The following is a 922,746-nucleotide window of genomic DNA, read 5'->3' as shown; positions in this document are numbered from 1 at the left end:
GGTGCGGCGGGGATCTGGCCTCGGGCGGACCGCCGCCCCGCGGCCCGCCTGCGCGCCGGCCCGGCCGAGGTGGACGGCGCGGGCCGGCGGAAGGAGCGCGAGCGGAGCGGGCGGCGGCGGACGGAGGCGTGGCGTACCGGCCCGCGGCCCGCCGGTGTACCGATCCGCGGGCCGCGGGCGCCTCCTCGACGGTGTGCGCTACCCGGCCGGCGGCGCGGGCAGCTCGCTGCCCCGGAAGCGGGGCGCGTCGGCCCCGGCGCGCATCGCGCTGAGCGAGGAGGTCTGCTGGACCTGGTAGATGCGCGTCTGGTTGTCGGCGGTGCGGAAGGTGTAGGCCCAGGTCGGACCGGTGGGGTTGGTGTAGGTGAAGGCGGTCGGCTCGGTGGCCGACGTCTCGAAGCTCACCTGCTGCCAGGCGCGCCAGGCGCCGCTGCCCTGGGTGGTCTCGCCGGTGTTGTGGACGTAGCCGTCGCTGCCGCGCACGACGACCTCGGTGAGCCCGGTCAGCGGGGAGATCGCGGTGCTGGGGGAGCCCTGCGCGGTGAGCCCGGCGACGGTCTGCCAGGCTCCGTAGGCGCCGCCCTCGGTGGACTGGGCGGTGGTCACCACGTTGCCGCTCGGGTCCGTCGCGAAGACGCGGATGCGGTAGCCCGGGTAGACGATGACCGACGGCGTGCCGGTGACGGCCTGGGTGCCGGCCGCGGCCCACGCCGACAGGGTGCCGTCCTCCTTGAACAGGGCGGTGGACAGGGTGCCGTCGGCCTTCCGGCCGAACAGCTGGACGCCGTCGCGCACGGTGACGGCGGTGAGGGGACCGGTGAAGCCGGTGCCGGCGAGCGGCATCCAGCCCATGAAGTCGACGTTGGCGCGCTGCTGGATGCGGTACCAGGGCTTGCCGCTCGCGTCGACGGCGAACTGGGTCATGAGCCCGCCGGAGGTCTTGCCGGTGACGGCGTGCTGCTGCGCGGCGCCGGCCAGGTCGATCCAGTTGCCCCAGTCGGCGCTGCCCACGGCGCTCTGGTTGCGCTGCCAGACGCTGCCGGAGGTGTTGTGGGCGGTGACGACGACGCGGCCGTCGCTGTGCGCGGAGAGCGAGGGCCGTCCGGTGAAGGCCTCCTGGCCGGACACGACCGTCCACTGGGCGCCGTTGATGTCGGCCGGGTCGGTGCGGCCGTGGACGAGGCGGCCGATGTTGTCGGTGTACGCGAGTTCCAGCTTGCCGTCGGAGGCCTGCATGACGGAGTTGGCCGTGTACGACTCCAGCGGCACCGGTGTGGCCGCGGGCGTGTGGTTCACGTTGAGCTTGCATATGTCGGGCGCCGCGGAGACCGAGACGTAGCCGGCCCAGCCGGACGACTCGACCTGCTTGTTGTAGACGGGCCAGTCGCGGATGTCCTCGTCGAAGCGGTAGTAGGCGACCGCGCCGTTGCCCTTGACGCGCAGCAGCGTGTCACCGCCGTACGAGGGCATGAACTTGGTGTCGCTCCAGTCGGCGGCGGACTCCAGCACATGCCGTTCGATCCAGCGCTGGCTGGTGTAGTCGTAGCGCGAGCGGTACAGCTTGCCGTCGGTCGCGTCGCGGCCGTAGATCACGCCCCGGTCGCCCGCGTAGACGGCGTCGTAGTTCCAGCCCTTGTCGACGATCTTGCCGCTGCCCTCGACGAACTCGTCGGCCGCCGCGTCGTAGCGGTACCAGCGCAGGTCGTTGGTGGCGCCCGACAGCGTCCACAGGTAGCCGCCGCGGTCGATGGTGATGTCGTCGAGCCGGTCGGCGGCCCTGAACTGGGCGAAGCTGGTGCTGATCTTCCGGTGGTGGACGTCCCAGGTGCTGCTGGAGCTGACCCGGTGGCTGTAGTACAGCCCGTCCGACTTGATGCCGTAGAAGGTCGCCCCGGGTCCGGCGAGCATGTGGCCGTAGCCGGTCCAGGTGGTGTCGATGGTGCTGCCGGCCGGCAGCGCGTTGCCGGCCGCGGGGTCCGGCATGTCGGCTCTGAGGAGTTTGCCGGCGGAATCCAGGGTGTACGCGGCTCCGTTGGCACCGCAGGTCAGCGACACGGCGGCCGCGGCGGGGGCGGCGGGCAGCGCGCCGGTGAGCGGGAGCGCGGTCGCCAGGGCCGCGGCCAGAGCGGTGGCGGAGATCAGTGCACGAGGTGAAATCCGTTTCATGACATGGACGTTAAGCGTCGGTCGGTTAACGCTGCCCTTTCCGCCGGATGAACAGAGATCTCCATTAACGGATCTTGAAGGTGAACGGTCGAATCAACTGGCTCTTATTCATGCCCGGTTGACGGAATATTGTCTTGACGGCCAGGCGCGGGCAGGGCAACTCGTCTCCAGGCGCGGGTGCCGGGGGGACGGAAGGCGGGCGCGTCCGGGGAGGTGGGATACCCCTCCCCGGACGCGGTGATCACCTACGGGGTTCGGGGTGGTGCCCGTCAGCCGTGGGGAGGCCGCGACCCGTGAAGTCCGGGGCCTCCTGAGTGGCTTTCATGGCGGAGAGGGACGCGGTTTGCTGGACCGCGTAGAACCGGGTCTGGTTGTCCGCGGTGCGGAAGGAGTACGCCCAGGTCGGGCCGTTGGCGTTGGTATAGGTGACGGCCGTGGGCTCGGTGGCGGAGGTCTCGAAGCTCGTCTGCTGCCAGGCGCGCCACACGCCGCTGCCCTGGATGGTCTCGCCGGTGTTGTGGATGTAGCCGTCGGTGCCGCGGACGACGACCTCGGTGAGGCCGGTCAGTGGGGAGATCACAGCGCTGGGGGAGCCCTGCACGGTGAGCCCGGCCACCTGCGTCCAGTCGCTGTACGCTCCGCCTTCGACGGACTGGGAGGCGGTGATGACTGCGCCGTTCCTGTCGGTCGCGAAGAGGCGGATGCGGTAACCAGGGTAGACCACGGCGGACGGGGTGCCGGAGATGGCCTGCGCGCCGATCGAAGCCCAGGCGGAAAGTGTGCCGTCCGCCTTGAACAGCGCGGTGCTCAGGACGCCGGAGGCATTCCTGCCGAGCAGCTGGAGGCCGTCCCGCACCGTCACGGCCGTGAACGGACCGGAGAAGCCTGTGCCGGACAGCGGCAGCCAGCCCAGGAAGTCGCCGTTGGCCGAGGCCTGCTGGCGGTACCAGGGTGCGCCGTTCGCGTCGGCCGCGAACTGCACCAGCTGCCCGGAGGGCAGCTTCGCGGTGGTGGCGTGCTGCTGCATCGCTCCGGCCTGGTCGTTCCAGGCCGCCCAGTCCGCACTGGACTTGGCGACCTGGTTGCGCTGCCAGACGCTGCCCGAGGTGTTGTGCGCGGTGACCGAGATCCTTCCGTCCGCCTGCTCGACGAGCGACGGCTGACCGGTGAACGCCTCGTTGCCGGAGACGGTGGTCCACTGCACGCCGTTGACGTCGGACGGGTCGGCCATGCGTCCGTGCACGAGCCGTCCGATGTTGTCGGTGTAGGCGAACTCGATGGATCCGGTGGAGGACTGCATCACCGAGCTCCGGCTGTACGACTCGAGTGGGAGGGCGGGAGACGCGGGCGTGTGGCTCGCGACGATGCCACAGTTGTCCGGAGCGCCCGAGACGCTGAGCAGGTTTTGCCAGCCGGCGGTGCCGATCTCGACCCGGTTCACCGGCCAGGTCCTGGTGTTCTCGTCGAAGCGGTAGTAGAAGAGCTGGCCGGTGGAGCTCTGGACACCCATCAGGGTGTCGCCGCCGTTGGACGTGATGCTCTTGAACGGGCGCCAGTCGCTGGAGCTGACCAGCACGTGGCGCTCGATCCAACGCTGGCTCGTGGCGTCGAAGCGGGAGCGGTAGAGCTTGCCGTCCGACGCGGCACGGCCGTAGATCACACCGTCGTCCGCGGCGGTGATCAGGTCGTAGCGGTTCCAGCCCGTGTCATGGAGGAAACTCGTGTCGGCTGGCGTCCAGGCGCCGCCCGAGCCGTCGTACTTGTACGAGTACAGGCTGCCGTTGTCGAGCAGCACCCACATGCGGCCGGAGCGGTCCACGGTCACCTGGTTGCGGTCCGCGGCATCGGCCAGCCAGCCGAAGGCGGTCGTGATCTTCCTGGGACTCACCGCCCAGGTGCCGGTGCTGACGTCACGTCGGCCGTACCAGGTGCCGTCCGACTTGAGCAGGTAGAACTTACCGTCCGGGCCGGAGACGACCAGCGGATAGGTGTCCCAGCTGGAGCCGATCGTGGTGGGGCTGATGAATCCGCCGGCGCCGTTGACGGGCGACTTGAGCTTGTACTCCAGCAGGGAGCCGGCGCTGTTCACGCCGTACGTCGGGCCGTTGGTCCTGCAGGTCGCGGCATCGGCTGCGTGCGCCGTACCCGGCACGGCGATGACCAGCGGCAGTGCGGCCACCGCCATGGCCGTGAGGCGAGCTGCTCCGGCGTGCGAGAAGAAGGTCATGGTCGGTCCTTTCGGAAGGGGTGTCAGCGGGCCGCGGACAGGCTGCACGCGGCGCGAGCCAGGGACCCGCCGTCGGCGCACAGGACGCGGGGCACGAGGTCGGCGCCGATGTGCCGGGGGGCCACGCCTCGGGTGCCGCACCCCGTGCGGCGCGCCCGGCAGGTGCCGTCCGGCATGAGCATGCACTGCCCGTCCGGGCCGGCGAGCACGATTCGGTACGGCCCTCGGACCGTGCCCACCCTCGGGTAGGGGGAGAAGACCGAACCGGTCAGCGAATCGACCCGCGTGCGTTGAAGAAGCTCACCGGCCGCAGCCACCGAGATCGGCAGGTCGGCTCTGCGGTATGGAGTTAATGCCATGTGGATTCGTCGCGTCCTTCCGTCGAACAAAGGGTTCCGGAGCAGCCCGTTTCGTGGCTTCCGGCGGAAGTCCCCCGTGAGCCCGATCCGTAACTGGCGGTCAGGAAGCCTACGTTCGGGGCCTAAGGGAGATGATCACGATGGGATAACGCTCAGATGAATGGACTGGGCAACGAGTCGACAAAGGCTCCGGTGAACCGTCAGGCTCACATCTGATCGTTTTTCGTCCTGGGGGGGCCGTGCCGACGTACCGGACACTCGCGCGCAAGTTCTTGGTCGCAAGACTCCTGCGCTCCGGTTGGGGCAAGGCCGTCGCACTCGCGGTGATCGCGGTCATCGCCGTCGGTTCGCTCGCCGTCGCGGGGATGGGCATCCCGCTCTTCCCCGGGGAGCCGGCCCCCGCCGAGGGGCCCGGCCAGCGCTGGGGCAGTGCCGAGGGCCTCAGCCACTTATCGGGTGGCAAGCGCAACGACGACGCGCCGCGCTCCCTGCGCGCCACGTACCCGCTGAAGAGCCCGCCCGCCGCCCGGCCCGCGGTCCGCAAGAACACGGTCGAGGTCGGCACGCCGGCCCCCGCGCGGGTCAAGGGCTTCGACCGCGCGACGAGCAAGGAGATCGTCTCCGAACGGGACGCCGACAGCCGTACGTACGCCAACGAGGACGGCACCCGCACCAGCGAGATCTCCACCGACCCGGTCAACTACCGTGACCGGAACGGCACCTGGCAGCCCATCGACAGCGGCCTGGTCGAGCGCGACGGCGGCTGGGCGAACACCGCCGACTCCGTGGACCTGCGCCTGGCCCGACGGGCCGACGCCGACCAGGTCGCCTCCGTCACCCTGCCGTCCGGCGAGTCCTTCGGCTACGGACTGAGCGGCGCCGCCCCGGTGGCGGGCGCCGCGGACGGCGCCCGGGTCGCCTACCCCCAGGTGTTCCCCGGGACCGACCTCTGGCTCGACTCGCAGGCCGGCGGGGTCAAGGAGACCCTCGTCCTGAAGTCCGCCACCGCCCCGAACAGCTTCGTCTTCCCGCTCCACCTGCGGGGCCTCACCGCCGAGGCCGACGGCGGATCGATTCTGCTGACCGACGCCCGGGGCCGTACCCGCGCCGTCGTCCCGGCCGGGTTCATGGAGGACACCGACCACGCCGTCTCGCACGCCGTGACCTACACGCTCGTGCCGCTGCCGGACGGCGGCCAGGCCCTGAAGGTGACCGCCGACCGGGACTGGCTCGCCGACCCGGCCCGGGTCTACCCCGTCCGCCTCGACCCCTCCGTCGACACCACCTCCGCCTCCACCTCCATGACGGTCCGCGGCGGCGGATCCGTCGTCGGCTCCGGCGAACTCCAAGTAGGCAAGGGCCCCGACGGCGCCTCCGCCGCCTACCTCGGCTTCCCCGGCCTCGACGAGGAGCTCAGGAACCACCAGATCTTCGGCGTGCAGCTCCAGGTCGTGAACTTCGACTCGGCCTCCTGCAAACCGCGTTCGGTCTCGGTGCATCCCGTGACCGGGGCGTGGACCGCCGGCACCGGAACCGCCTACCCCGGCCCGCCGGTCGGCGGCGCCCTCGCCTCGAAGTCCTTCGCCTACGGCTACATAGGCCTCGGCCAGGCGAACTCCGCCTGCCCCACCGCCGGTGAGCTCTTCGACCTCGGCAAGGGCGGCCGCGACCTGGTGCAGCGCTGGGTCGACGGCACCCAGGCCAACTACGGCCTGTCCCTGCGGGCTTCGGCCACCGACGCGCTCGCGTACAAGAAGTTCACCGGCCACGCCACGGCCAACCCGCCCAAGCTGTACGTCACCCACTCCCCGTACAACGCCTCCTACAGCTTCCCCAAGCCTGTCCCCGACCCGCCGGTGCTCCAGAACCAGGCCGGGAAGGTCAAGGTCGCCGTCACCAACAAGGGCGCCGAGACCTGGACGCCGTCCACCTACTACCTCGCCTACCGCGCCTACGACAAGAAGGGCAAGCTGGTCACACAGCAGCGGGCGGGCAGTCTCACCGGGAACGTGGCGCACGGCGCCAAGGCGACGGTCGACGCCACCATCAAGGCCCTCCCGCCGGGCGTCTACCTGCTCGACTTCACGATGGTGCGCCAGGGCGGCAAGGTCTTCACGGACGAGCAGGTGCCGCCGGGCCGCCTCACCATCCAGGTCTTCGACATCGCGCCGGTGGTCAAGGAGCAGTTCCCGCCCAACGGCTACCAGGCCCAGACGCTGACCCCGCAGCTGTGGGCGGCCGGCACCGACATCGACGCGCCCCCCGGCTCCACGCTCCAGTACAAGTTCGAGATCTGCGAGTCGGACAAGGACGGCAAGCCGGCCGCCTGCACCACCTCCGCCTACCAGACGGGCTCGGCCTACCCGGTGCCCTCCGGACGGCTGAAGTGGGGCAAGACCTATCTGTGGCGCGGCTTCGTCAAGGACGCGTCCAACGAGGTGCCCACCCAGCAGGTGGCGCTGGTCGCCGCCGTTCCGCAGCCCGAGATCACCTCGCGGCTCTCCGGCGCGCAGGGCAAGGAGTTCGACCCCAACGTCGGCAACTTCACCTCCAGCGCGACCGACGCGTCCCTCGCCGGGGTCGGCCCCGACCTGACGGTGATCCGCACCTACAACAGCCTCGACCCACGGCGTGACCTCGCCTTCGGCGCGGGCTGGACGACCCGTTTCGACATGCGGCTCACCCCGGACGACGACGGCAGCGGCAACGTCGTCATCCGCTACCCCGACGGCCAGGACGTGCGCTTCGGCAAGAACGCGGACGGCACGTACGCCCCGCCGCCCGGCCGCTTCGCCAAGCTGACCCCCGATTCCGCGACGGGCGGCTACTCGCTCCAGGACAAGTCCGGGACGACGTACGACTTCAGCACGACCGGCCTCCTGTCCAGGACCACCGACGCGTACTCCAATTCGGTCACCTACACCTACAGCGCCGGCCGGCTCACGACCGCGACCAACAACCGCACCTCCCGCTCGCTGACCTTCACCTGGACCGGCGCGCACGTCACCGGGGTCCGGACGACCGCCGTCGACGGCGCCCCGCTGGCCTGGGCGTACAGCTACACCGGCGATCTGCTGGACCGGGTCTGCGACCCGCTGAACGGCTGCACCCAGTACGGCTACGGCACCGGCAGCCACTACGCGACCACCGTGCTCGACTCCCGCCCCGAGTCCTACTGGCGCCTCGGCGAGGAGGAGGGCACCGCGGCCGGCAGCGCCAACGAGGCCAACCTCGGCAAGGACCGCGGGACCTACCAGAACGTCACCCTGAAGGCCGCGGGCGCGATCACCGGCGACCCCGGCACCGCCGCGTCCTTCGACGGCGCCGGCTCACGCGTCGACCTGCCCGCCGGCACGCTGAAGAAGAGCCGTGACGCGGCGGTGGAGGTGTGGTTCAAGACCATCGCCGGTGGCGTCGGCGGCCCGCTCGCCGGGTACCAGGACAAGGCCTGGGGCACCACGCCCGGCACCGGTGTCCCGCTGCTGTACGTCGGCACCGACGGCAAGCTCCGCGGCCAGTTCTGGACCGGCACCGCCGCGCCGATCACCGACACCACCAAGAACGTCAACGACGGCCAGTGGCACCACGCGGTGCTCTCGCTCTCCGGCTCCGGCCAGAGCCTCTACCTGGACGGCCGGCTCTCCGGGACCCTCACGGGCAAGCAGCCGTCGCAGACCACCCTCACCCACAACCAGATCGGCGCCGCCCACGCCAGCGCACCCGCCTCCTGGCCGGGCTGGGGAACGACCGCCGCCAGGTCCTTCGCGGGCACCATCGACGACGTCGCCGTCTACCATCACCCGCTGGGCACGGCGGCCGTCACCGCCCACTACCGGGAGGGCGGCCGCACCGCCGACGTCCTGACCCGGACGACCCTGCCCAGCGGCCGCACCGCCTCCGAGGTCCAGTACGACACCGCCCGCGACCGCGTCCGCGAGTACACCGACCGCAACGGCGGCACCTGGCGGATCGGCACACCCGCCGTCTTCGGCAACGACAGGGACCTGCGCCGCACCGTCGAGGTCCGCGACCCGATGGACGCCCCCTACTTCTACGAGTACGACGGGCTGTCGTCGCGGCTGCTGCGCTACGGCGAGCCCATGGCCCTCGGCGCCCGCGAGTCCGGCACCGGATCCCCGTCCCCGTCGACGACCGGCCCCGGCGAGGTCTGCACCCAGCCCGATCCCGGCGACCCGGCCTTCTGCACCAATCCGCCCGGACACGGCGGCGACGGGCCGGACTTCGTCCGGTACCCGGTCGACGGGGTCGCCATCCGCTCCTTCACCTACGACGACAACGGCTTCCAGACCGGGATCACCAGCGAGAACGGCGAGAAGGTCACCCTCGGCTACGACGCCCGCGGCAATGTGACCAGCCGGACGACCTGCCGCTCGGCCGGAGACTGCCAGACCTCGTACACCACCTACCCGACCCCGGCCGGCGACCTCGACCTGCGCGGCGACCAGCCCTCCGAGACCCGCGACGGCCGCTCGACCGGCCCCACCGACGACCGCTTCCTCACCAAGTACACCTACAACACCAACGGCGCGCTGCTCACCCAGACGGCGCCCGACGGCGGCACGGCCAGGAACACCTACACCACCGGCGCCGAACCGGCCGTCGGCGGCGGCAACACCCCGACCGGCCTGCCGCTCACCACCGCCGACCCCCGCGGCAAGATCACCCGCTACCAGTACTACAAGAACGGCGACCTGGCCTGGGTGACCGATCCGTCCGGCGCCGTCACCAAGTACACGTACGACACGCTGGGCCGCAAGCTGGCCGAGACCGTCGTCACCGACGCCCAGCCCGCCGGCACCACGTCCACCTTCACCTACGACAAGCTCTCCCGGGTCCGCACCCTCACCGACCCCGCGGCGACCAACGCCGTCACCTCCGGCCGGCACCAGCAGCGCACCACCACGGACTACGACGCCGACGGCAACGTGGTGCGCACCGAGATCGGCGACCTGCTGGGCGGCGACGCCGCGCGGGTGATGACCTTCGACCTCGACGACCACGGCCGCCCGGAGCGGGTCACCGACGCCGAGGGCAACGAGACCTCGTACGTCTACGACGTGTTCGGCAACAAGACGTCGATGGTGGACGCGGGCGGCAACCACTACGACTACGTCTACACCGCGCGCAACATGATGGCCGAGACCCGCCTGCGCGACGGGGACGACGACGGCGGGGACCCGGACTTCACCGTCCTCCAGTCGTACGCCTACGACATGGGCGGCCGGCTCGCCCGGCACACCGACTCCATGGGCCGCTCGCTGGTCTACCAGTACTACGGCGACGACCTGGTCAGGTCGATCACGCTCAAGGACTTCCACAACCCCGACGGCACCAAGCGCGACGTCGTCGTGGAGTCCAGCACCTACGACGGCGCCGGCAACGTCCTGACCGAGACGAGCGGCAACGGCAAGCTCGTCACCGCGTACACCTACGACTCCGTCGGCCGGGTGAAGTCCGAGGTCATGGACCCCGACGGACTCGCGCGGCGCACGACGTACACCTACGACCCCGCCGGCAACGTGCTGACGACGGCCTCCGGCGGCGCGCCCTCCAACGTCCCCTGGCCGGTGAGCGTCAGCGGCGACTCCGTGCGCTACGAGTACGACGACGCGGGCAACGTCCTGCACGAGACGGTCGAGAACGGCACCGACTCGCGGACCACCGACTACACCTACGACGACCGCGGGCTCACCACCTCCAGGACGGACCCGGCGGGCAACACCACCGAGTACGGGTACGACGAGCTGGGCCGGGCGGCCTCCGTGACCGCGCCCGCCGTGCGGACCGAGTCCGGCGGCGCCGCCCCCGTCACCTCACGGCCCACGACGTTCACCGGTCACGACACCTTCGGCGCGGTCACGGAGTCGGTCGACGCGCTCGGCAACGTCAACCGCACCGCCTACGACCGGCTGGGCCGCGCGGTCACCGCGACCGCGCCCTCCTACACCGCGCCCGGGTCCACCAAGACCGTCGCGCCGACCGTCACCAGCACGTACGACGCGCTCGGCAACGTCACCGAGAGCACCGACCCGCTCGGCCGTGTCACCAGGTTCCGGTACGACCGCCAGAACCGGGTCACGGTCAAGGACGTGCCCGTCGGCACGGACGACGAGCGCGGCCAGTGGAAGTACACCTACACCCGCACCGGCGAGGTGCTGTCCGTCACCGACCCGAACGGCGCCCGCGCCGAGACGACGTACGACGACCTGGACCGGCCGGTCACCACCACCCAGATCGAACGCAGGCCGCAGCCGGGCGCGTTCACCACCCGCAGCGAGTACGACGACTCCGGCAACGTGGTGCGCCAGACCGCACCGAGCGGCGCCACCAGCCAGTTCACGTACGACAACCTCAGCCAGCTGACCCGGCTCCAGGAGCCGAGCGGTGTCGTCACCCAGCTCGGCTACGACGCCTCGGGCCGCGAGGTGCGCCGCACGGACGGCATGGGCCGCGCCTCGGCGAAGATCTACGACCAGCTCGGCCAGCTCGTCCAGGACCAGGACCTGGACCCGTTCAACAGCCAGCTGCGCAAGGTCAGTTATTCCTACGACAAGGCCGGCAACCTGATCGGCTCCACCAACCCGCTGAACCGCACGACGACCTACGCCTACGACGCCCTCAACCGGCTGACCAGCCAGACCGAGCCGGTCTCGGACACCAAGTCCCTCACCACGTCCTTCGGGTACGACGCGCTGGGCAACCGCACCCGCTACACCGACGGCCGCGGCAATTCCACCGTCTACACCTTCAACACCCTCGGTCTCGCCGAGTCGGTGATCGAACCGGCGACCGACCGCGACCCGTCCTTGGCGGCCCGCACCTGGACGAACGCGTACGACGCCGACGGCCAGGCCGTGAGACTCACCGCGCCGGGCGACGTGGTCCGCGAGCGCGAGTACGACAAGGCCGGACAGCGCGTGCGCGAGACCGGCACGGGCGCCGGCGTCACGACACCCGAGAAGCGGTTCGGCTACGACCCGGCGGGCCGGCTCGTCCGGGCCTCCTCCCCGAAGGGCGACGACACCTACGAGTACGACGACCGGGGCGCGCTGCTGAAGGCGACCGGCCCGTCCGGCGACGCGACGTACACCTACGACAACGACGGCCTGCTCACCAGCCGCACCGACGCGGCCGGCACCGCGGGCTTCAGCTACGCGAAACAGCAGCTCACCTCGGCGACCGACCCGCTGACCGGAGTCCGGCAGAGCTACACCTACGACGGCGCCGGCGCGATCAAGCAGATCGACTACGGCGCGGGCCAGTCCCGCGGCTTCACCTACGACGAACTGGGCCGCCTCGACACCGACACGCTCAAGAACAGCGCCGGCCGGACGATGGCCTCCACCGACTACGGCTACGACACCAACGACCGGCTGGCGTCCAAGACCACGGTCGGCACCGCCAAGGCCGGTACCAGCACCTACGGTTACGACCAGGCCGGCCGCCTCACCTCCTGGACGGCCGACGGCACGACGACGGCGTACGGCTGGGACGACAGCGGCAACCGGGTGCGCAACGGCGCCAAGACCGCCACCTTCGACCAGCGCAACCGGCTGCTGTCCGACGGCGACTACACCTACGACTACACCTCGCGCGGCACGCTCGCCTCACGCACCAGCTCCGGTCTGAAGGAGGACTTCACCTTCGACGCCTTCGACCGGCTGGTGAAGGCGGGCGAGTCCGGGACCACGTACACCTACGACTCGCTGGACCGCACGGCGGACCGCAACGGCGTGGGCTTCTCCTACGCGGGCTTCGCCCCCGACCCCGTCAAGGACCAGAACTCCACCTACGGCCGGGGCGCGGCGGACGAACTCCTCTCGATCGCCGAGAACGGCGGTACGGCCCGGCTCACCCTGGACGACCGGCACGGCGACGTCGTCGGCGCCATGTCCGCGGCGAACGGCGCCGCGTCCGCCCTGGACGAGTCCACCGCCTTCGACCCGTTCGGCAAGGTGCTCGGCACGGACGGACTGCACGGCAACGCGGGGTACCAGGGCGACTGGACCGACCCGGACACCGGCCAGGTCGCCATGGGGGCCCGCTGGTACGACCCGGGGACCGGCACGTTCGACTCCCGGGACTCCTACGACTACGGCTCCGGCGCCTCGATCCTGGCCAACCGCTACACCTACGGCGCCGGCGCCCCGCTGGACTACTCCGACCCCGACGGCCACTGGCCGAGCTGCGGCTGGTGCAAGAAGGCCGTGAGCTGGACCGGCAAGAAGCTGCGCCAAGGCGTGGGGTACGTCTCCAAGACCGCCCAGTCGGTGTGGCACGGCGTGCAGTGGGCGTGGAACAACCCGGGGGCCGCCTTCAGGCTGGCGCTGAGCTACGTCGGCAAGGCCGCCAACTGGGTCTACCGCAAGTCGGGTCTGAAGACGGTCGTCGACGCCACCGTCGACGCCGTCAAGTGGGTCGGCCAGAAGACCGGCGTCACCGAATGGGCCCGCGAGAAGGCGAGACAGGCCGCCAGGGCCGCCTACCAGGCCAAGGTCTACCTCACGAAGAAGGCCAGACAGGCCGCCTCGTTCGCGGCGCGGCACAACCCGATCCCGGCGGTCCTCGCGGCCACCAAACCGCTGATCGCCATCGGCAAGGCCATCGTCACGGCCGACCCGAACCTCCCGGCGATCGTCGTCGGCGCGGCCGTCCAGGTGGTCGCCGACGCGGCCAGGGCCGCCGACGCCATCCGCGACGAGGTCGTCAAGCAGGTCGGCAGCGTCGTGGAGACCGTCTCGGACGCGGTCGACTGGGGCGAGGTCTGGGACGACGTCAAGGCGGTCGGCAACATCGTCGGCGACGTCACCGGCTTCAACGACATCAAGAACTGCGTCACCACGGGCGACATGGAGTCCTGCGCCTGGGCGGCGGCGACCGTGGGCGGCATCGTCCTCGGCGGCGCGGGCGCGGCGGCGGTCCGGGCGGCGAAGGCCGGGCGGATGGCGGCGAAGGCGGCGAAGTACGCCGACGAGATCGCGAAGGCGGCGGAGAAGGGCAAGAAGGTCCTCGAAGAGGCCGAGTCGGTGGCGGACTGCGTCTCCACCGCCCGGGACGTGGCCTCCCTCGCCACCGGCAACAGTTTCGTGCCCGGCACCGAGGTCGTGATGGCCGACGGCAGCCGCAAACCGATCGAGAAGGTAGAGGAGGGCGACGAGGTCCTCGCCACCGACCCGACGACCGGCGAGACCTCGAAGCAGAAGGTCACCGGCACGATCGAGGGCAAGGGGGAGAAGCACCTCGTCAGGCTCACGATCGACACGGACGGCGACGCGGGTCACGCCACCGGCACGATCACCGCGACCGAGGGCCACCCCTTCTGGGTCCCGGACCTGCGGAAGTGGCTGAAGGCCGGCGAGCTGAAGCCCGGCCAGTGGCTGCGCACCGGCTCCGGCTCCTGGGTCCGCGTGGACGCGGTCACCGCCTGGACCCAGCAGGCAGCCGTCCACAACCTCACGGTCGACACGGCCCACACGTACTTCGTCCGGGCCGGCGCCGCGACCGTGCTCGTCCACAACGAGAGCGCCCGCAAGAATCCGCTCTTCTGCCCACTGCGGGCCTACACGGACCTGCGACGGCTCGGACCCGGCAAGAACGAGGGGGCGGCCAGCGCGCTCTGGACGCCCGAGGGCAACACGTACTTCGACCTCAGCCGCAACCGGTCCGACCACGACAAGTCGAACCTGCCGCTGGTGCTGCGCAGGGTGGTGAACCAGACGGACCACCACGCCGGCTGCGCCGAGATCGGCTGCATCACCCAGGCACTCGAGGCCGGGGACACGATCCGCGGGAGCCGGAGCCTCGCCATGGTGCACAAGCCCTTCGGCAACGCCCGCAACAGGGAACTCCTGCCCGGGTGCGATTCTTGCCAGCAGGTCATGTCCCGGCTCGGCATCAGGGACACGTACTTCGACATCGGTTGACAGGAGTGTGGGTCATGGGAAGCCTGCTGAAGGGCGTTCCTGGAGTGCGCTGGGGGGACCTGCGCGGTGCGCAGGCCCCCGCCAGGGACATTCCCGCGTTGCTCTCCCGCATCGCGTACGGCGGAGAGGAGGTCGCCCGGCTCGCCGTCGACGACCTGGGCGACTGCGTCTGCGCCCTGGGGTTCGTCGTGGGCGAGGCCACGGCCCCGACCGTGCCCTTCCTCCTGGAACTGGCCGAGGCTCCTCAGGTGCCGTGCACGCCGGAACTGCTGGAACTGCTGGAGAAGATCTACCGCACGCGGACGTGGCACTCCTCGGCGGCCGCGGCCGGCGGGCCGAGGCGGAAGAACTTCCAGGAGCAGCCCGGGTGGGAGGTCGCCGCGCGGGCCGCGGTCCTCGCCGGGCGGCACAGGATCGAAGGGCTGGCCGGCTCCGTGCAGCCCGAGGTCGCCGAGGCGGCCCGCGGGCTGCTGCGGGCCATCGACGAGGACCCGGGGCTGCCCGAGGTCTGACCCGCCCGACCCCTCGCCGACTCCGCCCGCGGAGCCCTGAGGGCCGCCGCGGGCGGAGTCGGGGCTCCGGGCACGCGGAGGTGGTGACCGGAGCCCCGGATCAGGCGGTGCGGGAGGCGCCGGTGGCGGTCAGTTGCGGTAGCGGAACACGATCCGGCCGCGCGTGAGGTCGTACGGCGGCAGCTCCACGAGCACCCGGTCCTCCAGCATGATCTTGATGTAGTTCTTGCGGATCTTCCCGCTGATGTGCGCGAGCACCTGGTGGCCGTTCTCGAGCTCCACGGTGAACATGGCGCTGCGCAGGCACTCGACGACCCTGCCCTCGACCTCGACGACGTTCCTGTGCTTCGTCATCGCACCAGCTCCAGGTTGCTGCTCTGCTGCCGCGCGCCGATGCCCTCGAAGAGCGCGGCCGCCGCCCGGTTCGACTCCTGGATCTCGACCCAGGCCGTGCCGACCCCGCAGTCGTGCAGCCTCCCCAGCTCGTGGGCGAGCAGGGCCCGCGCGAGGCCCCGGCGCCGCTCGCCGGCCCGCACCGCGACGAGGCCGATGCGCGGCCGTTTCACCGGCGCCACCCGGATCAGGCCGAGGTAACGGTCCGGCGAGGCCGCCACCGTGTACTTCGAGGGGTCGACGAGGGTGTCGCCCCCGGGACGAGGAATCACCTCCGCGGGCATCGACCACCAGCCGACGCTCGCCTTGACCTCGTCACGGATCGCCCGGTCCACGGCCCGCAGCAGAGCCTCGTCGGTCCGCCCGGCCGGCACGATCGTCACACCCGGGGGCGGCAGGACCGCTCCGAGCCCCGTGACCTCCGGGTCGGTCGGGACGGCGTATTCCCCCTCGCGGCGCCGGACCGTGAAACCGGCCCGCAGCCAGCGGGCCGTCAATGCGGTGTCGGCTTCGTCGACCACCGTGTGCAGCGGTGCGGGCAGGTGCGCCACCAGGGCTGCGGCGAGCCGGTCGAAGGCGGTGTCGTGCCAGGCGTCGACGCTGACGAACAGACGTCCGTCGGGCCGGTGCTGGGCGTGCCCGCGGCCGACCACCAGGTCGTCCTCCAGCGCGTGCCACTGCCTGTCCGCGACGCGCGTGACCAGCACCGCGCTCTCGCCCGGGCCGGAGGTGAAGGGCTTGGTGTCCATCGGAAATCCCCTTCCGGGAGTGCCTGGATCTCAGGCGCTCCCGGCGACACCGGACGTCAGCCGCCGGACCGTGACGGGTTGGGGGAGCACCCACGGGTAACTGTGTTCACGGGGGCTCACCTCCAAGCGACGACTGCACGGTCCACCGAGAACGTAGCACCGCGTCGCGGCGCCCCCCAACCCTTTTTCCGCGGCCCCGCGGTGGCCTGCGCCCTCCGGAAGCGGCGAAAAATACCCCCCTGGGTATCCGTGGTACCGTCGAAAATATACCCCGGGGGGTAATTCTCGACTGGAAGGAGTACGGCGTGTTCTTCGTCGACACGATCGAGGTGTCCGGACTCGGCAACCGCAGCTACCTGGCGGGCGGCGCCCGCGCGGCGGTCGCGGTCGACCCGCCGCGCGACGCCGCCCGGGTCCTCGCGGCGGCCGCGCGGCGCGGGGTGCGGATCTCGCACGTCGTCGAGACGCACGTGCACAACGACTACGTGAGCGGCGGCCCGGAACTCGCCCGGCTCACCGGCGCCGCCCACCTGGTGCCCGCCGCGGCCCGCGTCCGCTTCGCGCACACCCCGGTGAGCGACGGCGACCGCGCCGGGATCGACCCCGCCGACGGCCTGACCCTGCGCGCGATCGCCACCCCCGGACACACGCCGCACCACACCTCCTACGCACTGGAGGAGGAGGGCACCGCCGTCGCGGTGTTCACCGGCGGCTCGCTGCTCATCGGCACCGTCGGCCGCCCCGACCTGGTGGAGCCGCGACTGACCGAGGAACTGGCCCGCGCCCAGCACGCCTCCGCCCACCGGCTGGCCGCCGAACTGCCCGACGAGACGGCCGTGCTGCCCACGCACGGCTTCGGCAGCTTCTGCTCCTCGGGCAGAGCCGGCGGCGGCGACACGACCATCGGCAAGGAGAAGGCGTCCAACGAGGCACTCACCCGCGACGCCGACGCCTTCGTCGCCGATCTGCTGGCCGGCCTCGACGACGTCCCCGCCTACTACACCCACATGGGCCCGGCCAACGCCGCCGGAGCCGCTCCCGTGGACCTCACCCCGCCCGCCACCGCGAACGCAGGCGAACTGGCGGAGCGGCTGGCGGCCGGGGAGTGGGTCGTGGACCTGCGCCACCGCGTCGCCTTCGCCGAGGGCCACCTGGCGGGCTCCTTCAACTTCGAGGCCGACGGACAGCTCGCCACCTACCTGGCCTGGCTCGTCCCGTGGGGCAAGCCCGTCACCCTGCTCGCCGACACACCCGAACAACTCGCTTCCGCACAGCGGGAGTTGGTCCAAGTGGGGATCGACCGCCCGGCCGCGGCGGCCACCGGGGGACCGGCCGACTGGCTGCGCCCGGGAGAGTCGCCCGCCTCCTTCCCCCGTGCGACGTTCGCCGGTCTCGCGGAGCGCCTCCGTGACGGCGTCGTCGTCCTGGACGTGCGCCGGGCCTCGGAACGGGCCGGCGGCTTCGTCGAGGGCTCGGTCCACATCCCGGTCCACACCCTGCACCGACGCCTCGGCGAGGTTCCCGAGGGCGAGGTCTGGGTGCACTGCGCCGGCGGCATGCGCGCCGCGATCGCCGCCTCCCTGCTGGACGCCGCCGGCCGGCGCGTCGTCGCCGTGGACGACTCCTTCGACGCGGCCGGCAGGGCGGGACTCGCCGTCCGGACCCCGTGACGGTACCGCCACCCCGGAGCGCCGGCCCTCCCCGGCGCCGCATCACGAACAGGAGCGACACACCGAGATGAGCATCTTCCGACGGGACCGGGTCGGCCCGGGGCGCGTGAGCGTGGGGGAGGCGGCCCGGCGCACCGGGCACGCCGACACCCGGGGCGGCGCCGACGCCGTACTGCTGGACGTACGCGAGCCCCACGAGTGGCAGGCGGGCCACGCACCTAGAGCGGTGCACCTTCCCCTGTCCGCCCTGGCCGCCGGGGCGGGGCTGCCCGCACCCGCCCAGGCACGGCCGCTGGTCGTGATCTGCCGCTCCGGCAACCGCTCGCGGCAGGCCGCCGAACTGCTCCTCGCCCGCGGCGCCGACGCCGTCGACGTGGTCGGCGGGATGCGGGACTGGTCCGCCGCCGGGCTGCCGGTGGTGGACGCGCGCGGACAGGACGGCACCGTCGCGTGAGCGCCGTCGTCCTCGCCCTGGCCGCCGGGGCCGCGATCGGCCTGGCGCTCGGCGCGCTGGGCGGCGGTGGCAGCGTCCTGGCCGTCCCCGCGCTGATCTACCTGCTCGGCTTCTCCCCCGTCGGCGCGACGACCGCGAGCCTGGTCATCGTCAGCATCACCTCGGTCACCGCCCTCGTCGCGCACGCCCGGGACGGACACGCGCGGTGGCGCACCGGCCTGCTCTTCGCGGCGGCCGGGACCGGCCCGGCGATGGCCGGCGCCCTGCTCGCCGGACGCCTCCCGGCGGGGGCGCTCACGGCCGCGTTCGGGGTGGTCGCGGGAGCGGCCGCCGTGCGTATGCTGCGCGCGGCCCCGGCGGCACAGGGCGTGGTGACCGTCCGGCCGGGGCGGGCGGCCGCGGCCGGTGCCGGCCTCGGCGCGGTCACCGGAGTCCTCGGCGTCGGCGGCGGCTTCCTCGCCGTACCGGCGCTGGTCGGGGTCCTCGGCATGCGGATGCGCCACGCGGTGGGCACCAGCCTGCTCGTCATCACCGTCAACTCCCTGGCCGCGCTGACCATGCGGGCCGGTACGGTCGAGGAGCTCGACTGGACGGTCGTCGGCCCCTTCGTCGGGGCCGCGATCCTCGGCGCGTGGGACGGCAAGCGGCTGGCCGCGAAGATCTCGGGGCAGACGCTGCAACGGATCTTCGCCGTGGTGCTGCTGGCCGTGGCGGCCTTCATGATGATCGACGCGCTGCGATGACGGCCCCTATGGCCCCCACGGCCCGGCGGCTCAGGCCAGGGACAGGAACAGCTTCTCCAGGCGGGCGCGCATCGCCTTCGGGTCCTCACCGTTCGCGCGCCCGGAGTCCATGTCCGCCACACACTGCTGCAAGCCCGTCGCGATGATCGCGAATCCGGCCCGGTCCAGCGCACGCGAGGCGGCGGCCAGCTGCGTGACCACGTCCTCGCAGTCGCGCCCCTCCTCGATCATCCGGATCACCCCGGAGATCTGACCCTGCGCCCGGCGCAGCCGGTTCAGCACGGACTTCAGGTCCGCGCCCTCGAGCTCCAGTTCCACGATCACTCCTAGAAAAATACCCCTAGGGGTACTGTACGTCCCGGTTCGGGACAGCGTCGACAACTGTTCAAGGATCACCTGCCATGCGCAATTCCCCCGCCCCCGCCGCCCTCGACACCCGCCAGGCCCGTGCCCGGCTGCACGAGCTGACCGTCATCGACGTGCGCACGCCCGCCGAGTACGCCTCCGGTCACCTGCCCGGCGCCCTCAACATCCCGCTGGACCACGTGCGTCATGCGCTGCCGGAGATACGGCACGCCGCCGAGCGCGGCGACGTCCTCGTCGTGTGCGCCTCCGGGGCCCGCTCCGGCACCGCCCGCGAGCTCCTGGCCGGGCACGGCATCGCCGCCGCGACCCTGACCGGGGGCACCGGCGCCTGGGCCGCCGAGGGCCAGGACCTGCACACGCCGGCGGCCGGCGCCGCGCGGGCCGGGTGGGGCATGGAACGTCAGGTCCGGTTCACGGCCGGTCTGCTGGTGCTCTTGGGCCTCGCCCTGGGCCTGCTCGTGCACCCGGCCCTCCTGCTGATCCCCGCGGGCATCGCGGGCGGACTGGTCTTCTCGGCCCTCACCGGCACCTGCGGCATGGCGGCCCTGCTCGGCAGGCTGCCGCACAACCGCCCGCGTCCGGCCGACCTCGACGCCGTGCTCACCGCCCTCCGGGGCCGCTGACCCCGCGCGGGCGGGAGACAGGCGCGGGGCCCCCGGACGGCTGGAAGCAGGTCCGCGGCATCAGCCGCTCCCCTGCCGATCCTCATTGCGTGCGGCGTCGGCAGGAGGGCCCTTCGGTACGGCGGCACGTGGGCCCTTACGGGTCCGCCGACCGATTCCCGGCAGGGTGTCGCTGTAGTGGAACGCCCCGATCCTGTCGTCGTGCTGTGCGTTGAGCCGGTGGATCAGGATCATTCCGGCGATGATCACGAGAATGATCCCGGCGACGGTGACGACGGTCTCCATGTCCTCACCGCCTCGGGGCGGAACGCGAGACTGCGATCGCGGCTCCGCCGGCCGAAGCGGCTCCGCCGTCGGTCTCCCATTCCTCTTCCCGGCTCTGCGTCTGTGCCGCGTTGTGGATGGCGGCCTCGTCGGCGATCAGAGCGCCGGCGGTGCGGACACCTCCCGGAGAGGTCGCCGCTGCCGCCAGCCGGGCGGCGGCGGCCGGGTCCGTCTCCGGAGGGATCACCAGCAGGTCCAGGCGGCCCACCGAGTAGGAGAGGAGGATCACCTTGTTCGGGTCCTGCTCGGCGGCGAACCAGCCGACATGCACCGTGTGGCCCGTGACGGGGACCTTGCGGGGGATGACGGGCCAGTGGGTCGGGTTCACGGTGACGTGCGTGATGCGGCCCCAGCACGCGTCCAGTGCGTCGGTCAGAGCGGGGATCTCGCGGAGGAGATCACGGGAGCGGGGCCACCATGCGCCGTCCAGGAGACCTGGAACCGAACCGGCCGGGGTCAGGGACAGCCGGGCCGACGCCGAAGGCAGGCGCTCTTTGGTGATCGTGGGTTCGATGGTCGCGGTCATGACGCGGACCTGTCCCCGGGCCTCCTCTCGGAGGCCGGTGTTGTCGCTCGCCGGGAACGGCACCGACTTGGCGGCCGGCGTGCGAAGTACTCCCGGTACTCTCACTGTACGCCGCTGCGCAGGTCCCGGGACCTCCGCGTGAGCAGGCGTGCTGCCGCGGGGCACGGCTTACGGTGAGAGAACGAGGTCCCGCGTTCGGCGGCGGTACCGTTCCCGCAGACGGGCGGACACACCATGACCGAATCCGACATCCCCCACGCTCCCCGTCTTCTGCCCGACGCGATCCACCGGGCCGCGAAACCCGGGACGGTCCTTCTGCGGCTGGAGACGACACGGTCCAGGAAGGGACATCTCGACGGTGCGTGGTGGCCGCGTTCCCGCGACATCGGTGCCGAGCTGCCCGACCTCGTCGAGGCGCTGACCGTGCACCTCGGCCCCGTCGCACGCGTCGGTCTGGACGCCACCGCCTGGGACGCTCTTCCCCCGCGCCTGGTGGTCGGCGACCAGGTCGTCCGGGTCGACTCCTTTCCGGTGGGTGACGACACCGTCCTGATCACTCGCGGCGACCAGGACCACTTCTCCCTTCTCGTGGTACCGCCGCACGCGACGGCCGAGGCCGCCCGCGCCGCGATGGCCAGGGCTGTCCGGGCCGGCAACGTCACCGATGCCGCACAGATCCTCATCGACACCGGCACGCGTCGGGCATACACGGTCCCCGAGGATGGCCCTGCGAGCGGTGAGGAACGCCACGAGCCCGAGGAATGACGTCGGGAGCTCCGGGCGCCCTCGGGGCCGTACGCGCCGGGCGGTGCCTTCGAGGCGGTCGAGGCGGTGCGCCCGTCGGAGTGGCTGCCCGGTCGTGGTGTCCGCGGAGGGTCCGCCGGTGCCGTTAGGGTGCGCGACGTGGCCCGTACCCGGCTGTACCGCGACGGCTCCCTGGCCGAGGAGGACTTCCCGGTCCGGGACATCTCCCGGCATCTGGAGGATCCGTCCACCACCGTGTGGTTGGACCTGTACCGCCCGGACCGCGCCGAGTTCACGGCCGTGGGCGAGGAACTCGGTCTGCACGAGCTGGCTCTCGAGGACGCTCTGCACGAGGGGCAGCGGGCGAAACTCGACACCTACCGCACCCATCACTTCCTCAGTGTCTACGCGGTCGCCGTCGACCCGGACAGCGCGGGGCTGACGATGAGCGAGCTCGCGGTCATCCTCACGCCGCAGGCGCTGATCACGGTCCGCAAGGACGCCGCGTTCGCCCTCGACGACCTGGTCGCCCGCTGGGACCGCACCCCGGCCCATGCCGCGCACGGTGTCGCTTTTCTGCTCCACGGCCTGCTGGACCATGTCGTCGACGGGCACTTCGCCGCGGTACGCCGGCTCGACGAACGTATCGAGGAACTGGACGCTCTGCTCTTCGCCGAAGGCGGCCGGCAGATGCAGACCGTACAGCGCCAGTCCTACGCCCTGCGGAAATCACTGGTCCGGCTCCGCCGTGTGGTCCTGCCCATGCGGGAGGTCGTCAACGCCCTCATGCGCCCCGACCTCGACGTCGTCGACGGGCCGTTGCTGCCGTACTACCGGGATGTGTACGACCACGTGCTGCGTGCCGGCGAGTGGACGGAGTCGCTGCGCGACCTCGTGGCCTCGGTGATGGAGACCAACCTGTCGGTGCAGGCGAACCGGATGAACCTGATCATGAAGAAGGTGACGAGCTGGGCCGCGATCATCGCCGTGCCCACGGCGATCACCGGCTTCTACGGGCAGAACCTTCCCTACCCCGGCTTCGCTCACCAGTCGGGTTTCATCGTTTCCAGCGCCGTCATCGTCGTCGCCTCCCTGACGCTGTACTTCGCCTTCAAGCACGGGGACTGGCTCTGATCGCACACCTCCTGCGCGCTCGTCGCCCGGGGCGGCCCAACGCGTCCGTCGGCGCGCGCGGTTCGCGCACGCGCGCAGGTCGCGCGAGCACGGTCACCACGCCCGCCCAGGAGCGGCAGCCCCGAGCAGGAGTAGGCTGACAACGTCGAGGGCACCTCGTAAGCCGGTGTCCGGTCCGGTCTCGTCCTCGTCGCACGACGACGTGGGCCGCTCAGGTCCGGGCCAGGTTCCGCCCTATGACATCCGAAGCTCCGCACCGCGCACGCCGTCCCGAGGCCGAGCACGAACCGAGCGGCCAGGACCGGGTGGAGGTCCGCCTGGTCTCCGCGGACCCCGAAGCCGCCCGACGTGTCGCGGACGCCCTCCGGCTGCTATTCGCCGCCGATGAACAGCGCAGCTATCCCAGCGCCTCGGGAACCGGGACGCGGCTGCACCTCACCGTGGACGCATCGCGTGCCGCCGGTCCACTCGCCTCCTGGCTCAAGTCGAGCAGACCGGCCGCCGATCGCACCCACCCGGGCGAGACCGCCTGACGGCCCCACCCCCGCTCCACGCCCCCACCGACCCGACCGGCTCCCGTAGCCACCGTCCGTGCGACGCGCATCCGCTCTCGGCGATGCCCCTGCACACCCACATCGAAGAAGCGCAGCCCTAGACCCCGGCCGCACTGCCGTCACCGAGGTCAGGACCGCGCATGTCTCGCCGGATACCCCGTCCCCCGTCAGCCGTCCCGCCGTCCACGGAGCACGACGGCAGGGCGGCCCTCGGTCCGGCCGCTCGGCTGCTGCGAGGGCGCCTGATCCGTCCCGGCGATGTTCCGTTCGCCGCGGTGCTCCCGCACCGTCACTGGCCTCGGCGTCCCGGTCCGTCGCGGGCGGGACCTGTCCGTATGGCCCTGCTCCCGCACGCCACGTGGAGCGCGGACTCCCCTTGCCGTCCGATCGGACACCGCCCGTTCCGCACCCGTCGTCACCACCGCGCCACCGGCCTCTGCCCGCAGCTCCCGCTTCCGTTCGACGAGAGCCGGCACATCCTGCACCCCGCCGCCCGGCCGTGTGTGAACCCGAACGACCGCATCCCCTTCAGGAGTTCCGATGACGCTCGCCCCACCACCCCTGCTCACCTCGTCGTCCGTCCTTCGCCTGCGCCTGGTGTCCCAGCCGGCACGGGGGCGCACGGCCCTGCGTATCGACGGCGCCTGGTGGCCCCACTCGCCCGATCTGGCGTCAGAACTGCCCCAGCTGCTGGCCGGTCTGCCGCACGCCTGGGGACAGATCACCAGTGCCCTCGTGGACGCCCGCATGGTCGCCGTTCCCGGGCCGACTTCTCATCGCCAACCAGGTCGTACGCCTGCGCCGGACGACCACCCAGCGCTTCCCGACCACCGTGTGCCTGCTGGCGCCCGGCCGCGGCTGGTGGGACCTGCTGGTGGTGCCGCCCGCCGCCACGGACGCGGAGGTCGGGCGGCTCATGCAGAACATGGTCACCGTTGTGCAGGACGGCGTGGGCCGGGGAGCCGCAGTCCGTTGACGCCGGCCGTCGCAGTGGAATCCCCCGGTCCGTGCCGGGCCCTTCCGCTCCGACGACGGCCAGGTGGGGATCGTGCGCGCTCCAGCGGCCGTCGGGGCCACGGTCGGCGGTGCCCGGACCGCCGTACCGCACAGTCCTCCCGGCCGTGCCGGGCCGCTCCACCAGAGCCGCGGCAGCAGCCCGAGACCCGGCCGCACCGCGGACGACAGGCCGGGGTCCTCCCGCGCCGTGTACTTCCCCGACCGCCCGGTCCGGGACCGTCGTCGACGTAAGGAATGTGAGAACCATGAGTGTTCTGATCACCGTGCTGGCGGTGTGCGCCGTGGCCGGGCTGGTCCTGCTCGCCCTGAGCGTGCGCAACGTCCAGCAGTACGAGAAGGGCGTGGTGTTCCGTTTCGGAAGGCTGCTGCCGGACATCCGCGGGCCGGGCCTGCGGGTCATCCGGCCGATCGGGGACCGGATGCGGAAGGTCTCCGTCCAGACCGAGGTCCTCGGCATCCCGCCACAGGGGTCCATCACCGCCGACAATGTGACGCTCACCGTCGACGCGGTCGTCTACTTCAAGGTCATCGACCCGGTCAAGGCCCTGGTGAACGTGCGCAACTATCCCGCCGCCGTGTCCCAGATCGCCCAGACGTCACTCCGCTCGGTCATCGGAAGGGCCGACCTGGACACCCTGCTCTCCGACCGCGACCACATCAACGCGGAACTCAAGAAGGTGATGGACGCCCCCACCGAGGAGCCCTGGGGGCTGCGCATCGAACGCGTCGAGATCAAGGACATCGCCCTTCCCGAGTCCATGATGCGCTCCATGTCCAAGCAGGCCGAAGCCGAGCGGGAACGTCGTGCGCGGGTCATCGCGGCCGACGGAGAGTTCCAGGCGTCCCAGCGGCTGACCGACGCCGCCGCGACGATGGCCGACACCCCCGGTGCACTCCAACTGCGGCTGCTGCAGACCGTGGTGGACGTCTCCGCCGAGAAGAACAGCACCCTCGTGATGCCGTTTCCCGTGGAGATGCTCCGCTTCTTCGAGCACCAGAGCAAAGAGAGCGGCGACGAGTCCGCCGGACGGCGGGTGCACCGGACCGCCGGGCGCCCCGCACTGTCCACCGGCGCTGCGATCCCCGAGCCGGCCACCCCGCCGCCGTCGGTCTCCCTGTCCGGGGAGCGGATCGTCAGCCGTGCCGAGGTGGCTCGGGAGCGGCGGGAGAACTGGCCGACGCGGCGGGACGCCGACGAGGCCTTGAGCGGTTGACCGTTCCGCCGCACGAGGCGACGTGCGCGTCCCGGTGCGGAGTGCCGTCGCCGCGGTCCCGGTGACACGCTGTCACCGGGCCGCGGCGGTCCGGGCCGGCCTGTCGCCGGACGCGGTGCCGGAGGTGCGACGGCGGACCGACGGCCATGTGAGAAGCCTGCTGTCACGGCGCACGATGTACCGCAGGGCCTTCGAGCGGAAGGTGTGCCCATGTACAGTGTGGACCGCCCTTGACCTGCACAGAGCAGGCAGGGAGCCGCCCTCTAGGAGTCCGACATGCTGCGCACCATGTTCAAGTCCAAGATCCACCGTGCCACCGTCACACAGGCCGACCTGCACTACGTGGGGTCGGTGACCATCGACGCCGATCTGCTGGACGCCGCCGATCTGCTGCCCGGCGAGCTCGTCCACATCGTCGACATCACCAACGGCGCGCGGCTGGAGACGTACGTCATCGAGGGCGAGCGCGGCTCGGGGGTGGTCGGGATCAACGGTGCCGCCGCCCACCTCGTGCACCCCGGTGATCTGGTGATCATCATCAGTTACGCTCAGGTGACCGACGCGGAGGCGAGGGCCCTGGAGCCGCGGGTCGTGCACGTGGACCGCGACAACCGGATCGTCGCCCTGGGGGCGGACCCCTCGGAGCCGGTGCCGGGCTCCGACCAGGAGCGCAGCCCGCAGGCCGTGTCGGTCTGACCGCAGCAGCCCTCGCAGCACCGGGAGTGCCCATGAGCGACATCGAGATCCGCGACGACCGGGCGGCGGGCCGCCTCGAAGCCCTCGGTGACGGCGGCGAGGTCGTGGGCCGCATCGAGTACTTCGTCCTGGAGTCGCCGGCGGCCGCCCTGGTCCCGGTGCACACGATCGTGGAGCCCGAGCACGAGGGCAAGGGCATCGCCGGCTCGCTGGCGCGGGAGCTGTACACGATCTCCGCGCGCGAGGGCGTCCCGGTGGCCCCGCTCTGCCCGTACGTCGTCAAGTGGGCCGAGCGGCACCCCGACGAGGCCCCGGCCGCGGACCCGGCGCTGCTCCGCGCCGCGAAGGACTGGCTGCGGGCCCACCCCGGCCGCTTCTGAGGCCCCGAGCGCACCCGGACCGCCCCGACCGCTCCGCAGGCGCAGGCGCAGGCGCAGGCGCATCGGAGGCGGAGGCCGGGCCGTCCGGGTGAGTGCGCGGGGCGGCCACGGGTACGCGGGGGATCAGTGCAGAGTCAAGCCCCCAAGCGGCCGGAGGACACGATGACCGACCCGTATCCCGACCCCGTCCCGCCCGGGCCCACGCCCGGCCCGGATCCGGTCCCGCCGGACCCGTTCCCCAGCCCGGTGCCCATGCCCGAGCCGCAGCCGCCCGGCCCTCCGCCGCCCGGTCCCGGCCCGACGCCCCCGCAGCCCGTACCGGCCCCGGATCCGTCACCGTCCCCGGTCCCGCCGGGACCGGAGCCGGTCCCCTCACCGGAGCCCGGCCCGCCTCTGAGCTGACCGGGCACCACACGGCCCGGACGCGCGGCGGCGGGCGGTGTCGACACCGCCCGCCGCCGCTCACGTGTGCCCGCCGCGGGCCTGCGCGCTCTACGCGTCCACTTCGGAGCGGTCCCCGCCCCACAGCGTGTGGAACGCGCCCTCCCGGTCCACCCTGCGGTAGGTGTGCGCGCCGAAGAAGTCCCGCTGGCCCTGGGTGAGGGCCGCCGGCAGGCGCTCCGCGCGCAGGGCGTCGTAGTACGCGAGGGCCGCCGCGAAACCGGGTGTCGGGACACCCTGGAGGGTCGCGGCCACCAGCACCTCGCGCCACGGGTCCTGCGCCGCTGCGATCTCCGAGGCGAAGGTGGCGTCGGACAGCAGGCTCGGCAGATCCGCCCGGTTGTCGTACGCGGCGCGGATCCGGTCCAGGAAGGCCGCCCGGATGATGCAGCCGCCGCGCCAGATCGCGGAGACCGCGCCGAGGTCGATGTCCCAGCCGTACTCCTCGCTGCCCGCGGCGATCTCGTGGAAGCCCTGCGTGTACGACACGATCTTCGAGGCGTACAGCGCCTGTTCCACCCGGTCCGCGAAGGCCTGCGCCTCCGCCTCGCCCAGGGCGGCCGCCTTCGGTCCCGCCAGGTCGCGCGAGGCCTCGCGCAGCGCCGCGTGGCCCGACAGCGACCGGGCGAACACGGCCTCCGCGATCCCCGACACCGGGACGCCCAGGTCGAGCGCGATCTGCACGGTCCAGCGACCGGTGCCCTTCTGCTCCGCCTGGTCGACGACCACGTCCACGAAGGGCCTGCCGGTGGCCGCGTCCACGTGGGACAGCACCTCGGCGGTGATCTCGATCAGGTAGGAGTCCAGCCGTCCGGTGTTCCAGGTGCGGAAGATCTCCGCGATCCGCGCGGGTCCGTACCCGGCGACGTAGCGCAGCAACTGGTATGCCTCGCCGATGAGTTGCATGTCGGCGTACTCGATGCCGTTGTGGACCATCTTCACGAAGTGGCCCGCGCCGTCCGGGCCGATGTGGGTGACGCAGGGGCTTCCGTCGGCCGCCTTCGCCGAGATCTTCTCCAGCATCGGGCCCAGCGACTCGTACGACTCCGGCGAGCCGCCCGGCATGATGCTGGGGCCGTGCAGCGCGCCCTCCTCGCCGCCGGAGATGCCCGTGCCGACGAAGTGCAGGCCCTGCTCGCGCAGCTCGCGCTCACGCCGGCGGGTGTCGGCGAAGTGCGCGTTGCCCCCGTCGATGATCATGTCGCCGGGTTCGAGCAGCGGAGCGAACTCGCGGATCACCGCGTCGGTCGGCTCACCGGCCTTCACCATGATCACCAGGCGGCGTGGCCGCTCCAGCGCCGCGACGAACTCCTTGGCGGTCTCGGTGGCGACGAACTCGCCCTCGTGGCCGAATTCCTCCACCAGCGCGTGCGTCCGCGCCGCCGTGCGGTTGTGCAACGCGACCGTGTAGCCGTTGCGTGCGAAGTTGCGGGCGAGATTGCGGCCCATGACCGCGAGTCCCGTGACGCCGATCTGAGCTGAGGTGCTCATACGGTTGGCTCCTTCAGGTGTGCCCGTGCATCCGGTCAGTATCGTCCTGCGGACCATCTTGACGGGTCGGTGCCCGGAATCCCGCGCGGGGCGTCCCGCGGCCACCGCGCGTCGGAGCGGCCGGTTGTCGTCTTGTCATGGCCTGTTCGGCGCCCTTACTTTTGCCCCTCCTGACGCACTGTCGAGGGGGACCTCCATGGCCGTACGCGGCCGGCACCGCCGGTACCAGCCGAACAGGATCAACCGCGCATCGCTCACCGTCACGGCGGGCGGCGCGGGCATGGCGCTGCCGCTCATGGCCACCGGCACCGCCCACGCGGCCGACGTGGACACCTGGAACAAGGTCGCGGCCTGCGAGTCGACCAACGACTGGGACATCAACAGCGGCAACGGGTTCTACGGCGGGCTCCAGTTCACGCAGTCCACCTGGGAGGCGTACGGCGGCACGCGCTACGCGCCCCGTGCGGATCTGGCCACCCGGGACCAGCAGATCGCCGTGGCCGAGAAGGTGCTGGACGGGCAGGGGCCGGGCGCCTGGCCGGTCTGCTCGGTGCGGGCGGGGCTGAGCCGGGGCGGGGAGAATCCCGACATCCGTCCGGACGGCGGATCGGCGAAGTCCGCCCGGACGTCGTCCGAGCGGTCCGCCGGGTCGACGTCCCGGTCCGCCCCGAAGCCGTCCGCCTCGAAGCCCGTGTCCTCGAAGACGGCCAAGACCTCCCTGGACGACGTGCGGCCGCAGAGCACGCCCCAGTCCCGGGCCGGCACCGCGCAGATGTACACGGTCGTCCGGGGCGACACCCTCTCGGGCATCGCGGACGACGAGGACGTCCGGGGCGGCTGGCGGGGCCTGTACGCCGCGAACCGGACGACCATCGGCGGCGACCCCGACCTGATCCTGCCGGGCCAGCGGCTCAGTCTCCGAGGCCGTGCGGGCGGCTCGCCCGTGACGTCGGGCAGCGGCGAGGCCCGTACGCAGAGCCGGACGCAGAAACCGAAGACGTCCCGCGGCGCCGAGCAGAGCAAGCCGTCCAGGAGCACCAAGGCCAAGGACGACGACCGGCCGACGAGCGGGCACTCCCTCGTGGCGCCCGTCGGCGCCTCCACCGGGACGCCGTACCACGCGAGCGGTTCGTCCTGGTCGAAGGGCTACCACACCGGAGTCGACTTCCCCGTAGCCACCGGCACGTCCGTGAAGGCCGTCGCGTCGGGTCATGTGGTCAGCGCAGGCTGGGCCGGTTCCTTCGGCTACCAGGTGGTCGTCCGGCACGCCGACGGCCGCTACTCGCAGTACGCCCACCTGTCGGCGATCTCCGTACGGGACGGGCAGTCGGTGGGCGCCGGGCAGCGCATCGGCCGGTCCGGTTCCACCGGCAACAGCACGGGCCCGCATCTGCACTTCGAGGTGCGGACGGGGCCCGGCTTCGGGACGGACATCGACCCGGTGGCCTACCTGCGCGCCGGCGGCGTCAGGATTTGACCCGCTCCCGGTGCCGGTCCACGACCGGCATCGGGACGAACAGACCTCCGTACAAGCGGGCGTAATAGGACGGGGGAACGTCCGCGCCGGGCGGACCCTCCTCGAAGCGATCCTCCGCACCGGCCGCGGCCGGTGCGCAGACGAGCCGTTCCTCGCGCACCCGGTCGGGCCGGACGTCGCCGAGGGCCGTCGCCCGGACGTCCTCGAGCGCCGCCGTGACCGACCGCAGGTCCTCCAGCGCCGCCTCGGTGAGCCGCAGGTCCCGCAGGACGATCCGCTCCGGCGGCCCGACCGCGGGCGCCGCGTCCGACCGCGCGCCCTGCCGTCGCGGCGCGGCCGGTTGCTCCGGGAAGCCGTTGCCGGAGGCCACCACCACCCTCTTCTCGGCATCGGCACCGGCATCGGCATTCTGGGCCTCGGCCGCGACGCCGAGCGCGCCCAAGACCTCGGCTTCGGTCTCCCGTGCCGGGGCCGTACCCGCGTCCTGCCGGGTCCGAGGCGCCGGGAGAGGGGCCGTCGCCGGCTCCGGCCGCTCCGTCTGGAGGCGCTCGGTCGTCAGCAGGATGAGTCCGCCCGCCGCCACCACGCCGCAGCCCAGGGCCAGCACGGTGCCCGTCGTGCCGTACCGGAACGTCTCGCCGAACATCGTGATGCCGACCGCGGCCGCCACCACCGGGTTGACCACCGTCAGGGTGGCCAGCGGGGCCGCGAGGCCCGCGCCCCGGTAGGAGGCCTGGGACAGGAGCATCCCGGCCGTGGCCAGGACGGCGATCACGGCCAGGGAGGGGAGGTCGGCCGCCGAGACGCCGTCGGTCCAGTCGACCGCGACGGTCTTGGTGAACACCGACGACATGCCGAACGCGATGCCGGACGCGGTCGCCAGCAGCATGCTGCGCACCGCCGGATGCCGGTGCGCGGCCCGCCCGGCCACCATCAGGGCGACGACCGCGCCCGCGGTGACCACGGCCACGGTGATCCGCTGCGGGGTGCTCAGCGACTGCGCGTCGGCCGCTCCGACCAGGGACAGCAGACCGGCGAGACCGACCGTCGCCATGACGGCCCCCCGCCAGGCCGCCGACCCGGCCCTGCGGCCGACGAAGAGCGCCGCCATGGGCAGCGCGAAGACGATGGTCAGCGCGCCCAGCGGCTGGACCAGGCTGAGAGGACCGTAGGCGAGCGCCACCACGTGCAGGAGTCCGCCGAGCCCGTTCATCGCCACCGCGGCCCACCACCCGGGGCGGCGCAGCGGCGCGTACTCCCCGGACGGCGAGGACAGCGCCACCTGCTCCTGCACGATCGCCCCGCCCGCGTAGGCGACAGCGGAGACCAGCGACAGGACCACGGACAACGCGAGGGCGCTCATGAGCTGCTCCTCTGCGTGAGGCGGGGGCGCGGGGCCCGGCGCGGCGAACGGTCGGCTCTCATGACAACCACGATGCCTTGTCGATCTGTTCCCGTCGTCGTACCTAAGCACGCAATAAGTCCTACTGCCGATGGAGTACGGCGGGCCCCGTGTCCTCCCTCAGGCGGGTGACGGACCAGGGATCCCCCCGATCCCGGCCCCCTACCGCCCTTGGTACTACTGCACCTCGTGGACCTCGCCCCCGATCTCGACGCGCTCCGCCCGCTCGGGCCCTTCTTCGCCCTGCGCCCGCTGCCGGCCGGCCCGGCCGACCCGGCGCGGGCCCTGCCGACCCTGGCCCTGGCCTACGCATGGCCCCCCGGACCTGCGGCGCCCGACGGGCGCCCGGACCCGCTGGCCCACCGTGTCCGCAAGGTCACCGAAGCCCTGCGCGCCCCCGAGGACCGGATCGGCGCCTCCGTGGCGCAGCAGGGGCTCGCCGCCCGGCTGTGGTCGGTGACGCTGGGCTGCGCCGCGCTCAACGGGTACGTTCCCGACCTCGCCCCGGAGCTGCTGCGCTGGGACCCGGAGGCGAGCGCCCCGGACGACCTGTGGCTGACCGTGGGCCGGGTGCTGCCGGGGGACGCCGCGGCCGTCGCCGCGACGGTCCTGGACGGGCACCTCGGGCCGCTCGCCGCGGCGCTGCGCGCCCGGCACCGGATCGCGCCCGGCCTGCTGCGGGGCAACGCGGCGTCGGCGCTGGCCGGAGCGGCTCGTCAGCTGGACGGATGGGCCCGGACGCACGGCCGCCCGGACGTCGCCGCACGCGCGCGTGCCCTCACCGCGGAGCTGTTCACCCACCCGCTCCTCGCCGACACCGGCACCGGTACCGCGTCCGGTACGGGGTTCCGCCGCCGGAGCTGCTGTCTGTACTACCGGGTGCCCGGCGGGGGCGTCTGCGGCGACTGTTGCTTCACACGATCCCCGCGCTCTTCCCCGCGCGCCCCGTCTGGGTGACCATGAAAGGGAACCGGTCGCCGAGATGGGGGTTGCGGGTGCGCGTGGGACTGCTGACCCGGGAATATCCCCCGGACGTGTACGGCGGGGCCGGGGTCCATGTGGAGTTCCTCGCCCGCGAGCTGCGGCGGCTCGTCGACCTCGACGTGCACTGCTGGGGCGAGGGCCGCGCCGACGGGGTGCAGCGGCACCGCCCGTGGTCCGCGCTCGACGGAGCCAACGACGCGCTGCGCACCTTCTCCGTGGACCTCGCCATGGCGGCCGCCCTCGAGGGCCGCGAACTCGTCCACTCGCACACCTGGTACGCCAATCTCGCCGGGCACCTCGCCAAGGAGCTGTACGGCGTGCCGCACGTGGTGACGGCGCACTCGCTGGAGCCGCTGCGGCCCTGGAAGGCCGAGCAGCTGGGCGGTGGCTACGCCCTGTCGAGCTGGGCGGAGCGGACCGCGGTGGAGGCGGCCGACGCGGTGGTCGCCGTCTCGGGCGCGATGCGCGAGGACATCCTCACCTGCTACCCGGCGCTCGCCCCGGAACGGGTCCACGTCGTCCACAACGGCATCGACACCGACCTGTACCGCCCGGACCACGGCACGGACGCGCTGACCCGGATCGGCCTGGACCCGGACCGGCCGTTCGTGCTGTTCGTCGGCCGCATCACCCGTCAGAAGGGCGTGCCCCACCTGCTGCGCGCCGTGCGCGGCATCGACCCCGCGGCGCAGGTCGTGCTCTGCGCGGGGGCGCCGGACACCCCCGAGATCGACCGGGAGTTCCGTGATCTGTTCGCGGAGCTGAGCCGTGCCCGGGACGGGGTGCACTGGATCCCGCGGATGCTGCCCCGCCCCGAGGTGATCCAGCTCCTCACGCACGCCGCCGTCTTCGTCTGCCCGTCGGTGTACGAGCCGCTGGGCATCGTGAACCTGGAGGCGATGGCCTGCGGCACCCCCGTCGTGGCCTCGCGTGTCGGCGGTATCCCGGAGGTCGTCGAGGACGGCGTCACCGGCACGCTCGTGACCGTGGACGACGAGGCGGACGTCTTCGAGGCGGAGCTCGGCCGTGCGCTGGACGCGGTTCTCGGCGACCCTGGGACGGGGCGCCGCATGGGCGCGGCCGGGCGGGCGCGGGCCGTCGAGGAGTTCGGCTGGGACGCGGTCGCCAGGCGTACGGTCCGGCTCTACGAGGAGATCGTCAAACAGGCTTAGTTCCCCCGGTCGGGGGCAACCATGGTTCAACCAGGGTGAGGGGAGCGGCCATGCGACGCGGTGGGCCTTCGGTGCTCGGGATCGTGCTGGCGGGCGGTGAGGGGAAACGGCTGATGCCGCTGACCGCCGACCGCGCCAAGCCGGCGGTCACCTTCGGTGGCACGTACCGGCTGGTGGACTTCGTGCTGTCCAACCTGGTGAACGCCGACATCCTGCGCATCTGTGTGCTGACGCAGTACAAGTCGCACTCGCTGGACCGGCACATCACCACCACCTGGCGGATGTCGAGCCTGCTCGGCAACTACATCACCCCGGTCCCGGCGCAGCAGCGGCTCGGCCCGCGCTGGTACCTCGGGAGCGCCGACGCGATCCTCCAGTCGCTGAACCTGATCTACGACGAACGGCCCGAGTACGTGGCCGTCTTCGGCGCCGACCACGTCTACCGCATGGATCCGCGCCAGATGCTGACCCAGCACATCGACAGCGGCGCGGGGGTGACCGTGGCGGGGATCCGGGTCCCGCGTGCCGAGTCGTCCTCCTTCGGGGTGATCACCCCGGGTTCGGACGGGCTGACGGTCGAGAGCTTCCTGGAGAAGCCCGCCGACCCGCCCGGTCTGGCCGACGACCCGGACCGGGTGTTCGCGTCGATGGGCAACTACATCTTCACCACCAAGGCGCTCATCGAGGCGCTCCAGCGGGACTCCGAGGAGGAGGACTCCGTCCACGACATGGGCGGCTCGATCCTGCCGCAGCTCACCCGGCGCGGCGAGGCCCAGCTCTACGACTTCCACGACAACCACGTGCCCGGTGAGACCTCGCGCGACCAGGGCTACTGGCGGGACGTGGGCACGCTCGACGCGTACTACGACGCCCACATGGACCTGATCGCGGAGCGTCCCGCGTTCAACCTGTACAACCGCAGCTGGCCCATCTACACCCACTCGGGCCAGCTCTCCCCGGCGCGTTTCAACGCGGGCGGCATCGCCGGAGAGTCGATCATCAGTTCGGGGTGCCTGATCCGCGGTCAGGTCACCCGCTCGGTGCTGTCGCCGGGTGTGGTGGTCGACCCGGGAGCGGTCGTGCAGGGGTCGATCCTGCACGACAACGTGCACATCGGACGGGGTGCGGTGGTGCGCGGGGCGGTCCTCGACAAGAACGTGGAGGTCCCGCCGGGTGCGACCATCGGCGTGAACCCGGAGCGCGACGCGGAGCTGTACACCGTGTCCCGGAACGGCGTCATCGCCCTGGGAAAGGGCCAGCTGGTGTCGTGAACTTAATGCGCTGTTAACTGTGTGTAGCCTGATCGTACTTGACCGTAATCGCCCGGACCGGCTTGACTGCTTGCCTCACCCTTCGTCGACGCGAGGCAAGCCCGTGACTGCTGATGATCTGCTGGCACCCCTCGACCTGGCGTTCTGGAACCTCGAGTCCGCCGAGCACCCCATGCACCTGGGCGCGCTCGGCGTGTTCACGGCGCAGTCGCCCGCGGCGGCCGCCCACGCGGCCGACCTGCTGGCGGCCCGGGCCGCCGCGGTCCCCGGACTGCGCATGCGGATCCGGGACGTGTGGCGGCCCTTCGACCCCGCCGAGCCCTTCGACCTGCGCCGCTCGCTCGCCTTCGGCGGCGCGACCCGCGAGAGCGACCCGGCCTTCGACCCGCTCCACCACGTCACGCTGCACGTGCCCACCGCCGACTTCCAGGCGGAGGCCGGCCGGCTCATGGAGCGGCCCCTGCGGCGCGGCCGCCCGCCGTGGGAGGCCCACGTCCTGCCCGGTGCGGACGGCGCGGGCTTCGCCGTGCTCTTCAAGTTCCACCACGCCCTCGCCGACGGGCTGCGCGCGCTGACCCTGGCCGCGGCCGTCCTCGACCCGATGGACCTGCCCGCCCCCCGGCCCCGCCCCGCCGAGCCGGCCCGCGGGCGCCTCCCGCAGGTGCGCCGGCTGCCCGACCTGCTGCGCGGGGCCGTCTCCGACGTGGGCCGCGCCCTCGACATCGGCGCCTCCGTCGCCGTGCACACCCTGGGCATGCGGCCCACCCCCGCCCTCACCGCGGCGCCCACCGGCACCCGCCGCACCGCCGGTGTCGTCATCGACCTCGACGACGTGCACCGCATCCGCAAGGTCGCCGGCGGCACCGTCAACGACGTGCTGATCGCGGTCGTCGCCGGGGCGCTGCGCCGCTGGCTCGACGAACGCGGCGACGGCAGCGAGGGCGTCGTGCCGCGCGCGCTCATCCCCGTCTCCAAGCGCCGCCCGCGCACCGCCCACCCCCAGGGCAACCGGCTCTCCGGGTACCTCATGCGGCTCCCGGTCGACGACCCGGACCCGCTGCGCCGCCTCGGCACGGTCCGTGCCGCCATGGACCGCAACAAGGACGCCGGGCCCGGCCGGGGCGCCGGCGCCGTCGCCCTGCTCGCCGACCACGTCCCGGCCCTCGGCCACCGGCTGGGCGGCCCGCTGGTCAGCCAGGCCGCCCGGCTCTGGTTCGACATCCTCGTCACCAGCGTGCCGCTGCCCAGCCTCGGCCTGAAGCTCGGCGGGAACCCGGTGACCGAGGTCTTCCCCTACGCTCCGCTCGCCCGCGGCCAGGCCCTGGCGGTGGCCGTCTCTACCTACCGCGGCGGGGTGCACTACGGGCTCGTCGCCGACGCCGAGGCGGTGCCCGACCTCGACCGGTTCGCGCGGGCCCTGACCGCCGAGGTGGAGACGCTCATCACGGCCTGCGGCTCTTGACGGGAACGGGTTTGGAGGACGGGCCCGGCGCTCCGTAAAATTCACCCTTCAGCAGCGGACTCGGTCGGAGCGCCGCACGGGTGATCAGGGAAGCGGCAGCGCGATGACGGTGACAGAGGACGGCTCGGCGGCGATCACGCAGGAGGTCGTGGACGAGGTCGTGCACGGCCCCGGTATCGACCCGGAGCGGCTCGCCGTCTGCCTCGCCGTGCTGGACGAGCTCGACCGGTTGGACGTCGACCACCCCGACGCGATCACCGTGCGCCGGGCCACCGCCGGGATCTACCGCACCGTCAAGCAGCGCCGCCGCCAGGACCGCCGGGCCGCCAAGACCGCCCACGACAAGGCGGTCACCGAGGCCACCGCGACCGGCTCCGCCCAGCGCATCGACGACGAGACCGAGGGCATCCTGCCGTCCTCGGCCACCGAGGAGGGCCGGATCGCGGGAATACTCCAGCGCCCGCGCTCCTGCTACACCTGCAAGAACCGGTACGTCGAGGTCGACTACTTCTACCACCAGCTCTGCCCGGACTGCGCCGCCGAGAACCGCTCCCGCCGTGACGCCCGCGCGGACCTCACCGGCAAGCGCGCGCTGCTCACCGGCGGCCGCGCCAAGATCGGCATGTACATCGCCCTGCGGCTGCTGCGCGACGGGGCCCACACGACCGTCACCACGCGCTTCCCCAAGGACGCCATCCGCCGCTTCAAGGCCATGGACGACTCGTCCGACTGGCTGCACCGGCTGGAGATCGTCGGCATCGACCTGCGCGACCCGGCGCAGGCCGTCTCGCTCGCCGAGCGCGTCGCCGACGCGGGCCCGCTCGACATCCTCGTGAACAACGCGACGCAGACCGTCCGCCGTCTGCCCTCCGCCTACGCCGCGCTCGTCGGCGGCGAGAACGCCCCGCTGCCCGCCGGTGAGCTGCCCGCCCACCACGTCATCGGCGCCTTCGGCTCCGGCGCGGTCGACGGACTCGCCGCGCTGCCCCTGGGCACCGGCGGCCCGGACGCCCAGCAGGTCGCCGACCTCGCCCTGGTCGCGGGCAACGCCAGCATCGCCCGGCACCTCGACGGCACCGCCATCGACGCCGGCGGTCTGGTCCCCGACGTCGTCGACAGCAACACCTGGGTGCAGACCATCGAGCAGATCTCCCCGGTGGAGCTCCTCGAGACCCAGCTGTGCAACTACACGGCGCCCTTCATCCTGATCAGCGCGCTGCGCCCGGCGATGGCCGAGGCCGCCAAGAAGGCGGCGAGCGGACGCGCGTACGTCGTGAACGTCTCGGCGATGGAGGGTGTCTTCGGCCGTGGCTACAAGGGCGCGGGCCACCCGAACACCAACGCCGCCAAGGCCGCGATGAACATGGTGACGCGCACCAGCGCCCAGGAGATGTTCCAGAGCGACGGCATCCTCATGACCTCGGTCGACACCGGCTGGATCACCGACGAGCGCCCGCACTTCGACAAGCTGCGCCTCGCCGAGGAGGGCTTCCACGCCCCGCTCGACCTGGTCGACGGCGCGGCCCGGGTCTACGACCCGATCGTGCGCGGCGAGCAGGGCGAGGACCTGTACGGGGTGTTCCTCAAGGACTACGCGCCCGGCAAGTGGTAGGCGCGGGCGGTCCGCCGCTCCGGTAGGGGCCGCCGTGGGTGCGGGCCGTCGTGCCCGCACCGGCGCGACCCCCGGCCCGTGCCCGCTCATGGCGCGCCGGACCCGTGCCCGCTCAGGTGGCGCGCCGGGCCCGGCGTACGGATGTGCCGCCGTCGACGAGCAGGTCCGCGCCCGTGATCCACTCCGCCGCGTCGGAGCACAGCCAGAGCACCGCCCCCGCCACGTCCCGCGGCTCCCCGATCCTGCCGAGCGGCAGCCCCCGCGCGATCTCCGCTTCCCCCGGCTCCCAGACGAACCGGGCCATCCGCGTCCGTACCAGGCCGGGGGAGACGGAGTTCACCCGCACCCGGGGGCCCAGCTCACCCGCCAGCTGCCGGGTGAGGTGCAGCAGGGCCGCCTTGCTGGTGCCGTAGGCGCCGACGTCCGGGCCGACGTGTCCTGCGCCCTCCGTGCACACGTTGACCACGGTGCCGCCGTGCTCGCGCATCCAGCCCCGCCAGGCGCACTGCACCAGTCGGAGCGGCGCCTCGACGTTCACCGCGAACGCCTCCCGCCAGACGAGCGGATCGGCGTCCATGAGCGGTCCGTAGGGCTGGTTCGTCGCCGCGTTGTTGACCAGGATGTCCATCCGCCCGAAGGAGTCCAGGCACAGCCGGGTCAGCTCCCCGGGATGCCCGGGGTCCCCGACGTCGCCCGCCAGCCCCACGCCGTCCAGCTCCCGGGCCGCGCGGCGCACCCCCTCCGCGTCCCGCGCGCTCACGCACACCCGTGCCCCGGCGTCGGCGAGCGCCCGCGCCACGGCCAGGCCGATCCCGCGCGTCGCCCCGGTGACGACGGCGGCCCTGCCCCGCAACCCGTACGACGGCGTCATCGGCGTACCGTCTCATGACGAGCCGTCAGTCAACAGCCCCGAGACGTGAGGTGCGGGCCGCGATCAGCTCCAGCACGGTGCGCCAGTCCTCGAGCACACCCGCGTCGGCGCCCGGCACCCGGCCGTCCTCGTCGGCCTGGCGCAGGCTGAGCAGGTCGTCGTCGGGGGTGGCGCCGTGCCAGGGGTGCAGGGACACCAGGCGGGAGACACGCGGGCCCAGCAGGGGCCGTACGGCGTCGGCGACCCGCTGCGGCCGGGGCGCGGCGTCGCCGGGACTCAGCAGTCGGCCGACCGGGTGGACCAGTCCGGTGAGCTGGAGTTCCTTGTCGGCGGGACGGCTCCGGCGCAGCAGCGCGGCCGTCTGGAGCGCGTGGTCGTGCAGGTCGACGCCCGGCCCGCCGTGGGCCGTCGGGTCCCGCACGCCCCGGCAGGCGTACAGCAGGTCCATCAGCTCCTCGACACTGCGCAGCCGCATGCGTCAGCCCTTCCGCGAGACCGCCGTTGCCGGACGCCAGCAGAGCACGGCCGGCTTGCGACCGGACGAACGGCACCTGAACTGCGCGGCGCAACCACCGGCGCAGGCACCGTCCCGGGAGTGCGCCACGCCGGGCTGCGTCCCCCGAACGGGTGAACTCAGAAGGTGCATGAGGGTGCAAAAGGGTTCAATTCACTTGCGAGGACATGTGGGTGACTTGCCATGGTTACCCCAAATTTTCAGCGCTATCGAGCGGCCACCCGCTCATTTGGTTACCCTGTACCGACGGACAGCAGTACGGAGTGCCACCCACACCCACCGTCCGTCATGGGACCAGCCGCCCACAACGGCTCGCCCTCCCAGGAGTTGCCGGCGCCACCGCGTCCTCGACCGACTTGAGCAAGACCCGAGGGAATGTCAGGCGCCGGACCGCAGACTGGCGGCACGCCCCGAGGGTGACCCGACACATAAGGAGTGCGCGGTGACACCGGAGAAGACGAATCGCGAGCAACGCCCCAAGGAACGCCTGGAACGGGCCGGCCGCCGGCCCGGCGAGATCGGCAGCCTCGACGTGTGGGCCCGCTCCGCCCCCATCCGTCTGGCGGGCTACGAGGAGGATCTCGCCGAGCCCCACATCCTGCCCAGCGTGGACTGAGCCGCCCGCGCCGGACCGCACGGGTGTGCGTCAGGTACGCCCGTGCCGGCCCGCCGCCGCGCTCAGTCGAGCGGAGCCGTCCGGCGCCACGGCCGCAGCTGCTCCAACTGCCCCGCCAGCCGCAGCAGTTCGGACTCCCTTCCGGGCCGGCTCACCAGCTGCACCGAGGCGGGCGCCCCGGACGGCAGCGTGCCGAAGGGCACGGCCATCGCCGGCCAGCCGGTCAGGTTCCACGGCGGGGTCAGCGGTGAGTAGTTGGTGTTCACCAGCACATTGCGCAGCCAGCCCCGCTCGTGCCACGCCACCGACCGGGGCGACCGGCGGGCCAGTGCCGGGGTGAGCAGCACGTCGTACTCCCCGAAGAACGGCTCGAGACGCCGGCGCAGCGCATCGCGTGCCGGGCTGCTGCGCACCCCGGACACGAAACGCCGGCCGATCGCCGCGTGCACCCGGGTGCGCCGGGTCAGCAGACGGGGATCCAGGTCCGCCGCGTCCACGGCCGTGCCCGCCGTCCAGTGCGCGAGCGAGGTGACGCCCAGCGACAGCGGATAGGGCGGCTCGGCCCGCTCCACATGGTGCCCGGCCCGGACCAGCACCCCGGCCGCGTCCCGCGCCGCGTCCCGGAACGGTGCGCTCACCGTGACCCCCGCCAGCGGGCTGCGCACGGAGACGGCGATCTTCAGCGCGCCCGGCTCCGCGGGCGCGGCGACCTCGGAGCCGGCGAGGACCGCCAGCATCAGCCGGGTGTCCTCGACGGTCGTCGCCAGCGGGCCGTTCTCCGACATCCCGAACCAGTCGCCCTCGCCGATCCCGGCCGGCACCACCCCGTGGCCCGGCTTGAGGGTGACCAGACCGCAGTTGGCCGCCGGGATGCGCAGCGACCCCATGCCGTCGTTGCCGAGCGCGATCGGCACCATGCCGGCGGCGACCGCGGCCGCGCTGCCGCCCGACGAACCACCCGCCGTGCGCGAGGTGTCCCACGGGTTGCGGGCGGTGCCGTGCACGCCCTCGGTGGTGCCGAAGACGCAGAGCTCCGGCACGTTGGTCAGACCGACCACCACCGCGCCGGCCGCCCGCAGCCGGGCCACCGTCACATGATCGTCCTCGGCCGGGGTCTCCGGCGTGGCGGCCGAACCGACCCGGGTCGACTCGCCGCGCACGGCGAGGTTGTCCTTCACCGCCACCGGCACCCCGGCCAGCGGGAGGGAGTCCAGGTCCTCGCGGGCGGCCAGTGCCTCCGCCTCCGCGAGGGCCGCCCGGGCCCGCACCGTGCGGAAGGCTCCGATCCGGCCGTCCAGCCGCTCGATCCGCGCGAGATGCTCCGCCACCACCTCGCGCGGCGTGACCTCCTTCGCGCGGACGGCGGCGGCGATCTCGGCGGCGGTCCGGCCGGCCCAGCTGGTCACAGGCAGCTCCCTCGGTGTGCGTGCACTACTGGTGAGTACAGGGAGAACTCTGCCCCGCCGGGGGGCCCGCGTCGAGAGGCGGCAGCGGCTCAGGAACCCACTTGCGCACGCAGCCACTCCTCGACCTCGCCGACGTGGGCGGCCGCCGCCGCCCTGGCCGCCTCCGGGTCGCGGGCGGCCAGGGCGCGGTGGATCGCGGTGTGCTCGCGGCGGGTACGGGCGAACGCGCCCACCTCCCGGTAACCGCGCCAGACCCGGGCCCGGAAGGTGCGCGAGGACAGTCCCTCCAGGATCGCCGCCATCGTCTCGTTGCCGGCGGCCGCCGCGATCACCCGGTGGAACTCCAGGTCGTGCGCGAGGATCTCCTCCGGGTCGTCCGTCGCGTTCATCGCCGCCAGGTGCCCCTCGACGGCGGCCAGTTCGGCGGGCGTGATGCGGGCCGCCGCCAGCGCGGTGGCCGTCGACTCCAGGATCCGCCGCACCTCCAGGAGTTCGACCAGCCGAGGGCCGCGCGACAGGTCGGCCACCACCCCGAAGGTCTCCAGCAGGTCGCCCGCCCGCAGCGCGGTCACGTAGATCCCGGAGCCGTGCCGGGCCTCCAGCACCCCGAGCACCGTGAGCGCCCGGATCGCCTCGCGCATCGAGCTGCGGGAGATGCCCAGCTGGGCCGCGAGATCACGCTCGGTCGGCAGCCGCTGGCCGGGCTCCAGCGTTCCGTCGGTGATCATCGCCTTGATCCGCTCGATGGCGCGCTGCGTCACCGTGCCCTTCGCTGCGGCGGCCCCGGTGCGCGGGGAGTCTTCCACGTGGCCCTCCTGTCGGCGGTGCGCCGCGGTCCGGCCACCCGGTGTGGTCGGACCACTTGAGCGGTGAACCTGCCGAAAAGCTACCCGGGGGGTGTCGCGGAGCGGAAGTGGTCTGATAAATATTCGGCGGCGGCCACGGACCCCGACAGATCGTCCTCGCGGTACCCGTACCCGGCGGCGACGTCCGGACCGCCGACCCGACATCCGGAAGGAGAAGGCGGCGTGAGCGACTTCGAAGGGCTGAGGGCCCTGGTGACGGGGGGCGCCTCCGGTATCGGCCGGGCGACCGCGGAGCTCCTGGCCGAGCGCGGCGCCCGGGTCGCCGTCCTCGACCTCGACCCGTCCGGCGTCGGCGAGCCGCTGCTCGGTCTTCGCGCCGACGTCACCGACGACGCGTCCGTACGGGCGGCGGTCGAGGCCGCGGTCGCCGCCCTCGGTGGGCTGGACGTCCTGGTCAACAACGCGGGCATCGGCGCCCAGGGGACGGTCGAGGACAACGACGACGCCGCATGGCACCGGGTCTTCGACGTCAACGTCTTCGGCATGGTCCGCACGGCCCGCGCCGCCCTGCCGCACCTGAGGCGTTCCCCGCACGCCTCCGTCGTCAACACCTGCTCGATCGCCGCTTCCGCCGGGCTTCCGCAGCGCGCGCTCTACAGCGCCACCAAGGGCGCGGTGTACTCCCTGACCCTCGCCATGGCCGCCGACCACGTCCGCGAGGGCATCCGCGTGAACTGCGTCAACCCTGGGACGGCGGACACCCCGTGGGTCGGCAGACTGCTCGACACCGCCGAGGACCCCGCCGCCGAACGCGCCGCCCTGGAGGCCCGTCAGCCCACCGGCCGGCTGGTCGGCGCCGCCGAGGTCGCCGGCGCGATCGCCTATCTGGCGAGCCCCCTGTCCGGCGCCACCACCGGTACCTCGCTCGCCGTCGACGGCGGGATGCAGGGCCTGCGGCTGCGACCGGTGCAGCGGTGAACGCGCTCGGGCGCAGCGCGGTCCCGGTCAGCCCCCTCGCCTTCGGCGCCGCCGTCATCGGCAACCTCTTCACCGAGGTCGGCGAGGAGCAGACCCACGAGGCGGTGACCGCCGCCTGGCAGCAGGGCATCCGCTACTTCGACACCGCGCCGCACTACGGCCTCGGCCTGTCCGAACGCCGTCTCGGCGCCGCCCTGCGCGAGCACCCCCGCGGGCGGTACACCGTCTCCACCAAGGTGGGCCGCCTCCTGGTGCCGGACGAGCGGGCCGGCGACGACCTGGCCGACGGCTTCGCGGTCCCCGCCACCCACCGCCGCGTCTGGGACTTCAGCGCCGACGGCGTACGGCGCTCCCTGGACGCGAGCCTGGAACGGCTCGGTCTCGACCGGGTGGACGTCGTCTACCTCCACGATCCCGACGACCATGCCGAGCAGGCCTTCCGGGAGGGCTACCCGGCGCTGGAGAAGCTGCGCGCGGAAGGCGTCGTCGGCGCGATCGGCGCCGGGATGAACCAGGCGGAGATGCTCACGCGCTTCGTACGGGACACCGACGTCGACGTCGTCCTGTGCGCGGGCCGGTACACCCTGCTCGACCAGCGCGCCGGGGCCGGCCTGCTGCCCGCCGCGGCGGAGCGGGGGGTGTCGGTGGTCGTCGGGGGCGCCTTCAACTCCGGCCTGCTCGCCGACCCCCGGCCGGACGCCACCTTCGACTACGCGCGGGCGCCCGCCGCACTGCTGGAACGCGCGCTGCGGCTGAAGGAGACCGCCGCGCGGCACGGCATCACCCTGCGGGCCGCGGCCCTGGCCTTCTGCGCTGCCCACCCGGCCGTCGCGAGCGTCCTGGTCGGCGCCCGCTCGGCGGCCGAAGTGCGGGACTGCGCGGCGCAGTTCGCCGTGCCCGTCCCCGCCGCCTTCTGGCAGGAACTGCGGGACACCGGTCTGCTTCCCGCGAGGGAGCCGTCACCTCGGGAGCCGTCATGAGGGTCGCCCTGCACACCAGGGTCCGTGCCGACCGCGTCGACGCGTACGAGGCCGCGCACCGCGAGGTCCCCGGGGAACTGACGGACGCCATCCGCGCCGCCGGGGCCACCTCGTGGACCATCTGGCGCAGCGGCGCGGACCTGTTCCACGTTCTCGAGTGCGAGGACTACGCCCGCCTCCTCGCCGAGCTGGAGAAGCTGCCGGTGAACACCGTGTGGCAGGCGCGGATGGCCGAGCTGCTGGAGGTGGCGCACGACTACTCCGCCGCGGGAGCGGGCGCCGGCCTGCCCGTCGTGTGGGAGCTGCCGTGACCGTCGACGCGCACCACCACGTGTGGGAGCTCGCGGTGCGCGACCAGGACTGGATCGCCGAAGGGAGCCCGCTGCGGCGGGACTTCACCGTCGCCGACCTCGCACCGCGGGCCCGCGCGAGCGGGGTCGACCGCACGGTCGTCGTCCAGACGGTCACCGTCGCCGAGGAGACCCCCGAACTCCTCGCCCTGGCCGACGCGCACGACCTGGTCGCGGGGGTCGTCGGCTGGACCGACCTCACCCGCCCGGACGTCGCCGACGAACTGGCCCGGCTGCGCGAGCTGCCCGGTGGCCGTCACCTCAAGGGCATCCGGCACCAGGTCCAGGGCGAGCCGGACCCGCGGTGGCTGCTACGGGCGGACGTGGGCCGTGGTCTGGCCGCCGTCGCCGCCGCCGGGCTCGTCTTCGACCTGGTGGTGCGGTCCCACCAGCTCCCCGCCTGCGTCGAGGCGGCCGCCTCGCTGCCCGGGCTCACCTTCGTCCTGGACCACGCGGGCAAACCGCCGATCGCGTCCGGCGCGCGGGAACCCTGGGCGTCCGGCGTACGGGCGCTCGCGGCGCTGCCCAACACGGTCTGCAAGCTCTCCGGGCTGGTCACCGAGGCGGACCCCGCGTACTGGACCGCCGGCGACCTCCGCCCGTACGCGGACACCGTCCTGGAGGCCTTCGGGCCGGCCCGGCTGATGTTCGGCTCCGACTGGCCGGTCTGCACGCCCCTCGTCTCCTACGGCGAGGTGCTGGACCTCGCGAGGGAGCTCACCGGCCCGCAGACGCACGCGGAGGTCTTCGAGGGCACCGCGGTGCGGGTCTACGGCCTCTGAGCGGTGCCCGCGAGCCGGGTCGGCGGCAGGTATTCCCGCACGTACGTCCGCTGCCAGTACGCGCCCGTCTCGCGCAGCTCCCGCCAGGTCGTGCAGCGGTAGCGGAAGAGCCGGGCGCGGATGTGGCGCGGGGGCTCGTCGGGCGGGAAGGGGGAGCGGCGCAGCAGCCGGAGGGTGTCGCGGTCGTTCTCCAGGAGCCGTTCGACCAGGGCGGCGAACCACGCCCCGGCGTAGGCGGGCGAGAGGGCGGCGAACCACATCACCCAGTCCAGGCGCAGATGGTAGGGGGCGAACTGGCGCGGCCAGTGCCGGGGATCGCCCGGCTTGCCCTTGAACTCGTACTCGCGCCAGTCGGAGTCCTCGCGCGGCACCTCGTCGAGCGTGCCCTCGACGATCACCTCGTAGCGGATCCGGCTCACGCTGCCGAACGCGCCGTAGGTGTTGACCAGGTGCAGCGGATCGAAGGAGCGGTTCATCACCTGGCGGCGGGAGAGCATGTTGACCACCGGGTGGTAGCTGAGGAACAGCAGCAGCGCGACGGCCGCGAGCACCACCACCTCGTACCAGAGCGGGGTGTCCGCAGCCGTGTGCCGGCCGCCGGGGAGGCCGAGCGCGGGTACCGCCAGGACGACCGTGATCCAGTTCAGCCAGGCGAAGTTGCCCGACAGGATCAGCCAGAGCTGGGTCAGGATCATCAGGGAGGCGGCGGCGGTGGCGATCGGCTGTGGGGTGAACAGCAGGAACGGCACCACGAGTTGGGTGAAGTGGTTGGCCGCCGCCTCGACGCGGTGCAGCGGCCGGGGCAGCCGGTGGAAGAACCAGCTGAGCGGGCCGGGCATCGGCTGGGTCTCGTGGTGGTGGTAGAGGCACGTCAGCTTCCGCCAGCAGGCGTCGCCCCGCATCTTGATCAGGCCGGCGCCGAACTCGACGCGGAACAGCAACCAGCGCAGCAGGAGCAGCACGAGGACGGGCGGGGCCACCTCGTCGTTGCCGAGGAACACCGCGAGGAAGCCCGTCTCCAACAGCAGGGACTCCCAGCCGAACCCGTACCAGGTCTGGCCCACGTTGACGATGGACAGGTACAGCGCCCACGGCACCAGCCACAGGGCCATCGCCGCCCCGAGGGGCAGCAGCCCGTCCAGGCCGGCGATCAGCGCCCCGGACACCGCGCAGCCGGTCCAGGCGCAGAGGGCGAACAGACGGTCGGAGTAGCGCAGCTGGAACAGGCTGGGCGCCCGCCGGAAGGGCACCCGCTCGACGAAACGCGGCACCGGCAGCATCCCCCGCTCGCCGAGCAACGGCCTGAACTGGAGGGCCGCGGTCAGGAACGCGACCAGGTAGACGCCGGCCAGGGCCCGCTGGAAGACCAGTCGGCTCGCCCAGTACTCGGGTGCGGTGAACCAGTCCACAGCGCGGTGCTCCTCTTCTTCTCCCCGGGTCCCGTCGGGTCGGGCGCCCGGGTCGCCGCTCACCGTGCGTGTCCACGTCCTCCGGTTGCGTGACGATGCCGGGTGAAGCAGACAATAGTGGCGAATCACCTCAGGGGGATGGTTCGGACGATGCGGAGAACGTGGTGCGACTACCCACTGCCACCCTCCTCACCGCATGCGCGCTCTCGGCGGCGTTCCTCGTCGCCGGACGCGGCGGTGCGGGAGAGGGGATCACGAGGCCGGACGCGGACACCGTCCTGCCGGCGGCCGAGGGCCGGGTCGTCTCCGGCGACCCCTTCGGCGCCCTTTTCGCGGACTCCGACCGGGCCGGCCCCGGCCCCGGCTCCCTCCCGGGCTCCGCCGCGGGCGGGGGCGGTCGCGGGGTCACCGGCAGCGCGATCGCCGCCCGCACGGCGGCGGAAGCCGGCCCGGTCGCGCTCCCTGAACCGGACGAAGCACCCGGCCCGCAGGACGGGCAGGACACCGACGAGGGCGCCGGCTCCGACCTCGACCGCGGCATCGACCCGAACGAGATCGGACCCGCCACCGTCCCCGAGGTGCCCGACCTGCCCGACGGGGGCGGACTCGTCCCCGACGGACCCGACGAGTCCGACACGCCGGCCCCGTCCGGCAGCGTCATCGGCGGCCCCGTCGACGTCCTGCCGGGCTGACCGCGCCCCCGCAACCCCCGCTCCCCGGTCGAAGAATCGGGCAAACCCTGGCAAGGTGGCCCCATGGTTGATCGGGGAGCGAGCGCCCTGTCGTTCCCGAGTGACTGGCCCGCCCACCCGGATCCGATCCTGGCTCTCAACCGCATGGGCAGCTTCGACTGGGACCTGGACTCGGGCCGGTTCCACATGGACGCGCGGGCCCACGAGATCTTCGACCTGCGGCCCGACGAATACGACGGCGACCCCGCCGCCCTCGCCGTCCGCGTCCCGCCGTCCGAGGCCATCCGCCTGGACGAGATGGTCTCCCAGGCGATCAAGGACGGCAGCGAGAACTACGGCGCCTACTTCCGGCTGCGGCTGCGCGACGGCACCCTGCGCTGGACCCACACCCAGGGCTACATCCGCCGGGACGGGACAGGCCGCCCCCGCCGCATCGTCGGCATCGTGCGCGACGCGACCGACGAACTCCACGACCTGGCCGCCCGCCGCGACGAGCCCGACCTCGACGACGCCCGCCGCGAGCAGACCAACGTCGTCCAGCTCACCACCGCGGCGCTCGCGCACGCCCGGACCGTGCACGACGTCATCGACGTCCTCAAGGACACCCAGGGCCTCACCCACCTGGGGGCGACCAGCCTGGTCATGGGACTCGTCGAGGCCGGCCGCATCCGGCTGATCGCCGAGGGACCCGAGGGCAGCTTCGTGCCCGGCACCCTGGTCACCCGCATCGACGAGCCGTACCCGATGAGCGAGGTCGTGCGGACCCTCACCCCGCGGTTCATCGAGTCGCCGGAGGAGTTCGCGGCCGACTACCCCGTCCTGTGGCCGCACCTCACCGATCTGAAGATCACCTCGGCCGCCTATCTGCCGCTCATCGTGCAGGCCCGCCCGATCGGCGCGATGGGCCTGCTCTACAGCGACCGCAGGGGCTTCTCCCCGGAGGACCGCAACATCCTCGTCGCCCTGGGCAGCAGCATCGCGCAGAGCCTCCAACGGGCGATGTTCTACGAGCAGGAGAAGGACATCGCGCAGGGCCTCCAACAGGCCATGCTGCCGCGCACCATCCCCAGCGTGGCCGGCGCCGACGTCGCCGTCCGCTACCGGGCGGCGACCATCGGCGGATCGCCGGGCCGGGACATCGGCGGCGACTGGTACGACCTGATCCCGCTCCCCGGCGGCGGGACCCCCTCGGGGGCGGGCCGGGTCGGCGCCGTCATCGGTGACGTCCAGGGCCACGACACGCACGCGGCGGCCGTCATGGGCCAGCTGCGCATCGTGCTGCGGGCCTACGCGGCCGAGGGCCACACCCCGGCCACCGTGATGGCCCGGGCCTCCGTCTTCCTGTACGAACTCGACACCGACCGCTTCGCCACGTGTCTGTACGCCGAGGCGGACCTGTCCACCGGCGTCGTCCAGGTGGTCCGCGCCGGGCACATCGACCCCCTGTTGCGCGGGCCCGACGGGACCTGCCGGCGCCTGCGGGTGCCCGGCGGGCTGCCGCTCGGCCTGTCCGCGGAGTTCGGCAGCCTCGACTACCCGGTCGGCACCGTCGAGCTGGACCCCGGGCACACGCTGCTGCTGTGCACCGACGGCCTGGTCGAGCAGCCCGGCGCGGACCTCGACGACGGGATGCGCGCCCTGGCCGCGATGATCGCCGCGGGCCCCGAGGACGTCCGCAGACTCGCCGACCAGCTCATCGAGGTCGCCGAGGAGCGCGGCGGGGACGACGACGTCGCCCTGCTGCTCCTGCGCCGGCGCGGCCCCGACGGCCCCCAGGCCGGCAGCCGCCTCCAGCAGCACGTGGCGCCCGGTGACCCGGAGGCCCTCAGCGAGGCCCGGCACATGATCCGCGCGGCCGTCCGCACCTGGGGCGCCCGGGACCGGTCCGACGAGATCGAGCTCGTCGCGGACGAACTCATCACCAACGCGCTGATGCACACCGAGGGGGCCGCGATCGTCACCCTGCGGGTGCTCACCGGCACCGAGCACCGGCTGCGCGTCGAGGTGGAGGACTCCTCCAGCGCCCTCCCGCGCCGCCGGGAGGCGGGTGAGTCGGGGGTCTCCGGACGCGGTCTGATGCTGGTGGACCTGCTCGCCGACGAGTGGGGCGTGGAGGCGCGGGGCGGCGGCAAGTGCGTGTGGTGCGAGTTCGTGATGCCGGAACAGAGCTGACCCGAGCGAGCGGCACCGGGCCGAGCCGAGCGGCACCGAGCCGAGCCGAGCGCTACCGAGCGGCACCGGGCCGGGCTGAGTACTCCGGTGCCGGATGGCACTCTGGACGTATGCCGGAGCTCCCCGAGGTCGAAGCGCTCAAGGACTTCCTGACCGGACACCTCGTCGGTCACGAGATCGTCCGGGTGCTGCCCGCGGCCGTCAGCGTGCTGAAGACGTACGACCCGCCCCTCACCGCGCTGGAGGGGCGGCGGGTCACCGCCGTGCACCGGCACGGCAAGTTCCTGGACCTCGCGACCGGCGACGGCCCGCACCTCGTCATCCACCTGGCCCGCGCGGGCTGGCTGCACTGGAAGGACCGGCTCCCGGACGGCCCGCCCCGCCCCGGCAAGGGACCCCTCGCCCTGCGCGTCGCGCTGGAGACGGGGGAGGGCTTCGACCTGACGGAGGCCGGCACCCAGAAGCGGCTCGCGGTCTACGTCGTCGACGACCCGGGGCAGGTGCCGGGAATCGCCCGGCTCGGACCCGATCCGCTCGCGGACGACTTCGACGAGGCCCGCTTCGCCGCGCTGCTCGCGGGGGAACGGCGCCGGCTGAAGGGCGCCCTGCGCGACCAGGGGCTGATCGCGGGCGTCGGCAACGCGTACAGCGACGAGATCCTGCACGCGGCGGGGATGTCGCCGTTCAAACTGGCGTCCTCGCTGACGCCCGAGGAGACCCACACCCTCTACGAGGCCCTGCGCACGACGCTCACGGAGGCGGTCGAGCGTTCACGGGGCCTGGCCGCGGGACGTCTCAAGGCCGAGAAGAAGAGCGGCCTGCGGGTGCACGGCCGCACCGGCGAGCCCTGCCCGGTGTGCGGCGACCTGGTCCGCGAGGTCTCCTTCAGCGACTCCTCGCTCCAGTACTGCCCGACCTGCCAGACGGGCGGGAAGCCGCTGGCGGACCGCAGGATGTCGCGGTTGCTGAAGTAGCCCGGCCGGTGATCCGGCCGGCCCGGGGCGCCCGGCACGCGCGCCCCTCGTCGGCGCCGGAGTGACCTGAACCCACTCCGGCGGTCCTAGGGGGTGTCTGACAAATGCCCGCGGCGTCGCGGCGTCTGGCACGCACGCTCGCCGCGTTGCCGAACCCCCCACGTGGCTCCGCCACGAGGGCGCTCCGGCGCCTTGCGATCGCACGCACCAGACGCCGCTCCTTCACCCGCGCTCATTTGGCAGACACCCCCTGGTGGGACTCGAGCGTCACCAGGTGCTCACCGGCCGAGGTGCGCAGCTCGTAGCGCAGGATCTCGTCGGGGTGCCAGGCCGCGGCCCCCTGCACGGTGTTGGGGCGTGCGTCGTGCTTGGGCACGGTCCAGCTGGTGACCGTCTGCTCGGAGCCGTCGCGGCCGACGGCGATCAGCCGGCAGGAGCGGGGGCCGGCCCCGTCCTTCACCTCGAGCTCCACATGGCTGCCCCAGGCCTCGTCCTCGGTGGTGACCTGCGCCCACACCCCGGACTTCTCGTCCGTGGCGGTCACCCGTACGGCGCGCTCGTCCGCGTCGGCGCCGCCCGCCATCAGGGCGATCACCGGACCGGCCAGCGCGACCACCACGGAGGCGGCCACGGCGTAGAGCACCCGCCGGCGCACGGCCCGGTGCCGGGTCGCCACCTCGGCGAGCAGCCGGTCGAGCAGCTGCGGGCCGGGGCCCGCGAAGGGGTGGACGGCGCGCGGGGTGGCGCGCCGGTAGAGCATCATCTGCCGGGCGGTGGGGCCGAACTCGGTTACCTGCGCCGCGCATTGAGGACACTCCATGAGGTGGTCCTCGAAGCGGAAGGCTTCCGTTTCGTCCAGCACGCCGAGCGCGTACGCGCCGACGTCGCGATGCCTTTCCAGGGACCTCATGCCGAAACCTCGTGCCGTTGAGTGCCAGTGGGGTTACTCGTTGCTCCCACCGGTACGCACCCGGCCGACGAATCACTCAAGCCACGTACCGAATCGTGACCCAGATGTTCGGAGCGGTCCGGCCCGCGGATTGGTGTGAATCTAAAAAAGATGAATCGCCAGATGGCCGAGAGGCAGTCCGAGCTGCCAGGCGGGCGTCCAGACCTCGGGTCCGTCGTCCTCTCCGGCCGCCGCGCCGCCGGGCACCGCGTTCAGATCGGGGGCGAGCAGCTCCGTCTCCTCCAGCCAGCGCCAGGCCGCGGCCGCCAGGTCGAGATCGGGAGCCGGTCCGTCCGACCGGGCGGCCTCGGCCCTCAGTTGAGACATACGTTCCGCGACCCAGTCCTGCCACGGCTGGTCGTACGCCGTGAGCGAAAGCCAGGTCTCCAGCTGAGTGACGACCCGGATGCCGGGCAGTTCGCCGTCCGTGTCGGACAGGAAGATGGTGAGCGCCAGGGCATCGCGCCCGGCGCGGAACTCGAAGGACGTCGGCGGCATCAGATCGCCGGTCCGCAGCAGTTCGTCGGCGATGTACTCGGCGTACAACCAGGCCATGGGGACGGTCAGTTCACCGCCGCCGGTGCCGTCCGTGCTCTGGTGACCTCTGTGCAGCATCCCTTCCTGCCTTCCTCCGGTGCTTGCGCGCTCGCCCGTTGCCGGGACGCGGGGGCCCCGGTCACCGGGCCCCGTCCGGAACACGGATAAGGACACCCGATTACCCCAAGGGGGTCCCAGGCAAGGCGCTTTACGGAGGCTTGACCCAGCTGTTGGTTTCAGTGCAGGTCGGCCGCGTATCCGGGAAGCACTCGGCGCAGGGCGCGCAGCGCGTAGTACGCGCGGGACTTCACGGTACCGGTCGGGATCCCGAGGGTTTCGGCGGCCTCCGCCACACTGGCCCCCTGGAAATACACCAGCACCAGGACATCACGGTGCTCCGGGGTGAGTGTCTTCACAGCCTCGCGCACATCGAGGGCGGCGGCCGCCCGCTCGGCGTGGTCGGCGCACACGGGCGCGTTCTCCAGGACGGCGTCGCCGACCTCCGCGGGCCGTGCCTGCCGGGCCCGCCGCGCGTCGATGGCGAGTCGCCGGCCGACCGTGAGCAGCCACGGCCGGACGGAGTCGAAGGTGTCGGCGCGCAGGGCCTCGGGATGCTGCCAGGCCCGTACGAGGGTCTCCTGGACGAGGTCCTCGGCGCGCTGGCGATCGCCGTCGCACAGCCTCAGCAGCAGCGCGAAGAGCGGTCGGCCGTGCTCGCGCTGGAGAGCGGCGAGTTCGTGTTCGGCGGTCGTCGTGCGGGCGTCGAGGGTGGTTCCGGCGGTCATGGGCGTATGGCACCGCAGTGCGCCGGTTCGGGACAGGTCGCGCACACGGGTCTGCGACGGACGGTCGATCGCGTCGACGAACGGTCCGACGAACGGTCCCGGCTACGCCGATCGCGGGCATCGGCCCTGGACGAAGGGAGTGCCGGGCCGGGCTGCCGTCTCTCATGGACTAGTACTCATACATGAGCAGATATGACAAAGCGCGGGAACGGGGGTGACCCGGTGATCGCTCGCAGACATCAGGTGGCCTGGGCCCTGACGGCCCTGCTCGCCTCGGCCGCCGCCTGCCAGGCCCACGACGACGGGCCGGCCGGGAGCCACGGCCGCCCGGCGCCGCCCGCCGCCCGCGGCTTCAGCCTCGTCGCCACCGGTGAGATCCGTCCGTACGCCGGTGTCGTCGAGCGTGCCCGCTTCGACGCCGGGGGCGCCGGCTACGACTTCCGCCCGATGCTCGCGGGCGCGGAACCCCTCGTCTCCGGCGCCGATCTGTCGCTGTGCCACCTGGACACCGTGTACGGCGCGAACGGCGACTACACCGGCTATCCCGACCTGAAGTCGCCGCCGGAGATCGCCGCGGCCCTCGCCGCCACCGGCTACGACGGCTGCGCCACCGCCTCCGACCACAGCCTGGACGACGGCCCCGCCGGGGTGCAGCGCACCCTCGACGTCCTCGACGGCGCCGGTCTGCGGCACGCGGGCACCGCCCGCACCGAGGCCGAGGGCAACTCGGTCACCCTCCTGCGGGCGGGCCCCGCGAAGGTCGCCCATCTCGCCTACACCGACGGCGTCGGCGGCCGGCCGGTCCCGCAGGGGCAGCCCTGGGCCGTCGGCCTGCTGGACGGAGCCAGGGTCCTCGCCGACGCCAAGGCCGCCCGCAAGGCGGGCGCCGACGTGGTGGTCGTCTCCCTGCACTGGGGCACCGCGGGGCAGGACGCGCCGGACGAGCGGCAGCTCGCCCTGGCCCGCACCCTCACCGCCTCCCGCACCGCGGGCCGCCCCGACGTCGACCTGATCCTCGGCACCGGCTCCCACGTCCCCCAGGCCTACGAGAAGGTCGACGGCACCTGGGTCGTCTACGGCCTGGGCGACCAGATCGCGGGGGAGACGCCGGACGGACAGGGCGTCCGGGACCCGCGCGTCAACCAGTCCACCGCCGCCCGCTTCACCTTCGCCCGGCCGAGCCGGCCCGGTGGCCGCTGGGAGGTCCGCGAGGCCCGGTTCGTCCCGCAGATGTTCGACATCGACGCGGGCCGGGTGGTCGACCTGGACCAGGCCCTCGCCCGCGGCGCGGGCGTCGCGGGGGCCCGGGACCGCATCAGGCAGGTGGTTCTCGGCCGGGGCGCCGCCAAGAGCGGCCTGACCACGGCCCCCTGACCCGGGGGCTCGGGGGCTCGGGGGTCCGGGAGTCCGGGTCAGGGGACCACCGTCACCGGCCAGCGGCCCGCCTTGACCAGGCGTACCGCGACCGAGCCCACGATGCGGTGGCCGGCCTGCTCGGAGGCGCCGACCACCACGGCGTCGGCCGTCAGCTGCTCCGCCGCCTTGACGAGGCCGCCGTAGGGGTCGCCGCGGAAGGTGTGGAACTCCCAGCGCACGTCGAATATCCCCCGCGTGCGCTCGGTGGCCTCGCGGATCTGCGCCACTAGGCCCTCGGCGATCTCGTCGGTCGTCTCCGCGACCGGCACCCCGAGGGCCGCGCCCGCCGCGAGCACCGGCTGGACGTACACCACGGCGAGCAGCGCGTGCTGGCGCCGGGCCAGGCCACCGGCGTAGGCCGCGGCCCGCAGCGAGGAGTCGGAGCCGTCCACGCCGACCAGAATGACCTTCGGTCCGTCCGTCCCGCGCTCGAACCGGTGTGCTGGCTGCTGCGAGTGCTGTTCCGTCACGGGCCAGAGGCTATCGGAAGCCGCAGGTCCGCCCGTTGAGCGGGCCGCTCGACGAGCGCGGCCGCCCCGGGCTTCCTACAGTCGGAACATGACCGCCACCGTGGACACCGCCGCGGCCCAGGCCGGTCGGAGCCCGGCCCGGCGGCCCGCGGACCGCTTCCTGGTCCGGGTCCCGGAGGGCTTCGCGGCCTTCTTCGGCGCCCTGGGCCTGCTCTGCGTCCTGCTGGCCCTGGTGCCGCCGCTGCGCAGGCTGCTGCGCCCGGTGGTCCGCTTCCTGGACCTGCTGATCGTGCCGGTGAGCGCCAACCTCGCCTACGCCGTCTTCCTCTTCCTGCTGGCCGCCGCCACCGCCGCCCGCAAGAAGGCCGCATGGTGGCTCGTCGTCGTCTACCTCGGCCTGCTCGTCCTGACCGACGTCCTCGGCGTGGCCGTCGGCCTGTACGCGCAGTCCGTCCCGTCCCTGGTGGTGTGCGCGCTCGCACTGGTCCTCCTGATCGTCGCCCGCGGCGAGTTCTACGCCGCCTCCCGTCGGGCGGCGGTCCGGCGGGCCCTCGCGGTGCTCCTCGCCGGTCTGGTCCTCGCCGTCCTCGCGGGCTGGGGCCTGGTGGAGCTGTTCCCGGGCACCCTGCCGGAGAGCCAGCGCTTCGGATGGGCCGTCAACCGGGTGCTGGGCGGGCTGGTCTCCGCCCGCTCCTTCGACGGCCGTCCGCCCCGCTCCCTGTTCTTCCTGCTCGGCCTCTTCGGCGCCCTGGCGCTGCTCAACGCCGCCGCCGCGCTCTTCCGCTCCCAGCGGATGGAGGCGGCTCTGCACGGGGACGAGGAACCCCGCATCCGCGCCCTGCTCAAGGCCTACGGCGACCAGGACTCGCTCGGCTACTTCGCCACCCGGCGCGACAAGGCCGTCGTCTTCTCGCCCAGCGGCAAGGCCGCCGTCACCTACCGGGTCGAGGCCGGGGTCTGCCTGGCCAGCGGCGACCCCGTCGGCGACCGCGAGGCCTGGCCGCACGCCATCGCGGCCTGGCTGGACGCGGCCCGCCGGCACGCCTGGGCGCCCGCGGTCATGGGCGCCTCCGAGGACGGCGCGAAGGCCTTCGCCCGCGCCGGGCTCGGCGCCCTGCAACTCGGCGACGAGGCGATCCTGCCGGTCGCCTCCTTCGACCTCGGCGGCCGTGAGATGCGGGTGACCCGGCAGGCCGTGAACAGGGTGCGCCGCACCGGCGCCTCCTGCCGGGTCCGCCGCCACCGCACCCTCGGCGACCAGGAGATGGAGGAGGTGATCGGCCGCGCGGACGCCTGGCGCGACACCGAGACCGAACGCGGCTTCTCCATGGCCCTGGACCGCCTCGGCGACCCCGCCGACGGCGACTGCCTCCTCGTGGAGGCACTGGACGGCGACGGCCGCCTCCTGGCCCTCCTGTCGTTCGTGCCCTGGGGCGCGGACGGCATCTCCCTGGACCTCATGCGCCGCGACCGCTCCGCCCCCAACGGCGTCATGGAGTTCATGGTCGCCGACCTGTGCGCCGCCGCCCCGAAACTCGGCGTGCGCCGGATCTCGCTCAACTTCGCCGTCTTCCGTTCCGCCTTCGAGGAGGGCGCGCGCATCGGCGCCGGACCCGTCCTGCGGCTGTGGCGCCGGCTGCTGCTGTTCTTCTCGAGGTGGTGGCAGCTGGAGGCCCTCTACCGCTCCAACGCCAAGTACCACCCCGAGTGGTACCCGCGCTTCCTCTGCTACGCCGACGCCGGCTCCCTGGCCAGGGTCGGCCTCGCCTCCGGCATCGCCGAGGGCTTCGTCTCGGTGCCCTCCCTGCGCAAGCTCTGGGGCAAGCGGAACGCGCGCGGCGGGCCCCGCCCCGCCACCACCGAGGGCCTGCCGCCGACGGAGGCGCTCGGCCTCGACGCAGGGGACGGGGCCGGGGACGCCGGTCCGGACGCGGGTCTGCCCGAGCAGGTCCGCGTCCGGCACCGCAAGCTGGACCGGTTGCGCGCCGAGGGCACCGACCCCTACCCGGTCGGCGTGCCGTCCCGCACCCACACCCTCGCCGGGATCCCGACGGGGGAGACGGTCACCGTCGCCGGGCGGATGATGCGGGTGCGCGACTTCGGCGGCGTCGTCTTCGTCACCCTGCGCGACTGGTCGGGCGACCACCAACTCGCCCTCACCCGGGACGCCCTCGGCTCGTTCAGGACCACCACCGACCTCGGCGACCACCTCGTCGTCACCGGCACGGCGGGGACGAGCGACAAGGGCGAGCCCACCGTCTTCGTCACCTCCTGGCAGCTCACCGCCAAGTGCCTGCGCCCCCTGCCCGACAAGCGCCGCGGCCTCACCGACCCCGAGGCCAAGGTCCGCATGCGCTACCTCGACCTGGTCGCGAGCCCCGCCGCCCGCGACGTGGTCCGGGCCCGCTCGCACGCCGTGCAGGCCCTGCGCCAGGGGCTCCTGGAGCGCGGCTACCTCGAGGTCGAGACCCCGATGCTCCAGCGGATCCACGGCGGCGCCAACGCCCGCCCCTTCACCACCCACATCAACGCCTACGACCTCGACCTCCATCTGCGCATCGCCCCCGAGCTGTACCTCAAGCGGCTCTGCGTCGGCGGTCTGGAGAAGGTGTTCGAGATGGGCCGCACCTTCCGCAACGAAGGGGTCTCCTACAAGCACAACCCCGAGTTCACGATGCTGGAGGCCTACCAGGCGTACGCCGACTACGACGTGATGCTCGACCTGGCCCGCGAACTCGTCCAGGGGGCCGCCACGGCCGCCTTCGGCGCGCCGGTCGCCCGCAAGGACGGACGGGAGTACGACATCTCGGGCCCGTGGCCGGTCCGTACGGTCCACGACGCGATCTCCGAGGCGCTGGGCGAGGAGATCGGACCCGACACCCCGCTCGCGGACCTGCTCCGGCTCTGCGACCGCGCCGGGGTGCCGTACACACCCGACGACGGGCGCGGTGACGTGGTCCTGGAGATGTACGAGCGGCTGGTCGAGGAGAGAACCCAACTGCCGACCTTCTACAAGGACTTCCCCACCGACGTCTCCCCGCTCACCCGGCAGCACCGCGTCGACCCGCGACTGGCCGAACGCTGGGACCTCGTCGCCTTCGGTACGGAACTGGGCACTGCCTACTCCGAGTTGACCGACCCGGTCGAGCAACGCCGCCGTCTCACCGAGCAGTCGCTGCTCGCCGCCGGCGGGGACCCCGAGGCGATGGAGCTGGACGAGGACTTCCTCGACGCCCTGGAGTACGCGATGCCCCCGACCGGGGGCCTCGGTATCGGCGTCGACCGCCTGGTGATGTTCCTGACCGGCCTCACCATCCGCGAGACCCTCCCGTTCCCGCTGGTGCGGCACCGCTGACACTCCCGCTTGGGCCACTCGGCCCGACGGGGCTGCCCCGGGCGGGTGGAATCATGCCGCCGGTCCGGTGCCGACGGGGTGGGTCGCGGCCCCGCCGGGCGACTGATGACTGCATGAAGAACGATCAGTTGTTCACGCGGCGAAGGGTGTTGACCGCCGGAGCAGGCGTCGCGGCCGCGGGCGCGGCCGGCGCGGCCGGAGTGTTCCTGTGGGGCGAGGACGACAAGCCCGTCAGGGCGGCCGCCCCCGCCGCCGGAGCCCCGGCACGCAGCCTGCCGCTGAAGCCCTCCGCCTACCGCCTCCAGCCGCTCACCGGCTACGGACCCCCGCGCGCCGCCCCCGGCCGTACCCCGGTGCGCCACGAACCGCTGCTGAGGATGACCGGCCGCGGCCGCACCATGGTGCTGACCTTCGACGACGGACCCGACCCCCGTTACACCCCCGGCATCCTCGACACCCTGGCCCACTACGACGTGCGCGCGATGTTCTTCGTGTGCGGCGAGATGGCCGCCGACAACCAGGAACTGCTGGGCCGGATGGCGGACGAGGGCCACATCGTCGGCAACCACACCTGGTCCCACCCCCTGCTGACCCGGCTCACCCGCCGCCGGATCCGCTCCGAGATGTCCCGCACCAGCGACGTCATCGAAGAGGGCTACGGGGAGCGGCCGCGCTGGTTCCGGGCCCCGTACGGCGCCTGGAACCGTGACGCCTTCCAGCTCGGCGCCGAACTGGGCATGGAACCGCTCGCGTGGACCGTCGACACCCTCGACTGGACCACCCCGGGCACCGGCAGCATCGTCGACCGGGTCGAGAAGGGCGCCGCCCCCGGTGTCGTCGTGCTCTCGCACGACGCCGGGGGCGACCGCTCGCAGAGCGTGCGGGCCCTGGGCGAGTACCTGCCCCGCCTGCTGGACTCCGGGTACCACATCACCCTCCCGCACCGGCGGTACACCTGATACGGGCCCTTCGCCCGCCCGGCCGGGAGCCGCTCAGCGGACCTCGGTCAGGCGGGCGAAGGCGACGACGTTCCCGTCGTACCCGTTGGCCTTCGAGAAGCCGCCGCCGCAGGTGATGACCCGCAGTTCGGGGGCTCCCTTGGAGGCGTAGACGCGGTCGCCGGGGAAGTTGTTCTTCTCGAAGACCTCGATGCCGTAGATCTCGAAGACCGCGGTCTTCCCGTCCGCCCGCGCCACCTCGACGCGGTTCCCCTTCTTCAGGGCCCCCAGACCGTAGAAGACGGCGGGGCCCAGCCGGTTGTCGACGTGTCCGACGACGACCGCCGTGCCCTTCTCGCCGGGCGAGACGCCACCGGTGAACCAGCCCGCCAGGTTCGGGTCCTCGGGGGGCGGCGCGCCCACCCAGCCGTCCGTGTCCAGGCCGACCGACATGACCGGCGCGTCGACCCGGATCGCCGGGATCCGCACCCGGTTCGGCACGGCGAACGCCAGGGGCGCCGGGGTGCGGCCGAGCGTCCCGTCGGCGCTGCGGGCGTCCGCGGCGGCCGCCGAGGCGGGCTGCGGCGGGCCGATGTCGAACTCTCCCGATCCGTTCCTGATGAGCGCGAGACCGGTCAGCAGAACAAGCGCTATCACGCCCCAGGGAGCGCGCTTGCGCCGCCGCTCCTCCTCTTCCGCCGCCTCGGACAGCTGGTACGCGGACATTCGCCATCCCCTTCCGACGCGGCCGTCACCACGTCCCTTCGCGCATAGCAGCACGCTAAGTCCCCGGGCCGGAACCGGCGACGGGGCAGCGGCGAACGGGTGGCCCGGGCCGCCCGCGGTGCGCCATCCGAGGTGCCGGCCGCAGGTTTTTTCTGACGGTCCGTGACCTGCGGCTATATCTGATTGTGCGTAGATCGCCCGGCGTGTCCCCTCACCAGGACGGACCATCGCCGAAATGCGGGCGCGGGCACGGCATCTGAGGGTCTCTTCCGGGAGGTGCTTTCTCGCCGACATGCCGGGGACGGGCCCCGGGGCGCCTTCCGCGGAGGATCACATGCGTACCACTCGTGTTCTGGCGGCCACGGCGGTCTCGGCCGCCGCGGCCGCCGCCCTCGGTCTCGCCGCCCCCGCCGCCGTCGCGCGCGACGGCATGGGCGCCAACCCGAGCAACATCGTCGCCCTGCCCGCGGTCATCGCCCGCGGCGGCCAGATGACGGTCACCGTCGACGGCTGCCCCGGCGGCGGCACCATGACCTCGGCGGCGTTCCCGCAGGCCAACCTGACGCCCATCAACGGCGCCAACCAGACGGCCAAGGGAACGGCCGTCGTCAACGAGAACGCCCGGCCCGGCGCGTACGACATCACCGTCAACTGCTCCGGCCGGACCCTGACCCGCCCGGCCGCCTTCACCGTCATCGGCGGTGTCCGCGGCGGTCTCGGCGGCAGCACCAGCACCGGCGCCACCCCGACCGACGTGGCCATCGGCGGCGGGCTCGTCGCCGCGGCCGTGGTCGGCGGCGGTCTGTTCTGGATGCGGCGCCGGGCCGAACGCCGTATCTGAGCCCGCCTCACGGCACCCCGTCCACCGGGAGGCGGTACGTCTCCTCGCGCGGCGCAGTCCTTCGCCCCGGTCCCGTTCGGAGTCCGGGGCGCAGGCCTGTGCGCGGGGCCGCCGCCGGCGGGCGTTGTCAGCCGGCGTCCTCGCGGGCACGCCGGCGCGAGATGACGTACGCGGTCCCGACCGAGCCCGCGACGAGCGCGGCGCCCAGTCCGATCTCCTTGGCGTCGAACCCGTCGGAGGTGCCGCCCGCACCGGCGTGCACGCCTCGCGGGACCGGGTAGGGCGCCGGTGTGGGGTCGACCGGCCGGCCGCCCGCGATCGTCAGTTCCTTGACGGCGCTGATCCCGCCGCAGGTGAACGTCACCCGGTACGAGGCGCCGGGTCTGGCGTCCCGGTCGACGACGGCGGCCGCCCACGAGGAGTTCCTCGGGATGACGACCGTGTCGAACACCCCGGAGTAGACGCTCACGGAGCTTCGGCAGCCGCTGACGGCGCGGTCCACGCGCAGGGTCACCTGTCCGCCCGCCGCGACCGTCGAGGGCTGCACGCTGTAGCCCTCGGACATGACGTAGTGGTCGTCGTCGCTCGCGACGGCGGCCGGTGCGGACAGGGCGAGGGCGGTGACGCCCAGCAGAGCGGCCGAAGCGACGCGTATCGCGCGCATGGTGGATCCTCCGGTCCCCGAGGAGCAGCCGCGGACCTGTTTCCGCTTGTGCCGTAAATGCACCTCGATGACCGAAACGCTAGGAACGGGTGTGCCCTCGCGCGATCTCAGTCGCGCGAACGGGGCAACGGTGTGGGCCGCCCGGGGGACGCCGTTCCCGCGACCGGGGGACGGCCACGGCGTGTCGGTGGCGTCCCCCGTCGCGGGCGGGCGAGCGGGTGAGCGGGTGGGACGAGGGGTCGGGCGCCGGCGGCGACGGGCTCCGGCGTCAGCCGGTGACGCCGGGGAACAGCCGCAGGAACGGCTCCGCCGACGCCGTGACACCCCGGCTGTAGGGCGCGTCGAAGTCCCAGATGAGGAAGAGCAGGAAGGCGATCAGGGCGGAGAACAGTCCGGCCAGCACCAGTTCGCGGGCCGTGCGCCGGATCTGGAGCGCGAAGACCATGCCGATGGTGATGGCGGCCCCGACCAGCAGCCCGAACCACACCACGCCGGGCATGGTCGCCCCGGTCGACTCCGCCCTGGCGTTGCGCGCCTGGTCCGCCGCGGCCAGCTGGTCGAGCAGCGGCTGGTAGGCCTGCGCCTCGAAGTCGGAGGCGGGCCGGTAGTCGGTGACGTCCACCCGGACGCGCCGCAGCAGTTCGTCGCCCCGCCCGGTCACGCCGTCGCCGTCGGCCATCGCCTTCCACTCGGTGGTGACGACGTGTCCGACATAGGCGTTGACATCCTCCCGAATGCGGTCACGGGTGCCGGCGGGATAGACCCGCACCCGCTCCGAGATCTCGTGCAGCGCCTGCGCCTCCGCCTGGACGTGGTCCTGGGCGACGCTGCGCGCCTCCCAGACCCCCGCGATGGCCAGGCCCAGGACGATCGCGTACACCACGCCGATCCACATGGTCATGTACTCGATGACGTCCGGGGTCTCGGAGGGGTCCTCGTCCTCGGGCGCCCTGCGGGCCCGCAGGAGGGTGATGGCGACCACCACCGCGCAGGCGGCGAGCATCGCGAGGGTGAGAACAAGCCATTCCGGCAAGGGTTGCCTCCAGGATGGGCGCTAGCGGGCCCGCAGTGCGGCGACGGCGATCAGCGCGGGCACGGTGATGAGCAGGACGTAGGTGACCGGCGACTGGCCCCCGTCGGCGGACCGCCGGGGCGGTGGGGCGTGGTAGGCGGGGTAGTGCACCGGGGTCGCCGACGGGCGGGGGACGGGAGCGGGGGGCCGTGGGGAGGGGGGAGCCGGGGCGGGCCGGGGCGGCGGCGCCACGGGGCGCGGCGGCGCGGGCTCCGGCGGCTTCGGACGGGGTCTCGGCGCCGCCGGCCTGGGCTCGGGGGCCGGCCTCGGCGGCGGGGGCGGCTCGGGGGGCGGGGTGGGCCGCGGAGGCGGAGGCGGAGGCGGAGCCGGGGTCGGCGTCGGGCTCGGCTCCGGTGCCGGCGGCGGCTTCGGCTTCGGCGGGGTGGGGGTCGGGGTGGGCGTCGGCGTCGGTTCCCCGCACACCGGCGGGGTCGGCCAGGGGTGGCTCCCCGCCACCGCGACCGCCTCGATGCCGTCCGGCCCCGTGGAGGCGTACGCGCACGCGTCGGCCGTGGCCGTCCCCGCCGGGGCGGCCGCGAGGAGCCAGGCCACGGTCACCAGGGCCAACGCCCTGGTGGCGCGGGTGGATCGGGTCGGTTGGGGTCCATGCACGACGCAGATCATGCGGCTTCCCGCGGCGGACCGTGCCGATGCCCGGTGGGGATTGCCCCGAACGGGGGAAACCGTCGTCCACGGGTTTGCCGGGCCGTGCGGGCGCGCGTCCGGTGGGCCGTTCGGGTGTGCGATCACCGGCCCTGGCCAGGACGCCGTCACAGGTCGTGAAAAGAAATCTGTGGCGGGTTTGAACACATCGACCGCCCCCGTGCGTACTCATGACCGTGCGGCGGCGCAGCAGGGCGCTGCAACACCCTTGTGACGATCGGGGAGTTGTTGACGATGAAGACCACCTGGCGGAGCGCCTCACTCGCGGCTGGTGCGGTGGCCGTTCTGGCGCTGACGACGGCGTGCGGTTCTGAGAGCGGCACGTCGGCGTCGAGCCAGAACGTCGGAGCCACGGCTCCGGCCGGTGGCATCGCGGGCGTCGGCAGCGGTTACGGCAGTGTCGGCGGCGGGGCCAGCGCCAGCGCCCCCGGCGGCGTCGGCACGGGTGCCGGGGCTCAGGGCGCGAGCGCCGGTGAACTGGCGATCTCCGCGAACAGCCAGCTCGGCAAGATCCTCACCGACAGCGCCGGCAAGACCCTCTACCGCTTCGACGCGGACACCGCGGAACCCCCGAAGTCGAACTGCGACGGCGACTGCGCGACCGCCTGGCCGCCCGTCTCCGCCGACGACATCTCCGCCGGCGACGGCATCGACAAGTCGCTGCTCGGCGAGGTCACCCGCACCGACGGCAGCAAGCAGCTCACCGTCGGCGGCTGGCCCGCCTACTACTACGCGAAGGACGCCAAGGCCGGGGACACCACCGGGCAGGGCGTCGGCAACAAGTGGTTCGCGCTGGCCCCCGACGGCAAGAAGGCCAAGTCGTCCGGCTCCGGTTCCTCGTCCGAGGCCTCCACGGCCGGGCTGTCCGTCCGCAAGGACCCCAACCTCGGCGAGATCGTCGTCGACAAGGACGGCATGACGGTCTACCGCTTCCTCAAGGACAAGGCCTGGCCCGAGCCGGTCTCGAACTGCAACGGAGCCTGCCTCGAGAAGTGGCCGGCGGTGGCCCCCGTCGACTTCGCCGAGACCAAGGGGATCCAGAAGAAGGGCTACATGAACTTCACCCGGTCCGACGGCACCAAGCAGCAGACCATCAACTGCTCGCCGATCTACACCTTCTCCGGTGACAAGGCGCCCGGTGACATCAACGGCCAGGGCGTCGGCGGTACGTGGTACGCCGTCGCGCCCGACGGAAAGCTGGTCGGAGCGCCGGCGCAGTAGGAGTCACCTCCCCAGGGCTGATCTCCCGCAGCTGCCCCTCGCGCACGGCCACCTGGTCCGCCCCCTCCGCGCCGCACGGAGGGGGCGGACCGTTTTCCGTGGCCGCCGCGCTTGTCCCGACGCCGCATCCTGTGCGTAGACTTTCGCCGCCCCGAAGGCCGCTGCGAAGACTCTCCGCAGCGGCCCGGGCACGTTGAGCAGCCCCGCGGGGGACGTCGATTCGGCACGTGCCGCAGGCAGTGACCGGGAACGGACGGTCAATTTCCGTTTCTGCTCGCCCCTTTGGCGGGCGATCAGTAGCCTCAGCTCGAACACCGGATCGCCTACGCCTTGGAGAGATAGATGGAGCGACCCGCCTGGGCCCCGCGGAGCATCGACATCTCGGTGCCGAGCGTCTCGCGGATCTACGACCACTACCTGGGCGGCTCGCACAACTTCGAGGTCGACCGGGAAGCGGCCCGCAAGGCGATGGAGTTCATGCCGGGACTTCCCAAGATCAGCCAGGCGAACCGGGCGTTCATGCGTCGCGCCGTGCGGTACGCGGTGGGCGAGGGCGTCACCCAGTTCCTCGACATCGGCTCCGGCATCCCCACCTTCGGCAACGTGCACGAGGTGGCCCAGGCCGCCCGTCCGGGAGCCAGGGTGGTCTACGTCGACCACGACCCGGTGGCCGTCGCGCACAGCGAGGCCGTCCTCGCGGACAACGCCGACGCCGACGTCGTCGCCGCCGACCTGCGCAAACCGCGGGAGATCCTGCACAGCGCGCAGGTGGGACAACTGCTCGACCTCGACCGGCCGGTGGCGCTGCTGCTGGTCGCCGTACTGCACTTCGTCGAGGACGCGGACGACCCGTACGCGGCGGTGGCCGAACTCGGCGCCGCGCTCGCGCCGGGCAGTCTGCTGGTGCTCACGCATGCCTCGTACGAGGGAATCCCGCTGCCGGCCGAGCAGGCCGAGCGCGCGGTGGACGTGTACAAGGACATCCGCAACCCGCTGGTCATGCGCTCGCGTGACCGGATCGGGCGGTTCTTCGAAGGGTACGACATGGTGGAGCCCGGACTGGTGCCGATGCCGCACTGGCGGCCGGACACGGCACCGGAGGACGAGGACCCCTGGGCCCTCTCCGGTTTCGCCGGCGTGGGGCGTACGGCGTGACCGCGGAGCCGGACGGGCCGGAGGACAGACTGCGGCGGTTCGCGACGATCTGGAGCCGGGCCGTGTACCCGGTCACCTCGACCTCGCTGACCAGGCCCGAACTCGAGGAGCAGCTCCTGCCGCTCGCCCGCCGCCTGCGCGGGGCACTGCTGGAGCGGGCCTTCGACTCCGACACCGCGAGGGCGGTCGGCGCCGCCCTCGTCGACGGCCACTGCACCGACCCCGAGGCGCTCGCCCGCACCCTCGACTGCGTCGACGCCTACCTGGTGCTCTACTGCGGTGAGGACGGCCCGCAGGAGGAGCTGCGCACCCGCTGCTCACGGCTCCAGCACGCCATGGCGGCCGGGTACGCCCAGGCGCTGCGCGAGCGCACGCTCGCCGAGCAGGAGGCCATCGCCCAGGCCGCACTGCGGGCCCAGGGTGTGGTCGCGCAGGCGCTGCACGCCAGCGAGGCCCGCTTCCGCGCGGTGTTCGAGGGCGCCGCGATAGGGATCGGCATCGCCGACCTCGACGGCAACGTCCTCCAGGTCAACGGGGCCCTGCTGCGCATGTTCGGCGGCTCCGAGCAGACCCTGCGCGGCCGCCGGGTGCAGGACCTGACCCACCCCGAGGACGCGCCCCAGACCTGGAAGCTCTACGACGAGCTCGTCCGCGGCGAGCGCGAGCACTACCACACGGAGAAGGCGTTCAGCCGGCCCGACGGAACGGTCCTGTGGACCAATCTGACGGTCTCCCTGCTGCGGGACGCCGACGGCAACCCCCAGTACTCGCTGGCCCTGATGGAGGACACCACCGAGCGCAGGCTGCTCAACCTCCGGCTGCGCTACGAGGCCACCCACGACGCGCTCACCGGCCTGCCCAACCGGACCCTGTTCTTCGAACGGCTGGAGAAGGCGCTCGGCGCCGCCGAGGGCCAGCGCTTCGGGCTGTGCTACCTCGACCTGGACGGCTTCAAGACCATCAACGACAGCCTCGGGCACGCGGCCGGCGACCGTCTGCTGGTCGAGGTCGCCGACCGGTTGCAGTCCTGCGCCACCGCGCCGGGCGAGATGGTCGCGCGCCTGGGCGGCGACGAGTTCGTGGCGCTGACCACCGGGCCCGACACCAGGCACGAGGTCGACGAACTGGCCGCGCGCATCATGAACGTCCTGGTCGCGCCCGTGCGCATCGACGGCCGCGAACTGACCGTGCGCGGCAGCATCGGCATCGTGGAGGGCCCGGCGGGGGAGCGCAGCGCGGCGGAGGTGCTGCGCAGCGCCGACATCACCATGTACCGCGCCAAGTCGGCGGGCGGCAACCGCTTCGAGCTGGCCGACGCGGAGGCCGACGCCCGCGCGATCACCCGCCACGGCCTGACCACCGCGCTGCCGGCCGCCCTGGACCGCGGCGAGTTCTTCATCGAGTACCAGCCGCTCGTCCACCTCGGCGACGGCAGTGTGCGAGGCGCGGAGGCGCTGGTGCGCTGGCTGCATCCACAGCACGGGGTGCTCGGCCCCGACCGGTTCATCCCGCTGGCCGAGCACACCGGGCTGATCGTGCCGCTCGGCCGCTGGGTCCTCGAGGAATCGGTCCGGCAGGCCGGCGAGTGGCGGGAGCACAACGGCGACACCGGCCCGCTGCGCATCAACGTCAACCTCTCCCCGTGCCAGCTCACCCATCCCGGTCTGGTGCAGGACACCGTCGACATCCTGGAACGCGCCGGGGTCGCCCCCGAGTCGCTGTGCCTCGAGGTCACCGAGTCGGCGTTGATCGGCGCCGACGACGACCTGCTCAAGCCGCTGCGCCGGCTCGCGGAGATGGGCGTCGACATCGCCCTGGACGACTTCGGCACCGGCTACTCCAACCTGGCCAACCTGCGCCGGCTCCCGGTGAGCGTGCTCAAACTGGACCGTTCCTTCACCCAGGGAATGCAGCAGTTCCCGGCGGACCCCGTCGATCTCAAGATCGTCGAGGGGATCGTCTCCCTCGCCCACAGCCTGGACCTCGCGGTCACCGTGGAGGGCGTGGAGACCGGCGCGCAGGCCGAGCAGCTGCGGATACTGGGCTGCGACACGGCCCAGGGCTGGTACTACGCCCGCCCCGGCCCGCCGGACCGGCTGCACGACCTGGCCCTGGTCGACGCCACGGGGTGACGGCGGGACCCGGTCGCTCGGGACCTCCGGCCGCCGCCACGGCTACGAGGACCTGACGGCCCGGCCCCGCGGGGCCCCGCCACGGGCCCTCGCCGATCGAGGGCGTCGTGCCGGGCCCCGGCCCGGTCCGAGGGGCGCGGGGAACCGCGCGCCCGGTCAGCCACGGACCCGCACCGCGAGCACCGCCCCCGCCCCGCTCGGCGCGACCGCGCGGGGGCGCGCCCTCACCGCTCGAGCAGCATCCGCTGCAACTCCCTGGCGGCCCGCGGCGGGGCCACGTCACTGCGGTGCGCCAGCCCGATCGTGCGATACAGCCCCGGCCGGGCCAGCGGAGTGACCCGCAGCCCGCGCGCGGATCGAGCCGCCACCATCCGGGGTACCACCGCGACACCCAGCCCCGCCCGCACGAAACCCAGCACGGCGTCCATCTCGCCGCCCTCCACCGCGAAGTCCGGCTCGAACCCCTCGGCCCGGCAGGCGGCCACGGTCAGTTCCCGCAGGTCGTAGCCGTGCCGGAACATCACGAGGCGCTCGCCCTCCAGATCGGCGATCCGTACGGTGCGCCGGCCGTGCCCCGGACGGGGGGCGTCCGGGCAGGACACCACGACCAGGTCCTCGCGCAGCAGCTCCACCGTCGTCAGCGCGGGGGACGCGGTCGGCAGCGGCAGCACGATCAGCGCGAGATCGAGGGCGCCGCGGGCCAGTTCCCGTACGAGGTCGTGCGAGCCGCCCTCCTCGATCAGCAGCCGGATGCCGGGGTAGCGGTCGTGAAAGGCGCGCAGCACGTCGGGCAGCAGGCCCGTGCACAGACTGGGCGTGGCCCCCAGCCGGACCCGTCCGCCGCGCAGTCCCACCAGTTCCTGCACCTCGTAGCGCGCGGTCTCGGTGTCCGCGAGGATGCGCCGGGCCAGCGGCAGCAGCGCCTCGCCCGCGTCGGTGAGGGTGATGTTGCCCCGCGCGCGCTGGAACAGATCGGCGCCCAACTCCCGCTCCAGCGCCTTGATCTGCTGGGACAGCGACGGCTGCGCGACATGCACGAGCTCGGCGGCCCGGGTGAAATGCCGGGTCTCGGCCACGGCCACGAAGTACTGGAGCTGCTGGAACTGCATGCCTCATGATAGGCGCAGGCTATGGAAACGAGCCGGACCATGTCTTGGACCGATGGGGACTTCCGGCCCTAGCGTCTTGAGACATGGCTCTGGCAACACGGACGGACCGACGGCCGTCGACGGCGCGCACGGTGTGGGACTCCACCGTCGGCAAGAAGACGGTGATGGCCGTCAGCGGCCTGATCATGCTGCTGTACCTGGTGGTCCACATGATCGGGAACCTGAAGATCTTCTTCGGGGCGGGCGAGTTCAACCACTACGCGCACTGGCTGCGCACCGTCGGTGAACCGTTCATGCACTACGAGTGGACGCTGTGGCTGATCCGCGTGGTGCTCGTGGCCGCCGTCGTCGCCCACGCCACCTGCGCGTACCAGCTCAGCCGGCGCGACATCCGGGCGCGCCCGAGCAAGTACGTGCACAGCAGGCCCCGGGCGAGTTACGCCACCCGCACCATGCGCTGGGGCGGGATCATCCTCGCCCTGTTCATCGTCTGGCACCTCCTGGACCTGACGACCGGCACGGTCCACAGCGGCGGCTTCCAGGAGGGCCACCCGTACCAGAACGTCGTGGACACCTTCTCCACCTGGTACGGCAACACCGTGTACATCGTGGCGATGCTCGCCCTCGGCCTGCACGTCCGGCACGGGTTCTGGGCCGCCGCCCAGACCCTCGGCGCCGGCAGCCGCACCCGCGACCGTGCCCTGAGGGCCACGGCCGACGTCCTCGCGCTGCTGCTCACGGCCGGTTTCATCGCCGTCCCCGTGGGCGTCATGACCGGAGTGGTGAACTGAACATGACCTACACCGACTACCGCACCGGCGAACCCCTCGCCGACACCAAGGCCCCCGCGGGCCCCGTGGCCGAGCGCTGGGACAGGCGCCGCTTCGAGGCCGGGCTGGTCAACCCCGCCAACCGGCGCAAGCACACGGTGATCGTCGTGGGCACCGGGCTCGCGGGCGGCTCGGCCGGCGCCACCCTCGCCGAACAGGGCTACCACGTCGTCCAGTTCTGCTATCAGGACTCCCCGCGGCGCGCGCACTCCATCGCCGCGCAGGGCGGCATCAACGCGGCGAAGAACTACCGCAACGACGGGGACTCCGTCCACCGCCTCTTCTACGACACCGTCAAGGGCGGCGACTTCCGGGCGCGGGAGTCGAACGTGCACCGGCTGGCGCAGATCTCGGTCGAGATCATCGACCAGTGCGTGGCGCAGGGCGTGCCCTTCGCCCGCGAGTACGGCGGTCTGCTCGACACCCGCTCCTTCGGCGGCGTCCAGGTCTCACGGACCTTCTACGCCCGCGGCCAGACGGGCCAGCAACTGCTGCTCGGCGCCTACCAGGCACTGTCCCGGCAGATCGCCGCCGGGAACGTGGAGATGCATCCGCGGACCGAGATGCTCGACCTGATCGTGATCGACGGCCGGGCCCGGGGGATCGTCGCCCGGGACCTGATCACCGGCAGGATCGACACGTACTTCGCGGACGCCGTCGTCCTCGCGAGCGGCGGCTACGGCAACGTCTTCTACCTGTCGACCAACGCCATGAACTCCAACGCCACCGCGATCTGGCGGGCGCACCGGCGCGGCGCCTGGTTCGCCAACCCCTGCTTCACACAGATCCACCCCACCTGCATCCCGCGCACCGGCGACCACCAGTCGAAGCTGACCCTGATGAGCGAGTCGCTGCGCAACGACGGCCGGATCTGGGTGCCCAAGTCCCCGGGCGACGACCGGCCGCCGAACCGGATCCCCGAGGACGAGCGCGACTACTACCTGGAGCGCATCTACCCCTCCTTCGGCAACCTGGTCCCGCGTGACATCGCCTCCCGCGCCGCGAAGAACGTCTGCGACGAGGGCAGGGGCGTCGGCCCCGGCGGACAGGGCGTGTACCTCGACTTCGCCGACGCCATCGGGCGCATGGGGCGCGGCGCCGTCGAGGCCAAGTACGGCAACCTCTTCGACATGTACCAGCGGATCACCGACGAGGATCCGTACGAGGTCCCGATGCGGATCTACCCGGCCGTGCACTACACGATGGGCGGGCTGTGGGTCGACTACGACCTCCAGACCACCGTCCCCGGCCTGTTCGCGATCGGCGAGGCCAACTTCTCCGACCACGGCGCCAACCGGCTCGGCGCGAGCGCCCTCATGCAGGGCCTGGCCGACGGCTACTTCGTCCTCCCGGCGACCATCAACGACTACCTGGCCCGCCATCGGGGCCAGGACGTGATCACCGACGAACACCCGGTCGTGCAGGAGGTGCTGGCCGAGACCCAGGACCGGCTCAACCTGCTCCTGTCCGTGGACGGCGACCGCACCCCCGACTCCTTCCACCGCGAACTAGGCGAGCTGATGTGGGAGTTCTGCGGCATGGCCCGCAGCGACTTTGGACTGCGCAAGGCCCTCGGCCGCATCCCGCAGATCCGCGAGGAGTTCTGGCGGCGCATCAAGGTCCCGGGAACGGGCGAGGAGTTCAACCAGTCCCTGGAGAAGGCGAACCGGATCGTCGACTACCTGGAGCTCGCCGAGCTGATGTGCCTCGACGCACTGCACCGTGCCGAGTCCTGCGGCGGTCACTTCCGCGAGGAGTCGCAGACCCCGGACGGCGAGGCGGCCCGCCGCGACGACGCGTTCGGGTACGCGGCCGCCTGGGAGTTCACCGGGACGGGCGAGGCGCCGTCCCTGCACCGGGAAGACCTGGTCTTCGAGTACGTCCACCCCACCCAGCGGAGCTACGCATGAGGCTCAACCTGCGCGTCTGGCGGCAGAAGAACGCGGACGCCGACGGCGCCATGTCCACGTACGAGGTGGACGGCATCTCTCCCGACATGTCCTTCCTCGAAATGCTGGACACCCTCAACGAGGAACTCATCCTGCGCGGCGACGACCCGGTCGCCTTCGACCACGACTGCCGTGAGGGCATCTGCGGCGCGTGCTCGCTCGTCATCGACGGCGAGGCACACGGACCGGAGCGGACCACCACCTGCCAGCTGCACATGCGGTCCTTCCGGGACGGCGACACCATCGACGTCGAGCCGTGGCGGGCCGCCGCCTTCCCGGTCGTCAAGGACCTGGTCGTCGACCGCAGCGCCTTCGACCGGATCATCCAGGCCGGCGGCTACGTCACCGCGCCCACCGGCGCCGCCCCCGAGGCGCACGCGACACCGGTGCCCAAGCCCGACGCCGACCTCGCCTTCGAGCACGCCGAGTGCATCGGCTGCGGGGCGTGCGTGGCGGCCTGTCCGAACGGGGCCGCCATGCTGTTCACCTCCGCGAAGGTCAACCACCTCAACGTGCTGCCGCAGGGCGCGCCCGAGCGGGAGACCCGGGTGCTGGACATGGTCGCGCAGATGGACGAGGAGGGGTTCGGCGGCTGCACGCTCGCCGGGGAGTGCGCGACGGCCTGCCCCAAGGGCATCCCGCTGACGTCCATCACCGGGATGAACAAGGAGTGGCTGCGGGCCACGAGGAAGGTCTCGAAGCGGTAGTTCCCGCCGGGCGGCGCCGCCGCCGGGACAAGACGTTCGCCGAGCGGTGCGGACGGGCGGGGCCGGGAGTGGTGCTCATCCCCGGCCCCGCCAGGCATCCGGGGCGTGGGCCGTACGGTGACGCCCGGCATTCAGCAGCCGCACATCCACGGTCCCCGCGCCGGTCACGCCGAGGCCAGCCGGGCGCGGAAGAAAGCAGGTGCGCACTCCCGCGCACCGTCCCCAGCTTCTTCCGCCCGGCGCAGGAGACCTCCATGACCGCCATGCCCCTCTCGCCCCCCGCCCTCGCCGTCCCGCCCGGCGGTTCCGGCTACGTCGTGTCGCTCGCCCGTGACGAGGACGACGTCCGGGCCGCGCAGCGGCTGCGCCACCAGGTGTTCGCCGGTGAACTCGGCGCCCGGCTCGACGGCCCGGAACCCGGCCTGGACACGGACGCCTTCGACGCCTGCTGCGACCACCTGCTCATCCGCGACAACGCCACCGGTGACGTGGTCGGCACCTACCGGCTGCTGCCGCCCGAGCGCGCCGCGATCGCCGGACGGCTCTACTCCGAGGGCGAGTTCGACCTCGGTCCGCTCGACGCGATCCGGTCGAGCCTGGTCGAGGTCGGCCGCTCGTGCGTGCACCCCGACCACCGCGACGGCGCCGTCATCGGACTGATCTGGGCCGGGATAGCCCGCTACATGGTGGACCGGGGCCACGAGTGGCTGGCCGGCTGCTGCTCCGTCCCGCTGGCCGACGGCGGCACCCTGGCGGCGGCCACCTGGGCCCGGGTGCGTGACCGGCACCTGGCGCCGCCGGAGTACCGGGTGCGGCCCCTGCGGCCGTGGATCCCGGACACCGCGGGACGGGCCGCCCGCACCGAACTCCCGGCTCTGCTGCGCGGCTACCTGCGGCTCGGCGCCTGGGTGTGCGGGGAGCCCGCCCACGACCCCGACTTCGGCGTCGCCGACCTGTACGTGCTGCTGCCGATGAGCCGGGTCGACCCCCGCTACCTGCGCCACTTCCTCTCCCTCGTCCCGGCCTGATGAGCGTCTGGCTGCCCAGCGCGCCCTGCACCCCGCGGGCGTGCGTGGAGACGACGGCGGCCCGCACGGGCGCGCCCCTGGCCGTACTGCGGCTCACGGCGGTGGTCGCGCTGGTCCTCGCCGGGGCGGTGCTGGCACCGGTCAGCGGCCGCGTCCCGGCCCGCGCCGTGCGCTGGTGGAGCCGGTCGGTCGTCCGGGCGGCGGGGGTCCGGCTCCGGATCACCGGCGCGACGGCGTCCACGGGCACCGGTCTGCTCCTGGTCGCCAACCACATCTCCTGGCTGGACATCCCGCTGCTGGCGGCCGTGCGCCCGGCCCGCATGCTCGCCAAGGCCGAGATCCGGCGCTGGCCGGTGGCGGGCGCGCTCGTCGCCCGCGCCGGTGTCCTGTTCATCGACCGCGACAGGCTGCGCGCGCTGCCGGCCACGGTCGCCCGGATCGCCGCCGCGCTGCGCGCCGGGCACGCGGTCGCGGTCTTCCCCGAGGGCAGCACCTGGTGCGGCCGGGCCCAGGGGCACTTCCGGCGGGCGGTGTTCCAGGCCGCGCTGGACGCCGGGGTGCCGGTGCAGCCCGTGCGCATCGGCTACCGGGACCGCGCCGGAGCGGCCGGGACCGTGGCGGCGTTCGTCGGCGAGGACCCGCTGCTCGCCTCTCTGTGGCGTGTGGTGACCGCGCGCGGCCTGGTGGCGGAGGTGGAGGTGCGGCCCCCGCTCGCCCCGGCCGCCCACCCCGACCGCACGTCCCTGGCCGCGGCGGCCGCGGCGCAGGTGAGCGCCGGGGAGGTGGCCGGACGCCCGCCGCACGTGCCGGGCCGCGGCTCCGGGCGGGGTGAGCGGGCCCCGGACGACGCGGGTGCGGGCCGCGGTCCGGTGCGGGAGCGGCGGGCCGCCGGTCAGGGGGAGCGGAGCCGGGGCCTCGCGGGCCCCGCGGGGCACCGGCACGGCGCGGCCGCGGTCGGCGGGCGGGAGGCCGGTCCCGAGGCAATTCCCGGCGCGCGAGGGGCCGTCGGGGCGTACTGATGGGATCATGACGCCCCGACCTCCGAGGGGAGCAGGCGTGAACGGAAGCCCGGCCGGCCGGACCGTACTCGTGACGGGAGGCAGCGGCTTCGTGGCCGCCCATCTCGTACGGCAGCTCCTCGAGCGCGGCCACCACGTGCACACCACGGTGCGTGCCACGGCCGACGCCGCCAAGCTCCGGCCGCTGCACGCCCTCGGGGAGTCCCACCCCGGCCGCCTGGAGCTCTTCGAGGCCGATCTGCTGACGGAGGGGTCCTTCGACGAGGCCATGAAGGGCTGCTCGGTGGTCTTCCACGTGGCCTCGCCCTTCCTGATGCCGGAGAAGATCAAGGACGGCCGGCGGGACATGGTGGAGCCGGCCCTGACGGGCACCCGCACCGTCCTGGCGGCGATCGCCCGCACGGAGACGGTCGAACGCCTCGTGTTCACCTCGACGGTGGGCGCGATCTTCGGCGACTACGCCGACGTCCGGGAGATGGACGACCGCACGCTGTCCGAGAAGTACTTCAACACCAGCAGCACCCTGGAGAACAACCCGTACCACTACGCCAAGACGCTGGCCGAGCGGGCCGCCTGGGAGGCGGAGGCCGCCCAGAGCCGCTGGCGGATGGTCTCCGTCAACCCCGGCCTGATCCTGGGCCCCTCCCTCACCCCCGCCTCGGACTCCGGCAGCCTGTTCCTCCTGGACGAACTGTTCAAGGGGTACTTCTTCTACGGCGCCCCGGACTTCAGTTTCACCACGGCCGACGTACGGGACGTGGCGGCCGCCCACATCGCGGCGGCCGAGCTCCCCGGGGCGCACGGCCGCTACATCGTCGCCGCGCCGGAGATGACCTCCTTCCACGAGATGTCGGTGATCCTGCGCAGGCACCACCCGCGCGACCGGCGGCTGCCGAGGACCGCGCTCCCGCACTGGCCGGTCCGCATCCTCGGCCCCGCCTTCGGCCTCTCCCAGGAGTACATCCGCCACCACCTCGGCATCCGCTTCCGCGTGGACAACCGCAGGAGCACCGAGGAACTGGGCCTCACCTACCGCCCGATCGAGGAGACCCTCGTCGACCACTACCGGGCCTGGCGGGAACAGCGGATCTAGAGACCCAGCGCCTTGCGCAGATAGGGGGCCGTCGCGCTCTCCCGGGCTTCCGCCACCTCCCGGGGCGTCCCCGTCGCCACGATCAGGCCGCCCCGCCCGCCGCCCCCGGGACCGAGGTCGATCACCCGGTCCGCGCCCGCCACCACGGACATGTCGTGCTCGACGACGACCACCGTGTGGCCCGCGTCGACCAGACCGTGCAACTGGCGCATGAGGACCTCCACATCGGCGGGGTGCAGACCCGTCGTCGGTTCGTCGAGGAGGTAGAGCGTGTGGCCGCGGCGGCCGCGCTGCAACTCGGAGGCCAGCTTGATGCGCTGGGCCTCACCGCCGGAGAGTTCCGTCGCGGGCTGCCCGAGCCGCAGATAGCCGAGCCCGACGTCGAGGAGGGTGACCAGAGCGCGCGAGACGGCCGGGACGTCGGCGAAGAAGTCCGCCGCCGACTCCACCGTCAGGTCCAGCACCTGCGCGATGTCAAGGCCCCGGTAGGTCACTTCGAGCGTCCCCGGGTTGTAGCGGGCGCCGCCGCACAGGGGACAGGGCGCGTACGTGCTGGGCAGGAAGAGCAGTTCGACGCTCACGAAGCCCTCGCCCTGGCAGGTCTCGCAGCGCCCGCCGGCCACGTTGAACGAGAAGCGGCCGGCGCCGTAGCCCCTCGCCCGGGCCGCGTCCGTCGCCGCGAAGACCTTGCGGACCGTGTCGAACAGGCCCGTGTAGGTGGCCAGGTTCGACCGCGGGGTGCGACCGATCGGCTTCTGGTCGACCGCGACCAGCCGCCCCACGCCCGGCAGGTCCTGCGTGATCTCCGCGATGAGCGTCGACTTCCCCGAGCCCGACACCCCGGTCACCGCCGTGAACACCCCGAGCCCGAACTCCGCCGTCACCCCGCGCAGGTTGTGGCGGTCCACCGGCCCCACCGTCAACCGGCCGCGGGCGGTGCGCACGTCGCGGGCGGGAGCCGGGGAGCGGTCGAACAGGAACCGGGCCGTCGCCGACTCCCGCACCGACGCAAGCTCCGCGACCGGGCCGCTGTGCAGCACCCGTCCGCCGTGCTCGCCGGCTCGTGGGCCCACGTCCACCAGCCAGTCGGCGGCACGCATCACGTCCAGCTGGTGCTCCACCACGAACACCGAGTTCCCCGCCGCTTTCAGCCGCTCCAGCACCGTGAGCAGCGCCCGGGTGTCCGCGGGGTGCAGACCCGCCGACGGCTCGTCGAGGACGTACACCACCCCGAACAGACCGGAGCGCAACTGCGTGGCGAGTCGCAGCCGTTGCAGCTCGCCCGCCGACACGGTGGGGGTGGCCCGGTCCAGGCTCAGATAGCCGAGGCCCAGTTCGACGACGGGAGCGATCCGGGACTTGAGGTCGTCGGTGAGGACACGGGACGCCTCGGACGTCGCGTCGAGGAGCCCGGCCAGCTCCACCAGCGGCAGCGCCGCCAGTTCCGCGATCGTACGGCCCGCGAAGGTCACGGCGAGCGCCTCGGGCCGCAGGCGGCCGCCCCCGCACGCCGGACAGGGGGCCGCCGTCAGGAAGCGTTCCGCCCGGGCCCGCAGCGCCGGGCTGCGGGAGTCCGAGAAGGTCTTCATCACATAGCGGTGGGCGCTCATGTACGTGCCCTGGTAGGGGCGTTGGATGCGGTCCGCGTCCCGCACCGGGTGGACCGTCACCACCGGCTGCTCGTCGGTGAACAGGATCCACCGCCGCTGCCCGGCGGGCAGGTCGCGCCACGGCACGTCCACGTCGTGCCCGAGCGCGTCGAGGATGTCCCGCAGGTTCTTGCCCTGCCAGGCGCCCGGCCAGGCGGCGATCGCGCCCTCCCGGACGGACAGCGACGGGTCCGGTACCAGCGACTCCTCGGTGGTGCGGTGCACCTCGCCCAGCCCGTGGCACTCGGGGCAGGCTCCTGCCGCCGTGTTCGGGGAGAAGGAGTCCGAGTCGAGGCGCTCCGCCCCCGGCGGGTAGTCGCCCGCGCGGGAGAAGAGCATCCGCAGCGAGTTCGACAGGTTGGTGACGGTGCCCACCGACGAACGCGAGGTGGGTCCCGAGCGGCGCTGCTGGAGCGAGACCGCCGGGGGCAGGCCGGTGATCTCGCCGACCTTCGGCGCGCCGACCTGGTGGATCAGCCGGCGCGCGTACGGGGCGACCGACTCGAAGTAGCGGCGCTGGGCCTCCGCGTACACCGTGCCGAACGCCAGCGACGACTTCCCCGAGCCGGACACACCGGTGAACACGGCCACCACGTCCCGCGGGATGTCGACGTCCACGCCCCGCAGGTTGTGCTCGCGGGCTCCGCGGACCCGGACGAAGCCGTCCCGCACGGGCGGCTCGGCGCCGTGCGGCTCGTGTGGGCTCGGCATGGGGGACTCCGTACGGGTCGCGGCCGCGCGGGTGGGGCCGACGGGACAAACCCCGCAATCCTATGCGCGCGGATCCGGCGCGGCGCGGCGACCGGCGGTCAGACGGCGCCCCGCCGCACCCGCACGATCCCCGCGAGCCGCCGGTAGGAGTCCAGCAGCGCCGCACGGTCGTAGGTGCTGGTGGTCACCAGGACCTCCTGCGCCCCCGTCTCCCTCAGCACCGTCTCCAGCTCCTGCGCCACCTGCTCCTCGGTGCCCGCGAGCTGTCCGGTGAGGCCGGCCTCGTAGAAGCCCCGTTCCTTCGCCGCCATCTCCCGTGCCTCGGCCTCCTGTGCCGGCGGCAGCGGGGGGAAGGTGCCGTGGGTGCGCGAGTGGGCCATCGACCAGGCCTCCGGGACCAGCAGCCGCCGCGCCGCCTCGGGCGTCGCGGCCACGGCGACCGTCCCGGAGACGACGACGTAGGGTTCCCGCGCCCAGGGGGAGGGGCGGAAGGCCTCCCGGTACCGGTCGATGCCGCGCCGCATCCTCGCCCGGTCGCGCAGGTCGCCGATGACCATCGGCAGGCCCGCGCGGGCCGCGATCCGCGCGCCCTCGCCCATGGCCAGCACGAAGGGCGGCACGCGCAGCCCCTCCGAGGGCTGTGCGCGCACGCCCGTCGGTGAGCCGCCGAGGAACCAGCCGAGCAGTTCCCGCAGCTGTTCCGCGAAGTCGTCCGCGTCGTCCTTGTCGCGGCCCAGCGCCCGGCGCACCCCGTCGGTGAACCCCACCGAGCGGCCCAGCCCCATGTCGACGCGCCCGGGGAAGAGGGACTCCAGGACGCCGAACTGCTCGGCCACCACCAGAGGCCGGTGGTTGGGCAGCATCACCCCGCCGGTGCCGACCCGGATCCGGTCGGTGGCGCCGGCCACGGCGGCGGCCAGCACGGTGGGCGCGGACCCGGCGACGCCCGGCACACCGTGGTGCTCCGAGACCCAGAACCGGTGATAGCCGAGCGCCTCGGCTTCGCGTGCCAGCCGCACGGTGTCCCGCAGCGCCTCGGCGCCGGTGTGCCCCTCGCGCGTGCGCGAGCGGTCGAGGACGGAGAAACGGGTCGAGGCGATCAGCGAGCTCATACGGAGGTCAACGCCGTGCGGCGCCCGGGATTCCGCGTACCGCCGCGCCGTGCCCGGGATCACCCGCCGGGCCGTGCCGCGGCCCCGGGCGCGCGGGTCCGTCCAGGGGGTGTCAGGCACCCCCTAGGGTGGGCGGCGTGACCGACAGCAGCAAGCGGCCCCTCGCCGTCTTCGACCTGGACAACACCCTCGCCGACACCGCCCACCGGCAGCGGTTCCTGGAGCGCAGGCCGCGCGACTGGAACGCGTTCTTCGCGGCCGCCCCGCAGGACCCGCCGCTCGCGGAGGGCGTGGCGCTGGTGCTGGCCGAGGCCGAGGAGTGCGACATCGTCTACCTCACCGGCCGGCCCGAGCGCTGCCGGCGGGACACGCTGGAATGGCTCGCCGCGCAGGGGCTCCCGCAGGGCGCGCTGCACATGCGGCGCAACGACGACCGCAGGCCGGCCCGGCACACCAAGCTGGAGACGCTCCGCCGGCTGGCCCGCAACCGCGCGGTGCGGGTCCTGGTGGACGACGACGAGCTGGTGTGTGGCGACGCCGAACGGGCCGGCTTCACCGTCGTCCTGGCGCGCTGGACCGCCCCCTCGGGAGAGCTCGAGCAGGCGCAGGAGGGGGAGGGGCGCACCTGAGGCGGGGAGCACCCTTCAGGGCGGCCCGGGGGTCCGTGCCCGGCGCCCGGCCGTCACTCCGACCCGTCGAGGCGGAAGCCGACCTTCAGACCCACCTGCCAGTGCGCGATGTCGCCGTTCTCGATCTGCCCGCGCACCTGGGTCACCTCGAACCAGTCCAGGTTGCGCAGCGTCTGCGAGGCGCGGGTGATGCCGTTGCGGATGGCGTGGTCGACGCCGTCCGGGGAGGTGCCGACGATCTCCGTGACCCGGTAGGTGTGGTTCGACATCAGGGTGCTCCTCTCGACCGTGACGGCCTCGTCACGTGTGTCACGCGTCACTCCACCGTGCCCCAAGCTGCGGCGGAGCGCGAGGCGTCGGAGCGGACCGGTTCGTTCCGCCCTGCCCCTCTTGACCCACGCATTGGTCCATACCAAAATCCGGGACACCCGCGCGAGCGCCGCGCTCGTCCCCCACGCCGGGCCCCTCGCCCCTGTCCGCCGGGCAGAACAGGACCTCCGTGAGACGTCGCCTCCTCGCCCTCCTCTGCGTGTCCGCCTCCCTCCTGACCGCCTGCGGTGTCGTGCCCGGGTCGGGGGAGCCCGACCGGCGCACGGTCACCGTGTGGCTGATGAAGGACAGTGCCTCGCAGGAGTTCCTGGACCGGTTCACCGAGGACTTCGAGCAGGGCCACCCGGACCTCCGCCTCGACATCCGCATCCAGGAATGGACGGGCATCGGCGGCAAGGTGCGGGCCGCGCTGAAGGCCGGGGACGCGGACGGCACGGGGGACGGGGCGGACGCGGGGAGCGGGCCGGACGTCATCGAGGTGGGCAACACCCAGGTCCCGCAGTACGTCGACGACCGCGGACTGCTCGACCTGACCCTGGAGTCCGTCGCGAAATGGGGCGGGGACGAGTGGCTGCCCGGCCTCGCCGAACCGGGACAGCAGCGCTTCCACCAGTACGGCATCCCCTGGTACGCGGCCAACCGCGTCGTCATCTACCGCAAGGACCTCTTCGAGCGGGCCGGGATCACCGCCCCGCCCCGCACCCGCGCCGCATGGCTCGCCGCCACGGAGAGACTGAACGCCGACGGCCGTCAGGGCATCTACCTGGCCGGGCAGGACTGGTACACCCTCGCCGGGTTCGTCTGGGACGAGGGCGGGGACCTCGCCACGGAGAGCGGCGGCCGCTGGAAGGGCGCCCTCGACACCCCGGCCGCGCTGCGCGGCATGGACTTCTACCGCCGCCTCCAGGCGCTCGGTGCCGGTCCCGTGGCCGCGGACGAGGAACACCCGCCCCAGGCCGGGGTGTTCGCCGGGGGCAAGGTGGCGCAGATCGTCGCCGTGCCCGGTCTCGCCAAGGCGGTCGTGCAGCAGAACCCGGCCCTGGAGGGCCAGTTGGGATTCTTCCCGGTGCCCGGCAAGAGCGCGGACGCGCCCGGCGCCGTCTTCACCGGCGGCTCCGACCTCGTCGTGCCCCGCACCACCGACGACAAGAAGGGCGCCGTCGCCGTGGTCGCCGCGCTGACCGGCGCGAAGTGGGCCACCGAACTGGCCCGCACCATGAACTACGTGCCCAACAAGGCGAAGCTGGCGAAGGCGGTGGCCGGCGGGGAAGGGGTCGCGGCCATGGCGGCGGGGGCCGCGCACGGCCGCGCGACCCCCAGCACACCCGAGTGGGCCGCCGTCGAGGCGGACAACCCGATCAAGGACTACATGACGAAGGTGCTCACCGGCGGCGACCCGGCGACCGAGGCCCGCCGCGCCACCCGCCGGATCACGCAGGCGCTCACGGTGAGCTTCTGACGGCCGCGCGGCGCCCGGCGGCGGGCACCCGCCACACCACCGGGCACCCGCCGCACCGTCGGGCGCGCGGCTCACCGCACCGCTCGGCACACCGCTCAGCGCACGGTGCTCAGCGACAGCGCGAAGCGGCCCGCGGCGTCCGTCCACCAGTGGGTCAACTCCATTCCCGCGGCGGCCAGTTCCATGCGCACTCCCGCCTCCCGGAACTTCGCCGACACCTCGGTGCGCAGCTCCTCGCCGGCCGCGAAGTCGACGGCGAGGTCGAGCGCGGGGATCTTCACGGTCTGCGCGGTACGCGAACGCAGCCGCATCTCGATCCACTCGTGCCCGGTGTCCCACGAGGCGACGTGCCGGAAGGCCTCCGGGTCGAAGTCGGCGCCCAGTTCGCGGTTGACCACGGCCAGCACGTTCTTGTTGAACGCGGCCGTCACCCCGGCCGAGTCGTCGTACGCGCGCACCAGCACCTGCTCGTCCTTGACGAGGTCGGTGCCCAGCAGCAGCGCGTCGCCCGGGGTGAGCAGGGCACGCACCGAGGCCAGGAACACCGCGCGCTCGGCGGGCAGCAGATTGCCGATGGTGCCGCCGAGGAACGCCACGAGCCGGGGGCCCGGGCTGTCGGGCAGCGCCAGACTCGCGGTGAAGTCGGCGATCAGCGCGTGGACCGTGAGCCCCGGCCGTTCGGCGATCAGCGCCTGTCCGGCCTGGGTCAGGGCGCTCTCGCTGACGTCGACCGGCACATAGGTGTCCAGTTCCGTCAGCGCGTCGATGAGGTGACGGGTCTTGCGCGAGGAGCCCGACCCGAGTTCGACGAGCGTGCGGGCGCGGGCCGCCGCGGCGATCTCGCCGGCCCGGTCCACGAGGATCTCGCGTTCGGCGCGGGTCGGGTAGTACTCGGGCAGCCGGGTGATCTCCTCGAACAGCTCGCTGCCGCGGGCGTCGTAGAACCACTTCGGCGGCAGCGTCTTGGGGGAGGCGGTGAGGCCGCCTCGGACGTCGGCGCGCAGCGCGGCGTCGGTGGCGTCCTCGGGGAGGGTGCGGGTGATGCGGAACGGGCTCACGTGCCGGTCTCCTTGGATGGTGCGGATGCCGTGTCCGTGCGGGGTTCCTTCAGCGGGGTGAGCAGGACGTCGGCGCGGCTCGCCGCGAGCAGGGTGCGGTCGGGGACCTCCTGCCAGCGCGGATCGTCGTCGTACGGTTCCGAGGCCACGACCGTGCCCCGGCCGGGCTCCGCCAGATAGAAGAGGGAGTCGCCCCAGGCGGTCGCGGTGATCGACTCCCCGTCGGTGAGAAGCAGGTTCAGGCGCGCGCCGGGGGCGGCCGCGGCGACCTCCAGCACCGTGTCCGCCATGGCCTGGCTCCCGGTGTCCCCGGCGCGCAGCCGGGCGAGGACCAGCGCCCAGACGAACGCGGAGTCGTTGCGCGCCTCCATGGACAGCAGGTCCGCGGCGGGCAGCGAACCGGTGAGCGACTCCAGTGAGCCCGGCCAGCCGGGGACGGCCCCGTTGTGGCTGAACAGCCAGGTCCCGGCCGCGTACGGCGCCGCCGCGGCCTCCGCGTCGGCGCCGGCCAGCGTCGCGTCGCGCACGGCGGCCAGCAGCGCCCGGCTGCGGACCACCCGGGCCAGGTCGGCGAAGGACAGGTCCGCCCAGATCGGCCCGGCACGGCGGTACCGGGCCGGCACCGGGTCGCCCTCCGCGTACCAGCCCACCCCGAAACCGTCGGCGTTGACCGTCCCGTACCGCTGCCGCCGGGGCGCCCACGACTGGCGGTACAGGCCGTGCTCGGGTTCCGTGAGAAGCCGGCCGAGCGGCTCCCCGGCGCCCACGTACGCCAGGTGACGGCACATCAGGCCGCTCCCGAGCGGGCCGTGCGGAACCCGGAGAAGATCTGCCGCCGGATCGGGTAGTCCCAGTTGCGGAACGTCCCCCGGCAGGCCACCGGGTCGACCGCGAACGAACCGCCGCGCAGCACCTTGTACTCGGGCCCGAAGAACACCTCCGAGTACTCCTTGTACGGGAACATCCGGAAACCGGGGTACGGGAGGAAGTCGCTGGACGTCCACTCCCACACGTCGCCGATCAGCTGGCGCACCCCGAGCGGGGACTCGCCCGCCGGGTAGCTGCCCGCCGGGGCCGGGCGCAGATGGCGCTGCCCCAGGTTGGCGTGCTCGGGGCCGGGTTCCGCGTCGCCCCACGGGTAGCGGGTGGAACCGCCGGTCGCGGGGTCGAAGCGGGCCGCCTTCTCCCACTCGGCCTCGGTCGGCAGCCGGCGTCCGGCCCAGCGGGCGTAGGCGTCGGCCTCGTACCAGCACACGTGCAGCACCGGTTCGTCGGGCGGGACGACCTCGGTGACCCCGAAGCGGCGGCGCAGCCACTGGCCGCCGTCCCGGTGCCAGAACAGCGGGGCGTGGATGCCGCTGCGCCGCACGTGCGCCCAGCCCTCCCCGGTCCACCAGCGTTCGTCCTCGTAGCCGCCGTCCTCGACGAACGCCCGGTACGCGCCGTTGGTGACCGGGGTCGTGTCGATGTGGAAGGCCGCCACCTCGCGCCGGTGCGCGGGCCGTTCGTTGTCCAGCGCCCAGGGCTCCGTGGAGGTGCCCATCGTGAACGGGCCGCCGGGCACGAGGACCTCGGCCGGGCCGGTGAACAGCCCCACCGGCTCGGGATCGGGCGCGGTGAGGGCCTGCGGGCCCGTGCGGAGCTGATGGGTGATCAGCATCGTCTCGTCGTGCTGCTGTTCGTGCTGGGCGATCATCCCGAAGGCGAAACCCGCCTCCGTCAGCCTGGTCCCGCCGAAGTCGGCCGACTCCAGCACGTCCATCACCCGGCCGCGCACCTCCGACGCGTATCTGCGGGCCTCCGCGGGCGGCAGCAGCGGCAGGGAGGGCCGTTCGGCGCGTGAGTGCTCGAAGGCGTCGTACAGGCCGTCGATCTCGGGGCGCATCGCCTCACGGCCGGCGACCGTGCGCAGCAGCCACAGTTCCTCCTGGTTGCCGATGTGCGCGAGGTCCCACACCAGGGGCGACATCAGCGGGGAGTGCTGCGCGGTGAGCTCGGGCTCCTCGACGCAGTCGGTCAGCAGCGTGGTGCGCTCGCGGGCCGTGGTGAGGGAGGCGAGCACACGGGCCCTGAGGGTGTCCGCGTCCAGGGCGGGTTCGGCGTCCGGGGCGTGCGCGCCCCGTGCGGGCCCGGTGTCCAGGGCGGGGTCGGTCATGTGCGGAGATCCTTCCCGTACGCGCGGGTGTCCGTGCCGCGCAGGCGGTCGAGCTGGTCGTCGGCCGGAGTGCGGCCCCTGCGGACGTAGCGCTCCAGGTGGTCCGTCACGGCGTCCGTCACCGCGGTGCTCGCGCCGAGCCGCGGCAGGGCCGCCAGGGCGGTCGTGAAGCAGGTGAGGGCCGCCTCGTGCAGCTCGGGGTCGGTCAGCCCGTACCGGGCCGCGTCGATCCACAGCGGGTTGTGCGGGGCCGGCAGGGGCCGGGCCCGCTCGGCGAGCGGCTTCACGGCGCGGTAGACGATCTCGGCCGCCTCCGGGTCGTCGAAGAGCGCCGTCGTGACGGCGAGCGGGACGATCCAGCCGTCGTCGCCGGGCTGTGCGTCGATCATGCGCAGTTCCAGGTGGCCGCGCGGTCTGACGGGCGGGAACAGTGTGGTGATGTGGTAGTCGAGATCCTCCCGGGTCGGGGCCCCCGTCCGGGTCCACTGCCGGAACGTGAGCCTGTCGGGCACCTCCCACGGCCCGTCCTCGCGCCGGACGCACATCACGGGCGCGTCCAGCACGTGCCGGGCCCAGGCGGTGCGCGGGTCGCCGTCCAGGGCGGGCCCGCCCGCGCGGCCGGCGCCGATCTCCGTCCACAGCAGCTGCCGCGTGGAGCGCCAGCCGGTGGGGGAACCGGCGAGCAGCGGGGAGTTGGCGAAGGCCGCCACCAGGACGGCGCCCAGCGTGTGCGCGAGCCACCAGCGCCGCCCGAGCCCCAGCGGGCCGGGCTCCTCGTGCCCGGCGTCCAGGCAGACCTGCACGGAGGCCGAGGTGCACATCATGGCGCGGCCGGCCGGGCCCGTGCGGTCGAGGCAGGCCTCCATGGCGTCGTAGCGCGGCTCGTGCAGGAACCGGCGGGGTGGGTGCCAGGGGTCTGTGCCATGGCCGCGGAGCGCGAGTCCGTGCTCCGCGAGGGCCGTGCGGACGGCGGCCAGATCGGCGGCCACGGTGCCCACGCACTCCATCAGGGAGGCGGCGGGCGGTGAACTCAGTTCCAGCTGGCCGCCTGGTTCGACGGTGAGCGGAGAGCTCAGGGGCAGGGTCCGCAGTGCGGCGTAGGCCGCTTCGAGTCGTTCGGGTGGGACGGGGAGCCGCGGCGCGCGCAGCTCGTGGACGAGCCATTCGACCTCGACCCCGACGGTGCGGGGCGGGCCGGTCTTGAAACAGATGCCCCTGACCAGGGCCTCCACCTCGGCTTCGGTGAGGGCGCTGCGGGGATCCGTCTCGTCGGTACAGTGACTGACCGAGTCGGACATGTCGGGATCCTCCTGAGATTCCACCATGCCACCGGTCCCGCCTCGGTGCGGCCGGACCGGCGTCGCTCGTCCCACCCAAAACCCTCGAACGGATTCGCACAAGGGTACACAACAGGACATTCGGGATCCGGTTCGAGCTGTTCTCCAGGCGTTGGCGACCGGTCCGCCGCGGAACCCCGGTGGGGGAAACCCTGTTGCACGCGATGTCCAGGATCGCTCACGATGCGTGCAAGAGCACGGCGGGGGAGACGGGCGGGGCACCGGTGGCCGCGCGGCGCGCGGTCATGGGGTCCACGGGGGTGGCGCCATCCCGCGCGGCTGCGCGGGATGGCGCGGCCTGTTCCCGACCCCGCGGCCGCGCCGGCCGGGCGCACGACGAGCGCGGGCGCCGGTCGTCCGTGCCGAGCGGGTCCCGGGGACGGCCGCCGCCCCCACGGCCACCGCCGTCCGGTGCCGGGCGCCCGGGGCTGCGTGGTGTTCCGCAACGGCCCCGGACGGGTGGCGGGGGCGTTTTGGCCGATGCCGGGCCCCGGTGGCCGGTTCGAGCGGACGTTCGCGCACGTGGTGTCCGGTGTGCCGGACAGGACACCCGGCGTCGTGGTGCTCGGCGCTTCCGGGCGGGCGTTAGGCCGCCAGGGCCCTCAGGTCCAGCCGTAGCGCTCGTGCAGCCGGTGCCGGACCAGGTTGAACCGCATCCGGTCCAGTGCGCACGCCTCGCGCCGCATGCCGTCCTCGTGCAGCCGCAGGACGCGGTCCACGTCCACCCAGGAGTCCCGCCCGGTCCGGTCCCAGGGGCCGCTGCCGATCGGCACCCACTCGCGGTCGCCGTCGTGGCGCTTGCTGGAGAGCTGTACGGCGAGGAAGGTCCCGCCCGCCTCCCGGGCGACGACGAGCACCGGGCGGTCCTTGCCCCGGCCGTCGTTCTCCTCGAAGGGCACCCAGGTCCAGACGATCTCGCCGGGGTCCGGGTCGCCGTCGTGCGCGGGGGAGTACTCGGTGCGCACCCGGCCGACCTCGCGGGGATCGGCCTCGGTGGTGGCGGTGGGGCCGGAGCGGCCCGGGACGTCTTCATCGGTAAACGCGGTCACGGGGGCACCCTAAGCGGTACCCCCGTGACCGCGTCGTCAGCGGGTCACCCCTCGTCGACCTTCACCTTCTTCGAAGGCGCGGCCGCGATCTTGTCGGCCGACGAACTCCCGTTCGTGACAGCCCCGTTGGCGGAGTGGCCGTCCTGGTTCATCGAGGCGAGCAGCTGACGGGCCAGACCGAGTCCCGTCCCGCCCACGGTGAGCGCCTTGGCGAACACGTCCGCCATGCCGTCGGCGCCGTTGAGCAGCACCATGTTGTCGACGTTGCCGAAGGCGGACGCGCCGGCCTGGACGATCTCCGGCCACTTCTCGGCGAGTTGCTGGGCGACGACCGCCTCCTGGTTCTCGGCGAGGGCGGCGGCCCGCGCCTTGATGGCGTCGGCCTCCGCGAGCCCCTGGGCCCGGTTGGCCTCGGCCCTCGCGAGGCCCTTGGCCTGGGTGGCGGCGGCCTCCGCCTCACCGGCGGAGCGGGTCTCCGTCGCCTTGGCCTCGGCAGCCGAGATCCGGGCGTCGCGCTCCGCCTCGGCCAGCGTCCGCTTCTCGTAAGCCTTGGCGTCGGCCGGCTTGCGGACATCGGCCTGGAGCTGCTGCTCCCGCCTGCGGGCCTCGAGTTCGGCGACCCGCGTCTCCTGCACCACCACCTCCTGGCGGGCCGCGGCGTCGGCCAGCGGACCGGCCTGCCGGGCCTTGGCGTTGGCCTTGTCCTGCTCGGCCTGGTACCCGGCCTTGAGGATCTCGCTGTCCCGGGTGGCCTCCGCCATCCGTCCGAAGGCCAGTTGCTCGGCCTCGGTGGCGAGCCGGTCGGCCTCGGCCTGCGCGATGCGCGCGTCCCGCCGCACGGCCGCGAGATGCGGCGCGGACAGGTTCTTGATGTACCCGGTCGGGTCCTCGATCTCGTGGATCTGGAGCGAGTCCACGATCAGGCCCAGCTTCTCCATCTCCGTACCGCACGCCGCACGGGCCTGGCCGGTCAGCTTCTCGCGGTCCCGGATCATGTCCTCGACCGTCAGGCCGCCCACGATGGCCCGCAGATGACCGGCGAACACCGTGTGCACCCGCTCCGCCATGAGCTTCTGCTGGTCGAGGAAGCGACGTGCCGCGTTGGCGATCGACACGAAGTCGTCGCCCACCTTGAAGATGACCACGCCCCGCACCTTCAGCGGAATGCCCTGGTGCGTCACGCAGTCCACGTGCAGTTCCGTCTGGTTGAGGTCGAGCGAGAGCTTGCGCACGGCCTGCATCCCGGGTGTCACGAGCGTGCCCCGCCCGGTGACGATGCGGAACCCCATGCCCTCCTCGAGGCCTTCCAGTTTGTGCTTCGAGCCGGAGATGATGAGCGCCTCGTTGGGCTCCGCGACGCGCCACATCAACTTGAACGCACCGATCAGGGCCAGGACGGCACCCGCCGCCGCGCCGACGATGAGACCGACTTCCATGGGTATGCACTCCCCCCAGTGCTGGGTGCCCCGCGGGGCACCGGACGTAACGGGAGTGTGGGCCCGCGCGCGGGCCGTGTACATACGCGGCCGAACCGCTGTTGCCCGCTTGGTACATACGGCACAGGACGGGCACCTGACGTCTCAACTGCCGTACATGGCCGAGACGTAGACCGTGCGGGGCGGGAGGTACTCCACCACCGTGACCATCGTCCCGCGCTCGATGCGCTCGGTGCCCGTCGCGGCGTAGGCGAGGAAGTGCTCGGCGCCGCCCCGCACCCGGACGATCACCTCGCCGACGAGCCCGGGCCCTACCGTTCCGGTGACCCGCCCCATGAGCCCGACCATCGCCGTATCGTCCATGGTCACAGGGTAGGGGCCGAACGCCCCCGCACCGCACGGCTTTCCACGGTGACCGGCTCCGGCGGCCACTTCTCGTGCCAGCGCAGTTGCGCCTCCAGCCGGGCGGCGAGCGAGATCAGAAGCGGCTCGCTGTTCGCCGGGCCGAGCAGTTGCGCGCCGACCGGCAGTCCGCCCGGCGTGAAGCCCGCGGGGACGTTGACGCCCGGCCAGCCCAGCACGTTCCACGTCCAGGCGTAGGGACAGGCGGCGATCATGGCCCGGTCGGTGGCGAAGCCGCCCAGGTCCAGCAGGGCGCCGATGCGGGGCGGGGGAGCGGCCGTCGTCGGCGTGAGGACCACGTCGTACTTCTGGAAGAACCCGCCGATCCTGCGGTGCAGGACGGCCTCCGCGCGCCGGGCGGCCCGCAGCGGGAACCCGCCGAGCAGCCGGCCCATCCGGGCGGCGCCGCGGGTGCGGCGGTCGAGGAGCGCGGGGAAGGGCGCCTCGGCGACCCGCTCGGCGATGCCCGCGGTCGCCCGGGGCACGAAGGCCAGACCGATCTGCCCGTACGGCGGGTCGGCCTCCTCGACGGTGTGTCCCGACGCGGCCAGTACCTCGGCGAGTTCGAGCACCCGGTCGCGGACCTCGGGGCGCAGCACGGCGGGTACGGCGGTGAAGGGCGGCCGCAGCGACAGCGCGATCCGCAGCCGGCCGGGGTCGCGGCCCACCGCCGCCGAGGCGTCCACGGCGGGCGGCCGGTGCGGGTCGTGCGCGTGGTTGCCGCTCGCCGCGTCGAGCAGCAGCGCCGCGTCCGCGACCGTGCGGGCCAGGGTGCCGTTGACGGTGATGCCGTGGAACGACTCACCGCGCGGCCAGGTCGACACGCGGCCGCGCTGCGGCTTGATGCCGACCAGGTGGGTCCAGGAGGCGGGGATGCGCACGGAGCCGGCGCCGTCGGAGCCGAGCGCGGCCGGCACCAGCCCGGCGGCGACCGCGGCCGCCGAGCCGCCGGAGGAGCCGCCCGGGGTGTGCCCGGTGCTCCACGGGTTGCGCGTCGCGCCGAAGGCCGGGCCCTCGGTGAAGGGCCACTGCCCCAGTTCGCAGGTGTTGGTCTTGCCGACGATCACGGCCCCGGCCGCGCGCAGCCGCCGTACCGCCTCGCCGTCCTCGGCGGCCACCGGGTGCTCCCCCTGGCAGCCGAAGGCCGTCGGCTCGCCCGCGACGTCCATGTCGTCCTTCACGGCGACCGGGACACCGAGCAGCGGGGCCCGCCCGCCGGCCGCCAACTCGCGGTCGGCGGCGTCGGCTTCGGCGAGCGCGGCCTCGGCCCGGACGATCCGGAAGGCGTTGATGGTGCCCTGGCTCGCCTCGATCCGCGCGAGGGTCCGCTCGACGAGCGCGCGGGAGGAGATCTCGCCGCCGGCGAGTGCGCGGGCGGTGGCCGTCAGGCCTGCGGCACGGTCGGGTGTCATACGGGGGGCACCTCCGGGACGACGTCGTCTACCGCACGGTAACCTCTGCCGGCCGGGCAGCGGAACGGCACGCGGACGAGCGACGTCGGCCGGCGCGTCAGGGGGTGGCGGACTCCTGCGGCACAGGGGTCCCACAGGCATCGCCCGTTCCTGCGCAAAGGATTGACGTGTCCCTGCCTCACCCCTACCTTCTGATCGACTTTCCGAACTTCGTTCGGGATTTCGAACCTTGAGCCGTAGGAGAGCCGCCCCATGACGACACGTCCCTCCACCCCGTCCCGCCGTGCCCTGCTGCGCGCGATGGCCGCGCTGCCCGCCGCGGCCCTTGTGCTCGGCGAGGCGCCCGGTCTGCTCGGCACGGCCCTCGCGGCCGCACCGGCCGCCGGCTCGGCGACCCGCTACACCATCGTGCCGTTCCTCGACAGCAACGACGGGACGGTGAACGTCTACCAGTCCGACGACGCGACCGACTTCCGGCTGGTGCAGTCCTCCGCCTACACCCCGCCGAGCAACCGCATCCGCGACGCGAGCGTCTTCAAGCACACCAACGGCTACTACTACCTCACCTACACCACCCACACCTGGCAGGACCCCAGCACCACCATCGGCTTCGCCCGCAGCTCCGACCGGGTCAACTGGACCTTCCTGTACGACTACACGGTCCCGATCACCGGCCTGTCCCGCGCCTGGGCCCCCGAGTGGTTCGTCGACAGCGACGGCAGCGTCAACGTCATCGTGTCCTGCTCGCTCACCAGCGACGAGTGGATCTTCACGCCGTATCTGCTGAAAGCCACCAACACGGCCCTCACGGCCTGGACCTCGCCGGTCGCGCTGTCCGGCATCGGACCGAACCACATCGACACCTACATCGTGAAGACCGGCTCGACGTACCACGCGTTCACCAAGAACGAGACGGCGAAGTACATCGAGTACGGCACGGCCTCGAACCTCGCGGGCCCCTACACGATCACCCGGACCGGCGACTGGGCGGGCTGGGGCAGCTACCGGGAGGGTCCGTCCGTCATCCAGCTCGACAACGGCGGCTGGCGCATCTTCTTCGACGGCTACGGTGACGGCACCTACTACTACAGCGACAGCTACGACTCCTTCGCCACCTGGAGCGCGCCCAGGTCGCTGCCCGGCATCTCGGGCACGGCACGGCACTTCACGGTCATCAAGGAGACGGTCACCGGCGGCCCGAGCCTGACGAAGAACGCCACCCGCTCCTTCCGGTCCGCCAACTACACCACCCGCTACTGGCAGGAGCAGTCCGCGCTGCTCAACCTGCCCGTGGTCACGAGCTCCAGCACGACGGCCGAGAAGCAGGCGTCCACCTTCACCGTCGTGGCGGGGCTGGCCGACGCGAACGCGTACTCCTTCCGCGACGCCTCCGGCAACTACCTGCGCCACTACTCCTTCCGGGGCCGCTTCGACCCGAACGACGGCACGTCGACGTTCGCGAGGGACGCCACCTTCGTCGCCCGCACCGGCTCGGCGAGCGGGTCGGTCCGCTTCGAGTCCTACAACTACCCCGGCTACTACCTGCGCCATTACAACTACCAGCTGCGGGTGGAACAGCCGGACGGCACCGACCTGTTCCGCCAGGACAGCTCGTTCGTCGCGGCCACCGCCTGGGCGTGAGACGGCCGCGGGAGTGCGCGCCGGACCGGCCGCCCGGTAGTCGTTGCCGTTGGGGGTGCGCACGAAGGAGTGGACGTGCTTCTGGGTGGCACCGCTGCCCTGCGTCGCGCCGTACGCGCCCGCCAGGGGACCCGGGGCCTGGCAGTCGACCTCGATCCAGATGACGGGGCTGTGCACGCGGACGTAGAAGGCGTCGTCGTCGCCGGTGCCGCCGGCCCAGGTGACGTAGGTGTCGGCGAGGTGCTCGCGGACCGCGGCCAGCGTCGCCTTCGCCACGTCGGCCCTGGCCCGGCCGGTGCAGGCCAGTTCGGGCTCGTCGTCGACTATCGGCACGCGGACCGTGCCGTCACGGGTACCGGGGACGCCAGACATGGTCCGACTCTCTCTGCGCCGGCCATGAGGAGCATGTGCGCCCGCCGAGCGCGGGCCGTGGGAGGGGTGCCCGTGCGCCGCCGCAGGCTCAGTGCCGGGGCGAGCGGCGCACGGTCAGCACGGCGACGTCGTCCTGCGGCCGGTCGTACCCGGCGAACGCGCGCGCGTCCTCGTGCAGCGCCCCCGGCAGCTCGGTGGGCGAGAGGCCGAGGTGCTTGGCGAGGCGCTCGTCGACCGGGTAGAACGCGCCGTCGCGGGACCGGGTCTCGGTGAGACCGTCGGTGGTCAGCACGAGCGTCGCACCGGCCGGGAAGGCGAACCAGCCGACCGTCGTGGGCTCGACGGCCAGTTCCGCGAGGCCGAGCGGGACGCCGGGGTCCACCGGCGGTGTGGTGACCGCGCCGTCGTCCAGCAACCGGGGAGGAACGTGCCCGCAGTTGACGATCTGCGCCTCCGTCCCCGCGTCGACCCCGATGATCAGCGCGGTGACGAACCGCTCGTCGTCGCCGGTCTGTTCGGCGTACGAGTTGTGCCGGACGACCGCCGCGTCCAGGGCGTCGACCAGCGCCGTGAGCGTGGCCTCGCGGTGCGCCGCCTCACGGAAGGCGCCGATGACGGCGAACGCCGCGCCCACGGCGGCCAGTCCCTTGCCCTGCACGTCGCCGATCAGCACCCGCGTGCCCCAGGGCGAGGCGACCACGTCGTAGATGTCACCGCCCACCAGCCGGTCCTCCTGCACGGGTTCGTAGACCCCGTTGACCAGCACGTCGTCGGTGAGCAGGGGCAGGGGATGCAGGATGTGGCGCTGCATGGCGGCGGCGGTGGAGCGCAGCCGGAGCATCTCCTGCTCGCGCGCGATGCGCCGGTGGCAGGCGTAGACGGAGGCGATCCCGAGGGCGAGGGTGAGCAGCACCAGCAGGGACCGGTCGAGCCACCGGGCGCTGTCACCGGCCCGCAGGAACAGGGTGAGCGAGACGAACACGGTGGTCCAGGCGGCGACGAACTTCGTCTGCTGGACCGTGCACAGCGCAGACGCGGTGCCCGGCAGGAAGACCAGGAGCCCGAGGAGCCAGACCTCGGACCCGGACAGGACGCCGAGCACCTCCACCAGGACCGTCACCGACAGCACCCCGACGACCGTCTCGGCGTTGCCCGGGGGCTCGATGGTGCCGAGGGCGTCGGTGGAGCGCTTTCGGCGGAGACCGGTCATGGGCACTCCCGGGCAGGCGGCGATCTCTCCACCTTAGACAGATCACCGGTCCCGTGGCCGCCCGGCCCCCGTGACGGCGGCCGCCCGGCCCCGGCGGCGGACGGGCCGCGGGTGCCGCGTCCGCTGAACGGAACCGGCCCGCCGCGCGTATTTTCCGGCGAACGCCCGTCCCGGGGTGCCCGCGCGGGCGCCCGCGGGAGGTGACGGGACAGCGCCGATCACGGAGTTGTACGTGCTTCAGCAGCCCACGGCCCGCCTCGTGCGCGGTGCCGCTCTGGCCGGCGGTCTGGCCGTGCTCTCGCTCACCAGCGCGTGCAGCGGCGCGGAGGGCGGGACCGGTGCCGACCGGGGCGGATCCTCGGTGCCCCCGGTCACCGCCGCGCCCGCGGCCGGTGTCGTGGCACCCGCCAAGGTCGAGGTGATCGCCGGGCTGACCGGTTGCACGGCCAAGATCCGCATCGACGCGGAGGAACTGCGCCAGGGGGTCTGCCACACCGAGGAGGCCGACTACCTCATCACCACCTTCCCCGAGGAGCGGTACAAGGAGACGTGGCTGGAGGCGGCGAGCATCTACGGCGGCCAGTACCTGGTGGGCGCCCGCTGGGTGGTCAGCGCGCAGCCGAAGTTGCTCACGGGGTTCCGGCCCAAGCTCGGCGGCACCATCCGGCAGCTGGGCGCCACGGGTCCGTCCGCCGCGCCGAGCGCCCCGTAGCCGCCTCTGGCGGTCGAGTGGCGCCGAAGGGCACGTGCCGGGTGCCGGTGCCGTGCCCCGGGCGAGTGCCGGGTGCGGGTACCGGCCGCGGACCGCTTCACCCGTGCCGCCGGGGGGTACCCGTCTCCCGTCCGGGGCCCGCCGGACACGAGGCACGGGTGGCAGGAGAGGCGAGCGCGATGAGCGACCACACCCCGTCCCGGGCCGAGGGCGACCGGGACGACGACGCCCGCGAGACGGCCGACCATCCGGCTCCGGGGCGTCCGACCCCGTCCCGGGCCGAGGGCGAGCGGTACGACGCGGACGATGCGGACGACCGACCGGCCCGGACGGGCCCTCACGACGGCCGTTCCGGCGGCGGAGCCTGAACGCCGCCGCCGGAACGGTCACCGGCCGGCCCCCCGCCGGCCCGGGCGAAGGCCGGCGGTCCGGCGGAAAGACAGCGGGCCTTGCCCGATCGGGGCCCCGCGGGCCTCAGGGCCGGGGCCAGGGGCGCCCGCCGATCGCCTCGATGCCGTGGTTGAAGCGCCGCAGGTACCCCGCGAAAGCGGCGATGTCCTCGTCCGGCCAGTCGGTCATCACCTGGTCCAGGATGTCCACGATCCCCTCGCGCTCCGAGTCCAGCAGGCGCGCGCCCTCGTCGGTGAGCCGGAACTTGCGGGCCATCCCGCCCTCCGGGTCGGGGATCCGCTCGATGAGCCCGGCCCGCATCGCCGCCGCGGTCTGCCGGTTCAGGGTGGAGGCGTCCAGGCCGAAGGCCTCGCTGAGTTCGCCGATGGACATGGGCCCCTGGATCCGGATCCGGCTGAGCAGGATGTAGGCGCTGCGCTCCATGAGGCTGTTCTTGCGGCGCCCGCCCCCCTGGTTCAGGAACGTGTGGCGGCTGAGCAGCATCTGCTCGTACTCGACCTCGTGCGTCGGCGTCTCCATGTGCCCGACCTCCTGCTTCCGTGCGCCCGCACCATCCTGGCACACGAGTGTGCACGGCCCACACAATGTGCTTGATACATACGGCATGTACGATGCACATCCTTCGGTCGGACATGCCGCGCGACCCCTCGCGCGGCTCGCTCTCCGTACACCCCAAGTCGAGGAGTCCCATGGGCGCCCCCGCTCTCCAGACCACGGCCCGCCCGGGTGCCGTGATCGCCACGCTGGCCTTCGCCGGCACCACCGCGGCGATCATGCAGACGCTGGTCACCCCCCTCATCGCCGAGCTGCCGCAGATCCTGGACACCTCGTCCTCGAACGCGGCCTGGGTGATCACGGTGACCCTGCTGGTGGCCGCCGTGTGCGTGCCGGTCGTCGGCCGCCTCGGCGACCTCGTGGGCAAGCGCCGGATGCTGCTGGCCTGTTCGGTCCCGCTGATCGTGGGCTCGGTGGTGTGCGCGTTCGCCTCCGACGTCGTGACGATGATCGTCGGGCGCGGTCTCCAGGGCATGGGCATGGGCATGGTGCCGCTCGGCATCGCCCTGCTGCGGGACGTCGTACCGGCCGAGAAGCTCAGCGGGTCCATCGCCCTGGTCAGCGCCTCCATGGGCATCGGCGGCGCCATCGGCCTGCCGCTGGCCGCCGCGGTCGCCCAGTACGCCGACTGGCGCGTGCTCTTCTGGGGTTCGGCCGGCCTGGCCGCCGTCGTCGCCGTCCTGATCTTCCTGCTCGTCCCGGACGTCCCCGCCGGGGCCAAGGGACAGCGCTTCGACCTGCCCGGTGCGATCGGTCTCGGCATCGGCCTGGTCGCCCTGCTGCTCGCCGTCTCCAAGGGTGCCGACTGGGGCTGGGCCTCGGCCACCACGCTGGGGCTGTTCGCCCTCGCCGTCGTGGCGCTGGCCGGCTGGGGCGTCTGGGAGGTGCGCACCACCGACCCGCTGGTCGATCTGCGCACCACCGCCCGCCCCCGGGTGCTCCTGACCAACGTCGCCTCGGTCTTCATCGGCTTCGGCATGTACGCGAGCATGCTGGTCATGCCGCAGCTGTTGCAGTTCCCCGAGGCCACCGGTTACGGCCTGGGCCAGTCGATGCTCGCGGCCGGCCTGTGGATCGCGCCCGGCGGTCTGATGATGATGCTGGTCTCGCCGCTCGGCGGAAAGCTCACCAACGCCCGCGGTCCGAAGTTCACGCTGATCTGCGGCGCCCTGGTCCTGGCCGCGGGCTACTTCGCCTCCATGGGACTGATCGGCTCCGCCTGGGGCGTCATGGTGGTCACGATCATCACCAGCAGCGGCGTCGGCCTCGCCTACGGCGCCATGCCCGCCCTGATCATGAGCTCCGTCCCGGTCACGGAGACGGCAGCCGCGAACGGCTTCAACACCCTGATGCGCTCCCTCGGCACCTCGATCGGGTCCGCCGTCATCGGCGTGATCCTCTCCCAGATGACCGTCACCCTGGGCGGCCACACCATCCCCTCCGAGGACGGCTTCCGTACCGCGCTCCTGGTCGGCGGCGGGCTCGCCCTGGTCTCGGCGGCGATCGCCGCCGTCATCCCCGCGGCCCGCGACGCGGCGCCCGGCGCGGACGGGACCGGCCTCGCTGCCGCGCCCGAGGAGGCCGCGGTCTGACCCGCCGGACGGGGCGCCCGCAGGCCGGGCGCCCCGTCCGTACCGCTCACGCCAGGTCCAGCAGCCCCCGGCGTACCGCCTCCGACACGGCGGCCGCCCGGTTGTCCGCGCCCAGCTTGCGGTAGACCCGCACGAGGTGGGTCTTCACGGTCGCCTCGCTCAGGAACAGGGCCCCGGCGATCGCCCGGTTGCTCAGCCCGTCGGCCAGCAGCCGCACCACCTCGACCTCCCGCCCGCTCAACGCGCTCCCGGTGAGCGGTGCCGGGGCGACGAGTGCACCCACCACGTCCGGCGCCAGCCCGAGCACACCGGCAGCCGCGTCGCGCACCGCCCGGAACAGTTCCGCCGGCGGACCCGCCTTCAGGACGTAGCCCCGCGCCCCCGCCTCGACGGCCCGCACGACGTCGGCCCGGCCCGAGTAGCTCGTCAGCATCACCGCCGCGACGCCGGGCGCCGCCGCGGCGAGCCGGCGCACCGCCTCGACACCGTCGATCCCGTCGCCGCCCGCGAACCGCAGGTCCATCAGCACCACGTTCGGGGCGAGTGCGGCCGCGAGCCGGACGGCCTCCTCCCCGGTGCCCGCCTCGCCGGCCACCACCAGGTCGGCCTCGCTCTCCAGCAGCGCGCACAGCCCGGCCCGTACGACGGCGTGGTCGTCCGCGAGCAGCAGACGCAACGGGGCACCGCTCACCGGGCGGCCACCGCCCCCGGCGCCACGGCCGCCCGGGGGAAGGCCGGCGCGGGCACCGTGGCCCGTACCGACGTGCCCCGGCCCGGCGCGCTGGCGACCTCCAGTCGGCCGCCGCACTCACGCAGCCGCGCTCGGCTGGCGGGAAGTCCGAGCCCGCGTCCCGGCACGGGGGCGCTCCGGCCGGAGCCCATCGCGAAACCCGCGCCGTCGTCGCGCACTTCGAGCTCCACCCGGTCGGTGTGCGTGTGCAGGGTGACCGACACGTTCCCCGCGCGGGCGTGTTCGCGCACGTTGGCCAGGGCGCTCTGGGCCACCCGGAACAGCGTCGCGGCCGTCGGTGCGTCCAGCAGAGGGCGGGGTGCGCCGAGCGAGCGGAACCGCACCCGGGCGGCCGCGCCCTCCGCCTCGGCCCGGGTGCACAGCAGACGCAGCGCGCCTTCGAGACCGGCCTCGTCCACGGCCGACGGGGTCAGGTCGCGGATGATCCTGCGCGTCTCCGCCAGATTGGCGTGCAGACCGTCGGTGACGGTGCGCACCCGGGTGCGGGCGGTCCGCGGCCGGGCGTCCCAGTCGCGTTCGGCGGCCTGCAACAGCATGACGCCGCCCGCGAGTTCCTGGGCCAGCGTGTCGTGCAGGTCCCGCGCGATCCGGGCCCGCTCGGCCAGCACCCCGGCCGCACGCTGCTGGCGGGCCAGGACGTCCCGGGTGCCCCGCAACTCCTCGACCAGCCGCAGCCGTTCGGCGGCGTCACGCTGCTGCGAGCGGTAGAGGGCGACCGTCCCCCACACGGCGGCCACCGGGATCAGCACGACCTCCGTGTCGAACTGCCCTGCTCCGCCCACGAGTTGGACGACGAGTACGACGGTGAGCGCGGCGACCGCCGCACCGGCGGCCCGGGGGCCCAGCACCCGCAGTGCCGCACAGGCCAGCGGCACCGCGCACCACACGTAGGCGGAGGTGAGCGGGGCGGGGGCGAGCAGCACGAGCGCGGTCCACAGCGCCAGCAGGGCCGCGATCCACGCCGGCCGGCCGAACCGTCCGAGCCGGTCCGCCCCGGCGAGCCCGGCCGCGTAGACGACGGCCAGCAGGGCGCTGACGGTCACGATGTCCCAGCACAGCCCGATCCTCAGCCGCTCCAGGCGCACCAGCGCGGCGCCGACCACGAGGAAGAAGACGAACCCGGAGAACCGGTCCAGCACCGGCCGGCTCCCGCGGACGGTCCCCGCCGGGGAAGGGACGGGAGCGCGGTCGGACACGGCGAACCCCTTGGACGGTGATCCGTTCGAACAGGGGGCCAGAGTCTATCGGCCGGCTGTAGGGACCGTGTGAGGGCGGCGGGGACGGATCCCGGCGCGTGCGGCGTGCGGCGTGTGGTGCCCGTCGCCCGGAGGCCGTGGACGCCGGGCGTGCGGTGGAGTTGCGTGGCCCGCCGCGAGGCGGCCGGGCGTGAGACTGCCGTGTGAGAGGGGCCCGTGTGTCAGGGCCGGGCGAGCCGACGCATCGTCAGCGCGAGGTGCAGCCGCAGCCGGCCCTGAGGCGTGCGCACCGGCCATCCCAGCAGATGCTCGGCGTGGGTCAGCCGGTCCTGGAGCGTGGAGTGGTGGACGTTCGCCTCGGTCGCCGCCGCCCGCAGACTCGCGGTGGTGGTGACGGCGTACAGCGTGGTGAGCAGCCAAGGGGCGTCCGCCGCGGCCGCGTCGAGCGCGTGGACGTCCGGCGGGGGGTCGGCCCCCGGTGCGACGAGGCCGGCCAGCAGCGCGATGTCCCCGAGTTCGTCGGCGTGCACGACCCGGGGGCCCGGGTCCTGCGCGGTGCCGTCCGCGGTGAAGCGGAGCGCGGTGAGCGCCGCGCTCCAGGAGCGGGGCAGCTCCGCCGTCGGCACGACGGGGCCCACGCCCACCCGCCCGGGCGGGACGGCGTCCCCGGCGTCCGCCGCCCGCACCACGGGACGGCCGGCGGGCGTGGCCAGGGCGCGGGCCGGGGCGGTGCCGAGGCCGAGGCGGCGCGCCGCGTGCAGCCGGGCCGCCTCGTCGGCCGTGGCGTCGAGAAGGGTCTCGACCAGGGCCGGGTCGTCCAGCGGCGCCCGTCCACGGGTGCGGTCGAGCACGACGCGTGCCGCGCGGGCCGCGCGCTCCAGGATCACGGCGTCCACGACGCTCGGCACCGCACCGGCGCGCTCCAGCCACAGTGCCGGAGGGCCGCCGGGGCTCAGCGCGGCGGACGGCCAGTCCGGTTCCGGCGGCTGTTCCGTGTCCCGGCGCGCGCCGTCGGGCTCCACCCGTACACGCACCCGCCGGTCGGCGTCGGCCAGCCGCGCGGGCACCCCGGAGAGCACCGCGGCGCCGCGCACCAGTGCCTCCACCCCGGCCCGCGACTCGGCCAGCCGGTCGAAGTAGGCGATGACCCGCACGGCGGCGCCCGCGTCCGGATCCAGTGCGGTCAGCCGCCCGGCCAGCTCTTTCATACGGCCATCATGCGCCACACCCCCGACGACGAGGAGCCCCCGCTCCGCCGGCCCAGGACCGACCGCAGGCCGCCGCGGGGCTCCCGCCCCCGGCATACCCGCCCTGCGCCCGCACCGGGGCCACACCGAGCCCGCCTGGCCCGCGTATCGGGCCGACCCCGCGCTCGGGGCCCCGCCCGGACTGCCCCCGCCTCCGGCCTGGACCCGTGGGCGGGGCGTCGGCGTCCGGTCCGCCCCCCGGCGTCCGGTCCAGCCCCGTGGTCGGGCCGTGCCCTGTCCGGGCTGCCCGCGCTTGCGGGCTGGACCCGTGGGTGCGGCGTCGGCGTCCGGACCGCACCTGTACGGGCCGGCCCGGCGGTCGTGCCGCGCCTCGTTCAGGCTGCCTGCGGCGTCCAGGCCGCACCCCTTCGGCTGCCCCTCGGCGGGGGCCGCCCGCTGGCCGGGCCGCGGCCGCGCGGGGCCGAACGGGTGGCGTCCTGAACCCTGCGGGCAGCCGCCGCCCGGTCCGCGGGCTACTCCGCGAGGAGTCTGCGGAGCCACGTCAGTTGGGCCGAGCGGGCCGAGCGGGAGAGCGTGGCCTGGGGTGCGAAGCCGTCGAAGCCGTGGAAGCCGCCCGGCCAGACGTGCAGTTCCGCGACCCCGCCCGACTGCCAGATGCGGGAGGCGTAGGCGACGACCTCGTCCCGGAACGTCTCCGCCGAGCCCACGTCGAGGAAGGCCGGCGGGAGTCCGGAAAGGTCCTCGGCGCGCGCGGGCGCCGCGTACGGCGGGACGTCCGGTCCACCGCGCCGCTCACCGAGCAGGGCCGTCCACCCGGTCTCGTTGGCCGTCCGGTCCCAGACGCCGAGGCCCGCCATCTGGTGACCGGAGGGGGTGTCGTTGCGGTCGTCCAGCATCGGGCACATCAGTATCTGGCCGAGCGGCCGGGGCCCCTCGCGGTCACGCAGCAGCAGGGCGAGCGCGGCGGTGAGGCCGCCGCCCGCGCTGGCCCCGGCGAGCACGATCCGCTCGGGATCCGCGCCCAGCTCCGCGGCGTGCTCCGCCGTCCACAGCAGACCGGCGTACACGTCGTCGACGGGCGCGGGATAAGGGTGTTCGGGCGCCAGCCGGTACTCCACGGACACCACGACCATGTCCAGTTCCCGCGCCCAGGCGAGGACCACGTCCACGCCGACCCGGTTGTTGCCGAGGACCATGCCGCCGCCGTGCACGTGATAGACGACCGGTCGGGGGCGGTCCGGGGCCGGTGCCGTGGGGCGGCAGATCAGCAGCGAGACCGCCGGGGCGCCCGGCGGCCCGGGCACGGTCCGGTCCTCCACCGCGAACGCCCCGTCGAGGGTCAGGTCGAGTTCGCCGAGCAGCGCGATCCCGGGTCCCTGGCGGACGGCTTCGATGTCCTCGGGGGCCAGTCCCGGCTGGATCATCTCCCCGATGAGCGCCAGGGCGGCGCCGAGTTCCGGGTCGAAGGGCGGCGGTACGGACGTCATGGGCTTCTCCTGCGTTTGCGGCGCGGAACGTGGACGCGCGGCGGACCGTGCGGCCCATGATCGGCGCACCGCACGCCCGCCGGGGCGCCGCCGGACGGCGGGAGCTGCCCGCCGTCCGGCGGGTGACGGCCGGTTCCGGCCCGGCGGCCTGCCCGGACAAGACGAGGAGAACAAGCTGCTCAAGGCCGTGGAGCGGCGGTTCGGTGCCGCCGACCGCTACCACGGCACGAAGCTGCGGATCGAGCAGAACGGCAAGCGGGTCATGACCCCGATGCCGGTGGTGATGCCGGCGATCGGCTCCACCGATCGCTACGGCACAGGCGCCGCGTCCGCCCGCATCATCACGCAGTCGAATTCGATGACCCGACCCGTCGTCGCCTCCCGCGTCACGGGGTAGACGCCCGTGATGCCGAACCCGGCGGCCTCGTACACCGCCACCGCCTCGCCCATCCCCGGGCTTCCCTCGTACAGCTTCAGCACGGCGACCTCGGACTGCATCCCCACGAACTCCGCGATCCGCTCCCCGCCCCCGGCGAACACCTCGAGGTCGTAACCCTGGGTGTCCATCTTCAGATAGGGGCGCGGAGCGGGGAGCCCGTCCAGCACCTCGGCCATGACCTCGTCGAGCCTGCGGACCCGGATCTCCTCGGTGTCGGCCTTGGCGAACCGGCCGTAGCGGCCCTTGCCGTAGTCGCTGGCGGGAAGCAGCGAGTTCATCGTGTTCCAGCCGGTGTGGATCTCGGCCGTGGTCTCCTCGCGGCCCAGCCCGCACCGGAACACCCGCCAGTCCGGGTCGTCCGCGGCGGCCTCCTCCAGCCGGGCGAACGTCTGCGAGGTGGGCTCGAAGGACGCGATGCGGCCGGTGTACCCGAGCCGCCGCAGCCGCCTGGCGTACTGGCCGGCGTTGGCGCCGACGTCGAACACGCAGTTCACGCCGTAGAGCTCCAGCATCGCGGTCACGTGCTGGGTGCAGAGGTACTCGGCGGCCGCCAGCTGGAGCCGGCGCTCGTCCGGCCCGTCCGCGTCCTCCGTCAGGAGCAGGGCGCCGGTGTCGCCCAGCCGCACGGCGCTGCCCCCGCCGGCCGCGGCCCCGGTACCCTCCCGGGCCCGCCGCAGCACCCAGGTGTCCTTGTCGGCGCGGATCCCGCGGTACGGACCGCCGCGCCGCGAGACCACCGCCGCGCCGGGCCCGAGGTCGGTCACCTGGACCCCGATACGGGGCATCAGGCCGAGAAGTCGTCGATAGAGGGTCTGCATCCCCCAGCCCTACCAGACGAGGCGAGGGCGGGTCCGCGGCTTGCACCGATTCCGCCGATCCGCTTACCCGCGCCTGCCCGCTCGGCCGCCGCCCGGGAGCCGGCGCGCGCCGCGCCGCGCACGGGGTGCGTGTCCTGACGCGTCCCGAGGTGTCCCTTGCGTGTCCCGGGGTGTCCCTTGACTTCGAGAGCGCTCCAGGGCCTAGCGTCCTCGGGGGCCGGTGCGGGAACGAAGACCGACGATCGGAGAGCGACATGCGGGTGGGCGTGCACATCAACCAGTTCGGCGGCACCGGGGGCGCGGCGGCGCTGGGTGCCGAACTCGCGGCGGCCGGTGCCGCGGCGGAGGCGGCCGGGGTCAGCCGGCTGTCGGTGATGGACCACTACTTCCAGATGGAGTTCAACGGCGGAGCCGAGGCCCCCATGCTGGAGGCATACACGACCCTGGGCTATCTCGCGGCCCACACCTCCACCGTCAGGCTCGGCGCGCTCGTGACGGGGGTGACCTACCGTCACCCGGGGCTGCTCGCCAAGATCGCCACCACGCTCGACGTGCTGTCCGGCGGACGGGCCTCGCTGGGCATCGGCGCCGCCTGGTACGACCGCGAGCACGAGGGGCTGGGGGTGGCGTTCCCGCCGACGGCCGAGCGGTTCGAGCGGCTCGAGGAGACGCTGCGGATCGTCCTGCGGATGTGGGACCCGAAGGACGACGGGCCGTTCGAGGGCGCGTACTACCGGCTTGCCGAGACCCTGTGCGTGCCGGCTCCGGTCAGCGCCCCGCACCCCGAGATCCTGATCGGCGGCGGGGGCGAGCGCAAGACGCTGCGGCTGGTCGCCCGGTACGCGGACGCCTGCAACCTCTTCGCCTCGACGCCCGAGGAGGTCCGGCACAAGCTGGACGTCCTGCGCGGGCACTGCGCGGCCGAGGAGCGCGACTACGACACCGTCCTGAAGACGATCACCTACTCCGGCGACGCCGCCACCGAGGGCGACCTCGACGGGCTGCTCCGCGATCTCTCCGGCTACACGGGGCTCGGTATCGACACGGTGATCCTCGCCCCGCGCCTGGGCGAGACGTCCGGCTGGATCGAGAGCTTCGTGGGGCCCGCCGTGCGGCGCCTGGCCGAACTCGACTGACCGCGGCGCCGTCCGGTGGCCCCCTCCCGCGAGCGGGGTCCGGATGCGTGCCGAAGGGGCCCGGACCGGTGTCCGGGCCCCTTCGGGCCGTCGTCGTGCCGTCGGGCCCCGTACCGCTGTCCGGGCGCCGCGCGGGTCAGGACGTCAGGCGGCCACGACCTCGCCCGCGTGACCGTGCAGACGGGCGACGACCTCGGTCAGCTGCGCGGCGACCTCGGCGTCGTCCACCGGGTGGGTCTCGGCGAAGCGGGTCAGCGAGCCCGGGATCGAGAGCTTGAGGTCCTCGATCACTCGGCCGCCGGCGATGCCCACGGCCTTGCGGGCCTCGTCCTGCGCCCACACGCCGCCGAACTGGCCGAACGCGGTGCCGACCACGGCTACGGGCTTGCCGCCGAAGGCGCCGGCGCCGTAGGGGCGGGACAGCCAGTCGATGGCGTTCTTCAGGACGGCCGGGATGGTGCCGTTGTACTCGGGGGAGAAGAGCAGGAAGGCGTCGGCGGCCTGGGCGGCCTCACGCAGCTTCGCGGCGGCGGCCGGGACGCTGCCCTCGACGTCGAGGTCCTCGTTGTAGAAGGGGATCTCGGCAAGGCCCTCGAAGAGGTCGACATCGGCGCCCTCGGGAGCGACCTTGACGGCCGCCTCGGCGAGCTGGCGGTTGGTCGAACCGGCGCGAAGGCTGCCGACGAGCGCAAGGATGCGGACAGACATGGGTACTCCCAGAGGCTGAAACATTGCTGTTACGAATCCGGACCGAGGTCCGTTTATTGTTCTAGCACCCTAACCGGACCGCGGTCCAGTTTCATTCCCGATGCTTTACGCTGAGTTCATGTCCGTTGTTCTGCCGCCCTGTCCCGAGCCCGAGGAGAGCACGACCGAGCCCGAACTGCTGCACCTGGGGCCGGCCGGTGACGAGCCCTGTCTGCGCGCCGACGCGGCCCGCAACCGGGCCAGGCTGCTGGACGCCGCCGCCCGCCTGATCGCCGAGCACGGCGCGGCAGGGGTCACCATGGAGGCCGTGGCGGCCGCGGCGAACGTGGGCAAGGGCACGGTCTTCCGTCGCTTCGGCGACCGCACCGGCCTGCTGACCGCGCTCCTCGACCATTCCGAACGCAACTTCCAGGCCGCGTTCCTGACCGGTCCCGCGCCCCTGGGGCCGGGCGCGGAGCCGGTGGAGCGGCTGAGGGCGTTCGGTGTCGCCATGCTCCGGCGTGCCGTCGACGAACTGGACCTGCAACTGGCGGCGGAGCCCGGCCCGGACCGCCGGTACTCCGTGCCGCCGCGCCGTGTGCACCACAGCCATGTGGCGCTGCTGCTGCGCGAGGCCCTGCCCGACGCGGACGCCGAGCTGCTCGCCCACACGCTGATGGGGTACCTCAGCCCGGTCCTCGTCCACCACCTCACCCGGCAGTGCGGACTGCCGCCGGCGCGCCTGGAGGCGGGCTGGAGCGAACTGGTCGACCGGGTCACGAGCGGGGTGACCGGCGGCCCGGCGAGCGGGCCGGTGCTCCGAGGCATGCCGTAAGGACACCGGCCACGGCCCGCGGAGCACTATGAGCGGACGGTGTCCCGAGCGGACGGCGTCCCGAGCGAAGGGCGCCCTGAGCCGACGGTGTCCCGGGCCGACGGCGTCGTTCCGCTGCGCGCGCGCCCGGACGCCGCCCGGACTCTGCGCTCCCGAGGGGCGTCGGGGGCGTCCGCCTCCCCGGAGGCCTCGCGCACCGCGTGCCGCAGGGCGTCCCGGTCCTCCCCGCAGGCCCCGTCCGTGTGCTCGGCGGCCGCCGCGGTGGCGTGCCGCACCAGCAGGTCCACACCCCGGGCGGCCTGCCCCGGCGGTACCCCGCCCTCGTCGAGCAGGGCCGGCAGGGTCTCGATCGGGCGCAGCTGGTGCGGGCCGCCGGGCCGGGAGACGAGCGCGGGGCGGGCGGGAACGGGGTACGGGAGGAGCGTCCCGGCGTAGGAAGTGAGCGCCGCCTCCGGCCGCTCGCGCCGGCTTCCCCCCCCGCCCCGGCGGGGGCCGCCGCGCCGAGCGGTTCGTCGAGCACGGCCGCGTGCAGCTCCGCCGTGTCGCGGACGTACACGTACAACGAGGCCGCGCCGGTGTCGAGTTCCGCGGCCAGGCGTCGCATCGTCAGCCCGCGCGGCCCTTCGGCGCGCAGCACGGCCGGGGCGGCGGTCACGATGCCCTCCCTGGTCGGCGCGGGCCTGGCCGGGCGCTCGCGGCGGCTGCGCGGGGTGTCGGGGTGTGCGGTCATGGCACCGCAATAGCGACCGTGTTCGTCCCGGACAAGTACGTCACGAACATGTTCGTTGACGGGTCATCGGATTTCGGTGTCCCCCGGGCGACGGCCCGTTCCCGGCTTCTGCCAAGATGCCGTACGTCATGGTGCAGATACCGAACACGCCCGCGCCGACGATGCCGCCGGCGCCGCGCTCCGTGCCCACCAGCGCCGACGTGGCCCGCCTGGCCGGCGTCTCCCGCGCGACCGTCTCCTACGTCCTGAACAACGCAGGCGCCGTACGTATCAGTGAGCCCACCCGCCGCCGGGTCCGCGCCGCGGCCGAGGAGCTCGGGTACGTGCCGCACGCGGCCGCCCGGGCCCTGCGGGCCGGACACAGCCGCATGGTCCTGATGCCCACGCTGCCCGTCCCGGCGGGCCCGCTCTACTCCCAGTTCGTGCACGACTTCCAGGGGGCGCTCAGCAGCCTCGACTACACCGTCGTCCAGTACGGCGCCACCGGGCAGGGCGACGACGACGCGGCCCGGGCCTGGGCCGAACTGCGGCCGGTCGCCGTGCTGGTGGCCGGTCCCGGCCTCGGCCCCGAGGGCGTCGCCGTCCTCAAGCGGTCCGGCGCCCGGGCCGTGGTGACGCTCAGCCCCGAGGCGGTCGAGGGGGCCCGCGCGGTGCCCCTGGACCACGCGGACGTCGGCCGCAGCGCCGCAGGGCACCTGTACGCCCGCGGCCGCCGCCGGATCGGCGTGGTCGTGCCCGCGGAGCGGGGCATGGAGATGTTCTCCGCGCCCCGCCTCGCCGGCGCGCGCGAGGCCCTGCACGGTTCGGACGCCACCGTCACCGAGCTGTCCCTGGCCTACACGGAGGAGTCCGCGGCCGCCCTCGCCGCCCGGTGGCCCGGGCTCGGTCTCGACGCCGTCTTCGCCTACAACGACGAGTACGCCATGCTGCTGATGCGCGCCCTGCTGGACGCGGGCTTACGTGTTCCCCAGGACGTGGCCGTGATCGGCGCCGACGACCTGATGCTCGGGCGGCTGCTGCGGCCGCGGCTCAGCACGGTCCGGATCGAGCTGCCCTCCGGCCGGGAACTCGCCTCGCTGGTCGACCGGGCGGTGCGCAGCCCCGCGGCCGCCCCCGAGTCGCACGAGCCGTACGGAGCCACCGTGGTGCAGCGCGACTCCAGCTGAACTACGGTCGCAGGGGAGGCGTGCCATGCGTGCGACGGTCTGCATCACCGGCAGCGGCCCCGCGGGCCCGCCGCCCGCCCGGCCGCCGGACGACGCGGACGCCCGCCGCGCGGTCCCGACGCCACCCGCCCGCCCGCCGAACCCCCACCCCACCCCCGCCCCCACGAGACCGAACGCGCCCTGCGCGCGGTGGGGCGTCGCCCGATCGGGACTCGGTGTGCCCGGTCAAGTGCGCTGTTGCAGAAGTCGGTTGAGCCTTGTCGCTGGTGATGTCCGGCCCATCTCGCGGGACTTGGTCCCGTCGGCCTTCGTTCGGCCGTGCTGGCGTGTGTTGTTCGGGGGGCAGGCGCAGGAACCGGCGGGCCACCGGACGTCCCGATGTGCCGGCGACATGACTAGGATGTTGCACGCTCAACCAGATGGAGATGTGTCCGACCATCGGTGCAGCACCCCCGGCTGCGCCGGATCACCGCATCCCGCCACGCCGCCGTCGCAGAACCGGCGGCCGACCACCCGGGACCTCCCCTCCCCCCGTGAGAGCCGTGAGTCCCGCGGGACCCCGATCGGAGAGCTTTCATGCCGTTGCTCGACCCCCAGAACTGGCAGTCCCGCACCCTGTCGGGCCCCCGGTACACCGTCACCGAGCCCGCCACCGGCGATGCGCTGGGCACGGTCTTCCTGGCCGGCGCGGAGGACGTCCGCCCGGCCGCCGAGGCCGCCCGCGCGGCACAGGCCGAGTGGGCCCGCCTGCCGCACTTCGTCCGCGCCGGCGTGCTGCGCAAGGCCGGCGACCTGTTCACGGAGCACGCGGACGAACTGCGCGAGTGGATCGTGCGCGAGTCCGGCTCCATAGCGGGCAAGGCCGACTTCGAGCTGCACGTCGCCGCCCAGGAGTGCTACGAGGCCGCGGCCCTCGCCTCCCGCCCGGCAGGCCAGGTGCTGCCCAGCGAGGCGCCCCGGCTTTCCTACACCCGCCGGGTGCCCGTCGGCGTCGTCGGCGTGATCTCCCCGTTCAACGCCCCGCTGATCCTGTCGATCCGCTCCGTCGCCCCGGCCCTCGCGCTCGGCAACGCCGTCGTCCTCAAGCCGGACCCGCGCACGGCGGTGTGCGGCGGTCTGGCGCTGGCCGCGGTCTTCGCGCAGGCGGGCCTGCCCGAGGGCCTGCTGCACGTCCTGCCGGGCGGCGCCGAGACCGGCGCGGCCCTGGTCGCCGACCCGCGGGTGCCGGTGATCTCCTTCACCGGGTCCACCGGCGCCGGACGGGCGGTCGGCGAGGCCGCCGGGCGCCACCTCAAGCGGGCCCACCTGGAACTGGGCGGCAACTCCGCCCTGATCGTGCTGGAGGACGCCGACCTGGACGCGGTGATCTCCACGGCTGCCTGGGGCTCGTTCTTCCACCAGGGCCAGATCTGCATGACCACCGGCCGCCACCTCGTGCACGCCTCCCTCTACGAGGAGTACGTCGAGCGGCTCGCCGCGAAGGCCGACGCCCTCGCCGTCGGCGACCCGCACCGCGCGCAGGTGCACCTCGGCCCGCTCATCGACGACGGCCAACTCGGCAAGGTGCACGGCCTGGTGGAGGCCAGCACGGCGGCCGGCGCGAAGCTCGCCGCGGGCGGCACGCACGACAGCCTCTTCTACCGGCCGACCGTCCTCGCGGGCGTCGACGACGACACCCCCGCCTACGCGGAGGAGGTGTTCGGCCCGGTGGCGCCCGTCCGCTCCTTCACCACGGCCGACGAGGCGGCGGCCCTGGCCGCGCGCAGCTCCTACGGCCTCTCGCTCGGCATCGTCACCCGCGACCCCGCCAGCGGCCTCGACCTCGCCGAACGCATCCCGACCGGCATCGTCCACATCAACGACCAGACGGTGAACGACGAGGCGGTCGCGCCCTTCGGCGGGGTGGCCGCCTCCGGCACCGGCGCGCGCTTCGGCGGCGAGGCCAATCTGGAGGCCTTCACCGACGTGCGCTGGACGACCGTGCGCGGGGACGTGGCGCCTTACCCCTTCTAGGCCCGGCGCCCTCCCGGCAGGTCCGGGGCGGTCAGGCGCCCTCGGCCTGCGGGGTGCCGTCCGCGCCGGCCTTCGCCTGCTGCTCCTCGACCGACTTGCGGACCTCGTCCATGTCGAGCTTGCGCGCCTGTCCGATGACGTCCGTGAGGGCGGCCTCGGGCAGGGCGCCCGGCTGGGCGAACACGGCGACGCGGTCCCGCACGATCATCAGCGTCGGGATGGACTGGATACCGAAGGCCGCGGCCAGTTCCGGCTGCGCCTCGGTGTCCACCTTGCCGAACACCAGGTCCGGGTTCTCCTGCGCCGCCTTGTCGTAGACCGGGGCGAACTGCCGGCACGGACCGCACCAGGCCGCCCAGAAGTCGATCAGGACGAAGTCGTTGTCGGTGACCGTCTGGTCGAAGTTCTCCTTGGTGAGCTCCACGGTGCTGCTCATGGCGTGATTCCCTCTTCCCGGTGCTTCCTGCCAGGGGTGCCTGACATGGGGTGAAGCCGTTGGCGACAACACGGCCGTCCGGACGCGTATTCCGCGCCCCTACCCGTGTGGCCACCCCGCACACCACCCACCAGACTGACCCCATGACGGAATCGGAAACCAACGTGTACGACGTCGTGGTGCTCGGGGCCGGGCCCGTGGGGGAGAACGTCGCCGACCGCACCCGTGCGGCCGGCCTCACCACCGCGGTCGTGGAGAGCGAACTGGTCGGCGGCGAGTGCTCGTACTGGGCGTGCATGCCCAGCAAGGCCCTGCTGCGCCCGGTCATCGCCCGCGCGGACGCCCGCAGGCTGCCCGGCCTGCGCGAGGCGGTGCAGGGCCCGCTGGACACGGCGGCGGTCCTCGCCCGCCGCAACTGGTTCACCGGCGACTGGACGGACGACGGCCAGGTCGAGTGGATCAAGAGCATCGGCGCGGATCTCCACCGCGGCCACGGCAGACTGACCGGCCCGCGCACGGTGACGGTCGGGGACAAGGTGCTCACGGCCCGCCACGCGGTCGTCGTCGCCACCGGCACCCGCGCCGCCCTGCCCGGCCTGCCCGGCCTCTCCGAGGTCGGGCCCTGGACCAGCCGGGAGGCCACCAGCGCCCGCTCGGCGCCCGGCCGGCTCGTCGTGGTCGGCGGGGGAGTCGTCGCCACCGAGATGGCCACCGCCTGGCAGGCGCTCGGCTCGCAGGTCACCCTGCTGGTGCGGGGCAAGGGCCTGCTCGACCGGATGGAGCCGTTCGCCGGAGAACTGGTCGCCGCGGCGCTCACCGAGGCCGGGGCGGACGTGCGCACCGGCACCTCGGTGGCGTCGGTGAGCCGCACCGACGGTGTCGTCGTGGTCGTCACCGACACCGGCGAACGCATCGAGGCCGACGAGATCCTCTTCGCGGTCGGCCGTGCCCCGCGCACCGACGACATCGGGCTGGAGACGGTCGGCCTGACCCCCGGCTCCTGGCTCGACGTCGACGACAGCCTGCGCGTCACCGGCACCGACTGGCTGTACGGGGTGGGCGACGTCAACCACCGCGCCCTCCTCACCCACCAGGGCAAGTACCAGGCGCGGATCGCGGGCGCCGCCATCGTCGCCCGCGCCGCCGGCACCGACCTGCCGCAGAGCGACCCGTGGAGCGCCCACGCCGCCACCGCGGACCACGAGTGCGTCCCGCAGGTCGTCTTCACCGACCCGGAGGCGGCCGCCGTCGGCCTCTCGCTCGCCGAGGCGGAAGCGGCCGGACACCGGGTGCGGGCCGTCGACGTCGACATGTCCTCGGTGGCCGGGGCGGGTCTGTACGCGGAGGGCTACAACGGACGCGCCCGGATGGTCGTCGACCTGGAACGGGAGATCCTGCTCGGGGTCACCTTCGTCGGCCCGGGGGTCGGCGAACTGATCCACTCCGCGACCGTCGCCGTCGTCGGCCAGGTGCCCGTCGCCCGGCTCTGGCACGCCGTCCCGTCCTACCCCACCCTCAGCGAGGTGTGGCTGAGGCTGCTGGAGGCGCTCAGGGACAGCTGACCGGGACGGCCGGCCGGGCCCCCGCTCAGGGCAGTTCGAAGCCCAGCGCCCGCGCCGCCTCCTCGGCCGTGGGCTGCGTCCAGCGCTCGAGCACGGCCTGGTTGGCGCAGAGCGAGCGCGGCTCGGCCCGGTCGAGGTAGAGCACGCCGTCGAGATGGTCCGTCTCGTGCTGGACGATCCGGGCGGGCCAGCCGCCGAACACCTCGTCCAGCGGCCGGCCGTGCTCGTCCGAGCCGGTCAGCCGCACCTCGGCGTGCCGGGCCACCACCGCCTGGTAGCCCGGCACGCTCAGACAGCCCTCGAAGAATGCGGCGCGGGCCGGACCGGCCGCCTCGTAGGACGGGTTGACGAGCACCCGGAACGGCTGGGGCACCCGGCCGCGGACCAGCCGCATCTCCTGCGGCACCGGCGCCGGGTCCTCGATGACGGCGATCCGCAGTTCCACCCCGACCTGCGGAGCGGCCAGACCGACACCCGGCGCCGCGTGCATGGTGGTGCGCAGGGCCTCCACGAACCGCGCCAGCAGGGCGGGTTCGAGCTGGCCGTCGTAGCGCTCCGTGCCGGTCCGCAGGACGGGGTCGCCGGCCGCGACGATGGGCAACGGGCCACCGGGGGCGAGGAGTTCCTCGATCCGCTCGGCAAGGGGCGCGCGGGGGATGGGAGATGACATCGGGCCAGCATCCCACGAGGTGAGCACGTGTGACCCAGGTCACCGAACGTGCCGGGAACTCGGCGCCGCCGCCTTCCGACTACTGGTGCGTCACGGCCGGACGCCCTCCCCGCGGCGCTGTTCCCGCTCCCGTCCCCTGCCCTCGGAGAAGCCCACCCATGTCCACCGCACCCCCGACCTCCCCCGCCCCCGGCCCCGCTCCGGCGGAAGGGCAGCCCTCGGACGAGGATCCGCGGACGGCGGCCCCCGCGCCGAAGTCCCGCGGCCCCTGGGCCCCGCTGCGCCCGCTCGTGCTGCGGCTGCACTTCTACGCCGGCGTGTTCGTCGCCCCGTTCCTGCTGGTCGCCGCCGTCACCGGATTCCTGTACGCGGGAGCCTTCCAGGCCGAGAAGCTCGTCTACGCGCACGAGATGACCGTGCCCGCCGGCGACACGAAGCTGCCCGTCTCCCAGCAGGTGGACGCCGCCCGCAAGGCCCACCCCGAGGGCACGGTCTCGGCCGTGCGCCCCTCGCCCGAGGACGACGCCAGCACCCGTGTGATGCTCTCCGGCGTCGAGGGCGTCGGCGCCGGCCACACCCTCGCCGTCTTCGTCGACCCCTACACCGCCGAAGTGCGCGGTTCCCTCGAACAGTACGGCTCGACCGGCGCGCTGCCCCTGCGTACCTGGATCGACGAGTTCCACCGTGACCTGCACCTCGGCGAGAACGGCCGGCTCTACAGCGAACTCGCCGCCAGCTGGCTGTGGGTGATCGCGGGCGGCGGTCTGGTGCTCTGGTTCTCCCGCCGCCGCGCCCTGCGCAAGGTCCGCGCCACCCAGGGAAGGCGCCGCACCCTGGGCCTGCACGGCACCGTCGGCGTCTGGGCGGCGGCCGGCTTCATCTTCCTGTCGGCGACCGGACTGACCTGGTCCACCTATGCCGGCGCCAACATCGACGTCCTGCGCACCTCCCTCGGCCAGGCCACCCCCTCGGTCTCGGCGGCCACCGGCGGCGGCGAGCACGCGGGTCACGACGCGGCCTCCGGCGCGGGCGGGGACGGCGAGCACGGTGTCGGCCTCGACGCGGTGCTCGCCGCCGCGCGCGCCGAGGGGCTGGGCGACCCGGTCGAGATCGTCCCGCCGGCCGACGCCTCCACCGCGTACGTGGTCAAGCAGGTCCAGCGCAGCTGGCCCGAGAAGCAGGACGCGGTGGCCGTCGACCCGGCCACCGGGAAGGTGACCGACGTCCTGCGCTTCGACGACCACCCGCTGCTCGCCAAGCTGACCCGCTGGGGCATCGACCTGCACACCGGCGTCCTGTTCGGCCTGGCCAACCAGCTCGCGCTGATGCTCCTCGCGGCGTCCCTGGTCCTGCTGATCGTGTGGGGCTACCGCATGTGGTGGCAGCGCGGACGTGGTTCCTCCTTCGGCCGTCCGATCCCGCGCGGCGCCTGGGCGCAGGTCCCGCCGTACGTCCTGGTCCCGCTGATGGCGACGGTCGCCGTGCTCGGCTGGTTCGTCCCGCTGCTCGGCATTCCGCTGGTTGGGTTCCTCGCCGTGGACGTCGTCCTCGGCGAGATCGCGCACCGGCGGGGGCGGCGGACGGCCGCCTGAGCGGTCGCCGGACACGGCGGCGGCCCGGCGGTGTGATCACCGCCGGGCCGCCGCGGGGAAGCCCGCTCCCCGGCTCAGACGTCGGCCGGAGCCGCGCCGAAGTCCCCGGACAGGGCCGAGGCGACCCGCAGATGGGGCCGGGCCTCCTCGTGCCGCCCCTGCCGCTCCAGGGTGCGGCCGAGCATCAGCCGGGCGTAGTGCTCCACCGGGTCCCGCTCGACGATCGTGCGCAACTCGGCCTCGGCGCGCAGCAGCTGGGCGGAGTGGTAGTAGGAGCGGGCCAGCAGCAGCCGGGGCCCGGTCTGCTCCGGCACCTCCTCGACCAGCCCCGTGAGCACCCGCGCGGCCGCCGTGTACTCCTTCGCCGCGAAGAAGAGCCGCGCCCGCTCCCACCGCTCGGCCGGCGTTCCGTGGGCGTAGTACTCGGTGTCGCCGCTCGTCCTGTATGTCGTGTCCACTCGTGCCTCCTTCGAGGCCGTCAACCGGACCTGGTAGTTCAATATTCCACTACACGATGTGGGTGAGTTCGAGGAGACCATGGCCCTGCCGGGCGCGCCGACCGGCGCCGGGTGCTGCCGGAGGTGGAGAAGAGGGCCACGGAACTCGGCTGGTCCTTCTTCGGCGCGGGCGGGCACGGCCGGCCTGACCGGTCGGCGCACCTGCCCGCGGGGCTTCAGCGCACCCGTCCGCGCGGCTTCAGCGGGGTCGCCGGGAGCGCCGGGGCGCGCAGGGGGTCGCCGTCGTAGCCCTTCACCTCGCCGAAGCGGGTGCCGTTCGTCCAGTCCGCGCGGGCCTGCTCGATCTCCTCCTGGGACCTGCCGACGAAGTTCCACCACATGACGAGCTCCTCCTCGAAGGGCTCGCCGCCGAGCAGCATCAGGCCCGCGTCCGACTCGGCCCGCAGTCGCAGTTCGGTGCGGCCGCAGCCGAGGTAGAGCATCGAGCCCGGCAGCACGGTCACCCCGTCCACCTCCGCCTCGCCGGACATCGACAGCACGCCGTACTCGAAGTCCGGCTCCAGCGGCAGCCGGACGTCGGCACCCCGGGCGAGGGACAGATCGGCGCCCACGAGGGGCGTGTACGCCGTTCCGGGGGAGACGGAGCCGTCGAGCCCGCCGAGGATCACGGTGGCCGTGAGACCGGGGGCCGTGACCGTGGGCAGGTCGGCGTGGTGCTCGAAGTGGGCGTCGGTGTGCCGGTGGGCGTCGGGCAGCGCGACCCACAGCTGGGCGCCGTGCAGATAGCGGGCGTGCGAGCGCGGGCTCTCCTCGGAGTGGCTGATCGCCCGCCCCGAGGTCATCAGCCCGAGTTCCCTGGGGCGGATGGTCTGGAGGCTGCCGGTCGAGTCCCGGTGCAGCACCTCGCCCTCGTGCAGCCAGCTGACGGTCTGGAGACCCATGTGCGGATGCGGCGCGACCTGCATCCCGGGCTCGTCGGCGATGTCGTCGGGGCCGTAGTGGTCGACGAAGGCCCAGGCGCCGATCATGCGGCGGCCGAGGTTGGGCAGCAGCCGGCGGACCTCGGTCGTCCCGCCGAGCTTCACCCGCCGGGGGCTCAGCAGTTCACGGACGGGTTCGGCGACGACGAATCCACGGCCGCCGCACACGCTCGGTACGGGAGCGCGGTCAAGGTTGCTCATGCGGTCAACCTAGCGCTCGGGTGCGACGGTGGGGACACGCGGCCCGCGGAGCGCCGTGAACGCCCGGCGACGGCATCAGTCGGCCAGGGTCGCGGCGAGTTCCGTGGTGGCCCGTACGATCTCGGCGTCCCGCTCGGCGAGCAGCTGGCTCAGGACGTCGCGCTGGGCGTGCACGGCGTGGTGGGCCGCGCGTTCCCAGGCCACGTAGTTGTCGGGGTGGTGCAGCAGCTTGGGGTACGCGGCGGCGGTGGTCTCCCACTGGCGGGTGTCGGCGATGCTCTTCAGCAGGCCCAGGATCTCCGCGCGACAGGTGACCTGGGGGAGCCGGACCAGTTCCCAGAGGAAGGGCACGGTCGCCGCCGTCGCCTGTTCGACGACGAAGCCGAACTGGCATATCCGGCGCCGAAGTTGGCCGAGGGCGGACCCGGCGCTGTCGGCGTCGCCCCGGGCGAGCGTGGTCAGCAGGAAGGGAATGCCGGCGGCGGAGCCCGTGGAGTCCTTGATCTCGGGCCAGGGCACGTGGTGCAGGTCCTGGAGCGGTGAGGTTCTCTTCGTGGCAGTCATGTCAGGTGTCAGGGGCGGGGTCGGGGTCAGGACGGCAGGCGGGTCGGCAGCATCGCCCAGACGGTCTTGCCCACGGGGGAGCGGCGGGTCCAGCCCCAGTGCTCGGAGAGGGCCTCGATGATGTGCAGTCCGCGCCCGTGTTCCAGGAGGGCGTCCGCGGTGTGCGGGTAGACGGGCAGGCTGTCGCCCGGGTCGGTCACCGCGCAGACCAGGTGCGAGCGGCGCAGGGTGAGCCGCAGCCGCACATGGAACGCGTCCGTCGAGGTGTGCGGGAGCGCGTGCAGGACGGCGTTGGCGGCCAGTTCGGTGACGACGGTGACCGCGTCGTCGGCGCGGTGCTCCAGCGACCAGGCGTCGAGGGTGCGCCGGGTGAACTCCCGTGCCTGGACGAATCCCGCCCGGCTGCCCGTGAGGTACTGGGCGGCGGTTCTGGCCGAGTCGCGGACGGGGGCGGACTCGCGGCTCCGGAACTGCGCAGGTGACGACACGGTGCATCTCCCTGAGGCGACGTCAGGACGTAGGACGGGAAGTGCGGTTGACGCATTGGCTATTATCCACGCTGACGAGGTCCTCGTGCAATTTCACGGGAAATTGCGCGTACGAGCGAGGGAGACTGCCGTGTCGTCAGTGTCGAACGGAGTGCGGGCGAGCTCGCTGGGCGTCCGCTGGATCAAGAGCAGTCACAGCAACGCCGAGGGCAACTGCGTGGAGGTCGCGGCGCTGGACGGTGGAGGCGTCGCGCTGCGCAACTCCCGCGATCCCGACGGGCCCGCGCTGGTGTACACGCCGGCCGAGGTCGCCGCGTTCGTGGCCGGGGCGAAGGACGGGGAGTTCGACCACCTGGTCTGAGCCCGTCCGAGCCGGTCCGGGTCGGTCCGGGGGACCCCGAGGGGCTGCGTGGGGGTCTCCATGCGGACTCGATTCCCTTGCCGCGTGCGGTCGGAGGGCCTCGGATGCGATACTGCGGTCTGTCGTCTGCCGGTCCACGGGGAGTCAGGATGTCTGCCGAGTCGCCTCGAGTGTCCCGTCTCGAACCGTATCTGAACCGGGCCGAGCCCGCCCCGACCTTGCTCAAAATGCTGGTCGGTGTCCAGCTCGCCGGTATCCGGGAGGACGCCGGACTCTCCCAGGAACAGGCCGCGCGCTCCCTCGGGTTCAGCCCGGCGAAGCTGTCGCGGATCGAGGCGGGCAAGGGCCGCAAGCCTCCCGTCGAGGCGGACGTGCGCGCGCTCCTGTCGCTCTACGGGACCGAGGAGCACGAGACCTCGGTACTGATCCGGCTGCTGCGGCAGGCGGGCGAACCCGGCTGGTGGCAGCGCTTCGACAAGCGGCTCATGCCCGAGTGGTTCGACCGGCTGGTCGGGCTCCAGGAGGCGGCCACGGCGATCCGCACCTTCGAGATCCAGTACGTGCCGGGCCTGTTGCAGACCCCCGCCTACGCGCGCGCCGTCGTGGAGCGCGGTCTGCCGTCGGCGACCTCGCGGGAGGTCGAGCGCCGGGTGGAACTGCGCACGCGGCGCACCGAACTGCTGAAGCGCCCCGACGCCCCGCGGCTGTGGGCGGTCCTCGACGAATCGGTGCTGCTGCGCGTGCTGGGCGGGCGCGAGGTGATGCGCGAGCAGCTCGATCACCTCGTGCAGATGGCCGGGCTGCCCCATGTCACCGTCCAGGTGGTGCCGTTGGACGTCACCCACGCCTCCGCGCCGGCCATACCGGTCACCTACCTGCGCTTCGCCGGCGCCGATCTGCCCGACGTCGTCTACCTGGAGCAGATCAGGAGCGCGACCTTCCTGGAGGACCGGGACGAGACGGAGGAGTACCGGGTCGCGCTGGACCGCCTCGCGGACGAGGCACTCGACCCGCGCGAGTCCCTGGCGCTGCTGAAGGAGACCGCCGACCGGCGCTACGCCGCCGCTCCCTGAGGCGCCCGCTCAGCCCAGGAGGCCCACTCCGCCGAACTCGATCCACTCCTGGGTGAGCTGGCGGGGCGCGACCTCGGTGTCGGGCCGCCAGGTGGAGACCTCCACCAGTCCCGGTTCGATGATCCGCGTGCCCTCGAAGAGCGCGGCGACGTCCTTCTCCTCGCGCACCCGGCCCCAGTGGCCCTGGGTGGCCTTGTCCATGAAGTCGGTGACGAACTCCCGGACCTGCGGGTCCTCGCTGACCAGTTGGCACATCACCAGGACGCTGCCGGGCGCCAGGCGTTCGGAGACCCGGCGCACCACGGCCCGGGGTCCGTCGGTGTCGCTGTCGGGGATGCAGTGGAAGACGGAGTTGAACAGCACCGCCACCGGCTCCGAGAAGTCGATCAGCCGCAGGGTGTCCTCGTGGGTGAAGATCGTCTCGGTGTCCCGCAGGTCGGCGTGTATGACGGTGGTGCGGCGGTCCTGCTCCAGCAGGGCGCGGCCGTGCACCAGCACCATCGGGTCGTTGTCGACGTACACGACGTGCGCGGTCGGGTCGACGCGCTGGGCGACCTGGTGCACGTTGTCCTGGGTGGGCAGGCCCGATCCGTGGTCCAGGAACTGCCGGATCCTGAACTCCTGGGTCAGGGTCCGCACCACCCGCTGGAGGAACCGGCGGTTGTTGAGCGCCAGCGCCCGGGTGCTCGGGACGACCTTGTCCAGTTCCTCGCATGCCGCGCGGTCGGCCGCGTAGTTGTCCTTGCCGCCGAGGTAGTGGTCGTACATGCGGGCGGCCGTGGGGACCGCCGCGTCGATCGCCGTCGACAACTGCTTGCCGGGCTGCATCTCTTCCCCCAGTTCGATGCCGGCCACGGTCGGGCACGGCGGACAACCCATCCTAGGGACAGCGCAATTGGCGGCACCACCCTTTGCGTGATGCGCGCCTCGACGGCTTCTGCGTCAAGCCCGTGAGAGCGTCTGCGCACGGACCGCGGCCGCGTCTGCGCGCTGCGCACCGATCCTTCTACGCCGTCGGCCGGGAGAGCGTCGACCCGCGTGCCGACGAAATGACGAGAGGACGCCAGGACGAGAGGTTTTGTGCGCATCCCTCCTGTCATCGAGTCTGCGCACCCTCCGTCGTTCTGGACTGTAGGTCCAGCCTCTGGACGCGTGGTCTAATGGAGGCATGGAATCCCGGGAGACCGAGCGGGACGCGGTCCTGCGTGCGCTCACCCCCGTCGTCGACGGGATCGCCGCGACCTTCGGGCCGGTGTGCGAGGTCGTGCTGCACGACTACCGGCGGCCGGAGACGTCCGTCGTGGCGGTCGCGGGGTCGGTGACCGGGCGCACCGTCGGCGGCGCGATGAGCGAGATCGGCATGCGCGTGCTCGCCCGCGGCGACGAGGCCGCCGACGAGCTGAACTACGTCACCCGCACCGGCGCCGGACGGCTGGTGAAGTCGTCCACGATGGTGCTGCGCGACTCCGCCGGCGCGGTCTTCGGCGCCCTGTGCGTCAACGTCGACGTCACCGAGGTGGACCGGGTGCAGGGCCTGCTGGCCGCGCTCGCCGGTACGGCGGCGACGCCCCGGGCCGAGGCCCCGGTGACCACCTTCGGCGACGACATCGACTCCGTCGTCGACGCCCTCCTCGACGACCGGCTGCGGCGCCAGGACCAGACCTGGGCCGGCCTCGACCGGGCCCGGCGCCTCGCGCTCTTCCGCGGCCTCGACGAACGCGGCGTGTTCGCCGTGCGGCGCGCCATCGAACAGGTCGCCGCCCGCCTCGGCATCTCCCGTGCCTCCGCCTACAGCTATCTCGCCCAGTCCAGAACCGCGCGAGCGCCCGGTGCCGACGGCATCCCCGGTGCCGGCGGCCATCCCGAGGGAGCCCACCCGTGACGACCACACCCCCGCCGATCACCCTCGACGACGTGCGCGACGCGGCCGCCCGGCTGAAGGGCGTCGCACACCGCACCCCCGTGCTGCGCTCCCGCACCCTGGACGAGCTGGTGGGCGCCGAGGTGCTGCTGAAGTGCGAGAACTTCCAGCGCGTCGGCGCGTTCAAGTTCCGGGGCGCCTACAACGCGGTCTCCCGGCTGGCCCCCGAACAGCTCGCCCGGGGCGTCGCCGCGTACTCCTCCGGCAACCACGCCCAGGCCGTCGCCCTGGCCGCCCGCGAGCTCGGCACCACCGCGGTGATCGTCATGCCGGAGGACGCGCCCCGCTCCAAGCGCGCGGCCACCGAGGGCTACGGCGCCGAGATCGTCACGTACGACCGCTACACCGGCGACCGGGCGGCCGTCGCCGGGGCGCTGGCCGCCGACCGGGGGCTGGCCCTCATCCCGCCCTACGAGCACCCGCACGTCATGGCCGGTCAGGGCACCGCCGCGCTCGAACTGCTGGAGGAGGCGGGAGAACTGGACGCCCTGCTGGTGCCGGTCGGGGGCGGCGGCCTCATCGCCGGCAGCGCGACGGCCGTCAAGGGGCTGCACCCGGCCACCCGCGTCCTAGGCGTCGAGCCGGAGGCCGGGGACGACACCAAGCGCTCGCTCGACGCGGGCCGGCGGGTCGAGATCCCGGTGCCGCGCACCATCGCCGACGGACAGGCCCTGCACACGCCCGGGGAGCTGACGTTCTCGGTCAACCGGCGGCTGGTCGACGACATCGCCCTGGTCGACGACGACGAGATCCGGGCCGCCATGCGCTTCGCCTTCGAACGTCTGAAGATCGTCGTGGAGCCCAGCGGAGCCACCCCGATCGCCGCCCTGCTCGCCGGGCGGGCCGGCCCGCTCCCGCGACGCGTCGGCGTGATCCTCTCCGGCGGCAACATCGACACCGCGCGCTTCGCCGAACTCTGCGGACCGACGGCGTAGCACACGCCCGTGACGGCCGCCCGCGTCGAATGGCGGCCCCCGGCGGGCGGACGGAGGATGGAAGGTGGGGCCCGGCCCCCGACCGGCGACGCCCACGGCCGCCGGGGAGACCGGCCCCGGCCGCGGTGAGGCGCGGCCGGAAGGAGGGAGCGTCATGATGGAAGTGAAGGCGCTCGAGAAGCCGGACGAGCGGCGCGATTTCCCCCGCGGCCACATCGAGGCCGTCCACATGACGGGGCTCGACTTCGCCGTGGCGACCTTCGAACCGGGATGGCGGTGGACGGAGTCGCTGGCCTCGGTGGCGGGAACCGACACCTGCCAGATCCACCACAACGGGTACGTGGTCCAGGGCCGCATGCACATCACCATGGACGAGGGCGGGGAGGGCGAACTCGGGCCCGGGGACGTCTTCGTGGTGACTCCCGGACACGACGCCTGGGTCGTGGGCGACGAACAGTGCGTGGTCTACGACTTCGCCGGTTCGATGGCCAAGGACTACGGCAAGGCACCGTAGGAACGGGAAGAACCGCGGGGTAACGGCAAGAACCGCGGGGTTGCGCCGGGCGGCACCGGTCGGCGTCGCTCAGACGGGAAGCAACCTGCCGATCAGTGCGCCGAGTTGGCCGGCGTTGCGGCACTCGTGCATCGCGACCAGCCCGGCGTACTCGGGCGCCGCCGAGTCACCCGTGCCCCACAGGGTGCGCGGCTCCGGGTTCAGCCAGTGGAGGTGGCGCGCCTGTCCGGCGATCCGCCGCAGGGCGGCCGGATTGGGGTCGCTCATGTTGGTCCGGGCGTCGCCGAGCACGAAGACCGTGCTGCGCGGGCCGACCGCGTCCCCGTACCGTGCGGTGAACTCTCCCAGCGCGGCCCCGTAGTCGCTGCTGCCGTGGTGGCCCGTCAGGCCGGCCTCCGCCCTGATGCGCGCGCCGAGGCCCGCCGGGTCCGCCGCCCCGTGTCCGAGCAGCCCGGTCACCTCGTCGATCCGGTTGACGAAGGCGAACACCCGCACCTTGGTGAACTGGTCGTGCAGGGCCTGCACCAGCAGCATCGTGAAGTCGGAGAAGCCCGACACCGACCCCGAGACATCGCACAGGAGCACCAGTTCGGGGCGGACCGGCCGCCGGCGGCGCAGCACCGGCCGCATCGGCACCCCGCCCGTCGAGAGGGAACCGCGCAGGGTGCGCCGCAGGTCGATGGTGCCGCGCGAGGCCCGCCGGCGGCGCGCGGCCATGCGGGTGGCCAGCTTGCGCGCCAACGGCTGTACGGTGCGCCGCAGTTCGGCCAGCCGGTCCTTCCCTGCGTACAGGAAGTCGACCCGGTCCACGGTCGGCGCGACCGCCCGCCGGGCGATCTCGTCCCGCCCCCGCCGCTCCGCCACCCGGCGCCGGGCCTCCCCGGCCACCAGGGTGCGGAAGACCTCGATGCGCCGCCGGATCTCGTCCTCCAGGAGCCGGTCGGTGAATCCGGGACCCCCACCCCGGGAACGGACGTCGTCACGGACCCGCGCCAGCAGTGTCTGCGGGCGCAGGCGTTCCAGCGCCTGGTACGACGACCAGCCGTCCGCGCCCGGTGAACTCCCGTACCCGCCGAACCCGTCGACGGCCTCCACGGCCAACCGGGCCAGCGCCGTCGCGTCGTCGTCGGCGAGCGCGGCGGCCAGCCGCTCCCGCAGGTCGTCCCGGTCGCCGGGCCCGCCCTGCGGCGCGCCGACGCCGTACGGGAAGTACAGGTCGAAGACGGTGTCGAAGACCCTTCGCTGGTCCGGAGAGTGCAGCAGGGCCGCGGCGAGCCCCTCGCGCAGCACCGCGCGGTCCGCGAAGCCGAGCACCGCCGCCGCCTCGGCGGCGTCCACCGTCTCACCCGTGCCGATCCGCAGTCCGTGCGCGCGCAGCGCCGCCACCAGGCCGACCACGCGGTCGGCGGCCTCGGCGCTCACACGGCGTCCAGGTCGAGCTTCGCGCCGGCCTTGAGGATGTCCTCCTGGTGCTTGAGGATCACGCCGAGGCTGTCGCGGACGACACCCTCGTCCAGGGCGGTCGCACCGAGCGCGAGCAGGGTGCGGGCCCAGTCGACGGTCTCGGCGACGGACGGCGCCTTGCGCAGGTCCATCGCGCGCAGCGCGCCGATCACCCGGACCACCGACTGCGCCAGCGCCTCCTCGATGCCGGGCACCTTCAGCCGGACGATCCGCCGCTCCAGCTCCTCCTCGGGGAAGCCGATGTGCAGGAAGAGACAGCGCCGGCGCAGCGCCTCCGACAGCTCACGGCTCGCGTTGGAGGTGAGGACGACGAACGGGCGGCGCGCCGCGGTGATCGTGCCGAGCTCCGGGACGGTGACCTGGAAGTCGCTCAGCACCTCCAGGAGCAGCCCCTCCACCTCGACGTCGGCCTTGTCGGTCTCGTCGATGAGCAGGACCGTCGGTTCGTCGCCGCGGATGGCGGTCAGCAGCGGCCGGGGGAGGAGGAACTCCTCGCTGAAGATGTCGGTGCGGGTCTCGTCCCAGCTCTCGTCCCGGCCCGCGCTGATGCGCAGCAGCTGCTTGGCGTGGTTCCACTCGTACAGGGCCCGGGACTCGTCGACGCCCTCGTAGCACTGGAGCCGTACCAGCCGGGCTCCCGCGACCCGCGCCACGGCCTTGGCGAGCTCCGTCTTGCCGACCCCGGCGGGGCCCTCCACCAGCAGCGGCTTGCCGAGCCGGTCGGCGAGGAAGACGGTCGTGGCGACGGCGGGGGAGGCCAGGTAGCCGCTCTCGGCGAGCCGCGCGCAGACATCGTCGACGGACGTGAACAACGGGGCCTCCGGAGGGTTCGGTCGCGGTCCTGCGGACGTTCGATCACCTATCTAAGCGCTTGTTCACCCTGGTTGTCACGGGGGACCGGGACGTTTGTCGGTGGCGGCCGGTACGTTGCGATCATGGGTGTCTATCTGGTGAGTGTCGCCGCGCGGGACTGGTCGCAGCCGGGGGAGGACGGGTACGGGGACGTCGCCGCCGCGCTGGACACCGAGCTGGCGCGGCGCGGCCTGCCCCCGTACGAGGCACGGGAGGCGCCGGGCTGGTTCGAGGAGAAGGTCGGCCCGTCCATGGACGGCTTCTTGGCGCTGTGCGGGACGCTGCTGACCGACGCGGAGCTGTCGGCGCTCCTCGACTGGAGCGTGCTGGTGCCGTTCGCGCTGGACGAGGAGATCGTGCTCCCCGTCGGCACCGCGTACTCCGGCGAGGACACGGCGGTCGCCGGGGCCCCGCGGGTGCTCGCCCTGGCCGAGCGGCTGGCCGCGGCGATCGCCCTGCCCGTGGACGCGATACCCGCGGGCGAGAACCTCGCACTGAGCCTGTGGTTCCTGGAGGGCGGGGCGGAGCGGACCGCCCGGGTGCGGCCCGGGACGTGGGCCGAGGACCCGGACGCGGCCTTCTACGTGGCGCTCTACCTGCGCGCCGCGCAGTACTCCCTGCGGTACGGCTGCCCGATGACCTACTCCTGAGCCGGGGCGGCGGCCGGCCGGAGCCGCCCCTCCACGGGCTCAGCCGACCAGGACCACCTCCAGGGTGCGCGGGCCGTGCACCCCTTCCACCCGGTCGAGTTCGATGTCGCTGGTCGCCGAGGGGCCGGAGATCCAGGTCGACGGGCGGAGCGGGTCGAGCCGTTCCAGGGCCTGGGGCACGGAGGACACGACCTGCTCCGGGACCCGCACCACGCAGATGTGGTGATCCGGGACCAGGGTGATCCGGCGCCGGCCCTGGTCGGGGCCGCCGTCCAGCACGATGGTCCCCGTCTCCGCGACGGCCACCGCGCACGCCGTGACCACGCTGTCCACGCGGTCCAGCTCGTGCGCGCCGCTCCCCGCCAGGTCCGCGACGCGCGCCACGTCCGAGCGCGCCAGCCAGGTCTCGTCGAGGCCCGGCGGCACGAGGACCGTGGCCGCCCTCCGCTCCGCGAGCAATCGGGCCAGCACGGCGGGCAGTTCCCCCTCGGCGCACCGGTGCACGAGGGCCCGGTACTCCGTCAGGTTCTCCGCCAGCAGCTCGACCGTCGCGGCGGTGTCGCGGGCGCCGTGCTCGCGCAGGTAGTCACGGGCGACCGCCTCCCCGTACGGGGTGTCGTCCCGGGGCACGTCCGCCAGCGCGCGCCGCACCCGGCCCAGGATCCGTTCCCTGCTGCTCACTTCGCCGCTCCTTCGCCGCTCGTGCCGTCGGCAGTGCCGCCGTTCGTCCGCTGCCACCAGTCGCGGAACGGCTCCGCGGGCACCGCCGGCAGATCCCGCGAGGCGCTCCACGCCCGGCCGGGGCCCGGCAGCGTACGGGGATGCAGCCCGCGGGTCCGGGAGGCCAGCCGCTGCCCGGCGCGCAGGGCCCCGGGCCTGCCGAACGCCCAGCGCGCCGCCCGCATCGCGGCCCGTTCCGCCGCGTGCCCCTTGGCGGGCTTGACCACCACCTTGTTGCCCTCGCGGGTGACCGGGCCGCCCTGCACGACCCGTTCGCGCAGGTGCACCAGCACCTCCGGGATGTCGATGGCCACCGGGCACACCTCGTAGCAGGCCCCGCACAGCGAGGAGGCGTAGGGCAGGGAGGCGTCGATCTCGCTCCCGGTACCCCGCAGTTGGGGGCTGAGGATCGCGCCGATCGGGCCGGGATAGACCGAGCCGTAGGCGTGGCCGCCGGCGCGCTCGTAGACCGGGCACACGTTCAGACAGGCGGAGCAGCGGATGCAGCGCAGGGCCTGCCGGCCGACCTCGTCGGCGAGGGTGTCGGTGCGTCCGTTGTCCAGCAGCACCAGGTGGAAGGTGCGCGGGCCGTCGCCGTCCGTCGTGCCCGTCCAGGTCGAGGTGTACGGGTTCATGCGCTCCGCCGTCGAGGAGCGGGGCAGCGTCTGGAGGAAGACCTCCAGGTCACGCCAGGTCGGCACGATCTTCTCGATGCCGACGACCGAGATCAGCGTCTCGGGCAGGGTCAGGCACATCCGTCCGTTGCCCTCGGACTCGACGACCACCAGGGTGCCGGTCTCGGCGACCATGAAGTTGGCGCCGGAGATCCCGACCTTGGCGCGCAGGAACTTCTCGCGCAGGTGGAGGCGGGCGGCCTCCGCGAGTTCGGCGGGCGTGTCGGTCAGCCCCTCGGGCGCGGGGCGGCCCCACGCGCTCATCTCCCGGGCGAAGATGTCCCGGATCTCGCCCCGGTTGCGGTGGATGGCCGGGACCAGGATGTGCGACGGCCGGTCCCGGCCCAACTGCACGATGAGTTCGGCGAGATCGGTCTCGTAGGCGCGGATGCCCTCCGCCTCCAGCGCCTCGTTGAGCCCGATCTCCTGGGTGGCCATCGACTTGACCTTGACGAGATCCGACTCGCCGGTCTCCTTGACCAGGGCGGCCACGATCCGGTTGGCCTCGTCGGCGTCGGCGGCCCAGTGGACGGTGCCGCCCGCCGCCGTCACGGCCTCCTCCAGTTGCACGAGGTAGTGGTCGAGCCGGCGCAGCGTGTGGTCCTTGATCCGCTTGCCCGCCTCCCGCAGCTGCGCCCAGTCGGACACCTCGGCCACCGCGGCCGCCCGCTTGGCCCGGATGGTGTGCGTGGCGTGCCGCAGATTGGCCCGCAGCGTCCGGTCGCCGACCGCCTCGCGCGCGGCCTCGGGGAAGGCCGGCATGCCCACGAACGTCCCGCTCATGACGCCGGTCCCTCCTTCGTGCTCGCCAGGATCTCCGCGATGTGCACGGGCCGCATGCCGCTCTCCAGCCGGGTCATGGTGCCGCCGATGTGCATCAGGCAGGAGTTGTCCGCCGCGCAGAGCACCTCGGCACCCGTCGACTCGGCGTTGCGCACCTTGTCGGCGCCCATCGCGGCCGAGACGTCGGAGTTCTTCAGCGCGAAGGTCCCGCCGAAGCCGCAGCACTCGTCGGCCCCCGGCAGCTCCACCAGCTCCAGCCCCGCCACGGCCCGGAGCAGACGCCGGGGACGGTCCCCGAGGCCCAGGCCGCGCAGCCCGTGACAGGTCGGGTGATAGGTCACCTTGTGCGGGTAGTACGCGCCGACGTCCGTGACACGGAGCACGTCCACCAGGAACTCGGTGAGTTCGTACGTCTTCGGCACCACCGGCGCCAGGGTGGCGGCGAGGGTGTCCCCGCGCCCCTCGGCCCGGGCCCGCTCGCCCATCCTCGGATACAGCTCCCGCACCATCGCCCCGCAGGACCCCGAAGGCGTCACGATCGCCTCGTACTCCGCGAAGACATCGGAGAAATGCCGGGCGAGCGGCTCGGCCTCATGACGGTAACCGGTGTTGTAGTGGGCCTGGCCGCAGCAGGTCTGGGCCATCGGGAAGTCCACCTCGACGCCCAGTCTGGTCAGCAGTTTCACCACGGCGCGGCCGGTGTCCGGATAGAGCGTGTCGTTGACACAGGTCAGGAACAGTGCGACACGCATCGCGGCTCCTCGCGGTAGGTCATCGGATGAGTGCAGAGTAGTCCGGGGCCGACGGCCCCGGGGAGACCCCCGCTCACCGCGCGGCGAGCCGGGCCGCCGCCTCGCGCCACGGCCCGCTGTCGCCCCGCGGCTCGTAGCGCGTCGGCGACTGGGTGCGGGCGAGCAGCCGGCGCATGTCGGCGCGGTCGCCGACCGAGCCGTGCGCGCGGGCCTGGACGAGCACGTTGCCGAGGGCGGCCGCCTCTGTCGGACCCGCCACCACCGGCAGCCCGCAGGCGTCCGCGGTGAGCTGGCACAGCAGCGTGTTGCGGGTGCCGCCGCCCACGACGTGCACGACGTCGACCGGGTGGTCGGCGAGCCGCCGGGCCTCCTCGACGGCCCGCCGGTGGGCCAGGGCGAGGGAGTCGAGGATGCAGCGCGTGATCTCGGCGGGGGTGACGGGCACCGGCTGTCCGGACACCCGGCACGCCTCGGCGATCCGCTCCGGCATCCGCCCGGGCGCCAGGAAGGCGGCGTCCCCGGCGTCCACGACCGAGCGCAGCGCGGGCACGCCCGCCGCCTCCCGCAGCAGCTCGCCCAGATCCGGTTCGCCCCAGGCCCGCAGGCACTCCTGGAGCAGCCACAGCCCCATGATGTTGCGCAGGTAGCGGACCGTGCCGTCCAGCCCCAGCTCGTTGGTGAAGTTGGCCGCCCGGCTCTCCTCGGTGAGGACGGGCGCCGCCAGCTCCAGGCCGGCCAGCGACCAGGTGCCGGTGCAGATGTAGGCGAACCGCTCGCCGGTCGCCGGGACGGCGGCCACGGCGGAGGCGGTGTCGTGCGAGCCGACCGTCGTCACCGGCACCGGGCCGGTGAGCCCCGTCTCCTCCAGCACGCCCGCCCGCAGCAGGCCCGCCGGGTCGCCGGGCCGCCGCAGCGGCGCGAACAGTCCCAGGTCGACGCCGAGCCGCTCGGCCACGTCGTACGCCCAGTCGCCCGTACGGGGGTCGATCAGCTGGGTGGTGGAGGCGTTGGTCAGCTCGGTTCCCTGCTCGCCCGTGAGCCAGTACGCCAGCAGGTCGGGAATGAGCAACAGGCGCGCGGCCTGGCGGAGTTCACGCGTGCCGCGGGCGGCCGTCAACTGGTAGAGGGTGTTGAAGGGCGCGTACTGGAGGCCGGTGGCCGCGTACAGCTCGGCCGCGGGCACGGTGGCCCACACCTTCTCGGCGACCCCTTCGGTGCGCGTGTCCCGGTAGTGCACCGGGTTGCCGAGCAGGGCGCCGTCCGCGTCGAGGAGGCCGTAGTCCACCGCCCAGCTGTCGATGCCGACCGAGTCCACCGGACCGGCCGCCCGCAGCCCGTCCAGGACCCCCGCGTACAGGGACAGCACGTCCCAGCGCAGCCCCTCCGGGACCCGGACCGGCCGGTTGCGGAAGCGGTGCGCCTCCGTCAGCTCCAGCGAGTCGGTCCCCACGCGGCCGACCATGACGCGCCCGCTGGACGCGCCGAGGTCGACCGCCGCGTACGACCGCACGGCGGTCACCGGAGGAACGCGGCCGCCACACCCGCGTCGACGGGGACGTGCAGTCCGGTGGTGTGGGTGAGCTCGCCGCCGGTGAGCGCGAACACCGCGTTCGCCACGTGCTCCGGCAGCACCTCGCGCTTGAGGATGGTCCGCTGGGCGTAGAACTCGCCGAGCTTCTCCTCCTCGATGCCGTAGGTCGCGGCGCGCTGCGCGCCCCAGCCGCCCGCGAAGATGCCCGACCCGCGCACCACGCCGTCCGGGTTGACGCCGTTGACGCGGATGCCGTGCTCGCCCAGCTCGGCGGCGAGCAGGCGCACCTGGTGGGCCTGGTCGGCCTTGGTGGCGGAGTAGGCGATGTTGTTCGGACCGGCGAAGACGGCGTTCTTCGACGCGATGTAGACGATGTCGCCGCCCAGCCCCTGGGCGATCATGACCCGCGCCGCCTCCCGCGAGACCAGGAACGACCCGCGGGCCATGATGTCGTGCTGGAGGTCCCAGTCGCGGGCGGACGTCTCGAGCAGCGGCTTGGAGATGGAGATCCCGGCGTTGTTGACGACCAGGTCCACCCCGCCGAAGGCGAGCGCGGCGGCCCGGAAGGCGCCGGCGATCTGCTCCTCGGAGGTCACGTCGACGGTCACGGCGACCGCCCGGTCGGGTCCGCCCAGTTCCTCGGCGACGGCCGCCGCGTTCTCCGCGTTCAGGTCGGCGACGACGACACACGCGCCCTCGGCCGCCAGCCGGTGCGCGATGGCCTTGCCGATCCCGCTGCCCGCGCCCGTGACGAGCGCGACGCGGGTCGCGAGCGGCTTCGGCTCCGGCATCCGCCGGAGCTTGGCCTCCTCCAGCGCCCAGTACTCGATGCGGAACTTCTCCGACTCCTCGATCGGCGAGTACGAGGACACCGCCTCCGCGCCGCGCATCACGTTGACGGCGTTGACGTAGAACTCGCCGGCCACCCGCGCCGTCTGCTTGTCCTTGCCGAAGGAGAACATGCCCACGCCCGGCACCAGCACGATCGCCGGGTCGGCGCCGCGCATGGCGGGCGAGTCGGCGTCGGCGTGCCGGTCGTAGTAGGCGGCGTACTCCTCGCGGTACGCGGCGTGCAGTTCCCCGAGCCGCGCGATCGCCTCCCCCAGCGGGGTTGCGGGCGGCAGGTCGAGGACCAGCGGCCGCACCTTGGTGCGCAGGAAGTGGTCCGGGCAGGAGGTGCCGAGCGCGGCGAGCCGGGGGTGCTCGGCCCGCGCCAGGAAGTCGAGGACGACGTCGGAGTCGGTGAAGTGGCCCACCTGGGGACGGTCCTGCGAGGCGATCGCCCGCACGTACGGGGCCAGCGCCGCCGCCCGCTCCCGCCGCTCGGCCTCGGGCAGCGCCTCGTGGCCTTCGAGGACCGGCCCGAACGGATCGGCCTTCCCCTTCTGCGCGAGGAAGGCCTCGGCGGTGCGGATGATGTGCAGCGAGTTGCGCTCGCACTCCTCGGAGGTGTCGCCCCACGCGGTGACGCCGTGGCCGCCCAGGACGCAGCCGATCGCCTGCGGGTTGGCCGCCTTGACGGCCGCGATGTCGAGTCCCAGCTGGAAGCCGGGCCGGCGCCAGGGCACCCACGCGACGGTGTCCCCGAAGCACTCGGCCGTCAGCTTCTCGCCGTCGGCCGCGCAGGCCAGCGCGATCCCGGAGTCGGGGTGCAGGTGGTCGACGTGGGCGGCGTCGACGAGGCCGTGCATGGCGGTGTCGATCGACGGAGCCGCCCCGCCCTTGCCGTGCAGGCAGTAGTCGAACGCGGCGACCATCTCGTCCTCGCGCTCGACGCCCGGGTAGACGTCGGCGAGCCCGCGCAGCCGGTCCAGTCGCAGCACGGCCAGTCCCGCCCCGGTGAGTGTCCCGAGGTCCCCGCCGGACCCCTTCACCCACATCAGCTCGACGTCCCCGCCGGTCACGGGGTCGGTGCCGGTGCCCTTGGCGGACGTGTTGCCGCCGGCGTAGTTGGTGTTGCGGGGATCGGCGCCCAGCCGGTGGGACCGACCGAGCAGAGCGGCGGCTTCGGGGTGCGGTGCCATGAACTTCCAGTCCTTACGTGAAGGGGATGAGGGGTGGTTCTTCGGGGGCGCGGGGTGTCATCGACACGCGGCTCGGCCGCGCGGGCACGACCGGCCACGCCCGGCCCGAGCCCCGCGACGGGAGGGACGGGAGGGGCGGGCGGGGCGGACGCTCACGCCCCCCATCCCGCCTGCTCCCCGCCGACCCGCGAGGCGACGATCTTCTCGGCGTACCCGGACGCCCGGTACGCGGCCATCGGCTCGGGGTCCAGCCCCATCTCCTCGCGCACCTCGCGCAGCAGCGGACGCACGTCCGTGTTGTACGCGTCCATCACCACGGCGTTCGCCTCCAGGACGTCCCCCGAGGCCTGCGCGGCGGCCAGCGCCGACCGGTCGACGAGCAGCGCCTTGGCGGTGGCCTCCTGCACGTTCATCACGGACCGGATGATCGCCGGGATCTTCGCCTCGATGTTGTGGCACTGGTCGAGCATGAACGCCACCTCGGACGTGAAGCCCCCGCCGCGCACGACCTCGTACATGATCCGGAACAGCTGGAAGGGGTCGGCGGCGCCCACCATCAGGTCGTCGTCCGCGTAGAACCGCGAGTTGAAGTCGAAGCCGCCGAGCTTGCCCTCCCGCAGGAGCGTGGCGACGATGAACTCGATGTTGGTGCCGGGCGCGTGGTGCCCGGTGTCCACCACGACCTGCGCCTTGGGGCCCAGCTTGAGGCAGTGCGCGTACGCGGTGCCCCAGTCCGGCACGTCCGTGGAGTAGAAGGCCGGCTCGAAGAACTTGTACTCCAGCAGCATCCGCTGCCCGTCGCCGAGCCGCTCGTGGACCGCGGCGAGACCCTCGGCGAGCCGGTCCTGCCGCGCGCGGAGGTCGTCCTGGCCCGGGTAGTTGGTGCCGTCGGCGAACCACAGCTTCAGATCGGTGGAGCCGGTCGCGTCCATGATGTCGACGCACTCCAGCAGGTGCGCGAGGGCCTTGCGCCGCACCGCCGCGTCCGGGTGGCAGACACTGCCCAGCTTGTACGCGTCGTCCTGGAAGGTGTTGGAGTTGATCGCCCCCAGCCGCACCCCGCGGTCCTCGGCGTGTTTCGCAAGTGCGGCGTAGTCCTCCACCTTGTCCCAGGGGATGTGCAGGGCCACGGTCGGAGCCACTCCGGTGAACGCGTGCACCTGGGCCGCGTCGTCCAGCTTCTCCTGCGGGGTGCGCGGCACGCCCTCCTGGGTGAACACCTTGAAACGGGTGCCTGAGTTCCCGTACGCCCACGACGGCGTCTCGACGGCCTGGGTCTTCAGCGCGGCCTTCACCGCGGCGAGGTCGGTCACTTCGGCTCCTGTGACATCGGTCCGGAACAACGCCCGGATGAAACGATTCAGAACGGGAAGCTATGAGGCCGCCGAGGCAGTGTCAACCCCTCCGGGCAGCTCCGTTGTTCGTGACCGCCGCGTGACCTTCGGCTATCGAAAACTTTTCGAGACGTACCCATTGACGTGACATGGCCGGGATGCCTAACGTCCCGGCAATCCAGTTGAAACCTTTCACGACGCCGTGAGGGCACGTCCCGGGCGTCGTCGAGGAGCCATCCATGACCTACCCGTCCGACGCGGGACCGGCCCCGGTGCTGGCGTTGAAGGACGTAGCCAAGTCCTTCGGCGCCGTTCGCGCCCTGCGGGGCGTCTCCCTGGAGCTGTTCCCCGGCGAGGTGCACGCCCTCGCCGGTGAGAACGGCGCGGGCAAGTCGACCCTCATCAAGACGCTCGCGGGAGTGCACCGACCCGACGCCGGTCGGGTACTGCTCGACGGCGAGCCCGTCGTCTTCCACGGTCCCGGCGACGCCCGCGACGCCGGCATCGCCGTGATCTACCAGGAGCCCACGCTCTTCCCCGACCTGTCGATCGCCGAGAACATCTTCATGGGCCGCCAGCCCCGGCGGGCCCTCGGCCGTATCGACCACAAGGCCACCCACGAGGCCACCGCCGCCCTGATGCGGCGCCTGGGCGTCGAGCTCGACCCCGACCGCCCCGCGCGCGGCCTGTCCATCGCGGACCAGCAGATCGTCGAGATCGCCAAGGCGCTCTCCTTCGACGCCCGCGTCCTGATCATGGACGAACCGACCGCCGCCCTCACCGGCAGCGAGGTCGCCCGCCTCTTCGGTGTCGTGCGCACCCTGCGCGAGCAGGGCGCGGCGGTGCTGTTCATCTCCCACCGGCTGGAGGAGATCTTCGAGATCTGCCAGCGGGTGACCACCCTGCGCGACGGCGCCTGGATCGCCAGCGAGCCGCTGGCGGACATGACCGAGGACGACCTGGTCCGCCGCATGGTCGGCCGCGACCTCGACGAGCTCTACCCCAAGCAGGACGTCACGCCGGGCGAGGTCGCCCTCAGCGTCCGCCGGCTGACCCGCGAGGGTGTCTTCACCGACGTCTCCTTCGAGGTCAGGCGCGGCGAGATCGTCGGCCTCGCCGGCCTGGTCGGCGCCGGCCGCACCGAGGTCGCCCGCGCCGTCTTCGGCATCGACCGCTGGGACGCCGGCGAGGTCGAGGTGCAGGGACGACGGCTCACCAACGGAGCCCCCTCCACCGCGATGGCCGCGGGCCTGGCGCTGGTCCCCGAGGACCGGCGCGCCCAGGGCCTGGTGATGGACATGTCCATCGAGCGCAACATCGGCCTGACCGGCCTGCGCACGACCGTGAAGGCCGGTCTGATGGACCGCGGCGCCGAGCGCAGCCGCTCCCTCGACTGGGCGGTCAAGCTCCAGGTGAAGTACGCCCGGATCGCCGACACCGTCAACACCCTGTCCGGCGGCAACCAGCAGAAAGTCGTCCTCGCCAAGTGGCTGGCCACCGGCCCCCGGGTGCTCATCGTCGACGAGCCCACCCGGGGCATCGACGTCGGCACCAAGGCCGAGGTGCACCGGCTGCTCAGCGAGCTGGCCGCCGACGGGGTCGCCGTTCTGATGATCTCCTCCGACCTGCCCGAGATCCTCGGCATGGCCGACCGCGTGCTCGTGATGCACGAGGGCCGGCTCGCCGCCGAGATCCCGCGCACCGAAGCCACCGAGGAAACCGTGATGGCCGCAGCCACCGGGAGGGCCGCCGCATGACGGTGACCACGTCCCACGAGGCACCCGTCGCCGAGACGCCGAGGTCCAGCGGCACCCGGCTGGTCGACCGCGTCTTCAAGATGCGCGAACTCGCCATCCTGGTCGTCTTCCTGGTGATGATCGCCGTCACCCAGGCGGGCAACAGCGAGTTCCTGTCCGAGCAGGGCATCAAGGACCTGCTGCTCAACGCGACCATCCTGGTGCTGGTCGCCACCGGCCAGTCCCTGGTCGTCATCACCCGCAACGTCGACCTGTCGGTCGGCTCCACCCTCGGCATCAGCGCCTTCGCCGCCGGCACCTATCTGCACGGCGGCGGCAACCCGGTGATCGCGATCGTGCTGGCGGTGCTGCTCGGCATCGGCTTCGGGCTGCTCAACGGCCTCCTGGTCAGCCTCGGCCAGGTGCCCGCCCTCGTCGTCACCCTCGGCACGCTGTACATCATCCGGGGCATCGACTCCATCTGGGTCGGCTCACGGCAGATCACCGCGGCCGACCTGCCCGGCTCCTTCGTCGACTTCGGCTCCGGCGGTCTCTCCGCGGTCCCGTGGCTCGCGCTGATCGCGCTCGCCGTCCTCGTCGCCACCGCGTACTACCTCAAGCACTTCGGCAGCGGCCGCGAGCTGTACGCGCTCGGCTCCAACCCGGAGGCCGCCCGCCTGGCCGGCATCCCGGTCCGCAGACGGATCCTCATTGCCTACACCTTCTGCGGCGCCCTCGCCGGCCTCGCCGGGGCGATGTACCTGGCCCGGTTCGGCAACGTCGACTCCGGCACCGGCAACGGCTACGAACTGACCGTCGTCAGCGCGGTCGTGGTCGGCGGCGTCGTCTTCACCGGCGGCTCCGGCAGCGTCTACGGCGCGGCCCTCGGCGCGCTGCTGCTCACCTCCATCAACAGCGTCCTGCCCGCCCTCGGCGTGAGCTCGGTCTGGGTGCTCGCCATCAACGGTGTGCTGCTCCTGCTCGCCATCGCCGTCGACCGGGTCGTCGCCGTACGGGTGGCGTCCGCGCTCAAGAAGAAGTCGGCCGCGGCGCGCACCGCCGGCGCCCCCGCGAAGACCACCGCCCAGAAGGGAGACGCCGGCCATGCCTGAGTCCCTCACCCGCGCCGTCCGCTGGGACACGGTCGTCGGCGCCCTCCTGATCGTCCTGCTGCTGTTCTCGTTCACCTTCGTGGACGGCTTCGGCAATGCCCTCAACCTGTCCTTCCTGATCGGCAACACCCTGCCCATCGCCCTGGTCGCGCTGCCGATGACCCTGCTGGTCGTCTCCGGCGAGATCGACCTGTCGGTCGCCTCCACCGCCGGACTGTCCGGCGCGGTGATGGGCGCGCTGTGGAACCAGGGCATGACGATCGAGACGATCATCCCGATCTGCCTGCTGCTCGGCGTGGTGTGCGGGCTGGTCAACGGACTGCTCGTGACCCGGCTCGGGCTGCCGTCCCTCGCCGTCACCATCGGTACCCTCGCCGCCTACCGGGGCATCGCGCAGATCGTCCTCGGCTCCGACGCGGTCACCGACTTCCCCACCCAGTACCTGGACTTCGCGGCCGGCCGGGTGGGCGACAGCTTCCTCCCGCAGGCCTTCCTGCCCTTCGTCGTGCTCCTCGCCATCGCCGTGGTCGTCCTGCACGCCACCCCCTTCGGCCGCTCGCTGTTCGCGATCGGCGCCAGCGAGGAGGCCGCCCGGTTCGCCGGCGTCCGGGTCAAGCGGCACAAGCTGATCCTGTTCACGGTGACCGGCCTGATGGCCTCCCTCACCGGCATCTTCTGGGCCCTGCACTACGCCAGCGCCCGCTACGACAACGCCACCGGCCTCGAACTCTCCGTCATCGCGGCCGTCCTGCTCGGCGGCATCGACTTCGACGGCGGCAGGGGCACGCTCGGCGGCGCGATCGCGGGAGTCTTCCTGCTCGGCGCCGCGCAGAACGTGATGAGCCTCCAGGACGTCTCCGCACAGTCGCAGATCGTCGTCACCGGCGTCCTGCTCGTCGTCTCCGTGCTCGGCCCCCGGGTCGCACGGCAGATCTCCGTCGCACGGGCCGGCCGCAGAGCCGCGGCCCCGACGGCTTAACTCCGCCTCGCACACTCGTAAAGGAACCCCGTGATGCGCAAGTCATCCCTCCGTCGTGCCTGCGCGGCCCTGGCCGCCGTCTCCTCCCTCGCGCTCGCCGCCACCGCCTGCGGCGGCACGACCAAGGAGGACGTGAAGAACGAGAGCACCGGCGCCGCCGCCTCCGCCGGCAAGGCCGACCCGAACGCGGCCACCAAGAAGGGCCTGACCGTCGGCTTCCTGCCCAAGCAGGTCAACAACCCCTACTTCACCTCCGCCGACAAGGGCGGCGAGGCGGCCCTGAAGGACCTGGGCTCCAGCTACAAGGAGGTCGGCCCCTCCAGCGCCACCGACACCTCCAGCCAGGTCAGCTACGTCAACACGCTCACCCAGCAGCAGGTCGACGCGATGGCCGTCTCCGCCCAGGACCCGGGCGCCCTGTGCACCGCGCTCAAGCAGGCCATGAGCAACAAGATCAAGGTCGTCACCTACGACTCGGACACCAACCCCGAGTGCCGCAACGCCTTCGTCTCGCAGGCCTCCGCCGAGGACCTCGGCCGCACCGAGGTCCAGCTGCTCGCCGAACAGATCGGCTACAAGGGCGAGATCGCGATCCTGTCGGCCGCGCAGACGGCGACGAACCAGAACACCTGGATCGACTTCATGAAGGACGAGCTGAAGGACGCCAAGTACAAGGACGTCAAGCTCGTCAAGGTGGCCTACGGCAACGACGACGCCCAGCAGTCCTTCCAGCAGACCCAGGGCCTGCTCCAGCAGTACCCGAACCTCAAGGGGATCATCTCCCCGACCACCGTCGGCATCAAGGCCGCCGCCCAGTACCTGTCGGGCTCCAAGTACAAGGGCAAGGTCAAGCTGACCGGCCTCGGCACCCCCAACGACATGCGCACCTACGTCAAGAACGGCACCGTCGACGCCTTCGAGCTGTGGGACCCCGCGAAGCTCGGCGCGCTGGCCGCCCAGACGGCCGTCGCCCTCGTCTCGGGCCAGATCACCGGCAAGGAGGGCGAGACCTTCAAGGCCGGCACCACCACCTACACCATCGGCAAGGACGGCGTGATCAGCCTCGGCAAGCCGACCGTGTTCGACGCCAAGAACATCGACCAGTTCAACTTCTAGCCGCCGGTCGCCCCGACGGTCGCTTCACCCCCCCCACGAAGGAGCGGTACTTCATGCAGCGCGTCTGTTTCCTGCTCAAGGTCCGCCAGGACCGGCTCGCCGAGTACCGCGAACGCCACGCCGCCGTGTGGCCGGAGATGCTCCAGGCTCTCTCGGCCACCGGCTGGCACAACTACTCGCTCTTCCTGAGAGACGACGGCCTGCTCGTCGGCTACCTGGAGACCGAGGACTTCGCCGCAGCCCAGGCCGGGATGGAGGCCACCGGCGTCAACGCCCGCTGGCAGGCGGAGATGGCCCCCTTCTTCGAATCCCTCGACGGGGCCCGTCCCGACGAGGCGATGAAGCCCCTCACCGAGGTGTTCCACCTCGCCTGACCCCCCGCACCGCCCCCGTCGTTCCCCGCTCCGACCGTGCCCCGCGCTCCCTTTCGTTCCCCGCTCCCGCAGACGATGGAGTCCTCCGAGATGAGACGACGCACCCTGCTGGCCGGCGCTCTGCTGAGCGCCGCGGCGTCCCCCGTCCTCGCCGCCGGCCCCGCCCGCGCCGCCGACCCCGGCCCCTCGGTCACAAGGAAGGCCACCACGCAACTCGACGCCACCGCCGTGTTCTTCGTGTCCTACGACGGCCTGGTCAACAACAACTCGTTCCAGAAGAACGGCCTGCTGACCTACAAGGGCTACCAGTACGCCGCCTGGTACACCTCCACCAGGAACGCGGTCGTCGCCCGGCGCGTCCTCGGCGGCACCACCTGGTCCACCGTCACCCTCACCCACCAGCTCAAGACCAGCGACTCGCACAACGTCATCTCCATGGGCGTGTCGAGGACCGACGGCCGCCTCCACCTCAACATGGACTCCCACAGCGACGGCTTCTTCTACGTCAAGTCGGCCGCCGGACTCCTCGACAACCCGGCGACCACCTCCTGGACCTCGTCCGTCTTCGGCGCCGTGCAGACCACCCTCGACGGTCTCGCCCTCACCACGCAGTTCACCTACCCGCAGTTCGTCGCCACCCCCGAGGGCCGACTCCAGCTCAGCTACCGGGCCGGCATCTCCGGCAACGGCCGCAACGCCCTGGCCGAGTACGACGGTTCGACGTGGACGAACCTGGGGGAGTGGTCCGCCTCCACCGGCACCTACACCAGCGAGCACGGCTCCTCGACCGCCCGCAACATGTACCTGCACGGCATCGACTACGGCGTCGACGGCCGACTGCACTCGTTCTTCACCTGGCGCGAGCAGAACAGCGCGGTGATGTGCTCCGGCGGCGGCATCACCAACCACGACACCGGCTACGTGTACTCCACCGACCGCGGCCGCACCTGGCGCAACAACGCGGGCACCGTCGTCGGCACCACCGGCAGCTCCGACACCGTCGCCGTCACCGACGCCGGACTCGTCGTGGACGCGCTCAACCCCGACCACTCCCTGATGAACCAGGAGAGCCAGGCCACCGACTCCGCCGGCCTGCCGCACGCGATCATCAGCTACGTCCCCGGCCGCTTCGGCCAGTGCACCACCGGCTACGTCGCCGACCGCACCGCCAACGGCCGCGCCTTCCACCTGCGCAAGAACTCCTCCGGGAGCTGGCAGAAGACGGAGATCCCCGTCGTCCTCGGCTCCAGCCAGCGCACCAAGCTGGTCCTGGACAAGTACGACAACGCCTACGCGATCTTCCCCTTCGGCCGGATCGCCGGTGCCTCGAAGGCCTCCGGGTACACCGACTGGACGGTGCTCTTCGACGGCAGCGGCCTCAACGCCTTCGGCGAGGTCGTGATCGACGAACTGCGCGTCAAGGCCGACAACACCCTGTCGTTCATGTACCAGGAGAAGTCGAGCGGGACGACCCCCTCGGCGCTCCGGGTCGTGGACTTCGCACTGCCCGCATGACCCGTACCCGTACCCGGACAGGGGTGCGGCGGGGTGACGGTAATGTGAAGGCCGTCCCGCCGTACCCCGTTCACCTGGAGGTCCCCGCCTGATGGCCCAGCCGGTGGGAATCAAGGACGTCGCCCGTGCCGCCGGAGTCTCCGTCGGTACGGTCTCCAACGTCATCAACCGCCCCGACACCGTCGCCACCGAGACCCGGGCGCGCGTGCTGTCGGCGATAGACCGGCTCGGCTACGTGCGCAGCGAGTCCGCCCGCCAGCTGCGCGCGGGGCGCAGCCGCATCATGGGGCTGCTCGTCCTGGACATGGGCAACCCCTTCTTCGTGGACGTCGCCCGAGGCGCCGAGCGGGCCGCCCGCGACGCCGGCCTCGGTGTGATGGTCTGCAACAGCGCCGAGAGCGCCGGCGAGGAAGCCGAGTACCTGTCGCTCTTCGCCGAGCAGCGGGTGCGGGGCGTCCTGCTCACCCCGGCCGACGCGACCGGCCGCAACATCGCCTCCTTCCGCCGGCACGGCATCCCCTTCGTCCTCGTCGACCGGGTCTCCGAGGGCACCACCGAGTGCTCGGTCTCCGTGGACGACGTGGCGGGCGGCGAGCTCGCCGTACGGCACCTGGTCGACGCCGGACACCGCTCGATCGCCTACGTGAGCGGCCCGCCCGGGTTCACCCAGGTCCGCGACCGCCGCACCGGAGCCCTCAACGCGCTCGCCGAGGCGGGCCTCGGCCCGCGGAACCTGCGCGAGCTGCCCACCGAGCGGCTCGACGTGGCCGCGGGGCGGGACGCGGGGGCCCGCCTGCTCGGCCTGGCGGAGCGTCCGACCGCCGTGTTCTGCGCCAACGACCTGCTCGCCCTCGGCGTGCTCCAGGCCATGTACGCGGCGGGCGTCAACGTCCCCGAGGACCTCGCCATCGTCGGGTACGACGACATCGAGTTCGCGGCCGCCGCGGCCGTCCCCCTCACCTCGGTGCGCCAGCCCGCGGTCACCATGGGCGCCCTGGCCGCCGGGATGCTGCTGGAGGAGACCGAGGAGGGCGGCGCGGGGGCCGCGCGGCACGAGCACCGGCGGGTGGTGCTCCAGCCGGAGCTGGTGGTGCGCCGCTCCAGCCTCTCGGCGCGCTGACCGGGGGTTCAGTACGAGCCGCTCGCGGGTCCGCCGCCCTGCTGAGCGCCCGTTCAGTAGCCGTTCATGATCCCCCGGCCTCCTGCGCCGCCCGGACATGTGCTGAACTGGGACGCGGTCCGTACACCGATCGTCCCGGGAGCCTTCGTTGTCCCTCAGCTACCGCCAGCCCGGCGTCGTCCTCACCGACCGCCGCTTCACCGTGCCGCTCGACCACGCCGACCCCGGCGGGGAGACGATCGGCGTCTACGCCCGCGAGGTCGTCGCGAGCGAGAAGGCCGACCAGGACCTGCCCTGGCTGCTCTACCTCCAGGGCGGCCCCGGCTTCGGCGCCAACCGGTTCATCGGCAGGCCGGCCTGGCTGGGGCGCGCGCTGGAGGAGTTCCGCGTCCTCCTCCTCGACCAGCGGGGCACCGGACACTCGACCCCGGCCAACCGCCAGACGCTCCCGCTGCGCGGCGGCCCCGCCGAACAGGCCCGCTACCTGGCGCACTTCCGCGCCGACTCCATCGTCCGCGACTGCGAGCTGATCCGCGGCGAGGTCACCGGCGGCGCCCCCTGGACCGTCCTCGGCCAGAGCTTCGGCGGGTTCTGCACGGTCGCGTACCTCTCCAGCGCCCCCGAGGGCCTCACCGCGGCCCTGATCACCGGTGGTCTGCCCGCCCTCGACGCGCACGCCGACGACGTCTACCGCGCCGCCTACCCGCGCATGGAGCGCAAGGTCGCCGCGCACTACGCGCGCTACCCGCAGGACGTCGAACGCGCCCGCCGCATCGCCGACCACCTCCTCCACCACGAGGTGACCCTGCCCAACGGCCACCGCCTCACCGTGGAGGCCTTCCAGACGCTCGGCATCCTCCTCGGCGGCGGCGAGGGCAGCCACCGGCTGCACCACCTCCTCGAGGAGGCCTTCGTCCCCACCCCGCAGGGCCCGGCCCTGTCGGACGCCTTCCAGGAGGAGATCCAGGGACTGCTGTCCTTCGCGGGACACCCCCTGTACGCCCTGGTCCACGAGGCGATCTACGGCCAGGACGGCCGCCCCACGGCCTGGGCGGCCGAGCGGGTGCGCGCCGAGTTCCCGCAGTTCGACGCCGCCAAGACGCTGACCGGCGACGGGCCGCTGCTCTTCACCGGCGAAACGATCCATCCCTGGATGTTCGACACCGACCCCGCGCTGCGCCCGCTGCGCGAGACCGCGGAACTCGTCGCCTCCCACACCGACTGGCCGCGGCTGTACGACCCCGCCCGCCTCGCCGCCAACGAGGTGCCCGTCGCCGCCGCGATCTACCACGACGACCTGTACGTCGACACCGCGCACTCCCTGCAAACGGCCCGCGCCGTACGCGGTCTGCGCACCTGGGTCACCGACGAGTTCGAACACGACGGCGTCCGGGCGGGCGGCCCCCGCGTCCTGGACCGGCTGCTCGCGCTCGCCCGTGACGAGGTGTGACGGCGCCGTCACCGCTCCCGGCTAGTCTGCTGACATGACCGAGCCGACGAACCCCCAGCTCCAGCCCATGCCCGAGGACTGGCAGCGCGCCCTGGCCGTGGTGGCGCACCCGGACGACCTCGAGTACGGATGCTCCGCGGCGGTGGCCGCCTGGACCGACGCGGGCCGCGAGGTCGCCTATGTGCTCGCGACCCGCGGCGAGGCGGGCATCGACACCGTCGCGCCCGACGAGTGCGGGCCGCTGCGCGAGCGGGAGCAGCGGGCCAGTGCCGCCGTGGTGGGTGTCCCGGTGGTCGAGTTCCTCGACCACCGGGACGGTGTCGTCGAGTACGGTCCCGCCCTGCGCCGCGACATCGCCGCCGCGATCCGCAGGCACCGCCCCGAACTCGTGATCACCCTGAACCACCGGGACACCTGGGGCGGGGTCGCCTGGAACACCCCCGACCACGTGGCGGTCGGCCGCGCCACCCTCGACGCGGCCGGGGACGCCGGCAACCGCTGGATCTTCCCGGAACTCTCGGCGCAGGGCCTCCAGCCCTGGAACGGCGTGCGCTGGGTCGCCGTGGCCGGCTCCGCGACGCCCACCCACGCCGTGGACGCCTCGGCGGGCCTGGAGCGGGCGGTGGGGTCGCTGCTCGAACACCGCGCCTACATCGAGGCGCTGACCGACGAGGAGCCGGAGGCGTACGTGCGCAACTTCCTGACCGGGGTGGCGAAGTCGGTCGGCGAGCGGTTCGGCGGCCGGCCTGCCGTGGCGTTCGAGCTGTTCAGCCGCTAGCCGTACGGGTCAGTAGGCTGGTGCCCATGCGAGACGAGACGGCCGAACACACCGGCCTGCGCGGCGACTGCGGGAACTGCTTCGGCCTGTGCTGCGTGGCCCTGCCCTTCGCCCGCTCGGCCGACTTCGCGATCGACAAGCCGGCGGGCCGGCCGTGCCCCAACCTCGGCGAGGACCACCGCTGCGGCATCCACGCGCGTCTGCGGCAGTCCGGCTTCACCGGCTGCACGGTCTACGACTGCTTCGGCGCCGGGCAGAAGGTCTCGCAGGTCACCTTCGGCGGCCGGGACCCGCGGCACGGGCCGCCCGAGGACGCCCGCCTGATGTCCGAGGTGTTCCCCGTCGTACGGCAGTTGCACGAACTCCTGTGGTACCTCCGCGAGGCGCTGGGCCTGCCCGCCGCCCGCCCGGTCCACGGGGACCTGCGCCGGGCGCTGGCCAGGACCGAGGAGCTCACCCTGCTGTCCCCGGCCGGACTGACCGCCCTCGACGTACCGGCCCACCGCGGGGACGTCAACGTGCTGCTGCTCAGGACCAGCGAACTGGTCCGCGCCGGTGCCGGCGGGCGGGGGAAGGAACGCCGGGGCGCCGATCTGATGGGCGCCCGACTGCGGCGCGCGGACCTGCGGGGCGCGAACCTGCGCGGCGCCTGTCTGATCGCCGCCGACCTCACCGGCGCGGACCTGCGCGGGGCGGACCTCATCGGCGCCGACCTGCGCGGCACCGCACTCGCCGACGCCGATCTGACCGGCGCGTTCTTCCTCACCCAGCCGCAGCTGAACGCGGCCAGGGGGAACGCGGGCACCCGGCTGCCGGGGTCAGTCTCCCGACCGGCGCACTGGGCAGCGCGGCTCTGAGGACGAGGCGGTGGGTTCCTCGCCGACCGCCTCGACCGGCCCCTCGCCGATCCGCCGCTCGCCGGTCCGTTCCTCGCCGAGCGGCGCGCCGCCGACGGGCGTCCGACGGCGTTCCAGGTGCAGGCGGAGCCCTTCCGGCATGAGCGTCAGCCGCTCCGTGACGCGCAGCCGGTACGCCGGGTCCGGCCGCAGCTCGTAGCGGCGCAGCAGCAGCCCGAGCACCAGCGTGGCCTCGTGCAGCGCGAACTGCCGTCCGATGCAGGCCCGCGCACCGGTGCCGAACGGCTTGTAGGTGTGCGGGGCACGCGCGCGGACGGCGGCCGCGTCGAAGCGGTCCGGGTCGAACCGCTCGGGGTCCGGCCCCCAGGTCCCCGGGTCCCGGTGCAGCATGGCCGTCAGGACCAGCGCCCAGCCGCCCCGCCGCATCGGGTGTTCGCCGCCCAGCACGGTGTCCGCCCGCGCCTCGCGCGCGAACGCGGGCGCCGTCGGCCACAGCCGCAGCGCCTCGTCGAGGACCCGGCGGACGTAGCGCAGCTTCGCGACCTGCTCGTACCCCGGCATCGCCGTGTCGCCCCAGACCCGGTCCACCTCGGCGCGGGCGCGGGCCGCGACCCGGGGGTCGCGCGCGAGGTAGTGCAGGGCGAAGGAGAGCGCGCCCGAGGTGGTCTCGTGCCCGGCGACCAGGAAGGTGACGACCTGGCGCCGCACGTTCTGCGCCGACAGCCGTTCGCCCGTGACCGGGTGGGCGGTGTCGAGCATCCGGTCGAGCAGGTCGCCGTCGCCCCCGCCGTTCGCGCGGCGCGCCCGGACCAGCTCGTCGACGGTGTGGTCGAGGTGGGCGATGTCGGCCTCGTTGCGGCGCGAGGCCCGTCGCAGCAGGGCGGGGGAGGGGACGGTGTTGAGGCGCTGCGCGTAGGTCAGGGTGCCGACCATGGCGGTCACGAAGGGGTGCGGCCGGGTCCGTTCGAAGGATCCGAAGTCGTGTCCGAAGCCGGTGCGCGCGATCGTCTCCAGGGTCAGCTTGGTCATGTCGCCGGGGACGTCGACGGCCCGCCCGGCGGCCAGCTCCCGGTCCCAGTGCCCGGTGAGCCGCCGCGCCACGTCCAGCATCATCGGGTGGTAGGCCGCCATGGCCTCCCGGCTGAACCCGGGGGCCAGGACGTCGTGCGCCAGCTGCCAGTTCGGCTCGTGGTTGTACGCCGTGAACAGGGCGTCCCCGACGACCGGCCGCAGGTTGGCGATGCCGAGCCCCACGTGCTTGGCGAACCGGGTCTCGTCCGCCAGGTCGGCGGCCAGTGCGGCGCCCCCGACGAAGACGAACTCCCGGCCGAACACCTTGCGCCGGAAGATCGGCCCCAGCTCGGCCGCGTAGCGCAGGGAGTCCTGGAGCGGCGTGCGGCGGCTCGCGCCCAGGAGGTCGCCGAGCAGCGGGATGCGGTACGGAGGGTGCGGGATGCGCTTCAGCTCGGGCCAGCCGAGCTCCGCGCTGCGGAAGCCCTTCGGCAGGGCGTCGGCCGGGGCCCGTCCCGCCGAAGGGGCCGGGCCGTCCGCCGCCGTCGGACCGCCCGCCGCGCCGGGCGCCGTGCCGCTGGTCACCGGGCCGCCTTCCGGTCCCGGCGGCCGTATCGCCCCCGCGGTCCCCGCGGTCCCCGTGGTCCCCGTCGGCTCCGTCGTCTCCGCCATGACGCGATCTCCCTCGATGCAGCGGCAGGTCGAGCATGTTGTACGTGGGTTCAATAGCGCGCCTCAGTCTGGTGCCGTTGTTGAACCGGCGTCAAGTAAGGTGCGGGCATGGCCGCGAAGCAGGGGGAGCGCACCCGGCGCCGACTCAGTACGCAGGAGCGCAGGGAGCAGCTCCTGTCGGTCGGCGCGCGGCTCTTCTCGGAGAGTCCGTACGACGACGTGTGGATCGAGCAGGTCGCCGAGATCGCCGGGGTCTCCCGCGGGCTGCTCTACCACTACTTCCCCACCAAGCGGGAGTTCTTCGCGGCGGTCGTCGAGCGCGAGAGCGAGCGGATGCTGCGGATGACGGCGGCCGTCCCCGGCGTCCCGGTCCGCGAACAGCTCGTGTCCGGTCTCGACACCTATCTGGAGTACGTGGAGACCCACGCCCACGGCTACCGCGCCTTCCACCGCGCGGACGCCGCCGGCGACCAGGCCGTCCGCAAGGTCTACCGGCGCGCTCTCGCGGCGCAGGAGCAGCAGATGCTGGCGGCCCTCGGTGCCGACCCCGAATTCGGCGCGGTCCTCGAAGGGCGCCCCGACATGCGGCTCGCCGTGCGCGGCTGGCTGGCGTTCACCACGGCGGTCTGCCTGGAGTGGCTGCGCGGCTCTGACCTCTCGCGCGACCAGGTGCGGGAGTTGTGCGCCAGGGCCCTGCTCGGGGTCATCGCCCCGGCGGGGTGAACCGCGCGCTCGCGCGACGCTCCTCGCGGACGCGGCCGGTGCCCGGACGCGACGGGTGCGCCCCGGTGGTTGGCGCGGTCCCCGATCTCCGATAGGTTAGGCAAGGCTTACCTAAGGAGGTTCCAGGATGGGTGACAGCCAGAGCTGGGCTGCCGTGCCCGCCGCCGCGGAGCGGGCCCGTTCGGTACTCGCGGCCTCGTGGTCCTGCGCGGTGACCGCGGACGGCGGGCGCGAGGAGTTCGTCGGGGCGCACACCGTCGACGAGGACGGCCGGGTGATCCTGCACGTGCCCGACGACAGTGCGCTGCTCACGGCGGCGATCTGCGCGCCGCGCGGTGAGCCGTCCGCCGTGCTGGAGTTCGCCGACGTCGCACCGGTCCCCGTGCGCACCCGGATCCGCGCCAGGCTCTGGCTCGCCGGCTGGTTCACCCCCGAGGACGGCCACCTCGCCTTCCACACCACCCGCGTGGTCCTCAGGGAACCCGCCGGAGCGGTCGTCGTCGCCCTCGACGAGTTCGCCGCGGCCGCGCCCGACCCGCTCGCCACGGCCGAGGCGCACCTGCTCACGCATCTCGCCGACGCCCACCCCGACGCGGTGGAGCGGCTGACCCGGCTGGTGCGACCGGACAGCCTCCACGGAGCCGTCCGCGTCCAGCCGCTCGCCGTCGACCGGCACGGACTGACGCTGCGCGTCGAGCGTGCCCGCGCCCACGGCGACGTACGCCTCGCCTTCCACGCCCCCGCCGACGACGTCGGGCAGCTCACCGAGCGCATGCACGTCCTGCTCACCCAGGCGGCGGCCGCGGCCTGCCCGCGCGCCCTACAGCGGCAGCGCACAGACGGCGACGGGTGACGCGTACGGCTCGCCCGCGCGACGCAGCGCACCGCTCGCGCCGTCGACCCGGAAGACGGTGACCGTCCCGGAGCGCTGATTGGCGGCGAACAGCAGGGCGCCGTCCGGGGACAGGGCGATCTGCCGCGGGAAGTCGCCCTCCACCGGCACCGTGCCGAGCAGCCGGAGCCGGGCCCCGTCCGCCTCCACCGCGTACCGCGCCAGTGTGTTGTCGCCGCGGTTGGCGAGGAAGACGTACGCACCGTCCGGCGTGACGACCGGCTGCGCCGGGTAGTTGGTGGCCGCCTTCGCCCCGGTGGACTGCGGCCGCCCGATCGTCAGCTCGCCGCTCGACGGCTCGTAGCCGCAGACCACGATCGTGTCGTCGGCCTCGTCGGCCAGGTAGGCGTACCGGCCGCCGGGGTGGAAGGCGAGATGCCGGGGTCCCGCGCCCGCCCGGGTGTGCGCCTGCGCGACCTCCGTGAGCGTCCCGGCCCTGTCGTCCAGCCGGTACGAGTACACGGTGTCCGTGCCGAAGTCGACGGCGAGGACATGACCGCCGTCCGCGGAGGTGACGATCTGGTGCGCGTGCGGCCCCTGCTGTCCCGCACGGGGTGCCGGACGGCGGTGCGTCACGCTGTCGGTGCGCTCGCCGAGCGCCCCCGACCCGTCGATCGGGTGCACGGCCACGCTGCCCGAGCCGTAGTCGGCGCTCAGCAGCCACTTGCCGCCCGGATGGACCGACACATGACAGGTGTGGGCGCCCCCCGTCGGCCGGCTGCCCAGCACCTTTCCGTCGGAGAGCCGGACGGCGGTCACGGAGCCCCGCTCGCGCTCGTTCGCCGCGTACAGCGTCGCGCCGTCCGGGTGCACCGCGAGATACGAGGGGTCCGGGACGCCGGTGATGGTGCCCCGCCCGGTGATCCGCCCCGAGGCGGGGTCGTACGAGGCGACGCCGATGCCCTTCCCGCCGCCCTCGGCCGAGGTGTAGGTGCCCAGGTAGAGAGGGCGCGGCCCGGTGGAACCGCCCGACGCCCCCGTGGAGGCCGACGGCGACGGCTTCCCGGACGGCGCGGCCGGGGGCGTCCGCCGGGTGTCCGCCCCGTCCGCCGTGCCGCCGTCGCCGCACCCGGCGAGCACCGACGCGGCGGCCGCACCGCCGAGCATCCCGACGAACCGGCGCCTGCTCCCGTTCCCGCCGGGCTCCCGGCCCCGCCCCGCCCGGGGAGAACCCCGGCGCGCCGCTCCCGCCTCACTGCCCATGCCCGCACCTCAGGTCGTCGTACGCCACCGCCGTGACAGCCACCTTGACCCGGACGGGCCGCCGAACGCAAAAGCCGCCCGGCGCGGTTCCGGGGCGGGCGGGCTCGCCCCCGGGGCCGGCGGACTCGCCCCCGAAGGGCCGGTCCCGCGTGGCCGGTCCCTCAGGAACGCCTGCCGCCGAACCCCGTGCGGTTGCGCCACAGCTGGTCCTGCACGCCCAGGCGTTCACGCAACCGGGTCAGCCGGGGCATGCGGTCGCGCTGCTCCGCCGAGACGCGGTCCAGGTCCTCCAGGAGGCGGCGGGTGCGGTGCTCGGTGTCCAGTTCGTCGATGATCCGGTTGACCTCGGTCAGCACGGCGCCGTGCAGCTGCCACTGACGGGCGTCGTGCTGGAGCTGCTCCAGCAGCAGCTGTGCCAGCTTGTCCCGGGTGGCCGCGGCCTGCCGCAGTTCGGCGCTGAGCCGCGCCTCGGCGGCGTCCGCGTTGAGGCTGACACTCGTGGTGACCAGCACCGCGAAGCTGACCACCGCGTCGGCGATCTCGGACAGCAGCCGCTCCACGGTCTCGCCGGTCTCGGGCGGGAACAGCGGCTGCGGGTCCCGCTCCTTGGCGAGGTCGGTGAAGGTGCGGGCGAGCACCCGCAGGACCACCGTGCAGATCTCCAGCGTGTCCAGACCGGTGCGCAGGACGACCCGGTGCAGCAGCCCCTCCCGCACGCGGGGATTGAGCCGCAGGCTGTCCTCCGCCTGGCGCAGCGCCGCGTCCACCTCGACGATGTCGTGGTCCAGCCGGCGCGCCTCGTGCAGCCGGGCGGCAGCCTGCTCCACCGGTGTGCGCCCGGCTGCCTCCTCGCCGATCCGCAGCATCAGCCGCCGCAGTCTGCGGGCCAGCCCCTCGATCGACTCGCCCGCCTCCTCCACCCACACCGGGGGCGGCAGCAGCAGATTGCAGCCGAGCCCCACGAAGGCGCCGATCAGCGTCTCCACCACCCGCGCCCACGCCGTGTCCCCGACCGTGGTCACCCCCAGCACCAGCATGGCGCTGATCGCCACCTCGGGGACGTACTCGTCGACCCGCACCAGATGGCCGACCCCCAGGGCCGCCAGGATCAGCAGCGCGAGGCTCCACCAGGTCAGACCCACCAGAAGGCTGAAGGCGATGGCCACGAGGACACCGGCCACGACCGCGTTCACCCGGCGCACGCCGTTGGTGAGCGTCGCGTACAGCGTGACCTGGACGACGAGCAGCGCGGTCAGCGGCGCGGTGAGGGGGAGGGCCTCGGGGCTCAGGCGCAGGGCGATGACATAGGCGACGGTCGCCGCCGCGGCGGACCGCAGGGCCTGGACGACGACGGGTTCGCGGTGGCGCCGGACGAGCCGCACCAGGGGCGCCGTACGTTCACGTACTTCTTCTTGCATCGTCAGTCCAGTTCCCCCTCCCGCGTGACCTCGAACGTTTCTCCGGCACCTCGCGGCGCACGACCCGCCGGTAACCGCGGGGACCGGTCTGATCGAGGACCGTAGCTGTCCGCAAGGCCGCCTAGATTGGGTCTCGCAGCCGGGGAGGACACCGGGTGCCCGACACGAAGGGGGCAGTTCCATGGCGGACGCGGTGAACGGGGCCGGCGGGACGGACGGGGCGGACGGGACGCGGGGCGCCGAGGTGCCGGAGGTGCTGCTCCGGGCGCACGCGTACCTGCGCGAGGTGGTGGCGGCGGTCGGCGAGGCGCAGTGGGGGGTCGCGACGCCGTGCGAGGGGTGGACGGCACGGCAGGTGCTCAACCACGCCCGCATCGACCAGCAGGCCTACGGCCTCGCCCTCACCGGAGGGCGGCCCGGCAGCGACCCGTTCCACCCGGCCGACGCCTTCGACGGCGACCCGGCGGCCGAGCTGTCGAAGGTGCTCGACGCGGTGGCCGAGGCGTACGCCGGGCTGCCCGCCGACGCGGACCGGGTGCCGACGCCGCTGGGCCCGCTGCCCCTGGACATCGCCGCGGGCGCCGCGGCGATGGACGCGGCCGTGCACGCCTGGGACATCGCCGTGGCCACCGGCCAGGACCGCCCTCTGCCCGCGGCGACGGCCGAGGGGATCCGTCCGGCGGCGGACCGGCTCGTGGACCACCTGCGCGACGCGTTCAAGGTCTTCGCCCCGGCCCGCGAGACGCCGGACGCGCACGACCCGGCGGCGTCCCTGCTGGCCTTCCTCGGCCGCGACCCCCGATGGACCCCACCCGCGAACTGAGCGCGGCGGGCGCCGTCCCGGCCCACGACGCGGGCGCGGGCACGGACGCTCACCCGTGGACGGGGTGCGCCGACTGCCAGGCGAGCCGCAGGGGTGCCTCCTCGCCGAGGTCCGTGAGGAAGGCGTCCAGGTCCAGGAACTCCTGCCAGACGGGCCGTCCGCCCGCGCGGGACAGCTCGGCCACCACCAGGTCCTCCAGATCGGCCACCCGCTTGTTCTTCCACACCTTGTCCGCCAGGCTCACCAGCAGATCCTCCACCGCCGTGTCCGGAGCGTCCCAGGAGGCGTGCGTCCCGGCGAACCGCGCCGACGCGGGACCCACCCCGCGGGCCAGCAACAGGGCGCGCCCCGCCTCCTCGTGCCGGGAGCCGGGGCCGGACAGTTCCTCCGGGTGGAGGGTCTTGCCGATGTCGTGCGTCGCCGCGCCGAACAGCACCGCCTCGCGGTCCACCGTCAGCGCCGGACAGTGCGGGCCGAGCCAGTCCATGAGGCGGGCCGCGACGTCGTGCACCGCCCGGAGATGAGCGACCAGCCGGAGCGGCGCCCCGACCTCGTCCAGCAGCGACGCCACCTGCGACGGCAGCGGACGCAGCGCGGGATCCGAGGTCGGGTCCAGGGCGGTGGACAGCACGGTCGGCGTGGTGGTCATCGGCCCAGCCTAGTGATCACCACGCGGTGTCCTCCGGGCTTTTCGGGGCCTTCCGCGCCGCGGGGAGATCTCCCGGACGCCCGGGGCCGCCGTCGGGCCGTTCCGTACCCTGTACCGGGACACGAGGGCACGGCCGGCTGACCGGGGAGGGGCGGGCGGGGTGACGGACTCCTGGAAGCGGGCGCGGACCGTGCTGGGGACGGCGGGCATCGCGCCCGGGCGGCTGGCCCGGGTGAGCCCGCTCGGCGGCGGTACCTACAACAGCGTCGAGGAGCTCCGCCTCAAGGACGGCGACGGCTACGTGCTCAAGGTCGCGCCGGGGACGCCGGGCCTCAGTCACGAGCGCGGACTGCTGCGCGCCGAGGCGGAGTTCTGCCGCGGCGCGGCAGAGGCCGGGGTGCCGGCGCCCCGCGTGGTGGCCCTGGGCGAGGAGTGGCTGCTGATGACGGTGGTCCCCGGCGCCCCCTGGGACGAAGCGGGAACGGCCGCCGGCCGGGCCGGACTGCGCCGGTCCCTCGGGGAGCAGGTCGCCCGGCTGCACCGGGTGACCGGGCCGGGCTTCGGCTACCCCGGCGGCGCCCTCGGACCCCTCGCGCCCGACTGGGGCACCGCCTTCACGGCGATGTTCGACGCGGTACTCGGCGACGCCCGCCGCTACGGCGCCGTACTGCCCCGCCCGGTCGGCGAGGTGGCCGCCGTCGCCCGGACCGCGTACGACGCGCTCGACGAGGTCACCGTCGCCGCCCTCGTCCACTTCGACCTGTGGCCGGGCAACATCCTGGTCGACGGCGCCGGTGAGCGGGCCCGGATCGCAGGGCTGATCGACGGCGAGCGCATGTTCTGGGGCGACCCCCTGGCGGACTTCGTCTCGACCGCCCTGCTGGGCGACATCCGCACCGACGAGGCGTTCCTGGCGGGCTACCGTGCGGCCGGGGGCGCAGCCGACTTCGACCGGCCCGCCCGGCTGCGGCTGGCGCTCTACCGCGCCTACCTCTACCTGATCATGCTCACCGAGACGGTCCCGAGGGCGTCCGGTGCCGGACACGACCGCTGGCTGGGCGAGACGGTCGCTCCGGAGCTCCTCGCGGCGCTGCGCGAGATCGAGGCGGAGGGCGTCTCTTAGCTCACATCGTGAACTAAGGGTTGGAGGAATGTCGCGGGCCGACCGCCCGCAGGGGTATGTTGCAGGTCGGGCAGGGTGCGAAAGGGAGCGACATGACGGGGCGGAACGGGCGCACGGTACGTGACCTCAGGCGGGCCAACCGTACGGCCGTACTGCAACGGCTCTACTTCGACGGACCCCTCAGCCGCTTCGAGCTCGGCCCGGCCACCGGCCTGAGCTCCGGTTCCGTCAGCAACGTCGTCGCCGATCTGATCGCCGACGGGCTGGTGGAGGAGGCCGGCAGCGTCGACTCCGACGGCGGCCGCCCCCGCATCCTGCTGGAAGTGGTCCCCGCCAGCGGCCACATGATCGGCGTGGACGTGGGGGAGACCCGGGTGAGGATCGAGCTGTTCGACCTCACCCTCACCGAACTGGCCCGGGTGGAAAAGCCGTTGGAGCAGTCGCGGTACGAGGTCGACGGGATCGTCGGGCACATCCGGGACGGCGTCGCCGAGGTGCTCCGGGCCACGGGCACCGCCCCCGAGGACCTGCTCGGGGTCGGGATCGGCGTCCCCGGCATCGTCGAGCACACCCCCGGGCAGGGCGCCGTGGTCCACGGCCAGACGATCGGCTGGGACGCGGTCCCGCTGGAGGCGCTCCTGCGCGAGGGGGTCACGCTCCCGCAGACCGTCCCGTACTTCATCGACAACGGTGCGAAGACCCTCGGCCAGGCGGAGATGTGGTTCGGCGGGGGACGCGGCGCGCACAACGCGGTCGTCGTCCTGTTCGGCTCCGGCGTCGGCGCCTGTCTGGTCACCCCCGAGGTGGAGCACGGCCGGGCCGTGGAGTGGGGGCACCTGACGGTCCGGGTGCGCGGCCGGCGCTGCCGCTGCGGCGCGCTCGGCTGCCTGGAGGCGTACGCGGGCGCCGAGGCGCTGCTCGAACGCTGGCGGGAGCAGGGCGGCCGGCCGCCGCGGGGCGCCGACGAGGAGACCGCGCTGACGGCGATGCTGGGCGCCGCCTACCCGTCCGGGGAACAGGACGCCGACCCCGTGGCGCTCGAGGTGCTGGAGGAGACCGCCGAGTACCTGGGCGCGGGCCTCTCCGACCTGATCAATCTCTTCCAGCCCGAGCGCATCCTCATCGGCGGCTGGGCCGGACTCCAGCTCGGTGCGCGTTTCCTGCCCGCCGTGCGCCGGCACGCCACCGCGTACGCGCTGCGCCATCCCGCGCAGAAGGTCACCGTCGAGCTGGGCCGGCTGGGCCCCGACGCGGTCACCGTCGGTGCGGCGATCCTCCCGCTCGCCGATTTCTTCGCCCGGGGCGGCCGACGTCCGGAGCCCGCGCCCGCGGGCCCGGCGCCCGCCTGGCGCACCGTCCTTCGGGACCGCGCCCCCCGCTGACCCCCGGACCGGCGTCACCCCTCCACCGCCGACTCCCGCACCGGTCCCGCGCCCACGTCCCCACCCTCCCGGTCCGGCCGAGAGCCGGCCTCCCCGCGACCGGCCCCGCACCGAGGCCCCCGTGACCCGGTCGGGCACCGACCCCACATCCACGGAACGGCGCTGCCCCGCGCCGCGCCCCGCCGCGGCACCCCACCGGACCCCCTCTCCGACGCGAATCCGTGTCGCCCCGGCCCCGGCGTCGCCCGCCTGCGCCCGGACCGGGCGGGCACGTTTCGCCGATCACCGTCGAGGTACTCGCCAGCGCACCCGGACGACCGGCGCCCGGGATGTCGCCCGCGTCCGGCGCGGCGCGGCGGTGTGATGGGAGGACCTCGTGGCCGCACAGCACTCCGAAGGCCCCGGTGGGAACGGCGCGCCGATCCCGCGCGACCTGCCGGACCAGCAGGCCGGCGAAGGCGAGGACCCCTGGGACGTCCAGGGCACCGGGCAGACCGGCCGGGCCCCCGAGGACACCCCGGACGTCCCCGACACCGACGTCCCCGACACCGACGAGTCGGGCACCGGCCCGCAGGGCGCCCCCCACGCCGGCATCGGCCAGTCCGACGACCCCGTGCCCGACGAGCCGTCCGCCTGAGGAGCCCGCCCTGGGCAGGGCCGACCGGATGCGTTCCCGGTCCGTCCACCGCCGGCCCAACCGGCGCCGACCCGACCGGGGCGGGCTCCGTCCCGAGGGCTCGGCCGTCCGTCGGCCGACCACCGGTCGGGCCCGCGGCCGTCAGGTCCTGTGTCCGTCGGCCCCGCGCGCGGCCGACGGCGGGCCGGTCAGCCGATGCGGCGGCCGCGGAGGGGCTTCGTCGCTTCGCCGGCTCCGGTGCGCAGGCCCAGCAGGAACTCCTCCAGGACCTCCGGAGCGGTGTGCCGCGGCTGCCGGCCCAGTAGTACGCGCCCACGGAGGACGCGTGCACCAGGACGGGGACCCGGGCGGCGGCCACCGCCTCGAAGACCCGCATGCTGCCCAGGACGTTGGTGCGCCAGGTCGTCGCCGGATCGTGCGTCGGCTGGAACGCCCACGCCAGATGCACCACCGCGTCCGCGCCGGCGAACACGGGCGCGAGATCGGTCCGCCCGGAGGCCAGGTCGACGGCGGTCCACTCGGTCTTCGGCGGCGACAGGTCCGGGATCCGCCGGGCCAGGCCGTGCACCGAGACCACGTCCGGATCCTCGGACAGCAGCCGGACCACGCTCGTGCCCGCATTGCCGGTGGCTCCCGTGACGACGACACGGCCGCCCGTTGCGCTGCTCACCCCCGGGCTCGGCGGTACCGGCGGGAGGGCCGAGTACCCGGCCGGCAGCGGCGCACGCGGTACGACCCCGGAGGTAATCGACGCCCCCCGGACCGGCCGCGAGCATGGACGACGTACCCGCCCGGCACGGCCGGGGACCGCACGTGCGAGGACTTCAGGAGGAACTCCATGCCGTACTTCACGAGCCCCGTCGACGGCGCCCGGCTGCACCTCGTCGACTACGGCCCGGCGGACGGGCCCGTGCTCGTCTTCGTGAACAGCCTGTACTTCGGTACGCAGATGTGGGAGTACCAGATGCTGCCGCTGGCGAACGAGGGCCACCGCTGCGTCGGGTTCGACCGGCGCGGCCACGGACGCTCCGACGACACGTGGGGTGGCTTCGACCTGGACAGTCTCGCCGACGACCTCCAGGGCCTCCTGGACCACCTCGACCTGCGGGACGTGACCCTCGTCGGGCACTCGGTCGGCACCGCGGAGATCGTCCGCTGTCTGACCCGGCACGGCAGCGAGCGGATCGCCCGCGTGGCGCTCGTCGCCGGCATGGCGCCCGGGCCCGCCCGCTCGGCGAACCATCCCGAGGGCGTCGACCCGGAGCTCATGCTGGCCGGGATCGACGCCTTCCGGCGGGACCGCTCGGCGTTCTTCGCCGACGGCGCACGCGCCTTCTTCGCCCTGGACCGGCCCGGCAACGAACTCTCCGAGGCGTACGTCGAGACCATGGTCCGGCGCTGTCACGGCGCGACGGCGCGGGCGGGCGTCGCGATCGGCGAGCTGATCGCCGCGCTCGACGTCGCTCCCGAACTGGCGGCCGTGGACCTGCCCGTGCTCGTCGTGCACGGCACCCACGACGCCTCCGGGCCGATCGAGCTGACCGGCCGCCGGGCCGCCGCGCTCGCCCCGAACGCCACCCTCGAGGTGTACGAGAACGCCGGTCACGGCCTCTTCGCGACCCATGCCGACCGGCTCACCGCCGACCTGCGCAGGTTCGCCGCTGGGGAGTGAGGGCGGGGCTACCCCGCGGCGGGCAACGCGTTCACGCCCGTCAGCGTGGCGGACAGCTCCCACAGCCGGGCCGCCTGCTCCGGGTCCGTCGCCCAGTCCCTGACGCCGGAGCGCACGTCGTCGCCGACGGCGGGTTCGGCGACCTCGCAGTCCTCCAGGTAGAGGCCGCCCAGCCCGGCCAGCTGCGGCGAGGTCGCCGCCCAGACCTGGGTGGCGGCACCCTGCTCGGGGGTCTTGAAGCCGGCCTGGCCGATCACGTTGCCGTCCTCGTCGATCCAGCCGCGCTCCACCATCTCCGCCCTGGGAAGGTGGCGCTGGAGGGGCGTCATGATGCCGCCGGGGTGCAGGGAGAAGGCCCGTACGCCCCGGTCGCGGGCCAGCCGGTCGAGGTGGACGGCGAACAGCGCGTTGGCCGTCTTGGCCTGGCCGTAGGCCTGCCACTTGTCGTAGCCCTGCCGCCAGTGGACGTCGTCCCAGCGCATCCCGGAGAAGTGGTGGCCGCGCGAGGACACCGAGACCACGCGGGCCCCGCCGGGCTCGATCGCGGGCCACAACCGGTTGACGAGCGCGAAGTGGCCGAGGTGGTTGGTCGCGAACTGGGCCTCCCAGCCGGGCCCGACACGGGTCTCGGGGCAGGCCATGACGCCGGCGTTGCCGAGGAAGAGGTCGACGGTGCGGCCGGTGGCGAGGAAGCGGTCGGCGAAGCCGCGCACGCTCTCCAGGTCGGCGAGGTCCAGTTCGTCGACCTCGACGCCGTCGAGTCCGGCCAGGGCGTCGGCGGCGGTGCGCGGGCGGCGGGCGGGGACGACGACACGGGCCCCGGCGCGGGTGAGCGAGCGTGTGGTCTCCAGACCGAGCCCGGAGTAGCCGCCGGTGACGATCGCGAGCCGTCCGCTCAGGTCGACGCCGGCGAGGACGTCGTCGGCCGTGCTGTGGGCGTCGAACCCCGAACCGATCTTGTGCTGTGCAGTGCTCATGTCCGGGACGCTACGAACTGGAGTGCGCTCGAAGTCAAGTCCCCGCGGCGGCCGGGTGAACGGGGCCGGGCCCGGGACAAGGGAAAGCCCCGACCGGACGGGGGAATCACGGTCGGGGCGGTACGGGTGTGGGCGCGCACGGCGGTCGCCTCTCGGCGAGACGCTCCACAGGGCTTCAGCCGGACGATCGTCCCTGTGGGCGGAAGGTGAGGTCCGGGGACTCTGTCCCGTCCGCACCCACGAATCGTTCAACGGAGAACTTCCTCGGGGTGTTCCCCGGCCTGCCGCCGCGCGCGGTGACGTGTGTCACGCGTCCTGGGCGGCCGGGACGAGCTCGGCCCACAGGTTCTCTGCCTGGAGCAGCAGCGTCCCCAGCACCGCCGTGTGCGGCGAGCCGTCGCCCGCGTGCTCGCGCAGGCTGTCGTACAGCACACCGCGCAGCTCCGCCATCTCCGCCTCGCGCCGGGGGTCCGGTCCCGGGGGCCGGTCCGACGCGGTGTCCTGGCAGGCGTCGCCGATCAGATCGAGCAGCCGGGCGTAGGCCCGCAGCGCCGCGGCGTGCGGCGGACCGGGCGTCCGGTCGCCGTCCGCCGCGACGGCGAGGGTGCGGGTGAGGGCCGTGACATGCGCGCTCACCCGGCTCCAGCGGTCGTCCTCGGTCTCCGGCGGCGCGTCGAGCGGTCCCCGGCGCAGTCCGCGCAGCGGGCCCGCGGTCAGGCGCAGGCTCTCGCGGCTCCAGTCGCGTGCCGAGCGCAGCCCGTCGCGCCGCCGTTCCAGCCGCGCGGCGGCGTGCGACCACTCGGCGGCCGTGGTGGCGTCCCACTCCCCGTCGCGCAGCCCCGCGGCGACGGCGTGCAGCAGGTCGCCGACCTCCCGGGCCAGCGCCGTCAGGTTCTCGCGGACGTCCCGCAGGTGGACCGGCGGCAGCACGAGCGCGTTCACCGCCACCCCGATCACCGCGCCCAGCAGGGTCTGCCCCAGCCGGTGTCCCACCGCCGATGAGGAGACGGTGCCCGAGGCGAGCGTGAAGACGGCGGTGGTGGCCGCGTAGACGCCCTGGTCGCCGAAGCGGGGCCAGTTCGCGAGCAGCATCAGCGGCGGCACGGACAGCGCGAGGGCGCCCAGCGGGTCGCCGGTCACCGCCTGTGCCCCCGAGGCGCACAGCGTGCCCGCGCAGATCGCCGTGCACTGCTGGCCGGCCTGCCGCAGCGAACCGAAGACGGTGGCCTGCACCAGCACCAGCGCCACCCAGGGCGCCATCAGCGCCATCGGATCGCCGAGCAGATTCCTTGCGACGACCCAGGCCAGCAGCGCGGCGCCGGCCGCCTTGAGCGACTGCACCACCAGATCGCGCTCGCGCCCCGGCCCCCGGCGGACCGCCCGGGCGGCCCGCGCGACACCCTCAGCCTCCCGCCGGACGGCCCATCCGCCCGCGACGGCCATCCGCCGGACGACCCGATCACGCGAATCCGGCCCGGTGTCCGGGTCCGTCCCGCGGCGCGTGTCCCCGGCCGGCGCCCGCCCCTTTCCTCGTACGGCCCTCACCCACGTCATCCGCTGCGGGTGCCCCTGCGGCCGCCCGGGATGCCCGGCCGGCACGATGCGGGCGGCGTGCCGTGCCTCACGCCAGCGGGCTGTCCGCCAGGGACGCCAGGAGCCCGGCCGGATCGGCGTAGACGGCCTCCGCGCCCGCCTCCACCAGGTCGGCGCGCGGAATGCCGCCGCACAGCACGCCCACGCAGCGCACCCCGGCCCGGCGGCCGGCCCGCATGTCCCACACGGTGTCGCCGACGAACACGGACCGTTCGGCAAGGGCACCGGCCAGCTCCAGCGCGTGCTCCACCGGCTCCGGAGCGGGCTTGCCCTCCTCCACGTCGTCCGAGCTCGCCGTCGCGGCGATGACGTCGTCGGCGTCGATGGCGCGCCGCAGGGCGGACAGCTCGGCCCCGCTCGCGGACGTGGCGAGGACGACCGTCCAGCCGTCGGAGTGCAGCCTGCGCAGCAGCGGGCCGGCGTCCTTCAGCGCGGGCAGGCGGTCGAAGTACTGCCCGTACAGAGCCTTGTGCGCGGCACCGAGCCGGTCGTCCTCGTCCTTGTCCCGCTCGTCACCGAGCAGATGCGCGACGAGGTCCTCGGAGCCCAGTCCGACGGCCCGGTGCACGGCGTGCATGGGGACCCGGTGGCCCGCCTGCCGCAGGGCCTCCCACCAGGTGGTGACATGCAGGTGGTTGGTGTCGACGAGGGTGCCGTCGACGTCGAAAACGGCGGCGCGTGTCATCGCGGGTTCCTTTCTGTCGAGCCCCCCGGGTGCGCTCAGGCACCCGCCACGGCCGCAGGTAGCCGTCCCTCCCGGGTCCAGGCCAGCAGGTCCGCCACGGGCCACGAGGTCACGACCCGCTCCCCGGGTACCCCGCACTCCTCGGCCCGCGCACAGCCCAGGATCTGCCAGTCCAGCTGGCCGGGCGCGTGCGCGTCGGTGTCGACGGAGAAGAGCGTGCCGGCCTCCACGGCCCGGCGCAGCAGCCGGCGCGGCGGGTCCAGCCGCTCGGACCTGCTGTTGATCTCGACGGCCGTCCCGGACTCGGCGCACGCGGCGAACACCTCGTCGGCGTCGAACTCCGACTCCGGCCGTCCCTTCCCGGTGACCAGCCGGCCGGTGCAGTGGCCGAGGACGTCGGCGTGCGGATCGCGGACCGCGTTCACCATGCGCCGGGTCATCGCCCGGGAGTCCATGCGCAGCTTGGAGTGCACGGACACGACCACCACGTCGAGCCGCTCCAGCAGCTCCGGCTCCTGGTCCAGCGACCCGTCGTCGAGGATGTCGCACTCGATGCCGGTCAGCAGCCGGAACGGCGCCCAGGTCGCGTTGAGCTCCTCGACCACCTCCAGCTGCCGCCGCAGCCGCTCCGGGGACAGCCCGCGGGCCACCGTCAGCCGGGGGGAGTGGTCGGTCAGCACGGCCCACTCGTGGCCGAGCGCGGCCGCGGCCCGGCCCATCTCCTCGATGGGACTGCCGCCGTCGGACCAGTCGGAGTGCAGATGGCAGTCGCCGCGCAGCAGCTCGCGCAGCCCGGCCCCGGCGCCGTCGGTGAGCGGCCGTCCCGTCTCCTCCTGGAGCTTCTCCAGGTAGGAGGGCACCTGTCCGGCGAGCGCTTCCCGCACCACCTGGGCGGTCTTGGGGCCCACGCCCTTCAGCGACTCCAGGGTGCCCTCGGCGGCCCGCCGCCCGACCTCCGCCGCGGACAGCGGGGCCAGCACCCGGGCCGCGGTGCGGAAGGCGCGCACCCGGTACGTCGGTGCGAGGGACCGCTCCAGCAGGAAGGCGATCCGGTCCAGGGCCTCGACGGGATCCATCGCCACCTCCTGGCTCCAGAGTTCCCCACCGACGCCCGGACCGCACCAGGACGGCACCACGGGTCGCGCGGCCCGGGCCTCTCCGTCCGGGGCGTATCGGACAATTCATGATGATTCATGACGAGAGGTTCCGCTCTACCCTCGATGTCATGACCGAAATCGCGGGTTTCCGAATCTCCCGGCCGAGAATCATGGTGCTCGGGGTGCAACCGAGCGAGGTCCCTTTCCGCATCGTGGAAATCGATGCCGAAGTGGTCGGAGAGGCGAGGGACGTCACCGACGTCCTCGAGATCGCCGCCGCGTTCGGCATCACGGTCCACGACCTGGACGACCCCGACGTCGTGCGCTGGGTGGGCGGGGACAGGTACACCTGGACCCCGCGCTGACGGTGGTCCGGGCGTAACTGTCCCGCGCCCTGTCACACGCGGCGTTCCCGTGCGTGCACCGCGCGGGAGACCCGGCGCCCGAGCAGCAGGTAGCCGATCAGCGCGCCCGTGGTGTTGAGGATGACGTCGTCGATGTCGAAGGCGCGTCCGGTCACCAGCGCGCCCTGCGCGAACTCCACCAGCAGCATCACGCCCGCGGTCAGCAGCATCACGCGCAGCACTCCGCGCGCGCCGGGTGCCACCAGCGGCACCAGGATGCCGAAGGGCACGCCGAGCACCACGTTGCCGCCGATCTGCTTCACCGCGTCGCGCAGTTCGGGCTGGTCCAGATAGGCGCGCAGGGAGTCGCCCGGGCGCAGGTTGGAGTGCACCAGCGCCGCGGACGCGGGGGACGGCTCCAGGGTGAGCCGGGCGAGTACGACGGCGAACGCCACCATGAACGCGAAGCCGAAGAGCATCGCCAGCGCCCGCAGGGGCCACGGCAACGGTCGGCGCTCGGTGCGTGCCGTCTTCTTCGGCGCGTCGGCCTTGCGGTCCGGCGCGGGTCCGGCTTTCCCGGCCCCCTTTCCGGGCGGGGCGGGCTCCTCGGTCCGGCCGGCCCGCGGACGGAACACGGCGAGCGGACGTAGGGCTGCACGGGACATCCGGTCCTCCAGTCTTCAACTTCCCTGCGTGATAGCGCTGTTACCCCCGAAAGGCGGAGAGATGCGGTGCGAAGTCCGCCGTCGGCACGCTCAGGTGCCGAAGGTCACCTTCACCTCCTCGAAGCCGAGCGAGCGCAGCAGCCCCTTGAGCATGTCGGTGGTGTTGGCCTCGGCGCGGGTGGTCAGTTCGCTCTCCTCGGCCGCGTCGGAGATGTGCTTGACGGCCAGCTTCTGCACGGCCTGCTCGCCTCCCGGGTTGTCCGAGAAGAGGTCGCCGAGCCGGTCGAAGAGGCCGCGCTGCTTGGAGACGGCGTAGGAGCGGTCGACGTCCAGCGCCGGGGTGCCGAGCAGGGCGTGCGGCAGCCGGATCGTGGCCGAGGTGCGGTCGGCGTCGACCGTCACGTCCTTCTCGCCGACCTTGCCGAGATCGACATAGGCGTCCACGGTGCCCGCCCCGACGTAGAGGGTGCGGGTGCCCCGGATGGCGTCGGGGAGGAACTTGGCGTCCTTCTCCAGGTCCACCACGACCTGGAAGTTCCCGGACGCGGCGTCGTAGCGGCTCATGTCCTGGATGGACTCCAGCAGGGCCGGGCCGGTGCGGTCGTGGGTCTCGGTGCCGAAGAAGTCGCGCAGTCCCGGCAGCAGGCTCAGCCGGATCCCGGCGAACATCACGACGAGGACGACCACGACGGCGGTGAGCACCTTGGCCCACAGGGGCATGCGCCGGGGGGCGCTCTTGGTGGGCGTGTCGTCGGGCTTGAGCGAAGTCGTCATGGGGACAGCCCTCCTTCCTCCTCAGCGGATGCCCGCCGATTCCCTTGGCAGACCGCACCGTTGACAAGCTGTGACAGTGCGCGTCCGCGCGGGACGGCGCATCCGGCGCACGGGCCGCCCGCTCCGGCGTGCGGGCCGTGCCGTCGACCGGCAGACTCGGAGCGGCGGCCGTGTCGTCCTGCGCCGCCGTCGGGCGGTCGCGCGCCACGCCCGCCCCGCCGCGGGGGAGGGCCGGTGGCCGGGAGTGACCCGGTGGGACGCCTGGCTGCTTCCGAGGGTGGGCAGAAGGGCCCCGGTCCGTAGCATGAGAACTCCCCGCCCCGGCCGGACATGATCAGCGAGGAGCCGATCGTGCGTGACATCTCCGTGTTCAGCGGCAGTGCCCACCCCGAGCTGGCCGCCGAGGTCTGCGCCCACCTCGGGGTCCCCCTGAGCCCCACCCGGCTCAGCAGGTTCGCCAACGACTGTCTGGAGGTCCAGCTCCAGGCCAACTGCCGGGAACGGGACGTCTTCCTCGTCCAGCCTCTGGTCCGACCCGTGCAGGAGCACCTCGTCGAACTGCTGCTGATGTGCGACGCGGCCCGCGGGGCGTCGGCGGGACGGATCACCGTCGTCATGCCGCACTATTCCTACGCCCGCTCGGACAAGAAGGACGCGCCCCGGATATCGCTGGGCGGCCGCCTGGTCGCGGACCTGATGGCGGCGGCCGGCGTGCACCGCGTTCTCGCCATGACGCTGCACTCGCCGCAGGTGCACGGCTTCTTCTCGATGCCCGTGGACCATCTGCACGCCCACCGGGAGCTGGCGGCCCATTTCCGCCGCTACGACCTGACCCGCACCACCGTGGTCTCGCCGGACCTCGGCAACGCCAAGGAGGCCGCGGCCTTCGCCCGGATGATCGGCGCCCAGGTGGCGGCGGGCGCCAAACAGCGCTACGCGGACGACCGGGTCAGCATCAGCACCGTGATCGGCGAGGTCGCCGGGCGGGACGTCATCGTCCTCGACGACGAGATCGCCAAGGGCAGTACCGTCCTGGAGCTGCTGGACCGGCTCAGGGAGTCGGAGCCGAGATCGATACGGGTGGCCTGTACGCACGGCCTGTTCGCGGCCGGTGCCCTCAAGCGGCTGAGCGAGCAGCCCGACGTGCTGGAGATCGTGTGCACCAACACGGTGCCGGTGCCCGCGGAGGAGCACACCGACAAACTGCGGATCCTGTCCATCGCGCCCGCTCTCGCGGAGGCGGTCCGCCGTATCCACAACGGCGAATCGGTCAGTGCCCTGTTCGACGCGGCGCGCGGGGAGTAGCCCGGGGCCGGGTGGACCGGGGCCGGGTCACGGACAGGGCGGGCGGTGAGCGCGTCGAGCGCCGTCATAACGTGCCGGAGGCCGCCTCCGGCTGCTCCAGGGCCGCCTCCAGGGTCGCGGCCGGGGGCAGCAGCCGGTACATCCCGGTCGCCCGCAGGATCCGCAGGGTGAGCCGGTGGGTGCAGACGAGGTGCAGATGCCCGCCGTGGTCGAGGACCCGGTGGCGGGCCCGGTAGAGCAGACGCAGGCCGGAGCAGTCGAAGAACTCGATCCGGCTCAGGTCGATGACGATCCGGGGCGCGGGGGAGCCGGTGGCGTCGTCGAGGTGGGGGACGATCTCGGTCGCCGCGACGATGTCGATCTCGCCGCGGAACTCCAGCACCGTGTACCCCCGGTCCCGGTGGACGCGAAGATGCGGGGTGTCCGCCGTGATTTCCTCCGGCACGACGACATCGCCTCCAACCCGCTCCACCGGTCGGGAGCTTCCAACGGCCGGGGAGCGCACAGCAGTTCCCCGTCCCGCCAAGTTACCCCCGAACGAGTGAATTCCAGCATGTTCGATTGACATATGTCTTCGAAATGCCGCTGCCGCTGCCGGAGTTTTTTCGCAGCGTGAGCGAAGGGGTGCGCCGGGCGCTCAGGAGAGCGCGTGCCAGGCCTTGGAGAGGGCCGTGCGCAGCTGCTCGGTCTGGTGCGCCGTGAGCTCGCGCACCATCCGCTCCTCCAGCTCCCGCACCGGACCCGCGTGCCGGTCGAGCAGCTCGCGCCCCTCCTCGGTGAGCAGGATGAGCAGCTCGCGCCGGTTGCGCGGGTTGCGTTCACGCCGGACGAGGCCGCGCCCCTCCAGTGAACGCACCAGGTCGGCGATGGACTGGGCGGTCACGAAGGAGTCCCGGGCCAGCTGGGCCGCCGACAGGCCGTCGTGCCGCTCCAGCACGGTGAGCGCCGTGTACTGGAGGGCCGTGATGCCGGACGGCCTGACCAGCTCGTCCAGGTGCGATCGCACGACCAGCTCCACCTGTTTCACCATGTAGAGCAGGGACGGGGGCGCCTGGCGGGGCGGTGCGGACGCTGCCTGGGTCGTCTGGGTGCCTGCCATGGGACCGAGCCTAGACCATTGACAGGAAACCTGTCCGTAATGAGACTGCGGACCAACAGGATTCCTGTTTGTTGAAATCTTGGCGACGAGGCTGAGGAGTGGCCATGACCACCTTCGAGACCGACCCGGGCCGGCTGTTCATCGGGGGACAGTGGCGCGAGGCCGCGGACGGGGCGCGGACCGAGGTGGTCGACCCGTCCCGGGGCGCGGTCGTCACCACCGTCGCGGAGGCGGGCGCCGCCGACGTGGACGCCGCCGTACGGGCCGCGCGCACCGCCTTCGACGCCGGGCAGTGGTCCGGGCTGAGCGGACGGGAACGCGGCCGCGTGCTGCTGCGGGTGGCGGAACTCATCCGTGCGGAGGCCGACGAGATCGCCCGGCTGGAGAGCCTGGACGTCGGCAAGCCCCTCACCCTGGCCCTCGCGGTCGACGTCACGAACGCGGCCCACGACTACGAGTACTTCGCCTCCCTCGCCTTCTCCCTGGACGGCGCGACCCGTGACACGCCCCTGAACGCCCTCGCGTACACCAGGCGGGGCCCGCTCGGTGTGGTCGCCGCGATCACCCCGTTCAACTTCCCGCTGATCCTCGCCGGTTCGAAGATCGCCCCGGCCCTCGCCGCGGGCAACACGGTCGTCCACAAGCCCGCCGACGAAACCCCGCTCAGCGCCCTGTACATGGCGGGACTGCTCCAGCGGGCCGGCGTCCCCGACGGCGTGGTGAACGTCGTCACCGGTACGGGGCCGGTGGCCGGCGAGGCGCTGCTGCGGCACCCCGGCGTCGACAAGATCGCCTTCACGGGCTCCACCACGGTCGGCCGTCATGCCGCGAGCGTCGCGGGCGGGAACCTCAAGCCGGTCACCATGGAACTCGGCGGCAACGCCGCGCACCTCGTGTTCGAGGACGCCGACCTGGAGAAGGCCGTCGGCGCGGTCATCAAGGGTTTCGTCTTCAACACCGGCCAGTTCTGCATGGGCGGCCCGCGACTGCTGGTGGCCCGCCAGGTCCACGCCACCCTGCTGAACATCCTGGCCGAGGCCGTCCCCGGGGTGCCGGTCGGCGACCCCCGGCGGCCGGAGACCGTCGTCGGCCCGATGGCGGGGGAGAAGCACCTGCGCAAGGTCGAGGAGTACGTCGACCTCGCCCGCAAGGAGGGCGCCCGGATCGTCTGCGGCGGCGAACGGCTCGACCTGGACGGCGGTTACTACTACCGGCCCACCGTGATCGACGGCCTCGCGAACGACTCCCGGGTCGTCCAGGAGGAGATCTTCGGCCCGGTCCTCACCGTGCAGCCCTTCGACGACGAGGACGAGGCCGTCGCCCTCGCCAACTCCACACCGTACGGTCTGGCCGCCGGCGTCCAGACCGGCAACCTGGCCCGCGCCCACCGGGTCGCCGACCGGCTCCAGGCCGGCATCGTCTGGATCAACGACTGGGCGCTGCTCGACCCGGCGGTCCCCTTCGGCGGCGTCAAGGACTCCGGTTTCGGCCGCGAGTACGGCCCCGAAGCGCTCGACGCGTACACCAAGGTCAAGTCCGTCGTCGTCTCGCTCGACTGAACGCGCCGCACCACCAAGGGAGTTCACCTGATGCCCAGCACCGTACGCGCCGCCGTCGTCGAGTCCGGCGGAGCCCCGTTCACCCTGTCCGACGTCGTCCTCGACGACCCCGCCCCGCACGAGGCGGTGGTCCGTCTGGTCGCGGCCGGACTGTGCCACACCGACCTCGGCGTGGCGGGCGGCGGACTGCCCTTCCCGCTGCCCGGGGTCCTCGGCCACGAGGGCGCCGGGATCGTCGAGGCGGTCGGCCCGGCCGTCCGCGGCGTCGTCCCCGGCGACCACGTCGTGCTCTCCTTCACCTCCTGCGGCGGTTGCCGCAACTGCCGCCAGGGCCACCCCGCCTACTGCGCCACCTGGCTCGAGCGGAACCTCCTCGGCGGCCGCCGGGCCGACGGCACGAGCACCCTCAGCCGGGACGGGGAGTCCCTCGGCGGCCACTTCTTCGGTCAGTCCTCCTTCGCCGAGCGGGCACTCGTCGACGAGCGCAGCCTCGTCAGGGTCGACCCGGACGTGCCGCTCGCGTCGATCGCCCCGCTGGGCTGCGGGGTCCAGACCGGCGTCGGCGCGGTCTGGAACGTGCTCGCGCCGGCGGCCGGCAGCACCGTCGTCGTCCTCGGTGCGGGAGCCGTCGGCCTGTCGGCGGTGATGGCGGCCGCGCTCTCCCCGGCCACCACGATCATCGCCGTCGACCGGGTCGCCGCACGGCTGGAACTGGCCGAGGAGCTGGGCGCCACGCACACCGTCGACGCCGGCCGGGCCGCGTTCGCCGAGGCCGTCGCGGAGATCACCGGCGGGCGGGGCGCCGACGGCGTCGTGGAGACCACGGGCAACACCGCCGTCCTGCGGCAGGGCGTCGACGCGCTCGCCGCCCGCGGCACCCTCGTCGTGGTGGGCGCGCCGCCCTTCGGCAGCGAGGTGGCCCTCGACGTCAACGGGCTGCTGGGCGGCAAGCGGGTCGTCGGGCTCACCCTCGGCGACAGCGAGACCCAGACCTTCGTGCCCGCCCTGGTCGAGCTGGTCAAGGACGGACGGCTCCCGCTGCACCGCCTGATCGGCACCTATCCGTTCACGCAGATCGACCGGGCGGTGCGGGACATGACCGAGGGCAGGGTCGTCAAGCCCGTCCTGCTGTTCTGACCCGTACCGCCGTTGCGACCTGCTGTCAGCCGGTCGTGAGGACCAGCTTGCCGGTGGTCCGGCCGGTGTCGCCGAGCCGGTGCGCCTCGGCGGCGTCGGCCAGCGGGAACGTCCCCGCGATCGTGGGGCGCAGCTTCCCCGCCTCGACCAGCTCGGCGATCGCCCGCATCCCCGCCCGGTCGGCGTCCACGAGCATCCGCACCGCCCGCACGCCGAGCCGCTCCGCCTCCCGGCCGAACTCGTCCGACCCCACCGGCAGGATCGACACGACGATCCCGCCCGGCCGCAGCACGCGCAGGGACCGCACCGAGGTCTCCCCGCCAAGCGTGTCCAGGACGACGTCGACGTCCTTCACGGCCTCGGTGACCTCGCTCTCCCGGTAGTCGATCACCTCGTCGGCCCCGAGCTCCCGCAGGAAGTCGTGCTTGCCCGCGCTCGCCGTGCCGATGACGTACGCGCCGCGCGCCTTGGCGATCTGCACGGCCACATGGCCCACGCCGCCCGCGGCCGCGTGGATCAGGACCCGCTGCCCGGCCTCCAGGCCGGCGGTCTCCACCAGCGCCTGCCAGGCGGTCAGCGAGACCAGCGGCAGCGCGCCCGCCTGCACGTGGTCGATCGCGGCCGGCTTGTGCCACAGGGCGCGGACCGGGGCGATGACGTACTCGGCGTGCGAGCCGTGGCCGAAGGGGTACGGCAGCATGCCGAAGACCTCGTCGCCCGGCGCGAAGGCGGCGACGCCGATCCCGACCGCCTCGACGGTCCCGGAGACGTCCCAGCCCAGGACGAAGGGCGGTTCGCCGAGGAATCCGCCGGTGGCGCGGTGCTTCCAGTCGGTGGGGTTGACGCCGGCGGCGCGGACGCGGACCAGCACCTCGTTCGGGCGCGGAGCGGGACGCTCCACCTCTGTCTCCTCGAGGACCTCGGGACCGCCGAGGACGTTCTGGGTGATGACGCGCATGGTGTTCACAGTGCTCATGGGAACCAGCCTGCCGGGCCGCACCCGGCCGGAAAATGGCAAGATTGCCAACCTTCGATAAGATCGTGCCATGCAGGCACAGCAGCGAACCCACCGCGTGGTCGTCCTCGCCCTCGACGGCGTCTACCCCTTCGAGCTCGGCATCCCGAGCCGCATCTTCGGCGCGGCCGACGGCCACTACGAGATCCTCACCTGCACGGTCGACGGCCGCCCCGTCCACACCAACGCCGACTTCACCATCGGCGCGCAGCACGGTCCGCAGGTGCTGGCCACGGCCGACACCGTGGTCGTCGCGCCGGTGGCGCCCGACCGGATCCCGGCGCAGCTGCCCGAGGCGGTCGCGGAGGCGCTCGCCCTGATCCGCCCCGGGACGCGCATCGTCTCCATCTGCACGGCCGCGTTCGTCCTGGCCGCCGCGGGACTCCTCGACGGCCGACGGGCCACCACCCACTGGCAGGTGGCCGACGCGTTCCGCCGCATGTACCCCCGGGTGGACCTCGACCCGGACGTCCTCTTCGTGGACGACGGCCGGGTGCTGACCTCGGCGGGCGCCGCCTCCGGCGTCGACGTCTGCCTGCACCTCGTCCGCAAGGACCACGGCAGCGAACTCGCCAACAAGGTGGCCCGGCGCTGTGTCGTCCCGCCGTTCCGCGACGGCGGCCAGGCCCAGTACATCGAGCAGCCGGTGCCGGAGAGCGGGGCGGCGAGCACGGCCGCCACCCGCGCCTGGGCCCTGGAGCGTCTCGACGAGCCGCTCGCCCTCGCCGACCTCGCCGCGCACGCCCGGATGAGTCCGCGCACCTTCGCCCGCCGCTTCCAGGGCGAGGTGGGCCTCAGCCCGGGCCGCTGGCTGATCCAGCAGCGCGTCGTGCACGCCCGGCACCTGCTGGAGGCCAGCGACCTCTCGGTCGACCAGATCGCCGGCCGGGTCGGCTTCGCCACCGGCGCCTCGCTGCGGCAGCACCTGCACGCGGCCATCGGGGTCTCCCCGCAGGCGTACCGCCGGACGTTCCAGACCGCCCGCTAGGCCGCCCCGGGCCCGGCGGGTCAGCGGCTGGCGTGCAGGGCGACCAGCAACTGCCACACCTGGTCGGCGATCTCGGCGGGAGTGCCCCCGAGGTCGCCGTGCAGCCAGTCCGCCAGCACCCCCGCGAAGGTCGCGGCGACGGCCGAGGCGACCAGGGGGGCGTCCGCCGCGCCGGCCCGCTCCCGCTCCCGCAGGCTGTAGGCCCGCAGATCGCGGTGCAGCACCCGGCCGAGCGGTCCGCCGCCGCCCGGCGCCAGCAGGGTGCGGTACAGCCCGGCGTGCGGTGCGAGCGAGCCGAAGAACTCCGCCAGCGCCGCCGGGGCCCGCACGGGGTCGGGCCGCCCCCGCCAGGCGTGCAGCGCCTCCACGGCCTCCCGTACGACGTCCGCGCAGGCGTCGACCGCCAGGTCCTCCAGGTCGGCGTAGTGCACGTAGAAGGTGGCCCGGCCGATCCCGGCCCGCCGCACCAGTGCGGCGACACCGACTTCCTCGAGGGGCCGCTGCGCGCACTCCTCGAGGAGCGCGGAACGCAGTCGTGCCCGGGTGCGGGCCGCGCGCGGGTCCCCGGCCTCGCCGCGGATCACCGCGCGACGAGGACGGCGGCCAGCGCGACGGCGCCGGGCAGGGCCTGGGCCACCAGGATGCGGCGGTTGGCGGTGGCCGCGCCGTACACACCCGCCACGATCACGCAGGACAGGAAGAACACCTGGGCCCGGAATCCGGTCGGGTCGGCCGCGATCAGTCCCCACACCAGGCCCGCCGCGAGGAAGCCGTTGTAGAGCCCCTGGTTGGCGGCCATCGCGGCGGTCCGCTTCGCCATCTCCGCGTCGAGGCCGTGGAACGACATCCCCGGCCTCTTCTGCCACAGGAACATCTCCATCACCAGGATGTAGAGATGCAACGCGGCCACCAGACCGACCAGCACGTTCGCCAGGATTTCCATGGTCTCCCTCGACTTCTTGGACAGGTGTCCATCTTAACAGGACACCTGTCCAAGAAGTCGAGCCCTCGTACCGGGAGCGCCCGCGCAGGCGTTCGACGACACGAGGGAGGCGGCTGCTGACGGAGGGAAACCGGGGTATCCGCAAGGTTCGGGGGCGGGACCGCCGCCCCGGTCTTGACCTCGCGGAGGAGACGACGACATGGCATTGGTGAAAGCGGGCGTCGTGGTGCTCGACTGTGCCGAGCCCGAGAAGCTCGCCGAGTTCTACAAAGAGCTGCTGGACGCCGAGGAGATCGTCGCGTCCGCCAACCTGGTGGAGATCAGGGGCGCCGACGGGACCCGCCTCGCCTTCCGGCGCGACGTGAACGCGACCCCGCCCAGCTGGCCCCGCCCCGAGAACTCCTTCCAGGCGCACCTGGACTTCCTGGTCGAGGACCTGGACGCGGTGGAGCGCAAGGTCGTGGGCCTGGGCGGCCGCCCCCTGGAGACGAAGGGCGCCCCCGGACCTCACGAGGAGCGCGGCTATTCCGACCCGTCCGGCCACTCCTTCACCATCCGCCTGGAGCCGTCCAGGGCGCCGAAGCAGGGGTGACCCCCGACCGCGCGCGCCCCGCCGCTCCGGGCGCCCGCCCCCCTTCACGAACGGCACCCCGACATCCCTGAGGCCTCCGCGGAACTCTCCGCGGAGGCCTCGGTCACCTCCGTGCCCGCACCCCGGGGAACCGCCCCCGGGCCGCGGGCGGGGCGCTCAGTCGCGGCCGCGCCTGTCCTCGGCCGGCCAGACGCCCGTGGACCGTTCGATGGCCTTGGCGCCGGTCCGGTCGGCGACGCTGCGGGCGGCCGCGAAGATCGCACCCTGGACCGCCGCCGCCAGCACGATCTCGCCCCAGCCGCGGTCGCGGTCCAGGGCGTCCGGGGCGTTGTCCTCGTGCCGGATCATCTTCCACGCCTTGCGGAACGCGAGTCCCGCCAGGGCGCCGCTCGACCAGCCCAGCAGAAAGCCGACGGGCTTGTAGACCAGGGGAAGCTTCCTCTTCTTCATGGCCACGTGTGTCTCACTCCTTCTCGATCCGTGAACAGGGGCAGGGGTCAGGGCCGTCCCCGCGCCGCGACCTCCTCGCCGGCGCGGACCGGACCGGGCGGTGTCCCGGTGCCGAAGGGACGGCCGCCGAGCTCCTCGCGACGGTGCGGGGTGCGCCAGCCGGACAGGTCCGGACCGAGGGGGACGATCCCGGTCGGGTTGATGCCGGTGTGCACCCGGTAGTAGTGCCGCTTGATGTGGTCGAAGTCGACCGTGTCGCCGAAGCCGGGCGTCTGGAAGAGGTCCCGGGCGTACGCCCACAGGACCCGGTCCTCCGTCAGCTTGTGGCGATTGCACTTGAAGTGACCGTGATAGACGGCGTCGAAACGCACCAGAGTGGTGAACAGCCGGATGTCCGCCTCGGTGATCGAGTCGCCCACCAGGTACCGCTGCCCGGCCAGCCGGGACGACAGCAGCTCCAGCCGCCCGAAGACACCCTCGAAGGCCTTCTCGTACGCGCCCTGCTCGCCGGCGAAACCCGCCCGGTACACCCCGTTGTTGACGTCCTCGTACACCTCGGCCATCACCGCGTCGATCTCGTCGCGCAGCCGGTCGGGGTAGAGGTCGGGGGCGCCGGGCCGGTGCAGGGCCGTCCACTCGGTCGCGAGGTCCAGGGTCAGCCGGCCGTAGTCGTTGGTCACCAGTGCGCCGCTGGGCACGTCCACGATCGCCGGCACGCTGACCCCGCCCGGATGGCCGGGCTCCCGGCGCTCGTACGCCTGCGCCAGGTAACGGATGCCGAGCACCGGATCGCGGCCGCCCGGGTCGAGGGTGAAGCGCCAGCTGCGGTCGTCCTGGACCGGGTCGGCGATCGCCATCGACAGGGCGTCCTCCAGGCCCAGCAGCCGCCGCGAGATCACCGCACGGCTCGCCCAGGGGCAGGCCCGGCTGACGACCAGGCGGTAGCGTCCGGCCGTCACCGGCCAGCCGTCCCGGCCGTCGGCGGTGATCCGGTCGGTGAAGTGGCTCCGGGACCGCTCGAACGGACGGTGCCCGTACGCGCTGTTCCCGTCACCTCCGCTGCTCATGGCCGGTTCCTTCCCGTAGGTCGTGACGATCTCCCGTGTCGTCTGCTGACCGCGTTCCCCGATTTCGGCCGACCGCACGGAATGAGCCGGACCGGCCGGGGCAGTCGGCGGAGGTGACCGGGACACCTTCAGGGCGTAACGCCGAGCAGACAGCCGAACGGACCACGGAACGCGACACCGGGCGGACCAGCACGGAACGCGACACCGGGCGGACCACCACCGACGCCACCGGGCGAGCCGCCGGAGCGGACGCCGGGCGCAAGGGCGACGACGGGGCGGAACCGAGCGCCGACCGCAAGACACGCATCACCGTGCTGGTGGCGCTCGTCGCCAACCTGATCATCGCCCTGGCGAAGGCGCTGGGGGGTCTCTTCGCCGGTTCGCCCGCGCTGCTGTCGGAGGCGGCGCACTCGGTGGCCGACAGCCTGAACGAGGTCTTCCTCCTCGCCGCGCTGCGCCGCAGCCGACGCCCGGCGGACGCGAGGCACCCCTTCGGCTACGGCAAGGAGCGGTTCTTCTGGTCGCTGCTCGCGGCAGTGGGCATCTTCGTCATGGGCGGCTGCTTCTCCTTCTTCCAGGGCGTCGAGGCACTGCGCAGCGGCGCCGACGAGGAGCTCAGCGGCTATGTGGCCGGTCTGATCGTGCTCGGCGTCTCCTTCGTCGCCGAGGGTGTGTCCCTGCTGCGGGCCCTGCACCAGGTGCGCCGGCAGGGCGGCGGTCTGGGGGCGCTGCGCGACCCGGCCCTGCGCACGGTCGTCGCCGAGGACGGCACCGCCGTACTGGGCGTCACCCTGGCGGCGATCGGCATGGCGCTGCACATGGTCACCGGGCAGGTCGTGTGGGAGGCGTCCGCCTCGCTGGCGATCGGCGCGCTGCTCGTCTTCGTCGCCTACCGGCTCGGCCGCGAGGCCCGTGACCAGCTCATCGGCGAGGCCGCCGATCCGCAGACCGGGGCGCGGATCCGCGCGCTGCTGGACGCCCAGCCCGAGATCGACAGCGTGGAGGCGGTCTTCACCATGAAGACGGGTCTCGACTCCGCCCTGGTGGCCGCCCGCGTCGACCTCATGCCGGGCCTGGACAGCGAGCGGGTGGAAGAGGTCGCCGTGCGCATCAAGCGCTCCATCGGCGGCATGATCCCGGAGGCGAAGCAGATCTTCCTCGACGTGACCGACCGCCACGCGGGGGAGGCAGCGGAAAGCCCCGCCGCGACGGGGGAGCGCGGCGGGGCCTGACTGACGAGTGCCCGGTGGGGGCGTCGTCATGCGCCCCGGCGGACAGATTTTTCTACCGACTTCTCCGGAGGCGTCCGTTCCGCCGCGTTCCGTCGCGCGGGGAACGGACCCCTCCGAGTGGCGGCCGCCGTCTCAGGCGGCGTCGGCGGGCTCCACGACGAACACCGGGATCACGCGGTCCGTCTTCTTCTGGTAGTCCGCGTACGCCGGGTACGCGGCGACGGCGCGCTCCCACCACTCGTCCTTCTCCGCGCCGGTGACCTCACGGGCCGTCATGTCCCGCTTGACCGGGCCGTCCTGGAGCTCCACCTGCGGGTCGGCCTTGACGTTGAAGTACCAGACCGGGTGTTTCGGCGCACCGCCCAGCGAGGCGACCAGGGCGTAGCGGCCGTCGTGCTCCACCCGCATCAGCGGCGTCTTGCGCAGCTTGCCGCTCTTCGCGCCCCGGGTGGTCAGCAGGATGACGGGCATTCCCGTGTCCATCAGCGTCGTGCCCTCGGTGCCGCCGGAGCGCTCGTACTGCTCCACCTGGTCACGCACCCACTGCGTCGGGCTGGGCTCGTACTCGCCTTCGAGAGGCATGGCATCCGTCCCTTTCGGTCATGTCGACATGTCGTCGCACCCGTCCGCGTCCCGTACGTCCGACCCGGACGCTCCTTCAACACCGGTGACGGCGGGATTCATCCGCCCCTCCCGTGACGCCCGTCCGTCTACGTCACCATCCGGACGGCCAGTGCCGTCATCACGGCGCTGGACACCAGTGCCGTCACCAGCCGCCCCCGGTGGCCGGTCAGCGCCCGCCCCAGCAGCGCGCCGCCCCCGGCGAGGAGCACCTGCCAGCTCGCGGACGCCAGGAAGGCGGCCAGGACGAACACCCCCTGCTCCAGCGGCCGTACGGAGTGGGCCGTGTCGCTGCCGAGGACCAGGGCGGCGAAGTAGATCACGGTCGTCGGGTTGAGGAGGGTGATGCCGAGGAGGGTGGCGAAGGCCCGGCCCGGACCCGGCGGGGTCGGTACGGAACGGGTGCTGAGCCGGTGGGCCCGGTACTGCCGCACGGCCGTGACGGCCCCCCGCACCGCCAGTGCCAGCAGGACCAGGGCCGAGACGACGCGCAGGGGCGTGAGCACCGGCCGCAGCACCGCGGCGACGGCCGAGCCCCCGACGGTGGCGATCAGGGCGTAGAGACCGTCGGCGACTGCCACGCCGAGGGCGGCGCACACGCCGGTGCGCAGGGAGGTGCGGGCGGTGAGCGAGACGAGGTAGGTCGCGACCGCGCCGACGGGTACGGCGATGCCGTAGCCCGCGACCAGGCCCGCGACGAGCGCGGCCGTCACGGTCGCGCGGGATCGGGCCTCCGCGGACGGCCGGGCTGCTGCTGACCCCGTGCGGTGAGGACGGGGGCACAGCAGCTCGGCGGCAGGTGGGAAGCGCAAGTGGACATGGCCGGATCCTGCGGGTCCGGGCGGCCCGGGGCAACCGTTTTTCCCGCGCACCCCCGGGCGGAGATCCTCGGAGCGATCGGTTCCGGCCGTATCGCCCCATTCGTCGATCTGGCCGAACTCCGTGTCGCCCTATAGGTGCCCAGGGCATCTAATGAAGATCGGTACGACGCACCCTTCGTCTGCGAGGTCACCCATGACGGACACGACGGACATGACGGAACCGATGGAAGCGATGGAACCGAGGGGCCGGCCTGCGGCGCCGGGCTCCGGCGAGGAGCGGGGCGAGGCGCACGTCGCCTTCCCGCAGGACCGCGACTGTCCCTACCGGCCGCCCGCCGCCTACGACCCGCTGCGCAACTCCCGTCCGCTCGCCCGCGTCAGCCTCTACGACGGCCGCACCGCCTGGCTGGTCACCGGGCACGAGGCGGCCCGTGACCTGCTCTCCGACCCGCGTCTGTCGAGCGACCGCACCCTGCCCGGGTACCCGGCGACCTCGCCCCGCTTCGAGGCGCTGCGCGACCGCCGGGCAGCCCTGCTCAACGTCGACGACCCCGAACACCACGCCCAGCGGCGGCTGCTGGTCTCCCACTTCACCCTCAAGCGGGCCAACGCCATGCGTCCGGCCGTCCGGCGGATCGTCCACGAGCGGATCGACGCGATGCTCGCCCAGGGTCCGCCCGTGGATCTGGTCGGCGCCTTCGCGCTGCCGGTGCCCTCCACGGTGATCTGCGAACTGCTCGGTGTCCCGTACGCCGACCACGAGTTCTTCGAGGAGCAGTCGCGGCGGCTGCTGCGCGGCCGGATCCCGCGGGAGGTGCGGGACGCGCGTGACCGGCTCGACGACTACCTGGGCGCGCTGATCGACCGCAAGCAGGGGGCCCCGCGGGGCGACGGCGTCCTCGACGCCCTGGTCCACGAGCGGATGCGCGAGGGCGTGGTGGACCGGGAGGAGGCCGTCGCACTGGCCACGATCCTGCTGGTCGCGGGCCACGAGACGACCGCCAACATGATCTCGCTCGGCGTCTACACCCTGCTCCGGCACCCCGAGCGGCTGGCCGAGCTGCGCGCCGACCCGGCGCGGCTGCCGGCGGCCGTCGAGGAGCTGATGCGGATGCTGTCCATCGCGGACGGGCTGCTGCGGCAGGCCACCGAGGACATCGACGTGGCCGGGACGACGATCCGGGCGGGGGAGGGCGTGGTCTTCGCGACCTCCGTCATCAACCGGGACGAGAGCGCCTACCCGGCGCCGGACGCCCTGGACTGGCACCGGCCGGCCCGCCACCACGTGGCCTTCGGCTTCGGCGTCCACCAGTGCCTCGGCCAGAACCTGGCCCGCGCGGAACTGGAGATCGCCCTCGGCGCCCTCCTCGAGCGGCTCCCCGGGCTGCGGCTGGCCGTGCCGGCCGAGGAGGTCCGCTGGAAGCCCGGCGACACGATCCAGGGGATGCTCGACCTCCCCGTGGCCTGGTAGGGGGTCGCCGGTATGCGTATCCACATCGACGCGGACGTCTGCATCGGCGCCGGCCAGTGCGCCCTGGCCGCCCCGGGGGTCTTCACCCAGGACGACGACGGCTTCAGCACAATCCTGCCCGGCCGGGAGGACGGCGGCGGTGACCCGATGGTCCGCGAAGCGGCCCGGGCCTGTCCGGTCGGCGCCGTCAGGCTGTCCGGGGAGGCCGGCGGCTGACGTCCGGGCCGGGGCGCTCCGCGTCCAGCAGCTGCCGCGCCGCCTCACGCGCCTGGACCGCGGGGGCGGCGCCGCCGCTGATCCCGGCCGTCACGATCGCGCCCTCGGCCAGCAGGGACAACGAGCCGGCGAGCGCCTCCGGGAGGTCCGCGTCGGCCACGAGAGCTCCCATGTAGTCGCGGAACGCCCGCTTGTGCGAGCGCACCCGGCTCGCGATGCGCTCCGAGGTCGCGCCCAGCTCGCCGTAGGCGTTGATCCAGGCGCAGCCGCGGAAGTCCGGCTCGCCGAACCACCGCTCCAGCCAGTCGAAGACGGCCAGGATCCGCTCCACGGGGTCCGCGTGCCGTGCGACCGACTCCGCCAGCGCCGCGCGCCAGCGCACGTCCCGGCGCTCCAGGTAGGCCTCCACCAACTGCTCCTTGGCCGGGAAGAGCTGGTACAGCCGCTTGAGCGACACCCCGGAGGCGCCACGGACGTCGTCCATGCCGACGGACTGCACCCCGCGGCCGTAGAACAGCTTCTCGGCGGCGTCGAGCGCCTGTTCACGGGCTGTCGCGCTGTCCATGGACGACCATCGCTCCTCGGGTTTCCTTGACGTGAGAACGGACGTTCTCTATGTTAGCAGTCATTCGGAGAACGCTCGTTCCCCTCATGTTCCGCACGTCAGGAGCCACCATGCCGGACGCCCGTCCACCCCTGCCCCCGTTCACCCGGGAGACCGCCGCCCGCAAGGTCCAGGCCGCCGAGGACGCCTGGAACACCCGGGATCCCCACCGGGTCGCCCTCGCCTACTCCGAGGACTCGGTCTGGCGCAACCGCGGCACCTTCCTCACCGGCCGCGCCGCGATCGTCGCGTTCCTCACCGCCAAGTGGGCCCGCGAGCACGAGTACGCGCTGCGCAAGGACCTCTGGGCGTTCGACGGCGACCGCATCGCCGTCCGCTTCCAGTACGAGTCGCGCGACGAGGCCGGGCAGTGGTGGCGCAGCTACGGCAACGAACTGTGGGAGTTCGACGGGCACGGGCTGATGACCCGCCGCGAGGCGAGCATCGACGACGTCCGCATCGACGCGTCCGAGCGCCGCCTCCACGGCCCGCGCCCCGAAGCCGAACGGGGTCTGTCCTTCCCCCTTGAGTAGGGTGCGCGGATGACCGAACAGCAGGACCAGCAGGGGCCGTTCCTCTACGTCGTGGTCTGCGCCGCCGGTGTCGCGGCCGACGTCGGCCGGCTGATCACCGCCGCGCAGGAGCGGCGGTGGCGCGTCGGTGTCATCGCGACACCGCACGCCATGAACGGCTTCTTCGACACCGCCGCCGTCGAGGAGCGCACCGGGCGTCCGATCCGTTCGGCCTGGCGGCGCCCGGACGATCCCCGGCCCTTCCCGGCACCCGACGCGGTCGTCGTCGCCCCGGCCACCTTCAACACGATCAACAAGTGGGCGGCGGGCATCGCCGACACGCTCGCCCTGGGCACCCTGTGCGAGGCCTGCGGACTCGGTGTCCCGGTCGGCGTCCTGCCCTGCGTGAACGAGACCCTCGCGGGCCACCCCGCCTACCGGGACAGCCTGATACGGCTGCGCGGCACGGGCGTCCGGTTCGCGGAACCCCGGGACCGGACCCGGGGGGAGGACTTCGGGTGGGAGCGGGCGCTGGACCTGATCGAGTGAGCGGGCACGGCCCGCCCGGCCGGGCCGACGTACGCTCCTTTGCCGTACCCCACATCGATCTCAGGAGCGGTGACGATGCAGTACGTGAAGCTCGGCTCGACGGGTCTGGACGTGTCACGGATCAGTCTGGGCTGCATGACCTACGGACTTCCCGACCGGGGCGCGCACGAGTGGACCCTCGACGAGGAGGCGTCGCGGCCGCTGATCCGGCAGGCCCTCGAAGCGGGCGTCACCTTCTTCGACACCGCGAACGTCTACTCCGACGGCACCAGCGAGGAGATCGTCGGCAGGGCGCTGCGCGACTTCGCCCGACGGGACGAGATCGTGCTCGCGACGAAGGTGCACGGCCGGATGCGTCCCGGACCCAACGGGGCCGGACTGTCCCGCAAGGCGATCCTCTCCGAGATCGACCACAGCCTGCGCCGCCTCGGCACCGACCACGTCGACCTGTACCAGATCCACCGCTTCGACCCCCACACCCCGGTCGAGGAGACCATGGAGGCGCTGCACGACCTGGTGAAGGCGGGCAAGGTCCGCTACATCGGGGCGAGTTCGATGTACGCCTGGCAGTTCTCCAAGATGCAGTACACGGCCGAGCGGCACGGCTGGACCAGGTTCGTGTCGATGCAGAACCACTACAACCTGCTCTATCGCGAGGAGGAGCGCGAGATGCTGCCCCTGTGCGCGGACCAGGGGGTCGGCGTGCTGCCGTGGAGTCCGCTGGCCCGCGGCCGTCTCACCCGCGACTGGGGCACCGAGACCGGCCGCAGCGCCACGGACGGTTTCGGCGACTCCCTCTACCAGGAGGGCGACCGCGCCACCGTCGAGGCGGTCACCCGGATCGCCGCCGACCGGGGAGTCCCGCGCGCCCAGGTCGCCCTGGCCTGGCTGCTGCACCAGCCCACGGTGACCGCCCCGATCGTCGGAGCCGCCAAGCCCCGGCACCTCGAGGACGCGGTGGCGGCCACCGAACTGATGCTGACCGAGAAGGAGTTGGCCGAACTGGAGGAGCCCTACGCGCCCCACCCGATCGCCGGCCACTGACGTGTCCTAGTGCGGGCCCCGGGGCGCGAACTCCGTACCGCAGGGGCCCGCGCCCTCGCTCGGCTCCAGCGGGACCCGCTCGCCGGCCATGGACAGCGTCCGGTAGTACTGCCCGATGCGCTGCGTCGACCGGCCGACGTAGTGCCCGATGAACGACCGGCGGAAGCGGTCGGCCGAGCGGTTGGGCTGCGACCCGTGCACCAGGCTGCCGTTGAAGAACAGCACGTCACCGGCGGTCATGTCGACCGGCACGGCCGCCAGACCCGGCGGCGGGGGCACGTACTCGCGGGCGAACGACACCCGCGGGTCCGCCTCCTCCGGGCAGAACAGGCCCGTCCGGTGCGTGCCGGGCACCACCTCCAGGCCGCCGTTGTCCCGGTCGATCGCGTCACAGGCCAGCCAGGCCGCCACACACGTACCCGGTTCGACCCGCAGATAGAAGTTGTCCTGATGCAGTGCCTGACCCCGGGCGCCCGGCGGCTTGAAATAGAACATGCTCTGCGCCGCCAGCGCCTCCTCGCCGAGCAGTTCCTCCAGCACGCCCCGCAGCCGCGCGTCCAGCAGCACCTGCCGGGCGAGGGGGCTGATCTCGTGCGGGTGCATCACCCGCGGGTACGCCCGCAGCGGATCCGCGTCACCGGGACGCGGTTCGAAGTGCCCGGGCACCGGCCGCCCGGCCTCCGACAGCCGCGTGAACTCGGCGCACAACCGGTCGACCTCGTCGGCCGCGAACAGCGCGCGCACGACCGCGAAGCCGTCCTCCCGGTACCGCCGCAGTTCCGACCTGGTCAGGACGGGCTTCCCCGCGGCGCCGACGCCTGTGACGGTCATACACGTCCTCCTCTGTCCACGGGCTCGCCGGCCCCCGGGTCCCGGCCTGTCACGCTAGGCCGCCGCGCCCTGCGGGAGGATGCCCGTGCCTGCTGACGGCCTGCCCGCCGCTGCCGGGCCCGGACACCCCTCCCCGCCGCCCGGACTTGTGGTCGTCGGGCACTTCGACGAGCGGCCCGGGTACGGCGTCGACCGGCCCCGCGGAGCCGACAGTTGGCTGTTCGTCTGGACGACGGGCGGCCGGGGGCGGCTGCGGCAGGGCGGGAGCGAGGTGACGGCGGGCGCCGGCCACCTCGTGGTGCTCGCCCCCGGGGTGCCGCACGCCTACGGCGTCGAACCCGGCTGCCCGCACTGGCGGTTCTGGTGGGCCCACTGCCAGGCCCGGCCCTCCTGGACGCCCTGGCTCCGCCCGTACGGCACCGGCGGGGACCCGGACGGTCTGTACGCCGTCGGTCCCGTCCCGGCCGCGCTGCACGACCGGGTGGAGGGTGCCTGGCGCCGGATGTACGCCGACGCCCGGTGGACGGACGCCGAAGTGCCGGCCGACGCCCTGGGGATCGCGGCCGAGGCGCCGGCCGGCGACCCGGGGATCGTGGTGGCCCACGGCTCCGCCGCCCGCGAACTCGCCCTGTCCGCACTGGAGGAGGCCGTCCTGCTCGCCGCCGCCTCGGCCCGCGCACCCGCGTCCCCGCCGGGCCCGGACGAACGGGTCCGCCGGGCGCAGGCGCTGATGGCGGCCGATCCCGGCGCCCCGCACAGCGTCCGCTCGCTCGCCGCGCAGGTCGCGCTGTCGCCGTCGCGTTTCGCGCATCTCTTCGCGGAGCAGACCGGCCACTCCCCGATGCGGGCACTGCGCGAGGTGCGGTTGCGGCACGCGGCCCGGCTGCTGGAGGGCACCGACCTGTCCGTGGAACGGGTGGCGTCGGCCTCGGGGTTCGCGAGCGCGTTCCACTTCAGCCGGGTCTTCCGGGCCCGCCACGGCACACCGCCCGGCGCGTACCGGGAGGGAATACGAGCGGCAATTACCACCCCGACCGCCCCGAAAGGCACATGAGAAAGAGGCGTCAAAAGGGACACCCATACAGTGACCACCCCACCGGGCGTTCCACCGTTGACGTTTCGTCAAAATCATTCGGGTCGCGGACAATGCTCGAAACCGCTGGATCCCTTGTTACGCCTGGTGCGGCTGTGCGAAGGTGTGCCGTGTCGGCGCGCGGACCACGCTTTCCGCGCCGCGCGCACGAGACACCTCCCGTTCACACCCCCCACGCTTCAAAAGAGCTGTCCCCGCGGACGCCAGAGGTGCCGAACCTGTGTGAGCCGATCCTGCCTCGTGGGCGGGTTCGCATACCCGATGGTATGGACTTTATGCCGCATGCCCCCGGAAGGAATGCAGACCGTGAATGACGCAGGCCTGTCGAATTCCCCTTCGGCGCGCCGCTTCGACGCGACGGACGAACAGCTGAGCTCGGAGCTGAAGAAGTGGACGGGGGCGTCACCCGCACTGCATCCCGTCGGTGAGCTGCTGGACCGCCACTGGGCCGCCGCCTTCGCCTACGCCCGGCTGTGCACCGACGGTGAGCGCGCGGCGGGCATGCTCACCACGGCGGCCTTCACGCGGCTGTTCGGCGAGAGCCTGCGGCAGAACGGGCCGACGGCCGCCTGGCGTCCCCATCTGCTGGTCACCGTCCGCCGCATCGCCGGCGAATGGGACGCCGACGGCCGCCGTGACCTGCTGCACCCGGCACTGCGCTCCGAGGGCGAGGACCGCGACCGCACGGCCGCCCGGCTGCTGCCGCCGCTGAACCGGCGGATCCTGTCGCGGGCCTTCCAGCGTCTGCCGCAGTCCGCCCGCTGTCTGCTCTGGCACACCGAGGTCGAGGCGGAACCGCTGTCGGTGCCGGCCGGGCTGCTGGGCCTCGAGGAGGAGGGCGCCCGCGTCGAACTGCGGCGGTCCCGCGAGCGGCTGCGCGAGGAGACCCTCCAGGTCCACCGTGAACTCGCCACCGACGACGAGTGCCACCGCTACGACCGGCTGCTGGACGTCACCTGCCGCCGCGGCGGCGCCGACCTCGACCCGGATCTGCGCGCCCACCTGGAACAGTGCCGGCACTGCCTGCACACCGCCGACCAGCTGCGGCAGTTCGAGGGCCTGCTCGGCGCGGCCCTCGCCCAGGGCGTGCTCGGCTGGGCGGCAGGCGCCTACGTGGAGCTCAGGATGTCCGGCGACGGCGGACCCGCCGAGCCCCCCGCCGAGGCGCCCCGCGGCTACACCGGCGAGGCCTTCACCGACGGGACCCCGGCGGCCGCGGACCCCGGCACGGCCGCTGCCGCGGCGGACCCGGCCTCCCGCGCCGGTGTCCGGGCGGGGGCGTTCGCGCGCATCGTCTCGCGGCCCGGGTCCGCCTCCCGCACCGAGCCAGGCGACGACTCCCGTCCCGCGTCCAGCCGCTCGGCCCAGAAGGCGGCCCGCCGCGCCCGCCGCCGCAACCTCGCCGCCGCCGTCCTCACCGTGAGCGGGCTGGTCGTCCTCCCGCTCGCCGTATGGGCGGCCGTCGGCTCGGGCGGCGGGGGCTCCCCGACCGCGGGCAGCGGGACGCCGGACACGAAGGCCCCCGGCACGGACAACGCCACCTCCGACCCCTCCCTCGTGGGGCTCGGCGAGGACGCCCAGGGCACGGTGCGCGGCCGGCTGCACAACGTCGCCTCCGGGCTGTGCATCGGCATCGTCGGCTCGAAGCCCGTCAGCGGCGCCGAGACCGAGCTCGCCGCCTGCTCCTCGGCGCCCGGCCAGCAGTGGTCGTACGAACCGGACGGGCTGGTGCGCAGCGCCGCCGACGGCGGTCTGTGCCTCGACTCCCACCTCGGCTACTCGGTGCGGCTGGCCCCCTGCGCGGGCGCCGCCCAGCCCGACCCGAAGAACGTCCGCTACGACTTCACCCTCCAGGGGACCCTGGTGCCGCGGTCGGGACAGAACCTGGCCCTGGCGCCCGCGGCCACCGACGGGTCGGGCGCCCTCGTCCTGAAGAACCGGGTGGACAGCGCCGCCCAGCGCTGGGTGATCGACACCTCGCAGCCCGATCCGCAGATGCAGTTCGTCAACTGGGGCGCCGACAGCACCCCCTCACGGACCCCGGCGCCGGCCGTCACTCCCAAGGCGGCGAAGCCCCCCAGGTCGACGCCCGCGCCGACACCGTCCGCCACCCCGGACTCCACCGGCCCGACGACCTCGGGTTCGGGCTCGACCTCGGGCAGCACGTCCTGCTCGCCCTCCTGCACGCCGGGCGGCTGGCCGGGCTCGTCCGGCGGCTACGGCGGACCCGGCTACGGATACGGCGGATACGGCGGCTACGGCTCCGGCGGGTACGGCTCCGGGTACGGCGGGCACTGACGCGGGCGGCCGGTCGGCCGGAGGTCAGACCCCGATCACCTGGAGCGAGGCCCACAGCGCGACCACGGCCCCGACCAGCGCCGTCGGCACGGTCAGCAGCCCCAGCCGGGTGAACTCCCCGAGCCCCACCCGGTCCTCGCGCGCCTGCACCACGCGCCGCCACAGCAGCGTCGCCAGCGAGCCGGCGTACGTCAGGTTGGGGCCGATGTTGACCCCGAGCAGGACGGCGAGCACCGCCCCGGTCCCGGCCGGCGCGGCGAGCGGCACCAGGACCAGCACCGCGGGCAGGTTGTTGATCAGGTTGGCCAGCACGGCGGCCAGCGCGGCGACGGCGAGCAGTGCGGGCAGATCCGAGCCGTCCGGCAGGACGTGCCCCAGGGCGTCGGCGAGACCGTTGTCCACGACCGCCCGCACGACGATGCCGAGCGCGAGCACGAACGCCAGGAATCCGGGCGCCGCGGCCTTCACCACCGCGACGGGGGTGACCCGCCGCCGCACCAGCGCGCGCCCGGCCATGACCAGCGCCCCGGCGAACGCGGCCCACGCCGGTTCGATCCCGACCGCCGACGCCACCACGAACCCGACGAGCGTGCAGGCCACGGTGACCAGCGCGAACAGCGGCAGCTCGGGCGCCGGGCCGTCGTCGGCGACGGGCTCGGCGGCGGGCAGGTCGGCGGCGAAGAAGCGGCGGAAGATCAGGTACTCGGCGCCGACCGCGACCACCCAGGGCAGCGCCATCAGCGCCGCGAACCGGGTGAAGCTCAGCCCGCTCGCCTCGAACGCCAGCAGGTTGGTGAGATTGGAGACCGGCAGCAGCAGCGAGGCCGTGTTCGACAGGTGCGCGCAGGCGTAGACGTGCGGCTTGGCACGCACCCCCATCCGGCCGGCGGTGGCGAACACCACCGGCGTCAGCAGGACCACGGTCGCGTCGAGACTGAGCACGGCAGTGATCACCGAGGCCAGCGCGAACACCGCGACCAGCAGCCGCCGCGGGCTGCCCGCCGACCGCCGGGCCATCCACGCCCCGCACGCGGTGAAGAGGCCCTCGACGTCGCACAGGTGCGCCAGCACCAGCACCGCCGCGAGGAAGCCGACGACCGGCCCGAGCCGTTCCGCCTCCGCCAGGGCGTGCTCCGGGGAGACGGCCCCGAGGGCGATCACCAGGGCGGCGGCCGGGACGGCCACCAGGGCCTCCGACCGCCCGGCAGGACGCAGCACCGCCCAGCCGAGCGCGGCGGCGAGCAGGACGACGGACAGGGTTTCGGCGAGGGGGGCGTTGATGTGCATCTCCGGGAGCGGTGTACGACGGCGGTTCCCGCCCATCGAGCTGGTCCGGGGTGTCCGTCCATGAAAACACGTACGGGTAAAACGTCTGCCAAGCGCAGGTGAGAGTGTCTACTCCGTGTCGAGCAGACTGAGCTCCGCCCAGATCGTCTTGCCCTCGGGGGTGTGCCTGCTGCCCCAGCGCTGCGTCAGCTGGGCGACCAGCAGCAGCCCGCGGCCGCCCTCGTCCCACGTCTTCGCCCGGCGCAGGTGCGGGGCGGTGTGACTGGTGTCCGACACCTCGCAGATCAGCGTCGTCGCGTCGTGGATCAGCCGGAGCCGGATGGGGTGGGATCCGTACCGGATGGCGTTGGTGACCAGTTCGCTCACCACCAGCTCCGTGGTGAACGACGCCTCGCTCAGCTCCCAGCGGCTGAGCTGCTCCACCACCTGCCGGCGGATCGGCGCGACCAGCGCGGGATCGGCCGGGATGTCCCAGGTGGCCACCTGTGCCGAGGGCAGGCCGCGGGTGCGCGCCAGCAGCAGGGCCACGTCGTCGGGGGCGCCGCCGGGCGGGAGCAGGGCGTGCAGGATCCGGTCGCAGGTCTCGTCCAGGGAGTCCGTGTGCGCGGCCAGCGTGACGCCCAGCAGCCGGTGGCCGCCCTCGGCGTCCCGCTCGCGCGACTCCAGCAGACCGTCGGTGTAGAAGGCGAGGACACTGCCCTCGGCGAGCTCCACCTCGGCCGCCTCGAACGGCAGCCCGCCCAGACCCAGCGCGGGCCCGGCGGGCAGCTCGATCCGCCGGGTCGTGCCGTCGGGCCGCAGCACCACGGGCCCCGGATGCCCGGCCCGTGCCATGGTGCACCGCCGTGACACGGGGTCGTAGACCGCGTACAGGCAGGAGGCGCCGACCTCGCCGGGACTGCCCTCGCCGCCGGCCTCCTCCGACAGCCGGACGACCAGATCGTCGAGGTGGGTCAGCAGTTCCTCGGGGGCGAGGTCGATGTCGGCGAGGGTGCGCACGGCGGTGCGCAGCCGGCCCATGGTGGCCGAGGCCTGGATGCCGTGTCCGACGATGTCCCCGACGACCATGGCGACCCGCATCCCGGACAGCGGGATCACGTCGAACCAGTCACCGCCGACCCCCGCGCGGGCGGCCGGCAGATAGCGGGAGGCCGCGTCCACGGCGGCGGTGCGGGGCAGGGTCCGCGGGAGCAGGCTGCGCTGGAGGGCGAGGGCGGTCTCCCGCTCGCGGGAGAACCTGCGGGCGTTGTCGATGCAGACGGCGGCCCGTGCCGTGACCTCCTCGGCCAGCAGCACGTCGTCCGGGGTGAAGGGGTCCGGCCGGCGGAAGCGGGTGAGGACGGCGACGCCGAGGGTCGTACCGCGTGCCTGGATCGGCACGGACATCGTGGAGTGGATGCCCAGCTCCCGCACGCGGGCGCCGCGCAGCGGGTCCCAGGCGAGCCAGGCGTCCAGCGCGCCGCCGCGTACCGTGCCGATGACGGTGTGCCCCGCGATCAGCGAGTCGGCCTGCGGCGAGCCCGTCGGGTACTCCTGGCTCTCGCCGGACTTGGTCACGGCCTCCGGGCTGCCCGGGTTGACCGAGTGGTGCGCGGCGCGCCGCAGGGTCAGCGGCGGGACGAACCGGCCCTGCGGTTCCCCGCCGTCCTGCGGGTCCAGCAGGTCCACGCTGACGAAGTCGGCGAGTGCCGGGACGCAGACCTCCGCCAGCTCCTGTGCCGTCCGCGTGACGTCGAGGGTGCTGCCGATGCGCACGCTCGCCTCGTTGACCAGCAGGAGCCGCTCACGGGCGAGGTAGTTCTCGGTGAAGTCGTGCGCGGCCAGGCACACCCCGCGCACCCGGCCGCCGACGTCGGAGACGGGCGCCATCCGGGCTAGCCAGGCGTGCGCCCGGGGCTCGCCGCCGGTGCGCGCGTAGGTCTGCACGTCCTGCGGGCGGCCGGTGGTCAGTACCCGCAGCATGTGCTGTTCGAGCTCCGTGCTGTGCGGCCCGCCGCCGATCTCGGCCAGCCGCAGCCCCCGGATGCGCTCCTCGGGCAGCCCGATGACCGCCCGCATCGCGTCGTTGATGCGGCGCAGCCGCAGGCGCTCGTCGTAGACGGCGACGGCACACGGCGACTGGGTCAGACCCGCCTCGGCGAACAGACCGTCCGAGGCGCCGGGAGCGCCCGCGGCCAGCGGGGTGACGAAGAGCCAGTGTCCGACACCGCCGTCCTCGGCGGGGGAGTGGTGGGCGAGCAGCCACACCTTTACCGGCCGGCCGTCGCGATGGCGCAAAGTCACCGTCCCGTCCCAGCGCGGTCCGGCGAGGACGGGCTCACCGTCGGCCAGGAGGTCCGCCGCCGGCCGGCCCACGACCTCGGCCGGGCTCCAGCCGAGCAGGGTCCGGGCGCCCTCGTTCCACCCGACGAGCGCGCCGGAGTCGTCGACGACCGCCCGGGCCGTCGCGGCCTCGTCGAACGGATACTCCGGGCTCATCTCGGCACTCCATCGCGGACACTCACAGTGAACAGGCACGCCACTTCCGTTCCAGCCTAGTGTGTCCCGCTCCGGTACGGACGGGAACCCCTGCGGCTCGCCAGGACATCGGGTTCCCGCCGAGGTCAAGAGCTAAAACCGGCCTGTCGCGCGCAGGGGCGGCCGACCGTCCGCGCGGGGCGGGAAGCGCCCCCGCGCCCTTGACGGGCACGAGTGGCCCGTCGTCAGATTCTGTTTGTTAACGATCAGTTGTGAGTACTTCTGGTTCCTGATGAGGGAGAGCCGACCATGACGGTCACTCGCAGATCGGTACTTCTGGCTTCCGCGGCCGCACCGGCCGGCGCAGCGCTCCTCGGCACCTCGACCGCCCCGGCCGACGCCGCGGCCATGACCGCCTCCGGCCGCCACACCGTCGCCCTGCGTGACGGCTGGCGCTTCGCGCTCGTCGACCCGGGCGGGATCACCGACCCGACCGGCCGGTACGCGGACGCGGCCGCCCCCGACCACGACGACTCGACCTGGCGGGCGGTCGCCGTCCCGCACGACTGGAGCATCGAGCAGACACCCACCACCCTCCACGGCACGACCGGCGGCACCGGCTTCTTCCCGGGCGGTCTGGGCTGGTACCGCCTCGCCTTCACCCTGCCGCCGGGGCACGCCGGCCGGCGGATCTCGATCGAGTTCGACGGCGTCTACATGGACTCCCACGTCTACTGCAACGGCACCGAGGTCGGCCGTCACCCCTACGGCTACACCGGCTTCGCCCTCGACCTCACCGACCTGCTGCACACCGACGGCAGGACGCGGAACGTGATCGCCGTCAAGGTGCAGAACCAGCTCCCGAGCAGCCGCTGGTACTCCGGCAGCGGCATCTACCGCGAGGCCCGGCTGGTGGTCACCGAGCCGGTGCACGTGGCCCGCTGGGGCACCCGCGTCACCACCCCCGAGATCACCGGCGACCGGGCCCTCGTCCGGGTCGCGACCACCGTGGAGAACGACTCCGGCGCCGGCGCGGACGTCCAGGTCGTCTCCCGGGTCGTCGACCCCGACGGGCGCACCGTCGCGCGGACGTCCTCCACGGTCACCGTCGCCGCACGGGCCACCGAGACGCACGAACTCACCGTGGCGGACCCGCGGCGCTGGGACTTCGAGACCCCGCACCGCTACACGCTGGAGACCGAACTGCGCGTGGCCGGCCGGGCCACCGACACCTACCGCACCCCCTTCGGCATCCGCACCTACCGCTTCGACCCCGACGAGGGGTTCCACCTCAACGGCCGGTACGCCAAGATCAAGGGCGTCGACCTGCACCACGACCTCGGCGCGCTCGGCGCCGCGATCAGCGCCGACGCCGTCCGCCGACAGATGACGATCATGAAGTCGATGGGCGTCAACGCCTTCCGCACCTCCCACAACCCGCCGTCGCCGGAGATGATCCGGATCTGCGAGGAACTGGGCATCGTGATGCTGGTGGAGGCCTTCGACTGCTGGCGGACCGGCAAGACGCGGTACGACTACGGGCGGTTCTTCGACGAGTGGTGCGAGCGGGACGCCACCGAGATGGTGCTCGCCGCCCGCAACTCACCGGCCGTCCTGATGTGGTCCGTCGGCAACGAGATCCCCGACTCCACCTCCATCGCAGGCCTGGCCATGGCGGACCGGATCATCGCCGCGATCAGGGCGGCCGACGACACCCGGCCGCTCGTCATCGGCTCCGACAAGTACCGCACCCCGCCCGCCAAGGGCTCCGCCGCCGACCTGATGCTGGCCAAGCTGGACGGCCTCGGCCTGAACTACAACACCGCCAGGTCCGTCGACGTCCTGCACGCGGCCTACCCGCACCTGTTCCTCTTCGAGTCGGAATCGTCCTCGCAGACCTCGACCCGCGGCACCTACCAGGAACCCGAGCACCTCAACACCGGCGAGAACCACACGCCCGGGCGGCGGGCCACCTCGTCCTACGACAACAACCTCGCCTCCTGGACGATGAGCGGCGAGTACGGACACAAGAAGGACCGCGACCGGAAGTGGTTCGCCGGGCAGTTCCTCTGGTCCGGCATCGACTACATCGGGGAGCCCACCCCGTACGACGTCTTCCCGGTCAAGGCGTCCTTCTTCGGCGCCGTCGACACGGCCGGCTTCCCGAAGGACATGTACCACCTCTTCCGCAGTCAGTGGACGGACGAGCCCATGGTCCATCTGCTCCCGGCGACCTGGAACCACGCGCCGGGCGACACGGTCGAGGTGTGGGCGTACACCAACGTCGACACCGTGGAGCTGTACCTCGACGGGAAGTCCCTGGGCGTGCGGCGGTTCGACCGCAAGACGACCACCGACGGCCGCGCCTACCTCGAGACCACCGAGGCCACCGGCGACGACAAGACCTTCACCACCGGCCCCTACCCCGGCAGTTACACCAGCCCCAACGGCAGCGCGGGCAAGCTGCACCTGACGTGGCGGGTGCCCTTCCGGCCGGGCGAGCTCACGGCGGTCGCCCGCCGGGACGGCAGGACGGTCGCCACCGACCGCCTGCGTACGGCAGGAGCCCCGCACGCCGTGCGTCTCACCCCGGACCGCACGTCCCTTCCGGCGGACGGGCGCTCCCTCGTCTTCGTGACCGCCGACGTCGTCGACGCGCGCGGGACGGTGGTGCCCGACGCCGGGCACCTCATCTCCTTCGAGGTGAGCGGCGGCTCCCTCGCCGGACTCGACAACGGGCGCCAGGAGAGCGCCGAGCGCTATCAGGCCTCCACCCGCACCGCCTTCCACGGCAAGGCCCTCGCCGTCGTGCGCGCCGGGAGCAGGCCGGGCGGGCTGCGGGTGAGCGCCCGGGTGGAGGGCCTGCGCAGGGGCACGGTCACCGTGCGCACCACCCCCGCCCGGTCGGCGGCGACCACACCGGCCGCCGTCCTCGCCCCCGACCTCCCGGCACCCGTCGGCCACCCGTTCGCCGACGCCGGCTACTCCGGACGCCCCGACACCCTGCCCGCCGCCATGCTCGACGGCGATCCGGCCACCGGCTGGTCCAACGCCTTCGTCAAGGCGGCCACCGCGCTGCTCCCGGCGTTCCGCGGGGCCCGGCCGCGCGACTGGGTCAGCGTGGACTACGGACGCGTCCGCGACTTCGACCGGGTCGAGGTGTCCTTCACCGTCGACACCACGCACAGCCTGCCCGCGGCGGTCGAGGCCGAGGTCTGGGACGGCGGACGCTGGCTGCCGGTCACCGGAGCGGCGCTCGACCCGGCCACCGTCTCGGACGCGCCGACGGTCCTCACCTTCGACCCGGTACGCGGCTCACGCCTGCGGCTGACCCTCACCAGCAGCGCCCCGGGCGACCCCCGAGGAGCACTCCGCATCACCAACTGGCAAACCTGACCCCCTCCCCACCCGTGGGCCCCGAGGGCCCACGCCCGCCCCGGCCAGCACTGCCTGACCCGCCCCGAGCCCCGACTTGCCCCCCTGCCCTTGGCCAGCACTGCCCGACCCGATCCGATCCGACCCGAGCCCGGTCCGAGGCTCGGTCGGGGCCGGGTGCCCGGCGTGGCTTCGGGCGCCCGGCGGCTACGCGGGACCCGCCCGACGTCCGGTCGGTGGCGCCGGGAGCGCTCCCGGCCAGGGCTGCGCGGGCCCTGCCGGGACCCTGGCTGGAACCCGGTCCGGGTTCGCGCTGCGGCTTCGGGAGCCCGGCGGTGAGGCGGGCGCCCCGCCGGTGTCCGGTCGGTGCGCGGTAGCGCGGTGGCCCCGCAAGTCCCCGCCCGGCAGGGACTGCCCGATCCGGTCCCGGCGGCTCGGCCTCCGGGGCCGAAGCCGCCCGATCCCGCCCGAGCCCTGTCCGGTGCGGCCCGCGGGCGTCCTGCGTGGCTCCGGGCATCCGACGGTGAGTCGGGCAGCCGCCCGACGACCGGTCGGTGGTGCCGGCGGCCCGCCCGGCCCTGTCCGGGCTTCGGCCGGAACCCGGCCGGGGCGCCCGGCGTGGCTCTCGGTGAGGGGGTGGTGCGCCAGGAGGGGGACCGTGGGTCTCAGTCCGCGTCGGCCGCCTCGAACGTGACTTTCGCCGTGTCCACCGTTCCCGCGCGGCGGCCGGGTGCGCTCTGGAAGGACCAGTAGAGGTTCGTGTGGGCCATCACCAGCTCGGGGCCCGGGGCGCCGTAGGCGGTGAGGTCCTCGGTCGTGTGCGCGTCGCCGACCAGGGTCACGTCGTACCCTCGCGCGAAGGCGCCGTGCAGCGTGGAGCGGATGCACACGTCGGTCTGCGCGCCGGTGACGACGACGCGACCCACACCGCGCTGCGCGAGCACCGACTCCAGCTCGGTGGCCTCGAAGGAGTCGGGGTAGTTCTTGTGGACGAGCGGCTCGGTGTCGAGGCGGACCAGCTCCTCGACGTACTCCCAGTCCGCGCTGCCCTGTTCGAGGTCGTCGTCGGAGTGCTGCACCCACACGACCGGCACGTCCTGCGCGCGGGCCGCGCCGATCAGGGTGTCGATGTTCGCGATCACCTCGTCGCGTCGAGGGGCGCCGGCCACCACGCCCTTCTGGACGTCGATCACGAGCAGGGCGGTGTTCGGCCGATCGGGCAGGGTGGTCATGGAGACCTCCGGTTCCTTGTCGTCCACGTCATGGGGCTTCCGTTCGACCACCCTAGGACGAGGCACCGACAACGCCCTCGAAGCCATCTCGTCCGGACCGTTGACGGAGTGTCATGACTCCAACAAACATAGCCTCCGACCCTGCTCTGGGAGCGCTCCCACGTGATGGCACCCGGATCCGTACGGAGCGTCCCGCACTTCCCGAGGAGCCTGGACGTGAAACGACGCAGAACCGCCCTGCTGTCCCTCGCGGCCCTGCTGGGCGCGGCGCTCACCGCGCTGCCCGCTCAGCAGGCCGGTGCCGACGAGGTCGAGCAGGTCAGGAACGGCGGTTTCGGCACGAGCGCCGACCCGTGGTGGACCAGCAACGTCACCGCGGGTCTCGACGACGGCCGGCTGTGCGCCGACGTGCCCGGCGGCACCGTCAACCGCTGGGACTCCGCCGTCGGACAGAACGAGATCACCCTGGCGAAAGGCTCCTCGTACCGGTTCTCCTTCCGTGCCTCGGGGGTGCCCGCGGGACACGTGGTGCGTGCCGTCGTCGGCCTCGCGGTGTCCCCGTACGACACCTGGTTCGAGGCGACGCCGGTGCTGAGCGAGTCGGGGGACTCGTACACGTACACCTTCACCTCGCCGGTGGACAGCACCCAGGGCCAGGTCGCCTTCCAGGTCGGCGGGAGCGCCGACCCCTGGCGGTTCTGCCTGGACGACGTGTCGCTGCTGGGCGGGGTGCCGCCCGAGGTCTACGAACCCGACACGGGGCCGCGCGTGCGCGTGAACCAGGTCGCGTACCTGCCGGCCGGGCCGAAGAACGCCACCCTCGTCACGGACGCCACCGCGAAGCTGCCCTGGCAGCTGAAGAACGGCGCCGGGGCGACCGTCGCGCACGGCTGGAGCGTCCCGCGCGGTGTCGACGCCTCCTCCGGACAGAACGTCCACACCATCGACTTCGGCGGCTGGCGCACCCGCGGCACGGGCTTCACGCTGGTGGCCGACGGCGAGACCAGCCGCCCCTTCGACATCGGCACCGACGCCTACGACCGGCTCCGCCGGGACGCGGTGAAGTACTACTACACGCAGCGCAGCGGCATCGCGATCCGGGACGACCTGCGGCCCGGCTACGGCAGGGCGGCCGGCCACGTGGGCGTGGCGCCCAACCAGGGCGACTCGGCGGTCCCCTGCCGGCCAGGGGAGTGCGACTACGCGCTCGACGTCACGGGCGGCTGGTACGACGCCGGTGACCACGGCAAGTACGTCGTGAACGGTGGCATCGCCACCTGGGAACTCCTGAGCACCTACGAGCGCTCCCTCCTCGCCCGCACCGGCGACCCGGCCGGACTCGCCGACGGCACGCTCGCCCTGCCCGAGAGCGGCAACCGGGTGCCGGACGTCCTCGACGAGGCGCGCTGGGAACTCGACTTCCTGCTGAAGATGCAGGTGCCCCAGGGACAGCCGCTCGCCGGCATGGCCCATCACAAGATCCACGACGAGCAGTGGACCGGCCTGCCGCTGCTGCCGGACGACGACCCGCAAAAGCGTGAACTCCACCCGCCGACCACGACGGCGACCCTGAACCTCGCCGCGACGGCGGCACAGGCGGCGCGGCTGTACCGCCCCTACGACAAGGCCTTCGCGGCGAAGGCGCTGGCGGCCGCCCGCCTGGCCTTCGCGGCGGCCCTGGCGCACCCGGACGTGTACGCCGACCCGAACGACGGCACCGGCGGGGGCGCCTACAACGACGACGACGCGACCGACGAGTTCTACTGGGCGGCCGCAGAGCTGTACCTCACCACGGGGGAGAAACAGTTCGCCGACCGGGTGCTGAACTCGCCGGTGCACACCGCCGATATCTTCGGCCCCACCGGCTTCGACTGGGGGCGCACGGCCGCCGCCGGCCGCCTCGACCTGGCGACCGTCCCGAACCGGCTGCCCGGCCGCGACAAGGTCCGCGCCTCGGTCGTGCGGGGCGCCGACACCTACCTCGCCACGCTGACCGCGCAGCCGTACGGCATGCCCTACGCCCCCGAGGGCAACCGCTACGACTGGGGCTCCAGCCACCAGGTCCTCAACAACGCCGTGGTCGTGGCCACCGCCTACGACCTCACCGGCGCCTCGAAGTACCGTTCCGGCGCGGTGCAGAGCATCGACTACGTCCTCGGGCGCAACGCGCTCAACCTCTCGTACGTCACCGGCTACGGCGAGGTGAACTCCCACCACCAGCACAGCCGCTGGTACGCGCACCAGCTCGACCCGGCGCTGCCGGACCCGCCGCCCGGGACCCTCGCGGGCGGGGCGAACTCGAGCATCCAGGACCCCTACGCGCAGGGCAAACTCCAGGGCTGCGTCGGCCAGTTCTGCTACATCGACGACATCCAGTCCTGGTCGACGAACGAGACCGCGATCAACTGGAACGCGGCGCTGGCCCGGCTGGCCTCCTTCGTGGCGGACCAGGGCTAGGAGGGACCGGGGGTGGGCACCTTGCGGTACCGCGTGGACACCGGTTTGACCTGGTGATATTTACGAGTAAGTACCCGCGCGGTACCGTGAGGACATGCCAGCCCTCAATGTGGAATTCAGCGATCGCGAGCTGGAGGACCTGCGGCAGATCGCCAAGGAACGCGGTACGTCGATGAAGGCACTCGTGCGGGAGGCGGCCGCCGCCGACATCGCGCGGCACCGGGCGCTCCAGGAGGGCGCGGAGGCCTTCCGCCGCTTCTTCGCGGCACACGCGGACGAGTTCGCCGCGGCCTTCCCCGACGACGAACTCTCCGCGCGGGGCGAGGGGCGGGTCGCCTGACCGATGACATCCGTCATCCACATCGACGTGCCCTGGCTGCTCCAGCGACACGAAGAGGTCCTGCCCGAACAGCCCACCGTGAACGACTTCTCGGCGCTGGTCGCCGCCGTCGCCCGGCACCGGGTCGATCCGCCCCGACTCGGCGTGGACTCCGACCCCGCCTGGCGGGCCGCCGCGCTGCTGCACACCCTCACCGTGCTCAAGCCCCTGCCCGCGGCGAACGCCCGCTTCGCGTGCGCGACGGCGGTGGCGTACATGTTCACCAGCGGGGCGGGCATCGATCCGCCCTACGGCGCGCTCGTCGACCTCGCCCGGGATCTGCTCGACGGCAAGACGGACGTCTACGGTGCCGCGGACCGGCTGCGGTCGTGGCAGATATAGCCATGTGACAGCCGTAGGCACCTGGCGGACATGGGCAGGTGCAAAGCGTTCAGGGCCGCCGGCCGAGGGCGGGAGGAACAAGGCCGGCGGCCGTTTCGCGCAGGAGAGCCGCCGTCCTGCGCGGGGCCTCCGAGGAAGTGGCCGGTTCCAGCCAACTGCGCGGACGGGTGCGCCGGGAGCGTGTACTGCACACCGCCGTGTGCGCGTGTTTCACACGGGGCGCGAGAGCGATATCCGGCCGGGGCGCGGTGGGTGCCGCACGGCGATGCGCAAGAGCGTGAGAGGCGGTGCCGACGCCTTCCGCTTATCGACTTTTCATCAACAAAGCGCGGGTGCGGCCCTCGCCTTGTTGTGCGCGACTCAGTTGTGCAAAGGTGAGCCACCCGTGCGGGGGGTCATGGCCGGGTCCCCGGCGTTCGTCGGCGGAGGCGAATTCCCGCTCCCTGCCGCACCGAACAGGTACGTACCAAAGGAACTCGCTCAGTGCCCACCCCCCAGCCTCCTCGTCCGCCCTATCCTCCGCCCGGCGGGGGTCCCGGAGAATCCGACGAGTCTCTCGCCTCGGGGATACGCGGTGGCGCGGACAGCGAGGTCGCCCAGTCCACCGCCCTGCTGATCGCCCGGCACTGGCGACCGGTGCACGAGTACGCGGTGATCTGTCTCGCCTCCTCCGGCAGCGTGGCGTCCATGGTCACCGCGGCCGCCTTCCACCAGGTCCTCGACCGGCTCAAGCTGGGCGAGCCGGGCACCGCGCTGCGGCCCCGGCTGCTGGTGACGGTGCGGGACACGGCACGGCTGTGGTCCGCCGACGAGGGCCTGTCCGGGGTCCTGCCGGTGCTGCGCAAGCCGGCCGGCGCCCGGGGGATGCGGGCCGCGAAGTCGCTGACGCCGGACAACCGGGTGCTGGCGGAACGCTCGTTCCAGGGGCTCCCCCCGGTCGCCCGCTGCGTGCTGTGGCACGTGGAGGTCGAGGCCGAGGACGTCACCGTCGCCGCGGGGCTGCTCGGGATGGACACCGAGACCGTGACCTCGGCGCTGGAGCAGGCCCGCGACAAGCTCCGCGAGGGCGTCGTCCGCGCCCACCGTGAACTCGCCCCGAGCAAGGACTGCCGCTTCTACAACCGGCTCCTGGACGTGCCCATCCGCCGGGGCGGCGATCTGCTGCCCGATGTGCGCAAGCACCTGGACGAGTGCCGCTACTGCCGTGCCGCCGCCGAACAGCTCGGCCACTTCGAGAGCGGGCTCGGCGTCCTGCTCGCCGAGGCGGTGCTCGGCTGGGGCGCCCGCCGCTACCACGACACCCGCCCGGGCCGGGCCCGGCAGCAGACCGTACGCCTCAAGGGCTCCGCCCGGCACCGCGGCAGGGGCACGCGCGGCCGGCGCGGCAGGGGCGCCGACCTGCTGGCGCGCATCCCCTCGCCCCGCAGACGGGCGTCGGGCGAACCCCGTTCGACGCGTGCGCTGTTCACCGGCGTCGGCCTGGCCTCGGCGGGGCTGCTGACCACGCTGCTCGCGGCCGGCCTGTGGTCCGACGACGGCGGCGCCGACCCGGCCGCGTCCACCAGCGGCAGCGTCCCCGGCATCGACTCGCAGGCCGCCTCCGCCTCGCCGACGGCGCCCGGCACCGCCCAGTTGCCCACCACCCCCCGGCGGACCAGCCTGCGCAACGCCGCCGCCGACCTCTGCCTGGACGTCCGGGGCGAGGTCAGGGCGGGCGCCGCCGTCGAGCTCGCCGACTGCTCCTCCGACGTGACCCAGCAGTGGACGTACGACGACGACGGACAGGTGCGCAGCGCGGCCCAGTCCGGTCTGTGCGTGGACTCCCACGCGGACGCCGGGGTGGTCATCCTCGGCGACTGCGCGGACGCCACCGACCCCCGCGGGGACGACGTCCGCTACGACCTCACCGTGCAGGGCGAGTTGCTGCCCCGCTGGGACGACGCGCTCGCCCTCACGTCGGCCGGCCAGGAGCCGGGCGCCGACGTGGTGGTGAAGGTCCGTGACCACACCACCGCCCAGCGCTGGGTGACCGACAGGGCCTCCGCGACCCCCGGCTCCCTCGCCGTCACCGGCACGGACGCACCCCCTTCGGCCCGGCCGGTCAACCTCCCCGCCGACACCGCCTGACGCCCCCGGCGGCCGGCACCGGAGCGGGTGCGGAGCGGCTGCCGGGCGGGGCGTACCGGCGGCGTCCGGGGTCAGCCGGAGTCCTCCGCGAGGTCCGAGGGGCCCACCGTGGCCGGGCCGGTGTGGCCGGTCAGCGCCAGGGTGAGGTCGAGCTCGGCCAGGAGACAGCGGATCACGTGCTCGACGCCCGGCTGTCCGTCGAGGGCGAGGCCGTACACGTAGGGGCGGCCCAGCAGTACGGCCCGCGCGCCGAGGGCGAGCGCCTTGAAGACGTCGTCGCCGGTGCGCACCCCGCTGTCGAAGAGGACCGTCAGCCGGTCCCCGACCGCGCGTGCCACGCGGGGCAGCGCGTCGGCCGCCGCGATCGACCCGGCGACCTGGCGGCCCCCGTGGTTGGAGACGACCACGCCGTCCATTCCGGCGTCGGCGGCCAGCCGGGCGTCGTCGGGGTGCAGGACGCCCTTCAGGACGATGGGGCCGTCCCAGTTCTCCCGCAGGAACGCCAGGTCCGGCCAGGTCTTGGCGGGGTCCGCGAACAGGCTCACGAAGTGCATGACGGCCGCGTTCGGGTCCTCGTGCACCGGCTTGGCCAGGCCCGCGAGGAAGGCCGGGTCGGTGAAGTAGTTCGCGGTGCCCACCCCGTGCAGGAACGGCAGATAGGCCTGGTCGAGGTCGCGGGGCCGCCAGGCGAGCAGCGGGGTGTCCAGGGTGACCACCAGCACCGTGAAACCGCTGGTCCGCGCCCGCCGCAGGAAGCTGCGGGTGACCTCACGGTCCTTGGACCAGTAGAGCTGGAACCAGCGCTCGGCGTCCCCCATGGCCTCGGCCACCTGCTCGATCGGCGTGCTGGACGCCGACGACAGCACGTACGGCACGCCCTGCGCGGCCGCCGCCCGGGCCGCCGCGGACTCGGCCTCCGGATGCATGATCGACAGCACGCCGACGGGCGCGAGCGCGAGCGGCGCGGGCAGGGCGCGGCCCAGCACCTCGACCGACAGGTCCCGCTCGTGCACGTCCCGCAGCATGCGCGGCACGATCCTGCGGCGCTCCAGGGCGGTCCGGTTCGCCCGCGCCGTGCTGCCGTCCCCCGCGCTGCCCGCCACATAGCCGACCGGTCCGGGCCCGAGACGCCGCTCGGTGAGCTCCTCGAGCCGGGTCAGATCGGTGGGCAGCCGGGGGACCGCGCCGGTCATCCCTTCGAGATAGATCTCGTACTGGAAGTCCCCCCAGTGCTTGGCCATCCCCGCGTCCCGCCTTCCGCCGTCGCGCGCCCGGCCCCGCGTGGCCGTCGCAGGGCGACCATACCGGCGGGTACGCCGCCGGGGCCCCGTCGGGCCGCGGGTACCGCGCGGGACGGCGGCCCCGGACGGCGGTTCATCCCTCGTCCGCGTCCGGGGCGGACGCGTCGGCCGTCCCGTGCGGCCCGAGGCCGGCGTCCGGGCCCTGGGCGCGGACCCGCCGGACGTGTTCGAGGGAGTCCCGCAGTTCGCCGAGCCAGTCCTCGGTGTGATGCTGGACCAGGCGGACGCACCAGGCGAGCGCGTCGCTGCGGCTGCGGGCCACGCCCGCCGCGATCAGGGTGTCGAGGACCTGGCGCTCGGGCTGCCGCAGCCGGGTCATGACCGGCGCCGCCACGTGGGTGAAGAGGGCCCGCTCCGTGCCGCACACCACGCCCCAGGACACCTTCCGCCGGAAGCGGTGCTCGGCGTCGCGGGCCACGGCCATGCGCGTCTCGCGGGTGCGTTCCCGGAACTCCTGGATCCGGGCGGTGACGGCCGCGTCCCGCTCGGCCGCCGGGGCGTCCTGGGCGAGCCGGGGAGCGCCGACGCGGCCGACGACGGTGATCTCCTCGCGGTCGACGGTCACCTCGGTGAGTTCCTCGAAGAGGTCGTCCGGCAACCGTCCCGCGAACCAGCCCCTCAGCTTCTCTGTCTGCTCGTTCGTAATCATGTAATGACCATTACTCCGCAGGTAAGTGAACGCAAGAGGTCCGGGAGAAGTCCGCCGAGAGCGGAAGGGGGCGGCGATCGGGCGATGAGCGGAATGTTTCAGGCCTATTAACGAAGCTATGGAATCCAGTCACGGCGTCGATCGAAGGGATCATGAAGCGCTTGCTTGTGGGCTTGGAACGTTCGAATTCCGTCACTTCTCGCCACTGATTCAACACGCAAGGTTACTGAAACCCATGGGGTCGATGTGAGATTCGGTCGCGGACTCGGCAGACTCGCGCTCGTCGCGTTCGGCACCGACCGAGCCGGACCGGCACACCCCCGAATCGAGCGGAAGGATGCACACAATGCGGAACACCGCGCGCTGGGCAGCGACCCTCGGCCTCACGGCCGCCACCGTCTGCGGATCCCTCACCGGATCCGCGCTCGCCGCCCCGGCCGCAGCGCCCACCTCCCTGTACGCCCCCTCGGCACTCGTGCTGACGGTGGGCCACGGAGAGAGCGCCGCCACCGCCGACGCGGCCCGGGCCGTCACCCTGAACTGCGCCCCGGCCCCCTCGGGCACCCACCCGGCGGCCGCCCTCGCCTGCGCCGAGCTGCGGGCCGCCGGCGGTGACCTCGACGTCCTGGCCGGACCCGGTGGCGCCATGTGCACCAAGCAGTACGACCCGGTGGTCGTCACCGTCGACGGCGTCTGGCGGGGCAAGCGCGTCTCCTTCGAGCGCGCCTTCGCCAACGAATGCGTGAAGAACGCTGCCGCGAGCAGCCTCTTCGCGTTCTGAGACCGGGATCACGGGGTCCTCGTGGACGCCGAGAGAGGCTCGTGAAGTGGGGAGTGCGAGCCCCTGGCACGGGAGCACCGTGATCCCGTAGACCGGAGGCCGTCGGGCGGTGTGGGGCTGCCCGCCGGCCTCCGGTATCACCACACGTGAAGGCGGTGCGACCTCGGGTCGCGCCGCCTTCACGTGTGCGGTGCGCAACTGTCCCCGGCAGGCAGGAGAGCGCCGCGGACGGCTCTCCCGGCCGCGGCCAGCCGCTAGGACCGGTCCCGGTGACTGGTATCGCACCAGGGGTAGCGACGGCTCCGCCGGCAGGTGCACAGGGCGACCCGGAAACGGTCGGAGACGACCGTGCTGCCGTCCTCCAGTTCCACCTCGACCGGCCCTTCGACCAGCAGCGGACCGCGGCGCCGGACGCTGATCCGGCAGGGCTTGTCAGCAGGGGAGTTCGGCACGGACGACCACCAGCTCCTCGTATCCGTCGTCGGCGGACAGCAGCCCGCGCTCGCGCAGCCACTGCCTGCGCTCGCGCAGGACGGGACCGAAGGGAACGCGGTGGCGTCGCGTCACGGACGCCTTCAGCCCGCACCCGCGCAGGATCGTGAGCGTGCTCCCGGGGCCACTGAGCGCGGAGTGCACCATCAGCAGCACGCCGCCCGGCCGCAGCAGCCGGGGCGCCTCGAGACAGATCCGGTCCACCAGCAGCCGTCCGTCGCCGCCCCCGTCCCAGGCCCGGGCCGGTCCGCGCGCCGGACCGCCGGCCGGCGCGGGCACGTAGGGCGGGTTGGTCAGGATCAGGTCGAAAGACCTGCCGCGCACCGGTGCGAAGAGATTGCCGCGGTGCACCCGCACCGGCAGCCGCTCCCGCCATGCGTTGAGGCGTGCGGAGTACACCGCCCGCCGGGACACGTCGATCGCGGTGACCCGCGTGCCGCGGCGGGCCGCGGCCAGCGCCAGCGCGCCGGTGCCGGTCCCCACGTCGAGGACGTCGGCACCCGGCGGCAACGGTTCCTCGGACAGCGCCCCGGCCAGCAGGGCGGTGTCCTCCTGTGGGGCGTAGACGCCCGGGAGCACCAGGGGATTCACGGGCGCCGAGTACCCGGGTCGGTCACGAAATATCCACTTTTTCCTGTTCGGTGATCGGTGAGCGCAGCGACGACCCGCCGGAGCGCCAGGCCTGGAGCAGACGGGCGCCGAGGCGGTCCTCCAGATGGCCGGTGGCGGCCAGCCCGAAGGCGATGTCGGCGGCCAGCCCGGGTTCCTCGGCGAGCAGGCCGGCGATGACCTCGTGGCGCACGACCTGCTCGTGCACCGCGTCGGCCTCGACGTGCTCGTCGTAGAAGTGCGCGGCGGCGGGTCCGGCGCCCACCCGGCGCATCGCCTGCGCCAGCCGCCGGGAACCGGGGGAGGAGGTGATCTCGACCGCCGCGAAGTGACCCACCAGGGCGCCCCGCAGGGACCGGTGCAGACCGAAGAGCGACATCATGTTGACCGTGGCCAGGGTCTCGGCGCACGCCGCGTCCAGATAGCGGCCGTAGGCGGTGTCGAGGTCCAGGTCCGTCATCAGGTCCGCGAACAGCCGCGCGTGGACGCGCTCGGCCCGGCCGCCGCCCCATTCGTCGAACTCCACCGCCGCCATCGCCGCCTTGGCGCGGCCCCACAGCCTCGGCAGCACCCACGCGTGCGGGTCCGCCTCCTTCAGGTGGTACAGGGACCGCTGGGCGGCGTACTCGCGCACCTGCCACAGCTCGCCCTCGGCGGCGAGGAAATGACTGACGCCGGTGCCCTCGGCGGGCTCGACGAGCAGCTCCGCCAGCGCGTCGTCGACGCTGTCGTGGACGGGGGTGTCCTCGCGCAGGGCGGTCAGGAAACGGTGTTCGAGCGCTGCACGGACCCGCAGCAGCGCGGGGTCCCACTCACGGTCGGGCGACACGCCCGCGAACCCGCGGTAGTGCAGTTCGTAGCAGAGGTACAGGGCGAGCTGGAGATCGTCCCCGTACGGGGACGCGGACGCCGAGGTCCCGGCCGCCGGGAGCGGGGCCGTGCCCGCGAGGTACCCGAGGACGGCCGCGGAGACCGGGCCACGGCTGTCCGGCAGCCGTGGCCCGTGGGAGTCGTGTGCCATGCGGGACGGGTACCCCGCGCGCACCGGGTCACCCACGCGCTCACCCCTGTGCGCGGGCGGCCGGCCTCAGTCGCCGCGGGAGTCCTCCTGGGCGTGCCGGTTCGTGCTGAGCGCGTCGCCGGCCTCTCCCTCGTGCCGCTCCCCCTCCGAGTCGTCGGGGTGGGTCTCGGCGTCCTCTATCTCCCGGATGACCTCCTCCAGCGAGGTGCGGGGACGGTGCTGCCCTGCGTCGGGACGCTTCTCGTCGTCGTGGTCGTGCACGGTGGCTTCCTTTCGCCTGGGTCTGTTCGGTCGGTCGTGGTCCGGTGGTCCGGTGGTCGGCGGGGCCGGGGTCAGGGGCCGTGTTGCGCGAGGCGCAGGGGGACCGGCTCCGGGGCCGCGGTCTCCTCGTCGTCGGCGAGCCGGGCGACCTCTGCCCACCAGGCCGGGCCGTCCTCCATGTGCCGCAGCATGACGCCCTCACGGATCGCCCACGGGCAGACCGTGACCGAGGTCAGCCCGGTCAGCTTCATCGCCGTGTGGCCGATGACGGCCCCGGCGAGACTCTGCGCGGCGCGCGGCGCGGAGATGCCGGGCAGCCGGGAGCGTTCGGCGGCGGGCAGGGCGGCCAGGGCGGTGACGGCCTCGCCAAGGTCGGCGCGGTGCAGGGTGCGGTCCATGAACGGGCCGTGCCGTCCCGGGGCGGCGCCGCACAGCCGGCCGAGCTGCTGGAAGGTGCGGGAGGTGGCCACCGCCGTGCGCGGACCCTCCCAGCGGATCCGGGCGGCCACGTCCCTGAGCTGGTGGCGGATCCTGCGCCGGGCCGCCCGCAGGGCCTCGGCGGACGGCGGGTCGTGGTCGGTGAAGAAGTCGTGGGTGATCCGGCCCGCTCCGAGGGGCAGCGAGGCCACGAAGTCGGGGAGCCGGCCGCGCCCGAAGGCCACCTCGAAGGAGCCGCCCCCGATGTCCAGCAGGGCGAGCGGTCCGCACCGCCAGCCCATCCAGCGGCGGGCCCCGAGGAAGGTCAGCTCGGCCTCCACCTCGCCCGGCAGCGTGCACAGCGCGACACCGGTCCGTGCGCGGACCGCGCGCAGCACCTCCCGGCGGTTGGGGGCCGAGCGCACCACGGCGGTCGCGAAGGCCAGCGGCCCCGTGGCGCCCCAGCGGTCCGCGGTCCTGGCAGCCGCGGCGACCGCCGCCACCAGCCGTTCCACGGCCTCGTCCGGGATCGGGTCCCCGGGTGCCACCTGCTCGGACAGCCGCAGCCGCCACTTGGCCGTGTGCACCGGCAGGGGAACACCCCCCGCCGCGTCCGCCACCACCAGCCGCACGGTGTTCGAACCCACATCCAGCACGCTGATTCTCATGGACCGCGAGTACCCAGGCCTAAACCTCCCGCGCCACGCGGCCGGGGAGACCTCGCACACAGGGGCCGCCGTCCCGTACGGACGGCGGCCCCTGTGCCCCGGTGCGGCTCCAGGCCGAAGGCCCGTCACATGTGGACCACCGGCGCCGCGTCGGCGTCCTGGTCCGGCACTCCCCGGCGGAACAGCGCGAACGCGATCACCGCGCCCGCCGCGAAGAAGCCGGCCGACCACCAGAAGGCGGTGGTGTAGCTCTCGATGGTGGCCTGCGCGCGGACCAGCTTGTCCGCGGGGTTCTTGCCCGCCAGGTAGTCGGTGGCGGCGCTCGCGGCCAGGGTGTTCAGCAGGGCCGTGCCGATCGAGCCGCCGACCTGCTGCATGGCGTTGACCGTGGCGGAGGCCACGCCCGCGTCCTCGGCGGCGACCCCGCCGGTGGCCAGCTGCATGGCGGGCGGCATGACCAGGCCGAGGCCGAGACCGGTGACGATCAGCTGGGGCAGTACCGCGCTCACGTAGTGCGAGCCGACGCCGATGCCGGTGAGCCAGGCCATGCCCACCGCGGCGATCGCGAAGCCCAGCGGGATGACCGCCTTCGGGCCCAGGCGCGGCACCAGGACCGTGGTGCCGACCTGCGCCGCCACCATGAGCGCGGCGACCATCGGCAGGAAGGCGACGCCCGTCTTGGTGGGGCTGAAGCCGAGGTTCAGCTGGAGGTAGTAGGTGAGGAAGAGGAACACGCCGAACATTCCGGCGCCGGAGACGAGCACGGCGAAGAAGGAGGCCGCGCGGTTGCGGTCGAGGAGGATCCGCAGCGGCAGCAGCGGGTGCGCCGCGCGGGTCTGCCACCAGGCGAAGGCCGTGAGCAGGACACCGCCCACGATGAGGAAGCCCCAGGTCAGCGGCGAGTCCCAGTCGTGGGTCTCGGCGTTCGAGAAGCCGTAGACGAGGGAGAACAGACCGGCGGCGACCAGGACCGTGCCGGGGACGTCGAGCTTGGAGTTGCCGGCGTCGCGGTGGTTGGTCAGCAGCAGCCAGCCGCCGGCGAAGGCGACCACGGCGATGACGACGTTGACGTACAGCGTCCAGCGCCAGTCGAGCGCGTCGGTCAGCAGACCGCCGAGCAGCAGGCCCACCGCGCCGCCCGCGCCCGCGATGGCGCCGTAGACGCTGAACGCCTTGGCGCGTTCCTTGGCGTCGGTGAACGTGGTGTTGAGCAGGGAGAGGGCGGCGGGGGCGAGGAGCGCGCCGAAGGCACCCTGGAGCGCGCGGGCGGTGACCAGCATCTCGAAGTTGGTCGCGGCGCCGCCGAGCGCGGAGACGGCGGCGAAGCCGACGACACCGATCAGGAAGGCCGTCTTGCGGCCGAAGAGGTCGGCTATCCGGCCGCCGAGGAGCAGCAGGGAGGCGAAGGCCAGGGCGTAGGCGGTGACGATCCACTGCCGGTTGCCGTCGGAGAAGCCGAGGTCGGCCTGGGCCGAGGGCAGGGCGATGTTCACGATGGTGGCGTCGAGCACCACCATCAGCTGGGCCAGGGCGACGACCGCGAGGATCCACCACTTCTTGGTGGAGGCCGCGGAAGGCCCCTGATCGGTGCCCGTGCGGGCGCCGTCCGTCAAGGTCTTCGAAGACATGGGTGAACCACTCCAGGGACGTGAAGGCAAAGAGCACGTAAACGAAACGGTTTCGTACACATCGAGGCTAGACCAGTTTCAGCGAAACGGCAAAGTTTCGTTAGCGAGGGGCGGGAGAAAGGCGTGGGGACAAGGGGAGGCGTGGGGCGGGGAGGGGCGGGCGGCGGTGCGGCGCTCAGGCCAACTGCCGCCGCACCAGCTCGTGCAGCCGGCCGCCGGTGTCCGCGAGGAGCACGCCGGGCGGGCCCTGCTGGGCGACCTTGCCGTTCTCCATCACGATCACCCGGTCGGCGTCCATCACCGTCGACAGCCGGTGCGCGATGACGATCCGCGTGGCGTCGATCTTGCGGGTGCTCTCCATCACCGTGCGCTGGGTCTCGTTGTCCAGGGCGCTGGTCGCCTCGTCGAAGAACACGATGCGCGGGCGGCGGATCAGCGCCTGGGCGATCATCAGGCGCTGACGCTGGCCGCCCGAGACCGATCCGCTGCCCGAGACGATCGTGTGCAGCCCCATCGGCATGCGCCGGATGTCCTCGGCGAGCCCCGCCATCTCGGCGGCCGCCATCGCCTCCTCCGGTGTGTAGGCCTCCGTGCCGCAGATGACGTCCAGCAGCGAACCGGTGAACGGCTGGGCGTGCTGGAGCACCACCCCGCACTGCCGCCGCACGGCCGACTGATCCAGCGCGGCCAGGTCCTGACCGTCGTACAGCACGCTGCCCGAGGCCGGACCGTCGAAGCCGATGAGCAGCCTGAGCAGCGTCGACTTACCGCAGCCGCTCGGGCCGACGATCGCCACGAACTCGCCCGGCCGCACCTCGAAGGAGACGTCGTCGAGGACGAGGGGCCCGTCGTCGGAGTACCGGAAGGACAGCCGGCGGGCCTCGAGCGCACCGGTCAGCGGGCCCGGCCGGGTGTTCGCCTCCCGGACCTCGGGCGTCGCCTCCAGCACCGGCCGGATCTCCTCGAACAGCGGCAGCGCGGCCACCGCGGACACGAAGGCACCGGTCAGCGAGGTCACCGAGGTCAGCAGCATCGTCATCGACGTGTTGAAGGTCAGGAAGTCCGCCGCCGACAGCGTGCCCCGCGCCGGACCGGCCAGGAGCATGAACATCAGCAGCGAACACAGCGGCAGGTACACCGAACCCAGCACCGTGCTCAGGTTCTTGATCCGGCCGAGGCGCTGCTGGAGCTCACGGCTGCGCGCGAACTGCGCGGCCCAGGCGGCGTACGCGTAGTTCTCGGCGGCCGCCACCCGCAGCTTCGGCAGCCCCCGCAGGGTCTGGAAGGCCTGGTTGTTCAGCTTGTTGGAGAGCACCACGAGCCGGCGCTGCCAGCGCACCTGCCACAGGCCGAGCCCCAGGAACACGGAGGCGACGACGACCAGCATGCCGATCGCGGCCAGCGCCATCGGCACGCTGTACCAGAGCAGCAGCCCCAGGTTCATCGCCCCGACGGTGACGGACTGCGCCACCGACGGCCCCAGTCCCGCCAGCAGCCGGCGGATCGCGCTGACACCCATCGCGGCACTGGCCAGTTCACCCGTGGAACGCCGGGCGAAGAACTCCGTCGGCAGCCGGAGCAGCCGGTCCCACACCGCGGGCTGGAGGGTCGCCTCGATCCGGCCCTCCATCCGCAGGATGGTCAGATTCTGGAGCAGCGTGAACGCCGCGGCCACCACGCCGCCGATCATCACCGCCAGACACACCTGCACGATCAGGTCCTGCTGCGCCCTCGGCACGTACTCGCCGAGCACCTTGCCGGTGGCGATCGGCACCAGTGCCCCGATCGCCACCGTCACCAGACCGCTGACCAGCAGGTTCGTCAGGTCGCTCGCCGTGCCGCGCATGCTGAAGCGCAGCAGGCCGAGAGGGCCGGGGCCGCGCTCCGGCAGCGGGCGGTAGAACATGACCGCCCTCGGCTCGAACTCGGACGCGTTGGCCTTCTCCACCGGGGTCTCCCGCCCGGTGGAGGGGTGCACCGCGACATAGCCGCCGCGCCGCCACAGCAGCGCCACCGGCGCCCCGGACAGGGCCCGGTGCCCGACCAGCGGCCCCACGTCGTCCCGCCACCAGCGGCCGTCCAGCCGTACGGCCCGGGCCCGGACCCGGGAGGCGAGCGCGACCCGCTCGACCGGGTCCAGCCGGTCGCTCCCGGCGCCCATCCGCGCCGGTTCCACCAGGGTGATCCCGGCCGCCCGGGCGACGAGCCGGCAGGCCGCGTAGGTGGCGTCGGCGTCGGCCGCCGTGGCCCGCCGGTCCGCGCCCGCACCGCCGTCACGGGCGCCCCGGCCCCGCGGGCCGATCGAGGCGAGCAGGGTCCGGTCGGCCTGCGCGCGGACCGCCTCACCCGCCTTGATCCCGGCGGCCGTCCGGGTCTCGTGGGTGTGTTCCAGCTCCTCGATCCAGCGGTCCAGCGCGGTCAGCAACCGGTACTGCTGGTCCACCATGCTCTGCCACACCGCGGGGTCCATCAGCAGGTCGGCGGCGGCCTCGGCGCCGTACAGCGCGCCGTACTGCACGCTGCCCGGCGGCACCTGCATCCAGAAGACGTCGTCGTCGCCCTGCGCCCCCGCCCCGGCCCGCACGGGTCCCGCCCCGTCCCCGGCCGCGGACTCGCCCGCCATCGGCGCCTGGAAGAGGACCGACAGACCGCGGCCGACCCCGAGGGCGAGCGCGTACTCCAGCGGGCTCGAAGCCGGCGGCACGTACTGGGGGTTGCCGTACGCGTCGTAGGACCAGGTCTCGGTGCTCGCGGGCTGGTACAGCTCACGCAGCCCGACGCGGTGCACGACGCAGTCGCGCAGCGGACGCGCCACGAGGGTGTGGCGGGGACCCTGGACCGGACCGAGCAGCAGGGCCCCTGCCTCCAGCCGGCCCAGGTGGTGCCAGTGCCCCTGCTGTGCGGCGTCCACCGCGAACAGGTCCAGCGCCCCCGACGCCACCACCCACAGCGCCTGCGGACCCTCCAGGTCCAGACGGCCGGAGCCCGCGCAGTCGATCCGCCGGCCCAGCTGCCCCAGCGCGGCGAGCACGTCGTCCGTCCCGGATACGGTCGTCATCTCATCGCTCCCTGACCAGCGCCGCGTACGCGCCGCCGCGTGCCACCAGTTCCTCGTGCCGCCCGCGCTCGACGACGCTCCCGTGCTCGAGGACGACGATCTCGTCGCTGTCGCGGACCGTGCTGAGCCGGTGCGCGATCACCACGCACGCGCAACCGCGCCGGCGCAGGTTGTCCATCACCACCTGCTCGGTCTCCGCGTCCAGCGCGCTGGTCACCTCGTCCAGCACCAGGATGCTCGGCCGGCGCACCAACGCCCTCGCGATCTCCAGGCGTTGACGCTGACCGCCGGAGAAGTTGCGGCCGTCCTGCTCGACCCTGCCGTGGATGCCGCCGGGCCGCCGCGCGACCGTGTCGTACAGCGCCGCGTCCCGCAGCGCTTCCACGACCGCGTCGTCCGGGATCGACGGGTCCCACAGCGCCACGTTGTCCCGCACCGAGCCCTCGAAGAGGAACACCTCCTGGTCGACGAAGGACACGGAGGAGGCGAGCGCCCCGCGCGAGATGTCCTCCAGCCGCTGTCCGTCGACCCGGATCACCCCCTCCCAGGGCGTGTACAGGCCCGAGATCAGCCGGGACACGGTCGACTTGCCGCTGCCCGAGCCGCCCACCAGCGCCACCTGCTGTCCCGGTCCGACCGTCAGATCGAAACCGCTCAGCAGCGGCTGGTCCAGGGGGCTGTAGCCGAAGGTGATGTTCTCCAGCTCGACGTGACCGTGCAGCCGCCGGGTGGAGTCGCCGCCGAAGCGGCGGTCGTAGAGCGGGTCGGCGCGGAAGTTCTCCACGTCCTTCAGCCGGGCCACGTCCGCCGCGAAGTCCTGGATCCGGCCCGCGACCCCGTTGAGACGGGTCAGCGGCGCGGTGAAACGGGCGACCAGGGCCTGGAAGGCGACCAGCAGGCCCACCGAGATGTGCCCCTCGATCGCCCGCATACCGCCGATCCACAGGATCAGCGCGCTGTTGAACGTCGCGAGCGTCGGCGCCACCACACCCAGCCAGGCGCTCGGCACGCCGAGCCGCTGTTGCTCCTCCAGCGTGGTGGCGTGCTGCCCGGCCCACTTGCGGAAGTACCCGTCCTCGCCGCCCGTCGCCTTCATCGTCTCGATCAGCTGGAGCCCGGTGTACGCCGTGTTCGTCAGCCGGGCGTTGTCGGCCCGCAGTTTCGCCGTCCGCGTCGCGCGCAGCCGGACGACGATCCGCATGGCGACGATGTTGAGCAGGGCCACGCCGATCCCCACGAACGTCAGCTGCGGGTCGTAGGTGTAGAGGAGGACCGCGTACAGGACGACGACGACGGCGTCCACGCCCGCCGACGCCAGATCACGGGCCAGGGTCTCGGCGACCGCGTCGTTCGACTGGAGACGCTGGACCAGGTCGGCCGGGCTGCGCTGGGAGAAGAACGTCACCGGCAGCCGCAGCAGATGGCGCAGGAATCGGGCGCTGGACAGGGTCGAGGAGATGATCCGGCCGTGGTGCAGATTGGCCTGCTGGAGCCAGGTCAGGACCACCGTGAGCGCCACGCACGTCGCCATAGAGGCGAACAGCACGCCCAGCAGGGAGGTCTGCCGGCCGATCAGGAACATGTCGATGTAGGTCCGGCTGAGCGCCGGTACGGCCGACCCCACCAGGACCAGCAGCAGGCTCGCCAGCACCGCCGCGGGCAGGGTGCCCGCGGTACCGCGCAGCCGCGCCGGCATCGCGCCCAGCACACCGGGTCGGCGCCCGCCCCGCTCGAAGTCCTCGCCCGGCTCCAGCACCAGCACCACGCCGGTGAAGCTGCCGTCGAAGTCCTCCATCGGCACGAACCGGCGCCCCTTGCCGGGGTCGTTGATGTACACGCCCCGGCGGCCGAAGCGGCGGCCCAGGCCCTCGTAGACGACGTAGTGGTTGAACTCCCAGAAGAGGATCGCGGGAGAGCGCACCCCGGCGAGGGCCGCCAGGTCCATCTGCATGCCCTTGGCCGTCAGGCCGTAACCGCGGGCCGCCTTGAGCAGGTTGCTGGCCCGCGAGCCGTCGCGCGAGACACCGCACGCGATGCGCAGCTCCTCCAGCGGGACGTGCCGTCCGTAGTGCCCGAGGACCATGGCGAGCGAGGCCGCCCCGCACTCCACCGCCTCCATCTGGAGCACGGTGGGCGTGCGGACGGTCTTCGTCCGGCTCTTGGGGACCGTCCGCCGGGGCGGCGCGGCGCGCCGCCTGCCGCGGGTCTCCCGCGTGGCGGTCACGGGAGCAGCCAGTCGACGGGACGCTGGTCGGCCAGCCGGATGGAACCCGTGCCCATCGTCATCGACGTGAGGGGGTACGGGGGGCCGTCGGCGGTGGACCACGCGTAGCCGCTCTTCGTCGTCGCCGACCGGTCCAGCCGGACGAGGACCGCGACGGGGCGGCCGTCCTCGGTGAACTGCTCGCCGAGCCTGCTGTCGCCGAGGAAGGCGGCGATCGCCTGCGCCGACTGGGCCGCGCGGTCCACCGACTTCACATGGCCGCGCAGCACGCCGTACTCCTGGGAGGGCACGGTCTGCACGGTCAGGTCGACGGCGGCGCCCTCGGGGACGGAGGCGCCGTTCTCGGCCGGGACGTACACCGTGGCGTACAACGGGTCGTCGGCGTGCGCGACCTTCTCCACGGCGGCGACGTTCGCGCCGGTGGAGACGATCTGCCCGATGGTGGCGGCGAGGGCGCTGATCCGGCCCGCGGCGACCGTGCGCACCACGGTGTCGCCCCGCTCCGTGCGCACCTTCAGCACGGGTGAGCCCGCGGGCAGCCGTTCGCCCTCCTTCGCGAGGACCGCGGTGACCTGGCCCGCCGCCGGGCTCTGGAGGATGTAGCTGCCCTCACCGTGGGTGAGGACGGCGGGCGCGCTCACCGTGGAGGAGACCGAACCGGTCACCGCCCACACGGAAGCGGCCGCCATGACGACGATCGTCACGGACAGCACCAGCCAGCCCTGCGGGCGCGCGAAACGCACCGGCAGGTCGAGCTCCTCCGGTGACTGGAGCTTGGCGAGAGCCTGTTGGCGGAACTGCACGGGGCTTACCTCGGGAGGTTCAGGGCACCGAAGAGTCCCGGAGCCGGGTGACGGCTCCGGGACTCGAAGGAGTCACAAGGACGCGATCAGAGACCGGCGACCAGGTTGGTGACCGGGGCCGTGTTCAGGCCGGTGACACCCTCGACGGTGCCGACGACCGTGTTGACCAGGCCGGAGACCGGGGCGACGCCGTCCACCAGGCCGGTGACGGTGCCGACCGCGTTCAGGGACAGACCGCCGGCGACGTTGTCCAGCTCGGCGTCGGAGATCTCAGCGGTCTGAACCTGGGGGGTGGAGTTCATGGTGGAACTTCCCTTCACATGGATATCTCATCAGGGGGGAGCGGCCCCCTCTGGGGACAGATGACGGCCGCGACCACGGGCACCGGCCCCCGTCGCCGGGGGACGCGGTGGCCCTGCGGTGCGATGGATCAAAGCAGGTCCGTGACCGGCGCAGCCAATCAATCACGGCCCTCACCTGCGGACTTGTGTCACGCAAGCGTCGAACGGTGCAGGAGTGCCCACCACTTGTCGCCAGCTTCTTCACACCACGGCGGGCATCCGCTCGGATGAGCGGTCGGCGCCCTGACGGCGAATGGGACACTCCGGCCCCAAAGCCGTGACCGGCGCCGCGCAGATGTGCAGAAGCTCCGCGCGCGGTGACCCGCTTGGGCATTCGCTGTGCAGATTCCCTGGAGCGGGGATTTGGCCCGCCGTTCTCGACGCACGGTCATGTGCCGTGCGCGGAGCGTGAGATGTCGATCCGGGGCGGAGCGGGGACGCACAGCCGGCGCACATGTCTGCGATCGCGACGCCGGGGCCCCGGACCGCCGGAACCGATCGGATCAGGCCATCCGGACCGGTCGCCTCCGGCCGGAACGGACTGGGCCGCCCCGCCGTCTTCCTCTCTTCGGACACCTGCCCGCGACCGGCGCGCGGATCCCGGTGCCCCGTGCCCCGCCCGTCGCCCGAACCCGCTCCCGGGACCCTCCCGCACTCCTGGGCGCAACTCTGTGAACAGGGAGAACCTGGGGATCGACCGCTCTCGCCGACGAGTCGGACGAGTCCGTCCCGCGGGGTCGCCCGCGGTGCCGATCCGGCCGGGGCGGTCCTGTCGGCTTCGGCGGCCGACGTCGACATATGGGCGATTGTTCCGCGCCCCGTGCGCCCCGACCCGGGTCATGGCCGATTCACGTGTTGGCAAAGGAAGTTGGCAAACGCGATTGAACGCAACCCGCGCACCCCGCGTACTCATGGCCAACCAGGCGCCGCTGTACGGAGCTGCCGGACCCCGGCAGCCAGACCCCGTCCCCCAGGAGGTCGAGTTTTTTGAGTCACAAGCGAGTTACGAAGCGTAAGGCCATCATCGCGGCAGGCGGTGTGGCGGCGCTCGGAGCGGCGGCCATCCTGCTTCCCCAGGCCAACGCCTCCCAGGACGGCACGTCCGACGGCGCCGCCTCGGTGAAGACCCTGAAGGCGGGCGACGCCTCGGACCTCGCGTCCCAGCTCGAGAAGCTGCTCGGTGACGCCTTCGCCGGTTCGTACTACGACGACGCCGGCAAGCAGCTCGTGGTCAACGTCGTGAACGTCTCCGGCGACAAGAACAACGTCGTCGTGCAGGCCGAGAAGGCGGGCGCCAAGGTCCGCGAGGTCGAGAACAGTAAGGCCGAACTCGAGGCCGCCGCCAAGACGCTGAAGGCCAAGGCCACCGTCCCCGGCACCTCCTGGGCCGTCGACCCCAAGACGAACAAGATCCTCGTCACCGCCGACTCCACGGTCACCGGCAACAAGTGGGACCAGGTCGACTCGACCGTGAAGACCCTCGGTTCCGGCATGGCCACCATCAGGAAGTCGGCCGGCACCCTCAAGCCCCTGGTCTCCGGCGGCGACGCGATATTCGGCGGCGGGGCGCGCTGCTCCCTCGGCTTCAACGTGACGGCGGGCGACGGCTCCCCGGCCTTCCTGACGGCCGGTCACTGCGGGGTCGCGGCCGAACAGTGGTCCGACAGCCAGAACGGCCAGCCCATCGCCACCGTCGACCAGGCCACCTTCCCCGGTGACGGCGACTTCGCGCTCGTGAAGTACGACGACCCCAACACGCAGGCGCCCAGCGAGGTCAACACCGGCCAGCAGACGGTCGCCATCAGCCAGGCCGCCGAGGCGACGGTCGGCACGCAGGTCTTCCGGATGGGCAGCACCACCGGCCTCAACGACGGTCAGGTGCTCGGCCTCGACGCCACCGTGAACTACCCCGAAGGCACGGTCACCGGCCTCATCCAGACGGACGTCTGCGCCGAGCCCGGCGACAGCGGCGGCTCGCTCTTCACCCAGGACGGCCAGGCGATCGGCCTGACGTCGGGCGGCAGCGGCGACTGCACGGTCGGCGGCGAGACCTTCTTCCAGCCGGTGACCACCGCCCTCGCGGCGGTCGGCGCGACGCTCGGCGACGGCGGTGCCGGCGCCGGTGACGCGGCCGGCGGCGCCGGTGCAGGTGCCGGTGCGGTGGACGAGAACGGTGACGGTATCGACGACAACACGGGCGAGGCCATCCAGGGCGGCGGCGATGCCGGTGCCGGTGCGGTGGACGAGAACGGTGACGGTATCGACGACAACACGGGCGAGGCCATCCAGGGCGGCGGCGATGCAGGTGCCGGTGCGGTGGACGAGAACGGTGACGGTATCGACGACAACACCGGTGAGGCCATCCAGGGCGGCGGCGACGCGGCGGCCGACGGCGGCGCCGACCAGAACGCGAACGGCGGCGCCGACGCGTCCGGCGACGGCCAGGACCAGTCCGGAAACGGCAAGAACCGCAAGGGCGGCCAGCAGGACGGCTCGGGCGTGAACGAGTCGCACTGACCCACCAGCAGCGCGAGCGGTCCGGTCCTCCGGCGGGGGCCGGACCGCTCGCGTGTGCGCGCGACCACGGCCGTCAGCCGTCCGCCACGGCCCGCAGCAGCAGCAACGCCACGTCGTCCAGCCGCTCCTCCGCCGTCGCGTGCCGACCCACCAGGTCGTCGGCCACCTCCTCCAGCGGACGGTTCCCGGCCTCGCCGAGCCGCCGCCCCAGCTCCGCGACCGCGTCCTCGATGTCCACCCCCGGTGTCTCGATGAGCCCGTCCGTGTAGAGGGCGAGGACACAGCCGGTGGTCAGCTCCACCTCCGTCGTCGGATAGGCCGCCGCGCCGTCGATCCCCAGCAGCGGACCACCCGCGAGGTCCAGCACCCGCACCCGGCCGTCCGCCCGGCGCAGCAGCGGCGGGGGATGCCCGGCCCGCGCCATGACCGCGCGCCCCGCGGCCGGATCCAGCCGCAGGTACAGACAGCTCGCGAACAGCTCGGAACCCAGGTCGATCAGCAGCCGGTTCGTGCTGCGCATGACCTCCCCGGGCTCCTGCCCCACCGTGGTGTACGCGCGCACGGCGGTGCGGATCTGACCCATCAGCCCGGCCGCCGTCACGTTGTGCCCCTGCACGTCACCGATCACGGCCGCCGCGAGCGGGGCCGAGGGCACCAGGTCGTAGAAGTCCCCGCCGATCTCCATCCCGCGGGTCGCGGGCAGATAGCGGGCGGTCGCCTCGATCCCGGCGAGCGAGGGCAGCGAGGGCGGCAGCAGCGCCGCCTGGAGCCCGTGCGCCAGCCGGTGCTTGACGTCGTACAGCAGCGCCCGGTCCAGGGCCTGCGCGATCAGCCCGGCGAGGCTGGTCAGCACGGCCCGCTCATGGGTGGAGAAGACGTGCGGTTCGGCGTAGGCCAGCACACAGGCCCCCACCGGGCGGCCGGAGGCGATCAGCGGCAGGAAGGCCCACGCGGCGAAGCCGTCGGGCGAGGACCGCCGGGCCGGGTACAGGCGTTCCAGGTGCTGCCGCGACTCGAAGAAGGCCGGCACGCCGTGGGTGACGGCGTGCGCGCCGGGCGTCGGGGAACTCAGGGGCGTCCGGTCGAACCGCTCGACGAGCCGCGGCTCGGGATACCCGTGGTGCCCGAGCACGTGCAGCCGGCCGGCCCGCGCGCCGAGCAGGGCCAGGGCCTGACTGCCCACCGCGGGCGCGATCTCGTCCGCCACCAGCCCGACCACGTCCTGGACGCTCACCGTCTCGGTGAGCGCCCCGGCCAGACTGAGCGCCTGCGACATCGACACCAGCCGGGTCGGCGCGTCCTCGGCGCGCGCGTCGGACGGCCGCGTCTCCGAGACCGCCCGGGCGCGGCTGATCCGCACGCTGATCCCGGTGGTGCTCGGATACAGCCGGAGCGACAGCCAGTGCGAGGGCGGCCGCAGCGCCACGAACGAGGTGGCCTCCTGGCTCAGCAGCGCGGCCCGGTAGCGCTCCTCGTACAACGGGTCGTTGAGCCAGGCCACGGCCGCCCACAGCTGCGACCCGAGCAGCTCGCCCACGGGGACCCCGAGCAGCTCGGCCGCCGCCTCGTTGGCGAAGGTGATCCGTCCGCTCACGTCCAGCGAGCACATCCCGTACGGCAGGCGCGCCACCATCCGGGCCGCCTCCAGCGGGCCCAGGGTGTCGGACACGCCGCTCACCGAAAGGTCCAGCAGGTCGGACTCGGCCCGCACCGAGCGGTTCTCCGACGCCGCGCGTTCCAGCCGCAGCGCGAGCCGCTCGCAGGCCGTCGTCAGTTCCCGGCGCTCGCGGTCGGACAGCTCCGGAGGGTGCGAACCCGGCCAGGTCACGTACACCGCGCCGTGGACCCGGGAGGGACCGAGCACCGGCAGCGCGGCGAGTGCGAAGGGATAGGGCAGGACGACGGCGATCCGGGGATAGCGGCGGGCCATCTCCTCCGCCCCTCCCACCCAGACCAGCCGCCGTTCGCGCACCGCTTCGGCGACCGGGATCGGCGCGCTGACCCCCACCCGCTCCCAGGGCGCAGCGAAGGACCGGGGCAGCCCCGCCATCACCGCCATCTCCAGGACCGGCCCGTCACCCGGACGCAGGTACACGGCTCCCGAGTGCGCTCCGACGGCGTCCATCATCGACGTCAGGGCGAGGGAGAGCAGCGGCCGGTCCACCGGCGTCCACACGGGCGCGGGCGCCTGACCGGACGACGTCTGACCGTCCGACACGGCGACCACCTCCTCGCCCGGCGCCGCGCGAGCCCCCAGGCTCCAAATCTGCCCCCTGGCGGCGCGGCGCGCACGGCGAGCGGCCCGCCCGCGAAGTCCGCGCGGTACCCCGTCGGCCCTTGTCCATGCCCCCTCGGCCGAAGCGCGGGACGGCGTACGGGCGCCCCGCGTGCGCCCCCGCGCAACCCGATGGCCGGATCTTCGCGCTGGGAAGCGATCCGGCGGCCGAAGAATGGGCACGCGTTCAGCACCACGGACAACAGCAGGCAACCGGCGCACGGTGAGCTGAAGGGGCGGCAGTGATCCAGGTACTTCTGGTGCACGACGCGTGTCTGGTCAGATCGGTTCTCGCACAGTGGCTGTCCAGGGAACCCGATCTGCGGGTGGACGACGTGCCGTGGCGCGGCGCGGCCGGCCGGGTCGGCGCGGTGCGCCCTGACGTGTGCGCGGCGGACCTCGACTGCTCCGAGGCGTCCGGCCTCCCGCCGCTGGGCGAGTTATGCCCGCGCGGCGGCGGGCTGGTCCCTCCGCGGCTTCTCGTGCTGGCCAGCGCGCACCGGCCGGGCCTGCTGAAACGGGCTCTGGAGGCGGGGGCGCTCGGCTACGTCGACAAGGAGGGCACGCCCGAACAGCTGGTGAGCGGCATCCGCAAGGTCGCCCGGGGGGAACGTTTCGTCAACAGCTCACTCGGCTTCGGGTTCCTGAAGGCCGCCGAGATGCCGCTGACCCGACGCGAGCTCAGCGTGCTGACCCTCGCCGCCGAGGGGGCCTCCGTCGCCGAGATCGCGGGGAACCTGCACCTGTCCCACGGGACCGTGCGCAACTACATGGCGGCGATCACCCGCAAGACCGGCGCCCGCAACCGCGTCGACGCCATCCGGATCTCCCAGGGGCAGGGCTGGCTGTGAGCCGTCCCCGGCGGCCCCTGCCCGCGAGGTCTCCCCGACCGCTTCCCAGCCGCCGACGAGATCGCGGTACAGACCGCAGTCCCGCAGCACCTTCTGGTGCGTGCCGAGGGTGGTGCGCGGCCCGTCCATGACCAGCACCCGGTCCGCCCGCCCGGCCGAGCTGATGCGGTGGGCGACGACGACCAGGGTGCCGCCCGTCCGGGCGGCGAACGCCCCCTCCGCGCGAGCCTCCGCCGCCGGGTCCAGATGGCTGGTCGCCTCGTCGAGCAGGGCCAGCGGCGCGGACGATAGGTACGCGCGGGTGAGGGCGATCAGCTGGCGCTCGCCCGCCGACAGCGCCGCCGGTTCCACCGGCGCGGCCGGTCCGCCCAGCCTGTCGAGCAACGGGAGCAGTCCGACCGCGTCGGCCGCCGCGAGGAGCTCGTCCTCGGGCACGGCGTCCTCGCGCAGGTGCGTGAGGTTCTCGCCGAGGGTGCCGGTGAACACGTACGCCTCCTGCGGGATCAGCACCCGCCGGGCGGCGGCGTCGGCACCCGGTACCGGTCGGCCGCAGATCCGTATCTCCCCGCGCACCGGTTCCAGCAGCCCCGCCACCAGCGCGGTCAGCGTGGACTTCCCGATCCCGCTCGGACCGACTACGGCCAGATGGGCCCCGGCGGGCAGGTCGAGCGTGAGGCCGTCGACCACGGGTGCGGCGGCGGCGCCGTAGGCGAAGGTGAGGGAGCTCAGGGTGAGCGCGGACGGCACGGAACCGGACGCCCCCGCGAGCGGCGGGACCCACGACACTGCGGCCCGCGCTGCTTCCGCCTTCGGCGCGTCTGCCTTCGACGCTCCTGCCCGAGGCGCCCCGCCCGCCCGGTGCGGGCTCGGCGGCCGTGGGCCGCACACCGCTCGCTCGTCGGCGCGGGACCGGGGGCCCGGTCCCGCGCCGGAGTCCGTCAGGCGGCGCAGGACGACCGTCAGTCGGGAGCCGCTGGTGCCCAGGCCGTGGACCAGGGCGGTGAGGGCCGGGACGAGGGACTGGGTGACGTAGGCCAGAGCGCCGACCAGGGCGCCGGGGGAGACACCGTGGTCCAGGAGCCATGGGCCCCCTGCCAGCAGCAGGACCAGCGGGAGCCGGCCGCCGAGCGCCAGACAGACCACCCGTGCCACGCCCCACCGTGCCAGGACCCGCGCCGCCTGCGACTCGGCCTCGACCAGGGCGCCGGTGTCCCGCGCGATCCGGTCCTCCGCGCCGGCCGCCGTGACGTCCCGAAGCCCCGGGCAGACGACACCCAGGTCCTGCGCCAGCGCCTCGTCGGCGGCGAGGAACCTCTCCTGCCGACGGGCCAGGGGCCGCAGCGTCACGAAGAACAGGCCCACGCCGGCGGCGAGCGGCGGCGCGACCACCAGGAGCAGGGGCGGGGCGAGCGAGGCCAGCCCGGCCAGGGCGCCGACGCAGGTGAACACGAACGAGCGCGAGACCATCACCAGGCCCGCGAAGCTGTCCCGGGCGATCTCCACCTGCTGGGTGAGGCGCGAGAGCGCCCCGCCGTCCGCCTCGCGCACCCCCGTGCGCACCACCCGGGTGACGAGCCGGTCCCGCAAGGGCTCCACCAGCGCGGCGACCGCCCCGTAGACCCGGCCGGTGCCGTACGCGCCGGCCAGTACGCCCAGTCCGGCCACGCCGAGCCACCACAGTCCGGTCCCGGCCCGGCCGGCCAGGAAACCGTCGTCCAGCGCACGGGCCAGGGCGTACCCGAGCAGGAAGGTCTGCCCGCTTTCCAGCACCGACCAGCCGACGAGCCCCGCGAGGGCCCGCCGGCGGTCCAGCAGGAAGCGGATCCCCTCGGCCCGCAGCCCGCCCCGGCCCACCGGCCCGCTCACCGCCGTGTCACCGGGCCGCACCCGTCCTCCGCCCGCGCGTTCGCCCGCGCCTCGGCCTGTGCATCCGCCTCGGCCTGTGCCTCTGCCTGCGTGTCCGCCGGCGGGGCGGATCCCGGCCCGGTGCCGTTCTCGGTGTCCGTCGCGAACACCTTCCGGTACGCGGCCGTCCGCCACAGCTGCGCATGGGTGCCGACGGCCCGCACCCGTCCGCCGTCCAGCCAGGCCACCGCGTCGGCGCGGGCGGCCGTGGAGGCGCGATGGGCCACCACGAGCCGGGTGGCGGTCGTGGTGCGGCCGAACACGGCCTGCGTGACCTGGCGTTCGGTGACGGTGTCGAGGCTGGAGAGGGCGTCGTCGAGGATCATCAGCCGGCCGCCGTGGGCGAACGCCCGGGCCAGGCCGAGGCGCTGGGCCTCGCCTCCGGAGTGCGGGGCGTCCGCGCAGCGCGTCGCGTAGCCGTCGGGCAGCCGGCGGACGAAGTCGTCGGCGCGCGCCGCGCGCGCGGCCTCCCGGACCCGGGCGGGGGAGGCGCTCCCGAGCGAGACGGTGTCCTCGATCGTGGCGCCCAGCAGGGCCGGGCGGTCGAAGGCCTGCGCGATCGCCGCCCGCAGCTCGGACCGGCGCAGGGCGGCCAGCGGGACGCCGTCCAGCAGCACCTCGCCGGCGTCCGGGTCGGTGAGCCGGCCCGCCAGCGCCGCCAGCAGCGACTTCCCCGCGCCGGAGCGGCCCACCACGGCGAGCGCCGTCCCGCCCGGGACGACCAGGTCGAGGCCGTCCAGCACCGCACGGTCACCGCGGCGCGCGCTCACGCCCCGCAGCTCCAGCCGGCCCGGACCGTCCGCGGGCAGTCCGCGGGTGCCGTAGGAAGGCGCGGGTGCGTTCAGGACCTCGCCGAGACGGGCGGCCGCGGCCCGGGAGCGGGCCAGCCCGGAGAGCTGCCCGACCAGGACGCCGACGCCCGTGGCGAGGACCGCGTAACGCGACGCGGCGAGGACGTCGCCGGGCGACACCCGGTGCCGGGCGAGCAGCAGGCCCGCGACGGCGACGACCCCGATGTGCAGCAGGGGCGCCACCGCGGTCGCCTGCGCGGCGGCCCGGCCCTGCACCTGCCACATGCGCCGTCCCGCCCGGGACAGCTCGGGCAGCGGCCGAAGGACGCGTGCGGTGTCCCGGGCTGCGGTGCCGGCCGCGCGGATCGTGCGCGCGCCGCCGACCGCCTCGGTGAGGGCGGCCGCGATCCGTCCCTGCGCGTCCAGGTACGCGGCCACGCACGACGAGGTGTCCCTGGCCAGCGAGCGCAGCAGGAGGGTGAGGACGGGCGCGCCGGTCAGCAGGACGGCCGCGAGCCACGGGTCGATGAGGGCGAGCGCCGCCACCGCGCCGACGGGTCCGGCGAGCGCGGCGGGGAGCGCGGCACGGGCGCCCGGCGCCGCGCCGGCCTGGGCGGCGCCGCCGACGACCCGCGCGACGAGGTCCCCGGCCTCGAAGCGGGCGGTGGCGCGGGGACCGAGGGCCAGGACGTGACCGAGGGCCCGGTGGCGCAGGAAGGCGGTGGTCTTGGCGTCGAGGGTGCCGGTGAGGACGGTCTCGCCCGCGTCGAGCAGGGTCAGCAGCAGGGCGAGGCCGGCGCAGCACAGCACCCAGGGGGTCGCGCCGCCGCCGGCGAGCAGCAGGTCGAGGGCCCGGCCCAGGGCGGCGGGCAGGAGCAGCGAGGCACCGGTCGCGGTCACGCCCAGCAGCGCCAGGGCGGCGGGGCGCGGCCCGCCGTGCCGGGTCGCCGAGCCGAGCAGCTCGCCGGTCGTCCGGTCCATCGGCATCCGCTCCCGTACGTTTCGGAGGTTCCGTTTCCTGCGGCGGGCCCGGGAGGACCGGGCTACGGGCGGCCCGCCCCCTGGGGGAGCGGACCGCCCGGAGCGGTCGGCACGGCGTGCGCGCCGAGCGCGTCAGACGTGCCGGAGGATCACAGACAGAGCAGCACGCTCGTCGCGCTGACGCAGGAGAGCAGGCTCACGGTGCTGTTGCCGCCGCCCCCGGTGTGCTCGTCGGATTCCATCGTCTGAAGGTCGAGCAGGGCCATGGTGTGTCCTTTCGTCGGGTTCATCGGTTGGATGTCACATCCCGTGGGGACGGGTTGCGTCACGACTCCGTCGGTTGCCGCGGAGCCGCGTCCGAGGGCCGCCGGTGCGGCGGCGGGAGGAACGGCAGGTGCGCGTCGGCGCCCGTGCCGTCCGGGTCGAGAGCGGCGGCCAGGGCGAGCAGACAGCCCGCGGTGCCGGTCCCGAGATCCATGGACAGCCGCATCATCTGGTGTCCGGGGAAGGCGAGCTGGCCCTGGTAGGGCATCGAGAACCAGCCCAGCGCGGCGATCTGCCCGTCCAGCCGTGCCCGGGGCGCGTCCGGGGCGGTGGTGCGCGCGAGATGCAGGATCATCCCGGCGCGGCCCTGGAAGAGGCCGGGCTGCGCGTAGAAGCGGGAGGTGGCGGCGGTGCGGATGCCGGCGCGAGACCGCTCGAACTCCGGCTCGCCGTAAGGGACATGGACGGCGTGGTCGTCGAGGACCAGTCCCACGCCCACGCTTCCGTCCCCGAGGTACGGCAGGGTGCGCCACCCCTCGTCGACCTCCACCGCACCCCCCTCGCGCTCCACGCAGGCCGCAAGGTCCCGGTGCAGGGCGACGCCCGCCGCCTCCAGCAGCCGTCGCTCGCCCGTCTCCTCGTACTGCCGGAGCAGGAAGAGGGCGGGGCCGCTCGCACCGCGCAGCAGTCCGGCCCGCTGCCGCCGGGCCGTCCCGGGCACCGGTTCGCCGAGCCGCCGTACGACGATGTCGGCGGCCTCGGCGGCCCGCTCGCGCAGCTCCGGCTCACCGGTACGGCGGGCGAGGTCGCCGAGGACGAGGCCCAGTCCGGCCAGTCCGCCGTGCAGGTCCGAGGAGAGGTTCTGCCACCGCTCGCGCAGGATGCCGTCGACCAGGTCGAGCGCCCGCCCGCGGTGACCGAGCAGCTCCAGGACGTGGGCGACGCCCGCGAGGCCGTCGTACAGGCCCAGGGGAGTGCCCGTCGGGGCCGGCGCGGTGCGGTCGAGGAGCCAGCGCTCGCCGTCGTCGAAGCGTTCGGCGCCGGTCGCCCGCAGCGCGTACAGCACGCCGGCCGCCCCGTGCGCCAGGCCGAGACCGCCGCCGTCGGAGAACTGCGCGACGTCCCCGGGGAAGAGCCGGTCGTCGCGTTCCGGGGTCGCCGACGCGAGGATCGCCTTGACCATGGAGTCGCGGCTGTGCGGCCAGTCGCCCGGCTCCACCCGGAAGGCCGGTGCCGCGGGCAGCCGGACGGCGGACCGCGGCGGCGCGGCCGGACCGCTCCCGCCCGTCGCCGGCGCACCGGAGGGAATGTCCCGGGTGATCTCGGCGACCGCCGCGTCCAGGAACTCCCGGGGCACGTCGGGGAACTGCTCGGCGATCACCTCGGCGAGATGCGCCGCCTTGCCCCGGTCGACCACGAACAACGTGGTGACCGGAAGGAACAGCGCGAGCCGCAGACACGCCAGCGCGTAGCGGTCGACATCGGCGCCGCGCCGGTCGGGCGGTGCGAAGAAGCCCGGGTGGGCCACGATCTGCCGGCCGTTCTCCCCGATCGGCGCCGCCGCCTCGAAGTCGATGAGGAACACCGACTCGTCGTCCGGCGCGACCATGATGTTGAAGACGTGCAGGTCGTTGAAGACGATCCCGCGCGCGTGCACCTTCTCCACCGCCCGCTCCACCGACCGGTGGACCCGTACCGCCCACCGTGTGTAGGCGGCGACGGCCCCGGGGTCGGGGTCCGGGCACAGCAGCGGATGCCGTTCGGCGAAGAACGCGTTGAGCGGCCGGCCCTCGACCAGGTCCATCACCAGGAAGCGGTGGTCGCCCAGGGTGAACCAGTCCCGCACCTCGGGCACCACCCCGGTGCCCGCCACCGCCTCCAGGGCGTGCTTCTCCCGCTCCAGCCGGGTGATCGCGTCCGCGCCGTCCGCGGCCAGGCCGGCGTGCGGGCGGCCCTCCTTCAGGACCACCTTGCGCCCGTCCCGGGTGTCGGTGCCCGCGTAGACCCCGCCGCCGTTGGAGAAGTGCAGCGCCTTCTCGATGCGGTAGGGCAGCTCGCCCACCGTCGTCGTGTTGCGGGCGGCCAGGTGCGGCTCCAGGAAGGGGGGCAGCGTCACCCACTCCGGCACCTGGAAGGAGGGCGCCCGCCGGTCCGGGACCAGGGTCCCTTCGCCGTCGAGCACCGCGAGCACGAGCGAGCCCCGGTCGTCGACGACGTACCTGCGTGCGAACGCGCCGTAGCGGACGTAGAGGGGACCCTCGCCCCAGCGCAGGTCGGTCAGGATGTAGGGGCCCTCGAAGCCCTCCAGCAGCGCGCCCAGCTCGCGCAGCACCGTGTGCAACCGCTCCTCGTCGCCCGGGTAGACCGTGACGAACTTGCCGCTGGTGTCGCGGCCCGCGTACTTGGTGTTGCGCAGATGCAGCAGGTGCGGGCCCGGCACGAACTTGAAGGGGATGCGCCGCGGGACGCAGTAGTCCCACACGATGCGTGCGACGTCGTCCGCGTTCGCCCGGGTGGCCGAGGCGTGGATCTTCCAGCCCTGGGCGGGGCCGGCCACCGGGGACCCGTCCGCGGCGAGCGGAGTCAGGGCCAGCCAGTCGCCCGTCCGCGCCGACGTCCAGCCGCTGGGGACCGGGCGCAGGGCCGTGTCGAACAGCGGAGCGGGCCCGTCGCCGGTCAGCCGGTCGGGTGTCTCGTAGAAGTGCGCGTCCGCCAGCGCGTACACCTCGTACCGCTTGTCCATGCGTCCCCTCCGTGTCACGGCTTGCGTGGCCCTGACAAGAGACTCGCAAGGGGAGGAGGGGCGCGGACAGTCACGCCTGTCACGACATCCCTGTGCGGAACGCATGAGTAAAGACATGTTCGATCCGTTTCGAGCACGAACCGCCCTCGCCGCCCCGCCCGGCGCTCGCCGAACGGCCACAGGGGCTGCGCCCCGGGACCCGAGGCGCTGTAATGGCGGACGTGGTCAGTGAGGGTGCCGCGGAGCGCAGAACGGGACCCCCGCGCGCCGAAATCGCACTCGAGGCGATCAGAGCCGATCCCGCCGCGCCCGACCGGGTGCGCCGCACCCTGGAACAGGCACTCGTCTTCGCGGGCGCGGCCCTCGCCGCGCTCTACACGCCGGCGCAGGGCCGGCTGCTCCGGCTGGTCGACTCGGCCGGCGCGCCGAGGACCCTGTACGGCCTGCGCGAGGACTACCCGCTCGACGGGGACTCGCCGGTCGCCGCCGCCCTGCGCGCCGACCGGCCGGTGTGGCTGGGCCCCGAGGACCTCGCCGGTGCGGCCGACCACCCCCCGGCACAGCGCACGCCCGCGGGCGCCGTCCACCTGGCCGTCCTGCCCGTGCGGGACGGCAGGGGCGGCTGCCTGCTCGCCGTGCGCGAGCACCCCGGCGGCTTCGGCCCCGACGACCGGGCCTGCCTGCGCCTGGTCGCCGACGCCGTCGCGCTCCTCGCCCCGGCCGTCACCGCCGAGGACGGCCGACCGCACCCGGACGCGTTCAGCCTGGCCATGGACACCGGCCGCGTCGAGGTCGGCGACGAGATCCTGGACCTGTTCGGGATGGGCCGGGCCGACTTCGACGGGCGGGTCGAGACCCTCCTCGGACTCACCGTCCCCGAGGACCTGCCCTCGCTGATGTCCGTCGTCGAGGCCGACCACATGTCGATCGGCGACCGTGAACTGGAGTTCCGGGTGCTCCAGCCCACCGGGCCGCCGAGGTGGCTCAGGCTCCGCGGACGGCTGCTGCCCGGCGGCGCCGACCGCGCGGCACGGCTCGTCGGCACCGTCACCGACGCCTCCTCCCTGCGCGACGAGGTCACCGACGTCTCCCGGGTCCAGCGGCTGGCCACCGCGCTCGCCACCGCCCGCACCGTCGGCGACGTCAGTCAGGCGGTCGTCGCCGCCCTGCGCAAGCCGCTGCGGGCCGACCGGATCGCGCTCGCCGAACTGGAGAACGACCGGCTCGTGGTCACCGTCCTCGACCCGCCCGAGCCCGACGCCTGGCCCGAGCTGTGGCAGCTGGAGTGGCGCGCCGAATGGCCCGACGCGCCCGTACGGGCCATGCCCACCCTCGCCGCGGCCCTGCGCGAGGGCCGGGCCCGTATCTGGCCCGCCGGCACCGCCCTCGAACCGGCCCTCGCCGAGGTCGGCCCCGGCGGGCTCGGTGTGCTGCCGCTCTCCGCCGGCGGCCGCACGGCCGGCGTCTGCCTCATCGGCTGGGACGAGCCGCACGAGTTCCGCCCCGACGAACGGGCCCTGCTCACCGCCTTCGCCGGACTCGCCGGACAGGCCCTGACGCGTGCCCGTGCCTTCGACGCGGAGCACGAACTCGTCGGCATGCTCCAGCGCCAGCTGCTCCCGCGCCGCCTGCCCGAACTCCCCGGCGGCGTGGCCGTCGCCCGCTATCTCCCGGCCACCGCGGGCCTGGAGGTGGGCGGCGACTGGTACGACGTCATCCCGCTCCCGGACCACCATGTCGCCCTCGTCATCGGCGACGTCCAGGGGCACAGCGCCGCCGCCGCGACCCTCATGGGCCAGATGCGCACGGCGCTGCGCGCCTACGCGGCCGAGGGCCACCCGCCGGACGTCGTGGTCTCCCATGCCAACCGGCTCCTGATGGAACTGGAGACCGACCTCTTCGTCACCTGCTGCTATGTCGACGTCGACATGGAGGAGGGCACCGCCTGGTGCGTCCGGGCCGGACACCCGCCCCCCGTCCTGCGCCACCCGGACGGCTCGACCGAGATCGCCGAGGCCGACGGGGGTCCGCCCCTCGGCGTCGTCACCCGGGCCGAGTTCCCGATGACCCCGCTGCGCCTGGTCCCCGGCGCCGTCGTCGTCCTGACCACGGACGGCCTCGTGGAGTCCGCCGGCCTGGACATCGACACCGGTCTCGACCGCCTCGCCCGCGCCGCGTCCGCCGCCGACCCCGCCCACCTCGGCCTCGTCGCCGACACCCTGCTCGGCGGCGCCCACCGCGGCGACGACGTGGCCCTCCTGCTGATGCGCTACGACGGCATGGCCGTCAAACCCCTGCGCGAGGGCTGGACCGTGTGGCGGGTGCCCGAGGCGGCCCGCCAGGCCCGGCGCTTCACCCGGCGCACGCTGCGCGCCTGGGGTGTGTCGGCGCACACCCTGGACGCCGCCCTGCTCGTCGTGTCCGAACTGGTCACCAACGCCCTGGTGCACACCGACGGCCGGGTCCGCCTCGACCTCACCCTCGTCAACCACCGGCTGCGGGTCGCCGTCACCGACACCTCGCCCCGCAGCCCGGTCAAGCCGGCCAGCCTCGGCTGGGAGGCCACCGGCGGCCGGGGCATCCTCCTGGTGGAGGCGGTGTCGCAGGCCTGGGGGACCGTGCCGGTCAGCGGCGGCAAGCAGGTGTGGAGCGAGCTGACGCCGACCGGCTGAGCCGTCGGAACCCCACGTGTCCCGCGGCACGGACGGGGTACCCGGCGCCCATGGACACCTTCGCCTCCGTCTTCGTCGCGGCATCCGGAAGGTCCGCGCTGGCCACCGTCGCCTTCATCGCCGTCGGGCTCGTCCTCGTCGGCGGTCTGATCTGGGCGTTCCGGCTCGGTTTCAAGGTCCGCAGCCGCGAGCCCGCGCCCCCGGCGCCGCACGAACAGCCCCGCAGGCCCGGGACCGCCCCGGCCCACGAGACCCACCGCACCCGCGAACCCAACGCGATGCCCGAGCCCACGGACGGCGAACGCCTCACCCCGCACCAACTGCGGCCCACCGGCAGCCGGGACAGCGCCGACCAGCGCCGCCCCCGCTGGGAGGAGGGCTCCGGCGGCTGATTCGGCAGCGCAGGCCCCGGTGCCGGCTGAACCAGGGGCACAAGCCCTGTGACCGAGAAGGATGATGAACCGTCGTGACCGCGCACACCGAGGAGCAACCGGTGATCCTCCGGGCCGAGACCGGCTGGGCCAGGGCCCGCCGGATCCGCCGCCAGTCGACCGCGCTGCGCACGTGCCTGCCCGCCGTCGCCGCCGCACCTTCCGCGACGGCCGGGATGCAGACCGGCGCGGAATGGAACATTGTCAGGGGTGAGGACTGACCGGCAGACAGTGCGCACGAGCGGATGAATCGGTCGCGGCCGGGCGACCGGGGCTGGAGTGACCCCGATGAAGGCTCTCGTGCTGTCCGGCGGCGCCGGGACCCGCCTGCGGCCGATCACCCACACCTCGGCCAAACAGCTCGTGCCGGTGGCCAACAAGGCCGTCCTCTTCTACGGCCTGGAGTCCATCGCCGCCGCCGGTGTCACCGAGGTCGGGGTCATCGTGGGCGACACGGCGGCGGAGATCCGCGAAGCCGTCGGCGACGGCTCCCGCTTCGGCCTCGACGTCACCTACATCCCGCAGGACAGGCCGCTCGGCCTGGCCCACGCGGTGATCGTCGCGCGGGACTTCCTCGGCGACGACGACTTCGTGATGTACCTGGGCGACAACTTCATCGTCGGCGGCATCACCGACCTCGTCGACGAGTTCCGCCGGACCCGCCCCGACGCCCAGATCCTCCTCACCCGCGTCCGTGACCCCCGCGCCTTCGGCGTGGCCGAGCTGGACCCCGCCGGACAGGTCGTCGGCCTGGAGGAGAAGCCCGCGCACCCCAGGAGCGACCTCGCGCTGGTCGGCGTCTACCTCTTCACCCCCGCGATCCACGACGCCGTCCGCGCCGTCCGGCCGTCCGGACGCGGTGAGCTGGAGATCACCGACGCCCTCCAGCAGCTGATCGACACCGGCGCCCGGGTGCGCTCCACGATCATCAAGGGCTACTGGAAGGACACCGGCAACGTCGTCGACATGCTGGAGGTCAACCGGACCGTGCTGGAGGGCGTCGAGCGGCGCATCGAGGGCGAGGTCGACGACTCCTCCGAGACCGTCGGCCGGGTCGTCGTGGAGGCGGGCGCCCGCGTGGTGAACTCGCGTCTGGTCGGACCGGTCCTGCTGGGCGCGGGCAGCGAGGTCCGCGACTCCTACATCGGCCCCTTCACCTCCGTCGGCGAGAACTGCCGGATCACCGACAGCGAGCTGGAGTTCTCCATCGTGCTGCGCGACTCCTCCATCGAAGGCGTGGGCCGCATCGAGAACTCGCTGATCGGCCGGCACGTCGAGGTCACCCCGGCGACCGGGGTGTCCAGCGCCCACCGGCTGGTGCTCGGCGACCACAGCAAGGTACAGATCCACCCATGAACCTCCTCGTCACCGGGGCCGCCGGATTCATCGGCTCGGCGTACGTGCGCGGCCTGCTGGCCCGCGACCCGGCCGTCCGCGTCACCGTCCTGGACAAGCTCACCTACGCCGGAAACCCCGCCAACCTGCCCACCGGCCACCCCCGCCTGGAGTTCACGCACGGCGACATCTGCGACGCCGACCTCGTGGACCGGGTGACGGCCGGCGCCGACCAGGTCGTCCACTTCGCGGCCGAGTCCCACGTCGACCGCTCCATCGACGGCGCGGGCGCCTTCGTGCGCACCAACGTCCTCGGCACCCAGACGCTCCTGGACGCGGCCCTGCGGCACGGCGTCGGTCCCTTCGTGCACGTCTCCACCGACGAGGTCTACGGCTCCATCGAGACCGGCGCCTGGACCGAGGAGCAGCCGCTGAGCCCCAACTCGCCGTACGCCGCCTCCAAGGCGTCCTCCGACCTGATCGCCCTCGCCCACCACCGCACCCACGGCCTGGACGTCCGCGTCACCCGCTGCTCCAACAACTACGGCCCGCGCCAGTACCCCGAGAAGGTGATCCCGCTCTTCGTCACGAACCTCCTGGACGGCGAGCAGGTCCCCCTGTACGGCGACGGACGCCACGTCCGCGACTGGCTGCACGTCGAGGACCACTGCCGGGGCGTCGACCTCGTGCGCACGAAGGGCCGCCCCGGCGAGGTGTACAACCTGGGCGGCGGCACCCAGCTGAGCAACCGCGAGCTGACCGGTCTGCTCCTCGACGCCTGCGGGGCGGGCTGGGACCGGGTCCGGCACGTCGAGGACCGCAAGGGCCACGACCTGCGCTACTGCGTCGACTGGACGAAGGCCCGCGACGAGCTCGGCTACCGGCCCCGGCACGACTTCACCGCCGGTCTCGCCGGGACGGTCGCCTGGTACCGCGACCACCGCGACTGGTGGGAACCCCTGCGCCCGCAAGCGCGCACGCCGTGAGGTGGCTGGTCGCGGGCGCCGGCGGGATGCTCGGCCGGGACACCGTGCAGGAGCTGCTGCGGCGCGGCGAGGACGTGACCGGCCTCGACCGCACCGCCCTCGACGTCACCCGGCCCACGTCGGTGGCCGCGGCGTTCGGCGCGCACCGGCCCGACGTGGTCGTCAACTGCGCCGCCCACACGGCCGTCGACGACGCCGAGACCGACGACGCACGCGCGCTGCTGGTCAACGGCGAGGGACCCCGCCTGCTCGCCGCCGCCTGCGCCGCGCACGGCGCCCGACTGGTCCACGTATCCACCGACTACGTCTTCGACGGCACGGCCCGCACCCCCTACGCGGAGGACCATCCGCCGTCCCCCCGGACCGCCTACGGCCGCACCAAACTGGCCGGCGAACGGGCCGTCCGCGCCGTGCTCCCCGACGCCTCGGTCATCGTGCGCACCGCCTGGCTCTACGGCGTCCACGGCCGCAGCTTCGTGCGCACGATGCTCGACCTGGAGGCCCGCCGCGACACCGTCGACGTCGTCGACGACCAGCGCGGTCAGCCCACCTGGAGCGCCGACGTCGCCGTGCGCGTCGCCGACCTCGGGCCGCTGGCCGGGCGCGGCGCGAGCGGCGTCTTCCACGCCACCGCGGCCGGCGAGGCCACCTGGTACGACCTGGCCCGCGAGGTGTTCCGGCTGACCGGCGCCGACCCGGACCGGGTGCGCCCCGTCACGGGCGACCACCACCCCCGTCCGGCGCCCCGCCCGGCCTACAGCGTGCTGTCGCACGGCCGGTGGCGCGAGGCCGGCCTGCCGCCGCCGCGGGACTGGCGCACGGCGCTGCGACAGGCGCTCCCGCTGATCCGCGGGGCGTCCCCCGAACCGGTGCCGTCCGAGGAGCCCGAGGAGTCCCTTCGTGAAACGCCATGAGTTCCTGCGGGAGCTGCACAAGGTCACCGCCAACCGCAACTACCTGGAGATCGGTGTCAACGACGGCCGCAGTCTGCGGCTGTCCCGCGTCCCGAGCATCGCGGTCGACCCCGCGTTCAAGGTGACCTCGGAGCTGCGCTGCGACGTGCACCTGGTGAGGGCCACCAGCGACGACTTCTTCGCCCGCCGCGACCCCCTCGCCCATCTCAGGGGCGGCCGCCACCCGCTGCGCAATCTGGCCCGGGGCCGCCATCCCCTCGGCCACTGGCGCCGCGCCACCCTCGACCTGGCCTTCATCGACGGCATGCACCTGTTCGAGTTCGCGCTGCGCGACTTCATCAACGTCGAGCGGCACTGCGACTGGTCGAGCGTGATCGTCCTGGACGACATGCTGCCCCGGGGCGTCGACGAGGCCGCCCGCGACCGGCACACCACCGCCTGGACCGGCGACGTCTACAAGCTCACCGAGATCCTGTCCCGCCACCGCCCCGACCTGGTGATCGTGCCGGTCGACACCGAGCCCACCGGACAGCTCGTGGTCTTCGGCGCCGACCCCCGCAACCCGGTGCTGCGCCGGCGGTACCACGAGATCGTCGCCGAGTACGAGGTCCCCGACCCGCAGAAGGTCCCCGAGGACGTCCTGGAACGGGTGCGCGCGGTACGGCCCGGGACGCTGCTGCGGGCGGGTTTCTGGAAGCCCCTGGTGCGGGCCCGCAACCGGGGCCTGGACCGCTCCCGGGGCTGGGAGCCGCTGCGCGGGGCGCTGGAGCGGGCGGCCGTCAGCCGCTGAGGCGCAGCGCGCGGTAGTGGTCCCGGCAGGAGGCGTACGAGGGCAGCAGCCCCGAGGCCCGCGCCTCGGCCAGCGACGGCGCCGCCGCGTCCCTCGGCGACAGCACCGGCTCCACCCCGCGCGGCCAGTCGATGCCCAGGCCGGGGTCGAGCGGGTGCACGCCGTGCTCCCGCTCGGGCGCGTATCCGGTCGAGCACAGGTAGACGACGGTGGCCTCGTCCCCGAGGGCCAGGAAGGCGTGTCCGAGGCCCTCGGCGAGGAACACCGCGTGCCGGGTGACGTCGTCCAGCCGGACCGCCTCCCACCGGCCGAACCCGGGCGAGCCCACCCGCAGATCGACGACCACGTCCAGCACCGCGCCCCGCACACAGGTCACGTACTTGGCCTGACCCGGCGGGACGTCCGAGAAGTGGACGCCGCGCAGGACGCCCCGGCGCGAGACGGAGCAGTTCGCCTGGGCGAGCCCCAGACCGTGGCCGGTGGCCGCGCGGAACTCCGGCTCGCGGAACCACTCGTGGAAGCTGCCCCGCCCGTCGGGCAGGACCCGCGGCTCCAGCACCCAGGCGCCCTCGATCCCCAGCGGCCGCATCGCGTCACTTCCTCCGTGCCGTGATCCGGCCGAGCGCCCGGTAGGCGGCGCGTCGCATCCTGCGGGCCAGTCTTCGCGCGCCGCCGGGCTGCGGCGCCGGAACGACGAGGACACCGTCCGCGTCCACGTGCAGCGCGAAGGGCAGCGGGTGGAAGCGCGCCCCGTCGGCGTCCGGGGTGAGGCACACCGTCGTCAGCCAGGTGCGGCCCGTCAGGTCGGCGACGGGCAGGGCCGCCGCCATCCGGCCGCCCGGGGAGAGCGTCCCGAAGACCTCGCGGGAGCCGCCGGACTTCGCCGCCGTCAGCCGCAGCAGCACGCCGGCGGCCTCGGGGACGTGCAGCGGCAGGACCACGTGCAGCCGTTCCCCGGTGACGGTGACGTCCCCGGCCGCCACCCGGCCGAGCCCCAGCCGGTTGCCCGCGTGGCCGACGTCCAGCGCGAGACTCGCGTACCGGTCGGTCCAGTACGGCAGCACCACGCGCCCCGCTACCACCGCGGCGGGCGGGGCGGGTCGGCCGTGCCGGTGCGCCGGGCCGAGCCGCAGCTCCTTGGTCCAGCCGCCCAGGCCGAGGCGCACGAACACGTCCCACAGGCCCTCGCCCGCCGGGCCGCCGCTCAGCGCCGAGGCCGGATCGACGGTGGCGGTCGCGCGCAGCACGAGCCGCACCAGGCTGCCGTCGCCGCCCGCCGGCACCGTCTCGCGGACCACGTCCACCGGCTGGAAGTACTGCGCCGCGCCGACCCGTTCCCGCAGCAGCAGGTCGGGCACCGCCCGGTCGAACCGGCCCACGATGTCCGTGCCCAGCCAGCGCACCGCCTCGGCGACGTCGTGCGGCGGCCATTGCGGGGAGCCCCCGGCGGACGGGAACGTCATCGGAGCGCCGTCGTGCGTCAGCTCGGCGGCGAACGTGATCCGCAGCGTGCCGCCCCGCCACTCGACGTCCTCGGGGTCGACGGCGAGCGCGACGCCCGCCTCCCACTGCGCGAAGGCGACGACGTCGTCGTAGCGCCCCTCGGCGGCCAGCGCGGCCACGACCCGCTGGGCGGGCTGGAGCGGCGCCGCCACCCCCGGCCCGAACCGTTCGACGACGACCGAGTGGATCTCGTCGAACAGGTGCCTGCGGTAGTCCTCGGGCAGGCCGAGGAAGCGCCGGCCGCGCAGCCGCTCGACCATCTCCACGCGCAGCCACCGCCGGAACAGCCGGTCGCGCAGCGGGCCCGGCTCGGTGTACCGCTCGACGACGTCGAGGGCCTCCCGCAGGTTCTTGAAGTACCCCACCGGGTCGAACCGCTGGAGGCCCGCGTTCGCGGCGTCGTCGCGCCGGACGTGGTAGTAGCAGACGTAGTCGCTGAGCACGGACACGTTGCCGGCCCGCAGATAGGCCTCGGTCACGAAGACGTGGTCCTCCAGCCGCCGCCGTCCCTCGGGGAAGCGCAGGCCGGTGCGGTCCAGGAACGCCCGGCGGACCATCTTGTGCGGGGTGAGGCTGTCGATCAGCGGCGCGTTCGCGACGGTGGCGTGCGGGCGGTTCAGGCGGAACAGCTCCACCGGCACCGAGCGCCCCTTGCCGGCCATCTTGCCCACGACGACGTCGGCGTCGTTCGCGACCCCGTAGGCGTACATCCGCTCCAGGGCCTCGTCGCCGAGGTGGTCGTCGTCGTCGACGAACATGACGTACTCGCCGCGGGAGAGGTCGATGCCGACGTTGCGGGGCTTGCCGGCCCAGCCGGAGTTCTCCTGGTGGACGACACGGATCCGGCCGTCGTCGGCGGCGGCCGCGTCCAGCCGGGCCGGGGTGGCGTCGGTGGAGCCGTCGTCGACGAAGATCACTTCGTACTCGTCCGGCGGGAGCGACTGCCGCAGCAGCGAGGCGAGGCACTCCTCGATGTAGGGACCGGGGTTGTGGACGGGGACGATGACGCTGACCTTGACCGGCATCGGGCTCCTGGCCCCCTAGCTGGATCACTTGCCGTGCGCGGGACGGCGGGTGCGCACGGCCCGATGCTAACCCCGCCACCGGCGCCCCACCTGTCCGGATTCGCCCGGGTCCGGGTTTTGTACTCTGGCGCGGTGCGTCTTCTGATGATGGCCGACACCCACCTCCCCAAGCGCGCCAAGGCACTGCCCGGGCCGCTGCTCGACGAGCTCCCGCTCGCGGACGTGGTGATCCACGCGGGGGACTGGGTCGACACGGAGACCCTCGACCTGCTGGAGAGCCGGAGCCGCCGGGTCCTCGGCGTGTACGGCAACAACGACGGACCCGCCCTGCGCGCCCGGCTGCCCGAGGTCGCCCGCGCGGAACTGGGCGGGCTGCGGTTCGGCGTCGTGCACGAGACGGGCTCCGCCCAGGGCCGGGAGGCCCGGTGCGCCGCACGCTTCCCCGACCTCGACGTCCTGGTCTTCGGGCACAGTCACATCCCGTGGGACACCACCGCCCCGGGCGGGCCGCGCCTGCTCAATCCCGGCTCCCCGACCGACCGCCGCCGCCAGCCCTACTGCACCTACCTGACCGCGACCGCGGCCGACGGCAGGCTCACGGACGTGGTCCTGCACCGGCTGCCCCCGCGCTGACCGCCGCGGCGCGGCACGAGGGAGCGGGTGACGGAACGGCACGGGGGCCCGGAGGAACCGCGACGCAGAACCGGGCCGCTCCCGGCCATGACGGTCGGAGGCGGCCCGGAACTTGCGAGTGTGCGTTCCTTCAACGGACCTCCTTCCTTCGCGAGGGGAAGGACAGAGGACGTACTTGCCTGTCCGTACACGTCGCGTACCCGGTTTGCACCCTTCTCACACCCTTCACGTATTTTCTGCGGAATCCGTTCGAGGGGTGCGGGCTCTCCGTCCGGACCCAGCCGTCCGGGCCCGGCCGTCCGGTCTCACCCCGGCGGGTGCACGGCGCCCGCCGTCGTGGTCAGCGGCGCCCCGCTGCCGCCCCAGCGCAGGGCGACGATCTCGGCGGCCACCGACACCGCGACCTCCTCGGGCGTGCGGGCGCCCAGGTCCAGCCCGACGGGGGAGCGCAGCCGGGCCAGCTCGCCGTCGGTGAGTCCGGCCGCGGCCAGTCGCGCCCGGCGCTCGTCGTGCGTACGGCGGCTGCCCATCGCCCCGATGTAAGCGGCGGGCCCGCGCAGCGCCACCTCCAGCAGCGGTACGTCGAACTTCGGGTCGTGGGTCAGCACGCAGATCACCGTGCGGTCGTCGGTGTGCGTGCCGCGCAGATACCGGTGCGGCCACTCCACGATCACCTCGGCGCCGGGCGGGAAGCGCCGCGCGGTGGCGAAGGCCGGCCGGGCGTCGCACACGGTGACCCGGTAGCCCAGGAACTCGCCGATCCGGGCCACGGCGGTCGCGTAGTCGATCGCGCCGAACACGAGCATGCGCGGCGGGGGCGCGAAGGAGTGCAGGAACACGGCGACGGAGTCCTCCCGCCGCCGGCCGCCCGGCCCGTAGCGCCGCACGCCGGTGACGCCGAGGGCGAGCCCGCCGCGCGCGTCGGCCGTGACGGCGGCGTCCAGACCGTCCGAGCCCAGCGAGCCCGAGGTCCGGTCCGGCCATACGGCGAGAGCGGCGCCGCGGGGCGCGGGGCCGTCGGTGACCAGGGCCACGGTCACCGGCTCGCCCGCCGCGACCGACTCGGCCACCGCCCCGAACGAAGGGTCCAGGCGGGGTGTCACGGGCCGGATCAGCAGGGTGATCTCGCCTCCGCAGGTCAGGCCGACGGCGAACGCGTCGTCGTCGCCGTGGCCGAAGGTCTCCAGCCGGGCCTCGCCCGCCGTCACCGCCTCCCGGGCCAGTTCGAACACCGCACCCTCGACGCAGCCGCCGGAGACGCTGCCCAGGATCTCGCCGTCCGGGCCCACCGCCATCGCGGCGCCCGGTCCGCGCGGCGCGCTGCCGTCCACGGCGACCACGGTGGCCAGCCCGAACGGCTCCCCGGCCGCGTACCACCCGTTCAGCACGGGGAGGATCTCACGCACGATCGGCCCCTTCCGGCCGTGACGGCCGGAGCGGCCGCCTCCTTGCACGGTAATCCGCCGCCGCCCCGGTCGCCGGTCCGCCCCGCGCGGGGAGCCTGGTCGGCCGGTCCGGTGGATTGCCAACTGGGTTGGCAGGGAATGAACTTACTCACGGGTCAGAAGGTATTGACGGTGTCCTGAAATCGCCGGATTGTAGTGGACATGCGGAATATCCGGGCTCGTCTGCTCGCTGTTCTGGTGGTCCTCTGCGGACTCTGCGGCTTCCTGACGGTGGCGGGCTCCCCGACCGCCGGCGCCGCCACGCTCCCCGACTCCCTCCCCTTCGACGGCACGGCGCTGACCGTGTCCGGCGGCCGCTTCGTCGACGCGTCCGGCCGCGAGGTCGTCCTGCGCGGTTACAACGTCTCCGGCGAGACCAAGCTCGCGGAGAACAAGGGCCTGCCCTTCGCCTCCGTCGCCGACGCCAGGAAGTCCGCGACGGCGCTGCGCGTCCTCGGCGGCGGCAACTCCGTCCGCTTCCTGCTCTCCTGGGCCTACGCCGAACCGGTGAAGGGCCAGGTCGACACCGCCTATCTGGCCTCCGTCACCGCGCAGATGCAGGCCTTCCTCGACGCGGGCATCAGGGTCTACCCCGACTTCCACCAGGACCTCTACTCCCGCTACCTGTTCAACTCGGGCAGCTGGTACACCGGCGACGGCGCGCCCGCGTGGGCGGTGGCGCTCGGCGGCTACCCGGCGGAGTCCTGCGGCATCTGCTTCGTGTGGGGGCAGAACATCACCCAGAACGGCGCGGTCAAGGCGGGCCAGTACGACTTCTGGCACAACAACCACGGCCTCCAGGACTCCTTCCTGGTCACCGCGCAGAAGACCATGGCGTACCTCAAGGCGAACCTCACCGCCGAGCAGTTCGCCGGCGTCCTGGGCTTCGACCCCTACAACGAGCCCTACGCCGGCAGCTACGACTCCGGCCAGAACAGCCGCACCTGGGAACGCGACCTGCTGTGGCCCTTCTACGTGAAGTTCCGGGCCCGGATGGACGCGGCCGGCTGGACCGACAAGCCCGCGCTGGTGGAGCCGAACCTCTTCTGGAACGGCAACGTCAGCAAGGAGGAGGGCGGGCTCCTCGACGCGGGCACGCTCGGCTCCCGCTACGTCTTCAACACCCACTTCTACGACCAGAAGGCCATCTCCGGCATCCTGATGTGGGGCAACGCGGCGGACGGCCAGTACGTGACCGACTTCGGCACGGTGCGCGACCGCGCCGCCGCGACCGGGACGACGGTGATCGTCAGCGAGTTCGGCCACCCGCTGAACGGCTCCACCGCGGGCAAGGCGCCCACCGTCCTGAAGGCGATGTACCAGGCCCTCGACTCCCGGGTGAAGGGCGCCGACTGGTGGACGGCCCCGGCGTCCTCCGGCCCGGTCCTGTCCGGCTCGCAGTGGCAGTGGGACATCTACAACGGCCGTCACCACGAGCTGATGAACGGTAACGCCGACAAGGTGCTCACCACCGGCGACGCCTGGAACGACGAGGACCTCTCCGCCGTGCGCCTCGACGACAGCGGCGCCGCGACGCTCCGCCAGGACGCCCGGCTGCTCGACCGGGTCTACCCGAGCGCCACCTCCGGCACGACCCTCGCCTTCACCTACGAGGACCGTTCCCGCGACGGCTCCACCACCCTCACCTGGAACCCCGTCCCCAGCTCCCTGCCCAGCACCCGGCAGCTCGTCGGCTCCGGCCAGTACGCACTGCTGGTGTGGCGCTCGAACGGCGGCACGGCGCCCACCGAACTCCACCTGCCGGCCTCCTTCCCCACCGCCACCACGACGGTCGTCTCCGACCTCGGCACGGTGTACGCCCCGCCCGCGTACACGTCGGCCACGAAGATCGCCGCGGCCCCCGAACCGGGCGGCACGGGCAGCCGGCGTCTGCTGCTCGCGGCTCCGGACACGGGCACCCTGCACTACGCCCTGGTGACCAACGGGGCCGCCGCGCCGTCCGCGACCCTGCTGGCCGCGGCCCGCGCGGAGCTGTCGACGTGGGTGACCCAGAAGCTCGGCTGACCGGACCGGGCACGGCCGAGGGGTGGGTGGCGGTCACCGCCACCCACCCCTCGCCGTACGCGGTGCGAACCCGCGACGCGCTGCCGTCAGCTACCGGCTCCCGTCCAGTTCGCCGCCACATGGCCGAGCCGCACGCGCTGCGGGTGGTCGCCCACGGGAACCGACACCACCTTCTGCCCCGTCGCGAAGTCGATCGCCGTGACCTGGTCGGCGCCGCTCTCGGAGATGACGCAGTCCTTGCCGTCGCCGCTGACCGTGGCCCAGTAGGGCTTGGAGGCGCTGACCAGCGGACCCTCCTGGAGGGTGGCGCGGTCGACGACCGTCGCGTAGTCGTCCATCGTGCCCGCGACACACAGCTTGCTGCCGTCGGGGGCCATCGAGATCCCGTGGTGGCGCGAGTCGTTGACGAACGTGGTCCGGTCGTCGCTGGTCGCCGGGTTCTTCGGCAGGGTCTTCGTCCGCGTGATGCGGTCCGAGGCGAGGTCGTACTCGAAGAAGCCGTTGAAGAACGACACCTGGAAGTACAGCTTGGACTCGTCGGGCGAGAAGACCGCCGGGCGCACGGCGTCCGAGTAGTCCGTGAGGCCGATCGCGTCCAGCCGCTGCCGCATGTCGATGATCTTGACCTGCTTGTACGTGGTCGCGTCGACGACGGTGATGCGCCGGTCGCCCTTGGTGAAGTCCTGCCAGGGGGCGTCCTGCGAGGTGTTCACGTCACCGATCGACATGTTGTAGATGTACTTGCCGTCCTTGGTGAAGATGTTCTCGTGCGGCTTGTCGCCGGTCTTGAACGAGCCCAGCTGCTTGCCGGTGAGGATGTCCAGGACGTGCACGGTGTTCGAGATCGAGGCGGAGACCGCGACCCGCTTGCCGTCGGGTGAGACGGCCATGTGGTCGGATCGGTAACCGGACACGGGGAAACGCCAGTTGATGTTCCCGGTGGCCAGGTCGATGGAGACGACGTCGGCGAAGCTCGGCCGGGAGACGACCACCGAGGCGCCGTCCGGCGTGGTGTACATGTCGTCGACGAACTGGTCGTGGCCCTCGCCCACCCCGTTGCGGATGGCCATGAAGTAGATCCACTTGATGGGGTCGGCGTTGATCTCCGCCATCCGGGCGGCCTTGTCGGGGATCACGTTGATCCGGCCCACCTTGGCGAAGTCACCGCTGGACTTGATGACGTCCGCGGTGCCCTCCCAGTTGTTGCCGACGAAGAGCACCTCGCGCAGTGCCGCGGCACCGGAGGCGTCGGTGGCGGCACCGGCCGCGGTGGCGGCGGTCGCGGGGGCGGTGACGGTCAGCACGAGGGCGGCGGCTACGGAGCAAAGGTGCCTGGTTCTGAAGGCAGGCATGGCTGCTCTCTCCTCTGGGCGGAAGGTGTGGGGGCAGGGCGGAACGACCCGCCCGAATCTGAACACGGGTGCATTCAGAGTTGACTTACTGGAAAGTAAGGAAGGGGTGCCCTTCGCCACAAGACCTCGTGCACGACAAACTTGGCGGCGGGGGAGCACGCAGCGACGAGGGAGGGCCAGTGGCGGGCAGGCTCAGGGCGCCGACCGGCCGCTACGGCGGCAAGACCGCCGAGCAGCGGCAGGCCGAGCGTCGGGGGAGATTCCTGGCGGCGGCGCTGCGGCTGTTCGGGGACGCCCCCGGCTACCGCGGCACCACGGTCGCCTCGCTCAGCGAGGCCGCCGGCCTGTCCACCCGCCAGTTCTACGAGGAGTTCCGCACCCTGGAGGACGTCCTGGCGGCGCTGCACCTCCAGGTGAACGACTGGGCCGAGGAGGCGGTCCTGGCGGCCTTCGCGGCCGCGGCCGGCACACCGCTCGTGGAGCGGGTCACCGCCATCTTCCGCGCCTACGCGGCCAACGTGACCTCCGACCCGCGCCGCATCCGCATCACCTTCGTGGAGATCGTCGGGGTGAGCCCCCGTCTGGAGGAGCAGCGCCTGGCCCGCCGCGCCCGCTGGGTCGACCTCATCTGCGCCGAGGCCACGGCGGCCGCCGCCCGCGGCGAGGCGGCCCCCCGCGACTACCGCCTCGCCGCGACGGCCTTCATCGGCAGCGTCAACGGCCTTCTGCACGACTGGAGTTCGGGCTGGGTGGACGCCACCTTGGACGAGGTGGTCGACGAACTGGTACGCCAGCTACTGGGCATCCTGCGGCCGCAGGGAGGGCCATGGCAGCCCTCCTGATCCGGTACCGGGCAGAACGACGGGGGAGCGCGCACGGTGCGGCACGACGGGGACGAGGACGAGGAGCTGCGGGCGGCGGGCCTGGCGGACGACGGCGAGCGGGCGGCCTACGCGCGCGCTCTCGACGCGTGCCTGAGCTCCGGCCCGGTCGCGAGCCGGCTGGACCGCCGCCCGGGCGCGTTCCGGAGCGACGCTGCCCGGGCGATGCGCCTGCCGGAGAACGTCGCCCGGGTACGCGGCGCGCCGCTGTACCAGGAGCCTTCGCGGCGGTACGAGAAGGCGTGCGAGGGGCGGGACGAGGCCGAGGAACGCGTCGTGCGCCTGCTGCCCCGGTCGGCCTGGGATCCGCCGCTCATCGTGACCGTGCTGTCCGGCACGTTGACGGTCCTCCTGCGGGCGGCCGTCGACGGCGGATGGCCCTTCGCGCTCGGCGCCACGCTGGCCGCCGCGGGCTGGACCCTCGGGCGGCCGCGGTCCCGCGGCCGGGTGCGGGCCCTGCTCGGCTGCGCCGTCGCGCTGACGGCCAGGGCCGCACGGCTGCGGGCGGTCCGGTCCACCGCCGCGGAGCTCACCCGCGTGATGGCGGAGGACGTCATGCCGTCGGTCGTGCACAACGTCGTCTCGGAACTCCTCGGTGAGGATCCCGACTGCCTCCTCGTCACCACGGAGTACGAGGGGCTCAGGGCCCACCGCGACCAGCGCCATCTCGTCGGCATCCAGGCCACCGCGGAGGTCCGCCGGAAGCTGGACGCCCTGGTCGACGGCACCATCGCCGTGTGCGGACCGCGCGGCTCGGGGAAGTCGACGCTGCTCGCCCGCTGCGGCGACGAGCACGATCTCAGGGTCGCGGTCCAGGCGCCCGCTTCCTACGCCCCGCTGGAGTTCCTCACCGCGCTCTTCGTCGAGCTGTGCCAGCGCCACCTCGTCGACCGGGGCAACTCGTTCCCGGAGTTCCGGCGCCTCAGTCCGCTGCGCACCGGGCTGCGCAGGCTCGGCGCGGCCTTCCGGGCCCGCGCCCGGCGTCTCCTCTTCGGCCTGTTGGCGCTCGCGCTGTGCGCGGTGGGCCTCTTCGCCGCCGTGCGCGGCTTCGCCGAACATCACGTCGGCGGGGTCACGGGGACCGCGGGCGAGGGGGCGGAGCGGCTGAGGGAGGTGGTGTCGGCGGTCCTGGACGGCAGACGGCCCCTGCTGGCACTGTCGGCCGTCGTCCTCGGCCTGCTGGTCTGGAAGTACGCCCGGCCGCTGCGGTCCACCGGCCTCGCCCTCGCCCTGCGCGTAGTGCTGCCGGCGGCGGCCGGCCGCTCGCTGGCGGTGCTGGTCCTCGTCACCGTCTGGTCCCCGGCGCCGGTGGTCGCCTGGTTCGAGGACTGGCGCCGCGACGAGCCCTCGGTCTTCTATCCGACGACGGCGGTCATGACCGTACTCCTGGTCATCGCGGTCCGGGAGGCGGTGACGCCCTTCTGGGAGGACGTGCGCGCGTCCGGGTCGCGCACCGCGGCCGCCGTCCTCCTCGTCACGGTCGCGGGGGCGCTCACCGACGACCGTCTGCGGCACGCGGCGTTCGGATGGGACCTGTCGCAGCGCGTGGCCCTGCTCGCCGCGGCGGTCGCCCTCGTCAAGGCGTCCCGCTGGAAGCGCGTGCCGCGTGAGTCGAGCCTGACCGCCCGCTGCCGCGACCACCTGTACCGCCTCCAGACCGTGCAGAGCGTGACGTACGGCGCGAGCGGCGCCCCGGCAGGAGGGCTGTTCGGTCTGGGTTCCACCTACGGCACCTCGTTCACCGCGTCGCCGCTGACCATGCCCGAACTCGTCCAGCAGCTCCGGAACACCCTGGCCGAGGTGGCGGAGGAACTGCGCTCACAGCAGCGGCGACTGGTGGTCACGATCGACGAGGTCGACCGTCTCGGGTCCACGGCCAAGGCGCTCGAGTTCCTCGGCGAGGTCAAGGCCGTCCTGGGCGTCACCGGCGTGCATGTCGTGATCTCGGTCTCGGAGGACGTCGGTGCGTCCTTCGTCCGGCGCGGACTGCCCGGACGGGACGTCGCGGACAGCACGTTCGACGACGTCGTTCACGTGTGGCCCTGCTCGTGGGAGGAGTCCAAGGCAGTGCTCGGCCGGCGTGCCCCGGGCGTCCCGGAGCCGTTCGTGGCGCTCGCCCACGCCCTGGCGGGCGGCCTGCCACGCGATCTGATCCGCTACGCGCGCGAGATGATGTCGCTGCGGGAGAGCAAGGGCGAGGTCGAACTGCGCAACATCGCGGCCTGGCTCGTCACGCGCGCCATGCGGGAGACGGTCGACGCCTTCAGGAACGGGATCAAGCAGGGCGCCCTGCCCTCCCGCAGCACGGACGTGGTGTTCGGGGCGACGAGGCGGCTGGCGGAGTTCCTGCACGCCGACTGCCTGTGCGAACTCGACCGCATGCGGTTGCACATCGGCCGGTTCGCACGCTGGGCGGACGGCCCCGGCGCCGCCGGACTGAGGGCGGACCTGCCCGCCGACGTCCTGGAGCGCCTCGAAGAGGCCGCGGCCTACGCGTACTTCTGCGTCACCCTGCTCGATGTCTTCGCGGTGCCGGGGTTCGAGCGCCGCCGTACGCAGGCCCAGGTGCACCGGCCGGAGGGGAGCCTCGACCGGTTGGCCGTCGTGCGCGGCGAACTCTCCCTCTCGCCGCACAGCGCGCGCCGCCTCCTGGACGACACCAGGACGGCGTGGGGCCTGCCCCCGGTGTCCCCGCCCGACCTCCCGGAGATCGTCGAGACGGCGCGACGGACCTGTCGGCACTACGCCGAGTGAGGCGCACCGCCCGGCTCCAGGTGCCCCACGGCGTCCACCACGCGTGCCGTCCCGTCCTCCTCGCGGATCCGGGCGCCCAGGGCGCGGGCGCGTTCACGGTGGCCGGGGTCGCGGGTGGCCCGCAGGAGTGCCTCGGTGAGGGTGTCCGCCGTCAGACGGCGCAGGGGGACCATCGCGGGGGCCACTCCGAGGCCGACCAGGCGGTCCGCCCAGAAGCCCTCGTCGAACTGGATCGGTACCGGTACGGCGGGGACACCGGCCCGTACGCCCGCCGCCGTCGTGCCCGCGCCGCAGTGATGGACGACTGCCGCGGTCCTCGGGAACAGCAGGGAGAGTGCGGGACGTCGTCGACGGTCAGCATGTCGTCGCCGTCGGCCGTGAGACCCGCCCAGCCGCGCTGGACGACCCCGCGCAGCCCCGCCCGCCGCAGCGCCCGTACGATGTCGGCGCTCAGCCTCCGCGGGTCCGGCACGGTCGCGCTGCCCAGGCCGACGAAGACCGGTGGCGGCCCCGCGCAGAGGAACTCGTCCAGGGCGGCGGGGAGGCGGGGCGCGCGGTCGTACGGCCACCAGTACCCGGTGACGTCCAGCCCGGGCGGCCAGTCCCGGGGCCGGGGAACCACCAGCGGGCTGAAGCCGTGCAGGACCCGCTGCCGTCCTCGCAGGGCCCGGGGACCGGTGGCGGGCCGGCGGACGGCGGGCAGCCCGAGCCGGGCCCGTACGGAGGGCACGACGGGCGCGAAGATCCGCTCGACCCCCCTGGCGACCCCGTGCCCGGCGAGCCGGTTGCCCACCGCTCCCCAGGAGCCGCCGCCCAGCAGCGGTGGAGCGAACTCCCTTGTGGGGTCGACGGGTTGCAGATAGAGGTCGAGGCTGGGCAGGGACAGCCCCTCGGCGATGGCGTGCCCCAGCGGGGCCACGGAGGCGGACAGCAGCAGGGCGTCGCTCTCCCGGGCGGCGGCCACCAGGTCGTCGGTCATCCGGCCCACCAGCGCCCGCGCCATCCGGCCCACCCGCAGCAGCTTGCCGGGGCCGGTGCTGCTGCGGTGCAGCCCGCGGCCCCGCTCGGACTCCAGCTCCGCCCGCGGGTCGACCGGCAGCGCGTGGAACCCCACGCCCGAGCCGGTCACCAGCGGTGCGAACCGCGCGTGGGTGACCAGGGTGACCTGGTGTCCCGCACGCGCGAGCGCGTGGCCCACACCCGTGAAGGGGGCCACGTCACCCCGGGATCCCGCCGTCATGATCGCCACTCGCACGACGGACAGTATGGCCGCGGGGCGGCGGCGCATGGGTGAAGGACCGCTCGAATGGCGCCAGTTCATTCTTGAGACCGGTCACATCACTTCTGTCGCAGCCGTTGACTTCACCTGTCGCCGGTTCTACTTTCGGCGCGCAACGTTCGGTTAGCCGACCCTCGTTCGATATGTCGAATCCCAGACGAGTGCCCCCGAAGCTGGAGCCGCCGTATGTTTCCCCCGCCCCCCACGTGTGCCGCCCGCCGGCGCGGATCCGTCGCCGCCCGGGCCCTCGCCCTGCTGCTGACGGTCACCGCCGCCCTGCTGTTCGCCCAGCCCGAAACCGCCCGGGCCGCGACCTCGCGGCAGATCGCCGTCCCCACCGCCCCGATGGGCTGGGCCTCCTGGAACAGCTTCGCCGCGAAGATCGACCACAGCGTCATCGAGAAGCAGGTCGACGCGTTCGTCGCCGCGGGTCTGCCGGCGGCCGGATACCAGTACGTCAACATCGACGAAGGCTGGTGGCAGGGCACCCGAGACAGCGCCGGCAACATCACCGTCGACGGGTCCGAGTGGCCGGGCGGCATGAGCGCCATCGCCGACTACATCCACGCCAAGGGCCTCAAGGCCGGGATCTACACCGACGCGGGCAAGGACGGCTGCGGCTACTACTACCCGACCGGCCGTCCCGCCGCCCCGGGCAGCGGCAGCGAGGGCCACTACGACCAGGACATGCTCCAGTTCTCCCGGTGGGGCTTCGACTTCGTGAAGGTCGACTGGTGCGGCGGCGACGCGGAGGGCCTCGACGCGGCGACGACGTACACCGCGATCAGCGCCGCCGTCGGCAGGGCCGCGGCCGCCACCGGCCGCCCGCTCACCCTCTCCCTGTGCAACTGGGGCTACCGGAACACCTGGAACTGGGCCCCCGGGCTCGCCCCCATGTTCCGGACCAGCACCGACATCATCTACTACGGCAACAAGCCGTCGATGACGAACCTGCTGTCCAACTTCGACCAGGGCCTGCACCCCACCGCCCAGCACACCGGGTACTACAACGACCCGGACATGCTGATGGTCGGCATGGACGGCTTCACCGCCGCGCAGAACCGCACGCACATGAACCTCTGGGCCGTCTCGGGCGCCCCGCTCCTCGCCGGCAACGACCTGACCACGATGACGGCGGAGACGGCGAACATCCTCAAGAACCCCGAGGTCATAGCCGTCGACCAGGACGCGCGCGGCCTCCAGGGCGTCAAGGTCGCCGAGGACACCGCCGGGGCGCAGGTCTACGGCAAGGTCCTCGCCGGCAGCGGCAAGCGCGCCGTCGTCCTGCTCAACCGCACCTCCGCCGCGCAGAACATCACCGTCCGCTGGTCCGACCTGGGGCTGACCGGCGCCTCCGCCACCGTCCGTGACCTGTGGGCCCGCGCCGACGTCGGGACGTACGCCACGGGTTACACCGCGAGCGTCCCCGCGGGCGGCTCGGTCATGCTCACCGTCACCGGCGGCACCGAGGCGTCGGGCAGCACCTACACCGGCACGTCGGCCTTCTCCGGCGTGGTCGCGGGCAGCACCGGCCTGAAGGTCGTCGACGTCGCCTACACCAACACCGCCGCCACCGCCCGTACCGCGACCCTCAAGGTCAACGGACAGACGGCCACGACGGTCTCGTTCCCGCCGACGGGCTCCGCGCAGGGCACGGTCACCCTCCAGGTGGCCCTGTCGAAGGGCTCGGCCAACACCCTCACCTTCACGGGAGCCCCGGCCCTCGCCGACATCACGGTGAGACCGCTGGCCGGCACCGACGGCGCCCTCGTCGTCGGCAAGCAGTCCGGCCGCTGCCTCGACATGTTCGACAGCACCCTCACCAACGGCACCCAGGCCGAGCTGTGGGACTGCAACGGCGGCTCCAACCAGGCCTGGACGTACACCTCCCGCAAGGAACTCGTGGTCTACGGGAACAAGTGCCTGGACGCCTACAACCTCGGCACCACCAACGGCACCAAGGTCGTGATCTGGGACTGCAACGGCCAGAACAACCAGAAATGGAACGTCAACGCCGACGGCACGGTCACCAACGTCAACGCGGGCCTCTGCCTCGACGCGAACGGCGCGGGCACGGCCAACCGCACCCCGATCGTGCTGTGGACCTGCGGCACCGCCGACAACCAGAGGTGGACCCTGACCTGACCCCCCCGGGCCGGAGCCCGACCCTGGTCGGGTTCCGGCCTCCCCGGCGGGGCTCACCGCCGCCGGCGGCGGTGTCCTCGGACGCTGCGTGCCGGTGCGGCGGACGGCGCCGGGAGGAGCGGGCGGGACCGTACCGCCCGCAGTGCCGTCCGCAGCAGGGCGAAGGAGACCCGCCGGCCCGCCGCGGTGACCGGCACCGGCAGCGGGGTGCGGGCCGGACGGGACCGGCCCCGGACGGCGTGCACCGAGAAGGTCCAGGTCAGCCGGGAGGTGACCTGGACCCCTGCGGTCTTCCTTCCTATTCGTCCCATGCCTGGATCATGGTCTGCTCGACGATCTTGCCGTCCCGGAGCGTGAGCATCGACTCCGAGAGGACGCGCATGCCGTCCGTGTACCGGCAGGACTCGCTGAAGGCGGCGCGGTCGCCCTGGACGATGCACTCCTCCAGCTTGTGGGTCATGTCCCGGCTGTAGACGTCGTCGAGCATCCTGCCGATCTCGTCCCGGCCGTGCAGCACCGTGGGCCTGCTGGGCTGGGAGTTGTGGTCGACGACGTGGATCTCCGCGTCGTCGGCATAGAGCGAAAGCAAGGTCGACGCGGTCTGTCCTTCTATGCCTCTGCGCAGGGTCTCGGTGTCGAAGGCGGAGCCTGCCGCGGTGCTCATGGTGACCTCCTCCGAGGGCCGCGGCCGAGGGGAGGTCGGGCCGCCCGACCCTCACCTTCGAGACTCCTCCGGCGGACCGGGCTCGGCAAGCGCAGGAGGTCTCCTCCGCCTGTCGGGTGAGCGCCGCCGCCCACCCGTGTCCGCGAGGCGCCCCGGGCCGTTGCTGAGGGCATGATCTCCACTCGACGCATCGCCGCTCTCGCCGCCCTCGCCGCCGGAATCACCGGCCTCGCGGCGCCCATGGCGAACGCGGCCGACGCCCCGGCCGCCGGCCAGCTCAACCCGATGACGGCGCTGGACTCGCTCGTCGCCGCCCAGATCCCCGCCGAACACCGGGCCGAACTGCCGCCGGTCTCCCGGCAGCTGGGCGAACTGAACAAGGTGAGCCAGCTCGACCGGCTGAACGAGCTGCACCAGGTCACCGACCTCGTCGCCCCCGTCACCGGGCTGCTGCCCGGCATCCAGGGCTGAGCGGCCCGCCTCTCCCGCCACGGGGGCCGTCCGGACGTCCGGACGGTCCCCACCCGTGTCCGGCCCCGTCAGTCCGTCGTCGCCAGGAACTGGGTGGCCGCCAGCTCGGCGTACAGCGGATCGCCCGCCACGAGCTCACGGTGCGTGCCCACCGCACGGACCCGCCCGGCGTCCATGACGACGATCCGGTCCGCCATCGTCACCGTCGACAACCGGTGCGCGACGACCAGGACCGTGGTGGTCCGCGCGACGTCGGCGACGGTGTCGCGCAGCGCCGCCTCGTTCACCGCGTCCAGCTGGGAGGTCGCCTCGTCGAGCAGCAGGAGCCTCGGGCGGCGCAGCAGCGCGCGGGCGATCGCCACCCGCTGCCGCTCTCCGCCGGACAGCTTCGTCCCGCGGTGCCCGACCAGCGTGTCCAGCCCCTGCGGCAGCCGTTCGACCAGGTCCTCCAGACGGGTCGTCTTCAGCACGTCCCGCACGGTGTCGTCGTCCGCCGACGGGTTCCCCAGCAGCAGATTGTCGCGCAGCGAGCCCGACAGCACGGGCGCGTCCTGCTCGACGTACCCGAGGCTCGAGCGCAGCCGGGACAGCTCCCAGTCCGTGAGGTCGCGGCCGTCGAGGGCGATGGTGCCCGACTCTGGGTCGTAGAACCGCTCGATCAGCGAGAACACGGTCGTCTTGCCCGCGCCCGAAGGGCCCACGAACGCCGTCATGCCCCGGGCCGGCACGCTGAACGTCACCCCGTGGTGGACGTACGGCAGGTCGTCGGCGTACCGGAACCGGACGTCGGTGAAGTCCAACGAGGCGGGTCCGGCGGCGGGCGCGGAGAGCTCCCCGGGCCGGGACACCGGCTCGGCGGGCAGCCGCAGCGCCTCCTGGATGCGGCTCAGGGCCGCCGAACCCGTCTGGTACTGGGTGATCGCGCCGACGACCTGCTGGATCGGCGACATCAGATAGAAGACGTACAGCAGGAACGCCACGAGCGTGCCTATCTCGATCGCGCCCGTCGCGACCCGTGCCCCGCCCACCGCGAGGACGGTGATGAACGCGGTCTGCATCGCCAGCCCGGCCGTGTTGCCCGCGGCGGCCGACCACTTGGCGGCGCGCACGCTCTGCCGCCAGGACTCCTCGGCCGCCGCGTGCAGCGTCGCCTCCTCGCGGTGCTCGGCGCCCGACGCCTTCACCGTGCGCAGCGCGCCGAGCACCCGCTCCAGCGAGGCCCCCATCACGCCGACCGCGTCCTGGGCCCGGCGGCTCGCGCGGTTGATCCGCGGCACGATCACACCCAGCACCGTGCCCGCGCACACGATCACGGCCAGGGTGACCCCGAGCAGCACCGGGTCCACCAGGCCCATCATCACGACCGTGGCGGCCAGGGTGAGCCCGCCGGTACCGAGGCCCACCAGCGAGTCGGTGGTCACCTCGCGCAGCAGCGTGGTGTCGGAGGTGATGCGGGCCATGAGGTCGCCGGGCTCGCTCCGGTCGACGGCGGTGATCCGCAGCCGCAGCAGATACGAGGACAGCGCCCGCCGTGCCCCCAGCACCACCGACTCGGCGGTGCGCCGCAGCACGTACGAACCCAGCGCTCCCACCGCCGAGTTGGCCACCACCAGCGCGGTCAGCGCGAACAACGCCCCGGATATGGAGCGGTCGTGGCCCAGATCGTCGATCAACTTCCTTGCCACCAGGGGCAGCAGGAGCCCGGTCGCGCCGGTGACGAGCGAGAGCACCGCACCCACCAGCAGGGACCTGCCGTGCGGCCGTACGTAGTCGAGCAGGAGCCGCCACGGGGGCCGGCCGCCGACGGTCTCTGCGATGGCCACGGTGCTCCTTCGGGGGTCGGGTCGCCGGCCCCAGGCTACGTCGGCCGCCCGTCCGTCCGACCGGCGAGGGTGTGTTCGGGGCCGCCGTCGGCCCTGCCGCCCGTGCTCCTACCGATCGGTCACGCGTAGGGTCGGCAGCGGGACGGACGACCGTCGAAGAAAGGGACAGCACGATGCCGCAGGAAGTGCGCGGAGTGATCGCGCCGGGCAAGAACGAGCCGGTACGGGTGGAGACGATCCTGATTCCGGATCCCGGTCCCGGCGAGGCCGTGGTCAAGGTGCAGGCCTGCGGGGTCTGCCACACCGATCTGCACTACCGGCAGGGCGGGATCAACGACGAGTTCCCGTTCCTGCTGGGGCATGAGGCGGCGGGTGTCGTGGAGTCGGTGGGGGAGGGTGTCACGGATGTGGCGCCGGGCGATTTCGTGATCTTGAACTGGCGGGCGGTGTGCGGTCGGTGCCGGGCGTGTCTGCGGGGGCGTCCTTGGTACTGCTTCGACACGCACAACGCGAAGCAGCGGATGACGCTGCTGGACGGCACGGAGCTGTCGCCGGCGCTGGGGATCGGGGCGTTCGCGGAGAAGACGCTGGTGGCGGCGGGGCAGTGCACGAAGGTCGATGCGTCGGTGTCGGCTGCGGTGGCGGGGCTGCTGGGGTGCGGGGTGATGGCCGGTATCGGTGCGGCGATCAACACGGGCGGTGTGGGGCGTGGTGACAGTGTGGCCGTCATCGGCTGTGGCGGGGTCGGTGACGCGGCGGTGGTGGGTGCGCGGCTCGCCGGTGCGGCGAAGATCATTGCCGTCGACATCGACGACCGCAAGCTGCGGACGGCTGCCGGGATGGGTGCGACGCACACGGTGAACTCGAAGGAGAGTGATCCGGTGGAGGCGATCCGGGAGCTGACCGGGGGTTTCGGTGCCGATGTGGTGATCGAGGCGGTGGGCCGGCCGGAGACGTACCGGCAGGCCTTCTATGCGCGTGATCTGGCGGGCACGGTGGTGCTGGTGGGTGTTCCGACGCCGGAGATGAAGCTGGAGCTGCCGTTGCTGGACGTCTTCGGGCGTGGGGGTGCGCTGAAGTCGTCCTGGTACGGCGACTGTCTGCCCTCGCGGGACTTCCCGATGCTGATCGATCTGCATCTGCAGGGCCGGCTGGATCTCGGGGCGTTCGTCACGGAGACGATCGCGCTGGACGAGGTGGAGAAGGCCTTCGAGCGGATGCACCACGGCGACGTGCTGCGCTCGGTGGTGGTCCTGTGACGGCCGCCCGTATCGAACGCCTGGTGACCTCGGGGCAGTTCAGTCTCGACGGGGGTACCTGGGACGTCGACAACAACGTGTGGATCGTCGGCGACGACCACGAGGCCATCGTCATCGACGCCGCCCACGACGTCGACGCCATCCTGGCCGCCGTGGGAGACCGCAGGCTCACGGCGATCGTGTGCACCCACGCCCACAACGACCACATCGACGCCGCGCCGGCACTCGCCGACGCGACGGGCGCCACGATCTGGCTGCACCCCGACGACCTGCCGCTGTGGAAGCTCACCCACCCGGACCGCGAGCCCGACGCCCATCTGGCCGACGGCCAGGTCATCGAGACCGCCGGCACCGACCTGACCGTGCTGCACACCCCCGGGCACGCGCCCGGCGCGGTCTGCCTCCACGACCCCGGGCTCGGCGTCCTGTTCACCGGCGACACCCTGTTCCAGGGCGGGCCCGGCGCCACCGGCCGCTCCTGGTCCCACTTCCCGACGATCATCACCTCCATCAGGGAGCGGCTGCTCGCCCTGCCGCCGGAGACGAAGGTGCTGACCGGCCACGGCGACACGACGACCATCGGCGCCGAGGCGCCGCACCTGGACGAGTGGATCGCCCGGGGGCACTGAGCCGGAACCGGGGCCCGCCGCCGGGCGGGTGACCCGGTGCGGAAAAGACGACAGGAGGTGTCCGGCTTCCACGCGATGCTCGTCGCTGCCATCGATCCTCGATGACGACACCGACGCAACACACGCAGGAGGTCGGACATGTCCGGTCCGCTGGAAGGCAGGGTCGCCCTGGTCGCCGGGGCGACACGGGGCGCGGGACGCGGCATCGCCGTGGAACTGGGGGCGGCGGGCGCCACCGTCTACGTGACGGGCCGCACCACCCGCACCCGGCGCTCCGAGTACGACCGGCCCGAGACGATCGAGGACACCGCCGACCTCGTCACCGAGGCGGGCGGCCACGGCGTCGCCGTGCCCACCGACCACCTCGACCCCGGCCAGGTCCGCTCCCTCGTCGACCGCATCGCCGCGGAGCAGGGCCGCCTCGACGTCCTCGTCAACGACATCTGGGGCGGCGAGCACCTCTTCGAGTGGGACGCGCCCGTCTGGGAGCACGACCTGGACAACGGTCTGCGACTGCTCCGGCTCGCCGTCGAGACCCATGCGATCACCAGCCACCACGCACTGCCCCTGCTGCTGCGCCGGCCCGGCGCACTGGTCGTCGAGATGACCGACGGCACCACCGACTACAACCGCGACACCTATCGCGTGAATTTCTTCTACGACCTGGCCAAGAACTCCGTCCTGCGCATGGCCTTCGCCCTCGGCCACGAACTCGGCCCGCGCGGCGCCACCGCCGTGGCGCTCACCCCGGGCTGGCTGCGGTCGGAGATGATGCTCGACCACTTCGGCGTACGCGAGGACAACTGGCGCGACGCCCTCGACAGTGTCCCCCACTTCGCCATCTCCGAGACACCCCGCTACGTCGGCCGGGCGGTCGCCGCCCTCGCCGCCGATCCCGACGTGGCGCGTCACAACGGGCGCTCCCTGTCCAGCGGGCAACTCGCCGGCGTGTACGGCTTCACCGACCTCGACGGCAGCCGGCCCGACGCCTGGCGCTACCTGGTCGAGGTGCAGGACCCGGGAAAGGCGGCGGACACCACGGGCTACCGCTGACCGCCCGCGTCGGGCGAGCCGGGCTGCGTCGACCAGCGCGCCGAGTGGCCCGGCGGCAGTTCGAGATCCTCGCGCACGGCCGTGTAGTAGCCCTCGCGGCCGGCGCGCTGCCGTTCCAGCAGTGCCTGCCAGGCCTGCGGGTCGTGCGTCCCGGCACGCAGGAAGCGCTCCATGTCCATCACCACGACGACCCACTCCCGGGCCCGCTCCACCGTGTCCCTGCCGCCGAGCATGATCAGCGCCTCCCCGGCCGGGTCCCGCCGGTCGGTGGCCTGGGCCAGCAGCGGCTCGGCCTCCTGCGGGGACAGCGGGTGCGGATGCGGGTCGTTGCCGAGGTGCGCGGCGACCCGGTAGGTCAGGTTCACCGACGCCTTCAGCGTCCGCGCGTACTCGGTGTACACCGCCAGCCGTCGTTCCTCCCACCGGGCCGCCCGCTCCCGCCGGAACCGGGCCCGGTCACTGCGCACGACCGCGACGTAGGAGCCGAGAGCGCCGACCACGACACCGAGGAGGGCGGGGAGTTGCTGGAGGAAGGCGGTCATGCCCGCACGTGCTCCGTCCTGTCGACGTGACGGCCGCGCCGCACGGCCCCGTGGATCCTTTCACCCGCGGGCCGCCCGGTTCACCCGTGGGTGCCCGGCGCCGAGGCCAGGGCCCGCAGCACCCGCTCCCCGTCCGCGCGGGTCGTGCGCCAGTTGCTGAAGGCGGCCCGCAGCGCGGGCACCCCGCCGTACACCGTCGGGGTCAGGAAAGCCTCTCCGGAGGCGGCCACCGCGTCCGCCAGGGCGGCGACCCGGGCGGCCGTGGGGTCGTCGGCGAGGGTGAAGCAGACGACGTTCAGGCGCACCGGCGCCAGCAGCCGCAGCCCGTCCAGCGCGGCGATCCCCTCGCCGAGCCGGACGGCGAGTTCCACGTTCCGCTCGACGATCTCGCGGTGCCCGGCCCGCCCGTAGGCCACCAGCGAGAACCACGCCGGCAGGGCGCGCAGCCGCCGTGAGTTCTCCGGCGTGAGATGGAGGAAGTCCGGCTCGCCCGTGGGCGCGCCCAGGTAGGGCGAGGCGTTGTGGAAGACCCGCACCTGGAGGTCGCGGCGGCGGGTGAACTGCACGGCCGCGTCGTAGGGCACGTTGAGCCACTTGTGCAGGTCCACGCAGACCGAGTCGGCCGCGTCGAGCCCGTCGACGAGGTGGGCGTGTGCGGGGGAGAGGGCGGCGAAACCGCCGAACGCCGCGTCCACGTGCAGCCAGAAGTCGTAGCGCTCCTTGAGGGCCGCGACGGCCCGCAGGTCGTCGAAGTCGACCGTGTCGACCGTCCCGGCGTTGGCCACGACGATCGCCGGGCGTCCGTCCAGCGCGGCCAGCGCCGACTCGAGGGCGTCGACGTCCACGGCCTCCCGCCCGCCGGGCAGCAGGGGGACCCGCCGCAGCCGGTCGCGGCCGACGCCCAGCACCGACAGCGCCTTGGAGACACTGGAGTGCGGGCTGCCGGAGAGCACTTCCACGGGCCCGAGGGCGGCCGCGCCCTCGCGCGACACGTCGACGCCCAGCCGCTCGCCCAGCCACTCACGGGCGACGGCGAGTCCGACGGTGGTGGAGACGGTCGCGCCGGTCACGAACGCCCCGCTGTGCGCGTCGCCCAGCCCGAACAGTTCGCGCAGCCAGGCGACGGTCTCGCGCTCCAGGGCCGCGGCCCATGAACCGGCCGACCCGGAGACGTTCTGGTCGTACGCCGCCGTCAGCCAGTCCCCGGTGACCGACGCGGGAGTCGCGCCGCCCGTGACGAAGCCGAGGTAGCGCGGACCGGCCGAGCCGGAGAAGCCCGGTGCCCAGGCCTCGGCGAAGCGCGCGAGGGCGCCCTCGGCGCCTGCCCCCTCGCCGGGCAGGCCGGCCGGGACGGGCGCCGGGTCCCGGTGGGAGACCGGCCGGTCGCCCAGCCCGCTCACCTCGCGGGCGGCGAAGTCACGGGCGCGCTGGAGGAGCTCGGGAAGGCGGGAGAGATCGCCGGCGAGGGTGGGATGCATACCGCGAACCTAGGACGGCGCGAGGGCCCGGCGCCCGATCCAATCGGAGGAAACTGGACCGGACACCGCGCACGAGCATCCCGCCATACCGCAACGAACAGGACATAAAGGGGTGTTCGGGTGGCCTGCACGGAGGAGAAGTTCACCGTTTCGTCACAGCCCGCGCCGGACTACAACCGCCGCCGGGGCACACGTGTCTAAGGGGGAGAGATCGCGACAACCGTGTCAGGGAGAGGGCAACCATGGGGGACATCCGCAGACGAGGGGCCGTCGTGCTCGGGCTCACCGGCCTGATCGCGCCGCTGACACTGGCGCTGGGCGCGGGTCCGGCGCAGGCCGCGAGCTGTACGACGCAGGCCGGGCCGTACCAGAAGCAGGTGGAGAAGTTCCTCGGCCGGCCCGTCGACGGCCGGCAGTCGACCACCGACTGCAAGGCCATCCGGGCCTTCCAGAACAAGCACGGCATCACCCCGAACATCGGCTACGCCGGGCCCGTCACCTGGGGCGTGATGGACCTCATGAACAAGCAGAAGGCGGTGGGCAACAAGCCCAACAAGGCCGGCCGGTGCCCGACCAACAAGGGCCGCATCGCCTGCGTCGACCTCACCCTCCAGATCAGCTGGATCCAGGACGGCAGCAGGCTGGTCTACGGACCCGTCCCGGTGCGCACCGGCCGCGACGGGTACGAGACCCGCACCGGCCTGAAGAAGATCTACTACCGGCACATCGACCACGTGTCGAGCATCTACAACGTGCCCATGCCCTACAGCCAGTTCTTCGACGGCGGTCAGGCCTTCCACTCGGTCGGCCTCAGCATGTGGAACCCGCCCGGCTCGCACGGCTGCGTCAACATGACCACCACGACCGCCAAGAAGTACTGGTCGCTGCTGAAGAACGGCGACGACGTCTTCGTCTACGGCCGCAAGCCGGGCACCTGAGCCGCTCGGGGACGCCGGTCGGGCAATCACGCCCCGGGCGCGTCCCCGAAGTCCGGGATCGCCAGCCTGGTCCCGCCCTGCCGCGCCGACTCGTGCGCGACGATGCCCGGCAGGGTGTAGCGGGCCGCGACCCATGCGTTCACCGACGGCAGGGTCCGGCTGCCGACCGCGGTCACGAAGTCGTCCACCAGGAAGTGGTGGCTGCCCTCGTGACCGTTGTGCAGTTCGTCGAACGCCCGCGGCAGCCGCGTACGGTCGTGCACCGGCGCCGAACCGGAGGTGAAGGCGGCCCTCAGTTCGGGCGCGACGTGCCGGAGCGAGGGGTCGTCCGGGGACAGGGTGGGCTTGGGTTCCAGCAGCTCGCTGATGTCCCGCACGCCCTCCTTGTCCTGCCAGAGCGCCACGGTCGCGAGCTGCTCCATGCTCGCCTCGGTGCCGAAGAAGCGGAAACGGGACTCGCGGATGTGCGACGGGTAGCCCACCCGCCGGAACTCGTTGGTCCGGAAGGAACCGCCCCCCGCCACCTCGAACAGCGCGGTGGCGTTGGAGAAGTCGTTGCCGAACCGGCTGACCTCCTTGTCGAAGACGCCGTCCCCGCGCTCGTCGACGACACCGATCGCCGACACGCTCACCGCGTGCGTCTGCCAGGCGCCGAGCACACCGCCCACGGAGTGCGTCGGGTACAGCAGCGGGGGATAGCTGGCGGTCGCCTTCCAGTCCTCGCCGCCGCTGTAGCGGTAGGCGTCGTAGAAGCCCAGGTCCATGTCGTGCACGTAGTCGCCCTCGGCGTAGAAGAGCCGTCCGAAGGCGCCCTTCGCGATCTGGTCGCGGGCGTGCACGGTCGCCGGGTTGTACTGGCTGGTCTCGCCCATCATGTACGTCAGCCCGGTCGCCTTGACGGCGTCGATGATCGCCGCGATCTCCTCGGTGGTGATCGCCATGGGGACGGCGGAGTACACGTGCTTGCCGGCCCCGAGCCCCTGGAGGACCAGCGGGCCGTGCGTCCAGCGCTGGGTGAAGACGGCGACGGCGTCGACCGCGGGCGACTCCAGCATGGCCTCGTACGAGGGGAACGTGCCCGTCAGCCCGACCTCGGCCGAGAGCCGCTCGGCGCGTTCGGGGAGCAGATCGGTGACGTACACGTCACCGACGCCGGGGTGGGCCTGGAACAGCTTGGCGAACTGGCCCGAGAACTGTCCGGCACCGACGATGCCGAGGGAGAACGTCATGGGGAACGCGCCTTTCACTGGTCGAGAATGAGGTTGATCTGGCTGTTGGTCCGGTCCAGGCCGCTCACGGGCTTGCCGTTGCCGAAGATGTCCTGCATGGCCGGGTGCATCAACGCGTACACGTCGGCCGCGTAGTCGGTGATGGGATAGGAGAAGGTCGCGAACCGCTCCTTGTCGGCGACCGGTTCGGTGAACGCGCCGACGTCGATGCCCTTCTTCCGGTAGGCCGCCACCGCGGCCTCGGTGCCGCCCGGCGTCGCCGGGAAGACGATCCCGTAACCGCCCACCGTCCTTTGGCACTCGTCCGACGCCAGATACGCGACCCACTTCCTGGCGCCCTGCTTGTTCCGGGCGTTCCTGGTGATCGAGTCGGCGAGCCCGTTCATCATCGTGGCGCGCCGGCCGGCCGGACCCGCGGGTGTGACCGCGGTGCCGATGTCCATGCCCTTGAACCCGTCGTACGACGAGATCATCCAGGCGCCGTCGAAGGATGCGGCCGCCTTGCCCGCGGCCACCTGGGTGTTGGCCTGGTTGGACTGGGAGTTGTAGTCGGTGAAGGGCACCATGTAGCCCTTCCCCGCCAGGCCGAAGTACCACTCGACGACCGACTGGAAGGTCTTGCTGTCGTACCGGTACCTCGTGCCCCAGCGCGCCCGGTCGGTGTACGTCCAGCCCGCGGAGGCCGTGAAGGTGCTCCACTGGGTCTGCCCGTCGCCGTCGCCGCCGCCGTTGGTGGCCAGGCCGTACACCGCGACGTGGTCCTTGTCGAAACCGGGCTCGTCGCCGCGCCTGCCCAAGCTGTCGACGGTCAGGTGGGCGACGGCCTTCTCGAAGGTGCCGCCGTCCTCGGGGTTCCAGGACAGGTCGTTCAGCCGGTCCGGGGTGAGGCCCGCCTCCCGCGCCATCGCGCGGTTGTAGAAGAGGGCGACGGTGTCCCAGTCCTTCGGGGCGCCGTAGCGCCGCCCGTCCTGGCCCCTCCAGTTGGCGCCGAGCCCCGGCTGGTAGTCGGCGTCGTCGATGCCCAGGTCGTCGAGCGGCTCGAGGACCTTCAGGTCGGCGAACTGGCCGAACTTCTGGATGTGGTCGGTGAACACGTCCGGTTCGGTGCCCGCGATGAAGCTCGCGGTGAGCTTGGTCCAGTAGTCGTCCCATCCCAACTGGGTGATCTTCACCTTCAGTCCGGGGTTCTGCTTCTCGAAGTCCTCGGCGCACGCCTCGTAGGCGGGCTGCTGGTTGGCGTCCCACAGCCAGTACGTCACCGTGCGGGCCGACGACCCGGCGCCGCCCCCGGCGCACCCGCTCACCAGACTGAGCGCGAGCGCCCCGGTCAGCGCGGTGACCGCACGCATCCGCATCCGCATCCGTATCCGCATGCCCGTCCCCCTACTTGATCCCGGTGAAGCCGATGGAGCTGACGATGCGGCGCGCGAAGAACCCGAAGAGAGCGAGCATGGGCAGGGCCGCGATGAGCGTGGCGGCCATCAGGCCCGACCAGTCGGTGCCGGTCTGCGGGGTCTGCGCCCGGAAGACTGCCAGCGCCACGGTGAGGACGCGCGAGCTGTCGCCGTAGGAGACCATCAGCGGCCAGAAGTAGTCGTTCCAGGAGGTGATGTACGTCAGCACGGCCAGGGTCAGCACCGGCGTGGCCGCCATCGGCAGCAGCACCCGGAAGAAGATCCGCACCTTCCCGGCGCCGTCCAGCAGCGCCGCCTCCTCGACCTCCCTCGGGATGTTCATGAAGAACTGGCGCAGGAAGAACACCGCGAAGGGCGTCATGAACATCGTGGGCAGGGCGATCCCCAGGAGGGTGTCCACCAGACCGAGTTCCTTGATGAGCACGAAGTTCGGCAGCAGGGTGAAGACGGCGGGCACCATCAGTCCGCCGAGGAAGAGCGCGAACACCTTGTCCCGGCCGCGCCAGCGCAGCCGGGCGAAGGCGTACGCGGCCATGGCGGAGAAGAAGATCTGGCAGACCGTCACGAGGGTCGAGACGACCACCGAGTTCAGCAGGTAGCGCCAGAACCTCAGTCCGCCGCCCGCGCCGCCCTGCGCGACCGCCTCCTCGGTGGACTGGAGTCCGAGGGCCCGCTCGAAGCCGCCCGCGGTCGGATCGACGGGCAGCGGATCGCCCGGGCTCGCGGCGAGTCCGGAGTTGGAGGACAGCGCGGTGCGCAGGATCCAGTAGAACGGCAGCAGGGTGACGAGGGTGATCACGGCGAGCAGCGCCCAGGCGGCGATCCGCCCGGGGGTGAAGCGGCGCCTGAGGGGCCGTGGGCGGCTCGTCCGCCGGGCCCGTGCCGTCCATGGGGTCACGGTGGTCATGTCGCGTTCCTTCCGCTCAGCCGAGGTCGGTGCGGTCGGCCCGGGTGAGCCGGTACTGGACGAAGGTGATCGCGCCGAGCACGACGAGCAGGGCCACCGACATCGCGGAGGCGTAGCCGAACTGGAAGCGGGCGAAGGCGGCGCCGTAGATGTAGTACTGGAGCACGTTCGTGGCGTCCGCCGGCCCGCCCCGGGTCGTCACGGCGACCGTGTCGAACACCTGGAACGAACCGATCACCGTCATGATCAGCACCACCGCCAGCACCGGACGCAGCAGCGGCATCGTGATCCGCCAGAACATCCGCCACTCGCTCGCGCCGTCCACCTTCGCGGCCTCGTACATGTCGCCGGGGATGGCCTGGAGTCCGGCGAAGAGGAGCAGCGCGGTGTAGCCGACGTGCCGCCACACGTTGATCAGGGCGATCGTGGGGATCGCCCAGGTCTCGTCGGCCAGGAAGGGGACACGGCCGACACCGAGCGCCACCAGGATCTCGTTGCCGATGCCGAGCTGGGTGTCGAGGATCCAGAGCCAGACGATGCCGGCGACCACGTTCGACATGAGGTAGGGCGTCAGCACGATCCCGCGCAGCACCGCCGACTGCGTCAGCCGTTGCAGCAGTACGGCGATGGCGAGCGCCGAGACCGTCTGCACCCCGATGTTGATCACCACGTACTCGACGGTGACCCGCAGGGAGTTCCAGAAGATCGGGTCGTGGACCATGCGGACGTAGTTGTCGATGCCCACCCACTGCGCCGGGGTGAGCAGGTTGAAGCGGGTGAAGCTCAAGTAGACGCCGCGCAGCGTGGGCCACAGCAGGAAGACCACGAACCCCAGCAGCGCCGGTGCGACGAACACCGCGGCGAGCCGCCCGTCGCCCCGGCTGCCGTCCGCGCGCGGCCGGTCCGTCCTCGACGTGGTCGCGATCCCCGCGGCGCCGACCGACGGCAGCGGCGACGGAGGACTGCTGGAGGCGATGGTCATCGGAAGACTCCCTCGTCTGCGGCGGCTCGCTCTCGGCCACTTACTTTTGAGCCGAAAGAATCCAGCGTCAAGAGCCGGGGGAAAATCTCTTGCGGAGGGCTTCCAGGCCGGTATGGTGACCTGGATACTTTTAGGGCAAAAATAAATCGTGTGGGAGTCTGACCCTCATGACGACAGGTACCGCCAGCTGGCTGCCGCTGAGCCCGGGGGAGCGCTCGGTCGCGATCGAGGTGCTCGTCCACGGCCCGCTCTCGCGCACCGACCTCGCGCGGCGGCTCGATCTCTCCGCGGGAAGCGTGACGCGCCTGACCAAACCGCTGATCGAGTCCGGCCTGCTGGTCGAGGTGGCCGACGGGGGCGTCGCGGGGGAGACCCGCCAGGGGCGCCCCTCACAGCCGCTCGACGTGGTCGCGCAGTCGCGCTCCTTCATCGGCTTCAAGATCACCGCGGACGCGGTGTACGGCGTCGTCACCACCCTGCGCAGCGACATCGTCGCCCGGCACGACCGCCCGCTCACGACCCGCGAGCCCGCGGAGGTCGTCGCCGTGCTGGGCGAGATGACCGACGAACTGGCCCGCGCCCATCCCTCTCTCGCGGGCATCGGCATCGGGGTGGGCGGCCGGGTCGAGGGCCGTACGACGGTCGGGGAGTCGCCCTTCCTGGGCTGGCGGAACGTCCCGCTGGCCGCGCTGGTGGAGGGGCGCACAGGGCTGCCCGTGGTCCTGGAGAACGACGTGGCCGCCCTGGTGGAGGCCGAGACCTGGTTCGGCGCGGGGCGCGGACTCGACCGCTACGTCGTCCTCACCATCGGCGCGGGCTTCGGCTACGGGCTGGTCCTGTCCGGCAGGCGGGTGCCGACCGTCGAGGAGGACGGCGGCTTCGGCCGGCACTGGATCATCGACCCCGGCGGCCCGCTCACCCCCGAGGGGGAGCGCGGCAGCGCCGTCTCGCTGCTGACCATCCCCAGCATCCGCTACCAGGTCCAGGCCGCCACCGGCCGGGAGCACACGTACGAGGAGATCCTCGCCCTTGCCGCCGCCGGGGAACCCATGCCCGCCCGGGTCGTCGACGAGGCGGCCCGCGCGCTGGGCACGCTGATCGCGCAGATCGCCAACGCCGTGATGCCGCAGAAGGTGGTGCTCGCCGGCGAGGGGGTGGGGCTGATGGACGTCGGCGGGGCGGCGGTCGAGGCGTCCGTCCGTGCGCACCGGCATCCGCTGGCCGCCCCCGTGACGCTGGAGACCAAGGTGTCGGACTTCCACGACTGGGCGCGCGGCGCTGCGGTGCTGGCCATCCAGGTGCTGGTCCTGGGATCGGCGGAGAGCTGAACTGCGCTACAGGGATTGACAGATGGACGTGATCAGTAACACGTCCGTTATGTCCGGTTTATTCGTGATGACTCACGTGGTCTTCACGTCCGACGCCGTAAGCTTCACGCCATGTCCACCACTGTTGAATCCCTCTCCGAGCGATCGGCTGCGGAGATCAACGAGGAGATCCGGGCCCTGTGGCGCCGGTCGGGCGGGACACTGAGCGTCGAGCAGCGCGAGGAGTACCAGCGGCTCGTCCTGGAGTGGGCCGCCGCGCCGCACTCCGTCGAAGCGGCCTGACCGCAGCCCGTCCGCGCAGCCGCCGCAGCGGCCGTCCGTCCGCGGGGCCCCACCGCCGAGGTGGGGTGCCCCGCATCCCGTGCCCCGGCCTGGCCGCTCCTCCTACGTCCGTCGACGCCCGGGCGAGCGGTGATCCGCTCGCCCGGGCCTTTCGGCGTCCCGCCGGGGTCACCCCCAGGTGGCGGAGTAGTACCGCTGGTAGGCCTTGCGGTCCTGTTCGGCACGGAAGTACCGGGTGGCGACGAGGGCGAAGATGCTGCCCGCGATGACCAGCAGACCGGGGCCGATGTTCCTGGGATCCGTGAGCCGCGAGGCGAGCGTCTCGCTCACCCCGGTACTCGTCACCGGAGTGGTCGTGCCCGGCGAGGCCGTGCCCGGCGACAGCGCCCCCTGTGACGACGAGGACGGGGCGGGGGCGGCGGACGCGGTGGACGCGCCGCCCTGCGCGTCGGCGGAGGGCGCGGCCACGATCAGCTGCACACCGAGCTGGGACAGCGCCCTGTTCACCGGCTGGAAGAACGTCGTACCGCCGGTCGTGCAGTCGCCGCTGCCGCCCGAGGTGACACCGAGGGCGATGCCGTCCGAGAACATCGGGCCTCCGCTGTCGCCGGGTTCGGCGCACACGGTCGTCTCGATCAGCCCGCCGACCGTGCCCTCCGGATAGTTCACCGTGGCGTCCAGGCCGGTGACCTCGCCGTCGTGCAGTCCGCTGGTGCTGCCGCTGCGGAACACCCGCTGGCCGACGGCCGCGTCGCCCGAGCCGGTGATCCGCACGCCGTTGCCGTTGCCGATGGCCACCACGTCCGCGCCCGCGCCGGCCTTCCCCGCGTACTGCACCAGGGAGAAGTCGCTGCCGGGGAAGTTGGAGTTCACCGTCTGCCCCACCTGCTGCTCGGCCTGGTTGTCGGCGAACCAGGTGGACCCGGTCGGCCCGCAGTGCCCCGCGGTGAGGATGAAGTCGTTCGAGCCGTTGGTCACGTTGAAACCGGCCGAACAGCGTCCGCCGGTCGACAGGATCGGCTGGGCGCCGTTGATCCGGGTCGTGAACTTCCCGGTGGTGCGCTCCATCCGCACGAAGCTGCCGATCCCCGAGGCCGTCCTGGTCAGCTGTGACCAGTCGCCGGCCGACACGGTGCTGTCGGCCTGCACGACGACCTGGTTCGACCGGTAGTCCATCACCCACGCGGTGCCCGGCACCCTGGGGGCCGAGCGCAGGGTGGCCGTGGCCGACTTGAGCTCGTTCATGCTGTGGGAGACGACCTTCGCCTCGGCGCCCGCCTGCCGGACGGCGGCGGCGGACCCCTCGTCGGTGACGGCGACGACCGGACGCCCGGCGGAGTTGAGCCAGGTGCCCGCCGTACGCGCGGTGCCGAGCTTCTTGACGAGGGCGGTCCCCGGGTTCGTGACGACGGCCTCCGCCGCACCCCGGGCCGCCGTGGACGTGCCGGGCGGTTCGCTCGCCATGGCGGCCTGCGTGACCATGGCCCCTCCGAGGAGAAGTCCGCCGACGGCCGCCAGCCGTGTCACTCGCCGGACGGCCCGTCGTCGTACATGCCTCATGTCATGGCTCCCGAAAACCCCGAACGCACGGCCTCAACACCGCGGGGCGCTCCGGTCGTTGAGTGCCCTCACCTCCATACGTGCGCGGACCCGGCAGCGTTCACCCCGGCGGCACCGGTGATCCGGACCGGCGCCCCGCCCGGTCCGGTCGTGGGCCCGAGCCGCGCCCAGCTCCGCTCGTCGCCCCAGACCGCCGCCGCGCCGACGTAGGGACGCAGCAGCCCGGTGAGGACGGGGTCACCGCGGCCGCCCAGCTCGTCGGAGGCGATCCGGCGGGCGATGCCGGCCAGGAAGTCGGCGAGCTGCACCCGGGCGTCGAGCCGTGAGACGACGAGCCGCAGTCCGGTGAGGCGGATGCCGCGCCGCCGGGCCGTGTCCTCGAGCCAGGCGACGCGCTCCGGGGTCAGCATGTTCTGGCGGTCGTGCGCCAATTGCACCGGGCGCCCGCCGTCGCCCCAGTGGGCCGCCGTGTGCAGGATCGAGGGCAGCAGCGGATTGAGGACCGGGTTCAGCACGAAGGGCCCGTCGCGGACCGCGGCCCGGTAGGAGACCGCGCGCGGCCGTTCCCGCGCCAGCCGGGACAGGGTCCGCGCCACCGCCGTGTCCGGGTACCCGCGCCGCAGTTCGGCGAGGGTGCGGAAGAACTCCTCGACGGGTGCGTCCGGTTCGCCGTCGTGCCGTACCCACAGCAGCTGGTTGGCGGCCTCCAGGAACCGCCGCCACTGCGGCGCGGTGAAGGTCCGCCGTCCCTGCCGGAAGAGCGCGAGGGCCGCCCCGGGGTCGGCGAGCAGCAGGTCGGCGACCCGGTCGACGACGAAGAAGTGCTTCTCGACGAGGTGCACATGGGCCCGCCCGTGGAGCGGGCCCGACGGCGAGAGGAGCCATTCCAGGACCGGCCGGTGCTTCTCGCGGAGCAGATGGTTCGCCTTGTACTCCTCGGCGGGCGAACGGATCCGGTCGCGGATCTCCCGCACGTACCCGGCGGCGCGGTCCGGCGACAGCAGCACACTCGCATGGGCGAACACGTCGGTGTTGCCGCCGGTGAGGTTCTCGCCGTCCGACCCCGACTCGTCGCAGGCGACCTCGGCAACCGCGCCGGCGTCCGCCGAGGCTGCCTTGTTCAGGTGATCCCCTGTCACACCGCGGCCCCCTATCTTGTGCCCCATGACCAGCATCCCGCACGAGACCCCCGGTGAAGCGAACCCTTTACAGGCCCTCACCCTCGACCGGCTGCGATGTCGTACCAGCATGAAGTGGCGTACCCATCCGGCCGACGTCCTCCCGCTGTGGGTCGCGGAGATGGACGTGCCCCTCGCGCAACCGGTCGTCCGCGCGGTGACGGAGGCCGTCGCACTCGGCGACACCGGCTATCCGGCGGGCTCCGCCTACGCCGAGGCGCTGTCCCTGTTCGCCGCTCAGCGGTGGGGCTGGGACGGGCTCGCGGTGGAGCGGACGGCGATCGTGCCGGACGTGATGCTGGGCGTCGTCGAGATGCTCAAGCTGGTGACGGGCCCCGGTGACGCGGTGGTCGTCAATCCGCCCGTCTACCCGCCGTTCTTCCTGTTCGTCGAGCACATGGACCGGCGGATCGCCGAGGCGCCGCTCGGCGCGGACGGCCGGCTCGACCTCGCCGTGCTGGAGGAGACGTACCGGCGGGCCGTCTCCGGCGGCGGACGCGCCGCGCATCTGCTGTGCAGCCCGCACAATCCGACCGGCACCGTGCACACGGCCGCCGAACTGGCCGCCGTCGCCGGTCTCGCCCGCCGGTACGGCGTCCGGGTGGTCGCCGACGAGATCCACGCGCCGCTCACCGGGCCCGGCGCCGAGTTCGTGCCCTACCTCGCCGTGCCGGGCGCGCAGGACGGGCTGTCGCTGATGTCGGCCTCCAAGGGGTGGAACCTGGCCGGGCTCAAGGCCGCCCTGGCCGTCGCGGGCCCCGCTGCGGCGGCCGATCTCGCCCTGCTGCCCGAGGAGGTGTCCCACGGTCCCAGCCATGTCGGCGTGCTCGCGCACACGGCCGCGCTGCGCGAGGGCACTGGATGGCTGGACGCCCTGCTGGCGGGTCTCGACGACAACCGGCGCCTGCTGCGCGCCCTGCTGGCCGAGCGGCTGCCCGAGGTCGTGTACCGGCCGGGGGAGGCCACCTACCTCGCCTGGCTCGACTGCCGGGCGCTCGGCCTCGGCGCCGATCCGGCCGCGGTCTTCCTGGAACGGGGGCGGGTCGCCCTCAGCCCCGGACCGGACTTCGGCACCGGCGGGGACGGGCACGTCCGGCTGAACCTGGCGACGTCGGCGGAGATCCTCACCGAAGGCGTACGGCGGATGGCGGCCGCGGTGGGCTGAACCGCGTCCGCCCCGTACGTCAGGCAACGGTGCACCGGCCGCCGAGGTGGGGACGGGCGCCGCTGCCTAGACTGCGGGCATGGACGAGAAGGCGATCGACCGGCTGGCGTCGGGCAAGTACCTGCTGATCACCAGCTACCGCAAGAACGGGACCGGCGTCGCCACCCCCGTGTGGGTGGTGCGCGACGGGGACACGCTCGGCGCCTGGTCGGCCGCCGACGCCTGGAAGGTGAAGCGGATCAGGGCCCGCGGCGACGTGCTCGTCGGGCCCTGCGACGTACGCGGCAACCCGACCGGCGAGCAGGTGCCGGCCACCGCCGAGATCTGCGACGCGGCGGCCACCGCCCGCTACCGCGCCCTGCTGGCCCGCAAGTACGGCGTCGTCGGCCGTCTCGTCCTGCTGGGCAGCAGGCTGCGCCGCGGCAAGGACGGGACCGTCGGGATCCGCGTCACGCTCTGAACGCGGAACGGGGGGCCGGGACCGCACGGTCCCGGCCCCCCTGCGGACGGTGCGCGCGTGCTACGGCCCGTCGAGCACGGTGCCCGTGAGCGCCGGCCGGTCGGGCAGCGGCTCGGCCTCGTCGTCGGTCAGCGCCAGGCGCATCGACTCGGCGGGCTCCGCCACCTGGTCCTTCACCGTGGGCACGGTGAAGTCGGTGTCGGTGGCCCCGGCCGGGATCCTCACGAAGACCCACAGGTTCGCCTGCGACAGCGGACGCTCGGGATCCGGCACGTCACCGGAGTTGTCCAGCAGCCACTGCGGGTCCACGTCCTTGGTGGACAGTTCGGCGCCCCCGGTGACCGGGAGCACCAGGACCGGCTGCCAGAAGTCGACGTCGGCCGTCTCCGACAGCGAGATCCGCCAGCTCAGCGATCCGCCCTCGGTCACCCGGTCGGTCACCGCCGTGAGGGACACCTTCGGCGCCGGGTCGTCGTTCTCCACCGTGACCCCGCCCCGGTAGGAACCCACGACGGCGCCGCGCACGGCCTTGACCAGCAGGTCGTGCGTCACGTCGTAGGCGAAGCGGGTGTCGCCCCGTACCTCGACCGGCACGTCGATCGGGCTGCTGCCGGGCCGTACCGCGACCACCTTCTCCGTCGGCTCGCCCGTCGCCGGATCGACGACGTAGAAGCGCACCGTGCCGCTGCCGTGGCCAAAGACCCGCACCGGGACGTGGTAGGTGCGGGTACCGGAGTCGCCCTCCTTGGCGGTGAGCCGGCCGATGTCGACGCGCGGCAGCGCCGCGGGCCGTACCGCCGGTGTGCCGGGAGCCCAGCCCCAGGCGTCCATGAACCACGCCTGGCCGGAACCCGAACGCGGGGTCAGGGAAACGGACCTGACGTGCCGGAGGTCGAGTCCGGCGCGGGTGGCCGCGGTGAGCGGGACGCGGACCTCGCGGGCCCAGTAGGAGGAGGTGCGGCCGGAGCCCGGCAGCCCGTCGACCGCGACGCGGCCGAGAGCGGCGCGACGTCCCGCGGTGTCGGTGACGGACACGTCCAGCCGGGTGCCGGTGCTGTTGGGCGGCACGAAGACCCGCAGCGCCAGGCTCCTGGCGCCGGAGAGGGAGACGGCGGCCCGTGAGGTGACCGTCGTCGGGGTGCCCGGCGCGGACCACTTCAGCGCGACCGCGGTCTTGCCCGAGTCCTTCTCCAGGTCCCACCAGCCGAAGTGCGGGGACATCCCGGTGGCGTTCTCGCCCAGACAGGACACGGCCGGGTCGGAGTCCGCGCGGCACACCCGGCCGCCGGTCACCTCGACCCCGTCGTCGGGCACGAACCCTCCGGTGCGGCGGGCGCCGACCGCGTGGGTCAGCACGCGGGCCGGGTCGGCGGAGGGCGCGCGCCTGCCGGTGCCGTCGAGCAGCGGACGCACCCGGTCGTCACCGCCGACGAACAGCCGGGCCGCGGCGGCGATGTAGGTGCTGCCGGCCCGGTGCTGCTGGTCGGCCGTCAGCCGGGTGGGGCGGCCGACGGAGCAGACGGGGTCGGGCGCCTCCGGGTCCTCCCGGAAGTCGTCGGACGACGGCGCGACCGACTTGCCCGGCGTCCACTCGGTGTTGAAGAAGTTGTGGTTGGCGCCGACCACGTAGACGGCGCTGTGCAGGGCGGTGCCCTTGCTGATGCCGCGCGTGCCGTCGAGGTAGGACTCGCCCTCCAGGTCGGCCACGTCGCCGTCACAGCCGGGCAGGACGGTGACCGACGGTACGTCGGCGACCGGATTCTGGCCGAAGATCGTCGGTCCGACGAGGACGGTTCCGCGGATCTTCCAGCGGACCGGACCCCGGTAGCCGTCCTGTGCGGCGGGCGGCGGGTACAGGCTGTCCAGGGCGGCGCGGTTGACGCCCTCGCCGCCGCGCGAGTGACCGACGAGCAGGACGCGCGAGAGGTCGGCCTTCGCCGCGTCCGGCACCGTGGCGGGGGCCCTGTCCGGGTGGGCGGCCCAGTCGGCCCACCGGGCGAGGTGCAGTCGCACCAGTGAGGAACGGGCCTGTGCACCGGCGTCCTCGACCTGGGCGTCCTGGCCGTTGACACCGTTCGCCGAGACGGACACGGTGACGTAGCCCTGCGAGGCGAGGAGTCGCTGGTCCTGGAGGTAACCCCGGTGGCTGGGGATGGACTTCATGCCGGCCGGGCACGGCCAGGAGATGTCGGGTTCGTCGCTGCCCGGCCGGTAGCAGGTGGTGTGCCGGCCGTGCAGGAACAGTGCGAGCGGCCGCTTGCCGACGGCTCCCTTCGGCGCCACCACGACCGCCCGCATCTCCACCGGCTGGGCGAAGCCCGGCAGTTTCACCGGCGCCAGGTCGTAACCGCCGCCGACCGTGCGGTAGGGGCCCGGCCGGCCCGGGTCGACGGAGCCGGCCGGCAGCGGGGCGGGCGCCTGGGCCGACGGCGGTACGGCGCGGGACGAACGCCGCCGGTCCGCGGCGGAGTTCTTGGTCCCGTCCAGACGGCGGCCGCCCGCCAGGACCCGCAGGTCGTCGAGGGGGAGGTCGTCGGCGCGGCCGGTCAGGGGGAGCCGGAAGGTGCGGCCGTCGCCGCTCGGCGCCGGTATACCGAGCAGCCGGTCGCCGGCGCGGAACTCCACGCGGGCGTCGCCGGGAGGAACGGGCGCGGGCGCTCGCCACACCAGTTCCCGTGCGCTGCCGTCGCCGTCCACCTGCCACCCCGGGGGCAGTCGACGGTCGGGGGCCGCTGTCGGGGTCGCCGGTCTCGGCTCGGCCGGTTGCCGGGCCTGTGCCAGTCCCGGTGTCCCCGCCAGGGCCGCGAGCGCGGCCACGACGGTGACACCTGTGCGCCGGGCACGGTTCAAGGTCCACTCCTCACCACTCGGAGCGCGGGCACCCCGTCCGTATGGGGAGCCCCTCGCGCACCGGAGGAAGCGAACGCGTGTCCGCAGGTTGCCCGTGACCCCGGATCAGGGCTCGCCGCCGCAAGGATCCGGACACCGTGCAACGGGCGGTGGGAGCGGGCGCCGTCCCCGGCCGGGGATCAGTGCCAGGCCCGGTACGGCTCGTCGAGGAGCTGGAAGACCGGTTCGCCCCTTACGGGGTCCTTGACCGTGGAGAGCCGGACGCGGTCTCCGCTGTGGATGCCGATGAGCGGGCCCATGACCCGGCCGCGGACCACGAACCCCTCGGTCATCTCCACGAGCGAGACGTTGCGCGCGGCGGGGGTGTTGCGGTTCACCACCGTGGCGTGCCGGACCGTGCCGGTGCCCTCGCTGCGCTCGGTGCACAGGTCGCTGCCCTGACACACCGGGCACAGCAGCCGGTGGTACATCGCGGTGCCGCACCAGGTGCAGCGCTGGAAGAGGATCGTGTCGCCGTCGGTCCTCGCGCGGTCGAGGACGCCCGCCGCGGAACCGACGGCCTGCTGAACGGCGTTTCCTGAGAAGTGGTACACGCGGGTCAACTCCCTGCACTCGGCCGGAATCCCGTGCTCGGCTCACCCGCGCACGTACGTGCCCGGTCGCCGTGCCACCGTGCACGCCCACAGGGTATGGCACTCAGTGCCACGCGTAAAGGCACTGCGTACCCGCAATATCGAGGGGGTTCGGCGAAGTTCGAGGGGGTCTCGAGGAGCTCAGTCCCCGTCCAGCGTCGTCTCGATCTCCCGCACCACCCGCCACAGGGGCGTGCCGCGCCGGGCGACCACCACGACCACGTCGTCCGGCCCCTCGTCGGAGGGGAGCGCCGGGAACACGGGGGAGAGCGCGGGCGCGGGGGCCGCCGGGGCGGGCGCGGGGGCCGGACCGGTCCCGGCCGTGCCGAACGCCGCGTGCACGTACCCCAGGGCGTGGTCGACGGTCGCGCTCGCGTCGCCCTGTCCGTCCGAACGCAGCCAGGAGCGCAGCGCGTTGTTGTGGGCAGCGACCACGGCGGCGGCGATCACGTCGGCCCGCAGGTTGCCGTCGGGCCGGCCGGCGAAGCGGCCGCGGAGGTAGTCGGCGAGGGCGCGCTCGTAGCGCCAGACGACCGACAGTTCGTACGCCCGCAGCCCCGGCACCTGCTTGGTGAGCCGGTAGCGCTGCACCGAGAAGGAGGGGTTCTCCGCGTACATCAGCAGCACGAGCCGGGCCGCGTCGCAGACGCGGCGCACCGGCTCGTGCTCGCGTCCGCTCGCCGCGAGGAACGCCGTCATGTCGGCCAGGCACCGCTCGTGGTCGGGGAAGACCACGTCCTCCTTGGAGGGGAAGTAGCGGAAGAAGGACCGCCGTCCGACGCCCGCGAGCGTGACGATGTCCTCGATCGTGGTCTGCTCGTAGCCCCGCTCCAGGAACAGCCGGAAGGCCGCGGCGATCAGGGCGTCCCGCATGGGCGGCCTGGCCTCGGCCTTGTCAGTGGCGCTCATGGACGCGAACGTAACACCTGCGGGACGTCGATGGCACTCGGTTCCCTGCCGACAGGGAACCGAGTGCCAGATGGCGGGTGTCAGGTGACGGGGCGCCGGGCACCCGGCGCCGGGGTCACATCCGCTCGGCGGCCTCGACCACGTTGGTCAGCAGCATCGCCCGCGTCATCGGACCGACCCCGCCGATCGGCGGGGCGAAGGAGCCGGCGACATCGCTCACGTCGGGGTGGACGTCACCGAGGATGCCCTCGACGGTGCGCGTCAGGCCGACGGACAGCACCGTCGCCCCCGGCTTGATCCAGTCGGGCCTGACCAGGTGGGCCACGCCCGCCGCGGCCACCACCACGTCGGCCTCCCGGGCGTGCGCCGCCGTGTCCTGGGTGGCCTCGTGGCACAGGGTCACCGTGGCGTGCTCGGTGCTGCGGGTCAGCATCATGCCCAGCGGCCTGCCCACGGTGACCCCGCAGCCGATGACGCAGAACTGCTGTCCCGTGATCGCCACGTGGTTGCGCCGCAGCAGGTCGATGATGCCGCGGGGGGTGCACGGCAGCGGGCCGGGGATGCCCAGCACCAGGCGGCCGAGGTTGGTCGGGTGCAGGCCGTCGGCGTCCTTGACGGGGTCGATCAGCTCCAGCACGGCGTGGGTGTCGATGTGAGCGGGCAGCGGGAGCTGCACGATGAAGCCGGTGCAGGCCGGATCGGCGTTGAGCCGCAGCACGGCGGCCTCCACGTCGGCCTGGGAAGCGTCCGCGGGCAGCTCCACCCGGAACGACGCGATGCCGACCTGGGCGCAGTCCCGGTGCTTGCCGCCCACGTAGGAGCGGCTCCCCGCGTCGTCGCCGACGAGGATGGTGCCCAGCCCGGGGCTGATCCCGCGCTCCTTCAACGCCTGGACACGCAGGGCGAGTTCACTCTTGATGTCGGCCGCGGCGGCCTTGCCGTCGAGCAGTGTTGCGGTGGTCACGGGAGTCGACGAGCCCTTCGGGAGACAAACGGCGGTCCTTTCATCGTACGGCCCGCCCGCCTCCCGCCCCTCAGGAGTGCCGTCGCCCCCCCGCCGATCCCGTACGGAGGCGGTCCCGGCCCGCTGCCGTAGCCTGTGCGCACCGCCGACCGCCCGTCATCAGGAGAGCGCATGCCCGCCGCCCGCCCCCGTCTCCTCTATGTGACCGACCTGGCCTATCAGGCACGCGGGCGGCGCTATTGCGACGAGGACGTCCTCCTCACCTCCCGGCTGCGCGCGGACTTCGACCTGGCCCTGTGCCATCCGCTGGACGCGGCGGCGCTGATGCACTCCTTCGACGGCGTCGTCGTCCGCAACAGCGGGCCGGTCCTGGACTACCGCAAGGAGTACGAGGCGTTCCGTGAACGCGCCCTCGCGGACGGCGTCCGTGTCTACAACCCGCTTACCGGCCGCGCCGACATGGCCGGCAAGCAGTACCTCGTCGACCTGAGCGCCGCGGGCCACCCCGTCATCCCGACCGTGGACCGCGCCGAGGACCTGCACCGGCTGCCCGCCGCCGAGCGCTACGTCGTCAAGCCCAAGCTGGGCGCCGACTCCATAGGGCTGCGGATCCTCCCGCCGCGGGAGCTGCCGGACCTGAGCGACGGCTCGCTCCTGGTGCAGCCGTGCGTCGACTTCTCCTACGAGGTCTCCTTCATCTACGTCGACCACGACTTCCAGTACGCGCTGTACGCGCCCCGCCCCGACCGTCGCTGGGAGCTGCGGCCCTACCGGCCCACCGTGCGCGACCTGGAGTTCGCCCGCCGGTTCATCGACTGGAACGGCCTGGCGCACGGCATCCAGCGCGTGGACGCCTGCCGGGCCCCGGACGGCGAACTGCTGCTGGTGGAGCTGGAGGACCTCAACCCCTATCTGTCCCTGGACGCCCTCGACGAGGCCGGACGGGACGCCTTCGTCGGCGCGACGACCCGTTCCCTGCACCGCTTCCTCGACGGCTGAACCCGGCCGCCCGCCCGCCCGTATCTCTCCTGGGGGAACCACGGGAGGGAGACGAGCGTGCCGACACCGGACGAGCCGGGCCAGCCGCACGAACGCCCGGTCCTGGAGCCCATCCGGGTCCTGCGACCGCGCAACACCGATGCCCTGGCGGAGCTGTTCCGCGAGATGACCGAGCTGACCCAGGATCCCGACGCCTACGAGTCGATCCCCCTGGCGGCCGTCGGCGAGGCCGAGACGGAGGAACTCCCGCCCCTGGACCCCCGCGGGACGGCCCCGGCGGTCCCGGCGGCTCCGAGGGCCTCGACGGCTCCGTTCGCCTCCGCTTCCCCGGTGGAGTCCCCGGCCCGGCCCTCCCCGCCGCTGCCGTACGGCGGCCGTGACTGGTCGAGCGAGCACCGCGACCCGCGCCCCGCTCCCGGCAGCGGCGCCGGGACCGGCACGGCGGGGGCCGGTCGCCGGGGCGCGGCGGCTGCCGCGGACGGCAAGGGCGGACGCGCTGCGCGCCGTCGTGGCGCAGGGAGCGGTACGCCGGTGGCGTCCGGCGCGGGGAGCCGTGTCCGGGGCGACTCCTCCGGGGCGGGGCTGCGGCGCGGTGCCATCGCGGTCGGGGTGTGCGCGGCGGCCCTGGCCGGCTTCGCCGGGGCCCTCCTGCTGCCGGGCCGCGGCGGTGAGGCGGCGGCCGCGCAGACGCCCCCGGCGACGGCCCCCGCCCCGGACCCCACGCCCTCCGCGTCCGCCGACCCCGACGGGGCCGGCACCCTGCGCGAGGGCGACAGCGGCGCCGAGGTGGCCGACCTGCAAAAACGCCTGCTGCGCATCCCGGACGTGTACGCCCACGGAGCCACCGACGGCCGGTACGACACCGTCCTCACCGAGGCGGTCGCGCGCTTCCAGCTCTGGTACGGCATCCGCGGTGACGAGTCCGGCGTCTACGGCGACGACACCCGCCGGGACCTGGAATCCCGCACCGCCACGGCCGGCTGACCCCGCGGGACACCCCCTAGGGGGCGTGGGGTGCCGGGACCTGGATGTCGAGCACGCAGACGTCGTCGCGTCCCCCGGGCTCGCGCAGCCCGCCCAGCAGCCGCTCCAGCGGGGCGGGTCCTGCCGCGCCCCTGTGGGCGGCGGCCGCGGCGAGCCGCTCCAGACCCCGGTCGATGCTCTCCTCGGGGCGTTCGACGAGGCCGTCGGTGAAGAACAGCAGCCGGTCGCCGGGTTCCAGCCGGCACCGCGCCGCCTCGTACCGGGGGGTGTCGCCCGCGCCGAGCAGCATCCCGAAGGGGCGCTCCAGGTACCGCGCCTCGCCGTCGCGCACCAGCAGCGGCGGCGGGTGGCCCGCCTGGGCCCACTCCAGCAGCCGTTCGCGCGGGCTGTAGCGGGCCAGCACCATGGTCGCCGAGCCGTGCGGGTCGTGGGAGTGCAGCAGGAGGGCGTTGAGGCGCGCCAGGGCGCCGGTCAGCGACGAGCCCGTGATGACCATGCCCTTGGCGGTGAACCGCAGCAGGGCCATCGAGGCCACCGCGCCCATGCCGTGCCCCGCCACGTCGCCCACCACGAACAGGGCGTCGCCGTCGGGCAGTTCGATGGCGCTGAACCAGTCCCCGCCGACGCTGAGGCCCGACTGCGCGGGAAGGTAGGCGATGTCCACCCGCAGTCCGGCCAGGCGTACGGGCTGCTTGGGCAGGGGCAGCAGCGCGTCCTGGAGCCGGGCCGCGACCAGCCGCTCGGCCTCCAGCACCCCGTGCTGGGTGAGCATGGCGCGCTCGCTGGCGACGAGGGCGAGTTCGGCGCTGCGCTGGGCGGTGAGGTCCTGTACGAAGCCGTGCACCTCGACGGGGGCGCCGGAGGAGTCGGTCACCGCCTCGCAGACCACCCGCAGATGCCGGATGCCGTCGCGGGTGACGACCCGGAACGGCACGTCGCACGACCGTCCGTGCCGCACGACGTCGCCGAGGGCCCGGGCCAGCGCCGGTACGTCCTCGGGCAGGGCGAGACGGGGGAGGGCGGGCAGCGGGGGGACGCCCCGCGCCGGATCGCGCTCCAGGATGCTGAAGACCTGGGAGGACCAGTTGCCCTCGCCGGTGTCCAGGTTCCAGGTGGCCCAGCCGAGCTTGCCCAGCCGCTGCACGTCCGCCAGCCGCTGTTCCTGCCGGTCGGAGGGGTCGTGGCGCACCCAGCTGACGACCAGCCCGTCCTCCAGGGCCGCCACCCGCGCCGAGTAGGTGGCCAGTTCGCTCACCCCCGACACGATCTGCTGCCGGGCGAACGGCTCGCTCTCGTACGTCGCTTCGCCGGCCAGCACCCGCAGGCAGCCGTCCCACAGGGGGTCGTGGGCGACCTCCGGCCAGCACTCCAGGAAGCGCAGGCCGACCAGTTCGCGCCCGCTGCGGCCCATGGCGTCCGAGGTCACGCTGGTCGCGGCGTCGACGCGGAAGTCCTCGACGTCCCTCGAGGCCGAGCGCAGCGGGGTGAGCAGGACCGCGGCGACGGGCAGCCGGTCGAGCACCTTCTGCACGGCTGCCTTGCCCGCGCCCTCGGCCGGGGCGGGCCGGGTGCCGAACGAGCGCAGCGGACCCGCGCAGAGCTGGGCGACGGCCAGCAGGTGTTCGCGCAGCCGGGGCGGGAAGGCGCCCTCGCGGCGGCGCAGGACGCCGAGCGCGACGTCGGCCGAGGCGCCGGTCACCACCGGCAGCCAGGCGCGCGAGGCCCACCGCTCGGGCGGGTCGCCGATCAGCTGGTACCGCTTGCCGTCCGCGCGGAGGTCCTCCAGCCAGCACGGCCGCCCGGTGGCGAGAGCGTCCAGGGCCGCGATGCCGCTCATGGGCGGCACACGGCTCCACTGGTCGGCCAGGGCCTCCCCGAGGCCGGCGTGCCCGGTCAGCTCCAGCCCGCCGCCGGGCAGCCGCGAGAAGATCATCACGGCGTCGGCGCCCACGTCGTCCGCGAGCCGCTCCAGCAGGCAGCGGGCGAGGTCGTGCGGGGTGCCGACCCGGACGAGGGCCCGGCTCAGGCGGCCGAGGGAGACGGCGTCGACCTCGTCGGGGGCGGACGCGGAGGCCGGTCGCGGCGCGGGTGCGTCGGCCGGGCCGGCCTCCGGGGGGCCGGAGGGCTGCGCGGTGAGGGTGCCGAGGGTGATCCAGCACTCCTCGAGCAGGGTGCGCTGCCCGGCTCCGGCCCGTCGCTGGAGTTCCTCCTGCGCGGCGTCCGGGGAGCAGCCGAGCCGCGCCATCACGACGCCCTTGGCGCGCTCCAGGACGGCCGAGGTGGCCGCCATGTTCTGCAACCGGTCCATCTCCGCGCGCTGGCGCGCCACGACCCGGGCCAGGGCCGCCAGGTCGGGCACGCCACCGGAGTCCGCGGGCAGGGCGGGTTCGCTCGTCACGCATCGAGCATGGCACACGGGGCGGGCTTCGTTCAGGGTCTTACAGCGAGGCTCCCGCCAGGGGCGATGCCTGTCCGGGGGCCCGTAAGGACCCTCCCGTCAGCGTCCGGGGTGGTGCTCCGCCAGGGCCTGGGTGACCGCGCGGACACTGCGGGCGATGTGCTGCAACTGCATGACCTCGGCCGCGTACATCTTGATCGTGTGTTCGATGACCGACTCGGGCAGTCCGAGCCTGGGCAGGTCGGCGCGGGCGGTCTGGAGGGCGGTGCGGGCCACCCGGACCTCGTTCTGGACCTGGATCTGCGCGTGGCGGGCGAGCAGCACGGGGTGACGCAGCAGCGCGGGGTAGCTCGCGTAGCGCGCCGGTACCAGCTCGCGCAGCCACTTGGCCGCCGAGCGCTCCCAGTCGTAGCTGCCGGGCGTCTTGACCTGGCACGGCCAGTCCGAGCTGATGCGCGTCGTCGTCAGGGTCATGATCATCGCTTCCGGTATGTGGCGTCGTGACGGTGGTCCGACGGTTCGGGGCGGCCCCGGTCCAGGGGAAGACCGGGGCCGCCACGGGCGCTCGCACTGGCGATGCCCCGAGCACCCTGGGCGCCGACGCGGGTAGGGGACGGCGGCTTCGGGTGCCCGCACTGGAGCCCTCGGAGGGCGGATGCGGCCGTGAGCAGTATTTATATATGCCGACTGCTTTGCAAGACGTATGAAAACATTCATGCGCGATTTGCCCGTAATGATCCCTGTGGATTTGTTCGGGGAAGGGGGGTGGCCTGGGAAGACCGGTCACTCGCGCAGGAAGAACTGGTGCTGCTCGGCGATCTGCTCGTACTCCTCGAGCCGCGCCTGGGTGCGCTCGGGCCCCGCGTCCGTCATGGCCTGGAGCAGCGCCGCGGCCATCACCCCGGGGGCCGCGTAGGAGTCGAAGACCAGACGGGAGCCGGTGCCGGTGGCGAAGGTGGCGTCGGCCTCGTCGGCCACCGGCCCGAGCGCCAGGTCGGTGATCAGGGCGACCTTGAGTCCGGCGCTGCGCGCGACCCGTACGGCGGTCAGCGTCTCGTGCGCGTGCCGGGGCATCGAGAACGCCAGCACCCAGGTGCCGCCCGCCTCCCGCGACTGGAGGAGCGCGTCGTAGGCGACGCTGCCGCCGCGGGTCACCAGCCGTACGTCCGGATGGACCCGGCGGGCCGCGTAGGCGAAGTACTCCGCCAGCGAGACGGAGATCCGCAGCCCCAGCACGGTCAGCGGCGTCGACTGGGACAGTTTGCGGCCCACGTCGATGACCCGGTCCGGGTCGGCGAAGTCGCGCCGCAGGTTCTCCAGGTTCTCGATCTCCGCCTCGACCGCCGCCTGGAGTTCGTTGCTCCGGTTCACCTCGGCCGCCGCCGGGCCGCCGGCCAGCGCGCCCAGCGCGATCGACTGGAGCCTCTCGCGCAGCGCGGGGTACCCGCTGAAGCCGACCGCCGCGGCGAACCGGGTCACCGAGGGCTGGCTGACCCCGACCCGCTCCGCGAGATCGGTGATCGACAGGAACGCCGCCTCGGTGATGTGCTCGATCAGATACTGGGCGATGCGCCGCTGCCCCGGGGACAGATGGGGGCCGTCGAAGAGCGCCCTGAGCCGGGAGGTGGGGGACGCCTCCGTCTCCGGACCCGTTCTGCCAGAGGTGATCGCGGACGCCTGTGCGCGTGCCTGTTGCGGCGATGGCACCGGTGCGCCTCCTTTGTCTTCCACGGGGCTCAACATACTTCAGGGACCGCGCCGTACAGGGTGGGCGAAGACGCCCCTCGCGCACCCGGTGATCGTGGATTACCGCCGGTACAGCGTGATCGAGTGGCCGACCTCGTCGACCGGCCGGCCGGTGCGCAGCAGCACGGCGAGCGGGCCCTTCGCCACCGCGACCGCGGAGTCCGACACGACCAGCAGCCCGTGCACCTCCGCCGGGGGGACCCGCCGCGGGTCGCGGGCCTCGATGCCGTAGGCGGCGGGCACCCCGCTGCCCTTGTACACGAGCCACACCCGCTCGCCCGCGTAGCGGTCGTGCAGCCGGTCCGCCAGCCGCCCCAGGTCCTGGCCCCAGTCCACGTTGGAGTCGTGCAGCCGCAGATGGGTCCTCGCCGGTCCGCCGAAGGCCTCGTTGGAGTACGGCAGGTAGTACGGGAACGTCCGCAGGGAGCTCACCGCGACGAAGGCCACCAGCGCCGCCACCGCCACCGGCGCCCACCGCAGGCGCACCGCCAGGACGCAGCCCGCGGCCACCGCGAGGGACATCGGCAGGAACACGGCGTACCGGGTCCCCAGGTCCCGGGACCCGGCCATGGCCGCGACCAGCAGCACGGCGGCCGGGACCAGCACGTAGGGCGCCGCGGGACGCAGCCGCCGCACCACCACGAGCACGAGTGCCCCGGCCGTCCACAGCACGAGCGCCCCCAGCGGGGTCTTCACGAGCAGGGCGGCCGGCAGGTAGTACCAGCGGGCACCGGTGTACCGGTGACCGAAGAGGAAGCCCGCCCACGAGCGGTTCTCCATGCCGAACTGGATCCGCATGCCGTCCCGGTACGCCTCGGGGAACGGCAGCAGCCGCACGAGGTGCCCGCGCAGACCGTGCACGACGGGCACATGGGTCGCCCCGGGATCCCAGCGCAGCCGCGGATCGACCGCGAGGTAGGCGGCCCAGACGACGGCCACGGCGACCGCGGTCACCACCCCCGCGGCGAGCAGCGCCCGCCGCACGTCCCGAGGGCGCCGGGCGCACACCGACAGCGCCGCGAGGGCCGCCGCCACGGGCACCACGGGCAGCGTGCTCATCTTCGTCGCCAGCGCCGCGCCCAGGGCGGCCCCGGCCAGCGGCAGGCAGCGGCGCGCCCGGTCGCGGGCCCGCCACAGCAGCCACACCGAGGTCAGCAGGAAACCCGCCGCGGGGACGTCCAGGGTCGCCAGCGAGCCGTGCGCGACGACGTCGGGGGAGAGGGCGTACAGGGCGAGCGCCGCGAGGGCGGGGACGGGCCCGGCGAGATCGCGGGTGAACGCGAACACCACCAGGCCGAACAGCAGCGTCAGCGCGATCACCGGCAGCCGGGCCCACAGCATCAGCCGCCACGGGTCGTTGCCCGACCGGTACAGCAGGTGCCGGCCCGCGGCCTCCTGGGTGCCGGTGAACGAGGGATCCACGTGCGCACCTGCCACCGCCACACCGGCGGCGACGACGAGCTTGCCGAGCGGCGGGTGCTCGGGATTGAGGCGCACCCGGTGCTCGTGGAGGTAGCCGGCCGCCGCCGCCACGTACACGGGTTCGTCGATGGTCGGCGTCTGCCGCACCGCGGTGGTGACCATGGCGACGGCCATCTGGGCCAGCAGGACGGCCACCAGGAGCGGCACGAGCAGGCGCCGGCGCCCCCGCGGCCGTGCCGGCGCCGTGCCGGCGTCGGGGGTGGGAGCCGGGACCGGGTGTGCTGCGCGTGCCATCGTCCGCCCTGCGGTGACACCGGCCGGGCGATTGCCGGAGCCGGGCGCGGCGGGGCTCGAAGGCCCGTGCGCCCGGCTCCCGCCGCGAGGGTGTTACCGCTTCACAAGTCGTACCGACAGACCGTCTGCCGTGTACACGGGTACGGCGCGCAGGTGGTCGGAGTTCAGCTCGACGCGGTCGAACTGTCCGCGCAGCGCCGATGCCTCGATCACCGGCACGGTGCTCCCCGCGACCGGCGGGCGGTCGGCGTCCAGCCGCAGCGACAGCACCGACCCCCGGTCGAGCCGGACCCGCCCGGACACCCGCAGCGCCGGGGCGTGGTAGCGGTGCAGCGTCAGGTCGAGCACCGCGCCGGCCCCCTGGGTCCACGCGCCGCGCACCCGCACCGGCTCGCCGGCGCGCAGGGTGCCGCCGTCCAGCCGCACGTCGCCCCGGCCGAGCGCCCGCTCGTGCCCTGCGACGAGCACGCCCGCCTCCAGCACCGTGCCGCCGCGGTAGCGGTTGTGGCCGCTCAGCGTGAGGGCGCCCGAGCCGCGCTTGGTCAGACCGCCGTCGCCCCCGATGTCGTTGCGCCAGGAGTCCGCCGCCTCGAAGCCGCCCCTGGACGCGTCCAGGGTGACCGTGACGTCGGAGTCGAAGGCCCCGTAGCCGTCCGCCGCGGTGAACAGGTCGAGCCGGCCCCACTGCTCGAAGCCGTCCAGCAGGACGTACCCCGAGGGCAGCGCGGTCGTGCGCAGCACCTCGCGGCGCTGGGCGGCGGTCAGGTACGGCAGCCGCGTCTCCAGCAGCACCTCGGCGCCCTTGGGGACCGTGAGGGGCGTCGAGCGGCCCTCGCGCTCGAGGACGTAGGTCAGCCGGGGCGCGTTGGCGCGCGCGTTGGCCTCGCGGTCGGCGTACGGGTCCGAGGCGTCGGAGTGGGCGTAGGCGAACAGGGTGTCGGCCGTCGTGCCCGTCTTCCCGGTGAAGTAGGCCAGGGCCTGGGCGCGCGCGGCCGCCTTGAGCTCGGCGTTGGCCGGGTCGGCGAGCGTGGCGGCGGCCAGGGCGGTGGCCATGATGCGGCCGCCCAGGACGTCGACCGTGGAGTGCATGCCGGAGACGATGCGGGTGTGGCTGAGCGCGAGGGCGCGGGTGACGAGTTCCTGGAACCGCTCGGGCACGGCGTAGGCGTACGCCAGGGACGCCAGGTGGAAGGCGTTGGTATGCCCGCTGGGGAACCCGCCGTCGTCGGCGGGGGACGTGCTGCGCTGGCGCAGCAGCTGCGGGACGACGACCACCTTCGAGTCGTACACGGGGAAGCCGAGGGCGTCGGTCCGGCCGGTGTCGACGACCTCGCTGTTCTCGTTCATGCGCCACGGCCGCGGGTACTGGAAGGCGTACTTGCCCGGGTTGCCCGAGGCGTACGGTCCGCGCACGGTGTCGACGAGCCTGGCGACCAGGCCGAGGTCGGAGGTGTACGACCCGGCGCCGAGCGCGGAGCCGGCGGGCGCGTCCGCGGGAACGGCGTCGTCGATCTTCGTCGGGGGAGTGGTGTCCGGCGCGCTCGTGATCGACGTGACGGCCTTGGCGCCGCTCTTGTACAGGTCGGACAGCGGGCCGAGTCCGCCGATCATCGCGTAGCTCTGGTGCTGGCGGTCGTGGACGAACGCCTCCCTGCCCTGTGCCTCCGTGCGGGCGCCGGTGACCGCTGTGCAGTACTGCATGTTGGCGCGCAGGACGTCCGCGCGCAGCGGGGTGCCGGTGTTCCAGGCGGCGCCGGTCTTCCAGACCCGGGCGAAGCCGCCGAGGATCCGGACCACGGCGTTGGTCTCGGGCGTGAGGTTCGCCGTGATGTTCGTCCGGTAGTCGTCGACGAACGGCAGCGGGGCCGTGGCGGCCTTGGCGTCGGCCGCGCCGAGCCAGGACACCAGGGTGGGGGCGGCCACCAGGGCGGCCGAGCCGCCGAAGGAGACCTTCAGGAAGCGCCTTCTGTTCACGGCCGAGGGGGTGGACTGCCCGGCGGGTGACGGCATGGGTGTGCCTCTCTGGACTTCGTCGGCCGTGCGGCCGGGGAGGAAGTGCGGGGAAACCTGCGGGACACGTCCGACCGGCCCCGGCGGGGCCGCCTTGGCGGCGGATCGGCCGGACGACGCGTACGAGCGAAGATCTACGGCCGGGGCGTGTCGGCTCCGCGACGGCCCGGCGACCGGCCGGTGTGCCGCGGGTGAACGCACGCCGGGCGCCTCACAGGAGGGAGCGTGCCAGCGCCACCGCGCCCTCGACCGGCGGCCGGGTGAGCGGCCGGGGCCGCGCCCCGGGTACCGCGTCGGCCAGCGCGGCGGCGAAGGCGTCGTAGAGCGCCGGCTGTCCGAGCACCGTGCCGCCCGCCACCACCACCTCGTCGACCGGGACCCCGCGGGCGGCGAGGCGGGCGACGAGCGCGGCGAGTGCGGTTGCGGCCTCGGCGATCACGGACCGCGCGAGTGCGGAGCCTTCGGCGGCGGCCGCGAAGACGACGGGCGCGTGCCGCCCCCACTCGGCGGAGATCTGCGTGGCGCCCTCCAGGGCACCGGCGAGCGCCGGGACCTCGGACACGTCGAAGGCGGTGAGCAGACCCAGGGCCAGGGCATCGGGTCGCGCACCGCGGTCGTGGTCCGCCCAGACGGCCCGGACCGCCTCACGGACCAGACCGGCCGCGCCGCCCTCGTCGCCGAGGACCGCGCCCCAGCCGCCGACCTGGACGGCGTCGCCCGAGGGCAGCCGGCCCACCGCCACGGAACCGGTGCCGGCCACCAGGCCCACACCCTTGTCCGCTCCGGCGGCGGGGACGATCAGTTCGGCGTCGCCCACGACCCGGGCGGGCACACCGAGGGAGAGTTGCAGGGCGTCCCGTATCAGCGCGCACTGCCGTGGTGTCTCGCAGGCGTGCGCGCCCACGGCGAGTGCCGAGGGGCGCGCGCCCGCGGGCAGCGCGTCGAGGACGAGGGCGGTCAGCCACCGCGCGGCGGCCGCCGTGTCGTGCGGTCGCCACCCGGTGCTGGCGCGGACGTGGTCGGCCACGACCGCGTCGCCCGCGAGGGCGCGCAGCTGCGTCTTGGTGCCGCCCACGTCGACGCCGACCACGAGGGGGCGCGAAGGGGGAGAGTCCTGCACGGATCCTCTTTCGTCGTTGCGTCCAGCTGCGACGGCGGGCGAACCGTGACCGATGGTCTGCGGATCAATGGTGAACTAGGGAGGCCCCGGGACGGGCCTCTGACGAAGCACGGCAGGCGAGTACCGTGAAGTTCGTTAGGAAGTTAACTAACGAAGTACAGTGCGTCAAGAGGAATCGCGCACTCGACCTCCAGGCCCTGTCCGGGCCGCCGCGGGGCGGGAACGCGCAACGTCGGTGCATCCCTTCGCCGTGGCCCGCCGAGACGATCGGCGGGTGAGCGCGGCCCTGTACCCGTGTGGGGGAAACTGTGGAAATCGACGTGGCGGAAGCCCCCCGCCTGACCGACAGCGCCAGCGCGGTCTTCGCCGTGCTGGCGCAGGCGGGCAGTGCGACCCGGCCGCAGCTCGCGAGTCTGGCGGGCCTGTCCAAGCCGACCGTGTCCTCCGCCGTGGCGGAGCTGGAGAACGCCCGGCTCGCCGCGCACTCCGGCACCGCCTCCAGCGGCACCGGCCGCTCGGCGGCCGTCTACCGCCTCGGGCGGGCCGCCGGCGCCGTGCTCGCCGTCGACCTCGGGCCGGCGCTCACCCGGGTCCGCGGCTGCGCCCTGGACGGCTCCCTGCTCGCCGAGGCCACGGCCTCGCGCACGGACGCCGCCGACGCCGTGCGCGAGGCGCTCGGGGCACTGCCCGACGGCATCCCGCTGCGCTCCATCGTCGTCGCCGTCGGTGACGTCGCGGCCAGGGACCTGCGGGGCAGCGGCATGCGCCCCGCGACCGCCAAGGCGGGCCCGGTCTTCGACGCCATGGCCGTCGCCCTGCCGCCCGGGGTGCCCGTCCACCTCGAGAACAACGTCAACTGCGCGGCGCTCGCGGAGCTGCACGAGGGCGCGGCCCGCGGCCGCCACACCTTCGGTTACCTGCGGATCGGCGTCGGCATCGGCCTCGGCATCGTGGTCGGCGGCTCGGTGCTGCGCGGTTCGAACGGCGCGGCCGGTGAGCTGGCCCGGCTGCCGTACCCGTGGGACGACGGCCGTGAACCGCGCCAGGAGGCCCTCGAGGAGTACATCGGCGCCCGCTCGCTGCTGCGCCGGGCCGAGGCGCTCTGGCGGGGCGCCGACGGCCCCTGCCCGCGGACCACCGAGCGGCTCTTCGCCCTGGCGGGGGAGGGGCTCGCCCCGGCCCGCGACATCGTGGCCCGGCATGCCGCGGACGTCGGCCGCCTGGCGGCCGCCGTGACCGCCGTGCTCGACCCGGGCCTGATCGTGCTGGGCGGCAGTACGGGCGCGGATCCGCAGCTCCTGCCCGGTGTGCGGGCCGAGCTGGCCCGGCTGAGCTGGCCCACCGAGGTGGTCAGCAGCAGGGTCGGGGACACCGGCACCGTCGCGGGTGCCGCGCGGCTCGCGGTCGCCCGGGGAGTCCAAACCGTGACCGAGGCCGCGCGGGCTGAGGATTGACGGCTTCCGACTCGGTCTGCCAATGTCCGGACAAGCGCTTTCTAAGTCGGCCGGGACGCCGGCTTGGGGTGAGCGTCCCGCCCGTACGCGAAGTACGGCAGCCGCACGAGGGCGTGCTTGTGCGACGACGGCCCTCATGGCCGGGGATCCCACCCGTGACGGCGACGCGGCCGGGCGAGGCCGCGCCCCCCGGAAAGCGAAATTTCCTGCAAAATGCACCCGTGCCGCATCGATCGGCGCCGTGCTCCGTCCCCTACGACGAAAAGGGATCGAAGATGACCAGTGTGGGTGTGCGGCGCTCCCGCCGACTCGGCCGCGGCGGCATACGCCGTCTTGTCCCCCTCGCTGCCGTGGCCACGGCAGGTGCCCTGCTGCTGTCCGCCTGCGGGTCGGACGGCAGCTCGGGCGGCAACTCCAAGTCCCTGACGTTCTGGATCTCCACCGTTCCGGGCCAGGACGCGGGCTGGAAGAAGCTGGTGGCGCAGTACAAGAAGGAAGCCGGCGTCGACGTCAAGCTCGTCAACATCCCCTACGACGGCTACCCGACGAAGCTCCACAACGCCGCGCAGGCGAACTCCCTGCCCGACGTGGCGGCCGTGCCGGCGCTGGACCCGATCTGGTCGAGCAAGCTGATCGACCTCAAGTCCATCGCCGAGAACAAGACCAACAAGATCAACGCCAACTTCATCGCCAAGGACTCGTCCGGCAAGGTGCTGGCCATCCCCTCGGACGTCACCGCGTCCGGCCTGTTCATCAACGAGACGCTGTTCAAGAAGGCCGGCGTCGCGTTCCCGACCTCGCCCGACAAGACCTGGACCTGGACCGACTTCATCAAGGCGGCGAACACCGTCCGTGAGAAGACCGGCGCCAAGTACTCCCTGACCTTCGACCAGTCGCCGTCCCGGCTGCGTGCCATGGTCTACGAGATGGGCGGCAAGTACGTCCACGCCGACGACTCCGGCAAGTTCTCGGTGGACGAGGCGACCAAGAAGGCCGTGAACACCTTCGTCGGCTGGAACGACGACAAGACCATGCCGAAGTCGGTGTGGACGAGCGGCGCCGACCCGTCGGCCATGTTCCAGAGCGGTGACGTGGTCGCCTACTGGTCCGGCGTGTGGCAGGTCGCCTCCTTCGCGGACAGCATCAAGAAGTTCGACTGGGCGAGCGTCCCGACCCCCGCCCAGCCGGTGCAGGCCAGTGACGTCAACAGCGGCGGCATGATGGTCGGCTTCAACAACAACGGCGCCGCGGCCACCGCCGCGACGAAGTTCATGTCCTGGCTGTACGAGCCGGACCACTACCGCGAGCTGTGCGAGACGTCCGGCTTCCTGCCGGTCGAGAGCGGCCTCGACCCGAAGTACCCCTTCACCTCCGAGGCGGCGCAGGCGGCGTTCAAGCTGTACAACGAGGAGATCCCGCTCTACGCCCCGATCTCCGGCTACTTCAACGGCGCGCAGACGAACTGGGTGCTGAAGGGCAAGAGCCTCACCGAGGACCCGACCAAGACGGAACTCGGCAAGGCCATCAACGGCCAGCAGTCGGCCGACAAGGCCCTGGAGAACATCGTGGCCGGCTACAACCAGCAGGTCGGCGGCGGATCGTAGGCCCCCGGGCCGGGCGGCGGTGTCCCGACACCGCCGCCCGGCCCCGCACGGCGTCCGCTGCCGGGCTCATGGCGTGAGCCCACCGCAATCCCATCCACCAGCACGGAGTCAGGAAGATGACAAAACGCGCCCCGGACGTGTCCGTGAGCCCGCCCAGGAGACGACGCAGCACCTACATCCTCGCGCCGCTCGTCCTCATCGCGGCCAATGTCGTGCTCTTCGCGCTGTTCTTCGTCTGGCCGGCGGTGATCGGGCTCGTCTACTCCTTCACGAACTACACGGGCGTAGGGGCGTTCCAGTTCGTCGGACTGGACAACTACCACAACCTGCTGGGCGATTCGACCTTCTACGACGCGCTGACCCGGACGCTGCTGTACGCGGTGCTCTTCGTCCCGCTGAACTTCGCGCTGTCGCTGCTCGCCGCCAACCTGGTGGTGAACAAGTACGCCAAGGGCGCGTCGGTGGCCCGCGTCATCTTCTTCATCCCGTGGCTCCTGTCGCCCATCGTCGTCGGTGTCCTGTGGCGGTGGCTGTTCGGTGAGAACTTCGGACTGGTCAACTACATCATCGAGCAGTTCGGCGGCGGCGCCGTTCCGTGGCAGTCGAACGCGGACCTGTCGCTGATCGTGGTGGTGATGGCGGCGTCCTGGGCCTGGACGGGCTTCTCGATGCTGCTGTTCATAGCGGCCATCAAGAACGTACCGGTGTCCTACTACGAGGCGGCCTCGCTCGACGGCGCCGGCCCGTGGCGCCAGTTCGTCAGCATCACCCTGCCGAGCATCGCGCCCACCTCGTTCATCGTCATCCTGCTCAACACGATCAACGCGATGAAGGAATACCCGGTGTTCGTCGCCCTCAACAACGGCGGACCCGGCACGTCGAACAACCTGCTCGTCCAGTACATCTACGAGACCGGCTTCAAACGGGGCCAGATCGGCTACGCGAGCGCCGCGTCGTTCGTGCTCATGCTCATCCTGATGGCCGTCGCGATCATCCAGCTGATCGTCAACCGACGGGTGGAGAACCGATGACAACCACCGACATGCCCCGACCGGTCGACGCCGATCCCGGACCGGGCGTCTCCAAGAAGCGGACCCGCGGGGCCACCAGCGGCGGGCTGCGGCGGGCGGTGTCCGCGACGACACTGCTGTGGATCCTGGCGTGCCTGTACGGACTGCCGGTGCTGTGGTTCGTCCTCAGCTCCCTCAAGCCGTCCAGCGAACTGTTCTCCTACCCGCTGACGCTCGTCCCGCACAACCCCACCCTCTCGGGGTTCAAGGCGGCGTGGGAAAGCGCCAACTTCTCCCAGTACTTCATCAACACGGCCCTCGTGTGCGTGATCACGACCGTCCTCACGGTCGGCGTCAGCTGCTGCACCGGGTACGCGCTCGCGAAGTACGACAACCGGTGGCTCAAGGCGTTCTTCATCTGCATCCTGGCCACCACGATGCTGCCCTCCGAGGTCATGCTCGCCCCCGAGTTCCTCGTGGTCCGCAACCTCGGCCTCTACAACTCGTTCGCCGGCATCATCCTCCCGGCCGTGCTCACCGCGACGGGCTGCTTCATGTTCCGTCAGTTCTTCCTGACGGTCCCCGACGAACTCGTCGAGGCCGCGCGCATCGACGGCGCCCGCGAGCTGTCGATCTTCCTGCGGATCATGGTGCCGCTCTCCCGGCCCATCATGCTGACCCTCGCCATCCTGTCCTTCCAGTGGCGGTGGAACGACTACATCTGGCCGCTGCTCATGCTCAACGACCCCAGCAAGTTCACCGTGCAGATCGGCATCCAGAGCATCGTCGGCGCGCAGAACATCAACTGGTCGGTGCTGCTCGGCGCCTCGGTCATCTCCATGATCCCGCTGATCGCCGTCTTCCTGGTCTTCCAGCGGTACGTCATGGGCGCCGACATCAACGCCGGACTGAAGGACTGACCGTGCCCACCGCGCCCGACCACGAGTTCGTCCGCGCGGTGGCGCGCGCCGCCGACCGGGCGGCCGTCCCGCTCGCGGACCGCCCCGGCGAGGAACCCGCCGGAGTGACCCACCGCGCCCTGGCCCGCCGGGTCAGGACCCTCGTGGCGGCGTACCGCTCCCCGCACTCGGCACTGCACGGCAGCGGGCGGGCCGTCGCCGCCGCGACGACCCACCTGCGCGCCCTGCGGGCCGCGCAGACACCCACCGGCCTCTTCGCCGGCGGCGACAACGTGCAGTCCCCGCCGGACTCCGCGTTCACCGTCAACGACGTGTGCGACGCGCACGTCCTCGCCGCCGGCGCGGGACCGGAACTGCGCGAGGTCACGGCCGCGCTCGCCGAGATCGCCGACGCCGCCACCGGCAGCCTCCTGACCGGTGGCGTGCACACCCCGAACCACCGCTGGGAGCTGTGCGCGGCGCTGGCCCGGCTGCACCGGTCGTTCCCCGACGAGCGCCTGCCCGACCGGATCGGGCAGTGGCTCGCCGAGGGCGTCGACATCGACGCCGAGGGCCTGTACTCGGAACGCAGCGCCCTCTACGCGGCCCATGTGTCCAACCCCTCGCTGCTGCTGCTGGCCGACGTCCTCGGCCGCGCCGACCTGCGGGACGCCGTCGAACGCAACCTCGCCGCGACCCTGGACCTCATCAGGCCGGACGGCACGGTGGAGACCGTCCACTCGCGACGCCAGGACCAGCACCTCTCCTTCCCGCTGGCGCCCTACCTGCCGCACTACCGGCTGCTCGCGGTCCGCACCGGCCGGGGCGACTTCAGCCGGGCGGCGCACCTCGCGGCCGCCGGCGGCATCGACGACGCCGGGCTGCTCGCGGAGACCCTCCTCACCCCCGACCTGTGCCGGGTCCTGCCCCCGCCGGCCGCGGAGGTCCTCCCGCGGGACGGGTACCTCGCCACCGCCGGCCTCGCCTCGCGTGCCTCCGCCACCGCGCACACGGTGGTGTACGGCGGCTCCGACGTGCCCAGCCACCGGCGCATCCGCTCGGGCCTCGCCTGCAACCCCACCTTCCTGCGGCTGTTCGCCGGGGAAGCCGTCCTGGACGCGGTCCGACTCTCCCGGGGCTTCTTCGACCTGGGTCCGTTCCGCGCCGCCGGCATGCGACGCCTCGCCGACGGCCGCCACCGGCTCACCGAGACCCTCACGGCCGCCTACTACCAGCCGCTGCCGCCGGACCGGCGACGGGACGACGGCGCCTACCGCACGGCCGACGAGGGACGCTTCTCGGCAGCGATGGCCTTCCAGGACCGCCCCCGGGACGAGGTCTCGCACACGACCCGGATCGACGTGGAGCTGAGGGACGACGGCGCCGACCTGCGCATCGACATCGGCGGACCGCGCGTGCCCTGGGCTCTCGAACTCACCTTCCGCCCGGGCGGCGCCGTCCGGGGCGCCGTACCGATCGGCGACGGCCGCTGGTGCCTGACGAGCGGACCGGCGGCCTACCGGGCCGGTGACGACGAGATACGGATCGAGGCCACCGTCGAAGCGGGCGAGCCCCTCGCCGGACCGGACCGCGCCGACGTACTGCGCTACGACCCCGGGCAGGACCACACCGTGGTGGGCGGTACCGACGCGACGGCCGGGAACCGCGTCCACATCGGCGGGCACGGCCCGCACACACTGACCGTCGCACTGCGCGCCCGCCGGCCCGCAGCCGTCGCGTGACGCCGACGACCCACGCCGTGACCGTCCCAGGCATGAAGGGCTGATCCCCGTTGCACCCCACGTCCCCCGCCGTGCACCTGTTCCACCAGCGCGGACCCCTGCACGACCTGCCCGACACCCCCGAGGCCTACGACGCCGTCCTCGCCGACGTCGTCGAGCAGGCCCTGGCCCGCCTGACACCGGAAGGCAGCCTCGAGCACCCCGACTGCACGGACGACATCGGCGACACCTCGCTCGGCATCACCTCGCTGCTGGCCCTGGCCTGGCAGCGCGGCAAGGACCCCCGCCTGCCGGAGGCCGTCGGCCGCAGCCTCGCCTTCCACCTGCGTGAACGCGTCTACCGGGACGACAACCCGGGCTACCCCAACCTCAGGGCCCGCGGCCGCGCACTGCCGTACGCCCGGTACGTGCTCGCGGCGGGCGCCCACCCCGTCGGGGACTGGCCGAGCACGGTGTGGGCGCTGCTCCAGGCCGTGAACCTCCTGGACGTGCTCGACACCCCGGACGGCCGTGACCTGGCCGGCGACGAGCAGCGCGCCGAACTGCTGGAGGTGGCGCGCGGCTACTGGACCTGGCTGACCGAGGCGACCTTCTTCAACCCGCAGGAGGCCGGCAACCAGGCCATCGGCTGCGTCGTCGGCGGCCTGATGCTGGCCCGCAGGCTCCCGCCCGAGGAGGGCGGCCGGGTCCGGGCCCGGGCCCTCGCGCTGTACTCCGAGGAGATCCGCGCCCACCGGGTCCGCGACCGGGGCGCCCTGCTGCCGCCCGAGCACGGCGGCGCCTACGACAACAACTACGGCCCGATCTCCCTGTCCTTCCTCGCCCAGGCCCACCGGGTCAGCGGTGAACAGGTCTTCGCCGAGGACGGCGAGGCGCTCGCCCGCTACATCGACGCCCGCCTGACGAACGGCGGCTTCGACAACGGCGGACCGCGCTACAGCGAACAGCACTCCGCCTTCGAATCGGTCCTCGGCCTGCGCTACTTCGGCACCCGGATCGGCGCCGACCTGGGCCGCTACCGGGGCGACAGCCGCTGGGCACGGTACGCGGCCAAGCCGGACGGCGGGGTCGACGGGCACTTCGCGTGGATGCTCGTCTGGCAGATCCAGGACGACTCCCGCTGGCACCGCGAACCGTCCACCGCGAGCGCGCGGCACCAACTGCGCGCCGGCACCGTCTCGGTGGCCTTCGACGACCGGATGACCCCGGCCGTCGTCGAGGCCGCGGGAACGTACTGCCTGGCCGCCGTCGTCGACCGCCAGCACGGCTTCGGTCCCGTCACCGACGGCTTCCTGTTGTGCCGCCCCATGGGCGCGGTCCGGGTCCGCGACGTCCGCGCCGACGGCCTGGCCGCCAAACTGGTCACCACACCGGTCGTCGGCCGCGACCACGTCCTGCGGTACGTGCGCTCCCTGTACGTCACCGACGGCACCGCCCTGTGGACGACGGTCGCCGTGGAGCGGCTCGACGGCACGCCGTACCTGCTGGCCGGCCTGCCGTACGCCGAGGACGACGGGGATCGGGTGCGCCGTACGGCGGACTGCGCCGTCGCGTCGGCGGGCACCCTGCGCCTCACCCACCCGGCCGGGACGGGCGCCGAGTACTTCGACGCGCGCGCCGCGCTCACGCAGGAGCAGGCCGCCTTCGCGCTCGCGGCCGACCCGCGCGGCTACGGCGACCCCGACGCGGGCTGGCGGCACCTGGTCGCCTCCACCGCGCTGGAGGCCGGCCCGGTCACGGACGCGCCCGACGACCTCCATGTGTTCGCGGTGCGCCACGGCTCGGCCGAGCCGCTCACCGTGTCCGTCCGGCGCGGCGAGGACGGCCTGACCGTGCGGACCGGGGTCTTCACGGCCGTGCTCGGCGCGGACGACGCACACGGGGAACCGACGCTGGCGGTGCGGGCCGGCAGCCGCTGAGGACCGTCCGCCGGGTGCCCCCGTCACAACGGCAGGGGCACCACCAGATCGGCCCGGTCCCTGGTCGACGCCACCAGCTCGGCGTTGCGCCGGTCGCTGCCGAGCACCCAGGCCACCGCGTCCTCGTGCCCCTTGCCGAACTCCTCGTGCCGGGCGACGAGCCGGCGTACGCGCTCGTCCTCGTCGCCCTCGCAGAACCACACCTCGTCCAGCGCGGCGCGCACCCGCACCCACGCGCCCGTGCCGAGGAGCAGGTAGTTCCCCTCCGTCACGACCAGACGGGCCGCCGGGGGGACCGGTATCGCCCCCGCGAGCGGCTGCTCCAGCACCCGCTCGAAACCGGGCGCGTACACGATGTCGTCGCCGCCTTCGCCGCTCGCGCCGTCCGCCTGTTCGCGCAGCCTCCGCAGCAGCGCCGCGTACCCGGCCGCGTCGAAGGTGTCCGGCGCGCCCTTGCGGCCGCGCCGGCCCAGCCGGTCGAGCTCGGCGTCGGCCAGGTGGAAGCCGTCCATCGGGACGTGCACGGCCCACGGCAGGCCCGAGCCGTTCAGCTCCCGCACCAGGCGCCGCGCGAGGGTCGTCTTTCCCGCGCCGGGACTGCCGGCGATGCCGAGCAGGGCGCGCCCGCCGTCCCCGCCGAGAGCACGGGCCCGGCGCAGCAGATCATCGAAAGTGAGCACACAGCGAAGTGTCGCAGTCTCCTGGACGGAGACCCACAGCGAGAGGAGGACGACCTTTGTCCGACGACGACACGCAGATCCGCACCCTGATCACCCGCTGGGCCGACGCCGTCCACCGCGGGGACCTCGGCACCGTCCTGGCCGGCCACGCCGACGACCTCGTGCTGTACCACGTGACCCCGCCGCACGAGGGCATCCGGGGCCTGGCGGCCTACGGCGCCCTGTGGCCCGCCTTCTTCGCCTGGCAGGCCGAGGGCGCGTGCTTCGACATCGACACCCTGCACGTCACCGCCGGCCACGATGTGGCCTACGCCCACGCGTTGGTGCGCTGCGGCACGCCCCGGGAGCTGGCCGAGGACCCCGCCCTGAGGCTGCGCCTGACCTTCGGGTTGCGCAAGGAGGAGGGCCGCTGGCTGATCGCGCACGAGCACCACTCGTTCCCGCACGAGTGACCCCGCGCCCGACCGTACGCCCGCCGATGCGCGGGCGCGCACGGCGATGTGGCGGGGCCCACACCGTTGAGGGAGTCGATACCGGGGAACGGGACCCTGTATGACGACGACGCTAGGTCTCCCCGGAACGATCCAGGCCTGTCTCTTCGACCTCGACGGTGTGGTCACCCGGACGGCCGTGGTGCACGCGGCGGCCTGGAAGGAGACCTTCGACGCCTTCCTGTACGCGCGCGGAGGCGACGACTTCCGGCCGTTCGACGAGGGCCACGACTACGACGAGTACGTCGACGGCCGCCCGCGCGCCGACGGCGTCCGCACCTTCCTCGCCTCCCGGGACATCGAACTGCCCGAGGGCGACCCCGGCGACCCGCCCGACGCGCAGACCGTGAACGGGCTCGGCAACCGCAAGAACCAGCTCCTCCTGGAGAAGATCCGCACCCAGGGGGTGGAGGCCTACGACGGCACCCTGCGCTACATCGAGGCGGCACGCGCGCACGGCCTGCGCACGGCGATCGTCTCCTCCAGCGCCAACACCCGTGACGTACTGCGCTCGATCGAGGCCGAGCACCTCTTCGAGGTACGGATCGACGGCGTCGTGGCGGCCGAACGCGGGCTGCCGGGCAAGCCGAGCCCCGACACCTTCCTGGCCGCCGCCCGCGACCTCGGCGTCGAGCCGTCGCGGGCGGCCGTCTTCGAGGACGCGCTGGCCGGCATGGACGCGGGCCGCAGCGGCAACTTCGGGTACGTCGTCGGCGTCGACCGGGTCGGGCAGAGCGACGCGCTGTACGCACACGGCGCGGACGTCGTCGTGAAGGACCTCGCGGACCTGGTCGGCGGCGAAGGGTGACGGCGCAGATGATCACGAACCGGTCGTACACGGTCGAGCCCTGGCACGTGCGCGAGACGGAACTCGACCTCGACGTCCTGGCGCAGAGCGAGTCCGTCTTCGCCCTCTCCAACGGGCACGTCGGCTGGCGCGGCAACCTGGACGAGGGCGAACCGCACGGCCTGCCCGGCGCCTACCTCAACGGCGTCCACGAACTGCACCCGCTGCCCTACGCCGAGGCGGGCTACGGCTATCCCGAGTCCGGTCAGACCGTCATCAACGTCACCAACGGCAAGATCCTGCGGCTGCTGGTCGACGACGAGCCCTTCGACCTGCGCTACGGACGGCTCGTCCGCCACGAGCGGGTGCTCGACCTGCGGCGCGGCGTCCTGGAGCGGACCTGCGAGTGGACCTCGCCGGCCGGGTCCACGGTCCGGGTGCGCTCGACCCGGCTGGTCTCCCTCACCCAGCGGGCGGTGGCCGCCGTGGCCTACGAGGTGGAGGCCGTCGGCAGCCGCTCCCGGGTGGTCATCCAGTCCGAACTGGTCACCAACGAGAGCCTGCCCGACCCGAACGGCGATCCGCGCGCGGCCCGTGCCCTGAAGTCGCCGCTGGAACCGGAGGAGGACGTGGCCGTCGGCAGGCGGCTCAGGCTCGTCCACCGCACGAAGCGCAGCGGTCTGCGGGTGGCCGTGGCCGCCGACCACGAGGTCACCGGCCCCGAGCGCACCGTCGTCAGCAGCGAGAGCAACGTGGACGTCGCCCGGCTCACCGTCACCTCCGTGCTGGAGCCCGGCGAGCGGCTGCGCGTGGAGAAGCTCGTCGCCCACGGCTGGTCCGGCGCCCGCTCGCGGCCCGCGATGAGCGACCAGGTGGAGGCGGCCCTCGCGGCGGCCGGGCACAGCGGCTGGACGGGCCTGCTCGAGGACCAGCGCGCCTACCTCGACGACTTCTGGTCCCGTGCGGACGTCGAGGTAGACGGCGACGAGGAGATCCAGCAGGCCGTCCGCTTCGCCCTGTTCCACGTCCTCCAGGCCGGTGCCCGCGCCGAGCAGCGCGCCATCCCCGCCAAGGGGCTGACCGGCTCCGGCTACGACGGCCACGCGTTCTGGGACACCGAGACCTTCGTGCTCCCCCTGCTCACCTACACCGCGCCCGAAGCCGTCTCCGAGGCCCTGCGGTGGCGGCAGAACACCCTGCCCGCCGCCCGTGAGAGGGCCGCCCAGCTCGGCCTCGGCGGCGCCGCGTTCCCCTGGCGCACCATCGAGGGGTCGGAGGGCTCGGCGTACTGGCCGGCCGGAACGGCCGCCTTCCACGTCAACGCCGACATCGCGGACGCGGTGGTCCGCTACGTCACGGCGACGGGGGACACCGAGTTCGAACGGAGCACCGGCGTCGAACTGCTCGTGGAGACCGCCCGGCTGTGGCGCTCCCTCGGCCACCACGACGCCCGCGGCGCCTTCCACATAGACGGCGTCACGGGCCCCGACGAGTACAGCGCGGTAGCCGACGACAACACGTACACCAACCTCATGGCCCGGGCGAACCTCCTGGCCGCCGCCGAAGCCGTCGGACGTCATCCGGACGAGGCCGCCCGCCTCGGTGTGGACGCGGAGGAGAGCGCGGCCTGGCGCGACGCCGCCCAGGCGGTGTACGTGCCCTACAACCACGACCTCGGCGTCCACGAACAGCACGCGGGCTTCACCCGCTACCAGCAGTGGGACTTCGCGGGCACCCGCCCCGACCAGTACCCGCTGCTGCTGAACTTCCCGTACTTCGACCTCTACCGCAAACAGGTCGTCAAGCAGGCCGACCTGGTCCTCGCGATGTACACGTGCGCGGACCACTTCGACGAGGAGCAGATCGCCCGCAACTTCGCCTACTACGAGCCGCTGACCGTCCGCGACTCGTCCCTGTCCGCCTGCTGCCAGGCGGTCATCGCGGCGCAGGCGGGTCACCTGGCACTGGCCTACGACTACACCGCCGAGGCCGCGCTGATGGACCTGGCCGACCTGGAGCACAACACCCGGGACGGCCTGCACATCGCGTCGCTGGCGGGCACCTGGATGGCCCTCGTCGCCGGGTTCGGCGGGCTGCGCGGGGACCGTGAGGGGCTGCGCTTCGCACCCCGGCTGCCCGACAGGTTCAGCCGCCTCGCCTTCAGCGTCCAACTCCTCGGCCGGCGCCTGCGCGTGGAGATAGGACCGGACAAGGCCACGTACACCCTGTTGTCCGGAGCGCCCCTGATGATCCGTCACCACGGGGACCCGGTGCGGGTGAACGGGGACGGCCCGGTGGTGCGCACGGTCCCGCCCGCCCCGGACCGGCCGACCCCGCGCCAGCCCCCGCACCGAAGTCCGAACACCCGCTGAGACTCCGCGGGACACGGGCGAGGGGCACCGGGCCGGCGCGGACGAACAGCGCCGGCCCGGTGTCAGTCGCGCACCCCCCACTCCTTGCGCCGCCGGGTGATCTGCTGGGCCGGGTCCCCGGTGTACGACCAGGGCGTACGGGTCGCCCGGCGGCCGAGGAGGGTCAGCAGCGGCGCCCCCACGTCGGCGGCGCCGCCCGCACACGCGGCGTGCGCCAGGTAGTTGACGTCACGCAGTTCGCCGGGGGCGACGGTGTCCTCCTTGCGTCCCGTGATCCAGCGCTCCCAGGTGCGGCGGACGTCGCTGACGGCGCCGTCGTTGTTCCAGTGCTGGCCGAGGGCGATGGCCGTGGAGCGGTCGTGTTCCGTGTCGAGGGAGTGGCGGAACTCCTCCACGCGCGCGTACTGCACCAGGACCGGCAGCGGGCAACCCGGCGGGGCCACCCCGGCCGCGTCCCTGGCGAAGTCGTACATCAGCCCGTGCGAGCCGTGCCAGCGGGCGGAATAGTAGTGCAGGACCTGGAGGTGGCCCTCCATGCTGTAGGGGTCCCGCCGGTGCAACTCGTCCCACCAGCGAGCCAGTTCCTGCCGGCGCACCCCGGCCGGATAGAGACGGGCGACCGAGATCAGCGACGTCCACGGCGTCGGGTCGTCGGGCCAGGCCTCGGCGGCGGCCAGACACGCCAGCACCGCGGCGTCGATCCGGGTCCGGTCGATCGGCACGCCCCGGCCCGCGGTGATCGCCAGGTCGAACGCCCGGGCCGTCTCCGTGGCCGCCCGCAGCACCAGTGCGTCGGCGCTGTGCGGTTCGGCCGCCAGCCAGGTCTCCACCGTCGAACTGCCCACGCAGGCCTGGGCGAGCAACCGGACCCGGTGCCCGCGGGCGAGCCAGTCCGGGCCGGTGGCACGCAGCAGGTCCCGCAGACCCTGCCAGCGGCCGATGACGATGTCGTGCCGGGTGGAGGAGAGCGGAGCATCCCCGCAGTCGGGGTCGAAATCGGGAGCGAAGCGGTCCCGCGCCATCGGGTCCCCTCTCAGAAGTCGGTGGAGAGACCCTCGTGGCCGGCGGAGTGCGCGGCCGGCCGGCCGTCGGGCACGTACCCGGCCTCGACGGTGCGCGAGGCGTCCAGCCGGGAGGGCCGGTAGTAGTCGCTGCCCCGCCGCCAGTACCAGAGCATCGGCACCAGGCCCACGGCGAGGCCGCCTACGCCGATGGCGATCGCCGCGGGGTCCAGCTCACCGAGCGACTCCACGAAGACCCAGAACATGAACAGGGCGCCGAACAGCGGCCACAGCCCGCCGAGCAGGAAGTCGGCCGGCGACCTCAGCAGGGTCTTGCGGTACGCCACGACCGCGGCGAGACCCGCCAGGCCGTAGTAGATCGCGATCTGGAGGCCGATCGCGGAGATGGCGTCGGCGAGGATGTCGCCGACCGAGCCCAGCGCGTTCGAGGCGACGAAGAGCACCAGCGCCACCGCGCCCACCACCGTGATCGCCACCCAGGGCGTGTTCCAGGTGCGGTGCACCCGGCCCAGCGCGGACGGCATCGTCCGGTCGCGGCCCATGGCGAACAGCGAGCGCGTGACCTGGATCAGGGTCGTCTCCAGGGTGGCGACGGTGGACAGCATCACGGCCACGATCAGCAGCTTGCCGCCCCAGCCCGGCCACACCTCCTCACCCAGCGCCGCCAGCACGTTGGCGCCGTTGTCCTGGACCTGCTGCGAGCTGAGGACGATGTTCACCGCGATGGTGAAGACCTCGAAGAGGAGGAAGACCACGCCCACGCCGATCAGCCCCGCGAGGCCGGTGGTGCGGCGGCTGTTGCGGGTCTCCTCGCTGAGGTTGCTGGTCACGTCCCAGCCCCAGTAGTAGAAGGCGGCGACCAGCGCGCCCGACGCGAAGCCGGACACCCCGTCGAAGTGGCCGAACCCGAGCCAGGACCAGTCGAACGGCAGCGAGTTGTCGGTGTGGAAGAGCGCGAGCACGGCGAACAGCGCGAGGATCGCCAGCTCCACGCCCGACATGATCAGCTGCGCGCGCACGGTGAGCCGGGCACCGCCCAGCACCACCGCCAGCATCACCAGGAACCAGGCGGCGCCGACCACGGTGGCCAGGACCGTGTCGTCGGCGAGGCCCTGGTCGAACAGCGCGAGGGTCATGGAACCGGCGGGCAGCGAGCCCGCCACCATGAAGATGGTCGCCGAGATCACCAGCGCCCAGCCGCTGACGAAGCCCAGGAAGGGGTGGAGCGTCCGCCCCACCCAGGAGTAGCTGGCGCCTGCGTTGACGTCGATCCGGCTGAGCCGGCTGAACGCCAGGGCGATACCCAGCATCGGTATCGCGCAGTACAGCAGTGCCGCGGGCCCCGCCAGGCCCACGGCCCCGGCCAGGACGGCGGTGGTGGCGGCGATGGAGTAGGCCGGAGCACTGCCGGCCACCGCCATCACCACCGTGTCGAAGGTGCCCAGCACGTTCGCCTGGAGCCCTCTTCCGGTGCTGTTGCTCATGGTTGCGCTGCTTTCCGTCGTGCACGCCGCCCGAGCGGGGAGGACCCGGCGGCGTATGGGGGGTGAGGGTGGAACGCCGCCGCGCGTCGAGAGGGATGACCTCGGCAGACGTCGGCGGAGCAAGGCGCGGCGGATACCGTTCCAGCACTGCGTCCGCGGACGGTCACTCCGAGTGTGCGAGTGACTATAGCCCCAACTCTTGAGCTTTCAAGATTGACGGATCGGTAACGTCCCGGGCCGCCCGTGCGGGTGGCATGTGCCGTGATTGGAGCGGGCCGCACGGGAAACGCGGACGGGGACACCACCACCGAAACCGCGAGGAGGCCCGCATGGGTACGCAGTCCGAGGCCATGGGCGACGACGTCTACCAGCCGTCCGGGACCGGCGAGGAACAGGCGGACGGCGCCCCTCTCGACCTCCAGGACGCCCTCGACGAACGCACCTACGACGACACCCTCGACGAGGGCTACTCTCCGCCGGAGAAGCCCCTCGGGGTCACCAAGTACGGCACGACCGCCGCCGAGCAGCACGAGGGCGAGAGCCTCGACCAGCGGCTGGCGCAGGAGGTGCCGGAGGCCCCGGAGCCGGTCGGGGACGCGGTCGGCGACCTTGCCGGCGGCGAGGGCGAACCCGTGGACCCCGAGGCCGGAGACCGGCGCGCGGGCCGGCTCGTCGCCCCGGACGAGGGCGCCCACCCCGACGCCGTGAAGGAGGAGGTCGCCCGGGACGTGGGCATCGACGGCGGGGCCGCGGGCGCGGAGGAGGCCGCCGTCCACATCGTCGAGGAGTGAGCGTCCCCGGCGCGGCCCCCGTTCACGACCCGCGCCGGCCGCCGTCCCGCGCCGCCGTGCCGTCCGCCCTCGCGCCCCTCAGTCCCCGATGCGGTCCAGCTGCCGCAGCCGGTTGGTGGCGTCGAGGGCGGCGACCTTGTACGACTCCGCCAGCGTCGGGTAGTTGAACACCGCGTTGACCAGGTAGTCGACCGTCCCGCCGCAGCCCATCACCGACTGTCCGATGTGGATCAGCTCGGTCGCTCCGGTGCCGAAGCAGTGCACCCCGAGCAGCGTCCGGTCCCGGGGCGAGACCAGCAGCTTCAGCATGCCGTGCGCGTCACCGATGATCTGCCCGCGGGCCAGTTCGCGGTAGCGGGCTATGCCCACCTCGAACGGCACGCTGTCCTCGGTGAGCTGGTCCTCCGTCCGCCCCACGAAACTGATCTCCGGGATGGTGTAGATCCCGATGGGCTGGAGGTGGTCCATCTGCCCGACCGGCTCACCGCAGGCGTGGTAGGCCGCCGCCCGGCCCTGCTCCATCGCCGTGGCCGCGAGCGCCGGGAAACCGATGACGTCGCCCACGGCGTAGATGTGCGGGACCGGGGTGCGGTAGTACTCGTCGACCTCGATGCGGCCGCGCCGGTCGGCCGCCAGACCCGCCTTGTCCAGGTCGAGCCCGTCGGTCAGACCCTGCCGTCCCGCCGAGTACATCACCACGTCGGCCGGGATCTTCTTGCCGCTCTCCAGCACGGTCAGCGCACCGCGCGCATGGCGTTCCACGGCGGCGACGGTCTCCCCGAAACGGAAGGTGACCGCCAGGTCCCGGAGGTGGTACTTGAGCGACTCGATCACCTCGACGTCGCACATGTCGAGCATCCCGGCGCGCTTCTCGACCACCGTGACCTTGCTGCCGAGCGCGGCGAACATGGACGCGTACTCCATGCCGATCACACCGGCGCCCACGATCACCATGGACTGCGGGACCCGCTCGACCGTCAGCACGTTGTCGGAGTCGAGGATGGTCCGCCCGTCGAACTCCACGCTGTCCGGCCGCGCGGGCCGCGTCCCGGTGGCGATCACGATGTGCTCGGCGCTGATCAGCCGCTCCTGCCCGCCGGTCTCACGCAGCGCGACGGTGCGGTCGTCGACGAACCGGCCGGTGCCGGCGAACAGGGCGACCTGGTTGCGGGTCAACTGCGCCCGGATGACGTCGGTCTCACGCCCCACCACATGCTGGGTACGGGCGGTCAGATCGGCGACGGTGATGTTCTCCTTGAGGCGGTAACTCTGACCGTACAGGTCACGCTGGGTGAGGCCGGTGAGGTAGAGCACCGCCTCGCGCAGGGTCTTGGAGGGAATGGTGCCGGTGTGCAGGGAGACCCCGCCGACCATGTCGGGGCGGTCGACTACGGCCACCCTGCGGCCCAGTTTGGCCGCGGCGATGGCGGCCTTCTGGCCGCCGGGACCTGATCCGAGGACGAGCATGTCGAAGTCGGGCATCCTCGGGAGTCTGGCAGCCGCAGGTGCCGCCGCGGAAGAGCGGATGCCCGGTCGACGGCCCGGATCAGGGGGCCGGGGCGCCTAGGGCAGCAGCTTCTCGATCGCGCCCGGGCCCTCCTCGGCGAGCTTGCGGCGGGCCCATTCGAGGTTGCGCGGGGTCAGGTCGCGTCCGGTGGCGAGGACCATGTCCTCCGGGGACACCTCGGTGCCGGTACGCGTGTGGAGCAGTTTGTCGGGGGTGGCGCGGTCCGGGGAGGGCCGGTCGGCGCCGGGTTCTGACGTCGGCATGATCTCTGCTCCTCGCGTCCGAAGGGAGGCTTCGGCCCGGTGCGGTCATCGGGTCCACTAACACCATTCATCCTGGGGCCGCACCCTGCAATTCCGATCAAGTCCCGGACGGCCGTACCGGGCCCCGCGCCGGGATGCCGTGATGATCGGTGCGACGTCTAATGGGCTGTGCCGGGGGCGTCCGAACCACCCGTGGAAGACACACGCGCGGCAGGAAGGCCCAGGTCATGCGATCCAGCTCCGCCGGGAAACCGCACCGTGGGGGACTGCGCAGGCTCGGTGCCTGGTGCGCCCGTCACTACCTGATCGTCATCGTCGCCTGGCTGGTCGCCCTGGTAGCCCTCCAGGCGATCGACCGCGCCGTCGGCGGCACCTACGAGGACAACTTCGCGCTCTCGGACACACAGTCCCAGAAGGGTCTCGACGTCCTCCAGGAGCACGATCCGCAGGCCGGCGGCTACAGCGCCCAGATCGTCATGCACGACGACAAGCAGGCGCTGAGCGCGCTGAGTTCGCAGATGTCCACCACGGTCGGCGACCTCCAGGAGCTGCCCCACGTCCTGTCGGCGCAGAACCCCCTGTCGCAGAGCCCGACCAAGGTCGGACCGGTGTCGAGCGACGGGAAGACGGGCTACATCACCGTCCGCTTCGACAAGCAGCCCAACACCCTCGGCGACGACTACCTGGACGGCGTCGACGACGCGGTCCAGCCGCTGCGGGCGGCCGGCGCCGATGTCGAGTACGGCGGCTCGCTCGGTGAGCTCGCCCGGCCCAAGGCCAACGACTACCTCAGCGAGGCGATCGGCTTCGCGGTCGCCGTCGTCGTCCTGCTGATCGGCTTCGGCAGCGTCATCGCGGCCGGACTGCCCCTGGTCACCGCGCTGATCGGCGTCGTCGGCGGCCTCGCGATCCTCGGCCTGCTGGCCGCCGCGTTCACCTTCGCCACCGTCTCCCCGACCCTCGCCACCATGATCGGCCTCGGTGTCGGCATCGACTACGCCCTGTTCCTGATCACCCGGCACCGGCAGAACCTGATGAACGGCGCCGACCCCGCCGAGGCGGCCGGACACGCCACCGCCACCAGCGGACGCGCCGTGCTGGTCTCCGGCACGACCGTCATCATCGCGCTGATGGGCCTGTACGCGTCCGGGGTGTCCTTCATCGGCAAACTCGGCCTCGCCGCCGCCATCACGGTGGTCTCCGCCGTCATCGGGGCCCTCACCTTCGTCCCCGCCCTGCTCGGCCTCATCGGCCGGAACATCGACCGCTGGCACGTGCGCAGACCCGTCGCCGAGACCGACGCCGAGCCGGGCGCCACCCCGCACGGCACCTGGCACCGGTACGCCAAGCGCGTCGAGCGCAGACCCTGGCAGTACCTCGCCGGAGGCGTCGCCGTCATCGCCGTCCTCGCGATCCCCGTCTTCTCCATCCAGCTCGGCCACATCGGCGACGGTGCCGACCCGACCTCCTTCACCGACCGGCGGGCCTACGACCTGATGACCGACGCCTTCGGGCCCGGCTCCAACGGGCCCCTGACCGTCGTCATCGACCAGACGTCCGTCCCCTCCGACAAACGCTCCGACCTCCAGTCGCAGGCGCAGAAGACGCTGAACGCCGTGCCCGACGCGGCCACGGTCACCCCGCTGACGGCCACCCAGGACGGCGACGTCCTGATCGGCACCGTCTACTCCACCCAGGCCCCGCAGGACGCCACCACCACCGGCCTGGTGAACCGGCTCAAGGACACGACCCTGCCCGACGCGGTCTCCGGCTACGACGCCAAGGGCTACGTCACCGGCACCACCGCCGCGCAGGTCGACTTCCGCGACATCGTCGCCAGCCGGCTCCCGCTGATCATCTGCGTGGTCGTCGGCCTCGCCTTCCTGATCATCCTCGCCGTCTTCCGCGGCCTCCTCGTCGCGGTCAAGGCGGCCGTCCTCAACGTGCTGTCCATCACGGCCTCGTACGGCGTGGTCGTGGCCGTCTTCCAGTGGGGCTGGGGCGGGCCCGCGCTCGGCGTCAACGGCGACGTGCCCATCGAGAGCTATGTGCCGATGATGATGTTCGCGATCATCTTCGGCCTCAGCATGGACTACGAGATCTTCCTGCTCTCCCGGGTCCACGAGGCCTGGCTGCGCACCGGGGACGCCAAGGACTCCGTCGCCCACGCGCTGGAGATCACCGCCCGGGTGATCACCTGCGCGGCGCTGATCATGGTGAGCGTGTTCGCCGCCTTCATCATCAGCGACAACATCGTCGTCAAGATGCTCGGCCTGGGCCTCGCCGTCAGTGTGCTGATCGACGCCACCGTGGTCCGCCTGCTCATGGTGCCGGCCGTGATGACCCTGCTCGGGGAGAAGGCCTGGTGGACGCCCCGCTGGCTGGACCGCATGCTGCCGCACATCGACGCCGAGGGCGACGCGGAGACGCTCAGCGGCCCGCCGGACGGTCCGGCGCGAGAACGAGCATCGTGACGTCGTCGCGGATCTCGGGGGAGTACGCCCGCACGTCCCGCCACACCCGGTCGGCCGTGGCGGCCGGGTCGGCGCCGTCGGCGAGCGCGGGCAGCCGCTCCAGCAGGGGGTAGAAGACTCCGGCGGCGTCCCTCGCCTCCGAGACGCCGTCGGAGGCCACGAAGAGGCGGTCGCCGGGGCGCAGCGGCAGGACGTGCGCCGTGAGCGGGGCGCCCTCGGGCAGGCCCAGGCCCAGCGGCGTCCACGGGACCAGGCCGACCTCCGTGGCCGTGCCGTCGCGCAGCAGCACCGGCGGGGGATGCCCGCAGACGACGATGCGCACGGCGTCCGCGCCCGGCGCGAACTCCAGCAGGACGGCCGTCGCGAACAACTCAGCGTGGGTGACGCGCGCCGAGTCCGTCACCAGCCGCCGGTCCAGGCGGGCGGCGACCCGCTCCAGGTCCGGCTGGTCGAGCACCGCCTCGCGGAACGCGCCCAGCAGCGAGGCCACCGTGGCCACCGCCGCCAGCCCGTGCCCCTGGACGTCGCCCAGCACCGCCCGCACCCCGTGGCCGCAGGTCCGCACGTCGAAGAAGTCGCCGCCGACCAGCGTCCCGCGCTGCGCCGCCCGGTACAGCCCCGCGCAGGCCACCGCCCCGACCCGCTCGGGCACCGGGGGTACTAGGGCGTTCTGGGCCGCTTCGGCGATGGTGCGCTCGGTGTCCAGCTGGACGTCCCGGCGGCGGCGCACGAAGGCCACGAACACGCTCAGCACGGCGACGAAGGACACCGTCAGCACGTCGGTCCGACCCGGCCGGTCCAGCTGGAAGGCGGGCACGTCGAGCATCACGACCACGGCGGCGCCGAGCAGCGCGGTCGACACGGGTCCGTACGACAGCACGGCCAGCGGGGGGATCGCGCCCAGCAGGAAGCCGATGTCCAGCGGGTCGGGACTGGTCAGCGTGGCCACGCAGACACCCGCCACCAGCAGCAGGGGCAGCGCCCGTACCCAGCGCGGCGGCGGCGCGCCCCGCAGCCAGCTGCGGCGGTCCCCGTCGAGTCGTCCCACACCCCCCACGCTCCCCCCGGGCGCCGGCCGGCGCACGCCGGGACCCTCCGGGCCGATCCGGTCGCGGGAGCGGGTGGCAGGCTGTCCCCGGGTATGACCGGCGGCGGACGACGCAGGCGTGGCGGTGTGCGAGGGCGGGGTCCGGCCGGTCCCCGAGTGGCTGCACATCGAGGGGGACCGGGCCTGGTTCCGGTGGAGCGACGAGCCCTTCGAGGGCGGCTGAGCCCGCGGGCCGCCGTCCGGGTCAGCGGGCCCCGGCCGCCAGCAGGGTCTCCGCCTCGGCCAGCACCTCCGTGACGCGCAGACCGAACGCGGCGTCACAGGCGTGGGGCCGCTCCCCGCGGGCCGCGCCGAGCAGCTCGTCCGCGGCCCGGGTGAGGGCGTCGGCCGCGTCGCCGCCGTGGGGAAGCACGCTCACGCCGGCCGTGCCGCGCAGTTCGAGCCCCGCACCCGTGGCGGCGGGCGGGGCCGTCAGGCTCAGCGTCACCGTGCTGGAGGCCCCTGACGCGTGCTCCAGGACCAGGTGGACGGTGTCGCGGGGGCCGCGGGCGGCGGCCGCCACCCGGCGGACGTCGCCGAGGACCGGCAGCAGCACGGAGAGCGCGTGCGGGCCGACGTCCCACAGGGCGCCCTTCTCACCGCGCCACGGAGTGGCGAAGGGGTGGTCGTCGGCGCCGTGGAACACGTCTCCCAGCCACTGCGCGTGCGCCGTGAACCATCCGCCGGTGTCCGCCTGCCGGGCGATCCAGTCGGCTGCCTCGGGCACGAACCGGGTGGTGAAGAAGACGACCGAGGAGACGCCCGCCTCCCGCGCGGCCCGGGCCACGTCCCTGGCTCCCGCCACCGTCGCGGCCACCGGCTTGTCGAGCAGGAGGTGGCAGCCGGCCCCGGCGGCCCGCACCGCGAGCCGCGCCTGGACGTCCGGCGGCAGGGCCACGGCCACCGCGTCGACGTCCGCCAGCAGCGCGTCGACGTCGTCGTAGGCCCGCGTCCCGTGCCGGTCGGCCACTTCCTTCGCGGCCTCGGGACGCCTGCCCCAGACACCGGCGAAGTCGAGCGCGCCGTGCGCCTCGAGGACGGGGGCGTGGACCATCCGGGCCCAGGGGCCGGTGCCGAGCAGACCGATGCGCATACCGCTGACCCTCCTTGATGCCGACCGGCACGGCGGACCGGGTCCGCGCCGGGTGCCGGTTCCGTCCCGGAGCCTCGCACACCGCCGTCGCCCGGGACAGCCCGGCGTCCCTCCTCGGGGCAGCCCGGCATCTCCCTCGGAACGGTCCTCATGCCGCCCGGGGCCGCGCCGGAGGGGCCTCGTCCACCGCCACGGGGGCCGGCCCGGTGTCGCGGACCAGCCGCAGATGCCGCCCGGTCGCGGCGTGGCGCCGCTTCGCCCGCCCGGGCGCGAGGAGGCGTTCCTCGACCCGGTCCATGACCACCAGCAGGACGGACAGCAGCGGCAGCAGCAGTACGGCGATCCAGAGCACGGCTCTCTCCTCGGCAGGGGACGGGGATCCGGGTGCTCCGAATCGGGCCGCTGATGCCTGCCGGGACGGTCCGGGAACGGGACCCGGCCGCGCGGCTCAGCTCCCGCACCGCCCGGCGAACCCCGTCAGCAGGGCGTCCGCCCTGGCCAGACCGCTCTCCTCGGAGATCTCCCGCACGGTCTGCGCGCTGCGGACCGTGGCGAACGCGACCCGCTCGCCGTCGAGCAGATAGCCGTAGACGGCGGGCCTCGGCAGGCTGTTGTACGACCAGTGCGCGGAGAAGTAGTAACCGCCCGTGTCGTGCAGCACCACCAGGTCGCCCTCGGCCAGCTCGGGCAGCGGCCGGTCGTGCGCCACGACGTCCCCGGCGAAGCACAGCGGCCCGGCGACGTCCTGCCGCACCACGGGGGTCCGCTTGGGCGTGCCGTCCGGTCCGAACGCGGACACCCGCAGCGGCCAGGCGTCCGGCATGAGGACGGTACGGGTGGCGACCTGTCCGCCGGCGTGAGTGACGGCGACCCGGCGGCCCCCGGCGTCCTTGACGTACTCGACGAGGGCCGCGGTGAAGCCGTTCTTCGCGACCAGCGAGCGCCCGAACTCGGTGACCACCTGGTAGCGGCCGTCCAGCAGCGCCGGTTCGGCCGCGGTGAGCGCGGCCACGTACTGCGCGTAGGTGGGGGTCACCGTGTCGTCGGCGAAGTTCACCGGCAGCCCGCCGCCGAGGTCCAGGCTCGTCACCCGGCGGTGGCCGACGTGCGCGTCGATCTCCTCGGCGAGCCGGTGGACGGCCGCCAGTCCCTCCGCGATCAGCGGCAGCGGACAGCCCTGTGAACCCACGTGCGCGTGCAGCCGGGTCAGCCACGGCCGTCGCGCGAAGGCCTCGACGAGCCGGGCGCGGGCCCCGGCGTCCCGCAGCGCCACCCCGAACTTGGAGGTCGCGGTCGCCGTGCTCATCGCGCCGATGGAACCGCCCCCGACCTGGGGGTTGACCCGGACCCCCAGCACCGACGCGCAGCCCTCGGGGCGCAGGGCGTCGATGCGGTCCAGCTCGTCGAGGCTGTCGGCGTTCAGGGCGACCCCCAGGGCGAGGGCCTCGCGGATCTCCCGTCGGGTCTTGGCCGGCGAGTCCAGCACGATGTGCGCCGGGTCGAACCCCGCGTCGAGGGCGAGCCGCAGCTCACCGGCGCTCGCCACCTCGCAGCCCGTCCCCGCGTCGGCGAGCAGCCGCAGCACCGGCACCAGGGCGCAGGCCTTGGCGGCGAAGGTGTGCAGCACGTCGGGGACCCGCGCGAACGCCTCCCGCAGCCCGGCGACGCTGTCGCGCACCCCCTGCACGTCGACGAATCCGGCCAGCGGGCGGTCCTCGCCGAGCAGTCCGTCCGTGACGGCCTGCCGGACGGTGAGGGCGACGGACGAGGCGCCGGACGCCTCGGACCGGTGACTGTCGGTGGGGAGCGCCACGAGTTCGTCTCCTTCGCGGGGCAGGGGTGTCGCACGGCCGGGTGCCACCTCCAGATTCCTCCTGCGGCGCCCGTACGTCTCGGGGACGTGTCCAGCACCCGCCCCGGACTCTGGCCCCGGCAGGCCGACGGGGGAGGGCGGCGGCCCCCGGCCGACCGGGGGACGCTGCCCCTGACCGGTCCGGCCGAGGGGGTTCCGCGGCGCACACCGGGCTCCCGACCGTGCGCTTCGGGGGCCGGCCGAGGGCGGAGCGACAGCGCCGACCGGACCGAAAACAATCGTGCACACCCCTAGGGACCGACCGGACGGTATGCCATCCTTCGGGGCAGGACGAGTCGGACGGCGGGGCGCTGCCCAGGGGGAGGACCGCGATGCATCAGGCCCTACGTTCACGGACCGCGTTCCGTCCCGCGTCCGGCGCGCCGGCGGCGCCCGGGCCCCGGCAGCACCCGCAGCATCCCCGGCAGGTGCGCTCGCTGATCGACGCCGACGCGCTGCGGGTGCTGCACCGGGCCGCCCGGGTGCTCCTGGCGGACCTGCCCGATCTCACCGACCGGCTGGTGGCCGCGCTCCAGGACCTGGAGCCCGCCTACCGCGCCGCCGTGACCAGCGATCCCGCCGCCACCTGGCAGGAGGTGCACCGCTCGCTGCGGCACAGCGTGTCCTCGCTGATCGACCCGCGCGGCAGCCGGGACGCGGCCCGCCGCTGCTCGTGGCGGATCGGCGCCACCCGCGCGGAGCAGGGCCTTCCGCTGGACGCCCTGCTGCACGCGTTCCGGCTCGGCGGGTCCCTGGTGTGGCAGGGCCTCATCGACGAGACCTGCCGCACCGCGCCCGAGGACGTCCGGCTGCTCGTGCACATCGCCACCGACGTCTGGAACTTCGTCGACGAGCACTGCTCCCTGGTCGCGGACGCCTACCGGCAGGTGGAGCGGCAGCTCGCCTGGCGACGCGAGAACCGCCTGCGGGTGCTGGCCGGCGCCCTGCTCGACGGCGCCAGCCGGATCGCGGACCTCCCGGAGACCGCCCGCGCGCTGGACCTTCCCGAGGAGGGCCGCTACGTCGTCGTCGCGGTGGCGGCCGGCCGCACCTGCGACCCGTCCGCCCCCGTCCGCGGCACGCGCGCGTACTGGCACACGGGCGCGGAGGTGGACTACGGCATCGTCCTGCTGGACGAGACCGGCGTACCGGGCGAGGGCGGGGCGGCCGGGGGATCCGCGAAGGGCCCGACGCCGCCGGGCGGCGCAGCTGCGGTCCCGGGTGGCGCGCGGACGGGCGTCAGCACGGCCGTCTCCGGACTGGCCGCGGTCGGGGACGCCCGCCGGCTCGCGGATCTCGCGCTGGGCCTGTGTCCTCGCGCCGGCGGCACGGTCCACCTGACCGAGCACCTTCCGGCCGCCCTGGTGGTCTCCGCGCCCGAGCTGGGCGCGGCGCTGGTCGACCGGGTCCTCGGGCCGCTGGGCGGTCTGGAACCCGCGGACGAGGCCGTCCTGCTCGACACCCTGGCCGCCTGGCTGGCCTGCGAGGGCTCGGCCCAGCGAGCGGGGGAGCGGCTGTACTGCCACCGCAACACCGTCCTCAACCGCCTGCGCCGCTATGAGCAGTTGACGGGCCGGTCCCTGTCCCGTCCGGCCGACCTGGTGGAGGTCAGCCTCGCCCTGGCGGCGCGGAGTCTGCGCACCCACTGACGCGCGAGGGCGCGCGGTGCGCGGCCCGGGGGCCGTCCACCCTGTGGGATCGGTCTGGGGTCACCTCGGCCTTGTGTGCAAGGATCCTTTTCGGTCACCTCGGAATCGGCGAAGCCTTCACACTTCTGACACAAACTTCACGGTTTAATCAGTTGAGTTATAGTCACCGTCCAAGCATCAACTAATCGGGGGGCGCTCGGACCAGGTGAAACCCTGGTCCGGCCGACCTGTGCCAGCCATCGGCGGTACATCCCCGCGGTGGTCTCGTGGGGGATGGGTAAGTGGAACATTGGCTGGATGGCACCCAACCGGACAGGCCTGATATCGCATCAGGGTCCGACGGCGACCTGTTCGCGGCGCGCCGGACCGGCACCCGGACGAGGGCGGCGCGCGCCGGCAGTTTCCGGGAGACCGCGGACGAGCCCGAGGCCCCACGGAGCGAGGCCGTGCCCGCCCTGTGCGGCGGCACCGCGCCGTACCCGGCCTTCTCGGACACCCTCGCTTCGCCCCCCGCCCCGGACACGGACGTCACCACCGACCTGTTCCACCGCCCGGACACGGACGCGGCGGATCCTTTCCCCGGCCTGGACAAGGACGCCGCGGATCCCTTCCCCCGCCCGGTCGCCGACGTGTTCGATCCCTTCGGTGCGGCGGATGCCGCCGCCGGCCCTCTGCGTCGCACGGACGCCGCCGGTGCGGACGTGTCCTCCGACGACACGGACGAGCTGACGGTTCAGCTCGGCAGCATCGGCGCGGCGTCCTCCGCGGGCACCCCCGGCGGCCGGTCCGGGTCCCCGGACGGCACCGGCTCGCCGGTCTTCGTCGACGAGTCCGGCCGCCGCAGCCGCCGGCTGCGGTGGCTCGGCGCGGCCGTCGGCGTCCTGTGCTCGGTGTACGCCCTCGTCATCGTCGCCACCCTCGTCTCCGGCAACTCCGGCGCCCCCTGGCTGCCCCTGCCCGGACTGGACAGCGACACCCCGGCCGGGAAGGTGGAGACCTCGGCCGTGCCGTCGGCCTCCGCGAGTCCCTCGGGCTCCGCCGACGCCGTTCCCGGCGCGGGCACGACGGGGGCCGCCGCGACGGCGTCCTCCGCGAGCGGCGCCGCCGCCGAACCGTCCGGTGCCGCCACCGGCTCGGCCCGGCCGCGGGCGTCCGCGCTGCCCGAGGTGCCCACCACCGGCACGACGACCGCGAAGCCCACCTCCCCGGCGACCGCGTCCGGCCCCGCGGCCCCGGAGTCTCCCGCCGCCTCGCCCGAGGCGAGCCAGCCCGAGGGCGGCGGCGAGGCCTCGCCGACCGCCGTCGAGGACACCGGCGGGACGGGTGAGACCACGGGCGACGCGAACTCCCTGTCGTCCGCCGGCTGACACCCCCTCCGCACCGCCCACGCCTTCGTCCCTTCCTGGAGCACACCTTCCGATGGCCTTCTCCGCCCGCCGTCGCAGGGTCGCCGCCGCGACCCGTGACAGCGCCGCCCGGCGCCGCCTGCCGATGCGCCTGATGCTGCCCGTCCTGGTGCTGGTCGCCCTGATGGCGATGCTGATGGTGCGCGGTTACGTGCACAGCGAGATCCTCGCCGACCACCGCATCCAGCCCGAGGCGGGCACCGGCAAGGTGCCCGACGAGATCCTGGACGGCGGCCCCGTCATCGACACCCGGGGCGGCCGCAACGCCAGCCGGGAGGTGCCCGACCACCGTCTGGTGCTGACCTTCGACGACGGCCCCGACCCGACGTGGACCCCCAAGGTCCTCGACGTCCTGAAGAAGCACCACGCGCACGCCGTCTTCTTCGTCACCGGGACGATGGCCTCCCGCTATCCGGACCTGGTCGAGCGGATGGTCGACGAGGGGCACGAGGTCGGGCTGCACACGTTCAACCACCCCGACCTCTCGTTCCAGTCGCAGAAACGTATCTCCTGGGAGCTGTCGCAGAACCAGCTCGCGCTGGAGGGCGCCGCGGGCATCCGCACCTCGCTGTTCCGCCCGCCCTACTCGTCCTTCGCCGACGCGATGGACGACAAGTCCTGGCCCGTCACCCGGTACATCGGATCGCTCGGCTACCTCACCGTCGTCAACAACACCGACAGCGAGGACTGGAAGAAGCCCGGCGTCGACGAGATCATCAGGCGCGCCACCCCCGAGGGCGGCAAGGGCGCGATCGTGCTGATGCACGACTCCGGCGGCGACCGCCACCAGACGGTGCAGGCGCTGGACCGGTTCCTGCCGGAGCTGGGCGCGCGCGGCTACGAGTTCGACAACCTCACCGAAGCCCTCGGAGCGCCCAGCGCGCACACCCCGGTCACCGGCCTCGACCTGTGGAAGGGCAAGGCGTGGATCTTCCTCGTCGGTGCCGCCGAGAACGTCACCGGTGTCCTGGTGGTCGGCCTCTCCGTGATCGGCGTCCTGGTCATCGGCCGGTTCGGGCTCATGCTGCTGCTCTCCGCCCTGCACGCCCGCAGGGTGCGCAGGCCCGGCTTCCGCTGGGGAGCGCCGGTCACCGAGCCGGTGACGGTGCTGGTCCCGGCGTACAACGAGGCCAAGTGCATCGAGAACACCGTCCGCTCACTGATGGCCGGTGAGCATCCCGTCGAGGTCCTCGTCGTCGACGACGGGTCCTCGGACGGCACCGCGTCGATCGTGGAGGCCATGGGCCTGCCGGGCGTCCGGGTCGTCCGCCAGGCCAACGCGGGCAAGCCCGCCGCCCTCAACCGGGGCATCGCGCACGCCCGGCACGACCTCATCGTGATGATGGACGGCGACACGGTCTTCGAGCCGTCCACCGTCCGCGAGCTCGTCCAGCCCTTCGGCGACCCCCGGGTCGGCGCCGTGGCCGGCAACGCCAAGGTCGGCAACCGCGATTCGCTGATCGGCGCCTGGCAGCACATCGAGTACGTGATGGGCTTCAACCTCGACCGCCGCATGTACGACGTCCTGGGCTGCATGCCGACCATCCCCGGCGCGGTCGGTGCCTTCCGCCGCACCGCGCTGGAACGGGTCGGCGGCATGAGCGACGACACCCTCGCCGAGGACACCGACATCACCATGGCCCTGCACCGCGACGGCTGGAAGGTGGTGTACGCCGAGAAGGCCCGCGCCTGGACCGAGGCGCCGGAGACCGTCCAGCAGCTCTGGTCGCAGCGTTACCGCTGGTCGTACGGCACCATGCAGGCGATCTGGAAGCACCGCAGGGCGCTGGTGGAGCGCGGCCCGTCCGGCCGGTTCGGCCGGGTGGGACTGCCGTTCGTCTCGCTCTTCATGGTCCTGGCCCCGCTCCTCGCCCCTCTCATCGACGTCTTCCTCCTCTACGGGGTGGTCTTCGGCCCCACCCAGAAGACGATCGTCGCCTGGCTGGGCGTCCTGGCCGTCCAGGCGGTCTGCGCGGCCTACGCCTTCCGGCTCGACCGGGAACGCATGACCCACCTGATCTCCCTGCCGCTCCAGCAGATCCTCTACCGCCAGCTGATGTACGTCGTGCTGCTCCAGTCGTGGATCACCGCCCTCACCGGCGGCCGCCTGCGCTGGCAGAAGCTGCGCCGCACCGGCGTCGTCGAGGCGCCGGTCGGCCCCGCGCCCGAGCGGCACATCGTCGGCGCGGGCAGCGCCACCACCACGGACAGCACCTACGACCGGAGGCCTGTCGCATGACGCAGGGTCACCCCACAGGCACCGACGCGGGTGCCGAGCGGACGCCGGCGTTCGGCGTCCCCCGGCAACGGACCGCGCAGGCCGTCCCGGACACCTCGGCCACGGCTGTGGCCCCGGGCACGACGGTCCTGGCCCCGACGGCCCCCGGCGCGACGGCCCCCGGCCCGACGGCCCCCCGGAAGCCGGGGCGCGACCGCTACCTCGATCTGCTGCGCACCGTCGCACTGGTCCGGGTGGTCGTCTACCACCTGTTCGGCTGGGCCTGGCTCACCGTGCTGTTCCCGTCCATGGGCGTCATGTTCGCGCTCGCGGGCTCGCTGATGGCCCGCTCGCTGAAGCGCCCCGCCCGGGAAGTGATCCGCGACCGCGTCCGACGGCTGCTGCCGCCGCTGTGGCTGTTCGGCGCGGCCGTCCTGACCCTGATGTTCGCGGGCGGCTGGAATCCGCTGCACGACCCCGACCACGGCGGCGCCCTCGGCGTCGTCGAACTCCTCAACTACGTCGTCCCGCTCGGCGCGCCCCCGTTCCCGTGGGACCTCGGTTCCAAGTCGGGCCTGCTGGAGAACACCTGGGCCGTCCAGGCCGCCGGTGTGCTGTGGTACCTGCGGGCCTACCTGTGGTTCGTGCTGGCCTCGCCGCTGCTGCTGTGGGCGTTCCGCCGGGCCCCCTGGGTCACCCTGTTCGCACCGCTGGCGCTGACGGCCGTGGTGGGCACGGGAGTGGTCTCCATACCCGGCGAGACCGGCAACGCGGTCAGCGACTTCGCCGTATACGGCAGCTGCTGGGTGCTGGGCTTCGCCCATCAGGAGGGGGTGCTCGCGCGCGTCCCACGCTACGCCGCGGTCTCCTGCTCCGCCCTGGTGATGGCCTTCGGCCTGTGGTGGGCCTCCGGGCACCTGGGACCCGACGGCTGGGACCTCAACGACATCCCGCTGGCCCAGGCGGCCTGGTCCTTCGGGTTCGTGGTGATCCTGCTCCAGTACTCGCCCTCCTGGCAGGAACTCCCGCGCGGGCTGGCCCGCTGGGACCGGCTGATCACCCTGTCCAACAACCGTGCCGTCACGATCTACCTGTGGCACAACCTCCTGATCATGGCCACCGTCCCGCTCATCGACCTGGCGTACGGGCTTCCCTTCATGGAGAGCGAGGGCGCGACGGGCTTCCTCGACTCCACGTACATGATCTGGATGTTCCTGCTGGTCTGGCCCCTCATCGCGGTGATGATCCTCGCGACCGGCTGGATCGAGGACATCGCGGCGAGGAGGAAGCCGCGGCTGTGGCCGGACGGACGCCGGAGCGGGGCCCGACGCGCCAAGTGACGCCTCGCGTGGCGCGGGGCGGGCCGCCCGTCGCGGGTGCCGTCGCCGGGCAGGCGGCACCCGGACGGACAGGGCGGCCGTCGAACCGCCACCGCGTGCGGCTCCGGCCCTCACCGCGGACGCGTTCCGCGGCCCGCCGCCCGAGCGACGCCGGGACAGGGTGCCCCGAACACGTCCGGCTCACCGCGCCGGGACAGAGTGCCCCGAACACGTCCGGCTCACCGCGCCGGAACAGGGTGCCCGAACACGCCGGCTCACCGCGCCGGGACAGGGTGAGCCGAACACGCCGGTTCCCGCCGCCTGCGGCCCGCACCCCGCCGCGGAGTCCCGCCCCACCTGAGACGAGCCCGGCCCCGGCCCACCCCGTCCGGTTCCGCTGCGACCTGTGACTCCGACCCGTCCGGACGTACCCCGGCCCGTGCGCCCGCGACGCCGACCCGTCCGGACGTACCTCGGGCCCGTGCGCCGCACGTGACGCCCGCCTGCCTGCCCCGAGCACCGGCCGGCCACCGCTCACCCCGAAACCCCTTGCCCTTCCGCCCGGCGCTCCGCCATGCCCCCCGCCCGCCCGGCCCGGTGGGGGCGGGCGGGCGGCGTGCCTGGGCAGCCGCACAAGGCTGCGGGTCTCCTGTTGGGGGCGCGCAGCGACCCCGCGTCCGTCCCTGTACCGCCGCTCCCACGCCGTGCTGTCGTGAGCTCTCCTTCCGCCGAGACGCCGTGCCCGCCGGCACGGACCCGAGGAGCCGCGATGCCCGGAGTACCCCCGCAGGAGCGCCCCGCGCTGCACGTCGAAGGGCTCGACGTGACGTACGGACGGGCCCTGTCGGCCCTGCGTTCCGTGTCCCTGACCGTCCCGCACGGCGCGGTCGTGGCGCTGCTGGGCGCCAACGGCGCCGGCAAGTCCACCCTGCTGCGGGCGGTGTCGGGCACCCTGCGCCTGCACCGCGGCACCGTCACGGCCGGCCTCGTCCGCTACGGGGACACGGTCCTCGACGGCCGTGACCCGGTCGCCGCGGTGCGGGCGGGTGTCGTCCAGGTCCCGGAGGGGCGCCGGGTCTTCGCGGGGCTGACCGTTGAGGAGAACCTGCGCTCGGGAGGCCTCGGCCTCGGGCGGCGCGCCCCCGGACAGGTGCGGGAGGCCCGCGACCGCGTGTACACGCTCTTCCCCGTGCTCGCCGAACGCGGCCGGCAGGCGGCCGGTCTGCTGTCCGGGGGAGAGCAGCAGATGCTGGCCATCGGCCGGGCCCTGATGGCCGCCCCCCGGCTGCTGCTGCTCGACGAGCCCTCGCTCGGTCTGGCCCCCCGCATGGTGTTCCGGATCGCCGAGGTGGTCCGCGAGATCAACACCCAGGGCACGGCCGTCCTCCTGGTCGAGCAGAACGCGGGCATGGCGCTGTCCCTCGCCGACCACGCCTACGTCCTGGAAGTGGGCGAGGTCCGGCTGTCCGGTGCGGCCGACGACCTCGCGCGCACGGACGCGGTGCGGCGCCTCTACCTCGGTGACGACGCCGGCGACCAGGGGGCCGCGTGAACCCCCGCCCCGCCACGGGCAGCGCCCCGGGACGTCTCCCGGCGGCCGCCCCCGAACTGTCCGTGCGGGACGTGACCGTGCGGTTCGCCGGCCTGACCGCCCTGGACGCGGTGTCGTTCACCGTCGCCCCGGGTTCCGTGCACGCCCTGATCGGTCCCAACGGCGCCGGGAAGTCGACCTGTTTCAACGTCCTGTCGGGCCTGTACCGGCCGGCGTCGGGGCAGGTCCGCCTCGGCGACGACGTGCTGACCGGCCTCGCGCCCCACCGCATCGCCGCGCTCGGCGTGGCCCGCACCTTCCAGAACATCGTCACCACCGAGGGGACCGTCGCCGACAACCTGATGCTGGGCCGGCACGTCCTGTCCCGCGCGGGGTTCGCCGCGACCGCGCTGCGTCTGCCCGGCGCCGTGCGCGAGCAGCGCGCCCACCTCGAGCGGGCCCGTGAGATCGCCGAACTCACCGGACTGGGCGCCCGTTTCGACTCCCCGGTCGCCCTGCTGTCGTACGGCGACCGCAAACGCGTGGAACTCGCCCGGGCCCTCTGCCTCGAACCGCGGGTCCTGCTGCTCGACGAGCCGGTGGCCGGCATGAACGGGGCCGAGCGCCTCCGGATGGCGGAGGTCGTCGACGCCGTCCGCGCACAACTCGGCCTGTCCGTGCTGCTGGTGGAGCACGACATGGGCCTCGTGATGCGCCTGGCCGACGAGGTGACGGTGCTCGACTTCGGCCGGCGTATCGCCCACGGCACCCCCGAGGAGGTCCGCCGCCACCCCGAGGTGCTGCGCGCCTACCTCGGCACCCCGGGCGAGGACACCCCCGCGGGCGAGGACGCCCTCCCCGACGGACCCGCCGCGCCGGAAGCGGAGAGGGCCCCTTCGGCGGACGCCCCCCGCGTACCGGACGCCTCCCCGGCACCGGACGCCGGCCCCCCGGCGGACGCCCCCCGAGCGGACACCGACCCCCGGGCGGACGCCCCCTGCGACAAGGACCCCGCATGACCGCCTTCCTGGACAGCGTCCTCACCGGCCTCGCCCTCGGCGCCGTCTACGCGCTGGTCGCCCTCGGCTTCGTCGTCATCTTCAAGGCCTCGGGCGTGCTCAACTTCGCCCACGGCTCGCTGCTGCTGTTCGGCGGCTACCTCATCGCCGTCCTGCACGACGACCTCGGTTTCGCGGGCGCCCTCGCGGTGTCCGTCCTGGCGACCGCCGCTCTCGCGGGCGCGCTGGACCGGCTGCTGCTGCAACGGGGCGACCCCGATCCCCAGGCCGCCCACGTGCAGACCATCGTCACCATCGGCGTGGATATCGTGCTGCTCACCGACCTGTCCCGGCGCATCGGCGGTGACCTGCTGACCCTCGGCGACCCCTGGGGCGACTCGGTGACCCGGCTGGGCCCGGTGACCGTGGCCGACAGCAGGCTCGCCGCGATCGCCGTCTCCGCGCTCGCCATCGCCGCCGTCTTCGCCCTGTTCCGCCGTACGTCCTGGGGGCTCGCGCTGCGGGCCGCCGCCGAGGACACCGAGGCCGCAGCCCTGATGGGCGTACGGCTGAGCCGGGTGCGGATGCTCGCCTGGTGCCTGGCCGGTGCGCTGGCCGCCCTGGCCGCCGTGTTCCTCGCCGCGTTCCCCGCCCCCGGGCTGGAGCGGGCCACCGGCCAGATCGCCCTCAAGGCCTTCCCGGCGGCCATCCTCGGCGGCCTGGCCTCCCCGCCCGGCGCCCTGGCGGGCAGCCTGCTGATCGGTCTGACCGAGGCGCTGGCGGCCGGCTACCAGTCCGAACTGCACGTCCTCGGAGAGGGGTTCGGCGACGTGGCCCCGTACGCGGTCATGGTGGCCGTCCTGCTGGTCCGGCCCACCGGCCTCTTCGGAGCGAAGGGAACGGCCCGTGTCTGAACGGATCCCCAAGGGCGCCCTCGTCCTCGCGGCCGCCCTGCTGCTGTGCGCGCTGCCCTTCTACCTGGACGCCTTCTGGCTGCGCATCGGCCTGTTCTCGATGGCCGCGGCGATCGGCGCCGTCGGCCTCGGCCTGCTCACCGGCACCGCGGGCCAGCTCTCGCTGGGCCACGCCTTCTTCCTCGCGGTGGGCGCCTACGGCTACACCTGGCTGGCGGGCGAACCGGGCCCCGGCCTGCCGACCCCGCTCGCCGCCCTCCTCGCCGTCCTGCTCGCCGGGGCGGCGGGCGGCCTGTTCAGTCCGGTCGCCGGACGGGTGCGCGGCATCTACCTGGGTGTCGCCACGCTGGCCCTGGTCTTCCTCGGCCACCATGTGCTGCTCACCGCCGACTCCGTCACCGGCGGCTTCAACGGCCGGTCCGTGCCCCCGCTGCACCTCGGCGGCTTCTCCTTCGGCGACGACGGTCCGCAACTGGTCGTGCTCGGCGTGCCCTTCGGGGCCGAGGAACGCCTGTGGTACCTCGGCCTCGTCCTGCTGGCCGGCACCTGGTGGACCGCGCGCGGCCTGCTGCGCGGACGCCCCGGGCGGGCCCTCGCGGCCCTGCGCGACAGCGAGACGGCCGCGGCGGTGATGGGCGTCGACGTCGCCCGCCACCGCTCGGCGGCCTTCGTGGTGTCGTCGATGTACGCCGGCCTGGCCGGGGTCCTGCTCGCGCTGGCCTTCCGCCGGGTCGTCCCCGACTACTTCGGCCTGGCCCTCTCGGTCGACTACCTCGCGATGATCGTCATCGGCGGCCTCGGCTCGGTCGCCGGAGCCGCGGCGGGCGCCGTCTTCGTCACCGCGCTGCCCCTGCTGATGACCCGGTACGCCGACCAGCTGCCGCTGGTCACGGCACCCGGCACCACCGAGGGCGGCGTGGGACCGACCGAGGCCGCCCGCTACCTCTACGGCGCGGCGATCGTCCTGGTCCTGCTGTACGCCCCCGACGGACTGCGCGGCCTCGTCCGCCGCGTCCGCGCCCGGCCGGGCCCCGCCTCCCCGGCCCCGCCGCCCACCGCCCGTCCGACCGCTTCCGCCGTCCGAACCAAGGAGCCCACCCCGTGAACCGCACGCACCACAGGCACCGCACCCCCGCCACCGTCCTCGCCGCCGCGCTCGCGGCCCTGCTCGTCACGGCCACCGGATGCAGCTCCAAGGCGGACGGCGGCAGCGGCTCCCAGGGCGCCGACGGCGTCCGGACGGGCCCGGGGGTCACCGCGAAGACCATCAGACTCGGCGCCCTCACCGACCTGACCGGCCCCTACGCCACCCTCGGCAAGTCCATCGTGCAGGCCCAGCAGATGTGGGCCGACGAGACCAACGCCGCCGGCGGCATCTGCGGCCGCAAGGTCGAGATCGTCGTCAAGGACCACGGCTACGACGTGCAGAAGGCCGTCACCGCCTACGCCGACCTCGCCCCGGATGTGGTCGCGCTGCCGCAGGTCATCGGGTCCCCGGTGGTCGCGGCCCTCCTCGACGACATCGAGAAGGACCACCTCCTCACCTTCCCGCAGGCCTGGGCGGCCTCGCTGCTCGGCAAGGACTCCGTCCAGGTCATCGGCACCACCTACGACGTCGACATGCTCGCGGCCGTGGACTTCCTCACCCGCACCCAGGGCCTGCGCAAGGGCGACTCCGTCGGGCACGTGTACTTCGAGGGCGACTACGGCGCCAACGCCCTCCAGGGGTCGACCTGGGCGGCCGGCAAGGCCGGGCTGAAGATCGTCCCGCAGAAGATCAAGGCGACGGACACGGATCTGTCCGCGCAGGTGTCGGCGCTGTCCAAGGCCGGTGTGAAGGCCGTCCTGATCAGCGCGGGCCCGGCCCAGACGGCCTCCCTGGTCGGCGTCGCGGCCTCCCGGGGACTCAAGGTGCCGGTCGTCAGCAGCGCGCCCGGATTCGCGCCGCAGCTGATGAAGACCCCCGCAGCCCCCGCCCTGGCGGCCATGCTGCACCTGGTCAGCGCCGCGCCCGCGGTCAGCTCCGACCTGCCCGGGGTCCGCAAGATGGTGGCCGCGTACGGCAAGAAGTACCCGGCCTCCCCGGTGGACTCCGGGGTGCTGTCCGGGTACAACGCCGCCCAACTGCTCGGAGCCGACCTGAAGAAGGCGTGCGCGGCCGGCGGTCTCACGCGCGAGGACGTGGTCGAGGCACACCGCGCGCAGAAGAACGCCGACACCGGACTCGGCTCGCCGCAGGACTTCTCCGACGTGTCACGGCCCGCGGCACTGGAGACCTACGTCCTCAAGCCGGACGCGAAGGCGGTCGGGGCGCTGGTGGACGTCGAGGCCGCGCACCGGGCGCCGGGCGTGACGGACTACCTGGCGAGCCGCTCCTGACCGGCCGTCCGGTGATTCAGCGGCCCCGCTGCTGAATACGTTCGCTTATCTCCATTGGACCCGCGGGTGACGGCGGGGTCACGCTGGGGGACGTCCGGTGCGCCGAGGTCTTCTTCGGCAGGCACCGGGCTTTCCCCTGCCCACCCGCATCCGGAAGAGGTCGCGAGCCCATGCAGAACCGCCGCATCGGTGACCTGGACGTCAGCGCGATCGGCCTCGGCGCCATGCCGATGTCGATCGAGGGACGACCCGACGAGGCCCGGTCCCTCGCCACCGTCCACGCCGCGCTCGACGCCGGCGTGACACTGATCGACACCGCGGACGCCTACCACATCGGCGCCGACGAGGTCGGCCACAACGAGACCCTCGTCGCCAAGGCCCTCGCCTCCCACGACCGCGGCGGTGACGTCCTGGTCGCCACCAAGGGCGGGCATCTGCGCCCCGGCGACGGCAGCTGGACCCTCGACGGCAGCCCCGCGCACCTCAGGGCGGCCTGCGAGGCGTCGCTGCGCCGGCTCGGCGTGGAGGCCATCGGCCTGTACCAGTTCCACCGCCCCGACCCGCGGATCCCCTACGCGGAGTCCGTCGGCGCCCTGCGGGACCTGCTCGACGAGGGCAAGATCCGCGCCGCCGGCATCTCCAACGCGAACCCCGAGCAGATCAGGGAGGCGAACGAGATCCTCGGCGGACGTCTGGCCGCCGTGCAGAACCAGTTCTCGCCGGCCTTCCGCTCCAGCGAGCCCGAACTGCGCCTGTGCGACGAGCTCGGCATCGCGTTCCTGCCGTGGAGCCCGCTCGGAGGCATCTCCCGGGCCCGCGAACTGGGCTCCTCCTACGCGCCGTTCGCCCATGTCGCCGAGGCGCACGGAGTCAGCCCGCAGCGGGTCTGCCTGGCCTGGATGCTCGCCCGGTCGCCGGTCGTGGTGCCGATCCCGGGCGCCAGCCGCCCCGAGACCGTCCTCGACTCCCTCGCCGCGACGGAACTCGTCCTCACGGCCGGCGAACTGGCGGCACTGGACGCCTCCGTCTGACACGACCACCGGGAGGACCGCCGTCCATGGCGTCGTCGCACGAAAGACCGCTCGACCACCGCTACCGGGGCGAGCACCCGGTCCGCACCCTCGCCTACCTCCTGCGGACCGACCGGCGCAGCCTCGCCGGGGCGGCCGTCGTGTTCACCGTCAAACACAGCCCGATCTGGCTGCTGCCGCTGATCACCGCGTCCATCATCGACACCGTCGTCCAGCACCAGCCGGTCGGCAGGCTCTGGACGAGCACCGGCGTCATCCTGTTCATCCTGCTGGTCAACTACCCGCTGCACCTGCTCTACGTGCGGCTGCTGTACGGCAGCGTCCGCCGCATGGGCACCGGCCTGCGCTCCGCGCTGTGCACCCGGATGCAGCAGCTGTCCATCGGCTACCACTCCCGGGTCAGCGCCGGTGTGCTCCAGGCCAAGGTCGTGCGGGACGTGGAGACCGTCGAGCAGATGGTGCAGCAGACCGCCGAGCAGGGCCTCGGCGCGCTCACCGTGCTCACCGGCGGCCTCGTCATCATCGCCGTGCGCACCCCCGAGTTCGTGCCCGTCTTCCTCGTCGTGGTCCCCGTCGCCGCCCTCCTCGTGGACCGGCTCAGGTCCCGGCTGCGCACCCACAACGAGGACTTCCGGCACGAGGTGGAGACCCTCTCCTCCCGGGTCACCGAGATGACCCGCCTGATCCCGGTCACCCGCGCGCACGGCCTGGAGGGCAAGGCGCTGCGCCGCATGGACGGCACGCTGAGCCGCCTGCTCACCTCCGGGATGCGCCTGGACCTGCTCAACGGCCGCTTCGGATCGCTGGCCTGGGTCCTGCTCAACGTGATCGGCGTCCTCGTCCTCACCGGCGCCGCGCTGATCTCGTACTACGGACTGTGGGGCGTCACCGCGGGCGACGTGGTGATGCTCAGCGCCTTCCTGACCACCCTCACCAACTCCACCACCACCCTGACCGGTCTCGCCCCGGTCATCACCAAGGGCCTGGAGTCGGTGCGTTCGGTGGGCGAGGTCCTCCAGGCGCCCGAACTGGAGGACAACGAGGGCAAGTCCGAACTCACGTCGCTGGACGGCTCCGTGACCTTCCAGGACGTCGGCTACGCGTACGACAGCGGCAGCCCGGCGGTGCGCGACTTCACCCTCTCCGTCGCCCCCGGGGAGACGGTCGCCCTGGTGGGCGCGTCCGGGGCCGGCAAGTCCACGGTGCTCGGCCTCGTCATCGGCTTCATCCGGCCGACCTCCGGCCGGGTCCTGCTCGACGGGGCCGACATGAGCACCCTCGATCTGCGCACCTACCGCCGGTTCCTGTCGGTGGTGCCGCAGGAGTCGATCCTCTTCGACGGCACGATCCGCGAGAACGTCGCCTACGGCATGGAGGACGAGGCCGACGAGGAGACGGTCCGCGCGGCCCTGCGCGACGCCAACGCGCTGGAGTTCGTCGACCGGCTTCCGGAGGGCCTGAACACCCTGGTCGGCGAGCGCGGGGCCCGGCTCTCGGGCGGCCAGAAGCAGCGGCTCGCCATCGCCCGCGCCCTGATCCGCGATCCGAAGGTGCTGGTGCTGGACGAGGCGACCTCCGCGCTGGACACCCGGTCCGAGGCGCTCGTCCAGCAGGCCCTGGTCCGGCTGCTGCGCGGCCGCACCACCTTCGTGGTGGCGCACCGGCTGTCCACGGTGCGCGGCGCGGACCGGATCGTGGTGATGGGGGAGGGGCGGATCCTGGAGACCGGCACGCACGACGAACTCCTTCGGCGCGGCGGCGCCTACACGGAGCTGCACGGCGGGCAGGTGGCGTGAGGACGTGTGGCCGGAACGTGACTCCTGGGGATGACTTTCGGTCCGGGCAGGCATGAATCGCCCAGGTCCGGGCACACGCTGCCCAACACTTGTAGAGAGGGGCGCTCGTGATCGTTCCGGACCAGAAGGTCGCCAGGACGTTGCTCACCCGGTACGCGGCGGCGAGGATCGCCCAGGCGGAGCAGGACTCGCCGCAGACGGCGCGTGAGCTTCAGGACGTGACGTACACCCTGTGTGTGCTGATGGGGACGTCCGACGTCCGGGAGGCGGTCGCCGCGGCCGACACCCTGCTGGGATCGCCGGCGACGGCCTCCGCGGCCGAGGCGGAGAGCGGACTGTCCCTGGCCGTCTGAGGGCGGCCCGGAACCCGACCCGGCGCGCGGCGCCGCCCGTACGGGCGCTCCGTGCGCCGGGTCCGTCACGAGGCCGCCGAGCCGCACCGGTCGGCGCGCCGGGCGTCGCGGCCCGGGGGCGGCCCGGCCAGCCACTCCGCGATGGTGCGGGCGATGGGCTGCCCGGTGTCGACCTCCACGAAGCCGAACTGGCCGGACTGGTTGCATTCCAGGAACCACCACGTCCCGTCGGAGTCCTCCGCGAAGTCGAAGGCGCCGTAGGCGAGTTCCGCCTCCCGGAGGTATCTCAGGACGACCTCCGCGAGGCGCGGGGGGACGTCGGCGGCGCGCCAGGGCGTGGTCGAGGGCGAGTAGCGCACGTCCACCACGTCGGGGTCGTCGCCGGGCGAGGTCTCCTTGCGCGCGGCCAGGATGCGGTCGCCGACCGCGGTCAGCCGTATGTCGGCCCGCTTGGCGACCCGGCGTTGCAGCAGGGTGGGGCCGTAGGCGACGGCGGCGAAGTCCGCGCCCGGCGGGACGCGGGTGGTGGGCACCGCCCGGGGCGGATCCTGCGGGTGGGCCCCGGACACCGGCTTGACGACCAGGTCCGGATAGCGGTCCGCGAACTCGCGGGCCGCCTGCGGGAACGTGGTGACGATCGTGGCCGGCACGGGCAGCCCGCTGAGCTGGGCGAGCCGGAGCTGCCAGGGCTTGTGCCGGGCGCGCCGGGACGCGTCCGGGTGGTTCATCCAGCGTGCCCCGGTGCCGCGGAGCATGCCGTACAGCGCCTGTGAGGCCTCCTCCGTGAGCCACGCGGACGGCTGCGCCGCCCGGGCCGCCGCGGTGCCGGGCCGCCGGACCCACACCGAGCGCAGCCCGTCGAGGCTCACCAGCCGTCCGGCGGACGACAGGTGGCCCCGGAAGGCACCGTGCACGTACTCGCCGGAGAGCGCGACGGAGTGGGTCAGATCGGCCGGATCGAGCCGGACGACGGGGACGCCCGCGGCGTTCAGGTGCACGACCACCATGTCCGCCGTGACGTCCTCTTCACAGGTAAGGATGAGCACGGTCATTTTCGTCGGCCCGTGTTCAGTCGTCGAAGTGGGTCTTGGAGCCCGCCGTCGAGGTCGTCGTACCCAGCTCTCTCAGGAGGGCGTGGTCACGAGCGGCGATCCGGCCGTCGAAGAGAACGTTCAACTGCATTCCGGGGTCATAGGCGTACGGAGTGCTGAACTCCAACTCGGCCGCAGGGCGTGCGTAGTTGAGCGTGAACGGTTGCATCGTCTCTCCCTCGTCGGTACTGCCTGGATCAAGCGGTGCCGCTGTGCGACGTCACTCGGGCCCGCTGCGTGGTGCTGGATAGGTGCGTCCTTCAGTCACTTATACGAATCGAACGGGGGGTTGGTTTCCTTACTCTGCGTGATCATCGCGGCGGCGGGCCCCGAACAGGGCGCGGAGCAGGGGAGATCGGCGCGGGGGGAAGTGAAAACCTGTACGCGGCCTGTCAGTCGGGCAGGCGCTCCGATACGTCGTCGGGGGCGCGGCGCATCGAGCGCAGGGCCAGCAGGAGGACGCCGATGTCGTCGAGGTAGACGGGATCCGGCAGCAGGTCGGTGGGAAGCACGAAGTACAGGACGGCCCCCCAGAAGACCCAGCGCGGCCCGGTGGGGAGTCCGGCCTTTCTCAGGCCCCGACGTGCTCTGACCAGGCGCGTCAGCACCACGGCGGCCACGGCGAACAGCGCGACCGCCGCCAGCGCGGCGACGACGACGAGCGTGGTTGGCGCATCCACGGGCCCTCCCATTGGTCCGTCGCGCGGTGTCTGTTCCTGGCGGATTGCGGTGGACCCGGTCCGCGGTCCTCGTCCGTCGATCGCCCGGCCTACGGTTTCCGGATTCCCGTTTCCGTCGGGATTACCGCATCGGGAGGCGGCGCACAGGCGCGCGGCACCCGGGTGGCCGAACGTTCCCGCCGCCCGGTGGAGTGGTAAAGATCACGTTTGATGCGGGCTTCCTCCGGTGCGGGCCCCGTCCCACCCGTCACTCAGAGTGTCCCGCGACCCTCCGATCGGTTACGGCTCGCCGGAACCGGAACGGTGGTCCTCCAGCAGGCCCGTGAGCACCCGGTCGGGGGTCAGGGGCAATTCGCGGAAGCGGATCCCGGTGGCGTGGTGCACGGCGTTGCCGACGGCGGCCGCCGTCCCCACGATGCCGATCTCGCCGATCCCCTTGCCGCCCAGCGGGTTGAGATGAGGGTCGTCCTCCTCGATCCAGTGCGCCTCGACGTCCGGCACGTCGGCGTGCGCGGGCACGTGGTACGACGCGAGATCGGACTCGGCGAAGTCGCCGAAGGCGGCGTCCAGGGTGCTGCCCTCGGTCAGTGCCATGCCCAGGCCCATGGTCATCCCGCCGACGAACTGCGAGCGCGCCGTACGGGGGTTGAGGATGCGTCCCGCCGCGTACACCCCGAGCAGCCGCCGCACCCGCACCTCTCCGGTCACCGTGTCCACGGACACCTCCGCGAAGTGCGCCCCGAACGCGTGCCGCGCGAACGGACTTTCGGCGTCGGCCACCCCCGCCGTGTCGGCCCGGGCCTGCAACCCCTCGGCCGGCAGCGGGCTCTGACGTCCCGCCAGCTGCCCGCGCAGCCGTGCGCAGGCCTCGTGCACCGCCCACCCCCAGGAGGCGGTCCCCGAGGAACCGCCGGCCAGCGGCGCCGCCGGCAGATCGCTGCTGCCGACCCGGATCACCACCCGCTCCAGCGGTACGCCCAGCGCATCCGCCCCGATCTGGGCGAGCACCGTACGGGCGCCGGTGCCGATGTCCGCGGCGTTCACCTCGACGAGGAAAGAGCCGTCCGGCAGCGCGCGGGCCGCCGCCGACGACGGATACACCTGCACCGGGTAGGTCGCGGCGGCCACCCCCGTCCCGAACAGCAACGGGCCCGCGGAGCGTGTGCGGGGACGGGGGTCACGGCCGGCCCAGCCGAACCTGCGGGCGCCCTCGCGCAGACACTCGACCAGGTGCCGGCTGCTGAACGGCTTGCCGCTGTCCGGCTCGGTCCGCGGCTCGTTGAGGATCCGTACCTCGATCGGGTCCATGCCGAGCGCCTCGGCCAGCTCGTCCATCGCCGACTCGAGCGCGTACATGCCGGGTGCCTCACCGGGCGCGCGCATCCAGGACGGCGTGGGCACGTCGAGCCGCACCACGCGGTGCACGCTGCTGCGGTGCGGCGCGGCGTACATGACGCGGGCCGGGATCCCCGCGTACTCGACGAACTCCTTGACGCGGGAGGAGTACGTGGTCACCTCGTGCGCGAGGGACGTCAGACGGCCACCGGCGTCCGCGCCGAGGCGCAGCCGGTTCAGGGTGGCCGCGCGGTGGCCGACCGTGGTCGGCATCATCCGGCGGGGCACCACCACGGTGACCGGCCGCCCGGTGTGCCAGGCGGCCATCGAGGCGAGCACCACGTCCGGCCGGGGCGTGCCCTTGGAGCCGAACCCGCCGCCGACGTGCTCGGCGACCACCGTGATCCGCTCCTTCGGGAGCCCGAACATCCGGCCGAGGGCGGCCCGTACGGCCGTGGTGCCCTGGCTGGACGTGTGCACGGTGAGCCGCTCGCCGTCCCAGTGCGCGGTGCTGGCGTGCGGTTCCATGGGGTGGTTGTGCAGCGGCGGCACCCGGTAGACGACGTCGACCCGTACCTCCGCCCCGGTGAACGCGCCGTCGGGATCGCCCTGCTCCCGCGCGCCCGGGAAGCTGCCGTTGATCGTCTCGGGGACGTAGGCCCGCGGGTGGTCGGCGGCGAGGGTGACGTCGTGCTCCTCCTCGGCGCAGGTGACCCGTACGGCGGCCGCCCCGGCCCGGGCCGTCTCCAGGCTGTCGGCCACCACCAGGGCGGTGAACCAGCCGCGGTGCGGCACCTCGGGGTCCTGGAGCACGGCCAGGGTCGGATCGTCCGGTGCGGCGAGCCGGGGCGCGTTCTCGTGGGTGAGCACCGCGACGACGCCGGGCAGCGCCAGGGCCGCCGACACGTCGACGTCCGTCACCCGGCCGCGCGCCGTGGCCGCCGGGACGGGCCGGGCGAACAGCCGTCCGGGGAGGTGCTCTTCGGCGGCGTAGCGGGCGGTCCCCGTGACCTTCTCCCGACCCTCCCGGCGTTCGGCGGGAGTGCCTACGGCGGTCATGCGTCCTCCTCGCGCGGCACGAGCCGCGTCAGCACGTCGACGGCCAGGTTGCGGGCCAGCGGCACCTTGTAGGCGTTGTCCCGCAGCGGCCGGGCGTCGGCCAGCTCCAGCTCGGCCGCCCGTTCGAACGCCGCCCGGGTGGGCGCCGCGCCCAGCAGCGCCCGCTCCGCTCGGCGGGCCCGCCACGGACGGTGCGCCAGCGCCCCGAAGGCGATCCCCGCGTGCGCTACGACCCCGTCGGCCACCTCCAGCACCACGGCCACCGACGCCAGCGCGAAGGCGTACGAGGCCCGGTCCCGCGCCTTGCGGTACGCGGACGGCAGCCCGGCCGGGCCGGCCGGCAGCAGAACGGCCGTGACGATCTCGCCGGGTTCGATCACGGTGTCCCGCTCGGGCTCGTCGCCCGGCAGCCGGTGGAACCCGGCCGCCGGCACCCGGCGTACCCCGCCCGTGCCGTACAGCTCGACCTCGGCGTCCAGCGCGGCCAGCGCCACGGCCATGTCCGACGGATGAGTCGCCATGCACCGCTCGGAGTGCCCGAGCACCGCATGGTCGCGGTGCACACCGTCCCGCGCGGAGCAGCCGCTGCCCGGCTCCCGCTTGTTGCAGGGCTTGGAGACGTCCTGGAAATAGGGGCAGCGGGTGCGCTGGAGCAGGTTCCCGCCGGTCGTGGCGGCGTTGCGCAGCTGGCCCGAGGCGCCCGCGAGGAGCGCCTGGGACAGGACGGGGTAGCGGCCCCTCACGTGCGGGTGGGCCGCCAGGTCGCTGTTGCGCACCAGGGCGCCGATCCGCAGCGACCCGTCCGGCAGCTCCGTCACCTCGCCCAACGGGAGCCGGGTGACGTCGACCAGGGCGGACGGCCGTTCCACCCCGAGCTTCATCAGGTCGACGAGGTTGGTGCCGCCCCCCAGGTAGCGTGCCCCCGGGTGCGCGGCGAAGGCCTCGGCGGCCTCCGCGAGGGTGCCGGCCCGTACATAGGCGAAGGTGTCCACCGGATCACGTCCTCTGGTCGCCCTGGTCGTGGACCCGGACCCCGGGCCCGGTCATGCGCCGCCCGCCCCGCTCACGTCCTCGACGGCGTCGACGATGCGCGGGTACGCGCCGCAGCGGCAGAGATTGCCGCTGAGCCGCTCCCGGATCTCGTCGCGGTCCAGTGCCACGGGCCGTCCCGGCGGCGCCGCCGGGTCCGTCACCTGCGAGGGATGACCCGCCTGCGCCTCGGCGAGCGCGCCGACCGCCGAGCACAGCTGTCCGGGCGTGCAGTACCCGCACTGGAAGGCGTCGCGTTCGAGGAACGCCCGCTGGAGCGGATGCGGCTCCTCACCGGCATCTGACAGGCCCTCCACGGTGGTCACGTCGCAGCCGTCGAGCGCGACGGCGAGCAGGAGGCAGCTGTTGACGCGCCGCCCGTCCACGAGGACCGTGCACGCGCCGCACTGCCCGTGGTCGCAGCCCTTCTTCGCCCCCGTGAGGTCCAGATCCTCCCGCAGGACGTCCAGCAGCACCCGCCGGTGGTCGACGGTGAGGGTGTGCGGCTTGCCGTTGACGCGCAGGGTCGTGCCGGAGCGGTGGGGCGCCGGCCGGGGGCCGTGCTCGCTGCCCATGTGCTGGTCCCTTCCGGGGCGGTCCGTGGTGCCGTGATGACCGCGTATCCAGAGCGGGACGGATGACACGTCCCGGAACCCGGCAATTCGGGCACCGGCGTCCGTCGGCCGCCTACCGGTCGCTCACCCCGGTCCTCCCGGCCGGCTCGGCCCGGTCGCCCGTGTCGGTCCCCTCGGGTGCCTCCGGTGGCACGGGTGCCTCGGCCTCTCCGGTCACGTCGTGCGGGCCGGAGGCGCCGTCCCGGTCCGGCGACCCGCCCGTGGCGGCGGAGACCGGCGGCCCGGACGGCAGCAGGCCCTTCGTCGTCTCCCGGAAGCGCTCCAGGGTCCGGCCCAGCTGCTGGAACGGCGAGCCCGCCTTGCGGGCCGGCGCCTGCCGCGGCTCGCCCGCCTCGGCCGCCGCCTCCCGGTACGCGGCCAGCGCCTCGTGGGCGTGCTCGGCGGCCTCCCGGTACAGGTCCCGGGACTCCGTCATCGCCTCCAGCGCCTCCTTGTACATCACCACCAGCTTGCGTTCGCGGGCGAGCTCCTCCTCCAGCGTCAGCAGCTGCCACTCCTCCCGCAGGGCGGTGAGCGCGGCGTCGGCCCCCTCCGGCAGCGGCCTCGGCAAGGCCGCGAAGCGCCGTACGGCCTCCAGCAGCTCGGTGGGGTGGGTGCCGTCGAGGAAGACGCTGCGCACCGAGAACGCGGCGGCGTCGTAGTCGGCCGGAGCGGGAGCGCCGGGCAGCACCAGCGCCCCGCCGCGCGGCACCTCCACCCCGCTGTCCTTGAGGGCCCAGTTCACGGTGCGCAGCTGGTGCGGGGCCGCGCGGTGCTCGACGACCCGGTGGTGCAGGCCGGGCGGCAGCAGCGGGACGAGGGACCGGCGGCCGCGCTCGTCCGGCGTCATGGCCTCATGGACGACGACATGGACGGTCCAGGTGTCCCGCAGTGCGGCCCGCAGCGCGCGCCGCAGCTCCTTGTCGTCGGCCGGCAGCGGATTGGCGGTGAGGAAACGCTCGCCGGTGACGGTCTCCTGGCCCCAGGGGGTGTCCGCCTCCCAGGGCCAGAACATGCCGGCGGGCGACGGCCAGCGCTGGTCCCACGGACGTTCCGCCTCCGCCGTCAGCGTCCACTCCTGGCCGGAGCCCGACCACTCGGCGAGCCGGAGCCGGGCACGGACGGTGATCTCCTCCGCGACCGGCCACCGGGCTTCGAAGGCCGATTCCCCCTCCGGGGTGTCGGCGTCGGGCAGCTCCTTGAAGTCCTGGAGGGTCCCGGCGTCCTTGAGCGCCCGGAGGTGCCTGCGCAGGACGTCCGGCGCGGTGGGGCCGGTGTGACGGCCACGGGTCTGCCACACCGTGGACGGTGTCGTGGGCGAAACGGTCGCGGAGATGTGCATGAGTCCATTCGTGAGGGCCGTGACGACGCGGCGACAGGTGCGAAGGCCAGTATCGCCCGCCGCGGGGCGTGCGCGGTCGGTCGGGGCGGCGGTCCGGGCACCCGGGGGCGCCCTGCCGCGGTGCACCTTCCCCGGCGCGGCACGCGTCACGCCCCCGGATCGGGCCGTCGTCCGCACGGGGTGGACGCCACTCGTACGGGGTGTGCGCGTCCCGCACGGTGCGCGCCCCGTTCACCACGGCCGTCGTCCGCGCACCCGTGGGCGTGCCCGCCGGGGGAGCCGAGAATCGGACCCGTGCGGACAGGACCCGCTCTCCATCCGCACAGGGGCGGGCCCTGTCCGCGGGCTGTCCGCGGCCCTTCGTGCGGCCCCGTCCGGTGGGCCGCACGTCCGTGCCCCGTCGCCGGTCCCGGCCGGCGGGGCACGGCCGACGGGACGCGGACGGTGTCTTGTGTGACCGGTCACATGCGTGGCAGGATCGTGAGCGTCATCGCACGGACCCCGCGGAGGGAGACCCGTTGGCCGCCACCGCGGGCGAGAGGCCACCGTCCCCTATCTGGTCGTGCCCGGAGCTCGGGCTGCACGCCCTCGTCGGCGCCACGGGCGCGGTGCGGCTCGGCGGACCCGACCGGGACTGGGACTGTCTCGTCCCCCTCGTCGAGGTCACCGCCACGGGCCACGGACGCCTGTGGTCGGGCGAACGCTCCATCGAGACGGCCCTGGGCGACCGCCTGGCGCTGCGCGGCCACGAGACCGTTCGGCACGGCGGCCTGGAGCGGACGACGATCCGCCTCGCCGACGCGGTGACGGGCCTCGCCGCCGAGGTCACGCTCGAACGGGGCGGGAGCGCGGGCGCGCACGAGGGCGCGGCGGGGCGGGGGCCGGGTGTCGGGGACGGGAGCGGTGGTTTTCTTCGGGCCCGGGTGCGGCTGGTCAACGAGGGCGGCGCTCCGGTCCGGTTGGAGGGCGTGACCACCCTGACCCTCGGCGGCATGACCGGCGCCGACGGCACCCTGGACGGCCTGACCCTGCACTGGGCGGACAACGACTGGCTCGCCGAATGCCGGTGGCGGCGGTCCCCGTACCGTGACGAGGTCGTGCCGTTGAACCGCTCCGCCCACGGGCACGAGGGCCGCGGCTGCTTCGAGCGGTACTCGCAGGGCAGCTGGTCGACCGGCAGGCACCTGCCGATGGGCGCCCTCACCGACCGGGACGGCGGTGCCTGGCTGTGGCAGATCGAGTCCGGCGCGGGCTGGCGCTTCGAGACCGGTGAACGCGAGGGGTGCGCCTACCTGGCCCTGTCCGGCCCCGACGACGCCCACCACCAGTGGCACCAGGTCCTCGCCCCCGGTGAGGAGTTCACCACCGTGCCCGCGGTGCTGGTGCGGACCCGGACCGGCGGGCTGGACGCGGCCTTCGGGATCCTCACCGACCACCGCCGAGGCATCCGCCACGACCATCCCGATCACCGCGAGCTCCCGGTGATCTACAACGACTACATGAACACCCTCATGGGCGACCCGACGACCGAGAAGCTGCTCCCCCTCGTCGAGGCGGCGGGCGCGGCCGGCGCCGAGGTCTTCGTGATCGACGCGGGCTGGTACGACGACGACGCCCAGGGCTGGTGGGACTCCGTGGGCGCCTGGGAGCCCGCCCCCGGCCGTTTTCCCGGCGGTGTGCACGAGGTCCTGGACGCGATCAGGCGGCAGGGCATGACCCCTGGTCTGTGGCTCGAACCCGAAGTCGTCGGCGTCCGCAGCCCGCTGGCCCGCACCCTGCCCGACGAGGCGTTCTTCCGGCGCGGCGGGCTGCGCGTCACGGAACACGGGCGGCACCACCTGGACCTGCGCCACCCGGCCGCCCGCGCCCATCTCGACCGGGTGGTGGACCGGCTGGCCGGCGAGTGGGGCGTCGGCTACCTCAAACTCGACTACAACATCAACGCCGGCCCCGGTACGGAGAACGGCTCCGAGAGCCCGGGCGCCGGACTGCTCGGCCACCACCGCGCCCACCTGGACTGGATGGCCTCGCTGCTCGTACGGCACCCCGGTCTCGTCCTGGAGAACTGCGGGTCGGGCGGGCTGCGCATGGACTACGCGCAACTGGCCGTGGCGCAGGTGCAGTCCACCAGCGATCAGCAGGATCCGCTGCGCTACCCGCCGATCGCCGCTTCGGCCGCCACCGCCGTGACCCCGGAACAGGCGGGCGTCTGGGCCTACCCCCAGCCCGACCAGAGCCTCGACGAGATCGCCTTCACCCTCGCGGGCGCACTCCTGGGCCGCGTCCATCTCTCCGGTTTCCTCGACCGGATGAGCGACGAACAGTTCGGCCTGGTGCGGCGCGCGGTGCGCGTCTACAAGGACGTCCGGCACGAGATCGCCTCCGCGCACCCGGTGTGGCCCCTGGGACTGCCGAAGTGGGACGACGCCTGGATCGCCCACGGACTGCGCGGCCGGACGGCCACGTTCCTGACGGTGTGGCGCAGGGCCGCCGGACCCGGCGCCCCGGGGAGCGGCAGCCGTACGCTTCCCCTGCCGCACCTGCGCGGCGTTCACCTGACGCCCGAGGTCCTCCACTGCGGCCCGTCGGGCGCCGCCGTGCGATGGGACGCCGCCGGGGGACTCCTCACCGTCTCCCTGCCCCGCACCGGCACGGCCGCGTTGCTCCGGCTCGATGTGCCCGCCTGAGAACGTGCCCGTGCGAGACCTTCCCGCCCGGTCCGCCGGCCCGCCGGTCCGCGTGTACGGCCCTCGCGCCCGGCCCTCGCGTCCGGTCCGCCTGCCCGGCCCTCGCGTCCGGTCCGCGTGGCGGGCCCGTCTTCCGGCGTCGGCACGGCTAGGACCTCGCCCAGGCGATCCAGAGGACCACCACCATCCCGATCGCGCCGAAGAGGGCCTCCACGATCGCGCGGGCCAGCAGGCCGGAGCGGTCGGTGACGGCCCAGTCCCGCCCCGCGAAGAGCGGTATGTCCAGCAGGCCCTCCTCGTCGGCCGCGAAGGTCAGGCCCTCGATCTCCCCGCTGCCCTGCTGTCGGCCGGGCAGCAGCCACGCGCCCCGGCACGGGCCGTCCCACGCGCAGTACACCGTCCCCTCCGTCTTCGTCCGGTGTCCGGAGGTGAACCGGTGGACGTTCTGCGCGGCGAACCAGAACGGCACCACGAGCGCGCACAGGCACCCGAACATCACGAGCCGCTGCCAGGGTCGGAGCCCCCTCACCAGCTCGGCGGCGCTCCACCGCCACGGCCTCACGTCCCCACCACCGGGCCCGTGCCCCGCGCGCGTACCGCCGTCGTCCGGCGACGGCGGCCGGAGCGCCCCGTGAACCTCGCGTCCATCCCCGGCACGGTACGCAGCCTCGTCCGGGGGCGCACGCGGATACGGAGATCGGCTCCGCCCCGGGGTCACGGGCCGGGGAAGTGCGCCCGGCGGTACTCGTCGAGCGTGTCCAGGACCAGCAGCAGGATGCCGTGCACCAGGTCGGGTTGCGTACCGGGAGCGGCGGGCTCGTTTCGCCGGCCGATCGCCCGGGCCCGGGCGATCGGCTCCGTGGGATCGGCGCCGGCCAGCGCGCCGACCAGCGCGTGCCGCACCGCGTCCGGGAACGGGTCGCGGTCGTCCGCGAGGCGCAGGTGCGCGGTGAGGCAGTGCAAGGGCGCCGCGGTGCGTTCTGCCAGGTGAATCCGGTGGCCGACCTCCTCCAGCGCCGGGGCCGAACGGCGCAGGAGGACGCTCCAGCGCAGGGCCTGCCGGGCCCGGCGCAGATCCCGTCCCAGATCGCGCGGCTGCTGCCACAGGTCCTCGGCCGTCCCCGCATCCCGGTCGGCCGCAGGCGGAGCGCCCTGGACGCCGTGCCGCCGCAGCAGCCGGTCGAGGCGCTCGCGGTAGGCGTCCAGCCTGCCGGAGAGGATGGCGCAGGGGTCGGGCGGCCACAGCAGGGGGCCGAGGAGCACGACCACCGCGATCCCCACCAGGTTCTCCAGCAGACGCTGCTCGGGATAGCCGGCGACGGGCACACCGAAGACGAGCACGGCGCTGACGACCACCTGCGGGCTGGGCGCGCCGTCGATCCGCAGCAGGAGACCGGCGAGGTACCCGACGCTCACCACGAGAGCGAGGGAGAGGACGGACACGGGGAGCCAGCGCAGCGCGAGCGCCCCGATGCCCACGCCCAGCAGGACACCGCCGAGGCGGTAGAAGCCGAGCCGGGGCGCCCACAGCGGGATCCCGGCCAGGGTGAACACCGCCGGCAGCACGGCGGCGACGGGGGCGCTGTCGATGTGCAGCTCGACCGCCAGGTACCACGACACCGAGGCGCACAGCACCATGCGTGCGCCCCCGCGCAGCTCCCGCACGCTCACCGGGCGAGAGTGCCTGCCGGGCCCCGGACGGCTCCGGCCGCCGGGGACGCTCAGGGCCGGCGGCACGGTGCGGCCCGGCCAAAAGCTCCTGCCTGGTACGGCGGCACGAGCGCACTCCCCTTCCACGGTGACGGGACGCGACCAGATTACGAGCCGTCCGCGCGCCCGCCGTTGCGCGCGGACGTGTGTCCCGCCCCGGCTCGTGCACGGCCGCCGGGCCGTCCCGCGCGCGAGCGCCGCGGCGAAGACCGCCGCGGCGGCATGTTCCAGGGGAAAATGCCGAAGCCGTCACTTCCGGCCGCCGCCTTCCGTAACCTCAGAAGCACCGGAACCACCGCGCGCCGCACCGCACTTGATCCGTCACAGTCGACAACGCGCCGAAGGGACAACGGTCATGGCCGTCGAGACCGAGGTTCTGCGGGAACTGCACAGCTTGCGCTCCCGACTGCCGCTGCTGACAGGGGCGTTGGCGGCCGGCGCCGACGGGCTGGTCCTCGCCCAGGACCTGCCGGACGGGCAGTCGGAAGGGCTGGCCGCGCTCACGGCGGCGGCGCTCGGGGTGGGGCGGCGGATGGTCGACCTCGCGGCCCGCGGCGAGTTCCGTGAGCTGCTGGTGCACGGCGCCGGAGGCTACCTGGCGACGTACGCGGCCGGACCGCGCGCCGTCCTGACGCTGCTCGCGGACGAGCGGACCGACATCGGCCGTCTGCACCTGGAGGGACGGTACAGCGGCAGGCGCATCGGCGAACTGGTGGCGGGGCGGCCGGCGGACGGCCTGCCCGTCTCCCGCCGCGGTGAACCGCCCGCGCGACCGCAGTCCCGCGGCCGGATCCTCGGCGCGCTGCCGCTGCGCATCCCGCCGCAGTCCCGCCACCGGCCCTGAACAGGCCCGGACGGCTCGACGGCCTTCGCGCGCCGCCTTCGTACATGCGGTCCTTGCGCGCGCTGCCTTCGCGCGTGCCGGCGTCCGGCTGCGGTCGGCCGGGCGCCCGGCCGTGGCGCGCCGTCCGGTCACGCGGTCCGTCCCGGGCGGCGGCGTAGAGGAGAAGCGGTCACGCCCCCGTGGTGCGGCCTCGCCGGCCGCCGGGTCCGCGCCGTCGGGCGCCGCTCCGTTCCGGGCCCGCGCCGACCCCCGTGGAGGGCGCGCTGAACCCTCCGGGCACCAGACGCGGCGGCCCGACCGTCGGCGCCGCCGGACCTGACGGAGCCGGTCGGCCCGGCCCCGGACCCGTGCCCGCGCCCTGCGCGGTCTCGGCACCCCTGCCCGTGACCGCGCCGGGGCCCGTTCCCGGGCCGCGGGGCGGCGGCGGGGCCGCCCGGCTCAGCACGCGCGCGTGCGGCAGCAGCGCGGCGCACGCGGCACAGACCTCGCTGAGCGTCCACACCTGACCCACCGCGGGGTCGTGCCGCAGGACGAGGACGACCGTCCCCGCGCAGGCGACCCGGGTGCCCTCGTGCAGCGCGCACCGCTCGCGGCGGCACCAGCAGGAGGCGTCGTGATGCACCGCCGCCGCTCGGGCGTGCGCGGCCGCGTGGGCCTCCGCGAAGCGGCGCAGGGCGGCGATGTCGCGGGAACGCGCCGGCATCACGCACGCCGAGGAGCAGGTGACCGACGCGGTGCGGTCCCGGTGCCCGACCACACGGATCGTCCAGCAGCGGCCCGGGCGGCGGGCCGAGGGGGCGTCAGGGTGCATGAGAGCCAAAGCACATGTCCTTCGTGGCGGAGGGCGACGGGAGAGTGAGGGAGCGGTCCGCAGCCGGGTCCGCAACGGCCCGGCGGAAGGTGACCTCGTTCACAGCATGCCCCTGGCCTTCGCGGACCATTCACGTTGTGCTCCCTCCGGCCGACAGAACACCTGTCGGCGCCTGCCCCTAAGCTCCTGCCATGAGCACAGCGGAACCCCACAGACGGGTCGTCGACGGCCGTTTCGAGCTGGTCGGACGCCTGGGCGGCGGCGGCATGGGCCTGGTGTGGCGCGCCCACGACCTGGCACTGCACCGGGACGTCGCCGTCAAGGAAGTCCGGCCCCCGGACCCGGACCTGGCCGAGTACGACCCCGAGGGCGCCCGCACGCTGCGTGAACGCGTTTTGCGCGAGGCCCGTGCGCTGGCGCGTGTCCACCACCCCAACGTCGTCACGATCCATCACATCGTCGACGGCGGCGAGAACACGTACCCGTGGATCGTGATGGAACTGGTCGAGGGAGGTTCCCTCCAGGACCGGCTCGACCGCGGCACGATGCCGCCGGCCGAGGCCGCCGCGCTCGGCCGCGAGGTGCTGTCCGCGCTGCGCGCCGCGCACGCGGTGGGCATCGAACACCGTGACGTGAAGCCCGCGAACGTCCTCCTGCGCCCCGACGGGCGCCCCGTGCTCACCGACTTCGGCATCGCCGCCGTACGCGAGTCCGCCAGTCTCACCGCCACCGGCGCGGTCATCGGCTCGCCCGACTTCATGGCGCCGGAACGGGTCAGCGGCAAGGACGGCGGCCCGGCCGCCGACCTCTGGTCGCTGGCGATGCTGCTGTACGTCGCGGTGGAGGGCCACCATCCGCTGCGCCGGGCCGGCACGCTCGCCACGCTCGCCGCCGTGCTCGGCGAGGACGTGCCCGAGCCGCGCCGGGCCGGGCCCCTGACCGGTGTGCTGCGGGCGCTGCTGGTCCGCGACCCGCAGGCCCGCCCCGACGCGGCGGAGGTCGACCGGATGCTCGCCGCGGCGGCCGCGGCCGGGGACGCGCCGTACCGGGCGGACGCCCCGTACGGGGCGGCCGCGCCGCACCCGGCGGCACCGGCGGCGCCCCCGCCCCCCGGGCTCCCGCAGGCCCCGCCGACCTCCTACCCGCTCGCTCCGCCCGGCCCCGCGGACGTCACCCCCGCCGTCCCCCACCCCGGCCTCGCGCCCCGCGGCTCCCGCCGCCGGGGCCCGGCCGTCGCCGGAGCGGTCGTCGGCACGGTGCTGGCGGGCGTCCTGGTGTGGACGCTGATCCCGAACACCAAGGACGGCGGCACCGGGGGCGCGGGCGCCGAGAGTCCGCCCGCCTCGTCCTCCGCCTCGCCGTCGGCGTCACGCGGCGCCGAATCGTCCTCGGGCGGCTCGTCGGGCGCCGCCGCCGGCGTGGAGAAGGTGGACCTGCTCACCGCCGACGGCATCGAGGCGACCGTGGCCAAGCTGACCGCCGCCATGGGCGGGTCGAAGGTCACCAGCCTGGTGATCTACGGGGAGTACGCCATCGCCGACGCCCCCGTCGCCGGTCACCCCAAGCTCTACGACCGCTACATGTACCGGGGCGGGGACGTGGCGGTGAAGGAGGGCCCGGGCGGCAGCGTCATGAACGGCGTCGTCCCCGTCGACCTGGACCTCTACGACTGGGACGCCGTGCCCGCCCTGCTGACCAGGGCCGCCAAGTCCCTGGGCGTGCCCGAGCCGACGAGCCGCTACCTGGTGATCAACCCGCCCTCCACGGTCTTCGACAGCGGGCCGACGATGAGCGTCTACCTCTCCGACGACTACGGCAGCGCCTACCTCCAGGCCGACGTCCACGCGAAGGTGATCCGCACCTACCCGCGCGACGACGGCTGACCCGCGTGGCCGGGGCCGCGGGCGGGCCGCGCAGGTGCCGGAGCGGCGGGCGGTAGGGTGACTGAACCGGTGACGAAGACGGGTGGTGGCCTTGGAGTGGCGTGACTTCGCGGAGTCGATGGCCGAGCTCGCGCGCAACCTTCTCGCGCAGGACTCGGTGCAGGGGACGCTGGACGAGATCGCCGCCTCGGCGGTGCGACTGGTCGACGGCTGTGACGCCGCCGGGATCCTCGCCGTCCGCAAGGGCAGGTCCGTCACCCTGTCCTCCTGCGGCGAGCTGGTCGAGGAGTCCGACCGCCTCCAGGGCGAACTGGCCGAGGGCCCGTGCTTCGACCTCGCGGACCGCGCGAAGGACGGCGAGCGCGTGTACCGCATCGCGGACATGTCCCGCCCCCAGCCCGCCTGGCCGCGGTTCGCCGCGGCGGCCCACGAACTGGGCATCGGCAGCATGACCGGGGTGCTGCTCTACACCCACGACGAGGACTTCGGCGCGCTCAACCTGTACGCCCGCCGCCCCGGGACCTTCGGCGAGGACGTCGAGACCGCCGGCTGGCTGCTTGCCTCCCACGCCGCCGTGGCCCTGGCCGACGCCCACGCCGTCGACCAGCTCGAGGACGCCATGAAGACCCGGCACGCCATCGGCGAGGCCATGGGCATCCTCAGGGAGCGCCACCACCTGAGCGAGGAGGAGGCCTTCGACGTGCTGCGCCGCATCTCCCAGCAGCACAACGTCAAGCTCCGCGACGTCGCCCAGCGGGTCCGGGGCGGACGCGCCGACGGGGCCTGACTCCCCGCGGCCCGCGGCCGCCCGCGACATCACGGGCGGCCGGGCCCGTCCCCGGACCTCGCGGGCGGGACTACGCGCCGCTCTCCCGCAGCATGTCCTCGCGCTCGACGATCTTCACGCGCTCACGGCCCTGCGGCTCGCCCAGCGCCTTCTCGGCGGCGTCCAGCTTGTACCAGCCCTCCCAGGTGGTGAAGCGGACCTCGCGCTCGGCCAGGAAGGCGTCCACGGCCTCCGGCTCGGGCGACCCGGGCGTGTGCAGCCGGCCGTTCGCGTGGTCGTCCAGCAGGTTGGACACCGTCTCGTTGGCGTCCCCCTTGGTGTGGCCGATCAGGCCGACCGGGCCGCGCCGGATCCAGCCGGTGACGTACGTCGACCGAAGGTGCTCGCCGGACTCCTCGATGACCCGGCCGCCCTCGTCCGGGACCGTGCCCGACTCGAGGTCCCACGGCAGCTTCGGGAGCTTGTCGGAGAGGTAGCCGACGGCGCGGTAGACCGCCGTGACGTCCCAGTCCTTGAACGCGCCGGTGCCCGTGACGTTGCCGGTGCCGTCGAGGGCCGTGCGCTCGGTGCGCAGCCCGACGACCTTGCCGTCCTCGCCGAGGATCTCCGTCGGCGACTCGAAGAAGTGCAGGAACAGCTTGTGCGGGCGGTCGCCGACATCGCGGATCGCCCAGTTCTCCAGCGTCTTGGCGACCATGTCGGCCTGCTTGTTGCCGCGCCGCGTCGCGATCGAGCCCTCGTCGTAGTCGATGTCCTCGGGGTCGACGATCACCTCGATGGTGGGGGAGTGGTCCAGCTCCCGCAGCTCCATCGGGGAGAACTTCGCCTGCGCCGGGCCACGGCGGCCGAAGACGTGGATCTCCAGCGCCTTGTTGGCCTTGAGGCCCTCGTAGACGTTGGCGGGGATCTCCGTGGGCAGCAGCTCGTCCGCCGTCTTCGCCAGCACCCGGGCCACGTCCAGGGCGACGTTGCCGACACCCAGGACCGCGACCTTCTCGGCCTCCAGCGGCCAGGTGCGCGGCACGTCCGGGTGACCGTCGTACCAGGAGACGAAGTCCGCGGCGCCGTAGGAACCGTCCAGGTCGATGCCGGGCACCGACATCTCGCGGTCGGCCGTCGCACCGGTCGAGAAGATCACCGCGTCGTAGAAGGCGCGCAGATCGTCCAGGCTGATGTCGGTCGGGTAGTCGACGTTGCCGAAGAGACGGATCTGCGGCTTGTCGAGGACCTGGTGCAGGGCGTTGACGATGCCCTTGATGCGGGGGTGGTCCGGGGCGACGCCGTAACGGATCAGGCCGAACGGGGCCGGCATGCGCTCGAAGAGGTCGATGGAGACACCCGGGTCGGCGGCCACATCGGACTTGAGCAGCGCGTCGGCGGCGTAGATCCCGGCGGGGCCGGCTCCGACTATGGCTACCCGCAGGGGGCGGGGCATGATCAGGTTCCCTTCGAGTGGCGACAGATCGACTCCGGGGAAGCCTAAACTGAGGCAAGCCTTACCCGGTACGCGGGTCCGGTCTATGGACTCATAAGTCTCATTTATGAGCAGACGCGCGGGCTGTCCAGCGGGCGGCGGGGCCGTCGCCGATGAGCGCCGCCGCCCGATCACGAGGGGCGCACCGAGGGCAGGACCGGCATGTGGCTGTGCCGAAATGTCGCCGAACCGCTCCCGAGCGGCGGAATCGTCCGAGAACATCGATCCGACGGCTGCGCTCGCGCGTTGCGGATCCCGGCGACGACGGGAGCCGGCGGTGAGTGCATTTCCGTTCCGCGTACGACAGGTGTCACCGACCCCGAGGCAGGACATGACGACGACCACCGGTCCCGAGCACCCCGCACTTCCCCTCTCCTCGCGCCAGGAAATGTGCTGGGAGTGGGAACGCTGTCATGCCAGGCCCTGGCCCTCGGTGGTCTCGATCGACTGCGCGACCGCCCTGCGGCTCCTCGGGCCGCTGGACACCGGCGCCCTGCGGGAGGCCTTCGCCGAGGTCACGCTCCACCACGACGCCCTGCGCCTGCGACTGGAAGGACCGCCGGAGCGGATAGCCGACGTCGTCCGGCCCCGCCAGACGCTGCGCGCGACCCCGCTGCCGCTGGAGGAGGCCGAACTGCCCGCGCAGCCCTACGGGTTCCTCGTGGAGCTCAGTGCCCGTCCCTTCGACGTCACCGAGGCCCTGGGCCGCGCCTACCTGCTGCGCGCGGCTCCCGACCACCACGTCCTGCTCACCAACTTCCACCATCTGGTGTTCGACGCGGCCTGCCACCGCCTCTTCCTCGGCGACCTCGCCCACGCGTACAACCGGCGGGTGGCCGGCGGACCACCGCTGCGGCCCGCCTTCTCCTACCTCGACCTCATCCACGCCGAGTCCGCCCGCCCCTTCCTGGAGGACCGCGCGGCCCGCCTCGCCGCCCGGGCCGCACTGTTACGGGCGTACGGCGCCGGGGACCCGCTGCCGGGCCGCACCGCCGGGCCCCGGGCGCTGCGCCACCACTACGACGAGGAACCCCTCGAGTTCTCCCCCCGGCAGACCCGACGGCTTCTGCACGCCGCACGCGCCGCCCGGGTCTCCCTGTACTCGCTCCTGATCGCGGGGTTCGCCGGCGCCCTCGGCCGTCAGTTCGGCCGGGAAAGGCTGATCTTCTCCACACCGTCGCACGGCCGGCTGCGGCCAGAACACCGCACCGCCGTCGGTGAATTCGCCAACATGGTGCAGATACCGGTGGACCTGTCACAGGACGGCGGACGCGGACTGCTGCGACGCACGCACGAGGCCGTCCGCGACGCCTCGGCCACCGTCGACCTGCCGTTCGGACGGGTCGCCGAGTCCGTGCTGGGCCGCAGCGGCGACGCAGGCTTCTTCCGGTACGCCCTCGGCCACGCCGCGCTGCGCCTGCACGGGGTGACCGGCTGGGCCATGGACCTCCAGCGCATCGACGCCGTCCCGATGCACGCCCTGCGCACCGACGTCCTGCCCATCAGCCAGGACTCCTCCCGGCTGACCTACGCCACCCGCCAGTCGTCCGAGGCGGCGGCGCCCGTGCTCGCGATCACCCTCAACATGACCGAGGACGCCCGCCTGTCGGGGTACCTGCGCCACGAGAGGGCCCATCACGGCCCCGACACCGCCCGCTCGGTCCTGCACCACCTCCGTGAACGCCTGGACGCACTGACCGGCCCGGCCGCGACATGAGACGTCGGCGACCCGGACCCGTCCGGCCGGCGCCACGCCTCAGGGCAGCGGCTGTTCGGCCCAGATCACCTTGCCCTTGGCGGTGTACCGGGTGCCCCAGCGCTCCGTGAGCTGCGCGACGAGGAACAGACCGCGGCCGCCCTCGTCCGTCATCGCCGCGTACCGCAGATGCGGCGAGGTGCTGCTGCCGTCGGAGACCTCGCAGATCAGGGTGCGGTCCCGCAGCAGCCGGACGGCCACCGGGCCGTTGCCGTAGCGGATCGCGTTGGTGACCAGCTCGCTCAGGATCAGCTCCGTCGTGAACGCCAGGTCGTCCAGGTTCCAGTGCGCCAGCCGGCGCACCACCGCGGACCTGACCTCGCCCACCGCCGCCGGGTCCACCGGCACGTCCCACTCGGCGACCCGGTCGGCGCCCAGCGCCCGGGTCCGCGCGACGATCAGCGCGATGTCGTCGTTCGGGCGGGGCGGCAGCAGCGCGTCGAGGACCGCCTGGCAGGCCCCCTCCGGCGGACTCCCGGACGTGCGGGCCAGCGCGGTGCGCAGCAGTTCGAGACCGGTGTCGATGTCCCGCTCCCGGTCCTCCACCAGCCCGTCGGTGTACAGCACCAGCGAGCTGCCCTCGGCCAGCTCCAGCTCGACCGTCTCGAACGGCAGCCCGCCCAGCCCGAGGGGAAGCCCGGCCGGCACCTCGGGGTACTCGACCCTGCCGTCCGGGTGCACCAGCGCCGGCGGCGGATGCCCGGCGCGGGCGATCGTGCAGCGCCGGGAGACCGGGTCGTAGATGGCGTACAGACACGTCGCGCCGGAGACCGGGGCGTCGGAGCCGTCGGCGGCCTCGTCCTGGTCGATACGGGCGACCAGCTCGTCCAGCAGGCCCAGGAGCTCCTCCGGGGCCAGGTCCAGGGCCGAGAAGTTGTGCACCGCCGTGCGCAGCCGCCCCATGGTGGCCGCCGCGTGCAGGCCGTGGCCCACCACGTCACCGACCACCAGAGCGACCCGGGCCCCCGACAGGGGAAGCACGTCGAACCAGTCCCCGCCCACGCCCGCCTGGGCGGGCAGATAGCGGTAGGCGATGTCCAGGGCGTTCTGTTCCGGCAGCCTGCGCGGCAGCAGACTGCGCTGGAGGGTGACCGCCATCCCGTGCTCACGGGTGAAGCGGCGCGCGTTGTCGATGGAGATCGCGGCCCGCGCCACCAGCTCCTCCGCGAGCACCACCTCGTCCGGGTCGAACGGGTCGGGCCGCTCCGAACGCCAGAAACTGACCACGCCCAGGGTCAGGGCGCCGGCCCGCACCGGCACGGTGATCAGCGAATGGATGCCGAATTCCACGACCTGTTCGGTCCGTTCGAGGTCCTGGGCCCGCCAGCCGGGCGCCTGGGCGAGCCGGGCCTCCAGCACCGCCCGCGTCCCGGCGAGGCTGCGGGCCTGGGGACTGGAGTCCACGAACCGGATCCGCTCACCGACCGAGTACAGCGGCGCCCCCTTGCGGACCGCGCTCACCGCCGTGCGCCGCAGCGCGCCGTGCGCCTCCGGCTCCGCCCCGTCCAGCACGGAGTCGAACAGGTCGACGGTCGCGAAGTCCGCGAACCGCGGCACCGCCAGCTCCGTCAGTTCCTCGGCGGTCCGGGCGACGTCCAGGCTCGTCCCGATGCCCACTCCGGCCGCGTACAGCATGTCGAGGCGCTCACGGGCCGCCTCGGCCCGGCCCGACAGGGCCCGCAGCTCCGTGGAGTCACGCAGGGTGGCGACGCTGCCGGCCGGTCCGCCCGCCAGGTCGGTGGGCCGCTGGTTGATCGCCAGCAGCCGTTCCCCGACCAGGTGCACCTCGTCGGTGACCATCCGCCCCGACGCCAGCAGCTCGGCGGTGTCCCGGTCGAGCCCCAGCTCGAGGACCTGGCGCCGCTCGGCGTCCGGTGGCAGGTCGAGCAGGCGCTGCGCCTCGTCGTTGGCGAGCAGCAGGTCGCCCTCCCCGCCGACGATGATCACCCCTTCCCGTACGGCGTGCAGCACCGCGTCGTGGTGCTCGTACATCCGGGTCATCTCGCGCGGTCCGAGGCCGTGGGTCTGGCGCAGCAGACGGCGGCTGACCAGCGCCGTGCTCGCCGTGGCCAGGACCAGGGCCACCGCCGCGCTGCCGAGGACGAGCGGGAGCTGACGGTCGGCGGTGCCGCCGACGTGCGCGGTGGTGATGCCGGACGACACCAGCCCGACCACCTTCCCGCCGGGCGCCTTCACCGGCACCACGGCCTGCACCAGCCGGCCGATGGTGCCGTTGATCTCCTCGACGACGACCCCGCCGTCCAGGGCCGGCTGGATGTTCCCGACGAACTTCTTGCCGATGCGGTCCGGCTTGGGGTGCGTGTAGCGGATGCCGTCCGTGTTCAGGACGACGATGAAGTCCATGTCGGACGCCTTGCGGGCGGCTTCAGCCCTGGGCTGGAGGACGGCCGTCGGATGCGGGCTCGCCAGCGCCTGGACGATGCCCGGCGAGTTGGCGAAGGTCTGCGCCACCGCCAGCGAGCGGTTGCGGGCCTCCTGGGTGGTGTCGTGCCGTACCTGGAGCAGCAGCGCCACCACGGCGGCCACCACCAGCAGCAGCACGATGACGACCTGGAGCACGAACACCTGCGCGGCGAGACTGCGCCCGCCCAGCGCGGACTCGGGTGAGCGCCGGACCCGCGGGCCCCGGGGACGACGGGCCGGCCGGGTATCCGAGCGCCCCAGGAGTCGGACCATGTGCCATGTCTACACTGCCCGGGCGTCCGAGGCGAGAGGCGTCACGCACGGTCACGTCACGCGTCGCCCGTGTTCGTCCCGGGGGGCGTCCGCGCCGCCCGCCGGGTGGCCAGCAGGAGGGCGATGTCGTCCGCCCGGTCCGCGGCCCGCCGGGCCGTCGAGGTGAGGCGGTCGGCGACGTCCGCCAGGGAGCGGACGGCGGGGCCGCCCCGTGGCTCCCGCGCGCCGGCCGCGCCGGGGTGCGGGCCGGGCAGGGCCCCGGCCAGGTCGCGGCGCAGTGCCGCGATGCCGTCGTCGATGTCCTGCCCGGGCCGCTCGACGAGCCCGTCCGTGTAGAGGGCGAGGATCGCGCCGGGCTCCAGCCGCAGTTCCGTCACCGGGTAGAGGGCGCGCGGGTCCACGCCGAGCACCACACCGCCCGACAGGTCCACGACCTCGGTTCGGCCGTCGGGGTGGCGCAGCAGCGGCGGCAGGTGCCCGGCGCGCACCGCCCTGGCCACCCCGGTGGCCGGATCGAGCCGCACGTAGCAGCAGCTGGCGAACTGCCCGGGGTCCAGGTCGATGAGGAGATGGTTGGTGCCTCCCATGACCTCCTCGGGCGGCCGGTCGCCCAGAGCGAACGCCCGCACTGCGCTGCGCAGTTGACCCATGGTGGCCGCCGCCTGCACACCGTGCCCCTGGACGTCCCCGATGACCAGCGCCAGCCCGTCCCCGGCCTCCACCACGTCGTACCAGTCGCCGCCGACGTCCATGCCCTCGGTGCCCGGCAGATACCGCCCGGCCGTCTCCACGCGCGCGTGCTGCGACAACCGGCGCGGCAGCAGCGCCTGCTGGAGCCCGCGGGCCAGAGCGGCCTCGGTGTCGTAGCGCTGGGCCTTCTCCATCGCGTGGGCGATCAGTCCCGCCAGGGCCGTGAGCACCGTGCGCTCCTCCGAGCCGAAGCTGCGCGAGCGGTCGAAGCCGAGGATGCAGGAGCCCACCGGGCGGCCCGAGGCGATCAGCGGCAGGAAGGCGCGGGCCCCCTCCGACGCGTCGAGCGCGATGCCCGGATAGGCGGCCGCCAGCTGCCGCATCGAGTCGAAGAAGAGCGGCCGGCCGGTCGTCAGGGTCTCCACCCCGGGCAGCCGGGCGTCGAGCGCCACCCCCTCGAACGGGCGCAGGAACCCCTTGGGGAACCCCGACTCCCACGCCAGGTACAGGTGCCGTTCCTGGAGCAGGTAGATGGCCAGCCGGCGGCCGCCGAACGCGGGCAGCAGCTCCCGCATCACCACCGCCGACACCTGGCGCGCGGTCACGGCCTCCGTGAGGGCGATGGCCAGCACGATGGGCCGGTACACCGGGGCGGTCGAGGCCGCCGTGTCGGGCGCGGGCGGCGCGCCGCCGACGGGTTCGGGATCCGTGCCCTGCGGCACGCGGTTGGCGGGCACGGCCGTGCAGGTGACGAGATCCGCGCCCGGGTACAGGGAGATCCGCAGCCAGTCGCCCTCGTACGGCCGGGGGACAGCGGAACGGTTCTGGGTGTGGGGATGCCGCACATGGAAGTGCGCGGGCTCCGGTGACAGCAGGGCGCCGCGCAGATGCTCCTCGCAGGTGGGCTGGTTCAGCCACGGCACCGCCTCCCACAGCGACCGGCCGACCAGCCGGTCACGCGGCACGCCCAGGAGGTGCCCGGCCCGCGGGTTGGCGTACACGACGAGCCCCAGCCGGTCGAGACAGAAGACCCCTTCGGGCAGCAGGTCGGCTGCTCCGTCGGCGAGGGCCCCCGGGCCCGGGTCGAGGAGGACACCGGCGATCGGACGGGGCGTCGCGGCCGCCCCGGGCGGGCGGGGCGCCCCGGTCGCCGCGCCCGTGGCCTCCCACAGCTCCAGGAGCCGCAGGCCCCCCTCGGTGGTGCGCACCTGGATCGGCAGCGGCGGGGGCCGGCCGCCGGCCGTCCGGTGCAGCAGGCCGGGCAGGCGGTGGGCGTCCGTCGGGTCGACGGCCCGGGCGAGGGCGTCCAGGGTGCCCGGGGACTGCCCGGGCGGCAGACCCAGCAGGGCGCGTGCCTGCTCGTCCAGGGTGACGACGTCCGTCGCCGGATCCCACGCGAACCGCCCCACCCGGCCCGGGGCCGGTCCCGCGGCGGGCGGCCGTACGCACAGCGGCTCCCCGTCCCAGGTGACCTCCCCGCCGTCCGCGTCCAGCCGCGACAGGGCCGCTCCCAGGGCGTCCGCCACCACCGCCAGCCGTTCGTGCTCCGCCTGCACCTCCGCCGCGTCGGCCGCCGCGGCCCGCAGGACCGCCAGCACCCCGAAGGACCGGCCGTCCGCCACCACGGGCACGTACAGCGAGCCGAACTGGAAGGGCAGGCCCGCCGCGAGCTGCGCGTAGTCGCGCATCGTCTCGGTCGCGTTGGCCAGCACCACCGGCACGCCCGTCCGGTGCACGTCGGCCACCGGGAACGGCCGGTCCACGGTCACCCGCCACCAGGGGCGGAACAGCGGGCCCGGCAGCCCCGCGAGGACCGCGAGGCGCAGCAGTCCGGGCGTGGGGGAGCGGAGGTACACGCCGGCGACGCGGCCGTCCGTCACCCGCAGCGCGTCCGCCACGGTGCCGGTCAGCAGCGCGGGCGGCGGCCCGGACGGCTTCCGCTCGTCTCCGGCGCTCCCAGTCATCTGGCCCTACCTCGTCCGTGCGCCGCCGCTTGAGCGACACAGCAAGAATGCGCCACATCGGGCCGGGCGCGCATCCGCGCGGCGGGGGAGACCCGCTCCCGGCGGGGTAACCGCACGCCATGGGCGAGATTCTGGTGGGTTCGTGCTCCTGGACGGACCGGGCGCTGGTCTCCAGCGGCTGGTACCCGAGCGGGCGGCGCGACGCGGAGGGACGGTTGCGCCACTACGCCGAACGCTTCCCGGTCGTCGAGGTGGACGCCACGTACTACGCGCTGCCCGGCGAGCGCACCAGCGCGTTGTGGGCCGGGCGCACCCCGGACGGCTTCGTCTTCGACGTGAAGGCCTTCTCCCTGCTGACCGGCCACCCCACGCGGGCCGCCGTACTGCCGCCGGGCCTGCCCGACGACATCCGCGGGCCCGAGGCCCTCGACGAGGTGTGGCGCAGGTTCTCGGACGGGATCCGGCCGTTACGGGACGCGGGACGGCTCGGCGCCGTCCTCTTCCAGTTCCCGCCGTGGTTCCGCCCCGGGCCGCGGGCGCGGGAGTTCCTCGACCGGTGCGCGGAACGCACCGCCGGATGGCCGGTCTGCGTCGAGTTCCGGCACCCGCACTGGTGGCGCGGGGAACAGGAGCACGCCACGGCCGGCCTGCTGCGCTCCCACGGCTTCGCCGCCGTGGCCGTCGACATGGCGCAGTCGCCGCCGTCCGCGGTGCCGCCCGTCACGCACGTGACCTGCGGACGGCTCGCGGTCGTCCGGCTGCATGGCCGCAGCCCGGCCTGGGGCACCGGCAGCAAGGAGGACCGCTTCCGGCACGAGTACACCGACGACGAGCTCTGCGAGTGGGTCCCGAGGGTGCGGGCGCTCGCCCGGCGGGCCGAGCAGGTGCACGTGCTGTTCAACACCTGCTGCGGCGACCGCGCCGTACGCGCGGCGGAACGCATGCGCGAACTGCTGCGCGCCTGACCCCGGCTCCGGTCAGCCGGTGGGGCGGAGGGTGGACCTGGCCAGTTCGTACGCCGGGAGCATCGCCTCGTGCTCGTCGGTGTCCATGCCGCCCAGGTGCAGGACGACGGGACCCGCGGACGTGGTGACGGCGAGCGCGCGCTCCTTCTTCGTCTCCTCGAGGAGCTTGCTGGTGGTGACGTACTCGACCTCGGCGCCGGTGAGGCCGCCCGCCTCGAACGTGCGGTACTTCGCCCCGCTCGCGCCCTGCTCGGCGGTGACGAACCCCTTCAGGACGGCCGTCGCGTCCGCGTCGCCGGGCTCGCCGGTCCACACCCGCAGGAAGCCGATCTTCCCGGCGGGCTTGGCGTCGATCTCGCACGCCATGGTGACCGGGCCCTGGCGCAGGAAGGCGTCCGCGAGGCCGGCCAGGTCCCCGCCGGCGGCGGACGCCTCGTCGGCGTCGACCGCCTTGGCCTTCCAGAACTCCGCGGTGTCGAAGGTGACGGGCAGCTCGCAGGCGGACCCGGAGGCCCCGACGGACCCGCCGCGCCGCGCGACCTTCGCGGCGGTCCCCGCGGACGCCCCTGACGCGGGATCCGGGTCGCCGTCCTCGGCCGCGCACCCGGTCATCAGCCCCGTCACCAGCCCCGTCGACAGGGCCGCAAGGGTCAGCGCCCGCCCCCTGTGTCCGCGCCGCCCCGCGTTCCCCACCCCAAAGCGCACCGCTGTGTCTCCTCTCGGTGCCGGCGCGATACCGGCGGAGCACTGTAACCGAGCCGGTCGTGGCCTCCGCCACCGATATTCGCCGACCGGCCGCCCGCGTCCCTTCCTCGCGCGGAAGAGTGATCTGCCGTCATATCCACGCCGCGCCGGGAACCCATAGCGGCATGGGCACGACCGCGCTGATCGTCATCGACATGATCAACACCTACGACCACCCGGACGCCGAGCTGCTTCTGCCGTCGGCCCGCGAGGTGGTACCGGTGGCCGCCGGTCTCGTCGAACGGGCCCGCGACGCCGGTGTGCCCGTCGTCTACGTCAACGACAACTTCGGCCAGTGGCGCTCGCACCACGGGGAGCTGCTCGACAAGGCCCTCTCCGGCTCGCACGCCGACCTGGTCGAGCCCCTCCTGCCCGACCAGCGGTCCCTGTTCGTCCTGAAGGCACGGCACTCGATCTTCTTCGAGACCCCGTTGTCCTACCTCCTGCACCAGGAGGGCATCGACCACGTCGTCCTGTGCGGCCAGGTCACCGAGCAGTGCGTCCTGTACTCGGCGCTGGACGCCCACATCCGCCACCTCCGGGTGACCGTGCCCCGCGACGCCGTCGCCCACATCCACGCCGAACTCGCCGACGCGGCGCTCGTGATGATGGAGCGCAACATGGGGGCGCGGGTGTGCGACAGCGAGGAGCTGTGGTCCTGAGCCGCCCGCCCGGCACGTCCCGCGCCTTCCACCACCCGGCCGTTCCCTCGGCATCCCGCGTTCGCGCCGCTTCGCCCGTTCCCGCCCTTCCCGCCGCCTCCCCCGTTCCCACCGTTCCCGCCCTTCCCGGCGATTCCCCCGTTTCCTCCGCTTCGTCCGTTCAGCAAGGGGCACAGCAGACATGGCCGAGTTGACCCGACGCAGACTCCTGGGCTCGACCGCGGGAGCGCTGGGGGCCGCCGCGGCCCTCTCCCTCCTCCCGCCCAGCGTGCAGAAGGCCGTCGCGGCCGGACCGGCGCGCCGTGGCTCGCTCGCCGACGTCGAACACGTCGTCCTGCTGATGCAGGAGAACCGCTCCTTCGACCACTACTTCGGCACCCTGTCCGGCGTGCGCGGGTTCGCCGACCCCGACGCGCTCACCCTCGAGACCGGACGGTCCGTCTTCTACCAGCCCGACACCGGCAACCCGGCCGGCTACCTCCTGCCCTTCCACCTGGACACCCGTACCTCCAGCGCGCAGGCCATCCCGTCCACGAGCCACGCCTGGTCGGTGCAGCACGAGGCGTGGAACGGCGGGCACATGGACCGCTGGGTGACGGCCCATCGCACGGCCGACGGCGCCAACGCCCCCTACGTCATGGGCTACTACACCCGTGAGGACATCCCGTTCCAGTTCGCCCTCGCCGAGACGTTCACCCTCTGCGACCACTACTTCAGCTCGGTCCTCGGCCCGACCTGGCCCAACCGCCTGATGTGGATGACCGGCACCGTCGACCCCGAGGGCGCGCACGGCGGACCGGTCGTCCGCAACTCCGCGCCCACACCGTTCAGCTGGACGACGTACGCCGAGCGGCTCCAGGCCGCCGGGGTCGACTGGAAGGTGTACCAGCAGGAGGACGACTACGGCTGCAACCTGCTCGAGCAGTTCGCCGCCTTCCGGGACGCGCTCCCCGGCTCCGAGCTGTACGAGCGGGGGGTACGGCCCCAGCCGGAGGGCACGTTCGAGGACGACGCCCGGGCCGACCGGCTGCCGACCGTGTCCTGGCTGGTGCCGCCGGGCCACCAGTCGGAGCACCCGGACTACCTGCCCGCGGCGGGCGCGGCGTTCGTCGCCTCGAAGATCGAGGCCATCGCGGCCAACCCGAAGGTCTGGAAGAAGACCGCGTTCATCCTCAACTACGACGAGAACGACGGCCTGTTCGACCATGTGCCGCCGCCCACCCCGCCGGTGGACACACCCGGGGAGTTCGTCGCCGGGCTTCCGGTCGGCGGTGGATTCCGGGTCCCCGCCATCGTCGTCTCGCCCTGGACCGTAGGCGGCTGGGTGGCATCCGAGCCCTTCGACCACACCTCCACCCTGCGGTTCCTGGAGCGGCTCACCGGGGTCACGGAGCCCAACATCAGCGCCTGGCGGCGCGCCACGTTCGGCGACCTGACCTCCGCCTTCCGCTTCTCCGGCACCGGCGCGGCCGCACCCGCGCTGCCCGACGACACGGAGGAACAGTGGCAGCGGGCGCAGGAGGACGTCGCCACCCTGCCCCGGCCCGTGCTGCCGGGCGCCGAGCAGACGTTCCCGGTGCAGGAGACGGGCCCCCGGCCGGCGCGCTGAGCCCGGCGGGCCCGCGCCGGGCTCAGCGCCGGGGTCAGCGTCGGCCGGCCGGGCCCGCCGGCGGTTCTGCGCGCGTAGACAGCGGGCTGCCCTGGGGAAGGAAGAAGAGGGCGCAGATGCGCAGGGGTTCCGGCTCCCGGTTCTCCGCCATGTGCACACCCCGCGGTCCCACGGGTTCGACGATGCACCCGCCGGCGGGGGTCACGCACTCGGAGCCGTCCGCCAGGGTCCGGGTCAGGACGCCCGCCGTCACGACGGCGACCACCCGGCCCTCGTGGTAGTGCCACGGCAGTGAGTGGCCCGGCTGGATCTCGTACTCGGCCACGACGGTCCTGGTGCCCTCGGGCACGGCGAGCGCCAGCCGCTCGGTGAGCAGGCCGTCGGCGAGGAGGGTCGGCAGGGGTTCCGCGGCGGTCCGGGGCCCGGTGACGGGTCCGGCCGCGGCGGGTGAGGATCGCCTCACGCGGTGGTCGCCCACGGCGCGAAGGGGCGGAAGCAGATAGGGGAGGAGGGGCGGAGGCCGAGGGCGCCGGGGCCGGTCGGGCCCGCCGTGCGCGATAACCCGGCCGGGGTCATGTTCCGCTGGTCGGTGCGTTCCACTTCCGTGACACTAGCCCACCGCCGTGACGGCGGGGTGACCGGGCGTCATCGGCCGCACCGGGGGCCCTCGGCGCCGCCCGCCCCGGGCCCCCGGCCGGGCTTCCTCGTCCCGGCCTGTGACCGGGCCTCGGTCGAAATGTGAGGTAGACGGCTTGAACGGGAGTAATCCTCGCGGCCCCGCCCTGCGTCTTCCGGGACGTGACTCGTAGGAAACATCGTGCGACGAGTGTTTGGGGGAGACCTTGAGCATCCTGCGTCCGGACCTGGAACGGCCCCGCGAACGCCGCCCCGCGGACGAGCCGCGCGCCGGCCGCACCCAGGGGGGAGGGGTCCGGGCGCGTGAGGGCCGTACCGGGGGCGAGCCGCGCGCCGAGCGGGCGGGCGGGTGGACGGGCGTCGTGCGTGACCGGGTCCGACCGGGTGTCGTGCGTGACCGGGTCCCACCGGGTGTCGCCACATCCGGTGCCGGTGCGGGAGCCGCTGCCGGTGCTGCCGGGGCCGGGGCCGACGCCGTGCCGCGGGGCGGGGCGTTCTCCCGGGCGCTCGCGTTCGTCGGCCGCACGCTGCGGGGCGAGTGGTACGGCATCGTCGTCGATCCCCTGCGGCAGTTGCGCCGGCGCGGACCGGCCGCGCTGCTGCTCGCCTTCGTCGCCTGCGCCGGCGTCATCTTCTTCCACGCCATCGCCCAGCACCGCACGGGCGCGACCGCCGTCCGCGTGCTCGGCGGGGTCCAGGGCGACCTGCCCCTGTGGCTGGCGCTGCTGCGCACGCCCGTCTCCCTCTACGTCCCGGCCCTCGACCTCCCCGTGTGGGCGGGCATCACCCAGCTCTTCCTCGCCTTCGCCCTGGCCGAACTGGCCCTCGGCCGCCGCCGTACCCTCCTGATCGCCTACGCCTCCACCCTGGCCGGCACGCTGTCCGCGCGGGTGATGATGGCGATGGGGCCGGGACGGTGGGGCCTCGGACTGCCTCCCGAGATCGGCCAGGTGCTCGACACCGGCCCGTCCGCGGCGGTCGTCGGACTGTTCACCTATCTCTCGGTCGTCCGCCGCGCCCCGGTCGTCTTCACGCTCACCGGCGGCTCGATGGTCCTCGAGTCGATCGCCAAGCCCAATCTCGCCGGCCGTGAACACCTCATCGCGGTGGCCGCCGCCCTCGTCCTGGGCCTGCTCCACGAGCGCGGACGCCGCAGGCGGCGGGCCGCCGCGGGGACCCGGGACACGGCCTCCGCCTGAGATCTTGCTATGAATTCGTGGTGCGGCTGAACACTCCTGTGCCCGGTTGCGTATAGGGCCGGGGGACTTCATGCCCATGGCCGCCGACGACGTGTAGGAGCACTCCTTGGTACAGAACAGGCGCAGACGCCAGACGGGCGGACGCCGCGCGACCTTCGCGGCGTTGGCGCTCATTCTCGGCGGCGGCGGGCTCATGGCGGTGAACGTCTACGCCTCCGCCACGGAGGACGGCTCCGACGTCAACTCGGTGAAGCGGGGCGGCAACAGCGCCGTCACCATCGACTGTCCCGACGTCGGCGCACGGCTGACCGACGTCCCGGAGGAGGCCTCGCCCCAGGTCGCCCGCGAACTCGCCCTGCTGGACGAGCAGATCGCCGCCGCCTACCGCCAACTCCAGGAGTCGGCGGACGCGGTCAAGCAGGACGCCGGCTTCGCGGACAACGCGGTCATGAACCCGCTGAAGGAGAAGCGCGCCGCGACGATCCAGCGCATCGCGGAGGCCATCGACCGGGTCGGGGACCGCCCCGAGGGCCTGGACGAGCTCGCCGGCTGCACCCTGCGCGCCAACAACGACCAGGCCGACGAAGGCGCCGACGGCAACGGCGACGAGAACCAGAACGGCGACCAGGCGGGCGACGGCCAGAACGGCGACGGTCAGAACGGCGGCGGGAACCAGCAGGGCGGTCAGCAGGGCGACGGAGGTCAGCAGGGCGGTCAGCAGGGCAACGGCGGCCAGGCCGGCAACGGACCCGTGGCCGTGGACTACGCCGACATCAACAGCGTCCAGCCCGCTCGGCAGACCCCCGATCCCAGCTCCGGTCCCTCCCGCGGCACGTTCGTCACCAGTTGCGGCGTGAACGCGAACGGCCTGTTCAACTCCGACAACGTCATCGTGGCCCCGGGCGTCAGCAACGGCGCGCACCACTTCCACGACTACGTCGGCAACCAGTCCAACACCGCCTTCGCCTCCGACGACGACCTGGCGAAGGCCGGGACGAGCTGCGCGGACCAGGGCGACAAGTCCACCTACTACTGGCCCGTGCTGCGTCTCCAGAACGGCAGTCAGGAGCAGGACGCGCAGAAGCCCGGCGGCGGCATCGAGGGCAACGCCGGAAAGATCGTCACGCCCAAGGAGGTCACCCTGACCTTCGTCGGCAACCCGCGCAGCCAGGTCACCGCGATGCCGAGGCTGCTGCGCGTCATCACGGGCGACGCCAAGGCCTTCGTCAACGGAACGGCCAACGCCAACGCCTCCTGGAGCTGCACCGGCTTCGAGGACCGGCAGCTGAAGGACAAGTACCCGCTCTGCCCGTCCGGCAGCGACGTGGTGCGCACCTTCCGGTTCCAGAGCTGCTGGGACGGCGCCAACATCGACAGCGCCAACCACCGCACGCACGTGGCCTTCGCCGCCGCGGACGGCACCTGCCCGAACGGTTTCAAGGCCGTCCCGCAGCTGGTGCAGCGGATCGTCTACGACGTCGACGCGCCCAGCCTCCAGGACGGCGGGAAGACCACTCCGCTGTTCGCGGTGGACTCCTTCCCCGAGCAGCTGCACAAGCCGGTGACCGACCACGGCGACTTCATCAACGTCTTCGACGAGGGCCTGATGGGTCAGATGGTCGACTGCATCAACCAGGGCCGCACCTGCGGCGCCGGAGCCGGCGGCGGCAACGGCGGCGACAACGGCGGCAACGGCGGCAACGGCGGCAACGGCGGCGGCAACGGCGGCAACGGCGGCGGCAACGGCGGCAACGGCGCGGGCGGGGGCGACAACGGCGGCGCCGGTGGCGACAACGGCGGTAACGACAACGGCGGCGCCGGTGGCGACAACGGCGGTAACGACAACGGCGGCGCCGGTGGCGACAACGGCGGTAACGGCGGCAACGGTTCCGGCGGTAACGACAACGGCGGTAACGGTGCCGGTGGGAACGGCGGCAACGGTTCCGGCGGGGGTGCGCAGGAGCCGTCCCAGGCCCCCGAGGCGCCGGTGACCACGGAGCCCGCCCAGGGCGGCAACGGCTCAGGCGGCGGTAACGCCACCACCGGGCCCCGCGTCTACACGAAGCCCTCGGCCAAGGCGGCCGGCACCACGCCCGCGGCCGGTTCTGGCGGCGAGATCGGCGCCCCGGCGACGTCTCCCGCCCCCGCTGCCGAGCAGTCGCAGAGCGCGGCGGGCGCGGGCTCCGACACCGGGATCCCCGGCGGCGGCATCGAACCCCAGGCGGTCCAGACCGGCGGCCTCGCCGAGACGGGCGCCAACCTGTGGCCCGCGGCCGCCGGAGGGTTGCTGGTGATCGCCGGCTTCACCGTCCTGTTCCGCAACGCACGGCGCAAGTACTAGAGCACGGCCACAGCACCGGGGGCCCGTCGGACTGCCGACGGGCCCCCGGTGCTGTGGCGTGCGCCGCGACACCGGCACGAACACGGCGGGCCACGGTCACATACCGGCGCCGTGCCGTGGACAATTGATCGGTAACGTCGGCGTTGTCGACGCGCTAAGGGGGCCTCGGAGCATGGCGGGCACACGGTGAACGAGACACGTAGGACCAAGTGGGCGCTGCCGCACGTCGGCTCGGCGCAGCGGGACGCGGTCTCCCGCGCGCGGGGCTGGGCACGGCTCGCGCTGGTACTCCTCGCCGGCTGCGTCGCGGTGGTGATGGCGGGTGCCGGCTCCGGCGGCTGGCTGATCCTGTTCATCGGATTCGTCCTCCTCGCGCTGGCCGGCGCCGGCGTGTGGTGGATGCTGGCGCACCGCGGCGGCGCCCGGCTGCTCGGCGGGACGCTGGCCGTCACCGCGCCCGTGGCGGTGCTGGTGCTGTACGCCACGTCGGGCCTGTGGCCGGTGGCGGTGGGCGCCCTCGGCCTGTGGGCGGGGGCACTGGCCTCGGCCAGGGCGGCGCTGCGCAGCGTGCGCCGCCCCAAGGGCACGCACGGCCGGAAGACCCCGCCGCCGCGCAGACCCGTCCTGATCATGAACGTGCGCTCGGGCGGCGGCAAGGTCGTCAAGCACGGCCTCGTGGAGCGTGCCGAGGCGCTCGGCGCCAAGGTGGTCCTGCTGGGCACCGACGGCGTCCACACGGACCCGGAGGCGGAGGCCCGCCGTGCCGTCGCGGAGGGCGCGGACCTGCTCGGTGTCGCGGGCGGCGACGGCACCCAGGCGCTGGTCGCGGCCGTGGCCGCCGAACACGGCCTGCCCTTCCTGGTGATCGCGGCCGGCACCCGCAACCACTTCGCGATGGACCTCGGCCTCGACCGCACGGACCCCACGCTCAGCCTCGACGCCCTCACCAACGGCGTCGAACTGCGGGTGGACCTCGGGGACGTCGCCGGGCGGGCGTTCGTCAACACCGTCTCCTTCGGTGCGTACGCGGAGATAGTGCAGAGCCCCGACTACCGCGACGCCAAGGCCGCCACCGCCCTGGACCACCTGCCCGACCTGCTCCAGGGCGAGGCCGGCCCGACCCTGGACGTCCGCACGGACGACCTCCATGTGCACGCCCCGCAGGCGCTTCTCGTCAGCAACAACGCCTACGCGCGCGCCGACCCCCTCGGCGGCGGACGCCGTCCCCGGCTCGACGCCGGTGTGCTCGGCGTGATCGGCGTGCGGGTGGAGGGCGCGGCGCAGGCCGCCGAACTGGCGCTGCTCGGTGAGCGCGCGGGCAGCATCACCTCGGTCACGTCACGCCGTGTCGTCGTCGAGGCCGACCGGCCGCGCATCGCGGTGGCCGTCGACGGCGAGGCGCTCGAGCTGGCCACCCCCGTCGTGTGCACGGTACGGCCCGCCGCGCTGCGGGTACGCGTGCCGAGGCACCGCCCGGGCGCGACCTACGCGCCCCCCACGGTCGACTGGCGGCGCATCTTCCGCCTGGCGCTCGGCCACCCCGATCACCGATCGATCAAGGAGTCCTACGATGTCTGACAGCCGGCCCAAGCCCGGCCTCGGTCTGGTCCGTGACCTGGTCACCATGGACCAGGCGCTGTACGAGACGGTCACCGTGACCAGAACGCCGACGCTGGACACCGCGCTGCGCCGGCTGTCGGCCGCCGCCGACCACTCCAAGCTCTCCTTCACCGTGGCCGCCGCCCTGGCGCTGCGCGGTGGGCGTCCGCGCCGGGCCGCCGCGCTCGGTGTCGCGGCCATCGGTGTCGCCTCGGCGAGCGCCAACCTGCTCGGCAAGAAGCTCGTACGCCGTCCGCGGCCGCACCGCGCCGAGGACTCGCCGTTCCCGGGGCGGCACGTGCCGATGCCGCACTCGGCGTCGTTCCCCTCCGGGCACACCGCCTCGGCCGTGGCCTTCGCGGCCGCCGTCGGTCCGAGTCTGCCGGTCTCCGCGGTCCCGCTGGGCCTGCTCGCCTGCGCGGTGGGCTACTCGCGGATCCACACCGGAGTGCACTACCCGGGCGACGTGGTGGCCGGGGCGCTGCTGGGCACGGGCTCGGCGGCGGTGGTCCTCGCGCTCACCTCGGGCAAGGTGGGCCCGCGCGGCCTGCGACAGCTCCTGGGGGCCTGAGCGGCTCTGGAGCCCCGGGGACACGGCCGGCTTCCGGACGGGCCCGCGGTCACCGAGCGTGCCGCGGGCCCGGCCCGATGACGGGCCCGGCGGGTGATGCCGACGTCTACGGCCTGCCGCAGTGGAGGAAGAGATGCGGCTCCGGTACGGCGTCGGGGTGGTCCGGGGTGAAGAACGTGTCCTCCCGGGCCAGCACGGTCAGACCCGCCCCGGTGACCACGTCGACGAGGGCGTCGGCGGCGAAGCTCGTCACCCGCACGGGCTGCCCCATGAAGACGGCGTCGACCTCCACCACGTCCAGCGGCACGGTGGCGAGCACCAGGCTGCCTCCGGTCCGCAGTGCGCGAGCCAGCCGCCCGACGGTCTCGCGCTGCTGCGTCCGGTCCAGTTGCAGCAGCGAGAAGTACACGCAGACCGCGTCGAACGAGCCGTCCTCCAGGGGGAGTTCGCGCACGTCGGTGCACCGGAACTCCGCCCCGGGCACCTGCCGGGAGGCCAGCTCCACCATGACCGGGGAGACGTCGACGCCGAGCACGTGATGGCCCGCCCCGGCGAGGGTCTCGGCCGTGGGCCGTCCCGTCCCGCTGCCGACGTCCAGCACCCGCGAGCCCGGGTCGAGCCGTCCGAGCAGCCATTCCAGGGATCTGCGGTGCGCCTCGGAGTGCGCGAACGCCTGTTCGTACACGGCGCCCAGCGCGTCGAAGACCCGCGCCGCCCGCCGCCCGTCGTCGTCGCTCATGAAGAGGGTTCCCTTCTGGCCGGAATCGCATTTTCCGCTACCGTAAGTAACATGATCCAATCCTCTTGACGCGGGCCCTACTGGTGAGTAGCCACGGCCCCGGGTAACCGTCGTTTCGTTCGGAGGACCCCCATGCCCTCGCCTGAGGACGCCCTGCAAGTCTCCCGTACCGCCTACGAGGAGCACGCGCGCACCTGCCGCCAGTGTCACTTCGACATGGCGCCGTGCGCCGTCTCCAAGCACCTCCTGCGCGCCTACAACAACGCCAGGAGGGCCCAGGCGCGGTCGAACACCGCCGTGCACTGAGAGCTACGTTCCCCCGGTCGGCCGGGGTGACGGCAACCCGCCCGGAGCCGGGCGGGCCGGACGGCGTCAGGCGGGCCGGACGGCGCCGCGCAGGGCGCCCTCCCCGAACGGCAGGATCGCCTCCTCGCGGATGGACGATCCCGGACCCGGGGCGTGGATCATCATGCCGTTGCCCGTGCACAGGCCCGTGTGGCGGAGGTCGTCGAAGAAGAAGACGAGGTCGCCGGGGCGCAGTTCGGCCAGGCTGATCCGGGTGAAGGCCTTCGCCTGGTCGATCGCGGAGCGCGGCAGTGTCACACCGGCGGTCCGCCACGCGGCCTGGGTGAGGCTGGAGCAGTCGTAGGACTCCGGCCCGGTCGCCCCCCAGACGCAGGGCCGGCCTATCTGCGCCCGCGCGAAGGCCAGGGCCTTGTCCGCCTTCCCCAGGTATCCGGTCCCGGTGGCACGGGCCGTGACATCGGTGGGCGGCACGGGCACGGGCATGGGCAGGGCCTCGGGCAGCGGAGCGGCGACGACCGCGACCGGGGAAACGGCGAGGTGGCCGGTGCCTCCGGTGAGCAGGTCGGCCATCGCCCCCTGCGGGCCGGGCGTGTTCACCGTGGGTGCCGACAGCACGGACGGCGCGGACAGCACGGATGCCGCGGGAGGCATCGACGGCGCGAAGCCGGCGGCCGGATAGGCGGGGTCGGGCAGGCCGAGCGGCAGTTCGGCGGGTGCGTAGCCGGACGGCGGTGCGCCGAGGCCGGGTTCGGACATCGCGTAGGCCGGGGCCGGCGGCGCGGCCGCCACGAGCGGGCCCGCACCGGGGACCACGAGGCCGGACTCCGTCGCCATCAGGCCCGGGTCGGCCATCGGATAGCCGTACGGCGGTGTGCCGCCGCCGAGTTCCGGCGCCGGATAGCCGGGCATGGGCGCGGCCGCGACCGGAACCGCGGCGGGCGCCGCGGGGAAGGCGGCACCGGGCGGCGGGAAGCCGGAGTCCGCTGCCGGGAAGCCGGACGCGGCCGTGCCGAAGCCGAGTTCACCCGTGGTGAGGATCGGGTCCGGACCCATCGCCCCGGTCGAACCCGTCGCCCCGGTCGAACCCGTCGCGGCGGCCGGTCGTCCGGCCCAGGCGGCCGTGATCTCGGCGCGGAACGCCTGCTGCTCCGCCGTGTCCCAGGGCTGCTGCACCGCCGGCGCTTCCACCGGCTGCGCCCCGACCGCGGGCAGGGCGGCGGTGGGAGCGGGTGCCATGAGCGGAGAGGTCAGGGGCGAGGCCGCGGAGGGCGGGGACTGCACCGGAAGGGCCTGCGCGGTCGGCAGCTGCACCGGCAGGGACTGCGTCTGCGCGGACGGTGCGGGCTGTGCGAGGGCGCGGGCCAGCAGGTCCCGGGCCGCGCCGAGCTTGCGCCCGATCTGTTCCTTGTTCTTCTTGAGCGATGCCTGCCGGTCGGCGGGCGCGGCGGCGGGGGAGTCGGCCTTGGAAGGGGCGCCCGCGGGAGCGGGAACGGCGGGCAGCAGGGCCCTGGGCTCCTCCTGGCGCGGCTCGGGTGCGGCGGGAAGAGCGGCGACGGGCCGCGCGGTCAGTTCGGGGACCCGCCGGGTCGCCGCTTCCAGCTCCTTGACGACGGAGCTTTCGGCCGGGGGCCGTTCGGGCGTGCTCGCCGGGCGCGCGGGACGGGACGGGCGGGCGGGCTGACGGTCGCTCGGCAGTACCGCGGGCACCGTCGGCCCGATGCGGTCGCGGGCCACGTCGAACCACTGCTTGGCCACCGCGTCGAGCGACGGATCGGCCGATCCCCGGCCGCCGTTGGCGACCGAGGCGCCCGTACCGCGTGAACGGCCCGACATGGCGCGGGTCATGTTGTAGGTGCCCGTGTCGGACTCGGCGCGGTCGTAGAGCGAGTTGACCCGTTGCTGGATCTCCGCCCGGCTCGGCTCGTCGATGTTGCTGCCTGGGGAGCGCGGGCTGCGATCCGTCGCCATGGAAGACGTACTCCTTCCGTGCTCCGCCTTTCGTACGGCGGAGGAATCCGGGCCACCCCGCTTGCGGGCGCCCCCAAGCCCCCTGCCCTGAAGGGCAGTCGAACGGCCTGGGCGTCAACTTAACCAACTTGTGTGGCTGGCGTGAAGATTGAAGTGGTAAATGTCCGATACGTATTCGTGACCTTCGTCTCTCGCCGCGCCGCCCCGTGCGCCGCGCCGCACGGACCGTCGCGCGCCGGTCACGAACGGCGGTCGCGGGCGCGGGTGTCCGGGTGTTCGGCGCGGCCCGCCTCGTCGCGGGCCAGCAGGGACAGTAGGGCCGCCACGCTCAGTCCCGCCTCGGCGGGATGGCGCAGCACCTTGCCGGCCTGTATCCGGTAGACGTTCCCGCGCCCCTCCTTCGTGTGGGACAGGTATCCGTCCTGCTCGAGGTCGGCGATGATCTTCTGCACCGCCCGCTCGGTGAGCCGGCAGTGGGCGGCGAGGTCCCTGATGCGGGCGCTGTGGTTGTCGGCGATGGCGGCCAGCACGCGGGCGTGGTTGGTGAGGAACGTCCATCCGTTGTGTGGCTCAGGCACTCCTTCCATGAGGCGATGATACGGCCGGACATTCATGTAAACAAAAGCATGAAGTTCATTTCATGTATCACTTGACGTGCGACCAGCGACGAGTGAATCTGGACGGGACAGGTGTGAAGTGACCGAGGGAGGCGGTCATGTCGGAACCGGCTTGTGACGTGAACGCGGGAGACGGGGTCGTGCGGGGTGGCGCGGAGGCCGGCGGTGCGCACTGCACCGCTGTCGCGCCGGCGCCCGAGATCGCCGTCCGACCGGACGGGGACCGTGTCGTCGTGGCGGTACGCGGTGAACTCGACCTGGACGCCTCCGAGCAGCTCGGGCACGCCCTGGGCGCGGCCCTCGGAGCCGCGGTGCGCGGTGTCGACCTCGAACTCGAAGGCGTCGGGTTCTGCGACTGCTCGACGCTGAACGTGCTCCTGGAGATGCGAAGGCAGGGGCTGGAGCAGGACAAGACGGTCGTCCTGCGCACCGTCGGTCCCGCGGTCGCGCGACTCCTCGCCCTCACCGGCACCGGGACGCTGTTCGACGCCCCGGACCCCGGTGTCCCGTACCCCGGTGTCCCGGGCGCCGACGTCCCGGGCCGCGGTTTCCCGGGCCCTGACGGGAACGGCAGCGGTGACGTGGGCGGCGCCACCCGCGCGGCCGACGTGGACGGCTCGGCCGATTCGGCTCCCGGTGCCGCCGCGGGGCGTGCCCGGGCCGCGGCGGACGGCGACGCCCAGGGTGCCCGCCGGGCGGGACGCGACGACGCGGGGCCCGTGTTCCCCGGGAACCTCGCCCTGGACGACCTGCGCGTCGAGGTCGCCCAGTTGAGGCGTGCCATGCGGACCCGCCCGGTCATCGACCTCGCCCGGGGCATCCTCATGGCGTCCTTCGGTCTGGGGGTGCACGAGGCCTGGCGGGTCCTGGTCCTGGCCTCGCAGAACACCAACACCAAGCTGCACCACCTCGCCCACGAGCTGGTCGCCGCCGTGCTGGGCGAGGCGCCCGGTGCCGGCGTGCGGGAGCAGGTGGCCTCGGCGGTCGCCCTGGTCAGGACGGAGGTCGCCACGGCAGGCCGTGGCGAGTGAATCGAGCGTCGCTGCGATCGATCCAGTTGCCAACCCTTGAGATGGCAGCCCTTTCGGTCGTAGATTGACGGTATTCACTCGTCCCTCGGATCCGGGGTGTGCCATGGACCGTGCCCGACTGCGTCAGCTGCTCGCCCGCGAGAGCGCGGACGCCGAGCGGCTCAACCCGCGCTCCCGGGCCGCCTACGGCCGGGCCGAGCACCTCTTCGGCCGGGTGCCGATGACCTGGATGAACAAGACGGCCGGCGCCTTCCCCCGGTACCTGGAGTCGGCCAGGGGCGCCCGGGTCCAGGACATCGACGGGCACGAGTACATCGACTTCTGCCTGGGCGACACCGGCGCCATGGCCGGTCACTCGCCCGCGCCCGTGGCCGAGGCCGTCCGGCACCGCTTCACCGTCCTCGGGGGCGCGACCGCGATGCTGCCCACCGAGGACGCCGAATGGGTGGGCGCCGAGCTGACCCGTCGCTTCGGGCTGACCCGGTGGAGCTTCTCGCTGACCGCGACCGACGCCAACCGGTGGGCGATCCGGCTGGCCCGCGCGGTCACGGACCGTCCGAAGATCCTGGTCAACAGCTACTGCTACCACGGCAGCGTCGACGAGTCCCTGATCGTCACGGGCCCCGGAGAACGCGGCAGCGCCCGCCCCGGAAACGTCGGCGCCCCCTGCGACGTCACCCTCACCAGCCGGGTCGCCGAGTTCAACGACCTGGATCAGCTGGAACGCGAACTCGCCCACGGTGACGTGGCCGCCGTCCTGATGGAGCCCGCCCTCACCAACATCGGCATCGTGCTGCCCGAACCCGGCTACCTGGCGGGGGTCCGCGAACTGACCCGCCGCCACGGCACCCTCCTGATCAACGACGAGACGCACACCTTCTCCGCGGGCCCCGGTGGCTGCACCGGCGCCTGGCAGCTGGAGCCCGACGTGCTCACCATCGGCAAGGCCATCGGCGGAGGCGTCCCGGCCGGCGCCTACGGTCTCTCCGCCGAACTGGCCGACCGGCTGCTCGGCCGCGACGACCTCGACCTGGTCGACATGGGCGGCGTCGGCGGCACCCTCGCGGGCAACGCCCTGTCCGTCGCCGCGACCCGCGCCACGCTCGAGCACGTCCTGACCGACGAGGCGTTCGACCGGATGCACGCCCTGTCCGCGCGCTTCGAGGCCGGAGTGCGGGCCGGCATCGAACGGCACGCCCTGCCCTGGTCCGTCAGCCGCCTCGGGGCCCGCACCGAGTACCGCCTCACCGACCCCGCGCCCCGCACCGGCACCGGGGCCGCCGCGGCCGGCGACACCGAACTGGAGGACTACCTCCACCTCTATCTGGCCAACCGGGGCATCCTCCTCACCCCGTTCCACAACATGGCCCTCATGTGCCCCGACACCACCGAGCGGGACGTCGACACGCACACCGGGCTCTTCGCCGCGGCCCTCGCCGAGCTGGCCGGCTGACCCCACCGACGAGAAGGGACACGGCGTGGACGAGATCGACCGGGCCATCCTGCGTGAACTCCAGAGCGACGGACGCATCGCGTACGCCGACCTCGGCCCGAAGGTCGGCCTGTCCGCCTCCGCGGCCCGGCAGCGACTGCAACGCCTGCTGGACTCACGGGCCGTCCAGGTCGTCGGCGTCACGGACCCGATGGCCATGGGCGGCCAGGCCATGGCCCTGCTCGGCATCACCGCGGCGGCCGACCCGCGGCCCGTCGCCGACGAACTGGCCGCCCATCCCGAGGTCGTCTACTCCGTGCTCACCTCGGGAGGCTTCGATCTCTTCGCCGAGGTGGTCAGCCCCACCGCCAAGGAGCTGCTCGACTTCGTCAACGACACCGTGCGGCAGATCGAGGGCGTGAGCGACGTACGGTCGTTCCCGTACTTCGCCATCCACACCCACCGCTTCCTCTGGGACGTGGGCTGACCGGAGGGCCGATTCCGCTTCGCCGGGACCGGTCGGGTAGAACTGGCCGACATGCGCGTTGACTACGATCCCGGCTCCCTGCCCGCGGGAGACTTCTACCGACTGCTCACGGCCGTCGTCGTGCCCCGGCCCATCGCCTGGGTGTCGACCCTGGCGGCCGACGGCACCGCCAACCTCGCCCCGCACTCCTTCTTCACCGTCGCCTGCACCGATCCGCCGATCGTCCAGTTCACCTCCGTCGGACGCAAGGACTCGCTGCGCAACGTCGAGGCCACCGGCGAGTTCGTGGTCAACTTCGCCGCCGAGCCGCAACTCGACCAGATCAACGCCACCGGCACCGACTTCCCCCCGCACGAGGGCGAGTTCGACGCCGTGGGCATCGAGCGGGAGCCCTCGCTGCGAGTGCGGCCGCCCCGGGTGGCCGCCTCGCCCGTGGCCCTGGAGTGCCGGCTCCACTCCACGCTGCGCATCGGCAACTCCACGCTGGTCCTCGGCCAGGTCGTGCACGCGGCGGTCCGCGAGGACGTCGTCGTCGACGGCCACCCCGACATCCGGCGTCTGCGGCCCCTGTCCCGGCTCGGCCGCAACGAGTGGGGCACCACCGGCGAGGTCCACGACCGGGCCCGTATCGCCTACCGCGACCGGCCCCCGTCCTGACCGCTCCGCTCCTATGATCGGAGCATGACGGAATCCAGCACGAGGTCGTCCGGAACGAACGCGGTGGCGCGGGCCGTGCCCGGGAACGCCGGCGGCGACGGTTCCTGGCGTTCCCTGTGGTCGAAGAACTCGGCGCTCTCGATCGGCTCGGTCGACTCGTTCCTGTCCATCGGTTCCGTGGGCAGTTCCCTGTCCGTCGCCTCCGTCGGCAGCTTCCTGTCCCTCGGGTCCGTCGGCTCCGCCGTCTCCTTCGTCTCCGCGGGTTCCTGGCTGAGCGCGGGCTCGGTGCTGTCCGCCCGCTCGACCGGCTCCGTGCTGTCGTGGCGCTCCCGCGGCGGGATCTGCGCCGTCGGCACGGCGGCGGTCACGGTCGCCGGGACCCTGCTCCTGTGCGCCCGTACGTCGGACCGACGGCGTTCCGCGGGCTGAGGCGAGCCGGTCCCGTACGGGCACAGGCCGGCCGCGGTGACCCGGCCGGCTCAGCCCGCCGGGACCAGTTCGTCCCGTGCCTCACGCCACTCGCGCGGGGAGAGCCCGTACGCGGCGCGGAAGACCCGGCTGAAGTGGGCCGGGTTGGCGAAACCCCACCGCTGCGCGACCGCCGACACCGGGGGAGCCGAGACGGCGGCCCGGCGCAGCTCGCGGGCGCACCGCTCCAGCCGGCGCTGCTGGATCAGCCGGGACACGGTGACGCCCTCGCCCTCGAAGAGCCGGTGCAGATAGCGCACCGAGATGTGGTGCGCCGCCGCCACGCTCCCCGGGGACAGCCCCGGGTCGGCCAGATGGCGGTCGATGTGGTCGCGCACGCGCAGGACGAGATGTTCCCCCTGGCTGGCCGCGGGCGTCACGTCACCCCGGATCCGCTCGTCGACCAGCGTCGCGACGAGGTCCACCACGCCCGCGGCCAGCCGGCCGGCGACGGCCGGGGCGCAGGGCGGCACCGAGGCGGTCAGCGGCGCCAGGAAGTTCGCCAGCAGCGCGCCGAACCCCTCCGTCCCGGTGATCGCGGTCCCGGTCACCCGGCGCAGGTCCTCCTCCGCCACGCCGAGCGCCCACCGCGGCATACGGACGGCCCGGTGGGCGAAGCGCTCCGGAAAGTCCAGGGAGTACGGCCGGCCCGTGTCGTAGACCATGAGGTCGCCCTCCTCCACGAGGGCCCGCCGGCCGTCCTGGAGCAGGGTCGCGGTGCCCGCCGTCTGGAGACCCACCACCACATGGTCCGCGGCCGGGGCGGGAGCCGCGGTCGCTCCCGCCAGATGGGCGGCGGTGCGGCTCACGCGCTGTGCGTCGGCCTCGATCGTGGTGATGCGCAGATGGCCCAGTCGCTCGGTGCAGACCCGGCCCTCGAACGGACCGCCGTGCCGCACGGTGACGGCCATCGGCGCCAGTGCCCTGCCCACCGCCTCCCGCCAGTACGCGGGCCGCTCCGACTCGGGAACCGAAGCGGTCGTCATCACCAGGGCCACCCGGCCCTCCTCTCCACCTGTACGAAAACCGGCGGAGAGGGGGCGGACGGCGGCCCGTCCTCCCCGCCGTCACCAGCCAAGCAGCGGTGGCCGACGGGCTCCAGGCAGGAAGCAGGCAGAAACACTCACGGCGCCTCCCCGCCGTCGATCCGGGCACGGCAGCGCTCCCCGTCAGCCCCACGGGACGCCGGATGTGCGCTGTGGGAACAGTGCCGTGCGCTCCGGGACAAGACGCGGCAGGCACGGGGGAGCAGGATGGAGGACACGACGAGGGGCACCGCCCGTCGGCGGCCCGCGCCGCCCCGCCCCCGTCCCCGTGTCGCGGCGGACCGGGGACGGGACGCGGGGTCAGGGCGCGCCGAGACCCGCGAGGAGGTCACGGGCCTCTCCGACGGGACGCGGATCGGCGTGGTCACCGAGCGAGACGCAGCGCGCGAGGGCCGCCCGTGCCTCCCGCGGTCGTCCGGCGGACAGCAGCGCCCTGCCGAGATGGACCAGTTGACGGCTCTCCAGGGCCGTGTTGCCGCTCGCCCGGCAGATCTCCACGGCGGTGGTCTGCTGCTCCACCACCTCCGGCCAGCGCTCCAGCGCCGCGAGACAGCTGCCCAGACCCGCGCGCAGCCCGATCCGCGTGACGTCGGCGATATGCGGTTCCAGCCGGTCGCTGACCTCCTCCAGGAAGGCGAGCGTCTCCTCGTAGAAGGCGTGCGCCTCCTCGGTCCGCCCCAGCTTCTCCAGGACGATGGCCCGCCCGTGCCGGGCCTGGAGCCCCCCGTGCAGATCGCCCACGCTCTCGAACAGGGCGGCCGCCCGGCGCAGATGGTCGGCCGCCGGCCCGAGGTCCTCGAGCTGCTGGAGCGCCCAGCCGCGGTACATGTGCGCCCAGGCCTGCTGTCCGGCGTCGCCCGCCCGCTCGGCGACGGTCAGCGCCTCGGCGGAGCGCAGCAGACTGTCCTGGTGACGGCGTTCGCACACGAGGAGCGCCCACGCGTGGTAGTTGAGCATGGTGGCCTCCACGGCCGGGTCGTCCAGCGTGCGCGCGCAGCGCGCGGCCGTCCCGAACACCTCCGGCCAGTGCCCCCAGAAGATCCACTGGTCGGAGAACCAGTGCAGTGCCTCGGCCACCTCGACCACGGCCGCGTGCTCACCGGCCGCCTCCGCCGCGCGCAGGGCCGCCAGCCAGTTGGCGCCCTCCGCCTGGAGCCAGGCACGGGCCAGGTCCGCCGTGGACAGGTCCACCGTGCCCCGCCAGGTGGGCGGGGGAGCGCCGTGCCCCGGCTCGAACCAGCGGCCGGCGACCACCGCCGTCTCCAGCAGCCAGCGGAACAGGGCGCCACGGGCGTCCTCCGCCTCCCGCGCGCCCTCCTCGTCCGCCAGCCGGGTGCGGGCGTACAGCCGCAGCAGGTCGTGCAGGCGGTAGCGGTCCCCGTCGGTCCCCAGCAGACCGGTCTCGACCAGCTCCTCCAGGGTGTCCTCGGCGTCGAACAGCGGCTGACCGGTGAGCCGCGCGGCCCCGGCCGCCGCCGTGTCCTGGCCGGGGACCAGGGCGAGACGCCGGAACAGCCGGGCGGCGGCGGGCGTCAGCTGACGGTAGGAGAGGTCGAAGGCCGCCGCCACCCGCACGTCCCCGGCGGCCAGCGCGTCCAGCCGCCGCTCCTCGACGGCGAGGCGGTCGGCGAGCCGGCGCACGCTCCAACCGGTACGGGTGGCCAGCCAGTTGCCCGCCACCCGCAGGGCGAGCGGCAGATGCCCGCAGCGCTCGGCGACATCACCCAGGGCGGCCGGATCGGCCGACGCCCGGTCGGCTCCGACGAGCGAGGCCAGGAACTCGGCGGCCTCCGCCGGGCTCAGTTCACCGAGCGGCAGCCGGTGCACGCTGTCCAGCCCGGTCAGCATGCGCCTGCTCGTCACGACCACCATCCCGGCGCCCGCGGCGGGCAGCAGCGGACGCACCTGCGCCTCGTCGCGCGCGTTGTCCAGCACGAGCAGACAGCGCCGTTCGGCCAGCAGCTGCCGGTACAGGGCCGGGTGGCCCTGCGGACCGGCCTGGGCGAGATCCCGGTCGGCGACCTGGAGGGCCTTCAGCACCCGCAGGACCAGCTCGGCGGGAGACGGCGGATCGTCGTCCGTGCCCCGCAGGTCGAGGAGCAGTTGCCCGTGCGGAAAACGGTCGGCCAGGCGACGGGCCGCGTGCAGCGCCAGCGTCGTCTTTCCGGTCCCGGGCGGCCCGGACACCGCCACCACCACCGGCTGGGCGCCCGCCTCCCGCTCCGCGAGCTCCGCCAGTCGCGCCAACTCCTGCGCCCGGCCCACGAAGTCGTCGACACCGCGCGGGAACGCCCGCACGCCCACCGGGCTGTACCCGGTGCCGCGTCCGGCCCGCGCGGCCGTCAGCAGCCGCTCCCGCGGCGCTTCCGCCAGGCCCAGACCGTCCGCGAGCGCGGCGACCGTCCGGCGCTGCGGCGCCGCCCGTCGCCCGCGCTCCAGGTCCCCGATGCCCCGCACGCTCACGCCCGACGCCTCGGCCAGCCCCTCGATGGTCTGCGACGCGGCCAGCCGGAACTCCCTCAGCAGCTCCCCGAATGCCGCCTGCTCCCCGCTCAACCCTGCCCTCCAAGTCGACATGCCCCTGCCGTCGCCCCCGAGCATGATCATCGGAAGTCTAGGAGAACCGGGCCACCCGGGCCCGAACCGACCGGTATGCGGACGACCCGCGTGACCGCCTCGCGCGATGTGCCGCCGACGGCCGGCCCAGGGCCCTCCGGCATCGCGGAAGCGGTTCCCCGCGGGCCGGACGGGCCGTCGGGCGTCGGGCGTCGGGCGTGCCGTCCCGTCGTCCCAGTCGTCCCGGACGCGTTGTCAGTGGTCGCCGGTAAGTTCGTCGTTGTCGCGCCGCTCCGGCGCGGCGACCCCCCTGTCCTGCGCCGATTCGGCGTGCGGAGCCCTGTGCCGCAGCAAAGGAGATGGTGCGTTGTCCGACTGGGAGAAGTCGAGTACGGCCCGGGTGGTGCCGCCCGCGCGGCCGCGCAAGCTCGCCAAGGTCCCCTTCGTCGAACTGGCCGACGGACGGCTCCAGGGCGTGGTCTCCAGCGGCTCGGACATCGAGCGGGTCTACGTCTCGTCGGTCGCCGCCGGCACCTACGCCTTCGCGTGCAGCACCAACAACAACCGTCCCTGCGGCGGCGCCCGGGGCTCATTCTGCAACCACATCCGCGCGCTGATCACCGAAGCCGTGCTCCAGTACGGCGCCGGCCGCGTCGCCCGCTACCTGCGCGTCGAGCCCGCGGGCGGCACGCAGGCGGACGCCGCCGCCCTCACCGCCGCGATGACCGGCACCCACCCGCCCCGGGGCGACGGCAAGGCCGCCGCCGCACCCGTCTTCAGCCGGTTCCTGCGCCACCTGGCCTACCTGGAACTGCCCGCGGTGACCGCCCCGCTGCCGGAACTCCACTGGTTCCCGCCGACCCGCGCGAGTGCCGGCCCGCAGTCCTCCCCGGCGGCCGGCGCGGACCGGCCCGCCGGTTCCGACGAGCCGCTGGACGAGGCACTGGCGGCGGTCGACGCCTTCGACCGCGCCCTGGAGGGCGGCCTGCTGCGCCCCGGGCCCGGGAGCGTGACCGGACTCGGCGCGCTCGCCACCGCCGTCGCCGGCAGTCCGCTGGCCGCCCCGGTCGCCGAGGCCGCGGGCAAGGCCTCGGCGGGAGCCGCGGGCGAGGACCACTTCGTCGCCCTCGCCGCCGCCCGCACCGCCCTGCTGGGCGCCGTCCACGACGCGCTCACGGCCGACGCCGACGAGATCACCGGCCGTACCCGGGAGGAGAGGGAGGCCGCCCCGCCCGCCGACTCCCCGTCGGTCAACCTGCTGGCCGCCGCCCGCACCTGGCTCTCGGAGGTCGCGCGCGCGGGCTGGCGGGGCATCGACCACGAGCTGGCGAGCGGGGCCGCGCCCGTCGTCTCCGCGATGCTGCCGGACCCCGCGCTGCGCCGTCTGGCCACCCTGCTGGACGGGTTCGCCGCCGAACTCGCCGCCTCCTGCCCCGGCGCCACCCTGGAACGGATCCCGGCCCGCCGCTGGGCCGACCTGTGGTCCCGGGCCCTGCTGCTGACCCGGCCCGGCGCCGCCGGCCGGCCCGCCGCCGCGACCGCCACCGGCCGTCTGCTGCCCCTCGGCATGGATCTGCACGAGCACGCCACCGCGGTGCAGGCCCAGGTCCACGCGGTGTTCGAACCCGCCGACGGCGGCCCGCCCCGCCTGGTCCGCGCGAGCGTGTCGGTGCCCAAGCCGGACACGGTCGTCGAGGCAGGCGTCTGGCAGCTGCTGCGCCCGCACCTGTCGCTGCTCACCGCCGTGGGCGAGGGACGGGCGATGCACCTCGACGCCATGCCCCTCACCGACGAGGGCGACCTCGTCTGGGACGACGCACGGGCCCGCGCGGGCGACCCGGCCGACGCCCTCGCCACCGCGCGGGTCGTCCTGCCCGCTGCCACCGCCCTGCCCACGCAACCCCTGGACCGGCACCCCGTGCGCATCGCCGAACCGGTGTTCCTGGAGGGCTACGACAGCGCACAGGACGGCGACACGCTCACGTTCACCGTCGCCGGTCGCACGTTCCCCGTCGACACCGACCGCATCCCCACCGCGGGCCCGCTCACCCCCGAGGCCGTCGCGAACTCCGGCGCCTGCGTCGCACTGCTGCGCTGGGACGGCGGCTTCCGCCTCCAGCCGCTCGCCGTCGAGACCACCGTGCGCCGCAAGGCCGTCGCCCTGCACGCGGGCGCGTGGGCCGGCGGCACCACCGACAAGGCCGGCGTCCGCGCCGAGAAGGCCGCCACCGACGCCATGACCGTCCTGCGCGAACGAGCGGGAAGGCTGCTGCGCAAATGAACGAGCCCGTGCCGCACGCCGTGCCCGACGACAACCGGCGCCAGGTCCTCTACTGGCGGCTGCTGGCCCGTCTCTTCGACCCCGAGGAGCAGCCCGGACTGGAATCGGTGAGCCTCGCCGTCGTGGAGGACATCGGGCTGCCGCCCGCGCTGCTGGACCCGCAGACCGCCGTCGACTCCATCGTCCAGCGCCACCCGGAACTGGAGGCCGAGTTCGACGGCCTGATGACCCCCGAGGCCGAGGCCGCCGACCGGGACGGCGGTACGGCCACCGAAGCCGAAGCCGAAGCCGACACCGGGTCCGGGGGCCGTGGGGCGCGGGACCGGGCGGCGGAGGTGCGGCGCGCCGCCCTCGTCTCCAAGGTGCTGCTCAACGTCTTCTCCACCGGCTCGGGCGCCGTCAGCGCCGGACAGCTCTCCCGCTGGCAGGGCGACGCCGGCTGGCTGGAGCGGGCGCTCGGCTGCCGTCCGGGGGAGCTGCGCAGCGGCCGCGGCCCGGCGTCCGACGGTGGGCTCCTCCCCGCGCTCGGTCCCGAACTCGGCGCCATCGAGGCGGACCTCGTCCGCCGCATGCACCTGCGCGAGGTCCTGGCCGACCCCGCGCTGGCGGCACGGCTCACCCCGAGCATGTCGCTGATCGAGCAACTGCTGCGGGACAAGAACAACCTCTCCGGGGTCGCCCTGGCCAACGCCAAGGCGCTGATACGCCGCTTCGTCGACGAGGTCGCCGAAGTACTGCGTACCCAGGTGGAGAAGGCCACGGTCGGTGAGCTGGACCGCTCGGTCCCGCCCAAGCGCGTGTTCCGCAACCTCGACCTCGACCGCACCATCTGGAAGAACCTCACCAACTACAGTCCGGAAGAGGAACGCCTCTTCGTCGACCGCCTCTACTACCGCCACACCGTCCGCCGCACGACACCGCAGCGGCTCGTCGTGGTCGTGGACCAGTCGGGCTCGATGGTCGACTCCATGGTCAACTGCACGATCCTGGCGTCGATCTTCGCGGGTCTGCCCAAGGTGGACGTGCACCTGATCGCGTACGACACCCGCGCCATCGATCTCACCCCCTGGGTGCACGAGCCGTTCGAAGTGCTGCTGCGGACCAAGCTGGGCGGCGGGAACGACGGTCCGGTCGCCATGGCCATGGCCCGGCCGAAGATCGCCGAGCCCAAGAACACGGCGCTGGTGTGGATCTCGGACTTCTACGAGTTCGACCGCTCCCAGCCGTTGTTCGAGGGCATCGAGGAGGTCCACCGCTCCGGCGTCCGGTTCATCCCCGTCGGCTCGGTGACCAGCTCCGGACGGCAGGAGGTCAACCCCTGGTTCCGGGAACGGTTCAAGGCTCTCGGCACACCGGTGATCTCCGGTCACATCGGCAAGCTCGTCCACGAACTCAAGACGTTCCTGACCTGACCTGACCTGACCTGACCTGATCTGGCGGGCGGGGCTCGGCTCCGCGCCCGCGCCCGTCCTCTCGGAACTCCCCCTTTTCTGCCGCCGCCCCTCTTCTCCTTGTCACGCTTCCCTGTTCACCGAAAGGCCCTCCGATGTCCGACCTGCTGCGTGCCCCCGCCGAAATCAAGTACGCCGAGGAACTCGACTGGCTGGAGTCGGTCGACGACGACCCCAAGCCGTTCTCGTGGCGGCTGTCCCCGAAGATGGTCCGTCTCTTCGTCCTCGGTTCCGAGCGCGCCGACGGCCTCGAGCGGGAGATCGCCCCGAAGTGGTTCGGCGACCGCAGCTTCGTCGAACGGTCCATCGTCACCCTCGCCTCCGACCGCGGTCTGCTCCTGATCGGCGACCCGGGTACCGGCAAGAGCTGGCTGGCGGAGCTGCTGGCGGCCGCGATCTCCCGCAACTCCACGCTGGTCGTGCAGGGCACGGCGGGCACCACCGAGGACCACATCAAGTACTCGTGGAACGTCTCGATGGTCATCGCCAGGGGGCAGTCCCGCGAGTCGATGATCCCGTCGCCGATCATGACGGCGATGGAGACCGGCGCGATCGGCCGTTTCGAGGAACTGACCCGCTCCACCAGCGACGTCCAGGACGCGCTGATCTCGATCCTGTCGGAGAAGTACATCTCGGTCCCGGAACTGGGCAGTGACCAGGACAGCGACAACATCGTGTTCGCCAAGCCGGGCTTCTCGGTCATCGCCACCGCCAACAGCCGTGACCGTGGCGTCAACGACCTCTCCTCCGCCCTCAAGCGCCGCTTCAACTTCGTGCGGATCCCGGTGGTGACGAACAAGAAGAGCGAGGCGGAGATCGTCCGGTTCCGCACCGAGGAACTGCTGCGCCGCCACCGGATCGAGCTGGACGTCCCGCCGACGCTGCTGGACGTGCTGCTGCGCAGCTTCGCCGACCTGCGGGCCTCCTCGGTCGCCGCCGGCAGCGACGACGAGAAGCTCGAGTCCGCCCTGTCCACGGCCGAGCAGATCGGCGTGCTGGAGGACGCCGTCCTGCACAGCAACTTCTTCGGCGAACGCGTCCTGACCGCCCGTACCCTCGCCTCCTCCCTCGTGGGTTCCCTGGCCCGGCGCGCACCCGAGGACCTCGCGATCCTCAACAAGTACCTGCACGGCGTCGTCGAGCCGCGCGGCAAGGAAGAGGGCGGTTCCTGGCCCGAGTTCCTCGAAGGCGGCCGCGACGCGATCGCGACCCTGTCGTGACCGGCGCCCCCGACGCCCCGTTCGCCGCCCTGCGCTCCCAACTCCAGGACGCGGCCGCCACGTTCGCCGACGGACCCGGCGCCCTGGAGGGCATCCTGCGGGGCATCGTCGACGACGTCGAACGCGCGGTGGGCGAACCCCTGGAGATCTTCCCGGTCTGCCATCACTCACCCGCCTCGGCCATCGCCATGGCGCGGCGGCTGCGCGAGAAGCAGCCGAGGACGGTCTACCTGGAGCTGTGCGAGGACATGGCGCCGCTCCTGACCGAGCTGCGCAACTGCCGTCTGCCGGTGGCCGTCCAGTCGTTCGCCAGCGAGATCGAGGGCTTCCCCGCCGACTGGGCGCCGCTCTCCGTGGTCGCGCCGGTCACCGAGGCCTCCGCCGAGTACCAGGCCATCGCCTACGCCCTCGACACCCCCGGCGTCGAACTCGTCCTCGTCGACCGTTCCTCGGACCACGTCTTCCAGTGGGAGACCGCACCCGACGGCGGAACCGGCGACGATGGAGACCCCGACGCGCCCGAGGAGGCCGAACAGACCGCCCTGCACGGGGACGCCGTGGGCGTGGAGATCGGCGACCTGCGCCCCCGCTTCGCCGAACTGGAGGAGCACCTGCTGCGCCACGGCCGGGTGCGGCACTGGTCGGAGTGGTGGCACCAGTACGTCGAACTGCCCCTCGGGGACAGCGATCACGACACCTACCGCCAGGTCATGCTGCTCATCGGCAGCCTCTTCCGCCGCCTCGCCCCCGGGGACCCCGGCAAGGTGCGCGTCGACGAGGACCGCGAGCGGTACATGTGGACCCGGATGCGCGAGCACCTCGCCGCCACCGGCACCGACCCCGCCGACTGCCTCTACGTCTGCGGCGCCTTCCACGCGGCCAGCCGGGTCGCGGAGTTCGGTGTCCACGGCAGCGACACGTTCACCATCAGCCCGCCGAGCGGCACCGAGTGGCGCCACGGCCTGATCCCCTCCAGCCACGGCGCGATCGAGGCGCAGTTCGGGCTGGCGGCCGGGTCCGTGTCCATCGCCGCGACGGAATGGGCGAAGAACGTCAAGCGCACCGGAGTCCGGCCGTTCCGGCTGGAGGGCCAGGCGGGCACCAGGAGCGCGCGGCCGAAGAAGGCCCTCGCGGCGACGGCACCCGCGCACCCCGTCCCCGTGCCGGCCGCCGACCGGCTCACCGGCTTCCTCCAGCGGCCGCCCGCCCTCGACGCCCTCGACGAGGCCGAACTGCTCGGCTGGTCCGTCGAGATCGTGCGCGCCGCCCGCCGCAACGGCTACCTCGCCTCCACCGCCGACGCCATCGCCGTCTTCGAGACGTCGATCCTGCTCGCCGGTATGCGCGACCGGGCCAAGCCGACGCCGTACGACTTCCAGGACGCGGCGGTCACCTGCATCGAGAAGGACTCCGTGCCGGGCCGGCGGGACGTGGGCCGGCTGGTCGAGATCATGATGGGAGGCGACCGCGTCGGCCAGGTCGGTTACGACGCGCTGCCGCCGCTCGCCCGTGACGTGCACGACCGGCTCGCCCCCCTGGAGCTGAGACTCCAGCAGCGCGGTGTGCAGCGCGCGCTGCTGGACATCGCCTCCCGCCCCGAACTCGCCCGCTGTTCCGACCTGCTGTGGATGCTGCGTCGCCTGCTGCCGCAGGGCGCGGCCCGGACCGTCATGGGAGAACGGCGGCTGGGCGAGCGCTCCATCCAGGAGTCCTGGGACCTGGCCCTCGGCACCCACCAGCGCGCCCTCATCGAGCTGGGCTACGAGGGCGTCAGCGTCGAGCAGGTGCTCGAGCAGCGCCTGCGGCGCGTCGCGTACGCCCCGCAGGCCACCGCGGCCCAGGTGCTGGAGGCCGTCGAGGACGCCACGCTCTATCTGCGCAGCCGTCGTCTCGCCGACGAGCTCGGCACCCGGGCCCTGGAGGTGCTGGCGGGCGAACGCAGCGTCGACGGCGCGCCGGAGGTGCTGCGCCGGGTGCGCCGGCTGCTGGCCCACTACCGGACCTCGGAACCGGTGCTCCCGCCGTGGATCGAGTCCTTCGTCAAGACCGGTTACGCGCACTACTGCACTCTGCTGCCGACGGCGTTCACCGACGACGACGCGACGGTCCGCCAGGTCGCGGCGATGCTCGGTTTCCTGTTCGGGATGGAGGGCCTGGCCCTGTCCCTGGGCTGCGACCGCACCCAGCTCGAACTCGCCCTCGCCCAGTCCCATCCGACGGACCCCGCCCGCACCGCACTGCTCTGGGCGGCGCAGACCCATCTGGGCACCCTGCCGAGGGAGGTCCTGCGGGAGCGCTGTGCCGAGTTGCTGGGCAATCCGCTGGTGGTGCCGGCCTATCCGCGCTACCTCAGCGGGTTCGTGCACGCGCTGGAACCGGTCCCGCACCTCGCGGACTTCGTCGTGGAGGCCGTGTCGAACGCGTTCGCCCTGCTTCCCGACGCGGTGCTGCTGCCGTGGCTGCCGACCCTCATCACCACCCTGCGGGCCGGCGGCGCCGAGCTGGCCCCGCTGCTGATCCGCGAGGCCGGCCGGGTCTTCCCGGCGCGCCTCGCCGAGCTGGACGCCTGGGTACCGCCGTGGCGGCTCCCGCAGGAACCGCCGGCGCCGCCGGCCGGGCAGGCCGCTGCCACGGGCGGTGTGTCCCTCCTGGCCGAGCATCCCGGTACCTGTGACGCGCTGGCGCGGCTGCTGGGCTGCGAGGGGACGTGGCGGACGGGCGGGGCCACCCCGTCCGGGGCGGTTCTGCTCGCCCGCCACCCGCAGACCGCCACGGCGCTGGAGGCGCTGCTGGCCGTCGGGCGGCACGGCTGACACACGCATCTGCCGCCCGGGCCCCGGGAAAACCCAGCGGGCCCCCCGCGTGAGCAGGGGGCCCGTGGTGCGGCCGGCCGTCCGGTGCCGGGGTCGTCCGGCGCCGGGACCGGACGGCGGTGCTAGCGGCGGCGCTCGACGCCGACCGTGACGACGCCGCTGACCTTCGCGGCGGCACCGCTGCTGTAGACCACCTCCCCGCCGGACTTCTTCCAGATCTTGACGAGGAAGGTGTCCGGGCCGTCCGTCGCCGTGACGCGGAAGGCGTAGCCGCTCTTGCCGCCGACCGTGCCCGAGCCCTGGAGGATGGCCGTGGAACCGGAGACGACGAGCCAGTCCAGCCCGGTGGAGCGCAGGGTCACCCGGGCCGGCCGGAAGTCGAAGGAGACCTCTCCCGCCGGGGCGGTGCCCCCGGGCAGATAGCCGGCCGCGACCGAGAAGGAGGCCTTGCCGGTCCGCTTCGGCCCGACCGCGGCGCTGAAGGTGCCCGCGCCCACCAGCGGCCCGGCGGCACGGTCGTACACGATCAGCTCGGGGAGCGTCGTGCTCGCCGGGGCGCCGTCGTCGTCGGTGACGGTGATCACCGGACGGCGGATGCCCGCGGTGGTGTAGGTGTGCTCGGCACGGCAGCCGCCCGAGGCGACCGTGCCGGAGGCCGGCCTGCCGCCGTCCTTCCAGTCGACCACGCAGGTGTGGCTGTCCCCGGCGCCGGGGTCGGTGAACCGGACGGTGACCGCGGTGCGCCGGCCTGCCGGTACCGGGCCGGTGGGACCGGTGGCGGAGGTGACGGCCGGCGCCGCGTTCGTCACCGTCACCACGGCCGTGTCGGTGCTGCGCCCGCCGGTCAGGGTGACCGTGTAGGTGCCGTTGTCGGTGCAGGTGACCGTGGTCCGGGTGGCCGCCGGGTCCGCGATCGAGCAGGGCGCGCCCTGCTCCAGGGTCCACCGGGCGCCGCCCGCGCCGGACAGCGTGCCGGTCAGGGCGATCGGGGCGCCTTCGACGCCCGTGGCGTCCGGACCGGCGTGGACGACGGTGACCGGGTCGATGCTCGTGAGGGTGGGCACGACCTTCTTGATCAGGCCGTCGGCGTCGAACTCCATACGGTCGACGGTGGTCTCGCGGTGGGTGCCGTCACCGCCGGGGATCGCGAAGCGGTGGTAGGCGATGTACCAGTCGTCCGTGCCCGGCACCTGGACGACCGAGTGGTGCCCCGGCCCCTTGATGCCGAGGGAGAGGTCCTTCTCCAGGACGACGCCCCGCTTGGTCCAGGGGCCGGTGGGGGAGGGACCGGTGGCGTAGGCGACGCGGTAGTTCTCGTCCCGGGTGTCGTTCTCCGACCACATGAAGTAGTAGGTGCCCCGGCGCTTCACGACGAAGCTGCCCTCGTTGTAGCCGCTCGGGGTGATGTCGGTGACCTCGGAGGCGTCGAAGGAGACCATGTCGTCGCCGAGCGGGACGACGTAGGCGTGCCCGTTGCCCCAGTAGAGGTACGACCGGCCGTCGTCGTCCGTGAAGACCGCCGGGTCGATCATCTGGCCGCTGTACTGGCCCGCCTTGAGCAGCGGCTTGTCCAGGGCGTCCTTGAACGGTCCGGTGGGCGAGTCGGAGACGGCGACACCGATGTTGGCGTCCGCGCAGTAGTAGAAGTAGTACTTCCCGTTCTTCTCGGCGATCGTCGGCGCCCATGCCCTGCTGTCCGCCCAGCTCACGTCGGGCCCCAGGTCGAGGATGACGCCGTGGTCCGTCCAGTGCACCAGGTCGGTCGACGAGTACGCCTTGAACTGCGTACCGCTCCACCCGTCGAAGCCGTCGGTCGTCGGGTACATGTAGAAGGTGTCGCCGAAGCGCACGATGTTCGGGTCGGCGTTGAGTCCCGGCAGCACCGGGCTCTTCATGATCAGGGCCGACACGGTCCAGGTGCGCTTGGTGCCGTCGGAGCCGGTCACCTCGTACGTCACCGGCCGGGTGAAGTCGTGCGTGCTGCCGGAGGCGGGGCTGATGGCGGCTCCGTGGGCGAGGGTGAACTCCGGTGCCAGCGAGGTGAGGTCGGTGCCCTCCTTCAGCGGCAGCGTGACCTTGCCGGCGGCGTTGTCCAGGAGGGCGTCGACCTTGAGCGCGGGGTGCGTCGCCCTGGCGATGCTTGCGGTGTTGCCGCTGAGCTCCATGACCTCGGCCGCCGACAGCGCCCTGCCGTAGACGCGGAAGTCGTCGACCTCGCCGCCGAAGTACGGGTCGGCCGCGTACAGCGACCTGCCGATGTAGCCGCTGTAGTCCTTCGCCGAGTCGTACAGCTCGGAGGGCTTGACGGTGACGCCGGCGGCCCGGGCGGCCTCGACGCCGTCGACGTAGAGGACCAGCGTGCCCGTGGCGCCGTCGAGGGTCACCGTGACGTGCCGCCACTGACCGGGCGTCAGCTGCGAGCCGGCCGTCAGCTTCGACTCCGCGGACCAGCTCGCCTTGGTGATGGCCGAGTAGAGGCTGGAGCCGCCGTTGGAGGGGGTGGCGAAGAGGTACTTGTTGCTGTCGGGACCGAGTCCGAACAGCCACTGGAAGGCGGCGCCGCCCTTCCACTTGGCGTAGGCCGACACGGTGACGCTGCCGGCGTCCTTGAGCAGTCCGCCCGGGATCTTGACGTACGGGGAGGTGGCGGAGTCGCCGGACATCTTGAACGAGCCGCCGTCCACGCCGGTCCCGAACTCGGGGGTGCGGACGTAGGTCCCGTGGTTGCCGTGGCCGCTGGAGTCGACGGCGATGTTGCCGGACGTCTCGTCGAAGCCGTAGTGCAGCAGCAGGTCGGCGGGCACGTCCGGGCCCTCCGCGGAGACCGTCACCTCGGCGCGGACCGGGAGCGCGGCGCCGTCGGGGAGGCTGCCCGTCACGGTGAAGGTGCCCGGCTGTGCGTAGGCCGACGCGGGGACGGCGTCCCAGTCGACCGCCACGGGACGGCGTGCGCCGTCGGCGTAGGCGGCGATCACGGTGGCGGGCAGGACCGGGGCGTCACCTGTGCGGGTCTTCACCGCGATGTCCTCGACGCTCTCCACCAGCTGGTCGGGCTGGTAGGCGCGCAGCAGGCGGTCGTACTCGGCCTGGGTGACGGGCAGGACGGTGCCGTGGCGGGGTCTGGCCGGCAGATCGTAGCCGGTGGACGGCGTCCACACGCCCGAGGCGAGGTCGGTCGTCTCGAAGGGGAGGTAGCCGCGGCCGCCGAACTCGTCGAGGAACGCGTACCACTTGTCCTCGGTGTTCGACTTGAACACCAGCGGTCCCTCGGCGGCGTTCATCGCGCCCTTGCCGATGCCCTCGGCGACGGCGTCCCAGGAGAGGTCCAGCAGCGAGTCGCTCTTCTCCTCGAAGATGAACTTGCTGTTGGGGGTGGAGGAGGTGTTGTTGCGCTCGTCCTTCGACAGCCGGAAGTAGGTGCCGTCGTGCTGGATGACCGTGGAGTCGATGACCGAGTAGCCGCGGTCGATCCAGACCTTGGGCTCGCTGAAGGTGTAGAAGTCACGCGTGGTGGCGTACATCATCCGGTTGTAGGTGTCACCGGAGTGCGAGGCGTTGTCGTAGAGCTTCGACGCCCAGAAGACCACGTACTCGCCGAGGTCGCTGTCGTAGTAGGCCTCCGGGGCCCAGGTGTTGCCGGCGCTGTCGGGGGAGACCTGCACCAGACGCTGGTCCGTCCAGTGCACGAGGTCGGTGGACTCCCAGACCATGATGGACTTGCTGCCGGTGCGCTGGGCGGCGTCCCAGTCGCCGTTGCCGTAGATCCTCAGGTCGGTGGCGATCTGGTAGAACTTGTCGCCCTCGGGGGAGCGGATGATGAACGGGTCGCGCAGCCCCTTCTCGCCCAGGGTGGAGGTCAGGACGGGCTTGGCGTCGTTCAGTTCCCGCCATTTCAGCGGGTCGTTGCCCTTGCTGAGCGCCGCGTAGAGCTGTTCGCCGTCGGAGGTGCCCTCACCGGTGAAGTAGCTGAACATGTAGCCCTTGAGGGCTTCCTTCACGGGCAGTTCGGGGACCTTCGCGGTGAACTCGCGGGTCGCCTTCGCCTCGCCCTTGGTGACGGTCGCGGTCAGGGCGACCGTGGTGGCTCCGCCGCCGTGCGCGGGGCGGTGGACGACACCGCCGGCCGAGACGACGTCGGCCCGGTCGGAGGCCCAGGTGACGGCGGTGCCGTAGGACCCGGTCGCCGGGAGCGAGAGGTTGCCGCGCACGTCGTCGAGGTTGTGGACCGTGAGGGCGTCGGCGGCCTCCCGGGCGGCGGTGGCGTCGTCGAAGGCGGCCGGGACCGTGACGTCGAAGGACCTGGTGGCCGTGACCGTCCCCTTCCTGAGGGTCGCCGTGAGCGTGGCGTGTCCGTCGGGTCGTCCCGCGGCGGGACGGGTCACCTTGCCGGCGTCGGACACCACGGTGGTGTCGTCGCTGGCCCAGCTGATCGCGGAACCCCCGGCCGTGCCGGTCCTGGGCAGGTTCAGGTCGGCGGTGACGGCCGAGGTGTCGCCGAGGTCCAGTGCGGCCTTGTCGTCGGCGACGCCCTGGGTGGCCACGGGGAGGGCGAGCTGTTCCACGTCGGAGGCGGTCAGCGCGTGGTCGTACACCCGGAAGTCGCGGAGGTCGCCCTTGAAGAGCCGGTCGCCGGAGTACACCGACTTGCCGAGGTAGTTGGCGGTGGTGATGCCCGAGCCGACGGCGCCGGGTGTGATGGTGACCGATGTGTTGCGGGCGACCTCGACCCCGTCCTCGTACAGCACGCCGGTGGTGCCGGACTGGGTGTAGGTGAGGTGCTTCCACACCGAACGGGTCAGGTTGTGGGCGTCGGCGGGTCTGGTGTTCTGCTCCGTCGACCAGTTGCCGGTGGCGATCGAGGTGCGCAGGGAGTTGCCCGTGGCGAACAGGTAGCCGTTGCCGTTGCTGCCGCTGGAGTTGCCGAAGCCGTAGAGGAAGTAGGGCGTGGACTGGGCGGCGTCGATGCGCACGTCCATGGCGACGCTGATCGCGTCCAGGCCCCGCATCACGTTGTCGGGCACCTTGACGTAGGTGTCGGTGCCGTTGAAGGCGAGGCCCTGCCCGGTGGGGGACCAGCCGGCGGTGCCGACGACCGTGCCGTCGCGGCCGTGACCGGAGGCGTCGGCCGCCGTGGTGCCGGACGTGGCGTCGAGCTTGTACCAGAGGGCCAGCCCGTCGGTGAGGTCGGCGGTCCCGTCCGCCCGGGCCGGGGCCGCCGCCCCGACGAGGCCGACGAGCAGGGACGCGGCGATCAGCGCGGCCAGTCGTCCCGCCCCCCGTCCCGCACGGCCGCGGAGTCGATGTCTGTGCGTCATGGGGCAACCGCCGTTTCAACCGTGTGACGTGATGTTGCGAGAGTGTCAAACGGTGTGCATGGCCGCGTCAATAGTTCTCGAACAATGTCCGACAGGTCGAACGTGCTCGGGGTGGCGTGCAAGGCCCGGTGTTCAGCGCCGGGTTGACGACTCCAGCCATCCGGTGAGGGCCCACCACCAGTGCAGGGTGACCAGTGGCCCGTCGCCGTCCGCGAGGGAGGAGGAGGTGATCTGCCGCAGCCGCCCGAGCCGGTACCGGACCGTGTTGGGGTGCGTGAACAACGCCGCCGCGGTCTGATCGAGCCGCCGCCCGTTGTCCAGGAACGCCAGCGCGGTGCGCGCGAGTTGGCGATGGAAGGCGTCCGCGGGATCCAGGGCGCCCAGCAGCTGACGACTCAACAGCGCACCCAGCGCGGGCTGTTCGGCCAGTGCGATCCGGGCGGCGAAGTCCGTGACGTCGTACAGCCCGGTCAGCCCCTGGCCTCGGCCCTGGTCCACGGCCTGTGCGCACAGCCGGTACAGCGCGGGGAGTTCGGCCAGGGGAGCGGCGGGCGCCACCACCACGAGTGCCTGCGGACCCACCTGCGCGGCCTGCGGCCGTCGCGGGAGCAGACCCACCGCGCGCCCGTCCAGCGCCACGGTCACCGCGTGCGGCGGCCCCGCCGCCGGGAAAGGCGCGGCGACCAGGCAGTGGTACCGCCCCGCGGCGTCGGCGCGGATCCCGGCGCGCGCCAACTCCTCATGGGGCGGCGGCACTTCGCCGAGCAGGGCCTGGTGCAGCAGCCGGGTGCGCACGGAGTCGAGGGCGCGGGGCGCCTCGTGCTCGGCGGCGCGGTAGCCGTGGATCACCTGCCGCTCCATCGCCGCGCCGTACTCCTGGAGGCGCAGGACGACGGAGAGCAGGGCGCGGTCCGACACGCCGGCCGACCGGCAGCGGTCCACGACGATCTCGGCCGCCCGTGCCAGCGCCGCCTGCACACCCCGCAGCACGACCGTCATCGGCACGCCCTGCACGGCGCGGTCGGCGCCCAGCAGCAGGGCCGCCGAGAAGTCCTGCTCGTCCACCGGGCCGGTCCGCTCCGGCGCGGTGAACCAGGAGTCGGCCGCGCGGAGCATCGCCGTCACGTGCGAGCGGGTCGCCTCCTCGGTCAGCCGGCCCAGTCCGGGCGAGCGGCTGCGGGCGGCCGCCGCGAGTTCGACACACACCTGCGCGTCGGCCGCCATGCCCCGCAGGACCCTGGTGACGGCTTCCGGTCCGTGGGCGACGGTCATGCTCCCCCCTCCGCCCGGGCGCTGTCACCGAGCCACAAGCGAGCGGTGTCCACGTTGACGTCCGCGCACTACCGGAGCCGTGTGACGACCTGGTTTCCTGTTGCGCTACCGACGGTAACAGCGCAGCCGTCACAGGAACACCCCCGCGTCACGCCACCCATGGACCGGCCAAGTCTTCCCCAAGAGACGGTCCCGGTACCGCCCCCGCGCAGCCTCCAGGAGGGCCGCTCATGGACACCCCCGAAGCCGACGGAATCACCCGCCGCCACGCCCTGACCGCGGCGGGCGGGGTTCTCGCGGGCGCGACCCTCGCGGCCCAGGCCCTCCCCGCGTACGGCGCCACGCAGGACGCCGACGCCATCGTCGTCGGCCACGGCCTCGCCGGACTCGTCGCCACCGCCGAACTCGCCGCGGCCGGACGCAAGGTGCTCCTCCTCGACCAGGAACCCGAGGCGAGCATCGGCGGCCAGGCGTTCTGGTCCTTCGGCGGGCTGTTCTTCGTCAACTCCGACGAACAGCGCCTGATGGGCGTCAAGGACACCTACGACCTGGCCTGGCAGGACTGGCAGGGGACGGCCGGCTTCGACCGGGGTGTCGACGACCCCAAGGGCCAGGACCACTGGGCCTACCGCTGGGCCAAGGCCTACGTCGAGTTCGCCTCCGGGGAGAAGCGGTCCTGGCTGTCCGGACTCGGCGTGCAGTGGTTCCCGATCGTCGGCTGGGCCGAGCGCGGCGGCGGCCTCGCGACCGGACACGGCAACTCCGTACCCCGCTTCCACGTCACCTGGGGCACCGGACCGGCCGTCGTCGAACCCTTCGAGAAGAAGGTGCGGGCCGCGGTCGCTGCCCACAAGGTCTCCTTCCGGTTCCGGCACCGAGTGGACGAGATCGTCACCACCGGGGGAGCCGTCACCGGCGTCCGCGGCGCGGTCCTGGAGCCCAGCGGCGCGGCCCGCGGCAAGCCCAGCTCCCGGACCGTCGTCGGCGAGTTCGAGCTGCGCGCCCCGGTCGTCGTCGTCACCTCCGGCGGCATCGGCGCCAACCACGACCTGGTCCGGCAGAACTGGCCCGCCCGGATGGGCACCCCGCCGAAGTTCATGGTCACGGGCGTTCCCGCGCACGTCGACGGGCGCATGCTGGGCATCACCGAGAAGGCCGGCGGCCGCATCGTCAACCCGGACCGCATGTGGCACTACACCGAAGGCCTGCGCAACTACGACCCCATCTGGCCCGGTCACGGCATCCGCATCCTCCCCGGGCCCTCCTCGATGTGGTTCGACGCGACGGGCCGGCGCTTCGACGCCCCCGACCTCCCGGGCTACGACACCCTCCACACCCTCAAGACCATCACCGGCTCGGGCTACGACTACTCCTGGTTCGTCACCACCCAGAAGATCATCGCCAAGGAGTTCGCGCTCTCCGGCTCCGAACAGAACCCCGACCTCACCGACAAGAACGTCTGGCAGCTGCTGACGCGCATCTGGCAGACCCCGGAGCCGATCGAGAGGTTCAAGAACAAGGGCGAGGACTTCGTCGTCGCCTCGACGCTCACCGACCTGGTCGCCGGCATGAACAAGCTGACCGGCACCTCGCTCATCGACCTCGCCGACATGAAGCGGCAGATCGAGGCCCGGGACCGGGAGATCGACAACCCGTACACCAAGGACGTCCAGGTCATGGGCATCCGCAACGCGCTGAACTACACCGGGGACTCCCTCAGCCGCACGGCCGCCGTCCACCGCATCCTCGATTCCGGTGCGGGCCCGCTGATCGCCGTCCGTCTCAACGTCCTCACCCGCAAGACGCTCGGCGGCCTCCAGACCGACCTCTCCGGCCGGGTCCTCGACGCGGCCGGGAGCCCCGTGCCCGGTCTGTACGCGGCCGGGGAGGTCGCCGGCTTCGGCGGCGGCGGAATGCACGGCTACCGCTCGCTGGAGGGCACGTTCCTCGGCGGCTGCCTGTTCTCCGGACGGCAGGCAGGACGGGCCGCGGCCGCCGCGACGGCGACCTGACCGGGCGTCGAATGTAGCCGCATCCGGTCCGATCGAGCGAGACATGGGCCGAGTGGCCCGACTCACATGGCCAACCCGGTCGGGCACCGACACGATGGTCCTCGTCACCGCCAGGCTGAAGGGGTCCCGGATGTTCCGCAAGGTGCTGGTCGCCAACCGTGGTGAGATCGCGATCCGTGCGTTCCGCGCCGGCTACGAGCTGGGCGCGCGCACGGTCGCGGTCTTCCCCCACGAGGACCGCAACTCACTCCACCGGCAGAAAGCCGACGAGGCCTACGAGATCGGCGAGCAGGGGCACCCGGTGCGCGCCTACCTCTCCGTCGAGGAGATCGTCGGCGCCGCACGCCGGGCGGGCGCCGACGCCGTCTACCCCGGTTACGGCTTCCTCTCCGAGAACCCCGAACTCGCCCGCGCCTGCGAGGAGGCGGGCATCACGTTCGTCGGCCCCGACGCACGCACCCTCGAACTGACCGGGAACAAGGCGAGCGCGGTGGCGGCGGCCCGCGCGGCGGGCGTACCCGTCCTCGGCTCGTCCGCGCCCTCGAACGACGTCGACGAACTGGTCGCCGCTGCCGAGGAGATCGGCTTCCCCGTCTTCGTCAAGGCCGTCGCGGGCGGCGGTGGACGGGGCATGCGCCGCGTCGAGGACCCGGCCGCGCTGCGCGAGTCCATCGAGGCGGCCTCCCGCGAGGCCGCGTCCGCGTTCGGCGACGCGACCGTCTTCCTGGAGAAGGCCGTCGTCGACCCCCGCCACATCGAGGTGCAGATCCTCGCCGACGGCGAGGGCAACGTCATCCACCTCTTCGAACGCGACTGCTCGGTCCAGCGCCGCCACCAGAAGGTCATCGAGCTGGCCCCCGCGCCCAACCTCGACCCGGCGCTGCGCGACCGGATCTGCGCCGACGCGGTCCGCTTCGCCCGGGAGATCGGCTACCGCAACGCCGGCACCGTCGAGTTCCTGCTCGACCCCGCGGGCAACCACGTCTTCATCGAGATGAACCCGCGCATCCAGGTCGAGCACACGGTGACCGAGGAGGTCACCGACGTCGACCTCGTCCAGGCCCAGCTGCGCATCGCCGCCGGCGAGACCCTGGCCGACCTCGGACTGTCCCAGGAGACCGTCACCCTGCGCGGCGCCGCACTCCAGTGCCGCATCACCACCGAGGACCCCGCCAACGGCTTCCGCCCCGACACCGGCCGCATCAGCGGCTACCGCTCGCCCGGCGGCTCCGGCATCCGCCTCGACGGCGGCACCACCCACGCGGGCACGGAGATCAGCGCCCACTTCGACTCCATGCTGGTCAAACTCACCTGCCGGGGACGCGACTTCCCGACCGCGATCCGGCGCGCCCGGCGGGCCGTCGCCGAGTTCCGCATCCGCGGCGTCGCCACCAACATCCCCTTCCTCCAGGCGGTCCTGGACGACCCGGACTTCCAGGGCGGACGCGTCACCACGTCGTTCATCGAACAGCGCCCGCACCTGCTCACCGCCCGTTCCTCGGCCGACCGCGGCACCAAACTCCTCACGTACCTCGCCGACGTCACGGTGAACAAGCCGCACGGCGAGCGGCCCGAACTCATCGACCCCGTCACCAAGCTGCCGCCGCTGCCCGACACCGAACCGCCCGCGGGCTCCCGCCAGCGCCTGGTCCACCTCGGCCCCGAGGGCTTCGCCCGCTGGCTGCGCGAGTCCCCGACCATCGGCGTCACCGACACCACCTTCCGCGACGCCCACCAGTCCCTGCTCGCGACCCGGGTCCGCACCAAGGACCTCCTCGCCCCGGCCCCGGTCGTCGCGCGGACCCTGCCCCAGCTGCTGTCCCTGGAGTGCTGGGGCGGCGCCACCTACGACGTGGCCCTGCGCTTCCTCGCCGAGGACCCCTGGGAGCGGCTGGCCGCCCTGCGCGAGGCCGTCCCCAACATCTGCCTCCAGATGCTGCTGCGCGGCCGCAACACCGTCGGCTACACGCCCTACCCGACCGAGGTGACCGACGCCTTCGTACAGGAGGCCGCCGCCACCGGCATCGACATCTTCCGCATCTTCGACGCGCTCAACGACGTCGGCCAGATGCGGCCCGCCATCGACGCCGTACGCGAGACGGGCACCGCGGTCGCCGAGGTGGCCCTGTGCTACACCTCCGACCTGTCCGACCCGAACGAGCGGCTGTACACCCTCGACTACTACCTCCGCCTCGCGGAGCAGATCGTCGAGGCCGGCGCCCACGTACTGGCCGTCAAGGACATGGCCGGCCTGCTGCGCGCCCCGGCCGCCGCGAAGCTCGTCTCGGCGCTGCGCCGCGAGTTCGACCTGCCGGTCCACCTGCACACCCACGACACCGCAGGCGGTCAGCTCGCCACCTACCTGGCCGCGATCCAGGCCGGCGCGGACGCCGTCGACGGCGCCGTCGCCTCCATGGCGGGGACGACCTCGCAGCCGTCGCTGTCGGCCATCGTCGCCGCCACCGACCACTCCGAGCGGCCCACCGGCCTCGACCTCCAGGCCGTCGGCGACCTGGAACCGTACTGGGAGGGCGTCCGCAGGATCTACGCCCCCTTCGAGGCGGGTCTCGCCTCCCCGACCGGCCGCGTCTACCACCACGAGATCCCCGGCGGACAGCTGTCCAACCTGCGCACCCAGGCCGTCGCGCTGGGCCTCGGCGACCGTTTCGAGGACATCGAGGCGATGTACGCCGCCGCCGACCGGATCCTCGGCCACCTGGTCAAGGTCACCCCGTCCTCCAAGGTGGTCGGCGACCTCGCCCTGCACCTGGTCGGCGCAGGGGTGGACCCGCGGGACTTCGAGACGTCGCCCGACCGGTACGACATCCCCGACTCCGTCATCGGCTTCCTGCGCGGCGAACTGGGCACCCCGCCCGGCGGCTGGCCCGAGCCGTTCCGCAGCAAGGCCCTGCGCGGCCGCGCCGACGCCAAGCCCGTCCAGGACCTCACCACCGAGGACCGCGAAGGCCTGGAGAAGAACCGGCGCACCACCCTCAACCGGCTGCTCTTCCCCGGCCCGACGCGGGACTTCGAGACCCACCGGCAGGCCTACGGCGATACCAGCGTGCTCGACAGCAAGGACTTCTTCTACGGTCTGCGCCCGAGCAAGGAGTACGCCGTCGACCTCGAACCGGGCGTCCGCCTGCTGATCGAGCTCCAAGCCGTGGGCGAGGCCGACGAGCGCGGCCTGCGCACCGTGATGTCCTCCCTGAACGGCCAGCTGCGCCCCATCCAGGTCCGGGACAAGGCGGCTTCCTCCGACGTCCCGGTGACGGAGAAGGCCGACCGCTCCGATCCCGGCCATGTCGCCGCGCCGTTCGCGGGCGTGGTCACGCTCGCGGTGGCCGAGGGCGACGAGGTGCAGGCCGGCGCGACGATCGCCACCATCGAGGCGATGAAGATGGAGGCGACGATCACCGCGCCGAGGGCCGGACGCGTCGCCCGGCTGGCCATCAACCGCATCCAGCAGGTCGAGGGCGGCGACCTGCTGGCCGAGGTCGGCTGACCCCATCCGCCGCCGGTCCCACGGGCCGGCGGCGGTGCAGCGGCACTTCTCCTGGTCGCCGGTGCCGCGGGGGCCGCCGCACCGGCGACCGGCCTCCCGCGACCGGCCGGCGGTGATTGCCCCCAGGGGCAGCAGGTCTGCCCTCGCGTCCGGTGACGTGCGGCGGGACACCGGCTACCGTCCGCCCGTGAGCAACTGCACTTTCACGGCACGGTCCATGACGAACCGTCAGGGCCACCGGGGGTCCGCAGCGTGAGCGACGAGCACGCCGTCCGGACCCCTTCGCACGAGACCGGCACCGGCCTGGACGACACGGCCCCGCCCCCGTGGGCCGACGGGGTCACGGAGACCGAAGCCCCCACGGCGCCGGACCCGGCGACCCCCGACGCTCCGGTGCCGCCGGCCCTCGCCGCGCCCGATCCGGTGACACCCGCCCCCCGCCCCCGTCGGCGCGGGCCGGGGGCCTTCACTCTTCTCGTCCTGCCAGGGTTGTTCATCCTCATCACGGTCGCCGGGTTCCTCGCCCTGACCGGTGGGTTCGACGACTTGGGGCCCGGGGAGGGCGCGCCGCAGGACGCCGCCGGCGGGGTCAACGCGACCTACGGACCCTGGCTGCGCAAGTCCGCCGACGCCTGCACGGTCGTCACCCCGTCCGTCCTCGCCGCCCAGATCGACCAGCTCACCGGCTGGAGCAACGTCAGCGCCTCCGGCCCCGGCGCGCAGGGCATCGCCGCCTTCACCGCCGCCGACTGGAAGACCTGGGGCAAGGACGACGACGGCAACGGGCTTTCCTCGCCCACCGATCCGGCCGACGCCATCATGGCGCTCGGCCGCCAGGACTGCTCCCTGGCCGCGAAGGTCACCGGCCTGCGGACCGACGGCACCGTCAACGGGGACCTCGTCGACCTCACCCTCGCCGCCTACGCGGTCGGCACGGACGCCGTGCGGAAGGCGGGAGCCGTCCCCGCGGGGGCGAAGACCTACCTCACCGAGGTCAAGGCCCTGTTCCCGAAGTACACCGCCTTCGACAAGGAGGACCCGCCGGCCGGCGGCGTGCGCGCCGACGCGATCCTGGCACCGCCCGTCACCACCCTCACCATCACCTCCCCCTACGGCTCCCGCCAGCACCCCCTCACCGGCGTCACCAAGCTGCACACCGGGGTGGACTTCGGCGCGCCCCAGGGCGCCCAGGTCTCCGCCGCCCGCGCGGGCACCGTCGTCTTCGCCGCCATGACCACGGCCTACGGCAACCGCGTCGTCGTCGACCACGGTGCCATCGAGGGCAAGCGGCTCCAGACGACGTACAGCCACCTGTCCGCCATCGAGGTCACCGTCGGACAGTCCGTGCAGACCGGGACGCCCCTCGGCCGGGTCGGCTCCACCGGCCTGTCCACCGGCCCCCATCTGCACTTCGAGGTGATCTACGACGGCTACTACGCCGATCCCCAGCCCTGGCTGGCACTCGGCTGACGGCAGGTCACGGCGGCGCTCGGGTCAGCGCAGGACCACCTCCCAGGTGTCCACGGCGTAGTGCAGTTCCATGCCGTGACGCGCGTACAGGCCGGGTGCGCCGGTCGGGTTGGCGGTGTCCACGCCGAGCCCGACGGTGTCCCGGCCCCGGGCGGCGAAGGCCGCGAAGGCGTGCCGCAGCAGCAGCCCGGCCAGCCCGCGTCCCCGGGCTTCGCGCCGCACGCCGATGCTGCGGATCCACCCCGTCGCCGCCCGGTCGTCGCGTGCGATCAGGAACCCGGCGTCGCCGTGGTCCGCCGTCGCGGCGATCCACACCAGGGACCAGTCGAGGCCCGCCGCGTCCACGTCGTGCAGCCACTGCTCGTAGCCGCGCGGCTGGAAGTCGAAGTGCTCGGCGAACGAGGCCTGGTAGAGCTCGTGGACGCGGATCCGGTCGGCGTCGTCGGCGCAGGGGCGCAGCCGCACCCCGGCCGGTGCGGCGGGCGGCAGGTCCCGCGCCCGGTCCAGGGGACGGCTCAGCACGTGATAGCGCCGTACCACCGACCAGCCCCGGTCCCGCAGCAGCGCGGTGTCGAGCGTAGGCGCCGTGTTGAGATGCAGATGGACCACCGCACGGCCGGCGCCGTTCTCCCGGGCCTTCTCCAGCGCCCGGGTCTCCATCGCGCCGAGCACGAGCAGCCCGGCCTCCTGCCGGTCGGGCAGGACGTAGTGGTCGATGTCGATGCGTTCGCCGCCCGACTCGTCCCACAGCAGGCCGTGCGCCACCAGCCGGTCCCCCTCGAAGGCGAGCCAGGTGTCGCGCTCCGGATCCCTGTCGGGGTGCTTCAGATCGGCCTCGACGGTGTGCAGGTCCGTCTCGGGCCGGCCGATCTCGAGGAGGTCGATCTCGTTGAGGAGATGGGTGACGGCGGGCGCGTCGGCGAGGGTGGCGGGGCGCAGCAGGCAGGGCATGGCGCCAGGGTCCGCGGGAGGGCGTCCGGCCGCAACGCAATTTCACGTTGCGCAAGGTGCAGCCATGAGCCCTGTATGCGCCCCCGCGCGCCTGGGCAGAATCCGTCTGCCATTGATCATGCGGGCGAGCGGCACGGGAACACCCGATGACGTCCTGTCGCTCGCCGCGGACTTCCAGGGAAGGCAGGTCGGTTGTCGTGCAGGTGCGTCTTCCCTCCTCCATAGCCGAAGCCCAGCGGTGTCTGGCCGAGGGAGCGGTACCGGTAGGAGGCGCCACGCTCGTGTGGGCGGGCTGGCAGCGGGACGGCTTCCCCGAGCAGGCCGTGTCGCTGCGCAACGTCCCGGAGGCCGGCACGGTCGGGCCCGAGGAGGTCGGTGGGGCCGTGCTGCTGAACCGGGTGGACGCGACCGTGCCCGAAGTACTGCACCGGGCGGCCTCCGGCGTGGGCACCGGCGCGGTGCGCAGGGCCGCCACGGTCGGCGGCAACATCGTCGGGAGCACCCTGCGCTGTCTGCTGCCCGCGGCCCTCGTCCTCGACGCCCGGGCCACCGTCCTGGAACCGGGCAGCGTCTACGACACCGACCTGACCGAGCTGCTGGCGAAGCGGCACGTCCTGCTCGCCCTGCACTGGCGCACCCCCCTGGTCAGCGGATACCGCAAGCTGGAGGGTGAGGCGGGCGGACCGCCGCCGCTCGTCGTGGCCGCCGCGGTGCACGCCGGTGACCAGGGCCCCGGCAGGCTCAGGGTCGCCGTGCGCGACGGCTACGAGGTGTTCTGCGAGAGCACGCCGTACGACCCGGACCCCGACCAGGTCCTGCACGCCCTGGCCTGCACGGATCTGGGCGCCCTGCCCGCCGCCGCCCGCGACGCGGTCCGCGGCCAGGTCACCGACGTACTGGACCGCGTCGCCCGAGGGTGAGACCGCGACCCCGCCGTGACCCCGCCGCGCCCGCCGTGCGCTCACGCCCCCGTGAGCGCACGCATCACGTCTCCCGCTCGGGCGCGTACCCCTGCGCCGTCAGCCCGAAGGTCCAGGCGACCCCCTCGCGCGCCGTACGGGTCGACGGCGGCACCCGCAGCCAGTAGGTGCGCCGCGTCCCGTCCGGCTCCGGTGTGGAGTTGAGGACCTCCACCATGACGACGGGCTCGTCCGACGGGAGGTCGATGCGCCACAGGGTGCCCGTCTCGTCCCGGTGGACGTGACGGGCCCCGGAGTCCGCCAGGTAGCGGTCGTACCCGTAGTGCTCCAGCATGACCCGGCGCAGTTCGGCGTTCTCCTCGGACCGGATCCGGTCCGGGGTGAGCCCCGGCAGTTCCGCGAGGAAGGCGGCCGGGACCGGCATGCCCCGCCACGCGTACAGCGCGAACCCGTCGGGATAGGCCAGCGCCGGTCCGTCACCGCGGTCCAGCCGCCCCGCCTCGTCGCGGTGCAGGGCGACGGGACGCTCGCACACCACCGCCACCCGGGCGTACGGCCACCACCAGCCGGCGCTGCGGCCGACCGCGGCCAGGCCTTCGAGCGGGCCCCGGTCCGTCGGGAACGCGGCGAGCCAGGGCGCGTCGTGCTGGCCGAGCACCGCGTCCAGGAGCACCAGCCGGATCTCGGCCGCCTCGCTCCCCGTGCCGCCGCCGGCCAGCTCCTCCAGCACCCCGGCACGGATCCGGTCGACCAGTGCCTGCGTCGGCTCCCACAGGGGCCCGCCGGTCGCCGCCCAGTGCGCGGCCCAGCCCGCCGGGCCCAACCGCGTGTGCAGCCGCCGCCGTTCTTGGGCCCAGGGGGCGCTGCGGACGGCCTCCCGCACGCTCGCGCCCTTGTCCGCGGTCGTCCGGACCAGCGTGACCGCCTCGCGCGGCGAGGCGGCCCACACCACCCGCTCCGGCTCGGGCAGCCCGGCCTGCCGGTAGGCCCGGCGCACACCCGCCTCGGCGGCCGCCCGGTCGGCGGGCACGGCCGCCGCCGCGCGGGCCCGCCAGGCACGGACGTCCTCGAAGGACGTGCCCGCCGCCTCCGTCCCCGCTCCCGCCACAGCCCCGGCCGGGTCCCCGCCCGTGCCCTCGGTCGTCGTGATCGTCATCCGTTCCTCCCTCACGCTCGGCACCCGCCGCTCAGTCCGCGACGATCCGCACGGATCCGGGCACGTACTCCCGCTGCCGGATCACCCGGTACCAGCCCTTCGGCAGCGTGATCGCCGCGTGCTCCTCGTGGACCACCCGGCCGCCCTGGGGAAGGTGCAGCAGCAGCGGACCGAACGGGCCCGGCTCCCGCACCAGATCGCCCGGGCCGACCACCGCGTGGGCGTGCCCGGTGACCTCGCCCAGCGCCAGCACGAGCCGGCCCCGCGCGTCCCGCCGCTCCTTCGGCGCCGCCGCCACGTGCGGCGGCACCGCATCGTTCGCGACGGGCACGATCAGCACGTCTCCCTGCCGGTACATGGCTCTCCCCTCCCCGCCGGACGCCGATCGCACCGGCCGCATGTCGAGAACCGTACGGACCCCCACTGACAACGCCCCCGGACCGCGGCCGGCCGCGGCTCCGGAACCGGGCCCCGCCGCACGGCGTTGTCGGTGCCTGTTGGTAGAACTGCGGACACATCACGGACCGCGCACCAATTCCTCCCGGGAGCAGCCGCATGACCATCGGTGATCACCTCGACGAGCTGTTCGGGCTGCCCGCGTACACGTTCCCGGGCCCGGAGCACTCGCCCCGCCCGGTCGAGCCGGACGCCGTCGCCTGGCGCGTCGGCAGTGACGTCTACGACGCCGACGAGGACTGGACGAAGGCGTTCGCCCGCTTCTGCTCCACCGTCGACACGGTCCGTGTACGGGCGCTGATCGTCGGCGCCTGGCAGGAGGCCTACGACACCGACCCGTCCGACGTGATCGAGGCGCTGGTGGCCGCCCGGGACCGGTTCCCGGCGCTGCGGGCGGTGTTCCTCGGCGACATGGTGGGCGAGGAGTGCGAGATCTCCTGGATCAACCAGACCGACGTCACCCCGCTCCTGGGCGCGTTCCCCGCACTGGAGGAGTTCGGTGTGCGCGGCGGCTCGGGGCTGCGGTTCCCGGCCGTACGGCACGGCTCGCTGCGCCGGCTCGTCATCGAGACGGGCGGCCTGCCGGCCGAGGTCGTGCGCGGGGTCGGTGGCAGCGACCTGCCCGAACTGGTCCATCTCGACCTGTGGCTCGGCACCCCCGAGTACGGCGGCGACTGCGAGGCCGCCGACCTGGAGCCGATCCTGTCGGGCGCCCGGCTGCCGAGCCTGCGCCATCTCGCGCTGCGCAACAGCGAGATCCAGGACGCCGTGGCCGCCGCCGTCGCCGCCGCGCCGGTGGTGGAGCGGCTGGAGGTGCTGGACCTCTCCATGGGCGTGCTGACCGACGAGGGCGCGGCCGCCCTGCTCGGCGGTCAGCCGCTCACCCACCTCAAGAAGCTCGACCTGCACTACAACTACCTGAGCGAACCGCTCCAGGAGCGGATCCGGCGGACCGTGGAGACCGCGGGCGTCGAGGTGGACCTCGACCGCGACGACGCCGAGGAGGACGCGGACGACGACGGCACGCCGTGGCGCTACGTGGCCGTGGGGGAGTGAGCACACCACCCATGGGGCACCGACCCTCCTGCCTCGACGGTCCCGGCGCGGGGCGCCCGTCCGGGCCGCGCCTCGCGGTGGTCGGCAACCCGGAGAACCGCCGGGTCGCCCTCTTCGAGGACGCGGTGCGCGGGGCCGGTCTGCCGGCCCCGCGGGTCGTGCCGTGGGCGGACGTGCTGCGGGCCGGCGGTGCCGACTTCGCCGCCGACGAGATCGTGCGTCTGGACTCGCCCGGCGAGAATCCCGAGGTCGACCGGCTGCTGCGGGGTGCCACGGACCCGACGCGGGTCGAGGGCTCGGGCCGCTGGTACGCCCGCTTCACCGCAGCCGTCCGCAGCCTGCGCGGCGGGGTCCGCCTCGACGACCCGGACGAACTCGCGGTGCTGTTCGACAAGCGGCTCTGTCACGCCGTCCTGGACGCGGCGGGTGTCCCGGTCCCCGCCTCGCCCACCTCGGGTCCCCGGGCCGCTCCGGTACGCGGCTGGGAGGACGTCCGGGCGGCGATGCGCGAGCACCGGATGCCGCGGCTCTTCGTGAAACCCGCGCACGGGTCGTCCGCGTCGGGCGTGCTCGCCGTCGAGGCGGGCGGCGGCGGCCGGATCAGGGCCACCACCTCCGTCGAACTCGCCGCCGACGGAGGCCTGTACAACTCCCTCAAGGTGCGCCGTTACGAACGCGAGCAGGACATCGCGGCGATCGTGGACGCGCTCGCCCCGGACGGGCTGCACCTCGAACGCTGGCTGCCCAAGGCCGCCCAGGAGGGCCGGGCCGCCGACCTCAGGGTCGTCGTCGTGGCGGGCCGCGCCACCCACGCGGTGGTCCGCACCAGCCGGTCGCCCCTGACCAACCTCCACCTCGGAGGCCGCCGGGGCGACCTGGACGCCGTCCGGGAGGCCGTGGAGGCGGCGGGCGCCCGCTGGAGCGACCTGCTGGACGTGTGCGAGCGGGCCGCGGCCTGCTTCCCGCGCACCCTGTGCGTCGGCGTCGACCTGCTGCCGGCCGTCGGCTGGCGCAGGGCCGCGGTCGGCGAGGTCAACGCCTTCGGCGACCTGCTGCCCCGCCTCACCGGTCTGCCCGGCAGCGGCGCGGAGGGTCTCGACACCTACGCGGCCCAGGTGGCCGCCGCCCTGGGCGACCTCGCCCGGTACAGAACAGGAACACCGCATGCCTGAGCCCGACATGAACGAGGTGGTGGGCAGTCACGACCTGCTGCTCGTCACCCTCGACACGCTCCGCCACGACGTCGCGGCCGAGCTGGCGGCGGCCGGCCGCATCCCCCACCTGGCCCGCTGTCTGCCCGGCGGCCGCTGGGAGGAGCGGCACGCCCCCGGCAGCTTCACCTACGCCTCCCACCAGGCGATCTTCGCGGGCTTCCTGCCGACGCCGGCCGCCCCCGGGCCGCACCCGCGGCTGTTCGCGGCGAGTTTCGCGGGCAGCGAGACCACCGCGGGCGGCACCTTCGTCTACGACACCCCCGACCTCGTCTCCGGGCTGGCACAGGAGGGGTATCACACCGTGTGCATCGGGGGCGTGGGCTTCTTCAACAAGCAGGGGGCGCTGGGCTCGGTGCTGCCCGGCCTGTTCCACGAGTCCCACTGGGCGCCGGAGTTCGGCGTCACCTCGCCCGAGTCCTTCGAGAACCAGGTCGCCCGCGCCGAGCTCGTCGTGCGCCGGATCCCGCGCGAGCGGCGGCTGTTCCTCTTCGTCAACGTGTCCGCCCTGCATCAGCCGAACTGGTTCCATCTGCCCGGCGCGACCCGCGAGGCGGGCGACAGCCGTGCCACGCACGCCGCCGCACTGGAGTACGTGGACCGGCACATCGGGCGGCTGTTCGCCGCCGCGAGCAGCAGGCGTCGCTGCTTCGCGATCGTCTGCTCCGACCACGGCACCGCCTACGGCGACGACGGCTACACCGGCCACCGCATCGGCCACGAGTCCGTGTGGACCGTCCCGTACGCCCACTTCTTCCTGGACCCCGCCCCCGACGCCCCGGCGCCGGGCGGCCCTGTCCCCGACGACCCGGCAGGCGGTGGCCCCGCGCCGAGCCGCCCCGCGGACCCGACCCGTCCGACGGAGGCCGGCCGATGACCACCGCCGAGGCGGCCACCCGGGTCGGTCCGTACCAGCACTACGTCTACGCCTACCCGCACAAGACGGCCTACCGCCGTCTGCCCGACCGCCCGTCCCTCGCGTCCCTGTGGGCGGCCGAGCCCAAGGACGCGCTCTCCCTCTATCTGCACATCCCGTTCTGCGAGGTCCGCTGCGGCTTCTGCAACCTCTTCACCCGCATCGGCGCCCCGGACGGTCTCACCGGCGCCTACCTCGACGCCCTGGAACGGCAGGCGACCGCCGTGCGCGGGGCCCTCGGGGAGAGCGACGACGTCCGGTTCGCGACGGCGGCCTTCGGCGGCGGCACCCCCACCTTCCTCACCGCCGCCGAGCTCGACCGGCTCTGCGACATCGCCGAGCACCGCATGGGCGCCGACCTGCGCGCGGTCCCGCTGTCGGTCGAGGCGTCACCCGCCACGGCCACCGCCGACCGCCTCGCGGTCCTGGCCGGCCGGGGCGCCACCCGGCTCAGCCTGGGAGTCCAGAGCTTCGTCGACACCGAGGCCCGGGCCGCCGTACGCCCGCAGCGCCGCGCCGACGTCGAGGCCGCCCTCGCGCGGATCCGCGACACCGTGATCCCGGTCCTCAACATCGACCTCATCTACGGCATCGACGGCCAGGACGAGCGGACCTGGCGGCAGTCCCTGGACGCGGCCCTGGCCTGGCGGCCCGAGGAGCTCTACCTGTACCCGCTCTACGTCCGCCCCCTCACCGGCCTCGACCGTCTCGACCGCCGCCGGCCAGGCCCGGGAGCGGACGCGGGCGGCGACCCGGCCTGGGACGAGCAACGCCTGCGGCTGTACCGCGCGGGCCGCGACCACCTCCTCGCGCACGGCTACACCCAGCAGTCCATGCGGATGTTCCGCCGGGCCGACGCCCCGCCGCAGGGCGCGGACGACTACGCCTGCCAGACCGACGGCATGATCGGCCTCGGCTGCGGCGCCCGCTCCTACACGTCCGGTCTGCACTACTCCTTCGACTACGCCGTCGACATGCACCAGATCCGCGGCATCATCGACGACTACGTCTCCACCGGCCCGGCCGGCTTCGCCCGCGCCGAGGTCGGCCACCCCATGGACGCCCACGAGGCGCGCCGCCGCCACCTCCTCCAGTCCCTCCTCCAGGCCGAGGGACTGCGCCTCGACGACTACCGGGCGCGCTTCGGCGGCACGCCCGCCGACGACTTCGGCCTTGAGCTGGAACGCTTCGCGGACCGCGGCTGGCTGACCGACGCGGACCCGGCGGTCCTGCGGCTCACCCCGGAGGGCCTCGCCCACTCCGACGCCGTCGGCCCCGAACTGTTCTCCCCGGCCGTACGGGCCGCCATGGCCGCCTACGAACGGAAGTGACGCGCCGCCATGGACCTGACCCTGCTCTACCGGGGCCCGCTCGCCTCCTGCGACTACGACTGCCCCTACTGCCCGTTCGCCAAGCGACGCGACAGCACGGAGCTGCTGCGCGCCGACCGCGCCGCCCTCGAACGGTTCACCCGGTGGGCCGCGGACCGGACCGACGACACGCTCTCCCTCCTCTTCACCCCCTGGGGCGAGGGCCTGGTCCGCTCCTGGTACCGGCGCGCCCTCACCGAGCTCTCCCGCCTGCCGCACGTGCGCCGGGTCGCGATCCAGACCAACCTCAGCTGCCGCACCGACTGGCTCGCCGCGGCCGACCTCGACACACTGGCCCTGTGGTGCACCTACCACCCGGATCAGACGCCGTACGACCGCTTCCTCACCAAGTGCCGTGACCTCGCCGACCGCGGCGTCCGGTTCAGCGTCGGTGTCGTGGGACTGCCCGAGCACCTCGAAGCGGCGCGCCGACTGCGCGCGGACCTGCCCGCACACGTCTACCTGTGGATCAACGCGGCCGAGGGCCACACCTACACGGACGCCGAGGCCGACCGGTGGACCGCCCTCGACCCGCTGTTCCCGTACAGCCGCCACCCGCACAGCAGCGCCGGCCTGCCCTGCCGCACCGGCGAGTCCGTGATCTCGGTCGACGGCGAAGGCACCGTCCGGCGCTGCCACTTCGTCCGCGCGGAGCTCGGCAACCTCTACGACGGCTCGTACCGCGACGCGCTGCGCCCGCGCCCGTGTCCGCTGGCCGTCTGCGACTGCCACATCGGCTACGTCCACCTCGAGACCCTGCCGCTCTACGACGTCTTCGCGGGCGGCGTGCTGGAACGGGTCCCGGCGGCCTTCCCCGGGTCCTTCCCCGCGGCCGTCCCCGCACAGCACTCCGCCCGCATCGCGACGATCACGATGCGGGCGGTAGCGGCGGACGGCGGGGAGGTTACGGAGTCACGTCCGTGATCCTCCAGCGCTGGTTGGAGCCGGAGTTGGCCTGCCAGGTCGTGACGGCGGCACCCTCGTTGGTGGCCTGGCCGCCGACCTCGAGGAGCCGTCCGGTGGCCACGTTGACCAGGGTCCAGGTGCCGTCCCCGGTGGTCGACAGGATCCACTCGGTGGCGGGGTCGCGCACGCCCGTGTCGGGCTCGACCACCGGGACGTTGTCGCGGACGGCGAGACGCTTGCCCTCGGCCGGGTTGGCGAACACATAGCGCTGGCGGTTGCCGGTCTCGCCGTAACGGGCGTCGAGGCGCCACTGCTGCGCGGCCGTGCCGTTGGCCGAGCCGATCGCCAGAGCGGTGCCGTCGGCCTTGACGGTGACGGCCTTGCCGCTCTGCACGCCGGTCAGCGTGTAGGAGTGGCCTTCGGCGAGCAGACCGGCGTCCGGGGCGACGCCCGAGACACCCTTGATCGCGAAGGAGGTCACCGACTGCGCGGGCACGGTGTAGGTCGCCTTGCCGTCGACGACCCTGATCGAGGGCTGCTGCCGGAGCTTGCCGTCGGCGCTGGTCACGGTCGGCGTGACCCGTGCGTTGTCCTTGACGGTGCCGAACTTCGACAGGTCGAGGGTGACCGTGCGGGAGGCGGTGGTCGAGTTCACGTGGACCACCGAGGCGCCCTTGCCGTTCTTCGTCACCGCGGCGGCGCTGGAGGTGTCGTCCACCTTGATCAGCTGGTCGCCGGGCTGGATGAAGTGGGTGAAGTTGCGTGCGGTGTCGAACTTGGTGTTCGTGAAGATCGGGCAGGACTGGAGCGTGTCCGCCGCGGTGCAGCTGAACGGCAGCTGGATGGAGCCCCAGTTGCCGCCCTTGGCGGACTCACCGCCGGGCTTCATGTTGTCGTAGTCCTCGACCGGCTGCCAGAACACCCAGGCCTTGGGCTCCAGTTCGCGCAGGTCGTTCACCATCTGCTGGGCGAGCCCGAGGCCCGGCCGCATATCGGTGAAGCTCTGCCCGTCGCCCCAGTCGCCCTCGACCTCGCTCATCCAGAGCGGCTTGTCGGCCGCCTTGGCGAGGTCGCGCACGGTGGTGCGCTGACCCGTTCCGTAGGTGTGGACGTTCATCTGCCCGACGGCGTCCTTGGAGGCCTGCGAGTAGGAGTTCCAGTTGGTCGCGAAGATACCGGGGTTGGTCTCGTCCATCGCCGATATGGCGGCCTTGACCTTGGCCTTCTTCAGCGCGGACGGCAGCGCGGCGAGCACCTTCTGCTGGAGCGCGGGCCCGATGTGGGCGCCCTCCTGGCGGCCGCCCGTGGGCTGTCCGTCCGCACCCAGACGTGTGCCCCAGTAGCCGGTGTTGGGCTCGTTGAACGGGTCGATCGTGTCGACCTTGATGTGCTCGGACTTCTCCAGCCGCTTGGTCGCGCCCGCGAGGTACGCGGCGAAGTCGTCGACGGAGTCGGCCTTCAGCTGGTCGGCGTTGGCGTCGAAGCCGCCCGAGACGTATCCGCTGACGGTCATGAACCACGGCGGCGAGTTGCTGAACGTCTCCCAGTGGTCGATGTCCTTCTTGATGCGCTCCACCCACCACCGCTGGTTGGCGTCGGCGTCCTCGTTCCAGTCCGCCTCGTTGTCCGCGCTCCACCAGTCGGTGTCCGCGCGGGTGGTGCCCGCGGGCGCCTTCCACCAGCCCTCGACCGCACCGCCCGCCCGCAGGTAGTCCTTGACGTCCGGGGCGTTGCCGCCGCCGATGTTGTAGCGGGCGATGTTCAGTGCGAGACCGTCGTCGCCGAAAAGCAGATCGGCGAGCTTCTCGCGCACCGCCGGCGGGTAGTCGCCGGTCGCGTTGGCGAACCAGACCAGACTGGTGCCCCAGCCCTCGAACTCGTCGTGCGCGTACGACGGGTCCGGCGTCACGGTGACGGCGGCCTCGGCGTGCGCCTGCACGGGGACGCTCAACAGCGCGGCCCCGGTGGCCAGCGCGGTCAGTGCGGCGGCCCCGAGGGTCCGTCTGCTGCGGGTACGGCGTGCCATGTGTGCTCCCAACTGCGGTGCGGTCGCTGTGGTGGGCCCCCTCCCGCCGCGCCGGGCAGGAGGGGATGGCCCTCGGTACGCACGCGTGCCGTACCGAGGAGTCGTGGGTGGGAACGGGGGACGTCAGCCCGCGCTCTGGCGCAGGACGGCGACCTCCCGCGGTCCGAGGACGAGGCCGTCCGGGGTGGCGGTGCCGAACAGCACCTCGCCGTCCACTCCGGGCACCGGCACCGTGTCGTCGGTCCGGTTGACGAGGAAGAGGAACCGTCCCTCGGCGCCGCGCCGGACGGTCAGCTCGACCGATCCCCGTGCCTGCGCCGGGAGTTCGCTGGTGACCTCGGCGGGCTCCAGCAGCCGGGGCAGCAGCGAGCGGAGCCCGTCGACACCGAGCCGGGTGGAGACGTAGGCGGCGGAGCCGCCGCCGTTCCGGCGCCGGGTGACGGCGGGGCGTCCGGCGTGCACCCCGCTGCGGTAGTGCGCGAGCACCTCGGTGTCGCCGTCGGCGAGGGTGATGCGGTCGGTCCACAGGCTGCCGGAGGTGGAGTCGTCCAGTTCCACGGACTCCCCGGCGAGCAGCGGACCGAACTCCTCGATGCGGATGCCGAGCAGGTCGCGCAGGGCGCCCGGGTATCCGCCCAGCCAGATGTGGTCGTTCTCGTCGACGACCCCGGAGAAGTACGTGGTGACGAGGTGGCCGCCCTGCTCGGTGTAGCGGGTGAGCTCCTTGGCGAGCCCGGCCGGCACCACGTGCAGCACGGGCGCGATGAGCACCCGGTACCGGGAGAGGTCGGAGCGGGTGGTGACGAGGTCGGCGCGGACGCCCAGCGCGAGCAGCGCCGAGTACCAGTCGAGCGCCTCCTGCCGGTAGTCGAGCAGCGAGGTGGGGTGCGAGTCCTGCTCGCTCGCCCACCACGAGTCCCAGTCGAAGAGGATGCCGACGGCCGCGGTCTCCCGCTCCGTGCCGGCCACGGGGGCCAGCGTCCGCAGGGTGGCGCCCAGTTCGGCCACCGCGCGGAAGACGTCGCTGTCGGCTCCGGCGTGCGGGACCATCGCCGAGTGGTACTTCTCGGCGCCGGCCGCGGACTGCCGCCACTGGAAGTAGCACACCGCGTCCGCGCCGTGCGCCACGTGCAGCAGCGCGTCACGGGACAGCTCGCCCGGCCGCTTCGCCACGTTCACCGGCTGCCAGTTGACGGCGCTGGTGGAGTGCTCCATCAGGAACCAGGGCCGGCCGGCGGCGATGCCGCTGGTGAGGTTGGCGGAGAAGGACAGCTCGTCGCGGTCCTGCGGGCCGGGGTGGACGTAGTGGTCGTTGGAGACGAAGTCGATCTCGTCGGCCCAGTCCGGGTAGTTCATGCCCTTGGTGTTGCCCATCACCATGAAGTTGGTGGTGACGGGGATGCCGGGCGTGATCTCCTTCAGGATCTCCCGCTCGGCCACGAGGTGGTCCTTCAGCGCGTCCGAGGAGAACCGCTTGAAGTCCAGCTGCTGGGTGGGGTTCGGGTGCGAGGCGGCCAGCCGGGGCGGCAGGATCTGCTCCCAGTCGCTGTAGCGCTGCGACCAGAACGCCGTGCCCCAGGCGTGGTTGAGGGCGTCGAGCGAGCCGTAGCGGGCGCGCAGCCAGACCCGGAAGGCGCGGGCCGCGTCGTCGGAGTGGTCGTAGACGTTGTGGCAGCCGAGCTCGTTGGAGACGTGCCAGGCGACCAGCGCCGGGTGGTCCTTGTAGCGGTCGGCGATCTTCCGCACCAGGCGCAGCGCGTGCTCGCGGAAGACGGGGGAGGTGGGCCGCCAGTGCTGGCGGGCGCCCGGCCAGAGGGTCTCGCCGTTGGCGGTGACCGGGAGGATCTCCGGGTGGGCGGTGGTGAGCCAGGGCGGCGGCGAGGCGGTGGCGGTGGCCAGGTCGACCCCGATCCCGCCCGCGTGGAGCAGGTCCATGACCTCGTCCAGCCAGCCGAAGTCCCAGGTGTCCGGGCCCGGCTGGATACGGGCCCAGGAGAAGATCCCCACGGAGACGACGGTGACACCGGCCTCCCGCATCAGCCGGACGTCCTCCTCCCACACGTCCCGGGGCCACTGCTCGGGGTTGTAGTCGGCGCCGTAGGCCAGACGCGGGGCGGGGTCACCGTCCGCCCCGCGCAGCATGCGGGACTGGAGGGTGGAGATCATGGCGGTCCTTCCGAAGGTGGTGCACGGGGGCGGCGCGGCCCGAGGGCCGCGCCGCCCGGCGTTTTACTGCGTACCGATGACTGCGTACCGATCACTGCGCCGCTGCCATCGCGGCGCTGTCACTGCGTTCCGGTCGGGGACCGGGTCACTTCTCGACGGTGAAGCCCTGCTCCTCGCCGTACTTGACCGAGGCGTCCTGCCAGGCCTTCAGACCGTCCGCCAGCTTGGTGCTGGAGACGTACGCCTTGCCGACGGTGTCGTTGAAGATCGAGTTGGCGTACGGCTGGAACGGGAGGTACGACCAGTCGCTGGCGACGTTCGCGGCCGACTCGGCGAAGATCTTGTTGGCTTCCTGGCCGTCGAAGTAGTCGAACTTCTTGCTCTGGAACGCGGGGGACTCCAGCTCCGCCTTGGTGGCGGGGAAGGCGCCCTCGGAGACGCGGGTGGCGACACCGGCGCCGGAGTTGGCGTACTCGGTGAAGGCGTAGGCGAGTTCCTTGTTCTTGGCCAGCGCCGGGACGGCCAGCGAGCTGCCGCCGTTCTCCGCGCTCGCCTTGTCGCCCTTGGTCCAGGCCGGCATCGCCGCGGCGCGCCACTGGCCCTTGGCGTTCGGGACGCCGGTGACGAAGTTGGCGGGCATCCAGGCGCCGGTGGCCAGGGTGGCGATGGTGCCGTCGCCCAGGCCCTTGTACCAGTCGTCGGTCCAGCCGCTGACCGGGGCGAGCAGCTTCTCGTCGATCAGCTGCTGCCAGATCGTCTCGAACTTCTTGGCGCCGGCGTCGTCGAAGTTGATGGCGACCTTGGTGCCGTCGACCTTGTAGGGGCGCGAACCGGCCTGCCACAGCAGGGAGGTGGTGAAGCCCGCGTCGCCGAGGTCGTTGGCGATGTACGCCTTGGGGTCGGCCTTGTGGAGCTTGCGGGCCGCGTCCAGGTACTCGTCCCAGGTGGTGGGGACGGCGATCTTGTACTTGTCGAAGACCGTCTTGTTGTAGAAGAGCGCCATCGGGCCCGAGTCCATCGGCAGGCCGTAGACCTTGTCGCCGTCGCTGACGGCGTTCCACGGGCCGGGCGTGTACTTCGAGGCGAGCTTGTCGGCGCCGTAGGGGGCCAGGTCGGTCAGACCCTTGGTCAGGGAGTACTGGCCGAGCGCGAAGTACTCGACCTGTGCGACGTCCGGGACACCCTTGCCGGCCGAGATCGCGTTGGACAGCGCGGTGTAGTGCTTGTCGCCGGAGCGCTCGCTGACCAGGTTGACCTTGACCTTGGGGTACTTCTTCTGGAAGTCGGCGGCCACGGTCTTCAGGGTGGGCTCCCAGGCCCAGACCGTGATGTCGCCGCCCTTGTCCAGGGCTGCCTGGAGGTCGCCGGCGGAGACGGCCTTGGTGTCGGAGTCGTCGTCCGAGCCGCCGCAGGCGGTGGCGCCCAGGGCGAGGGCGGAGACGAGGGCGAGGCCGCGCACGATGCGACCCGTTGTTCTGCGCATGGGGCTTCCACTTCTTCGTGGGTGGGACAGGTGAGGGTGGGGGTGGTGCCGGTATGGATTACTCGTGGGGCTCGGGTGGCGCGCTGCCCGTCACTCCTTGACGCTTCCGGCGGCGAGGCCGGACTGCCAGTACTTCTGGAGGAACAGGAACGCGGCGATCAGGGGGAGGATCGTGAGGAGGGACCCGGTGATCACCAGGTTGAAGATCACGTCACCGCCGATGGTCTGTGCCTGGGAGCTCCAGGCGCTCAGACCCAGCGTCAGCGGGTACCAGTCGGGGTCCTTCAGCATGATCAGCGGAAGGAAGTAGTTGTTCCAGGTGGCGACCGTGGTGAACAGCAGCACGGTCACGATCCCGGGGGCCAGCAGCGGCAGCGCGACCTGGAAGAAGGTCCGCACCTCGCTCGCCCCGTCCATCCGGGCCGCCTCGAGCAGCTCGGTCGGGATCGCCTCCGCGGCGAACACCCACATCAGATAGAGGCCGAACGGCGACACGAGGGAGGGGATGATCACCGCCCAGGGGGTGTCGGTCAGCCCCATCTTGCTGAACATCAGGAAGGTCGGCACGGCCAGCGCCGTCCCCGGGACGGCGACCGCGCCGATCACCAGGGCGAAGATCGCGCGCTTGCCGGGGAACTGGAACTTCGCCAGCGCGTAGCCGCCCAGGACGGCCAGCAGGGTCGCGCCGCCCGCACCGAGCACCACGTACAGCAGGGTGTTCAGCAGCCAGCGGCCGAAGATGCCGTCGTGATAGGTGAAGGTGTCCCGGATGTTGTCCCACAGGGCGAAGTCGTGGGCGAACCAGAGGCCGTTGGAGTCCGCCAGCCCCGACTGGGTCTTCGTGGCGTTGATGACCAGCCAGATCAGCGGCACCACGGTGTAGAGGACCATCAGGGCCATCAGCACCGTGAGCAGCACGTTGCGCCTCGGCTTGCCGGGGCTGTGCGCCTTGCGCGGGGTGCGCAGTCTGGCTGCGCCGTTCTTCGCGGGGGAGGCGGTGACAGAGGTGCTCATCGGGTCACGCTCCCTTGCGCATGCCGCGCAGCTGGACGGCGTACGCGACGATCATCGTGATGACGCCCATGATGATGGCCACGGTCGCGGAGTAGTTGTGCTGCTGGCCGTTGAAGGACAGCGAGTAGGTGTAGAAGTTCGGCGTGTAGTCCGTGGTGATGGAGTTCAGCGCCAGCGGACGCAGGATGCTCGGCTCGTTGAAGAGCTGGAAGCTGCCGATGATCGAGAAGATCGTCGCGATGACGATGGCGCCCCGGATCGCGGGGAGTTTGATCGAGCTGATCACCCGCCACTGGCCGGCGCCGTCGATCTCCGCCGCCTCGTACAGCGATGTCGGGATGACCCGCAGCGCCGAGTAGAAGATCAGCATGTTGTACCCGACGAACTCCCAGGTCACGATGTTGCCGATGGAGGCGAGCACCCAGTCCGGCGAGAGCAGGTCGGGCAGCTGGACCCCGAACGCGGAGTTGATGTCGCCGACCAGTCCGTACTTGGTGCCGTACATGAAGCCCCACATCAGGGTGGCGACCACGGCGGGCACGGCGTACGGCAGGAAGATCGTGATGCGGAAGAAGCTCTTGCCGTAGAGGCGTCCGCTGTCCAGCGCCAGCGCCACGAGCAGGGCGATGCCCAGCATGATCGGGACCTGGACCACGAGGAAGAGCGCCACCCGGCCCACGGCCGCCCAGAACGCGTCGTCCTGGAAGGCCCGCGTGTAGTTGTCCAGGCCGACGAACTGGTTTCCGCCGATGAGCTGGTCGCGGAAGAGGCTGAGGTAGATCGAATACAGGATCGGGGCCAGGAAGACCAGGGCGAAGACGGCCACGAAGGGACCGATGAAACCCCAGCCCGTCCAGGAGCGGCGGTCCCGTTTCGCCGGAGGCGGTGCCGGCCGCGGCTCGGCGGCCACCGGCGGTTGCAGCGTCGTCATGTCGTTCCTCGCTCGTCCAGTCCTGGAGCCCGGCGGTGTCGCGCGGAGATTTCCGAACGCCTCACCACCACCATGATGTTTACGTAAACATCAGCCACGCAAGAGGCTTGGCAAGCTGTTATGTTTACGTAAACATCTGATGGCGGCATGTCTACACTGCCCCGATAACGATGGTCAAGGGTCCTCCGGGGCGACCGTGGCACCTGCGCCGACAGAGAGGTGGGCAGACCCAGTGGACATGGCTGGAAGGACAACGGCCGACGTGCCGAGACGCACCCGGGCCACGGCCTCCATGGCGGACGTCGCACGGCTCGCCGGCGTGTCGTCGCAAACGGTGTCGCGGGTTTCCAACGGTTACGCCGGTGTGAACGAGGAGACGCGGCAGCAGGTCCTCCAGGCCATGGCGGAACTCGGCTACCGGCCCAACAGCGCCGCCCGCGCCCTCAAGCGTGGCGAGTTCCGCACCATCGGCGTCATCACCTTCACGCTGTCCACGACCGGCAATGTGCGCACCCTGGAGGCGATCGCCACCTCGGCGGCGGCCGAGGGCTACGCGGTGACCCTGCTGCCGGTGGCCGTCCCCACCTCCGACGAGGTGCGCGGCGCGTTCTCCCGGCTGGAGGAGCTCGCCGTCGACGCGGTGATCGTCATCATGGAGGTCCACCTGCTGGACGCGGCGACGGTGAAGCTGCCGCCGCACGTGCAGGTCGTCGTCGTGGACTCCGACGCCGGAGACCACTACACCGTCGTGGACACCGACCAGTCCGGCGGCACCATGACCGCCGTCCAGCACCTGCTCGACCTCGGACACCGCACCGTGTGGCATCTGGCGGGCCCCGAGGGCTCGTTCGCGGCCCAGCGGCGCGCGGACGCCTGGCGGGCGGCCCTGACCGGCGCGGGCCGCACCGCGCCGCCCGTCGTCCGGGGCGACTGGTCCGCGGAGTCCGGCTACCTGGCGGGCCTCGAGCTGGCCGCCCGCGAGGACTGCACCGCCGTCTTCGCCGCCAACGACCAGATGGCCCTGGGCCTGCTGCGCGCCCTGCACGAACGCGGGCGCCGGGTTCCCGAGGACGTCAGCATCATCGGTTTCGACGACATCCCCGAGGCCGGCTCCTTCCTGCCTCCGCTCACCACCCTGCACCAGGACTTCGCCGAGGTCGGCCGGCTCTGCGTGCAGGCCGTCCTGCGCAAGATGCGTCCGGACGGGTCCGAACGCGGGACGACGCTCGTCCCGACCCGGCTGGTCCTGCGCCAGAGCACGGCTCCGCCGCCGGCGGTGCGCTGAATCCGGCTCCGCCGCGTCCGCGGTCGCAAGGTCACCGTCGGCCGGGTGAGCGCCTGTCGGGCACTGGGCCCGGGGCGTGCGAGAGCGGCGGCGGGGGGTTGCTCGCCCGCGCTGACATGCGCGAGCGGCGGCTGTGGACCTCGCTCGCGCGGGTGTGTGGATGAGCGGCGACCGGGTCCGGAGGGTGGGGTGGGGTCAGCGTTGGAGTTCGCCGACCGCGCGGGCCGCTGTCCGCCAGGCCGTGGTGACGGCGAGGCGGGCGGCCGCGGTGCCGCGTTCGGTCTCCGCGGGGAGCCGCAGCGGCGCACCGAGGTGGACGTGGCAGTGCGGTCGCCGCACCGGCGCCGTCAACGCGCCCGCCAGCTGCTTCGCGGCCGACCCCGAGGCGATCCGCCGCGCACCCGCGTGCCCCACCGGTACCACCATCGCGCCGCTGGCCCGGGCCAGGCGCGCGAGTCCGGTGCGGAACGGCTCGGGGGCGGCGGGCGCCGCGTCCTTGCGGCGCGGCAGGCCGCCCTCGCCGTAGATCAGGACGTGACGGCCGCCGGCCAGCGCCTCGGCGGCCGCGTCCAGGGCCAGCGCCGCGTGCGCCGTCCTGCGGTGGACGGGGATGTGCCCGTCGCGGCTCAGCGCCTTGCCGAGCAGCGGTATCCGCCACAGTCCCGCGGTGGCCATCACCACCGGTTCGAGGTCCAGCTGCCGCAGCGCGGCCATGACGACGGCGGGGTCGGCCATGGAGTCGTGGTTGGCCACGAAGAGGGTCCCGGCGGGCAGCCGCAGCTTGATCTCGCTGGTGACGGTGAGGCGCCCGAAGAGCGGTGTCAGGGCGGAGACGGCACGGCTGAGCACGAGGAACCTCCGGTGGGACGGTCGGAGCCCCAGTCTCGTGGCACGGGGCGGGGACCCGCCTGAGTACGGATACTCAACAGGCGGGTCCCCTTGCCGCGGGCGGGCTCAGGCGTCGTCGGCGGCGTAGACGCGGGCGCCGTCCACGAAGGTCTGCACGACACGGGTCGCGGCGATCTCCGCGGGCGGACCGGCGAACGGGTCGCGGTCCAGGACGACCAGGTCGGCGGACTTGCCGGGCGTGACGCTGCCCGTCGTGTCGTCCAGATGGTTCACGTAGGCGCTGCCCGCCGTGTACGCCGCGAGGGCGGTGGCGAGGTCGAGCCGCTGGGCGGGCAGGAAGACCGGGGTGCCCTCGGGGGCGTCGGGGGCGATCCGGTTGACGGCGACATGGACGGCGGCCAGCGGGTCCGGGCTGCTGACCGGCCAGTCGCTGCCCGCCGCGAGGGTGGCCCCGGCGCGCAGCAGGTCGCCGAAGGGATACTGCCGGGCCCCGCGCCGTTCGCCGAGGAAGGGCAGCGTCAGCTCGTCCATCTGCGGTTCGTGGGCCGCCCACAGGGCCTGGAGGTTGGCGGTGGCGCCCAGCGGGCGGAAGCGGCGGACGTCCTCGGGGTGGACCACCTGGAGATGGGCGAGGTGGTGCCGGGTGTCGCGCCGGCCGTTGGCGGCGCGGGCGGCCTCGACGGCGTCCAGCGCCTCACGGACGGCCCGGTCGCCCAGCGCGTGGAAGTGCACCTGGAAGCCGAGCGCGTCGAGCGCCGTGACATGTGCGTTCAGCGCGCCGGGCTCGACGAAACTGATGCCGCTGTTGTCCGAGGGGCAGCCGCAGCCGGTGAGATACGGGTCCAGCATGGCGGCGGTGTGGTTCTCCGCGATGCCGTCCTGCATGATCTTGACGGTGCCGGCCCGGAACCGTCCCCGGCTCAACTCCTCTCGCCGGGCGACGAGTTCGGGTATCTGCTCGGCTCCGCGGTCCCGGTCCCACCACAGGGCGCCGACCACCCGCGCGGTGAGCAGTCCCGCGTCGACGGCCGCCCGGTACGCCGGGGCCGGGTCGGTCAGGTCGGCGTGGGCGCCGATGATGGCGTCCTGCCAGGCGGTGACGCCGTACGAGTGCAGCACGGCCTGGGCGTGCAGCAGCGCCGCGGTCTGCTGCTGAGGGGTGGGGTCGGGGACCAGGGCGCCTACCAGATGGACGGCGCCTTCCTGGAGCATGCCCGTCGGGTTGCCGTGGGCGTCGCGTTCGATGCGGCCGTCGGCCGGGTCCGGGGTGCGGGCGTCGATGCCGGCCCGCTCCAGGGCGCGGGTGTTGACCCAGGCGCCGTGGTGGTCGCGGTTGGGCAGGAAAACGGGCCGGTCGGGAACGACCGCGTCGAGCAGCGCCGCGGTGGGCGTGCCGCCGGGGAACGCCTCCATGGACCAGCCGCCGCCGGTGATCCACTCGGCGTGCGGGTGCGCCTCGGCGTACGCCGCGACGCGCCGCAGGTACTCCTGCGCGTCGGCGCTGTCGCCGAGGTGGCACAGGGCGAGTTCGAGCCCGGCGCCCTGCGGGTGGACGTGGGCGTCCTGGAAGCCCGGCAGCAGCAGGCGTCCCGCGAGGTCGACGACCTCGGTGCGGGCGCCGACGAGGTCGAGGACCTCGTCGTGGCCGACGGCGGTGATCCGCCCGTCGCGCACGGCCACGCTCGTGGCGGTGGAGCGGGCGGGGTCGACCGTGTGGACGGGACCGCCGGTGAAGACGAGATCGGCGGTCTGGGGACGGTGCATGGGGTGATCTCCGATGGGGGCCGGTGCGGGCGGGGGGACCGAGGCGCACGGAACGAGGGCAGGGCGTGCGGTGTGCCGGCTTCGGGAGGCGGCGCGGGCGGATCAGGCCGCCGTGCGGTCCATGGGCAGGGTCAGTGCGTCGGCGTCGGTGCCCTGCCCGGAGGTGAAGTAGGGCGAGCGGCGGCCGTACTTGGCGACCGCCGCCATCACGAGTCCGCCCAGGACGATGGCGGTGGGCAGCGACAGCATGAACCAGCCGTTGTCGGGCCGGAGCGCGAAGTGGTCGCTCATGGTGACGTAGGAGTAGGCGAGGTAGCCGCCGAGGCCGAGCAGGACCGCCCCGGAGGCGGCGGGCACGCCGATCGCGAGCAGCGCCTCGCGCGGCCCGTCGTGCCGGGCGCCGCGGAAGCGGACGGCACAGGCGATCGCGGTGAGGCCGTAGTACAGGGCGACGACCAGACCGATGGCGTTGACCGCGGCCAGCAGCATGTCGCTCAGCCGGGGCAGGGCCACTGCGAGCAGGGCGACGCCGGCGGCGATCGACATGACGATGACGGTTCCGGCGGCGGGCGTGCCGTAGCGGGGGTGGATCCGGGTCCAGACCCGGCCCATCGTGCGGTCGCGGCCCATGGCGAGCAGACCGCGCGCCGTGGGGATGACGGAGGACTGGACGGAGGCCACGGCCGAGAACATCAGGGCGAGCAGCGGCAGGCTCGCCCACGGTTCGGCCGCCAGCTTCGCCCCGAGGTAGGGCAGCGCCTGGGGCCCGTTCTCGATGAGTTCGGGCAGGCTCATCTCCCGCTGGAAGGCGACCGAGGCGAAGAGGAACAGGCCGAGCATGGCGAACAGGGCGATGAAGCCGCCGCGCGCGGAGTCCTCGGGGCTCTTGGTCTCCTCGGTGACGCTGAACGCCGCGTCCCAGCCCCAGTAGAAGAACACCGCCAGGACCAGGCCCTGCGCGAACGCCGTGCCGCTGGATATGCGGAAGGGATCGAACCAGGACAGCGAGAATCCCTGCCGTCCGGTGAGCAGGGCCCAGCCGCAGAACCCCAGCAGCACGGCGTACTCGAAGACCAGCAGAGCGAACTGGAGCCGGGTGGCGCTGCGCACCCCGGTCACGGCGAGGGCGGTGACCGCCGTGAGGACGACCAGGCCGACGGCGGTGCTCACGGCGGTGGACTGCGGATCGAGAGCGATCCCGGCGACGCGGTGCGCGCCGACCTTGTTGGCGAAGATCAGCACGACGGAGCCGGTGACCGCGCCGGTGAAGGCCAGGAAGATCACGGAGCCGACGAGGGTGACCCAGCCGGTCAGGAAGCCGGGCCAGGGGCCGAGGGACTTGCCGACCCAGACGTAGCCGTTGCCGCAGTTGGGCTCCGAGCGGTTGAGACGGGCGTAGGCCGAGGCGATGCCGAGCACGGGCAGGAAGGCCAGCAGCATGAGCACGGGCGCCTGACGGCCCACCGTCGCGGCGATGGTGCCCATGCCGATGGCGATGCTGGTCGTGGCCGCCGTGCTGGACGCGGCGATGGCGGCGCCGTCGATGACGCCGAGGGAGCGGCGCAGCGCCGTGGGAGGGGCGGCCGGCGGGATCCGGCCGTGCGAGGTGGACGACAAGGTGGGCTCCTCACGGGGAGGGAAGCGGGGCGGGAGGACGCGGGGGGAGGGACGCTCCGAGCGGGATACGCGATGGAACAACGGGCGTGCCTGTTGCGTCAATCCTGTTGACATAAGGCCGGGCGGGCCGTCGACTGGGCGTGCCCACCCCGTCGCAGCGAACGAGGAGTCCTGGTATGACCACCCGTGTCCCGCAGGAGCGCAGACGCCGCCGGCCCACCCGGTCGGGGGTCGTGCTCTCCGAGGCGCTGATCGTCGAGACCGCCCTGCGCCTGATCGGCGAACACGGTCAGGAGGCGCTGAGCGTGCGCCGGCTGGGCGCGGCCCTGGACTGCGACCCCAGCGCGCTCTACCGCTACTTCCGCAACACCGACGACCTGCTGCTGGCCATCGCCGACCGGATCATCGGCGACGCCATGGAGGGCTTCGCCCCCGGCCCGGACTGGGTCGCCGCGCTGCGCGAGATGGCGCTGCGGGTGCGCGCCGGGTACCTCGCCCATCCGCGCGCCGCCACCATGGCGTCCTACCGGGTCACCCGTCGTGCCAACGAGATCCGCGCCGTCGACACGGGCGTGGGGCTGCTGCTGTCGGCGGGTTTCGAGCCCGTGCGCGCGCTCCGCCTCTACCTGGCGTTCATCGACACCGTCCTCGGCCACGCGGCCATGGACGCGGCGGCGCTGGCGCTCCCGGCGCAGCAGCGCGAGAGCGACCGGGAGGCCTGGACGGAGGTCTACCGGTCGGTGAGCCCCGAGACGTATCCGGCGCTGACCGCCGTCCACGACGAACTGCACGCGATGGGTGACAGCTCCTTCGAGGACGCCGTGGAGCTGCTGCTCGCCGCCCTCGCGGCCCGCGCGCCCGCTCCGGGCCCCCGGACCGCCGGACCGTCCGGCCCCTGAACCCCGCACGGCCCGGCGGCGTGGCCGCGACGGGCCGGTCGGTGTGCGCACGTGTGGTCCGGGCCCTCACCCGGCCGGACGGACCCGGGCCAGCAGAAGGGCGACGTCGTCGTCCGGCTCCGGACGCAGTGCGCCGAGGAGGGCGTCACCGGTCCACTCCAGGGGGCGGCCGCTCGTGCCCCGCAGGAACGTGGTCAGGGTGGCCAGACCGCTGTCGATCGGTTCCTCGCGGTTCTCGACCAGTCCGTCGGTGTACAGGGTGAGCAGGGTGCCCGGGGTGAGCCCGACCTCGGCGGTGCCGAAGTCCGCCCCGCCCACCCCGAGCGGTACGCCGCCGGGGATGTCCACGAGTTCCGTGGTCGCGTCGTCCCGGGTCAGGACCGGCGGCAGATGGCCCGCGCTGGACAGGGTGCAGACACCGCGCTCCAGGTCGCAGACGGCGTAGACGCAGGTGGCGATCGTGTCGCCGAGCGAGCCGGCGATGTCGTCGAGGTGGCGCAGCAGCTCGGCCGGCGGCAGGTCGAGGCGGGCCAGCGCCCGGGTGGCACTCCTGAGCTGTCCCATGATCGCGGCCGCCTGGACGCCCTTGCCCATCACGTCCCCCACGACGAGCCCGGTGCGCCGCGGGCCGAGGGGCAGCACGTCGTACCAGTCGCCGCCGACCTCGCTGAGGGCCGGGCGGTAACGGGCGGCGATGTCCAGCCCTTCCCGGTGGGCGGGGGCGGAGGGGAGCAGGCTGCGCTGGAGGGTCAGTGCGGCGGCGCGCTCGCGTCCGTAGAGGCGGGCGTTATCGATGCAGAGCGCGGCGCGTGCGGCGAGCTCGGTGGCGAGCATCCGGTCCTGCTCGTCGAAGGGACGCGCGTTGACGGTGCGGTACAGGCCGAGCGTCCCGAGCACCTTGCCCCGGGCCGTCAGCGGCAGGGCCAGGTAGGAGTGGACGCCCGCTTCCCGCAGGGTCCGGGCGGCGTTCGCGTCCCGGGCGATGCGCCGCATCACGCGCGCGTCCACGTGCCCGATCAGGACCGGCCGGGCCGTGCGCACGCACCGGGTGATGATCCGCGAGGGTCCGTAGGTGGCCAGTTCGCCGACCGGGTCGGCCGCGTGGATCGCGTCGGTGGCGTAACCGGCCGCGACGGCCAGGGCCCGGAACTCGGCCGGGGCGTGCCCCGGTACGGGGGTGATGGTCCCGTGGGCCACGACGGACTCGAGGATGTCGACGGCCGCCAGATCGGCCACGTGCGGGACGGTCACGTCGGTCAGCTCCCGCGCGGTCTGCCGCAGGTCGAGCGTGGTGCCGATCCGCACCCCGGCGTCCGCGACCACCGCCAGACGCCGACGGGCCCGGGCCACCTCGGCGGCGGCCTGCTGGCGCTCGGTGACGTCCAGGACGGCCATCGCCAGACCGAGCACCCGCCCGTTGGTGTCCTCGATGCGGTGGTACGACTCGGAGTACGCGCGATCCTCGACGTCGGCCGCCGTGCGCCCGATCGTCTGCTGGTCCAGCAGCGGACGGCCGGTCGCCAGGACGTGCCGCATCCGCGACTCGATCGCCGCCACGTCCAGGCCGGGCAGCACCTCACCGACCCTGCGCCCCACCACGGCCGCCTCGGGCACGCCGTTCATCCGCTCCAGCGCCGGGTTGACGCCCACCCAGCGCAGCTCGTTGTCGAAGACGGCGATGCCGACCGGCGTCTGCTCGACCAGGCTGTGGGACAGGGCCAGGTCCCGTTCCACGCTCCGTACTGTGGAGGCGTCCGCGGCCAGTCCCAGCAGATGGGGCCGGCCCTCGTCGTCGAGCAGCCGCATCGTGCGGAACTCCACGGCCCGCTCCGTGCCGTCGCGGTGGCGCAGCGGGAACACGCCCGCCCACCGTTCACCCGCCGCGACCTGCGCGAACAGCTCCCGGCCGCGCGAGCGGTCACCGGGGGCGACCAGAAGTGTGTCGGCGCGCTGACGCAGGGCCTCCTGCGCCGAGTAGCCGAGCAGCTGCTCGATCTCCGGACTCCACAGCGCGATGTGCCCGTGCGCGTCCAGCACCACGGCCGCGACCTTCAGCAGGTCGAGCAGACCGCCCGGCGCCGCCGTGACCTCGTCGTTCTCCGTCGCATACCCATGCATGCCAGCCGCTCCTTCCGGCGCGGCAGGGGCACCGCCAAGATCCGTACCCGAGCTTCGATTACGTCACATTACGGGCGGAAGGGCAATGCAGCCGGGAGGATCCCCCCGGTTCCGGGCGCGGCGGCGGGCGCCCCGCAGGGCAGGCGGCACCCGCCGCACACCGCCTCGGGGAGCGCCCGCTCAGCTCCCGGCGTCGCGTCCCGGCGGCGTACCGAAGGCCTCCAGGATGCGTTCCGCGGCGAGTGTCGCCGTCAACCCGCCCTCCCTGACCTGCTGTTCGAGCACCGGCGCGAGGGCCCGCACCGCCGGCGCCGCGTGCAGGCGGCCCAGGAGCTCGTCGCGGACCATGGACCAGGTCCAGTCGACCTGCTGCTCCCGGCGCCTGGCGGCCAGGCCGCCGGTGGAGTCGAGCAGCGTCCGGTGCTGTTCGAGGCGGTCCCAGACCTCGTCCAGACCGGCCGACTCCCGGGCGCTGCAACTGAGGACCGGCGGGGTCCAGGCGGCGTCCCTGCCGTGCATGAGCCGCAGGGCACCCGCCAGTTCCCGCGCCGCCGCGCGGGCGTCGCGTTCGTGCGGACCGTCGGCCTTGTTCACGGCGATCACGTCGGCCAGTTCCAGGACGCCCTTCTTGATGCCCTGGAGCTGGTCACCGGTACGGGCCAGGGTGAGCAGCAGGAAGGAGTCGACCATGTTCGCGACCGCGGTCTCCGACTGGCCCACGCCGACCGTCTCCACCAGGACCACGTCGTAGCCCGCGGCCTCCATGACCACGATCGACTCGCGGGTCGCCTTGGCCACCCCGCCGAGGGTGCCCGAGGTGGGGGAGGGGCGCACGAACGCCGCGGGGTTCACCGCCAGGCGCTCCATCCGGGTCTTGTCGCCCAGGATCGAGCCGCCCGTACGGCTGGAGGAGGGGTCGACGGCGAGCACGGCGACCCGGTGTCCCAGCCCGGTGAGCAGCGTGCCGAACGCGTCGATGAACGTCGACTTGCCCACGCCCGGCACCCCGCTGACCCCGATCCGCCGCGCCCTCCCGCTGTGCGGCAGCAACTCGGTCAGCAGGGCCTGCGCGAGCACCCGGTGGTCGGGCCGGGTGGACTCGACCAGCGTGATCGCACGGGCCACCAGGGCCCGCCTGCCGTCGAGCACACCCTTCACATACGCGTCGAGGTCGATGGCCATGGGGCTTACAGTTCGTGCCCGAGGCCGGCCGACAGCCGTTCCACCAGGTCGTGCGCCGCGTCCGGGATCACAGTCCCGGGCGGGAAGACCGCGGCCGCGCCCATCTCCAGCAGCAGCGGCACGTCCTGCGGGGGGATCACCCCGCCGACGACGATCATGATGTCCTCGCGTCCCTCCTCGGCGAGCATCTCCCGCAGCGCCGGCACCAGAGTGAGGTGTCCGGCGGCCAGCGAGGAGACACCGACGATGTGCACGTCGGCCTCGACGGCCTGCCGGGCCACCTCGGCCGGGGTCTGGAAGAGCGGGCCGACGTCGACGTCGAAACCGAGGTCGGCGAAGGCGGTGGCGATCACCTTCTGTCCGCGGTCGTGCCCGTCCTGGCCCATCTTCGCGACGAGGATGCGCGGACGGCGGCCCTCGGCCTCCTCGAAGGCGTTCACCAGCGCACGGGTGCGGGCCACGGACGGGGACTCGCCGGCTTCGTTGCGGTACACGCCCGAGATGGTACGGATCTGGCTCGCGTGGCGCCCGTACACCTTCTCCAGGGCGTCCGAGATCTCCCCGACGGTGGCCTTCGCCCGGGCCGCGCGCACCGCCAGCTCCAGCAGGTTGCCCTCACCGCCGGCCGCCCGCGTCAGGTCGTCGAGCGCGTCCCGGCAGGCCCGCTCGTCACGCTCGGCGCGCAGCCGCCGCAGCTTCGCGATCTGCTGGGCCCGCACCGAGGAGTTGTCGACCTTGAGCACGTCGATCTGCTCGTCGGTCCCCACGCGGTACTTGTTGACGCCGATCACCGGCTGGCGTCCGGAGTCGATGCGGGCCTGGGTGCGGGCCGCCGCCTCCTCGATCCGCAGCTTGGGGATGCCGGCGTCGATCGCGCGGGCCATGCCGCCCGCCGCCTCGACCTCCTGGATGTGCTGCCACGCCCGCCGCGCCAGGTCGTACGTCAGCTTCTCCACGTACGCGCTGCCGCCCCACGGGTCGATCACCCGGTTGGTGCCGGACTCCTGCTGGATGAGCAGCTGGGTGTTGCGCGCGACGCGCGCCGAGAAGTCGGTGGGCAGCGCGAGCGCCTCGTCCAGGGCGTTGGTGTGCAGCGACTGGGTGTGGCCCTGCGTGGCCGCCATCGCCTCGACGCAGGTACGGGTCACGTTGTTGAACACGTCCTGCGCGGTCAGCGACCAGCCCGAGGTCTGCGAATGGGTGCGCAGGGAGAGCGACTTGGCGTTTCGCGGGTCGAACTGCCGCACCAGCTTGGCCCAGAGCAGGCGCGCGGCGCGCAACTTGGCGATCTCCATGAAGAAGTTCATGCCGATCGCCCAGAAGAACGACAGCCGGGGCGCGAACGCGTCCACGTCCAGCCCCGCCTCGCGCCCGGCCCTGATGTACTCCACGCCGTCCGCGAGCGTGTAGGCGAGCTCCAGGTCGGCCGTCGCGCCCGCCTCCTGGATGTGGTACCCGGAGATCGAGATGGAGTTGTAGCGGGGCATCCGCTGCGAGGTGAAGGCGAAGATGTCGGAGATGATCCGCATCGACGGCTTCGGCGGGTAGATGTAGGTGTTGCGGACCATGAACTCCTTGAGGATGTCGTTCTGGATGGTCCCGGCCAGCTTCTCCGCGGGTACACCCTGTTCCTCGGCCGCCACGATGTACAGCGCGAGTACCGGCAGCACGGCGCCGTTCATCGTCATCGACACCGTCATCCGGTCCAGCGGGATGCCGTCGAAGAGCTGCCGCATGTCGAGGATCGAGTCGATGGCCACGCCCGCCATGCCGACATCGCCCGTCACCCGCGGGTGGTCGCTGTCGTAGCCGCGGTGGGTCGGCAGGTCGAAGGCGACCGACAGGCCCTTCTGGCCGGCCGCGAGGTTGCGCCGGTAGAAGGCGTTGGACTCCTCGGCGGTGGAGAAGCCCGCGTACTGGCGGATCGTCCACGGCTGGTTGACGTACATCGTCGGGTAAGGGCCGCGCAGGTAGGGGGCGATGCCCGGGTAGGTGCCCAGGAAGTCCAGGCCCTCCAGGTCGCGGCCCGTGTACAGCGGCTTGACCGCGATGCCCTCCGGGGTCTCCCACAGCGGCCCGTCACCGCCGGTGGCCTGCTTGACGGCGGTACGCCACTCCTCGGCGCCGGCGTCGGCGGCCGGGGTCCCCAGTTCGATCCCGGCGAAGTCGGGGATTCCCATCAGGACACTCCCATGCGGTCGAGGGCGGCGGAGAGCACGGCGACGGCGTCGCAGCCCGCGAAGACGTACGTGTCGACCCCCGGGTGGTCACCCGGGCGGCCGGCGAGGAACACGTGCGAGGCGCCCGCGTCCCGGAGTTCACGGGCGACGGGCGCCGCCTGTTCCCCGTACACAACGTCGCTCGAACACAGACAGGCCTCGGTGGCACCGCTGTCCGCGAAGGCGCCCTGCGTGACGGGTTCGATGCCGCCGGCCTGGAAGAGGTTGGCGGCAAAGCCGAGACGGGCGGTGTGCGCGGCGGCCGGTCCGAGGGCGGCCAGATAGACCCGCGGACGTGCTCCGGTGGCCGCGAGATGGGCGTCGGACCGGGCGCGCAGCCGCTCGAAGGACTCGTCGCGCCGTACCCGGGGCAGGCCGCCGGACCGGGGCGCGGGGGCGGGCTCGCGCTCCACCGCGCGCTCGGCGAGGTCGGGGAACTCGCTGACCCCGGTGACGGGCTCGCGCCGCTCGGCGAGCCGGGCGCTGCGGGCCTCCCAGGTGTCCGCCAGGTGCCCTCCGATCCGGCCCGAGCGCAGACCGGCCGCCTGGCCGCCCGTCCGCTCGATCTCCTGGAAGAACTCCCAGCCCGCGTGGGCGAGTTCGTCCGTCAGCCGTTCCACGTACCAGGAGCCGCCCGCCGGGTCGATGACCCGGGACAGGTGCGACTCCTCGATGAGGATGGTGGAGGTGTTGCGGGCGATCCGCCGGGCGAAGGCGTCCGGCAGGCCGATCGAGTGGTCGAAGGGCAGCACGGTCACCGCGTCGGCGCCGCCCACCCCGGCCGCCAGTGTCGCGACCGTCGTGCGCAGCATGTTCACCCAGGGGTCGCGGCGGGCCATCATCACCGGCGAGGTCACCGCGTGCTGCACCTGTCCGGCCGGCGCCCCGCACACCTCGGTGACCCGCGCCCAGAGCCGTCGGGCCGCCCGCAGCTTGGCCGCGGTCAGGAACTGGTCGGCGGTGGCCGCGTAGCGGAACTCCAGCTGAGCGCAGGCGAGTTCGACCGGCAGGCCGGCCTCGGTCAGCTCCCGCAGATAGGCCACCGCGGTCGCCATCGAGCAGCCGAGTTCCTGCGCGGCCGAACCGCCGGCCTCGTGGTACGGCAGCGCGTCCACGGTCAGCGCCCGCAGCCCCGGATACTCCTCGGCGCACAGCCGCGCGAGTTCCGCCACGGGCGCGAAGTCGCCGGACAGACCGGTGCGGGCCGCGTGGCCGAGCGGGTCCGCGCCCAGGTTGCCGCGCGCCGCCTCGGGGGCGACACCCCGCTCCGCGTACAGCCGCAGCAACTCCCTTGCGGCGGAATCCACTTCGTGTCCGGCGTCCAGTACGACGGGCGCGAGGTCGAGATGGACGCCGTCCAGCACTTTGCCGAGCGAGGCGACCGGCATGCCGCCGTCGCCGAGGACGAGCCACAGCGAGGTGACCCCGTTCTCCAGGTCGGCGAGGACCGCGCCCGGCGCGGTGTGCTGCTGGCGGACGTCCCAGCCGCCGGTGGTGTTCCCCTCCGGCCGGCCGCCGCGCACGAACGGCGCGAAACCGGGCAGCCCGGCGTCGGGTGCGGGGTCGTCCGCGGTGTACAGGGGCCGGGTGCGGAGCCCGTCCTCCAGCGCGGTGGACAGAGCCTCCTCGGCTGCCGTGTCCGAGACCTCCCTGCCGGACTTGCGCAGCACACCCGCCACGAGGCGTTGCCACTGCTCAAGGTGGGCGTCGGGGAACTCGGCGGCCAGCGACAGCCCGTCGTCGGGCAGGACCTTCATGCCCCGGATGCTAGGCCAGACGGCCCGGTCGGCAGCAGGGGGCGAGGCTGTGACCTTGGCCGCTGTCCCCCTGTGACCTCGGCCTCTCGAGGCGTCACCGGTCTCCCGCGGCGGCGCGGACCGAACGGGAGCGCGGGCAGTGGTACTTCCAGCGCTACGTCGCACACCTGCCGACGGCCGGTGAGATCGTCCTGCTGGACCGCTCCTGGTACAACCGGGCCGGTGTGGAACGGGTGACGGGCTTCCGCACGGACGACGAGTACCGCCGTTTCATGCGCCAGGCGCCCCTGTTCGAGCAAACTCAGCCCCATGGACCTGGCCTCCCTCGACCTCTGGGACGACTGCACCGCCGCGAAGGTGGCCATGTTCCGTGAGACGGCCTCCACGGACAAGGACGAGGAGGTCGTCGGCCGCCCCGACCCGCGGATCGTCGGAGCGGCGGCCACCCTGCTGGAGGCGGGCGAGGACGACACCGCACCCCGGCCCCGAGCCCCGCCCCGGTGCGCGGACAGAGGGCGCACAGGGCGCTGTGACGTGTCCCACCCGCTCTTGCCCGCGCCGGGACGGCTTGCCTACGTTCGCCCGTATGGCCCCCGACGACCGATCCTCCACCGGCGAGCCGGACGAACCCGGCGCGGCGGGCGGGCCCGCCCCGGACGGGTCCGGCGCCCTCCCGCCGACCGCCTTCACCGTCGACCTCGGCGCGCACGAGATGCTGCGGCGCGCCCATGTCCTGGACGCCCTCGGCGCCGACTGGGACCCGCTCGCCGCGCTGCGCGGCGAGGAGGCGGCGTACGCGCTGCTGTACTCCGGACTCGACGCCGGGCAGCAGCGCGTGTACGACGAGCTGGTCGCGGCCGGTGTGCTCCCGCGGGCAGGCGGCGGCAGTGCTGCCGCTTGACCCGCAGGCCGACATCGGGCGCCGCGCCTGGGTGGCCTGCCCGAACTGCGACGACCGCCAAGGCTGCGCCACCTGCGAGGAGGGGCGGACCTGCGCCCGGCACTGGCGCTACCTGCTCTCCCACACCGGCAGCCTGCTGCACCTCCAGTGCCGCTCCTGCACCCACATCTGGGACCACGAGACCCATTTCGGCGCCACCCGTTCCCGGTGGGAACGCGTCACCAGCGGACTGCGGCGACGCTGAGCCCCCGCGCCCGGCGGCGGCCCCTCCCGTGCGAGGGAACCCCGGACGTGCGGGTGCCGCGGAGGGCGGCCCACGGGTGAGCCCGGACGGCGGATCGCCGCCCGCTTTCGGATGATCCGACCGCCTGTCGCCGGGCGCCGGGGGCAGCGCGGGCCGAGGATCTCCGCGGCGGACCCCTGCCTGCCGTTCGTCCGCCCGGAGGCAGCCGTGCACATCCTCGTCCTGGCCAGCGCGTTCAACAGCCTGACCCAGCGGGTCCACGCCGAGCTGCGCGACCACGGCCACCGGGTGGCGGTGGAGCTGGCCCTGCCGGGAGCCTCGCTGCCGGACGCCGTCGCGCGGCACGCGCCCGACCTCGTGGTGGCGCCGATGCTGAAGTCGGTGATTCCCGAGGAGGTCTGGTCGCGGTACACCTGCCTCGTCGTCCACCCGGGTCCCGTGGGCGACCGCGGCCCGTCCTCCTTGGACTGGGCGATCCACGAGGACGTAGACCGGTGGGGCGTCACCGTCCTCCAGGCCGACGCCGAGATGGACGCCGGGGACGTGTGGGCCACCGCCTCGTGCCGGCTTCCCCGAGTGTCCAAGAGCGAGCTGTACCGGGGCGAGATCGCCGACGCCGCGCTCGGGGCCGTCCTCCTGGCCGTGGAGCGCGTCGCCGGCGGGACGTACGTGCCGCGCCCCCAGGACACCGCGGGCGCCCCCGACGCGGCCCTGCGCACGCGCCCCCGCCTCGACCAGGGCGTCCGGCGGATCGACTGGGCCGGGGACACCACGCGGACCGTCCTGCGCAAGCTGCGGGCCGCGGATTCACAGCCCGGAGTGCTCGACACCCTGCTCGGCGGCGAGTGGTACCTGCACGGCGGTCACCCCGAGGGCGTCCTTCGCGGCCGTCCGGGAGAGCTGCTCGCCACCCGGGCCGGAGCGGTCTGCCGGGCCACCCGGGACGGCGCGGTGTGGATCCCCGAACTGCGGCCCCGGCGCACACCCGGCGGACCGGCCACCTTCCGGCTGCCCGCAGTCCAGGCTCTCGGCGACCGGCTGCCGCCCCTGCCGGAACGCCCCGCGCCGCCGGGCCCCGGGGCGCCGCACGACACCTGGACGGACATCCGCTACCGCGAGGAGGGCGACGTGGGCTTCCTGTCGTTCTCCTTTCCCGGCGGGGCCATGAGCACCGACCGGTGCCGGCGGCTGCTCGCCGCCTACCGGGAGGCGTGCGCACGCCCCACGTCGGTGCTGGTGCTCGGCGGCGAACGGGACTTCTTCTCCAACGGCATCCACCTCGGCGTCATCGAGGCGGCCGACGACCCGGCCGCCGAGTCCCGCGCGAACATCGAGGCCATCGACGATCTGGTCGAGGCGGTGCTGACGACGACGGACCGGCTGGTGGTCTCGGCGGTCGCGGGCAACGCGGCAGCGGGCGGGGTGATGCTGGCCCTGGCGGCCGACGAGGTGTGGTGCCGCTCGGGCGCCGTACTGAACCCGCACTACCGGCTGATGGGCCTGTACGGCTCGGAGTACTGGACGTACACCCTGCCCCGCAGGGTGGGCCCGGCGGCGGCCGAGCGCCTCATGCGGGAGGCCCTGCCGGTGAGCGCGGCGGCCGCGCTGCGTCTCGGGCTCGTCGACCGGGTGGTGGACAGCGCTCCGGGAGCCTTCGCGGCGGAGACCGGCCGCCTGGCGGCGCGGCTGTCCGCCCTGCCCGCGACGGCGGGCCGGATCGCCGCGAAGAAGACGGAGCTGGAGCGGCGGGAGAGCGAGACCCCCCTCGCCGCGTACCGCGAGCGGGAGCTCGCCCGGATGCGCCGGACCTTCGACGACCCGGACGCCCCGTACCACGCGCTGCGCCGGGCCTTCGTCCGCAAGGAGCGCCCCGCGGCCACCCCGGCGCACCTCGGCGCTTCCCAAACCCCTTCGGGTCCGTACGCCACCGGATTCACCCCAACGGCCCCCTCGGACATCCCGGCCCGGCCGATCAGCTGATACCAAGAACCGTGAATGTGGAAAGTCACGTAATACGGCTTTCCTCCCTCACCTCCCCAGGAGGCGGTCCCATGACTGAGGCGACGGCGAACACGGTCGGCGCTGCGCCCGCCGAAGAGACACCCACGATCCACATCCTCTGGATCAACGCGGGGCTGAGCTGCGACGGCGACTCGGTCTCGTTGACGGCGGCCATGCAGCCCAGCATCGAGGAGATCGTGCTCGGCGCGCTGCCGGGACTTCCGAAGATCGCCGTCCACTGGCCGCTCATCGACTTCGAGTGCGGGCCGATCGGCGGCTCGGACACGTTCATCGAGTGGTTCTTCAAGGGGGAGCGGGGCGAGATCGACCCCTTCGTGCTGGTCGTCGAGGGCTCCATCCCCAACGAGGCGATCAAGCCCGAGGGCTACTGGTGCGGCTTCGGCGACGACCCGCGGACCGGTCAGCCGATCACGACCAGCGAGTGGATCGACCGGCTGGCCCCCAAGGCCCTGGCCGTCGTCGCCATCGGCACCTGCGCCACCTACGGCGGCATCCACGCCATGGCGGGCAACCCGACCGGAGCGATGGGCCTGCCCGACTACCTCGGCTGGGACTGGAAGTCCCACGCCGGCATCCCCATCGTGTGCGTCCCCGGCTGTCCCATCCAGCCCGACAACTTCTCCGAGACGCTCACCTACCTGCTCTACCAGGCGTCCGGCGCCGCCCCGATGATCCCGCTGGACGACAAGCTGCGCCCCACCTGGCTGTTCGGGGCGACCGTCCACGAGGGCTGCGACCGCGCGGGCTACTACGAGCAGGGCCAGTTCGCCCTGTCGTACGACTCGCCCACCTGCCTGGTCAAGCTCGGCTGCTGGGGGCCGGTCGTCAAGTGCAACGTGCCCAAGCGCGGCTGGATGAACGGGATCGGCGGCTGCCCCAACGTGGGCGGCATCTGCATCGCCTGCACGATGCCCGGCTTCCCCGACAAGTTCATGCCGTTCATGGACGAGCCCCCCGGCGCCAAGGTGTCGAGCAACGCCAGCGGAGCCTACGGCGCCGTGGTCCGCAGACTGCGCTCCATCACGGCACGGACGGTGGACAAGGAGCCGAGGTGGCGCCGTACCGGCGAGAAGATCACCACCGGCTACCGGCCCCCCTGGTGACCCCCCGCCGCGAGTGACCCGCTTGTGCAGCGTGCACCCCCGCACCCCCCAACCCCCGCGCGACGAAGGGCTCGGCAAAGACGATGGCAAGGACGAAGGCGGCCGGCGACGGCAGCGGCCTGGTGGAGATGGCCTGGGACCCGATCACCCGGATCGTGGGCAGCCTGGGCATCCACACGAAGATCGACTTCAAGCAGAAGCGGGTCGCGGAGTGCTACAGCACCTCGTCGGTCTTCCGCGGCTACAGCGTCTTCATGCGCGGCAAGGACCCCCGCGACGCGCACTTCATCACCAGCCGCATCTGCGGCATCTGCGGCGACAACCACGCCACTTGCTCGGTGTACGCGCAGAACATGGCGTACGGCGTGAAGCCCCCGCACCTCGGTGAGTGGATCATCAACCTCGGCGAGTCCGCGGAGTACATGTTCGACCACAACATCTTCCAGGAGAACCTGGTCGGGGTCGACTACTGCGAGAAGATGGTCCGCGAGACCAACCCCGGCGTCCTCGAACTCGCCGAGCGCACCGAGTCCCCGCACGCGGCCGAGCACGGCTACCGCACCATCGCCGACATCATGCGCTCGCTCAACCCGCTGGAGGGCGAGTTCTACCGCGAGGCCCTCCAGGTCAGCCGCTACACCCGGGAGATGTTCTGCCTGATGGAGGGCCGCCATGTGCACCCCTCCACGCTCTACCCGGGCGGCGTCGGCACGATCGCCTCCGTCCAGCTCTTCACGGACTACCTCAGCCGCCTGATGCGCTACGTCGAGTTCATGAAGCGTGTCGTGCCCCTGCACGACGACCTGTTCGACTTCTTCTACGAGGCGATGCCCGGCTACGAGGAGGTCGGCCGCCGACGGGTCCTGCTCGGCTGCTGGGGCGCGCTCAACGACCCGGAGCACTGCGACTTCACCTACGCCAACATGACCGACTGGGGCCGGCGGATGTTCGTCACGCCCGGGGTCGTCGTCGACGGCAAACTCGTCACCAACGACCTCACCGAGATCAACCTCGGCATCCGCATCCTGCTGGGCAGCTCCTACTACGAGGACTGGCAGGGCCAGGAGCAGTTCGTCACGCGAGACCCGCTCGGCAACCCGGTCGACCCGCGCCACCCGTGGAACCAGCACACCATCCCGGCCCCGCAGAAGCGGGACTTCGACGACAAGTACAGCTGGGTCATGTCCCCGCGCTGGTTCGACGGCAAGGACCACCTCGCCCTGGACACCGGCGGCGGCCCCATCGCCCGCCTGTGGTCGACCGCGCTGTCCGGGCTGGTCGACATCGGATACGTCAAGGCCACCGGCCACAGCGTGGTCATCAACCTGCCCCGGACCATGACCAAGCCGGAGACCAGCTTCGAGTGGAAGATCCCGAAGTGGTCCAACGCGCTGGAGCGCAACCGCGCACGCACCTACTTCCAGGCCTACGCCGCCGCCGTCGCCCTGCACTTCGCGGAGAAGGGCCTGGCGGAGGTCCGCGCCGGACGCACCCAGACCTGGGAGAAGTTCGAGGTCCCCGACGAGGGTCTCGGCGTCGGCTTCACCGAGGCCGTCCGCGGTGTCCTCTCCCACCACATGGTGATCCGCGACGGGAAGATCGCCAACTACCACCCGTACCCGCCCACTCCGTGGAACGCCAGCACCAGGGACACCTTCGGCACACCGGGCCCCTACGAGGACGCCGTGCAGAACACCCCGATCTTCGAGGAGAACACCCCGGAGAACTTCAAGGGCATCGACATCATGCGCGCCGTGCGCAGCTTCGACCCCTGTCTGCCCTGCGGCGTCCACATGTACGTCGGCGGTGGCAAGACGGTGAAGTCGATGCACGTGCCCACCGGCCTGAGCGGACTGGGCGGATGAGCGCCCCCACGACGGCACCGCCCGTCGACGCGGAGCGCACCGGACGGCGCATCGAGGAGGTGCTCGACCGGCTGGCCACGAGCGGCGACCCGGCCGTCGCCGCCGCGGCCGAGGAACTCGTCCGCTCCCTCATGGACTTCTACGGCGCCGGACTGGCCCGCGCCCTGCACCTGCTCTCCGCGGCCAAGGGCGACCCGGTGGCGGGCCTGCTCGGCGACGAACTCGTCGCGAGCCTCCTCGTCCTGCACGACCTGCACCCCGAGGACCGCGACACCCGGGTCGCGCGTGCCGTCGACCGGGTACGCGAACCCGCCCTGGACATCGTCGACTTCGACGAGGAGAGCGGCACCCTGACCCTGCGCGCCCGGGAGTCCGCCGGCTGCGGCTCGGCCGACAGCGCGAAGGCGGCCGCGCGGGCGGCCCTCGCCTGCTTCGCACCCGAGGTCAGGAATGTCGAGGTGGAGACGGCGCCCGCCGGCCCCACACTCCTCCAGATCGGCACGGCGCCGACGGGGCCCCGATGACAACGTCCCCCGAGACCCGCCCACCGGGTCTGCGCAGGTTCCTCACCGAGCGCCCCGCGCGGCCCGAGCGCTGCGAACTGTGCGCGGTCACGGTGGCGGCGGGACACCGCCACCTCGTCGACACCGAGGCACGCGCCCTGGTCTGCGCGTGCGGCCCCTGCGCCCTGCTCATGGAACAGCCCGGCGCCGCCGCCGGCCGCTTCCGCACCGTGCCGGCGCGCTACCTCACCGACCCCGCACACCACCTCGACGAGAGCGCCTGGGACGCCTTGCAGATCCCGGTCGGCGTCGCCTTCCTCTTCCGCAACGCCGCCCTCGACCGGCTGGTCGCCCTCTACCCCAGCCCGGCCGGAGCCACCGAGAGCGAACTCGAACCCGCCGCGTGGGCGGCCGTCCTCGACGGCAGCCGGCTCGCCGCGCTGCTCGAACCCGACGTGGAGGCGCTCCTGCTGCGCCGCACCGGCGGCCGCTTCACGTGCCACCTCGTGCCGATCGACATCTGCTACGAACTCGTCGGCCGGATGCGGCTGTTGTGGCAGGGCTTCGACGGAGGCGCCGAGGCGCGCGCATCCCTGGACGCCTTCTTCACGGACGTCTCCCGGCGCGCCAGGCCCGTGGAAGAGGCGGCGCGCCCATGACCGAGTTCTCCTTCGCCTGCACCGGGGTGCGCGCCGACCGCTACGCCGCCGGACCGACGCTCGTCTTCCGGCTGCGCGTCACCGCGGCCGACGGCGCCCGGGTGCACGCCCTCGCGCTGCGCTGCCAGATCCGCATCGAACCCGCCCGCCGCGGCTACGCCCCGGAGGAGGCCGACGGGCTCACGGACCTCTTCGGCGAGCGGTCCCGGTGGGGCAGCACGCTCCAGCCGGTGCAGTTCGCCCAGGTCTCCCTCATGGTCCCCGGATTCACCGGCGAGACCGAGACCGACCTCGTCGTGCCCTGCACCTACGACATGGACATCGCGGCGCCCCGCTACCTCGACGCCCTCACCGACGGCGAGGTCCCCCTGCTGATGCTGTTCTCCGGCACGGCGTTCACCGGGGACGGCGGATTCCGGGTCGAGCCGGTGCCGTGGGACCGCGAGGCCGTCCACCGGATGCCGGTCGCGACCTGGCGGGAGATGATCGAGCAGCACTTCCCCGGGTGCGGCTGGATCCGGCTGCCGCGCGAGACGATGGACGCCCTCCTCGCCCACCGCTCCCGGCGCGCCCTGCCCTCCTGGGAGGCGACGCTCCAGGACCTGCTGGAGGCAGGCCGCGCCGCGGACCCGCCCCGGGGCGACCCGCTGCGCGCGCTCACCGGCACCACCGGAAGGACACAGCCGTGACCGTGACCGCCTTCGCCCCCGGGACGGAGCAGCGGTTCGCCCTCGCCCGGCAGGTGGCCGACGCCGTCCTCTTCGAGGGCTACGTGCTCTACCCCTACCGCGCCTCGGCGGCCAAGAACAAGCTGCGCTGGCAGTTCGGCGTGCTGGTCCCGCCCGGCTGGGGCGCCGACTGCGAGGAGCACGACTTCCAGCACACCGAGTGCCTCATGGAGCCGAGGGCGGGCGCCACGCTGTCGGTCGAGGTGCGCTTCCTGCGCGCCCGGCGGCGCACGGTGCAGCGGGTCCGCCCCGACGGCGGCTTCGAGACCGTGCCCGAACTGCGCCTCGACGACCGCGTACTGGTGCCCTGGGACGAGGGGAACGAGGAGCGCGTCGAGGTGGTCGCCACCATGGACGAGCTTCTCGGCGACGGCGTGACGCACCCCTTCCGGCGCCCCGCCCGGGAGGACACCGCACCGGTCCTGGACGCGGCGGGCCGCGCCGCGGGACGGCTCCTGCGGCGGTGCGAGGAGATCAGCGGCACGATCCGGCTCTCCGCCCGCGAACTCGACGGCCCCTACCGGACGCTGCGGCTGACCGCCGTCGTCGAGAACACCAGCGACTGGACACCCTCCGAGGACCGCGACGCGGGCCGGGACGCGGCACTGCCGCACTCCCTGGTCGCCACCCACACCCTCATGGCCCTCAGCGCCGGCTCGTTCCTGTCGATGACCGATCCCCCCGAGTGGGCCAGGGGCGCCGTCGCCGCCTGCCGCAACCTGCACACCTGGCCCGTCCTGGCGGGCGAGGCGGGCAGCGGCGACCTCGTGCTGTCCTCGCCGATCATCCTGGAGGACCACCCGGCCATCGCGCCCGAGAGCCCCGGCGCGCTCTACGACGCCACCGAGATCGACGAGATCCTCGCGCTGCGCACCGCCGCCCTCACCGACGAGGAGAAGCGCGAGGCGCGGGGGACCGACGAGCGGGCGGCCGCCGTGATCGAGCTGGCGGACTCGATGCCGGCCGAGGTGCTGGAGCGGCTGCACGGAGCCGTTCGCAGCCTGCGGGAGGTGACCGGCCCCGCCGCACCGCACCCCGCGTCGGCGGAGGCGGCCCTCCCCGACGACTACGACGAGTACGGGGTGCAGCGGCCGGACACCCCCTGGTGGGACCCCGCGAGCGAGGCGGGCTTCGACCCGGCGCGGGACCGGGTGCTCGTCGACGGCCGGCCGGTCGCCAAGGGCAGCCGCGTCGCCCTGCGGCCGGGCCTGCGCCGCACCGACGCGCAGGACATCTTCCTGCACGGCCGCACCGCCACGGTCGAGGCCGTGCTGCACGACGTCGACGGAGGCGTGCACCTGGCGGTCACGGTCGAGGGCGACCCGGGCGCCGACATCCGCCGGGAACAGGGACGCTTCCTCTACTTCCAGCCCGACGAGGTCACCCCGCTGGAGGACGACGCATGAGCCCCTCACCGCCGACGGGCCCGAGGACGCTCGTCGCCGGCATCGGCAACGTCTTCCTCGGGGACGACGGCTTCGGCGTCGAGACCGCCCGGCGCCTCGCCGGGCGCCGACTGCCCGGACACGTCGAGGTCGTGGACATCGGGGTGCGCGGCGTGCACCTCGCCTACCAGCTCCTGGACGGCTACGACACGCTCGTCCTGGTGGACGCCACGGCCCGCGGCGAAGCCCCCGGCACGCTGTACGTGATCGAGCACCAGGAAGGCGACGGCGACCGCGACGGTCCGGCCCCCGGCGCGCCCGTGCTGGACGGCCACCGCATGACCCCCGACACCGTCCTGGCGCTGCTCGGCACCCTGTGCGCCGGGACCGGCGGCGAGCCACCCCGGCGCGTGCTCGTCGTCGGGTGCGAACCGGCCTCGGTCGAGGAGCGCATGGGACTCAGCGCGCCGGTGGCCGACGCCGTACCGCGGGCCGTCCGGCTGATCGAGGAACTGCTGCTGGACGCAGAGCCCGCCGGGTCCGCGCCGCGGGCCGCGGCCGGGGGGATCCCGACATGAGGAGAGACACATGAAGAAGACGATCGTGATCGGCGCGGCGGCCCTGGCCGCCCTGGTCGCCCTGGGCGTCGAGGTACTGCCCGACCTGAGGCGCTACCTGCGCATCCGGCGCATGTGAACCCCGGCCGCCGCACGCGCGGCCGCGGTTGCGTCGAACGGCGTACCCGCCGCCCGCAGACGGCGTGCCTGGCGGTGCGACCCGCGGGGCGCGCCTCTAATGAAGGCCGATCACCGGCAGGCCGACCCAGGACGGAGAACCGTGCACGAGATGTCCGTCGCGCTGGCCGTCGTCGACCAGGTGGCAGCGGCCGCCGAACAGGCCGGCGACGTCACCGCCGTGCGGTCGGTACGCCTGGAGGTGGGTGAACTGGCCGGCGTCGTACCCGACTCGCTCGCCTTCTGCTTCGAAATGGTCTGCGCCGGGACCCTGCTGGAAGGCGCCGAACTGGTCACCGAGGAGGTGCCCGGGCGGGCCCGCTGCACGCCCTGTGCCCACGAATGGGCGGTCGGCATGCCGCCGCGGCTGACCTGTCCCGTCTGCGACGGCACCACCACCGATCTGCTCGCGGGCCGCGAGCTGCGGATCGCCGCCGTGCGGTGGGACACCGGCGGCCCCGCGCCCACCCGCGAACCGATCTCCGAGGAGTGCTGAACCATGTGTCGTGTCGTCGACCTGCGACAGGCCGTGCTGGCGAAGAACGACGCGAGCGCCCGGACGCTGCGCGCCCGCCTCGCGGCGCACGGCACCACGGTCGTCAACCTGCTGTCCAGCCCGGGCAGCGGCAAGACCGCCCTGCTGGAGAGCGAACTGCTGCGGGCCCGGGAGCGCGAGCTCAGCGTCGCGGCACTGACCGCCGATCTCGCCACCGAGAACGACGCCACCCGGCTGGCCCGCTCGGGAGCCCCCGTCAAACAGGTCCTCACCGACGGACTGTGCCATCTGGAGGCGGGCATGCTCGCCGGGCACCTCGACGGATGGCTGCCGGACGGCACCCGGCTGCTGTTCGTGGAGAACGTCGGCAACCTGGTCTGCCCCGCCTCCTACGACCTGGGGGAGACCCTGAGGGTCGTCCTCGCCTCGGTCACGGAAGGCGAGGACAAGCCCCTCAAGTACCCCACCGCGTTCGGGCTCGCCCACCTGGTCGTGGTCACCAAGACCGACATCGCGGAGGCCGTGGAGTTCGACGAGATCGCCTTCCGCGCCAACGTCCAGCAGGTCAACCCCGGCGTCGAGGTGGTCATGACCTCGGCCCGCCGGGGCAAGGGCGTGGGCCTGCTGCTCGACCGGGCGCTCGCCGCCGCCGACGGCGGCCCCCTCCACACCCCGGTCATGGCCGGCCGCCCGGACCACGGCCACGGCCATGGGCACGGCCACCACCCTCAGCAGCCCCGTCCCCGGGCCGGCGATCCCGGATCAGGCGACCTGGCCCCCGCCCGCCCGTGAGCGCACCGCCGTCCGCCCCCACCGCCGAGGACGCCCCGCTGCGCCGCCGGGTCACCGTGCGGGGAGTCGTGCAGGGCGTGGGCTTCCGGCCCCACGTGTACGGTCTCGCCACCGGACTGGCACTGGCCGGACACGTGACCAACACCCCGGACGGCGTGGTCGTCGAGGTGGAGGGCGCCGCCGCGGCCGTGGCCCGGTTCTGCGAGCGGATCGCCGCCCAGGCGCCGCCGCTCGCCCGCGTCGAGTCCGTCCACCACCGGGAGATGCCGGTCCGCGGCGACACCGCGTTCACCATCCTCGCCTCCCGCACCGACGGACCGGCCCGCACCCTCGTCTCCCCGGACACCGCCACCTGCGCCGACTGCCTCGCCGAACTGGCCGACCCGGCGGACCGGCGGCACCGCCACCCCTTCGTCAACTGCACGCACTGCGGCCCCCGTTTCACGATCGTCACCGGTGTGCCGTACGACCGCGCCCAGACCACCATGGCCGGCTTCCCGATGTGCCCCGACTGCGCCCGCGAGTACGCCGATCCCGCCGACCGCCGCTTCCACGCGCAGCCGGTCGCCTGTCCGGCCTGCGGACCGCGGCTGCGCCTCCTCCTCGCCGGCGCGCGGGGGCCCGAGGACGCCGGCGGAGCGGACCCGGTCGCCGGGGCCCGCGCCCTGCTGGGCCGGGGCGCGATCCTCGCCGTGAAGGGACTGGGCGGCTACCACCTGGCCTGCGACGCCACGGACGAGGAGGCGGTCGCCCTGCTGCGCCGGCGCAAGGCGCGCGGGGACAAGCCGTTCGCCGTGATGGCCGCGAGCGCGGACGACGTCGGACACCTCGTACGGATCGGGCCCGAGGAGCGGGCCCTGCTGGAGGACCGCGCCAGGCCCGTCGTCCTGCTGAGACGGCACCCGGACCCGACGCACCCGGTCGGGCGCCCGCGCCCCGCCGACGCCGTCGCGCCCGGCAGCCCCGACCTGGGCGTCCTGCTGCCGTACACGCCCCTGCACCGCCTGCTGCTGGGTCTGCCCGGCGACCCCGAGGGCCCCCGGCTGCTGTTGATGACCAGCGGGAACGTCTCCGGCGAGCCGATCGTCACCGACGACGGCGAGGCGCTGGAACGGCTCGCGCACCTGGCCGACGCCTGGCTCACCCACGACCGCCCCATCCACGTCCCGTGCGACGACTCCGTGGCCAGGATCTGTGACGGGGAGCCGCTCGTGATCCGCCGGTCCCGGGGCTACGCGCCGCTGCCGGTCCCGCTCCCGCTGCCGGTCCGTCCGGCCCTCGCCGTGGGCGGCGACCTGAAGAACGCCTTCTGCCTCGGCGCGGGCCGGCGGGCCTGGCTGTCGGCGCACATCGGGGACATGGACGACGTCGGCACCCAGCGGGTCTTCGCCCGCGCGGTGGCGCAGGCGGCATCCCTCACGGGGGTGCGGCCCGAGGTCCTGGTGACCGACGGCCACCCCGGCTACCGCTCCGCCCGCTGGGCCGACCGCAACGCGGCGCACCGGCCCGTCGTACGCGTCCAGCACCACCACGCGCATGTCGCAGCCGCGATGGCCGAACACGGGCTCGACGGCACCCGCGCGGTGATCGGTGTCGCATTCGACGGCACGGGCCACGGAGACGACGGGGCCGTGTGGGGCGGCGAGTTCCTGCTCGCGGACTACGACCGCAGCATCCGGTTCGCACACCTCGCGTACGTCCCGCTGCCCGGTGGCGACGCGGCGGTGCGCCGGCCGTACCGCATGGCGCTGGCGCACCTCGGGGCGGCCGGGATCGACCGGTCGCCGGACCTGCCCTGTACGGCAGCCTGCCCGCCCGACGAACTCCGTGTTCTGGAGCGGCAGTTGGAGCTCGGGCTGAACTGCGTGCCCACCTCCAGCATGGGCCGGCTCTTCGACGCGGTGTCCTCCCTCGCCGGTGTGTGCCACCGAGCGGGCTACGAGGCCCAGGCCGCCGTCGAACTGGAGGGCGCCGCCCTGCGCGCACCCGCCGCCGACACGGGGGCGTACGCCTTCGCCCTGCGCACCGGGCCGGACGGCGGCGGCGCCGTGCGGGCCGACCCGGCACCCGTGCTGGCGGCGATCGTCGAGGACCTGCGCGCGGGGGCCGGACCGGCCCTGATCGCGGCCCGCTTCCACCGGGCGGTCACCGGCCTGGTGCGGCGGATCTGCGCACGGGCCCGGGAGCGGCACGGGCTGGACACGGTCGCCCTGACCGGCGGTGTGTTCGCCAACACGCTGCTGTCCGGCGCCTGCGCCGCGGCCCTGCGCGAGGACGGCTTCACGGTCCTGCGGCACCGCCTGGTGCCGCCCAACGACGGCGGTCTGGCGCTGGGCCAGCTGATGGTGGCCGGCCGGGCCGCCCCCGCCGACTGAGCAACGCCCGACCGACAGCGAGGAGAGGCCCATGTGCCTGGCGGTACCCGGCAGAGTGCTGGACATCGAGGACCGGGACGGCACCCGGATGGCCACCGTCGACTTCGGCGGTGTCGTCAAGGAGGTGTGCCTGGAGTACCTGCCCGACCTGCGGGTCGGCGAGTACGCCATCGTCCACGTCGGCTTCGCCCTGCAACGGCTGGACGAGGAGTCGGCACGCCAGACGCTTGAACTCTTCGCCGAACTGGGCCTGCTCCAGGAGGAGTTCGGCGACCCCTGGGAGACGGCGGCGTCAGCGGCGGGCGCGGACCCCGCGGAAGAGGTGCACAACCGGTGAAGTACATCGACGAGTTCCAGGACCCGGAGCTGGCGCGCCGGCTCCTCGACGACATCCATGCCACGGTCACCAGGCCGTGGGCGCTGATGGAGGTGTGCGGAGGCCAGACGCACAGCATCATCCGCCACGGCATCGACCAGCTCCTGCCGCCCGAGGTCGAACTGATCCACGGGCCGGGCTGCCCGGTGTGCGTCACTCCGCTGGAGGTCATCGACAAGGCCCTGGAGATCGCCTCCCGGCCGGGAGTGATCTTCTGTTCCTTCGGCGACATGCTGCGCGTGCCGGGCACCGGACGCGACCTCTTCCAGGTCCGCGGCGAGGGCGGCGACGTACGCGTCGTCTACTCGCCGCTCGACGCCCTGCGCATCGCGCGGCAGAACCCGGACCGCGAGGTGGTGTTCTTCGGCATCGGCTTCGAGACGACCGCGCCCCCCAACGCCATGACGGTCCATCAGGCGCGCAAGCTCGGCATCCAGAACTTCAGCATGCTGGTGTCCCATGTGCGGGTCCCGCCCGCCATCGAGGCGATCATGTCCTCGCCGAGCTGCCGGGTGCAGGGCTTCCTGGCCGCCGGGCACGTGTGCAGTGTCATGGGGGTGGAGGAGTACCCCGAGCTGGCCGAGCGGTTCCGCGTCCCCATCGTGGTGACGGGGTTCGAGCCGCTGGACATCCTCGAAGGCGTGCGCCGGGCCGTGCGTCAGCTGGAACGCGGCGAGCACACCGTCGACAACGCCTACGCGCGGGCCGTCCGCCCGGAGGGCAACCCGGCCGCGCGGGCCATGCTGGAGGACGTCTTCGAGGTCACCGACCGCCCCTGGCGCGGGATCGGCGTGATCCCCGACAGCGGCTGGCGGCTGTCGCCGAAGTACCGCGACCACGACGCCGAGCACCGCTTCTCGGTCGGCGGGATCCGCACGGAGGAGCCCGCCGAGTGCCGCAGCGGTGAGGTTCTCCAGGGACTGCTCAAACCGCACGAGTGCGAGGCCTTCGGCACCCTGTGCACGCCCCGCACGCCCCTCGGCGCCACCATGGTCTCCAGCGAGGGCGCCTGCGCCGCCTACTACCTCTACCGGCGGCTGGACGTGCCCGCCGCCGCGGCCCGGGAGGCGAGCCCCGTTGTCTGACATCACCGATCTCCCCGCCCCCGCCCTGGACGTCGAAGGGTGGACGTGCCCGGCGCCCCTGCGCGACCGGCCCCGTGTCGTCATGGGGCACGGCGGCGGCGGAGTCCTCTCGGCCGAACTCGTGCAGCAGATCTTCGCGCCCTCCTTCGGGGGCGAGGTGCTGGCCCAGCTGGGCGACGCCGCCGTCGTCTCCCTGGGCGGCGCCCGGCTGGCGTTCTCCACCGACTCCTACGTGGTGCGCCCGCTGTTCTTCCCCGGCGGCAGCATCGGCGACCTCGCGGTCAACGGCACCGTCAACGACCTCGCCATGAGCGGCGCCCGCGCGGCCTGGCTGTCCTGCGGATTCATCCTCGAGGAGGGCGTCGAGCTCGACGTGGTCAGGCGGGTGTCCGAGGCGCTGGGAGCCGCGGCGCGCACCGCCGGGGTCGAGGTCGTCACCGGGGACACCAAGGTGGTGGAGTCCGGACACGGCGACGGCGTCTACATCAACACCGCGGGCATCGGCCTCGTCCCGGCGGGCGTCGATCTGCGGCCGCAGCGGGTCGTCCCCGGTGACGTCGTGATCGTCAGCGGGGAGGTCGGCGTCCACGGGGTCGCGGTGATGAGCGTGCGCGAGGGCCTGGAGTTCGGGGTGGAGATCCGCAGCGACTGCGCGGCGCTCGGCGGTCTGGTCGACGCCATGCTCGCCGTCACCCCGGACCTGCACGTGCTGCGCGATCCCACCCGGGGCGGTCTGGCGGCGGCGCTCAACGAGATCGCCCAGGCCTCCGGCACGGGCGTGGTGGTCCAGGAGCGCGACGTCCCCGTTCCGCCGGCCGTGGCCAACGCCTGCGCGATCCTCGGGCTGGACCCCTGGTACATCGCCAACGAGGGCAAGCTGGTGGCGTTCGTCCCGCGCGAGCACGCCGACGCCGTCCTCGAAGCGATGCGGGCCCACCCCCTGGGCAAGGACTCCGTGGTCATCGGAGAGGCCGTGCAGGCCCATGCCGGGATGGTCGTGGCCAGGACCGGCCTGGGCGGAACGCGCGTCGTGGACCTGCCGATCGGCGAACAGCTGCCGCGGATCTGCTGACGCGATCCCGGGTGCGCGAGGTGTGCGTGCGGGCGTGCGGCGTGCGTGCGCGAGGTGGGGGGCGTCAGGTGCGCGTGCCGTGGTTTCGAGGAGGCCGGTGGGTGATCGGCCGCCGGACCGCCGGTCCTGCGGTTCCCGGGGCGGTGTTGCCGAAGGGGCGCCGGAGGCCTGCGCGTCGGTGGAGACTGGTCCGTGCACCGGCCACCCGCCACCGGCCACGAAGCCCCGAACCGCGAGGTACGACCATGGACTTCACCGTCGACACCGCCACCCGCACGGTCGTCGAGAGCTTCCGCGACACCGGGGACCCGAGGCTGCGGGAGGTGCTGGAGAGCCTGACCCACCACCTCCACGCCTTCGTGCGGGACGTCCGGCCCACCCCGGACGAATGGGCGGCGGCCGTCGACTTCCTCACCGCCGTCGGCCACCGGTGCGACGACACCCGGCAGGAGTTCGTCCTGCTCTCCGACGTCCTCGGCGTCTCCATGCTCGTCGAGACCCTCGACGGGGTGGGGGAGGGGACCGAGAGCACCGTGCTGGGCCCCTTCCACCAGAGCGGGTCACCGCGCAGGGACCTCGGCGACAGCATCGACCTGCTCGGCACCGGCCGCCCCTGCGTGGTCTCGGGCCGGGTCCTCGCCACCGACGGGACCCCGCTGCCGGGCGCCGAACTCGACGTGTGGCAGTGCGACGAACAGGGCTTCTACGACGTCCAGCAGCCCGGCGTCCAGCCGCCGGGCAACGGACGAGGACTCTTCCGCGCCGACGGCGAGGGCCGTTTCTGGTTCCGCACCGTCGTCCCCTCGCCCTACCCGATCCCCACGGACGGCCCCGTCGGCGCCCTGCTGCGCGCCACCGGAAGACACCCCTACCGGCCCGCCCACATCCACTTCATCGTGAGCGCCGGGGGGCACCGGCCGGTCACCACGCACGCCTTCGTCGCCGGTAGCCCCTACCTCGACTCCGACGCCGTGTTCGCCGTCAAGCAAGACCTGATCGCCGACTTCGCGCCGTCGGACGACGAGCGCGCGGCGGAGCGCTTCGGTGTGCCGGTCCCGTTCACCCACGCGGCCCTCGACCTCGTCCTGGCTCCGCAGGCCGGTCCGCCTGCCGAACACCGCGGCTGAGCGCCGAGGGCGCGTGCGAAACTACTGCGCATGTTCGGAGTCATCGACCTTCCCACCTATCTGGCAGGGCTCGCCCTGATCGTCCTCCTTCCGGGGCCCAACTCCCTGTACGTCCTGTCCGTCGCCGCACGGCGCGGGGTGCGCGCGGGGTACACGGCCGCGGCCGGCGTGTGGTGCGGGGACGCCGTGCTGATGACCCTTTCCGCGGCCGGGGTGGCTTCTCTGCTCCAGGGCAACGCGGTGCTGTACGCCGTCGTGCGGTACGCGGGCGCCGGCTATCTGACCTGGCTGGCGTTCGGGATGCTGCGGGCCGCCTGGGGCATGTGGCGCACCCGGCGTGAGCAGGTGCCCGCCGAGGACGTCCCCGCCGGGGCCCAGGTCGAGCGGCCGTTCCGGCGGGCGCTGGTCGTCAGCCTGTTCAACCCCAAGGCGATCCTGTTCTTCGTCGCCTTCTTCGTTCAGTTCGTCGACCCGGGTTACGCCTATCCGGCGCTCTCCTTCGTCGTCCTGGGTGTGTTCGCCCAGCTCGCCAGCGTGCTCTACCTCAGCGTCCTGATCTTCGGCGGCACCCGGCTGGCCGGCGCCTTCCGCCGCCGCAGGCGCCTGACGGCGGGGGCCACCTCGGCGGCCGGCGCCCTGTTCCTCGGCTTCGCGGTAAAGCTCTCCCTCGCGAGCGCCTGACACCTCCCGCGGGCGGGGTCGCCCACGTCGCCGGGACCGCGGCCGACAGGCCCGCGGAGGTCGCCCGTCAGAACGGTTCGAAGCTGGGCCTGACGGTCCCGCTCCCGTAGGCGTCCAGGAAGGCCTTGAAGTCGCTCGGCAGGGCGGAGCCCACGTACTGCTCGACTTCGTCCCAGTCGCGCGAGTGGGCCTCCTGCCCGACAGGCTCGCCCAGCAGGGCCCGCAACTCGTCCAACGAGGACATCCACTGCTCCACGATCCACCGGCGACGATCTTCGCCGCCAATCCAACGGTGCCCGGCCGGTCGGGCGAGGGCCACTGGGAAGTCCTGGCCGGCCAGAGCTCGTCGAGTCCGCCCCGCGCTCTGTGGGCCGAGGCCGACTTTCCGGTCCTGCGTCCCTGAATCGCAGGTAAGGGTAGGCACACCTAAGGTGAGATAATGTTCAGCGTGCAACTGTCTGTCGTCGCACGCGCATGGGGGTCGGCCTTGCCGCACATGATCGATACCGCCGGGGCCGGAGCCGGGGTCGGGGAGGGGTGGGTGGAACTCGGGTCGCGGGACGAGTTGCGCGCGCTGCTCGGGGAGCCCTGGCCCGTGGTGATCGAGAAGGTCCACGACCGGCTCTCCGAGCGGGACCTGGACATCGTCGCCCGCTCGCCGTTCTGCCTCCTGGCCACCTCCGACGCGCGCGGCGACTGCGACGTCTCCCCGCGCGGGGACGCTCCCGGCTTCACGCACGTGATCGATGGCGGCACGATCGCCCTTCCCGAACGGCCGGGGAACCGGCGCGGCGACAGCTTCCACAACATCCTCGACAACCCGCACGCCGCCCTGCTGTACCTGATCCCCGGGGGCAAGGAGGTCCTGCGCGTCAACGGGCGGGCCCGCATCCTCACCGACGCCCCTTTCTTCGACGCCATGGCGCTCGACGGCCGGCGGCCGCAGCTCGCGCTCGTCCTGGAGATCGACGAGATCTACCTGCACTGCCCGGCGTCGCTGCGCCGGTCGGGCGTGTGGGACCCGGAGTCCTGGCGGACCGGCGCCCCGACCGCGGAACGGACCCCGTGATCGACTTTTGGTTAGGTTAGGCTAACCTTCATCAGGTGAGATCTGGTGAAGAAGCAGCCGGCATCCGGCGACTGCGTGGTCATGAACTGACGGCCACCGGTGTGACCGTGTCGTACGACGGCGTCGACGTCGTGCACGAGGCCTCGGTCGCACTCCGGCCCGGCGAGGTGACCGTCCTGGTCGGACCCAACGGCAGCGGCAAGTCGACGCTGCTGCGGACCATCGCGCGTCTCCAGCCCGCCCGGCACGCCACGCTCAGGATCGACGCCGACACCGACGGCCTCACCCTGACCACCCGTGAGTTCGCGCGGCACGTGGCCCTGTTGACCCAGAGCCGCCCCACGCCGAGCGGACTGACCGTACGGGACGTCGTCGAGTTCGGCCGCTACCCCTACCGGGGCCGCTTCGGCCGGCCCGACCCGCACGCGTCGGCCGCGATCGACCGGGCCCTCGCGCTGACCGGCGTCACGGAGCTCGCCGACCGCAGCGCCGACCGCCTCTCCGGCGGGCAGCTCCAACGGGTCTGGCTCGCCGGCTGCCTCGCCCAGGAGACCGGCGTACTCCTGCTGGACGAACCGACCACCTATCTCGACCTGCGCTACCAGGTCGAACTGCTCGACCTCGTCCGCGACCTGGCGGACGACCACCACATCGCCGTCGGCGTCGTCCTGCACGACCTCGACCAGGCGGCGGCCGTCGCGGACCGGATCACGCTCCTCGAAGCGGGCCGGATCGTCGCCGACGGCAGCCCCGAGGACGTCCTCACACCGGAACGCCTGACAGCCGTCTACGGCATCCGCATCGACGTCGACACAGACCCCCTCACCGGCCGGCTGCGCACCCGCCCGATCGGCCGCCACCACGCACGACACACACGACACACGCGAACCGAAAGGCTCGGCACCACCTCATGAGACGCCTTCTGCTCACCGCGGCCGCCACCACCGCCGCGGTTCTCACCCTCGCCGCCTGCGGCACCACCGAGCCCGTCGCCGACAGCTCCGCCAAGCCGTCCGAGGCCATCACCCTCACCGACGCCACCGGCGCGAAGATCAAGCTCGACGGCCCGGCCACCAAGGTCGTCGCCACCGAATGGAGCGTCGTCGAGAGCCTCGTCACGCTCGGAGTGGACCCCGTGGGCGTCGCCGACGTGAAGGGCTACAAGACCTGGGACACCGCCGCCCCGCTGAAGAACGAGCCGAAGGACATCGGCACGCGCGGTGAGCCGAGCATGGACACCATCGCCTCGCTCGCGCCCGACCTCATCGTGGCGACCACCGACCTCACCCCGGCCGCGGTCGGGCAACTGCGCAAGGTCGCCCCGGTGCTGGAGGTGACCTCGGCCGACGGCTCCGACCAGATCGGGCAGATGCTGGAGAACCTCGACCTCATCGCCAAGGCCACCGGCACCTCAGCCGAGGCCGCGACGGCCCGCAAGGACTTCGGGTCCAAGGTCGCCGAGGGCAAGAAGGCCCTCGCCGGCGCCGGTCTCGCCGGCGCCCCGTACGCCTTCTCGGACGGCTACGTCACCGGCAACCAGGTCTCCCTGCGCCCCTACACGAGCGGTTCCCTCATCGGCGCAGTGAACGAGGCGATCGGCCTGAAGAACGCCTGGACGGTCAAGGGCGACGCGGCCTACGGCCTCGGGACCACCGATGTCGAAGGCCTCACCGCGCTGCCGAAGGACGTACGGTTCGCCTACATAGCCAACAAGGACGACGCGAGCAGCACGCCCTTCACCGGCGCGCTGGCCAAGAACGCCGTGTGGACGTCGCTGCCGTTCGTGAAGGCCGGTGAGGTGCACCGACTGCCCGACGGCATCTGGATGTTCGGCGGCCCCGATTCGATGGCGGCGTACATCGACGCCGTCGTCGCCGCGCTCACGAAGTAGCGTCCGCCATGGCCGTCACCGCACCGACTCCTCCCGCGCTCCGTCCGCCGGCTGCCGTGTCCCGGACGGGCGCGGCCGCGGTGACGGCCGCGCTCGTCCTCCTGGTCGTGGCCCTCGCCGTCACCGACATCACGCAGGGCACCGCCGCCGTCGGGCCGGCCGAGGTCCTCAAGGCCCTGACGGGGCGGTCCGATCCGGCCGACGCCTCCGTCGTGGTCGCCTCCCGGCTGCCGCGTGCGAGCGCCGGCATCCTGGTCGGCGTCGTCCTCGGCGTGGCCGGCGCCGTGCTCCAGGCCGTCAGCCGCAACGTGCTCGCCTCGCCCGACACCTTGGCGGTGAACGCCGGTTCGTACCTGGCGCTCGGACTGGTCGGCGTCACCGGCGTCTCACTGCCGGTGATCGCCTCCTCCGGGGTCGCGTTCGCCGGCGGACTCCTCGCGGCGACCGCCGTCCTCGCCCTGTCCGGCCTCGGCGCGGGCACCGTACGGCTCGTCCTCGCGGGCACCGCCCTGGCCCTCGGGCTGACCTCCGTCACCGAGGGCCTGCTCCTGCTGTTCCCCCAGGAGACCGAGGGCCTCTACCAGTGGAACCAGGGCAGCATCGGCCAGAACGGCTTCGACGGCGTCGTGCAGATGCTGCCCGTCTGCCTCGTCGGCCTCGCGGGGCTGCTGCTGACGGCCCGTCGGGTCGACGCGCTGGCCCTCGGGGACGACGCGGCACGCGGCCTGGGCGTCCCGGTCCGCGCCACCCGCGTGACGGTGGTCGTCCTGGCGACCCTGCTGTCCGCGGCGGCCGTCACCCTCGCCGGGCCCATCGGCTTCGTCGGCCTGTGCGCTCCCGCGCTGGTGCGGCCGCTCGCCCGCCGCCACCGGGCCTTCGTCCGGGCCCGGACGTCCCTGCCCGTGGCAGGTCTGGCCGGCGCGGGCCTGGTCCTCGGGGCGGACGTGCTGCTGCGGGCCCTCGTGCCCGCCGACACGGCCGTCGCCGTGCCCACCGGTGTCGTCACCAGCCTGATCGGCGCCGTGTTCCTGGTGGTGATGGCCCTGCGGCTGCCGGACCCGGCCGGGGCCGACGCGCCCGAGCGGCTGCGCGTCCCCAGCCGGAGGGCGTTCCTGGCCACGGTGGCCGTACTCGTCGCCGTGGTGGCCGCCGTCACCGTCGCGGGCGTTCTGCTCGGCGACAGCAAACTGCTGCTCGGCGATGTCGCGAACTGGGCGCAGGGGCGGGCCGGCCGGGCGGTCTCCTTCGTCCTCGACACCCGGGTGCCGCGTGTCCTCGCGGCGCTGTGCGCGGGCGGGGCGCTCGCCCTGGCCGGCACGCTGGTGCAGGCCGTGACCCGCAACCCGCTCGCGGAGCCGGGCGTCCTCGGGGTGTCCGGCGGCGCCGCGCTCGGCGCCGTGCTCCTCGTCACCAGCGTGCCCGCCGCCGGGACCTGGGGCATCGCGGGCGCCGCGTTCGCGGGCGCGGCGGTGACCTCCGTCGTGGTCTTCGGGCTGGCCGCCCGGGGCGGATACCGGCAGAACCGGCTGGTGCTCGTCGGCATCGGCACGGCCGCGGCCACCACCGCGCTGATCAGCCTGATCATCGTGCTCACCGATCCGTTCAACGCGACCAAGGCGCTGACCTGGCTCTCCGGTTCGACGTACGGCCGGACGATGCCGGACGTGCTGCCCGTCGCGCTCGTGCTGGCGGTGGGCCTCGCCGTCGCGTCCGCCCGGCGCACGGAGCTGGACCTCGTCTCGCTGGACGCGGACACGCCCCGTCTGCTCGGGCTGCGGCTCTCCCGGGCCAGGCTCGGGTTCCTGCTGGTGAGCGTCCTGCTGAGCGCGACGGCCGTCGCCTCGGCGGGCACCATCGGGTTCGTCGGCCTGGTGGCCCCGCACGCGGCGCGCGCCCTCGTCGGCCGGCGTCACGTCCGCGTGCTGCCGACGGCGGTCCTGCTCGGCGCCGCGCTCGTCTGCACGGCCGATCTGCTGGGCCGCACGGTCATCGCCCCCGCCCAACTGGGCGCGGGCCTGATGACTGCGGTGATCGGTACGCCGTACTTCCTGTACCTGCTGGTGCGCGGCCGCCGCTGACACCGGCCGGGCGTTGACACCGGCCGGGCGCTCGGGCCGGTCGGCTCCTGACACCGGCCCCGCCGCAGGGGCGGGCGTGGGGCGGGGCGCAGCGCACCGGCGCGGATCGCGGGCGTGGACCGGACCCTCGCCGGGCTCCACAGTTCAGTCGGCGTCCGGATCACCAGGAGAGGGGCTCGCTGGGCCGTCGCCGTTCGTAGTCGCTTCGACCGCAGGGAGTTGAGCCCGCGCCCTGACCATGTCCGCCTCGGCGCGCATCAGTTCGGCCTTCGCGCGGATCAGATCGCTCTCGGCCTGCCCACGAGCCTGCACATACTTCGCATAGGCGGTGAGCGTGACACCGATCAGAGTGCCGGTTGCGGTACCGAGAGCAACGATCGTGGTGACCAGCGCGGGGGCATCGGAGGGACCCAGCCGCCCGTGCATCCGGAAGCTGTCGAGCACGTCGCGCAGACCGAGCCATGCGGATGCCGAGAGGAGGAGGATCCAGAGACCGACGGCCACCCGTGCGTGCCATTGCCGCCTGCCGGACCGCTCGCTCTGCCCAGCACTCTCACGCGACCCGAATGGCATCGACATCCCGCTCTTTCCTCTCGCTACGAGTGCCGCCTGCATGCGCGACCTGGCGCGCCGGCTGAGCCGGAACCGGACGGGGGCGGCTCGTGCACCCTCGAGGGCAGGACTGCGCAGTTCCATTTCCTGGAGTCCGACCAGAACCGGCGCCCCGCCGCTGTCCCTGAGGGCGCGACCGGCCTGGCGGAAGTCACACTCGGGAGGGTTGTCCAGCCGCTGGAGGAGGCCCTCGGTTGGCCGCCCCACAGCAACCACGAGCGGTCCCCCGATGATCGACGGTTCGGCCCGCTCGCGGAACGTGCTCGCCACCCGGTGCGCGGCGATGAGGAATCGCTCGGCTGCCCGCGCGCCCTCGGCCCCAGGAGGTGGCAGCTCCAGGAGCAGCACGGGGCGGGCGATACGTCGACGCAGCCGGGGCATCCGCAAGTCCTCGAACAGCGCGCGGAGTACGAGGCACTCCTGCTCCTGCAACGCTTCTTCGGCATCGCTTGCCGGGGATGCAGGGGATGCAGGGGATGCCGGGGAGTCGGCCTGTGCAGCGGCGATCCGATCCATCACCTCGAAGAAGCTGCCTCCGTCCGTGGCCACCGGCAGGTCGCCCAGCCACCGCATCACCTTGCGGGACGTCCGCCATGACCACCATGCCCGGTGTGCGAGGTGGACCAGCCTCAGCCCGATGACCCAGAGCCTGCCACTGGTCTCCAGGAGGCGGGTGAGTGTCCCGAAAGCACTTCCGCGCCGCAGCTGCTGCCGGTGGAAGACCTGGTCCCGCAAGTGCCGGACGCCGGTGCCCGGCGGCCCGCCGGGTTGCTCCCGGCCACAGGCGACGACATCGGCCATCAGCGTGGATCGGGGGTACCGATCTGGAGCCACGTGAGGACGCGAGGTGGCCTGCAAGATCTCCACGGCACGCAGGGAAAGCAGCCCGTCGTCGTCACTGCGGACGGAGAGATACGCGTGCGGTACGGTCTCGAACGCGGACAGGATCTCCTGCACTACGTCATGGGCGGCAGCGTTCTGCGAGGGGTCCGCATGCGGGACGCGCAGGATGAACAACGGGAGTGTCGCGGCAAGGGAGCGTCGGCCGACCGGCGCCACCGCCGCGGACAGCTCCCGGACGAACAACTCCGCGCCCGGGGCGTCGAGGAACGCGTGGGAAGCTCTGACCGGCATCATCATGACTTCTGATGCTCGGCATCCGCCTACTTCGCCACGAACTGCGTGAGGATCGCCTGGACTTCGTAGATGTCGACGCCCTTGGTGAACGTCTTCTGGATCGGCATGGACGAGCCGGACACCCAGATCTTCAGCTCGGCGTCCAGGTCGAAGGTGCCGGCGGTCTCCACCGCGAAGTGCGTGATGCTGCGGTACGGAATCGAGTGGTACTCGGTCTTCTTGCCGGTGATCCCCTGCTTGTCGACGAGGATCAGCCGGCGGTCCGTGAACAGTATGGTGTCGCGGATCAGCAGGTAGGCCGTCTGCACGTGCTCGCCCTGGCCCAGCAGCCGGGCGTAGTCCTGCTGTGCCTGTCCCGCGTCGATCGGGTGCGCGTTGCCGAAGAGTGCCATCGAGGATCCCCCAGTTGACGATGAAGCCGGGCCCGGTGCGGCGAGCCCCTCCCCGGAGGGAGAGGTCCCCGTCTCCGATGCGCACCCTACTGCGCCGGTACGACACCGTGCCGTCAAGGCAGTGCCTCCGTGCAGGGTCTCGCCGCCCGCGGACCGGCCGCACGCGTGTGGCCGCGTCCCGTCACGCCGTGACGGGGGTCAGGCCGTGAACAGGGTCAGGATGGTGGCGATCCTTCCGTCGCGGACGGTGATGACGTCGATGCCGCGGACGGCGGGTGCTCCGGGCGGGCCGAAGGCCCAGGCCAGGGCTCCGTGTTGCGGGCCGGCGTACCGGTGGCCGTCCTCGGTGAACCCGCCGTCGGCGGGGGCGTTGGCGAGGAGCGCGGCCGCCTTGTCCTCGATGGCGTCGCGGCCGGTGGTGACACCTTCCGGATCGGTGAAGACGACGTCCTCGGTGTAGATGCGGTCGATGGCCGCGCGCCGGGAGACGGGGTCGCGGTTGCCGAAGACCTCGTGCAGGTTGGCCGCGAGCAGGTCGGTGACGGAGTGCATGGTGATTCCTCCGGGCAAGGGGGGCGGGGTGGTCGGGGCGGCCGGCCGGCTCCGAGAGTCCGGCCGGCCGCCCCGTTGCGGGTTGTGTCAGGGGCGGGGGTTCAGGCTGTCGGCCGCGGTGGTCAGATCTGGCTGGCGCCGCCGTCGACGTATATCTCGGCGCCGGTCATGTAGCTGCCGGCCTCGCCGGCGAGGAAGAGGACGGTCTCGGCGATCTCCTCCGGGCGGCCGAGCCGCTTCATGGGGACTCCGGCGGCCAGGCCCTGAAGCAGTTGTTCGGCTGCTTCCGGGCCGCCCGCGAGGCCGCTGAGGCCGGGCGTCTCGATCGGCCCGGGCGCGATGCTGTTGACGCGGATGCCGCGGGTGACGAGCTCCGCCGCCCAGCTGCGGGTGAGGGAGCGCAGCGCCGCCTTGGTCGCGGCGTAGACGCTGAAGGACGCGGCGCCCTTGGTGTCGATGTTGGAACTGGTCAGGATGATCGACGCGCCCGGGTTGAGCAGCGGAAGTGCCTTCTGCACGGTGAACAGGGTGCCGCCGACGTTGGTGTTGAAGGTGTCGGCGTAGTGGTCCCAGGTGATGTCGGGCAGGGCCGCGAACTCACCGCCGCCCGCGTTGGCGAAGACGATGTCGAGGCTCCCGTGCCGCTCGATCTGCGCGAAGAGCCGGTCGAGGTCGTCGAGGCTCGCGACGTCGGCGCGTACTCCGGTGGCGCGGTCGCCGATGGAGGCCACCGCCTTGTCGAGGGCTTCCTGGCGACGGCCCGTGAGGAAGACGTGAGCACCTTCCTCGGCCAGCCGCCGGGCGGCGGCCAGGCCGATGCCGGAGGTGGCGCCGGTGACGAGGGCGGTCTTGCCGTCCAGCTGTCCCATGGTGGGTTCTCCTTTTCTGTACTGCTCGGTTCTTAAATCGTTCGGTAGTGGAGAACCACGGCACCCGGAGACCTATTCCGTACCGCTCGGTTAAAATTTGAGGGGCCGGCGCGGGAGAGCCGGCACGGGAGTGCGGACACCAGGAGGGCGGCATGGCCGTACGCGGCAGACCCCGGGGTTTCGACGCGGACGACGCGCTGGACCGCGCGGTGGAGATCTTCTGGCGCCAGGGGTACGAAGGCGCGTCGCTCACCGACCTCACCGAGGCCATGGGCATCAACCGCACGAGCATGTACGCGGCGTTCGGCAACAAGGAGGAGCTGTTCCACCGGGCCGTCGCCCGCTACGCCGAGGCCGACATGGCCTACGCCCGCGAGGCCCTCACGCAACCGACCGCGTACGAGGTCGTCGAGTCCTTCCTCCGTGCCAACGCCGACGCGCTCACCCGCGCCGACCGCCCCTCCGGATGCCTGTCCGTGCAGGGTGGCCTGGCCGAGGGCGGCGAGAGCGGCCGCATCGCCAGGTTCCTGGCCGACAGCCGCCTCGCCGGAGAGCACGCCCTGGCGCGACGGCTGACCCGCGCCGTCGAGGAGGGCGACCTGCCCGCGGGGACCGACCCTGACGCGCTCGCCCGGTACGTCATGGTGGTCAGCGAGGGCAACGCCGTGCACGCGGCGGCCGGAGCGACCCGTGCGGCCCTCCACGCCACCGTCGACATCGCCCTCCGGGCGATACCCCGGACTCACGCTGCCGCGGTCACCTGAGGGGCCGCACGAGCCGGACCGGGCGCACGGGTCCGGCGGGCCCGACGGGCCGCACCGGCCTGACAGGGCGCGCTACCGGCCCCCGCCGCAGGGGAGTTGTCACAGGCCGAGGCGTTGCAGTGCGAGTGCGACGTGGCCGCGCAGGGGGCGGTCCCATCCCGGTACGACACCGGTGATCTCGTCGTCGGCGCCGATCAGGACGGTCAGGGCCTCGTCCGGCAGGGCCGTCGGCCGGCGGCGGGCCAGCGCGACCGCGGCGCTCACCCGTACCGTCTCGTCCGTCGACGCCAAGGAGGCCGTAAGTGCCGCGAGTTCGCCGGATCCGGGCGGGTCGGGGAGGAACGCCAGGGCGAGATTCGCCGACGCGCGGACGGTACCCGTGTCGATCCCGACGCCGGCCAGTGCGGTCGCGAGTGCGGGGACCCGGGGGAACCAGGCCAGCAGCGCTGCCGCCCGGGCCGCCACGGCGGGTTCGGGATCCTGGAGCCAGGTCGTGAACGACGGCGTATGGCGCTCGGCCGCGTGGTAGGCGTCGGCGGCCCAGCGCACGGCGACGGCGTCGGCGACGTCGGCGACCGTATCGGGGTCGGGGTCGTCGTTCTCGAACAGCACGCGGAGCACGGCGGCCTCGTCCGACGGGCCGACGCGTTCGGCCGCGGCGAAGACGTGCCCCGGTTCGAAGGGGAGGACGTCGTCGCTCGGTTCGCCGAGGGCCACGGCGTGCAGCAGGTGCACCACTGTCGGCCGATCGGGCGTCGCGGGCGTGTCCACGAGCGCCACCAGGGGAGTCACCACATGGGCGCTCGCCGGCCACCGCGTGCCCTGGTGACAGACGCTCGAGCTCAGCGCCGACACGGCCGCACCGCGCGCCACGGGATCGGCGCCGGACAGCGCGGCCAGTCGGCCGGGGACGTCCTCCGCGCGGCCGTACGCATGGTGGAGGACGGCCCAGTCGGGCCGGGGCGAGCTGCTCACAGGCCCGGACCCTACGCCCCTCGGTGCCATCGGCGGCCGACCACGCCAGCAGCCGCGGAAGTCGACCGCACACGGCGGCGGCGCGCGACCCGGTGCCGCGGTCGCGCGCCGCTTCGTCCGTCACGGGAAGGACGGAAAGGACGCAAAGGGCGGGAGGGCGGGAAGGACTCCCTCGCGCCGTGGGGTCAGCAGGCGGGCACGCCGGCCAGCCAGGCGTCGCCCTGGAGGTAGATGTTGCTGATCCAGCCGCTGTACTGGGGCAGGTAGGACCAGGCGTCGTTGGTGTAGCCCTCGGCGGTCACGCTCTGGGCGTGCTTCTGGCAGCTGATGGCGACGGCGGTGGGGGTGCTCAGCCGGGTCACCAGGCCGCTGGAGGTGGAGGGATCGACGCGCAGGGCCACGTCGGTTCCCCAGGTCTGGCCCGGCCGGGTACCGGCAGGTGTCGGTGTGCCCTTGCCGTCGCAGGAGGGGATCCCGGCGATCCAGGCGTCGCCCTGGAGGTAGATGTTGCTGATCCAGCCGCCGTACTGGGGCAGGTAGGACCAGGCGTCGTTGGTGTAGCCCTCGGCGGTCACGGTCTGGGCGTGCTTCTGGCAGCTGAGCTGTACCGCCGTCGGCCCCGTGAGCCGCGTCAGCACGGTCGAGGTCGAGTCGGTGTACGGCGTGGAGCGGACGGCCACGTCGGTGCCCCAGGTGCGGTTCGGGCCGCCCGCCCCGTTGGGCGCGCTGGAGCCGCTGCCGACGCTGGAGTCCGTCTCCCCGGTGCCGCACTGCGGGACGTCACTGAACCAAGCCGGACCCTGGAGGTAGATGTTGCTGATCCAGCCGCCCAGATCGGGCAGGTACGACCAGGCGTCGTTGGTGTAGCCCTCGTCGGTGACGGACTCACCGTGCTGCTGACATCTGACGTACACCATCGTCGGGGACGGCAGGCTGGTCACGACGTTCGCCGAACGGTTCGGGTGCAGGCGGACGTTGACGTCGGTCGCCCACATGCGTTCGGGAATGCCGTTGCCGCCGCCCCCACCCCCGCCGGCGCCGGGCGCGAGGACGTACGCGAAGGGGTTGTTCGGGTCGATGGCGGGGTTCGCCGCCGAGTAGTTGCCGGGCTGCTCCAGCGCGCCCTGGTTGCGGACGCGGACCGCACCGACCAGACGGCCGTCGGTGGTACGGGAGGCGAGCGTGGTCACCCGGGCCACCTCACCCGACTGCCACTCCTCCACGACCTTGCCGTCGCCCAGGTAGAGCATCACGTGCGAGATGTCGGCGACGCTGCCGTTGCCGGAGGTGAACACCAGGTCACCGGCGAGCAGATAGCCCTCGATCCCCGAGCCGCCGTTGTGCGCCGGGTACACCTGGAACGCGTTGGAGCTGCGGTACTGGTCCAGCGCGGTACCGGGCAGGACGTCGCGGTTCATCGCCCGGTACCAGGCCCACCGCACGAAACCCGAGCAGTCCAGTCCCTTGATCCAGGGGTCCCGCCACGAGTGCTGGACGTCGCTCCAGTCGACGGAACCGTAGGTCGGCCCGACATAGCCCGGGTTGTGGCCCCCGCCCCAGGTGTACGGTGTCCGGGCCCGCCAGGCGGCGCACGCGAAGGCCACGGCGGTCTGTGCCTGCGGGCTGGCCGGCCCGGCGATCTGGCATTGGTTCAGCGGCTGGGCGTTGTCCGCCCGGGCCACGGCCGGTACCACGAGGACGGCCGTCATCGTTGCCAGGGCAACGGTCAGCGTCCGCCAAAGACGTCTCACCCACATTGAGCTGGTCCCCCACTTCGGTCTGTCCCTCACGACGTCCGGATGTCCGTCGGCGGGCCAGCCTTGCCGGGGCGGAGCGCCCATGTCGAGAAGCCGTCGGTTGCCCAACCGAAGAGGCAACCGGGAAACCGGCCGAAAAAGCCCCGCACCGGCCGGCCCACGCGCCTGCCGGGACGCCGAGTGCCCGGTAGAAGCCCGTCGGGCCGTCCGGTCCGGGATGCCAGGTGGTCGTCACACGGGTGCCTCCTCGGCGCCGGATCTCGTCGCCCACCGACCGCACGGCGAAGCGTCCGTAGCCCCGGCCCTGCTTTCCGTCCGCGATGTTGAGACGCCACAGTCCGGAGCGGAAGTCGGTGCGTCCGCCGGGGTATCGCCGTCCCGCGTGCGGCCGGTGGATCCGGTCCGGACGCTCCGGCCGCCCCGAGACGACCCGTACTCGCGGACAGGCGCCACCACAAGGGAGGATGGGAGGTGCAAGCCATGATCGACCGATGCGGAGGAGCGGGCACATGCAGCACGAGCGAGCGGGCAGGAAGGCCGGCCCCGAGGACCTCGTCGACGTCGCCCGGCTGGTCACGGCGTACTACGCGCTGCACCCCGACCCGGCGGACCCCGCGCAGCGGGTGGCGTTCGGCACCTCCGGGCACCGGGGTTCCTCGCTGAACACGGCGTTCAACGAGGACCACATCGCCGCGACCAGCCAGGCCATCTGCGAGTACCGGGCCACCCAGGGCACCGACGGCCCCCTCTTCCTCGGGGCCGACAGCCACGCCCTGTCCGAGCCCGCCCGGGTCACCGCCCTGGAGGTGTTCGCGGCCAACGGGGTGACGGTGCTCATCGACAGCGCCGACGGGTACACGCCCACCCCCGCCGTCTCGCACGCGATCCTCACCCACAACCGCGGCCGCACCGCGGCCCTCGCCGACGGGGTGGTCGTCACGCCGTCGCACAACCCGCCCGGCGACGGCGGCTTCAAGTACAACCCGCCGAGCGGCGGCCCCGCCGGATCCGACGCCACCTCCTGGATCCAGGACCGGGCCAACGAGATCATCGCCGCCGGCCTCGAGGACGTGCGGCGCATCCCCTGCGCGCGGGCCCTCGCCGCGCCCACGACCGGCCGCCACGACTTCCTCGGTGCGTACGTCGCCGACCTGCCGAGCGTCCTCGACCTGGACGCGATCCGCACCGCCGGGATCCGTATCGGCGCCGACCCGCTGGGCGGGGCGTCCGTCGCCTACTGGGGCCGGATCGCCGAACAGCACCGGCTCGACCTGACCGTAGTCAACCCGCTCACCGACCCGACCTGGCGTTTCATGACCCTGGACTGGGACGGCAAGATCCGGATGGACTGCTCGTCGCCGTACGCGATGGCCTCGCTGATCGAGCAGCGCGACCGGTTCAGCATCGCGACCGGCAACGACGCCGACGCCGACCGGCACGGCATCGTCACGCCGGACGCCGGGCTGATGAACCCCAACCACTACCTGGCCGCCGCCATCGCCTACCTCTACGCGCACCGCGAGCAGTGGCCCGCCGACGCGGGCATCGGCAAGACCCTGGTGTCGTCCTCGATGATCGACCGGGTGGCCGCCGATCTCGGACGCCGGCTGGTCGAGGTGCCCGTCGGCTTCAAGTGGTTCGTGGACGGGCTGGTCGACGGCTCGCTCGGTTTCGGCGGGGAGGAGTCGGCCGGCGCGTCCTTCCTGCGCAGGGACGGCTCGGTCTGGACGACCGACAAGGACGGCATCATCCTGGCGCTGCTGGCCTCCGAGATCACGGCGGTCACCGGGAAGACCCCGTCCGAGCACTACAGCGCCCTGACGGACCGCTTCGGCGCCCCCGCCTACGCGCGCATCGACGCCCCGGCCACCCGCGAGGAGAAGGCCCTCCTCGGCAAGCTCTCGCCCGCGCAGATCACCGCCGACACCCTGGCCGGCGAGCCGGTGACCGGCGTGCTCACCGAGGCGCCCGGCAACGGCGCGGCCATCGGCGGCATCAAGGTGACCACCGCCAGTGCCTGGTTCGCCGCCCGCCCCTCCGGCACCGAGGACGTCTACAAGATCTACGGAGAGTCGTTCCTCGGCCCCGACCACCTGCGGCAGGTCCAGGAGGAGGCCAAGGACGTGGTGGACGCGGCGCTCGCCGGCTGACCGTCGCGGCCCCGGCCCCGGGGTCGGCACCCGAGGGCACCTGAGGCCCGGGGCCGACACCTGGGACCCGGGGCCGGTGCGGGCGCACATGTGGGGTCGGATCCGGGGCCGTTATCATCCTCTGAAGGTAAAATGTGTGTTTTGCCCGATGAGTGGCCCCCGTCGGGCTGCCGTCCCGCCGGAGTGATCGATGTCGCGCAAGCGCCCCACGGACGACGGTGACGAGCTGCTGGCCAGACTCGGCTCGCTGACCGCGCAGGCGCGCGAGCGCGCCGAGCTGCAACGATCCCGCGTGGAGCTGGCCCTCGCCCTCCAGCGCGGCATGCTGCCCCGAGGCCTGCCCACCGCCCCCGGCTTCCGACTGGCGGTGCGGTACGCGCCCGCCTGCCACGGCCTCAACGTCGGAGGCGACTGGTACGACGCCTTCACCATGCCGGACGGGCGCATCGGCCTGTCCATCGGCGACGTCCAGGGCCACAACATAGAGGCGACCGCGTTCATGGGCCAGGTCCGGGTCGGACTGCGGGCCCTCGCCTCCGTCACGGGCGAGCCCGGCGCGCTGCTCGCGCGGACCAACGAACTGCTCCTCTCCCTGGGCAGCGAGCTCTTCGCCACCTGCATCTTCATGCGGCTCGATCCCGCCACCGGGGCCCTGGAGAGCGCCCGAGCGGGCCACATCCCGTGCGTGTGGGCCACAGCGGACGGCAAGTCCGGTGTCGCCGAGGACGAGTGCGGACCGCCCCTCGGTGTCCTGGAGGGCGCGGACTACCCGGTCACCCGCTACCGGCTCACCAAGGGCGGAATCTTCGTCCTGCTCACCGACGGTGTGGTGGAGGGGCCGACCCTGAGTGTCGAGGAGGGCCTCGACCAGGTCGTACGGCTCGCCGGGATCGCCGCGGTCGCCGGCATGCGGGCGGACGCGCTCGCCACCGCGGTGATCAAGGGGGCCGAGCGCGTCGGACACGAGGACGACGCGGCCGTCCTGGTCGTGGGGCACGACGGGCGGACGGCCCCCGACGTCCCCCTGGCGGGACCGTAGGGCCCGGCCCCGCGCGTCTCGCCTCGCCGACGGCGCCGCACCGGTGTCTGATGGCTCCTGTGGTGGCTTCCCCGGATCTGCGCCGACGGGCCGTCCTCGTCGTACAGACGCTGGCCGTCGCCCTCGGCTACTACGCGGCCGGGCGCCTCGGGCTGGTGCGGGAGCTCGTCGTCGAGGGCGCGGTCTTCACGCCCATCTGGCCGCCCACGGGAGTGGCGCTCGCCGCGCTGCTGATCCTCGGCATCCGCTGCTGGCCGGGCATCACCCTCGGCTCCCTCTTCGTCATCATGTCGCTGGGCCCGCTGCGGCCCGCGGCCGTCGGCAACCTGATCGGGAACACAGCCGCCCCGGTCTGCGCGTACCTCATGCTGCGCAAGGTGGGCTTCCGCAACGACCTGGCCCGGCTGCGCGACGGCCTGGCCCTCGTCTTCCTGGGCGCCCTCACGGCGATGCTGCTGAGCTCGACCGTCGGGGTCGGCCTGCTCGTCCTCGCCGACCGGCTCGCCGCCCACAGTTTCTGGCCGGTCTGGCTGGCCTGGTGGGTCGGGGACGCGATGGGCGTCCTCATCGTCACGCCGGTCCTGCTGGTGCTGCACACGGTCACCAGACCCTTCCGGCTGTCCCGCTGGAAGGAGGCCGTGGGCCTCGCCCTCGTCACCTGCGCCCTCGTCCCGCTGGCCACCTACAGCTCCGTCAGCCTGCTCTTCCTCGTCTACCCCCTGCTGATCTGGGCGGCGCTGCGCTTCGAGCTGGCGGGCAGCATGCTGTGCGCCCTGTTCACGTCCGTCCTGGCCACGGTCGCCGCGACGGACGGCGTCGGCCCCTTCGAGCGGCTGAGCCGCATCGAGGTGATGATCAAGCTCCAGGCCTTCAACGGGACGATGGCGCTGACCGCCCTGCTGCTCTCCGCGGTGATCGCCGAACAGCGCAACACCAGGCGCTCGGTGGAACGCGCCTGTCAGGAACTGGTCGAGGTCCTGGAACACCTGGCCGCCGGCGACGCACCGCCGGGACGCCCCACGAAGGACGCCGAGAACGGCACGCCGAGCACCGACCCGGGGCCCGTCGAGAAGGCCGGTCCCGCCGGGAAGGCCGGTCCTGTCGGGAACCCCGGGCCCGGCGATGCCACCCAGGGCGTCGATCGACCCGAGGGCCCGAAGGATCCGGACGACCCCGGGAGCCCGGGAAGCTGACGGCCGCGAACGCGATTGTCAGTGGCTGCCCCTACGGTTCAGGGAGTGGGACCTGCCGGAAAGGCCGCGGGTCCACCCTGGGGAGGGGTTTGTCATGGCTACCGGGTCGAGCACCGTGTCGACGACGTATCTGGAGCTCTCGCAGGACGGCGGCGGTGCCCACAAGTTCTACGAAGTGGCCGTGGACGGCGTGGTGGTGACGGTGCGGTACGGGCGGATCGGCGCCACCGGACAGCTCCAGACGACGACGTTCCCCACCGTGGAGAAGGCCCGTGCCGCCGCCGCGCGCAAGGTCGGCGAGAAGGTCCGCAAGGGATACGCCCCGGCCGTCGCCGGACAGCGCGCCCCGCGCGCGGTGACCCGCCGCGAGGTGACCTCGGCGCCGTCCACCGCGCGTGCCGTCGCCCCGGTGCTGTGGCGCTTCCGCACCGGCTCCTCGGCGTTCGGCATCCACGTGGACGACGACCGCTGCTGGGTCGGCAACCAGGCGGGCGACGTCTACACCCTCGACCACGACGGCGGCGTCCTGGCCCGCTTCAGCCTCCCGGACGGGGTGAAGTGCCTGGTCGCCGACGACTTCTGGATCTACGCGGGCTGTGACGACGGCAAGGTCTACGACCTGTCCTCGAAGCTCCCCTTCGCCGCGTACGACATCACGGCCGATGTCGACATCTTCTGGCTGGACATCCACGAGGGCCTGCTCAACGTGTCGGACCGCGACGGCCGGCTCACCGTCATCGACCACGAGGACGAACACCAGTGGGCCCGGCGCAGCCAGGGGGAGCACGCCTGGATGGTCCGCGCGGACGACCGGGCCGTCTACCACGGGCACCACCGCGGCGTCACCGCCTACGCGCCCGACGGCGGCGGCGAGCTGTGGCACACGCCCACCCGGGGCGGTGTCCTGTTCGGCTGGCAGGAGGAGGACGCCGTGTACGCGGGCACCGCGCACAAGGTGGTGCAGCGGCTGTCGAAGGCCACCGGGGCCGTCGAGGCCACCTACGGCTGCGACAGCGCGGTGTACTCGTGCGCCACCTCGCCGAGCGGGAGGTTCGTCTTCGCGGGTGACGCCTCCTCGTCCGTCTACTGCTTCGACCGGGACGGCACCCGTCTGTGGAAGCTCGGCACGGGCGGCGGCTCGGCGCTGTCGATGCAGTACCGCGACGACCGGCTCTACCTGGTGACCACGGACGGCTCGCTGGTGTGCGTGGACGCGAGCGAGGCGGCCGTCACCGCCGCCCAGCAGGGCACGGTACCGGTGGCACGGGACGTCAAGCTCGCCGCCGCCCTGCCCACCTACGTGCCCGCCACCGCCGCGGCCACGGTCGCCACCGTGACCCGGGCGCCCTCCGGCGCCGTCGTCGTCGAGTGTGTCCAGGAGGCCGGCCGGGTCCGGGTCCACGTGGTGTCCGACGGCTACGACTCGTCCATGAACGTCCAGTTCCCGCGCGACATACGCGAGCCCGGAGCGCGCTACGTCGTGGACTCCCTGCACACGGCGGCCGGCGGCTTCTACCGGGTCCGCGGTGACATCCGACGCCTGGTGTGACCGGGGCGCGCGGGGCCGGCGGCCGACCACGGCGCCGACCGGTCCCGCGCACTCCCGTTCACCGGCCCGTCCCGCGCACCCGCGCTCACCGGCCCGTCCCGCCCGCGCCCCCGGCGGCGACCGGCCGTGCGGCCCCGGTGTCCGCTCCGGCGGGGCGCCAGCCCAGCTCCGGCGCGATCAGGTGCCGCACATCGTGCAGGATCTGCTCGTAGTCGGCCCGGTGGAACTCGTACGGCAGCTCCAGCCGCAGTTCCGACACGGCCCCGACCACGGGATCCGCGGCCAGCCGCTCCAGGATCTGCTCCGCGGTCCCGACCAGGTCGGGGGCGAACAGGGTCCGGCCGGCGCCCTGCGGGCCCAGCGTGCGCGCGTGCCGGGCCGCCGCGTACTCCCGGTAGCGGGCGCGGGTGGCGGCGTCGGCGCTGTCGAAGGGCACGACGACCCGCCCGAGCCCGATCCGCGCCGGACGCCCGGCGGGGACCGTGCGCCGGTACTCCGAGACCAGGGCGAGCTGGGCGGTGGAGAAGTCGTCGGTGCCCTCACCGGTGACGATGTTGCCGGTGAGCAGGTTCAGCCCCTGCCCGGCGGCCCACCGGATCGAGCGCAGACTGCCGCCCCCGTACCAGGCCCGGTCCAGCAGCCCCGGGTCGTGCGGCTGCAACCGGGGGCGCTGGACGTTGCCCGGCGAGCGGATCACCGTGTCCGGACCCCCGAGGTAGTCCCCGCGCAGGTTGTCGATGACCCGGGCGATCCTGCCGTACGACAGGTCGAAGTCGCGCCAGTCACCGTCGTACACCAGGTCGCCGAGGAGTTCGGCGTGCGGCATGCCGGTGCTGAACCCGGCCTGGAGCCGCCCCCGGGACAGGACGTCGGCCAGCGCCAGGTCCTCGGCCAGCCGGAACGGGCTCTCGTACCCGATCGGGATGACCGCGGTGCCCAGCTCGACCCGCTCGGTGCGCTGACCCGCCGCGGCGAGGAACACCGCGGCCGAGCCCACGCCGTGCTCCAGATGGCGCTGGCGGATCCATGCACCGTCGAAGCCGGTCCGTTCGCCGTACTCGAACAGCTGGAGCGTCTCTTCGAGACCGGTGTACGGATCGTCGTCGGCGAAGTTGCCGGGCGTGAGAAAGGCCAGCGAGGTGATGGTGGGGATGCTCATGCGGTGCTCGTCCTCAGGGTCGGGGTCGGCTCATCGGCGCACGGTGGTCACGACCCGCCGCGCTCGCGGGGGATCCGCTCGCCCGCCTCGACCGGCACGGGCAGCCGGTTCTCCGCGGGCGGCAGCGGGCAGGTGGCCAGATCGGTGTACGCGCACGGCAGGTTGGTCGCCCGGTTGAAGTCGAGGACGACCGTGCCGTCGGCGGCGGGCGCGTCCAGCGCGAGGGCCCGGTTCGCCGCGTACGTGGTGACGCCCGAGGTCGCGTCGGTGAACAGCACCAGCAGACCGCCCGGCCCGTGACCGGGGAACGCGGTCAGCGCCAGGGGCTGTCCGGCCAGCTCGAACTCGACCCTGCCCGGAGCGTCGTACACGTGCTCCAGCCCCTCGACGGCCGCGCCCACCGTCGTCGGCCGGGGCTGGTCGAACGCCGTGTAACGGCCCGTCACCACCCATCGGGGATGCGGCTCGTAGGCCGGGGTGCCGTTGAAGGCGGTGCGCAGCGGCGCGTCCGGGTGCCGGGGCCGGACGATGTCCTGTCCGCCGCGCTTGGCCACCTCGACGACGGCATCGCCCCAGACGGCGTGATCCCGGAGCGCTCCGGGATCACGCCGAACCGGTGCTCGCCGCGGACGGCCACGCCGTCGATCACCAGTTCCTCGCCCTCGTCGAGGACCACGAGGACGCCGTCGGCGCCGGTCGACCACGCGCCCGGGGCGTCCGGGAAGCGCTCCGGACGCTCGCTCAGCCAGTGCAGGCCGGTGACCGCCAGGAACCCGTGCGGGTCCGCGAGCCGCTCCTCCTGCCCACGGTGCCATTCCCGCCAGTCGTCGGCGAAGGCGTCCAGATCGGTCGATGTGTCGTGCACGGTCATATGAGCTCCTCGGTTTCGGATGACGCGGCGGCCCCGGACGGCGCGTGGCGGCCGCCGGGGATCGCCGCGAGCAGTTCGCGGGTGTAGTCGTGGCGGGGACGGGTGAACAACTCCTCGGCGGTGCCCGTCTCGACGATGCGGCCGGACCGCATGACGGCGACCCGGTGGGCGATCTGGCGTACGACGGCCAGATCGTGCGAGATGAAGAGGTACGCCACCCCGGTGTCGGCCTGGAGTTCGGCGAGCAGGTCGAGGACCTGGGCCTGGACGGACACGTCGAGCGCCGACACGGGCTCGTCGCACACCACCAGGTCCGGCGAGAGCGCGAGGGCGCGCGCGATGGCGACCCGCTGCCGCTGCCCGCCGGAGAGTTCGGCCGGGCGACGGTCCAGGACGGAGGCGGGCAGCGCCACCTTGCCGAGCAGTTCCCGCGCCCGGGCGAGCCGCGAGGCTCGGTCGCCGACCCGGAACGCCCGCAGCGGCTCGGTGATCACCTCCCCGATGGAGAACCGGGGATCGAGCGAGGCGTACGGGTTCTGGTAGACGAGCTGGGCCCGCCGGCGCAGCTCCCGGGTCCGCGCCCCGCGGGCGGTCGTCACGTCGGCGCCGTCGAACAGGACGCTCCCGGCGCTCGGTTCGGCCAGCCGCAGGACCAGGCGCGCGGTGGTCGACTTCCCGGAGCCGGACTCCCCGACCAGGGCGAGCGTCCGGCCGCGGTGCAGGGTGAGGCTGACGTCGTCGACCGCGCGCAGGGTGCGGGCCCCGCCGCCGGCCGCGGGCAGCCGGAACTCCTTGACCAGGTTGCGGACCTCCACGAGCGGGGCCGTACCGGGAGCCGGCGTGTCCGCGGGGCCGGTGGGACCGGTGGGGCGCGGGCGGGCCGTGGCCAGGCTGGGCGCGGCGGCCAGCAGCCGCCGGGTGTACGCGTGCCGCGGGTTCTCCAGGACCTCCCGGGTGGGGCCTGCCTCCACGACCTGCCCCTCGGACATGACGACGATCCGCTGGGCGCGGTCGGCGGCCACCCCGAGATCGTGCGTCACCAGCAGGACGGCGGTGCCGGACTCCTCGGTGAGGTGCTGGAGGTGGTCGAGGATGACGCGCTGCACGGTGACGTCCAGGGCGCTCGTCGGCTCGTCGGCGATGATCAGCTCCGGACCGGCGGCGATCGCGACCGCGATCAGGGCCCGTTGGCGCATCCCGCCGGACAGCTCGTGCGGGTACTGCCGGGCGCGGACCGCGGCGTCGGGCAGTCCGGCCCGCTCCAGGACGGCGATCGCGGCCGCCGGTGCGGAGCGCCGGGTCGCCAGCCCGTGGATGCGCAGCACCTCGGCGACCTGCTCACCGACGCGTTTGACGGGGTTGAGCGACACCGTCGGGTCCTGGGGCACCAGCCCGATCCGCGCGCCGCGTACGGTACGCAGCTCGCGTTCGGACAGCGCGGTGAGATCGTGGCGGCCGAAGCTGACCGTACCGGCGTCGACGTGGGCATTGGCGGCCAGCAGCCGGGTGATCGCGTGCGCGGTCGTACTCTTCCCGGAACCCGACTCGCCCACCACCGCGGTGATCTGCCCCGGCCACACGTCGAGGTCGACGCCCCGCACCGCCCGCACGGTGCCGCCACGCGTGCGGTACGACACCGACAGATCCCGCACCTCCAGCAGCGGGTGCTCCTTCCCCACGGCCTCGCCGGGTGCGGGTGCCCCGGACGCGGGCCGGTCCGTGGCGTGCTCCCCGGACCCCGGCCGGGCTTCCCCGGGCGCATCGAGTACTGCCCGGTGGGGCGCGGGCGTGCCGGGCACCTGCCGGTCCTGCACGGTTTCGTCGGGCACCTGCTGCTCCGTCGTCTCGGGTCGGTCGGTCCCGGTCCGGTTCGCCGCGGGTCCGTTCGTCGCGGGGCCGGTCATCGCCGGCGCGACCATTCGCCGTCCAGCGCCCGGGCGACGCGGTTGGTGGCGAGGCCCGTCGCCGCGATCGCGAGGCCGGGCAGCACGGTGAGCCACCAGGCGTTGGCCAGGTAGTTGCGCCCGTCGGAGATCAGCGTGCCCCACTCCGGCGCGGGCGGCGGCGCCCCGTAGCCGAGGAAGCTCAGCGAGGACACGGCGAGGACGGCAGAGCCGAACTCGAGGGTCGCGAGCACGATCACCGGACCCGCCGCGTTGGGCAGCACGTGCCGGCCCAGTACCGAGTACCAGCGGGCGCCGCAGGACCGCGACGCCTCGACGAACACCGCCTGCCGCACCCGCAGCACCTCGGCGCGCGTCACCCGGGCGAAACCGGCGACGCTGGCGATGCCGACCGCGACCGCCACCTTCACCGTCCCGTAGCCCAGCGCGGTGACCAGGGCGAGGGACAGGAACAGCGACGGGATCGACAGCAGCACGTCGACGAAGCGCATCAGCACGTCCTCGACCCAGCGCCCCACGAACCCGGCGACCAGACCGATGATCCCGCCGACCACGAATGCGAAGCCCACCGCGATGAGGGTCGCCTTCAGCGAGAGCTGCGCACCGTGCACGACCCGTGAGAAGACGTCACGGCCCAGCTCGTCGGTGCCGAACCAGTGCCCGCCGCCCGGGCCGCGGAAGTTCTCCGAGGGCACCCCGTGCAGGGGGTCCAGCGAGGTGAACAGACCGGGCCGGAACGCGGCCAGCACCACGAGCGCCAGCACCAGGACCGAGAGCAGCAGTCCGGGCCGGGCCAGCAGGAAGCGCAGGACCTGCTGCGCTCCGGCGCCGCGTCCGGCGACCCCGCCGGGGCTCGGATCGGTGACGGGATCCACCGGCCGCAGCGGGCCGGCCGCGGCCTCGGCCCCGGCGGTCGTGGCGGCTCCGGCCGCCCGTGCCGCCTCGGTGTCCGTGGCTGCGGAACCGTCGGCGAGACTCCGGCTCATGCGAGACGCACCTTCCTGCCCGGGGCCACCACGATCCGCGGGTCGAGCAACGGGTAGACGAGATCGACGACCAGGTTGGCCGCCACGAAGATCAGCGCGCCGAACACCACGACCCCCTGGACGAGCGGGATGTCCTGCACCGTGACCGCGGCGGCGGTGACCCGGCCCAGGCCGTCGCGCGAGAACACCGTCTCGACGACGACCGAACCGGCGATCAGCTGGCCCGCCAGCAGTCCGACGACCGTCAGGGCGGGCAGGGAGGCGTTGCGCAGCGCGTGCCGCAGATGGATCCGCAGCCGCCCGGCGCCCTTGGCGCGGGCGGTCTCGACGTAGGCCTGGTCGAGCGCCGTGAACAGGCTCTTGGCCAGGACCTGTGCGACCAGGGCGCCGGTCGGGATCGCGAGGGTCACGGCCGGCAGCACCAGGCCGCGCGGTCCGTCGTTGCCGAACGCGGGGAACAGGCGCGTCCGGAAGGAGAAGAGCTCGACGAGCACCAGCCCGACCCAGAAGGTCGGTACGGACACGCCCAGCGGCGGCAACGACAGCAGCAGTTGCCGCAGCCACCGCCGGCCGGTGTACGTCGCCGCCACCGCCAGTCCGCCGCCGAGGAGCACCGCGAGCAGCAGCGCGGCGCCGGTCAGCTGGAGTGTCTGCGGCAGCGCGTCGGCCAGGGTCGACGTCACCGGCCGGCCGGTGGACACCGAGTCGCCGAAGTCGCCGCGCACCGCTCTGCCGAGGTGGTCGGCGTACTGCGCGAGCACCGGCTTGTCGAAGCCGTACGCGTGCCGCAGGGCCGCGAGCCGGGCGGGATCGACCTGGCCGGTGTCGGCGCCGGCCCCGGCCATCGCGGAGACGGGATCACCGGGCAGGAAGTCCAGCACGAGGAAGGAGACGGTGTAGGCCGCCCACAGCACCCCGAGTGCTTGTGCGAGTCGTTTGGCCACGTAGAGACGCATGCCGGCCGCTATCCGATCCAGGTGTCGTGCAGCTGGACCCGGCTGGAGGCGTCGAAGGCGAGGTCGTGCACCTTCTTCGCCATACCCAGCTGCGTCTGGAGCTCCACCACGGGTACGACGTAGGCGTTCTGCACGATCAACGTCTGCGCCTGGGCGACCAGTTGCTTGCGCCGGGCCGCGTCGGTCGTCGCGGCCTGCCGGGTCAGCACGGTGTCCAGCGGACCGGCGGGCAGGTGGTAGAAGTCGGCCAGCAGGGTCGAGTAGGAGCTGCGCAGGATGTCCGGGTCGGCGCGGGTCACGTTGCCCCACACCGCGTCGAAGTCGCCCGACTGCAAGGTCGGGGAGAACTGGGTGATCTGGAGCTGCTTGAGCACCACGTCGATGCCGACGGCCTTGAGCTGCTGCTGGACGAGCTCCAGCGCGGGCTGGTTGGTGGCGGCGTTGGCGAACCACTTGACGGTCAGGCTCAGCTTCTTGCCGTCCTTGACGCGGACGCCGTCGCCGTTCGTCCTCCAACCCGCCGAGTCCAGCAGGGACTTCGCCTTGGCCTCGTCGAACGCCAGATCCTTGCCGAGGTCGGTGTAGTCCGGTGTGGTGTGCGCCAGGATGCTGGTCGCCGGGCGGGTGCCGGTCGGGAAGACGGCGTCGACGATCTGCTGCCGGTCGACGGCGGCCAGGATCGCCTGACGCACCTTCGTGTCCTTCAGCAGCGGCCGGGAGTTGTTGAGGCCGAGGTTGAACACGACGCCCGGGTTGGCCCGTTGCTGCAATGCGACCGTACCGCCTTGCAGAGCGGCCTCGTTGGCCTTGCCGACGCTGCCGATCGCGTCCACCTGGCCGGACTGGAGGCTGCCGCTGCGCACGCCCGCCTCGGGCACCACCTTGAACACCAGCTTGTCCAGGTAGGCCTCGCCCTTCTTGGTCCACAGCGAGGAGCCCCAGGCGTACCCTGCGCGCTTGGCCAAGGTGATCGACCGGTTCTGCACATAGCCGTTCAGGACGAACGGCCCGGAACCGACGACGCCCTTGCTGCACTTGGTCTGCGGGCTCTGCTTGGCGCTCGCCGACGACTCGATGCCGAGCGAGTGGGTCGCCGTGGCCTGGAGGAACTGGGCGTTGGGCTGCTTGAATCGGACCCGGACCGTCAGCGGGTCCACGGCGGTGGTGCTCTCCACGCCGCTCAGGTAGCCCTGGGCCAGTGTGCCGAGCGCGCCGAGTTCCGGGACGGCGTCGAAGTTGTCCTTCACCACGTGTGCGGTCAGCGCGCTGCCGTCACTGAAGGTCACCCCGGATCTCAGGTGGAACGTGAACGTCGTGGCGTCCGCGCTGACCTCCCAGCTCTTGGCGAGCCACGGCACGATCCTGCCCGTCTTCGGGTCCTGGTCGGTCAGCGAGTCGACGACCTGGCGCAGGGAGTAGATGGTGTCGTTGCTGCCCACCTGCTGCGGGTCCGCGCAGCCGGCGTCGGAGCTCACCGCGAAGGTCAGGGTGCCGCCCGGCTTCGGGCGGCCGCCGTCGCCGGTGGAGGTGCCGCCGTCGGCGGACGAGCAGGCGCCGAGCAGCAGGCTGCCGCTCACCAGCGCGGCGAGCGCCGCCCAGCGGCGGGTACGGGAATCCGGATGCGCAATCACGGGATGGTTCTCCTACTCCAAGGTCACCGCGCACCTGCCGGGGCCGAGCCAGGGCATGGCGATGCGCGGACGGTGCCGGCCGGGCACGGGTGGCCACGGGCGGCACTGCTCAGAACTGTCCGGGGGAGGTGGTGTCGACGAATGCGCCGACGACGGCGTGACCGCGCGGTGGGCGGGGGTCAGCCGGTGGGGAAGGGCGTGATCAGCCCTGACACAGACAGCTGGCGGAACGCCGCAGATCGATGTGGCGACGGCGGGAGAAGCCGGAGAACGGTGCCGTGGTGGTGATCGGGGCAGTCAGGTCGCCGCAGTGCCGCACGCTGCTCCTCCACCTCTCAGGCCCTCGAACGGGGCCACGCGCTTGCGGAGTCGGTGACTCCGCCGGGCTTTCACCTGGAGCACCCCACCGCGTGGGAGGGTTGCCGGTCAGCGAGCCAGGGCTTGACGCTGACACTCAATGCCGTTGCCGACCTTACGTAGTACTCACATTGTCCGTCAATATCGGCCCGAGGGCCGGAACGGGTCCGCCGCACCGGTCGTGACGGACCGGTGCGGCGGGACGGACATCAGGGCCCTTCGGCCGGGGCGGCGGCAGGGGCGCCGGTCACGGCTTGCGGGCGAGACCGCCGTGTTCGCCGATGACGTCCGGGGCGGGGGAGGTGCCTTCGGGCCGCCAGAGCGGGACCGACACGACCCCGGGGTCCAGGAGTTCCAGGCCGTCGAAGTACGCCGTGATCTCCTCGACGGTACGGAGGTTGTAGGGCACGGCGCCGCTCTCGTTGTAGGCGTCCTGCGCCGCCTCGAAGACCGGGTCGACGCCCCGCGAACCGTCGTTGACGGAGAGGTAGCTCCCGGACGGCAGCGCCGCCATCAGCGTGGTGACGATGGAGCGGGCCCGGTCGTGGTCGGCGATGTGGCCCAGGATGTTGCTCAGGATGAGAGCGGTGGGACGGCCGAGGTCCAGCGTGCCGGCGGCGGCCTCCAGGATGCGCTCGGGGTCCAGTACGTCGGCGTCCACGTACGAGGTCGCGCCCTCGGCGGTGGAGTAGAGGAGCGCGCGGGCGTGCGCCAGGACCATCGGGTCGTTGTCGACGTAGACGATCCGCGACGCGGGGGCGATCCGCTGGGCGACCTCGTGCGTGTTCTCGGCTGTCGGCAGGCCGGTACCGACGTCCAGGAACTGCCGGATGCCCGCCTCGGAGACCAGGTAGGTGATGTTGCGGCGCAGGAACGCACGGCTGCTGCGGGCGATGGTGACGATGCCGGGGAACACGGCCGTGTAGGCGTCGCCCGCCTGCTCGTCGACGGGGTAGTTGTCCTTCCCGCCGAGCCAGTAGTTCCAGATACGGGCCGAGTGCGGCACCGATGTGTCGATCTTCTGATGAGCCGCTGGTCCGGGCGAAGTCACATGGTCGGTCATGAGGGGCGTCCGTCTTTCAGCCGAGGCGTGAGCAGTTCGATCCACAACCTATGTCCCAACGGGCCTGTTACGTACACCCGTTCGCCTTTTCGTGTCCGGACCGTACGGGCTCCCGGCGCCGGACCCGCCCGGCGGGAGGCCCCGCGTTCCGGCATCTGTGTCCATCTTCACTGACACCGGGACTCCTGTCGTCCGTACTCGTTGTCAGAACACGGGCCAGGCACGCCGGACGAGGTGAGTGCCTGGCGGATCACAGGAGAGCAGGCGCGCATGAATCCCAGTGCTCACATCGAGGCCGTCTACGCACAGGTCTGCCGGCGCGATCCCGGGGAGACCGAGTTCCACCAGGCGGTGGGAGAGGTGCTGCACACGCTGGCGCCGGCCTTGCAGGCGCACCCCGAGTACGTCGACGCGTTGATCCCCGAGCGGATGTGCGAGCCCGAGCGGCAGCTGATGTTCCGGGTGCCGTGGGTGGACGACGCCGGGCGCGTGCAGGTCAACCGCGGCTACCGGGTCGAGTTCAGCAGCGCGCTCGGCCCCTACAAGGGCGGCCTGCGCTTCCACCCCAGCGTGAACCTCGGCATCGTGAAGTTCCTGGGCTTCGAGCAGATCTTCAAGAACGCCCTGACCGGGCTGGCCATCGGCGGCGGCAAGGGCGGCTCGGACTTCGACCCCAAGGGCCGCAGCGACCACGAGGTCATGCGCTTCTGCCAGGCCTTCATGACCGAGCTGTATCGGCATCTGGGCGAACACACCGACGTCCCCGCGGGCGACATCGGGGTGGGCGGGCGCGAGATCGGCTACCTCTTCGGCCAGTACAAGCGGATCACCAACCGCTTCGAGGCGGGCGTCCTGACCGGCAAGGGCCTCTCCTGGGGCGGCTCGCAGGCCCGCACCGAGGCCACCGGCTACGGCGCGGTGTACTTCGCGCAGGAGATGCTGGCCACGCGCGGGCAGGACTTCGACGGCCGCAAGGTCGTGGTCTCCGGCTCCGGGAACGTGGCGGTCTACGCGATCGAGAAGGTGCACGCGCTGGGCGGGACCGTCGTGGCCTGCTCCGACTCCTCCGGATACCTCGTCGACCCGGACGGCATCGACCTGGAGCTGCTCAAGGCGGTCAAGGAAGTACGCAGGGCCCGGCTGTCGGCCTACGCCGAGGCCAGGCCCACCGCACGGTTCTCGGACCGGGGCTCGGTCTTCGAGGTGCCCTGCGACATCGCCCTGCCGTGCGCCACGCAGAACGAACTCGGCGGACAGGAGGCGGGCGTCCTGGTGAAGAACGGCGTCCTCGCGATCGCCGAGGGCGCCAACATGCCGTGCACCCCGGAGGCGATCGAGGTCTTCCGGGAGGCGGGCGTCCTGTTCGGCCCCGGCAAGGCTGCCAACGCGGGCGGTGTGGCCACCTCCGCGCTGGAGATGCAGCAGAACGCCTCTCGCGACGTGTGGACCTTCGAGCAGACCGAGACCCGGCTGGCCACCGTCATGCGGAGCGTGCACGCCCAGTGCCGCGCCACCGCCGAGACCTACGCGGGCACCCCGGACGACTACGTCCTGGGCGCCAACATCGCGGGCTTCCTGCGGGTGGCGGAGGCGATGACGGCGCAGGGGGTCGTCTGACACCACGGCCGCGCGGGCCGCGCCGCCCACAAGGGCACGCGGCCCGCACGCCGGGTCGAAAACCGGCCGCGTCTACGCGGTGCCGGTCGCGGTGGCGACGTCCTGCGGCGTCCCCACGGCCCCGTTCTGGTGCCAGACCTTGACCGTCACCTTGTGACCCTCGGGGATGTTGACCCCGGCCCCACCCTTCGCGCAGGAGCCGGCGCCGCCCGTGGCGTCCAGGTAGTCGGTCTCGGTGCTGCCGTTGTCGTTGACGAAGGTGATGGACATCTTGGCGCGGTCACCGTCGGCGTAACGGTCGCACACCTTCCAGTCGTCCCCGTCGGAGATGAAGAAGGCTTCAGCCGCTTCGTACGCACAGGCGACATGGGTACAGACATATGAACTGACGCGAACGTCCGTACCGGCGGACGAAGGCGCCGCCGAGAGGGCGACGGCCGCGGCGGCCGTAATGCCGACGGTGGCCAGATTCCGCATGATCGACGTGCGATTTACCATTTGTATCCTTATGTCCGAAGAGCTGAATAGATCAAGATCCTAAAGCTTGCTCGTGGGGAGGGAAAGGGATTAAAAAAAGAGCCGCTTTACGCGGTAAATATCCGGCTTTACCGGCGCCCGACCGCAACCGCGGTGGCCGGAAATGTGTCTCCCCCTGCGTGGTGCGAGGTCCCGGAGGGGCGGGAGACGGACCGCACGACCGCCTTGGGGGGTGGAATGGACACATGGGCAGTGCCCGGATACGCCGAGTCCCTGGAGCTCGGGGCCGGAGCCGGCGGGCGCGTCGTGCTGGCCGTGCACGAGGAGACGGGCGTGCCGGTCGCGGTCAAGTACCTCAGCGAGTCGCTGCGTACCAGACCGGGCTTCGTGCGCGGGTTCCGGGCGGAGGCACGACTCCTGGGCGGACTGGAGAGCCCGTACGTCGCCGGTCTGTACGAGTACGTGGAGAGTCCGGACGGCGCCGCCATCGTGATGGAGCTGGTGGACGGTGTCTCCTTGCGGACCCTGCTGACCAGGGCGGCCCCGTTCGAACCCGAGGCCGCGCTCGTGGTCCTCAAGGGATCGCTGCTCGGTCTGGCCGACGCGCACCGTGTCGGCGTCGTCCACCGCGACTACAAACCGGAGAACGTCCTGGTCGTGCCGGACGGTTCGTCCCGGCTCGTCGACTTCGGCATCGCGGTGGACGTCGGCGCCGGCGCCGGCGCCGCGGGGACACCCTCCTACATGGCGCCGGAGCAGTGGACCGGCGCACCCGCCTCTCCCGCCGCCGACGTGTACGCGGCCACGGCCACGTTCTTCGAATGCCTGACGAGCCACCGGCCCTACACGGGTGACAACCTCGCCGAACTCGCCCTTCAGCACATCGACGCGCCCGTCCCCGTCGGCGAGGTCCCCGAGGCCGTGCGGGAGCTGGTGCGGCGGGGCCTCGCCAAGGACCCGGCGGAACGTCCCGGACACGCCGAGGAGTTCGTCACGGAGCTGGAGGCGGCCGCCGGCGCCGCCTACGGCCCCGACTGGGAGGAACGCGGCCGCGGCCGGCTCGCCGCGGTGGTGGCCCTGCTCCCGCTGCTGCTGCCCTCGGCCCGCAGCGCCCCGCAGACCACCACCGACACCGCCCGCACCGTCCTGCGCCGGCCGCCGCGCCCCGGCCGGGTGCAGCGGTGGCTGCCCGGCCGGACGGGGATGCTCGTGTCCGGTGCGGCCCTCGTGCTGGGCGTCCTGCTGTCCTACGGCCTCCAGCCCGGCCCGGGAGCTGCCGCGCAACAGGCGGCGCAGGCCCTGGCCACCACCAGCGCCCGACCCGCCGCGGACCCCGTAGAGCCCACCGCTCCTGCCGCGTCGGCCTCGGCCTCCTCCTCCGCGTCCACGTCGGCCGGCCCTTCCCCCGCCCTTTCGGCCCCGGGCACGCCGACCGCGGGTACCGGCGCCCCCTCGGAGTCCACGAGCGCGACCGCGGCCGGGGAACCGACCACGCCCGGCGAGCCGACCGCGGAGGCGACGCCGACCACCGGGGCGACGCCGACGACGGCGTCCCCCACCGCGTCGGAGCCGTCCGCTCCCGCCGTCAAGGACGTCACCGTGACGGGCCTGCGGCAGACGGGTCCGACGACCGCCACGGCGACCGTCGACGTCACCACGGACGGAACCGGCCCGCTCACCATCACGGTCGCCTGGTTCACCGGTGACAGCGCACGAGGGCTCGGCACCGCGGACGGCGCGCCCCAGACCTTCCGGCGCAGCGGGGCCACCCGGTACACCCTCACGGCCGACCACACCTTCCAGAACCAGGGCTGCTACTGGACGGTGCGGGTCACGACCACCCCCGCCTCCAGCGACGGCGGCGCCTCGCAGCAGCTCGTGACCAGGCAGTGTGAGATCCGATGACCGCTCCGAACGACCGCGCCCCCGCGTCCGCCGAGAACGACGAGCCCACCCGGGCGCTCGCCCCGGTCGGCGATCGCGCCCCGGCCGACAAGCCCGCCCCGGCCGGCGAACACGGCTCCGCCGACGCCGAGTACAGCGCCACCGTGCTGGCCAGTCACTGGATCCAGCGGCCCGAGCCGCAAGCCACCCTCGTCGGGCCCCCCACCACAAGGAACCTGCCGGATCCGGCGCCGGATCGGGTCGAGGGCACCGTGCTGCGCTTCGGCCCGGGCGTGAGCGCCGCCGTCGCGCAGCGCACCCACCGGACACTGCCCGCCGTGCCGAGGCCCGCCGCACCCTCGCGGGTGCGCAGGCACGCCCTGCCGGTCCTGGTGATCGTCCTGGTTGTCGCATTCCTCGCCTGGCAGCGTCTCGGGCCGCCCGTGGCGGTGCGCTCGGTGGACGTCGCGGCCCGGCCCACGGCCGTGGGGTGCGACGGCACCGCGGACATCGTCGGCGTCGTCACCACGGACGGCCGTCCGGGCACCCTCTCCTACCGCTGGACCCGCAGCGACGGCACCGCCTCCGGCGTCCTGCGGGAAGTGGTGGTCCGGGGCCAGCGGCAGGCACGTCTGCACCTGCTGTGGACCTTCCAGGGCAAGGGCCACTACGCGGCCCGGGCCCAGCTCCACCTCGTCTCGCCCCTCGACCGCACCACCACCGGCCACCTCGCCTACGACTGCCCCTGACCGAACGTCACCGGAGCGGGCGGAAGCCCCCGCGGTCGGTCGGTCGGGCCGCCCCGGCCGACGGCTCAGCCGCCCGCCGGGGTCAGTTCGGCCAGGAGGAGGGTGCGGTCGTCGGAGGCGGGGGTGCCGGTCGGGGAGTGCAGGAGGCGGTGGCACAGGGACGGCAGGGCGTCGGGGCCGTCGCCGAGCACGGGCCCGACGGCCGCCGCCGCGTCCACGGTGCGCGCCAGGCGGGTGATCTCCTGGTCGATGTCGGCGTCGCGGGACTCGACCAGGCCGTCGCTGTAGAGCACCAGCAGGGCCGGATCGGGGACGCTCAGCACGGTCTCCTCGTAGCTGCCCGCGCCGAGCCCGAGGGGCAGGCCGGCCCCGGTCAGGGTGACCGGGGCCGTGCGGCCGTCGGGGCCGCGCAGCAGCGGGGGCGGGTGGCCCGCGCCGACCAGGGTGCAGGTGCGGCGCCGGGCGTCCCACTCGGCGTAGATGCAGGTCGCGAAGGACACGCCGGGGGAGTCCCCGGCGAGGGCGTCGAGCCGTCCTATGAGATCGGCCGCGGAGATGTCGAGCCCCGCCAGGGTGCGGACGGCGGTGCGCAGCTGGATCATCGCGACGGCCGACTCCGGCCCGTGCCCCATGGCGTCCCCGACGATCAGGCTGACCCGGTCGCCCGGCCGCTTCAGCACGTCCGACCAGTCGCCGCCGACGAGGTTGCCCTGCCCGGCGGGCAGACAGCCGTGGGCCGTCCGGCAGCCAGCGAACTCCTGGGCGGTGCCGGGCGGCAGGCTGTTGCGGATGGCCAGCGAGGTCCGCCGCTCGCGCTCGTACTGGCGTCCGTTGTCGAGGGCGACGGCGGCCCGCGCGGCCAGCGCCTCCACGGCGGCCACGTCCGAAGGCGCGAAGGGCGCGCGCCCCGGCCCCCGGGTGCAGGTGACGAAGCCGACCGGCACGTCCCGCAACCGCAGCGGCACGACGAGGAAGGACGCCACGCTCAGCAGGTCGCCGAGGCGCGCCTCGCCGTCGCCGGAGGCGATCAACCGGTCGGAGGTGTACGGGTCCACGGCGTCGAGCACCTGCGCCTGGCCGGCGGCGAGGGCGCGGGCGTACGGCGTCTCGCGCGGGAAGGCGATCACCTCGCCGACGGGCAGCACGCCCTCCCAGTCCTCCAGCGCCCCCGGTCCGACGCGCAGCGCCATCCGGCGCGCCTCGATCCCCGACACCCCGGCGGACGGATGGGCGCTCTCCTCGACGCGCCACCGCTCCAGCAGGTAGACGGCGGCGGCGTCGCAGAATCCGGGGGTCAGCGCGTGGACGATGTGGCTGCCGGTCATGCGCAGGTCGAGTTCGGAGCCGATGACGTCGGCCGCGGGGGAGAACGCCGACCGGCGGGGCGAGGGCAGGGCGGCGGAGGCGTCGTCGATGCGGCTGCGTGATTCGTTCCGCAGGGTCGTGCCTTTCCGGTGGGGTCGGGCCGCGCGGCGGGGGACAGGGGAGCACCGCGAGCCGTCCGCAACTATATGATGACGCGTCAAGTTGATGTTCCTGGAACGGTGTTGACACATTCGGTGCCCGGATCCGCAGCGAACGCGGGCGATCACGCGGCGGCAAACCTGTTGAGTCGGCGGGGCGACTCGGCGATGGTCTGTGACCATGGAGTTCTTCTGCTATCACCGTGACCGGTCAGGTTCCGGCGCGCTGCGCGACGAGCTGATCGAGGAGCACTGGTCCTACATGGACCGGTACGCGGCGGAGATGATCGCCCGGGGTCCGACGTTCGCCGCCGACGGTGTCACCGCCAGCGGCAGCGTGCACATCGTCGACCTCCCGGATCCCGCCGCCGCCCGCGCGTTCGCGTTCGACGAGCCGAACTACCAGGCCGGTGTGTACCGGGACGTGCTGGTGCGCAGATGGCGCAACCTGCTGGGGCGCACCATGTGGGAGTTCCCCGGCGGCCGCACCGGCGGGGACCGCTACCTGGTCCTCGGTCTGGGTCCGGAGCGGGACGCCCGTCCCGCCGTACCGTCCGACCGCGGCGAGCTGATCGCCTACGGCCCGCTGCTGTCCGACGACGGTGTCACCTCGGTGGGGACGGCGGTGCTGCTCAGAGCCCCGGACCCGGACGCGGCACGGGCCGTCCTGTCCCCGCACGCCTACGCGGACGTGGAGGTCCACGACTGGCAGTTCGGCGGACGGCCCACGTGAGCCCGCCGCGACCGGCTTCGGGGGCCGGCCTGCGGGAAAGCGGAGGTATGAACGCGGACGACAGGAACATGCTGGCCCGGGGGCGCGTGGCGACCCGGCTGCCCGCCCAGGACCTGGAGCGGGCGCGGCGTTTCTACGCCGAGCGGCTCGGTCTGGAGCCCGTCGACGAACGTCCCGGCGGGTTGCTGTACCGGTGCGGAGGAACGGAGTTCGCCCTGTTCGCGTCGGCGGGCTCCGCACCCGGCTCGTTCACCCAGATGGGATGGGAGGTCGGCGACGTCGAGGCCGTCGTGGCCGAGCTCAGGAGCCGGGGCGTGGTGTTCGAGGAGGTCGACGCTCCGGGGCTCGTCACGAAGGACGGGATCGCGGAGGTCGCCGGGAACTACCCGAGCAAGGGTGCGCGCGGGGAGCGCGCGGCCTGGTTCCGGGACAGCGAGGGGAACCTCCTCGGTATCGGCGAGCCGGTCGGGTGAGAGCCGCCGGCGGCGGGGACCCGCCTCCGGTCATCGGAGGGGGCGGGTCCACGCCGCCGGCGACGAGGGGCCGGCTGCACTCGCCGGGCAGGACCGGCCGGGTTCACTCGCCCCCGGGCGCCGTCTGCTGCACCACCTCGAAGGACCACAGGGTGGAGCCCGTGGCCGCGGGCTTGGGACGCTCACCCGCGGGGCCGCCCTCGCCGCCGCCCTGGTGCGCCGCCTTCATGGGGCCCTCCAGCCAGGCCCGGAACGACTCCTCGTCACGCCAGCGGGTGTAGACGAGGTAGGTGTCGGTGCCCTCGACCGGGCGGAGGAGTTCGAACCACTCGAAGCCGTCGGAGTTCTCCACGGCGTGCGCCCGTGCGGCGAACCGCTTCTCGAGGGTCTCCCGCTGCTCCGCCGGGACCGTCAGTACGTTGATCTTGACTACGCTCATGCGTCCATCCTGCCTCTTCGGAGCGGCGGCGGTCGGCACGCCCCGCAACTGGTCCATACCAGACTCTTGACAGGGTCATTACTCACTTCTTAAATCACGTAGTGAACTAAGGCCTCGTCAGGGCCGGTTCACACCCCCCACCCATGAGGCGCGGTCGGGCCGTCCGTCCTTCCGCGCCCACGGATGTCATGATCATGTCGTGACTGTCCGTCGTGCACCATGAAGGGAGAGCCATGACCTCTCCGAGCCTGCCCAGGCGCCTGCTCCTGCCGCTGGCCTCGCTCCTCGCCTTCGCGTCGCTGTCCACCGGAGCGGCGCAGGGCGCGTCCCCCACCCCGGCCGCACCCGCCGCACGCGTCGCCGCATCCGCCGCAGCGGCCGCCGTCACGTTCTCCGACGAGTTCGACGGCCCCGCCGGCGCCGCGGTGGACGGCGCCCGCTGGCAGACCGAGACCGGCGACAACGTCAACAACCACGAGCGGCAGTACTACACCGCGGGCAACCGCAACGCCGCCCTGGACGGCCAGGGCCACCTGGTGATCACCGCCCGCCGGGAGAACCCGGGCAACTACCAGTGCTGGTACGGACGGTGCGAGTACACCTCGGCCCGCCTGAACACCTCCGGCCGGTTCACCACGACGTACGGCCGGGTCGAGGCACGGATGAAGATCCCCCGCGGACAGGGCATGTGGCCCGCCTTCTGGATGCTGGGCAACGACATCGGCCAGGTCGGCTGGCCCGCCTCGGGTGAGATCGACGTCATGGAGAACGTGGGCTTCGAACCGTCCACGGTGCACGGCACCCTGCACGGCCCGGGCTACTCCGGCTCCGGGGGCATCGGCGCCGGGTACACCCTGCCCGGCGGACAGGCCTTCGCCGACGCCTTCCACACCTTCGCCGTCGACTGGAGCCCGAACGCGATCACCTGGTCCGTCGACGGCACCGTCTACCAGCGGCGCACGCCCGCCGACCTCGGCGGTCGGCAGTGGGTCTTCGACAAGCCCTTCTTCGTGATCCTCAACCTCGCCGTCGGCGGCTACTGGCCGGGCGACCCCGACGGCAGCACCGCGCTGCCCCAGCAACTCCTCGTCGACTACGTCCGCGTCAGCACCGACACGGCCCAGCCGGGCGGCAGCGGTCCCATCACGGGCATCGGCGGCAAGTGCGTGGACGTGGCCGGGGCCAACCCCGCCAACGGGACCGCCGTGCAGCTGTACGACTGCAACGGCACCGCGGCCCAGCAGTGGACGGTCGGCGCGGACGGCACGATCCGCGCCCTGGGCAAGTGCCTGGACGTCGCCTCGGGCGGCACCGCCGACGGCACCCCCGTCCAGCTGTACGACTGCAACGGCACCGCCGCCCAGCAGTGGGCCGTCCCCGCGGCCCGGGACATCGTCAACCCGCAGGCGAACAAGTGCCTGGACGCCGCGGGCGGCGGTTCGGCCAACGGAACCCGGTTGCAGATCTGGACCTGCACCGGCGCCACCCAGCAGAAGTGGACGGTGACCCGATGACCACGAGATCCACGCACCGACGCGCGGTCCGCGGCGCGCTGGGCACCGCGGCCGTCGCCGCGCTGCTCACCGGCCTGACCGGCACCCCGGCCAGCGGCGCCGCGGCGGCCACCGGACAGATCACCGGCGTCGGCGGCAAGTGCGTCGACATCGCGGGCGCCGCCACCGCCGACGGCACGGCCGTGCAGCTGTACGACTGCAACGGCACCGCGGCCCAGCAGTGGACCGTGGGCGCGGACGGCACGATCCGCGCCCTGGGCAAGTGTCTCGACGTCGCTTCCGGCGGCACCGCCGACGGGACGCGGACCCAGCTGTGGACGTGCAACGGCAGCGCGGCGCAGCAGTGGACGGTCAGCGCCGCTCGGGACATCGTCAACCCGCAGGCGGACAAGTGCCTGGACGCCACCGGCAACAGCTCGGCGAACGGCACCCCGTTGCAGATCTGGACCTGTACCGGCGCCGCCAACCAGAAGTGGACGGCACCCGCCGGCGGGGGAGAGCCGTCGCCAGGTCCCGGCGCCATGGCCGTCGCGCCCTACCTCTACAACGGCTGGGGCAGCCCGCCCAGCCCCACCACCGTGATGAACGCGACCGGCGTCAAGTGGTTCACGCTTGCCTTCGTCCTGAGCAACGGCTACTGCAACCCGCAGTGGGACGGCGGCCGTCCGCTCACCGGCGGAGTCGACCAGCAGACCATCGGCACGGTCCGGGCGGCGGGCGGCGACGTGATCCCGTCGTTCGGCGGCTGGAGCGGCAACAAGCTGGAGAGCTCCTGCGGCAGCGCGGGCGAACTGGCCGCCGCCTACCAGAAGGTCATCAACGCCTACGGGCTCAAGGCGATCGACATCGACATCGAGGCCGCGGCCTACGACAGCCCGACCGTGCAGCAGCGCACGGTCGACGCGCTGAAGACCGTCAAGGCCGACAACCCGGGTATCAAGGTGTACGTCACCTTCGGCACCGGCCAGACCGGCCCCGACAGCAGCCTGATCGGCAGGGCCGCCGCCTCCGGACTCACCGTGGACAGCTGGACGATCATGCCGTTCGACTTCGGCGGCGCGGGCCAGAACATGGGCCAGCTCACCGTCCGGGCGGCCGAGGGGCTCAAGACCGCGGTGAAGAACGCGTACGGCTACTCGGACGACCAGGCCTACCGGCGCACCGGCATCTCCTCGATGAACGGCATCACCGACAACAGCGAGACCGTGACCGTCGCCGACTTCCGCACCATCCTGGCCTACGCCCAGCAGCGTCACCTGGCCCGGCTGACCTTCTGGTCGGTCAACCGCGACCGGCCCTGCACCGGCGGCGGCGCCGACACCTGCTCGGGCGTGGCCCAGCAGCCCTGGGATTTCACCCGGGTCTTCGCGCAGTACGCCGGCTGAGCCGCCCCCGCGGCCCGGACGCCCGGTTCCTCCCCCCCACCCCCCTCACGCCGCTGTGTCGGCACAGGAGAAGACGTGCTCCGCATCCCCAGACCATCCCTCGCGGCCCCCTGGGCCGCGGCCTGCGTGGCCGCGGCCACGGCCCTCTCCCTGTTCACCGGGGGCCAGCCCGCCCGGGCCGCGGCCGGGGCCGCCGCCGCCCTGCCCACCGGCTGGTCCACCGTGGTGAGCTCCGGCAGCGGCAAATGCCTGGACGCCCGGGCGGCCGCCACCGTGAACGGCACCGTCGTGCAGCAGTACGCCTGCAACAACAGCGCCGCCCAGCAGTGGAACTTCACCTCCACCGGTGACGGATACGTGCGGATCGGCAGCCGCAACGACGCCCAGCAGGTCGTGGACGTCAGCGACGTCTCCACGGCCGACAACGCGGCCGTGCACCTGTGGACCTACGGCGGCGGCGCCAACCAGCAGTGGCAGCCCGTCGACGAGGGCGGCGGCGCGTACCGCTTCGTCAACCGCAACAGCGGCAAGTGCCTCGACGTCCCCTCCGCCTCGACGGCCGACAGCGTCCAGCTGGTGCAGTACACCTGCAACGGCACCGCCGCCCAGCGCTTCCAGGTCACGCCCGTGAGCACCGCGCCCGGGGACGTCGACCTCGGCCCCAACGTCGTCGTCTTCGACCCGTCGATGCCCTCGTCCACGATCCAGAGCCGGCTGAACTCGATCTTCCACCAGCAGGAGACGAACCAGTTCGGCTCCCAGCGCTACGCGGTGATGTTCAAGCCCGGCACGTACAACAACGACGTCAACGTCGGCTTCTACACCCAGGTCCTGGGCCTCGGCCAGTCACCCGACTCGGTCACCGTCAACGGCGCGGTCCATGTGGAGGCCGACTGGTTCCCGCCGCAGAACGCCACCCAGAACTTCTGGCGCGGAGCCGAGAACCTCTCCGTCAACCCGACCGGCGGAACCGACCGCTGGGCGGTGTCGCAGGCCTCCGGATACCGGCGCATGCATGTGCGCGGCAACCTGGAACTGAGCGACGGCGGCTGGTCCAGCGGCGGGTTCATGGCCGACAGCAAGATCGACGGCCAGGTGCGCTCGGGCACCCAGCAGCAGTGGCTGACCCGCAACTCGCGGCTCGGCAGCTGGACGGGCTCCAACTGGAACATGGTCTTCGTCGGCAGTCAGGGCGTGCCCGGCAACAGCTTCCCCAACCCGCCCTACACCACCGTCGCCCAGACCCCCACGGTGCGGGAGAAGCCCTTCCTGTACGTGGACGCGGCCGGTGCCTACAAGGTGTTCGTCCCGTCCGTGCGGACCAATTCCTCGGCCACCACCTGGGCCGACGGGACCGCCCCGGGCACCTCGCTCGGTATCGACCAGTTCTTCGTCGTCAAGCCGGGCGCGACCGCCGCACAGATCGACGCGGCTCTCGCCGAAGGCAAGAACCTGCTGGTCACACCCGGTGTGTACCACCTGGACCAGACGCTGCGGGTGACCCGCCCCGACACCGTGGTGCTCGGCCTGGGCCTCGCCACGTTCGTCCCCGACAACGGCGTCACCGCCATGACCGTCGCCGACGTGGACGGAGTGAAGATCGCGGGCGTCCTCTTCGACGCCGGCACCACCAACTCGCAGACCCTGGTGGAGATCGGCCCGAACGGGTCCGCCGCCGACCACAGCGGCAACCCGACCTCCCTGCACGACGTCTACTTCCGGGTCGGCGGGGCCGCCGTCGGCAAGGCGACCACCAGCCTCGTCGTCAACAGCGACGACGTCATCGGCGACCACATGTGGATCTGGCGCGCCGACCACGGCACCGGGGTCGGCTGGAACACCAACACGGCGGACACCGGGCTCGTCGTCAACGGTGACGACGTCACCATGTACGGCCTGTTCGTCGAGCACTACCGCAAGTACCAGACCGTGTGGAACGGCAACGGCGGGCGGACGTACTTCTACCAGAACGAGATGCCCTACGACCCGCCCACCCAGGCGGCCTGGATGAACGGGACCACCCAGGGCTACGCCGCCTACAAGGTCGCGAACACGGTCACCAGCCACCAGGCCTACGGACTCGGCAGCTACTGCTACTTCAACGTGGACCCGAGCGTCACCGCCGAGCGCGCCTTCGAGGTCCCGGCCAACCCGAACGTGCGCTTCCAGAACATGGTGACGGTCTCGCTCGGCGGCACCGGGACGATCCGGCACGTCATCAACGACCGCGGCGGGCCGTCCGGTTCCGCGACGAACGTGGCCAACCTGGTGAACTACCCATGAGGTGAAAAGAGGTGGGGTGAGCCGGGGTGTGGGGCGCCCGACGCGGTGGGCGGCCCGACCCGGCGGGCGGACCGGTACGTCGGTCCGCCCGCGCGGTCGGCGGCCCGGCGCACGGGCGCCGCCGGGGCCGCCACCCGCGGGCGCGCGCCCTCACTCCCCGGCGTCGAAGTCCGTCCCCCGGGACACCTTCTCCCACGCGGCGAGTTCGGCGCGTACCGAGTCCAGGTGCGCCGTCAGGAAGTCGACCGCGTCGCCGCCGAGGGCGAGACGGAGCGGGGTGTCGTCGGCGTCCAGGGCCAGCAGGATCGCCGCGGCGGCCTTCGCCGGATCGCCGGGCTGGCTGCCGTCACCGCCCTGGACCAGCCGCCGGGTCGCGCCGACCTTCTCGGCGTACGCCGGGTTCTCCGCGGAGAAGTACGCGGCCCCCTTGCCGAACAGGCCGGTCCGGAACGCGCCGGGCTCCACGATCAGCACCTTGATCCCGAAGGGTGCCACCTCGTCGGCCAGGCCCTCCGACAACTGCTCCAGCGCCGCCTTGGTCGCGCTGTAGGCGGAGAACCCGGCGAACGACAACTGCCCGCCGAAACTGCTGATGTTCACCACCGACCCGCTGCCCCGCTCCCGCATCTGCGGCAGCAGGGCCCGGGTCAGCCGCGCCGGTCCGAACACATGCAGCTCGAACAGGTCGCGCAGCTCCCGGTCGGTGGTCTCCTCGAACGCCCCGACCTGGGTGCGCCCGGCGTTGTTCACCAGCACGTCCACCCTGCCGTAGCGGGCCAGGACGTCGGCCGCCACCGCGTCGATCCGCTCGCCGTCGGTGACGTCGAGAGCGATCGCCTCCACCCGGTCGGGGTGCGCGGCGACCAGGTCGTCCAGCCCTCCGGTCCGCCGCGCCGTCCCGATCACCGTGTCACCGGCGGCGACCGCGGCCTCGGCGACGGCCCGTCCGAAGCCGCTGCTCGCGCCCGTGACCAGCCACACCCTGGCGTTCCCGCTCATCGTCGTCTCCCTCGTAGGCCGCCGTCGGGGGCTCCCCGCCGGCGGATCCCATCCTCCGCCGGGCGCCGGGTCCGCGTCCAAGACCCTTTGTGATAGCCATGCGTCATGGACATCCACGGGCGCGACCTCCGCTACTTCACCGCGGTCGCCGAGGAGTTGAGCTTCACCCGCGCCGCCGAGCGGCTGTTCGTCTCCCAGCCCGCGCTGAGCAAGCAGATCCGGATGCTGGAGAAGCATCTGGGCGTGGTCCTGTTCCGACGGGACCGGCGCACCGTGCGCCTGACCCCGGTGGGGGAGGCCCTGCTGCCGCACGCCCATGAGGTGCTGGCCGCCTGGCGGGCTGCGCAGGAGGCGGTCGACGAGGCGAGGGACACCGGTCTGCGGACCCTGGTGATCGGCATGTCCACCGGACCGGGCCGCGGACTGCTGCCCGCGCTGCGCACCCGTCTGGTCTCCCGGCATCCGGACGCGCGGACCGTGCTGCGCCAGGTCGGCTGGGCCGATCCCAGCGCCGGGCTGGCGGACGGATCCAGCGATGTCGCCTTCGTCTGGCTGCCGCTGCCGGACGAGGCCCGGTACCGGTACGTGGTGGTGGCCCGTGAGCCCCGGCTCGTCGCCCTGCCGCAGGGGCATCCCCTGGCGGAGCGGGCCGCGGCCGACCCGGAGGGAGCGGTGGAATTCGCCGACCTGCTGGAGGAGCCGTTCCTCGCCCTGCCGCCCGAGGCCGGGCCGCTGCGCGACCACTGGCTCGCCCTGGACGCCCGTGACGGCCGCCCGCCCCGGATCGGCGCGGTGGTGGCCGGCGCCGAGGAGACCCACGAGGCGGTCGCCGCGGGCCAGGGGGTGGCGCTGCTGGCCGCGGGCAACGCCCCGCTGGTGGTCCGCGACGGCGTGATCGCCCTGCCCGTCCGGGGTCTGTCCCCGTCGCGGCTGGCGGTGGCCGCCGCGCGGGACGACGAACGGCCGCTGGTACGCGCGTACCTCGCCGCCGCGGGCGAGGCCGGGGCGGCGGCCCGCGCGCCCCGCTGAGCCGCTCGCCGGAGGCGGACGGCGGCGGCCCGCCCCGGAGAGCCTTTCGGGGCGGGCCGCCGCGGTGGTCGGCGCTACTTGGTGAGCGGCGCCAGCTTGGGGTCGTTCGCGTAGGCCTCGGCCGCGTTCTCCTTGGTCACGATGACCGGCGGCAGGAGGTAGGACGGGACGACCTTGACGCCGTTGTCGTACGACTTGGTGTCGTTGATGGTCGGCTTGTCGCCCTTCTGGAGGGCCTTGACCATGTTGACGGTCTCCGCGACGAGCTTGCGGGTGTCCTTGTTGATGGTCGAGTACTGCTGGCCCGCCATGATCGACTTCACGGACTCGACCTCGGAGTCCTGGCCCGTGACGACCGGGACCGGCTTGCCGGCGCCCTTGACCGACGTGAGGATCGCGCGGGCGAGGGTGTCGTTGGGGGACAGGACGCCGTCGAGGGTCTTCTTGCCGCCGTAGGCGGAGGTCAGCAGCGAGTCCATCCGCTGCTGGGCGTTCTCGGCCTTCCAGCCCTGGGTCGCGGTCTGCTTGATGTCGCGCTGTCCCGAGCCGACAACGATGTCGCCCTTGTCGATCAAGGGCTTCAGCACGCTCATCGCCCCGTCGAAGAAGACCTTGGAGTTGTTGTCGTCCGGTGAACCGGAGAACAGCTCGATCGTCCACGGCCCCTTCGGCTTCTTCGCCTTCATGCCGTCGACCAGCGCCTGGCCCTGCAACTGGCCGACCTTGAAGTTGTCGAAGGCGATGTAGTAGTCGATGTCGGGGGTGTTGGTGATGAGCCGGTCGTAGGCGATGACGGTGGCGCCCTCGTCCTTGGCCTGCTTCACCTGGGTCGCGAGCTGCGAGGCGTCCGTGGCGCCGATGACGATGACCTTCGCGCCCTTGGTGACCATGGAGGAGATCTGCGCCTGCTGGTCGGCGACGGTGGTCGAGGCGCCCGCGTACTGGACGTCGGCCTTGAAGCCCGCGTCCTTGAGGCCGCCGGTGAACAGGTCGCCGGCGAGCACCCAGTTCTCCGAGGTCTTGGCGGGCAGGGCGACGCCGATCAGCGAGTCCTTCGCGAAGCCCTTGGCGTCGGCGCTGTCGCTGCCGGTGGAGCCCTCTCGTTCGTTGGAGCAGGCCGTGCCCAGGGTGAGCAGGGCGGCGGCGCCGACGGCGGCGATGCTTCTGATGACGATTGTGCGCATGGTGGAGTTGGCCCCTTCGTGCGGTGCTGGTTGCCGTGGTGCGGTGTGCCGTCGTGTGCGGCTGAGGGCGGTGCGGGCTGTGCCGTCAGCCCGCGATCGTGGCCTTGTCGGCGCCGGAGTCCGGGGCCGCCGCGGAAGGCGGCGCCGGCACGTCGTCCCGCCGGAACGGGCGCGTCAGTGTTCCGATGATCGAGAACCGTCCCTGGCTCTTGTTGTAGACGTCGAAGGCGACGGCGAGCAGGAGGACCAGACCCTTGATGATCTGGACCATGTCGGAGCCGACGCCCTCCAGTTGGAGGCCGTTGTTGAGCAGCGCCATGACCAGACCGCCGACGATCGAGCCGCTGACGGTGCCCAGGCCTCCGGAGACCGCCGCGCCGCCGATGAACACGGCCGCGATGGCGTCCAGTTCCCAGCTCAGGCCGTCCTGCGGTCCGGAGGCCGAGGAACGGGCGACGAAGATCATGCCGGCCAGTGCGGCCAGCACCGACATGTTCGTCATGACCAGGAAGTTGACCCGCTTGAGCTTCACACCGGACAGTTCGGCGGCGCGCGCGTTGCCGCCGACGGCGTAGATGTGGCGGCCGCCGATGGTGTTGCGGGTGTAGTGCGAGTACGCGAGGACCAGGACGATCAGGATGATGCCGGAGATCGGCAGGCTGGTGCCGACGCGGCCGCCGGCGAAGCGCAGCGTCGCGAAGACGATGACGCCGATCATGACGGCCAGGCGGATGCCGGTGACCCACAGCGGCGCCGCGTCGGCCTTCATCTCCTGGCGGGTCTGCCGTGCCTTCCACTCGCGCCAGACCACGCCCGCGCAGGCGGCCGCGCCGAGCAGCAGCGTCAGGTTGTTGTAGCCGGTGTCCGGTCCCACCTCGGGCAGGAAGCCGGCGCCGATCTTGCGGAAGCCCTCGGGCACCGGGACCGTGTCGGCGTTGCCGATGTACTGGTTGCCGCCCCGGAACAGCAGCATCCCGGCGAGCGTGACGATGAAGGCCGGTACGCCGATGTAGGCGACCCAGAATCCCTGCCAGGCGCCGATGGCCACGCCGACGAGCAGGCCGAGCAGGATGCCCAGGGGCCACGGCAGGTCGTACTCCTGCATCGCCTTGGCGACGACGATGCCGGTGAACGCGGCGACGGAGCCGACCGACAGGTCGATGTGCCCGGCGACGATCACCATCAGCATGCCGATGGCCAGGATGAGGATGTACGAGTACTGGCTGACGACCGCGATCAGGTTGCCGGACGTCAGCGTCAGGCCGTCGGTCCAGATCTGGAACAGCAGGACGATCGCCACCAGGGTGGAGATCATGCCGAACTGGCGGGCGTTGGAGGTCGTGCCCCCGAAGAGGTTCTTCTGAAGGTCAGTTATGCGGCTCATGGAGTGCGGCTCTTCTTGGTAGCGGTCATCTGCTTCATCAGGAGTTCCGGATCGGCGTCGCCACGCGCCACGTCGCCGGTGATGGTGCCCTCGAACACCGTGTAGATGCGGTCGCACAGGCCGATCAGCTCGGGCAGCTCGGAGGAGATGACGATGACCCCCTTGCCCTGCGCGACGAGCCGCTGGATGATCCCGTAGATCTCGAACTTGGCGCCCACGTCGATGCCGCGGGTCGGCTCGTCGAGGATCAGCAGGTCCGGGTCGGTGAACATCCACTTCGCCAGGACGACCTTCTGCTGGTTGCCGCCGGAGAGCTTGACGACGCCCTCGTCGACGCCCGGCGTCTTGATCCGCAGGCTCTGCCGGTACTCCTCGGCCACCCGGTGCTCGCGCACGGGGTCGATGACGCGGCGCCGGGCGATCTTCGACAGCTTGGCGGCCACCATCGAGGTCTTGATGTCGTCCAGCAGGTTGAGGCCGATGGACTTGCGGTCCTCGCTGACGTACGCCAGTCCGTGCCCGATGGCGTCCGACACGGACCGCAGCCTGATCTCCTCGCCGTCCTTGAAGATCTGCCCGGACACCCAGGTGCCGTAGGAGCGGCCGAAGAGACTCATCGCGAGTTCGGTGCGGCCGGCCCCCATGAGCCCGGCGAAACCGACGATCTCGCCGCGGCGCACGTGGAACGACGAGCCCTTGCACACCAGCCGTTCGTCCGAACTGGGGTGCCGCACCGTCCAGTCACGGACCTCGAAGAAGACCTCGCCGAGGTCGGGGGTGTGCTCGGGGAAGCGGCTGTCGAGTTCCCGGCCGACCATGCCCCGCACGATGCGGTCCTCGTTGACGCCGTCGGCCTTCACGTCGAGGCTCTCGATGGTGCGGCCGTCGCGCAGGATGGTGATGGTGTCGGCGACCGCCTCGATCTCGTTCAGCTTGTGCGAGATGATGATCGAGGTGATGCCCCGCTCGCGGAAGCCCCGCAGCAGGTCCAGCAGGTGCCGGGAGTCGTCCTCGTTGAGCGCCGCGGTCGGCTCGTCGAGGATCAGCAGCTTGACGTCCTTCGCGAACGCCTTGGCGATCTCGACCAGTTGCTGCTTGCCGACGCCGATGTCCTTGATCAGGGTGTCGGGGTCCTCACGGAGACCGACCCGCTCCATCAGCTCCAGGGCGCGGCGCTGGGCCGCTTTCCAGTCGATGCCGCCGCGGCGGCGCGGCTCGTTGCCCAGGAACAGGTTCTCGGTGATCGACATACCGGGCACCAGGGCCAGTTCCTGGTGGATGATCGCGATACCGGCCTTCTCGCTGGCCCGGATGTCGTGGAACCGGACCTGCTCGCCGCGGAAGACGATCTCGCCGGTGTAACTGCCGTACGGGTGGACCCCGCTGAGCACCTTCATGAGGGTCGACTTGCCGGCGCCGTTCTCGCCGCAGATCGCGTGGATCTCACCGTCCCGCACGACGAGACTGACGTCGGCGAGCGCGGTGACGCCGGGGAAGGTCTTGGTGATCGACCGCATCTCCAGCAGGTTCGGGGCGGTGGGCTTCATGAGCGGAGCTCCCCACCGCCGGGGGCGCGCCGAGACGCTCCCGACCCTTCGGGCCTGCGGCATTGCATGGACATCAACTTGCCTCCGATGGCACTGCCCTGTGCCGTCGTGTCCGAGATTTCGTCTGCGGGTCCGGACACTAAATCCATTTGTTTTACTAAGTCAATGGGCTGTGGGAGATAGGTTGGCGTGGGGTAACTAGAGAGGACCGTGCGTGCGGCAGGCAGGAACGAACCTTCCCAAGGTCGGGCGATACAACCGGGCCGTCGTCCTGGACCAGATCCAGCTCGCCGACGGCATCAGCCGCGTCGAGATCGCGCAGCACACGGGCCTCACCCCGCAGACGGTCTCGGGCATCGTGCGCCGCCTGCTCGACGAGGGCATCGTGCGCGAGGACGGCGCGAGCAGGGTGTCCAGCGGCGGCAAGCCGCGCACCACCCTGCGCATCAACGCCGAGGCGGGCAACGCCGTCGGCCTGCACTTCGATCCCGTGGAGCTCAGCTGCACCGTGGTCGACCTGCTCGGACGGCCGCTGACGGTCAAGAAGCGCCCCACGGACCCGGCGACCGACCCCGCCCAGGTCGTCAAGGACATGGCGGAACTGGTCGCCGACGTGCTGGCCGAGACGGGCGTGGCGCGCGACAAGGTGCTCGGCCTCGGTCTCGCCACGCCGGGGCCGATCGATCTCGAGGCGGGCGCGATCGTCGGCGCGCCCCAGCTCGCCCGCTGGACCAGGGTGCCGGTGCAGCACATGCTGAGCGAGGCGACCGGCCTGCCCGTCACCCTCGACAACGACGCCACCGCCGCCGCGGTCGGCGAGCGCTGGTCGGGCGCGGGCAGGGGGGTGGCGGACTTCGCCTACTTCTTCTTCGGTACCGGTGTCGGCGGCGGTCTCATCCTCAACCACCAGGTGTACAGGGGCGGTTCACTGAACGCGGGGGAGTTCGGGCACTCCTCGGTGCTGCCCGACGGGCCGGAGTGCTACTGCGGCAACCGGGGCTGCCTGGAAGGCCTCGTCAACCCCACGGCCATCGTCGCCGAGGTGCACCGCAGGCTCGCCGCCGGACCGCACCCGGACAGTGCGCTGGCCCGGACGTTCGCGGCGGATCCCGCGGCGGTCGACCATGCGGCGATCGGCGTGGCCGCGGCGGCCGGCGACCCGGTGGCCGCCGCGGTCATCGACGAGACCGCCGAGCACGTGGCCTCGGTGGCCGTCGACATCGCGAACTTCATCGACGTCGACCTGATCGTCCTCGGCGGCCACGGCATCCAGCACGTCGAGTCGCGCTACGTCGAGGTCGTCGCCGCCGCGCTCGCGAGCCGGCCGCTGTCCCGTCACGTCCGGGTCGTCGAGGTCGAGGCGTCGTGGCTCGGCACGGACGCGGCGGTGGTGGGCAGCGCGGCACTCGTCCTGCACGCCACGTACTCCCCCCAGCTGTCGGCCCTCCTCGGTACGGCGGGGACCCCGGGCGGGGTGTGAGACGCGAGCAGGCTTCCCGCTCCCGTCCCGGGCCCGCGGCGGCGCGCTGTCATGCCGGGGACCCGGGCCGGGCGCGTACCGCGACCGGGACGAGTCCGGCGTGCGAGCCCGCCGTGCGGGTCCGCCGGGGTCGCGGAAGAATCTCCGTTGCCCGCGGGGGCGGGCCGCCGGGATCCTGGCCGTATGAGGTCTTCCGTATGCAGCTGAGGCTGCTCCAGTTCAGGCCCCGCACCGGACCGCACGAGCACCGTGTCGTGCAGCCCCGGCAGCCGCTCCGCCACACCTCGCTGAGCGCCCCCGACCCCATCGGGATGCTGTTCGGCGACCACGACGGGCTGAACCGGCTCGCGGGGCTGTTCTCCTTCGCCGCCTACTCCCGGCACACCGTCGTCCACGTACCGCTGCGCGACGGCCTGCCGCCGGACGAGGGCACCGGCGAACCGGTGGACCTCGTCCTCGCCCATCGCACGCTCGGCCTGCGCGCCGGCAAGTGGCCCGGGCTGCGGCGCAGGCTGGTCCACGGCACCCCGCTGACCGTCGGGACCGACGAGGCGCGCACCGCCCGGGACGCCGCAGCCTGGCGCGAGCGCGCGCGGCGGGGCGACGCCCGGGACGAACTGCGGCACGCGACCCACGCCAGGACCTTCTTCCTCTTCGGCAGCCGGGACGTCTTCGCCGAGACGGCCACGGACCTCGCCGCGGCGGCCGGCTGGGGCCCACGCCAGAAGGGGGTCGTCGAAGGACGCTCGGTGCTGATGACGTCGCTGCCCGCCCTGACCCAGCCGCCCGGCGGCGGCCACCCCCTGGAGGTGCTGATCAGCTTCAAGCCGTATCCGCCCTACGCCCACTTCGAGCGGCCGGGACGCTGAGCCCGTCCCGTGCCTTGCCCGGGGCGGGTGTCCGGCGCACGCTTGTCCTATGGGTGCGCGGGACGGGCCCACGCTCATCACCTCCGTGCAGCGGGCTTTCCGGCTGCTGGAGGCGGCGAGCGCACACCAGAACGGCGCGCCGGCGAAACAGCTGGCGCGCGAGACGGGGCTGCCCCTGGCCACCACCTACCACCTGCTGCGCACCCTCGTGAACGACGGCTACCTGCACAAACTCCCCGACGGCGGGTTCGTCCTCGGGGACCGGCTCCAGACGCTGCACACCGCCGGGCGGGCGCAGGCGCTGCTCAGCCGGGTGCGTCCCGCGCTCGCCGCACTGCGGGACGAGCTCGCCACCGCCGCCTACCTGACCTTCTACGAGGAGGGCGAGATCCGGGTGGCCGAGATCGTCGACGGTCCCCGGGCGCCCCGGGTGGACCTGTGGGTCGGTTTCGAGGACGCCGGGCACGCCACCGCCCTGGGCAAGTCGGTGCTGCGCGAACTGGACGACGAAGCCCGCAAGGACTACCTCTCCCGCCACCACCTCGCCGACCTCACCCCCAGGACCATCACCAGCGCCCCGGAACTGCTGCGGCAGCTGGACGCCTCGCCCGTGGCCCCCGCCGTCACCGACCTCGAGGAGTACGCGCTCGGCACCGTGTGCGTCGCCGTGCCCGTGTACAGCGGCGACATACTGGGTTCGCTCGGCGTCTCGCTGCCGGCCGACCGGCTGCCCCGGCTGGAACAGGTACGGGAGCGGCTGCTCCCCACCGCCGGCCGCGTGACCAGGGGTCTTTCCCTCACCATGTGATCGTTCACTATCTGAAAATCTGATCCTTGTGAGCGTCCGGGCCGATCCCGTTCCCTAGGGGAAACGGACATTTCGAAGTGCCCCGGCGCACCCACAGGTGAGGACTGCGGACGAAGCATGAGCCATGCGCGCAACCGTGACGGCGACCACCACCATCCGACGCTGCTGTTCCGATCGTTCCGGCACCGGGTGGCAGGCCCCCTGCTGCCGGTTCTGATCCTGCTCGTCATCATGCTCGTCGGCCTCTTCGGCGACGCGGGCATGATCTGGCTGCCCCTCCTGGCGGCCGGACCCGCACTGGCGGCCACCACGAACGGCCCGCGCGGTGTCCTCTGTGTCGGTCTCCTCGCCGGGGCCGTCGGAGCCACGCTCGGCGCCCGGGCCGGCGCGCCCGGCCGTGAGGTGGCCGCCGTGCTGGCCTCCCTGGTGGCGGTCACGCTGGCGGGCGCCCTGGCCAGCGCCTTGCGGGGACGCCGGGAACGGGTGCTCGCGGACGTCCGGTCGGTGGCCGAGGCCGCCCAGCACGCCCTGCTCAGGCCGGTGCCGACCACCGTCGGTCCCTTCGAGGTGGCGGTCCGTTACAGCGCGGCGGCCGCGGAAGCGCGCATCGGCGGTGACCTCTACGCACTCGTGCCCACCCCGTACGGCGTGCGGATGATCGTCGGCGATGTGCGCGGCAAAGGGCTGCCCGCCGTCGGGACCGCGGCACTCGTGCTGGGTGTCTTCCGGGAGGCCGCCTACGACGAACCCGACCTCCTCGCCGTCGTCGACCGGATCGAACGGAGCCTCGCGCGCAACCTCGGCACCGACGACTTCGTCACCGCCGTGGTCGCCGGGTACCCGCGCCCCGGGCAGCTGGAGGTGGTGAACTGCGGGCACGCCCCGCCGCTGCTCGTGGGCGCCTCTCTCGCCGTCACCGCGGTGGAGCCCACGCAGCCGGCCCCGCCGCTGGGACTGCGCGCCCTCACCGACCAGACGCCGAGCCTCCAGGTGCTGCCCTTCGCCGACGGGGACCAGCTGCTGCTGTACACGGACGGCGTGATCGAGGCCCGCGACCGCGACCGCGAGTTCTATCCGCTCGTCGAGGGCCTGGCGCGTCATCTGTGCGACGAACCCGCGCGCACGGTCGGCGCGGTCCACGACGAACTGCTGGCCCATGTCGGCGGCCGGCTGCACGACGACGCGGCGCTGCTCCTGATCCGCAAGCCGACGACGGCACCCGTACCGGTCCCCCAACCGGTCGTTCCCGGTGAGCTGTTGGGGGACCAGGCCGTGTGATCGCCGCGCTGTGCCGTGCGGCTGCTCCCCGCTACTCCCCGGACGGAGCGGTCAGGGGGACGCCGAGGGCCACCGGGGTGCCGAAGTTCGGGGTGCCGTCGGCGTTCCAGATGAACTTCTGCGCCCTGGTCGTCCGGTTCATGTCGCAGCCGCCGCCCGGCGGACCTGCCGGACGGGCGGGACGTCGACGCCGTGCGCGTGGATCCGTCGGCCGAGCCGCAGGACGGCCCGGACGGCACGGTCGTCGTCGACGGCGCACTCCTCGCCGCACCGGACGGCGCGGCCCCCTGGCCTACCCTCCGCTCGGCCGGGCCGCCGCACCCGTGGCGGCGCCCACCGGGATCGTCCTGGTGCCGTACCACTCCTGGGCGCGGCGGGGCCCCTCGACGATGCGCGTGTGGCTGCCCACGGCCGGCGGGCCGCAGGACGCCTGAGCGACGGGTGCGTGGGCGGCGGGCGCCCGCGCATCGGGTGGCGCGGACGGGCGTTCCGCACGCCTTCACGGAACGTCCACACAGCTGCACACGACTCCACGAGAACTTAAAAGTTCAAGCGCTACGCTCTTCGCCAGTCGAGTGGCCGAGGAAGCCCCCACGGCGCGCCGCTCACTTCCCCCTGCACAGGAGACGCGCGTGCGCGACGGCGACATAGTGGTGATCGGCGGCGGCTACGCGGGCGTCCGGCTCGCGAAACGACTGGACGCGACGGCGCGCGTCACGCTGGTGGACCGCAAGGAGGTCTTCTTCCACCGCATCGCCTCCCTGCGGGCGGGCGTGCGCCCGGAGTGGTCGGTCACCCCGTTCATCCCGTACGACCGGCTGCTGCGCGAGGGCCGGATGGTCGTCGGCAAGGCGGTACGCGTCGACACCGGCGCACGGCAGGTCGTGCTGGCGACGGGCGAACGGCTCCCGTACGACGTCCTGGTGATCGCCACCGGCGCCGACTACCCCGAACCGGCCCGCTTCACCGGCACGACGCCCGAGGAGACGATCAAGTCCTTCGCGGGCCACCAGCGCAAGGTCGCCACCGCCGGACACGTCCTGGTCGTCGGGGGAGGGCCCTCCGGCGTGGAACTCGCCGCGGAGGTGCGGCTCGCCCGGCCCGACGCCCGGGTCACGCTCGCCCACGCCGGGACGGCGCTGCTGAACTCCGCGGGCAGCGAGCGGGCCGGGCGCAGGGCGCTGGCCTGGCTGGAGTCCCACGACGTGGAGGTGCGTCTCGACTCGTTCATGTCGCCCGGGAACGACTTCGGCACCTACCGGGACGCGCACGGCAACGACATGGAGGCGGACCTCTCCTTCTGGGCCACGGGCACGACGCCCAACACGCTCTGGCTGCGGCTCGCCGGACACGGTGACTGGCTCAACGCGTCGGGGCACATCAGGGTCGACCGCAGGCTCCGGGTCGAGGGGCACACGGACGTCTTCGCGGTCGGCGACGTGAACGACGCGACAGAACTCAAGATCACCCCCGCCGCGCTCGCCCAGGCCGACCTCGCCGCGCATAACATCCGCGCGCATCTGAGGAGTTCGGGCAGCTCTGCCCGGCATCGCAGGGAGCCGCGCTTCTACCGGCCGGCCCAGCGGACCCCGCTGATCGTCCCCTTCGGCGCCGCGGACGGACTGACGGTGGTGCCGGTGCCGGGCGGTGAGAGCGCAGTACTGGGCAGCCGCACCTCCGTCCTGGCCAAGGCCAAGACCCTCATGACCCCGTACATGCGGCGCCAGCTCGGCTACACGGCGACCTGAGCCCGCGCGCCGCGGCGGAGACACCCGCGTGGCCGAACCGCACGCCGGACGGCCGAAAGGGCATCAACTCCCGTGTGCGGTGCGGAAATGGCTCGTCGGCAGCGCGCCCGCATGGCGGGGGCCGGTCCTGGGCACACGCTGGATGATCTTCGTTGCCGGACCGGGAGGAAGCACCGCCATGACCGTACCCCCCAGTGCCCCGCAGGCCGTGCGTGCTCCGCGCCGCTTCGAACTCCGTTCCACGGCCGTGTACTTCGTGCTCCTCGCCATTCTCCTGACGCTCGCGGTCATGGTCGGCAGGACCGTCGCCGCCGCGGCGCAGGCCCGCCCCGGCTGGGCCGTCGCGCTCCTGCTGCTCGCCTCGGCGGGAGTCGTCGCGGGCCACCGGGGGCGGCGCCGCTTCTCGGCGGCGAGAGTCGCGCGCCGGGCCGCGAGGTCCCTGGAGGCGGCCACGGAGACGGTGGTGGAGGCGCTCGAGACGGCACCGCCGGCGCCCGCGCCCGACGCCCGGCACGACATCGCCCGGACGGTCCGGCTGACCGAGCCCGTGGTACCGCCGGTGGAGGAGGCGGTGGCCGTCACCGAGGCGATCGTCTACGAGGAGCTGGATCCCGACGAGTTCGAGCAGGCGATAGCCGAGCTCTGCCGGCGCGACGGCTGCACCGCGGTGGAAGTCGTCGGCGGGGCCGGAGACCTGGGCGCGGACGTCATCGGCAGGACACCGGACGGGCGGGCGCTCGTCGTCCAGTGCAAGCGCTACAGCGACACCAACCGTGTCGGTTCCCAGGACATGCAGCGCTTCGGCGGCACCTGTTACACCGTGCACGGGGCGGAGGTCGCCGCCGTCGTCACCACGGGCGACTTCACGGCGCCCGCCCTGGAGTATGCGGAGCAGTGCGGCATCGTGTGCGTGGACGGCGACGACCTCTGGCACTGGCAGACCGGTACCGGCCCGGCGCCCTGGGAGCTGGAACAGGGGCAGGAGCGGGAACCGGAGCCGATGTACGAGCCGCAGCCGTGACCGCCGGGCCTGGGGGCGGGACGGGGCAGCCGGTAAGCTCCGGTGAGGGGGGAACCATGACCGAGGGCGACTGGAACGACGACAGCGACTACCGCGACGCGGTCCGGCGGGCCGAGCGCGCGGAGCGGGCCGGGTGGACGCTGATCGCCGGCACGACAGGCCTGATCGGCCTCGCACTGGTGGTTCTGGCGGTCGTCTGCGTGGTCGCGGTCGTGGCGGGCCTCTACCTGGTGATGACCATCAATTAGCGGGCGCCGCCCCTTTCGCCCGGCCTTTCCCCCGCTTTCGCGTTTCCCTGCGCTCCTCCCTTTCCCCTGCCTTCTCGGGTCCTTCCCCTTTCTTTCGTCGTTCTCTTTTCTTTCATCCGTCTTTCGTCGCACGCCCCGCGTGGACATCGGCTCGGAAAAGGCTCGTTTTCCTTACGTCGTTTGACCGGTTTTGGCATGCCAAATGGCCATTGCGTAAAGCGACGACTTCTTGACGGTGGGTAAGGGGACGGTTTGAATGCGAGCACTTTTTCGGGATTCTCTGACTCTGGGGGGCGGAGTTCAGTGCTGTCGGCACGGGGTGGTTCAGGCGCGTTCGGACGTCGTGGACGCGGCAGACGCACGGCAACGGGAGCGACGACGGCCGCGGTGGCCGTCCTGCTGAGTCTGCTGGCGCTGCCCGCGCAGCAGGCCGCGGCCGCTTTCCCGGAGGCGGATTCCGCGCCTTCGACGGAGGGGCAGCGGGCGCTGGCGGAGGCGAAGGCCTCCGGCGAGCGGGTGGAGGTGACGGGGGAGCGGACGGACCGGACGACGGTCTTCGCCGACCCGGACGGCTTCACGTTCACCATGGAGCAGTCGGTGGTTCCGGTGCGGGTGGCCGATCCGGGTGGTGGCTGGCGGGCGCCGGACGCGACGTTGGAGAAGCGCTCCGACGGCACGGTCGGTCCTGAGGCGGCGGCCGTGTCGATCGCCTTCTCCGGGGGAGGGGAGAAGGCTCCCCTGGCCCGGATCGAGGAGCAGGGAAATTCCCTGGAACTCCGATGGCCGGGCGAGCTGCCCGCGCCCCGGCTGGACGGTGCGCGTGCCGTGTACGCCGAGGTTCTGCCGGGTGTGGACCTTCAGGTGACGGCGACGCCGGAGAGTTTCCAGCCGGTGTTCGTCGTGAAGACGCCTCAGGCCGCGGCGAACGAGGAGCTGAAGAAGCTCACCTTCGGGCTGAAGGCCCGGGGTCTGGACGTGCGTGAAGGGGCCGCGGGCAACCTCACCGCCGTGGACGGCAGTGGCCGTACGGTGTTCAAGGCGCCGCCGGCCCGGATGTGGGACTCGGCGGGGGAGGCGGCCGGCGCGTCCGGGGACGCCGGGGATTCGTCGGGGCCCGGGGCTCGGTCGCTGCGGACGCAGGCGGTGGGTGAGGGGCCGGTGGCTGCCTCCGGCGCGGCCGAGGGGGTGCCTTCGGGGTCGGGGGTGGAGCCGGGTGAGGGTGACAAGGTCGCCAGGATGGACGTGGCCGTCACCGAGGACTCGCTGTCGGTGGTGCCGGACACCACGATGCTCACCAGGACCGGAGCGGACGCCTTTCCGCTGTTCATCGATCCGACGGTGACCTGGGGCGAGTCGGAGCGCACCTTGCTGCGCAGTGACGGCTACGAGTCGTACGGGTGGGGCAACGGTGACGACGACCAGGGCAAGGGTGCCGGCAAGTGCGGTACCTGGAACGGCTATTACTGCGGTCCTGGGTATGTGCAGAAGCTGTACTTCGAGTTCTCCCCGGCGAGTCTGAAGGGCAAGAAGGTCCTGGACGCGACGTTCCGGGTGACGGAGCCGTGGGCGTTCCAGTGCGATCCGCGCTGGGTGGATCTGGTGCGGACGAACAACATCTCCTCCGCGACGACCTGGTCGTCGCGGCCGGCGGAGCTGGATCTGATGGTGGACCGGAACGTGTCGGCCGGTCGTGGGTCGTTGTGCGACCCGGACGCTCCGGACGCGCCGATCGAGTTCAACGACAATCCGGACGAGACGAACGAGAACCTCACCTCCACGCTGTCGAACTTCGCGGCGGGCAAGTTCTCCCGGCTGACGCTGGAGATCAAGGCGCACGACGAGTCCGACCCGTCGGCGTGGAAGCGGTTCAAGAACGACGCCGTGCTTGCCGTGAACTTCGTCGGGCTGCCCGACAAGCCGAGCGCCATCGGCCTCGTCACCGGCTCCGGCACGGTCTGCGAGACCAGCGAGAGCGACCCGGCGGTCGTCTCCGACCCCACCCCCGCGCTGGCCGCGACCGCGCAGACGAAGGCCGGCGGCGAGAAGGACGCCCAGCTGCGGATCGCCTACGACCTCGACAGCAAGAGCGGCAGCACCTGGGTGGACACCGCGCCGGGCAACGGTGACGTACGCCCCTCGACCGGCTACGTCGGCGACAACGCCAAGGTGACGCTCACCTGGTCCACCCTGACGGACGGCACCCTCTACCGGTACCGGGCCTGGGCGCGGTCGTACTACAACGGGGGCGCCAGCTATCTGGCCGGGGCGTCGAACGCCTCCACCACGGGCTGGTGCTACTTCAAGGTGGACTCCAGCGCGCCCAAGGCGCCCGCCGTCACCGTCGGGAGCCCCTACACGCCCTGCACGACCAACGACTGCACCGCTCACGGCGGACCCGCCGTGAAGGGCACCTTCAAGTTCGGGCCCGCCACCGGCGACACCAACGTCGCCTACCAGTACAAGCTCTCCTCCACGGCCGCCTGGTCGAAGGACCAGACCGGGGCTTCGGTGTCGGTCGGCGTCACGCCCACCAAGGCGGGCACGTACCGCCTGTACGTGCGGGCCAAGGACGGCATCGGACGCTACGGCGCCCAGTCGGTCGTCGACTTCCTGGTCGCCGACGGCGAGAAGCCCGTCGGCCAGTGGCAGTTCGGCGAGAACGACGGAGCGGCGCTGGACTCCGCCACCTGGGACGGCGCGGACAACGCGACCCTCGGCGGTGGCGCGGTCCGCGACGACCGCGGCCGTCGAGGGCTCATCACACGGGACGCCGCCGGAGTGCCGCTGGCGACACCGGTGACGGACAAGGGGCTGGCCCTCGACGGCGCCACCGGCTACGCGGCCACGGCCGGCACGGTGCTGGACACGACCGGGTCGTACACGGTCGCCGCCTGGGTACGGGTCGACCCGGCTTCCACGAAGACCGTGACGGTCCTCAGTCAGTCCACGGCCACGAGCCCGTTCACCGCGAAGTACAGCCCGTTCATCATCTCCTACGGCACCAAGTGGAGCATGCGCGTGCTGGGCACGGACGGCGCCTTCCACGAGGCGGCGGCGCCCACCACCGCGCCCAAGGGCGTGTGGACCTACGTGGCAGGTGTCCACGACGCCGTCGCCAAGAAGGTCCACCTCTATGTGAACGGCAAGCTCCAGGCCTCGGCCGACGCGGGGCCCGCCTGGCATGCCGACGGCGCGTTCCAGATCGGCCGCCTGCTGTACGCGGACACCTACGTGGACTACTTCAAGGGCGGCATCGACGAGCCCACGGCGTGGCAGCGGGCCCTGTCCCCCGAGGAGATCGAGGACGACGCGCGGGCACTGACGTCGCAGGGGAACGCCGGGGTGGAACTGGTCGCCGACTGGTCGGCCGACCGGGGCACCGGCAGCACCGTCGCCGACACCACCTCGGGCTACGGGCGGTCGCTGGCCCTCGGCGGCGGCGCCTCGCTGGACGGCGACGCGATCGTCCTGGACGGCGTGGACGACGCGGCCACCACGGCAGGCCCGGTGGTCGACGACACGGGGTCGTTCACGGTCACGGCGCTCGCGTCGCTGGACGCCACCGCGCTGGCCGGCAAGAGCGTCGGCTACACCGGCCAGGTGGTGGGGCAGCGCACGGCCGACGGCTCGTCCTGGGGCCTGTGGTACGAGCTGACGGACAAACAGACCGTGCTGGACGAGGAGACCTTGGAGGAGAAGACCGTCCCGGTGGGCTTCTGGCGCTTCGGCCGCCTCGATGCCGGCGGCACCTTCAGCGCCGTGTCCTCGGAAGAGGCCGCCGCGGTGGACGGCATGGTCAGGATGACCGGTGTCCTCAACGCCCAGGACGGCACGATCGGCCTCTATCTGGGAGCCGTCCAGAACGGCGACGACCAGGCGTTCACGGCCACGATCGGCTCGGGCGACTTCGCGGTCGGCAAGGACTTCGCCACCCGAGCGTGGGGGCACTACCTGCCCGGACGCGTCGCGGACGTGCGCCTGTGGGCGGGCGCGATGGCCGGATCCGACCAGATCGAAGAAACCGTGGGCGACTGACGGGAAAGGGCAGGGCGGTCCGCTCGGCGGACCGCCCCGCCCCGTCGTCCGCGCGCCTCTCTCCACACCACCGCACAGGACCGGGGGAAGACAACCATGATCTTTGGCAGGGGCACCTCAATCTGGCGAGGGAGTGCCGCCGGACGGCACCGAACCGGCCGGCTGCTGGTGCAGTCGCTGGCCCTGGCACTCGTCGCACCGCTCGGCGCGGCACAGCTGGCCCAGGCCGCGGAGCCTTCCGGCCTCGGGCGGCCCGCCGTGCCCAAGTCCCGCGTGAGCAGAGTCGAGACGGTCGACGGGCTCGGCGCGAAGGAGGCCCGCCAACGGGTCGCCCGGGAGAACAAGGCCAACAAGGCCCAGGCCGAACGGGCCCGTACGGAGCGGCAGGCCGCCTGGCCCGGGCACGGCGAGGCCACCCTCGCCCTCGCGGGCGGCAAGGCCCGCAAGGCCGAACCGGGCGGAGTCCCCGTCACGCTGGCGCCGTCACCCGGGGACAGGGCGGCGGCCGCCGGCGCCGCGCGCGTCACCGTGCTGGACCAGAAGGCCGCACGCGCGGCAGGCGTGACCGGGGTGCTCCTCACCGCCGAGGCGGACACCGCGGGCACGGCCGAGGTGAGCGTGGACTACAGCGGCTTCTCCTCGGCCCTGGGCGGCGGCTGGTCCCAGCGACTGCGCCTGGTGCAGCTCCCCGCGTGCGCCCTGACGACACCCGTCAAGAGCGAGTGCCGCACCCAGCGTCCGCTCGCGTCCGACAACGACACCGCGCGGCAGTCGGTCTCGGCGAAGGCCGACATCGCCGAGGCCGCGGACGGCGCTTCGCCCCGGCTCGGGAAGGCCGCGGGAGCCGCCCCGGCCGCCACGGTGCTGGCCGTCACCGCCGTCGCGGCCGGGTCCGGGCAGTCCCCCAAGGGCACCGGCGACTACTCGGCCACCCCGCTCTCGGCATCCTCGTCCTGGGAGGCGGGCGCCAGTTCCGGGGCGTTCACCTGGTCGTACGACTTCACGCTGCCGCCCGCGGCGGCCGGCCCGCTGCCGCCCCTGTCCCTCGCATACGACTCGGGCAGCGTCGACGGCCGCACGGCCACCTCCAACAACCAGGGCACCTCGGTCGGTGAGGGCTTCTCGCTCACCGAGTCCTACATCGAGCGCACCTACGGTTCCTGCGACGAGGACGGCCACGAGGACATCTCGGACCTCTGCTGGAAGTACGACAACGCCCGACTGGTCCTGAACGGCAGGTCGACCCGGCTGGTCAAGGACGACGACGACAACCATTGGCGGCTGGAGGGCGACGACGCGTCGAAGGTGACCAGGTCCACCGGCGCGGACAACGGCGACGACAACGGCGAGTACTGGACCGTCGTCACCGGTGACGGCACCAAGTACGTGTTCGGCCTGAACAAACCGGACGGCGCCGACACCCAGCGCACCAACTCCGTCGCGACGGTACCGGTGTTCGGCGACGACTCGGGCGAGCCTGGCTACTCCGCGGGCGACGCCTTCGCCGACCGCGCCCTCACCCAGGCCTGGCGGTGGAACCTCGACTACGTCGAGGACCTGCGGGACAACGCGGCCACCTACTGGTACACCAAGGAGTCCAACTACTACAAGAAGAACAAGGCCGACAAGGCCGACGCCGCCTACACGCGCGGGAGTTACCTGAACCGGATCGAGTACGGGCTGCGCAAGGGCGCCCTGTTCACGGACAAGGCGGACGCGAAGGTCACCTTCGACTACGCCGAGCGCTGCACCGCCACGGACTGCTCCTCGCTGACCAAGGACACCGCCGACAACTGGCCGGACGTCCCCTTCGACGCGGTCTGCGCCAAGGACGACGACGACTGCAAGGCCGTCGGCCCCGCCTTCTTCTCCCGCAAACGCCTCACCGGCATCGACACGTTCTCCTACGACGCCGCCTCCACCGGCTACGACGCGGTGGACTCCTGGGACCTGGTCGAGCAGTACCTCGACGGCGGCGACATCGGTGACAGCTCCGATCAGGTGCTCACCCTGAAGTCGCTCCGGCGCACCGCGAAGGCCGGCACCACGAGCATCGCGTCGGACCCGGTCTCCTTCACCTACCAGATGCGGCCGAACCGCGTCGACGGCACCGACGACATCCTGCCCCTGACCAGGCCGCGCATCTCCACCGTCGTCTCGGAGACCGGCGCGATCACCTCGGTGACGCTGTCGGCGGCGGAATGTGTGCGCAGCCAGGTGCTGGGCGCCGCCCCGGACACCAACACCCGTTCCTGCTATCCCCAGTTCTGGCACATCAACGGCGGCGAGGATGCCTCGATCGACTGGTTCCAGAAGTACCGCGTGCTGGCGGTCGGCATCGCCGACCCGACCGGCAACAACGAGGCCGTCGAACACGCCTACTCCTACAGCGGTGCCGCCTGGCGCCACAACGACGACCCGTTCGCCCCGAAGGACGAGCGGACCTGGTCGGACTGGCGCGGCTACGCCCAGGTGACCGCGTGGACCGGCGCGACGGGCGTGACCCGCTCCCGGACGGTCTCCCTCTACCTCCAGGGCATGGACGGCGACAAGAAGAGCGACGGCACCGCCAAGTCCGTCTCCGTCGCACCCCTGCCCGCGCCCGCGCTCGGGGCGGCCACCATCACCGACAGCGAACCGTACGCGGGACAGCTGCGCGAACAGGTCACCTACGACGGGTCCACGGCGGTATCGGCGACGGTCGACGACCCCTGGTCGCAGGAGACCGCCCGCCAGAGCGTGCCCGGAGCCGGCGACCACGTCGCCCGTTACGTCCGCCCGCAGAAGGCGCACAGCTACACCTATCTGACCGCCTCGCAGACCTGGCGCGAGCGCCTGACGACCACGTCCTACGACAGCTACGGCATGCCGGTCACCGTCGACGACTCGGGGCAGGTCGGCAAGGCCTCGGACGAGACCTGCACCCGCACCTGGTACGCCCGCAACGCCGACCTCGGCCTCACCGGCCTCACCTCCCGCACCCGCACGGTCGCCCGCGGCTGCGCGACCGCGGACGCCTCGCTCGTCCTGCCCGCCACGATGAAACCGGCCGCGCCCGAGCGGGGCAGCGTCCTGTCCGACGTCGGCACCGTCTACGACACCCCCGACGTCACCACCTGGTCCGGGGCGCAGAAGCCCACGAAGGGCCTGGCGACCTGGACCGGCCGCCCCACCGGCTACGCCGCCACCGCGGACGCGGCAGGCGACCGGCTCCCGTCCGGCTGGCAGACGGCGACCACCACGACGTACGACACCCTGGGCCGCACCCTCAAGGTCACCGACGCGGCGGGCAACCCCACCGGCACCGCCTACACACCCGTCGACGCGGGACCGCTGACCAAGACGGTCACCACGAACGCCAAGACCTACACCACGGTCACCTTCCTGGACCCGCGCCGCGCGGTGCCGCTGCGTACCTACGACGTCAACCTCAAGAAGACCGAGATGGCCTACGACGCCCTCGGCAGGCTCACCGACGTGTGGCTGCCGAACCGGGCGAGCGGCAGCCAGAGCCCCAACCAGAAGTACGCCTACCACTCGGACGACACCAAGCCGTCCTGGGTGTCGACCTCGACGCTGAAGAAGGACGGCGAGACCTACAAGACCACCTACACGATCTACGACGCGCTGCTGCGCCCCCTCCAGACCCAGTCGCCCACTCCCGAGGGCGGCCGGCTGCTGACCGACACCCGCTACGACACCCGGGGACTCGCTTACGAGGCGTCCGCCGACATCTTCGACACCGGCAGCGAGCCCAACGGCACCTACACCAGGGCCGAGTACGGCGAGGCCCCCCAGCAGACGGTGACGGTGTTCGACGGGGCGGCCCGTGCGACGACCAGCACCCTGTACACCTACGGGGTCAAGAAGTGGTCCACCAGCACCGGCTACACCGGCGACTCGGTCGCGACCACGGCCCTGGAGGGCGGTTCGGCGCAGCGGACGATCAGCGACGTCCGGGGCCAGGCGACGGAGACCCGCGAGTACGCGAGCACGAGTCCGGCCGACGCCTCCTACGGCGGCAGCGCCGGCGCCTCCTACACGTCCACCAGGACGGACTTCGCGCTGGACGGCAAGAAGCTGACGCTCACCGGACCCGACGGCGCCAAGTGGTCCTACGTGTACGACCTGTTCGGCCGTGAGGGCATCAGCACCGACCCGGACAAGGGCGTGACGCTCACCCAGTTCGACGCCCTCGACCGCCCGGTCAGCACCACGGACGCGCGCGGCACGGCCGTCCTGACCGCCTACGACGCCCTGGGCCGGACCACCGGCACCTGGAAGAACTCCAGGACGGACGCCAACCAGCTCACCGGATTCGCCTACGACAGCATCCTCAAGGGGCAGCTCACCTCCTCCACCCGCTATGTCGACGGCAAGGCGGGCGCGGCCTACACGCAGGCCGTCACCGCCTACGACAGCCTGGACCGCCCCACGGGGACCGAACTCCAGCTGCCGGCCGGCGACCCGTTCGTCAAGGCCGGCGCACCCGCCACCATCGCGTACGAGACCGGGTTCAACACCGACGGCACCAAGAAGTTCAGCCGCGAGCCCGCCGTGGGCGGCCTGCCGTCCGAGATCGTCGACTACGGGTACGACGCCGTGGGCGACGTGACCTCGGTCGGCGGCGCGACCGGCTATCTGCTCGGCGTGGACTACTCGGCGCAGGCCCAGCCCCGGCAGCTGACCCTGGGCACCGGCGGCACCGGCGCCAAGAGCTTCTACGTCAACAACACCTACGAGGAAGGCACCGGGCGGCTGACCCGCAGCAACGTCACGGACCAGACGCACGGGTACATGCTCCGCGACCTCACCTATACCTACGACCAGACCGGCAACGTCACCACGATCGGCGACCCGACCCTCCTGGGCGGCAACGGTTCCGCGGAGACCCAGTGCTTCGCCTACGACGGCCACCAGCGCCTGACCGAGGCCTGGACGCCCGCCTCGCAGAAGTGCGCCGACGCGAGGAGCGCGTCGAGTCTGTCGGGCCCGGCCCCCTACTGGTCGACCTACTCCTACAACGACGCCGGCCAGCGGACCGCCGAGACCGTGCACAAGAGCACCGGCGACACCAGGACGACGTACTGCTACCCCACCACCCTCACCGCCCAGCCCCACACCCTGACCGGCACCACGACCAAGGCCGACTGCTCCGCGCCGGAACGTGCCTACGACTACGACAAGTCCGGCAACACCTGGCACCGCCCCGGTACGAGCGGGACCCAGACCCTGGAGTGGTCGCCCGACGGCAAGCTGAGCCGGCTCACCGAAGGGGGAGTGGCGACCGACCACCTCTACACGACGGACGGCACCCTGCTGATCCGCAGCACGCAGAACGGTGAGCGCGTCCTGTACACCGGCTCCACCGAACTCCACCTGCGCGCCAATGGCACCACGTGGGCCCAGCGTTACTACGGGGCCGAGGATCTGACCGTCGCCCTGCGCTCCAACCAGTCGGGCGCCGTCAAGCTCACCTACCTCACGGCCGACCAGCACCGGACCTCGACGCTGGCGCTCGACCCGGACGCCGGACAGACCTTCACCAAGCGCTACACCACCCCGTTCGGCGCCGACCGCGGCACGACACTGAACGGGCCCTGGCCGGACGACAAGGGCTTCCTGGGCAAGACCCGGGACGCCGCCTCGGGCCTCACGCACATCGGCGCCCGTGAATACGACCCGTCCATCGGCCAGTTCATCAGCGCCGACCCGCTCCTGGAGGCCGACAAGCTCCAGACCCTCAACGGGTACTCGTACGCGGTGCAGAATCCGCTCACCCACAGCGACCCCACCGGCCTGGGCCTGGCCTGCGGCGGCAACGGCGACGACACGCCCTGCCCGACCCGCCCGGACGGCACCCGCGGCAACGGCCGTCCCAACGAGGCCGTCGACTACTCGAAGCCGCAGGCACCCCACCCCTGCAACAGCAACTGCGGTACGGCCGGAGGCGACACGTGGTCGCGCCAGGACGAGCTGGGCCGCCGGGCCGCGGCGGCCTACCGCGAACAGCTGGTCCTCAACCCGGAGGTCATCCTCAACCCCAACGCCACCCAGCTCACCGCCATGTGGTTCATGGGCGTCACCCCGTCCGCCTACTACTTCGACGAGAACGACAAGATGACCCAGGCCGTCCAGGACCACATCTGGATGCAGGTCGTGCGCACGTTCCTTTCGCACCGCAAGAACACGAAGATCGGCCAGACCATCAAGGGACTCGACTACAAGACCAAATACGGCGCCGCCATGAACGATCTGCCCCTCAAGGGAATGATGGTGGGCGAGGTCTCCGACGCCCTGATGCAGCTCGCCGGCGACAACGACCCGGAGACGGCGGCCGGCGCCACCCGCGCCGTGCTCGGCTCCTTCAACATGAAGGCGACCGTGACCGGCTACAACCGGCTGAACCAGCGCGGCACGGTGCAGTTCGAGATCACCCAGAAGATGACCGTCGAGTCGCTGACCCGGGGCGTGTCCAAGGAGGGCTACGAGAACGGGGCCAAGGACCCGATCGCGTCGGGCATCTCCAACGCCGCCCGCGCGGTCTTCCCCGGCGGTCAGAAGCCGCTGTCGATGACCTTCCGATGGACGGAGACGGTGCCGATGCCGAAGCCCGGCCGCTAGAACCCCCGCCCCCGTCACGGCGTTGCGCCGGCCCCTGCGGCCGGCGCTTCGTCGGCTACCCGAGCCGGAGCATCGCCTCGGCGACCTCGCCTACCGCCGTCTCCGGGAGCGCGGTTGCGGCCTCCTCGAGGACGAGCAGCCGGGCCCCGGGGATCTCGCGCGCGATCGCCTCGCCGTTGCCGACCGGGAAGAACCGGTCGCGGCGTCCGTGGACGACGAGCGTGGGGATCCCGATCCCGGGCAGGCGCTCGCGCCAGCGGGGCCGGCAGTCGAGCCTGGAGAACACCATGCCCAGCTGGTTGGCCGCCTGGACCGGGGGAGCGGTGCCGGGCGTGCGGTCCCAGACCCGCGCGGCCGTCGCCCGCGCGGCCACGGGGTCGTCGCCCAGGATCTCCGCGCCGGCGGCGGCGAACTCCGCGACCGCCTCGCGGTCGCCCCAGTCGGGCAGGGGACGCGCGAACAGCCTGCTCATCGTCGCCCGGTCATGGTCGGGGAGGTCGTCGTCGGGCGGGCCGGGCGCCACGGCGCGGGTGCCGACCAGGGTGAGCGCCGAGAACGCGTCCGGATGGTCCAGCACGGCCACCTGGGCGACCATCCCTGCGACGCCGATCCCTGCGAGGTGCGCGGGGCGGCCCCCCAGGGCGTCGACGAGGGCCGCCGCGTCGGCGGCGAGACCGCGCAGCGTGTACCCGGGAGCCTCCGGGTCCGCCGTCGTCGAGGTCCCGCTGTCGCGCAGGTCGTAGCGGACCGCACGGCGTCCGGCGGCTGCCAGGCGCTCGCACAGCGCGTCGGGCCAGGACAGCATCGTGGTCCCGCCCGCCAGCAGGACGAGCGGGGCGTCCTCGTCGCCGAACGACTCGATGCCGAGGGCGACTCCATCGACGTGGACAGTGGTCGTCGGATCACCGGGGGGCGGGACCGGGATTCCTGCGTTGATGCGCGTCATGCCGGGGCAGACCCGATCCGCCGCCCGGACTCATCGGTCACGCGGGAAGGACGTGCCTGATCGCGTCGATCCGCGGGCACTCCGGCGGAAAAAGCGGAATGGAGAGTTTCTCGAAACGCGCTCGAGATACGCGCCGGTCCCATTCGCCCGGCGCGGTCGTGCGCTCCGAACTGCCCTACTGTGACACCGCGTTCGATCGTCCGCTTTCCTTAATCATGCGGAGCGCAGCACGGAGAAGGAGCGATAAGGGAATGTCGAATTCACGTAGTGGCCTCACTAAATCCATGCTTGCGGCATCGGCGTGTGTCGTCGCCGTGCCTCTGGCCGCCGCCGGTCCGGCGACGGCCGCCGATTCCGGTGCCACCGTCAAGTCGACCGTCAAGGTCGTCGCCTCCGGACTGAAGAACCCCCGTGACGTCACCGCCCTGGCGGACGGCAGCCTGCTGGTGGCCGAGTCGGGCGAGGGGCTGCCCGGTTGCCCCGTCGGTCAGGTCTGCCTCGGCAAGACCGGTGCCGTCTACAAGGTCAAGGGCTCCTGGCAGGGCCGCGTCGTCACCGGACTGCCGTCCTTCGGCCCGGGCGCGGCTCCCGGGGCCGCGGTCCAGGCCCTCGGCCCGGCCGCCGTCCTGCCCGATCCCAACGGCGGCTACCTCGTGCTCAATTCGGGCGGCTTCGACAGCAACGGCCGCGCCGCGCTCGGCCCGGAGGCCAAGACGCTGGGCACGCTGACGCGGACCCGCGACGGCTCGGTCGTGGCGGACTACGTCGACCACGAGACGCAGCTCAACCCCGATGGCCGCGAGCCGTACTCCAACCCCTGGAAGGTGCTGCGCAGCGGCAGCGCCTACCTCGCCACCGACGCGGGCGCCAACACCGTGCTCCGCACGGCCGGCGGCACCACGACCACCGAATTCGTGCTGCCCACGAACGAGAACGACCGCGACGGGGTGCCCACCGGCATCGCCCGGGCGGCCGACGGCACGACCTACGTCGCCGGCCTCGGCGTCTACGCGGGCCAGTCGCGGATCTACAAGGTCGGCCCCCAGGGCCCCGAACTCTGGGTGACCGGCCTGACCAACGTGGTGGACCTCGCCGTCGCCCCGAACGGCGACCTGATCGCGCTGACGTACACCCCCGGCTACCTCGAGGACCCGCCGCAGCCGAGCAAGGTGCTGAAGATAGACCCCGTCACCAAGGCGGTCACCGAGATCCCGACCGGCGACAGGCTGATCATGGGCACGGGTCTCGACGTCAACCGGGACGGCAAGGTGTTCATCGTCAACAACGCCCGTGGCACCAGCGGCGAGCTGCTGAGCCTGACCTACTGACCAGGTCCACGACCCGCCCGTACGGCGCTCCGCCACACCCCGGCGCGAGAACGCCCGTGATGACGGCCCCGCCCGTGTGCGACCCACACCGGCGGGGCCGCTCGCGCGTTTGGGCCCGGAGACCGACAGGGTGGGTGGTCCGCGGGGCCGTCCGGACGGCCTTCCGCACCGGCCGGCTCCGCCGCCCGAGTGCCCCGGTGGTCACCCCCGCCCGGCCCATCGGGGACAATACGATGACGTCCCCGCGGGCGGTTGTGCTGTCGAACCGTCAGGGGACGTCATGAAAGCGCCGGTTCGTTCCGTCGGATCGTCGGCCGTGTCCGAAGCAAGTCCCCCGTCGGCCTGCCCGACCGTCCACGAAAGCAGAGCCACCTCGGTGATCCCCGTCTTCGAAGACACCCCGATCTACCAACGCCTCATCAGCGAACGCGGCGACATCCCCGCCCAGGTGCGCGGCGAGGCCGAACGCATCAAGCGGGACCTCGACCGCGTCATGAGCGCTCCCTCCTCCTTCACCCCCGGCCTGCCCGCCACCCCCGGCCTGCCCGCTCCCCGGGGCTTCTTCTCCTGACGCCGTCCGTCCGCGATGCGCGAGCGGCCTCTGTATCGTGAACCCGCCCGGCCCTGCCGGGCATCCGACCAGGGACGATCCACGATCCGAGGAGAGCCGTGAGCGAGGGCGAAGTCGTCACCGTGCCGCGACCGCCGACACTGCCCGACGGGCGGCCCGCGCTGGACGCCTGGACGCTCGACCCCCGGATGCGCCACCTCAACCACGGCTCGTTCGGCGCGGTCCCGCGCGTGGCGCAGGAGAGGCAGAACGCGCTGCGCGCGGAGATGGAGCGGGCCCCGGTCGCCTGGTTCCCGGCCCTGCCCGCACGGATCGCCGAGGTGCGGGCCGCCGTGGCCGGCCTGCTGCGGACCGACGCGAAGGACCTGGCGCTGGTGCCCAACGCCAGTGCCGGGGCCAGCGCGGTGTACGCAGCCCTGTCCGCCCGCACCGGCGGCGACATCGTCGTCACCGACCACGGCTACGGTGCGGTGACCATGGGCGCACAGCGGCTCGCCCGCCGCTGGGGAACCGCCGTCCGCACGGCCCGGGTCCCCCTGGCGGCGGACGCCGAGCAGGCGTACCGGGCGGTGATGGCACAGGTGGACGACGACGTCGCGCTGATCGTCCTGGACCAGATCACGTCCGCGACCGCCCGGCTGATGCCGGTCGACCGCGTCGGCGCCGAAGCCGCGCGCCGCGGGATCACCCTGCTCGTCGACGGCGCGCACGCCCCCGGGCTGCTCGCCGCGCCGCTGGAAGGCCTGGTCTGCGACGCCTGGACCGGCAACCTCCACAAATGGGGGTGTGCCCCGCGCGGCACGGCCGCCCTGGTCGCGCGCGGCCCGCTGCGGGAGGACCTCCATCCGCTGATCGACTCCTGGGGCGCGGCCGAGCCCTTCCCGGACCGTTTCGACCATCAGGGCACCCACGACGCCACCGCGTGGCTGGCCGCGCCCGCCGCGCTGGACTTCGTCGACGCCACCTGGGGCTGGGAGACGGCCCGCCGGTACATGGACGAACTCGCGGACCACGGGGCCCGGCACGTCGCGGCGGCCTTCGGCCTGCCCGGGACACCGGAAGGCCCGGTCGACGTGGGGATGCCCGTCCCCGGGATGCGCCTGGTCCGGCTGCCCGAGGGCCTGGGCACGACCCGGCTCGCGGCGGACGCCCTGCGGGACCGCGCGACCGCCGAACTGGGCGTGGAGGCAGCGTTCACCAGCTTCGACGGCGTCGGCTACCTCCGGCTGTCCGCACATGTCTACAACACCCCCGAGGACTACGAGCACTTCGCCGCGGTCTGCGTGCCCGTCGTCGAGAACTGGGCCCGCGAGGCAGCGGCACCGGCGGCCTGACCTGCCGGGAGATCGTTCAGCCGCCGCCCGGTGAAGTGTTCCGTCGCGCCGCTGCCGTCGCCGCGTCGTCGGCCCGGCCGCCGGCGCCCAGCAGGCCGGTCGGCCGCAGCCGGCCCGCGGCCTCCAGGCGGGGCAGGACCCGCCGGCTCCTGCGCACGACCACCGACGGGACCGCCGCGCGCGACGCCTGCACCAGTCGCAGCGAGGCGGGCACGTAGACGGCGGTGCGACGGCGTTCCACGGCGGTGGCCAGGCGGGCGGCCACGTGATCGGGCGACAGCACGTTCCGCAGCGGCGGCGGCATCCGGGCGCGCAGCTCGCGCAGCATCGGGTACCGGTCGACGTCCCGGATCATCTCGGTGTCGGTCCAGTTCAGGTAGGCGATGCCGACGGCCACGCCCTGGTGCGCCACCTCGGCCCGCAGTGCGTGCGCGAAGGCCTCCACGCCGGCCTTGGAGGCGCAGTAGGCGCTCATCAGGGGAGCCGCCGCGAGCGAGGCCAGCGAGGCGATCTGGAGGTAGTAGCCCGCCGTCTCCACGAGGTCCGGCAGGAAGGCGCGTGCCGTCAGGGCGCTGCCCGTGACGTTGACGTCGACCACCCGCCGCCAGGAGTCCATGTCGGCCAGGGCGAACGGGCCGCCCTGCGCGATCCCGGCGTTGGCGACGACGACCGACGGCGGCCCCAGCCGTGCGCGGACCGCCTCGGCCGCCGTCTCCAGTGCCGCACGGTCGGTGACGTCGGCCTCGACCACCAGCGCGGGAGTCGGCAGCGACGAGGCAACGGACGCCAGGGCCACCGGCTCGTGGCCGACCAGCGCCAGCCGCGCCCCGCGGCGCGCGAGCTCCCGCGCCTGTGCCGCCCCCACTCCGCGCGCGGCTCCCGTCACCACGACGGTGCGGTCCTCGAGAGGGCTGTCCTGCACGGCCTGCTCCGTTCCTCGGCGGTCCACGGACGCTCCACGGTTGCTCCGTGGCGGTCCGCGGCGGTCCTGGCGTTCCGTCGCCGTCCTGGCGTCTCAGCGGCCGTCGAAGGCGGGGCTCCGGCCCTCCGGGGAGGGGCCCCTCAGCCGGCGGACGGCTTCCTCGCGCCCGTGCGGTCCCGGCGGGCGAGGACGCGCTGCATGTAGGTCCCGCCGGTCGGACGGTGGCGCCGCAGGGCGGCGCGTGCGGCGTTCGCGCCCGGGGCGCCGTGGACGCCACCGCCGGGGTGCGCGCCGGCCGAGGCGAGGAACAGTCCGCGTACGGGGGTCTCCGGGCGCCCGCTGCCGGGCAGGGGCCGGAAGAAGAGCTGCTGGTGCAGCGCGGCCGTGCCGCCGTTGATCGCGCCGCCGTGCAGGTTGGCGTCGAGGGACTGGAGGGGTGGGCGGGGCGAGGATGCGGCGGGCGCGGATCAGGGACCGGAAGCCGGGGGCGAAGCGCTCGACCTGGCGCTCGACCCGGTCCGCCATCCGCTCCTGCTCGCTCGCGTCCCAGCGGCCGGTGAGTCCCTCGTCGCCGGCGTCGCCGTCGACCCGCTGGGGAACGTGGGTGTAGGCCCAGGCGGACTCGGTGCCCGCGGGGGAGCGGCCGGGGTCGGACGTCGTCATCTGGCCGAACAGCGCGAAGGGGCGGTCCGGGACCTGGTGCACGGCGATCTGGGACGCGAACCGGGTGAGCTCGTCCATGCCGTCGGCCAGATGCACGGTTCCGGCCCGGTGCGCCGCGGGTGCCTGCCAGGGCACCTTTCCGTCGAGGGCCCAGTCGACCTTGAAGGTCGCGAAGTCCCACTGGAAGCGTTCCAGGTCGGCCAGGACCTGCGGCGGCAGGTGTTCCGGCTCCAGCAGGGCCCCGTACAGGGCGGGGACGGACACGTCCGCCAGGACGGCCCGGTGCCCGGCGAGCAGTTCCCCGTCCGTGGTGCGCACCCCGACGGCCCGTCCGTCACGGACGACGATCCGGTCGACCCGCCTCCCGCAGCGCAGGGTGCCGCCGCGGGACCGCAGCCGCCGTACCAGTGCTTCGGTGAGCGCCCCGGAGCCGCCCGCGGGCACCGGGAAGCCGTAGGACTGGCCGAGCATGGACATCAGCCAGCCGAAGCCGCCGCTGCCCGCGGCCTCCGGCGCGAGATCGGCGTGCAGCGCGTTGCCGGCCAGGAGCAGCCGGCCGCCCTCGCCGCGGAACTCCTCCTCGCCGAGCCGCCGTACCGGCAGGACCAGGGTCCGGGCCATGCGCAGGCCCCCGGCGGTGCGCAGCCGGGCCGCCAGCCGGGCCGTGGCCCGTACCGGCGGGAAGGGGGTGAACAGCGCGTCGAGGATGCCCGGGCGGAGCTGGTCCCACACCTCGTGCAGCCGGCGCCATGCGGCCCCGTCCCCGGTGTGGAAGGCGTCGAGGGAGTCGGCGGTCACGTCGATCCTGCGGTCGAGGACCGCGCAGCCGCCGTCGGTGAGCGGGTGCGCCAGGACGCTCGGCGCGTGGCTCCAGCGCAGTCCGTGCTCGTGCAGACGCAGTCCGGACAGGACCGGGGAGGACACGGCCAGCGGGTAGAAGGAGCTGAAGAGGTCGTTGACGAACTCGGGGTCCACGGACCTGTCGTGCCGTACCGCGCCCCCGGGCTCGGGCTGCTCCTCCAGGACCTCCACGCTCCAGCCCGCGTCGGCCAGCAGGTTCGCCGCCACCAGCCCGTTGGGGCCGGCCCCGATCACCACCGCGTCAGGCATGGGCGCCGCCTCCGGCCGGCCGCGGCCCGGCCGCGGGCGCCTCGCGTGCGCCGCCGTCCCGCGCGGCGCCGTCCTCGGACTCGCAGACCTTCGCGAGCCGGGCGAGCAGGGCGCGGTGGCGGATCTGTGTGATCACCTCGACGCCCGCGTTGTGCAGCATCCCGCCGACGCCCCGGAGCGGATGCTCGTCCAGGATCACCAGACAGTCCCGGCGGCCCCACGGCCGCAGCTCGAACGCGATCCGTGCCGTGCCGAGCACCCCGGCCCGTGCCTCCAGCTCCAGGAGGTCCGGCTCCTGGCAGCGGCGGACGACGGTGTTGTTGGTGAGACTGAGCGGGCCGATCCGGATCTCGTACGCGATCGTGGAGTCGACCTCCGGCCAGTCTCCCTCCCGCTGCTGCGACGACGACGGGCCCACCACCCACTCCGCGTAACGGTCGCCGTCGGCCAGGACGGACCACACCGTCCGCGGGCTCGCCTTGATCAACCGATGCCGCACCGCCACCGTGTACCTCCCGCAGTCCCTGAGACGTGTCGCGCCGAGTTCCCCTGTGGCCGGTGGTCAACCGCGTCGCGCCCGATGCCCCGAGCGGTCCGGGTGCGCGGCGCAGCCACCCCGCCGCTCGCTCCTGCGCGTCAGGTGCCGAGGCGCCGGCGGTCCTCCTCGTCCCACGCGCGCGTGTCGCGCGGCTGGACGTACGGCTCCTCGTCGGCGGGGTGACCCCCCGCGACGGCGCGCTGGCGCACCAGCTCCGCGTCGAACTCCAGGCCCAGCAGGATGGCCAGGTTGGTGATCCACAGCCACACCAGGAAGACGATCACTCCCGCGAGCGCCCCGTAGGTCTTGTTGTACGAGCCGAAGTTGGCCACGTAGAGGGCGAACCCGGCGGAGGCGACCACCCAGATCAGCAGGGCCAGGAAGCTGCCCGGGGTGACCCAGCGGAAGCCGCGGACCCGGGCGTTCGGGGTGGCCCAGTACAGGAGCGCGATCATGACGGTCACCAGGATCACCAGCACCGGCCACTTGGCGATCGACCACGCCGTGAGTCCCGCGTCGCCGACCCCGAGCGCCGTGCCCGCCTGCCGTGCGAGTCCGCCGGTGAACACCACGATCAGCGCGCTGATCACGGCCATCACCATGAGGACCACCGTCACGCCGACCCGCACCGGCAGCACCTTCCACACCGGACGGCCTTCGGGGATGTCGTACACGGCGTTGGCGCTGCGGATGAACGCGGCGACGTAACCGGAGGCCGACCACACCGCGAGCACCAGACCCACGACGGCCATGAGCGAACCCAGTCCGCCGTTGCCCTGCATCTGCTTCACCGCGCTGGTCAGCACGTCCTGGGCGGGACCCGGCGCGAGCTTCTGGATGTTGTCCAGCACCTTCTGCGTGGCCGACTCGCCGACGATGCCCAGCAGCGACACGAGCGCGAGCATGGCGGGGAACAGCGCCAGGATCCCGTAGTACGTCAGGGCCGCGGCCCGGTCGGTCAGCTCGTCCCTCTTGAACTCCTTGAGGGTGCCTTTCAGCACCGCCTTCCAGGAGCGCTCGGGCAGGTCGGTCGGGCTGTCCGGGGCCCGCCGCTCGACCCGCTCGTCCGGTCCCGCGGCGGCCGGATCCCGGGCGGTGCCGTTGCCGCCGCGCATACCTTCGTCGTTCGGGGCGTCGCGGTCGTCTGCGGCGCGGCCACCGTGCCGTCCGTGCCCCTTCAGTGTCCTCACCATGGGGAACGAGTATCCGACCGAACTCGGCCTATACGTCTTTTACGGAATTACTGGTACTTGGCTCCCCAATCGGAACAATCGCCCTTTGTATTTCGATCGATACCGAAAGGGGCGGAGTGGCGTGTGACGGGTCACAGTCACTCGTGGATCACGCGCGCATACGCCCCCGACATGCGGGTAGCAGTTGCCTGCCGACCGGGGAAGGGCGGTGACGCCTGGGGAGGTCTAGCAGGCTCTTCCCCGGTCCGTCCGCGTCCATGCCCCGCTCGCGGGCGGGCGCACAGCGCCGCCCCGCCCGGCGTTGCGACCGAACGCCGCTCCCCGCAACAGCGCGGAGCCCGCCGGCCTGCCTGGATCACTTCTGTCCTGCCGCTCCGCCCACCCCGCGTCGAGCCGTGATCACCGGCCCGTGCGGGCCTCCGGAGCGGACGGCCGGACGCCCGTGACACACGGTGAGATGTCAGTGCCTTGATGAAGGATGCCTCACATGAGATCAACTTCGCCTCTGCCGGGTAGTCGGTCTCATGTCCGCGCCGAGGAAAGGTCACCGATGATGCCGTCCACCGCCGTCCAGCCGCAGGTCCTCGACGTACGTTCCGACGTCCATCGTCGGCAGCGCGTCTACGAGGCCCTGCTCGGCGCGGCGGGTACGGGCGCCCTGGCCGCCGGCGTGCCGAGCCCCCGCGGCCCGCTCGGGGAAGGGCGCGAGGAGAGCGTGCGTCAGGGGCGCCGCCGTCCGGGCTCTCCCGACGACGTCCCCGCGGCCGCCCCCGTGCGGCCGGCCCCGTCGCCGCGCCCGGCCCGTTCGTCCTCCCGGCCCGCCGTATCGCCCGACGGTCGTGCCGGGACCGACGTGCTGCGCATCGTCTCCGATCCGCGCACGCCGGTCTTCGTCACCGAGTACGCGAGCGGCCGCCGCGTCTACAGCTACTGGCGGCCGCTGGACGCGAGCAGCGGCCGGGGAGGCTGTTACGCCGCCCTGCCGACCGCCCGGTGCGACGAGCTGTACGCGGCGGGACGGATCACCCTGGGCGAGCCGGTCACGGACCCCACGAAGACGACGTACCGGGTGCGTTCGGCACGTCCGCAGGCGGCGGGCGCCCGTTCGGCGGCCGTCACGCCGGTGCGTCCGCAGGCGGCGAGGGGACGCGCGGCGTGAGCCTGGCCGCGCGGCGCTCGTGCGGGCCGTCGGCCCACCGGTCTGAACGGACTGTTCCGGGGTAGCCGGACGGTCGGCAGAGACAGCACGGACCAACGGCGGAGCCGGACGCCGACCGGTGGTGGGAGGAGAGCGATGAGCGTCATCCAGCGCATCAAGGAGTTCGCCAGGAGCCCGCAGGGGCAGCGCACGATGGAACAGGCACGGCGTGCGGCGGCCGATCCGCGCCGCCGCGCCCAGGCCCGGGGCCTGCTGGCCCGCCTGCGCACGCGCCGCTGAGCGCGGGCCCCGGCGGCCGGGCGCCGGGGGAGGGCACCAGGGGCGACGACACCCGACGCAGGACCGCGCATGCGTGAAGCCCGATTCGGCGCACCCGACACCCGGTGCCGATCGCGCGAGACGCCAACTGGTGCACCCTGCCTGGGGCACCGAAGGTGCGAGGCGCCACCTGGCGCGCCAGGCCTGGGGTGTCGAACGCGAGACTCGACCCGGGGCGACCGGCAGGTGGTTCCGGGCCCGGGCGCGCCGGGTGCGGGGCGGATCTTCCGCGCCGGTCTCGGAGCGTCGACATCCCGGACGCTCGCCGGGTGACCGGCGGCGCGCGGTCCGGCCGACGGGCCCTCCTCGACGCCGCGGGTAACGGATAGGCCCCAAATGCCGCCGTACCGCAGGTACTTCGCAGGGCTGACGCGGCTCACAGCAGACCTTCAGGCGATTCCTGCTTCTTTCATTGACAGCGGAAAATAAGAGCCCTAGGTTCCGGGCATGGCCTCGTCCTCCGCCCCGTCCTCCGCCGCGTCCACCGCCGAGACGTTCCCCGCCGGAACCCCCGCCGCCGCCCAGATCTTCACCACCGTCCTGTCCCAAGGGCCGCTCACCCGGCTCGAACTGGCCCGCCGGGCCGGCCTGTCGGCGGCGGCCGTCACCAAGGCGGTCCGGCCCCTCATCGAGGCGGGATACCTGGTCGAGGACGCCGACACGGAGGCCCGCCCGGCGCTCGGACGGCCCGCGAACCTGGTCCGGGTCGACGGCGGCCGCGCGCTGTTCCTCGGGCTCAAGCTCACCGGCGACCAGGTCTTCGGTGTCCTCACGGACCTCCGCTGCCGGACCCTGCTCGCGCGGCACGCACCGCTGTCCGACCGCGTTCCCAAGGCGGTCCTGGCCTCGACCGCCGAAATGGTGCGGGAGTTGCTCACCGAGGCGGACGGGTACGGCGTGCGCGTGGTGGGCCTGGGGATCGCCGTCTCCGGGGACGTGGACCGCGCCGAGGGCGTCGTGCGCTACTCACCGTTCCTGGAGTGGCGCGAGGTCCCGCTCGCCGAACTGGCCACCGCCGTCACGGGTCTGCCCGCCACCGTCGACAACGACGTACGCGCCCTCACCGTCGCCGAGCAGTGGTTCGGCGCCGGAGTGGGCCTGTCGGACTTCGCCGTCGTGACCGTCGGCGCCGGTGTGGGCTGCGGCCTCGTGGTGCACGGCGAGGTGGTCGCCGGAGCGCACGGCGTGGCCGGCGAGATCGGTCACGTCACCGTCGACCCGAACGGTCCGCCCTGTCACTGCGGCAACCGGGGCTGCGTCGAGGCGATCGCCGCCGACCCGGCGATCCTCGCCCGGATCCGGGAAGCCGGCGGCGCGGAGGCGGACAGCATCGACGAGGCCGTCGCACTCGCCCGCGCCGGCGACGCCCACGCCCGCGAGGCGTACTCCCGGGCGGGGGAGGCGATCGGCCGCGGCATCGCCACCGTGGCGAATCTGCTCGGCCCCGAACGCGTCGTCATCTCCGGTGAGGGCCTTGCCGCGTACGACCTGTTCGCCGACCAGATCCGCAGCGCCTTCGCCGCCGCCGCGTTCGGCTCCGCCGCGCGGTGCGAACTCGAGACCCGCCCTCTGCCCTTCGAGGAGTGGGCGCGCGGCGCGGCGGCCACCGCGATCCAGTCCTTCATCACCGAGCCGAACCGACCGTAGGCACCGCCTCCGGACGAACCACCCCTGAACGCCCCCCCCGTACCTCCAAAACCTCCCACCCCTCCTACCCCACCCCAGGAGGTCAGACCCATGCGGTCATCCTCGTACCCCGCCATGCCCGCGCGCGCCGGGCGTGCCGTCGTCGTCCTGGCACTCGCCCTGGGCGCCGCCGGCGTGACTCCGACCGTCACCCCCACCGCCCGGGCCGCGGCCGCCCGCCCGGAGGCCGCCGGAATCACCGCTGCGGCTCCCGCGTCCGCTCCGGCCGCCAAGCCGTTCATGGGCTGGTCGAGTTGGAGCATGCAGTCCTCCAAGTACCCCGGCCTCAACCCGGACGGCGACTACAGCTACCTCACCGAGGCCAACGTCCTGAAGCAGACCGACGCCCTGGCCGCGAAGCTGAAGAAGTACGGCTACGAATACATCAACATCGACGCCGGGTGGTGGCGGGACAAGGCCTGGACACCGCGGTTCGACCGGTACGCACGGCAGGCGGCCGACCCGCAGCGCTTCCCCCGGGGCATGAAGGCCGTCTCCGACCACATCCACGGGAAGGGGCTCAAGGCCGGGATCTACCTGCCGGTCGGCCTCGAGAAGGAGGCGTACGCCGACGGCAGAGCGCCGGTCTGGAACGCCGACGGCTGTACCACCGCCGACCTCGTGTACGGCGATCTGCGCACCACCAACGGCTGGGACAGCGCTTACAAGATCGACTTCTCTGATCCGTGCGCCCAGAAGTACATCGACTCCCAGGCCCGTATGTTCGCCGACTGGGGCTACGACTTCCTGAAGCTGGACGGCGTCGGACCTGGTTCCTCCAAGAGCGGCGACAACTACGACAACGTTGCCGACGTCGCCGCCTGGCGGAAGGCGATCGCCGCCACCGGACGTCCTATCCACCTGGAGGTGTCCTGGTCCCTCGACATCGGGCACGCCGCCGACTGGAAGAAGTACTCCGACGGCTGGCGCATCGACACCGACGTCGAGTGCTACTGCAACACCCTGGTCTCCTGGGAGAACTCCGTCGACGACCGCTTCGACGACACCCCGGCCTGGACCCGGCACGCCGGCCCCGGCGGCTGGAACGACCTGGACTCCCTCGACGTCGGCAACGGCGCGATGGACGGCCTCACCAAGGCCGAGCGGCAGACCTACGCCACCCTGTGGGCCATCGCCAAGTCGCCGCTCTACACCGGCGACGACCTGACCCGCCTGGACTCCTACGGGCTGTCGCTGCTGACCAACCGCGAGGTCATCGCCGTCAACCAGGGCGACGCGCCGCCCGCGCACCCCGTCACCGCCTCCGACCCGCAGCGGGTGTGGGCGGCGAAGAACCCCGACGGCACCTACACCGTCGCCCTGTTCAACCTGGCCGACGCCCCCGCCTCCGTGAGCGCCGACTGGGCGACCCTCGGCTTCACCGGCAAGGCGGCCGTCCGTGACCTGTGGAACCACGAGAACCTCGGCACCCATCGCAACAGGATCACCGAGGCGCTGCCCGCCCACGGCTCCCGCCTGTTCACCGTCACCCCGCACGGCCGCACCCTGGAGCGGACCGCCCACGAGGCCGAGGCCCAGGACAACGAGCTCGCCGGGAACGCGTCCGTCGCCGACTGCCCGGCCTGCTCCGGCGGCCGCAAGGTCGGCAACCTCTACCTCGGCGGCAGGCTGACCTTCACCGATGTCGTCGTCGAGCGGGCCGGCACCTACCAGATCGAGGTCGCCTACATCAGCGGCGACGCACGCTCCGCCGATGTCGTCGCCAACGGCGGCGGCGCCACCCGCCACACGTTCCCCGCCACCGGCGACTGGGGGACCGTCGGACGCGTCCACGTACCGGTGACGCTGAAGGCGGGCGTCAACACCGTGACCTTCGACAGCGGTTCGGGCTACGCGCCGGACATCGACCGGATCGACGTACCGAAGACCTCCTGACGACATTCGGGGGCCCGCGTCGCGACCGGCCCCCGGCACCTCGGACCTCCGGAGCCGCCATGCACCCCCACCCGGCCGATCCCGGCAGACGCACGCTCCTCGCCGGTCTCACCGCCGCCGCCCTCGCGGGCCTGCCCGCCTTCACCGCCTCCGCCGCACCGGCGCGACCGGCCGCCGTGCCGCGAACCGCCGACACCTCGCGCCACCTGCTGTGGTGGCGGGCCCCGGCCGACGACCACTCCATGATCGAACAGGGGCTGCCCGTCGGCAACGGCCGCCTCGGCGCCCTCGCGGGCAACGACCCGGGCCGCGAACTCCTGCTCATCACCGACGCCACCCTGTGGACCGGCGGGCTCAACGACACGCTCGACGCCGACGGCCAGTTCCCCTACGGACGCGACGACTTCGGTTCGTTCACCCTGCTGGCCCGGCTCACCGTGGACATCCCCGACCACGACCTGTCCGCCGTCCACGGATACCGGCGCACCCTCGACCTCTCCCAGGCCCTGGTCACGACCACCTACGTGCGGTCCGCAGTGACGTACCGGCGGCAGATCTTCGCGAGCCGGCCCGACGACGTGATCGTCATGCACTTCACCCAGAGCGGGGGCGGCGCGTACACCGGGTCGGTGACCCTGGAGGGCACCCACGGCGAGAAGGGCGGGACCGCGGAGTCCTTCGTCGGCTCCTTCCCCGGCGGTTTGCGCTACGCGGCTGCCGTCGGGGCGCACGGCAGCGGCGGCCGGGTCAGGGTCCGCGGCGCGCGGATCGACTTCTCCGGCTGCACCGACCTCACCGTGGTCGTCAGCGGCGGCACCGACTACGCGCCGGACCCCCGGACGCAATACCGCGACCCCTCCGTGGACCCCGGGAAACTCGCCCGCGCCAAGGTCCGCGCGGCCGCCGCCCACCCGGTCGCCACCCTGTTGCGCACCCATGTCGCCGACTACCGTGCCCTCTACGGTCGACTGGACCTCTCCCTCGGCACGTCGACCGCCGGGCAGCGCTCCCTGGACACCTGGGAGAGGCTCGCCGCCCGCGCCCGCGACCGGACACCCGATCCCGAACTCGAAGCCTCCTACCTCCAGTTCGGCCGCTACCTGATGATCTCGGGATCCCGCGGCAGCCTCCCCCTGAACCTCCAGGGTCTGTGGCTCGACGGCAACGACCCGGACTGGATGGGCGACTACCACACCGACATCAACCTCCAGATGAACTACTGGATGGCCGACCGCGCCGGTCTGTCCCCGTGCTTCGACGCCCTCACCGACTACTGCCTGGCGCAGCTGCCCTCCTGGACCGCCCTCACTCGCGCGCTGTTCGACGACCCGCGCAACCGCTACCGCAACTCGACCGGCAGGAACGCCGGCTGGACCGTCGCCGTCTCCACCAACCCGCACGGCGGCATGGGCTGGTGGTGGCATCCCGCGGGCAACGCCTGGCTGGCCAACACCCTCTTCGAACACTACGAGTTCACCGGGTCCCGCGCCCATCTGGCCAGGATCTACCCGCTGCTGAAGGGCGCCTGCGAGTTCTGGGAGGCAAGACTGCTGCCCATGACGCCTCCCGGGGAGACCCGCGAGGTCCTCGTCGCCGACAGCGACTGGTCCCCCGAGCACGGTCCGCTCGACGCCCGGGGCATCACCTACGCCCAGGAACTGGTGTGGGAGCTGTTCGGCCACTACCGCACGGCCGCGAAGGAACTGGGCAGGGACGCCGGGTACGCCGACACCGTGGCCGCCCTGCGCGACCGCCTGTACCTGCCGCGGGTGAGCCCGAAGACCGGCTGGCTCGAGGAGTGGATGTCGCCCGACAACCTGGGCGAGACCACCCACCGGCACCTCTCCCCGCTCGTCGGCCTGTTCCCCGGCGACCGTATCCGTCCGGACGGCTCCACCCCGAAGGAGACCGTCGACGGCGCCACCGCCCTGCTCACCGCGCGCGGCATGGACAGCTTCGGCTGGGCGAACGCCTGGCGCGCCCTGTGCTGGGCCCGGCTGAAGCACGCGGAGAAGGCGTACGAGCTGGTCACGGCCAACCTGCGCCCGTCGACCGGCGGCGGCAACGGTACCGCCTTCAACCTGTTCGACATCTACCAGGTCGAACCCGGGCGCGGCATCTTCCAGATCGACGCCAACTTCGGCACCCCGGCGGCGATGACGGAGATGCTCCTGTACTCCCGCCCCGGCCGGCTCGAACTCCTGCCCGCCCTTCCCGGCGCCTGGGCCGCCGCCGGACACGTCAGCGGTCTGCCCGCGCGCGGCGGGTTCACCGTCGACCTGCGCTGGCGCGACGGCACGCCCACCTCGGTACGGTTGCGCAGCACCGGCGGCGGCACCACGACGGTGGCCCACGGCGGCACGTCCCGGACGGTGACGGTGCCGCCGGGCGGGTCCGTCACGCTGAAGGAATTCGGCCGATGACGCCCCGCCGTCCGCCCGCCCGTGTGCTCGTCGCCGTCCCGCTCGCCGTCCTGCTCGCCTTCGTGGTGCCGCGGCCCTCACCGGCGGCCGCCCGTGCGGCGGACTCCCGGCACGACGTCGTCACCTGGGCGGCCTCCGCCGACCGCCTCGGTGACGGGGTCGCGGACCGCGCCTACCGGCTCGTCGTGCGCACCAGCGTCGGCGGCGACGACCTCAGGATCCGGCTCACGAACGCCTTCGGCGACCGGCCGGTCACCTTCGACAGCGTCCGGGCGGGCATCCGGCGGCAGGGCGCGGCCCTGGTGCCCGGCAGCAACCGACGGCTCCTTTTCGGCGGCTCGCCCGCCGTGACCGTACCCGCCGGCACCACCGTGACCAGCGACGCGCTGCCCGGCCGGCTGCCCGCCGCCACCGACCTCGTGGTCAGCCTGCACTCACCGGACGCGGCCGGCCCGGCGAGCGGACACGGCATGGCCATGCAGACCTCGTACCTCGCCCAGGGCGACCACACCGCCGAGGAGGGCGCCGACGCGTGGAGCGCGACGACCGGCTCCTGGTTCTACCTCGACTCCGTCTCCGTCCGCGCGGACGCGTCGACGGGGGCCGTGGCCGCGCTCGGCGACTCCATCACGGACGGCTGGCAGTCCACCTCCGGCCTCGACCGGCGCTGGCCCGACTATCTGGCGCGCCGGCTGCGCCGGGCGGACACCGCGGTCCAGGGCGTCGCCAACGAGGGGATCTCCGGCAACAAGGTCCTGGCGGACGGAGCGGGACAGAGCGCACTGAACCGCCTCGAGCGGGACGTGCTGACACAGCCCGGCGTGCGTACGGTGTTCCTCTTCGAGGGGGTGAACGACATCAAGGCCCACAGCCGGGTCACCGCGCAGGACATGATCGCCGGGTACCGGGAGATCCTGCGCCGCGCCCATGCGGCGGGCCGGTGCGTCGTCGGGGCCACCGTTGCCCCGTTCAAGGGCTGGTCCGAGTGGGATCCGGCCGCCGAGTCCGTGCGCCAGGACGTCAACGCGTTCATCAGGGACAGCGGGGAGTTCGACGCCGTCACCGACTTCGACCGTGTCCTGCGCAGCCCCTACGACCACGAGCGGATCCTGCCCTTCTTCGACGGCGGCGACCATCTGCACCCCGATGACAAGGGCATGCAGGCCATGGCCGACGCGGTGGACCTCGAGGCCCTCGACTGCGCCTGACCGGGCGGGGAGAGGAGTGGGGAGACGACGGCCCGGCGGGGTACCCGGGCGCTCACGGACACGGAAGGAGCGCCCATGACCCGACGACAGACGGCACGGCTGCGCGAGACGGCGGCCGAGGTGTTCGGCTGGGACACCCTGCTGCCCGAACAGCTCACGGCGATGGAGTCCGTGCTGCGGGGCCGGGACACCCTCGTGGTGATGCCGACCGGATCCGGCAAGTCCGCCGTCTACCAGGTCCCCGGCGTGCTGCTGTCCGGCCCCGTCCTCGTCGTCTCGCCCCTGCTCGCCCTGCAACGCGACCAGATCGCCGGGCTGCCGCAGGGGGAGCGGGCGCCCGACGGCGTCGCCCTGAACTCCGACCTGACGGCGGCGCAGACGGAGGCGGCGTGGGAGGCCGTGGGCCGCGGCGACGTCCGCTTCGTGTACCTCTCGCCGGAGCAGCTGGCCAAGGACGAGGTCGTGGAGCGCCTCGCACAGGCCGCTCCCGCGCTCTTCGTGGTGGACGAGGCCCAGTGCGTCGCGTCCTGGGGCCATGACTTCCGTCCCGACTACCTCCGTCTCGGACGGGCGGCGCGGCGCCTGGGACGGCCACCGGTCCTCGCCCTGACCGCGACCGCGGCCCCGCCGGTGCGTCGGGAGATCGTGGAACGGCTCGGCATGCGCGATCCCGACGTGACGGTGGCCGGCTTCGACCGCCCGAACATCCGCCTGGAGGCCCGGCGCTTCCAGGAGGACGACGACCGGCGCCGCGCCGTGGTCGAGCGGGCGGCCGCGGAACCCAAGCCGGGCATCGTCTACGCCGCCACCCGCAAGGACACCGAGTTCTACGCCGGGGAACTCGCCTCCCTGGGACTGGCCGCCGAGGCCTACCACGCCGGACTGCGCGCCTCGGAGCGCGCCAGGATCCACGACGCCTTCCTCTCGGGCGAGGCCGACGTCGTCGTGGCCACCTCGGCGTTCGGCATGGGCATCGACAAGGAGGACGTGCGTTTCGTGCTGCACGCCGCCCTGCCGGGCTCGCTGGACGCCTACTACCAGGAGATCGGCCGCGGCGGCAGGGACGGCAAGCCGGCTCTCGCCGTGCTGCACCACCGGCCGCAGGACACCGGCATACAGACGTGGTTCGCCGGCCGGACACCCGGTCACGACGTCCTGGCCGAGGTCGCCGGCGCCATCCACGCGCACCGCGACGACCCCGCCGACCTGGACGCCCTGCGTGAGCTGACCGGGCTGTCGCGCAACCGGGTCACCGCCGCCGTCAACCTCCTCGAAGAGGCCGGCGCCGTCGTCGCGGGGGAGCGGGGCGGGCTGCGGCCCGTTCCCGGCACCGGACCCGCCGTCGCGGCGGACCGCGCCGTCGAGGCCGCCGAGGCACACCGCCGAACCGACCGCTCCCGCGTGGACATGGTCCGCGCCTACGCCGAGACGACGGCCTGCCGCAGACGCTTCCTGCTCGGCTACTTCGGGGAGGAGTACCGGCCGCCGTGCGAGGGCTGCGACGTGTGCGAGTCGGCCGACGGGGACGCTCCCGAGGAGCGGCGCCCGGCCCACCCGGCGGCCTCCGACTACCCGGTCGGCACCCAGGTCCGGCACGGCGAGTGGCTCGACGGGACCGTGCTGAGCGTGGACGGGGACCGGATCACCGTGCTGTTCGACCAGGCGGGTTACCGCACGCTGTCCCTCGACGCGCTGGCCGGACAGGACGGTCTGCTCGAAGCGCTGGAACCGCCGCACGACCCCTCGACGCCGCCCTGACGGTCCGGCGCACGGACCGGGTCCCGCACGCCGGCCCGCGGAAAGGGTGTCCGGGACTCAGTCCGTGCGCCGGATGCTCCGGTCGGCCGCCGGTGTGTCCCGGTCGGAGGGGGGCCAGACGTACGGCAGGTCGTCCGGCACGCCGGGGAAGAGGGCCGTGTAGAAATCGGGGTCCTTGCGCAGCAGCGCCGACCGGTGGCTGCGGTGGAACGCGGGGTCGCCCAGCCAGGGCGGCAGTTCCCCCGCCTCGGCGAGCCGCTCCTGCGTGCGCACGCCGGCGGCCTGCCCGGTGAAGCCGGTCGTCAGCGAGGCGGCACAGGTGTCCGCCCGGCCGGTCGCCGTCCACACACCGCAGATCTCCAGGCCGTAGCGCACCAGCGCCTCCTCGTACCCGGTCCACATGCGCACCGCCGGATGGTGGCGCCATCCGTAGCCGGCGACCGTCAGGCCCCGCAGCACCTGGAGTGCCTCGACCCGTTGTTTGCCCAGTCGGCGAGGGTCCAGTGCGGCGGCCGACTCGGTGAAGTCCGGATACGGCAGGAAGGTCTGCATGGTCGGCCCCCGGAGGGCGGAAGGGGTGGTGCGGTGCGCGCCGGACACCGTTGGGCCGGTGTCCGGCGCGCACCGCCGGTCCGGGCGGTTCAGGCCGCGGTGAAGCGGTCCCACACCCGGTGCGTGCCCAGCAGGGGCACCAGTTGCTCCAGGGTGGCCGTGCCGCTGTCGCCGACGACGACACCGGCGGCCGCCGTGGGCACACCGGCCCCTTCGAGGACGGCCTCGCCGCCCGCCCAGGCGCCCACGGCCTTGCCGTGCCGGAACGCCTCGGACAGCAGCAGCGTGACACGGGGGTCGCCGGTGAGCTGGTGCCCGGCGGCGGGGAACGCCTTGGCGTCCCGGGCGCCGTACGCGTCGCCGCCCACCCCGGGCAGTCCGGCGAGCAGCAGCGCGTCGAACTCGACGGAACGCGCGGTGGCGTAGGTCCGCTGTACCGTCACCGCCCCGTCCCCGGAGCCGAGGACGCCACCTGAGGGGGCGACGACCAGCGGCACCATCCCGGCCTCCAGGACCGCCTCGCGCACGGCGCGGACGCCGTCCAGATCGCCGTCCGGGCCCACGACGATGCCGATGACGCGTCCGTCCGTCGGCCAGGTGCGGCCGATTTGCGACAGGGCGGGACTGGGCTCGACGTCGGCCAGGGGGACGGTCGGTGCGGGCGCGGGCAGTCCGAGGCCGGTCGCCACCTCGCCGCACAGTTCCGGGTCGATGTTCGCCAGCACCTGCAACGCCCGCTCCTTGACGGCCTGTTCGTAGCATTTGCCGAGTTCGAAGCTGTAGGCGCCGATGATGTGCTCGCGCTCCACCGGGGACATGCTGAGCCAGAACCGGCGGGCCTGGCCGAAGTGGTCGGCGAACGACTCGGGCGCCTCCCGCACCTTGCTGCTCTCCGGCACCCGCACCGGCGCCTCGACGAACGCGCCGTTGTCCGTGCCCGCGGTGAACGGGCAGCCGCCGTCCAGGGAGTTGGGCCGGTAGGGGGCGACGCCCCGGTGGACGGCCGTCTGGTGGAGGCCGTCCCGCAGCATGTCGTTGACCGGGGCGTGCGGGCGGTTGATGGGCAGCTGCGGGAAGTTGGGGCCGCCGAGCCGGGTGATCTGGGTGTCGAGGTAGGAGAACAGCCGCCCCGCGAGCAGCGGGTCGTCGGTGACGTCGACGCCCGGGACGAGGTGGCCCACGTGGAAGGCGACCTGCTCGGTCTCGGCGAAGAAGTTCGACGGGTTGCGGTTCAGGGTGAGCAGCCCGACGGGCTGCACGGGCGCCAGCTCCTCGGGCACGAGGTTGGTCGGGTCGAGCAGATCGATGCCCTCGAACATCTGGTCCGGGGTGTCGGGGAACGTCTGGATGCCCAGCTCCCACTGCGGGTACGCGCCCGCCTCGATGGCGTCCGCGAGGTCGCGGCGGTGGAAGTCGGGGTCCACGCCGTTGATGATCTGCGCCTCCTCCCAGACCAGCGAGTGCACGCCCAGCTTCGGCTTCCAGTGGAACTTCACCAGGGTGGTCCCGCCCGCGGCGTCGACCAGCCGGAACGTGTGGACGCCGAAGCCCTCCATGGTCCGGTACGAGCGCGGGATGCCCCGGTCGGACATGTTCCACAGGGTGTGGTGGGTCGCCTCGGTGTGCAGGGTGACGAAGTCCCAGAAGCTGTCGTGCGCGCTCTGCGCCTGCGGGATCTCCCGGTCGGGATGCGGCTTGCCCGCGTGGATGACGTCGGGGAACTTGATGGCGTCCTGGATGAAGAAGACGGGCATGTTGTTCCCCACCAGGTCGAAGACGCCCTCGCTGGTGTAGAACTTCGTCGCGAATCCGCGGGTGTCGCGCACGGTGTCGGAGGACCCCCGCGAGCCGAGCACCGTGGAGAAGCGCACGAACACCGGAGTCTCCTCGTCCTCGGACAGGAAGGCCGCCTTCGTCACCGTGGACGCCGTGCCGTAGCTCTGGAACACACCGTGCGCGGCCGCGCCCCGGGCGTGGACCACGCGCTCCGGGATGCGCTCGTGGTCGAAGTGCATGACCTTCTCGCGCAGATGGTGGTCCTGGAGCAGCACCGGCCCCCGGGGCCCCGCCTTGAGCGAGTGGTCGGTGTCCGGGAGCCGGGTGCCCTGGGCCGTCGTCAGCCAGGCGCCGGACTGGGCCGCACGCGCCTGGTCGGCGCCGGTCGGCTGCCCGGTCGGCGACACGGTGTCGGGGCCGCTCTGGTCCGGCTTCGGCGGCAGCGGCTCGCGCGGCTCGGTCGGTTCCGCGAGGGACGGGGACTCGGGGCCCGGCTTGCCCGGGATCCCTTCCTCCGGTGCCGCGTCGCCGCCCTGGAGGCTGTCGCTGATCTTCTGGGCCGCCCGCTTGAGGGGGTTGCTTTCGCTCATGGGATGACAGTCCTCCGATTTACACAGAAAATGGTCGAAAAGCCATTGGGTGCGCCACGCTCTCACGACCTGGAGGGCCGTGCGCCGGGCACGCGCCGACGGGGTGAACCCGTGGCGGCACTTCGCTCGACCACCGGGGTTTCCGTGACGGGCCGGGTCAAACGGCTTTCCGGCAGCTCCTCGGCCGGTGCGGCGGTGCCGCCCCGGTGCGGCCGGCCGATGCCGCGGACCGTCGGCGGGCCCGGGTGTCGGAGCCCTGGGGACGGGCACCGGGAGGGAACCCAGCAGTCGCGAGCGATGCATTCCTAGGAGGCGCGGAACCCATGGACCGTGACGAGGCCGAGACCCGGCTGCTCGACGGGCTGACGGTGGACGACCGCAGGCCCGAGCAGCCGGTACTGCTCGACGGCGCCCGGCGGCCGATCACGACGTGGCGGGAGAACTACCCCTACGACCGCAAGGTGAGCCGCAGGGAGTACGACCGCACCAAACGCGTCCTCCAGATCGAACTGCTCAAGCTCCAGCGCTGGGTCGCCGACACCGGCTCGCGCCTCGTGGTGATCTGCGAGGGCCGCGACGCGGCGGGCAAGGGCGGCACCATCCAGCGGTTCACCGAACGCCTGAACCCCCGGGGCGCCAAGATCGTGGCCCTCGGCAAGCCCACGGACCGGGAGAAGGGCCAGTGGTACTTCCAGCGGTACGTCGACCATCTCCCGGCGCCGGGGGAGATCGTCTTCTTCGACCGCTCCTGGTACAACCGGGCCGGAGTCGAGCGCGTGATGGGCTTCTGCACCCCGCGCCAGTACGAGCTGTTCCTCAAGCAGTGCCCGCTCTTCGAGGAGATGCTGGTCGAGGACGGCGTCATCCTGGTGAAGTTCTGGTTCTCGGTGTCCCGCGCCGAGCAGCGGACACGGTTCGCGATCCGTCAGGTGGACCCCGTGCGCCAGTGGAAGCTCTCACCCACCGACCTCGACTCCCTCGACCGCTGGGACGACTACACGACCGCCAAGGTCGAGATGTTCCGCTCCACCGACACCGCGCACGCCCCCTGGACGGTGGTCAAGACCAACGACAAGCGGCGGGGCCGGCTGGAGGCCATGCGCAGCCTGCTCCACCGCGTCGAATACGAGGCCAAGGACGCCGAAGCCGTCGGCAGTCCCGACCCCCTGGTCGTCGGCGCCGCCGCCACCCTGCTGGAGCCCGGCGAGGAGGACACGGTCCTGTCGCCCACCCCGCTGGCCCACCGGGCCGAGGGCCCCGGCAAGCATCCCGAACCGCCGCTCTGACACGGGGTGGCTCCGCCGGTCCGACACCGGGCGCGGGGCCGCCCCCTGGACCGCCCTCCCAGGGCCGCCCCCTGGCGCGACCTCCCTGGACCGCCCCCGGACCCCGACGCACCGCGCCGCCCGTGCCTTCGGCGGCAGGGGCGGTCCCGGGGCGGGCGGGTCAGACGCGGCGGCGGCGCCGTCGTACGCAACCGGCGGCGGCGAGCACACCGGCGCTCGTCAGGGCGGCGCCGATGGCGACGTCCCAGCGGGTGGGTCCCGCGGTCGACGCGCCGCCGACGCCTCCGCGCACCCCGAGGCTGGGCAGGGCGGTCGGGCTGCTCGGGACCGGCGCGGGAACGCTCGTGGCCGGGGTGGTCGGCACCGGCGCGGGAATGCTGGTGGCCGGCGCGAGCGTGGCGGCCGACCTGCGGGGCAGTGCTTCGCAGGCGATCCCGTCGTCACGGCCCTGGTCCTCGTCGAGCCGGTTGGGGTCGCTGCGGTCCTGGTCGAACACCGCCTGGGCGTCCTCCTGGTAGCGGAAGTCGCGGCAGTTGAGGTCCTGCGCGTGGGCCGCCGCGATCAGCGGAGCGCATATCAGCGGAGCGAAGGTCAGCGTGGTCACGGCTATGCCCGTGACGATGGCGCGGTGTGGCATGGGCGTCTCCTCCCGGCCGGGGGCCGTCACCTCGACGCTAGGCAACGACGCACGCCGTCGCGCGAGGCGAGGGGCCATCCGGGTGGACCGGCCCGCGGCAGCCCGTCCGGCGCCGACGCGGCAAGACGTCCCCGGAGCCGACAGCAGAGGGAAGTGGAGTGCACCGTGAAGGATCTGCTGGACGGGTCCCGCAGTTTCATACTGCTGATCGCGTGTGTCCTGTACCTCCTCGTCGTCCTGCCGATCAACAAGCTGCACGAGCGGTTCGCCCCGCACCAGGACGTCCAGGCGGACAAGCGGGACTGCCCCGAGTGCCTCAGCCCGGTGCCCGCCCGGGCGCGCCGCTGCGGGTTCTGCACCAGCGAGCTCACACCGCTGCCCGCCGCCGCGGACGCGGAGCGGACGAGGGCCCAGGCCCGACGGACCGGTCGTCTTCGCCGTCCTGTGCAAGCGGGAGGTGTCACCGCCGGTCACCGGGTACCCGGACCTGCACCGAGAGGAAGGGGTGAAGGCGATGGCTGAAGCAGGACGGTACGGCATGGACGGCCCGCCCGGCGCACGGACGACCGACGGCGACGACTCCGTCGGCACGCTCGTCACGCGCGCTTCGCAGCAGCTGACCGAGCTGGTGCGCGGCGAAATGCAGCTCGCTCGGGCGGAGATGGTCGAGAAGGGCAAACGCTACGGCAAGGGCGGCGGGCTGTTCGGCGGGGCCGGACTCTTCGGCTTCCTCACCCTTCAGGCGCTGGTCGCGACCGCGATCGCGGCGCTCGCGGTGCCGCTCCCGGTGTGGGCCGCCGCGCTGATCGTCACGGGCGTGCTCGCGGTGATCACCGCGGTGCTGGCCCTGACCGGGAAGAAGCAGGTCGGCGCGGCAGCCCCACCGGTCCCCGAGCGGACCGTCGACAGCGTGAAAGCCGATGTGTCGGAGATCAAGGAGAGTGCACGACGATGACCCAGCCACCCCAGGACGAGCCCACCGCCGCCGGACCCGAAGAGCTGCGCCGGCAGGTCGAGCAGACCCGTCACGAACTCGGCGAGACCGTCGAGGCGCTGGCGGCGAAGACGGACGTCAAGGCCCGCGCGCAGGAGAAGGCGACCGCACTGAAGGAACAGGCGGGCACCACGGCGGCGCACCTGTCCGAGCAGGCCAGGGCGAAGGCCACGGAGGCGGCCCACCTGATCGAGGAGAAGGTCCCCGCCCCGGTCAAGGAGACGGCGGCCGCGGCAGCCGTCCAGGTGAAGGCCAAGGCCGGGCAGGCCGAGCAGCTCTGGCAGGAGAAGGCACCCAGCCAGGTGCGCGACCGCCGAGGCGCCCTCATCGGCGCCGCCGCGGCGGTGGCCCTCGCCTACCTGCTGCTGCGCCGCGGCAAGAAGTAGACGCAGGCGGCACGAAGCAGACGCCGGCGGCACGGAGCAGGCGCGTCGGCGGAGGGCGCCGCCCACCCACGGGCGGCGCCCCTCGCCGACCTGCGGACCGCGTCCCCGGATGGGAGACTGCGCGGTGCCGCCCCCGGCGAGCGGCGCGGGACGCCCCCGTCGGAGTCCTCGGCGGCTTCCCCGCCCCGGGAGACCGGCCGGGTGAACGAAAGGTCACCGCTGCACCCCGTACGACGGCTGTCCGGCCGGGCGAGGTGGATTCATGATCGTGCTTGCCGTGCTCTTCGCCGTCCTCGGCGCCGTCAGCAACGCGGTGGGCACCGCGTTCCAGCGCAAGGCCGCCTCCACGGTGCCCCGGGGCGGCGGCGTACGTCTGCTGCGCGCACTCGTACGCCGGCCCGCCTGGTCGATCGGCATCGCCGGCGTGGTGGGCGCCGCGCTGTTCCAGGCCCTCGCCCTCGTCAACGGCCCCATGGCGCTGGTCCAGCCCCTGTTCATCCTCGAACTCCCCTTCGCGCTGCTCATCGCGGTGCCCCTGATGCACCGCCGGCTGTCTCGCGACGGCTGGTGGGCCGTCGGCGCGGTGGTGGCCGGGCTGGCCGTGCTCCTCGCCTCGGCGGCACCCTCCGGCTCCCGCGAACAGGCCTCCATGGCGCGCTGGATCCCGGTCCTGATCGTCACCCTGGGGGTGATGGCCGCCGCGTTCCTCCTCGCGCGCTCGTCCTCCTCGCCGCTGTTCCGGGCCGCCGCGCTCGCCTCGGCCGCGGCCGTCGGCAACGCACTGACCGCCGCCCTGCTGAAGTCGGCCACGGGACGCCTCGCCGACGCGGGACTGCCCGCCTTCCTGACCACCTGGCAGACCTACGGATTCGCCCTCACCGGCGTGCTGGCCCTGCTCCTGCTGGAGAACTCCCTCCAGGCCGGTCCCCTCGTCGCCTCGCAGCCCGCCCTGACCATCGGTGACGCGGCCGTGAGCCTCCTGCTGGGCGTCGTCCTGTTCGACGAGAGCGTCCGCACCGGCTGGTGGCTGCTCCCTGCGGCGATCGGGGCGCTGTTCATCCTGCGCGGCGTGCTGCGCCTGACCCGGGTGGTGCCCCACCTGGCCGACGTCGTGCGATGACCGGGGCCCGTCCGGATGCCACGGCGGGCCCGGGGCCCCGGGTTGTGCTGAGCTTTTGCGGACAGGAGGGGAGGGCCGGGGCGCCGCCCGCCCCGGGCCCGGTCACTGGGATCGCCCGATCACTGGGATCACTGTCGAAGGGAGTGGCGAACGATGACCGACCGCCAGGGTCCGGACGAGGAGCACCGCCGCCCCGAGGGCGTGGGCGACAAGACGGTCGAGGCGCTCGGCTCGCTGTCCAAGGCGCTGGAGACCGTCGAGCGGGCCCGCGGGCACCTCTACTCGTTCCACCAGCTCACCGGCACCGCCGACCTGGAGCTGGACCGCGCGGTGGAACTGCTGCGCGAGGCGGGTCACGCGGTCTGGGCCGAACGCGTCGAGACGGAGATCCTGGGACGCAACGTCATCCCGGGCCACTGGACCTTCCAGATCGTCGAGGCGTACGACGGCACGTACTACCGGGCCTTCCGGGAACTGGAGCAGGAGGCGGTCCGGGAGCTCGCCGACGGGCGCGGCCACCTGTACGAGGCGGAGATGAAGGAAGCCCGCCGCACCCGCGGCCACCGCGACCACACGGCACGGCCCGACAGCCCCGGCACCCGTGGGCCTGCCCGCCCCTTCGACTGACCCGTCCCGGCGCGGTCACAGCCGCAGGACGATCAGGGCGGTGTCGTCGGTGCTGCCCATGGTGGGCAGGAGGTCGCCCAGCAGCGCGTCGGCCAGCGCCTCGGGCGGCGCGTGCCGGTGGCGGGTGACGGACTCCGCCAGCCGGTCCAGGCCCGTGTAGATGTCCTCGCCGCGGCGCTCGATCAGACCGTCGGTGTACAGGACGAGGGTATCGCCCTCGGTGAACCGGGTGTGCGCCTGCGGGCGGGGGAGATGCTCGGGCCGGGCGGCCAGCGGCGGGTCGGTGGCGCGGTCCAGGAACGTGACCGTGCCGTCGGCGTGCGCCAGGACCGGCGGCGGATGCCCGGCCGAGCTGTAGGCGATGGTGCGACGGTCCCAGTCGATGAACGTCGTCACGACGGTGGTGGCCTCGGCCCCCTCCACGAAGCGGGCGTACAGGCCCAGGGCCTCCACGGCCTGCGCCGGACCGTCGGCCACCCGGCAGGCGGCGCTCAGGGCGCTGCGCAGCTGCCCCATCGCGCAGGCCGCCGCGAGTCCGTGCCCCACGACGTCGCCGACGGCGACCGCGAGGTTGTCGCCCGGCAGGTCGACGAGGTCGTACCAGTCGCCGCACACGTTCAGCGCGCCGAGGGCCGGCCGGTAGCGCACGGCCGCCGCGTGCGGTCCGGTCGGGCCGGGCGCGGGCAGCATCGCCGCCTGGAGGGCCAGCGCGACCTCGCGTTCGTGGGCGTGCGCCTGCCGGAGGCGCTCGTTGACCTCCTGGAGCTCGCGGGCCCGGGTGTACAGCTCGGCCTCCAGCACCCGGGCCCGGGCCCCGCCGTTCGTGCCGCCGCGGGCGTGGATGAGTTCGGTGACCTCCTCCACCCGGTGCACGACCAGCGCCACCTGGCCGTCGGGGTCCTGGACGGGCGCGTTCACCGGGCTCCAGTAGTGCTCGCGCCAGACGCCGGGCCGCTGGGGGTCCTCGATGTCGTAGCGCAGCAGCGCCATGGTGTCGCGCTCGCCGGTGGCCACCACCCGCAGCATCGACTCCCGCGTCTCGCGCATGCCGGCCGCGGCCGGATCGTTCGGGTTCTCGGGGAACACGTCGAAGATGTACCGGCCCAGCAACTGCTCCCGGGTCCGTCCGGCCAGCCGCAGGAAGTCGTCGTTGGCGTCGGCGTACACCAGATCGGGGGTCAGGAGTGCCACCATGCCGGGCAGGGCTCGGAAGACCGCCACATAGTCGATCCGCGGTTTTCTCATGTCCTGCCGCCTGTCCCGGTGCCGAGCGTCACTGTGCCGTTCCACGATAGAAGGGAGATCGCGGCGCGGCCCGGAAACCGGATGGCCGGAACCCACCCGTTCCCCGCCGCGCGGACGCGAGCGCGGCCGCCGCCGGTCCGCCCGGGAAACGGCCGGTACCCGGCCCCGTCCGGTGCCGGGCGGCCCCGGATGCGCGACGCCCGGGGGAGGCGGACAGTGGGACCACCGCCCCGCCCGGACGAGAGGGAGCTTCTGTGACGGGCCGTACGAACGCGACCGAGCGGCGTCCCGTGGGCCGGCCCGCCGGACGGGTGCCCGACGCCCGCCCCGCCGGAGGATCCTCGTGACCAGGCGCCGGCAGCCACCGCCCGTGCCGCCGCACGGGGTGCCGCCCGCCCTGTCGGAGGCGGACTTCCGGTCCTTCTACGACCGCCTGCGCGAGCAGGGTCCGCCCGGCCCCGGCGACCGGCCGGGGGCACTGCGCCACCTCACCCCCGAGCGGGTGGTCGCGGCCGCCGCCGGGGTCCGGGAGGGCCGCACCGTCTCGCTGGCAGCTCCCGTGCAGACGGAGAGCGCCCCCGACAACGCGCAACCCGCCTCGCACCGCATCACCGCACCCGGGCCCGGCGAGGCCGACGCCCCGGGGCTGCACTTCGCCCGCGACCGCTTCGCCATGAACGTCCACGGCGACGTCGACAGCCACCTCGACGCCCTGTGCCACGTCATGTTCGACGGGGAACTCTACGGCGGTGTCCCGGCTAACACCGTGACGCCGGACGGCGCGGGCGCCCTGACCCTGGACCTCGTCAAGGACGGCATCGTCGGACGCGGGGTCCTGCTGGACGTCCCCCGGCTGCGCGGTGTGCCGTGGCTCGAACCCGGCGACCAGGTGACCGCCGCCGACCTGGTGGCGGCCGAGACGGCCCAGCACGTCCGGGCCGGCCCCGGCGACCTGCTGTTCGTGCGGGTCGGCCACCGCCTGCGCCGCCGCAGCCTCGGCGCCTGGGACACGGCACGCGCACGGGCCGGCCTGCACCCGGCGGCGGTGGAGCTCCTCGCCGAGCGCCGGGTGGCCGTACTGGGCTCGGACGGCAACAACGACGCCGCGCCGTCCGCGGTCGCCGAAGTGCCCTTCCCCGTACACGTCCTGGCCGTGAACGCCCTGGGGATGCACCTCCTGGACTACCTGGACCTCGACCCGCTCGCGTCGGAGTGCGAGCGGCTCGGCCGCCGGCACTTCCTGTGCGTGGTCGCGCCGCTGCGCCTGCCGGCGGCCACCGGCTCCCCGGTGAATCCCATCGCCGTGCTGTGACCCGTCCCGCGGACGGTTCCAGGTGCCGCGCACGGACGGGGCGTATACGTTCGAAAAGGGGCGGAACGGATCCGGACGCGGGTCCCGGCACCAGCGGATACCGCACAGGCAAGGACGGTGGCCGCCATGAGCGACACCCCCCGGTACGACGTCGTCATCATCGGGACCGGCGCCGGAGGCGGCACGCTCGCCCACCGGCTGGCCCCCTCGGGCAAACGGATCCTCATCCTCGAACGCGGCGGCTACCTGCCACGCGAACGCGACAACTGGGACTCCACCGCCGTGTTCGTCAAGGGCAAGTACCGCGCACCGGAGTTCTGGCTCGACCGGCACGGCAAGGAGTTCCCGCCGGAGGTCAACTACTACGTCGGCGGCAACACCAAGTTCTACGGCGCCGCCCTCTTCCGGCTGCGGCCCGAGGACTTCGGGGAACTGCGCCACCACGACGGCGTCTCCCCGGCCTGGCCCATCGGCTACGACGAGTTGGAGCCCTACTACACCCAGGCCGAGCACCTCTACCGGGTGCACGGCCGGCACGGCGAGGACCCCGGCGAAGGCCCGTGCAGCGCCCAGTACGCCCATCCGCCCGTCGAACACGAGCCGCGTATCCAGCAGTTGAGCGACGATCTGGAGAAGCAGGGCCTGCACCCCTTCCACCTGCCCATCGGGGTCGACCTCACCCAGGACGCGAACGGACGGGCCACCCACGGCAGCGCCTGCATCCGCTGCGACCGCGTCGACGGCTTCCCCTGTCTGGTGCGCGCCAAGTCCGACGCGCAGGTCATCTGCGTGGAACCGGCCCTCGAGCACACCAACGTCGACATGATCACCCACGCCCGCGTGACCCGGCTGGAGACCGGCCCCACCGGACGTGACGTCACCGCGGTCGTCGTCCGGCTCCCCGACGACCAGGAGGCCCGCTTCGCCGCGGACGTCGTGGTCGTGGCCTGCGGTGCCGTCAACTCCGCGGCCCTGCTGCTCGCTTCGGCGAACGACCGGCACCCCGACGGCCTCGCCAACAGCTCCGGCTGCGTCGGCCGCCACTACATGCGGCACAACAACCTCGCGCTGATGGCCGTCTCGAAGGAGCCCAACGACACCCGGTTCCAGAAGACGCTCGCCCTGCACGACTGGTACCTGGGCGCGGACGACTGGGACTACCCCCTCGGCGGCATCCAGATGCTCGGCAAGTCGGACGCCGAGCAGATCCACGGCGAGGCACCGCGCTGGGCGGGAGCGGTGAGCCCGGACATGCCCTTCGAGGTCCTCGCCCACCACGCCGTCGACTTCTGGCTGTGCGGGGAGGACCTGCCGCGTCCCGACAACCGGGTCACCCTCGAAGGCGACGGGCGCATCCGGCTGACGCTCGACGAGGACAACAACGTCGCCGGACTCGAACGCCTGCGGTACAAGCTCCAGCACCTGCTCGGCCACCTCGGCATGCACGAGCACCGGCTGCTGTCCCACAGCATCTACCTGCACAAGGGCATGCCCATCGGCGCCACCGCGCACCAGGCCGGGACGGTCCGCTTCGGCACCGATCCGGCGAGCTCGGCCCTGGACGTCGACTGCAAGGCCCACGACCTGGACAACCTGTACGTCGTCGACACGAGCTTCTTCCCGAGCATCGGCGCGGTCAACCCGTCCCTGACGGCCATCGCGAACGCCCTCCGCGTGGGCGACCGCCTCCTGGAGCGGCTCGGCTGACCCGGCGGCCTCCCCGCCCTTCCCCCGGACGAAATCTCCAGCCGATCGGCGCAACGCGGCTCCCGCCGACGCGCCCCGGCCCGCCCCCGGTGGTTGTGTGACGCCTGAACCGGCAGGGTCAGGCAGTGGAGGAGAAGGTCGACGTGAGTGCCACCCAGGGCGTACCCCGCAATGTGATTCCCGCGCACCTGCTCAAGGGTCAGAAGGCCCTGGTCACCGGCGCGAACTCCGGGATCGGCCGGGCGACGGCCGTCGCCCTCGGAAGGGCCGGGGCCGACGTGGTCGTGAACTACGTGGCCGGGCGGGAGGAAGCCGACAAGGTGGTCGAGGAGATCACGGCGTTCGGTGTGCGGGCGGCGGCCTACGAGGCCGACGTCTCGAACGAGGACCAGGTCGTCGCCATGACGGAGCGGATGGTCGAGGAATTCGGCACCATCGACATCCTGGTCGCCAACGCCGGCATGCAGCGCGACGCCGCGTTCCCCGAGATGTCCCTCGCCCAGTGGCAGAAGGTGCTGGACGTCAACCTCACCGGGCAGTTCCTGTGCGCCCGTGAGGCGACGAAGGAGTTCCTGCGGCGGGGCGTCGTGCCGGAGGTCTCCAGCGCCGCCGGGAAGATCATCTGCATGAGCTCGGTGCACCAGATCATCCCGTGGGCCGGGCACGTCAACTACGCGGCCTCCAAAGGCGGCGTGCAGATGATGATGGAGACGCTGGCCCAGGAGCTCGCCCCGAAGAAGATCCGGGTCAACGCGATCGCGCCGGGCGCCATCAGGACGCCCATCAACCGCGACGCCTGGGACACCCCGGACGCGGAGAAGGACCTGCTGCGGCTCATCCCCTACGACCGCGTCGGCGACCCGCAGGACATCGCCCACGCGGCCGTGGGCCTGGCCTCCGACCTCATGGACTACGTCGTGGGCACGACCCTCTACGTGGACGGAGGGATGACGCTCTTCCCGGGCTTCGCCACCGGCGGCTGACGCACTCCCTCGCTCCGGCCTCCCTGGAGAGACCTATGCACACCGCTGCCCTCGTCCTGGCGGACGCCCCCGCACAGCTGCTTCCGGCCCGATCGATGATGGCCTTCACGCTCGCCTCCCACATCATCCTGGTTCCGCTGGGCGTGGCCCTGCCGCTGATCACCCTGATCATGCACGGCTACGGCCTGCGCCGCGGCGATCCGACCGCCCTGCTGCTGGCGCGCCGGTGGTCGGCCGTCATGGCGGTCCAGTTCGCCATCGGCGTCGTCACCGGCACCGTGCTCTCCTTCGAGTTCGGGTTGCTGTGGCCCGGCATGATGGGCCGGTGGGGCGACGTCTTCGGTATCGGGTTCGGTGTCGAGGCCTGGGCCTTCTTCCTGGAGGCCGTCCTCATCGCCATCTACCTGTACGGCTGGCGCAGACTGCCGGCCCGCACGCACTTCCTGCTCGGGCTGCCCCTGCCCGCCGCCGCCCTGCTCGGGGCCTTCGGCATCCTGGCCGCCAACTCCTGGATGAACACCCCCCGCGGATTCACCCTCGACCAGGCCGGCAACCCCGTCGACGTGGACATCTGGAAAGCCGTCTTCACTCCGATGTTCGGACCGCAGTACTGGCACTTCGTCGTGGCGATGCTGGTGACGGCCGGCTATGTCACGGCCGGTGTGTACGCCGTCGGCATGCTGCGCGGCCGCCGCGACCGCTACCACCGGCTCGGCTTCACCGTGCCCTTCACGCTCGCCGCGGTGTTCACGCCCGTGCAGTTCATGCTGGGCGACTCGATCGCCCGGCAGGTCTTCCAGAAGCAGCCGGTCAAGTTCGCCGCCATGGAGATCGTCTGGAAGACCGACACCCATGTCCCGGAATACCTCTTCGGGCGTCTGCATCCGGACGGCAGCATCTCCGGCGGCATCCGGATCCCGCAGCTCGACTCCGTGCTCGCGGGCTTCCACACGGACACCGAGGTGACCGGGCTGACCTCCGTCCCGGCCGGTGACCGGCCGACCCCGACCCAGGCCACCATCGCCCACTGGACCTTCGACATCATGGTCGGCATCGGATCCGGGCTCGCGCTGCTCGCCCTGTGGTACGCGCTGATCTGGCTGCGCCGCCGCAGACTGCCCCGCACCCCCTGGTTCTACCGGTGCGCCGCCGTGGCGGGCGTCGCCTCCGTCGCCGCCGTCGAATGCGGGTGGATCACCACCGAGGTCGGCCGTCAGCCGTGGATCGTGTACCAGAACATGCGGGTCGCCGAAGCGGTGACGTCGACGCGCGCCGGCAGCCTGTGGACCACGTTCGCGCTGGTCGTCGTGGTCTACGTCTTCGTGTTCGGCTCGTTCCTCGCGGTACTGCTGAGGATGCGGACCCGCTGGCGGCTCGACGACGCCGGGGGCGGCCCCCGGCCGCCGGCCCCCGAGACGGACACCCCCTACGGTCCGCGCTCCACGGTGCCCGCGGACGCGACGCCCGCCGGCGGCGGGTCCGCACCCCCGACGGGGAGCCGCCCGTGATCGCCGACGTCATGGCCGTCGTGCTGCTGCTCGCGATCGCCGCCTACGCCTGCGCGGGCGGCACCGACTACGGGGCCGGCTTCTGGGACCTGACCGCGGGCGGAGCCGAACGCGGCCGACGCCCCCGCCGGCTGATCGACCACGCGATGGCGCCGGTGTGGGAGGTCAACAACGTCTGGCTGATCTTCGTCCTGGTCATCATGTGGACGGGCTTCCCCGTCTTCTTCCAGCGGGTGTTCACGGCGATGTGGCTGCCCCTGGCGCTGGCCGCGGTCGGCACCGTCCTGCGCGGCGCCGGCTTCGCCCTGCGCAAACCGGCGCGCCGGCTGGCCGGCCGACGGCTGTACGGCGCCGTCTTCGCCGTCGCCTCCCTGCTCACGCCGTTCTTCCTCGGCGCCGCGGCCGGGGGAGTGGCCTCGGGCCGGGTCACGGCGGCCACCCGGGCCTCGACCGACGCCTGGGCCAACCCCACCTCGGTGCTGTTCGGCCTCCTCGCCGTCGCCGCCACCGCCTCCCTCGGCGCCGTCTTCCTCTCCGCGGACGCCCGCCGCTTCGCCGAGCCGCAGCTCGACGGCTACTTCCGGCGCCGCGCCCTCGGCGCCCTGGCGGCCGTAGCGGTACTCGCCGTGATCACCCTCTTCGTCACCCACGGCGACGCGCCGCACACCTGGCACGGGCTCACCCATGGCGCGGGCCTGGTCTTCGTCGTCGTCTCGGCTCTCGCCACGGCGGCCACCGTGTGGCTGCTGACCCGTCCGTCCGGCGCCTGGTCACGCGTGGCCGCGGTGGGCGTCGTCGCGTCGGCGGTGATCGCCTGGGGTCTGGCGCAGCGCCCGTATCTGGTGCCGACCTCGCTGACGGTCGCCGAGGGCGCCGGCGCGGACACCTCGCTGCGCTGGCTGGGGATCGTCACGCTCGTCGCCCTGGTCCTCGTCGTGCCCGCGGTCGCCTTCCTGTACTGGCTCGACACCCACGGCGAACTCGAGAGCCTGACCGACGCCGACCTGCGGCGCAGCGGCGCCGGTGACCAGGGCTGACCCCGTGACGTGCCCGCAGGGCCGGGCCCGCGCGAGGAGGTGAGCGCGCCGTGAGCGAGGACTCGATCCTGCTGGGCATCGGCCTGACCTTCGCCCTCGCCGTCGGTTCCCAGATCCTCGCCGGGCGGCTGCGGATCCCGGCCCTGATCGTGCTGCTCCCGGCCGGGTTCGCCGCCGGCGCCCTCACCGACAGCGTCGACCCGGACGAACTGCTGGGCCCGGCCTTCTCCCCCCTGGTGTCGGTCGCGGTGGCGATCATCCTCTACGACGCGGGACTGGGCCTGGACCTGCGCCACCTCAAGGGCGGGACGCGCAACGTCGTCGTGCGGCTCATGGTGCTCGGCGTGCTGCTCACCTGGGGAACCGTCCTGCTGGTGGCGCCCTCCCTGTTCGGGGTCCCGGCGGCCGTCGCCAGCATGATCGGCATGGTTCTCGTGGTGTCGGGACCGACCGTCGTCGGGCCGCTCCTGGAGCATGTCCGGCCGTCCGACCGGGTACGGCGGATCCTGATGTGGGAGGGCTCGCTGATCGACCCCGTCGGCGGCATCCTCGGCGCCGTCGTCTTCCACTCCCTCGTCTCCGGAGGCCTCCAGACCGGTCACTTCCGCTTCGGCTCGTTCTGCGCCGCCCTCGCCGTCGGACTGCTCGGCGGCGCGGTCGGAGCCGCCCTGCTGTGGTTCACCCTGCGGGTCCTGCGGCTCGGCGAGACCCTCGGCACGCTCGCCCAGCTGGCCACCGTGGTCGTGGTGGCCGCGGGCTGCGACATGGCCGTCGACGACACCGGGCTGATCGCCGCGATCGTCGCCGGACTGACGGTCGCGAACCTGCCCGGGTTCGACATGCCCGCCCGCCGGCCGTTCTTCGAGACCCTGGTGCAGCTGATCATCGGCCTGCTGTTCGTCTCCATCTCTGCCACCGTGACGCCGAAGTCGCTCGTACCGGTGCTGCTGCCGACGCTCGCCCTCGTCGCGCTGCTGATCCTGTTCGTCAGACCCCTGGTGGCCGCGCTCTCGGCGCTGCGCACCGACCTGCCCGCCCGCGAGCGTGCCTTCATCGGCTGGATGGCCCCGCGCGGCATCGTCGCCGCGTCCACCGCGACGTCCTTCTCCGCGTCGCTCACCACGGCCGGACTGCGCGGCGCGGACAAGATCCTGCCCGTCACCTTCCTGGTGATCGTCGGGACCGTCCTCGTCTACGCGCTGACCGCGAAACCGGTGGCCGGCCGGCTCGGGGTGGTGCGGCCGGCCCGCGCCCGTCCGCTCCTGGTGGGCGGCGATCCCTGGGTCGTCGACCTCGCCCGCACACTGCGTGCCGCCGGACTCGACGTCCTGATGTGGGCGGGAGGCGCACAGGAGCGGGAGCGGATCGGACAGGCGGGGTTCGAACTGGCCCCGGGCGAACTCATGGCGGTGGCCGGCGACCCGCGGGCCCGGCTCGAAGGGGTCACCTCGGTCCTCCTGCTCACGGGCGACGACGACTTCAACGCCCTCGCCTCGATCGTCCTGGAGGACAATGTCGACGGCCCGGTCCACCGCGTCGGTCCGCCGCCCGGCGGCAGCGGCGTCGTCGCCCCTTACACGGGCGGGGCCGTCCTGTTCGGTCCGCGGTACGCGCGCCACACCCTGACGGCCCGTCATGAGGCAGGCGCGCGCTTCCGGTTGCAGCCCGCGTCGGCCCCGCCCCCGCCGGGGTGCGACACCCTGTTCGTCGTGGGCGGCGACGGACGGCTCGAACCGGTCACCGAAGGACGGCCGTCCACCGCGGGCGAGGGCGACACCCTCGTGCTTCTCGGACCCGCGCCGGACCCCGTCAGCGGCGGTTCAGGGCCGCGTCGAGCGTGATGGCCGCGTCGATGAGCGCCAGGTGCGTGAAGGCCTGCGGGAAATTGCCCAGTTGGCGCCCCGTCAGGTCGATCTCCTCCGAGTACAGCCCCAGATGGTTGGCGTACCCCATCATCTTCTCGAAGACCAGCCGCGCCTTGTCGGTGCGGCCGGCCCGTGCCAGGGCGTCGACGTACATGAACGTGCACAGCGAGAACGTCCCCTCGGAGCCCCGCAGCCCGTCGGGGGACGCCTCGGGGTTGTACCGGTAGACCAGGCTGTCGCTGACCAGTTCACGTTCCATGGCGTCGAGGGTCGACGCCCACATCGGGTCCTCGGGGATCAGGAAGCCGACCGTCGCCATGCGCAGCAGCGACGAGTCCAGCACATCGCTCCCGTAGTGCTGCACGAAGGCCTGCTGTCCCTCGCTCCACCCCTTGGCCATCACCTGCTCGTAGATGGTGTCCCGTGCCGCGCTCCAGCGGTCCGCCGCGGCCGGCCGGCCGCTCGACCCGGCCAGACGCAGGGCGCGGTCGAAGGCCACCCACGACATCACGCGGCCGTACGTGAAGTGCCGGCGCCCGCCCCGTATCTCCCACAGGCCCTCACCGGCCTGGTCCCAGTGGTCGACCAGCCAGTCCAGGTTGGTCAGCAGGGACGTCCAGCCGTAGTGCCCCAGCTGGATGCCGTGCCGGTGCGCGAAGTAGATGCTGTCCAGCGCCTCGCCGTAGATGTCCAGCTGGAGCTGGGTGGCCGCGCCGTTGCCGATGCGCACCGGGGCGGAGCCCGCGTAGCCTGTCCAGTGGCCGAGGGTCTGCTCCTCCAGGTCGGAGGAGCCGTCGACCTTGTACATGATGTTGAGCGGCCCGGAGTCCCCGTCGCTGCCCGCCCGTTCCTTGACCCGGTCGCTCAGCCACCCGATGAATGCCCGGGCCTCCTCGGTGAAGCCCAGTCCCAGCAGGGCGTACACGGAGAAGGAGGCGTCGCGGATCCAGGTGAACCGGTAGTCCCAGTTGCGTTCGCCGCCGAGCTGCTCCGGGAGCGCCGCCGTCGGGGCGGCCACCAGGGCGCCGCTGGGCGCGTACGTCATGAGCTTCAGCGTGATCGCGGAGCGCTCCACGGTCTCGCGCCAGCGTCCCGTGTACTGCGACTGCGCGAGCCAGGTCCGCCAGAACGCGACCGTGCGGCCGAAGAGCTGCTGGTACTCGGCGAGACGCACGTCCCGTGGCGGACCGTCGGCGGCCCACTCCAGCACCAGCCCGCGTTCCTGGCCGGCCTCCAGGGTCAGTGTGAAGTGCAGGTCGTCCTGCCGGTCCGTCATGATCTGGAGGATGCGCCGGTCCTGCGGTTCCCGGACGGCGTGCACGGTGAGCTGCGAGCCGTCCTCGGCGGCGAACACCGCTCCGTGCTCGGTGAGGTGCAGCCGGTGGGGCGAGCGCCCGTAGTCGAAGCGCGGGGCGATCTCGACGTCGAACGTCATGCTGCCGCGCACGCAGCGCAGTATGCGCACCAGCCGGTGGCGGGCGGTGACCGCGGACCCCGTCACGGGCATGAAGTCCAGCACCTCTCCCGCGCCCGCCTCCGTCATGAAACGGGTGACCAGGACCGCGGTGTCGGGGAGGTACAGCTGCTTGGTCGTGTAGGTCCCGTGCCGGGGCCGTACCGTGCAGTGTCCGCCCTTGTCCTTGTCCAGCAGCGCGCCGAACACGCTGGGGGAGTCGAAGCGCGGGCAGCAGAACCAGTCGACCGTCCCGTCGGTGCTCACCAGCGCCGACGTCTGGAGGTCGCCGAGCAGACCGTGGTTCTCGATCAGCGGGTAGTCGTCCATCGGGAGGTCCTTCCGGCGTGAGATTCACCCGAACGCGCCCCCCGATCAGCGTAAGTCGGCGACCCTGCGGCGGCCCGCCGGAGGGAGCGCGGCCCGCCGCCCGCCGCAGGGAGTCCCGGCCCGCCGCCCCGCTAGCGCTGCGGCTGCGTCGCGGCGCGCAGGGCGTCGGCCTCGACCCGCGTCGGGTCGCCGGACGCGTCGACGGTGACGCCCGGCTCGTCGGGCTCCAGGGGGTCCAGATCGGCGTACTGGGTGCCGAGCAGCGCGGGCGGCATGAAGTGCCCGGTCCGGTGGGCGATCCGCGTCGCGGCCACCTCGGGGTCGAGGGCGAGATGGACGAACCACACGTCGGCCCCCGTGCCCCGCAACCGGTCCCGGTAGGCGCGCTTGAGCGCGGAACAGGTCAGGACGCCTCCGCGCCCGTCCGCCGCCGTCCGGATCCACCGGCCGAGAGCGTCCAGCCAGGGCCGGCGATCGGCGTCGTCGAGCGGGTGCCCGGACGCCATCTTGGCCCGGTTGGCCGCCGGATGCAGGTCGTCGCCCTCCTGGAACGGCACACCGAGTTCGCGCGCGAGCCACGCGCCGACGGTGGACTTCCCGGAAGCCGAGACGCCCGTCACGACCACCACGCGCGGACCGCCGACGTGCGCGGCCAACGAGCCTCCCCGGGACGACGGCGGGATACTGGTACGCGTCCACTATGCCCCGTCATCACCCGTGATCACCCGTCATCGCCCGCCTGCCGTGGCCGACCGGCCCGCAGGACGTCCCCTTCCCCCGCCCGCACGGCCGTCGTCCCCGCAATGCAGTACTCACCGGGCCCGACCGGTGATCGTGACGGACAGTGGTGACAGGAGGACGTTCTCCGCCAGCTGCACACCCAGTCCAGGAGGCCTCGATGGCCGCATCACGGTCGCTGACCGCCCTCGCAGGCATCATGCTGCTCGGCGCCGCTCTGACAGCCTGTGGCGACCAGGCGCTCGGCACGATCGAAACGCGCGACGGGGTCAAGCCTGTCGAGAAGATCTCGAACCCGTCGTCCGACGGCTGCCACCGCTTCGTCAAGGGTGTCACCCACGTCGCCAACTACACGCAGAGCGACATCGTGCTCTACCAGACGGCCGACTGCTCCGAGCCGCCCGGCGTGGACAGCACCTACCTGAGCACCCAGACCCAGGACGAGGCGGTCCGCTCCACCGGACCGTGGCGCAGCTTCACCGTCGTCCACTGACACAGGCCGACGGACCCCGGACGACACCATCGGGCACCGGCGGACACGGTCACGCGCCGTCGCCGCCGCCGCGCCGCAGCATCTCCAGGTGCCGGTGGACGGCGGCGGTGACCCGCTGTTCGTCGTCGGTGGCGAGCAGGTCGAGCAGTGCCCCGCGCAGGACCGCCAGCGCCAGGGTGCGGCGGACGGCGCCTTCCGGGCCGTCCCGCTCCGGCCGGGGCCGGCAGGCGGCGAGGACGTCGAGCCAGTCGTCCACGGTGGCCCGGGCGAACCCGGCCCAGGAGCCACCGGGCTCGACGAGGGGACGGGCGTAGGCCTCGGCCCACAGCCGCAGCAGGGGCCGGTGCTCGGCCGCCGCGAGCCACGCCCGCACCAGCTCGGCGGCCGCGACGCCGGCCTGACCCTGCGCGGGTTGTGCCAGGACATGCGCGACCACCCGCGGTCGGCCCGCCTCGTCGACCTGCTGGACACCGCGTTCCAGGACCTCCCCGAGCCGGTCGCCCCACCGCAGTCCTGCTACCAGCGGCTGGTGCGCGGCGGCACCCACCGGGTCCGGCCGGCCGACGCCCCGGGACAGGTGGCCGCCGCGATGGTCACCGTCACTCCGCCGGGCATCCCCGTCCTCATGCCCGGCGAGGCCGTCGGCGCCGCGGACGGGCCGCTGCTGCGGTACCTCGGCGCCCTGGAAGCCTTCGACCGCCGTTTCCCGGATTCCGCAGCGAGACCCATGGCGTCACCGTCGACCCCGGACCGGCGACTACCTCATCGAATGCCTGCGCCCGGCGGCCGACGGCACACCCGCACCGGGCAACGCGGGCGGCCGCGCCGCGGCGCCCGCCCAGCGCAGCGGCCCGGCGGACGGCCGCCCGGCGCGGAGCCGGCGGTGCGTCGTAGGGCGTGTCCCGCGCGGAAGCGGGCACTGGGTCGATAGCGAACAGGACCACGTCCGAGTCGTGCCACGCGCTCGGACCCGTTTCGACCCACCCAGGAGTACTTCCATGATCATCGTCGGTGTGATCGCCTTCTGCGTCGTTCTCGCGGTACTCGCCTTCGTCGTCCCGCGGCTGAGCAGGCACCCCCAGAACGGCGCGCAGCGCACCCTGGGGCTGGGTTCCCGGGCCGGTTCCAAGGCACCCGGCCCGCTGGGCCGCTGGCTGAGCAAGCCGTTCCGGTCCAGCTCGCGGGCCGTGGGCCGCAGCGGCTCCGCCGGCCGCCGGGCGCGTGGCCACCTCCCGTTCTGACCTGCCCGTACCGTCCGACGTCCTGGGAGCCCCTGGCCGGGGCGCGGCCCGCCGTCGCGGGCCGCGCCCCGGCCTCCCCTCGCTCAGCAGGTGACGGTGCCCCTGCGCAGGGCGTGGCCGCCGTCGGCGGTGTCGTCGGCCCAGTACACGGGCTTGGAGCCGGCGACGCATTCGTCGGCGCCGGCCGGCGAGAAGCCCTCGTTGTTGTAGTCGGGCATGCCGGCGGGCCGGTCGTGGACCGCGGTGACGGCGAAGCCGCCCGAGGCGTCGACCCGCAGCGTGCTGTGCCGGCCGCCGCAGGTGTCGTCGCAGACGGCCCACAGGCGGGCGGCCTGCGGCTCCCACTGCACCTCCATGACGCCGCTCATGCCGCCGGCGAAGGAGGCGACACGGGTGAAGGCCCCGGAGTCCGCCAGCACGTAGCCGTAGATCATGCCGGTGCCTTCGACACCCACGAAGAACACCCCGCCGGTGTGCGCGCCGTAGGAGCCCGGCGTGTAGGCCGCGCCGGTGGAGGCGTCCTTGAACCCGGCTGACGTCAGATAGGCGTCGGGTACCCAGGTGACGCCTTCGAGCCCGAGGTTGGATCCGGTCGACGGCAGGTCGGCCGTGAGGTTCCACTCCCGCGCGGCGGTCAGCGAGGTGCCGCTGCCCGAGACGTCGTAGCGCAACACGGACAGCCGGCTGGTACCGGAGGCGTCCCCGTTGCGTTCGGAGGCCACGTACACGCCCGCGGCGGAACCGGCGCCGGTGAGGGTGACGCCCTCGTCGTCGGGGGTGCCCGAGCCGTCGGTGTAGCGCACCTTCTTGCCGGATCCCCAGCCGTTCGCGGTGTCGGGCTTCCACCCGCCCGAGCCGTCACGGACCAGGCGCCACAGCTTGCCGCTGTTCTGCGCCCCCCACATCACGGCGCCTTCCTGATAGAGGCCGCTGAGGTCCTGGCCGAAGACACCGGACGCGTCGGCGGTCGACACCGTGGTGCCGCCCGGCCACGCCACGGGGGAGGTGCCCCCGCCACCGCCGGAGCCACAGGAGTTGGAAGCCCCGAGGGTCACCGCCGCCTGCCGGAAGGCGCCGGTGCCGTCGGGGCAGCGCGACCAGGAGGGGGCGGAGTGGGTGGTCCAGGAGAAGCTGTCGACGAGCGTCTTGCCGTCCGCGAGGTAGAGACGGGCGTCGTCGTCGGACCCCAGGCCGAACGCGGCGTGGACGTCGAACGCCCGGTAGGCCCCAGGACCCAGCGTGGTACCGGCGGCGACCTTGTAACTGTGGCCGTTGTCGTCGTCCTTGAGGATCCAGCCCGAGAGGTCGACCGTGGCGGTCCCCTTGTTGTACAGCTCGATGGAGTCGTCGACGTCCCCGGTGGTGACCACCTCGTTGACACGGATGTCGTCGGCGGGCGCCGCATGGGCCGCAACGGCGGTCAGCACGCCCGCGGTCAGCAGCGGTCCGGCGACGAGGAACCTCAGCAGGCTCCTGTGCTTGCGGCGAGGGGGCGAATCAGTCACGGAAACCGTCCTGGGGTTGTCATGATCAGGGCGGTATGACCGTTCCCCCGTGGCCTGAACGGAGTTCCTCCGGGGAGGCAGACCCCCCGTGAACGGCGGCGGAAGTCCCGGAGCCCGCCTCACCGGTGGGGACCACCACAGCCGGCCCGGGGGAGGGGTCCGTCCGACTGCCCGACGACCTGGACCCGCAGGCCGCGACCGACCTGCTCGCCGACCGGTACGGCGCCCCGAGCACCCTCGTCCTCGACGGTCGTACGGATCCGCCGGCCGACGGTTGCGGTGGTGCCGCCCTCCTGGCCGTTCTCGGGGACCGTGCCGTGACGATACGGGCGTGGGCGCACGGGGACCGGTGGATCGGCGCGGCTCGTACGGATCACCGGCTGGACGAAGCCCGCCCGACGGCCGGACGTGCACTGGGCGGAGACGGAATTCCGCCGACGTGAACCGCTGGTGGGGGTCGGTGAGGGCACGGCAGACGAACTCGGCGGTCCCGCAGTCGAAGGGCACGTCCTCGCCGGTACTTCGACACGCACCGGTTCATGTACTGCCGGGAACCCCGTACGCGTACGACGACGGCCCGCGGGCTACGACTCCTCGGTGATGCTGGTGGCGATGCCGTCGGTGATCTTCACCGTCGCGGACAGGGAGCCCGCCTTCGCGGCCTTCTCCAGCTGCGCCTCGGTGCACTCCACGGCCGCCTGACCGTCGGCGTCGCCGCACATACCGCCCACACCCCAGATCTCGGTGTCCTCGGCGAGCCAGAACTGCTGCTGCGTGTCCTTGATGTCCGACACCGTGTACTTGCCCGGCGCCAGGTAGGACACCGTTCCCAGCCAGGTCCCGCTCACCTTGCCGGACGAACCGCTCCCGCCGCTGCCCGAGCCGCCGCCCGTGGACGCCTTCCCACCGCCCGAGGAGGAACCGCCGGTGGACGAGGAACCGGCGGACGAACCGCCTCCGGACGACCCGCCGGTGGCCGAACCGCCCGAGGAGGAGCCCGTGCCGGACCCGCCGGCCGGCCGTTCGGTGACGGTCACGGCGTTGCCGTCCTTCAGCACCACGTCCGCCGGTACCGCGGAGCTCTTCGCGGCCTTCTCCAGCTGCGCCTCGGTGCACTCCTCGGCGGCCTGCCCGGCGGCGTCACCGCAGATCTTCCCCGCGCCCCAGATCTTTGTGTCCTCGGCCAGCCAGAACTGCTGTTCCTTGCCGCCGGTGGTGACGGTGTACTTGCCCGGCGCCAGGTAGGCGACCGTGCCCGCCGCGAAGGTACCGCTCACCCCGCCCTTGCCCGCGGCGGCCTGCGCCGTCGCCGAGCTGTCCGAGGTGGAGCCGGCGGCCGTGTCGTCGTTCTGGCATGCCGTCATCAGCAGCGTTCCCGCCACGGCGGCAGCGGCGATCAGAACGGAACGGGAACGCAGGGAAGTCATGACGAAGGAGCCCTTTCGGGAGCGGTGGAGTGGGAGACGGCGAGCGGTCTGTGAGCCGCTGTGGATCAACTATGCCTGCACTCCCGCGCCCTCGGGATCGCTGTCCACGACCCTCCACGGTGCCGTGACAGAACACGGACATGGCAACGCCACCAAGGCACGCACCGGTTGTCACCCGGCTGATCGTCTTCGCCCGCCACCGCGGCCGACCGGCATCAATGCCCGGACGAGCCGTCAACTCTGCCCCACTGCACGGGAGACGATGCCCCTGAGCCGTCCCCGTTGTCAGTCCCGTGTGCGAGCGTGGAGACGGAAGCAGGCGATCGGGCGGAGGGATTTCGGTGGCGGGGGAGAGCGGTGGCTGGGTCGGCATGGGCTGGGACTGGACGGACGTCGACGACGTGTGCCGGCGTCTCGCCGAAGGCGCCGACCCGGAGGAGTGGAGCGGCGGCCGGCCGCTGCACCGGGCGGCGGTGTCCGGGGCCCCGGAGGTCGTCGCGGAGCTGGCGGGCCGGGTCACCGACGTGGACGCCCTGGAGAACGGGGTGACGGCGCTGTGGGCGGCCGTCGTGTCGAGGAAGCCGGAGAACGCGCGCGTCCTCGCCGCGGCCGGGGCCGACCCCTGGCGGCCGTCCACCGGGGGCTGGTCACCGGGAAGGCTCAGCCTGGCGGGCCCGACTCCTGACCTGTTCCCCGTACCCCCGGGGGTGGGCCTGAGCGACACCGAGCGCACGGCGGCGCGGGAGGCCCAACGGCTCGTCACCGCACTGGACGGGCTCTACTACGACGGCACGGGGCTGGCCTGCGTGGCCGGGATCGACGCGGCCGAAGCGGTACGCCGTCTGGAGGCGACGCCGGTGGCGGACGAGATCGTCGACGAACTGGTGGAGGACCCGTACGCGTACGACATGGACGAGAGCCTCCGGATCGTCGGTGTGACGACCGTGCCGGGCGGCTGCGTCGTCACACAGCCCTGGGGGTACGCGCCGCAGACGCCGGGCGTCCTCACCCGGCTCTCGGCCGGCACGGTCTGCTACGGCCTCTACGCCAACCCCAAGAGCGGCGACCAGGGCAGCATCGCCCGTCACGCGGCGATCGAGGGCTGGGACCTGCACCCGGGTGGTGGCCCGGACGAGGGCGACACTCCCGAGGAGGTCCTGATGTCGTACCTCTACCACGTCGAACCCGTGGCCTACGCCTGTGCGTTCGCGGGACTGCGCCCGGCCGACAGCCGTGCCGTGGCCGGACCTCCCGATATGTGGGTGGAACTCCCGGACCGCGACTACTGGAGCCACTGACCCACCACGAGGGCCACGGCGACCGGCCCGCTGCCTCGCGACGGCCGCTGGAATCGGCGGGTCCGCCGGTCATGGACGGACGTTATCGATCATTCGTCGTCAACTCCCTCTGTCTTTCGGGCCGAGCGCCGAGCCGGTGATCGCCGGGTGGTACTCAGGTGCGGGCGCCCGAACCGGACGGCGCCCGGGGGGTTGAGATGGAAGTCGAGAAGCTGGGTGCGGACGACCCGACGGCACTGCACGGGTACAGCCTGCGCGGCAGGATCGGTCAGGGCGGGATGGGCGTCGTCTATCTCGCGCGGGACGAAGCGGGCCACGAGGTCGCGGTGAAGACGATCCTTCCCGCGCGAGCCGCCTCCGAGGAGTTCCAGAAACGCTTCGCGCGCGAGACGAGCATCCTCCAGTCGCTGCGCGACCCGCACATCGTCTCGGTCCTGGCGGCGTTTCCCGGACCTGGCAAGCCGTGCCTGGTCACCGAGTACGTTCCCGGTCCCTCCCTCGCGGACCGGCTGGCCGGGGGCACCCCGCTGCCGCCCGACGAGGTGCGCAGACTGGCCTTCGACCTGGCCTCGGCGCTGGAGGCCGCCCACGCGCGCGGTGTGGTGCACCGCGACCTCAAGCCCTCCAACGTGCTGCTCGGTCCGCAGGGCACCAAGGTCATCGACTTCGGTATCGCCCGCTTCGTGGACGGCGAGAAGCTCACGAAGACGGGTCTCGTCCTGGGCACGGTGCCGTACATGGCGCCCGAGCAGCTCAAGCCCGGCGGCCCGCCGGCGGGTCCGCCGGTCGACATCTGGGCCTGGGCGCTGACCGTCGGCTGTGTCGCCCGCGGACGGGGCTGCTTCCCGACGCCGGACGAGGCCCACGCCTACCCCGCCGCCGACGTGGCCCCCGACCTCGACGGCGTACCGCACGACCTCGTGCCGCTGATCCGCGCCGCGCTGGACACGGACCCGGCCAAGAGGCCCACGAGCAGGGATCTGGTGAACGCCCTGCGGCCGAGCGTCGAGCCGCCGGCCCGGGCCCGGACGCCGCGGCGCCGGCGCGTGATGGGCACTAGGGCGGCCGCGGCGGTGCTGATCCCGGCCGTGATCGGCCTCGGGTATTGGATCGCGCACGACAAAACGAATTCGGATGTTCCGGGCAAGCCCGCTGAATCCTGCACCGGGGGACTGGAGCGGACCGGTGCCGAATGTGTCGGCGTCGCCGATCCGGTCGTCCCCGCCGGCACGTTCGGCCCCGAACTGAGCGGCATCGTGGGGAAGATCGTCCAGGAGAACCGGCGGGTCGCGGAGGAAGCCGCAGGCGACAGCCGCAAGCCGTTCGTCCGGGTCGCCCTCGTCATGCCGTACTCGGCGAACGACAGCAGCCCCCTGTCCTGGGAGGCCATCCGCGAGAGCCTGGACGGCGCCTACACCGCCCAGTGCCGCGCGAACGCCTGCCCGGGCCTGAAGGGCGGCAGTGCGACGGGCCTGCCCGGGAAGACCCCGGCAGTGCAGCTGCTGTTCGCCAACGAGGGAAGCGGGCAGCAGCACTGGAAGACCGTCGCGGACCGGCTGAGCACGATGACGACCGGCAGCCATCCGGTGGTCGCCGCGGCCGGCCTCGGCGTGAGCCTTCCCGAGACGCAGCGGCTCGCGGACCGGCTGTCCGCGCTCGAGATCCCCGCGGTCGGCGGCCCGTTGACCGCGACGAGCCTGGAGTCCCCGTACCTCTTCAAGACCTCACCGTCGAACCTGGAGCACATCAGCGCGGTACGCAAGCACCTCGACGGCCCGGCGAAGCAGACCGGATTCCTCGTCTACGACACCAACGACGACCTGTACGTGCAGACGCTGCGCGACGCGTTCGACCAGGAGTTCAAGGCCGCCATCGGGACGCGGCGCACCGGTTACGTGGGTTCGACCAAGGACCACGTGGTCCCCAAGCTCTTCGGGCAGGCCGTGCAGAACATCTGCTACTCCGACCCGGACCTGGTCTTCTACGCGGGCAGGGACAACGACTTCCCCGACTTCATCAAGGCGCTCGCCGAGCGAGGGCTGTGCAGCCGGACGGGAGAGCTGCACCCGATCACCGTCGTGACGTGCTGGTCGGGACGGTCGGCCTTCAGCGGCAACCCGGGGCGGGTGAAGGCCCTCGTGCGGGACCAGATCACCGTGGTCGACGTGTCCGTCCTCAGCCCGGAGACCTGGAAGACGGGAACCGCGACCGGCAACCCGCCCGGTTTCGAGGGCTTCCGGACGAGCTTCAAGGCGCTGGGACACACCGACGCGGAGCTCGGCGACGGCTACGCCCTCATGAACCACGACGCCGTGCTGGCGGTGGCGTGGGCCGCCGAGTCCTTCGCCAACCAGAGCGGCGGCGCCGTACCCGGCCCGCAGGACGTGTACAACCAGATCATCAACCTGCACGGAGGCAACTGGGTGGCCGCTGCGAGCGGCAACCTCCAGTTCTTCGACCCGCGCTACGCGCCCCGCGGCTGGGCCCGGGGCGCGCAGCTGACCATCAGCGAATTCGGCCTGCCGAGACCACAGGCTTCCTGACGGCCGGGACGGTACGGGCGCGTCACCGCGTGACGTCGCCCGCACCGGAGCCGGACAGAAGATGCACAGGGCATCTTTGCTTTCTCTTGAACAATTCCGGGAACCTGCTGAGCCCGAACCGCATCGGGCGCGTATCTGTCTGTGTCGGTCCCCACGGGGAGATGAGCGACTCGGCAAGTCCCCCGACTGCGCAGGAGGAACAGTGCGGCTTTCGCGAAACATGTTGGGCACCGTGGTGGTCGGTGGTGCGCTGGCTCTGACGGTCAGCGCCCTCGCCTACCCGTCGATGCTCGGTCTGGACACCGTGTCCACCTCCGGCGACCGCCTCATCGCCAACACGCAGTGGGGGCCGTTCACCGAAGGCGACCGGGCCTTCGTGGTCGCGGTGCGGGCGGCCGGGCTGTGGGAGCACCCCGTCGGGCTCATCGGGTTGCAGAAGGGCCAGAGCAAGGAGGTCCAGACCGCCAGTCAGCACCTGGTCGACGGGCACGCGGCGCTCGACGAGACCTGCCGCAAGATCGCGCCGATGCTGAACGTCGTCCTGCCGAACATAGCCAGTCCGCAGCAGGAGGGGTTCGTGAACACCCTCAAGGCGGCCCAGGGCAAGCAGTTCGACGTCGACTTCGCCAACATCCTGCGCATGACGCACGGTTCGATCTTCAACACCGTTGCGAAGGTCCGCTCGACGACGAAGAACACCCTGGTGCGCGCCCTCGCGGACCAGGCGAACGACACCGTCCTGGACCACATCACGGTGATGGAGAAGACCGGTCTGGTCGACTTCGACACCACGCTGTTCACCCAGACCACCCCGCCGAAGCTGCCCAAGTCGGACCTGACCCCGCCGGTGCCGCCCGCCGGTCAGCCCCTGGTCGTCCTGCCTCCGCCGCCCAACGCCACCTCCACCCCCGTCGACCTGGGCCCGGCCATGAACGGCCAGGCCGGGAACGCCGGCTAGGGCGAGACACGCCTCGGCGGCCGACAGCCCGGCCGGGGCCCGCTCCGTCACATCCGCGGGTCGGGCCTCAGCAGGGCGAAGACCGCGCCGAAGGGGTCCGCGAGCCAGGCGATACGGCCGACGTCGGGGACGTCCGCCGCCGGCATCAGCACCGACCCGCCGTGCGCCGTGGCCGAGGTGACCACGGAGTCGACGTCCGTGGCGTGGAAGTACGGCACCCAGCGGGGCCGCTCGACCCCGCCGCCCGCGCCGTCGCCCAGCGGCGCGGCCCCGCCGAAGGAGGCGGCCTGCTGATCGCCGTCCCGGACGCTGAGCACCCGGTAGGTCATGCCGGGGGTCTCCATGTCCTGGCTGCGCCAGCCGAAGAGGCCCCGGTAGAAGGTGATGTCCGCGACCGGGTCCGGCACGTGCAGCTCGACCCAGAGCAGTGCGCCGGGCGCGGACGTCAGGTCCAGCCCGGCGGTCCTGCCGGGCTGCCAGAGCGCGAACTCGGCGCCCTGCGGGTCGGTGACCTGGGCCAACCGGCCCTCGCCCATGACGTCCAAGGGCTGCGCCCGGACGCTCCCGCCGCCGGCCGTGACGGCCGACACCGTCTCCTCGATGTCCTCGGTCTTGAAGTGCACCATCCAGGCGGACCGCGCGCCTTCCCCGGTGAGCGGTCCGAGGGCGGCGACGGTCTTCCCGTCGATGCGGAAGAACCCGTACCCGCCCGCCTGCGGACCGGCGGACTCGAACTGCCACCCCAGGACCGCGCCGTAGAAGGCGGCGGCCGCGTCGGTGTCGGGGCTGCCGAGGTCCAGCCAGTTGGGTGATCCGGTGACGAAGGCGGTGTCGAGCATGGGTTTCTCCTGGACGAGGGACGAGCCGGGCGGGGCCACGATGCCCACCCTCCTCCTCGCCGTCCACGTCCGGCCCCGGGCGCGACGCCGAATTCACCTGCATGGAGCGCACCGCCCGCGCACTCGGCGGCTTCACGGGGCCGGTGCGGGCCGGGGAAGTGCGGTCCGGGGCGGTGCGGGCGCGGTCCGCCCGGCTCTTCGGGGAAGGGGTAGGAGCATGAGACTGATCAGCGAGCGTGCATCTGCCGTACCCGCCGTATCTGCCGAGCGGGCTCCCTCGTGGCACCTCTACGCGGCGACCGGTGCCGCCGTCGTCGCCACGGCCGTGGCGGGCGGCAAAGCCGTCGACGCCGACGGCACCTGGTACAAGACGCTCGCCAAACCGCCGTGGCAGCCCCCGTCCTGGGCCTTCGGTGTCGTCTGGACACCGCTGTACGCCTCCGTGGCCTTCGCCACCGGCCGCGCCCTGGCGAAGTCGCGGGGTGAGGTGCGTCGTCATCTGGTGGCCGACCTCGCGTCGAATCTCGCGTTGAACGTGGGCTGGAACTGGGCCTTCTTCGGGCTGCGGAGTCCGTCGGCCGGTGTGGCGGCCACCCTGGCCCTCGACGCCAGCAATGTGCGGCTCCTGCGTCGGGTGACCCGAGTGGACAGAGCGGCCGGCCGGACGCTCGTTCCGTATGTCCTGTGGTGCGGTTTCGCCACCGCCCTGAACGCGTCCATCGCCCGCCGCAACGTCGGCGGTCGCCGTCCGCGGCCATGAGCTCAGCGCGGGCGGGGTGATACCGGCGATTCTCCAGGGCCGAAGCCACCGGGGGAGGCCGTGCGTCGGCCGACCCCCTTCCTGCTGACTCCCTTCCTGCTGACCCCCTTCCTGCTTCGTCCGCGCCTCGCCCACCGGCCGGCGCCCTCCGTGTCCGCCTCTGTCGATGACGAGCCGGGAAGTGCCGCAAGTGCGGGAATGATCGAGGCCCTTCCCGGCCGCCGCCACATGATCCGCACAAGGGCACCCGGCCCCGATAGGGTCCAACGGCCCACTCCGGGACCGCAGTCGGGGCCGAACGGCCCCTCTTCGCGCCGAGGGCCGGCCTGGCTCGGACAGGCGGCGACGCAGCCCCCTGCGCGCGCTCGATTTTGCGAACCCGTTGCGCATCCGATTGATCCCGCGGGGCCCCGTGTCCGTACTCCTGCGCGTGCGGGATCCGATTTCGGATCAGGAGACACAGTGCTCTTTTCACGGAAGTTCGCGGGCACCCTTTTCCTCGGCGGTGGGATCGCCTTCACTCTGGGCTCGCTCCTCTACCCCTCCATGCTCGGAGTCCAGAAGGTCAGCAGCGCGCCCGAACGGATCATCGGCCACCCGGCGACGGGGCCGTTGACGGAAGCGGACCGCGACTTCGTCGTCGAGGTGCGGGCGGCCGGTCTGTGGGAGTACCCCGTCGGCCAGATGGCGATGCAGAAGAGCACGACCAAGGCGGTCAAGACCGCCGGGGAGCACCTGATCGCGGGCCACGCCTCGCTGGATGCCGCGTGCCGTGGCGTCGCCGGGGAGCTGGACATCGCGCTGCCCAACCAGCCGTCGCCGCAACAGCAGGGCTTCGTGACCCAGCTGAACGCCGAGAGCGGCAAGCAGTTCGACACCGACATGGCCACCATCCTGCGCGCGACACAGGGCCAGATCCTCTCCAAGACCGCGAGCGTCCGCACCACCACCAAGAACTCGCTGATCCGTGCCCTGGCCGACCGCACCAACGACATCCTCATGGAGCACATCACCCTCGTGGAGAAGACCGGCCTGGTCGACTTCGACCGGGCCCTCTCCCAACCGACCGGCCTGCCCGCCCAGGACACCACCCCACCCCCTCCGGTGGCCGGCCAGCCGCAGGCCGTCCTCCCCTCGCCGGACGACGGCACGCTCTCGCCCGGGTCCACGGGCGCGGCGAGCGCGGAAGCCGGCCGAACCTCCTGACATGGCCTGCGGAACCGGTCAGGGGTGGAATGTCTTGCGTCGCCACTGCGTCCTGACCGCCCCGGCGAGTCGACCCCGCCGGGGCGCGGTCGGGTGAGGCGATCCGCGGCTATTCGGGGGACGACTCGTCGGCCAGCCGGTTGCTGCGGTCGATCTCCGGCATGTGCGTCTCGGCCCAGACCCGCAGGGCGGCGAGCGGTCCTTCGAGGGACAGGCCGAGCTCGGTGAGCCGGTAGTGGACGGCGGGCGGCACGGTCGGTTCCACGCGGCGCGCGACCAGACCGTCGCGGACCAGACCGCGCAGGGTGACGGACAGCATCTTCTGCGAGATGCCCGGGATCCGGCGCCGCAGTTCCGCGAAACGGAGCTCGTCCGGAGCCTCCTCGGCCAGCACCTTGACCGCCATCGACGTCCACTTGGTGCCGATGCGGTCGAGCAACCGGCGGGTCGGGCAGAGCGGATCCAGCAGGTCCCCGCGCTCACCCGGTCGCCGGTCACGTCCGCCGGGCCTCGACGTGGTCACCTGGAGCTCACCACCTGAAGGGAAAGTGCCGTCTTGGGCGGACCAGGTTAGTTCCCTAACGTGACCTGGTCACCATTCCTCACCGAACACCCGGAGTCCCTCCATGCCCGAGCTGCGACGCGTCCTCGCCAACGGAGTCGAACTGAACGTCGCCCTCTCCGGATCGGGCCCGGCCGTCCTGCTGCTGCACGGCTTCCCGCACACCTGGGAGCTGTGGACGGACGTCATGGCCGGTCTGTCCGGCCGCCACCGGGTCATCGCGCCGGACCTGCGCGGGTTCGGCGACAGCAGCCGGGCCGCCTCCGGGTACGACGCGGGCACGCTGGCCGAAGACGCCGCGGCGCTTCTCACCGCGCTCGGCGTGTCCTCGGCCGCCGTGGTGGCCATCGACGCGGGCACCGCCCCGGCCTTCCTCCTCGCCCTGCGCCGTCCAGGTCTCGTCCGGCGCCTGGTCGTCATGGAGTCCCTTCTGGGCCGGCTGCCCGGCGCCGAGGACTTCCTCGCCGACGGGCCGCCGTGGTGGTTCGGCTTCCACTCCGCCGCGCCCGGCCTCGCCGAGACCGTGCTGGAGGGCCACGAGGCCGCCTACATCGACTGGTTCCTGAACGCCGGCACACTGGGCGACGGGGTGCGCCCCGCCCTGCGGGACGCGTTCGTCCGCGCGTACACCGGCCGCCAGGCGCTGAGCCGCGCGTTCTCGTACTACCGGGCCCTGCCCGAGAGCGCGGCACAGATCGAGCGGGCGGTCGCCACCGCCCGCCTGACGGTGCCCACGATGGCGCTGGGCGCCCGACCCGTCGGTACCGCGCTGGAACGCCAACTCCGCCCGGTCACCGACGATCTCACCGGACACGTCATCGAAGACTGCGGCCACATCATCCCCCTGCACCGGCCGCACGCCCTGCTCACGCTTCTGCGTCCCTTCCTGGCCGGTACGGACGCGCCGGAGGCGTGACCGAGCCCGAGCCGAAATTCCGGCATTCCGGCATTCCGGCATTCCTGGCGATCAGGCGTCCACCGCTCGTCCGGGTCGTCGATCCGGACACGGGACGGCGTCGCATCCGCCGTCCGGCTGAGTACGGGTACTCAGGTGCCGTCCCGGCGGGCTCGTCCATGCTGGGGCGAACGCCGGAGCTGGGGATCGCGAGTGGATCCACGAACTGCGCCACCGCGTCTACGCGGAGGAGCTCGGCCGGCATCCGGTGGATCCGTCGGGAACACTGAGCGACGGACTCGACGGCGACAACGTGTACCTCGTGGCCGCGCGCGGCGAGACGCGGATCGGCTTCGTCAGCCTCACCCCGCCCTGGGGCGGCCGCTACTCCCTCGACAAGTACCTGACGCGCGAGGAGCTGCCGGTCCTGACCGACGAGGCGCCCTTCGAGATCCGCGTCCTCACCGTCGAGCCGTACTGGCGGTCCACCGCGGCGGCACCCCTGCTCATGTACGCGGCGCTCCGCTGGGTGGCGGCGCGGGGCGGCCGCAGCGTCGTGGCGATGGGGCGCACGGAGCTGCTCGACATGTATCTCGCCGCCGGAACTGCGGCCGGTGGGGCGCACGGTCCGCTCGGGCGCCGTGTCGTTCGAGGTCCTCAGCGGTTCCGTGCCCGAGCTGACGCGGACGGTCGCGGAGCGCCACGGACGGATCCTGGAGCGGCTGCGGACGCGCCTCGACTGGCGGCTCGACCCGCCCTTCGCGCCGCAGGCCGACGGCTGCGAGCACGGCGGGGCGTTCTTCTCGGCGATCGGCACCGACTTCCGGACCCTGACCCGCCGTCACGAGGTGGTGGCGGCCGATGTGCTGGACGCCTGGTTCCCGCCGTCCCCGGAGGCCCGTGCGATCCTCGCGGAGGATCCGGGGTGCGCGGCCCGGACCTCGCCGCCGACGGGCGCGGAGGGACTGCTCGCGGAGATCGCCGGGGTGCGCGGGCTACCGGTGGAGTCGCTCGTCGTCGGGGCGGGATCGTCCGATCTGATCTTCCGCGCATTCGGCAGGTGGCTGACGCCGCGCAGCCGGGTGCTCCTGCTCGATCCGGGCTACGGAGAGTACGCCCATGTCACCGAGCGGGTGATCGGCTGCCGGGTGGGCCGGCTCCGGCGGCATCCTCGACCGCATCGACTCACTCCTCGTCGCTCTGACGGTGCTGCTGGTGCTGGAGTGAGCCGCGGGCCGACGCCGTCATGCGCGATGGGCAGGACGACGGGCAGCACCTGCCCACGCCCCTGCGATCACCGTCGTCCGGGCTCTCGGTACCGTCACCGGGACACGGACCGAAGCCGACCCGGCCGCACGACCGGTGCCTTCCGGGTTCACGGCCGGCTGATCGTGAGGAGTGACTTGATCGCGCGGCGCTCGTCCATGGCGGCGTAGGCGTCGGCGATGTGGTCGAGGTCGGTGGAGTGGTCGAAGACGCGTCCGGGGTCGATCGTTGCGTCCAGGACGTGCCGCAGCAGTTCAGGGATGTAGTGGTGGGCGGGGGCGACGCCGCCCTTGATGCCGATGTTCTTCCAGAACAGGGTCTTGTACTCGAACTTCTCGTAGAGCGGGACACCGACCGCTCCGATCATGCCTCCGGCGCGGACGACGCCGGCTGCCGTCCCGATGGACTGGTCGGTACCGACGCATTCGAGCGCGGCGTCGACGCCGGCGCCGTCGGTGAGGCCGAGGACGGCCGTGACGGCCTCGTCACCGCGTTCGGCGACGATGTCGTCGGCGCCGAACTCCTTCGCCAGAGCCTGCCGGTCGGCGTGACGGCTGAGCGCGATGATCCGGCCGGCGCCGAGGAGCTTGGCGGCCAGCACGGCCGACAGGCCGACGGCGCCGTCACCGACGACGGCGACGGTGTCGCCCTCCTTCACGCCCGCGCTCACGGCGGCGTGGTAGCCGGTGCACATGACGTCGGAGAGCGCGGTGAAGGAGGCGAGCTGGGCGTCGGTGAACCCGTCGGCCGAAGCGGGGACCTTCACGAGGGTCGCGTCGGCGTAGGGCGCGCGGACCTTCTCACCCTGGCCGCCGTCGTTCTCGCCGTCGCCGAAGGCCCCTCCGTGCGCGCAGTTGGACTCGAACCCCGCCCGGCAGGCGGGGCAGGTGCCGTCGCTGTAGGTGAAGGGGGCGATGACGAAGTCGCCGACCGCCAGGTCCTTCACGCCCCGCCGCGGTATTACCAGAGGTCGGATCCGCACACGCAGCCCCGCACGACGCGGACGACGGCGTCGGTCGCCTCCTGGACGGTGGGGTCGGGTCGCTCTCCGAGCTCGATGTGCTTCTCGCCCCGGAAAATGGCTGCCTTCATGACTGTCTCCTCGGATGTGCGGTGTCAGGGGGTGGGCGGTCAGGGGGGTGGGCGGTCAGTGGAGTGCGGGCGTGACGTCGCAGGTCCGCGCGGACACGCTCGGGCTCCCAGGTCAGGCCTCGGGGATGGCGCGGCCGTAGTCGGCGAGGGTGACGTCCGCGGGCTCGGGACCGCCGCGCCGGCCGGTCTCCAGCGCGTCCAGGGCCGACAGCTCGTCCACCGCGAGGTCGAAGTCGAAGACGTCGATGTTCTCGGCGATGCGGTGCCGCTTGGTGGACTTGGGGATGACCGAGCGGCCCTGCTGGATGCCCCAGCGCAGGAGCACCTGCGCGGCGCTCTTGCCGTGGGCCTCGGCGATACGGGTGACGGCCGGGTCCTGGAGGACGCTTCGGCGGTCCTCGCCGTAGCCGGGGTAGAAGGTGATGCCGCCGATGGGGGACCACGCCTGGTTGACGATGCCGTGGGCGTCGTCGAAGTCGAGGACGGCGCGCTGCTGGAAGTAGGGGTGGATCTCCAGCTGGTTGACGGCCGGGACGACCTCGGTGGCATCGAGCAGGGCGCTCAGGTGGTCGGTCATGAAGTTGCTGACGCCGATCGCGCGGACCTTGCCGTCGGCCAGGAGCTTCTCCAGCGCCCGGTAGGCGGCGACGGTCCGGTCGAAGTCCGAGGGGAGCGCCTGGTGGAGGATGAGCAGGTCGATGTGGTCGAGGCCGAGCTTGGCGGCGCTCTTGTCGAAGCCGTGCAGCGTCTCGTCGTAGCCGTAGTCGCTGATCCAGATCTTGGTTTCGACGAAGACCTCGTCGCGCGGGACGCCGGAGTGGCGCAGGGCCTGGCCGACCTCGCGTTCGTTGCCGTAGGCGGCGGCGGTGTCGATGTGCCGGTAGCCGAGCTCCAGCGCGGCCGTGACCGCGGCGATCGTCTCGTCGGGCGGGGTCTGGAAGACGCCCAGTCCGAGGGCGGGCATCTCGACGCCGTTGTTGAGGGTGAGGGTCTGCATCACATGGTCCTTTGCTTGCGGGACGCCCTTGCGGGCACGATCAGGGTGAGGACGGCGGCGACGGCCAGGGCGAGCAGGACGGCGGAGCCCGTCAGCGCGGTGGCCGTGCGGGCCGCGACGTCGGCGGCCGAGTGACCGGTGGAGACGGTGGCTGCCGCCGCTGTCAGGATGCTCAGGGCCAGTGCGCTGCCGACCTGGTGCACGGTGTTGACCAGGCCCGAGCCCGCCCCCGCGTCCTCGGGTGCGACCCCGTCGACGCCGCTGGAGGTCATCGGGGCCGGAGCCAGGCCCTGACCGGCGCCGATGACCAGCATCGGCAGAGCCACACCGGTCGGGTAGGGCGTGTGCAGGTCCACGCGGCTCAGCCAGGCCATGCCCACGGCCGTCAGCCCGACCCCCGCGGCGAGTACCCTCGGCCGGCCGAACCACTCCAGCAGCCTCGCCACCCGGACCGCGAGGACGAAATCGACCAGGGTCATCGGCAGGAAGGCCAGTCCGGCCGAACGGGCCGGGCCCTCGGCGGAGGGCCGCGCCTGGCGCTGCGGGGCGGTGGTCCGGTCGCCGCTGGGCCCGCCCGGACGGCTCGTACCGGCGAGCGGCCCGGCGAGGGCGTCGCCGGTGTCGTGGGTGGCTGCTGTGCGCACGGTCTTCCTCGCGTCGATCGGGAGTGCGGCCCGGTCCCGGGCCGCCGTCTGTGGCGTCTCCCAGGCAACGCCACCTCGGGAAGACAGTGGGAGTCACTGCTCTTCCAGGTACTGGCAGTACCTCGCAGGCCGGTCCGGGCCGACCTACCGTGGATGAACCGGCACACCGGGCGGGCCGATCGAGAGGAGTCCCCGTGTGAGGGCCGGCGCCGGGGGCCGTCCGCCGAGGGCGCGACCGTCGAGGACACCAGGAAATGAGCATGACCGACCACACCAAGAAGGACGTGGCCGCCGAGGTGCGGGAGTTCCTCAGCACCCGGCGGGCCAGGATCACCCCCGAGCAGGCCGGGCTGCCGGTCTACGGCGGAAACCGCCGTGTCGCGGGGCTGCGGCGCGAAGAGGTCGCCCTGCTGTCAGGCATGAGCGTGGACTATTACGTGCGCCTGGAACGCGGCAACCTCGCCGGTGCCTCGGAATCGGTCCTCGAAGCCCTCGCGCACGCCCTCCAGCTCAACGAGGCCGAACGCACCCACCTCTACGATCTGGCCCGCGCCGCCGGCCCGTCCGGCCGGCGGTCGGCGGTGACCTCCTCGCGCGTCCGGCCGACGATCCTGCGGCTGCTCGACTCGATGACCGGCGTCCCGGCGTTCGTCCGCAACGCCCGCTTCGACGTCATGGCGGCCAACGCCCTGGGCCGGGCGCTGTACGCGCCGCTCTTCGACTCACCGCTGTTCGCGCAACGCGGACCGGTCAACAGCGCCCGCTTCCTGTTCCTCGACCCCGCCAGCCAGGACTTCTGGGTCGACTGGGACAAGGGCGCCGACGATGCCGTCGCCTTCCTGCGCACCGAGACGGGCCGCGCGCCGCACGACAGGGCCCTCACCGACCTGATCGGCGAACTGACCAGCCGCAGCGGCGACTTCGCCCGCAGGTGGGCACGGCACGACGTGAAGTTCCACCGCTCCGGCCTGAAGAAGCTCCACCATCCGCTCGTCGGCGATCTCGCACTGCCCTACGAGGCGCTGGAACTGCCCTCCGACCCCGGCCTGCGGCTCAACTTCTACACACCCGAGCCGGACTCTCCGGAACAGCAGGCCCTGAACCTGCTCGCGAGCTGGACGACCACCGGCGCGGTCGTGCCCTCCGGCAACGACTGACCCCCACCCGGAATACGACCGACCCCCACGGAAGAGGAGAACCCCTCCATGCAGTACCGACCGCTGGGCCGTACCGGCGTCCAGGTCAGCCCGCTGTGCCTCGGCGCGATGATGTTCGGCCCCTGGGGCAACGAGGACGAGACCGACTCCATCCGGATCATCCACCGCGCCCTCGACGCGGGCATCAACTTCGTCGACACGGCGGACGTCTACTCCGGCGGAGTCTCGGAGGAGATCGTCGGCAAGGCACTGAAGGGCCGCCGCGAGGACGTCTTCCTGGCCACCAAGTTCTTCATGCCCATGGACCCGAACGACCCCAACCGGCGTGGCGGTTCGCGCCGCTGGATCATCCGCGAGGTCGAGAACTCCCTGCGGCGGCTCGGCACCGACCACATCGACCTCTACCAGGTCCACCGGCCCGGCCACGACACGGACGTCTCCGAGACCCTCGGCGCCCTCACCGACCTCGTCCGCCAGGGCAAGGTCCGCTACATCGGCTCCTCCTCCTACTCCGGCTCGCAGATCGTCGAAGCCCAGTGGACCTCGCGCGAGCGGCACCTGGAACGCTTCGTCACCGAGCAGCCGCCGTACTCGATCCTGGTCCGCGGCATCGAGGAGGACGTGCTGCCCACGGTGCGCCGCCACGGCATGGGCACCCTCACCTACAGCCCGCTCTCCGGCGGCTGGCTCTCGGGCCGCTATCGCAAGAACGCCGTCGAAGGCCCCGCCTCGGCTGCCCGCCCCCAGGCCCGCTTCGACATGAGCACCCCCGCGAACCAGCGCAAGCTCGACGCGGTCGAACAGCTCGCCGTCCTCGCGGAGAAAGCCGGTCTTTCCCTCATCGACCTGGCCGTCGCCTTCGTGATCAACCACCCGGGCGTCACCTCGGCGATCATCGGGCCGCGCACCATGGAGCAGCTGGAGGCGTTCCTGCCCGCCGCCGACATCACTGTCTCCTCCGACGTGCTCGACGCCATCGACGAGATCGTCGCACCGGGCGTCACCGTCAACCCGGTCGACAACAGCTACGGCGACTTCGAACTCCGCACCGGCCAACGCCGCCGCTGACACGAGCCGCCCCCACCGGACACGAACGGCCGAGCTGGAGCGGCGGGGGTGGGGGAGTTCTGCGCTGCGGCGTACAAGCGGGCGTCAGGAAGGCGTCCTTGCCTCTTTCAGCAGCGCAATGCCTGTCCGATCGGTGTGGTCCGGCGGGGCGTTGAGCTGGTGGATCATCACCCAGTGGCCGTCGTCCGTCGCTCCGGTGAAGACCGAGGCGTGGCGTACGGCTCCGTTGTGCCAGTGCAGGGGTCCCGCCGTCTGCCAACTCGGGGCGGGATCCCCCAACCTGCGCTCCACCAGGAGGCGTACCACCAGGTCGGCCGCCGCGCGGGGAGTAGCCCACAGCCCTCCCGCCGGCAGGATCGCGCCGCTCATCGTCCACGGCCTGCGCGGTCGTCCCGCGCGTCCCGGGGCCAGCAGGCGCCGGTTCGGATCAGGGGTGGCGGTGATCTCCGTGAGATCCAGCGGCCGCAGGACGTACTCGGTCACCAGATCCTCGTACGCCGTCCCGGAGGCCGCGGCCAGCGCGGCGCCGAGCACGGCGTAGCCGAGGTTGGAGTACTCCTCTTCCCGGCCCGGGGGGCGCACGGCGAGCGCAGCGAGGCGAGGCAGCAGCCGGTCCAGGGCAGGCCGGTCGAACGCCGCGTAGGGGTCCCGGCGGGAAAGGCGGCCGGGAGGCAGCCGGGGAAGGCCGGAAGTGTGGCGGGCAAGATGCCGGAGCGTGATCCCGCTCCTGGGGACTGCCGGGAGCCAGCGTTCGACCGGGTCGTCGAGTGCGAGGACCCCGGCCGCGGCCATCTGCACCAGTGCCGTCCCGGTGACGACCTTGGTGAGTGAGCCGATCTGCACGAAGCGGTCGAGGGCATGACCGTCGCGGACGGCCGGTTCGGCCGTACTGCTGAACACACAAGTAGGGATACGCATGTCTTCCATCGTTGCGAGGCGTCACTTCGACCGGGTCAACTGCGCCTGGACGCCGTAGTGGTCGGACAGGTGGGTCTGGCGGCCGTCGGGCAGTGTCACCTCTTCCTGGAACACCAAGTCGGCGCTGCCGGTCAGTGTCTCTCCGGCTGCGGACCGGATCAGTATGTGGTCCAGGGCCGGCGGTGACGGCCATCCAGGTGTGGGCCGGTAGGTGGGACGCGTGTCGCCGGCGAGGACGTCGCTCAGCCCGGCGGCGGTGATGAAGTCGGTGAGCGCCGCCGACTCGCGCGGGAGGTTCAGGTCACCGACCACGGCGACGGGCAGGGACGGGTCGACGGCCGCGATCAGCGAGGCGAGCCGGGCCAGTTCGCCGGCCGCGATCCGCGTGTACCGGTTCGTGGGCGACCAGTCGTCGTCGCGGTTGGCCGACAAGTGGGTGTTCACGACGACCAGTTCGCCCGCCGGGGTGGCGACGGACGCCAGCTGGGCGCCCTTGCGCATGAGGAGTTCGCCGCGTACCGGACCCGTCGTCGGGTAGCGCACGAAGCGGTATCGGCTGATCGGCCACCGGGACAGCAGCACCAGGCCGCCCTTGAGCAGCGCCGTGCCCGAGCAGGCGACGTACCGGTACGCGGGAGCGGCGCGGCGGAGCAGCCGGGCGTGGCGGCGGTACATGACCTCCTGCAAGCAGACGATGTCGAGGTCGGACCGGTCGAGGGCCGCTCCGAGCGCACGCAGCCGGGCCGGGACATCGCCGGTGTAGAGGGCGTTCATGGTGAGCAGCCGCATGGCCTTCACAAGCGTGTCGCTTTCTGTCCGGTGTCCGCCGAGCGGGGCGGTGAGCCGTGTAGCAGCTCACGGCGTTGCGCGTATTCGGTACGTACTCACCGCGAACTCTCGCAGAGAGCAACCGGGTTCACGCCAGGGGGAATCCACGGGCGAACAGCTGGTCCGCCCGCCGACCTCGGCGATGCCCCTCTTCCGTGCCCTGCTCAGCCCGATACGGGCGAGTTCAGACGCTCGCGGAAAGCCCGGTTCGTGGCCATCAGGCCGTCGAGGGCGTCGCGGGTGCGGAGGAGCTCGGCGATGTGCTCGGAGAGCCGTTCGCGCTCCTCGGCCATCCGGAGCAGCGCGGCATCGGCGTTCTCCGCGCTGGGCGAGTCGACGCACGGCAGCAGTTCGGCGATCGTCCGGCTGGACAGCCCGGCGGTGTACATCCGCTGGAGGAACGTGACCCGCTCGATGTGGACCTCGGTGTAGTGCCGCTGTCCGCCGGTACTGCGCGCGCTGGTGAGCAGGCCCTGTTCCTCGTAGTAGCGAAGGGACCGGACGCTGACCCCGGCTCGCGCCGCGAGCTCCCCGATACGCATGCCGTCCCGCCTTCCCCGTTGTGATCCGGAACACAACCCTTGCACCTGACGTCAATGTCAGGTTCTAGCGTAGCCGAGGCGCCCGGCACCGGGCGACGGATCACGAAGGAGATATGACGTGGCAAGCCTCCTCAGCAGCTACCGGCTCGGCGATCTGGCGCTGCCCAACCGGGTGGTGATGGCCCCGATGAGCCGCGTGCGGGCCGCGGCGGGCGGTCTGGCGACCCCGTCCATGGCGCGTTACTACGCGCAGCGGGCCACCGCCGGTCTGATAGTCAGCGAGGGCGTACAGCCGAGCCTGCTCGGTCAGTCCAATCCCGGCACTCCGGGGCTGCACACCGACGACCAGGTGGCGTCCTGGCGCCCGGTGACCGACGCGGTGCACGCCAACGGCGGGCGGATCTTCGCCCAGATCATGCACGGCGGACGGGTCTCGCACCCCGACACCACCGGCATGCGGCCCGTCGGCCCCTCCGCCGTCGCGGCCGTCGGTGAGGTGTTCACGCCTACCGGGCCCCAGCCGGTACCGCTTCCCCGCGCCCTGGAGACGGCCGAGGTTCCCGAGCAGATCCGGTCGTACGCGCAGGCCGCGCGCCGTGCCGTCGACGCCGGGTTCGACGGTGTCGAACTGCACGGGGCCAACGGCTATCTGATCTCGCAGTTCCTCTCGGCCAACGCCAATCTGCGCACGGACCGTTACGGCGGTTCGGTGACCAACCGGATCCGGTTCGCCGTGGAGGCGGTCGCCGCGACCGTCGAGGCCGTCGGGGCGGCCCGGACCGGGATCCGGCTCTCTCCCGGTGGGCCCTTCTGGGGCATCGAGGAGACCGACGTCGCCGAGCACTACACCGCACTCCTCGGCGAGTTGTCCCGCCTCGACCTGGCCTATGTCCATCTCGAGGCCACGGCCGACGAGGAGACGCTGCTCGGGCTGCGCCGAGTCTGGCCGGGCACTCTGGTCATGAACCCGGTGCTGCCCCTGGGACCCAAGCAGACCGGCCGTGCCGAAGCGGACCACTGGCTGGGTCTCGGAGCCGATCTCATCAGTTTCGGACGGGCCTTCATCGCCAATCCCGACCTGGTGGAGCGGCTGCGCACCGGCCTGCCGATCGCTCCGGCGGACGAGAGCACGTACTTCCAGGGCGGCGACGACGGCTATCTCACCTACCCGGCCTACCAGCACGCGCAGTGACATCGCGGGGAGCGCCGACGACGTCGTGGAAGGGCGTCCAGGCCGCCGTCGATCTTCTCGGCGTCCGGCTCAGTCCTGGCCGCCGAACACGTTCTGGTCCCAGTCGATGACCGAGCCGGTCACCACCCCGCTGCGATCCGAGAGGAGGAAGACGACGAACTCGGCGATCTCGTCGACCTGTCCGAGCTTGCCCATGGGCTGGGCCGCGGCGGCTCTCGCCCGCCAGTCGGCGCCCGCGCCGTGGAAGGCACGCTGGGTCGCGTCCTCGCCCTCGGTGTCCGTCCAGCCGATGTCGAGGCCGTTGATGCGGATGCGGTCCCAGCGATGTGCGTGGGCGGCGTTGCGGGTCAGTCCGGCCAGACCTGCCTTGGCGGCGGAGTAGGGGGCCAGGTGCGGAGGCCCGCCACGGGCGCAGTTGGAGCCGATGTTGACGATCGTGCCCGGCGCCCGGCGGGCCTTCATGTCGGTCACCGCCGCCTGCATCGCGAAGAACGGCGCCCTCAGGTTGATCGCCATGTGCCGGTCGAACAGTTCCGGTGTGGTGTCCAGGAGCGAGCCACGCGATGTCAGCCCTGCCGCGTTGACCAGGCAGTCGATGCGTCCGTGAGCGCTCACGGTCCGTACGACGCTGTCGCGGGCCTGTGCCGGATCGGCGAGGTCCGCCCGCATGAAGTGCGCGCCGGTGTCCTCGGCGAGCTTCTCGCCCAACTCGACCCGGCGGCCGGTGAAGAGCACGGTCGCGCCCGCCCCGAGGGCCGCCCGCACGATACCCGCGCCGACGCCCTGGCTGCCGCCGTTGACCAGGACGATCCTGTCCTGAAGGAGTGCCATGAGTGTGGAGTCCCTTTCAGTGGCGTCGACGCCTGGAGCCGACCTGGAGTTCCTGGCTCAGCCGGTCGGGGGACCAGCCCTCGGCCACGGCTCGCCGGACGGTGTCCGCCTGGGAGGGCGGGGCGAGTCCGTCGACCGGGGGGTCGAGGTCCAGGTCGGTGGGGAAGGGGTAGCCCTCGGCGGTGGCGGCGACCACGCGGTGCAGCCAGTCCTGCGAAGCTCCCTCCGCCTTGCGGCGCAGAAGCACCGGGAAGAGGGCGTCGGCCATGGCCTCGCGGTCCACCGTCTCCATCGCGCGGCCGAAGGCGGAGGAGACCTGTAGCAGGTTGGCCATACGTCGGATCCCGCTCGAGCGGTTGTGGCCCGCGGCGTGGAAGAGGGCGGGGTTGAAGAAGGCGGCGTCGCCCTTCGCCAGGGGGAGCTGGACGTGATGGGCGTTGAAGTATTCGACGAACTGCGGCAGCCGCCAGGCCAGATAGCCCGGCTCGAACTTCTGCGAGTGAGGCAGATACAGCGTCGGGCCTGACTCGACGGGCATGTCGCAGTGGGCGACGGCGCCCTGCAAGGTCAGCGCGGGGGAGAGGCGGTGGACGTGCGCCGGGTAGGCCGCCGCGCGCTCCTGGGAGAGGAAGCCGAGGTGGTAGTCGCGGTGCACGCTCTGCGCGGCCCCGCCGGGATTGACGACGTTGACCTGCGAGGTCACCTGATAGGCGGGGCCGAGCCAGCTCTCGGCGATGAGGGCGAGCATGTCGTTGGCGTAGTAGTCGGCGAACACCTCGGGAGCCCGAAGAGCCATCTTGTCCAGGGCGCTCCAGACACGTTCGTTGGCGCCCGGCTTGGCGAAGTGGTCGCCGCGGGCGGTGCCGGCGGCGCGTTCTTCTTCGATCAGCGCCCAGAAGGTGTCGGACGCCCTGTCCACGACGTCCGTGTCGGAGAAGGCGCCCTCGAGGACCACGATGCCGGGTCCGTGGAGCAGCGCCCGCACCAGCTCGCCCTGTACGGTGCGACGCCCCTCGGGGGTGGTGGTCAGAATACGCAGCCGGTCACTGTCGTAGACCGGCACGTTCTGCTCGACCCGGTCGGCCAGGGGGTGGTGACCGGCATCGGTGGTCTGCTCGACGAGCGAGCGGAACGTGTCGAGATCACAGTCGGCCTCGGTGAGCCAGGTCAGTGATCGCACGGCCGTCGGAGACATCCCGGGTCCTTTCGCAGTGCCTGCTTTTCTGCCAGTCTTGAGAACCCGAACCCATCATTCAACCCTCAGCAATGCATCAAAAGTCCATCATCGTCACCGGGAATCCGTCATGCGCCATCCCTATCCGATCAGGGAAATCGCCCGCCAGGCCGGACTGAGCACGGCCACGGTCGATCGCGTCCTCAACCACCGGGGCAACGTGCGGGAGAGCACGATCCGTGAGGTGCACCAGGCCATTGAAGACCTGGACCGCCAGCGGACCCAGGTCCGCATCGGCGGCCGCACTTTCATGATCGACATCGTGATGCAGGCACCGGAGCGCTTCTCCACCGCTGTGCGGGAGGCGCTGGAGGCCGAACTGCCCTCCCTGCACCCCGCGGTCGTGCGCTCACGCTTCCACTTCCGCGAGACCTGCCCTCCCGCCGAACTGATCGGCATCCTCGACAAAATAGCCGAGCGCGGTTCGCAGGGAGTGATCCTCAAGGCCCCGGACCTGCCGGAGATCACAGCCGCCGTGGGGCGGCTCGTCGCCGTCGGCATTCCCGTCGTCACCCTGGTGACCGACCTGCCGTACAGCGCCCGCCTGGCATACGTCGGCATCGACAACCGTGCGGCGGGGGCCACTGCCGCGTACCTCCTTCAGCAGTGGCTCGGCGAGCGGCCCGGCAACGTGCTCACCACCGTCAGCCGGGGCTCCTTCCGCGGTGAGGAGGAGCGCGACACGGGCTTCCGCAGCGCGATGCGCCTGGCGCAGCCACAGCGCTCCCTCGTAGAGGTCACCGACAGCGACGGCCTGGACGCCACTCAGCGCGATCTGGTTCTCGAGGCACTCGAGCGCGACAAGGACATCGTCGCCGTCTACTCCATGGGCGGCGGCAACCTCGCGACCCTCGACGCCTTCGACACCCTCGGGCGTTCGTGTGCCGTGTTCGTCGCGCACGACCTCGACCAGGACAACACCCGACTGCTGCGCGAACGCCGCCTGTCCGCGGTGCTCCACCACGACCTGGGCCAGGACGTCCGCCGCGCCTGCCAGACCATCATGCGCGCCGACAAGGCACTTCCGGACGACGGCCCGACGCTCCCCTCGGCGATCCAGATCGTCACGCCGTTCAACCTGCCGCCCCACGTGAGCGCCGCACCGTTTCCGGGGTGACGCGGCGGCCCGGTCCGGCCGCCTGGTTTTCGAGACCGCCGACGCGCTCAGGCCCACCGACTGCCCCGGACGGTGAGGTCCGGGGCGATGCCGAGCCCCGGCCCTGGGCGGGCGCCGGCGAGAGGTGATGTCCCGCTGCTCAGGCGCCCACCGCGCGCAGTGTCGGGGTGGACCGTCCGGCGGTGCCGCGCGCCAGCCAGTCCTGGTACACCGGCGCCTGACGGGCCGCGTCCCAGTAGGCCTTCTCCAATTCGTCGAACGCGACGCCGAGTTCGTCCGCCGTCCGGGCCGCGAGCAGCAGACGGACTCCGATCGGATCACCGTGCAGAGGCCGCACCACCAGGTCGGAACGAGCCGGCAGGGCGGTCGGCTGACTGACCGTGACGACCTCGCCTATGGCCGCCAGGAAGTAGGCGGTGAGGTAGTCGCCGTGCAGCAGGTCGGGCTCGATCCCCTCGGCGCGCAGCGCCCGGCACACTCCGTCCCACTCGCCGTCGACCGTGGCGTCCACCATCCAGCGGTCGTGCGCGAGGTCCGCGAGACGCACCTCGCGCTGAGCCGCCGCGGGATGGCCGGCGGCCATGGTGACGAACTGGGGTTCGCGCTCCACCAGGACCCGCAGGCACAGCCCGTCCGGGATGCGCAGCGGGCTGCCCTCGACCTCGTGCACGAATGCCAGGTCCAGCCTGCCGTCGGTCACCTGCCGCAGCAGGGCGTTCGCGGACACGTCCATCCGCAGGGTGGGCTCGACGCCGGACGTGCAGGCGCGCAGTCGGCTCAGCCAGCCCGGGACCGCCCGGCTGGCCGTGGCGCCGATGCGCAGCCGGGAACCGTCCGCCGCGCGGGCGGCCGCGGTCCTGGTCTCGGTCACCAGCGCGGAGACCTCGGCGAGCACGGGCCGGGCGCGGCTCACCACGACCTGCCCCAGCGCCGTGGGGCGGCTGCCCATGCAGTCCCGGACGAAGAGCGGACCACCCAGCAACTGCTCGATGCGGCGCAGCTGAGTACTCAACGAGGGCTGAGCCATGCCCAGTTCACGAGCCGCCTTGTGCAGACTGCCGGCATCGGCGATGGCGCACAGCACACGTAAGTGCCTCACCTCGAGCTCCATGCGCGGAGCCTAGAGGCTGTGCTCGCTGAGGCGCCAGATGTTCAAAAGCCAACGTAACAACACGAGTTGCCCCGATAGCCCTGAGCTATCGGCAGTTGCCATCATCCCCTCCGCCGCCCAGCTGTCCCACACTCGGGTCGACCGATCGTTCACCACCCCACATGAACGAGTAGGAGCCCCCACATGAAGTTCACCCGTACGTCCCGTGCGTCCGCGAAGGCCTCCAGGAGACTGGCGGCGATCGGCCTGGGCGTGACGCTGGCAGCCGTCGGCAGCGCCCTCCCCGCGAGTGCCCAGACCACCGGGTCCACCACGCCCCTCCGCGCCGGCTACACCGGTTCGGCCGAGGAGGCGTCGAACAACAAGGCCTTCTTCGAGGCCGTGCTCGACTCGGTCGCCAGGAAGCAGGCTGCCAACCCGGGCCTCCAGTCGGTGACCGTCTACTACAACGCCTCCCAGGCGCCGAGCTTCCGCTCCCAGATATCGAGCTCCACCTCGATCTGGAACAGCTCCGTGAGCAACGTCAAGCTTCAGGCCACCTCCGGGAGCGCCGACTTCTCGTACTACGAGGGCAACGACTCCCGGGGCTCGTACGCCTCCACCAACGGCCACGGTAGCGGCTACATCTTCCTCGACTACGCGCAGAACCGGCAGTACGACTCGGTCCGCGTCACCGCGCACGAGACCGGTCACGTGCTGGGCCTGCCGGACCACTACAGCGGCCCGTGCAGCGAACTGATGTCGGGCGGCGGACCCGGTACGTCCTGCACCAACCGCTACCCCAACGCGACCGAACGGTCGCGCGTCAACCAGCTCTGGGCCAACGGTCTCGCCAAGGCCCTCGACAAGCTGAACAAGGTGCGCTGACAGCCCGAGGGCTTCCTCAGCCCCGCGCCCCCTCGCCCGAGCCGGAAACGGGCCGTGCCCCCAGGGCACGGCCCGCTTGCGTGCGCGCAGACGCGGGCAGACGCGTGCAGACGCGTGCAGACAGAGCCCGCCCGGAGGCCGCGGCCCGCCGCGCCGCACACCGACCGCGGCACGTACCCGGCGCCCCTTCTTCCCCTGGCCGCCGAAGCCGGGCGCCTACCGGGGGCGACGGCGACGGCCCTTCCGGGGGAAGATGCACGAGTTGCGACTCACGGTGAGAAGGAGACCCCGATCGTGCCGCAGGACGACACCGAGTCCCCTCCGAAGCCGGCGGTCGTGCTGCCCCGACGGCGTCCGCCACGGCCCCGGGCCGCCGTCCTCGTGCTGCACGGTGGGCAGGAGACGAGCGACAGCCCCACCAGTCCGCGGCAGCTGGCCGCCCTGCGGATGGACCCGATCCTGCGGGCGGTGACCGCCGCGCTGCCCCATGAGGACGTCCTGGTCGCACGGGTGCGTTACCGCCTGCGCGGCTGGAACGGCACCCGTGCCGACGCGGGGCGGGACACCCTGCGGGCCCTGGACGACCTCGACGCGTCCGTGGGTTTCGTCCCCACCGTGCTGCTCGGCCACTCCATGGGCGGCCGGGCAGCCCTGCACGCGGCCGGACACCCACAGGTCACAGGCATCCTCGCGCTCGCGCCGTGGTGGCCGTCGGACGAGCCCGTCGTCCAGACGGCGGGACGGCGCATCGTCGCCCTGCACGGTGCCCGGGACCGCGTCACCTCGCCCACCGACACAGCCGACTGCGTACACCGCGCCCAGGGCGCCGCGGCCCGGGCGGGCATGGCCGTCATCGGCGGCGGTGACCACGCCATGCTGCGCCGACACCGCCTCTGGCACCGGACCACCGCGGCTGTCGTCGCCCACCTCCTCGACCCCGACGCCGTACCGGATCCGCTGCCCGAGGAGTGCTACGGGACCGGATCCTTCCCCGTGCTCTGAGCGCGCTGCGTTCACGCAGACACACGGCCTCGCCGGAGGCGGCCGGGCCGGTGGCCGTGGCCCCGTGAAGCACACCGCCGGCGAAGTCCCGCCCCCGAGGGGCGGAGAAGCGGAAGCGTGCGTGAGTTCCGATCAGCATCCCCGGTCGTAGATCGTCCGCAGCCACGGTTCTCCGACGGCGGGCATCCGCGCCAGCGTGTACCGGAAGGCATTGCCGGACGGCTGGAACGGGTAGCACGGGTGCGGAGGCAGGGGATCGTCCCGCTCCACGCCTGCCGGCAGCCCGCCGACCACCGGCAGCCGGGTCCGGTGGGGCGGGAAGGCGAGCGCGGCCCAGAGCGCGGCATCCATGGGTACCGGCACCGCCCCGGCGCGCGGCTGCCACATCGCTCCGGTCTGCGGGTGGACCGGCACCAGCACCAGGTCAGCGGCCGGCTCACCGACCCCCGGACCCGCCAGGTCCAGCCGCTTCGCACCCGGCCCGGCGGGCAACAGCGCGCCGAGTGCCCGACCGAGGAGCTCCGCCACCGGTCCGGGTGCCACCTCGACCGGCGCGCCCCCGGAGGCCACCACCACCTGGGCGAGAGCCGCGCCCGCCGGGATGTCCCGGTACTCGCTCAGCCGGTGCCACAGCGCGCCCGTGGCCAGCAACTCCGCCCAGTCCATGAGCGGCCGCTCCGGCGGGCCGGGCAGACGCACCACGGCGTGCGGGACGAGCCGGACGACCTGCCAGCACCCGCAGTCGTCGATCCTCGTTCCGACCGGCAGATCACAGCCCGGGCAGGCGAGGTTCGGCCCGTCCCTCCCGTCGATCCCCATGCAGTAGCCCCCGGCCCGCTCGAGGATCAGCCTGGTGCCGCGCAGGTCGCCGGGCGCGAGGAGGATGCTGTCCGGCGGCCCGTCGGACAGCCGGTCGAACGGCGCGAAGCGCCCCCTCTCCGCCGCCTCGCGCGCCGTGACCTCGTCCCGATGCCGCCACGGTGGCCCGTACGGTGCGGGGTCGATCGCGTAGGACCCGGCCTCCAGCAGCGGCGGGTGCAGCGTCTCCCAGTGGGTGTCCGCCAGGTGGATCGGCATCGCCACCCGCGACACCGCCGTCGTCAGGACCGCACCACAGCCCGCACACCCGAACACCGCCAAGCCGGCCCCTCCCGCCGTCGAACCCTTGCATCCCACCAACCGGACGGACCGGCGGGCAAAGGGTTTTCCCGGCCCACTCCGGGGTCCAAATACGGGCGCCGCGCTCGGGTATGCCGGACTACTCCCGCGGGAGTAACGCGCACCCCCCGTCACCCCAGGCAGTACCCGCAGGCTCCCCCTCCCGTCCGACGAAAACCCCTTCCCGTGCCGGAAGGCTGACAGCTGGAAAAGGTCGTAGTCGTAGCGAGGGAGATCCGCTCATGACGGTCGGGAAGACAACCACGAAGGGCGTGGGACGCAGACGGGCCGTGCCCTGGGCGCTGCTCGGGCTATGGGTGGCCGTGCTCGTGCTGGTCGGCCCGTTCGCGGCGAAGCTCGCCGACGTGCAGCACGACCGGGCCACCGACTACCTGCCCTCCAGCGCCGATTCGACCCAAGTGGCCCGGATGGAGGAAGCGCTGCCTGGGGGCGAGAGCACCGAGATGGTGATCGTGTATCACCGGGCCGGCGGGCTGGGCGCCGACGACCGGCGGGTCGCGGCCGGGCAGGTCGAGCAGATCGCCGCGGCGCACGAGCTGGTCGGCGGAGCGCCCGAGGGGATCGCGTCCGACGACGGTACGACCCTCATGTACCCCGTCGTCAGCAACGAGCCCGGCAGCGACGAGAAGCTGCGGGACGCGCTCGTCGAGGACGTCCGGGGCATCGCCCGCGGCCAGGACGGGCTGAGCGTCGAGGTGGGCGGCACCGGAGCGCTCGGCACCGACGCCGGGAAGGTCTACGACTCACTCGGCGGGCCGCTGCTCTACACCACCGTCGCCGTCGTCGCCCTCCTGCTCATCCTGATCTACCGCAGCCCGGTGCTGTGGCTCGTGCCGCTCGTCGTCGCCGGCATCGCCGACTACATGTCCATGGCTGTCGCGTACGGGCTGAACCAGGCCTTCGGTACCACCGTCACGGGCCAGAGCTCCGGCGTGATGACGATCCTCGTGTTCGGCGCGGGCACCGACTACGCCCTGCTCCTCGTCTCCCGCTACCGGGAGGAACTGCGGCGCATCGAGCGCCCGTACGAGGCCATGGTCGCCACCCTGCGCGGCTGCGGGCCCGCCGTGCTCGCCTCCTCCGGCACCGTCGCCGCCGGCCTGCTGTGCCTGCTCGCCGCCGACCTCAACAGCAGCCGCGGCATGGGCCCGCTCGGCACGGTCGGTGTGCTGTGCGCGCTGATCGCGATGCTGACGCTGCTCCCCGCCGTTCTCGTCCTGCTCGGGCGGCGGGTCTTCTGGCCGCTCGTACCCGCCCACGGCAGCGAACCCACACAGCGGCGGAGTCTCTTCGCCGCGATGGGCGACTGTGCCGGACGCAGGCCGCTGACCGTGCTCGCGACCGGAGCCCTCCTGCTCGGCGCACTGGCCCTCGGCACGCTCAACCTGCCGGGACCGGTGAAACAGGAGGACTCCTTCGTCACCGAGCCGGAGGCCGTCACCGCCATGGAGACCCTCGCCCGGGCCTACCCCGAGCGCGGCACCCAGCCCATCGACGTGATCACCCCGGCGGACCGCGTCGACCGGACCCTCGCGACGATCCGGGACACCCGGGGAGTCGAGAGCGCCGAGAAGGGCCGTACCGGGAACGGCTGGGCCGAGATCTCCGTCATCGCGAAGGACACACCCCAGTCGGCGGGGGAGACCGCCACCATCAAGTCCCTGCGCAGCGAACTGAAGGGCTCGTACGTCGGCGGGGACAGCGCCGAGCAGATCGACCTGGAGGACACCAACAGCCGGGACACGAAGGTCGTCGTCCCCCTGGTGCTCGTCTCGGTGCTGCTCATCCTGTTCGTCCTGCTGCGCAGTCTCGTCGCGTCGCTCATCCTGGTGGCCGCCGTGGTCGCGGTCTGGGGCGCGGCCCTCGGGATCGGCGGGCTGGTCTTCGGGCCGGTCCTCGGCATCGAGGGAACCGATCCGGGGCTCGGGCTGCTGTCCTTCGTGTTCCTCGTCGCCCTCGGCGTCGACTACGGCATCTTCCTCATGCACCGCATGCGGGAGGAGTGCCTGGCGGGCGCGGAACCGGCCGACGCCGCGCTCACCGCGCTGCGGAGCACGGGCGCCGTCATCGCGTCGGCCGGCCTGGTCCTCGCCGCGACCTTCGCCGTGCTGATGAACATGGGGCTCGTGCAACTCGTCGAACTCGGCTTCGTGATCGCCGTCGGCGTCCTCCTCGACACCTTCCTCGTACGGACGTACCTGGTGACCAGTGCCAGCGTCGCCCTGCGCCGGAAGATGTGGTGGCCGGGCGGCCTCTCCCGCGAACCCGCGCCCGGCTCCGGGCCGACCGAACCGACCGAGCCGCCGCGGCAGCCGGAGCAGGTCGGCGCCCCCTGACCTGCCTGGCTCACCCCGGCCGACCGGGCGCCTCTCCCGCCATCTGCCGGAGAGGCGCCCCCATGACGGAAGATGGAGCCGTGCAAGATCGGGGAGCGACCTCAGCTTCAGGGGACCTGAGAACCACCGTCGTACGGGGTGACGCGCGGCCCCGCCGCACCGAACGCGTCATGGCGGTCGTCAACCGGGACCCGCTCACCGCGCCGCACCGCACCCGCAACGACGCGTTCCTCGCCGTCGGTGTAGCCGTGCTCGCCCTCGTGCTCGCGTCGCTCACCGGCGACGGACGACCGCTCGGCCCGCCCGGCTGGGCCCTGCTGGCCGGCGCCCATGTGCCGCTCGTGTGGCGGCGCAGCCGTCCGCTGCTCGTGCTGCTCGCGGTGGCGGCCTGCGTCACCCTGTACCACGCCCTCGACTACAACCACGCCGTACCGATCCCCGCGACCCTCGTGGCGCTCTACACGGTCGCGGCGACCGGCACGGTACGCCGCTCGCTGCTCACCGCCGTCGTCGTCCTCGGCCCGACGCTGATCATCAACACCTTCACCAACCCCGACGGGGCACTGGAGCTCCTGCGGATCTCCGGCTGGATCATCGCGGTCCTGTTCTTCGGCGTCGACGCCCGCTTCTACCGCCAGTACGTCGCCTCGATCGTCGAGCGGGCCGAGCGGGCCGAACGGACCCGCGAGGAGGAGGCGCGGCGCCGGGTCGTCGAGGAGCGGCTGAGGATCGCACGCGACCTGCACGACCTGCTCGCCCACAGCATCACCCTGATCGGTGTGCAGACGTCCGTGGCGGCCCACGTCCTCACCGCGGATCCGGACCGGCTCGACCGCACGGCGGTCGCCCAGGCGCTCGACGGCATCGCGGACACCTGCCGGACGGCCCGGGGCGAGTTGCGTACGACGCTGGAGGTGCTCCGGGAGAACGAGACGGGCGTGGGCTTCGCAAGGGAACGGGAGCGGGCGGCCGCACCCGGCTCCGGATCCAGTTCCGGTTCGGGGCTCGGCTCTTCGGACGGGCGCGGGCCGCTGCCCGGGCTCGACGGGCTGGGCGCGCTCGCGGAGGCGGCCAGGGTGGCCGGGGCCAAGGTCGAACTGTCCGTCCACGCGGACGGCGTACCGCCCTCGGTGGGCGCGGCCGCCTACCGGATCGTGCAGGAGGCGCTCACCAACGCCGTACGGCACGGGGGCCGCGACGACCTCACCGTCCGGGTCGGACTGAGGACGGCGGAGAGGACCCTGCGGGTGACCGTCACCGACGACGGGGCGGGGCAGGGAACGAGCCGGGGGGCGGGCCAGGGCCACGCGGTGAGCGGGGCGGTGCGCAACGGGGCGGGGCACGGGCAGGCCTCCGGCGGCGCGCCGGGGTTCGGGCTCGTCGGGATGCGTGAGCGGGCCCGTAGCGTGGGCGGCACACTGGACGCCGGACCGGGCCCCACCGAGGGCTTCCACGTGACCGCCGAACTGCCGCTGCCCCGGGAGGAGCCCTCGTGACGGCCCCGATGCCCATCCGGGTACTGCTCGCCGACGACCAGACCCTCGTCCGGGCCTCGTTCGCGATGCTCGTCGCGTCCGCCGGGGACATGGAGGTCGTCGCCGAGGCGGGCACCGGGCGGCAGGCCGTCGACCTCGCCCGTTCCGCGAAGGCCGACCTCGTCGTGATGGACATCCGCATGCCCGACCTGGACGGCATCGAGGCGACCCGGCTCATCGCCGCCGACGAGTACCTGGCGGGCGTGAAGGTGCTCGTCCTGACGACGTACGACACCGACGAGCACATCGTCGACGCGCTGCGGGCCGGGGCATCCGGCTTCCTGGTGAAGGACATCCGGCCGGCCGAACTCCTCGAAGCCATCCGGACGGTGGCCGCCGGTGACTCCTTGCTGTCGCCGGGACCCACCTCACGGCTCATCGCCCGTTTCCTGCGCGCACCCGACACGGCGATGTCGGCGGTGGGTGGCCCGCACGGGCTGTCCGAGCGGGAGCGGCAGGTGCTCACCCTGGTCGCGCGCGGGTTCAACAACACCGAGATCGCCGAGGAGTTGGGGCTCAGCCCACTCACCGCGAAGACCCATGTCAGCCGGATCATGGGCAAGCTGGGGGCACGTGACCGGGCCCAGCTGGTGATCGTGGCGTACGAGTCGGGCCTCGTGATACCCGGGGCGGTCTGAGCACCGCCGCCGAGTCCCTTCCCCTGGAAGCTGTCGGCTTCACACGCTGTTTTTCGACTAGGCTCCGAAGGCGCCCGCTTTTGTGAATCCGGGCAGTGGAACGAGAAATATCGCTTTCGCTGATCACGCATGGTTGGCCAGTCGAATTTTCGGATATCGGTCCTTGCCGGCCCGGGCAGCGCAATCAGCACGTCGGATTCCCGCAGGAATTCCGTGCGGCCGATTACGGCGCGCGGGCAGAGCACCGGGGAAGTCCACAGGCCTCACAGTGATGACGCGGTGGGCCCCAGGGCGGAGACGAACTTGCCCAGCCGGGCGAGGCCCTCTCGCAGTTCGCCGGCCGAGGCCGCGTACGACAGCCTGACGTGGCTCTCGGCCGTCCCCACGCCGAAGTCCCGGCCCGGGGTGAGCGCCACATGGGCCTCGCTCAGGGCGCGGGCGCAGAAATCCCATGAGCTCAGGCCGGTGGCGGCGACGTCGAAGTAGGCGTAGAAGGCGCCGTCCGGCGGCACCGGCACCGGCAGACCGATCCGCTCCAGACCGTCCAGGACGAGCGCGCGGCGCTCGGCGAACTCCACCCGGCGGGCCTCGGCCACGGCCAGGGACTCGGGGGTGAAGCAGGCCAGGGCGGCGTGCTGGGCGGGGGCGGAGGCGCACAGGAAGTAGTTCTGGGCGAGGCGTTCCAGTGCGGGCACGAGGGCCTCGGGCACGACGCACCAGCCGAGCCGCCAGCCGGTCATGCCGAAGTACTTGGAGAAGCTGTTGATGACCACCGCGTCGGGGTCGTGTGCGAGGGCGGTGCCCGGCGGGCGGCCGTGGTCGTCGGGGTCTCCGAGGTCGAGGTAGATCTCGTCGACCAGCCGCCATGCCGCGCGCTCCCGGGCGAGGGCGCACAGCGTCCGCAGTTCGTCCGCGGGGACCGAGGTGCCCGTCGGGTTGGAGGGGGAGGCGATCATGACGCCGCGGGTGTCGTCCGTCCAGTGCGCGCCTACCGACTCCGCGTCCAGTTGGAAGCGGGAGGCCGGGGTGGTCGGGACGAGGGTGACACGGGCGCCGAAACTCTCCATGATCTGCCGGTTGCACGGGTAGGACGGGTCCGCGATCAGCACCTCGTCGCCGGGGTCGACCAGGGCGGCGGTGGCCAGCACCAGCGCGGCGGAGGCACCCGCGGTCACCGCGACCCGGGCCGGATCGACCTCGACGCCGTGCCGGTCGGCGTAGAAGCGGGCGATCGCCTGCCGTAGCGCGGGCAGTCCGAGAGCCGCCGTGTACGCCATGGGCCGGCCGTCCATGGCGTTGCGCATGGCCTCCAGGACGGCGGGCGGAGCGCCGAAGTCCGGCTCACCCAGGCTGAGTTTGACGACGTGGTGGCCCGCCGCCTCCAGTTCGGCGGCCTGCTTTCCGAACTCCATGGCGTAGAAGGGAGCGATGGCCCGGGCGCGCTGCGAGATCTTCATACCGTCGATTTTCCGGCATGCGGGCGGTCGGGGCACAAGTCAGCCGAAGCGGTCCTGCCGCGTGGTCCGCCGTCCGCCGGTCGGGTCGTCGCGGGGCCTCGGGCGGCCAGGTCTTTCGAGCCATCCAGCGACGACAGGATCACAGCCGTACCGGAACCCCGGACGCGGCGATCCTTCAACTCACCGCCTGGACCCGCGCCGGGAAGGCAGGACAAGCGCAGGCCGATTCGGCGTACCGTCAGCCGGGCCCTGCCACGGCAGGGGCGCCGGTCGAGCGCGGCGTCACGCTACTGAGGGCATGGCGGATCTTGCGAAAATCCCGGAGCAATCCGAATCGAATGCAGTCAATCGCCGCGCCCCTCCTTACCCTGGAGCGGCAGGTCTGAAACGGCTCAGTAAATGCATACGGTCCTTGCCGCGAGCGATCACATCAAGCCATGACGGCCTCAACCTCCTTGCAGCGCTTGCGGAATTGAAAGTTTAAATGGAACCTGAAAGCCTGATCACCGACGCGGCAGTTGTATGTCCTGATCGATGAGGTGTCCGTGCAGGCCAGGAGGGCGGGTACGGGCACGGGAACGGCTGTCGTGATCATGAACGTGTCTGACGACGATCAAGGATCAGGTGGGTGGCCGTCGAGGCCACGACAGCCGAGCGGACCTGGACAGCGGTGTCCGGGTCGCCGATGGCGGCGACGGCCGTCTGCTTCCCGCAGCCGGGGACGCGTCGATGTCGGTGCCGGCCGCCCGGGACTCGCGGATGCTGGGCAGGACGATGACACGGGGGATACTGATGGGGTTGGAGCGGTGTGACTGCTGGGCACTCCCAGAGGCTCTGGGCCGTGACGGGCCGTACGGGCTGAAGCACTTGCTCTCGCGCGGTGCCCGCAGTCATGACCTGGCCCGCGATCATGCCGCCGCCCGGACGGCAGGCAACTCGCCGACGACGAGGCCGCGCCGGTCGTCCACGGGGCGGGCGATGAGGGGTTCTGCCAGCGGCAGCCGCATCCGGCCGCCGCGATGTTGCACCGTGACCGTGAACTGGGGCTTGCCAAAAGCTGGTTCACCGGCGACGAGGTCTGTGGCACTCTGGAGTTGCGCCGCACCGCCCACACCCTGGGCTTCGACTGCGCCCTGGCTGTCAAGGCCGACCACCGCGCCACCGCCGCCGTCGGCCGTCGCGCGGCCACACAGCCGGCCGCGAAGGTCTCGGCCAGGACCTGGATGTGCTTGCGCATAGGCCACGGCACCAAGAGCGATCGGTACTACGACCGGGCATTGATCGACGTCCTGCCTCGCGACACACCGCCGGGCAGGGGTGCGCGCACCACCGGCCGCCCTTCCTCCTTCTGGGCCTTCGGCGTGCGCCGGAACCGATCAGTCTGTTCGCTGCCGCTCTCCTCGGCGTCACCCACGCCCGCACCCGCACCACCGACGGAGCCGGGCGCGTCCTGGAACGCGCCCCGGCCACTGGCCTCGTGTTCCTGGCCGTCCTGAGAGCCTCTGGCCAACCTGAGGATCACCGCATTCCGCACCCCCGATGCGACCGGGGCCGCACTCTGCACCGGTCCGCCTGGCGCCGCCATCAACAGCACCAGGCCACCGAGGCTCTCCGCCGGTGGAACGACATCACCGCCGCGGCGGCCGCGTGGCCCGAGCCCGTGGATCAAGACGTACAGCTGCCGTGACCGAAGGGACGGGGAGGATTTCACATGCCGCAAACGTCATTTCTGGCGGATTCTGCGCGCACATTTTCCGACGCTGGGACATGCGTCAAATGTCAGCTCATCCGGCAGGCGATAGCTCTCTGGATGAATGGCTGGTCGGATCGCAGTCTGCATCTCGCCGAGGAATCAGCCGCCATGACGGCCGGCGACTCATCATGCGAATGTGACCTGCATGCTGTGATGTGGTTGGCCTTCGTGCTGACCACGAGAGGTGAATCCGATCGCGTAAGGAAACTTCTCCACCATGCGGAGAGCGGGGACAGCAGTCTCTTCGGCCCGGTGATGGTGCCGGCCGGACTCTCGCTGGCCCGGTCGCACCTGGCTTTCATGGCCGGAGATCTGGACGTGGCGGCGGCCCTGAGTGAGCAGGTGCTTGCGCAGGCCGAAGGCAGCCGGGAAATCCGTATCGCGAGTCATCTCATCCTGGCATTGATCGCTCTGCGGCGTGCGGAAGTGAATGCGGCTTCGTCGCACATGCAGATGATATCCGACGACGCATTCATGGGGCGTCTCACCGTGTTGGCGGGGCCGTGCGCATGGGTGAACGTGCGGATGCGCGAGGCCCAATGGGGAGCCGAGGGCGTCGCGCCGGTCATCGAGGAGCTCGTCGACTTCGGCCCGGTCAGCAGGAAGATATTCCTGTCGCAGTCGGCTGCCGCCCCCTGGATCGTGCGGCTGGCGCTGAAATTCGACCAGAAGGCGACGGCGCACAAAGCGGTCAAGCTGGCTCAGAAGCTGGCTGAAAGGAACCCGCAGCATCATGTGTTGGCCGCATCGGCCCTCCACGCCCAAAGTCTGTTCGAGCGAAATCTGGTCGGTCTGCGGCTCGCTGCGAAGATGCATGTCCACCCCTGGGCGCGAGCTTCGACTACGGAAGACATCGGAAAGTTCTTGGCCCATGAGCGGTCGCAACAGGACCAGGCCATAGGAATATTCGAGCAGAGCGCTGACGCCTATATCAAGGTGGGAGCCCCGCGCGATGCTTTGCGGATCAAGAAGAGGCTGTGGGATCTCGGTGTCAGGCACCATCAATCCCGCTGGCGCGCAACTCCACCGGCGGCGATCGGGAATCTCACCGAAACAGAAGCCAAGGTGGCGCAACTGGTGGCACAAGGAATGACCAACACGCAGACGGCCAAGAACCTTTTCATATCTCCTCACACGGTGGCCTACCATCTGAAGAAAATCTTCTGCAAGTTGCAGATCTCCTCACGTGTGGAACTGGCCAGGGACTGGACCACTATCGAGGGTCCCCAGGGTGGCCCCCGGACGGCTGACGGCGGGACCGCAGGCAACGGACGGGGCTCCCGTGCCGTCGAGAGAGGTCTCTGACCGCTGACGCGACCAGCGCCGAACGGCCTTCGGTCCGGAGCTACCAGACCAGGGGATGCCTCGCGAAGCCCGCACTGTCTAGTGTCGTGCGGGTCAGCTCTCGATCTTCGCGGACCGACTGCGGTCTTGACGAACTGCCCAGCAGATCCAGGGGTCTTTGTGTCTTCTCTTCTTCACATCGATGCGAGCATCCGCCATGAGGGATCCACGTCGCGTCAGCTGACCTCGTACTTCGTGACCCGGTGGCGGCAGAACCACCCTGACGGCGGCTACGTCTACCGCGACCTGGCTGCCGAGCCCATCCCGCACCTCACCCATCCCGTGCGCGAATACCTCCTGGACCCCAGCCGCGATCACGGTCAGACGGACGAGGAGAAGGCGCTCGTCCACACGGTGGCCTCCGAGGTGGCCGACGCCGACACGATCCTGCTCGGCGTGCCGATGTACAACTACACGATCCCGTCACACGTCAAAGCCTGGATCGACCTGCTGGTCAGCCCGGCCCACATGGTCCTCCCGGGGGCCGATTCCGGTCCGCTCAGCGGCAAGTCGGTCATCGTGGTGACCGCGCGCGGCGGCTCCTACGCACCGGGCACCCCCCGCGAGGGCCAGGACCACCAGGAGCCCTACCTGCGGGACGTCCTCAAGGCGATCGGTCTCGCGGACAACCTCACCTTCGTCAACGCCGAACTGACCCTGGCCGCGACCGTGCCGGCCCTGGCGGAACTCAAGCCGCTGGGGGAGAAGTCCCTGGCGACTGCCCAGGAGACGCTCAGGAAGCTCGCCGCCTGATGCCCGCACGCCCGCAGATCTCCTAGGAGTCCGTACCCGCTTGCCGCCGCCCGCTGGAGACCGCGGGCGGGCGGAAGCGCGTCACCGGGCCGGCCGAGGACACAGGCTCCCTGCGGGTGCAGCAGGTCGCGAGCAGGTCGCCACACCGCACAGCACAGACCTACCCGCTTGCCTGACAGCAGTTGGCCGTCACCGATAGCCGGTTAGGAGTTCGAGCCGAGGTGCTTCCCGACCTGATCACCCCGCTACCGGTCATCCTGAGTGAGAACGCGGGCCGGTTCCCGGACAAGATCGCCTTCGAGGACGACCGGTACGCGGTCACCTACCGGGAACTCGACGCACGGACGAGGAGACTGGCCGGTCACCTGGTCGGCCTCGGTGTCCGGCGCGGCGACCGGGTGGCCCTGTGTCTCGGCAACTCGGTCGCGATGGTGGAGAGTTACCTCGCCGTGGTACGGGCCGGCGGCATCGGCGTGCCGGTCAACCCGCAGGCCGCCCCGGCGGAGATCGCATATCTCTTGGCGGACAGCGAGGCGACGCTCGCCCTCACCGGCACGGCACACGCGGAGACTTTCGTTCAGTCGCTTCCCCGCGTCACCCGGCGGGTGTCCGTCGTCGTGGCAGGCGCCCCCGACGCCGGGCGCCTGCTGCCCCCGGGCACCGTACCGTTCGAGGAACTCGCCACCACCGAGCCCGCCGACGAACCCCCGGACGACCTCGCTCTCGACGAGGTGGCCTGGATGTTCTACACCTCGGGCACCACCGGCCGCCCCAAGGGCGTCCTCTCCACCCAGCGCAACTGCCTGTTCTCCGTCGCCTCTTGCTACATTCCCGTGCCCGGCCTGTCCGAGCACGACCGCGTACTGTGGCCATTGCCGCTCTTCCACAGCCTGTCCCACATTGCCTGCGTCCTGTCCGTCACCGTCTCCGGCGCCACCGCCCGGATCATGGACGGCAGTTCGGCCGACGACATTCTGACCGCCCTGCGCGAGGACCGGTCCACCTTCCTGGCCGGCGTCCCCACCACCTACCACCACCTGGTCGACAGGGCCCGCCGCACCGGCCTCTCCCTGCCCGATCTCAGGGTCGGTCTCGTCGGCGGCGCCGTCACCGGCCCTGGACTGCGCCGCTCCTTCGAGGAGACCTTCGGCATCCCCCTCGTCGACGCCTACGGCAGCACCGAGACCTGCGGGGCCATCACCGTCAACCCGCCCGACGGCCCCGTGGTCGAGGGCTCCTGCGGCCTTCCCGTGCCCGGTGTCGGAGTCCGGATCGTCGACCCCCGCACCGGGCAGGACGTGCCCGCCGGACACGAGGGCGAGGTGTGGGTCAGCGGGCCGAACGTCATGGTGGGCTACCACAACAACCCGCAGGGCACCGCCGAGGCCCTACAGGACGGCTGGTTCCGCACCGGCGACCTGGCCCGGCGCGACGAAGCCGGCTACTTCACCATCAGCGGCCGCCTCAAGGACGTCATCATCCGCGGCGGTGAGAACATCCACCCCGACGAGATCGAGGCCGCACTGCGTGTGGCCGAGGGCGTGGCCGACGTCGCGGTCACCGGCATGGCCCACGACACCCTCGGCGAGGTGCCCGTCGCCTGGGTGGTCCCCGGTCCGGCGGGCGTCGACCTCGCCCGGCTGCTCGACCGGTGCCGTGCCCAACTCTCCGCGTACAAGCTCCCCGAGCGCGTGTACGAGGCCCGGGCCATCCCCAGGACCGCCTCGGGGAAGGTCGTCCGGCGTCTCCTCCCCGACCTGCCGGCCCGGCTGCGGTACGCCGCCGACGGTCACCACGAGGGACTGATGCTGAGGGACTGGAGCAAGGTGGCGGTCTCCTCTGACGCGCCGGAAGGGCTGCGCTGGGCAGTGGTCGGCCGGACCGCAGCCACCGACGGCCTGGTCGCCGCCCTTCGGAAGGCCGGTGTCGCCGACGTACGGCACTACGCAGACCTTTCCGCGTCACGCACCACCCCTGACGCGGCCGCCGACGTGACGGTCCTCGCAGAGGCAGAGGCAGAGGCAGAGGCAGACGCGGACACATGGGCGCCGGCCCGCGAGGGGGTGGGTCGGGAGACCGGGTCCCGGCTCGTCGTCCTCACCCGGGGCGCGATGGGCGTCACCGACCGGGACGGGACGCCGGACGGCGCCGAAGTCGCCCTGTGGGCAGCCGCACGGGCCGCACAGGCCGATCCGGGTGACGGCGCGCCGCTGACGATCGTCGACGTCGAAGCCGGCACCCCGGGGTCCGAGTGCGCCGTGGCGCTGATCACCGCCGTCTCCTCCGGTCTGCCCCAACTCGCTGTACGCGACGGGGAGCTGATGCGGCCCAGGCTCGTGCGCCTCCCCGTCGCCGACCGGCCGGATCCTGCCATGCCGGGGATCGAAGGCGTCGTGGTCGTCACAGGCGCCGACACCAGGACCGGCTCGGTCCTCGCCCGCCACCTGGTCACCGGGCACGGAACACGACACCTCGTGCTCGTCCAGGCGACGCATACCAACGACCGGTGGAGCCAGGACGAGCCGCTGCCGCAGGGGGTGGACATCGTCCGCGTCGTGGCCGACGGCTCGGACACGCTGGAGTTGTACGAGGCCCTGACCCGGACCGGTCCGGTGACCGCGGTCGTCCACACCGCCGATGATCCCGAACTCGCCCGAGCACTGCACGACTTCACCGCGGACGACGATGTCGCCGCGTTCGTCGTGGTGACCGACGCCGCCGCACTGGTGGGCGCTTCGGAGTCCGACGGCCTCGCCTCGACGGTGGTCACCGCCGCCCTCACCGAGGCCGTGGTCCGCGACCGGCGACTGCACGGACTGCCCGGCTCGCTGCTGGCCCTCGGCCGGCCGGACGAGGGCCCCGCCGCTTTCGACGCACTGATCGAGACCGGATCCCCGGCCCTGCTGGCGCTTTCGCCGAGCACCATCAACCCCGGCGACCGGGTGCGGACGCTGCTCGGCACCCTGACGGATCAGGAGCCCCGCGCCACCGCTCGGGCCGACGAGACGATCACCGCCGCCCTGCGCGCGCGTCTGGCCGACCTGGACGAGCGGGGCCAGCTCGCCCTGCTCGGCGAGATGATCCGCAACGAGACCGCCGCCGTCCGAACCCACGCGAGCCCCGAACCGATTCCGGCGGGCCGGTCCTTCCGCGACCTCGGCCTCGGCTCCCTCGCGGTCGTCGAGCTGCGCAACCGGCTGACCGGACGGACCGGGCTGCGTCTGCCCACCACCGTGACCTTCGACCACCCGACTCCCGAGGCCCTCGCCGCGCACCTTCGGGCCAGGATCCTGGGTCTGCACGACCCGGCCGGGGAGGCGACGGCGGACAGGGACCGGACCGGGGCCGCCGGCCCTGCGGAGCCGATAGCGATCGTGGGTATGGCGTGCCGCCTTCCAGGCGGTGTGGCGAGCCCCCAGGACCTGTGGCGGCTGGTCAGCGAGGGCCGGGACGGTGTGTCCGGCTTCCCGGAGGACCGAGGCTGGGATCTGGACGGCCTGTTCGATGCCGACCCGGAGAAGACCGGCACGTCGTATGTCGATCAGGGCGGCTTCCTGCACGAGGCGGGCCTGTTCGACGCCGGGTTCTTCGGGATCTCACCGCGTGAGGCACTTGCCATGGATCCGCAGCAACGACTGCTGCTGGAGACCTCGTGGGAGGCGCTGGAGCGGGCCGGGTTCGACCCGGGGACGCTGAAAGGCCGTGACGTCGGCATCTTTTCCGGCCTGATGGGACAAGGGTACGGGCTCTCGGGTGCGGCTCCGGCTGAGCTCGAGGGCTTCGGCGAGACGGGCAAGGCGTCGAGCGTGGCATCCGGACGCGTGTCGTACGTGTTCGGTTTCGAGGGCCCCGCGATCACCGTGGACACGGCCTGCTCATCCTCTCTCGTGGCCATGCACCTGGCGGTCCAGTCGCTGCGCCAGGGCGAGTGCTCCATGGCGCTGGCAGGCGGCGCGACGGTGATGGCGGAGCCGTCCACGTTCGTGGGGTTCTCGCGGCAACGTGCCCTGTCCTCGGACGGCCGCTGCAAGTCCTACGCGGATGCCGCGGACGGTACGGGCTGGGCCGAGGGCGCCGGTGTCGTCGTCCTGGAGCGGCTCTCGGAGGCGCGGCGCAACGGGCACCGGATCCTTGCGGTGATCCGTGGCAGCGCGGTGAATCAGGACGGCGCGTCGAACGGTCTGACGGCGCCGAACGGTCTTGCGCAGCAGCGGGTGATCCGTCAGGCGTTGGCGGCGGCCGGTCTCTCGGCGGCTGAGGTCGACGTAGTGGAAGGGCACGGCACGGGCACGGTCCTCGGCGATCCCATCGAGGCGCAGGCCCTGCTGGCGACGTACGGCAGTGACCGGGAACCCGGGAGCCCGTTGTGGCTGGGGTCGTTGAAGTCGAACATCGGTCACACGCAGGCGGCGGCGGGTGTGGCCGGTGTGATCAAGATGGTGCAGGCGCTGCGGTACGGGGTCATGCCGCCCACGCTGCATGTCGATGCTCCCTCGTCGAAGGTGGACTGGTCGGCGGGTGCCGTCCAGGTGCTGACCGAGGCCCGCGCGTGGCCGGAGACCGGGCGGCTCCGCCGTGCCGGTGTGTCGTCCTTCGGCCTCAGCGGGACGAACGCGCACCTGATCCTGGAGCAGGCCCCGGAGACGGAGCCCGTCGACGCGCGGCCCGTCGAGTCCGAGCCGACGGCAGAAGTCGTCGACGGCGTGGTGCCATTGGTCCTGTCCGCCGCCTCCGCGGCATCCCTCGTGGGGCAGGCCGAGCGGTTGGCGTCCTTTGCGGAGTCGACTGAGGTGTCACTGCCGCATGTGGCGGGTGCGTTGGTCGCTCAGCGTGCGGTGTTGTCCGAGCGTGCGGTGGTGGTGGCCGAGCCCGGGGTGGAGGCGTTGGCGGGGCTTGGTGCGCTGGCGCGGGGTGAGTCGAAGCCCGGTGTGGTCACGGGCAGCGCGGTGGGTGCGGGTAGGACGGTTGTGGTGTTTCCGGGTCAGGGTTCGCAGTGGGTGGGGATGGGACGTGAACTCCTCGACTCTTCGACGGTGTTTGCGGAGCGGGTGGGGGAGTGTGCGGCGGCGTTGGAGCGGTGGGTGGACTGGTCGTTGGTTGATGTGTTGCGTGGGGATGCTCCAGTTGATTTGTTGGAGCGGGTGGATGTGGTGCAGCCGGCGAGTTTTGCGGTGATGGTGGGTTTGGCTGCGGTGTGGGCGTCGGTGGGTGTGGTGCCGGATGCGGTGGTGGGTCATTCGCAGGGTGAGATCGCGGCTGCGTGTGTGGCGGGTGCGTTGTCGTTGGAGGATGCGGCCCGGGTGGTGGCGGTTCGCAGTCAGGTGATCGCCGCAAGTCTGGCGGGCCGGGGTGGTATGGCGTCGGTGGCGCTGTCCGAGGCTGAAGTGGCCGGCCGTATCGAGCGGTGGGCCGGGCGAGTTGAGGTGGCGGCGGTCAACGGTCCCACGTCGGTGGTGATCGCGGGTGATGCCGAGGCGCTGGACGAGGCGCTGGAGGTTCTTGGGGCGGATGGTGTGCGGGTGCGTCGGGTGGCGGTGGATTACGCCTCGCACACCCGGCACGTGGAGGCGATCGAGGAGACCTTGGGCGAGGCGTTCGCCGACGTCCGGGCTCAGGTGCCGCTGATTCCCTTCTACTCGACGGTGACGGGTGGGTGGGTGCGGGAGGCGGATGTCCTCGACGGTGGTTACTGGTACCGGAACCTGCGGAGCCAGGTCCGTTTCGGTCCCGCCGTCGCAGACCTTCTGGCCGGTGGTCACACCGTCTTTGTGGAGGCCAGTGCCCATCCCGTCCTGGTCCAGCCGGTCAGCGAGATCGTCGACCAGGGCGGCACAGACGCCGTGGTCGCTGGTTCGCTGCGCCGTGGGGAGGGTGGCCCGCGCCGACTGCTGACGTCGATGGCGGAGCTGTTCGTGCGGGGCGTCCCTGTCGACTGGGCGGGTGTCCTTCCGGCCGGTGCCGCCGCCGCTCACGTGGAACTCCCCACGTATGCCTTCGATCACGAGCATTACTGGCTGCGTTCCGCGCCTGCTGTGGATGCTGTCGCGTTGGGTCAGGTGGGTGGTGATCATCCGTTGATCGGTGCGGTCGTGGGTCGGCCGGACTCGGGCGGTTTCCTGACGACTTCGCGGTGGTCGGTGGAGGCGTATCCGTGGCTGGGTGATCACGTCGTGGGTGGTGTCGTCGTGGTGCCGAGTGCGGTGTTGGTGGAGTTGGCGATCCGCTTGGGTGACGAGGTGGGCTGTGCGGTGGTCGAGGAGTTGAGCGTGGATCGGCCCGTGCTGTTGCCGTTGCGGGGTGGCAGGGCGGTGCAGATGACCGTGGGGGAGGCGGACGGGCAGGGTCGGCGGGCGGTCGAGGTGTTTTCCCGTGCGGACGATGCCGGCCTGGAGGGGGTGTGGACCCGTCACGCGCACGGCATGTTGGTGCCCGGCCCGGTGCCCGGGTCCCCGTCGGCTTCCGGCGCGGTGTGGCCTGCCGGCAGCCCCGCAGCCGAGGTGGCCCTGGACAGGGCGGTGAGCGACGCCGACGGCTACGGCCTGCATCCGGCGTTGCTGGACGCGGCGGTGTGCACGGTCCTTCCGCCGGGCATGATCGCGACCCGGTGGAGCGGGGTCGCCTTGCTCGCTTCCGGTGCGGCAGCGGTCCGGGTACGCGCGGCCCGTGACTCCGCAGGGGTGAGCGGTCTCGAGTTGGTGGATGCCACGGCAGCTCCGGTACTGACCGCTGATGCCGTGGTCGCCGAGCCGTTCCAGCCGCCCCCGCCCGAACACGCGGAGACCACGGACACATCGGCTCCTGCCGCGCTGTTCCAGATCGATTGGACCGAGCATCCCCTTTCCCCGGGTGACATGGCTGTCGACGCCGGGACGATGGCGACCGTCGTCGATGCGGAGGACGTCGCCGCCCTTGCTGCGGGCGGTCCAGCGGCAGCGGGCATGCTGGTGTACGAGGCCGGGCACGCGCCCGCCGACCCGCGCGAGGCCGTCGCCGCCGCGTTGGCCGTTCTCCAGGCGTGGCTGGCAGCGCCCGCTCTGGCGCACACCCGCCTCGTCGTGATCGTCCCCGACGCCGAGGCCGATCTCACCGTGGCCGCCGTCTCGGGACTGCTGCGTTCGGCGCAGTCGGAGCACCCGGACCGCATCGTCCTTGTCGAGAGCGGCCCCGGCGAGCAGTGCGGCGCTGCCGAGCAGTGCGGTGGTGCGGCGCCCTCGGAGCACTCGACGGCCGTGAACGCCGTGCGGCTCGCGGTGGCCACCGGCGAGCCCCGGGTCCGTGTGCGTGGTGGCGTGGCCTTCGCCCCCCGGCTGAAGCGGGCCCCGCTCGCCGAAGATCCCCGGCACACCCCGCTTGCCGACGATTCCCGGCGCGAGCTGGACCCCGACGGCACCGTCCTCGTCACCGGCGGCACCGGGACGCTCGGCAGTCTCGTCGCCCGGCACCTGGCGAGCGGACACGGCGTGCGGCACTTGCTGCTGGCCGGCCGGAGCGGACCGGACGCCGAAGGAGCGGCGGCACTGTACGAGGAACTGACCGGCCTCGGCGCGACCGTCACCATCGCCGCGTGCGACACCGCCGACCGGGACGCGGTCAAGGCGCTCCTGGCCGCCGTACCGGACGCACACCCGCTCACCGCCGTCGTCCACACCGCCGGAGTCCTCGACGACGGTGTGGTCACCGCCCTGACCCCGGACCGCTTCGACACCGTCCTGCGGCCCAAACTCGACGCCGCACTGCACCTGCACGAACTGACCCGGGACATCGATCTCGCGGCGTTCGTCCTCTTCTCCTCCGCCGCCGGGGTCCTCGGCAACCCCGGCCAGGGCAACTACGCGGCCGCCAACGCCTGCCTGGACGCCCTCGCCCTCCACCGCCGCCGCTCCGGCCTGCCCGGAGTCTCCCTCGCATGGGGCTACTGGAACGACGCCAGCGGCATGACCCGGCATCTCGGCGCCACGGACCTGCACCGCACCCGGCGCCTCGGCATGGCCGGGCTCTCCGCCGCCGAGGGCACGGCGCTCCTCGACACGGCGCTGCGGGCGGGCGACGAGACCCCTGCCGCGCTCGTGGCCACCCGGTTCGACCTGCCCGCCCTGAGGGCGTCCGCCCGAGCCGGAACTCCCGTGGCGCCGCTGCTGCGCGGCCTCGCGCCCGCTCCTCGGCCGGCGGCCGCGTCCCCGCACACGGGTGTTACCGACTCCTTGCGTGAGCGGCTCGACCGCCTGGGCGAGCGGGAGCGCACAGAGGCACTGGTGGACCTCGTCCGCCGGAACGCCGCCCAGGTGCTCGGCCACTCCGGCACCGACGCCATCCGCGCCGACCGTGCCTTCAAGGACGCCGGTTTCGACTCGCTGACCGCCGTCGAGCTGCGCAACCGGCTCGCGGCCGCGACCGCTCTCAGTCTGCCCTCCACCATCGTCTTCGACTATCCGAAGCCGACGCTGCTCGCCTACCACCTGCGTGCACGGCTCTTCGGCGACGACGAACAGCGGGGCGACGGCCAGGAGCGGAGCGGCGAGGAGCACACCACCGCCAACGGGGCCGTCCTCTCCGACGATCCCCTCGCCATCGTCGCGATGGCCTGCCGCTTCCCCGGCGGTGTGGAGAGCCCTGAAGACCTCTGGAGGCTGGTCGCCCAAGGCGTCGACGCCGTCGGGGAGTTCCCCGACGACCGCGGCTGGGACATCGACCGGCACTACGACGCCGACCCTGACAGCGTCGGCAAGACCTACGTACGGCACGGCGCGTTCCTCGACGACGCGACCGGCTTCGACGCCGCCTTCTTCGGGATCTCACCGAACGAGGCGCTCGCGATGGACCCCCAGCAGCGGCTGCTCCTGGAAACCTCCTGGGAGGCCTTCGAACGCGCCGCGATCGAACCGAGCGCGCTCGCCGGGCAGGACATCGGCGTCTTCGTCGGCGTCAACAGCCACGACTACACCGTACGGACGCACCACGCGTCCGGCATCGAAGGCTTCCGCCTGACCGGCAATTCCGGCAGCGTCATCTCAGGCCGGATCGCCTACCAGTTCGGCTTCGAGGGCCCGGCCATCACGATCGACACCGCCTGCTCGTCCTCGCTCGTCGCCCTCCACATGGCGGCCCGCGCACTTCGGCAGGGCGAATGCTCCATGGCCCTCGCCGCCGGCGTGATGGTCATGGGCAACCTGGAGACCTTCGTCGAGTTCTCCCGGCAGCGCGGCCTCTCCCCGGACGGCCGCTGCAAGGCCTTCGCCGACGCGGCGGACGGAACCGGCTGGTCCGAGGGGGTCGGCGTGCTCCTCGTGGAACGGCTCTCCGACGCACGCCGCCGCGGCCACCAGGTCCTCGCGGTGGTCCGGGGCACCGCGGTCAACCAGGACGGTGCGTCCAACGGACTGACGGCGCCGAACGGGCTAGCGCAACAGCGGGTGATCCGCAGGGCGCTCGCCGACGCCGGTCTGTCGACCTCGGACGTGGACGCGGTCGAGGGCCACGGCACGGGAACGGTCCTCGGTGACCCGATCGAGGCGCAGGCACTGCTCGCCACCTACGGGCAGGATCGACCCGCCGACCGCCCGCTGTGGCTCGGGTCGGTCAAGTCCAACATCGGGCACACACAAGCCGCGGCCGGTATGGCAGGCGTCATCAAAATGGTGATGGCGATGCGGCACGGCGTCCTGCCCCGCACGCTGCACGTGGACCGGCCCTCCACCCACGTGGACTGGTCCGCGGGCTCGGTGGAACTGCTCGCGGAGGCCCGCCGGTGGCCCGAGACCGGGCACCCGCGGCGCGCCGGTATCTCGTCCTTCGGCATCGGTGGCACCAACGCGCACATCGTGATCCAGCAGGCTCCGGTGGAGGACGCCGAGGCCTCCGACCGGGCGGCGACGAACGACCTGGCACCCGGCAACGGGTCGGCAACCGCGCCCGTCCCAGGACGGGTTGCCGATGCGTCAGCCGCCACAGAACCCATATCGCCAGGTTCCGCCCGCCTGCCCGCGCCCGCGCCCGTGCCCGAGCCCGCGGCCGTGCCTGTGTCCGTGTCGGCACGGACGGCGGCGGCGCTGTGCGCGCAGGCCGCGCGCCTCGCTCACTTCGTCGAGACACGCCCCGAGCCGGCCCTCACCGACATCGCACACGCGCTGGCCACCACTCGTGCCCGGCTCGACCACCGGGCGGTGCTGCTGGCCACCGACCGGCAGCAGCTCGCCGACGCGCTGCGCGCGCTCGGCGACGGCACGCCCGCCGACGGCACCGTCACCGGCAGCCCCTCCGAGGGCAAGCTGGCCTTCCTCTTCACCGGGCAGGGCAGCCAGTGGGCCGGCATGGGCCGCGAACTCGCCGAGCGGCACACGGTTTTCCGGAACGCCTTCACCGCCGCGTGCGAGGCGGTCGAACGGCACTTGGACGGTCATCTGGAACGTCCGCTGCGCGAGGTCGTGTTCGCCGGGCCCGGCACGGCGGAGGCCGCGCTGCTCGACCGCACCTTGTACACGCAGACGGGTCTCTTCGCCCTGGAGACCGCTCTGTTCCAGCTCCTCGCCTCCTGGGGTGTACGTCCGGACCTGGTCGCCGGACACTCGGTCGGCGAGATCTCCGCCGCCTGGGCCGCCGGAGTCCTCGACCTGGCGGACGCAGGCGAACTGGTCGCCATACGCGCCCGGTTGATGCAGGCCCTGCCCGAGGGAGGCGCCATGGTCGCCGTCCAGGCGACCGAGGCCGAGGTGACACCCCTGCTGGAGAGGGCCACGGGCGAGATCGCGATCGCCGCGGTCAACGGACCCGGCGCCCTCGTGCTCTCCGGTGCCGAGGACACCGTCCTCGACGTGGCCGCGCGACTGGCCGAACAGGGCCGCAAGACCAAACGCCTGAAGGTCAGTCATGCTTTCCACTCGCCCCTGATGGCCGTCATGCTCGACGAGTTCCGAGCCGTCACTGCCCGGCTGCGTCCCCGCCCGGCCGCCGTACCCGTCATCTCCACGCTCACCGGTGCCCTCGCGAAGGACGGCCACTTCGCCACCCCGGAGTACTGGGCCGACCAAGTGCGCCACGCGGTGCGGTTCGCCGACGCGGTCACCGCGCTCCGCGACCAGGGCGCCGGAACCTTCCTGGAGGTCGGACCCGGCGGCGGCCTGACCGCCCTCGCCCTCGACACGCTCGGCACGGACCACCGGGGCTGCTTCGCCACCCTGAGCGCGGACGGCTCGGAGGAGACCGCAGTCCTCACCGCACTCGCCGAACTGCACGTCCGCGGCACGGACATCGACTGGTCCGCCCTCCTCGGCACCCCGGCCACGGCGATCGGCACCGAGCTGCCCACGTACGCCTTCCAGCACCAGCGGTACTGGGTCGAGCCCGAGACCACCGCCACCGACGCCGAGGCGCTCGGCGCCCGCACCACCGGGCACCCCCTTCTGGGCACGGCGGTCGAGATCCCCGACGACGACCACGTCGGTCCGGTCGGCGACGGCGGCACCCGTGTGGTGCTCACCGGGCGGCTCGACCGGCGTGCCCTCGGCCGGCTCCTCGATTCCGGCACCGATACCGCTCCGGCCGCCGTACTCCTCGACCTGCTGGTCCACGCCGGAACCGAGGCGGGAAGCGGCGCCGTCGAGCAGATCGTCGTCGACACCCCGCTCACCGTGCCCGAACACGGCCACCTCCAGCTCCGTGTCCACGTCGATGTCCCCGGCCGCGACGGGCTGCGCCCGGTCGTCGTCCACAGCAGGCGGGCGGGCGACGAGGACAGCACCTGGACGCGCCACGCCCGCGCACTGCTCCGGCCAGGCCTGCCCACGCCGTCCTTCGACCTGCGCACCTGGCCGGCCACCACAGCCGATGCCCCGGCGGACCTCCTCGACATCCGCGGAGTACGAGGGATGCACAGCCTGACGGAACAGGACGGTCGGCTCTTCGCCGACGTCTCTCTGCCTCCGGAACTCGTCGACGAGGCCGCGGGGTTCACCCTCCATCCCGCACTCCTCGACACGGTCCTTCGCCTCCTGGCCGGCCGCACCGGTCAGAGCGGGCGCGAACTCACCGGCTGCGCCGACCTGGTCGTGTACGCCGAAGGCGCCACCGCCCTGCGACTGCGGGCCACGCCCGTGGAGGGCGGACGCCACCTCGTGGAGCTCGCCGACCACACGGGCGAACCGGTCGCCGCGCTCGGACCCCTGACCCTGGGCCGCACGGACAGCACCCTTCCCGCCGCCGAGGTCGGCACCCCCGCTCTTCGCGAGGCACGGGCGACGGAGGACGGCCCGCTCGTCCGACGGGTCGTGGGACGTCCGGACGCCGAGAGCGGCTCGCCGGCCCACCGGCTCGCCGCGCTCGGAGCCACCGAACAGCAGCGCGTCCTGCTGGACCTGGTGAAGGAGAGCGCGGCCGTCGTCCTCGGCCACACCAGCGCTGAGGCCCTCGACGAGGAGCAGCCCTTCAAGGATCTCGGCTTCGATTCCCTCAGCGCCGTCAGACTCCGCAACCGGCTGCACGACTTCACCGGCATGAGCCTCCCCAGCAGCCTCGTCTTCGACTACCCGACCCCGTCCGCGCTCGCCCGGCACCTGCGCACCGAACTGCTCGGTGAGGAAGCCGACGACCTGTCGGCTGGAGTCGTCCGATCCGGACCCGCCATGCCCGCGGACCCCGACGAGCCGATCGCCATCATCGCCATGAGCACCCGCCTGCCCGGCGGCGTCGACAGCCCCGAGGAACTGTGGCGACTGGTCACCGAGGAACGCGACGCGCTCTCCGGCTTCCCGCAGGACCGGAACTGGGACGTCGACAAGCTCTACCACCCCGACCCCACCCACCCCGGCACCACCTACACCCGCGTCGGTGGATTCCTGCACGACGCCGCCCACTTCGACGCCGGACTCTTCGGGATCTCGCCGCGCGAGGCCCTCGCGATGGACCCGCAGCAGCGGCTGCTCCTGGAGACCTCGTGGGAGGCCCTGGAACGGGCCGGGATCGACCCCCTCTCCGCCCGGGGCCATGACATCGGTGTTTTCACCGGCATCGTCCACCACGACTACGTCACCCGGCTGCGGCAGATCCCCGAGGACGTCCGGGGCTACGTGATGACCGGCACCTCGTCGAGTGTGGCGTCGGGACGCGTGTCGTACGTCTTCGGCTTCGAAGGACCGGCGGTGACCATCGACACGGCCTGCTCGTCCTCCCTCGTGGCGATGCACCTCGCAGCCCAGGCGCTGCGGCGCGGAGAGTGCTCGCTCGCCCTCGCGGGCGGTGCGACCGTCATGTCGAGCCCGGACGCCTTCGTGGAGTTCGCCCGCCAGCGCGGACTCTCCGCCGACGGCCGGTGCAAGGCGTACTCCTCGACCGCCGACGGCACCGGCTGGGCCGAGGGCGTGGGCGTCATCGTCCTGGAGCGCCTGGCGGAGGCCCGCCGCAACGGCCACCGGATCCTGGCGGTGCTGCGCGGCAGCGCCGTCAACCAGGACGGCGCCTCGAACGGCCTGACGGCTCCCAACGGACCCTCCCAGCAACGCGTCATCCGGCGCGCCCTGTCCGACGCGGGCCTGTCGGCGAAGGACGTCGACATGGTCGAGGGCCATGGCACCGGCACATCCCTGGGCGACCCGATCGAGGTCCAGGCACTGCTCGCCACCTACGGAAAGGACCGGCCCGCCGACCGTCCGCTGTGGCTCGGCTCGCTGAAGTCCAACATCGGCCACACCCAGGCAGCGGCGGGTGTCTCCGGCGTCATCAAGATGGTCGAGGCGCTGCGACACGGCGTCATGCCGCCGACGCTCCATGTGGAGGAGCCGACACCGCAGGTGGACTGGACGGCCGGCGCGGTCGAACTGCTCAGGGAGGCGCGCCAATGGCCCGACACGGGCCGGCCGCGCCGTGCCGCCGTCTCCTCCTTCGGCGCGAGCGGCACCAACGCCCACGTGATCCTGGAGGAGGCACCCGAAGAGCCCGTCGATCCGTCGGCGGCGGAGAGCGGCGCGGAACTGCCCGCCGCGCCCGTCGTGGTGCCGCTGGTGGTGTCGGCGCGGAGTCCTGGCTCGCTGGTGGGGCAGGCGGAGCGGCTGGTGTCGTTCCTCGGGCAGAACGCGGGCACCCTGCCGCATGTGGCGGGTGCGTTGGTCGCTCAGCGTGCGGTGTTGTCCGAGCGTGCGGTGGTGGTGGCCGAGTCCGGGGTGGAGGCGTTGGCGGGGCTTGGTGCGCTGGCGCGGGGTGAGTCGAAGCCCGGTGTGGTCACGGGCAGCGCGGTGGGTGCGGGTAGGACGGTTGTGGTGTTTCCGGGTCAGGGTTCGCAGTGGGTGGGGATGGGACGTGAACTCCTCGACTCTTCGACGGTGTTCGCGGAGCGGGTGGGGGAGTGTGCGGCGGCGTTGGGGCCGTGGGTGGACTGGTCGCTCATGGATGTGCTGCGGGGGGATGCTTCGGCTGCGTTGTTGGAGCGGGTGGATGTGGTGCAGCCGGCGAGTTTTGCGGTGATGGTGGGTTTGGCTGCGGTGTGGGCGTCGGTGGGTGTGGTGCCGGATGCGGTGGTGGGTCATTCGCAGGGTGAGATCGCGGCTGCGTGTGTGGCGGGTGCGTTGTCGTTGGAGGATGCGGCCCGGGTGGTGGCGGTTCGCAGTCAGGTGATCGCCGCAAGTCTGGCGGGCCGGGGTGGTATGGCGTCGGTGGCGCTGTCCGAGGCTGAAGTGGCCGGCCGTATCGAGCGGTGGGCTGATCGAGTCGAGGTGGCGGCGGTCAACGGTCCCACGTCGGTGGTGATCGCGGGTGATGCCGAGGCGCTTGATGAAGCGCTGGAGGTTCTTGGGGCGGATGGTGTGCGGGTGCGTCGGGTGGCGGTGGATTACGCCTCGCACACCCGGCATGTGAAGGCGATCGAAGACGTACTGTCAACGGCCTTCGCCGACATCCGTGCGCAGGCCCCGCTGATTCCCTTCTACTCGACCGTCATAGGTGAGTGGGTCAAGGAGGCGGATGTCCTCGACGGTGGTTACTGGTACCGGAACCTGCGGAGCCAGGTCCGTTTCGGTCCCGCCGTCGCAGACCTTCTGGCCGGTGGCCACACCGTCTTCGTGGAGGCCAGTGCCCATCCCGTCCTGGTCCAGCCGGTCAACGAGATCGTGGACGAGGCGGATGACACGGTCCGGCTGCGTGCTGTCGTGGGTGGTTCGCTGCGCCGTGGCGAGGGCGGTCTGCACCGGCTGTTCACCTCGATGGCCGAGCTGTTCGTCCGGGGTGTGCCGGTGGACTGGGCCGCAATGCTGCCTGCCGGTGCCTCGCCGGTCGAGCTTCCGACGTATGCCTTCGATCGACGTCACTACTGGTTGCAGGAGGCCGACGACGCCGACGGCAGCGGCTCCCCGGGCGAGGACATCGACGCGGACTTCTGGAGCGCCGTCGAGCGGAGCGACGCGGACTCGCTCGCCGGACTGCTCGCCCCGGATTCCGCCGGTCTGCGCGACGCCCTGCGCACTGTCGTCCCGGTGCTGGCGGACTGGCGCGGCAGGCGGCAGCAGCGGTCCAGCGCCGAGCGCCTCCGCTACGCCGTCACCTGGCGGCCCCTGGACCGGGAGGTGACGGGAGTACCCGCGGGCCGCTGGCTCGCCGTACTGCCGCCAGGATGCCCGACCGGAGACGCGACCGGTGTCCCGGCCGACTCCACGGCCGGCTCCCAGGTGCTCGAGCTCCTCGCGGCGCTCGCTGCCCAGGGACTCGACATCGTGCCCCTGGAGATCGCCACCTCTGCCTTCACCCGCACGGGGTTCACCGAGCAGCTGCGCGGCATCCGAGCCGCGTACGAACCGGCCGGGGTCCTCTCCCTGTTCGCCCTCGACGGCACGCAGGACGCCACGGTCACCGCCGCCAGGACCCTCGCGCTGATTCAGGCCCTCGGAGACGCGGGCGTCGACGGGCCCCTGTGGTGTCTGACGCGGGGCGTGGTGAACACCGGGGTCCAGGACACCGTCACCGATCCTGGCGAGGCCGCGCTCTGGGGCCTGGGCCGCGCGGTGGCCCTGGAGCACCCCGACCGGTGGGGCGGCCTGGTCGACCTCCCGGCGACCGTCAACTCCCGCACCATCCAGTACCTCTTGGGCGCGCTGAACGGCGCAGCGGGGGACGACCAGCTCGCCGTGCGCCGCTCCGGCGTCTACAGCAGGCGGCTGACCCGCAAGCCCGCACCCGAGGCGCCCGCCGACGGCGGCTGGCAGCCTCACGGCACGGTCCTCGTGACGGGCGGCGCCGAGGCCCTCGGCGCACATGCCTCGCTCTGGCTCGCCCGGTCCGGAGTGCGCCGTCTCATCATCACGACCACGGCTCAGGCGCCCGCCGACGCCGTCACCACGTTGCTGGACGAGCTCGCGGCCGCCGAGGTCGCGACGACCGTCGTCTCCTGCGCCGACGCCGACCGTGACACGCTCGCCCGGCTCATCGCCGAGACCCCGCGGGAGCAGCCGCTCACCGCCGTCGTGCACGCCGCCGACATCGCCTGGACCGGCAACATCGCCGACACCGGCCTCGCCGACCTCACCGAGGTCTTCGCGGCCAAGGTCGACACCGCCGTATGGCTCGACGCAATGTTCACCGAAACCGGCACCGGCGGGGCCCCGCTCGACGCCTTCGTGGTCTTCTCCTCGATAGCCGGAATCTGGGGCGGTGGTGGCCAGGGTGTCTCCGGCGCGGCCAACGCGGTCCTGGACGCCCTGGTCGAACGGCGCCGTGGCCGAGGACTCGCGGCCACCTCGATCGCCTGGGGAGCCCTCGACGAAATCGGCCCCGCCATGGACGAGGCGACCCTCGCGCAGCTGCGCCGCCGCGGTGTCCTGCCGATGACCCGGCAGATCGCGACGACCGCGTTCGAACAGGCCGTGCAAGCGCGGGAGAAGGCCGTGACGGTCGTCGACATGGACTGGGAGGCGTTCATCCCGGCGTTCACCTCCGGACGGGTCAGCCCGCTCTTCGCCGATCTGCCCGAAGCCGCCGCCGCCCTGCGCGCCTCCCAGCCCGATGCCGAGGACATCGGCACCACCTCTTCCCTGGTGGACTCCCTGCGCAACGTCCCCGAGGCGGAACAGAACCGTCTCCTGCTGCGGCTGGTGTGCGGACAGGCCTCGACCGTCCTCGGACACAGCAGCACGGACAGCATCGGCCCGCTCCAGTCCTTCCAGGAGGTCGGTTTCGACTCGCTCGCCGCGGTCAACCTCCGCAACAGCCTGCACGTGGCCACCGGCCTACGACTGCCCGCGACGCTCATCTTCGACTATCCGACCCCGGACGCCCTCGTCGGCTTCCTGCGCTCCGAACTGCTGACGGAAGCGGACGACGACCTGGACGCGCGGGAGGACGATCTGCGGCGCGTACTCGCGCAGGTGCCGCTCGCCCGGTTCCGGGAGGCCGGCCTTCTCGACACGCTGCTCGGTCTCGTCGGTCCCGAGGACGGCTCCGCGCCCGGGGTGACGACTCCCGTGCCGGACCCGGTGGTGCCCGTCGCCGCGGACGACGCCGACCTGATCGACGTCATGGACGTGGCCGACCTAGTGAAGCGTGCCCTGGGAGACGGCACCGACTTCCTCGGAGGCGACCGGGAGCTACCAGACCAGGGGATGCCCCGCGAAGGCGGCCCTGCCTAATCTCGTGGAGGCAGCCCTCGATATTCGCGGATCGTAGGGCCCCTGCGCTCTGATCAGGTCCCGCTCGTCCGGTTCCGGGAGGCCGGCCTTCTCGACATGCCGCTCGGCCCCGTCGGTCCCGAGGACGGCTCCGCGCCCGGGGTGACGACTCCCGTGCCGGACCCGGTGATGCCCGTCGCCGCGGACGACGCCGACCTGATCGACGTGATGGACGTCGCCGACCTCGTGCAGCGCGTCCCGGGAGACGACACCGACCGATCCACCGACTTGCCGACATTTGGTTGACCGACAGCGACTAAGACGGAGGACCTGCCGAGATGACGGCACCGGACGAGCAGATCGTCAACGCACTGCGTGCCTCGCTCAAGGAGAACACGCGGCTCCAGCAGGAGAACCAGCGTCTCTCCGAGTCCTCGGCCGAACCCATCGCGATCGTCTCGATGGCCTGTCGGTACGCGGGCGGCATACGCACCCCCGAGGACCTGTGGCGGGTGGTGACCGACGGCACCGACGTCTACACCACCTTCCCCGAGGACCGCGGCTGGGATCTGGAGGGCCTCTACCACCCCGACCCGGACAACCCCGGCACGACGTACGTCCGCGAGGGCGCGTTCCTGCACGACGCCGGTCAGTTCGACGCCGCGTTCTTCGGGATATCGCCGCGCGAGGCGCTCGCGATGGACCCTCAGCAGCGGCAGCTCCTCGAGGTCTCCTGGGAGGCCCTCGAACGAGCCGGCATCGACCCGCACTCCGTACGCGGCGCTGACATCGGCGTGTTCGCCGGCATGGTCCACCAGGACTATGCGCCCGACCTCAGCGGCCTCGAAGGCTTCCTCAGCCTGGAGCGCGCCCTGGGCACCGCGGGCGGTGTCGCCTCGGGACGGGTCGCCTACACACTCGGCCTCGAAGGGCCTGCCGTCACCGTCGACACCATGTGTTCCTCCTCGATGGTCGCCATCCACCTGGCCGCCCAGGCACTGCGGCGAGGCGAGTGCTCCATGGCCCTGGCCGGCGGCGCCACCGTGATGGCGACCCCCGGCGGGTTCGTCGGCTTCGCCCGGCAGCGCGGCCTGGCCTTCGACGGCCGCTGCAAGTCGTACGCGGCCTGCGCGGACGGTTCCAGCTGGGCCGAAGGCGCAGGCGTGATCCTGCTCGAGCGGCTGTCGGAGGCACGCCGCAACGGACACCGGGTCCTCGCGGTGATCCGCGGCTCCGCCCTCAACCAGGACGGCGCTTCCAACGGCCTGACGGCGCCCAACGGACCCGCGCAGCAGCGCGTCATCCGCAAGGCGCTGGAGAGCGCCGACCTCACCACGGCCGACATCGACATGGTCGAGGGCCACGGCACCGGCACCGTTCTCGGCGACCCGATCGAGGCACAGGCCCTGATCGCCACGTACGGCCAGGACCGGTCGGAGGACCGGCCGCTGTGGCTCGGCTCGGTCAAGTCGGTGATCGGCCACACCCAGGCCGCCTCCGGTGTGGCCGCAGTGATCAACATGGTGCAGGCGCTGCGGCACGGCGTCATGCCCGCCACCCGGCACGTCGACGCCCCCACCTCGCAGGTGGACTGGACGGCGGGCTCGGTGGAGCTGCTGACGGAGGCCCGCCCGTGGCCGGAGGTGGGGCGGCCGCGCCGGGCCGGTGCGTCGTCGTTCGGCGCCAGCGGTACGAACGCCCACCTGATCCTGGAGCAGGCGCCGGAAGAGCCCGCCGCGGAAACCGCCGCCGGCCCCTCTCCGGCTCCAGCGGTCGACGGCGTGGTGCCGCTGGTGCTGTCGGCGGCCACGGCCGCCTCGCTCACCGGCCAGGCAGAGCGTCTGCTGTCGTTCGTCGAGACCGCCGGCGTCGCCGGCACGGCCGCGCTCGCCGACGTGGCGACCGCGCTGGCCACCGGCCGGGCGACGCTCGCCGAGCGCGCGGTCGTCGTGGCCGACTCGCCCGAGGAGGCCCTGGCGGGCCTGGGCGCGCTGGCGCGGGGCGAGGCCGCACGCGCGGTGGCCGTCGGCAGCGCGTCGACGCCCGGCGGGGCCGGAAAGGTCGTGCTCGTCTTTCCCGGGCAGGGTTCGCAATGGACCGGCATGGGCCGCGAACTCCTCGACTCCTCACCGGTGTTCGCGGAGCGGATCGCCGAGTGCGCGGCGGCGCTCGAGCGGTGGGTCGACTGGTCGCTGGTGGACGTGCTGCGAGGGGATGCTCCGGCCGAACTCCTGAAGCGCGTGGACGTGCTACAGCCTGCGAGCTTCGCTGTGATGATCGGCCTGGCCGCCGTCTGGTCGTCGGTCGGTGTGGTGCCGGACGCCGTGGTCGGTCACTCGCAGGGTGAGATCGCCGCCGCGTGCGTGTCGGGCGCGCTGTCCCTGGAGAACGCTGCTCGCATCGTGGCCGTACGCAGTCAGGTCATCGCCGCGAGTCTGGCGGGCCGTGGCGGTATGGCGTCGGTGGCGCTGTCCGAGGAAGAGGCCGTCGAGCGGCTGGAGCGGTGGGCCGGCCGGATCGAGGTCGCGGCGGTCAACGGCCCGGTGTCCGTGGTGATCGCCGGCGACGCCGAAGCCCTCGACGAGGCCGTCGACGTGCTGGAGGACCAAGGCGTACGCGTGCGCCGCATCGCGGTCGACTACGCCTCGCACACCCGGCATGTCGAAGCCGTCCAGGAGACCCTGAGCGAGGCCTTCGCCGACATCCGCAGCCAGGCTCCCGCCGTGCCGTTCCTCTCCACCGTGACCGGCGAGTGGATCAGCGAGGCGGGTGTCCTCGACGGCGGCTACTGGTACCGCAACCTGCGCCGCCAGGTCCGCTTCGGTCCCGCGATCGCCGACCTCCTGGCCGGTGGCCACACCGTGTTCGTGGAGTCCAGCGCCCACCCCGTCCTGGTCCAGCCGATCAGCGAGATCGTGGTCCGCGCCGAGGCCGACGCCGTCGTGACCGGCTCCCTGCGCCGTGAGGACGGCGGCCCGCGCCGCCTGTTCACCTCGATGGCGGAGCTCTTCGTCCGAGGCGTCCACGTCGACTGGAACGGCGTCCTCGCGGCCGGAACCGACGCCCACCGCGTCGACCTCCCCACCTACGCCTTCGACCACCGGCACTACTGGATCCAGCTGACCGGCACCGCCGACGACGCGGCCTCGCTCGGCCTGACCGGCACCGACCACCCGCTGCTCGGCGCGGTGGTCCCGCTGCCGCAGTCCGACGGTCTGGTCCTCACCTCCCGGCTCTCGCTGCGCACCCACCCGTGGCTCGCGGACCACGCCATCGCAGGCGCGGTCGTCGTACCCGGGACCATCTACGTCGATCTGGCGGTCCGGGCCGGCGACGAGTTCGGCTGCGGCGTCCTGGACGAACTCGTCATCGAGTCACCGCTCGTGCTGCCCGAGCAGGGCGGCGTCCGGATCCAGGTCGCCGTCAGCGGCGCCGGCCCCAACGGCTCGCGCACCGTGGATGTCTACTCCCTCCGCGAGGAGACCTCCGACGGGGCGGGACAGGGAGAGTGGACCCGGCATGCCACCGGCCTGCTCTCCCAAGCCGCCCGGGCCGACGCCACGACGCCCGCCGGCGACTTCGCCGTCTGGCCCCCGGCCGGCGCGCAGCCCGTCGCCGTCGACGGCTTCTACTCGGATCTGGCCGCCCGCGGATACGCCTACGGTCCGGCGTTCCAGGGCCTGCGCGGTGTGTGGCGGCGCGGCGACGAACTGTTCGCCGAGGCCGTCCTGCCGCCCGAGCAGCGCGAGAACGCCGACCGGTTCGGCATCCACCCGGCCCTGCTCGACGCCGCTCTGCACACCAACGCCTTCGCGAACCCCGACGACGACCGCAGAGTGCTGCCCTTCGCCTGGAACGGTCTCGTCCTGCACGCCCAGGGCGCCTCCGCCCTGCGCGTACGAGTCGCCCCGAGCGGCCCGGACGCGCTCTCGTTCCAGGCCGCCGACGAGACCGGTGGCCTCGTCCTGACCATGGACTCACTGGTGTCCCTGCCGGTCGCCGCCGAGCAGCTCGGCTCCGGCGCGGCCGGCCGGGACAGCCGCGACTCGCTGTTCCGCGTGGAGTGGACCCTCCTGCCCGCCCCCGAGGGCGCCGCCGCCCCCGCCTCCTGGGCGTCTCTCGCCGGCGTCGACGACGTGACGGCGCTCGCCGCCCGCGAGACCCTGCCGCCGGTCGCCGTCCTCACGGCGACGACCGGCGACGGCGAGGATCCGCTCGGCCTCACCACCCGCGTCGTGGCCGTGGTCCAGGCATGGCTGGCCGCCGCACCCGCCCTGGACGCCGTACCTCTCGTCGTCGTGACCCGGGGCGCGGTGCCCGCGGGCGGTGACGCCGACGTCACGGACCCGGCCGGTGCCGCGGTCTGGGGCCTGATCCGCGCCGCCCAGGCCGAGAACCCCGATCGCATCGTGCTCGTCGACCTCGACCCCGCCGGGTCCGCCGGAGCGGGTCCGGTCCTCGGGCCCGTGCTGGCCACCGGGGAGCCGCTGGTCGCCGTCCGCGGCACGGCCCTGTCCGCCCCGCGTCTGGTACGCGCGGCCGCCGTCGAGACCGAGCGAGCTGCCGACGCCGACGCTGGCGCCGAGACCAGGACCAGGACCGAGAGTGCGTACGCCTTCGCCCCCGGGGGCACCGTCCTGGTCACGGGCGGGACGGGTTCCCTGGGTGCCATGGTCGCCCGGCACCTGGTGGCCGGGCACGGTGTGCGGCGTCTGCTGCTGGTCAGTCGGCGTGGTTCCGATGCGGAGGGCTCGGCTGAACTGGTTGCCGAGCTGGGTGAGTCGGGTGCGGTGGTGACGGTCTGCGCGTGTGATGTCGCCGATCGGGACGCGGTAGCGGCCGTTCTGGCGGCGGTGCCTGTCGAGCATCCGCTGACCGGTGTCGTCCATCTCGCCGGGGTCTTGGACGACGGGGTGATCGGCGCGCTGACGCCGGAACGGATCGAAGGCGTCTTCGCCCCGAAGGTCACCGCCGTCCGCCACCTGGACGAGCTGACCCGTGAGCTCGCCCCGCAGTTGGCCTCGTTCATCGTCTTCTCCTCCGCCGCAGCCTTGCTCGGCTCCGCCGGTCAGGGCAGTTACGCCGCTGCCAACTCCTACCTGGACGCGCTCATGGCCCATCGGCGGGCGGCGGGCCTGCCTGGTGTCTCGATGGCCTGGGGTCTGTGGGAGCAGAGCACCGGCCTGACCGCCCGCCTCAGCGAGATCGACCAGGCGCGCATGAGCCGCGGCGGTGTCCTGCCCCTCCCGCCCGCCGAGGCCCTCGCCCTGCTCGACACCGGCCTGCGAGGCGGACACACCCTGCTCGTACCGATCAAGCTCGACCTGCGGTCCTTGCGTGCCGCCGCGGCCTCCGGGGGCACCGTCCCGCACCTGCTGCGCGGCCTGGTGAGCGGTGGCCGCCGCCTCGCACGCGCCGCCGCAGGCGACGGCAGTGACCTGCTCCGGCGCCTCACCGGACTGCCCGAGGCCGAACAGGAAGCCGTCCTCCTCGGCATCGTGCAGGCCGAAGCCACCGCGGTCCTCGGCTTCAACGCCGCCGAACTCGCCCAGGGCACCCGAGGGTTCAGCGAGATCGGCTTCGACTCGCTCACCGCGGTCGAACTCCGCAACCGGCTCAGCGCCACCACCGGCGTCAAGCTCCCCGCCACCCTCATCTTCGACTACCCCACGCCGGTGGCACTCGCCCGCTACCTGCGCGAGGAACTCGACGACGACACAGCCGGTGCCACCGCCGCCGCCACCCCCACCGTCCCCGCCGCCGAGCCCGACGAGCCCATCGCCATCGTCGGCATGGCCTGCCGCCTCCCCGGCGGCGTCGAGGACCCCGACGGCCTCTGGCGTCTCGTGGCCGAGGGCCGCGACGGCATGGTGGCCCTTCCGGACGACCGCGGCTGGGACCTCGACGGCCTGTTCGACGCCGACCCCGACAAGCCCGGCACGGCCTACGTCCACAAGGGCGGATTCCTGCACAGCGCCGCCCAGTTCGACGCCGGCTTCTTCGGCATCTCGCCGCGCGAGGCGCTGGCGATGGACCCCCAGCAGCGGCTCCTTCTCGAAACCTCGTGGGAGGCCCTGGAGCGATCCGGCATCGACCCCCGCTCCGCACGCGGGGAAAACATCGGTGTCTTCTCGGGCGTGTCCATCCACGACTACGTCGAGTCCCTCAGCAGCATGCCCGACGAACTCGAAGGCTTCGTCACGACGGCCACCGCCGGCAGCGTGGCCTCCGGCAGGGTGTCCTACGTGTTCGGCTTCGAGGGCCCCGCGGTGACCGTCGACACGGCCTGCTCCTCGTCCCTCGTCGCCATCCACCTCGCTGCCCAGGCACTGCGGCAGGGAGAGTGCTCGCTCGCCCTGGCAGGCGGTGTCGCCGTCATGGGCTCACCGATCGGCCTGCGCGGCATGTCGCGCCAGCGCGGTCTCGCCGCCGACGGCCGGGTCAAGGCGTTCTCGGCCGGTGCCGACGGCACCATCCTGTCCGAGGGCGTCGGCATCGTCGTCCTGGAACGCCTCTCGGAGGCCCGCAGGCGCGGCCACCGGGTGCTCGCGGTCGTCCGAGGTTCGGCCGTGAACCAGGACGGCGCCTCGAACGGTCTGACGGCGCCGAACGGTCCGTCGCAGCAGCGGGTCATCCGCAAGGCGCTCGCCAACGGTGGCCTCGCCGCGGCCGACATCGACGTCGTGGAGGCGCACGGCACCGGTACCGAGCTCGGCGACCCCATCGAGGCACAGGCCCTGCTCGCCACGTACGGCCGGGACCGCGACCCGGAGCGCCCGCTCCGGCTGGGCTCGCTCAAGTCCAACGTAGGCCACACACAGGCCGCGGCCGGTGTCTCCGCCGTGATCAAGATGGTGCAGGCGCTCCGACACGGCATCATGCCGCCCACGCTCAATGTGACGGAGCCGACGCCCCAGGTCGACTGGACGGCGGGCGCGGTCGAACTGCTCACCGAAGCCCGCGCTTGGCCGGAGGAGGGCAGGCCCCGCCGCGCCGGTGTCTCCAGTTTCGGCATCAGCGGCACGAACGCCCACCTGATCCTGGAACAGGCCCCGCAGGAGCAGCCCGCCGCGCCGGCCGCATCGACCCCGGGAGTGGTTCCGCTCGTCGTGTCCGCGGCCTCCACGGCATCCCTGGCAGGACAGGCCGCACGCCTCACCTCGTTCCTCAAGACGGAGACGTCCGAGACGGCGGAGACTGCGCCGCTGGATGCTGTGGCTGCGGCGTTGGTCGCTCAGCGGGCGGTGTTGTCCGAGCGTGCGGTGGTGGTGGCTGGTTCGCGGGGTGAGGCGGTGGCGGGTCTGGAGGCGCTGGGGCGGGGTGACTCCCATCCTGGTGTGGTCGCAGGCGGGTTGTCGTCGTCTGTGGTCGCTGGTCGGACGGTTGTGGTGTTTCCTGGGCAGGGTTCGCAGTGGGTGGGGATGGGGCGTGAGCTGCTGGATTCGTCGGGGGTGTTTGCGGAGCGGGTGGGGGAGTGTGCGGCGGCGTTGGAGCGGTGGGTGGACTGGTCGCTCATGGATGTGCTGCGGGGGGATGCTCCGGTTGATGTGTTGGAGCGGGTGGATGTGGTGCAGCCGGCGAGTTTTGCGGTGATGGTGGGTTTGGCTGCGGTGTGGGCGTCGGTGGGTGTGGTGCCGGATGCGGTGGTGGGTCATTCGCAGGGTGAGATCGCGGCGGCGTGTGTGGCGGGTGCGTTGTCGTTGGAGGACGCTGCTCGGATTGTGGCGGTTCGCAGTCAGGTCATCGCGGGTGATTTGGCGGGCCGGGGTGGTATGGCGTCGGTGGCGCTGTCCGAGGCTGAAGTGGCCGGCCGTATCGAGCGGTGGGCCGGGCGAGTTGAGGTGGCGGCGGTCAACGGTCCCACGTCGGTGGTGATCGCGGGTGATGCCGAGGCGCTTGATGAAGCGCTGGAGGTTCTTGGGGCGGATGGTGTGCGGGTGCGTCGGGTGGCGGTGGATTACGCCTCGCACACCCGGCATGTGGAGGCGATCGAGGATGTACTGTCAACGGCCTTCGCCGACATCCGTGCGCAGGCCCCGCTGATTCCCTTCTACTCGACCGTGACGGGTGGGTGGGTGCGGGAGTCGAATGTCCTCGACGGTGGTTACTGGTACCGGAACCTGCGGAGCCAGGTCCGTTTCGGTCCCGCCGTCGCAGACCTTCTGGCCGGTGGTCACACCGTCTTTGTGGAGGCCAGTGCCCATCCCGTCCTGGTCCAGCCGGTCAACGAGATCGTGGACGAGGCGGATGACACGGTCCGGTCGCGTGTCGTGGTCGGTGGCACGCTGCGCCGCGACGAGGGCGGTCTGCACCGGCTGTTCACCTCGATGGCCGAGCTCTTTGTCCGGGGTGTGCCGGTGGACTGGGCCGCAATGCTGCCTGCCGATGCTGCACACGTCGAACTTCCGACGTACGCCTTCGATCACGAGCACTACTGGCTGCGTTCCGCTCCCGTTGTCGATGCTGTTGCGCTGGGGCAGGCGGGTGCTGATCATCCGTTGTTGGGTGCGGTGGTGGCGGTGCCGGAGACCGGTGGTGTCCTGTGCACGTCTCGGTTGTCTTTGCGGGCGCATCCTTGGTTGGCGGATCACGCGGTGAGTGGGGTGGTGCTGGTTCCGGGGACGGGGCTGGTGGAGTTGGTGGTTCGTGCGGGTGACGAGGTCGGTTGCGGTGTGGTGGAGGAGTTGGTGATCGAGGCGCCGCTGGTGGTGCCGGAGTCGGGTGGTGTGCGGGTTCAGGTGGCGGTCGGTGGTCTGGACGAGAGTGGTGCTCGGGCGGTCACGGTGTATTCGGCGTCCGAGGACACCGCCGGGGATCACGACAGTGGCGTTTGGACCCGGCATGCCGCCGGTCGGCTGAGGCCGGCCCTGGCTGGGGATGCGCGCTTGGTCGGCTTTGATGTTTCGGTGTGGCCGCCGGTGGGTGCGGAGCGGGTGCCGCTCGATGTCGGTGGGCTCTATGAGGAGATGCGTGGTCGGGGTTATGCGTTCGGTCCGGCGTTTCGGGGGCTGCGTGCGGTGTGGCGGCGGGGTGAGGAGGTTTTCGCGGAGGTCGTCCTGCCTGAGGAGCAGCGGGAGACCGCGGTGAGGTTCGGTATCCATCCCGCCCTGTTCGACGCAGCTATGCACGCCCGGCAGCTTGTCCGGCCGGATGAGGCTGTTGCCGGATCGGGTGGGTCGCGGACGGTGCTGCCGTTTTCGTGGAACGACGTGGCGTTGCATGCGGTGGGTGCTTCGGCGTTGCGGGTGCGGCTGGTGTCTCCCGGTCCGGACGTGCTGTCGTTGCAGGCAGCCGACGAGACCGGCGAGCCTGTCCTGACGATGGACTCGCTCGTGTTCCGGGAGGTCTCGGCAAACCGGTTGGGGGCGGCGGCCGGTGCGGGGGGCGGTGACGGTTCCCTGTTCCGGGTCGAATGGGCCGAACTGCCCGTGCCTGCCATGAGTTCGGATCGGGTGGCGTCGTGGGTGGCGCTCGCCGGTGCCGAGGAGGTGGCTGCTGCGGCCGTCGATGCTCCGGATGTGGTTGTTCTGGAGGCTTACGGGGACGGGACCGGCGGCGGTGACGAGGTGCTCGCTCTGACGGTCAGGGTGCTGGGAGTGGTCCAGGCCTGGCTGGTGGCCCCGGCCTTCGAGAACGGCAAGCTGGTGGTGATCACCCGGGGTGCGATGCCCGCGGGCGGCGACGCCGACGTCACCGACCCGGCCGGTGCCGCGGTCTGGGGCCTGATCCGCGCCGCCCAGAGCGAGAACCCCGACCGGATCATCCTGCTCGACACCGCTGCCGGCTCCGGTCTCGACGTCGGTGGCGTCGACATGGGATCGGTCCTGGCCGCTGCACTCGCGACCGGCGAGCCCCAGATCGCCATGCGGGGCGCGGCGCTGTCCACTCCGCGTCTGGTCCGCTACACGACCGGAGCTGCCGTCCCCGACGTCCCCGCGGTCTTCGATTCTGAGGGGACGGTTCTGGTCACGGGCGGGACGGGTTCCCTGGGTGCCATGGTCGCCCGGCACTTGGTGGCCGGGCACGGTGTGCGGCGTCTGCTGCTGGTCAGTCGGCGTGGTTCCGATGCGGAGGGCGCGGCTGAGCTGGTTGCCGAGCTGGGTGAGTCGGGTGCGGTGGTGACGGTCTGCGCGTGTGATGTCGCTGATCGGGACGCGGTGGCGGCCGTTCTGGCGGCGGTGCCTGTCGAGCATCCGCTGACCGGTGTCGTCCATCTCGCCGGGGTCTTGGACGACGGGGTGATCGGCGCGCTGACGCCGGAACGGATCGAAGGCGTCTTCGCCCCGAAGGTCACTGCCGTCCGCCACCTGGACGAGCTGACCCGTGAGCTCGCCCCGCAGTTGGCCTCGTTCATCGTCTTCTCCTCCGCCGCAGCCTTGCTCGGCTCCGCCGGTCAGGGCAGTTACGCCGCTGCCAACTCCTACCTGGACGCGCTCATGGCCCATCGGCGGGCGGCGGGCCTGCCTGGTGTCTCGATGGCCTGGGGTCTGTGGGAGCAGAGCACCGGCCTGACCGCCCGCCTCAGCGAGATCGACCAGGCCCGCATGAGCCGCGGCGGCATTCTGCCGCTCACCCCCGCCGAAGGAATGGCGCTGTTCGACGCGGCTTTGCGGGGTTCCGCAGCTCTGGTGGTGCCGATCAAGCTGGATCTGCGGAGGCTGCGTGCCGATGCCGCGGCCGGCCGCGGCCTGCCAGAACTTCTGGCTGGTCTGGTGCAGGGCGGGCGGCGGCAGGTTCGGGCGGGGGGCAGGCAGGTGGGGGTGGGGGAGAGCGGTGGCGGTCTTGCCGCCCGGCTCGCAGGGCTCTCAGCGCAGGAGCAGGAGGCGTTGCTGCTCGATTTCGTGCGTGGTCATGTGGCGGTGGTCCTCGGCCATGCCGGGATGGCGAAGGTGGGGGCGGAGACGGCGTTCAAGGATTCCGGGTTCGATTCGCTGACGTCGGTCGAGTTGCGTAATCGCCTTCGTGGGGCCACCGGCCTCAAGCTTGCCGCCACCGTCGTCTTCGACTACCCCAACCCGCTCTCCCTCGCCCGCCACCTCCACCGCGAACTCGGGACCACCACGCAACCCGTGGTCGCAACGCATCCGCTGCTGGCTGAACTGAGCAGGCTCGATGCCGCCTTGGCCACGACGCCCGCCGACGATTCGGTCCGCGCCCAAGTGACAGCCCGGCTTCAGGGTCTTCTGGCCTCCTGGTCGCTGGCGAACGGAACCCCGCCCGCCGAAGAGGAACTCGACTTCGATGCGGCCTCGGACGACGAACTCTTCGACCTGATCGACACCGAGTTCGGCAACTAGCAACCGCCGCCTGTCACAGCCTCTAGGAGCTGAGCCCGATGGCAGATGAAAGCAAGCTTCGCGACTACCTCAAGCGCACCCTCGCGGAGGCACGCCGTTCCCATCAGCGTGTGCTGGAGCTCGAGGCCGAGAAGTCGGAGCCGGTTGCGGTGGTGGGTATGGCGTGCCGTCTGCCCGGTGGTGTGGCGGGTCCTGACGATCTGTGGCGGCTGGTCAGCGAGGGCCGGGACGGCATGTCCGGTTTCCCGTCCGATCGTGGCTGGGATCTGGAGGGCGTGTTCGACTCCGCCCCGGGCCAGGCCGGCACCTCTTACGTGCCCCGGGGCGGGTTTCTCCACGACGCGGCGGAGTTCGACGCGGGCTTCTTCGGGATCTCGCCGCGTGAGGCGCTGGCGATGGACCCGCAGCAGCGGTTGCTGCTGGAGACGTCGTGGGAGGCGCTGGAACAGGCCGGGATCGACCCGGGGGCGCTGAAGGGCCAAGAGGTCGCGGTGTTCTCCGGCGTCTACGAACAGGGGTACGGCTTCAGCACCGCGGAACTGGAAGGGTTCATCGGCACGGGCGCGATGACGAGTGTCGCCTCGGGCCGGGTGTCGTACGTGCTCGGTCTTGAGGGTCCGGCGGTGACGGTGGACGCGGCGTGTTCGTCCTCGCTGGTCGCGATCCATCTGGCGGCGCAGGCGTTGCGGCAGGGGGAGTGCTCGCTGGCGCTGGCGGGCGGCGCCACGGTGATGGCGACACCGGGGGCGTTCGTGGCGTTCTCCCGCCACGGCGGCCTCGCCGTCGACGGACGGATCAAGGCGTTCTCGGACGCCGCGGACGGTACCGGCTGGGCCGAGGGCGTCGGGGTGGTGGTCCTGGAACGGTTGTCGGAGGCCCGGCGGCGCGGGCACAGGATCCTTGCGGTGATCCGTGGCAGCGCGGTGAATCAGGACGGTGCGTCGAACGGTCTGACGGCGCCGAACGGTCCGTCGCAGCAGCAGGTGATCCGTAAGGCGCTGGCCAACGCGGGTCTTTCGCCGGCGGATGTGGATGTGGTGGAGGGACACGGCACGGGCACGGTCCTCGGTGATCCGATCGAGGCGCAGGCGCTGATCGCCACCTATGGACAGGACCGGCCCGAGGACCGGCCGCTGTGGCTGGGGTCGTTGAAGTCGAACATCGGTCATACCCAGGCGGCGGCGGGGGTGGCCGGTGTGATCAAGATGGTGCAGGCGCTCCGGCACGGGATCATGCCGCCCACGCTGCATGTCGACGCCCCGTCGACGAAGGTGGACTGGACCGCGGGTGCGGTCGAGCTGCTGACCGAGGCTCGCGCCTGGCCTGACACCGGCCGGCCGCGCCGCGCGGGCGTGTCGTCCTTCGGCGTCAGCGGGACGAACGCGCACCTGATCCTGGAGCAGGCCCCGCAAGAGCAGTCCGTGACGCCGCTGGAGTCTGTGCCTGAGTCGATGGTCGACGTCGGCGATGGTGTGGTGCCGCTGGTGGTGTCGGCGAAGAGTGCCGGATCCCTGGCGGGCCAGGCCGAGCGGTTGGCGTCCTTCGTGGAGTCCGGCGAGACGGTGTCCCTGACGGACGTGGCCGGGGCGTTGGTCGCTCAGCGGGCGGTGTTGTCCGAGCGTGCGGTGGTGGTGGCTGGTTCGCGGGGTGAGGCGGTGGCGGGTCTGGAGGCGCTGGCGCGGGGCGACTCCCATCCTGGTGTGGTCGCAGGCGGGTTGTCGTCGTCTGTGGTCGCTGGTCGGACGGTTGTGGTGTTTCCTGGGCAGGGTTCGCAGTGGGTGGGGATGGGGCGTGAGCTGCTGGATTCGTCGGGGGTGTTTGCGGAGCGGGTGGGGGAGTGTGCGGCGGCGTTGGAGCGGTGGGTGGACTGGTCGCTCGTCGATGTGCTGCGGGGGGATGCTCCGGTTGATGTGTTGGAGCGGGTGGATGTGGTGCAGCCGGCGAGTTTTGCGGTGATGGTGGGTTTGGCTGCGGTGTGGGCGTCGGTGGGTGTGGTGCCGGATGCGGTGGTGGGTCATTCGCAGGGTGAGATCGCGGCGGCGTGTGTGGCGGGTGCGTTGTCGTTGGAGGACGCTGCTCGGATTGTGGCGGTTCGCAGTCAGGTCATCGCGGGTGATTTGGCGGGCCGGGGTGGTATGGCGTCGGTGGCGCTGTCCGAGGCGGAGGCGCTTGAGCGTCTTGCGCGGTGGGCTGATCGAGTCGAGGTTGCGGCGGTCAACGGTCCGTCCTCGGTGGTGATCGCGGGTGATGCCGAGGCGCTCGACGAGGCCGTCGACGTGCTGGAAGACCAAGGCGTACGCGTGCGCCGCATCGCCGTCGACTACGCCTCGCACACCCGGCATGTGGAGGCGATCGAGGATGTACTGGCAACCGCCTTCGCCGACATCCGTGCGCAGGCCCCGCTGATTCCCTTCTACTCGACCGTGACGGGTGGGTGGGTGCGGGAGTCGAATGTCCTCGACGGCGGTTACTGGTACCGGAACCTGCGGAGCCAGGTCCGTTTCGGTCCCGCCATTGCCGACCTCCTGGCTGGTGGTCACACCGTCTTCGTGGAGGCCAGTGCCCATCCCGTCCTGGTCCAGCCGGTCAACGAGATCGTCGACCAGGCCGGCACAGACGCCGTGGTCGGTGGTTCACTGCGCCGCGGGGAGGGCGGCCCGCGCCGACTGCTGACCTCGATGGCCGAGCTGTTCGTCCGGGGCGTCCCCGTCGACTGGGCGGGTGTCCTCCCGGCCGGTGCCGCCACCACCCACGTGGAACTCCCCACGTATGCCTTCGATCACGAGCACTACTGGCTGCGTTCCGCTCCGGTTGCCGATGCTGTTGCGCTGGGACAGGCGGGTGCTGATCATCCGCTGATCGGTGCGGTGGTGGCGGTGCCGGAGACCGGTGGTGTCCTGTGCACGTCTCGGTTGTCTTTGCGGGCGCATCCTTGGTTGGCGGATCACGCGGTGAGTGGGGTGGTGCTGGTTCCGGGGACGGGGCTGGTGGAGTTGGTGGTTCGTGCGGGTGACGAGGTCGGTTGCGGTGTGGTGGAGGAGTTGGTGATCGAGGCGCCGCTGGTGGTGCCGGAGTCGGGTGGTGTGCGGGTTCAGGTGGCGGTCGGTGGCCTGGACGAGAGTGGTGCTCGGGCGGTCACGGTGTATTCGGCGTCCGAAGACACCGCCGGGGATCACGACAGTGGCGTTTGGACCCGGCATGCGACCGGCAGGCTGAGGCCGGCTCCGGCCGGGAGTAAGGGCATCGCCGGGAGTACGGATATAGCTGGTTTTGATGTTTCGGTGTGGCCGCCGGTGGGTGCGGAGCGGGTGCCGCTCGATGTCGGTGGGCTCTATGAGGAGATGCGTGGTCGGGGTTATGCGTTCGGTCCGGCGTTTCGGGGGCTGCGTGCGGTGTGGCGGCGGGGTGAGGAGGTTTTCGCGGAGGTCGTCCTGCCTGAGGAGCAGCGGGAGACCGCGGTGAGGTTCGGTATCCATCCCGCCCTGTTCGACGCAGCTATGCACGCCCGGCAGCTTGTCCGGCCGGATGAGGCTGTTGCCGGATCGGGTGGGTCGCGGACGGTGCTGCCGTTTTCGTGGAACGACGTGGCGTTGCATGCGGTGGGTGCTTCGGCGTTGCGGGTGCGGCTGGTGTCTCCCGGTCCGGACGTGCTGTCGTTGCAGGCAGCCGACGAGACCGGCGAGCCTGTCCTGACGATGGACTCGCTCGTGTTCCGGGAGGTCTCGGCAAACCGGTTGGGGGCGGCGGCCGGTGCGGGGGGCGGTGACGGTTTCCTGTTCCGGGTCGAGTGGGCCGAACTGCCTATGCCCGCCGTGGGTTCGGATCGGGTGGCGTCGTGGGTGGCGCTCGCCGGTGCCGAGGAGGTGGCTGCTGCGGCCGTCGATGCTCCGGATGTGGTTGTTCTGGAGGCTTACGGGGACGGGACCGGCGGCGGTGACGAGGTGCTCGCTCTGACGGTCAGGGTGCTGGGAGTGGTCCAGGCCTGGCTGGTGGCCCCGGCCTTCGAGAACGGCAAGCTGGTGGTGATCACCCGGGGTGCGATGCCCGCGGGCGGCGACGCCGACGTCACCGACCCGGCCGGTGCCGCGGTCTGGGGCCTGATCCGCGCCGCCCAGAGCGAGAACCCCGACCGCATCGTGCTCGTCGACCTCGACCCCGCCGGGTCCGCCGGAGCGGGTCCGGTCCTCGGGCCCGTGCTGGCCACCGGGGAGCCGCTGGTCGCCGTTCGCGGCACGGCCCTGTCCGCCCCGCGTCTGGTACGCGCGGCCGCCGTCGAGACCGAGCGAGCTGCCGCTGCCGACGCCGACGCCGACGCCGACGCTGGCGCCGAGACCGGAACCAAGACTGAGAGCGCGTACGCCTTCGCCCCCGAGGGCACCGTCCTGGTCACCGGCGGCACCGGCTCCCTGGGCACTCTGGTCGCCCGGCACCTGGTGGCCGAGCACGGTGTCCGGCACCTGCTGCTGGTCAGCCGCCGTGGCATGGAGGCCGAAGGAGCGCGGGAGCTGGTCGCCGAGCTCGGCGAGTTGGGTGCCGAATCGGTGGTGGTGACGGCGTGTGATGTCGCTGACCGGGCCGCGGTGGCCGAGCTTGTGGGTTCTGTGTCGGCGCAGCATCCGCTGACCGGTGTCGTCCACACCGCCGGCGTCTTGGACGACGGTGTGATCGGCGCGCTGACGCCGGAACGGTTGGCGTATGTGTTCGGGCCGAAGGTGGCGGCCGTCGGTCATCTGGACGAGCTGACGCGGGACATGGATCTGTCGGTGTTCGCGGTGTTCTCTTCCGCGTCGGGTTTGATCGGTTCGGCGGGGCAGGGCAATTACGCGGCGGCCAATGCCTACCTCGACGCGGTGGCTCACCGGCGGCGCGCGGCGGGCCTGCCCGGTGTGTCGATGGCCTGGGGCCTGTGGGAGCAGTCCGCCGGACTGACCGCTCACCTGGGTGCGGTCGACCAGGCCCGTATGAGCCGCGGCGGCATTCTGCCCATCGCCCCCGCCGAAGGAATGGCGCTGTTCGACGCGGCTTTGCGGGGTTCGGCCGCTCTGGTGGTGCCGATCAAGCTGGATCTGCGGAGGCTGCGTGCCGATGCCGCGGCCGGCCGGGGTCTGCCCGGGCTTGTGGGCGGTCTGGTGCAGGGCGGGCGGCGGCAGGTTCGGGCGGGGGGCAGGCAGGTGGGGGTGGGGGAGAGCGGTGGCGGTCTTGCCGCCCGGCTCGCAGGGCTCTCAGCGCAGGAGCAGGAGGCGTTGCTGCTCGATTTCGTGCGTGGTCATGTGGCGGTGGTCCTCGGCCATGCCGGGATGGCGAAGGTGGGGGCGGAGACGGCGTTCAAGGATTCCGGGTTCGATTCGCTGACGTCGGTCGAGTTGCGTAATCGCCTTCGTGGGGCCACCGGCCTCAAGCTTGCCGCCACCGTCGTCTTCGACTACCCCAACCCGCTCTCCCTCGCCCGCCACCTCCACCGCGAAGTGATCCCCGACGGCGTCACGGCCGACCCGGACGTGGACGTGGACGAGGCGCGGCTGCGGCGCGGGCTCGCATCGCTCCCCCTCGCCCGGCTCCGGGCGGCCGGACTGTTGGACGCCCTGGTCAGGCTGGTGGAACTCGATGACCACGAACCGCCGATCGGCATGGTGGACGACGCCGATGACGAGACCGCGATCGCCGACCTGAACGTCGACGATCTCGTGCAGCTGGCGCTCGGCGACAAGTGACCCTGCGGCACCTGATAGTTGAGGATTTCAAGTGAGTGCTCCTTATGAAAAGGTCGTCGAGGCGCTCCGGGCATCGCTCGAAGAGGTCGGCTCGCTGAAGAAGCAGAACCGCCGGCTCCTGGAGGCCTCGGGGGAGCCGGTTGCGATAGTGGGTATGGCGTGCCGTCTGCCCGGTGGTGTGGCGGGTCCGGAGGATCTGTGGCGGCTGGTCAGCGAGGGCCGGGACGGCATGTCCGGTTTCCCGTCCGATCGTGGCTGGGATCTTGAGGGCTTGTTCGACTCCGAGACGGGCGAGGCGGGCACCCGCTATGTGCCCCGGGGCGGGTTCCTTTATGACGCGGGGGAGTTCGACGCGGGCTTCTTCGGGATCTCGCCGCGTGAGGCGCTGGCGATGGACCCACAGCAGCGGTTGCTGCTGGAGACCTCGTGGGAGGCGTTGGAACAGGCCGGGATCGACCCGGGGACGCTGAAGGGCCAAGAGGTCGCGGTGTTCTCCGGAGTCATGGGCACCGACTACTTCGCGGACGGCACCGTGCATGCCGAGCTGGGGGGTATCGGCACGGGGGCGGCGTCGAGTGTGGCCTCGGGCCGGGTGTCGTACGTGCTCGGTCTTGAGGGACCGGCGGTGACGGTCGACACGGCGTGTTCGTCCTCGCTGGTCGCGATCCATCTGGCGGCGCAGGCGTTGCGGCAGGGGGAGTGCTCGCTGGCGCTGGCGGGTGGGGCCAAGGTGATGGCGACGCCGGGGGCGTTCCTGACGTTCTCCCGCCACGGCGGACTCTCCGTGGACGGCCGGTGCAAGTCGTATGCGGACGCCGCGGACGGCACGGGCTGGGCCGAGGGCGTCGGGGTGGTGGTCCTGGAACGGTTGTCGGAGGCCCGGCGGCGCGGGCATCGGGTGCTCGCGGTGATCCGTGGCAGTGCGGTGAATCAGGACGGTGCGTCGAACGGTCTGACGGCGCCGAATGGTCCGTCGCAGCAGCGGGTGATCCGTAGGGCGCTTGCGAATGCGGGTCTTTCGCCGGCGGATGTGGATGTGGTGGAGGGGCATGGGACGGGGACGGTTCTGGGTGATCCGATCGAGGCGCAGGCGCTGATCGCGACCTATGGGCAGGACCGGCCCGAGGAGCGGCCGGTGTGGCTGGGGTCGTTGAAGTCGAACATCGGTCACACGCAGGCGGCGGCGGGGGTGGCCGGTGTGATCAAGATGGTGCAGGCGCTCCGGCACGGGATCATGCCGCCCACGCTGCATGTCGATGCTCCGTCGACGAAGGTGGACTGGTCGGCGGGTGCGGTCGAGTTGCTGACCGAGTCGCGTGCGTGGCCTGACACCGGCCGGCCGCGCCGCGCGGGCGTGTCGTCCTTCGGCGTCAGCGGGACGAACGCGCACCTGATCCTGGAGCAGGCCCCGCAAGAGCAGTCCGTGACGCCTCTGGAGTCTGTGCCTGAGTCGATGGTCGACGTCGGCGATGGTGTGGTGCCGCTGGTGGTGTCGGCGAAGAGCGTCGGGTCCCTGGCGGGCCAGGCCGAGCGGTTGGCGTCCTTCGTGGAGTCGCGTGAGGTGTCACTGCCGCACGTGGCGGGCGCGTTGGTCACTCAGCGGGCGGTGTTGTCCGAGCGCGCGGTGGTGGTCGGTTCGCGTACTGAGGCGTTGGCGGGGCTTGGTGCTCTGGCGCGGGGTGAGTCTCATCCCGGTGTGGTCACGGGCAGTGTGTCGGCACTGGGTGGGGCCGGAAAGGTCGTGTTCGTCTTTCCTGGGCAGGGTTCGCAGTGGGTGGGGATGGGGCGTGAGCTGCTGGATTCGTCGGGGGTGTTTGCGGAGCGGGTGGGGGAGTGTGCGGCGGCGTTGGAGCGGTGGGTGGACTGGTCGTTGGTTGATGTGTTGCGTGGGGATGCTCCAGTTGATTTGTTGGAGCGGGTGGATGTGGTGCAGCCGGCGAGTTTTGCGGTGATGGTGGGTTTGGCTGCGGTGTGGGCGTCGGTGGGTGTGGTGCCGGATGCGGTGGTGGGTCATTCGCAGGGTGAGATCGCGGCTGCGTGTGTGGCGGGTGCGTTGTCGTTGGAGGATGCGGCCCGGGTGGTGGCGGTTCGCAGTCAGGTGATCGCCGCAAGTCTGGCGGGCCGGGGTGGTATGGCGTCGGTGGCGCTGTCCGAGGCTGAAGTGGCCGGCCGTATCGAGCGGTGGGCTGATCGAGTTGAGGTGGCGGCGGTCAACGGTCCGTCCTCGGTGGTGATCGCGGGTGATGCCGAGGCGCTTGATGAAGCGCTGGAGGTTCTTGGGGCGGATGGTGTGCGGGTGCGTCGGGTGGCGGTGGATTACGCCTCGCACACCCGGCATGTGAAGGCGATCGAAGACGTACTGTCAACGGCCTTCGCCGACATCCGTGCGCAGGCCCCGCTGATTCCCTTCTACTCGACCGTCATAGGTGAGTGGGTCAAGGAGGCGGATGTCCTCGACGGTGGTTACTGGTATCGGAACCTGCGGAGCCAGGTCCGTTTCGGTCCCGCGATCGCCGACCTCCTGGGTGAGGGTTACTCGGTGTTCGTGGAGTCGAGCGCACACCCGGTTCTGGTGCACCCGGTCAGCGAGATCGTGGACGAGGCGGATGACACGGTCCGGCTGCGTGCTGTCGTCGCTGGTTCGCTGCGCCGCGGGGAGGGCGGCCCGCGCCGACTGCTGACGTCGATTGCGGAGCTGTTCGTGCGGGGCGTCCCTGTCGACTGGGCGGGTGTCCTTCCGGCCGGTGCCGCTGCCGCTCACGTGGAACTCCCCACGTATGCCTTCGATCACGAGCGTTACTGGCTGCGTTCTGCGCCTGCTGTGGATGCTGTCGCGTTGGGTCAGGTGGGTGGTGATCATCCGTTGATCGGTGCGGTCGTGGGTCGGCCGGACTCGGGTGGTTTCCTGACGACTTCGCGGTGGTCGGTGGAGGCGTATCCGTGGCTGGGTGATCACGTCGTCGGTGAGGTGGTCGTGGTGCCGAGTGCGGTGTTGGTGGAGTTGGCGATCCGCTTGGGTGACGAGGTGGGCTGTGCGGTGGTCGAGGAGTTGAGTGTGGACCGGCCCGTGCTGTTGCCGTTGCGGGGTGGCAGGGCGGTGCAGATGACCGTGGGGGAGGCGGACGGGCAGGGGCGGCGGGCGGTCGAGGTGTTCTCCCGTGCGGACGATGCCGGCCTGGAGGGGGTGTGGACCCGTCACGCGCACGGCATGTTGGTGCCCGGCCCGGTGACGGGGTCCCCGTCGGCTTCCGGCGCGGTGTGGCCTGACGGCAGCCCCGCAGCCGAGGTGGCCCTGGACAGGGCGGTGAGCGACGCCGACCGCTACGGCCTGCATCCGGCGTTGCTGGACGCGGCGGTGTGCACGGTCCTTCCGCCGGGCATGATCGTGACCCGGTGGAGCGGGGTCGCCTTGCTCGCTTCCGGTGCGGCAGCGGTCCGGGTACGTGCTGCCCGTGACGCGGCAGGGGTGAGCCGTCTTGAGCTGGTGGACGCCACGGCAGCTCCGGTACTGACCGCTGACGCCGTTGTCGCCGAGCCGTTCCAGCCGCCCTCGCCCGAACACGCCGAGACCACGGACACATCGGTCGTCCGTGCCGGCCGTCGGACCACTCGGCAGGTGGCAGCCTCCCGCCTGGGCGGCCTCGCCGAACAGCTGGCCGCCACGCCTCCGGTTCAGCGGGAGCAGCTGCTGCTGGATCTGATCCGGCGCGAGGTCGCCTCGGTCCTGGGCCATTCGGCACCCGGCAAGGTCGACCCCGACCGGGCATTCCAGGAGGTCGGCTTCGACTCGGTGCTGGCCGTCGAACTCCGCAACCGACTCACCGGACTCGTGGGGATCCGCCTTCCTGCCACGATCATCTTCGACCATCCCACCCCCCGGGGCCTGATGCGCCGGCTGCTCGCGGAACTGTGCCCCGACGCCGTCGGCGAGTTGGCGGGTCGGGAGGACGAGATCCGCAGGGTCCTGGTCAGCACGCCTCTGTCCCGGTTCCAGGAACTCGGGCTCATGGAGAAGCTCCTGCACCTGGTGGCGAGCCCCGGTGGTGAAGGTGCCACGGCGCCGGACACCGCCGGACCGGAGCAGGACGCCAGGCTGCTGATCGAGGAGATGGACGCTGACGATCTGGTGGAGCGGGCGATGAGGAAAGCCGGGAAGCAGTAGCGGACCCACGACCGGAACGAGGGGAGACAGGGAATGACCAGCTCAGAGGAAAAGCTTGTCGAGGCGCTGCGGGCTTCACTGATCGAGAACGAGCGGCTCGAATCCGAGATCAAGAAGATCCGCGACAGCTCCGATGAACCGATCGCCATCGTGGGCATGGCGTGCCGGTTCCCCGGTGGGGTGTCCTCCCCCGAGGAGTTGTGGGAGTTGATCGCCGATGGCCGTTCCGCGGTCGGCCCGTTCCCCACCGACCGGGGCTGGGATCTTGAGAACCTGTACGACCCGGACCTCGATCGCACCGGCACCACATATGTACGCGAAGGCGGGTTCCTGCACGACGTGGGCGAGTTCGACGCCGGTTTCTTCGGCATCTCACAAAGCGAGACGCTGGTCATGGACCCGCAGCAGCGTCTGATGCTGGAGACGTCGTGGGAGGCGATCGAACGGGCGGGCATCGACCCGGCTGCTCTGCGTGGCAGGAACGTCGGGGTGTTCGCCGGCGTGGGCGGACACGATTACGCCACCGGTTTCCACAGCGTCCCCGACGAGCTCGAGGGCTACCTGATGACCGGCGGTTTGGCGAGCGTCCTGTCGGGACGGGTTTCCTACACGCTCGGGTTCGAGGGGCCCGCAGTCACGATCGACACGGCCTGCTCGTCGTCCCTGGTAGCCCTGCACATGGCAGTACAGTCCCTGCGTTCGGAAGAGTCGTCGTTGGCGCTGGCCGGGGGCTCCAGCGTGATGTGCACTCCGGCTGGCTTGGTGTTGGCCTCGCGTATGCGCAGTCTTGCGACGGACGGCCAGTGCAAGGCGTTCGCGGCATCCGCAGATGGAACGAACTCTGCCGAGGGCGTGGGTGTTCTGCTGTTGGAGCGGGTTTCCGATGCCATCCGTGACGGACATGAGATTCTCGGCGTCGTACGGGCCACCGCGGTGAACCAGGACGGCGCGTCCAACGGACTTACCGCGCCGAACGGGCCGTCGCAGCAGCGGGTGATCCGCCAGGCACTCGCTTCGGCTGGTTTGTCGTCCGCCGATGTCGACATCGTCGAGGCGCACGGCACCGGGACCCCTCTGGGCGACCCGATCGAGGCACAGGCCCTGCTCGCCACTTATGGTCAGGGCCGTGACCCCGGACTGCCCCTGTGGCTCGGTTCGGTGAAGTCGAATCTTGGACACGCGGGCCATGCGGCAGGCGTCGCCGGTGTGATCAAGATGGTGATGGCCATGCGGCATGGTGTGCTGCCGCGGACTTTGAACGTGGACGAGCCCACGCCTCAGGTGGACTGGTCCACGGGAGCTGTTGAGCTGCTGGCCGAGGCGCACGAGTGGCCCGAGACCGGCCGTCCTCGTCGTGCGGGGGTCTCCGGCTTCGGCGTCAGCGGCACCAACGCGCACGTCATCCTGGAGCAGGCGCCCGAGCAGACATCCGTGACCCCGCCCGACGGGAAGGCGCGTGTGCTGGGCGACTCGGTCGTGCCGCTGGTCCTCTCGGCCCGTGGCGAGGCGGGCCTCGCCGGCCAGGCCGGGCGCCTCGCTTCGTTCCTGGGGCAACGTCAAGAGCTGGACCTGCTCGACGTGGGCCGGTCGCTGGTGCGGAGCCGGGGTCTTCTCCCCGACCGTGCGGTCGTGCTCGCCGAGGACCGGGAAGAGGCGCTGGCCGCATTGGACGCCGTGGCCGCCGGGGAGTCCGCGACCGGAGTCGTCAGGGGAACGGCCGAGAGCGTGGTGGGCCGGACCGTCTTCGTGTTCCCCGGCCAGGGCTCGCACTGGGCGGGCATGGGGAGGGAACTGCTCGAGGCGTCGCCCGTGTTCGCGACGCGCATGGCCGCGTGCGCCGAGGCGCTCGACCCGCTGACCGGCTGGTCGTTGCTCGACGTGGTGCGGCAGGCGGAGGGCGCCCGGTCCCTGGACGACCTCGACGTCGTGCTGCCGGTGTCGTGGGCACTGATGTTGTCGCTCGCCGCGCTGTGGGAAGCGTGCGGGGTCGTCCCGGACGCGGTCGTGGGCCATTCCCAGGGAGAGATCGCCGCTGCCTGTTTTGCCGGTGCGCTGTCCCTCCCGGACGCCGCCCGCCTCGTGGTCTACCGGGCCGAGGCCATCCGCGCCGAGTTGTCGGGACGCGGGGGGATGGCATCCCTCGTCGCCGGGGTCAAGGCCGTGTCCGTGCTGGTCGAGGAATGGCCGGGCCTGGAGATCGCCGCGGTCAACGGACCCTCCACGGTGGTCGTGTCCGGTGAACTGCCCGCCCTGGAGGAGCTGCTCGCCCGGTGCCGGACCGAGGGCATCCACGCCCGCAGGATTCTCGGGGCCAACGCCGCCGGGCACTCCTCACAGATGGAGGTGCTCCGCGAGTCCTTCCTCGAGGCGATTGCTGCGATCCCCTGCGGGCCTTCGCGTGTGCCGCTCTACTCCACGGTGACCGGGCGACTCCAGGACACCACGGAACTGGACGCCGAGTACTGGTACCGCAACCTGCGGCAGACCGTGCAGTTCGACCCGGCCGTTCGGACCCTGGCCGGTGAAGGACACGGGGTGTTCGTCGAGATCAGCTCGCACCCTGTGCTGGCGCAGAGCGTCCAGGACGTGCTGGAGGAGCTCCAGGCACCCGCTGTCGTCACCGGGACGCTGCACCGCGACGAGGGCGGGCCCCGCAGGTTCCTCGCCTCGCTGGCCCATCTGCACACCCACGGCGTCCGGATCACCTGGGAGACCGTCCTCGGCAGCGGTACGGAGCGGCCCGTGGATCTGCCCACGTACGCCTTTCAGCGTCGGCGCTACTGGCTGGACGCGGCGGACGCCGGCGGCGACGCACCGGGCCTCGGTCTCGACGCGGCGGACCATCCCCTGCTCGGCGCGGTCACCGAGATCCCCGGCTCGGACGGCGTGCTGTTCACGTCCCGGCTCTCGCTGCGCACGCACCCCTGGCTCGCCGACCACGCGGCCGCCGGAATCGTCCTCGTGCCCGGAGCGGCCTTCGTGGAACTCGCGGTCCGCGCCGGCGACGAGATCGGGTGCGGCCTGGTCGGCGAACTGGTCATCGAGCGCCCCCTGCTGCTGCCCGGGAGCGGCGGTGTCCAGGTACGCGTGTGGGTGGGCGAGCCCGACGGATCCAGCCACCGCACCGTCCAGATCCACTCCCGCCGGGAGGAAGCCGGTCCACGGGGGAGCTGGACCCGTCATGCCTGCGGACGGCTGGTGCCGGAGGAGGGCGGGGCCGATTTCGACCTGACCCGGTGGCCGCCGCCCGGCGCCACCGCCGTCGACCCGGACGCCCTCGCCGACGCCTACGACGGCATGGCGCAGGCGGGATACGGCTACGGTCCGGCCTTTCGGGGCCTGCGCCGGGCGTGGACGCGCGGGGAGGACGTGTTCGCCGAGGTCTCCCTGCCCGAGGCAGCGGGCAAGGGCGATCACTACGGCCTGCACCCGGCCCTCCTGGACTCCGCCATGCATGCCTGTGCCTTCCGCACCGACATGGCAGGTGAGAGCCCGAAGCTCGCTCTGCCGTTCGTCTGGCGCGATGTCAGACTGCACGCCGCCGGAACCTCCGCACTGCGGGTCCACCTCACACCGCTCGCCCTCGACACGATCCGCTTGCGCCTGGCCGACGCCTCCGGCGCACCCGTGGCCGCCGTCGACTCGATGGTCCTGCGGCCGGTGGTCCCGGAGTCGCTGCGTGTCGGCTCAGGAGCGTCCCAGGAGCAGATGTTCCGGGTGGCCTGGGAGCCCGTCTCCGTCAGGAGCGTGCGGGACGAGCCCGACGTCGCACGCGTGACGACTGCCGAGGACGTCCGTGCCGTGGCCGCAACGCCCCCCGGCATGCTCCTCCTCGATGTGTCCGGCAACGGACGAACGGACCTCGCCGCCGTCCGGGACCTCACCGGGCGCGTGCTGAAGGTCGTCCGGGCATGGCTCGCGGAACCCGCCTTCCAGGGCGTTCCTCTCGTCGCTCTCACCCGGGCCGGTGCCGTCGTCCGGGACGGGGACCCGGTTCCCGATCCGGCCGTCGCAGCGGCTGCCGGCCTGCTGCGTTCGGCGCAGTCCGAGAACCCGGGCCGCATCGTCCTGGTCGACACGGACGGCACGCAGGCGTCAGCCCGGCGCCTGCCCGACGTACTCGCGTCCGGGCAGCCTCAGGCGGCACTGCGCGGCGGCGCGGTGGCGGTGCCGAGGCTCGTCAAGGCAGCCCCCGCCGATGCCCCTGGCCGTCCGCTGGACCCCGAGGGCACGGTCCTGATCACCGGCGGTACGGGCCGGCTCGGTCGCCTGGCGGCCACGCACCTGGTTTCCAAGCACAAGATCAGAAACCTCGTCCTGGTCAGCCGGAGGGGCCCGGACGCACCGGGCGCGGCCGAGTTGGAAGCCGAAATCGAAGGGCTCGGCGCGTTCGTCCGGATCGTGGCGTGCGACGTGTCCGACCGGGACTCCATGGTCGCGCTTCTGGCCTCGGTTCCCGAGGACGCCCCCCTCACCGGCGTGATCCACACAGCCGGCGCGCTGGATGACGGCGTGGTGACGTCCCTGACGCCCGAACGGCTCGACGCGGTGCTCCGCCCGAAGGCCGATGCGGCACGCATCCTGGACGAACTCACGCGCGATCTCGACCTCGCGGCCTTCGTCCTGTACTCCTCCCTTTCGGGGATCTTCGGTTCAGCGGGGCAGGGCAACTACGCTGCCGCGAACTCCTACCTCGACGCGCTGGCCGTACGCCGTCGTGCCGCCGGACTGCCGGCGACCTCACTGGTGTGGGGTTGGTGGGGGCGGGGATCGGGCATGCTGGACGAACTCGACGAGGCCAACCTGAAGCGTTTCGACCGCTGGAACAACGCCGAACTCACGGCGCAGGAGGGCATGGAGCTGTTCGACCTCGCGCTGCTCCACCGTGACGCCGTTCAGGTCCTGGCGAAGATGGAACTCCACACGCCCGGGGACCGGACCGACTCCGCGTCCGTCCCCCCACTGCTGCGCGGCCTCGTCCGGGTCGGCCGGCGGCCCGCCCGTGAGGGGGCGACCGGGGCCGACACCCTGGCGGACCGGCTGGCCGGGGCGGCCCCGGACCAGCGAGGGAAGATCCTGGTCGACCTGGTCCAGCGCGAGGTCGTCGCGATCCTCGGCTACGTCTCTGCGGACGAGGTCGGACCGGACACCTCCTTCTTCGACATCGGTTTCGACTCGCTGACCGCCATCGAACTCAGGAACCGGCTGTCGGCGCTCACCGGCGTCCGCATCCCGGCCACCTTCGCCTTCGAGTACCCCACCGCGGAACTGGCCGCCGAGGAACTGGGGGAACGGCTCGAACTCCCCATGGGCTCGCCGGACACGTCCGGGACGTGATCGAACGCCGGACCGGCGCACCGGTCACCGACCCACCCCCTCCGCCCCTCGCCGACGAAGAACACCCAAGGAGACACAGCATGTTCGACAAGGACAAGTACCTGGAACACCTCGGCTTCTCGGGAACGCCCGACGCGAGCCTGGAGACCCTGCGGAAGATCCACCGCGAGCACCAGATGCGGATCCCCTACGACAGTGGTTACGCCCTGGCCCTGGACAGCAGCGGTGACGCCCTCGGCCTGGCCCAGGCGCATTTCGACCTCGACGCGGCCTTCGAGACGATCGTGCTCAGCGGCCGGGGCGGCATCTGCGTCGAGTTGAACTTCATGTTCCATCGCCTCCTCGTCGAGTTGGGCTTCGAGGTGCAGGTACTGGCCGCGAGCACCCTCCTGCCGGGAGGAGTGTGGGGCCCTGAGGTCGAGCACATGGTCATGCGCGTCACCCTCGACGGCGAGGACTGGCTCGCCGACGCCGGGCACGCGGGCATCTCCATCGTGGAGCCGCTGCCGTTCTCCGGAGAGACCGTCGTCCAGGACGGCATCGAGTTCCGGCTGACGCGACGGGAGGAGTACTACTTCCTCGAGTACAAGACCCGCGCCAAGGACTGGCGCGACTCCTACCGGTTCCTGCCGGAGACACGTACCACCGCGGACTGGGCCCGCTGGCGCGACGCCCTGCCGGTGGAAGAGCTGGTGGCGCACCCGCGGCGCCGCCGACGGGTCATCGACAACGGGCAGGTCACGCTCACCGCGAACCTCTTCGTGTCCGTCGAGGACGGCAAGGAGCGGCTCCGTCTCATCCGGGACGAGAACGAACTCGAGAAGATCGTCGGCACCTACTGGCGCTGAGCTGACGAGACAGCGGCGGGGTGGCCGCCCCGGCGCGGCACCGGCTTCCACAGGACGGAGTGAGGCGGAGTGAGAGAACAGATACCGGGCCACGTCCTGGAGCCGGCCGTCGGCTCTGCGCTCCGGCACGCCGGGACCGCCGGGGTTCCGGAGCGCATGCCACGGCGGCCATTCGGGCAACTCACCGGTCCGGCATGCCTCCATGGAACGGGAGCCCCGCCGGCATGACGCGCTCGTCAGAGGCCGCGCACGGCGAGGTCCGGGGCAGGAACACGCGGGACGCGAGGCTCGCGGACCGCCTCGCCGCGGCCCTGGACCGACCCGCGGCGCAGCAGCCCGAGTGGCCGGACCCGGCCCGGGCCCGGACCGTCGTGGAACTGCTGCGCACCGCACCCCCGATCGTCGCCGAGCCGGAGACGGCACAGCTCTCCGAGCGGCTCGCGGCGGTCGCCCGCGGCCAGGCGTTCCTGTTGCAGAGCGGGGACTGCGCGGAGACCTTCGCCGAGACCACCGCATCGCACCTGCGGGCCAACCTCGGTCTCCTGAAGCGCATGTCGCTGCTCCTGGCCCGCGCCGCCGGGCTGCCGGTGGTTCCCCTCGCCCGTATGGCCGGACAGTACGCGAAGCCACGCTCCCGGTCCGTCGACGCGGACGGCCTGCCGGTCTACCGGGGTGACATGGTCAACTCCGCCGAACCCACCCTTGCCGCACGCACGTGTGACCCGGACAGGATGCTCCACGCCCACGAGCACGCGGCCCGCGCGATGACGCTGGCCCGCCGGGCGTACGCGCGGGAGCAGTCGAACCCGCGCACCGGCCCCTCCTCGTACCCGCACGGCACGGCCGGCGGCCGCCTCGTCGGCACGGCCGAGGAGACCGGCCGGGACCAGGGCCCGAGGAGCGAACAGATCTATGTGGGCCACGAGATGCTCCTGCTCGACTACGAATGCGCTCCGCTCCGCGCCGCCGGGCTCACCACCGGCCCGGAGCCGCTGCTCGTCAGCCCGCTCGCGCACTTCCTCTGGATCGGCGAGCGCACGCGAGGCCTCGGCGACGCGCACCTCGCCGTCGCCGAACTGCTCGCCAACCCCATCGGGGTGAAGATCGGCCCCAGCACGACCCCGGAAGAAGCCGTCGAGTACGTCCGCAGGCTCGACCCCCATGCCACGCCCGGGCGGCTGACGCTGATCAGCAGGATGGGCCGCTCCCAGGTCCGCGAGGTGCTGCCGCCGATCGTGGAGAAGGTCACCTCCACCGGCCACCAGGTGGTGTGGCAGTGCGACGCGATGCACGGCAACTCCCGCACGACGCCGGACGGCCGCAAGACCCGCCACTTCGACGACATCGTCGCGGAGATCGAGGGATTCTTCGAGGTCCACCGCAGCCTCGGCACCCACCCGGGCGGCCTCCACCTGGAGGCGACCGGCGAGGACGTCACCGAGTGCCTGGGCGGGGCCCGCGGCCTCGGTGAGGCCGACCTGCCGGCCCGCTACCGTACCGCCTGCGACCCTCGCCTGAACGAGGAGCAGTCCATGGAACTGGCCTTCACCGTCGCCGATCTGCTCGCGGAGGCCATGCGGCCGGCTGGGACCGGATCGCCGTGACCGGCCCGGTCCTCGTGCGAGTTCCTCCGCCCGCGCGCACCCGGAACCGGTGACGCGCACCCCGGCGGACGGCTACCAGACCGGGGGATGCGGGGTGGTCAGCGCGGTGCCTACCGTGAAAGTCGCACTCTTGGGTCTGCTCCTCGATCTGGAACCTCCGTCGGCCACGTGCCCCGCCCGCCTCATGCCCTCCGGCGGCCATCGGCCGAGAAACGTCCGAAGTGGAGATGTGGAGATACATGAACGCGCGACCGGCACCAGAGTTTCCCTCCTGGCCGCAGTACGACGACGGCGAGCGCACCGGCCTGATCCGGGCCCTGGAGCAGGGTCAGTGGTGGCGCGTGGGCGGGTCGGAGGTGGACTCCTTCGAGAGTGAGTTCGCCGACTTCCACGGTGCCCCGCACGCTCTGGCCGTCACCAACGGCACCCACGCCCTGGAGCTGGCGTTGCAGTGCCTGGGTGTCGGTCCGGGCACCGAGGTCATCGTGCCGGCCTTCACCTTCATCTCCTCGTCCCAGGCCGCTCAGCGGCTCGGCGCGGTCGCCGTCCCCGTCGACGTCGATCCCGACACGTACAACATCGACGTGGCCGCCGCGGCGTCCGCCATCACCCCCCGCACCAGGGTGATCATGCCCGTGCACATGGCGGGGCTCATCGCTGACATGGACGCGCTCGACAGGCTTTCCGCGGACACCGGCGTGACCCTCTTGCAGGACGCCGCCCACGCGCACGGTGCCCGCTGGCAGGGCAAGCGGGTGGGCGAGTTGGGCACGGTCGCCGCGTTCAGCTTCCAGAACGGCAAGCTGATGACGGCCGGCGAGGGTGGTGCACTGCTCTTCCCCGACGAGGAGACGTACGAGGCCGCCTTCCTGCGGCACAGCTGCGGCCGCCCCGTCACCGACCGCCGCTACCTGCACCGGACCGCCGGCACCAACATGCGGCTCAACGAATTCTCCGCGTCCGTGCTCCGCGCCCAGCTGAGCCGCCTCGACGCCCAGCTCACGCTGCGCGAACAGCGCTGGACCCTGCTGTCCCGGCTGCTCGGCGAGATCGACGGCGTCGTGCCCCAGGGAGGCGATGCGCGCGCCGACCGGAACTCGCACTACATGGCCATGTTCCGGATCCCCGGCATCTCCGAGGAGGGCCGCAACGCCCTCGTCGACACGCTCGTCGAGGCCGGGCTGCCGGCCTTCGCCGCCTTCCGGGCGATCTACCGCACCGACGCGTTCTGGGAGACGGCCGCGCCCGACACCACCGTCGACAAGCTCGCCGGAAGCTGCCCGCACACGGAGGCGATCAGCACCGACTGCGTCTGGCTGCACCACCGGGTGCTGCTGGCCTCCGAGGAAGCCCTCCACATCACGGCCGAGATCGTCGCCGACGCGGTGGCCGCACGATGAAGCTCCGCGCCGCCGTCGTCGGGCTCGGCTGGGCAGGCCGCGAGCTGTGGCTCAGACTGCTGAGCGAGCACGAGGACTTCGAGGTGGTCGCCGCCGTCGACCCCGACCCGGCCTCCCGGGCAGCCGCCGTGGCGATGGGCCTGCCCGCCCACACCACCATGGACGCCCTCGACTCCCGCACGGTCGACCTCGCCGTCGTCGCGGTACCCAACCATCTGCACGCCGAGGTGGCGGCCGCCCTGCTCCGCCGCGGGATCTCCGTCTTCCTGGAGAAGCCGGTCTGCCTGACCACCGCCGAGGCCGACGCCCTCGCCGCCGCCGAACACAGCGGCGGGATGCTGCTCGCGGGCAGCGCCGCCGCCCACCGCGGCGACGTCCAGCGGCTCGCCGGGCTGCTGCCCCAGGTCGGCCGGATCCGCCATGTCACCCTGGCCTGGGTCAGGGCGCGCGGCGTGCCACAGCCCGGCGGCTGGTTCACCCAGCGCAGCAAGTCCGGTGGCGGTGTACTCGTCGACCTCGGCTGGCACCTGCTCGACGTCCTCACCCACCTCCTCGGCCCCGCCCCCGTCACCCAGGTGATCGGCTCGGTCTCCGACGACTTCGTCAGCAGCGGTGCCTGGTCCGCTGCCTGGCGCGAGGACCGGTCCACCGACGTCCCGGCCGGCAACGTCGAGGACACCGCCCGGGGCTTCCTGCTCCGCGAGGACGGCATCTCGGTCGCGCTGCAAGCCAGTTGGGCCTCCCACGAGGCGCTGGACGCGTCCGTCGTCACCGTCGAGGGCAGCAGGGGAACGGCACGGCTGCACTGCACCTTCGGCTTCAGTCCCAACCGGGCCCCCGAACGGGTGCTCACCCTCACCCGGGAAGGCACCACAGAGCGGATCCCGCTGCCCGCCGAGCCGATCGGCGCCGAGTACGGACGCCAGCTCGACGGCCTCGCCGGGCTCCTGGCCGACCCGGGCCGACGCGGCGTGGCCGTCGCCCAGGCCCGTGACACCGTCCAGCTCGTGGAGAGCTTCTACGCGTCGGCCCGCGGCGCTCGCCCCACGGACCACGCGCCCCGGTGCACCTCCCACCAGGAGGTGAGTACCGCATGACCACTGGGTCGCACCACCATGCGGGAACGACCTCCGAACAGCGCTCCCCGGTGTCCAGACACGCAGTCGTCTTCGATCTCGACGGAGTCGTCGTCGACAGCTTCGCGGTGATGGGCGAGGCCTTCTCCCTCGCCTACGCCGAGGTCGTCGGCCCGGGCGAGGCGCCCTTCGAGGAGTACCGGCGCCATCAGGGCCGCTACTTCCCCGACATCATGCGGATCATGGGCCTTCCGCCCGAGATGGAGGAGCCCTTCGTCCGCGAGAGCTACCGGCTCGCCCGGCACGTCCAGGTGTACGACGGTGTTGCCGATGTGCTGAGGACGCTGAACGAGCGCGGCCTCCGGCTGGCCGTCGCCACCGGCAAGGCGGGCGAGCGCGCCCGGTCCCTGCTCGACGTCCTCGGGCTGCTTCCGTACTTCGCCCACGTCATCGGCTCCGACGAGGTGCCCCGGCCCAAGCCCGCCCCCGACATCGTCCACCGCGCGCTCGAACTCCTCGGCGTTCCCGCGGAACGGGCCGTCATGATCGGCGACGCCCCCACCGACCTGGCCAGCGCCCAGGGCGCCGACGTCACCGCCGCGGCCGCGCTGTGGGGCTGCCACGACGTGACCGGACTGCTCGCCGCCGGCCCCGACATCGTCCTGCGCCGGCCCGCCGACCTGCTCGTCCTCTGCCCGGCCGTCCCCGGCCGCTGAGACGCCGCGGCCGTCCGCGGAGCCTGTCCGACCGAACTTCTCCCCCCATGGACCGCCGAGGCGCACGGGGGACCGAAACGACATGGGGAACCGTATATGTGTTCATTAAGCATTCAAGAGGTCTGTGCATAACGTGGAGGAGACGACGAAGGCACACTCATCCCCCGCACGGATCCGATGGCTCACCGACGAGCAGCAACGCGTCTGGCGCTCCTTCGTCCACGCGACCACGCTCCTCGAGGACCACATGTGCCGCCAACTGCAACGTACGGTGAACATGCCTCACAGCTACTACCTGCTCCTGGTCAACCTCGCGGAATCCCCTCACCAGCGGCTCCAGATGTCGGAGCTGGCGATGCATGCGAAGATCACCCGGCCCCGGCTCTCGCACGCCGTGGCACGTCTGGAGAAGGACGGCCTGGTGAGGCGCGAGGAAGCTCCCTCCGGCAAGCGCGGCACGTTCACGGTGCTCACGGAGGAGGGCCTGGAGGCCCTCGGGCGGGCCGCTGCGGGCTATGCCACGGTCGTGCAGCATGCCCTGTTCGACCGGCTCACCCCCCAGCAGCAGGAGTCCCTCGGCGCGATCATGCAGATCGTCACCGAGGGACTCCAGACGGACAGGGCGGGCGCCGACCTTCCCTGGCTGCGCTAGAAGCGAGACGGGGAGGCCGGTGGCGGTCGGTCAGGTCGTGCCCGGCCGGACCGTGCTCGGGCCGGCCGTCGGGTCAGGATCGGGAGGGCTCGTCGTACCGGTGGAAGCCGTGGCCCGTCTTGCGGCCCAGTCGGCCCTCCTGGACCATCCGCGTGAGCAGCGGGGGCAGGTCGAGGACCAGGCCGTCGGAGTTCTCCGCCATCGAGCGGGCCACGTCGGTGATCGTGTCGATCCCGATCAGGTCGAGCAGCGCGAGCGGACCCATGGGATGTCCGCAGCCCAGCACCATTCCCCGGTCGATGTCGTCTGCGTCGGCGATGCCCTGCTCGTACATCCTGACCGCCGCCATCAGATACGGCACGAGCAGGGCGTTGACCACGAACCCGCTTCGGTCCGCGGTGCGGATCACCTCCTTGCCGAGCGTGTCCCTGGCGAAGGACTCGGCCGACGCGGCGCACTGCTGCGAGGTGCGGTCCGTCACCACCACCTCGACCAGGGGCATCAGCGGCACGGGATTGAAGAAGTGCATTCCCACCACGGACCCGGCTCTGCCGGTGGCCTCCGCCAGATCGCCGACCAGCAGGCTGGAGGTCGTCGAGGCCAGGACGGCCGCAGGGTCGGTCAGCACCTCGTCCACCGCCTTGAGCACCCGTTGTTTCACATCGAGTCTCTCGGTCACGGCCTCCACGACGAACTGCCGGTCCGCGAGGCCCCCGACATCGGCGGTGACCCGCAACCGGCCCATGGCCGCCGCCTGTTCCGGCTCCGTCATCCGGCCCTTGGCCACCGCGCGGGCGAACGCGGCCGTCAGCCGTCCGACCGCGTCCTCGATCCGGTGCGGGGCGGAGACCAGGACCGTCACCTCCACCCCGGCGCGCAGGCTCACCTCGGCAAGGCCGGCGCCCATCGTCCCGCCGCCGACCACGCCCAGTCGTTCCACCGTCGTCCTCATCGGGCCCCGCCCTCGGTCCCGGTCCAGCGCAGCAGGGCGGCACCGGCCGCCATACCCGCGCCGAAGCCCGCCAGAAGCACCAGATCGCCGTCCCGCAGCACGCCGGAACGGTTGGCCGCGTCAAGGGCCACCGGCACCGACGCAGAGCCGATGTTGCCGCTGTGACACAACGGCAGATGGGTCCTTGCCCGCTCCAGACCACTGGCCTCGGCCAGTTCCGCCACCAGTCGGCCATTGGCCTGGTGCGGTACGAAGTGCCGCACGTCGGCCGGTTGGCAGCCGGAACGCTTGAGCAGCCCGGCGATGAGGCCGGGGACGTTGTCCAGGACGAAGTCGCGCACCCCCCGGCCCCGCATGCTCAGCAGATGGCCGCCGTCCGCGACCGTCTCGACGGAGGCGGGACGGCGGCTGCCCCCGGCCGGCATGCTGATCAGCTCGTGGGCGTCGGCCCGGCTCACCAACTCGACCTTGAGCAGGCCGCGTTCGGGGTCGCCGGGCGCATGCGGGACGGAGCCGACGACCGCGGCTCCGGCTCCGTCCCCGAACAGGACACTGGTCGCCCGGTCGCCGAAGTCGATGAACCGGGTCCACACGTCGCTGCCGATGACCAGGACCTTCGTCGCCGGGTCCAGGGCCACGTACGCCCGGGCGATGGACAGCGCGGTGACGAACCCGGTGCAGGCGATGTTGACATCGAAACAGGCGGCCCGTCGGGCACCGAGCGCCAGTTGCACCAGTGACGCGGTGGAGGGGATCGGGGCGTCACCGGTCGTCGTGGCGACGATGATGAAGTCGATGCCGTCCGCGTCCACTCCGGCCTGGTCCAAGGCGGCGCGCGCGGCGTGGACGGCGAGGTCGGACGCTGCCTCGTCCGGTGCCGCGTACCGCCGTTCGAGGATGGCGGTCCGGTCGGCGATCCACCCGGCGGACGCACCGGGCACCCGGGCCTCGATCTCCTCGTTGGTCACCACCCGTTCGGGCAGGTAGGAGCCGGTCCCCAGCACGGACGTGACGTACCCCTGATCCCTTTGCACGGTCACGCCGCCCGCACGCCGTCGTGCGCGTACGCGCGCATCAGCGTCAGTCGGTCCTCGCCGATCCGGGCGCGCCGCTCTGGGTCGGTCACACCCAGACCCGGACGGTCGGCCAGACAGAGCACGCCCACCTTGCCGATGTGCTGGTTGAGCTGCACCAGCCGCGTCGCCTCGCCGGTCTCCTCCAGCGGGAACAGCGAGGTCAGTGCGGGCACCAGCGACCCCTGGTCGAACAGTCGCGCGGTGTCGACCTGTTCCTGGAGGTTCGCCACATGGCTGCCGACGATGCGCTTGAGCCGCATCCACAGATAGCGGTTGTCGAACCGGTGCTGGTAGCCGGTGCTCGAACCGCAGGTCACCACGGTGCCTCCGCGCCGCGCGAGGAACACCGAGATACCGAAGGTGGATCTGCCCACGTTGTCGAAGACGATGTGCGGATCCTCGCCCACGCCGTCACGGATGAGCCGGCCCAGCCGCTTCCCCTGCGCCACCGCGACTTCGGGCTCGTCGTCGGTGTCACCGCCGAAGTCGTGCTCCTGACGGTTAATCACCAGGTCGCAGCCGAGGGCGCGCGCCGCTCGCGCCTTCTCCTCGGAGCCGACGACTCCGACGGCGATGCCGCCGCCGTTCTTCACCAACTGAACGGCATAGGACCCCAGTCCGCCGGACGCGCCCCAGATCAGGACCACGTCGCCCTGCTTCATCCGTGCGCCGCGGTCGCTGACCAGCATCCGGTAGGCGGTTCCGCCGCAGGCCGGGATCGAGGCGGCCTCCTCCCAGGCCAGGTGTGCCGGCTTGGGGATCAACTGGCTGGCCCGGGCGATGGTGTAGTGGGCGAGACCGCCGTAGTTGGTCTCGAAGCCCCAGGCGAGCTGGTTCTCGCTGAGCATCCCGTCGGCCTGGACGGACGCCTCCTGATCCTCGACACAGGCCGCGTTGACCAGCACGTGGTCACCGACCCGCCAGCGCCGCACACCGGAACCGGCGCGGACGATCACTCCGGCGGCGTCCGAGCCGAGGACGTGGAACGGCCGGTCGTGCCGCTTCGCCCAGCCGCCCTGGCGCCCGTAGGCCTGGAGGAAGCCGAAGGTCGACAGCGGTTCGAAGGTCGCGGACCAGACCGTGTTGTAGTTGATGGAGCTGGCCATGACGGCGATCAGCACCTCGTCGGGCGCGAGTTCCGGCATCGGCACCGCGCCCACGTGGAGGGTGTTGCGCACGTCGCGGTCGCCTTCGATCCCCTCGAAGGTCTTCTCGTCCTCGATCCGCAGGTGCGCGGCGAGGAACTCCGCAGGTACTTCCGCGGCGGCCAGTTCCCGCGGCCCGGCACCGGCACGTACTGCATCGGAGAGTGACATCATCGGGCTCCTCGTCAAGCCGTGTGAGGCTGGTGGAACGATCGGTTTGCGCAGGCCGGCGGTGGCTGGAGAAGGCCGGTGCGAGGACGGCGGGGACCCTGGTCCGCAGAGGTTCCGGCTGCGCCTGGTCCACCACGCCGCCGGGCCGGAGCAGGCCTGCGACGCCGGCTTCGTGCCGCGATGTCGCGGAGGTCCTTCAGAACGGCCCCAGCCGCCGGGCCACCAGGCCGACGACCTCGGCCATGTGGTCCACGAGGAAGAAGTGGCCGCCCCGGAAGACCTTCGTCTCACTCGTCCCGGTGGTGTGCTCGGCCCATGCCTCGGCCTCGTCGAGGGAGACCCGGGGGTCCCTGTCTCCGGTGAGCACGGTCACCGGGCAGTCGAGGCGTCGGCCGGGCTCGTGCCGGTACCGTTCGATGGCGGTGTAGTCGCTGCGGATGGCCGGCAGGATCATCGCCAGCACCTCCGGGTCGCCGAGCAGCATCTCGTTGGTTCCGCTCAACTCCCGCAGCTCGGATACGAGTTCGGCGTCGCTCCCGGTATGCACCCGCCCGCCGGCACCACGGGACGGCGCCCGCCGACCGGACGCGAACAGCCGTACCGGCGCAGGCAGCCCGGCGTCCTGCATGCGCAGCGCCACCTCGTACGCGAGGACGGCGCCCATGCTGTGGCCGAACAGGGCGAGTGGCTTGTCGTCCAGGTGCCGCAGCGCGGCGAAGATCTGGTCCGCGAACTCGGGGACGTTGTCGATCCTCGGTTCGTGGAGCCGGGTCTGCCGCCCCGGGTACTGGAGGGCCAGCACCTCCACCGATGGGTGCAGTGCTCTGGACACCGGGAAGAAGAAGCTGGCGGAGCCGCCCGCGTACGGAAGGCACGCGAGCCGCACGCTGCTCAGCGGCGCGGGGTGCGAGACACTCACCCATTTCTCGAACTGCGCCGTTGCTCGATGCATGGCGGACGAGCTCCTCGTGGTCGGTGAGGGAATACCGGAAGCCTAGGTTCGTGCAGGTGGCACCGCGTATCCCCAGATCTGATAGTCCGGGGCCCTCGAGCGGTCCCGACGCCGGTACGGATGGTTAGTCTTGCGCCGTTCCCATTCCGGCACACGTACCTGCGCCAGCCGCCCTGCGACGAGGGGTTTCCCGTGCCCGAGACATCACCGCACAAGCAGCCCGCCGGCGCGGGACCCGAGACGGACGCGGACGTGATCGTCGTCGGCAACGGCCCGGTCGGGGCCACTCTCGGGATCCTGCTGGCACAGCGCGGCCGCCGGACCGTCGTCCTGGAACGGCGCGGACGCCCCTACACCCTGCCCAGGGCGACGAGCTTCGACGGCGAGACGGCACGGCTGCTCGCCGGCTGCGGGACGGGCCCGGGCCTCGGCCGGATCACCGAGCCCGCCACCGGTTACCAGTGGCATTCCGCCGACGGTGAGGTCCTCCTCGACATCGCCTTTCGCGCAGAAGGCCCGTACGGGTGGCCCGACGCCAGCACCGTGCACCAGCCCGCCCTCGAGGAACTGCTGGCCTCGCGGGCGGCCGCGCTGCCCGGATCGACCGTGGTCCGGGGCCGCCGGGTGGTGGGAATCGAGGAGCAGGACGACCGGGTCGTGGTGACGGCCGAGGACGAGGACGGCGCGGCCCGGACGTACACCGCGAGGTGGGTGGTGGGCTGTGACGGTGCCAACAGCTTCGTCCGGGACCATCTGGAGGTGCCGGTCACCGATCTCGGCTTCTCCTACGAGTGGCTGCTGTGCGATGTGCGGCTGCACGAGCCGGGCGAGTTCGTCCCCACCAACGTCCAGATCTGCGACCCTGCCAGGCCTACCACCCTGGTCGGCAGCGGTCCGGGACATCGGCGCTGGGAGTTCATGCGGCTGCCCGGCGAGCGGGCCGCCGACCTGAACCGGGAGGAAACCGCCTGGCGGCTGCTCGCGCCCTACGGGGTGACCCCCGACACGGCGACGCTGCTGCGCAGCACCACGTACATCTTCCAGTCCCGCTGGGCCGAGCGGTGGCGGGCCGGCCGGGTACTGCTGGCCGGGGACGCGGCCCATCTGATGCCGCCGTTCGCCGGGCAGGGCATGTGCTCGGGCATCCGCGACGTCGTCAACCTGGTGTGGAAGCTGGACCTGGTGGCGGGCGGCCTCGCCCCGGAGTCGCTCCTCGACACCTACACGGAGGAACGCCGCGCGCAGGTGCACCGGTCGATCCTGTCCTCGGTCCAACTGGGTCGGGTGATCTGCGTGACGGACCCCTCGGCTGCGGCCGAGCGCGATTCCACCATCCTGGCGGGCCGCCGCGGCCGCGGTCCGGCGCTCCCGGACCTGGCGTCGCCCCTCACGGAGGGGCTCCTCCACCGCAGAGCGGACGGGTCGCCCCTGTCCCCGGCGGGCGAGGTGGTGCCGCAGGGCCGGGTACGCGGCCTCAGTGGCACCGGCCTCTTCGACGATGTGGTCGGCCGCGGCTTCGTCCTGATGCTGGCAGAGGGCGCGGACGCCGGCCTCGACGCGGAGCGGTCGGCGTTCCTCGCGGATCTGGGCACGCACGTGGTGACGCTGCTCCCCGAGGACGGGACGCCGCAGAGCATGTCGGTGGCCGACGTCGGCGGCGTCTACCGTGCCTTCCTGGCTCGCCACGGGGCCGACGCGGTACTGATCCGTCCGGACTACCACGTGTACGGGGCGGCCTCAGGCCTGGGGGCGGCGGCCGCACTGGTGGACGACCTGCGGGCCCGCCTCTCCAGCAGCAGTAAGGAGCCTACCAACTGCCCCACGTGACAACGGGGTTCGACCCACGTGAACCGGCCTGCGATCCGGCCCGCCGCGAACGCCGCTGCCGACCGGCGGGTAGACTGTGACCTGGGGGCACCGCATGATCGTTCGTCTTCACACACCGATGACGGACGGCGGCCGCACCCGTCTCCACCATGCGTCAGGGGCGCGCTGGCTCGCCTGCCGTCCCGTGTCAGGAGGACCTGTGCAACGTGGCGAAGTCTGGTGGGTGGGGTTCGACGAGCGGCGGCTGTTCGTCCTGCTGTCGGCCGAGGACGCGTCCGGGATCCAGGCGATGCAGGTCGTCGAGCCGGCGGGCGTCGACATCAGCGGTCTCGCCGTCGAAGTGCCCGTCGGCGCCACGGAAGGGCTGCCCTTCGAAGGCGTGCTGCGGTTCGCGTTCACGCGTCCGGGCTTCATCCCCTGCACCTGGCTGACCACCGTGGCCCGGGACGACCTCGTCGAGCGGGCAGGCGTGCTGTCGTCCGAGAAGCTCGGTGAGATCGAGGACGCCCTCCGCATCGCCGGACAGCCACAGGAGTGGACCGCGACGGCAGCCGCGAAACTCAGCGACATGAAGGACGCCCTCCGCCTCGGTCGCCCGGAGTAGGCGGACGAAGGACGGACGCCGCCGATGGTGGGGGCGACCCGGTCCAGATGATCGACACCGCCCGCCTCCAAGGCGTCCCACACCGGCAAGATCATGACCCACGCCCGGCACATCAGACCCTGTCTCCCTGATCACCTACAGGCCGGGGCGTCTGCGGGTGGTCCATGGTGGTGCCGTCGGGCTGCCGCCCGAAGGCGGCCTCCAGAACGTCGGGGAGGTCCTCCTCGGGGACCATGGCGCGCACGTCCGCCAGAACCTGGGGAAAGGCGTCGTCGTCGATGACGCCCATGTGCTCCTGACGGAGTCGGTGGATGATCTCGACGAGCTCCGGCCTCAGCCGCATCCAGGCGCGCGAGGTGCGGATCTCTTCATCGACCTGCTGCATGAACCAGCGCATGACCTCGTACGGGACGTCCACGTGCTCTGCACGCGGGTCGAAGCACACCGTGGGTTCCCGTGCCGGATCCTCGTCGGGGACGATCGCGGTCACGAGCGCCCGTTGCCCCGCCACGAGATCCAGTTCCAGATACCAGGCGTCATCGGGCACGGAGTACATCGCGGTGATCGCGAAGTCGCCGTCAGGGTGTCGGAAGGCCATGGCCGCATGCTGCCACGCTGGACCGGGAAGGCCGTCGCCGCGTCATGCGGCCCGACGGCCCTCTGTCGGGTCGTCGCCCGGGCATGGAGTGATCCGGGGTCAAGCGGTGCTGAGGGGATGGGCGGCCGTGGCCGAGCGTGGGGGCCAGACATGGGGCGCGAGTATGCCCAGGACGTAGGCGCGGGCGACGAGCGCCGGACGGGTCGCCGCGCCCAGCAGGTGGCGCAGCCGGCTGAGGTGGTAGTCGAGCGTCTGCCGCGAAAGGTGCAGCGAGGCCGCTATGTCGCCGTTGCTGCTGCCCTGCGCCAGCAGTGACAGGATGCGGATCTGCGCGGCGGTGAGCGGCGGGTGCGCCTCATGGGCGAGGCTCTGATGGGTGATCACGGCCCAGACGTGCCGGGCCCGGCCGGCGGAATGGCCGATAGTCGTCAGGTGCAGCTCCGCCCGTCGTTGCAGGCCATGGGTGTCGACGAGCACGGCGGTGGTCTCGACGCGCCGGGTGCGGCGGGCTATCAGGCTGTTCCACCGACGGTGCAGCCGTTCGAGGTCGGGTACCGGTTGCGGGGCGAGCAGCGTGTGGGCGCGGCGGCCCACGAGGTCGGTCAGTCCGAGGTGGAAGAGTTCCGCGGCCGCGACACTCGCCTCGATCACCCGCCCGTTCGCCGACAGCAGGGCGCACGGCAGGCCGCTGTGGTCACGCAGGGCACTGAGGTTCTCCTCGGCCTCCTGGCGCTGCTCCGTGGCCCGCAGGTGATCGGTGATGTCCACGTAGATACCGGCGACGCACGTGCGGGACTCCTCCCGTACGGGGAAGCGGTGGCCGACCGCTCGGCCCGTCGTGCCGTCTTGGCGCAGATAGCGCAGCGTGTGCCGCACCGGCGTGCCCCGGGTGAGTATCTGCTGGTCGAGGGCCCGGAACCGGTCGGCCTCGGCCGGGGCGTCGAAGTCCTCGATGTATCTGCCGACCAGCTGCTCCGGCACGGTGCCGTAGAGGTGCGCGTAGGCGTGGTTCGCCCACAGGTAGCGTCCGTCGCGGTCCCGGATGAAGGCGGCCGCGGGAGCGAGGCACACGAGGTCCGCGAAGGCCGCGTAGCCGCGGGACACCGCGGGCCCCCCTTCCACCGGCCCGTGGTCCGGGGCGTGCTGTGAGCCGTCCGGAGCGGCGGGGCCGCCGGTGCACTGCTCTCCTGCCCGGCGGGGTCCGCCGGGATTCGCATCCTCCGTCTGCCACGGCTCGTCGACTTCCGTCCAGAACACGGGAAGGTTCTTGAGCGGTGTCTTCAGGCTCGGGTCACCCACAGCGGTCTCCGTTCGTACACGACTGGCTGACGCACAGTCACATGACGGATATACCGGCCGGTACAGCACAAGCTCGATTCCCGGCCGAGTTGCCGGCACCGGCCGGTGGCGCCGGCGCCTTACCGGTCGGCGCGGGTGCGGGGACCGGAAACCGACGGATCGCCACCGCGACTCAGGCATTTGCCTGAGTCGTGAGCGTTCTCTGCGGCGATATGAGCGGTTACAGCCTGGTCCCCTGGAGTGTGCGAGGGGGACGGGCCGGACGGCGTCCCCGCGCACGATCCCCGGGCCCACCGCGCCGACGGCGCCGAGGCGGGCCTCTGCCGACCAGGTGAATGGAGACGGATTTCTGTGAGCACGGTGCTGTTGGTGCATGCCAAGGGTGGTCCGCCGCTCGGCCATGTCCTGTCGCGGACGGCTGCCAGGGCGGACGTGCACCTGCTGGCGCTGAGCGCTCTTCCCCCCGCCGTGGCCGGATCCGCCGGGAGACTGTGCGCCTCGGTCACGACGCCGGACGACAGGGGACGGCGCGACCTGGTCTCCCTGATCGTCTCGCATGCCCGGGAGGTGGGCGCGGACGCCGTGACCACCTTCTCCGAGTACGCGGTCGTGGCCGTCGCCGAGGCCTGCGAGACGCTCGGCCTGCCGGGCGCGGGCCCGGCCGCCGCACTCGCGCGCGACAAGCGGCTGATGCGCGGCACCTGGCAGCGCAGCGGCCTGCCGCAGCCCGCGTTCCGTCCCGTCGCCACGGAGGCGGATCTTCAGGACGCGGTGGACTCCTTGTCCTGTCCGCTGCTGCTCAAGGCGGCCTGGAGCGCCGGATCCACGGCCCACCAGATCATCGGCTCCGCGGCTGAGGCGTCCGCCGCCTGGGCCCGCTCGCGGCAGGTCATGGAGGACTCCGCCCGGCTCGGGTACGCGGAGCTGCACGTCGCCGAGGCGGACGCCGACTTCGTGGTCGAGGAGATCGTCAGCGGGACGGCCGCGGACTGGTTCGACGAGCCCGGCTGGGGCGACTACCTGAGCGTCGAAGGCGTGGTGGCGGACGGCGTCTTCCACCCCGTCTGCCTCAGCGGCCGGATGCCCACCGTCGAGCCTTTCACCGAGCGCGCCGGCATCACCCCCGCCCTGCTCTCCCCGGAGGCCCAGGACCGTGTCGTCGACCTGGCGCGCCGCGCCGTCGACGCTCTGGGCCTGCGCGACTGCGGGACGCACACGGAGATCAAGCTCGGCTCCGACGGCAGCATGTGGCTCATCGAGACCGCGGCCCGGTTCGGCGGCGCGATGACGGTGCCGCAGATCGAGGAGGTCTTCGGACTGGACCTGGTGGGCATGCTCGTCGATCAGCTCCTGGGACGCCCTGTCGCCTGGCCCGCGCAGGCCCTGACCCCGGCGCAGGCCCGGGGCGCGGCGGGCTCCCTCGTCGTCCTCGCGGTCGACGGCCGCGGCGAGGCCTGGCAGGACCGCCGGATCTGGGACTTCCCCGTGGTCGCCTCGCACGTGCCGCTGAGCCCGGACAGCGAACTGTCGGTCGTGGCGGAGAGTTCCCTGCCCGACGGCGGTGTCGTGCCGGTCTACGACCCCGCGGCGGGCGCCAACACCATGGCGGCCCTGTGCCTGCTCTCCGCCGCCGACCCGCGCACGGTACTGAAGGACTTCGAGACCCTGGTGGACGCCCTGCCCCGGGTGCTGCCCGCCGCGCAGGGCGAGGAGGTCCCCGCATGAGCACCCACCTGGCCACCGGCACCGCCGAGCCCGCCACGGACCGCACGGTCGTCGGCGAGAACCTGTCCCTTCCGCTCTTCCGGACCCTGTCGGGGGTCCTGGCCGGGCACCCCTACCTCAAGGTCGTCGTCGACCGCGAGGAGAACGTCTGGCACCTCCTCGACACCGCCGCGCACCCCTTCCACGTCGACTACGTCGCCACCCGGGTGCTGGGAATGGACCTGGCGGCCCTCGACGCGCGACTGGACGCGTTCAACGCCTCCGTCTACACCGACCCCGAGCGCCGGTTCCTGCTCGGCGTGCTCTCCCTGCACACCGAGCAGGAGGACGGCAGGGAACGGCCGTTCCTCGTCCTGGAGACGACCGAGGCCGACACCATGAACGGCGACATGCTCACGTACTTCTACGAGTTCGTGCGCGCACGCCTCGACAGCGGGCTGCCGCTGCTCCTCAAGCCCGCCAACCACGGCCAGGAGGAGCAGCTCTCGGCGATCGGCGAGCAGCGCGTGCCCCGCGTTCTCGGCCACGAGCTGTTCGGCTCCCGGGAGCGCACACCGCTGAACCCCGGCGACGCCACCGGGCGGCTGCGGTTCTTCCGCACGGCCGAGGAGTACCGGGCGGCGGAATTCGGCCTCGGCTGGGCGGACATCGTGGCGATGCCCTGTCTGCCCGACGACGTGCCCCGCGTCGCCGGCTTCGTCAACACGGCCCCGATCACCCCGCTCTCGCACACCAACGTCCTCGCCTCCGGATGGGGCATCCCCAACGCGATCGTCCGGGATCTGGAGCAACTCGTCGACCAGGAAGGTCTCGACGGTGCCTGGGTGCGTTACCGGGTCGACGAGGACGACATATCCCTGCAACGCCTCGACCACGAACCCGACCTGCGCGCACCGGCCTGGCACCAGCAGCGCATCCGGCTCGAACCGCCGCTGCTCGAGGACGCCCCCGTGCTGTCCCTGCACCGGCTGCGCGGCTCCGACCGCGACCGGTACGGCACGAAGGCGGCCAACCTCGGCGAGCTGCACCACGTCCTCGACAGCCGTACGGTGGACCTGACCGCCTACTACGGCCGTCCCCGCCCCCCTCGCGAGGACCTCTACGGCCACCTCGCCGCCCGCCTCGGACTCACCGACTTCACCGCTGAACAACTCCGCTTCCGGGCAGCCGAGTTCGTCGCCGAGGCCGTCGGCGCCCCGGACGGCGTCGCCCTCCCCTTCGCGCTCCAGCAACGGTTCCTCGCCTCCTCGCCCGCGCTCCAGCAGGGCATCGGCAAGCTGAAGATGGCGCTCGAACTCGACGCCGTCGACGTCCTCGACTCGCTCTGCCTGCACCTTCAGCACCTGATCCGGCACACCCCCGTCCCCGAGGCGGTCACCCGGCAGATCGAGCACGCCTTCCCCGCCTCGGCGGCCTCGCGCGGACGGCTGGTGGTGCGCTCCTCCTCCAACGCCGAGGACCTGCCCGGCTTCTCCGCCGCGGGCGTCTACGACTCCGTCACGACCGTCCACGGCACCGGCGAACTCCTCGACGCCGTACGCCAGGTGTGGGCCTCGCTCGTGTCGCCGCGCAGCGTCCGACTGCGCCACCAGGTCGGTATCTCCCTCGACGAGACCTACATGGGTGTGATCATCCAGGAGTACGTGCCCGCCTCCCTCGGCGGCGTCCTCGTGACCTGCAACCCGACCCGCCGCGAGGACTTCCGCAACGTCTACCTCAACTGCTCCCCGGGATCCCCCGAGCAGGTCGTCGACGGGACGGTGCTGCCGCAGCAGTACCTGTACAACACCGTGGAGGGCGGCGGCCGTACCGTCGCGCTGGGTTCGTGGGGCGAGGGACTGTCCGCCGCCGTCCGCGCCCGGCTCGGCGACCTGTCCCTGACCGGACGGCTCCTCCAGTCGCACTTCAGCGGGACCGACGTGGACAAGCCCCTCGACATCGAGTGGCTGATGACCGAGCAGGGCGATTTCCGGCTGGTCCAGATCCGCCCCTACGCGCTGTGAGGGCCCGCCTCGGACGGTCGCGCCCCGGCAGCGAGGCGGCCACCGGCCTGACCGACACCGCCCGCCGGATCATCCGGCTCAACTACGGCTTCCAGCTGCTGTTCAACCTGCTGTGGTGGATGCCGGTGTTCTACGCGTACCAGAAGGCGGCGGGCCTCTCGGACGCACAGATCTTCGGCATCCAGAGCATCTACTACGTGGCCTTCTGCCTGCTGGAGATCCCGACCGGGCTGATCGCCGACCGGATCGGCACCCGCAACTGCCTGCGGGCCGGCGCGGTGGTGATGACGGCCGCGAACCTGGCCCCGGTGGTCAGCGCCTCCTACACGGGGTTCCTCCTCCATTTCCTGGCCATCGCCGCCGGGCGCTCGCTCACCTCGGGCGCGGCGAGCGCCTACCTGTACGACGGACTGCGAGCGCAACGGTGCGACGAGCACTACCTGCGGGCGGAAGGCACCGCGCGGGCGCTGGGGCTGGCGGCGAAGGTCGTGTGCTGGCCGCTGGTCGGGCCGCTGATGACGCTCGCGCACCCGGCACCGTACGTGCTGAGCGCCGCGAGCGCCGCGGGCTCCCTCGTCTGCGCGGTCCTGCTGCCCCGGCTCGCCGGGACGGAAGCCGCCGCGGACCCGGGCCGGAGCAGCGGCGGACGCCGGGGAAGCGCCTTCCTGCGGGACGCGGGGACCGCGCTGCGCTGCGTCGCCTCGTCACCCTGGCTGGCCCTGGTGATGGTGCAGGGCGTGGCGGTCTTCACGCTGTCGCGCATCTGCCAGGTGAACCTCTTCCAGCCGATCCTGCTGGACCACGGCATCGGCGAGTCCTCGCACGGCGGGGTGCTGGCCGCGATGACCGTGGCGGAGGCGGTGGCGTCCGCGCGGCCGCAATGGCTCAGCCGCCGACTGCCACCGGTCGCCTGGGTGTCCGTCCTCAGCCTCGCCCTCGCGGGCACCCTGGCGGCGATGACCCTCGGCGGGCCCTGGGTCGTCGTCGTACTGCTCTGCCTGTTCGCCGCCGCCACCGGCTTCGCGTTCCCCGTCCAGCGCAAACTCGTCAACGACGCGGTTCCCGCACACGCGCCGCGCGCCACCCTGCTGTCGGTGGAGAGCATCGTGGACCGCGCGGTGTGCGCCCTCGCCGCGATCGCCGCGGGCGCCTACCTGTCGGCCGGGCACCTCGACGCCCTGCTGTGGCACAGCGCGCTGGCCACGGCGCTGCTGCTGGGGGTCTTCCAGCTGCTGCTGCGCAGCGGGGCGGTCGCCCGCGACGGCTGGGACGGGGAGGCGGCGCCACCGCGGCCCCGGCCGGACGCCGGCGCGGAGGCGGACGACACCTCGCCGGCGGCGGCCGGCGAGGGTGCTCCCGACCGGGCGGAGGCGGCGGACGCCGGCTTCACGGAGGTTCTCGAACCCGACCGGGCCCGGCGGGCACCACGAACGCCCTGACCCACGGCGACGGGCGGGCCGGCGGCCACGGCAACCGTCAGCCGGGGCGGCGGCCGAGGAGTTCGACCAGCCCCGCCGGCAGGAACGCAGGCCGGTGCGGCAGGCCGACCTGGTAGGAGACGAAGCCCACGGAGGAGGCCACGGACACCTCCTGGGCCGTCTCCGCCTCGTAGACGACCCGGCAGCCGCCCGAGCCCTCCTTGGCGCGCTGCCACAGGACCGGGGACGGTTTGCGTTCGGCCTCGGTGCGCGGCGTACGGATCCGGTCGCCGAAGTCCGCCCACGCGAACGCGGTCGGGCCCCGCCACGTCGCGTCGACCTCCGTTCGCAGCCGTGCCGCGCGTTCGGCGTCCGTCGTGCCCCAGGAGGGCGGGACATTGGTGATCAGGCCGACCCTGATGTGGCGTTCCCGCAGGGTCCGCAGATACGAGGCAGCCCCTGGCAGGTAGGCCGTGCTGCCGTCGTCGGCCGTGTGCACCAGGGTCTCGCCCAGGTCGAAGTACACGACGGGACACGACCGTTCGCCGGGTGCGGGTGCGGGTGCGGGTGCGGGTGCGGGTGCGAGTGCGGCCGCGCCCCGGACCGTGCCGCCCTCCTCCGGCGCGGCCGTGGTCGCCGGCGCGCACAGCAGCGTCGACGCCAGGGCCGCACCCAGTGCGAGACCCGCACGGGCCGAAGCGTTGGAAGCGAATCCGTTCACGTGCACCGTCCCGTCGCCGCCTGTCATAGCCATGACACGCTAACGCTCCTGTGGCGCGTCCGTGGGCCTGGCCCACTACTGGCTTGATTCCGCCCCCCTTCGGGGGCGCCCCTGACGGGCGGGCCGCCAGACGGGAGTGCGGTCCTTGTCGACCAGGGCCGCACGGACGCCCTCCAGGAAGTCCGGGGTCCGGATGAGCGTGCGGGTGAGGGCGAGTTCGGCATCGAGGCACTCGCGCAGCGTGCGCTGCCTGCCCCGGGCGAGCAGGTCATGGGTGACGTCCAGGCTGTGCGGTGAGGCCGACTCCAAGGCGGCCAGCGCGCTGCTCGCCCACGCGGTGCCGAGGTGTCCCAGCCGGTCCTCGATCTCCCCGAGGGTCGGCGCGCCGAACGCCCGGTCGACGTCACCTCGCACCGCGGCCAGCCTGCTCCGCGCCACCGGGGAACGGCCGGCGAGGCGGCTCAGGACCACGTCCACCGGCTCGTCGGGGTGGTCGGCCAAGGCGTCGCCGACCGCTTCGAGCTCGTGCGAGGGGACGAAATGCGTGCCGAGCCCTGTGTACAGGGCGTCGGCCGCGTCGAGCCGGTGCCCCGTGAGTCCCAGGTACATCCCGATGGCTCCGGGCAGCCTCGGGAGGAAATAGCTGGCCCCGACATCGGGGAAGAAACCGATCGCTGTCTCGGGCATCGCCAGTACCGCGCGTTCGGTGACGACGCGGAAGCCGCCGTGGACGGACAGACCCAGACCGCCACCCATGCACAGGCCGTCGATGAGCGACACGACCGGCACGCCGTACTCGGCGATCCGGGCGTTGAGCCGGTACTCGGAGGCGAAGAACCGCTCGCTGGCCCCGGCGTCCCCCGCGAGGCTGTGCTCGCGGATCGTACGGATGTCTCCACCGGCGCAGAACGCCTTCGGGCCGGTACTGGCGAGCACCACGCGGGACAGCCGTGCGTGCTCCCACTCGGCGAGCACACGGTCGATGGCGAGGACCATGTCCGTGGTCAGGGCATTGAGCGCCTCGGGGCGGTTCAGGAGGATGCGGCCGACGCCCCGGTGGACGTCGGCGAGGATCTCACCAGCAGCGTTGTCAGTCATCGGTCGCCAGTATCGGTCATCCGGTCCTACGGCTCGTACCAGCCGGACGGCGACACCACAACCCGGCACCTGACGGAGGGCGGCCGCCCGGGTGCGCCCGTACGCTCCCGAATTGTCAGCGTCCCTAAGGGAACAAGGAGACTTCACGTGCGAACTCGTATGCTGGGCCGCCTTCTCGGAGGTCTGCTCGCGGCCGGTCTGGTCATGGGCACGGCGGGTGCGGGGCATGCAGCACCGACGGCTTCCGGTACGACGGCGGCCGCCCCGGCCCGTACGTCCGCGACGGCGGCCAAGGCCGCGGCCTACCCCAAGGTGTACCTCAACACGGTGGTCAACCAGTGGACGCACTGGACCCCCGACTACTACGACTCCACTCACGCGGGGTGGCTGTACGCGGGGTCGAACTACTTCTACTGCCTCAAGGAAGGCGTCTACTACACCGACAACGGTCGCCGGAGCCGCTACTGGCTCCTCACGGACGACGACAGCGGCAACCGCAACGTCTACGTCAGCGAGGTGTACCTCGACCAGTGGGGCTGGGACAACGTCTACAGCCTCCTCGACTACTGCTGACGTGCTCCTGATGCCCGGCCGCATCAGCCGGCGAGCAGGGCACGCAGCCACTGCTCCTCGCGCTCCTCGATGTACTCGGCGTCGTTGCGCCAGGCGGTGCCGTGGCCCTCGGCCCACAGTGTCGCCCAGGGCTGGACGCCCCGGGCGGCCCGGTCGCGCAGGAAGTCGTGCATGGAGCGCGTTCGGCGCCCCAGCAGGGGGACCGTGTGACGGCGTTCGGCCTCGTCCAGGCCGTAGGCGTCGGCGAAGACCCGCAGCCGGGCCGCGGCGTCGGGGCGCTGCCAGTCGGGATGCGCGGACAGCGGAATGAACCCGTGCATGGCGTACGCGACGTCCCACAGGCGGGAGCCGGGGCCGGCGGTGTCCCAGTCGATGAAGGCCCACCGCCCCTCGTCACCGGCCACGAGGTTCCACGGCGCAAGATCCTGATGGGCGATGATGTCGCTGCCCTCGGCGGGGATCAGCACCTGCCAGTGCGCGTCGGGCGGTGGTGTGAAGCCCCGCACGGCCTCGTGGAAGTCCCGGATCAGTCGCGCCACGTCGGCCAGGTGCCCCTCGGCGTCCAGCAGGGAGAACCGGTCGGGCCAGACCACGTGTCCCGGCATGAAGGTCAGGACCTCCCGCCCCTGGTCGTCGATGCCCAGCGGGCGGGGCGCCGCCCGGTACCCCACCTCGTACAGGTGGGTCAGCAGGGCGTGCACAGCGGGGGTCCACGGTCCGCTCGGGCGGCGGACGGTGTCTCCGACCCGGACGACACCGGCGCTGACGTTCCCGCCCGGCAACGGCTGTTCCTCATCACGCCGTTCCTCATCACGCTGCACCGGGCCAGCATTCCCGATCGGCCCGCAGCGCTCACCCCATTTACGGTGGTCACCCCGGGCGACGGATCTCCGCTCGTGCCGAGCCCGCCCGGAAGCCGTCGGCCGCCCTCCCGGAGGAGCATGTGGCGCCGATGACGTGGTCGACGACATCGTGGAGGCTGGAGCGGTGACGGTAGGCGGCACGCTGCCGGTCGGCTCCGCTGCCCTGGGTGCGCAGGCGCCGCCACTGGCTGCGTACGAGGTCGAGGTCACCGCTGTGGCGCAGGGCAGGGGACAAGGCACGCAGCATGCGCTCGACCTGCGCCGCCGCAGGGACCAGCCGGCGGGTGATGGGGTCGAGGGCCTGTCCGGCAAGTCCGTCGCGTGCTGCCCGCCAGGAGGCCGCACGCAGGATCTCGGGGCCGGGGCGGGGAGCCGGCTCACCGGCGCGGATCGCCTCGAGGGCGGTGGCGACCAAGGCGCGCACGACGGCCGCGAGCAGGACCGTGTCCTCGGGAGTGAGTGCCGCGTCGGCGACGCGTACCTCGACGGTGGGCAGATGATGGGAGGGACGGACGTCCCAGTACAGGCCGCCCCGGTCCAGAACGGTCCGCGTGAGGATGAGTTCGTCGACGAGATCCTCGAAGTGGGCGGGGGAGTCGAAGTAGGGCGGCGGTCCGGCGACCGGCCATCGCCCCCAGGCGATGGTGCGCCAGCTCGCGTAGCCGGTGTCACGGCCTTCCCAGTACGGGGAGTTCGCCGCCAGCGCGGTCAACGTCGCCAGCCAGGGCCGCAGATGGTTGCTCACTTCGATCGCTTCGCGGGGGTCGGCGACGCCGATGTGCACGTGGCACGCGCAGGCGCTCTGCTCGTCGTCCAGCGCCCGGAAGAGGGACATGCTCTCCGCGTACCGCGGGCCCGGCGTGAGGGGGACGGGTGCGACAGGGCCGGTGATCGGTGATCCGCTGGAGGCGATGCGCAGACCCCGCTCGGCGGCGGCGCGCGCCAACCCCGCCCGTACGGTGCGGAGTTCCGCGACTGCCTCGTTCAGGCAGGTGTGGGGTTCGGTGCGGCCTTCGACCTGATAGCGGGTCAGTTCGGTACCGACGCGGTGCCCGAGTTCGTCGGCGGCCGAGTCGGCCACCTGCGGGCCTTCGGGCCTGAGCGTGCGGCTGACGGGGTCGACGAGGAGGAACTCCTCCTCGATCCCCACCGACAGCGCGGCGGGCACCTCCCGGAACGAGGAGGGGCAGCCGGCCGGGGCATCGTCCGGCGGTAACTGCTGCTGCGGCTGACTGGTCACAATGTTCGACTGTGGCAGAGAGTTCCGCCACGGAGGCCGCGAAACGGCATGCTCGTCCGATTCTGAACCCGGCAGCCGGTGCATGAGCCGTGAACTCGGCGGACCCCACCGGGGAAGAGAGAGTGTGACCACATCCGATCAGAGACGGAGACCCCGTGACCGGCCCACCGGACGTCGGGCACGACGACCACGAACACCACCACGACGACTCGTCCGCCATCGCCCAGTCTCTGCGGCGGCCCGAGGTCTTCGCGGTGTTGTACGACCGGTACGCGGCCGACGTCCACAGATACGTCATGCGGCGGCTCGGCGACGCGGCCGCCGACGACCTCACGGCCGACACTTTCCTCGTGGCGTTCCGAGCCCGTTCGCGCTACGACCTGACCCGCACGAACGCCCGGCCCTGGTTCTTCGGCATCGCCGCCATTCTGATCAGCAAGCAGCGCCGCACCGAGGAGCGCGCCCTGAGGGCGCTCGCCCGCACCGGCCACGACCCGGTCACCGAGTCGTGGGTCGATCACGCGGACGACCGGATCACCGCGCAGGCCGTCCACCGCCTCCTCGCCGGCGCGCTCGCCTCGCTGTCCGGCGGCGACCGGCACGTACTGCTCCTCGTCGCTTGGGCCGACCTCAGCTATCAGGAGGTCGCCGAGGCGCTCGCCATCCCGGTCGGCACCGTCCGTTCCCGACTCAACCGGGCGCGCAGGAAGGTGCGCTCCGCGCTGGGTGACGACCCCACTCTCGTGCAGGATTTCGCCCCGGAGGCCGGACATGGATGAGATGACGACGCTGAAGAACTTCCGGCCGGACGCGCCCGCCTGCGACCGGGCCCGGCTGGTGCCCGGGCGGCAGAGGCTCCTGGACGCCGCCGCCGCACAGAGGCGGCGCCGGCGCTTCTGGCCACGGGCCGGCTGGAAGCTCGCCGCTGCGGGCGCTGCCGCCGGGGTGGCCGTGGCGGCGGTGCTGGTGGCGCAGGTGATGCCGACGAACCACACCCACCGGGTGGAGGCCGAGTACGCAACGTCTCCCGAACCCGCCGACGGGCAGTGGCTCTACCAGAAGACCCTGACCCGGCAGTCGACGCTCAACTTCCGCGACGACCTCAATCCCGTTCCGGAGAAGGGCGCCCCGGCATACGCGGAGTTCACGCAGGAGACCTGGACGCAGTACGGCAGCGGCAAGACCCGCCGCATGCTGATGCAGGGTGGCCTGGATTCCGTAGTGGGCAAGGCGGTGGCCGGATCGCCGAAGGAGCTGCGCCGGAAAGTGCAGAAACTGCCGAGCGAGCCGCAACTGCTGCTGCGGTCTCTCTCCAAGATCATCCGCCACGGGGGCGATTACGAGCGGATCGCGTACACGTTCTCCAGCGCGGACACCATTCCCTTCGAAGTCCGCATCTCGCTGTTCCGTGCGCTCGAAACGATCCCCGGCGTGGTGGTCCGTCCGCAGCTCGTCAAGGACGCGCTGGGCAGGCCTGCGCTGGCCGTCCACCCCACGGACGACAACTCGTTCACCAGGCAGACCCACCGCCGGGAGGAGCTGCTCCTCGATCCGAAGACCTACGAGTACCGGGGTGAACGCACGATGATGCTCGCCGGCGGAGTGATCGACTCCAAGGTCACGACAGAGGAAACCCTGATCAGCGTCTCAGCCGTGCAGAGGTTCGCGGCTGCCGTGGACGAGCCGGGCGTGCGTCCCTGAGCTTTCGTCCTGGCGGTGCGCCTTGCCGGGTGCCGACGCGGCCGGGTGGGCGGAGTGGGATCAGTCGGTGTCGAGGCCGTCGATCAGGCGGTTGAGGAACCGGGTGAAGGTGGCTTCGGGCGTGAGGGGGCGTCCGGGGGCGGCGAGGGCTTCGGCGAGTTCCGGGTGACGGCCGTCCGCGGCGACAGCCGCGAGGTAGCGGGCTTCGGCTGCGGCTCGGTCGGGGGACTGCGAGGCCGCCGTCCGCGCGATCTCATGGGCGACGTGCCCGGCCACGAACGCGGTGAGCTGGGCGAAGACCTCCAGCTTCGCCGCACCGTCCAGCCCGGAGGGCCGCAGGGCGGCCAGCGCGCGTTCCAGGAAGGCCAGCGTGTTGGGGCCGGGGATGCGACGGGCGGCCAGAGCGGCGGGCAGCCAGGGGTGTCGCAGCATATGGGCGCGCTGGAGGCGGGCGATGGCCTTCAGGTCGGTGCGCCAGTCGCCGGTGGGGGTGCCGGTGGTCGGCAGTTCGCCGCTGACGTGGTCGACCATCAGCTCCAGCAGCGTCTCCTTGTCGGGGGCGTAGCTGTAGAGCGACATGGCGCCGGCTCCTACCTGTGCGGCGACCTTCCGCATGGTGACCGCTTCGAGCCCCTCCGCGTCCGCCAGCGCGACGGCTGCCGCCGTGATCGCCTCTCGGCTGTAGGCGGGCTTGCGGCCCCTGCGGGGCCGGGCCGGGCTCAGCCAGAGCTGCTCCGGGCTGATGCCTGGGGCGTCGGCCCCTTCGTCACGGGGCATGGTCCACGCTCCTCCCTTGATCGAGGTGGCCCTTGCGCGCCTCATCCAAGCATCCTCTATTCTCGTACACCGTACGGATATGGAGGAGAGGGACGATGGCATCACGCACGCACGGTCCTGTGCCGAGGCCGACCTGGGCACCGCCTTCCGGTAGGCCGCCACTGGCCTCACGGATCATGAGGGCGACGTGGCGCGGCCTGCCGGCCGGGCGACACGATGTCGGGTGGGAGCCGGGTCTGCCGGTGCCGGCCGCCGACGGCAGCCAACTGATCACGGACCACTACTTCCCGCGCGCCGAGGGCGACTTCCCCACCCTCCTGGTGCGCTCGCCGTACGGCAGGGGTCTGCCGTGGTCTCCCATGTACGGCGTCCTCTTCGCCGAACAGGGCTTTCACGTGGTGCTTCAGAGCTGTCGCGGCACCGGTGGCTCCGGAGGCGAGTTCGATCTGTGGCGCAACGAGGTCGCCGACGGCCGGGCCACCGTGTCCTGGCTGCGCGAGCAGAACTGGTTCGACGGAAGGCTGGGGACCGTCGGCCCCAGTTACCTGGGCTACGTGCAGTGGGCCCTCGCCGTGGACCCGCCGCCGGAGCTGAAGGCGATGGTGGTGCAGGTGGGGCTGCACGATCCTCACGCCCTGTTCCACGCACAGGGCGCGCTTCGTCTGGAGAACGCCCTCGCCGTCGGTGTCGGCATGACGTATCAGCACCAGGGGATGCGAGCGTTCCTTACGGCGACCCTTCGTCTGCACCGGCGCCTGCGTGATGTCGTCACCGCGCAGCCGCTGCGCGGGGCGTACGTGACCGCCCTCGGCGGCGATGTGCCCTGGCTGGACGACGTGATGTCCCACCCGGAGGCCGAGGACGCGTACTGGCAGGGTGCGTCGCTGGCGACGGTGGCGGAGCGGCTGGATGTGCCGACCGGCTTGATCACCGGATGGCACGACGCGCTGGGCGACCAGACGTTCGAGCAGTACCGGCGACTGCGTGAGGCCGGTTGCCGGACCGCCTTGCTCGTCGGCCCCTGGACCCACACGTCCGCGCTGCAACAGGGGTGGCCCGAGGTGTTCGCCGAGAGCCTCGCCTGGCTGCGCGCGCACCTGTACGGCGATCGCTCCGGCCTCCGTCCCACCAGGGTCCGCGTGCACGTCGGCGGCGAAGACGACTGGCGGGACAGCGACGACTGGCCGCCGGCCGCGGCCGTGAACCCGTGGTTTCCCACCGCGCAGGGGCACCTCACCCGGCAGGCTCCCACGGACTCCGCACCACTGACGTCGTTCCGCTACGACCCGGGTGACCCCACCCCCTCCCTCGGCGGCCCGCTGCTCTCCCGTACGGCCGGGCCTCGCGACAACCGAACTCTGGAGACGCGGGACGACGTACTGACGTTCACCGGCCCCCCGCTGACCGAGCCCGTGGACATCCTCGGCCCGGTCTCCGCGCGCTTGAGCATCTCCACCGACACCGGCCACGCCGACGTCTTCACCCGCCTGTGCGACGTGGACGCACAAGGCCGCTCCGTCAACATCTGCGACGGGCTGGGCCGGCTTCGGACCGCCGGACAGGCGCCCTCGCACATCACCGTGCCGATGAGTTCCACCGCCCACCGCTTCGCCGTCGGTCACCGCATACGCTGGCAGATCAGCGGCGGCGCCCATCCTCGCTACACCCGCAATCCCGGCACGGGTGAGTCGCCGATGGACGCCACCACCTTCACACCGGTGCGCATCACGCTCCATGCGGACTCGGCGCTGATGCTCGCGACACCACGGGCGGCGCGCTCTCCCCGCGATTGACGAGCACAACGGGCTCGGGCGCCGAGAATGCCGTGGTGCGACCCGGCGCCGTCACCGGGCCGGTGCGGGGCCCGGAGGTGGGGGTGGGGTTCGGGCGGGGCGGGTGGCTCCCGGGTCGCGGGCGGCCAGGAGTGCCACGCCGATTTCCGACAGGGCCCGGGGGTCGGAGAGGGAGCGGCCCGTGAGTTCCTCGATGCGGCGGAGGCGGTAGCGGACCGTGTTCGGGTGGACGAAGAGGGTCCGGGCGGCCTCGGTGGCCGAGCCGGCGGCGGCGAACCAGTGTTCCAGGGTGTCCAGCAGGCGGGCGCGTTCGGCGACCGGGAGGTCGATCAGGGGCTGGAGCACCACGCCCACCAGATGCGCGGCCTCGGCGGGGGCGGCGGCAACGACCATGGCCAGCGGGTCGTCGTCGAACCGGGCGACCCCGGCGCGCGCCTCGCGCAGGCCGGCGAGTGCCAGGCGGGCGAAGCGCAGGGCCTGCGGGGTGTCGCGCAGGGAGGGGAAGGACGGGCTGACACCCACCCGGGACTGTGTACCGCGCAGGACGCGCAGGAAGGTGCTCTCCGCCTCCGCCGTCGGCAGCGCGACCAGGCCGATGCGATGGTCGGGCAGCAGCCGCCAGGCCGAGGGCAGGCGGGCCCGGCGCAGTGCGGCCTCGACTCCCGCGAGCGGTTCCTGGCCCGGTACGGCGGCCGTGGCCGCGGCGACCGCGTAGGGACCGTGCTCGGGCAGACCCAGCTCCCGGGCCGCCTCCCACAGCGTGCTGCGGTCGGCCATGACGCCGGTGAACAACGCCTCCACCAGGGCGGAACGCCGGGCACGGCCCTGTGAGGTCAGCTCGGCGGAGGTCTCACGGTAGGCCGCCGCCACCGCTTCCGCGTACAGCCCGAACAGCGACCAGATCTCCGCCGACTGGGACACCAGCTGATCGTCCGTGACGCCGGGGTGGGTGCGTGACTCCAGCAGGATCTCCGTCCACAGCTGCTCGAAGCCGACCCGGTAGGCGTGCAGGGTGTCGGCGAGCGGCACCCCCTGTTCGGCGCGCACCCGCCCCGTCTCGCGGGCCGGGCTGGCGTCAGGGGCGTCCGCGCGCTCGAGGTGGCTCAGCACGAGGTCCGCGTTGGCCGTGCACGAGCTGCGCAGGGAGTCGAAGGGGATCAGTGATTCCTCGTCGTACGCCTCGACGTCCGAGCGGATGCGCCGCGCGATCCGCTCACCCAGTTCCGGCAGCCTGGCATGCAGCGCCGCGGCCACGCCTGAGATGTCCATCACCGCAGCTTAACGGCACCGTTTTGTTCCTGCGGACAATCCCGCGGGGGCGGCGCTGTCCTGGCGCCCATAGGCCACCGTCAGGAGCGGCAGCACCATGTCGTCGAGATGAACAGCGGATTTCGACGGTGATGTTCGTGGAGGCGGTCATGGCCAATCTTGCGCAGTACCTGGTGGAGACGGCACAGCGGCAGCCGGGACGTCCCGCGCTGCGCCTGGGCGAGCACGTCACCACGTACGCCGAGCTCGACGAGCGCAGTGCCCGCGCCGCCGCGCTGCTGCGGGCTCAGGGCGTGCGCCCCGGGGACCGTGTCGCCCTGATGCTGCCCAACGTTCCCGAGTTCGTCGTCCTGTACTACGGGGTGCTGCGCGCCGGCGGGATCGTCGTCCCGATGAACCCGCTGCTGAAGACGCGCGAGACCGCCTATCACCTGGAGGACTCCGGGGCGGTGCTGCTGTGCGAGTGGCATCTGGCGCCGGGCGAGGGCGCACAGGGCGCGGAAGCCGCCGGGGTGCGGCACCTGGCCGTCGAACCCGCCGCCTTCGCGGCGCTGCTCGCCGGGCACGAGCCCGTGCGCGAGGTGGCGGACGGCGTCGACGACGTGGCCGTGCTGCTGTACACCTCCGGCACCACCGGGCGTCCCAAGGGCGCCACCCTCACGCACTCGGGGCTGCGGCACAACACCGAGGTCAACGCGGTCCACGTGCAGCGCATCACGCCGGACGACGTGGTGGTGGGCTGTCTGCCGCTGTTCCACATCTTCGGCCAGATCTGCACCATGAGCGTGGCCGTCCGCGCCGGCGCCTCGCTCACCCTCGTGCCCCGCTTCGAACCGCAGGCCGTCCTGGAGGCCATCGCGCGCGACCGCGCCACGGTCTTCGAGGGGGTGCCCACGATGTACGCGGCCCTGCTCCAGCACCCCTCGCAGGCGGACGTCTCGACGCTGAGGATGTGCATCTCCGGCGGCGCCTCGCTGCCCGTCGAGGTGCTGCACGGCTTCGAGCGGCGCTTCGGGTGCGCGGTGCTGGAGGGCTTCGGCATGTCCGAGACCAGCCCGGTGGTCACGTTCAACCATCCGGACCGTCCGCGCAAGGCCGGTTCCGTCGGCACGCCGATCCGTGACGTGGAGGTGCGGCTCCTGGACGCCGAGGGCCGGGACGTGGCGCCCGGCGAGGTCGGCGAGCTCGCGGTGCGCGGTCCGAACGTGATGAGGGGGTACTGGAACCGCCCCGAGGAGACGGCGGCCACCGTCCAGGACGGCTGGCTGCGCAGCGGTGACCTCGCCCGCCGGGACGAGGACGGCTACCTGTACATCGTCGACCGCAAGAAGGACATGATCATCCGGGGTGGCTACAACGTCTACCCGCGCGAGCTGGAGGAGGTCCTGCACGAGCATCCGGCCGTGGCCCTGGCGGCCGTGGTGGGCCTGCCGCACACCCACCTGGGTGAGGAGATCGCGGCCGCGGTCGTCCTGCGCCCGGGTGCCCGTGCCACCCCCGACGAGCTGCGGGAGTTCGTCAAGAGCCGGGTGGCCGCGTACAAGTACCCGCGCGAGGTGTGGCTCGTGGACGCCCTGCCGACCGGCCCGAGCGGCAAGATCCTCAAGCGGGAGATCACTGCTCCGGCCGGCTGACCCCGGGGGCCCTGTCCCGGGCCCGGCCGGGGGCGTGCGGCGCCAGGCCGGGCGCCGGGCGAAAACCGGCGGTGACGGGGCCGCGCCGGATGGCAGGGTGGGCGGTCGTATCCGCCCGACGCGACAGGAGCCCCCGGCATGGCCGTCATCCACCGCACCGTCCTCGAGCCGACCAAACTGGAACTCCTGGCCGCCTGGCTGCCCACCCGGCCCTGGTACGTGCCGGGCGCGGGCGGGCCGGAACTGACCAAGGCCGGCGGCTTCCGGCTCGACGACCCGCAGGGCGAGGTCGGCATCGAGTTCATGGCGGTCACCGACACCGCCGGCGATGACGCGGTCACCTACCTCGTGCCGCTCACCTATCGCGGAGCGCCCCTGGCCGGGGCGGAGCACGCGCTCGTCGGCACCATGGAACACGGGGTGCTCGGGCGTCGCTGGGCCTACGACGGCTGCCACGACCCGGTGCTGCGCACCCAGCTGCTCGCCCTGCTCCGGGGACGGGTCCTGGCCCAGGACCAGAACACCAGCGACACCCCCGACCGGGAGGTCACCCGCTCGTACGACGGTGACGGCGGCGACCTGGCCGACCTCGCGGCCGGTGCGGTCGACGACCGCGAGGGGACCCGCCTGTCCGCCGGGCGGGGTTCCACCCTGTTCCTGCATCGCGTCCTGCGTCCGGCCCCGGACGGCCCGCCGTCCCTGCCGCCGGGGACGAACGGCCACGTCGCGGGCTCCTGGCGGACGCCGGACGGATCCCGCGCGCGAGGGCTGTTCGTCGTCCTGCGGAGCGGCCCGGGGGACCGGTACGGGCGGACCGGCCGCCCGGCCTGAAGGGTGCGGGGACCGGTGGGTCCGAGAACCTCCGCCCGGCACCGTTGGACGACGCGGATCGGGGTACCAGGTCCCGCATGGCACAGAAAAAAGATCACGTCGAATCGGTGCGTGCCGTGCGGCAGTTGCGGCGCGTCCGCCCTCTGTACGCGGGAGGCGCTCTCCTGTGGGCCGCGTCGGCGGCCTGGACCGGGTGGGACGAACCCGGAAGCCGGCAGATGTGGGTGTCGGTGCTGTTCCTCGTCGTCTTCACCGGACTGCTCTCCGTCACGTCGGTGTGGCTGTCGCGTCAGCGGGCCGCCGGCGCGGGCCGGTCCGTGCACCACGCCGCGCCGCGGCGCGCCTTCGCGAACCGCCATGCCAGTGCCTGACCCCTGAACTCCGCAGAGGACGCACCGCCCGCCCCGCCCACGAAGACCGGGCCCGCCGCGCACGCGGCGGGCCCGGTCGTTGCGTGCCACCCCGCGGCGGTCGTGCCGTTGCCCCACGGGGCGTTCGGTGGTCCCATGAGGTCGCGGTGCCGTCGTGTGTGCGGCGGGCCGAACGGGACATGACGTCCACACGTGTGCGACCGGACCGACGAGGAGTGCGCATGGCAGGGCAGTTCGAAGCGACGGTGGAGGTCGATCGGGCTGTCGAGGAGGTGTTCGCCTACCTCGCCGACGGACGCAACGACCCGCAGTTCAGCCCCCGGGTGCTGCGGATCGACCGGACCCCCGACACACCGACCGCCGTGGGCACCGTCTTCCGCAGCACGGTGAAGGACGCCGGGATGAAGACGGCCAGGGAGTTCCGCATCACCGCGTTCGAGGCACCGGTGAGGATCCGCTGGCAGGAGGCCTCCAAGAACTCCGTGACGGTACGCGAGGGCGGCTACGACCTGGAGCGGCTGACCGACGGCAGGACCAGGGTCCGCATCTTCAACTCCCTGGAGGGGCACGGCGTGGGCAAGCTGCTCGTCGGCCTGGCGCTGGCCGCGGCCCGCAAGGACGCCGACGCCTTCGGCGCCCGCATCAAGGCGGCGGCCGAAGCCGCGATCCCCGCCCGCTGACGTCCGCCGAGCGGGGCCGCGGCGGAGGCGGAGCGACGGCTCAGCGGGCGATGCGGTGCCTGCGGCCGCCGCGGCGGAAGCGGAGCCCCACGTAACAGAGGTCGGCGACGAGCACCACGGCGCCGATGATCAGCAGGTAGAACAGCCCGTGGACCGCGAATCCGATGATGCCCAGGACCAGCGCCAGCAGGATCAGGAACAGGAACAGACTCATGGGCCCTCCCGCGGCCTCGGGGGTCAGCGACGGGCGAGGCGCCGCTCGCCGCCGGCCCCCGGCGCGTAGTCCAGTGCGTAGTGGGCGAAGACCTTCGGCTCGTCGGGGGCGAGCAGCTCGCCGTCCGTGTCGATCGACGGCGCCTTCTTCACGGCGTTCTTGTCGTGCGCGACCTTGAGGTACCCCGGGCCGACGGTCGCCCCGAGGAGCGGCACGAACACCAGGCGGCGCCTGGTGGGCAGCCCCACGGTCACCGTGGCGAAGGACGGCAGGTCGGTCCCGGTGTCCACGTAGACCGACTCCAGGACACCGATCCTGTGCCCCTGCGCGTCGACCACGTCGTGACCGCGCCACTCCCGGATATCGCTTGCCTCGACCATCGTTCGACCTCCGCAGATCCGTGTACCCGGGTTCTTGTCACCGATGTCATGTACGTGAGTCACAGGGGCCGGGCCATGAGCACCGCCACGTCGTCCTGAGCCGGATGGGGCAGCATCTCGCCGAGCACGCCGTCGCAGAGCGCGGCCAGCGGCTGCCCGGGGAAGCGCAGCGCCCGGGCGAGCCGGTCGAGCCCCTGGTCGAGGTCTGCGGCCCGCGTCTCGATGAGCCCGTCGGTGTACAGGACGAGCACACTTCCCGGGGGGAGGGGGATCCGCTCGGTGCGGAACTGCCGGCCGCCCGTGCCCAGCGGGGTGCCCGGTGAGCCGTCGAGGAAGGCGGGGGGTCCGCCGGGCGGCACCACGGCCGGCGGCGGGTGACCGGCCCGCGCCACGAGACATCCGCCGGACGCCGGGTCGTGGACGGCGTAGACGCAGGTCGCCATCTGGTCCTCGCCCATGTCGGCCACCACGGTGTCCAGCGAGCGCAGCAGACGGGCCGGGTCGACGTCGTGCCGGGCCAGGGCGCGCACCGCCGTGCGGAGCTGGCCCATGAGCGCCGCCGCGTGCACACCGTGCCCCATCACGTCGCCGATGACGAGTCCGGTGCGGCCCTCGGGCAGCGCGATGACGTCGAACCAGTCACCGCCGACGTCGTGCTCACTGGCGGGCAGGTACCGTCCCGTGAGTTCGAGGCCCGGGACGGCGGGCAGCGCGCTGTTGGTCAGGCTGCGTTGCAGGGTCAGCGCCGCCGCGCGCTGCCGGGTGTACATGAGCGCGTTGTCGATGTTCAGGGCCGCGCGCGCCGCCAGTTCGTCGATGAGCACACTGTCCTGCTCGTCGAAGGGCTCCCGGCTGCGCAGCCGGGTCACCACGACCGCCCCGAGCACCTTGCCCCGCGCCACCAGCGGGATCAGCCGCGCGGAGCCCAGACCCATCAGGTAGGCGCGCAGTTCGTCGGCGCGGGGGTCGGTGACCAGCGCCGGGACGTCGGACCGGTAGAGGTCGGTGGGACGGCCGTCCGCGATGACCCGTTCATAGAGGGAGCCGCGCGCGATGCGGGACGTCATGCCCGGCAGCAGCCGCGCCGTCGGCGCCGACGGGTCGGGGAAGAGGGCGGCCATGCGCCGGACGACGCCGTGGGTGGCGGCGGTGGACTCGTCCGGTGCGAGCACCTCTTCGAGGAGCTGTACGTCGGCGGAGTCGGCGAGCTGGGGGACCAGCATCCGCACGATCTCCTCCGAGGTCTGCCGCAGGTCCAAGGTGGTGCCGATCCGGGTGCCGGCCTCCGCCAGCAGGGCGAAGCGGCGCCGGGCGCGGGCGGCCTCGTGCTCGGCCCGCTGGCTCTCCGTGATGTCGATGAGCGAGGCGATCAGCCCCAGGGTCCGTCCGGCGCCGTCGACCAGGGGGGCGTAGGAGCACGACCAGGTCCGCTCGCGGTCGGGGTCCGCCGGGGTGCGCCCGGTGCGGCGCACGTCGACGACGGCCTTGCCCCCGTCCAGCACCTCCCGCATCGTCGACTCGAGCGCGACGGCGTTGACGCCCGGCACGACCTCGGTCAGCCGTCTGCCCGTGTGCGCGGCCGCGGAGACGCCGTTCATCCGGGCGAGCGCGTCGTTGACCCGCAGGAACCGCAGGTCGGTGCCGAGGGTCGCCAGGCCGATGGGCGACTGGCTGAACAGGCTCTCCAGCGCCGCCAGGGAGTCACGCATGCGCAGCACCTGCGAGGTCTCCACGGCGATCAGCAGAGCGCCGGTGCGCCCCCGAGCGTCGGCGGCCGGCACGATCCACATCTCCATCGTGACCTCGTGCCCGTCCCGGTGCCGCACCGCGAGGGTGCCGACCACGGTCTCGCCGCCCTGGACACGGTAGGTGAGCTGGTCGGCGAGCTCATGCCGTCCCTCGGGCACCAGCAGGGCCGCCGCGGCACGGCCGAGGACGTCCTGCGGCCGGTGTCCGAGCAGGTCCTGGGCGGCCAGCGACCATTCCACGATGCGCCCGTCCGAGTCCTCCCGCCACAGGGCGATCGGCAGCAGCTCGCGCAGCACACCCGCGTACCCGACAGCACCCAAAGGCTGCTCCGGCGTCCCGCCCGCCGTCTGGGGGGCATCCACCGTACGACCTCCCCGTCAGGCGATATGGCGTATGAAAAGACCATATCCGGAAGTTCGCCAACCACCCCTTGTCGACGTCCGCCACCGGCCGCCCGGTGACGGTGTCCGGCGCGTCCGGGGTCAGGCCGTGGCCGCCTTCTCCTTGCCCGCGGCCTTCGCCCCGCCCGCGGCCTGCGGAGCGTCGGCGACGGTGTAGAAGACGGACGTCCCCTGCTTGGAACGGTGTGCCTGGGCCTTGGCGACGAGGCCCTCCAGCGTGGTCCGCACCACGGTCGCCTTGACGCTGCGCTCCGGGTGCGCCTGACCGAGGGCCGTGGTGATCTCGGCCGCCGAGCGGGGCTCCTTCTGCTCGGTGAGGTGGCGCCGGACCAGGTCGACCAGAGTGGGCTGTGCGGAGGACGCGGAATCGGCGGCGGGTCCGGCGGCGGCCGCCCGCTTCGGCGCGGCCGGCTTTTCAGCCTTGCGGGTGACACGCGACGCGCTCTTCTTCGGCTGCGCCCGCTTGCCCGAACCGGAAGCGGCGGCCTTGCGGCGGGGCGAGGGCACCGGGGCGGCCGCGGACGGCCGGTCCGCGCCGGCGGGCGCGGGCGCGGCGGCGATGGCCTCCCGGATGCTCACCAGCACGGAGTGATCGTGCCGGAGGGCCGTCAACTGCTCCTCCAGGGAGGCGATCTCCGCGCCGATCCGTTCCTGCTCCTTGGTGTTGCGGTCCAGGTCGGAGGTCACCTGCGCGGTGTAGTGGGAGGCGAGTTCGGTGGCGGACGCGTTCTCGGACATGGGGGCACGACCTTTCGTCGGTGCGGTGCGGCGATCGCTCGTCTGCCGTACGCGCCGCGGCGGTGGTGCTCGTCGGGCACGCAGCGACAGGTGTACGTACATGGGGCCCTGCTGGACAGATAGTACGGACAACCGGCCTGAATGGTTCCGTTCGTGTGTTCCGCCGCGACGCGCGGACGCGGCGGCGCGAGGTGCCCGCACCCGCGCCGGCACCCCCGCCGATGGGCCGGCGACGGTGCCGTCATGTCCCCGGCGCTCACCCGTTCGTCGTCGCGGACCCCAACACTTGGGCGAAACACGGCCGTCGCCGTCTGGTGGGGGCCGGTTTCGCCGTGTAGCGTCGCCCTCAGATGTCGTGGTTGGTTCGCAGTACCCGCCCGCGCTGCCGCGCGGGTGTTTTGCTGTCCAGTGCCGTACCAGGGCGATCACCTCCGGGTTCCGCGCGGTGCGGTTCCCGACAGCGACTGAGAGGCACCAGCATGGCCAGCGGAACCGTCAAGTGGTTCAACGCCGAAAAGGGCTTCGGCTTCATCGCCCAGGACGGCGGCGGACCGGACGTCTTCGCGCACTACTCCAACATCAACGCCACCGGCTTCCGTGAGCTCCAGGAAGGCCAGGCGGTCACCTTCGACATCACCCAGGGTCAGAAGGGCCCGCAGGCCGAGAACATCACGCCGGCCTGATCCCACGCACCCGGCAGGTCCCAGGGGGGTACGCCCCCTGGGGCCTGTTCGCGTTCACCCCCCGACGGTGACCGATCCCTCACGGATTCCTTGCCCGAAGGAATGGACCGCGGCCCCGGCCGCACCGATCGTTGGCCCTATGGACGATCACCGCGCAGCACCCGGCGGCCCCGGCGCCCCCACCGGACCCGCTCCGGCCCCCGCGCGAGCCGATGACGGGGCCCGTGACGAGGCCGCCGAGGTCAGGCGCTTCTGGACGGAACTCGGTCTGCCGGGTCTGGTCGACGTCCACACCCACTTCATGCCCGAGCGGGTCCTGCACAAGGTCTGGGACTACTTCGACGCCCTGGGCTCCCTCACCGGCGGGCTCCGGTGGCCGATCACCTACCGGCAGGAGGAGGCCGAACGGACCGCCGTGCTGCGCGGGTTCGGCGTCAGGGCGTTCACCGCGATGCTCTACCCGCACAAGCCCGGCATGGCCCGGTGGCTGAACGGCTGGGCGGCCGACTTCGCGCACCGCACCCCCGACTGCCTGCACACCGCCACCCTCTATCCGGAGCCGGGCGTGGAGACCTACGTCCGCGAGGCGGTCGAGGCGGGGGCACGGGTCTTCAAGGCGCACGTCCAGGTGGGGGCGTACGACCCGGCCGACGAACTCCTGCGGCCGGCCTGGGGGTTGCTGGCCGAGGCCGGGATCCCCGTCGTCATCCACTGCGGCTCCGGTCCCGCCCCCGGCAAGCACACCGGCCCCGAGCCGATCGCCCGGGTGCTGGCGCGCCATCCACGGCTGCGGCTGGTCGTCGCGCACCTCGGGATGCCCGAGTACGAGGAGTTCCTCGGACTCGCCGAGCGGTACGGGGAGGTGCGGCTCGACACGACGATGACGTTCACCGACTTCGCCGAAGAGCTCGCGCCGTTCCCGCACCGGGCCCTGCCCCGGCTCGCCGCGCTCGGGGACCGGGTGCTGCTCGGCTCCGACTTCCCCAACATCCCCTACCCGTACCTGCACCAGCTGCATGCCTTGGAGAGGCTGGGACTGGGGGAGGACTGGCTGCGGGCGGTGTGCCACGACAACGGGGCGCTGCTGTTCGGACTGTGAGAGCCGTGCCGCCGGTGTGCGGGCCGACGGCCCGGCCGTGTGGCCGGCGTGTGCCGGGGTATCCGCTCCGCACCTGACCGTCGGGCCGGTCCCGACCCCAGCTACCGGGAGAGAGGTTCCCCATGTCCGCGTCCCTCGTGGAGACCGTCGACGTCGAAGCGCCAGTGAGCGTCGCCTGGGCGCTCTGGAGCGATGTCACACGTTGGCCGTCCTTCCTGACCCACGTACGGCTCGTGGAGCGGCTGGACGCCCACCGGTTCGCCTGGCAGCTGCAACTGCCGGGCGCCGACAAGAACTTCGTCGCCGAACTCACCGAGGTCGTTCCCCAGGAACGCATCGCCTGGCACACCGTGGAGGGGGTCGACCACGCGGGCGTGGTCACCTTCCACCGGCTGAGCGACACGACGAGCCGCGTCACCGTGCAGATCGAGTACGACCCCAAGGGCTTCGTCGAGCGGCTCGGCGCCCTCACCAACCTGGACTCCACCCTCGCCAACTACGACCTCGGCGAGTTCCAGCGGCTGGCGGAGGAGACCGCGGCCGCCTGACCCCGCCGGGCCCGCGGTAATCCGATGGAGCGGCCGATTCCCCGCTCCTATAGTGGCCCGCATGCCTACCCCCTACCCCCGGACCCCGCATCTGCCCTGGTCACCGGGTGCGTCCTCGGACGATGTGCGGTCCGGCGGGCTGGGCGGGTTCGCCGGCCGTGAGGTCGTCGTCACCGAGAAGCTCGACGGGGAGAACACGACGCTGTACGCGGACGGACTGCACGCGCGGTCCGTCGACTCCGCGCACCACCCCTCGCGGGCCTGGGTCAAGGCGCTCCAGGGGCGGATCGGCGCGCGGATACCCGAGGGCTGGCGGGTGTGCGGGGAGAACATGTACGCCCGGCACTCGATCCCCTACGACGACCTGGAGAGCTACTTCTACGGCTTCTCCGTGTGGGACGACCGGGACCGGTGTCTCGACTGGGACGCGACCGTGCGGTTCCTGCGCGCACTGGGGGTGCCGGCGCCGCCCGTGGTGTGGCGCGGCACGTGCGACGAGCGGGCGTTGCGCCGGCTGCGGGTGGAGACCGGCAGACAGGAGGGCTTCGTCGTCCGCACCGTCGAGGGGTTCACGCGGGCGGACTTCGCCGCTCGGGTCGCCAAGTGGGTGCGGCCCGGACACGTGACGACGAGCACGCACTGGATGCACACGGGCGTCGTGCCCAACGGACTCGGCCCGGCCGCCGCGCTGTGGGCCGTACGGTCCGGGGCCGCCGCGGACCCGCAAGCACTCGCCCTGCACCTGGGCGCCGCGCAGGACGACACCGACCCCGAGGCCGCCGCCGAGGCGGGCGCCCGGCTCGACACGCTGGGCACCCGGGGCGACGCACGGCTCGCGGGCGTGCTGGCCGCGCTGCTGCACCGCACACCGCGGGCCCGGCTGATGACCCGGTCCGCCGCACCGCTCGGCGTCCCGCTCGCGAGACGGGTCGCCGACCTGGTCGGTCTGCACGGCGCACTGCACCGCCCTTACCCGGACGCGGAGCGGCGGGCCGGACTCGTCCGGATGTCGTTCGCGGCCCGGCCCGCGGTGCTGCACGCGGTCGCCGCGGCGACCGCGCGGGAGAAGACGGCCCGGGAGCAGGCGGAGTGGTCCGCCCTGCACGCGGAGGAGGCCGCGCTGATGAGCGAGGCGCCGCTGCGCCCCTTGCGGGACGGACTGCGCGAGGAACTGGCGCGGGACGGCGTCGGGGGCGAGGCCGCGGACCGCTGCTGGGCGGAAGCCCGCGAGATGTACGCGCAGGGGCGGGTCGGCTCCGTGCGCGAGGCCGTCGCGGCGACCTGGCGGTGGCGCGACGGCGGGTTCCCCCGGCTGATCCACCTGGTGGGGCCGTCCGGCAGCGGGAAGAGCGCCTTCGCGGCCCGCACCGAGGGCCCCTTCACCTGTGTCTCGCTCGACGGACTGCGCGCGGCGCGCGGCTCGCGGGCCGACCAGAAGGCCAACGGGGACGTGCTGCGCGAGGGCCTGGGCCGGCTGGACGACGCCCTCGGGGCCGGTGGCACGGTGGTGTGGGACGCCACCTCCCTCAACCCGCACCAGCGGTCCCTGGTGCACGCCGTGGCACGCCGGCGCGACGCGCTGATCACGCACGCCGTGTTCCTCACCGACGAGGACGAACTGACGCGGCGCAACGCCACCCGGGCGCATCCGGTGCCCGCGGACGTACTGGCGGCGCAGCTCCGCCGATTCGTGCCGCCGTACCCCGGCCAGGCCCACCGCAGCTGGTACGTGGACGCGGAGGGGACCGTGGGGGACCGCGACGGCTCACTCGACGGGGAGGACCCCTGATGCGCACCAGTGACGAGATCTACCACCGGGTGCGCTGGGACCCGCGTTTCGACCCGGCGCGGTTCGTGCTCGGCATCCTCCAGCGCGGCGCCGAACCCAAGCGGGTGCCGCTGCCGCTGTTCGTACCGGGCGGCGAGATCCCCTGGCACCGGGTGCTGTTCGTGGAGGCGGACGGGGAGGTCGTATGGGACCGCGCCACCGGTGTCGACCGCGTGGACGTCTCCGGCGCGGGCCGGGTGCGCGAGGCGCGGCGGCTGCGCGCGCCGTACTTCACCGCGCGTACGCCCCACACCTGGGACGCGGCCGCCGGGCGGTGGTCCGCCGCCGCGTCCGCCCCGGCGGAGCCGGGACGCGACCGGATCCGGGTGCTGACCTGGAACACGCTGTGGGACCGCTACGACAGCGATCGCATCGACACCGCCCTGCGCCGCCCGCTGCTGCTGGCGGCGCTCCGGCAGGCCGACGCGGACGTCATCGCCCTCCAGGAGGCCGAGCCGGCCCTGCTGACCCTGCTGCTCGACGCACCGTGGGTGCGGGAGGGCTACACCGTCACCACCGACCCCGGCGGCAAGGACGTCGACGAGTGCGGTCTGCTGCTGCTCAGCAGGCTCCCGGTGCGCGAGGCGGCGCTGCACGTCCTGGGCCGCCACAAGGCCGTCACCGCCCTCGTCGTGGACACCGCGTGCGGACCGCTGACCCTGGCCGCCACCCATCTGACGAGCGACCACTCGCAGGACGGCCCGGCCCGGCGCGGCGCCGAACTGGCCCGGCTGGCCGAGGGACTGGCGGGCGTCGAGGGCGGGCTGGTCCTGGTCGGCGACTTCAACGACGGCGGGCCCGGTCCGGCGCGCACGCTCGGCATGCTCGACGCCTGGACCGAGACGCACGGCCCGCACGACGACACGCCCACCTTCGACCCCGGCGCCAATCCGCTGGCCGCCGTCTCCTCCCTGTCCGGCCGGGCCTCCCGTCTCGACCGGGTGTTCGTGCGCCCCTCCGGCGGCGTCCGGGTCACCGCGGCGGCCCTCCTGGGCACCGAGCCCACCCCTGAGGGGCTCCACGTCTCCGACCACTACGGGGTCGCCGCCGACCTGCACTTCGGCGCCGGCGCCCCCGTCGACGTGCTCGACGTCGCGCCCACGGCCCGTACGGCACTGGCATGGGTCCCGCCGCACGAGTCGTGGCCGATGCTCCAGGAGGTGCGCCGGGACCACGACGTGCAGATCCGGCGCTGGCCGCCGCACGTCAACGTGCTCTTCGGATTCGTCCCCGAGTCGGACTTCGAACGGGCGGCCCCCCTGCTGGCCGCGGCGGCCGCCGGGGTCGAGCCGTTCACGGCCCGGCTGGAGGGACTGCACACCTTCGGTCACCGCGACGACGCCACGGTGTGGCTGGACCCGGCGGCCGACGACGCGACACCGTGGGCGCAACTGCGGCAGGCGTTCGTGCGGCGCTTCCCCCGCTGCCGCGGGCGCCACGACGGGTTCACCCCGCACCTGAGCCTCGGCCGTACCGCCGATCCGCAGTCCGTCGCCGCCGACTGCGCGGCCCGGCTCTCCCCGGTGGGCGCCCGGGTCGGCGAGTTGCTTCTGCTGTCCCGGCGCGGCGACGAGCCGATGCGGGCGAGGGCCACCGTCGCCCTCGGCACCGGAGAGGTGCGGTGGCTGCCGGAGCCCGCCACCGGCCGCCCGGACCGGGGGCACGAGGAGTGGGCCGCGCCCCCGGCCGGCGCGGCCGTGCGGCCCGCCACGGACGACGCGGCGGCCGAGCGGGTGGTACGCCGTCTGACGGACGCGTTCGCCGAGGGCGTCGTCCACCTCGCGGGGTCACGGCGCATGGGCTGCGCGCTCGCGGGGGCCGACGTGGACGTCGTCGCAGTGCTGCCCGGCGCCGTGGACCTCGCGGCCGTACGGGAGCGGGTCACGGGCGCGCTGCCGGACGCCGTCCGGGTGCGGGAGGTCGTCGGCGCCCGCGTACCCGGGCTGCGGTTCCACGTCGACGGGCTCGACGTGGACCTGGTCGTGGTGGCCGCGGGAACGGTCCCTGCGGGGGAGGCGGTGGCCCGGCGGGCCGAACTGGGCGAGGCGGCGGCGGTCGCGCTGAGTTCGGTCGCCGACGCGGTCGAGGTGCTCGCCGCCGTGGGTCCGGCCGGACGGGCGCGGTTCGCGACGCTGGCGCGGGGCGTGAAGGCCTGGGCGCGCGCCCGCGGCCTGGACGCGGCCCCGTTCGGCGGCCTGCCCGGCGTGGCGTGGGCGGTGCTCGCGGCCCGCACGGTCCGGCAGTCGCCCGATGTCACGGACGGCGGCGACCTGCTGCGGCTGTTCTTCGCCACCTGGGCCGCGTGGGACTGGCGCGAGCCCGTCGCCCTCACCGGGGACGGGCCCGGCTCCGGTGACGCCCTGACGGTGCTGACCCCCGCCGAGCCCGTGCGCTCCTGCACCGAACAGGTCGGCCCGCACGGCCGGGACCTGCTGAGCCAGGAGCTCTACGGCGCCTGGGAGACAGTGGAGGCGGCGGCCGGTCCGGGCCCGGATCCGTGGCCCGCGCTGCTGTCCCCGCCGCCCCTGCACCGACGGCACGCCGCGTGGGCCCTGGTGACGGTCGCGCCCCGGCGGGCGGAGGACTTCGACGAGCTGAACGGGCGGGTGCGCGGACGGATGCGCGCGCTGCTGCGGGCCCTGCGGGAGGCGGGCGCCGAGGACGCGCACGCCTGGCCGCGCCCCCTGGCCCCGGCGCCCGTCGCCCGGTCCTCGGACGCGCCCACCGGCGCGCGATACGTCGTCGGACTGGGACGCACGCCCCTCGGCGCCGACCGGTTCCGGGACGTCGCCGCGCGCTGGGTCACGGGTCTGCACGGCGTCGAGGTGACGCGAGTCGAGGGCGGGACCCTTCCCACGGTGGGCTGAGCGGGGGCCGGGCGGCCCGGGGCCGGCCGGACGCCGGGCCGTTCATGCGGCCCGCTCGTGGTCGGTGAAGAAGCGGACGAGGCTGTGCGGGGCGTCGGCGTCGAAGCACAGGTGGTGGACGCGGGTGGCTTCGTCGGCGGCCGCGGCGCTCCGCGGGAAGAGCGCCTTCTCGTAGGCGGTCAGCGCCCCCTCGATGTCGTCCGGGTGTGCCGCGAGCGCCTCGCCGAGTTCGGCGCCGTCGTACATGGCGAGGTTGGCGCCCTCGCCGGACGGCGCCATCAGGTGGGCGGCGTCGCCGAGCAGCGTCACTCCGGGCACGCGGTCCCAGCGGTGTCCGGCGGGCAGCGAGTGGACGGTCCGCAGTACCGGTGTGGTCTCACCGTCCGTGACCAGGGCGCGCAGCGCCGGGGCCCAGTCGTCGAACTCGGCGGCCACGCGGGCCCTGGCCGCTTCCGCGTCGTCGAAGTCGATCGCCTCGAACCACTCCAGCGGCTTGTCGAGCGCCACATAGGTGTGCAGGACGCCGCCGGGCTCCCGGTGGGCGAGGATCCCCCGGCCGGGGGCGAGGGCGGAGAGCGAACCGCCGCCGACCGTCCCGGCGCACACCGGGTGGCGGGTGTCCGCGTCGAACAGGTACGTCTCGACGAAGGACCTGCCGATGTACGCGGGCCGGGCGTCCGACAGCAGCGGGCGGATCCTCGACCAGGCGCCGTCCGCGCCGACCAGGAGACCGGTGCGCACGGTGCTTCCGTCGGCGAACGTCACCTCGTGCCGGCCGTCGCCCAGCGGGCGCGCCGCGGTGACCTTGCGACCCCAGGCGACGGTGCCGGCCGGCAGCGAGTCGAGGAGCAGGCGGCGCAGGTCGCCGCGGTGCACCTCCGGGCGCCTGCCGGTGCCGTCGTCGGGTTCGTCCAGGAGCACGGTCCCGTGCCGGTCGAGCACACGGGACGCCTCGCCGCCCCGGTGCACGAGGCCGAGGAACCCGTCGAAGAGGCCGGCGGCCTTGAGGGCGAGCTGCCCGTTGTGGTCGTGGATGTCGAGCATGCCGCCCTGGGAGCGGGCGGCGGGCGAGGGCTCGGCCTCGTGGACCGTCACCGGGATGCCGTGCACGTGCAGGACACGGGCGAGGGTCAGTCCGCCGAGACCGGCGCCGACGATCGTGACATGAGGGGTCATGAGGGCTCCTTGCGTGGGCACGCCTGTGGGCCGGACATCCGGCGGCACCGGTCTGGAATGTTGTTCCAGAACCAGACTGGAACCCCGTTCCAGAGATGTCAATCTGGAACGGGGTTCCAGATATGCCAGGATGGGCGCATGGCACCCAGGACGCGTCGCGCGGAGCGACGGGAGGAACCGCTCTCCCGGGAGCGCATCGTCGAGGCGGCGATCGCCCTGCTGGACACGGCGGGGGAGAGCGGACTCACGTTCCGGGCCCTGTCCGAGCACCTCGCCACCGGGCCCGGGGCGATCTACTGGCACGTCACGGGCAAGGACGAACTCCTGCTGGCCGCCGCCGACGCCGTCGTCACCGGCAGCCTGTCCGCCGACACCGCCGACGCGACGCCCCAGGACGCCATCCGCGCGCTGGCGCTCGGCGTGTTCGACGCCATCGACGCCCATCCCTGGATCGGTGCGCAACTCGCCCGGACGCCCGCGCAGTCCCCGCTGCTGCGGGTCTTCGAGCGGCTCGGTCGCCAGGTCCGGGCCCTCGGCGTACCCCACGCGGCCCAGTTCACCGCCGCGTCGGCCCTGCTGAACTACATCCTCGGGGTGGGCGGACAGAACGCGGCCAACGCCCGCGCGAACCACCCGGCCGGGAGCCGGACCGAGTTCCTCGAGACCGCCGCCGCGGCATGGGCCGCGCTCGACCCCGACGAGTACGCGTTCACCCGGGACGTCGCGGCCCAACTGCGCGACCACGACGACCGGGTGGAGTTCCTCGCCGGCATCGACCTGATCCTCGGCGGCATCACCGCGGACCGGTAGCCGGCCGCGCGGGCGCCGCCGGGGCCCGCCGGCCGGGTACGGACGCACCGCGCCGGCCACCGGATGCGGGAAGGCGCGGGCGGGGTGAGTCTGGAGGGTATGCCCGATCCGCCCGTGCCGTTCCGCGCGAGCGGGCCGACCGTCCGAGAGGAACCCCATGTCCGAGAAGGACGACCTGAGCAAGGGCGACGAGGTCTCCTGGAAGAGCCACGGCCAGAAGGTGACCGGGAAGGTGAAGAAGAAGATCACCGACCGTACGGAAGCGGCCGGCCGCACCGTCCGGGCCTCGGCAGAGGAGCCGCAGTACGAGGTGGAGAGCGGCAGGACCGGCCGCTCCGCCGTGCACAAGCCCGGCGCGCTGCGCAAGAAGGGCGACCGGTCCTGATGGCGCCGGAGCGGCGCGGCTCCGACCGTGACGGGACGGTCGAGGCGTTCCACGACGCGGCCAACATGAACTGGGGCCACGATCCAGTGAAGTGACACCCGGTCACCGGGTGCGCCGGCCCGTCCACCGGAGCCGCGGAGACCCCCGCGGGGCCGGTGGGCTCACCCGTGCCCCGGCCCGGGCTCCCACGCCTTCGGTCCGCCGCCCCGCCACTCGATCAGCGCGGACGAGACGACGTACGCCTCGTCGACCTCGCCCATCCCGGCCTCCCGCAGGAACTCGGCGATGTCCAGCAAGCCGTACGCCATGCCCAGGAAGTGGTCACCGGCGCGCACCCGTCGCCCGCCGTCCGCGGCGGGCGGATAGACGACGACGGGATGCACAAGGGTCATGGGAACAGCCTGGGCCCTGCGCCGGACATACGCATGCCGGCCCGTGGCGACCGGGCGGGCCCCGGCGCGGGAACCGCCGGGACCCGCCCCTGCGGACCGCTTACGCCGAACGGGTGAAACGTACGGCGCGCCGTTCCGGGCGGCGCATGGCGGTCGCCCGGCCGGGGAGAAACCGGACGAGTGATGCCGTGCCCTGCGACAGAGGGAGACCGCGGTGAACGCAGTCGTCTTCACAGCTGATTTCGCCTCCGACCGCCAGTGGGTGGCGGGGCGCTCCTGGGCCTATCCCGACGGCGGCCCCACCAACCCCGGTGACAACAAACTGGACCATCTCACCGCCGACCCCGCCTACTCCCGCAGCGGCACCTTCCGCGCCCGGCGCAGATCCGACGGCTTCTGGAACGCGGGCCTGCTCACCACCGAGGAGAGCCCGGACGGCTTCATGGTGCGCACCGGGGACCGGCTGGACACCCGGGTGCGTCTGCCCACCGGGATGGGCGCCTGGCCCGCCATCTGGACCTGGCGGGACGGCGGCAACGAGGTGGACGTGTTCGAGTACCACCCCGACAACCCCGACCTCCTCGAACTGAGCAATCACGTGCGCGACGGCCACAGCTACGTACGGGACGAGGCCGTCCGCCCCGGCGGCGTCATCGACCTGAGCGTGACGTTCGGCAGGCGCAGCGTCGACTGGTCGCTGAACGGCGAGCGGGTCTTCGCCGACGGACGGGGAGTCGGGTCCTCCTGGCACGCCTACCTCATCGTCAACCTCTCGGTCTGCGCGGGCCGTTACCATCCCCGCCCGCAGGCCGGCGCCACCGAACTGTCGTACCGCGTGGAGAGCCTGGTGGTGAGCCGGGGCCTCGACCGCCGCGCCGCCGCGGAGGAACCCGGCCGGGACGAGCTCGCCGGACAGGGGGACGCTAATCCCGCGTCGGCGGGGTAGAGGGACGTCGACCGGCCCCACACCGTGGCGGCCGGGACCTCCCCGCCCAGAAGGAGCCGAGCATGACCGACGACGCCTACCTCTTCCTGCTCGACGACGGCGCGACGGCGCTGGGCGTGGCACCGGCCGCCGTCGGTGACCTCGCCTGCATGGACACCCCGGCCGTCCGCGCATGGCTGGACGCCCAGGGCAGCACGGCCACGTCCCCCCGGCTGCGGCTCGTGCCGCCGGAGGAGCGGGGAGCCGTCCCCGAGGGGGCCGAGCGGCTGCCCGTGCCGCTGAACGAGGAGGAACTGAGCCGCGTGCGGCAGCACATGGCGCCGGCCGTGCACGCCCCGGTCGAGGAGGAGCTGCTCGCCTACCGGCACAGCGCCGACGGCAGGGACGACCTGATCGGGCGGGCCCTGGCCGTCGGCGTGCCGCCGCACCGCATCGTCGAACTGACCGGCGTCGACCCGGCGACGGTCACCGCCGCGGCCGGCGGTCGCTGACCCGCCGCCGGTCCGTCGGCAGGTGTGCCTACAGGCGTGCCGGCCGGCCCGGGCGCACGGCCGCTCCCGTTCGTCGAGGTGCGCCTCGCGCGGCCGCGCGAGGCGCTACGGGCGGCCGGCGAGGTCGGCGGCCCAGAACGCGCCGTCCGGGTAGCGGTACTCGGCGAGGGACTGGGGGTGCATGGCGGCGGAGAAGCCGGGGGCCAGCGGCGCGGTGTAGTGGCCGTCGCGGATCACCACCGGCTCGGTGAAGTGCTCGTGCAGGTGGTCGACGTACTCGATGACCCGGTCCTCGGTGGTGCCCGACAGGGCCAGGTAGTCGAACATCGACAGGTGCTGGACCAGCTCGCAGAGCCCCACCCCGCCCGCGTGCGGGCACACCGGCACCCCGAACCTGGCGGCCAGCAGCAGGATCGCGAGGTTCTCGTTGACGCCGCCCACCCGGGCCGCGTCGATCTGGAGGACGTCGACGGCACCCGCCTGGAGCAGCTGCTTGAAGACGATGCGGTTCTGGACGTGTTCGCCGGTGGCGACCCTCACCGGTGCGACACCCTCACGGACCGCGGCGTGACCGAGGATGTCGTCGGGGCTGGTGGGCTCCTCGATCCAGTACGGGTCGAACTCCGCGAGGGCCCGCACCCACGCGATCCCCTCACCGATGTTCCAGCGCTGGTTGGCGTCGATCGCGATGCGGACCCGGTCGCCGACGGCGGCGCGCGCGGTCCGCAGCCGCCGGACGTCGTCGGCGAGGTCGGCGCCCACCTTCAGCTTGATCTGGGTGAAGCCGTCGGCGACCGCCTCCTTGGCCAGCCGGGTCAGCTTCTCGTCGGAGTAGCCCAGCCAGCCCGGTGAGGTGGTGTAGCCGGGGTAGCCGCGTTCCAGCAGGTCCGCCTCGCGTCCGGCGAGTCCGGCACGCCCGCCGCGCAGGAGGGCCAGGGCGTCCTCGGGGGTGAGCGCGTCGGCGATGTAGCGGAAGTCGACCTGGGAGACCAGCCATTCGGGATCGGCGTGGGCGAGCAGCCGCCACAGCGGCTGTCCCGCGCGCTTGGCGGCGAGGTCCCACACGGCGTTCACCACCGCGCCGATGGCCATGTGCATGACCCCCTTCTCGGGGCCGAGCCAGCGCAGCTGGCTGTCGCCGATCAGGTCACGGCTGAGCGAGCCCGGGTCGGCGCACACCTCGTCCACGGACCGGCCCAGCAGATGCGGACGCAGCGCGCCGATCGCCGCGACCTGGACGTCGTTGCCGCGCCCGATGGTGAACGTGAAGCCATGGCCTTCGAGCCCGTCGCCGGCGTCGGTGCGCAGCACCACGTACGCGGCCGAGTAGTCGGGGTCCGGGTTCATCGCGTCGGAACCGTCCAGCTCCCGGGAGGTCGGGAAGCGGATGTCATGGGTGTCGACCGAGATGATCCGGGCGGGGGTTGCAGACAAGGGGGTGCCTTTCACGCTTGACCGGAGGTCTGCCGCCGTCCGCCGGGCCCGTCGATCTCGGGCTCGGCGGCGTCGCCGGGACGGAGGAAAGGGGTGCGGGTGGGACCACGTCCACGGTCCGGACTCGATCCGGATTCATCGGAGGAATGGAGACTCGCCGACTGTAAAGGCGGACGGGCCTCGGAGCAATGGATTCCTCGGATGTATTCGGCGGGGCGGGGTAACTCACCTGAACGGACCAGGTGATCTGTCCCCATTCGCCGCAGTCTCCCGGGCGGCTTGGTGCAGACCATCGGACGAATCGCCGTTCCGTCGCCGGATCCGACGATGCCGCTGTGCCCGCCGCCCTCTTCCCGGCCCGGACCCGGCGGACCGCCGCTCCGTCGATCCGCCGCCCCGGACGCCGCACGGGGCGGCGGCCGCGACGACCCGCGACGCCCCCGCTCCTTCCCTCATGGCGCGACCCGGGCCGATGCGTGAACTCCGTTCCCTGGCGCGCCCGCAGCGGGCGCCGGAGGGCAGGCGCAGGTCGGCGCAGCTTCGCAGGGCGGCGGTGGCGGCCACGGTCCGGCTCGTGGCGGCGGACGCGGTACCGGCGGGGAAATCGTTGGCGAACGGACCCTTGTCAACGTCGGCAACGCCGTCGTAACGTCCACGTCGTCCCGGATACATCGGAGGAATCGGCTTCGCTGTCTCCCTTGGCTGTCCAAGTCCGCTTTACCGGCCCCTTGTTCCGTCCCTGTCCCGTCCCCGCCGGCACGGTCCGCGCACGCCCTCGGCAGCGGCCGCCCGCACGGTTCGAGCGCACGTCCCGCCCACCGGGCGCGGACGCCCCTGCCGCCGCGCACCGCCCCCGCCCTGGCTAAGGAGAAACACACGGCCATGAAGCTCGCTCGCACACGCTCCGCCGCAGCCACCGCCGGCACCGTCCTCGTGGCACTCGCCCTGGTCACCGCATGCAACCGCGAGAGCGGCGGCTCGGGCGGTTCGGGCGGCGGGGGCAAGCCCGCCATAGGCATCGACCTGCCGCGCTCCGACTCGGACTTCTGGAATTCCTACGCCGACTACCTCAAGAAGGACGTCAAGGCGGACGGCATCAACGCGCTGCCGCTGAGCAACTCGCAGAACGACGTCACCAAGCTGGTGGCCAATGTGCAGGTGTTCCAGAACACGGGTGCCAAGGCGGTCGTCATGGCGCCCCAGGACACCGGCGCCATCGCCTCCACCCTCGACACCCTCGCCGCCAAGAAGATCCCCGTGGTCAGTGTCGACACCCGTCCCGACAAGGGCGACGTCTACATGGTGGTACGCGCCGACAACAAGGCGTACGGCACCAAGGCCTGCGAGTTCCTCGGCAAGCAGCTGGGCGGCACGGGCAAGGTCGCCGAACTCCAGGGCGCCCTGGACTCCATCAACGGCCGCGACCGCTCCGAGGCCTTCGCGGCCTGCATGAAGGAGAAGTTTCCGAAGATCAAGGTGTTCGAGCTGCCCACCGACTGGAAGGGCGACGTGGCCTCCGCGAAGCTCCAGAGTCTGCTCGCCCAGCACCCCGACCTCAACGGCATCTACATGCAGGCGGGCGGGGTCTTCCTCCAGCCGACCCTGGCCCTGCTGGAGCAGAAGGGCCTGCTCAAGCCGGCCGGCCAGAAGGGCCATATCTCGATCATCTCCAACGACGGGATCCCGCAGGAGTTCGACGCGATCCGCAAGGGCAGCATCGACGCGACCGTCTCCCAGCCCGCGGACCTCTACGCCAAGTACGCCCTCTCCTACGCGCAGGCGGCGGCCGAGGGCAAGACCTTCCAGGCGGGTCCGACCGATCACGGCTCGACGATCATCAAGATCCCCAACGGGCTCGAGGACCAGCTGCCCGCGCCGTTGGTGACCAAGGAGAACGTCGACGACAAGACCCTGTGGGGCAACACCGTCGGCAAGTGACCCGAGGGGCGGAAGCCCGCTGAGGGGATTCTCCCTCCGGTCCCTTCCCTCCCCGAGATCCCTCCGGCGCTTGCTTCCGACCCGCCCCCACGCATCCGGACCACAGAAGGACGGTACTCACCATGGCGGACTCCGCGACCGCCCCGGCGACGGGCTCCGTGCGCCGCGCCCCGGTGGCCGAGGCGGCCGGGATCAGCAAACGGTTCGGCGCCACCGTCGCCCTGCGGGACGCCCGCATCACCGTCGCCGAGGGCGAGTCGCACGCCCTGGTCGGCCGCAACGGAGCCGGCAAGTCGACGCTCGTGTCCATCCTCACCGGACTCCAGCAGCCCGACACCGGCACCCTGCGCTTCTCCGGCGAACCGGCCCCCGCCTTCGGGGACATCGACGCCTGGCGGTCCAAGGTGGCCTGCGTCTACCAGCGTTCCACGATCATCGCCGAACTGACCGTCGCCGAGAACCTCTTCCTCAACCGGCAGAGCGAGGCCGCCCTGCGCCCGATCCGCTGGAAGGAACTGCGCCGACGTGCCGAGCAGTTGCTCGGCGAGTACGGGGTGGACGTCGACCCCACGGCCCGGGCGAGGGATCTCACCGTGGAACAGCGGCAGTTCGTCGAGATCGCGCGGGCCCTGTCCTTCGGGGCCCGGTTCATCGTCCTGGACGAGCCGACCGCGAAGCTCGACGCCCGCGGCATCGACCGGCTCTTCGGCAAGCTCCGTGACCTCCAACGGCAGGGCGTGGCCTTCCTCTTCATCTCCCACCACCTCCAGGAGGTCTACGACCTGTGCACGACCGTGACCGTCTACCGCGACGCGGCGCACATCCGCACCGCCCCGGTGGCCGGCCTCGGCAAGCACGAGCTGGTCGAGGCCATGACCGGCGAGTCCGTGGCCGGCTCGGTGAGCGCCGGTGCGCCCGAGACGCGGTCCCGCGCCGGTTCCGAGGAACTCCTGACCGTCGACGCGCTGACGCTGTCCGGTGTCTGCCGGGACCTGTCGTTCTCCGTGCGCGGCGGCGAGGTGCTGGGTCTCGCGGGCGCCACCGCGAGCGGCAACGTACAGGTGGGTGAGGCCGTCGCCGGACTGCACCGCGCCGCGGGCGGCAGGATCGCGGTCGGCGGCCGGGCGGTCCGCACCGGCAGCGTCCCGGCGTCCCTCACCGCGGGCGTCGGACTCGTGCCGGAGGACCGGCACCTCCAGGGGCTCGTCCACGACCGCAGCGTGGCGGAGAACGCCACCCTCACCGTCACCGACCAGCTCGGGCCGTTCGGCACGGTCCTGCCGGCCAGGACCAGGACCTTCGCCCGGCGCATGATCCGTGACCTCGACATCAAGACGCCGGGGGCGGGCACCCCGGTCTCCGCGCTCTCCGGCGGCAACCAGCAGAAGGTGGTCGTGGCCCGGGCCCTGGCCACCGACCCGAGCGTGCTGGTAGCCGTCCGGCCGACCAACGGGGTGGACGTCAAGTCCAAGGAGTTCCTCCTCGCCAGGATCCGGCGGATCGCCGACGACGGGAAGGCCGCGCTGATCGTCTCCGACGAACTGGACGACCTCAGGGCGTGCGACCGGGTCCTCGTCATGTTCCACGGCCGGGTGGTCGCGGAGTTCGACCGCGGCTGGAAGGACGAACAGATGGTCGCCGCCATGGAGGGCGTCTCCGGCGGACCCGCGGTCCCCGGCACCGAAGACCACGACACCGAAGAGCACGGAAGGTAGCCATGTCCGCCACCTCAGACGTCACCGACCCCGCGGCGAACGTGGCCCGGCCACCCGCCGAGGGCGCCGCCCGGCGCGGGCCCGGCCTCGGCCGCTTCCGTGAACTGTCCCTCGTCCCGGCCATCCTGGTCCTCGGCCTGATCGGGTTCATCGTCTCCCCGGCCTTCCTCACCTCCGACAACCTCATCGGCGTCGCCCAGCAGTCCACCGAACTCAGCCTGCTCGTGCTCGCCACCGCGCTGATCCTCATCGTCGGCCGGATGGACCTCTCCCTGGAGTCCACCATCGGCGTGGCGCCCGTCATCGCCGTATGGCTCGTCCTGCCCACCAGCGGCGGCCGGTTCAACGGCCTGGGACTCCTCCCGCAGTGGACGGCGATCCCGCTCTGCCTCTTGGTCGGCGTGGCGATCGGCGCCCTCAACGGCTTCCTCATCCTCAAGCTGCGCCTCAACGGGTTCATCGTCACGCTCGGCGGTCTCACCATGCTGCGCGGGCTCCAGGTCGCCCTGTCCGAGGGGCAGTCCATCGTGGACCTCCCGCCGTCCTTCACCTACCTGGGCAAGGCGTCCTGGTTCGGCGTCCCCGCCGCCATCTGGATCTGCGCCGTGCTGTTCGCCGCCGGCGGCTGCGCGCTGGCCTGGCTGCGCCACGGCCGGGCGCTGTACGCCATCGGCGGCAACGCGGAGGCCGCCCGCACCGCCGGCATCCGGGTCGACCGGATCGTGTGGGTCGTCCTCGTCGTCGGCAGCCTCCTCGCCGCCTTCGCGGGCATCCTCTACAGCGGTCACTACGGGTCCATCTCCGCCACCCAGGGCAGCGGCTGGATCTTCCAGGTGTTCGCCGCGACCGTCATCGGCGGTGTCAGCCTCAACGGCGGCAAGGGCTCGGTGTTCGGGGCCCTGACCGGTGTGCTGACCCTCCAACTCGTCGTCAACGTCATGACGCTGGCCGGTGTACCGCCCCTGTGGAACCAGTTCCTGAACGGCGCGATCATCATCGTCGCGCTGATCATCTCCCGTTTCGCCTCCGGCGAGAAGCAGGAATAGCCGGCGCGACCGGGAGCACCGCTCGGGCCCGTCGGTCCCCAGGACAGAGAGGCACCCCCGTGGCACTGACCGACGAGGCGATCGAGAACATCAAGGCGATGATCGTCGCCGGTGAACTCGCGCCCGGCTCGCGCCTGCCCAAGGAGGACGTCCTGGCCTGCCAGCTCGGGCTGTCCCGCAGTTCGCTGCGCGAGGCGGTCCGCGCGCTGACGGCCATGCGCATCCTGGTCACCCGCCAGGGCGACGGCACCTACGTGTCCAGCCTGGAGCCGCACCTGCTGCTGGAGACGCTGTCCTTCGCCGCCGACGTCTCCCAGGGGCGCGCCGCCCTGCAACTGCTCCAGGTCCGCAGGCTGATGGAACCGGCGGCGACCGCACTGGCCGTCACCGCGCTGACCCCGCAGGACCTGGAGGAACTCGGAGACATCCTCGGACGGTCCCGGACGGCGGCCACCGTGGACGAGTTCGTCGCCCATGACATCGCCTTCCACCTGCGCATCGTCGAGGCCGTCGGCAACCCCGTGCTGTCCATGCTGCTGCGTGTGCTGTCCACCCGTACCCAGCGGGTCCGCATCGTGCGCGGGACCCGGACACAGCGCTCCGTGGAGCGCGCGCACGCCGAACACGAGGAGATCCTGCGCGCCCTGCGGGCCCGCGACGCCCAGCTGGCCGCCTCCGCCGCGACCGTCCATGTGGCGGCCGTCGAGCACTGGCTCGCCGGAAGCCTCGTCGACGGCGACGAGCCACCCGCCGACGACTGATCCGCCCCCGGGCCGTGCGCCGCCCCTTCCCCCCTCGCCCGCGACCCGCCCCCTGTGAACGAACCGACGACCGTGCCGGGAGATTACTGTGACCGACGAACCCCGACCGCAGAGGCGAAGCGTCCTCAAACTCGGCAGCGCCCTGGCCGCCACCCCCCTGGTGACCCAGCTGACGGGACTCACCCCCACCGGCCGGGCCGGCGCCGCCGAGGCCTCGGCATCCCACGACACCCAAGGGCCCACCTTGTCGCGCAACACACTGTGGTACTCCGTACCCGCCGCCGACTGGCAGTCGCAGGCGCTGCCGGTCGGCAACGGCCGGCTCGGCGCCATGCTCTTCGCCGATCCCGACGCCGACCGGATCCAGTTCAACGAACAGAGTCTGTGGGGCGGAGTCAACGACTACGACAACGCGCTCGCCGGCAGACCCGACAGCGACTACGACACCGGCATGACCGGCTTCGGCTCGTACCTGAACTTCGGCGACCTCGTCGTCACCTTCGCCTCCCGCCCCAGGGCCACGGTCACCGCGCCGGGGGGACCGTACAGCTCCTCCCCGTCGGAGGGCGTCGACAAGACCCACGACGGTGACCCGGACACCAAGTGGTGCATCGAGGGGCCCGGCGCGAACGTGCGGTGGCAGGTCGAACTCCCCGAGCCCGCCGCCGTCACCTCGTACCGGCTCACGAGCGCCGACGACGTGCCGCAGCGCGACCCGCAGCAGTGGACGTTCTCCGGTTCCCCCGACGGCACCGGCTGGACCGTCCTGGACAGCCGCCGGACGGACACCCCCTTCGAAAACCGCTTCCAGACCAAGGAGTTCACCTGCTCCGGCACCGGTAGCGGCACCGCGTACCGGTTCTACCGGTTCGACTTCGTCCCCAAGGCGGGGGTCAGCCACTTCCAGGTGAGCGAGATCGCACTGGTCGGCGTCGACCTGGGCACGCCCGGCACGATCTGCCTCTCCTCGCCGAGCGGGCACTCCGCGGGCTCCGGGCCCCGGTCCGGGTCCGCCGGCCGTGCCGGGGGCATCGCCGCCTCCGTGGACCGCGACCCGGCCACCGTCTGGCGGGTCGACGGCTCCGCGCCCGCGGTCGTCTGGCAGGCCGACCTGCCCGCGCCGGTCGCCCTGGGCTCGTACACCCTGACCTCGGCCCTGGACCGGCCGCGCGACGACCCCCGGCAGTGGACGCTCCAGGCGTCGCGGGACGGGAACACCTGGGTCACCCTCGACACACAGAACCCCGGCGCGCCCTTCGCCGGCCGCGGGGAGAGTCGCACCTTCGCCCTGACCGGCAGGACGCCCTACCGCTCCTACCGGCTGACCCTGAACCCCGGCAGGTCCTCCGGTGGCTTGCAGATCGCGGAGATCAGGCTGGAGGCCGAGAACTTCGACACCCGCACCCGGCGCACGGTCGTCGACTACCGGCGGTCCCTCGACTTCTCCGAGGGCGTCCACGCCACCCGCTTCGGCGCGCCGGGACAGCGGATCCTGCGCGAGGCCTTCGCCGTCCGGTCCGCGGACGTCCTGGTCCTGCGGTACGAGACGGAGAGCGACGAGGGACTCTCCGGGGCGATCTCGCTGACCTCCGGCCAGGAAGGGGCCCCGACGACCGCCGACGCCGGCGCCCGGCGGATCGGCTTCAGCGGCGTCATGGGCAACGGCCTCAAGCACGCGTGCGGCGTCCGGGCCGTGCACACCGACGGCGACTTCAGCGCCGACGGGCCGGTGCTCAGGTTCCGCGGATGCACGACCCTGACCCTCCTCCTGGACGCCCGCACCGACTACAAGCTCGACGCGGCCGCCGGATGGCGGGGCGCCGATCCGGGGCCGGTCGTCGACAGGACGCTCGGCAAGGCGGCCGCTCCGTCCTACGCCGGTCTGCGCGCCCGGCACACCGCCGACACCCGCGCCCTCATGCGCCGCGTCGCGGTCGACTGGGGAGACTCCGAGCCCGCCGTCGTCGCGCTGCCCACCGACGCGCGGCTGGCCCGCTACGCGGCGGGCGGGGCGGACCCGGCACTCGAACAGGCCATGTTCGACTACGGCCGGTACCTGCTGATCGGTTCCTCCCGCCCGGGCGGACTGCCCGCCAACCTCCAGGGCCTGTGGAACGACAGCAACCAGCCGGCCTGGGCCTCCGACTACCACACCAACATCAACATCCAGATGAACTACTGGGGAGCCGAGACGACGAACCTGCCGGAGTGCCACGAGGCGCTCGTCGGCTTCGTCGAGCAGGTCGCGGTGCCCAGCCGCGTGGCGACGCGCAACGCCTTCGGCGAGGACACGCGCGGGTGGACCGCCCGCACCAGCCAGAGCGCCTTCGGCGGCAACGCGTGGGAGTGGAACACCGTCGCGAGCGCCTGGTACGCGCAACACCTCTACGAACACTGGGCGTTCACCCAGGACCTGACCTACCTCCGCACCGTCGCCCATCCGATGATCAAGGAGATCTGCGCGTTCTGGGAGGACCACCTCGAGGAGCGCGCGGACGGACTCCTCGTCGCGCCGAACGGGTGGTCGCCCGAGCACGGGCCGCGCGAGGACGGCGTGATGTACGACCAGCAGATCATCTGGGACCTGTTCCAGAACTACCTCGACTGCGAGGCCGTGCTCGACACGGATCCCGTCCACCGGGCCAGGATCGCGGACCTCCAGGCGCGGCTCGCCCCCAACCGGATCGGCCGGTGGGGCCAGCTCCAGGAGTGGCAGGAGGACCTCGACGACCCCGCCGACATCCACCGCCACACCTCGCACCTGTTCGCCGTCTACCCGGGCCGCCAGATCACCCCGCGGCACTCCGGTCTCGCCGCCGCCGCCCTCGTCTCGCTCAAGGCGCGCTGCGGGGAGAAGGAGGGGGTGCCGTTCACGGCCGCGACGGTGTCCGGCGACAGCCGCCGCTCGTGGACCTGGCCCTGGCGCGCGGCCCTCTTCGCCCGGCTCGGCGACGGCCGGCGCGCCGAGATCATGCTGCGCGGGCTGCTGACCTACAACACGCTCCCCAACCTGTTCTGCAACCACCCGCCCTTCCAGATGGACGGCAACTTCGGCATCTCGGGCGCCGTGGCGGAGATGCTCCTCCAGAGCCACGACGGGGTGATCCACCTGCTGCCCGCCCTGCCGGACGGCTGGAAGGCGAAGGGCTCCTTCACGGGCCTGCGCGCCCGCGGGGGCTACGAGGTCAGCTGCGAGTGGCGGCACGGAAAGGTGACGTCCTTCCGTGTCGTGGCCGACCGGGCCCGCACCCGGAAGGAGGTCACCGTCCGGGTCGACGGCGTCGAGCGGAAGGTGAGGCCCGGCAAGCCCTGACGGCGGGTCCGCCACCGCCGGGCCCGGACCGCCGGCGCCGGTCGCAGCGCGAGCCGCCCGCCGACCCGCGATCCGCGGTCTCCGTATGCCTTGCGCAGTGTTTCAGCGCCCTGGAACCGCGGCGGGCCCGGCGGGCGGACCGGGCCGGGCGGGCGTTCCGGGCCGGTGGCCGCCGTCGTGCCCGGTGAGAGGTGTACCGGCAGTACATCGCTCTCCCCGCGCGCGGGGCGTACGGTCGTGGCATGGCACTGATCCTGGTGACGGGGGCGGCCGGCGGGCTCGGACGCCACACGGCGGACGCGCTGGCCGGCGACGGGCACGACGTCGTGGTCCACGCCCGTGACCCGGACCGCCTCACCGGCGCGGGGGACACCGCCCGCTGGAAGGGCGTCGTGACGGGGGACCTCGCCGACCTCGACGAGATCCACGGCGTCGCCCGTCAGGCCGCCGGGTTCGGCCGCTTCGACGCGGTCATCCACAACGCCGGTGTCCTGCACTCCTCCGACACGGCCACCGTCAACACGGTCGCGCCCTACCTGCTGACGGCCCTGATGGAGAAGCCGGCCCGGATCGTCCACCTGAGCAGTTCCATGCACCTCTCCGGCTCGACCGACCTGCGCGGGCTGGCCGACGGCACCGCGTCCTACAGCGACAGCAAGCTGTGGCTCACCGCCCTCGCGCTCGCCTTCGCGTCCCGGTGGGAGGGGACCGCCAGCCATGCCGTCGACCCCGGGTGGGTCCCCACGCGCATGGGCGGCCCGGGCGCCCCCGACGACCTGACCGCCGGGCACCTGACGCAGGTGTGGCTCGCCACCGATCCCGGCGTGATCCCGCCGACCGGCGGCTACTGGTACCACCGGCAGCCGCGGACACCGGCCGCCGCCGCGCGGGACGAGGCCTTCCAGGACCGGCTGATCCGCGCCCTGGAGAGCCACACGGGCGTCACGCTCGACTGACGGCGGCCTTGGCCGGTGCTCAGCCGGCCGCGGGGCGGGACGGGGAGCCCGCGGTGACACGGGCGTTGACGCGCCTCATCCACTCGCGGTCGGTGTGCCACATGGGGTGGTGCGGGGCCGCGTTCGACGTCAGGACGACTCCGAGGAACCCCGCGGCGAGACAGCGGTCGACGACGAACTCGGCGATGTCCTTGCCGACGGCGTCCTCCTCGAAGCGCGTCAGCAGCGGGGTGTACCCCACGACGCCCTCGCCGAGGACGGCGGGGACACCGCGTGCACGGGCGAACCCGGCGACGGCGTCGACCCATCCGGCCAGCGTCTCCCGCATGGCCTCGCGATGCGCCGCGTAGTTCTCGTAGAGCCACAGGTCCCAGCGGTCGGGGTCCACCCAGTCGTGCGCGTAGAACAGTTCGCGCGGTATCCCCGTGGCGGCCAGCCGCCAGGGCTCGTCCGGCTGGTGGTCGGCGAAGGCGGGCGCGTCGGCGCGCAGCATGGCGGCCAGTTCGGGGGTGGGCCAGGCGGCGGTCTCGGGCGCCGTCTCGGTGCCGTGTCCGAGCCCCACCGCCTCGTACAGCGCGCCGAGCACGCCGTAGACGTAGAAGTGGAAGTGCGCGATCTGCGCGAGTTCGGGCAGGTCGTCGAGCTCGGCGGGCCAGGGCTCGCCCAGGGAGTAGGTGACGAGGACGTCGGGATGACGGGACCGCAGCAGCTTCACGGCGCGTTCCAGGGGGCCGCGCAGCCGGGCGTAGTGGGCGGTGGTGCCGTCGGACGGCACCAGGGAGCAGTTGTCGACCTCGTTGTGCACCTCGGCGTAGGCGACGCGGTCGGACAGTCCGCGCTCGGCGAGGAAGTCCAGCAGGCCGGCGAGGGCTTCGGCCACGGCCTCGGCGCGGTCGGGGCCGGGCACCTCGGCCAGGGCCCGGTGCCAGGCGTCGGTGTCGGCGAAGCTGGGGGACTGCTGGTACTCCCAGGACGACACGATCACCTTGCAGTCGTGGCGGGCGGCCGCCTCGAACAGCTCGACGAGGCGCCGTCGGCCGTCCAGCGCATAGCCGCCGCGCACGTCGTACCAGCGGGTGCGCTGCCCGAACTCCTCGCCCAGGCCGCGGACCCGTATGGAGTCGGCGTCCCGGACACGGCCGGAGAACAGCAGAAAGGGCATGGCGCAGACGCGCACGGTGTTGAAGCCGCGGTCCACCGCCTCGGCGAAGGCCCGGTCGAGGTCGGCGAACGGCTCACCGGGTCCTGCCTGGGTGTACCAGCTGAAGTCCCACAGGGTGATGGCCAGTCGGCCCGTGCTCTCGTGCGAAGCGCCGGCTTGCTGCTGTGCGGGCTGTGCGGTCATGGGGTCACCCGTCGTTCGTCGTGCGGAGAAGGCCGTGCGCGGGGGTCGTCGGCGGTGCGGCGGCGTCACGCTCACTGAATTCATTATTTATGAATAATCCTTGACGAGGGTGACCCGGTTGTCCAGGCTGTGGGGCGAACGAGATCGCACGTGTCCCGAGGAGCCGCCCGACATGACCGATTCCACCCACCCGTCCCGTCGCGCCGTCGTCACGGCGTTCGGCGCCGCCGCGTTCGTCGCCCTGCCGGCCTGGCCGGCGACGGCCCGAGCGGCGAAGGGCGCGACCGCCGCCGCGGCGAACGGCCCGGTGCTCGACACCCACCCGGCCACCGAACCCTCCGGCACCCATGTGCGCGAGGTGGGGGGCACCTCCGTCGTCTTCCAGTACGGCGCGGTGCTCCCCGCCTTCGACGGCTGGCGCCACCGCGAGCCCACCCGGGAGTACCTCTCCCTGGACAAGCGGTGGCGCTTCCGCTTCGACCCGGCCGACCAGGGGCTCGCGCAGGGCTGGCAGTCCCCGCACCACGACGACGGGGCATGGGGCCGCATCGACGTCCCGTCGGCCTGGGACCTGCTCGACACCCCGGGCTTCGGCTCGCAGACCGCTCCCTTCGGCGAGGGCACGGCGTTCGAGGACGGCTACGCCTGGTACCGCACCACGGTCGACGTGCCCGCCTCCTGGCGCGCCCGGCACCTGCGCATCGCCTTCCTGGCCGCCGGGTACAGCGCCGAGGTCTGGGTCGACGGCAGGCACGTGGGCAAGCACGAGGGCGCCAACTCGCCCTTCGCGCTGCCCGTGACGGGAGCGCTGCGGGCGGGAGGCCGCCGGACGATCGCGGTGCGCGTCTTCCGCCGGGCGAGCTACACCGACTACACGGCCCCGGACGCGCAGCCGGTGACCGACGACCACGAACTCCCGTACAGGCCCGTCGACCACTGGCCCTACGCGGGTCTGACCCGGTCGGCCTGGATCGAGGCGGTCCCGCAGGTCACCGTGACCAAGCTGCTGGTGAGCGCCGCGGACGGGCGGCTGGAGGCCCGTGCGGTCGTCGAGAACCACGGTGACGCCGACTTCGACGGCCGGCTCACCCTGGATCCCGGCCGGGGGAGCGGCGGCAGGCCCACCGCGGTCGCGGCCAGGATCGCGGCCCGGTCGGCGGGCGTGGTGCGTGTCACGGTCCCCGTCCCCGCGGCCCCGCGCTGGAGCCCCGCCTCGCCGCACACCCTCACCGCCCGGGCCACGCTCACCGCCGGCCGGTCGGCGGGGCACCGGGTGGACACGCTGTCCACCACGTACGGGGTCCGCGAACTCACCGTCGCCGACGCACAGTTGCGGCTGGACGGCGAGCCGCTCTTCCTCAAGGGACTCAACTGGCACGAGGAGACGGCCGCACACGGCAGGGCGATGACTCAGGCCGAGTACGACCGGGAACTGGGCCATGTCACGGCCGTGGGCGCCAACTTCGTCCGCAACTGCGTCTACAACCGCCATCCGTACGTCTACGACTGGGCCGACGCGCACGGCGTGCTGGTGATGGACGACATCGACACCATGTGGCTCAACACCGCCCAGGAGAAGCTCCAGACCGAGCGCTACGGTCTCGCCCGCGCCCTTGCCCTGACCATGGCGTGGAACCAGCACAACCATCCCTCGGTCATCCTCTGGGGCCTTCAGAACGAGTCGGAGATCGATCCCGACGGCGCCCCGGTCTACCGGTCCTGGCTCGCCGACCTCAAGGCGGCCGTGAAGTCGGTCGACCTCACCGCCCGCCCGGTCACCTGGGCGTCCAACACCAGCAACGACCCCGCCTTCGACCTCGCCGACGTGATCGGGTTCAACGAGTACTTCGGCTACTTCTACGGCAAGGACGCCGACCTCGGCCCCACGCTGGACGCGGTGCACGCGAAGTACCCCGACAAGCCGATCCTGATCACCGAGAACGGCACCTGGGCCATCGCCGGCACCCACGGTCCCGGCACCACGCAGGGCACCGAGGAATGGCAGGCGGCGAGCTTCACCGCCCACTGGGCGCAGGTGAGCGCGCGCAGCGCGTTCGTCGCCGGGTTCACCTACTGGGTGCTCAAGGACTACAAGGAGCGGGCCGGGTACAACCAGTCGTACAACGGCATTTCCGTCATGGGCCTGCTCACCTTCGACGAGGAGCGGCCCAAGCTCGTCCACGACGCGTTCCGCGCGGCGGTCAACCCCAGGGGCTGACCTGTCGGGGCACGGCAGCGGGGGGAGGGCGCACCCCCCTCCCCCCGCTGCCGTACGGCTCCTGTCCGGTCGGTCACGCCTCCGTCAGGACGGCCACTCCGGCTCCCGGCAGGGTGACGCGGTCGGCGGGAGCGCCGCCCCGGGCCAGGAGGTCGGTCATCGGCCCGGGGAGGCCGACCTCCACCTCGTCCCGGCCGTGGTTCAGCAGGAAGACGAACCGTCCGCCGTCGCCCTCGCGCACCGTCGCCTGGACGTGTTCCGGAAGCCCGGGAAGGACGGGGCCGACGTCCGCCGTGCGGCAGACGTCGTCGATCAGCGCCCGCATGGCCTGCGGCGCGAGACGCGTCGCGACGTACCACGCGTGCCCCTCGCCGAAGGAGTGCCGGGTCACGGCCGGCTGCCCGGCCAGCGGCCCGGCGCCGAACTCGGCCACCACCGCGGCGCCTTCGGGCACGACGGCCTCCGACCACAGGTCGGCGCGGCCGACCGACCCGTCGAGGTGGCGGACCTCGACGGTCTCCGCCTCCGCCAGCGGCCAGAACTCCTCGACGCGCAGGCCCAGCACCTCGCGCAGCGGTGCCGGATATCCGCCCAGGTGCACCCGGTCGCAGCCGTCGACGATGCCCGAGAAGAACGACACCAGCAGCCGGCCGCCACCGCGCACGAACCCGGTGAGGCGTTCGGCGTCCCGCTCCTTGAGCAGGTAGAGGTTGGGCACGACGACCATGCGGTAGCCGGACAGATCGCGGTCGGGGGGCACCACGTCGCAGGGGATGCCCGCGTCCAACAGCGGCCGGTAGTGGGCGAGTACGAGGTCCATCTGGTTCAGCGCCGTGGACGGGTGCGAGTCGAGCTCCAGCGCCCACCAGCTGTTCCAGTCCAGCACGAGAGCGACCTCTGCCGTCGAACGGCTGCCGGCTATCTGCGGCACGGAGGCCAACTCGCGCCCCAGCTCGCTCACTTCACGGAAGATGCGGGTGTCGGTGCCGCCGTGCGGGACCATCGCCGAGTGGTACTTCTCGGCGCCGCCCCGGGACTGGCGCCACTGGAAGTACAGCACCGCGTCCGCGCCCTGGGCGACCGCCTGCCAGCTCCACAGCCGCATCCGCCCCGGCTGCTTGGGGCCGTTGCGCTCACGCCAGTTCACCGCGCTGGGGGCCTGCTCCATCAGCATCCACGGCTGACCGGAGCGGGCGGACCGGCTGACGTCGAAGATGAACCCGGCCGCCGCCTGCGTGTCCTCGTCGTGCGGGTCCTGGTAGACGTCGACCGAGACGACGTCCTCCTCGGCGGCCCACCGGAAGGCGTCTACGGGCTTGTGCACGCCGATGAAGTTGGTCGTCACCGGAACGTCGGGGGTGATCCGGCGCAGCACCTCCTTCTCCGTCAGGTAGCACCGCAGCAGCGCGTCGTCGGAGAAGCGGGCGAAGTCCAGCTGCTGCGCCGGGTTCGGGAAGGTCGGGGCGAGCCGGGGCGGCAGGACCTCGTCGAAGCTGTCGTAGTGCTGTGCCCAGAAGGCCGTGGACCACGCGTCGTTCAGTGCCTCGACGTCCCCGTACCGGTCGGACAGCCAGCGGCGGAAGTCGGCGGCCGACTCGTCGCACCAGCACTGCGGGGTGTGGCAGCCGTACTCGTTGCCGATGTGCCACATCTCCAGGGCCGGGTGATCGGCGTAACGGGTGGCCAGGCGCTCGACCAGGCGTGCGGCGTACCGCCGGTACACGGCGCTGGAGGGACAGTAGTGCTGGCGTCCACCGGGCCACATCCGGCGGCCGTCGGCGGTCTCGGGGAGGATCTCGGGGTGCAGCCGGGACAGCCACGGTGGCGGGGACGCCGTCATGGTGGCCAGGCACACGGCGACACCCACGCCGGCGAGGTTGTCCATGACGCGGTCGAACCAGGCGAAGTCGTACTCGCCGGGCCGTGGTTCCACCTTGGCCCAGGAGAAGATGCCGGCCGTCACCATGGAGACGCCCGCCTCCTTCATCAGCGCGACGTCCTCGGCCCACACCTCCTCGGGCCACTGCTCGGGGTTGTAGTCGCCGCCGAAGGCGATCCCGTGGGGGCGCAGACGGCGCCGGCTGTCGATCGGTGGTTCAGGTGTCTTGTGCAAGGTCGTATCCATGATCGGTGGGAGGGGGACGGCGTCAGCCCTTGACGCTGCCGTCGGTCAGACCGCTGCGCCAGAAGCGCTGGAGGGCCACCATGGCGATCATCAGCGGGACTACGGAGACGAAGGCGCCTCCCACGGTCAGCTGATAGAGCTGCGGTTGGCGGTCGGCGAAGGACTGCCACGACGTCAGTCCGAGCGTGATGGGGTAGAGCTTGGCGTCGGACAGCATGACCAGCGGCAGGAAGTAGTTGTTCCAGATGCCGACGAACTGGAAGAGGAAGATCGTCACCAGGGCGGGGGTCATGATGCGCAGGGCGACGACCGTGAAGATACGGACCTCTCCCGCGCCGTCGATGCGGGCCGCCTCCAGCACTTCGTCCGGTATGGACGCCGCGGCGTAGATCCGGCACAGGTACACGCCGAAGGGACTGACGAAGCTCGGCAGCAGCACGGCCCAGTAGGTGTTGGCCAGGCCCGCCTTGCTGAACAGCAGGTACATGGGCAGCGCCAGCGCGGTGGCGGGGATCAGGACGCCGCCCAGCACGACGTTGAAGAGCGTGTCGCGGCCGGTGAAGGAGAACTTGGCCAGCGCGTAGCCGCACATCGCGGCCAGCAGCGTCGCCACCCCTGCGCCGACGCCCGCGTACAGGATGCTGTTGGCGGCCCAGCGCAGATAGATCGCGTCGTCGTAGGTGACCACCTGGTGCAGGTTGCTCAGGAACTGGGGGTGGGAGAACCACAGCCCGAAGCTGCCGAACAGATCGCCGGTGGACTTGGTGGACGCCACGACGAGCCAGTACACGGGGAGCAGGAAGTATCCGGCGGCGGCCACGAGCAGGCCGGTGACCAGGATGCGGCTGCGCGTGGTGACCCCGGTGATGCCGCCGCGGGGCGGCGTGCGGTCGTCGGAGGCCGTATTGCCGCCGCTCGGCGGGACGGTGCGGGCCGGTGTCTGGAGACTCACGCGTCCCCGCCTCTCTTGTTGATCAGCCGCAGGAAGCCGAAGGAGAGCACGAACGCGGCGAGGGCGAGCAGCACCGCCTCGGCAGCGGCGAGGTGGTAGTTGTCGTTGGTGAACGCCTCGTTGTAGGCGCTGAGGTTGGGGGTGTAGGCACTGTCGATGCTCGACGAGACGGGCTTGAGCACCAGCGGTTCCGCGAAGAGTTGCAGGGTGCCGATGATGGTGAAGACCGTCGTGAGGATCAGCGCCGGGCGCAGCAGCGGCAGTTTGACGTGCCGCACGGTCGCCCACGCGCCGGCGCCGTCGATGCGGGCGGCCTCGTACAGTTCGGCCGGAATGGTGCGCAACTGGGCGACGAGGACGAGGACGTTGTAGCCGGCGAACTCCCAGGTGACGATGTTCGCGATGGACCACAGGACCGTGTCCCCGCCCAGCAGGTCGACCGAGATCCCCAGGTGGCGCATGCCCTCCACGAGGGGGCTGACGCCCGGGACGTAGAGGAAGCCCCACAGGATGGAGGCGATGACGCCCGGGACGCCGTACGGCAGGAAGTAGGCGGCGCGGAAGAACCGCACGCCTCTGGCCGAGGCGCTGTCCAGCAGCAGTGCGAGCCCGGCGGACAGGGCGACCATCACCGGCACCTGGACGGCCGCGAACAGCAGTACGCGGCCGATGCTGCGCACGAAGGCGTGATCGGACAACGCGTCGGTGTAGTTGCGCAGTCCCACGAAGACGGTTCGGCTGCCGCCGAGCCCCAGGGCTCCGGTGTGCTCGACGTCCATGACGCTCTGGTGGACGGCGTAGCCGATGGGGAGGGCGAAGGTCAGGAGGAACAGCAGGAGGAACGGCGCGACGAAGGCGAAGGGCGCCAGTTTTCTGCGGCGGCGGGGCGCTCGGGTGGGCATCAGGGTTCTTTCTGGAGTCCGGAGGGAGGACCGGCGGTGGCCGCGTCGCGCCCTCCGGAGACGGTCACTTTCCGGTGGAGACCTTCAGGCCCTTCCTCTTCAGGTCCTCGACGGTCTGCTGCTGCGCCTGCTTGACCGCGGAGACGAAGGTCCCCTTGCCGGCCAGCGCCGCCTGGAAGCCGTCGTTGAGGTGCTGGTAGGTGGCGTCGATCGTCGGTATCCACTTCCAGGAGTTGTCGATGCTCTTGTCCGCCTGCGCGAAGACCTCGTTGTACTTCTGGCCGCCGAAAAACGGTGACGGCTTGTCCAGTGAGGACCCCTTGTACCCGTCGGCCGAAGCGGGCCAGCCGTAGCCGCCCTGGAGCAGCAGGTCGACGCTCGCCGGGTCGGTGTTGAGCCATTCGGCGAACTTCAGGGCCTCGGGGATGTGCTTGGCGCCCTTGAGGACGGCCGTGGAGGAACCTCCCCAGTTCGCGGACACGTTCGCGCCCTTCGTCCACTGCGGCATGGGTGCGACCGCCCACTTGCCGGTGGTCCGGGGAGCGTTCCCGCTGATGATCGCGTCGCCCCACTGGGCACTCACCCATGAGGTGATGCCACCGGTCTGGAGGTCCTTGTACCAGCCGTTGGCGAAGTCGGGCTCGGTCTTGATGACCTTCTTGGTGCGCAGGTCGTCCCAGAAGGCGGCGACCTTGAGGGTCTGCGGGGAGTCGATGTTCACCGACCAGGTGTCCCCGTCGACGCCGAACCACTTGGCGCCGGCCTGCCACGCCAGGGCGGTGAACCAGGCGGAGTTGCCGGCGGGGAAGGTGCTGATGTAGGCCTTCGGGTCGGCGTCGTGGATCTTCTGCGCCGCCCGGGCGAACTCGTCCCAGGTCGCGGGCGGCGCGACGCCCCACTTCTCGAAGAGGTCGGCGCGGTAGAACAGGCCCATCGGACCGGACGCCTGGGGGATCGCGTAGACCTCGGAGTCGAAGACCCCCTGCTGCCACTGCCAGTCGACGAACTTCGACTTGTCCTTGTCCGCGCCGTACGGGGACAGGTTCACCAGGCCGTTCTCCAGCAGGAACGAGGGGATCTCCTGGTACTCCACCTGTGCCAGGTCGGGAGCGTTGCCGCTCTTGAGCGCGGCGCGCATCTTCGCGTAGCCGCCGCTGCTGCCCGCCGGGATCTTCTCCAGTTTCACGTGGATGTCCGGGTGGGTGGCGTTCCACTTGTCGACGGCCTTGTCGACACCGGGGACCCAGGACCAGAAGCGCAGGTCGACCTTCTGACCGGGCTTGACGGGTGCCTGGACCGCGGGGTCCTTGGAACCGGTCGAACCCCCGCAGGCGGAGACGGCGAGGGAGACGACGGCAAGGGTGACTGCGAGGGCGCCCCGGCTTCTGCGGCGGGGTGTGGTGCGGCTCATGGGAGGAGGGTCCTTCCTGCTTTCGTGCCAGAGGTGCCTGTGGCATGCCGGTCAGTCTCGGAGCGGCATCGTCACGCCGTCAAGATATATTCATAATTAATTGAAACAGCTATGGTGGGTGCGTAGGCAGTCACGAGGGGAGACACACGCGATGACGGAATGCCGCAGGATGAGCGGACGCGTGGCGGTGATCACCGGCGCCGCCCACGGCATCGGCGCGGCCACGGCTCACCGGCTCGCGGCCGAGGGGGCCCTGGTGGTGGTCACGGACGTGGACGACACCGCCGGCAAGGAGGTCGCGGCGGCCATCACCGGACAGGGAGGCCGCGCGGAGTACGTACGCTGCGACGTGACCTCGGCCGCCGACTGGGAACACCTGGCCCGCCACATCGAGGAACACCACGGCCGGCTGGACGTGCTGCACAGCAACGCCTTCGCCCAACTGAACAAGCCGGCCCACGAGTTGAGCGAGGCCGAATGGGACGGTCAGATGGCCGTCCTGCTCAAGCCGGCCTGGCGCGCGATGAAGACCTTCGCGGCCGTGCTGCGTGAGGCGAAGGGCTCGGTCGTCCTCACCTCCTCGGTGCACGCCGTCATCGGCCTGCCTGGCCACGCCGCCTACGCCGCCGCCAAGGGCGCGCTCTGCGCGCTGGGACGGCAGCTCGCCGTCGAGTACGGTCCGCAGATCCGGGTCAACACGGTGGTGCCCGGACCCATCCTCACCGCCGCCTGGGACGGGATCCCCGAGCCGGAACGGGCCCGCAGCGTCGCGGCCACGGCGGCCGGGCGGTTCGGCCGGCCGGAGGAGGTCGCCGCCGCCGTCGCCTTCCTGGCGTCGGAGGACGCCTCCTATGTGACCGGGGCGAACCTCGTGGTCGATGGAGGATGGAGCGTCATGAAGGAGTCCTCGTGACCGGCGCGCACAGCGGGGTTCACCCCGCGCGGCACGGACGGACAGGACCGACACGGAAACGGAGAACGTGGTGACCCAACCCGGTAGGGGGCTGCACGGCCAGGCGGTGGAGGAACTGGGCCGGCGCATCATCCGCGGCGACTACCCCCCGGGGTCCGTCGTGGACCCGGTCAAGTTCGAGACCGAACTCGGCGTCAGCAAGACCGTCGTGCGGGAGGCGCTGCGCGTCCTCGCGGCCAAGGGCCTCCTCGAATCACGGCAGAAGCGAGGGACGACCATCCGGCCCCGCGCCGACTGGAACCTCCTGGACAGCGACCTGCTGCGCTGGCAGGGCAGCAGTGCTCCCTCCGACGGCTTCCTGGAGGACCTCGCCGAGGTCCGCGCCATAGTGGAACCCGCCGGGGCCCGGCTCGCCGCGGCCCGCCGCACCCCGGCGGACATCGACGCGATGCGGCGGGCCCTGGACGCCATGGGAGCCGCGGGCACCGACGCCGACGCGATGGTCGAGGCGGACCTTGCCTTCCACCGCGCCCTGCTGGACTCCGCGCACAACGAACTCCTCAGCCGGATGGAGGTCGTCATCGAGGCGGGTCTGCGCGTGCGCGACCGGATCGTGCACGGCGCCCGGCACTTCTCCGACTCCATCCCCGTGCACCGGGACCTGCTGGCGGCGGTCGAGGCGGGGGACCCGGACGCGGCGGTGGCCGCCGTCGAGTCCCTCCTCGCGCAGGCGTCCCACGACCTGGCCGCCGTCCAGGCGCAGGAGCAGCACGACGGCCACCCGACCGACGCGATCCCCGAGGAAACCCCTTGAAGATAACCGGACTCGAGACCTTCCTGGTCGCTCCGCGCTGGCTGTTCCTGCGCGTCGCCACCGACGAGGGCGTCACCGGATGGGGCGAACCCGTGATCGAGGGCCGCGCCGAGACCGTCCGCGCGGCGGTCCACGAACTCGCCGACTATCTCGTCGGACGCGACCCGCTGCGTATCGAGGACCACTGGCAGGTGCTCACCAAGGGCGGCTTCTACCGCGGCGGCCCCATCCTCTCCAGCGCCGTCGCGGGCATCGACCAGGCCCTGTGGGACATCGCCGGCAAGACTTACGGCGTCCCCGTGCACCGCCTGCTCGGCGGCCCCGTCCGCGACCGCGTGCGGATGTACGCCTGGATCGGCGGCGACCGTCCCGCCGACGTCGCGGAACTGGCCGAGGAACAGATGAAGGCGGGCTTCACCGCCGTCAAGATGAACGGCTCGGCCGAACTCGCCGCCATCGACACCCCGGCCCGCACCGCCGAGGTCGTCGAACGGGTCGCGGCCGTCCGCGAAGTCCTCGGCGACGAACGGGACGTCGCCGTCGACTTCCACGGCCGGGCCTCCACCGCCATGGCCCGCAGGCTGCTTCCCCTGCTGGAACCGCTGCACCCGCTGTTCGTCGAGGAACCCGTCTCACCGGAACACTCGGGCCACCTGCGCAGCCTGGTGGAGTCCACCGGCGTTCCCCTCGCGACCGGCGAACGCCTCTACTCCCGCTGGGACTTCCGCGAGGTCATGGCCAGCGGCATCGCCGTCGCCCAGCCCGACCTGTCGCACGCCGGCGGCATCTCCGAGGTCCGCCGCATCGCTGCCATGGCCGAGACCTACGACGTCGCCCTGGCCCCGCACTGCCCCCTCGGCCCGATCGCCCTGGCCGCGAGCCTCCAGATCGCCTTCTCCGTACCGAACTTCCTCATCCAGGAACAGAGCATGGGCATCCACTACAACCGGCAGTGCGACCTGCTGGAGTACGTGATGGACCCCGAACCCTTCCGCTTCCAGGACGGACACGCCGTGGCCGGCTCCCGCCCGGGGCTCGGCGTCGACATCGACGAGAAGGCCGTACGCCACGCCGCGCGCACCGGACACCGCTGGCGCAACCCCGTCTGGCGCGGCCCCGACGGCGCCTTCACCGAATGGTGACCGCACCACGCGACCGCGGCACGTCCGGCCCCCGCACCCCCTGCCCGAGCCCTGTCCGAGGAGAACCCGCTCCCATGAACCTGGTGGAATCCCTACGAGCCCACCGCCTGTTGGCGATCGTCCGCGGCAAGGACCCCGCCGCGGCCCTGCGCACCGTACGCACCCTCACCGAGGAGGGCATCGCGGCCGTCGAGGTCTCGCTCACCACCACCGACGCCCTCACGGTGATCAGGCGGGCCCGCGAGGAACTCGGTCCCGGTGCGCTCCTCGGCGCCGGCACCGTACGCTCCGCGGCGGACGCGGCCCGCGCCGTGGACGCCGGTGCGTCCTACCTCGTGACCCCCGCGCTCGTCGACGGGCTCCAGCACTGCGGCGTGCCCGTCCTGATGGGCGCCCTGACCCCGACCGAGATCGAACGCGCCCTCGCCCGGGGCGCCGCCGCGATCAAGCTCTTCCCCGGCGCCCTCGGCGGCCCCGGCTATCTGCGGGCCCTGCGCGACCCCTTCCCCGAGGTGCCTGTCGTGCCCGTGGGCGGAGTCGACGCGCGGGCCGCCCGTGACTACCTGGACCTGGGCGCGCTCGCCGTCGGCGTCGGCTCACCCCTCGTCGGGGACGCGGCCGAGGGCGGGGACCTGGACCTGCTCCGTTCCCGCGCGGCCGAGTTCCGCGCGGTGGCCGCGGGGGAGACCCCGTGACGGCACCCGGCCCGCAGGCGCCGCCCGAGGTGGTGACCTTCGGCGAGACGATGGCGGCCCTGCGCGCGCAGGGCGCGCTGCGCCTCGGCGGCAGCCTCGGTCTGTCCGTGGCGGGAGCCGAGTCCAACGTCGCCATCGGGCTGGCCCGGCTCGGCCACCGGGTGCGCTGGGCCGGCCGGGTCGGCGCGGACGAACTCGGGGCACTGGTCCTGCGCACGCTGCGCGCCGAGGGCGTCGACACCGCTCACGCGGTCACCGACGACACCGGCCGCCCCACCGGACTGCTGCTCACCGAACCCCGGCTGGGCACCCTCACCCGCGTCAGCTACTACCGCGCCGGCTCCGCCGGTTCCGCGGTCCGCCCCGCCGACGTGCTGCCCGCCCTGGCCGCGGGCACCCGCGTCCTGCACCTCACCGGCATCACCCCGGCGCTCGGCCCGTCGGCGGCCGAGGCCGTCTCGGCCGCCGCCACCGCCGCCCGCGAGGCCGGCGTCACCGTGTGCCTCGACGTCAACCACCGCTCGCGGCTGTGGACCGCCGACCGGGCCCGAGCGGCCCTGCGCCCGCTGCTGGCCCGCACCGACCTGCTCGTCGCCTCCGAGGACGAGCTGCCGCTGGTGCTCGAACACCCCGGCGCGGACGAGACGGACGCCGTGCACGAGATCCTGGCCGCGGGGGTCGGCGAGGTGGTCGTCAAGCGCGGCGCGCGCGGCGCGAGCGTGTTCACCGCGGACGGGGTGACCGACCGGGCGGCGCGCGAGGTCGACGCCGTCGATCTGGTCGGCGCGGGGGACGCCTTCGTGGCGGGCTACCTGTCCGGGCTGCTCACCGGTGCGGACACCGGGGCCCGCCTGCACCGGGCCGTCACCACCGCGGCCTTCGCCGTCGCCACCCGCGGCGACTGGGAGGGCCTGCCCACCCGCGACGAACTCGGGCTGTTCGACCAGCCCGACGGCACGACGATCCGCTGACCCGGGAGAGCGAACATGACATCGACGGCAGCCACGGCGGCGGTCCTCGTGGACGGCGGGTACGAACTCGCCGAAGGCGGTCGCTGGGCCGACGGCCGGTACGTGTACGTCGACATCCTCAGCGGCAGGCTCTTCGAACTGCCCGGCACGGTCGGCGCGGTCCCGCGTCAGCTCGCCCGGCTCGACGTGCCGTTGGGCGCCGTGGCGCCGGTGGCCGGTCGGCCGGGCGCGTGGATCGCCGCCGCGGGGACCGGTATCGCGCTGCTCACCGACGACGGCGCACCGCAGTGGCTGGACCGTCCCGAGGACCGCAACCCGGTCCCCAGCCGGATGAACGACGGCGTCGCCGACCCCGCGGGCCGCTTCTGGGCCGGCAGCATGGCCTACGACGCCACCCCCGGCGCCGGCTCCCTGTACCGCACGGACCCCGACGGAACGGTGGTCCGCGTCCTGGACGGTCTGACCATCGCCAACGGCCCGGCGTTCACCGCGGACGGCACGACCATGTACTTCGCCGACACGGCCGTCGGCACCGTGCTGCGCTGCCGGGTCGACCCCGTCTCGGGCGACCTCACCGGCGGCCCGGAGACCTTCGCCCGGCTCGGGGAGGGCGAGGGCGGCCCCGACGGGATGGCCGTGGACGTGGAGGGCTGTCTGTGGGTCGCGCTGTGGGGCGCGGGAGCCGTCCGCCGTTACCACCCCGACGGCCGCGTGCTGGAGACGGTGACCGTGCCCGCCCCGAACCCCACGTCGGTGTGCCTGCGCCCCGACGACCACCGTCTCCTCGTCACCACGGCCAGGTACGGAGTGCAGCGTCCGACGGCGGCCTCCGGCGCGGTGCTCGCGATCCCGGCCCCGGTGCGGGGAACACCCGCCTGCTCCTGGGGCCCCCAGGGCTGACGCCCCGCGGCCGCGCCGCGGGCAGCGGCCTCGGTGCGTGCCGGTGACGGGCCCCGTGCACGAGAGCGGTGACCGTCAGGTGCCTTCGCCCCGCCGGGGCGAGGTGAGGTCCGCCGGACCGGCGCGGCGCATCGCCCGCTCGAGGGCGTCGTGCTCGGGAGAGGCGGGCAGGGACCCGCGGGCGGGGGCCTCCAGGGACTGGATCATCAGGGCGACGACCCGCCGCCAGGCGTCGGGGGCGGCGTCGCCGGTGGCGTTGATGACACCGGCGTTGGCCATGTGGATCAGGACCAGGTCCGAGGGGTCGAAGTCCTCCCGGAGGCGGCCCGCCGCCTTGGCGCGGCCGATGAGTTCCACCATCGCCCCGTACGCCTCGTCGCGGCGCTTCTCCATCGCCGCGGCGGTGGGGAAGGTCATGGTCAGGACGTCGGCGAAGCCGTAGTCGGCCGCCTGCATCGCGCAGGCCGTCTCGAGGTAGCCGACGAACCCCTGCCAGGGGTCGGGGTTCTCCAGGGCGACGGCGACCGCGTCGGCGTACGCGTCCATGCGGTCGGCGAAGACGGCGGCGACCAGCTCCTCCTTGGTGGGGAAGCGCCGGAAGATCGTGGCGATGCCCACGCCCGCCTCACGTGCCACCGAGGCCATGGACGCGTTCAGACCGTCGCGTGCGAACACCCGGCGCGCCGCGGCGACGATCCGCTCCCGGTTGCGCTCGGCGTCGCTGCGCAGGGACGGGGCGGCGGAGCCGTCGGAGTGCGGTGAACCAGGCGTCATACCGGCCATCGTAACAACCGGATCGACCTATCCACTTATGGTGGTACGGTAGCTCCGGAGAAACGGAGAGGCCTTTCCGGATCCGGAAACGGATAGGCCTGTCCATATCGCTTCTCCGTGCGTCCGCACCCCTTCCATCCTTCCTTTCTTCTCCCTTCCTGCGAAAGGACTGCCATGAGCAGCATCGCCATCGTCGGAGCCGGCCCGCAGCTGGGCCTGGCCATCGCCCGCACCTTCGGCGCCCACGGCTACGACGTCGCCCTGATCTCCCGCGACCCGGTCAAGCTGGACGCCCTCGTCGGCAAGCTCGCCGCCGAGGACATCGGCGCCGCCGCCTTCCCCGCGGACGTGCTCGACCGAGCCGGTCTCACCCGCGCGCTCGACGCCGCGTCCGCCAGGTTCGGCGGCATCGACGTCCTGGAGTACTCCCCGGTGGGCTCGTTCGGTGTCACCACCCTGACCGCTCCGGCCGGGACCGAACCGTCCCACGTGGAGTTCGAGATGAACTTCCAGCTGTACGGGGCGCTCGCCGCCACGAAGGCGGTCCTGCCCGCGATGCGGGCGGCCGGTGCGGGCACCCTGCTCTACACCACGGGCGCGGGCTCCCTCCGGCCCGACCCCAGGGTCGCGAACGTGAACGCGGCCGCCGCGGCGCTGCGCAACTGGGCGGTGAACCTGCACGGCGAACTGGCCGGGGACGGCGTCCAGGCGGCCCATGTCGGCATCGACTCCTCGATCGGTGTCTCCGTCGTTCCGGGTGTGGAGGCGGCCCGCCCGGAGCAGATCGCCCCCTTGTACTGGGACCTGCACACCACCAGGCGTGACGAGGCCGAACTCGTCTTCCGCCTCGACGGCACGGGCGCCCCGCGCCCCTGACCTCGCCGGAGGTCCCGTCGGCGGGGCCCCGCCAGACCGTTCGTCGTGGACACCCGACCGCGCCGTGGCATCCCTTTGCCGCGGCGCGGCCCGCGACGGGCGCGCGAGAGGGGCGGGCCCGTCTTCAAGTGGTACGGGCGTCAGGCCCTCGTGCCGGTCACGGTGTCTCCCGACCTGACCACGTGGTACGTCACCGACGTGCCGCTCCAGAAGTGGAAGGTGAGCGTGACCTCGGAGCCGTCCTTCAAGGACTTCACGAAGTCGGGCGTCAGCTTGACGGCGTCATCGGTGTAGGCCGTGAAGGCGGTGTCCCACTGCTGATAGGCGGTCCAGCTCGCCGGGCCCGCGTTGCTCCCGTCGTCGTACCTGGCCTCCATGGTGGCGAGTCTGTCCCCGCGGAACTGCGTCGGGACGGTCAGTCCGGCGGTGTCGCCCGAGGCGTCCGACAGGACCGGGACGTCGTACGAGATGACGTCGATACGCCACGGGACACCCCGGGAGAACCGGGCCTCGATCGTCGCGTCGACCCCGTACGCGCGGTCGCCCGCCAGCTCGGTGAGCGCCTCGGCCGTCAGGGTGAGCCGGTCGCCGGAGACGGTGTAGTCGCGGCCCCGCACCAGGTCACGGGAACCGTGCCGCAGGCCCTGGAAGTCGGTGCCGTTGGCGTTCAGCGTGAGCGTCCGGGCGCCGACCGGAGCCGACCGGGCGAGGAACACCGTGTCACTGGAGGCGGTTCCCGAGCGGGTCGTCCAGCTCGACCTGATCTGGCCGAACAGCTCCGGGTCGCGCCAGCGCAGGGTGCCGCGGTCCAGGAACTGACCGGCGTCCCACAGCATGGTGGTGAGCCTGCGGCTGCGAGCGGCGTCGCCGAGGAACTCGAAGTACTTGCGCACCTCGCCCCGTTCGATGATGCCCGGCCGGTTGTGGTCGTAGGCCAGCAGGGCGTACTCCCCGATGATGACCGGGATGCCGCGCGAGACGAAGGCGGTGTGCACCCGGTCGAACGTGTCGGTGAGGTCCTGCTCCGAGGTGGCGTCGAACCGTGTGTAGCCGGCGATGTTCACACTGAACGGCCACCAGCCGTAGAAGTGGACCGTCGTGGCGATCATCGGATCGTGCAGGGCGACGAGTTCGGCGGCCAGCGCGTCGATCCGGCCGCTGTCGGCGTTGGTGTACAGGGTGGGCAGCACGAGCAGCCGGTTCGCGTTGCGGCCGCCGGATTCGCGGACGATCCCGTGGAACACCCGGTTGAGCTCGGCCAGCAGCCGGTAGTTCTCCTCGTCGCCCGAAGTGCCGCTGAAGGTCGGCTCGTTGACGCTCTCGAACAGCAGCCTCGGCGACTCGTCGCGGAACTCGGCGGCGATCTGGGTCCAGGTGGCGCGGTAGCGGGCGAGCACGGTGTCGTGGTCCGCGGAGAGGGTGTTGACCCACATCCACGAGTCGTGGTGCATGTTCAGCAGGACGTACAGGCCTTCGTCCAGCGCCATGTCGGCGACCCGGCGGACCTTCGCCGTCCAGGCCGGGTCGGTGGCGTAGGCGGGGGCGGCGCCCTGGTGGATGCCCCAGGTGACGGGCAGCCGGATGCTCTTGAACCCCTGGGACCGCACCTTCTTGAACAGCGCTCTGGTCACGGGCGGGTTGCCCCAGGACGTCTCGTCGGGGATGGCGTCGTAGGTGTTCCCGAGGTTCCAGCCGGGCTGCATGGCCGCCACCGTGCTGCGGGCGGCCGGGGCGCTCGGCGGCGGCACGGGCGGATCGTCGGCCCGCGCGGTGGTGGGCAGCAGCGCCAGCAGGACGAACGCCAGGAGCAACGCGGCGGGTCTGGACACGGAACGGGAGGACCGGCGTCGTCCTGGGTGTAACCGGGGCGGTCTCGTCGTCATCGCGTGCACCTTCCGGTCGGGGGCGGCGCGGACCCGGGCGGGTCCCCGCCGGACGCGCCCGGCACATGGTGGTCGGGCCGGCCTGGTCGTGGCCGTGTCATGACCGGGAGCTGAGGAAAGTTTCGTGCCGTGCGGCGGAGAAATTAACACGCGGAAGTGCCCGGGGCCACAGGTCCGACGGCGGGAGATGCCAGAATGGCCGGGGTACACCCACACGACCCGGCTCACCCGACCGTCGCGGCAACCGCGCCCGGAGGGAGCGGTCACACCCTCGGGAAGGCGACCTTGGCGGACAGCGCAGCGGGCGGGCCGGTGGATCCGGCGGACGGCGACGGCAAGGAGCGCGGCGACACGTCCCGGCCGGTGACCATCGCCTACATCGCCGAATCGGCGGGCGTCTCCGTCCCGACCGTGTCCAAGGTGATCAACGGCAAGTCGGGGGTCTCCGCGGACACCCGCGCCCGGGTCGAGGCCCTGGTCAACGAGTACGGCTACCGCAAACCGTCGGGCGCCAACCGGAACAACGTCGTGGAACTCGTGTTCCGCGAACTCGAGCACATGTGGGCGATCGAGATCATCCGCGGCGTGGAGCGGGTGGCCCGCCGGCATCGCGTCGGTCTCATGGTCTCCGAGTTCGGGCTGCACGACACCGGCGAGCCCACCTGGGACGACACCGTGTCCAGGCGCCCCAACTGCGTGCTGTCCGTGGCCCAGCTCTCCGAGGCCGAGCGCGAGCAACTGAGGGCGAAGGGGATCCCGTTCGTCGTCTTCGACCCGGCCACGGAACTGCCCGACGACGTCCCGTTCGTGGGCGCCACCAACTGGTCCGGCGGTCGGGCCGCGACCCGCCACCTCACCGAACTCGGTCACCGGCGCATCGCCATGATCGGCGGCCCCGAGGACCAGCTGTACTGCTGCGCCCGGCTGCACGGGTACCGCTCCGCCCTCCAGGCCGCCGGCCTCCCGGCCGACCCCGCCCTCGTCGTGCACGCCGCGCTCACCCACGAGGACGGGTGCACGGCCGCCAGGGCCCTGCTCGCGCTGCCGGAACGCCCCACCGCGATCTTCGCCGCCAACGACCTCCAGGCGCTGGGCGTCTACCAGGCGGCCCGCGAGGCCGGGCTGCGGATCCCCGACGACCTGAGCGTCGTGGGCTTCGACGACCTGCCGGTCGTGGCCTGGGTCGATCCGCCGCTGACCACCGTCCACCAGCCCCTGACCGAGATGGCCGTGGCCGCCACCGAGCTGGCGCTCACGCTGGGGCGGGGCGAGGCCGCGCCCCAGGTGGGCCTGGAGATCGCGACCACGCTCACGGTCCGGGGCAGCACCGCCCCGCCCAAGGACTGACCCACCGGCGTCCCGGGCCCCGGCACCGGGAGGCCGGGTCAACAGCCCTTCAGCCCGGCGGCCGTTCGGCCCGCAGCCGCCTCGCCCGCGGCCGTTCCGACGGCCGCGGACCGCGTCCTGGCTGCGGGCGGAGCCCGTACCGCGCCGGACGCCCGCACCGGCGCCGGCATCGGCACCAGGTCGGGTGTCGGCCGCACAGGCGGGACAGTCACCATCCCGCCGCGCCGCCGTGCCCTCCGCCCGTTGACCGCCCCGACGCCCCTCGATAACCTCCTCCGGAAACTATCTGCCATGAGTGAACGAAAGTTTCGCAAGCGCGAGGAGGCTGGTGATACTCCGCAGCCGCGCGGACCATGAACGCCGTCCTCGTTCCATCCGCCTCGCTCACGTCCCCCAGGAGGAGCTCATGCGGAGGCCGGCACTCTGGTCACGCGCCCGATCGGCCGGCCCGGCCGCGGCGCTGGTACTCGCCCTGGCAGGTCCGGGCATCGCGGTCCCGTCGTCGGCGGTGGCCGCTCCCGTCGCTCCGATCACTCCCACCGCGGTCAGCGCCTCGGTGTCGGTCGACGCGGGCCGCGCCCTGGCGACGGTCCCGGCGACCGGAGTGGGCATGAACGTCGCGGTCTACGACGGCAACATGAACCACTCCTCCGTCCCCGGCCTGTTGAAGGACGCGGGCACCGGGGCTGTCCGCTACCCGGGCGGCAGCTACGCCGACGGCTACCACTGGCAGACGCACACCGTCGAAGGCGGCTACGTCGCACCGGGCACGGAGTTCGACGCCTTCATGGGCACGGTACGCACCGTCGGAGCGCAGCCGATCATCACCGCCAACTACGGTTCGGGCACGCCCGAGGAGGCCGCGGACTGGGTCCGGTACGCCAACGTGACCAAGGGCTACGGGGTGAAGTACTGGGAGATCGGCAACGAGGTCTACGGCAACGGTCTCTACGGCGCCACCTGGGAGACGGATCACCACGCGAGCAAGACCGCCACGACGTACGCGACGAACCTCGTCCGGTACGCCGCCGCCATGAAGGCCGTCGACGCGTCGATCCGCATCGGAGCGGTGCTCACCACCCCGGGTGCCTGGCCCGACGGCATCACGGGCACCGGTGACCCGGCGGACTGGAACCACACGGTCCTCTCGATCGCCGGAGCGAAGATCGACTTCGTGGTCGTGCACCACTACCCGATCGGCAACAGCCAGGCGGACCTGCTCGGCAAACCCCAGGCGGAGATCCCGGGCATGGCGGCCACCCTGCGCTCGCTGATCGACCGGTACGCGGGCGGCAACGCGCCGAACGTGGGCATCGCGGTCACCGAGGTCAACGCCAACGCCTACAAGAACACCTCCCCGAACGGCCTGTTCGCGCCGGACGAGTACCTGACCTGGATGGAGAACGGCGCGTTCACCGTCGACTGGTGGAACCTGCACAACGGCACCGACTGCACGCACGTGACCACGGTCGAGGGGGCCAAGGACTACGACGACGGCGGCATCCTGTCCAGCGGAGCCTCCTGCGAACCGGCGCTCGACACGCCCTTCCCGCCCTACTGGGGCACCCGGATGATCACCAAGCTGGGCGCACCGGGCGACGTGCTGGTCCGGGCCGCCGGATCGACCCCGGCCGTGTCCGCGCACGCCGTCCGGCGGGCCGGCGGTGACCTCGCCGTCATGCTCGTCAACAAGGATCCCGCCGCCGACGCGACCGTCACCCTGTCGTACGCCGGCTTCACTCCCTCCCCGGCCACCCCGGCGGTCTTCTCCTACCGGAAGAACGCCACGTCCATCGGCTCCACGACGACGGGCACCGCCACCCGTCAGACCGTTCCCGCCTACTCCGTCGTGGTCGTCCAGCTCCGCCCCGCCCGCTGAACCGGACCTCCCGGCCCGGCGGGCGGGTTCCGCACGCGCACACCAGTGAAAGGACCCGATGAGGGTGTCGAGCAACCCCGAACAGCGCAGCACCGTCCGCAATCCGGTGATCCCGGGTTTCTATCCCGACCCGTCCGTCTGCCGGGTCGGTGAGGACTACTACCTGGTCTGCTCCAGTTTCGAGTACTTCCCGGGCGTGCCGGTCTTCCACAGCCGGGACCTGGTGCACTGGACGCAGATCGGGAACGTGCTGGACCGGCCGGAACAGCTGCGCCTGCCGCTCGACTCACCCTCCTCGGGAGGCATCTACGCCCCCACCCTGCGCCATCACGACGGGCGGTTCTGGCTGATCGTCACCAACGTCAGCGGGGACGGCAACCTGCTGTTCACGGCCACCGACCCGGCAGGCCCCTGGTCCGACCCCGTCAGGCTGCCGGGCGTCCAGGGCATCGACCCCGACCTGGCCTGGGACGAGGACGGCACCTGCTGGTGCACCACCGCCGGAGTCGGCCAGATCCGTATCGACCCGTACACCGGGGAGACGTCCGGCCCTTCCCGTCGGCTCTGGTCCGGCGCCCCCGGCGCCAAGGCCCCGGAAGCACCGCACCTCTACCGCATCGGCGACTACTGGTACCTGCTCATCGCCGAAGGCGGCACCGAACGCTGCCACGGTGTCTCGATCGCGCGCGGCCGCACCCCCACGGGCCCGTTCGAGCCGTGCCCGGACAACCCGGTCCTGACCCACCGGGGCACCGACCACCCGATCCAGAACACCGGCCACGCGGACCTGGTGCAGGGGCCCGACGGCTCGTGGTGGATGGTGCTGCTCGGTGTGCGGCCCGGCGGGGGGACCCCGGGGTGGCACGTCCTGGGCCGGGAGACGTTCCTGGTCCCGGTCGACTGGGTCGACGGCTGGCCGGTCGTGGGCGAACTGTCGGCGTCGATGCCCGCGCCGCCGTGGCCGCTGGTGCCCGGGGTCGCCGTGCCGGACCGCGACGACTTCGACCTGAACGAGCTCGCCCCGCACTGGATCTCGCTGCGGCACCGGCCGCCGGAGGCGTGCGGCACCAAGGAGAGGCCCGGCTGGCTCACCCTGCGGGCGCGGGGCGGATCGCTCGACGAGACGGACGTGACGTTCCTCGGCCGGCGGCAGCAGCACGGGTCGTGCCGGGTGCGGGCCCTCGTCGACGTGGCGGACGGCCGCGGCGGCCTGGCCGTCCGTCTCGACGAGCAGCATCACTACGACGTCGAGGTCTCGTCCGGCGAGGTGCGGGTGCTGGCCCGTATCGGTCCGCTGAGCACGGTCGTCGCGTCCCGCCCGGCGGCACCCGGCCCCCTGGTGCTGCGCATCGAGGTGGCCGCCGTCCGCGAGCTGACCGACGCGCGAACCGGCCCCGACACCGTCACGCTCGGCATGGAGGAGCCGGACGGAACGGTGGTCGAACTCGCTTCCCTGGACGGCAAGTACCTCTCGACGGAGGTGGCGGGAGGTTTCACCGGCCGGGTGATCGGCATGTTCGCCGGTGACGGCGCGGTGCACTTCGACTGGTTCACCTACGAGCCGGTCGACGGCTGACGTCCCCGCCGGGACGGCGCCGCCCCGGCACCACCTCCGCCACGACACGGCTCTCGGTCCGGTGGGCCCGGTCCACGCCCACCGGACACGGGGCCGTCGACGGTCGCCGGCCCGCTAGTTGTCGCGGATGAACGTCTGGGCCAGCCGGTCGCCGAGGCTCACCGCCGCGCTGTGGCTCTCGATGGGGGACACCTGGGAGTTCTTGAACAGGATGTAGGTGACCCCGGAGTCCGTGCCGCCGTTCTCCGGGTCCGGATCGATCCCGAGCGCCTTGGCCGTGGCGTACGAAGCCTCACCGATGATCTTCGTGGGCCCGGTGTCGCCGACGACCGCGTACTCCACCTTGTTCTGGTAGATCACGGCGACGACCCCGCCGCCCTTGATGCCGGCCGAGCCGTAGTTCCAGATCGAGCTGGAGCTCGGCACGACGACGTAGGGGAGGGTGTCGGCGCGCAGGGGCTTTCCGTCGGACTGGTGGAACGCCGTGTCGTCCTGGTACCAGGGGTCGGTGGACTCGCTGCACTTGGACGTCCGCTGGCCGTCGCAGTCGATGTCCATGTCGGCCTTCCAGAAGACCGCGCCGTTCTTCCCGCAGACCGGGACGGTGGCCGAGGTCTCGTCGTCCGTCTTGTACTTGCCGCTCGATATCTGCGAGCAGGACGTGACCTTGGCGAGCAGGTCGGCCGCGCTGACGGAGCCCTCCTGGGTCGCGGCGGGGCCCGCGGCGGCCGCACCCCGGGTGAGGCCGGAGGCGTTCGCGGGGAGGACGGCGGAGGCGAGGAGCGCGGCGCCCGCGGCCGCGGTGAGGGTCAGTGTTCGAGAGCGCACGGTGGGGGGACCCTTCTGTTAGGAAAGTTTCCTTACGGGGTGCGGTACAACGTGACCCCTGGGCGGTGTCCCCGTCAAGCCCTCTGAGGCAAAAGGGAATTGGCCTGAAACGGATCCGACCTCATCGGTCCGGACCATTGACCGCACGGGGCCTGGCGAGGACTCTGTTGCTCGCACCCCGACCCACACCGTGAACCTGGTGCACAGATGTGAACGCCCAGCGTTCCCGTGGGACATCCCCGCACGTCACGCGCTCGACGCCCCCGTGAAAGCGAGCTCGGCCCATGAGCGAGGAACCCTGGGACGGTCAATCCTCCGGAACCGTTCCTTCAGAAGACATCGGATGACCAGCCGCTCCGGACGCCCCTCCGGGAACAGGGCGTCGCGCGGCGATCCCCCACGCAGAAGGCGATCCCCCACACAGAACGAGGTGAGTCAGTCATGAGCACATCCCGCAGGACCCTGCTCGGCGCGGCGCTCGGCGGCGCCGCGGCCACCGTCGCCGGCCCGGCCGGCCCCGCGCACGCCGCCTCCTGGCAGCAGAAGTGGGCGCCCTCGGCCGCCCGCGACGGCCTCGGCGCCTTCGAGACCGTCGAGGACGACCGCGCGGACTCCCACCCCGGGGGGCAGCCGCACATCTACGCGACCGGCGACAACTGGCGCTTCGACATGCACACCGCCGACCGCGACACCTCCACCGACCGGCAGCGGCAGGAGGTCACCGGTCTGCGCAACGGCAGCGGCGGCAACTACCTCAAGTGGACCTCGGGACAGACCTGGCGGGTCACCTACTCGATGTACATCCCGAGCTCGCTGAAGGCGACCACCACCTTCACGCACATCATGCAGATGAAACAGCCCGGCAGCGGCACCTCCCCGATCGTGGTGCAGTCGCTGCGCCGGGTGAACGGCAGGCAGACCATCGAGCTGAAGCTCGCCATCGACGACATCCTCGTCGGCCGCACCGACCTGGACCCCCTGCACGACCGGTGGACCGACGTCGACTTCCAGATCAAGGTGGGCAACGGCTCGGCCGGCTCGGTGCGCTGGATCCTCAGGAGCGGCGGCTCGACCGTCGTCGACGCCTCGAAGACGGGCGTCGACACCTTCCTGGCCGATCGCGTACGCCCGAAGTGGGGCATCTACCGCTCCCTCGGTGACACCTCGGGCTCCCTCCAGAACACCTACCTCCTGCTCACCGGCCTGCGCGGCTACCAGCTCGGCTGAGGCGGCGGCCCGTGGGGACCACTCTCTTGCGGTGCGGCGAGCGCGCCGACGGTCGGGGGGATCGGCAAGGATCCGGCAAGTGGCCACGGACGGACGGAAAGGAGGTGACAGGCTGGTCCTGACACGCTCCCGCATACCCGATGTCACGTCTGGAGCGTGGTGATGACAGCTTCCGCAGATCTTTTCGACGAGAGCCCGGACGACATACCCGACTACCCCATGCCCAGGGCCGAGGGGTGTCCCTTCGACCCACCGCCGGCCCTGCGTACAGCACGCCGCAGGTCGGCGGTCACCAAAGTGCGTTTGTGGGACGGGAGCACACCCTGGCTGGTGACCGGCTACGCCGCGCAGCGCGAGCTGCTCGCCGACAGCCGGCTGAGCTGTGATGTCACGCTGCCCGGTTTCCCGCACATCAGCGAAACCTTCAAGGCCCGAAGGACGGCGAAGCGACGCAGCTTCATCAACTTCGACGATCCCGAGCACGGGCGGCTGCGTCGCATGGTCACCGCCCCCTTCACCGCTCGCCGGATCGAGGCGATGCGTCCGCACATCCAGCGGATCGTCGACGATCTCATAGACGGGATGGCCGCAGGGCCACGCCCGGTGGACCTCGTGGAGTCGTTCGCGCTCGCCGTGCCCTCGCTGGTCATCTGCGAGCTGCTCGGGGTGCCCTACGAGGACCACGGGTTCTTCCAGCAGCAGAGCCGAAACCTGATCAACAGCGGTTCCGCGCCGGACACCGCGCTCGCTGCCCAGCGCGCCCTGCACCAGTACCTGGACCGGCTCGTCGAGGCGAAGAACGCGGAGCCCGGCGACGACCTGCTCTCCGAACTCGTCGTCCATCAGGTGCGCAGCGGCGCGCTCACCTCGGCGGACGTGACGCTGATGAGCACCCTGCTGCTGGTCGCGGGGCACGAGACGACGGCCAACATGATCGCGCTGGGCACCCTCGCGCTGCTCGAACACCCCGATCAGCTGGCGCTGCTGCGCCGCTCCGACGACACCAGGACCGTGGCGCAGGCGGTCGAGGAGCTCCTGCGCTTCCTGACCGTCATCCACACGGGCCGGGGGCGGGTCGCGCTGGCGGACCTGGACGTGGAGGGCAAGGCCATCCGCGCCGGAGACGGCGTGATCCTCGTCAACAGCGAGGCCAACCGTGACGAGACGGCCTTCCCCGACCCCGACCGGCTGGATCTCACGCGAGACGCGCGACGGCACCTGGCCTTCGGTTTCGGGGCCCACCAGTGCCTGGGCCAGGCGCTGGCCAGGGTGCAGCTCCAGGTCGTCCACAGCACCCTGCACCGCAGGCTGCCGAATCTGCGTCTGGCCGTGGACCGGGACAGTATCCGGTTCAAGCGCGAGGGCCTTGTCTACGGCGTGTGGGAACTGCCGGTCACCTGGTGAACAAGAACACGATGTGCCGTGCGGTGTACACGCCGCACGGCACATCGGCGACCGGCCCCTCGGGTCAGCCGGCCGGCTCGTGCCGCCACCCGCCGAGCAGCTCGACCACACGATCCACGACCTGGTGGTCGGCCACGGCTATGCGGACGGCCGCAGGCAGGCTGGGCAGCCCCGACAGATCCCGTACGACATAGCCCTGGTCGTAGAGGAAGGCGGTCGCCGCGGCGGCCTCGGCGGCCCCGGGCACGTCGAAGGTGACGAAGTTGGCTCCGCTCGGACGAGCCCGCCATCCCGGGCGGCACTCCTCCACCCGCCGGGCCAGGTCTCCCCGCAACCGGCGGACGTCCGCCCAGATCTCCTCGAAGACGTCGTGCCGGCGCAAGGAGGCGTCCAGTAGCGCCAGCGCGGTGGCGGAGACCGACCCCTCCGCGTCGATGTCGAAGAGGTGGCACGCCGTCTCCGGATCGGTCGCGATCACGCCGATCCTCGCCCCGGACAGCCCGTAGCACTTGGAGAAGCTGTTGACCCGGACGACTCCGGGCCGCCCCATGATGTCCCGCACCAGTTCCTCACCGCCGTCGGTGAAAGCCAGGTACGCCGTGTCCACGACGAGCAGGCTGCCCCGGCCGGTGACCGTGTCGGCGAGGGCGGCGAGCTCGTCCGCCTCGTGGAACTGGCCGGTGAGGCTGTGCGGCTGGGTCACCACGACGAAGGCGGGCGGTCCCTGCTCCAGCCGGGTCCCGAGGTCCGCCAGGACGAACCGGCCCGTGCCCGGGTCCGGCGGCACCCCGTCGATCCGGCAGTTGCCGAGATGCGCGAACTTGTCCCAGCCCTGATAGGTGGGGTGGTGCGTGACGATCCGCGTCGCCGTGGGAAAGGCCCGGACGAGCAGACCGAGCCCCGGATCGCTGCCGGCCGTCAGTACGAGGCTCTCGGGGGCGACTCCCATGCGCGCGGCGAGTGTGGTGTACACACCTCCGAGCACCGGATAGGTCAGTACGTCGACGGGGTCCAGGGCCTGGAGCGTCCGCCGGTGCAGCGCCGCCGCGCGGGGGTCCAGCAGGCCGGTGCTCTTCAGGTTCACCTCGCCCGGCCGGGAGGTCCGCCTGCGCCGGTAGAGGCCGCCCCGGCTGGGCGCGAGGAACGGCGACACCTGCACGGCGCCGGAGACGGAGGACGTCGTTCGGGAGATCATGAGGCCACCAGCGGTGTCGGGTCGGTTCTGAAGGTCGGTCACGTCACCTGCCTGACGAAGCATGCGACGAGCAGCCTGCCGAACACTCGCCCCGCTCCTTGCGGTCCGCATGCGTGACACCGGGCCGCCGGGCACGACGGTCGGGGTGACGGCGGCGGGGGAGCTGCACCGGTGGGCTCCCCGACCTTGACCCCGGTTCGGTGCTCCAGGATGCTTTGTTGCGGCACAAGGAAAGCGTGCCGCACTAAGCAACACCGACTCAGGTCTCGTACCAGCCGAGGAGTGGTCATGGCTCACCAGGTCCGTGCGGTCGTCGCACGCGGCAAAGGCGCCCCCGTCAGCCTGGAAACGATCGTCGTGCCTGATCCCGGCCCGGGCGAGGCGCTCGTGAAGGTGCAGGCCTGCGGGGTCTGCCACACCGATCTGCACTACCGGCAGGGCGGGATCAACGACGAGTTCCCGTTTCTGCTGGGGCATGAGGCGGCGGGTGTCGTGGAGTCGGTGGGGGAGGGTGTCACGGATGTGGCGCCGGGCGATTTCGTGATCTTGAACTGGCGGGCGGTGTGCGGTCGGTGCCGGGCGTGTCTGCGGGGGCGTCCTTGGTACTGCTTCGACACGCACAACGCGAAGCAGCGGATGACGCTGCTGGACGGCACGGAGCTGTCGCCGGCGCTGGGGATCGGGGCGTTCGCGGAGAAGACGCTGGTGGCGGCGGGGCAGTGCACGAAGGTCGATGCGTCGGTGTCGGCTGCGGTGGCGGGGCTGCTGGGGTGCGGGGTGATGGCCGGTATCGGTGCGGCGATCAACACGGGCGGTGTGGGGCGTGGTGACAGTGTGGCCGTCATCGGCTGTGGCGGGGTCGGTGACGCGGCGGTGGTGGGTGCGCGGCTCGCCGGTGCGGCGAAGATCATTGCCGTCGACATCGACGACCGCAAGCTGCGGACGGCCGCCGGGATGGGTGCGACGCACACGGTGAACTCGAAGGAGAGTGATCCGGTGGAGGCGATCCGGGAGCTGACCGGGGGTTTCGGTGCCGATGTGGTGATCGAGGCGGTGGGCCGGCCGGAGACGTACCGGCAGGCCTTCTATGCGCGTGATCTGGCGGGCACGGTGGTGCTGGTGGGTGTTCCGACGCCGGAGATGAAGCTGGAGCTGCCGTTGCTGGACGTCTTCGGGCGTGGGGGTGCGCTGAAGTCGTCCTGGTACGGCGACTGTCTGCCCTCGCGGGACTTCCCGATGCTGATCGATCTGCATCTGCAGGGCCGGCTGGATCTCGGGGCGTTCGTCACGGAGACGATCGCGCTGGACGAGGTGGAGAAGGCCTTCGAGCGGATGCACCACGGCGACGTGCTGCGCTCGGTGGTGGTCCTGTGACGGCCGCCCGTATCGAACGCCTGGTGACCTCGGGGCAGTTCAGTCTCGACGGGGGTACCTGGGACGTCGACAACAACGTGTGGATCGTCGGCGACGACCACGAGGCCATCGTCATCGACGCCGCCCACGACGCGCAGGCCATCGCCGAGGCCCTCGGCGGACGTACCCTGCGCGCCGTCGTGTGCACCCACGCCCACAACGACCACATCGACGCGGCCCCCGAACTCGCGGCGCGCACCGGTGCACCGATCCTCCTCCATCCGGACGACCTGCCGTTGTGGAAACAGACCCATCCGGACCGGATGCCCGACGGTGAACTGGCCGACGGCTGGGTCCTCGCGGTCGCGGGTGTCGAACTGACCGTGCTGCACACTCCCGGGCACGCCCCGGGCGCGGTCTGCCTGTACGCGCCGGCCCTGTCGGCCGTCTTCGGCGGCGACACGCTCTTCGCGGGCGGACCGGGGGCGACGGGAAGGTCGTACAGCGACTTCCCGACCCTCGTCGACTCGATCCGCGACCGGCTGCTGACCCTGCCGGGCGACACCGTCGTGCACACCGGCCACGGGGACACCACCACCGTCGCCGCCGAGGCCCCGCACCTTCAGGAGTGGATCGACCGGGGCTTCTGACCGCCCCGCGCACCGAGGCCCGCGCGCCCGTCCCGCCGTCCGTTCGCCGGACGGCGAGGCGGGCCGTCTTCATGCGCGCGCGGTCCGTGAACGGTCCCGCCGTACCTCCGTCATGTTTCCTATAGTGCGCGGTGTTGCGTGAGGAGCAACTTCGGATGCCGGGTTCTCCCGGCCTGTGAACTCCTTGACAAGGATTCGGGCCGACTCCAGACTGATGTTGCGCTTACCGCAATCCGTTTCGTTATACGCACCGAGGTGTCATGATGATTCCCGTGTGCCGTCTCGCGGACCTGCCGCGAGGTGAGGCCTTCAGGCTCGACATCGACCCACCGGTCTCGGTGTTCCACACCGACGACGGCGAGGTCTTCGCCATCGACGACACCTGCACCCACCAGGACGCCTCCCTCGCGGACGGCTGGCTGGAGGGCTGCGAGGTGGAATGCCCGCTGCACGCCTCGAAGTTCGACCTGCGGACCGGCGCCGTCGACGCGCCGCCGGCCAAGCGCCCGGTGCGGACCCACGGGGTCCTGGTCGAGGACGGCATGATCTACGTGCGGGTGTCCACGGACGCCCCCAACCTGCCGCCGTGCGTCGCGTCCCGGCTCGCCGGGGGACCCGCGTGAGGACCGTCGCCGTGGTGGGCGCCTCGCTCGCCGGACTGTCGGCGGCGCGCTCGCTGCGCGGGCGGGGCTACGACGGGCGGCTGGTCGTCATCGGCGACGAGACGCACCGCCCCTACGACAGGCCCCCGCTGTCCAAGGAGTTCCTGGCCGGCACGCTCGGCGAGGCGGACCTCTCCCTGGAGGCCGACGACGAGGACCTGCGGGCGGAGTGGCTGCTCGGCGCCCGGGCCACCGGACTGGACCGCGCCCGGCGCGCCGTGCGGCTCGCCGACGGACGCGAGGTCCGCACCGAAGGCCTCGTCATCGCGACCGGTGCCGCGGCACGCACCCTGCCGGGCACCGAGGGCCTTGCCGGCGTGCACAGCCTGCGCACCCTGGACGACGCCCGCGCCCTGCGTGACGAACTGGCCCGCGGCGGACGGCTGGTGGTGATCGGCGGCGGCTTCATCGGCGCCGAGGTCGCCTCCACCGCCCGCGCGCTCGGCCTGGAGGTGACGGTCGTCGAGGTCGCCCCGACCCCGCTCGCCGCACCGCTCGGCGCGACCATGGGCGGCCTCGTCTCCGCCCTGCACGCCGACCACGGCGTCCGGCTGCTGTGCGGTGTGGGCGTCAAGGGGATCGGCGGCGAGAGCAGGGTGGACGCGGTCCACCTCGAGGACGGGCGCAGCATCCCGGCCGACATCGTCGTCGTCGGCGTGGGGGCGCGCCCGTGCGTGGAGTGGCTCGAAGGCTCGGGCCTCGCACTCGACAACGGCGTCACCTGCGGTGCCGACGGCCGCACCGGCCTCGCCGGGGTGGTGGCGGTCGGCGACTGCGCCAACTGGTACGACCCCCGCGCGGGCGCCCACCGCCGTGTCGAGCACTGGACGGGGGCCCGGGAGCGACCCGATGCCGCCGTCGCCACCCTGCTGGCGGGCGGGGCGGTGGAACCGGGTGTGCCGAGACCGCCGTACTTCTGGTCCGACCAGTACGGCGTGAAGATCCAGTTCGCCGGGCACGCGGGCGGCGCCGACAGCGTCACCGTCGAGGAAGGCTCCCCGGACGGCCGGGACGTCCTCGCCGTCTACCGGCGCGCGGGCCGGCCGGTCGCCGTGCTCGGGATGAACCAGCCCCGGTCGTTCACACGCTGGCGCAAGCAGTTGAGCGCTCCGCCGCGTCAGTCGTGACGCGCCGTCGTCCGTCCGCGGCGCCCATGGCGCCGGCCACGCAGTTCCCCGCGCCCCCTCGGGGCGCTCCGCAAGCCTGCTGCGTACGCGTACGGCGCGCAGCGCCGCCCCCTCCACGACGTCTTCCGAGGAGTGCATCGTGACCTCGACCGGTCTGCCGGACAGCCTGATCGCCACCCTGCCCGGCTCCTCCTACACGGACCCGGCGGTCTTCGCCCAGGAGCAGGAGCACATCTTCGAGACCATGTGGTTCTGCGTGGCGCGCGCCTCGGAACTGGCCAGGCCCGGCGCCTTCCGCACGGTCGACGTGGGACGCGAGAGCATCCTGCTCACCCGTGCGCGCGACCACTCGGTCCGGGCCTACTTCAACGTGTGCCGGCACCGCGGTGCCAAGCTCTGCACCGAGGAGGCCGGCGAGGTCAAGCGCGCCTTCCAGTGCCCGTACCACGCCTGGACGTACGACCTGAACGGCAAGCTGGTCGCCGCGCCGAACCTCACCAAGATGCCCGACGTCGGACGCACCGAGTACGGCCTGGTGAGCGTCGCCGTCCGCGAATGGCTCGGCTACGTCTGGGTGTGCCTGGCGGAGAACCCGCCCTCCTTCGAGGAGGACGTCGTCGGCGAGGTCGTCGGACGCCTCGGTGACGTGGAGTCGATCGAGCACTACGACATCGACCACCTCTCCGTCGGCCGGCGGATCGTCTACGACGTCCGGGCGAACTGGAAGCTCATCATCGAGAACTTCATGGAGTGCTACCACTGCGCCACCATCCACCCCGAACTCACCGAGGTGCTCCCCGAGTTCGCCGACGGCTACGCCGCCCAGTACTACGTCGGCCACGGCGCGGAGTTCGGCGAGGGCGTCGAGGGCTTCACCGTCGACGGCTCCGAAGGGCTGGACCGCATCCCCGGGGTGGCGCAGGACCAGGACCGCCGTTACTACGCGATCACCGTGAAACCGCAGGTGTTCATCAACCTCGTCCCCGACCACGTGATCTTCCACCGGATGTATCCGGTGGCCGTCGACCGCACGGTCGTCGAGTGCGACTGGCTCTACCTCCCGCACGTCGTGGAGAGCGGAAAGGACGTCAGCCGGTCCGTGGAGCTCTTCGACCGGGTCAACCGCCAGGACTTCGACGCCTGCGAGCGCACCCAGCCCGGGATGAGCTCCCGCATGTACGCCAAGGGCGGTGTGCTGGTGCCCAGCGAGCACCACATCGGCGCGTTCCACGACTGGGTGAACGAGCGGCTGGGCGGCGGCCCGCGGTAGGGGTCAGCCCAGGAAGCCCATCCGGTGACTGATCTCCTCGGCGCCCTTGAGCAGCACCGGGGAGAGCTCGTGCAGACGCTGCTCGGTGAAGCGGTAGGCGGGGCCCGACGCGCTGAGCGCCGCGATGACCTCGCCGTCGCGGTTGCGGACCGGGGCGGCCATCGCGTGCAGGCCGATCTCCAGCTCCTCCAGGGTCCACGCGTAGCCGCGCTCCCGTGCCTCCGCGAGGTTCTTCTCGAGCTTCGTCTTCGCGGTGATGGTGTGCGGGGTGACCTTCTTCATCCCGGCCTCGGTCAGCAGTGCCGCGCGCTCCTTGGCGGGCAGGTGGGCCAGCAGGACCTTGCCGCTGGAGGTGGCGTGCAGCGGGGTCAGCTCGCCGACCCAGTTGTGCGCGGTGACGGCGCCGGGGCCGCGCACCTCGTACAGGTTGATCGCGTAGTGCTCCTGCATGACCGCGATGTTGACGGTCTCGCCGATCTCCTCGGCGAGCCGCTCGCAGACCGGGCGGCCCTGCTGGGTGATGTCGATCCGTCCGGTGACCGCGCCGGCCAGGCGCACGATGCCGAAACCGAGCCGGTATTTGCCGCGCTCGCCCGCCTGCTCCACCAGACCGCGGGCCTCCAGCGCGCCGAGCAGCCGGAACGCGGTGGACTTGTGAACGTCGATCTCGGCGGCGACCTCGCTGACGCCCGCCTCGCCGCGCTGGGCCAGGATCTCGAGGACGCTGATGGCGCGGTCGACCGACTGCACTCCGCCGGCCTGGGGACTCGATGCTTCGGTGTCTTGGCTGTGGTTGCTCACAACAAAACTATACGCGTAGTAAACAACAGCGCGGCAAGCAAGGACCCGCTCCGAAGAGCTGGCAAGTTGCGCCGTTCGCAACCTGGTGCGTATGGCGATGCCGGTATTACGATGCCTCGCGTATCTACGGCGCGAGCGAGACGAGGCACCATGGCTCCCCTGCAATACGACTTCGTCATCGTCGGCGGCGGTTCGGCCGGCAGTGCGCTGGCGAACAGGCTCTCCGCCGACCCGGCCAACCGGGTCCTGGTGCTGGAGGCCGGCCGGCCCGACTACCCGTGGGACGTCTTCATCCACATGCCCGCGGCGCTGACCTACCCGATCGGCAGCCGGTTCTACGACTGGAAGTACGAGTCCGAGCCCGAGCCCCACATGGGCGGCCGCCGCGTCTACCACGCGCGCGGCAAGGTGCTGGGCGGCTCCAGCAGCATCAACGGCATGATCTTCCAGCGCGGCAACCCCATGGACTACGAGCGCTGGGCGGCCGACCCCGGCATGGAGAACTGGGACTACGCGCACTGCCTGCCGTACTTCCGGCGCATGGAGAACTGTCTCGCGGCCGACCCCGACGACGAGTTCCGCGGCCACGACGGCCCGCTCGTCCTCGAACGCGGCCCGGCGACCAACCCGCTCTTCGGCGCCTTCCTCCAGGCCACCGAGGAAGCCGGATACGCGCCCACCGACGACGTCAACGGCTTCCGGCAGGAGGGCTTCGCCCGGTTCGACCGCAACGTCCACCGCGGACGGCGCCTGTCGGCCTCGAAGGCCTATCTCAAGCCGGTCAGGAAGCGTCCCAACCTCACCGTCAGGACCAGGTCCCTGGTCACGCGCGTCCTCTTCGAGGGCAAGCGGGCCGTCGGCGTCGAGTACCGGCGCGGCAAGGGACCGCTGAGCCGGGTGCGCGCCGGGGAGGTCATCCTCTGCGGAGGCGCGATCAACTCCCCGCAACTGCTCCAGCTCTCCGGGGTCGGCAACGCCGAGGAACTGCGCGCCCTCGGCATCGACGTCGTCCACGACCTGCCGGGCGTCGGCGAGAACCTCCAGGACCACCTGGAGGTCTACGTCCAGTACGCGTGCCGCCGGCCGGTCTCCATGCAGCCGTACATGGCGAAGTGGCGCGCCCCGTTCATCGGGCTCCAGTGGCTCTTCCGCAAGGGGCCGGCCGCCACGAACCACTTCGAGGCAGGCGGGTTCGCGCGCAGCAACGAGGACGTCGCCTACCCCAACCTGATGTTCCACTTCCTGCCCGTCGCCGTCCGCTACGACGGCTCCTCCCCGGCCGGCGGCCACGGCTACCAGGTGCACGTGGGACCGATGTACTCCGACGCCGTCGGCTCGGTGAAGATCAGGAGCAAGGACCCGGCCGAGCACCCGGCGCTGCGCTTCAACTACCTCTCCACCGAGCAGGACCGCCGTGAGTGGGTGGAGGCGATCCGGGTGGCCCGCAAGCTGCTCAACCAGCCCGCGCTCGCCCCCTACAACGCGGGTGAGGTCTCGCCCGGCCCGTCCGTGGACAGCGACGAGGAGATCCTCGCCTGGGTCGCCGAGGAGGGCGAGACCGCGCTGCACCCGTCCTGCACCTGCAAGATGGGAACCGACGAGATGGCCGTCGTCGACCCCGCCAGCATGCGCGTGCACGGCGTCGAGGGCCTGCGGGTGGTGGACGCCTCGGTGATGCCGTACGTCACCAACGGCAACATCTACGCGCCCGTGATGATGATCGCGGAGAAGGCGGCCGACCTGATCCTCGGGAAGCAGCCCCTGGCCCCCTCGAAGGCCGCGTACTACCGGCACCAGGACACCCAGAAGCAGGCCGGGTAGACCTTGGGCGCCCCCGGACTCGCGACGCTGCTGGGCAGCGTCCGCTACGAGGTGCTGCCCGCGAGGGCGACCGAGGACAAGGTCCTCGCCCACGTGCCACGGGACGTCGTCGTCACCGTGACGGCGTCGCCGGTCAAGGGCCTGGAACCCACCCTCGACCTCGCCGCCCGGCTGTCGACGCACGGCTACCGGGTCGTCCCGCACGTGCCCGCACGGCTGCTGCGCGGCGAAGCGCATCTGAAGGAGGTCGTCGACCGCCTCCGCGAGGCGGGGGTGGACGACGTCTTCCTGCCCGCCGGGGACGCGGACCCGCCCGCCGGGCCCTATACGGGCGCGCTGCCGGTGCTGCGGACCCTGGGCGAGCTGGGCGCGCCCTTCGCCCGCGTCGGGGTGACCGGATACCCCGAGAGTCATCCGCTCATCCACGACGACGTCACCGTCCAGGCCATGTGGGACAAGCGCGAGCACGCCACGTACATCGTGAGCAACCTGTGCTTCGACGCGCGCGTGCTGGGGGAGTGGATCGCCCGGATCAGGCGCCGGGGAGTCGCCCTGCCCCTTCATGCGGGCGTCGCCGGCCCGGTGCAGCGGGCCAAGCTGCTGGCGATGGCGACGAAGATCGGGGTGGGGGAGTCGACGCGCTTCCTCACCCGGCACCCCGCGTGGTTCCTGCGGTTCGCGGCACCCGGCGGCTACGCGCCGGAGCGGCTGCTGGCCCGCGCCGGGGCCGCGCTCACCGCTCCCTCGGCGGGGGTCGCGGGCCTGCACCTGTTCACCTTCAACCAGATCGCCGAGACGGAGGCGTGGCGGCGGGCCCTGCTGGAGCGGCTCGCGGGCTGAGCGCGCGGCGGGCGGCGCGACGACGCCGGACGCGCCCGTGCGCCCGTCCGGCGTCCGTCCTCGCGCGCACCCCCGCGGGTGCGGGAGGACGCGGGATCGTCAGCGGAAGACCACCGTGCGGTTGCCGTCCACCATCACCCTGCTCTCGCTGTGCCACTTCACCGCGTGGGCGAGGACCTGGGCCTCGACGTCCCGGCCGACCGTCACCAGTTCCCCGGGGTCGAGCGAGTGGTCCACCCGGACCACGTCCTGCTCGATGATCTGTCCCTCGTCCAGGTCCGGTGTCACGTAGTGCGCGGTCGCGCCGACGAGCTTCACCCCGCGGTCGTAGGCCTGCACGTACGGTCGGGCGCCCTTGAAACTGGGGAGGAAGGAGTGGTGGATGTTGATCGCGCGGCCTTCGAGCTGCTTGCACAGGTCGTCCGAGAGGACCTGCATGTAGCGGGCCAGCACCACCAGGTCCACGCGCAGTTCGCGGACCAGCTCCAGCAGCCGTGCCTCGGCCGCGGGCTTGTCGTCCCGGGTCACCGGGATGTGGTGGAAGGGAATGTCGTAGGTGTCGGCCAGCTTCTCGAAGTCCCGGTGATTGGAGACGATCGCGGGGATCTCGATGTTCAGGGCGCCGGTGCGCCGGCGGAAGAGCAGGTCGTTGAGGCAGTGGCCGAACCTGGACACCATGAGGAGCGTGCGGGTCGGCGTGGAGGCGTCCCGCAGGGTCCAGGAGATGCGGTGGGCCTCCGCCACCGGACCGAACCGGTAACGCAGATTTTCCAGATCCGCCCGGGGATCGGAAACGTCGAAGTGGACCCTCATGAAGAAACGGCCCTGAAGCCGGTCGTCGAACTGCTGGCTCTCCAGGATGTTGCCCGAGTTCCGGACGAGGAAGCCGCTCACGGCGTGGACCAGGCCCGCGCTGTCGGGACACGAGAGGGTGAGGACGTACTCACGGCCGGGTTGGGGGCGAGGGGACATAAGCGGCCTCCGTCGGTGCGTATTGCACAACTGGATGAGCGATACGCAACATGGTCGGCTCGGCACCCCCCGCGGTCAAGGGCGGCACGGCAACTGCCCGCATGGCGAAATCGTCATCGGCCAACCTCTTGACGTATGTCTGCACATTCGCCAGGGTGTTCCACCACAAGCAATTGGATGCACAATGCGCAACGCATTTCGGTCGAAGGGCATGGCGCGTGGCAGACCTGTATGTGGACGGTGAATGGCGGGAGCCGGCGGCCGGCGGCCTTCGGGAAATCCGCTGTCCCGCCGACGGCACGCTCGCGGCGACCGTGTCCGAGGGGACACGTCCCGACACCGAGGCGGCGATCGCCGCGGCCCGCCGCGCCTTCGACGAGGGCCCCTGGCCCCGCACCCCCGAACGGGAACGCGGCGCCCTGCTGCTGCGCACCGCCGACCTCGTCGAACGCGACGCCAAGGAGTTCGCCCGCGCCGAGTCGCTGGACACCGGCAAACGCCTGGTGGAGAGCGAGTACGACATCGCCGACGTCGTCTCCTGCTTCCGGTACTACGGCGGCATCGCCGGCACCGACGCCGGCCGGGTGATCGACACCGGACGGGACGACGCCGTCAGCCGCGTCGTGTACGAACCGGTCGGTGTGTGCGGGCTCATCACGCCCTGGAACTACCCCCTGCTGCAAGCCTCCTGGAAGGTCGCGCCCGCCCTCGCCGCGGGCAACACCATCGTCCTCAAGCCCAGCGAACTCACCCCCTCCACCTCCGTCCTGCTGATGAGGGCGCTGGCCGAGGCCGGACTGCCGGCCGGCGCCGCGAACCTCGTGCTGGGCAGCGGTCCCGAGGCCGGCGCCCCCCTCGCCGAGGACCCCGCCGTCGACCTCGTCTCCTTCACCGGAGGCCTGGACACCGGCCGCCGCATCATGGCCACCGCCGCCGCGACCGTGAAGAAGGTCGCGCTCGAACTCGGCGGCAAGAACCCCAACGTCGTCTTCGCCGACGCCGACTTCGAGACGGCCGTGGACTTCGCCCTCACCGCCGTCTTCCTGCACTCCGGGCAGGTCTGCTCGGCGGGCGCCCGGCTGATCGTCGAGGACTCGCTGCACGACCGCTTCGTCGACGAGGTCGTGCGCCGCGCCCGCCTGATCCGCCTCGGCGGCCCCTTCGACCCCGACGCCGAGACCGGCGCGCTGATCTCCGCGCGGCACCTGGAGAAGGTCGAGGCGTACGTCGCCGCAGGACTCGCCGAGGGCGCCGTACTGCGCTGCGGCGGGGAACGCCCCGGCGACCCCGCCCTCGCCGGCGGCCACTACTACCCGCCGACCGTGCTCGACGCGTGCACCCAGGAGATGCGGGTGGTGCACGAGGAGTCCTTCGGACCCGTGCTGACCGTCGAGACCTTCACCGGCGAGGACGACGCCGTCCGCATCGCCAACGACACCGAGTACGGACTCGCCGGCGCCGTCTGGACCCAGGACGCCGGCAAGGCACAGCGGGTCGCCCGGCGACTGCGCCACGGCACGGTGTGGATCAACGACTACCACCCCTATGTGCCGCAGGCGGAATGGGGTGGCTTCGGGCACTCGGGCGTGGGCCGGGAGCTGGGACCGTCCGGGCTGGACGAATACCGAGAGCCCAAGCACATCTGGCAGAACATCCAACCCCGGCCGCAGCGCTGGTTCCGCGGCTGAACGCCGAAAAGAGGTCGATCGTGACCCCCACACAGACCGAGGTGGCGCAGCGCCGCGGCGCGCCCCAGGACTCGGACGGCTCTGCGGTCATATCCGTGCGCGATCTGTGGAAGGTGTTCGGGCCGAAGGCAGACCGGGTACCGGGCTCCGCCGAGCTGTGCGGCCTCACCCGCCGCGAGCTCATGGACCGCACCGGGTGCACCGCCGCCGTACGGGACGTGAGCTTCGACGTCTCGCCCGGCGAGGTCTTCGTCGTCATGGGCCTGTCCGGCTCGGGCAAGTCCACCCTGGTGCGATGTCTGACCCGGCTGATCGAACCCACCGCCGGCGAGGTCGTCTTCGAGGGCGAGGACATCCGGCAGGCGGACGCCCGGCGCCTGCGCGAACTGCGCCGCAGCAAGTTCTCCATGGTCTTCCAGCACTTCGGGCTGCTGCCCCACCGCAGGGTGGTGGACAACGTGGCCTTCGGCCTGGAGATCCGCGGGCTCAGCCGGGCCGAACGGACCGGACGGGCCAGGGAGGTCGTGGAACTGGTTGGCCTCGCCGGCTACGAGAACTCCTACCCCGACCAGCTGTCCGGCGGCATGCAGCAGCGCGTCGGTCTCGCCCGCGCGCTGGCCGGCGACCCTGACGTCCTCTTCTTCGACGAGCCGTTCTCCGCGCTCGACCCGCTGATCCGCCGCGACATGCAGAACGAGGTCATCCGGCTGCACCACGAGGTCGGCAAGACGATGGTGTTCATCACCCACGACCTCTCCGAGGCCCTCAAGCTGGGCGACCGCATCCTGATCATGCGTGACGGCCGGACGGTCCAGTGCGGCACCGGAGACGAGCTGGTCGGCGCCCCGGCCGACGACTACGTACGCGAGTTCGTCAAGGACGTGCCGCGCGGCGACGTGCTCACCCTGCGGTGGATCATGCGCCCGCCGCAGGACGGCGACGCCCTGGACGGCCCGGAGCTCGGCCCCGACGTCGTGGTGCGGGAGGCGACCCGGGCCGTGCTGGCGGCGGACAGACCGGTCAGGATCGTCGCCGACGGCGAACTGCTCGGCCTCGTCGGCGCCGAGGAGATCCTGACGGTGGTAGCCGGCCGGGAAGGCGACATGTGATGACCGTCGCCGTGGAGGAGTCCGAGAAGACGGACCCGGCCGACGCCGTGCCGACGGCCGCCCCCGCCGAGCCGGTGCGCAGGCCCGGGCGGGCCCTGACGGTCGCCGCGATCCTGCTCGTCTGGCTGGTGCTCTTCGCCGTGCTGCGCGGGAAGCAGACCCTGTCCCTGGCGGCGGCCGACCTCACCGATCTGCACCGGTGGCTCAACGACATCCGGGACTCCGTCGGCGCCGACCGCAACTCCAACCCGCTGTTCCTGTACTTCTTCAACGAGATCCGGCTGGTCATCGACAACCTGGTGACCTTCGTCCAGGACCTCATCTCCCAGCCGTCCGGCGACCGCCCGCTGCCGCAGATCGGCTGGCTCGGCGTCGTCGGCCTCACCGGCTACGTCTCCTGGGCCGTCGGCAACTGGCGGGTCGCGCTGCTCGCCGTGGCCGGCTTCACGTTCTTCGGGCTCCAGGGGCTGTGGCAGGAGAGCATGGACACCCTGGCGCTCGTCCTGTGCGCGGTGTTCGTGGCGCTGCTGTTCGCGATCCCGCTGGGCGTGCTGGCCGGGCTCTCCGACCGGTGCAACCGGATCCTCACACCGTTCCTCGACCTGATGCAGACGATGCCGACCTTCGTCTATCTGGCGCCGCTGACCCTGATCTTCCTCATCGGCGGTGCCTCCGCCACGATCGCCACCGTGATCTACGCGGCCCCGCCCGCGATCCGCATCACCGCGCACGCCATCCGTTCCGTTCCGGAGACGACCGTCGAGGCGGCCGACTCGCTGGGCGCGACACGGCGCCAGTCGCTGACGAAGGTCCTGCTGCCCATGTCGAGGCGGACTGTGGTGATGGGCGTCAACCAGACCATCATGGCCGCCCTCGCGATGGTGACCATCGCGGCCCTGATCGACGCCCCCGGCCTCGGCAAGACCGTCATGCAGGCCCTCCAGTCCCTCGACGTCGGTACGGCCTTCAACGCGGGTCTCGCGATCGTCGTCATGGCCATCGTGCTGGACCGCGTCACCACGGCGGCGAGTGCGCGCGCCGAGGCGGCGCGGCGCTCGGACGGCCGCTTCACCCGGTGGCGGCGGCCGCTGCTCGCGGCCGGGGCGGTGGCCGCCGTGGTGCTCGTCTACCTCTCGCACACCTATGTGTGGGCGGCCGAGTTCCCCGGCGAGGGCGGCGCGGGCCGCACCGTCGCGACCACGGCCGACGACGTGACGACCTGGGCGCAGGACCACCTCTCGGGTCTGACGAACGGCTTCCGTGACGTCATCACCGACGGCCTGCTCAACCCGTTCCAGTCGCTGCTCACCGACTCCCCGTGGTGGCTCGTCGCCGCCGTGCTGATCGCGCTCGGCGCGGTGCTCGGCGGGTGGCGGGCCGGGGTCACCACCGCGGTCTGCGCCGGTCTGCTGATCGGCACGGGGCTGTGGTCGGACGCCATGACGACGCTCGCCTCCACCCTCGTGGCGACCGTGCTGGTCATGCTGCTCGGCGTCGTCTTCGGGGTCTGGATGGGGCGCAGCGCGCTCGTGGACCGCGTACTGCGGCCCAGCCTGGACGCGGCGCAGGTCATGCCGCCGTTCGTCTATCTGGTGCCGTTCCTCGCGCTGTTCGGCGCGACGCGCTTCACGGCGATCGTGGCCGCGGTCGTGTACGCCGCGCCGGTCGCGATAAAGATCATCGCGGACGGGGTGCGGGCCGTGCCCGGCACCACCGTGGAGGCCGCCACCTCGGCCGGGTGCACCACCTGGCAGATCATCACCAAGGTTCAACTGCCGATGTCACGCAGTGCCCTGACGCTCGCGACCAACCAGGGTCTGATCTATGTGCTGTCGATGGTTGTTGTGGGCGGCCTGGTAGGAGCGGGCGCCCTCGGCTACGACGTCGTGGCCGGATTCTCGCAGGGACAGCTGTACGGGAAGGGGCTCGCGGCGGGTCTCGCCATCGTCCTTCTCGGCGTGATGTTCGACCGGATCACTCAGGCAGCGGCGCGACGCACCAGCGCGTAAGGAGCACTGACCATGGCAAGGCAAGCAAGACAGTGGAGAGCCGGCGTCTCCGGTACAGCGGTCCTCACTGCCCTGGGGCTCGCGCTCACCGCCTGCGGCGGGGCGAAGGTCGGTGACGACACCGCCGCCTCCGGCGGTTCGGGCAGCTCGGGCAAGTGCGGGACCTTCAACCTCGCCGTCAACCCGTGGGTGGGCTACGAGGCGGACGCGGCGGTCGTCGCCTATGTCGCCGAGCACGAACTCGGCTGCAAGGTCACCAAGAAGGACCTCAAGGAGGAGATCGCCTGGCAGGGCTTCGGCACGGGCGAGGTCGACGCCGTGCTGGAGAACTGGGGTCACGACGACCTCAAGGCGAAGTACATCACCCAGCAGAAGACCGCCGTGGAGGCCGGCTCCACCGGCAACAAGGGCATCATCGGCTGGTACGTGCCGCCGTGGCTGGCCAAGGCGCACCCGGACATCACCGACTGGAAGAACCTCGACAAGTACGCCGACAAGTTCAAGACCTCGGAGTCGGGGGGCAAGGGCCAACTCCTGGACGGCGACCCCTCGTACGTCACCAACGACGAGGCGCTGGTGAAGAACCTGAAGCTGGACTTCAAGGTGGTGTACGCGGGCAGCGAGACCGCGCTGATCCAGGCCTACCGCAAGGCCGAGAAGAACAAGGAATGGGTGATCGGCTACTTCTACGAGCCGCAGTGGTTCCTCTCCGAGGTGCCGCTCGTCAAGGTGAACCTGCCGGCCTACAAGGCGGGCTGTGACGCCGACGCGGCCAAGGTCGCCTGCGACTATCCGGTCTACGACCTCGACAAGATCGTCAGTGCCGGGTTCGCCAAGTCGGGCAGTCCGGCCTACGACCTGGTGAAGAAGTTCAACTGGACGAACGACGACCAGAACACCGTGGCCAAGTACATCGCGGTGGACAAGATGACGCCCGACGCGGCCGCGAAGAAGTGGGTCGAAGCCAACAAGGACAAGGTCGACGCCTGGATCAAGTGACACGGCGGTCACCAGCGGTCGGACATGCCCGGTGGGCGGTGCGCGAAGGCGTACCGCCCACCGGGCATCGCCATGTCCCGGACCGTGTCCTGCGGCCGTCGTCCGGGCGTGCCGCGGGCCGTTTTCCCGACGTCACGGACCCCTTGACACCCCCTCCCCGCGACAGGCACATTGAGTTGCGCAACCTGAAGCTTGTTGCGTAGACAGCAACCGGATCGGTTCTCAATTCGGAGGTGCGGCGATGGCGGGACCCCGAGTGGTGATCATCGGAGCGGGTGTCGTGGGAGCGGCACTCGCGGACGAGATCTCCGCGCGCGGCTGGACCGAAGTGACCGTGGTCGACCAGGGCCCGCTGCCCGCCACCGGGGGCTCCTCGTCACACGCCCCGGGTCTGGTCTTCCAGACGAACTCCTCCAAGACCATGACCGAACTGGCCCGCTACACCGTCGAGAAGTTCAGCTCCCTCGACGTCGACGGCAAGCCCTGCTTCCTCCAGGTGGGCGGCCTCGAAGTGGCCACCACACCCGAGCGGCTCACCGAACTGCACCGCCGCCAGGGCTGGATCACCGCCTGGGGCATCGAATCGCGGCTGCTGAGCCCCGAGGAGTGCGTCGCACAGCACCCGCTGCTCGACGCGGACCGGATCCTCGGCGGCCTCCTCGTCCCCACCGACGGCCTCGCCAAGGCGGTGCTCGCCGTCGAGGCCCAGATCCGCCGGGCCACCGGGCGCGGCGTGCGTTTCCTCGCCCGGCACGAAGTCCTCGACGTCCGCCAGGCCGACGGCCGGGTCACCGCGGTCCTCACCGACCAGGGCGAGATCCCCGCCGACGTCGTCGTGTGCTGCGCCGGCATCTGGGGTTCGAAGATCGCCCGCATGGTCGGCATGAACCTGCCGCTGACCCCGCTCGCCCACCAGCTCGCCTGGACCGGCCCGGTACCGGCGCTCGCCGGCCAGACCGAGGAGGCGGTGCGTCCGATCCTGCGCCACCAGGACGCCGACCTCTACTACCGCGACCGCTTCGACGGCATCGGCATCGGCTACTACGGCCACCGCCCCATGCCCGTACGGGCCGACGACATCCTGTCCGTCGACGCGGCCGACGGGATGCCCTCGGTCCAGGAGTTCACCGAGGAGGACTTCGCCGACGCCTGGACCGAGACCCGCTCCCTGCTCCCCGCCACCCGGGAGGCCAAGGTCGAGGAGGGCATCAACGGCCTGTTCTCCTTCACCACCGACAACTTCCCGCTGCTCGGCGAGTCCCCGGACGTCAGGGGGTTCTGGGTCGCCGAGGCGGTCTGGGTCACCCACTCGGCGGGTGTCGGACGGGCCGTCGCCGAATGGCTGGTGGACGGCCACTGCTCCTCCTTCGACCTGCACGAGTGCGACGTCAACCGCTTCGAGCCGCACCAGCTGGCACCCGAGTACGTCCTGGCCCGCGACTGCCGGAACTTCGTCGAGGTCTACGACATCCTTCACCCGCTCCAGCCGTCGGGAGACCCCCGCCCGATCCGCACGAGCCCGTTCCACGCCCGGCAGCAGGAGCACGGCGCGTTCTTCCTGGAGGCGAACGGCTGGGAGCGGCCGCAGTGGTACGAGGCCAACGCGGGGCTCGTGGCGGGCCGCAACATCCCCACCCCCAACGACTGGGCGGCGCGCTACTGGTCGCCCATCGTCGGAGCCGAGGCCCAGGTCACCCGCGAGACCGTCGCGATGTACGACATGACGGCCCTCAAGCGCCTGGAGGTGGCCGGCCCCGGTGCCGCCGACTTCCTCGAACGGCTGGTCACCGGCAAGGTCGCCAAGTCCGTCGGGTCGGTGACCTACACCCTGCTCCTCGACCAGGGCGGAGGCATCCGCAGCGACATCACCGTCGCCCGCCTGGCCCGCGATCTCTTCCAGGTCGGCGCCAACGGCAACCTGGACCTCGACTGGTTCACCCGGCACCTCCCCGCCGACGGCACGGTCCAGGTCCGCGACATCACCCCCGGCACCTGCTGCGTCGGCCTGTGGGGCCCGCTGGCCCGCAAGGTCCTCCAGCCGCTGACGGACGAGGACTTCTCCGACGACGGCCTGAAGTACTTCCGCGCCAAGCGCGCCCACATCGGGCCGGTGCCCGTCACCGCCATGCGCCTGTCCTACGTCGGCGAACTCGGCTGGGAGCTCTACACCACCGCCGACCAGGGCCAGAAACTCTGGGACACGCTCTGGCGGGCGGTCGAACCCCTGGGCGGCATCGTCGCCGGCCGCGGGGCCTTCAACAGCCTGCGCCTGGAGAAGGGCTACCGCTCCTTCGGCACCGACATGACCTACGAGCACGACCCGTACGAGGCGGGCGTCGGCTTCGCCGTCAAGGCCGGCAAGGAGGACTTCGTCGGCAAGGCGGCCCTGGAGCGCCGCGGCGCCGACGTACGGCGCAGGCTGACCTGCCTGACCATCGACGACCCGCGGGCCGTCGTCCTGGGCAGGGAACCGGTCCTGGACGGCGACCGCGCGGTCGGCTACGTCACCAGCGCCGCCTACGGCCACACGATCGGCAAGGGCATCGCCTACGCCTGGCTCCCCGCTCCGCTCGCCACCCCGGGCACCACCTTGCACATCGGCTACTTCGACCAGCGCGTCGAAGCGGTCGTCGCCGAGGAGCCCCTGTTCGACCCCTCCATGTCCCGCCTGCGCGGCTGACCGCGAGGAGGAACCCCGGTGACCGCACAACCCCTCGACGGCAGGGCGACCCGAGCCCCTTCAGAAGACGGAGACGTCCGATGAACCCCCGCACACCCGGCGCCGAGCTCCCCGAGCACCCCGACAGCCTGTGGCGCACGCCGGACCCGAAGCGGTCCTACGACGTGGTGATCATCGGCGGCGGCGGACACGGCCTGGCCACCGCCCACTACCTGGCGAAGAACCACGGCATCACCCGTGTCGCCGTGCTGGAGAAGGGCTGGCTGGCGGGCGGCAACATGGCCCGCAACACCACGATCATCCGCTCCAACTACCTGTGGGACGAGAGTGCCGGCATCTACGAGCACGCGCTCAGACTGTGGGAGGGGCTGGCGGAGGAACTCGACTACCCGATCCTCTTCTCCCAGCGAGGGGTGCTGAACCTCGCCCACAGCCTCCAGGACGTCCGCGACAGTGTGCGCCGTGTCGAGGCGAACCGGCTCAACGGCGTCGACGCCGAATGGCTCGACGCCGAGCAGGTCCGGGAGGTCTGCCCGATCGTCAACACCTCGCCCGACGTGCGCTATCCGGTCCTCGGCGGCACCTACCAGCCGCGGGCCGGCATCGCCAAGCACGACCACGTCGCCTGGGGCCTGGCCCGCTCGGCGGACGCCGCCGGGATCGACATCATCCAGAACTGCGAGGTCACCGGCCTGGAGGTGGTCGGGGGCCGGGTCGTCGGTGTGCGGACCACCCTGGGCCCGATCGCGGCCGGCAAGGTGGCGCTCTGCTCGGCCGGTCACACCTCCGTCCTCGCCGCCATGGCGGGCATCGAACTCCCCTTGCAGAGCCACCCGTTGCAGGCCCTCGTGTCGGAGCTGCTGGAGCCGGTGCACCCGACGGTCGTGATGTCCAACGCCGTCCACGTGTACGTCAGCCAGGCGCACAAGGGCGAGCTGGTGATGGGCGCGGGCATCGACGCCTACAACTCCTACACCCAGCGCGGCGCGTTCCACATCATCGAGGAGCAGATGGCCGCGGCCCTGGAACTGTTCCCGGTCTTCGCCCGCGCCCATGTGCTGCGCACCTGGGGCGGCATCGTCGACGTCAGCCCGGACGCCTCCCCGATCGTCGGGCTCACGCCGGTGGACAACCTCTACGTCAACTGCGGCTGGGGCACGGGCGGGTTCAAGGCCACCCCGGGCGTCGGCTGGGTCTTCGCCCACACCATCGCCCACGACACCCCGCACGCCCTGAACGCCCCCTTCTCGCTCGACCGTTTCACCACCGGCGCGCTCGTCGACGAGCACGGCGCGGCCGCGGTGGCTCATTAGGGAGCCGATCCATGCTGCTCATCCCCTGCCCGTGGTGCGGGCCCCGCGACGAGGCCGAGTTCCACTACGGCGGCCAGGCACACGTGCCGTACCCCGAGGACCCAGCCGCCCTCGGCGACGAGGAGTGGGCCCGCTACCTGTTCTTCCGTGACAACCCCAAGGGCCCCTTCGCCGAACGGTGGAGCCACGCGGCCGGTTGCCGCAGATGGTTCAACGCGGTGCGCGACACCTCGACCAACGAACTCCTCGCGGTCTACCGGACGGGGGAGCCGCGTCCGGTCGCGACGGCACCCGCGACACCCGGGACCGGGACCGGGCCCACGGAAGCACCCCGGCCGCAGGCACCTGCTCCCGCGGAGCCCGCGGGCGAGGCCCTTGCGGAACCGACGGAAGACCGAGAGGCGGTACCGCACGGCGGGACCGAAGGAGCAGCCCTCCTCCAGGACGGGTCCGGCGGCAGCGCCGGGAGCACAACCGCCGCCGGCGGGCCCTCGCGTCACCCCACTCTGGGCCGGATCGACCGCGACACCACCCTGACCTTCACCTTCGACGGCGTGACCTATCAGGGCCACCCGGGCGACACCCTGGCTTCCGCCCTCCTCGCGAACGGGGTCGTCCGGACCGGCACCAGCATCAAACTGGGCCGGCCCCGCGGCATCTTCTCGGCGGGTGTGGAGGAGCCCAACGCGGTCGTCCAGATCGAGGCGCCCTTTCCCGAGCCCATGCTCCCCGCGACCACGGTCGAGCTCTACGACGGACTCGTCGCGAGCGGCCTGCCCGGCCAGGGCCGCCTCGCCACCGAACCGGACCCCGCCCGCTACGACGCCGTACACACCCACTGCGACGTGCTGATCGTCGGCGCGGGACCGGCCGGCCTCGCGGCCGCCGCGGCCGCGGCGAGGAGCGGCGCACGCGTCGTCCTCGCCGACGAACGGCCCGAACCCGGCGGCAGCCTCCTGGGCTCGGGCGAGCACCTCGACTGGGTGGCCGAGGTCACCGCACTGCTCGCGGCCGAACCCGAGGTGCGCGTCCTGCGCCGCACCACCGTCTTCGGCTACTACGACGACAACCACCTGCTCGCCGTCGAGCGCCGCACCGACCACCTCGGCGCGGCCGCCCCGCCGACCGTCGCCCGCCAGCGCGTGTGGCGCATCCGCGCCCGCCGCGTAATCCTCGCCACCGGCGCCCACGAACGCTCGCTGGTCTTCCCCGACAACGACCGCCCGGGCGTGATGCTGGCGGCCTCCGCCCGCACCCACCTCCATCGCCACGGCGTCCTGCCCGGCCGCCGCGCGGTCGTCCTGACCACCAACGACAGCGCCTACGCGGCGGCACTCGACCTCGCCGCGGCGGGCGTGGCCATCGCGGCGATCGCCGACACCCGCGCCGAACCGGGGGAGTGGGCCCGCCGCGCCCGGGCCGCCGGCCTCGAGGTGCTGGCCGGACACGCCGTCACCGGCACCCGGGGCGACGCCCGCCTCACCGCCGTGACCGTAGCCCCCTACGGCGCGGCCATGGGCCACCGCGAGATCGCCGCCGACCTGCTGCTGGTCTCCGGCGGCTGGAACCCCGCGGCCCAGCTCTTCAGCCAGGCGGGCGGCAGACTGCGCCACGACGAGGCGCTCGGCTCCTTCGTGCCCGACACCTGCCGGCAGGCCGTCGAGGTCGCGGGCAGCGCGAGCGGCGAACTCGACCCGGCCCGCGTGCTCGCCCAGGGCGCGGCCGCCGGTGTCCGCGCGACCGAGGCCGTGGGACACACCGCCGGGACGCCCCGCCTCCCGCACGTCCCGGCGCGGGCGCACACCCCGCCGATGCACGTGTACGTCGTTCCCGGCGCCCCGGGCGACCACCGCTTCGTCGACCTCCAGCGCGATGTCACCGTCGCCGACCTGGCCCGGGCCACCGGCGCCGGAATGCGCTCGGTCGAGCACACCAAGCGCTACACCACGGCCGGCACCGCCAACGACCAGGGCAAGACCTCCGGCGTCCTGGCCAGCGGCGTCGTCGCCGAACTGCTGGGTGTGGACATCTCCGTCCTCGGCACGACCACCTTCCGCCCCCCGTACACGCCCGTCTCCTTCGCCGCCCTCGCCGGACGCCACCGCGGCGCGCTGCACGACCCGGTCCGGGTGACGGCCCTGCACGACTGGCACACCGGGCACGGCGCCCGGTTCGAGAACGTCGGGCAGTGGAAACGCCCCTGGTACTACCCACGCGACGGCGAGGACATGGAGACCGCCGTGCTGCGCGAGTGCGCCGCAGCGCGCGACGGCGTCGCGTTCATGGACGCCTCCACCCTCGGCAAGATCGACGTCCAGGGCGCGGACGCGGGTGTCCTCCTCGACCGGCTCTACACCAACATGATGAGCACCCTGAAGACCGGCATGATCCGCTACGGGGTCATGTGCCGCCCGGACGGCATGGTCTTCGACGACGGCACGGTCGTCCGCCTCGCCCGGGACCGCTTCCTGATCACCACCACGACCGGCAACGCGGCCGCCGTACTGGACTGGATGGAGGAGTGGCACCAGACGGAGTGGCCGGAGCTGGACGTCCACTGCACCTCCGTGACCGAACAGTGGGCCACGGTCGCTCTGGTCGGCCCGCGCTCGCGCGAGGTGCTCGCCGCGCTGGCCCCCCGGCTCGCCGTGGCCAACGACGACTTCCCGTTCATGGCCTGGCGGGAGACGACGGTCGCGGGCATCGACGCCAGGGTCTGCCGGATCAGCTTCTCCGGCGAACTGGCCTACGAGATCAACGTGTCCCCGTGGGCGGCACTCGCCCTCTGGGAGGCGCTGTACGAGGCCGGCGCCCCGTACGGCATCACCCCGTACGGGACCGAGACCATGCACGTCCTGCGGGCCGAGAAGGGCTACCCCATCATCGGCCAGGACACCGACGGCACCGTCACCCCGCAGGACCTCGGCATGGGCTGGGTGGTGTCCAAGAAGAAGCCCGACTTCATCGGCAAGCGCTCCCACGCCCGCGCCGACACCGCCCGGGCCGACCGCAAGCACCTGGTCGGCCTGCTCCCGGAGGACCCGGCAGCCCTGCTCCCGGAGGGCACCCACCTGGTCGCCGGCAGCGTGCTTCCGGCGCCGCCCGTCCCGATGCTCGGCCACGTCACCTCCAGCTACCGCAGCGCCGCCCTCGGCCGGACCTTCGCCCTCGCCCTGATCAAGGGCGGGCGGGAACGCGTCGGCGAGCGGCTGTACGCCCCCGTGGGCGACCGGATGGTCCCGGTGACCGTCGCCAGTCCCGTCCTCTACGACCCCGAGGGAACCCGTCGCGATGGCTGACACCGCTCCTTGCGCCCCGCTCCGCAGCCCCCTGGCGCACGCCGCGCCGCGCCTCGCCGCCGCGACCCGCGCCTCCGGGGGCGCGGTCCGGCTCGCCGAACTCCCCTTCCTGACCCAGGTCGACGTACGCCTCGACGCGAAGGGAGCCGCCGCGGACGCCGTCGGGCCGGCGCTCGGCCTCACCCTGCCGACCGAACCGGGCACCGTGGAACGGGCGGGGGAGTCGAGGGCGCTGTGGCTCGGCCCGGACGAATGGCTCCTGGTGGGCCCGCCGGGCGGCGCCCGGGAACTGGAGACGCGGATCCGGGCCGCCGCCGGGGACGAGCCCGTCTCCGTCACCGACGTCTCCGCCCAGCGCACCACGCTCCTGGTGGCCGGGCCCCGCGCCCGTGACCTCCTCGCGCACGGCTGCGCGCTGGACCTGCACCCGCGGGCCTTCGGTCCCGGCCGCTGCGCCCAGACCGATCTGGCGCGGACGCAGGTCGTCCTCGTCTCGCGCGACGGGGGCGGAGCCGGGTTCTGGGTGCTGGTCCGGTCGTCCTTCGCCGGCTATCTGGCGGACTGGCTGCTCGACGCGGCGACGGAGTACGTCTGAGTCGCCCTGACGGCCGCCGGGCCTCCCGGACGGGGCGTGGCGCGAGGCCACGCCCCGGACGGGTCAGTAGGTGTGCAGGGTGAGTCCGTACCGGTTGAGGATCTCGTTCACCGGCTGGAACCACGTCTCGCCGCCGCCCGAGCAGTTGCCCCAGCCGCCGGAGGTGACGCCCTGTGCCTGGTCGCCGCTGATGAACGAGCCGCCGGAGTCGCCGGGTTCGGCGCAGACGCTGGTCTTCGTCAGCTGATGCACCGCGCCCTGGCTGTAGTTGACGGTCTCGTTCCTGGCGAGCACCGTGCCGCAGTGCCAGTGCGTGGTCGACCCCGACCGGCAGATCGACGCCCCCACGGGCGCCTCGGCCGAGCCGCGCACCAGCTGGTCCGGCACCGTGCCCCAGCCGAGGACCACCGGGACCGTCCACCAGCCGCTGCCCACGCTCACCCAGGCGTAGTCGTTGTCGGGGAACGACGAGCCCTGGAAGGCGCCGACGTAGGACCCGTCCCAGCCCGAGACACCCGCGCCGGCCCGGCCGCAGTGGCCGGCGGTGACGAACCCGCCGTACACCGAGAAGCCGATGGAGCAGCGGACGTTGCCCGTGTAGTAGGGGTCCCCGCCGACCGTGCCCGCGGCGAACGTGGCGGGGGCCGCGGCGGCGGTGTCGACGGTGACGGGACCCGCGGCGCGGGCCTGGGTGAGGAAGCGCCGGACATCGTTGTCGGCGCGCTTGTCGCGGGCGACCGTGACCACGACGGTGTTCGCCGTCGGGTCGACGTGCCAACTCGCCACCCCGGGCGGGGCGGAGAGCCCGTCGATGCGCGACTTCGCCGCGTCGAGCGCCTGCGCGCTGTGCTCGACGACGCGGACCTCGGCTCCCTGGGCCCGGATCGCGGCGCGTGCGGTCTGTGAGGCCCGTGCGGTCACCGCGACCGTCAGACGGCCGGCGTCGGCGTCGAACCAGGAGCCCGCGTACGCGGCGCCCGCCGTGCGGCGGGCCTTCGGTTCGAGCGCGGTGGCGGCCGCTTCGGCCTCGAGCCGGGCCTTCGCCTCGTCCTCGGTCAGGCCGAACCGCTCCCGCAGGGCACTGAGCAGACCGGCGGACGCGGGGGCGGAAGCGGGTGTGATCTCGGGGGCCCGGCCGGAGGCGGGGGCCGTGTCACCGGCCGCGGCGGCGGGAAGCGCACCCGTCCCGCCGAGCCCGCCCAGCGTGAGGAGTGCGGCCAGACAGACGTGCTTGAGCCTTGTGCGTCTCATGGGGGTTCGCCCTTCGTCGTTCCAGTGAGTGGGGGAGGAACAGCGGATCCGTGAGAGCGCTCTCAGGTGTGGCCCGGCACAGCGTAGTGGGCGGCGACTGTCAGGTCTATGCCAATGCAGCCGCCGATTTCGCCCGGCACCGCGAGTCGGCGCAAGGCGCGGTGCCGCTCGGTCCGGCCGTGGCCCGTCGGCCGGGCGGACCGCGGCCCCGAGCGCGTGACGGCGAGCCGTGGACCCGGGCGGCCCGGCTTTCGACGCGGCCGACCGCGCCGGGCTGTATCGGTGTGTGACGCCTGTTCAGATACATAACCTCTGAACGGATGCCAACCCGCCGGTCCTCGTGCCGCTATCCGCACTCGCCAGGCCGCATTGAACGGCTGTCCGGGTGATCGACGGCCCGTCACCGGATTCTCGGTAGACGATCCTCGTTCACATACTTGTCAGCCCCTGATGCCGACCCTATCCTCCCGAGGGGAAAGCGCTTTCCCGTGGCGTCGGGTGACCGCGTGCGCACCACCCCCGCGCGGCGGCCGCTTCGTCGGCCCGGTCGTCAGCCCCCGCACCGCAACGGCACCACCGCCCTTTCCGGCCCGTGACGCGAACGGCATCCGCACCGTTCCGGCGAGAGCGCGCTCGATCTTGTGTATGGCATGAACATGGCATCGGTGTGCCCTCGACGGCCCCGTCCCGCGAGCACGGACGGCCGCGGCACCCCCCGGAACGTGATGACGAAAGACGAGGCGAGTATGAGAAAGCCAGTCGCTCTGCGACTCTCCGCGGCACTCGGCACGCTGGCCCTGGCGGCGGCGACGGGCGTGGTCCTGAACATGCCCACCGCATCGGCGGCCGCCGCCGGCGCGACGGGGTACGCCACCCTGAACGGCGGCACCACCGGTGGTGCCGGCGGAACCACGGTCAAGGCCACCACGGGCACCCAGATCCACCAGGCGCTGTGCGCCCGTGCCGCGACCAGCACCCCGATCACCATCCAGGTCGAGGGGACCGTCACCGTCGGCAACACCGCCAAGGTGTCGGGCACCGGCTGCAACACCGCCGCCGGAGTGATCGAACTCAAGGGCATCAGCAACGTCACCCTCGTCGGCGTCGGCGCCGGAGCCGTGTTCGACCAGATCGGCATCCACATCCGTCAGTCCAGCAACGTCATCGTGCAGAACGTGACCGTCCAGAACGTGAAGAAGTCCGGCTCGCCGACCTCCAACGGCGGCGACGCCATCGGCATGGAGAGCGACGTCCACAACGTCTGGGTCGACCACGCCACCCTCGTCGCCTCGGGTGGGGAGTCGGAGGGCTACGACGGCCTGTTCGACATGAAGGACGGCACCAAGTACGTGACCCTGTCCTACAGCGTCCTGCGCAACTCCGGCCGCGGCGGTCTCGTCGGCTCCAGCGACAGCGACCTCGCCAACGGACCGGTCACCTTCCACCACAACCGGTACGAGAACATCGACTCCCGCACGCCGCTGCTGCGCGGCGCCACCGCCCACATCTACAACAACTACTACGTCAGCCTGAACGAATCGGGCATCAACCCCCGGGCCGGCGGCAAGGCCAAGGTCGACAACAACTACTTCAAGAACTCCAAGGACGTCCTCGGTACCTTCTACACCGACCTGCCGGGGTACTGGCAGGTCGCCGGGAACATCTTCGACAACGTGACCTGGTCGCAGCCGGGCGACGAGAACAACCCGGCGGGGCCGAACCCGACGTCGAACACGACCGTCTCCGTCCCGTACGCGTACACCCTGGACGCCGCTTCCTGCGTGCCGTCGATCGTGACCGCGACGGCGGGCGCCAACACCGGTCTCAAGGTGTCGGACGGCAACTGCGCGGCGACGACGCCCACCGCGACCCCCACGTCGACGTCCTCGCCGACCACCAGTGCCTCGCCCACCGCGACCTCGTCGCCAGGCGGGACCAACCTCAGCATCGGTGCCGACTCCGACGGCTCCAGCAAGGCGTCCGGGACCAGCTACGGCAACGTCCGCGACGGCGACACCGGCACCTACTGGTCGCCGAGCGGCTCCACGGGCTCCGTCTCCATCAAGTGGGGCTCGGCGACCTCCGTCTCCAGGATCAACATCCGCGAGGCCTCCGGCGCCACCGGCAACATCGGTTCCTGGCGAGTGCTCAACGGCGACACCGGGGCCGTGCTGACCTCGGGCAGCGGGGCGGGGGTCATCTCCTTCGCCGCGACCTCGCTGAAGAAGGTCACCTTCGAGATCACGAGCTCGGCCGCCGCCCCGAAGGTGGCGGAGTTCGAGACCTACGCCTGACGGCGAGCGCGTTCCGCCCGGGCCGGCCGCGTACGGTCGGCCCGGCCGTGCGCGGCCGGCCCGGCCGTGCGCGGCCGGGCCGGTCATGTGCGGTCGGTCCGGTCATGTGCGGTCGGTCCGGTCAGGTGCGGGAGGCGCCCGCCTGGCCCCGGTACCGTCCGGACGCGGGGGCCGGCTCCGTCGTCGCCCGCCGTATGACACGCCGCTGAGCGGCCGTGGTCGCGCCCCAGATCCCGTCGTCCTCGCCGTGCTCGATCGCCCAGGCGCGGCAGGCGCCGAGCACCGCGCAGCGGCGGCATATCGCGCGGGCCAGTGAGGCCTCCGTGCCAGGCACCGCGACGTCGGAGAGCGGAAAGAAGATCTCGGGATCCTCCCCGACGCACGCGGCCTGGTCGCGCCAGTCGGGGGTCGCCGGGTGTTCGTCACCAGAGCGGATCATGCTGCACCTCTCGAGGCCGCCCGAAGGCAGGGCCGACATCGGACACGGCGCGCGCGAACGGCCGTGGACCCGGCAGAGGTTGCGAGCAGCTTAGGCTCTTATGCCGTATTTGCGATAGGGGTGTAGCGAAAATCGCAGAGGGTGAGGCGACGGGGAGGCGGTGACGCCGGGGAGGCGGTGGGGACGGTCTCGCCCGGCCGGGTGTCGACTCGGCCGGGTGCCGCACCGGCCGGCCGCCCTCTCCTCAGCCGGCGGGGGTCGCGCGGGGCGGGGCCGTCGTGCCGCGGACCACGAGCCGGGGGGCGACGACCTCCTCGCCGGCGGTCACCGGTCCGTTCTCCAGACGGGCGACGGCCCGTTCGACCGCGAGGCGGGCGAGGCGGGTGGCGTCCTGGCCGACGGTGGTGAGGTCGATGTGGGCCAGCCGGGCCAGCCGGCTGTCGTCGAAGCCGACGACGGAGATCTCGCCGGGGACCCGGACACCGGCGCGGAGGAACACGTCGAGGGCGCCCGTCGCACAGCGGTCGTTGAAGGCCATGACGGCGGTCGGGCGAGACCCTTTCGCCAGCAGGCCGCGCGCGGCGTCGGCGCCGTCCTCCTCCGTCGGTCCGCCGGCCAGGACGCGGACGTGTCCGGACAGCCCGTGGCGGTTCATCGCGGTGCGGTAGCCGCGCCGCCGGTCGGCCGCGCCCGGCGCCCTGCCGCCGTCGACATGGGCGATGTCGCGGTGGCCCAGGCCCACGAGGTGGTCCACCGCCTGCCGGGCCCCCTCGTCGTCGGCGGTCCGCACGACGTCCACGCCCGGCACCGCGGGACGCAGCCGGCGCACCAGCGAGACCACCGGCAACTGCGCCGCCAGTTCGGCCAGTCGGGCAGCGGTGGCCTGGGGGCCGAGGAGGACGAGCGCCTCGCAGCGGTCGGCGAGCAGGGTCTCGACCGCACGCCGTTCCCCGCGCGCGGCGGTCACCGCGCTCAACGCGACCTGGTAACCGGCCGGTTCGGCGGCGGCGTAGATGCCCTCCAGCAGATCGGCGTGGAAGGGATGCTGGAGGGCGAACTGCACGCCGAGCAGGTGGGAGCGGTGACTGCGCAGCAGCCGCGCCCGGGTGTCCGGGCGGTACCCCATCTGCCGGGCCGTCTCGAGGACGCGCTCACGGGTCGCCTGGCTGGCGCCCTTGGTGCCCCGCATCACGATGGAGACCAGCGCGGTGGACACACCGGCCCGGGCCGCCACGTCGGCGAGCGTGGGCCGTCTACCGTCGGGGACCGCCGGGGGCACTGGCACGCTGTCCTTCCTGGTCCGCTTCGCTGTGGACGCCGATCATAGTTCGCCGCCCCCGCGGTCCCGCGCCCGTCCGGCGGGCCGCTGTGCCGCGGTGCCGCGCACACCCGGTCGCCGACACCCGGAGCGGACGGCGCGCGCGTGGGTGTGGTCGGGTGCGCGGTCTGCCGGACGCGGCCCGGCGGAAGAGGGATGCCGGACGCGGTGCGCGGTGCGAGATGTGGGGTCCCGGACGCGATGCAGAGTCCGCCGGACGCCGGACGCCGGGCGGCCAGCGTCTCGCGGTGCGCGGTGCGCCGGACGCGGAGTACGGTGCGCGGTCTGCCGGACGCCGGGCAGGCACCGGGCGCCGGGCATGACGCGGTGCGACACCGCCGAGCGCGGTCTGCCGGACGCCGGCCGGGTACCGACCGCCCAGCGTCACGCCGGGCAGGCGCCGGGCGCCAGGCGTCACGCGGTGCGGTCCGCCGAGCGCGGTCCGCCGAGCCCGGTGCGCCGCGCGCGGAGCGCGGTGCGCAGTCCGCCGGGCTCACGCCAGGCGGGCACCGGACACCCCGCGTCCGGCGTCCCGTGTCACACGGTGAACGCGGACCGGAAGCGGGCCAGGGCGCTCTCCGTGTCGGCGGAGGGCCGGCCCTCCAGGGCGACGGTGCCCTCGTAGCCCAGGTCGACGAGGGCCCGGGCGACGGCCGGGTAGTTGATCTCGCCGGTGCCCGGTTCGTGGCGACCGGGTACGTCCGCCACCTGGATCTCCCCGATGAGCCCCGCGCGGTGTGCCGCGCGGACCAGTTCGATCAGGTTCCCCTCGCCGATCTGGGCGTGGTACAGATCCAGGTTCATGCGCAGTCCCGGCCGGTCCACGGCGGCGACCAGGGCGAAGGTGTCGGCGGCCCGGGCGAAGGGCACGCCGGGATGATCGACGGCGGTGTTGAGGTTCTCCAGCGTGAACACCACGCCGGCGCTCTCGCCGAGCTCCGCGACGCGCGTCAGGGTGCGCCGGGCGGCCGCCCACATCTCCTCGGTCGGTTCACCCCGCACCGGCACCACGGGCAGCCCCCGGCCGTCCAGCCCGGTCCCGTGGAGGTTCAGGCGGGCGCAGCCCAGGTGCTCGGCGGCCTTGAGCGACTCCTCGGCCGTGCGCAGCAGCTCGGCGGCGCCGCCCTCGTCGGTGAGACTGCCGCTGATGTATCCCGTCATGGAGACGAAGTCGGCGGGGGTCCGGGCGAGCGCGTCGAGGTCGTGCCGGGTCCAGTCCCAGATCTCGACCTGGAAGCCGGCCTCGTGGAGCCGCCGGGCCCGCTCCTCGATCGGCAGCTCCTGGAAGACCGTCTCCGCGCAGACCGCCAGTGTGTACATCGCGGCTCTCCCTTTCCCCGGGTCGCCCCGACTAGAACGTTCTACATGCCGTGAGCAGTACGCCAGTCCGCCCGCCGGTCTGTCAAGGGACCGGGAGCCGCGTTGCTGGAACGTTCCAGTAGAACGTTCCAGCGGCCGCCCCGGCGACCGGTCGTCCGCCGCGCTCCCGGGTCCTCGGGGGAGGGGGCCCGCGGGCTCCGTGATCTGCGGAGGGGCCGACAACGTGCGACTCTGAGGGCCCGCCCACGGTCGGCCGCCGAGCGGCGGGAGCGGATCGCCCGACTCTCGCGCGGGTGGCGTGAGGCCGCTCATCCGAGGGATGTCCGCGTCACATGGGTCGCGCGGGCTTACAAATCGGCGTTCTGGTGACTCGAAGATCCTCAGACGCGGCCGTGTCCGCCGGCGGGGCACCTCTCCCCGGCGGTCGGCGGCCGATCATCGCCCCGAGGAGTGAGCGTGAGCGTTCGTATCGGAGTGGAAGAGGAGTTCCACGTCCTGGAGGTGGAGAGCGGGCTGCTCGTACCGCGCGCCGAGCCACTTCTGCGGCGACTCCCGCGGCGCACCTTCACCACCGAACTGCATCAGTCCACCGTCGAGTCGAACAGCGGGGTCCACGCCTCGCTCGACGGCCTGTACGCCGACCTCGCCGCCACGAGACGGCAGCTGGACGCGGCGGCCTCCTCCCTGGGCCTCGCGGCGGTGGCCGCCGGCACCGCGCCGCTCGCGCCCGCCGACTCCGCGCACCCCACCGCGGACGACCGCTATCACCGGATGGTCGAGGACTACCGCACGATCGCCGATGAACAGCTCATCTGCGGGGCCCAGGTCCACGTGGACGTCCCCGACCGCGACACCGCGGTACGGGTCATGTGCGAGGTCTCGCCCTGGCTGCCCGTGCTGCTGGCGCTCTCCGCCAGCTCGCCGTTCTGGCAGGGGTCGGACACCGGGTACGCGAGCTGGCGCACCGTGCTGTGGCAGCGCTGGCCCACCGCGGGCCCGGTCGGCTGCTTCGCCGGCGCGGACGAGTACGACGCCACGGTCCGCGACCTCGTCGGGGCCGGGATCATCAGCGACCCGGGGATGATCTACTACGACCTTCGCCCCTCGGCCCACCTCCAGACCCTGGAACTGCGCATCTGCGACTCCTGCCCGCGGGCCGAGACGGTGGTGCTCGTCGCCGGGCTGTTCCGCGCCCTGGTCACCGAGGCCTGCGAGCGGCTTCGCACGGACGGGGTCCCGCGCTGCGAGGGCCGGCACGAGTGGCTGCGCGGCGCGTCCTGGCGGGCCGCGCGCTCCGGGCTCGAAGGCCGACTGGTGGACCCGGACACCCACCAGGAGGTGCCCGCCGGTCAGGTGGTGCGCAAGCTGCTCACCCGGCTGCGCCCCGCCCTGGAGGCGCACGGCGACCTCGAGACCGTCCGGCACCTGGCGGAGGAGGCGCTCGCCGACGGCAGCGCGGCCCACCGCATCCGGCGCGTCGCCCAGGAGGAGGACCTGCTGGCCTGCGTCGACATGCTGATCGCCGAGACCCGCGGCGAACGCGCCGCCCTCAGGGCGACCGGCACCCGCCCCCGGAAGCTGTACCCGGCCGGTCTCACCGGCCACCCCTCACCCGTGTCCGCACGGCCGCTGACCCCCAGCTGACGCGCCGTGCGCACCCATGACCCCCGCAACCGCGCCGAGGACCGGGCACCCGCGCCCAGGTCACCGGCCGACGCCGAACGAACTGGAGGCGGCACGACATGTGCGGTCTGAGCGGTGAGATCCGCTTCGACGGTGACCGACCCGATCTCGCGGCCGTGGAACGCATGAACGAGCGGCTCGCCGCCCGCGGCCCCGACGGACGGGGAACCTGGAGCCGGGGGGCGGTGGCACTGGGGCACCGACGGCTGAAGATCATCGACCTGTCGGACCTCGGGGCGCAGCCGATGACGGACCCACGCGCCGGGATCACCGGAGTCTTCAACGGTTGCGTGTACAACTACAAGGAGCTGCGTGAAGAGCTGCGAGGCCTGGGACACCGGTTCGTGTCGACCTCCGACACCGAGGTCGTCCTCAAGGCCTACCAGCAGTGGGGCACGGCCTGCGTCGAGCGCTTCCTCGGCATGTTCGCCTTCGCCCTGGTCGAGCACCGCTCGGGGCGGCTGGTGCTCGGGCGTGACCGGCTCGGCATCAAGCCCCTCTACCTGGCGCGGACCCCGGGCAGGCTGCGGTTCGCCTCCTCGCTCCCGGCGCTCCTCGCCGCCGGTGACGTGGACACCTCGCTCGACCCGGTCGCCGTCCACCAGTACCTGAGCTGGCACGCCACGGTCGCGGCGCCGCGCACGGTCCTCAACGGCGTCCGCAAGCTCCCGCCGGCCACCGTCCGGATCGTCGAGCCGGACGGCACCCACCGCGACCACCGTTACTGGCAGCCGTCGTACACCCGCCGGCCCGAGTTCGCCGACATGGACGCGGAGGACTGGCGGGACGCGTTGCAGGAAGCGCTGCGCACCGCCGTCCGCCGGCGGATGGTCTCCGACGTCCAGGTCGGCGTACTGCTCTCCGGCGGCCTGGACTCCAGTCTGATCGTCGCCCTGCTGGCCCAGGAGGGGCAGCGGGACCTGATGACGTTCAGCGTGGGATTCGAGTCGGAGGGCGGGGAGGACGGCGATGAGTTCCGGTACTCCGACCTGGTTGCCCGCGAGTTCGGCACCGACCACCGCCGGCTGATGGTCCCGTCCGACCAAGTGTCGACGGCGCTGGACGGCGCCGTCGAGGCGATGAGCGAGCCGATGACCAGCCATGACGTGGTCGCCTTCTACCTGCTGTCCGAGCAGGTGTCCAAGGAGGTCAAGGTCGTTCAGAGCGGCCAGGGCGCCGACGAGGTGCTCGCCGGCTACCACTGGTATCCGCGGCTCGCCGAAGCCGCCCGCGCGGACGCGGCCGAGCGCTACGCCGACACCTACTTCGATCGGCCGCACGCCGACCTCGCCCGGATCCTGGAGCCCGGCATGCTGCCCCACGACGACGTCTCGGGCCGCTACGTGCGCGCCCACATGGCGGCCCCGGGGGCCGAGACGGCGCTGGACGCCTCGCTGCGCCTGGACACGCACGTCATGCTCGTCGACGACCCGGTCAAGCGGGTCGACAACATGACCATGGCCTGGGGCCTGGAGGCCCGCGTGCCGTTCCTCGACCACGAGCTGGTGGAACTGGCCGCCGCCTGTCCGCCCGGGCTCAAGCTGGCCGACGGCGGCAAGGGAGTGCTGAAGGCGGCCGGCCGCCGGCTCCTGCCGCGGGAGGTCGTCGACCGTCCCAAGGGCTACTTCCCGGTCCCCGCGATCAGGCACATGGCGGGCCCCGTGCTGAAGCGGGTGCGCGAGGCGCTCGAAGCACCCGAGGCGAGGCGCCGCGGCCTGTTCCGCGAGTCGTACGTGTCCGAGCTCCTCGAGGCGCCCGACGAGCACCGCACCAAACGGGGAGCGAACGCGTTGTGGCAGGTAGCGTTGCTGGAGATATGGCTTCAGACGCACGGCATCTCGTGACCGGCGAGCCGGACACCGCCACGGCCCCGCCCGGTGCGAGCTCCCTCCCGCCGTCCGTGGCCGCCCGGCCGGGAGCCGACGGCGCGCTCGTCGCACCGCCGTCCACCGGGACGCGGCCCGCGGACGGGCACGAGGGCGCCGCCGCACCCGCCCCGGCGCCGGTCGCCCTGCCCGAGGCGAGCGGACCGCGGGACGCCGTCACCCGGCTGCGCTCGCACGGCTGCTGGTACCCCTCCGCGGGCGCCGACGGCACCGAGGCGGCCTTCATCTGCGACCGGGGCGGGGTGCCCCAGCTGTGGGCGGGGCCCGTCGACGGCGACGAGGTGCACCTGCTGGACTCCCTCCCCGACCCCGTCAAGGAGGTGTCCTGGTCACCGGACGGCCGCTGGATCGCCTACACCACGGCGCCCGGCGGCGGCGAGCACTCCCGCGTACTGTGCGTACGGCCCGACGGCAGCGGCCGCCGCGTGCTCGCCGGGGCCGACCCGGGCCACACCGCCCACCTGGGCTGCTGGGCGCACGACGGCTCGGCCGTCGCCGTGACGCTCGCCGCCCCGGAGACCCGCGCGCCCGCCGACGGCGCGGGGCCCACGGACACCACCCTGCCCGCGAACTGGGCGGGCCGGGACGGCCGGGCCACCCTGCTGGGCGGCACCCCGTACGACACCGCACCGGCTGGCGGGACCATGACGGCCGCGACGGCCATGACCGCGGCCGGCCCCACGGCCGCCGCACCCCCCGCGGTACCGGCGGTCCGGACCGGCGGCGGTCTGTCGGCCTACCTGATCGACCCCGACGGTCTGGCGTCCCCCGTCCTGCTCGCCACTGAGACGCACGCCGCCACCCTGCGGGTGTGCGACATCAGCCGCGACGGCCGGCTCGTGCTGATGCGCCGGGGGCCGCGCGGACGGCGTGAGGCGGTCGTCCGCCGCACGGCCGACTCGGCGACGACCTGCACCGTGCCGGTCGCCGACGGCGACCCGTGGATCGGCCGGTTCTCCCCGGACGGGCGCACGCTGTGGCTGCGCAGCGACGCCGAACGCGAGTACGCGGCGCTCCTCGCCGTCACCCTGGACCCCGACGGCCGGCCCCTGGGCAGGTCCGTCGCCGTGGAAAGGCCCGACAGCGACCTCGACCTGCTGGCGTGGTCGCAGGACGGCCGCACCGCCGCGCTGTCCTGGAACGAAAGCGGCGCCAGCCGTCTCGAACTCGTCGACACCTCCCCGGCCGGCCGCACCCCGTACGATCCGCTGCCGACGACACCCGTGCCCCTGCCCCACGAGGTCGTCACCCGGGTCACGGCGGCCGGCCCGCGCGGCCTGCTGGCGGCGCTGTCGGGCTCCCAGCGGCGGCCCGGGGTGTGGTCCGCCTTCGGCAGCGTCTCGCTGCTGCGCACCCCCTGGTCCTCCCGGGACGAGGACGCCACCGGTCCCGGCCGGCCGCCCGTGCGCCCGGTCCTGCTGCGGCTCACCGCCCGCGACGGGCTGTCCCTGAGCGGCTGGTACTACCGGGCGCCCGGCCGGCCCGCGGGCGAGCCGGCGCCCTGCGTCATCCACCTGCACGGGGGACCGGAGGAACAGGAGCGCCCGGTCTTCAGCCCGCTCTACCACGAGCTGACCGGCCGCGGCCTGGACGTGTTCGCCCCCGATGTCCGCGGTTCCTCGGGGCACGGCCGGTCGTTCGTCGACGCCGACCTGGGCGCCGGCCGCTTCGCCGCCCTGGACGACGTCGCGGACTGCGCGGCGCACGCGGTCGCGGAGGGCCCCGCCGACCCGACCCGCCTGGCGGTCATGGGGCGCTCGTACGGCGGCTACCTCACCTTCGCCTCGCTCGTGCACCACCCCGACCTGTTCCGTACCGGTGTCGCCGTCTGCGGCATGTCGGACTTCGCGACCTTTTTCGCCGGCACGGAACCCTGGCTCGCGGAGTCGGCCGCCCACAAGTACGGCCACCCCGAGCGCGACCGCGACCTGCTGCGCGCGCTCTCACCGATGACCCGGATCGACGCGCTGCGCGTGCCCCTGCTCGCCGTCCACGGCGAACACGACACCAACGTGCCGCCGGGGGAGTCCGAGCAGTTCGTCCGGGCGGCACGCGAGCGCGGCATCCCGGCCCGGATGCTGACCCTGCGCGACGAGGGCCACGACTTCCTCCGCGCGGACAACCGGCGCCTGTTCCGGCGGGCCGCCGCGGACTGGCTCCAGCGCTTCCTCACCGGCCGGAGCTGACCCCCTCCTGGTCCCGGACGCCGCCGACCCGGCCCTGCGGACCCCGAGGGTGGTCCGACGCCGACCCCGCCGTGACGACCGCCGTCGCCCTGCGGTCCCGGCTGCCCGTTTGCCGTATCGCGCGACGGGGACCCGGAGGCGCATGAGTACCTCGCTTCCCCACAGCCGGACCGGGCAGAACCGGGCCCTGACGCTCCTCGACCGTCTGGAACGGGAGCCGAGGGCGGACAACCTGATCGACGCGATCAGCTCGGGCGTACGGTCCCTGCCGCTCGGGCGCGGCCGGGACGTGCTGCACGGCAGATGGCTCGGGCATCCCGTGCACCCGGTGATGGTCCAGGTGCCGATCGGCAGCTGGACCTCCGCCGCGGTCCTCGACCTGCTCCCCGGCCGCTCCCGGGAGGCGGGCCTCCTGATCGGGATCGGGCTGGCGGCGGCCGGACCCGCGGCGCTCACGGGCGCCGTCGACTGGGCGGAGCTGCACCACGAGCAGCAGCGCGTGGGCCTGGTGCACGCCCTGGCCAACACGGCGGCCGTCGGACTGTACTCGGCCTCGCTGGTGTGCCGGGTCAGGGGACGCACGGCGGCGGGCCGGGCCCTCGGGTTCCTGGGGCTGACGGTGGCCGGCGCGGGAGGCATGCTGGGCGGTCACCTGGCCTACCGCCAGGCCGCGGGCGCCAACCACGCCGAGGACGTCCCGCACGTCGTCGGCGAGGGCTGGCACCGGGTCGGCGACGTGGCGGACTTCCCGGCCGGCCGGCCCGTGCGGCGCGTCGTGGACGACGTGCCGGTCGTGGTGGTGCGCGAGGCGGGCGGGACGGTCCACGCGCTGGCCGAGCGGTGCAGCCACCTCTCGGGCCCGCTGTCCGAGGGCACGGTCACGGACGGGTGCGTCGAGTGCCCCTGGCACGGCAGCGTCTTCAGGCTCTCCGACGGCTGGAACGTCCGCGGCCCGGCCACCGCCCCCCAGCCCGCCTTCGACACCCGGATCGTGGACGGGCACGTCGAGGTGTCCCTCCGCCCGCCGGAGCCCGAAGCGCACCAGGCGCACGACCGGTGACGGCGTCACGCGCTCGCCCGGCGAGCGGGACCGGAGCGGCCCGCAGGGCCCGGCCGAGCTGCACGAGGTGGCGCGCGAGGAGGCCGGGAAGGAAACCGTCGGCGAGAGCTGATGACCTGCCCGTTCTGCACCGGCGTGTGGATGGTGTCGAGCCTGACCGCCGGACAGCTGCCCTGGCCGCGCGCCACCCGCACCGCCATGGGCGCGCTCACCGCCCCGGCCGGGGCGGACGCACTCCAACCGGCCTACGCGGCACTGGTGGACAGGACGACCGGCGCCGACGACGAAGGAACGTGACGTCCGCGGCAGCCGCGACCGCTCGGGGCCCTGCGGCGAGGGATTCGGGCTCTGGCGGTTCAGGAGGTCGGGCCGAGGAGCGCGGGTGCCTCGGTGTCGGCGGGGCGTGTCGTGGGCCGCGCGCGGCGGCCCGCCCGTGAGCCCCGGTAGGCGGCGCGGCGGATCGCGGCCAGGGCGCCGCCCGGGCGGAAGCCGTGCGCGCTGTGCGCGTAGGGGTCGAAGTCCAGGGTCCGGTCCGCGGGCACGGACAGCGCGGCGTCCACCGTCAGCACGGCGAACGGCCGCCACGTCCGGGCGGAGGTCTCCGCGCACAGTTCGAAGACGAGCGGCCCGGTGGCCAGGGCGTCCCGCAGACCGCCCGGGGCGGCGGGTACTGACGCCTGCCGGGTGCGGTGCGGGAAGGCGGCCACGAGCCGGTGGCGTCCGCCGATCCGGTACGCGAGCAGGCTGGAGTAGGGGCCGCCGAGCGCGTCCGCCCGGGGCCGGGGCAGGTGCCGGGTGAGACGGCCGCGCCCGCAGGTGGTCAGCAGCAGGTCCAGGAGGACGCCGGTGCCGTCGGCCCGCTCGACGCGCAGGGCAAGACCCAGCCCGTCGGGCACGGCGCCGGGCAGGCCCGCCGCCCGGGAGAAGCGGACCGTGGCGGCGTAGATCCCGGGTACGTCCAGCCACGGCGCACCCCAGGGTCCGCCGTCGTCGTCGACCACCTCCAGGGCGGCCGTGCAGGTCAGGCCGCGTGGATGCAGGGCCGGTGCCCGGCGCGAAGCGGCCAGCAGACGGAACGCGGTCTCCACCGGTCCGGCCCGCCGCGACCCCGGCGACTTCCGCCGTCGTACGCCCGCGGACGGAGTGTCGGCGGGGTGGCCGCCGTACGCGGCGGCGACGCTGTGCGCGGACTCCCGGACTTCCGCCCTGCTCATCCGACCTCCCTCGGTAGGGCGGGCCGGGTACCCCCGGAGCGGGACCCCTACTCCCGGCCGGTGAGCCGGTGCGGCGATCGGCCGTCGGCGGACACGGAGTGCGGCCGTGGGCGAGGATGGCGGGCACGGGGATCACCGTGATCCGGGACTGCCCGGCCCCGGGCGGAGCGCCCGCACCCCGGACCCTTCCGATCTTCCCGATCCTCCAGACCCTTCGTCCCGCAGGAGACCGTCATGACCGACACCGCCGCTCTCGTCGAACAGGTGCAGGCGCGCCTGGCCGGACACGAGCGCCGGTTCGCCGCCCTGTTCGAGGAGTACTTCCGGACGCTGCCCGCCAGGATCGGCGCGCCGGAGTTCAGCAGGTTCACGCCCGACTGCCTCGGCCTGCTGCGGGACCTGTCCCTGCGGGGCGGCAAGCGGCTGCGGATGGTGCTGCTGCACGAGGCCGCACGCCTGGTGACCGACGAACCCGTCCCCGGTCTGGACGAGGCGGCCCTGAGCGTAGAGCTGTTCCAGACCCACGCGCTGGTCCACGACGACATCATCGACGACAGCCCCCTGCGCAGGGGCGGCCCGTCCACCTACTACGCCTACCGCGAGAGGTTCCCCGGACAGCCGCGGGCCGCCCTCGGCCTGGCCCTGCTCGCCGGTGACCTGGCGCTCGCCCTCTCCCTCACCGTCCTGCTGGAGTCCGACGCGCCGCCCGAGGTGCGCCGGGCCATGGTCGAGGTGCAGACACGGGCGTCCCTGGACACCTCCGTGGGCCAGATCATCGACATGGAAAGGGACTTCACGGCGCTGCCCGGCGAAGAGGTCCTCCATCAGGTCGCCGACTTCAAGACCGCCCGCTACTCGGTGCTGGCCCCGATGCGGCTGGGTCTGCTCGCTGCGGGCGGGAAGCCGGAGCTCCACGACGAGAGCCTGCGCCGCTACGCACGCCTCGCCGGGATCTCCGGGCAGATGCGCGACGACTACCTCGACCTCTTCGGCGAAGCGGAGGTGATGGGCAAGCCGACCGGGACCGACCTCGCCGACGGGCGGCGCAACTACCTGGTGCGGGCCGTGCTGACGGCGGCGGACGACTCCGGGCGGGCCGTGGTGGAGGCGGCGCTCGGTGACGCCGCGGCCCGCACCCCCGAGACCGTCGCCGCCGTCCGTGACATCGCCCGCCGCTGCGGGGCGGAGGCCGAACTGCGCGCGGACATGCGGCACTACGCGGAGCGGGCCGCCGCCGAGGCGGCGGGCTGGCGGTCACGGTGGCGTCCGGAGGCGGTGGCCTTCTTCGAGCACCTGCCCCTGTGGAACGTGCAACGGGCGCTGTGAGCCCACCAGAGCGATGCGGGACCCGGCCCGCCGTCCGCGTCAGCAGCTCTCCCGGTACTCCGTTCCGTGCGCGTACTTCTTCCAGGCGGACTCGGACAATCCCTCGCCCGCGAGTCGGGCGCAGGCCCGGTGCGCCAGGTCGGACCGGGCGGACAACGCGGGGGACAGGTCCCAGAGTTCGACCTGCGTGATGCTCTGGGTGGCCAGCGTCCGGCCGTCGGGGAGGAACGTCATGGCGACGGGCATCGGCAGGCGGTGGTACCGGGCGGGCCCCATCCGGCGGGGCCGGGCCGGGTCGGTCAGGTCCCAGAACAGCAGGGTTCCGATCCCGATGCCGGCGGCCAGCACGGAGGCGTCCGGGGAGACGGCGACCGCGCCCACCGGACCGTCCTGGTCCGTGGCGATCCGCGACAGCAGGCGTGGCCGACGTCTGTCCGACACGTCCCACAGGGACAGGACGGCGGTGCTGTTGCCGACGACGAGCAGGTCGCCGTGGGCGGACAGGGCGAACGACGAGCGGTCGCTGCCCAGTTGGCCGATATCCGTGCTGCTGATCTGTGTGGGGCCCCCGGACCCGGCCGGGACGTCCCAGAACCGGGCTCTGCCGTCGGTGCCCACGGTGAGCAGGGTGCGGGCCGAGCCCGCGAAGGTCACCAGGCGCAGGCCGGCCTGCTGGGTCAGTTCCGCCCGCCTGGCCACCCGCGCGGGATCGGTGGTGTCCCAGAGGATCACCTCGCCGTCGAAGTCGCCCGTGGCCAGCAGGGATCCGTCGGGTGACCAGCCGAACGCCCGGGGCACGCTCCGGTGGCCCCGCAGCGGACCGCCCGGCCCGCGCACCCTGCCGCCGGCCGTGCTCCGCAGCACCACGTCCGTGGGCCGCTCGCCACCGGCGCTCGCCAGCAGGTCCGCGTCAGGGGAGAGCGCGGATCCGGGAGCGGCGACCGCCGTCAGGGAGGTGGGCTTCGCGGGCCGTTCGACGTCCCACAGCAGGGTTCTGCCGTCGTTGGCGCTGCTGGCCAGCAGGTTCCCGGCGGCGCTCAGTTCGCCGGACACGGAGCCCGTGGCGTGGCCGGGCAGGGGCGGGCGCAGTGGCCGGGGGCGGTCCCGGTCGGCGGTGTTCCACAGGATGACCCTGCCGTCGGCGCCACCCGTGACCAGGAGGTGGTGGGAGACGTCGGCCGCCATGGTGCGCACCGCGGCGCCGTGGACGAGCGGCATGTCGGTGCGCTGGAACGGCAGGGTGTCCAGCCGTACGAGCTGTACGCGGCCGTCGTCGCCCGCGCACGCGAGGACCCCGGCCGCGACGAACTCCACCGTGGTCACAGGGCTGAAGAGGCCGACATCGACGGAGGCCGTCGTGTCCTGGAGTTCCTTCGGACGGCTCGGGTCCTGGACGTTCCACACGGAGACGTGGGCCGAGGGGGTGCCGATCGCCAGGGTCCCGCCGTCCGGCGACAACGCCACCGAGGTGACCCCGTACAACTCCCGGGGGAGCGGCAACGCCGTCCCGAGTTTGCGTGGTCGAGGGCCTCTCGTGTCCCACAGCTGGACGGAGTCCGCTCCGTCGGCGGTGATCAGCAGACCCCCGTCCGCGGACAGGGCGAGCCGGTCGCTCCGTTCCGAAGGGTCGCCGCCGTGGCGGATCCTGGCCCTTCGGCGGAGGGTGACGACCTCGCCGGGCTCGGCGTGGATGTCCAGGAGGGAGGTGCTCACCGGGTCGGCCACGGCGAGCCGGTGGCCGTCGGCGCTCCACTCGGCGGCCGTCACCGGCGCGTCGAACGCGGTCGCGGAGCCGAGTTGTTCGGGATCGGTACGGGGGCCGGCCTCCCAGAGCGTCAGAGTCCGGGAGTTCATGGACGCCAGGAATCTGCCGTCCGGCCGCCAGGCGAGCGCGCCGACCGCGTCCGACCCGGCCTCGCCCGCGAACTTCCCGATCAGCGTGGGCTGTTCGGGGCGTGAGATGTCCCAGAACCGCAGGGAACCGTCGCCGCCCCCCACCCCGAGCGTGAGACCGTCGGGGGAGACGGCGAGGGCGGTCGGCACGGTGCCGAGCCCGTCGAGCGTGGCGGTGTGCCCCGACGTCGTCAGCGTCTCCAGCAGACTCGCGCGGACCGTCGGGTCCTCCTCGTCCAGCCGGTACGCCGCCAGTCCCATCCGGAGGGCGAGCCGGGGGTCGGTGACCCGCAGCTCCTCGGCCTTCTTCACCAGGTCGAGGGCCGCCGACACACGGGCCTGCTCGGCGGCGGCCCCCCGCTGCCGCAGGAACAGTCCCGACGCGATCACGGCCAGCGCGAGCACGCAGACCAGCAGGACCCTGATCCGGCGCGCCCGGCGGGCGACGGCACGACGTCGTCCGGCGCTCGCCGCGACGAAGTCGGCGATGCCGTCGGGCAGTCCACGCTGCGCGGCCCATTCGAGCCCCGCGGTGAGATCGGTCCCGTCCAGCAGGTCACCGGGGTCGGGGACACCGGCCTCGCCGGCGTTCTGCCGCCTCGCGTCGACGAAGCGGGCCCGGCGTTCGGCGGTGCGGTGCAGCCAGGACTGGAACTCCCGGTCCGCGGCCACCCAGTCGCGCAGTGTGCCCCAGTCCCGGATCAGGGCGTCGTGGACGAGTTCGGCGCGCACCCGGGCCGGATCACGGCCGGCGCCGGGTGCCACCCGGGTGGTGATGATCCGGCGTTCGAGCAGCAGGCCGAGCACCAGGTCGAAATCCCGGTCGCTGTCCCGGCCGCTCTCCGCGCGGTCCGCCGCCGGGCCGGCCGCCAGCGCCCGCAGATGGTCGAGCGGTACCTGACACCGGGTCGCGGGCACCGCGTGCGTCTCTTCGGCCGGGCGCACCAGCGCGGTCAGGATGCGTTCCGCGACGAGCCGGAGGTCGGGGGTGAGCCCGCGCACCGCCTGGTCGCACCAGGCCGTCAGGCTTCCGGCGACTCCGCCGAGGCGCTGGTAGGCCCCGTGGGTGAGTCTGCCGTCCCGGCGGTCCTCCCAGAGCCGGCTGAGGGTGAGCTGGAGTGCGGGCAGCAGGGTCGCCGACGCCGTGCGGCGGGCCGTGGCGCCGGGGTCGGCCGCCAGCACGTCGGAGACGATCCTTTCCGCCAGCCCCTCTTCCAGACGGCCGCCCGCGGCCCGGGCCGGCTCGGTGACGACGGCCCGCAGCTCCGGTACGTCCAAGGAGGCGCGCACGTTCAGCAGACCGGGCGTCACGGCCTTCAGGAGCTCGGGAGCTGCGGTGGCCAGCCGGGCGAAGCAGTCGTCCCGCAGGACGAGGACCAGGCTGACCGCGCTGTCCGACTCGATCACCGCGACGAGCTGCCGCAGGACGTCCGCCGACGCCTCGTCAGGAGCCGTCGCGTCCGCGGCCGTACCGGTGAGGAGCTCCTCGAACTGGTCGATGACGAGGAGCAGGCGGGCGGCGGGATGTTCCGCGGCCAGCCGCCGCCGCACCGCCCGGGCCATGCCTTCGGTGGCGGCGCCGGGCAGTCCCGCCGCCTCCAGCTCACCGAGCAGGTCCTGTCCCGGCCTGGCCGTCACGGGCAGCCACCGGTCGCTTCCGGGCAGCCGACCCTCTGCCAGCGCCGGCAGCAGACCGGCCCGTACGAGGGAGGACTTTCCCGCGCCCGAGGGGCCGAGCAGCAGCACGGCCCGCCGCTGCCGCTCCAGAACGGCGAGGGCCTCCTCCACGGCGGCCCCCCGGCCGTGGAAGTACCCGGCGTGCTCCTCGGTGAACGGTTCGAGCCCCCGGTAGGGACTGATCCGGCTCTCGGTCAGCTGCGGCCAGACGGCGCGCAGTGTCCGGGTCGGGGTGGCGTAGGCGATGTCCAGGCCCCGCAAGTAGGAGTCCTGGGGGGTGATCGCCGTGACCATCCCGACGACGAGGCCGGTCGACTCGTCCACGACGGGCGCGCCGCTGAAACCCGAGGTGAGGCCGTTGGCGTCGGTCAGCTGGAGCAGGGCGGTGTCGTCGCCCGGGAGGAGATCACCGGTCGTGCAGAAGCCGTAGCGTCCGCCGTCGGGCGACCGTGCCGGAAACCCGAAAGACCGCAGGCGACGGCCCCGGCATCCTTCTGCGGATCCCAGTGGCAGCGGACCCGACCCGGCGGGCGGCTCCTCCAGACGCAGGACGGCGACGTCCTGCGTGTCGGGCGACCGCCACCCCGCCTCCTGGACACGGGCCGCCGTGCGGGGGGCGCCCGGCAGGTGCGGGAACTCCAGGCGTACCTGTCCACCGGGCGCGCCACCGGCGGCCTCGACCACATGGGCGCAGGTGACGATGGTGTCGCGGTCGGCCAGGAACGCCGTCCCGGCGGTGCGGTCGTCGCCGGTCAGGACGCGTGCGACCGAGCGGGTCAGGGAGGCGGCCCCGGCGGGCGTGCCGTCGGACGGCGGGGTCGGGTCGTGGTGCGGTGTCACGTCCTGTCGTCCCCGCTCCGGGCGGACGCTCCCGTGCTGCTCCAGGCGGCCCGCACCTTCAGGTGCACGGCGCCCGTCCCCTTGGTGATGACGGCTCCGGCCTCGGCCGACAGGGTCACCCCGAACTCGACCTCGATCTCGTCGGGACCGGCCCGCCGCAACTGCTCCAGTACCGCTCGCGCGGCGTCACCGACCGGTACCAGCGACTCTTGCAGCGTCTGCGGCAACTCCCGTACGGCGTCCCCGAACCGGCCGACCCTGACCGGGCCGTCGTGTTCGGGCGTGGCCTCGAACCGGATCGTCCCGCCGTCCGCCAGCGGAACGCTGACAACGCCTTGCATGAAGCCCCCCATGTCCGGCGCCCCCGTGGTGACCGGATGAGCGGCGACGTTAGCGGGGCGGACACCGGCGCACCCGGGGTTCGGCCCACACGGTGCCGTGATTCATACGAAACGGTGAGCATTCAAATGCGCGTCCACTCAGAACGCGTACCGGACGGTCAGCCACGGTGCCCTGGCGGCGACCATCGCGCGCAGCCGCTCCACCGCGCGTGCCTTGGCGGCGCCGGCGTAGCGGACGTTCAGCGCGCCGTTCTCGGAGACCTTCGACTCCTGGAGGTCCGGGCGCCACAGGACCTCCTCGGCGCGCGGATGCCAGCCCAGGTTGACCTCGTGCAGCTCCCGGTTGTGCGTCAGCATGATCACCTCGGCTGCGGCCTGCCGCTTCACCCGCGCGGGCAGGACGTCGTCGAGCCGGTCGAGGAGTTCCCCCCAGGCCTCCTCCCAGCCGGGGCGGACGACGACGGGGGAGAGGTTGAAGTGCACCTCGTACCCGGCGTCCAGGAAGTCAGCGGCGGCGGCGATCCGCTCGGCGACCGGTGAGGTGCGCACGTCCAGCAGCCGCGAGTCCTCGGGAGGCATCACCGAGAAGCGGACGCGGGTGCGGCCGCGCGGGTCCAGGGCCAGCAGGTCGGGGTTGACGAACTTGGTCGCGAAGGACGCCTTGGCCGTCGGCCACTGCCGGAAGGCGTGCACGAGGTCGGCGGTGTTGTCGCAGATCAGCGCGTCGACCGAGCAGTCGCCGTTCTCGCCGATGTCGTACACCCAGGCCTCGGGGTCGCACTGGTTGGGCTCGGTCTTGGGGCCCTGCCGGGCGATGTGCCGTCCGATGTGGCCGATGATCCGGTCGATGTTGGTGAACACCGTGACGGGGTTGGCGTACCCCTTGCGGCGGGGCACGTAGCAGTAGGCGCAGGCCATCGCGCAGCCGTTGGAGGCGCCCGGTGCGATCCAGTCCGCGGACCGTCCGTTGGGGCGGGTCCGCGGCGACTTCCGCTCACCGAGGACGAGCGTCTCCCCCTTGACCCGCACCCAGCGCGCGATGTTGCCCTCGTTGCCGTGCAGTCCCGGGATGCGCCAGTGCGATGCGACCTCGACCACGCGCGCCTCGGGGAACCGGGCGATGATCTGCCGGCCGCGGGGGGAGGCCGCGGCCGCGGGTTCGGCGTGGATCTCCCGCACCGGCAGCAGCCGCCGGGCGGTGTCGGAGTCGCGGAACGACGGCCGGCCGCGGGTGTCCGGGCCTGCGGGCCCGGGGCCGAGGGCGTCGAGCCCGAACAGGGCGTCGGAGTCGTCGTCCGAGGTGGTGGACGGGTGGCGCATGAGCGTTCCGGTCGGGTCGGAGTGGCACTGAACGGACCAAACGCGGAGGAATCCGCTCCGCCCACTCTACGGCCAGCACCGCACGTGCGAAGGCGGGCTCATCCCGCCACGGACGGCGGGACATGGTCGCCGTCCGCCTGGAAGCAGACGGTGACGTTCTTGCCGCGCGGGCAGCGGTAGGCCTCCCAGCGGTCGGCGAGGGCGTCGACCAGCAGCAGCCCCCGCCCGCCGAGCGCGGACTCGCCCGGGTTGCGCGGCTCGGGCAGCCGGGGCGAGGCGTCGTGCACCGTCACGTGCAGGCACTCCTCGTCCCAGGTGAGGATCAGCTGGGCCGCGCTGCCCGCGTGCACGTGGGCGTTGGTGACCAGTTCCGACACGGCGAGCAGCACCGAGTCCACCAGCTCCGGGTCGGTCCGCGACCAGCTGAGCGTGGACAGATGGTCGCGGGTCCAGTCCCTCGCGGTCTTCACCCCGCTGCTCACCGGCAAAGACCGGGCCCATCCCACAGCCCTCAGCGATGAGTCCTTCGCCACTGTCGTCACTCCTTCGGCCGACCACCCGGGTTCATGTCCCGTGTGCCCCGGATCGGCCGGCTCTAGCCCACCGCGCTCAGGGTGTCCGCGAGGCGGCGCCGGGAGGCGCGGGCCGCGGGCAGCGCGGCGAGCGCCATGGCGCCCAGCAGCGCGGCCGCGCCGAACGCGGTCAGCGCGAGCGGCGACGGAACCTGCGCGATGCCCGCCCCGATGCCGCTCGAGCGGCCCTGGGCGTCGATCAGCCAGTGGGAGAGCGGCAGACCCGCGGCCAGCGCCACGGCGACGGAGGCGAGGACGGTGCACCCGGTGGCCGTGACGGTGATCGCCGTGATCTGCCGTGGTGACAGGCCGATCGCCTTGAGGGCCAGCAGATCGCGCTCGCTCTCGCGGACCGTGCCGCCGATGGCGGTCAGCAGGTCGACCAGCCCGATCAGCGCCAGGACGCCGAGCAGGCCGACCACGACGCCGCGCAAGGGCGACAGGCCGTCGGCGGGGTTCGTCACGACGTGCACGTCCAGCTCACCGCGGCCCGCAGATGCGCTCAGTGCGGCGGCGACGTGTCGCGGATCCGCGCCGTCGCGCAACCGCACCTGGTACAGCGTCGGCCGCAGCTCCGGGTCGTTCTCGCGGAGCGTGTCGAGCGTCGTCGAGATGACCCGGCCGGCGTTCTCCGGCTCGATGCTGCGGCCCACGATGTGCAGGATCTGCGGCCGCCCGCCCACGGTCATGCGCACCCAGCTGCCGACCCGGACGTCCAGCAGGTCCAGCAGACCCTGCCCCGCCACCGCCTCGTCCGGACCGAGCGCGGGCCGCCCCTCGGCCAGCGTGCTGGGGTACGGGTCCGCGGGGGTGCCGAGGCCGCGCAGGGCGATCGTCGCCGTCTGACCCGGCACCAGGGCCGCCACCTCGACGCCCGGATAGACCGCGGCCACCCCGGGACCGCGCGCCAGCAGGGCCCGTGTCGCGGCGTCGCCCGAGCCGGCGTCGGCCCGGACCGTGAGCGCGGCGGCCAGCCCCATCCGCTCCGGCGCGCTGTGGAACCGCTCGATCGTCGTCCACGCGCTCATAGCCACCACGATCAGCGTCAGCGGCAGCGCGAGGCGCACGATCGTGGCCAGGGAGCGCGGGCGCCGGGTGAACGTCCGGTGCCAGCCGAGGACCAGCGCGGGCGGCACCCGCCAACCGAGCGCGCGCCGCAACGGGCCAGGCAGCCGTCCGCCCGCGGGAGCGGCGGTCCTCGGCAGCGGCACGGGAGGCACGCGCCCCGCCCGCCAGGCTGCGAGTGCGGTGGTCGCGCCGATGAACAGCACCACCCCCGCCGGTATCCCCACGAGGGTCGCCGCGTGCCCGGGCAGCCCCTGCCACACCCCGACCGCGTCCCCGAGCCGGCCCGGCAGCCGGCCGCCCGCCGCCTCGGTGAGGGCCGCGGCGGCCAGCGCGCCCGCCAGCGCGTAGGCGGCGTGTTGCAGCAGGAACAGCCGCGTGACCTGGCCCGGTGTGAATCCGATGGCCTTGAGGACGGAGATGTCCCGCAGATGCCCCCGGATCCGGGTGCCGATGGCACCGTGCACGGCGAGCCCGGCGGCGACGAGGGCGCCCAGTCCGAACAGCCCCAGTATCTGGCCCAGCAGCCGGTCGTCGCCCTGCGCCTCGGCCCGTGCCTGCTGCCAGGTGGAGACCTCGCGCACGGCCCCGGCGCCCAGCACGGTCACCGCGCGCTGGACGGCGTAGTCGGTGTCGGCGGGGTCGGTCAGCCGCAGCCCGATCACCTGGCCCTGCTCGCCGCCGGCGGGCACCGCGGACGGCGGTGCCCAGACCAGGCCCGGCCGCTCACCCTGGCGGAAGCGCGGCTCGGGGCTGTCGGCGACACCGAGGACGGTCAGCGGACGTGCGCCGCCGGGCAGGGTGAGGACGTCACCGGGCCCGGCCAGCAGGGCCCGGGCGAGGCTGCTCTCCAGCACCACGCCGTCCGGCGCCGCCGGGTCGAGCCAGCGGCCGGAGGCGATCAGGGGACGTCCGACGGCGGGCCGCCCGTCGGTTCCCCGGATCTCCACGGAGGCGCGGGCTCCGCGCGAGGAGACCGTGGTCGCGGCGGTGGGATAGGGGCCCGCGACGGACTCGACGCCGTCCAGCCCGGCGAGCCCGGCCGTCCGCGCGGAGGCACCGGCGTGGATCCAGACATGCGCGCCCCGGGACTGGGTGAAGACCCGCTCCCAGGGGTTCGTCGCATAGCCGAACAGCGCCGTCGCCAGGAGCAGCGACACCACCACCCCGAAGGTGGCGAGTACCAGGAAGAGCGCTTCGCCGCGATGGGTCCGCAGGTCGGAGTGCGCCCAGCGCAACGTGGCCCGCACGGTTCAGTCCCTCAGCTCGAGCACCGCGGATATCCCCTTGGCCGGCGACGGCGTGCCGCTCAGTTCCGCGTCGTCGGCGATCCGGCCGTCGAAGAAACTGATCACGCGGTCCGCGGTGCTCGCCATCCGGGCGTCATGGGTGACCAGCAGGATGGTCTGGCCGCGCTGGTGGAACCGGGACAGCAGGCGGGTCACCTCGCGGGTGCCCTTGCTGTCCAGGCTGCCCGCGGGCTCGTCCGCCAGCAGCAGGGGCGGATGGTTGACCAGGGCCCGGGCCAGCGCCACCCGCTGCTGCTCGCCGCCGGACAGCTCACCGGGCATGCTGCGCTCCTTGCCCGCGAGCCCCAGCTCGGCCAGCAACTCCTCCCGCTCCGCCCGCGCCCGCTTGGGGGAGACCCCGGCCAGCAGTGCGGGCAGCTCGACGTTGTCGGCGACCGAGAGGTTGGAGACCAGGTTGAAGAACTGGAAGACGACGCCGATACGGCGCCGGCGTGCCACGGCCCACTGGGCTTCGCCGTAGCCGTCGGTGCAGGTGCCGTCCAGCCAGACGCGGCCGCTGTCGGGGCGCTGGAGACCGGCGAGCAGGTGCAGCAGCGTGGACTTCCCGGCGCCGGACGGACCGGTGACGGCCACGAACTCGCCCCGCCGCACGGACAGGTCCACCCCGCGCACGGCGTGGGCCGGAGCCCCCTCGCCGTGGTGGGTCTTCACGAGCCCTTCGGCCCGCAGCGCAGGAACGGGGGCGTCCTTCACTCCGGTTCCTCCAGTTCCTCCTGGCAGCGTTCCAACCAGTCGAGGTCGGCCTGTAGATGCAGCATGGCGCCCTCCACGAGCAGCCGGGCCACCCGGTTGTCGCGGTGCTCGCCCGTGACGAGCTTGGACAGGGTGCGCATGGTGTTCAGATAGTGGCGTCGTTGCTTGTTGATCAGGGCGATCCGGTCGGCGAGACCGGTCTGCGGAGCGAGTGCGAGCTTCATGAAGAACTCGTCGCGCAGCCGCGGTTCGTCCGCCGTCTCCTCGTACCAGGCGCGCAGCGCTTCCCGCCCGGCGTCGGTGAGGTGGTAGATCTTCTTGTTCGGCCGACCGGACTGCTCGACCTCCTCGCCCTCGATCAGTCCCGTCTTCTCGAGGCGGCCCAGCGTCACGTAGATCTGGCCGATGTTCGGCTGAGGGTACGCGGCGCCCAGGAGTCGCTCAAGGTCCTGCTTGAGCTCGTAGCCGTGGGCCGGTCCGCGTGCCAGCAGGGCCAGGAGGGGCAGGCGCACTCGTGCTGTCCTCCTCGCAGCCTCGTATTGTGTTCCAGGCCCTAGTATCGCCCATACCTAACGGGTATACATAGCCTCTGACTCCGGGCGAGGGTGCCCGGCGCGGGTGTACAGGGAGGAACCTATGCGGTGGATACGCGCCGCCGGTAGGGGCCTCCTCGTTCTCGCCGTCGTCCTGGCCGGGTACGGCGCGTCCGGCGCCGTGGCGAGCGGCGGGTCCGAGGGCCGCGGCCCGCTGACCCTGGCCACCGCCGGTGACCTCACCGGCTACCTCGGCCCCCTTCTCCAGGGCTGGAACCGAGCCCACCCCGGGGAGAAGGTCACCTTGGTCGAACTGCCGGACTCCGCGGACGAGACGCGCGCCCAGATGATCACCGATCTGCGCGCAGGTGCCCGCAGCCGGTTCGACGTCCTCAACATCGACGTGGCCTGGACCTCGGAGTTCGCGGCCGCCGGATGGATCCGTCCGCTGCCCGCGGACCGCTTCGCGCTGCGCAGCTTCCTGCGGCCGGTCGTGGACACGGCGACCTACGGCGGCCGGCTCTACGCGGTCCCCTACGTCACCAACGCCGGGCTGCTCCTGTACCGCAAGGACGTGCTCGCGGCCGAGGGCCTGCCGCCGCCGCGCACCTGGGCCGAACTGGAGCGGGACGCGAAGACCGTCGCCCCCCGGCACGGACTCGGCGGCTACGCGGGCCAGTTCCTGCCCTACGAAGGACTCACCGTCAACGCGGCCGAGGCGGTGTACTCGGCGGGCGGCACGATCCTCGGCGACGAGGGCGACCGCGTCACCGTGGGCTCCGCGGCCCGGGACGGCATCGGGTTCCTCGCCCGCGGCGTCCGCGAGGGCTGGATCCCCGCGGAGGCCCTCACCTACACGGAGGAGGAGTCCCGGCAGGCCTTCCAGGACGGACACCTGCTCTTCCTGCGCAACTGGCCCTACGCCTACGTCAGCGCCTCGGCCGCCGGCTCGGCGGTCGCGGGCCGGGTCGGCGCCGTACCCCTGCCCGGCCGCGACGGGCCCGGTACGAGCGTCCTCGGCGGCTCCAACCTCGCCGTCAACACGCACGCCGAGCACCCCGACACCGCCGCGCGTCTGATCGCGTACCTCACCGGCGAGGGGGTCCAGCGGCAGGTGCTCACTCGCGGCGCGCTGCCCCCCGTACGCGCCGACCTGTACGAGGACCCGGAGCTGGTGCGCCGGTTCCCGTATCTGCCGACCCTGCGCGAGAGCGTGCTGACGGCCGCCCCGCGCCCCAAGAGCCCCCGCTACGACCAGGTCAGCATGGTGGTCCAGGCGGTCGTGCACGACGCGCTGGCCGGGTATGCGACGCCCGCGGCCGCGGCGCGGCGGCTGGCCCGGGAACTGGCGGACATCCCCCGCAACGGCTGACGTACGCCCGTCGGCGCGTCGCTGTACGTCTTCTCCTCGGGCCGCGCTCCGGCCCGCCCCCTCCTAGTTACATGTTAGGTAACGCCGGCATATCAACCGGTGGCGATTTGTCCTGGTGGATCCATATATGCCTGCCGATTCGCCGAATCCCTGGCGCCCACTCGTTGACACCTCCGTGAAACGCCTACATAACATGCATGCATAACAGTCAGCCCGCACAGACAGGCCAACGGGTGAGCACCCAGCACATCGACACGCGCAGCGACACGCCCCGCTGGTGGCGTGAGGCAGTGATCTACCAGGTGTACGTCCGCAGCTTCCTGGACAGCACCGGCGACGGCGTCGGCGATCTCGCCGGAGTGCGCGCCGGACTGCCGTACCTCAAGAAGCTGGGCGTCGACGGGATCTGGCTGAGCCCCTTCTACCCCTCCCCGCAGCACGACCACGGCTACGACGTCTCCGACTACTGCGACGTCGACCCGCTCTTCGGCGACCTCGACGAGTTCGACCGGCTGGTGGCGGCCGCCCGGCGCCTGGGCGTCAAGGTGCTGCTCGACATCGTCCCCAACCACTGCTCCAGCGAGCACCCCTGGTTCCGCGAGGCCCTGGCCTCGGCGCCGGGAAGTCCCGCGCGGGCCCGCTTCCACTTCGCCGACGGCCGCGGGACGGACGGAGCCGAACCGCCCAACAACTGGCACGCCATGTTCGGCGGTCCGGCCTGGAGCCGCGTGACCGAGGCGGACGGCAGCCCCGGCCAGTGGTACCTGCACATGTTCACGCCCGAACAGCCCGACTGGAACTGGCGCGAACCGGAGGTCGCCGCCCACTTCGAGCGCGTGCTGCGCTTCTGGCTGGACCGGGGCGTGGACGGCTTCCGCATCGACGTCGCCGCGGGCCTCTTCAAGCACCCCGCCCTGCCCGACTCGCCCGACCCCGAGGCGGACGCCCGCACCCGCGACTCGGTCAACCCGCTCGCCTGGAACCAGCCCGAGGTGCACGACGTGTGGCGCCGCTGGCGGACGGTCTGCGAGCAGTACTCCGCCCGCGACGGCCGCGAACGGCTCCTGGTCGGCGAGGTGTCGGTGCCGACCGCCCGCGAGCACGCCAGGTACGTCCGCCCCGACGAGCTGCACCAGGCCTTCTTCTTCGACCTGCTCAGCGCCTCCTGGGACGCCGACGCCTTCCGCAAGGTCATCACGGAGGCCATGCAGGACATCGCGGGGACCGGATCGACCGTCACCTGGGTCCTCAACAACCACGACCAGGTCCGCACGGTCACCCGCTACGGCGAGCCGGCCGTCGAGGGCAGCGGACTCGGCGCCGCCCGCGCCCGCGCCGCCGCCCTCCTGCTGCTGGCCCTGCCCGGCGCCGCCTACATCTACCAGGGCGAGGAACTGGGCCTGCCCGAGGTCGTCGACCTGCCCGACGACGTGCTCACCGACCCGATCTTCCGCCGCACCGGAAGCCGCGCCCGCATCCGGGACGGCTGCCGGGTGCCGCTGCCCTGGTCCGGCCAGGCCTCACCGTTCGGCTTCACCTCCGGGGTCGACGGCACCAAGCCCTGGCTACCGCAGCCCGAGTACTTCGCCGAGTACGCCACCGACCGCGCCCTCGCCGACACCCGTTCCTTCTGGCACCTCTACCGCGACGGCCTCCAGTTGCGCGCCACCCTGCCCCAGCTCGGCGAGGGCACCCTGCGCTGGCTCGACACCCAGCCCGGCGTCCTCGCCTTCGCCCGCGGCGACGGCCTGGTCTGCGCCGTCAACTTCGGCACGGCGCCCGCCCCGGCGCCCGTCCCGGGCGTTCCCCTGCTGTCCAGCGGCCCCTGCCGGGCCGGGGTCCTCCCCGGTTCCACGGCCGCCTGGTGGATCGGCGACGACACCGGTTCCTGAGCCCGGCCCACCCCTATCCCGTCAACTCCCCATCCTTCGAAGGGACATCAACGATGATGCGACGACGTACCACTCTGCTCACCGGCTGCACGGCACTCGCCCTCGCGTTCGGCGCGACCGCCTGCGGAGGAGGCGGCCCCGTCTCCGCGGGCGGCGGCGACCAGGCACTGAGCGGCCAGACGGTCTCCGTGGCCGGTGTCTGGTCCGGCGCCGAGCAGAAGAACTTCCAGAAGGTGCTGGACGCCTTCACCGAGAAGACCGGCGCCAAGACCCAGTTCGTCTCCACCGGCGACAACGTCTCCACCGTCGTCGGCAGCAAGATCGAAGGCGGCAACGCCCCCGACGTCGTCATGGTCCCGCAGGTCGGCGTGCTCCAGCAGTTCGCCGCACAGGGCTGGCTCCAGCCGTTGTCACCGGCCGTCCGGAAGTCGGTCACCGCCAACTACGCGCCGGTCTGGAAGAACTACGGCAGCGTCAAGGGCACCCTGTACGGCCTCTACTTCAAGGCCGCCCACAAGTCGACCGTCTGGTACAGCCCCGACGCCCTCGACCAGGCGGGCGTCAAGCCGCCGAAGACCTACGACGACCTGCTCGAGGCCGGTCACGCCGTCTCCGACTCCGGCCTCGCCGCCTTCTCCGTCGCGGGCCAGGACGGCTGGACCCTCACCGACTGGTTCGAGAACGTCTACCTCTCCCAGGCGGGCCCCGAGAAGTACGACGCCCTCGCCGCGCACGAACTCAAGTGGACCGACCAGAGCGTGGTCGACGCCCTCACCACGCTCGGCAGGCTCTTCAAGGACAAGCAGCTGCTGGCGGGCGGCCAGAAGGGGGCCCTCAACACCGACTTCCCCGGATCCGTCGAGAAGGTCTTCGGGCCGAAGCCGCAGGCGGGCATGGTCTACGAGGGCGACTTCGTGGCCGGGGTGGCCAAGGACCAGTTCGGCCGCAAGATCGGCGAGGACGCGAACTTCTTCCCCTTCCCGCCCGTCGGCGGCGGCACCGCACCCGTGGTCAGCGGCGGCGACGCGGCCGTCGTCCTCAAGGACGGCGAGAACGCCAAGGCCGGCATGGCGCTCCTGGAGTACCTCGCCACCCCGCAGGCCGCCGCCGTGTGGGCCGAGGCGGGCGGTTTCCTCTCTCCCAACAAGAAGCTCGACCCCGCCACCTACGGCGACGACGTCACCCGGACCACCGCCGAGTCCCTCATAGCCGCCGGTGACTCCGTCCGCTTCGACATGTCCGACCAGGCACCGGCCGCGTTCGGCGGCACGAAGGGCGCCGGCGAGTGGAAGGTCCTCCAGGACTTCCTGCGCGACCCCTCCGACCCGAAGGCGACGGCCGCGCAGCTGGAGACCGCCGCGGCCAAGGCCTACAAGGGCTGACGGGGATGACCGCCACCCTCACGAAGACGGCCCCGCCGCCCGCCGCCACCGCCGCCCGAAAGTGGCGGGCCCGGCGGCGGGGCCGGACCCTCGCCCTGCTCTTCGTCCTGCCCGCACTGCTCCTGCTCGGCGCCCTGGTCGTCTACCCGGTGCTGTTCTCGGTCGGGCGCAGCTTCTTCGACGCCTCCGGGACCCGGTTCGTGGGCGGCGACAACTACACCGAGATGTTCCGCGACCCCGCCACGCTCAAGGCCGTACGCAACACCGCGGTCTGGGTGGTCGTGGCGCCGACCCTGCTGACCGGCCTCGGCCTGATCCTCGCCGTCCTCGTCGAGAAGGTGCGCTGGGCGACGGCGTTCAAGCTGCTGCTCTTCATGCCCATGGCCGTCTCCTTCCTGGCCGCGGGCATCATCTTCCGGCTGGCCTACGACGAGGACCCCGACAAGGGCGTCCTGAACGCGGCGGCCGTCGGGATCCACGACGCCTTCCGTGACACCTCCTCCTACCCGACGGCCCGGGCCCGTGACGGCCAGGGCATCACCCACGGCGCCGACGGCTCCTACCGCACCGGCACGACCGTGTCGCCGGGCGACACCGTCGCCCTCGGCATGGTCGGCGTACCGCCCAAGGAGCTTCCGGCGGGCGCCGGACCCGCCCGGGCGGCGGCCGCCCGCCAGGCCGGCCCCGACGAACTGCGCGGCGTGGTCTACCTGGACTTCACCCCCGGCGGGGGCGGGAGACAGGGAGTGGTGGACAGCCGGGAGAGCGGGCTGCCCGGGATGACGGTCCAGGCTGTGCGGGACGGGAAGACCGTCGCGAGCACCACCACCGCGGCCGACGGCTCCTTCCGCTTCGGGGGACTGGAGGCGGGCCCGTACACCGTCGCCCTCCCGGGCTCGAACTTCGCCCCGCCCTACGACGGCGTCTCCTGGCTCGGTCCCGCACTGGTCACCCCGGCGATCATCGGCGCCTACCTGTGGATCTGGACCGGCTTCGCGATGGTGCTGATCGGCGCGGGCCTGTCCACGCTGCCGCGCGATTCGCTGGAGGCGGCGCGGATGGACGGCGCCAACGAATGGCAGGTGTTCCGCCGGATCACCGTGCCGCTGCTGGCACCCGTGCTGACGGTGGTCTTCGTGACCCTCGTCATCAACGTGATGAAGGTGTTCGACCTCGTCTACATCATCGCGCCCGGCCCGGTGCAGGAGGACGCCACCGTCCTGGCCACCCAGATGTGGCTGGTCTCCTTCGGCGGCGGCAACGACCAGGGGCTCGGCAGCGCCCTCGGTGTGCTGCTCCTGCTGCTGGTCGTGCCCGCCATGGTCTTCAACGTCCGCCGCTTCCGAGGGAGTCAGCGATGAAACTCAGTGCGCTGCGGCGCGGGCTCGGCAACAGTGCGGTGCAGGCCGTCCTCGTGGTCGTCGGCCTGCTCTGGCTGACACCGCTCGCCGGACTGCTCGTGTCGTCCCTGCGGTCGGCCCGGGACACGGCCGAGGGCGGCTGGTGGACCGCGCTCACCAGCCCGGGACAGCTCTCCTTCGACAACTACTCGGCGCTGCTGGGCAACGCCGGCATCACCCGGGCGTTCTGGAACACCGTGCTCATCTCGGTGCCGGCGACGTTCCTCGTGGTGGTGATCGCCGCGCTGGCCGGATACGCCTTCGCCTGGCTGGAGTTCCCCGGCCGTGACGTCCTCTTCCTCCTCGTCGTGGCACTCCTCGTGGTGCCCGTGCAGATCGGTCTGCTGCCGGTGGCCAAACTCTTCGGCCAGCTGGGGCTGTTCGGCACGATCCCGGGCGTCGTCCTCTTCCACGTCTCCTACGGACTGCCGTTCGCGATCTTCCTGCTGCGCAACTACTTCGCCGAGATCCCGCGGGAGATGCTGGAGGCGGCCCGCATGGACGGGGGCAGCGAGTGGCGCATCTTCACCCGGCTCGTGGTGCCGGTGGGACGGCCCGCCCTGGCGAGCCTGGCCATCTTCCAGTTCCTGTGGGTGTGGAACGACATGCTGGTGGCCCTGCTCTTCGCCGACAGCTCGGCACAGCCGCTGACCGTGGAACTCCAGTCACAGATAAGGCAGTTCGGCAGCAACATCGATGTGCTGGCGCCGGGCGCGTTCCTCTCGCTGATCGTGCCGGTGGCCGTGTTCTTCGCCTTCCAGCGCCACTTCGTCCAGGGCGTCATGGCGGGGTCGGTGAAGTAGCCGGCGGGCCGGCCCGCCGGGGTCACTGCTCGGTCGTGACGAACCGCAGACGGCGCCGGGCGCGCGGCGGGGCGCTCCTGCGGGCACGGACCTCCTGGACCACGGCGGCGACGACCACCAGGCCCCAGGCCAGCGAGAACGCCCCTGCCTGCTCGTCCGATCCGAACGCCAGCCAGCCGACGCCCAGACCGCCCAGGGTGACCCCGCAGGCCGCCGCCAGGGTCGACAGCCGCCGCCGGTCCAGGGCGCGGAACAGGCAGAGCGCGGCGAGGACGAGGACCGGGACGGCGAACACCTCGATGTCGTCGTGCGCGGCGGAATCGGGGTAGATCTCGGCCTGCGCCGGGGCGTACCCGCCGCTGTAGTCGCTCTCGAAGAGGTGGTAGCCGGAGGAGTCGGTGGGCAGCTCGGAGTAGGTCTGGTAGGTCGAGTCGTAGGAATAGAGCGTGCCGAAACTGCTCTCCGTCACCGTGGTGGTGTCGTAGTCGTGCGAGGCGCCGCCGATGCTGACACTCGCGACGACCAGGGCTCCCGCTCCCCACCACAGGAGGGCCGAGGTGAGGGGAAGCCAGCGGAACAGGGCGAGGCCGAGCACGACGGCGGCCATCCACACGGCGACGAACTCGTCGTCCGAGTCACCGAAGGCGTCCAGGTAGCCGAAGCCGACGACGCCGGACACCACGATGCCCAGCAGGGCGACCGGTCTGCCGCCGCCCAGGGCGAGCCGCCGCTCACCCGCGGAGTCCGACGGCGTCCGCACATCACCCGGGGTGCCTGGGGCTCCCGGGTGTGCGGGGGCGGCAGGTCCGCCCGGCGGTGGCGCGGCGGGTCGGGGCGGAGCCGGCGCGGTGCGGGTCTCCTGCTCGGCCAGGGCCGTGTGCCCGGGACCCGTCGCCGAGTCGGCCCGTGCGCGTCCGGGCGGCCCGGCGGGCGCGTCGGGCGCGCCCGGAGCCGGTGCGGCGGCCCGCGGGCCCGGCACGGCCGCCGGGCCGCTCAGTGCGATGAGGGTCGCGTCCAGCGTGTCGCGCAGCTCCGCGGCGCTGCCCAGCCGGTGCGCACGGTCCTTGGCCAGGGTCCGCAGCACGAGGTCGTCGACCACGGCCGGGATCTGCGGGCGCAGCCGGGAGGGCGCGACCGGCTCCTGGCTGATGTGCTGGTGCATCACCGCGAAAGGGGAGTCCCCGAGGAACGGCGGGCGCCCCGTCAGCAGTTCGTACAGCAGACAGCCCGTGGAGTACTGGTCGGAGCGGCCGTCCACCGGCTCACCGGTGAGCTGTTCGGGGGAGAGGTAGGCGGGCGTGCCCACGGTCATGCCCGTCGCGGTGAGCCGCGTGGTGGTCTCCGCGACGACCTTCGCGATCCCGAAGTCCAGTACCTTGATGCCGCCTTCGGACGTCAGCATGACGTTGGACGGCTTGATGTCGCGGTGGATCAGGCCCTGGGCGTGGCTGTGGGCGAGGGCGTCCGCGATGTCCCTGCCGACCGCCAGGGCCCGCTCGACCGTGAACGCGCCGTCGGCCAGCACGTCCGTCAGGGTGCGCCCTCGGATGAACTCCATCACCAGGAACGGCGTCGTCTCGCCGTCGGTGGTGTCCTCCCCGACGTCGTGCAGCACGGCGACATTGCGGTGGTTGAGGGAGGCGACGGTGCGCGCCTCCCGTCGGAAGCGGACCCGGAACTCCTCGTGCCGGGTGAGCTCCGGCGGCAGCACCTTCACGGCTACGGTGCGCCCGAGCTCCCGGTCGGTGGCCTTCCAGACCTCTCCCATTCCGCCGCGTCCGACCGCGTCGAGCAGTTCGTACCGCGCCGCGAGCACCCGCATGGTCCTGCCCCCTGGTGACATGGGCCGGCCCCGCCACAGCCCGGCGGCCCGAAGTTCCGGATCACGGCAGAGGAAGGGGCGGCGCCACCGGCAACCCCCGGCGCCGCGGTGCCCTTCGCGCGGCCGCCCGCTCACCATACTGGCGGGAATTCACGCAGGGGACAATCGGCGCCCGGTAGTACAAATGTGCGCCATATGTGGGTCGTCGGCACCGGGTTTCCGCCATGCGGTGCGTACGACGCGTCAGGCTCCGCCGGCGACGTCCTGGCGGAGTCCTCCGTAGCGGGAGCCGTGCCAGTCGAGGCACAGGACGGTGGCGTCGTCCCTCGGCTGCCGGCCGGCGTAGGCGTCCCGGACCGCCCCGACCATCGTGCGGACGGCCTCGCGCGGATGCTCGGCCGCGGTCTCGGCCAGCAGGCGGCGCAGGTCGACGGTCTGCGCGTCGCGTTCCTGCATGCCGTCGGTGTAGAGCACGAGACGGTCGCCGGGGCGCAGGTCCAGGTCCTGCACCCGGTACGCGCCCTGTCCGACGGCGCCGAAGGGCATGTTCACCGCCAGCCGCAGCTCCTCGACCGTGCCGTCGCGCAACCGCAGCGGCCAGGGGTGACCGGCGTTGACGAGCTGCGCTCTGCTCCCGTCGAGCGCGATGCGCACCAGCTGGCCGGTGGCGAAGGTGCGCCGGCCGTGGTCCAGGAGGGCCTGGTGGGTCTGGCGGGCCTGTTCGGCGAGGTCGGCCCCGGCGCGGCGGGCGCCTCGGGAGGCGTTGACCAGCAGGGTGGCCATGAGTGAGGCGTCCACGTCGTGGCCCATGGCGTCGGTGACGGACAGGTGCAGGGTGTCCTGGTCCAGGGAGTAGTCGTAGGTGTCGCCGGCGATGTCGGAGGCCGGGACCAGGGCGCCCGCGAGGTCGAATTCGGCCGCTTCGCAGGACGAGGCCGAGGGCAGCAGCTGGCGCTGGATCTCCGCGGCGAGACTGACCGAGGTGGTGCGGTTGCCCCAGTGGTAGAGGTCGGTGAAGCGGCGGTCGGTGACGATGATGTACGCCAGCGCGTGCGCGGCCTCCCCCACCTGCTCCAGCACGTCCTCGGTGACCTGGCCGAGGAACAGTTCCAGGACGCCGATGGTGTCCCCGCGGTTGGTGACGGGGGCGAGCACCCGCTGCCCGTGGCCGTTGCCCTCCTCGGCTGTACGTACCAGCTTCTGGGTGCGCAGGACCTCGTCGTAGACGCTGCTGCCGGCCAGGGGCACCTGTTCCGCGCGGTGCTCTCCCGCCTCGCCCTTCTCGTTCACCCGCAGCAGGCGCCGTCCCACGACGTCCACGAACAGGAACGAGACGTAGCGCGCGCCGAACCGGTCGCGCAGATTGCGTGCCACGATGTCGAGAGACCCGACCGGGGCGGCTTGCTCCGCCGCCGCCAGTACCTCGGCCAGTCCGATCCGGTCCCGCGTCACATCAGCCTCCTTGGATTACGGTCCTCCTTCCCCGGGATGCGGCGGCCATCACCCCGGAGTGATCCGGGCGCGCATACGCCTCCGGGCCGCGGTCCGGACACCACAGCCGGAAGCCGAAGGCTCGGCACCCCGGGGCCGGAAGGCCCGGAGTTCCGGGGTCGGTGCCCGCAGCCCCGGGATCGGTGGCCGGGGTCCGGGTGGGGCCGCCGGGCCGGGACGGCGGTCCACCGCGTCCTTTCCCGGACCGTACACGTCCGGGCACGGGCCGGTTTCCGAGCGACCCGGGGCGATCCGGAACCGCCGGCCCCGACCGGATCGAGCCGGACCGCGCTGTGCGGCTTTCCGCTCCGGCTGTACCGGCCAAGGACCCGGAACGCGGGCCGGCGGCCGGAAAACGGGAATCCCGCACCTTCCGGAATGTCCCGTGCGCCCTTCGGAATGTCCGGCGCCGCGCCTGAATCTACGCGTCCGGATCCGTGTGACGGCCAATGGTGATGGCACGTGTGTACGGCCCCTTCGAGAACGTCCCAGGTGAGGGACCGAACGCATATGCGCGGTGAACATGAAGAGCAGAACGGCGGGGCGTCCGGGCTTCGCGCGCCCCGACGTGCGCGCTGAATGCGCTCTGCCGACCGGTGCCGGCGGTGGCTTACCTTCACATCGCAGGACGAAAACCGGTCAACCTACCACTCCGCAAAGGAGCTGGAGGGGAACACCGTACGTACTGCATTCGTCCGGGGAATGGCCTGTCGCTGACTTGGGGGAGCGTTATGGACATGCGCTACGAAGCGTTTTCGTACGCCGACAAGGTGTTCTACGACTCGCCGGTCCGCTGGGCGGCCATGGAGGAGTTCGCAGCGGTCGGCGAGCCGTTACCCGCCGGCTGGCTGAGCTCCTCGAGAGAGGTGTGGGTGGGCCGTCGGCCCGCCGACGTCGAACTGCCCGACCAGGGGTGGAAGATCCACGTGTCCGCCTGTATGGACAACGCGGAGCACATCCTGGCCGTCGTCGGCGCGTACTGCGTCGAGCGGCGTGTGGCCTACAAGTTCCTGCGCAGCCCGGCGCTCGTGCAGACCCAGAACGCGAAGTACGCCTCCCGCGGGTCGAGCGGCAAGTTCATGACCCTCTACCCCGTCGACGAACCCGAACTCGAACGGTGTCTCACCGAGCTGGACGAGGCGCTCGCCGGCCTGCGCGGGCCGTACATCCTCAGCGACCTGCGCTGGCGCAACGGACCGCTGTACCTGCGCTACGGCGGGTTCACCGAACAGTTCTGCCGCTCGGAGACGGGTGAGCTCGTCCTCGCCCTGCGCGAGCCGTCGGGCAGGCTCCGCCCGGACGTACGGCGCGCGGTGTTCGAGGTACCCGACTGGGCTCCCGTGCCGGCCGTCCTGGCCCAGGCGCTGGCCGACCGGGCCGCCACGAGCAGAGCCGAGTTCCCCTACACGGTGGAGAGAGCCCTGCACTTCTCCAACGGCGGCGGCATCTACATGGGCCGTCCCGTCGGGGGCGGCGACGAGGTGGTCCTCAAGGAGGCGCGCCCGGACGCCGGTCTCGACCAGCGCGGCGACGACGCCGTGCTCAGACTCGGCAGAGAACACGACATCCTGCGCCGACTGGAGGGCATACCCGCCGTACCCCGCGCGCTCGACTACCTCACGGCCTGGGAACACCACTTCCTGGTGCAGGAGTACGTGCCCGGCGAGACCCTGAACAGATGGTTCGGCCGGCGCTACCCCCTGGTCCACCCCGACCCCGGCCGGGACACGATCGACCGCTACCGGGAAGAGGCGCTGACCGTCCTCGCCGGCATCGAGGAGGGCCTGAGCGCCATCCACGCCCGCGGTGTCGTCTTCGGAGACCTGCACCCGCGCAACCTGATCGTCCGGCCGGACGGCAGAGTCTGCTTCGTCGACTTCGAACTCGCCTCGCCCGTCGACGCGTTCGTCAGACCCGCGCTCGGCGCCGCGGGCTTCGCGGCCCCTCCCGACCTGCACGGCCTCGCGATCGACCGGTACGCGCTCGACGCCCTGCGGCTGTGGATCTTCATGCCACTCCTCCAGCTGACCTCGCTGGACCCGGGGAAGCGGGACGAGCTGGTCGCGGCGGCCACCAGACGCTTCGGGATACCCGCCGACGCGGTCGGCGGCCGGCCCGACGCGCCACCGGGGGCGACCGCACCGCCCGCACCGGCCCACGCACCACCGTCCGGACCGACGGCCTCCCGGCCGGCCGGACGGGAGGCGCCGGCCGGCCTGTTCAGCGGCGACCGCGCGGACTGGCCGGCCCTGCGGGACTCCCTGGCCGCCGCGATCGACGCCAGCGCCACCCCCGAGCGCACCGACCGACTCTTCCCCGGAGACCCCAGCCAGTTCACCCACGACGGACTCGGCCTCGCCTACGGCGCGGCGGGCGTGCTCTGGGCCCTGCACACCGTGGGCGCCCAGGTCCGGCCCGGCCACGTCGAATGGCTCGAGGAGGCCGTCGCACGCGAACCCTGCCGCCCCGGCCTCTACACCGGTGCCCACGGAGTGGCCTTCGCGCTGGACCGCCTCGGCCGCGTCCGGCAGGCCCACAACCTCCTGGACCGGCTCCTGAAGGATCCCCTGGACGGCCAGGGGAGCGACCTGGCCGGCGGACTGCCCGGCATCGGACTGACCCTGCTGCACTTCGCCGACACCACGGCCGACGCCTCCCTGCACGCCGTCGCGCTCGATGTCGCCGACCGGCTCGCCGCCCGCCTGAAACCGGACGCCGCCACCGCGGGCCCCGCCCCCGGCAGGCGCCCAGGGCTCCTGCACGGCCCCTCCGGAGCGGCGCTGTTCTTCCTCGCCCTCCACGACAGCACCGGTGACTCCGTGCTGCTGGACCTCGCCGAACAGGCCCTCGACCTGGACCTGGCCCGATGCGTCCTCGGCGAGGACGGAACCCTCCAGGTGGACGACGGCAGCCGTGTCCTGCCCTATCTGGAGTCCGGCAGCGCCGGCATCGCCGCCGCCCTCCACGCCCTCCTGCGCCACCGCCCCGACCCCGACAGGCAACGCAGCCTCGATCAGATCCGGGGCGCCGCCGAGCCCGAGTTCATCGTCCAGTCCGGACTCTTCAACGGACGGGCCGGCCTGATCCTCCTGCTGCACCTGCTCCAGGACGGGACCGGAGCCCACGCCCCGGTCGTCCGACGGCACATCCGGCGCCTGGTCTGGCACCTCGTCCCCTACGAGGGACACGCGGCCTTCCCCGGCGAACAGCTCCTGCGGCTGTCCATGGACCTCGCGACCGGCTCGGCGGGCGTCCTGCTCGCCCTCGGCTCGGCCCTCGCGGACACCCCGGCGCTGCCCTTCTGGAACGGCCGACGGGTGGCGGAGCCCGCGCCCCTCCCGCTCCCCGAGGCGTCCTGACCCCTACGGCAGCGCCCCCTGCGACGCACACCGTCGCACCCAGAGTTTCCGGCGACCGCCGGGAAGCACCACACCGAAGTGACAGGAGAACACCATGTCCATCCTCAGCCTGCAGGCCCTGGAGACGCCCGAGGAGACCACCGAGTACCTGTCGGTCCTCAGCTCCCTCAGCGCCGTCAACTGCACCAACAGCACCGTCAGCACGCTGCTGTGCCTGTAGTCACCGCCGCTGGACCCCGGCCGTCCGACCGCCCCACTCTCGGATGACCTGGTGAACAGAGCCGGCCCGGGCTGAGGGACAGCCCGGGCCGGCGTTTCTCGTGCCGCCCCGCGAACCGCCCGCCCCACTCCCGCAGGAGCTTCCGTATGGGACAGGACCACCGACCTCAGCCGCAGCGGAGCGGGGCTGGATCGCGTACGGCTCCTTCCACCTTCGCACATGAGACACCGTCACCGGGAAGCCGCCCGCCGGGCGTCGGCGCCCGCTGGTGGTGGCCCACCGTCCTCGCCCTGTCGGTGACGGGGAGCTCGGCCGCAGCGCTGCTGCTGCCCGGCGTCCTCGCCACCGCCGTCGACAGGGCGCTGTCCGGCGGCGCCACCACCGGGGGAGCCCTGCCGCTCGCCGCCGTCCTCGCCCTGCTCACCGCGGCCGAGACCCTCGCGCAGTACGCGGGTCCGCGCACCACCGCGGAGGCGACCGCGCGGCTGCGCGCCGCCCTCGTCCGGCACCTCATGGCCACCGGTCTCTCTCCCGACCGGCGGACGACGACCGGCGACCTCGTCGCCCGGCTGACCGCGAGCGCCGCCGAGGCCGGACTGAGCGTCCAGGCGGCCGTCTACGCCGTCGCCCAACTCGCCATGGCGGCGGGCTCGGTGGTCGCCCTCGGGCTGCTCGCCCCGGAACTCGCCGCCGCCTTCCTCGTCACCGCCCCCGCGGGCTGGCTGCTGCTCCGCCGCCAGCTGCGGCGCACCGTGCGGCGCGGTGAGGGCTACCAGGAGGCCCAGGCCGCCGTGGCCGCCCGGCTGCTGGACGCCCTGGCCGGCCGCCGGACCATCGCCGCCGCCGGAACCGTCGACCGTGAGATCGAACGCGTCCTCGGACCCGTACCGGAGCTGTCCCGGCACGGACGCGCCCTGTGGGACAGCCAGCGCCGCGTCGCGTGGTCCACCGGACTGCTCGCCCCCGCCACACAGATCACCGTGATCGCCGTCGCCGGGTACGAGCTCTCCACCGGCACCCTCGGCGCCGGTGACCTCGTGGCCGCGCTCGGCTACGCCACGCTGGGGCTCGGCGGCTTCGGCGCCGCGCAGAGCTTCCTCGACCACGCCCGCGCCCGCGCCGGACACCGCCGGGTCCAGGAGGTCCTCGCCCGGCCCCGGCAGCCGCCCGGCCTGCGCCGCCTGCCGCCGGGCCCCGGACGCGTCGAGCTGCGCGGGGTCACCGTGCGCCGGTCGGACGCCACCGTGCTCGACGCACTGGACCTGACCCTGCCCGCCGGACGGTGTGTCGCCCTGGTGGGCCGCTCCGGCGCGGCCACCTCACTGCTGGCGGCGGTGGCCGGCGGGCTCGTGACACCGGAGCGGGGCACCGTGCTGCTCGACGGTGTGCCGACGGACGAGATCCGGCCCGGTGACCTCCGCGCCGCCGTCGCCTACGCCTTCGCGGACCCGGAGCTGACGGGCGCCACCGTGTTCGACGCCCTGGCCGTCGCCGCCGAGCCGCTCCCCGCGGACCGGGTCCGCGCGGCCGCGCGCGCCGCCCAGGCCGACACCTTCGTCCGACGGCTGCCCGCCGGGTACCGGACCCCCGTCCGCGACGCGCCCCTCTCGGGAGGCCAGCGGCAGCGCCTCGGGCTCGCCCGCGCCCTCGCGCGCGACGGCCGGCTGCTCGTCCTCGACGACGCGACGTCGAGCCTGGACTCGGCCACCGAGGCCGCGGTGCTGCGCGCGCTGGACGACACCCACGGCGGCCGGACCCGCCTGGTGGTGACCCGCCGTACGGCGACGGCCGCCCGCGCCGACCTCGTGGCCTGGCTCCACGAGGGCCGCATCAGGAAGGTCGCCCCGCACGACGAACTGTGGCGCGTCCCCGCCTACCGGCGGATGTTCCTCGGCACCGACGACACCACCGACGCCCCCGACACCGAGGACGTGATCCCCGCGGAGGCCCCCGAGCGCTGAACCCGGCCCCGGGGGACGGAGACGACCGCCGAGAGACCGAGAAGACGAGAGGACGGCACCCATGGCGGACCGCACCGCCCGCCCGCCCCACCGCGCCGCGCGCCACCGGACCCCGCCTGGCCCCCGTACGCCCCAAGGCACAGCGCCGCACGGCACACCGGCCCGCGGGACCGCGTACCGGACCGCCCGGTCCCTCGCCTCGGCCAACGGCACTGCCCTGCGCCTGATCCGCGACAGCCTCGCGGCCCGCCGTGCCGCCGCCCTCCGGCTGACCTGGTGGACCCTGCTCTCCGCCGCACCCGCCCTCGTGTCCGGCAAGGCCCTCGCCCTCGCCGTGGACCAGGGATTTCTGGCGGGCCGTCCCCGCACGGCTGCCCTCGGACTGGGCCTGTTCGCCGTGTGCACCCTCGGGGGTGCCTGGGCGAGCCGGCAGACCTATCCGTGGCTCGCCGAGATCGTGGAGCCGAAGCGGGACCGGCTGCTGCGGGACGTCGTCACCGGCACCCTGCACCGTGCGGTGGCTCCGGGGCCCGACCGGGGCGACGACGGTGCCGCCGTCGCCGTCGCCCGCCTCACCCGGCAGGTGGAGGCCGTCCGGGACGCGCTCGCCGGCCAGCTCATGCTGCTGTGGCAGTTCGTCCTGACGGTCGTCGCCGTCGTCGCGGGCACCGCCGTCGTCGCCCCGGCCGCCGTTGCCCTGGTCGCCGCCCCGCTGCTCGTGGCGCTCGCCCTCTTCGCCCTCCTGGCACCCGCGAGCGTCCGCCGGCAGCGCGAGGCGTTCGACGCGGAGGAGAAGCTGGCCGCCCGCACGGTGGAGACGCTCACGGCACTGCGCGACATCGTCGCCTGCGGGGCCCACGACCACGCCCGGCGCGAGGCCCTCGACGCCGTGGGGCACCACCTGCGGACCTCCCGGGCCCTCGCCTCCGTGTCGGCGCTGCGCCGCCTCATCGTGGCCCTCGGCGCGCACAGCCCCCTGCTGCTCGTCGTCCTCGCCGCGCCCGGACTGCACGCCCGCGGGACGACCGCCGGCGCGATCGTGGGCGTGCTCGGCTATGTCCTGGCGACCCTGGAACCGGCGATCCGCCTGCTGGTGCAGGGCCTCGGCGCGTCCTGGCTGCGGCTGGCCGTCGCCGCCGAGCGACTCGCCGAGGCCGCGCGCCTCCCGGACCCCCTCCCGGACCCCGACCCCGGCCTGCGGCCCGCGGACGGCTCGGCAAAGCTGCGCGGTGTCACCTTCGCGTACGGCCCGCGGGCCGAGCCCGTCCTCGACGGGCTGGACCTGTCCCTCGCGGACGGCGAACACCTGGTGGTCGTCGGCCCGTCCGGCATCGGCAAGTCCACCCTGGCCGACGTCCTGACCGGGATGCTCTCCCCGTGCCGCGGGCAGGTCGTCCTCGGCGGTGTGCCCCTCGACCGCGTCGCCGGGGCCGAACGGGCGCGCGCCCGCGTCCTGTTGCCGCAGACCCCCTACGTGTTCGCGGGCACCCTGCGCGAGAACCTCTGCTATCTCGCCCCCGGCACCCCGGACCGGGTCCTCGCCGAGGCGGTGACGGAACTCGGGATGACCGACCTGGTGGAACGGCTGGGCGGTGTGGACGGCCACGTCGGTCCGGCGGGGCTGTCCCTGGGGGAGCGCGAACTCGTGGCCCTGGCCCGCGCCTACCTGTCGGACGCCGGGCTGGTCGTCCTCGACGAGGCCACCGGTCATCTGGACGCGGCGGCCGAACAGCAGGTCGAGGAGGCGTTCCGCCGGCGGCCCGGCACGGTCGTCACCATCGCCCACCGGATGAACGCGGCCCGCCGGGCCGACCGCGTGCTGCTCCTGGACGGGAGCCGTCCACGCCTCGGCACGCACCGGGCACTGCTCGACGACGTCCCCTTCTACCGCGATCTGATGGGGCACTGGGACACCGGTGCGGCCGGGGCGGGCCGCACCGGTGCCGACCGTGCGGGGTGACGGACTCAGGAGCCCGGACGCAGCATCAGATCGCTCATCGTCGCGTCCCGCGGCAGATCCAGCGCCGTGACCACGGCGGCCGCCACCGACGCCGGGCTCATGTGGGCGTCCGGGTCGTAGGGGAGACCGAACTGCTCGTGCAGACGGACCTGCATCGGGGTGTCCGTCTCGCCGGGATACACGGTGGTGACCCGGACGCCGTGCGCGTACTCCTCCGCCCGCAGGGACTCGGCCAGTGCCTTCAGACCGAACTTGGACGCCGCGTAGGCGCTCAGCCGCGGCGGTGCGTGCACGCCCGCGCCCGAGTTCACGAAGACGACGTGCCCCCGGCCCTTGCGCAGCGCGGGCAGCAGCAGACCCGTCAGCTCGGCCGGGGCGATCAGGTTCACCGCGAGCGTGTCCTGCCAGACCCGTGCGCCCAGCTCACCGACCCGGCCCGACTCGACCACCCCGGCCACGTGCAGCAGTGAGTCGAGCCGCGCGGGTAACTCCTGTGCCTCCAACCGGGGCCGCACGGAGCCCGGTTCGGACAGATCGGCGACGAGGGTACGGCTCCCCGGGAACCGGGCGCGCAGGTCCGCGGCCCGTGCCTCGTCGCGGGCCAGCAGCCACAACTCCTGTCCGCGGGACGTGAACAGCGTGGCCACCGCCGCGCCGATACCGGATCCGGCACCTGTGATGAGGTGAACTCCCATGACGCGATACATGCCCCGTGCGCGCGCCGCACCCCCGCTCCGCCGGGGAGCCGAGGGCGCTCACCGGGGGCGCACGGAGGCGGGGCCGTCGGGGACGGCTGTCACCGCGGGGGCGTGCCGGTGTCGTCGTCCGGTCTCAGCCGGACCTCGACCAGACGGGCGAGGCCGGAGACCGCCAGGACCGGTTGGAGCAGCGGGGTGGCGACGATCTCGAGCCGCTCGGCATGGGCGAACAGCACGTTGAGGCCGGCGCTGTCGAGGTACTCCACGCCGGTCAGGTCGACGACGAGCGGCCCCCGCACGTCGTCGATCGCGTCGGCGAGCGTGGTGCTGTTGCTCATGTCGATCTCGCCCGCGACGGTGAGGAGGCTTCCGCCGGCGGAGGTCCGTCCGTGCGTGAGGGTCAGCTGAGTGGGCATTACGCGATCCTCGTGTGCATCTCGACGGTGGTGCCCGAGGGCCCGGGGGTGATGGTCACTTCGTGCGCCAGCGCCTTCATGATGCCCAGGCCCCGGCCGCGGTGGGGCGTGTCGGCCGGGTTGCCGGGCTTCCAGCTCCCGCTGTCCGCCACCGTCACCCGCACGGTGTCGGAGGAGGTCTCGGCGGACAGCCGGATGATCCCTTCGTGGAAGGCCCGGTGGCCGTGCTCCACGGCGTTGGCGCAGGCCTCGCCCGCGGCGATGAGCACGTCCTGCGCGGTGCGCCGGGGCAGCTCGCACCGGGCCAGCCACTCGCGCAGCGCGTGCCGCGCGCCGGCGAGCTGCCCCGACTCCGCCGGGAAGGCGAACTGCAAGGGGCCGGGGTGCCGGTACAGCAGGAGGGCGACGTCGTCGTCGTAGCCGTTCGCGGGGGCCAGTTCGGCCATGAGCCGGTCGGCCAGTTCCCGCGCGCCGAGGTCCCGGCCCGCGCCCATGACCTCACCGGCCTGGTCGATGCCCACGTCCAGCGGCTGCCGCCGTCGCTCGACGAGACCGTCGGTGTAGACCAGCAGGGAGGACCGCGCCGGGATCGGGCACACGTGCTCGGGACGGCCGAGGTCGGGGCGGACGGCCAGGGGGAGCGCGTGCCCGGCTTCGAGGCGGCGGGTGCTGCCGTCGGGGAGGGCGAGCACGCCGGGCGGGTGGCCGGCGCTGGAGTAGGTCAGGTCCCCGGTCCGCGGGTCGAGGACACCGCAGAACACGGTGGTGCACATGGCGCCGGGGATGCCGCGGGCGAAGTGGTCGAGGGCCGAGAGCGTGCGGGCCGGGCTGGGGTCCTGGAGGAACAGGGCGCGGCAGGCGCTGCGCAGCTGGCCCATCACGGTGGCGGCCTGGAGACCGCGTCCGACGCAGTCGCCGACGACGATGCCGATCCGGCCGTCCGGCAGCTCGACTACGTCGTACCAGTCGCCGCCGACCTCCAGCGGAGGAGTGGCGGGCTCGTAGCGCGCGGCGAATCCCTCGGGCAGCCGTGAGGGGCCGAGGATGGCGCGTTGCAGGGTGAGGGCGGTCTCGCGCTGCTGGTCGATCTGGTGGGCGCGGGTGAGCGCCTGGGCCAGATGACCGGCGAGGAGCGCGAGGAGCAGTTCGTCCTCGGGGCTGAAGCGTCGTCCCGGGCCCAGCTCGATCCACAGCGCCATGGGGCCGTCGGGGTGCTCCAGGAGGACACCCGCTCCGGTCGTCTCGTGGACCGCGGTGAGCAGGGGCTGGTTGCGGAGGTCGCCGATGGTGCGCCGCCGCTCGGCCGGGATGTCCTGCCAGGTCAGTGGGCGGGTCGCGGTCAGGCGCGGCGGACCGTCCGCGAACACCGCCGACAGGACGTGCTCGGCGTGCCACAGTTCCCGCAGCTGTTCCAGGGACGCCGTGAGCGCTTCGTCCAGGCCGGTCGCCTCGGCGAGGCGGGTGCTCAGCGAGGCGAGGGCGCTCTCGCGCTGGACGGCGTGGCGTTCGGCCGTGACGTCCCGGAAGGTGCCGACGATCATGCGGCGGCCGCTGTCGGGGTCGCGGGCGTCGTTGAAGGCGGCGCTGACGTACAGCCGGTGCCCGTTGCGGTGGACGAGGGGCAGGGTGTGGTTGCCGTGTCCGTGCGTCAGCAGGTGGGCGAAGGCGTCGGCCACCTGCCGGTGCGCCTCGGGATCGGTGCCGGCGTCCGGCCACCACGGGTGGGCGCGGGAGTAGGGCAGCCCCTCGGTGCCGTGCCCGAGCATCTGGGTGAACGCGGCGTTGATCTCCAGGACGGTACCGGTGTCGTCCATGACGAGGAGGGCTTCCTGGAGCGAGTCCACGAGCGCGGCGCGCCAGCGCACGTGGTGGGTGCGCAGCCGGGCCAGTTCCACGTTGGCGCGCACCCGGGCCAGCAGTTCGGCCGCGGCGAAGGGCTTGACCAGGTAGTCGTCCGCGCCCGCCGACAGGCCCTCGATGGACGCCTCCTGTCCCGCCCGGGCGGAGAGCAGCAGGACGGGTACCGAGGCGGTCCGGGTGTCCGAGCGCAGGGCCCCGACGAGGGCCAGGCCGTCCATCAGCGGCATCATGACGTCGCTGACGATGAGGTCCGGGGTGCGGGCGCGGGCCGCCGCGAGGGCCGCGAGGCCGTCGCTCACCGCGTCCGCCCGGTAGCCGGCCTCGGAGAGGATGCGGACCAGGTACTCGCGCATGTCGGCGTTGTCGTCGGCGACCAGGATCCGGGCGCGTTCCGCCGGCGGGGAACCGGCGGGCGGTGTCGAGGGGTCGTGGGCGCTCTTGTCCCGGACGGCGGTTCCGGTGCCGGCGGGCAGCCAGCGCAGTGCTTCCTGGACGTAGGGCACGGCGGCGGACGACGCGGGCCGGGACCGGGACGGCTCGCGGACCGCGTCGGCGGGCAGGTGGGCGGAGCCGAAGGGCAGCCGGACGGTGAAGCGTGTGCCGAGGCCGGGAGTGCTCTCGGCCGAGATGGTCCCGCCGTGCAGCACGACCAGCTCCCGGACGAGGGCGAGGCCGATGCCGCTGCCTTCGTGGGAGCGGGCGCGGACTCCGCTGATGCGGTGGAAGCGTTCGAACAGACGCGGCATCTCGTCCGCGGCGATACCGACGCCCGTGTCGGTGACGGTCACCACCGCCCGGTCGTCCTCCTCCCGGACGGTGACGTGCAGGGAGCCCTCGAAGGTGAATTTGAGGGCGTTGCTGAGCAGGTTGAGCATCACCTTCTCCCACATGTCCCGGTCGACGTGGACCGGACGGTCGAGCGGCGGGCAGTCGACGACCAGGTCGAGGCCCGCCCGGTCCACCGCCGACCGGAAGACGCTGGCGAGCTCGGCGGTCAGCGCGGCCAGGTCCACCGGCTCGTAGGACGCCTGCATCCGGCCCGCCTCGATGCGGGAGAAGTCCAGCAGGGTGTTGACCAGCTTGCCCAGGCGCAGCGCGTTGCGGTGGATCGCCGCCAGCTCCTGCCCGATCTGCCCGTCGGCGTCCGCGAGGCGCTTCTGGAGTTCCTCGACGGGCCCCGAGATCAGGGCGAGGGGGGTGCGGAACTCATGGCTGATGTTGGAGAAGAACGTCGTCTTCGCCCGGTCGAGTTCGGCGAGCTCCTCCGCCCGCCGCTGCTGGGCCCGGTAGCCGCGGGCCGTCCCGATCCCGGCGGCGAGGTATCCGGCGACCAGCTCGACGAAACCCCGGTACTCCTCGTCCAGCTCCCGATACCTGTTCAGCGCGGCGACGAGGAAGCCGTAGGGGGCGGCTCCCGGTTGCACCAGCGGTACCACCAGGGCCTGGACGGGGGGTTCGGTCCAGGCGCCTGAAGGCAGGCCCGCGGCGAGACGGGGGTCGAGCTCGGTCTGCACGGTCGCGCCGTCCGCGAGGGCCGCCACCGGCCACGGGGCGCCGGGGTCGTCGGGCGACAGGAACTCCGGGGCCGCCGGATGGCCGGCCGGCATGCCGGTGGTGCAGGCCAGGTGCGCGCCGTCGTCGTCGAGGAGGTAGGTGAGCGTGAACGGCAGGTCGGCGAGGTTGTGTTCGAGCTGACGGCCGAGGAAGGCGAGCGTCTCGGTCTCCGTGCGGATGACACTGGGGTCGGAGCCCAGATCGCGCAGGGTCGCCATCCGGCGTGCGCCGATGACACGCTCGGTGTCCTCGCTGACCACGCACAGCATGCCCACCACGGCGCCGGCGTCCTCGCGCAGCGGGCTGTAGGAGAACGTGTGGTACGTCTCCTCGCGGTACCCGGACCGTTCCAGGAACAGCTGGAGACCCTCGTCCCAGGTGGCCTCGCCGGTGGACAGGACCCGGTCGACCCGCGGGGCGACGGCGGGCCAGATCTCCGACCAGACCTCGGCGGCGGGGAGCCCCAGCGCCCAGGGGTACTTGCGGCCCAGCGTGTTGTGGCGGTAGGCGGCGTTGCACAGGAAGGTGAGGTCGGGGCCCCAGGCCATCCACATGGAGAAGCGCGAGGACAGCAGGATGCGGACCGCTGTCCGCAGGCTCTGCGGCCAGTCGGCGGGCGGCCCGAGCGGTGTGGCCGCCCAGTCCACGGCGGCCAGGTCACCACCGATCTCGGGGTCGGCGGCGAAGACGTCGGACCAGTCCGCGCCGTCCGCGTCGTTCCCGCCGCTGTCCGCATGTGCCACCGGGTACCTGCTTCTCGTTCGTGAGCGGTGCGCGTGCCCTCCGTGGCCCGCGAGGATGAAGCCGTGCTGCTTCCTCTGCCGATCCTTTTGTCCCGGACGGCGCGGTTCTCACCTGGGGGACCGGGAAGATTATTCCGTGTGATCGCCGGATCGGGGCGGAACCCGGCGAACAGCCGTCCCGACCCGGCCGGCCGGCGAGGGCCGGGACCCGGCGCACGGGGCCTCCCGGACGACGCGCCTCGGACGACGCTCCGCTCTCGGGCGCCCGTGGTGCTCAGGCGCCCACGGTGCCGTCGATCCCCTCGCGGAGGAAGTCCGCGTGCCCGTTGTGGCGGCCGTACTCCAGGAGGACGTGGATCATCACCATCCGCAGGGACACCTTCTCCTCCCAGCGGGGCTGGTACCCGGCCAGGTCGAGGGACTCGGCGGCCCGCTCGACCCGGCGCGAGTTCTCCACCTCGGCCTCCCAGGCGGTGAACGCCTCGGCCCTCGTCGACTCGCTCGCGTCGTAGGCCGCCTGGAAGTCGATCTCGTCGGACCAGACCATGGGCGCGTCATGGTCCTCGAACACCCGGCGGAACCAGGCACGCTCCACCTCTGCCATGTGCCGTACCAGCCCGAGCAGCGAGAGCGTGGACGGCGGCATCGACCTGCTGCGCAGCTCCTCGTCGCTCAGGCCCTCGCACTTCATGGCGAGGGTGGCGCGGTGGTAGTCGAGGAAGGCCCGCAGCATGGCGCGTTCGCTCCCGAAGCAGGGCGGTCCTGTGCGATTGTCCCGCGTCACTGACTGCGCTCCTCGTCCGTACCGGCGTCCGGGGGCCAGTATCCACCGTCCCGCCCCCGGAGCACCGGTCTTCGGACAGCCCTACTGCGTCAGCCCGCGATGGAGTCCAGTTGCTCCGCGGCCGGGCGCAGGGCCCACAGGTCACCGCCGGGCGGTTCCTCCAGCGCGCGGACGGCCCGCCGGGCCTGCCGGTCGCCCGCGTCGGCTGCGGCGTGCACCACGTCGGTGGCCGCGTACCGGTGGAACTCCAGCTCGGGGTGCGGCCAGCCGGCCGCGCCGGTCGCGGCGGGCAGCAGGTAGTCCACCGCCTTGAACAGGCTCTGGCCGTCCGGGCCCCGGTACCGCCACAGGTCGGCGCCGACGTGGTCGCCGATGGCCGCGAGCCGGGTGTAGGCAACCAGGTCGAAGGCCGAGTAGTGCCAGCTGCGGGTGCGGGCCAGCTCCTGCGGCTGGCTCCCGTCGGCGGCGATCTGCGGGGCGACGCGCGTGCCGCGTGCGCCCAGGACCGTGCGGCGGGCCAGGCCCTCGTCGCCCGTGGCGTGGGCGAGGGCGGCGACCAGCAGGTCGTAGAAGGTGCCGTGGTTGTTGGCGGCGGCGCCCTCCTGCTTGCCGAAGTCGCTGTTCCTGAGCCAGCCGAGGAAGTCGCTGTTCCACCGGGCCATGCCGGCGCGGTCGGTCCTCGTCCAGCCCGCGGCGCCGGTGTCCAGGAGGGCGAGGGCGTCCAGGACGGCGGTGTACGACTGGGAGAAGTCGATGATGCCGATCGCCCGCCCGTCGTACTTGCAGGGGATGAACTGGGCGTGGTCGAGGTTCGGGTTCATGCGCGTGGCCGGGTCGAGGAACCAGGTGCGCAGGACCTGCCCGGCCTTGCGCGCGTACCGCCGGTCGCCGGTGTAGTACCAGGCCAGGGAGAGGTCGTATGCGGAGTCGAAGACCTTCTCGACGTCCTGCCGGTCGGTGCCGGTGTCGACCTCGGGATTGCGCTGCCCGTCGCGCTGCACATAGGGGCAGCCCCAGGGGTTGCCGGAGGACGGTGGCACGGAAGGCCACCAGTACGGGGCCTGGCTGAGGTAGTCGTGGACGTCGCCGCCGGGCGCGGGCCGGGGCTTGTCGACGACCGTCCAGGGCCCCTGTCCCAGCCAGGCGTCGGCGCGGGCGGCCAGCGTCCGCACGGCAGTGCGCAGGCGCGGGTCGCCGCGGTCCAGGGCGGCCTTCGTCCGCTGGAGCCGGGCGCCGTCCAGGACGGTCGTGTGCGGCGCCCCGGGCTTCGGATGCGCCGCCCCCGCCGAGGCGACGGGCACGGCGGCGGCGGCGAACGCGACCAGGGCCGCCAGGAGGGCACCCAGGCGGGGACGAAGGCTCATGGATCAACTCCGTTCATGTACGTGAACCAGGGGGGCGGGTGAGGCATGGCGGGAAGCGGCCGGGCGTCCGGACCGGGGTCCGGCGGCGGTTCAGATCCCGCGCTGGGCCTCGTGGAGGTTGCGCGGCCGTACCGCCTCGGGGCTGCCGTAGAGCTCCAGCCGGCTGTGCAGGTCGCCGGTGAAGTCGGGGACGTCGATCTGGTCGAACTCGCTGACCGGGTCGATGCCGACGGTGGCGGAGTACGGGGCCAGGCCGTCGATCTTCACCAGGCCCGCCCGGCCGTTGGTGACGCGGATGTTCCAGTGCGTGAAGCGGGCGCCGAAGAGGGGACCCGCGCTCGCGTCGCCGCCGTGCCGGCCGTCGTTGTGCACCGTGATGTCGGTGCGCACGTCGGCGAAGGGCAGGCCGCGATGACTGTCGAAGGTGCCCATCCGCATGTCGCCCCGCGACCACACGTTGTACGAGGACAGCCCCTCGACGTTGATGCCGTGCAGCTGCGTGCCGGGCGGCGCCGGCACCGTGCGTTCCTCGACGGTGAAGTCCTCGACGAGATTGTCGTGCGAGCCCTCCCGGCAGAAATAGGGGTGGTGGGAGCCGCGCCCGGCGACCCTGGTCCGGCGCAGGGTGCACGCCGAGGCGGCCACCAGCCCGAACCCGTTGTCGACGTGGCGCACCGTCACGTCGTCCACCCAGCAGTCGTACGCGCACTGGAGGACGACGCCGTTGTACCCCAGGTCGAGCAGGTGCGGCCGCTGGGGCGTCTTCACCGCCTCCAGGGTCAGCCCCTCGACGCCCGCGCCCGTCAGTTCCGGCACGTGGGTGGTGAGCAGGGGGTTCCATTCCGGGCGTACGTCGAGGGGGAGCGGGCGTTCCAGGGTGACCCTGCGGCCCCGGACCCGCGCGATGCGCACCGGCCATTCGTAGGGCATGTACGAGGTCAGCTTCGTCTTGTCGTCCCACCGGTACGCCAGGGCGCCGGGCCCCTCGCCCGCCATGTGCGCCGGCAGCGTGTGGCCGGCGTCGTCGGCGAGCCGCAGGAGGACGAGCGCGCCGGGCCGCAGCTCCGCGGGGTCGGTGACCGTCACCGTCCAGGAGCCCTGGCGGGCCGGGGCGACGGCGGTGAGCGGCCGCCACTCGTCGCGCCGGTTCCCCGTCCAGCCCTCGAACGGCCACGCCTTCGCCCGGATCGCGGCGACCAGGGAGTTCCACCGCGCCTCGGGCGCCAGCCAGACGAGGCCGCCGGCCCAGGACCAGGACGACTTGTCACCGCCGTAGCGGGAGCCGTAGGCGCCGATCAGCTCGGTCAGGTTGCGCGTCGCGTACAGCGTCGTTCGGCCGCTCCCGGCGCCGCGCACGACGACGTCCGAGTGCCCGACGCGGACGACGTCGTCGATCCGGAAGGTCCCGGAAGGGATGGAGACCGTGCCGCCGCCGGCCCTTCCGGCAGCGGCGACGGCACGGTTGATCGCGGGGGCGGAGTCGGTGGTGCCGTCCGCCCTGGCGCCGAAGGCGCGCACGTCGAACACCCGGGGGTGGCGGGGGAGACGCCGTGCGCCGCCGCGGCAGCCCGCCCGGCCGATGTAGGGGATCTGCGGGTGGGTGTACGGGTCGCGCGCGAACTCGCGCCACAGGAGCGGGGCCCGGCCCCGCGGGCCGGGGGAGGGAGGTGAGGAGGGCGAGGCGGCGGCGGTGGCTCCTCCCGTCACCGCGCCGGCGGCCACGGCCGCCATGGCCGCGGCCCCGGTGAGCAGGCCGCGTCTCGTGAGGTCGGTGTGCCGGTCGCCGTTCCCGCTGTCCCGCGCTTCGCTCATGTCCGCCCGCCCCTCCACTGGTTCACGTAGATGAACAACGTTCATAGCTATGTCGGCCGTGAGCATGCCATGCGGCCCTCGGCACGGGAAAGAGGCGTGCATCGCCGAACTCACCGGCAGACACCGAGCGGGCACCGCGCCCGGTCGCCCGGCCCACGGCGCCGGCGGACGCGGGGAGACCCGCCCCACCTGCGGCTCCGGGACCCGTCGCCCCTACGATCGGAACCGCTGCCCCGGCCCGCGCCCCCTCGCGGGCACGGAACGACTCTCCTGGGAGGACCTGTGATCGCCGTCGTGGGTGCCGGACTGATGGGCGCGGCCACCGCCTGGGAACTGGCCCGGCGTGGTCACGAGGTCACGCTCGTCGAGGCGTACGGCATCGGCCACCGCCACGGCAGTTCGCACGGCAGCTCACGGATCTTCCGGCGGGTCTACCCCGACCCCCTCTACGTACGGCTGACGGGGCTCGCGCGGGAGCGGTGGCGGGAGCTGGAGGACGACAGCGCGACGCCGCTGCTGCGCACGACCGGCGGGCTCGACATGGGCGAGGACCACGACCCGGCGCCGGCGGCGGCCCTCCTCGCCGCGGCCGGCGTGCCCCACGAACTCCTCGGCCCGCAGGCCGCCGCGGAGCGCTGGCCGCAGATCCGGGTCACGGGTCCGGTGCTGTACCACCCGGACGCGGGCGTCGTCGACGCCGACCGGACCGTCGCCACCTGTGCACGGCGGGCCGTCGAACACGGGGCGCGGGTGCTCACCGGAACCCGCGTCACCGGCCTCGACGTCCCGCACGGGGACCGGGCGGTCCTGCGCACCGACGACGGCCAGGAGCTCGTCGCCGACACGGTCGTGATCGCCGCCGGAGCCTGGCTGCCCGAACTCGGACTGCCCCTCGACCTGCCGCCGCTGCGCGTGACCCAGCAACAGGTCTTCCACTTCCGCCAGCACGACCCGGCCGTCCGGTGGCCGACCCTCATCTGGGACGGCGCGCTGCACCTCTACGGCCTGCCGTCGGGCAGCGACGGCGGCCCCCTCCCGGCGTTCAAGGTCGCCGAGCACGACCGCGGCACCCCCACCACCGCCCGCACCCGTGACGGCGTCGCCGACTCCTCCTCGCGCACCCGGGTGAGCGGCTTCGTCCGTGACCGGCTCCCCGGTCTCGACCCCGACCCCGTGGCCGAGGCCACCTGCCTCTACACCAGCACCCCCGACGAGGACTTCGTCCTGGACCGCCGGGGGCCGCTGGTCGTCGTCTCCCCGTGCTCGGGACACGGCGCCAAGTTCGCCCCGCTCATCGGCGCGATGGCCGCCGACCTCGCCACCGGCCGCGCCGAGCCGCACCCCCGCTTCCGCCTCGGGCGCACGGCGTAGGGCTCCGCTCGGGACCGTCGTCGCACAGGCACGGGAATCGCGTGGAAAGCTGGGTAGAAGAGGTTTCCGGGCACGTCGAGAACGCGGAGGCACAGTGCACTGGGACCGGTTCGCGCAGCAGATGGCGTCGATGGCGCGTGACCTCCTCGCGCAGGAGTCGGTCGACGCCACGCTCGAACGGATCACCGCCTCCGCCACGGAGCTGGTGGACGGCTGCGACGCGGCCGGCATCCTGGTGCTGCGGGGCAGGCAGGTCCAGACCCTCGCCCCGACCGACCGACTGGTCGTCGAGAGCGATGAGCTCCAGGCCGACCTGGGCGAAGGGCCGTGCTTCGACGCGGCGCACTCCGCAGAGGGGGAACGGGTCTTCCGTATCGAGGACCTCACCGCCCAGCGGCTGCGCTGGCCGGCCTACGCCCCCCGCGCCCATGCGCTGGGCGTGGGGAGCATGATGGGCTTCCTGCTCTTCACCGAGGAGGAGGACCTCGGCGCGCTCAACCTCTACTCCCGCAAGCCCGGCGCGTTCACCGAGGCCAGCGAACTCGCCGGGTGGCTGCTGGCCTCCCACGCGGCCGTCGCCTTCTCCAGCGCCCGCACCCACGCGCAGATGGAGCACGCGGTCGCCACCCGGCACGCGATCGGCGAGGCCATGGGCATCCTCATGGGCAGTCACCACGTCACCGAGGAGCAGGCGTTCGACGTGCTGCGCCGCTACTCGCAGGAGAACAACATCAAGCTCCGGGAGGTCGCCCGCCTGGTCTGCGAACACGGCGCCCTGTCGAACCCCTGACGGGCGGCTCCTCCGGCACGAGGGCCGAACCAGAGGAACCTGAGCCGGGCCGACCCCATGGGTACGCCGACCGGGCCTGCCGACCAAGTCCCCCGTCACGCCCCGTCCACACGTGGATTCCCGCCGGGACGACCACGTGCTCCGCGGGAAAAACGGTTCGCCCCGCATCGCCGTCGTAGTCGATCATGCGGTCATGCCTCTGGAAGTCACCCTCGCCCGAGCCGAAGCGGACCTCGCCGCCGGACGCGTCCCCGTCGCGCGCCAGCGCCTGCGCGGACTGGTGTCCTCCTTCCCCGACGACCTCACGGCCCGCCGCCGGCTGGCCGAGGTGTACCGGCGGTACGGAGAGCCGGCCCAGGCGGGCCGCTGGATGTACCTCGAAGAGGACCGGGACCCGGCCGAGACCGCCGCGTTCGAGGCGCGGTACCCGACTCCCGCGCAGCGCATGCGGGCCCTCGCCTGGCGCGGTCCCGAGGCGCGGGCCGGGACGGCCTTCGCGGCGGCGCGGCTCGCGGCGGTCCGCACGGCGTGCTCGCAGGCCGTGGGACACCCGGTCGACTGGGACACGGTGCCCGCCGACGAGGAGGGTGCGCACCCCGAGGGGAGCGCCCGCGGCGGTCTCCTGGCGGGAGCGGGCTGCCTGCTCGCGGGCCTCGCGTTCCTCGCGATCTGGGTGAACGGTCTCGTCGCCCTCTTCCGCTGACCGGACCCGGCCCCGCACCCGGACCCGGACCGAGGAGGCGGGCGGTCACCTGGCGCGGGGTTCGCCCGCTCCCGGCTGCTCCAGGTGGGAGGCGAGGACGGCGGCCTGCACGCGGCGCTGCACGCCCAGCTTGGCCAGCAGGCGGGAGATGTGGTTCTTGACCGTCTTCTCGGAGAGGTAGAGCTTCTTGCCGATCTCGCGGTTGGTCAGGCCGTCGCCGATCAGCGCCAGGATGTCCCGCTCGCGCGGGGACAGGCCCGCCAGCTCCGACGGCACGGCGGGTGTCTCCGCCGGATCGGCGCGCAGCGAGCGCATCAGCCGCGCGGTGGTCGCCGGGTCCAGCATCGACTGGCCCGAGGCCACCGTGCGGACCGCCGAGACCAGGTCGGATCCCTTGATCTGCTTGAGGACGTACCCCGAGGCCCCCGCCATGATCGCGTCGAGCAGGGCTTCCTCGTCGTCGAACGAGGTCAGCATCAGACAGGCCAGCCCGGGCATCTGACTGCGCAGCTCCCGGCAGACCGAGATGCCGTCGCCGTCCGGCAGCCGCACGTCGAGGACGGCGACGTCCGGGCGGAGGGCGGGACCGCGGGCGAGCGCGTGGTCGACGGTGCCGGCGTCGCCGATCACCGAGATGTCGGGCTCGGCGTCCAGCAGGTCGGCCAGGCCGCGGCGGACGACCTCGTGGTCGTCCAGCAGGAACACCCGGATCGGGTTCTGCTCGCTGAACGTGCGCGGCTCTGCCATCGTGACCCCTCGTTCCCCGGTGGAGGACAGACCCCGGGCTGTCCCTCACGCCGATCATCACGCGTCCGGCCCCGGAGCACCAGGGCCGATCGGCCCTCCTCCCACGGCCGCCCGGCCGTTTCAGGCCGTGGCGGTGTTCCCGGTGGTCCGCGAGGGCGTCTCCTCCGCGGCCGCGGGCCGGGTGAGGTCGAAGCCGACGTCCACGACCCCCTCGACGGCCCGGACCAGCCGCGCCGCCACCGGCACCAAGGACGTGTCCCTGGCCCGTCCGACGAGGGTCACGACGCCGTCCCGCACGTCCACCCGCACGTTCGACTCGGGCAGCGGGAACAGGTAGGACACGATCTCGCGCCGCACCTCCTCGGCGATCTCCTCGTCGGTCCGCAGGAAGACCTTGAGCAGGTCGGTGCGGCTGACGATGCCCTCCAGCATGCCCACGGCGTCCACGACGGGGAGCCGCTTGACCTTGGCGTGCGCCATGACGCGGGCGGCCTGGGCGAGCGTGGTGTCCGCGCGGACGGTGAGGGCGGGGGAGGACATCAGCTCCTCCGCGGTGACCGCGCCCGCCTTGGCCGCGCCGGCCGCGCGGCGCGCCCGCACGACGGCGTCCTCCCCGGGCGGGCCGGTCAGGACGGGCGGGACGGGTGCCGACGGCGGGAGGCCGGGGCCGGGGTCGCTGTCGCGGAACTCCTCCTTGGGCAGCAGGTCGGCCTCCGAGACGACGCCGACGACACGGCCCTCGCCCTCGAGGACGGGCAGCGCGCTGATGCGCCAGTCCCGCATCAGGCGGACGATCTCCTTGAAGGTCGCCCGGCGGCCGACCGCGGCGACCGTGTGGGTCATGACGTCGCTGACGATGTGCGGCGTGCCGTGCATGATCACTCCTCCGTCGTGTGCCGGACCGGTGCGGCGCTCTTGGTCCGCGACCGGTCAGACGGTGCTGCCGGCGCCGTGGGGGGCGTACAGGTCGAGCAGTCGTGTCCTGGACGCGCGGAGGCGGTGGGCGAGCACCTCGCCGACCCACCGGGCGACGTCGTGCCCCAGGGCGGGATCGTCCCGGCACATGGACCGGACGGCCGTGGCGTCGAACTCGTAGGCCCGCACCGGTGTCGTCGCGCCGGCCCCCAGGTGCCAGACGTGCGGGGTGAACAGCCACGACCAGCCGACCAGGTCGTTGTGTCCCAGGTTCTCGATGACGGCCGCGCGGCGGCCCGGCACCCGCATGTCGAGTTCGATGTTGCCGGTGCGGATGATCCAGAAGCGGTCGGCACGGCTGCCTTCCTCGAACAGACGCGTCCCCTCGGGGACGGAGACCTCCCGGGCGACGCGCAGGAGCCGTCGGCGGTGCTCGGCGGACAGCGCGCGCAGCATGCCGGCGCCGGCGGGGAGGGGAGTGTTCATGACCGGCCTCCGAGGCGGGGTGGACGACCTTCCGGAACCAGGGTGTGCCGGACCGGGCGGGCGGACCATGGGCCGATCGGCCCGCGGCCCGGGCCGTACGCCCCCGGTCGTCACGCCGCGCGCACGGCGGTGCCGGTTTCACCCGCGGTGGGTGAGGCGGGCCGGGCGGCTCCGGCGAACGCTGAGGGAGGCCCCGCCGGTGGTTCGGCCGCCGGCTCCGCAGGACCGCACGTCGTCGTGTGGGAGGAGAGCACATGGACCGGTACCCGCCCATCGCGGACCACGGCATGGTCGGAGACCTCCAGACCGCCGCGCTGGTGTCGTCCGCGGGGACCGTCGACTGGTGGTGCACGCCGCGCTTCGACTCGCCCAGCCTGTTCGCGTCGCTGCTGGACTCCGAGCGCGGAGGACACTGCCGCCTGGCGGCCGACCTCGGCGCCGACGACGGCATGGCGGTGCGGCAGCTGTACCTGTCCGACACGGCCATCCTGGTCACCCGCTTCATGGCGCCGGGCGGCGTGGGCGAGGTGGCCGACTTCATGGTCCCGCTCGACGGGTCCGCCGCGACGGACCGGCACAGCCTGGTCAGGGTCGCGCGGGTCGTCCGCGGCAGCCTGCCGTTCACCTTCGCCTGCCGGCCGCGGTTCGACTACGGGCGTGCGCCGCACACCCTCTCCCGTTCCGACGAACGCGCCGTGGCGCTGCGGGGCCCCGGGACCGACCTGCACGTGCGGTCCACCGAGGGGGTCGCGCTGCGGGCCGACGGCGACGACGTCACCGCCCGCTTCACGCTCTCCGCGGGCCAGGCCGTGGCCTTCGTACTGACCAGCGCATCCGCCGGCGGAGCCGCCCCCGGCGCCCCGACCCTGGACGAGGTCGCCGACCGGCTGGAGCGGTGCCGGGGCTTCTGGCACCACTGGCTGCGCTCGTGCACCTACCGGGGGCGCTGGCAGGACATGGTGAACCGCTCCGCGATCACCCTCAAACTGCTCACCTACGCCCCCGCCGGCGCGCCCATCGCCGCGGCCACCATGGGCCTGCCGGAACAGATCGGCGGTGAGCGCAACTGGGACTACCGCTACACCTGGATCCGGGACGCGTCACTGTCCGTGCGCACCCTGATCGACCTAGGCTTCCACGAGGAGGCGCACGCCTTCCGCCGCTGGCTGCGCGACCGCATCGAGGCGGGCGGGGCGCCCTCGGGCGATCCCCTCCAGATCATGTACCGGGTCGACGGCGACCCCTTCCTGACCGAGGAGACCCTCGACCACCTCGAGGGCTACCAGGGCTCGCGGCCCGTGCGGGCGGGCAACGCGGCCGCCGACCAGCTCCAGCTGGACATCTACGGCGAGGCGTCCGACGCCCTGATCGTGCACGGTGACGTCGGCGCGATCCGCGGATGGAAGACGCTGGCAGGTGTCCTGGACTGGCTGGCCGACCACTGGGACCGTCCGGACGAGGGCATCTGGGAGACCCGCGGCGGACGGCAGGACTTCACCTACAGCCGGCTGATGACCTGGGTGGCGTTCGACCGCGGCGTCCACGCGGCCACCGGCTTCTCCCGGCCCGCCGACCTCAGGCGCTGGTCGGAGGCCCGGGACGCCGTCTTCCACCAGATCGTCGAGCGCGGCTGGCACGACAAGCGCCAGGCCTTCGTACAGCACTACGACACCGACGTGCTGGACGCCTCGCTGCTTCTCATGCCCCGCGTCGGCTTCATCTCCCCGACCGACCCCGACTGGCTGAGCACCCTCGACGCCATGGACGACGAACTCGTCAGCGACAGCCTGGTCTACCGCTACGACCCGGCCGCCTCGCCCGACGGCCTGCGCGGCTCGGAGGGCACCTTCAACCTGTGCAGCTTCCTCTACGTGGAGGCGCTCGCCCGCAGCGGCCGGCTCAGCCAGGCCCGCTACGCCTTCGACAAGATGCTGACGTACGCCAACCACGTCGGCCTGTTCGCCGAGGAGATCGGCCCCTCCGGCGAGCAACTCGGCAACTTCCCGCAGGCGTTCACCCACCTCGCGCTGGTCAACGCGGCGATGGCCCTGGACGAGTCGCTGGACAGGACCGGGACACGGGGGACGGGCGACCACCGGCACCCCGCCGCCCACGGCCTGACCCCGCCGGACAGGGGTGACGGAGGAGATTCGGATGGCTGAACCCGGCGGCACGGCCGGGGCGCCCCCGGCCGCCGGCCAGGGCCGCGTCCTGGCCGCGCTCGCCCTCGCGCAGTTCATCTGCAGCTTCGCCGGCTCCAACATGAACGTGATGATCAACGACATCAGCGAGGACCTGGACACCACCGTGCAAGGCGTTCAGGTCGCCATCACCGTCTTCCTGCTGGTCATGGCGGCGCTGATGATCCCCGGCGGCAAACTGACCGACCGCTACGGCCGCAAACGCTGTTTCCTGACCGGCCTGGTCGTCTACGCCGTCGGAGCCCTGCTCAGCGCCGCCGCCCCTGGGCTCGGCGTGCTGATCCTCGGCAACTCGATCCTCGAAGGCGTCGGCACCGCCCTGCTCATCCCGCCCGTCTACATCCTCACCACGCTCCTCTACCGGGACGTGACGTCCAGAGCCCGGGCCTTCGGCGTCATCATGGCGCTCGGCGGCATCGGTGCCGCGGCCGGACCCCTGATCGGCGGCCTGATCACCGAAGCGATCAGCTGGCGGGCCGCGTTCGTCTTCCAGGCTCTGGTCATCGCGGTGATCGTGGTGCTCAGCCTGCGCCTCGACGATCCGCTGCCGCCCGACCCGACCCGGCCCTTCGACACGGGCGGGGCGGTCCTGTCGGCCGTCGGCCTCGTCCTGGTCGTGATGGGCATCCTGGCCGCCGACGACAGCCTGTGGCTGATGATCGGCCTGATCGTCCTCGGCGCGCTGGTGCTGCTGTGGTTCTTCCGCCGGGTCGGCGCCAGGGAACGCTCCGGGCAGGAACCGCTCCTGTCCCTGACCCTGTTCCGCAACCGCACGTCCGACCTCGGCCTCGTCACCCAGAACGTGCAGTGGCTGCTGCTCATGGGCTCCTCGTTCACGGTCGCGGCCTACCTCCAGGTCGTGCGCCACTACAACGCCGTCCAGACCGGGGTCATCTTCACCGCGGCCACCGCGGGACTGCTCGTCACCTCGCTGTCCGCCGAACGCCTGGCCCTGCGCCACGCCCAACGGACCCTGATCATGGCCGGATTCACCCTCACCATCGCCGGCATCGCCGTACTGGTCGCCCTGGCCGCCGCGTACACCACCGCCTGGGCCTACGTCCCCGGCCTGCTCCTCGTCGGTCTGGGCCTCGGCGTGATGCTGACCCCGTCCGTCAACGTCGTCCAGTCCAGCTTCCCCGAGGAACGGCAGGGCGAGATCTCCGGGCTCTCGCGCAGCGTCTCCAACCTCGGCTCCTCCTTCGGGACCGCCATCGCCGGCACCATCCTCGTCTCCGGCCTGACCCGGGGCGCCTACGCCGCCGCGATGATCACCCTCGGAGCCATCGGCCTCGTCGGCCTCGCCGCCGGCGCGCGCCTCCCGCGCGCCAGGACCCCCACCGCCCCCCGCCCGGCGGCACCGTCCCACCGATGACGAGGCCTCCGGTGCCGCTAACGGGTCTCCAGCCAGGCGCGGTACGCGGTGACGGCGGTCGGCAGGGTCGGGAACATGCGGTCCTGGCCCACGGCTTCCGCGAGGCCGTACGCCCGGAGGTCGTCCAGGAGGTCCTGCTTGACCCGGGCGAGCGCGAACACGACGCCCCGGTCGCCCAGTTCGCGGCGCAGCTCGTCGACCGCGTCCAGCGCGGTGATGTCGACCTCGACATTGGCCTCCGTGTTCAGGACGAACCAGCGCACAGGGTCGGACTGCTCGTCTACCGCGGCCAGGGCGCGCCGCCGGAAGTCCTCGGCGTTGGCGAAGAACAGCGGCGAGTCGTAGCGGTAGACCAGCAGCCCGGGGATCGTCGTCGCCTGCGGGTAGTCGTCCACGTCGTGCATGCCGGCGAGCCCGGGCACCAGCCCCTCGACGGCGTCGTGCGGCCGCGCCACCCGGGTCAGCAGCTCGGCCACCGACAGGCCGACGGCCACGATCACGCCGTACAGGATGTCCAGGGCGAGGACCCCGGCCAGGCAGCCGAGGGCCAGCAGCAGCTCCCGCCCGCGGAAGGACGCCAGCCGCCGGAAGCCCGCGAGGTCGATCATGCGGACGGCCGCGTAGACCACGAGGGCGCCCAGCACGGCGGACGGGGTCCGCGTCAGCAACGGGCTGAGGAAGAGCAGCACGGCGAGCACCACCGCCCCGGCGACCAGCGAGTACGCCTGGCTGCGGGCGCCCCCGGACGCGGCGAGGGCGGTGCGGCTGGCACTGCTGCTCACCGGGAAGCCGTGCAGGAACCCGGCGCCCAGGTTGGCCGCGCCCAGGGCGAGGAACTCCTGGTCGGCGTCGAGCGCGGGACCTTCGTCCCGGGGATCGGTGAACGCCCGCGCCGTCAGGATGAAGTCGGTGTAGGCGACCAGGAGCACACCGAGCGCGGGCAGCACGAGGTGGGGCAGCTCGCCCAGGTCGGGGACGGCGAGTCCCGGCAGTCCGGACGGGACCTCGCCGATCACGGCCAGGCCGTACCTGCCGTCGAGGTCGAACACCACGACGGCCGCCGTGCCGAGGACGACGGCGAGCAGCGGACCCGGCACGGCGCGGGCGTAGCGGGCCGTCACGAAGAGGAACAGCAGGACGGCCGCGGAGAACACCACCGTCGCCGCGTGCGCCTCGGACAGGTGCGTGAGGAACGACCACAGCTGGACGAAGAACTCCGCGCCGCTCGTGTCCACCCCGGTGAGCTTGGGCAGCTGGTCCACCATCATGATCAGCGCCACGCCCGCGAGGTAGCCGATCAGCACGGGACGGGACAGCAGGTCCGCGAAGAAGCCGAGCCGTACCACCCGGGCGGCCAGGCACAGCAGGCCGACCGTCACCGCCAGGGCGGCGGCCAGGGGCGCGTAGGTCCCCGGATCGCCCGCGGCGAGCGGCGCGACGACGGTGGCGGTCATGAGCGCGGTGGTGGACTCCGGGCCCACCGACAGCAGCCGGGACGACCCGAACACGGCGTACATCCCGAGCGCGGGCAGGATCGCCCACAGCCCGGCCACCGCCGGCAGCCCCGCCACCTCGCCGTACGCCATGACCTGCGGCACCAGATAGGCGGCCACGGTGAGCCCCGCGAGCAGGTCACCGGTGAGCCACGCGCGCCGGTACCCGAGGAGCGCGACGAGACCGGGCACCAGCCGGCGCCCCTGCGCGAGGTGTCTGTTCCAGTGCTGGGACATGTGCCGCCTTCCGTCGTCCGGCCCCATGATCCACCGCCCGGGCGAGCCACGGCCGCAGCCCGCGCGCCCGGTGTGCCGTGCCGGACCAACAGGCCCCGCGCCCAGGGCCGTTCGGCCCCCGCGGACGTTCCCGGACAAGAGTGCCGGTCCCGCCCGCGCCGGCGCTCGCGGCTCCCGTCCCGGGCCCGCCACGCCCTGCCGGGCGGGGGGTCGGACGGTCCCGGACCGGGACCAGTGGCCCCTGCCCCGGCCGTCCCCGCCGCGGGGACGCTGGAGTCGGGCAGCCACCCCCGGCCCCGCCAGAGGATCCCTCGCCCAGGAGGTGGAGATCATGCTCCGCAGCATCACCGTAGGTCTCGACGGCTCACGGGAGAGCCGGGCCGCCGTGGAATGGGCGGCCCGTGAAGCCGCCTTGCGTGACCTGCCGTTGAGGATCGTCCACGTATGGGAACCGGTACCCGAGCCGATGGCGCAGGCGCCCCTCCTCGGCGCGGAGACCCAGCAGCACTGGACCGAACGGATCCCCCGGGAGGCCGCGGAGGGGGTCGCCCTGCGCCACCCCGGCATCGAGGTGAGCACCGAGCAGGTCTCCGGCCATCCGGGTGAGGCCCTGGCCGAGGCGGCCGGGAACGCCGAACTGCTCGTCCTCGGATCGAGGGGCCTCGGCGGGATCGGCGGGTTCATGGTCGGCTCGGTCGGCCTGTCCGCCGTCGCGCACTGCGAACGTCCGGTGGTGCTGGTGCGGGCGTTGGAGACCGCCGCGGACGAGCACGAGCAGGACCCCGCGGGCGTCCCTTCGGCCGCGACGCCCTTCCGGCCGGTCGTCCTCGGACTCGACACCCGGCACGCCGACGAGACCCTCATCGGCTTCGCCTTCGAGGCCGCCCGGCACCGCGCCACGTCCCTGCACGTCGTGCATGGCTGGAACCCCCCGCCTTACTACGCCTACGGCACCCCCGCCAACCCGGCCCTTCACGAGGCCCTGGCCCTGGGGGAGGCCGAGGCCATGGCCCAGGTGCTGCGCCCCTGGCGCGAGAAGTACCCGGACGTGGAGGTCGTCGAGCAGTCCCGCTACGGCAGCCCCGCCGTCCTGGTCGTGGAGGCCGCCCGGGCCGCCTCCCTCGTCGTCGTGGGCCGGCGCGTACGCCGCAGCCCGTTCGGCGCGCACATCGGCCATGTCACCCATGCCGCCCTGCACCACTCCACCGCTCCCGTCGCCGTCGTACCCCACGGCTGACCCGTCCGGCACCGTCGAGGAGAGAAGGGGACGAGAAGATGAAGGCAGCGCCGATCGTGGTGGGAGTGGACGGCTCCGGGTCCAGCCTGCGGGCCGTCGACTGGGCCGCGGACGAGGCCGCGCTGCGCGGGGTCCCGCTGCGGCTGGTGTACGCCTCCCTCTGGGAGCGCTACGAGGGCGAGTCCCTCGCCGAGGACGTCGGCAAGCCGTCCGAACAGGTGCGGGCCGAGGACATCGTGCGGACGGCCGCGCGCCGGGCCGCCCTGCGCCGGGACGGCGTCCCCGTCACGACCGCCGTGCTGCCCGAGGAGCCCGAGTACGCCCTGGTCCGCGAGGGGCACACCGCCTGCGCGCTGGTGCTCGGCACCCGCGGTCGCAGCGGGGTCGTGGAGCTGCTGCTCGGTTCGGTCGGCCTCGCCGTCGCCGCGCACGCCGACTGCCCGGTGATCTTGGTGCGCGGCGCCCACGACAACCAGGTGCGCGCCGGAACGGCCGGCCGGGTCGTCGTGGGTGTCGGCGAACAGGGGGCGGACTCGGCCGCCCTGCGGTTCGCCGTCCGGGAAGCCTCGCTGCGGGGGGCGACCCTGGAGGCGGTACGGGCCTGGCGGTGCCCCGCGCACGAGAGCACCGACCATCCGCTGCTCGCCGGGGAGCCCGCGCGTCTGCACGAACAGCAGGCCGCGGAGGTACTGGAGCAGGCGCTGAAGGGCGTGCCCGAGGACGTGGACCTGCGCCGCGACACGGTCGAGGGCCCGGCCCGCCGGGTCCTGGTGAACGCCTCGCACGGCGCCGACCTCCTGGTGGTCGGCGCCCGGCGCCGCCCGGGACACCGGGGGCTCCAGCTGGGACGCGTCTCCCACGGGGTGCTGCACCACAGCGCGTGCGCCGTGGCCGTCGTACCCGAGCGGGGGTGACGCGACGGCCCGCGGCTCAGAGGCTCGCCGCGTGGTCGGGGACGTAGGTCTGGAGATCGCGCGGCGGCCGCTGGTAACCGGTCGACGCCGGCCGCTCCGGCAGCTCCAGCACCGGCGGCGGCACGTCGTGGTAGGGGACGGACGACAGGAGGTGGGCGATCATGTTCAGCCGCGCCCGGCGCTTGTCGTCGCTCTCCACGACGTACCAGGGGGCCTCGGAGATGTCGGTGTGCACCAGCATCTCGTCCTTGGCCCGGGAGTACGCCTCCCAGTGCGTGATCGACTCCAGGTCCATCGGCGAGAGCTTCCAGCGGCGCAGCGGGTCCTCCAGGCGCTTGCGGAACCGCTCCTGCTGCTCGGTGTCGCTCACCGAGAACCAGTACTTGCGCACCAGGACCCCGGCCTCGACCAGCATCCGTTCGAAGATCGGGCACTGCCGCAGGAACAGCTGGTGCTCCTCCTTGGTGCAGAAGCCCATCACGTGCTCCACCCCGGCCCGGTTGTACCAGGAACGGTCGAACAGCACGATCTCGCCGGCCGCCGGCAGATGCTCCACGTACCGCTGGAAGTACCACTGCGTGCGCTCGCGTTCGGTCGGCTTCGGCAGCGCCGCGATCCGTGCGACACGCGGGTTGAGGTGCTCGGCGACCCGCTTGATCGTCCCGCCCTTGCCCGCCGCGTCACGCCCCTCGAAGACGACCACCAGCCGGGTGCCCGACGCCCGCACCCACTCCTGTAGCTTCACCAACTCGGTCTGTAGCCGCAGCAGTTCCTTCTCATACTCCTTGCGCGGCAGCGTTGCCGCCTTCTTGCCGGCCATGCCGCCTCCACCGCCCTGTGACCCGTCTTCCGCGTCGGTGTCCCACCTCGTGCGAGGCCGGACACCAGGACGCCACCGTACTGACGGACGACGGGCCGCGCACCCCGGACGGAGTCCTTCTCGGGAAACAAGGGACTCATGGTCCCTGGTCGCCCCCGTCCCCGGGGCCCAGGATGGGCCAGTGCGGTACCCGTTCACCGCATACCGCTCAGCCGGGTGAGAGACGAGAAGGCATATGGACGCCAACGACGGATTCCGCGGGCTCGACCGGCAGGAATGCCTGGCCCTGATGGCCACGGTCCCTGTGGGACGGATCGTGTACACGCGACAGGCGCTGCCCGCCGTCCTGCCCGTGAACTTCCTCCTCGACACCGACGGCGCGGTAGTGGTGCGGACCTCGGCCGCCTCGGAACTGGTGCACGCCGTCGACGGAGCGGTGGTCGCCTTCGAGACCGACGAGGTCGATACCGCGGCCCACTCCGGGTGGAGCGTCGTCGTCATGGGCTCGGCCGCCCTGGTGACCGACCCCGCCGAGCACGCACGGCTGCTGCGGACCGGACCGCGGTCCTGGGTGCCGGCCCCGCGGGAGGTCTTCGTGCGCATCGATCCGGAGCTGGTCACCGGACGTGAACTTGCCGCCGGACACTCCCTGTACGGCCTGCGCGGCCCTTCCTGAACCGGCCGCGGGCAGCGCACCGGCGCGCCCCGCGGCCGGACGCGGACACGCGGACGGAGCGACACCGCGGGGGATCGGTGCCGCTCCTTGTCCCCAGTGTCGCCCGGACCGCTCCCGTCCCGCAGGTGCCGTTGGTCCCCGTCGGGGGCCGGACGGCCCAGGCGCCCGCGGTGACGTGCCGGGCGGCGCCCGTTCCCCCCGGCGGCGCCCGGTGCCGGACAGGCCGTCACCGGCCGCGCACCCGGCCCGATCCGCTACCGTGCCTCGCGTGCGGCCACTAACGTGGCAGACGACGGGACCATCAGGTGTCCGTGCGCCGAGGGGACCTGGAGGAGTGCACGGTGGAAAGCCCCGACGAGGCCCGCGTGCGGCTGCCCCAGCTGCGGCTGGACGAGCTGCTGGAGGAACTCCAGGCTCGTCTGGACGCGGCCCGCGGCACCCGGGACCGGGTGCACAGCCTGCTGGAGGCGGTGCTGTCGGTCGGCAGGGAACTCGACCTGGAGCAGGCCCTGCACAGCATCGTGGAGGCCGCCGCCGCCCTGGTCGACGCGGAGTACGCGGCGCTGGGCGTCATCGGCCCGGACGGCAGACGTCTTTCGGCGTTCCACACGGTGGGGGTGAGCGAGGAGGAGATCGCCGCCATCGGCCCGTACCCGGAGGGCCACGGGATCCTGGGCGAGCTGATCCGCCACCCCGAGCCGCTGCGGCTGGAGAAGATCTCCGGGCACCCGGCCTCGTACGGCTTCCCGGCGCACCACCCGCCGATGAACACCTTCCTCGGTGTCCCGATCCGGGTCCGCGACCACGTCTTCGGCCACCTGTACCTGACCGAGAAGCGGGGCGGGGCCCAGTTCGACGAGGAGGACGTCTCGGTCACGCAGACCCTTGCCGTGGCGGCCGGGGTCGCCATCGACAACGCCCGGCTGTACGAGGAGTCCCGGCTGCGGGAGCGGTGGCTGCGCGCGAACGCGGAGATCACCCACGGTCTGATGTCCGGCAGCGACCGGGCCGAGGTGCTCGGGCTGATCGCCGAGCGGGCCGGCGAGATCACCGGATCCGCCCTGGCCGCGGTCGCGGAGCCCATGGAGGACACCGGGTCGCTCGCGGTCGAGATCGCCGTGGGGCTGGACGCGGAGGCGCACCGGGGTCTCGTACTGTCCATGGACAACACCCTGATGGGGCTGGCCTTCTCCGGGGCCACCCCGGTGACCAGCGCGGACGTCGCGCACGACGAGCGCATCTCGCCGGAGCCACCGAGGTTCGGGGGACTCGGCCCCGCCGTGGCCGTGCCCATCGGCACCGGCGCCTCGGGCCCGCGCGGTGTGGTCCTGCTGGCGCGCAGGGCCGGCGAGCCGATGTTCTCGGCGGCGGAGACCGAGCCGCTGAAGGCCTTCGCCGGGCAGGCCGCCCTGGCGATGGAGCTGGCGGAACGCCGCAGGGACGCCGAGCAGGTCGCGGTGCTCGAGGACCGCGACCGCATCGCCCGCGATCTGCACGACCTGGCCATCCAGCGGCTGTTCGCCACCGGGATGACCCTCCAGAGCGCCGGCCGCTTCATCGAGCACGAGGAGGCCTCGGAACGCGTGATGCGCGCGGTCGACGACCTCGACGAGACCATCAAGATCATCCGGTCGACCATCTTCGGCCTGCGCACCCGCAAGGGCGCCGGTGAGGCCGGTCTGCGGGCCCGCGCGGTGCGGGTGGTCGGAGAGGCCGCGCCGGTGCTCGGCTTCGCCCCGGGCGTGCGGATGGAGGGCCTGCTGGACACCGACGTGCCCAGGGAGACGGCCGACCATGTGGTGGCCGTCCTCTCCGAGGCCCTGACCAACATCGCCCGGCACGCCCACGCGGACCGCGCCGACGTGCTGCTGGCCACGGACGGGCGTGAGGTACGGCTGTCGGTCACGGACAACGGGGTGGGCATCCCCGCGGGGGGCCGTCGCAGCGGGCTGCGCAACATCGCGGAGCGCGCCGAGCAGCTCGGCGGCCGGCTCGAACGGGAGATCCCCGAGGGCGGCGGCACCGCACTGCTGTGGCGGGTGCCGGTCCGCAGGCCGTAGGTCCCCGCACCTCGCGGGGACCACGCGTCAGAGCGCCGGTTCCCGGACCGCTCGACCGCCGGCCGGTGCCGGGCCGGGACGCAGGTGGGAGCAGACCGCGCCCTCGGCCGCCCTGCGGACGCGCATCCGGCGCAGCAGATCACGCGTGAGCCGGGTCTCGAGCGTGCTGCGCCAGGTGACGCCGGGATGCCGCGAACGCAGGTGCGACAGCGCCCTGGTCCCGAGCCCGTAGTCGCGGAACGGTTCGTCGAGCACCATGTCGACGATCACCCCCTCGGCGCACACCTCGCAGGTGCGGTAGCTCACCCGGCCGACCACCTTGCGGATGTGGACCAGCAGCAGGCACTCCTCGTCCGTGCGCTCCGGGGAGGCGGAGGGCAGCAGATCGACCTGCCGGTAGGCCAGGAGCCTGCGATGCCACCGGCCCCCTCGTCGTCCGTGGCGTCGATGCCGGCCCTCGGCCCGGTGCTGCGAGGCGCCTTCGCGTACAGGCCGGTCCCGGTCGCTGCTCATGGCGTACATGTGGCTTCCCTGCATCCTCCACGCGTGCCCGGCTTCGCGGGCCCCATGCCCTCGCGACGGCCCGCCGCGTCAGCCGGTCGCGGAGTCCAGTGCCGACTGGAGCGACCGGCGGTAGCCGTCGCTGGTGTAGGTGGCGCCGGAGACCGTGTCGATGTCGGCGCTCTGGGCCGTCAGCGCCTCCCGGGTCAGCTGCGGGATGGCGTAGCTGTTGATCTGCTGGTCCCGCGGGTTCTCCTGGGGATAGGTGACCGCGGTGACGTCGGTGAGCTTGCCGTCCTTCAGCGTGACCCGGACCTGGACGGGCCCCCAGCGGGTCTGCACGGAGTCCCCGGTGAGGGTCCGGGTGCCCGTGGTGGCGGATCCGCCCGACGCGGCGGGCGCACTGGAAGCGGCGGTCGGCGCGGGGGCGGACGCCAGGCCCGCGACAGCCGGTGACGTGTGCGGTTTCAGCGAGAGCAGCAGCACGATCCCGGAGACGGTGGCGGCACTCGCGAGCACGACACGGCGCAGCGGACGGGCTTTCCTCAAGGTGTGCAAGTCGGCCTCACAGTTCGAAGGACTCGTGGTGGATGCGGCTGTCCGGAACCCCGGCGGCGCGCAGTTCGCCGTACAGGTCCTGCGCGAAGCCGTGCGGGCCGCACAGGTACACGTCGTGGGCGTCGAGGTCGGGCACGGCCTCCCGCAGGGACCGGGCGCTGAGGTCGGGCCGCCGGCCGTGCGGGCCGTTGAGTGCGTACAGCACCTTCGCGCCCCGCCACCGCGCGACGCTCTCCAGCTCGCCGCCCAGCGCGAGGTCCTCGGCGGTGCGGGCGCGGTACAGGAGCGTCACGTCGCCCGGCAGTGTCTCGAACAGGGCGCGCAGCGGGGTGACGCCGACGCCGCCCGCGATCAGCAGGGACCGGTGCGCGCTTCGCCGGTCCGCGGTCAGCGCCCCGTAGGGCCCCTCGGCCCACACCCGGGTGCCCGGCCGCAGCGTGGCCACGGCGGCACTGTGGTCGCCGAGCGCCTTGACGGTGATGCGCAGCAGGTCGGGGCGCGGCGGCGCCGACAGGGAGTACGGCGTGGACGTCCAGCGCAGGCCCTCGGCGAGGAACCGCCAGCGCAGGAACTGACCCGGCCGCGCGCCCATCTCGTCCAGGCGCCGGCCGCGGACGACCACCGAATACACGCCCGGCGCCTCCCGGTGCACGGACTCGACCCGCGGCCGGTGACGCAGGTTCAGCCGTACCGGGGCGAGGATCCGGAACCACAGCACCAGGGCCGCGACCCCCAGGTACAGTGCGTACCACGCGGCCTGGGCCGGACGGCTGCCCACGAAGTCGGAGCCCAGCGCGAGCTGGTGGCCGAAGGTGAGGAAGACCGCCGCGTACGTGAGCAGGTGCACGTAGTACCAGAACTCGTAGGTGACCCGCCGGCGCACCGCGCGGGCCGAGACGATCCCGACCGCGAACAGGACGACGGTCCCGGCGGTGGCCTTGAGCATCTCCGGGTAGTCCAGGACCACCGTGAGCGTCTCGTGCACGACCGAGGAACCGTCCTGCGCGGCGTACCCGAGCAGGATCAGCACGACGTGCGCCACCAGCAGACAGATCGTGTAGCGGCCCGCCATCGCGTGCCAGCGCGTCACCCGGTCCGTCCCGATCCGCCGCTCCAGCAGTGGCACGCGGGCCATCAGACCGACCAGGACCGCGCAGGCGTACCCGCCGAGCAGCCCCGCGATCCGGCCCGCCCCCGTCAGCCAGCCGGCGGCGCCGACGACGGATCCCGTGTCGTACCACCACAGGGCGACCACGGCGGCGGCCCCGCCCCACAGCAGGGCGAGCACGGGCCCCACGGGGGAGCGCCCCGGCGCGGGAGGCGCGGGGGCGACCCTGGGTTGTGAGTGCACCGTCGTCATCCGTGTGTCCCTTCGGCTGTCCGTACGCCGCTCCGGCCGTGCGGCGCGTTTGCCGCTCCGGCCGTGCGGAGGACAACTGTGCCGACCCAACCTCTGAGACTCCTCTCAGCGTCCGGGCCGCCCGGACCGCTCCGCCGCAGGTGGGAGGGGTGTCCGGCCGACCGGCACCGAGGGAGGTCACAGGGGACTCAGAGCGAACTCAGAGGCCGGGAGTGCGGTCCCGGGCGCGGCGAGACCGCATCCTGGTACCTGAGATGAACACTTCCCGCCCCCGCGGCCCAGGCCGCCCCGCGCTGACCCGGACCGACGGCGCCCCGCTCCGGGTGCTCGTCGTCGACGACGACCCCGACCTCGCCGAGGTCCTCTCCGGCGCCCTGCGCTACGAGGGCTGGGAGGTGCGCACGGCGGGAGACGGCGCCTCGGCGCTCGCCGAGGTGCGCGAGCTGCTGCCCGACGCCATCGTCCTGGACGTCATGCTCCCGGACACCGACGGCTTCGCCCTGCTGCGCTCGCTGCGCGCCGTGCGCCCCGACGTGTGCGTGCTCTTCCTGACCGCCCGCGACGCCGTCGAGGACCGCATCGCGGGCATCACGGCGGGCGGCGACGACTACGTGACCAAGCCGTTCAGCCTGGAGGAGGTCGTCGCACGGCTGCGCGGGCTGCTGCGCCGGGCGGGCATGGCCCGGCAGCTGGAGGACGGGCCGCGGCTCACCGTCGGCGACCTGGTCATGGACGAGGAGGCCCGCGAGGTCACCCGCGGCGGTGAACTCGTCGAACTGTCGCCGACCGAGTTCGAACTGCTGCGCCTGCTGATGCGCAACCCGCGGCGCGTCCTCAGCAAGGCGCAGATCCTCGACCGGGTGTGGTCCTACGACTTCGGCGGGCAGGCCCATGTCGTCGAGCTGTACATCTCCTACCTGCGCAAGAAGGTGGACGCGGGTCGTCCGCCCATGATCCACACCGTGCGCGGCGCCGGATACGTGCTCAAACCGGCGGTCCGGTGAGGACGGCCGCGAAGCGGTCCGCGCGTGAACCGCGGAGCGGGACGCGGTGGTGGCCCGTGCGCCTGCCCCGGCCGCACACGCTGCGGGCGCGGCTCACCGCCGGGCTCGTCGTCCTGCTCGCCGTGAGCTGCGCGGCCGTCGGGGTGGCGGCGGTGGTGGAACTGAACGGCTTCCTCACCGGACGCCTCGACCAGCAGCTGCGCGAGACGGGCGTGCGGTTCCCGGCGAGCCTGGAACACGGCGGGGCCCGGCCCTCGGACCACGACGGCGACGAGGACGGCGACGGTGACACCCGTCGTCAGACCGTCGGCACCTTCGGCGCCCGCGTCGTCGGCGACACGGTCACCAACGCGGCGGTGGTGGGCTCCACCCCGGGCGCGGGCGCCCGCACCGTCCCCCTCGGGGCGGCCGACGAACGTACGCTCGCGGCCGTCCCGGCCGACGGCAAGGGCCACACCGTCCACCTCGCCGCGCTGGACGACTACCGCGTGATGGCGGTCCGGGGCCGCGACGGCGACGTCCTCGTCACGGGGCTGCCGACCGAACCCGTCGAAGCCACCGTCCACCGGCTCGAACTGGTCGCCGCGATCGTCTTCGGCGCCGCGCTCGCCGTCGCCGGCTTCGCCGGGGCGCTCTGGGTGCGCTGGTCGCTGCGCCCGCTCAGCCGGGTGGCCGCGACGGCCACCCGGGTCAGCCGGCTCCCGCTGTCCAGCGGCGAGGTGGAGCTCTGGCCGCGCGCCCCCGAGGCGGACCCGCGCAGCGAGGTCGGCCGCGTCGCCGACGCCTTCAACACGATGCTGGGCCACGTGGAGGGCGCGCTGACCAAACGGCACGCGAGCGAGGAACGGCTGCGCAGCTTCGCCGCCGACGCCAGCCATGAGCTGCGCACGCCCGTGGCGTCGATCCGCGGCCACGCGGAACTGGCGCTGCTGCACCCCGGCCCGGTGCCGCGGAAGGTGGTGCGGGCCCTGGAACGCATCGAGGCCGAGGCGTCCCGGATGGGCGAGATGGTCGACGACCTGCTGCTCCTGGCCCGCCTCGACGCCGGACGCCCCCTGGAGCGGCTGCCCGTCGACCTGACCCGGCTGGTCCTCGACGCCGTGACGGACGCCCAGGCCGCGGGCCCGGGACACCGCTGGACGCTGGAGCTGTCCGAGGAGCCGGTCACCGTGCCGGGCGACGCCCACCGGCTCCACCAGGTCCTGGCCAACCTGCTGGCCAACGCACGCCTGCACACCCCCGCCGGCAGCACCATCACCCTCTCGCTGGAGCGCGTGGACCGCACGGCGGTGCTCAAGGTGCACGACGACGGGCCGGGTGTCGCCCCGGACGTCCGGCCCAGGGTCTTCGAGCGTTTCAGCCACGGGGACCGCCGCCGCGCCGAGGGCGTGGAGAGCGGCACCGGCACCGGCCTCGGTCTGTCCATCGTGGCGGCGGTCGCCGAGGCCCACGGCGGGAGCGTCGACCTCGACAGCCGCCCGGGGTCGACGACCTTCACCGTACGGATACCCGCCGACGCCGAGTGACGGGCGCCGCGGCCGGTCGCGGCGGCCCGGACGGGTCCCTCACCCGGAGGCCGCGCGGGGGCCGATCGGCTCCCGGCCGGGACCTCCGGCCCCTGCTGCGTCACGCGAGCGGCCCGGAGACTGGCCCTGCATCCACCGAGGAGGTCCGCACATGCTCGCCATCATCGTCGGTCTCGACGGTTCGCCGGAAAGTCTGGCCGCCGCCGACTGGGCCGCCCGCGAAGCGACGCAGCGCGACGCACCCCTGCGCCTGCTGCACGCGGGCAGCCCGCTGGGTTCGACGTACACCCCCTACCTGGGGGTACCGGCGCCGGGCCTGCTGGAGGCGGAGCACGACCGGGCGGCCCGGCTGCTGAGCGGGACGCGGTCCCGGCTCACGGAGCGCCACCCGGGCCTGCGCGTCGACGTCCGGCAGGCGGAGACCGAGGCCGTGCCCGCGCTGCTGGCCGACGCCGCCGACGCCGAGCTACTGGTCCTCGGCTCCAGGGGACTCGGCACGGTGGCCGGCTTCCTGACCGGCTCCGTCGGCCTCGCCGTGGTGGCGCGCTCCGAGCGGCCCGTGGTCCTGGTGCGGGCCGGTGAGAGCGCCGCCCAGGAGCATCTGCCGGACGCCTCGGGCGAGGCGTCGGCGACGACCGCGTACCGCGACGTGGTGCTCGGGCTGGACCTGGAGGAACCGGGCGAGGAGGTCGTCGAGTTCGCGTTCGCGACCGCCCGCCGGCGCGCGAGCGGACTGCGGGTGGTGCACGGCTGGAACCCGAAGGCCGCCTACGGCTATGGTGCCGCCGTCGATTCCGGGCTCACCGCCGAACTGGCGCAGGAGACCCGCCACGCACTGGGTGACGTGCTGCGCCCCTGGCAGGACAAGTTCCCCGGGGTGGAGGTGCACGCGCAGGCCGTCGTCGGCAGCGCGGGCCACCATCTCGTGCAGGCCTCGCGGGAGGCGTCCCTGGTCGTCGTCGGACGCAGGAGGCGGCACGCGCCGGTCGGGGGCCGGATCGGCTCGGTGGCGCACGCGGTACTGCACCACGCCGTCGCCCCGGTGGCGGTCGTCCCGCACGACTGACACGACACCACGGGGCAGGTCACGGTCCCGGTCCTGGAGGAGCAGGGGGGCCAGGACCCGCCGGGTGCGGCGCGGCCCGTCCAGGGCCCGCCGCGCCGCACCGGGTGTGCGCGGCCGGTGGTCCGCCGGCCGCGCACACCGCCACCGTCCCGGCCCCTGCCGCGCAGGGCACGCGCACGGCACGCGCTGTGTGCCGAACGTGCCGCACCGCCGCACGTCATCCGCTACGAGCCGCCGGTGGCGCCGGCCGCGCCGGTGAGGGTGCAGCGGACGTCCACGATTCCCTCGACGGACCGCGCCAGACGTTCCGCGACCGGTATCAGCTCGGCGCGGTCCACCCACCCCACGAGGGTCGCCACCCCTTCGTGGACCTCCACCCGGATGTGGTCGGCGGGCAGCGGGAACAGCCGGTCGACGACCTCGTGACGTACCTCCTCGGTGAGGTCCTCGTCGTCGCGCAGGAACACCTTCAGCAGATCCGAGCGGGCGACGACACCCTCCAGCCTTCCCTCGTCGTCGACGACCGGCAGACGCTTCAGCCCGCGCCTGGCCATGATCCGCGCGGCCTCGGCCGACGTGGTGGCGCCGTGCACGGTGACGGCCGGGCTGCTCATCACCTCCCCGGCGGTCAGCGCGCCGGCCTTCGCGAGATCGGCGAGGCGCCGCAGCTGGGTGATCCGGTCGGGAAGGTCGTCGCGGAACTCCTCCTTGAGCAGCAGGTCTGCCTCCGAGACGATCCCGACGACCCGGCCCCCGCCCTCCAGCACGGGCAGCGCGCCGACCCGCCCCCGCTCCATGAGCCGGACGATGTCCTTGAACGGCGTGTCGCGGCCCACGGTGACGACGGCGCGCGTCATCACGTCGCTCACGACGTGCGGGCTGGTCCGCATGGTCTCCTCCTCGATGCCGCATCGTGCCCCTCAGCCTCCGGCCGGGCCGGCGCGGGGCACAGGGGCCGATCGTCCCCGGCCCGGGCCCATCCGCCCCTCGTGCGGCCCGTCGGCCGGTGCGACGGTGGAGTGGACCCCTTTGCACGGTGAGAGGCGGTGGGGACGATGACATTTCCGCTGGTCATGGGCCTGGACGGGTCCGACGAGAGTCTGGCGGCCGTCGACTGGGCCGTGGACGAGGCCGCGCGCCACGGACTCGCCCTGCGGCTGGTGCACGCCTCGCGCTGGGAACGCTACGAGCGGGCGGTGCTCTCCGCCGGCCGCGGCCGCCCGTCCGGCCGTGTGCTCGCCGAGAACCTTGTCGCGGCCGCCGCCGAGCGGGCCGCACTGCGCGACCCTGACGTGAAGGTCACCACCGACATCGTCCCCGACGACGCGGTGGACGTCCTCCTGCGCGAGAGCGACAACGCCTTCGCCCTGGTCACGGGCTCGCGGGGCCGCGGTGAACTCACGGGCGCGCTGCTCGGTTCCGTGGGCCTCGCGGTGGCGGCCCGGGCCCGCTGCCCGGTGATCGTCGTACGGGGCGACGCGGCGGGCACCGGCGGGACCCACGAGCGGATCCTGCTCGGCGCGGGCGAGCCGGGCGCCGAGGCCGTGCGCTTCGCCTTCCGCGAGGCGCAGGCACGCGGGTGCACCCTGGACGTCGTACGCGCGTGGCGCCACCCGGCCCACGAGGACGCCGGCGATCCCGCGACGGGAGAGTCAGAGGAGCGGGCCTCCGCCGTGCTCGACGCCCTGGTGCGCGACGCCGGGGCGGAGCGACCCGGCGTCCGGGTGCGCACGGCCACGGTCGAGGGACCGGCACACACCGTCCTCGTGCACCGCTCGGCCGCCGCCGACCTCGTGGTCGTGGGGGCCCGGCGCAGGCACGGTCACCCCGGCCTCCAGCTCGGCCGGGTGAGCCACACCCTGCTGCACCACGCCCACTGCCCGGTGGCGGTCGTCCCGCAGACGGTGTGAAGTGGAAGACGCCCGCCGCACGCCCCCAGGGGGAGATATGACGGCCGTCCCGGACCGACCCGTGCCCGCGCCCCGGCCCCGCCGCGCGACGGCCGCCGGGCGCGGGCGCGCGGCGCCGCCCGGCCGCACGGAGCCGCCCGACGGGGGAGCGCGGCGGTGACGGGCTGGACGTGGGAGTACGACGGCTACGACCCGGCGCAGGAGCGGCTGCGGGAGTCGTTGTGCACGCTGGGCAACGGCTGCTTCGCCACCCGCGGGGCGCTGCCGGAGTGCGCCGCGGACGACGTGCACTACCCCGGTACCTACGTGGCCGGCTGCTACGACCGGCTCACCACCGAGGTGGCGGGACGCCGGGTGGAGAACGAGGACATGGTCAACGTCCCGAACTGGCTGCCGCTGCGGTTCCGCCTCGCCGGGCGGCGGTGGCTCACCCCCGACACGGCCGAGGTCCTCGACCACCGCCTGGTGCTCCACCTCGCCGGGGGCCTCCTGGAGCGACGGACGCGGTTCGCGCTCGGCGCGGGCCGGACGCTGACGGTGCGCCAGCAGCGGTTCGTGCACATGGCCGACCCCCATCTGGCCGCCCTGCGCACCGAGTTCACGGCCGAGGGCTTCACCGGCGACCTCGACGTGGAGGCGGCGCTGGACGGCGCGGTCACCAACAGCGGGGTCGCGCGCTACCGGGACCTGGACGGCCGGCACCTGACCCGCACGCACACCGGGTCCGCCGCACCGGACACGGTGTGGCTGCGCTGCCGCACCCGCACCTCCGACGTCCGGATCGGCCTGGCGGCCCGGCTGAGCGCCGACGGACCGGGCACCGACCGGCACGAGGGCCCGCGGACGGCCCGGCGGGTGCGCCTCGCCCTGCGCCCCGGCCGGACCGTCACCGCCGACAAGACCGTGGCCCTGCACACGTCCCGGGATCCGGCGATCAGCGACCCGCTGGCCGCCGCGATCGAACGGGCCTCCACCGCGCCCGGCTTCGACGAACTGCTCGAAGGGCACCTGACGGCCTGGGACCAGCTGTGGCGGCGGGCCGACCTGGACGTCCCCGGGGAGGCGGGCGACATCCTGCGCCTGCACCTCTTCCACGTGCTCCAGACGCTCTCCCCGCACACGGCCGACCTCGACGTCGGCGTACCGGCGCGAGGGCTGCACGGAGAGGCGTACCGCGGCCATGTCTTCTGGGACGAGCTGTTCGTGCTGCCGTACCTCGACCTGCACTTCCCCGAGGTCTCCCGCGCCCTGCTGCGCTACCGGCACCGCCGCCTGGACCGCGCGTGCGCCGCCGCCCGCGCGATCGGCCGGCGCGGCGCGCTCTACCCGTGGCAGAGCGGCAGCGACGGGCGGGAGGAGACGCAGGAACTCCACCTCAACCCGCGGTCGGGGCGCTGGCTGCCGGACCACTCACGGCTCCAGAGACACGTCGGCTCGGCGGTCGCGTACAACGTGTGGCGGTACTGCGAGGCGAGCGGCGACGCGGAGTTCCTGCACACCAAGGGCGCCGAGATGCTCCTCCAGATCGCCCGCTTCTGGGCGGACTCGGCCACCTGGGACGAGCCGTCGGGCCGGCACCGCATCCGCGGGGTGATGGGCCCCGACGAGTACCACGACGCCTACCCCGACGCGCCGCGGCCGGGCCTCGACGACAACGCCTACACCAACGTCACCGCCGCCTGGGTGCTCGCCCGCGCCCTGGAGGTGCTCCGGACCCTGCCCGAACCCCGGCGGCGCGAACTCGCCGAGCGCACCGGCCTGGACGACGGCGAGCTCGAACAGTGGGAGGACGTCTCGCGCACCCTCCACGTACCCTTCCACGACGGCGTGGTCAGCCAGTTCGAGGGGTACGGCGACCTCGCCGAACTCGACTGGACCCGCTACCGCGAACGCTACGGGGACATCCGGCGCCTGGACCGGATCCTGGAGGCCGAGGGCGACACCGTCAACCGCTACAAGGCGTCCAAGCAGGCGGATGTCCTGATGCTCGGCTACCTCTTCTCACCAGCCGAACTGCGCGCTCTCTTCGGCAGACTCGGACACCCGCTGGACGAGGACACCTGGGGCCGCACGGTCGACCACTACCTCGCGCGCACCAGCCACGGCTCCACCCTCAGCGGCCTGGTCCACGGCTGGGTCCTGTCCCGGGCGCGCCGCTCCGAGGCATGGGCGTACTGCCAGGAAGCCCTGCGCGGAGACATCGCCGACCTCCAGGGCGGCACCACCGGGGAGGGCGTCCACCTGGGCGCCATGGCCGGCACCCTCGATCTCGTGCAGCGGGGACTGACCGGGCTGGAGACCCGTGAGGGGGCGCTGTGGCTCGACCCGGTGCCGCTGCCCGAGCTGTCGTCGTACGGGTTCTCGCTGCGCTACCAGGGCCACTGGGGCGTCCGGCTGCGGCTGGAGCGCGGCGGGCTCCGGGTCACGGTGCCGCCGTCCGACCGCTCGCCCATCGACATCCGGCTGCCGGACCGTGCGGTCCGCGTCCAGCCCGGCGAGACGCGTCACCTCCTGCTGACGCCCGCCGACGGGCTGGCGCCGTCGCGGCCGTGGTCGGCCGCGTAGGCCGCGAACACGGCCGTGGACGGGCCGCCCGTGTGGAGGAACCGCTGGTCGAGGACGGCGGCGAGGTCCGTCAGCGCCCCCGCGAGCAGGCTCCCCGCCAGGCGCACCTCCGGCCGCCGTGCGGCCCGGCCGCGCTGGGCGAGCACGGTGGCGTAGCCGACCGTGGCCGCGAGGGACGAGTGGTCCTCGCCGTCGTGGAAGTAGTACGCCTCGGCGTACTGGGTGAAGTCGATGCGGACGCGCGCGACCTCGGTGGCCAGGCTCTCCAGCAGCATCGCCCCGGCGGTGCAGTCGAGCTGCCGCGTCGGGGGGTCGGCGTCGCGCAGCAGGGCCAGCCGGACCGCCAGGACCCTCCTGCGGGTCAGCGCGGGATAGATCTCCAGCACCCAGGAGACGGTGGCCGTCAGCAGGACGAAGCCGACCAGCGCCTCGAGCGGCGAGACCAGCCGCAGCCAGCTCTCGGCGGGGGCGATGTCGCCGAGGCCCAGCGTGGCGACCGTGACCAGCGACAGGTACACGGAGTCGAGCAGGGCCGGCTCCCGGGCGGCCTCGGAACCGGGCGAGAAGGTGAAGGAGCCGGGCATGTGGGGCCAGTACACGACGGCCCAGCCGAGGACCACGGTGAAGGCCCACATGCCCACGACCGTGACCATGGCGAGCGGTCCGACGAGCCCCACCACCCGGCCGGGCGTGCGCAGCCGCCGGGCGGTCCGCCACAGGGCGGTCATCACCAGCCGGCTCAGCCCTCCGTGACGGGTGGGGTGCCACAGGGTGTGGAACAGATCCCGCAAGGTGATCATGACAAGTGCGGCGCCGATCAGCGAGACCAGGGCCCTCATCCCGCTCTCCCACAGGTTCGCCGGCCGTGCGCGGCAACGTGCCCGGCGCCCCGCCGCGGCGGGACCGCCGCCGAGCCCGCGCCCTCACGCATGCGAACGCCGCGCGGGGGCCCGCAGCACGGAGGCGGACGCCGGCCGCTCACCCGTCGGCCGGGGTGATGCGACGGCCCGTGAGCCGCGTCGGCCGGATCGACACCCACATCTCGCGCTCACCGCCGGCCCACGGAGTGGTGTGGGCGCGTCCGGTGAGCCTGCGCACGGCGTCCGCCGCGGTGACGACGCTCGCGGGACCGACGGCGAGCACGCTCCAGCCCTGGCCGAGCACCTCGTCCATGTGGTCCACCTCGAAGGCGACCTCGCTCCCGACCGCCGCCGCGGGCGTGGACCTCGGGGCGGTGCGGAAGCAGATGGCCCCGTCGACGACCTCGTAGTTGACCGGCACGACCGCGGGGTGGCCGTCGGGCGCCGCCACCGCGACGCGTCCCACCCCGTGCGTGCCCAGCAGGGCGCGGCATTCGCCGGGACCGATGTCCCGCAGCAGCGGGCGCCGCATCGCCCGACCCCGGCCGGGTGCCTGGTCCGTGTCCCCGCCGCGCAGCGCGGTGACCGTGGTGCCGAGGGCGTCGGCCAGCCTGATCAGCGTCGACGCGCTGGGGTCGGCGGACTCCTCCTCCAGGTACGCCAGGTAGCCCGGAGCCATGCGGGCGCGGCGGGCCGTCTCCTCGCGGCCGAGCCCGCGCCTGCGGCGTTCGGCGGCGACCCGGCGGCCGATGTCGGCCGGACCGTGCGCCCGCTGCGTGGCCGGTGCCGGCTCCCCGGGACGGTCGGGCGGTCCGAGGTGGCGGATGTGCGCGTCGGGGCCGGGGAAGACGAGCGTCACCTCGTCCGTGTCCGACCAGCGCACGTCGTAGGGCGGGGTCCCGTCGTCGTGACGGAGTCCGACGATCTCGCCGTCACGCCGGGCGCCGGAGGTCGTCGTGTTCTCGACGACGAGCTGATCGCCGAGGTGAGCTCTCATGCCGCAGCCCTTCCGCGAGGTGGTGCTGTATCCAACGTGCCACGGGCGGCGGTCCGCCGCCGCCCGGCGGTCAGCGGCGGAACCGCCCGGACCACCGGGGTTCCACGACGTCCCACTCGGCTTCCCACTGTGCGTACCTCCTCCGGTTCAGCAGCACGAGGCCGCCCTCGCGGACGGCGTAGGCCACGGCGGCCACGCCGAGCCCCGCCATCGCGCCCACCAGCCATCCGGACGTCGTCGCGTTGAGGGGGCCGACCGGGGCGGTGGTGACGGTTCCGGCCCGCGTCACCCACACCCGTACGGCGGCGCCCGCGGGTGTTCCGGTCGGCACCAGGGCCGTTCCGGTCCGTACGGTGCCGTCGGCGTCGGTCCAGCGGACCCGCGCAGGCCGTTTCGCCCAGTCCTGGCCCCGGACCTTCGAGGTCAGCCGGGCGGTCACCTGGTGCCGGTCCGCCGCCTGGGCCCGTACGGTCCGCATCGACGCCTCGTACGACGCCAGTCCCGCACCGGCCGCCGCCAGCGGCAGCCCGACGACGAGCACGACCGTCAGAACGCGCAGGAACCAGCGCTCGAACCGGTCGGAAGCGCGGCTCAGCGAGCCGGCCGCCCCGCGGGCGCCGCTGCCGCGATCCGACGGCGGACCGGACGCGTACGGCGAACCCTGTGCGCTCATGAGCGGACCTCCAGCATCTCGCCGGCCGTCCCCCGCCACTTGTTCCCAGCCTCGGACGGCGGTCCGCCGCACGGCACTGGGCCGAAGGTCCCGGGGACCCGGTTTCCGGCCCACCCCCGCGCCGCTCGGCTCCCCCCGCACCGGTCGGCTCCACATGCGCCGGTCAGGGGATTGAGGTCTCCTCGAAGGAGAGAACCCCGTCCGGCACACCGGCGACGTCCGGAGCGCCCCGCCCTCGGACCCGTCCACGTCGTCCTCGGTCGGCCGCCGCCGTGCCGGGCTCCGTACGAGACGGAGGCCGCCGCCATGGAACCACTCGTCACCGTGGGCCTGGACGGTTCACCCGAGAGCCTCGCCGCCGCCCACTGGGCCGCGGACGAGGCGGAGAAGCGCAGGCTCACCCTGCGCCTGCTGCACGCCTGGCCCATGCTCGCGCCGGAACCGGCGCGCGCACCCTCCGAGGTCGACCAGAACTACTGGGCGAAGCGGCTCGTCCACACCGCCCGCGCGGAACTCCAGGCCGGCCACCCGGGCCTGACCGTCGTCGGGACCCTGGTCGCCGACGACGCCCGCAAGGCCCTGCTCCACGCGGCGTCGGAATCCGAACTGCTCGTGCTCGGCTCCCGCGGGCTGGAGTCCGTCGAGAGCTACTTCCTCGGCGAGGTCAGCCTGCCGGTCGCGGCCCGGTCGGACCGGCCGGTGGTGCTGGTCCGGTCCCCGGGACGCGCGAAGGCGCGGGCGGAGACGGCAGGCCGTGTGGTCGTCGCCCTCAAGCTCCACGGACCCAGCGACTCGATGCTCGACTTCGCCTTCCACAGCGCCGCGGCCAGGGAGGTGCCGCTCGTGGCGGTCCACGGCCGCAGCGTTCCGCTCCACGCGCGCGTGCCCTGGGGCGTGGACCACTCCGTCACCGAGGACATGAAGCGCGACGCGCGCGACGATCTCGACCGGGTGCTGGACCCCTGGCGCGAGAAGTACCCCCAGGTGGAGGTGGTCGACAGCATCCGTCTGACGAGCCCCGCCAAAGCCGTCGTGCAGGCGTCCGAGGGCGCCGCGCTGCTGGTCGTGGGCAGGCACCCGCACCGGCACGGGGTGACCCCGCACCTGGACCACGTCGTGCACGCCGCCCTCCATCACGGACGCTGCCCGGTCGCCGTCGTCCCCCATGGCTGAGCCCGGCCCCCGCCCGGAGCCGCCACACGCGCGGGTGTGCGAGACGCACACCGCGATCGTGTTCTTCGCCGGGGACCGCGCCTACAAGGTCAAGAAACCCGTGGACCTCGGGTTCCTGGACTACACCACGACGGCGGCCCGCCGGGAGGCCTGCGAGCGCGAGATCGCCCTCAACCGCCGCTTCGCGCCGGACGTCTATCTCGGCGTCGGCGAGTTCCGCGGCCCGGACGCCGAGCGGGCCGAACCGCTGGTGGTGATGCGCCGGATGCCCGCCGACCGGCGTCTCGCGCAGCTCGTGCGCAACGGTGACGCCGCCGTCGACGACGTCCTGCGCACCCTCGCCCGGCACCTCGCCGCGTGGCACGCGCAGGCACCGCGCGGCCCCGAGGTCGACGCACAGGGCACGAGGGACGCCCTGGCGTCCCGTTGGGAGGCCGGCTTCGCACAGGTCCGCGAGATCACCGGCGACGGCCCGCTCCCCGACGGCCTCCCGCAGACCGAGGAGCTGGTGCGCCGCTATCTCGGCGGCCGCGAGCGCCTGTTCGCCGCCCGCATCGAGCAGGGCCGCGTCGTCGACGGCCACGGCGACCTGCTCGCCGAGGACGTGTTCTGCCTCGACGACGGCCCGCGCGTCCTGGACTGCCTGGAGTTCGACGACCGGCTGCGCTACGTCGACGGCCTGGACGACGCCGCGTTCCTCGCGATGGACCTGGAGCAGCTCGGCGCGCCGGAGGCCGCCGCGTACTTCCTGGCACGGTACGGCGAGTACTCCGGGGACCCCGCCCCGGCGTCCCTGTGGCACCACTACGTCGCCTACCGCGCCTTCGTCCGTGCCAAGGTGGCCCTCATCCAGGCCGGTCAGGGCGCGTCCGGCGCACGGGCGGCGGCACGGCGACTGGCCTCGTCGGCGCTGCGTCACCTGCGCACCTCCGCCGTCGGGCTGACGCTCGTCGGCGGGCCGCCGGGCAGCGGGAAGTCCACCCTCTCCGGGGCCCTGGCCGACCGGCTCGGGGTCACGCTGCTCAGCAGCGACCGGATGCGCAAGGAGCTGGCGGGCATCCCCGCGGAGCAGCCGGCCACGGCCGGTTACGGCGAGGGCCTGTACACACCCGAACGGACGGCCCGGACCTACGCCGCGCTCCTCGACCGGGCGGCCGCCCTGCTGTCCGCGGGCGAGTCGGTCGTCCTGGACGCCACCTGGTCGGACACGGCGCAGCGCGAGGCCGCACGGCGTGTGGCGGACCGCACCTGCGCCGACCTCGTCCCGCTGCGCTGCCATGTCCCGCGCGAGGTGTCGGCCGCCCGGCTGAGGGCCAGGACCGGCGGACCGTCCGACGCCGACGCCACCATCGGCGCCGCCGTGGCGGCCGCGGAACACGCGTGGCCCGAGGCCGTCCCCGTCGACACCGGCGGCCCGCTGGACGCCGCGGTCGCCCGGGCCATGGCGGCCGTGCGCCCCTGGGGCACCGGCCAGGCACCGGTCTTCCGCCGCCCCTACATGGAACCCGACTGACGGGCCCCGTACGGAACCCGGCGGACGGGCGCGGGACGCGTGCGACACGGGCACCCTCGCACACGCCCCGCCCGGCCGTCGGGTCTCCGGGTCACGTGCCGCCGCCTTGGGCGCGGCGCAGGCACACGGCTCGTGCCACCGCCCGGCGGCACCGTCTGCCCAGCCGGCCGGCGCCGAGCCGGACCCGGCGGACCGCGCGGGCCGACCGGCCCCCGCCCCTCGCGCTCACCGGGTCCGCATCGGCGGGCCCACCCGGACGTGGCGGGGAACCTCCGCGCCGTCCCCGGCGCGTACGGCGTCCACCACCGCCTGGTGCAGATCCCTGCTCTCCGCCTCGTCGGGGCAGGGCACCGGGCTGCCGGCCAGGACGTACCACTGGGACGTGCCGGTGTACCGCACCGCCACGTCGGCCCGGGCACCGTCCCACGTGGTGCGCAGGGTCAGATTGCCGCTCATCGTCCCGCCCTCGTCCGTGCGGGCGCCTCCCCGTCCGGCGAACACGTCGGCTGTCGTCCATGTCTTCGCGGCCATGACGTCGCTCCTTCGTTCCGCCCACGGGCTCCTGCTTCCAGAATGCGCCCGGGACCCGGGTGGCGTACGGGGCCGGTCGGGCACCGGTGGGGGGCCGTGCGGTCCCGGCCGTCAGGCGGTGATGTCGAGCACGTCCCGCACGGGGCGGCGCGGTGTGCCGGGGCCCGCGGGGCCGTATCCGAGCCGCAGCACCATCTGGACGAAGCCCATCGCCGACTGCGGATCGCGTACCGTCCACCGGAGTTCGGGCCAGTCGAGGGCCTGCGAGGTGAGCGAGGTGGCGAGCCCGTCGAGCGTGGCCTGGAGCAGGACGCGTTCCATCGCCTGACCCGCCAGCAGCCAGTCCCTGGGCCGGTCGCCCTGCGTCCCCAGTACGGCGAGCTGCGGCGCGTCCTCGAACCTGGCGGCCGCCCGGCCGGGAACGGGGCGCCGGCCCGCGAAGTCGCGCACGGGCGCCCTGCCGTAGAGCCTGCGGGGTCCGAACGCGTCCTGCGGTACGCCGTCGCCCGTCGTGTCGGCGCCCGCTCCCACCCGGGTCCAGTGCCCCAGCTCCTGCGACAGGGCTTCGTCCATGGCGTCGCGGCCCTCCGCGTCCTGCACCAGGTCCAGCAGGGTGTGGATGTGCCAGGCGTCGGGGAACACCAGGCGCGCTCCCTCCAGGAGAGCGGCCGCGCACAGGGCGTCCTTGAGGACGGGGGCGATCACCTCGTCGGTGAACGGGTGGCGGCTGGTCCGGCGGCGGCGGATCGCCGGATACAGCGGGACGAGGTCCTCCTCGGTGCCCGTACCCGCCGGCTCCGGGCCGTCGAGCCGTACCACCGCGAGCAGGCGCGGTTCCGCGGGATCGGGCAGCAGCTCCGTGGCCGCGGCCCAGCCCGCGTGGGCGGCGGCCACCCGCAGGTTGAACAGGGCCGCGGCGCACCCCAGGTGCAGTCCACGGGTGGTGGGGTCGGCCTGCGGCATGGCGCGCGCCAGGTCCGAGTACAGCAGGAGGGCGCGGTCGCCGCGCAGGAACCGGAACCTCCACGGCTGTGCGTTGTGCATGGAGGGGGCCGCCGTCGCGTCCTCGACCAGGGCGGTCACCGTCTCCGGGGCGAGGTCGCGCAGGGTCGCCCGCCCCGTCCCGCTCGCGGCCGTCCGGTCGTCGGCGGACGGGTTCTCCCGGTGCCGAGGGCCGTCCGGACGGTCGGACCCACGCGGTTCGGGACCGTACGGGAACATCGCAGTCACCCACTTTCCGGCGGCCGCCGGCGCACGGGCCGGGGCGCGGGTGTCGTCGAACGGACGGTGCGCGGCGCGGGGCCCGTCGGGGCCTGTCTCCTCGCCGGCGCCGTCCGCCCCTCGGTTCCAGTGAAGCCCCGCGGAAACGGCCCGGGGATGAGCCGAACGGGCGGGAACGGGGCCGAACGGCCCCGCTGCGAGCCCTGACGCGAGCGCCGGTGCCGACTGACGCGAGCGCCGGTGCCGACGTCAGCGGCGCGCGGTTTCCGCGGCGAAGGCGTCGACCAGAGCGAGGGTGCGCGCGGGCTGTTCCAGGTGGGGCAGGTGGCCGGCCTCCGCCACCACCGCGAAGCGGCCGTTGCCGAGCGAGGCGGCGTACTCCTTGCCGTACGCGGGGGTGCAGATGCGGTCGCTCTCGCCCCACAGCACGAGCGTCGGGACGGTGATGTCCGCGAGCCGGGCGCGCAGACCGGGATCGCTCATCGCGGGGCCCCCGGAGAAGACGCGCAGGGTCGCCATGTTGGCCTGGATGGCGGCGAGCCGCTCGGCCGGCAGGGTCGCCGGGTCCACGTAGAAGCGCTCCGGGTCGTGGTAGGCGTACTCGGCCACGCCCCGCGCGTCGAGCGCGATGAAGTCCCGGACGGGTTCGCCCTCGACGTCGATGCCGACGGCGTCGAGCAGGACGACCCCGCTGATCCGGCCCTCGGTGTCGGCCGCGGCCAGTTCGGCGGCTATCCAGCCGCCCAGCGAGGAACCGACGACCAGCACGTCGGACAGGTCACGGTCGCGCAGGAGACGGAGATAGGCGGCGGCGAGGTCGGCCACGCGGGTCAGGCCGGCGGGCCGGGGGGTGCCGTTCCAGCCCGGGTGGGTGGGCAGCAGCGTGTGCGCGTGCGCGGCCAGGTGCGCGGCCAGCGGGGCGACGGTGAGGGGACCCCCACCGCCGTGCAGGACGAGGACGGGGCGGCCGGTGGCGGGGCCGGATTCGGTGAGTGTCGGTTCCGTGGTCATGAGCGGAACGCTAACTAAGGATGTTTATATAAGCAAGCTTAGTCAGGGTGCTAGTCTGGCCGGCATGGCTGTGGAACTCCAGATCCTCGGAAGGGCCGTGAAGGCCGCCCAGTACCGCCAGCACCGCACGCTCGACAGCCGCCTCGCGTCGATCGGCAGCACGCTCGCGCAGTGGGACGCGCTGCGGGCCATCGGCCGCTCGCCCGGCGCGAGCGCGCGTGAACTCGCGGCGGCGACCTTCCAGAGCGAGCAGGCCTTCGGCACGCTCGCCGGGCGGCTGACGGCTCAGGGTCTGGTGGACCGGCGGTCCGGACGCGGCCGGCGGATCGAGCACCACCTCACCGCCGAGGGGCGGCGGGTGCTGGAGGCGGGCCACGAAGTGGCGGAGCCGGCGCTCGCGGAGTGCTTCGAGAACCTGGCGGAGGCGGAGCGGGAGGCGCTGCTCGGGCTGCTGCGCAAGCTCGAGGGCAGGCCGCAGGACGAAGGCACGCGCTGAGGCGCGGACGGCGGACGGCGGTGACGCCCGCCCCCGGTGCCACGGCGCCTGTGTCACGGCGTCCAGGTCAAGGCGTCCATGTCGCGGCGGCGGTGTCACGGCGCAGGTGTCACTGCGCCGGTGTCGCCGTCCCGTCGTCGGCCGGGATGCCGAGAGCGTCGGCCACGGCGGTGAGGGCCGCGCCCAGCGGGAGCGAGACCCGGGTGACGGCGTGGCGGTCGCCCCTGGTCGGGTCCCGGTTGACGATGAGCACCGGCTTGCCCGCCTGCGCCGCCTGACGCACGAACCGCAGCCCGGACATCACCGTCAGGGAGGAGCCCAGGACCAGCAGTGATGTCGCCGAGTTCACCATGGCGCGGCACCGCTCGACCCGGTCCGCCGGAACGTTCTCGCCGAAGAACACCACGTCCGGCTTGAGGACACCGCCGCACCGCGCGCAGGCCGCCACCCGGAAGTCCCCGACCTGTTCGTCGGTCAGGTCGGCGTCGCCGTCCGGGTTGATCCCGGCGGCCACCGGCTCGAAGCCCGCGTTCGCCTCCGCAAGCCGCCGGGCGAGTTCGCGGCGCGGGCTGAGGGCGCCGCAGGAGAGACACACGACGCGGTCGAGCCCTCCGTGGAGTTCCACGACGTCCGCGGTGCCCGCGGCCTGGTGCAGACCGTCCACGTTCTGGGTGACGACACCCGCGAGCAGGCCGTGCCGCGCGAACGCGGCCACGGCCCGGTGTCCGGCGTTGGGGCGGGCGCGTCCGAAGGTGCGCCAGCCGAGGTGGCTGCGCGCCCAGTAGCGGCGCCGGGCCCGGGCGTCGGCGGTGAAGTCCTGGTAGGTCATCGGCGTGTGCCGGCTCAGGCTCCCGCCCTCGCCCCGGTAGTCGGGGATGCCCGACTCCGTGGAGATGCCCGCCCCGCTGAGCACCAGCACGCCCCCGCGGCCCAGCGCTTCGGCGACCGGTCCCAGGTCCGTGGTGGCCGGCAGCGGTTCCTCGGTGGGAACCCAGCTCAGGGTCGGACGCGTGCGCATGCCGCCAGGATACGGAACGGCCGCCCGCCGCAGCCCGCCGTCGACGGGCCGGTGCTGCTACGAGTGTTCGCCGAGCTGGAGGAGACCCGCGAGGGAGAAGCACAGGGCGCCGGTGAGGGTGCCCCAGTTCGCGATGTCGGCGTCGACCAGGCTGCCGGTGGCCGGGCGGGTGTAATCGGCGATCGCCGACACCATGAACAGGACCGACCCGAGCTGGTTGACGGCGACGATCCACCAGCCGAGGTCGCGCGGCCGCACGGCGAGCCGGCCGTGGCCGATCTCCAGGAAGGCCAGGTGCCCGGAGAGCAGGAAGAGGACGCAGCCGATCACGTCGGGCGCCCAGATCAGCCGGTTGACCTGCTGCACGCTCAGCCCCTGGAGGAAGGAGTCCAGCAGGTCGACGGCGAAGACGAGCGTGCCCGCGAAGAGCACGAACGTGCTCAGCCAGTCCAGCCGCGCCGGCTCGTAGCTCCACCAGCGCCAGCGACGGGTGATCAGCCGTCCCTCGCCCCCGGGAACGTGACGGGGCGCGTCGACCACCTGGAGCAGGGAGACGTATCCACCGGTGCTGAAGAACAGACCGCCCGCGAAGTAGATCGACGCGCACGTGGTGGCGTCACCCGAGCCGAACTGCGCGACGGCCGCGCCCGCCGCGAAGAGGCCTCCGCCGATGACGAAGGCGAGGGCGGCGATGGCGTTGAGGCGGCGGAGCCGGGTGAGGGAGACGGCGTCCGCCCGGATGTGCCGGGTGACCGCCCCGATCGGTGTACGGACGGCGAGCACCCCCCGCCGCCGCGCCGGCCGGGACTCCCACACGGCGGTGCCGCCGTCGGAAAGATGCCAGGTGAGCCGGGTCGTGAACGGTCCTGCGCCCTCGGCGCGCTGCTCAGGTTGCCCCACGGGCCGAGCCTAGGACCCCGGACGCGGCCGCGGGCGGGCGAAACGCCGCGGCGGGACGCGGACCGCGCTGCGCGCACGGTCAGGGCGCCCGCGGACCGGTCAACGGGCCGCGCGGGTCCGGCGTCGCCCGGCCGGGGCGGGGTCCGGTGTGGCCCGGTCTGCGCGAGGTCCGGGGGACCGGTCGGCGGGGGCCCGTCGGGCCGGGTGGTTCACCGGCCGCGGGCGTCCGCGAGACGGGCCGCTTCGAGCAGCATCCGTTCCGGAACGGCGCCCGAGCGCTGCCGGTCGTTGAAGGCGGGCACGGACTCGTCGTGGAACCTCCGCCGGATCGCGTCCAGCAGGATCGCCGAGGCGTCGACCACGAGATCCTGGTCGCCGCCCGCCTCCACGTGGAGGGCGCCGAGGAGGCAGACGGACCCGTCGTCGTCGGTGAGGGCGCCCGCACACCATCCGGCCGTCCGCATGTGGTGGTGGGCGCGTTCGAGGAGGGCGGCGGCGGGAGTGCGGTAGGCCGCCGGGGCGGCCGGCTGCCGGGCGGGAGCGATCGGGACGGTGATCACCTCGGCGAGGTCGACGGGGTCGACGGCCAGGTGCGCGGTGCGCACCTCGTGGGCGACGGCGGCCTCTTCGAGACGCAGGGTCATGAGGGCGTCGACGGCGGCGAGCCGGGCCTCCAGCCCGAGGTCCGCGTCCGACGCGGTCGGGACGGGCGAGGTCGGGACGGACGAGGTCGGGACGGACGAGGTGGCGGGGGACGGGGGCCCGGCGGGACGCGGGGGCGCCGTGGCGGGGGACGCCGGCGCGGTGGTGCGCGGGGGCGCCGTGGCGAGGGAGGGGGAGGCGGGCATGTGGGCTCCGGTCGGACGGGGGCGATCAGGTTCACCGGACGCCCGGGGACGGGGCGGGCAGCAGGCCGGTCGGCGTCATGGCGTCGAACCCCTCCAGGGTGGTGCGGCCGGCGGTGCGCTGCCCGGCGGGATGGGCCGGACAGCGGAACGGGATCAGCCGACGGTGACGAGCCGCCCCTCGTCCGGTCGGCGACGAGCCGGTGTTTATTCGATCGCACGCGCGGATCTTGACGGGCAGAATCGGCGCATGCCGACCACCGCGGAGCAGTTGCTCTCCGCCCTCGAACCGCTGCCGTTCCCCGCTCGTCTGGCCCTGACGGCGCGGACCGCCCGCGGACTCGCGGACGACGGGGCGCTCGCTCCCCTCCTGGCCGAACTGGACGCGGGCGGGTCGTACGAGCGGCGGATCGCGGCGCTGGCGGCGCTCGTCGGGCGGGACGCGGAGTTCCTCGCGGACCGGCTGGCCGATCAGGACCCGGTCGTCGCCGGCTACGCGCGGCGCGCCGTGCGGGACCTCCCCGTCCCCGACCGGGCGGTGGAGGCGGCCTACGACGACGCGCCGGCCGTGCTGCGGCAGCGGCTGGCCCGGGTGCTCGCCGCCGGGGGCCGTGCGCGGCTCGCCGAGCGGCTGGTGGCGCGACTGCGCGAGGAATGGGGCGACGCCGAGGCCGCGCGTCTGCTGCCGGCCTGCTCCACTGCGTTCGTGGCAGCGGAGCTGCCCGGTCTGGCGCACGCCGTCGACGGCTGGACGCGGCTCGCGAGCCGGCATCCCGACGCGGTGCTGGACCACGCCGAGCGGACCTTGGCCGACCGGGCCGGGGGCGGGCAGCGCGACGACTGGTGGCGGCTGTACGCCACCACGGTCGGCGCGCTCGCACCGCTGCGCCCCGAGCGGGTGCTGACCCTGCTGGAGCGGTACGGTCCCGGCACTCTGCCGCCCGCGCTGAGCCGCGGCCTCGGCCCGCTGGCCGCCGCCGACCCCGAGCGGGTGATCCGCTGGATCACCTCCCCGGACCGCCATGAACACCGCCACGAGCCGGTACCGCCGCCCGGAGTGCTGCACCGGCTCGTGCGGGCCGACTCCGCCTCTCTGGTCGTGCTGGGCCGGCACTGGCTGAACCGCGGCGCCCACTTCGGCGCGCTGGTGAAGGCCCTCGCACCGGGCCTGCGCCCCGCCTTCGTGGACGCCGTCGCCGACCTGGGCACGCGCGGGAACCCGGCGCTGAGCGTCCTCGACCTGCTGCCGCGCGACCGCCGCTCGACCGAAGTGCGGCGCGCCGCGGCCGAGTTCGACGGCACCGACTACTGGTGGGACGATCTCGACACCCTCGCCCACGGTCCCCTCGACGAGGCGCGTCCCGCGCTGCTCGCCGCGATCGCACGCCCCGACGCCGACGACCGGGCCATCGCCTGGCCGCTGTTCGTGGCCTGCGTCGAACGGGACGGCGGCCGGGAGGCGGTCACCGAGCTGCTGACCACGGCCGGGCGGCGGCTGCGCAACGAGCGGGACCCGGTGCGCGCCGAGGCGCTCGGCGCACTGGCCGGCACGCACCCGAGGCTCTTCGCCCCCGAGGACGCACCGCTGCTGGACGCGCTCACGGCCGACGCGCTGGGGGCCCGGGACTGTTCCGCCGCCACCCTGACCGCGCTGCGCACCTTCGCCGTACGGCAGTTCGTCGAGCATGCCGGGGACGGGTCGACGGACCTGCGGGACTGGTCGCTGCGCACCCTGGAACGCATCACGAGCCGGGTCGGCGTACCCGACTTCGGCGCGCTGCACCGCATCCTGCGACGCGGCCAGGAGCACCAGGTGCTCGACACGCTGCGCCCCTGGCTCGACGCGGCGGCCGAACGGGCCGACTTCCGGCTGCTGCTGGGTCTGGCCGCCGCGCTGGGCCCGCGTGCCCGCCGACTGCCCGAACTCCAGGAGAGACTGGCCGGGGCCCTGCGGCGCGGCGACGACGAGACCTTCCGGGAGGCGGCCCGTCTGTGGCTGGCGGCACCGCAGACGCGCGACGAACGGGTCGCCCGGATCGTCGCGCTCGACCCGTCCTGCGCCGTCCTCCCGCCCGTACGACGGGTGTTGAGCAGACGGCGCACGGATCTGCTGGACACCCTGCTGGGCGGGACCGCGCCGTACGGACGCTTCCTCGTCGACGGGGCCCGGCGGCCGCTGCCGGACCTCGACGACAGCGACCGCTGGCTGCCCCGCCAGCAGCAGGCGGCGGTCCGGCTGGCCGCGGCGGCGGTCGCCGACCCGTCCCTCCCGCTGGACGACCGTGCCGCCCTGATCCGCGCCGCGGCCCCGGTGCCCCGGTTCGGACGGGACCTGGCGTTCGCGCACACGGACGACCCCGAGGTGGTCGTCGCCGAGGCCGCGCTCGGCGCGCTGCCCTGGACCGACCGCCCCCACGACAGCCTGCCGACGCTGCTGGAGCAGGCGGGCGGCGACCGCGCCCGGGTCGCGGTGTACGCGGCGTCCCGGGCCGCCCGCTTCGCCGCTCCGTCCGAACTGGCGCGTGCCCTGGGCCCGTTGCTCACCGGGGAGCGTCCCGCGAAGGTGACCTCCCGCAAGGAGGCCGTGCGGCTCGCCGCGCGCTTCCTGCCGCCCCGGCAGGCGGTGTCGCTGCTGGCGAGCGCCTTCCGCGCTCCCGACCGCCACCCGGACGTACGGGCCGCCGTCGTGCGGGCCTTGCCCCCACTGCTCGGTGAGCCCGAGGCCCGGCGCCTGCTCGACGACGTCGCACGCGACGACGCGCTGCCCGTGCACGAGGCCCTCCTGGCCGTCACACCCTGGGAGCTGGCCGAGCCGTACCGCCGCGCGTACGCCGAGGTCGTCGTCGCGGCCTACGACACCGGCCTCGGGCTCACGGAGGGCTTCGGGGGCGGCTACGGCCTGCTGCGCTCCATGGGGGTGTGGTGCCGCTGTTCACCCGACCTGGCCGCCCGGATCGCCCGTACCGTCTGCGACCTCGACGGGCGTACGCACTGGCAGACCGCGGGGTGGGTGCTGCGCGACCTGGCCGTCTCCGGACTGCCGCACCCGGTGGGCGGTGCCGCGCCGGGCAGCGTGTTCAGCGGCGCGGTGGCCGAGTTGCTGGCCGCGCTGCACACGGCCGAGGGCGGCTGTGACGCGGGGGAGCGCCGGGATCTGCCCGCGCTGCAACGGCTGCGGAACCTGACGTCGTTCGGCCATGTCGACGGAGTGCGGCCGCAGTTGCTCGAGGACGTCGTGCGGCAGCTGGCTCCCGAACCCCTGCTGACGGCCGAACGCGCCGACCTGCTCGGCCAGTTGATCGACCACACCACGGATCCGGAGGCACTGCCCGACCGGCTGGCCGAGCTGGCCGACGTCCTCGACGGCGCCGGTGTCACCGCCGCCCTGCACACCACCGGCCGGCTGCGGACGTCCTCGGCCCACCGCGCCGCCCCGCGGCACGTCGACGTCATGCTGACCGCGGCCGACCGGTTCGCCCGCGACGGCGGGACCGCGGCGGGCCTCCTCGCGATCGGCCTGGTGAAGTCCACGGGCCTCGCGCTCGGCTGGCCCGAGGAGTGGCGCGCGCTGCTCCGCCTGCTGCGCGCGCACGAGAACGCCGACGTACGCCACGAGGCGTACCGGACCATGACCCAGAGCGAATGACGACGCGGCGGCCGGGGCACGTCCCGGGCCGGTGAAAAGCGTTCGTGGATCCTCGGCGTGCTGGCTAACCTCCCGTCCATGACCTCACTCGTGCGGCACCGTCCGGCTCCCGCAGAGACCGGCCCGGCCTTGCGCGCGCTGTGCGAGTGGACGCCGCCCGACACTCCTGGCGGCGGGCTGCACCCCGGCGACCTGGGGTGGTACCTGCGCTACGACGACGCCGCCGTGGTGCTCTGGGCCGACGCTGACGCCGATCCCGCGGCGCCGGTGGCGGTCGGATTCCTAGACGGCCCCGTGCTGCGGGTGACCGCCGCGCCCCGAGCCGACCTGGCCGCGCTCTCCGCCGACGCCGAGGACCTGCTGGGCCCCGGTCAGGACTGGTGCGACGGCCTGCCGATGCCCGGCTGGGCGCCGGAGCGGGAGGAGTCCTGGTCCGTCATGTCCTGGACGCCCCGGCCGGTGTCGAGCCGTGCCGAGCCGGTGGACGCGGACGCGGCGGCGGACCGGGTGCTGGTACAGCGGTCCGCCTTCACGGGATCCACGTTCACCCTCGAACGCTGGCGCACCATGAAACGGTCGCCCGGCGGCGGGCTCGCCGTGGAGGCGCTTGTGCGCACACCCGACGGGGAACCCGCGGCCGCCGCGACCGGATGGTTCGCGGGCGTCAACAGGTGCGGGCTGCTCGAACCGGTCGGCACCCGTCCCGAGCACTGAGGCCACGGTCACGGGCGCGACGCCGTACTGGGCGCCTGCGCGGCCCTCGCCCGCCGGGGCGCGAGCGCGGTCGCCGTCGTGACACCGTCCGCGAACGAGGCGGCGGTGGCCACCTACCGGTCCGCGGGCTTCACCGTCGTGCGCGAGACCCGCGACCGGGTCCGCCCCCGAAAGCCCTGAGACATCCCGGGACCCGCCCCGCCCGCGCAGCGCGGTGCCGTGGTCCTAGGTACAAGTGCCGAGGCCGGCTCGGGCCCGGGAAGGGTGCGTTCCTGCGGTCCTGGGCTCAGAGTGGTCCCGTCTCGCCGATCCTCCCCGAGGAAGGGGTGCCCGCCATCCGCCGAGTTGGGTGGCGGGCGTCGGCAAGGGCACGCTCTTCCGCCGGTTCGGCGACCGCAACGGACTGCTGCTCGCCCTGCTCGACGACGTCGAGGGCGAGTTCCACGACGCCTACACCTGCGGTCCTCCGCCACTGGGCCCGGGCGCACCGGCGCAGGACCGGCTCACCGCGTTCGGCCGCGCCCTCGTCGAGCGGGTCGCCGACGAGACGGACCGCTGGTACGGCGGACGGCCGGTTCCCCGCAGGCCACCGCGGCCGGATGACGACGCCCGGAGACGGCACCCGCGTCGGCGCCGTTCGGCAGGCTCCCCCCGGCTAGCCGGGCGGGCCTTCCTCCGGGTCACGGCCGGGCGAGGCAGTCGCCCCAGAGCGCGGCGAGCGGCGCCGGGATCTCGGGCACGGCGGCACAGCCCCGGGGATCGCGCGGGAACCCGTCGGTGGCGACGAAGATCCACGCGCCGTCCGCGCCCTCGGTGAAGTACTTCTCCGCGCCCCCTCGTCCTGGAGCTGCACCAGCTCGCTCTCGGCGGCACCGGCCGTCGGCGTGAAGGAGCTCGCCGTGTGGCCGACCCCGCCGCACCGGCCGTAGGGGAACCCGCCGCAGGCTCGTGCGAGGCCGCGCCGGACGGCTCCGCGGTCCCGTCCGGCGGAGTCGTGGACGTGACCGGTGGAGTCGTCGACGTGTCCGGCGCCGGAGGGCCGACGACGGACTCGGGCGGCGCGTCCTGGCGGGAATGCCCGGTGACGGCGAAGGCACTGCCGCACACCGCGGCGAGCTCCTCGGACCCGCGCCGCAGGATCGAGGCGAAGTCCTCAGTCACGGTGGTGCACCTCCTGGACGGCGGAGCCGGAAACATCACGCATGGCAGGAGCAGGAGCAGGAGCAGGAGCAGGAGCAGGAGCAGGAGCAGGAGCAGGAGCGGACTCGGACAGCCGTGCGGCCATCGTGGGAACCTCCTCGGGCATCCCGAGGCGGCGGTGGGCCGTGACGCGGTTGACCGCCTTGCGCCAGACGCTCACCCGGACGCGGCAGGCCACCGAACGCACCCACACCTCCGGGTCCGCGTAACCGGACACCTTGTCCCAGTTCCGCCAGGCCCGGGCGAAGGCCTCCTGCACCAGGTCCTCGGCCTCGACGAGACTGCCGGTCATCGCGTACATCTGGCCGGTCAGCCGACGCACATGGGCGGCGTGGAAATCGTCGAAGACGCGCGCATCGCGCGGACCGGGTGCGGGTCGGGTCAGGCGTCGTCGCCGAAGAGAGGGGCGTAGGGCGTGTTCTCCGGGGTGAAGACGAGGACGTAGTCCTTGCCGACGGTGAGCGCCACCTCCCGCAGGCGTGCCAGTACGTCCGCCTCGCTCGACAGAGGCAGGCCGAGGGCCGCCGCGGCACGGTCCCGCCGGGCCTCCAGATCGGGGATGTCCTCCAGGTACTCGGCCGCGCTGCGGCGGCTCTCCTCGACGGTGAACGTAGGACAGTCCCGCCACCACGGAACGACCAGCAGCAGCCGAAGGAGTTCGGGCAGCCCGACCGCGACCAGCGCCGCCCCGCCCTCGGAGTCCGCGTACAGGACGGGCCGTTCCTCGCCGCCCTCGCCGCAGAAGAAGAAGGTGCCCCCGGCGCCGTCGCCCGCGAGGGCCTCCAGCCGGGCGCCGGAGTCGAGGTGGACCTCCTCCACGTGGTCGTCGCGGTCCGGGTCGAAGTCGCCGGGCCAGGCCAGGAATCGGGCGGCTTCTTCGTGCGCCCGCAGGGCGGCGATCAGCGAGGTCATGCGCCGACCCTATGTCCGACCGGCTCTCCGCGTGGGTCCGCCGGCTATCCGGTGGGGCCGTTGGCCTCCGCCGGGACCGCGGTGTCCGCGGCCGGGGCGTGCTGCGTGAGGTGACCCGTGACGCCGGTGACCTTGAGCATCCGGGTCAGGTACACGGGCTGGTGGTGCAGGTGCAGGGTGATGCCGGCGGGGTGGGTGCGCCGGTGCAGGCCGAGCAGCGCTGACAGTCCGCTGGAGTCGAACGCGGTCAGTTCCGCCCAGTCCAGGTGCAGATCGCGCAGCGTCGGCCCGTACCGCTCGGCGTGCGCGTCCAGCGCCCCGGCCACGGCGGGAGCGAAGTCGTCGCTGGTGTCGTAGTCGAGGTCTCCGTGGACCGCCAGGTGCAGTGCCTGCGCGTCGGCGGTCTGCACGGTCACGGAGAACTCGGCCGGCAGATAAGAGGTCATGCGGTGAGTCCTGGGCCGGGGTGGATATGCGGTGCGGGCAGTGAGTCGGTCGCGGCGTCGAGGAAGGCGAGAGCACGAGGATAGTCGCGCAGCTGGTCGGCCAGGATCTCCAGCCCCAGCCGGAGGCTGTGCGCGGGCACGCGGCGGGCGGTGAGGATGTCCGCGGTCCAGCCGGTGAACGCCGTGAACAGGGCCGCGTCGTCCACGTACAGGGCGGTGGCGAGGAATTCCACGATGTGGGCGAGGTCCTCGGCGGTGCGTTCGCGCTGCGTCGTGCTGTAGGACCGCATGGCCGGCCACCGCTCCTCGAGGGCGGCGAGGGACTGCCGGACCAGGAGGGTGCGGTTCTGCCTGATGAAGGTGTATTCCTGGTCGGCCAGGTGCGGGAGGTCGTCGATCTGCTGCCGTTGGCGCTGCCGCGTCCGGTGCCCGGTCAGCCCCTGGGCCAGCAGGTCCGCGGCGGCGCGGGCGTCGGGCGCCCAGGCGTCGGCGTTGAGGAGACGCGCGTAGCGGCCGTCCGCGGCGAAGGCGGCCCCGCCGACCATGACCGGGATGCCGAGCGACTGCACGGCGGTGACCGCCTGGTGCGCGGTGGGCAGGTGGGTGGGGATCGACGCCGACAGCAGCACGGCCACGGGGTTGGTCTGGTGCAGGTGCGCGATCAGCCGCGGGGTGGGCGTGTGGGCACCCAGGAAGTCCACCTGCCAGCCGCGCAGGGTGAGGAGTTCGGCCAGGAAACGGGCGGGCAGCGCATGCCACTCGCCGTCCACGCAGGCCACCGTGACCGGTCCCCGGCGCGGTGCCCGCGGCCGGGGTGACGGCGCGGACCGGCCGGCCAGCGAGGCGACGATCCGGTCCACGATCGCGCTGGCCGCATGCTCCTCGGCGACGCTGATGCGGTTGGCTGCCCACTCCGTGCCGACGCGGTGCTGCACCCCGGCGACGACGTCGAGCAGCAGCGCCTCGGCGTCGGCCCCGGCGTCGGCCGCCCCGGCCACCAGCCGCAGCGCGGCCGGCTCGTCCCTGGTGACCACCGCGTGCCACAGCAGTTCCGCCAGGCCCTCCACGGCCGTGCCGACTCTGCCGTCCGTCATCACGACTCCCGTCCGCGGGGACGGGGGTCCTGGTATCCGTCGACGACCCGTGCGGGGTCGTGGCCGCCGACGGGATTGGTGATCGCGAGCGTGGCCATGTCGTCGTGACGGTCGCTGCCCAGCCACTGCGCGGCCAGCATCTGCACCCGCTCCACGACCGCCTCCGCGGGCATCCGCGCGCACTCGCCCAGGGCCTCCCGCAGCCTCGCCTCGCCGAACAACTGATCACCCAGCGGGCCGCCCCGCGCCTCGGTGATCCCGTCGGTGTACAGCAGGCAGGTCTCGCCGGGAGCCAGCGTCACGTCGACGCTGTGCGTACGGATGCGGGGCAGCGCTCCCACGAGGGTGCCGCTGGTGGCGACCTCCTCGACCCGGCCGTCCTCGCGGATGATCAGCGGCGGCAGATGCCCGGCACTGGTCAGCCGCAGCCGCACCTGCTCCGAGCACCGTCGCACGGAGGTCAGCACCAGGGTCGCGAAGCGGGTGTGGTGGGAGTTCAGCAGGGCGCCGTTGAGGAGGCCGAGCACCTGCCGGTGGTCCCCGGAGAGCGGCAGCAGGGCGTGCAGCACGCTGCGGATCTTCCCGGTCAGGACGGCGGCCTCGAGCCCCTTGCCCGCCACGTCCCCGAGGACGACGAACGTCTCGTCCGTGGCGTGCGCACCGGGGTGGACGTCGTAGAAGTCGCCGCCGACGCGCTCGTGGTCCTGCGACGCGCGGTAGGCCCCGGCGTAGTCGACGTCGTGCACCCGTTCCAGCCGTGGCGGCAGGAGCTCCCGCAGCAGGGTGGCCGTGATCGAGGACTGCTCCGCGTACAGGCGCGCCGCCGACAGGGCGGCCCCCGCCCGGGCGGCGAACAGCCGGGCGAAGAGCTCCTCGCCCTCCGTGAACGCGCGGTGTGTGCTGGAGCGCAGCAGGATCAGCACCCCGGCGGGCATCCCGTGGCCGGGCAGGGGAGTGACGATCACCGATCCGATCGTGCGGTCGAAGCCCGGTGGCACCGCCCACTCCGGCAGACCCTCCGGGTCGATCCACCGTGTGGGGACCGGGGGGAATCCCTGGAGCGCTTCCGCCAGCCCGGGCACCGTGCGCGCGTCGACCGGCAGCACGGCCCTGGTGACGTCGCCCTCGCCCTGCGCGTAGGTCAGCGCGTGGCGGCGCCCCTGGGCGGGCGCGACGATGACCGCCGCGTCGGCGAGATGACCGGCGGCCATCCGGGCCGTCACCTCCGTGCAGCGGTCCACGTTGAGCGACGACAGCAGCTCGCCGGAGACCTCCGCCAGCAGGGCGGCCCGCTCGCGTTCGCTGTGCAGCGCCTCCTCGGCGAGACGCAGACCGGTGTTCTCCACCAGCCACCACACCACGTCCCCGCCCTCGGTGGGTGAGGGGTGCGCTTCGAACGTCCGGCCCGCCACGGCACCCGCCGCCGCGCCCGCGGAGGCCCGCGACGGCGTCCCGGCGGACTTCAGACGGTCGTGCGCCTCGGCCAGCCAGCGCGGCAGATCTCCTGTCGTGGGTTCTTCAGCGCCGCGGTCGAGGAGCAGGCTGCGCGCGGCATCGTTGGTCTCGACGACGTCCCCGGCCCGGTCGATGACGATGACGGGGTAGGGCGCGCCGCCCCACACCGCGCCGACGCCACCGCCGGGGGAACTGCTAGAGGTACCTGGGGAAGGGATCACAAGCGGGGGAACGCATTCGCGCGTACCCCACCACCTCTCTGCCGCTCGAAAAAGATTGCCGTTCGGCAACCGTCTCGCATCCGGCGGCAGTGTGCAACGTCCGGTTCCGTGTCCTGCGTCCTGACCTGGAGATCCCCGGCGTCCGCGACCCGCTCCGACAGGTCCCGGACGGGTCCGGAACCGCAGGGCGGACGGTGGCCGGCGCGAGGCCCGCAACCCGTTCGCCCCGGTCAGGACCCCGCCTCGCACGGGGGCGGAACCTCACGGGCCCGGGCGACGGAAAACCGGGGGAACCAACGGCGAGCGGGTTCCGCCCCACGACCGGCCGACACCGGAGTGTGTCCGGTGACACACACCGGGCCCGCACCGGTGCTGACCGGAAGACGCGACGACCCTGTTCGGCCCAGGCCCCCGCGCGGGCGGCGGGCGGGGCTGTTCCACTGGTCGCAGGACCCCACAAGCCCCACCCCGCAAGCCCCCACACTCGTCGTGGACGTGTGGGAGTCCGAGGAGGCGTTCCGGCAGTTCGGCGCGACCCTCGGGCCGATCCTGCGGGAACTGGGCGTCGAGGGCGTCCGGCCGCGGACCTACCCCGTGCTCAACGTCGTCACCCGCTAGCACCCGCTAGCACCCGCCGGCACCGGCCCGTCGGCCGGGCCGCTCGTCACGCGCCCGGGTGCAGCCCGAGCCGGCCCGGTGTCGGGTCGCCCTTCACCTCGCCGAAGTACAGCGCGAAGGTCTGCTTCCAGCGCTCGACCTCGGCGCGGTCGGCCATGAAGCGCGGGAAGCCGTCGACATGGGCGTTGCAGTACTCCCAGATCGGCTTCAGACCCGCCGGCGGCGTGACGTCGGTGCGGACGGACCAGCCGTTGAAGGACCCGTTCTGCATCTGTGTCGACAGCTGCCAGTTGAGGAAGAGCTTGGCGGCCGTGGTGTTCTTCGCCTGTTCCAGGACGGCCGCGCGCTGGCCCCAGGCCATGAACGGGTGCCCGTCGGCGATCGAGAACGTCACGGGAGACGCGCCGACCGCAGACCCCGCCGTGCCCACGCCGATCGTCTTCCGCCCGCCGAACACGGCCTCGCCGGGGGAGTTGCTGCCGCGCGCGAACTGCACGTCCTGGGCGGCGAACCGGGCCACCCAGTCCCAGCCGTAGGTGCGCGCGTACAGGGAGAACAGGTACAGCACGGCGTCGTCGTCGTGCGGGTAGGCCGAGGCGATCCGGCCCTTCCACTGCGGGTCGACCAGGTCGCGCGGCGTGAGTCGCCTCGCCGCGCCGACCGTCGCCGTGTCGTACAGGAAGCTGAAGGCGATGACGCCGGTGGCCACCCAGGCGCCCTGCGGGTCCTTGAAGGCCTCGTGGACCTTGGAGAAACCGGCCGGCTTGTAGTGCAGCAGGCGGCCCTGCTGCTTCCAGCGGTCGAAGTCCTGGAGCGTCTGGAACTGCACGACGTCCGGCACCAGCGTGCCGGTGGCGAACTGGTTGTCGACCCGCACGTCGTGGTACTTGCTGTAGTCGACGATCAGGGTCAGGTCCAGTTCCGGGAAACGGGCCTTGAAGGCCGCCTTGGTCCCGTCCTGCTGGGTGGGGGTGTCGCCGCCCGCGTAGACGACGAGCTTCCCGCCCTCCGCGAGCGCGGCGCGGTAGAGCTCGTCGAGCGTGCGCGTCTCCTCCCGTCCGCCCCCGCCCCGCGGCGCGCTGGCTGACGTGCCGCGGTCGCCGGCCGGCGCGGCCGCGGCGGGACCGGTCGAGGCGGCGAACGCTCCGGCGCCCAGGGCGGCGCCGGTGGCGAGGACATGTCGTCTGCTCAAGCTGGACATGCTGAGGAGACCTCTCTGAGGGGGGACTCGGGGAACACGACACCCGGCGCCTGGCTCGGCCACGGCCCCGGGCGTCGCCACATCCTGCTGCCGGCGACGGCGGGCGAGCAACGTTTCCCAGCCGTTCGAACCGGTATTCAACCGAACGATTGAACGTGTGCCGCGCGGCGGTCCCGGCACAGGCTCAACTCCCGCGGACCTGGCGTACCGGCTGCTGTTCCAGGACGCCCTGCCCTCCTGGCTGTTCTCGGTGCGCAACGGTGCCACGACGGTCTGGGAGCGCTGGAACTCGTACTCCGAGGCGGACGGATTCGGTCCCGTGGGCATGAACTCCTTCAACCACTACGCCTACGGCGCGCTCATGGAGTGGATGTACGCCTGCATGGCCGGGATCCCGCCCGACCCGGACGGCCCGGCGAGGGGGGGGTGCGTGCGCCAGAGGTATCGGTCATGGGCATGACAATAATTGAACCGACGCCGATTGCCTGACGAGTCAGGAATGCTCCTCCCCGTCAAGTCCGTTGCAGGCCAAGGAGTTCACGTGGGGCGAGGCGGTTGTCGTCACGCGCCCGGTTACGCCGGTGCCGGAGCCGGGACCGGGGCTCTGGCAGGGGCTGGGCCCGGAACCGACGGCGGATCCGGTGTCGCCCTCGGCCTTGCGGATCCACGATCAGAAGTAGCCGACGGCGTCGATGAGGAGGCGGGTGAGTTTCGCCCGTCGGGTCGCCTGCGCCCGCCAGGATTCCTCGGCGCGCACGCTGTCGCCGGTGACCCCGGCGTGACCTGCCTGGTTCTCCGCCGGCGTCAGGCGGCCGTTGGCGAGGAGCATGGCGACGCGGAGGGCGGAGACGCCCAGGGTGCGGGCGGCTTCCGGCTGGGACATCCAGGCGTCGTCCCTGACGCGGGTCGCTCTGAGCAGGAAGTAGCCGCGTTCTTTCCGCGGTCCTGGTCGCGGCGACCGCCCCTCGATCTCGTCCACCTGGCGATGGTCGCGCACTGGCTCGGTGCGGGGCAATCGCCTCGGGGCGGGTGCGAGGGTGCCGCGCGGTGGCGCGGCGCCCTCGCGTTCGGACGGGGTCACGCCGACAGTACGTGGTCGCCGGTGGTGTCCGTGCTCAGGCACAGTGAGCAGACCGTCGCGTTGTGGGTCACGCAGGCGGTCAGGTCGGGGCGCTCGTAGGGCCGGCGGCAGACGTGGCAGTCGAGGGTGACCGCGCTCGGGTTGCCGTCCGCGTCCAGCAGGGGCTCGTCGATGCCGTCGTCCGTGCGCCGCAGGTAGTACCTGCCCTTGGTGGCGATCGCCATCAGCGGGGTGAGGACGAAGGCCAGGACGGCCGCGGCCACGGGCGAGTAGGGCTGGAGGGCGTCGCCGAGCGCGTGGAAGTACAGGGCGATGGACAGTCCCGACGCGGCCACGAAGGCCACCGTGCCGACCGGGTTGACCGCGTACAGCATGCCCCGGCGGAACTCCGGCTGGAGCGGGGAGAGGCGCAGCAGGTACTTGTTGATCCCGATGTCCGTCGCGACGGTGACGACCCAGGCGATGGCGCAGTTCGAGTAGAAGCCGAGGATGCTGTTCAGGAAGCTGAACATGTCGGCTTCCATGAGGGCGAGCGCGAAACCGAGATTGACCAGGACGAAGACCATACGGCCGGGATAGTGCCTGGTGACGCGCGTGAAGGAGTTGGTCCACGCCAGCGATCCGGAGTACGCGTTCGTCACGTTGATCTTGATCTGGCTGATCACGACCAGTGCGACCGCCAGCGGGACGACCATCCAGGACGGCATCATCGCGTCGAAGGCCCCCCGGAACTGCTGGATGGGCTCGGGCGCCGCGTCCGCACCCACCTCGGCCAGGATGTACACGGCGAGGAAGACGCCGATGGCCTGCTTGAGCGCGCCTAGTACCACCCAGCCGGGGCCCGCCATGATCACGGCGGTCCACCAACTGCGCTTGTTCGCCTCGGTCCTGGGCGGCATGAAGCGGAGATAGTCGATCTGTTCCCCGATCTGCGCGATGAGCGAGAGGCAGACCCCCGCGCCGAGGAGCACGGACGCGGTGTCGAGCCCGCCCTCGCCGTCGGTCCCCGCGTAGCCGAGGAAGCGGTCGACCGTACCCGGGTCGGCGGCGATCAGGTAGACCAGCGGACCGACCATCAGCAGCAGCCAGACCGGGGTGGTCCACACCTGGAGCTTGCTCAGGGCCTTCATCCCGTAGATCACCAGCGGGATCACCATCAGCGTGGACACCAGGTAGCCCAGCCACAGCGGCAGTCCGAGTCCCAGTTCCAGGCCCTGCGCCATGATCGAGCCCTCGAGGGCGAAGAAGATGAAGGTGAAACTCGCGAAGATGACACTCGTCAGCACGGAGCCGTAGTAGCCGAAACCGGCGCCCCGGGTGATCAGGTCGAGGTCGATGTTGTAGCGGGCGCCGTAGTAGGCGAGCGGGAACCCGGTGACGAAGATGACGACCGCCGCGACCGCGATCGCCACGAGCGCGTTGCCGGTGCCGTGGGCGAGCCCGATGCCGGCGCCGATGGAGAAGTCGGCCATGTAGGCGATGCCGCCCAGGGCCGTCGTGGCGACGACCATGGGGGTCCAGCGCCGGTAACTGCGGGGCGCGAAGCGGAGGGTGTAGTCCTCCAGCGTCTCCTTGACCGCCTGGTCGGTGGAGGAGTCCGCCGGGCCCGTGCCTGATGTGGTCTGCGGTGATGCGGTGGTGCTCATGCCACGCCTCCCGGTGGGGCAGGGTGCGGGTGCTGCGATGCCGTGGGAGGCCCCGCGCGGCGCCCTTGCCGTGCCGGGGAGAGCGGGCACCGGGCGAGAGTCGCTCCCGGCGGCCCGCCCTGTACGACTCCGATCCCACGGCCGGTCACGCTAGGAGGCGGTTGTTACCCTCGACGCCGCCTGTCGTGAACACGACGTTTCCACCGGCTCGGCCGCGCGAGCGATCCGGCGGCGGGACGGGACCCCGGACCTGGGAGAGGTGAGGAGGAGTCGGCGGGGGAGGGGTGGCGCTCACTCCCCGAACGGATGCGGCCCGCACTGCCGGCTGGTCGGGTGGGCGCGGCAGTGCGAGTCCAGGGTCTGCCAGGCGAGGACCAGCGCGGTGACGACGGCGGCGAGCGCGCACCCGTAGAGGATCCACCACCGAAGGGCCGCCCGAGGGGGCCCTTTCAGCGACGACAGGCCGACGCCGAACGTGAGCAACGCGGCCCAGCCGAGCAGAAGCACCAGCAGGGTCAGCACGTGGCCTCCGGGCGATCGTCGAGCCGGTGGACCAGTCAACACCGGCGGGCGGGCGAACGGTAGGGCGATGTGTGCGTCAACTAACCCCCGGTCAGCGAGGGTTGGCCTCCGGTTGGGGTGCCGGTTGAAGGCCGTGCGCGGGTCGCCGGTCAGGGTGCGGTGGGCGGAGCTAGGGGGTGAAGACCTCGTCGAGGCGGTCGATGGCCCCGTCGGCCCCCAGGTGGTAGGTGAAGACCAGCCCGGAGTTCGGGTGCGCCTCGAGCCAGTCGAGGAACTCCTGGACGCCGATGTGCTGGTTCTCGGTGCTCTCCACGATGGGGTTGGTCACCGTCACGTACGCGGCCTGGTCCATCGGGACGAAGGTCTCCTTGCCGACCGTCTCGAACGGCGCGCCGTCCGAATCCGGTGTGCCGCAGCCCCAGTTGCCGTACTTGACGATCAGACTCAGCGAGCCGCCCTCCGGCGTGTAGCGGTAGACCGCGATCTCGTCCGGGGAGATGGGCATCTTGTGGTCGCAGTCGGCGCCGTCCTCGTCCGCCGCGCTCGCCGGCCCCGTCGTCTTGGCGACCGCGGGCTCGGAGGCGATCGGCGCGGCCGGTACGCCGGTGGGGGACTCGACGCCGGAGCCCGCGGCCTCGGAAGGCGCCGCGGAGGACTCCTTCGCCGCCGGGGAGGCGCTCGTCCCGGCCTTGCCGCCGGCGCCGCTCGCCGTGACGCTCGGCGTCGCGCCGCTTGCGGCACTCTCCGTGCCGTCACCGCCTGAACAGGCCGTGAGCGTCAGCGCCCCCATGGCGCACACGCTCACCGCGACCGCCCGGACGGCGCTCGGTCTGCGACGGCTCTTCCGCGGTGCCAGGTTCATGCCTGCCTCCCCCATCTTGCTCGTACGAGTTCTTCGCGAGCCCCGGTGGCTCGGGAGGTAGGGACGAGTTTTGGCCGCCGACGGTTGCGTTCCGGCCAGAATCGCACAGGGTGGCCTCGCTCTTCGGAGCGGGCCCGGACGCGCGGCCAGGCCGGTGCGCGGGTGGGCCGGTAAGCGAAACGGCGGTGGGGTCCTCGCCCGTGCACACGGGCGAGGACCCCACCGCCGTTTCGGCGTACTTTCGTCGTTCGGCGGGCCCTCAGCGGTCGGAGTAGCTGAAGTCGCCCACCGTCCAGGCGCTCACGGCCTCGATCGCGACCCGGTACATTCCGCCGGTCTCGGGGATCCCCACCGTTCCCTGGAGGATCCGGGCCACATGGAAGTGCAGATGCGTGGGTGGCCCGCTCCGCGCCGGAGTCTTGAACACGGTGGAGAACTCGCCCAACCGGTCCGAATCCGTCAGCACCTCCGACACCCGCTGCCTCCACACTGCTTCGGGAGCCAGTCGGCCGGTGATCACAGCGCCACCGGTGACCACGGTAAGGGACATTTGATTGCTCTGCTCGGACTCCACCTGGGCGGCGAGGTCCATCAGCAGTTCGTCAGGCTTCGACACGAGAGCGATTGTATTCGTAGGGCCTCCGGGCGCTCCAGCGGCCGCGCTACCGGGCAGTACGACGATCGGCGTCCCGGGCGTCCGCGCTGCCCCGGACGGCGCCGTCGGCGCGCCGCCGGCGCTCGGTCGGTGGGCGGCCGTGAATTCCCTGGTCGCGGCGGGTCTACGCCGGCGGATTGCGGGTAAGCGGGACACACGCCGTACGGCGTCGGGTCATGGTGCTGCACGGTGGTCCGAGAGCGAGGAATGAGAGCACCCGCACCATGGACGATGCAGACGGCCGCACGGCCCGCTGGTGGACGGCGCTGCGCCGCACGCCGCTGTCCGTCTGGAACGACGACGTCACGGACTGGGCCGCCGCGCTCACCTACTACGCCGTCCTGGCCCTCTTCCCGCTGCTGCTGGTGATCCTCTCGATCCTGGGCCTCACCATGCCCACGGCCAAGCCGGAGGTCATCGACCGTATGGCGCAGGCCGCCCCGGCCGCCTCCCGCGAGCTGCTGCGCAGCACCCTGCGGCAGATGGCCGAGCAGTCGTCGACGGCCTGGACGCTGATCTTCGTCGGAGGCACGGGCGCCCTGTGGTCGGGGTGCAGCTACCTCAGCGTCTTCCGCCGGGCGCTGTACGCCATGCACCGCAGCAGCGCCGACCGGCCGGTCTGGCGGACGGCTCCGCGCATCATCGCCACGGGCCTCGTCCTGATCTCGCTGCTTCTCACGTCGACCGTCGCGATGCTGCTCAGCGGCAGCCTCGCCCGCCGCCTCGGTGACGCCCTCGATCTCGGCAGCGGCTTGCAGACCACCTGGCACGCCCTGCGGTGGCCGATCGTGGCCGCCGTCGCCGTGGCCCTGGTGCTCGTGCTGTACCGGTCCGGGCCCGCGCACTCGCGGCCCGTCGGGAGCATGGCGCCCGGTGGTGCGCTGGCGGTGGTGCTCCTGCTGATCGTCTCGCTGGGCTTCGCCGTCTACACCGCCCATGTCAGCACCTACGACCAGCTGTACGGCTCACTGGCGGGCGTCGTGGTCTTCCTGGTCTGGTTGTGGCTGTCCAACCTGGCGCTCCTGGTCGGGGCGCAGTTCAACGCCGAGCTGGCGAAGAAGAAGCCCGTGCGACTGCCCGTCTCCGTGCCCGCGGCCTGAGCCGCCCGGCCGTCCGGCCGAGCCGCTGTCCGCCCGCTCAGTCGGCGGCCTCGCGCAGCGCCCTGTCGATCTCGCCCAGGGCGGCGGTCAGCCGCCGGTAGTCACCGGCGGACAGCGGGCCGACGAAGAACCTCTCCACCATCTCCGCGTGGACCGCCGCGGCACGCAGGAACGTCGTACGGCCTGCGGGGGTCGGTTCCACCAGGGCCACCCGGCGGTCCTCGGGGGACGGTACCCGGCGGACCAGGCCGGCCCCCTCCATCCGGTCGAGCAACCGGGTCGTTCCGCTGCTGGTGAGGGTGAGGTCGTCCGCCAGCCGCCGTTGCGAGATCTCCTCGGCGGGCCCGCGGCACAGCCTGATGAGCACTTCGAGCATCGTGTGGCTGATCCCGCACTCCCGCCGGAGGGCGGCGTCGATCCGCTGTTCCAGACGGGTCGCGGACTTGATCAGCAGGCCGAAGTCACGGACGAGCGGGCTGTCTGCGGCGCGCGCGGCGGCCTCGGCGTCCGGCTGCGGGGTCTCGTTCATCGCGGCGAGTTTACTGCCGGGGCACTTGCTGCCCTCTCAATTGCTGAGCAGTCAATTGCTGACTGGTCAACGAAATCGTAGAGTGGGCGCACCGCGGACGTACCCGGGGAGGAGAGGGAGATCAGTGGACCTTCAGCACTGGCTCGGTCGAGCCGCTCACGCCGTGCAGGACTGGGCCGACACCTTCGGCCCGTACGCGCCCCACCCGTCGCTCGCGGTGGACGACGAGCGCTTCGCCGCCGCCTTCGAGCGGTTCACGGGACGGCTGGAGGACAACTACCCCTTCTTCCACCCGCGGTACGCCGGGCAGATGCTCAAGCCCCCGCACCCCGCCGCCGTGGTCGGCTACCTCACGGCGATGCTGATCAACCCCAACAACCACGCCCTGGACGGCGGACCCGCCACCGCGGCCATGGAACGCGAGGTCGTCGCCTCGCTGGCCACGATGTTCGGCTACGACACGCACCTCGGCCACCTCACCACCAGCGGCACCGTCGCCAACCTCGAAGCGCTCTTCGTGGCCCGCGAACTCCACCCCGGCCGGGGGATCGCCCACAGCGCCGACGCCCACTACACCCATGGCCGGATGTGCCATGTCCTCGGGACGAAGGGCCATCCCGTCCCCACCGACGGCCGGGGCCGCATGGACCTCGACGCACTCGACGACCTCTTGCGCACCGGGGACGTCGGCACCGTCGTCCTCACCACCGGCACCACGGGACTCGGCGCCGTCGACCCGGTCCACCTCGCCCTGCCGATCGCCCGGCGCCACGGCGTCCGCGTCCACGTCGACGCGGCGTACGGCGGGTTCTTCACGCTGCTCGCCGGCGCCGACGGCCCCGAGGGGATACCCGCCGAGCCCTGGCGTGCCGTCGCCCGGTGCGACTCGATCGTGGTCGACCCGCACAAGCACGGACTCCAGCCCTACGGCTGCGGGGCCGTCCTCTTCCGCGATCCCGAGGTCGGCCGTTTCTACCTCCACGACTCGCCGTACACCTACTTCACCTCCGCCGGACTCCACCTCGGAGAGATCAGCCTGGAGTGCTCACGGGCCGGCGCCTCGGCCGCCGCCCTCTGGCTCACCTTCCAGCTTCTCCCGCCGACCCCCGAAGGTCTCGGACGCGTCCTGGCGGCGGGTCGCCGAGCCGCACTCGATTGGTCCCGGCTCATCGACGAGTCACCGTATCTGACGCTCTATCAAAAGCCCGAGCTGGACATCGTGAGCTACTTCCCCGCCCTCGAACCGGCCACCCTGTCCGGCATCGACGCGGCCTCGGGCCGCATTCTCGCCGACGGCATGGCCGCGCCCGACCCGGTCTTCCTGAGCACTCTCAGGGCCGACCGCGAGGCCTTCACCGCACGACACCCCGGGATCACTGCGGACGCCGACGGCGCCCGGATCCTGCGCAGCGTCCTGATGAAGCCGGAGTCGGAACACCACGTCGAGCACCTCCACGCCCGAGTCGAGCACCTCACCGGCCCCCACTGACGGGAGCCCGACGCGGCGTCGTGAGCGGGGAGGCCGCCGCCGTGTTCGTGAAGGCGGGCCCCGATCGCACGCTCGTCACTGCCGTGGTCGTCAGTCCTGGTCGAGGATCGCTGTGACGGTCTGCGCGAGGCCGGTGGGCGGGTGGCCGAGGACGCGTTGGAGGTCGTCGGTCTGCCGCTCCAGCGCGCCGGAGCGCACCTGGGTCTCCAGCCAGCCCTGCGCGCCGGGAGCGGGATCCCGCTCCCGCCGGACGACAGGCCTGCCGGAGACGCCGCTGAGCGTGTCGGCGAGCTCGTCGTAGGTCCACAGGACGCCGGTGAAGTCGTAGGCCCGTCCGACGTGGTGGTCCTCGGTGAGGACGCGGGCCGCGGCCTCCGCGAGGTCGCCGCGGGACGCGGTGTTGATGCCGCGCCCTCCCGTGCCGTCGGCCAGTTCACCCGAGGCGACGGCCGCGCGCAGTCCGCTGTGCAGGAACGCCTCGCTGTAGAAGGGGTGCCGCAGCAGGGTGTGCGGGAGTCCCCCGGATGCCAGTTCACGCTCGGTGGCGTGATGGGCGGCGGTCATGCCGTCGGCCTGCGTGTCGGCCCCGAGGAAACTGGTGTAGACGACCGATCCGACGCCGCCGGCGCGGGCCGCGCCGAGCGCCGCCCGGTGCTGGACGGTACGGCGTGAGGGATCCAGCTCGGGGGAGGAGATCAGCAGCAGCCGGTCGGCGCCCTCGAACGCGGTGCGCAGCGTCGCCGGGTCGTCGTAGTCGCCGAGCCGGACATGGACCCCGCGAGCCGCGAGATCCGGGACCTTGCCGGGGTCACGCACCGCGACCCCCACGCGGTCGGCGGGCACCAGGTCCAGCAACCGGCCGACGACCAGCCGGCCGAACGCCCCCGAGGCGGCCGATACGACAATCATCCACAACTCCTCTGCCGTGCCCACGTCCGGACACCGGGATCACCCTCGACGAGCGGCCGACGGCACGTCAAAGCCTTTTCCACCGGCCCGCACCCCGACGGCCGCGTGCGGCGCGGCCGTCCGGCGGGCAGCGGACACCCGAGCGGCGGACACGCGCCGGGAGCGGGACCCGGCCGGTGAACCGTCCTGGTGCGTGATCGTGCCCGGCGGTTAGGGTCGGGTTCTCCCTGGCCTCGCAGGGATCACACCGTGCCTTCACCGTGGAGACCCTCACATGCCCACGCCCGCGGACATCTGGGCCGACGCCGATCTGCCGGTACGACGTCTCGCCGGAGTCGCGCTCAACCCGTCCACGCCGGCGGACCTGTTGCCGCGGCTCCTGGCGGACGCTCCGCTCGCGGTGCGGATGGTGCTGTGCCGCGACCGCGTCCTTCCCGACGCCGTCGTGGACGCCGTCGTCGCGCACCCCGACGCCCGCACCCGCGGCTTCTTCGCCCAGAACCCCCACGTCGACCCGGCCCAACGGGCCTTGCTGGTCAGGGATCCGGACTGGTTCGTCCGCGCCCACCTCGCCGAGGGCCCGCGTCCGGCCACGACCGGACCTGCCGGGTCCGGGTACCTGCCCGACGACGCCGTCGTGCACATGATCACGACATACGAGGCCGAACTCCTCGGCGGCGGTTTCCATCGGCAGATCTCCGCGGAATTCCGCCGGGCCATGCCCACGCATCCGGAGGCGAGGGTGCGCGCCTGGGGGACCGGGTCATGGAGCGTGCTGCCCGCCGGGACGAGGGCCGCCCTGCTGGCCGATCCCGACGACGACGTGCGGAGAAGAGCCCGGCAGCGCGTACGGGAGGAGGATCCGGTCTGGGTGGAGAGCGTCCTGCCCTCGCACGCCTGTCACGGCCGCACCGACGCCCTGCTCCACCTGCCGCTCACCGCGAAGGTCGTGCGGGGCGTCCTCACCGACCCCTTCGGCGCCGACGACCGTGCGATGATCGCGCGCAATCCGAGCCTGCCTCCCGACGCCGTGGCCCGCCTGGCCGCCGACCCGGATCCGGAGGTCCGGCGCGAGACCGCCTCCCGGGCCGACCTCGGGCCCGCCGAACGCCGGGCCCTCGTGGCGGATCCCGACCCGCGGGTGCGGCGGACGGCGGCCCGGCACCCGGACCTCGGCCCGGACGAGCGCGCCGCCCTCGCGGCGGACGCCGATCCCCGGGTACGTCTGTCCGTCTCCGTCCACCCGGCCTGGAGCGAGGCGGAGAGGGCCGCGATCGACTACCGGGTCCCCGCGGACGGCGACTTCTCCGCCGATCTCCGGCCGCTGCCGCCGCGCGACGCCGAGGCCGTACGCCGGGACGCGCTGTCCGGGCACCCGCTGCTGCGCCGGGAAGCCGCGCGGGAGCGCACACTGCCCCCGGACCTCGTGGCCCGTCTCGCCGTCGACGACGACCTCGGCGTACGCGTGCTGCTCGCCCAGAACCACTCGGGCGCTCCGCCCGGACTGCTGCTGAGCTGCTTCCTCGCGTACACGGGCAGCGGACGCGAACACCTGCTCGCCCGGCCGGACTTCCCCAGCGCCGGGCTGGCCGTCCACGCCGCCGACGATGATCCGGCCGTCCGCGCGCTGGCCGCACGCGACCCGGAGACCGAACCCCACGTCGTCGAACGTCTCACCCGCGACCCGGACCCCGCCGTGCGGGCCGCCTTCGCGCGCCATCCGAACCTCCCGCCGTCACGGCTGGCAGAGCTGCTCGACGACGAGGAACTGGCGCACCGTGCGGCCGCCAACCCGGCGCTGCCCCTCACCCGGATCCGCCGTCTCGTGGCAGCGCTCCCGCACGGGTGACCGGCCGCCGGGTGACGGGCCCGAGGGCTGGGAAGGAGGCGGGGACAACGGGGAGGCGGCGCGGGGCTCAGTCACCGGTGGGGGAGAGGGACCGGTTGGCGATGTCGTTGATGAACGGGCAGCGGCGCACCCGCTCGTGGATGGGCGCACCGGACCCTTCGCCGACACGCCGAACGGCGGCGACCCGCAGGCCGCCGCCGCTCGTCCCGTCCGGGAAAGGTCAGCGCTTCGTGTAGAGGAAGCCGACCTTGTCGATCTCGTCGGCGGCACGCCCGTGGAACCCGGCGATCTGCCAGCCCGACGGCGCGGTCCGCGTCACGCAGTCGGACGTGGTGGTACCGCCGGCCAGGCTCCTGCCCAGGTTCGTGGTGAACTTGGCGTAGAAGATCCGCGTGCGGCCGTCCTTCTGCCCCTGGCACAGCTGGCCCGAGGTGACGTACTCGCCGCTGCCCAGGGTCAGGGACGACGCGGTGCCTCCGGTGCCGCCGTGGGTGAGGACCTTGCCGTTGTCGAGCGTCAGACCGAGGCTGTCCACGCGCGAGCCGCTGCGCAGCGACACACTGACGGCGCGGGCGCCCGCCGGTACGGCGTCGATGTCGGTGTAGTAGTCGCCGTGCGGCCCGCCGTACTGGTCACTGAGCTGGAAGGCCTCGTTGCGCGACCAGGAGAAGCCGACCGCGATCGGGTCGTGGTCGGACAGCATGAGACCGGCGTCGGTGAGGAACTTGGCGTGCTCGTTGTTGTACGACGTCGCGTTGAGCGACACGAGCTTGCTGCTCCGGTAGAGCACCTTGTCGACGACCTCGCAGGTGTTGGGCACGGTCGGCCCGGTCTGGTCGCAGACGAGGGCGTCGCTGCCCTTGGCGGGCGGGGTCCCGCCACGGACGAGCTTCACCCACGCGTCGGTGAGACCGTTGGCGGCGGCGAACTCGGCGATGGTGTCGCCGGCCCGGGTGTAGCGGGTGTTGGTGTCGCCCATGACCACGACGGCGTTGCCCGCCGAGTGGGTGCCGATGAAGGCGGTGAGCTGGTTGAGGTTGTCGGCACGCGAGGCCAGGTCGCCGGCGTTGGTACCGGCGTTGGTGTGCAGGTTGTAGAAGTCGACGTAGACGCCCTCCGCGAGCCGCTCCCGCATGAAGGAGAAGCCCTTGGGTGTCAGGCAGTCACCGGAGTCGATCTGGCACGAGTTCCAGCGGACCCGCTCGAAGTCGTCGGTGTCGTAGGGGAGTTTGGCGAGCGTGTTGAGCCCGCTGCCGATGCCGGCCCCGCCGCTGGTGGGGGTGCGGTAGGCATGCGCGGTGTCGCCGGCGTAGAGGTAGGAGTGGTAGTTGAAGTCCTCCTCGACGTGCACGATGTCGTACGGCGCGATGCGCTGGCCGATGGCCGTGGTGCTGGTGTCGCGGGGGGTGGAGGCGCTGGAGATGATCTCCGGCAGGCCGGCGACGTTGTAGGTGAGGGTGCTGAAGGATCCGGAGGCCGGGTCGGCGGCAGCGGCGGGTGACGCGGTCGCGACGAACCCGCCGCAGGTGATGGCCGCGGCCGTGAGGCAGGTGAGAAGACGGCGCATGAAGCGGAACTCCTGTGAAGTGGGGAGGGGCAGCCGGAACTTACCGCCGGTAACCCTCCCTTGTCGCCGGGTCGGGCACGGGAGATCGAAATTTGACCGCGTGGTCCGGTCCAAGGGACCGGCGGCGACCGACCGAGGGATGTCGACGAGATGAACCTCTCGGACACGCCAGGACGCCTGCGGCCCTACGGCCGTACGTCCCCGCCGCAGCCGCAGCCGCAGCCGCAGCCGCAGCCCCAGCCCCAGCCCGCACCCTCTCCAGCTGCCCGCCTCGGCGTTACCTCTGCCCGCCGCGGCGTTACGCGTCGGGCCCCAGGCCTCGGTCCGGTGCGCTCATGTCCCCCGTCGCGGGCGTGCCCTCGGCGAGCGCGTAGCGCAGGTACACGGCGCCCTTCGGACCGGCCGCCGGCGGCTGGAGGAGCGTGAGGTTCGTGGGCACCGCACCCCCGTCGAACACCTTCTTGCCGACGCCGAGCACGATCGGGTTCACCCAGAGGTCGAGGCGGTCGAAGAGCTTCTCGCGCAGCAGGCTCTGCACCAGGTCCAGGCTTCCCACGACCTTCACGTGCTCGTGCCGGTCACGGATCTCGCGCACCGCGTCCGCCAGGTCGGGGCCGAGCTGCGTCGACCCGGCCCACGGGAGGTCGGGCGTGCCGCGGGAGGCGACGTACTTGGGGACGCTGTTGAAGAGGGTGGCGATCTCGTTGTCCGGGCCGCCCTTCTGGTGCGGCCAGTAGGCGGCGAAGATGTCGTAGGTGCGCCGGCCCAGCAGCAGGGCGTCGGTGCCCTCGTACGCGGCGCCGATCTGCTCACCGGCGGTCTCGTCGAGCAGCGGGGCCTGCCAGCCGCCGAACGGGAACCCCTCGGGGTCCTCGTCGGGGCCGCCGGGCGCCTGCCCGACGAGATCGAGGGTCGCGAACAGTTCGATGTGGATGAGGCCCATGGCTTGCTCCCGCTGTGGTGGCTGTTCCGGTCGAGAGGTAGACCCGCGGGCGCCGGCGGACTCATCGCCGTCACCCCGTCCATCTTCGTCCCCTCCGACCGGTCAGGCTCGCGATGACGGCGGGGCAGGGCAGTGGACGTGCCCGGAGCGTCGTCAGAACTCGGTGACGTGCAGACTCTCGCCGGACGCCGCGCGTACCGTGACGCTCTTGCGTCCCTGTTCGTCCTGGAGGGATTCGATCCTCGGGGTGCGCAGGGTGGTGATGAGGATCGTGGTGCGGACCAGTTCACGCAGGTGAGGAGGGATCTCGACCCCGTCGGCCAGTAGGCGTCTGATCCACACGTGCAGGTCCGCGAGGTGCTCCTCCCGCGCGATGTCCGGTGCGCCGGGGCCGGGAACGGCAGGGCTCCGGGGGGTGGTCCGTCCCGGGCGCTCGCTCCGGTGCCGGGGGAGGTGCTCCGTCAGGTACGGGTCCGTGAAGCGCCCCGGTTCCTTACGCGCGTGCGCTTCCCGCGCGACGCGTTCCTCCTCCAGCGCTCTGAGCATGCGGTCGGCGCCGTCGATCTTGGCCGCGTCGTCGCGCAGCACCTGGGCGCAGGCCTCGTGGTGCAGCCGGTAGACCGAGCGGCCAGCGCTGTCGAGCGATTCGGCGACGAAGGGGGCCGCCGAATCGAGCGCGTCCCGTGCGTGCCCGTCGGTGAGCGTCATGCCGAACATGCGCGAGACGGTGTCCGGCCACAGACCACCCGCCCAGGGCAGACCCGTTCCGTGGGTGAACGCGAGTCCGGTCAGCAGCGCGTTCACGACCGGGTCGGAGCAGCGTGCGGCGAGCGCCCTTCGGAAGGCCTCGGGCACTGTGAGCGGAGACTCAGAGGCGGAGTCTGCCGGTACGGAGCGGACCGTGGCGGCCGAAGACGCGGTCAGCCGCTGGATCTCCAGGCGCAGCACGAGGTGGTTACCGCCCGACCTGCGGACCACGCCGGGAGCTGCCTCCCGGGCGTGCCGCGGGGAACAGCCGCCTGCGCTGCCCGGCCCGTCGGGCTCGAGCAGCAGCCGCGTGGCGAGTTGCAGCAGCGCGTCCCGGTCGTCCTCGGCCCAGCCGTCGAGATCGACGTCGTCGTGGGAGTGCAGGTCGTCCTGACCGGCTGGGCGCCAGGTCGCGACGACGCGCATCTGGCCCACCCGTGCCGCGAGACCGTTGAGGTAGCGTGCGACCCTTTCGGGTTCCGTGACGTCACCCGGTGCGCCGGCCTCTTCGACGCCGTCGACGAGCAGCACGTACGGAGTCACGCGTGTGCGTAGTCCGGCTTCGAGCTGTTCCGGGGGCGTGTCCGGTGGGGCGCCCTCCGACACCGCTATCTCCCTGGTCAGGTCCTCGAGCCAGCGGTGGCGCATGTCGACGGACAGGTAGGAGGCCGACACCTCGGTCCGTGCGTCCGTCGATCGTGCGAGTCGGCGGGACAATGCCCGCAGGAGGGCCGACTTGCCGCTGCCGGGTGAACCGGTGACCGCGAGCCATCGGCGCGGCGGGGCCGGAGCGGCGCACCAGGTCTCGAGGCGTGCCAGCGCTTCGTCCCGGCCGACGAGTTCATCGGGTGTGAGCGGCTGCGGTGATGCCGGGCGTGCTCCCGAAGCAGCACCGTCGCGGGACTTGAGCAAGGCGCGTTGCTCGGCGAGGGAGACGCCCTCGGGCGGCGTGTCGTGGGTGTACCGGGGGTTGGGGAAGAACGGGTGCCCTCCGGGATCGCTCAGCAGGGTGGCGTGCGTCGCGTGCTGGCTCGCACCGGACCTGTCCAGGGCCCGGTTGATGTGATCCACGATGTCCTCGAGCATGAGTTGCCGTGCCCGTGCTCCACCGCACGCCTCACTCGACACGGCCTGTACCAACGCCTCCGAGAACCGGGAGTCCCCGGCGCGTTCGTAGTCGCGGGCCGCCGAGATCACCGAGAACGCCTTGAGGCGCCGGTCCACGTACACCTGGGGTCGCTGGCCGAGGTCCAGGGCCACGCTGTGGGCGGCTTCACTGATGCTCTCTGCCGCGCCCACCGCCGCATAACAGGTGTCGATGACGAGCAGGAGCCGACGGGCCCCACGCTCGTGCATCAGGCGGACCAGATCGTCGGTGCCCAGCGCGGTGGCAGCCGGGCGGTCGGGATCGGAGTCGGCGCACAGGAGGTAGTGCCGGCCGTTGGTGCCGGCGCCGTGGCCCGTGTAGTAGACGACCACTGTGTCGTCCCCGTCGAAGCAGACCTCCGGATCGCCGCCGAGTGCTCCGCGCAACGTGCTGGCGCTCTCGTTGAGCAGGGCGGGGGGAGCGGCGTACCCGAGGGACCGGGTGAACAGCCTCCGCAGACGCTCCAGGTCGCCTCGCACACCGCCGAGTTCGCACAGTTCGCCATGCGCGTAGTCGGACGAACCGGCCGCGAGGAAGAGGCCGTTCACGACGCGAGCCCTTCACCGATCGCCCGCCCGGTGACGCGCGCGGTGAGGTAGCGGATCAGGTCGTGGGCCCGCCAGCCGTTGTCGACCCTACGGTCCTTGAGGGACGAGGCCGCGCCGTGGCCGAGCGACTCGTCGCGCACGTCCGTCTCACCGGAGCGAAACAGGCCGGTCAGCCTCTCCTGAAGGGCCACCACGTCGTACGGGTCACATATGTTGGTCCACTGCCCGACGGCGGACGGCCAGGCCCCTACGCCGCCCCGGGGGCGGGGAGTGAGCCGGTCGAAGACGAGGGGAATGCCCAGCGGAGACCCCAGGGTGACCAACGTACGGACCGAGGGGCCTGCTCCCGCGCACAGTGCTTCGTAGGCGATCACGGAGCCGAGGGAATGCCCCACCACGACTTCTGTGTCGTCGCCGATCTCCCCGCCGACCTTGGCGCGCACCTGCTCACCGATGGCGTCGTCGGCGAGATAGTCCCGTACCTGGCCCAGGAGGCGGAAGAGCAGGGGTTCGGTCAGACGGGTCGCGAACCGGGACATGCTCAGGGCCCGCAGTGCGGCTTTCACCGACTTCGGGGTCCGTGCCTTGGCGCCGGCCATGTTGCCTGGCGGCTGGACGTCGTGAGGGTCCAGGGCAGCCGCCTTGGCCCACCACAGGAGTGCGAGCTGCTGCTCGAAGTCGTCGTCCTGTTCACCGGGGCTGTGGGCCGGTCCGCCCTTGTCGGGCTGGGCGCGGAACACGTCCCCGTAGAAGGCCACCCCTATATCTCCGGCTTCGGGTGCCGGTGTGCCGGCGAGCCCCACGCCGTCGCGCACCGCGTCCGTGATCGGGCCTCGCAGCAGATGCGGTCCCGAGAACTGCCGCCCGATTCCGTGAACAACCACCACCGATGCCATGGCACGGCCCCCCTCGGACCATTGCTCCGCAATGAACCGGCACTGCGGATTTCCGGGAAACGGATCCTTCGGACCTGCCCTGGCACGGAGACCGATACGCGTCACGCCGGTGCAGTTACGTCAGGCGAGGGGGTGGTGGCGATCGCTCACACGTACCTCTGCGCGGTCACGCGATCCAGGCGGAGAGGGGGCCCGCACGGGTGCGGGCCCCCTCGGTCAGCAGGTGGGGTTGGTCTGGGTGAGCAGGGCGAGCCTCCACGGGAGGCTGTTGTAGTCACCGCCGGCGTTCGGGTTGAGCCCCTGGTACAGGTACTGCATCCGGCAGGAGCTGATCGTGAGCGTCTGGTCGTTGCTCGCGCGGATCATCTCGCCGTGGCTGACGTCCCGGGTCCAGGCGCCCGAAGGGAAGGTGACGTTGTTCGCCCGGGCGAAGGGATTGCCCTCGGACGCGGCGAGCGCCGTCCAGCCGCCGCCGAGGCTGGTCGAGGTCCAGGAGCGGAAGTAGCGCCGCCCGTCGGAGCCGATGGCCTCCACCAGGAGCAGGTACTGGTTGGTGTCCTGCACCTTGTACACGTTGCTCGCCTCGAACAGGGCGTTCTTGCTGTCCTGGAGGGCGATGACCGTGTTCGTGAACCCGTTGGGGAACTGGCCGACGGTCGTCTGCGAGCGGTAGAGGTGTCCGTTGTCGTCGGACGAGAACAGATAGCAGTTGGCGCTGTCGCAGATCACCCACATGTCGACCCAGTAACCGTTGCCGATGTTCTGCCGGATGATGTCCGGCATCGACGAGTAGAAGTTGCGGGGTGCGCTCCACCCGTTGGGGTTGCTGATGTCGGGGTTCGTGGAGTACGAGGCGTTGCCCGTCTGGTACACGAGGTACCACAGGCGCTGCGGGGCGTTGTAGAACACCTGCGGCGCGGCCCGGTAGCCGGAGCCGATGGCGGTGCGGTCCAGGTAGTGGTGCGTGGCCGAACCGGCTTGGGACCAGTCGGTGAAGCTCAGATAGACCAGGTTGTAGCCGGAGGACTGGGCGGTGCTGGCGAAGACGTGCCACTTGCCGTTGTGGTAGACGACCGTCGGGTCCTTGATCCCGGCGATGGCGTGGGTCGCGTCCGGTTTCGGGGCGATCAGGGCTCCGCTGGAGCTCCAGCGGAAGGAGGAGGGGAGCGCGGCCGCCGAGGCCTTCGACCCCGCCGACGTCGACGGTGCGGCCGATGTGGCGGCCATGTCCGTCGCTGCGGAGGGTCGTTGAGTCGTGGTGGTGGCCGACCGGCTCGCGGCCGTGCCGCCCAGCGCCGACAGGACGGACTGGTAGGCCGCCTTCTTGCCGCCGTTGTTGTCGAAGAGCAGCGGGTTCTGCCCGACGCGCCAGGAGTCGCTGTCCCGGATGCCCCACACGGTGATGCCGGTGCAGCGGGCGACGTTCATGCACGCCCGTACGCTGCTCGCGTACGCCGAGGGCGACGCCTGGGCGATGTCCAGTTCGGTGATCTGTACGTCGACACCCAGCGCCGCGAAATTGGACAGCGTCGTCTGGAAGGAGGACGGCGGGCCCCCGGCCCCGAAGTGGGCCTGGAAGCCCACACAGTCGATGGGCACTCCGCGCGCCTTGAAGTCGCGCACCATGCGGTAGACGCCCTGGGTCTTGGCGTCGCTCCAGTTCTCGATGCTGTAGTCGTTGTAACAGAGCTTGGCCGACGGGTCGGCGGACCGCGCGGTGCGGAACGCCTCCTCGATGAAGCCGTTGCCGAGCGCGTTCTGGAACACCGAGGAGCGGTGCTGGCCGCTGCCGCCGTCGGCGAAGGCCTCGTTGACGACGTCCCAGGCGTAGATCCGGCCGCGGTAGCGGGACATGAGTGTCGTGATGTGGTTGTTCATCACGCTGCGCAGCGTGGCCGCGTCACCGATGCCGCCGACCCAGCCGGGCAGTTGGGAGTGCCAGACGAGGGTGTGGCCGCGCATCCGCTGACCGTGGGCCTGGGCGCGGTTGACGATCTGGTCGGCGGGACCGAAACTGAACGAGCCGCGCGATCGTTCAGTGGCGTCCCACTTCATCTCGTTCTCCGGCGTCACCGCGTTGAACTCGCGGTCGAGGATGCCGGTGTACGTGCCGTCGCCGAGCTTCCCGGCGGCCGCCGCCGTGCCGAAGTAGCGCCCCGACTGGGCCGCTTGGGCACCGAGGGTGCTCGCGGCCGCGGTGGGCTGGGCGGAAGCCGACTGTGTGGCAGTGGCGGTGCCCGTGGCCAGCAGGACCGAGGTGACCAGCAGGCCCAGAACCCGCGTTCGGCGTCGGCCGACTTTCCTGAGGGGCTTCATTCTTCTCCTCGTACGGTTGAGTGCGGGGGGTGTGAGCGGTGGAACGGCACGGGGTGGGGGCTGATCTGTACATGTCATCCCGGACTGCGTTCCGTATGTCGAACGTTGATTGACTCCGTGAACGTTCTGGAGCATAGGAGCCCCTGACGGGACGTCAATCCCCCTCGCATCATTCGGTTCAGGCGTCGAAAGATTTCGGTTCGCCTCGTGCGACTTGCGCGCCCTGGTCTGCACCCGAAGCGCGGCAGGCGCGGCGCCTGGGTGTGGCACGAGGATCGATGGCTGAATGAGGCGCGTTTGAGCCGACCGCCACTCCGAATATTGCGGCGGCCGTCAACGATCGATGCGAGCTCGCCTCACCTGCTCCGGGCGCGTCAGCTCGTCGCGGAGCGGGGGAGTGCGATCGAGCGGCCTTCCTCCAGGACGCGGTAACCGGCGCTCGTGTAGAGGTTCATCGCCACCTCGTTGCCGCCCCACACGGTGAACATCAGTGCCGAGTCACCGGCCGCGAGGGTCGCGCGTTCGCCGACCGCCATCGCGGCGCGCCCGTGGCCCTTGCCGCGGTGCTTGTCCTGGATGTGGAGGGAGTAGCCGTACGTGACGCCCGGCAGATGGCCGTGCTTCAGCCAGCCGGTACCGATCGGCTCGCCCGCCCGCTCGAGCACCAGGAAGGAGTTGTCCGGTGTGGCCAGGTCCTGGGGGAGCAGCTTCGCGAAGTCGCGGTCGGACTTGCGTGCGGCCTCCGCCGGGCTCAGGGCTCCGGAGCGGACGATGTCGCCGACGTAGGCGCGCTTCTCGGAGGCGAGCCACCCGGGGTATTCGGCCTGCGTCATCGGCCGTGCGGTGACACCGTCGACCGGCTCGGGCGGGGAACCGATGGCCCGCGTCCTGAGCTGTCCGCGGACGGGGTAGTCGCCGAACAGCTCCCCGGCGGGCTCGGTGAGCCGAACGTCCAGGCGGCGTGCCCCGCGCTCCGCGCACCACTGCTCGGCCCAGTCCCGGGCCGCGTGCTCGTGCCCCCGGCCTGTGTGGGGCGGCTCGACCCGCAGGTCGACGATGCGGCCCGCCGGCGTGCCGTTGTCGTCGGCCACGGTCACGGCGACGTGCCCCAGGTACGTACCGGCGTCGGTCACCGCGGCGACGGTCCACCCGCCGACGCCGGCCCGGACCTCGTCCAGCCTGTGCTCCACCGCGCCGACGCCGAGACCGGCCGCGGCGTACGACGCCCGTAACCGCTGCTCGAAGCCCGCACGCCACGCCGTGCTGTCGTCAAGGATGGTGAATGCTGTCACCTGATCACACTAACGACCCGCACTGACACCCTCAGGAGGTGCGACGGATCCGGGCGTGCACGTCGAGGACGGCGGCCGCGACGGCTTCGGGCGCGTCACGAGGGGTGTCGTGCCCGGCGGACACATGGGTGTGGCCGACCAGGTCGCTGAAGGACGTCCGGTGTTCCTCCGTGCCGCGCGGCACGGTCACGGGGTCCTCGGTCGGATCCAGCACGATCGTCGGGACATCGATCACCGGCTTGTCCGCGAGGAGCCGCTCGGCCTCGTCGTACCGTGCGCCGCCCGGCACCAGCCCGTACCGGTGGCGGTAGGAGTGGACGGCGACATCGACGAAATCCGGGTTGTCGAAGGCCGCGGCCGTGCGGGCGAAGGCCTCCGTGTCGATCTCCCGGCCGGGCTCCCACTCCTCCCACAGTTGCCTGGCGATCTCCCGTCGGTACCGGGTGAGGCCGGCGCGACCGCGCTCGGAGTGGAGGTAGTACTGGTACCAGTGGCGGCTCTCGGCGAGCGCGTCCGTCGGCTCGGCGCTCCCGGCGATGTCCTGGATCTCGTTGCCCCCGATCGCGACGAGCCCGCCGACCAGCTCCGGCCACAGCGCCGCGGCCACACAGGCGGCTCGCCCGCCCCAGTCGAAGCCGGCCAGGACGGGCGCGTCCAGTCCCGACTCCCGGATCAGATCGGCGACGTCGGTCCCGATGGCGGCCTGCTGCCCGCTGCGCACGGCCCGCGGGTCGCGGAATCTCGTCGGGCCGAACCCCCGCAGGTACGGGGTGACGACCCGGGCACCCCGCGGGAGGAGGAGCGCCGTGACGGCGTCGTAGGAATGGACGTCGTAGGGGAAGCCGTGCAGCAGGACCACCGGCCAGCCGGACTCGGGGCCCTCGACGCGCGCCCCGATCGCGAGCGTGGGCGTCTCGACGATGCGGATGAGGCTTTCCCCGGAAGTCGTCACGAACAAAACCGTAGCAACGGCCTGTGACACGGCCGCCGAGGTGCGGGAGCCCTCGCGCATACCGCGGAGGAGCGCGACGTGCCGGGGGCATCGACACCGACGGGTCAGTACCGCTTGCGGCGCGCCCGGACGGCGGCCCTGAATGGACCGTATGCAGCGACACGCTCCGGCACACCGCGGCGACGGCGGAAGGCAGCTCGTGCGGCGGTGGCGCCGGACGGCACGGACGCATCTCACCCCTGTGCAGCGGTCGTTGCTGACGACCTGGGTGTCGTTCGGCGTCACCTTCGGCACCGTCAGGGTCATCACGCACGGCATCCGCGGAGGATGGCTGCCCTGGGGGAACATCTCCGTCGGCCGTGAGCACCTGCACCACTACAACCTCGGCATCGCCGCCCTCGCGGGCGTGGGCCTGATCGCCGTGCGGGGCGACGAGCGCGCCGTCGGGCACCCCGTCGTGGCCACCGCCTACGGCTGCGGCAGCGCCCTCATCTGCGACGAGTTCGCGCTGCTGCTCGATCTGCGGGACGTCTACTGGGGCGATCAGGGGCGCATCAGCGTCGACGTCTCCCTGGGCGCGCTGTCGGTGCTGGGCGCCTATCTGACGGCCACGCCGTTCTGGCACGAGATCCTGAAGATCACCGGCGCCCATGTGGCGACCGCGGCCCGGCGCGAGGCCGGCGCCGTCGGCTGAGCCGGTCACTCCAGGGTGCGGGCGTCCGTCGCGCGGGCCGGCGTGCGCAGGGCGAGGAGGGCGACGTCGTCGTCGTTCGCGGTGGGGCGGACACGGTGCAGGAGGTGGTCGGTGAAGGAGGTCAGGGGGCGGTGGGCCAGCGCTGCGGCGTGCTGACGGAGCCGGGTGAGGCCCGCGTCGAGGGTGTGACCGTGCTCCTCGATCAGGCCGTCGGTGTAGAGCAGGAGGGTCGCCCCGGGAGGCAGCTGGGTCGTCGCGTCGGTACGACGCGCACGCGACGACGCGCCCAGGAGGATGTTGTGGCCGTCCTGGAGGTAGTGGGCCAGGCCGTCGTGCGTGATCAGCAGCGGGGGCGGATGGCCGGCGTTCGTCCACGTCAGGTGCCACTGGCCCGTGTCCGTCTCCTCCAGCCGGGCCAGGATCATGGTGGCCATGCTCACGTCGGTGATGTGGTTGAGGGCCTCGTCGAGCCGTTGGACGATCTGACTGGGCGGTTCGCGCAGGGCCCAGGCGTAGGCGCGGAGCATGTTGCGGACCTGCGCCATGCCGGCCGCGGCCTCCAGGTCGTGGCCGACGACGTCGCCGATGGCCAGGGCGGTGGCGCCGTCCGAGAGGGAGAAGGCGTCGTACCAGTCGCCGCCCACCTGTGAGGCGTCGGGCGCGGGGAGGTAGCGGACCGTCATCTGGAGTCCGGGCACCCGCGGCATCTGCGGCAGCAGGTGGTTCTGCATGGTCTCGGCGACCTTGCGCTGACGCTGGTACAGGCGCGCGTTGTCCAGCGCGAGCCCGGCGCGGCGCGCGATGTCCTCGATGAGGGGGAGGTCGGCGGCGTTGAAGTCGCCGGGCTGCTTGGCGCGGCCCAGGGTGAGCGCTCCCAGGACGGCGCGGGTGCTGCGGACCGGGGCGATGGCGGCGGAGTGGATGCCGGTCGCGTCGAAGAGGCGGCGCTGCTCGACGGCGATCCCGGAGTCGGGCGCCCCCTGGTAGGTCTCCGGTCCCGCCAGGGTGGACGCGACTCCGCGCAGCGCCCTCGACAGCGGCATCGGAGACCGCTCGGGGATGGGCGGCATCGGTCCCTGGAGTTCCTCGTGGCCTATCAGGGTGTCGCCGTCCGCCTCGGTCACGACGGTCCGCCACACTTCGTCGCGTTCGGTGATCAGGTCGATGATGATCCAGTCCGCGAGCCGCGGTACGACCAGCCCCACCAGCCGGCCCAGGGCCTCGTCGACGTCCAGGGTCGAGGTGAGCCGCGCGGTGGTCGCCGCCAGGAGGGCCAGCCGGTCGATCTCGGGCAGCAGGGCGGAGGCGGGCCGGGCTCGCGTGTCGGGTTCGGGCACGGGGCGCGCATGGAAGACGACGAGGGTCCCGTACTCGTGCCCCGGATGGCCGAAGGGTGTGACCAGCCATGCGACGGGCAGCACGGACCCGTCGCCCAGCGCGAAGTAGTCCTCGTCGCCCTGGGCGGTGCGTCCGGCGTGGAAGGCCTGGCGCATGCCGCACTGGCTCTGGGGCAGGGGTTGGCCATGGGCGTCACGGTGCAGCAGGTCGTGGGCGTCATGGCCGAGGAGTTCCTCGGCCGTGCGGCGCAGCAGCTGTGTGCCGCGGACGTTGACGGCGACGATCCGGCCCTGCTCGTTCACGACGTAGGCGCCGGTGCCGAGGGCTTCCAGTGCCGCGCCGGCCGGGTCCGCCGGTGCCGCCCCGGGCAGTGCGCCGTGGGTGTCGGTACGGTCCGGTCCTGCCATGCGCTGATTCTCCTCGACTGACGGGCGGGCCGCCCGCTCGGCGGCGTCCGCTCTCCCGACTGCCCAGGCGAGGGTGCATCCACCCTTCGGAGGCGATCCTGCCGCCCGTATCCGGCCGCCGGGGGGGGGAGAGAGACCGGCCGGGCGAGGGGTCCGCTAGCGCTCGCCGCCGTGCAGAGGCAGGTGGGCGACGACCTGCTTGCCTGTGCCGTGGGCGGTGGTGTCCAGCCGGTCGCACAGCCGGGTGACCAGGTGCAGACCGTGGCCGCCGACGCGCCGTGCGTCGTGGGCCCGCAGGCGCGGTGGGCGCGGCGAGCTGTCGCTGACGGCGATGCGCAGCAGGGTCGCGTCGGGGTGCACTTCCAGCGCCAGGGCGCCCGGGCCCGGGGCGTGGCGCAACGCGTTCGTGACCAGTTCACTGACGACGAGCTGGGCGTCCTGGCTGGGCCGGTGCTCCGGGGAGTGGCCCGCCTCGGCGAGCAGGGTGCGTACGGCCGTTCGCGCCCGGCCGATCGACGCGTCTGCCGTCTCCCAGGTGGTCCGGTACCGCAGCGGCGCCGCGGGCTGCCCTTCGTCCGATGCCCGGTTCTTGAGCGGGGTGACCATAGAACTCTTCCCGTGGGTCGTTCCTCGTTGTTCATCGCGGGTTGTCGTTGTCGCTTGGATTCGCGTACCCGCGCTCGCTGCGTTCATGGGGAGGTCCCGCCCACACCGGGCCGAGGGACGGGAGCGGCGGCCGGACGGGTGAGGGGGCCACTGAACGCGCGGAGCGGGGGTAGTCGGATCCGGCAAGGTTCCCCGCAAGGAAGTGGTGTCCTTTCCCATGGCCGAGACCAACACCAGGACCGAAGCCCCGACCGAGACAGCGACCAGGGACGTCGTCGAGCTGATCCTCCGCGACCACCGCAGGATGGAGGATCTCTTCCGGCTGATGCGCAGTGTCGAAGCCGACCGCGCTCAGGCACTGCGCGAGTTCGCCGATCTGCTGATCGCGCACGCGCACGCGGAGGAGGCGAAGGTGTACCCGGCCCTCAAGCGCTACAAGAAGATCGACGACGACGAGGTCGAACACGGCGAGGAGGAGCACGAGGAGGGCAACAAGGCGCTCCTCGCACTCCTGGAGGTCGACGAGGTCGGCTCCGACGAATGGGACTCCAAGCTGGAAGAGCTCGTCGAGGCGGTCACCCATCACGCCGACGAGGAGGAGCGCACGATCCTCAACGGCGCCCGCGAGAACGTGGCCATGGAGCGCCGCGAGGAACTGGGTGACGAGTTCCTCGCCGAGCGTGAGCGTCAGCTCGGGACGGACTGCGGCTCCGTGGAGAACGTGCGCCGGATCGTCGGCTCCTGACCGCGACCGCCCGAAGCGGGTGCGGACGACAACACGCGGGCGGTGACGCGCTGGCGGTGACGCGCTGGCGGTGACGCGCGGGCGGTGACGCGCGGGCGGGGAAGCGGTGCCGGAGCTCGGCCCCGGCCACCCCGCCCTGCGCGGGTCCGTACAGGTCAGTGCAGGGTGAGGGCGGTCGTGGACGCGACGTGCGACAGCTTGTCCGGGTTGCGGACGTAGTAGAGCCCGGTGATCTGTCCGTCCTCCTCCCGGATCGCCATGACGCCGTCGATCTCGCCGTTCAGCCGGACCAGGAGCGCCGGGTTGCCGTTTATCGCGGTCGGCTCGGCCGTGAGCACGCCCTTGAGCTTGCCGATGCTCCCCACGAACATGCGGGCCACCTTGTCGGCGCCGGTGACCGGCCGCAGCGCGGCGTGCTTGATGCCGCCGCCGTCGCTCACCAGGACGACCTCCGGCGCGAGCACCTCGAGGAGCGCCTGCGGGTCCCCGGTCTCGATCGCGCGGTGCAGCGACTCCAGAGCCGCCTGACCCTTGTTCGCGGAGACGACCCGGCGGGGGCGGCGGGAGTCGACGTGCTGGCGGGCGCGGTGCGCGATCTGGCGGACGGCCACCGCGCTCTTGTCGACGGCATGGGCGATCTCGTCGTAACCGACGTCGAAGACCTCGCGCAGCACGAAGACGGCGCGCTCGATCGGTGAGAGCGTCTCCAGCACGAGCATGAGCGCCATCGAGACGCTCTCGGCGAGTTCGACGTCCTCGGCGACGTCCGGTGTGGTGAGCAGGGGCTCGGGCAGCCAGGGGCCGACGTACGCCTCACGGCGCCGTTTCACGGTGCGCAGCCGGTTGAGGGCCTGGCGGGTGGTGATCCGGACCAGGTAGGCGCGCTGGTCGCGCACCTGTTCCTGGTCGGCCTCCACCCATCTGAGCCAGGTTTCCTGGAGGACGTCCTCGGCGTCGGCCGCCGAGCCGAGCACCTCGTAGGCGACGGTGAAGAGCAGGTTGCGGTGGGCGAGGAACGCCTCGGTCGCCGGGTCGATGGCGTCGTCGTTCATCGTTCTTCCGTTCTCCTGATCCATCGCGGCCGGCTGGGGCGGCCGGCCGCCCTCGCGTGCGTCCTCGGAAGATCCTCCCAGCACGCGCCGGTCAGACCACCTTGCCCGCGGGCGCCGGTGCCTCGGCGCGGTGGGCGCGCAGCAGCTGCCGGCGCTTGGCGGCACCTCCCGGAATGCGGTGCAGGCGGAACGAACCGGGCTTGCGCGCCTCGTCGGACAGATGTTTCGGGATGCTCTTGCAGATCAGTTCCTTGACCTTGGCGCCGAGGCTGTCGTCGATGTGCAGCCACACCGCGACGTCGGACCGGTTGGCGAACTGGTAGATGCCCGCGCCGCGGCCCAGGCTGACGCACTGGGCGTAGAAGGACTGGTGGATGCCGTCCGGCTGCTCGCCCGCGAGCCGGCCGAGCACGGTGTCCGCGGCCCGCGCGCCCAGAGGCATGGCGTTGAGGCAGCTCATCCGCAGGGGCAGGCCCGAGGGTGCGGCGGAGTCGCCGGCCGCCACGATGCGGGCGTCGTCGACGCTGGTCAGCGTCTCGTCCGTGAGCAGGCGCCCCAGGCTGTCGGTGCTCAGACCACTGCGGGCGGCCAGGTCCGGAACACCGAACCCGGCGGTCCAGACGGTGACCTCGCTCGGCAGCTCGCGGCCGTCGGCGAGGCGCACGGTGTCCCGGGTCACCGCCGTCACCTGCGAGCCGGAGCCGTCGAGGACCGTCACACCGAGCGCGGCGAGCCGCTTGGCGACCGAGCGGCGGCCCCGGGTGTGCAGGTACGGTCCGAGCACGCCACCGCAGGCCAGGGTCACCCGGCGGCCCTGCTCCGCAAGCTCGGCGGCGGTCTCGATGCCGGTGGGACCGGCGCCCACCACGGTCACGGGGGCGGTCGCGGCGGCGGCTTCGAGGGCCGGACGCAGCCGCCGGGCCTCCTCCAGCGTGGAGATCGGGTAGGCGAACTCGGCGGCTCCCGGCACGCTCGGTCCGGCGCTCCCGCTGCCCGCGGCGTAGACCAGGTAGTCGTAGTCGAGCGTGCCGTCGGCCGCCAGGGTCACGCTGCGCCCGGCCGCGTCGATCCGGGTCGCGGTGTCGACCACCAGCCGGACGCGCTCGGCCAGGACGTCCCGGTAGGCGACGACCGCGTCGTCGGACCCGCCCACCAGCTGGTGCAGGCGGACCCGGTGGACGAAGTCGGAGCGCGGGTTGACCAGCGTCACGGTCACGTCGTCGCGCCCTGTCAGCCGGTTCGCGGCCATCACGCCCGCGTAACCGCCGCCGATCACGACCACACGCGTGTTCCCAGTCATGGTGCCTCCTCTGTTGCAAGGTGTTCGGCCTCAAGACACCGCGCCGGCGGCAGCTGTGACATGACGTGAGTCAGATCACTCGAACGGAGCCCGGCCGGCATCCCCGCGGCCGGCCCGTGAGGGGCGCCGGACGTGCGGGGACGCGCGGGCTGGGAACAGGGAAGGGAACAGGGAAGGGAACAGGGAAAAGGCCCGTCGGAGGGTTCCGACGGGCCTTCGGTGCCGCGTGGCGTCCGTGTGACGTCAGTAGGCGGGCGCCAGCTTCGGGTTCGGGCCGTACTGGTTCGGCTCCTGCTTGCCCTCGGTGGCGAGGAACACGATCAGGATGATCGCGCCGACCAGCGGGATGAGGCCGATGAGGATCCACCAGCCGGACCGGTCCGTGTCGTGCAGGCGCCGGACGGCGACCCCCAGCGAGGGGAGCAGGACGGCGAGGGTGTAGACGATGCCCAGGATGCTGGACCCGATCGCGGCGTCGATGATCGCGATCACGATGCTGATGATGACGCTGAACAGGGTGAACATCCAGTATTCCTGCCGACGGGCACGTCCGCCGAACACCGCGTACTTCTTCAGTACGTCCACATACCAGTGCATATCTCTCGTCCCCCCAGGGATGTCGTGTGCGTGTCGGCATCAGATCAGGCCACGTGACGGGAATCCATACCTTTGTCATGCACGGATCGACCTGTTACGAGGCCGCAGCCCTACGGTGACCAGGCAGGACGAATCCGGCCGTCACTCGCCGGGGGGCCGGCCGGGCTCGGGGCTCGGTCGGCGCCAATACCGGGAGCGCTCGGTGCCGGGACGGGAACGCGCGCGGCCGCAACCGGAGGGCGCGCGGCGCCGGAAACGCATGCCGGCCGCGATCGGGGAAACTCCTTCCTGCGCGCCCCCGGCGCCGGACGGCCGGGGCTGCCCGACACTGATCCAGGGGCCCGTCCTGCGAGGTGGGGCGCCGGCACGACGTGGACCGGAGCAAGGAGCAGATGTGAACGAGGCGGCCTCCCTCACCCTTCAGCAGGAGATCGCCCGGGAACTCGGGGTCGCCGAGACCTTCGACGCCGCGGCGGAGATCGAGCGCCGGGTGGCCTTCCTCGCCGAACGGCTGACCTCCACCGGGCTGTCCGCCCTGGTGCTGGGCATCAGCGGCGGGGTCGACTCCACCACCGCCGGCCGTCTGTCCCAGCTCGCGGTCGAACGGGCCCGCGACGCCGGGCACGAGGCACGGTTCTACGCGATGCGCCTGCCCTACGGCGTCCAGGCCGACGAGCACGACGCCCGGCTCGCGCTCTCCTTCATCCGGGCCGGCCGGGTGCTGACCGTGGACATCAAGCCCGCGAGCGACGCCGTGCTGGGTGCCGACGTGATCTTCCGTGACGTCCACCACCAGGACTTCGTGCTCGGCAACATCAAGGCACGTCAGCGCATGATCGCCCAGTACGCCGTGGCCGGAGGGCACCAGGGGCTGGTCGTCGGCACCGATCACGCAGCGGAAGCGGTCTCGGGCTTCTTCACCAAGTTCGGCGACGGTGCGGCGGACCTCGTCCCGCTGGCCGGTCTGACCAAGCGCCGGGTGCGGGCCGTCGCCGACGCGCTCGGGGCGCCCGACGGGCTGGTGCGCAAGGTCCCCACGGCCGACCTGGAGACCCTCGCGCCGGGAAAGAGCGACGAGGAGGCGCTCGGGGTGAGCTACGACGACATCGACGACTTCCTGGAGGGCGAGGCGGTCGCCGACAGCGTCTTCGGCACGATCGTCGGCCGCTACCGGCTCACCGACCACAAGCGTCGGCCGCCCGTCGGGCCGTAGCGGTCGATCCGCGCGGCAGGCAGACGGACAGACGGGCGAGGCGGGCGGGGCGGCGGCCGGTGGCATGGTCCGGCGGGCCGTGCGTGCCGGGCCGTCTCCCGGCCGTGTCCGGCGCACCGGCCGCCCGGCCGTCGCTGTCAGTGCGGGATGGGACCATCCGGCCATGAGTGACGAGTCCTTCGACTGGCATGACTTCCTGCGCCGTTGGCAGGAGGAGTGGGTTCCGGATGCGGACGAGGCCGCGGACGCGGGCGGTGACGACGAGGCGAGCCGGGCCGCCGTCCCGCTGGGCGGGCCCGGGGCGCCGGAGTCCGCCGTCGTCGCGGCCGAGGAGCGGCTCGGGCGGCGGCTGCCGCCCTCCTACCGGCAGTTCCTGACGGCCAGCGACGGGTGGCAGGTGGATCAGGCGGCCGGGATCTACCGGCTCGGCGGGGCCGCCGACATCGGCTGGTTCCAGGACCCGTACGACATGACCTCGCTGTACGAGGAGAGCCTGGGCGACGACCCGCACCCCGCGCAGGCACTGCTGGCCGGGATGTGGCGGCGGGCCCTGCGGCTGGAGACGGACTCCGACATGTCCCACGCCCTGCTCGACCCGGGCGACCGCGACCAGGACGGCGAATGGGCGCTCTACGTCTACCAGGGGTGGAGCGGCGAGTACCCCGACCGGTATCCCTCCTTCCGCGCGTACATGGAGGCGATGTACCGCTCCTTCCACGCCGACCGCGCGGCCGGGCCGGGCTTCGTCAACGCGACCACGCGCACCCAGGACGCCCGGGTGCAGGAGGCCCGTGTGCTGGCCCTGCGCGGACGGCACGAGCGGGCGCGTGCCCTGCTGGAGGAGGCGATGGCCTTCGGACGGCCGCACAGCGCCGTTCTGCTGAACCAGATCCGGCATCTGCTGGATCCGCGAAGCCCCCGCGACTACGGCATGCTGGTGGCGGATCCGCAGTACCTGTCCGACCTGCTGCCCGTACTGGCCATGACACCTGCACGCGGTGAGTGGCGCCTGGGCGGGGACGACCACTGGCTCGGGATGACGGTCGCCCGGGGGGTCGCCCCGGAGGTGGCCGAGACCGTCCTCGGCGCCCTGCGCGACGGCACTCATCACTACGCCCCGCCCGGTCCGTGGGGCCGGGCCGTCGCCGAGGCCCGGCAGGCGGCCCTGTGGGGGGAGACCGACCTGGCCTGGCGGGTGCTGCGCGACGCGCTGGCGCTGTGGGAGCCGCCGGGGCCCTTGCTGATCGCTCCGGTCGGCCTGCTCGCGGATCCGCTCCTGGGCCCGCTCGTCACCCCGGAGCGCGGCCGGGAGATCCTCGCGACCCCGCGGGCCGGAGCGACGGGACCCGCTCCGGAGCCGGTGCCCGACCTCGACCCGCCGGGCCTCGCCTGGCTGACGGAGCCTGCCGTGGGCCGGCAGCCGCACGACGGGTTCCGCTGTGTCTGGGTCCAGGGAGCGGACCCCGCCCGGCTGCCCGCGCTGATCGGTGAGGAGGGCGCCGCACTGAGCGCGCCCACGGACCCGCGTGCGGCCGCCCGGCGCGCGCCCAGGCCCCATGAGCGGGAGGGCGTGGAACTGTGGGAGGACCGGGCGGTGGTCGCCGTGGGCCGCACGTCCCGAGGATGGGCGTTCGCCTTCGACGGCGGGGCCTTCCACCTGAGCGGGCTGTTCTCGTCCCCGGCCGCGGCCGCCTCCTCGGCCGGCCGTGCGGTGGTGGTGTGGTGCGATCCGAGGCGCTCGTTCCCCGGCGACCGGCCGGCCGCGTTCCATGTGTCGGTGGCCGAACAGGGAGAGGAGCTCTGGGCGTTCACCGTGCGGGGCGACGAGATCCGGCGTTCCGGCGCGATACCCGAGGCCCTGGACCCGGCCCGTCTGTTCCCTGCGCGGGACCCCGGAGCGGACGCGCGACCCGGCGCCGGACCGGACACCGCGGCCGCTGCCGAAGCCGACGGGGAACAGGACCGCGCACGGCGTGCCCTGGAGGCCCTGCACACCGAACTCGGCCTCTCCCTGCCCCGCTTCGCCCTGACGGAAGGCAGACTGCGCACCTTCACCACCCGCTCGTGGACCCGCGCCCCGGGCCCTGAAGAGGGCTTCGCCTACGGCTACATCAGCGTCGGGCGGCCCCCGCGCTGAACACCCGGGGGGCTTCGGGGAAGCCGGTGCCGTGGCGGTCGCGGGGACCATCACACACCCGGCCCGCGAAGGCCGCGGGGACGTCATCACCCCTTTCCTCAGCGGGAATTGGCCGGGAAGGGCGCCCTGCTACGGTGGTCCGATGGCAACGATCAAGAAGTTCCAGGTCACCTTCGACTGCGCGCAACCCGAGCGCGTCGCCCGCTTCTGGTGCGAGGTGCTGGGGTACGTCGCGCCCTCGCCGCCGAAGGGGTTCGGCACCTGGGACGAGTACAACCTCTCGTTGCCGGCGGAGGACCGGGACGCCTGGTTCTCGTGCAGTGACCCCACGGGTGTCGGCCCGCGGCTCTATTTCCAGCGCGTTCCCGAGGGCAAGGTCGTCAAGAACCGGGTGCATCTCGACGTGCGGGCCGGCACCGGGCTCGTCGGTGAGGAGCGTGTGGCGACCCTCGAGGCCGAGTGCGCCCGCCTCGTCGCCCTCGGCGGGGTCCGCGTGCGGCTGCTGCTGGCCGACGAGGACAACGAGTCGTGCCTGGTGATGCAGGACGTCGAGGGCAACGAGTTCTGCCTGGACTGAGCGGCTTGCGCACGGCGAGGTGGCCGGCCCGATCCTGCCGAGCCGGCCCAGCGGCTGCGCAGCAGGAGCAGGGCGGTGTCGTCGGTGCGGGAGCGGCGCAGGCCGGTGTGGTGCAGGAGGCTCTCGGCGAGGTGGTCGAGGGAGCGGTCGCCGTGGCCGGTGAGGTGGCGGGCGAGGGCCGCGATGGAGTCGGTGATGTCGCTGTCGGGATTCTCCACCGGGCCGTCGGTGTGGAGCGCGAGGAGTGATCCCGCCGGGAACGGGACGGTGGTCACCGGGTAGTCCGCCTCGGTGCCCGTCCCGATGCCGATCCCGGGCAGCGGTCCCGGCTCCACGTCCGGCGCCCTGGTGTGCGGGGCGGGACCGGGCTGCGCAGCAGCGGGGGCGGGTGTCCCGCGCCGGCCAGGTGCAGACGGCGTCCGGCGAGATCGATGTGGCGGTGGGGTGCCCTCGACGGCGGTGACGCGGGGCGGAGGTGTGCCGGCCGGCCCGGGTTCCGGATGCGGGGAGACCAGGGCGCTGATGCCGCTGTCGTCCGGGTGGAGCCGGACGTCGAGCCACTGGTCGGGCGGACGCAGCGCGGTGTAGGCGACGGGCTCGCGGGTGAAGACCGCGGTGCGATAGTGGTCCTCGTGCACGGGGTCGTCCGGCCAGGGTACGGACTGCCACGGCAGGGTGCCCAGGAGGCGTTCGGCCTCGCGGCCCAGCAGCCGGGCGGCCGCGTCGTCGAGGTAGGTGATGCGGCCCTGGAGGTCGAAGCCCAGGGCGCCGACGGGCAGGCGTTGCAGCAGGTCGGCGGCGGCGAGACCGCTCTGCGTTGGGGTCCGGTCCTGGTCGGCCGAGCGGGACGACGCGCGGTTGGCCGGGGATGTGCCAGGCGGTTGGCGCCCGGTCCAGGACCTGGGTGACGCGGCTCGCGCTGGAGAGGATGTGCCCGCGTTCCCGCCGGGTCGGCGCCCGCCGCCACGGCGCCACCGCCATCACCGGCAGTCCGCACACCGCCGTCGGACAGAGCACCGGCTCGGCCGGCGGCAGCAGGAACACGTCCGCCGCCGAAGCACCCGTGCGCTGCACCGTGTCACCGGTGCCCGGTCGAGCGATGCCTCGCCGTCGGCGGAAGAATAGCCATCATCACTAATAAATCAGACAATAGGTCGTATGGACTCCCGGTCGACGCACGTCGGCCCGCGATGCCGGGGGCGGAGCGGCGCGCGGCGCTCCGCCCTGCCGCCGTGGCGGCGCGTGCCGGTCACGGATTCCCGCCGTGTCCTGCCGGTGGCCGGTGGCGTTGCGCTGGTCGGGCGCGCCGTGCCCGGTGACGCGGACGCGGTGGTCCCGGCCCCCGGACCTCGCGTCCAGGGTGCGTGGCGGCGCGCGGCCCGGGCGCCCGGTGGGAGTCCGCCGGCGGCCTGTCCCGGCCGAGACTTTGCCCACAGGGCCGCGACTCCTCGCGTCAGGGGGTATCCGGGCTCTGAGGGGGAAGTGGTGTCGAGGGACGAACAGTTGCCATTTGACAACTATGATCGTGGGAAAAGAAAGTGGAGGTCGGACGTGCGGCGGAAAGGAACGGGATGCTCCGATGGGCGCAGGCCGCTCCGTTCGCCGAGCGCCCGCGACGAACCCCGGCCCACGGGTGAGCGCACGGCGTGCCGCCCGGTCGGACCGGCTCTCCTGTCAGGCGGAGCGGCTCTCCTGGCCCCGGGCCTCGTCGTTTATCTGCGCCGCCGCGGCGGCGCAGAACGCTTCGAGCCCCTGGAGCAGCGCGGCTCGCCCGGCGGCGGGCATCTGCTCGAGCACCGCTTGCAGCACGCCCTCCCGGCGGGCGCGCAGATCCGCGAGGAACGCGCGCCCGTGGCCGCTGAGGTGCAGGCGCACCTCGCGCCGGTCGACCGGGCTCACCGTGCGCTCGACGAAACCCGCCGCCTGGAGGCGGTCGCACAGCCGACTGGCCGAGGACGGCGTCGAGGAGAGCGCGTCGGTGAGGGTGCGCAGATTGACTCCCTCGTGGTGTTCGAGCACGAGCAGCACGCGCAACTGGGACGCCGACACCGGCGCCGTCGTCGCGCGGCCCCACAGAACCTCCAGCAGCTCCGCGGCCGTGGACGTCACGCGGGCGGCTTCGGCCGGCTCGGGTCGGGGGCGGAAGGAAGTCACGGTCACACTCTCGCAGGCAGCGGGACGACCGCCAGGGTACTAGCCGGCCCGGCCGGCCAGGCAGCGGTCCCGCCGCGCGCGGCGGGACGACGGGCTTCGCCGCGGCTCACCGAGCCCGCGGACATCTGATGAAGGACGGTGTATCTACAGCAGTGAAGAGATTCGTGACCGCCGAACGCGCTCTGCGTACGGCGGCGCCCCACCAGTTGCTCGACGCGGTCCGGCACGCGCTCTGCGAGGAGTACGCGGCCGACGCCGTCGAGCTCTACATGGCCGACTACAGCCTGACCGTGCTCCAGCCGGTCTCCGTGCTGCCGCACACCCTGGAGCCGGTGTCGGTGCACGACAGCCCGGCCGGCCGCGCCTTCGGCGCCCAGGAGCCGTACCTCGAAGGCCTTCCGGAGGGCTCGGTGCGCGTGCACCTGCCCGTCACGGTGCGCGGGGACCGGCTCGGAGTCCTGTCGGTGACCATGACCGGCGGGCAGCACGTCCGCGACAGTCTGAGCGAACTCAGGGACATCGCCGAGGTGCTCGGCCACGAGGTGGTCGTCGCGGAGCGGGACACCGACCTCTACCTCCAGGCACGGCGCAAGGACCGGCTGACCCTGGCGGCGGAGATGCAGTGGCAGCTGCTCCCCGGACGCGCCTGCGCGCGGCCCGAGTACGAACTCGGGGCGCAGCTCGAACCCGCGTACGCGATCTTCGGCGACAACTTCGACTGGTCGGCGACCGCGGACCGGCTGATGCTGTACGTCTCCAACGGGATGGGCGAGGGCATAGAGGCGTCCTTGCTGACGAACCTGGCCATCAACGCCCTGCGCAACGCGCGGCGGGCCGGTGTCCCCCTCGCCGACCAGGCCGCCCTCGCCGACCAGGCGGTCTACGGCCACTACCAGGGCCGCTGTTACCTGTCGGTGCTGATGTTCGACTTCGACCTCACCACCGGACGTGCCGTCGTCGTGGACGCCGGCTCCCCGCAGCTCCTGCGGCTGCGCGAAGGAGCGGTCGAGCGGGTGACGTTCGAGGCACAGCTGCCGCTGGGCATGTTCGAGGAGACCGACTACATCGCGCAGGACTTCGAGGTCGAGCCGGGCGACCGTCTCGTCTTCGTCAGCGACGGTGTCTACGCCGCCGCCTCCCCCGGAGGGGAGTCGTACGGGGACGCCGCCCTGGCGCGGGCGATCCAGTCCACCCGGCTGCTTCCCGCGGCCGAGGTGCCCAGGGCCGTCCTGCGGGAGCTGACGGGTCACCGCGGCCGGGTGGAGCCCAGGGACGACGCCCTCGTGGTCTGCCTGGACTGGCGGGGACGACCGTGACGGTCAGAGGGGGCGGCCTCCCGGCACTGTCCTGGGGGCACATGTTGTTCGAGCCGCACCCCAAAGGCTAATGTTTGTCATACGGCAATTATCGGTTGGCCGTCTACCGCCCCGGTGGCCACAGGGCCTTGTCCAGAGGGAGAAGATGGCATCCGCTCCGGCCCGCACAGCCGACGCAGTGGCAGGTCCGCGGACGGCGCCCGGCCTGCCGTGCGAAGCCCTCCCTCCTCCGGTCGCCGACGCCGGGCGTGCGATGGACCGGCCCCCGCGGCACGCACCACCCGCGGGCGTGGAGGGCGGTCCGTGACCGATGCCCCCGAGCCCGCCAGGACGACCAGGCTGCCCATCGACTCGGACGCGGACCTCGTCTGGGTGCGGCAGCGGGTCCGGCAGGCGGCGACCGCCCTGGGTTTCGGCCTGGTGCAGCAGACCAAGCTGGTCACCGCGGCCAGTGAACTCGCCCGCAACACCCTCGTCCACGGCGGGGGTGGGCATGTGGACCTCACACCTCTGCACCAGAAGCCCCCGGGTCTGCGACTGGCCTTCGTCGACACCGGCCCCGGCATCGACGACCTGGAACGTGCGATGACCGACGGCTGCACCTCCGGCGGTGGCCTGGGCCTCGGCCTGAGCGGCGCCAGACGCCTGGTGCAGGAGTTCAGCCTGGACAGCCGCCCGGGCCACGGCACCACCGTCACCGTCGTCGCGCGAGTCTGCGGAGTGCCCGCGCCCCGGCAGGCACCCGGATGAGCCGCACACACCGACGCTCCCGGGCCGCACCGCCGCACCGCCCGACGCCGGACGGCCGGTACGAGGAGGCGCACGCCCCGGACGAGAAGCCGGCCGATCGATCCACTGTTCGTATCCCGCAGCCCGGGAGCGCCGACCACGGATACCGTGGAGGCGACGAGGGGAGAGAGTGAACGCCGTGAACGCATCCCAACCGGTGCCGTCCGCGGAGAGCCAGCTCCGTGCCACCGCACCCCACGAGCTGGTCTCCACCGCACGCCGCCTCCTGACCGACCGTGTCGGGGCCGAGGAGGTGACCCTGCTGCTCGCCGACTACGCGCTGAGCGTCCTGCAACCGGTCACCCACCTGCCCCACACCGGGGAGCCCGTCCCCGCCCATGACGGGCCCGTCGGACGCGCCTTCGTGAGCCAGGCCCCGGTCGTCGAGGTGCCCGACGGCTCGACTCCCACCCACGTCGTCCATCTGCCCCTGACCGTCCGCGGGGACCGGCTCGGTGTCCTCTCCGTCCGCCTGCCCGAGGACGCGACCGACCCCGCCACCGTCCTGCGGCTCACCGACTTCGCCACCGCGCTCGCCCACGAGGTGGCCACCGCGGGCCGCGACACCGACCTGTACCTCCAGGCCCGCCGCACGCGGCGCCTCACCCTCGCCGCCGAGATGCAGTGGCAGCTGCTGCCCGGCCGCGGCTGCGCCCGCCAGGAGTACGTCATCGGCGCCCACCTGGAGCCCGCGTACACCATCGGCGGCGACAACTTCGACTGGTCCACCAGCGCCGACCACCTCACCCTCACCGTCACCGACGGCATGGGCCAGGGCATAGACGCCTCCCTGCTCACCAGCCTCGCGGTCGGGGCCCTGCGCAACGCGCGCCGCGCCGGAATAAGCCTCTCCGACCAGGCCTGTCTCGCCGACCAGGCCCTCTTCGCGCAGTACGGCGGCAAGATGTACGCCTCGACCCTCCTGCTGCGCTTCGACCTGGACAGCGGCACCGTGCACGCCGTCGACGCGGGCTCGCCCCAGCTCTACCGCCAGCGCGGGGACACCCTCGAACAGATCGAACTCGAAGCGCAGCTCCCCCTCGGCATGTTCGAGGAGACGCCGTACCAGGAGCAGACCTTCCACGTCGAACCGGGCGACCGTCTGATCGTGGTCAGCAGCGGCGTGCACGGCGCGCGCGCCGCCGACGGCGGCTCCTTCGGGGAGCGAGCTCTGCGCCAGACGCTCAGCGCCACACGGCTCGAGCACCCGCACGAGGCCGCGCGCGCCATCGTCTCCGGCCTGATGGAACACTTCGGCAGCCGCGAACTCGCCACCGATGCCGCGGTGGTCTGCCTGGACTGGATCGGCCGGACCTCCGAGGCGTGACCGCCCGGGGACGACGGCCTCGGCCGGGCGGCCCGGGTTCCACGGCTCGTGCGTGACGGCTCGTGCGGGGCGGCCCACGGCACCGACCCGTCGGGGTCCGTCACCGGGGGTCCGTGTCCCCGGGCCACGATGACGGGAGCTGCCGCGCCATGTGAAAGGCCCTCAACCCGCCCCGCAACGCGGCCAGATCGGTGGGATCCATCCCGCCCAGCACGGCGGCCAGGGCCCTGGCCCTGCGGTCCGACACCTCGCCCAGCACCAGCCGGCCGTGCGTGGTGAGACTCAGCTGCACCTCGCGGCGGTTGTGCGGGTGGGACGTACGCTCCAGCAGACCGGCCGCCTCGAGACGGTCGCACAGCCGGCTGGCCGTGGGCATGCCGATGTCCAGACGCTCGGCCAGAGCCGTCAGGTTCAGACCCGGTGCCGACTCCAGAGTGCGCAGCGCCCTCAACTGGTGCAGGGACAAACGCAGCGGCGCGTCCTGAGCGGCCACCGCCCACAGGTCCGCCAGACCCTCCACGGCATCGGCGATCTCCAGTGCGACGGCCCTGGGGTCATCGCCCGGCTCCCTCGCCTGATCGTTGCCGGCGCCGTCGAGGTACGTCACAAAGGAGTCACTTTCAGTAAACCCGGGGCAATGCAGATTCCATGCTCATTCAAACGCACTACCCGAAGAGTCAACGAGCAAGCAACCCCAGCTGTATCCGATCGCGGGCAAATGCACGTCGACCTGCTGCCGCCGCCCCGCGGACCCACCGAACCCGTCGGTTCGCGCCCGGCGGGCTCAGGGCGGCCCGTCCCCGCGCCGCCGCTCCTGGGCGAGCAGTTCGTCCAGATCGGCGAGGCGGTCCAGACCCCGTACCGCCTGGGACATCCGCGGATTGTGCTCCAGCCGTGCACGGTGGCGATGCAGGAAGGCCCAGTACCCGGCGGTGTACGGACAGGCGTCCTCGCCCGTGCGCACGGTCGGGCGGTAGGCGCAGGGGCGGCAGAAGTCGCTCATCCGGTTCACGTAGGCGCCGCCCGAGGTGTACGGCTTGGTGGTCATGCGCCCGCCGTCGGCGTACTGGGACATGCCGAGCACGTTCGGGAGCATCACCCAGTCGTAGCCGTCGACGAAGCTGCGGTGGAACCAGTCGGTGACCGCCGCCGGGTCCCAGCCGCGCTGGAGCGCGTGACTTCCCAGCAGCATCAGCCGCGGGATGTGGTGCGTCCAGCCGCTGTCGCGCACCTGGGTGAGGACCGTGGACAGACAGCGTGCCGTGACGGCCTCCGGGTCGAGCTCCAGGAACCAGTCGGGCAGCGGCGCCCGGTGCCCCAGCGCGTTGCGCCGCCGGTACTCCTCACCGAAGTGCCAGTACAGCTGCCAGACGTACTCGCGCCAGCCCGCGATCTGGCGCACGAACCCCTCGACGCTGTTGATAGGCGCGTCGCCGCGGCGCCAGGCCTCCTCGGCGAGGTCGACGCACTCGCGCGGATCGAGGAGACCGAGGTTGAGCGACGACGACAGCAGACTGTGGCTGAGCACGGGATCGTCCGCGAGCATGGCGTCCTCGTGCGGGCCGAATCCGGCGAGCCGCAGGGAGACGAAGCGGCGCAGCGCGTCGCGGGCCTCACGGCGTGAGGCAGGGAAGAGCCGCGGCCCGTCGCGTCCCACGAAAGAGACCTCGCCCGAGCGTTCCCACCGGTCGAGGTCGTGGCGCACCTCGTCGTCGACGTCGTTCTCCCGCGGACGGTAGGGCGCAGGCGCGTCCAGGGTGCGCGCACCCTTGGGCGGAGGTTCACGGTTGTCGTGGTCGTGGTTCCAGCGGCCGCCCGCGGGTTCGTCGCCGTTCATCAGCAGGTCGTTGCCGCGGCGTACCCAGCGGTAGAAGTCCTCCTGGCGCAGCCGCCCGCCCTGGCGGCCGCCGGCCCACGCCCGGAAGTCCTCGTGCGGGACGAGGAAGCCCCGCGCGGGCAGCACCCGGACGCCGTCCAGGCTCTTCACGAGCCGCAGTGCCGCGCGGGAGGTGGGATGGTGCACCGTCACCGGTGCGGAGCCGACCGCCTCGCGCAGACCCTCCCGGTACGTGTCCGCCCGGACGTACCGGACCCGGTCGCCCAGTTCGGCGGCCCGGTGCCGCATGGCGCTCAGCAGCAGATGGGCCTTGGCGCGATGGAAGCGGCGGCGCCGGAAGACGGACCGTGCCTCGATCATCACGAGGTGCGCGTCGTGGTCGGGACCGTCCGGGCCGGGCGTGAGGAAGTGAGGCCCCAGCTGGTCGCCGAAGAGCCAGTGGTGCGCCGTCACGGGCGACCACCGCCGTCCCGGCCGTCGGCGTCGGCCCGCTCGGCGGGGGCGGGCGCGGGGGGAGGCGTCAACGCTTCGATGCTCCGGAAAGTGAGCTCCCCGGGGCCTGGGGAGCCGGGGGCGGAAGGCCGGAAGAACAGCGCGGTCATGGACACACCTTGGGGCAGCGGGACGTAGGTGCAGGGCGTTCGTCGGCCGCGGCGCGGCCGGATGCACGGGGACGTCCGGCGAACGGGTGAACCTGGCCGGGCGGTGACGCGGTGCGGCGCCCACCGGGTCGCGAGGGCACCGCCGGACACGGGCCGGACGTCGGCCGCGCACGGTCAGGCAGCGGCAGGACGGGCGGGCACGGCGGGCATACGGCCGGCGTGACGGGCGGGCGTCCGCCGGTGCGCGCCGGGTGGGCGGTGGCGGCCGGAGGTCACGGCCGGGACGACGTGTGCAGCGCCACGAGGATGCGTACGGCGTCGCGCAACCCCGCCGGACGGAGCAGGTCACGGGAGGCGGCGCGGTCCCAGCCCGGTCCGCACACCAGGACCGGACTGTGCCCGCGGGCCCCGCGGATCCCCCAGCGGGCCGACGCGATGTGCTGGGCCAGCGGCAGGCTCGCCGTGGACCGTGACTGCGCCCACAGCGCCACCGCGCAGGGGCCGACCCGGCGCACGGCGCCGTCCAGGGCCTCACCGGGGACCGCCCCGCTGAGCATCAGCGTGGGCACCCCCTGCTCCGCCAGCGCCGCGTTGAGCGCCTCCAGCGGCAGGGTGTGCTGCTCACCCGGCAGGCAGGCCAGGAGCACGGGGGAGCTGTCCTGGTCCTGGCGCACCGGCGCGGAGAAGCAGGCGTGGCGCAGGACGGTGGAGACATGCCACGACAGAAGGTGCTCGACCTCCACGTAGCGGTCGCCCGAGGACTTCCACTTGCGTCCCACGGCGCGCAGCGTGGGCGCCATGACCTCCTCCCACGCCGTGACGAGGCCGTGGTCGCGCACGGCGGCCGTGAGCTGCTGGTGCACGGCGGGGGAGTCCAGACGGACGGCTGCGCGCGCCAGGCCACGGCACTCCTGACGGGCGGAGCCGAGCGGCAGCGCGCTCGGGGATCGGGAAGCACCGGCGCTCGGGCCCCTGCCCGTGCCTGTGCCTGTGCGGGCGGGGGACGGCGGCGATCCGTCGGATCCGGGGGCGGGATTGCGGGCCGAGGCTGGGGCTGGGTCGAGGGCCGGGGCTGCGGCGGGAGCGGTCGCGTCGCTCGCCGAGGGCGCGGCGCCGTGATCACCGCGTGCCTGCTCGATGACGGCCCGGGCGGCCTCCGCGGGCGGCACTCCGGTGGCGGTGAGCTGGCACATCGCCTTCACCATGGCGACATCCCGGGTGGACCAGCGCCGCTGACGACCCTGTGCGCGCACGGCGGGCCCCAGCCCGTAGCGGCGGTCCCAGGAACGGAGCGTCGTCGGGGACACGCCGAGCATGCGGGCCAGGGAGCCCGTCGTCACACCGGCCTCGACGGGCTCGGCGCTGACGTCGGCGTCCGCGTCGGCGTCGGTTTCGTACGCCGGGACGGCCGTCGATGCGGTGGCGGCGGCCGACGCGGGCCCCTCGGGCGAGGCGGGTGCGGTCCGTGACGAGACCTGGTTCGCCATGGGATGCGCCTCGTTTCGCTCGGCGCGGACCCGGCGGCCCGCGTGGTTCACCCCTTCTTCCCGCGGCCGGGGGCGAACGGATGCGCTGGTCAGCGGCGGGTCCGAGTTAGAGATCCGGAGCGGTGTCCGTGCGACGGCCGGCCGGTCCCGCCGACACCGCAACCGCTCTGCCGCGGACGTCGCACGGTGGGCTGCGCGGGCAAAACGATGCAGAGACGATGCAAGTTGTCGCATCGGTTCGATTCTTCGAAGGTGGGACACAGCAGCAGTCGTCGGCGACCGAACAGCCGGCATGCGGGTCCGCCCGCGTACCAGGTCCCAACCGAGACGGCACCGGTCTCCGCCCGCACGAGGAGCAGCTCCATGAGTGCACGCCAAGCCACCGAGCGCACCGTCGACACCCCCGCCCCGCTGCACGTCCCCGCGGAGGACTGCCCGGCCGACGACGAACTGGCGGCCGGCTTCGTCTCCGGCGACGAGGCAGGCCTGACCGCCGCGTACGACCGGTGGGCGCCCCTGGTGTACACCCTCGCGCGGCGCTCGCTGGGCGACGCCAGGGAAGCGGAGGACGTCACCCAGACCGTTTTCCTCGCCGCCTGGCGGGGTCGTGCCGGCTTCCACCCCGAGCGGGGCGCCCTGGGGGCCTGGCTCGTCGGGATCACCCGCCGCAAGATCGCGGACGCATTGACCGCTCGTACACGGCGGGCCGAACTGGCGACGGCGGTCGGGGAGCGGATGTCCGAGCCGTGCGCCGACAGTGATGCCCAGCCGGACGCGGTGCTCGACCGGGTCCTCGTCGGCCGGGAACTCGCCCGGCTGCCCGAAGCCCAGCGCCGCGTACTCGTCCTCGCCTTCTACGGAGACCTGACGCAACCCCAGATCGCCGAGCTCACCGGCTGGCCCCTGGGCACGGTCAAGAGCCACGCCCGCCGCGGCCTCCACCGACTCGGCAGGTCCCTCGAAGCGAGCGGCGCGTTGGCGTCGTGAGGAAACGATGCACTATCGACGCAGATGAGGAAGCCGTGTCGGCGGACGGGCCATGCCGCCGCCGCGCCGGTGGATCCGAAGGGTGCCCGGCGCCGTTCACCGCCCCGGCCGCCGCAGGCTGAACCCGTGCGGGAGCGGCCCCACCCGGTCCGGTCGTACACCGGGGGCGGAACAATCCCCCGCATGGGTACGGCGCCGCAGTTCACCGCCCTCGTCCTCGCCGATAATCAAGTGCCGGAGTTGTCGACGAACCCCACGATCTCCAGGTATTCGATTTCGGGTCGGGTGCCGTAAATTCCCGTCACCTTTTCGACGAGTTCCTCCGTGAAGAAGGAGCGGCCTTTTTCCTCGTCGTCCCATACGTAGAAGTTCCGCGCCTGCAATCCGGCCTCGTCGAGCATGAAGCTCTTGAAGCGCAGGCCGGGCATGCCTTCGAACGGCTCGCGGAGTTCGTCGGCAGTCTTTGCGAGAGCGGAAGGATCGAACTTTTCGGCTTGCGTGAAAGTCACCAGTACGCCAATCATCGGTCCTCCTGTGGATCGACTGATGCCAGCGATGGTTCCCAGTGTACGCGCCCGCATATTTCGCGATCGGAGCGCTTTTGCGCGACGGATTCGGGAGGAGTCCTGCGGGCCGGTGCATCCGCGGGGAGCCGTCCGCCGGTAGTGGTGGTGCGAGGAGCTGACCGAGGGAGCTGACGGCATGGCCGAAGGCAGGCAGTGGTCCCACGTCCCGCACGCGGATCTCGTGGCGCGTGCTCTGGACGGCGTCCGCTCTGACTGGGAAGACGTCGCCGTCCGGCACGTCGACACCTGTCCCGCGTGCCGCGAACGGCTGGCGCTCTACGAGCGTGCCGTCGCCGCCGGCCGGCTCGCCTGCCCGGAGTCGCCGCTTCTCAGCCCTCCGGCCCGGCTGCGGGCGTCCGTGCAGGAGGCCGTGCGGTCGGCTGCGCGGGCGGAGGAAGCCGGGGACGAGCCGCCGTCTGCCGACTCTCCGGCCCCGCCGGACGACCGAGCCCGGTGGCGCCGGGGCGCGCACGTCCTCGGCTTCGTCGCCCGTCTCGGCCGGGCCGCCGTCCGCCTTCTCGCCCGACTCGGACCCCGTCGGTCGCGCGGCCCGGAAGGTCCCGACCGCCCAGGCCCGGCCCCCTGAGCCTCCGTCCCTCCGCCCCGGCCCCTCAGGCCTCGTCCACCACGCCACCCGGGCTCGACACCCCCCTCGGGCCGTCACCATCCCCCGATCCGCCGCGTACGCCGTTCGCGGGCCGTCCCGTCGTCATCAGGAGGCGCACATGCAGGGCGCGACGCACGACACGCGGGCCGCGGCGAGGCGGCCCCGCGATCCGGCCACCGTGGCCGTCCCGGAGCCCGAGGCCATGGACGTGCCGCCGACCTGGCGCGGCCTCGGTCTCGAGACGATTGCCTCCCTGCTCGTCCTGTCGCTGCGGCGACTGGGCCCCCGGGGGTTCGAGGCCTGGTGCCAGTGGCCTCGGCACCATCCGCTCAATGAGCGCGCCACGGCCGTCACGCATCACCCGCTGATCATGGTGGAGTCCGTCCGTCAGATCGCCGCGGCGCTGGAGCTGCACCACCTCCCGAGGGCGGTGTCGGCTCTGGAGCCCGATTCGATCCGCTGGGGCGTGACCCCGCAGGCGCAGCCGTGCGAGCGGGGCGTGGCCACCGCCGTGCTCGCCCGGGTCGCCGTCGGGGACGTGATGCTCGATGCCGGCAGACTCGCGGGATACCGCGTCTTCGCGGACTTCCTCCACTCGGGCCTGCGCTTCGGCTCGTGCACGATCCGGATGGCCGTGCGGCAGGGCGCCGCAACGCCCGGCGTCCACGCGGGCCACGGCCTCCTGTACCCGGCGGCGGCCGCCGTGGGAGCGGCCGCGGAGCCGGACGTCATGCTGGGGCGTGCGCCCCGGGGCCGACTGGTGATCGCGCCCAAGGATCCCTGTCATCCCGTGCTGACCGGCGGACGGTCCTCCCGTCTGACGGCCGCGGCCGTTCTGGAGGCGGGTCGGCAGGCGGCTCTGCTGACCTGCGGCATGACGGCGGCCGCCGTGAGCGGCCTGAGTGTCGACATCCTGGGCCCGGTGCCGTATGCGGGCGCCTTCGTGGACGTGACGTCGCAGCCGCTCGGTCGGCGGTTCGTGGTCCTCACCCGCGGACAGGCCGTCGCCGTCGGCACCGTCGGACTGCTGCGCCCCTGACCGGCCGGTCGGTGGCAAAAGCCGTGGCAAAAGTCGCGAAGTAACTCCTATGGAGTGCAACCGATCCGGTCGGTCGGGGCGAATACGGGGCAGAGCGGTCGCAGCGGCGCCGCCTTCCGAAGGTGACGAAGAGTCCTCGGCTCCGGAAAGGACCCGCCATGAAACTCAGCGACGAGTTGCCCCTCGACCACCGGCTGGCCACCGTCTACCGCTACGGAGCCGCCTTCTGCGGCCTCGTCCTGCTGGTCTTCGGGACTCTCGGGTTCGCCGACCGGCTGAGCCCGTTCGACACGGACGGCCGCCATCTCGCCGGTATGTCGACCAACGGCGTCCTGAGCCTGATCTCCGTGGTCGTCGGCCTGGTCCTCATCGCCGGCGCGATCGTCGGCGGCAACTTCGCTTCGACGCTCAACATGGTGGTCGGCTCGCTGTTCCTGCTGAGCGGATTCGTCCACGTCTTCATCCTGGACCGGTCGGCCAACGTGCTCGACTTCGGCATGATCAACGTGATGTTCAGCTTCGTCATGGGGCTGATCATCCTCACCTTCGGCATGTACGGCCGGGTCTCCAGCAAGCTGTCCCACGACAACCCGTACTGGCGCCGCCGCCACCCGCGCGAGGCGGCCAAGGAGTCCCTGAAGCGGCGTCGGCAGGCACTGGATCCGATGACCCACGGCGCGCGCCCCACGGTCGGATCCGCATCGGGTGCCGGTGCCGGTGCCGGTGCGCCGAAGGCGTCCCTGCGAGGCTGAGTCACGCACCCGCACCCACGCGGGAGGCCCCGGACCGACGGTCCGGGGCCTCCTGGCGTCCGCCTCGGCGGGTGTGGGCGGAGAGTTCCGTCCGGCGAGGGATAGCGGCGGGCGGCTCGTCGCGTCTTGAGCTGTCGAGAAGGGGAGGACGGATGAAGGCCTCGAGTCACGACGAGTTCCGCGAGTTCGTAGCCGCGCGTTCCACCGCGCTGCTGCGGCTCGCGGTACTGCTCACCGGCGGGGACCAACACGCCGCGGAGGACTTACTGCAGATCGCGCTGATGAAAGCGTACGGACGCTGGGCGCACATCGACCAGCACGAGGCGTACATCCGCCAGGTCATGTACCGCCAGCAGGTGAGCCGCTGGCGGCTGCGCAGGCACCGGGCCGAGACGACGGTGCCCGTCCTGCCCGAGCCCGGTACGGATTCGGACGCCGGGACGGGCGCCGAACTGCGCATCGCGCTGTGGGCGGCGCTCGGCCGGCTGACGAAGCGGCAGCGGGCGGTCGTCGTGCTGCGCTACTTCGAGGACCTGCCGGAGGGGGAGGTCGCCGCCCTCCTGGGATGCCCGGTCGGCACCGTCCGCAGCACGACGTACCGGACGCTCGCCAAGCTCCGCGCGCTCGTGCCGGAACTCGGGCCCGAAGGCGTCGCGGAAGAGGCCCAGCCGCTCAGCTACACGCCCAAGGGGGTACGGGGATGACCACGGAACAGGTGGAGGGCAAGGTCCGGGAGACGCTGCACGCGGTGGCCCTGGACGGGGTGCGGGCACCTGGGGACCTGGTCGAGAAGGTGATGCGGCGGCGCGCCAGGCGCCGTGCCGCCCTGGCCGCCGGGTCAGTGGCGGCCGTCGCCGCGATCGCCGCCGGGGCGGCACTCGGCTTCGGGGGAGACGGCGCACCACAGGACCGCCCCCCGCGGCCCGCGGTGTCCCCGACGGCGGAGAAGGCGACACCGCCCGACGGCTGGCAGCCGTGGCGGAGCGACGTCCCCGGCGCCGGTGAACGCGGCTGTCTGGTGGACGGCTCCGCGCTGTACTGCGCCGGATCCGCCTACGACGCCGCGAAGTTCGACGCCGGTACCGGCGAACGGCTGTGGACGGTGAAGGTCAATCGCGAAGGCGACGGGATCGACCATCCGTTCGCCGTGCTCGAGGGGGTGGTGTTCGCCTACCGCAATCACACCTCGCACAACCAGCTGGACGGCGACTACGCGGGCGGCACCGATCTGATGGCGGTGGACGCCGCCGGCGGCAAGGTGCTGTGGACGGCGCAGATGCCGCAGGACGACCGCACCGGCCAGGCGGCCATGGTGATCGACGGCGCGGTGCTCGCGAACACGCCTTCGCTGCGCACCGTGTCGGCGCTCGACCCGCGCACCGGTCAGAAGAAGTGGAGTCACAGCTGGGACAAGGGAACCGTGTGCCAGCGGGCCGCGCTGGGCGGTGTGCCCTACCTCCTGTGCTCGCTCGACACCGAGAAGCCGGCCGTTACCGACGTCGTCCGGCTCGACCCCGCCTCCGGCCGCGCGGTGAAGGTCACTACCCTCCCGGGCAGGCAGGAGCTCATGGGGACCTCGGAGGACCGGATGTTCCTGTTCCACACGGACGACCCGACCGCCACGGCCGGCGGCGAGGGACGGGTGACAGTTCTGAACGGATCCGGACAGCGGACCTCCCACCCGTACCGGGTCCAGGGGCAGGCGGCGACGTCCGCGATCGTCGGGGACCGGCTGATCACCGTCTCGTTCGCGGGCAAGGCCTCGGCCTACTCCCTGACCACGGGAAGGGTCCTGTGGTCGCGGCCCGCGGGCGTCGACGTGCCCGACCGGAACGCGATGCCCGGCATGGCGTCTCCCGTGGGTTCGGCGCAGCTGGGAGTCGTGTACTTCCTCGGTCCCGGCGGAGACGTCTCGGCACTCGATCTGCGCACGGGCGCCCAGCTCTGGCGCGACCACGTCGACCTCGGCACACCGGGGCCCGGCTTGCGGGGCGCGCCCCAAATGCTGCTGTACGGGGACGCGTTGATCGCCAGGAACGAGAGCAAGCTCGTCTCCTTCCTCCCGCGGATCGGCGACTGACGGCCCCGGCACGGGCGATATGCCCGGCCCTGGCACGGGCGACTGACGGCCCCCGGCATGGACGACCCTGCCCGGCCCCGGGTGTGAGCGCGGCGGCGACCCGCCGCGCCCGGGGCGGGTACGGCGGCTCCCGTGGTCGCCGGTCCTCCCTGAACCCCAACCTCTTCACGGGTGTCGTCCTCATCGGCTTCGGCGTCGAGGTGGCCACCTCCGGCACCTGAACCGCGACACCCGGACCGGGTGCTGCCCGGCTCCCGTGGGACGGGAACCGGGCAGGACCGGTGGTGACGGCCCCGTGAGGGGTTCCGTCAGCGGGTGGAGGTCGTCCGGTGCTCCTTGAGCGAGCCGCAGTTGGAACCGGTCACCTGGACGGTGGTGTTGGCGATACCGCCGCCCCAGTCGACGCAGTAGCCCTTGCCGATCACGTAGGACGGGCCGGCGTACGAGGTGTAGCGCCCGTAGTCGTCGTCGCCCTCGTTGGTCGCGGGGACGTAGATCCAGCTGGACATGTCCACCGCGAGGCCGGGGTTGTTGCGGATGGTGACGACACAGTTGTTGCCGTTGGTGGCGTTGTACGCCAGGTAGACGGTGCCCAGGGTGCCGACGGCCGCGGAGTTCACGGTCTTGTAGCCGCTGCCGCAGACCTTCTGCGGAGTGGTGTTGGGTGCGGCCGAGGCGGGTGCCGCGAGGGCGGTCGTGGCCCCCAGCGACAGAGCCGCCAGAGCGGTGGCTCCCAGGACGGAACGGGTGAATCGCATATTTCCCCCTTGTGATTGCAGGAGTTGGTTGCTCCCGCCTTAGGTGACCGGCGACGCATTCGGATGGTTGTGTAGGAGTTACCGATGTTTTCGGACATAACCAGCGGCACAGTTGGCCGAGTTGGGACGCAACCTTGCATGCGGTAGCCCTGTGGCCCGGCCCGTGCAGCCGCGATGCGGGGCGACACGCCTGGTGACCGAGGGTGCGGGCAGGCACCGTCGACAGCTCCCCGACAGCCCCGTCGCCTAATCTCGTGCGGGGAGACGTGAGATGCCTCGGCATCCACCGTGAGGAGGCGAAGTGTTCGCAAAGGGCACGTGGTTGGTCCTGGGCGCCATGATCGTGGCCGGCTTCGCCCTCGTCGGCCCCAGCGCGTCGACCGACGCCCTCCCCGTCAAACCCCTGCCCTCCGACGCCGTCAGGCGCGTCGTGCCGAACCGCGTCATGACGTGGAACATCTGCAACCCCTGCGGGGAGAGCAACGTCGACCGCGCCGCGGCCATCGCCGCCTACGCGCCCCAGGTCATCGGCCTCCAGGAGGCGTGCGTACGGGACGTCGAGAAGATCCGGGACAACCTGGAGGACCTCTACGGCCTGGCGTACCACGTCGAGTACGGGTCGGTGCTGCACAACTGGGGCCGCTGCGGGGGAATGCCGTGGAGCCCCGGCGGCTACGGCCAGGCGATCCTCTCGGCTGCCCCGATGACGGACCACGTGATCGTCGAGTACCCCGACGGCGGATCCGAGGACCGTGGGTACATGGCGGTGACCACCACTGTCGGCGGCCGGTCGCTGCGGGTCTTCAACACGCACCTCGCGGAACGGCGTCAGGAGACCGTCAGGGCCTCCCAGACCGCCGTACTGGCCGCAGCCGTCGCCCGCCACGACCGCGCGATCCTGCTCGGTGACTTCAACGCGGTCCCGGAGACCCCCGAACTCTCCCGCATATGGGCCCTGGCCATGGACGTGGACGAACAGTGCCGTCCCGGGCTCATCGGCACCTGTGAGGCGACCACCGACTGGCACAGCAAGTTCGACTACGTCTTCCTGCGGGGCATCCTCCCGCTCGGACACCACGTGCGCCCCACCGCGGCCTCGGACCACCACCTGCTGTACGCGGACCTGGACCTGAGCCGCGGCTGATCCGGGCCCGCCGTACGGTGCGGCCCGCGCCGGTCACTTCCGTTCGAGCGCGGCCAGCCTCAGCTCGAGCTGGTCGACCCGGTGGCGGAGCAGGGTGACCTGGGCCTCCAGACCGACCTCGCGTTCCGCCCGGCGCTGGATGCGCGGTGACGCGGCCGCGCGCTCGACCACCGCCTCCAGCTGGACCAGGCGTTGCGGCCCGTTGGGGCCGTCCACCAGGCGGGACCGGATCTCGCCGTTGCGGTACCAGGAGCGGAGCGCCGAGCGGGAGACGCCCGTCTCGGCCTCCGCCCGGGCCAGCGTGACCCAGGGTGTCTCGTCCAGCCGCTCGAACAGCTCCAGCTCGTTCTGCCAGTGCGCGAGCCGGCCCTCCCAGTCCGACGGTGTGTCCATCACACCCTCCCTCCCTCATGGTGACCCTGTCAGAAGCAGTGTATTGACAGGGTTGGGAGCATGGAAGCATGACTTTCGAACGCTTCACGGTGGAAGCCCGCAAAGTAGTCGTCACGGCCCAGGAGGAAGCGAGGCGGCTCCAGCACGACCTGATCGGCACGGAGCACATCCTGTTGGCCCTGCTGGACGCCCCGGACACCGCGGCGGCGAAGGCCCTGCACCGGCTCGGGTACGACAAGGAGACGGCACAGGCCGACCTCGCCGCCGCGGTCGAGCCCGGCACCCGTATGACGTCGGGTCACATCCCGTTCGCCCCGGGTGCGAAGAAGACCCTGGACCTGGCCCTGGGCGAGGCCAACCAGCTGCGCCACACCCACATCGGCCCCGAACACATCCTGCTGGCCCTCGTCGCGGAGGGGGAGAGCGCAGGCGCCCGGCTCCTCGCCGGGCGGATCGACCCGGTCGACCGGATCCGTACCGAGGTGCTCGCGTCGGCGCAGCAGACGTACGCGCCGCAGACGCCAGGAGTCGGCGGACCACAGACGTCCCAGGCACCACAGGCCTCTCGGGGAGATCGGGGGCGAGAGGGGCAACACGGGTCGGAGAGCCCGCAGGACCTCGCGCGCGGCTCCCGGCCGGCCGGTACGACCGCAGCCGAGGACACCCTGGCCGTCGCCACCGCGCTGGCCGGGGCCGCACCGGTCGGCAGCCATCATCTGCTCGAGGCGCTGATGCGCGCGGAGAACAGCATGGCCGCGAAGGTGCTGCGCGATCTCGGGGTCGACGCGGACGCGGTCGCCGCCAAGATCGACGCACTCGACCCGGGGACGACCACGGACGCGAATCCGGAGGAGGCCGCCGCGCGCACGATGGAGATCAGGCTCGTCGACGACGAGGTGCAGGTGATCCTGCGGGACCCGGAGACGGTGGCGATCGCCAGGACGGTCACGGAGCTGTCCCACGGTCCGGTGCGCGGCCTCGGCCCGGCGGCCGGGATGTTCGTCCCGCTCTGGCGCGCGACCGACCGACTGCTGCTCGACCTCCAGCGCGTGCTGAGCCCGGAACCGGGAGCGGAACCGGGAGCTGGAGAGGGAGAGGAGGGAGACCCCGGCACGGACCGGGTGACCGAGGCCGTCCGCGCGGCCCTCGCGCCCCGGCTGCGCCGCTGACCGGTCCGGTGGGCGCGCCGGATCCCGTCGGCGGCCCGGTCGGGAACGGGGAACGGGGGAGTGGTGAGGACGACGCGTCGGCGCCGTCCTCACACACGGGCGGCCCGTCGTGCGGCGACGGACACGCGACCGGCGGGCGTTCCGGGAACCCACCGTGTGGCGGTGCGTCGCAACGGGACGGCGGGCGGATTCCGCGAGACGCTGCCGCTGGCAGTGCCCCCGACCCCGTCGGAGGCTTCGCCGCGGCACCGCCCTCGACCCCGTTCCCTCTCTTCCCGGAGTCCGTCATGGCAGCATCACCCGCCTCGTCCGGCGAGGCCGATCACCGCTTCGACGACCTGCGCGCGCTCTTCGTCAACTGCACGCTCAAGCCGTCCCCGCAGCTCAGTCATACCCAGGGACTGATCGACAAGAGCCGGGCGATCATGGAGTCGCGAGGGGTGACCACGGAGCTCGTCCGCGCGGTCGACGAGGACATCGCACCCGGCGTCTACCCGGACATGACCGAGCATGGCTTCGCCACGGACGTCTGGCCGCAGCTCTTCGAAAAGGTGATGGCCGCGGACATCCTGGTCCTGGCCGGACCCATCTGGCTGGGCGACAACAGCTCCGTCACCAAGCGGGTCGTCGAGCGCCTCTACAGCTGTTCCAGCCTGCTCAACTCCCAGGGTCAGTACGCCTATTACGGGCGCGTCGGCGGCTGTCTGATCACGGGCAACGAGGACGGTGTGAAGCACTGCGCGATGAATCTGCTCTACAGCCTCCAACACCTCGGGTACACCGTCCCGCCGCAGGCGGACGCGGGATGGATCGGCCCCGCCGGACCAGGACCCTCGTACCTCGACCCCGGTTCCGGTGGCCCCGAGAACGACTTCACCAACCGCAACACCAGCTTCATGACCTGGAACCTGATGCACCTGGCGGCCCTGCTGAAGCGGGCCGGGGGCATCCCCGCCTACGGCAACCAGCGCTCGGAATGGGACGCCGGCTGCCGTCCGGGCGCGGACAACCCCGAGCACCGCTGAGCGCGACGATCAAGGGCAGCGCGGCACACGAGGAGCCGCGCCCCTTGTACATCAGGAGCCGAGCTCGGGGTGAACTTCCTCGACGCGGTCGCGCTCGGTGTACATGTCCCAGTACAGGTCGGCCAGTTCGGCCGGGTCGACGACGGGCAGCGCGGCGAGCACGGGATCGCCCGATGCCGCGGCCGCCCCGGCCGCGTCGCTCCCGGTGATGAACGCGGCGACGGACAGGGTCCCGGCGTAGATGCCCGACGCCGCGAGTTCGCCGTTGAGTGAGTAGAGCCAGTTGCGGGCGGCGGCCATCAGCGGGCCGACACCGCTCGCGTGGGCCCTGGGGCGCACGGCGGTGGCGCCGGTGGTCATGAGGAAGGCGCCGTCGCCCCGCTCCTTCCACTCCCCGAGCACCGACCGCAGGACGGCGAGCGGGGTGAGCACGAGCAACGGGAAGCCCTGGGCCAGCTCGGACGGCTCCAGTTCGGCTGCGGGCGCGAAGCCGCCCTGGGGGATCGGCCCGTACTCGACGACGTCGATGCGGCCGAAGTGCGCACGGACGGCGCCGATGACCGTGGGTATCCCGTCGGGGGCGGAGAGGTCGGCGGTGAAGCCCGCGGCGTCGACGCCCTCGGCGGTGAGCTCCGCCACGAGGGTGTCGAGGCGGTCCTGGCGGCGCGCGACCAGGGCGACGCGGAAGCCCTCGCGGGCGAAACGCCGGGCGACGGCGGCTCCGAGACCGGGTCCGGCTCCCAGCACGACGATGACCTTGGACATGGTTCTCCTTCAACTGATGAGTGAAACGGGGTGGTCGAGAGAAACGGGGTGGTCGAGAGAAACGGGGTGGTCGAGGGCGGCGGCGGGCCCACCGCGGGTCAGTCGCGGGCCGGTGCGGCGCGGCCTGCGGGCTCGCAGACCGGTGCACCGCCCGCGGGCACGGCGGCGGCCGGCCGGCTCTCGTCCCAGGCGGTGCGCAGCAGCCCGAGCAGGGTCTCGCTGTCCTGGGCGCCGGGGACGCCGTAGCGGCCGTCGACGAGGATGAACGGGGCTCCGGTGGCCCCCAGTTGTCGCGCGCGGCGGGCTTCGGCCCGCACTTGGGAGCGGTAGCGGCGCCCGACGAGCGCCTGCCGGGTCTGCGCGCGGTCCAGGTCCAGCTCGTCGGCCAGTTCGAGCAGGTCGTCCAGGGCGAAGACGGGCTGTGCCCGGCCGAAGTAGGCACGGAAGACCGCGTCCCAGGCCGAGCGGTTCCTGCCCTCGGCCGAGGCGTGGGCGAGGAACTCGTGCGTCCGGTCCGTGTTCCCGACCTGGTTGTCCAGCACCCGGTAGGGGCTCAGGCCCTCGGAGGCGGCCAGTTCCTCGATGTGCCGGGTCGCCGCCTCCGCCTCGTCGCCGCCGATCCCGTGCTTGCTCCGCAGGGCCTCACGGACGCCGACCGTGCGGTCCGCGGGGAAGCCGCCGCCCAGCGGGAACGAGCGGTGCACGACCTCGACCCGCTCGGCGTGCTCGAACCGCTCCACGGCCCGGTGAAGCCTGTGGCCACCCAGCCCGCACCAGGGGCAGGTGACCTCCGCCCAGATCTCGACTCTCACACTCTGACCTCCAATTCCTACTGTTTGTTCGTAACGCCATGGTGGGCCAGTATGGGAGGCCTTACAAAAGGCACACCGGTGTGCGCGACGGAGAGGAACGGCTGCCATGCAGGACAGCGCCGATGGGGCGATGGCGGCCGTCGCCGGGCCGTGCGCGAGCATCCCGGCCGATCGCATGGCCTTCGTCCGGCAGGTGCTCGACCGGGTCGGCGACAAGTGGAGCATGCTGATCATCGCCGTCGTCGAGGACGGCCCGCTGCGCTACACGGACCTCCAGCGCCGGATCCCGGGCATCTCCCAGCGCATGCTCACCCGCACGTTGCAGCAGCTCCAGCAGGACGGCCTGATCACGCGGACCGCGTACGCCGAGGTGCCGCCCCGGGTGGAGTACGCCCTCGCCCCCCTCGGTCGGGGCCTGCACGAGATCGTCCTGCGGCTGATCGGCTGGGCCGCCGACCACCACGACGAGATCCGCGCCCACCACGACTCGCTCGAAGGCAGGACCGGTTCTCCGCCCGGATCCTGAGCGGGGCGCCGGGGCGGCCTGCCGTGCGGGTGTTCCGGCAGCCTGAGGATCGACACGACGAGGCCGCCGCAGCCGATCACCGGTACACACGGCCAGAAAATTTTGTCAGCCCAGTAAAGAGAATCCGGAGCTGACCCCTCTCCCCGTATGACGGCCGCTCTCAAGGCGGGGCACGAAGGCCGTGGCACGAAGGGGGAGAGATGGATCTTACTACTCTGGTACTGGTGGTGCTGGGCTTCCTGCTGCCGAGCGTGGTGGAGCTGCTGCGCAGCGTCGCGGCTCGCAATCATGCGGCAGCGCAGCGGATCCGCGCCCGCGGGGAGGCGGAAGTCGTTCGGGCCCGGCTCGGCCGGCGTAGGTCCGAGGAGAGGGGGCGGGGACGCAATGACTGAACCGGTGGAGGACCTGGCCCTGGTAGCCGTGTACGAGCGGTACTACGGGGAGATGGTCGGCTATGCCGGTCGACGACTGCGCGAAGCCGGGACGCCGCTGTCCCATGTCGATGCGGAAGATGTCGTCCAGGACGCCTTCGCGCAGGCCTTCCGCAACCAACAGCGCATCGTGTGGCCGCGGGCCTACCTCTACAAGGTGATCAGGAACCGGCTTCAGGAACTCCAGGAACGCGCCCAACGGGCCGAGGTCCTCGCCGAGTTACCCACTCCGGCAGCAGTCAGCAGCGTCGAGGAGGTGGTCATCGCGGTATGCGACGTGCAGCGTGCGCTGGCGCAGCTGCCCACGCAGCAGCGGACCGCGGTCTATGCGGCCAAAGCGCTGGGGTTCACCCAGCACGAGGTCGCCGAAAGCATGGGCAGACAGCCGGGTACCGTCGGTGTGCATATCGCCCGCGGCGTACAGATGCTGCGGGCCGCGCTGACGATCACGGCCGCGGTCGCAGCCGTGATCACCTGCGTCGGTGCCGTAGCCGGCCTGCGGTACATCAGTGCGGCCTCCCGGGGACGGATACCCGTGTCTGCCCCGCACGACGTCCTGGCCTGGCTGTGGCTCGCCCCATTGATGCTCATCGCAGCAGCCGTCGGATACCTGTTCTTCGGATCCGGTCGGACGCGCCGGATCGGCACGAACTCCGCCGCCCGGCCTCCTGATGTCACGGCTCTGGGGACGCTGTTGCTGTACCTGCCGAACTTCCTGTGCAGCCTCGGTGTCCTGTGGGTGGCCGCCTCGTTCCTGGGCCGGTATGCCGTCCTCGTGATTCTGGTCTGGGTGGCCAGCGGTGCCCTGATGCTCCACCGGCCTACGGAACGGGCCATCGCCCGGCACTTCATGGGACTGCACCGGCCCACCGCGCAGGAGCTGGCCCGTCTCGACCCGGTGTGGCGCGAGGTCCTCGCCCGCGCCGACCTGCCGCAAGGACGCTATGAACTGTGGGTGGAGAACACCAACCTCGGGGTTGCTACCGGCAGTCATCTCATCGGCGTCAACCGCTTCGCCATCCATCAGCTGCCTTCTCACGAGCTGGCCGCCATTCTGGCCCACGAGTTGGGCCACCATGCAGGTGGGCACGCCTGGGCCTCGCTGCTCGGCTACTGGTACGCCCTGCCCAGTCGCATCGTCTGGCGTATCGCCCGTGCCGTGATGGCGGTCGCCTTCTTTGTGGCTCGAGTGTTCGGCTTCCTCGGCACGGGGCTGGTCGTGCTGACGCTCGGCGCTTTGCTCTTGGGCCTGGCCCTGGCGTCCTACGGCCTTCCGGTGATCATGCTGGTGGTCCCGTACGCCCACGCTCACACGGGGCGAAGGGCCGAACTACGAGCCGACCTCTACGCGACCCACCTCGGGTTCGGCCCGGCCCTGGCCCAGCTCCTGACACGACTGCATCACGAGGAACAGCAAAAACAGGCAACTGCTGACGCACTGCCCCGAACAGGCACCGCTCGGGACCGGCTCGGCCGAGGCCTGTCCCCCCACCCCGACCACGCCACCCGTTTGAAAGATCTGGAGCCCCACCTGACCTCCAGATCCACCTCTTCCTCCCGGGCGTGAACGCGGCGACCGGCCGATCGCTCGAACGGCCCGCCACGGCACGACAGGCGCCGGTGGAGGGCCTCCCATGGACGGCATGTCCCGACTCGACAGCGCGATCGAGCGATCGAGCGGGGGCGTCAGGGCGCCATCATCGATATCCCGAACGGCGTGGCCTGCGGGGCCGATTCTGTGCCGTCGGCCGCCACGGCGGTGACGACGTAGTAGTAGTACGCCCGCGCCAGACCGGGATCCCTGTACGTCAGTGCGGTCACGCCCGTGGCGATGCGGTGCTCAGGGATGAAGAGGTCCGCGCTGGACATGGACCGGTAGACGTTGTACGAGACGGTCGCACCCTGGTCGCACGCTCCGACCTGCCAGTTGAGCTGGGCGTAGTCCGCACCCCTGCCGCCTCCGGTGATCCGGGGGGTGGGGGGCCCGGTCAGGACCGGGCAGGGCACGGTGACCTCGGCCATCGGCGAGTAGTCGGACCACTGGCTGTGGGTGCTGACGACGCGCACCACGTAGTACCAGGAATGGCCGACGGGCACGTCCACGTTCGTGAACGTCGTCCCGGTGATGAACGGGGAGACCGAGTAGGCCGTCGTCGGGTCCGCGACGGTCGTGCGGTAGACGTAGTAGCCGGCCACGTCGGTCGACGTGCTCGGGGTCCACTCCACCTTGACGTTGCCGTTGTCGGCCGTCGCGGTCACCGAAGCGGGCGCGGCCGGCTTCTCGTGGACCGGCAGGCGCTTGCCGTAGACGGTGCCGTAGCCGGGCTCCGGCAGCGGGGAGACGTTGCCGGAGCCGTCGACGGCGCGGACGGTGTAACCGAACTGCACGTCGGGCGCGGTGCCGGTGTCCAGGTACGTGCCGTCCCGCACCACGGCGATCTGCTCCCACGCGCCGAACATCGTCTTGCGCATGACCAGATAGTGGTCCGTGTCGTCGGAGTTGGGCGTCCAGACGAGGTGCACACCGTCCGTGGCGTCCCAGGCGTCCAGACCGTACGGCATGTGCGGCGGGGTGACGTCGCGGATGCGGGTGGCCGAGGCGGTCGTGGACGGGGCCGACTCGGTGCCGAGTGCCGTGACCGTCCTGACCTGGTAGTAGCGCGCCTCGCCGACGGGCGCCGCGAAGTCGTCGTAGCCGGTGCCGGTGACCGGGGTGTCGGTCAGCCGGGTCCACGGGCCGGCGGCCGAGTCGGCGCCGTAGAGGTGGAACTGATGGGACGCGTCACCGTCGTACTGCCAGCCGACGGTGTTGCGGTCGAGCCGGCCGGTGGCGGAGACGGCCGTCGGCGGCAGCGGCTTGGCCTCGGCGGCGTCGAGCCGGACGGACGCGGAGTACGCGGAGGCGTTGCCCGCGCCGTCTTTGGCCCGCACGCGGTAGTAGGAGGTCGTGCCCACGGCGGCGGCCGGGTCGGTCAGGACGGCCCCCTGAAGGGGCGCGCCGACCTGGGCGAACGGCCCCTCGGGCGCGACGGCCCGCTGCACCTCGTAGGAGCTCGCCCCGCTCACCGGGGACCAGGCGAGCCGCGCGCCGGCGGACGGGTCGTACGTGGCCGTGAGCCCGGTGGGCACGGCGGGGGCGGTCCTGTCGGCGCTGACGACGCTCGTCACCGCGGAGAGCGGGGAGACGTTGGCGGTGCGGTCGACGGCGCGGAGGGCGTACTCGTAGGCGGCGCCGGTCGCCGGAGGCGCTTCGGCGAAGGTGGTGCCCGTGATCGCAGTGGAGTTGCGCAGGCTCCAGCTGCTGGTGCCGGCGACGCGGCGGTAGACGCGGTAACCGGCCAGGTCCATCTCGTAGTTGCGGGACCAGGTGAGGGTCGCCTTCAGCGTGGACGCAGAGAAACCGGACTTCACTCCGACCGGGGCCAAGGGCACGGTCTTGTCGTACGTGGCTCCGATGACCGGCGCGTAGGAGAAGGAGATGTTTCACCGGTACCGCCAGGCGTACGGTCTTCCGCTGGGTCGAAGTGACGTTTCGCCACAGGTCGATCTTGCGGGTGCCGTCGAGGTAGACGCGGGCGCCGTCCTGGACGGCGACGCTCAGGTTGAAGGGGCCGCCGGAGCCGAAGTTGCGGGTGGTGGTCCAGCGGACGCCGAAGTTGTCCTTCGGAAGGGTCACGCCGGAGGGGTCGCCGGAGCCGTAGTTCTCGGCGACGGCGCTGTCGCAGACGGTGGCCTTCGGAGTGCCGGAGAGGGTGGTGTTGGCGTAGTACTGGGCCTTCCACACGCCGGCCGAGCAGGTCACGGCCGCCTGCGCGGTCGCAGGGAAGGCGAGCCCGGCGAGGGCTGTGGCCAAGGAGAGCGCTGCCGCACTACCTGTACGGCGGGCCGTGCCGAGAGATATTCGCATCTACGGATGCTCACTCTTTCGATGGGGAGATGTGGACAAGTTGTGTATGCCGCCCCAATGGTGCCATTCGAAAGATCACTTGCGCAGGTGGTTTGTACGGGGAAGTCGCTCCCGCTGCTCAGCGGATGCGTCGGTTGCCCGAAGTGGCCGCCGGGCGCACGGGAGCGAGGAGCCGCGAGCGGTATCTCCTCTGCCGACGGGGCCTACGGGATGGTGTAGACGGCTCGGTAGAAGTAGATGCCGAGACGGTCGTCGTGGACAGCCTGGTCCGGGTAGGACTTCGGGTCGGTCGCTGCTCTAGAGTCGCGGCATGCGACGACGGACAGGGCTGGCGATGGCCGGGGCTACAGCCCTGGTCTGGGGGGAGTGGCTGAACTGGCGCTGGTCCCGGTCCCTTGTGGGGAGCTGCGGGGGTGCGACAGAAGCCGTGGTCGTACTGGGCTACCGCAACCCGCGCTCGACGGCGAACTTCGTCAACCGCTGGCGCGTTCGTGCTGGAATCCGCTCCGTTTGCGCTGACGGTGGGAAGGGCACCCTCGTGATCTTCAGCGGGGGTGCGACCGGCAGCTACGGTGCGGAAGCCCAGCTGATGGCCGACTACGCGAACTCGGTGCTGGGGTTCGACGGGCCGGTGCTTCTCGAGGACCAGAGCGCGACGACATGGGAGAACATCACGAACGTGATCCCGCTGCTTGAGGATGTCGATCGCATCAAGATCGTCTCTCAACCCGCTCACGCGCTCAAGGCCCGTGCGTACCTGCGACGGCAGCGCCCTGATCTCGCTGAGAAGCTCGTGCGAGCGGACGACTACCGTCCTGGAGAGTGGATGATCGGCAAACCCTTGCTGGCTTCGTACGGGCTTTGGACACTCCGCGGCCTCAAAGCCGAAGAGCGGAAAGTCGCGCCGTAGACAGCCGCCACCTCGGCGGCGTCCCACCCCGTGTGCGATGGCTCAGCCGGCCGCCCGCAGCGGGCATCCGGTGCCGACACGTGCATCGAGCTCGGCCCGCAGGGCGGCAAGCTGTGCCATACGCGCATCGACAACCTCGATCTTCTCCTTGAACAGCGCGGACAACGCCTCGGCGGTGTCGGGCGCGTTCCGCAGTTCCTGGCCGGTCTGTGCGATCTCGGCCAGCGAGAAGCCGAGCGTCTGAGCAGTGCGGACGTACTGAAGCCAAGGCACTGCCTCCGGCGGGAAGTCGCGATAACCGTTGGCCAGACGCCGCCCCGTGACGAGACCGATCTTCTCGTAGAAACGGATGGTGTCCCTGGTCAGTCCCGCTTGCGCGGCCAGCTCCCCGATACGCACGGTTCCCCCTGAACTGCGGACTTGACCTTGGACACTACTCCACTGTTTACCGTTTCGGCGTCCGTGCAGGAGACCAGCAGGAGCCTCGCCGTGTTCCGTCCTTTCACCCTTTCCCACCCCGCCTACCTTCGCGTCATGCGCACAAGTGCTTGGTACGACCTCGTGGTCACAGCCGGTTTCGCCACGCCGTGGACCTACGCCCTGGTGCACGACGCGCTACAGCAGGCCGGTGAGGCGCTCGGGCTGGGCGTCCTGCCTGCCCTCGACCCGATAGAGATCCTTTACGCGAACCTGATGGGTTCGGTGGTGGTCGTCTGGGCACTGCTCCGGATCATCAACCCGCTGCCGGTGCACGGACTGTTCGACGGCATCGCGCGCACGCTTTTCGCCGTGTGGCAGGCGTATGCGCTGGCACACGGTGCCCCGCGCTGGCTGGGGCTGTTCTTTGTCGCCGAGGTGGCGTTCGGCGTCGTCCAGCTTGTGCCGTGGTGGCGGGCTCGACGCACCGACCTCATGGACACCTCCGCCGTGAGACCGCACGGCGACGCGGGCCGGTAGAGGTCATCGCCGTCCATGGGAGACGATCGGGCAGGCCTCAGAACGACCCGCGGTTGACCTTCACCTTGGGGGAGGCCACAGCATCAGTGGGGCCGGGCGATGCGCTCGGCATGAGGAGGAGTGAGCATGGGGTTGCTGACGATCGGGGCGTTCGCGAAGGCGTCCCGCTTGTCGCCGAAGGCGCTGCGTCTTTACGACGAGCTCGGCCTGCTGACCCCCGCACGCGTCGACCCGGTGACCGGCTACCGCCTTTACGCACCGGACCAGTTGGACCAAGCCCGCCTGGTCGCCTGGCTCCGGCGCTTGGGCATGCCGCTGGCCCGCATTCAGCACGTCTGCGCGCTGGAAGCGGGCCCGGCGGGACAAGAAGTCCGCGCGTTCTGGGCCCAGGTCGAGGCCGACACCGCCGCACGGCGGGACCTGGCCACCTTCCTCATCGACCACCTGTCACGGAAGGACCCCACCATGTCCCCGACCGCCAAGTCCCTCGGAATCAGCTACGCCGCTCTTTCCGACAAGGGCCTCGTCCGCGAGAGCAACCAGGACACCGCGTACGCGGGATGCCGGCTCCTTGCTGTCGCCGACGGCTGCGGAAGCCAAGGAGCCCCTGCCGGCGCAGCCGCCATCGACGCGTTCAAGCACCTCGAAACGGACGGCTTCCCGGCCGGCAACCTCCTCGACGTCCTCGAAGACGTCATCGAACAGGCCAAGCAGGCCGTGCACGACGTTGCCGGAACGGGCTCAGCATCCGAAGGCACCGGCACGACCCTCACCGCGATGCTCTGGACCGGATCACAGCTGGCCCTCGTCCACATCGGCGACTCCCGCGTCTACCTCCTGCGCGGGGCAGAGCTGTTCCAGATCACCCACGACCACACCATGGTCCAGTCGATGGTCGACGACGGACGCCTCAGCCCGGAAGAAGCCGCCTCCCACCCCCAACGGTCGCTCTTGGTGCGGGCCCTGGGCCCAGGAACCGACACCGACCCCGACATGCGTCTCCATGACGCGCAGGGGGAGGACCGATATCTGCTGTGCTCCGACGGCCTGTCGACTGTCGTGCCGAACCAGGAGATCCACCGAGTGCTCGCCGAGATCAGCGAGCCCGAGCAGGCCGTCCGTGAACTCATCGCCCTCGCCAACGCCTTTGGCGGCCCCGACAACGTCAGCTGCGTAGTCGCCGACGTCATCGAGCTCCAGCAGTAGGAGCGATCGGCATCGCCGGGAATACCGCTGATGGGGCGTGTTCGGCACGAAGCGCGGCAAGAGCAAGAAGGCCGTCCCGCCGGTGCACGACGATCTCGCGAGCCGCAGCTTCACCGCGACCCGCGCGAACCGGCTGTGATCAAGAACGGAGGGAGATCGGACTTGACGTCCACTCACGCCTCGTCGAAGGCCTCGAGCAGGCGCTCGTACGCCGGCTTCGGCCGCAGAGCCGCGTCCCACGGCAGGGAATCGGCCATGCGCGGAGGGTAGATCTTGGTGTCGGCGGTAGAACCGTACCGGTCGGTGAATCCCCATGTGGAGAACGATGTGCAGTTCGGCTCCTCCAGGCAGACCCGCAGCTTGCCCGCCATCTCATCAGCCTGGGTCTGCCGCCCGTCCTCCTCGTCCTCACGTATGGGGACGTCCATCTCCGACACCCGAGCCTGAACCCCGAGCTCCGCCAGATCCTGCACATGGCTGCGGAAGGTCTCCGGGTCGGTGCGGTCGCCGGCTGTGTACTCATGGTTCTGGAAACCTACGCCGTCGATCGGTACGCCGCGTTTCTTGAGCCGCTTGACCAGATCGTAAAGAGCGTCCCATCGCTCGCCTTCCTCCTCGATGCCGTACTCGTTGAGGAACAGCCGTGCCTTCGGATCGGCCCGGTGGGCGGCCCTGAAGGCCTCGTCGATGTACTCCTCGCCCATGGCCTCGAACCACGGGCTCTGGTCGGAGCGCAGGCCTAGATCCCCGTTGGTGTAGCTCTTCTCGTCGTCGGACATGGGCTCGTTGACCACATCCCATTCCGCGACCTTTCCCTTGAAGTGCCCGGCGACCATGGTGATGTGCTGGAGCATGGTCCGACGCACCTCCTGGGGGCCGTCGTTCTCCCGCATCCAGTTGGGCAGGGCCTCGTGCCAGACGAGGGTGTGCGCGTGCACCTTCATGCCGTTCGCGCGGGCGAAGCGTACGACCAGGTCCGCGTCGCCGAAGTCGTAGACGCCCGGGCGTGGGTGGAGGAACTGCGGTTTGAACGCGTTCTCGGGAGTGAGCATGGAGAACTGGCTTCCCGCGAGCGCCCGGTAGCGTGAGTCGGTGAGCAGCGGGTTCTCGGCCAGGGCGGTGCCGACGTCGAACGGCCGCCCCACGTCCGCGGCCCGCGCGCGCAGCGAGTCGTCTGACTGCTCCTGGCGTAGCTGCGGCGCCTCGATCACGCGGAGCGAGTCACCGCTCTCCGCCCGCGCGAGCAGCTGCGTGAGACTCCATCCCTCGCGGCGCTCGTCTTCGCCCGCGTCCGCCTCCAGACCGAACCAGACAGTGCCCTCGGCGAACACCCCCGGGTCGTGCACGGTTCCCAGCCGCCGTCCGTCGGCTTTCACGTGGAAGGTGTCACCGATGCTCGACACGGCGAGCGTCACCGTCCCCGAGCAGCCGCAGTCGAAATCCTTGGAGATGGCCGGCCCATCGCTCTTGCCGTCCCATATCTGTACCTTCACTTGTCCGTCGGCCGTCACGCCGACGCGCAGTGAGGGCCGCTCCTGCCGCCACTCGTCGTAGATGACGGGTACCCGTCCGTACAGCCGCAGCCATGAGTCGCCGCCGTCGTCACCCACACCGGACATGCGCGCGGTGACGGTGAAGTCGCCATCGGACCTGAGGTGCGGGCCGGCCAGGTTCAGCGGGGGGTTGGGCTGGCCGCCGGAGGAGTCCTGCTCCACGATGCGCCGATCCAACGCGCTGACCCGCAGGATGTCGTCTCGCGCGCTGGTGCCCGGCATCTGCGTCCAGTCGTGGTTCCGCAGCAGGTCTTCGTCGTTTCCGCCGCCCGAGCCTTCGCCCTGTCCCGTGCACCCGGCCGCCACCGTCATGACGAGCACCACGGCGATCAGTCGCTGCCACATCCCCCCACCAAGGTCCACGGTCCCTCCGCTCTCCTGTTCGAGAAGAGATCAACTTCTCCGAACCGGGCCATAGTTCATCACATAGGAGGTGCGGCTGCCTTCAAGGCTGATGCCGAGCGGATGCGCGTGGGCGTGAAGTCATGGACCTTTGTCGCGAGCGGAGCCCCGTTCCGCGAGGATCTGCTTGTGCGCACGGACGCTGCCTCCGTCGAGGCGTGTCTGGACGCATGCCTGCCGCGATTGCGCGAGTTGGGGCTGGTCATCCCGGAATGAGCCCGGGCGCTTGGGTCAGCAGTGAAGAACTGCCTCCGGTTCAGCGACCGATCCGTGGCTCGATACCGTCGTGCGGACGGCGGCGAGGCACCTGCTGGAAGCGGCAGGTGCCTCGACGTAGGCGGGGTGGGGGAGCGGAGTCGTCGTTCAGCAGGCTCCGCTCCATTTCGCCGAAGCCGCGTTGTACCAGATGTTCTGTCCGTAGCCCGAGAGACCGCTGCCGCGGTTGAAGGTCAGGTTCGGGGACGTGGCCTGTCCGTAGGTGTAGCCGGGCGGGATGCAGAAGTAGGCGCCGGTGTACGAGGTGCCCCAGTAGAGGCGGATCCAGTCGCAACCAGAGCACCGGTAGCCGAAGTTGGCGATCAGATAGTTCTTGTTGGTGCACGATCCGAGCGAGGAGGCGTTGCCGACCCATTCACAGCGCGAGCCGTTGTCGCCGTTCCATACGTTGAACGTGCCGTCGGCGCAGGCGTACGGCGACCCGCCGCAGGGGTTGCTCGCCGCGCCGGCGTTCGTCGAGGTGCCGAAGACGCCGAAGCCCACCGTCGCGATGAGCGCCACCAGGTACAACAAGACGCGTCTCATATGTCCCCCTTGTCGTCATGCGGTCACCGTGCAAGGTAGTCATGCACACGCCCATCCGTAATGTGAGTTTCGGCCAGGGCGCTCCAAGGGCAGGTGACCGTCGTCCGATGGACAGTGCGGGCAGTACCCGGCAAGAGGCGTCCCGTTCAAGAGCACGCGGTCTCCTCCGAACTCCCCCCGCTTCGGTGAACTGTGCAAGAAAGCGGATTGAGTCCGCCGCAAGCGGGCGCCCGTGGTCAGCGCCCACGCAGTGAACCGACGAGCTCGAGCCCTCGCACCGCCGCACCCCGCAGCGCGGGCTGCTCCCGCACCAGCCGGTGGGCGGCCCGCCTCGGTTCATGGCGGAGCCAGTGCAGGGCCGCACCTGGCCCGGTCGTGCGCAGGGCGCCTTCGTGGACCACGAGGTCCCCCGTTTTGAAGGAGTTCTTGTAAGCCGCCTCGCCCCTGCCGAAGTCGACCAGGCGGATGTCGGCCGCGGCGGCAGCCTCGATCATGCGCAGGTAGAGGACGCGGCCGGGTGAGTAGGTGGCGAGGGCGCGGTCGTAGGAGGGGAACCAGCAGGACAGGACGGTGGCGGAGCGCAGCCCGAAGTGGGCGGCGACCGGGCGGTCGGCGGCGTAGAGCACCGAGAGCATGCCCGAGCAGTCCGGTGTGTTGGTGTCGGCGAGCAGACGCACGAGGTTGGCGATCCACGGCTGGTCGAAGGGGTCACGGCGGCCGGTGCGGCGGTAGTGGGCCGACTTCCAGTCGACGAGGGTCCGCAGGGCCGCCGGGTCGCGTTCGTCGTGGACGTAGCGCAGAGGGCCGAGGTGGCGTGTCATGCGGCGTTCCTGGGCGCGGGTCGATTTCAGGAAGCTTCGTGAGCGGCTTCGGAGGTGAGTCTCGTACGCATCGAAACCCTGCGCGAGGTCGACGACCGGGGAAGCGAACTGGCCCGTCGCGTACGGCAGGAAGAGGTCCTGGCTGCTCTCGAGGTGGTTGAACTCCCAGGCGTTCAGGGCGCAGGCGCGCATGAGGTGGTGCGCGTCGAGGTGGACGCCGTCGGGTGGCAGGACAGCTCCCTGGCAGTCCGAGACGCCCAGACCGAGCGCCCTGCCGTGCCCCCAGCGGCCGCGTTGGTAGGGGAAATAGCCGACGGGCTGCCGGTTTCGGCGGAGTACCGCCACCCGGGCGTCGCGGCGCACCCGGCCGATGGCCTGGGTGAATTCCGCACTCATGAAGGGATTGGCGGTGGCAGTGGCCCTTCGCAGGTCGTTCCAGAGGCCGAGATCTTTCGGCGTGAGGTCGCCGGCGTGAACAACGTCGATGCGTGGAGTGGTCATGGGGGTACCTGGGTTTCTGGTGTCGCGGCGAGGCAGGCGACCCGGCCGCGCCGGGTGAGGTGCGCGATCGGCCGGTCCGTGGGCGCGCCGAAGCGATCGATGGTGCGTCGAGAGCGAGGTGGGACCGACCGGGCCGTGTTACGGAGGGCCTCGACGTCCGGTCGAGCCGACCAGCAGCACTTCGAAGAGGCATTCGTCGCCGTCGTCAGACAGGGATCCGGACAGCCGGCTCGGATCCACGGTCGCGACCGCGGAGGTGCGCGCTGACACGAGAACGCAAAGACGGTGCACGAACGTGCGCAGACCCGTCTGCATCATGGCGCGGAGTTCGAACCGGGAGCGTGCCACGGCTCGCAGGGCGCCCACAGTGACCGCGGTCATGAGCAGGTGCATCGCGCCACCTGCGCCTCCGTGGAACGCCCCGCCCGTGGGGCGGGGTTCTGAGGCGGCGAAGGCGAACCAACAGCAGGCCGCTGCCTGCGCCAGGACCATGGTGCCGACGTCGGGCAGCAGGGCGCCGGGCCCGGACGCGCGCAGCAGGGCAGCCGAGAAGAGGACGAACGCCACCACCAGGCATGCCGTGAGGGAGGCGGTGCGCTCGAAAACCAGGTGGTAGCCGGCTGCGGCCAGAGCCGTCGCGGTGGTAGCCAGGCCGACGGCCGGCAGTGCTTGCGTCCCGGCCGTGCCGCCGACGGACGGACGGAGGAGGTGGGCGAGGGGGAGCGGGTGCGCGGTCATCTCTCGCCCATGATCGGCGAGATGCGCGGGCCCGGAGTCAGGAACGGGAAAACCGTCCTATACGAACCTTCGGGCGACCGGTCACGTCTGCGGGTGAACGGCCAGGCAGCAGTCCCGTTGGCCCGACCGACCCGTGAGCCATTGCGACGGACTGCCTGGTACTCCGGCGGTAGATCGTGACTTGCTGGTGCTGAACCGGATCGAGTGGGACGCGGATGAGGTCGTGGACCGCGTGTGCGCCTACGTCGCGGAAGGTTTCGGCGAGCGGGGCGCCGTGTTGGTCACACGAGGACTTCCAGGCATGGAGGACACGCGGAAGCGACTTGTTCGGGTGCGGCCCCCCGCTGTGATGGCGAGCGTTCGGGTCAGCCCGCGATGCCGAAGCCACCGGTCCAGGGGGTCTTCTCGGCCGCGGCCAGCGTGATCTGCAGGAAGCCAATGGCCTCAAGTTCCCGGGCCCGCTTCAGCGACCCGGCGTCGATCGCCTTCAGACCGCCGGCGGTGACGAGGTCGGCCAGGGTGCTCTTGGCGTCGGTGTCGTCACCGGCGATGAGCACGGTGGTCTCCAGGGTGCCCACGCTGCCGGAGGTCAGGGTGGCGGCGAAGTTGGTGTTGAACGCCTTGATCACGCGAGCATTCGGGAGCTTGCCGGCGATCTGTGCGGTGGCGGAGGAGTCGGCGGGCACCGTGAGCCTGTCGAAGGTCTCGAAGTCCAGCGGGTTGGAGATGTCGACGACGATCTTTCCGTCGAACTGCCCGGACCGCTGGCCGAGCACTTGGTCGACGGCCGGGAACGGCACGGCCAGAATCACGATCTCGCCGCTGAGCGGCTTGTCCGCGTCCTCGCTTCCCAGTAGCTCCACAGCGCTGCCGCCCTTGGTGAGGACGCCGGAGATGGCCTGCCCCATGTTGCCCTTGCCGACGATCGAAACGTCTGCCACGACCGGACTCCTTCTCATTGGTTGGCGCTACGCGCAAAACCACAGATGGGCATGGTTGTATCGTCAACTATTCGATAGCTTGGAGCTATACCTGCTCCCTGGCTGGACGAGCGCCAGGCAGTCGCCCGGATTCGCTTGGCGGCCGTGCTTGAACTGATGCCCGGTGTCCGTGACACTCAACTGCGTCATGACCCGAACCTCACCCATTTCGAGTACTGCGCACTTGCCCCGCTGTCCCAGGCGCCGAGGCGCACTCTGCGGATGACGGCACTGGCTGCCCGCACCGACGCCACCCTGCCGCGGCCTTCACACGTCGGACGACGTCGGGAGGATCGCGGCTCGGTGCGGCGCTTTCCGTAGGCTGCCCTTACCCGGCTGTACAGATCGAGCTGAAGGACCAGAGCATGCCGCAGGCCATGGAGCGTGCGGTCCGGTCGGTATCGGCGCCCAGTGCCAGGTGCGCGGTCGTCCGGTGGTAGTCGGCTTGCTCGTCTATGGCGCTGTGAAGAGCAGCGGGAAGCGCAGGCCCAGCCACGGTTTGCGGCCCCAGGTGACGACCTTGGCGCGGGCCATGGCGGTGGGGGCGGTCCAGCGGCCCAGGGCGAGGAGGAGGAAGGCGACAGGGTCAATGGCTATCGTGCAGTCAGGCCGCCGGGGCGGGGCGTCGGAGACCGTAGGCACACCGTCCGCGAAGGTGACGGCGAAGCGGTCGCTGCCGATCCGCAACAGGTAGCACGCATGGTGGTCGGCCGCGCCGGCGTTCACTACACGCGGCATGGCCAGTCGCATGAAGGGCAGCGTGAACGCGACCACTTCCCGGTTGACCATGTGGGGCCCGCGCAGCGCGACCGCGATGTCGTATCCGTGTCCGAGCAGGTGCGTGAGCAGATACGAGCCCAGGGTGGCCATGTTCATCGGCCCCATGGGGGTCACCACCTCCTCGCGCGGACTCCGGCGGGCCGCGGCCGCGACGAAGTCCCGGGCGCCAGCTGCGATCTCCGCGCCGAGGACCGCCGGATCCCGCTGCGGGAAGACAGCCAGAGCGGCGCGGTTGGCCGCCGCAAGGCCGCTCGGCGTCCCGTTGCCGTAGGGGCGGTCCGCGCCCGCCCCGATGTCGGCCATCAGCTTCCCAGCCAGCGCGAGGTGCGCCGCCGCCTCTCCCACCGTCCACTCTGCGCCCCGTAGCGGCGTGTGCGGTGCGGCTCCTGCCTTCAGCAGCTCCGCGATCCGGTCGGCAGTGGCGATAATGGCATCCTCGGGTGTCATGAACGCGATCGTGTCGGCGCTCGGGCTTGCTGTCCAGTGCCCCGTCGGCCCCGCTCCCGCCTGTACCTGAGGGACCTCTTATCGGCTTGCGGCCCACCACAGCCTGCTGTGCTTCGACGGGGTGGCGCGTCGCATGACCCCGGCCGGAGAGTCGGCCGGGGTGCGGGTCCACGACTCCTACGCCCACCATCCCGACGAGGAGAGCGCGGACCTCGCCGCCGCGAGCTCTCTCGCCGGTCCGGGCGTCCGGGTGGTCGCGGTATTCCAGCCGTTCCGTCCGTCGCCACGAGACGATGTGCACTCTCCTGCGCAAGGACCTGCGAACCCCGTCGGGTGGCAGGTAGAGCCCCCGCAGCCAGGCGGTCATCGTCCGGCCGGCGGGGTTTACGGCGTGCTGCGTGAGTTGGTGAGGTGCAGGTGTGGTGCTGGCGGCAGCGGCGTAGGCGCTCCCGTCTCTGGTGCGGCGCGAAAGGCCTCGATCACGTAGGCGGCGAAGCGGCGGGAGGCCGTGGCCCGGGCGGCACGCGGCGTGTCTTGCAGGCCCCGGTGGGCCGTGAGCATGAGGATCAGGTCGTCGACGACGAAGCCGGGGCGCAGCCGGCCGGTCTTCTGGGCGCGGCGGGTCAGTTCTGCGACCGCGCGCAGCGTCTGTTCTTGGTCGGCGGCGAAGTCCATGGCCTCGGGGAAGGCCGTCATGAAGGCGTCGGCGAATCCTCGGCTGTGCGCGTGGAGTTCGCAGATCCGCTCGATGAGGCTTCGGAATCCGTGCCACGGGTCCGGGTCCGTAAGGGCGTCGCGGACGGCGGCGTGGCAGGCGCGTCGCTGCTCGGCGAACGTCTCTGCGATCAGTGCCTGTTTGGCCGGGAAGTGCCGGTACAGCGTGGCGGGGCCGACACCTGCGTGCCGGGCGACCTCGCGCATGGGCGCACTCAGGCCCTCTTCGCCGAACACCGTGCGGGCGGCGTCCAGGATGCAGGCCCGGTTGTCGCGGGCGTCGGAGCGCACGGTCCGAGGCAATCGGCTGGTCATCGTTTCTCACTTTAGCCAGACGGACGGGGGCGTCCGTTACGGTCCGGTGGCGGTGCTGCCGCCCCGGCCCGGCACTTCGCCGGTGAGGTCTCGGGCGTGGGGGCCGGCTCGACGCCCGCGGCCGCAGCCGCGATCCATCTTTCCACCGATCCGAGGAGCCGAGATGAAAGCCGTCGTGATCAGGACGTTCGGAGACCCCGATGGTCTGGAGGTCGTCGATGTGCCCGTGCCGCTTCCTGGCCCGGGGCAGGTGCGGGTCGCCACGGAGGCGATCGGGGTAGGCGGTGTGGACGCCGTGATCCGCCAGGGAACGCTTGCCGCCTACGGCTTCCGGGAGGGCCATGTCCTCGGCAGCGAGGTCGCGGGAACGGTCACCGCGGTGGGAGGAGGCGTGGACGCCTCGTGGGTCGGGCGGCGGGTGTGGGCGTTCACCGGCCTGTCCGGTGGGTACGCCGAGCAGGCCGTCGCCTTGGTCGAGGACGTCCTTCCGCTGCCCGACGGCCTGACCGGCGCTGACGCAGTGACCCTCGGCGGCTCCGGCGTGGTCGCCCACTTCGCCCTGGACCGGGCCCGTTTCACGACCGGCGAGACGCTGCTCGTGCGCGGTGCTGCGGGCAGCATCGGGATTACTGCGGTCCAGCTCGCAGCCAGGGGCGGTGCGAGCGCGGTGGCCGTCACCACCTCGTCGGTGGAGCGTGGCGCACGCCTGCGGGACCTGGGCGCGACCCACGTCCTTGACCGCTCCGGTGAGGGCGGCCCGGACGCACCGGCGGGCTTCGACGTGGTGATCGACGTCGTGGGGGGTCCTCGGCTTCCCCATTTCCTGGACAAGCTCACCTCCAACGGGCGGTACGTGGCTGTCGGTGTGGTCGGTGGGCAGCCGCCGGCGGACTTCGGCATGCGGCTGATGGACGCCTTCCGCAGGTCGTTGTCGTTCGCCGCTTTCAGCTCCGACACCGTGCCCGGCCCCGACCGGCAGGCCGTGCGGTCGGCCCACTTCGCCGATGCTGCGCACGGTGACCTGCGCACCGTCGTGCATGCAGTGCTGCCGCTGGACCAGGCGGTGCTGGCCCACCGTGACATGGACGCGGGGAAGGTGTTCGGCAGGTTCGTGCTGGCGCCCTGAGCCGTACTGGGACGGTGTTCGCGGCCCCGGCCGACGAGATGGGACCACGCTCGGATCGTGGCTGAGGCCCGGCGGCGCTTCGGGAGTCGCGGTCACGCCCTGGCATGATCAACAGAAGCTGGTTTCGATGTCGGGCTGGAGCCGTCGATGGATGTGACCGACTCAGGGCATTCCGAGCGTGTGTCTGCTCACGCGGCCGTGGGAGCAGAGCTGGCCCTGTTGAGCGACCGTCGGCTGGGGGATGCGGTGTCCGCCGCGCCGAGTCTCGGCTCCGGTATCGGGGGCAGGTCGGCGGAGATGGAAGTCGCAGGCACCCGCGTCTTCGTCAAGAGGGTCCCGCTGACGGACATCGAGGTGCAGCCGGGATACGTGCGGTCGACTGCAAACGTGTTCGATCTTCCTCTCTGCTACCAGTACGGGGTGGGGTCGGCAGGGTTCGGTGCCTGGCGTGAGCTGGCCGCGCACATCATGACGACAGGCTGGGCATTGAACAACGACCACGCGGGTTTCCCGCTGCTGTATCACTGGCGGGTATTGCCGGACAGCCCCCCTGCTGGCTTCGTCGACGGGTTCGGCGGTGTTGAGGGGGCCGTGGCGCATTGGGAGGGCTCGTCGGCCGTACGTCGTCGGCTGGAGGCCATCGGAAGGTCCTCCTTCAGCCTGGTGCTCTTCCTGGAGCATGTGCCGCAGACGCTCGCCGCGTTGCTCGGCGACAGCCGTGATGCGGCCCTACCGAAGCCGGAAGGCGAGTCGCCCTGTCGATGGGTCGAGAACGAGTTGCTGCGGGGGACGGAGTTCATGAGCGCGCGCGGACTGGTCCACTTCGACGCGCACTTCGCCAATCTGCTCACCGACGGCCGGCGAGTGTACTTCGCAGACTTCGGGCTCGCGTTGAGCCGCAATTTCGAACTCTCGGCGCAGGAACGCGTTTTCCTCGCAGATCACCTCGTCTACGACCGCTCCTACGCACCAAGCCACCTGCTTCGCTATCACCTGCCGGACGACGTGCGTGGTGGCAGCGAACACGGGGCGTTCCTGCGTGCGTGGGTCGACGGTCACCAACCCGCCGACGTTCCGCCCGACATCGTCGCGATCATCGATCGTCACGCTCCACACGCACTCGTCCTGGACGACTTCCATCATCGACTACTCACGCAGAGCAAGAGCACTCCCTTCCCCGCGGCGGAAGTTCGGCGCGCCCTGGCCGACGCATCGAGATCAGAGCCGTAAGAGCCCATTTCCCGTCGTCATGCGAGCCCGCTTCTCGACGCTTGTGGCCGAGTGCCCCGCCCGGGGAACGTACCCCCGAACGGAGCGCTCGGCGCAGACAGCGCACCCGGTCGCTAGCCCGGGACCACCGTGTCGCTCATGCTCGGCTTGCCCTCACCCGACGCGTTCCAGGCGCAGACCATGATCACGTACTCATGACCCGCCGTGACCCCCGTGACCCTGGCGGAGCGGGCGGACGACGGGTAGCCGATGATCCGGGAGTGGTTCGCCGGGGTGCTCTTGTCGTTCACCCACACCGCGTACCGGACGATCGAGCCGCTGTGCGAGTCGGTCGGCGCCGACCAGCGCACGTCGATCGAGCCCGCGCCGGCCGTCGCGGTGAGCCCCGGCGGCCGCCCCGCCGTCGTCGGCGCCGCCTTGCCCCGGACCGCCGAGGACCACGAGGAACGGTTGGCCGCGCCGTCACCGGCGACCGCGCGGGCCCGCACCTCGTAGGTGTGGCCGTCGTAGGGCTGGTCGGTGAACTGCCAGGACATGTCGTAGCGCGGGGCGCTCACGCCGGGCACCACGTCGTGCCAGTCCGCGTTCGGGTCGGTGGTGACGTCACGCCACTGGACGTCGTAGGTGTGCGCGCCGAAGACCTTGTTCCAGGTGGCGGTGACGCCTTGCCGGCCGCCGTCGAACTTCATGCCGGACGGCGTGGCGAGCGACCGGTCGGGTGCGCTGTCCGGTACGTCGGGTGCGGCGGCGCCGATGCCGAACTCCTTGTGCAGCACCGCGCCGAACGCCTGGGCGATGCGGTACTCGCCGAGGGCGTTGGGATGCAGTCCGTCGTAGGTGGTGGCGCAGGTCGTCGCCTTCGGGTCGCAGCCCATCGCCTTGTTGAGGTCGGCCAGCTCCACCGGTGAGGCGCTGGTGCTCCAGCCGGGGGCCGCCTTGGCGAGGGCCGCGTTGTAGTCGCTGATGCGCTGGGGGAGTTGGGGGTTCGCGTCGCCCAGGGTGGTCCGCTGGGGGACGTTGGCCAGGACGATCCGCACGTCCGGGTCGGCCGCCCGCGCGTTGTCCACGAACTTCTTCATGGTGGCGACCAGATCGGCGCCCGCCCCGTACCAGCCGATGTCGTTGAAGCCCAGCTCGACCAGGAGCAGGTCGGGCGCGCGGCCCTTGGCCTTCAGCTCCTGCATCACCGGCTTGATGGTCGGCACGGTCCGGGTCAGTGAACGGCCCCAGAGGGCGTAGTGAGCCGAGCCGCCGATCGAGAACCCGGCATTCACGTCCCCGGCGTACTCGCCCTGGACGCGCGCGTCGCCCGGAAGGGGCTCCGTGGGCTCGCCGCCGCTGCTCTCGCCCAGAACCGGCGGCTGGGGCGGCTGAGCGTCGGCCTGCTGCACGGTGCCCCGGTACGGTCCGACGAAGGTGACCGGCCACTTTGTGCTCCTGGCCCAGTCCCACAGCCGGTAGCGCCAGGTGTGGTCGCCCTCGTACCCGTGGCTGATGGAATCGCCGACCACCATGACGTCGCGGATGTCGGTGTGCGTCACGGAGTTGCGCGTGATGATCTCGTCGATGAGCTTGCCGCCGGGGAAGTCCATCATCATGACGCCCATACGGTCCAGATCGGACCGCCCGCCGAACCGGTCGTCGCGTCCTGCGTAGAACTCCGGGCACCGGTCCTTCTCGGCGCGCAGACACTGGATGAGGAAGTTGTTCACACCGGTCGCCGTCGGGGTACCGCCCGCCGCCGTGTAGGGGTGGACGCCGCTCCCCGAGGCGCTGGTGTAGTTCACATACAGGGCGTCCTGCTTGTACTTGGCGTCCTTCTCACCGGGGCGGCTGCCGTCCCAGGTGCCGTTGGTCCGACGCAGGTGCGCTCGGACCTTCTCCCACTTGTCGTCGATGTCGCTGATGGTGGCCAGCTCGAAGTCGTCCTGCACGTACTCCTCGTTGGAGCCGCCGGACGGGTAGGGCTGCTCGAGCCCGTAGCCGCCGAAGATGCCGCCGGCTGTGTTCCGGTAGCCGAGGAGCACGACCTTGCCGCGTACCTCGCCGAGCGTCGGGACGCGGTTCGACTGGCCACTGCCGGTGACGGAGGGGCCCCAGAACAGGTCGCGCCAGGCGGTCGACGGGGTGCTCTCGTTGCCGTCCCCGGTGTACGAGCGGCCGTTCAGGTAGGAGTCGAAGATCTTCTTGCGCCACACATCGGTCCCGAACCCGTCGGCGTCCTTGCAGGAGAAGGTGGAGCCGGTGCACTCCGCCTTGAGGTTCATCAGGACGGTTTCGCCGGGGTGGTCGCTCAGGAAGCGGGAGGTGGCCTTCAGTACGTCGGTGAAGTTGGCGTACTGATACGTGGCGCCGTGGTGGACGGTGAACTTCAGCCCCTCGTCGCCCTTGTCGACCCGGACCCGGATGTCGAGCGCCCGGATGCCGGCGTCGAACTGGGTGGTCAGGGTCTTCGCGCTGAAGCCGTGGTTCTCCTGCGTCTGAGTGATGCTGGTGACGATGCCCGAGCACTGGCCCGTGTCCGGGTCCGGGGTGTCCCCGCAGAGCGCGAGGCTGTCATGGGTGCCGGGCACCGAGAGCCAGGCGAGGTTGGTCCCGTCCGGGACGCGTGACATCCAGTCGATGTTGGCCGCGGAGGCTTCGGTGATGCTGCTGTAGTAGTCGTTCGCCCGGGCGGGGGTGGCGGAGAGGAAGACGCCGGAGACGGACAGCAGCAGGGCGAGGAGCACACCGAACACGGTGCTTCTCGCCACCGTCGCCGGCCGGCGCATCGGCAATCTCCGGGACGAGCGGGTCTGGCGTATGACGGTGATCATTTCCATCCTGGGGCGGATCGGTCGTTCCACTGAAGGGCCGCGCGGGCGCGCGCGAGTCGTCCGGCGAGGTGTGTGATGATCCTCTTATCGGGCTCGCCGGTTGGTGATCGCAGCCTGCCCGGGACGTCGGTCCCGGGCCAGCTCGGACGGCCGTCCCGGGACGCTGGGACGTTCCGCATCGCCTGACCAGGCGGAATGCGGCAGCAGGGGACACGGGGCGGGACGTGTGGGTGGGGTGGGGACGGTGAGGGACGCCGATACGGCGGCCGGGCTGGGCGAGATGCTGCGCGCGTTGAAGGAGCGCGCGGGCCTCAGCTACGGAGCTCTCGCGGGCCGGCTGCACCTGAGCACCTCGACGGTGCACCGCTACTGCACCGGTGACTCGGTGCCGGCCGAATTCGCCCCGGTCGAACGCTTCGGCCGGATCTGCCGGGCGGACCCCGAGGAGCTGCTGGAGCTGCACCGGCGATGGGCGGTGGCGGACCAGGCCCGGCGCGGGAGGGGGACGACCGCGTCGGAGGGGGCGGGGGTACCGGTGCCCGCGCCGGTACCGGTCGTCCAGAGCCCGCCGCCTGTCGAGGAGCCGAGGCCGCGATCCCGCCGGTTCGTCTCGCGGTACGTCGCGCTGGGGGCCGCCGTGGTCGCCCTCAGCACCTCCGGAGCGCTGGCCATCGACCGGTACCGCGCCGAGTCGGTACCGGACCTGACGGTCCCGGCCGTCACGGTGCCCGACCCGTCGACCGATGAGGCCGGGGCGGCCGGAGGGAGCATCCCCCTTTCGGCGGCCGTCGTCCCGCCCGCCGACGTCTGCCCTCCGACGGACGGCACTCGGACGACCCGGCCCACGACGGTCCGCCTGAAGGTGCGAAGCACGGCAGAGGACCCCGTGACCATGACCGCCATGGACGTCCGGGTACTGTCCGCCGAAGCCCCGCCCGCCGGAGTCACCTACGCGGACTGCCAAGGCGCCGACGCACAGCACCCGTTCGCCGTGGACCTGGACGCCCCTGAACCCCGTGCCGTGAGCCCGAGGCGCGGCTTCCCGTACCAGGCGTCCGCCGGGACCCCGCTGGTCCTGGACGTCACCACGCACACGTTGAAGAACGAGGTGCGCTGGTACCTCGAACTGAGATGGACGCAGGGCCCCCGCTCGGGCACGCTACGGATCGACGACGGCGGTCACCCGTTCCGCACCGGAGCGGTGAAATAGCGCCGCCCCCTATCGGATCCGCACCGGACGTCAGCATCCTGGTACTCCCGGCCAGGCGACGCAGGCTGTGCAGGTCCACTCCGCCGCCCTGTGTTCGCCGTACCAGCACTGGCCCGCCGACGAGCTGCACGGGGACGAACAGGGCTGTGTCGCCTGGTGGCCGACGTGCGATCAACCCCGCCTCAACCAGCGTTCGTTGTGCACAAGGGCGCGCTGGAGATCCTTCTGTCCGCCCCGATGGCGATCTGCGCAGGAGGCAGCCTGCCGTCACCGTTCCGTCACAAGCAGTCGCCGCACGGAACCTGCCGCGCTCCCGCCCTGTCTGCACTCACGTACCGACGACCACGCGTACCGCGGGGCAACAACCGACGACCGAAACCCGCGTACGAGATGACTCAGGGGGAAGACAGCATGCGGCACAGCAACGGCGTTCGCAGGGCGGCTCTGGCGACGACGGCGGTCACGGCCGTCGCGGCGGCGGTGACCGGCATCCTGACCGGCACCGCCATGGCGGCGAGCACCACCACCTCCACCCCGCCGCCCGCCTGCCCGGCTTCCGCCCTCCAGGTCAGCGCCCGGCAGGCCGCCCACCCGCCCGTCGGGACCGGGACCGGAGCGGCGGTCGTGCAGTTCACCAACGTCTCCCGGAAGACGTGCGTCCTGAAGGGCCATCCGACGGTCGCGGGCGCCGGCAACGGCTCCCCCTCCCGCAACACCCCGCTCAAGGTCACCGCCACCGGCAGGGCGGCCACCGTGACGGTCCGGCCGCACGGCAAGGCGTGGGTGAAGCTGACCTTCGTCCAGGTCCAGGGGGAGGGCGACGGCTACTGCGTGTCGGGCAGGACCCCGGCGGTGTATCCGACGATGGTCATCGGGCTGCCGCACTCCGGGAAGCATCAGGTCGCCCTCAACGACGGGTGGTGGGCCGAGTGCGACAACAAGGTGACTGCCACCCCGGTCTCGGCGGTCAAGCCTTCCTGACCCCCGTCCCCACGGAACGAGCAGCCTGCATGACGATCGCAAGGCTCTGACCTGTACGTCTACGAGGACTGCACGGGGGCGGGCGTAGTCGGCGAAGACCTCGTCCACGTGCGGGCCGGTGATCGGACCGACGTCGAGCCATGGCCTCATCTGACCGCGGTGAGTGTCGCGTAGACCACGAGGTTGCCCTGGTATCCGGTGTCCTTGGCGTAGCCCCCGCCGCAGGTGATCACCCGTAGTTCGGCACGCTCGGAGATGCCGTACACCTTGTTGCTCGGGAAGCGTTCCTTGTCGTAGACCTCGAGGGCGTCGACGGTGAACACGGCTGTACGCCGGTCCGCCCGGTCGATCTCGATGGTGTTGCCCTTGGTCAGGGCGCCGAGCCCGTAGAAGACGCCCGCGTTGCCCGTGGGTAGGTCCACGTGGCCCGCGGTGACGGCTGTCCCGGCAGATCCCGGTGCCGTGCCCTCGCTGTACCAGCCGGCGCGATTGGGGTCGTCGGAGGGCGGGGGCTCGAGCGCCCCCGACGAGTCGAGGTGCAGCTTGGTGACGGGGGCGTTCACGTTGATGGCGGGGATCCGGAGCCGGAGCGGTTCCGCGGGAGGGAGGGGGGACACGGCGGGGCCGGCCGGGGCGGCGGTGCGGTGCACCGAGGCACCTGGCAGCGGAGAGAGTGCCTGGCCGGCGGAAGGCTGTGGTGGCTGCTCGTCGTGCACCGCGCCGGCCAGGAGCACGGTCCCTGCCACGAGCGTCCAGGCCAAAGACCTGGCCGAAGGGATGAACGGGGACGGGGAAGGGTCGCTGGTACGCCTGGAGGCCATCGCGGTGGGTTCTTTGTCTACAGGGGGGAGAGGGGAGGCGACGATCGGTTCCCGGCGGCTTCCGGGCCAGGGAGGCCTCGGAAGCCGGCCGGGTGTCGCCAGCCGGGGGAGCCGGCGGGGCTCAGCTTCGTTTCGAGCGGCGGCGCATCCTCACCAGTCCCCCGGCAGCGGCAGCGGCGACCAGTGCCGCGCCCAGAGCGAGCTGCGGGACTTCCCCTCCTGTGTCTCCGAAACCGGCCTCGACGGCACCGTCCGGTTGACGTGTCGGGAGCTGGTACGAGTCCGTGATCTTGGTCCGCGGCGGGCATTTGACGGTTACGGTGTCGGTGCCGGGCGTAGATCCTTCCGGTACCGTGAACTCGCCGGTGAGCACGCCCTTGCTCTCGCCTTCGAACAGGTGGAACGCGCCTGCGACCTCGGACTCGCCCTTGCCGTAGGTCACGTCGGCGCCGCATGCGGTGGTGCTCACGGTGACAGTGGAGCCGTGGGAGGTCCACTGCGGGCGGATGTCGAGACTTGCGTCACCGGCCGCAGCGGCGACTGGAATCGGAAGGGCCAGGAAACCGGCCATCAGGCCGACACCGAGGCGAACACGTGCACTGCCCACAAGAACTCCTCCAGCGAAGCGTTGTCCGTTCTGTTGCCTAAAGTCTGAATAGTGCATCACTGCTGAGGTAACCGACGCTGTGTCACCTCCGCAACATGACGGATCGGCACATGTCTCGCCCGGACAGGCGTATCGGCTTCTGGGAAGCGGGCAATCGCACAGGTCAGAGAATCGGGAGCCGGGGTGGTGGGGGATTCGCCACGGGTCGGCAAACAGGCTAGTGACAGGCGGGGTACGTCCGTCGGCTGGTCGCTGTCCTGATCATCGCCGACCGGATGCGTCACCACGTCCAGCCACCGTGCGAGCCGCTCGCGCAGCAGATCGGGTGCGCGTCGGCTGCCGGGAGCGGTCCGCACGTCCACCACGGCGGCGACCCCGGCTCCCGTGAGCAGCGCGCGGACGCGTCCCGTCCGGCCGTGCAGTGCCCGAAGGTGATCGGTTCCGGCGTGATCGGTTCGGGCGACGACGTCGCGAGCTCCCGGGCCTACCGGGCCGTCACCGGGAAGGCACGCAGAGCGGGTCCGGCGGCGTCGAGGACGAGCAGGCCCACCGCACCGAAACGCCCGGCCACCTTGAGCGGGCCCGGTCCGGCGGGATGGGGGAGAGGAAGAGGCCGTCGCCGTCCCCGGGTGGGCGCGTCAGCCCCATTCCGAGCGGTCGGCCAGGCGGCGGTACCACCAGTACTCGGTCCGCCACTGCCGCCGGTGGGCGAAGGGGTCCGGCAGCGTGCGGCGCAGGAGCTCGGCGTCGAGCGGCCGCACGAGCCGGTCGAGTTCGGCACGGGTCCGTTCCGGCAGTCGCCGCAGGATGTCCTCCAGCACGTCACGCGCGTACCTGACGTCGTCGAAGGAGCATCCGGGGCATCCGCAGAACGCCTCCCGCGGGTACAGCGGACGGCTGCCCGACGGCCGGAGGAACTCGCGGTAGCGCCGCAGCGCCCGGTCGGTGGCGCCCGGGTCGAGGTGGATACCGCCGCTCAGGTACTCGACCCGGTGGATGACCAGGCTCGCCCGGGCGGAGAGGCCGTGGATCCGCACCGGCGGGGTCGGCCCCCAGATGGAGGAGGCAGGTCGTTCGGTGCGCAGGGCGCCCGGCCGTCTACGCGGCATCGGCCTTTCGGCGAGTACGAGTGATCACGTCGGCCATGATGCCGGGCGAGGCGGCCCGGGCGCACCCGGTTTTCGGCGTGCGGCGCGCTCGCCGGGGCGCGGGCCGGTGAGCCTGCCGGGGCATGTGCCGGACGCGCCTGGGGCGAGCCCGCGCCGCAGTCCCCCTACGGTGCGGCCGACGGCCGACGGCCGCACCGTAGGGGGCCGAAGGCCCGAGGGCGGGCCCCGGGCCCGTACCGGGCGTCCGCGGCGCGGCCCGTGTCAGTCCACGATCACCCGGTCGCGGACCGCGGGCGCCCGGCCCACGAGGGCTCCGCCGAAGTTGCCCTCCACCGCGGACTTCTCCGCGGAGTTCGGGTACGGGTTCGTGCACGCGGTGCCGGCACTGGAACCGGACATCAGACTCGAGCACGGCCCGGGCTTGCGGTCCGGCAGCCCGAGGATGTGCCCGAGTTCGTGCGCGGAGATACGGACCGTGTCGTAGCCCTCGTTCACGGCCTCGCGCCCGATGTACACCGTGCCGTTGCCCAGGGTGGTGGGCAGGGCGCGCGGCCAGCCGTTGTCCGCGAGGACCCGGATGTTCGCCCGTTGCCCGGTGGCGACGGGGCGGAGCTCGACGGCGTCGACGCTCTCGTTCCAGATCGCCGCGCCCCGGTCGACGGCGCCGCGGAACTCCGCCGAGCCGCCCGCGTCGTAGGTGAGGACGCGGGCGGCGGCGGGGGCGTTCGCCGAGTGGGGCGCGGCGGCGGCCTGACCGCCTGTCAGGGCCAGCGACGCGAGACAGACAGCGGCCAGGCCGCCGGTCAGCGTACGGACGTGCATGATCGACCTCCTTGTGGGGGAAGGGCAGTCGTGCTCATGACATTCGGGTAGTCCCCTGCCCAGCCGGAGCGCGGACGAATCCGTCGTTCGGCATCCCCCGGGCCGGATCAGCGGTTGGTCGTGGTGGTGATGTCGACGATGTGGTCGTACCGCTCCAGCAGCACGTAGAGCTTCGTCCTCTGCGCCGTCCCGCCGCTGCCGAAGGTCAGGGTGACGATCACCTCGTGGCCGTTGCCGACGGCGCCGTTGTCGGTCGCCGTCCACTGCGTCGGGACGTTCGGGGCGTGCAGGACGCCGTCGACGCCGTTCGTCCGCTCCCGGACCGCCAGCCGCTCGGCGAACTCGGGCGTCAGGTAGTGCTTGCGCAGTGCCGCGGCGAGGGTGGCGTCGGGGTCCGTGTAGTCGCCCTTGGCGTCGATGTACGCGCCGTAGAAGTCGGCGACCCGCGTCACGGCCTGCCCGGTCGTGCCGCTGACCGACCGCGGTGCGGTGACCGGTGCCTTCGCCGGGGCGTGCGCTGCCGCCTGCGCAGGCACCTGTGTCGACACGCCGAGTCCGACGGCGAGGAGGAGGCCGGCGGCGACGGCCGCATGGCGGCCGGAGCGACGGGATGCGAAGGTGCGCTTGCTCATGAGTGTTCGCCCTCTTCCGGTTCGGCTTGCGTGGGTGGCCGCCCCGCTCGGGAGCCGGCACGTCCTCGCTCGAAGAGCGTGGGCGCCGTACCGCGCTGCCGGGCGACATCGGCCCGGCCGGTGCGACACCCAGAGCTTCCGGGACGCCCCCGGCGCATCACAACAGCGATCGCCGCACCGGCGGGGGTGGAACCGTCCCACCCCCGCCGACCTGCGAAGAAGGCACCACCTGGAATGCCGTCCCAGGACCGGGACGGGCGCGCACGGCAGGTCCGCCCGTCCGGCCAGGTGCTGCACCCGGCTCCCGGCGTCACTTCCGGCGTACGGCCGCGAGCGCCGCCAGCATGCTCATGAGCAGAACGGACACGACGAGCGAGGCGAAGAACAGCGCCACGAGCCACCCGGCGTTCGTACCGCTGAGCGTGCCGTCCGCGGAGGCGCACGCGACCTCCGGCGGGAAGCTCTGCCGGCGCACATCGCCGCAGGCGTTCGGCAGGTCGTCGTTGACGACGTACGCGTTCACCCAGCACAGCGCCCAGCCCGCGAGGAAGACGCCCGACGAGACCAGGAAGGCACGCCACAGCGCCGTCGGCCGGCCGGCTGTCCCGGAAGGCGTCTGAGGAGTTGTCATGAGCGGGAGCGTACCGGCACGTTCCCCCCGCCCTGCCGGACCGGGTGCCGGCCGGCCGGCCGTCCGTACGGCCCGGGGGTGCGTCTGCCGCGTCAACTGCCCGAGGAGCCCGGCTCCTTCCGTACGCGGAAGCGGAGCATGGTGACGGCGCCCGACCGGGTGGTGGCGAAGGGCTCCAGCTCGATCCTGCCGAGGCCCGGCGGGGTGAGGCGGACCCCGTCGCCGAGCAGCACGGGAAGGACGTACACCAAGATCTCGTCGACGAGCCCGCGCCGCAGGCACTGCGCGGCCACGTCGGTGCCCAGGATCTCCAGGTTCTTGCCGCCCGCGGCGCGGCGGGCCGTGGCGACGGCTTCCTCGATGTCGCAGGTGAGGAACGTGACCGCCGGGTCCGGCTCGTCGGGCGGCGAGTGGGTGAGGACGAACTGCGCTCCGCCGTCGTAGGCGTCGTCCTGGTCGGCCGCCATACGCCTGCCGACCTCGTAGGTGCCCCGGCCGATGAGCATGGCACCCGTCGCCGCCATGACTTCGGGGAACGTGTCCGACGTCAGGTGCGTGAAGATCCAGTCCATCGCGTGGCCGGGGCCGGCGATGAAACCGTCCAGCGACATCGCCCTGTTCACGACCACTTTGCCCGTACCGGTGCCCACATCGCTCATGCGTCTTCTCCAAGGACTTTCCGAAGGCGAGGCCGCCGCAGGGGGTTCGGCCGGTGAGAGAAGGCGACGGTATATCGGACGGCGGCCGACAGGGGCGCTTTCCGGTCCGTGACCCGCCCTCGGGTCATGCCGACGCTCCACATTCCGTTCGCCGGACGCTCACGTAAGGCCGGTCGCCGCGTGCGCGCGCGATCCGCGATGCTGTGCCGGCAATCCTCTTCCCGCGAGAGTCTCACGGCGTCCCCGGCGCCGAGGAGTTCGGAGTCAGGCAGTGCTCTTCCCCGTCACCCGCAGCGAACTCGTCGACGTCTTCGGTGAGGAGTCGGTCGCCGTTCTGCCCGCCTCCGCCTTCCCGTCCGGCGGCGCTGATTCGGAGGGCGCCCGGCTCCTTCGGACCGTCGGCGTCCCCACCGGGACGCTCCTGCTGCGCGAGCCCGACGAGGTCACCGGCCTGCTGCCCCTCGTCCGCGAAGTCGTGCCCGCCGAGGACTTCGAGGACGTCGCAAAGGACGCGGGGGAGTGGCCCGTCATCGGCTGGCTGCTCAACGCCCATCTCGCCCTCGACCCCGCCGCGGGCACCGTGCACGCCTTCGACGCCGACGAGGGGAACGCGCGGGAACTCCACACGGACGTCTCCTCCCTGATCCATGTCGCCCTGCGATTCCAGCGCCTGCTCGCGGAGTTCACCTTCAGCGGCGACGAAGCCGACGAGGAAGCGGACTTCGGGCGTCTGGAGCGCGAGGTCGAGCGGATCGGCCGGGAGACGCACGGCGTCGATCCGCTCCCGTTCCGGGACGACGAGACCGTCTGGTCGGTGGTCGGCGAGGAGATCGCCATGGGGCAGCGCTTCACGGGCGACAGTCCGGCAGCCCGCTCGCTGCGCGGGTGAGCGCCGCCCCGCGCACGGCGGTCCCACCCGCGCGCGTGTCGGTACGGACTGGTTGGATGCGGAGCGCCTGTTCGCCGCCTCCAGCAGGGGAGAAGTCGATGTCGGATCATCTGATCGAGGACCTGGTCGCCGACTCGGTCCGCCTTCTGGACGGCCACGCCGGGGCGCAGGACCCACGCGTACGGGACCGGATCGCGGCGCTGTACGGCTTCCAGCACCGGTTCGACTGCTCGTTCACGCACTTCCGCGTGATCGACATCCTGCTCCGGCGCGGGTACACGTACCGCTTCCCGGTCTCCCGGCACCCGGACCACGCCGACCGGTCCGCCTCCTTCGACGCCCTGAGCGGGTTCACCGGGCTGCGCACGTTCGACGAGGAGGCCCCCGACTTCGACGGCTACGACTCCTGGCTGGAGGACGGCTATGTGGACCCGCCGTTCCTCTACTGCGATGCCGGTACGGCACTGTGGCGGCGCATGGTCGGCGCCGGTGAGCTCCGGGGCCGGGACGCCGCCCCGCTCCGCCCCGCCCGGCTGATCGACGTCGTCCGTGAGGTCGCCGTCGCCGCGGAGCAGGAGGGGGACCGTGAACTCGTGGGCCTCTGGTACGGGTTCGGCTGCGAGACCCTTCTCGGCGGCCCCGTGGGCTGTCCCTTCGACGTCGACGAGCTCGCCGGGATGACGGCCGTCCAGGACCTGCGCGCCGCCGTGCGCCGCACCGGCGCCCTGTCCGTCGCCCGGTGTTCGCCCTACGCGGCCCCCGCGGAGTCGGCCGACGACGGCGACCTCGAAACCTGGTGGTGGGAGCTGTAGGAGAACCCGGAGGCGACCGCACGTCCCGTCCGCCGGTCCCCGGTGCTCACCGACGCACCGGCATGATCCCGTGCAGCCGACGGGGCTTGGGGGCGTCCAGCAGGGTGACGCCGTTGTAGCGGCGGCCTCGGAGGAAGAGCACGGGTGCGGCGACGAGCGTGACGAAGACGGACACGACGCTGACGGGGAACAAGGTCGGCAGCGACTGCCCCTCGGGCAGGGTTCGGCCTCCTTCGTGGACCACGTATCCGAGCGCGGCGAAGAAGACGGCGACACTCACCGGCCCGAGGCTTTGCCCGACCATGCCTTTCCGGGACACGGGCCGTGGCCCCGGGCGTGGCTGACCGCACGGGTGGCTTCCGGCGCCGCAGTCCCGTCAGGCGACCAGCTCGGCGATGCTCCGGGCCGTCAGGTACAGGCCGAGGAGCAGGGAGAGTGTGACGATCAGCTGTTCCTGGTGCTCCGCCAGCCAGGTCCGCAGGGCGTCCAGGCGCGTGTTCGCCACCGCGGGCGCCCGGACCACGTAGACCTCCATGGCGATGAGGCTGAGGGTGGCCAGCAGGCAGTAGCCGGTGAGCGCGAGCCAGTCGGTGAGCGTGGAGAGGTCCGCGTCGACCGCGGTCGCCGCGCCCGCGCCGACCAGGGCCCACGGTTGCAGCAGCCACGCGAGTCCGGCGGCCGCCCCCGCGGAGGCGTTGTCGATCCGGGCGGTCCAGCGCGGCGGCCCGTGCGGACGCGGCGGACGGCGGTGCCGGTACGCGCCGTACAGCACCAGTGCGAGTCCGATGACGAGTTTCGCGACGACCGCGGCCGTCGAGGGCACGCTGTGGCGGGCGGGGGGCTGACCGCCCGTCAGCAGCAGCACACAGGCGATGACCACGATCAGGTTCGCCAGCCACGACAGCAGGAAGGCCAGGCCCTGACGGACGCCGCGCCGCGTGGAGAGCAGCAGGATGAAGGCGCTGTTGTGCAGGGGCCCCAGGGTGACGGCCGTACCGATGACGACCAGGTCGAGGACCATCGGATCAGCCGCTCCCGGGTGTCAGGGCCGTGGGTGTGCCCGCGGACGGGCGGGCCCGCCCCGACGCACGAGGCGGTGCCGCCGCGGCGCCGCAACCAGACTTTGCAGGGGGCGACCCCCCTGGTCAAGCAGGCCACGCCCACGGGACGGCACGGGCCTACGATGTCCACGGTCACGTCGTCCTCGACGACGTCGACGTCATGGGCGGAGAGCGATCAGGGCCGGGACCCGTGGCGGTGGCCGCCGGCCCGGGAGGCGGGGGCTTCGCCCTCGTCGTCGGCTACGGAGGCACACAGAACATGAGCAGTGGACGCGACCGCTGGGCGGAACTGACAGGCGGCGAAGCCGGGGAGGAGTACGCCCGGCGTTTCGCGCGGCTCGCCGCGGCGGGCCAGGACGTCCACGGCGAGGCCACCCTCTGCGACGCGCTGCTCCCGCCCGGCGCCCGGGTGCTCGACGCCGGCTGCGGTACGGGCCGCATCGCCGTCCGCCTCGCCGAGCTCGGTCACCGCTGCACGGGCGTGGACGTCGACCCTTCGATGCTCGCCGTAGCCCGCCGTACGGCCCCCGAACTGGAATGGCTGCACGGCGACCTGACCCACCTCGACGGCCTGGGCCTGGAGCCCGGCTTCGACCTGGCCCTCGCCGCAGGGAACGTCGTCCCCCTGCTGGCCCCCGGCACCGAACCGGTCGTCGTGCGGCAGCTGGCCGCCGTACTGCGTCCGGGCGGGCTGCTGGTCACCGGCATGGGTCTGGACGCGGCGCACCTGCCGCTGCCGGAACCCACCGTCACGCTGGAGGACTTCGACCAGTGGTGCGACCGGGCCGGACTGACGCTCCGCCAGCGCTTCGCCACCTGGGCGGGCGACCCCTACCGGCCGGGCGGCGGGTACGCCGTCAGCGTGCACCAGCGTCCTGCCCCCTGAGCCTGCTCAGGCCGCTTGACCTGGGGAGGAGGGGCGCGGAGACTGGTATACGCGGTACGTGTGCGGTGTAGCCGTACGTCGGAACTCACGCCGGGGCACCGGCCGCACGCGGGGCTGTGGTCCGGTCGCGGACCCGACGCGGAGCTCGTCGCGAGCCGGGAGGCCGCGCGGTGTGCCGGCCCCCAGGTTCCTGCA

Annotated in this window: 736 protein-coding genes, 22 pseudogenes and 1 riboswitch; of the genes and pseudogenes, 409 read left to right on the top strand and 349 right to left on the bottom strand. The window is 72.8% G+C overall.

The genetic code is table 11. The features are described from left to right. Positions 1–198: 198 nt before the first annotated feature. From Saso_RS27870 to Saso_RS27860, 3 genes are all read right to left on the bottom strand, one after another. The gene (locus Saso_RS27870) at positions 199–2,166 is read right to left on the bottom strand and encodes a tachylectin-related carbohydrate-binding protein (protein WP_189924224.1); all 1,968 of its coding nucleotides are present in this window, start codon (positions 2,164–2,166) and stop codon (positions 199–201) included. Between the two features lie 241 nt (positions 2,167–2,407). Continuing rightward, positions 2,408–4,393 carry a tachylectin-related carbohydrate-binding protein gene (locus tag Saso_RS27865; protein WP_189924226.1) on the bottom strand — a complete coding sequence of 662 codons (1,986 nt, stop codon included), beginning with the start codon at positions 4,391–4,393 and terminating at the stop codon, positions 2,408–2,410. A gap of 23 nt (positions 4,394–4,416) precedes the next feature. After that, positions 4,417–4,752 (bottom strand): hypothetical protein, encoded by a 336-nt coding sequence (locus Saso_RS27860; RefSeq protein WP_189924228.1) that lies wholly within the window; start codon positions 4,750–4,752, stop codon positions 4,417–4,419. Between the two features lie 272 nt (positions 4,753–5,024). On the opposite strand from Saso_RS27860, the gene Saso_RS27855 reads away from it, so the two are divergent. Continuing rightward, entirely contained in the window at positions 5,025–14,696 is a 9,672-nt protein-coding gene (locus tag Saso_RS27855; RefSeq protein ID WP_189924230.1) for a polymorphic toxin-type HINT domain-containing protein, read from the top strand. A gap of 14 nt (positions 14,697–14,710) precedes the next feature. Beyond that, positions 14,711–15,208 carry a hypothetical protein gene (locus Saso_RS27850; RefSeq protein ID WP_189924232.1) on the top strand — a complete coding sequence of 166 codons (498 nt, stop codon included), beginning with the start codon at positions 14,711–14,713 and terminating at the stop codon, positions 15,206–15,208. A 129-nt stretch (positions 15,209–15,337) separates the two neighbouring features. Here Saso_RS27850 and infA read toward each other — a convergent pair whose 3' ends face one another. Further along, positions 15,338–15,562 (bottom strand): translation initiation factor IF-1, encoded by a 225-nt coding sequence (gene infA / locus Saso_RS27845; protein ID WP_189924234.1) that lies wholly within the window; start codon positions 15,560–15,562, stop codon positions 15,338–15,340. Beyond that, positions 15,559–16,350: a GNAT family N-acetyltransferase gene (locus Saso_RS27840; protein WP_189924236.1), complete on the bottom strand. Its 792-nt coding sequence runs from the start codon at positions 16,348–16,350 to the stop codon at positions 15,559–15,561. The genes infA and Saso_RS27840 overlap by 4 nt, the downstream gene beginning before the upstream one ends. Positions 16,351–16,655: 305 nt before the next feature. Here Saso_RS27840 and Saso_RS27835 point away from each other — a divergent pair, with 305 nt between their 5' ends. The 3 genes from Saso_RS27835 (at position 16,656) to Saso_RS27825 (ending at position 19,217) form a co-directional block, all read left to right on the top strand. Next, positions 16,656–18,020 (top strand): MBL fold metallo-hydrolase, encoded by a 1,365-nt coding sequence (locus tag Saso_RS27835; protein ID WP_189924238.1) that lies wholly within the window; start codon positions 16,656–16,658, stop codon positions 18,018–18,020. Between the two features lie 67 nt (positions 18,021–18,087). Beyond that, complete coding sequence (locus tag Saso_RS27830) at positions 18,088–18,474, top strand: rhodanese-like domain-containing protein (RefSeq protein ID WP_189924240.1); 387 nt, start codon at positions 18,088–18,090, stop codon at positions 18,472–18,474. Next, complete coding sequence (locus Saso_RS27825) at positions 18,471–19,217, top strand: sulfite exporter TauE/SafE family protein (RefSeq protein ID WP_189924242.1); 747 nt, start codon at positions 18,471–18,473, stop codon at positions 19,215–19,217. The genes Saso_RS27830 and Saso_RS27825 overlap by 4 nt, the downstream gene beginning before the upstream one ends. A gap of 30 nt (positions 19,218–19,247) precedes the next feature. Here the strand turns inward: Saso_RS27825 and Saso_RS27820 are convergent, their stop codons facing one another. Then, positions 19,248–19,535, bottom strand: coding sequence for a metal-sensitive transcriptional regulator (locus Saso_RS27820; RefSeq protein ID WP_189924244.1), 288 nt, complete (start codon positions 19,533–19,535; stop codon positions 19,248–19,250). 83 nt (positions 19,536–19,618) lie between these two features. On the opposite strand from Saso_RS27820, the gene Saso_RS27815 reads away from it, so the two are divergent. After that, complete coding sequence (locus tag Saso_RS27815; protein WP_189924246.1) at positions 19,619–20,206, top strand: rhodanese-like domain-containing protein; 588 nt, start codon at positions 19,619–19,621, stop codon at positions 20,204–20,206. A gap of 60 nt (positions 20,207–20,266) precedes the next feature. Here Saso_RS27815 and Saso_RS27810 read toward each other — a convergent pair whose 3' ends face one another. Both Saso_RS27810 and Saso_RS27805 read right to left on the bottom strand, forming a co-directional pair. Then, positions 20,267–20,491 (bottom strand): hypothetical protein, encoded by a 225-nt coding sequence (locus Saso_RS27810; protein WP_189924248.1) that lies wholly within the window; start codon positions 20,489–20,491, stop codon positions 20,267–20,269. Positions 20,492–20,495: 4 nt separating this feature from the next. Next, the gene (locus tag Saso_RS27805; RefSeq protein WP_189924250.1) at positions 20,496–21,056 is read right to left on the bottom strand and encodes a DUF5994 family protein; all 561 of its coding nucleotides are present in this window, start codon (positions 21,054–21,056) and stop codon (positions 20,496–20,498) included. 234 nt (positions 21,057–21,290) lie between these two features. Here Saso_RS27805 and Saso_RS27800 point away from each other — a divergent pair, with 234 nt between their 5' ends. The 7 genes and pseudogenes from Saso_RS27800 (at position 21,291) to Saso_RS27770 (ending at position 26,795) form a co-directional block, all read left to right on the top strand. After that, positions 21,291–21,821, top strand: a complete 531-nt coding sequence (locus Saso_RS27800; RefSeq protein ID WP_189924252.1) for a DUF5994 family protein — start codon at positions 21,291–21,293, stop codon at positions 21,819–21,821. Between the two features lie 138 nt (positions 21,822–21,959). Further along, positions 21,960–22,934: a magnesium transporter CorA family protein gene (locus Saso_RS27795; protein ID WP_189924253.1), complete on the top strand. Its 975-nt coding sequence runs from the start codon at positions 21,960–21,962 to the stop codon at positions 22,932–22,934. Positions 22,935–23,170: 236 nt separating this feature from the next. Beyond that, a complete protein-coding gene (locus Saso_RS27790; RefSeq protein WP_229901371.1) occupies positions 23,171–23,467 on the top strand; it encodes a hypothetical protein in 297 nt (98 codons plus the stop codon). A 561-nt stretch (positions 23,468–24,028) separates the two neighbouring features. Continuing rightward, positions 24,029–24,464, top strand: a pseudogene (locus Saso_RS39140) (DUF5994 family protein). A gap of 286 nt (positions 24,465–24,750) precedes the next feature. Further along, positions 24,751–25,719 (top strand): slipin family protein, encoded by a 969-nt coding sequence (locus Saso_RS27780; RefSeq protein WP_229901372.1) that lies wholly within the window; start codon positions 24,751–24,753, stop codon positions 25,717–25,719. 276 nt (positions 25,720–25,995) lie between these two features. Further along, positions 25,996–26,415, top strand: coding sequence for an aspartate 1-decarboxylase (gene panD / locus Saso_RS27775; protein ID WP_020127501.1), 420 nt, complete (start codon positions 25,996–25,998; stop codon positions 26,413–26,415). Positions 26,416–26,447: 32 nt separating this feature from the next. After that, positions 26,448–26,795, top strand: a complete 348-nt coding sequence (locus Saso_RS27770; RefSeq protein WP_189924255.1) for a GNAT family N-acetyltransferase — start codon at positions 26,448–26,450, stop codon at positions 26,793–26,795. Between the two features lie 492 nt (positions 26,796–27,287). Here Saso_RS27770 and gndA read toward each other — a convergent pair whose 3' ends face one another. Next, positions 27,288–28,727 (bottom strand): NADP-dependent phosphogluconate dehydrogenase, encoded by a 1,440-nt coding sequence (gene gndA, locus Saso_RS27765; RefSeq protein WP_189924257.1) that lies wholly within the window; start codon positions 28,725–28,727, stop codon positions 27,288–27,290. A 196-nt stretch (positions 28,728–28,923) separates the two neighbouring features. Here gndA and Saso_RS27760 point away from each other — a divergent pair, with 196 nt between their 5' ends. Continuing rightward, positions 28,924–30,204, top strand: a complete 1,281-nt coding sequence (locus Saso_RS27760; protein ID WP_189924258.1) for a transglycosylase family protein — start codon at positions 28,924–28,926, stop codon at positions 30,202–30,204. On the opposite strand, the gene Saso_RS27755 is transcribed toward Saso_RS27760, so the two are convergent. Beyond that, entirely contained in the window at positions 30,194–31,567 is a 1,374-nt protein-coding gene (locus Saso_RS27755) for a DMT family transporter (protein ID WP_189924260.1), read from the bottom strand. The genes Saso_RS27760 and Saso_RS27755 overlap by 11 nt on opposite strands. A gap of 228 nt (positions 31,568–31,795) precedes the next feature. Here Saso_RS27755 and Saso_RS27750 point away from each other — a divergent pair, with 228 nt between their 5' ends. The 5 genes from Saso_RS27750 to Saso_RS27730 all read left to right on the top strand — a co-directional run bounded on the left by Saso_RS27750 (position 31,796) and on the right by Saso_RS27730 (position 38,107). After that, positions 31,796–32,563 (top strand): (2Fe-2S)-binding protein, encoded by a 768-nt coding sequence (locus Saso_RS27750; protein WP_189924610.1) that lies wholly within the window; start codon positions 31,796–31,798, stop codon positions 32,561–32,563. Between the two features lie 38 nt (positions 32,564–32,601). Continuing rightward, positions 32,602–33,762 carry a glycogen synthase gene (gene glgA / locus Saso_RS27745; RefSeq protein ID WP_189924262.1) on the top strand — a complete coding sequence of 387 codons (1,161 nt, stop codon included), beginning with the start codon at positions 32,602–32,604 and terminating at the stop codon, positions 33,760–33,762. Between the two features lie 50 nt (positions 33,763–33,812). Next, positions 33,813–35,033 (top strand): glucose-1-phosphate adenylyltransferase, encoded by a 1,221-nt coding sequence (glgC, locus tag Saso_RS27740; protein WP_189924264.1) that lies wholly within the window; start codon positions 33,813–33,815, stop codon positions 35,031–35,033. 103 nt (positions 35,034–35,136) lie between these two features. Beyond that, the gene (locus Saso_RS27735) at positions 35,137–36,495 is read left to right on the top strand and encodes a wax ester/triacylglycerol synthase family O-acyltransferase (protein ID WP_189924266.1); all 1,359 of its coding nucleotides are present in this window, start codon (positions 35,137–35,139) and stop codon (positions 36,493–36,495) included. 103 nt (positions 36,496–36,598) lie between these two features. Further along, positions 36,599–38,107 carry an SDR family NAD(P)-dependent oxidoreductase gene (locus tag Saso_RS27730; protein ID WP_189924268.1) on the top strand — a complete coding sequence of 503 codons (1,509 nt, stop codon included), beginning with the start codon at positions 36,599–36,601 and terminating at the stop codon, positions 38,105–38,107. A gap of 112 nt (positions 38,108–38,219) precedes the next feature. Here the strand turns inward: Saso_RS27730 and Saso_RS27725 are convergent, their stop codons facing one another. Next, positions 38,220–38,978: an SDR family oxidoreductase gene (locus tag Saso_RS27725; RefSeq protein WP_189924270.1), complete on the bottom strand. Its 759-nt coding sequence runs from the start codon at positions 38,976–38,978 to the stop codon at positions 38,220–38,222. A gap of 25 nt (positions 38,979–39,003) precedes the next feature. Continuing rightward, the gene (locus tag Saso_RS27720) at positions 39,004–39,453 is read right to left on the bottom strand and encodes an inositol oxygenase family protein (RefSeq protein ID WP_189924272.1); all 450 of its coding nucleotides are present in this window, start codon (positions 39,451–39,453) and stop codon (positions 39,004–39,006) included. 481 nt (positions 39,454–39,934) lie between these two features. On the opposite strand from Saso_RS27720, the gene Saso_RS27715 reads away from it, so the two are divergent. Further along, positions 39,935–40,108, top strand: a complete 174-nt coding sequence (locus tag Saso_RS27715; RefSeq protein ID WP_189924274.1) for a hypothetical protein — start codon at positions 39,935–39,937, stop codon at positions 40,106–40,108. A gap of 62 nt (positions 40,109–40,170) precedes the next feature. Here Saso_RS27715 and Saso_RS27710 read toward each other — a convergent pair whose 3' ends face one another. Both Saso_RS27710 and Saso_RS27705 read right to left on the bottom strand, forming a co-directional pair. After that, complete coding sequence (locus Saso_RS27710; protein WP_189924276.1) at positions 40,171–41,514, bottom strand: amidase; 1,344 nt, start codon at positions 41,512–41,514, stop codon at positions 40,171–40,173. A gap of 89 nt (positions 41,515–41,603) precedes the next feature. After that, positions 41,604–42,320 carry a FadR/GntR family transcriptional regulator gene (locus Saso_RS27705; RefSeq protein WP_189924278.1) on the bottom strand — a complete coding sequence of 239 codons (717 nt, stop codon included), beginning with the start codon at positions 42,318–42,320 and terminating at the stop codon, positions 41,604–41,606. Positions 42,321–42,542: 222 nt separating this feature from the next. Here Saso_RS27705 and Saso_RS27700 point away from each other — a divergent pair, with 222 nt between their 5' ends. Genes Saso_RS27700 through Saso_RS27685 form a run of 4 tightly spaced genes read left to right on the top strand, consistent with a single transcriptional unit; the run spans position 42,543 to position 45,410 of the window. Then, positions 42,543–43,298, top strand: a complete 756-nt coding sequence (locus Saso_RS27700) for an SDR family NAD(P)-dependent oxidoreductase (RefSeq protein ID WP_189924280.1) — start codon at positions 42,543–42,545, stop codon at positions 43,296–43,298. Beyond that, positions 43,295–44,278, top strand: a complete 984-nt coding sequence (locus Saso_RS27695; protein ID WP_189924282.1) for an aldo/keto reductase — start codon at positions 43,295–43,297, stop codon at positions 44,276–44,278. Before Saso_RS27700 ends, Saso_RS27695 begins: the two co-directional genes overlap by 4 nt. After that, the gene (locus tag Saso_RS27690) at positions 44,275–44,589 is read left to right on the top strand and encodes an L-rhamnose mutarotase (RefSeq protein WP_189924284.1); all 315 of its coding nucleotides are present in this window, start codon (positions 44,275–44,277) and stop codon (positions 44,587–44,589) included. The genes Saso_RS27695 and Saso_RS27690 overlap by 4 nt, the downstream gene beginning before the upstream one ends. Then, positions 44,586–45,410 (top strand): amidohydrolase family protein, encoded by an 825-nt coding sequence (locus tag Saso_RS27685; protein WP_189924286.1) that lies wholly within the window; start codon positions 44,586–44,588, stop codon positions 45,408–45,410. The genes Saso_RS27690 and Saso_RS27685 overlap by 4 nt, the downstream gene beginning before the upstream one ends. Here Saso_RS27685 and Saso_RS27680 read toward each other — a convergent pair. Beyond that, positions 45,398–46,819 carry a lipase maturation factor family protein gene (locus Saso_RS27680; RefSeq protein ID WP_189924288.1) on the bottom strand — a complete coding sequence of 474 codons (1,422 nt, stop codon included), beginning with the start codon at positions 46,817–46,819 and terminating at the stop codon, positions 45,398–45,400. The genes Saso_RS27685 and Saso_RS27680 overlap by 13 nt on opposite strands. Positions 46,820–46,983: 164 nt before the next feature. On the opposite strand from Saso_RS27680, the gene Saso_RS27675 reads away from it, so the two are divergent. From Saso_RS27675 to Saso_RS27665, 3 genes are all read left to right on the top strand, one after another. Continuing rightward, positions 46,984–47,511: a hypothetical protein gene (locus Saso_RS27675; protein WP_189924636.1), complete on the top strand. Its 528-nt coding sequence runs from the start codon at positions 46,984–46,986 to the stop codon at positions 47,509–47,511. Between the two features lie 63 nt (positions 47,512–47,574). Further along, positions 47,575–49,683: a SpoIIE family protein phosphatase gene (locus Saso_RS27670; RefSeq protein ID WP_189924290.1), complete on the top strand. Its 2,109-nt coding sequence runs from the start codon at positions 47,575–47,577 to the stop codon at positions 49,681–49,683. A gap of 110 nt (positions 49,684–49,793) precedes the next feature. Then, positions 49,794–50,657 (top strand): Fpg/Nei family DNA glycosylase, encoded by an 864-nt coding sequence (locus Saso_RS27665; RefSeq protein WP_189924292.1) that lies wholly within the window; start codon positions 49,794–49,796, stop codon positions 50,655–50,657. 232 nt (positions 50,658–50,889) lie between these two features. On the opposite strand, the gene Saso_RS27660 is transcribed toward Saso_RS27665, so the two are convergent. The 3 genes from Saso_RS27660 to Saso_RS27650 all read right to left on the bottom strand — a co-directional run bounded on the left by Saso_RS27660 (position 50,890) and on the right by Saso_RS27650 (position 52,928). Further along, positions 50,890–51,567 (bottom strand): zf-HC2 domain-containing protein, encoded by a 678-nt coding sequence (locus Saso_RS27660; protein ID WP_189924293.1) that lies wholly within the window; start codon positions 51,565–51,567, stop codon positions 50,890–50,892. A 141-nt stretch (positions 51,568–51,708) separates the two neighbouring features. Continuing rightward, positions 51,709–52,221, bottom strand: a complete 513-nt coding sequence (locus Saso_RS27655) for a hypothetical protein (protein ID WP_189924295.1) — start codon at positions 52,219–52,221, stop codon at positions 51,709–51,711. A gap of 158 nt (positions 52,222–52,379) precedes the next feature. Beyond that, positions 52,380–52,928, bottom strand: coding sequence for a sigma-70 family RNA polymerase sigma factor (locus Saso_RS27650; RefSeq protein WP_189924297.1), 549 nt, complete (start codon positions 52,926–52,928; stop codon positions 52,380–52,382). 222 nt (positions 52,929–53,150) lie between these two features. Between Saso_RS27650 and Saso_RS27645 the strand changes: the two genes are divergently transcribed. Continuing rightward, a complete protein-coding gene (locus Saso_RS27645; RefSeq protein ID WP_189924299.1) occupies positions 53,151–54,302 on the top strand; it encodes a CapA family protein in 1,152 nt (383 codons plus the stop codon). 38 nt (positions 54,303–54,340) lie between these two features. On the opposite strand, the gene Saso_RS27640 is transcribed toward Saso_RS27645, so the two are convergent. Beyond that, positions 54,341–54,814: a universal stress protein gene (locus Saso_RS27640; protein WP_189924301.1), complete on the bottom strand. Its 474-nt coding sequence runs from the start codon at positions 54,812–54,814 to the stop codon at positions 54,341–54,343. Positions 54,815–54,902: 88 nt separating this feature from the next. Between Saso_RS27640 and lysX the strand changes: the two genes are divergently transcribed. Then, positions 54,903–58,169: a bifunctional lysylphosphatidylglycerol synthetase/lysine--tRNA ligase LysX gene (gene lysX, locus Saso_RS27635; RefSeq protein WP_189924303.1), complete on the top strand. Its 3,267-nt coding sequence runs from the start codon at positions 54,903–54,905 to the stop codon at positions 58,167–58,169. Positions 58,170–58,282: 113 nt separating this feature from the next. After that, positions 58,283–59,128 carry a polysaccharide deacetylase family protein gene (locus Saso_RS27630; protein WP_189924305.1) on the top strand — a complete coding sequence of 282 codons (846 nt, stop codon included), beginning with the start codon at positions 58,283–58,285 and terminating at the stop codon, positions 59,126–59,128. 33 nt (positions 59,129–59,161) lie between these two features. Here the strand turns inward: Saso_RS27630 and Saso_RS27625 are convergent, their stop codons facing one another. Further along, positions 59,162–59,833 carry a class F sortase gene (locus tag Saso_RS27625; protein ID WP_189924307.1) on the bottom strand — a complete coding sequence of 224 codons (672 nt, stop codon included), beginning with the start codon at positions 59,831–59,833 and terminating at the stop codon, positions 59,162–59,164. Positions 59,834–60,167: 334 nt separating this feature from the next. On the opposite strand from Saso_RS27625, the gene Saso_RS27620 reads away from it, so the two are divergent. Next, positions 60,168–60,674 (top strand): hypothetical protein, encoded by a 507-nt coding sequence (locus Saso_RS27620; RefSeq protein WP_189924309.1) that lies wholly within the window; start codon positions 60,168–60,170, stop codon positions 60,672–60,674. 127 nt (positions 60,675–60,801) lie between these two features. On the opposite strand, the gene Saso_RS27615 is transcribed toward Saso_RS27620, so the two are convergent. The 3 genes from Saso_RS27615 to Saso_RS38830 form a co-directional block, all read right to left on the bottom strand. Beyond that, positions 60,802–61,338: a hypothetical protein gene (locus Saso_RS27615; RefSeq protein ID WP_189924311.1), complete on the bottom strand. Its 537-nt coding sequence runs from the start codon at positions 61,336–61,338 to the stop codon at positions 60,802–60,804. 268 nt (positions 61,339–61,606) lie between these two features. After that, entirely contained in the window at positions 61,607–62,371 is a 765-nt protein-coding gene (locus tag Saso_RS27610; protein WP_189924313.1) for a bestrophin-like domain, read from the bottom strand. A gap of 21 nt (positions 62,372–62,392) precedes the next feature. Beyond that, complete coding sequence (locus Saso_RS38830) at positions 62,393–62,521, bottom strand: hypothetical protein (RefSeq protein WP_268253221.1); 129 nt, start codon at positions 62,519–62,521, stop codon at positions 62,393–62,395. 786 nt (positions 62,522–63,307) lie between these two features. On the opposite strand from Saso_RS38830, the gene Saso_RS27600 reads away from it, so the two are divergent. The 3 genes from Saso_RS27600 to Saso_RS27590 all read left to right on the top strand — a co-directional run bounded on the left by Saso_RS27600 (position 63,308) and on the right by Saso_RS27590 (position 67,581). After that, positions 63,308–64,294: an SCO0930 family lipoprotein gene (locus Saso_RS27600; protein ID WP_189924317.1), complete on the top strand. Its 987-nt coding sequence runs from the start codon at positions 63,308–63,310 to the stop codon at positions 64,292–64,294. Between the two features lie 342 nt (positions 64,295–64,636). After that, positions 64,637–65,449, top strand: coding sequence for an SAM-dependent methyltransferase (locus Saso_RS27595; RefSeq protein ID WP_189924319.1), 813 nt, complete (start codon positions 64,637–64,639; stop codon positions 65,447–65,449). Continuing rightward, a complete protein-coding gene (locus Saso_RS27590; RefSeq protein ID WP_189924321.1) occupies positions 65,446–67,581 on the top strand; it encodes a putative bifunctional diguanylate cyclase/phosphodiesterase in 2,136 nt (711 codons plus the stop codon). Before Saso_RS27595 ends, Saso_RS27590 begins: the two co-directional genes overlap by 4 nt. 224 nt (positions 67,582–67,805) lie before the next feature. On the opposite strand, the gene Saso_RS27585 is transcribed toward Saso_RS27590, so the two are convergent. Further along, complete coding sequence (locus Saso_RS27585; RefSeq protein WP_189924323.1) at positions 67,806–68,690, bottom strand: LysR family transcriptional regulator; 885 nt, start codon at positions 68,688–68,690, stop codon at positions 67,806–67,808. 83 nt (positions 68,691–68,773) lie between these two features. Between Saso_RS27585 and Saso_RS27580 the strand changes: the two genes are divergently transcribed. From Saso_RS27580 to Saso_RS27555, 6 genes are all read left to right on the top strand, one after another. Next, positions 68,774–69,481 carry a succinate dehydrogenase gene (locus Saso_RS27580; protein ID WP_189924325.1) on the top strand — a complete coding sequence of 236 codons (708 nt, stop codon included), beginning with the start codon at positions 68,774–68,776 and terminating at the stop codon, positions 69,479–69,481. A 2-nt stretch (positions 69,482–69,483) separates the two neighbouring features. Further along, positions 69,484–71,430, top strand: coding sequence for a fumarate reductase/succinate dehydrogenase flavoprotein subunit (locus Saso_RS27575; protein ID WP_189924326.1), 1,947 nt, complete (start codon positions 69,484–69,486; stop codon positions 71,428–71,430). Next, positions 71,427–72,176 carry a succinate dehydrogenase/fumarate reductase iron-sulfur subunit gene (locus Saso_RS27570; protein ID WP_189924328.1) on the top strand — a complete coding sequence of 250 codons (750 nt, stop codon included), beginning with the start codon at positions 71,427–71,429 and terminating at the stop codon, positions 72,174–72,176. The genes Saso_RS27575 and Saso_RS27570 overlap by 4 nt, the downstream gene beginning before the upstream one ends. Before the next feature lie 263 nt (positions 72,177–72,439). Continuing rightward, a complete protein-coding gene (locus Saso_RS27565; protein ID WP_372442540.1) occupies positions 72,440–73,204 on the top strand; it encodes a GNAT family N-acetyltransferase in 765 nt (254 codons plus the stop codon). Further along, positions 73,204–74,223: a lysophospholipid acyltransferase family protein gene (locus Saso_RS27560; protein ID WP_189924331.1), complete on the top strand. Its 1,020-nt coding sequence runs from the start codon at positions 73,204–73,206 to the stop codon at positions 74,221–74,223. Before Saso_RS27565 ends, Saso_RS27560 begins: the two co-directional genes overlap by 1 nt. A gap of 7 nt (positions 74,224–74,230) precedes the next feature. Continuing rightward, positions 74,231–75,316 carry an NAD-dependent epimerase/dehydratase family protein gene (locus Saso_RS27555; protein ID WP_189924333.1) on the top strand — a complete coding sequence of 362 codons (1,086 nt, stop codon included), beginning with the start codon at positions 74,231–74,233 and terminating at the stop codon, positions 75,314–75,316. On the opposite strand, the gene Saso_RS27550 is transcribed toward Saso_RS27555, so the two are convergent. Both Saso_RS27550 and Saso_RS27545 read right to left on the bottom strand, forming a co-directional pair. Then, positions 75,313–77,676 carry an ATP-binding cassette domain-containing protein gene (locus Saso_RS27550; RefSeq protein ID WP_189924335.1) on the bottom strand — a complete coding sequence of 788 codons (2,364 nt, stop codon included), beginning with the start codon at positions 77,674–77,676 and terminating at the stop codon, positions 75,313–75,315. The genes Saso_RS27555 and Saso_RS27550 overlap by 4 nt on opposite strands. Before the next feature lie 98 nt (positions 77,677–77,774). Beyond that, complete coding sequence (locus Saso_RS27545) at positions 77,775–78,788, bottom strand: LLM class flavin-dependent oxidoreductase (protein ID WP_189924337.1); 1,014 nt, start codon at positions 78,786–78,788, stop codon at positions 77,775–77,777. A 137-nt stretch (positions 78,789–78,925) separates the two neighbouring features. On the opposite strand from Saso_RS27545, the gene Saso_RS27540 reads away from it, so the two are divergent. Beyond that, a complete protein-coding gene (locus tag Saso_RS27540) occupies positions 78,926–79,417 on the top strand; it encodes a phosphatase domain-containing protein (RefSeq protein ID WP_189924339.1) in 492 nt (163 codons plus the stop codon). Between the two features lie 53 nt (positions 79,418–79,470). Here the strand turns inward: Saso_RS27540 and Saso_RS27535 are convergent, their stop codons facing one another. Then, entirely contained in the window at positions 79,471–79,686 is a 216-nt protein-coding gene (locus Saso_RS27535) for a dodecin (RefSeq protein ID WP_189924341.1), read from the bottom strand. A gap of 230 nt (positions 79,687–79,916) precedes the next feature. Between Saso_RS27535 and Saso_RS27530 the strand changes: the two genes are divergently transcribed. After that, positions 79,917–81,206, top strand: coding sequence for an extracellular solute-binding protein (locus Saso_RS27530; RefSeq protein WP_189924343.1), 1,290 nt, complete (start codon positions 79,917–79,919; stop codon positions 81,204–81,206). Positions 81,207–81,301: 95 nt separating this feature from the next. On the opposite strand, the gene egtD is transcribed toward Saso_RS27530, so the two are convergent. The 8 genes from egtD to Saso_RS27490 all read right to left on the bottom strand — a co-directional run bounded on the left by egtD (position 81,302) and on the right by Saso_RS27490 (position 90,055). Further along, a complete protein-coding gene (gene egtD, locus Saso_RS27525) occupies positions 81,302–82,264 on the bottom strand; it encodes an L-histidine N(alpha)-methyltransferase (protein WP_189924345.1) in 963 nt (320 codons plus the stop codon). Then, a complete protein-coding gene (gene egtC, locus Saso_RS27520; RefSeq protein WP_189924347.1) occupies positions 82,261–83,052 on the bottom strand; it encodes an ergothioneine biosynthesis protein EgtC in 792 nt (263 codons plus the stop codon). Before egtC ends, egtD begins: the two co-directional genes overlap by 4 nt. Then, complete coding sequence (gene egtB, locus Saso_RS27515) at positions 83,052–84,419, bottom strand: ergothioneine biosynthesis protein EgtB (RefSeq protein WP_189924349.1); 1,368 nt, start codon at positions 84,417–84,419, stop codon at positions 83,052–83,054. The genes egtC and egtB overlap by 1 nt, the downstream gene beginning before the upstream one ends. Beyond that, positions 84,416–85,717: an ergothioneine biosynthesis glutamate--cysteine ligase EgtA gene (egtA, locus tag Saso_RS27510; protein WP_189924351.1), complete on the bottom strand. Its 1,302-nt coding sequence runs from the start codon at positions 85,715–85,717 to the stop codon at positions 84,416–84,418. Before egtA ends, egtB begins: the two co-directional genes overlap by 4 nt. A gap of 641 nt (positions 85,718–86,358) precedes the next feature. Further along, positions 86,359–86,805, bottom strand: coding sequence for a type II toxin-antitoxin system PemK/MazF family toxin (locus Saso_RS27505; protein ID WP_189924353.1), 447 nt, complete (start codon positions 86,803–86,805; stop codon positions 86,359–86,361). A 44-nt stretch (positions 86,806–86,849) separates the two neighbouring features. Beyond that, a complete protein-coding gene (locus Saso_RS27500; RefSeq protein ID WP_189924355.1) occupies positions 86,850–88,241 on the bottom strand; it encodes a flotillin family protein in 1,392 nt (463 codons plus the stop codon). 144 nt (positions 88,242–88,385) lie between these two features. Then, entirely contained in the window at positions 88,386–88,604 is a 219-nt protein-coding gene (locus Saso_RS27495) for a hypothetical protein (protein WP_229901374.1), read from the bottom strand. A gap of 2 nt (positions 88,605–88,606) precedes the next feature. Continuing rightward, the gene (locus tag Saso_RS27490) at positions 88,607–90,055 is read right to left on the bottom strand and encodes an amidase (RefSeq protein ID WP_189924615.1); all 1,449 of its coding nucleotides are present in this window, start codon (positions 90,053–90,055) and stop codon (positions 88,607–88,609) included. 252 nt (positions 90,056–90,307) lie between these two features. Between Saso_RS27490 and Saso_RS27485 the strand changes: the two genes are divergently transcribed. After that, the gene (locus Saso_RS27485; RefSeq protein WP_189924356.1) at positions 90,308–91,696 is read left to right on the top strand and encodes a glycoside hydrolase family 43 protein; all 1,389 of its coding nucleotides are present in this window, start codon (positions 90,308–90,310) and stop codon (positions 91,694–91,696) included. 48 nt (positions 91,697–91,744) lie between these two features. Here the strand turns inward: Saso_RS27485 and Saso_RS39135 are convergent. Then, positions 91,745–92,068: pseudogene (locus Saso_RS39135) on the bottom strand (DUF3500 domain-containing protein); the annotation flags it as partial. An 88-nt stretch (positions 92,069–92,156) separates the two neighbouring features. Further along, positions 92,157–93,278, bottom strand: coding sequence for a PP2C family protein-serine/threonine phosphatase (locus tag Saso_RS27475; protein ID WP_189924358.1), 1,122 nt, complete (start codon positions 93,276–93,278; stop codon positions 92,157–92,159). A 232-nt stretch (positions 93,279–93,510) separates the two neighbouring features. Between Saso_RS27475 and Saso_RS27470 the strand changes: the two genes are divergently transcribed. Both Saso_RS27470 and Saso_RS27465 read left to right on the top strand, forming a co-directional pair. Then, positions 93,511–93,990 (top strand): hypothetical protein, encoded by a 480-nt coding sequence (locus tag Saso_RS27470; RefSeq protein WP_229901375.1) that lies wholly within the window; start codon positions 93,511–93,513, stop codon positions 93,988–93,990. Between the two features lie 179 nt (positions 93,991–94,169). Then, positions 94,170–94,358, top strand: a complete 189-nt coding sequence (locus Saso_RS27465) for a hypothetical protein (RefSeq protein ID WP_189924361.1) — start codon at positions 94,170–94,172, stop codon at positions 94,356–94,358. A 106-nt stretch (positions 94,359–94,464) separates the two neighbouring features. Here Saso_RS27465 and Saso_RS27460 read toward each other — a convergent pair whose 3' ends face one another. After that, complete coding sequence (locus tag Saso_RS27460) at positions 94,465–94,920, bottom strand: MarR family winged helix-turn-helix transcriptional regulator (RefSeq protein WP_189924363.1); 456 nt, start codon at positions 94,918–94,920, stop codon at positions 94,465–94,467. A gap of 170 nt (positions 94,921–95,090) precedes the next feature. On the opposite strand from Saso_RS27460, the gene Saso_RS27455 reads away from it, so the two are divergent. Beyond that, complete coding sequence (locus Saso_RS27455) at positions 95,091–96,548, top strand: MFS transporter (protein WP_189924365.1); 1,458 nt, start codon at positions 95,091–95,093, stop codon at positions 96,546–96,548. 46 nt (positions 96,549–96,594) lie between these two features. Here the strand turns inward: Saso_RS27455 and Saso_RS27450 are convergent, their stop codons facing one another. The 4 genes from Saso_RS27450 to Saso_RS27435 form a co-directional block, all read right to left on the bottom strand. After that, entirely contained in the window at positions 96,595–97,239 is a 645-nt protein-coding gene (locus Saso_RS27450) for a response regulator (RefSeq protein ID WP_189924367.1), read from the bottom strand. Further along, positions 97,236–98,495 (bottom strand): sensor histidine kinase, encoded by a 1,260-nt coding sequence (locus tag Saso_RS27445; protein ID WP_189924369.1) that lies wholly within the window; start codon positions 98,493–98,495, stop codon positions 97,236–97,238. Before Saso_RS27445 ends, Saso_RS27450 begins: the two co-directional genes overlap by 4 nt. A 221-nt stretch (positions 98,496–98,716) precedes the next feature. Then, positions 98,717–99,703 carry a helix-turn-helix domain-containing protein gene (locus Saso_RS27440; RefSeq protein WP_189924371.1) on the bottom strand — a complete coding sequence of 329 codons (987 nt, stop codon included), beginning with the start codon at positions 99,701–99,703 and terminating at the stop codon, positions 98,717–98,719. Between the two features lie 512 nt (positions 99,704–100,215). Beyond that, on the bottom strand, positions 100,216–101,190 hold the full coding sequence (locus Saso_RS27435) for an alpha/beta hydrolase (protein WP_189924373.1): 975 nt from the start codon (positions 101,188–101,190) through the stop codon (positions 100,216–100,218). A 163-nt stretch (positions 101,191–101,353) separates the two neighbouring features. Here Saso_RS27435 and Saso_RS38470 point away from each other — a divergent pair. Further along, a pseudogene (locus Saso_RS38470) lies at positions 101,354–101,497 on the top strand (TerC family protein); the annotation flags it as partial. A 2-nt stretch (positions 101,498–101,499) separates the two neighbouring features. On the opposite strand, the gene Saso_RS27430 reads toward Saso_RS38470, so the two are convergent. After that, positions 101,500–102,447, bottom strand: coding sequence for an FkbM family methyltransferase (locus Saso_RS27430; RefSeq protein WP_189924375.1), 948 nt, complete (start codon positions 102,445–102,447; stop codon positions 101,500–101,502). Between the two features lie 254 nt (positions 102,448–102,701). On the opposite strand from Saso_RS27430, the gene Saso_RS27425 reads away from it, so the two are divergent. Then, the gene (locus Saso_RS27425; protein ID WP_189924377.1) at positions 102,702–103,583 is read left to right on the top strand and encodes an LLM class F420-dependent oxidoreductase; all 882 of its coding nucleotides are present in this window, start codon (positions 102,702–102,704) and stop codon (positions 103,581–103,583) included. Between the two features lie 144 nt (positions 103,584–103,727). On the opposite strand, the gene Saso_RS27420 is transcribed toward Saso_RS27425, so the two are convergent. Continuing rightward, positions 103,728–104,291, bottom strand: a complete 564-nt coding sequence (locus Saso_RS27420; protein WP_189924379.1) for an NADPH-dependent FMN reductase — start codon at positions 104,289–104,291, stop codon at positions 103,728–103,730. A gap of 118 nt (positions 104,292–104,409) precedes the next feature. Between Saso_RS27420 and Saso_RS27415 the strand changes: the two genes are divergently transcribed. The 4 genes from Saso_RS27415 (at position 104,410) to Saso_RS27400 (ending at position 109,014) form a co-directional block, all read left to right on the top strand. Next, positions 104,410–105,105, top strand: coding sequence for a TetR/AcrR family transcriptional regulator (locus Saso_RS27415; protein WP_229901376.1), 696 nt, complete (start codon positions 104,410–104,412; stop codon positions 105,103–105,105). 266 nt (positions 105,106–105,371) lie between these two features. Then, complete coding sequence (locus tag Saso_RS39130) at positions 105,372–105,848, top strand: hypothetical protein (RefSeq protein ID WP_372442501.1); 477 nt, start codon at positions 105,372–105,374, stop codon at positions 105,846–105,848. 103 nt (positions 105,849–105,951) lie between these two features. Then, the gene (locus Saso_RS27405; RefSeq protein ID WP_189924383.1) at positions 105,952–107,001 is read left to right on the top strand and encodes a LacI family DNA-binding transcriptional regulator; all 1,050 of its coding nucleotides are present in this window, start codon (positions 105,952–105,954) and stop codon (positions 106,999–107,001) included. 576 nt (positions 107,002–107,577) lie between these two features. Beyond that, positions 107,578–109,014, top strand: coding sequence for an aldehyde dehydrogenase family protein (locus tag Saso_RS27400; RefSeq protein WP_189924385.1), 1,437 nt, complete (start codon positions 107,578–107,580; stop codon positions 109,012–109,014). A gap of 31 nt (positions 109,015–109,045) precedes the next feature. On the opposite strand, the gene trxA is transcribed toward Saso_RS27400, so the two are convergent. Further along, positions 109,046–109,450 carry a thioredoxin gene (gene trxA / locus Saso_RS27395; RefSeq protein ID WP_189924387.1) on the bottom strand — a complete coding sequence of 135 codons (405 nt, stop codon included), beginning with the start codon at positions 109,448–109,450 and terminating at the stop codon, positions 109,046–109,048. A gap of 143 nt (positions 109,451–109,593) precedes the next feature. Here trxA and Saso_RS27390 point away from each other — a divergent pair, with 143 nt between their 5' ends. Next, positions 109,594–111,012, top strand: coding sequence for a dihydrolipoyl dehydrogenase family protein (locus Saso_RS27390; protein ID WP_189924389.1), 1,419 nt, complete (start codon positions 109,594–109,596; stop codon positions 111,010–111,012). A 25-nt stretch (positions 111,013–111,037) separates the two neighbouring features. Here Saso_RS27390 and Saso_RS27385 read toward each other — a convergent pair whose 3' ends face one another. After that, positions 111,038–111,682: a peptide deformylase gene (locus Saso_RS27385; protein ID WP_189924391.1), complete on the bottom strand. Its 645-nt coding sequence runs from the start codon at positions 111,680–111,682 to the stop codon at positions 111,038–111,040. A gap of 158 nt (positions 111,683–111,840) precedes the next feature. Between Saso_RS27385 and Saso_RS27380 the strand changes: the two genes are divergently transcribed. After that, positions 111,841–113,274 carry a PepSY-associated TM helix domain-containing protein gene (locus Saso_RS27380; RefSeq protein WP_189924393.1) on the top strand — a complete coding sequence of 478 codons (1,434 nt, stop codon included), beginning with the start codon at positions 111,841–111,843 and terminating at the stop codon, positions 113,272–113,274. A 74-nt stretch (positions 113,275–113,348) separates the two neighbouring features. Here the strand turns inward: Saso_RS27380 and Saso_RS27375 are convergent, their stop codons facing one another. From Saso_RS27375 to Saso_RS27360, 4 genes are all read right to left on the bottom strand, one after another. Continuing rightward, positions 113,349–113,732: a tetratricopeptide repeat protein gene (locus tag Saso_RS27375; protein ID WP_229901377.1), complete on the bottom strand. Its 384-nt coding sequence runs from the start codon at positions 113,730–113,732 to the stop codon at positions 113,349–113,351. 215 nt (positions 113,733–113,947) lie between these two features. Then, entirely contained in the window at positions 113,948–114,913 is a 966-nt protein-coding gene (locus Saso_RS27370) for a pirin family protein (protein WP_189924395.1), read from the bottom strand. A 75-nt stretch (positions 114,914–114,988) separates the two neighbouring features. After that, complete coding sequence (locus Saso_RS27365; RefSeq protein WP_229901378.1) at positions 114,989–115,477, bottom strand: hypothetical protein; 489 nt, start codon at positions 115,475–115,477, stop codon at positions 114,989–114,991. 26 nt (positions 115,478–115,503) lie between these two features. Further along, positions 115,504–115,965 carry an ATP-binding protein gene (locus tag Saso_RS27360; RefSeq protein ID WP_189924396.1) on the bottom strand — a complete coding sequence of 154 codons (462 nt, stop codon included), beginning with the start codon at positions 115,963–115,965 and terminating at the stop codon, positions 115,504–115,506. 130 nt (positions 115,966–116,095) lie between these two features. Between Saso_RS27360 and Saso_RS27355 the strand changes: the two genes are divergently transcribed. Beyond that, positions 116,096–116,326, top strand: a complete 231-nt coding sequence (locus tag Saso_RS27355; RefSeq protein WP_189924397.1) for a DUF397 domain-containing protein — start codon at positions 116,096–116,098, stop codon at positions 116,324–116,326. Positions 116,327–116,475: 149 nt separating this feature from the next. Then, positions 116,476–117,399 (top strand): helix-turn-helix domain-containing protein, encoded by a 924-nt coding sequence (locus Saso_RS27350; RefSeq protein ID WP_189924398.1) that lies wholly within the window; start codon positions 116,476–116,478, stop codon positions 117,397–117,399. 9 nt (positions 117,400–117,408) lie between these two features. Here Saso_RS27350 and Saso_RS27345 read toward each other — a convergent pair whose 3' ends face one another. Continuing rightward, positions 117,409–118,227, bottom strand: a complete 819-nt coding sequence (locus Saso_RS27345) for an SAM-dependent methyltransferase (protein WP_189924621.1) — start codon at positions 118,225–118,227, stop codon at positions 117,409–117,411. A 340-nt stretch (positions 118,228–118,567) separates the two neighbouring features. Between Saso_RS27345 and Saso_RS27340 the strand changes: the two genes are divergently transcribed. The 3 genes from Saso_RS27340 to Saso_RS27330 all read left to right on the top strand — a co-directional run bounded on the left by Saso_RS27340 (position 118,568) and on the right by Saso_RS27330 (position 120,769). After that, positions 118,568–119,281 (top strand): helix-turn-helix transcriptional regulator, encoded by a 714-nt coding sequence (locus Saso_RS27340; RefSeq protein WP_189924399.1) that lies wholly within the window; start codon positions 118,568–118,570, stop codon positions 119,279–119,281. After that, on the top strand, positions 119,278–120,255 hold the full coding sequence (locus Saso_RS27335) for a threo-3-hydroxy-L-aspartate ammonia-lyase (protein WP_189924401.1): 978 nt from the start codon (positions 119,278–119,280) through the stop codon (positions 120,253–120,255). Before Saso_RS27340 ends, Saso_RS27335 begins: the two co-directional genes overlap by 4 nt. 154 nt (positions 120,256–120,409) lie before the next feature. Beyond that, positions 120,410–120,769 (top strand): cupin domain-containing protein, encoded by a 360-nt coding sequence (locus tag Saso_RS27330; RefSeq protein WP_189924403.1) that lies wholly within the window; start codon positions 120,410–120,412, stop codon positions 120,767–120,769. Positions 120,770–120,838: 69 nt separating this feature from the next. Here Saso_RS27330 and Saso_RS27325 read toward each other — a convergent pair whose 3' ends face one another. Then, positions 120,839–122,191: a VWA domain-containing protein gene (locus Saso_RS27325; protein ID WP_189924405.1), complete on the bottom strand. Its 1,353-nt coding sequence runs from the start codon at positions 122,189–122,191 to the stop codon at positions 120,839–120,841. Next, positions 122,188–123,045, bottom strand: a complete 858-nt coding sequence (locus Saso_RS27320; protein WP_189924407.1) for an AAA family ATPase — start codon at positions 123,043–123,045, stop codon at positions 122,188–122,190. Before Saso_RS27320 ends, Saso_RS27325 begins: the two co-directional genes overlap by 4 nt. A gap of 123 nt (positions 123,046–123,168) precedes the next feature. Between Saso_RS27320 and Saso_RS27315 the strand changes: the two genes are divergently transcribed. Continuing rightward, positions 123,169–123,735: a hypothetical protein gene (locus Saso_RS27315; protein WP_189924409.1), complete on the top strand. Its 567-nt coding sequence runs from the start codon at positions 123,169–123,171 to the stop codon at positions 123,733–123,735. Between the two features lie 39 nt (positions 123,736–123,774). Here Saso_RS27315 and Saso_RS27310 read toward each other — a convergent pair whose 3' ends face one another. The 6 genes from Saso_RS27310 to rhaI form a co-directional block, all read right to left on the bottom strand. Next, on the bottom strand, positions 123,775–124,416 hold the full coding sequence (locus tag Saso_RS27310) for a LutC/YkgG family protein (RefSeq protein ID WP_189924410.1): 642 nt from the start codon (positions 124,414–124,416) through the stop codon (positions 123,775–123,777). Beyond that, positions 124,413–125,912, bottom strand: coding sequence for a LutB/LldF family L-lactate oxidation iron-sulfur protein (locus Saso_RS27305; protein WP_189924412.1), 1,500 nt, complete (start codon positions 125,910–125,912; stop codon positions 124,413–124,415). The genes Saso_RS27310 and Saso_RS27305 overlap by 4 nt, the downstream gene beginning before the upstream one ends. After that, on the bottom strand, positions 125,909–126,664 hold the full coding sequence (locus Saso_RS27300) for a (Fe-S)-binding protein (RefSeq protein WP_189924414.1): 756 nt from the start codon (positions 126,662–126,664) through the stop codon (positions 125,909–125,911). The genes Saso_RS27305 and Saso_RS27300 overlap by 4 nt, the downstream gene beginning before the upstream one ends. Before the next feature lie 73 nt (positions 126,665–126,737). Beyond that, entirely contained in the window at positions 126,738–128,174 is a 1,437-nt protein-coding gene (locus Saso_RS27295; protein ID WP_189924623.1) for a rhamnulokinase, read from the bottom strand. A gap of 5 nt (positions 128,175–128,179) precedes the next feature. Beyond that, positions 128,180–130,219, bottom strand: a complete 2,040-nt coding sequence (locus tag Saso_RS27290) for a bifunctional aldolase/short-chain dehydrogenase (protein ID WP_189924416.1) — start codon at positions 130,217–130,219, stop codon at positions 128,180–128,182. Positions 130,220–130,371: 152 nt separating this feature from the next. Further along, complete coding sequence (gene rhaI, locus Saso_RS27285; RefSeq protein ID WP_189924418.1) at positions 130,372–131,532, bottom strand: L-rhamnose isomerase; 1,161 nt, start codon at positions 131,530–131,532, stop codon at positions 130,372–130,374. Between the two features lie 260 nt (positions 131,533–131,792). On the opposite strand from rhaI, the gene Saso_RS27280 reads away from it, so the two are divergent. From Saso_RS27280 to Saso_RS39125, 10 genes and pseudogenes are all read left to right on the top strand, one after another. Beyond that, on the top strand, positions 131,793–133,310 hold the full coding sequence (locus Saso_RS27280) for a sugar ABC transporter ATP-binding protein (RefSeq protein WP_189924420.1): 1,518 nt from the start codon (positions 131,793–131,795) through the stop codon (positions 133,308–133,310). Continuing rightward, positions 133,307–134,401 (top strand): ABC transporter permease, encoded by a 1,095-nt coding sequence (locus Saso_RS27275; RefSeq protein ID WP_189924422.1) that lies wholly within the window; start codon positions 133,307–133,309, stop codon positions 134,399–134,401. Before Saso_RS27280 ends, Saso_RS27275 begins: the two co-directional genes overlap by 4 nt. Further along, complete coding sequence (locus Saso_RS27270; RefSeq protein ID WP_189924424.1) at positions 134,394–135,380, top strand: ABC transporter permease; 987 nt, start codon at positions 134,394–134,396, stop codon at positions 135,378–135,380. The genes Saso_RS27275 and Saso_RS27270 overlap by 8 nt, the downstream gene beginning before the upstream one ends. Positions 135,381–135,413: 33 nt before the next feature. Next, positions 135,414–136,496, top strand: a complete 1,083-nt coding sequence (gene rhaS / locus Saso_RS27265; RefSeq protein ID WP_189924426.1) for a rhamnose ABC transporter substrate-binding protein — start codon at positions 135,414–135,416, stop codon at positions 136,494–136,496. 53 nt (positions 136,497–136,549) lie between these two features. Then, positions 136,550–136,870, top strand: coding sequence for an L-rhamnose mutarotase (locus Saso_RS27260; RefSeq protein WP_189924428.1), 321 nt, complete (start codon positions 136,550–136,552; stop codon positions 136,868–136,870). Between the two features lie 90 nt (positions 136,871–136,960). Then, on the top strand, positions 136,961–138,385 hold the full coding sequence (locus Saso_RS27255; protein WP_189924430.1) for a BNR repeat-containing protein: 1,425 nt from the start codon (positions 136,961–136,963) through the stop codon (positions 138,383–138,385). Between the two features lie 91 nt (positions 138,386–138,476). Continuing rightward, positions 138,477–139,505 carry a LacI family DNA-binding transcriptional regulator gene (locus Saso_RS27250; RefSeq protein ID WP_189924432.1) on the top strand — a complete coding sequence of 343 codons (1,029 nt, stop codon included), beginning with the start codon at positions 138,477–138,479 and terminating at the stop codon, positions 139,503–139,505. A 148-nt stretch (positions 139,506–139,653) separates the two neighbouring features. Continuing rightward, positions 139,654–140,955 (top strand): alpha/beta fold hydrolase, encoded by a 1,302-nt coding sequence (locus Saso_RS27245; protein ID WP_189924434.1) that lies wholly within the window; start codon positions 139,654–139,656, stop codon positions 140,953–140,955. A gap of 34 nt (positions 140,956–140,989) precedes the next feature. Then, positions 140,990–141,733, top strand: coding sequence for a PIG-L deacetylase family protein (locus Saso_RS27240; protein ID WP_189924436.1), 744 nt, complete (start codon positions 140,990–140,992; stop codon positions 141,731–141,733). A gap of 578 nt (positions 141,734–142,311) precedes the next feature. Further along, positions 142,312–142,590 (top strand): annotated as a pseudogene (locus Saso_RS39125) (pentapeptide repeat-containing protein); the annotation flags it as partial. Here the strand turns inward: Saso_RS39125 and Saso_RS27230 are convergent. Beyond that, on the bottom strand, positions 142,552–144,273 hold the full coding sequence (locus Saso_RS27230; protein WP_229901379.1) for a cytochrome P450: 1,722 nt from the start codon (positions 144,271–144,273) through the stop codon (positions 142,552–142,554). The pseudogene Saso_RS39125 and the gene Saso_RS27230 sit on opposite strands and share 39 nt — an antisense overlap. Positions 144,274–144,381: 108 nt before the next feature. Here Saso_RS27230 and Saso_RS27225 point away from each other — a divergent pair, with 108 nt between their 5' ends. Together Saso_RS27225 and Saso_RS27220 are read left to right on the top strand one after the other, a co-directional pair. Then, positions 144,382–144,996: a TetR/AcrR family transcriptional regulator gene (locus Saso_RS27225; RefSeq protein WP_189924439.1), complete on the top strand. Its 615-nt coding sequence runs from the start codon at positions 144,382–144,384 to the stop codon at positions 144,994–144,996. Positions 144,997–145,123: 127 nt separating this feature from the next. Continuing rightward, entirely contained in the window at positions 145,124–145,849 is a 726-nt protein-coding gene (locus Saso_RS27220; RefSeq protein WP_189924441.1) for a DUF2470 domain-containing protein, read from the top strand. Here Saso_RS27220 and Saso_RS27215 read toward each other — a convergent pair. Next, positions 145,817–146,995: a lactonase family protein gene (locus Saso_RS27215; protein ID WP_189924627.1), complete on the bottom strand. Its 1,179-nt coding sequence runs from the start codon at positions 146,993–146,995 to the stop codon at positions 145,817–145,819. The genes Saso_RS27220 and Saso_RS27215 overlap by 33 nt on opposite strands. Before the next feature lie 257 nt (positions 146,996–147,252). Continuing rightward, a complete protein-coding gene (locus Saso_RS27210; protein WP_189924443.1) occupies positions 147,253–148,509 on the bottom strand; it encodes an FUSC family protein in 1,257 nt (418 codons plus the stop codon). 181 nt (positions 148,510–148,690) lie between these two features. Here Saso_RS27210 and Saso_RS27205 point away from each other — a divergent pair, with 181 nt between their 5' ends. Further along, positions 148,691–149,332, top strand: coding sequence for a TIGR03086 family metal-binding protein (locus Saso_RS27205; RefSeq protein WP_189924445.1), 642 nt, complete (start codon positions 148,691–148,693; stop codon positions 149,330–149,332). 49 nt (positions 149,333–149,381) lie between these two features. Here the strand turns inward: Saso_RS27205 and Saso_RS27200 are convergent, their stop codons facing one another. Further along, entirely contained in the window at positions 149,382–149,981 is a 600-nt protein-coding gene (locus tag Saso_RS27200; RefSeq protein WP_189924447.1) for an HD domain-containing protein, read from the bottom strand. A 160-nt stretch (positions 149,982–150,141) separates the two neighbouring features. Here Saso_RS27200 and Saso_RS27195 point away from each other — a divergent pair, with 160 nt between their 5' ends. The 3 genes from Saso_RS27195 to Saso_RS39120 all read left to right on the top strand — a co-directional run bounded on the left by Saso_RS27195 (position 150,142) and on the right by Saso_RS39120 (position 153,123). Continuing rightward, entirely contained in the window at positions 150,142–151,104 is a 963-nt protein-coding gene (locus tag Saso_RS27195; RefSeq protein WP_189924449.1) for a phosphotransferase family protein, read from the top strand. A gap of 92 nt (positions 151,105–151,196) precedes the next feature. Continuing rightward, positions 151,197–152,486 (top strand): ROK family transcriptional regulator, encoded by a 1,290-nt coding sequence (locus Saso_RS27190; protein WP_189924451.1) that lies wholly within the window; start codon positions 151,197–151,199, stop codon positions 152,484–152,486. Positions 152,487–152,862: 376 nt separating this feature from the next. After that, the gene (locus Saso_RS39120) at positions 152,863–153,123 is read left to right on the top strand and encodes a hypothetical protein (RefSeq protein WP_189924453.1); all 261 of its coding nucleotides are present in this window, start codon (positions 152,863–152,865) and stop codon (positions 153,121–153,123) included. 247 nt (positions 153,124–153,370) lie between these two features. On the opposite strand, the pseudogene Saso_RS39115 reads toward Saso_RS39120, so the two are convergent. Continuing rightward, positions 153,371–153,793 (bottom strand): annotated as a pseudogene (locus tag Saso_RS39115) (NAD-dependent epimerase/dehydratase family protein); the annotation flags it as partial. Positions 153,794–153,961: 168 nt separating this feature from the next. Here Saso_RS39115 and Saso_RS27175 point away from each other — a divergent pair. Continuing rightward, positions 153,962–154,795, top strand: a complete 834-nt coding sequence (locus Saso_RS27175) for an alpha/beta fold hydrolase (protein WP_189924454.1) — start codon at positions 153,962–153,964, stop codon at positions 154,793–154,795. A gap of 8 nt (positions 154,796–154,803) precedes the next feature. Here the strand turns inward: Saso_RS27175 and Saso_RS27170 are convergent, their stop codons facing one another. From Saso_RS27170 to Saso_RS27155, 4 genes are all read right to left on the bottom strand, one after another. Next, positions 154,804–155,772, bottom strand: a complete 969-nt coding sequence (locus Saso_RS27170) for an SDR family NAD(P)-dependent oxidoreductase (protein WP_189924456.1) — start codon at positions 155,770–155,772, stop codon at positions 154,804–154,806. Between the two features lie 306 nt (positions 155,773–156,078). Beyond that, entirely contained in the window at positions 156,079–157,215 is a 1,137-nt protein-coding gene (locus Saso_RS27165) for an FUSC family protein (protein WP_189924458.1), read from the bottom strand. A gap of 178 nt (positions 157,216–157,393) precedes the next feature. Further along, entirely contained in the window at positions 157,394–158,050 is a 657-nt protein-coding gene (locus tag Saso_RS27160) for an HAD family hydrolase (protein WP_189924460.1), read from the bottom strand. 35 nt (positions 158,051–158,085) lie between these two features. Next, positions 158,086–159,126 (bottom strand): PHP domain-containing protein, encoded by a 1,041-nt coding sequence (locus Saso_RS27155; RefSeq protein ID WP_189924461.1) that lies wholly within the window; start codon positions 159,124–159,126, stop codon positions 158,086–158,088. Between the two features lie 149 nt (positions 159,127–159,275). Here Saso_RS27155 and Saso_RS27150 point away from each other — a divergent pair, with 149 nt between their 5' ends. Next, the gene (locus Saso_RS27150; RefSeq protein WP_189924463.1) at positions 159,276–159,512 is read left to right on the top strand and encodes a hypothetical protein; all 237 of its coding nucleotides are present in this window, start codon (positions 159,276–159,278) and stop codon (positions 159,510–159,512) included. Positions 159,513–159,544: 32 nt separating this feature from the next. On the opposite strand, the gene Saso_RS27145 is transcribed toward Saso_RS27150, so the two are convergent. Next, positions 159,545–160,156, bottom strand: a complete 612-nt coding sequence (locus Saso_RS27145) for a VanZ family protein (RefSeq protein ID WP_189924465.1) — start codon at positions 160,154–160,156, stop codon at positions 159,545–159,547. 90 nt (positions 160,157–160,246) lie between these two features. Next, entirely contained in the window at positions 160,247–160,930 is a 684-nt protein-coding gene (locus Saso_RS27140) for a DUF4230 domain-containing protein (protein WP_189924467.1), read from the bottom strand. A 351-nt stretch (positions 160,931–161,281) separates the two neighbouring features. On the opposite strand from Saso_RS27140, the gene Saso_RS27135 reads away from it, so the two are divergent. Further along, positions 161,282–162,235, top strand: coding sequence for a ribose-phosphate diphosphokinase (locus Saso_RS27135; RefSeq protein WP_189924469.1), 954 nt, complete (start codon positions 161,282–161,284; stop codon positions 162,233–162,235). A 64-nt stretch (positions 162,236–162,299) separates the two neighbouring features. Here Saso_RS27135 and Saso_RS27130 read toward each other — a convergent pair whose 3' ends face one another. Together Saso_RS27130 and Saso_RS27125 are read right to left on the bottom strand one after the other, a co-directional pair. Next, positions 162,300–162,680 (bottom strand): anti-sigma factor antagonist, encoded by a 381-nt coding sequence (locus Saso_RS27130; protein WP_229901380.1) that lies wholly within the window; start codon positions 162,678–162,680, stop codon positions 162,300–162,302. Between the two features lie 192 nt (positions 162,681–162,872). Then, a complete protein-coding gene (locus Saso_RS27125; protein WP_189924473.1) occupies positions 162,873–163,334 on the bottom strand; it encodes a MarR family winged helix-turn-helix transcriptional regulator in 462 nt (153 codons plus the stop codon). 104 nt (positions 163,335–163,438) lie between these two features. Here Saso_RS27125 and Saso_RS27120 point away from each other — a divergent pair, with 104 nt between their 5' ends. Both Saso_RS27120 and Saso_RS27115 read left to right on the top strand, forming a co-directional pair. Continuing rightward, on the top strand, positions 163,439–164,893 hold the full coding sequence (locus Saso_RS27120; protein WP_189924475.1) for an aldehyde dehydrogenase family protein: 1,455 nt from the start codon (positions 163,439–163,441) through the stop codon (positions 164,891–164,893). 30 nt (positions 164,894–164,923) lie between these two features. Then, positions 164,924–166,030 carry an NAD(P)-dependent alcohol dehydrogenase gene (locus Saso_RS27115; protein ID WP_189924476.1) on the top strand — a complete coding sequence of 369 codons (1,107 nt, stop codon included), beginning with the start codon at positions 164,924–164,926 and terminating at the stop codon, positions 166,028–166,030. A 25-nt stretch (positions 166,031–166,055) separates the two neighbouring features. Here the strand turns inward: Saso_RS27115 and Saso_RS27110 are convergent, their stop codons facing one another. Beyond that, a complete protein-coding gene (locus Saso_RS27110) occupies positions 166,056–167,006 on the bottom strand; it encodes an NADP-dependent oxidoreductase (protein ID WP_189924478.1) in 951 nt (316 codons plus the stop codon). Between the two features lie 70 nt (positions 167,007–167,076). On the opposite strand from Saso_RS27110, the gene Saso_RS27105 reads away from it, so the two are divergent. Continuing rightward, a complete protein-coding gene (locus tag Saso_RS27105) occupies positions 167,077–168,033 on the top strand; it encodes a GlxA family transcriptional regulator (RefSeq protein ID WP_189924480.1) in 957 nt (318 codons plus the stop codon). A 20-nt stretch (positions 168,034–168,053) separates the two neighbouring features. Here the strand turns inward: Saso_RS27105 and Saso_RS27100 are convergent, their stop codons facing one another. Both Saso_RS27100 and Saso_RS27095 read right to left on the bottom strand, forming a co-directional pair. Further along, positions 168,054–168,617, bottom strand: coding sequence for a TetR/AcrR family transcriptional regulator (locus Saso_RS27100; protein WP_189924482.1), 564 nt, complete (start codon positions 168,615–168,617; stop codon positions 168,054–168,056). Next, the gene (locus Saso_RS27095) at positions 168,614–168,976 is read right to left on the bottom strand and encodes a DUF1304 domain-containing protein (RefSeq protein WP_189924484.1); all 363 of its coding nucleotides are present in this window, start codon (positions 168,974–168,976) and stop codon (positions 168,614–168,616) included. Before Saso_RS27095 ends, Saso_RS27100 begins: the two co-directional genes overlap by 4 nt. A 199-nt stretch (positions 168,977–169,175) precedes the next feature. Between Saso_RS27095 and Saso_RS27090 the strand changes: the two genes are divergently transcribed. Next, a complete protein-coding gene (locus tag Saso_RS27090; RefSeq protein WP_189924486.1) occupies positions 169,176–169,568 on the top strand; it encodes a VOC family protein in 393 nt (130 codons plus the stop codon). Between the two features lie 156 nt (positions 169,569–169,724). Here Saso_RS27090 and Saso_RS27085 read toward each other — a convergent pair whose 3' ends face one another. Together Saso_RS27085 and Saso_RS27080 are read right to left on the bottom strand one after the other, a co-directional pair. After that, positions 169,725–170,018: a DUF4235 domain-containing protein gene (locus Saso_RS27085; RefSeq protein ID WP_189924629.1), complete on the bottom strand. Its 294-nt coding sequence runs from the start codon at positions 170,016–170,018 to the stop codon at positions 169,725–169,727. Between the two features lie 47 nt (positions 170,019–170,065). Next, on the bottom strand, positions 170,066–171,085 hold the full coding sequence (locus Saso_RS27080; RefSeq protein ID WP_189924488.1) for a glutathione S-transferase family protein: 1,020 nt from the start codon (positions 171,083–171,085) through the stop codon (positions 170,066–170,068). Between the two features lie 305 nt (positions 171,086–171,390). Here Saso_RS27080 and Saso_RS27075 point away from each other — a divergent pair, with 305 nt between their 5' ends. Further along, entirely contained in the window at positions 171,391–172,317 is a 927-nt protein-coding gene (locus Saso_RS27075; RefSeq protein WP_189924631.1) for a cation diffusion facilitator family transporter, read from the top strand. Between the two features lie 132 nt (positions 172,318–172,449). Here the strand turns inward: Saso_RS27075 and Saso_RS27070 are convergent, their stop codons facing one another. Continuing rightward, positions 172,450–172,899: a nitroreductase family deazaflavin-dependent oxidoreductase gene (locus Saso_RS27070; RefSeq protein ID WP_189924490.1), complete on the bottom strand. Its 450-nt coding sequence runs from the start codon at positions 172,897–172,899 to the stop codon at positions 172,450–172,452. A gap of 128 nt (positions 172,900–173,027) precedes the next feature. After that, positions 173,028–173,651 carry a LysE/ArgO family amino acid transporter gene (locus Saso_RS27065; RefSeq protein ID WP_189924492.1) on the bottom strand — a complete coding sequence of 208 codons (624 nt, stop codon included), beginning with the start codon at positions 173,649–173,651 and terminating at the stop codon, positions 173,028–173,030. 301 nt (positions 173,652–173,952) lie between these two features. Between Saso_RS27065 and Saso_RS27060 the strand changes: the two genes are divergently transcribed. After that, a complete protein-coding gene (locus Saso_RS27060; protein WP_372442499.1) occupies positions 173,953–175,230 on the top strand; it encodes a cytochrome P450 in 1,278 nt (425 codons plus the stop codon). Between the two features lie 12 nt (positions 175,231–175,242). After that, complete coding sequence (locus Saso_RS27055; protein WP_189924495.1) at positions 175,243–175,446, top strand: ferredoxin; 204 nt, start codon at positions 175,243–175,245, stop codon at positions 175,444–175,446. On the opposite strand, the gene Saso_RS27050 is transcribed toward Saso_RS27055, so the two are convergent. Beyond that, entirely contained in the window at positions 175,418–176,011 is a 594-nt protein-coding gene (locus Saso_RS27050) for a TetR/AcrR family transcriptional regulator (RefSeq protein WP_189924497.1), read from the bottom strand. The two genes, Saso_RS27055 and Saso_RS27050, sit on opposite strands and share 29 nt — an antisense overlap. 110 nt (positions 176,012–176,121) lie before the next feature. Between Saso_RS27050 and Saso_RS27045 the strand changes: the two genes are divergently transcribed. The 3 genes from Saso_RS27045 (at position 176,122) to Saso_RS27035 (ending at position 178,155) form a co-directional block, all read left to right on the top strand. Continuing rightward, the gene (locus Saso_RS27045) at positions 176,122–176,583 is read left to right on the top strand and encodes a nuclear transport factor 2 family protein (RefSeq protein WP_189924499.1); all 462 of its coding nucleotides are present in this window, start codon (positions 176,122–176,124) and stop codon (positions 176,581–176,583) included. 9 nt (positions 176,584–176,592) lie between these two features. Next, positions 176,593–177,111 carry a flavoprotein gene (locus tag Saso_RS27040; RefSeq protein WP_189924501.1) on the top strand — a complete coding sequence of 173 codons (519 nt, stop codon included), beginning with the start codon at positions 176,593–176,595 and terminating at the stop codon, positions 177,109–177,111. A 75-nt stretch (positions 177,112–177,186) separates the two neighbouring features. Beyond that, positions 177,187–178,155, top strand: a complete 969-nt coding sequence (locus tag Saso_RS27035; protein ID WP_189924503.1) for an aldo/keto reductase — start codon at positions 177,187–177,189, stop codon at positions 178,153–178,155. Between the two features lie 6 nt (positions 178,156–178,161). Here Saso_RS27035 and Saso_RS27030 read toward each other — a convergent pair whose 3' ends face one another. Further along, a complete protein-coding gene (locus Saso_RS27030; RefSeq protein WP_189924505.1) occupies positions 178,162–178,986 on the bottom strand; it encodes a phytanoyl-CoA dioxygenase family protein in 825 nt (274 codons plus the stop codon). Positions 178,987–179,065: 79 nt separating this feature from the next. Here Saso_RS27030 and Saso_RS27025 point away from each other — a divergent pair, with 79 nt between their 5' ends. Both Saso_RS27025 and Saso_RS27020 read left to right on the top strand, forming a co-directional pair. Beyond that, a complete protein-coding gene (locus tag Saso_RS27025; protein ID WP_189924507.1) occupies positions 179,066–180,040 on the top strand; it encodes an AraC family transcriptional regulator in 975 nt (324 codons plus the stop codon). A gap of 336 nt (positions 180,041–180,376) precedes the next feature. After that, positions 180,377–182,377, top strand: a complete 2,001-nt coding sequence (locus Saso_RS27020) for an RICIN domain-containing protein (protein ID WP_189924632.1) — start codon at positions 180,377–180,379, stop codon at positions 182,375–182,377. 24 nt (positions 182,378–182,401) lie between these two features. On the opposite strand, the gene Saso_RS27015 is transcribed toward Saso_RS27020, so the two are convergent. Together Saso_RS27015 and Saso_RS27010 are read right to left on the bottom strand one after the other, a co-directional pair. Further along, a complete protein-coding gene (locus Saso_RS27015) occupies positions 182,402–183,664 on the bottom strand; it encodes an arsenic transporter (RefSeq protein WP_372442498.1) in 1,263 nt (420 codons plus the stop codon). 108 nt (positions 183,665–183,772) lie between these two features. Next, positions 183,773–186,142, bottom strand: coding sequence for a SpoIIE family protein phosphatase (locus Saso_RS27010; protein WP_189924511.1), 2,370 nt, complete (start codon positions 186,140–186,142; stop codon positions 183,773–183,775). Positions 186,143–186,430: 288 nt separating this feature from the next. Between Saso_RS27010 and Saso_RS27005 the strand changes: the two genes are divergently transcribed. Further along, the gene (locus tag Saso_RS27005) at positions 186,431–189,517 is read left to right on the top strand and encodes a glycoside hydrolase family 2 TIM barrel-domain containing protein (protein WP_189924513.1); all 3,087 of its coding nucleotides are present in this window, start codon (positions 186,431–186,433) and stop codon (positions 189,515–189,517) included. Between the two features lie 644 nt (positions 189,518–190,161). Here the strand turns inward: Saso_RS27005 and Saso_RS27000 are convergent. After that, positions 190,162–190,728 carry a cysteine hydrolase family protein gene (locus Saso_RS27000; protein ID WP_189924633.1) on the bottom strand — a complete coding sequence of 189 codons (567 nt, stop codon included), beginning with the start codon at positions 190,726–190,728 and terminating at the stop codon, positions 190,162–190,164. Positions 190,729–190,944: 216 nt separating this feature from the next. Between Saso_RS27000 and Saso_RS26995 the strand changes: the two genes are divergently transcribed. The 4 genes from Saso_RS26995 to Saso_RS26980 all read left to right on the top strand — a co-directional run bounded on the left by Saso_RS26995 (position 190,945) and on the right by Saso_RS26980 (position 196,033). Further along, entirely contained in the window at positions 190,945–193,185 is a 2,241-nt protein-coding gene (locus tag Saso_RS26995; RefSeq protein ID WP_189924515.1) for a glycoside hydrolase family 9 protein, read from the top strand. A gap of 94 nt (positions 193,186–193,279) precedes the next feature. After that, complete coding sequence (locus tag Saso_RS26990; RefSeq protein WP_189924516.1) at positions 193,280–193,525, top strand: hypothetical protein; 246 nt, start codon at positions 193,280–193,282, stop codon at positions 193,523–193,525. Between the two features lie 3 nt (positions 193,526–193,528). After that, positions 193,529–193,906 (top strand): toxin Doc, encoded by a 378-nt coding sequence (locus tag Saso_RS26985; RefSeq protein ID WP_189924517.1) that lies wholly within the window; start codon positions 193,529–193,531, stop codon positions 193,904–193,906. A gap of 483 nt (positions 193,907–194,389) precedes the next feature. After that, positions 194,390–196,033 carry an RICIN domain-containing protein gene (locus tag Saso_RS26980; RefSeq protein ID WP_189924518.1) on the top strand — a complete coding sequence of 548 codons (1,644 nt, stop codon included), beginning with the start codon at positions 194,390–194,392 and terminating at the stop codon, positions 196,031–196,033. Between the two features lie 71 nt (positions 196,034–196,104). On the opposite strand, the gene Saso_RS26975 is transcribed toward Saso_RS26980, so the two are convergent. After that, positions 196,105–197,274 (bottom strand): lactate 2-monooxygenase, encoded by a 1,170-nt coding sequence (locus Saso_RS26975; protein WP_189924519.1) that lies wholly within the window; start codon positions 197,272–197,274, stop codon positions 196,105–196,107. Positions 197,275–197,407: 133 nt separating this feature from the next. Further along, on the bottom strand, positions 197,408–197,983 hold the full coding sequence (locus tag Saso_RS26970) for a hypothetical protein (protein WP_189924520.1): 576 nt from the start codon (positions 197,981–197,983) through the stop codon (positions 197,408–197,410). Between the two features lie 346 nt (positions 197,984–198,329). On the opposite strand from Saso_RS26970, the gene Saso_RS26965 reads away from it, so the two are divergent. Next, a complete protein-coding gene (locus Saso_RS26965) occupies positions 198,330–198,764 on the top strand; it encodes a protease inhibitor (protein WP_189924521.1) in 435 nt (144 codons plus the stop codon). Positions 198,765–199,018: 254 nt separating this feature from the next. Here Saso_RS26965 and Saso_RS26960 read toward each other — a convergent pair whose 3' ends face one another. The 10 genes from Saso_RS26960 to Saso_RS26915 form a co-directional block, all read right to left on the bottom strand. Further along, a complete protein-coding gene (locus Saso_RS26960; RefSeq protein ID WP_189924522.1) occupies positions 199,019–199,216 on the bottom strand; it encodes a CDGSH iron-sulfur domain-containing protein in 198 nt (65 codons plus the stop codon). After that, positions 199,197–199,847: a HemK2/MTQ2 family protein methyltransferase gene (locus tag Saso_RS26955; RefSeq protein ID WP_189924524.1), complete on the bottom strand. Its 651-nt coding sequence runs from the start codon at positions 199,845–199,847 to the stop codon at positions 199,197–199,199. The genes Saso_RS26960 and Saso_RS26955 overlap by 20 nt, the downstream gene beginning before the upstream one ends. A 22-nt stretch (positions 199,848–199,869) precedes the next feature. Continuing rightward, positions 199,870–200,886, bottom strand: coding sequence for an iron-containing redox enzyme family protein (locus tag Saso_RS26950; protein WP_189924526.1), 1,017 nt, complete (start codon positions 200,884–200,886; stop codon positions 199,870–199,872). 66 nt (positions 200,887–200,952) lie between these two features. Next, positions 200,953–201,147, bottom strand: coding sequence for a hypothetical protein (locus Saso_RS26945; RefSeq protein ID WP_189924528.1), 195 nt, complete (start codon positions 201,145–201,147; stop codon positions 200,953–200,955). Between the two features lie 71 nt (positions 201,148–201,218). Continuing rightward, entirely contained in the window at positions 201,219–202,232 is a 1,014-nt protein-coding gene (locus Saso_RS26940) for a Ppx/GppA family phosphatase (protein ID WP_189924530.1), read from the bottom strand. A gap of 125 nt (positions 202,233–202,357) precedes the next feature. Then, positions 202,358–203,860, bottom strand: a complete 1,503-nt coding sequence (locus Saso_RS26935; RefSeq protein ID WP_189924532.1) for an MFS transporter — start codon at positions 203,858–203,860, stop codon at positions 202,358–202,360. 175 nt (positions 203,861–204,035) lie between these two features. Beyond that, positions 204,036–206,918: an NHLP bacteriocin export ABC transporter permease/ATPase subunit gene (locus Saso_RS26930; protein WP_189924534.1), complete on the bottom strand. Its 2,883-nt coding sequence runs from the start codon at positions 206,916–206,918 to the stop codon at positions 204,036–204,038. 1 nt (position 206,919) lies between these two features. Beyond that, entirely contained in the window at positions 206,920–209,142 is a 2,223-nt protein-coding gene (locus Saso_RS26925) for an NHLP family bacteriocin export ABC transporter peptidase/permease/ATPase subunit (protein WP_189924536.1), read from the bottom strand. Further along, entirely contained in the window at positions 209,139–209,945 is an 807-nt protein-coding gene (locus Saso_RS26920; RefSeq protein WP_189924538.1) for an HlyD family efflux transporter periplasmic adaptor subunit, read from the bottom strand. Before Saso_RS26920 ends, Saso_RS26925 begins: the two co-directional genes overlap by 4 nt. Positions 209,946–210,031: 86 nt before the next feature. Then, positions 210,032–210,247, bottom strand: coding sequence for a type A2 lantipeptide (locus Saso_RS26915; RefSeq protein WP_189924540.1), 216 nt, complete (start codon positions 210,245–210,247; stop codon positions 210,032–210,034). A 1,026-nt stretch (positions 210,248–211,273) separates the two neighbouring features. Between Saso_RS26915 and Saso_RS26910 the strand changes: the two genes are divergently transcribed. Beyond that, entirely contained in the window at positions 211,274–212,803 is a 1,530-nt protein-coding gene (locus Saso_RS26910) for a S1 family peptidase (protein WP_189924542.1), read from the top strand. Between the two features lie 73 nt (positions 212,804–212,876). Here Saso_RS26910 and Saso_RS26905 read toward each other — a convergent pair whose 3' ends face one another. Further along, positions 212,877–215,030, bottom strand: a complete 2,154-nt coding sequence (locus Saso_RS26905; RefSeq protein WP_189924544.1) for a SpoIIE family protein phosphatase — start codon at positions 215,028–215,030, stop codon at positions 212,877–212,879. 290 nt (positions 215,031–215,320) lie between these two features. On the opposite strand from Saso_RS26905, the gene Saso_RS26900 reads away from it, so the two are divergent. Then, positions 215,321–215,929: a response regulator transcription factor gene (locus tag Saso_RS26900; protein WP_189924546.1), complete on the top strand. Its 609-nt coding sequence runs from the start codon at positions 215,321–215,323 to the stop codon at positions 215,927–215,929. 261 nt (positions 215,930–216,190) lie between these two features. Here Saso_RS26900 and Saso_RS38465 read toward each other — a convergent pair. The 4 genes and pseudogenes from Saso_RS38465 to lanKC (Saso_RS26880) all read right to left on the bottom strand — a co-directional run. Further along, a pseudogene (locus tag Saso_RS38465) lies at positions 216,191–217,396 on the bottom strand (ATP-binding cassette domain-containing protein); the annotation flags it as partial. 395 nt (positions 217,397–217,791) lie between these two features. Then, entirely contained in the window at positions 217,792–219,612 is a 1,821-nt protein-coding gene (locus Saso_RS26890; RefSeq protein ID WP_189924548.1) for an ATP-binding cassette domain-containing protein, read from the bottom strand. 143 nt (positions 219,613–219,755) lie between these two features. Further along, complete coding sequence (locus Saso_RS26885) at positions 219,756–219,872, bottom strand: SapB/AmfS family lanthipeptide (protein WP_189924634.1); 117 nt, start codon at positions 219,870–219,872, stop codon at positions 219,756–219,758. Between the two features lie 59 nt (positions 219,873–219,931). Next, positions 219,932–222,613, bottom strand: coding sequence for a class III lanthionine synthetase LanKC (lanKC, locus tag Saso_RS26880; protein ID WP_189924550.1), 2,682 nt, complete (start codon positions 222,611–222,613; stop codon positions 219,932–219,934). Positions 222,614–222,825: 212 nt separating this feature from the next. On the opposite strand from lanKC (Saso_RS26880), the gene Saso_RS26875 reads away from it, so the two are divergent. From Saso_RS26875 to Saso_RS26845, 7 genes are all read left to right on the top strand, one after another. Continuing rightward, complete coding sequence (locus Saso_RS26875; protein WP_189924552.1) at positions 222,826–225,285, top strand: SpoIIE family protein phosphatase; 2,460 nt, start codon at positions 222,826–222,828, stop codon at positions 225,283–225,285. Between the two features lie 50 nt (positions 225,286–225,335). Further along, complete coding sequence (locus Saso_RS26870; RefSeq protein ID WP_189924554.1) at positions 225,336–225,677, top strand: DUF6479 family protein; 342 nt, start codon at positions 225,336–225,338, stop codon at positions 225,675–225,677. Positions 225,678–225,751: 74 nt separating this feature from the next. Then, positions 225,752–225,937, top strand: coding sequence for a hypothetical protein (locus tag Saso_RS26865; RefSeq protein WP_189924556.1), 186 nt, complete (start codon positions 225,752–225,754; stop codon positions 225,935–225,937). 67 nt (positions 225,938–226,004) lie between these two features. After that, a complete protein-coding gene (locus tag Saso_RS26860) occupies positions 226,005–227,072 on the top strand; it encodes a glucose-1-phosphate thymidylyltransferase (RefSeq protein ID WP_189924558.1) in 1,068 nt (355 codons plus the stop codon). Further along, complete coding sequence (gene rfbB, locus Saso_RS26855; protein WP_189924560.1) at positions 227,069–228,037, top strand: dTDP-glucose 4,6-dehydratase; 969 nt, start codon at positions 227,069–227,071, stop codon at positions 228,035–228,037. The genes Saso_RS26860 and rfbB overlap by 4 nt, the downstream gene beginning before the upstream one ends. Continuing rightward, entirely contained in the window at positions 228,034–228,951 is a 918-nt protein-coding gene (gene rfbD / locus Saso_RS26850; RefSeq protein WP_189924562.1) for a dTDP-4-dehydrorhamnose reductase, read from the top strand. The genes rfbB and rfbD overlap by 4 nt, the downstream gene beginning before the upstream one ends. Then, positions 228,938–229,741 (top strand): class I SAM-dependent methyltransferase, encoded by an 804-nt coding sequence (locus Saso_RS26845; protein WP_189924564.1) that lies wholly within the window; start codon positions 228,938–228,940, stop codon positions 229,739–229,741. Before rfbD ends, Saso_RS26845 begins: the two co-directional genes overlap by 14 nt. Here Saso_RS26845 and rfbC read toward each other — a convergent pair. Together rfbC and Saso_RS26835 are read right to left on the bottom strand one after the other, a co-directional pair. Then, a complete protein-coding gene (gene rfbC, locus Saso_RS26840) occupies positions 229,731–230,330 on the bottom strand; it encodes a dTDP-4-dehydrorhamnose 3,5-epimerase (protein ID WP_189924566.1) in 600 nt (199 codons plus the stop codon). The two genes, Saso_RS26845 and rfbC, sit on opposite strands and share 11 nt — an antisense overlap. A gap of 4 nt (positions 230,331–230,334) precedes the next feature. Next, complete coding sequence (locus tag Saso_RS26835; RefSeq protein WP_189924568.1) at positions 230,335–232,269, bottom strand: glycosyltransferase family 2 protein; 1,935 nt, start codon at positions 232,267–232,269, stop codon at positions 230,335–230,337. A gap of 132 nt (positions 232,270–232,401) precedes the next feature. Here Saso_RS26835 and Saso_RS26830 point away from each other — a divergent pair, with 132 nt between their 5' ends. Then, positions 232,402–232,902: a metallophosphoesterase family protein gene (locus Saso_RS26830; protein ID WP_189924570.1), complete on the top strand. Its 501-nt coding sequence runs from the start codon at positions 232,402–232,404 to the stop codon at positions 232,900–232,902. 305 nt (positions 232,903–233,207) lie between these two features. Here Saso_RS26830 and Saso_RS26825 read toward each other — a convergent pair whose 3' ends face one another. Then, positions 233,208–234,308: an XdhC family protein gene (locus Saso_RS26825; RefSeq protein WP_189924572.1), complete on the bottom strand. Its 1,101-nt coding sequence runs from the start codon at positions 234,306–234,308 to the stop codon at positions 233,208–233,210. Positions 234,309–234,509: 201 nt separating this feature from the next. Here Saso_RS26825 and Saso_RS26820 point away from each other — a divergent pair, with 201 nt between their 5' ends. Further along, complete coding sequence (locus Saso_RS26820; RefSeq protein WP_189924574.1) at positions 234,510–236,372, top strand: cellulase family glycosylhydrolase; 1,863 nt, start codon at positions 234,510–234,512, stop codon at positions 236,370–236,372. An 86-nt stretch (positions 236,373–236,458) separates the two neighbouring features. Here the strand turns inward: Saso_RS26820 and Saso_RS26815 are convergent, their stop codons facing one another. Beyond that, positions 236,459–237,724 carry a YncE family protein gene (locus Saso_RS26815; RefSeq protein WP_189924576.1) on the bottom strand — a complete coding sequence of 422 codons (1,266 nt, stop codon included), beginning with the start codon at positions 237,722–237,724 and terminating at the stop codon, positions 236,459–236,461. Between the two features lie 179 nt (positions 237,725–237,903). Between Saso_RS26815 and Saso_RS26810 the strand changes: the two genes are divergently transcribed. Continuing rightward, positions 237,904–238,566, top strand: a complete 663-nt coding sequence (locus tag Saso_RS26810; RefSeq protein WP_189924578.1) for a TetR/AcrR family transcriptional regulator — start codon at positions 237,904–237,906, stop codon at positions 238,564–238,566. 36 nt (positions 238,567–238,602) lie between these two features. Then, on the top strand, positions 238,603–241,359 hold the full coding sequence (locus tag Saso_RS26805) for a P-loop NTPase fold protein (protein ID WP_189924579.1): 2,757 nt from the start codon (positions 238,603–238,605) through the stop codon (positions 241,357–241,359). Here the strand turns inward: Saso_RS26805 and Saso_RS26800 are convergent. Then, a pseudogene (locus Saso_RS26800) lies at positions 241,347–242,599 on the bottom strand (glycosyltransferase). The gene Saso_RS26805 and the pseudogene Saso_RS26800 sit on opposite strands and share 13 nt — an antisense overlap. Before the next feature lie 225 nt (positions 242,600–242,824). Here Saso_RS26800 and Saso_RS26795 point away from each other — a divergent pair. Beyond that, entirely contained in the window at positions 242,825–244,783 is a 1,959-nt protein-coding gene (locus Saso_RS26795) for a ricin-type beta-trefoil lectin domain protein (protein WP_189924581.1), read from the top strand. A gap of 53 nt (positions 244,784–244,836) precedes the next feature. Here Saso_RS26795 and Saso_RS26790 read toward each other — a convergent pair whose 3' ends face one another. Then, on the bottom strand, positions 244,837–245,094 hold the full coding sequence (locus Saso_RS26790) for a hypothetical protein (RefSeq protein ID WP_189924583.1): 258 nt from the start codon (positions 245,092–245,094) through the stop codon (positions 244,837–244,839). Beyond that, complete coding sequence (locus tag Saso_RS26785) at positions 245,082–245,447, bottom strand: nuclear transport factor 2 family protein (RefSeq protein ID WP_189924584.1); 366 nt, start codon at positions 245,445–245,447, stop codon at positions 245,082–245,084. Before Saso_RS26785 ends, Saso_RS26790 begins: the two co-directional genes overlap by 13 nt. Positions 245,448–245,618: 171 nt before the next feature. Here Saso_RS26785 and Saso_RS26780 point away from each other — a divergent pair, with 171 nt between their 5' ends. After that, entirely contained in the window at positions 245,619–245,918 is a 300-nt protein-coding gene (locus Saso_RS26780) for a hypothetical protein (protein ID WP_189924586.1), read from the top strand. 68 nt (positions 245,919–245,986) lie between these two features. Here the strand turns inward: Saso_RS26780 and Saso_RS26775 are convergent, their stop codons facing one another. After that, positions 245,987–247,741 carry an ABC transporter ATP-binding protein gene (locus Saso_RS26775; RefSeq protein ID WP_189924588.1) on the bottom strand — a complete coding sequence of 585 codons (1,755 nt, stop codon included), beginning with the start codon at positions 247,739–247,741 and terminating at the stop codon, positions 245,987–245,989. Positions 247,742–247,914: 173 nt separating this feature from the next. Here Saso_RS26775 and Saso_RS26770 point away from each other — a divergent pair, with 173 nt between their 5' ends. The 3 genes from Saso_RS26770 (at position 247,915) to Saso_RS26760 (ending at position 250,682) form a co-directional block, all read left to right on the top strand. Continuing rightward, on the top strand, positions 247,915–249,000 hold the full coding sequence (locus tag Saso_RS26770) for an S-(hydroxymethyl)mycothiol dehydrogenase (protein ID WP_203833582.1): 1,086 nt from the start codon (positions 247,915–247,917) through the stop codon (positions 248,998–249,000). Next, complete coding sequence (locus Saso_RS26765; protein WP_203833563.1) at positions 248,997–249,629, top strand: MBL fold metallo-hydrolase; 633 nt, start codon at positions 248,997–248,999, stop codon at positions 249,627–249,629. The genes Saso_RS26770 and Saso_RS26765 overlap by 4 nt, the downstream gene beginning before the upstream one ends. Positions 249,630–249,767: 138 nt before the next feature. Further along, the gene (locus Saso_RS26760) at positions 249,768–250,682 is read left to right on the top strand and encodes an SDR family oxidoreductase (protein WP_189924640.1); all 915 of its coding nucleotides are present in this window, start codon (positions 249,768–249,770) and stop codon (positions 250,680–250,682) included. Here Saso_RS26760 and Saso_RS26755 read toward each other — a convergent pair. Both Saso_RS26755 and Saso_RS26750 read right to left on the bottom strand, forming a co-directional pair. Next, entirely contained in the window at positions 250,673–251,224 is a 552-nt protein-coding gene (locus tag Saso_RS26755; RefSeq protein WP_189924642.1) for a hypothetical protein, read from the bottom strand. The two genes, Saso_RS26760 and Saso_RS26755, sit on opposite strands and share 10 nt — an antisense overlap. Positions 251,225–251,304: 80 nt before the next feature. Further along, positions 251,305–252,702 (bottom strand): pyridoxal phosphate-dependent decarboxylase family protein, encoded by a 1,398-nt coding sequence (locus Saso_RS26750; protein ID WP_189924644.1) that lies wholly within the window; start codon positions 252,700–252,702, stop codon positions 251,305–251,307. A 242-nt stretch (positions 252,703–252,944) separates the two neighbouring features. Here Saso_RS26750 and Saso_RS26745 point away from each other — a divergent pair, with 242 nt between their 5' ends. Continuing rightward, positions 252,945–253,640: a L,D-transpeptidase family protein gene (locus Saso_RS26745; protein ID WP_189924646.1), complete on the top strand. Its 696-nt coding sequence runs from the start codon at positions 252,945–252,947 to the stop codon at positions 253,638–253,640. Positions 253,641–253,666: 26 nt separating this feature from the next. Here the strand turns inward: Saso_RS26745 and Saso_RS26740 are convergent, their stop codons facing one another. From Saso_RS26740 to Saso_RS26725, 4 genes are read right to left on the bottom strand one after another with little or no spacing between them, the layout of a single operon-like run. After that, complete coding sequence (locus Saso_RS26740; RefSeq protein ID WP_189924648.1) at positions 253,667–254,869, bottom strand: Gfo/Idh/MocA family protein; 1,203 nt, start codon at positions 254,867–254,869, stop codon at positions 253,667–253,669. 14 nt (positions 254,870–254,883) lie between these two features. Then, positions 254,884–256,224 carry an ABC transporter substrate-binding protein gene (locus Saso_RS26735; RefSeq protein ID WP_189925029.1) on the bottom strand — a complete coding sequence of 447 codons (1,341 nt, stop codon included), beginning with the start codon at positions 256,222–256,224 and terminating at the stop codon, positions 254,884–254,886. Between the two features lie 28 nt (positions 256,225–256,252). Next, entirely contained in the window at positions 256,253–257,191 is a 939-nt protein-coding gene (locus Saso_RS26730) for a carbohydrate ABC transporter permease (protein WP_189924649.1), read from the bottom strand. Between the two features lie 16 nt (positions 257,192–257,207). Continuing rightward, a complete protein-coding gene (locus Saso_RS26725) occupies positions 257,208–258,173 on the bottom strand; it encodes a carbohydrate ABC transporter permease (RefSeq protein WP_189924651.1) in 966 nt (321 codons plus the stop codon). A 167-nt stretch (positions 258,174–258,340) separates the two neighbouring features. Between Saso_RS26725 and Saso_RS26720 the strand changes: the two genes are divergently transcribed. Together Saso_RS26720 and Saso_RS26715 are read left to right on the top strand one after the other, a co-directional pair. Further along, entirely contained in the window at positions 258,341–259,501 is a 1,161-nt protein-coding gene (locus Saso_RS26720; RefSeq protein ID WP_189924653.1) for an ROK family transcriptional regulator, read from the top strand. Between the two features lie 111 nt (positions 259,502–259,612). Continuing rightward, complete coding sequence (locus tag Saso_RS26715; RefSeq protein WP_189924655.1) at positions 259,613–259,783, top strand: hypothetical protein; 171 nt, start codon at positions 259,613–259,615, stop codon at positions 259,781–259,783. A 168-nt stretch (positions 259,784–259,951) separates the two neighbouring features. Here Saso_RS26715 and Saso_RS26710 read toward each other — a convergent pair whose 3' ends face one another. After that, positions 259,952–261,343, bottom strand: a complete 1,392-nt coding sequence (locus tag Saso_RS26710; protein WP_189924657.1) for a S1 family peptidase — start codon at positions 261,341–261,343, stop codon at positions 259,952–259,954. A 68-nt stretch (positions 261,344–261,411) separates the two neighbouring features. Further along, positions 261,412–262,482 carry a hypothetical protein gene (locus tag Saso_RS26705; protein ID WP_229901385.1) on the bottom strand — a complete coding sequence of 357 codons (1,071 nt, stop codon included), beginning with the start codon at positions 262,480–262,482 and terminating at the stop codon, positions 261,412–261,414. Between the two features lie 25 nt (positions 262,483–262,507). On the opposite strand from Saso_RS26705, the gene Saso_RS26700 reads away from it, so the two are divergent. Further along, positions 262,508–263,686, top strand: coding sequence for a MalY/PatB family protein (locus Saso_RS26700; protein ID WP_189924659.1), 1,179 nt, complete (start codon positions 262,508–262,510; stop codon positions 263,684–263,686). Positions 263,687–263,765: 79 nt separating this feature from the next. Then, positions 263,766–264,146: a PPOX class F420-dependent oxidoreductase gene (locus Saso_RS26695; RefSeq protein ID WP_189924661.1), complete on the top strand. Its 381-nt coding sequence runs from the start codon at positions 263,766–263,768 to the stop codon at positions 264,144–264,146. A 60-nt stretch (positions 264,147–264,206) separates the two neighbouring features. On the opposite strand, the gene Saso_RS26690 is transcribed toward Saso_RS26695, so the two are convergent. The 4 genes from Saso_RS26690 to Saso_RS26675 form a co-directional block, all read right to left on the bottom strand. Then, positions 264,207–266,996, bottom strand: coding sequence for a hypothetical protein (locus Saso_RS26690; RefSeq protein WP_189924663.1), 2,790 nt, complete (start codon positions 266,994–266,996; stop codon positions 264,207–264,209). 179 nt (positions 266,997–267,175) lie between these two features. Then, complete coding sequence (locus Saso_RS26685; RefSeq protein WP_189924665.1) at positions 267,176–267,589, bottom strand: Zn-ribbon domain-containing OB-fold protein; 414 nt, start codon at positions 267,587–267,589, stop codon at positions 267,176–267,178. A 180-nt stretch (positions 267,590–267,769) separates the two neighbouring features. After that, positions 267,770–268,501, bottom strand: coding sequence for a TetR family transcriptional regulator (locus Saso_RS26680; RefSeq protein WP_189925030.1), 732 nt, complete (start codon positions 268,499–268,501; stop codon positions 267,770–267,772). 151 nt (positions 268,502–268,652) lie between these two features. Then, complete coding sequence (locus tag Saso_RS26675; RefSeq protein WP_189924667.1) at positions 268,653–269,501, bottom strand: bifunctional methylenetetrahydrofolate dehydrogenase/methenyltetrahydrofolate cyclohydrolase; 849 nt, start codon at positions 269,499–269,501, stop codon at positions 268,653–268,655. 171 nt (positions 269,502–269,672) lie between these two features. Between Saso_RS26675 and Saso_RS26670 the strand changes: the two genes are divergently transcribed. Continuing rightward, positions 269,673–270,500: an ATP-grasp domain-containing protein gene (locus Saso_RS26670; RefSeq protein WP_189924669.1), complete on the top strand. Its 828-nt coding sequence runs from the start codon at positions 269,673–269,675 to the stop codon at positions 270,498–270,500. Between the two features lie 360 nt (positions 270,501–270,860). Continuing rightward, positions 270,861–271,484 (top strand): peptidoglycan-binding domain-containing protein, encoded by a 624-nt coding sequence (locus tag Saso_RS26665; RefSeq protein ID WP_413790185.1) that lies wholly within the window; start codon positions 270,861–270,863, stop codon positions 271,482–271,484. 16 nt (positions 271,485–271,500) lie between these two features. Here Saso_RS26665 and Saso_RS26660 read toward each other — a convergent pair whose 3' ends face one another. From Saso_RS26660 to Saso_RS26635, 6 genes are all read right to left on the bottom strand, one after another. Continuing rightward, the gene (locus Saso_RS26660; protein ID WP_229901388.1) at positions 271,501–273,882 is read right to left on the bottom strand and encodes a SpoIIE family protein phosphatase; all 2,382 of its coding nucleotides are present in this window, start codon (positions 273,880–273,882) and stop codon (positions 271,501–271,503) included. A gap of 99 nt (positions 273,883–273,981) precedes the next feature. Continuing rightward, positions 273,982–274,362: a hypothetical protein gene (locus Saso_RS26655; protein WP_189924671.1), complete on the bottom strand. Its 381-nt coding sequence runs from the start codon at positions 274,360–274,362 to the stop codon at positions 273,982–273,984. A gap of 303 nt (positions 274,363–274,665) precedes the next feature. Further along, complete coding sequence (locus Saso_RS26650; protein ID WP_189924672.1) at positions 274,666–275,589, bottom strand: MurR/RpiR family transcriptional regulator; 924 nt, start codon at positions 275,587–275,589, stop codon at positions 274,666–274,668. A 99-nt stretch (positions 275,590–275,688) separates the two neighbouring features. Then, entirely contained in the window at positions 275,689–277,344 is a 1,656-nt protein-coding gene (locus tag Saso_RS26645; RefSeq protein ID WP_189924674.1) for a glycosyltransferase family 39 protein, read from the bottom strand. Between the two features lie 93 nt (positions 277,345–277,437). Beyond that, positions 277,438–279,354, bottom strand: coding sequence for a phosphatase PAP2 family protein (locus Saso_RS26640; RefSeq protein WP_189924676.1), 1,917 nt, complete (start codon positions 279,352–279,354; stop codon positions 277,438–277,440). Between the two features lie 211 nt (positions 279,355–279,565). Then, positions 279,566–280,474 carry a BadF/BadG/BcrA/BcrD ATPase family protein gene (locus tag Saso_RS26635; RefSeq protein ID WP_189924678.1) on the bottom strand — a complete coding sequence of 303 codons (909 nt, stop codon included), beginning with the start codon at positions 280,472–280,474 and terminating at the stop codon, positions 279,566–279,568. Between the two features lie 320 nt (positions 280,475–280,794). Between Saso_RS26635 and Saso_RS26630 the strand changes: the two genes are divergently transcribed. From Saso_RS26630 to Saso_RS26605, 6 genes are all read left to right on the top strand, one after another. Further along, positions 280,795–281,928 (top strand): ROK family transcriptional regulator, encoded by a 1,134-nt coding sequence (locus tag Saso_RS26630; protein ID WP_229901389.1) that lies wholly within the window; start codon positions 280,795–280,797, stop codon positions 281,926–281,928. A 275-nt stretch (positions 281,929–282,203) separates the two neighbouring features. After that, on the top strand, positions 282,204–283,532 hold the full coding sequence (locus tag Saso_RS26625) for an extracellular solute-binding protein (RefSeq protein ID WP_189924682.1): 1,329 nt from the start codon (positions 282,204–282,206) through the stop codon (positions 283,530–283,532). Positions 283,533–283,648: 116 nt separating this feature from the next. Further along, a complete protein-coding gene (locus tag Saso_RS26620) occupies positions 283,649–284,563 on the top strand; it encodes a carbohydrate ABC transporter permease (protein ID WP_189924684.1) in 915 nt (304 codons plus the stop codon). After that, the gene (locus Saso_RS26615; protein ID WP_189924686.1) at positions 284,560–285,462 is read left to right on the top strand and encodes a carbohydrate ABC transporter permease; all 903 of its coding nucleotides are present in this window, start codon (positions 284,560–284,562) and stop codon (positions 285,460–285,462) included. Before Saso_RS26620 ends, Saso_RS26615 begins: the two co-directional genes overlap by 4 nt. Before the next feature lie 2 nt (positions 285,463–285,464). Further along, the gene (locus Saso_RS26610; RefSeq protein ID WP_189924688.1) at positions 285,465–287,183 is read left to right on the top strand and encodes a hypothetical protein; all 1,719 of its coding nucleotides are present in this window, start codon (positions 285,465–285,467) and stop codon (positions 287,181–287,183) included. 71 nt (positions 287,184–287,254) lie between these two features. Beyond that, entirely contained in the window at positions 287,255–289,102 is a 1,848-nt protein-coding gene (locus tag Saso_RS26605) for a hypothetical protein (protein ID WP_189925035.1), read from the top strand. Positions 289,103–289,125: 23 nt separating this feature from the next. Here Saso_RS26605 and Saso_RS26600 read toward each other — a convergent pair whose 3' ends face one another. Continuing rightward, positions 289,126–289,782, bottom strand: coding sequence for a nucleoside/nucleotide kinase family protein (locus Saso_RS26600; protein ID WP_189924689.1), 657 nt, complete (start codon positions 289,780–289,782; stop codon positions 289,126–289,128). Between the two features lie 56 nt (positions 289,783–289,838). On the opposite strand from Saso_RS26600, the gene Saso_RS26595 reads away from it, so the two are divergent. The 3 genes from Saso_RS26595 (at position 289,839) to Saso_RS26585 (ending at position 293,432) form a co-directional block, all read left to right on the top strand. Next, the gene (locus Saso_RS26595) at positions 289,839–290,234 is read left to right on the top strand and encodes a YybH family protein (protein ID WP_189924691.1); all 396 of its coding nucleotides are present in this window, start codon (positions 289,839–289,841) and stop codon (positions 290,232–290,234) included. A 100-nt stretch (positions 290,235–290,334) separates the two neighbouring features. Beyond that, on the top strand, positions 290,335–291,081 hold the full coding sequence (locus Saso_RS26590; protein ID WP_189924693.1) for a beta-phosphoglucomutase family hydrolase: 747 nt from the start codon (positions 290,335–290,337) through the stop codon (positions 291,079–291,081). Positions 291,082–291,089: 8 nt separating this feature from the next. Beyond that, entirely contained in the window at positions 291,090–293,432 is a 2,343-nt protein-coding gene (locus Saso_RS26585; RefSeq protein ID WP_189924695.1) for a glycoside hydrolase family 65 protein, read from the top strand. Positions 293,433–293,494: 62 nt separating this feature from the next. Here Saso_RS26585 and Saso_RS26580 read toward each other — a convergent pair whose 3' ends face one another. After that, a complete protein-coding gene (locus tag Saso_RS26580; protein WP_189924697.1) occupies positions 293,495–294,454 on the bottom strand; it encodes a hypothetical protein in 960 nt (319 codons plus the stop codon). Between the two features lie 11 nt (positions 294,455–294,465). Further along, complete coding sequence (locus tag Saso_RS26575) at positions 294,466–295,938, bottom strand: APC family permease (protein ID WP_189924699.1); 1,473 nt, start codon at positions 295,936–295,938, stop codon at positions 294,466–294,468. Positions 295,939–296,267: 329 nt separating this feature from the next. On the opposite strand from Saso_RS26575, the gene Saso_RS26570 reads away from it, so the two are divergent. Continuing rightward, a complete protein-coding gene (locus Saso_RS26570) occupies positions 296,268–296,729 on the top strand; it encodes a DUF5709 domain-containing protein (RefSeq protein WP_189924701.1) in 462 nt (153 codons plus the stop codon). A 78-nt stretch (positions 296,730–296,807) separates the two neighbouring features. On the opposite strand, the gene sthA is transcribed toward Saso_RS26570, so the two are convergent. Continuing rightward, complete coding sequence (gene sthA, locus Saso_RS26565; protein ID WP_189924703.1) at positions 296,808–298,211, bottom strand: Si-specific NAD(P)(+) transhydrogenase; 1,404 nt, start codon at positions 298,209–298,211, stop codon at positions 296,808–296,810. A gap of 81 nt (positions 298,212–298,292) precedes the next feature. Further along, positions 298,293–298,499: a hypothetical protein gene (locus Saso_RS26560; RefSeq protein ID WP_189924705.1), complete on the bottom strand. Its 207-nt coding sequence runs from the start codon at positions 298,497–298,499 to the stop codon at positions 298,293–298,295. A 227-nt stretch (positions 298,500–298,726) separates the two neighbouring features. Between Saso_RS26560 and Saso_RS26555 the strand changes: the two genes are divergently transcribed. After that, positions 298,727–300,973 (top strand): MMPL family transporter, encoded by a 2,247-nt coding sequence (locus tag Saso_RS26555; protein ID WP_189924707.1) that lies wholly within the window; start codon positions 298,727–298,729, stop codon positions 300,971–300,973. Here Saso_RS26555 and Saso_RS26550 read toward each other — a convergent pair. The 4 genes from Saso_RS26550 to Saso_RS26535 all read right to left on the bottom strand — a co-directional run bounded on the left by Saso_RS26550 (position 300,930) and on the right by Saso_RS26535 (position 304,966). Next, positions 300,930–302,021: a PP2C family protein-serine/threonine phosphatase gene (locus Saso_RS26550; protein ID WP_189924709.1), complete on the bottom strand. Its 1,092-nt coding sequence runs from the start codon at positions 302,019–302,021 to the stop codon at positions 300,930–300,932. The genes Saso_RS26555 and Saso_RS26550 overlap by 44 nt on opposite strands. Positions 302,022–302,265: 244 nt before the next feature. Then, complete coding sequence (locus Saso_RS26545; protein WP_189924710.1) at positions 302,266–303,153, bottom strand: Gfo/Idh/MocA family protein; 888 nt, start codon at positions 303,151–303,153, stop codon at positions 302,266–302,268. A 148-nt stretch (positions 303,154–303,301) separates the two neighbouring features. Further along, positions 303,302–303,505 carry a hypothetical protein gene (locus tag Saso_RS26540; RefSeq protein WP_189924711.1) on the bottom strand — a complete coding sequence of 68 codons (204 nt, stop codon included), beginning with the start codon at positions 303,503–303,505 and terminating at the stop codon, positions 303,302–303,304. 96 nt (positions 303,506–303,601) lie between these two features. Further along, positions 303,602–304,966: a type III PLP-dependent enzyme domain-containing protein gene (locus Saso_RS26535; RefSeq protein ID WP_189924712.1), complete on the bottom strand. Its 1,365-nt coding sequence runs from the start codon at positions 304,964–304,966 to the stop codon at positions 303,602–303,604. A 371-nt stretch (positions 304,967–305,337) separates the two neighbouring features. On the opposite strand from Saso_RS26535, the gene Saso_RS26530 reads away from it, so the two are divergent. The 12 genes and pseudogenes from Saso_RS26530 (at position 305,338) to Saso_RS26475 (ending at position 320,599) form a co-directional block, all read left to right on the top strand. Further along, positions 305,338–306,654 carry a PucR family transcriptional regulator gene (locus tag Saso_RS26530; RefSeq protein ID WP_189924713.1) on the top strand — a complete coding sequence of 439 codons (1,317 nt, stop codon included), beginning with the start codon at positions 305,338–305,340 and terminating at the stop codon, positions 306,652–306,654. A 446-nt stretch (positions 306,655–307,100) separates the two neighbouring features. Further along, positions 307,101–308,021 (top strand): hypothetical protein, encoded by a 921-nt coding sequence (locus Saso_RS26525; protein ID WP_189924714.1) that lies wholly within the window; start codon positions 307,101–307,103, stop codon positions 308,019–308,021. A gap of 52 nt (positions 308,022–308,073) precedes the next feature. Then, positions 308,074–310,299: a glycosyltransferase gene (locus Saso_RS26520; RefSeq protein ID WP_203833562.1), complete on the top strand. Its 2,226-nt coding sequence runs from the start codon at positions 308,074–308,076 to the stop codon at positions 310,297–310,299. Next, complete coding sequence (locus Saso_RS26515) at positions 310,296–311,618, top strand: acyltransferase family protein (RefSeq protein WP_189924717.1); 1,323 nt, start codon at positions 310,296–310,298, stop codon at positions 311,616–311,618. Before Saso_RS26520 ends, Saso_RS26515 begins: the two co-directional genes overlap by 4 nt. Before the next feature lie 748 nt (positions 311,619–312,366). Then, complete coding sequence (locus Saso_RS26510) at positions 312,367–313,149, top strand: ABC transporter ATP-binding protein (protein WP_189924719.1); 783 nt, start codon at positions 312,367–312,369, stop codon at positions 313,147–313,149. Further along, positions 313,146–313,970, top strand: a pseudogene (locus Saso_RS26505) (ABC transporter ATP-binding protein); the annotation flags it as partial. The gene Saso_RS26510 and the pseudogene Saso_RS26505, both read left to right, overlap by 4 nt. A gap of 173 nt (positions 313,971–314,143) precedes the next feature. Further along, positions 314,144–315,040: a branched-chain amino acid ABC transporter permease gene (locus Saso_RS26500; protein ID WP_189924724.1), complete on the top strand. Its 897-nt coding sequence runs from the start codon at positions 314,144–314,146 to the stop codon at positions 315,038–315,040. Beyond that, complete coding sequence (locus tag Saso_RS26495) at positions 315,033–316,145, top strand: branched-chain amino acid ABC transporter permease (protein ID WP_189924725.1); 1,113 nt, start codon at positions 315,033–315,035, stop codon at positions 316,143–316,145. Before Saso_RS26500 ends, Saso_RS26495 begins: the two co-directional genes overlap by 8 nt. Then, entirely contained in the window at positions 316,142–317,419 is a 1,278-nt protein-coding gene (locus Saso_RS26490) for an ABC transporter substrate-binding protein (protein WP_189924727.1), read from the top strand. Before Saso_RS26495 ends, Saso_RS26490 begins: the two co-directional genes overlap by 4 nt. 170 nt (positions 317,420–317,589) lie before the next feature. After that, positions 317,590–318,450 carry an aldo/keto reductase gene (locus Saso_RS26485; protein WP_189924729.1) on the top strand — a complete coding sequence of 287 codons (861 nt, stop codon included), beginning with the start codon at positions 317,590–317,592 and terminating at the stop codon, positions 318,448–318,450. Between the two features lie 26 nt (positions 318,451–318,476). Beyond that, positions 318,477–320,246, top strand: a complete 1,770-nt coding sequence (locus tag Saso_RS26480; protein WP_189924730.1) for an ABC transporter ATP-binding protein — start codon at positions 318,477–318,479, stop codon at positions 320,244–320,246. A gap of 107 nt (positions 320,247–320,353) precedes the next feature. Continuing rightward, on the top strand, positions 320,354–320,599 hold the full coding sequence (locus Saso_RS26475) for a DUF5133 domain-containing protein (RefSeq protein ID WP_189924731.1): 246 nt from the start codon (positions 320,354–320,356) through the stop codon (positions 320,597–320,599). A 65-nt stretch (positions 320,600–320,664) separates the two neighbouring features. Here the strand turns inward: Saso_RS26475 and tgmB are convergent, their stop codons facing one another. From tgmB to Saso_RS26440, 7 genes are all read right to left on the bottom strand, one after another. After that, entirely contained in the window at positions 320,665–321,651 is a 987-nt protein-coding gene (gene tgmB, locus Saso_RS26470; protein WP_189924732.1) for an ATP-grasp ribosomal peptide maturase, read from the bottom strand. Between the two features lie 16 nt (positions 321,652–321,667). Next, positions 321,668–321,859: a putative ATP-grasp-modified RiPP gene (tgmA, locus tag Saso_RS26465; protein ID WP_189924733.1), complete on the bottom strand. Its 192-nt coding sequence runs from the start codon at positions 321,857–321,859 to the stop codon at positions 321,668–321,670. A 223-nt stretch (positions 321,860–322,082) separates the two neighbouring features. Then, on the bottom strand, positions 322,083–322,370 hold the full coding sequence (locus tag Saso_RS26460) for a YkvA family protein (protein WP_189924734.1): 288 nt from the start codon (positions 322,368–322,370) through the stop codon (positions 322,083–322,085). Between the two features lie 279 nt (positions 322,371–322,649). Then, the gene (locus Saso_RS26455; protein WP_189924735.1) at positions 322,650–324,764 is read right to left on the bottom strand and encodes a xanthine dehydrogenase family protein molybdopterin-binding subunit; all 2,115 of its coding nucleotides are present in this window, start codon (positions 324,762–324,764) and stop codon (positions 322,650–322,652) included. Continuing rightward, positions 324,761–325,756 (bottom strand): FAD binding domain-containing protein, encoded by a 996-nt coding sequence (locus Saso_RS26450; RefSeq protein WP_189924736.1) that lies wholly within the window; start codon positions 325,754–325,756, stop codon positions 324,761–324,763. The genes Saso_RS26455 and Saso_RS26450 overlap by 4 nt, the downstream gene beginning before the upstream one ends. Before the next feature lie 51 nt (positions 325,757–325,807). Further along, positions 325,808–326,368 carry a (2Fe-2S)-binding protein gene (locus Saso_RS26445; RefSeq protein ID WP_189924738.1) on the bottom strand — a complete coding sequence of 187 codons (561 nt, stop codon included), beginning with the start codon at positions 326,366–326,368 and terminating at the stop codon, positions 325,808–325,810. Positions 326,369–326,480: 112 nt separating this feature from the next. Then, positions 326,481–327,749 carry a hypothetical protein gene (locus tag Saso_RS26440; RefSeq protein WP_229901390.1) on the bottom strand — a complete coding sequence of 423 codons (1,269 nt, stop codon included), beginning with the start codon at positions 327,747–327,749 and terminating at the stop codon, positions 326,481–326,483. Positions 327,750–328,267: 518 nt separating this feature from the next. Between Saso_RS26440 and Saso_RS26435 the strand changes: the two genes are divergently transcribed. Beyond that, on the top strand, positions 328,268–330,436 hold the full coding sequence (locus Saso_RS26435) for a glycoside hydrolase family 36 protein (RefSeq protein ID WP_189924740.1): 2,169 nt from the start codon (positions 328,268–328,270) through the stop codon (positions 330,434–330,436). A 148-nt stretch (positions 330,437–330,584) separates the two neighbouring features. On the opposite strand, the gene Saso_RS26430 is transcribed toward Saso_RS26435, so the two are convergent. Next, positions 330,585–330,965, bottom strand: a complete 381-nt coding sequence (locus Saso_RS26430; protein WP_189924742.1) for a hypothetical protein — start codon at positions 330,963–330,965, stop codon at positions 330,585–330,587. Positions 330,966–331,150: 185 nt separating this feature from the next. Beyond that, positions 331,151–332,107, bottom strand: coding sequence for an aromatic acid exporter family protein (locus Saso_RS26425; protein ID WP_189924744.1), 957 nt, complete (start codon positions 332,105–332,107; stop codon positions 331,151–331,153). Positions 332,108–332,501: 394 nt separating this feature from the next. On the opposite strand from Saso_RS26425, the gene Saso_RS26420 reads away from it, so the two are divergent. Then, complete coding sequence (locus tag Saso_RS26420) at positions 332,502–332,990, top strand: roadblock/LC7 domain-containing protein (RefSeq protein WP_189924746.1); 489 nt, start codon at positions 332,502–332,504, stop codon at positions 332,988–332,990. Positions 332,991–333,159: 169 nt separating this feature from the next. Here the strand turns inward: Saso_RS26420 and Saso_RS38820 are convergent, their stop codons facing one another. Beyond that, complete coding sequence (locus Saso_RS38820) at positions 333,160–333,801, bottom strand: hypothetical protein (protein WP_189924748.1); 642 nt, start codon at positions 333,799–333,801, stop codon at positions 333,160–333,162. 191 nt (positions 333,802–333,992) lie between these two features. Here Saso_RS38820 and Saso_RS26410 point away from each other — a divergent pair, with 191 nt between their 5' ends. Both Saso_RS26410 and Saso_RS26405 read left to right on the top strand, forming a co-directional pair. Further along, positions 333,993–335,684 (top strand): serine/threonine-protein kinase, encoded by a 1,692-nt coding sequence (locus Saso_RS26410; RefSeq protein WP_189924750.1) that lies wholly within the window; start codon positions 333,993–333,995, stop codon positions 335,682–335,684. Between the two features lie 91 nt (positions 335,685–335,775). Continuing rightward, positions 335,776–336,471: a GAF and ANTAR domain-containing protein gene (locus Saso_RS26405; protein WP_229901391.1), complete on the top strand. Its 696-nt coding sequence runs from the start codon at positions 335,776–335,778 to the stop codon at positions 336,469–336,471. 70 nt (positions 336,472–336,541) lie between these two features. Here Saso_RS26405 and Saso_RS26400 read toward each other — a convergent pair whose 3' ends face one another. Beyond that, the gene (locus Saso_RS26400; protein WP_189924752.1) at positions 336,542–337,906 is read right to left on the bottom strand and encodes an FAD-dependent oxidoreductase; all 1,365 of its coding nucleotides are present in this window, start codon (positions 337,904–337,906) and stop codon (positions 336,542–336,544) included. A gap of 370 nt (positions 337,907–338,276) precedes the next feature. Here Saso_RS26400 and Saso_RS26395 point away from each other — a divergent pair, with 370 nt between their 5' ends. After that, positions 338,277–339,662, top strand: a complete 1,386-nt coding sequence (locus Saso_RS26395) for a condensation domain-containing protein (RefSeq protein ID WP_229901392.1) — start codon at positions 338,277–338,279, stop codon at positions 339,660–339,662. 39 nt (positions 339,663–339,701) lie between these two features. On the opposite strand, the gene Saso_RS26390 is transcribed toward Saso_RS26395, so the two are convergent. Together Saso_RS26390 and Saso_RS26385 are read right to left on the bottom strand one after the other, a co-directional pair. Next, positions 339,702–342,398, bottom strand: a complete 2,697-nt coding sequence (locus Saso_RS26390) for a SpoIIE family protein phosphatase (RefSeq protein WP_189924754.1) — start codon at positions 342,396–342,398, stop codon at positions 339,702–339,704. Between the two features lie 56 nt (positions 342,399–342,454). Then, on the bottom strand, positions 342,455–345,052 hold the full coding sequence (locus Saso_RS26385; protein WP_189924755.1) for a SpoIIE family protein phosphatase: 2,598 nt from the start codon (positions 345,050–345,052) through the stop codon (positions 342,455–342,457). A gap of 119 nt (positions 345,053–345,171) precedes the next feature. On the opposite strand from Saso_RS26385, the gene Saso_RS26380 reads away from it, so the two are divergent. Further along, entirely contained in the window at positions 345,172–346,017 is an 846-nt protein-coding gene (locus tag Saso_RS26380; RefSeq protein WP_189924757.1) for a DUF72 domain-containing protein, read from the top strand. 12 nt (positions 346,018–346,029) lie between these two features. Here the strand turns inward: Saso_RS26380 and Saso_RS26375 are convergent, their stop codons facing one another. Then, positions 346,030–346,722, bottom strand: a complete 693-nt coding sequence (locus Saso_RS26375; RefSeq protein ID WP_372442495.1) for a lipoprotein — start codon at positions 346,720–346,722, stop codon at positions 346,030–346,032. A 164-nt stretch (positions 346,723–346,886) separates the two neighbouring features. Between Saso_RS26375 and Saso_RS26370 the strand changes: the two genes are divergently transcribed. Both Saso_RS26370 and Saso_RS26365 read left to right on the top strand, forming a co-directional pair. Next, positions 346,887–347,423 carry a cysteine hydrolase family protein gene (locus Saso_RS26370; protein WP_189924759.1) on the top strand — a complete coding sequence of 179 codons (537 nt, stop codon included), beginning with the start codon at positions 346,887–346,889 and terminating at the stop codon, positions 347,421–347,423. 181 nt (positions 347,424–347,604) lie between these two features. Continuing rightward, positions 347,605–349,032: an alkaline phosphatase family protein gene (locus tag Saso_RS26365; protein WP_189924761.1), complete on the top strand. Its 1,428-nt coding sequence runs from the start codon at positions 347,605–347,607 to the stop codon at positions 349,030–349,032. Positions 349,033–349,066: 34 nt separating this feature from the next. Here the strand turns inward: Saso_RS26365 and Saso_RS26360 are convergent, their stop codons facing one another. Beyond that, positions 349,067–349,495: a cupin domain-containing protein gene (locus tag Saso_RS26360; RefSeq protein WP_189924763.1), complete on the bottom strand. Its 429-nt coding sequence runs from the start codon at positions 349,493–349,495 to the stop codon at positions 349,067–349,069. Between the two features lie 649 nt (positions 349,496–350,144). Between Saso_RS26360 and Saso_RS26355 the strand changes: the two genes are divergently transcribed. The 4 genes from Saso_RS26355 (at position 350,145) to Saso_RS26340 (ending at position 355,378) form a co-directional block, all read left to right on the top strand. After that, complete coding sequence (locus Saso_RS26355; protein WP_189925042.1) at positions 350,145–350,867, top strand: hypothetical protein; 723 nt, start codon at positions 350,145–350,147, stop codon at positions 350,865–350,867. 193 nt (positions 350,868–351,060) lie between these two features. Continuing rightward, positions 351,061–353,208, top strand: a complete 2,148-nt coding sequence (locus Saso_RS26350) for a DUF1996 domain-containing protein (protein WP_189925044.1) — start codon at positions 351,061–351,063, stop codon at positions 353,206–353,208. 186 nt (positions 353,209–353,394) lie between these two features. Further along, complete coding sequence (locus tag Saso_RS26345) at positions 353,395–354,786, top strand: diacylglycerol/lipid kinase family protein (protein ID WP_372442494.1); 1,392 nt, start codon at positions 353,395–353,397, stop codon at positions 354,784–354,786. Then, positions 354,779–355,378 (top strand): phosphatase PAP2 family protein, encoded by a 600-nt coding sequence (locus tag Saso_RS26340; protein WP_189924764.1) that lies wholly within the window; start codon positions 354,779–354,781, stop codon positions 355,376–355,378. Before Saso_RS26345 ends, Saso_RS26340 begins: the two co-directional genes overlap by 8 nt. Before the next feature lie 106 nt (positions 355,379–355,484). Here Saso_RS26340 and Saso_RS26335 read toward each other — a convergent pair whose 3' ends face one another. Then, positions 355,485–356,117: a class I SAM-dependent methyltransferase gene (locus Saso_RS26335; RefSeq protein WP_189924766.1), complete on the bottom strand. Its 633-nt coding sequence runs from the start codon at positions 356,115–356,117 to the stop codon at positions 355,485–355,487. Positions 356,118–356,249: 132 nt separating this feature from the next. Between Saso_RS26335 and Saso_RS26330 the strand changes: the two genes are divergently transcribed. Further along, complete coding sequence (locus Saso_RS26330) at positions 356,250–356,423, top strand: hypothetical protein (RefSeq protein WP_189924768.1); 174 nt, start codon at positions 356,250–356,252, stop codon at positions 356,421–356,423. Between the two features lie 66 nt (positions 356,424–356,489). Here Saso_RS26330 and Saso_RS38960 read toward each other — a convergent pair whose 3' ends face one another. Both Saso_RS38960 and Saso_RS26320 read right to left on the bottom strand, forming a co-directional pair. Then, positions 356,490–358,391: a C40 family peptidase gene (locus tag Saso_RS38960; protein ID WP_307822255.1), complete on the bottom strand. Its 1,902-nt coding sequence runs from the start codon at positions 358,389–358,391 to the stop codon at positions 356,490–356,492. Between the two features lie 239 nt (positions 358,392–358,630). Further along, positions 358,631–358,978, bottom strand: coding sequence for a helix-turn-helix transcriptional regulator (locus tag Saso_RS26320; protein WP_189924770.1), 348 nt, complete (start codon positions 358,976–358,978; stop codon positions 358,631–358,633). A 128-nt stretch (positions 358,979–359,106) separates the two neighbouring features. Between Saso_RS26320 and Saso_RS26315 the strand changes: the two genes are divergently transcribed. The 5 genes from Saso_RS26315 (at position 359,107) to Saso_RS38955 (ending at position 363,044) form a co-directional block, all read left to right on the top strand. Beyond that, positions 359,107–360,039 (top strand): ANTAR domain-containing protein, encoded by a 933-nt coding sequence (locus tag Saso_RS26315; protein ID WP_229901393.1) that lies wholly within the window; start codon positions 359,107–359,109, stop codon positions 360,037–360,039. A gap of 103 nt (positions 360,040–360,142) precedes the next feature. Then, positions 360,143–361,492, top strand: coding sequence for a transaminase (locus tag Saso_RS26310; protein ID WP_189924772.1), 1,350 nt, complete (start codon positions 360,143–360,145; stop codon positions 361,490–361,492). 25 nt (positions 361,493–361,517) lie between these two features. Continuing rightward, positions 361,518–361,958, top strand: coding sequence for an Lrp/AsnC family transcriptional regulator (locus Saso_RS26305; RefSeq protein WP_189924774.1), 441 nt, complete (start codon positions 361,518–361,520; stop codon positions 361,956–361,958). 51 nt (positions 361,959–362,009) lie between these two features. After that, positions 362,010–362,615, top strand: a complete 606-nt coding sequence (locus tag Saso_RS26300) for a flavin reductase family protein (RefSeq protein WP_189924776.1) — start codon at positions 362,010–362,012, stop codon at positions 362,613–362,615. Between the two features lie 24 nt (positions 362,616–362,639). Continuing rightward, positions 362,640–363,044, top strand: a complete 405-nt coding sequence (locus Saso_RS38955; protein ID WP_307822254.1) for a hypothetical protein — start codon at positions 362,640–362,642, stop codon at positions 363,042–363,044. Positions 363,045–363,094: 50 nt separating this feature from the next. Here the strand turns inward: Saso_RS38955 and Saso_RS26290 are convergent, their stop codons facing one another. Continuing rightward, on the bottom strand, positions 363,095–364,081 hold the full coding sequence (locus Saso_RS26290; protein ID WP_189924778.1) for an AraC-like ligand-binding domain-containing protein: 987 nt from the start codon (positions 364,079–364,081) through the stop codon (positions 363,095–363,097). Positions 364,082–364,429: 348 nt separating this feature from the next. Further along, positions 364,430–366,685, bottom strand: a complete 2,256-nt coding sequence (locus Saso_RS26285) for an ATP-binding protein (RefSeq protein ID WP_189924780.1) — start codon at positions 366,683–366,685, stop codon at positions 364,430–364,432. A gap of 340 nt (positions 366,686–367,025) precedes the next feature. On the opposite strand from Saso_RS26285, the pseudogene Saso_RS38450 reads away from it, so the two are divergent. The 5 genes and pseudogenes from Saso_RS38450 to Saso_RS26265 all read left to right on the top strand — a co-directional run. Next, positions 367,026–367,559, top strand: a pseudogene (locus tag Saso_RS38450) (hypothetical protein); the annotation flags it as partial. 57 nt (positions 367,560–367,616) lie between these two features. Further along, positions 367,617–368,966 (top strand): hypothetical protein, encoded by a 1,350-nt coding sequence (locus Saso_RS26280; RefSeq protein WP_189925050.1) that lies wholly within the window; start codon positions 367,617–367,619, stop codon positions 368,964–368,966. Next, positions 368,963–370,378 carry a VWA domain-containing protein gene (locus Saso_RS26275; RefSeq protein ID WP_189924781.1) on the top strand — a complete coding sequence of 472 codons (1,416 nt, stop codon included), beginning with the start codon at positions 368,963–368,965 and terminating at the stop codon, positions 370,376–370,378. The genes Saso_RS26280 and Saso_RS26275 overlap by 4 nt, the downstream gene beginning before the upstream one ends. A gap of 134 nt (positions 370,379–370,512) precedes the next feature. Next, a complete protein-coding gene (locus tag Saso_RS26270; RefSeq protein WP_189924783.1) occupies positions 370,513–371,637 on the top strand; it encodes an ATP-binding protein in 1,125 nt (374 codons plus the stop codon). Then, positions 371,634–374,450 carry a DUF5682 family protein gene (locus tag Saso_RS26265; protein ID WP_189924785.1) on the top strand — a complete coding sequence of 939 codons (2,817 nt, stop codon included), beginning with the start codon at positions 371,634–371,636 and terminating at the stop codon, positions 374,448–374,450. Before Saso_RS26270 ends, Saso_RS26265 begins: the two co-directional genes overlap by 4 nt. Before the next feature lie 122 nt (positions 374,451–374,572). Here Saso_RS26265 and Saso_RS26260 read toward each other — a convergent pair whose 3' ends face one another. Both Saso_RS26260 and Saso_RS26255 read right to left on the bottom strand, forming a co-directional pair. After that, the gene (locus Saso_RS26260; RefSeq protein WP_189924787.1) at positions 374,573–379,765 is read right to left on the bottom strand and encodes a family 43 glycosylhydrolase; all 5,193 of its coding nucleotides are present in this window, start codon (positions 379,763–379,765) and stop codon (positions 374,573–374,575) included. Between the two features lie 132 nt (positions 379,766–379,897). Beyond that, the gene (locus tag Saso_RS26255; protein WP_189924789.1) at positions 379,898–381,037 is read right to left on the bottom strand and encodes a helix-turn-helix domain-containing protein; all 1,140 of its coding nucleotides are present in this window, start codon (positions 381,035–381,037) and stop codon (positions 379,898–379,900) included. Positions 381,038–381,267: 230 nt separating this feature from the next. Between Saso_RS26255 and Saso_RS26250 the strand changes: the two genes are divergently transcribed. The 3 genes from Saso_RS26250 to Saso_RS26240 all read left to right on the top strand — a co-directional run bounded on the left by Saso_RS26250 (position 381,268) and on the right by Saso_RS26240 (position 388,024). Beyond that, positions 381,268–383,049, top strand: coding sequence for an FAD-binding dehydrogenase (locus Saso_RS26250; RefSeq protein ID WP_189924790.1), 1,782 nt, complete (start codon positions 381,268–381,270; stop codon positions 383,047–383,049). Between the two features lie 130 nt (positions 383,050–383,179). Beyond that, entirely contained in the window at positions 383,180–386,554 is a 3,375-nt protein-coding gene (locus tag Saso_RS26245) for a pyruvate carboxylase (RefSeq protein ID WP_189924792.1), read from the top strand. A 252-nt stretch (positions 386,555–386,806) separates the two neighbouring features. After that, on the top strand, positions 386,807–388,024 hold the full coding sequence (locus Saso_RS26240) for a M23 family metallopeptidase (RefSeq protein ID WP_229901394.1): 1,218 nt from the start codon (positions 386,807–386,809) through the stop codon (positions 388,022–388,024). 24 nt (positions 388,025–388,048) lie between these two features. On the opposite strand, the gene Saso_RS26235 is transcribed toward Saso_RS26240, so the two are convergent. Further along, a complete protein-coding gene (locus Saso_RS26235) occupies positions 388,049–388,975 on the bottom strand; it encodes a GNAT family N-acetyltransferase (RefSeq protein WP_189924794.1) in 927 nt (308 codons plus the stop codon). Positions 388,976–389,172: 197 nt separating this feature from the next. Between Saso_RS26235 and Saso_RS26230 the strand changes: the two genes are divergently transcribed. Then, positions 389,173–389,895 (top strand): FAD binding domain-containing protein, encoded by a 723-nt coding sequence (locus Saso_RS26230; RefSeq protein WP_189924796.1) that lies wholly within the window; start codon positions 389,173–389,175, stop codon positions 389,893–389,895. A gap of 64 nt (positions 389,896–389,959) precedes the next feature. Here Saso_RS26230 and Saso_RS26225 read toward each other — a convergent pair whose 3' ends face one another. Both Saso_RS26225 and Saso_RS26220 read right to left on the bottom strand, forming a co-directional pair. Then, positions 389,960–391,051: a DUF6745 domain-containing protein gene (locus tag Saso_RS26225; protein WP_189924798.1), complete on the bottom strand. Its 1,092-nt coding sequence runs from the start codon at positions 391,049–391,051 to the stop codon at positions 389,960–389,962. A 31-nt stretch (positions 391,052–391,082) separates the two neighbouring features. Further along, positions 391,083–391,409, bottom strand: a complete 327-nt coding sequence (locus tag Saso_RS26220; RefSeq protein WP_189924800.1) for a hypothetical protein — start codon at positions 391,407–391,409, stop codon at positions 391,083–391,085. Positions 391,410–391,606: 197 nt separating this feature from the next. On the opposite strand from Saso_RS26220, the gene Saso_RS26215 reads away from it, so the two are divergent. The 5 genes from Saso_RS26215 to Saso_RS26195 are packed head-to-tail and all read left to right on the top strand — an operon-like array spanning position 391,607 to position 396,984. Next, complete coding sequence (locus tag Saso_RS26215) at positions 391,607–392,563, top strand: STM4015 family protein (RefSeq protein ID WP_189924802.1); 957 nt, start codon at positions 391,607–391,609, stop codon at positions 392,561–392,563. Positions 392,564–392,574: 11 nt separating this feature from the next. Beyond that, positions 392,575–393,735, top strand: coding sequence for an STM4014 family protein (locus Saso_RS26210; protein WP_189924804.1), 1,161 nt, complete (start codon positions 392,575–392,577; stop codon positions 393,733–393,735). 7 nt (positions 393,736–393,742) lie between these two features. Beyond that, positions 393,743–394,651, top strand: a complete 909-nt coding sequence (locus Saso_RS26205) for an STM4013/SEN3800 family hydrolase (protein ID WP_229901410.1) — start codon at positions 393,743–393,745, stop codon at positions 394,649–394,651. Next, positions 394,648–396,021 (top strand): STM4012 family radical SAM protein, encoded by a 1,374-nt coding sequence (locus Saso_RS26200; RefSeq protein ID WP_189924806.1) that lies wholly within the window; start codon positions 394,648–394,650, stop codon positions 396,019–396,021. The genes Saso_RS26205 and Saso_RS26200 overlap by 4 nt, the downstream gene beginning before the upstream one ends. 9 nt (positions 396,022–396,030) lie before the next feature. Next, positions 396,031–396,984 carry an STM4011 family radical SAM protein gene (locus Saso_RS26195; protein WP_189924808.1) on the top strand — a complete coding sequence of 318 codons (954 nt, stop codon included), beginning with the start codon at positions 396,031–396,033 and terminating at the stop codon, positions 396,982–396,984. On the opposite strand, the gene Saso_RS26190 is transcribed toward Saso_RS26195, so the two are convergent. From Saso_RS26190 to Saso_RS26170, 5 genes are all read right to left on the bottom strand, one after another. Then, on the bottom strand, positions 396,965–398,992 hold the full coding sequence (locus Saso_RS26190; RefSeq protein ID WP_189924810.1) for an RICIN domain-containing protein: 2,028 nt from the start codon (positions 398,990–398,992) through the stop codon (positions 396,965–396,967). The genes Saso_RS26195 and Saso_RS26190 overlap by 20 nt on opposite strands. 123 nt (positions 398,993–399,115) lie before the next feature. After that, positions 399,116–401,158: a beta-galactosidase gene (locus Saso_RS26185; RefSeq protein WP_189924812.1), complete on the bottom strand. Its 2,043-nt coding sequence runs from the start codon at positions 401,156–401,158 to the stop codon at positions 399,116–399,118. A gap of 145 nt (positions 401,159–401,303) precedes the next feature. Beyond that, positions 401,304–402,641 carry an ABC transporter substrate-binding protein gene (locus Saso_RS26180; protein WP_189924814.1) on the bottom strand — a complete coding sequence of 446 codons (1,338 nt, stop codon included), beginning with the start codon at positions 402,639–402,641 and terminating at the stop codon, positions 401,304–401,306. Positions 402,642–402,731: 90 nt separating this feature from the next. Further along, positions 402,732–403,655 carry a carbohydrate ABC transporter permease gene (locus Saso_RS26175; protein WP_189924816.1) on the bottom strand — a complete coding sequence of 308 codons (924 nt, stop codon included), beginning with the start codon at positions 403,653–403,655 and terminating at the stop codon, positions 402,732–402,734. Between the two features lie 4 nt (positions 403,656–403,659). After that, on the bottom strand, positions 403,660–404,586 hold the full coding sequence (locus Saso_RS26170; protein ID WP_189924817.1) for a carbohydrate ABC transporter permease: 927 nt from the start codon (positions 404,584–404,586) through the stop codon (positions 403,660–403,662). 238 nt (positions 404,587–404,824) lie between these two features. Between Saso_RS26170 and Saso_RS26165 the strand changes: the two genes are divergently transcribed. Beyond that, on the top strand, positions 404,825–405,871 hold the full coding sequence (locus Saso_RS26165; protein ID WP_229901395.1) for a LacI family DNA-binding transcriptional regulator: 1,047 nt from the start codon (positions 404,825–404,827) through the stop codon (positions 405,869–405,871). A 195-nt stretch (positions 405,872–406,066) separates the two neighbouring features. On the opposite strand, the gene Saso_RS26160 is transcribed toward Saso_RS26165, so the two are convergent. From Saso_RS26160 to Saso_RS26150, 3 genes are all read right to left on the bottom strand, one after another. Further along, positions 406,067–406,720, bottom strand: coding sequence for a lysophospholipid acyltransferase family protein (locus Saso_RS26160; protein ID WP_189924819.1), 654 nt, complete (start codon positions 406,718–406,720; stop codon positions 406,067–406,069). Between the two features lie 105 nt (positions 406,721–406,825). Then, positions 406,826–408,484 carry an amidohydrolase gene (locus tag Saso_RS26155; protein ID WP_189924821.1) on the bottom strand — a complete coding sequence of 553 codons (1,659 nt, stop codon included), beginning with the start codon at positions 408,482–408,484 and terminating at the stop codon, positions 406,826–406,828. Positions 408,485–408,586: 102 nt separating this feature from the next. Continuing rightward, positions 408,587–410,101, bottom strand: coding sequence for an APC family permease (locus tag Saso_RS26150; RefSeq protein ID WP_229901396.1), 1,515 nt, complete (start codon positions 410,099–410,101; stop codon positions 408,587–408,589). Between the two features lie 176 nt (positions 410,102–410,277). Between Saso_RS26150 and Saso_RS26145 the strand changes: the two genes are divergently transcribed. Continuing rightward, positions 410,278–411,000, top strand: a complete 723-nt coding sequence (locus Saso_RS26145) for a TetR/AcrR family transcriptional regulator (protein ID WP_189924825.1) — start codon at positions 410,278–410,280, stop codon at positions 410,998–411,000. A 66-nt stretch (positions 411,001–411,066) separates the two neighbouring features. Here the strand turns inward: Saso_RS26145 and Saso_RS26140 are convergent, their stop codons facing one another. From Saso_RS26140 to Saso_RS26125, 4 genes are all read right to left on the bottom strand, one after another. Continuing rightward, positions 411,067–413,118 carry a SpoIIE family protein phosphatase gene (locus Saso_RS26140; protein WP_189924827.1) on the bottom strand — a complete coding sequence of 684 codons (2,052 nt, stop codon included), beginning with the start codon at positions 413,116–413,118 and terminating at the stop codon, positions 411,067–411,069. A gap of 180 nt (positions 413,119–413,298) precedes the next feature. Further along, positions 413,299–414,300 carry a methylmalonyl Co-A mutase-associated GTPase MeaB gene (meaB, locus tag Saso_RS26135; protein WP_189924828.1) on the bottom strand — a complete coding sequence of 334 codons (1,002 nt, stop codon included), beginning with the start codon at positions 414,298–414,300 and terminating at the stop codon, positions 413,299–413,301. 5 nt (positions 414,301–414,305) lie between these two features. Next, the gene (gene scpA / locus Saso_RS26130; RefSeq protein WP_189924830.1) at positions 414,306–416,480 is read right to left on the bottom strand and encodes a methylmalonyl-CoA mutase; all 2,175 of its coding nucleotides are present in this window, start codon (positions 416,478–416,480) and stop codon (positions 414,306–414,308) included. Then, complete coding sequence (locus tag Saso_RS26125) at positions 416,480–418,276, bottom strand: methylmalonyl-CoA mutase subunit beta (protein WP_189924832.1); 1,797 nt, start codon at positions 418,274–418,276, stop codon at positions 416,480–416,482. The genes scpA and Saso_RS26125 overlap by 1 nt, the downstream gene beginning before the upstream one ends. A 95-nt stretch (positions 418,277–418,371) precedes the next feature. Between Saso_RS26125 and Saso_RS26120 the strand changes: the two are divergent. The 20 genes and pseudogenes from Saso_RS26120 to leuE all read left to right on the top strand — a co-directional run. Further along, positions 418,372–418,750 (top strand): annotated as a pseudogene (locus Saso_RS26120) (polyphosphate kinase 2 family protein); the annotation flags it as partial. Positions 418,751–418,862: 112 nt separating this feature from the next. Continuing rightward, positions 418,863–419,177 (top strand): DUF6400 family protein, encoded by a 315-nt coding sequence (locus Saso_RS26115; protein WP_189924833.1) that lies wholly within the window; start codon positions 418,863–418,865, stop codon positions 419,175–419,177. Further along, entirely contained in the window at positions 419,164–419,421 is a 258-nt protein-coding gene (locus tag Saso_RS26110) for a hypothetical protein (RefSeq protein WP_189924834.1), read from the top strand. The genes Saso_RS26115 and Saso_RS26110 overlap by 14 nt, the downstream gene beginning before the upstream one ends. Before the next feature lie 207 nt (positions 419,422–419,628). Continuing rightward, on the top strand, positions 419,629–421,401 hold the full coding sequence (locus tag Saso_RS26105; RefSeq protein WP_189924835.1) for an enoyl-CoA hydratase-related protein: 1,773 nt from the start codon (positions 419,629–419,631) through the stop codon (positions 421,399–421,401). A 71-nt stretch (positions 421,402–421,472) separates the two neighbouring features. Beyond that, complete coding sequence (locus tag Saso_RS26100) at positions 421,473–422,546, top strand: NADH-quinone oxidoreductase subunit B family protein (protein ID WP_189924836.1); 1,074 nt, start codon at positions 421,473–421,475, stop codon at positions 422,544–422,546. An 83-nt stretch (positions 422,547–422,629) separates the two neighbouring features. After that, positions 422,630–424,411, top strand: a complete 1,782-nt coding sequence (locus Saso_RS26095; RefSeq protein WP_189924837.1) for a nickel-dependent hydrogenase large subunit — start codon at positions 422,630–422,632, stop codon at positions 424,409–424,411. Continuing rightward, positions 424,408–424,935 (top strand): protein kinase family protein, encoded by a 528-nt coding sequence (locus Saso_RS26090; protein WP_189924838.1) that lies wholly within the window; start codon positions 424,408–424,410, stop codon positions 424,933–424,935. The genes Saso_RS26095 and Saso_RS26090 overlap by 4 nt, the downstream gene beginning before the upstream one ends. After that, positions 424,932–425,573 (top strand): DUF5947 family protein, encoded by a 642-nt coding sequence (locus Saso_RS26085; RefSeq protein ID WP_189924840.1) that lies wholly within the window; start codon positions 424,932–424,934, stop codon positions 425,571–425,573. The genes Saso_RS26090 and Saso_RS26085 overlap by 4 nt, the downstream gene beginning before the upstream one ends. After that, on the top strand, positions 425,570–426,262 hold the full coding sequence (locus Saso_RS26080; RefSeq protein ID WP_189924842.1) for a DUF6084 family protein: 693 nt from the start codon (positions 425,570–425,572) through the stop codon (positions 426,260–426,262). Before Saso_RS26085 ends, Saso_RS26080 begins: the two co-directional genes overlap by 4 nt. Further along, positions 426,259–427,707 (top strand): hypothetical protein, encoded by a 1,449-nt coding sequence (locus Saso_RS26075; protein ID WP_189924844.1) that lies wholly within the window; start codon positions 426,259–426,261, stop codon positions 427,705–427,707. Before Saso_RS26080 ends, Saso_RS26075 begins: the two co-directional genes overlap by 4 nt. Next, entirely contained in the window at positions 427,704–428,264 is a 561-nt protein-coding gene (locus Saso_RS26070) for a hydrogenase maturation protease (protein WP_189924846.1), read from the top strand. The genes Saso_RS26075 and Saso_RS26070 overlap by 4 nt, the downstream gene beginning before the upstream one ends. A gap of 10 nt (positions 428,265–428,274) precedes the next feature. Then, positions 428,275–428,382 carry a DUF6893 family small protein gene (locus tag Saso_RS39110; RefSeq protein ID WP_372442493.1) on the top strand — a complete coding sequence of 36 codons (108 nt, stop codon included), beginning with the start codon at positions 428,275–428,277 and terminating at the stop codon, positions 428,380–428,382. Positions 428,383–428,523: 141 nt separating this feature from the next. Then, a complete protein-coding gene (hypA, locus tag Saso_RS26065) occupies positions 428,524–428,916 on the top strand; it encodes a hydrogenase maturation nickel metallochaperone HypA (RefSeq protein WP_189924848.1) in 393 nt (130 codons plus the stop codon). Between the two features lie 3 nt (positions 428,917–428,919). Further along, positions 428,920–429,708, top strand: a complete 789-nt coding sequence (gene hypB, locus Saso_RS26060) for a hydrogenase nickel incorporation protein HypB (protein WP_189924850.1) — start codon at positions 428,920–428,922, stop codon at positions 429,706–429,708. Then, positions 429,705–432,083: a carbamoyltransferase HypF gene (hypF, locus tag Saso_RS26055; protein WP_229901397.1), complete on the top strand. Its 2,379-nt coding sequence runs from the start codon at positions 429,705–429,707 to the stop codon at positions 432,081–432,083. Before hypB ends, hypF begins: the two co-directional genes overlap by 4 nt. Positions 432,084–432,114: 31 nt before the next feature. Continuing rightward, positions 432,115–432,420 (top strand): HypC/HybG/HupF family hydrogenase formation chaperone, encoded by a 306-nt coding sequence (locus Saso_RS26050; protein ID WP_189924852.1) that lies wholly within the window; start codon positions 432,115–432,117, stop codon positions 432,418–432,420. Then, positions 432,417–433,544, top strand: a complete 1,128-nt coding sequence (gene hypD, locus Saso_RS26045; protein WP_189924854.1) for a hydrogenase formation protein HypD — start codon at positions 432,417–432,419, stop codon at positions 433,542–433,544. The genes Saso_RS26050 and hypD overlap by 4 nt, the downstream gene beginning before the upstream one ends. Next, complete coding sequence (hypE, locus tag Saso_RS26040) at positions 433,537–434,616, top strand: hydrogenase expression/formation protein HypE (RefSeq protein ID WP_307822253.1); 1,080 nt, start codon at positions 433,537–433,539, stop codon at positions 434,614–434,616. The genes hypD and hypE overlap by 8 nt, the downstream gene beginning before the upstream one ends. A gap of 245 nt (positions 434,617–434,861) precedes the next feature. Beyond that, the gene (locus Saso_RS26035; RefSeq protein ID WP_189924856.1) at positions 434,862–435,743 is read left to right on the top strand and encodes a dioxygenase family protein; all 882 of its coding nucleotides are present in this window, start codon (positions 434,862–434,864) and stop codon (positions 435,741–435,743) included. Positions 435,744–435,773: 30 nt separating this feature from the next. Next, positions 435,774–436,424: a leucine efflux protein LeuE gene (gene leuE, locus Saso_RS26030; protein ID WP_189924858.1), complete on the top strand. Its 651-nt coding sequence runs from the start codon at positions 435,774–435,776 to the stop codon at positions 436,422–436,424. Positions 436,425–436,491: 67 nt separating this feature from the next. Here the strand turns inward: leuE and Saso_RS26025 are convergent, their stop codons facing one another. Then, entirely contained in the window at positions 436,492–436,668 is a 177-nt protein-coding gene (locus Saso_RS26025) for a hypothetical protein (RefSeq protein WP_189924859.1), read from the bottom strand. A 252-nt stretch (positions 436,669–436,920) separates the two neighbouring features. Here Saso_RS26025 and Saso_RS26020 point away from each other — a divergent pair, with 252 nt between their 5' ends. From Saso_RS26020 to Saso_RS26005, 4 genes are read left to right on the top strand one after another with little or no spacing between them, the layout of a single operon-like run. After that, on the top strand, positions 436,921–437,493 hold the full coding sequence (locus tag Saso_RS26020) for an MSMEG_1061 family FMN-dependent PPOX-type flavoprotein (protein ID WP_189924861.1): 573 nt from the start codon (positions 436,921–436,923) through the stop codon (positions 437,491–437,493). A 35-nt stretch (positions 437,494–437,528) separates the two neighbouring features. Then, positions 437,529–438,407 (top strand): ABC transporter ATP-binding protein, encoded by an 879-nt coding sequence (locus tag Saso_RS26015; protein WP_189924863.1) that lies wholly within the window; start codon positions 437,529–437,531, stop codon positions 438,405–438,407. Then, positions 438,404–439,384, top strand: a complete 981-nt coding sequence (locus tag Saso_RS26010; protein WP_189924865.1) for an iron-siderophore ABC transporter substrate-binding protein — start codon at positions 438,404–438,406, stop codon at positions 439,382–439,384. Before Saso_RS26015 ends, Saso_RS26010 begins: the two co-directional genes overlap by 4 nt. A gap of 8 nt (positions 439,385–439,392) precedes the next feature. Then, entirely contained in the window at positions 439,393–441,462 is a 2,070-nt protein-coding gene (locus Saso_RS26005; protein ID WP_189924867.1) for an iron ABC transporter permease, read from the top strand. Positions 441,463–441,606: 144 nt separating this feature from the next. Here the strand turns inward: Saso_RS26005 and Saso_RS26000 are convergent, their stop codons facing one another. The 4 genes from Saso_RS26000 to Saso_RS25985 form a co-directional block, all read right to left on the bottom strand. Further along, the gene (locus Saso_RS26000) at positions 441,607–443,214 is read right to left on the bottom strand and encodes a hypothetical protein (protein ID WP_189924869.1); all 1,608 of its coding nucleotides are present in this window, start codon (positions 443,212–443,214) and stop codon (positions 441,607–441,609) included. Between the two features lie 23 nt (positions 443,215–443,237). Beyond that, positions 443,238–443,603 carry a PH domain-containing protein gene (locus tag Saso_RS25995; protein WP_189924870.1) on the bottom strand — a complete coding sequence of 122 codons (366 nt, stop codon included), beginning with the start codon at positions 443,601–443,603 and terminating at the stop codon, positions 443,238–443,240. A 198-nt stretch (positions 443,604–443,801) separates the two neighbouring features. Next, entirely contained in the window at positions 443,802–444,155 is a 354-nt protein-coding gene (locus Saso_RS25990; RefSeq protein ID WP_189924871.1) for a nuclear transport factor 2 family protein, read from the bottom strand. Between the two features lie 122 nt (positions 444,156–444,277). Next, positions 444,278–445,024: an SDR family NAD(P)-dependent oxidoreductase gene (locus Saso_RS25985; protein WP_189924872.1), complete on the bottom strand. Its 747-nt coding sequence runs from the start codon at positions 445,022–445,024 to the stop codon at positions 444,278–444,280. Between the two features lie 152 nt (positions 445,025–445,176). Between Saso_RS25985 and Saso_RS25980 the strand changes: the two genes are divergently transcribed. Further along, positions 445,177–445,788, top strand: a complete 612-nt coding sequence (locus Saso_RS25980; protein ID WP_189924873.1) for a TetR/AcrR family transcriptional regulator — start codon at positions 445,177–445,179, stop codon at positions 445,786–445,788. 99 nt (positions 445,789–445,887) lie between these two features. On the opposite strand, the gene Saso_RS25975 is transcribed toward Saso_RS25980, so the two are convergent. The 3 genes and pseudogenes from Saso_RS25975 to Saso_RS38445 form a co-directional block, all read right to left on the bottom strand. Further along, positions 445,888–446,763: a hypothetical protein gene (locus tag Saso_RS25975; protein WP_189924874.1), complete on the bottom strand. Its 876-nt coding sequence runs from the start codon at positions 446,761–446,763 to the stop codon at positions 445,888–445,890. 185 nt (positions 446,764–446,948) lie between these two features. Next, a complete protein-coding gene (locus Saso_RS25970; RefSeq protein WP_189924875.1) occupies positions 446,949–448,472 on the bottom strand; it encodes a C40 family peptidase in 1,524 nt (507 codons plus the stop codon). Positions 448,473–448,686: 214 nt separating this feature from the next. Further along, positions 448,687–448,884, bottom strand: a pseudogene (locus tag Saso_RS38445) (GNAT family N-acetyltransferase); the annotation flags it as partial. Between the two features lie 145 nt (positions 448,885–449,029). Between Saso_RS38445 and pgm the strand changes: the two are divergent. The 4 genes from pgm to Saso_RS25950 all read left to right on the top strand — a co-directional run bounded on the left by pgm (position 449,030) and on the right by Saso_RS25950 (position 454,451). Then, on the top strand, positions 449,030–450,670 hold the full coding sequence (gene pgm / locus Saso_RS25965; RefSeq protein WP_189924876.1) for a phosphoglucomutase (alpha-D-glucose-1,6-bisphosphate-dependent): 1,641 nt from the start codon (positions 449,030–449,032) through the stop codon (positions 450,668–450,670). A 190-nt stretch (positions 450,671–450,860) separates the two neighbouring features. Then, on the top strand, positions 450,861–451,709 hold the full coding sequence (locus tag Saso_RS25960; protein WP_189924877.1) for a PP2C family protein-serine/threonine phosphatase: 849 nt from the start codon (positions 450,861–450,863) through the stop codon (positions 451,707–451,709). Between the two features lie 50 nt (positions 451,710–451,759). Beyond that, the gene (locus Saso_RS25955) at positions 451,760–452,902 is read left to right on the top strand and encodes an MASE1 domain-containing protein (protein WP_189924879.1); all 1,143 of its coding nucleotides are present in this window, start codon (positions 451,760–451,762) and stop codon (positions 452,900–452,902) included. Positions 452,903–452,996: 94 nt separating this feature from the next. Further along, positions 452,997–454,451 (top strand): WGR domain-containing protein, encoded by a 1,455-nt coding sequence (locus Saso_RS25950; protein WP_189924881.1) that lies wholly within the window; start codon positions 452,997–452,999, stop codon positions 454,449–454,451. A gap of 85 nt (positions 454,452–454,536) precedes the next feature. Here Saso_RS25950 and Saso_RS25945 read toward each other — a convergent pair whose 3' ends face one another. From Saso_RS25945 to Saso_RS25915, 8 genes and pseudogenes are all read right to left on the bottom strand, one after another. Then, entirely contained in the window at positions 454,537–455,610 is a 1,074-nt protein-coding gene (locus Saso_RS25945) for an LLM class flavin-dependent oxidoreductase (protein ID WP_189924882.1), read from the bottom strand. A 47-nt stretch (positions 455,611–455,657) separates the two neighbouring features. Further along, positions 455,658–456,481: pseudogene (locus tag Saso_RS25940) on the bottom strand (DUF1684 domain-containing protein). Further along, complete coding sequence (locus tag Saso_RS25935) at positions 456,478–458,400, bottom strand: ABC transporter ATP-binding protein (protein ID WP_372442492.1); 1,923 nt, start codon at positions 458,398–458,400, stop codon at positions 456,478–456,480. The pseudogene Saso_RS25940 and the gene Saso_RS25935 overlap by 4 nt, the downstream one beginning before the upstream one ends. After that, positions 458,382–459,371: an ABC transporter permease gene (locus tag Saso_RS25930; RefSeq protein ID WP_229901398.1), complete on the bottom strand. Its 990-nt coding sequence runs from the start codon at positions 459,369–459,371 to the stop codon at positions 458,382–458,384. Before Saso_RS25930 ends, Saso_RS25935 begins: the two co-directional genes overlap by 19 nt. Further along, positions 459,368–460,327 carry an ABC transporter permease gene (locus tag Saso_RS25925; RefSeq protein ID WP_189924883.1) on the bottom strand — a complete coding sequence of 320 codons (960 nt, stop codon included), beginning with the start codon at positions 460,325–460,327 and terminating at the stop codon, positions 459,368–459,370. Before Saso_RS25925 ends, Saso_RS25930 begins: the two co-directional genes overlap by 4 nt. An 8-nt stretch (positions 460,328–460,335) precedes the next feature. Further along, on the bottom strand, positions 460,336–461,958 hold the full coding sequence (locus Saso_RS25920; protein ID WP_189924884.1) for an ABC transporter substrate-binding protein: 1,623 nt from the start codon (positions 461,956–461,958) through the stop codon (positions 460,336–460,338). 202 nt (positions 461,959–462,160) lie between these two features. Next, positions 462,161–462,277, bottom strand: coding sequence for a putative leader peptide (locus tag Saso_RS39105; protein ID WP_351004746.1), 117 nt, complete (start codon positions 462,275–462,277; stop codon positions 462,161–462,163). 33 nt (positions 462,278–462,310) lie between these two features. Continuing rightward, a riboswitch (SAM riboswitch) is annotated at positions 462,311–462,420 on the bottom strand. A gap of 142 nt (positions 462,421–462,562) precedes the next feature. Then, positions 462,563–463,378: an SAM-dependent methyltransferase gene (locus Saso_RS25915; RefSeq protein ID WP_189924885.1), complete on the bottom strand. Its 816-nt coding sequence runs from the start codon at positions 463,376–463,378 to the stop codon at positions 462,563–462,565. A gap of 270 nt (positions 463,379–463,648) precedes the next feature. Here Saso_RS25915 and gdhA point away from each other — a divergent pair, with 270 nt between their 5' ends. After that, positions 463,649–464,995 (top strand): NADP-specific glutamate dehydrogenase, encoded by a 1,347-nt coding sequence (gdhA, locus tag Saso_RS25910; RefSeq protein WP_189924886.1) that lies wholly within the window; start codon positions 463,649–463,651, stop codon positions 464,993–464,995. Positions 464,996–465,067: 72 nt separating this feature from the next. Here the strand turns inward: gdhA and Saso_RS25905 are convergent, their stop codons facing one another. Beyond that, positions 465,068–465,493: a hypothetical protein gene (locus Saso_RS25905; protein WP_189924887.1), complete on the bottom strand. Its 426-nt coding sequence runs from the start codon at positions 465,491–465,493 to the stop codon at positions 465,068–465,070. 216 nt (positions 465,494–465,709) lie between these two features. Between Saso_RS25905 and Saso_RS25900 the strand changes: the two genes are divergently transcribed. Then, positions 465,710–467,377, top strand: a complete 1,668-nt coding sequence (locus Saso_RS25900; protein WP_189924888.1) for a serine/threonine-protein kinase — start codon at positions 465,710–465,712, stop codon at positions 467,375–467,377. Beyond that, the gene (locus Saso_RS25895; RefSeq protein ID WP_189924890.1) at positions 467,374–468,105 is read left to right on the top strand and encodes a hypothetical protein; all 732 of its coding nucleotides are present in this window, start codon (positions 467,374–467,376) and stop codon (positions 468,103–468,105) included. Before Saso_RS25900 ends, Saso_RS25895 begins: the two co-directional genes overlap by 4 nt. Before the next feature lie 65 nt (positions 468,106–468,170). Here the strand turns inward: Saso_RS25895 and Saso_RS25890 are convergent, their stop codons facing one another. Continuing rightward, a complete protein-coding gene (locus tag Saso_RS25890) occupies positions 468,171–469,631 on the bottom strand; it encodes a PP2C family protein-serine/threonine phosphatase (protein ID WP_229901399.1) in 1,461 nt (486 codons plus the stop codon). 118 nt (positions 469,632–469,749) lie between these two features. On the opposite strand from Saso_RS25890, the gene Saso_RS25885 reads away from it, so the two are divergent. Together Saso_RS25885 and Saso_RS25880 are read left to right on the top strand one after the other, a co-directional pair. Continuing rightward, positions 469,750–470,301 carry a YciI family protein gene (locus tag Saso_RS25885; RefSeq protein ID WP_189924892.1) on the top strand — a complete coding sequence of 184 codons (552 nt, stop codon included), beginning with the start codon at positions 469,750–469,752 and terminating at the stop codon, positions 470,299–470,301. Between the two features lie 47 nt (positions 470,302–470,348). Next, on the top strand, positions 470,349–470,774 hold the full coding sequence (locus Saso_RS25880; protein WP_189924894.1) for a VOC family protein: 426 nt from the start codon (positions 470,349–470,351) through the stop codon (positions 470,772–470,774). Positions 470,775–470,877: 103 nt separating this feature from the next. On the opposite strand, the gene Saso_RS25875 is transcribed toward Saso_RS25880, so the two are convergent. Further along, positions 470,878–471,213: an antibiotic biosynthesis monooxygenase family protein gene (locus tag Saso_RS25875; protein ID WP_189924896.1), complete on the bottom strand. Its 336-nt coding sequence runs from the start codon at positions 471,211–471,213 to the stop codon at positions 470,878–470,880. A 233-nt stretch (positions 471,214–471,446) separates the two neighbouring features. Between Saso_RS25875 and Saso_RS25870 the strand changes: the two genes are divergently transcribed. The 3 genes from Saso_RS25870 to Saso_RS25860 all read left to right on the top strand — a co-directional run bounded on the left by Saso_RS25870 (position 471,447) and on the right by Saso_RS25860 (position 476,395). Further along, complete coding sequence (locus Saso_RS25870) at positions 471,447–472,727, top strand: glycoside hydrolase family 16 protein (RefSeq protein WP_189924898.1); 1,281 nt, start codon at positions 471,447–471,449, stop codon at positions 472,725–472,727. After that, positions 472,724–474,112 (top strand): chitinase, encoded by a 1,389-nt coding sequence (locus Saso_RS25865; protein WP_189924900.1) that lies wholly within the window; start codon positions 472,724–472,726, stop codon positions 474,110–474,112. The genes Saso_RS25870 and Saso_RS25865 overlap by 4 nt, the downstream gene beginning before the upstream one ends. An 84-nt stretch (positions 474,113–474,196) precedes the next feature. After that, entirely contained in the window at positions 474,197–476,395 is a 2,199-nt protein-coding gene (locus Saso_RS25860) for an RICIN domain-containing protein (protein WP_372442539.1), read from the top strand. 150 nt (positions 476,396–476,545) lie between these two features. On the opposite strand, the gene Saso_RS25855 is transcribed toward Saso_RS25860, so the two are convergent. Then, on the bottom strand, positions 476,546–477,394 hold the full coding sequence (locus tag Saso_RS25855; RefSeq protein ID WP_189924904.1) for an oxidoreductase: 849 nt from the start codon (positions 477,392–477,394) through the stop codon (positions 476,546–476,548). A gap of 105 nt (positions 477,395–477,499) precedes the next feature. Between Saso_RS25855 and Saso_RS25850 the strand changes: the two genes are divergently transcribed. Beyond that, positions 477,500–478,423: a LysR family transcriptional regulator gene (locus tag Saso_RS25850; RefSeq protein WP_189924906.1), complete on the top strand. Its 924-nt coding sequence runs from the start codon at positions 477,500–477,502 to the stop codon at positions 478,421–478,423. 74 nt (positions 478,424–478,497) lie between these two features. Here Saso_RS25850 and Saso_RS25845 read toward each other — a convergent pair whose 3' ends face one another. From Saso_RS25845 to mmsA, 3 genes and pseudogenes are all read right to left on the bottom strand, one after another. Continuing rightward, positions 478,498–479,607 carry a substrate-binding domain-containing protein gene (locus Saso_RS25845; protein ID WP_189924908.1) on the bottom strand — a complete coding sequence of 370 codons (1,110 nt, stop codon included), beginning with the start codon at positions 479,605–479,607 and terminating at the stop codon, positions 478,498–478,500. 85 nt (positions 479,608–479,692) lie between these two features. Continuing rightward, on the bottom strand, positions 479,693–480,991 hold the full coding sequence (gene mmsB, locus Saso_RS25840) for a multiple monosaccharide ABC transporter permease (protein ID WP_189924910.1): 1,299 nt from the start codon (positions 480,989–480,991) through the stop codon (positions 479,693–479,695). Beyond that, positions 480,988–482,469, bottom strand: a pseudogene (gene mmsA / locus Saso_RS25835) (multiple monosaccharide ABC transporter ATP-binding protein); the annotation flags it as partial. The pseudogene mmsA and the gene mmsB, both read right to left, overlap by 4 nt. 283 nt (positions 482,470–482,752) lie before the next feature. On the opposite strand from mmsA, the gene Saso_RS25830 reads away from it, so the two are divergent. From Saso_RS25830 to Saso_RS25785, 10 genes are all read left to right on the top strand, one after another. Continuing rightward, positions 482,753–484,018, top strand: coding sequence for an ROK family transcriptional regulator (locus Saso_RS25830; protein ID WP_189924914.1), 1,266 nt, complete (start codon positions 482,753–482,755; stop codon positions 484,016–484,018). Positions 484,019–484,215: 197 nt separating this feature from the next. Then, a complete protein-coding gene (locus Saso_RS25825; protein WP_189924915.1) occupies positions 484,216–484,887 on the top strand; it encodes a hypothetical protein in 672 nt (223 codons plus the stop codon). Between the two features lie 49 nt (positions 484,888–484,936). Next, positions 484,937–485,695, top strand: a complete 759-nt coding sequence (locus tag Saso_RS25820) for an IclR family transcriptional regulator (RefSeq protein ID WP_189924916.1) — start codon at positions 484,937–484,939, stop codon at positions 485,693–485,695. A gap of 117 nt (positions 485,696–485,812) precedes the next feature. Beyond that, positions 485,813–486,973, top strand: coding sequence for a PP2C family protein-serine/threonine phosphatase (locus tag Saso_RS25815; RefSeq protein ID WP_189924917.1), 1,161 nt, complete (start codon positions 485,813–485,815; stop codon positions 486,971–486,973). A gap of 323 nt (positions 486,974–487,296) precedes the next feature. Then, positions 487,297–487,407, top strand: a complete 111-nt coding sequence (locus tag Saso_RS39100) for a hypothetical protein (RefSeq protein ID WP_359073140.1) — start codon at positions 487,297–487,299, stop codon at positions 487,405–487,407. A 198-nt stretch (positions 487,408–487,605) separates the two neighbouring features. After that, positions 487,606–488,721, top strand: coding sequence for an NAD(P)/FAD-dependent oxidoreductase (locus tag Saso_RS25805; protein ID WP_189924918.1), 1,116 nt, complete (start codon positions 487,606–487,608; stop codon positions 488,719–488,721). A 178-nt stretch (positions 488,722–488,899) separates the two neighbouring features. Next, on the top strand, positions 488,900–489,742 hold the full coding sequence (locus tag Saso_RS25800; protein ID WP_189924920.1) for a restriction endonuclease: 843 nt from the start codon (positions 488,900–488,902) through the stop codon (positions 489,740–489,742). A gap of 56 nt (positions 489,743–489,798) precedes the next feature. Next, positions 489,799–489,990: a hypothetical protein gene (locus Saso_RS25795; protein WP_189924922.1), complete on the top strand. Its 192-nt coding sequence runs from the start codon at positions 489,799–489,801 to the stop codon at positions 489,988–489,990. A 387-nt stretch (positions 489,991–490,377) separates the two neighbouring features. Beyond that, complete coding sequence (locus Saso_RS25790) at positions 490,378–494,025, top strand: laminin G domain-containing protein (protein WP_189924924.1); 3,648 nt, start codon at positions 490,378–490,380, stop codon at positions 494,023–494,025. Between the two features lie 96 nt (positions 494,026–494,121). Beyond that, positions 494,122–500,649 carry an RHS repeat-associated core domain-containing protein gene (locus tag Saso_RS25785; RefSeq protein WP_229901400.1) on the top strand — a complete coding sequence of 2,176 codons (6,528 nt, stop codon included), beginning with the start codon at positions 494,122–494,124 and terminating at the stop codon, positions 500,647–500,649. A 55-nt stretch (positions 500,650–500,704) separates the two neighbouring features. Here the strand turns inward: Saso_RS25785 and Saso_RS25780 are convergent, their stop codons facing one another. Then, positions 500,705–501,595 carry an alpha/beta fold hydrolase gene (locus tag Saso_RS25780; protein ID WP_189924926.1) on the bottom strand — a complete coding sequence of 297 codons (891 nt, stop codon included), beginning with the start codon at positions 501,593–501,595 and terminating at the stop codon, positions 500,705–500,707. A gap of 284 nt (positions 501,596–501,879) precedes the next feature. Between Saso_RS25780 and Saso_RS25775 the strand changes: the two genes are divergently transcribed. The 3 genes from Saso_RS25775 (at position 501,880) to Saso_RS25765 (ending at position 504,828) form a co-directional block, all read left to right on the top strand. Further along, complete coding sequence (locus Saso_RS25775; RefSeq protein ID WP_189924928.1) at positions 501,880–502,923, top strand: ScyD/ScyE family protein; 1,044 nt, start codon at positions 501,880–501,882, stop codon at positions 502,921–502,923. A 316-nt stretch (positions 502,924–503,239) separates the two neighbouring features. Continuing rightward, positions 503,240–503,494 (top strand): hypothetical protein, encoded by a 255-nt coding sequence (locus Saso_RS25770; RefSeq protein WP_372442491.1) that lies wholly within the window; start codon positions 503,240–503,242, stop codon positions 503,492–503,494. Between the two features lie 98 nt (positions 503,495–503,592). Continuing rightward, positions 503,593–504,828, top strand: coding sequence for an aminotransferase class V-fold PLP-dependent enzyme (locus tag Saso_RS25765; RefSeq protein WP_189924930.1), 1,236 nt, complete (start codon positions 503,593–503,595; stop codon positions 504,826–504,828). Between the two features lie 16 nt (positions 504,829–504,844). Here the strand turns inward: Saso_RS25765 and Saso_RS25760 are convergent, their stop codons facing one another. The 4 genes and pseudogenes from Saso_RS25760 to Saso_RS25745 all read right to left on the bottom strand — a co-directional run bounded on the left by Saso_RS25760 (position 504,845) and on the right by Saso_RS25745 (position 509,254). After that, complete coding sequence (locus Saso_RS25760) at positions 504,845–505,750, bottom strand: SDR family oxidoreductase (protein ID WP_189925065.1); 906 nt, start codon at positions 505,748–505,750, stop codon at positions 504,845–504,847. A gap of 140 nt (positions 505,751–505,890) precedes the next feature. After that, positions 505,891–507,523 (bottom strand): annotated as a pseudogene (locus Saso_RS25755) (phytoene desaturase family protein). Continuing rightward, positions 507,516–508,028 carry an SRPBCC family protein gene (locus Saso_RS25750; protein WP_189924933.1) on the bottom strand — a complete coding sequence of 171 codons (513 nt, stop codon included), beginning with the start codon at positions 508,026–508,028 and terminating at the stop codon, positions 507,516–507,518. The pseudogene Saso_RS25755 and the gene Saso_RS25750 overlap by 8 nt, the downstream one beginning before the upstream one ends. A 131-nt stretch (positions 508,029–508,159) precedes the next feature. Continuing rightward, the gene (locus Saso_RS25745; RefSeq protein ID WP_189924935.1) at positions 508,160–509,254 is read right to left on the bottom strand and encodes a YihY/virulence factor BrkB family protein; all 1,095 of its coding nucleotides are present in this window, start codon (positions 509,252–509,254) and stop codon (positions 508,160–508,162) included. 550 nt (positions 509,255–509,804) lie between these two features. Here Saso_RS25745 and Saso_RS38950 point away from each other — a divergent pair. The 7 genes from Saso_RS38950 to Saso_RS25710 all read left to right on the top strand — a co-directional run bounded on the left by Saso_RS38950 (position 509,805) and on the right by Saso_RS25710 (position 519,702). Next, the gene (locus Saso_RS38950) at positions 509,805–510,413 is read left to right on the top strand and encodes a hypothetical protein (RefSeq protein ID WP_307822251.1); all 609 of its coding nucleotides are present in this window, start codon (positions 509,805–509,807) and stop codon (positions 510,411–510,413) included. A gap of 135 nt (positions 510,414–510,548) precedes the next feature. Continuing rightward, on the top strand, positions 510,549–510,692 hold the full coding sequence (locus Saso_RS25735) for a hypothetical protein (protein WP_189924937.1): 144 nt from the start codon (positions 510,549–510,551) through the stop codon (positions 510,690–510,692). 486 nt (positions 510,693–511,178) lie between these two features. Next, complete coding sequence (locus tag Saso_RS25730) at positions 511,179–512,378, top strand: ROK family transcriptional regulator (protein WP_189924939.1); 1,200 nt, start codon at positions 511,179–511,181, stop codon at positions 512,376–512,378. A gap of 90 nt (positions 512,379–512,468) precedes the next feature. After that, positions 512,469–514,313 (top strand): alpha-galactosidase D, encoded by a 1,845-nt coding sequence (locus Saso_RS25725; RefSeq protein WP_189924941.1) that lies wholly within the window; start codon positions 512,469–512,471, stop codon positions 514,311–514,313. Between the two features lie 59 nt (positions 514,314–514,372). Beyond that, complete coding sequence (locus Saso_RS25720) at positions 514,373–516,736, top strand: glycosyl hydrolase family 95 catalytic domain-containing protein (protein ID WP_189924943.1); 2,364 nt, start codon at positions 514,373–514,375, stop codon at positions 516,734–516,736. Beyond that, on the top strand, positions 516,733–517,944 hold the full coding sequence (locus Saso_RS25715) for an SGNH/GDSL hydrolase family protein (protein WP_189924946.1): 1,212 nt from the start codon (positions 516,733–516,735) through the stop codon (positions 517,942–517,944). Before Saso_RS25720 ends, Saso_RS25715 begins: the two co-directional genes overlap by 4 nt. A gap of 75 nt (positions 517,945–518,019) precedes the next feature. Then, positions 518,020–519,702 carry a RecQ family ATP-dependent DNA helicase gene (locus tag Saso_RS25710; protein ID WP_189924948.1) on the top strand — a complete coding sequence of 561 codons (1,683 nt, stop codon included), beginning with the start codon at positions 518,020–518,022 and terminating at the stop codon, positions 519,700–519,702. A gap of 57 nt (positions 519,703–519,759) precedes the next feature. Here Saso_RS25710 and Saso_RS25705 read toward each other — a convergent pair whose 3' ends face one another. Further along, positions 519,760–520,254, bottom strand: coding sequence for an MSMEG_6728 family protein (locus Saso_RS25705; protein WP_189924949.1), 495 nt, complete (start codon positions 520,252–520,254; stop codon positions 519,760–519,762). An 89-nt stretch (positions 520,255–520,343) separates the two neighbouring features. Continuing rightward, positions 520,344–522,620 carry a catalase gene (locus Saso_RS25700; RefSeq protein WP_189924951.1) on the bottom strand — a complete coding sequence of 759 codons (2,277 nt, stop codon included), beginning with the start codon at positions 522,618–522,620 and terminating at the stop codon, positions 520,344–520,346. A gap of 323 nt (positions 522,621–522,943) precedes the next feature. Between Saso_RS25700 and ppk2 (Saso_RS25695) the strand changes: the two genes are divergently transcribed. Further along, positions 522,944–523,906 (top strand): polyphosphate kinase 2, encoded by a 963-nt coding sequence (gene ppk2 / locus Saso_RS25695; protein WP_189924953.1) that lies wholly within the window; start codon positions 522,944–522,946, stop codon positions 523,904–523,906. 160 nt (positions 523,907–524,066) lie between these two features. On the opposite strand, the gene Saso_RS25690 is transcribed toward ppk2 (Saso_RS25695), so the two are convergent. Beyond that, positions 524,067–524,543 (bottom strand): excalibur calcium-binding protein, encoded by a 477-nt coding sequence (locus Saso_RS25690; RefSeq protein ID WP_189924955.1) that lies wholly within the window; start codon positions 524,541–524,543, stop codon positions 524,067–524,069. A 538-nt stretch (positions 524,544–525,081) separates the two neighbouring features. Here Saso_RS25690 and Saso_RS25685 point away from each other — a divergent pair. The 4 genes from Saso_RS25685 to Saso_RS25670 all read left to right on the top strand — a co-directional run bounded on the left by Saso_RS25685 (position 525,082) and on the right by Saso_RS25670 (position 527,670). Further along, the gene (locus Saso_RS25685; protein ID WP_189925066.1) at positions 525,082–525,498 is read left to right on the top strand and encodes a phage holin family protein; all 417 of its coding nucleotides are present in this window, start codon (positions 525,082–525,084) and stop codon (positions 525,496–525,498) included. Next, on the top strand, positions 525,495–525,923 hold the full coding sequence (locus Saso_RS25680) for a DUF3618 domain-containing protein (protein WP_189924957.1): 429 nt from the start codon (positions 525,495–525,497) through the stop codon (positions 525,921–525,923). Before Saso_RS25685 ends, Saso_RS25680 begins: the two co-directional genes overlap by 4 nt. Positions 525,924–526,185: 262 nt before the next feature. Then, positions 526,186–527,043 (top strand): DMT family transporter, encoded by an 858-nt coding sequence (locus Saso_RS25675; protein WP_189924959.1) that lies wholly within the window; start codon positions 526,186–526,188, stop codon positions 527,041–527,043. 153 nt (positions 527,044–527,196) lie between these two features. Then, positions 527,197–527,670 carry a hypothetical protein gene (locus Saso_RS25670; RefSeq protein WP_189924961.1) on the top strand — a complete coding sequence of 158 codons (474 nt, stop codon included), beginning with the start codon at positions 527,197–527,199 and terminating at the stop codon, positions 527,668–527,670. Between the two features lie 15 nt (positions 527,671–527,685). Here Saso_RS25670 and Saso_RS25665 read toward each other — a convergent pair whose 3' ends face one another. After that, positions 527,686–528,915, bottom strand: a complete 1,230-nt coding sequence (locus tag Saso_RS25665) for a PP2C family protein-serine/threonine phosphatase (protein WP_189924963.1) — start codon at positions 528,913–528,915, stop codon at positions 527,686–527,688. Positions 528,916–529,258: 343 nt separating this feature from the next. Between Saso_RS25665 and Saso_RS25660 the strand changes: the two genes are divergently transcribed. From Saso_RS25660 to Saso_RS25635, 6 genes are all read left to right on the top strand, one after another. Further along, entirely contained in the window at positions 529,259–530,227 is a 969-nt protein-coding gene (locus Saso_RS25660; protein WP_372442490.1) for a cyclase family protein, read from the top strand. Between the two features lie 126 nt (positions 530,228–530,353). After that, on the top strand, positions 530,354–531,934 hold the full coding sequence (locus Saso_RS25655) for a GMC oxidoreductase (protein ID WP_189924965.1): 1,581 nt from the start codon (positions 530,354–530,356) through the stop codon (positions 531,932–531,934). 143 nt (positions 531,935–532,077) lie between these two features. Next, positions 532,078–532,917: an SDR family oxidoreductase gene (locus Saso_RS25650; protein WP_229901401.1), complete on the top strand. Its 840-nt coding sequence runs from the start codon at positions 532,078–532,080 to the stop codon at positions 532,915–532,917. Between the two features lie 35 nt (positions 532,918–532,952). Further along, positions 532,953–534,425 (top strand): cytochrome ubiquinol oxidase subunit I, encoded by a 1,473-nt coding sequence (locus tag Saso_RS25645; protein ID WP_189924967.1) that lies wholly within the window; start codon positions 532,953–532,955, stop codon positions 534,423–534,425. Continuing rightward, entirely contained in the window at positions 534,422–535,462 is a 1,041-nt protein-coding gene (locus tag Saso_RS25640; RefSeq protein ID WP_229901402.1) for a cytochrome d ubiquinol oxidase subunit II, read from the top strand. Before Saso_RS25645 ends, Saso_RS25640 begins: the two co-directional genes overlap by 4 nt. A gap of 50 nt (positions 535,463–535,512) precedes the next feature. Then, positions 535,513–537,303 (top strand): cation:proton antiporter, encoded by a 1,791-nt coding sequence (locus Saso_RS25635; RefSeq protein WP_189924969.1) that lies wholly within the window; start codon positions 535,513–535,515, stop codon positions 537,301–537,303. Here the strand turns inward: Saso_RS25635 and Saso_RS25630 are convergent. Further along, entirely contained in the window at positions 537,272–539,134 is a 1,863-nt protein-coding gene (locus Saso_RS25630; RefSeq protein WP_268253230.1) for a glycoside hydrolase family 15 protein, read from the bottom strand. The two genes, Saso_RS25635 and Saso_RS25630, sit on opposite strands and share 32 nt — an antisense overlap. Before the next feature lie 107 nt (positions 539,135–539,241). Next, positions 539,242–539,766, bottom strand: coding sequence for a gluconokinase (locus Saso_RS25625; RefSeq protein WP_189924973.1), 525 nt, complete (start codon positions 539,764–539,766; stop codon positions 539,242–539,244). Positions 539,767–540,008: 242 nt separating this feature from the next. Here Saso_RS25625 and Saso_RS25620 point away from each other — a divergent pair, with 242 nt between their 5' ends. Next, a complete protein-coding gene (locus tag Saso_RS25620; RefSeq protein ID WP_189924975.1) occupies positions 540,009–540,341 on the top strand; it encodes a hypothetical protein in 333 nt (110 codons plus the stop codon). Positions 540,342–540,390: 49 nt separating this feature from the next. Here the strand turns inward: Saso_RS25620 and Saso_RS25615 are convergent, their stop codons facing one another. After that, complete coding sequence (locus Saso_RS25615) at positions 540,391–540,852, bottom strand: TetR family transcriptional regulator (protein WP_307822351.1); 462 nt, start codon at positions 540,850–540,852, stop codon at positions 540,391–540,393. Here Saso_RS25615 and Saso_RS25610 point away from each other — a divergent pair. Next, positions 540,766–541,272, top strand: coding sequence for an Orn/Lys/Arg family decarboxylase (locus tag Saso_RS25610; protein ID WP_229901403.1), 507 nt, complete (start codon positions 540,766–540,768; stop codon positions 541,270–541,272). The genes Saso_RS25615 and Saso_RS25610 overlap by 87 nt on opposite strands. A 67-nt stretch (positions 541,273–541,339) precedes the next feature. After that, positions 541,340–541,582, top strand: coding sequence for a DUF6411 family protein (locus Saso_RS25605; RefSeq protein WP_189925072.1), 243 nt, complete (start codon positions 541,340–541,342; stop codon positions 541,580–541,582). An 83-nt stretch (positions 541,583–541,665) separates the two neighbouring features. Here Saso_RS25605 and Saso_RS25600 read toward each other — a convergent pair whose 3' ends face one another. Then, a complete protein-coding gene (locus Saso_RS25600; RefSeq protein ID WP_189924977.1) occupies positions 541,666–543,087 on the bottom strand; it encodes a lamin tail domain-containing protein in 1,422 nt (473 codons plus the stop codon). 125 nt (positions 543,088–543,212) lie between these two features. Here Saso_RS25600 and Saso_RS25595 point away from each other — a divergent pair, with 125 nt between their 5' ends. Then, the gene (locus tag Saso_RS25595; RefSeq protein WP_189924979.1) at positions 543,213–543,530 is read left to right on the top strand and encodes a hypothetical protein; all 318 of its coding nucleotides are present in this window, start codon (positions 543,213–543,215) and stop codon (positions 543,528–543,530) included. Positions 543,531–543,671: 141 nt separating this feature from the next. Here Saso_RS25595 and Saso_RS25590 read toward each other — a convergent pair whose 3' ends face one another. Next, a complete protein-coding gene (locus Saso_RS25590) occupies positions 543,672–544,514 on the bottom strand; it encodes a hypothetical protein (RefSeq protein WP_189924981.1) in 843 nt (280 codons plus the stop codon). 341 nt (positions 544,515–544,855) lie between these two features. On the opposite strand from Saso_RS25590, the gene Saso_RS25585 reads away from it, so the two are divergent. The 3 genes from Saso_RS25585 (at position 544,856) to Saso_RS25575 (ending at position 549,313) form a co-directional block, all read left to right on the top strand. Then, the gene (locus Saso_RS25585) at positions 544,856–545,812 is read left to right on the top strand and encodes an ankyrin repeat domain-containing protein (protein ID WP_229901404.1); all 957 of its coding nucleotides are present in this window, start codon (positions 544,856–544,858) and stop codon (positions 545,810–545,812) included. Positions 545,813–546,009: 197 nt separating this feature from the next. Further along, positions 546,010–548,355, top strand: coding sequence for a bifunctional serine/threonine-protein kinase/ABC transporter substrate-binding protein (locus Saso_RS25580; protein ID WP_189924988.1), 2,346 nt, complete (start codon positions 546,010–546,012; stop codon positions 548,353–548,355). A 220-nt stretch (positions 548,356–548,575) separates the two neighbouring features. Beyond that, entirely contained in the window at positions 548,576–549,313 is a 738-nt protein-coding gene (locus Saso_RS25575) for a DUF4142 domain-containing protein (protein ID WP_189925076.1), read from the top strand. Positions 549,314–549,360: 47 nt separating this feature from the next. Here the strand turns inward: Saso_RS25575 and Saso_RS25570 are convergent, their stop codons facing one another. Further along, entirely contained in the window at positions 549,361–550,152 is a 792-nt protein-coding gene (locus Saso_RS25570; protein ID WP_189925078.1) for a VOC family protein, read from the bottom strand. Between the two features lie 217 nt (positions 550,153–550,369). On the opposite strand from Saso_RS25570, the gene Saso_RS25565 reads away from it, so the two are divergent. Beyond that, positions 550,370–550,912, top strand: a complete 543-nt coding sequence (locus tag Saso_RS25565; protein ID WP_189924990.1) for a TspO/MBR family protein — start codon at positions 550,370–550,372, stop codon at positions 550,910–550,912. Positions 550,913–551,374: 462 nt separating this feature from the next. Continuing rightward, positions 551,375–552,118: a DUF4142 domain-containing protein gene (locus Saso_RS25560; RefSeq protein ID WP_307822250.1), complete on the top strand. Its 744-nt coding sequence runs from the start codon at positions 551,375–551,377 to the stop codon at positions 552,116–552,118. 109 nt (positions 552,119–552,227) lie between these two features. On the opposite strand, the gene Saso_RS25555 is transcribed toward Saso_RS25560, so the two are convergent. Continuing rightward, positions 552,228–552,641 carry a winged helix-turn-helix transcriptional regulator gene (locus tag Saso_RS25555; protein WP_189924992.1) on the bottom strand — a complete coding sequence of 138 codons (414 nt, stop codon included), beginning with the start codon at positions 552,639–552,641 and terminating at the stop codon, positions 552,228–552,230. A 103-nt stretch (positions 552,642–552,744) separates the two neighbouring features. Here Saso_RS25555 and Saso_RS25550 point away from each other — a divergent pair, with 103 nt between their 5' ends. After that, positions 552,745–553,596, top strand: a complete 852-nt coding sequence (locus Saso_RS25550) for an alpha/beta fold hydrolase (protein WP_189924994.1) — start codon at positions 552,745–552,747, stop codon at positions 553,594–553,596. Between the two features lie 196 nt (positions 553,597–553,792). Further along, positions 553,793–554,798: pseudogene (locus tag Saso_RS25545) on the top strand (histidinol-phosphate aminotransferase family protein); the annotation flags it as partial. A gap of 152 nt (positions 554,799–554,950) precedes the next feature. Here the strand turns inward: Saso_RS25545 and Saso_RS25540 are convergent. The 3 genes and pseudogenes from Saso_RS25540 to Saso_RS25530 form a co-directional block, all read right to left on the bottom strand. Beyond that, a pseudogene (locus Saso_RS25540) lies at positions 554,951–555,933 on the bottom strand (zinc-binding dehydrogenase). Between the two features lie 112 nt (positions 555,934–556,045). Further along, positions 556,046–556,930, bottom strand: a complete 885-nt coding sequence (locus tag Saso_RS25535) for an aldo/keto reductase (protein WP_189924996.1) — start codon at positions 556,928–556,930, stop codon at positions 556,046–556,048. Continuing rightward, positions 556,930–557,574 carry an MFS transporter gene (locus Saso_RS25530; protein WP_229901405.1) on the bottom strand — a complete coding sequence of 215 codons (645 nt, stop codon included), beginning with the start codon at positions 557,572–557,574 and terminating at the stop codon, positions 556,930–556,932. Before Saso_RS25530 ends, Saso_RS25535 begins: the two co-directional genes overlap by 1 nt. Before the next feature lie 260 nt (positions 557,575–557,834). Between Saso_RS25530 and Saso_RS25525 the strand changes: the two genes are divergently transcribed. Both Saso_RS25525 and Saso_RS25520 read left to right on the top strand, forming a co-directional pair. Continuing rightward, the gene (locus Saso_RS25525; protein WP_189924998.1) at positions 557,835–558,731 is read left to right on the top strand and encodes a helix-turn-helix transcriptional regulator; all 897 of its coding nucleotides are present in this window, start codon (positions 557,835–557,837) and stop codon (positions 558,729–558,731) included. Between the two features lie 48 nt (positions 558,732–558,779). Next, complete coding sequence (locus tag Saso_RS25520; protein ID WP_189925000.1) at positions 558,780–559,799, top strand: aldo/keto reductase; 1,020 nt, start codon at positions 558,780–558,782, stop codon at positions 559,797–559,799. 84 nt (positions 559,800–559,883) lie between these two features. On the opposite strand, the gene Saso_RS25515 is transcribed toward Saso_RS25520, so the two are convergent. The 3 genes from Saso_RS25515 to Saso_RS25505 form a co-directional block, all read right to left on the bottom strand. Continuing rightward, on the bottom strand, positions 559,884–560,699 hold the full coding sequence (locus Saso_RS25515) for a serine hydrolase domain-containing protein (RefSeq protein WP_229901406.1): 816 nt from the start codon (positions 560,697–560,699) through the stop codon (positions 559,884–559,886). Between the two features lie 39 nt (positions 560,700–560,738). Next, positions 560,739–561,506: an endonuclease/exonuclease/phosphatase family protein gene (locus tag Saso_RS25510; RefSeq protein WP_189925004.1), complete on the bottom strand. Its 768-nt coding sequence runs from the start codon at positions 561,504–561,506 to the stop codon at positions 560,739–560,741. Positions 561,507–561,709: 203 nt separating this feature from the next. After that, positions 561,710–562,087 carry a MerR family transcriptional regulator gene (locus tag Saso_RS25505; RefSeq protein WP_189925006.1) on the bottom strand — a complete coding sequence of 126 codons (378 nt, stop codon included), beginning with the start codon at positions 562,085–562,087 and terminating at the stop codon, positions 561,710–561,712. 118 nt (positions 562,088–562,205) lie between these two features. Between Saso_RS25505 and Saso_RS25500 the strand changes: the two genes are divergently transcribed. Further along, on the top strand, positions 562,206–563,279 hold the full coding sequence (locus Saso_RS25500; RefSeq protein WP_189925008.1) for an alkene reductase: 1,074 nt from the start codon (positions 562,206–562,208) through the stop codon (positions 563,277–563,279). 69 nt (positions 563,280–563,348) lie between these two features. Here the strand turns inward: Saso_RS25500 and Saso_RS25495 are convergent, their stop codons facing one another. Then, on the bottom strand, positions 563,349–564,110 hold the full coding sequence (locus Saso_RS25495) for an SDR family oxidoreductase (RefSeq protein WP_189925010.1): 762 nt from the start codon (positions 564,108–564,110) through the stop codon (positions 563,349–563,351). Positions 564,111–564,126: 16 nt separating this feature from the next. Further along, the gene (locus Saso_RS25490; RefSeq protein ID WP_189925012.1) at positions 564,127–565,305 is read right to left on the bottom strand and encodes a phytanoyl-CoA dioxygenase family protein; all 1,179 of its coding nucleotides are present in this window, start codon (positions 565,303–565,305) and stop codon (positions 564,127–564,129) included. Positions 565,306–565,414: 109 nt separating this feature from the next. Between Saso_RS25490 and Saso_RS25485 the strand changes: the two genes are divergently transcribed. Beyond that, complete coding sequence (locus Saso_RS25485; RefSeq protein WP_189925014.1) at positions 565,415–566,461, top strand: LacI family DNA-binding transcriptional regulator; 1,047 nt, start codon at positions 565,415–565,417, stop codon at positions 566,459–566,461. Positions 566,462–566,600: 139 nt separating this feature from the next. Here Saso_RS25485 and Saso_RS25480 read toward each other — a convergent pair whose 3' ends face one another. Further along, positions 566,601–567,572 carry a LysR family transcriptional regulator gene (locus Saso_RS25480; protein ID WP_189925016.1) on the bottom strand — a complete coding sequence of 324 codons (972 nt, stop codon included), beginning with the start codon at positions 567,570–567,572 and terminating at the stop codon, positions 566,601–566,603. A gap of 183 nt (positions 567,573–567,755) precedes the next feature. Here Saso_RS25480 and snpA point away from each other — a divergent pair, with 183 nt between their 5' ends. Next, entirely contained in the window at positions 567,756–568,439 is a 684-nt protein-coding gene (gene snpA / locus Saso_RS25475; protein ID WP_189925018.1) for a snapalysin, read from the top strand. Between the two features lie 291 nt (positions 568,440–568,730). Further along, positions 568,731–569,441, top strand: coding sequence for an alpha/beta hydrolase (locus Saso_RS25470; protein ID WP_229901414.1), 711 nt, complete (start codon positions 568,731–568,733; stop codon positions 569,439–569,441). 132 nt (positions 569,442–569,573) lie between these two features. Here the strand turns inward: Saso_RS25470 and Saso_RS25465 are convergent, their stop codons facing one another. Then, positions 569,574–570,518, bottom strand: a complete 945-nt coding sequence (locus Saso_RS25465) for a hypothetical protein (protein WP_307822349.1) — start codon at positions 570,516–570,518, stop codon at positions 569,574–569,576. Positions 570,519–570,841: 323 nt separating this feature from the next. On the opposite strand from Saso_RS25465, the gene Saso_RS25460 reads away from it, so the two are divergent. The 3 genes from Saso_RS25460 (at position 570,842) to Saso_RS25450 (ending at position 575,129) form a co-directional block, all read left to right on the top strand. Next, positions 570,842–572,956 (top strand): MMPL family transporter, encoded by a 2,115-nt coding sequence (locus Saso_RS25460; protein ID WP_189925021.1) that lies wholly within the window; start codon positions 570,842–570,844, stop codon positions 572,954–572,956. Between the two features lie 170 nt (positions 572,957–573,126). Next, a complete protein-coding gene (locus Saso_RS25455; RefSeq protein ID WP_229901407.1) occupies positions 573,127–574,452 on the top strand; it encodes a sensor histidine kinase in 1,326 nt (441 codons plus the stop codon). 8 nt (positions 574,453–574,460) lie between these two features. After that, positions 574,461–575,129, top strand: a complete 669-nt coding sequence (locus tag Saso_RS25450; RefSeq protein ID WP_189925083.1) for a response regulator — start codon at positions 574,461–574,463, stop codon at positions 575,127–575,129. A gap of 263 nt (positions 575,130–575,392) precedes the next feature. Here the strand turns inward: Saso_RS25450 and Saso_RS25445 are convergent, their stop codons facing one another. Both Saso_RS25445 and Saso_RS25440 read right to left on the bottom strand, forming a co-directional pair. Continuing rightward, on the bottom strand, positions 575,393–576,586 hold the full coding sequence (locus Saso_RS25445; protein WP_189925024.1) for a pyridoxal phosphate-dependent aminotransferase: 1,194 nt from the start codon (positions 576,584–576,586) through the stop codon (positions 575,393–575,395). A gap of 908 nt (positions 576,587–577,494) precedes the next feature. Next, positions 577,495–577,740: a hypothetical protein gene (locus Saso_RS25440; RefSeq protein WP_189925025.1), complete on the bottom strand. Its 246-nt coding sequence runs from the start codon at positions 577,738–577,740 to the stop codon at positions 577,495–577,497. Positions 577,741–578,297: 557 nt separating this feature from the next. Between Saso_RS25440 and Saso_RS25435 the strand changes: the two genes are divergently transcribed. The 14 genes and pseudogenes from Saso_RS25435 (at position 578,298) to Saso_RS25340 (ending at position 630,815) form a co-directional block, all read left to right on the top strand. After that, positions 578,298–579,644 (top strand): helix-turn-helix transcriptional regulator, encoded by a 1,347-nt coding sequence (locus Saso_RS25435; RefSeq protein WP_189925026.1) that lies wholly within the window; start codon positions 578,298–578,300, stop codon positions 579,642–579,644. Between the two features lie 159 nt (positions 579,645–579,803). Continuing rightward, on the top strand, positions 579,804–580,436 hold the full coding sequence (locus tag Saso_RS25430) for an FMN-dependent NADH-azoreductase (RefSeq protein WP_189925027.1): 633 nt from the start codon (positions 579,804–579,806) through the stop codon (positions 580,434–580,436). 221 nt (positions 580,437–580,657) lie between these two features. Further along, positions 580,658–598,033, top strand: a complete 17,376-nt coding sequence (locus tag Saso_RS38435) for a type I polyketide synthase (RefSeq protein ID WP_307822249.1) — start codon at positions 580,658–580,660, stop codon at positions 598,031–598,033. A gap of 96 nt (positions 598,034–598,129) precedes the next feature. Beyond that, positions 598,130–598,318: a hypothetical protein gene (locus Saso_RS25390; protein WP_189928731.1), complete on the top strand. Its 189-nt coding sequence runs from the start codon at positions 598,130–598,132 to the stop codon at positions 598,316–598,318. A 53-nt stretch (positions 598,319–598,371) separates the two neighbouring features. Continuing rightward, entirely contained in the window at positions 598,372–609,309 is a 10,938-nt protein-coding gene (locus Saso_RS25385) for a type I polyketide synthase (RefSeq protein WP_413790184.1), read from the top strand. A 110-nt stretch (positions 609,310–609,419) separates the two neighbouring features. Next, the gene (locus tag Saso_RS25380; protein ID WP_461791941.1) at positions 609,420–615,020 is read left to right on the top strand and encodes a type I polyketide synthase; all 5,601 of its coding nucleotides are present in this window, start codon (positions 609,420–609,422) and stop codon (positions 615,018–615,020) included. Between the two features lie 58 nt (positions 615,021–615,078). Continuing rightward, positions 615,079–619,182: pseudogene (locus Saso_RS25375) on the top strand (type I polyketide synthase); the annotation flags it as partial. 63 nt (positions 619,183–619,245) lie between these two features. Continuing rightward, positions 619,246–624,438 (top strand): annotated as a pseudogene (locus tag Saso_RS25370) (type I polyketide synthase); the annotation flags it as partial. Between the two features lie 161 nt (positions 624,439–624,599). Next, complete coding sequence (locus Saso_RS25365; RefSeq protein ID WP_189928197.1) at positions 624,600–625,367, top strand: arylamine N-acetyltransferase family protein; 768 nt, start codon at positions 624,600–624,602, stop codon at positions 625,365–625,367. Positions 625,368–625,591: 224 nt separating this feature from the next. Next, entirely contained in the window at positions 625,592–626,971 is a 1,380-nt protein-coding gene (locus Saso_RS25360; protein ID WP_189928199.1) for a 3-deoxy-7-phosphoheptulonate synthase, read from the top strand. 239 nt (positions 626,972–627,210) lie between these two features. Then, a complete protein-coding gene (gene rifK, locus Saso_RS25355) occupies positions 627,211–628,371 on the top strand; it encodes a 3-amino-5-hydroxybenzoate synthase (RefSeq protein ID WP_189928201.1) in 1,161 nt (386 codons plus the stop codon). Next, positions 628,368–629,468, top strand: a complete 1,101-nt coding sequence (locus Saso_RS25350; protein ID WP_189928204.1) for a Gfo/Idh/MocA family protein — start codon at positions 628,368–628,370, stop codon at positions 629,466–629,468. The genes rifK and Saso_RS25350 overlap by 4 nt, the downstream gene beginning before the upstream one ends. Next, complete coding sequence (locus tag Saso_RS25345) at positions 629,465–630,163, top strand: HAD-IA family hydrolase (protein WP_189928206.1); 699 nt, start codon at positions 629,465–629,467, stop codon at positions 630,161–630,163. Before Saso_RS25350 ends, Saso_RS25345 begins: the two co-directional genes overlap by 4 nt. A gap of 133 nt (positions 630,164–630,296) precedes the next feature. Further along, complete coding sequence (locus tag Saso_RS25340; RefSeq protein ID WP_229901595.1) at positions 630,297–630,815, top strand: MarR family winged helix-turn-helix transcriptional regulator; 519 nt, start codon at positions 630,297–630,299, stop codon at positions 630,813–630,815. A 73-nt stretch (positions 630,816–630,888) separates the two neighbouring features. Here the strand turns inward: Saso_RS25340 and Saso_RS25335 are convergent, their stop codons facing one another. The 4 genes from Saso_RS25335 to Saso_RS25320 all read right to left on the bottom strand — a co-directional run bounded on the left by Saso_RS25335 (position 630,889) and on the right by Saso_RS25320 (position 635,111). Continuing rightward, positions 630,889–631,755, bottom strand: coding sequence for a 3-hydroxybutyryl-CoA dehydrogenase (locus Saso_RS25335; protein WP_307822248.1), 867 nt, complete (start codon positions 631,753–631,755; stop codon positions 630,889–630,891). An 8-nt stretch (positions 631,756–631,763) separates the two neighbouring features. After that, positions 631,764–632,807, bottom strand: coding sequence for a 3-oxoacyl-ACP synthase III family protein (locus Saso_RS25330; RefSeq protein ID WP_229901596.1), 1,044 nt, complete (start codon positions 632,805–632,807; stop codon positions 631,764–631,766). Next, complete coding sequence (gene ccrA, locus Saso_RS25325; protein WP_189928210.1) at positions 632,804–634,162, bottom strand: crotonyl-CoA carboxylase/reductase; 1,359 nt, start codon at positions 634,160–634,162, stop codon at positions 632,804–632,806. The genes Saso_RS25330 and ccrA overlap by 4 nt, the downstream gene beginning before the upstream one ends. A gap of 193 nt (positions 634,163–634,355) precedes the next feature. Then, the gene (locus Saso_RS25320; protein WP_189928212.1) at positions 634,356–635,111 is read right to left on the bottom strand and encodes a thioesterase II family protein; all 756 of its coding nucleotides are present in this window, start codon (positions 635,109–635,111) and stop codon (positions 634,356–634,358) included. A gap of 192 nt (positions 635,112–635,303) precedes the next feature. Between Saso_RS25320 and mhpA the strand changes: the two genes are divergently transcribed. Both mhpA and Saso_RS25310 read left to right on the top strand, forming a co-directional pair. Continuing rightward, positions 635,304–636,938, top strand: coding sequence for a bifunctional 3-(3-hydroxy-phenyl)propionate/3-hydroxycinnamic acid hydroxylase MhpA (gene mhpA / locus Saso_RS25315; protein ID WP_229901597.1), 1,635 nt, complete (start codon positions 635,304–635,306; stop codon positions 636,936–636,938). A 199-nt stretch (positions 636,939–637,137) separates the two neighbouring features. Beyond that, on the top strand, positions 637,138–637,542 hold the full coding sequence (locus Saso_RS25310) for a type II toxin-antitoxin system PemK/MazF family toxin (RefSeq protein ID WP_189928214.1): 405 nt from the start codon (positions 637,138–637,140) through the stop codon (positions 637,540–637,542). Between the two features lie 112 nt (positions 637,543–637,654). On the opposite strand, the gene Saso_RS25305 is transcribed toward Saso_RS25310, so the two are convergent. Then, positions 637,655–638,140, bottom strand: a complete 486-nt coding sequence (locus Saso_RS25305) for a hypothetical protein (RefSeq protein WP_189928215.1) — start codon at positions 638,138–638,140, stop codon at positions 637,655–637,657. Between the two features lie 99 nt (positions 638,141–638,239). Then, complete coding sequence (locus tag Saso_RS25300) at positions 638,240–639,439, bottom strand: PAS domain-containing protein (RefSeq protein ID WP_189928216.1); 1,200 nt, start codon at positions 639,437–639,439, stop codon at positions 638,240–638,242. Between the two features lie 351 nt (positions 639,440–639,790). On the opposite strand from Saso_RS25300, the gene Saso_RS25295 reads away from it, so the two are divergent. From Saso_RS25295 to Saso_RS25285, 3 genes are read left to right on the top strand one after another with little or no spacing between them, the layout of a single operon-like run. Next, positions 639,791–641,164, top strand: coding sequence for an ATP-grasp domain-containing protein (locus Saso_RS25295; protein WP_189928217.1), 1,374 nt, complete (start codon positions 639,791–639,793; stop codon positions 641,162–641,164). Next, a complete protein-coding gene (locus tag Saso_RS25290) occupies positions 641,161–643,167 on the top strand; it encodes a PEP/pyruvate-binding domain-containing protein (RefSeq protein ID WP_189928218.1) in 2,007 nt (668 codons plus the stop codon). Before Saso_RS25295 ends, Saso_RS25290 begins: the two co-directional genes overlap by 4 nt. Beyond that, positions 643,164–644,606 carry an MFS transporter gene (locus tag Saso_RS25285; protein WP_189928220.1) on the top strand — a complete coding sequence of 481 codons (1,443 nt, stop codon included), beginning with the start codon at positions 643,164–643,166 and terminating at the stop codon, positions 644,604–644,606. Before Saso_RS25290 ends, Saso_RS25285 begins: the two co-directional genes overlap by 4 nt. A gap of 37 nt (positions 644,607–644,643) precedes the next feature. On the opposite strand, the gene Saso_RS25280 is transcribed toward Saso_RS25285, so the two are convergent. Both Saso_RS25280 and Saso_RS25275 read right to left on the bottom strand, forming a co-directional pair. Further along, on the bottom strand, positions 644,644–645,339 hold the full coding sequence (locus Saso_RS25280) for a hypothetical protein (protein ID WP_229901598.1): 696 nt from the start codon (positions 645,337–645,339) through the stop codon (positions 644,644–644,646). A 42-nt stretch (positions 645,340–645,381) separates the two neighbouring features. Next, on the bottom strand, positions 645,382–646,404 hold the full coding sequence (locus Saso_RS25275) for an enoyl-CoA hydratase/isomerase family protein (protein WP_189928222.1): 1,023 nt from the start codon (positions 646,402–646,404) through the stop codon (positions 645,382–645,384). A gap of 147 nt (positions 646,405–646,551) precedes the next feature. On the opposite strand from Saso_RS25275, the gene Saso_RS25270 reads away from it, so the two are divergent. Continuing rightward, positions 646,552–646,977, top strand: a complete 426-nt coding sequence (locus Saso_RS25270; protein WP_189928224.1) for a hypothetical protein — start codon at positions 646,552–646,554, stop codon at positions 646,975–646,977. 23 nt (positions 646,978–647,000) lie between these two features. On the opposite strand, the gene Saso_RS25265 is transcribed toward Saso_RS25270, so the two are convergent. Both Saso_RS25265 and Saso_RS25260 read right to left on the bottom strand, forming a co-directional pair. Continuing rightward, entirely contained in the window at positions 647,001–647,798 is a 798-nt protein-coding gene (locus Saso_RS25265; protein WP_229901599.1) for a phosphotransferase enzyme family protein, read from the bottom strand. A 49-nt stretch (positions 647,799–647,847) separates the two neighbouring features. Continuing rightward, entirely contained in the window at positions 647,848–649,080 is a 1,233-nt protein-coding gene (locus Saso_RS25260; protein ID WP_229901600.1) for a carboxylate-amine ligase, read from the bottom strand. 155 nt (positions 649,081–649,235) lie between these two features. Here Saso_RS25260 and Saso_RS25255 point away from each other — a divergent pair, with 155 nt between their 5' ends. Both Saso_RS25255 and Saso_RS25250 read left to right on the top strand, forming a co-directional pair. Next, entirely contained in the window at positions 649,236–649,859 is a 624-nt protein-coding gene (locus Saso_RS25255; protein WP_189928228.1) for an RNA polymerase sigma factor, read from the top strand. After that, positions 649,852–650,781, top strand: a complete 930-nt coding sequence (locus Saso_RS25250) for a hypothetical protein (protein WP_189928230.1) — start codon at positions 649,852–649,854, stop codon at positions 650,779–650,781. Before Saso_RS25255 ends, Saso_RS25250 begins: the two co-directional genes overlap by 8 nt. Before the next feature lie 60 nt (positions 650,782–650,841). Here the strand turns inward: Saso_RS25250 and Saso_RS25245 are convergent, their stop codons facing one another. Beyond that, positions 650,842–651,558: a TetR/AcrR family transcriptional regulator gene (locus tag Saso_RS25245; protein ID WP_189928232.1), complete on the bottom strand. Its 717-nt coding sequence runs from the start codon at positions 651,556–651,558 to the stop codon at positions 650,842–650,844. Positions 651,559–651,734: 176 nt separating this feature from the next. Here Saso_RS25245 and Saso_RS25240 point away from each other — a divergent pair, with 176 nt between their 5' ends. Next, entirely contained in the window at positions 651,735–653,351 is a 1,617-nt protein-coding gene (locus Saso_RS25240) for a CocE/NonD family hydrolase (protein ID WP_189928234.1), read from the top strand. Between the two features lie 51 nt (positions 653,352–653,402). Here Saso_RS25240 and Saso_RS25235 read toward each other — a convergent pair whose 3' ends face one another. Beyond that, the gene (locus tag Saso_RS25235; RefSeq protein ID WP_372442488.1) at positions 653,403–654,620 is read right to left on the bottom strand and encodes a PucR family transcriptional regulator; all 1,218 of its coding nucleotides are present in this window, start codon (positions 654,618–654,620) and stop codon (positions 653,403–653,405) included. Between the two features lie 149 nt (positions 654,621–654,769). Here Saso_RS25235 and Saso_RS25230 point away from each other — a divergent pair, with 149 nt between their 5' ends. From Saso_RS25230 to Saso_RS25215, 4 genes are all read left to right on the top strand, one after another. Next, positions 654,770–656,254 carry a long-chain-fatty-acid--CoA ligase gene (locus tag Saso_RS25230; RefSeq protein ID WP_189928236.1) on the top strand — a complete coding sequence of 495 codons (1,485 nt, stop codon included), beginning with the start codon at positions 654,770–654,772 and terminating at the stop codon, positions 656,252–656,254. A 138-nt stretch (positions 656,255–656,392) separates the two neighbouring features. Further along, the gene (locus Saso_RS25225; protein WP_189928238.1) at positions 656,393–657,085 is read left to right on the top strand and encodes a maltokinase N-terminal cap-like domain-containing protein; all 693 of its coding nucleotides are present in this window, start codon (positions 656,393–656,395) and stop codon (positions 657,083–657,085) included. A 77-nt stretch (positions 657,086–657,162) separates the two neighbouring features. Beyond that, positions 657,163–657,456, top strand: coding sequence for a hypothetical protein (locus tag Saso_RS25220; RefSeq protein WP_189928240.1), 294 nt, complete (start codon positions 657,163–657,165; stop codon positions 657,454–657,456). Between the two features lie 221 nt (positions 657,457–657,677). Further along, positions 657,678–658,136, top strand: coding sequence for an SRPBCC family protein (locus Saso_RS25215; protein ID WP_189928242.1), 459 nt, complete (start codon positions 657,678–657,680; stop codon positions 658,134–658,136). Between the two features lie 40 nt (positions 658,137–658,176). Here the strand turns inward: Saso_RS25215 and Saso_RS25210 are convergent, their stop codons facing one another. The 4 genes from Saso_RS25210 to Saso_RS25195 form a co-directional block, all read right to left on the bottom strand. Further along, on the bottom strand, positions 658,177–658,350 hold the full coding sequence (locus tag Saso_RS25210; protein ID WP_189928244.1) for a hypothetical protein: 174 nt from the start codon (positions 658,348–658,350) through the stop codon (positions 658,177–658,179). Positions 658,351–658,373: 23 nt separating this feature from the next. Further along, on the bottom strand, positions 658,374–658,730 hold the full coding sequence (locus Saso_RS25205) for a PRC-barrel domain-containing protein (RefSeq protein ID WP_189928245.1): 357 nt from the start codon (positions 658,728–658,730) through the stop codon (positions 658,374–658,376). A gap of 59 nt (positions 658,731–658,789) precedes the next feature. Further along, complete coding sequence (locus Saso_RS25200) at positions 658,790–660,775, bottom strand: SpoIIE family protein phosphatase (protein ID WP_189928334.1); 1,986 nt, start codon at positions 660,773–660,775, stop codon at positions 658,790–658,792. Positions 660,776–660,961: 186 nt separating this feature from the next. Continuing rightward, complete coding sequence (locus Saso_RS25195; protein WP_189928246.1) at positions 660,962–661,618, bottom strand: hypothetical protein; 657 nt, start codon at positions 661,616–661,618, stop codon at positions 660,962–660,964. A 479-nt stretch (positions 661,619–662,097) separates the two neighbouring features. On the opposite strand from Saso_RS25195, the gene Saso_RS25190 reads away from it, so the two are divergent. The 5 genes from Saso_RS25190 to Saso_RS25170 all read left to right on the top strand — a co-directional run bounded on the left by Saso_RS25190 (position 662,098) and on the right by Saso_RS25170 (position 668,643). Beyond that, a complete protein-coding gene (locus Saso_RS25190) occupies positions 662,098–662,301 on the top strand; it encodes a cold-shock protein (RefSeq protein WP_037622929.1) in 204 nt (67 codons plus the stop codon). A gap of 139 nt (positions 662,302–662,440) precedes the next feature. After that, positions 662,441–663,400: an amidohydrolase family protein gene (locus tag Saso_RS25185; RefSeq protein WP_189928247.1), complete on the top strand. Its 960-nt coding sequence runs from the start codon at positions 662,441–662,443 to the stop codon at positions 663,398–663,400. 122 nt (positions 663,401–663,522) lie between these two features. Further along, on the top strand, positions 663,523–663,948 hold the full coding sequence (locus tag Saso_RS25180; RefSeq protein ID WP_189928248.1) for an SRPBCC family protein: 426 nt from the start codon (positions 663,523–663,525) through the stop codon (positions 663,946–663,948). Positions 663,949–664,009: 61 nt separating this feature from the next. Further along, positions 664,010–665,737 carry an RNA ligase family protein gene (locus tag Saso_RS25175; RefSeq protein WP_189928249.1) on the top strand — a complete coding sequence of 576 codons (1,728 nt, stop codon included), beginning with the start codon at positions 664,010–664,012 and terminating at the stop codon, positions 665,735–665,737. Then, positions 665,737–668,643: a poly(A) polymerase gene (locus tag Saso_RS25170; RefSeq protein WP_189928250.1), complete on the top strand. Its 2,907-nt coding sequence runs from the start codon at positions 665,737–665,739 to the stop codon at positions 668,641–668,643. Before Saso_RS25175 ends, Saso_RS25170 begins: the two co-directional genes overlap by 1 nt. 42 nt (positions 668,644–668,685) lie before the next feature. On the opposite strand, the gene Saso_RS25165 is transcribed toward Saso_RS25170, so the two are convergent. Then, a complete protein-coding gene (locus Saso_RS25165) occupies positions 668,686–669,819 on the bottom strand; it encodes an FAD-dependent oxidoreductase (protein WP_189928251.1) in 1,134 nt (377 codons plus the stop codon). Positions 669,820–669,957: 138 nt separating this feature from the next. Here Saso_RS25165 and Saso_RS25160 point away from each other — a divergent pair, with 138 nt between their 5' ends. Continuing rightward, positions 669,958–670,629, top strand: a complete 672-nt coding sequence (locus Saso_RS25160) for a TetR/AcrR family transcriptional regulator (protein ID WP_189928253.1) — start codon at positions 669,958–669,960, stop codon at positions 670,627–670,629. 157 nt (positions 670,630–670,786) lie between these two features. Next, positions 670,787–671,014: a hypervirulence associated TUDOR domain-containing protein gene (locus tag Saso_RS25155; protein WP_189928254.1), complete on the top strand. Its 228-nt coding sequence runs from the start codon at positions 670,787–670,789 to the stop codon at positions 671,012–671,014. 161 nt (positions 671,015–671,175) lie between these two features. On the opposite strand, the gene Saso_RS25150 is transcribed toward Saso_RS25155, so the two are convergent. Beyond that, positions 671,176–671,406, bottom strand: coding sequence for a hypothetical protein (locus Saso_RS25150; RefSeq protein ID WP_189928255.1), 231 nt, complete (start codon positions 671,404–671,406; stop codon positions 671,176–671,178). Between the two features lie 214 nt (positions 671,407–671,620). Here Saso_RS25150 and Saso_RS25145 point away from each other — a divergent pair, with 214 nt between their 5' ends. Then, positions 671,621–672,352: a LamG domain-containing protein gene (locus tag Saso_RS25145; protein ID WP_229901601.1), complete on the top strand. Its 732-nt coding sequence runs from the start codon at positions 671,621–671,623 to the stop codon at positions 672,350–672,352. 62 nt (positions 672,353–672,414) lie between these two features. Next, a complete protein-coding gene (locus tag Saso_RS25140; RefSeq protein WP_189928256.1) occupies positions 672,415–672,843 on the top strand; it encodes a DUF6003 family protein in 429 nt (142 codons plus the stop codon). Positions 672,844–672,948: 105 nt separating this feature from the next. On the opposite strand, the gene Saso_RS25135 is transcribed toward Saso_RS25140, so the two are convergent. Beyond that, the gene (locus Saso_RS25135; protein WP_189928257.1) at positions 672,949–674,277 is read right to left on the bottom strand and encodes an L-fuconate dehydratase; all 1,329 of its coding nucleotides are present in this window, start codon (positions 674,275–674,277) and stop codon (positions 672,949–672,951) included. Between the two features lie 882 nt (positions 674,278–675,159). Between Saso_RS25135 and Saso_RS25130 the strand changes: the two genes are divergently transcribed. From Saso_RS25130 to Saso_RS25105, 6 genes are all read left to right on the top strand, one after another. Continuing rightward, complete coding sequence (locus tag Saso_RS25130) at positions 675,160–676,215, top strand: sugar ABC transporter substrate-binding protein (RefSeq protein WP_189928258.1); 1,056 nt, start codon at positions 675,160–675,162, stop codon at positions 676,213–676,215. Positions 676,216–676,337: 122 nt separating this feature from the next. Beyond that, a complete protein-coding gene (locus tag Saso_RS25125; protein WP_189928259.1) occupies positions 676,338–677,930 on the top strand; it encodes a sugar ABC transporter ATP-binding protein in 1,593 nt (530 codons plus the stop codon). Positions 677,931–677,932: 2 nt separating this feature from the next. Continuing rightward, positions 677,933–678,976 carry an ABC transporter permease gene (locus Saso_RS25120; RefSeq protein ID WP_189928260.1) on the top strand — a complete coding sequence of 348 codons (1,044 nt, stop codon included), beginning with the start codon at positions 677,933–677,935 and terminating at the stop codon, positions 678,974–678,976. A gap of 59 nt (positions 678,977–679,035) precedes the next feature. After that, positions 679,036–679,737: a FadR/GntR family transcriptional regulator gene (locus Saso_RS25115; RefSeq protein ID WP_189928262.1), complete on the top strand. Its 702-nt coding sequence runs from the start codon at positions 679,036–679,038 to the stop codon at positions 679,735–679,737. An 88-nt stretch (positions 679,738–679,825) separates the two neighbouring features. Further along, a complete protein-coding gene (locus tag Saso_RS25110; protein ID WP_189928264.1) occupies positions 679,826–683,050 on the top strand; it encodes a glycosyl hydrolase family 95 catalytic domain-containing protein in 3,225 nt (1,074 codons plus the stop codon). A gap of 242 nt (positions 683,051–683,292) precedes the next feature. Continuing rightward, positions 683,293–684,006 (top strand): SDR family NAD(P)-dependent oxidoreductase, encoded by a 714-nt coding sequence (locus Saso_RS25105; protein ID WP_189928266.1) that lies wholly within the window; start codon positions 683,293–683,295, stop codon positions 684,004–684,006. Positions 684,007–684,025: 19 nt separating this feature from the next. On the opposite strand, the gene Saso_RS25100 is transcribed toward Saso_RS25105, so the two are convergent. Beyond that, positions 684,026–685,351: a cellulase-like family protein gene (locus Saso_RS25100; RefSeq protein WP_189928268.1), complete on the bottom strand. Its 1,326-nt coding sequence runs from the start codon at positions 685,349–685,351 to the stop codon at positions 684,026–684,028. A gap of 172 nt (positions 685,352–685,523) precedes the next feature. Here Saso_RS25100 and Saso_RS25095 point away from each other — a divergent pair, with 172 nt between their 5' ends. Then, positions 685,524–687,569 (top strand): glycoside hydrolase family 2 protein, encoded by a 2,046-nt coding sequence (locus Saso_RS25095; protein WP_189928270.1) that lies wholly within the window; start codon positions 685,524–685,526, stop codon positions 687,567–687,569. A gap of 73 nt (positions 687,570–687,642) precedes the next feature. Here Saso_RS25095 and Saso_RS25090 read toward each other — a convergent pair whose 3' ends face one another. The 4 genes from Saso_RS25090 to Saso_RS25075 form a co-directional block, all read right to left on the bottom strand. Continuing rightward, complete coding sequence (locus Saso_RS25090) at positions 687,643–689,694, bottom strand: beta-galactosidase (RefSeq protein WP_189928272.1); 2,052 nt, start codon at positions 689,692–689,694, stop codon at positions 687,643–687,645. A 22-nt stretch (positions 689,695–689,716) separates the two neighbouring features. Continuing rightward, positions 689,717–690,646 carry a carbohydrate ABC transporter permease gene (locus tag Saso_RS25085; protein ID WP_189928274.1) on the bottom strand — a complete coding sequence of 310 codons (930 nt, stop codon included), beginning with the start codon at positions 690,644–690,646 and terminating at the stop codon, positions 689,717–689,719. Continuing rightward, positions 690,643–691,548: a carbohydrate ABC transporter permease gene (locus tag Saso_RS25080; RefSeq protein ID WP_189928276.1), complete on the bottom strand. Its 906-nt coding sequence runs from the start codon at positions 691,546–691,548 to the stop codon at positions 690,643–690,645. The genes Saso_RS25085 and Saso_RS25080 overlap by 4 nt, the downstream gene beginning before the upstream one ends. Before the next feature lie 64 nt (positions 691,549–691,612). Next, entirely contained in the window at positions 691,613–692,959 is a 1,347-nt protein-coding gene (locus Saso_RS25075) for an ABC transporter substrate-binding protein (protein WP_189928278.1), read from the bottom strand. 169 nt (positions 692,960–693,128) lie between these two features. On the opposite strand from Saso_RS25075, the gene Saso_RS25070 reads away from it, so the two are divergent. The 6 genes from Saso_RS25070 (at position 693,129) to Saso_RS25045 (ending at position 698,394) form a co-directional block, all read left to right on the top strand. After that, on the top strand, positions 693,129–693,872 hold the full coding sequence (locus Saso_RS25070; RefSeq protein WP_203833555.1) for an SDR family NAD(P)-dependent oxidoreductase: 744 nt from the start codon (positions 693,129–693,131) through the stop codon (positions 693,870–693,872). Between the two features lie 70 nt (positions 693,873–693,942). Next, a complete protein-coding gene (locus tag Saso_RS25065) occupies positions 693,943–694,686 on the top strand; it encodes a FadR/GntR family transcriptional regulator (protein ID WP_372442487.1) in 744 nt (247 codons plus the stop codon). After that, on the top strand, positions 694,683–695,828 hold the full coding sequence (gene dgoD / locus Saso_RS25060) for a galactonate dehydratase (RefSeq protein ID WP_189928284.1): 1,146 nt from the start codon (positions 694,683–694,685) through the stop codon (positions 695,826–695,828). The genes Saso_RS25065 and dgoD overlap by 4 nt, the downstream gene beginning before the upstream one ends. Before the next feature lie 74 nt (positions 695,829–695,902). Next, positions 695,903–696,523, top strand: a complete 621-nt coding sequence (locus Saso_RS25055; protein ID WP_189928286.1) for a bifunctional 4-hydroxy-2-oxoglutarate aldolase/2-dehydro-3-deoxy-phosphogluconate aldolase — start codon at positions 695,903–695,905, stop codon at positions 696,521–696,523. 50 nt (positions 696,524–696,573) lie between these two features. After that, positions 696,574–697,494 (top strand): sugar kinase, encoded by a 921-nt coding sequence (locus Saso_RS25050; RefSeq protein ID WP_234485525.1) that lies wholly within the window; start codon positions 696,574–696,576, stop codon positions 697,492–697,494. Positions 697,495–697,509: 15 nt separating this feature from the next. Beyond that, complete coding sequence (locus Saso_RS25045) at positions 697,510–698,394, top strand: SMP-30/gluconolactonase/LRE family protein (protein WP_189928289.1); 885 nt, start codon at positions 697,510–697,512, stop codon at positions 698,392–698,394. Between the two features lie 75 nt (positions 698,395–698,469). Here the strand turns inward: Saso_RS25045 and Saso_RS25040 are convergent, their stop codons facing one another. Next, on the bottom strand, positions 698,470–699,168 hold the full coding sequence (locus Saso_RS25040; protein WP_189928291.1) for a TetR/AcrR family transcriptional regulator: 699 nt from the start codon (positions 699,166–699,168) through the stop codon (positions 698,470–698,472). 174 nt (positions 699,169–699,342) lie between these two features. Here Saso_RS25040 and Saso_RS25035 point away from each other — a divergent pair, with 174 nt between their 5' ends. Then, positions 699,343–700,044: an SDR family NAD(P)-dependent oxidoreductase gene (locus tag Saso_RS25035; protein WP_189928293.1), complete on the top strand. Its 702-nt coding sequence runs from the start codon at positions 699,343–699,345 to the stop codon at positions 700,042–700,044. Positions 700,045–700,184: 140 nt separating this feature from the next. Here the strand turns inward: Saso_RS25035 and Saso_RS25030 are convergent, their stop codons facing one another. After that, positions 700,185–701,927, bottom strand: coding sequence for a cellulase family glycosylhydrolase (locus Saso_RS25030; protein WP_189928295.1), 1,743 nt, complete (start codon positions 701,925–701,927; stop codon positions 700,185–700,187). A gap of 285 nt (positions 701,928–702,212) precedes the next feature. Between Saso_RS25030 and Saso_RS25025 the strand changes: the two genes are divergently transcribed. The 3 genes from Saso_RS25025 (at position 702,213) to Saso_RS25015 (ending at position 706,729) form a co-directional block, all read left to right on the top strand. Beyond that, positions 702,213–703,274, top strand: coding sequence for a LacI family DNA-binding transcriptional regulator (locus tag Saso_RS25025; protein ID WP_372442486.1), 1,062 nt, complete (start codon positions 702,213–702,215; stop codon positions 703,272–703,274). Between the two features lie 406 nt (positions 703,275–703,680). Further along, entirely contained in the window at positions 703,681–705,153 is a 1,473-nt protein-coding gene (locus Saso_RS25020) for a hypothetical protein (protein WP_189928299.1), read from the top strand. 58 nt (positions 705,154–705,211) lie between these two features. Then, positions 705,212–706,729, top strand: coding sequence for a glycoside hydrolase family 43 protein (locus Saso_RS25015; protein ID WP_189928307.1), 1,518 nt, complete (start codon positions 705,212–705,214; stop codon positions 706,727–706,729). A gap of 114 nt (positions 706,730–706,843) precedes the next feature. Here Saso_RS25015 and Saso_RS25010 read toward each other — a convergent pair whose 3' ends face one another. Next, positions 706,844–707,557: a glycoside hydrolase family 75 protein gene (locus Saso_RS25010; protein ID WP_189928309.1), complete on the bottom strand. Its 714-nt coding sequence runs from the start codon at positions 707,555–707,557 to the stop codon at positions 706,844–706,846. 441 nt (positions 707,558–707,998) lie between these two features. Here Saso_RS25010 and Saso_RS25005 point away from each other — a divergent pair, with 441 nt between their 5' ends. Further along, a complete protein-coding gene (locus tag Saso_RS25005) occupies positions 707,999–708,784 on the top strand; it encodes a heparin lyase I family protein (protein ID WP_189928316.1) in 786 nt (261 codons plus the stop codon). 162 nt (positions 708,785–708,946) lie between these two features. After that, the gene (locus Saso_RS25000) at positions 708,947–710,188 is read left to right on the top strand and encodes a cytochrome P450 (protein ID WP_189928318.1); all 1,242 of its coding nucleotides are present in this window, start codon (positions 708,947–708,949) and stop codon (positions 710,186–710,188) included. Positions 710,189–710,252: 64 nt separating this feature from the next. Here Saso_RS25000 and Saso_RS24995 read toward each other — a convergent pair whose 3' ends face one another. After that, the gene (locus Saso_RS24995) at positions 710,253–711,383 is read right to left on the bottom strand and encodes an aminotransferase class I/II-fold pyridoxal phosphate-dependent enzyme (protein WP_189928320.1); all 1,131 of its coding nucleotides are present in this window, start codon (positions 711,381–711,383) and stop codon (positions 710,253–710,255) included. A 288-nt stretch (positions 711,384–711,671) separates the two neighbouring features. On the opposite strand from Saso_RS24995, the gene Saso_RS24990 reads away from it, so the two are divergent. From Saso_RS24990 to Saso_RS24970, 5 genes are all read left to right on the top strand, one after another. Then, a complete protein-coding gene (locus Saso_RS24990) occupies positions 711,672–712,757 on the top strand; it encodes an S-(hydroxymethyl)mycothiol dehydrogenase (protein WP_203833554.1) in 1,086 nt (361 codons plus the stop codon). Beyond that, a complete protein-coding gene (locus tag Saso_RS24985; RefSeq protein ID WP_203833553.1) occupies positions 712,754–713,386 on the top strand; it encodes an MBL fold metallo-hydrolase in 633 nt (210 codons plus the stop codon). Before Saso_RS24990 ends, Saso_RS24985 begins: the two co-directional genes overlap by 4 nt. 260 nt (positions 713,387–713,646) lie before the next feature. Then, positions 713,647–714,009 (top strand): bifunctional 3-phenylpropionate/cinnamic acid dioxygenase ferredoxin subunit, encoded by a 363-nt coding sequence (locus Saso_RS24980; RefSeq protein WP_189921480.1) that lies wholly within the window; start codon positions 713,647–713,649, stop codon positions 714,007–714,009. Next, positions 714,006–715,175: an NAD(P)/FAD-dependent oxidoreductase gene (locus Saso_RS24975; protein WP_189921482.1), complete on the top strand. Its 1,170-nt coding sequence runs from the start codon at positions 714,006–714,008 to the stop codon at positions 715,173–715,175. The genes Saso_RS24980 and Saso_RS24975 overlap by 4 nt, the downstream gene beginning before the upstream one ends. A 139-nt stretch (positions 715,176–715,314) precedes the next feature. Next, the gene (locus Saso_RS24970) at positions 715,315–716,445 is read left to right on the top strand and encodes an aromatic ring-hydroxylating oxygenase subunit alpha (RefSeq protein WP_189921484.1); all 1,131 of its coding nucleotides are present in this window, start codon (positions 715,315–715,317) and stop codon (positions 716,443–716,445) included. 3 nt (positions 716,446–716,448) lie between these two features. Here Saso_RS24970 and Saso_RS24965 read toward each other — a convergent pair whose 3' ends face one another. Further along, the gene (locus tag Saso_RS24965; protein WP_189922165.1) at positions 716,449–717,195 is read right to left on the bottom strand and encodes an IclR family transcriptional regulator; all 747 of its coding nucleotides are present in this window, start codon (positions 717,193–717,195) and stop codon (positions 716,449–716,451) included. A gap of 201 nt (positions 717,196–717,396) precedes the next feature. Between Saso_RS24965 and betA the strand changes: the two genes are divergently transcribed. After that, positions 717,397–719,067, top strand: coding sequence for a choline dehydrogenase (gene betA / locus Saso_RS24960; RefSeq protein ID WP_189921486.1), 1,671 nt, complete (start codon positions 717,397–717,399; stop codon positions 719,065–719,067). Positions 719,068–719,070: 3 nt separating this feature from the next. Beyond that, complete coding sequence (locus Saso_RS24955) at positions 719,071–719,907, top strand: methylenetetrahydrofolate reductase (RefSeq protein WP_189921488.1); 837 nt, start codon at positions 719,071–719,073, stop codon at positions 719,905–719,907. 99 nt (positions 719,908–720,006) lie between these two features. Here Saso_RS24955 and purU read toward each other — a convergent pair whose 3' ends face one another. Then, entirely contained in the window at positions 720,007–720,879 is an 873-nt protein-coding gene (purU, locus tag Saso_RS24950; protein ID WP_189921490.1) for a formyltetrahydrofolate deformylase, read from the bottom strand. Positions 720,880–721,097: 218 nt separating this feature from the next. Here purU and Saso_RS24945 point away from each other — a divergent pair, with 218 nt between their 5' ends. From Saso_RS24945 to Saso_RS24910, 8 genes are all read left to right on the top strand, one after another. Then, complete coding sequence (locus Saso_RS24945; protein WP_189921492.1) at positions 721,098–722,567, top strand: aldehyde dehydrogenase family protein; 1,470 nt, start codon at positions 721,098–721,100, stop codon at positions 722,565–722,567. A gap of 20 nt (positions 722,568–722,587) precedes the next feature. Further along, positions 722,588–723,676, top strand: a complete 1,089-nt coding sequence (locus Saso_RS24940; RefSeq protein WP_189921494.1) for a quaternary amine ABC transporter ATP-binding protein — start codon at positions 722,588–722,590, stop codon at positions 723,674–723,676. After that, positions 723,676–725,685, top strand: coding sequence for an ABC transporter permease (locus Saso_RS24935; RefSeq protein WP_189921496.1), 2,010 nt, complete (start codon positions 723,676–723,678; stop codon positions 725,683–725,685). Before Saso_RS24940 ends, Saso_RS24935 begins: the two co-directional genes overlap by 1 nt. A gap of 12 nt (positions 725,686–725,697) precedes the next feature. Next, entirely contained in the window at positions 725,698–726,684 is a 987-nt protein-coding gene (locus Saso_RS24930; protein WP_189921498.1) for an ABC transporter substrate-binding protein, read from the top strand. A 241-nt stretch (positions 726,685–726,925) separates the two neighbouring features. Next, a complete protein-coding gene (locus Saso_RS24925; protein WP_189921500.1) occupies positions 726,926–729,364 on the top strand; it encodes a GcvT family protein in 2,439 nt (812 codons plus the stop codon). An 80-nt stretch (positions 729,365–729,444) separates the two neighbouring features. Continuing rightward, positions 729,445–730,677 (top strand): sarcosine oxidase subunit beta family protein, encoded by a 1,233-nt coding sequence (locus tag Saso_RS24920; RefSeq protein ID WP_189921502.1) that lies wholly within the window; start codon positions 729,445–729,447, stop codon positions 730,675–730,677. An 11-nt stretch (positions 730,678–730,688) separates the two neighbouring features. Continuing rightward, complete coding sequence (locus tag Saso_RS24915) at positions 730,689–733,976, top strand: sarcosine oxidase subunit delta family protein (protein ID WP_189921504.1); 3,288 nt, start codon at positions 730,689–730,691, stop codon at positions 733,974–733,976. Next, positions 733,969–734,571 (top strand): sarcosine oxidase subunit gamma, encoded by a 603-nt coding sequence (locus Saso_RS24910; protein ID WP_189921506.1) that lies wholly within the window; start codon positions 733,969–733,971, stop codon positions 734,569–734,571. The genes Saso_RS24915 and Saso_RS24910 overlap by 8 nt, the downstream gene beginning before the upstream one ends. Before the next feature lie 63 nt (positions 734,572–734,634). Here the strand turns inward: Saso_RS24910 and Saso_RS24905 are convergent, their stop codons facing one another. Next, the gene (locus Saso_RS24905) at positions 734,635–735,822 is read right to left on the bottom strand and encodes a S1 family peptidase (RefSeq protein WP_189921507.1); all 1,188 of its coding nucleotides are present in this window, start codon (positions 735,820–735,822) and stop codon (positions 734,635–734,637) included. A gap of 746 nt (positions 735,823–736,568) precedes the next feature. Between Saso_RS24905 and Saso_RS24900 the strand changes: the two genes are divergently transcribed. Continuing rightward, positions 736,569–738,116 (top strand): pectate lyase family protein, encoded by a 1,548-nt coding sequence (locus tag Saso_RS24900; RefSeq protein ID WP_189921509.1) that lies wholly within the window; start codon positions 736,569–736,571, stop codon positions 738,114–738,116. A gap of 121 nt (positions 738,117–738,237) precedes the next feature. Here Saso_RS24900 and Saso_RS24895 read toward each other — a convergent pair whose 3' ends face one another. From Saso_RS24895 to Saso_RS24885, 3 genes are all read right to left on the bottom strand, one after another. Then, positions 738,238–738,555: a WhiB family transcriptional regulator gene (locus tag Saso_RS24895; RefSeq protein ID WP_189921511.1), complete on the bottom strand. Its 318-nt coding sequence runs from the start codon at positions 738,553–738,555 to the stop codon at positions 738,238–738,240. Between the two features lie 244 nt (positions 738,556–738,799). Then, a complete protein-coding gene (locus Saso_RS24890; protein ID WP_189921513.1) occupies positions 738,800–739,840 on the bottom strand; it encodes a LacI family DNA-binding transcriptional regulator in 1,041 nt (346 codons plus the stop codon). A gap of 570 nt (positions 739,841–740,410) precedes the next feature. Then, positions 740,411–741,193: a TIM barrel protein gene (locus Saso_RS24885; RefSeq protein ID WP_189921515.1), complete on the bottom strand. Its 783-nt coding sequence runs from the start codon at positions 741,191–741,193 to the stop codon at positions 740,411–740,413. Positions 741,194–741,649: 456 nt separating this feature from the next. Between Saso_RS24885 and Saso_RS24880 the strand changes: the two genes are divergently transcribed. The 5 genes from Saso_RS24880 to Saso_RS24860 all read left to right on the top strand — a co-directional run bounded on the left by Saso_RS24880 (position 741,650) and on the right by Saso_RS24860 (position 748,305). Continuing rightward, positions 741,650–742,837, top strand: coding sequence for a carboxylate-amine ligase (locus Saso_RS24880; RefSeq protein ID WP_189921517.1), 1,188 nt, complete (start codon positions 741,650–741,652; stop codon positions 742,835–742,837). 98 nt (positions 742,838–742,935) lie between these two features. Then, entirely contained in the window at positions 742,936–744,720 is a 1,785-nt protein-coding gene (locus Saso_RS24875; RefSeq protein WP_189921518.1) for an N-acetylglutaminylglutamine amidotransferase, read from the top strand. Next, positions 744,693–746,948: a S9 family peptidase gene (locus tag Saso_RS24870; RefSeq protein ID WP_189921519.1), complete on the top strand. Its 2,256-nt coding sequence runs from the start codon at positions 744,693–744,695 to the stop codon at positions 746,946–746,948. The genes Saso_RS24875 and Saso_RS24870 overlap by 28 nt, the downstream gene beginning before the upstream one ends. Positions 746,949–747,090: 142 nt before the next feature. Further along, a complete protein-coding gene (locus tag Saso_RS24865; RefSeq protein ID WP_189921520.1) occupies positions 747,091–748,008 on the top strand; it encodes a Rieske (2Fe-2S) protein in 918 nt (305 codons plus the stop codon). Between the two features lie 111 nt (positions 748,009–748,119). Continuing rightward, positions 748,120–748,305, top strand: a complete 186-nt coding sequence (locus Saso_RS24860; RefSeq protein ID WP_189921521.1) for a DUF1360 domain-containing protein — start codon at positions 748,120–748,122, stop codon at positions 748,303–748,305. Positions 748,306–748,364: 59 nt separating this feature from the next. Here Saso_RS24860 and Saso_RS24855 read toward each other — a convergent pair whose 3' ends face one another. Continuing rightward, complete coding sequence (locus tag Saso_RS24855) at positions 748,365–749,222, bottom strand: phosphodiesterase (RefSeq protein ID WP_229901244.1); 858 nt, start codon at positions 749,220–749,222, stop codon at positions 748,365–748,367. 234 nt (positions 749,223–749,456) lie between these two features. Between Saso_RS24855 and Saso_RS24850 the strand changes: the two genes are divergently transcribed. After that, entirely contained in the window at positions 749,457–750,548 is a 1,092-nt protein-coding gene (locus tag Saso_RS24850) for a polyprenyl synthetase family protein (RefSeq protein ID WP_189921522.1), read from the top strand. Positions 750,549–750,587: 39 nt separating this feature from the next. Here Saso_RS24850 and Saso_RS24845 read toward each other — a convergent pair whose 3' ends face one another. From Saso_RS24845 to Saso_RS24815, 7 genes are all read right to left on the bottom strand, one after another. Continuing rightward, on the bottom strand, positions 750,588–754,958 hold the full coding sequence (locus Saso_RS24845) for an nSTAND1 domain-containing NTPase (RefSeq protein WP_189921523.1): 4,371 nt from the start codon (positions 754,956–754,958) through the stop codon (positions 750,588–750,590). Beyond that, positions 754,955–755,299: a CU044_2847 family protein gene (locus Saso_RS24840; RefSeq protein WP_189921524.1), complete on the bottom strand. Its 345-nt coding sequence runs from the start codon at positions 755,297–755,299 to the stop codon at positions 754,955–754,957. Before Saso_RS24840 ends, Saso_RS24845 begins: the two co-directional genes overlap by 4 nt. 138 nt (positions 755,300–755,437) lie before the next feature. After that, entirely contained in the window at positions 755,438–756,619 is a 1,182-nt protein-coding gene (locus Saso_RS24835) for a spore photoproduct lyase family protein (RefSeq protein WP_189921526.1), read from the bottom strand. A 98-nt stretch (positions 756,620–756,717) separates the two neighbouring features. Next, positions 756,718–757,152 (bottom strand): ATP-binding protein, encoded by a 435-nt coding sequence (locus tag Saso_RS24830; RefSeq protein ID WP_189921528.1) that lies wholly within the window; start codon positions 757,150–757,152, stop codon positions 756,718–756,720. A gap of 62 nt (positions 757,153–757,214) precedes the next feature. Continuing rightward, positions 757,215–759,506, bottom strand: coding sequence for an FtsX-like permease family protein (locus tag Saso_RS24825; protein WP_189921530.1), 2,292 nt, complete (start codon positions 759,504–759,506; stop codon positions 757,215–757,217). Positions 759,507–759,509: 3 nt separating this feature from the next. Further along, a complete protein-coding gene (locus Saso_RS24820; protein ID WP_189921532.1) occupies positions 759,510–760,259 on the bottom strand; it encodes an ABC transporter ATP-binding protein in 750 nt (249 codons plus the stop codon). After that, positions 760,256–760,771 carry a PadR family transcriptional regulator gene (locus tag Saso_RS24815; protein WP_189921535.1) on the bottom strand — a complete coding sequence of 172 codons (516 nt, stop codon included), beginning with the start codon at positions 760,769–760,771 and terminating at the stop codon, positions 760,256–760,258. The genes Saso_RS24820 and Saso_RS24815 overlap by 4 nt, the downstream gene beginning before the upstream one ends. Positions 760,772–760,895: 124 nt before the next feature. On the opposite strand from Saso_RS24815, the gene Saso_RS24810 reads away from it, so the two are divergent. The 5 genes from Saso_RS24810 to Saso_RS24790 all read left to right on the top strand — a co-directional run bounded on the left by Saso_RS24810 (position 760,896) and on the right by Saso_RS24790 (position 767,641). Next, positions 760,896–762,164: an ABC transporter substrate-binding protein gene (locus Saso_RS24810; RefSeq protein ID WP_189921537.1), complete on the top strand. Its 1,269-nt coding sequence runs from the start codon at positions 760,896–760,898 to the stop codon at positions 762,162–762,164. 197 nt (positions 762,165–762,361) lie between these two features. Beyond that, positions 762,362–764,056, top strand: a complete 1,695-nt coding sequence (locus tag Saso_RS24805; protein ID WP_372442484.1) for a glycoside hydrolase family 13 protein — start codon at positions 762,362–762,364, stop codon at positions 764,054–764,056. 53 nt (positions 764,057–764,109) lie between these two features. Further along, a complete protein-coding gene (locus Saso_RS24800; RefSeq protein WP_189921541.1) occupies positions 764,110–765,438 on the top strand; it encodes an ABC transporter substrate-binding protein in 1,329 nt (442 codons plus the stop codon). A gap of 5 nt (positions 765,439–765,443) precedes the next feature. Further along, positions 765,444–766,799 (top strand): ABC transporter permease, encoded by a 1,356-nt coding sequence (locus tag Saso_RS24795; RefSeq protein WP_189921543.1) that lies wholly within the window; start codon positions 765,444–765,446, stop codon positions 766,797–766,799. Then, entirely contained in the window at positions 766,796–767,641 is an 846-nt protein-coding gene (locus tag Saso_RS24790) for a carbohydrate ABC transporter permease (RefSeq protein ID WP_189921545.1), read from the top strand. Before Saso_RS24795 ends, Saso_RS24790 begins: the two co-directional genes overlap by 4 nt. A gap of 22 nt (positions 767,642–767,663) precedes the next feature. Here the strand turns inward: Saso_RS24790 and Saso_RS24785 are convergent, their stop codons facing one another. Both Saso_RS24785 and Saso_RS24780 read right to left on the bottom strand, forming a co-directional pair. Then, complete coding sequence (locus tag Saso_RS24785) at positions 767,664–769,463, bottom strand: protein kinase domain-containing protein (protein ID WP_189921548.1); 1,800 nt, start codon at positions 769,461–769,463, stop codon at positions 767,664–767,666. A 243-nt stretch (positions 769,464–769,706) separates the two neighbouring features. Beyond that, positions 769,707–770,915 carry a PP2C family protein-serine/threonine phosphatase gene (locus Saso_RS24780; RefSeq protein WP_189921550.1) on the bottom strand — a complete coding sequence of 403 codons (1,209 nt, stop codon included), beginning with the start codon at positions 770,913–770,915 and terminating at the stop codon, positions 769,707–769,709. Between the two features lie 776 nt (positions 770,916–771,691). Between Saso_RS24780 and lanKC (Saso_RS24775) the strand changes: the two genes are divergently transcribed. The 4 genes from lanKC (Saso_RS24775) to Saso_RS24760 all read left to right on the top strand — a co-directional run bounded on the left by lanKC (Saso_RS24775) (position 771,692) and on the right by Saso_RS24760 (position 778,454). After that, complete coding sequence (gene lanKC / locus Saso_RS24775) at positions 771,692–774,313, top strand: class III lanthionine synthetase LanKC (protein WP_189921552.1); 2,622 nt, start codon at positions 771,692–771,694, stop codon at positions 774,311–774,313. Positions 774,314–774,407: 94 nt separating this feature from the next. Further along, positions 774,408–774,533, top strand: coding sequence for a SapB/AmfS family lanthipeptide (locus tag Saso_RS24770; protein WP_020127262.1), 126 nt, complete (start codon positions 774,408–774,410; stop codon positions 774,531–774,533). Between the two features lie 146 nt (positions 774,534–774,679). Further along, complete coding sequence (locus tag Saso_RS24765; RefSeq protein WP_189921554.1) at positions 774,680–776,494, top strand: ABC transporter ATP-binding protein; 1,815 nt, start codon at positions 774,680–774,682, stop codon at positions 776,492–776,494. A 61-nt stretch (positions 776,495–776,555) separates the two neighbouring features. Next, positions 776,556–778,454 carry an ATP-binding cassette domain-containing protein gene (locus Saso_RS24760; protein WP_189921556.1) on the top strand — a complete coding sequence of 633 codons (1,899 nt, stop codon included), beginning with the start codon at positions 776,556–776,558 and terminating at the stop codon, positions 778,452–778,454. 5 nt (positions 778,455–778,459) lie between these two features. Here the strand turns inward: Saso_RS24760 and Saso_RS24755 are convergent, their stop codons facing one another. The 6 genes from Saso_RS24755 to Saso_RS24730 all read right to left on the bottom strand — a co-directional run bounded on the left by Saso_RS24755 (position 778,460) and on the right by Saso_RS24730 (position 787,685). Continuing rightward, positions 778,460–779,149 (bottom strand): SDR family oxidoreductase, encoded by a 690-nt coding sequence (locus Saso_RS24755; RefSeq protein WP_189921558.1) that lies wholly within the window; start codon positions 779,147–779,149, stop codon positions 778,460–778,462. Between the two features lie 101 nt (positions 779,150–779,250). Further along, positions 779,251–779,568, bottom strand: a complete 318-nt coding sequence (locus tag Saso_RS24750; protein WP_189921560.1) for an STAS domain-containing protein — start codon at positions 779,566–779,568, stop codon at positions 779,251–779,253. Next, complete coding sequence (locus tag Saso_RS24745; RefSeq protein WP_189921562.1) at positions 779,568–783,725, bottom strand: SpoIIE family protein phosphatase; 4,158 nt, start codon at positions 783,723–783,725, stop codon at positions 779,568–779,570. The genes Saso_RS24750 and Saso_RS24745 overlap by 1 nt, the downstream gene beginning before the upstream one ends. A gap of 274 nt (positions 783,726–783,999) precedes the next feature. Continuing rightward, entirely contained in the window at positions 784,000–784,509 is a 510-nt protein-coding gene (locus Saso_RS24740; RefSeq protein ID WP_189921564.1) for a DinB family protein, read from the bottom strand. An 89-nt stretch (positions 784,510–784,598) separates the two neighbouring features. Beyond that, on the bottom strand, positions 784,599–785,873 hold the full coding sequence (locus tag Saso_RS24735; RefSeq protein WP_189921567.1) for an alginate lyase family protein: 1,275 nt from the start codon (positions 785,871–785,873) through the stop codon (positions 784,599–784,601). A 90-nt stretch (positions 785,874–785,963) separates the two neighbouring features. Further along, positions 785,964–787,685 (bottom strand): glycoside hydrolase family 55 protein, encoded by a 1,722-nt coding sequence (locus tag Saso_RS24730; RefSeq protein ID WP_229901246.1) that lies wholly within the window; start codon positions 787,683–787,685, stop codon positions 785,964–785,966. Between the two features lie 282 nt (positions 787,686–787,967). On the opposite strand from Saso_RS24730, the gene Saso_RS24725 reads away from it, so the two are divergent. The 3 genes from Saso_RS24725 to Saso_RS24715 all read left to right on the top strand — a co-directional run bounded on the left by Saso_RS24725 (position 787,968) and on the right by Saso_RS24715 (position 790,549). Continuing rightward, positions 787,968–789,056 carry an FAD-dependent oxidoreductase gene (locus Saso_RS24725; protein ID WP_189921571.1) on the top strand — a complete coding sequence of 363 codons (1,089 nt, stop codon included), beginning with the start codon at positions 787,968–787,970 and terminating at the stop codon, positions 789,054–789,056. A 94-nt stretch (positions 789,057–789,150) separates the two neighbouring features. Beyond that, positions 789,151–789,846 (top strand): GAF and ANTAR domain-containing protein, encoded by a 696-nt coding sequence (locus Saso_RS24720; protein ID WP_229901247.1) that lies wholly within the window; start codon positions 789,151–789,153, stop codon positions 789,844–789,846. Positions 789,847–790,039: 193 nt separating this feature from the next. Beyond that, positions 790,040–790,549 carry a DUF6584 family protein gene (locus Saso_RS24715; RefSeq protein ID WP_189921573.1) on the top strand — a complete coding sequence of 170 codons (510 nt, stop codon included), beginning with the start codon at positions 790,040–790,042 and terminating at the stop codon, positions 790,547–790,549. A 45-nt stretch (positions 790,550–790,594) separates the two neighbouring features. Here the strand turns inward: Saso_RS24715 and Saso_RS24710 are convergent, their stop codons facing one another. From Saso_RS24710 to Saso_RS24700, 3 genes are all read right to left on the bottom strand, one after another. Further along, complete coding sequence (locus tag Saso_RS24710; RefSeq protein WP_189921575.1) at positions 790,595–791,296, bottom strand: response regulator; 702 nt, start codon at positions 791,294–791,296, stop codon at positions 790,595–790,597. Between the two features lie 120 nt (positions 791,297–791,416). Beyond that, complete coding sequence (locus tag Saso_RS24705) at positions 791,417–792,172, bottom strand: CBS domain-containing protein (protein ID WP_189921579.1); 756 nt, start codon at positions 792,170–792,172, stop codon at positions 791,417–791,419. Between the two features lie 54 nt (positions 792,173–792,226). Next, positions 792,227–792,697, bottom strand: a complete 471-nt coding sequence (locus tag Saso_RS24700; protein ID WP_189921581.1) for a cyclic nucleotide-binding domain-containing protein — start codon at positions 792,695–792,697, stop codon at positions 792,227–792,229. 254 nt (positions 792,698–792,951) lie between these two features. On the opposite strand from Saso_RS24700, the gene Saso_RS24695 reads away from it, so the two are divergent. Next, positions 792,952–794,859 carry a glycoside hydrolase family 15 protein gene (locus tag Saso_RS24695; protein ID WP_189921583.1) on the top strand — a complete coding sequence of 636 codons (1,908 nt, stop codon included), beginning with the start codon at positions 792,952–792,954 and terminating at the stop codon, positions 794,857–794,859. Continuing rightward, complete coding sequence (locus Saso_RS24690; protein ID WP_189921585.1) at positions 794,852–796,273, top strand: MFS transporter; 1,422 nt, start codon at positions 794,852–794,854, stop codon at positions 796,271–796,273. The genes Saso_RS24695 and Saso_RS24690 overlap by 8 nt, the downstream gene beginning before the upstream one ends. A 17-nt stretch (positions 796,274–796,290) precedes the next feature. Here the strand turns inward: Saso_RS24690 and Saso_RS24685 are convergent, their stop codons facing one another. Further along, a complete protein-coding gene (locus Saso_RS24685; RefSeq protein ID WP_189921587.1) occupies positions 796,291–798,003 on the bottom strand; it encodes a SulP family inorganic anion transporter in 1,713 nt (570 codons plus the stop codon). 331 nt (positions 798,004–798,334) lie between these two features. On the opposite strand from Saso_RS24685, the gene Saso_RS24680 reads away from it, so the two are divergent. Together Saso_RS24680 and Saso_RS24675 are read left to right on the top strand one after the other, a co-directional pair. After that, positions 798,335–799,240, top strand: coding sequence for a universal stress protein (locus Saso_RS24680; protein ID WP_189921589.1), 906 nt, complete (start codon positions 798,335–798,337; stop codon positions 799,238–799,240). 38 nt (positions 799,241–799,278) lie between these two features. After that, the gene (locus Saso_RS24675; protein ID WP_189921591.1) at positions 799,279–800,154 is read left to right on the top strand and encodes a universal stress protein; all 876 of its coding nucleotides are present in this window, start codon (positions 799,279–799,281) and stop codon (positions 800,152–800,154) included. A gap of 16 nt (positions 800,155–800,170) precedes the next feature. Here the strand turns inward: Saso_RS24675 and ppk2 (Saso_RS24670) are convergent, their stop codons facing one another. Continuing rightward, complete coding sequence (gene ppk2 / locus Saso_RS24670; RefSeq protein ID WP_189921593.1) at positions 800,171–800,974, bottom strand: polyphosphate kinase 2; 804 nt, start codon at positions 800,972–800,974, stop codon at positions 800,171–800,173. Positions 800,975–801,209: 235 nt separating this feature from the next. On the opposite strand from ppk2 (Saso_RS24670), the gene Saso_RS24665 reads away from it, so the two are divergent. Continuing rightward, positions 801,210–801,650, top strand: a complete 441-nt coding sequence (locus Saso_RS24665) for a pyridoxamine 5'-phosphate oxidase family protein (protein ID WP_189921595.1) — start codon at positions 801,210–801,212, stop codon at positions 801,648–801,650. A gap of 341 nt (positions 801,651–801,991) precedes the next feature. Further along, positions 801,992–803,710 (top strand): sensor histidine kinase, encoded by a 1,719-nt coding sequence (locus Saso_RS24660; protein WP_189921597.1) that lies wholly within the window; start codon positions 801,992–801,994, stop codon positions 803,708–803,710. Between the two features lie 27 nt (positions 803,711–803,737). Here Saso_RS24660 and Saso_RS38420 read toward each other — a convergent pair whose 3' ends face one another. The 3 genes from Saso_RS38420 to Saso_RS24645 form a co-directional block, all read right to left on the bottom strand. Then, positions 803,738–804,232 (bottom strand): hypothetical protein, encoded by a 495-nt coding sequence (locus Saso_RS38420; RefSeq protein WP_229901248.1) that lies wholly within the window; start codon positions 804,230–804,232, stop codon positions 803,738–803,740. Positions 804,233–804,301: 69 nt separating this feature from the next. Continuing rightward, on the bottom strand, positions 804,302–804,769 hold the full coding sequence (locus Saso_RS24650; RefSeq protein ID WP_189921599.1) for an FMN-binding protein: 468 nt from the start codon (positions 804,767–804,769) through the stop codon (positions 804,302–804,304). A 7-nt stretch (positions 804,770–804,776) separates the two neighbouring features. Next, the gene (locus Saso_RS24645) at positions 804,777–806,129 is read right to left on the bottom strand and encodes a ferredoxin reductase family protein (protein ID WP_189921601.1); all 1,353 of its coding nucleotides are present in this window, start codon (positions 806,127–806,129) and stop codon (positions 804,777–804,779) included. Between the two features lie 254 nt (positions 806,130–806,383). Between Saso_RS24645 and Saso_RS24640 the strand changes: the two genes are divergently transcribed. The 3 genes from Saso_RS24640 (at position 806,384) to Saso_RS24630 (ending at position 809,725) form a co-directional block, all read left to right on the top strand. Next, positions 806,384–807,133, top strand: a complete 750-nt coding sequence (locus tag Saso_RS24640; RefSeq protein ID WP_229901249.1) for a response regulator transcription factor — start codon at positions 806,384–806,386, stop codon at positions 807,131–807,133. A gap of 56 nt (positions 807,134–807,189) precedes the next feature. Next, complete coding sequence (locus tag Saso_RS24635; RefSeq protein WP_189921603.1) at positions 807,190–808,659, top strand: sensor histidine kinase; 1,470 nt, start codon at positions 807,190–807,192, stop codon at positions 808,657–808,659. Between the two features lie 151 nt (positions 808,660–808,810). Next, the gene (locus Saso_RS24630) at positions 808,811–809,725 is read left to right on the top strand and encodes a universal stress protein (protein WP_189921605.1); all 915 of its coding nucleotides are present in this window, start codon (positions 808,811–808,813) and stop codon (positions 809,723–809,725) included. A 224-nt stretch (positions 809,726–809,949) separates the two neighbouring features. Here Saso_RS24630 and Saso_RS24625 read toward each other — a convergent pair whose 3' ends face one another. After that, positions 809,950–810,615 (bottom strand): CBS domain-containing protein, encoded by a 666-nt coding sequence (locus tag Saso_RS24625; protein ID WP_189921607.1) that lies wholly within the window; start codon positions 810,613–810,615, stop codon positions 809,950–809,952. A gap of 165 nt (positions 810,616–810,780) precedes the next feature. On the opposite strand from Saso_RS24625, the gene Saso_RS24620 reads away from it, so the two are divergent. Both Saso_RS24620 and Saso_RS24615 read left to right on the top strand, forming a co-directional pair. After that, complete coding sequence (locus Saso_RS24620) at positions 810,781–811,635, top strand: universal stress protein (RefSeq protein ID WP_189921609.1); 855 nt, start codon at positions 810,781–810,783, stop codon at positions 811,633–811,635. A 156-nt stretch (positions 811,636–811,791) separates the two neighbouring features. Then, positions 811,792–814,200 (top strand): glycoside hydrolase family 65 protein, encoded by a 2,409-nt coding sequence (locus tag Saso_RS24615; RefSeq protein WP_189921611.1) that lies wholly within the window; start codon positions 811,792–811,794, stop codon positions 814,198–814,200. Here the strand turns inward: Saso_RS24615 and Saso_RS24610 are convergent. From Saso_RS24610 to Saso_RS24600, 3 genes are all read right to left on the bottom strand, one after another. Next, positions 814,140–815,039 (bottom strand): potassium channel family protein, encoded by a 900-nt coding sequence (locus Saso_RS24610; protein WP_189921613.1) that lies wholly within the window; start codon positions 815,037–815,039, stop codon positions 814,140–814,142. The genes Saso_RS24615 and Saso_RS24610 overlap by 61 nt on opposite strands. A gap of 139 nt (positions 815,040–815,178) precedes the next feature. Continuing rightward, on the bottom strand, positions 815,179–816,057 hold the full coding sequence (locus Saso_RS24605) for a DUF1918 domain-containing protein (RefSeq protein WP_189921615.1): 879 nt from the start codon (positions 816,055–816,057) through the stop codon (positions 815,179–815,181). Positions 816,058–816,127: 70 nt separating this feature from the next. Beyond that, complete coding sequence (locus Saso_RS24600) at positions 816,128–816,730, bottom strand: Rv1733c family protein (protein WP_189921617.1); 603 nt, start codon at positions 816,728–816,730, stop codon at positions 816,128–816,130. A 306-nt stretch (positions 816,731–817,036) separates the two neighbouring features. On the opposite strand from Saso_RS24600, the gene Saso_RS24595 reads away from it, so the two are divergent. Both Saso_RS24595 and Saso_RS24590 read left to right on the top strand, forming a co-directional pair. Beyond that, positions 817,037–817,903 (top strand): universal stress protein, encoded by an 867-nt coding sequence (locus tag Saso_RS24595; protein ID WP_189921619.1) that lies wholly within the window; start codon positions 817,037–817,039, stop codon positions 817,901–817,903. After that, positions 817,896–819,416, top strand: a complete 1,521-nt coding sequence (locus Saso_RS24590) for a bifunctional aminoglycoside phosphotransferase/ATP-binding protein (RefSeq protein ID WP_229901250.1) — start codon at positions 817,896–817,898, stop codon at positions 819,414–819,416. Before Saso_RS24595 ends, Saso_RS24590 begins: the two co-directional genes overlap by 8 nt. A 225-nt stretch (positions 819,417–819,641) precedes the next feature. Here Saso_RS24590 and Saso_RS24585 read toward each other — a convergent pair whose 3' ends face one another. From Saso_RS24585 to Saso_RS24575, 3 genes are all read right to left on the bottom strand, one after another. Further along, positions 819,642–819,947: a hypothetical protein gene (locus Saso_RS24585; RefSeq protein ID WP_189921621.1), complete on the bottom strand. Its 306-nt coding sequence runs from the start codon at positions 819,945–819,947 to the stop codon at positions 819,642–819,644. Between the two features lie 111 nt (positions 819,948–820,058). Next, positions 820,059–821,177, bottom strand: a complete 1,119-nt coding sequence (locus tag Saso_RS24580) for an Acg family FMN-binding oxidoreductase (protein ID WP_229901251.1) — start codon at positions 821,175–821,177, stop codon at positions 820,059–820,061. Between the two features lie 240 nt (positions 821,178–821,417). Further along, positions 821,418–822,179: an alpha/beta fold hydrolase gene (locus Saso_RS24575; protein WP_189921623.1), complete on the bottom strand. Its 762-nt coding sequence runs from the start codon at positions 822,177–822,179 to the stop codon at positions 821,418–821,420. A gap of 64 nt (positions 822,180–822,243) precedes the next feature. On the opposite strand from Saso_RS24575, the gene Saso_RS24570 reads away from it, so the two are divergent. Continuing rightward, positions 822,244–822,675, top strand: coding sequence for a MarR family winged helix-turn-helix transcriptional regulator (locus Saso_RS24570; RefSeq protein WP_189921625.1), 432 nt, complete (start codon positions 822,244–822,246; stop codon positions 822,673–822,675). Between the two features lie 109 nt (positions 822,676–822,784). On the opposite strand, the gene Saso_RS24565 is transcribed toward Saso_RS24570, so the two are convergent. From Saso_RS24565 to Saso_RS24555, 3 genes are all read right to left on the bottom strand, one after another. Then, positions 822,785–823,693 carry an NAD-dependent protein deacetylase gene (locus tag Saso_RS24565; RefSeq protein ID WP_189921627.1) on the bottom strand — a complete coding sequence of 303 codons (909 nt, stop codon included), beginning with the start codon at positions 823,691–823,693 and terminating at the stop codon, positions 822,785–822,787. A gap of 57 nt (positions 823,694–823,750) precedes the next feature. After that, positions 823,751–824,593 carry a hypothetical protein gene (locus tag Saso_RS24560; protein WP_189921629.1) on the bottom strand — a complete coding sequence of 281 codons (843 nt, stop codon included), beginning with the start codon at positions 824,591–824,593 and terminating at the stop codon, positions 823,751–823,753. Between the two features lie 209 nt (positions 824,594–824,802). Next, complete coding sequence (locus tag Saso_RS24555) at positions 824,803–825,441, bottom strand: DUF6197 family protein (protein ID WP_229901252.1); 639 nt, start codon at positions 825,439–825,441, stop codon at positions 824,803–824,805. Between the two features lie 247 nt (positions 825,442–825,688). On the opposite strand from Saso_RS24555, the gene Saso_RS24550 reads away from it, so the two are divergent. Continuing rightward, entirely contained in the window at positions 825,689–829,084 is a 3,396-nt protein-coding gene (locus Saso_RS24550; RefSeq protein ID WP_189921631.1) for a hypothetical protein, read from the top strand. A gap of 78 nt (positions 829,085–829,162) precedes the next feature. Beyond that, positions 829,163–829,798 (top strand): GNAT family N-acetyltransferase, encoded by a 636-nt coding sequence (locus tag Saso_RS24545; RefSeq protein WP_307822246.1) that lies wholly within the window; start codon positions 829,163–829,165, stop codon positions 829,796–829,798. A 286-nt stretch (positions 829,799–830,084) separates the two neighbouring features. Here the strand turns inward: Saso_RS24545 and Saso_RS39095 are convergent, their stop codons facing one another. The 6 genes from Saso_RS39095 to Saso_RS24515 all read right to left on the bottom strand — a co-directional run bounded on the left by Saso_RS39095 (position 830,085) and on the right by Saso_RS24515 (position 835,072). Next, positions 830,085–830,243: a hypothetical protein gene (locus tag Saso_RS39095; protein WP_189921633.1), complete on the bottom strand. Its 159-nt coding sequence runs from the start codon at positions 830,241–830,243 to the stop codon at positions 830,085–830,087. A 708-nt stretch (positions 830,244–830,951) separates the two neighbouring features. After that, positions 830,952–831,320: a sigma factor gene (locus tag Saso_RS24535; protein WP_203833552.1), complete on the bottom strand. Its 369-nt coding sequence runs from the start codon at positions 831,318–831,320 to the stop codon at positions 830,952–830,954. Between the two features lie 59 nt (positions 831,321–831,379). Next, a complete protein-coding gene (locus Saso_RS24530; protein ID WP_189921635.1) occupies positions 831,380–831,910 on the bottom strand; it encodes a hypothetical protein in 531 nt (176 codons plus the stop codon). Positions 831,911–831,954: 44 nt separating this feature from the next. After that, positions 831,955–832,356, bottom strand: a complete 402-nt coding sequence (locus tag Saso_RS24525; protein ID WP_189921637.1) for an STAS domain-containing protein — start codon at positions 832,354–832,356, stop codon at positions 831,955–831,957. Beyond that, positions 832,353–833,450, bottom strand: a complete 1,098-nt coding sequence (locus Saso_RS24520) for a cobalamin B12-binding domain-containing protein (RefSeq protein ID WP_189921639.1) — start codon at positions 833,448–833,450, stop codon at positions 832,353–832,355. Before Saso_RS24520 ends, Saso_RS24525 begins: the two co-directional genes overlap by 4 nt. Next, positions 833,450–835,072 carry a PP2C family protein-serine/threonine phosphatase gene (locus Saso_RS24515; RefSeq protein WP_229901253.1) on the bottom strand — a complete coding sequence of 541 codons (1,623 nt, stop codon included), beginning with the start codon at positions 835,070–835,072 and terminating at the stop codon, positions 833,450–833,452. The genes Saso_RS24520 and Saso_RS24515 overlap by 1 nt, the downstream gene beginning before the upstream one ends. Before the next feature lie 543 nt (positions 835,073–835,615). Here Saso_RS24515 and Saso_RS38815 point away from each other — a divergent pair. Beyond that, a complete protein-coding gene (locus Saso_RS38815) occupies positions 835,616–835,744 on the top strand; it encodes a hypothetical protein (RefSeq protein WP_268253212.1) in 129 nt (42 codons plus the stop codon). A gap of 46 nt (positions 835,745–835,790) precedes the next feature. On the opposite strand, the gene Saso_RS24510 is transcribed toward Saso_RS38815, so the two are convergent. After that, positions 835,791–836,945, bottom strand: coding sequence for an ABC transporter substrate-binding protein (locus Saso_RS24510; protein WP_189921643.1), 1,155 nt, complete (start codon positions 836,943–836,945; stop codon positions 835,791–835,793). Between the two features lie 193 nt (positions 836,946–837,138). Between Saso_RS24510 and Saso_RS24505 the strand changes: the two are divergent. Continuing rightward, positions 837,139–837,360 (top strand): annotated as a pseudogene (locus Saso_RS24505) (alpha-L-rhamnosidase-related protein); the annotation flags it as partial. A gap of 255 nt (positions 837,361–837,615) precedes the next feature. On the opposite strand, the gene Saso_RS24500 reads toward Saso_RS24505, so the two are convergent. The 5 genes from Saso_RS24500 to Saso_RS24480 all read right to left on the bottom strand — a co-directional run bounded on the left by Saso_RS24500 (position 837,616) and on the right by Saso_RS24480 (position 841,672). Further along, entirely contained in the window at positions 837,616–837,924 is a 309-nt protein-coding gene (locus tag Saso_RS24500; protein WP_229901254.1) for a DNA-binding protein, read from the bottom strand. Positions 837,925–838,022: 98 nt separating this feature from the next. After that, a complete protein-coding gene (locus Saso_RS24495) occupies positions 838,023–839,672 on the bottom strand; it encodes a purine-cytosine permease family protein (protein WP_189921645.1) in 1,650 nt (549 codons plus the stop codon). A gap of 291 nt (positions 839,673–839,963) precedes the next feature. Then, the gene (locus Saso_RS24490) at positions 839,964–840,194 is read right to left on the bottom strand and encodes a hypothetical protein (protein WP_189921647.1); all 231 of its coding nucleotides are present in this window, start codon (positions 840,192–840,194) and stop codon (positions 839,964–839,966) included. Positions 840,195–840,363: 169 nt separating this feature from the next. Next, positions 840,364–841,056 carry a hypothetical protein gene (locus tag Saso_RS24485; protein ID WP_189921649.1) on the bottom strand — a complete coding sequence of 231 codons (693 nt, stop codon included), beginning with the start codon at positions 841,054–841,056 and terminating at the stop codon, positions 840,364–840,366. A 259-nt stretch (positions 841,057–841,315) separates the two neighbouring features. Next, on the bottom strand, positions 841,316–841,672 hold the full coding sequence (locus Saso_RS24480) for a hypothetical protein (protein ID WP_189921651.1): 357 nt from the start codon (positions 841,670–841,672) through the stop codon (positions 841,316–841,318). A gap of 263 nt (positions 841,673–841,935) precedes the next feature. Here Saso_RS24480 and Saso_RS24475 point away from each other — a divergent pair, with 263 nt between their 5' ends. Beyond that, the gene (locus tag Saso_RS24475) at positions 841,936–842,811 is read left to right on the top strand and encodes a YihY/virulence factor BrkB family protein (RefSeq protein WP_189921652.1); all 876 of its coding nucleotides are present in this window, start codon (positions 841,936–841,938) and stop codon (positions 842,809–842,811) included. Between the two features lie 37 nt (positions 842,812–842,848). On the opposite strand, the gene Saso_RS24470 is transcribed toward Saso_RS24475, so the two are convergent. Next, on the bottom strand, positions 842,849–843,340 hold the full coding sequence (locus Saso_RS24470) for a MarR family winged helix-turn-helix transcriptional regulator (RefSeq protein ID WP_189921654.1): 492 nt from the start codon (positions 843,338–843,340) through the stop codon (positions 842,849–842,851). 124 nt (positions 843,341–843,464) lie between these two features. Here Saso_RS24470 and Saso_RS24465 point away from each other — a divergent pair, with 124 nt between their 5' ends. Beyond that, positions 843,465–844,829, top strand: coding sequence for a pyridoxal phosphate-dependent decarboxylase family protein (locus tag Saso_RS24465; protein ID WP_189921656.1), 1,365 nt, complete (start codon positions 843,465–843,467; stop codon positions 844,827–844,829). 90 nt (positions 844,830–844,919) lie between these two features. On the opposite strand, the gene Saso_RS24460 is transcribed toward Saso_RS24465, so the two are convergent. Then, the gene (locus Saso_RS24460) at positions 844,920–845,738 is read right to left on the bottom strand and encodes an NAD(P)H-binding protein (protein ID WP_189921658.1); all 819 of its coding nucleotides are present in this window, start codon (positions 845,736–845,738) and stop codon (positions 844,920–844,922) included. Between the two features lie 274 nt (positions 845,739–846,012). On the opposite strand from Saso_RS24460, the gene Saso_RS24455 reads away from it, so the two are divergent. After that, positions 846,013–847,587, top strand: a complete 1,575-nt coding sequence (locus tag Saso_RS24455; RefSeq protein ID WP_189921660.1) for a serine/threonine-protein kinase — start codon at positions 846,013–846,015, stop codon at positions 847,585–847,587. A gap of 220 nt (positions 847,588–847,807) precedes the next feature. On the opposite strand, the gene Saso_RS24450 is transcribed toward Saso_RS24455, so the two are convergent. The 7 genes from Saso_RS24450 to Saso_RS24420 all read right to left on the bottom strand — a co-directional run bounded on the left by Saso_RS24450 (position 847,808) and on the right by Saso_RS24420 (position 857,995). Then, the gene (locus tag Saso_RS24450; protein ID WP_189921662.1) at positions 847,808–849,154 is read right to left on the bottom strand and encodes a jacalin-like lectin; all 1,347 of its coding nucleotides are present in this window, start codon (positions 849,152–849,154) and stop codon (positions 847,808–847,810) included. 298 nt (positions 849,155–849,452) lie between these two features. After that, positions 849,453–850,097: a dihydrofolate reductase family protein gene (locus Saso_RS24445; protein WP_189921664.1), complete on the bottom strand. Its 645-nt coding sequence runs from the start codon at positions 850,095–850,097 to the stop codon at positions 849,453–849,455. A 153-nt stretch (positions 850,098–850,250) separates the two neighbouring features. Beyond that, complete coding sequence (locus Saso_RS24440; protein WP_189921665.1) at positions 850,251–852,539, bottom strand: ATP-binding cassette domain-containing protein; 2,289 nt, start codon at positions 852,537–852,539, stop codon at positions 850,251–850,253. Beyond that, positions 852,536–853,435: an alpha/beta hydrolase family protein gene (locus Saso_RS24435; RefSeq protein ID WP_189921667.1), complete on the bottom strand. Its 900-nt coding sequence runs from the start codon at positions 853,433–853,435 to the stop codon at positions 852,536–852,538. Before Saso_RS24435 ends, Saso_RS24440 begins: the two co-directional genes overlap by 4 nt. A 216-nt stretch (positions 853,436–853,651) precedes the next feature. Continuing rightward, complete coding sequence (locus tag Saso_RS24430; RefSeq protein ID WP_189921669.1) at positions 853,652–855,751, bottom strand: non-reducing end alpha-L-arabinofuranosidase family hydrolase; 2,100 nt, start codon at positions 855,749–855,751, stop codon at positions 853,652–853,654. A 374-nt stretch (positions 855,752–856,125) separates the two neighbouring features. Then, on the bottom strand, positions 856,126–857,043 hold the full coding sequence (locus tag Saso_RS24425) for a GNAT family N-acetyltransferase (RefSeq protein ID WP_189921671.1): 918 nt from the start codon (positions 857,041–857,043) through the stop codon (positions 856,126–856,128). 31 nt (positions 857,044–857,074) lie between these two features. After that, a complete protein-coding gene (locus Saso_RS24420) occupies positions 857,075–857,995 on the bottom strand; it encodes an alpha/beta fold hydrolase (RefSeq protein WP_203833551.1) in 921 nt (306 codons plus the stop codon). A gap of 151 nt (positions 857,996–858,146) precedes the next feature. Here Saso_RS24420 and Saso_RS24415 point away from each other — a divergent pair, with 151 nt between their 5' ends. Further along, a complete protein-coding gene (locus tag Saso_RS24415; RefSeq protein ID WP_189921675.1) occupies positions 858,147–858,689 on the top strand; it encodes a hypothetical protein in 543 nt (180 codons plus the stop codon). A 5-nt stretch (positions 858,690–858,694) separates the two neighbouring features. Here the strand turns inward: Saso_RS24415 and Saso_RS24410 are convergent, their stop codons facing one another. After that, positions 858,695–860,434: a SpoIIE family protein phosphatase gene (locus Saso_RS24410; RefSeq protein ID WP_189921676.1), complete on the bottom strand. Its 1,740-nt coding sequence runs from the start codon at positions 860,432–860,434 to the stop codon at positions 858,695–858,697. Positions 860,435–860,590: 156 nt separating this feature from the next. Then, positions 860,591–861,040, bottom strand: coding sequence for an ATP-binding protein (locus Saso_RS24405; RefSeq protein WP_189921678.1), 450 nt, complete (start codon positions 861,038–861,040; stop codon positions 860,591–860,593). A gap of 217 nt (positions 861,041–861,257) precedes the next feature. Here Saso_RS24405 and Saso_RS24400 point away from each other — a divergent pair, with 217 nt between their 5' ends. Next, the gene (locus Saso_RS24400) at positions 861,258–861,785 is read left to right on the top strand and encodes a hemerythrin domain-containing protein (RefSeq protein ID WP_189921680.1); all 528 of its coding nucleotides are present in this window, start codon (positions 861,258–861,260) and stop codon (positions 861,783–861,785) included. Positions 861,786–861,940: 155 nt separating this feature from the next. Here the strand turns inward: Saso_RS24400 and Saso_RS24395 are convergent, their stop codons facing one another. The 3 genes from Saso_RS24395 to Saso_RS24385 all read right to left on the bottom strand — a co-directional run bounded on the left by Saso_RS24395 (position 861,941) and on the right by Saso_RS24385 (position 864,734). Next, a complete protein-coding gene (locus Saso_RS24395; protein WP_189921681.1) occupies positions 861,941–862,837 on the bottom strand; it encodes an RNA polymerase sigma-70 factor in 897 nt (298 codons plus the stop codon). Positions 862,838–862,928: 91 nt separating this feature from the next. Continuing rightward, a complete protein-coding gene (locus Saso_RS24390; protein ID WP_189921683.1) occupies positions 862,929–864,137 on the bottom strand; it encodes an NAD(P)/FAD-dependent oxidoreductase in 1,209 nt (402 codons plus the stop codon). A 243-nt stretch (positions 864,138–864,380) separates the two neighbouring features. Next, on the bottom strand, positions 864,381–864,734 hold the full coding sequence (locus Saso_RS24385; protein ID WP_189921685.1) for a DUF805 domain-containing protein: 354 nt from the start codon (positions 864,732–864,734) through the stop codon (positions 864,381–864,383). A gap of 394 nt (positions 864,735–865,128) precedes the next feature. Here Saso_RS24385 and nadE point away from each other — a divergent pair, with 394 nt between their 5' ends. The 3 genes from nadE (at position 865,129) to Saso_RS24370 (ending at position 868,661) form a co-directional block, all read left to right on the top strand. After that, on the top strand, positions 865,129–865,947 hold the full coding sequence (nadE, locus tag Saso_RS24380; protein WP_229901255.1) for an ammonia-dependent NAD(+) synthetase: 819 nt from the start codon (positions 865,129–865,131) through the stop codon (positions 865,945–865,947). A 163-nt stretch (positions 865,948–866,110) separates the two neighbouring features. After that, entirely contained in the window at positions 866,111–868,084 is a 1,974-nt protein-coding gene (locus tag Saso_RS24375) for an SMI1/KNR4 family protein (protein WP_189921689.1), read from the top strand. A 142-nt stretch (positions 868,085–868,226) separates the two neighbouring features. Continuing rightward, positions 868,227–868,661, top strand: a complete 435-nt coding sequence (locus Saso_RS24370; RefSeq protein ID WP_189921691.1) for a VOC family protein — start codon at positions 868,227–868,229, stop codon at positions 868,659–868,661. 116 nt (positions 868,662–868,777) lie between these two features. Here the strand turns inward: Saso_RS24370 and Saso_RS38405 are convergent. Then, a pseudogene (locus Saso_RS38405) lies at positions 868,778–869,401 on the bottom strand (SpoIIE family protein phosphatase); the annotation flags it as partial. A gap of 934 nt (positions 869,402–870,335) precedes the next feature. Further along, positions 870,336–870,821, bottom strand: coding sequence for a MarR family winged helix-turn-helix transcriptional regulator (locus Saso_RS24360; protein ID WP_189921693.1), 486 nt, complete (start codon positions 870,819–870,821; stop codon positions 870,336–870,338). Positions 870,822–870,943: 122 nt separating this feature from the next. Between Saso_RS24360 and Saso_RS24355 the strand changes: the two genes are divergently transcribed. From Saso_RS24355 to Saso_RS24345, 3 genes are all read left to right on the top strand, one after another. Continuing rightward, positions 870,944–872,131: a PP2C family protein-serine/threonine phosphatase gene (locus tag Saso_RS24355; protein WP_189921695.1), complete on the top strand. Its 1,188-nt coding sequence runs from the start codon at positions 870,944–870,946 to the stop codon at positions 872,129–872,131. A gap of 303 nt (positions 872,132–872,434) precedes the next feature. After that, complete coding sequence (locus Saso_RS24350; protein ID WP_189921697.1) at positions 872,435–872,881, top strand: ATP-binding protein; 447 nt, start codon at positions 872,435–872,437, stop codon at positions 872,879–872,881. A gap of 169 nt (positions 872,882–873,050) precedes the next feature. Beyond that, positions 873,051–874,247 carry a PP2C family protein-serine/threonine phosphatase gene (locus Saso_RS24345; protein WP_189921699.1) on the top strand — a complete coding sequence of 399 codons (1,197 nt, stop codon included), beginning with the start codon at positions 873,051–873,053 and terminating at the stop codon, positions 874,245–874,247. 100 nt (positions 874,248–874,347) lie between these two features. Here Saso_RS24345 and Saso_RS24340 read toward each other — a convergent pair whose 3' ends face one another. From Saso_RS24340 to Saso_RS24330, 3 genes are all read right to left on the bottom strand, one after another. Then, on the bottom strand, positions 874,348–874,854 hold the full coding sequence (locus Saso_RS24340) for a MarR family winged helix-turn-helix transcriptional regulator (protein WP_189921701.1): 507 nt from the start codon (positions 874,852–874,854) through the stop codon (positions 874,348–874,350). A gap of 177 nt (positions 874,855–875,031) precedes the next feature. Beyond that, a complete protein-coding gene (locus Saso_RS24335) occupies positions 875,032–876,537 on the bottom strand; it encodes a cryptochrome/photolyase family protein (RefSeq protein ID WP_189921703.1) in 1,506 nt (501 codons plus the stop codon). A gap of 421 nt (positions 876,538–876,958) precedes the next feature. Next, positions 876,959–878,173 carry a MerR family transcriptional regulator gene (locus Saso_RS24330; RefSeq protein WP_189921705.1) on the bottom strand — a complete coding sequence of 405 codons (1,215 nt, stop codon included), beginning with the start codon at positions 878,171–878,173 and terminating at the stop codon, positions 876,959–876,961. Positions 878,174–878,536: 363 nt separating this feature from the next. On the opposite strand from Saso_RS24330, the gene Saso_RS24325 reads away from it, so the two are divergent. Continuing rightward, complete coding sequence (locus Saso_RS24325) at positions 878,537–879,160, top strand: RNA polymerase sigma factor (RefSeq protein ID WP_189921707.1); 624 nt, start codon at positions 878,537–878,539, stop codon at positions 879,158–879,160. A 227-nt stretch (positions 879,161–879,387) separates the two neighbouring features. Here Saso_RS24325 and Saso_RS24320 read toward each other — a convergent pair whose 3' ends face one another. Continuing rightward, entirely contained in the window at positions 879,388–879,684 is a 297-nt protein-coding gene (locus tag Saso_RS24320) for a hypothetical protein (protein ID WP_189921709.1), read from the bottom strand. A gap of 178 nt (positions 879,685–879,862) precedes the next feature. Between Saso_RS24320 and Saso_RS24315 the strand changes: the two genes are divergently transcribed. The 6 genes from Saso_RS24315 to Saso_RS24290 all read left to right on the top strand — a co-directional run bounded on the left by Saso_RS24315 (position 879,863) and on the right by Saso_RS24290 (position 884,425). Next, positions 879,863–880,312 carry a hypothetical protein gene (locus tag Saso_RS24315; RefSeq protein ID WP_189921711.1) on the top strand — a complete coding sequence of 150 codons (450 nt, stop codon included), beginning with the start codon at positions 879,863–879,865 and terminating at the stop codon, positions 880,310–880,312. Between the two features lie 139 nt (positions 880,313–880,451). Beyond that, entirely contained in the window at positions 880,452–881,372 is a 921-nt protein-coding gene (locus tag Saso_RS24310; protein WP_189921713.1) for a hypothetical protein, read from the top strand. Between the two features lie 158 nt (positions 881,373–881,530). Beyond that, positions 881,531–882,124 (top strand): DUF4383 domain-containing protein, encoded by a 594-nt coding sequence (locus Saso_RS24305; protein ID WP_189921715.1) that lies wholly within the window; start codon positions 881,531–881,533, stop codon positions 882,122–882,124. Positions 882,125–882,276: 152 nt separating this feature from the next. After that, the gene (locus Saso_RS24300) at positions 882,277–882,828 is read left to right on the top strand and encodes a SigE family RNA polymerase sigma factor (protein ID WP_189921717.1); all 552 of its coding nucleotides are present in this window, start codon (positions 882,277–882,279) and stop codon (positions 882,826–882,828) included. Next, positions 882,825–884,204 (top strand): outer membrane protein assembly factor BamB family protein, encoded by a 1,380-nt coding sequence (locus Saso_RS24295; RefSeq protein WP_189921719.1) that lies wholly within the window; start codon positions 882,825–882,827, stop codon positions 884,202–884,204. The genes Saso_RS24300 and Saso_RS24295 overlap by 4 nt, the downstream gene beginning before the upstream one ends. Positions 884,205–884,287: 83 nt before the next feature. Then, complete coding sequence (locus Saso_RS24290; protein WP_189921721.1) at positions 884,288–884,425, top strand: hypothetical protein; 138 nt, start codon at positions 884,288–884,290, stop codon at positions 884,423–884,425. Positions 884,426–884,512: 87 nt separating this feature from the next. On the opposite strand, the gene Saso_RS24285 is transcribed toward Saso_RS24290, so the two are convergent. After that, positions 884,513–884,962 carry a spore-associated protein gene (locus tag Saso_RS24285; RefSeq protein WP_189921722.1) on the bottom strand — a complete coding sequence of 150 codons (450 nt, stop codon included), beginning with the start codon at positions 884,960–884,962 and terminating at the stop codon, positions 884,513–884,515. A 337-nt stretch (positions 884,963–885,299) separates the two neighbouring features. Between Saso_RS24285 and Saso_RS24280 the strand changes: the two genes are divergently transcribed. Beyond that, positions 885,300–886,106 (top strand): endonuclease/exonuclease/phosphatase family protein, encoded by an 807-nt coding sequence (locus tag Saso_RS24280; RefSeq protein ID WP_189922184.1) that lies wholly within the window; start codon positions 885,300–885,302, stop codon positions 886,104–886,106. Between the two features lie 33 nt (positions 886,107–886,139). On the opposite strand, the gene Saso_RS24275 is transcribed toward Saso_RS24280, so the two are convergent. Further along, entirely contained in the window at positions 886,140–886,499 is a 360-nt protein-coding gene (locus tag Saso_RS24275; RefSeq protein ID WP_189921724.1) for an excisionase, read from the bottom strand. A gap of 68 nt (positions 886,500–886,567) precedes the next feature. Here Saso_RS24275 and Saso_RS24270 point away from each other — a divergent pair, with 68 nt between their 5' ends. Next, a complete protein-coding gene (locus Saso_RS24270) occupies positions 886,568–887,668 on the top strand; it encodes a Clp protease N-terminal domain-containing protein (RefSeq protein ID WP_189921726.1) in 1,101 nt (366 codons plus the stop codon). A 287-nt stretch (positions 887,669–887,955) separates the two neighbouring features. After that, entirely contained in the window at positions 887,956–888,693 is a 738-nt protein-coding gene (locus Saso_RS24265; protein ID WP_189921728.1) for a flavodoxin family protein, read from the top strand. A gap of 51 nt (positions 888,694–888,744) precedes the next feature. Here Saso_RS24265 and Saso_RS24260 read toward each other — a convergent pair whose 3' ends face one another. After that, complete coding sequence (locus tag Saso_RS24260; protein WP_189921730.1) at positions 888,745–889,458, bottom strand: SDR family NAD(P)-dependent oxidoreductase; 714 nt, start codon at positions 889,456–889,458, stop codon at positions 888,745–888,747. 98 nt (positions 889,459–889,556) lie between these two features. Then, positions 889,557–890,270: a DsbA family protein gene (locus Saso_RS24255; protein WP_189921732.1), complete on the bottom strand. Its 714-nt coding sequence runs from the start codon at positions 890,268–890,270 to the stop codon at positions 889,557–889,559. 106 nt (positions 890,271–890,376) lie between these two features. Here Saso_RS24255 and Saso_RS24250 point away from each other — a divergent pair, with 106 nt between their 5' ends. The 3 genes from Saso_RS24250 to Saso_RS24240 all read left to right on the top strand — a co-directional run bounded on the left by Saso_RS24250 (position 890,377) and on the right by Saso_RS24240 (position 892,794). Next, positions 890,377–890,796, top strand: a complete 420-nt coding sequence (locus Saso_RS24250; protein ID WP_189921734.1) for a winged helix-turn-helix transcriptional regulator — start codon at positions 890,377–890,379, stop codon at positions 890,794–890,796. Positions 890,797–890,996: 200 nt separating this feature from the next. Continuing rightward, positions 890,997–891,188, top strand: a complete 192-nt coding sequence (locus Saso_RS24245) for a hypothetical protein (RefSeq protein WP_189921736.1) — start codon at positions 890,997–890,999, stop codon at positions 891,186–891,188. Beyond that, positions 891,181–892,794: a sigma-70 family RNA polymerase sigma factor gene (locus Saso_RS24240; protein WP_189921738.1), complete on the top strand. Its 1,614-nt coding sequence runs from the start codon at positions 891,181–891,183 to the stop codon at positions 892,792–892,794. Before Saso_RS24245 ends, Saso_RS24240 begins: the two co-directional genes overlap by 8 nt. 119 nt (positions 892,795–892,913) lie before the next feature. Here Saso_RS24240 and Saso_RS24235 read toward each other — a convergent pair whose 3' ends face one another. Continuing rightward, positions 892,914–894,659 (bottom strand): fibronectin type III domain-containing protein, encoded by a 1,746-nt coding sequence (locus Saso_RS24235; protein WP_189921740.1) that lies wholly within the window; start codon positions 894,657–894,659, stop codon positions 892,914–892,916. Between the two features lie 76 nt (positions 894,660–894,735). Beyond that, positions 894,736–895,134, bottom strand: a pseudogene (locus Saso_RS24230) (PA14 domain-containing protein); the annotation flags it as partial. Positions 895,135–895,444: 310 nt separating this feature from the next. Here Saso_RS24230 and Saso_RS24225 point away from each other — a divergent pair. Then, on the top strand, positions 895,445–896,044 hold the full coding sequence (locus Saso_RS24225) for a YdcF family protein (RefSeq protein WP_189921742.1): 600 nt from the start codon (positions 895,445–895,447) through the stop codon (positions 896,042–896,044). Between the two features lie 42 nt (positions 896,045–896,086). On the opposite strand, the gene Saso_RS24220 is transcribed toward Saso_RS24225, so the two are convergent. Further along, complete coding sequence (locus Saso_RS24220) at positions 896,087–896,443, bottom strand: MerR family transcriptional regulator (protein WP_189921744.1); 357 nt, start codon at positions 896,441–896,443, stop codon at positions 896,087–896,089. A 135-nt stretch (positions 896,444–896,578) separates the two neighbouring features. On the opposite strand from Saso_RS24220, the gene Saso_RS24215 reads away from it, so the two are divergent. Both Saso_RS24215 and Saso_RS24210 read left to right on the top strand, forming a co-directional pair. Then, entirely contained in the window at positions 896,579–897,001 is a 423-nt protein-coding gene (locus Saso_RS24215) for a hypothetical protein (protein ID WP_189921745.1), read from the top strand. A 126-nt stretch (positions 897,002–897,127) separates the two neighbouring features. Continuing rightward, positions 897,128–898,207, top strand: coding sequence for a MerR family transcriptional regulator (locus Saso_RS24210; RefSeq protein WP_189921747.1), 1,080 nt, complete (start codon positions 897,128–897,130; stop codon positions 898,205–898,207). Positions 898,208–898,380: 173 nt separating this feature from the next. Here Saso_RS24210 and Saso_RS24205 read toward each other — a convergent pair whose 3' ends face one another. The 7 genes from Saso_RS24205 to Saso_RS24170 all read right to left on the bottom strand — a co-directional run bounded on the left by Saso_RS24205 (position 898,381) and on the right by Saso_RS24170 (position 906,259). Continuing rightward, positions 898,381–900,123, bottom strand: coding sequence for an endo-1,4-beta-xylanase (locus tag Saso_RS24205; protein WP_189921749.1), 1,743 nt, complete (start codon positions 900,121–900,123; stop codon positions 898,381–898,383). Between the two features lie 402 nt (positions 900,124–900,525). Beyond that, positions 900,526–900,963: a hypothetical protein gene (locus tag Saso_RS24200; protein ID WP_189921750.1), complete on the bottom strand. Its 438-nt coding sequence runs from the start codon at positions 900,961–900,963 to the stop codon at positions 900,526–900,528. 236 nt (positions 900,964–901,199) lie between these two features. Continuing rightward, positions 901,200–902,285 (bottom strand): GNAT family N-acetyltransferase, encoded by a 1,086-nt coding sequence (locus tag Saso_RS24195; protein ID WP_189921751.1) that lies wholly within the window; start codon positions 902,283–902,285, stop codon positions 901,200–901,202. Positions 902,286–902,423: 138 nt separating this feature from the next. Beyond that, the gene (locus Saso_RS24190) at positions 902,424–903,023 is read right to left on the bottom strand and encodes a hypothetical protein (protein WP_189921752.1); all 600 of its coding nucleotides are present in this window, start codon (positions 903,021–903,023) and stop codon (positions 902,424–902,426) included. 365 nt (positions 903,024–903,388) lie between these two features. Then, positions 903,389–903,964 (bottom strand): NADPH-dependent F420 reductase, encoded by a 576-nt coding sequence (locus Saso_RS24185; RefSeq protein ID WP_189921753.1) that lies wholly within the window; start codon positions 903,962–903,964, stop codon positions 903,389–903,391. A 492-nt stretch (positions 903,965–904,456) separates the two neighbouring features. Next, positions 904,457–905,230 (bottom strand): maleylpyruvate isomerase family mycothiol-dependent enzyme, encoded by a 774-nt coding sequence (locus Saso_RS24180; protein ID WP_189921754.1) that lies wholly within the window; start codon positions 905,228–905,230, stop codon positions 904,457–904,459. Positions 905,231–905,614: 384 nt separating this feature from the next. After that, entirely contained in the window at positions 905,615–906,259 is a 645-nt protein-coding gene (locus Saso_RS24170; RefSeq protein ID WP_189921756.1) for a TetR/AcrR family transcriptional regulator, read from the bottom strand. Positions 906,260–906,422: 163 nt separating this feature from the next. On the opposite strand from Saso_RS24170, the gene Saso_RS24165 reads away from it, so the two are divergent. Further along, positions 906,423–907,385: a zinc-dependent alcohol dehydrogenase family protein gene (locus tag Saso_RS24165; RefSeq protein WP_189921758.1), complete on the top strand. Its 963-nt coding sequence runs from the start codon at positions 906,423–906,425 to the stop codon at positions 907,383–907,385. Between the two features lie 147 nt (positions 907,386–907,532). After that, positions 907,533–908,615 (top strand): protein kinase family protein, encoded by a 1,083-nt coding sequence (locus Saso_RS24160; protein WP_189921759.1) that lies wholly within the window; start codon positions 907,533–907,535, stop codon positions 908,613–908,615. A gap of 113 nt (positions 908,616–908,728) precedes the next feature. Here the strand turns inward: Saso_RS24160 and Saso_RS24155 are convergent, their stop codons facing one another. After that, the gene (locus Saso_RS24155; protein WP_189921761.1) at positions 908,729–911,353 is read right to left on the bottom strand and encodes a phosphatidylinositol-specific phospholipase C domain-containing protein; all 2,625 of its coding nucleotides are present in this window, start codon (positions 911,351–911,353) and stop codon (positions 908,729–908,731) included. Between the two features lie 322 nt (positions 911,354–911,675). On the opposite strand from Saso_RS24155, the gene Saso_RS38400 reads away from it, so the two are divergent. After that, positions 911,676–912,641, top strand: a complete 966-nt coding sequence (locus Saso_RS38400; RefSeq protein ID WP_229901259.1) for a helix-turn-helix domain-containing protein — start codon at positions 911,676–911,678, stop codon at positions 912,639–912,641. A 411-nt stretch (positions 912,642–913,052) separates the two neighbouring features. Then, positions 913,053–913,622 (top strand): DUF4232 domain-containing protein, encoded by a 570-nt coding sequence (locus Saso_RS24145; protein ID WP_189921763.1) that lies wholly within the window; start codon positions 913,053–913,055, stop codon positions 913,620–913,622. 146 nt (positions 913,623–913,768) lie between these two features. Here the strand turns inward: Saso_RS24145 and Saso_RS24140 are convergent, their stop codons facing one another. The 8 genes and pseudogenes from Saso_RS24140 to Saso_RS24110 form a co-directional block, all read right to left on the bottom strand. After that, on the bottom strand, positions 913,769–914,443 hold the full coding sequence (locus tag Saso_RS24140) for a class F sortase (protein WP_229901260.1): 675 nt from the start codon (positions 914,441–914,443) through the stop codon (positions 913,769–913,771). Between the two features lie 121 nt (positions 914,444–914,564). Further along, positions 914,565–915,050 carry a sortase gene (locus Saso_RS24135; protein WP_229901261.1) on the bottom strand — a complete coding sequence of 162 codons (486 nt, stop codon included), beginning with the start codon at positions 915,048–915,050 and terminating at the stop codon, positions 914,565–914,567. Positions 915,051–915,340: 290 nt separating this feature from the next. Further along, positions 915,341–915,501 (bottom strand): annotated as a pseudogene (locus Saso_RS38395) (DUF488 family protein); the annotation flags it as partial. A gap of 187 nt (positions 915,502–915,688) precedes the next feature. Beyond that, complete coding sequence (locus Saso_RS24130) at positions 915,689–916,159, bottom strand: hypothetical protein (protein WP_189921765.1); 471 nt, start codon at positions 916,157–916,159, stop codon at positions 915,689–915,691. A gap of 261 nt (positions 916,160–916,420) precedes the next feature. Next, complete coding sequence (locus tag Saso_RS24125; protein WP_189921767.1) at positions 916,421–916,981, bottom strand: snapalysin family zinc-dependent metalloprotease; 561 nt, start codon at positions 916,979–916,981, stop codon at positions 916,421–916,423. Positions 916,982–917,088: 107 nt separating this feature from the next. Continuing rightward, positions 917,089–917,613 carry a hypothetical protein gene (locus Saso_RS24120; RefSeq protein ID WP_189921770.1) on the bottom strand — a complete coding sequence of 175 codons (525 nt, stop codon included), beginning with the start codon at positions 917,611–917,613 and terminating at the stop codon, positions 917,089–917,091. A gap of 310 nt (positions 917,614–917,923) precedes the next feature. Further along, positions 917,924–918,244: a hypothetical protein gene (locus Saso_RS24115; RefSeq protein ID WP_189921772.1), complete on the bottom strand. Its 321-nt coding sequence runs from the start codon at positions 918,242–918,244 to the stop codon at positions 917,924–917,926. A 92-nt stretch (positions 918,245–918,336) separates the two neighbouring features. Beyond that, positions 918,337–918,903: a dihydrofolate reductase family protein gene (locus tag Saso_RS24110; RefSeq protein ID WP_189921774.1), complete on the bottom strand. Its 567-nt coding sequence runs from the start codon at positions 918,901–918,903 to the stop codon at positions 918,337–918,339. Between the two features lie 271 nt (positions 918,904–919,174). On the opposite strand from Saso_RS24110, the gene Saso_RS24105 reads away from it, so the two are divergent. Together Saso_RS24105 and Saso_RS24100 are read left to right on the top strand one after the other, a co-directional pair. Next, the gene (locus Saso_RS24105) at positions 919,175–919,792 is read left to right on the top strand and encodes an SUKH-4 family immunity protein (RefSeq protein ID WP_189921776.1); all 618 of its coding nucleotides are present in this window, start codon (positions 919,175–919,177) and stop codon (positions 919,790–919,792) included. Between the two features lie 98 nt (positions 919,793–919,890). After that, entirely contained in the window at positions 919,891–920,604 is a 714-nt protein-coding gene (locus Saso_RS24100) for a hypothetical protein (RefSeq protein WP_189921778.1), read from the top strand. 46 nt (positions 920,605–920,650) lie between these two features. Here Saso_RS24100 and Saso_RS24095 read toward each other — a convergent pair whose 3' ends face one another. After that, on the bottom strand, positions 920,651–920,884 hold the full coding sequence (locus tag Saso_RS24095; protein WP_189921780.1) for a hypothetical protein: 234 nt from the start codon (positions 920,882–920,884) through the stop codon (positions 920,651–920,653). 96 nt (positions 920,885–920,980) lie between these two features. Then, positions 920,981–921,625 carry a GAP family protein gene (locus Saso_RS24090; RefSeq protein WP_189921782.1) on the bottom strand — a complete coding sequence of 215 codons (645 nt, stop codon included), beginning with the start codon at positions 921,623–921,625 and terminating at the stop codon, positions 920,981–920,983. 299 nt (positions 921,626–921,924) lie between these two features. On the opposite strand from Saso_RS24090, the gene Saso_RS24085 reads away from it, so the two are divergent. Further along, a complete protein-coding gene (locus tag Saso_RS24085; protein ID WP_189921784.1) occupies positions 921,925–922,551 on the top strand; it encodes a class I SAM-dependent methyltransferase in 627 nt (208 codons plus the stop codon). The last annotated feature ends 195 nt before the right edge of the window (positions 922,552–922,746 follow it).

The sequence above is a fragment of the Streptomyces asoensis genome, from assembly GCF_016860545.1.
Classification (GTDB): domain Bacteria; phylum Actinomycetota; class Actinomycetes; order Streptomycetales; family Streptomycetaceae; genus Streptomyces; species Streptomyces asoensis.
This window is presented reverse-complemented; position numbering and strand designations above follow the sequence as displayed.

Excerpts from the sequence above, each read along its gene's own strand:
- Saso_RS27870 (WP_189924224.1), bottom strand. The coding sequence starts at position 2,166 with ATGAAACGGATTTCACCTCGTGCACTGATCTCCGCCACCGCTCTGGCC.
- Saso_RS27865 (WP_189924226.1), bottom strand. The coding sequence starts at position 4,393 with ATGACCTTCTTCTCGCACGCCGGAGCAGCTCGCCTCACGGCCATGGCG.
- Saso_RS27860 (WP_189924228.1), bottom strand. The coding sequence starts at position 4,752 with ATGGCATTAACTCCATACCGCAGAGCCGACCTGCCGATCTCGGTGGCT.
- Saso_RS27850 (WP_189924232.1), top strand. The coding sequence starts at position 14,711 with ATGGGAAGCCTGCTGAAGGGCGTTCCTGGAGTGCGCTGGGGGGACCTG.
- infA (WP_189924234.1), bottom strand. The coding sequence starts at position 15,562 with ATGACGAAGCACAGGAACGTCGTCGAGGTCGAGGGCAGGGTCGTCGAG.
- Saso_RS27840 (WP_189924236.1), bottom strand. The coding sequence starts at position 16,350 with ATGGACACCAAGCCCTTCACCTCCGGCCCGGGCGAGAGCGCGGTGCTG.
- Saso_RS27830 (WP_189924240.1), top strand. The coding sequence starts at position 18,088 with ATGAGCATCTTCCGACGGGACCGGGTCGGCCCGGGGCGCGTGAGCGTG.
- Saso_RS27815 (WP_189924246.1), top strand. The coding sequence starts at position 19,619 with ATGCGCAATTCCCCCGCCCCCGCCGCCCTCGACACCCGCCAGGCCCGT.
- Saso_RS27810 (WP_189924248.1), bottom strand. The coding sequence starts at position 20,491 with ATGGAGACCGTCGTCACCGTCGCCGGGATCATTCTCGTGATCATCGCC.
- Saso_RS27805 (WP_189924250.1), bottom strand. The coding sequence starts at position 21,056 with ATGACCGCGACCATCGAACCCACGATCACCAAAGAGCGCCTGCCTTCG.
- Saso_RS27800 (WP_189924252.1), top strand. The coding sequence starts at position 21,291 with ATGACCGAATCCGACATCCCCCACGCTCCCCGTCTTCTGCCCGACGCG.
- Saso_RS27790 (WP_229901371.1), top strand. The coding sequence starts at position 23,171 with ATGACATCCGAAGCTCCGCACCGCGCACGCCGTCCCGAGGCCGAGCAC.
- Saso_RS27780 (WP_229901372.1), top strand. The coding sequence starts at position 24,751 with ATGAGTGTTCTGATCACCGTGCTGGCGGTGTGCGCCGTGGCCGGGCTG.
- panD (WP_020127501.1), top strand. The coding sequence starts at position 25,996 with ATGCTGCGCACCATGTTCAAGTCCAAGATCCACCGTGCCACCGTCACA.
- Saso_RS27770 (WP_189924255.1), top strand. The coding sequence starts at position 26,448 with ATGAGCGACATCGAGATCCGCGACGACCGGGCGGCGGGCCGCCTCGAA.
- gndA (WP_189924257.1), bottom strand. The coding sequence starts at position 28,727 with ATGAGCACCTCAGCTCAGATCGGCGTCACGGGACTCGCGGTCATGGGC.
- Saso_RS27760 (WP_189924258.1), top strand. The coding sequence starts at position 28,924 with ATGGCCGTACGCGGCCGGCACCGCCGGTACCAGCCGAACAGGATCAAC.
- Saso_RS27755 (WP_189924260.1), bottom strand. The coding sequence starts at position 31,567 with ATGAGCGCCCTCGCGTTGTCCGTGGTCCTGTCGCTGGTCTCCGCTGTC.
- glgC (WP_189924264.1), top strand. The coding sequence starts at position 33,813 with ATGCGACGCGGTGGGCCTTCGGTGCTCGGGATCGTGCTGGCGGGCGGT.
- Saso_RS27730 (WP_189924268.1), top strand. The coding sequence starts at position 36,599 with ATGACGGTGACAGAGGACGGCTCGGCGGCGATCACGCAGGAGGTCGTG.
- Saso_RS27725 (WP_189924270.1), bottom strand. The coding sequence starts at position 38,978 with ATGACGCCGTCGTACGGGTTGCGGGGCAGGGCCGCCGTCGTCACCGGG.
- Saso_RS27720 (WP_189924272.1), bottom strand. The coding sequence starts at position 39,453 with ATGCGGCTGCGCAGTGTCGAGGAGCTGATGGACCTGCTGTACGCCTGC.
- Saso_RS27690 (WP_189924284.1), top strand. The coding sequence starts at position 44,275 with ATGAGGGTCGCCCTGCACACCAGGGTCCGTGCCGACCGCGTCGACGCG.
- Saso_RS27670 (WP_189924290.1), top strand. The coding sequence starts at position 47,575 with ATGGTTGATCGGGGAGCGAGCGCCCTGTCGTTCCCGAGTGACTGGCCC.
- Saso_RS27665 (WP_189924292.1), top strand. The coding sequence starts at position 49,794 with ATGCCGGAGCTCCCCGAGGTCGAAGCGCTCAAGGACTTCCTGACCGGA.
- Saso_RS27660 (WP_189924293.1), bottom strand. The coding sequence starts at position 51,567 with ATGAGGTCCCTGGAAAGGCATCGCGACGTCGGCGCGTACGCGCTCGGC.
- Saso_RS27655 (WP_189924295.1), bottom strand. The coding sequence starts at position 52,221 with ATGCTGCACAGAGGTCACCAGAGCACGGACGGCACCGGCGGCGGTGAA.
- Saso_RS27650 (WP_189924297.1), bottom strand. The coding sequence starts at position 52,928 with ATGACCGCCGGAACCACCCTCGACGCCCGCACGACGACCGCCGAACAC.
- lysX (WP_189924303.1), top strand. The coding sequence starts at position 54,903 with ATGACCGCCACCGTGGACACCGCCGCGGCCCAGGCCGGTCGGAGCCCG.
- Saso_RS27630 (WP_189924305.1), top strand. The coding sequence starts at position 58,283 with ATGAAGAACGATCAGTTGTTCACGCGGCGAAGGGTGTTGACCGCCGGA.
- Saso_RS27625 (WP_189924307.1), bottom strand. The coding sequence starts at position 59,833 with ATGTCCGCGTACCAGCTGTCCGAGGCGGCGGAAGAGGAGGAGCGGCGG.
- Saso_RS27620 (WP_189924309.1), top strand. The coding sequence starts at position 60,168 with ATGCGTACCACTCGTGTTCTGGCGGCCACGGCGGTCTCGGCCGCCGCG.
- Saso_RS27615 (WP_189924311.1), bottom strand. The coding sequence starts at position 61,338 with ATGCGCGCGATACGCGTCGCTTCGGCCGCTCTGCTGGGCGTCACCGCC.
- Saso_RS27600 (WP_189924317.1), top strand. The coding sequence starts at position 63,308 with ATGAAGACCACCTGGCGGAGCGCCTCACTCGCGGCTGGTGCGGTGGCC.
- Saso_RS27595 (WP_189924319.1), top strand. The coding sequence starts at position 64,637 with ATGGAGCGACCCGCCTGGGCCCCGCGGAGCATCGACATCTCGGTGCCG.
- Saso_RS27585 (WP_189924323.1), bottom strand. The coding sequence starts at position 68,690 with ATGCAGTTCCAGCAGCTCCAGTACTTCGTGGCCGTGGCCGAGACCCGG.
- Saso_RS27580 (WP_189924325.1), top strand. The coding sequence starts at position 68,774 with ATGGCTCTGGCAACACGGACGGACCGACGGCCGTCGACGGCGCGCACG.
- Saso_RS27575 (WP_189924326.1), top strand. The coding sequence starts at position 69,484 with ATGACCTACACCGACTACCGCACCGGCGAACCCCTCGCCGACACCAAG.
- Saso_RS27570 (WP_189924328.1), top strand. The coding sequence starts at position 71,427 with ATGAGGCTCAACCTGCGCGTCTGGCGGCAGAAGAACGCGGACGCCGAC.
- Saso_RS27565 (WP_372442540.1), top strand. The coding sequence starts at position 72,440 with ATGCCCCTCTCGCCCCCCGCCCTCGCCGTCCCGCCCGGCGGTTCCGGC.
- Saso_RS27560 (WP_189924331.1), top strand. The coding sequence starts at position 73,204 with ATGAGCGTCTGGCTGCCCAGCGCGCCCTGCACCCCGCGGGCGTGCGTG.
- Saso_RS27555 (WP_189924333.1), top strand. The coding sequence starts at position 74,231 with ATGACGCCCCGACCTCCGAGGGGAGCAGGCGTGAACGGAAGCCCGGCC.
- Saso_RS27550 (WP_189924335.1), bottom strand. The coding sequence starts at position 77,676 with ATGCCGAGCCCACACGAGCCGCACGGCGCCGAGCCGCCCGTGCGGGAC.
- Saso_RS27545 (WP_189924337.1), bottom strand. The coding sequence starts at position 78,788 with ATGAGCTCGCTGATCGCCTCGACCCGTTTCTCCGTCCTCGACCGCTCG.
- Saso_RS27535 (WP_189924341.1), bottom strand. The coding sequence starts at position 79,686 with ATGTCGAACCACACCTACCGGGTCACGGAGATCGTCGGCACCTCCCCG.
- egtC (WP_189924347.1), bottom strand. The coding sequence starts at position 83,052 with ATGTGCCGTCACCTGGCGTACGTGGGCGCCGGGGAGCCGCTCGGCCGG.
- egtB (WP_189924349.1), bottom strand. The coding sequence starts at position 84,419 with ATGACCGACCCCGCCCTGGACACCGGGCCCGCACGGGGCGCGCACGCC.
- egtA (WP_189924351.1), bottom strand. The coding sequence starts at position 85,717 with ATGTCCGACTCGGTCAGTCACTGTACCGACGAGACGGATCCCCGCAGC.
- Saso_RS27500 (WP_189924355.1), bottom strand. The coding sequence starts at position 88,241 with ATGGAAGTCGGTCTCATCGTCGGCGCGGCGGCGGGTGCCGTCCTGGCC.
- Saso_RS27495 (WP_229901374.1), bottom strand. The coding sequence starts at position 88,604 with ATGGACGATACGGCGATGGTCGGGCTCATGGGGCGGGTCACCGGAACG.
- Saso_RS27490 (WP_189924615.1), bottom strand. The coding sequence starts at position 90,055 with ATGACACCCGACCGTGCCGCAGGCCTGACGGCCACCGCCCGCGCACTC.
- Saso_RS27485 (WP_189924356.1), top strand. The coding sequence starts at position 90,308 with ATGACGACACGTCCCTCCACCCCGTCCCGCCGTGCCCTGCTGCGCGCG.
- Saso_RS27475 (WP_189924358.1), bottom strand. The coding sequence starts at position 93,278 with ATGACCGGTCTCCGCCGAAAGCGCTCCACCGACGCCCTCGGCACCATC.
- Saso_RS27465 (WP_189924361.1), top strand. The coding sequence starts at position 94,170 with ATGAGCGACCACACCCCGTCCCGGGCCGAGGGCGACCGGGACGACGAC.
- Saso_RS27460 (WP_189924363.1), bottom strand. The coding sequence starts at position 94,920 with ATGGAGACGCCGACGCACGAGGTCGAGTACGAGCAGATGCTGCTCAGC.
- Saso_RS27455 (WP_189924365.1), top strand. The coding sequence starts at position 95,091 with ATGGGCGCCCCCGCTCTCCAGACCACGGCCCGCCCGGGTGCCGTGATC.
- Saso_RS27440 (WP_189924371.1), bottom strand. The coding sequence starts at position 99,703 with ATGAAAGAGCTGGCCGGGCGGCTGACCGCACTGGATCCGGACGCGGGC.
- Saso_RS27435 (WP_189924373.1), bottom strand. The coding sequence starts at position 101,190 with ATGACGTCCGTACCGCCGCCCTTCGACCCGGAACTCGGCGCCGCCCTG.
- Saso_RS27430 (WP_189924375.1), bottom strand. The coding sequence starts at position 102,447 with ATGCAGACCCTCTATCGACGACTTCTCGGCCTGATGCCCCGTATCGGG.
- Saso_RS27425 (WP_189924377.1), top strand. The coding sequence starts at position 102,702 with ATGCGGGTGGGCGTGCACATCAACCAGTTCGGCGGCACCGGGGGCGCG.
- Saso_RS27420 (WP_189924379.1), bottom strand. The coding sequence starts at position 104,291 with ATGTCTGTCCGCATCCTTGCGCTCGTCGGCAGCCTTCGCGCCGGTTCG.
- Saso_RS27415 (WP_229901376.1), top strand. The coding sequence starts at position 104,410 with ATGTCCGTTGTTCTGCCGCCCTGTCCCGAGCCCGAGGAGAGCACGACC.
- Saso_RS27405 (WP_189924383.1), top strand. The coding sequence starts at position 105,952 with ATGCCGTACGTCATGGTGCAGATACCGAACACGCCCGCGCCGACGATG.
- Saso_RS27400 (WP_189924385.1), top strand. The coding sequence starts at position 107,578 with ATGCCGTTGCTCGACCCCCAGAACTGGCAGTCCCGCACCCTGTCGGGC.
- trxA (WP_189924387.1), bottom strand. The coding sequence starts at position 109,450 with ATGAGCAGCACCGTGGAGCTCACCAAGGAGAACTTCGACCAGACGGTC.
- Saso_RS27390 (WP_189924389.1), top strand. The coding sequence starts at position 109,594 with ATGACGGAATCGGAAACCAACGTGTACGACGTCGTGGTGCTCGGGGCC.
- Saso_RS27385 (WP_189924391.1), bottom strand. The coding sequence starts at position 111,682 with ATGTCATCTCCCATCCCCCGCGCGCCCCTTGCCGAGCGGATCGAGGAA.
- Saso_RS27380 (WP_189924393.1), top strand. The coding sequence starts at position 111,841 with ATGTCCACCGCACCCCCGACCTCCCCCGCCCCCGGCCCCGCTCCGGCG.
- Saso_RS27370 (WP_189924395.1), bottom strand. The coding sequence starts at position 114,913 with ATGAGCAACCTTGACCGCGCTCCCGTACCGAGCGTGTGCGGCGGCCGT.
- Saso_RS27365 (WP_229901378.1), bottom strand. The coding sequence starts at position 115,477 with ATGACTGCCACGAAGAGAACCTCACCGCTCCAGGACCTGCACCACGTG.
- Saso_RS27350 (WP_189924398.1), top strand. The coding sequence starts at position 116,476 with ATGTCTGCCGAGTCGCCTCGAGTGTCCCGTCTCGAACCGTATCTGAAC.
- Saso_RS27345 (WP_189924621.1), bottom strand. The coding sequence starts at position 118,227 with ATGCAGCCCGGCAAGCAGTTGTCGACGGCGATCGACGCGGCGGTCCCC.
- Saso_RS27340 (WP_189924399.1), top strand. The coding sequence starts at position 118,568 with ATGGAATCCCGGGAGACCGAGCGGGACGCGGTCCTGCGTGCGCTCACC.
- Saso_RS27330 (WP_189924403.1), top strand. The coding sequence starts at position 120,410 with ATGATGGAAGTGAAGGCGCTCGAGAAGCCGGACGAGCGGCGCGATTTC.
- Saso_RS27315 (WP_189924409.1), top strand. The coding sequence starts at position 123,169 with ATGGGTGTCTATCTGGTGAGTGTCGCCGCGCGGGACTGGTCGCAGCCG.
- Saso_RS27305 (WP_189924412.1), bottom strand. The coding sequence starts at position 125,912 with ATGAGCGGGACGTTCGTGGGCATGCCGGCCTTCCCCGAGGCCGCGCGC.
- Saso_RS27300 (WP_189924414.1), bottom strand. The coding sequence starts at position 126,664 with ATGCGTGTCGCACTGTTCCTGACCTGTGTCAACGACACGCTCTATCCG.
- Saso_RS27290 (WP_189924416.1), bottom strand. The coding sequence starts at position 130,219 with ATGGCACCGCACCCCGAAGCCGCCGCTCTGCTCGGTCGGTCCCACCGG.
- Saso_RS27280 (WP_189924420.1), top strand. The coding sequence starts at position 131,793 with ATGACCTACCCGTCCGACGCGGGACCGGCCCCGGTGCTGGCGTTGAAG.
- Saso_RS27275 (WP_189924422.1), top strand. The coding sequence starts at position 133,307 with ATGACGGTGACCACGTCCCACGAGGCACCCGTCGCCGAGACGCCGAGG.
- Saso_RS27270 (WP_189924424.1), top strand. The coding sequence starts at position 134,394 with ATGCCTGAGTCCCTCACCCGCGCCGTCCGCTGGGACACGGTCGTCGGC.
- rhaS (WP_189924426.1), top strand. The coding sequence starts at position 135,414 with ATGCGCAAGTCATCCCTCCGTCGTGCCTGCGCGGCCCTGGCCGCCGTC.
- Saso_RS27260 (WP_189924428.1), top strand. The coding sequence starts at position 136,550 with ATGCAGCGCGTCTGTTTCCTGCTCAAGGTCCGCCAGGACCGGCTCGCC.
- Saso_RS27255 (WP_189924430.1), top strand. The coding sequence starts at position 136,961 with ATGAGACGACGCACCCTGCTGGCCGGCGCTCTGCTGAGCGCCGCGGCG.
- Saso_RS27250 (WP_189924432.1), top strand. The coding sequence starts at position 138,477 with ATGGCCCAGCCGGTGGGAATCAAGGACGTCGCCCGTGCCGCCGGAGTC.
- Saso_RS27240 (WP_189924436.1), top strand. The coding sequence starts at position 140,990 with ATGACCGAGCCGACGAACCCCCAGCTCCAGCCCATGCCCGAGGACTGG.
- Saso_RS27230 (WP_229901379.1), bottom strand. The coding sequence starts at position 144,273 with ATGGCGGAGACGACGGAGCCGACGGGGACCACGGGGACCGCGGGGACC.
- Saso_RS27225 (WP_189924439.1), top strand. The coding sequence starts at position 144,382 with ATGGCCGCGAAGCAGGGGGAGCGCACCCGGCGCCGACTCAGTACGCAG.
- Saso_RS27220 (WP_189924441.1), top strand. The coding sequence starts at position 145,124 with ATGGGTGACAGCCAGAGCTGGGCTGCCGTGCCCGCCGCCGCGGAGCGG.
- Saso_RS27215 (WP_189924627.1), bottom strand. The coding sequence starts at position 146,995 with ATGCTCGGCGGTGCGGCCGCCGCGTCGGTGCTCGCCGGGTGCGGCGAC.
- Saso_RS27210 (WP_189924443.1), bottom strand. The coding sequence starts at position 148,509 with ATGCAAGAAGAAGTACGTGAACGTACGGCGCCCCTGGTGCGGCTCGTC.
- Saso_RS27205 (WP_189924445.1), top strand. The coding sequence starts at position 148,691 with ATGGCGGACGCGGTGAACGGGGCCGGCGGGACGGACGGGGCGGACGGG.
- Saso_RS27200 (WP_189924447.1), bottom strand. The coding sequence starts at position 149,981 with ATGACCACCACGCCGACCGTGCTGTCCACCGCCCTGGACCCGACCTCG.
- Saso_RS27190 (WP_189924451.1), top strand. The coding sequence starts at position 151,197 with ATGACGGGGCGGAACGGGCGCACGGTACGTGACCTCAGGCGGGCCAAC.
- Saso_RS27175 (WP_189924454.1), top strand. The coding sequence starts at position 153,962 with ATGCCGTACTTCACGAGCCCCGTCGACGGCGCCCGGCTGCACCTCGTC.
- Saso_RS27170 (WP_189924456.1), bottom strand. The coding sequence starts at position 155,772 with ATGAGCACTGCACAGCACAAGATCGGTTCGGGGTTCGACGCCCACAGC.
- Saso_RS27165 (WP_189924458.1), bottom strand. The coding sequence starts at position 157,215 with ATGGCCGTCGCGGGCGGATGGGCCGTCCGGCGGGAGGCTGAGGGTGTC.
- Saso_RS27160 (WP_189924460.1), bottom strand. The coding sequence starts at position 158,050 with ATGACACGCGCCGCCGTTTTCGACGTCGACGGCACCCTCGTCGACACC.
- Saso_RS27155 (WP_189924461.1), bottom strand. The coding sequence starts at position 159,126 with ATGGATCCCGTCGAGGCCCTGGACCGGATCGCCTTCCTGCTGGAGCGG.
- Saso_RS27150 (WP_189924463.1), top strand. The coding sequence starts at position 159,276 with ATGACCGAAATCGCGGGTTTCCGAATCTCCCGGCCGAGAATCATGGTG.
- Saso_RS27145 (WP_189924465.1), bottom strand. The coding sequence starts at position 160,156 with ATGTCCCGTGCAGCCCTACGTCCGCTCGCCGTGTTCCGTCCGCGGGCC.
- Saso_RS27140 (WP_189924467.1), bottom strand. The coding sequence starts at position 160,930 with ATGACGACTTCGCTCAAGCCCGACGACACGCCCACCAAGAGCGCCCCC.
- Saso_RS27125 (WP_189924473.1), bottom strand. The coding sequence starts at position 163,334 with ATGGCAGGCACCCAGACGACCCAGGCAGCGTCCGCACCGCCCCGCCAG.
- Saso_RS27120 (WP_189924475.1), top strand. The coding sequence starts at position 163,439 with ATGACCACCTTCGAGACCGACCCGGGCCGGCTGTTCATCGGGGGACAG.
- Saso_RS27115 (WP_189924476.1), top strand. The coding sequence starts at position 164,924 with ATGCCCAGCACCGTACGCGCCGCCGTCGTCGAGTCCGGCGGAGCCCCG.
- Saso_RS27110 (WP_189924478.1), bottom strand. The coding sequence starts at position 167,006 with ATGAGCACTGTGAACACCATGCGCGTCATCACCCAGAACGTCCTCGGC.
- Saso_RS27105 (WP_189924480.1), top strand. The coding sequence starts at position 167,077 with ATGCAGGCACAGCAGCGAACCCACCGCGTGGTCGTCCTCGCCCTCGAC.
- Saso_RS27095 (WP_189924484.1), bottom strand. The coding sequence starts at position 168,976 with ATGGAAATCCTGGCGAACGTGCTGGTCGGTCTGGTGGCCGCGTTGCAT.
- Saso_RS27090 (WP_189924486.1), top strand. The coding sequence starts at position 169,176 with ATGGCATTGGTGAAAGCGGGCGTCGTGGTGCTCGACTGTGCCGAGCCC.
- Saso_RS27085 (WP_189924629.1), bottom strand. The coding sequence starts at position 170,018 with ATGAAGAAGAGGAAGCTTCCCCTGGTCTACAAGCCCGTCGGCTTTCTG.
- Saso_RS27080 (WP_189924488.1), bottom strand. The coding sequence starts at position 171,085 with ATGAGCAGCGGAGGTGACGGGAACAGCGCGTACGGGCACCGTCCGTTC.
- Saso_RS27070 (WP_189924490.1), bottom strand. The coding sequence starts at position 172,899 with ATGCCTCTCGAAGGCGAGTACGAGCCCAGCCCGACGCAGTGGGTGCGT.
- Saso_RS27060 (WP_372442499.1), top strand. The coding sequence starts at position 173,953 with ATGACGGACACGACGGACATGACGGAACCGATGGAAGCGATGGAACCG.
- Saso_RS27055 (WP_189924495.1), top strand. The coding sequence starts at position 175,243 with ATGCGTATCCACATCGACGCGGACGTCTGCATCGGCGCCGGCCAGTGC.
- Saso_RS27050 (WP_189924497.1), bottom strand. The coding sequence starts at position 176,011 with ATGGACAGCGCGACAGCCCGTGAACAGGCGCTCGACGCCGCCGAGAAG.
- Saso_RS27045 (WP_189924499.1), top strand. The coding sequence starts at position 176,122 with ATGCCGGACGCCCGTCCACCCCTGCCCCCGTTCACCCGGGAGACCGCC.
- Saso_RS27040 (WP_189924501.1), top strand. The coding sequence starts at position 176,593 with ATGACCGAACAGCAGGACCAGCAGGGGCCGTTCCTCTACGTCGTGGTC.
- Saso_RS27035 (WP_189924503.1), top strand. The coding sequence starts at position 177,187 with ATGCAGTACGTGAAGCTCGGCTCGACGGGTCTGGACGTGTCACGGATC.
- Saso_RS27030 (WP_189924505.1), bottom strand. The coding sequence starts at position 178,986 with ATGACCGTCACAGGCGTCGGCGCCGCGGGGAAGCCCGTCCTGACCAGG.
- Saso_RS27025 (WP_189924507.1), top strand. The coding sequence starts at position 179,066 with ATGCCCGTGCCTGCTGACGGCCTGCCCGCCGCTGCCGGGCCCGGACAC.
- Saso_RS27020 (WP_189924632.1), top strand. The coding sequence starts at position 180,377 with ATGCAGACCGTGAATGACGCAGGCCTGTCGAATTCCCCTTCGGCGCGC.
- Saso_RS27015 (WP_372442498.1), bottom strand. The coding sequence starts at position 183,664 with ATGCACATCAACGCCCCCCTCGCCGAAACCCTGTCCGTCGTCCTGCTC.
- Saso_RS27010 (WP_189924511.1), bottom strand. The coding sequence starts at position 186,142 with ATGAGCCCGGAGTATCCGTTCGACGAGGCCGCGACGGCCCGGGCGGTC.
- Saso_RS27005 (WP_189924513.1), top strand. The coding sequence starts at position 186,431 with ATGACGGTCACTCGCAGATCGGTACTTCTGGCTTCCGCGGCCGCACCG.
- Saso_RS27000 (WP_189924633.1), bottom strand. The coding sequence starts at position 190,728 with ATGACCACCCTGCCCGATCGGCCGAACACCGCCCTGCTCGTGATCGAC.
- Saso_RS26990 (WP_189924516.1), top strand. The coding sequence starts at position 193,280 with ATGCCAGCCCTCAATGTGGAATTCAGCGATCGCGAGCTGGAGGACCTG.
- Saso_RS26985 (WP_189924517.1), top strand. The coding sequence starts at position 193,529 with ATGACATCCGTCATCCACATCGACGTGCCCTGGCTGCTCCAGCGACAC.
- Saso_RS26975 (WP_189924519.1), bottom strand. The coding sequence starts at position 197,274 with ATGGCCAAGCACTGGGGGGACTTCCAGTACGAGATCTATCTCGAAGGG.
- Saso_RS26970 (WP_189924520.1), bottom strand. The coding sequence starts at position 197,983 with ATGATTACGAACGAGCAGACAGAGAAGCTGAGGGGCTGGTTCGCGGGA.
- Saso_RS26965 (WP_189924521.1), top strand. The coding sequence starts at position 198,330 with ATGCGGAACACCGCGCGCTGGGCAGCGACCCTCGGCCTCACGGCCGCC.
- Saso_RS26950 (WP_189924526.1), bottom strand. The coding sequence starts at position 200,886 with ATGGCACACGACTCCCACGGGCCACGGCTGCCGGACAGCCGTGGCCCG.
- Saso_RS26940 (WP_189924530.1), bottom strand. The coding sequence starts at position 202,232 with ATGAGAATCAGCGTGCTGGATGTGGGTTCGAACACCGTGCGGCTGGTG.
- Saso_RS26935 (WP_189924532.1), bottom strand. The coding sequence starts at position 203,860 with ATGTCTTCGAAGACCTTGACGGACGGCGCCCGCACGGGCACCGATCAG.
- Saso_RS26930 (WP_189924534.1), bottom strand. The coding sequence starts at position 206,918 with ATGACGACCGTATCCGGGACGGACGACGTGCTCGCCGCGCTGGGGCAG.
- Saso_RS26915 (WP_189924540.1), bottom strand. The coding sequence starts at position 210,247 with ATGAACTCCACCCCCCAGGTTCAGACCGCTGAGATCTCCGACGCCGAG.
- Saso_RS26890 (WP_189924548.1), bottom strand. The coding sequence starts at position 219,612 with ATGCCGATGGACCGGACGACCGGCGAGCTGCTCGGCTCGGCGACCCGG.
- Saso_RS26885 (WP_189924634.1), bottom strand. The coding sequence starts at position 219,872 with ATGGCCCTGCTCGACCTTCAGACGATGGAATCCGACGAGCACACCGGG.
- lanKC (WP_189924550.1), bottom strand. The coding sequence starts at position 222,613 with ATGGACAAGCGGTACGAGGTGTACGCGCTGGCGGACGCGCACTTCTAC.
- Saso_RS26875 (WP_189924552.1), top strand. The coding sequence starts at position 222,826 with ATGGCGGACGTGGTCAGTGAGGGTGCCGCGGAGCGCAGAACGGGACCC.
- Saso_RS26870 (WP_189924554.1), top strand. The coding sequence starts at position 225,336 with ATGGACACCTTCGCCTCCGTCTTCGTCGCGGCATCCGGAAGGTCCGCG.
- Saso_RS26860 (WP_189924558.1), top strand. The coding sequence starts at position 226,005 with ATGAAGGCTCTCGTGCTGTCCGGCGGCGCCGGGACCCGCCTGCGGCCG.
- rfbB (WP_189924560.1), top strand. The coding sequence starts at position 227,069 with ATGAACCTCCTCGTCACCGGGGCCGCCGGATTCATCGGCTCGGCGTAC.
- rfbC (WP_189924566.1), bottom strand. The coding sequence starts at position 230,330 with ATGCGGCCGCTGGGGATCGAGGGCGCCTGGGTGCTGGAGCCGCGGGTC.
- Saso_RS26835 (WP_189924568.1), bottom strand. The coding sequence starts at position 232,269 with ATGCCGGTCAAGGTCAGCGTCATCGTCCCCGTCCACAACCCCGGTCCC.
- Saso_RS26820 (WP_189924574.1), top strand. The coding sequence starts at position 234,510 with ATGCGGAATATCCGGGCTCGTCTGCTCGCTGTTCTGGTGGTCCTCTGC.
- Saso_RS26815 (WP_189924576.1), bottom strand. The coding sequence starts at position 237,724 with ATGCCTGCCTTCAGAACCAGGCACCTTTGCTCCGTAGCCGCCGCCCTC.
- Saso_RS26795 (WP_189924581.1), top strand. The coding sequence starts at position 242,825 with ATGTTTCCCCCGCCCCCCACGTGTGCCGCCCGCCGGCGCGGATCCGTC.
- Saso_RS26790 (WP_189924583.1), bottom strand. The coding sequence starts at position 245,094 with ATGGGACGAATAGGAAGGAAGACCGCAGGGGTCCAGGTCACCTCCCGG.
- Saso_RS26785 (WP_189924584.1), bottom strand. The coding sequence starts at position 245,447 with ATGAGCACCGCGGCAGGCTCCGCCTTCGACACCGAGACCCTGCGCAGA.
- Saso_RS26780 (WP_189924586.1), top strand. The coding sequence starts at position 245,619 with ATGATCTCCACTCGACGCATCGCCGCTCTCGCCGCCCTCGCCGCCGGA.
- Saso_RS26770 (WP_203833582.1), top strand. The coding sequence starts at position 247,915 with ATGCCGCAGGAAGTGCGCGGAGTGATCGCGCCGGGCAAGAACGAGCCG.
- Saso_RS26760 (WP_189924640.1), top strand. The coding sequence starts at position 249,768 with ATGTCCGGTCCGCTGGAAGGCAGGGTCGCCCTGGTCGCCGGGGCGACA.
- Saso_RS26755 (WP_189924642.1), bottom strand. The coding sequence starts at position 251,224 with ATGACCGCCTTCCTCCAGCAACTCCCCGCCCTCCTCGGTGTCGTGGTC.
- Saso_RS26750 (WP_189924644.1), bottom strand. The coding sequence starts at position 252,702 with ATGCATCCCACCCTCGCCGGCGATCTCTCCCGCCTTCCCGAGCTCCTC.
- Saso_RS26745 (WP_189924646.1), top strand. The coding sequence starts at position 252,945 with ATGGGGGACATCCGCAGACGAGGGGCCGTCGTGCTCGGGCTCACCGGC.
- Saso_RS26740 (WP_189924648.1), bottom strand. The coding sequence starts at position 254,869 with ATGACGTTCTCCCTCGGCATCGTCGGTGCCGGACAGTTCTCGGGCCAG.
- Saso_RS26735 (WP_189925029.1), bottom strand. The coding sequence starts at position 256,224 with ATGCGGATGCGTGCGGTCACCGCGCTGACCGGGGCGCTCGCGCTCAGT.
- Saso_RS26730 (WP_189924649.1), bottom strand. The coding sequence starts at position 257,191 with ATGACCACCGTGACCCCATGGACGGCACGGGCCCGGCGGACGAGCCGC.
- Saso_RS26725 (WP_189924651.1), bottom strand. The coding sequence starts at position 258,173 with ATGACCATCGCCTCCAGCAGTCCTCCGTCGCCGCTGCCGTCGGTCGGC.
- Saso_RS26720 (WP_189924653.1), top strand. The coding sequence starts at position 258,341 with ATGACGACAGGTACCGCCAGCTGGCTGCCGCTGAGCCCGGGGGAGCGC.
- Saso_RS26715 (WP_189924655.1), top strand. The coding sequence starts at position 259,613 with ATGTCCACCACTGTTGAATCCCTCTCCGAGCGATCGGCTGCGGAGATC.
- Saso_RS26710 (WP_189924657.1), bottom strand. The coding sequence starts at position 261,343 with ATGAGGCATGTACGACGACGGGCCGTCCGGCGAGTGACACGGCTGGCG.
- Saso_RS26700 (WP_189924659.1), top strand. The coding sequence starts at position 262,508 with ATGACCAGCATCCCGCACGAGACCCCCGGTGAAGCGAACCCTTTACAG.
- Saso_RS26695 (WP_189924661.1), top strand. The coding sequence starts at position 263,766 with ATGGACGAGAAGGCGATCGACCGGCTGGCGTCGGGCAAGTACCTGCTG.
- Saso_RS26680 (WP_189925030.1), bottom strand. The coding sequence starts at position 268,501 with ATGCGGGACGCCCTGATCGCCGCGGCCTTCCGGCTGTTCCTGGAGCGG.
- Saso_RS26670 (WP_189924669.1), top strand. The coding sequence starts at position 269,673 with ATGCCCGCCGCCCGCCCCCGTCTCCTCTATGTGACCGACCTGGCCTAT.
- Saso_RS26655 (WP_189924671.1), bottom strand. The coding sequence starts at position 274,362 with ATGATCATGACCCTGACGACGACGCGCATCAGCTCGGACTGGCCGTGC.
- Saso_RS26645 (WP_189924674.1), bottom strand. The coding sequence starts at position 277,344 with ATGGCACGCGCAGCACACCCGGTCCCGGCTCCCACCCCCGACGCCGGC.
- Saso_RS26640 (WP_189924676.1), bottom strand. The coding sequence starts at position 279,354 with ATGCCGTCACCCGCCGGGCAGTCCACCCCCTCGGCCGTGAACAGAAGG.
- Saso_RS26625 (WP_189924682.1), top strand. The coding sequence starts at position 282,204 with ATGACCAGTGTGGGTGTGCGGCGCTCCCGCCGACTCGGCCGCGGCGGC.
- Saso_RS26620 (WP_189924684.1), top strand. The coding sequence starts at position 283,649 with ATGACAAAACGCGCCCCGGACGTGTCCGTGAGCCCGCCCAGGAGACGA.
- Saso_RS26615 (WP_189924686.1), top strand. The coding sequence starts at position 284,560 with ATGACAACCACCGACATGCCCCGACCGGTCGACGCCGATCCCGGACCG.
- Saso_RS26590 (WP_189924693.1), top strand. The coding sequence starts at position 290,335 with ATGACGACGACGCTAGGTCTCCCCGGAACGATCCAGGCCTGTCTCTTC.
- Saso_RS26585 (WP_189924695.1), top strand. The coding sequence starts at position 291,090 with ATGATCACGAACCGGTCGTACACGGTCGAGCCCTGGCACGTGCGCGAG.
- Saso_RS26580 (WP_189924697.1), bottom strand. The coding sequence starts at position 294,454 with ATGGCGCGGGACCGCTTCGCTCCCGATTTCGACCCCGACTGCGGGGAT.
- Saso_RS26575 (WP_189924699.1), bottom strand. The coding sequence starts at position 295,938 with ATGAGCAACAGCACCGGAAGAGGGCTCCAGGCGAACGTGCTGGGCACC.
- Saso_RS26570 (WP_189924701.1), top strand. The coding sequence starts at position 296,268 with ATGGGTACGCAGTCCGAGGCCATGGGCGACGACGTCTACCAGCCGTCC.
- sthA (WP_189924703.1), bottom strand. The coding sequence starts at position 298,211 with ATGCCCGACTTCGACATGCTCGTCCTCGGATCAGGTCCCGGCGGCCAG.
- Saso_RS26560 (WP_189924705.1), bottom strand. The coding sequence starts at position 298,499 with ATGCCGACGTCAGAACCCGGCGCCGACCGGCCCTCCCCGGACCGCGCC.
- Saso_RS26555 (WP_189924707.1), top strand. The coding sequence starts at position 298,727 with ATGCGATCCAGCTCCGCCGGGAAACCGCACCGTGGGGGACTGCGCAGG.
- Saso_RS26545 (WP_189924710.1), bottom strand. The coding sequence starts at position 303,153 with ATGCGCATCGGTCTGCTCGGCACCGGCCCCTGGGCCCGGATGGTCCAC.
- Saso_RS26530 (WP_189924713.1), top strand. The coding sequence starts at position 305,338 with ATGCATCAGGCCCTACGTTCACGGACCGCGTTCCGTCCCGCGTCCGGC.
- Saso_RS26520 (WP_203833562.1), top strand. The coding sequence starts at position 308,074 with ATGGCCTTCTCCGCCCGCCGTCGCAGGGTCGCCGCCGCGACCCGTGAC.
- Saso_RS26515 (WP_189924717.1), top strand. The coding sequence starts at position 310,296 with ATGACGCAGGGTCACCCCACAGGCACCGACGCGGGTGCCGAGCGGACG.
- Saso_RS26510 (WP_189924719.1), top strand. The coding sequence starts at position 312,367 with ATGCCCGGAGTACCCCCGCAGGAGCGCCCCGCGCTGCACGTCGAAGGG.
- Saso_RS26500 (WP_189924724.1), top strand. The coding sequence starts at position 314,144 with ATGACCGCCTTCCTGGACAGCGTCCTCACCGGCCTCGCCCTCGGCGCC.
- Saso_RS26485 (WP_189924729.1), top strand. The coding sequence starts at position 317,590 with ATGCAGAACCGCCGCATCGGTGACCTGGACGTCAGCGCGATCGGCCTC.
- Saso_RS26480 (WP_189924730.1), top strand. The coding sequence starts at position 318,477 with ATGGCGTCGTCGCACGAAAGACCGCTCGACCACCGCTACCGGGGCGAG.
- tgmB (WP_189924732.1), bottom strand. The coding sequence starts at position 321,651 with ATGACCGTGCTCATCCTTACCTGTGAAGAGGACGTCACGGCGGACATG.
- tgmA (WP_189924733.1), bottom strand. The coding sequence starts at position 321,859 with ATGCAACCGTTCACGCTCAACTACGCACGCCCTGCGGCCGAGTTGGAG.
- Saso_RS26455 (WP_189924735.1), bottom strand. The coding sequence starts at position 324,764 with ATGACCGCCGTAGGCACTCCCGCCGAACGCCGGGAGGGTCGGGAGAAG.
- Saso_RS26445 (WP_189924738.1), bottom strand. The coding sequence starts at position 326,368 with ATGGGCAGCGAGCACGGCCCCCGGCCGGCGCCCCACCGCTCCGGCACG.
- Saso_RS26440 (WP_229901390.1), bottom strand. The coding sequence starts at position 327,749 with ATGCACATCTCCGCGACCGTTTCGCCCACGACACCGTCCACGGTGTGG.
- Saso_RS26420 (WP_189924746.1), top strand. The coding sequence starts at position 332,502 with ATGGCCGTCGAGACCGAGGTTCTGCGGGAACTGCACAGCTTGCGCTCC.
- Saso_RS38820 (WP_189924748.1), bottom strand. The coding sequence starts at position 333,801 with ATGCACCCTGACGCCCCCTCGGCCCGCCGCCCGGGCCGCTGCTGGACG.
- Saso_RS26410 (WP_189924750.1), top strand. The coding sequence starts at position 333,993 with ATGAGCACAGCGGAACCCCACAGACGGGTCGTCGACGGCCGTTTCGAG.
- Saso_RS26400 (WP_189924752.1), bottom strand. The coding sequence starts at position 337,906 with ATGCCCCGCCCCCTGCGGGTAGCCATAGTCGGAGCCGGCCCCGCCGGG.
- Saso_RS26395 (WP_229901392.1), top strand. The coding sequence starts at position 338,277 with ATGACGACGACCACCGGTCCCGAGCACCCCGCACTTCCCCTCTCCTCG.
- Saso_RS26390 (WP_189924754.1), bottom strand. The coding sequence starts at position 342,398 with ATGGTCCGACTCCTGGGGCGCTCGGATACCCGGCCGGCCCGTCGTCCC.
- Saso_RS26385 (WP_189924755.1), bottom strand. The coding sequence starts at position 345,052 with ATGACTGGGAGCGCCGGAGACGAGCGGAAGCCGTCCGGGCCGCCGCCC.
- Saso_RS26380 (WP_189924757.1), top strand. The coding sequence starts at position 345,172 with ATGGGCGAGATTCTGGTGGGTTCGTGCTCCTGGACGGACCGGGCGCTG.
- Saso_RS26370 (WP_189924759.1), top strand. The coding sequence starts at position 346,887 with ATGGGCACGACCGCGCTGATCGTCATCGACATGATCAACACCTACGAC.
- Saso_RS26365 (WP_189924761.1), top strand. The coding sequence starts at position 347,605 with ATGGCCGAGTTGACCCGACGCAGACTCCTGGGCTCGACCGCGGGAGCG.
- Saso_RS26350 (WP_189925044.1), top strand. The coding sequence starts at position 351,061 with ATGGCGGTGAACGTCTACGCCTCCGCCACGGAGGACGGCTCCGACGTC.
- Saso_RS26340 (WP_189924764.1), top strand. The coding sequence starts at position 354,779 with ATGTCTGACAGCCGGCCCAAGCCCGGCCTCGGTCTGGTCCGTGACCTG.
- Saso_RS26335 (WP_189924766.1), bottom strand. The coding sequence starts at position 356,117 with ATGAGCGACGACGACGGGCGGCGGGCGGCGCGGGTCTTCGACGCGCTG.
- Saso_RS26330 (WP_189924768.1), top strand. The coding sequence starts at position 356,250 with ATGCCCTCGCCTGAGGACGCCCTGCAAGTCTCCCGTACCGCCTACGAG.
- Saso_RS38960 (WP_307822255.1), bottom strand. The coding sequence starts at position 358,391 with ATGGCGACGGATCGCAGCCCGCGCTCCCCAGGCAGCAACATCGACGAG.
- Saso_RS26320 (WP_189924770.1), bottom strand. The coding sequence starts at position 358,978 with ATGGAAGGAGTGCCTGAGCCACACAACGGATGGACGTTCCTCACCAAC.
- Saso_RS26315 (WP_229901393.1), top strand. The coding sequence starts at position 359,107 with ATGTCGGAACCGGCTTGTGACGTGAACGCGGGAGACGGGGTCGTGCGG.
- Saso_RS26310 (WP_189924772.1), top strand. The coding sequence starts at position 360,143 with ATGGACCGTGCCCGACTGCGTCAGCTGCTCGCCCGCGAGAGCGCGGAC.
- Saso_RS26300 (WP_189924776.1), top strand. The coding sequence starts at position 362,010 with ATGCGCGTTGACTACGATCCCGGCTCCCTGCCCGCGGGAGACTTCTAC.
- Saso_RS38955 (WP_307822254.1), top strand. The coding sequence starts at position 362,640 with ATGACGGAATCCAGCACGAGGTCGTCCGGAACGAACGCGGTGGCGCGG.
- Saso_RS26275 (WP_189924781.1), top strand. The coding sequence starts at position 368,963 with ATGAACGAGCCCGTGCCGCACGCCGTGCCCGACGACAACCGGCGCCAG.
- Saso_RS26270 (WP_189924783.1), top strand. The coding sequence starts at position 370,513 with ATGTCCGACCTGCTGCGTGCCCCCGCCGAAATCAAGTACGCCGAGGAA.
- Saso_RS26260 (WP_189924787.1), bottom strand. The coding sequence starts at position 379,765 with ATGACGCACAGACATCGACTCCGCGGCCGTGCGGGACGGGGGGCGGGA.
- Saso_RS26255 (WP_189924789.1), bottom strand. The coding sequence starts at position 381,037 with ATGACCGTCGCCCACGGACCGGAAGCCGTCACCAGGGTCCTGCGGGGC.
- Saso_RS26250 (WP_189924790.1), top strand. The coding sequence starts at position 381,268 with ATGGACACCCCCGAAGCCGACGGAATCACCCGCCGCCACGCCCTGACC.
- Saso_RS26245 (WP_189924792.1), top strand. The coding sequence starts at position 383,180 with ATGTTCCGCAAGGTGCTGGTCGCCAACCGTGGTGAGATCGCGATCCGT.
- Saso_RS26235 (WP_189924794.1), bottom strand. The coding sequence starts at position 388,975 with ATGCCCTGCCTGCTGCGCCCCGCCACCCTCGCCGACGCGCCCGCCGTC.
- Saso_RS26225 (WP_189924798.1), bottom strand. The coding sequence starts at position 391,051 with ATGACGATCACGACGACCGAGGGCACGGGCGGGGACCCGGCCGGGGCT.
- Saso_RS26220 (WP_189924800.1), bottom strand. The coding sequence starts at position 391,409 with ATGTACCGGCAGGGAGACGTGCTGATCGTGCCCGTCGCGAACGATGCG.
- Saso_RS26215 (WP_189924802.1), top strand. The coding sequence starts at position 391,607 with ATGACCATCGGTGATCACCTCGACGAGCTGTTCGGGCTGCCCGCGTAC.
- Saso_RS26210 (WP_189924804.1), top strand. The coding sequence starts at position 392,575 with ATGGGGCACCGACCCTCCTGCCTCGACGGTCCCGGCGCGGGGCGCCCG.
- Saso_RS26205 (WP_229901410.1), top strand. The coding sequence starts at position 393,743 with ATGAACGAGGTGGTGGGCAGTCACGACCTGCTGCTCGTCACCCTCGAC.
- Saso_RS26200 (WP_189924806.1), top strand. The coding sequence starts at position 394,648 with ATGACCACCGCCGAGGCGGCCACCCGGGTCGGTCCGTACCAGCACTAC.
- Saso_RS26195 (WP_189924808.1), top strand. The coding sequence starts at position 396,031 with ATGGACCTGACCCTGCTCTACCGGGGCCCGCTCGCCTCCTGCGACTAC.
- Saso_RS26190 (WP_189924810.1), bottom strand. The coding sequence starts at position 398,992 with ATGGCACGCCGTACCCGCAGCAGACGGACCCTCGGGGCCGCCGCACTG.
- Saso_RS26185 (WP_189924812.1), bottom strand. The coding sequence starts at position 401,158 with ATGATCTCCACCCTCCAGTCCCGCATGCTGCGCGGGGCGGACGGTGAC.
- Saso_RS26180 (WP_189924814.1), bottom strand. The coding sequence starts at position 402,641 with ATGCGCAGAACAACGGGTCGCATCGTGCGCGGCCTCGCCCTCGTCTCC.
- Saso_RS26175 (WP_189924816.1), bottom strand. The coding sequence starts at position 403,655 with ATGAGCACCTCTGTCACCGCCTCCCCCGCGAAGAACGGCGCAGCCAGA.
- Saso_RS26170 (WP_189924817.1), bottom strand. The coding sequence starts at position 404,586 with ATGACGACGCTGCAACCGCCGGTGGCCGCCGAGCCGCGGCCGGCACCG.
- Saso_RS26165 (WP_229901395.1), top strand. The coding sequence starts at position 404,825 with ATGGCTGGAAGGACAACGGCCGACGTGCCGAGACGCACCCGGGCCACG.
- Saso_RS26155 (WP_189924821.1), bottom strand. The coding sequence starts at position 408,484 with ATGCACCGTCCCCAGACCGCCGATCTCGTCTTCACCGGCGGTCCCGTC.
- Saso_RS26145 (WP_189924825.1), top strand. The coding sequence starts at position 410,278 with ATGACCACCCGTGTCCCGCAGGAGCGCAGACGCCGCCGGCCCACCCGG.
- Saso_RS26140 (WP_189924827.1), bottom strand. The coding sequence starts at position 413,118 with ATGCATGGGTATGCGACGGAGAACGACGAGGTCACGGCGGCGCCGGGC.
- meaB (WP_189924828.1), bottom strand. The coding sequence starts at position 414,300 with ATGGCCATCGACCTCGACGCGTATGTGAAGGGTGTGCTCGACGGCAGG.
- scpA (WP_189924830.1), bottom strand. The coding sequence starts at position 416,480 with ATGGGAATCCCCGACTTCGCCGGGATCGAACTGGGGACCCCGGCCGCC.
- Saso_RS26125 (WP_189924832.1), bottom strand. The coding sequence starts at position 418,276 with ATGAAGGTCCTGCCCGACGACGGGCTGTCGCTGGCCGCCGAGTTCCCC.
- Saso_RS26115 (WP_189924833.1), top strand. The coding sequence starts at position 418,863 with ATGGCCCCCGACGACCGATCCTCCACCGGCGAGCCGGACGAACCCGGC.
- Saso_RS26100 (WP_189924836.1), top strand. The coding sequence starts at position 421,473 with ATGACTGAGGCGACGGCGAACACGGTCGGCGCTGCGCCCGCCGAAGAG.
- Saso_RS26095 (WP_189924837.1), top strand. The coding sequence starts at position 422,630 with ATGGCAAGGACGAAGGCGGCCGGCGACGGCAGCGGCCTGGTGGAGATG.
- Saso_RS26090 (WP_189924838.1), top strand. The coding sequence starts at position 424,408 with ATGAGCGCCCCCACGACGGCACCGCCCGTCGACGCGGAGCGCACCGGA.
- Saso_RS26085 (WP_189924840.1), top strand. The coding sequence starts at position 424,932 with ATGACAACGTCCCCCGAGACCCGCCCACCGGGTCTGCGCAGGTTCCTC.
- Saso_RS26080 (WP_189924842.1), top strand. The coding sequence starts at position 425,570 with ATGACCGAGTTCTCCTTCGCCTGCACCGGGGTGCGCGCCGACCGCTAC.
- Saso_RS26070 (WP_189924846.1), top strand. The coding sequence starts at position 427,704 with ATGAGCCCCTCACCGCCGACGGGCCCGAGGACGCTCGTCGCCGGCATC.
- Saso_RS39110 (WP_372442493.1), top strand. The coding sequence starts at position 428,275 with ATGAAGAAGACGATCGTGATCGGCGCGGCGGCCCTGGCCGCCCTGGTC.
- hypB (WP_189924850.1), top strand. The coding sequence starts at position 428,920 with ATGTGTCGTGTCGTCGACCTGCGACAGGCCGTGCTGGCGAAGAACGAC.
- Saso_RS26050 (WP_189924852.1), top strand. The coding sequence starts at position 432,115 with ATGTGCCTGGCGGTACCCGGCAGAGTGCTGGACATCGAGGACCGGGAC.
- Saso_RS26035 (WP_189924856.1), top strand. The coding sequence starts at position 434,862 with ATGGACTTCACCGTCGACACCGCCACCCGCACGGTCGTCGAGAGCTTC.
- leuE (WP_189924858.1), top strand. The coding sequence starts at position 435,774 with ATGTTCGGAGTCATCGACCTTCCCACCTATCTGGCAGGGCTCGCCCTG.
- Saso_RS26025 (WP_189924859.1), bottom strand. The coding sequence starts at position 436,668 with ATGTCCTCGTTGGACGAGTTGCGGGCCCTGCTGGGCGAGCCTGTCGGG.
- Saso_RS26020 (WP_189924861.1), top strand. The coding sequence starts at position 436,921 with ATGATCGATACCGCCGGGGCCGGAGCCGGGGTCGGGGAGGGGTGGGTG.
- Saso_RS26010 (WP_189924865.1), top strand. The coding sequence starts at position 438,404 with ATGAGACGCCTTCTGCTCACCGCGGCCGCCACCACCGCCGCGGTTCTC.
- Saso_RS26005 (WP_189924867.1), top strand. The coding sequence starts at position 439,393 with ATGGCCGTCACCGCACCGACTCCTCCCGCGCTCCGTCCGCCGGCTGCC.
- Saso_RS26000 (WP_189924869.1), bottom strand. The coding sequence starts at position 443,214 with ATGATGATGCCGGTCAGAGCTTCCCACGCGTTCCTCGACGCCCCGGGC.
- Saso_RS25995 (WP_189924870.1), bottom strand. The coding sequence starts at position 443,603 with ATGGCACTCTTCGGCAACGCGCACCCGATCGACGCGGGACAGGCACAG.
- Saso_RS25990 (WP_189924871.1), bottom strand. The coding sequence starts at position 444,155 with ATGCACTCCGTCACCGACCTGCTCGCGGCCAACCTGCACGAGGTCTTC.
- Saso_RS25985 (WP_189924872.1), bottom strand. The coding sequence starts at position 445,024 with ATGGGACAGCTGGACGGCAAGACCGCCCTCGTCACCGGCGCCACCTCC.
- Saso_RS25980 (WP_189924873.1), top strand. The coding sequence starts at position 445,177 with ATGGCCGTACGCGGCAGACCCCGGGGTTTCGACGCGGACGACGCGCTG.
- Saso_RS25970 (WP_189924875.1), bottom strand. The coding sequence starts at position 448,472 with ATGACGGCCGTCCTCGTGGTACCGGCCGTGGCCCGGGCGGACAACGCC.
- pgm (WP_189924876.1), top strand. The coding sequence starts at position 449,030 with ATGCAGCACGAGCGAGCGGGCAGGAAGGCCGGCCCCGAGGACCTCGTC.
- Saso_RS25960 (WP_189924877.1), top strand. The coding sequence starts at position 450,861 with ATGTCGCGCAAGCGCCCCACGGACGACGGTGACGAGCTGCTGGCCAGA.
- Saso_RS25955 (WP_189924879.1), top strand. The coding sequence starts at position 451,760 with ATGGCTCCTGTGGTGGCTTCCCCGGATCTGCGCCGACGGGCCGTCCTC.
- Saso_RS25950 (WP_189924881.1), top strand. The coding sequence starts at position 452,997 with ATGGCTACCGGGTCGAGCACCGTGTCGACGACGTATCTGGAGCTCTCG.
- Saso_RS25945 (WP_189924882.1), bottom strand. The coding sequence starts at position 455,610 with ATGAGCATCCCCACCATCACCTCGCTGGCCTTTCTCACGCCCGGCAAC.
- Saso_RS25935 (WP_372442492.1), bottom strand. The coding sequence starts at position 458,400 with ATGGTCGCGCCGGCGATGACCGGCCCCGCGACGAACGGACCCGCGGCG.
- Saso_RS25930 (WP_229901398.1), bottom strand. The coding sequence starts at position 459,371 with ATGAGCCGGAGTCTCGCCGACGGTTCCGCAGCCACGGACACCGAGGCG.
- Saso_RS25925 (WP_189924883.1), bottom strand. The coding sequence starts at position 460,327 with ATGCGTCTCTACGTGGCCAAACGACTCGCACAAGCACTCGGGGTGCTG.
- Saso_RS25915 (WP_189924885.1), bottom strand. The coding sequence starts at position 463,378 with ATGACCGACCATGTGACTTCGCCCGGACCAGCGGCTCATCAGAAGATC.
- gdhA (WP_189924886.1), top strand. The coding sequence starts at position 463,649 with ATGAATCCCAGTGCTCACATCGAGGCCGTCTACGCACAGGTCTGCCGG.
- Saso_RS25905 (WP_189924887.1), bottom strand. The coding sequence starts at position 465,493 with ATGGTAAATCGCACGTCGATCATGCGGAATCTGGCCACCGTCGGCATT.
- Saso_RS25900 (WP_189924888.1), top strand. The coding sequence starts at position 465,710 with ATGGACACATGGGCAGTGCCCGGATACGCCGAGTCCCTGGAGCTCGGG.
- Saso_RS25895 (WP_189924890.1), top strand. The coding sequence starts at position 467,374 with ATGACCGCTCCGAACGACCGCGCCCCCGCGTCCGCCGAGAACGACGAG.
- Saso_RS25885 (WP_189924892.1), top strand. The coding sequence starts at position 469,750 with ATGGAGTTCTTCTGCTATCACCGTGACCGGTCAGGTTCCGGCGCGCTG.
- Saso_RS25880 (WP_189924894.1), top strand. The coding sequence starts at position 470,349 with ATGAACGCGGACGACAGGAACATGCTGGCCCGGGGGCGCGTGGCGACC.
- Saso_RS25875 (WP_189924896.1), bottom strand. The coding sequence starts at position 471,213 with ATGAGCGTAGTCAAGATCAACGTACTGACGGTCCCGGCGGAGCAGCGG.
- Saso_RS25870 (WP_189924898.1), top strand. The coding sequence starts at position 471,447 with ATGACCTCTCCGAGCCTGCCCAGGCGCCTGCTCCTGCCGCTGGCCTCG.
- Saso_RS25865 (WP_189924900.1), top strand. The coding sequence starts at position 472,724 with ATGACCACGAGATCCACGCACCGACGCGCGGTCCGCGGCGCGCTGGGC.
- Saso_RS25855 (WP_189924904.1), bottom strand. The coding sequence starts at position 477,394 with ATGAGCGGGAACGCCAGGGTGTGGCTGGTCACGGGCGCGAGCAGCGGC.
- Saso_RS25850 (WP_189924906.1), top strand. The coding sequence starts at position 477,500 with ATGGACATCCACGGGCGCGACCTCCGCTACTTCACCGCGGTCGCCGAG.
- Saso_RS25845 (WP_189924908.1), bottom strand. The coding sequence starts at position 479,607 with ATGCGCACAATCGTCATCAGAAGCATCGCCGCCGTCGGCGCCGCCGCC.
- mmsB (WP_189924910.1), bottom strand. The coding sequence starts at position 480,991 with ATGAGCCGCATAACTGACCTTCAGAAGAACCTCTTCGGGGGCACGACC.
- Saso_RS25825 (WP_189924915.1), top strand. The coding sequence starts at position 484,216 with ATGCAGCTGAGGCTGCTCCAGTTCAGGCCCCGCACCGGACCGCACGAG.
- Saso_RS25820 (WP_189924916.1), top strand. The coding sequence starts at position 484,937 with ATGGGTGCGCGGGACGGGCCCACGCTCATCACCTCCGTGCAGCGGGCT.
- Saso_RS25815 (WP_189924917.1), top strand. The coding sequence starts at position 485,813 with ATGAGCCATGCGCGCAACCGTGACGGCGACCACCACCATCCGACGCTG.
- Saso_RS25800 (WP_189924920.1), top strand. The coding sequence starts at position 488,900 with ATGACCGTACCCCCCAGTGCCCCGCAGGCCGTGCGTGCTCCGCGCCGC.
- Saso_RS25795 (WP_189924922.1), top strand. The coding sequence starts at position 489,799 with ATGACCGAGGGCGACTGGAACGACGACAGCGACTACCGCGACGCGGTC.
- Saso_RS25785 (WP_229901400.1), top strand. The coding sequence starts at position 494,122 with ATGATCTTTGGCAGGGGCACCTCAATCTGGCGAGGGAGTGCCGCCGGA.
- Saso_RS25780 (WP_189924926.1), bottom strand. The coding sequence starts at position 501,595 with ATGACGCGCATCAACGCAGGAATCCCGGTCCCGCCCCCCGGTGATCCG.
- Saso_RS25775 (WP_189924928.1), top strand. The coding sequence starts at position 501,880 with ATGCTTGCGGCATCGGCGTGTGTCGTCGCCGTGCCTCTGGCCGCCGCC.
- Saso_RS25745 (WP_189924935.1), bottom strand. The coding sequence starts at position 509,254 with ATGGTGAGGACACTGAAGGGGCACGGACGGCACGGTGGCCGCGCCGCA.
- Saso_RS38950 (WP_307822251.1), top strand. The coding sequence starts at position 509,805 with ATGATGCCGTCCACCGCCGTCCAGCCGCAGGTCCTCGACGTACGTTCC.
- Saso_RS25735 (WP_189924937.1), top strand. The coding sequence starts at position 510,549 with ATGAGCGTCATCCAGCGCATCAAGGAGTTCGCCAGGAGCCCGCAGGGG.
- Saso_RS25730 (WP_189924939.1), top strand. The coding sequence starts at position 511,179 with ATGGCCTCGTCCTCCGCCCCGTCCTCCGCCGCGTCCACCGCCGAGACG.
- Saso_RS25725 (WP_189924941.1), top strand. The coding sequence starts at position 512,469 with ATGCGGTCATCCTCGTACCCCGCCATGCCCGCGCGCGCCGGGCGTGCC.
- Saso_RS25720 (WP_189924943.1), top strand. The coding sequence starts at position 514,373 with ATGCACCCCCACCCGGCCGATCCCGGCAGACGCACGCTCCTCGCCGGT.
- Saso_RS25715 (WP_189924946.1), top strand. The coding sequence starts at position 516,733 with ATGACGCCCCGCCGTCCGCCCGCCCGTGTGCTCGTCGCCGTCCCGCTC.
- Saso_RS25710 (WP_189924948.1), top strand. The coding sequence starts at position 518,020 with ATGACCCGACGACAGACGGCACGGCTGCGCGAGACGGCGGCCGAGGTG.
- Saso_RS25705 (WP_189924949.1), bottom strand. The coding sequence starts at position 520,254 with ATGCAGACCTTCCTGCCGTATCCGGACTTCACCGAGTCGGCCGCCGCA.
- Saso_RS25700 (WP_189924951.1), bottom strand. The coding sequence starts at position 522,620 with ATGAGCGAAAGCAACCCCCTCAAGCGGGCGGCCCAGAAGATCAGCGAC.
- ppk2 (WP_189924953.1), top strand. The coding sequence starts at position 522,944 with ATGGACCGTGACGAGGCCGAGACCCGGCTGCTCGACGGGCTGACGGTG.
- Saso_RS25690 (WP_189924955.1), bottom strand. The coding sequence starts at position 524,543 with ATGCCACACCGCGCCATCGTCACGGGCATAGCCGTGACCACGCTGACC.
- Saso_RS25685 (WP_189925066.1), top strand. The coding sequence starts at position 525,082 with ATGGACGGCCCGCCCGGCGCACGGACGACCGACGGCGACGACTCCGTC.
- Saso_RS25680 (WP_189924957.1), top strand. The coding sequence starts at position 525,495 with ATGACCCAGCCACCCCAGGACGAGCCCACCGCCGCCGGACCCGAAGAG.
- Saso_RS25675 (WP_189924959.1), top strand. The coding sequence starts at position 526,186 with ATGATCGTGCTTGCCGTGCTCTTCGCCGTCCTCGGCGCCGTCAGCAAC.
- Saso_RS25670 (WP_189924961.1), top strand. The coding sequence starts at position 527,197 with ATGACCGACCGCCAGGGTCCGGACGAGGAGCACCGCCGCCCCGAGGGC.
- Saso_RS25665 (WP_189924963.1), bottom strand. The coding sequence starts at position 528,915 with ATGAGAAAACCGCGGATCGACTATGTGGCGGTCTTCCGAGCCCTGCCC.
- Saso_RS25655 (WP_189924965.1), top strand. The coding sequence starts at position 530,354 with ATGAGCGACACCCCCCGGTACGACGTCGTCATCATCGGGACCGGCGCC.
- Saso_RS25645 (WP_189924967.1), top strand. The coding sequence starts at position 532,953 with ATGCACACCGCTGCCCTCGTCCTGGCGGACGCCCCCGCACAGCTGCTT.
- Saso_RS25620 (WP_189924975.1), top strand. The coding sequence starts at position 540,009 with ATGGCCGCATCACGGTCGCTGACCGCCCTCGCAGGCATCATGCTGCTC.
- Saso_RS25610 (WP_229901403.1), top strand. The coding sequence starts at position 540,766 with ATGCGCGACCACCCGCGGTCGGCCCGCCTCGTCGACCTGCTGGACACC.
- Saso_RS25605 (WP_189925072.1), top strand. The coding sequence starts at position 541,340 with ATGATCATCGTCGGTGTGATCGCCTTCTGCGTCGTTCTCGCGGTACTC.
- Saso_RS25590 (WP_189924981.1), bottom strand. The coding sequence starts at position 544,514 with ATGACTTCCCTGCGTTCCCGTTCCGTTCTGATCGCCGCTGCCGCCGTG.
- Saso_RS25580 (WP_189924988.1), top strand. The coding sequence starts at position 546,010 with ATGGAAGTCGAGAAGCTGGGTGCGGACGACCCGACGGCACTGCACGGG.
- Saso_RS25575 (WP_189925076.1), top strand. The coding sequence starts at position 548,576 with ATGTTGGGCACCGTGGTGGTCGGTGGTGCGCTGGCTCTGACGGTCAGC.
- Saso_RS25570 (WP_189925078.1), bottom strand. The coding sequence starts at position 550,152 with ATGCTCGACACCGCCTTCGTCACCGGATCACCCAACTGGCTGGACCTC.
- Saso_RS25565 (WP_189924990.1), top strand. The coding sequence starts at position 550,370 with ATGAGACTGATCAGCGAGCGTGCATCTGCCGTACCCGCCGTATCTGCC.
- Saso_RS25550 (WP_189924994.1), top strand. The coding sequence starts at position 552,745 with ATGCCCGAGCTGCGACGCGTCCTCGCCAACGGAGTCGAACTGAACGTC.
- Saso_RS25535 (WP_189924996.1), bottom strand. The coding sequence starts at position 556,930 with ATGCAGACCCTCACCCTCAACAACGGCGTCGAGATGCCCGCCCTCGGA.
- Saso_RS25525 (WP_189924998.1), top strand. The coding sequence starts at position 557,835 with ATGACCGACCACACCAAGAAGGACGTGGCCGCCGAGGTGCGGGAGTTC.
- Saso_RS25520 (WP_189925000.1), top strand. The coding sequence starts at position 558,780 with ATGCAGTACCGACCGCTGGGCCGTACCGGCGTCCAGGTCAGCCCGCTG.
- Saso_RS25510 (WP_189925004.1), bottom strand. The coding sequence starts at position 561,506 with ATGCGGCTGCTCACCATGAACGCCCTCTACACCGGCGATGTCCCGGCC.
- Saso_RS25505 (WP_189925006.1), bottom strand. The coding sequence starts at position 562,087 with ATGCGTATCGGGGAGCTCGCGGCGCGAGCCGGGGTCAGCGTCCGGTCC.
- Saso_RS25495 (WP_189925010.1), bottom strand. The coding sequence starts at position 564,110 with ATGGCACTCCTTCAGGACAGGATCGTCCTGGTCAACGGCGGCAGCCAG.
- Saso_RS25490 (WP_189925012.1), bottom strand. The coding sequence starts at position 565,305 with ATGTCTCCGACGGCCGTGCGATCACTGACCTGGCTCACCGAGGCCGAC.
- Saso_RS25485 (WP_189925014.1), top strand. The coding sequence starts at position 565,415 with ATGCGCCATCCCTATCCGATCAGGGAAATCGCCCGCCAGGCCGGACTG.
- Saso_RS25480 (WP_189925016.1), bottom strand. The coding sequence starts at position 567,572 with ATGGAGCTCGAGGTGAGGCACTTACGTGTGCTGTGCGCCATCGCCGAT.
- snpA (WP_189925018.1), top strand. The coding sequence starts at position 567,756 with ATGAAGTTCACCCGTACGTCCCGTGCGTCCGCGAAGGCCTCCAGGAGA.
- Saso_RS25465 (WP_307822349.1), bottom strand. The coding sequence starts at position 570,518 with ATGCCGATCCACCTGGCGGACACCCACTGGGAGACGCTGCACCCGCCG.
- Saso_RS25460 (WP_189925021.1), top strand. The coding sequence starts at position 570,842 with ATGACGGTCGGGAAGACAACCACGAAGGGCGTGGGACGCAGACGGGCC.
- Saso_RS25455 (WP_229901407.1), top strand. The coding sequence starts at position 573,127 with ATGGCGGTCGTCAACCGGGACCCGCTCACCGCGCCGCACCGCACCCGC.
- Saso_RS25450 (WP_189925083.1), top strand. The coding sequence starts at position 574,461 with ATGCCCATCCGGGTACTGCTCGCCGACGACCAGACCCTCGTCCGGGCC.
- Saso_RS25445 (WP_189925024.1), bottom strand. The coding sequence starts at position 576,586 with ATGAAGATCTCGCAGCGCGCCCGGGCCATCGCTCCCTTCTACGCCATG.
- Saso_RS25435 (WP_189925026.1), top strand. The coding sequence starts at position 578,298 with ATGCCGCAAACGTCATTTCTGGCGGATTCTGCGCGCACATTTTCCGAC.
- Saso_RS25390 (WP_189928731.1), top strand. The coding sequence starts at position 598,130 with ATGCCGCTCGGCCCCGTCGGTCCCGAGGACGGCTCCGCGCCCGGGGTG.
- Saso_RS25365 (WP_189928197.1), top strand. The coding sequence starts at position 624,600 with ATGTTCGACAAGGACAAGTACCTGGAACACCTCGGCTTCTCGGGAACG.
- Saso_RS25360 (WP_189928199.1), top strand. The coding sequence starts at position 625,592 with ATGACGCGCTCGTCAGAGGCCGCGCACGGCGAGGTCCGGGGCAGGAAC.
- rifK (WP_189928201.1), top strand. The coding sequence starts at position 627,211 with ATGAACGCGCGACCGGCACCAGAGTTTCCCTCCTGGCCGCAGTACGAC.
- Saso_RS25350 (WP_189928204.1), top strand. The coding sequence starts at position 628,368 with ATGAAGCTCCGCGCCGCCGTCGTCGGGCTCGGCTGGGCAGGCCGCGAG.
- Saso_RS25345 (WP_189928206.1), top strand. The coding sequence starts at position 629,465 with ATGACCACTGGGTCGCACCACCATGCGGGAACGACCTCCGAACAGCGC.
- ccrA (WP_189928210.1), bottom strand. The coding sequence starts at position 634,162 with ATGATGTCACTCTCCGATGCAGTACGTGCCGGTGCCGGGCCGCGGGAA.
- Saso_RS25320 (WP_189928212.1), bottom strand. The coding sequence starts at position 635,111 with ATGCATCGAGCAACGGCGCAGTTCGAGAAATGGGTGAGTGTCTCGCAC.
- Saso_RS25305 (WP_189928215.1), bottom strand. The coding sequence starts at position 638,140 with ATGGCCTTCCGACACCCTGACGGCGACTTCGCGATCACCGCGATGTAC.
- Saso_RS25290 (WP_189928218.1), top strand. The coding sequence starts at position 641,161 with ATGAGCACCCACCTGGCCACCGGCACCGCCGAGCCCGCCACGGACCGC.
- Saso_RS25280 (WP_229901598.1), bottom strand. The coding sequence starts at position 645,339 with ATGGCTATGACAGGCGGCGACGGGACGGTGCACGTGAACGGATTCGCT.
- Saso_RS25275 (WP_189928222.1), bottom strand. The coding sequence starts at position 646,404 with ATGACTGACAACGCTGCTGGTGAGATCCTCGCCGACGTCCACCGGGGC.
- Saso_RS25250 (WP_189928230.1), top strand. The coding sequence starts at position 649,852 with ATGGATGAGATGACGACGCTGAAGAACTTCCGGCCGGACGCGCCCGCC.
- Saso_RS25245 (WP_189928232.1), bottom strand. The coding sequence starts at position 651,558 with ATGCCCCGTGACGAAGGGGCCGACGCCCCAGGCATCAGCCCGGAGCAG.
- Saso_RS25240 (WP_189928234.1), top strand. The coding sequence starts at position 651,735 with ATGAGGGCGACGTGGCGCGGCCTGCCGGCCGGGCGACACGATGTCGGG.
- Saso_RS25235 (WP_372442488.1), bottom strand. The coding sequence starts at position 654,620 with ATGGACATCTCAGGCGTGGCCGCGGCGCTGCATGCCAGGCTGCCGGAA.
- Saso_RS25230 (WP_189928236.1), top strand. The coding sequence starts at position 654,770 with ATGGCCAATCTTGCGCAGTACCTGGTGGAGACGGCACAGCGGCAGCCG.
- Saso_RS25225 (WP_189928238.1), top strand. The coding sequence starts at position 656,393 with ATGGCCGTCATCCACCGCACCGTCCTCGAGCCGACCAAACTGGAACTC.
- Saso_RS25220 (WP_189928240.1), top strand. The coding sequence starts at position 657,163 with ATGGCACAGAAAAAAGATCACGTCGAATCGGTGCGTGCCGTGCGGCAG.
- Saso_RS25215 (WP_189928242.1), top strand. The coding sequence starts at position 657,678 with ATGGCAGGGCAGTTCGAAGCGACGGTGGAGGTCGATCGGGCTGTCGAG.
- Saso_RS25210 (WP_189928244.1), bottom strand. The coding sequence starts at position 658,350 with ATGAGTCTGTTCCTGTTCCTGATCCTGCTGGCGCTGGTCCTGGGCATC.
- Saso_RS25205 (WP_189928245.1), bottom strand. The coding sequence starts at position 658,730 with ATGGTCGAGGCAAGCGATATCCGGGAGTGGCGCGGTCACGACGTGGTC.
- Saso_RS25195 (WP_189928246.1), bottom strand. The coding sequence starts at position 661,618 with ATGTCCGAGAACGCGTCCGCCACCGAACTCGCCTCCCACTACACCGCG.
- Saso_RS25190 (WP_037622929.1), top strand. The coding sequence starts at position 662,098 with ATGGCCAGCGGAACCGTCAAGTGGTTCAACGCCGAAAAGGGCTTCGGC.
- Saso_RS25185 (WP_189928247.1), top strand. The coding sequence starts at position 662,441 with ATGGACGATCACCGCGCAGCACCCGGCGGCCCCGGCGCCCCCACCGGA.
- Saso_RS25180 (WP_189928248.1), top strand. The coding sequence starts at position 663,523 with ATGTCCGCGTCCCTCGTGGAGACCGTCGACGTCGAAGCGCCAGTGAGC.
- Saso_RS25175 (WP_189928249.1), top strand. The coding sequence starts at position 664,010 with ATGCCTACCCCCTACCCCCGGACCCCGCATCTGCCCTGGTCACCGGGT.
- Saso_RS25170 (WP_189928250.1), top strand. The coding sequence starts at position 665,737 with ATGCGCACCAGTGACGAGATCTACCACCGGGTGCGCTGGGACCCGCGT.
- Saso_RS25165 (WP_189928251.1), bottom strand. The coding sequence starts at position 669,819 with ATGACCCCTCATGTCACGATCGTCGGCGCCGGTCTCGGCGGACTGACC.
- Saso_RS25160 (WP_189928253.1), top strand. The coding sequence starts at position 669,958 with ATGGCACCCAGGACGCGTCGCGCGGAGCGACGGGAGGAACCGCTCTCC.
- Saso_RS25155 (WP_189928254.1), top strand. The coding sequence starts at position 670,787 with ATGTCCGAGAAGGACGACCTGAGCAAGGGCGACGAGGTCTCCTGGAAG.
- Saso_RS25150 (WP_189928255.1), bottom strand. The coding sequence starts at position 671,406 with ATGACCCTTGTGCATCCCGTCGTCGTCTATCCGCCCGCCGCGGACGGC.
- Saso_RS25140 (WP_189928256.1), top strand. The coding sequence starts at position 672,415 with ATGACCGACGACGCCTACCTCTTCCTGCTCGACGACGGCGCGACGGCG.
- Saso_RS25130 (WP_189928258.1), top strand. The coding sequence starts at position 675,160 with ATGAAGCTCGCTCGCACACGCTCCGCCGCAGCCACCGCCGGCACCGTC.
- Saso_RS25125 (WP_189928259.1), top strand. The coding sequence starts at position 676,338 with ATGGCGGACTCCGCGACCGCCCCGGCGACGGGCTCCGTGCGCCGCGCC.
- Saso_RS25120 (WP_189928260.1), top strand. The coding sequence starts at position 677,933 with ATGTCCGCCACCTCAGACGTCACCGACCCCGCGGCGAACGTGGCCCGG.
- Saso_RS25105 (WP_189928266.1), top strand. The coding sequence starts at position 683,293 with ATGGCACTGATCCTGGTGACGGGGGCGGCCGGCGGGCTCGGACGCCAC.
- Saso_RS25100 (WP_189928268.1), bottom strand. The coding sequence starts at position 685,351 with ATGACCGCACAGCCCGCACAGCAGCAAGCCGGCGCTTCGCACGAGAGC.
- Saso_RS25095 (WP_189928270.1), top strand. The coding sequence starts at position 685,524 with ATGACCGATTCCACCCACCCGTCCCGTCGCGCCGTCGTCACGGCGTTC.
- Saso_RS25090 (WP_189928272.1), bottom strand. The coding sequence starts at position 689,694 with ATGGATACGACCTTGCACAAGACACCTGAACCACCGATCGACAGCCGG.
- Saso_RS25080 (WP_189928276.1), bottom strand. The coding sequence starts at position 691,548 with ATGCCCACCCGAGCGCCCCGCCGCCGCAGAAAACTGGCGCCCTTCGCC.
- Saso_RS25075 (WP_189928278.1), bottom strand. The coding sequence starts at position 692,959 with ATGAGCCGCACCACACCCCGCCGCAGAAGCCGGGGCGCCCTCGCAGTC.
- Saso_RS25070 (WP_203833555.1), top strand. The coding sequence starts at position 693,129 with ATGAGCGGACGCGTGGCGGTGATCACCGGCGCCGCCCACGGCATCGGC.
- Saso_RS25055 (WP_189928286.1), top strand. The coding sequence starts at position 695,903 with ATGAACCTGGTGGAATCCCTACGAGCCCACCGCCTGTTGGCGATCGTC.
- Saso_RS25050 (WP_234485525.1), top strand. The coding sequence starts at position 696,574 with ATGGCGGCCCTGCGCGCGCAGGGCGCGCTGCGCCTCGGCGGCAGCCTC.
- Saso_RS25045 (WP_189928289.1), top strand. The coding sequence starts at position 697,510 with ATGACATCGACGGCAGCCACGGCGGCGGTCCTCGTGGACGGCGGGTAC.
- Saso_RS25040 (WP_189928291.1), bottom strand. The coding sequence starts at position 699,168 with ATGACGCCTGGTTCACCGCACTCCGACGGCTCCGCCGCCCCGTCCCTG.
- Saso_RS25035 (WP_189928293.1), top strand. The coding sequence starts at position 699,343 with ATGAGCAGCATCGCCATCGTCGGAGCCGGCCCGCAGCTGGGCCTGGCC.
- Saso_RS25030 (WP_189928295.1), bottom strand. The coding sequence starts at position 701,927 with ATGACGACGAGACCGCCCCGGTTACACCCAGGACGACGCCGGTCCTCC.
- Saso_RS25020 (WP_189928299.1), top strand. The coding sequence starts at position 703,681 with ATGCGGAGGCCGGCACTCTGGTCACGCGCCCGATCGGCCGGCCCGGCC.
- Saso_RS25015 (WP_189928307.1), top strand. The coding sequence starts at position 705,212 with ATGAGGGTGTCGAGCAACCCCGAACAGCGCAGCACCGTCCGCAATCCG.
- Saso_RS25005 (WP_189928316.1), top strand. The coding sequence starts at position 707,999 with ATGAGCACATCCCGCAGGACCCTGCTCGGCGCGGCGCTCGGCGGCGCC.
- Saso_RS25000 (WP_189928318.1), top strand. The coding sequence starts at position 708,947 with ATGACAGCTTCCGCAGATCTTTTCGACGAGAGCCCGGACGACATACCC.
- Saso_RS24995 (WP_189928320.1), bottom strand. The coding sequence starts at position 711,383 with ATGATCTCCCGAACGACGTCCTCCGTCTCCGGCGCCGTGCAGGTGTCG.
- Saso_RS24990 (WP_203833554.1), top strand. The coding sequence starts at position 711,672 with ATGGCTCACCAGGTCCGTGCGGTCGTCGCACGCGGCAAAGGCGCCCCC.
- Saso_RS24980 (WP_189921480.1), top strand. The coding sequence starts at position 713,647 with ATGATGATTCCCGTGTGCCGTCTCGCGGACCTGCCGCGAGGTGAGGCC.
- betA (WP_189921486.1), top strand. The coding sequence starts at position 717,397 with ATGGCTCCCCTGCAATACGACTTCGTCATCGTCGGCGGCGGTTCGGCC.
- purU (WP_189921490.1), bottom strand. The coding sequence starts at position 720,879 with ATGTCCCCTCGCCCCCAACCCGGCCGTGAGTACGTCCTCACCCTCTCG.
- Saso_RS24935 (WP_189921496.1), top strand. The coding sequence starts at position 723,676 with ATGACCGTCGCCGTGGAGGAGTCCGAGAAGACGGACCCGGCCGACGCC.
- Saso_RS24930 (WP_189921498.1), top strand. The coding sequence starts at position 725,698 with ATGGCAAGGCAAGCAAGACAGTGGAGAGCCGGCGTCTCCGGTACAGCG.
- Saso_RS24925 (WP_189921500.1), top strand. The coding sequence starts at position 726,926 with ATGGCGGGACCCCGAGTGGTGATCATCGGAGCGGGTGTCGTGGGAGCG.
- Saso_RS24920 (WP_189921502.1), top strand. The coding sequence starts at position 729,445 with ATGAACCCCCGCACACCCGGCGCCGAGCTCCCCGAGCACCCCGACAGC.
- Saso_RS24915 (WP_189921504.1), top strand. The coding sequence starts at position 730,689 with ATGCTGCTCATCCCCTGCCCGTGGTGCGGGCCCCGCGACGAGGCCGAG.
- Saso_RS24910 (WP_189921506.1), top strand. The coding sequence starts at position 733,969 with ATGGCTGACACCGCTCCTTGCGCCCCGCTCCGCAGCCCCCTGGCGCAC.
- Saso_RS24905 (WP_189921507.1), bottom strand. The coding sequence starts at position 735,822 with ATGAGACGCACAAGGCTCAAGCACGTCTGTCTGGCCGCACTCCTCACG.
- Saso_RS24900 (WP_189921509.1), top strand. The coding sequence starts at position 736,569 with ATGAGAAAGCCAGTCGCTCTGCGACTCTCCGCGGCACTCGGCACGCTG.
- Saso_RS24895 (WP_189921511.1), bottom strand. The coding sequence starts at position 738,555 with ATGATCCGCTCTGGTGACGAACACCCGGCGACCCCCGACTGGCGCGAC.
- Saso_RS24885 (WP_189921515.1), bottom strand. The coding sequence starts at position 741,193 with ATGTACACACTGGCGGTCTGCGCGGAGACGGTCTTCCAGGAGCTGCCG.
- Saso_RS24875 (WP_189921518.1), top strand. The coding sequence starts at position 742,936 with ATGTGCGGTCTGAGCGGTGAGATCCGCTTCGACGGTGACCGACCCGAT.
- Saso_RS24870 (WP_189921519.1), top strand. The coding sequence starts at position 744,693 with ATGGCTTCAGACGCACGGCATCTCGTGACCGGCGAGCCGGACACCGCC.
- Saso_RS24865 (WP_189921520.1), top strand. The coding sequence starts at position 747,091 with ATGAGTACCTCGCTTCCCCACAGCCGGACCGGGCAGAACCGGGCCCTG.
- Saso_RS24860 (WP_189921521.1), top strand. The coding sequence starts at position 748,120 with ATGACCTGCCCGTTCTGCACCGGCGTGTGGATGGTGTCGAGCCTGACC.
- Saso_RS24855 (WP_229901244.1), bottom strand. The coding sequence starts at position 749,222 with ATGAGCAGGGCGGAAGTCCGGGAGTCCGCGCACAGCGTCGCCGCCGCG.
- Saso_RS24850 (WP_189921522.1), top strand. The coding sequence starts at position 749,457 with ATGACCGACACCGCCGCTCTCGTCGAACAGGTGCAGGCGCGCCTGGCC.
- Saso_RS24840 (WP_189921524.1), bottom strand. The coding sequence starts at position 755,299 with ATGCAAGGCGTTGTCAGCGTTCCGCTGGCGGACGGCGGGACGATCCGG.
- Saso_RS24835 (WP_189921526.1), bottom strand. The coding sequence starts at position 756,619 with ATGCGCCACCCGTCCACCACCTCGGACGACGACTCCGACGCCCTGTTC.
- Saso_RS24810 (WP_189921537.1), top strand. The coding sequence starts at position 760,896 with ATGCGGTGGATACGCGCCGCCGGTAGGGGCCTCCTCGTTCTCGCCGTC.
- Saso_RS24805 (WP_372442484.1), top strand. The coding sequence starts at position 762,362 with ATGCATAACAGTCAGCCCGCACAGACAGGCCAACGGGTGAGCACCCAG.
- Saso_RS24800 (WP_189921541.1), top strand. The coding sequence starts at position 764,110 with ATGATGCGACGACGTACCACTCTGCTCACCGGCTGCACGGCACTCGCC.
- Saso_RS24795 (WP_189921543.1), top strand. The coding sequence starts at position 765,444 with ATGACCGCCACCCTCACGAAGACGGCCCCGCCGCCCGCCGCCACCGCC.
- Saso_RS24790 (WP_189921545.1), top strand. The coding sequence starts at position 766,796 with ATGAAACTCAGTGCGCTGCGGCGCGGGCTCGGCAACAGTGCGGTGCAG.
- Saso_RS24785 (WP_189921548.1), bottom strand. The coding sequence starts at position 769,463 with ATGCGGGTGCTCGCGGCGCGGTACGAACTGCTCGACGCGGTCGGACGC.
- lanKC (WP_189921552.1), top strand. The coding sequence starts at position 771,692 with ATGCGCTACGAAGCGTTTTCGTACGCCGACAAGGTGTTCTACGACTCG.
- Saso_RS24770 (WP_020127262.1), top strand. The coding sequence starts at position 774,408 with ATGTCCATCCTCAGCCTGCAGGCCCTGGAGACGCCCGAGGAGACCACC.
- Saso_RS24765 (WP_189921554.1), top strand. The coding sequence starts at position 774,680 with ATGGGACAGGACCACCGACCTCAGCCGCAGCGGAGCGGGGCTGGATCG.
- Saso_RS24760 (WP_189921556.1), top strand. The coding sequence starts at position 776,556 with ATGGCGGACCGCACCGCCCGCCCGCCCCACCGCGCCGCGCGCCACCGG.
- Saso_RS24755 (WP_189921558.1), bottom strand. The coding sequence starts at position 779,149 with ATGGGAGTTCACCTCATCACAGGTGCCGGATCCGGTATCGGCGCGGCG.
- Saso_RS24750 (WP_189921560.1), bottom strand. The coding sequence starts at position 779,568 with ATGCCCACTCAGCTGACCCTCACGCACGGACGGACCTCCGCCGGCGGA.
- Saso_RS24735 (WP_189921567.1), bottom strand. The coding sequence starts at position 785,873 with ATGAGCCTTCGTCCCCGCCTGGGTGCCCTCCTGGCGGCCCTGGTCGCG.
- Saso_RS24730 (WP_229901246.1), bottom strand. The coding sequence starts at position 787,685 with ATGAGCGAAGCGCGGGACAGCGGGAACGGCGACCGGCACACCGACCTC.
- Saso_RS24715 (WP_189921573.1), top strand. The coding sequence starts at position 790,040 with ATGCCTCTGGAAGTCACCCTCGCCCGAGCCGAAGCGGACCTCGCCGCC.
- Saso_RS24710 (WP_189921575.1), bottom strand. The coding sequence starts at position 791,296 with ATGGCAGAGCCGCGCACGTTCAGCGAGCAGAACCCGATCCGGGTGTTC.
- Saso_RS24705 (WP_189921579.1), bottom strand. The coding sequence starts at position 792,172 with ATGCACGGCACGCCGCACATCGTCAGCGACGTCATGACCCACACGGTC.
- Saso_RS24700 (WP_189921581.1), bottom strand. The coding sequence starts at position 792,697 with ATGAACACTCCCCTCCCCGCCGGCGCCGGCATGCTGCGCGCGCTGTCC.
- Saso_RS24695 (WP_189921583.1), top strand. The coding sequence starts at position 792,952 with ATGGACCGGTACCCGCCCATCGCGGACCACGGCATGGTCGGAGACCTC.
- Saso_RS24690 (WP_189921585.1), top strand. The coding sequence starts at position 794,852 with ATGGCTGAACCCGGCGGCACGGCCGGGGCGCCCCCGGCCGCCGGCCAG.
- Saso_RS24685 (WP_189921587.1), bottom strand. The coding sequence starts at position 798,003 with ATGTCCCAGCACTGGAACAGACACCTCGCGCAGGGGCGCCGGCTGGTG.
- Saso_RS24680 (WP_189921589.1), top strand. The coding sequence starts at position 798,335 with ATGCTCCGCAGCATCACCGTAGGTCTCGACGGCTCACGGGAGAGCCGG.
- Saso_RS24675 (WP_189921591.1), top strand. The coding sequence starts at position 799,279 with ATGAAGGCAGCGCCGATCGTGGTGGGAGTGGACGGCTCCGGGTCCAGC.
- ppk2 (WP_189921593.1), bottom strand. The coding sequence starts at position 800,974 with ATGGCCGGCAAGAAGGCGGCAACGCTGCCGCGCAAGGAGTATGAGAAG.
- Saso_RS24665 (WP_189921595.1), top strand. The coding sequence starts at position 801,210 with ATGGACGCCAACGACGGATTCCGCGGGCTCGACCGGCAGGAATGCCTG.
- Saso_RS38420 (WP_229901248.1), bottom strand. The coding sequence starts at position 804,232 with ATGTACGCCATGAGCAGCGACCGGGACCGGCCTGTACGCGAAGGCGCC.
- Saso_RS24645 (WP_189921601.1), bottom strand. The coding sequence starts at position 806,129 with ATGACGACGGTGCACTCACAACCCAGGGTCGCCCCCGCGCCTCCCGCG.
- Saso_RS24640 (WP_229901249.1), top strand. The coding sequence starts at position 806,384 with ATGAACACTTCCCGCCCCCGCGGCCCAGGCCGCCCCGCGCTGACCCGG.
- Saso_RS24630 (WP_189921605.1), top strand. The coding sequence starts at position 808,811 with ATGCTCGCCATCATCGTCGGTCTCGACGGTTCGCCGGAAAGTCTGGCC.
- Saso_RS24625 (WP_189921607.1), bottom strand. The coding sequence starts at position 810,615 with ATGCGGACCAGCCCGCACGTCGTGAGCGACGTGATGACGCGCGCCGTC.
- Saso_RS24620 (WP_189921609.1), top strand. The coding sequence starts at position 810,781 with ATGACATTTCCGCTGGTCATGGGCCTGGACGGGTCCGACGAGAGTCTG.
- Saso_RS24610 (WP_189921613.1), bottom strand. The coding sequence starts at position 815,039 with ATGAGGGCCCTGGTCTCGCTGATCGGCGCCGCACTTGTCATGATCACC.
- Saso_RS24605 (WP_189921615.1), bottom strand. The coding sequence starts at position 816,057 with ATGAGAGCTCACCTCGGCGATCAGCTCGTCGTCGAGAACACGACGACC.
- Saso_RS24600 (WP_189921617.1), bottom strand. The coding sequence starts at position 816,730 with ATGAGCGCACAGGGTTCGCCGTACGCGTCCGGTCCGCCGTCGGATCGC.
- Saso_RS24595 (WP_189921619.1), top strand. The coding sequence starts at position 817,037 with ATGGAACCACTCGTCACCGTGGGCCTGGACGGTTCACCCGAGAGCCTC.
- Saso_RS24590 (WP_229901250.1), top strand. The coding sequence starts at position 817,896 with ATGGCTGAGCCCGGCCCCCGCCCGGAGCCGCCACACGCGCGGGTGTGC.
- Saso_RS24585 (WP_189921621.1), bottom strand. The coding sequence starts at position 819,947 with ATGGCCGCGAAGACATGGACGACAGCCGACGTGTTCGCCGGACGGGGA.
- Saso_RS24575 (WP_189921623.1), bottom strand. The coding sequence starts at position 822,179 with ATGACCACGGAACCGACACTCACCGAATCCGGCCCCGCCACCGGCCGC.
- Saso_RS24570 (WP_189921625.1), top strand. The coding sequence starts at position 822,244 with ATGGCTGTGGAACTCCAGATCCTCGGAAGGGCCGTGAAGGCCGCCCAG.
- Saso_RS24565 (WP_189921627.1), bottom strand. The coding sequence starts at position 823,693 with ATGCGCACGCGTCCGACCCTGAGCTGGGTTCCCACCGAGGAACCGCTG.
- Saso_RS24555 (WP_229901252.1), bottom strand. The coding sequence starts at position 825,441 with ATGCCCGCCTCCCCCTCCCTCGCCACGGCGCCCCCGCGCACCACCGCG.
- Saso_RS24550 (WP_189921631.1), top strand. The coding sequence starts at position 825,689 with ATGCCGACCACCGCGGAGCAGTTGCTCTCCGCCCTCGAACCGCTGCCG.
- Saso_RS24545 (WP_307822246.1), top strand. The coding sequence starts at position 829,163 with ATGACCTCACTCGTGCGGCACCGTCCGGCTCCCGCAGAGACCGGCCCG.
- Saso_RS24530 (WP_189921635.1), bottom strand. The coding sequence starts at position 831,910 with ATGACCTCGCTGATCGCCGCCCTGCGGGCGCACGAAGAAGCCGCCCGA.
- Saso_RS24525 (WP_189921637.1), bottom strand. The coding sequence starts at position 832,356 with ATGACCTCTTATCTGCCGGCCGAGTTCTCCGTGACCGTGCAGACCGCC.
- Saso_RS24520 (WP_189921639.1), bottom strand. The coding sequence starts at position 833,450 with ATGACGGACGGCAGAGTCGGCACGGCCGTGGAGGGCCTGGCGGAACTG.
- Saso_RS24510 (WP_189921643.1), bottom strand. The coding sequence starts at position 836,945 with ATGTCCAGCTTGAGCAGACGACATGTCCTCGCCACCGGCGCCGCCCTG.
- Saso_RS24495 (WP_189921645.1), bottom strand. The coding sequence starts at position 839,672 with ATGAGCACCACCGCATCACCGCAGACCACATCAGGCACGGGCCCGGCG.
- Saso_RS24485 (WP_189921649.1), bottom strand. The coding sequence starts at position 841,056 with ATGAACCTGGCACCGCGGAAGAGCCGTCGCAGACCGAGCGCCGTCCGG.
- Saso_RS24475 (WP_189921652.1), top strand. The coding sequence starts at position 841,936 with ATGGACGATGCAGACGGCCGCACGGCCCGCTGGTGGACGGCGCTGCGC.
- Saso_RS24470 (WP_189921654.1), bottom strand. The coding sequence starts at position 843,340 with ATGAACGAGACCCCGCAGCCGGACGCCGAGGCCGCCGCGCGCGCCGCA.
- Saso_RS24460 (WP_189921658.1), bottom strand. The coding sequence starts at position 845,738 with ATGATTGTCGTATCGGCCGCCTCGGGGGCGTTCGGCCGGCTGGTCGTC.
- Saso_RS24455 (WP_189921660.1), top strand. The coding sequence starts at position 846,013 with ATGCCCACGCCCGCGGACATCTGGGCCGACGCCGATCTGCCGGTACGA.
- Saso_RS24450 (WP_189921662.1), bottom strand. The coding sequence starts at position 849,154 with ATGCGCCGTCTTCTCACCTGCCTCACGGCCGCGGCCATCACCTGCGGC.
- Saso_RS24445 (WP_189921664.1), bottom strand. The coding sequence starts at position 850,097 with ATGGGCCTCATCCACATCGAACTGTTCGCGACCCTCGATCTCGTCGGG.
- Saso_RS24435 (WP_189921667.1), bottom strand. The coding sequence starts at position 853,435 with ATGGCATCGGTGGTGGTTGTTCACGGAATCGGGCGGCAGTTCTCGGGA.
- Saso_RS24430 (WP_189921669.1), bottom strand. The coding sequence starts at position 855,751 with ATGAAGCCCCTCAGGAAAGTCGGCCGACGCCGAACGCGGGTTCTGGGC.
- Saso_RS24415 (WP_189921675.1), top strand. The coding sequence starts at position 858,147 with ATGCAGCGACACGCTCCGGCACACCGCGGCGACGGCGGAAGGCAGCTC.
- Saso_RS24410 (WP_189921676.1), bottom strand. The coding sequence starts at position 860,434 with ATGGCAGGACCGGACCGTACCGACACCCACGGCGCACTGCCCGGGGCG.
- Saso_RS24405 (WP_189921678.1), bottom strand. The coding sequence starts at position 861,040 with ATGGTCACCCCGCTCAAGAACCGGGCATCGGACGAAGGGCAGCCCGCG.
- Saso_RS24400 (WP_189921680.1), top strand. The coding sequence starts at position 861,258 with ATGGCCGAGACCAACACCAGGACCGAAGCCCCGACCGAGACAGCGACC.
- Saso_RS24395 (WP_189921681.1), bottom strand. The coding sequence starts at position 862,837 with ATGAACGACGACGCCATCGACCCGGCGACCGAGGCGTTCCTCGCCCAC.
- Saso_RS24390 (WP_189921683.1), bottom strand. The coding sequence starts at position 864,137 with ATGACTGGGAACACGCGTGTGGTCGTGATCGGCGGCGGTTACGCGGGC.
- Saso_RS24385 (WP_189921685.1), bottom strand. The coding sequence starts at position 864,734 with ATGCACTGGTATGTGGACGTACTGAAGAAGTACGCGGTGTTCGGCGGA.
- Saso_RS24375 (WP_189921689.1), top strand. The coding sequence starts at position 866,111 with ATGAGTGACGAGTCCTTCGACTGGCATGACTTCCTGCGCCGTTGGCAG.
- Saso_RS24370 (WP_189921691.1), top strand. The coding sequence starts at position 868,227 with ATGGCAACGATCAAGAAGTTCCAGGTCACCTTCGACTGCGCGCAACCC.
- Saso_RS24355 (WP_189921695.1), top strand. The coding sequence starts at position 870,944 with ATGAAGGACGGTGTATCTACAGCAGTGAAGAGATTCGTGACCGCCGAA.
- Saso_RS24330 (WP_189921705.1), bottom strand. The coding sequence starts at position 878,173 with ATGGCGAACCAGGTCTCGTCACGGACCGCACCCGCCTCGCCCGAGGGG.
- Saso_RS24325 (WP_189921707.1), top strand. The coding sequence starts at position 878,537 with ATGAGTGCACGCCAAGCCACCGAGCGCACCGTCGACACCCCCGCCCCG.
- Saso_RS24320 (WP_189921709.1), bottom strand. The coding sequence starts at position 879,684 with ATGATTGGCGTACTGGTGACTTTCACGCAAGCCGAAAAGTTCGATCCT.
- Saso_RS24315 (WP_189921711.1), top strand. The coding sequence starts at position 879,863 with ATGGCCGAAGGCAGGCAGTGGTCCCACGTCCCGCACGCGGATCTCGTG.
- Saso_RS24310 (WP_189921713.1), top strand. The coding sequence starts at position 880,452 with ATGCAGGGCGCGACGCACGACACGCGGGCCGCGGCGAGGCGGCCCCGC.
- Saso_RS24305 (WP_189921715.1), top strand. The coding sequence starts at position 881,531 with ATGAAACTCAGCGACGAGTTGCCCCTCGACCACCGGCTGGCCACCGTC.
- Saso_RS24300 (WP_189921717.1), top strand. The coding sequence starts at position 882,277 with ATGAAGGCCTCGAGTCACGACGAGTTCCGCGAGTTCGTAGCCGCGCGT.
- Saso_RS24295 (WP_189921719.1), top strand. The coding sequence starts at position 882,825 with ATGACCACGGAACAGGTGGAGGGCAAGGTCCGGGAGACGCTGCACGCG.
- Saso_RS24285 (WP_189921722.1), bottom strand. The coding sequence starts at position 884,962 with ATGCGATTCACCCGTTCCGTCCTGGGAGCCACCGCTCTGGCGGCTCTG.
- Saso_RS24280 (WP_189922184.1), top strand. The coding sequence starts at position 885,300 with ATGATCGTGGCCGGCTTCGCCCTCGTCGGCCCCAGCGCGTCGACCGAC.
- Saso_RS24275 (WP_189921724.1), bottom strand. The coding sequence starts at position 886,499 with ATGGACACACCGTCGGACTGGGAGGGCCGGCTCGCGCACTGGCAGAAC.
- Saso_RS24270 (WP_189921726.1), top strand. The coding sequence starts at position 886,568 with ATGACTTTCGAACGCTTCACGGTGGAAGCCCGCAAAGTAGTCGTCACG.
- Saso_RS24265 (WP_189921728.1), top strand. The coding sequence starts at position 887,956 with ATGGCAGCATCACCCGCCTCGTCCGGCGAGGCCGATCACCGCTTCGAC.
- Saso_RS24260 (WP_189921730.1), bottom strand. The coding sequence starts at position 889,458 with ATGTCCAAGGTCATCGTCGTGCTGGGAGCCGGACCCGGTCTCGGAGCC.
- Saso_RS24250 (WP_189921734.1), top strand. The coding sequence starts at position 890,377 with ATGCAGGACAGCGCCGATGGGGCGATGGCGGCCGTCGCCGGGCCGTGC.
- Saso_RS24245 (WP_189921736.1), top strand. The coding sequence starts at position 890,997 with ATGGATCTTACTACTCTGGTACTGGTGGTGCTGGGCTTCCTGCTGCCG.
- Saso_RS24240 (WP_189921738.1), top strand. The coding sequence starts at position 891,181 with ATGACTGAACCGGTGGAGGACCTGGCCCTGGTAGCCGTGTACGAGCGG.
- Saso_RS24225 (WP_189921742.1), top strand. The coding sequence starts at position 895,445 with ATGCGACGACGGACAGGGCTGGCGATGGCCGGGGCTACAGCCCTGGTC.
- Saso_RS24215 (WP_189921745.1), top strand. The coding sequence starts at position 896,579 with ATGCGCACAAGTGCTTGGTACGACCTCGTGGTCACAGCCGGTTTCGCC.
- Saso_RS24210 (WP_189921747.1), top strand. The coding sequence starts at position 897,128 with ATGGGGTTGCTGACGATCGGGGCGTTCGCGAAGGCGTCCCGCTTGTCG.
- Saso_RS24200 (WP_189921750.1), bottom strand. The coding sequence starts at position 900,963 with ATGAGACGCGTCTTGTTGTACCTGGTGGCGCTCATCGCGACGGTGGGC.
- Saso_RS24195 (WP_189921751.1), bottom strand. The coding sequence starts at position 902,285 with ATGACCACTCCACGCATCGACGTTGTTCACGCCGGCGACCTCACGCCG.
- Saso_RS24190 (WP_189921752.1), bottom strand. The coding sequence starts at position 903,023 with ATGACCGCGCACCCGCTCCCCCTCGCCCACCTCCTCCGTCCGTCCGTC.
- Saso_RS24180 (WP_189921754.1), bottom strand. The coding sequence starts at position 905,230 with ATGACACCCGAGGATGCCATTATCGCCACTGCCGACCGGATCGCGGAG.
- Saso_RS24170 (WP_189921756.1), bottom strand. The coding sequence starts at position 906,259 with ATGACCAGCCGATTGCCTCGGACCGTGCGCTCCGACGCCCGCGACAAC.
- Saso_RS24165 (WP_189921758.1), top strand. The coding sequence starts at position 906,423 with ATGAAAGCCGTCGTGATCAGGACGTTCGGAGACCCCGATGGTCTGGAG.
- Saso_RS24160 (WP_189921759.1), top strand. The coding sequence starts at position 907,533 with ATGGATGTGACCGACTCAGGGCATTCCGAGCGTGTGTCTGCTCACGCG.
- Saso_RS24145 (WP_189921763.1), top strand. The coding sequence starts at position 913,053 with ATGCGGCACAGCAACGGCGTTCGCAGGGCGGCTCTGGCGACGACGGCG.
- Saso_RS24140 (WP_229901260.1), bottom strand. The coding sequence starts at position 914,443 with ATGGCCTCCAGGCGTACCAGCGACCCTTCCCCGTCCCCGTTCATCCCT.
- Saso_RS24130 (WP_189921765.1), bottom strand. The coding sequence starts at position 916,159 with ATGCCGCGTAGACGGCCGGGCGCCCTGCGCACCGAACGACCTGCCTCC.
- Saso_RS24125 (WP_189921767.1), bottom strand. The coding sequence starts at position 916,981 with ATGCACGTCCGTACGCTGACCGGCGGCCTGGCCGCTGTCTGTCTCGCG.
- Saso_RS24120 (WP_189921770.1), bottom strand. The coding sequence starts at position 917,613 with ATGAGCAAGCGCACCTTCGCATCCCGTCGCTCCGGCCGCCATGCGGCC.
- Saso_RS24115 (WP_189921772.1), bottom strand. The coding sequence starts at position 918,244 with ATGACAACTCCTCAGACGCCTTCCGGGACAGCCGGCCGGCCGACGGCG.
- Saso_RS24110 (WP_189921774.1), bottom strand. The coding sequence starts at position 918,903 with ATGAGCGATGTGGGCACCGGTACGGGCAAAGTGGTCGTGAACAGGGCG.
- Saso_RS24100 (WP_189921778.1), top strand. The coding sequence starts at position 919,891 with ATGTCGGATCATCTGATCGAGGACCTGGTCGCCGACTCGGTCCGCCTT.
- Saso_RS24090 (WP_189921782.1), bottom strand. The coding sequence starts at position 921,625 with ATGGTCCTCGACCTGGTCGTCATCGGTACGGCCGTCACCCTGGGGCCC.
- Saso_RS24085 (WP_189921784.1), top strand. The coding sequence starts at position 921,925 with ATGAGCAGTGGACGCGACCGCTGGGCGGAACTGACAGGCGGCGAAGCC.